This is a genomic window from Pseudomonas sp. S8 (assembly GCF_050473925.1).
GTDB classification, from domain to species: Bacteria; Pseudomonadota; Gammaproteobacteria; order Pseudomonadales; family Pseudomonadaceae; genus Aquipseudomonas; species Aquipseudomonas parakoreensis.
Genome location: NZ_JBFDVZ010000016.1, coordinates 229,679 through 1,152,424, shown reverse-complemented (window position 1 = coordinate 1,152,424; position 922,746 = coordinate 229,679). Strand labels below are relative to the sequence as shown.

805 protein-coding genes, 16 tRNA genes, 3 rRNA genes, 16 pseudogenes and 2 riboswitches (2 of these 842 only partly in view) are annotated in these 922,746 nt (G+C 59.9%); of the genes and pseudogenes, 405 read left to right on the top strand and 435 right to left on the bottom strand.

Annotation, left to right across the window (positions count from 1 at the left end):
* The 14 genes from AB1J88_RS06460 to AB1J88_RS06395 form a co-directional block, all read right to left on the bottom strand.
* Positions 1-143 carry the 5' end (the start) of a hypothetical protein gene (locus AB1J88_RS06460; protein WP_041064152.1) on the bottom strand. It extends 232 nt beyond the left edge of the window, so the window shows 143 of its 375 coding nt (coding positions 1-143); it begins with the start codon at positions 141-143; the stop codon falls past the left edge of the window.
* A 256-nt stretch (positions 144-399) separates the two neighbouring features.
* Entirely contained in the window at positions 400-2,253 is a 1,854-nt protein-coding gene (locus AB1J88_RS06455; protein ID WP_430290539.1) for a polyurethane esterase, read from the bottom strand.
* Positions 2,254-2,525: 272 nt separating this feature from the next.
* Complete coding sequence (locus tag AB1J88_RS06450) at positions 2,526-4,214, bottom strand: polyurethane esterase (RefSeq protein ID WP_430290538.1); 1,689 nt, start codon at positions 4,212-4,214, stop codon at positions 2,526-2,528.
* A gap of 56 nt (positions 4,215-4,270) precedes the next feature.
* Positions 4,271-7,357: an autotransporter domain-containing protein gene (locus AB1J88_RS06445; protein WP_430290537.1), complete on the bottom strand. Its 3,087-nt coding sequence runs from the start codon at positions 7,355-7,357 to the stop codon at positions 4,271-4,273.
* 303 nt (positions 7,358-7,660) lie between these two features.
* Positions 7,661-10,612 carry an autotransporter domain-containing protein gene (locus AB1J88_RS06440; RefSeq protein ID WP_430290536.1) on the bottom strand — a complete coding sequence of 984 codons (2,952 nt, stop codon included), beginning with the start codon at positions 10,610-10,612 and terminating at the stop codon, positions 7,661-7,663.
* A gap of 172 nt (positions 10,613-10,784) precedes the next feature.
* Entirely contained in the window at positions 10,785-12,149 is a 1,365-nt protein-coding gene (locus tag AB1J88_RS06435; RefSeq protein ID WP_047597221.1) for a TolC family outer membrane protein, read from the bottom strand.
* Positions 12,150-12,151: 2 nt separating this feature from the next.
* Positions 12,152-13,501 carry an HlyD family type I secretion periplasmic adaptor subunit gene (locus tag AB1J88_RS06430; RefSeq protein WP_007963525.1) on the bottom strand — a complete coding sequence of 450 codons (1,350 nt, stop codon included), beginning with the start codon at positions 13,499-13,501 and terminating at the stop codon, positions 12,152-12,154.
* Positions 13,498-15,273, bottom strand: coding sequence for a type I secretion system permease/ATPase (locus tag AB1J88_RS06425; RefSeq protein WP_086791335.1), 1,776 nt, complete (start codon positions 15,271-15,273; stop codon positions 13,498-13,500). Before AB1J88_RS06425 ends, AB1J88_RS06430 begins: the two co-directional genes overlap by 4 nt.
* A gap of 203 nt (positions 15,274-15,476) precedes the next feature.
* The gene (locus tag AB1J88_RS06420; protein WP_430290535.1) at positions 15,477-15,905 is read right to left on the bottom strand and encodes an AprI/Inh family metalloprotease inhibitor; all 429 of its coding nucleotides are present in this window, start codon (positions 15,903-15,905) and stop codon (positions 15,477-15,479) included.
* Between the two features lie 92 nt (positions 15,906-15,997).
* Complete coding sequence (locus AB1J88_RS06415) at positions 15,998-17,461, bottom strand: serralysin family metalloprotease (protein WP_145598185.1); 1,464 nt, start codon at positions 17,459-17,461, stop codon at positions 15,998-16,000.
* A 436-nt stretch (positions 17,462-17,897) separates the two neighbouring features.
* Positions 17,898-18,983: a polyamine ABC transporter substrate-binding protein gene (locus AB1J88_RS06410; RefSeq protein WP_430290534.1), complete on the bottom strand. Its 1,086-nt coding sequence runs from the start codon at positions 18,981-18,983 to the stop codon at positions 17,898-17,900.
* Positions 18,984-19,038: 55 nt separating this feature from the next.
* Positions 19,039-19,383, bottom strand: a complete 345-nt coding sequence (locus AB1J88_RS06405; protein ID WP_430290533.1) for a cupin domain-containing protein — start codon at positions 19,381-19,383, stop codon at positions 19,039-19,041.
* Between the two features lie 31 nt (positions 19,384-19,414).
* A complete protein-coding gene (locus tag AB1J88_RS06400; protein WP_430290532.1) occupies positions 19,415-20,821 on the bottom strand; it encodes an NAD(P)/FAD-dependent oxidoreductase in 1,407 nt (468 codons plus the stop codon).
* A 52-nt stretch (positions 20,822-20,873) separates the two neighbouring features.
* Entirely contained in the window at positions 20,874-21,689 is an 816-nt protein-coding gene (locus AB1J88_RS06395; RefSeq protein ID WP_086791340.1) for an AraC family transcriptional regulator, read from the bottom strand.
* A gap of 263 nt (positions 21,690-21,952) precedes the next feature.
* Here AB1J88_RS06395 and AB1J88_RS06390 point away from each other — a divergent pair, with 263 nt between their 5' ends.
* Positions 21,953-22,225 carry a DUF1652 domain-containing protein gene (locus AB1J88_RS06390; RefSeq protein WP_047294563.1) on the top strand — a complete coding sequence of 91 codons (273 nt, stop codon included), beginning with the start codon at positions 21,953-21,955 and terminating at the stop codon, positions 22,223-22,225.
* Between the two features lie 64 nt (positions 22,226-22,289).
* Here the strand turns inward: AB1J88_RS06390 and AB1J88_RS06385 are convergent, their stop codons facing one another.
* Entirely contained in the window at positions 22,290-24,764 is a 2,475-nt protein-coding gene (locus AB1J88_RS06385; RefSeq protein ID WP_430290531.1) for a UvrD-helicase domain-containing protein, read from the bottom strand.
* A gap of 278 nt (positions 24,765-25,042) precedes the next feature.
* Here AB1J88_RS06385 and AB1J88_RS06380 point away from each other — a divergent pair, with 278 nt between their 5' ends.
* Positions 25,043-25,738, top strand: a complete 696-nt coding sequence (locus AB1J88_RS06380) for a pirin family protein (protein ID WP_041064200.1) — start codon at positions 25,043-25,045, stop codon at positions 25,736-25,738.
* 183 nt (positions 25,739-25,921) lie between these two features.
* Here AB1J88_RS06380 and pgm read toward each other — a convergent pair whose 3' ends face one another.
* The 4 genes from pgm to AB1J88_RS06360 all read right to left on the bottom strand — a co-directional run bounded on the left by pgm (position 25,922) and on the right by AB1J88_RS06360 (position 32,145).
* Entirely contained in the window at positions 25,922-27,568 is a 1,647-nt protein-coding gene (pgm, locus tag AB1J88_RS06375) for a phosphoglucomutase (alpha-D-glucose-1,6-bisphosphate-dependent) (protein ID WP_222014402.1), read from the bottom strand.
* A gap of 96 nt (positions 27,569-27,664) precedes the next feature.
* Complete coding sequence (locus tag AB1J88_RS06370) at positions 27,665-29,065, bottom strand: GntR family transcriptional regulator (protein WP_430290530.1); 1,401 nt, start codon at positions 29,063-29,065, stop codon at positions 27,665-27,667.
* Positions 29,066-29,113: 48 nt separating this feature from the next.
* Positions 29,114-30,574 (bottom strand): hypothetical protein, encoded by a 1,461-nt coding sequence (locus tag AB1J88_RS06365; protein ID WP_430290529.1) that lies wholly within the window; start codon positions 30,572-30,574, stop codon positions 29,114-29,116.
* 548 nt (positions 30,575-31,122) lie between these two features.
* On the bottom strand, positions 31,123-32,145 hold the full coding sequence (locus AB1J88_RS06360; protein WP_041064212.1) for a zinc-dependent alcohol dehydrogenase family protein: 1,023 nt from the start codon (positions 32,143-32,145) through the stop codon (positions 31,123-31,125).
* Positions 32,146-32,414: 269 nt separating this feature from the next.
* Between AB1J88_RS06360 and AB1J88_RS06355 the strand changes: the two genes are divergently transcribed.
* Positions 32,415-33,344, top strand: a complete 930-nt coding sequence (locus tag AB1J88_RS06355) for a LysR family transcriptional regulator (protein WP_095669104.1) — start codon at positions 32,415-32,417, stop codon at positions 33,342-33,344.
* Between the two features lie 16 nt (positions 33,345-33,360).
* Here the strand turns inward: AB1J88_RS06355 and AB1J88_RS06350 are convergent, their stop codons facing one another.
* Together AB1J88_RS06350 and AB1J88_RS06345 are read right to left on the bottom strand one after the other, a co-directional pair.
* A complete protein-coding gene (locus AB1J88_RS06350) occupies positions 33,361-34,539 on the bottom strand; it encodes a sugar transporter (protein ID WP_430290528.1) in 1,179 nt (392 codons plus the stop codon).
* A 192-nt stretch (positions 34,540-34,731) separates the two neighbouring features.
* On the bottom strand, positions 34,732-34,929 hold the full coding sequence (locus tag AB1J88_RS06345) for a hypothetical protein (RefSeq protein ID WP_430290526.1): 198 nt from the start codon (positions 34,927-34,929) through the stop codon (positions 34,732-34,734).
* A 264-nt stretch (positions 34,930-35,193) separates the two neighbouring features.
* Here AB1J88_RS06345 and AB1J88_RS06340 point away from each other — a divergent pair, with 264 nt between their 5' ends.
* The 8 genes from AB1J88_RS06340 (at position 35,194) to AB1J88_RS06305 (ending at position 46,785) form a co-directional block, all read left to right on the top strand.
* The gene (locus tag AB1J88_RS06340; protein WP_041064263.1) at positions 35,194-35,541 is read left to right on the top strand and encodes a DUF4190 domain-containing protein; all 348 of its coding nucleotides are present in this window, start codon (positions 35,194-35,196) and stop codon (positions 35,539-35,541) included.
* 15 nt (positions 35,542-35,556) lie between these two features.
* Complete coding sequence (locus AB1J88_RS06335; RefSeq protein ID WP_108182774.1) at positions 35,557-36,009, top strand: DUF805 domain-containing protein; 453 nt, start codon at positions 35,557-35,559, stop codon at positions 36,007-36,009.
* A gap of 273 nt (positions 36,010-36,282) precedes the next feature.
* On the top strand, positions 36,283-37,536 hold the full coding sequence (mexE, locus tag AB1J88_RS06330; protein ID WP_041064269.1) for a multidrug efflux RND transporter periplasmic adaptor subunit MexE: 1,254 nt from the start codon (positions 36,283-36,285) through the stop codon (positions 37,534-37,536).
* 15 nt (positions 37,537-37,551) lie between these two features.
* Positions 37,552-40,740 carry an efflux RND transporter permease subunit gene (locus AB1J88_RS06325; RefSeq protein ID WP_041064272.1) on the top strand — a complete coding sequence of 1,063 codons (3,189 nt, stop codon included), beginning with the start codon at positions 37,552-37,554 and terminating at the stop codon, positions 40,738-40,740.
* Positions 40,740-42,161: an efflux transporter outer membrane subunit gene (locus tag AB1J88_RS06320; protein WP_041064275.1), complete on the top strand. Its 1,422-nt coding sequence runs from the start codon at positions 40,740-40,742 to the stop codon at positions 42,159-42,161. The genes AB1J88_RS06325 and AB1J88_RS06320 overlap by 1 nt, the downstream gene beginning before the upstream one ends.
* Positions 42,162-42,419: 258 nt before the next feature.
* Positions 42,420-43,475, top strand: a complete 1,056-nt coding sequence (locus tag AB1J88_RS06315; protein WP_108182776.1) for a tetratricopeptide repeat protein — start codon at positions 42,420-42,422, stop codon at positions 43,473-43,475.
* A gap of 140 nt (positions 43,476-43,615) precedes the next feature.
* Positions 43,616-45,118, top strand: coding sequence for an ATPase domain-containing protein (locus AB1J88_RS06310; protein WP_041064281.1), 1,503 nt, complete (start codon positions 43,616-43,618; stop codon positions 45,116-45,118).
* Complete coding sequence (locus tag AB1J88_RS06305; protein WP_430290525.1) at positions 45,115-46,785, top strand: ATP-binding protein; 1,671 nt, start codon at positions 45,115-45,117, stop codon at positions 46,783-46,785. The genes AB1J88_RS06310 and AB1J88_RS06305 overlap by 4 nt, the downstream gene beginning before the upstream one ends.
* A 113-nt stretch (positions 46,786-46,898) precedes the next feature.
* On the opposite strand, the gene AB1J88_RS06300 is transcribed toward AB1J88_RS06305, so the two are convergent.
* The 5 genes from AB1J88_RS06300 to AB1J88_RS06280 are packed head-to-tail and all read right to left on the bottom strand — an operon-like array spanning position 46,899 to position 53,452.
* Positions 46,899-47,276, bottom strand: a complete 378-nt coding sequence (locus AB1J88_RS06300) for a response regulator (protein ID WP_016774860.1) — start codon at positions 47,274-47,276, stop codon at positions 46,899-46,901.
* 44 nt (positions 47,277-47,320) lie between these two features.
* Positions 47,321-48,535 carry a hybrid sensor histidine kinase/response regulator gene (locus AB1J88_RS06295; RefSeq protein WP_041064291.1) on the bottom strand — a complete coding sequence of 405 codons (1,215 nt, stop codon included), beginning with the start codon at positions 48,533-48,535 and terminating at the stop codon, positions 47,321-47,323.
* Positions 48,529-49,122 (bottom strand): chemotaxis protein CheB, encoded by a 594-nt coding sequence (locus AB1J88_RS06290; RefSeq protein WP_047294607.1) that lies wholly within the window; start codon positions 49,120-49,122, stop codon positions 48,529-48,531. Before AB1J88_RS06290 ends, AB1J88_RS06295 begins: the two co-directional genes overlap by 7 nt.
* Positions 49,119-49,952, bottom strand: a complete 834-nt coding sequence (locus AB1J88_RS06285) for a CheR family methyltransferase (protein WP_041064296.1) — start codon at positions 49,950-49,952, stop codon at positions 49,119-49,121. Before AB1J88_RS06285 ends, AB1J88_RS06290 begins: the two co-directional genes overlap by 4 nt.
* Positions 49,952-53,452 (bottom strand): response regulator, encoded by a 3,501-nt coding sequence (locus AB1J88_RS06280; RefSeq protein WP_430290524.1) that lies wholly within the window; start codon positions 53,450-53,452, stop codon positions 49,952-49,954. The genes AB1J88_RS06285 and AB1J88_RS06280 overlap by 1 nt, the downstream gene beginning before the upstream one ends.
* A gap of 260 nt (positions 53,453-53,712) precedes the next feature.
* Between AB1J88_RS06280 and AB1J88_RS06275 the strand changes: the two genes are divergently transcribed.
* The 12 genes from AB1J88_RS06275 to AB1J88_RS06220 all read left to right on the top strand — a co-directional run bounded on the left by AB1J88_RS06275 (position 53,713) and on the right by AB1J88_RS06220 (position 66,832).
* The gene (locus AB1J88_RS06275) at positions 53,713-54,075 is read left to right on the top strand and encodes a response regulator (protein WP_041064307.1); all 363 of its coding nucleotides are present in this window, start codon (positions 53,713-53,715) and stop codon (positions 54,073-54,075) included.
* An 82-nt stretch (positions 54,076-54,157) separates the two neighbouring features.
* Positions 54,158-55,450: a glycosyltransferase gene (locus tag AB1J88_RS06270; RefSeq protein WP_430290523.1), complete on the top strand. Its 1,293-nt coding sequence runs from the start codon at positions 54,158-54,160 to the stop codon at positions 55,448-55,450.
* Positions 55,451-55,595: 145 nt separating this feature from the next.
* A complete protein-coding gene (locus AB1J88_RS06265) occupies positions 55,596-56,465 on the top strand; it encodes a phospholipase (protein ID WP_430290522.1) in 870 nt (289 codons plus the stop codon).
* A gap of 68 nt (positions 56,466-56,533) precedes the next feature.
* Positions 56,534-57,439 (top strand): AraC family transcriptional regulator, encoded by a 906-nt coding sequence (locus AB1J88_RS06260; RefSeq protein ID WP_430290521.1) that lies wholly within the window; start codon positions 56,534-56,536, stop codon positions 57,437-57,439.
* 233 nt (positions 57,440-57,672) lie between these two features.
* Positions 57,673-58,983 (top strand): ABC transporter substrate-binding protein, encoded by a 1,311-nt coding sequence (locus AB1J88_RS06255; protein WP_041064323.1) that lies wholly within the window; start codon positions 57,673-57,675, stop codon positions 58,981-58,983.
* A 173-nt stretch (positions 58,984-59,156) separates the two neighbouring features.
* Positions 59,157-60,083 (top strand): carbohydrate ABC transporter permease, encoded by a 927-nt coding sequence (locus tag AB1J88_RS06250; protein WP_430290520.1) that lies wholly within the window; start codon positions 59,157-59,159, stop codon positions 60,081-60,083.
* A gap of 8 nt (positions 60,084-60,091) precedes the next feature.
* On the top strand, positions 60,092-60,922 hold the full coding sequence (locus tag AB1J88_RS06245) for a carbohydrate ABC transporter permease (RefSeq protein WP_047294621.1): 831 nt from the start codon (positions 60,092-60,094) through the stop codon (positions 60,920-60,922).
* 118 nt (positions 60,923-61,040) lie between these two features.
* Complete coding sequence (locus AB1J88_RS06240; protein WP_145598206.1) at positions 61,041-62,144, top strand: ABC transporter ATP-binding protein; 1,104 nt, start codon at positions 61,041-61,043, stop codon at positions 62,142-62,144.
* A gap of 17 nt (positions 62,145-62,161) precedes the next feature.
* A complete protein-coding gene (locus AB1J88_RS06235) occupies positions 62,162-63,637 on the top strand; it encodes a mannitol dehydrogenase family protein (protein ID WP_430290519.1) in 1,476 nt (491 codons plus the stop codon).
* An 82-nt stretch (positions 63,638-63,719) separates the two neighbouring features.
* Complete coding sequence (gene xylB / locus AB1J88_RS06230) at positions 63,720-65,216, top strand: xylulokinase (protein ID WP_430290518.1); 1,497 nt, start codon at positions 63,720-63,722, stop codon at positions 65,214-65,216.
* Positions 65,217-65,229: 13 nt separating this feature from the next.
* Positions 65,230-66,168, top strand: coding sequence for a carbohydrate kinase family protein (locus AB1J88_RS06225; protein ID WP_262947888.1), 939 nt, complete (start codon positions 65,230-65,232; stop codon positions 66,166-66,168).
* Between the two features lie 46 nt (positions 66,169-66,214).
* Positions 66,215-66,832, top strand: a complete 618-nt coding sequence (locus AB1J88_RS06220; RefSeq protein ID WP_430290517.1) for a hypothetical protein — start codon at positions 66,215-66,217, stop codon at positions 66,830-66,832.
* 112 nt (positions 66,833-66,944) lie between these two features.
* Here AB1J88_RS06220 and AB1J88_RS06215 read toward each other — a convergent pair whose 3' ends face one another.
* A complete protein-coding gene (locus AB1J88_RS06215; protein WP_145598210.1) occupies positions 66,945-68,246 on the bottom strand; it encodes an OprD family porin in 1,302 nt (433 codons plus the stop codon).
* Positions 68,247-68,620: 374 nt separating this feature from the next.
* On the opposite strand from AB1J88_RS06215, the gene AB1J88_RS06210 reads away from it, so the two are divergent.
* The 4 genes from AB1J88_RS06210 to AB1J88_RS06195 are packed head-to-tail and all read left to right on the top strand — an operon-like array spanning position 68,621 to position 76,090.
* On the top strand, positions 68,621-70,669 hold the full coding sequence (locus AB1J88_RS06210) for a type VI secretion system tip protein VgrG (protein WP_430290515.1): 2,049 nt from the start codon (positions 68,621-68,623) through the stop codon (positions 70,667-70,669).
* On the top strand, positions 70,660-71,517 hold the full coding sequence (locus tag AB1J88_RS06205) for a DUF4123 domain-containing protein (RefSeq protein WP_430290514.1): 858 nt from the start codon (positions 70,660-70,662) through the stop codon (positions 71,515-71,517). Before AB1J88_RS06210 ends, AB1J88_RS06205 begins: the two co-directional genes overlap by 10 nt.
* 29 nt (positions 71,518-71,546) lie before the next feature.
* Positions 71,547-75,077 (top strand): LysM peptidoglycan-binding domain-containing protein, encoded by a 3,531-nt coding sequence (locus AB1J88_RS06200; RefSeq protein WP_430290513.1) that lies wholly within the window; start codon positions 71,547-71,549, stop codon positions 75,075-75,077.
* 14 nt (positions 75,078-75,091) lie between these two features.
* Complete coding sequence (locus tag AB1J88_RS06195; protein ID WP_142579996.1) at positions 75,092-76,090, top strand: sel1 repeat family protein; 999 nt, start codon at positions 75,092-75,094, stop codon at positions 76,088-76,090.
* Positions 76,091-76,187: 97 nt separating this feature from the next.
* Here the strand turns inward: AB1J88_RS06195 and AB1J88_RS06190 are convergent, their stop codons facing one another.
* On the bottom strand, positions 76,188-76,484 hold the full coding sequence (locus tag AB1J88_RS06190; protein ID WP_400758142.1) for a hypothetical protein: 297 nt from the start codon (positions 76,482-76,484) through the stop codon (positions 76,188-76,190).
* A gap of 484 nt (positions 76,485-76,968) precedes the next feature.
* Between AB1J88_RS06190 and AB1J88_RS06185 the strand changes: the two genes are divergently transcribed.
* Complete coding sequence (locus tag AB1J88_RS06185) at positions 76,969-77,238, top strand: DUF2790 domain-containing protein (protein ID WP_430290512.1); 270 nt, start codon at positions 76,969-76,971, stop codon at positions 77,236-77,238.
* Positions 77,239-77,328: 90 nt separating this feature from the next.
* On the top strand, positions 77,329-77,727 hold the full coding sequence (locus AB1J88_RS06180; protein ID WP_262947891.1) for a hypothetical protein: 399 nt from the start codon (positions 77,329-77,331) through the stop codon (positions 77,725-77,727).
* Here AB1J88_RS06180 and AB1J88_RS06175 read toward each other — a convergent pair.
* Complete coding sequence (locus AB1J88_RS06175; protein WP_047294641.1) at positions 77,724-77,993, bottom strand: DUF1652 domain-containing protein; 270 nt, start codon at positions 77,991-77,993, stop codon at positions 77,724-77,726. The genes AB1J88_RS06180 and AB1J88_RS06175 overlap by 4 nt on opposite strands.
* Positions 77,994-78,363: 370 nt before the next feature.
* Here AB1J88_RS06175 and eco point away from each other — a divergent pair, with 370 nt between their 5' ends.
* Both eco and AB1J88_RS06165 read left to right on the top strand, forming a co-directional pair.
* Positions 78,364-78,849, top strand: a complete 486-nt coding sequence (gene eco, locus AB1J88_RS06170) for a serine protease inhibitor ecotin (RefSeq protein WP_430290511.1) — start codon at positions 78,364-78,366, stop codon at positions 78,847-78,849.
* Between the two features lie 21 nt (positions 78,850-78,870).
* Positions 78,871-79,176 (top strand): NIPSNAP family protein, encoded by a 306-nt coding sequence (locus tag AB1J88_RS06165; protein ID WP_003225174.1) that lies wholly within the window; start codon positions 78,871-78,873, stop codon positions 79,174-79,176.
* A 24-nt stretch (positions 79,177-79,200) separates the two neighbouring features.
* On the opposite strand, the pseudogene ilvA reads toward AB1J88_RS06165, so the two are convergent.
* The 3 genes and pseudogenes from ilvA to AB1J88_RS06150 form a co-directional block, all read right to left on the bottom strand.
* Positions 79,201-80,202 (bottom strand): annotated as a pseudogene (gene ilvA / locus AB1J88_RS06160) (threonine ammonia-lyase, biosynthetic); the annotation flags it as partial.
* Between the two features lie 340 nt (positions 80,203-80,542).
* Complete coding sequence (locus tag AB1J88_RS06155; protein WP_047294645.1) at positions 80,543-81,466, bottom strand: magnesium transporter CorA family protein; 924 nt, start codon at positions 81,464-81,466, stop codon at positions 80,543-80,545.
* 7 nt (positions 81,467-81,473) lie between these two features.
* Positions 81,474-83,048 carry a RimK family protein gene (locus AB1J88_RS06150; RefSeq protein ID WP_047294647.1) on the bottom strand — a complete coding sequence of 525 codons (1,575 nt, stop codon included), beginning with the start codon at positions 83,046-83,048 and terminating at the stop codon, positions 81,474-81,476.
* Positions 83,049-83,140: 92 nt separating this feature from the next.
* On the opposite strand from AB1J88_RS06150, the gene AB1J88_RS06145 reads away from it, so the two are divergent.
* Positions 83,141-84,259 (top strand): peptidase C39 family protein, encoded by a 1,119-nt coding sequence (locus AB1J88_RS06145; protein WP_430290510.1) that lies wholly within the window; start codon positions 83,141-83,143, stop codon positions 84,257-84,259.
* A gap of 130 nt (positions 84,260-84,389) precedes the next feature.
* Here the strand turns inward: AB1J88_RS06145 and AB1J88_RS06140 are convergent, their stop codons facing one another.
* Both AB1J88_RS06140 and AB1J88_RS06135 read right to left on the bottom strand, forming a co-directional pair.
* Positions 84,390-85,535, bottom strand: a complete 1,146-nt coding sequence (locus AB1J88_RS06140) for a PQQ-dependent sugar dehydrogenase (protein WP_430290509.1) — start codon at positions 85,533-85,535, stop codon at positions 84,390-84,392.
* Between the two features lie 52 nt (positions 85,536-85,587).
* Positions 85,588-85,929, bottom strand: coding sequence for a hypothetical protein (locus AB1J88_RS06135; protein ID WP_145598224.1), 342 nt, complete (start codon positions 85,927-85,929; stop codon positions 85,588-85,590).
* A gap of 192 nt (positions 85,930-86,121) precedes the next feature.
* On the opposite strand from AB1J88_RS06135, the gene AB1J88_RS06130 reads away from it, so the two are divergent.
* Positions 86,122-86,994 carry a Ku protein gene (locus tag AB1J88_RS06130; protein WP_047294709.1) on the top strand — a complete coding sequence of 291 codons (873 nt, stop codon included), beginning with the start codon at positions 86,122-86,124 and terminating at the stop codon, positions 86,992-86,994.
* A 135-nt stretch (positions 86,995-87,129) separates the two neighbouring features.
* On the opposite strand, the gene lpxO is transcribed toward AB1J88_RS06130, so the two are convergent.
* From lpxO to AB1J88_RS06115, 3 genes are all read right to left on the bottom strand, one after another.
* Entirely contained in the window at positions 87,130-88,029 is a 900-nt protein-coding gene (gene lpxO / locus AB1J88_RS06125) for a lipid A hydroxylase LpxO (RefSeq protein ID WP_430290508.1), read from the bottom strand.
* A 474-nt stretch (positions 88,030-88,503) separates the two neighbouring features.
* Complete coding sequence (locus AB1J88_RS06120; RefSeq protein WP_430292667.1) at positions 88,504-89,058, bottom strand: hypothetical protein; 555 nt, start codon at positions 89,056-89,058, stop codon at positions 88,504-88,506.
* A 176-nt stretch (positions 89,059-89,234) separates the two neighbouring features.
* The gene (locus tag AB1J88_RS06115) at positions 89,235-89,702 is read right to left on the bottom strand and encodes an anti-virulence regulator CigR family protein (protein WP_041064396.1); all 468 of its coding nucleotides are present in this window, start codon (positions 89,700-89,702) and stop codon (positions 89,235-89,237) included.
* Positions 89,703-90,098: 396 nt separating this feature from the next.
* Here AB1J88_RS06115 and AB1J88_RS06110 point away from each other — a divergent pair, with 396 nt between their 5' ends.
* Together AB1J88_RS06110 and AB1J88_RS06105 are read left to right on the top strand one after the other, a co-directional pair.
* Positions 90,099-91,685 (top strand): ABC-F family ATPase, encoded by a 1,587-nt coding sequence (locus AB1J88_RS06110; protein ID WP_041064399.1) that lies wholly within the window; start codon positions 90,099-90,101, stop codon positions 91,683-91,685.
* Between the two features lie 222 nt (positions 91,686-91,907).
* Positions 91,908-93,095, top strand: coding sequence for an MFS transporter (locus AB1J88_RS06105; protein ID WP_430290507.1), 1,188 nt, complete (start codon positions 91,908-91,910; stop codon positions 93,093-93,095).
* Between the two features lie 66 nt (positions 93,096-93,161).
* On the opposite strand, the gene AB1J88_RS06100 is transcribed toward AB1J88_RS06105, so the two are convergent.
* Positions 93,162-94,199: an alpha/beta hydrolase family protein gene (locus tag AB1J88_RS06100; protein WP_041064406.1), complete on the bottom strand. Its 1,038-nt coding sequence runs from the start codon at positions 94,197-94,199 to the stop codon at positions 93,162-93,164.
* A 238-nt stretch (positions 94,200-94,437) separates the two neighbouring features.
* Positions 94,438-95,049, bottom strand: coding sequence for an FMN-dependent NADH-azoreductase (locus AB1J88_RS06095; protein ID WP_222014467.1), 612 nt, complete (start codon positions 95,047-95,049; stop codon positions 94,438-94,440).
* A 125-nt stretch (positions 95,050-95,174) separates the two neighbouring features.
* On the opposite strand from AB1J88_RS06095, the gene AB1J88_RS06090 reads away from it, so the two are divergent.
* Together AB1J88_RS06090 and AB1J88_RS06085 are read left to right on the top strand one after the other, a co-directional pair.
* The gene (locus AB1J88_RS06090; protein ID WP_222014468.1) at positions 95,175-96,083 is read left to right on the top strand and encodes a LysR substrate-binding domain-containing protein; all 909 of its coding nucleotides are present in this window, start codon (positions 95,175-95,177) and stop codon (positions 96,081-96,083) included.
* A complete protein-coding gene (locus AB1J88_RS06085; RefSeq protein WP_430290506.1) occupies positions 96,080-96,439 on the top strand; it encodes an MmcQ/YjbR family DNA-binding protein in 360 nt (119 codons plus the stop codon). The genes AB1J88_RS06090 and AB1J88_RS06085 overlap by 4 nt, the downstream gene beginning before the upstream one ends.
* A gap of 128 nt (positions 96,440-96,567) precedes the next feature.
* Here AB1J88_RS06085 and AB1J88_RS06080 read toward each other — a convergent pair whose 3' ends face one another.
* Both AB1J88_RS06080 and AB1J88_RS06075 read right to left on the bottom strand, forming a co-directional pair.
* Positions 96,568-96,996 carry a DUF1294 domain-containing protein gene (locus AB1J88_RS06080; RefSeq protein ID WP_041064418.1) on the bottom strand — a complete coding sequence of 143 codons (429 nt, stop codon included), beginning with the start codon at positions 96,994-96,996 and terminating at the stop codon, positions 96,568-96,570.
* Positions 96,993-97,823: an undecaprenyl-diphosphate phosphatase gene (locus tag AB1J88_RS06075; RefSeq protein WP_041064421.1), complete on the bottom strand. Its 831-nt coding sequence runs from the start codon at positions 97,821-97,823 to the stop codon at positions 96,993-96,995. Before AB1J88_RS06075 ends, AB1J88_RS06080 begins: the two co-directional genes overlap by 4 nt.
* A gap of 302 nt (positions 97,824-98,125) precedes the next feature.
* Between AB1J88_RS06075 and AB1J88_RS06070 the strand changes: the two genes are divergently transcribed.
* From AB1J88_RS06070 to AB1J88_RS06030, 9 genes are all read left to right on the top strand, one after another.
* Positions 98,126-99,760: a methyl-accepting chemotaxis protein gene (locus AB1J88_RS06070; protein WP_108182803.1), complete on the top strand. Its 1,635-nt coding sequence runs from the start codon at positions 98,126-98,128 to the stop codon at positions 99,758-99,760.
* A gap of 151 nt (positions 99,761-99,911) precedes the next feature.
* Complete coding sequence (pnuC, locus tag AB1J88_RS06065; protein ID WP_430290505.1) at positions 99,912-100,475, top strand: nicotinamide riboside transporter PnuC; 564 nt, start codon at positions 99,912-99,914, stop codon at positions 100,473-100,475.
* Positions 100,472-101,008, top strand: coding sequence for an AAA family ATPase (locus tag AB1J88_RS06060; protein ID WP_430292666.1), 537 nt, complete (start codon positions 100,472-100,474; stop codon positions 101,006-101,008). Before pnuC ends, AB1J88_RS06060 begins: the two co-directional genes overlap by 4 nt.
* Positions 101,009-101,331: 323 nt before the next feature.
* Complete coding sequence (locus AB1J88_RS06055) at positions 101,332-101,781, top strand: hypothetical protein (protein ID WP_041064432.1); 450 nt, start codon at positions 101,332-101,334, stop codon at positions 101,779-101,781.
* A gap of 1 nt (position 101,782) precedes the next feature.
* A complete protein-coding gene (locus AB1J88_RS06050) occupies positions 101,783-102,358 on the top strand; it encodes a hypothetical protein (RefSeq protein WP_041064433.1) in 576 nt (191 codons plus the stop codon).
* A gap of 73 nt (positions 102,359-102,431) precedes the next feature.
* A complete protein-coding gene (locus AB1J88_RS06045) occupies positions 102,432-103,430 on the top strand; it encodes a heme utilization protein (RefSeq protein ID WP_108182807.1) in 999 nt (332 codons plus the stop codon).
* 63 nt (positions 103,431-103,493) lie between these two features.
* Complete coding sequence (locus tag AB1J88_RS06040) at positions 103,494-104,174, top strand: C39 family peptidase (RefSeq protein ID WP_041064439.1); 681 nt, start codon at positions 103,494-103,496, stop codon at positions 104,172-104,174.
* A 44-nt stretch (positions 104,175-104,218) separates the two neighbouring features.
* A complete protein-coding gene (locus AB1J88_RS06035; protein ID WP_041064441.1) occupies positions 104,219-104,965 on the top strand; it encodes a hypothetical protein in 747 nt (248 codons plus the stop codon).
* Positions 104,966-105,010: 45 nt separating this feature from the next.
* Complete coding sequence (locus tag AB1J88_RS06030) at positions 105,011-106,333, top strand: hypothetical protein (protein WP_108182808.1); 1,323 nt, start codon at positions 105,011-105,013, stop codon at positions 106,331-106,333.
* An 86-nt stretch (positions 106,334-106,419) separates the two neighbouring features.
* Here AB1J88_RS06030 and AB1J88_RS06025 read toward each other — a convergent pair whose 3' ends face one another.
* Entirely contained in the window at positions 106,420-107,745 is a 1,326-nt protein-coding gene (locus AB1J88_RS06025; RefSeq protein ID WP_041064445.1) for a sigma-54 dependent transcriptional regulator, read from the bottom strand.
* A gap of 345 nt (positions 107,746-108,090) precedes the next feature.
* Here AB1J88_RS06025 and AB1J88_RS06020 point away from each other — a divergent pair, with 345 nt between their 5' ends.
* The 3 genes from AB1J88_RS06020 to nhaB all read left to right on the top strand — a co-directional run bounded on the left by AB1J88_RS06020 (position 108,091) and on the right by nhaB (position 111,496).
* Positions 108,091-108,357 carry a hypothetical protein gene (locus tag AB1J88_RS06020; RefSeq protein ID WP_041064446.1) on the top strand — a complete coding sequence of 89 codons (267 nt, stop codon included), beginning with the start codon at positions 108,091-108,093 and terminating at the stop codon, positions 108,355-108,357.
* Positions 108,358-108,635: 278 nt separating this feature from the next.
* Positions 108,636-109,925, top strand: a complete 1,290-nt coding sequence (locus AB1J88_RS06015) for a hypothetical protein (RefSeq protein ID WP_222014476.1) — start codon at positions 108,636-108,638, stop codon at positions 109,923-109,925.
* A gap of 68 nt (positions 109,926-109,993) precedes the next feature.
* Entirely contained in the window at positions 109,994-111,496 is a 1,503-nt protein-coding gene (nhaB, locus tag AB1J88_RS06010) for a sodium/proton antiporter NhaB (protein WP_086791407.1), read from the top strand.
* A 102-nt stretch (positions 111,497-111,598) separates the two neighbouring features.
* Here the strand turns inward: nhaB and AB1J88_RS06005 are convergent, their stop codons facing one another.
* Genes AB1J88_RS06005 through gnd form a run of 3 tightly spaced genes read right to left on the bottom strand, consistent with a single transcriptional unit; the run spans position 111,599 to position 114,926 of the window.
* On the bottom strand, positions 111,599-112,405 hold the full coding sequence (locus AB1J88_RS06005) for an HAD family hydrolase (RefSeq protein WP_430290504.1): 807 nt from the start codon (positions 112,403-112,405) through the stop codon (positions 111,599-111,601).
* Positions 112,402-113,925, bottom strand: a complete 1,524-nt coding sequence (gene zwf / locus AB1J88_RS06000) for a glucose-6-phosphate dehydrogenase (protein ID WP_041064450.1) — start codon at positions 113,923-113,925, stop codon at positions 112,402-112,404. Before zwf ends, AB1J88_RS06005 begins: the two co-directional genes overlap by 4 nt.
* Positions 113,922-114,926 (bottom strand): phosphogluconate dehydrogenase (NAD(+)-dependent, decarboxylating), encoded by a 1,005-nt coding sequence (gene gnd, locus AB1J88_RS05995; RefSeq protein WP_305809626.1) that lies wholly within the window; start codon positions 114,924-114,926, stop codon positions 113,922-113,924. Before gnd ends, zwf begins: the two co-directional genes overlap by 4 nt.
* Positions 114,927-115,175: 249 nt before the next feature.
* Between gnd and AB1J88_RS05990 the strand changes: the two genes are divergently transcribed.
* Both AB1J88_RS05990 and AB1J88_RS05985 read left to right on the top strand, forming a co-directional pair.
* Positions 115,176-115,358 (top strand): DUF6026 family protein, encoded by a 183-nt coding sequence (locus tag AB1J88_RS05990; RefSeq protein WP_041064455.1) that lies wholly within the window; start codon positions 115,176-115,178, stop codon positions 115,356-115,358.
* Between the two features lie 199 nt (positions 115,359-115,557).
* Entirely contained in the window at positions 115,558-117,306 is a 1,749-nt protein-coding gene (locus AB1J88_RS05985; protein ID WP_086791409.1) for a phosphoethanolamine transferase CptA, read from the top strand.
* A 342-nt stretch (positions 117,307-117,648) separates the two neighbouring features.
* Here AB1J88_RS05985 and galU (AB1J88_RS05980) read toward each other — a convergent pair whose 3' ends face one another.
* Positions 117,649-118,488: a UTP--glucose-1-phosphate uridylyltransferase GalU gene (gene galU / locus AB1J88_RS05980; protein WP_007912230.1), complete on the bottom strand. Its 840-nt coding sequence runs from the start codon at positions 118,486-118,488 to the stop codon at positions 117,649-117,651.
* Positions 118,489-118,746: 258 nt separating this feature from the next.
* Here galU (AB1J88_RS05980) and AB1J88_RS05975 point away from each other — a divergent pair, with 258 nt between their 5' ends.
* Together AB1J88_RS05975 and AB1J88_RS05970 are read left to right on the top strand one after the other, a co-directional pair.
* Complete coding sequence (locus AB1J88_RS05975; RefSeq protein ID WP_007964653.1) at positions 118,747-118,932, top strand: hypothetical protein; 186 nt, start codon at positions 118,747-118,749, stop codon at positions 118,930-118,932.
* 152 nt (positions 118,933-119,084) lie between these two features.
* Entirely contained in the window at positions 119,085-119,372 is a 288-nt protein-coding gene (locus AB1J88_RS05970) for a hypothetical protein (protein WP_084234123.1), read from the top strand.
* Positions 119,373-119,375: 3 nt separating this feature from the next.
* On the opposite strand, the gene AB1J88_RS05965 is transcribed toward AB1J88_RS05970, so the two are convergent.
* Together AB1J88_RS05965 and AB1J88_RS05960 are read right to left on the bottom strand one after the other, a co-directional pair.
* On the bottom strand, positions 119,376-119,606 hold the full coding sequence (locus AB1J88_RS05965; protein WP_027612691.1) for a hypothetical protein: 231 nt from the start codon (positions 119,604-119,606) through the stop codon (positions 119,376-119,378).
* A gap of 72 nt (positions 119,607-119,678) precedes the next feature.
* Positions 119,679-120,035 (bottom strand): hypothetical protein, encoded by a 357-nt coding sequence (locus AB1J88_RS05960; protein WP_003225393.1) that lies wholly within the window; start codon positions 120,033-120,035, stop codon positions 119,679-119,681.
* A gap of 212 nt (positions 120,036-120,247) precedes the next feature.
* Here AB1J88_RS05960 and AB1J88_RS05955 point away from each other — a divergent pair, with 212 nt between their 5' ends.
* The 5 genes from AB1J88_RS05955 (at position 120,248) to ada (ending at position 123,380) form a co-directional block, all read left to right on the top strand.
* Positions 120,248-120,550, top strand: a complete 303-nt coding sequence (locus AB1J88_RS05955) for a DUF1883 domain-containing protein (protein WP_041064472.1) — start codon at positions 120,248-120,250, stop codon at positions 120,548-120,550.
* 23 nt (positions 120,551-120,573) lie between these two features.
* Positions 120,574-120,750 (top strand): hypothetical protein, encoded by a 177-nt coding sequence (locus AB1J88_RS05950; RefSeq protein WP_430290503.1) that lies wholly within the window; start codon positions 120,574-120,576, stop codon positions 120,748-120,750.
* A gap of 94 nt (positions 120,751-120,844) precedes the next feature.
* A complete protein-coding gene (locus tag AB1J88_RS05945) occupies positions 120,845-121,555 on the top strand; it encodes a 2OG-Fe(II) oxygenase (protein ID WP_430290502.1) in 711 nt (236 codons plus the stop codon).
* A 5-nt stretch (positions 121,556-121,560) separates the two neighbouring features.
* The gene (gene alkB / locus AB1J88_RS05940) at positions 121,561-122,226 is read left to right on the top strand and encodes a DNA oxidative demethylase AlkB (RefSeq protein ID WP_430292665.1); all 666 of its coding nucleotides are present in this window, start codon (positions 121,561-121,563) and stop codon (positions 122,224-122,226) included.
* A gap of 86 nt (positions 122,227-122,312) precedes the next feature.
* Positions 122,313-123,380 carry a bifunctional DNA-binding transcriptional regulator/O6-methylguanine-DNA methyltransferase Ada gene (ada, locus tag AB1J88_RS05935; RefSeq protein WP_430290501.1) on the top strand — a complete coding sequence of 356 codons (1,068 nt, stop codon included), beginning with the start codon at positions 122,313-122,315 and terminating at the stop codon, positions 123,378-123,380.
* Here ada and AB1J88_RS05930 read toward each other — a convergent pair.
* Both AB1J88_RS05930 and AB1J88_RS05925 read right to left on the bottom strand, forming a co-directional pair.
* Positions 123,377-123,835 (bottom strand): GyrI-like domain-containing protein, encoded by a 459-nt coding sequence (locus AB1J88_RS05930; RefSeq protein WP_198759467.1) that lies wholly within the window; start codon positions 123,833-123,835, stop codon positions 123,377-123,379. The two genes, ada and AB1J88_RS05930, sit on opposite strands and share 4 nt — an antisense overlap.
* Before the next feature lie 62 nt (positions 123,836-123,897).
* On the bottom strand, positions 123,898-124,881 hold the full coding sequence (locus AB1J88_RS05925; RefSeq protein WP_222014483.1) for an MDR family oxidoreductase: 984 nt from the start codon (positions 124,879-124,881) through the stop codon (positions 123,898-123,900).
* A gap of 189 nt (positions 124,882-125,070) precedes the next feature.
* Here AB1J88_RS05925 and AB1J88_RS05920 point away from each other — a divergent pair, with 189 nt between their 5' ends.
* From AB1J88_RS05920 to AB1J88_RS05870, 11 genes are all read left to right on the top strand, one after another.
* A complete protein-coding gene (locus AB1J88_RS05920; RefSeq protein WP_430290499.1) occupies positions 125,071-127,530 on the top strand; it encodes an autotransporter in 2,460 nt (819 codons plus the stop codon).
* 114 nt (positions 127,531-127,644) lie between these two features.
* Complete coding sequence (locus AB1J88_RS05915) at positions 127,645-128,709, top strand: NAD(P)H-dependent flavin oxidoreductase (RefSeq protein WP_430290498.1); 1,065 nt, start codon at positions 127,645-127,647, stop codon at positions 128,707-128,709.
* 166 nt (positions 128,710-128,875) lie between these two features.
* Positions 128,876-129,643: a molybdate ABC transporter substrate-binding protein gene (gene modA, locus AB1J88_RS05910; protein WP_108182818.1), complete on the top strand. Its 768-nt coding sequence runs from the start codon at positions 128,876-128,878 to the stop codon at positions 129,641-129,643.
* Positions 129,644-130,324 (top strand): molybdate ABC transporter permease subunit, encoded by a 681-nt coding sequence (gene modB, locus AB1J88_RS05905; protein WP_041064496.1) that lies wholly within the window; start codon positions 129,644-129,646, stop codon positions 130,322-130,324.
* A 3-nt stretch (positions 130,325-130,327) separates the two neighbouring features.
* A complete protein-coding gene (gene modC, locus AB1J88_RS05900) occupies positions 130,328-131,407 on the top strand; it encodes a molybdenum ABC transporter ATP-binding protein (protein ID WP_330206045.1) in 1,080 nt (359 codons plus the stop codon).
* A gap of 69 nt (positions 131,408-131,476) precedes the next feature.
* Positions 131,477-132,505: a DNA topoisomerase IB gene (locus AB1J88_RS05895; protein WP_430290497.1), complete on the top strand. Its 1,029-nt coding sequence runs from the start codon at positions 131,477-131,479 to the stop codon at positions 132,503-132,505.
* A 192-nt stretch (positions 132,506-132,697) separates the two neighbouring features.
* Positions 132,698-132,928, top strand: coding sequence for a hypothetical protein (locus AB1J88_RS05890; RefSeq protein ID WP_041064505.1), 231 nt, complete (start codon positions 132,698-132,700; stop codon positions 132,926-132,928).
* A gap of 122 nt (positions 132,929-133,050) precedes the next feature.
* Entirely contained in the window at positions 133,051-133,281 is a 231-nt protein-coding gene (locus tag AB1J88_RS05885) for a hypothetical protein (RefSeq protein WP_007964939.1), read from the top strand.
* A gap of 107 nt (positions 133,282-133,388) precedes the next feature.
* On the top strand, positions 133,389-133,673 hold the full coding sequence (locus tag AB1J88_RS05880) for a hypothetical protein (protein ID WP_430290496.1): 285 nt from the start codon (positions 133,389-133,391) through the stop codon (positions 133,671-133,673).
* A gap of 198 nt (positions 133,674-133,871) precedes the next feature.
* Positions 133,872-134,378 (top strand): peptide-methionine (S)-S-oxide reductase MsrA, encoded by a 507-nt coding sequence (gene msrA / locus AB1J88_RS05875; RefSeq protein ID WP_041064515.1) that lies wholly within the window; start codon positions 133,872-133,874, stop codon positions 134,376-134,378.
* Between the two features lie 200 nt (positions 134,379-134,578).
* Positions 134,579-134,740, top strand: coding sequence for a hypothetical protein (locus AB1J88_RS05870; RefSeq protein ID WP_174376922.1), 162 nt, complete (start codon positions 134,579-134,581; stop codon positions 134,738-134,740).
* A gap of 152 nt (positions 134,741-134,892) precedes the next feature.
* Here AB1J88_RS05870 and AB1J88_RS05865 read toward each other — a convergent pair whose 3' ends face one another.
* Positions 134,893-135,333 (bottom strand): hypothetical protein, encoded by a 441-nt coding sequence (locus AB1J88_RS05865; protein ID WP_047294767.1) that lies wholly within the window; start codon positions 135,331-135,333, stop codon positions 134,893-134,895.
* Between the two features lie 831 nt (positions 135,334-136,164).
* Between AB1J88_RS05865 and AB1J88_RS05860 the strand changes: the two genes are divergently transcribed.
* Positions 136,165-136,383, top strand: coding sequence for a hypothetical protein (locus tag AB1J88_RS05860; protein ID WP_430290495.1), 219 nt, complete (start codon positions 136,165-136,167; stop codon positions 136,381-136,383).
* A gap of 142 nt (positions 136,384-136,525) precedes the next feature.
* Positions 136,526-137,956 (top strand): IS1182 family transposase, encoded by a 1,431-nt coding sequence (locus AB1J88_RS05855; RefSeq protein ID WP_430290494.1) that lies wholly within the window; start codon positions 136,526-136,528, stop codon positions 137,954-137,956.
* A gap of 369 nt (positions 137,957-138,325) precedes the next feature.
* Here AB1J88_RS05855 and AB1J88_RS05850 read toward each other — a convergent pair whose 3' ends face one another.
* Positions 138,326-139,240 (bottom strand): SGNH/GDSL hydrolase family protein, encoded by a 915-nt coding sequence (locus tag AB1J88_RS05850; protein ID WP_430290493.1) that lies wholly within the window; start codon positions 139,238-139,240, stop codon positions 138,326-138,328.
* Positions 139,241-139,630: 390 nt separating this feature from the next.
* On the opposite strand from AB1J88_RS05850, the gene AB1J88_RS05845 reads away from it, so the two are divergent.
* Positions 139,631-140,041, top strand: coding sequence for an ATP-dependent nuclease (locus tag AB1J88_RS05845; RefSeq protein WP_259744920.1), 411 nt, complete (start codon positions 139,631-139,633; stop codon positions 140,039-140,041).
* Between the two features lie 331 nt (positions 140,042-140,372).
* A complete protein-coding gene (locus tag AB1J88_RS05840; RefSeq protein WP_430290492.1) occupies positions 140,373-141,236 on the top strand; it encodes an ATP-dependent nuclease in 864 nt (287 codons plus the stop codon).
* A 222-nt stretch (positions 141,237-141,458) separates the two neighbouring features.
* On the opposite strand, the gene AB1J88_RS05835 is transcribed toward AB1J88_RS05840, so the two are convergent.
* Positions 141,459-142,244 carry a substrate-binding domain-containing protein gene (locus AB1J88_RS05835; RefSeq protein ID WP_123725527.1) on the bottom strand — a complete coding sequence of 262 codons (786 nt, stop codon included), beginning with the start codon at positions 142,242-142,244 and terminating at the stop codon, positions 141,459-141,461.
* 212 nt (positions 142,245-142,456) lie between these two features.
* Here AB1J88_RS05835 and AB1J88_RS05830 point away from each other — a divergent pair, with 212 nt between their 5' ends.
* The 8 genes from AB1J88_RS05830 (at position 142,457) to AB1J88_RS05795 (ending at position 156,624) form a co-directional block, all read left to right on the top strand.
* Positions 142,457-143,134: a response regulator transcription factor gene (locus tag AB1J88_RS05830; protein WP_123725528.1), complete on the top strand. Its 678-nt coding sequence runs from the start codon at positions 142,457-142,459 to the stop codon at positions 143,132-143,134.
* Positions 143,112-144,509 (top strand): sensor histidine kinase, encoded by a 1,398-nt coding sequence (locus AB1J88_RS05825; RefSeq protein WP_123725529.1) that lies wholly within the window; start codon positions 143,112-143,114, stop codon positions 144,507-144,509. The genes AB1J88_RS05830 and AB1J88_RS05825 overlap by 23 nt, the downstream gene beginning before the upstream one ends.
* Positions 144,510-144,709: 200 nt before the next feature.
* Positions 144,710-145,819 (top strand): D-alanyl-D-alanine carboxypeptidase family protein, encoded by a 1,110-nt coding sequence (locus AB1J88_RS05820; protein WP_123725530.1) that lies wholly within the window; start codon positions 144,710-144,712, stop codon positions 145,817-145,819.
* 2,213 nt (positions 145,820-148,032) lie between these two features.
* On the top strand, positions 148,033-151,434 hold the full coding sequence (locus AB1J88_RS05815; RefSeq protein ID WP_430290490.1) for an autotransporter domain-containing protein: 3,402 nt from the start codon (positions 148,033-148,035) through the stop codon (positions 151,432-151,434).
* Positions 151,435-151,951: 517 nt separating this feature from the next.
* Complete coding sequence (locus AB1J88_RS05810) at positions 151,952-152,671, top strand: fimbria/pilus chaperone family protein (RefSeq protein WP_123725533.1); 720 nt, start codon at positions 151,952-151,954, stop codon at positions 152,669-152,671.
* 61 nt (positions 152,672-152,732) lie between these two features.
* Positions 152,733-155,264 (top strand): fimbrial biogenesis usher protein, encoded by a 2,532-nt coding sequence (locus tag AB1J88_RS05805; RefSeq protein ID WP_430290489.1) that lies wholly within the window; start codon positions 152,733-152,735, stop codon positions 155,262-155,264.
* Complete coding sequence (locus AB1J88_RS05800) at positions 155,218-155,802, top strand: hypothetical protein (RefSeq protein ID WP_007925611.1); 585 nt, start codon at positions 155,218-155,220, stop codon at positions 155,800-155,802. Before AB1J88_RS05805 ends, AB1J88_RS05800 begins: the two co-directional genes overlap by 47 nt.
* A 147-nt stretch (positions 155,803-155,949) precedes the next feature.
* Positions 155,950-156,624 carry a DUF1120 domain-containing protein gene (locus AB1J88_RS05795; protein WP_430290487.1) on the top strand — a complete coding sequence of 225 codons (675 nt, stop codon included), beginning with the start codon at positions 155,950-155,952 and terminating at the stop codon, positions 156,622-156,624.
* A gap of 158 nt (positions 156,625-156,782) precedes the next feature.
* Here the strand turns inward: AB1J88_RS05795 and AB1J88_RS05790 are convergent.
* Positions 156,783-157,748, bottom strand: a pseudogene (locus tag AB1J88_RS05790) (IS3 family transposase).
* Here AB1J88_RS05790 and AB1J88_RS05785 point away from each other — a divergent pair.
* Positions 157,671-158,096 carry a hypothetical protein gene (locus tag AB1J88_RS05785; RefSeq protein WP_430290486.1) on the top strand — a complete coding sequence of 142 codons (426 nt, stop codon included), beginning with the start codon at positions 157,671-157,673 and terminating at the stop codon, positions 158,094-158,096. The pseudogene AB1J88_RS05790 and the gene AB1J88_RS05785 sit on opposite strands and share 78 nt — an antisense overlap.
* Before the next feature lie 215 nt (positions 158,097-158,311).
* On the opposite strand, the gene AB1J88_RS05780 is transcribed toward AB1J88_RS05785, so the two are convergent.
* Both AB1J88_RS05780 and AB1J88_RS05775 read right to left on the bottom strand, forming a co-directional pair.
* Entirely contained in the window at positions 158,312-158,977 is a 666-nt protein-coding gene (locus AB1J88_RS05780; RefSeq protein ID WP_430290484.1) for a response regulator transcription factor, read from the bottom strand.
* 137 nt (positions 158,978-159,114) lie between these two features.
* The gene (locus AB1J88_RS05775; RefSeq protein ID WP_430290483.1) at positions 159,115-160,443 is read right to left on the bottom strand and encodes an EAL domain-containing protein; all 1,329 of its coding nucleotides are present in this window, start codon (positions 160,441-160,443) and stop codon (positions 159,115-159,117) included.
* Between the two features lie 270 nt (positions 160,444-160,713).
* Here AB1J88_RS05775 and AB1J88_RS05770 point away from each other — a divergent pair, with 270 nt between their 5' ends.
* A complete protein-coding gene (locus AB1J88_RS05770) occupies positions 160,714-163,089 on the top strand; it encodes an ATP-binding protein (protein WP_430290482.1) in 2,376 nt (791 codons plus the stop codon).
* 100 nt (positions 163,090-163,189) lie between these two features.
* Positions 163,190-164,413 (top strand): EAL domain-containing protein, encoded by a 1,224-nt coding sequence (locus AB1J88_RS05765; RefSeq protein ID WP_123725539.1) that lies wholly within the window; start codon positions 163,190-163,192, stop codon positions 164,411-164,413.
* Positions 164,414-164,421: 8 nt separating this feature from the next.
* Here the strand turns inward: AB1J88_RS05765 and AB1J88_RS05760 are convergent, their stop codons facing one another.
* The 3 genes and pseudogenes from AB1J88_RS05760 to AB1J88_RS05750 form a co-directional block, all read right to left on the bottom strand.
* Entirely contained in the window at positions 164,422-165,102 is a 681-nt protein-coding gene (locus tag AB1J88_RS05760) for a histidine phosphatase family protein (RefSeq protein ID WP_123725540.1), read from the bottom strand.
* Between the two features lie 226 nt (positions 165,103-165,328).
* A pseudogene (locus AB1J88_RS05755) lies at positions 165,329-165,571 on the bottom strand (IS5/IS1182 family transposase); the annotation flags it as partial.
* A gap of 17 nt (positions 165,572-165,588) precedes the next feature.
* Entirely contained in the window at positions 165,589-166,215 is a 627-nt protein-coding gene (locus AB1J88_RS05750; protein WP_430290481.1) for a terminase small subunit, read from the bottom strand.
* On the opposite strand from AB1J88_RS05750, the gene AB1J88_RS05745 reads away from it, so the two are divergent.
* The 7 genes from AB1J88_RS05745 to AB1J88_RS05715 are packed head-to-tail and all read left to right on the top strand — an operon-like array spanning position 166,214 to position 169,133.
* Positions 166,214-166,597, top strand: coding sequence for a hypothetical protein (locus AB1J88_RS05745; RefSeq protein WP_430290480.1), 384 nt, complete (start codon positions 166,214-166,216; stop codon positions 166,595-166,597). The two genes, AB1J88_RS05750 and AB1J88_RS05745, sit on opposite strands and share 2 nt — an antisense overlap.
* Before the next feature lie 10 nt (positions 166,598-166,607).
* Positions 166,608-166,889, top strand: a complete 282-nt coding sequence (locus AB1J88_RS05740) for a phage antirepressor KilAC domain-containing protein (RefSeq protein WP_430290479.1) — start codon at positions 166,608-166,610, stop codon at positions 166,887-166,889.
* Positions 166,876-167,055, top strand: a complete 180-nt coding sequence (locus AB1J88_RS05735) for a hypothetical protein (RefSeq protein WP_122707920.1) — start codon at positions 166,876-166,878, stop codon at positions 167,053-167,055. The genes AB1J88_RS05740 and AB1J88_RS05735 overlap by 14 nt, the downstream gene beginning before the upstream one ends.
* Positions 167,048-167,428, top strand: a complete 381-nt coding sequence (locus AB1J88_RS05730; protein ID WP_430290478.1) for a pyocin activator PrtN family protein — start codon at positions 167,048-167,050, stop codon at positions 167,426-167,428. The genes AB1J88_RS05735 and AB1J88_RS05730 overlap by 8 nt, the downstream gene beginning before the upstream one ends.
* Positions 167,425-167,898, top strand: coding sequence for a hypothetical protein (locus AB1J88_RS05725; protein ID WP_430290476.1), 474 nt, complete (start codon positions 167,425-167,427; stop codon positions 167,896-167,898). Before AB1J88_RS05730 ends, AB1J88_RS05725 begins: the two co-directional genes overlap by 4 nt.
* The gene (locus tag AB1J88_RS05720) at positions 167,895-168,101 is read left to right on the top strand and encodes a DUF4224 domain-containing protein (RefSeq protein WP_008080161.1); all 207 of its coding nucleotides are present in this window, start codon (positions 167,895-167,897) and stop codon (positions 168,099-168,101) included. The genes AB1J88_RS05725 and AB1J88_RS05720 overlap by 4 nt, the downstream gene beginning before the upstream one ends.
* Positions 168,102-169,133, top strand: a complete 1,032-nt coding sequence (locus AB1J88_RS05715; protein WP_430290475.1) for a site-specific integrase — start codon at positions 168,102-168,104, stop codon at positions 169,131-169,133.
* A 93-nt stretch (positions 169,134-169,226) separates the two neighbouring features.
* Here the strand turns inward: AB1J88_RS05715 and AB1J88_RS05710 are convergent.
* The 8 genes from AB1J88_RS05710 to AB1J88_RS05675 all read right to left on the bottom strand — a co-directional run bounded on the left by AB1J88_RS05710 (position 169,227) and on the right by AB1J88_RS05675 (position 174,153).
* Positions 169,227-169,313, bottom strand: a tRNA-Leu gene (locus AB1J88_RS05710).
* A 194-nt stretch (positions 169,314-169,507) separates the two neighbouring features.
* Positions 169,508-169,581 (bottom strand) — tRNA-Cys (locus AB1J88_RS05705).
* A 46-nt stretch (positions 169,582-169,627) separates the two neighbouring features.
* Positions 169,628-169,703, bottom strand: a tRNA-Gly gene (locus AB1J88_RS05700).
* Positions 169,704-169,763: 60 nt separating this feature from the next.
* Positions 169,764-170,324 carry a CDP-diacylglycerol--glycerol-3-phosphate 3-phosphatidyltransferase gene (pgsA, locus tag AB1J88_RS05695; protein WP_003225417.1) on the bottom strand — a complete coding sequence of 187 codons (561 nt, stop codon included), beginning with the start codon at positions 170,322-170,324 and terminating at the stop codon, positions 169,764-169,766.
* A gap of 32 nt (positions 170,325-170,356) precedes the next feature.
* Entirely contained in the window at positions 170,357-172,180 is a 1,824-nt protein-coding gene (gene uvrC / locus AB1J88_RS05690; protein ID WP_198759285.1) for an excinuclease ABC subunit UvrC, read from the bottom strand.
* 2 nt (positions 172,181-172,182) lie between these two features.
* Positions 172,183-172,824 carry a response regulator transcription factor GacA gene (gacA, locus tag AB1J88_RS05685; protein ID WP_024012761.1) on the bottom strand — a complete coding sequence of 214 codons (642 nt, stop codon included), beginning with the start codon at positions 172,822-172,824 and terminating at the stop codon, positions 172,183-172,185.
* A gap of 127 nt (positions 172,825-172,951) precedes the next feature.
* Positions 172,952-173,395 (bottom strand): GNAT family N-acetyltransferase, encoded by a 444-nt coding sequence (locus AB1J88_RS05680; RefSeq protein ID WP_430290473.1) that lies wholly within the window; start codon positions 173,393-173,395, stop codon positions 172,952-172,954.
* On the bottom strand, positions 173,392-174,153 hold the full coding sequence (locus tag AB1J88_RS05675; RefSeq protein ID WP_430290472.1) for a carbon-nitrogen hydrolase family protein: 762 nt from the start codon (positions 174,151-174,153) through the stop codon (positions 173,392-173,394). The genes AB1J88_RS05680 and AB1J88_RS05675 overlap by 4 nt, the downstream gene beginning before the upstream one ends.
* A 616-nt stretch (positions 174,154-174,769) precedes the next feature.
* Between AB1J88_RS05675 and AB1J88_RS05670 the strand changes: the two genes are divergently transcribed.
* The gene (locus tag AB1J88_RS05670) at positions 174,770-175,837 is read left to right on the top strand and encodes a 3-deoxy-7-phosphoheptulonate synthase (protein ID WP_430290471.1); all 1,068 of its coding nucleotides are present in this window, start codon (positions 174,770-174,772) and stop codon (positions 175,835-175,837) included.
* A 69-nt stretch (positions 175,838-175,906) separates the two neighbouring features.
* Here AB1J88_RS05670 and AB1J88_RS05665 read toward each other — a convergent pair whose 3' ends face one another.
* The gene (locus AB1J88_RS05665; protein WP_430290470.1) at positions 175,907-177,238 is read right to left on the bottom strand and encodes a hypothetical protein; all 1,332 of its coding nucleotides are present in this window, start codon (positions 177,236-177,238) and stop codon (positions 175,907-175,909) included.
* A gap of 185 nt (positions 177,239-177,423) precedes the next feature.
* On the opposite strand from AB1J88_RS05665, the gene AB1J88_RS05660 reads away from it, so the two are divergent.
* The 10 genes from AB1J88_RS05660 (at position 177,424) to AB1J88_RS05615 (ending at position 190,506) form a co-directional block, all read left to right on the top strand.
* Positions 177,424-178,293: a lipase family alpha/beta hydrolase gene (locus AB1J88_RS05660; protein ID WP_222014674.1), complete on the top strand. Its 870-nt coding sequence runs from the start codon at positions 177,424-177,426 to the stop codon at positions 178,291-178,293.
* Positions 178,294-178,389: 96 nt separating this feature from the next.
* Positions 178,390-178,671, top strand: coding sequence for a peptidylprolyl isomerase (locus tag AB1J88_RS05655; protein ID WP_007912303.1), 282 nt, complete (start codon positions 178,390-178,392; stop codon positions 178,669-178,671).
* Positions 178,672-178,806: 135 nt separating this feature from the next.
* Complete coding sequence (locus AB1J88_RS05650) at positions 178,807-180,675, top strand: extracellular solute-binding protein (protein ID WP_430290469.1); 1,869 nt, start codon at positions 178,807-178,809, stop codon at positions 180,673-180,675.
* Entirely contained in the window at positions 180,675-181,736 is a 1,062-nt protein-coding gene (locus tag AB1J88_RS05645; protein WP_430290468.1) for a microcin C ABC transporter permease YejB, read from the top strand. The genes AB1J88_RS05650 and AB1J88_RS05645 overlap by 1 nt, the downstream gene beginning before the upstream one ends.
* Positions 181,736-182,758 (top strand): ABC transporter permease, encoded by a 1,023-nt coding sequence (locus tag AB1J88_RS05640; RefSeq protein ID WP_041064553.1) that lies wholly within the window; start codon positions 181,736-181,738, stop codon positions 182,756-182,758. Before AB1J88_RS05645 ends, AB1J88_RS05640 begins: the two co-directional genes overlap by 1 nt.
* A 9-nt stretch (positions 182,759-182,767) precedes the next feature.
* On the top strand, positions 182,768-184,342 hold the full coding sequence (locus AB1J88_RS05635; protein WP_430290467.1) for an ABC transporter ATP-binding protein: 1,575 nt from the start codon (positions 182,768-182,770) through the stop codon (positions 184,340-184,342).
* Positions 184,343-184,511: 169 nt separating this feature from the next.
* A complete protein-coding gene (locus tag AB1J88_RS05630; protein WP_430290466.1) occupies positions 184,512-185,927 on the top strand; it encodes a sigma-54 interaction domain-containing protein in 1,416 nt (471 codons plus the stop codon).
* 283 nt (positions 185,928-186,210) lie between these two features.
* Positions 186,211-187,602, top strand: a complete 1,392-nt coding sequence (locus tag AB1J88_RS05625) for a GntP family permease (protein WP_027612663.1) — start codon at positions 186,211-186,213, stop codon at positions 187,600-187,602.
* 7 nt (positions 187,603-187,609) lie between these two features.
* Positions 187,610-188,383, top strand: a complete 774-nt coding sequence (gene hbdH / locus AB1J88_RS05620) for a 3-hydroxybutyrate dehydrogenase (protein ID WP_430290465.1) — start codon at positions 187,610-187,612, stop codon at positions 188,381-188,383.
* A gap of 167 nt (positions 188,384-188,550) precedes the next feature.
* Complete coding sequence (locus tag AB1J88_RS05615; RefSeq protein ID WP_430290464.1) at positions 188,551-190,506, top strand: acetoacetate--CoA ligase; 1,956 nt, start codon at positions 188,551-188,553, stop codon at positions 190,504-190,506.
* A gap of 22 nt (positions 190,507-190,528) precedes the next feature.
* On the opposite strand, the gene AB1J88_RS05610 is transcribed toward AB1J88_RS05615, so the two are convergent.
* Positions 190,529-191,641: a PilT/PilU family type 4a pilus ATPase gene (locus AB1J88_RS05610; protein WP_430292664.1), complete on the bottom strand. Its 1,113-nt coding sequence runs from the start codon at positions 191,639-191,641 to the stop codon at positions 190,529-190,531.
* A gap of 133 nt (positions 191,642-191,774) precedes the next feature.
* Between AB1J88_RS05610 and AB1J88_RS05605 the strand changes: the two genes are divergently transcribed.
* Positions 191,775-194,324, top strand: a complete 2,550-nt coding sequence (locus AB1J88_RS05605) for a PAS domain-containing protein (protein WP_430290463.1) — start codon at positions 191,775-191,777, stop codon at positions 194,322-194,324.
* Positions 194,325-194,363: 39 nt separating this feature from the next.
* On the top strand, positions 194,364-194,639 hold the full coding sequence (locus AB1J88_RS05600) for a peptidylprolyl isomerase (protein WP_003225447.1): 276 nt from the start codon (positions 194,364-194,366) through the stop codon (positions 194,637-194,639).
* Positions 194,640-194,757: 118 nt separating this feature from the next.
* Here the strand turns inward: AB1J88_RS05600 and AB1J88_RS05595 are convergent, their stop codons facing one another.
* From AB1J88_RS05595 to AB1J88_RS05560, 8 genes are all read right to left on the bottom strand, one after another.
* Complete coding sequence (locus AB1J88_RS05595) at positions 194,758-195,693, bottom strand: sugar kinase (RefSeq protein ID WP_430290462.1); 936 nt, start codon at positions 195,691-195,693, stop codon at positions 194,758-194,760.
* A gap of 140 nt (positions 195,694-195,833) precedes the next feature.
* On the bottom strand, positions 195,834-197,048 hold the full coding sequence (locus AB1J88_RS05590; RefSeq protein ID WP_430290461.1) for an amino acid deaminase: 1,215 nt from the start codon (positions 197,046-197,048) through the stop codon (positions 195,834-195,836).
* 43 nt (positions 197,049-197,091) lie between these two features.
* Positions 197,092-197,856, bottom strand: a complete 765-nt coding sequence (locus AB1J88_RS05585; RefSeq protein ID WP_041064579.1) for an IclR family transcriptional regulator — start codon at positions 197,854-197,856, stop codon at positions 197,092-197,094.
* Between the two features lie 130 nt (positions 197,857-197,986).
* Positions 197,987-198,376, bottom strand: a complete 390-nt coding sequence (locus tag AB1J88_RS05580; RefSeq protein ID WP_007912330.1) for a RidA family protein — start codon at positions 198,374-198,376, stop codon at positions 197,987-197,989.
* 28 nt (positions 198,377-198,404) lie between these two features.
* Positions 198,405-199,202, bottom strand: a complete 798-nt coding sequence (locus tag AB1J88_RS05575) for an amino acid ABC transporter ATP-binding protein (protein WP_041064592.1) — start codon at positions 199,200-199,202, stop codon at positions 198,405-198,407.
* Positions 199,199-199,861, bottom strand: a complete 663-nt coding sequence (locus tag AB1J88_RS05570) for an amino acid ABC transporter permease (RefSeq protein WP_041064595.1) — start codon at positions 199,859-199,861, stop codon at positions 199,199-199,201. The genes AB1J88_RS05575 and AB1J88_RS05570 overlap by 4 nt, the downstream gene beginning before the upstream one ends.
* Before the next feature lie 9 nt (positions 199,862-199,870).
* Positions 199,871-200,533 (bottom strand): amino acid ABC transporter permease, encoded by a 663-nt coding sequence (locus AB1J88_RS05565; RefSeq protein WP_003225455.1) that lies wholly within the window; start codon positions 200,531-200,533, stop codon positions 199,871-199,873.
* 51 nt (positions 200,534-200,584) lie between these two features.
* Complete coding sequence (locus tag AB1J88_RS05560) at positions 200,585-201,433, bottom strand: transporter substrate-binding domain-containing protein (protein ID WP_222014696.1); 849 nt, start codon at positions 201,431-201,433, stop codon at positions 200,585-200,587.
* 336 nt (positions 201,434-201,769) lie between these two features.
* On the opposite strand from AB1J88_RS05560, the gene AB1J88_RS05555 reads away from it, so the two are divergent.
* Positions 201,770-202,198, top strand: coding sequence for a thioredoxin family protein (locus AB1J88_RS05555; RefSeq protein ID WP_041064602.1), 429 nt, complete (start codon positions 201,770-201,772; stop codon positions 202,196-202,198).
* A gap of 146 nt (positions 202,199-202,344) precedes the next feature.
* Here AB1J88_RS05555 and AB1J88_RS05550 read toward each other — a convergent pair whose 3' ends face one another.
* The 6 genes from AB1J88_RS05550 to cobW all read right to left on the bottom strand — a co-directional run bounded on the left by AB1J88_RS05550 (position 202,345) and on the right by cobW (position 212,822).
* Positions 202,345-203,904 (bottom strand): TerC family protein, encoded by a 1,560-nt coding sequence (locus AB1J88_RS05550; protein ID WP_430290459.1) that lies wholly within the window; start codon positions 203,902-203,904, stop codon positions 202,345-202,347.
* Positions 203,905-204,277: 373 nt separating this feature from the next.
* Positions 204,278-205,921 carry a phospholipase D-like domain-containing protein gene (locus AB1J88_RS05545; protein ID WP_430290458.1) on the bottom strand — a complete coding sequence of 548 codons (1,644 nt, stop codon included), beginning with the start codon at positions 205,919-205,921 and terminating at the stop codon, positions 204,278-204,280.
* A gap of 157 nt (positions 205,922-206,078) precedes the next feature.
* Positions 206,079-206,753 carry a vWA domain-containing protein gene (locus AB1J88_RS05540; protein ID WP_430292663.1) on the bottom strand — a complete coding sequence of 225 codons (675 nt, stop codon included), beginning with the start codon at positions 206,751-206,753 and terminating at the stop codon, positions 206,079-206,081.
* Positions 206,738-207,736, bottom strand: a complete 999-nt coding sequence (locus tag AB1J88_RS05535; protein WP_430292662.1) for an ATP-binding protein — start codon at positions 207,734-207,736, stop codon at positions 206,738-206,740. Before AB1J88_RS05535 ends, AB1J88_RS05540 begins: the two co-directional genes overlap by 16 nt.
* A 163-nt stretch (positions 207,737-207,899) precedes the next feature.
* On the bottom strand, positions 207,900-211,748 hold the full coding sequence (cobN, locus tag AB1J88_RS05530; RefSeq protein WP_430290456.1) for a cobaltochelatase subunit CobN: 3,849 nt from the start codon (positions 211,746-211,748) through the stop codon (positions 207,900-207,902).
* 3 nt (positions 211,749-211,751) lie between these two features.
* The gene (gene cobW / locus AB1J88_RS05525; protein WP_430290455.1) at positions 211,752-212,822 is read right to left on the bottom strand and encodes a cobalamin biosynthesis protein CobW; all 1,071 of its coding nucleotides are present in this window, start codon (positions 212,820-212,822) and stop codon (positions 211,752-211,754) included.
* 98 nt (positions 212,823-212,920) lie between these two features.
* Positions 212,921-213,133, bottom strand: a riboswitch (cobalamin riboswitch).
* 867 nt (positions 213,134-214,000) lie between these two features.
* A riboswitch (cobalamin riboswitch) is annotated at positions 214,001-214,222 on the top strand.
* A 123-nt stretch (positions 214,223-214,345) separates the two neighbouring features.
* Between cobW and AB1J88_RS05520 the strand changes: the two genes are divergently transcribed.
* The 4 genes from AB1J88_RS05520 (at position 214,346) to cobM (ending at position 216,491) form a co-directional block, all read left to right on the top strand.
* Positions 214,346-214,543, top strand: coding sequence for a CbtB domain-containing protein (locus AB1J88_RS05520; protein WP_047598594.1), 198 nt, complete (start codon positions 214,346-214,348; stop codon positions 214,541-214,543).
* Positions 214,544-214,554: 11 nt separating this feature from the next.
* Complete coding sequence (locus tag AB1J88_RS05515) at positions 214,555-215,253, top strand: CbtA family protein (RefSeq protein ID WP_103366942.1); 699 nt, start codon at positions 214,555-214,557, stop codon at positions 215,251-215,253.
* A complete protein-coding gene (locus AB1J88_RS05510; RefSeq protein ID WP_430290453.1) occupies positions 215,250-215,663 on the top strand; it encodes a cobalamin biosynthesis protein in 414 nt (137 codons plus the stop codon). Before AB1J88_RS05515 ends, AB1J88_RS05510 begins: the two co-directional genes overlap by 4 nt.
* An 81-nt stretch (positions 215,664-215,744) precedes the next feature.
* Positions 215,745-216,491 (top strand): precorrin-4 C(11)-methyltransferase, encoded by a 747-nt coding sequence (cobM, locus tag AB1J88_RS05505; RefSeq protein WP_222014706.1) that lies wholly within the window; start codon positions 215,745-215,747, stop codon positions 216,489-216,491.
* A gap of 187 nt (positions 216,492-216,678) precedes the next feature.
* Here the strand turns inward: cobM and nfuA are convergent, their stop codons facing one another.
* The 3 genes from nfuA to AB1J88_RS05490 form a co-directional block, all read right to left on the bottom strand.
* A complete protein-coding gene (gene nfuA / locus AB1J88_RS05500; protein ID WP_003225494.1) occupies positions 216,679-217,263 on the bottom strand; it encodes a Fe-S biogenesis protein NfuA in 585 nt (194 codons plus the stop codon).
* 57 nt (positions 217,264-217,320) lie between these two features.
* Positions 217,321-218,346 (bottom strand): acyltransferase family protein, encoded by a 1,026-nt coding sequence (locus AB1J88_RS05495; protein WP_430290451.1) that lies wholly within the window; start codon positions 218,344-218,346, stop codon positions 217,321-217,323.
* Between the two features lie 181 nt (positions 218,347-218,527).
* Positions 218,528-220,822 (bottom strand): fatty acid cis/trans isomerase, encoded by a 2,295-nt coding sequence (locus AB1J88_RS05490; protein ID WP_430290450.1) that lies wholly within the window; start codon positions 220,820-220,822, stop codon positions 218,528-218,530.
* A 156-nt stretch (positions 220,823-220,978) separates the two neighbouring features.
* Between AB1J88_RS05490 and metH the strand changes: the two genes are divergently transcribed.
* A complete protein-coding gene (gene metH, locus AB1J88_RS05485) occupies positions 220,979-224,689 on the top strand; it encodes a methionine synthase (RefSeq protein ID WP_222014710.1) in 3,711 nt (1,236 codons plus the stop codon).
* A gap of 49 nt (positions 224,690-224,738) precedes the next feature.
* On the opposite strand, the gene AB1J88_RS05480 is transcribed toward metH, so the two are convergent.
* Complete coding sequence (locus tag AB1J88_RS05480; protein ID WP_430290449.1) at positions 224,739-231,755, bottom strand: NEL-type E3 ubiquitin ligase domain-containing protein; 7,017 nt, start codon at positions 231,753-231,755, stop codon at positions 224,739-224,741.
* Positions 231,756-231,932: 177 nt separating this feature from the next.
* On the opposite strand from AB1J88_RS05480, the gene AB1J88_RS05475 reads away from it, so the two are divergent.
* A complete protein-coding gene (locus AB1J88_RS05475; protein WP_025112547.1) occupies positions 231,933-232,151 on the top strand; it encodes a DUF2970 domain-containing protein in 219 nt (72 codons plus the stop codon).
* A gap of 6 nt (positions 232,152-232,157) precedes the next feature.
* On the opposite strand, the gene AB1J88_RS05470 is transcribed toward AB1J88_RS05475, so the two are convergent.
* Positions 232,158-233,231: an ABC transporter substrate-binding protein gene (locus AB1J88_RS05470; protein ID WP_430290448.1), complete on the bottom strand. Its 1,074-nt coding sequence runs from the start codon at positions 233,229-233,231 to the stop codon at positions 232,158-232,160.
* Between the two features lie 525 nt (positions 233,232-233,756).
* Here AB1J88_RS05470 and AB1J88_RS05465 point away from each other — a divergent pair.
* Together AB1J88_RS05465 and AB1J88_RS05460 are read left to right on the top strand one after the other, a co-directional pair.
* Positions 233,757-235,415: a nitrite/sulfite reductase gene (locus AB1J88_RS05465; RefSeq protein ID WP_430290447.1), complete on the top strand. Its 1,659-nt coding sequence runs from the start codon at positions 233,757-233,759 to the stop codon at positions 235,413-235,415.
* Complete coding sequence (locus tag AB1J88_RS05460) at positions 235,399-235,893, top strand: DUF934 domain-containing protein (RefSeq protein ID WP_108182854.1); 495 nt, start codon at positions 235,399-235,401, stop codon at positions 235,891-235,893. Before AB1J88_RS05465 ends, AB1J88_RS05460 begins: the two co-directional genes overlap by 17 nt.
* An 88-nt stretch (positions 235,894-235,981) precedes the next feature.
* Here AB1J88_RS05460 and AB1J88_RS05455 read toward each other — a convergent pair whose 3' ends face one another.
* Both AB1J88_RS05455 and sohB read right to left on the bottom strand, forming a co-directional pair.
* On the bottom strand, positions 235,982-240,748 hold the full coding sequence (locus AB1J88_RS05455) for an NEL-type E3 ubiquitin ligase domain-containing protein (protein WP_430290446.1): 4,767 nt from the start codon (positions 240,746-240,748) through the stop codon (positions 235,982-235,984).
* Positions 240,749-241,000: 252 nt separating this feature from the next.
* Complete coding sequence (gene sohB / locus AB1J88_RS05450; RefSeq protein ID WP_041072698.1) at positions 241,001-242,032, bottom strand: protease SohB; 1,032 nt, start codon at positions 242,030-242,032, stop codon at positions 241,001-241,003.
* A 206-nt stretch (positions 242,033-242,238) separates the two neighbouring features.
* Here sohB and AB1J88_RS05445 point away from each other — a divergent pair, with 206 nt between their 5' ends.
* Positions 242,239-242,949, top strand: a complete 711-nt coding sequence (locus AB1J88_RS05445; RefSeq protein ID WP_095695843.1) for a histidine phosphatase family protein — start codon at positions 242,239-242,241, stop codon at positions 242,947-242,949.
* 49 nt (positions 242,950-242,998) lie between these two features.
* A complete protein-coding gene (locus tag AB1J88_RS05440; RefSeq protein WP_041072702.1) occupies positions 242,999-243,316 on the top strand; it encodes an SCP2 sterol-binding domain-containing protein in 318 nt (105 codons plus the stop codon).
* 134 nt (positions 243,317-243,450) lie between these two features.
* On the opposite strand, the gene AB1J88_RS05435 is transcribed toward AB1J88_RS05440, so the two are convergent.
* The 10 genes from AB1J88_RS05435 to AB1J88_RS05390 form a co-directional block, all read right to left on the bottom strand.
* Positions 243,451-245,061 (bottom strand): ABC transporter ATP-binding protein, encoded by a 1,611-nt coding sequence (locus AB1J88_RS05435; protein WP_430290445.1) that lies wholly within the window; start codon positions 245,059-245,061, stop codon positions 243,451-243,453.
* Between the two features lies 1 nt (position 245,062).
* Positions 245,063-246,085: an ABC transporter permease gene (locus tag AB1J88_RS05430; RefSeq protein ID WP_430290444.1), complete on the bottom strand. Its 1,023-nt coding sequence runs from the start codon at positions 246,083-246,085 to the stop codon at positions 245,063-245,065.
* Complete coding sequence (locus AB1J88_RS05425; protein WP_108182859.1) at positions 246,085-247,149, bottom strand: microcin C ABC transporter permease YejB; 1,065 nt, start codon at positions 247,147-247,149, stop codon at positions 246,085-246,087. The genes AB1J88_RS05430 and AB1J88_RS05425 overlap by 1 nt, the downstream gene beginning before the upstream one ends.
* Complete coding sequence (locus tag AB1J88_RS05420; protein ID WP_430290443.1) at positions 247,136-248,986, bottom strand: extracellular solute-binding protein; 1,851 nt, start codon at positions 248,984-248,986, stop codon at positions 247,136-247,138. Before AB1J88_RS05420 ends, AB1J88_RS05425 begins: the two co-directional genes overlap by 14 nt.
* Before the next feature lie 328 nt (positions 248,987-249,314).
* Positions 249,315-251,957 (bottom strand): TonB-dependent receptor, encoded by a 2,643-nt coding sequence (locus AB1J88_RS05415; protein WP_430290441.1) that lies wholly within the window; start codon positions 251,955-251,957, stop codon positions 249,315-249,317.
* Positions 251,958-252,073: 116 nt separating this feature from the next.
* Positions 252,074-252,577 (bottom strand): RES family NAD+ phosphorylase, encoded by a 504-nt coding sequence (locus AB1J88_RS05410; RefSeq protein WP_430290440.1) that lies wholly within the window; start codon positions 252,575-252,577, stop codon positions 252,074-252,076.
* On the bottom strand, positions 252,574-253,050 hold the full coding sequence (locus tag AB1J88_RS05405; protein WP_430290439.1) for an antitoxin Xre/MbcA/ParS toxin-binding domain-containing protein: 477 nt from the start codon (positions 253,048-253,050) through the stop codon (positions 252,574-252,576). Before AB1J88_RS05405 ends, AB1J88_RS05410 begins: the two co-directional genes overlap by 4 nt.
* Positions 253,051-253,319: 269 nt before the next feature.
* Positions 253,320-256,241 carry a TonB-dependent receptor domain-containing protein gene (locus tag AB1J88_RS05400; RefSeq protein WP_430290438.1) on the bottom strand — a complete coding sequence of 974 codons (2,922 nt, stop codon included), beginning with the start codon at positions 256,239-256,241 and terminating at the stop codon, positions 253,320-253,322.
* A 210-nt stretch (positions 256,242-256,451) separates the two neighbouring features.
* Complete coding sequence (locus tag AB1J88_RS05395) at positions 256,452-257,399, bottom strand: FecR domain-containing protein (protein ID WP_430290437.1); 948 nt, start codon at positions 257,397-257,399, stop codon at positions 256,452-256,454.
* Positions 257,396-257,905, bottom strand: coding sequence for a sigma-70 family RNA polymerase sigma factor (locus tag AB1J88_RS05390; RefSeq protein ID WP_145598421.1), 510 nt, complete (start codon positions 257,903-257,905; stop codon positions 257,396-257,398). The genes AB1J88_RS05395 and AB1J88_RS05390 overlap by 4 nt, the downstream gene beginning before the upstream one ends.
* A 295-nt stretch (positions 257,906-258,200) precedes the next feature.
* Between AB1J88_RS05390 and AB1J88_RS05385 the strand changes: the two genes are divergently transcribed.
* The 4 genes from AB1J88_RS05385 (at position 258,201) to AB1J88_RS05370 (ending at position 263,375) form a co-directional block, all read left to right on the top strand.
* Complete coding sequence (locus AB1J88_RS05385) at positions 258,201-259,919, top strand: hydrogenase maturation protein (protein ID WP_430290436.1); 1,719 nt, start codon at positions 258,201-258,203, stop codon at positions 259,917-259,919.
* 267 nt (positions 259,920-260,186) lie between these two features.
* Positions 260,187-261,050, top strand: coding sequence for a LysR family transcriptional regulator (locus tag AB1J88_RS05380; RefSeq protein WP_041072725.1), 864 nt, complete (start codon positions 260,187-260,189; stop codon positions 261,048-261,050).
* 112 nt (positions 261,051-261,162) lie between these two features.
* Positions 261,163-262,308 (top strand): sterol desaturase/SRPBCC family protein, encoded by a 1,146-nt coding sequence (locus AB1J88_RS05375; protein WP_430290435.1) that lies wholly within the window; start codon positions 261,163-261,165, stop codon positions 262,306-262,308.
* Positions 262,305-263,375: an SMP-30/gluconolactonase/LRE family protein gene (locus tag AB1J88_RS05370; RefSeq protein ID WP_430290434.1), complete on the top strand. Its 1,071-nt coding sequence runs from the start codon at positions 262,305-262,307 to the stop codon at positions 263,373-263,375. The genes AB1J88_RS05375 and AB1J88_RS05370 overlap by 4 nt, the downstream gene beginning before the upstream one ends.
* 67 nt (positions 263,376-263,442) lie before the next feature.
* Here the strand turns inward: AB1J88_RS05370 and AB1J88_RS05365 are convergent, their stop codons facing one another.
* From AB1J88_RS05365 to mug, 4 genes and pseudogenes are all read right to left on the bottom strand, one after another.
* Positions 263,443-263,823: a RidA family protein gene (locus AB1J88_RS05365; RefSeq protein WP_025113298.1), complete on the bottom strand. Its 381-nt coding sequence runs from the start codon at positions 263,821-263,823 to the stop codon at positions 263,443-263,445.
* Positions 263,824-263,995: 172 nt separating this feature from the next.
* Positions 263,996-264,070: transfer RNA gene (locus tag AB1J88_RS05360), tRNA-Gln, on the bottom strand.
* 138 nt (positions 264,071-264,208) lie between these two features.
* Positions 264,209-264,349: pseudogene (locus AB1J88_RS05355) on the bottom strand (DUF1801 domain-containing protein); the annotation flags it as partial.
* Positions 264,291-264,860: a G/U mismatch-specific DNA glycosylase gene (mug, locus tag AB1J88_RS05350; RefSeq protein WP_430290433.1), complete on the bottom strand. Its 570-nt coding sequence runs from the start codon at positions 264,858-264,860 to the stop codon at positions 264,291-264,293. The pseudogene AB1J88_RS05355 and the gene mug, both read right to left, overlap by 59 nt.
* Before the next feature lie 87 nt (positions 264,861-264,947).
* Here mug and AB1J88_RS05345 point away from each other — a divergent pair, with 87 nt between their 5' ends.
* Positions 264,948-265,892 carry a LysR substrate-binding domain-containing protein gene (locus AB1J88_RS05345; RefSeq protein WP_430290432.1) on the top strand — a complete coding sequence of 315 codons (945 nt, stop codon included), beginning with the start codon at positions 264,948-264,950 and terminating at the stop codon, positions 265,890-265,892.
* Between the two features lie 45 nt (positions 265,893-265,937).
* Here the strand turns inward: AB1J88_RS05345 and AB1J88_RS05340 are convergent, their stop codons facing one another.
* Positions 265,938-266,189 (bottom strand): DUF2790 domain-containing protein, encoded by a 252-nt coding sequence (locus tag AB1J88_RS05340; protein ID WP_430290431.1) that lies wholly within the window; start codon positions 266,187-266,189, stop codon positions 265,938-265,940.
* 773 nt (positions 266,190-266,962) lie between these two features.
* On the opposite strand from AB1J88_RS05340, the gene AB1J88_RS05335 reads away from it, so the two are divergent.
* From AB1J88_RS05335 to AB1J88_RS05310, 6 genes and pseudogenes are all read left to right on the top strand, one after another.
* Positions 266,963-267,325 carry a DUF6124 family protein gene (locus AB1J88_RS05335; RefSeq protein WP_430290430.1) on the top strand — a complete coding sequence of 121 codons (363 nt, stop codon included), beginning with the start codon at positions 266,963-266,965 and terminating at the stop codon, positions 267,323-267,325.
* A 214-nt stretch (positions 267,326-267,539) separates the two neighbouring features.
* Positions 267,540-267,644, top strand: a pseudogene (locus tag AB1J88_RS05330) (PAAR domain-containing protein); the annotation flags it as partial.
* Positions 267,644-267,931, top strand: a complete 288-nt coding sequence (locus tag AB1J88_RS05325) for a hypothetical protein (protein ID WP_430290429.1) — start codon at positions 267,644-267,646, stop codon at positions 267,929-267,931. The pseudogene AB1J88_RS05330 and the gene AB1J88_RS05325, both read left to right, overlap by 1 nt.
* A gap of 99 nt (positions 267,932-268,030) precedes the next feature.
* A complete protein-coding gene (locus AB1J88_RS05320; protein ID WP_430290428.1) occupies positions 268,031-268,552 on the top strand; it encodes a hypothetical protein in 522 nt (173 codons plus the stop codon).
* A gap of 180 nt (positions 268,553-268,732) precedes the next feature.
* The gene (locus AB1J88_RS05315) at positions 268,733-269,713 is read left to right on the top strand and encodes an AraC family transcriptional regulator (RefSeq protein ID WP_430290427.1); all 981 of its coding nucleotides are present in this window, start codon (positions 268,733-268,735) and stop codon (positions 269,711-269,713) included.
* 125 nt (positions 269,714-269,838) lie between these two features.
* The gene (locus AB1J88_RS05310) at positions 269,839-271,434 is read left to right on the top strand and encodes an EAL domain-containing protein (protein ID WP_222019147.1); all 1,596 of its coding nucleotides are present in this window, start codon (positions 269,839-269,841) and stop codon (positions 271,432-271,434) included.
* 115 nt (positions 271,435-271,549) lie between these two features.
* Here AB1J88_RS05310 and AB1J88_RS05305 read toward each other — a convergent pair whose 3' ends face one another.
* Positions 271,550-273,469, bottom strand: coding sequence for a tyrosine-protein phosphatase (locus AB1J88_RS05305; RefSeq protein WP_430290426.1), 1,920 nt, complete (start codon positions 273,467-273,469; stop codon positions 271,550-271,552).
* 323 nt (positions 273,470-273,792) lie between these two features.
* Positions 273,793-273,953: pseudogene (locus tag AB1J88_RS05300) on the bottom strand (ATP-binding protein); the annotation flags it as partial.
* Between the two features lie 137 nt (positions 273,954-274,090).
* Here AB1J88_RS05300 and AB1J88_RS05295 point away from each other — a divergent pair.
* Both AB1J88_RS05295 and AB1J88_RS05290 read left to right on the top strand, forming a co-directional pair.
* Entirely contained in the window at positions 274,091-274,372 is a 282-nt protein-coding gene (locus AB1J88_RS05295) for a hypothetical protein (protein ID WP_430290425.1), read from the top strand.
* Between the two features lie 105 nt (positions 274,373-274,477).
* On the top strand, positions 274,478-275,314 hold the full coding sequence (locus AB1J88_RS05290) for an SDR family oxidoreductase (RefSeq protein ID WP_086794872.1): 837 nt from the start codon (positions 274,478-274,480) through the stop codon (positions 275,312-275,314).
* A 116-nt stretch (positions 275,315-275,430) separates the two neighbouring features.
* Here AB1J88_RS05290 and AB1J88_RS05285 read toward each other — a convergent pair whose 3' ends face one another.
* Positions 275,431-277,635 (bottom strand): OsmC domain/YcaO domain-containing protein, encoded by a 2,205-nt coding sequence (locus AB1J88_RS05285; RefSeq protein ID WP_430290424.1) that lies wholly within the window; start codon positions 277,633-277,635, stop codon positions 275,431-275,433.
* Between the two features lie 230 nt (positions 277,636-277,865).
* Between AB1J88_RS05285 and proP the strand changes: the two genes are divergently transcribed.
* The 3 genes from proP to AB1J88_RS05270 all read left to right on the top strand — a co-directional run bounded on the left by proP (position 277,866) and on the right by AB1J88_RS05270 (position 281,784).
* The gene (gene proP / locus AB1J88_RS05280; RefSeq protein WP_041071723.1) at positions 277,866-279,368 is read left to right on the top strand and encodes a glycine betaine/L-proline transporter ProP; all 1,503 of its coding nucleotides are present in this window, start codon (positions 277,866-277,868) and stop codon (positions 279,366-279,368) included.
* A gap of 136 nt (positions 279,369-279,504) precedes the next feature.
* Positions 279,505-280,767 (top strand): MFS transporter, encoded by a 1,263-nt coding sequence (locus AB1J88_RS05275; RefSeq protein WP_430290423.1) that lies wholly within the window; start codon positions 279,505-279,507, stop codon positions 280,765-280,767.
* A gap of 90 nt (positions 280,768-280,857) precedes the next feature.
* Positions 280,858-281,784, top strand: coding sequence for an alpha/beta hydrolase (locus tag AB1J88_RS05270; RefSeq protein WP_430292661.1), 927 nt, complete (start codon positions 280,858-280,860; stop codon positions 281,782-281,784).
* A 74-nt stretch (positions 281,785-281,858) separates the two neighbouring features.
* Here AB1J88_RS05270 and rrf read toward each other — a convergent pair.
* The 5 genes from rrf to AB1J88_RS05245 form a co-directional block, all read right to left on the bottom strand.
* A 5S ribosomal RNA gene (gene rrf / locus AB1J88_RS05265) occupies positions 281,859-281,974 on the bottom strand.
* A 154-nt stretch (positions 281,975-282,128) separates the two neighbouring features.
* Positions 282,129-285,020: ribosomal RNA gene (locus AB1J88_RS05260) — 23S ribosomal RNA — on the bottom strand.
* 247 nt (positions 285,021-285,267) lie between these two features.
* A tRNA-Ala gene (locus tag AB1J88_RS05255) sits at positions 285,268-285,343 on the bottom strand.
* A 29-nt stretch (positions 285,344-285,372) separates the two neighbouring features.
* Positions 285,373-285,449, bottom strand: a tRNA-Ile gene (locus tag AB1J88_RS05250).
* Positions 285,450-285,530: 81 nt separating this feature from the next.
* Positions 285,531-287,067, bottom strand: a 16S ribosomal RNA gene (locus AB1J88_RS05245).
* The 16S, 23S and 5S rRNA genes sit together here with 2 tRNA genes alongside, the layout of an rRNA operon.
* Before the next feature lie 686 nt (positions 287,068-287,753).
* Here AB1J88_RS05245 and AB1J88_RS05240 point away from each other — a divergent pair.
* Positions 287,754-288,206: a thiol-disulfide oxidoreductase DCC family protein gene (locus AB1J88_RS05240; RefSeq protein ID WP_041074706.1), complete on the top strand. Its 453-nt coding sequence runs from the start codon at positions 287,754-287,756 to the stop codon at positions 288,204-288,206.
* Between the two features lie 8 nt (positions 288,207-288,214).
* Here AB1J88_RS05240 and AB1J88_RS05235 read toward each other — a convergent pair whose 3' ends face one another.
* Positions 288,215-288,706, bottom strand: coding sequence for a DUF2269 family protein (locus AB1J88_RS05235; protein WP_174377282.1), 492 nt, complete (start codon positions 288,704-288,706; stop codon positions 288,215-288,217).
* 2 nt (positions 288,707-288,708) lie between these two features.
* The gene (locus tag AB1J88_RS05230) at positions 288,709-289,824 is read right to left on the bottom strand and encodes a saccharopine dehydrogenase family protein (RefSeq protein WP_430290422.1); all 1,116 of its coding nucleotides are present in this window, start codon (positions 289,822-289,824) and stop codon (positions 288,709-288,711) included.
* A gap of 234 nt (positions 289,825-290,058) precedes the next feature.
* Here AB1J88_RS05230 and AB1J88_RS05225 point away from each other — a divergent pair, with 234 nt between their 5' ends.
* Positions 290,059-291,180: an SMP-30/gluconolactonase/LRE family protein gene (locus AB1J88_RS05225; protein ID WP_430290421.1), complete on the top strand. Its 1,122-nt coding sequence runs from the start codon at positions 290,059-290,061 to the stop codon at positions 291,178-291,180.
* Positions 291,181-291,325: 145 nt separating this feature from the next.
* Here AB1J88_RS05225 and AB1J88_RS05220 read toward each other — a convergent pair whose 3' ends face one another.
* Positions 291,326-292,405: an SDR family oxidoreductase gene (locus AB1J88_RS05220; RefSeq protein WP_430290420.1), complete on the bottom strand. Its 1,080-nt coding sequence runs from the start codon at positions 292,403-292,405 to the stop codon at positions 291,326-291,328.
* 74 nt (positions 292,406-292,479) lie between these two features.
* Between AB1J88_RS05220 and AB1J88_RS05215 the strand changes: the two genes are divergently transcribed.
* Together AB1J88_RS05215 and AB1J88_RS05210 are read left to right on the top strand one after the other, a co-directional pair.
* Positions 292,480-292,872 carry a MerR family transcriptional regulator gene (locus AB1J88_RS05215; protein WP_430290419.1) on the top strand — a complete coding sequence of 131 codons (393 nt, stop codon included), beginning with the start codon at positions 292,480-292,482 and terminating at the stop codon, positions 292,870-292,872.
* Positions 292,873-292,996: 124 nt separating this feature from the next.
* Entirely contained in the window at positions 292,997-293,515 is a 519-nt protein-coding gene (locus AB1J88_RS05210; protein WP_108182890.1) for a DUF1993 domain-containing protein, read from the top strand.
* Positions 293,516-293,534: 19 nt separating this feature from the next.
* Here AB1J88_RS05210 and AB1J88_RS05205 read toward each other — a convergent pair whose 3' ends face one another.
* Both AB1J88_RS05205 and AB1J88_RS05200 read right to left on the bottom strand, forming a co-directional pair.
* Positions 293,535-293,969: a GFA family protein gene (locus AB1J88_RS05205; RefSeq protein ID WP_430290417.1), complete on the bottom strand. Its 435-nt coding sequence runs from the start codon at positions 293,967-293,969 to the stop codon at positions 293,535-293,537.
* Positions 293,970-294,134: 165 nt separating this feature from the next.
* The gene (locus AB1J88_RS05200) at positions 294,135-294,428 is read right to left on the bottom strand and encodes a hypothetical protein (protein WP_198759954.1); all 294 of its coding nucleotides are present in this window, start codon (positions 294,426-294,428) and stop codon (positions 294,135-294,137) included.
* 53 nt (positions 294,429-294,481) lie between these two features.
* On the opposite strand from AB1J88_RS05200, the gene AB1J88_RS05195 reads away from it, so the two are divergent.
* Both AB1J88_RS05195 and AB1J88_RS05190 read left to right on the top strand, forming a co-directional pair.
* On the top strand, positions 294,482-294,904 hold the full coding sequence (locus AB1J88_RS05195; protein WP_430290416.1) for an SgcJ/EcaC family oxidoreductase: 423 nt from the start codon (positions 294,482-294,484) through the stop codon (positions 294,902-294,904).
* Positions 294,905-295,023: 119 nt separating this feature from the next.
* The gene (locus tag AB1J88_RS05190) at positions 295,024-295,584 is read left to right on the top strand and encodes a fasciclin domain-containing protein (RefSeq protein ID WP_003224301.1); all 561 of its coding nucleotides are present in this window, start codon (positions 295,024-295,026) and stop codon (positions 295,582-295,584) included.
* Positions 295,585-295,649: 65 nt separating this feature from the next.
* Here the strand turns inward: AB1J88_RS05190 and AB1J88_RS05185 are convergent, their stop codons facing one another.
* Together AB1J88_RS05185 and AB1J88_RS05180 are read right to left on the bottom strand one after the other, a co-directional pair.
* Entirely contained in the window at positions 295,650-296,882 is a 1,233-nt protein-coding gene (locus AB1J88_RS05185; protein WP_430290415.1) for an NADH:flavin oxidoreductase/NADH oxidase family protein, read from the bottom strand.
* Between the two features lie 74 nt (positions 296,883-296,956).
* Positions 296,957-298,036, bottom strand: coding sequence for a saccharopine dehydrogenase family protein (locus AB1J88_RS05180; RefSeq protein WP_430290413.1), 1,080 nt, complete (start codon positions 298,034-298,036; stop codon positions 296,957-296,959).
* A 248-nt stretch (positions 298,037-298,284) separates the two neighbouring features.
* Here AB1J88_RS05180 and AB1J88_RS05175 point away from each other — a divergent pair, with 248 nt between their 5' ends.
* The gene (locus AB1J88_RS05175; protein WP_430290412.1) at positions 298,285-299,022 is read left to right on the top strand and encodes a type 1 glutamine amidotransferase domain-containing protein; all 738 of its coding nucleotides are present in this window, start codon (positions 298,285-298,287) and stop codon (positions 299,020-299,022) included.
* A gap of 34 nt (positions 299,023-299,056) precedes the next feature.
* The gene (locus tag AB1J88_RS05170) at positions 299,057-300,061 is read left to right on the top strand and encodes an acetoacetate decarboxylase (ADC) (RefSeq protein ID WP_430290411.1); all 1,005 of its coding nucleotides are present in this window, start codon (positions 299,057-299,059) and stop codon (positions 300,059-300,061) included.
* 15 nt (positions 300,062-300,076) lie between these two features.
* Here the strand turns inward: AB1J88_RS05170 and AB1J88_RS05165 are convergent, their stop codons facing one another.
* Both AB1J88_RS05165 and AB1J88_RS05160 read right to left on the bottom strand, forming a co-directional pair.
* A complete protein-coding gene (locus AB1J88_RS05165) occupies positions 300,077-300,556 on the bottom strand; it encodes a MerR family transcriptional regulator (protein ID WP_330206826.1) in 480 nt (159 codons plus the stop codon).
* 72 nt (positions 300,557-300,628) lie between these two features.
* Positions 300,629-301,324: a tRNA (adenine(22)-N(1))-methyltransferase gene (locus AB1J88_RS05160; RefSeq protein ID WP_430290410.1), complete on the bottom strand. Its 696-nt coding sequence runs from the start codon at positions 301,322-301,324 to the stop codon at positions 300,629-300,631.
* 278 nt (positions 301,325-301,602) lie between these two features.
* On the opposite strand from AB1J88_RS05160, the gene AB1J88_RS05155 reads away from it, so the two are divergent.
* From AB1J88_RS05155 to AB1J88_RS05130, 6 genes are all read left to right on the top strand, one after another.
* Positions 301,603-302,301 (top strand): phytanoyl-CoA dioxygenase family protein, encoded by a 699-nt coding sequence (locus AB1J88_RS05155; RefSeq protein WP_041074679.1) that lies wholly within the window; start codon positions 301,603-301,605, stop codon positions 302,299-302,301.
* A 48-nt stretch (positions 302,302-302,349) separates the two neighbouring features.
* Positions 302,350-302,514 carry a DUF2986 domain-containing protein gene (locus AB1J88_RS05150; protein ID WP_108182898.1) on the top strand — a complete coding sequence of 55 codons (165 nt, stop codon included), beginning with the start codon at positions 302,350-302,352 and terminating at the stop codon, positions 302,512-302,514.
* A 31-nt stretch (positions 302,515-302,545) separates the two neighbouring features.
* Positions 302,546-303,469 carry a LysR family transcriptional regulator gene (locus AB1J88_RS05145; RefSeq protein ID WP_430290409.1) on the top strand — a complete coding sequence of 308 codons (924 nt, stop codon included), beginning with the start codon at positions 302,546-302,548 and terminating at the stop codon, positions 303,467-303,469.
* Positions 303,470-303,569: 100 nt separating this feature from the next.
* Positions 303,570-304,295 carry an alpha/beta fold hydrolase gene (locus AB1J88_RS05140; RefSeq protein WP_430290408.1) on the top strand — a complete coding sequence of 242 codons (726 nt, stop codon included), beginning with the start codon at positions 303,570-303,572 and terminating at the stop codon, positions 304,293-304,295.
* Between the two features lie 106 nt (positions 304,296-304,401).
* Positions 304,402-304,836 (top strand): GNAT family N-acetyltransferase, encoded by a 435-nt coding sequence (locus AB1J88_RS05135; protein WP_430290407.1) that lies wholly within the window; start codon positions 304,402-304,404, stop codon positions 304,834-304,836.
* Positions 304,837-304,906: 70 nt separating this feature from the next.
* Positions 304,907-305,743, top strand: coding sequence for a PhzF family phenazine biosynthesis protein (locus tag AB1J88_RS05130; protein WP_430290406.1), 837 nt, complete (start codon positions 304,907-304,909; stop codon positions 305,741-305,743).
* A 64-nt stretch (positions 305,744-305,807) separates the two neighbouring features.
* Here the strand turns inward: AB1J88_RS05130 and AB1J88_RS05125 are convergent, their stop codons facing one another.
* The 5 genes from AB1J88_RS05125 to AB1J88_RS05105 form a co-directional block, all read right to left on the bottom strand.
* Positions 305,808-306,386 carry a DUF4337 domain-containing protein gene (locus tag AB1J88_RS05125; RefSeq protein ID WP_174377271.1) on the bottom strand — a complete coding sequence of 193 codons (579 nt, stop codon included), beginning with the start codon at positions 306,384-306,386 and terminating at the stop codon, positions 305,808-305,810.
* Positions 306,387-306,425: 39 nt separating this feature from the next.
* The gene (locus AB1J88_RS05120; RefSeq protein ID WP_430290405.1) at positions 306,426-307,772 is read right to left on the bottom strand and encodes an ATP-binding protein; all 1,347 of its coding nucleotides are present in this window, start codon (positions 307,770-307,772) and stop codon (positions 306,426-306,428) included.
* On the bottom strand, positions 307,748-308,413 hold the full coding sequence (locus tag AB1J88_RS05115) for a response regulator (protein WP_108182903.1): 666 nt from the start codon (positions 308,411-308,413) through the stop codon (positions 307,748-307,750). Before AB1J88_RS05115 ends, AB1J88_RS05120 begins: the two co-directional genes overlap by 25 nt.
* A 98-nt stretch (positions 308,414-308,511) precedes the next feature.
* A complete protein-coding gene (locus tag AB1J88_RS05110) occupies positions 308,512-308,949 on the bottom strand; it encodes a hypothetical protein (protein WP_108182904.1) in 438 nt (145 codons plus the stop codon).
* Between the two features lie 28 nt (positions 308,950-308,977).
* Positions 308,978-309,742 (bottom strand): COG4705 family protein, encoded by a 765-nt coding sequence (locus AB1J88_RS05105; protein WP_174377269.1) that lies wholly within the window; start codon positions 309,740-309,742, stop codon positions 308,978-308,980.
* A gap of 195 nt (positions 309,743-309,937) precedes the next feature.
* Here AB1J88_RS05105 and AB1J88_RS05100 point away from each other — a divergent pair, with 195 nt between their 5' ends.
* The gene (locus tag AB1J88_RS05100) at positions 309,938-312,319 is read left to right on the top strand and encodes a DUF3772 domain-containing protein (RefSeq protein ID WP_430290404.1); all 2,382 of its coding nucleotides are present in this window, start codon (positions 309,938-309,940) and stop codon (positions 312,317-312,319) included.
* 198 nt (positions 312,320-312,517) lie between these two features.
* Here the strand turns inward: AB1J88_RS05100 and AB1J88_RS05095 are convergent, their stop codons facing one another.
* The 5 genes from AB1J88_RS05095 to AB1J88_RS05075 all read right to left on the bottom strand — a co-directional run bounded on the left by AB1J88_RS05095 (position 312,518) and on the right by AB1J88_RS05075 (position 316,966).
* Positions 312,518-313,282 carry an ABC transporter permease gene (locus AB1J88_RS05095; protein WP_430290403.1) on the bottom strand — a complete coding sequence of 255 codons (765 nt, stop codon included), beginning with the start codon at positions 313,280-313,282 and terminating at the stop codon, positions 312,518-312,520.
* The gene (locus tag AB1J88_RS05090) at positions 313,282-314,481 is read right to left on the bottom strand and encodes an ABC transporter substrate-binding protein (protein ID WP_430290402.1); all 1,200 of its coding nucleotides are present in this window, start codon (positions 314,479-314,481) and stop codon (positions 313,282-313,284) included. The genes AB1J88_RS05095 and AB1J88_RS05090 overlap by 1 nt, the downstream gene beginning before the upstream one ends.
* A complete protein-coding gene (locus AB1J88_RS05085; protein ID WP_430290401.1) occupies positions 314,447-315,289 on the bottom strand; it encodes an ABC transporter ATP-binding protein in 843 nt (280 codons plus the stop codon). The genes AB1J88_RS05090 and AB1J88_RS05085 overlap by 35 nt, the downstream gene beginning before the upstream one ends.
* Entirely contained in the window at positions 315,286-316,356 is a 1,071-nt protein-coding gene (locus AB1J88_RS05080) for an acyl-CoA dehydrogenase family protein (RefSeq protein WP_430290400.1), read from the bottom strand. Before AB1J88_RS05080 ends, AB1J88_RS05085 begins: the two co-directional genes overlap by 4 nt.
* A 64-nt stretch (positions 316,357-316,420) precedes the next feature.
* Complete coding sequence (locus AB1J88_RS05075; RefSeq protein WP_041074663.1) at positions 316,421-316,966, bottom strand: carboxymuconolactone decarboxylase family protein; 546 nt, start codon at positions 316,964-316,966, stop codon at positions 316,421-316,423.
* Positions 316,967-317,069: 103 nt separating this feature from the next.
* On the opposite strand from AB1J88_RS05075, the gene AB1J88_RS05070 reads away from it, so the two are divergent.
* Together AB1J88_RS05070 and AB1J88_RS05065 are read left to right on the top strand one after the other, a co-directional pair.
* A complete protein-coding gene (locus AB1J88_RS05070; protein ID WP_430290399.1) occupies positions 317,070-317,981 on the top strand; it encodes a cupin domain-containing protein in 912 nt (303 codons plus the stop codon).
* 481 nt (positions 317,982-318,462) lie between these two features.
* Positions 318,463-318,924 (top strand): DUF3574 domain-containing protein, encoded by a 462-nt coding sequence (locus tag AB1J88_RS05065; RefSeq protein ID WP_430290398.1) that lies wholly within the window; start codon positions 318,463-318,465, stop codon positions 318,922-318,924.
* Here AB1J88_RS05065 and AB1J88_RS05060 read toward each other — a convergent pair.
* The 12 genes from AB1J88_RS05060 to AB1J88_RS05005 form a co-directional block, all read right to left on the bottom strand.
* On the bottom strand, positions 318,921-320,285 hold the full coding sequence (locus tag AB1J88_RS05060; protein WP_430290397.1) for an APC family permease: 1,365 nt from the start codon (positions 320,283-320,285) through the stop codon (positions 318,921-318,923). The two genes, AB1J88_RS05065 and AB1J88_RS05060, sit on opposite strands and share 4 nt — an antisense overlap.
* 41 nt (positions 320,286-320,326) lie before the next feature.
* Positions 320,327-322,714 (bottom strand): TonB-dependent receptor plug domain-containing protein, encoded by a 2,388-nt coding sequence (locus AB1J88_RS05055; protein WP_430290396.1) that lies wholly within the window; start codon positions 322,712-322,714, stop codon positions 320,327-320,329.
* Positions 322,715-323,807: 1,093 nt separating this feature from the next.
* Positions 323,808-324,863 carry a substrate-binding domain-containing protein gene (locus tag AB1J88_RS05050; RefSeq protein WP_174377259.1) on the bottom strand — a complete coding sequence of 352 codons (1,056 nt, stop codon included), beginning with the start codon at positions 324,861-324,863 and terminating at the stop codon, positions 323,808-323,810.
* 31 nt (positions 324,864-324,894) lie between these two features.
* Entirely contained in the window at positions 324,895-325,920 is a 1,026-nt protein-coding gene (locus tag AB1J88_RS05045) for an ABC transporter permease (protein WP_174377258.1), read from the bottom strand.
* Positions 325,913-327,463, bottom strand: coding sequence for a sugar ABC transporter ATP-binding protein (locus tag AB1J88_RS05040; protein WP_430290395.1), 1,551 nt, complete (start codon positions 327,461-327,463; stop codon positions 325,913-325,915). Before AB1J88_RS05040 ends, AB1J88_RS05045 begins: the two co-directional genes overlap by 8 nt.
* An 8-nt stretch (positions 327,464-327,471) precedes the next feature.
* Positions 327,472-328,143 (bottom strand): methionine ABC transporter permease, encoded by a 672-nt coding sequence (locus AB1J88_RS05035; protein WP_174377256.1) that lies wholly within the window; start codon positions 328,141-328,143, stop codon positions 327,472-327,474.
* The gene (locus AB1J88_RS05030) at positions 328,140-328,940 is read right to left on the bottom strand and encodes a methionine ABC transporter ATP-binding protein (protein ID WP_174377255.1); all 801 of its coding nucleotides are present in this window, start codon (positions 328,938-328,940) and stop codon (positions 328,140-328,142) included. Before AB1J88_RS05030 ends, AB1J88_RS05035 begins: the two co-directional genes overlap by 4 nt.
* Positions 328,937-329,746 carry a MetQ/NlpA family ABC transporter substrate-binding protein gene (locus tag AB1J88_RS05025; RefSeq protein WP_086792812.1) on the bottom strand — a complete coding sequence of 270 codons (810 nt, stop codon included), beginning with the start codon at positions 329,744-329,746 and terminating at the stop codon, positions 328,937-328,939. Before AB1J88_RS05025 ends, AB1J88_RS05030 begins: the two co-directional genes overlap by 4 nt.
* 27 nt (positions 329,747-329,773) lie before the next feature.
* Positions 329,774-330,826, bottom strand: coding sequence for an isopenicillin N synthase family dioxygenase (locus AB1J88_RS05020; protein ID WP_222019115.1), 1,053 nt, complete (start codon positions 330,824-330,826; stop codon positions 329,774-329,776).
* 215 nt (positions 330,827-331,041) lie between these two features.
* A complete protein-coding gene (locus AB1J88_RS05015; protein ID WP_430290394.1) occupies positions 331,042-331,977 on the bottom strand; it encodes a Gfo/Idh/MocA family protein in 936 nt (311 codons plus the stop codon).
* 199 nt (positions 331,978-332,176) lie between these two features.
* Positions 332,177-332,809 (bottom strand): isochorismate family cysteine hydrolase YcaC, encoded by a 633-nt coding sequence (ycaC, locus tag AB1J88_RS05010; RefSeq protein ID WP_007966399.1) that lies wholly within the window; start codon positions 332,807-332,809, stop codon positions 332,177-332,179.
* 158 nt (positions 332,810-332,967) lie between these two features.
* Positions 332,968-333,888, bottom strand: coding sequence for a universal stress protein (locus tag AB1J88_RS05005; RefSeq protein WP_430290393.1), 921 nt, complete (start codon positions 333,886-333,888; stop codon positions 332,968-332,970).
* 259 nt (positions 333,889-334,147) lie between these two features.
* Between AB1J88_RS05005 and fnr the strand changes: the two genes are divergently transcribed.
* A complete protein-coding gene (gene fnr / locus AB1J88_RS05000) occupies positions 334,148-334,891 on the top strand; it encodes a fumarate/nitrate reduction transcriptional regulator Fnr (protein WP_041074991.1) in 744 nt (247 codons plus the stop codon).
* A 16-nt stretch (positions 334,892-334,907) separates the two neighbouring features.
* Here fnr and AB1J88_RS04995 read toward each other — a convergent pair whose 3' ends face one another.
* Positions 334,908-335,822: a universal stress protein gene (locus AB1J88_RS04995; RefSeq protein WP_430290392.1), complete on the bottom strand. Its 915-nt coding sequence runs from the start codon at positions 335,820-335,822 to the stop codon at positions 334,908-334,910.
* Between the two features lie 225 nt (positions 335,823-336,047).
* Here AB1J88_RS04995 and AB1J88_RS04990 point away from each other — a divergent pair, with 225 nt between their 5' ends.
* Positions 336,048-336,611, top strand: a complete 564-nt coding sequence (locus AB1J88_RS04990; RefSeq protein ID WP_430290391.1) for an N-acetyltransferase family protein — start codon at positions 336,048-336,050, stop codon at positions 336,609-336,611.
* A 50-nt stretch (positions 336,612-336,661) separates the two neighbouring features.
* Here AB1J88_RS04990 and AB1J88_RS04985 read toward each other — a convergent pair whose 3' ends face one another.
* From AB1J88_RS04985 to AB1J88_RS04970, 4 genes are all read right to left on the bottom strand, one after another.
* The gene (locus AB1J88_RS04985; protein ID WP_430290390.1) at positions 336,662-337,585 is read right to left on the bottom strand and encodes a universal stress protein; all 924 of its coding nucleotides are present in this window, start codon (positions 337,583-337,585) and stop codon (positions 336,662-336,664) included.
* A 116-nt stretch (positions 337,586-337,701) separates the two neighbouring features.
* Entirely contained in the window at positions 337,702-338,940 is a 1,239-nt protein-coding gene (locus tag AB1J88_RS04980) for an MgtC/SapB family protein (protein WP_430290389.1), read from the bottom strand.
* A 38-nt stretch (positions 338,941-338,978) separates the two neighbouring features.
* On the bottom strand, positions 338,979-339,194 hold the full coding sequence (locus tag AB1J88_RS04975; RefSeq protein WP_430290388.1) for a hypothetical protein: 216 nt from the start codon (positions 339,192-339,194) through the stop codon (positions 338,979-338,981).
* A 35-nt stretch (positions 339,195-339,229) separates the two neighbouring features.
* The gene (locus tag AB1J88_RS04970; protein ID WP_086792800.1) at positions 339,230-340,303 is read right to left on the bottom strand and encodes an NAD(P)-dependent alcohol dehydrogenase; all 1,074 of its coding nucleotides are present in this window, start codon (positions 340,301-340,303) and stop codon (positions 339,230-339,232) included.
* A 311-nt stretch (positions 340,304-340,614) separates the two neighbouring features.
* Here AB1J88_RS04970 and AB1J88_RS04965 point away from each other — a divergent pair, with 311 nt between their 5' ends.
* Both AB1J88_RS04965 and AB1J88_RS04960 read left to right on the top strand, forming a co-directional pair.
* Complete coding sequence (locus AB1J88_RS04965; protein WP_108182928.1) at positions 340,615-341,538, top strand: universal stress protein; 924 nt, start codon at positions 340,615-340,617, stop codon at positions 341,536-341,538.
* Between the two features lie 148 nt (positions 341,539-341,686).
* The gene (locus AB1J88_RS04960; RefSeq protein WP_222019108.1) at positions 341,687-342,445 is read left to right on the top strand and encodes a helix-turn-helix transcriptional regulator; all 759 of its coding nucleotides are present in this window, start codon (positions 341,687-341,689) and stop codon (positions 342,443-342,445) included.
* Positions 342,446-342,507: 62 nt separating this feature from the next.
* Here AB1J88_RS04960 and AB1J88_RS04955 read toward each other — a convergent pair whose 3' ends face one another.
* The 8 genes and pseudogenes from AB1J88_RS04955 to AB1J88_RS04920 all read right to left on the bottom strand — a co-directional run.
* Positions 342,508-342,867, bottom strand: a complete 360-nt coding sequence (locus AB1J88_RS04955) for a DUF6124 family protein (protein WP_430290387.1) — start codon at positions 342,865-342,867, stop codon at positions 342,508-342,510.
* A gap of 138 nt (positions 342,868-343,005) precedes the next feature.
* Positions 343,006-343,377: a DUF6124 family protein gene (locus AB1J88_RS04950; RefSeq protein WP_430290386.1), complete on the bottom strand. Its 372-nt coding sequence runs from the start codon at positions 343,375-343,377 to the stop codon at positions 343,006-343,008.
* A gap of 671 nt (positions 343,378-344,048) precedes the next feature.
* Positions 344,049-346,007: a MacB family efflux pump subunit gene (locus AB1J88_RS04945; RefSeq protein ID WP_430290385.1), complete on the bottom strand. Its 1,959-nt coding sequence runs from the start codon at positions 346,005-346,007 to the stop codon at positions 344,049-344,051.
* A 2-nt stretch (positions 346,008-346,009) separates the two neighbouring features.
* Positions 346,010-347,158 carry a macrolide transporter subunit MacA gene (gene macA, locus AB1J88_RS04940; RefSeq protein ID WP_430290384.1) on the bottom strand — a complete coding sequence of 383 codons (1,149 nt, stop codon included), beginning with the start codon at positions 347,156-347,158 and terminating at the stop codon, positions 346,010-346,012.
* 66 nt (positions 347,159-347,224) lie between these two features.
* Positions 347,225-365,047, bottom strand: coding sequence for a non-ribosomal peptide synthase/polyketide synthase (locus AB1J88_RS04935; protein ID WP_430290383.1), 17,823 nt, complete (start codon positions 365,045-365,047; stop codon positions 347,225-347,227).
* Positions 365,044-378,057: an amino acid adenylation domain-containing protein gene (locus AB1J88_RS04930; protein ID WP_430290382.1), complete on the bottom strand. Its 13,014-nt coding sequence runs from the start codon at positions 378,055-378,057 to the stop codon at positions 365,044-365,046. The genes AB1J88_RS04935 and AB1J88_RS04930 overlap by 4 nt, the downstream gene beginning before the upstream one ends.
* Before the next feature lie 244 nt (positions 378,058-378,301).
* A pseudogene (locus AB1J88_RS04925) lies at positions 378,302-383,290 on the bottom strand (amino acid adenylation domain-containing protein); the annotation flags it as partial.
* 102 nt (positions 383,291-383,392) lie between these two features.
* Positions 383,393-384,715, bottom strand: a pseudogene (locus AB1J88_RS04920) (condensation domain-containing protein); the annotation flags it as partial.
* Between the two features lie 488 nt (positions 384,716-385,203).
* Here AB1J88_RS04920 and AB1J88_RS04915 point away from each other — a divergent pair.
* The 4 genes from AB1J88_RS04915 to AB1J88_RS04900 all read left to right on the top strand — a co-directional run bounded on the left by AB1J88_RS04915 (position 385,204) and on the right by AB1J88_RS04900 (position 388,730).
* Complete coding sequence (locus tag AB1J88_RS04915; protein ID WP_430290381.1) at positions 385,204-385,998, top strand: helix-turn-helix transcriptional regulator; 795 nt, start codon at positions 385,204-385,206, stop codon at positions 385,996-385,998.
* An 84-nt stretch (positions 385,999-386,082) separates the two neighbouring features.
* A complete protein-coding gene (locus AB1J88_RS04910) occupies positions 386,083-387,489 on the top strand; it encodes an efflux transporter outer membrane subunit (protein ID WP_430290380.1) in 1,407 nt (468 codons plus the stop codon).
* A gap of 156 nt (positions 387,490-387,645) precedes the next feature.
* Entirely contained in the window at positions 387,646-388,251 is a 606-nt protein-coding gene (locus AB1J88_RS04905; protein ID WP_041067212.1) for an SCO family protein, read from the top strand.
* Positions 388,251-388,730, top strand: a complete 480-nt coding sequence (locus AB1J88_RS04900; protein WP_083369345.1) for a copper chaperone PCu(A)C — start codon at positions 388,251-388,253, stop codon at positions 388,728-388,730. The genes AB1J88_RS04905 and AB1J88_RS04900 overlap by 1 nt, the downstream gene beginning before the upstream one ends.
* Positions 388,731-388,798: 68 nt before the next feature.
* Here the strand turns inward: AB1J88_RS04900 and AB1J88_RS04895 are convergent, their stop codons facing one another.
* Positions 388,799-389,065, bottom strand: a complete 267-nt coding sequence (locus tag AB1J88_RS04895; protein ID WP_430290379.1) for a hypothetical protein — start codon at positions 389,063-389,065, stop codon at positions 388,799-388,801.
* Positions 389,058-389,939, bottom strand: a complete 882-nt coding sequence (locus AB1J88_RS04890; RefSeq protein ID WP_041067218.1) for a LysR family transcriptional regulator — start codon at positions 389,937-389,939, stop codon at positions 389,058-389,060. Before AB1J88_RS04890 ends, AB1J88_RS04895 begins: the two co-directional genes overlap by 8 nt.
* 102 nt (positions 389,940-390,041) lie before the next feature.
* On the opposite strand from AB1J88_RS04890, the gene AB1J88_RS04885 reads away from it, so the two are divergent.
* The 3 genes from AB1J88_RS04885 to AB1J88_RS04875 are packed head-to-tail and all read left to right on the top strand — an operon-like array spanning position 390,042 to position 392,589.
* Positions 390,042-391,103, top strand: a complete 1,062-nt coding sequence (locus AB1J88_RS04885) for an alkene reductase (protein ID WP_086792781.1) — start codon at positions 390,042-390,044, stop codon at positions 391,101-391,103.
* Between the two features lie 10 nt (positions 391,104-391,113).
* Positions 391,114-391,950: a pirin family protein gene (locus AB1J88_RS04880; RefSeq protein WP_430290378.1), complete on the top strand. Its 837-nt coding sequence runs from the start codon at positions 391,114-391,116 to the stop codon at positions 391,948-391,950.
* A gap of 54 nt (positions 391,951-392,004) precedes the next feature.
* Positions 392,005-392,589 (top strand): isochorismatase family protein, encoded by a 585-nt coding sequence (locus AB1J88_RS04875; RefSeq protein WP_041067227.1) that lies wholly within the window; start codon positions 392,005-392,007, stop codon positions 392,587-392,589.
* A 44-nt stretch (positions 392,590-392,633) separates the two neighbouring features.
* Here AB1J88_RS04875 and AB1J88_RS04870 read toward each other — a convergent pair whose 3' ends face one another.
* The gene (locus tag AB1J88_RS04870) at positions 392,634-393,650 is read right to left on the bottom strand and encodes an ABC transporter substrate-binding protein (protein ID WP_430290377.1); all 1,017 of its coding nucleotides are present in this window, start codon (positions 393,648-393,650) and stop codon (positions 392,634-392,636) included.
* Positions 393,651-393,960: 310 nt separating this feature from the next.
* On the opposite strand from AB1J88_RS04870, the gene AB1J88_RS04865 reads away from it, so the two are divergent.
* Positions 393,961-396,192 carry an LTA synthase family protein gene (locus tag AB1J88_RS04865; RefSeq protein WP_430290376.1) on the top strand — a complete coding sequence of 744 codons (2,232 nt, stop codon included), beginning with the start codon at positions 393,961-393,963 and terminating at the stop codon, positions 396,190-396,192.
* Positions 396,193-396,237: 45 nt separating this feature from the next.
* Here AB1J88_RS04865 and AB1J88_RS04860 read toward each other — a convergent pair whose 3' ends face one another.
* Both AB1J88_RS04860 and AB1J88_RS04855 read right to left on the bottom strand, forming a co-directional pair.
* Entirely contained in the window at positions 396,238-396,666 is a 429-nt protein-coding gene (locus tag AB1J88_RS04860) for a hypothetical protein (protein WP_430290375.1), read from the bottom strand.
* Positions 396,667-397,052: 386 nt separating this feature from the next.
* The gene (locus AB1J88_RS04855; protein ID WP_430290374.1) at positions 397,053-399,089 is read right to left on the bottom strand and encodes a TonB-dependent receptor; all 2,037 of its coding nucleotides are present in this window, start codon (positions 399,087-399,089) and stop codon (positions 397,053-397,055) included.
* A gap of 334 nt (positions 399,090-399,423) precedes the next feature.
* On the opposite strand from AB1J88_RS04855, the gene katG reads away from it, so the two are divergent.
* Positions 399,424-401,694 (top strand): catalase/peroxidase HPI, encoded by a 2,271-nt coding sequence (gene katG, locus AB1J88_RS04850; RefSeq protein ID WP_430290373.1) that lies wholly within the window; start codon positions 399,424-399,426, stop codon positions 401,692-401,694.
* Positions 401,695-401,835: 141 nt separating this feature from the next.
* Here katG and pepN read toward each other — a convergent pair whose 3' ends face one another.
* The 6 genes from pepN to AB1J88_RS04820 are packed head-to-tail and all read right to left on the bottom strand — an operon-like array spanning position 401,836 to position 408,351.
* A complete protein-coding gene (gene pepN / locus AB1J88_RS04845; protein ID WP_430290372.1) occupies positions 401,836-404,493 on the bottom strand; it encodes an aminopeptidase N in 2,658 nt (885 codons plus the stop codon).
* Positions 404,494-404,503: 10 nt separating this feature from the next.
* Complete coding sequence (locus tag AB1J88_RS04840; protein WP_086792766.1) at positions 404,504-405,334, bottom strand: DUF2797 domain-containing protein; 831 nt, start codon at positions 405,332-405,334, stop codon at positions 404,504-404,506.
* A complete protein-coding gene (locus tag AB1J88_RS04835) occupies positions 405,331-405,591 on the bottom strand; it encodes a YeaC family protein (protein WP_003224178.1) in 261 nt (86 codons plus the stop codon). The genes AB1J88_RS04840 and AB1J88_RS04835 overlap by 4 nt, the downstream gene beginning before the upstream one ends.
* Before the next feature lie 32 nt (positions 405,592-405,623).
* A complete protein-coding gene (locus tag AB1J88_RS04830) occupies positions 405,624-406,493 on the bottom strand; it encodes a rhomboid family intramembrane serine protease (RefSeq protein WP_041067247.1) in 870 nt (289 codons plus the stop codon).
* Positions 406,490-407,464: a metallophosphoesterase gene (locus AB1J88_RS04825; RefSeq protein ID WP_430292660.1), complete on the bottom strand. Its 975-nt coding sequence runs from the start codon at positions 407,462-407,464 to the stop codon at positions 406,490-406,492. The genes AB1J88_RS04830 and AB1J88_RS04825 overlap by 4 nt, the downstream gene beginning before the upstream one ends.
* A complete protein-coding gene (locus tag AB1J88_RS04820) occupies positions 407,461-408,351 on the bottom strand; it encodes an NAD(+) kinase (RefSeq protein WP_003224174.1) in 891 nt (296 codons plus the stop codon). The genes AB1J88_RS04825 and AB1J88_RS04820 overlap by 4 nt, the downstream gene beginning before the upstream one ends.
* Positions 408,352-408,466: 115 nt before the next feature.
* On the opposite strand from AB1J88_RS04820, the gene AB1J88_RS04815 reads away from it, so the two are divergent.
* Entirely contained in the window at positions 408,467-409,417 is a 951-nt protein-coding gene (locus AB1J88_RS04815) for a DUF1853 family protein (protein ID WP_430290371.1), read from the top strand.
* A gap of 131 nt (positions 409,418-409,548) precedes the next feature.
* On the opposite strand, the gene AB1J88_RS04810 is transcribed toward AB1J88_RS04815, so the two are convergent.
* Both AB1J88_RS04810 and AB1J88_RS04805 read right to left on the bottom strand, forming a co-directional pair.
* Positions 409,549-410,832 (bottom strand): arsenic transporter, encoded by a 1,284-nt coding sequence (locus AB1J88_RS04810; RefSeq protein WP_430290370.1) that lies wholly within the window; start codon positions 410,830-410,832, stop codon positions 409,549-409,551.
* Between the two features lie 162 nt (positions 410,833-410,994).
* Positions 410,995-411,552, bottom strand: coding sequence for an NADPH-dependent FMN reductase (locus AB1J88_RS04805; RefSeq protein WP_430290369.1), 558 nt, complete (start codon positions 411,550-411,552; stop codon positions 410,995-410,997).
* A 183-nt stretch (positions 411,553-411,735) separates the two neighbouring features.
* On the opposite strand from AB1J88_RS04805, the gene AB1J88_RS04800 reads away from it, so the two are divergent.
* Entirely contained in the window at positions 411,736-411,972 is a 237-nt protein-coding gene (locus tag AB1J88_RS04800) for a hypothetical protein (RefSeq protein ID WP_041067263.1), read from the top strand.
* 85 nt (positions 411,973-412,057) lie between these two features.
* The gene (locus AB1J88_RS04795) at positions 412,058-412,951 is read left to right on the top strand and encodes a LysR substrate-binding domain-containing protein (RefSeq protein WP_430290368.1); all 894 of its coding nucleotides are present in this window, start codon (positions 412,058-412,060) and stop codon (positions 412,949-412,951) included.
* On the opposite strand, the gene AB1J88_RS04790 is transcribed toward AB1J88_RS04795, so the two are convergent.
* From AB1J88_RS04790 to AB1J88_RS04770, 5 genes are all read right to left on the bottom strand, one after another.
* Positions 412,917-413,531 (bottom strand): GNAT family N-acetyltransferase, encoded by a 615-nt coding sequence (locus tag AB1J88_RS04790; protein ID WP_041067268.1) that lies wholly within the window; start codon positions 413,529-413,531, stop codon positions 412,917-412,919. The two genes, AB1J88_RS04795 and AB1J88_RS04790, sit on opposite strands and share 35 nt — an antisense overlap.
* Positions 413,532-413,545: 14 nt before the next feature.
* The gene (locus tag AB1J88_RS04785; RefSeq protein ID WP_086792760.1) at positions 413,546-415,801 is read right to left on the bottom strand and encodes an Orn/Lys/Arg decarboxylase N-terminal domain-containing protein; all 2,256 of its coding nucleotides are present in this window, start codon (positions 415,799-415,801) and stop codon (positions 413,546-413,548) included.
* Between the two features lie 219 nt (positions 415,802-416,020).
* Positions 416,021-416,779, bottom strand: coding sequence for a DNA polymerase III subunit epsilon (gene dnaQ / locus AB1J88_RS04780; RefSeq protein ID WP_047293706.1), 759 nt, complete (start codon positions 416,777-416,779; stop codon positions 416,021-416,023).
* A 226-nt stretch (positions 416,780-417,005) separates the two neighbouring features.
* Complete coding sequence (gene rnhA / locus AB1J88_RS04775; RefSeq protein ID WP_003224162.1) at positions 417,006-417,467, bottom strand: ribonuclease HI; 462 nt, start codon at positions 417,465-417,467, stop codon at positions 417,006-417,008.
* A 91-nt stretch (positions 417,468-417,558) separates the two neighbouring features.
* Positions 417,559-418,317 (bottom strand): methyltransferase domain-containing protein, encoded by a 759-nt coding sequence (locus tag AB1J88_RS04770; RefSeq protein ID WP_003224159.1) that lies wholly within the window; start codon positions 418,315-418,317, stop codon positions 417,559-417,561.
* Between the two features lie 66 nt (positions 418,318-418,383).
* On the opposite strand from AB1J88_RS04770, the gene gloB reads away from it, so the two are divergent.
* The 8 genes from gloB (at position 418,384) to fabI (ending at position 429,202) form a co-directional block, all read left to right on the top strand.
* Positions 418,384-419,151, top strand: coding sequence for a hydroxyacylglutathione hydrolase (gene gloB, locus AB1J88_RS04765; protein WP_430290367.1), 768 nt, complete (start codon positions 418,384-418,386; stop codon positions 419,149-419,151).
* A gap of 99 nt (positions 419,152-419,250) precedes the next feature.
* Positions 419,251-420,717 (top strand): LysM peptidoglycan-binding domain-containing protein, encoded by a 1,467-nt coding sequence (locus AB1J88_RS04760; protein ID WP_430290366.1) that lies wholly within the window; start codon positions 419,251-419,253, stop codon positions 420,715-420,717.
* Positions 420,718-421,006: 289 nt separating this feature from the next.
* Complete coding sequence (locus AB1J88_RS04755) at positions 421,007-422,839, top strand: extracellular solute-binding protein (protein ID WP_430290365.1); 1,833 nt, start codon at positions 421,007-421,009, stop codon at positions 422,837-422,839.
* Positions 422,836-424,677, top strand: coding sequence for an extracellular solute-binding protein (locus AB1J88_RS04750; RefSeq protein ID WP_430290363.1), 1,842 nt, complete (start codon positions 422,836-422,838; stop codon positions 424,675-424,677). The genes AB1J88_RS04755 and AB1J88_RS04750 overlap by 4 nt, the downstream gene beginning before the upstream one ends.
* Positions 424,678-424,681: 4 nt before the next feature.
* Positions 424,682-425,755, top strand: a complete 1,074-nt coding sequence (locus AB1J88_RS04745; protein ID WP_041067287.1) for a microcin C ABC transporter permease YejB — start codon at positions 424,682-424,684, stop codon at positions 425,753-425,755.
* A gap of 1 nt (position 425,756) precedes the next feature.
* Positions 425,757-426,776 carry an ABC transporter permease gene (locus tag AB1J88_RS04740; RefSeq protein ID WP_430290362.1) on the top strand — a complete coding sequence of 340 codons (1,020 nt, stop codon included), beginning with the start codon at positions 425,757-425,759 and terminating at the stop codon, positions 426,774-426,776.
* 1 nt (position 426,777) lies between these two features.
* The gene (locus AB1J88_RS04735) at positions 426,778-428,388 is read left to right on the top strand and encodes an ABC transporter ATP-binding protein (RefSeq protein ID WP_430290360.1); all 1,611 of its coding nucleotides are present in this window, start codon (positions 426,778-426,780) and stop codon (positions 428,386-428,388) included.
* Positions 428,389-428,407: 19 nt separating this feature from the next.
* Positions 428,408-429,202, top strand: a complete 795-nt coding sequence (gene fabI, locus AB1J88_RS04730; protein WP_003202751.1) for an enoyl-ACP reductase FabI — start codon at positions 428,408-428,410, stop codon at positions 429,200-429,202.
* A gap of 43 nt (positions 429,203-429,245) precedes the next feature.
* Here the strand turns inward: fabI and AB1J88_RS04725 are convergent, their stop codons facing one another.
* A complete protein-coding gene (locus AB1J88_RS04725) occupies positions 429,246-430,109 on the bottom strand; it encodes a LysR family transcriptional regulator (RefSeq protein WP_430290359.1) in 864 nt (287 codons plus the stop codon).
* A 110-nt stretch (positions 430,110-430,219) separates the two neighbouring features.
* Here AB1J88_RS04725 and AB1J88_RS04720 point away from each other — a divergent pair, with 110 nt between their 5' ends.
* Positions 430,220-430,645 (top strand): VOC family protein, encoded by a 426-nt coding sequence (locus AB1J88_RS04720; protein ID WP_222019083.1) that lies wholly within the window; start codon positions 430,220-430,222, stop codon positions 430,643-430,645.
* A gap of 122 nt (positions 430,646-430,767) precedes the next feature.
* Here the strand turns inward: AB1J88_RS04720 and AB1J88_RS04715 are convergent, their stop codons facing one another.
* The 4 genes from AB1J88_RS04715 to AB1J88_RS04700 form a co-directional block, all read right to left on the bottom strand.
* Positions 430,768-431,736 (bottom strand): sensor domain-containing diguanylate cyclase, encoded by a 969-nt coding sequence (locus AB1J88_RS04715; protein WP_041067304.1) that lies wholly within the window; start codon positions 431,734-431,736, stop codon positions 430,768-430,770.
* A 61-nt stretch (positions 431,737-431,797) separates the two neighbouring features.
* Positions 431,798-432,376, bottom strand: coding sequence for a hypothetical protein (locus tag AB1J88_RS04710; RefSeq protein WP_041067306.1), 579 nt, complete (start codon positions 432,374-432,376; stop codon positions 431,798-431,800).
* 1 nt (position 432,377) lies between these two features.
* Entirely contained in the window at positions 432,378-434,540 is a 2,163-nt protein-coding gene (locus AB1J88_RS04705) for a molybdopterin cofactor-binding domain-containing protein (protein ID WP_430290358.1), read from the bottom strand.
* A gap of 14 nt (positions 434,541-434,554) precedes the next feature.
* On the bottom strand, positions 434,555-435,010 hold the full coding sequence (locus tag AB1J88_RS04700; RefSeq protein ID WP_025111491.1) for a (2Fe-2S)-binding protein: 456 nt from the start codon (positions 435,008-435,010) through the stop codon (positions 434,555-434,557).
* 251 nt (positions 435,011-435,261) lie between these two features.
* On the opposite strand from AB1J88_RS04700, the gene AB1J88_RS04695 reads away from it, so the two are divergent.
* Positions 435,262-436,092 carry an alpha/beta fold hydrolase gene (locus AB1J88_RS04695; RefSeq protein ID WP_108182958.1) on the top strand — a complete coding sequence of 277 codons (831 nt, stop codon included), beginning with the start codon at positions 435,262-435,264 and terminating at the stop codon, positions 436,090-436,092.
* Between the two features lie 129 nt (positions 436,093-436,221).
* On the opposite strand, the gene AB1J88_RS04690 is transcribed toward AB1J88_RS04695, so the two are convergent.
* Positions 436,222-436,614 carry a GFA family protein gene (locus AB1J88_RS04690; RefSeq protein ID WP_108182960.1) on the bottom strand — a complete coding sequence of 131 codons (393 nt, stop codon included), beginning with the start codon at positions 436,612-436,614 and terminating at the stop codon, positions 436,222-436,224.
* Positions 436,615-436,707: 93 nt separating this feature from the next.
* On the opposite strand from AB1J88_RS04690, the gene AB1J88_RS04685 reads away from it, so the two are divergent.
* From AB1J88_RS04685 to AB1J88_RS04675, 3 genes are all read left to right on the top strand, one after another.
* Complete coding sequence (locus AB1J88_RS04685) at positions 436,708-437,376, top strand: class I SAM-dependent methyltransferase (protein ID WP_430290357.1); 669 nt, start codon at positions 436,708-436,710, stop codon at positions 437,374-437,376.
* A 235-nt stretch (positions 437,377-437,611) separates the two neighbouring features.
* Positions 437,612-438,115, top strand: coding sequence for a VOC family protein (locus AB1J88_RS04680; protein WP_430290356.1), 504 nt, complete (start codon positions 437,612-437,614; stop codon positions 438,113-438,115).
* A gap of 35 nt (positions 438,116-438,150) precedes the next feature.
* Positions 438,151-438,984: an AraC family transcriptional regulator gene (locus AB1J88_RS04675; RefSeq protein ID WP_222019080.1), complete on the top strand. Its 834-nt coding sequence runs from the start codon at positions 438,151-438,153 to the stop codon at positions 438,982-438,984.
* A 15-nt stretch (positions 438,985-438,999) separates the two neighbouring features.
* Here AB1J88_RS04675 and AB1J88_RS04670 read toward each other — a convergent pair whose 3' ends face one another.
* Positions 439,000-439,587, bottom strand: coding sequence for a LysE family translocator (locus AB1J88_RS04670; protein WP_108182964.1), 588 nt, complete (start codon positions 439,585-439,587; stop codon positions 439,000-439,002).
* A 295-nt stretch (positions 439,588-439,882) separates the two neighbouring features.
* On the opposite strand from AB1J88_RS04670, the gene AB1J88_RS04665 reads away from it, so the two are divergent.
* Positions 439,883-443,575 (top strand): hypothetical protein, encoded by a 3,693-nt coding sequence (locus tag AB1J88_RS04665; protein WP_430290355.1) that lies wholly within the window; start codon positions 439,883-439,885, stop codon positions 443,573-443,575.
* An 86-nt stretch (positions 443,576-443,661) separates the two neighbouring features.
* Here the strand turns inward: AB1J88_RS04665 and AB1J88_RS04660 are convergent, their stop codons facing one another.
* Both AB1J88_RS04660 and AB1J88_RS04655 read right to left on the bottom strand, forming a co-directional pair.
* A complete protein-coding gene (locus tag AB1J88_RS04660; protein ID WP_430290354.1) occupies positions 443,662-445,908 on the bottom strand; it encodes an ATP-binding protein in 2,247 nt (748 codons plus the stop codon).
* Positions 445,905-446,519, bottom strand: a complete 615-nt coding sequence (locus AB1J88_RS04655) for a biliverdin-producing heme oxygenase (RefSeq protein ID WP_430290353.1) — start codon at positions 446,517-446,519, stop codon at positions 445,905-445,907. The genes AB1J88_RS04660 and AB1J88_RS04655 overlap by 4 nt, the downstream gene beginning before the upstream one ends.
* 274 nt (positions 446,520-446,793) lie before the next feature.
* On the opposite strand from AB1J88_RS04655, the gene AB1J88_RS04650 reads away from it, so the two are divergent.
* Complete coding sequence (locus tag AB1J88_RS04650) at positions 446,794-447,414, top strand: LysE family translocator (RefSeq protein ID WP_047293666.1); 621 nt, start codon at positions 446,794-446,796, stop codon at positions 447,412-447,414.
* On the opposite strand, the gene AB1J88_RS04645 is transcribed toward AB1J88_RS04650, so the two are convergent.
* On the bottom strand, positions 447,411-447,824 hold the full coding sequence (locus tag AB1J88_RS04645) for a VOC family protein (protein ID WP_430290352.1): 414 nt from the start codon (positions 447,822-447,824) through the stop codon (positions 447,411-447,413). The two genes, AB1J88_RS04650 and AB1J88_RS04645, sit on opposite strands and share 4 nt — an antisense overlap.
* A gap of 184 nt (positions 447,825-448,008) precedes the next feature.
* Here AB1J88_RS04645 and AB1J88_RS04640 point away from each other — a divergent pair, with 184 nt between their 5' ends.
* From AB1J88_RS04640 to AB1J88_RS04630, 3 genes are read left to right on the top strand one after another with little or no spacing between them, the layout of a single operon-like run.
* Positions 448,009-449,091, top strand: coding sequence for a bifunctional transcriptional activator/DNA repair enzyme AdaA (locus AB1J88_RS04640; RefSeq protein ID WP_430290351.1), 1,083 nt, complete (start codon positions 448,009-448,011; stop codon positions 449,089-449,091).
* Positions 449,092-449,122: 31 nt separating this feature from the next.
* Complete coding sequence (locus AB1J88_RS04635) at positions 449,123-449,920, top strand: isocitrate lyase/PEP mutase family protein (protein WP_430290349.1); 798 nt, start codon at positions 449,123-449,125, stop codon at positions 449,918-449,920.
* 1 nt (position 449,921) lies between these two features.
* The gene (locus AB1J88_RS04630) at positions 449,922-450,542 is read left to right on the top strand and encodes a DNA-3-methyladenine glycosylase family protein (RefSeq protein WP_430290348.1); all 621 of its coding nucleotides are present in this window, start codon (positions 449,922-449,924) and stop codon (positions 450,540-450,542) included.
* A 133-nt stretch (positions 450,543-450,675) separates the two neighbouring features.
* Here AB1J88_RS04630 and AB1J88_RS04625 read toward each other — a convergent pair whose 3' ends face one another.
* The 3 genes from AB1J88_RS04625 to AB1J88_RS04615 all read right to left on the bottom strand — a co-directional run bounded on the left by AB1J88_RS04625 (position 450,676) and on the right by AB1J88_RS04615 (position 453,881).
* The gene (locus AB1J88_RS04625; protein WP_430290347.1) at positions 450,676-451,773 is read right to left on the bottom strand and encodes an extracellular solute-binding protein; all 1,098 of its coding nucleotides are present in this window, start codon (positions 451,771-451,773) and stop codon (positions 450,676-450,678) included.
* Between the two features lie 2 nt (positions 451,774-451,775).
* Positions 451,776-452,897: an agmatine deiminase gene (aguA, locus tag AB1J88_RS04620; RefSeq protein WP_430290346.1), complete on the bottom strand. Its 1,122-nt coding sequence runs from the start codon at positions 452,895-452,897 to the stop codon at positions 451,776-451,778.
* Between the two features lie 99 nt (positions 452,898-452,996).
* The gene (locus AB1J88_RS04615) at positions 452,997-453,881 is read right to left on the bottom strand and encodes a LysR substrate-binding domain-containing protein (RefSeq protein WP_430290345.1); all 885 of its coding nucleotides are present in this window, start codon (positions 453,879-453,881) and stop codon (positions 452,997-452,999) included.
* Between the two features lie 232 nt (positions 453,882-454,113).
* On the opposite strand from AB1J88_RS04615, the gene AB1J88_RS04610 reads away from it, so the two are divergent.
* On the top strand, positions 454,114-454,602 hold the full coding sequence (locus AB1J88_RS04610; RefSeq protein ID WP_430290344.1) for a GFA family protein: 489 nt from the start codon (positions 454,114-454,116) through the stop codon (positions 454,600-454,602).
* Positions 454,603-454,726: 124 nt separating this feature from the next.
* Here the strand turns inward: AB1J88_RS04610 and AB1J88_RS04605 are convergent, their stop codons facing one another.
* The 3 genes from AB1J88_RS04605 to AB1J88_RS04595 all read right to left on the bottom strand — a co-directional run bounded on the left by AB1J88_RS04605 (position 454,727) and on the right by AB1J88_RS04595 (position 457,548).
* Positions 454,727-456,013 carry an ATP-binding protein gene (locus AB1J88_RS04605; protein WP_041067365.1) on the bottom strand — a complete coding sequence of 429 codons (1,287 nt, stop codon included), beginning with the start codon at positions 456,011-456,013 and terminating at the stop codon, positions 454,727-454,729.
* Positions 456,014-456,721 (bottom strand): response regulator, encoded by a 708-nt coding sequence (locus tag AB1J88_RS04600; protein WP_027613172.1) that lies wholly within the window; start codon positions 456,719-456,721, stop codon positions 456,014-456,016.
* 218 nt (positions 456,722-456,939) lie between these two features.
* A complete protein-coding gene (locus AB1J88_RS04595; RefSeq protein WP_108182977.1) occupies positions 456,940-457,548 on the bottom strand; it encodes a tRNA-(ms[2]io[6]A)-hydroxylase in 609 nt (202 codons plus the stop codon).
* Between the two features lie 159 nt (positions 457,549-457,707).
* Between AB1J88_RS04595 and AB1J88_RS04590 the strand changes: the two genes are divergently transcribed.
* Positions 457,708-458,571: a universal stress protein gene (locus AB1J88_RS04590; protein ID WP_430290343.1), complete on the top strand. Its 864-nt coding sequence runs from the start codon at positions 457,708-457,710 to the stop codon at positions 458,569-458,571.
* A 208-nt stretch (positions 458,572-458,779) separates the two neighbouring features.
* Here AB1J88_RS04590 and AB1J88_RS04585 read toward each other — a convergent pair whose 3' ends face one another.
* A complete protein-coding gene (locus tag AB1J88_RS04585) occupies positions 458,780-459,250 on the bottom strand; it encodes a DUF1289 domain-containing protein (RefSeq protein ID WP_007965774.1) in 471 nt (156 codons plus the stop codon).
* Between the two features lie 467 nt (positions 459,251-459,717).
* Here AB1J88_RS04585 and acnB point away from each other — a divergent pair, with 467 nt between their 5' ends.
* Positions 459,718-462,327, top strand: a complete 2,610-nt coding sequence (gene acnB, locus AB1J88_RS04580) for a bifunctional aconitate hydratase 2/2-methylisocitrate dehydratase (protein WP_041067375.1) — start codon at positions 459,718-459,720, stop codon at positions 462,325-462,327.
* A gap of 51 nt (positions 462,328-462,378) precedes the next feature.
* Here the strand turns inward: acnB and AB1J88_RS04575 are convergent, their stop codons facing one another.
* The 3 genes from AB1J88_RS04575 to AB1J88_RS04565 all read right to left on the bottom strand — a co-directional run bounded on the left by AB1J88_RS04575 (position 462,379) and on the right by AB1J88_RS04565 (position 465,881).
* Positions 462,379-464,061: a SulP family inorganic anion transporter gene (locus AB1J88_RS04575; RefSeq protein ID WP_430290341.1), complete on the bottom strand. Its 1,683-nt coding sequence runs from the start codon at positions 464,059-464,061 to the stop codon at positions 462,379-462,381.
* Positions 464,062-464,176: 115 nt separating this feature from the next.
* On the bottom strand, positions 464,177-465,457 hold the full coding sequence (locus AB1J88_RS04570; protein WP_041067380.1) for an HAAAP family serine/threonine permease: 1,281 nt from the start codon (positions 465,455-465,457) through the stop codon (positions 464,177-464,179).
* A 253-nt stretch (positions 465,458-465,710) separates the two neighbouring features.
* A complete protein-coding gene (locus AB1J88_RS04565; RefSeq protein WP_174377316.1) occupies positions 465,711-465,881 on the bottom strand; it encodes a hypothetical protein in 171 nt (56 codons plus the stop codon).
* Positions 465,882-466,354: 473 nt separating this feature from the next.
* Here AB1J88_RS04565 and AB1J88_RS04560 point away from each other — a divergent pair, with 473 nt between their 5' ends.
* Together AB1J88_RS04560 and AB1J88_RS04555 are read left to right on the top strand one after the other, a co-directional pair.
* A complete protein-coding gene (locus AB1J88_RS04560) occupies positions 466,355-466,738 on the top strand; it encodes a tautomerase family protein (RefSeq protein ID WP_041067383.1) in 384 nt (127 codons plus the stop codon).
* A 195-nt stretch (positions 466,739-466,933) separates the two neighbouring features.
* Positions 466,934-467,902, top strand: a complete 969-nt coding sequence (locus tag AB1J88_RS04555; RefSeq protein WP_430290340.1) for a 2-hydroxyacid dehydrogenase — start codon at positions 466,934-466,936, stop codon at positions 467,900-467,902.
* Here AB1J88_RS04555 and tssA read toward each other — a convergent pair.
* The 5 genes from tssA to AB1J88_RS04530 are packed head-to-tail and all read right to left on the bottom strand — an operon-like array spanning position 467,899 to position 475,400.
* On the bottom strand, positions 467,899-468,981 hold the full coding sequence (tssA, locus tag AB1J88_RS04550) for a type VI secretion system protein TssA (RefSeq protein ID WP_430290339.1): 1,083 nt from the start codon (positions 468,979-468,981) through the stop codon (positions 467,899-467,901). The genes AB1J88_RS04555 and tssA overlap by 4 nt on opposite strands.
* A complete protein-coding gene (locus tag AB1J88_RS04545) occupies positions 468,978-472,802 on the bottom strand; it encodes a type VI secretion system protein (protein WP_430290338.1) in 3,825 nt (1,274 codons plus the stop codon). The genes tssA and AB1J88_RS04545 overlap by 4 nt, the downstream gene beginning before the upstream one ends.
* Positions 472,799-473,575 carry a DotU/TssL family secretion system protein gene (locus AB1J88_RS04540; protein WP_430290337.1) on the bottom strand — a complete coding sequence of 259 codons (777 nt, stop codon included), beginning with the start codon at positions 473,573-473,575 and terminating at the stop codon, positions 472,799-472,801. Before AB1J88_RS04540 ends, AB1J88_RS04545 begins: the two co-directional genes overlap by 4 nt.
* Before the next feature lie 18 nt (positions 473,576-473,593).
* Positions 473,594-474,925: a type VI secretion system baseplate subunit TssK gene (gene tssK, locus AB1J88_RS04535; protein ID WP_430290336.1), complete on the bottom strand. Its 1,332-nt coding sequence runs from the start codon at positions 474,923-474,925 to the stop codon at positions 473,594-473,596.
* Between the two features lie 46 nt (positions 474,926-474,971).
* Positions 474,972-475,400, bottom strand: coding sequence for a type VI secretion protein (locus AB1J88_RS04530; protein ID WP_108182983.1), 429 nt, complete (start codon positions 475,398-475,400; stop codon positions 474,972-474,974).
* Positions 475,401-475,644: 244 nt separating this feature from the next.
* Here AB1J88_RS04530 and tssB point away from each other — a divergent pair, with 244 nt between their 5' ends.
* The 12 genes from tssB to AB1J88_RS04470 all read left to right on the top strand — a co-directional run bounded on the left by tssB (position 475,645) and on the right by AB1J88_RS04470 (position 488,622).
* Positions 475,645-476,187 carry a type VI secretion system contractile sheath small subunit gene (gene tssB, locus AB1J88_RS04525; RefSeq protein WP_041067400.1) on the top strand — a complete coding sequence of 181 codons (543 nt, stop codon included), beginning with the start codon at positions 475,645-475,647 and terminating at the stop codon, positions 476,185-476,187.
* Between the two features lie 29 nt (positions 476,188-476,216).
* A complete protein-coding gene (gene tssC / locus AB1J88_RS04520; protein ID WP_108182984.1) occupies positions 476,217-477,701 on the top strand; it encodes a type VI secretion system contractile sheath large subunit in 1,485 nt (494 codons plus the stop codon).
* A 70-nt stretch (positions 477,702-477,771) separates the two neighbouring features.
* Complete coding sequence (locus AB1J88_RS04515) at positions 477,772-478,269, top strand: Hcp family type VI secretion system effector (protein ID WP_041067406.1); 498 nt, start codon at positions 477,772-477,774, stop codon at positions 478,267-478,269.
* Between the two features lie 15 nt (positions 478,270-478,284).
* Positions 478,285-478,728 carry a type VI secretion system baseplate subunit TssE gene (gene tssE / locus AB1J88_RS04510; RefSeq protein ID WP_086792714.1) on the top strand — a complete coding sequence of 148 codons (444 nt, stop codon included), beginning with the start codon at positions 478,285-478,287 and terminating at the stop codon, positions 478,726-478,728.
* Positions 478,712-480,505 (top strand): type VI secretion system baseplate subunit TssF, encoded by a 1,794-nt coding sequence (tssF, locus tag AB1J88_RS04505; RefSeq protein WP_430290335.1) that lies wholly within the window; start codon positions 478,712-478,714, stop codon positions 480,503-480,505. The genes tssE and tssF overlap by 17 nt, the downstream gene beginning before the upstream one ends.
* Positions 480,469-481,494, top strand: coding sequence for a type VI secretion system baseplate subunit TssG (tssG, locus tag AB1J88_RS04500; protein WP_430290334.1), 1,026 nt, complete (start codon positions 480,469-480,471; stop codon positions 481,492-481,494). Before tssF ends, tssG begins: the two co-directional genes overlap by 37 nt.
* A 1-nt stretch (position 481,495) precedes the next feature.
* Positions 481,496-484,036: a type VI secretion system ATPase TssH gene (gene tssH / locus AB1J88_RS04495; protein ID WP_430290333.1), complete on the top strand. Its 2,541-nt coding sequence runs from the start codon at positions 481,496-481,498 to the stop codon at positions 484,034-484,036.
* Between the two features lie 58 nt (positions 484,037-484,094).
* Positions 484,095-484,667 carry a hypothetical protein gene (locus tag AB1J88_RS04490; protein ID WP_108182988.1) on the top strand — a complete coding sequence of 191 codons (573 nt, stop codon included), beginning with the start codon at positions 484,095-484,097 and terminating at the stop codon, positions 484,665-484,667.
* 130 nt (positions 484,668-484,797) lie between these two features.
* Positions 484,798-485,433, top strand: coding sequence for a hypothetical protein (locus AB1J88_RS04485; protein WP_103484645.1), 636 nt, complete (start codon positions 484,798-484,800; stop codon positions 485,431-485,433).
* Positions 485,434-485,492: 59 nt separating this feature from the next.
* Positions 485,493-486,008, top strand: coding sequence for a hypothetical protein (locus AB1J88_RS04480; protein ID WP_003224057.1), 516 nt, complete (start codon positions 485,493-485,495; stop codon positions 486,006-486,008).
* A gap of 49 nt (positions 486,009-486,057) precedes the next feature.
* Positions 486,058-488,067: a type VI secretion system tip protein TssI/VgrG gene (tssI, locus tag AB1J88_RS04475; protein ID WP_430290332.1), complete on the top strand. Its 2,010-nt coding sequence runs from the start codon at positions 486,058-486,060 to the stop codon at positions 488,065-488,067.
* 12 nt (positions 488,068-488,079) lie between these two features.
* Entirely contained in the window at positions 488,080-488,622 is a 543-nt protein-coding gene (locus tag AB1J88_RS04470) for a toxin-antitoxin system YwqK family antitoxin (protein WP_041067430.1), read from the top strand.
* 1 nt (position 488,623) lies between these two features.
* Here the strand turns inward: AB1J88_RS04470 and AB1J88_RS04465 are convergent, their stop codons facing one another.
* Positions 488,624-489,019, bottom strand: coding sequence for a DUF4280 domain-containing protein (locus tag AB1J88_RS04465; protein WP_007958887.1), 396 nt, complete (start codon positions 489,017-489,019; stop codon positions 488,624-488,626).
* Positions 489,020-489,209: 190 nt separating this feature from the next.
* Here AB1J88_RS04465 and AB1J88_RS04460 point away from each other — a divergent pair, with 190 nt between their 5' ends.
* Positions 489,210-490,277, top strand: a complete 1,068-nt coding sequence (locus AB1J88_RS04460; protein WP_430290331.1) for a phosphotransferase family protein — start codon at positions 489,210-489,212, stop codon at positions 490,275-490,277.
* A gap of 22 nt (positions 490,278-490,299) precedes the next feature.
* Positions 490,300-491,067 carry an SDR family oxidoreductase gene (locus tag AB1J88_RS04455; protein WP_430290330.1) on the top strand — a complete coding sequence of 256 codons (768 nt, stop codon included), beginning with the start codon at positions 490,300-490,302 and terminating at the stop codon, positions 491,065-491,067.
* 1,042 nt (positions 491,068-492,109) lie between these two features.
* Here AB1J88_RS04455 and AB1J88_RS04450 read toward each other — a convergent pair.
* The 5 genes from AB1J88_RS04450 to AB1J88_RS04430 all read right to left on the bottom strand — a co-directional run bounded on the left by AB1J88_RS04450 (position 492,110) and on the right by AB1J88_RS04430 (position 497,762).
* Positions 492,110-492,367 carry a DUF1652 domain-containing protein gene (locus AB1J88_RS04450; protein ID WP_430290329.1) on the bottom strand — a complete coding sequence of 86 codons (258 nt, stop codon included), beginning with the start codon at positions 492,365-492,367 and terminating at the stop codon, positions 492,110-492,112.
* 134 nt (positions 492,368-492,501) lie between these two features.
* A complete protein-coding gene (locus tag AB1J88_RS04445; RefSeq protein ID WP_041073285.1) occupies positions 492,502-493,998 on the bottom strand; it encodes a helix-turn-helix transcriptional regulator in 1,497 nt (498 codons plus the stop codon).
* A gap of 186 nt (positions 493,999-494,184) precedes the next feature.
* The gene (locus AB1J88_RS04440) at positions 494,185-495,078 is read right to left on the bottom strand and encodes a LysR substrate-binding domain-containing protein (protein ID WP_041073287.1); all 894 of its coding nucleotides are present in this window, start codon (positions 495,076-495,078) and stop codon (positions 494,185-494,187) included.
* Positions 495,079-495,084: 6 nt separating this feature from the next.
* On the bottom strand, positions 495,085-497,298 hold the full coding sequence (locus AB1J88_RS04435) for a molybdopterin cofactor-binding domain-containing protein (RefSeq protein ID WP_430290328.1): 2,214 nt from the start codon (positions 497,296-497,298) through the stop codon (positions 495,085-495,087).
* Positions 497,298-497,762 carry a (2Fe-2S)-binding protein gene (locus AB1J88_RS04430; protein WP_430290327.1) on the bottom strand — a complete coding sequence of 155 codons (465 nt, stop codon included), beginning with the start codon at positions 497,760-497,762 and terminating at the stop codon, positions 497,298-497,300. Before AB1J88_RS04430 ends, AB1J88_RS04435 begins: the two co-directional genes overlap by 1 nt.
* A 118-nt stretch (positions 497,763-497,880) precedes the next feature.
* Here AB1J88_RS04430 and AB1J88_RS04425 point away from each other — a divergent pair, with 118 nt between their 5' ends.
* The 9 genes from AB1J88_RS04425 to AB1J88_RS04385 all read left to right on the top strand — a co-directional run bounded on the left by AB1J88_RS04425 (position 497,881) and on the right by AB1J88_RS04385 (position 507,866).
* Positions 497,881-498,771, top strand: a complete 891-nt coding sequence (locus AB1J88_RS04425; protein ID WP_086792696.1) for a LysR substrate-binding domain-containing protein — start codon at positions 497,881-497,883, stop codon at positions 498,769-498,771.
* 337 nt (positions 498,772-499,108) lie between these two features.
* A complete protein-coding gene (locus AB1J88_RS04420) occupies positions 499,109-500,038 on the top strand; it encodes an amidohydrolase family protein (RefSeq protein ID WP_086792694.1) in 930 nt (309 codons plus the stop codon).
* Positions 500,039-500,042: 4 nt separating this feature from the next.
* Positions 500,043-500,948, top strand: a complete 906-nt coding sequence (locus tag AB1J88_RS04415; RefSeq protein WP_003224037.1) for an amidohydrolase family protein — start codon at positions 500,043-500,045, stop codon at positions 500,946-500,948.
* Between the two features lie 246 nt (positions 500,949-501,194).
* Entirely contained in the window at positions 501,195-502,580 is a 1,386-nt protein-coding gene (locus AB1J88_RS04410; protein WP_430290326.1) for a UbiD family decarboxylase, read from the top strand.
* 11 nt (positions 502,581-502,591) lie between these two features.
* Positions 502,592-503,221, top strand: a complete 630-nt coding sequence (locus AB1J88_RS04405; protein ID WP_430292659.1) for a UbiX family flavin prenyltransferase — start codon at positions 502,592-502,594, stop codon at positions 503,219-503,221.
* 102 nt (positions 503,222-503,323) lie between these two features.
* Positions 503,324-504,364 carry a CobW family GTP-binding protein gene (locus AB1J88_RS04400; protein WP_430290325.1) on the top strand — a complete coding sequence of 347 codons (1,041 nt, stop codon included), beginning with the start codon at positions 503,324-503,326 and terminating at the stop codon, positions 504,362-504,364.
* Between the two features lie 315 nt (positions 504,365-504,679).
* Positions 504,680-506,035: a nucleobase:cation symporter-2 family protein gene (locus AB1J88_RS04395; protein WP_430290324.1), complete on the top strand. Its 1,356-nt coding sequence runs from the start codon at positions 504,680-504,682 to the stop codon at positions 506,033-506,035.
* A gap of 12 nt (positions 506,036-506,047) precedes the next feature.
* Positions 506,048-507,436 carry an amidohydrolase family protein gene (locus tag AB1J88_RS04390; protein ID WP_430290323.1) on the top strand — a complete coding sequence of 463 codons (1,389 nt, stop codon included), beginning with the start codon at positions 506,048-506,050 and terminating at the stop codon, positions 507,434-507,436.
* A 220-nt stretch (positions 507,437-507,656) separates the two neighbouring features.
* On the top strand, positions 507,657-507,866 hold the full coding sequence (locus AB1J88_RS04385; RefSeq protein WP_041073306.1) for a hypothetical protein: 210 nt from the start codon (positions 507,657-507,659) through the stop codon (positions 507,864-507,866).
* 114 nt (positions 507,867-507,980) lie between these two features.
* On the opposite strand, the gene AB1J88_RS04380 is transcribed toward AB1J88_RS04385, so the two are convergent.
* Positions 507,981-509,264, bottom strand: coding sequence for a Zn-dependent hydrolase (locus AB1J88_RS04380; RefSeq protein WP_430290322.1), 1,284 nt, complete (start codon positions 509,262-509,264; stop codon positions 507,981-507,983).
* Positions 509,265-509,418: 154 nt separating this feature from the next.
* Entirely contained in the window at positions 509,419-510,903 is a 1,485-nt protein-coding gene (locus AB1J88_RS04375) for an NCS1 family nucleobase:cation symporter-1 (RefSeq protein WP_108183006.1), read from the bottom strand.
* A 624-nt stretch (positions 510,904-511,527) separates the two neighbouring features.
* On the opposite strand from AB1J88_RS04375, the gene hydA reads away from it, so the two are divergent.
* The 3 genes from hydA (at position 511,528) to preA (ending at position 515,776) form a co-directional block, all read left to right on the top strand.
* Positions 511,528-512,967 carry a dihydropyrimidinase gene (hydA, locus tag AB1J88_RS04370; protein WP_430290321.1) on the top strand — a complete coding sequence of 480 codons (1,440 nt, stop codon included), beginning with the start codon at positions 511,528-511,530 and terminating at the stop codon, positions 512,965-512,967.
* A gap of 166 nt (positions 512,968-513,133) precedes the next feature.
* Positions 513,134-514,501, top strand: coding sequence for an NAD(P)-dependent oxidoreductase (locus AB1J88_RS04365; RefSeq protein ID WP_430290320.1), 1,368 nt, complete (start codon positions 513,134-513,136; stop codon positions 514,499-514,501).
* Positions 514,502-515,776: an NAD-dependent dihydropyrimidine dehydrogenase subunit PreA gene (gene preA, locus AB1J88_RS04360; protein WP_041073316.1), complete on the top strand. Its 1,275-nt coding sequence runs from the start codon at positions 514,502-514,504 to the stop codon at positions 515,774-515,776.
* 141 nt (positions 515,777-515,917) lie between these two features.
* Here preA and AB1J88_RS04355 read toward each other — a convergent pair whose 3' ends face one another.
* Positions 515,918-516,538 (bottom strand): TetR/AcrR family transcriptional regulator, encoded by a 621-nt coding sequence (locus AB1J88_RS04355; protein ID WP_064587091.1) that lies wholly within the window; start codon positions 516,536-516,538, stop codon positions 515,918-515,920.
* Between the two features lie 138 nt (positions 516,539-516,676).
* On the opposite strand from AB1J88_RS04355, the gene copC (AB1J88_RS04350) reads away from it, so the two are divergent.
* Entirely contained in the window at positions 516,677-517,039 is a 363-nt protein-coding gene (gene copC / locus AB1J88_RS04350) for a copper homeostasis periplasmic binding protein CopC (protein ID WP_430290319.1), read from the top strand.
* A 3-nt stretch (positions 517,040-517,042) separates the two neighbouring features.
* A complete protein-coding gene (gene copD, locus AB1J88_RS04345) occupies positions 517,043-517,900 on the top strand; it encodes a copper homeostasis membrane protein CopD (protein WP_430290318.1) in 858 nt (285 codons plus the stop codon).
* Between the two features lie 86 nt (positions 517,901-517,986).
* Here copD (AB1J88_RS04345) and AB1J88_RS04340 read toward each other — a convergent pair whose 3' ends face one another.
* Both AB1J88_RS04340 and AB1J88_RS04335 read right to left on the bottom strand, forming a co-directional pair.
* A complete protein-coding gene (locus tag AB1J88_RS04340) occupies positions 517,987-519,129 on the bottom strand; it encodes an HlyD family secretion protein (RefSeq protein ID WP_047293616.1) in 1,143 nt (380 codons plus the stop codon).
* Complete coding sequence (locus AB1J88_RS04335) at positions 519,126-520,781, bottom strand: MFS transporter (RefSeq protein WP_430290317.1); 1,656 nt, start codon at positions 520,779-520,781, stop codon at positions 519,126-519,128. Before AB1J88_RS04335 ends, AB1J88_RS04340 begins: the two co-directional genes overlap by 4 nt.
* 248 nt (positions 520,782-521,029) lie before the next feature.
* On the opposite strand from AB1J88_RS04335, the gene AB1J88_RS04330 reads away from it, so the two are divergent.
* Positions 521,030-521,956, top strand: coding sequence for a polysaccharide deacetylase family protein (locus AB1J88_RS04330; RefSeq protein ID WP_430290316.1), 927 nt, complete (start codon positions 521,030-521,032; stop codon positions 521,954-521,956).
* An 85-nt stretch (positions 521,957-522,041) separates the two neighbouring features.
* Here the strand turns inward: AB1J88_RS04330 and AB1J88_RS04325 are convergent, their stop codons facing one another.
* The 3 genes from AB1J88_RS04325 to AB1J88_RS04315 form a co-directional block, all read right to left on the bottom strand.
* On the bottom strand, positions 522,042-522,842 hold the full coding sequence (locus AB1J88_RS04325; protein WP_222019047.1) for a sulfite exporter TauE/SafE family protein: 801 nt from the start codon (positions 522,840-522,842) through the stop codon (positions 522,042-522,044).
* A gap of 9 nt (positions 522,843-522,851) precedes the next feature.
* Positions 522,852-524,096 carry an FAD-dependent oxidoreductase gene (locus tag AB1J88_RS04320; protein ID WP_430290315.1) on the bottom strand — a complete coding sequence of 415 codons (1,245 nt, stop codon included), beginning with the start codon at positions 524,094-524,096 and terminating at the stop codon, positions 522,852-522,854.
* A 169-nt stretch (positions 524,097-524,265) separates the two neighbouring features.
* The gene (locus tag AB1J88_RS04315; protein WP_041073332.1) at positions 524,266-524,607 is read right to left on the bottom strand and encodes an ArsR/SmtB family transcription factor; all 342 of its coding nucleotides are present in this window, start codon (positions 524,605-524,607) and stop codon (positions 524,266-524,268) included.
* Between the two features lie 91 nt (positions 524,608-524,698).
* On the opposite strand from AB1J88_RS04315, the gene AB1J88_RS04310 reads away from it, so the two are divergent.
* Positions 524,699-525,562 carry an MBL fold metallo-hydrolase gene (locus AB1J88_RS04310; RefSeq protein WP_108183015.1) on the top strand — a complete coding sequence of 288 codons (864 nt, stop codon included), beginning with the start codon at positions 524,699-524,701 and terminating at the stop codon, positions 525,560-525,562.
* Between the two features lie 93 nt (positions 525,563-525,655).
* Here the strand turns inward: AB1J88_RS04310 and bkdR are convergent, their stop codons facing one another.
* Positions 525,656-526,144 (bottom strand): Bkd operon transcriptional regulator BkdR, encoded by a 489-nt coding sequence (gene bkdR, locus AB1J88_RS04305; RefSeq protein ID WP_085687547.1) that lies wholly within the window; start codon positions 526,142-526,144, stop codon positions 525,656-525,658.
* Positions 526,145-526,329: 185 nt separating this feature from the next.
* On the opposite strand from bkdR, the gene AB1J88_RS04300 reads away from it, so the two are divergent.
* From AB1J88_RS04300 to AB1J88_RS04280, 5 genes are all read left to right on the top strand, one after another.
* Positions 526,330-527,565 carry a 3-methyl-2-oxobutanoate dehydrogenase (2-methylpropanoyl-transferring) subunit alpha gene (locus AB1J88_RS04300; protein ID WP_041073337.1) on the top strand — a complete coding sequence of 412 codons (1,236 nt, stop codon included), beginning with the start codon at positions 526,330-526,332 and terminating at the stop codon, positions 527,563-527,565.
* A gap of 1 nt (position 527,566) precedes the next feature.
* Positions 527,567-528,625 carry an alpha-ketoacid dehydrogenase subunit beta gene (locus tag AB1J88_RS04295; protein WP_041073339.1) on the top strand — a complete coding sequence of 353 codons (1,059 nt, stop codon included), beginning with the start codon at positions 527,567-527,569 and terminating at the stop codon, positions 528,623-528,625.
* Positions 528,626-529,906, top strand: a complete 1,281-nt coding sequence (locus tag AB1J88_RS04290) for a dihydrolipoamide acetyltransferase family protein (RefSeq protein WP_430290314.1) — start codon at positions 528,626-528,628, stop codon at positions 529,904-529,906.
* Positions 529,907-529,910: 4 nt separating this feature from the next.
* On the top strand, positions 529,911-531,284 hold the full coding sequence (lpdA, locus tag AB1J88_RS04285) for a dihydrolipoyl dehydrogenase (protein ID WP_430290313.1): 1,374 nt from the start codon (positions 529,911-529,913) through the stop codon (positions 531,282-531,284).
* A 243-nt stretch (positions 531,285-531,527) separates the two neighbouring features.
* A complete protein-coding gene (locus AB1J88_RS04280; protein WP_041073345.1) occupies positions 531,528-532,547 on the top strand; it encodes a branched-chain amino acid aminotransferase in 1,020 nt (339 codons plus the stop codon).
* Positions 532,548-532,702: 155 nt separating this feature from the next.
* Here the strand turns inward: AB1J88_RS04280 and AB1J88_RS04275 are convergent, their stop codons facing one another.
* The 3 genes from AB1J88_RS04275 to AB1J88_RS04265 form a co-directional block, all read right to left on the bottom strand.
* On the bottom strand, positions 532,703-533,524 hold the full coding sequence (locus tag AB1J88_RS04275; protein WP_430290312.1) for a TIGR03915 family putative DNA repair protein: 822 nt from the start codon (positions 533,522-533,524) through the stop codon (positions 532,703-532,705).
* Positions 533,521-534,741, bottom strand: a complete 1,221-nt coding sequence (locus AB1J88_RS04270) for a putative DNA modification/repair radical SAM protein (protein WP_430290310.1) — start codon at positions 534,739-534,741, stop codon at positions 533,521-533,523. The genes AB1J88_RS04275 and AB1J88_RS04270 overlap by 4 nt, the downstream gene beginning before the upstream one ends.
* A 123-nt stretch (positions 534,742-534,864) precedes the next feature.
* Positions 534,865-535,623 (bottom strand): ArsR/SmtB family transcription factor, encoded by a 759-nt coding sequence (locus tag AB1J88_RS04265; RefSeq protein ID WP_430290309.1) that lies wholly within the window; start codon positions 535,621-535,623, stop codon positions 534,865-534,867.
* 78 nt (positions 535,624-535,701) lie between these two features.
* On the opposite strand from AB1J88_RS04265, the gene AB1J88_RS04260 reads away from it, so the two are divergent.
* The gene (locus AB1J88_RS04260) at positions 535,702-536,805 is read left to right on the top strand and encodes a cytochrome P450 (protein ID WP_430290308.1); all 1,104 of its coding nucleotides are present in this window, start codon (positions 535,702-535,704) and stop codon (positions 536,803-536,805) included.
* Here the strand turns inward: AB1J88_RS04260 and dmeF are convergent.
* From dmeF to AB1J88_RS04245, 3 genes are all read right to left on the bottom strand, one after another.
* Positions 536,802-537,731 (bottom strand): CDF family Co(II)/Ni(II) efflux transporter DmeF, encoded by a 930-nt coding sequence (dmeF, locus tag AB1J88_RS04255; RefSeq protein ID WP_430290307.1) that lies wholly within the window; start codon positions 537,729-537,731, stop codon positions 536,802-536,804. The genes AB1J88_RS04260 and dmeF overlap by 4 nt on opposite strands.
* 12 nt (positions 537,732-537,743) lie before the next feature.
* Positions 537,744-538,019, bottom strand: a complete 276-nt coding sequence (locus tag AB1J88_RS04250) for a metal/formaldehyde-sensitive transcriptional repressor (protein ID WP_003223990.1) — start codon at positions 538,017-538,019, stop codon at positions 537,744-537,746.
* Positions 538,020-538,515: 496 nt separating this feature from the next.
* The gene (locus AB1J88_RS04245) at positions 538,516-538,854 is read right to left on the bottom strand and encodes an FKBP-type peptidyl-prolyl cis-trans isomerase (RefSeq protein ID WP_222019037.1); all 339 of its coding nucleotides are present in this window, start codon (positions 538,852-538,854) and stop codon (positions 538,516-538,518) included.
* A 163-nt stretch (positions 538,855-539,017) separates the two neighbouring features.
* On the opposite strand from AB1J88_RS04245, the gene AB1J88_RS04240 reads away from it, so the two are divergent.
* Positions 539,018-540,097: a diguanylate cyclase domain-containing protein gene (locus AB1J88_RS04240; protein WP_430290306.1), complete on the top strand. Its 1,080-nt coding sequence runs from the start codon at positions 539,018-539,020 to the stop codon at positions 540,095-540,097.
* Positions 540,098-540,107: 10 nt separating this feature from the next.
* Here the strand turns inward: AB1J88_RS04240 and AB1J88_RS04235 are convergent, their stop codons facing one another.
* A complete protein-coding gene (locus AB1J88_RS04235; RefSeq protein ID WP_027613230.1) occupies positions 540,108-540,416 on the bottom strand; it encodes an RcnB family protein in 309 nt (102 codons plus the stop codon).
* 425 nt (positions 540,417-540,841) lie between these two features.
* Between AB1J88_RS04235 and AB1J88_RS04230 the strand changes: the two genes are divergently transcribed.
* Positions 540,842-542,134 (top strand): MFS transporter, encoded by a 1,293-nt coding sequence (locus AB1J88_RS04230; protein ID WP_041073363.1) that lies wholly within the window; start codon positions 540,842-540,844, stop codon positions 542,132-542,134.
* Between the two features lie 11 nt (positions 542,135-542,145).
* A pseudogene (locus AB1J88_RS04225) lies at positions 542,146-542,913 on the top strand (substrate-binding domain-containing protein).
* Here the strand turns inward: AB1J88_RS04225 and AB1J88_RS04220 are convergent.
* Positions 542,903-543,817 (bottom strand): LysR family transcriptional regulator, encoded by a 915-nt coding sequence (locus AB1J88_RS04220; protein WP_108183033.1) that lies wholly within the window; start codon positions 543,815-543,817, stop codon positions 542,903-542,905. The pseudogene AB1J88_RS04225 and the gene AB1J88_RS04220 sit on opposite strands and share 11 nt — an antisense overlap.
* 239 nt (positions 543,818-544,056) lie before the next feature.
* Here AB1J88_RS04220 and AB1J88_RS04215 point away from each other — a divergent pair, with 239 nt between their 5' ends.
* A complete protein-coding gene (locus AB1J88_RS04215; protein WP_041073369.1) occupies positions 544,057-545,865 on the top strand; it encodes a monovalent cation:proton antiporter-2 (CPA2) family protein in 1,809 nt (602 codons plus the stop codon).
* Between the two features lie 193 nt (positions 545,866-546,058).
* Here AB1J88_RS04215 and hcnC read toward each other — a convergent pair whose 3' ends face one another.
* The 4 genes from hcnC to AB1J88_RS04195 form a co-directional block, all read right to left on the bottom strand.
* The gene (gene hcnC / locus AB1J88_RS04210; protein ID WP_430290305.1) at positions 546,059-547,318 is read right to left on the bottom strand and encodes a cyanide-forming glycine dehydrogenase subunit HcnC; all 1,260 of its coding nucleotides are present in this window, start codon (positions 547,316-547,318) and stop codon (positions 546,059-546,061) included.
* On the bottom strand, positions 547,311-548,720 hold the full coding sequence (gene hcnB / locus AB1J88_RS04205) for a cyanide-forming glycine dehydrogenase subunit HcnB (protein ID WP_086792647.1): 1,410 nt from the start codon (positions 548,718-548,720) through the stop codon (positions 547,311-547,313). The genes hcnC and hcnB overlap by 8 nt, the downstream gene beginning before the upstream one ends.
* Positions 548,717-549,031: a (2Fe-2S)-binding protein gene (locus AB1J88_RS04200; protein ID WP_041073555.1), complete on the bottom strand. Its 315-nt coding sequence runs from the start codon at positions 549,029-549,031 to the stop codon at positions 548,717-548,719. The genes hcnB and AB1J88_RS04200 overlap by 4 nt, the downstream gene beginning before the upstream one ends.
* 250 nt (positions 549,032-549,281) lie before the next feature.
* Positions 549,282-550,172 carry a LysR family transcriptional regulator gene (locus AB1J88_RS04195; RefSeq protein WP_041073375.1) on the bottom strand — a complete coding sequence of 297 codons (891 nt, stop codon included), beginning with the start codon at positions 550,170-550,172 and terminating at the stop codon, positions 549,282-549,284.
* Positions 550,173-550,305: 133 nt separating this feature from the next.
* Here AB1J88_RS04195 and AB1J88_RS04190 point away from each other — a divergent pair, with 133 nt between their 5' ends.
* Both AB1J88_RS04190 and AB1J88_RS04185 read left to right on the top strand, forming a co-directional pair.
* Positions 550,306-551,952: a GMC family oxidoreductase gene (locus AB1J88_RS04190; protein WP_430290304.1), complete on the top strand. Its 1,647-nt coding sequence runs from the start codon at positions 550,306-550,308 to the stop codon at positions 551,950-551,952.
* A 153-nt stretch (positions 551,953-552,105) separates the two neighbouring features.
* Positions 552,106-553,728: an MFS transporter gene (locus AB1J88_RS04185; RefSeq protein WP_047293563.1), complete on the top strand. Its 1,623-nt coding sequence runs from the start codon at positions 552,106-552,108 to the stop codon at positions 553,726-553,728.
* 148 nt (positions 553,729-553,876) lie between these two features.
* Here AB1J88_RS04185 and AB1J88_RS04180 read toward each other — a convergent pair whose 3' ends face one another.
* Both AB1J88_RS04180 and AB1J88_RS04175 read right to left on the bottom strand, forming a co-directional pair.
* Positions 553,877-554,245 (bottom strand): DUF427 domain-containing protein, encoded by a 369-nt coding sequence (locus AB1J88_RS04180; RefSeq protein WP_108183037.1) that lies wholly within the window; start codon positions 554,243-554,245, stop codon positions 553,877-553,879.
* 228 nt (positions 554,246-554,473) lie between these two features.
* On the bottom strand, positions 554,474-555,880 hold the full coding sequence (locus tag AB1J88_RS04175) for a serralysin family metalloprotease (protein ID WP_430290303.1): 1,407 nt from the start codon (positions 555,878-555,880) through the stop codon (positions 554,474-554,476).
* Between the two features lie 279 nt (positions 555,881-556,159).
* Between AB1J88_RS04175 and AB1J88_RS04170 the strand changes: the two genes are divergently transcribed.
* From AB1J88_RS04170 to AB1J88_RS04160, 3 genes are all read left to right on the top strand, one after another.
* Positions 556,160-558,091 carry a DNA topoisomerase III gene (locus AB1J88_RS04170; RefSeq protein WP_430290302.1) on the top strand — a complete coding sequence of 644 codons (1,932 nt, stop codon included), beginning with the start codon at positions 556,160-556,162 and terminating at the stop codon, positions 558,089-558,091.
* Positions 558,092-558,194: 103 nt separating this feature from the next.
* Entirely contained in the window at positions 558,195-558,698 is a 504-nt protein-coding gene (locus AB1J88_RS04165) for a GNAT family N-acetyltransferase (RefSeq protein ID WP_430290301.1), read from the top strand.
* A 511-nt stretch (positions 558,699-559,209) separates the two neighbouring features.
* Positions 559,210-559,539, top strand: coding sequence for a hypothetical protein (locus AB1J88_RS04160; protein ID WP_041073389.1), 330 nt, complete (start codon positions 559,210-559,212; stop codon positions 559,537-559,539).
* Between the two features lie 155 nt (positions 559,540-559,694).
* Here the strand turns inward: AB1J88_RS04160 and cynR are convergent, their stop codons facing one another.
* On the bottom strand, positions 559,695-560,579 hold the full coding sequence (gene cynR, locus AB1J88_RS04155; RefSeq protein WP_430290300.1) for a transcriptional regulator CynR: 885 nt from the start codon (positions 560,577-560,579) through the stop codon (positions 559,695-559,697).
* Positions 560,580-560,699: 120 nt separating this feature from the next.
* On the opposite strand from cynR, the gene cynS reads away from it, so the two are divergent.
* The 3 genes from cynS to AB1J88_RS04140 all read left to right on the top strand — a co-directional run bounded on the left by cynS (position 560,700) and on the right by AB1J88_RS04140 (position 562,158).
* On the top strand, positions 560,700-561,167 hold the full coding sequence (gene cynS, locus AB1J88_RS04150) for a cyanase (protein ID WP_041073392.1): 468 nt from the start codon (positions 560,700-560,702) through the stop codon (positions 561,165-561,167).
* An 82-nt stretch (positions 561,168-561,249) separates the two neighbouring features.
* Positions 561,250-561,486, top strand: a complete 237-nt coding sequence (locus AB1J88_RS04145; protein ID WP_047293546.1) for a DUF2790 domain-containing protein — start codon at positions 561,250-561,252, stop codon at positions 561,484-561,486.
* Positions 561,487-561,498: 12 nt separating this feature from the next.
* The gene (locus AB1J88_RS04140) at positions 561,499-562,158 is read left to right on the top strand and encodes a carbonic anhydrase (protein WP_131671300.1); all 660 of its coding nucleotides are present in this window, start codon (positions 561,499-561,501) and stop codon (positions 562,156-562,158) included.
* 155 nt (positions 562,159-562,313) lie between these two features.
* Here AB1J88_RS04140 and AB1J88_RS04135 read toward each other — a convergent pair whose 3' ends face one another.
* From AB1J88_RS04135 to AB1J88_RS04125, 3 genes are all read right to left on the bottom strand, one after another.
* Positions 562,314-563,816 (bottom strand): aldehyde dehydrogenase family protein, encoded by a 1,503-nt coding sequence (locus AB1J88_RS04135; protein WP_430290299.1) that lies wholly within the window; start codon positions 563,814-563,816, stop codon positions 562,314-562,316.
* A 200-nt stretch (positions 563,817-564,016) separates the two neighbouring features.
* Positions 564,017-564,925 carry a glutaminase B gene (gene glsB / locus AB1J88_RS04130; protein WP_027611723.1) on the bottom strand — a complete coding sequence of 303 codons (909 nt, stop codon included), beginning with the start codon at positions 564,923-564,925 and terminating at the stop codon, positions 564,017-564,019.
* A 275-nt stretch (positions 564,926-565,200) separates the two neighbouring features.
* Complete coding sequence (locus AB1J88_RS04125) at positions 565,201-566,817, bottom strand: L,D-transpeptidase family protein (RefSeq protein ID WP_430290298.1); 1,617 nt, start codon at positions 566,815-566,817, stop codon at positions 565,201-565,203.
* A 150-nt stretch (positions 566,818-566,967) separates the two neighbouring features.
* Here AB1J88_RS04125 and AB1J88_RS04120 point away from each other — a divergent pair, with 150 nt between their 5' ends.
* On the top strand, positions 566,968-567,681 hold the full coding sequence (locus AB1J88_RS04120) for a murein L,D-transpeptidase catalytic domain family protein (RefSeq protein ID WP_108183047.1): 714 nt from the start codon (positions 566,968-566,970) through the stop codon (positions 567,679-567,681).
* Here AB1J88_RS04120 and AB1J88_RS04115 read toward each other — a convergent pair.
* Positions 567,629-569,017, bottom strand: a complete 1,389-nt coding sequence (locus AB1J88_RS04115) for an MFS transporter (protein WP_430290297.1) — start codon at positions 569,015-569,017, stop codon at positions 567,629-567,631. The two genes, AB1J88_RS04120 and AB1J88_RS04115, sit on opposite strands and share 53 nt — an antisense overlap.
* A 101-nt stretch (positions 569,018-569,118) precedes the next feature.
* On the opposite strand from AB1J88_RS04115, the gene AB1J88_RS04110 reads away from it, so the two are divergent.
* Positions 569,119-570,006, top strand: coding sequence for a LysR family transcriptional regulator (locus tag AB1J88_RS04110; RefSeq protein ID WP_222019019.1), 888 nt, complete (start codon positions 569,119-569,121; stop codon positions 570,004-570,006).
* Here the strand turns inward: AB1J88_RS04110 and AB1J88_RS04105 are convergent.
* Positions 570,003-570,623: a cell wall hydrolase gene (locus AB1J88_RS04105; protein WP_041073408.1), complete on the bottom strand. Its 621-nt coding sequence runs from the start codon at positions 570,621-570,623 to the stop codon at positions 570,003-570,005. The genes AB1J88_RS04110 and AB1J88_RS04105 overlap by 4 nt on opposite strands.
* A 199-nt stretch (positions 570,624-570,822) precedes the next feature.
* On the opposite strand from AB1J88_RS04105, the gene AB1J88_RS04100 reads away from it, so the two are divergent.
* The 3 genes from AB1J88_RS04100 (at position 570,823) to AB1J88_RS04090 (ending at position 573,870) form a co-directional block, all read left to right on the top strand.
* Positions 570,823-571,674 (top strand): CAP domain-containing protein, encoded by an 852-nt coding sequence (locus tag AB1J88_RS04100; RefSeq protein WP_430290296.1) that lies wholly within the window; start codon positions 570,823-570,825, stop codon positions 571,672-571,674.
* Between the two features lie 262 nt (positions 571,675-571,936).
* Positions 571,937-572,935 (top strand): GTP 3',8-cyclase MoaA, encoded by a 999-nt coding sequence (gene moaA / locus AB1J88_RS04095; RefSeq protein WP_430290295.1) that lies wholly within the window; start codon positions 571,937-571,939, stop codon positions 572,933-572,935.
* Between the two features lie 35 nt (positions 572,936-572,970).
* Entirely contained in the window at positions 572,971-573,870 is a 900-nt protein-coding gene (locus AB1J88_RS04090) for a bestrophin family protein (RefSeq protein WP_430290294.1), read from the top strand.
* A 177-nt stretch (positions 573,871-574,047) separates the two neighbouring features.
* Here AB1J88_RS04090 and AB1J88_RS04085 read toward each other — a convergent pair whose 3' ends face one another.
* Both AB1J88_RS04085 and moaB read right to left on the bottom strand, forming a co-directional pair.
* The gene (locus AB1J88_RS04085; RefSeq protein WP_430292658.1) at positions 574,048-575,253 is read right to left on the bottom strand and encodes a molybdopterin molybdotransferase MoeA; all 1,206 of its coding nucleotides are present in this window, start codon (positions 575,251-575,253) and stop codon (positions 574,048-574,050) included.
* Positions 575,250-575,789, bottom strand: coding sequence for a molybdenum cofactor biosynthesis protein B (gene moaB / locus AB1J88_RS04080; RefSeq protein WP_041073418.1), 540 nt, complete (start codon positions 575,787-575,789; stop codon positions 575,250-575,252). The genes AB1J88_RS04085 and moaB overlap by 4 nt, the downstream gene beginning before the upstream one ends.
* A 282-nt stretch (positions 575,790-576,071) precedes the next feature.
* Between moaB and AB1J88_RS04075 the strand changes: the two genes are divergently transcribed.
* The 4 genes from AB1J88_RS04075 to AB1J88_RS04060 all read left to right on the top strand — a co-directional run bounded on the left by AB1J88_RS04075 (position 576,072) and on the right by AB1J88_RS04060 (position 581,718).
* On the top strand, positions 576,072-576,965 hold the full coding sequence (locus AB1J88_RS04075) for a LysR family transcriptional regulator (protein ID WP_430290293.1): 894 nt from the start codon (positions 576,072-576,074) through the stop codon (positions 576,963-576,965).
* Between the two features lie 65 nt (positions 576,966-577,030).
* Positions 577,031-578,374 carry a chromate efflux transporter gene (gene chrA / locus AB1J88_RS04070; protein ID WP_430290292.1) on the top strand — a complete coding sequence of 448 codons (1,344 nt, stop codon included), beginning with the start codon at positions 577,031-577,033 and terminating at the stop codon, positions 578,372-578,374.
* A gap of 548 nt (positions 578,375-578,922) precedes the next feature.
* Positions 578,923-580,287: a glutamine synthetase family protein gene (locus AB1J88_RS04065; RefSeq protein ID WP_086792631.1), complete on the top strand. Its 1,365-nt coding sequence runs from the start codon at positions 578,923-578,925 to the stop codon at positions 580,285-580,287.
* A 147-nt stretch (positions 580,288-580,434) separates the two neighbouring features.
* The gene (locus AB1J88_RS04060) at positions 580,435-581,718 is read left to right on the top strand and encodes an NAD(P)/FAD-dependent oxidoreductase (RefSeq protein ID WP_430290291.1); all 1,284 of its coding nucleotides are present in this window, start codon (positions 580,435-580,437) and stop codon (positions 581,716-581,718) included.
* A gap of 188 nt (positions 581,719-581,906) precedes the next feature.
* On the opposite strand, the gene AB1J88_RS04055 is transcribed toward AB1J88_RS04060, so the two are convergent.
* A complete protein-coding gene (locus tag AB1J88_RS04055; RefSeq protein ID WP_430290289.1) occupies positions 581,907-582,692 on the bottom strand; it encodes a DeoR/GlpR family DNA-binding transcription regulator in 786 nt (261 codons plus the stop codon).
* A gap of 253 nt (positions 582,693-582,945) precedes the next feature.
* Positions 582,946-583,839, bottom strand: coding sequence for a LysR family transcriptional regulator (locus AB1J88_RS04050; RefSeq protein ID WP_430290288.1), 894 nt, complete (start codon positions 583,837-583,839; stop codon positions 582,946-582,948).
* An 84-nt stretch (positions 583,840-583,923) separates the two neighbouring features.
* Between AB1J88_RS04050 and AB1J88_RS04045 the strand changes: the two genes are divergently transcribed.
* Positions 583,924-584,700 (top strand): NAD(P)H-dependent oxidoreductase, encoded by a 777-nt coding sequence (locus AB1J88_RS04045; protein ID WP_430290287.1) that lies wholly within the window; start codon positions 583,924-583,926, stop codon positions 584,698-584,700.
* A 131-nt stretch (positions 584,701-584,831) separates the two neighbouring features.
* On the opposite strand, the gene AB1J88_RS04040 is transcribed toward AB1J88_RS04045, so the two are convergent.
* From AB1J88_RS04040 to AB1J88_RS04030, 3 genes are all read right to left on the bottom strand, one after another.
* Positions 584,832-585,851 (bottom strand): AbrB family transcriptional regulator, encoded by a 1,020-nt coding sequence (locus AB1J88_RS04040; RefSeq protein ID WP_430290285.1) that lies wholly within the window; start codon positions 585,849-585,851, stop codon positions 584,832-584,834.
* Positions 585,852-585,995: 144 nt separating this feature from the next.
* Positions 585,996-586,418, bottom strand: a complete 423-nt coding sequence (locus AB1J88_RS04035; RefSeq protein ID WP_430290284.1) for an HD domain-containing protein — start codon at positions 586,416-586,418, stop codon at positions 585,996-585,998.
* A gap of 14 nt (positions 586,419-586,432) precedes the next feature.
* Complete coding sequence (locus AB1J88_RS04030; protein ID WP_430290283.1) at positions 586,433-586,813, bottom strand: hypothetical protein; 381 nt, start codon at positions 586,811-586,813, stop codon at positions 586,433-586,435.
* Positions 586,814-587,167: 354 nt separating this feature from the next.
* Between AB1J88_RS04030 and AB1J88_RS04025 the strand changes: the two genes are divergently transcribed.
* Positions 587,168-587,530 carry a hypothetical protein gene (locus AB1J88_RS04025; protein ID WP_430290282.1) on the top strand — a complete coding sequence of 121 codons (363 nt, stop codon included), beginning with the start codon at positions 587,168-587,170 and terminating at the stop codon, positions 587,528-587,530.
* 136 nt (positions 587,531-587,666) lie between these two features.
* On the opposite strand, the gene AB1J88_RS04020 is transcribed toward AB1J88_RS04025, so the two are convergent.
* The 4 genes from AB1J88_RS04020 to AB1J88_RS04005 form a co-directional block, all read right to left on the bottom strand.
* The gene (locus tag AB1J88_RS04020) at positions 587,667-588,215 is read right to left on the bottom strand and encodes a cupin domain-containing protein (RefSeq protein ID WP_011333561.1); all 549 of its coding nucleotides are present in this window, start codon (positions 588,213-588,215) and stop codon (positions 587,667-587,669) included.
* 420 nt (positions 588,216-588,635) lie between these two features.
* A complete protein-coding gene (locus tag AB1J88_RS04015; RefSeq protein ID WP_430290281.1) occupies positions 588,636-589,919 on the bottom strand; it encodes an NAD(P)/FAD-dependent oxidoreductase in 1,284 nt (427 codons plus the stop codon).
* Positions 589,920-589,970: 51 nt separating this feature from the next.
* A complete protein-coding gene (locus tag AB1J88_RS04010; protein ID WP_430290280.1) occupies positions 589,971-591,461 on the bottom strand; it encodes an aldehyde dehydrogenase in 1,491 nt (496 codons plus the stop codon).
* Between the two features lie 164 nt (positions 591,462-591,625).
* Entirely contained in the window at positions 591,626-593,002 is a 1,377-nt protein-coding gene (locus tag AB1J88_RS04005; RefSeq protein ID WP_041073455.1) for a glutamine synthetase family protein, read from the bottom strand.
* Between the two features lie 282 nt (positions 593,003-593,284).
* On the opposite strand from AB1J88_RS04005, the gene AB1J88_RS04000 reads away from it, so the two are divergent.
* The 5 genes from AB1J88_RS04000 to AB1J88_RS03980 all read left to right on the top strand — a co-directional run bounded on the left by AB1J88_RS04000 (position 593,285) and on the right by AB1J88_RS03980 (position 598,642).
* The gene (locus AB1J88_RS04000; RefSeq protein ID WP_430290279.1) at positions 593,285-594,046 is read left to right on the top strand and encodes a gamma-glutamyl-gamma-aminobutyrate hydrolase family protein; all 762 of its coding nucleotides are present in this window, start codon (positions 593,285-593,287) and stop codon (positions 594,044-594,046) included.
* A gap of 350 nt (positions 594,047-594,396) precedes the next feature.
* On the top strand, positions 594,397-595,539 hold the full coding sequence (gene potA / locus AB1J88_RS03995) for a polyamine ABC transporter ATP-binding protein (RefSeq protein WP_041073459.1): 1,143 nt from the start codon (positions 594,397-594,399) through the stop codon (positions 595,537-595,539).
* Between the two features lie 29 nt (positions 595,540-595,568).
* The gene (locus AB1J88_RS03990) at positions 595,569-596,450 is read left to right on the top strand and encodes an ABC transporter permease subunit (protein WP_371260449.1); all 882 of its coding nucleotides are present in this window, start codon (positions 595,569-595,571) and stop codon (positions 596,448-596,450) included.
* Entirely contained in the window at positions 596,447-597,322 is an 876-nt protein-coding gene (locus tag AB1J88_RS03985) for an ABC transporter permease subunit (RefSeq protein WP_007962456.1), read from the top strand. Before AB1J88_RS03990 ends, AB1J88_RS03985 begins: the two co-directional genes overlap by 4 nt.
* Before the next feature lie 222 nt (positions 597,323-597,544).
* Positions 597,545-598,642 carry a polyamine ABC transporter substrate-binding protein gene (locus tag AB1J88_RS03980; RefSeq protein ID WP_430290278.1) on the top strand — a complete coding sequence of 366 codons (1,098 nt, stop codon included), beginning with the start codon at positions 597,545-597,547 and terminating at the stop codon, positions 598,640-598,642.
* A 228-nt stretch (positions 598,643-598,870) separates the two neighbouring features.
* Here the strand turns inward: AB1J88_RS03980 and thpR are convergent, their stop codons facing one another.
* Positions 598,871-599,410 carry an RNA 2',3'-cyclic phosphodiesterase gene (gene thpR, locus AB1J88_RS03975; RefSeq protein WP_086792607.1) on the bottom strand — a complete coding sequence of 180 codons (540 nt, stop codon included), beginning with the start codon at positions 599,408-599,410 and terminating at the stop codon, positions 598,871-598,873.
* Between the two features lie 105 nt (positions 599,411-599,515).
* Here thpR and AB1J88_RS03970 point away from each other — a divergent pair, with 105 nt between their 5' ends.
* On the top strand, positions 599,516-599,710 hold the full coding sequence (locus AB1J88_RS03970) for a hypothetical protein (RefSeq protein WP_430290277.1): 195 nt from the start codon (positions 599,516-599,518) through the stop codon (positions 599,708-599,710).
* A 118-nt stretch (positions 599,711-599,828) separates the two neighbouring features.
* Here the strand turns inward: AB1J88_RS03970 and AB1J88_RS03965 are convergent, their stop codons facing one another.
* Positions 599,829-600,182 carry a DUF1428 domain-containing protein gene (locus AB1J88_RS03965; protein ID WP_430290276.1) on the bottom strand — a complete coding sequence of 118 codons (354 nt, stop codon included), beginning with the start codon at positions 600,180-600,182 and terminating at the stop codon, positions 599,829-599,831.
* A 2-nt stretch (positions 600,183-600,184) separates the two neighbouring features.
* Complete coding sequence (locus AB1J88_RS03960) at positions 600,185-601,264, bottom strand: hypothetical protein (protein WP_131671278.1); 1,080 nt, start codon at positions 601,262-601,264, stop codon at positions 600,185-600,187.
* A 372-nt stretch (positions 601,265-601,636) separates the two neighbouring features.
* On the opposite strand from AB1J88_RS03960, the gene AB1J88_RS03955 reads away from it, so the two are divergent.
* Entirely contained in the window at positions 601,637-601,909 is a 273-nt protein-coding gene (locus tag AB1J88_RS03955) for a hypothetical protein (RefSeq protein WP_003226119.1), read from the top strand.
* Positions 601,910-601,954: 45 nt separating this feature from the next.
* On the opposite strand, the gene AB1J88_RS03950 is transcribed toward AB1J88_RS03955, so the two are convergent.
* Positions 601,955-602,161, bottom strand: coding sequence for a hypothetical protein (locus AB1J88_RS03950; protein WP_041073476.1), 207 nt, complete (start codon positions 602,159-602,161; stop codon positions 601,955-601,957).
* Positions 602,162-602,405: 244 nt separating this feature from the next.
* On the opposite strand from AB1J88_RS03950, the gene AB1J88_RS03945 reads away from it, so the two are divergent.
* From AB1J88_RS03945 to paoC, 4 genes are all read left to right on the top strand, one after another.
* Positions 602,406-604,160, top strand: coding sequence for an L-lactate permease (locus AB1J88_RS03945; RefSeq protein ID WP_430292657.1), 1,755 nt, complete (start codon positions 602,406-602,408; stop codon positions 604,158-604,160).
* Between the two features lie 279 nt (positions 604,161-604,439).
* Positions 604,440-605,063 carry an aldehyde dehydrogenase iron-sulfur subunit PaoA gene (paoA, locus tag AB1J88_RS03940; RefSeq protein WP_430290275.1) on the top strand — a complete coding sequence of 208 codons (624 nt, stop codon included), beginning with the start codon at positions 604,440-604,442 and terminating at the stop codon, positions 605,061-605,063.
* The gene (locus tag AB1J88_RS03935; RefSeq protein ID WP_086792601.1) at positions 605,060-606,016 is read left to right on the top strand and encodes an FAD binding domain-containing protein; all 957 of its coding nucleotides are present in this window, start codon (positions 605,060-605,062) and stop codon (positions 606,014-606,016) included. The genes paoA and AB1J88_RS03935 overlap by 4 nt, the downstream gene beginning before the upstream one ends.
* Positions 606,013-608,208: an aldehyde oxidoreductase molybdenum-binding subunit PaoC gene (paoC, locus tag AB1J88_RS03930; RefSeq protein ID WP_430290274.1), complete on the top strand. Its 2,196-nt coding sequence runs from the start codon at positions 606,013-606,015 to the stop codon at positions 608,206-608,208. The genes AB1J88_RS03935 and paoC overlap by 4 nt, the downstream gene beginning before the upstream one ends.
* Positions 608,209-608,302: 94 nt before the next feature.
* On the opposite strand, the gene AB1J88_RS03925 is transcribed toward paoC, so the two are convergent.
* The gene (locus tag AB1J88_RS03925; protein WP_430290273.1) at positions 608,303-608,719 is read right to left on the bottom strand and encodes a (R)-mandelonitrile lyase; all 417 of its coding nucleotides are present in this window, start codon (positions 608,717-608,719) and stop codon (positions 608,303-608,305) included.
* A gap of 198 nt (positions 608,720-608,917) precedes the next feature.
* Here AB1J88_RS03925 and AB1J88_RS03920 point away from each other — a divergent pair, with 198 nt between their 5' ends.
* The gene (locus AB1J88_RS03920; protein ID WP_430290272.1) at positions 608,918-609,859 is read left to right on the top strand and encodes a LysR family transcriptional regulator; all 942 of its coding nucleotides are present in this window, start codon (positions 608,918-608,920) and stop codon (positions 609,857-609,859) included.
* On the opposite strand, the gene AB1J88_RS03915 is transcribed toward AB1J88_RS03920, so the two are convergent.
* Positions 609,816-610,775 carry an aldo/keto reductase gene (locus AB1J88_RS03915; protein WP_430290271.1) on the bottom strand — a complete coding sequence of 320 codons (960 nt, stop codon included), beginning with the start codon at positions 610,773-610,775 and terminating at the stop codon, positions 609,816-609,818. The genes AB1J88_RS03920 and AB1J88_RS03915 overlap by 44 nt on opposite strands.
* Before the next feature lie 112 nt (positions 610,776-610,887).
* On the opposite strand from AB1J88_RS03915, the gene AB1J88_RS03910 reads away from it, so the two are divergent.
* Positions 610,888-611,661, top strand: a complete 774-nt coding sequence (locus AB1J88_RS03910; RefSeq protein WP_430290270.1) for an alpha/beta hydrolase — start codon at positions 610,888-610,890, stop codon at positions 611,659-611,661.
* Between the two features lie 191 nt (positions 611,662-611,852).
* Positions 611,853-612,719: a CAP domain-containing protein gene (locus tag AB1J88_RS03905; RefSeq protein ID WP_041073492.1), complete on the top strand. Its 867-nt coding sequence runs from the start codon at positions 611,853-611,855 to the stop codon at positions 612,717-612,719.
* A gap of 131 nt (positions 612,720-612,850) precedes the next feature.
* On the opposite strand, the gene AB1J88_RS03900 is transcribed toward AB1J88_RS03905, so the two are convergent.
* Positions 612,851-613,483, bottom strand: coding sequence for a PQQ-binding-like beta-propeller repeat protein (locus AB1J88_RS03900; RefSeq protein ID WP_041073494.1), 633 nt, complete (start codon positions 613,481-613,483; stop codon positions 612,851-612,853).
* Positions 613,484-613,514: 31 nt separating this feature from the next.
* Complete coding sequence (locus AB1J88_RS03895) at positions 613,515-614,726, bottom strand: helix-turn-helix domain-containing protein (protein ID WP_430290269.1); 1,212 nt, start codon at positions 614,724-614,726, stop codon at positions 613,515-613,517.
* A 517-nt stretch (positions 614,727-615,243) separates the two neighbouring features.
* On the opposite strand from AB1J88_RS03895, the gene AB1J88_RS03890 reads away from it, so the two are divergent.
* Positions 615,244-615,675 carry a nuclear transport factor 2 family protein gene (locus AB1J88_RS03890; RefSeq protein WP_198760140.1) on the top strand — a complete coding sequence of 144 codons (432 nt, stop codon included), beginning with the start codon at positions 615,244-615,246 and terminating at the stop codon, positions 615,673-615,675.
* A gap of 70 nt (positions 615,676-615,745) precedes the next feature.
* Here AB1J88_RS03890 and mqo read toward each other — a convergent pair whose 3' ends face one another.
* Positions 615,746-617,389 carry a malate dehydrogenase (quinone) gene (mqo, locus tag AB1J88_RS03885; RefSeq protein WP_041073501.1) on the bottom strand — a complete coding sequence of 548 codons (1,644 nt, stop codon included), beginning with the start codon at positions 617,387-617,389 and terminating at the stop codon, positions 615,746-615,748.
* Positions 617,390-617,820: 431 nt separating this feature from the next.
* On the opposite strand from mqo, the gene AB1J88_RS03880 reads away from it, so the two are divergent.
* The 3 genes from AB1J88_RS03880 to AB1J88_RS03870 all read left to right on the top strand — a co-directional run bounded on the left by AB1J88_RS03880 (position 617,821) and on the right by AB1J88_RS03870 (position 620,146).
* Positions 617,821-618,246, top strand: coding sequence for a nuclear transport factor 2 family protein (locus AB1J88_RS03880; RefSeq protein ID WP_430290268.1), 426 nt, complete (start codon positions 617,821-617,823; stop codon positions 618,244-618,246).
* A gap of 158 nt (positions 618,247-618,404) precedes the next feature.
* On the top strand, positions 618,405-619,643 hold the full coding sequence (locus tag AB1J88_RS03875; protein WP_430290267.1) for an AAA family ATPase: 1,239 nt from the start codon (positions 618,405-618,407) through the stop codon (positions 619,641-619,643).
* Positions 619,640-620,146 (top strand): hypothetical protein, encoded by a 507-nt coding sequence (locus tag AB1J88_RS03870; protein ID WP_430290266.1) that lies wholly within the window; start codon positions 619,640-619,642, stop codon positions 620,144-620,146. The genes AB1J88_RS03875 and AB1J88_RS03870 overlap by 4 nt, the downstream gene beginning before the upstream one ends.
* A 42-nt stretch (positions 620,147-620,188) precedes the next feature.
* On the opposite strand, the gene AB1J88_RS03865 is transcribed toward AB1J88_RS03870, so the two are convergent.
* Positions 620,189-621,802 carry a methyl-accepting chemotaxis protein gene (locus AB1J88_RS03865; protein ID WP_041073503.1) on the bottom strand — a complete coding sequence of 538 codons (1,614 nt, stop codon included), beginning with the start codon at positions 621,800-621,802 and terminating at the stop codon, positions 620,189-620,191.
* 186 nt (positions 621,803-621,988) lie between these two features.
* On the opposite strand from AB1J88_RS03865, the gene AB1J88_RS03860 reads away from it, so the two are divergent.
* Both AB1J88_RS03860 and AB1J88_RS03855 read left to right on the top strand, forming a co-directional pair.
* Complete coding sequence (locus tag AB1J88_RS03860) at positions 621,989-622,303, top strand: DUF2388 domain-containing protein (RefSeq protein ID WP_025111286.1); 315 nt, start codon at positions 621,989-621,991, stop codon at positions 622,301-622,303.
* 68 nt (positions 622,304-622,371) lie between these two features.
* Complete coding sequence (locus tag AB1J88_RS03855) at positions 622,372-622,794, top strand: hypothetical protein (protein WP_041073505.1); 423 nt, start codon at positions 622,372-622,374, stop codon at positions 622,792-622,794.
* Here AB1J88_RS03855 and ligD read toward each other — a convergent pair whose 3' ends face one another.
* Genes ligD through AB1J88_RS03840 form a run of 3 tightly spaced genes read right to left on the bottom strand, consistent with a single transcriptional unit; the run spans position 622,795 to position 627,741 of the window.
* The gene (gene ligD / locus AB1J88_RS03850; protein WP_430290265.1) at positions 622,795-625,380 is read right to left on the bottom strand and encodes a DNA ligase D; all 2,586 of its coding nucleotides are present in this window, start codon (positions 625,378-625,380) and stop codon (positions 622,795-622,797) included. It lies immediately after the preceding gene.
* Positions 625,381-625,397: 17 nt separating this feature from the next.
* A complete protein-coding gene (locus AB1J88_RS03845; protein ID WP_430290264.1) occupies positions 625,398-626,351 on the bottom strand; it encodes a methyltransferase in 954 nt (317 codons plus the stop codon).
* Between the two features lie 10 nt (positions 626,352-626,361).
* A complete protein-coding gene (locus AB1J88_RS03840; RefSeq protein WP_430290263.1) occupies positions 626,362-627,741 on the bottom strand; it encodes an iron-containing redox enzyme family protein in 1,380 nt (459 codons plus the stop codon).
* Positions 627,742-628,066: 325 nt separating this feature from the next.
* On the opposite strand from AB1J88_RS03840, the pseudogene AB1J88_RS03835 reads away from it, so the two are divergent.
* A pseudogene (locus AB1J88_RS03835) lies at positions 628,067-628,527 on the top strand (REP-associated tyrosine transposase).
* A 93-nt stretch (positions 628,528-628,620) separates the two neighbouring features.
* Here AB1J88_RS03835 and AB1J88_RS03830 read toward each other — a convergent pair.
* Positions 628,621-629,382, bottom strand: coding sequence for a tellurite resistance TerB family protein (locus AB1J88_RS03830; protein WP_430290262.1), 762 nt, complete (start codon positions 629,380-629,382; stop codon positions 628,621-628,623).
* Positions 629,383-629,632: 250 nt separating this feature from the next.
* Here AB1J88_RS03830 and pcsA point away from each other — a divergent pair, with 250 nt between their 5' ends.
* On the top strand, positions 629,633-630,355 hold the full coding sequence (gene pcsA / locus AB1J88_RS03825; protein WP_430290261.1) for a phosphatidylcholine synthase: 723 nt from the start codon (positions 629,633-629,635) through the stop codon (positions 630,353-630,355).
* 137 nt (positions 630,356-630,492) lie between these two features.
* Here the strand turns inward: pcsA and AB1J88_RS03820 are convergent, their stop codons facing one another.
* The 3 genes from AB1J88_RS03820 to AB1J88_RS03810 form a co-directional block, all read right to left on the bottom strand.
* On the bottom strand, positions 630,493-631,305 hold the full coding sequence (locus AB1J88_RS03820) for a class I SAM-dependent methyltransferase (RefSeq protein WP_430290260.1): 813 nt from the start codon (positions 631,303-631,305) through the stop codon (positions 630,493-630,495).
* Positions 631,306-631,335: 30 nt separating this feature from the next.
* Complete coding sequence (locus AB1J88_RS03815) at positions 631,336-631,608, bottom strand: DUF4242 domain-containing protein (RefSeq protein ID WP_007962415.1); 273 nt, start codon at positions 631,606-631,608, stop codon at positions 631,336-631,338.
* Positions 631,609-631,799: 191 nt separating this feature from the next.
* Positions 631,800-632,063: a DUF2790 domain-containing protein gene (locus AB1J88_RS03810; protein ID WP_430290259.1), complete on the bottom strand. Its 264-nt coding sequence runs from the start codon at positions 632,061-632,063 to the stop codon at positions 631,800-631,802.
* A gap of 297 nt (positions 632,064-632,360) precedes the next feature.
* Here AB1J88_RS03810 and AB1J88_RS03805 point away from each other — a divergent pair, with 297 nt between their 5' ends.
* The 6 genes from AB1J88_RS03805 to AB1J88_RS03780 all read left to right on the top strand — a co-directional run bounded on the left by AB1J88_RS03805 (position 632,361) and on the right by AB1J88_RS03780 (position 640,164).
* A complete protein-coding gene (locus AB1J88_RS03805) occupies positions 632,361-633,101 on the top strand; it encodes a response regulator (RefSeq protein WP_222018961.1) in 741 nt (246 codons plus the stop codon).
* Complete coding sequence (locus tag AB1J88_RS03800) at positions 633,098-634,411, top strand: sensor histidine kinase (protein WP_430290258.1); 1,314 nt, start codon at positions 633,098-633,100, stop codon at positions 634,409-634,411. Before AB1J88_RS03805 ends, AB1J88_RS03800 begins: the two co-directional genes overlap by 4 nt.
* Positions 634,412-634,650: 239 nt before the next feature.
* Positions 634,651-636,831: a hypothetical protein gene (locus tag AB1J88_RS03795; RefSeq protein ID WP_430290257.1), complete on the top strand. Its 2,181-nt coding sequence runs from the start codon at positions 634,651-634,653 to the stop codon at positions 636,829-636,831.
* Positions 636,818-637,846: an NAD(P)/FAD-dependent oxidoreductase gene (locus tag AB1J88_RS03790; RefSeq protein WP_430290255.1), complete on the top strand. Its 1,029-nt coding sequence runs from the start codon at positions 636,818-636,820 to the stop codon at positions 637,844-637,846. The genes AB1J88_RS03795 and AB1J88_RS03790 overlap by 14 nt, the downstream gene beginning before the upstream one ends.
* A 276-nt stretch (positions 637,847-638,122) precedes the next feature.
* Complete coding sequence (locus tag AB1J88_RS03785) at positions 638,123-639,169, top strand: class I SAM-dependent methyltransferase (protein WP_041073528.1); 1,047 nt, start codon at positions 638,123-638,125, stop codon at positions 639,167-639,169.
* A gap of 152 nt (positions 639,170-639,321) precedes the next feature.
* The gene (locus AB1J88_RS03780; protein ID WP_182401012.1) at positions 639,322-640,164 is read left to right on the top strand and encodes an NAD-dependent protein deacetylase; all 843 of its coding nucleotides are present in this window, start codon (positions 639,322-639,324) and stop codon (positions 640,162-640,164) included.
* A 118-nt stretch (positions 640,165-640,282) separates the two neighbouring features.
* On the opposite strand, the gene AB1J88_RS03775 is transcribed toward AB1J88_RS03780, so the two are convergent.
* Positions 640,283-641,158, bottom strand: coding sequence for a LysR family transcriptional regulator (locus AB1J88_RS03775; protein ID WP_041073532.1), 876 nt, complete (start codon positions 641,156-641,158; stop codon positions 640,283-640,285).
* A 266-nt stretch (positions 641,159-641,424) separates the two neighbouring features.
* Here AB1J88_RS03775 and AB1J88_RS03770 point away from each other — a divergent pair, with 266 nt between their 5' ends.
* From AB1J88_RS03770 to AB1J88_RS03760, 3 genes are read left to right on the top strand one after another with little or no spacing between them, the layout of a single operon-like run.
* Positions 641,425-642,123: a CoA transferase subunit A gene (locus tag AB1J88_RS03770; RefSeq protein ID WP_003226174.1), complete on the top strand. Its 699-nt coding sequence runs from the start codon at positions 641,425-641,427 to the stop codon at positions 642,121-642,123.
* 24 nt (positions 642,124-642,147) lie between these two features.
* Complete coding sequence (locus AB1J88_RS03765; RefSeq protein WP_047293423.1) at positions 642,148-642,813, top strand: CoA transferase subunit B; 666 nt, start codon at positions 642,148-642,150, stop codon at positions 642,811-642,813.
* A gap of 11 nt (positions 642,814-642,824) precedes the next feature.
* Complete coding sequence (locus AB1J88_RS03760) at positions 642,825-644,006, top strand: acetyl-CoA C-acetyltransferase (protein WP_041073536.1); 1,182 nt, start codon at positions 642,825-642,827, stop codon at positions 644,004-644,006.
* A 249-nt stretch (positions 644,007-644,255) separates the two neighbouring features.
* Here the strand turns inward: AB1J88_RS03760 and AB1J88_RS03755 are convergent, their stop codons facing one another.
* Together AB1J88_RS03755 and AB1J88_RS03750 are read right to left on the bottom strand one after the other, a co-directional pair.
* Positions 644,256-645,575, bottom strand: a complete 1,320-nt coding sequence (locus tag AB1J88_RS03755; protein WP_430290252.1) for an Nramp family divalent metal transporter — start codon at positions 645,573-645,575, stop codon at positions 644,256-644,258.
* A gap of 143 nt (positions 645,576-645,718) precedes the next feature.
* Positions 645,719-646,255 (bottom strand): chalcone isomerase family protein, encoded by a 537-nt coding sequence (locus AB1J88_RS03750; RefSeq protein WP_430290251.1) that lies wholly within the window; start codon positions 646,253-646,255, stop codon positions 645,719-645,721.
* 131 nt (positions 646,256-646,386) lie between these two features.
* On the opposite strand from AB1J88_RS03750, the gene AB1J88_RS03745 reads away from it, so the two are divergent.
* Both AB1J88_RS03745 and AB1J88_RS03740 read left to right on the top strand, forming a co-directional pair.
* A complete protein-coding gene (locus AB1J88_RS03745) occupies positions 646,387-647,181 on the top strand; it encodes a hypothetical protein (RefSeq protein ID WP_222018954.1) in 795 nt (264 codons plus the stop codon).
* 75 nt (positions 647,182-647,256) lie between these two features.
* Positions 647,257-647,823 (top strand): hypothetical protein, encoded by a 567-nt coding sequence (locus AB1J88_RS03740; RefSeq protein ID WP_430290250.1) that lies wholly within the window; start codon positions 647,257-647,259, stop codon positions 647,821-647,823.
* A 3-nt stretch (positions 647,824-647,826) separates the two neighbouring features.
* Here the strand turns inward: AB1J88_RS03740 and AB1J88_RS03735 are convergent, their stop codons facing one another.
* The 5 genes from AB1J88_RS03735 to AB1J88_RS03715 all read right to left on the bottom strand — a co-directional run bounded on the left by AB1J88_RS03735 (position 647,827) and on the right by AB1J88_RS03715 (position 651,541).
* A complete protein-coding gene (locus tag AB1J88_RS03735; protein ID WP_086792571.1) occupies positions 647,827-648,543 on the bottom strand; it encodes an alpha/beta hydrolase in 717 nt (238 codons plus the stop codon).
* Positions 648,544-648,716: 173 nt separating this feature from the next.
* On the bottom strand, positions 648,717-649,829 hold the full coding sequence (locus AB1J88_RS03730; protein ID WP_430290249.1) for a M14 family metallopeptidase: 1,113 nt from the start codon (positions 649,827-649,829) through the stop codon (positions 648,717-648,719).
* Positions 649,830-650,015: 186 nt separating this feature from the next.
* Positions 650,016-650,795 (bottom strand): ABC transporter substrate-binding protein, encoded by a 780-nt coding sequence (locus AB1J88_RS03725; protein WP_047293409.1) that lies wholly within the window; start codon positions 650,793-650,795, stop codon positions 650,016-650,018.
* Positions 650,796-650,933: 138 nt separating this feature from the next.
* On the bottom strand, positions 650,934-651,119 hold the full coding sequence (locus AB1J88_RS03720; protein ID WP_430290248.1) for a hypothetical protein: 186 nt from the start codon (positions 651,117-651,119) through the stop codon (positions 650,934-650,936).
* Complete coding sequence (locus AB1J88_RS03715) at positions 651,113-651,541, bottom strand: rhodanese-like domain-containing protein (protein ID WP_430290247.1); 429 nt, start codon at positions 651,539-651,541, stop codon at positions 651,113-651,115. The genes AB1J88_RS03720 and AB1J88_RS03715 overlap by 7 nt, the downstream gene beginning before the upstream one ends.
* Positions 651,542-651,643: 102 nt before the next feature.
* Between AB1J88_RS03715 and ftrA the strand changes: the two genes are divergently transcribed.
* On the top strand, positions 651,644-652,618 hold the full coding sequence (gene ftrA / locus AB1J88_RS03710) for a transcriptional regulator FtrA (RefSeq protein ID WP_430290246.1): 975 nt from the start codon (positions 651,644-651,646) through the stop codon (positions 652,616-652,618).
* 133 nt (positions 652,619-652,751) lie between these two features.
* Here the strand turns inward: ftrA and cobF are convergent, their stop codons facing one another.
* Both cobF and AB1J88_RS03700 read right to left on the bottom strand, forming a co-directional pair.
* Positions 652,752-653,507, bottom strand: a complete 756-nt coding sequence (gene cobF, locus AB1J88_RS03705) for a precorrin-6A synthase (deacetylating) (protein WP_430290245.1) — start codon at positions 653,505-653,507, stop codon at positions 652,752-652,754.
* Positions 653,507-654,097 (bottom strand): histidine phosphatase family protein, encoded by a 591-nt coding sequence (locus AB1J88_RS03700; protein WP_430292656.1) that lies wholly within the window; start codon positions 654,095-654,097, stop codon positions 653,507-653,509. Before AB1J88_RS03700 ends, cobF begins: the two co-directional genes overlap by 1 nt.
* Positions 654,098-654,408: 311 nt before the next feature.
* Here AB1J88_RS03700 and AB1J88_RS03695 point away from each other — a divergent pair, with 311 nt between their 5' ends.
* The 11 genes from AB1J88_RS03695 to AB1J88_RS03645 all read left to right on the top strand — a co-directional run bounded on the left by AB1J88_RS03695 (position 654,409) and on the right by AB1J88_RS03645 (position 664,646).
* Positions 654,409-655,263, top strand: a complete 855-nt coding sequence (locus tag AB1J88_RS03695) for a MurR/RpiR family transcriptional regulator (protein ID WP_041074163.1) — start codon at positions 654,409-654,411, stop codon at positions 655,261-655,263.
* 2 nt (positions 655,264-655,265) lie between these two features.
* Positions 655,266-655,910: an isochorismatase family cysteine hydrolase gene (locus tag AB1J88_RS03690; protein ID WP_041074161.1), complete on the top strand. Its 645-nt coding sequence runs from the start codon at positions 655,266-655,268 to the stop codon at positions 655,908-655,910.
* Positions 655,907-657,238, top strand: a complete 1,332-nt coding sequence (locus AB1J88_RS03685; protein WP_041074159.1) for a glutamine synthetase — start codon at positions 655,907-655,909, stop codon at positions 657,236-657,238. The genes AB1J88_RS03690 and AB1J88_RS03685 overlap by 4 nt, the downstream gene beginning before the upstream one ends.
* Positions 657,222-657,974 carry an N-formylglutamate amidohydrolase gene (locus tag AB1J88_RS03680; protein ID WP_430290244.1) on the top strand — a complete coding sequence of 251 codons (753 nt, stop codon included), beginning with the start codon at positions 657,222-657,224 and terminating at the stop codon, positions 657,972-657,974. Before AB1J88_RS03685 ends, AB1J88_RS03680 begins: the two co-directional genes overlap by 17 nt.
* A gap of 85 nt (positions 657,975-658,059) precedes the next feature.
* The gene (locus tag AB1J88_RS03675) at positions 658,060-659,409 is read left to right on the top strand and encodes an APC family permease (RefSeq protein ID WP_108183106.1); all 1,350 of its coding nucleotides are present in this window, start codon (positions 658,060-658,062) and stop codon (positions 659,407-659,409) included.
* 119 nt (positions 659,410-659,528) lie between these two features.
* Positions 659,529-660,545, top strand: coding sequence for an arginine N-succinyltransferase (locus AB1J88_RS03670; protein ID WP_430290243.1), 1,017 nt, complete (start codon positions 659,529-659,531; stop codon positions 660,543-660,545).
* Between the two features lie 61 nt (positions 660,546-660,606).
* Positions 660,607-661,641 carry an arginine N-succinyltransferase gene (gene astA, locus AB1J88_RS03665; RefSeq protein WP_041074151.1) on the top strand — a complete coding sequence of 345 codons (1,035 nt, stop codon included), beginning with the start codon at positions 660,607-660,609 and terminating at the stop codon, positions 661,639-661,641.
* A 185-nt stretch (positions 661,642-661,826) separates the two neighbouring features.
* Positions 661,827-662,696 (top strand): isocitrate lyase/PEP mutase family protein, encoded by an 870-nt coding sequence (locus AB1J88_RS03660; RefSeq protein WP_007968750.1) that lies wholly within the window; start codon positions 661,827-661,829, stop codon positions 662,694-662,696.
* A gap of 326 nt (positions 662,697-663,022) precedes the next feature.
* Positions 663,023-663,796, top strand: a complete 774-nt coding sequence (locus AB1J88_RS03655; protein WP_430290242.1) for a hypothetical protein — start codon at positions 663,023-663,025, stop codon at positions 663,794-663,796.
* A complete protein-coding gene (locus AB1J88_RS03650) occupies positions 663,793-664,452 on the top strand; it encodes a transposase (protein ID WP_145595239.1) in 660 nt (219 codons plus the stop codon). Before AB1J88_RS03655 ends, AB1J88_RS03650 begins: the two co-directional genes overlap by 4 nt.
* A 17-nt stretch (positions 664,453-664,469) precedes the next feature.
* A complete protein-coding gene (locus AB1J88_RS03645; protein ID WP_186448468.1) occupies positions 664,470-664,646 on the top strand; it encodes a hypothetical protein in 177 nt (58 codons plus the stop codon).
* A gap of 64 nt (positions 664,647-664,710) precedes the next feature.
* On the opposite strand, the gene AB1J88_RS03640 is transcribed toward AB1J88_RS03645, so the two are convergent.
* Together AB1J88_RS03640 and AB1J88_RS03635 are read right to left on the bottom strand one after the other, a co-directional pair.
* Positions 664,711-665,946, bottom strand: a complete 1,236-nt coding sequence (locus AB1J88_RS03640) for a M20/M25/M40 family metallo-hydrolase (protein ID WP_430290241.1) — start codon at positions 665,944-665,946, stop codon at positions 664,711-664,713.
* 142 nt (positions 665,947-666,088) lie between these two features.
* Positions 666,089-667,162, bottom strand: coding sequence for a diguanylate cyclase (locus AB1J88_RS03635; RefSeq protein ID WP_430290240.1), 1,074 nt, complete (start codon positions 667,160-667,162; stop codon positions 666,089-666,091).
* Between the two features lie 171 nt (positions 667,163-667,333).
* Here AB1J88_RS03635 and AB1J88_RS03630 point away from each other — a divergent pair, with 171 nt between their 5' ends.
* From AB1J88_RS03630 to hglS, 6 genes are all read left to right on the top strand, one after another.
* On the top strand, positions 667,334-668,785 hold the full coding sequence (locus AB1J88_RS03630) for a flavin-containing monooxygenase (RefSeq protein ID WP_430290239.1): 1,452 nt from the start codon (positions 667,334-667,336) through the stop codon (positions 668,783-668,785).
* 21 nt (positions 668,786-668,806) lie between these two features.
* Positions 668,807-669,733: an alpha/beta fold hydrolase gene (locus AB1J88_RS03625; protein WP_430290238.1), complete on the top strand. Its 927-nt coding sequence runs from the start codon at positions 668,807-668,809 to the stop codon at positions 669,731-669,733.
* Between the two features lie 92 nt (positions 669,734-669,825).
* Positions 669,826-671,325, top strand: a complete 1,500-nt coding sequence (gene glcD / locus AB1J88_RS03620; RefSeq protein ID WP_430290237.1) for a glycolate oxidase subunit GlcD — start codon at positions 669,826-669,828, stop codon at positions 671,323-671,325.
* Entirely contained in the window at positions 671,325-672,374 is a 1,050-nt protein-coding gene (gene glcE / locus AB1J88_RS03615; protein ID WP_430290236.1) for a glycolate oxidase subunit GlcE, read from the top strand. The genes glcD and glcE overlap by 1 nt, the downstream gene beginning before the upstream one ends.
* 2 nt (positions 672,375-672,376) lie before the next feature.
* A complete protein-coding gene (glcF, locus tag AB1J88_RS03610) occupies positions 672,377-673,597 on the top strand; it encodes a glycolate oxidase subunit GlcF (RefSeq protein ID WP_430290235.1) in 1,221 nt (406 codons plus the stop codon).
* Between the two features lie 88 nt (positions 673,598-673,685).
* Positions 673,686-675,065: a 2-oxoadipate dioxygenase/decarboxylase HglS gene (gene hglS, locus AB1J88_RS03605; protein WP_430290234.1), complete on the top strand. Its 1,380-nt coding sequence runs from the start codon at positions 673,686-673,688 to the stop codon at positions 675,063-675,065.
* Positions 675,066-675,159: 94 nt separating this feature from the next.
* On the opposite strand, the gene AB1J88_RS03600 is transcribed toward hglS, so the two are convergent.
* A complete protein-coding gene (locus AB1J88_RS03600) occupies positions 675,160-675,837 on the bottom strand; it encodes a type 1 glutamine amidotransferase domain-containing protein (RefSeq protein ID WP_108183118.1) in 678 nt (225 codons plus the stop codon).
* Positions 675,838-676,244: 407 nt separating this feature from the next.
* Between AB1J88_RS03600 and AB1J88_RS03595 the strand changes: the two genes are divergently transcribed.
* The 10 genes and pseudogenes from AB1J88_RS03595 (at position 676,245) to AB1J88_RS03550 (ending at position 689,600) form a co-directional block, all read left to right on the top strand.
* Entirely contained in the window at positions 676,245-676,760 is a 516-nt protein-coding gene (locus AB1J88_RS03595; RefSeq protein ID WP_003226246.1) for an Hcp family type VI secretion system effector, read from the top strand.
* A gap of 131 nt (positions 676,761-676,891) precedes the next feature.
* Positions 676,892-678,934: a type VI secretion system tip protein TssI/VgrG gene (gene tssI / locus AB1J88_RS03590; RefSeq protein ID WP_430290233.1), complete on the top strand. Its 2,043-nt coding sequence runs from the start codon at positions 676,892-676,894 to the stop codon at positions 678,932-678,934.
* Positions 678,924-679,661, top strand: coding sequence for a DUF4123 domain-containing protein (locus AB1J88_RS03585; RefSeq protein ID WP_430290232.1), 738 nt, complete (start codon positions 678,924-678,926; stop codon positions 679,659-679,661). Before tssI (AB1J88_RS03590) ends, AB1J88_RS03585 begins: the two co-directional genes overlap by 11 nt.
* Positions 679,661-684,448, top strand: a complete 4,788-nt coding sequence (locus tag AB1J88_RS03580) for an RHS repeat-associated core domain-containing protein (RefSeq protein ID WP_430290231.1) — start codon at positions 679,661-679,663, stop codon at positions 684,446-684,448. The genes AB1J88_RS03585 and AB1J88_RS03580 overlap by 1 nt, the downstream gene beginning before the upstream one ends.
* A complete protein-coding gene (locus tag AB1J88_RS03575) occupies positions 684,445-684,888 on the top strand; it encodes a hypothetical protein (RefSeq protein WP_430290230.1) in 444 nt (147 codons plus the stop codon). Before AB1J88_RS03580 ends, AB1J88_RS03575 begins: the two co-directional genes overlap by 4 nt.
* A gap of 177 nt (positions 684,889-685,065) precedes the next feature.
* Positions 685,066-686,897: pseudogene (locus AB1J88_RS03570) on the top strand (RHS repeat-associated core domain-containing protein); the annotation flags it as partial.
* Positions 686,898-687,141: 244 nt separating this feature from the next.
* Positions 687,142-687,639, top strand: a complete 498-nt coding sequence (locus tag AB1J88_RS03565; protein ID WP_430290229.1) for a hypothetical protein — start codon at positions 687,142-687,144, stop codon at positions 687,637-687,639.
* 332 nt (positions 687,640-687,971) lie between these two features.
* Positions 687,972-688,442 (top strand): hypothetical protein, encoded by a 471-nt coding sequence (locus tag AB1J88_RS03560; protein WP_430290228.1) that lies wholly within the window; start codon positions 687,972-687,974, stop codon positions 688,440-688,442.
* Between the two features lie 275 nt (positions 688,443-688,717).
* A complete protein-coding gene (locus AB1J88_RS03555; RefSeq protein WP_430290227.1) occupies positions 688,718-689,110 on the top strand; it encodes an Imm50 family immunity protein in 393 nt (130 codons plus the stop codon).
* Positions 689,103-689,600, top strand: a complete 498-nt coding sequence (locus tag AB1J88_RS03550; RefSeq protein ID WP_430290226.1) for a hypothetical protein — start codon at positions 689,103-689,105, stop codon at positions 689,598-689,600. The genes AB1J88_RS03555 and AB1J88_RS03550 overlap by 8 nt, the downstream gene beginning before the upstream one ends.
* Before the next feature lie 38 nt (positions 689,601-689,638).
* Here the strand turns inward: AB1J88_RS03550 and AB1J88_RS03545 are convergent, their stop codons facing one another.
* Positions 689,639-690,451, bottom strand: coding sequence for a VanW family protein (locus AB1J88_RS03545; RefSeq protein ID WP_430290225.1), 813 nt, complete (start codon positions 690,449-690,451; stop codon positions 689,639-689,641).
* Positions 690,452-690,666: 215 nt separating this feature from the next.
* Between AB1J88_RS03545 and AB1J88_RS03540 the strand changes: the two genes are divergently transcribed.
* Positions 690,667-691,473 (top strand): glycosyltransferase, encoded by an 807-nt coding sequence (locus AB1J88_RS03540; RefSeq protein WP_430290224.1) that lies wholly within the window; start codon positions 690,667-690,669, stop codon positions 691,471-691,473.
* A gap of 330 nt (positions 691,474-691,803) precedes the next feature.
* Here the strand turns inward: AB1J88_RS03540 and AB1J88_RS03535 are convergent, their stop codons facing one another.
* From AB1J88_RS03535 to AB1J88_RS03515, 5 genes are all read right to left on the bottom strand, one after another.
* Entirely contained in the window at positions 691,804-692,388 is a 585-nt protein-coding gene (locus AB1J88_RS03535) for a hypothetical protein (RefSeq protein WP_430290223.1), read from the bottom strand.
* A 116-nt stretch (positions 692,389-692,504) separates the two neighbouring features.
* Positions 692,505-692,747 carry a hypothetical protein gene (locus AB1J88_RS03530; RefSeq protein ID WP_430290222.1) on the bottom strand — a complete coding sequence of 81 codons (243 nt, stop codon included), beginning with the start codon at positions 692,745-692,747 and terminating at the stop codon, positions 692,505-692,507.
* 167 nt (positions 692,748-692,914) lie between these two features.
* A complete protein-coding gene (locus AB1J88_RS03525; protein ID WP_430290221.1) occupies positions 692,915-693,985 on the bottom strand; it encodes a lipocalin-like domain-containing protein in 1,071 nt (356 codons plus the stop codon).
* Positions 693,975-696,446, bottom strand: coding sequence for an ABC transporter permease (locus AB1J88_RS03520; RefSeq protein ID WP_430290220.1), 2,472 nt, complete (start codon positions 696,444-696,446; stop codon positions 693,975-693,977). Before AB1J88_RS03520 ends, AB1J88_RS03525 begins: the two co-directional genes overlap by 11 nt.
* A complete protein-coding gene (locus AB1J88_RS03515; RefSeq protein ID WP_430290219.1) occupies positions 696,443-697,096 on the bottom strand; it encodes an ABC transporter ATP-binding protein in 654 nt (217 codons plus the stop codon). The genes AB1J88_RS03520 and AB1J88_RS03515 overlap by 4 nt, the downstream gene beginning before the upstream one ends.
* Positions 697,097-697,234: 138 nt before the next feature.
* On the opposite strand from AB1J88_RS03515, the gene AB1J88_RS03510 reads away from it, so the two are divergent.
* Positions 697,235-699,208, top strand: coding sequence for an alkyl/aryl-sulfatase (locus tag AB1J88_RS03510; RefSeq protein ID WP_430290218.1), 1,974 nt, complete (start codon positions 697,235-697,237; stop codon positions 699,206-699,208).
* Between the two features lie 78 nt (positions 699,209-699,286).
* Here AB1J88_RS03510 and AB1J88_RS03505 read toward each other — a convergent pair whose 3' ends face one another.
* From AB1J88_RS03505 to AB1J88_RS03485, 5 genes are all read right to left on the bottom strand, one after another.
* Positions 699,287-700,678 carry a DUF1254 domain-containing protein gene (locus tag AB1J88_RS03505; protein ID WP_430290217.1) on the bottom strand — a complete coding sequence of 464 codons (1,392 nt, stop codon included), beginning with the start codon at positions 700,676-700,678 and terminating at the stop codon, positions 699,287-699,289.
* Entirely contained in the window at positions 700,675-702,024 is a 1,350-nt protein-coding gene (locus AB1J88_RS03500) for a DUF1254 domain-containing protein (protein ID WP_430290216.1), read from the bottom strand. The genes AB1J88_RS03505 and AB1J88_RS03500 overlap by 4 nt, the downstream gene beginning before the upstream one ends.
* Positions 702,025-702,154: 130 nt before the next feature.
* A complete protein-coding gene (locus tag AB1J88_RS03495) occupies positions 702,155-703,492 on the bottom strand; it encodes a DUF1329 domain-containing protein (protein ID WP_430290215.1) in 1,338 nt (445 codons plus the stop codon).
* 11 nt (positions 703,493-703,503) lie between these two features.
* Positions 703,504-705,330 carry a DUF1302 domain-containing protein gene (locus AB1J88_RS03490; RefSeq protein WP_430290214.1) on the bottom strand — a complete coding sequence of 609 codons (1,827 nt, stop codon included), beginning with the start codon at positions 705,328-705,330 and terminating at the stop codon, positions 703,504-703,506.
* A 99-nt stretch (positions 705,331-705,429) separates the two neighbouring features.
* Positions 705,430-706,272 (bottom strand): AraC family transcriptional regulator ligand-binding domain-containing protein, encoded by an 843-nt coding sequence (locus AB1J88_RS03485; RefSeq protein WP_430290213.1) that lies wholly within the window; start codon positions 706,270-706,272, stop codon positions 705,430-705,432.
* 96 nt (positions 706,273-706,368) lie between these two features.
* Between AB1J88_RS03485 and AB1J88_RS03480 the strand changes: the two genes are divergently transcribed.
* Positions 706,369-707,289 carry a LysR family transcriptional regulator gene (locus AB1J88_RS03480; protein WP_430290212.1) on the top strand — a complete coding sequence of 307 codons (921 nt, stop codon included), beginning with the start codon at positions 706,369-706,371 and terminating at the stop codon, positions 707,287-707,289.
* A gap of 45 nt (positions 707,290-707,334) precedes the next feature.
* Here AB1J88_RS03480 and AB1J88_RS03475 read toward each other — a convergent pair whose 3' ends face one another.
* Positions 707,335-708,267: a LysR family transcriptional regulator gene (locus AB1J88_RS03475; protein WP_430290211.1), complete on the bottom strand. Its 933-nt coding sequence runs from the start codon at positions 708,265-708,267 to the stop codon at positions 707,335-707,337.
* 71 nt (positions 708,268-708,338) lie between these two features.
* Here AB1J88_RS03475 and AB1J88_RS03470 point away from each other — a divergent pair, with 71 nt between their 5' ends.
* A complete protein-coding gene (locus tag AB1J88_RS03470; protein WP_430290210.1) occupies positions 708,339-709,361 on the top strand; it encodes an AraC family transcriptional regulator ligand-binding domain-containing protein in 1,023 nt (340 codons plus the stop codon).
* Positions 709,362-709,485: 124 nt separating this feature from the next.
* Here AB1J88_RS03470 and AB1J88_RS03465 read toward each other — a convergent pair whose 3' ends face one another.
* Positions 709,486-711,183 (bottom strand): sulfatase-like hydrolase/transferase, encoded by a 1,698-nt coding sequence (locus AB1J88_RS03465; protein WP_430290209.1) that lies wholly within the window; start codon positions 711,181-711,183, stop codon positions 709,486-709,488.
* A gap of 390 nt (positions 711,184-711,573) precedes the next feature.
* On the opposite strand from AB1J88_RS03465, the gene AB1J88_RS03460 reads away from it, so the two are divergent.
* From AB1J88_RS03460 to AB1J88_RS03380, 17 genes are all read left to right on the top strand, one after another.
* The gene (locus AB1J88_RS03460) at positions 711,574-712,926 is read left to right on the top strand and encodes a UDP-glucose dehydrogenase family protein (protein WP_222018922.1); all 1,353 of its coding nucleotides are present in this window, start codon (positions 711,574-711,576) and stop codon (positions 712,924-712,926) included.
* Complete coding sequence (locus AB1J88_RS03455) at positions 712,923-713,960, top strand: NAD-dependent epimerase (protein WP_083368658.1); 1,038 nt, start codon at positions 712,923-712,925, stop codon at positions 713,958-713,960. The genes AB1J88_RS03460 and AB1J88_RS03455 overlap by 4 nt, the downstream gene beginning before the upstream one ends.
* Positions 713,961-713,978: 18 nt before the next feature.
* Entirely contained in the window at positions 713,979-714,725 is a 747-nt protein-coding gene (locus tag AB1J88_RS03450) for a sugar transferase (RefSeq protein ID WP_108183135.1), read from the top strand.
* Complete coding sequence (locus AB1J88_RS03445) at positions 714,725-715,372, top strand: CpsD/CapB family tyrosine-protein kinase (protein WP_007961335.1); 648 nt, start codon at positions 714,725-714,727, stop codon at positions 715,370-715,372. Before AB1J88_RS03450 ends, AB1J88_RS03445 begins: the two co-directional genes overlap by 1 nt.
* A 21-nt stretch (positions 715,373-715,393) precedes the next feature.
* On the top strand, positions 715,394-716,419 hold the full coding sequence (locus AB1J88_RS03440; protein ID WP_047293356.1) for a polysaccharide biosynthesis/export family protein: 1,026 nt from the start codon (positions 715,394-715,396) through the stop codon (positions 716,417-716,419).
* A gap of 17 nt (positions 716,420-716,436) precedes the next feature.
* The gene (locus AB1J88_RS03435; protein ID WP_041066270.1) at positions 716,437-718,029 is read left to right on the top strand and encodes a GumC family protein; all 1,593 of its coding nucleotides are present in this window, start codon (positions 716,437-716,439) and stop codon (positions 718,027-718,029) included.
* Entirely contained in the window at positions 718,026-719,117 is a 1,092-nt protein-coding gene (locus AB1J88_RS03430) for a glycosyltransferase family 4 protein (protein WP_430290208.1), read from the top strand. Before AB1J88_RS03435 ends, AB1J88_RS03430 begins: the two co-directional genes overlap by 4 nt.
* The gene (locus tag AB1J88_RS03425) at positions 719,114-720,481 is read left to right on the top strand and encodes an O-antigen ligase family protein (RefSeq protein ID WP_430290207.1); all 1,368 of its coding nucleotides are present in this window, start codon (positions 719,114-719,116) and stop codon (positions 720,479-720,481) included. The genes AB1J88_RS03430 and AB1J88_RS03425 overlap by 4 nt, the downstream gene beginning before the upstream one ends.
* The gene (locus tag AB1J88_RS03420; RefSeq protein WP_430290206.1) at positions 720,478-721,446 is read left to right on the top strand and encodes a glycosyltransferase; all 969 of its coding nucleotides are present in this window, start codon (positions 720,478-720,480) and stop codon (positions 721,444-721,446) included. Before AB1J88_RS03425 ends, AB1J88_RS03420 begins: the two co-directional genes overlap by 4 nt.
* The gene (locus AB1J88_RS03415; protein ID WP_430290205.1) at positions 721,439-722,575 is read left to right on the top strand and encodes a glycosyltransferase; all 1,137 of its coding nucleotides are present in this window, start codon (positions 721,439-721,441) and stop codon (positions 722,573-722,575) included. Before AB1J88_RS03420 ends, AB1J88_RS03415 begins: the two co-directional genes overlap by 8 nt.
* A gap of 13 nt (positions 722,576-722,588) precedes the next feature.
* Entirely contained in the window at positions 722,589-723,590 is a 1,002-nt protein-coding gene (locus tag AB1J88_RS03410) for a polysaccharide deacetylase family protein (RefSeq protein WP_430290204.1), read from the top strand.
* A complete protein-coding gene (locus AB1J88_RS03405; protein WP_430290203.1) occupies positions 723,587-724,891 on the top strand; it encodes a lipopolysaccharide biosynthesis protein in 1,305 nt (434 codons plus the stop codon). The genes AB1J88_RS03410 and AB1J88_RS03405 overlap by 4 nt, the downstream gene beginning before the upstream one ends.
* On the top strand, positions 724,888-726,807 hold the full coding sequence (locus AB1J88_RS03400) for a hypothetical protein (RefSeq protein WP_430290202.1): 1,920 nt from the start codon (positions 724,888-724,890) through the stop codon (positions 726,805-726,807). The genes AB1J88_RS03405 and AB1J88_RS03400 overlap by 4 nt, the downstream gene beginning before the upstream one ends.
* A 239-nt stretch (positions 726,808-727,046) precedes the next feature.
* Positions 727,047-727,736: a GNAT family N-acetyltransferase gene (locus tag AB1J88_RS03395; protein ID WP_007961305.1), complete on the top strand. Its 690-nt coding sequence runs from the start codon at positions 727,047-727,049 to the stop codon at positions 727,734-727,736.
* A 4-nt stretch (positions 727,737-727,740) separates the two neighbouring features.
* A complete protein-coding gene (locus AB1J88_RS03390; protein WP_430290201.1) occupies positions 727,741-728,919 on the top strand; it encodes a GNAT family N-acetyltransferase in 1,179 nt (392 codons plus the stop codon).
* Positions 728,891-729,682, top strand: coding sequence for a ChbG/HpnK family deacetylase (locus AB1J88_RS03385; protein WP_430290200.1), 792 nt, complete (start codon positions 728,891-728,893; stop codon positions 729,680-729,682). Before AB1J88_RS03390 ends, AB1J88_RS03385 begins: the two co-directional genes overlap by 29 nt.
* A 55-nt stretch (positions 729,683-729,737) precedes the next feature.
* Positions 729,738-730,430, top strand: coding sequence for a GNAT family N-acetyltransferase (locus AB1J88_RS03380; RefSeq protein WP_041066238.1), 693 nt, complete (start codon positions 729,738-729,740; stop codon positions 730,428-730,430).
* A 307-nt stretch (positions 730,431-730,737) separates the two neighbouring features.
* On the opposite strand, the gene AB1J88_RS03375 is transcribed toward AB1J88_RS03380, so the two are convergent.
* Both AB1J88_RS03375 and AB1J88_RS03370 read right to left on the bottom strand, forming a co-directional pair.
* The gene (locus AB1J88_RS03375; RefSeq protein WP_430290199.1) at positions 730,738-731,544 is read right to left on the bottom strand and encodes a class I SAM-dependent methyltransferase; all 807 of its coding nucleotides are present in this window, start codon (positions 731,542-731,544) and stop codon (positions 730,738-730,740) included.
* A gap of 200 nt (positions 731,545-731,744) precedes the next feature.
* On the bottom strand, positions 731,745-732,632 hold the full coding sequence (locus tag AB1J88_RS03370) for a LysR family transcriptional regulator (protein WP_430290198.1): 888 nt from the start codon (positions 732,630-732,632) through the stop codon (positions 731,745-731,747).
* Between the two features lie 129 nt (positions 732,633-732,761).
* Here AB1J88_RS03370 and AB1J88_RS03365 point away from each other — a divergent pair, with 129 nt between their 5' ends.
* The gene (locus tag AB1J88_RS03365; protein ID WP_108183146.1) at positions 732,762-733,778 is read left to right on the top strand and encodes an alpha/beta hydrolase; all 1,017 of its coding nucleotides are present in this window, start codon (positions 732,762-732,764) and stop codon (positions 733,776-733,778) included.
* Positions 733,779-733,985: 207 nt separating this feature from the next.
* Positions 733,986-735,412, top strand: a pseudogene (locus AB1J88_RS03360) (mechanosensitive ion channel family protein).
* 87 nt (positions 735,413-735,499) lie between these two features.
* Here AB1J88_RS03360 and ycaC (AB1J88_RS03355) read toward each other — a convergent pair.
* The 6 genes from ycaC (AB1J88_RS03355) to AB1J88_RS03330 form a co-directional block, all read right to left on the bottom strand.
* A complete protein-coding gene (gene ycaC, locus AB1J88_RS03355; protein WP_108183148.1) occupies positions 735,500-736,123 on the bottom strand; it encodes an isochorismate family cysteine hydrolase YcaC in 624 nt (207 codons plus the stop codon).
* A gap of 68 nt (positions 736,124-736,191) precedes the next feature.
* Positions 736,192-738,030 carry an amidohydrolase gene (locus AB1J88_RS03350; protein WP_198758486.1) on the bottom strand — a complete coding sequence of 613 codons (1,839 nt, stop codon included), beginning with the start codon at positions 738,028-738,030 and terminating at the stop codon, positions 736,192-736,194.
* A 45-nt stretch (positions 738,031-738,075) separates the two neighbouring features.
* Positions 738,076-738,702, bottom strand: a complete 627-nt coding sequence (locus AB1J88_RS03345) for an antibiotic biosynthesis monooxygenase (protein WP_430290197.1) — start codon at positions 738,700-738,702, stop codon at positions 738,076-738,078.
* The gene (locus AB1J88_RS03340; RefSeq protein ID WP_222018910.1) at positions 738,695-739,111 is read right to left on the bottom strand and encodes a DoxX family protein; all 417 of its coding nucleotides are present in this window, start codon (positions 739,109-739,111) and stop codon (positions 738,695-738,697) included. Before AB1J88_RS03340 ends, AB1J88_RS03345 begins: the two co-directional genes overlap by 8 nt.
* A 237-nt stretch (positions 739,112-739,348) precedes the next feature.
* Positions 739,349-741,019 (bottom strand): hypothetical protein, encoded by a 1,671-nt coding sequence (locus AB1J88_RS03335; protein WP_430290196.1) that lies wholly within the window; start codon positions 741,017-741,019, stop codon positions 739,349-739,351.
* A gap of 214 nt (positions 741,020-741,233) precedes the next feature.
* Entirely contained in the window at positions 741,234-742,157 is a 924-nt protein-coding gene (locus AB1J88_RS03330) for a LysR substrate-binding domain-containing protein (RefSeq protein WP_430290195.1), read from the bottom strand.
* A 182-nt stretch (positions 742,158-742,339) separates the two neighbouring features.
* Between AB1J88_RS03330 and AB1J88_RS03325 the strand changes: the two genes are divergently transcribed.
* Both AB1J88_RS03325 and AB1J88_RS03320 read left to right on the top strand, forming a co-directional pair.
* Positions 742,340-742,771, top strand: a complete 432-nt coding sequence (locus AB1J88_RS03325) for a helix-turn-helix domain-containing protein (RefSeq protein ID WP_430290194.1) — start codon at positions 742,340-742,342, stop codon at positions 742,769-742,771.
* Between the two features lie 134 nt (positions 742,772-742,905).
* Entirely contained in the window at positions 742,906-745,722 is a 2,817-nt protein-coding gene (locus AB1J88_RS03320; protein ID WP_430290193.1) for an ATP-binding protein, read from the top strand.
* On the opposite strand, the gene AB1J88_RS03315 is transcribed toward AB1J88_RS03320, so the two are convergent.
* Both AB1J88_RS03315 and AB1J88_RS03310 read right to left on the bottom strand, forming a co-directional pair.
* Complete coding sequence (locus tag AB1J88_RS03315) at positions 745,678-747,135, bottom strand: ATP-binding protein (RefSeq protein ID WP_430290192.1); 1,458 nt, start codon at positions 747,133-747,135, stop codon at positions 745,678-745,680. The genes AB1J88_RS03320 and AB1J88_RS03315 overlap by 45 nt on opposite strands.
* Before the next feature lie 160 nt (positions 747,136-747,295).
* The gene (locus AB1J88_RS03310; protein ID WP_047293323.1) at positions 747,296-748,246 is read right to left on the bottom strand and encodes a GlxA family transcriptional regulator; all 951 of its coding nucleotides are present in this window, start codon (positions 748,244-748,246) and stop codon (positions 747,296-747,298) included.
* A gap of 209 nt (positions 748,247-748,455) precedes the next feature.
* Here AB1J88_RS03310 and AB1J88_RS03305 point away from each other — a divergent pair, with 209 nt between their 5' ends.
* Complete coding sequence (locus AB1J88_RS03305) at positions 748,456-749,178, top strand: pirin family protein (protein WP_086793162.1); 723 nt, start codon at positions 748,456-748,458, stop codon at positions 749,176-749,178.
* Between the two features lie 52 nt (positions 749,179-749,230).
* Here AB1J88_RS03305 and AB1J88_RS03300 read toward each other — a convergent pair whose 3' ends face one another.
* Together AB1J88_RS03300 and AB1J88_RS03295 are read right to left on the bottom strand one after the other, a co-directional pair.
* Positions 749,231-749,728, bottom strand: coding sequence for a hypothetical protein (locus tag AB1J88_RS03300; protein ID WP_430290191.1), 498 nt, complete (start codon positions 749,726-749,728; stop codon positions 749,231-749,233).
* 179 nt (positions 749,729-749,907) lie between these two features.
* On the bottom strand, positions 749,908-750,783 hold the full coding sequence (locus AB1J88_RS03295; RefSeq protein ID WP_198758496.1) for a LysR family transcriptional regulator: 876 nt from the start codon (positions 750,781-750,783) through the stop codon (positions 749,908-749,910).
* 110 nt (positions 750,784-750,893) lie between these two features.
* Between AB1J88_RS03295 and AB1J88_RS03290 the strand changes: the two genes are divergently transcribed.
* The 3 genes from AB1J88_RS03290 to AB1J88_RS03280 all read left to right on the top strand — a co-directional run bounded on the left by AB1J88_RS03290 (position 750,894) and on the right by AB1J88_RS03280 (position 754,198).
* Complete coding sequence (locus AB1J88_RS03290) at positions 750,894-752,084, top strand: YbfB/YjiJ family MFS transporter (RefSeq protein ID WP_430290189.1); 1,191 nt, start codon at positions 750,894-750,896, stop codon at positions 752,082-752,084.
* A gap of 61 nt (positions 752,085-752,145) precedes the next feature.
* A complete protein-coding gene (locus AB1J88_RS03285) occupies positions 752,146-753,144 on the top strand; it encodes an NAD(P)H-quinone oxidoreductase (protein WP_430290188.1) in 999 nt (332 codons plus the stop codon).
* 109 nt (positions 753,145-753,253) lie between these two features.
* A complete protein-coding gene (locus AB1J88_RS03280; protein ID WP_430290187.1) occupies positions 753,254-754,198 on the top strand; it encodes an alpha/beta hydrolase in 945 nt (314 codons plus the stop codon).
* On the opposite strand, the gene AB1J88_RS03275 is transcribed toward AB1J88_RS03280, so the two are convergent.
* The gene (locus tag AB1J88_RS03275) at positions 754,195-756,006 is read right to left on the bottom strand and encodes an ABC transporter ATP-binding protein (protein WP_430290186.1); all 1,812 of its coding nucleotides are present in this window, start codon (positions 756,004-756,006) and stop codon (positions 754,195-754,197) included. The two genes, AB1J88_RS03280 and AB1J88_RS03275, sit on opposite strands and share 4 nt — an antisense overlap.
* Positions 756,007-756,209: 203 nt before the next feature.
* On the opposite strand from AB1J88_RS03275, the gene AB1J88_RS03270 reads away from it, so the two are divergent.
* Positions 756,210-756,623 (top strand): VOC family protein, encoded by a 414-nt coding sequence (locus AB1J88_RS03270; protein ID WP_430290185.1) that lies wholly within the window; start codon positions 756,210-756,212, stop codon positions 756,621-756,623.
* Between the two features lie 57 nt (positions 756,624-756,680).
* On the opposite strand, the gene AB1J88_RS03265 is transcribed toward AB1J88_RS03270, so the two are convergent.
* Entirely contained in the window at positions 756,681-757,010 is a 330-nt protein-coding gene (locus tag AB1J88_RS03265; RefSeq protein ID WP_041066178.1) for a hypothetical protein, read from the bottom strand.
* Positions 757,011-757,176: 166 nt separating this feature from the next.
* Between AB1J88_RS03265 and AB1J88_RS03260 the strand changes: the two genes are divergently transcribed.
* The 3 genes from AB1J88_RS03260 (at position 757,177) to AB1J88_RS03250 (ending at position 758,281) form a co-directional block, all read left to right on the top strand.
* On the top strand, positions 757,177-757,452 hold the full coding sequence (locus AB1J88_RS03260; protein ID WP_041066175.1) for a hypothetical protein: 276 nt from the start codon (positions 757,177-757,179) through the stop codon (positions 757,450-757,452).
* Positions 757,453-757,522: 70 nt separating this feature from the next.
* Positions 757,523-757,726: a hypothetical protein gene (locus tag AB1J88_RS03255; protein WP_041066334.1), complete on the top strand. Its 204-nt coding sequence runs from the start codon at positions 757,523-757,525 to the stop codon at positions 757,724-757,726.
* Between the two features lie 345 nt (positions 757,727-758,071).
* On the top strand, positions 758,072-758,281 hold the full coding sequence (locus tag AB1J88_RS03250; RefSeq protein WP_430290184.1) for a hypothetical protein: 210 nt from the start codon (positions 758,072-758,074) through the stop codon (positions 758,279-758,281).
* Between the two features lie 61 nt (positions 758,282-758,342).
* Here AB1J88_RS03250 and AB1J88_RS03245 read toward each other — a convergent pair whose 3' ends face one another.
* A complete protein-coding gene (locus AB1J88_RS03245; RefSeq protein WP_262949140.1) occupies positions 758,343-758,582 on the bottom strand; it encodes a hypothetical protein in 240 nt (79 codons plus the stop codon).
* 156 nt (positions 758,583-758,738) lie between these two features.
* Here AB1J88_RS03245 and AB1J88_RS03240 point away from each other — a divergent pair, with 156 nt between their 5' ends.
* Entirely contained in the window at positions 758,739-759,119 is a 381-nt protein-coding gene (locus AB1J88_RS03240) for a hypothetical protein (RefSeq protein WP_430290182.1), read from the top strand.
* A gap of 7 nt (positions 759,120-759,126) precedes the next feature.
* On the opposite strand, the gene AB1J88_RS03235 is transcribed toward AB1J88_RS03240, so the two are convergent.
* Together AB1J88_RS03235 and AB1J88_RS03230 are read right to left on the bottom strand one after the other, a co-directional pair.
* Positions 759,127-759,645, bottom strand: a complete 519-nt coding sequence (locus AB1J88_RS03235) for a lysis system i-spanin subunit Rz (protein ID WP_430290181.1) — start codon at positions 759,643-759,645, stop codon at positions 759,127-759,129.
* Positions 759,642-760,175 carry a glycoside hydrolase family 19 protein gene (locus AB1J88_RS03230; protein WP_430290179.1) on the bottom strand — a complete coding sequence of 178 codons (534 nt, stop codon included), beginning with the start codon at positions 760,173-760,175 and terminating at the stop codon, positions 759,642-759,644. Before AB1J88_RS03230 ends, AB1J88_RS03235 begins: the two co-directional genes overlap by 4 nt.
* A gap of 75 nt (positions 760,176-760,250) precedes the next feature.
* On the opposite strand from AB1J88_RS03230, the gene AB1J88_RS03225 reads away from it, so the two are divergent.
* The gene (locus tag AB1J88_RS03225; RefSeq protein WP_430290178.1) at positions 760,251-761,870 is read left to right on the top strand and encodes an acyltransferase family protein; all 1,620 of its coding nucleotides are present in this window, start codon (positions 760,251-760,253) and stop codon (positions 761,868-761,870) included.
* Between the two features lie 204 nt (positions 761,871-762,074).
* On the opposite strand, the gene AB1J88_RS03220 is transcribed toward AB1J88_RS03225, so the two are convergent.
* On the bottom strand, positions 762,075-763,154 hold the full coding sequence (locus AB1J88_RS03220; RefSeq protein ID WP_430290177.1) for a tail fiber domain-containing protein: 1,080 nt from the start codon (positions 763,152-763,154) through the stop codon (positions 762,075-762,077).
* Between AB1J88_RS03220 and AB1J88_RS03215 the strand changes: the two genes are divergently transcribed.
* On the top strand, positions 763,153-763,377 hold the full coding sequence (locus AB1J88_RS03215; protein WP_430290176.1) for a hypothetical protein: 225 nt from the start codon (positions 763,153-763,155) through the stop codon (positions 763,375-763,377). The two genes, AB1J88_RS03220 and AB1J88_RS03215, sit on opposite strands and share 2 nt — an antisense overlap.
* A gap of 3 nt (positions 763,378-763,380) precedes the next feature.
* Here AB1J88_RS03215 and AB1J88_RS03210 read toward each other — a convergent pair whose 3' ends face one another.
* Together AB1J88_RS03210 and AB1J88_RS03205 are read right to left on the bottom strand one after the other, a co-directional pair.
* On the bottom strand, positions 763,381-763,980 hold the full coding sequence (locus AB1J88_RS03210) for a hypothetical protein (RefSeq protein WP_430290175.1): 600 nt from the start codon (positions 763,978-763,980) through the stop codon (positions 763,381-763,383).
* Between the two features lie 16 nt (positions 763,981-763,996).
* The gene (locus AB1J88_RS03205) at positions 763,997-764,632 is read right to left on the bottom strand and encodes a hypothetical protein (RefSeq protein WP_430290174.1); all 636 of its coding nucleotides are present in this window, start codon (positions 764,630-764,632) and stop codon (positions 763,997-763,999) included.
* Between the two features lie 82 nt (positions 764,633-764,714).
* Between AB1J88_RS03205 and AB1J88_RS03200 the strand changes: the two are divergent.
* Positions 764,715-764,831, top strand: a pseudogene (locus AB1J88_RS03200) (DUF2786 domain-containing protein); the annotation flags it as partial.
* Between the two features lie 153 nt (positions 764,832-764,984).
* On the opposite strand, the gene AB1J88_RS03195 reads toward AB1J88_RS03200, so the two are convergent.
* The 9 genes and pseudogenes from AB1J88_RS03195 to AB1J88_RS03155 form a co-directional block, all read right to left on the bottom strand.
* Positions 764,985-765,452 carry a hypothetical protein gene (locus tag AB1J88_RS03195; RefSeq protein ID WP_430290173.1) on the bottom strand — a complete coding sequence of 156 codons (468 nt, stop codon included), beginning with the start codon at positions 765,450-765,452 and terminating at the stop codon, positions 764,985-764,987.
* Between the two features lie 107 nt (positions 765,453-765,559).
* Entirely contained in the window at positions 765,560-765,814 is a 255-nt protein-coding gene (locus AB1J88_RS03190; protein ID WP_430290172.1) for a hypothetical protein, read from the bottom strand.
* Positions 765,811-766,002, bottom strand: a complete 192-nt coding sequence (locus AB1J88_RS03185) for a hypothetical protein (RefSeq protein ID WP_430290171.1) — start codon at positions 766,000-766,002, stop codon at positions 765,811-765,813. Before AB1J88_RS03185 ends, AB1J88_RS03190 begins: the two co-directional genes overlap by 4 nt.
* Positions 766,002-766,298, bottom strand: coding sequence for a hypothetical protein (locus AB1J88_RS03180; RefSeq protein ID WP_430290170.1), 297 nt, complete (start codon positions 766,296-766,298; stop codon positions 766,002-766,004). The genes AB1J88_RS03185 and AB1J88_RS03180 overlap by 1 nt, the downstream gene beginning before the upstream one ends.
* Before the next feature lie 57 nt (positions 766,299-766,355).
* Entirely contained in the window at positions 766,356-766,673 is a 318-nt protein-coding gene (locus AB1J88_RS03175; protein WP_121183970.1) for a hypothetical protein, read from the bottom strand.
* Entirely contained in the window at positions 766,673-767,044 is a 372-nt protein-coding gene (locus AB1J88_RS03170) for a chemotaxis protein (protein ID WP_121183968.1), read from the bottom strand. The genes AB1J88_RS03175 and AB1J88_RS03170 overlap by 1 nt, the downstream gene beginning before the upstream one ends.
* 132 nt (positions 767,045-767,176) lie before the next feature.
* Entirely contained in the window at positions 767,177-767,497 is a 321-nt protein-coding gene (locus AB1J88_RS03165) for a hypothetical protein (protein WP_430290169.1), read from the bottom strand.
* Positions 767,498-767,653: 156 nt separating this feature from the next.
* Positions 767,654-768,331 carry a hypothetical protein gene (locus tag AB1J88_RS03160; RefSeq protein WP_430290168.1) on the bottom strand — a complete coding sequence of 226 codons (678 nt, stop codon included), beginning with the start codon at positions 768,329-768,331 and terminating at the stop codon, positions 767,654-767,656.
* Positions 768,328-768,606, bottom strand: a pseudogene (locus AB1J88_RS03155) (recombination protein NinG); the annotation flags it as partial. The gene AB1J88_RS03160 and the pseudogene AB1J88_RS03155, both read right to left, overlap by 4 nt.
* A 115-nt stretch (positions 768,607-768,721) precedes the next feature.
* Between AB1J88_RS03155 and AB1J88_RS03150 the strand changes: the two are divergent.
* From AB1J88_RS03150 to AB1J88_RS03140, 3 genes are all read left to right on the top strand, one after another.
* Positions 768,722-768,964, top strand: coding sequence for a hypothetical protein (locus AB1J88_RS03150; protein ID WP_430290167.1), 243 nt, complete (start codon positions 768,722-768,724; stop codon positions 768,962-768,964).
* Entirely contained in the window at positions 768,961-769,425 is a 465-nt protein-coding gene (locus AB1J88_RS03145; RefSeq protein ID WP_430290166.1) for a hypothetical protein, read from the top strand. Before AB1J88_RS03150 ends, AB1J88_RS03145 begins: the two co-directional genes overlap by 4 nt.
* A gap of 81 nt (positions 769,426-769,506) precedes the next feature.
* Entirely contained in the window at positions 769,507-769,869 is a 363-nt protein-coding gene (locus AB1J88_RS03140) for a hypothetical protein (RefSeq protein WP_430290165.1), read from the top strand.
* Positions 769,870-770,025: 156 nt separating this feature from the next.
* On the opposite strand, the gene AB1J88_RS03135 is transcribed toward AB1J88_RS03140, so the two are convergent.
* Positions 770,026-770,616, bottom strand: a complete 591-nt coding sequence (locus tag AB1J88_RS03135; RefSeq protein WP_430292655.1) for a DUF6338 family protein — start codon at positions 770,614-770,616, stop codon at positions 770,026-770,028.
* A gap of 84 nt (positions 770,617-770,700) precedes the next feature.
* Here AB1J88_RS03135 and AB1J88_RS03130 point away from each other — a divergent pair, with 84 nt between their 5' ends.
* On the top strand, positions 770,701-771,213 hold the full coding sequence (locus tag AB1J88_RS03130) for an HNH endonuclease (RefSeq protein WP_430290164.1): 513 nt from the start codon (positions 770,701-770,703) through the stop codon (positions 771,211-771,213).
* Positions 771,214-771,255: 42 nt separating this feature from the next.
* On the opposite strand, the gene AB1J88_RS03125 is transcribed toward AB1J88_RS03130, so the two are convergent.
* Entirely contained in the window at positions 771,256-771,486 is a 231-nt protein-coding gene (locus AB1J88_RS03125; RefSeq protein WP_430290163.1) for a hypothetical protein, read from the bottom strand.
* 84 nt (positions 771,487-771,570) lie between these two features.
* Here AB1J88_RS03125 and AB1J88_RS03120 point away from each other — a divergent pair, with 84 nt between their 5' ends.
* On the top strand, positions 771,571-773,367 hold the full coding sequence (locus AB1J88_RS03120) for a DNA cytosine methyltransferase (protein ID WP_430290162.1): 1,797 nt from the start codon (positions 771,571-771,573) through the stop codon (positions 773,365-773,367).
* A gap of 35 nt (positions 773,368-773,402) precedes the next feature.
* Here AB1J88_RS03120 and AB1J88_RS03115 read toward each other — a convergent pair whose 3' ends face one another.
* The 3 genes from AB1J88_RS03115 to AB1J88_RS03105 form a co-directional block, all read right to left on the bottom strand.
* Positions 773,403-773,576: a hypothetical protein gene (locus AB1J88_RS03115; RefSeq protein ID WP_430290161.1), complete on the bottom strand. Its 174-nt coding sequence runs from the start codon at positions 773,574-773,576 to the stop codon at positions 773,403-773,405.
* Between the two features lie 413 nt (positions 773,577-773,989).
* Positions 773,990-775,024, bottom strand: a complete 1,035-nt coding sequence (locus AB1J88_RS03110; RefSeq protein WP_430290160.1) for a hypothetical protein — start codon at positions 775,022-775,024, stop codon at positions 773,990-773,992.
* Between the two features lie 486 nt (positions 775,025-775,510).
* Positions 775,511-775,792, bottom strand: coding sequence for a hypothetical protein (locus AB1J88_RS03105; RefSeq protein ID WP_430290159.1), 282 nt, complete (start codon positions 775,790-775,792; stop codon positions 775,511-775,513).
* Between the two features lie 105 nt (positions 775,793-775,897).
* Here AB1J88_RS03105 and AB1J88_RS03100 point away from each other — a divergent pair, with 105 nt between their 5' ends.
* From AB1J88_RS03100 to AB1J88_RS03085, 4 genes are read left to right on the top strand one after another with little or no spacing between them, the layout of a single operon-like run.
* Entirely contained in the window at positions 775,898-776,173 is a 276-nt protein-coding gene (locus AB1J88_RS03100; RefSeq protein WP_103367561.1) for a hypothetical protein, read from the top strand.
* Entirely contained in the window at positions 776,170-776,895 is a 726-nt protein-coding gene (locus tag AB1J88_RS03095) for a hypothetical protein (protein ID WP_430290158.1), read from the top strand. The genes AB1J88_RS03100 and AB1J88_RS03095 overlap by 4 nt, the downstream gene beginning before the upstream one ends.
* Positions 776,896-776,944: 49 nt before the next feature.
* Positions 776,945-777,286 carry a hypothetical protein gene (locus AB1J88_RS03090; protein WP_430290157.1) on the top strand — a complete coding sequence of 114 codons (342 nt, stop codon included), beginning with the start codon at positions 776,945-776,947 and terminating at the stop codon, positions 777,284-777,286.
* A gap of 5 nt (positions 777,287-777,291) precedes the next feature.
* Entirely contained in the window at positions 777,292-777,600 is a 309-nt protein-coding gene (locus AB1J88_RS03085) for a hypothetical protein (protein WP_430290156.1), read from the top strand.
* Positions 777,601-777,607: 7 nt separating this feature from the next.
* Here AB1J88_RS03085 and AB1J88_RS03080 read toward each other — a convergent pair whose 3' ends face one another.
* The gene (locus AB1J88_RS03080; RefSeq protein WP_430290155.1) at positions 777,608-777,802 is read right to left on the bottom strand and encodes a hypothetical protein; all 195 of its coding nucleotides are present in this window, start codon (positions 777,800-777,802) and stop codon (positions 777,608-777,610) included.
* A 93-nt stretch (positions 777,803-777,895) separates the two neighbouring features.
* Between AB1J88_RS03080 and AB1J88_RS03075 the strand changes: the two genes are divergently transcribed.
* From AB1J88_RS03075 to AB1J88_RS03065, 3 genes are read left to right on the top strand one after another with little or no spacing between them, the layout of a single operon-like run.
* Positions 777,896-778,225: a hypothetical protein gene (locus tag AB1J88_RS03075; protein WP_430290154.1), complete on the top strand. Its 330-nt coding sequence runs from the start codon at positions 777,896-777,898 to the stop codon at positions 778,223-778,225.
* A 46-nt stretch (positions 778,226-778,271) separates the two neighbouring features.
* Positions 778,272-778,688, top strand: coding sequence for a hypothetical protein (locus tag AB1J88_RS03070; RefSeq protein ID WP_230679366.1), 417 nt, complete (start codon positions 778,272-778,274; stop codon positions 778,686-778,688).
* Positions 778,589-779,740, top strand: coding sequence for a tyrosine-type recombinase/integrase (locus tag AB1J88_RS03065; protein ID WP_430292654.1), 1,152 nt, complete (start codon positions 778,589-778,591; stop codon positions 779,738-779,740). Before AB1J88_RS03070 ends, AB1J88_RS03065 begins: the two co-directional genes overlap by 100 nt.
* Positions 779,741-779,821: 81 nt before the next feature.
* Here AB1J88_RS03065 and AB1J88_RS03060 read toward each other — a convergent pair.
* From AB1J88_RS03060 to thrS, 9 genes are all read right to left on the bottom strand, one after another.
* A tRNA-Pro gene (locus tag AB1J88_RS03060) sits at positions 779,822-779,898 on the bottom strand.
* Between the two features lie 88 nt (positions 779,899-779,986).
* Positions 779,987-780,343, bottom strand: a complete 357-nt coding sequence (locus tag AB1J88_RS03055; RefSeq protein WP_003179985.1) for a MerR family transcriptional regulator — start codon at positions 780,341-780,343, stop codon at positions 779,987-779,989.
* Positions 780,324-780,626, bottom strand: coding sequence for an integration host factor subunit alpha (ihfA, locus tag AB1J88_RS03050; protein WP_002553164.1), 303 nt, complete (start codon positions 780,624-780,626; stop codon positions 780,324-780,326). The genes AB1J88_RS03055 and ihfA overlap by 20 nt, the downstream gene beginning before the upstream one ends.
* A gap of 3 nt (positions 780,627-780,629) precedes the next feature.
* Entirely contained in the window at positions 780,630-783,008 is a 2,379-nt protein-coding gene (gene pheT, locus AB1J88_RS03045) for a phenylalanine--tRNA ligase subunit beta (RefSeq protein WP_430290153.1), read from the bottom strand.
* A gap of 26 nt (positions 783,009-783,034) precedes the next feature.
* Positions 783,035-784,051 (bottom strand): phenylalanine--tRNA ligase subunit alpha, encoded by a 1,017-nt coding sequence (gene pheS, locus AB1J88_RS03040; RefSeq protein WP_003226365.1) that lies wholly within the window; start codon positions 784,049-784,051, stop codon positions 783,035-783,037.
* Positions 784,052-784,160: 109 nt separating this feature from the next.
* Entirely contained in the window at positions 784,161-784,517 is a 357-nt protein-coding gene (rplT, locus tag AB1J88_RS03035) for a 50S ribosomal protein L20 (protein ID WP_002553161.1), read from the bottom strand.
* Positions 784,518-784,545: 28 nt separating this feature from the next.
* Complete coding sequence (rpmI, locus tag AB1J88_RS03030) at positions 784,546-784,740, bottom strand: 50S ribosomal protein L35 (RefSeq protein WP_002553160.1); 195 nt, start codon at positions 784,738-784,740, stop codon at positions 784,546-784,548.
* Positions 784,741-784,800: 60 nt separating this feature from the next.
* The gene (gene infC, locus AB1J88_RS03025) at positions 784,801-785,352 is read right to left on the bottom strand and encodes a translation initiation factor IF-3 (protein ID WP_170929410.1); all 552 of its coding nucleotides are present in this window, start codon (positions 785,350-785,352) and stop codon (positions 784,801-784,803) included.
* A complete protein-coding gene (gene thrS / locus AB1J88_RS03020; RefSeq protein WP_007961251.1) occupies positions 785,352-787,274 on the bottom strand; it encodes a threonine--tRNA ligase in 1,923 nt (640 codons plus the stop codon). The genes infC and thrS overlap by 1 nt, the downstream gene beginning before the upstream one ends.
* 379 nt (positions 787,275-787,653) lie before the next feature.
* On the opposite strand from thrS, the gene AB1J88_RS03015 reads away from it, so the two are divergent.
* Both AB1J88_RS03015 and AB1J88_RS03010 read left to right on the top strand, forming a co-directional pair.
* Positions 787,654-787,953: a hypothetical protein gene (locus tag AB1J88_RS03015; RefSeq protein WP_041066136.1), complete on the top strand. Its 300-nt coding sequence runs from the start codon at positions 787,654-787,656 to the stop codon at positions 787,951-787,953.
* A 292-nt stretch (positions 787,954-788,245) separates the two neighbouring features.
* Positions 788,246-788,458, top strand: coding sequence for a cold-shock protein (locus AB1J88_RS03010; RefSeq protein ID WP_003179963.1), 213 nt, complete (start codon positions 788,246-788,248; stop codon positions 788,456-788,458).
* Between the two features lie 72 nt (positions 788,459-788,530).
* On the opposite strand, the gene AB1J88_RS03005 is transcribed toward AB1J88_RS03010, so the two are convergent.
* Entirely contained in the window at positions 788,531-788,848 is a 318-nt protein-coding gene (locus AB1J88_RS03005; RefSeq protein WP_222018876.1) for an I78 family peptidase inhibitor, read from the bottom strand.
* 168 nt (positions 788,849-789,016) lie between these two features.
* A complete protein-coding gene (locus AB1J88_RS03000) occupies positions 789,017-789,322 on the bottom strand; it encodes a hypothetical protein (RefSeq protein WP_041066130.1) in 306 nt (101 codons plus the stop codon).
* Between the two features lie 132 nt (positions 789,323-789,454).
* Here AB1J88_RS03000 and AB1J88_RS02995 point away from each other — a divergent pair, with 132 nt between their 5' ends.
* Positions 789,455-789,667 (top strand): hypothetical protein, encoded by a 213-nt coding sequence (locus AB1J88_RS02995; RefSeq protein ID WP_086793391.1) that lies wholly within the window; start codon positions 789,455-789,457, stop codon positions 789,665-789,667.
* A 33-nt stretch (positions 789,668-789,700) separates the two neighbouring features.
* Here the strand turns inward: AB1J88_RS02995 and AB1J88_RS02990 are convergent, their stop codons facing one another.
* The 8 genes from AB1J88_RS02990 to AB1J88_RS02955 form a co-directional block, all read right to left on the bottom strand.
* A complete protein-coding gene (locus AB1J88_RS02990; protein ID WP_430290152.1) occupies positions 789,701-790,729 on the bottom strand; it encodes a nucleoside hydrolase in 1,029 nt (342 codons plus the stop codon).
* A 45-nt stretch (positions 790,730-790,774) separates the two neighbouring features.
* Positions 790,775-791,179: a D-ribose pyranase gene (gene rbsD, locus AB1J88_RS02985; protein ID WP_108183221.1), complete on the bottom strand. Its 405-nt coding sequence runs from the start codon at positions 791,177-791,179 to the stop codon at positions 790,775-790,777.
* A complete protein-coding gene (gene rbsK, locus AB1J88_RS02980) occupies positions 791,176-792,093 on the bottom strand; it encodes a ribokinase (protein WP_430290151.1) in 918 nt (305 codons plus the stop codon). Before rbsK ends, rbsD begins: the two co-directional genes overlap by 4 nt.
* 24 nt (positions 792,094-792,117) lie before the next feature.
* The gene (locus AB1J88_RS02975; protein ID WP_222018874.1) at positions 792,118-793,137 is read right to left on the bottom strand and encodes a LacI family DNA-binding transcriptional regulator; all 1,020 of its coding nucleotides are present in this window, start codon (positions 793,135-793,137) and stop codon (positions 792,118-792,120) included.
* Between the two features lie 3 nt (positions 793,138-793,140).
* Positions 793,141-794,118, bottom strand: coding sequence for an ABC transporter permease (locus AB1J88_RS02970; RefSeq protein ID WP_041066117.1), 978 nt, complete (start codon positions 794,116-794,118; stop codon positions 793,141-793,143).
* On the bottom strand, positions 794,115-795,668 hold the full coding sequence (locus AB1J88_RS02965) for a sugar ABC transporter ATP-binding protein (RefSeq protein ID WP_222018873.1): 1,554 nt from the start codon (positions 795,666-795,668) through the stop codon (positions 794,115-794,117). The genes AB1J88_RS02970 and AB1J88_RS02965 overlap by 4 nt, the downstream gene beginning before the upstream one ends.
* A 56-nt stretch (positions 795,669-795,724) precedes the next feature.
* Positions 795,725-796,681, bottom strand: a complete 957-nt coding sequence (locus tag AB1J88_RS02960; RefSeq protein WP_041066111.1) for a sugar ABC transporter substrate-binding protein — start codon at positions 796,679-796,681, stop codon at positions 795,725-795,727.
* Between the two features lie 201 nt (positions 796,682-796,882).
* Entirely contained in the window at positions 796,883-797,338 is a 456-nt protein-coding gene (locus AB1J88_RS02955; protein ID WP_041066108.1) for a hypothetical protein, read from the bottom strand.
* 349 nt (positions 797,339-797,687) lie between these two features.
* Between AB1J88_RS02955 and AB1J88_RS02950 the strand changes: the two genes are divergently transcribed.
* From AB1J88_RS02950 to AB1J88_RS02940, 3 genes are all read left to right on the top strand, one after another.
* A complete protein-coding gene (locus tag AB1J88_RS02950; RefSeq protein ID WP_027611548.1) occupies positions 797,688-798,776 on the top strand; it encodes an asparaginase in 1,089 nt (362 codons plus the stop codon).
* Positions 798,777-798,954: 178 nt separating this feature from the next.
* Positions 798,955-799,245, top strand: coding sequence for a DUF1654 domain-containing protein (locus tag AB1J88_RS02945; protein ID WP_430290150.1), 291 nt, complete (start codon positions 798,955-798,957; stop codon positions 799,243-799,245).
* A 4-nt stretch (positions 799,246-799,249) separates the two neighbouring features.
* Positions 799,250-799,939 carry an endonuclease gene (locus AB1J88_RS02940; protein WP_041066103.1) on the top strand — a complete coding sequence of 230 codons (690 nt, stop codon included), beginning with the start codon at positions 799,250-799,252 and terminating at the stop codon, positions 799,937-799,939.
* Positions 799,940-799,994: 55 nt separating this feature from the next.
* On the opposite strand, the gene AB1J88_RS02935 is transcribed toward AB1J88_RS02940, so the two are convergent.
* Positions 799,995-800,906: a siderophore-interacting protein gene (locus tag AB1J88_RS02935; protein WP_430290149.1), complete on the bottom strand. Its 912-nt coding sequence runs from the start codon at positions 800,904-800,906 to the stop codon at positions 799,995-799,997.
* Positions 800,907-800,992: 86 nt separating this feature from the next.
* A complete protein-coding gene (locus tag AB1J88_RS02930; RefSeq protein WP_430290148.1) occupies positions 800,993-801,361 on the bottom strand; it encodes an SPOR domain-containing protein in 369 nt (122 codons plus the stop codon).
* Positions 801,362-801,611: 250 nt separating this feature from the next.
* On the opposite strand from AB1J88_RS02930, the gene csrA reads away from it, so the two are divergent.
* Positions 801,612-801,806 (top strand): carbon storage regulator CsrA, encoded by a 195-nt coding sequence (csrA, locus tag AB1J88_RS02925; RefSeq protein ID WP_003179932.1) that lies wholly within the window; start codon positions 801,612-801,614, stop codon positions 801,804-801,806.
* A gap of 223 nt (positions 801,807-802,029) precedes the next feature.
* Here the strand turns inward: csrA and AB1J88_RS02920 are convergent, their stop codons facing one another.
* From AB1J88_RS02920 to AB1J88_RS02910, 3 genes are all read right to left on the bottom strand, one after another.
* Positions 802,030-802,485 (bottom strand): DUF2214 family protein, encoded by a 456-nt coding sequence (locus AB1J88_RS02920; RefSeq protein WP_198758503.1) that lies wholly within the window; start codon positions 802,483-802,485, stop codon positions 802,030-802,032.
* Positions 802,486-802,521: 36 nt separating this feature from the next.
* Positions 802,522-802,785, bottom strand: coding sequence for a hypothetical protein (locus AB1J88_RS02915; protein ID WP_430290147.1), 264 nt, complete (start codon positions 802,783-802,785; stop codon positions 802,522-802,524).
* A gap of 203 nt (positions 802,786-802,988) precedes the next feature.
* Positions 802,989-803,065 (bottom strand) — tRNA-Val (locus tag AB1J88_RS02910).
* A 184-nt stretch (positions 803,066-803,249) separates the two neighbouring features.
* Between AB1J88_RS02910 and AB1J88_RS02905 the strand changes: the two genes are divergently transcribed.
* The gene (locus AB1J88_RS02905; protein ID WP_430290146.1) at positions 803,250-804,533 is read left to right on the top strand and encodes an NAD(P)/FAD-dependent oxidoreductase; all 1,284 of its coding nucleotides are present in this window, start codon (positions 803,250-803,252) and stop codon (positions 804,531-804,533) included.
* Between the two features lie 46 nt (positions 804,534-804,579).
* On the opposite strand, the gene AB1J88_RS02900 is transcribed toward AB1J88_RS02905, so the two are convergent.
* The 23 genes from AB1J88_RS02900 to leuC all read right to left on the bottom strand — a co-directional run bounded on the left by AB1J88_RS02900 (position 804,580) and on the right by leuC (position 829,721).
* Positions 804,580-805,551, bottom strand: coding sequence for an XdhC family protein (locus tag AB1J88_RS02900; RefSeq protein WP_430290145.1), 972 nt, complete (start codon positions 805,549-805,551; stop codon positions 804,580-804,582).
* Between the two features lies 1 nt (position 805,552).
* Entirely contained in the window at positions 805,553-806,788 is a 1,236-nt protein-coding gene (locus tag AB1J88_RS02895; protein WP_222018866.1) for a c-type cytochrome, read from the bottom strand.
* A 2-nt stretch (positions 806,789-806,790) separates the two neighbouring features.
* Complete coding sequence (locus AB1J88_RS02890) at positions 806,791-807,330, bottom strand: (2Fe-2S)-binding protein (protein WP_145595082.1); 540 nt, start codon at positions 807,328-807,330, stop codon at positions 806,791-806,793.
* Complete coding sequence (locus tag AB1J88_RS02885; protein ID WP_222018865.1) at positions 807,323-810,154, bottom strand: xanthine dehydrogenase family protein molybdopterin-binding subunit; 2,832 nt, start codon at positions 810,152-810,154, stop codon at positions 807,323-807,325. Before AB1J88_RS02885 ends, AB1J88_RS02890 begins: the two co-directional genes overlap by 8 nt.
* 511 nt (positions 810,155-810,665) lie before the next feature.
* Positions 810,666-810,742, bottom strand: a tRNA-Asp gene (locus tag AB1J88_RS02880).
* Between the two features lie 94 nt (positions 810,743-810,836).
* Positions 810,837-810,913 (bottom strand) — tRNA-Asp (locus tag AB1J88_RS02875).
* Positions 810,914-810,967: 54 nt separating this feature from the next.
* A tRNA-Val gene (locus tag AB1J88_RS02870) sits at positions 810,968-811,043 on the bottom strand.
* 216 nt (positions 811,044-811,259) lie between these two features.
* On the bottom strand, positions 811,260-812,036 hold the full coding sequence (locus AB1J88_RS02865) for an SDR family oxidoreductase (RefSeq protein WP_041066071.1): 777 nt from the start codon (positions 812,034-812,036) through the stop codon (positions 811,260-811,262).
* A complete protein-coding gene (locus AB1J88_RS02860; RefSeq protein ID WP_095668817.1) occupies positions 812,033-813,244 on the bottom strand; it encodes an O-succinylhomoserine sulfhydrylase in 1,212 nt (403 codons plus the stop codon). Before AB1J88_RS02860 ends, AB1J88_RS02865 begins: the two co-directional genes overlap by 4 nt.
* A gap of 73 nt (positions 813,245-813,317) precedes the next feature.
* Positions 813,318-814,823: an amidophosphoribosyltransferase gene (gene purF, locus AB1J88_RS02855; RefSeq protein ID WP_003226416.1), complete on the bottom strand. Its 1,506-nt coding sequence runs from the start codon at positions 814,821-814,823 to the stop codon at positions 813,318-813,320.
* 41 nt (positions 814,824-814,864) lie between these two features.
* Positions 814,865-815,425, bottom strand: coding sequence for a CvpA family protein (locus AB1J88_RS02850; protein WP_007961197.1), 561 nt, complete (start codon positions 815,423-815,425; stop codon positions 814,865-814,867).
* 98 nt (positions 815,426-815,523) lie between these two features.
* Positions 815,524-816,189, bottom strand: coding sequence for an SPOR domain-containing protein (locus AB1J88_RS02845; RefSeq protein WP_430290144.1), 666 nt, complete (start codon positions 816,187-816,189; stop codon positions 815,524-815,526).
* Positions 816,173-817,480 (bottom strand): bifunctional tetrahydrofolate synthase/dihydrofolate synthase, encoded by a 1,308-nt coding sequence (folC, locus tag AB1J88_RS02840; RefSeq protein ID WP_430290143.1) that lies wholly within the window; start codon positions 817,478-817,480, stop codon positions 816,173-816,175. Before folC ends, AB1J88_RS02845 begins: the two co-directional genes overlap by 17 nt.
* Positions 817,477-818,397, bottom strand: a complete 921-nt coding sequence (gene accD / locus AB1J88_RS02835) for an acetyl-CoA carboxylase, carboxyltransferase subunit beta (protein WP_027611535.1) — start codon at positions 818,395-818,397, stop codon at positions 817,477-817,479. The genes folC and accD overlap by 4 nt, the downstream gene beginning before the upstream one ends.
* Before the next feature lie 200 nt (positions 818,398-818,597).
* Positions 818,598-819,242, bottom strand: a complete 645-nt coding sequence (locus AB1J88_RS02830; protein ID WP_430290142.1) for a phosphoribosylanthranilate isomerase — start codon at positions 819,240-819,242, stop codon at positions 818,598-818,600.
* 64 nt (positions 819,243-819,306) lie between these two features.
* Complete coding sequence (truA, locus tag AB1J88_RS02825) at positions 819,307-820,131, bottom strand: tRNA pseudouridine(38-40) synthase TruA (RefSeq protein WP_027611533.1); 825 nt, start codon at positions 820,129-820,131, stop codon at positions 819,307-819,309.
* A 242-nt stretch (positions 820,132-820,373) separates the two neighbouring features.
* Positions 820,374-823,007 carry a FimV/HubP family polar landmark protein gene (locus AB1J88_RS02820; protein ID WP_430290141.1) on the bottom strand — a complete coding sequence of 878 codons (2,634 nt, stop codon included), beginning with the start codon at positions 823,005-823,007 and terminating at the stop codon, positions 820,374-820,376.
* Between the two features lie 208 nt (positions 823,008-823,215).
* Positions 823,216-824,226 (bottom strand): aspartate-semialdehyde dehydrogenase, encoded by a 1,011-nt coding sequence (locus AB1J88_RS02815; protein ID WP_108183237.1) that lies wholly within the window; start codon positions 824,224-824,226, stop codon positions 823,216-823,218.
* 215 nt (positions 824,227-824,441) lie between these two features.
* The gene (asd, locus tag AB1J88_RS02810) at positions 824,442-825,554 is read right to left on the bottom strand and encodes an aspartate-semialdehyde dehydrogenase (protein ID WP_003226428.1); all 1,113 of its coding nucleotides are present in this window, start codon (positions 825,552-825,554) and stop codon (positions 824,442-824,444) included.
* A 66-nt stretch (positions 825,555-825,620) separates the two neighbouring features.
* Positions 825,621-826,703 (bottom strand): 3-isopropylmalate dehydrogenase, encoded by a 1,083-nt coding sequence (gene leuB / locus AB1J88_RS02805; RefSeq protein ID WP_430290140.1) that lies wholly within the window; start codon positions 826,701-826,703, stop codon positions 825,621-825,623.
* A gap of 54 nt (positions 826,704-826,757) precedes the next feature.
* Positions 826,758-827,525, bottom strand: coding sequence for a class I SAM-dependent methyltransferase (locus AB1J88_RS02800; protein WP_430290139.1), 768 nt, complete (start codon positions 827,523-827,525; stop codon positions 826,758-826,760).
* A gap of 119 nt (positions 827,526-827,644) precedes the next feature.
* Positions 827,645-828,289: a 3-isopropylmalate dehydratase small subunit gene (gene leuD, locus AB1J88_RS02795; protein WP_047293213.1), complete on the bottom strand. Its 645-nt coding sequence runs from the start codon at positions 828,287-828,289 to the stop codon at positions 827,645-827,647.
* A gap of 13 nt (positions 828,290-828,302) precedes the next feature.
* Positions 828,303-829,721: a 3-isopropylmalate dehydratase large subunit gene (leuC, locus tag AB1J88_RS02790; protein ID WP_096796153.1), complete on the bottom strand. Its 1,419-nt coding sequence runs from the start codon at positions 829,719-829,721 to the stop codon at positions 828,303-828,305.
* Positions 829,722-829,862: 141 nt separating this feature from the next.
* On the opposite strand from leuC, the gene AB1J88_RS02785 reads away from it, so the two are divergent.
* On the top strand, positions 829,863-830,753 hold the full coding sequence (locus tag AB1J88_RS02785; protein ID WP_430290138.1) for a LysR family transcriptional regulator: 891 nt from the start codon (positions 829,863-829,865) through the stop codon (positions 830,751-830,753).
* A 68-nt stretch (positions 830,754-830,821) separates the two neighbouring features.
* Positions 830,822-834,100: a sensor domain-containing protein gene (locus tag AB1J88_RS02780; RefSeq protein WP_430290137.1), complete on the top strand. Its 3,279-nt coding sequence runs from the start codon at positions 830,822-830,824 to the stop codon at positions 834,098-834,100.
* A 48-nt stretch (positions 834,101-834,148) separates the two neighbouring features.
* Here the strand turns inward: AB1J88_RS02780 and AB1J88_RS02775 are convergent, their stop codons facing one another.
* The 10 genes from AB1J88_RS02775 to gltX all read right to left on the bottom strand — a co-directional run bounded on the left by AB1J88_RS02775 (position 834,149) and on the right by gltX (position 840,166).
* On the bottom strand, positions 834,149-834,592 hold the full coding sequence (locus AB1J88_RS02775; RefSeq protein WP_007969230.1) for an Hsp20 family protein: 444 nt from the start codon (positions 834,590-834,592) through the stop codon (positions 834,149-834,151).
* A 121-nt stretch (positions 834,593-834,713) separates the two neighbouring features.
* Positions 834,714-835,673 carry a tRNA dihydrouridine synthase gene (locus AB1J88_RS02770; RefSeq protein WP_041066025.1) on the bottom strand — a complete coding sequence of 320 codons (960 nt, stop codon included), beginning with the start codon at positions 835,671-835,673 and terminating at the stop codon, positions 834,714-834,716.
* Between the two features lie 168 nt (positions 835,674-835,841).
* Positions 835,842-836,279 (bottom strand): acyl-CoA thioesterase, encoded by a 438-nt coding sequence (locus AB1J88_RS02765; protein ID WP_047293202.1) that lies wholly within the window; start codon positions 836,277-836,279, stop codon positions 835,842-835,844.
* Between the two features lie 46 nt (positions 836,280-836,325).
* The gene (locus AB1J88_RS02760; protein WP_430290136.1) at positions 836,326-837,159 is read right to left on the bottom strand and encodes an alpha/beta fold hydrolase; all 834 of its coding nucleotides are present in this window, start codon (positions 837,157-837,159) and stop codon (positions 836,326-836,328) included.
* Positions 837,160-837,189: 30 nt separating this feature from the next.
* On the bottom strand, positions 837,190-837,729 hold the full coding sequence (locus tag AB1J88_RS02755) for a TetR/AcrR family transcriptional regulator (protein ID WP_041066015.1): 540 nt from the start codon (positions 837,727-837,729) through the stop codon (positions 837,190-837,192).
* Between the two features lie 181 nt (positions 837,730-837,910).
* A tRNA-Glu gene (locus AB1J88_RS02750) sits at positions 837,911-837,986 on the bottom strand.
* A gap of 81 nt (positions 837,987-838,067) precedes the next feature.
* A tRNA-Ala gene (locus AB1J88_RS02745) sits at positions 838,068-838,143 on the bottom strand.
* A 53-nt stretch (positions 838,144-838,196) separates the two neighbouring features.
* Positions 838,197-838,272, bottom strand: a tRNA-Glu gene (locus AB1J88_RS02740).
* Between the two features lie 79 nt (positions 838,273-838,351).
* Positions 838,352-838,427: transfer RNA gene (locus AB1J88_RS02735), tRNA-Ala, on the bottom strand.
* A 257-nt stretch (positions 838,428-838,684) separates the two neighbouring features.
* Positions 838,685-840,166 (bottom strand): glutamate--tRNA ligase, encoded by a 1,482-nt coding sequence (gene gltX, locus AB1J88_RS02730; protein ID WP_108183249.1) that lies wholly within the window; start codon positions 840,164-840,166, stop codon positions 838,685-838,687.
* Between the two features lie 228 nt (positions 840,167-840,394).
* Here gltX and AB1J88_RS02725 point away from each other — a divergent pair, with 228 nt between their 5' ends.
* Positions 840,395-841,444, top strand: coding sequence for an HlyD family secretion protein (locus tag AB1J88_RS02725; RefSeq protein ID WP_430290135.1), 1,050 nt, complete (start codon positions 840,395-840,397; stop codon positions 841,442-841,444).
* Positions 841,445-841,493: 49 nt separating this feature from the next.
* Positions 841,494-842,984 carry an MDR family MFS transporter gene (locus AB1J88_RS02720; RefSeq protein ID WP_430292653.1) on the top strand — a complete coding sequence of 497 codons (1,491 nt, stop codon included), beginning with the start codon at positions 841,494-841,496 and terminating at the stop codon, positions 842,982-842,984.
* Positions 842,985-843,099: 115 nt separating this feature from the next.
* Here the strand turns inward: AB1J88_RS02720 and uvrB are convergent, their stop codons facing one another.
* Positions 843,100-845,115 (bottom strand): excinuclease ABC subunit UvrB, encoded by a 2,016-nt coding sequence (uvrB, locus tag AB1J88_RS02715; RefSeq protein WP_108183251.1) that lies wholly within the window; start codon positions 845,113-845,115, stop codon positions 843,100-843,102.
* A 337-nt stretch (positions 845,116-845,452) separates the two neighbouring features.
* Here uvrB and AB1J88_RS02710 point away from each other — a divergent pair, with 337 nt between their 5' ends.
* The 3 genes from AB1J88_RS02710 (at position 845,453) to AB1J88_RS02700 (ending at position 847,213) form a co-directional block, all read left to right on the top strand.
* Complete coding sequence (locus AB1J88_RS02710) at positions 845,453-846,649, top strand: amino acid aminotransferase (RefSeq protein WP_025111170.1); 1,197 nt, start codon at positions 845,453-845,455, stop codon at positions 846,647-846,649.
* Between the two features lie 217 nt (positions 846,650-846,866).
* Complete coding sequence (locus tag AB1J88_RS02705) at positions 846,867-847,067, top strand: hypothetical protein (RefSeq protein WP_198758559.1); 201 nt, start codon at positions 846,867-846,869, stop codon at positions 847,065-847,067.
* A gap of 70 nt (positions 847,068-847,137) precedes the next feature.
* Positions 847,138-847,213: transfer RNA gene (locus AB1J88_RS02700), tRNA-Asn, on the top strand.
* Positions 847,214-847,422: 209 nt separating this feature from the next.
* On the opposite strand, the gene AB1J88_RS02695 is transcribed toward AB1J88_RS02700, so the two are convergent.
* Positions 847,423-848,946, bottom strand: a complete 1,524-nt coding sequence (locus AB1J88_RS02695; protein ID WP_198758560.1) for a nucleobase:cation symporter-2 family protein — start codon at positions 848,944-848,946, stop codon at positions 847,423-847,425.
* 253 nt (positions 848,947-849,199) lie between these two features.
* On the opposite strand from AB1J88_RS02695, the gene AB1J88_RS02690 reads away from it, so the two are divergent.
* The gene (locus AB1J88_RS02690) at positions 849,200-849,484 is read left to right on the top strand and encodes a BrnT family toxin (protein WP_430290134.1); all 285 of its coding nucleotides are present in this window, start codon (positions 849,200-849,202) and stop codon (positions 849,482-849,484) included.
* 3 nt (positions 849,485-849,487) lie between these two features.
* Entirely contained in the window at positions 849,488-849,820 is a 333-nt protein-coding gene (locus AB1J88_RS02685; protein ID WP_430290133.1) for a BrnA antitoxin family protein, read from the top strand.
* 2 nt (positions 849,821-849,822) lie between these two features.
* On the opposite strand, the gene AB1J88_RS02680 is transcribed toward AB1J88_RS02685, so the two are convergent.
* Positions 849,823-850,650, bottom strand: a complete 828-nt coding sequence (locus AB1J88_RS02680) for an arylamine N-acetyltransferase family protein (protein ID WP_430290132.1) — start codon at positions 850,648-850,650, stop codon at positions 849,823-849,825.
* A 100-nt stretch (positions 850,651-850,750) separates the two neighbouring features.
* Positions 850,751-851,545 carry an exodeoxyribonuclease III gene (gene xth, locus AB1J88_RS02675; RefSeq protein WP_430290131.1) on the bottom strand — a complete coding sequence of 265 codons (795 nt, stop codon included), beginning with the start codon at positions 851,543-851,545 and terminating at the stop codon, positions 850,751-850,753.
* Between the two features lie 187 nt (positions 851,546-851,732).
* On the opposite strand from xth, the gene AB1J88_RS02670 reads away from it, so the two are divergent.
* Entirely contained in the window at positions 851,733-852,038 is a 306-nt protein-coding gene (locus tag AB1J88_RS02670) for a hypothetical protein (protein ID WP_086793229.1), read from the top strand.
* 77 nt (positions 852,039-852,115) lie between these two features.
* Here the strand turns inward: AB1J88_RS02670 and AB1J88_RS02665 are convergent, their stop codons facing one another.
* From AB1J88_RS02665 to AB1J88_RS02645, 5 genes are all read right to left on the bottom strand, one after another.
* Entirely contained in the window at positions 852,116-853,684 is a 1,569-nt protein-coding gene (locus AB1J88_RS02665; RefSeq protein WP_430290130.1) for a sensor domain-containing diguanylate cyclase, read from the bottom strand.
* Positions 853,685-853,920: 236 nt separating this feature from the next.
* Positions 853,921-854,445, bottom strand: a complete 525-nt coding sequence (locus AB1J88_RS02660) for a hypothetical protein (RefSeq protein WP_086793230.1) — start codon at positions 854,443-854,445, stop codon at positions 853,921-853,923.
* Positions 854,442-855,170: an alpha/beta hydrolase gene (locus tag AB1J88_RS02655; RefSeq protein ID WP_430290129.1), complete on the bottom strand. Its 729-nt coding sequence runs from the start codon at positions 855,168-855,170 to the stop codon at positions 854,442-854,444. Before AB1J88_RS02655 ends, AB1J88_RS02660 begins: the two co-directional genes overlap by 4 nt.
* A gap of 3 nt (positions 855,171-855,173) precedes the next feature.
* A complete protein-coding gene (locus AB1J88_RS02650) occupies positions 855,174-855,671 on the bottom strand; it encodes a PAAR domain-containing protein (protein ID WP_003226482.1) in 498 nt (165 codons plus the stop codon).
* Between the two features lie 135 nt (positions 855,672-855,806).
* Positions 855,807-856,472 (bottom strand): ribonuclease T2, encoded by a 666-nt coding sequence (locus AB1J88_RS02645; protein WP_430290128.1) that lies wholly within the window; start codon positions 856,470-856,472, stop codon positions 855,807-855,809.
* A gap of 257 nt (positions 856,473-856,729) precedes the next feature.
* On the opposite strand from AB1J88_RS02645, the gene AB1J88_RS02640 reads away from it, so the two are divergent.
* From AB1J88_RS02640 to AB1J88_RS02605, 8 genes are all read left to right on the top strand, one after another.
* Positions 856,730-857,026 carry a hypothetical protein gene (locus AB1J88_RS02640; RefSeq protein WP_086793235.1) on the top strand — a complete coding sequence of 99 codons (297 nt, stop codon included), beginning with the start codon at positions 856,730-856,732 and terminating at the stop codon, positions 857,024-857,026.
* Between the two features lie 71 nt (positions 857,027-857,097).
* On the top strand, positions 857,098-858,669 hold the full coding sequence (locus AB1J88_RS02635; protein ID WP_430290127.1) for a hypothetical protein: 1,572 nt from the start codon (positions 857,098-857,100) through the stop codon (positions 858,667-858,669).
* A 229-nt stretch (positions 858,670-858,898) separates the two neighbouring features.
* Complete coding sequence (locus tag AB1J88_RS02630) at positions 858,899-859,369, top strand: hypothetical protein (protein ID WP_041065962.1); 471 nt, start codon at positions 858,899-858,901, stop codon at positions 859,367-859,369.
* 102 nt (positions 859,370-859,471) lie between these two features.
* Entirely contained in the window at positions 859,472-861,178 is a 1,707-nt protein-coding gene (locus AB1J88_RS02625) for a copper resistance system multicopper oxidase (protein ID WP_430290126.1), read from the top strand.
* An 11-nt stretch (positions 861,179-861,189) separates the two neighbouring features.
* Entirely contained in the window at positions 861,190-862,056 is an 867-nt protein-coding gene (locus AB1J88_RS02620; RefSeq protein WP_430290125.1) for a copper resistance protein B, read from the top strand.
* A 30-nt stretch (positions 862,057-862,086) separates the two neighbouring features.
* Positions 862,087-862,461 (top strand): copper homeostasis periplasmic binding protein CopC, encoded by a 375-nt coding sequence (copC, locus tag AB1J88_RS02615; RefSeq protein WP_222018846.1) that lies wholly within the window; start codon positions 862,087-862,089, stop codon positions 862,459-862,461.
* Between the two features lie 3 nt (positions 862,462-862,464).
* Positions 862,465-863,334 (top strand): copper homeostasis membrane protein CopD, encoded by an 870-nt coding sequence (gene copD, locus AB1J88_RS02610; protein ID WP_430290124.1) that lies wholly within the window; start codon positions 862,465-862,467, stop codon positions 863,332-863,334.
* A 58-nt stretch (positions 863,335-863,392) separates the two neighbouring features.
* Positions 863,393-864,178: a transporter substrate-binding domain-containing protein gene (locus AB1J88_RS02605; protein ID WP_430290123.1), complete on the top strand. Its 786-nt coding sequence runs from the start codon at positions 863,393-863,395 to the stop codon at positions 864,176-864,178.
* 136 nt (positions 864,179-864,314) lie between these two features.
* On the opposite strand, the gene AB1J88_RS02600 is transcribed toward AB1J88_RS02605, so the two are convergent.
* The 5 genes and pseudogenes from AB1J88_RS02600 to AB1J88_RS02580 form a co-directional block, all read right to left on the bottom strand.
* The gene (locus AB1J88_RS02600) at positions 864,315-864,530 is read right to left on the bottom strand and encodes a hypothetical protein (protein ID WP_430290122.1); all 216 of its coding nucleotides are present in this window, start codon (positions 864,528-864,530) and stop codon (positions 864,315-864,317) included.
* Between the two features lie 102 nt (positions 864,531-864,632).
* On the bottom strand, positions 864,633-865,412 hold the full coding sequence (locus tag AB1J88_RS02595) for an EAL domain-containing protein (RefSeq protein ID WP_131671802.1): 780 nt from the start codon (positions 865,410-865,412) through the stop codon (positions 864,633-864,635).
* 136 nt (positions 865,413-865,548) lie between these two features.
* A complete protein-coding gene (locus AB1J88_RS02590; RefSeq protein ID WP_371260353.1) occupies positions 865,549-866,328 on the bottom strand; it encodes a methyl-accepting chemotaxis protein in 780 nt (259 codons plus the stop codon).
* A gap of 78 nt (positions 866,329-866,406) precedes the next feature.
* Positions 866,407-867,483, bottom strand: a pseudogene (locus tag AB1J88_RS02585) (methyl-accepting chemotaxis protein); the annotation flags it as partial.
* A 441-nt stretch (positions 867,484-867,924) separates the two neighbouring features.
* Positions 867,925-868,287, bottom strand: coding sequence for a DUF6124 family protein (locus AB1J88_RS02580; protein WP_222018841.1), 363 nt, complete (start codon positions 868,285-868,287; stop codon positions 867,925-867,927).
* A gap of 1,147 nt (positions 868,288-869,434) precedes the next feature.
* Between AB1J88_RS02580 and fdxA the strand changes: the two genes are divergently transcribed.
* The 6 genes and pseudogenes from fdxA (at position 869,435) to AB1J88_RS02550 (ending at position 874,486) form a co-directional block, all read left to right on the top strand.
* On the top strand, positions 869,435-869,758 hold the full coding sequence (gene fdxA, locus AB1J88_RS02575) for a ferredoxin FdxA (protein WP_430290121.1): 324 nt from the start codon (positions 869,435-869,437) through the stop codon (positions 869,756-869,758).
* A gap of 255 nt (positions 869,759-870,013) precedes the next feature.
* Positions 870,014-870,088: pseudogene (locus tag AB1J88_RS02570) on the top strand (hypothetical protein); the annotation flags it as partial.
* A 634-nt stretch (positions 870,089-870,722) separates the two neighbouring features.
* Positions 870,723-870,938: a hypothetical protein gene (locus AB1J88_RS02565; RefSeq protein ID WP_430290120.1), complete on the top strand. Its 216-nt coding sequence runs from the start codon at positions 870,723-870,725 to the stop codon at positions 870,936-870,938.
* 123 nt (positions 870,939-871,061) lie between these two features.
* Positions 871,062-872,009: a hypothetical protein gene (locus tag AB1J88_RS02560; RefSeq protein WP_430290119.1), complete on the top strand. Its 948-nt coding sequence runs from the start codon at positions 871,062-871,064 to the stop codon at positions 872,007-872,009.
* Between the two features lie 610 nt (positions 872,010-872,619).
* Complete coding sequence (locus tag AB1J88_RS02555) at positions 872,620-873,840, top strand: AAA family ATPase (RefSeq protein WP_430290118.1); 1,221 nt, start codon at positions 872,620-872,622, stop codon at positions 873,838-873,840.
* Positions 873,833-874,486, top strand: a complete 654-nt coding sequence (locus tag AB1J88_RS02550; RefSeq protein WP_430290117.1) for an HNH endonuclease — start codon at positions 873,833-873,835, stop codon at positions 874,484-874,486. The genes AB1J88_RS02555 and AB1J88_RS02550 overlap by 8 nt, the downstream gene beginning before the upstream one ends.
* Here the strand turns inward: AB1J88_RS02550 and AB1J88_RS02545 are convergent.
* The 25 genes from AB1J88_RS02545 to AB1J88_RS02425 all read right to left on the bottom strand — a co-directional run bounded on the left by AB1J88_RS02545 (position 874,476) and on the right by AB1J88_RS02425 (position 892,383).
* Positions 874,476-875,465, bottom strand: a complete 990-nt coding sequence (locus AB1J88_RS02545) for a hypothetical protein (RefSeq protein WP_430290116.1) — start codon at positions 875,463-875,465, stop codon at positions 874,476-874,478. The two genes, AB1J88_RS02550 and AB1J88_RS02545, sit on opposite strands and share 11 nt — an antisense overlap.
* Positions 875,438-876,142 carry a hypothetical protein gene (locus AB1J88_RS02540; protein ID WP_430290115.1) on the bottom strand — a complete coding sequence of 235 codons (705 nt, stop codon included), beginning with the start codon at positions 876,140-876,142 and terminating at the stop codon, positions 875,438-875,440. Before AB1J88_RS02540 ends, AB1J88_RS02545 begins: the two co-directional genes overlap by 28 nt.
* Positions 876,139-876,687: a DNA-binding protein gene (locus AB1J88_RS02535; RefSeq protein WP_430290114.1), complete on the bottom strand. Its 549-nt coding sequence runs from the start codon at positions 876,685-876,687 to the stop codon at positions 876,139-876,141. Before AB1J88_RS02535 ends, AB1J88_RS02540 begins: the two co-directional genes overlap by 4 nt.
* Positions 876,684-877,607: a hypothetical protein gene (locus AB1J88_RS02530; protein ID WP_430290113.1), complete on the bottom strand. Its 924-nt coding sequence runs from the start codon at positions 877,605-877,607 to the stop codon at positions 876,684-876,686. The genes AB1J88_RS02535 and AB1J88_RS02530 overlap by 4 nt, the downstream gene beginning before the upstream one ends.
* Entirely contained in the window at positions 877,604-878,311 is a 708-nt protein-coding gene (locus tag AB1J88_RS02525; RefSeq protein WP_430290112.1) for a hypothetical protein, read from the bottom strand. The genes AB1J88_RS02530 and AB1J88_RS02525 overlap by 4 nt, the downstream gene beginning before the upstream one ends.
* Positions 878,312-878,319: 8 nt before the next feature.
* Positions 878,320-879,978, bottom strand: a complete 1,659-nt coding sequence (locus tag AB1J88_RS02520) for a phage tail protein (protein ID WP_430290111.1) — start codon at positions 879,976-879,978, stop codon at positions 878,320-878,322.
* Positions 879,979-879,987: 9 nt separating this feature from the next.
* Positions 879,988-880,512: a phage tail protein gene (locus tag AB1J88_RS02515; protein WP_085654341.1), complete on the bottom strand. Its 525-nt coding sequence runs from the start codon at positions 880,510-880,512 to the stop codon at positions 879,988-879,990.
* Positions 880,509-881,681, bottom strand: a complete 1,173-nt coding sequence (locus AB1J88_RS02510) for a baseplate J/gp47 family protein (protein WP_430290110.1) — start codon at positions 881,679-881,681, stop codon at positions 880,509-880,511. The genes AB1J88_RS02515 and AB1J88_RS02510 overlap by 4 nt, the downstream gene beginning before the upstream one ends.
* Complete coding sequence (locus AB1J88_RS02505; protein WP_430290109.1) at positions 881,678-881,995, bottom strand: DUF2590 family protein; 318 nt, start codon at positions 881,993-881,995, stop codon at positions 881,678-881,680. The genes AB1J88_RS02510 and AB1J88_RS02505 overlap by 4 nt, the downstream gene beginning before the upstream one ends.
* Positions 881,992-883,977 carry a phage tail tape measure protein gene (locus AB1J88_RS02500; protein ID WP_430290108.1) on the bottom strand — a complete coding sequence of 662 codons (1,986 nt, stop codon included), beginning with the start codon at positions 883,975-883,977 and terminating at the stop codon, positions 881,992-881,994. Before AB1J88_RS02500 ends, AB1J88_RS02505 begins: the two co-directional genes overlap by 4 nt.
* Positions 883,978-883,982: 5 nt before the next feature.
* The gene (locus AB1J88_RS02495) at positions 883,983-884,123 is read right to left on the bottom strand and encodes a DUF6890 family protein (protein ID WP_047293149.1); all 141 of its coding nucleotides are present in this window, start codon (positions 884,121-884,123) and stop codon (positions 883,983-883,985) included.
* A gap of 23 nt (positions 884,124-884,146) precedes the next feature.
* On the bottom strand, positions 884,147-884,437 hold the full coding sequence (locus AB1J88_RS02490) for a putative phage tail assembly chaperone (RefSeq protein ID WP_430290107.1): 291 nt from the start codon (positions 884,435-884,437) through the stop codon (positions 884,147-884,149).
* A gap of 8 nt (positions 884,438-884,445) precedes the next feature.
* The gene (locus AB1J88_RS02485; protein ID WP_430290106.1) at positions 884,446-884,949 is read right to left on the bottom strand and encodes a lysis system i-spanin subunit Rz; all 504 of its coding nucleotides are present in this window, start codon (positions 884,947-884,949) and stop codon (positions 884,446-884,448) included.
* Positions 884,949-885,482 carry a lysozyme gene (locus AB1J88_RS02480; protein ID WP_430290105.1) on the bottom strand — a complete coding sequence of 178 codons (534 nt, stop codon included), beginning with the start codon at positions 885,480-885,482 and terminating at the stop codon, positions 884,949-884,951. Before AB1J88_RS02480 ends, AB1J88_RS02485 begins: the two co-directional genes overlap by 1 nt.
* Positions 885,479-885,775, bottom strand: coding sequence for a hypothetical protein (locus AB1J88_RS02475; RefSeq protein ID WP_025111125.1), 297 nt, complete (start codon positions 885,773-885,775; stop codon positions 885,479-885,481). The genes AB1J88_RS02480 and AB1J88_RS02475 overlap by 4 nt, the downstream gene beginning before the upstream one ends.
* Positions 885,772-885,984 carry a TraR/DksA C4-type zinc finger protein gene (locus tag AB1J88_RS02470; RefSeq protein WP_102685930.1) on the bottom strand — a complete coding sequence of 71 codons (213 nt, stop codon included), beginning with the start codon at positions 885,982-885,984 and terminating at the stop codon, positions 885,772-885,774. The genes AB1J88_RS02475 and AB1J88_RS02470 overlap by 4 nt, the downstream gene beginning before the upstream one ends.
* Positions 885,984-886,436 carry a phage protein gene (locus AB1J88_RS02465; RefSeq protein WP_025111123.1) on the bottom strand — a complete coding sequence of 151 codons (453 nt, stop codon included), beginning with the start codon at positions 886,434-886,436 and terminating at the stop codon, positions 885,984-885,986. Before AB1J88_RS02465 ends, AB1J88_RS02470 begins: the two co-directional genes overlap by 1 nt.
* A 6-nt stretch (positions 886,437-886,442) precedes the next feature.
* On the bottom strand, positions 886,443-887,558 hold the full coding sequence (locus tag AB1J88_RS02460) for a DUF2586 domain-containing protein (protein WP_430290104.1): 1,116 nt from the start codon (positions 887,556-887,558) through the stop codon (positions 886,443-886,445).
* 11 nt (positions 887,559-887,569) lie between these two features.
* Complete coding sequence (locus AB1J88_RS02455) at positions 887,570-888,253, bottom strand: virion morphogenesis protein (protein ID WP_430290103.1); 684 nt, start codon at positions 888,251-888,253, stop codon at positions 887,570-887,572.
* On the bottom strand, positions 888,240-888,692 hold the full coding sequence (locus tag AB1J88_RS02450; protein ID WP_430290102.1) for a phage tail protein: 453 nt from the start codon (positions 888,690-888,692) through the stop codon (positions 888,240-888,242). Before AB1J88_RS02450 ends, AB1J88_RS02455 begins: the two co-directional genes overlap by 14 nt.
* Positions 888,689-889,162, bottom strand: coding sequence for a hypothetical protein (locus AB1J88_RS02445; RefSeq protein WP_430290101.1), 474 nt, complete (start codon positions 889,160-889,162; stop codon positions 888,689-888,691). Before AB1J88_RS02445 ends, AB1J88_RS02450 begins: the two co-directional genes overlap by 4 nt.
* The gene (locus tag AB1J88_RS02440) at positions 889,159-889,620 is read right to left on the bottom strand and encodes a head completion/stabilization protein (RefSeq protein ID WP_430290100.1); all 462 of its coding nucleotides are present in this window, start codon (positions 889,618-889,620) and stop codon (positions 889,159-889,161) included. Before AB1J88_RS02440 ends, AB1J88_RS02445 begins: the two co-directional genes overlap by 4 nt.
* A 98-nt stretch (positions 889,621-889,718) precedes the next feature.
* Positions 889,719-890,441 (bottom strand): phage terminase small subunit, encoded by a 723-nt coding sequence (gpM, locus tag AB1J88_RS02435; protein WP_430290099.1) that lies wholly within the window; start codon positions 890,439-890,441, stop codon positions 889,719-889,721.
* On the bottom strand, positions 890,438-891,457 hold the full coding sequence (locus AB1J88_RS02430) for a phage major capsid protein, P2 family (protein ID WP_430290098.1): 1,020 nt from the start codon (positions 891,455-891,457) through the stop codon (positions 890,438-890,440). Before AB1J88_RS02430 ends, gpM begins: the two co-directional genes overlap by 4 nt.
* A gap of 2 nt (positions 891,458-891,459) precedes the next feature.
* The gene (locus tag AB1J88_RS02425) at positions 891,460-892,383 is read right to left on the bottom strand and encodes a GPO family capsid scaffolding protein (RefSeq protein WP_430290097.1); all 924 of its coding nucleotides are present in this window, start codon (positions 892,381-892,383) and stop codon (positions 891,460-891,462) included.
* A gap of 162 nt (positions 892,384-892,545) precedes the next feature.
* Between AB1J88_RS02425 and AB1J88_RS02420 the strand changes: the two genes are divergently transcribed.
* The 3 genes from AB1J88_RS02420 (at position 892,546) to AB1J88_RS02410 (ending at position 895,701) form a co-directional block, all read left to right on the top strand.
* A complete protein-coding gene (locus tag AB1J88_RS02420) occupies positions 892,546-894,588 on the top strand; it encodes a terminase large subunit domain-containing protein (RefSeq protein ID WP_430290096.1) in 2,043 nt (680 codons plus the stop codon).
* Positions 894,485-895,369 (top strand): phage portal protein, encoded by an 885-nt coding sequence (locus tag AB1J88_RS02415; protein ID WP_430292652.1) that lies wholly within the window; start codon positions 894,485-894,487, stop codon positions 895,367-895,369. Before AB1J88_RS02420 ends, AB1J88_RS02415 begins: the two co-directional genes overlap by 104 nt.
* Positions 895,370-895,443: 74 nt before the next feature.
* Entirely contained in the window at positions 895,444-895,701 is a 258-nt protein-coding gene (locus tag AB1J88_RS02410; RefSeq protein WP_081794887.1) for an ogr/Delta-like zinc finger family protein, read from the top strand.
* 40 nt (positions 895,702-895,741) lie between these two features.
* Here AB1J88_RS02410 and AB1J88_RS02405 read toward each other — a convergent pair whose 3' ends face one another.
* Both AB1J88_RS02405 and AB1J88_RS02400 read right to left on the bottom strand, forming a co-directional pair.
* On the bottom strand, positions 895,742-895,927 hold the full coding sequence (locus AB1J88_RS02405) for a hypothetical protein (protein ID WP_430290094.1): 186 nt from the start codon (positions 895,925-895,927) through the stop codon (positions 895,742-895,744).
* A 101-nt stretch (positions 895,928-896,028) separates the two neighbouring features.
* Positions 896,029-896,379: a helix-turn-helix domain-containing protein gene (locus AB1J88_RS02400; RefSeq protein WP_236181535.1), complete on the bottom strand. Its 351-nt coding sequence runs from the start codon at positions 896,377-896,379 to the stop codon at positions 896,029-896,031.
* A gap of 84 nt (positions 896,380-896,463) precedes the next feature.
* On the opposite strand from AB1J88_RS02400, the gene AB1J88_RS02395 reads away from it, so the two are divergent.
* The 8 genes from AB1J88_RS02395 (at position 896,464) to AB1J88_RS02360 (ending at position 901,596) form a co-directional block, all read left to right on the top strand.
* Positions 896,464-896,676 (top strand): DNA-binding protein, encoded by a 213-nt coding sequence (locus AB1J88_RS02395; RefSeq protein ID WP_064381033.1) that lies wholly within the window; start codon positions 896,464-896,466, stop codon positions 896,674-896,676.
* Positions 896,677-896,705: 29 nt separating this feature from the next.
* Complete coding sequence (locus AB1J88_RS02390; RefSeq protein WP_236181536.1) at positions 896,706-897,185, top strand: YmfL family putative regulatory protein; 480 nt, start codon at positions 896,706-896,708, stop codon at positions 897,183-897,185.
* Entirely contained in the window at positions 897,182-897,547 is a 366-nt protein-coding gene (locus AB1J88_RS02385; protein ID WP_085654362.1) for a hypothetical protein, read from the top strand. The genes AB1J88_RS02390 and AB1J88_RS02385 overlap by 4 nt, the downstream gene beginning before the upstream one ends.
* A 73-nt stretch (positions 897,548-897,620) precedes the next feature.
* Positions 897,621-897,854, top strand: coding sequence for a hypothetical protein (locus AB1J88_RS02380; RefSeq protein WP_064381040.1), 234 nt, complete (start codon positions 897,621-897,623; stop codon positions 897,852-897,854).
* A gap of 4 nt (positions 897,855-897,858) precedes the next feature.
* Positions 897,859-900,654, top strand: coding sequence for a toprim domain-containing protein (locus AB1J88_RS02375; protein ID WP_430290093.1), 2,796 nt, complete (start codon positions 897,859-897,861; stop codon positions 900,652-900,654).
* Positions 900,655-900,670: 16 nt separating this feature from the next.
* A complete protein-coding gene (locus AB1J88_RS02370; protein ID WP_430290092.1) occupies positions 900,671-900,964 on the top strand; it encodes a hypothetical protein in 294 nt (97 codons plus the stop codon).
* A 63-nt stretch (positions 900,965-901,027) separates the two neighbouring features.
* The gene (locus tag AB1J88_RS02365) at positions 901,028-901,324 is read left to right on the top strand and encodes a hypothetical protein (RefSeq protein ID WP_430290091.1); all 297 of its coding nucleotides are present in this window, start codon (positions 901,028-901,030) and stop codon (positions 901,322-901,324) included.
* The gene (locus tag AB1J88_RS02360; protein ID WP_025111104.1) at positions 901,321-901,596 is read left to right on the top strand and encodes a pyocin activator PrtN family protein; all 276 of its coding nucleotides are present in this window, start codon (positions 901,321-901,323) and stop codon (positions 901,594-901,596) included. The genes AB1J88_RS02365 and AB1J88_RS02360 overlap by 4 nt, the downstream gene beginning before the upstream one ends.
* A gap of 1 nt (position 901,597) precedes the next feature.
* Here AB1J88_RS02360 and AB1J88_RS02355 read toward each other — a convergent pair whose 3' ends face one another.
* Entirely contained in the window at positions 901,598-902,722 is a 1,125-nt protein-coding gene (locus AB1J88_RS02355; RefSeq protein ID WP_430292651.1) for a site-specific integrase, read from the bottom strand.
* 102 nt (positions 902,723-902,824) lie between these two features.
* Between AB1J88_RS02355 and dusA the strand changes: the two genes are divergently transcribed.
* Complete coding sequence (gene dusA / locus AB1J88_RS02350; protein WP_430290090.1) at positions 902,825-903,835, top strand: tRNA dihydrouridine(20/20a) synthase DusA; 1,011 nt, start codon at positions 902,825-902,827, stop codon at positions 903,833-903,835.
* Positions 903,836-903,887: 52 nt separating this feature from the next.
* On the opposite strand, the gene AB1J88_RS02345 is transcribed toward dusA, so the two are convergent.
* Complete coding sequence (locus AB1J88_RS02345) at positions 903,888-904,721, bottom strand: undecaprenyl-diphosphate phosphatase (RefSeq protein ID WP_430290089.1); 834 nt, start codon at positions 904,719-904,721, stop codon at positions 903,888-903,890.
* Between the two features lie 507 nt (positions 904,722-905,228).
* On the opposite strand from AB1J88_RS02345, the gene AB1J88_RS02340 reads away from it, so the two are divergent.
* The 3 genes from AB1J88_RS02340 to AB1J88_RS02330 all read left to right on the top strand — a co-directional run bounded on the left by AB1J88_RS02340 (position 905,229) and on the right by AB1J88_RS02330 (position 908,678).
* Entirely contained in the window at positions 905,229-905,969 is a 741-nt protein-coding gene (locus tag AB1J88_RS02340; RefSeq protein ID WP_430290088.1) for a winged helix-turn-helix domain-containing protein, read from the top strand.
* A 279-nt stretch (positions 905,970-906,248) separates the two neighbouring features.
* A complete protein-coding gene (locus tag AB1J88_RS02335) occupies positions 906,249-906,893 on the top strand; it encodes a winged helix-turn-helix domain-containing protein (protein WP_041074648.1) in 645 nt (214 codons plus the stop codon).
* A gap of 390 nt (positions 906,894-907,283) precedes the next feature.
* Positions 907,284-908,678: an undecaprenyl-phosphate glucose phosphotransferase gene (locus AB1J88_RS02330; RefSeq protein WP_430290087.1), complete on the top strand. Its 1,395-nt coding sequence runs from the start codon at positions 907,284-907,286 to the stop codon at positions 908,676-908,678.
* Positions 908,679-909,450: 772 nt separating this feature from the next.
* Here the strand turns inward: AB1J88_RS02330 and AB1J88_RS02325 are convergent.
* The 6 genes from AB1J88_RS02325 to galE all read right to left on the bottom strand — a co-directional run bounded on the left by AB1J88_RS02325 (position 909,451) and on the right by galE (position 915,648).
* Positions 909,451-911,529: a YjbH domain-containing protein gene (locus tag AB1J88_RS02325; RefSeq protein ID WP_367085174.1), complete on the bottom strand. Its 2,079-nt coding sequence runs from the start codon at positions 911,527-911,529 to the stop codon at positions 909,451-909,453.
* Complete coding sequence (locus tag AB1J88_RS02320; protein WP_430290085.1) at positions 911,526-912,287, bottom strand: capsule biosynthesis GfcC family protein; 762 nt, start codon at positions 912,285-912,287, stop codon at positions 911,526-911,528. The genes AB1J88_RS02325 and AB1J88_RS02320 overlap by 4 nt, the downstream gene beginning before the upstream one ends.
* A complete protein-coding gene (locus AB1J88_RS02315; protein ID WP_430290084.1) occupies positions 912,284-912,949 on the bottom strand; it encodes a YjbF family lipoprotein in 666 nt (221 codons plus the stop codon). The genes AB1J88_RS02320 and AB1J88_RS02315 overlap by 4 nt, the downstream gene beginning before the upstream one ends.
* An 8-nt stretch (positions 912,950-912,957) precedes the next feature.
* Positions 912,958-914,019, bottom strand: a complete 1,062-nt coding sequence (locus tag AB1J88_RS02310) for a polysaccharide biosynthesis/export family protein (RefSeq protein ID WP_096797780.1) — start codon at positions 914,017-914,019, stop codon at positions 912,958-912,960.
* A 144-nt stretch (positions 914,020-914,163) separates the two neighbouring features.
* Positions 914,164-914,400 carry a hypothetical protein gene (locus tag AB1J88_RS02305; RefSeq protein WP_003226528.1) on the bottom strand — a complete coding sequence of 79 codons (237 nt, stop codon included), beginning with the start codon at positions 914,398-914,400 and terminating at the stop codon, positions 914,164-914,166.
* 231 nt (positions 914,401-914,631) lie between these two features.
* On the bottom strand, positions 914,632-915,648 hold the full coding sequence (gene galE, locus AB1J88_RS02300; RefSeq protein ID WP_103368819.1) for a UDP-glucose 4-epimerase GalE: 1,017 nt from the start codon (positions 915,646-915,648) through the stop codon (positions 914,632-914,634).
* Between the two features lie 389 nt (positions 915,649-916,037).
* Between galE and galU (AB1J88_RS02295) the strand changes: the two genes are divergently transcribed.
* Together galU (AB1J88_RS02295) and AB1J88_RS02290 are read left to right on the top strand one after the other, a co-directional pair.
* Complete coding sequence (gene galU, locus AB1J88_RS02295) at positions 916,038-916,871, top strand: UTP--glucose-1-phosphate uridylyltransferase GalU (protein WP_430290083.1); 834 nt, start codon at positions 916,038-916,040, stop codon at positions 916,869-916,871.
* Between the two features lie 36 nt (positions 916,872-916,907).
* Complete coding sequence (locus AB1J88_RS02290; RefSeq protein ID WP_108183318.1) at positions 916,908-917,312, top strand: mannose-1-phosphate guanylyltransferase; 405 nt, start codon at positions 916,908-916,910, stop codon at positions 917,310-917,312.
* 90 nt (positions 917,313-917,402) lie between these two features.
* On the opposite strand, the gene AB1J88_RS02285 is transcribed toward AB1J88_RS02290, so the two are convergent.
* The 5 genes from AB1J88_RS02285 to AB1J88_RS02265 all read right to left on the bottom strand — a co-directional run.
* Complete coding sequence (locus AB1J88_RS02285) at positions 917,403-918,542, bottom strand: SGNH/GDSL hydrolase family protein (protein WP_430290082.1); 1,140 nt, start codon at positions 918,540-918,542, stop codon at positions 917,403-917,405.
* 179 nt (positions 918,543-918,721) lie between these two features.
* On the bottom strand, positions 918,722-919,768 hold the full coding sequence (locus AB1J88_RS02280) for an acyltransferase family protein (protein ID WP_430290081.1): 1,047 nt from the start codon (positions 919,766-919,768) through the stop codon (positions 918,722-918,724).
* Between the two features lie 12 nt (positions 919,769-919,780).
* Positions 919,781-920,884, bottom strand: a complete 1,104-nt coding sequence (locus AB1J88_RS02275) for a hypothetical protein (protein WP_430290080.1) — start codon at positions 920,882-920,884, stop codon at positions 919,781-919,783.
* Positions 920,875-922,104, bottom strand: coding sequence for a polysaccharide biosynthesis C-terminal domain-containing protein (locus AB1J88_RS02270; RefSeq protein ID WP_430290079.1), 1,230 nt, complete (start codon positions 922,102-922,104; stop codon positions 920,875-920,877). The genes AB1J88_RS02275 and AB1J88_RS02270 overlap by 10 nt, the downstream gene beginning before the upstream one ends.
* Positions 922,101-922,746 carry the 3' portion of a polysaccharide pyruvyl transferase family protein gene (locus tag AB1J88_RS02265; protein WP_285373620.1) on the bottom strand. The gene runs 467 nt beyond the window's last position, so 646 of the gene's 1,113 nt are visible here — the last part of the coding sequence; its start codon lies off the right edge, out of view; its stop codon occupies positions 922,101-922,103. Before AB1J88_RS02265 ends, AB1J88_RS02270 begins: the two co-directional genes overlap by 4 nt.

Genomic DNA, 922,746 nt, shown 5'->3' with positions numbered 1-922,746 from the left:
GCTTCCGTCTTCGCCGGTTTCGGCAGTTGATCGCTGCTGATGCCGTAGCGGCTCAGAATCGAGGTTGGCGGCAGATCGGCCCAGGCATTGGCCGATAACAGCGCCAGTCCGACAAGTCCGACATACCCCTTGACCCTTCTCACGTGTGCATCTCCTGTACTCAATGGCGGCTGGCTATAGAACGTGTGGGCACGTGCTGGCTTTAGGCCGCTTTTGCTGTTTGCACAGCTTTTGAGTCAGGGTGTGGCTATCGAGTCACTTTTGATACCGAGTAATCCTTCAATCGCGGGCAAGCCCGCTCCCACAGGTTATAGGCCGTTCACAAAGCTTGTGTACGCCGCAAAACCCTGTGGGAGCGGGCTTGCCCGCGATGGCGTCCTTACAGACGCCGCTTCAACCTCAGGCGATCACAATTCCATCGGCGCTGAGGCTATTCAGCGCCACCCCAACCAGCGTCACCGAGTCACCGCCAAACTTCAGTACCGTGTCCTGCCCCACCGTCGAGGCATGTGCGCGGAAGTCATCATTGGGCAACACACCCTGTACGCCAAGGAACACCAGTTTGTCGTTGGCCGTAAAACCCACCACCCGATCCTGACCGAACGCGCCGTTGAACAGGAACGTATCCGCCCCGCCCCCGGACTCCATCAGGTCATTGCCGGCGCCACCGACAAACACGTCGTTACCCGTGCCACCAATCAAGTGGTCGTTACCGTCCAGGCCGAACAGCCAGTCACCGCCGGCATGCGCCTTGAGCGTATCGGCGCCACTGGTGCCTTTGACGCTGGACTCGTACTGGGTGACGTTGTTGCCGACCTTCAAACCGCTGGCCGTGACGCTGTGGGTCACGTCGTCCTTGAACAGGCCCCAGAGGAAGCCTGGCTCCTTGGTGACGATGCTGCCGATGTCACGGGTGATGCTGATCCCACCATTGGCGTCGCGGATGTACAGGTTGCCGGCGCCGTCGTTGGCAAAGTCGAACTTGCTCACCGACTGCTGCAAATCGAGGGTGTTGTTGCCGGCGCCACCGAGAATCACGTTGTAGCCGCCACCGTCACGGAACGTGTCGTTGCCGGCGCGACCTTCCAGATAGTCATTGCCGCTGCCGCCCTGGATCAAATCGTTGCTGTCGCTGCCGACGATGAAGGTGCTGCCCTTGTGGGTTTCGGCGTTGCGGTTGAGGTCCTGCACCCAGGTGTTGGCCCGCGCCGGGTCCGACAGGTTGGCGACGATGATCGTCGAGTCCTTGCTGGTCAGGTCATAGAACTTCGACTCGATGATCCGGTTCATGCCGTCGCCGTAAGCGGTCGGCAGGTGCGAGATCCAGGTCGGAATATTAAGAATCGAGAACGGCAGCAGATTCCACGCGGTCGAGGCGTAGTGATCGTTGAAGCTGACGATGTTGTCGGTGGCCGATTCCTTGGGCGCGTCGTGCACGCCGACCGAGGCGCCGGTGAAGGTCGAGCCGTCGAGAGCGCGGAACACCGGATCGTTTTCGTAACCGACGTTGAGCACCTTGTCGGTGCTGCTTTGGGTCGGCGAGGCGTAGGCGATGTAGTTGGAATCGGCGAAGAATCCGCCCCACTTGCCGCCACTCAGGTCAGCCATGCTGTTGACCGCCAGCCCGCCGAGGCTGTGGCCGCTGACCAGCACGTCCTTGCCGCTGAGGCCATTGGCCTTGGCGAACGCCACCACGTCATTCAGTAGATTGCCGAACGCTTCGCCGACGTAATTCTTGGCGTAGTCCTTCGGGCCGAAAGCTGCCAGCAGGTCGTTGATCACGTCGCCGATGGAGTCGAGGATCAGGTTTTCCCGCGGGCCGCTGGTGCCGCGAAAAGCGATGCCGATTTCCGTGAGATGCCCCTGAGCGTCGTACTTGCCGAGAATTTCCACCTGAGCGGTGGTGTAACCGGCCTTCTCGCCGAAGAAGGTGCCGCGCGCGTCGGTCTTGCCGTCGTAGCCCAGTTGCGAGGCGGTGATCGGTGTCCAGCCAGCCTTTTTCACCGCGTCGAGGGCGAGTTTTTCCGAGTCGGGGTTCCACGGAATGCCGGGGATCACCCCTTGCGAATCGGTGCCACCGAGCAGCGCGGTCACCAACGTGGCGGGCAGGCCGAGGCCGAAACCGTTGTGCTGATAACCGGCGGCAAAGCCGTTATCGAGGTTGTGATAGGAATACAGCGTGATCGCCATGGCATCGCTGAACAATGCCTTGGAATCGGCTGTACCGAAGTTCTTGTAGTCATACACACCCATTGCTATTGCCTCTCTTTTGTTGGAATTGTCAGAGATAGCTCACAGCCAGGGCGCCCCTCACGGGCACGCCCCGGAGCATTTCAGTACTACTTGCATAAAGGCTTTGATCTTTTGATCTTGAAAATCAAAAACAAAAGATCGCAGCCTGCGGCAGCTCCTACATCCATAAATCCGTGTAGGAGCTGTCGAGTGAAACGAGGCTGCGATCTTTTGATCTTGAAAATCAAAATCAAAGATCGCAGCCTGCGGCAGCTCCTACAGAGGCTGGTTAATCAGGCGAAGACGAACGCCGAGTCCGACAGGTTAGCCACTCCCACCCCGATCAGGGTCACGGCATACTCGCCAATCTTCAGCACCGTATCAGCGCCGGACTGGGCAACATGCTGCTTGTAGTCATAGCCCTGCCCCGCGCCTTCGACGCCCATGAACACCAGTTTGTCGCTGCCCTGGTAGCCATTGATCGCGTCGAAACCGAACGCGCCGCTGAACAGGAAGGTGTTGTTGCCGCCCACCGCCGTCATTACGTCATTGCCGGCGCCGCCCACGAAGGTCACGTGGCCCTTGTCGCTGATCAGCTTGTCATCGCCCCCCAGACCGAACAGCCAGTCACCGTCGGCGCTGGCGTGCAGCGCATTGCCGTACGCATCGCCATTGAGCGAATGGGTGTACTGGGTCAGCTCGTTGCCATTGGTCAAACCCTTGGCCGTGACGCCCCAGGTAATGTCCTTGCTGCCCCACCATGAACCCGACTCCTTGCTCACCAGCGCGCCGATGTCGCGGGTCATGCTGATGCCGCCGTAGGCGTCGCGCACATACAGCGTGCCGTCACCGTCGTTGGCGAAGCTGAAATTCTGCAGCGGTTTCTGCAGCTCGAACGTGTTGTGGCCCTGACCACCGAGCAGAATGTTAAAGCCACCGTCATCGCGGAACCGGTCATCACCGCCCAGGCCTTCGAGGAAGTCGTTACCCGCCCCGCCCTTGAGCCAGTCGCCGCTCTGGGTGCCGATGATGAAAGTGCTGCCGGTGTGCGGCTCGCCGCTGCGCCCCAAGTCCTCGACCCAAGTCTTGCCCCGGGAAGATTCCTCCAGGTTGGAGACGATGAGGGTCGAGTCCTTGTGCGTCAGGTTGTAGAACTTCGAGTCGATTACCCGGTTCAAGCCATCGGCATACCCCAACGAGCCGTGGGCCGACCAGCTCAGCGGATTGACGATGCTGAACGGCACCAGGTTCTGCGCGGTGGACGCGTAGTAGTCATTGAAGTTGACGATGTTGTCGGTGGTCGACTCATGCGGCCCGTCGTGCTTGCCCAGCGACCCGCTGCTGAACGTGGTGCCGTCCAGTGCGCGGAACACCGGATCGTTTTCGTAACCGATGTTCAACACGTGATTGCCGGTGCTGCTCTGGGTCGGTGAAGCGAACGCGATGTAGTTGGCGTCCTTGAAGAATCCGCCCCAGTTGCTGGCGCTCAACTCGGCTACGCTGTTGACCCCGAGGCCACCGAGGCTGTGACCGCTGAACAGCACGTCCTTGGCGGCAATGCCGTTGGCAAGCGCGAACGCGGCGACGGCCTTGAGCAGATTGTCGAAGGCATTTTTCGCGTAGTTGCTCGCGTAATCCGATGGGCCGATGGCGGCCAGCAGATTGTTCTTCATGTCGCCGAAAGTGTCGCTGTAACCCAGCCCGCCGGTGCCGCGAAAGGCCACGCCAATGCCGATCAGCTTGCCGCCGGCGTCGTACTTGCCGAGCACTTCGGCCTCGGCGCTGGTGAAGCCGTCCTTCTCGCCGAAGAACGTGCCTTGCGCGCCGACCTTGCCCTGATAGCCCAGCGCCGTGGCGTTGAGCGGTTTCCAGGCGGTCGCCGGCAAAGGCTGGCCGGTGGGCGTGTAGGCATACAGCGTCAGGGCGATGGCATCGCTGTACAACGCTTTGCCATCGGCATTTTTGTAATCGAACAATCCCATGTTGTGCTCTCTCTTCCTTCATGACCGGCAGCCCCTGGAGGGCTGCCGGTACTCCTTTAGAACTGCCAGTCGAGGGTCAGACCCACACCGTGGTCCTTCTCGTTGTTACCGATCAGTCCGTTGTAGTCCAGGTTGACCCGGACATCGCGATTGAGCGCCAGTCCGGCACGGACGCCGACCACGGCCGCATCACGATCCATCGACACACTCTGCACAGTGAACGCGCTGTTGCCATTGGCGAAGGCCAGGTGGCTGTCAGCATCGACACTGCTCAGGTTGTGCTGCCAGCCGAGGGTCGCGCCCAGTTCCAGCTGATGCTTGTCCGAAAGCGCGAAGCTGCGCTTGGCACGCACACCAAGGGTCGACAGCACCACGTCGCGATTGTCTTCGCCGCCCTTGAGCGCCGCGGTATCACCCTTCTCGGTGAAGCTGTCGGTGTTCAGATGCACGTAAGACAGATTGGCGAACGGCTCCAGATTCATCGGTTGCAGACGCAGATCGTAAGCCGCTTCGGTGAACACTTGAGTGGTCGCGGCATCGTGCTTGGTTTTCTCTTTGCCATTGACGCCGGCGAACTGCAGATCACGCTTCACGTCCACGCGGTGCCAGCTATACGCCGCACCGGCAGTCAGACGCAGCGCATCGATCTGATGCCCCAGGTACGCACCCAGGTGGTAGCTGTCGACCGAGGCCGACGAATGCGTGCCACTGCCCATGTTCAACGAGCTGTCGCTATAACCGGTAACGAAACCCAGACGAGTATCTTCAGCAATCAAGCCGTCGACACCGGCCAGCAAGCCGCCGATGGAGCTGTTGGCGTCGGCGTTTTCGTGGCCGCCATCGCTTTTGCCCCACGAACCCAGCACCTTGACCCACGCGTTGCTGCGCTCGTCAGTCGGTGCGTTGGCATTGAACAGATCGCGCTCACGCAGACGCTCGCCCACCGCTTCACGCAGGTAGCGACTGTCGTTGATCAGCATCGTGCCAATGGCGGGATGAATCTCGCCGGAGAGTTGCTGGAACGCCTGTTGCGCCGACGCCGCGTTTGGCGACAGCAGCAAGGTTTCGAACAACGCATTGCCCGCGCCCAGCCCCTCGGCAGCCGCACCGACCGCACGCTGGTTCGGCGTCAGGCCGACACTGGCGAACGACGCGCCGTTGCGCCCGACGTCGAGTTGCACGCCGTTCGCCGAATACGCCAGGGTACCGCCAAGGAACGCGTAGTTCGGCAGCACTTGCCCGAACTGGCCTTGGATGCCACCGGCCGCTTGCAGGATGTTGAACTGCGAACCGAGCAGGCTCTTCACTTCAGTCGTGGTCAGCAAGGTCGGGCTGTTCTCCAGCGACAGACTGACCGTGGCGCCATCGATCAGCGCTTGGCCACCGGCAACGATCTTGTCGCTGCTGGTCGGCGAGACTTCCACCGCGTAGGTCGAACCGCGCTCGAAGGTCACGTCACCGGCGACATTCAGCGTGCCGATCGAGTTGCCCGGCGCCACGGTACCGCCGCTTTTCGCGGTCAGTGCGCCGATGCGGCCATTACCGCCAAGGATGCCGCTGTCGTTGACCGTGACCGCCGACGCCAGCGAGCCATTGATCGCCAGGCGCCCCTGATTGACCAGGGTCGGGCCGCTGTAAGTGTTGTTGCCGGTCAGCACCAGCGTGCCGATGCCCTGCTTGGTCAGGCCGCCGTGACCGGAAATGTCATTGCGCCAGGTGTCGAGGCCGCAAGTGATGTCGGTGCAGACACGCTCGGTCGGTTTGCCCTTGTCGATGATCGCGCCAATGCCCGGCAGGTCCGCAACAAACTGCCCGGAACCGTAGGCACCCTGAATGCGGAATTCCTCCGGGATGTCCTGTTCGGTGACGAACATCGCCGGGCCATCAATGCCCTTGCGCAGGTTGATCATGCCCCAGCCGTACAAGGCATCGATGCCCGGTGCGCCGAGGTCGGTGGCGGTGGTACGCAGCACCGTGGCGACCTGGTCACCCGTCATGTACGGGAAGCGCTCCATCAACACCGCCATCGAGCCGGCCACGTGCGGCGCCGCCATCGAGGTGCCGTTGTAGTTTTTGTAGCCGGTGGTCAGGTTGTCGGCATTGGTGCCTTCGATGATCGAGCTGAAGATCTTGGTGCCCGGTGCCGAAACGCAGAAGCTCGCGGTGTAACCGCAACGCGAAGAGAACGTACTCATGATGTACGGGTTGGCGCTGGCCAGATCCGGGTTCTTCTGCAACGCGGCGACGGTGATCCAGTTCGGCGCGATGTCCGGCACGAAGTAACCGAGGCCGGCGATGGCGTCCGGGTTGTTCAGGTTGTAATCGTTACCGGCGGCGAAGATCGTCACGATGCCGCTGCGGGCGGCGGCGATGGCGCCGTCGTAGGCGCCGCCGGGCTTGGTGCCGAGCAGCGTGCGGATTTCGTTGAACTGCAATTGCGCGTCGTTGACGGTGAAGTGCGGATACGCCGGGTCGCGGCCGCCGAGGTCGAAACGGTCAGTGATGCCGATGCCCCAGCTGTTGTTGATGATCCGCGCGCCACTGGCGATCAGCGCATCCCAGCCGGCCTTGTACACCGCGCCGTCGTTGCCACGGACAATGCCGTCTTCCGGGCCCGGGTCGCCGTTGTCGGCGCTGATGATCTGCGCACCGAACGCCACGCCGTGCATCGGCCCGCCGTCACGGCTGCCGGCGGCAATACCACCGACGTGAGTACCGTGGGCGCCGAGCTTGCCGTCGGAACCGACCGAGGGCGAACCGTCATAGCGGAACGCGTCCCCGGCTTTGACCGGAATGTAAGGGTCGGTGTATTCGCGGATCCCGCTGGTGACCAGGGTCACGACTTTATTGGGGCCGGAGAACTCCGGGTGCGCGGCATACACCGGCTGGTCAAAGATTCCCAGTTTGACGCCTTTACCGGTGTAGCCGGCAGCGTAAGCGGAATCCGCCCCGATGGCGCCCAGGCCCCATTCCGCCTGGAACTCGGCGCTGCGCCAACTGGCGGGATCACCGCTGCGGCCGTTTTCCACATAAGGCGCCGCGTGCGCGGTGCCCCAGGTGGTCAACGCACAGAGTACGGCGCAGTTGAGGGTTTTCATGGCGAAGCGACCGCCCGTTTGCGCGGGGGTATTGTTGTTATTCATCCAGCGACCTTCCTTAGTGTTGTTGCGAAAAATCCGTGTACCAGGCCCACACCCGGGCCTGGGAAATAACGCTTGTGGCGAGGGGATTTATCCCCGATCGACTGCGCAGCAGTCGCACACCCGGACGACTATCGGGGCCGCTTCGCGTCCCATCGGGGATGAATCCCCTCACCACAGGTGTGTGCTCACATCCCCCCTGTAGGAGCTGCCGCAGGCTGCGATCTTTTGATCTTGTTGTTAAAAAATCAAAGTCAAAAGATCGCAGCCTTCGGCAGCTCCTACAGGGGACGTATTCATCCTCCGTCAGAACTGCCAGTTCAGGCTCAACCCCACGCCGTGGCTTTTCTCGCGGTTGGCCAGTTGTCCGTTGTAATCGAGGTTGACCCGTACGTCCTTGCTCAACGCCAGGCTGGCTTGCACACCGACCAGCGCCGCATCACGCACCAGTGCCGAACTCTCGACCGAATACGGTGTGCTGCCGCTGGCGAAGCGCAGATGCTGTTCGGCGTCGATGTCGCTCAGGCTGTGCTGCCAGCCGAGACGACCACTGACATCCAGCGACTGTTGAGTCGACAGATTGAAGCGCTTGACCGCCCGCACACCGAGGGTGCTGAGCACTGCGTCGCGCTGATCGCCCGAGCTTTTCAGTGCCGCGGCGTCGCCCTTTTCGGTAAAGCCTTCAGTGTTCAGATGCACGTAAGCGAGGTTGGCGAACGGCTCCAACGCGACCGGTTGCACGTTCAGGCGATAAGCCGCTTCACCGAAGACCTGCGTGGTGGCCGCATCGACCTTGGCTTTCTGTTTGGCGCTGACGTCGCCGTATTGCAGATCGCGTTTCACATCGGCGCGATGCCAGCTGTAGGCCGCGCCGGTGCTCAGGCGCCAGGCGCCGATGTCATGACCGGCGTAAGCGCCGAGGTGATAGCTGTCGACCTTGGCCGACGAATGCGTGTCCGAGCCCATGTTCAGCGAGCTGTCGCTGTAACCGGTGACCAGACCGATGCGCGTCTGCTCATCCAGCGCGCCGTCGACACCGGCCAGCAAACCGCCAATCGAGGTGCTGTAGCGCGAGGTGTCATTACTGGAATCGGTCGAACCCCAGGCGCCAAGGGCCTTGATCCAGCCATTGCCTGGCGTGGCGTTGGCATCGTGCAGACGTTCGCCGACCGCGTCGCGCAACTGGCGGCTGTCATTGATCAGCATCGAGCCCAGTGCCGGGTAGATTTCCCCGCTGAGTTGCTGGAACGCCTGTTGCGCCGAGGCGGCAGACGCTGACAGCAGCAAGCTTTCGTACACCGAGTTGCCGGCGCCCAAACCTTCGACTGCAGTCGCCACCGCACGCTGATTCGGGGTCTGCCCGACGCTGGCGAACGAGGTCGCATTGCGCTGGATGTCGAGCTGAATGGCGTTGGCCGCGTAGTCGAGGTTGCCGCCGATAAACAGATAGTCCGGCAGCACCGCGCCGAACTGACCCTGAATGCCGCCGGCTGCTTGCAGAATGTCGTACGAATGCCCAAGCAGGCTTCGCGCTTGAGTGGTGCTGAGCAGGGTCGGGCTGTTTTCCAGCGACAGGCTGACCGTGGCACCGCTGACGCTCGCGGTGCCGCCAGCGACGATGCGGTCGCTGCTGGTCGGCGACAGCTCTACCGCGTAGGTCGAGCCTGGCGCGAAGGTCACGTCACCCGCCACGTTCAACGTGCCGATGGAGTTGCCCGGTGCCACGCGGCCGCCGCTGTTGGCGTTCAACGAGGCGATCCGACCCGAACCGCCGAGGGTACCGCTGTCGTTGACGGTCACCGCCGAGGCCAGCGAGCCGTTGACGCTGAGCAAGCCGCCATTGACCGTGGTCGGACCACGGAAGGTGTTGTCACCAGTCAGCAACAAGCGCCCTGCCCCGGACTTGATCAGGCTGCCCTGATAGACCCGCGTCGCCGCTGCGGCATCACGCGCCATACCGACCGCGTAGTCGGTCTGATCCTGCTGACTGGCGCCGGCCGCAATACCGTTTTGCCAGCCTTTGTCCTGCAGGGTTTGCTGCCAGGCGCGGTGTTCGGCGAGGTCTTCGCTTTGCCGCTGAATCAGGGCCTTGTCGGAGATGTCGTTGCTCCAGACATCGCTTTGTCCGGCGGCCAGGTTGGCATCGAACGCGCCGAGCAATTGTCCCGGCCCGTGCATCGCCCGATTGAGGTTGGCCACGCCCCAGCCGACCCGCTCGGTCGGCGCATCGGTGACCGAACCGTCGAGTTGCGTGGCGGTGGTCAGCAGCACGTCGAGCGCCTGCTGGTTGTTCATGTACGGATAACGTTCCATCACCAGCGCCAGCGCCCCGGTGGCGTGCGGCGCGGCCATCGAAGTGCCGGACTTGATCGCATAACCGCCGCCCGGAATGGTGCTGTCGATCTTCGCACCCGGCGTGGTGATGCACCAGTATTTGGCGATGCCGCACTGGTTGTACTTCTGCTGATTGCTTTGGTCCAGCCCGGAGACTGCCAGCCAGTGGCCTTCCAGATCCGGCTGAAAGTACGGCAACGCCGAGCGCACGCTGGCGTTCGGGTAGCCGCTGTTGCCGGCACTGAACACGTTGATCACGCCACGGCGCGAGACGTCCGCCGCCGCGTCGAGCCAGGTGCCCTGATTCCAGTGCTGGGCGTAAGCGGCATGCAGATCGGCCAGGGTGCGATAGCTGACATCCGGCGGCTGACTGCCCCAACTGTTGTTGATCGCACGTACGCCGGCAGCGGCCAGAGCGTCGTAGGCCGCTTTGAAATAGCGCGGATCGGGTTTGGGGCCGAAGAGAAAACTGTCGTTGTTGTTGGTGTTGCCGACGTAGATCTGTGCGTTGTAGGCCACGCCGTGCATGCCGGTGCCGTCACGGCTGGCGCCCATGGTGCCGACCACGTGGGTGCCGTGGGAGTCGTTGTTGGGGTTGAGGGTGCCATTGACGCTGAACAGCGAACCGTCGACGTAACTGCCGGAGGCCAGCACCGGGTGGTAGCGGTCGCTGGCGAACTCAGGGTGGGCGGCATCGAAGCCGGAGTCGAGGGCGCCGATCTTCACGCCTTTGCCGGTGATACCGGCGGCGTAAGCCTGATCGGCCTGCATCCGCGCCAGGCCCCAGTCGCGCTGGAATTCGGCGCTGCGCCAACTGGCGGGATCGCCGGGCTTGCCGGATTCAAGGTACTGCGCATGGGCTTTCGCGATGGAAACTGCGAGCAACAGGGTGCCGACCGCTGCCGGCTTGATGCGTACGTCCATGTTCACCACTCACTTTTCTTATTGTTTTGCAGGCACTGACAGCCAGATCAAAAGATCGCAGCCTTCGGCAGCTCCTACAGGGATTACTGTTCAGCCAGTTCTTGCTCAATGTAGGAGCTGCCGCAGGCTGCGATCTTTTGCTCTGCTTCAAGCGCCTACAGGATTTTCAGTGTTACTGGGTTTTCGGGCCTTGTCCGAAGGCCTCATCCACCCGCGCCAGATCCTGTTCGTTCAAGGTCCCCGCGTAGTAATGCAGCTTGGTCCAGGCCATCAAATAGTCATAGCGCGCCTGAGCCAGATCGCGGCGGGTAGTAAACAGTTGCTGTTCGGCGTTCAGCGCATCGAGGTTCGTCCGTTCACCGCCAAGAATGCTTTGCTTGGTCGACACCACCAGCGCTTCAGCCGACGCCAGGGCCTTCTGGTAGGCACGCAACTTGTTGACGCCCGACAGGCAGGCGCTGAACTGGCGGCGCAGTTCGATCAAAGTTTCGCGGGTCTTGCCGTCGAGTTCGTATTCCGCCTGCTCCATGGTGCGGCTGGCCTGACGGGTCGAGGCCGACACCCCGCCACCGGCATACAGTGGAACGTTGACTTCAAAGCCGATGGTGTTGGTGTCATAGCGCTGGTTATAGGTGTTGCCGCTGTCCGATTCAGTCTTGCGGATCGACGCATAGGCACTGACTTTCGGCAGGTGCCCGGCGCGGTTGCGCTCGACTTCGTACTTGGCTACTTCTACCGCTTGCCGTTGCGACGCCAGGTTGGGGTTGTTGCTGATCGCCAGCTCATGCCAAGTGTCGTAGTTGGCCGGCATCAACGCAAAGGTCTGGAAGTTCTGATCCAGTGGTGCCAGCTCGCTGATATCCACCGTCTGCACGCCGACCAGCGCGCCCAGTTCACGCAGCGCGGCGTCCTGCTCGTTGCGCGCCTCGATCTCTTCGGCGGTCGCCAGTTCGTAGCGCGACTCGGCTTCCAGAATGTCGGTGCGCGTGCCCTCGCCCTGTTTGAACATGTGTTCGTTCTGCTGGAACTGCTGCTCGTAAGCCTTCTTCTTGGCCTGGGCGATATCGATCTGATCCTGGGCGAACAAGGCCTTGGTGTAGTTGTCCAGCACCCGTACCAGCAGCTCCTGACTCTTGCCGCGAAACGCCTCGTCGGCGAACAGCGACTGCGCCACGCCTTTGCGATACGCCGCATAAGCTTCGTAGTCGAGCAACGGTTGCTGCAAGGTCAGGGTCGAGCCGTAGCTGTTGTAGTTGCGGTCTTCGGTCAGGTTGCCGCGAGCGGTCAGTTGCGTGGCCTTCGAGGTGTTGTGACCCCGGTTGTAGTTGTAACCCAGTCTTGGCAACAGTCCGGCGCGGCCGATGATGCGGTTTTCCAGGCCCGCGTCGCGCTCCTTGATCGCGCCGAGGAACACCGGATCGTTGCGCAATGCCTGTTCGTAGACCTCGAATGGCCCCATGGCCGCCAGTGCGCTGTTTCCTGCGAGCAGCGCGAACGCCGCCCCCAACATCGAAAGCTTATTCATACAGCCGAACATCCTTATTCTTCGGTCAACGCGGAGCCGGCCCGATCGAGCAGCGGTTTGAACAGGTAGTTGAGCAGTGAACGTTCGCCCGTGCGCACGAACATTTCCGCCGGCATACCGGGCTTGATCACCAGGCCGTGGAGTTTTTCCATCGCCTGATCACTGACGCTGCTGCGCAACACGTAGTACGGCACGCCGGTTTTCTCGTCGACCATCTGGTCGGCGGAAATCAGGCTGACCTCACCCGGCACGCGCGGGGTCTTGCTCTGGTTGAACGCGGTGAACAGGATATCGACCGGCAGATGCGTGCCGACCTTGTCGATCAAGTTGATCGGCAAGTGCCCTTCGACTTCCAGGGTGGTGCCTTGCGGGACGATCTCCAGCAGGGTTTCGCCCTGACGCACCACGGCGCCTTCGGTGTGCACGCCAAGGTTGACCGCCACGCCGTCGGCGGTGGCGAGGATCTCGCTGTGCTGCAGGTCGAAACCGGCCGAAGTCAGTTGCTCGGACAGGGTCACGCTTTTGAGCTGCGCGTCGGCCAGTTGCGTGCGCACTTCCTTCTGATATTCCTCGCCATGCTGTTGCAGCTTCAGGCGCGATTCGAGGATGCCCTGCTCCACCCGGCCGCTTTCACCGGTGTTTTCCGCCAGTTGCTGCTGCACTTGCGACAGCTGCCGCTGGTACTCCATCAAGCGGTTGCGCGGGATGTAGCCGTTGTCCGCCAGCGGCTGCAGGTTGCTCAGTTGTTGCTGCAGCGAATCGGCCTGGGCGTTGAGGTCGGTGCGGGCGCGACGCATGCCCGCCAGTTGCGCGGTGGCACCTTCGATGCTGGCGCGCAGACCGGCCTGCTCGCGGTAAAACGCTTCACGGCGGCTGCTGAACAGTTGACGCTGGCCTTCAAGGACCAGCGCCAGACGCGGATCCGGATCATTGCTCAACTCTGCCGGAAAGGTCACCTGCTTGAGGTTATCGCGCTCGGCCTGCCAGCGCGCGAGGCTGGCCCACGCCATGCGGTACTGGGCTTGCAGCGACTGCACGTCGGCCGCGACCTGGGTCTGGTCGAGGCGGAACAGTGGCTGGCCCTGTTTCACGATCTCGCCTTCGCGCACCAGAATCCGGCTGACCACGCCGGCACTCATTGACTGCACGGCTTTGCGCTTGCCCGACACCACCACGGTGCCCTGCACCGGAATGCCTTGATCCAGCGGCGCCAGTGCGGCCCAGGTGAAGAAACTGCCGGCGCCGACGATGGCCAGAATCCAGCCCATGCGCGCGAAGAATTTCGCATCGCGCTCCGGGCGCTCGGTGACGTATGCGTGTTCCATGGAGGCTTCGTTTTCAGTGTTCATGCTGGCGCTGCTCATACACCCGAATTCCTTGTCGTGGGCTGGTACTGCCGGCTCATGCTGAGCCCGCCCGGTGCCTGCGCAGATTTTTCCCGTGATTGTTCCTGAGCGCCGGACAGCGCCCTGAGTACGTCCTGACTGTTGCCGAATGCCTGCAGACGACCGTCGTTGAGCACCAGCAACTTGTCGGCCTGGGCCAGTACCGAAGAGCGGTGTGTGACCAGCACCACGGTAGTGCCCTTGGCCTTGAGCTGGGCGATGGCGCTGGCCAGCGCGGCCTCACCGACGGTGTCGAGATTGGAGTTCGGCTCATCCAGCACCACCAGGCTCGGGTCGCCATACAGGGCGCGCGCCAATGCGACACGCTGCTTCTGTCCGCCGGACAGACCGCTGCCGTCCTCGCCCAACTGTGTGTCATAACCTTGCGGCATCCGCAGAATCATCTCGTGCACGCCGGCCTGTTGCGCGGCAGCCACGACCTTTTCCGGGTTGGCTTCACTGAACCGGGCAATGTTTTCGGCGATGCTGCCGCTGAACAGTTCGATGTCCTGTGGCAGGTAGCCGATATAGGGGCCGAGCTCGTCGCGGTTCCAGCGATGGATGTCGGCACCGTCCAGGCGCACGGTGCCACCCAGGGTCGGCCACACGCCGACCAGCACTCGGGCCAGGGTCGACTTGCCGGACCCGGAAGCACCGAGCACGCCCAGCACTTCGCCCGCGCCAATCGCGAAGTTGACCATGTGCAGGGTCGCCGCGCGCTGCCCCGGAGGGCCGGCACTGACTTGCTCAAAGGCAATCTGGCCTTTTGGCGCAGGCAACGCCATGGCCTCGTCGCTCGGCGGGAACGCCTGCAACAAAGCATCCAGACGGCGGTAGGCGAGCTTCGCCCCGCTCCACTGTTTCCAGACGGCGATCAACTGATCGATCGGGCTCAACACCCGGCCCATCAGAATCGAACCGGCGATCATCATCCCGGCCGTCATGTCGCCCTTGATCACCAGCAATGCGCCGAGCCCCAGCACCAGCGATTGCAGGCACAGACGCAGGGTTTTACTGATCGAGCTGATCACCGCACCGGTGTCGCTGGCCTGGTTCTGCAGACCGAGGAAGCGCGAATGCACGCCGAACCAGCGCTTGCGCAACGCACCGAGCATGCCCATGGCCTGAATGGTTTCCGCGTTGTGCAGGTGGCTGGTCGCCAGTTGGCTGGACTTCTGCGAGTAACCGGCGGCTTCGCCCAGCGGCTTCTTGGTCATGTATTCGTTGAGGCACGCCAGCGCGATCAGCAGCAGCGCACCCGCCGTGGCGAGGACCCCGAGCCAGACGTTGAACAGGTAAATCACGAACAGGTAGACCGGGAACCACGGCGCGTCGAAAAACGCGAACAGGGCTGGCCCGGTGACAAATTGGCGAATGTGGGTCAGGTCGCCCAGCGATTGCCCGGCGTTGCCCTCGCCCTTGAACAGGTTGCGTTCGAACGCCGCCTGATACACCCGCAGGTTGAAGCGGCGCTCCAGCTGGCTGCCGATGCGGATCACGATGAAGCTGCGCACCACTTCCAGCATGCCGATGAAGGCAAAGAAGCCGACCACCATCAAGGACAGCATCGCCAGGGTGGTTTCGTTCTGCGAAGACAGCACGCGGTCGTAGACCTGCAGCATATAAATGGAGGGCACCAGCATCAGCACGTTAATCAGTGCGGTAAAGCACCCCACGCTGATCAGTATGCTTTTATAGTCACCCAAAGCCTTGAATAAGGGAGCGGTGGCTGGGGCCTTCGCCATCTTCATTGATTATTCCTGAATGTAATCCCCGCCATTCTTTGGCGAGACGCTTCTATTAATTATCCGTGCACAGACCGGACGGGTTCTTTCAACTTGCATTTACACTTCAATAACAACTTTCAACAGTTCAACGCCAGTCGTTGCATTGAGCTGTTGCTTATAACTGCAACATCAAACCTTATAGTCAACCGCTCAGTCGGTGCCGTTGTTCACGGCTGCGGTGTATGGCGCGTCAGCGTAATCACCAGCCCCGACTTCAAAGTGCTCAGATAAAGCCCATCACGTTGTCGGCTGAAGAACTGGATTCTTGAACCTTCCTTGCCGGTAATCGACAAGCCGTCCGGATCAGGAAACCAGCCGACTGGCGCTTGCTCAAGCCATGCCCCCAGGCATTCGGCGCCCTTGCCCAGTATCTGGTTGGGTTCCAGATCGATCAGACAGGTGTTCGAGGGTTTATCCTGCAATGCCTGCGCCTCTGGGGCGTCATCGGGTGCAGTCAGAATCGCCTGCCACTGCCCGGCGAACACGGAGGGGTCTTCCAGTCTGAGGCTGCTTGCCATGGTTGCTTCTCCAGAAATCATGATCAGCGCCGCCGAAAGCCACGCCATTCCCTTGTAGGTAAAAACTTTACGGATCATCAGAAAATTCGCTCCGGCACCTAGCCTTGCCCAGCAATCAACACGATGCAAGCAAAGAAAGCGACGCATGAAGCGCCGCTTTCCCGTTTACATCACGCCACGATGTCGCTGGTTGCTGCCTGGCCAACGGTGCTGACCTGGAAGTCCGCCACGCCGTGCCCGGAGAAGTCCACCGACAACAGGCTGTTGCCGCCCGACGAGGTCAGGATCGCGTCGCCGGCCGAACCAGTGAAGCTGCTGACAAAGTGCAGGCCGGACCCGTTGGTGATGGCGCTCAGGTCGATTTTGTCCAGACCGCTGACGAAATCGAGGATCTGATCGATTGCACCCGGCTTGGAGTCGGAGCTGGAGGCAAACACGAAAGTGTCCGAACCCGAACCGCCCCACAGTTTGTCCGCACCACCGGCGCCGTAAATGATGTCGTTGCCGGCACCGCCCTTCAGCTCGTTGGACGCACTGTTACCGATCAGCAGGTCGTTGCCCGAACCGCCAATGGCGTTCTCGATGGTCACGCCCTTGGCGATGGATACGTTACCGATCATGCCGCCCACGTCAGAGAACGAGGCTTCATTGAGGTTGATCTTCTGGTTCTGGGTGAAACCCGAGAAGTCGAAGGTGTCCTTGCCGCCCGCATCCCACACCGAGAACACCAGCTTGTCGCTCGACGACGAGGCGCTGAGGAAATCGCGACCGGCGTTGGAGTTGAAGCCGTAGGTGGTGTCACCGGTACGGGTGGTCAGGTTGGCGCCGTACAGTTTCTGGATTGCTGCAATGTCGTCCATCAGCGGGCCGGAGGCATAGGCTTCCACACCGCCCTTGCTGAAGTTCTGGGCGGTGTTGCTTTCACTCCAGTAACTCATGAGGCTATAACCGCGGGTGTCTTGCCCGTAGGAAGCATCCTTGTAAGTCGGATTGCCTTCGCCGGCGTTGTAGTCGCCAGGGTGAGACAGGCCCAGGGTATGGCCGATTTCGTGCGTCAGGGTCTGACGCCCGTAATTGTTCAGACCCGGGGTTTTGTTGACGTCGTAGCCACTGCCGGTCAGATACCAGGACTGACCGTCATAACCTGGCTCGGTGCCTGGCAGGAACGCAAACGCCGCCGCGCCTTCCTGGCCGCCGCTGTAGTTGCCGAAGGTCATGTGACCGTCGCCACCACGGGAAGCTTCGGTGAACGTCACGTTGGCGACATCCGCCCAGGATTGCATGGCGAGCACCGCCTGGGCTTTTTGCAGGGCACTGAACTGACTGAAACCGGTGACGCCCAGGCCGCTGAAGTTAGCGGTTTTGGCGGTCAGAAAGGTGTAGGTCAGTTCGATCTTGCCGCTGTTGTCGAGGTCGTGCCAGGAAGCACCGTCTCGCAGCAGTTGGGTGGCGGCTTGATCCACCGAGAAGGAGGGTTTGCCATTGACCGTGAGGTTGCCGCCACGATCGTATTGATGGCTGAAGCTATTGATCTGATTCCAGGCGGAACTGGTTGCCGCCAGAGACTGCACTGCACCCACAGGCACGAATGTGTCTGCGGTGATATCAATAGCGTTAGCTTTTACTTTCGACATAAACACACTTCCTTGTTTAGCAATGGAACAGTTTTTGTCAGATAGCGACGATCCCTGGCGAGATCGTCCTATCACTCGCCCAATGAAGGCGTAACGAACCTGACACAATTTGAAATCATACGTCTAGCCTTTTTTTGAGATCAAATTGCACTGTTGCGCAAAACTACCGTAAACAAAGCCTGCGGGGTCGAAAGATTGTTTTACCCGGTTTCACCGCCCCCAATTGTCTGACGATTTTCTATTTAAATATTAAATATTGGTAAGTTGTTTTTTGTTAGACGCGTCTCACTTTCCTGCACTCTATTAGTGCAATGCCAGTGTATTGATATCAACTAAATTAACGCGATTTTCTGTAGGAGCTGCCGCAGGCTGCGATCTTTCGATTCAAGATCAAAGATCGCAGCCTGCGGCAGCTCCTACAGGGTTTGGGGTTGGCTCAGCTACCGGTACGGATTTTGTTCCACACCCGCGTGCGAATCCGGTCGATGTTCAGCGGCATCGCCTCCAGCGCAAACAGCTTGCCCATCATCTCCGGGCTCGGATAGACCTTGGTGTCACTTTTAATGGCCGGATCGATCAGGCTGTCGGCCTGCTGGTTGCCATTGGCGTAGTGCACGTAATTGCTGATGCCGGCCATCACGTCCGGGCGCAGCAAATAGTTCATGAACGCGTAACCGGCCTTCTCGTCCGGCGCATCGGCGGGCATGGCGACCATGTCGAACCAGATGGCGGCGCCTTCCTTGGGAATCGCGTAACCGATGTCGATGCCGTTCTTCGCTTCCTTGGCGCGGTTTTCCGCCTGCAGGATGTCACCGGAGAAACCGACCGCCACGCAGATATCGCCATTGGCCAGGTCGCTGGTGTACTTCGAGGAATGGAAGTAGCTGACATACGGCCGCACTTTCATCAGCAATGCTTCGGCTTTCTTGTAGTCCTCGGGGTTCTTGCTGTGGGGTGGCAAGCCCAGGTAGTTGAGGGCTGCCGGCAGCAATTCCGGGCCGTTATCGAGGATCGCCACGCCGCACTTCTGCAGTTTTTCCATGTATTCGGGCTTGAAGATCAGATCCCAGGAATCCACTGGCGCGTTATCACCCAGCACCGCCTTGACCTTGGCGACGTTGTAGCCGATGCCTGTGCTGCCCCACAGATACGGAAAGCCGTGCTCGTTATCCGGGTCGTTGACCTGCAAGGCCTTGAGCAACACCGGGTTGAGGTTCTTCCAGTTCGGCAACTGACTCTTGTCGAGCTTCTTCAGCGCCCCGCCCTGGATCTGCCGCGCCATGAAGTGGTTAGACGGGAACACCACGTCATACCCGGATTTACCGGTCATCAACTTGCCGTCGAGGGTTTCGTTGCTGTCGTAGACGTCGTAGGTGACGCCGATGCCGGTGTCTTTCTGAAAGTTTTTCGTGGTGTCCGGCGCGATGTAATCGGACCAGTTGTAAATCTTCACCGTTTCGGCGGCATGGCTAATGGAGGCAGCCAGCAGCAGCGGCGCCAGAGCGAGGGTTTTCTGGATCATGAGGTGATTCCTGTAGTGGCTATTTTTGTTGGCAGGCAATCAAAGGATCAAACAATCAGAAAATAAGAACGTAGGTCTTGCGCACCATCTCCTGGATATCCCAGATGCCGAGCGTGTTGGCCGGCAACATCAGTGCGTCGCCACCTTGTATGTGCAGGGTTTCACCGCCGTTGTCCGGGGTGAACGTGCAACGCCCGGAGATGAAATGGCAGAACTCTTGCGCGGTGATCTGCCGGCGCCAGCGCCCCGGGGTGCATTCCCAGACGCCGGTTTCGACGCCGTCGTCGCGCTCGACGCTGGTGGTCGAGGCCATTGCGACCGGCTCGCCGATCGGCACGGCGACCGGGTTGGATTGGTCCAGTTGCAGGCTGGCGGTGTTCTTGAACTGCGTAATGCTCATGGCGGGACCTGTCTTGTGAAGAAAACGGCGGTTAGTGCATGAAACCTTCCATGAAGCCCGCGACCTGACTGGCGAGCTTGCGCCGCCACGGTGCGGTGGCCGGATTGGCCAGGGTCTGGTCTTCGTGGACAAAACTTTTGATGATCGCGTTGTAACCGAGCCAGCGGCACGGTTCCGGCTCCCAGGCGCGCAGCGCATGGATCCCGCCGTCCGGCAGCACCCACGGCTGGTGTACCAGTTCGGTATCGCGCTCCAGAATCAGATCGGCCAGGGTGCGGCCGCCGAGGTTGCTGGCACCCACGCCCTCCCCGCCATAACCGCCGGACAGTGCGATGCCATTGGCGCGATCGCAAAGCATGTGCGGCTTGAAATGCCGCGACATGCCGAGGTTGCCGCCCCAGGCGTGGGTGATTTGCACGTTTTTCAGTTGCGGGAACAGCTCACCGAACAGATAGCGCCGCAGTTCGATTTCATCGCGGGTCAGATCGAAGTTGTGGCGCAGCTTGCCGGCGAACTGGTAGCCGCCGCGAGCGCCGAAGATCAGACGGTTATCAGCACTGCGCTGGCCATAAGTGACCTGACGGCTGAACTCGCTGAACGCCTGGCCACGATTGAGGCCGATTTCGTCCCAGGTCGCAGCCGAGAGCGGTTCGGTGGCGACAATCAGACTTTGCACCGGCAACTGATAGCGCCCCAGCGGCGGCAGCGTCACCGAATAGCCTTCAACGGCCGGCACGATCCAGCGGCTGCGCACACTGGCCCTGGCCGTGCGCAAACTACCGGACTGCCAGTGCGTGACCGGGCTGTTTTCGTAGATCTTCACGCCCATGTTCTGCACGGTACGCGCCAGACCGCGCACCAGCTTCGCCGGGTGAATCGTCGCCACGTGCGGCGCATAGATGCCGCCGTAAGGTTTCGCCACGCGAATCTGTTGCGCCAGTTGTTCGGGGCTCAGCCAGCGGTAATCGTTGTCGGTCAGGCCTTGGGCGTGCAGTTTGTCGAGGTATTCGCGCAGGCTGGCTTCCTGTTCCGGGTAGCGAGCGGCGCAGTACAGCACCCCGCCCTTGCGATAATCGCAGTCGATACCCTCACGTTCGAGGACAACTTCCACTTCATCGGGGATGCTGTGCAGCAGATCAAAAGAGGCGCGACGTTGTTGTGGCGAGAGGCCGGCGAGCAGTCGATCCTCGCCCAGCAGATTGCCCATCAGCCAGCCACCATTGCGCCCGGACGCACCGAAACCGGCGGTTTGCGCCTCGATGATGGCGATATCCAGACCCGGCGCGAGTTTTTTCAGGTAGTACGCGGTCCACAGCCCGGTGTAACCAGCGCCAATGATGGCCACGTCGACATCCAGATCCTGTTCCAGCGCCGGCCGCGCGATCAGCGGCTCGTCGAGTTGATCCATCCACAAACTGATAGTGCGCCACGCCGGCATGCAAGACTCCGCCACTGAAAACCTTCGATGGCGTCGATCCTAGTGCGTGACTTCAATCACTGTCTTGCGCGCGTGCCCGCAAAGAAATTTGTTTGGCGTAGGCCTTCGGCGACTGGCCGGTGTGCTGGCGAAAGCAACTGTAGAACGCCGACAGCGAGTTGAAACCGGCGGCAAATGCCAGCTCATCGATACGCAGCGGTGGCGTGGCGTGATCCAGTGACTTGAGCAAATGCTGCAGGCGCGCCTGGTTGACGTATCGATAGAAGCTCTGCCCCAGCACCTGATTGAGCAGGTAGGAAATCTGATTGCGGCTGTACCCGCACTCCTTCGCCACCCGTTGCAGATCCAGCTCGGGATCGAGGTAAGGCTGCTGCCGTTCAAAATATTGCTGCAGGTCTTCGGCCATGAAACTGATCTGGCGCGGTGACAGGCCCAGTCGACTCACCGCCGGACGCTGGCTGGGAGCGACGGTGCCACTGGTTGGCGTGCGAACCAGCGAGGCGTATTCGTTGACCCGCCAGATCAGGCCGTCCTTCACCGTGATCGCTTCACTGGAACGGAACGACACCAGTCCGTCGCCACCGCGCAAGGTCACTTCGTACTGAATGTAGGCAGTGTTGCCATCCACGCGGATCCGGTCGCAATGCTCCAGCGCTTCGTCGGATTCTCGCGGCATGCTGACACGCACGTACTCACGTAACTCATCAAAACCGAGCACCCGGTTCTGAAAGAAATCGTTGTACTGAACGTCCGGGTGGTACAACGCCATGACGCTGTCCAGGTCGCGATGTTTCCAGCTCAAGTGATAGCGCATGACCGTAGCGGCCGTGGCCGGGGTCTGTTCTGGGCCGTCGTCGTCGACATGCATAAAGGGCTCTGCGCAAAAGCACCGAGCTTGCCCAACTTCATCCAGACGATCAATCAGTAAACCGTAGTGGCCTTTTGGCGAAGAGTGAATGAGGCGTGACTTACATCAAAAAATGCGCAGCAATCGCAAAATGAACTGAAAAAGCTCACGGAAAATTCACATGCGGATGCTACTTTTAACGTCACTGACCGGTTGAGCCAATGAAGGCTCTTCCCACCTAACATGAGCAAAAGGAATCGCTCGATGAAGAAGGCGGGCAACACATGAATAAAGGTTCCAGTAAAGTCACTTTCCCCAACGCGTGCCAGTTGATGCGCTGGCATTTTCATCCAATGGGTTTTGAAGCGACGATGGATGCGCCGGGCAGCATGATTGCCCGACTATTCGATCGTGCCAGCGGTGAGACCATGATCGCCATCGCCGGCATTCCCTGCGCCACGGTGATGAACGCGGCCGATGTCGAACGAATCATCGAAGCCGTGGAAGACGAACTGGAGACTTTCATTCCTCCGGAATCTCTCAAGAGTTACGCTTAAGCCTTTGTTTTTTAATGAAAAATCCCGCCAATTCCGGCGGGCTTTTTTTTTGCGCGGACGTGCATCACGCGGTTTGCGGCCGCTTCCGCTGATCGACGAAGAATGCCTTGTTCTGGGCCACCCGGTCAGACGCTCTCGGCATATTGACTGATTGAGCGTCCTGCGGCTCGACGTACCAATAGCAATGGCTGACCGCCCGGGTGATGCCGACGTAGGCCAGCCGCAATATCTCGTCCTTTTGCGCCGTGTCATAGGGCTCACTGTCGCCAGCCTTGCCCAGGCCAGCCATGCGATACACCTGGTTCTTGTACGGAGAACTGGTCAGGTGCTGGCAGTCACCCAGCAGAAACACCGCATCGGCCTGCAGTCCCTTGGCACTGTGGTAAGTCAGTTGTTTCAGGCGTCGCGCTTCATACGGCAAGCTCGAATCAACATTAACTACAGACTGAATATGTTGCTCAATCAATGATTTATCGCTGCTTTTTCGATACAGCATCAAGATTGAGTCGCCGCGATTATAGTGTTCAGCCAGGCGCAGCCCCAAAGCCTGATCATCGCGTTCCAGCACGCTCACCGGCTGCAAGGCCTTGGGGGCGCCGCTGGCTTTGGCTTTTTTGCCCGGGATTGCTGGCGCTGCGCGGACGATGTGTTCAGCGGCATCGATGATGTGTTGATGACTGCGGTAATTGTCGCTGAGCATCACCCGTGTAGTGCCCGGTGAAGGGAATTCTTTGTTGAATTCCATGAAATAACTCGGTGAACTGCCACGCCAGCCGTAGATCGACTGCCAGTCATCGCCCACACACAGCAACGACGAACGCTGTGCGCCCCGCCCAACATGCATCGCCGGGCCACGACTGCGGATTTCCGCCAGACTGGCACGGATCCAGGAGACGATTTGCGGCGAAACGTCCTGAAACTCGTCGATCATCAAGTGCGACATGGGGCGCAGCAGCTCGTCACTGAGCAGTTTGAGATTCTCTGGCGAATGTTCGCTGAACAGCGCAAACATCCGGTTATAGGTCATCACCGGCGGTTTCTGATCGAGCAAATGATCTTCCAGGGCACGCCAGAACAGGCTCAGCGCCTCAAAGAAGAACCGGTCCGGATCATCCTTGGCAAAACTCATCCGGCCGACAGCGTCCGGCACGTCCAGCCCGAGGTTTTCGATGAAGCCGGCCGCCGCGACAAAACAGTCCAGCAGCGGCGCTGAAACCAGCTCACCTTTGACCTTGTAATCGAAGCCTGGACCGGCGCTCGCGTCGCCCGCCAACGTCGACAACACCCGCTTCGACGCCTCGTAACTATCCATCCAAATCAATGGCTTACGGCAGAAAACTTGAAACAAGGTGCGCTTTACTGCCCACTCGGCGCGCACCCCGAGCCTGGCGTTGGGTCGGCAGATCTGCGGGTTTTCCCGAGGATCAAACCCGAGCATCACCCAGGCATCGAGGCTGGGAATGTAGCCATGGCAGTGAAAGGTCGAACCGTTGATCTCGAACGTTTGCCGGCTGGGCTCGATGCCTTTGATCGGCCAGGCACCTGCGCGAAACCATAAGTCTTCGATGGCATCGCACAGCTCTTCATCGCGCTTGGCCGCCAACTCCGTCACCGCCATGCGCTTTTGCACGTCCGGGTGATCGCGTTCCAGCTCCTTGAGCTGCAAACCAGCCTTGGCCAACGGCTGAATGAGCTGACGGAAACGCTCGTCTTCCGTGAACAACCGGTGGTAACAGGCATTGAGCTGGCGGCGCTGAGCGTCGTTGATCCGCAAATCGAATGGATTGCTGTCGACCTCTTCGTCAGCACCCTGAATTCGGTCGCTGAGGTTCTCGAACGCCTGCAAGCGCTCAAATCCCGGCAGGCTGCGCACCATCGGCAGAATCCGCGAGTGAAAGGTGCGCACCAGTTCCCGCGCCTGTTTCAGGCTCAGGGCCAAGCCCCAGAGTGCAAACAGCTCGATCAGTTTGTTGATGAAATCCTTGCGCGACTCGCGGGTGAAGGTCACCACGGTCATCGAATCAAGTTCAAAGCCCAGGTAGTGAGTGAGCAACAGAATCCTCAGCACCAGCGTCGTCGACTTGCCCGCTCCGGCACCGGCAATCACCGAGGTCGAAGGCGTATCACTGAAAATCATCTTCCATTGCGCGGCGCTTGGCTGGGCATGTTCGGGCAGCAGGCGCGCCACATCGGCTTTCATGCGCTTCTTCAGCTCGGCACTGAGGGGCAGGCGACAGTCGTCGAACAAGTGATTGTCCACGCTCGGCGGACGATGTTCGGTGCTGCGACTGTCACGAATCAACAGCACTTGCCGGCCTTCCTCCAGGCCTTCGAGTTTGCCCTCCTTGAAGCCATACTCCACGCCAGCGGTATGGCCACTGCGAAAGCCGTCAGCCTGACCATGCAACCATGACGCGCGGTGTTGAGCGCGCAAGCGTGTCAGGCCGTGGCCGAAAAAACGCGCGGCGAGACGCTTGAACCATGGCATCTCGGCCAGTGGACGGAGTTCGGGAGGCAGATCGGGAGTGTGTTGCGCCACGCTGAGGGGCTCCAGTGTGTGAGGCTGTTGCGGCTATGGTGTCTTTATTTGCCCCTGAGTTCTAGCGAAATGCTTACAGCTCATTGGTTTAGGCGATGAAGTGAAAGTGGGGTGAGACCGTTTCGAACCCGCTTCTCATCAACGGATTCGATGAGAATGCCGCACTTTTTACGCTTTTTATCGATGATTGACTGATGGATGATGCCCGTCATTAACCGACGGTCTCGCTTCGTGGCTCTGGCGTTGCGCCCCATGACGGACCTTTTGAGGAGACGATCATGCTTGAACTCAGACCTTTCAACACGCTGGGCGGCGCTCATCACGGCTGGCTGGATGCCCATCACCACTTTTCGTTCGCCGAATACTACGACCCGCAACGCATGAACTGGGGCAATCTGCGGGTGTGGAATGACGATGTGATCGCCGCCGGCACCGGGTTCCCGTTACACCCGCACCGCGACATGGAAATCATCACCTATGTGCGTGAAGGTGCGATTACTCACCAGGACAACCTTGGTAATAAGGGACGCACTGAAGCCGGCGACGTGCAGGTCATGAGCGCCGGTACCGGCATCGCACACAGCGAATACAACCTGGAAGACAAGGAGACCCGAATCTTTCAGATCTGGATTCTGCCGACGGAAACCGGGGCGCCGCCATCGTGGGGTGCCAAACCGTTCCCCAAAGGTCAGCGCGAAGGCTTTGTCACCCTGGCCAGCGGCAAGGATGGCGATGATCAGAGCTTGCGCATTCGCGCCGATGCGCGATTGGTTGCAGCCAACCTCAAGGCGGGCGAAACAGCTGAGTATCAGCTGGATGCAGGACGCCGTGCGTACCTGGTGCCCGCCACCGGTCTGATTGAAGTCAATGGCTTGCGTGCACAAGCTCGAGATGGCGTTGCCGTCGAGCAGGAGGCGGTACTGACGGTGACGGCACTCGAAGACAGCGAAATCGTTTTGGTGGATCTGGCTTGATCGCCTGATATGCAGGTAAAAAAAGGGGCGACCGTCATGGTCGCCCATTTTTTGCAGCTTTTGTGGCGAGGGGATTCATCCCCGATAGGCCGCAAAGCGGTCGTCTTTTCAATGGAGCGGACTGCTACGCAGTCCATCGGGGATAAATCCCCTCACCACACAAAGAACTCACCTCCCTGAAGATCACTTGGTGCTGATTGCACCATCCACCAAGGTTTGCGCCTCAGCCACCAGTTGCTTGAGGTGGTCGTCGCCAATGAAGCTTTCAGCGTAGATCTTGTAGATGTCTTCGGTGCCCGAAGGACGCGCGGCGAACCAACCGTTTTCGGTCATCACCTTCAAACCGCCGATGGCCTGATCGTTGCCCGGCGCATGGCTGAGAATGCTCTGAATCTTCTCGCCTGCCAGTTCGGTCGACGTCACTTGCTGCGGCGACAGTTTGCTCAGCAGGGCTTTCTGCTCAGGGTTGGCCTTGGCATCGACGCGCACCGAGAACGGTTCACCCAGCTCATCGGTCAGGGCGCGATAGGCCTGGCTTGGGTCACGACCGGTACGCGCGGTCATTTCAGCCGCCAGCAGAGCTGGAATCAGGCCGTCCTTGTCGGTACTCCAGACGCCGCCATCCTTGCGCAGGAACGAAGCGCCGGCACTCTCTTCGCCACCAAAACCCAATGAGCCGTCGAACAGGCCATCGGCAAACCATTTGAAGCCGACCGGGACTTCATACAAGCGCCGACCCAGGCGCTTGGCCACACGATCAATCAGGCCGCTGCTGACCACGGTTTTACCCACGGCAGCGTCGACGCGCCATTGCGGGCGGTTCTGGAACAGGTAATCGATGGATACCGCCAGATAGTTGTTCGGTGCCAGCAGACCGCCTGAAGGCGTAACAATGCCATGACGGTCGTGATCCGGGTCGCAGGCGAACGCCACGTCGTAACGTTCCTTGAGACCGATCAAACCTTGCATCGCATGGCTGGACGATGGGTCCATGCGAATCTGACCGTCCCAATCGACCGTCATGAAACGGAACGTCGAATCGACCTGTTTGTTAACAACGTCCAGATCAAGACGATAATGCTCGGCAATCGCCGACCAGTAACGCACCCCTGCTCCACCCAGCGGATCGACACCCAGGCGCAACTTGGCGCCACGAATGGCATCGAAGTCGATCACGTTGATCAGGTCGGCGACGTAGCTGTTGAGGTAGTCATGGCGGTGCGTGGTGCTCGCCTTGAGCGCCTGCTCGTAGCTGATGCGTTTGACACCCGCCAGCTTGTTGGCCAGCAGTTCGTTGGCCTTGGCTTCGATCCACTTGGTGATATGGGTGTCGGCCGGGCCGCCATTGGTAGGGTTGTATTTGTAGCCACCACTTTGTGGCGGGTTGTGCGACGGCGTGATGACGATGCCATCGGCCAGGCCAGAAGTGCGGCCACGGTTGTAGCAGAGAATCGCATGCGAAACCGCCGGCGTCGGCGTGTATTCGTCGCCTTCGGCGATCATCACGGTCACGCCGTTGGCCGCCAGCACTTCCAGCGCACTGGCTCCTGCCGGGGTCGACAGTGCGTGAGTGTCGATACCGACAAACAACGGGCCATCAATGCCCTGTGCTTCGCGGTACAGGCAGATCGCTTGGCTGATCGCCAGAACGTGCCACTCATTGAAGCTCAGGTCAAAGGAACTGCCCCGATGCCCGGAAGTACCAAACGCCACACGCTGGGTGGAAATCGAAGCATCCGGTTGGCCGGTGTAATAAGCCGTTACCAGTCGCGGGATATCGACCAACAATTCTGCCGGTGCCGGTTTGCCCGCAAAAGGACTGATAGTCATGCAAAACCTCTGTAATAGAGTGGTTCAGGAAATACAGCGCAGTTTACTGGCAGTTCGACCACAGCGCGACGGGATCTATCCGACGGATTACAACGTTCATTCCACAGCAGCCAGGCGCAATGCATCCCCGAGCATTGCAATCGCTCCGCTCAAGCCGGTTTCCCCCTGATCCAGTAGGTTCAGACGCAGATGCCGACGGTGCAAACCCTGCAAACTGAACAGTGCCCCCGGCGCGATCAGAATCTGTTGTCTGAGCAGGCGCTGAAACACGTCGCGCATGTCCACCGGACGCCTTGCCCGCACCCAGACAGTCGCGCCGCCTTGCGGCTCAACGACCTGCAGTGCATCGCCCAAGCGTTCGCGCAGCAAATGGATCATGGGCGTTCGACGCTCCCTGAGCAGCCGGCGAAGGACATGCAGATGCTGATCGATCCGACCGTTTCCATACAGTCGAGCGATCGCCTTCTGGCGGATGGGCGACAGTCGGAACGAACGCATCAGAAAATGTCGCAGTAATTCGCTCTTCCATTGGCGCGACAACACGAACCCGTAAGGTGCTTCGATTCCGATGAATTTTTCGAACGTGGAGAAGACCAGCAGCCGATCTGGATCCAGCAAGTCACGCAGGCAATCGCCGTCCATGACTTCGCCAAGCTCACCATAACAATCGTTTTCCAGAACCCAGGTGCCGTGTTTGACAAGCAGCCCGGCGATGCGGCTGCGGTTGCCTGCAGGAACCTGGGTGCCACGCGGCATACTCAACCCCGAAGAAAGCACCACCAACCTGACATGTTCAGTGTTGAGCAGCGCTTCCAGGCGTTGCGGTTCCAGACCGCCGCAGGCCTGCAGGGGCAACTCGATTACGCGTACCTCTGCTGCCTGCAGCAGCCGCAGTATGACCCAGTCGCAGGGCGATTCAACCAGAACCGTTGCGTGTTTGAGCTGTAGAACGGCAACCAGAATTTCCAGCACCCCGCGCAGATCCGCACCAATGTAGACATCCTCGGCGTGCCAGCACTGCTGCGGTGAAGTGGTGTAGCGGGCTGCCACGACCGTGCGTAATTCAAACTCACCGCAAGGTTGATCAAGCGGCGTCGGTTGCCGGGGGTACTGCCGCAGCAGTTCGCGTTCGAGCAATAGCAACGGGCTGTCCAGCGATTGCACGGAGACCGGGTCTTCGGCGCTCAACAGCCGCATTCCCGGGTGCCGCGCATTGACGTAGAGGGTTTCAAGCAGATCATTGCAAACGGCTGGAGAAGACAGATCCGCTAACGCCCGGGCGTAATAACCGGACTTGGCAACTGAATAGACCCGCCCTTCTTTCTCCAGCAACGAATAAGCATATTGAATGGTCGAAATCGACACATTCAGACGCTCTGCCAGCTGACGCAGCGACGGTAGCCTGGTGTTGTCTTTACCGGCCGTCTCCGCCATCAATCGCATCAGGTAACGATAAACGGCCTGATAAGCGAAACCGGGCTCTCGTACCCCTTTCATGAGCCCGATACCGGGACGACAGGCGCTCTGAAGGATGAATCACTCACCTCAACGCTCCGCTGACCGGCCACCCACGCCGGTGTCGGCATTACCAGCATCCGCCGCGCCTCCTGCCGACCGGGCAGCACCACGGGCCGGCAGTGGCTCCATGGCGTAGAGATGCCCGATCAGTCTGATCGGCAGCCCGCTGACATCCGTCATCCATTGCAACACTTGCTCGGGGCCGTGCAGCCCTTGCATTGCCCGGTGCAAATCGGGCAATGCCACCAACATGCCGGGATGACAACTGCGCAGAAACCGCTCAAGCCCGGCCCCCCGCTCGATGAACGGCGTGAACAGCAGACACACCCATTGCGCTTCGTTAAGACCGTAGGTCTGGTGCAGAGCTGTTGCCGCCTCTTCACGCAACGCCTCAGTCTGCTGTAACCCTAGCCTCGCGATCATCTGTTCACAAACCGGATCCGGCACCTGCATTTGCTGCATGTTTAACAGCATGCGTTGAACATGTTCCGCAAAACCGCACTCATAACCGCTTCCGTCAATGAACTCGGCCTCAAGACCGTGAAGATGAGCCTCGATCAAAGGATCGGCGTATTCACCTTCGCCCTGATGAAACACCCATTCCTCCGCCTGATACCCGAGAAACTCGCTAAGCAACGGCCAGCGCTCCTCCAGCTTGCCCACCGCCATGTCGTGGATATCGACGAATGTAGTGCGACGGCAAGACTCGAATCCGTCCTCGGGACGCCAGCGCAATAGCTCGGATTCGGCGTAAAGACCGCGATACAGATCCCCTCCCAGGCCGTCGAGAACCGCGAACAAGTCATCGAATGAGACGGCATTGGATGGCAGAGCCTCCAGGCCGGCTTTCTGCACCGCTCGCGCGAGATCATTGATGAATTGCCTCTGTCGCCGCGGCGACTCACTGGCAACCCAGGCGTCAACACCATTGTTCCAGCGGGCAATCTGGCCGCAAAACTCGGCCCGCGCCAGGCAAACGTCGTCCCACAATTCAAGTGGCTCGTCCCTTACCCGGCGATGCCCCATCATCAGAAGATTGATGCGATTGGCATCCGCACTGTCCTTGTCGGGTGACTTCTGGTGATTGAACGGCAGTACTTGACGATGATCCACCATCAGCATTTCGACCCGGGGGTCATCATAGAGAAACAGTGCAGCAAAGCTGCGGTGCAGATTGTCGAGTGCGGCACCGCCCATGCTGCCGCTGCGCAGGACGGCGACACGCAACTGGAAGGTGGCGGGAGCGCGGCCGGCGATACTCAGCTGAGCGGCGCGCAACAACGCCAGGGTGTAGCAGCTGTCACGAGTACCGGACGGTGTCACCAGAACCTTGTAATCCCCCATGCGTTCCGCTCCGCCGGCGGCGACCATCAGCCGCTGGATCAGCAACTGCAGCGCAGTCCGTTCGGCTCTGGAAAAGAAACTCAGCAAACGTTGCAGTACTTGCTGGTAGACATAGTTCATTGCCTGATCATGGATCGTGCTCATCAGTACTTTACCCGGCGTAAAAAATTCATATCGCACATCAGTGAAGACACTGGCGCGATAAATTCATCAATAAGTAATAGACGATCAAATACTAACACTTATGATTTTGAAGTTATTTGAAACACTTGCACCTGAGAAGTCGACAATAACGTCACCCTAAGTGACGCAAACCCCTGCCCACGCTGGGTTTTCCCTGATAGAAAAACATCTGAGGAAACTTCTTACAGCGTCCCACGAACATTGAGTACAAGAAAAGCAGAACGATAATAGGAAAGACCCTACACCGATTAAACAGAAACCGGCATATCGCTCGCGAGATGAATTATTCAACACGGAATAGAAAACAGAATGCACAGACATGGCTCATTCCTTGAGATGAAAGTAATCATCCAATTATCAGGGCTTAGAGGGCGATTAAAAGATACAGATCGCGAGCAAAAACCGGTTCAGATGCACAGACAGCCAGGCACTGAATCCGGCAACTGTTGTGATGGCAAGGGAGCAACACGCTGGAGTCCGTGGGGCCACGGACTCTGATCGGAGGGGGGTTACGCGGGTTCGACCTGCAGAGCGACCCGCTCGCGGCATGGGCATTCGTCCATGTAACGATGCGCTTCAACGAACTCGTTGAACGGGAAGACCCGAGTCTTGAGCGGCAGCAATACGCGGTCGGCGGTGAGCTGGTTGATGTCACGCAGGGCCCGCTGCAAGGCGACGTGATCCTGAGTGATACCGAGCTCGGGTTTGCCGGTGAAATTGCCGATGCAGTGCACAAAGAACTGGATGTTCTTCTGAAAGGCCGCACAGGCCGGAAATGGTGTCTGATTACCGCCTTGCAGGCCATACAAAACGAGGCTGCCACGCGGCGCAAGCACATCACCGAGCAACGACATCTGCGGGCCGCCAAGACCGTCAAAGACCACATCGACACCACGGTTGTCGGTGATTTTGTTGATTCGCATCAACAGATCTTCTTCCTCGGTGACGATGACTTTCTCGGCACCCAGCGACAGCAGGTATTCACGCTCATCTGCGGTTTTCGTCGCGGCAATCACCCTCACCCCCATGGCTTTGCCCAACTGGACAAAGGACGGACCGGCGCAATGGCTGGCGTCAGTGACCAGGGCAAACTGCCCGGGTTTGACCCGCGCCAGATCGGCATAGGCGAAATAAGCGATCAACAGCGGCGTGTAATGCACGCTGGCTTCGATCGGGCTGAGCACATCCGGATAGCGCGTCAGCGCGGTGCGCGGCAATACAATCTGCTCGCCATACACCGGGTAGTCGTTCGGGCTTTCGGCCGGAAAACTGGCCACCTTGTCGCCAACCGACAGGTCGTCGACACCGTCACCGATCGCGGTGACCACGCCGGCCATTTCATGGCCAAGACCGGACGGCAAGCGTGCCTGGGACGAGGCCAGGTTCTGACGCCAGAGAATGTCATACCAGCTGATGCCGATCGCTTCGACACGCACCTGCACTTCGCCAGGACCTGGCTGAGCGGCCGCATGCTCTTCGCATTTGAGCACCTCGGCCGGACCAAACTTGTGAAAACGGATCGTGCGGGACATCGCAAACCTCGTCAAAGTAACCTCTAATGCCCTGAACTCTATCTGGGCTTTTGACCCAAGACTATCAGTGGCTATTAATAGTCGACATGCCTGTCATTGATTCCGCAGTATGAACGGCATTGGCAAAATCGATGAAAAAATGCCGCAACCGGCTCGGTAAAGCTGAATTTAGCGGTGCAGAGTACCAGCCTTTCCCCGTAATATTCATGCCGGCCATTGTTCTCATATGGTCGCTCTCGTCAAGCTTGATGACTCTGCCAGGACTCCAGATGAATCGTAATGACCTGCGTCGTGTCGACCTGAACCTGTTGATCGTGTTCGAAACCCTGATGCACGAACGCAGCGTGACCCGCGCCGCCGAGAAGCTGTTTCTCGGCCAGCCGGCGATCAGTGCGGCGCTCTCGCGCCTGCGCAGCCTGTTCGATGACCCGTTGTTCGTGCGCACCGGACGCAGCATGGAACCGTCCGCCCGCGCCGTGGAAATCTTTGCCCTGCTCTCGCCGGCACTCGACTCGATTTCCACCGCTGTCAGCCGAGCGGCGGACTTCGATCCGGCCACCAGCACCTCGGTATTTCGTATCGGCCTGTCCGATGACGTCGAATTCGCCCTGTTGCCGATGCTGCTCAAGCGCCTACGCGCCGAAGCACCGGGGATCGTCCTCGTCGTGCGTCGGGTCAACTACATATTGATGCCAAGCCTGCTGGCCTCCGGCGAAATTTCCATCGGTGTCAGCTACACCACCGACCTGCCGGCCAACGCCAAGCGCAAGGTCTTGCGGCGCAGTCAGCCGAAACTGCTGCGCGCCGATACGGTGCCGGGGCCGCTAAGCCTGGACGACTACTGCGCCCGCCCCCATGCGCTGGTGTCGTTCGCCGGCGACCTCAGTGGCTTCATTGATGAAGAGCTGGAGAAACTCGGGCGCAAGCGGCACGTGGTGCTGGCCGTGCCGCAGTTCAACGGCTTGAGCACGTTGCTGGCCGGAACCGACATCGTCGCGACGGTGCCGGATTACACGGCGGATGCGCTGACGGCGGCGGGCGGTGTGCGCGCAGAAGATCCACCGTTGCCGACGCGCACGTTTGAGCTGCACATGGCCTGGCGTGGATCGCAGGACAACGATCCAGGGGAGCGCTGGTTGCGGTCGCGGATTCAGATGTTTTTCGGTGATCCTGACAGCCTTGAGCTGCCTGCACATTAAGCAGGCAGCCAAAGGCTCAAGTCCTGGACCGGCTGATGCGATAGATCGACACGCAGTAAGACGACAACGCCAACGCCGCCAGCATCCCGCCGACAAGCCCGACGTAAGCAAAGCCGAACTGGCTGCCGACCCAGCTCCCCACCAGTGCCCCGCCGCCGATGCCGATGTTGTAGATCCCGGAAAACAGCGCCATCGCCACGTCGGTGGCGTCCGGCGCCAGCACCAGGACTTTCGACTGCAGCGCCAGCCCGAAGCCCATGATCGCCATGCCCCAGAACACACTCAACACGCCGAGGTATGAGACGTTGCCGCTGAACGGCAACAGCAACGCCAGGCACAAGGCGAGCACCGATACGCAGATGATCAGAAAACGTTGCGGGTTATAGCTGTGCAAATAGCTGAACAGCAGCGAGCCGAAAATGCCAGCGCCGCCGAATAACAACAGCAGGAGCGTCACCACCTCACCGCTCATGTTGGCCACGGTCAGTACGAACGGCTCGATGTAGCTGTAAGCGGTGAACTGTGCAGTCACCACCAGAGCTGTCAGCACATAAACGGCTACCAGCGCAGGTCGCTTCAGCAATATGGGCAGGCTCTTGAGCGAGCCCGAGTTCTGGCTGGGCAGCAACGGCAGCACCTTCGCCAGACAGAACACCAGCGCCGCCGCGAAGCCCGCAATCACGATAAAGGTTGTGCGCCACCCCATCGCCTCGCCCAGCAAGCGGCCGAGAGGAATGCCCAGCACCATCGCCAGCGAAGTACCGGTTGCGAGCAAGCCCAGCGCCTGAACCTGCTTGCCCGGCGGAGCCAGGCGCACGGCCAGAGAAGCGGTGATTGACCAGAACAGCGCATGCGATAGCGCCACGCCGATCCGGCTCACCAGCAGCACCCCAAAGCTGGTCGCCAGACCCGACAGTATGTGGCTGGCGATAAACATTGCGAACAGCACGAGCAACAGTTTGCGTCGCTCGACGTTGCGCGTCAGCAGCATGATCGGCAGCGACGTCAGAGACACCACCCACGCGTAAATGGTCAGCATCAGACCGACCTGCGCCGTCGACATGTCGAAGCTGCTGCCGATCGAGCTCAACAGCCCGACAGGCACAAACTCGGTGGTGTTGAACACAAACGCGGCCAATGCCAGGGCAATGACTGCGTACCAGTTGCCGGTGTTTGTCGCCGTAGAATCACTCATTGAACGTCGTATTACTCGTCGATGATCGCGCGTGAATGTACGCAAGCGATCTGTGCCCATCTGTCGGTGTCTTGGTGCCGATTGCCGAATGTTTCGACGTTTAGGGGGACGCATCATCAGAGGGTCAAGCCACACTGATCTGATCCAATGCGGTAGAAGCATACGAGGTCTTGATCAAACAAGCTGCCTTGTTCACTGGCCCAAGTAAACGTTGCCCTGCATGCAGTCATTCTTCAGGTCGATCTGTTTCTGCGCGATGATCATCCCGTCACCCACGGCACTGCCCATGCCGTGGATTTTATCGTTCGCTGCCGGGGTTGAAAGGTAGCTGGCGGTCGCAGCGTTGGCCTGATATTGGCATTCAGCTATATCGTGCTGGATACCGCGCATGAAAATGCGGTTCGTGCTGCGCGACGTATCTTGAGCAGCAAGGAGCCGGTGAAGCGTTCGACCATGCCGAAGCGGTAAATGGCCTCGCTGGCAGGCACGGCTCCAGACGCTTGCACAATCCCGATAGCCTTCAGTCCTTGAGTCCCCGCACAGCCACGGCAGCAATGATGGCAAAGTGATAATGACAAATCCGGTAATAAAGTTTAACTTACCGCCGCCCCGACCGCTGGAGGATCGGGCATTTGCACTCAGTTAAGGAAAACGATGGCAATGGTCTATTGTCGTGCTTGCGCCAAGGAGCTACACGAAACGGCGCTCACCTGCCCCCAATGCGGGGCGCCCCAACAGGCCTCCGTGCCGCAAACGCAAGCCGAAACACCCTGGCTGGCCATCGTTTCATTGATCCTCGGGATTATCAGCGCACTCAACCTGTTTGATGATTCCGAATGGGACAGGGATGCGATTGTCGGTGTGGGCATCCTCAGCCTTGCAGGCCTCACTTGCGGCATCGTCTGTATCAACCAAAAACACCCAGGAAGAAACCTCGCGATCGCCGGCATCGTTTTGTCTGGCCTTGCCGCGTTCGTTTTGTCCTGTCTATCGATTGAATAATTTTAGGGAAAAAATATGAGCTTGGTTTTCTGCCGTGGTTGCGCCAAGGAAATTAGTAGCCTGGCCGTGGCATGCCCACAGTGCGGTGCACCTCAGGCCGCTCAACCGTCCTATGCAAGCGGCCCCGCCATCACCACGGGCAATCCTTACGTGGAAGCGCTGAAGAATTACGCCGAATTCAAAGGCCGCGCCACCCGCCGCGAGTACTGGATGTTTGTGCTGATCAACATGGGTATCTGCATTGTCATGGGCGTTCTCGACGCCATGCTCAACACCAAGGGCTTGCTTTACAATCTGTACAGCCTGGCGATGTTGCTGCCGAGCATCGCAGTGGGCGCGCGCCGTATGCACGACACTGACCGTAGCGGCTGGTGGTTGCTGCTGCCGATCGTCAACCTGGTGTTCCTGGTGCAAGACAGCCAGCCAGGTCCGAACCGTTTCGGGCCGAACCGCAAAGGCAACAACTGAGTCACTTCGCAACACGTTGAACGAGACGGCCTTCATGGCCGTCTCTTTGTTTATGAATTCTGTTCCTGAAGCCGCCGCTGGATTTTTACTGGCGGCGCAACACACATTTGTCATCAAACCAATTGATAGCACCCTAACGAAAGGTGCATGCTAGAGGGCTCGAATCGCTCTTATATCATTCCGAATGATAGTTACCTTTGCTTCATTCGATTCGTGCCATCACAGCCCGCCGAGCATCATCCGCCCATCTTCAATACATTGGCGGATGATTCCATGGAACAGTCACTCAAACATTTGCGCTTCCCCTTGGCCATGTTGGCCGTGCTGGTGATGAGCGCTTGCGGCAAGACTCCGGAGACTGCCGCCACTATGCCCGCTGCCAAAGTCAGCGTGGCCAAGGTGCTGGAACAACCGGTCAACGAGTGGGACGAATTCACCGGGCGCCTCGAAGCGCCGGAAACCGTTGAAATCCGTCCACGGGTCTCCGGCCAGATCGACGAGGTGGCGTTCACCGAAGGCGCGCTGGTCAAGAAAGGTGACCTGCTGTTCCAGATCGATCCGCGCCCTTTCCAGGCAGAAGTTCGCCGTCTCGAAGCTTTGGTAGCCCAAGCGCGCGCCAATGCCACCCGCAGTGAAAACGAAGCCGGTCGCGGCGAACGTCTGCGCGCCAGCAACGCGATCTCCGCTGAACTGGCCGACTCGCGCACCAGCGCTGCACAAGAGGCCCGCGCCGCCGTTGGCGCCCTGCAAGCGCAACTGGATCTGGCCAAGCTGAACCTGAGTTTCACCCGCGTCACCGCGCCAATCAGCGGCCGCGTCAGTCGCGCCGAAATCACCGCCGGCAACCTGGTGACCGCCGACACCACCGCGCTGACCAGCGTAGTCTCCACCGACAAGGTTTACGCCTACTTCGACGCCGACGAGCGTGTGTTCCTCAAATACACCCAACTCGCCCGCAACGGCCAACGTGGCGCCACCACGCCGGTGTACATGGGCCTGTCCAATGAAGACGGCAACCCGCACCTCGGTCAGATGAACTTCGTCGACAACCAGGTCAATCCGAAAACCGGCACCATCCGTGGTCGTGCGGTGTTCGACAACAGCGACGGCACCTACACCCCGGGCCTGTACGCACGACTGAAACTGGTCGGCAGCGGCACCTACAACGCCATGCTGATCAACGACGAAGCGGTCGGTACCGACCTGGGCAAGAAGTTCGTGCTGGTGATGGATGCGGACAACAAAACCGCTTATCGCGCCGTTGAACTGGGGCCGAAGATCGAAGGCCTGCGCATCGTGCGCACCGGTCTGAACAAGGACGACACGATCATCGTCAAGGGCCTGCAGCGGGTTCGTCCGGGTTCTCCGGTGACGCCTGAAGTGATCCCGATGGCCAGCGAGCAGACCATTGCCGCTCTGGCTCAACAACGTCAAGCGCTGGAAGCCAGCAACCTGCCCAAAGTCGCACCTGCCAAAGGTGCACAGGGTACGGCTGTGAAGCTGGCCGCTACGACCCCACGCGGTTAAGGGACGACAACTCCGATGAATTTTTCCCAATTCTTCATTTCACGGCCGATCTTCGCAGCGGTGCTCTCGCTGCTGATCCTGATCGCCGGTGCGATCTCGCTGTTCCAGTTGCCGATCAGCGAATACCCGGAAGTGGTGCCACCGACCGTGGTGGTACGCGCCAACTTCCCGGGTGCCAACCCCAAAGTCATCGGTGAAACCGTGGCCGCTCCGCTGGAGCAGGCCATCACCGGCGTCGAGAACATGCTGTACATGTCCTCGCAATCCACCGCTGACGGCAAGATCACCCTGACCATCACCTTCGCCCTGGGCACCGACCTGGATAACGCGCAGGTACAGGTGCAGAACCGGGTGACCCGGACCGAGCCGAAACTTCCCGAAGAAGTGACGCGCATCGGTATCACCGTCGACAAGGCCTCGCCCGACCTGACCATGGTTGTGCACTTGACCTCGCCGGACAAACGCTACGACATGCTCTACCTGTCCAACTACGCGATACTCAACATCAAGGATGAGCTCGCGCGTCTGGGCGGTGTCGGTGACGTGCAGCTGTTCGGCATGGGCGACTACTCGCTGCGGGTCTGGCTCGATCCGAACAAGACCGCTTCGCGTAACCTGACCGCCACCGACGTGGTGACGGCGATTCGTGAGCAGAACCGTCAGGTTGCTGCCGGTCAGCTCGGTGCGCCCCCTGCGCCGAATGCCCAGAGCTTCCAGCTGTCGGTCAACACCCAGGGCCGTCTGGTGTCCGAGGAAGAGTTCGAGAACATCATCATTCGCTCCGGCGACAACGGTGAAATCACTCGCCTCAAGGACATCGCGCGCGTCGAGCTGGGTTCCAGTCAGTACGCCCTGCGTTCGTTGCTGAACAATCAGCCAGCGGTAGCGATCCCGATCTTCCAGCGTCCAGGCTCCAACGCCATCGATATTTCGAACGAAGTTCGCGGCAAGATGGAAGAGCTGAAGAAAGGCTTCCCGCAAGGCATGGACTACAGCATCGTCTATGACCCGACGATCTTCGTGCGCGGCTCGATCGAGGCGGTGGTTCACACCCTCTTCGAAGCGCTGATCCTCGTGGTGCTGGTAGTGATCCTGTTCCTGCAGACCTGGCGCGCCTCGATCATTCCGTTGGTGGCGGTGCCGGTGTCGTTGATCGGTACGTTTGCGGTCATGCACCTGTTCGGCTTCTCGCTCAACGCCCTGTCGCTGTTCGGCCTGGTGCTGGCGATCGGTATCGTGGTGGACGACGCCATCGTGGTGGTGGAGAACGTCGAGCGCAACATTGAACTGGGGCTCAACCCGTTCGATGCGACCAAAAAGGCCATGGGTGAAGTGACCGGCCCGATCATTGCGACCGCACTGGTGCTGTGTGCAGTGTTCGTTCCGGCGGCATTCATCTCCGGCCTCACCGGGCAGTTCTACAAGCAGTTCGCGCTGACCATTGCAATCTCGACCGTGATCTCGGCGTTCAACTCGCTGACGCTGTCGCCAGCGCTGGCCGCCGTGTTGCTCAAAGGGCATGACGCGCCGAAAGACCGCTTCTCCAGGATTCTCGACAAAATCTTCGGTGGCTGGCTGTTCCGCCCGTTCAACCGTTTCTTTGACAAAGCCAGCCATGGCTACGTAGGCACGGTGCGCCGCGTGATCCGCAGCAGCGGCATCGCTCTGCTGCTGTATGCAGGCCTGATGGTGCTGACGTTCTTCGGTTTCTCCAGCACACCAACCGGTTTCGTACCCGGCCAGGACAAGCAATACCTGGTGGCCTTCGCGCAACTGCCGGACGCCGCGAGCCTGGATCGCACCGAAGACGTGATCAAGCGCATGTCCGACCTGGCGTTGAAACAACCGGGCGTGGAAAGCGCCGTAGCGTTCCCGGGCCTGTCGATCAACGGTTTCACCAACAGCCCGAACGCCGGCATCGTGTTCGTGACCCTGAAACCGTTCGACGAACGTAAAGACCCGAGCATGTCCGCCGGTGCCATCGCCGGGGCCTTGAACGGTCAGTACGCGAACATTCAGGAAGCGTACATGGCGATTTTCCCGCCACCGCCGGTACAAGGTCTGGGCACCATTGGTGGTTTCCGCCTGCAAATCGAAGACCGGGGCAACCTGGGCTACGACGAGCTGTACAAGGAAACCATGAACATCATCGCCAAGAGCCACAACGTGCCGGAACTGGCCGGACTGTTCACCAGCTACACCGTGAACGTGCCGCAAGTCGATGCCGCCATCGACCGCGAAAAGGCCAAGACTCACGGCGTGGCCGTCAGTGACATCTTCGACACCCTGCAGATCTACCTGGGTTCGCTGTATGCCAACGACTTCAACCGCTTCGGGCGCACCTATCAGGTCAATGTTCAGGCTGAACAGCAGTTCCGCCTCGAATCCGATCAGATCGGTCAGTTGAAAGTGCGTAACAACAAGGGCGAAATGATCCCGCTGGCGACCTTCATCAAGGTCAGCGACACCTCGGGCCCGGATCGTGTAATGCACTACAACGGCTTTATCACCGCTGAAATCAACGGTGCGGCAGCCCCCGGCTACAGCTCCGGCCAGGCCGAAAAAGCCATCGAAAAACTGCTCAAGGATGAACTGCCAAACGGCATGACCTACGAGTGGACCGACCTGACCTACCAGCAGATTCTGTCCGGTAACACTGCGCTGTTCGTGTTCCCGCTCTGCGTATTGCTGGCGTTCCTGGTGCTCGCCGCTCAATACGAAAGCTGGAGCCTGCCACTGGCGGTGATCCTGATCGTACCGATGACCCTGCTGTCGGCCATCACCGGGGTGATTGTCTCCGGCGGCGACAACAACATCTTTACCCAGATCGGCTTGATCGTACTGGTGGGCCTGGCCTGTAAGAACGCGATTCTGATCGTCGAATTCGCCAAGGACAAACAGCTGGAAGGCCTCGACCCGCTGGCTGCGGTACTGGAAGCCTGCCGTCTGCGTCTGCGGCCGATCCTGATGACTTCGTTCGCGTTCATCATGGGTGTAGTGCCACTGGTGTTCTCCAGCGGTGCCGGTGCCGAGATGCGTCACGCCATGGGTGTGGCCGTGTTCTCCGGGATGCTCGGGGTGACCTTCTTCGGTCTGTTGCTGACGCCCGTGTTCTACGTGTTGATCCGTAACTTTGTCGAACGCGGGGAAGCCCGCAAAGCGGCCAGAGCGCACGCTCTTCAAAAGCCACTGGAGGCGCAATAATGAGTCTGAAAGTCTTCCTGCCGAGTCTTCTGGTGCTGGCGCTGAGCGCCTGCGCCGTCGGCCCCGACTACAAGACCCCAGCCACGGAGGCGGCCAATATCACGGCCGCCACCGATGGCGCCGCCGGGCAAAAGAACTTTGACCGTTCGAAATTCGAAGGCATCTGGTGGCAGCAATTCGACGATCCGACCCTCAACCAGTTGGTGACTCAATCGCTGCAAGGCAACCGTCAACTGCGCGTGGCGTTCGCCCGCTGGAAAGCCGCCCGGGCGATCCGCGACGACGTCAGCAACGATGCGATGCCGACCATCACCAGCCGCGCCAGCAGTGATCTGGCCAAGGGACAAATTCCCGGCCAGACCACCAAGCGGGTCAACAGCGAACGCTACGATCTGGGCCTGGACATGGCTTGGGAGCTTGATCTGTTCGGCCGGATCCAGCGCAATCTGGAAGCCAGCGACGCCGACCAGCAGGCGGCCGAAGCCGATCTGTATCAACTGCAAGTCACGATGATTGCCGAACTGGTCGACGCCTACGGTCAACTGCGCGGTGCGCAACTGCGCGAGAAAATCGCCGTGGCCAACCTGGAAAACCAGCAGGAGTCGCGCAAGATCACCATCAGCCTGCGTGACGCCGGCGTCGGTGATCAGCTCGACGTCGAACGTGCCGATGCGCGTCTGGCCTCGGTCGAAGCCAGCGTGCCGCAATTGCAGGCGGAACAGGTTCGGCAGAAAAACCGCATCGCCACCCTTTTGGGTGAGCGTCCGGACAAAATGACCGTGGACTTGAGCCCGAAAGACTTGCCGGCAATTGCCAAGGCTTTGCCAATCGGTGATCCGGGTGAGCTGCTGCAACGCCGTCCGGACATCCTCAGCGCCGAACGCAAACTGGCCTCGGCCACCGCGCGGATCGGCGTAGCGAAAGCCGACCTGTTTCCACGAGTCAGCCTCAGCGGGTTCCTGGGCTGGACGGCCGGGCGTGGTTCGCAGATCGGCTCCTCGGCGGCCAACGCCTGGGCACTCGGCCCGAGCATTACCTGGGCGGCGTTCGATCTGGGAAGCGTGCGCGCCCGCTTGCGTGGCGCCGATGCCGATGCCGAAGGCGCACTCGCCACCTACGAGCAGCAAGTGTTGCTGGCGCTGGAAGAATCGGAAAACGCCTTCAGCGATTACGGCAAGCGTCAGCAACGGTTGATCTCGCTGATTCGTCAGAGTGAATCGAGCCGCAAGGCTGCCGACCTGGCTGAAATCCGCTACCGCGAAGGCACCACCGACTTCCTCGTGCTGCTCGACGCCCAGCGTGAACGGCTGAACGCCGAAGACAGTCAGGCCCAGGCCGAGGTTGATCTGTATCGCGGCATCGTCGCGATTTACAAAGCCTTGGGTGGTGGCTGGCAGCCAGAAACCGTCGCCAGCAAGTAAAGCTTTTCAAAGCGCTCCTTTGGTTGGCCGCAACCAACCAATTTTTTGCCCCGCGTATCATTCGGTCGCGGGGCTTTTTTGTGCCCACCCCTGTAGGAGCTGACGCAGACTGCGATCTTTTGATCTTGAACATCAAAGTCAAAAGATCGCAGCCTGCGGCAGCTCCTGCAGGCCAATTCGCAAGCATGGGTTTGACTCATGGCCTTCTCTGACCGAAGCTTGCCCCTCTGCTAAAGAACACCCGTTCACGGAAATCGCATGCCTCAGTCCCGCCGCTACCTGCTCATCAGCCTTGGCCTCGTGCTGATCATCGTCGTTGCCTGGTTATCTCTGCGCTCCACCGCCCCGGTAGTGCCCGAGGCGATCAAGCGCGGCTACAGCGAAGCCCTGACGGCGGCCCGCTCCGGGCAGCCCGGGGCGGCACGGCAGTTGTACCAGCAATTGGGGCGCCCGGACTTGTCGGCCAAGCGCAGCGTCTGGCTGCTGGCCGAACTGCCCAACTATCCAAGCCCACAAGCGCTGAAACTGGCCGATGCGCATCTGCAGAACGAAGCCCCCGAAGTCCGGCTGGCAGCGATTCAAAGTGTGGTCGGGCTGGTGCCCGGCGGGCAACGCAGCCTGCTGCTCGGGCCGATGCTCGACGATGAAGATCAAAACGTGCGTTTTGCCGCAATCAACGCCCTCCTCGGTCTGACGCCGGATGAGCTGGGGCTGTATTTTGCCCCGCTACAGCAAGCCATCGATGGTTGGGAACAAGTGCTCCAGGGCCAACCGGAAAGCGCCGCCACCTATGCGCAGCTGGCGCGCCTGTATCTGCACAACGCCGAGCTCAAACAGGCGCAGCAAGCGCTGGACAACACGCTGCGTCTGGAACCGGGCAACCTGCCGGCGCTGGTGATGCAAATCGATGTGCTCGACCGCCAGGGCCAGAGCGACGCCGCGCGCCAGTTGCTCGCCAAACAACTGCAGACCCAGCCGGATTCCGCCTATCTGCAACACGCCTTGGGCCTGTGGCTGTTGCACCACGGCCAGCGCGAATTCGCCCTGCTCGGCTTGTCCAAAGCCGTCGAACTGGAACCGGACAACAAGGATTACCGCTACGACCTCGCCACCACCCTGCATGCCGCCGAAGAACTGGAAGCGGCGCAAAAACAACTGCAGGAAGTCGTGCAGCGCCACCCCGCCGACCGTAAGGCACGGGTGCTGTTGATCAATTACTGGAAGGAAAGCGGACAGTTGCAGAACGTGCAGATTCTGCTCGCGCAACTGGAGCAGATGAACCCTGATGACCCGGCGTTACAACAGGGACTCTGAGCCTTTACCCGCTGATTCAATGACACTTTGCTATCGAAACCTCGGAACCGTCATGAGCGGCAGCGGTCAAGTAATCAGGTAGAGCACAACGGCTGGTACAGCCTGCTGCCTCGATTCCCCTAGTCATGAGAGGGCATTCTTTGTCTACGTCCAACGAGTTGATCAGTGCAAAAGCCGCCACCGGCATCATTGGCCTGGATGACATCCTCGCCGGTGGTCTGTCCCGAGGGCATGTGTTTTTGCTCGAGGGTGAACCCGGTACAGGCAAAACCACCGTCGCGTTGCATTTCCTGTTGGCGGGCGCCCGTGCCGGCGAACGCTGTCTGTACATCACACTGTCGGAAACCGAGCGTGAACTGCGCCAGGGCGCAGCCTCTCACGGCTGGGAACTGAACGAGAACATCGAGATTTTCGAGCTGACACCGCCGGAAAGTCTGCTCAACGCCGAACATCAGCAAAGCCTGCTGTATTCCTCCGACCTTGAGCTCGGTGAAGCCACCAAGCAGATTTTCGAAGTGGTCGAGCGCTTCAAACCGACCCGCGTGGTGCTCGACAGCCTGTCGGAGATCCGCCTGCTGGCGCAGAGTTCGCTGCGCTACCGCCGGCAGATTCTGGCGATCAAACACTACTTCGTGCGTTACGACGCCACGGTCCTGCTGCTAGACGACCTGACCACCGAGTCCCTCGACAAGACCGTGCACAGCGTCGCCCACGGCGTCATCCGCCTCGAAGAGCTGACCCCCAATTACGGCGCCGAGCGCCGCCGCGTACGCATCATCAAGTACCGCGGGCAGAAGTACCGTGGCGGTTACCATGATTTCACCATCATGGGCGACGGGGTGCATGTATTTCCGCGCCTGGTCGCTGCCGAACACCGTGGCGACTATCCTCGCCTGCAATTGACCAGCGGCATCAAGGAAATGGACGCCCTGCTCGGTGGTGGCATCGAGACCGGTTCCAGCACATTGATCCTGGGCCCGGCCGGTACCGGCAAATCGCTGATTTCAATGATCTTCGCCGCCGCTGCCGTAGCACGCGGCGAAAAAGCGGCGCTGTTCATCTTTGATGAAGAGCTGGGTCTGCTCTTCGAGCGGATGAAAAATATCGGCATCGACCTCAAGGCCCTGCAAGCGACCGGCAACCTGCTGATCGATCAGGTGGACGCCGCCGAACTGTCCCCCGGCGAGTTCTCGCACCGGGTACGTCGCTGCGTCGATGAGGGCAACATCAAGACCGTCGTGATCGACAGTATCAACGGCTATCAGGCCGCGATGCCGGAAGAAAACGCGCTGGTGCTGCACATGCACGAATTGCTGCTGTATCTGAACCGCAAAGGTGCGGCGACATTCATGACGGTTGCCCAGCACGGTCTGGTCGGCGACATGCAGGCGCCGGTCGATATCACTTACCTGGCCGACACGGTGATCCTGCTGCGCTACTTCGAAGCCATCGGCAAAGTACGCCGAGCCATTTCCATCATCAAGAAACGCACCGGCAACCACGAGTCGACCATCCGTGAATACCGCATTTCGAGCCAGGGCATGACCATTGGCGAACCGCTGGAAGCGTTCCAGGGTGTGTTGCGGGGCGTACCGACTTACCTTGGCGCCAGCAATCCGCTGTTGCGGGAAGAAGCCTTGTGACAGCCTCCGTTTCACTGCCGGAACGGGCGCTGATTCTCGCGCCCATGGGCCGCGACAGCCAAGTGGCGCTGATGATCCTCAATGAGGCGGGCTACGGCGGGGTCATCACCCCGGATCTGGGCGCATTGTGCACAGAACTGGAACCTGGCGCCGGGCTCTTGTTGATTGCTACCGAAGCGTTGCGCGGCCCGGAACTGGAAACGCTTCTGCATTTTCTGGAGCAGCAACCGGCCTGGTCGGATCTGCCGATCGTCTTGCTGACGCACCACGGCGGCCCCGAACAAGGCCCCTCCTCACGCCTGAGTGAATTATTGGGCAACGTGACCTTTCTCGAGCGTCCGTTTCATCCGGCGACCCTGGTCAGTCTGGTGTCCACCGCCCTGCGCGGGCGACGACGACAGTACGAAGCCCGTGATCGCCTGATTGATCTGAGTGAAAGTGAACGGCGCCTGCAATCAACCCTTGAAACCCTCGAGCAGCAAGTCGAGGAACGCACCGCGCAGCTTCGCCACAACGAGGAAGCCTTGCGCCAGTCGCAGAAAATGGAAGCGGTCGGTCAGCTCACCGGCGGTATTGCTCACGACTTCAACAACATGCTCACCGGGATCATCGGCAGCCTTGAATTACTGCGCCGACGACTGGCTCGCGGGCGCCTTGATGACCTCGACAGCCTGATCGATCTGGGCGTCACCTCAGCCAACCGCGCCGCCGGCCTGACCCACCGTTTGCTGGCATTTTCCCGCCGGCAATCGCTGGACTCCAAAGCCGTGCAGATGAATACCCTGGTGCTGTCGATGGGCGAGTTGCTGCAACGCAGCCTCAACGAAAGCATTCAGCTCGACATGCGCCTGAACGACGATTTGTGGGTCGCTGAAGCCGACCCCAATCAACTGGAAAGCGCCCTGCTCAACCTGGTGCTCAACGCCCGGGATGCGATGCCCGAGGGTGGTAAACTGGTGGTCGAAACCAGCAATCAGGTCCTTGAACAGGCATTCACCGAGGCCTACACCAACCTCGAACCTGGCGAGTACGTCATGCTCAGCGTCACCGACAACGGCAGCGGCATGCCACAGAGCGTGATCAACCGCGCGTTCGATCCATTCTTCACCACCAAGCCCATCGGCCAGGGCACCGGTTTAGGCTTGTCGATGATCTATGGCTTCAGCAAACAGTCCCGTGGTCACGTCTCGATCGACAGCGAAATCGATCAGGGCACCACGGTCAAACTGTACCTGCCGCGCTTCCGCGGCGAGGAACTGGAGCATCCGGTGTCCGCTATTCAACAGGCTCCGGAGGCGCTGGATGGCGAAACAGTGTTGATCGTCGAAGACGACCCTGCCGTGCGCGTGCTGGTCAGCGCAGTGCTCAGTGAGTTGGGTTATGCATTTGTCGAAGCCGGCGATGCCGACGGCGCGGTACCGATCCTCAACTCGACGCAGCGCATTGATCTGTTGATCAGTGACGTCGGCCTGCCGGGCATGAACGGCCGGCAACTGGCGGAAATCGGTCGGCAGTACCGGCCGGGGCTGAAGGTGCTGTTCATTACCGGTTATGCCGAGCACGCCGCTGTGCGCGGCGGGTTCCTCGACCCGGGCATGCAGATGATCACCAAGCCGTTCACCTTTGATCTGCTGACCGCCAAGGTCCGCGAGATGATCAAGAACTGACTCCCAAAAACACCTGTAGGAGCTGCCGCAGGCTGCGATCTTTTGATTTAAAAACAAGATCAAAAGATCGCAGCCTGCGGCAGCTCCTACAGGGGCATTTCAGTGTTTTTTGATCAGGCCAGCAATTCCTGAATCTTTTCCTGCAACACGTCCAGATCGAACGGTTTTTCCAGGATCGGCGCCTTGCTGGTGATCGGGCTGCCGGTCTCGCGGATTTCCTGCGGGTAGCCGCTGATGAAGATTACTTTCAGATCCGGACGCAGCTTGACTGCCGGCTCGGCGATCTGCACGCCGGAGATCCCGCCCGGCAGGCGGAAGTCAGTGATCAGCATGTCCAGATGCGGTTTGCTCGCGAGAATCTCGAACGCCTGCTCGCCGTTTTCGGCCTGCAACACGCGGTAACCCTGCCCCGACAGATAGTCTGTCAGCACCATCAAGATAACCGGTTCGTCCTCGACGACGAGTACTACATCTTGTGCATCTACGCTCATGGGAAGCCTTTGTTCGGTCAATAGCTGCTGATACGACCGTGCGGTCACTCAGAGGTTGCGTCGGATATGCCGTTTTCCTGGATTGGCAGACAAACGCGAAACAGGGCGCCCTCGTTGATTTGACTCTCGACGACGATGGAACCGCCATGGGCGGCGACGATCTGCTCGGAAATGAACAGACCCAGCCCGAGACCAGCCACTACCGTCTTGGCGGAAACCCGTTCGAACTGTTGAAAAATACGCTTCTGATTCTCTTCACTGATGCCGATGCCCCGGTCCTGAACCTCGACCCGCGCCTCATCACCTTCACGGTACACCCGCACCTGGATCGGGCTGCGACCACCGTAGCGCAGAGCATTGGTCAGCAGGTTGGACACCACCTGCTCAATGCGGAACTCGTCCCAATAACCTTCCACCGGCCCGGACGCAGTGAACGACACTTCGGTCTCGGCGGCCTCTATCTGCTGGGCAAAATTCTGCAGCAGGTTGCTCACCAGTTGCACCAGATCGAAACGCTCCGGACGGATCGACAACTTGCCGGTACGAATCCGCGAGACGTCGAGCATGTCTTCGATCAGGCGGATCAGGCTTTTGATCTGGCGCTCGTCGCGATCGACCATCGCGTGCATCTTGTCGAGGGTGAACGCGGCGGCGTTGTCCCGGGCCAGGTGCATCTTGCGCAATTGGGTTTCGAGTATCAGGCCATTGAGCGGCGTGCGTACTTCGTGAGCGACGATTGACATGAAGTCATCGCGCATACGCACCGCCTGCTCCAGTTCCAACTGGGTGCTCTGCAGTTGTTGCAGCAGCGCTTCCTGCTCGCGGCGCGCCTGCTCCAGGGCTTCGACCTGTTGCTTCATGGCCTTGCTCTGGCGGTACAGGTCGACGAACACGTTGACCTTGCTCTTCACCGCGTGAATATCCAGCGGCTTGTGCAGGAAGTCCACCGCCCCGCTCTCGTAGCCCTTGAACGCGTAATTGAGTTCACGGCCGGCGGCGCTGACGAAAATGATCGGGATGTTTTTGGTTTTCTCGGTGCCGCGCATCAACTCGGCGAGTTCAAAGCCGTTCATGCCCGGCATCTGTACATCGAGGATGGCCATGGCGAACTCGTGTTGCAGCAGCAGCGAAAGTGCTTCGTCCGCCGACAGCGCCTTGTACACCGTGCGGTCCTCGCGCTTGATCAGCGCTTCGAGGGCCAGCAGGTTCTCCGGCAGATCGTCGACGATCAGCAATTTGGCCTGGATATTACTCAGCATGCGATTCGTTCCAGCTCGACAAGCAGACGGCCGATGCCGTGAATGGGTAGGACATGGTCAGGCTGCTGAATCTTCAGCGCAGCCAGAGGCATGGTGGCGACCTGCGCGTCCTGCGGGTCTTGAACAATGGTCAGTCCGCCGCGCCGTTTGACTTGCGCCAGACCGCGAGCACCATCGTGATTGGCACCGGTCAGCAACACGGCAGCCAGGGTTGCGCCGTAAGCATCAGCGGCGGATTCAAACAAGTAGTCAATGGCTGGCCGGGAATGGTGCACGCGGTCTTCAAGACTCAGCGACAGACTGCGATCCTGCTCAACCGACAGGTGGTAACCGGGTGTCGCGAAGTAAACCGTACCGGGAGCGATGTCCTGTTTGTCGGTCGCCTCTTCCACCGGCAGCATCAGCCGTCGGGCGAATACTTCGGCCAACTGGCTGCGGCGCTCTTCCGGCAGGTGCAACACGACGATGATTGGCAGCACATAGCCTTGGCGCAGCGGCGCGAGCAGGGTCAGCAGGGCCTCGACCCCACCAGCCGAAGCGCCGACCACGATGGCCTCGACACGAGGCAAATCCAAGGCATCGTTCATAATTTGCGGTAGATCCGTTCTTGTTTGACCAGCGGCTCGAACTGATTCGAGTAGCCGGAAAAATCCAGCGTTTCCTTGCTGCCCAGCACCAGAAAGCCTCGGTGGCACAGCGATTCATGAAACAGACCGAAGGCACGGTCCTGAAGTTTCTTGTTGAAGTAAATCAGTACGTTGCGGCAGGAAATCAATTGAGTTTCGGAGAACACACTGTCGGTCGCCAAGCTGTGATCGGCAAAGGTCACGTTCTCACACAGACTCTTGTCGAAAATCGCGTAGCCGTAGGCGGCGGTGTAGTAATCGGCGAAGGAGCGCTGGCCGCCGGCCTGCTGATAATTGGCGGTGTAGGCGCGCACGTTCTCCATCGAGAAAATCCCCTGCTTGGCCTTGTCCAGCGAGCGCGGGTTGATGTCGGTGGCGTAGATGATCGTACGCTCGAGCAGGCCTTCCTCGCGCAGCAGAATCGCCATCGAATAGACCTCCTCACCGGTGCTGCACCCGGCGATCCAGATCTTCAGCGACGGGTAGGTGCGCAGCAGCGGCACCACTTCCTGGCGGATCGCCAGAAAGTGCGACGGATCGCGAAACATCTCGCTGACCGGGATCGTCAGCAGTTGCAGCAGCTGCATGAACGCGGTCGGATCGTGCAGCACTTTCTCCTGCAGCGCCGAGATCGTCGCACACTCGAACTGGCTCAAGGCGTGCTGCACCCGGCGCTTGATCGAAGCGCCCGAGTAATCACGAAAATCGTAGCTGTACTTGAGGTAGATGGCCTCAATCAACAGGCGTAATTCGATTTCGCTGTTGCGCTCCACGGAGTGACTGCTGTCCACTAAATGCGTTCCATCTTCGGTAACCACACGCGAATCAACGAGAACAGGCGATCCAGGTCGATGGGCTTGGCCAGGTAATCGTTGGCGCCCGCCTGCAGGCAGCGCTCCTGATCGTCTTTCATGGCCTTGGCCGTCACCGCGATGATCGGCAGTTTGCGCCAGCGCGGATCCTTGCGGATTTCAATGGTGGCTTCAAAGCCGTCCATCTCCGGCATCATCACGTCCATCAACACCAGATCGATGTCCTCGACTTCATTCAACTTATCAATCGCTTCGCGACCATTACGGCCGATCACCACGACTGCACCTTTGTGTTCCAGCGCACTGGTCAGGGCGAAGATGTTGCGTACGTCGTCGTCCACCAGCAACACCTTGCGGCCTTCGAAGACCTTGTCGCGGCTGCGGGCGGTCTTGAGCATCTTCTGCCGTTCATGGGACAACTGCGATTCGACTTTGTGCAGAAAGAGTGTCACCTCATCCAGCAGGCGTTCCGGCGAGCGCGCGCCCTTGATGATGATCGAACGCGAATACTTGCGCAGCTCGGCTTCTTCATCGCGGGTCAGATTGCGCCCGGTGTAGACGATCACTGGCGGGAACGAGCAGATGTCCTCGGTGGACATGCGCTTGAGCAGATCGTTGCCGAGCATGTCCGGCAACTTCAGGTCGATCACCATGCAGTCGTAGATCGTGGTACGCAGTTTCTCCAGCGCATCCTGCGCCAGACCGACGGCCGTGATCTCGATGTCATCGTCACCGATCAGGCGGGCAATGCTTTCGCGCTGCAGATCGTCATCTTCGACCAGCAGCACGCGTTTGACTTTCTGGGTCAGCTTGGCTTCGAGACGGGCGAACACGTCCTTGAGCTCTTCACGGGTGGTCGGCTTGACCGCATAACCGATCGCGCCCATGTGCATCGCCGCTTCAACGCGGTCTTCGACCGAGATCACATGCACCGGGATGTGCCGGGTTTCAGCGTGTTCTTTCAGGCGTTGCAGCACCGTCAGCCCGGAATGGTCCGGCAGACGCATGTCGAGCAGGATCGCATCCGGTACGAACTCGCGAGCCAGGTCGTAACCTTCGTCGGCACCGTGAGCCACCAGGCACTGGTAACCCAGTTCGTGGGCCAGATCGTAAAGAATGTGGGCGAAATTCGGCTCGTCTTCCACCACCAGAATGCAGCGGGTGGCGAACGGTGCCTTGCCACGGTCATCGGCAAAGCGCGGGATGTGCACCGGGGCCATTGGCGACACCGCAATCGACGGCGGCGCCACCGGGACCGGGCTCGATACCGGCGGCGGCGTAAAGGACAACGGCGCGGACGGTGAGTCGCCCGGCTCGCTGTATTGCTGTGGCAACACGAGGGTGAACACACTGCCCTGCCCCGGCGCGCTGCTGACGCTGATCGAGCCGCCGAGCAAGGCCGCCAGATCCCGCGAAATCGACAGACCAAGGCCAGTGCCACCGTACTTGCGGTTGGTGGTGCCGTCAGCCTGGCGGAACGCTTCGAAGATGCTTTCCTGCTGATCCGCGGCGATACCGATCCCCGAATCGCGCACGATGAAGGCAATGCGCTCGTCTGGCTGGCCGGCGATGGTCAGGCTGACCGCGCCGTGCTCGGTGAACTTCACGGCGTTGGACAGCAAGTTCTTGATCACCTGCTCCAGGCGCTGGCGGTCGGTGTACAGCATGATCGGCGCATCCGGCTGCAACTCGACGCTGAAGGTCAATTGCTTGTCCGCCGCCAGCGGCTCGAACACGCTGCGCAGGCCGTCGGCCAGCCGCGCGACACTGGTGTTTTCCGGGATCACTTCCAGCTTGCCGGCCTCGACCTTGGAAATGTCGAGAATGTCGTTGATCAGGTTCAGCAAATCGTTGCCGGCGGAATAGATCGACTCGGCGAACTTGACCTGCTCGGCCGTCAGGTTGTCCTGCGGGTTCTCGGCCAGCAGCTTGGCGAGGATCAGCGAACTGTTTAGCGGCGTGCGCAGTTCGTGGGACATGTTGGCGAGGAATTCGGACTTGTACTTGCTCGAGCGCTGTAGCTCCTCGGCGCGCTCTTCAAGCTGCACCTGAGCCTGATTGAGCTCGGTGTTCTTCTGGTCCATGGCGTCGCGCTGCTCGGCCAGGGTTTGCGCCTGTTCGGCCAACTGCTCATTGGTCTGTTCGAGCTCGACTTGCTGGGTTTCCAGATGCGCCTGGGATTCCTTGAGAATCCGCGACTGTTCTTCCAGTTCTTCGTTGGCAGTTTTCAGCTCTTCCTGCTGCACCTGCAACTCTTCGTTGAGCTGCTGGGTTTCGGCCAGCACTTCCTGCAGACGCTGGCGATAACGCGCCGCTTCGATCGAGGTGCCGATGTTGCCGGCAATCAGTTCCAGCAAATCGATATCGCGGTCGGTGAGCGGACGCAGGAAGCCCAGCTCGATCACGCCGTTGACCCGGTCGTCATCACTGGTCGGCACCACCAGCACACTGTGCGGCAGGCCCGCGCCCAGGCCGGAGCTGACCTTGAAGTAGTCGGCCGGAACCGAATCCAGCCGAATCAGTTGCCCCTGCTGAGCCACCTGGCCGACGATGCCTTCGCCGCTGTAGATCTGCTGATCCTTTTCTTCCTGCTCGCGGGAGAACCCGTAGGACGCCACGCGCTTGAGGCCGCCGTGTTCTTCACGCACGTACAGCGCCGCCACCGCCGTGCCGAGGTATTGCGCGCAGAACTGCAGAATATTGCGCCCCAGCAGGTTCAGCGTCAGTTGCCCCAGCACCTGCTCCGCCAGCTCGGTCTGACCGCTGCGCATCCATGCCTGACGCTCCAGTCGCTCGGCGCTGGCCTGTTGCGCGGCGAGAGTGGCGCTGTAGCTGTCAGACAAACGAACCAGATCACGGCGACCGACATACGCCAGCAAACCGCTGATCCCCGCGATAAACAGCAGGTACAGGGTGATGCTCCAGATTGTGGTGCGGCGCACCTCTTCGTTGCGCGTGGTGCGCAACTGCTGCTCCATGTCGATCACGTCTTCGAATTGCTTGCGGATCTCGTCGGTCAAGCGCTTGCCGCGCCCGGCCTTGACCGCGCCCCGGTAATCACCGCTGGAGCGCTGCAGATCGATCATCGATTGTGCGTAGTTGGCCCACTCGGTCTGCAGCGCCTGCAAACGACGCAGACGATCGGTCTGCACCGGGTTGTCGGCGGTCAGTTCGAGCAAGGTGTTGAGGGCCACGTTGATCCGCGGCTTGGCGGTCTCGTACGGGTCGAGGAAATGCTCATCGCCACTGAGCAGGAAGCCGCGCATGCCGGTTTCCAGATCAACCGTGAGTTTCACCGCTTCGTTGGCGTTATTGATGACGCGATCGGTGTGCTCCACCCACTGGATCACCGACAGCAGATAAGTAATCAGGGATACAAAGAACACGGCGCTGAGCGCGCCAACGCCCAGCGGCAATCCGATGTTGCGCGTCAGGAGTTTGCGAAACCGTGTTTCATCAATCGAAGACGGAGTGGGCATGGGGCGGCCTTGTCGAACTGTCGAAACCCGGGAGTTTGCCCCAAAACCGTCGTATGGATCCATTTTTCTGACTGCTTTGGCAGCAATTTCCTACATTTTCCTGCGCTTACCGAGCACCAACCGTTATCCTTGCGCCGCGAAGAGCAGCTAATCTTTTTTCCGTTGAATCGGGAACTTGTGGCCATGCGCCACTTACTCATGCAAGAGCCCGGCATTTTCGACCGGTCGCCATTCCGATTTCCTTTTTTGAGAGCCCCAATATGTCCACCCCAGCGCCCACCATCCTTGTAGTAGAAGACGACGACATCGTACGCATGCTCATCGTCGATGTGCTGGAGGAACTGGAGTTCAGTGTGCTGGAGGCGGACGACGGTGAGTCTGCGCTGAATATTCTCGGGGATCAGAGCAAGGGTATCGACTTGATGATGACCGACTACGGCCTGCCGGGCATGACAGGCAGTGAACTGGCCGGCAAGGCACGTGAACTCCGCGCCACCCTGCCCGTTCTGTTCGCCAGCGGTTACGCCGAAAACATCGACGTACCTGCCGGCATGCACGTGATCGGCAAACCGTTCTCCATCGATCAATTGCGTGACAAGGTCAAGGGCATCCTGGGCCAGTGATTGGCCTTGATCCGGCAGCGGCTGCAGATGTGGTCTAATTGCGCGCCATTTTTAGCCGCCTGCCTGCAAGGAACACTTGTCAATGACTGCATCTCCCGCCACCAAAGTTCTGGTCATCGGTTACGTCTGGCCCGAACCGCGCTCTTCGGCAGCCAGCGGACACGTGATGCAGATCCTCGATACATTCCTGCAGCAAGGCTGGGACATCACCTTCAGCAGCCCGGCCGGCCCGGGCGAGCACAAGGCTGACCTGACCGCGCTGGGCATCCGCGAAGTGCCGATCGAACTCAACAACAGCAGCTTCGATAGTTTCATCAGTGAACTGGCTCCGGATATCGTGCTGTTCGACCAGTTCATGATGGAAGAGCAGTTCGGCTGGCGCGTCGAAAAGCAATGCCCGAACGCCTTGCGCGTACTGGAGACATCCGACCTGCAGAGCCTGCGCCACGCCCGCCACCATCGGCTCAAGGAACGTTTGAAAGACGACCCGGACAATCAGGACTTCAGCGCACTGTTCGCGCCGGCGCTGCGCGAAGAGTTCGAGTTGATGGCCGATACGGACCTGGTCAAACGGGAAATCGCCGCGTTATATCGCTGCGATCTGAATCTGATGATTTCCGAAGTGGAAATCCAGTTGCTGGTCGAACAGTTTCAAGTCCCTGGCGACCTGCTGCACTGGTGCCCGCTGATGCTTGAACCCCCGCGCGGTTCGTTCATTCCTTTTGAAGAGCGCGCGCACTTTCTGAGTATCGGCAACTTCCGTCACGCGCCCAACTGGGACGCCGTGCTGTGGATGAAGACCGCCGTCTGGCCGCTGATCCGCCAGCAATTGCCCGGCGCCCAACTGCATATCTACGGTGCCTATACGCCGCCCAAGGCCACAGCCCTGCACAACGCGGCGCAGGGGTTTCATGTGATGAACTGGGCAGAGGATGCACTGCAAGTGATGTCGCAAGCCCGGGTTTGCCTGGCGCCTTTGCGTTTTGGCGCGGGAATCAAGGGCAAGCTCGTCGATGCGATGCTCTGCGGCACGCCCAATGTCACCACGCCCATCGGTGCCGAAGGGATGGGCGGTGCGCTGTCATGGCCGGGTGAAGTGGCCCCGTCTGCCCAGGCCCTGGCCGATGCCGCGGTCGCCCTGCATGAAGACCAACAGCGCTGGACTGACGCACAGCAGGCCGGCGTCGCGTTATTGAACGCGCGCTATCGGCAGGCTGATCACGGCCCGGCGCTGATCGCTCGCCTGCAACATTGTCGCGATAACTTGTCGGCATTACGGCGCGCCAACTTTACTGGCAGCATGTTGCGTCACCACTTGCACAAAAGTACCCAATACATGGCGCAGTGGATCGAAGCCAAAAACCAGAAAAGTTGATAAGCCAACACTGCAAAAACCCAGTACCAACACTTTGCAAAGAGTGCTGACTTGTACTTTTTCCGACTGCATCAAAGAATAACTTCCGAACTGACCGAGTAATGTGACTGGTCGGAATAAAACTTTATCTGCAACGGAATGCATCATGAGCAACTACCCTTTAAAAAACTGGATGGCGTCCGCACCCGGTATCGACCAACTGACGCTGGGTGAAGTGGTCTGGCCTGGAGCCCATAACGCCGGGCTGGATTACGACTTTTCGTACCCGGCGTATGTGCAGCCGGCGAAAAACTGGTTTGTCTGCCAGGATGGCCCGTTCATTCAGCAACTTAATGAAGGCGTGCGCGCATTCGACGTGCGTCTGCATGCCGATGAACACTGGCTGGGCATCAAGAAGTTCCATACGTTTCATGGCTTGAAACTGTTCCGGGGGCGTGCTTTGAGCGAACTTGTAAAAAGTCTCAAGGTCTTCCTGACTGACAACCCGAACGAGTTCATCATATTGGACATACATGAACTCACGGGCATCAATAATCAACCATTCGACTACAAGGGCTTGCACGAAGTCATCACCACGGAGCTGGGTTCGCGGCTTATTCCCAGAAACAACAGTCAGCTGACCATTGAACAACTTAAAAAGATCAGCCCGATACAACGAGTGGTGTTGGCAAACGACTCGCATCCGGATTTCAGGTCGCCCCTGTACTGGCCGCAAATCCGTCATGAGTGGAGCGGTTCAGATATCACCTCTGCCGAGCAACTCAAGCAACACATCACACGAACACTGGCCAACCCGCCGCCGTCCGGCAGCCTCTGGTCATTATCGACCACCAGCTACGGCGAACTGGCCGGCGTAAAGCGGATCACCCACCAACTCAATCAATGGTTTGGCCCGGACTCGGGCTGGGCGCCAAAGTGCAGCATTATCAATGCCGATTTCGTCGGTGCCACGCGGCTCGCGGAATATTGCCAGCAGATCAACCATGCCAAAGGCCTGGTCAAGGCTCGGGGCTGAGGTGCTGGCACTGTCCGTGACGCGCGTGCATGATGAGCATCCGGACATAACAACAGAACGTATCGGACATGACTCGGGCAACCAGAATCACTGATCCCTCCTACGAGCTGATGGACGATCACAACGGGTTGTCCATCATCTACCGTCAGCATGGTTTTCCCTGCCCTTTAGTGCGTTGGCATTTTCACAAGGAATACGAACTGCACCTGATCGTCGCCAGTTCCGGCAAGGTCTTCATCGGCGACTACATCGGCAACTTTTATCCGCAAACGCTGTTCCTTACCGGGCCCAATCTGCCGCACAACTGGATCAGCCAGGTGGCCGAAGACGAAGTGGTGGAAAAGCGCGACATGCTGGTGAACTTCACTGATGAGTTGTTCGACAGTGGGCACCAGGTATTTGCCGAACTCAAGACCCTGGCGCCGCTGCTGGAGCGCGCGCAATACGGCATCGAGTTTCGCGACAAAGACACGATCCGCCAAGCCATGACGCTGATGCAGCGAATTGCCGATACGCGCGGTATCACTCGTCTGGGGCATTTTTTCATTCTGATGGAGTTGCTGGCGGCGACAGACGACTATCAGTTGCTTTCCGGCGCCACCAACACGCAACTGGCCGACGAGCACAATATCGACCGCACCAACCGCGCCGTCGATTTCATCTTCGCCCATTACGCCCGGGAGCTGACGCTGGAAGAAGTCGCCGAGCATCTGGGGATGAAGCCGACCTACTTCAGCCGCGTATTCAAACAGGCCACCGGGCGCAACTTCATCGAGTTCGTCAATCGCCTGCGCATCAGCAAATCCTGCGAACTGCTGGCCGACGGCGACAAACCGGTGACCGAGGTGTGTTTCGAGTCGGGGTTCAACAATATTTCCAACTTCAATCGGCGCTTCCAGCAACTCAAGGGCATGACGCCGTCGCACTATCGACGCCTCGCCGTGCAGCGCCTGACCGAACAGAATCACGCTTGATAGCCACATCAAAAGATCGCAGCCTGCGGCAGCTCCTACACCGATCCCTGTAGGAGCTGCCGCAGGCTGCGATCTTTTTTGCCAGTGCAAAAAAGTATCGGTTCAAGTGCGATGGATGATTTGTCAGTCCGTCGATAGAGGGCTGTAATCAGCACACATTCTTCCTGCACAGGAAGACACAAAAACAATAACTGTCCTTCTGCTTCCCAACGGACGTAGAAAAGGAGTGCACGATGCAACCCACTGCAAAAGCTCTGCTTGCCCTCACTTGCATGACCCTCAGCAGCGTCAGCCTTGGCGCCCAGACCCTGACCATCGCCACCGTCAACAACAGCGACATGATCCGCATGCAAAAGCTCTCGAAAACCTTCGAGGCCGAGCATCCGGAGATCAAGCTCAATTGGGTGGTGCTGGAAGAAAACGTCCTGCGTCAGCGCCTGACTACCGACATCGCCACCCAGGGCGGGCAGTTCGACGTATTGACCATCGGCATGTACGAAGCGGCACTCTGGGGCGCCAAAGGCTGGCTGGAACCGATGAAGGACTTGCCGGCCAGTTACGCCCTCGACGACGTGTTCCCGTCTGTGCGCGAAGGACTTTCGGTCAAGGGCTCGCTGTACGCTTTGCCGTTCTACGCCGAAAGCTCGATCACCTATTACCGCACCGACCTGTTCAAGGACGCCGGCCTGACTATGCCCGAGCGTCCGACCTGGGAACAGATCGCCGGTTTCGCCGAAAAACTCACCAACAAGGACAAAGAGCAGTACGGCATCTGCCTGCGCGGCAAGGCCGGCTGGGGCGAGAACATGGCGCTGATCACCACTGTCGCCAACGCTTACGGCGCGCGCTGGTTCGATGAGAAATGGCAGCCGGAATTCAATGGCCCGGAGTGGAAAAACGCGCTGAACTTCTACGTCGACACCATGAAGAAATCCGGCCCGCCGGGCGCTTCCAGCAACGGTTTCAACGAGAACCTCGCGCTGTTCAACAGTGGCAAGTGCGCGATGTGGGTGGATGCGTCTGTCGCCGGTTCGTTCGTCACCGACAAGACCCAGAGCAAGGTCGCCGATCACGTCGGCTTCACCTTCGCCCCGCATCAGGTCACCGACAAGGGCTCGGCATGGTTGTACTCGTGGGCACTGGCGATTCCGACCAGCTCCAAGGCCAAGGACGCCGCCAAGGCCTTCAGTGCCTGGGCGACCTCCAAGGAATATGGCGAGCTGGTGGCCAAGACCGACGGCATCGCCAACGTGCCGCCGGGCACCCGCGCCTCGACCTACAGCGATGCTTACATGAGCGCGGCGCCGTTCGCCAAGGTCACGCTGGAATCGTTGAAAGCGGCAGATCCGAGCAAACCTACGCTGAAACCGGTGCCATACATCGGCATTCAACTGGTGACCATTCCTGAATTCCAGGGCGTGGGCACCCAGGTCGGCAAGCTGTTCTCGGCGGCGCTGATCGGCCAGACCACGGTGGATCAAGCCCTGGCCGCCGCACAGCAAACCACCGAACGCGAGATGAAGCGCGCGGGTTATCCCAAGTAACCACTGCTTGACCTGTGGGAGCTGGCTTGCCAGCGATGGCGATTGAGCAGCCAACATCAATGTCGGATGTGCCTGCCTCATCGCTGGTAAGCCAGCTCCCACAGGGTTCGCGTCGATGTCAGGACGGTTGTCTCTCCTGAACATGTATCTGCACCCAAACGGTTGTGATCACCATGAATACTTCAACTGCCAAAGCCCACCTCGACCTGGCGCAACCCCAGCGCAAAGTCCGCGTACGCAATCCCGGCTGGTTTCTGGTCAGCCCTTCGGTGGCCCTGTTGCTGCTGTGGATGATCGTGCCGTTGGGCATGACCCTCTACTTCTCGATGATTCGTTACAACCTGCTCGATCCGGGGGTGAACGAGTTCGTCGGGCTGGAGAACTTCAGCTATTTCCTCACCGACTCCGGGTTCCTGCCCGGCGCCACCAACACCCTGTTGCTGGTGGGCAGCGTGCTGCTGATCAGCGTGGTGTTCGGCGTGTTGATCAGCGCGCTGCTCGAAGCCAGCGAGTTTCTCGGCCGCGGCATCGTGCGAGTCATGCTGATCTCGCCGTTCTTCATCATGCCCACGGTCGGCGCGCTGATCTGGAAGAACCTGATTTTCCATCCGGTCTCGGGGATTCTCGCTTACGTCTGGCGGCTGTTCGGCGCCGAGCCGGTGGACTGGCTGGCGCACTACCCGCTGCTGTCAATCATCATCATTGTCTCGTGGCAATGGCTGCCCTTCGCGATCCTGATCCTGATGACCGCCATGCAGTCTCTCGACCAGGAACAGAAGGAAGCCGCGCGTCTGGATGGCGCCGGTCCCGTCGCGATCTTCTGGCACCTGACCCTGCCGCACCTGGCGCGGCCGATTGCCGTGGTGGTGATGATCGAAACGATCTTCCTGCTGTCGGTGTTCGCCGAGATTTTCACCACCACCAACGGCGGCCCCGGCTACGCCTCGACCAACCTCGCCTACCTGATCTACAACCAGGCGCTGGTGCAGTTCGACGTCGGCATGGCCTCGGCCGGCGGCTTGATTGCCGTAGTCATCGCCAACATCGCCGCGATCATTCTGGTGCGGATGATCGGCAAAAACCTGACTGACAAAGCCTGAGGCCTGCCATGACCCTTCAACAATCCCGCCGGCTGCAAAGCCTGCTGCTCGGCACCCTGGCCTGGGCCATCGCGATCGTGATTTTCTTCCCGATCTTCTGGATGGTGATGACCAGTTTCAAGACCGAAATCGACGCGTTCGCCACGCCGCCGCAATTCATCTTCACGCCGACGCTGGAGAACTACCTGCACATCAACGAGCGCAGCGACTACTTCAGTTTTGCCTGGAACTCGGTGGTGATCTCGTTCAGTGCCACGGCGCTGTGCCTGCTGATCGCGGTGCCGGCTGCCTACTCGATGGCGTTCTACGAAACCCAGCGCACCAAAGGCACGCTGCTGTGGATGCTCTCGACCAAGATGCTGCCGCCGGTGGGCGTGCTGATGCCGATTTACCTGCTGGCCAAGAGTTTTGGCCTGCTTGATACGCGCATCGCGCTGATCGTGATCTACACGCTGATCAACCTGCCGATCGTGGTCTGGATGGTTTACACCTACTTCAAGGACATCCCCAAAGACATCCTCGAAGCCGCCCGCCTCGACGGCGCCACCCTCGCCCAGGAGATGCTCCGCGTGCTGCTGCCGATCGCCAAGGGCGGCCTCGCGTCCACCGTGCTGCTGTCGCTGATCCTGTGCTGGAACGAGGCCTTCTGGTCGCTGAACCTGACCTCGTCGAAAGCCGCGCCACTGACCGCGTTGATCGCCTCGTACTCCAGCCCCGAAGGCTTGTTCTGGGCCAAGTTGTCAGCGGTCTCGACCCTGGCCTGTGCGCCGATCCTGATCTTCGGCTGGATCAGCCAGAAACAACTGGTGCGGGGCCTGTCGTTCGGTGCCGTGAAATGAAGATTTAAAAGCAAAAGATCGCAGCCTGCGGCAGCTCCTACAGGGGCACTGTGTAGGAGCTGCCGCAGGCTGCGATCTTTTGATCTTAAAAAAAACAACAATGCGGAGGCCCATCACCATGGCCAACCTGAAAATCAAGAATCTGCAAAAAGGCTTCGAAGGTTTCTCCATCATCAAGGGTATCGACCTTGAGGTGAACGACAAGGAATTCGTGGTCTTCGTCGGCCCGTCCGGCTGCGGCAAATCCACCCTGCTGCGGCTGATCGCCGGACTGGAAGAAGTCAGCGGCGGCACCATCGAACTCGATGGCCGCGACATCACCGAAGTCAGCCCGGCCAAGCGCGATCTGGCGATGGTGTTCCAGACCTACGCGCTGTACCCGCACATGACCGTGAAAAAGAACATGTCGTTCGCCCTCGATCTGGCCGGTGTGCCAAAAGCCGAAGTCGAGAAAAAAGTCGGCGAAGCGGCGCGCATTCTCGAACTCGGGCCGATGCTCGAGCGCAAGCCGAAACAGCTGTCCGGCGGGCAACGGCAACGGGTCGCCATCGGCCGCGCCATCGTACGCAATCCGAAGATCTTTCTGTTCGACGAGCCGCTGTCCAACCTCGACGCCGCCCTGCGCGTGCAAATGCGTCTGGAGCTGCTGCGTCTGCACAAGGACCTGCAAGCCACGATGATCTACGTGACCCACGACCAGGTCGAAGCGATGACCATGGCTGACAAGGTGGTGGTGCTCAATGGCGGCAAGATCGAGCAGGTCGGCTCGCCGCTGGACCTCTATCACAACCCGGCCAACCTGTTCGTCGCCGGGTTCCTCGGCACGCCGAAAATGGGCTTCCTCAAGGGCAAGATCGCCCGCATCGACGGCCAGAGCTGCGAAGTCTCGCTGGACGCCGGTACACGCATCACCCTGCCGTTCAACGCCGCCAATCTGAGCGTCGGCAGCGCCGTGACCCTGGGCATTCGCCCGGAGCATCTGGAGCTGGCGCAACCGGGCGACTGCACCCTGCAAGTCACCGCCGACGTCAGCGAGCGCCTGGGCAGCGACACCTTCTGCCACGTCACCACCAACGCCGGCGAAGCCCTGACCATGCGTGTGCGCGGTGACTTGGCGAGCCGCTACGGCGAGCAACTGAACCTGCACCTGGACGCCAGCCATTGCCACCTGTTCGACGCCAATGGCGTGGCGCTGACCCGCCCGCTGCGCGCCGCGGCTTGAACCTCGAGACTTGTCCGATGAAACTCAATAAGCAAAATCTGCAGCACCTCGCCCCCGAGGTGCAACTGCCGGCCTACAGCCTCAGCGACACCCGCCAGGGCATCGCGCACATTGGCGTCGGCGGCTTCCATCGCGCGCATCAGGCGTATTACACCGATGCACTGATGAATACCGGTCAGGCGCTGGACTGGGCAATCTGCGGCGTCGGCCTGCGCACAGAAGACCGCCGTGCCCGCGACGATCTCAAAGAGCAGGATTACCTGTTCACCCTGTTCGAACTCGGCGACAGCGACGACACCGAAGTGCGGGTGATCGGTGCGATTCGCGACATGCTTCTGGCCGAAGACGGCGCGCAGGCGCTGATCGACAAACTCGCCGATCCGCAGATCCGCATCGTCTCGCTGACCATCACCGAGGGCGGTTATTGCATCGACGACAGCAACGGCGAGTTCATGGCGCACCTGCCACAGATCCAGCACGATCTGGCAAACCCGGACGCGCCGACCACGGTGTTCGGCTTCCTCTGCGCAGCGCTGCTAAAGCGCCGTAACGCGGGCACACCGGCGTTCACCCTCATGTCCTGCGATAACCTGCCGCATAACGGCGCGGTGACCCGCAAGGCACTGCTGGCCTTCGCCACGCTGCGCGACCAGGGGTTGCGCGACTGGATCGAGCAGAACGTGAGTTTCCCCAACGCCATGGTCGATCGCATCACACCGATGACCAGCACCGCGCACCGCCTGCAACTGGCCGACAAACACGGCGTCGACGATGCCTGGCCAGTGGTCTGCGAGCCGTTCGTGCAATGGGTGCTGGAAGACAAATTCGTCAACGGTCGCCCGGCCTGGGAACAGATTGGCGTGCAGTTCACCGATGACGTTTCGCCCTACGAAGAGATGAAGATCAAGCTGCTCAACGGCAGCCACCTGGCCCTGACTTACCTGGGTTTTTTGAAGGGCTATCGCTTCGTCCACGAGACCATGAACGACCCGCTGTTCGTACGTTACATGCGCGCCTACATGGACCTTGACGTCACCCCGCAACTGGCGCCGGTGCCGGGCATCGACCTGACCGACTACAAGGACACGCTGGTGGCGCGCTTTTCCAATCAGGCGATTGCCGATCAACTGGAACGGGTGTGTTCGGACGGTTCATCGAAGTTTCCCAAGTTCACCATTCCGACGATCAATCGCTTGATTGCCGATGGCCAGGAAACCAGGCGCGCAGCGTTGGTGGTGGCTGCCTGGGCGTTGTATCTGAAGGGCGTGGATGAAAATGGCGACACTTATACGATTCCGGATCCACGGGCGGAATTCTGTCAGGGGCTGGTGGCGGATGATGCGTTGATCACTCAGCGCTTGTTGGCGGTCGAGGAGATTTTCGGCACGGCGATTCCACGTTCGGCGGCATTTGTGGCGGCGTTTGAGTGGTGCTGCAACAGCTTGCGTGAGGTGGGTGTGACGCGCACGTTGGAGCGGGTACTGGCTGAGTGATGCGGTGAAACCACCGACGCCATCGCTGGCAAGCCAGCGATTGGCTTCACCTTGACTCACCTGACACCCTGAGGACATCACTGTGACCACCCGACAACTCTTCCTCGGCATCGACTGCGGCACCCAGGGCACCAAGGCGATCATCCTCGATGCGGCCAGCGGTCAGGTGCTCGGCGAAGGCGCCGCCACGCACACGATGATCAGCGGCGCCAATGGCCGCCGCGAGCAGGACACCCGACAGTGGCTCGACGCCTTCGCCCTCGCCTCCCGCCGCGCCCTGCTCGCAGCCAATGTCGACGGGCAGGCGATCCTCGGCATCGGTGTCTCCGGCCAGCAACACGGCCTGGTGCTGCTCGACGATCAGGGCCAGGTGCTGCGCCCGGCCAAGCTGTGGTGCGACACCGAAACCACGGATGAAAACGAGCGTCTGCTCCAACACCTCGGCGGTGAAAAAGGCGCGCTGGAGCGCCTCGGTGTGGTCATCGCGCCGGGCTACACCGTATCGAAACTGCTGTGGACCAAGGAACAGTACCCGGAGGTGTTCTCGCGTATTGCGCGGATCCTGCTGCCCCACGATTACCTGAATTTCTGGCTCACCGGTCGCGCCTGCAGCGAGTACGGCGACGCCTCCGGCACCGGCTATTTCAACGTGCGCAGCCGCCAGTGGGACTTGCAGTTGCTGCGTGATATTGACCCCACCGGTCGCCTGCAAGCCGCGTTGCCGGAGCTGATCGACGCCCATCAGCCGGTCGGCACCCTGCTGCCGGCGATTGCCGAACAGCTCGGTCTTAACCCGAACGCAGTAGTCGCCAGCGGCGGTGGCGACAACATGATGGGCGCCATCGGCACCGGCAACATTCAACCCGGGGCGATCACCATGAGCCTCGGCTCCTCCGGCACGGTGTACGCCTACGCCGAGGCGCCGCAGGTCAGCGCGGATGCTTCGGTCGCGACGTTCTGCTCGTCCAGCGGCGGCTGGCTGCCGCTGATCTGCACCATGAACCTGACCAACGCCACCGGTGCGATCCGCGAGCTGTTCAACCTCGACCTGGAGCAGTTCAATCAACTCGTGGCCCAGGCGCCGATCGGTGCCGAAGGCGTGAGCATGCTGCCGTTCCTCAACGGCGAACGCGTCCCCGCCCTGCCCCATGCCACCGGCAGCCTGCACGGCTTGACCTTGAACAACCTGACCCAGGCCAATCTGTGTCGCGCCGTGGTCGAGGGCACCACCTTCGGTTTGCGTTATGGACTGGATCTGTTAAGCCACAATGGTTTACAAAGCCGCAGCATTTGCCTGATCGGCGGCGGTTCGAAAAGTGCGGTGTGGCGGCAGATCGTCGCCGACATCATGAACACCCCGGTGATCTGTACCGAACACAGCGAAGCCGCAGCCCTCGGCGCGGCGATTCAGGCGGCGTGGTGCAAGTCATGGTCGAACGGCCACGAGGACTCTTTGGCCGATCTTTGCCAGCGCTGCGTAAAGCTCGATCTGCACAGTGAAACCCTGCCGGTTGCCGCCCATGTCGCGGCGTTCCAGCAGGCCTATGAACGCTATCAACAGCATGTCGCAACCCTATAAAGAGCAAACAATCATGTATTTGGTGTGTGGCGAAGCCCTGTTCGATTTTTTCAGCGAAGACGATGCCAGCGGTCTGGCCTCGAAGGTGAATTTCAAGGCGATTGCCGGCGGCTCGCCGTTCAACGTCGCGGTCGGCTTGCGCCGTTTGGGTGTGGATTCGGCGTTGTTTGCCGGGCTGTCCACCGACTATCTCGGTCGACGTTTGCAGCAAGTGCTGCGGGATGAAGGCGTGCGGGCGGACTACTTGGTCGACTTCGCCGCGCCAACCACGCTGGCGATGGTCGCGGTCGGCGCCAATGGCTCGCCGCATTACAGTTTTCGCGGCGAGGGCTGTGCTGATCGCCAATTAAGTCTCGCCCATCTGCCGCAACTCGGAGATGACGTCCGTGGTCTGCACATCGGCTCGTTCTCGCTGGTGGTGCAACCGATTGCCGATACGCTGCTGACGCTGGTGCAGCGCGAAAGCGGCAAGCGGTTGATCACCCTCGACCCCAACGTGCGCCTCAACCCGGAACCGAACATCGACCTCTGGCGCGAGCGCGTGGCGACCCTGGTGCAACTGGCCGACATGATCAAGGTCAGCGACGAAGACCTGAGCCTGCTGTATCCCGAACAGGACCCGCAGCGCGTGATCGAAGGCTGGCTGCAGCATCGCTGCCAGTTGGTGTTCCTGACCCGTGGCGGCGAAGGCGCAACGGTGTTCAGCCGCGCCCATGGCTCGTGGTCAGTACCAGCATGCTCGGTGCAGATCGCCGATACCGTCGGCGCCGGCGATACCTTTCAGGCGGCGCTGATCACCTGGCTGACCGAACAAGGTCTGGACTCGGTTGAGGGCGTGCAACAGCTCAGCCGCGAGCAGATCGACGCGATGCTCAGGTTTGCCGTACAGGCGGCCGCCCTGACGTGCAGCAAGACCGGTCCGGATTTGCCCTATCGTCACCAGTTGAGCTGAGCGCGTAGACTGTCGGCTTTTTTGCGCGCACGGGGATGACGATTTGATGTCGGGGCGGACGGCGGGACTTTTGATACTGGCGGGATTACTCAGCGGCTGCGGCACCTCGCCGCCGCGTTCGCCGGAAGACATTTGCGAGATCTTCCGTCAAAAAAGCGACTGGTACGATGCGGCGCAAGTCACGCAAAAGCGCTGGGGCGTACCGATCCAGGTGCCCTTCGCGATCATGTATCAGGAGTCCGGCTACCGCTACGACGCCAAGACGCCGCGCAAATACCTGTTGTGGGTGATTCCGTGGGGCCGGGTGTCGACGGCCGCCGGCTATGCCCAGGCCAAGGATGAAGTCTGGGCCGATTACCAGAAGAGTACCGGGCGCAATTGGGCTGACCGCGAAGACTTTGACGACGCCATCGACTTCGTCGGCTGGTACATGGACAAGACCACCTCGATCAACGGCGTGTACAAGTACGACGCCTATAACCAGTACCTGAACTACCACGAAGGCTGGGGCGGTTTCCGCAACAAGACCTACGCCAGCAAGGCCTGGCTGATGCCGACTGCACGCAAGGTGCAGGCGCGTTCCGACGTGTATGCGCGGCAGTATGCCGGGTGCAAAGAGGATTTGAATCGCGGCTTCTGGAGCCGGTTCTGGCATTGGTTGTAGGCCGCCGCAGTCCCCCTGTAGGAGCTGCCGAAGGCTGCGATCTTTTGATCTTGATTGTAAAAAACAAAATCAAAAGATCGCAGCCTGCGGCAGCTCCTACAGGGAGCGAGGTTTACAGGACCGAAAAGTTGTAACTCACAATCAACCGGGTCTCATCCACATCCCGCGCAAATTTCTCATAATTGGTGCGGTAAGTCGCATTGCGCAGGCGCAGGCTGACATCCTTGAACGTGCCCGTCTGGATCACGTACTTCAACTCGCTGTCGCGCTCCCACTCTTTGCCTTCCTGATCGCTGCCCGGGACTTTGATGTGGTCACCGTTCACATAACGGGTCAGGAAACTCAGGCCGTTGATGCCGATGGCCTTGAAGTCATAGTCGTAACGCAACTGCCAGGAGCGCTCCTGCGCCGCCGCGAAGTCGTTGACCTGCACGTAGTTGACCAGATACGGATTGCTGCCATCGAGGTACGGCATCGAGTTGTCGCCGTTCATGCGCTGCCAACCGGCGCTGAAGGTGTGGCCGCTGATGCCGTACGAGAGCATGCCGCTCAACGCGCGGTTGTCGATGGAGCCGGCCTTGGCATCACCGCTGTCGGCGCTTTTCAGCAAACGCACATCGGCCTTCAGCACACCGTCACCCAGCGGCTGGTTAGCCAACATCCCCACAAAGTGCTGGCGATAGATGTCTTCCAGTTCCGCGTAGTGATACTGCGCGGTCAGGCGATCATTGATCTTGTAGTCGATGCCGTACATGTCGAAATGGTCGGCGGTGGTGTTACAGGCGTAGCGCTTGTTCTTGCAGTGCACGCGGATGTCTTGCGAATCAGTGGAATCCCGTGCGGTGTACTTGTCCAGACGCGCGGCCATGAAGGTCAGATCCTTCACTTCTTTAGAGGTCAGCATCGCACCGTTGAACATGGTCGGCAGCAGGCGGCCGTCGTTGTACTTGAGCAGTGGCAGATCCGGCAGCAGCGCGCCGTACTTCAACACCGTGTCCGAGACCTTGACCTTGGCGGTCAGGCCCATCTTCGCGTACTGGCCCTTCGAGCCGCGCGGGTTCTCGCCGCTGGACGGCAGCAAGCCGCTGTTGCTGCGATCAGGGCTGGAGTCGAGCTGAAAGCCGAGCATGCCCAGCGCATCGATACCGAAGCCGACCGTGCCCTCGGTGTAACCCGATTGCAGATTGAGAATAAAGCCTTGCGCCGACTCTTCACGCTTGGAAGCGCCCTGGTCACTGGAGGTGTGCCCATCACGGAAATCGCGGTTGAAGTACACCGTGCGCGATTCGATTTTCGCCGTGGTGTCTTCAAGAAAACCGCTGGCCTGAACCTGCGCGGCAAAACCGGCGCACAGCACAGCGGCTCCGAAGCCAAACGACTGGCGCGGGGTGATGAGAGGGAATGGGGGACGCATGAAAAACTCCAACAGTACAGCGTTTGCGCCAGGGCGCAGTCAGCCAGAAAAATAGCTCCCGTCCCGGGTCAGAAACAGCCGGGAAGAAGTGGACACGCAGGGGTGAGCGACAATGATGGCAGATGGCTTTGACGGCCTGAAGGCGACTTTAGTCTGAAACTGACTGGCGATTCTCAAGCGCTGGACCGCTCTGAACCACGCATTGCCGGCTCCTTCAGAACGGCGCAACCCGCGTTTTCATTGGCTCGAAACACCGATCTAAGGGTTTTCCCTATACGTCGCAGCTCCCGCGCCTACGGCATTTGCGCCTTGAACGAGGCGGTCTAATCCTCCATCATCCGTCACCTGCTTATTCAATGGACGGAATTCAAGGCATGCTGGACGCCAACGCTACCCACATTACCCTTACCCTCGAAGGCGCCTCCGCCGACCTGCAAGTGCTCAGTTTCACCGGTCGCGAAGCCCTCAACGAGCCTTTCCGTTTCGACCTCGAACTGGTCAGCGCCCGCCCCGACCTCAAACTCGAAGAGCTGCTGCACAAGCCCGGCGTCCTGACCTTCGGCGCCACCGGCGAAGGCAAGATCCACGGCCTGGTGTATCGCATCGAACAAGGCGATTCCGGCAAAACCCTGACCCGTTACAGCATCAGCCTGGTGCCGCAACTGGCCTATCTACGGCACAACCATGACCAGCAGATTTTCCAGAACCTCACGGTGCCGAAAATCATCGCCCAGGTCCTCGAAGATCGCGGCATCCTCGCCGACGCCTACAGCTTCCAGCTCAACGCCGAGTACCCGCAGCGCGATTACTGCGTGCAGTACGACGAGTCCGACCTGCACTTCATCCAGCGCCTGTGCGAGGAGGAAGGCATTCACTTCCACTTCCAGCACAGCAGCAGCGGGCACAAACTGGTGTTCGGCGACGATCAAACGGTGTTCCGCAAACTCAAGGCCGTGAGCTACCAGCAAGACTCCGGCATGAGCGCCGACAAACCGGTGATCAAACGCTTCAACCTGCGCCTGGAAACCCGCACCACCCGCGTCAGCCGCCGCGACTACGACTTCGAAAAACCGAAGATCCTGCCCGAAGGCGCGGTCAAATCCGAGTTTGCCCCGGACCTTGAGGACTATGACTACCCCGGCCGCTTCACCACCCGCGAGCGCGGCAAATTCCTCTCGACCCGCGCCCTCGAACGTCATCGCAGCGACTACAAACTCGCCGAAGGCAAAGGTGACGAACCGACCCTGACCAGCGGCCATTTCCTGACCCTGGCCGAACACCCGCGCGCTGAATGGAACGACTTGTGGCTGCTGCTGGAAGTCTTCCACGAAGGCAAACAACCGCAGGTGCTCGGTGAAAACGTCACCAGCGACGTCACCGACAACAAAAGCGATTTCCACCAGGGCTACCGCAACAGCTTCCTCGCCACCCCGTGGGACGCGCACTACCGCCCTGCCCTCGAACACCCGAAACCCAAAGTCCTCGGCAGCCAGACCGCGGTCGTCACCGGCCCGGCCGGTGAAGAAATCCACTGCGACCCGTACGGCCGCATCAAGGTCCAGTTCCACTGGGACCGCGACGGCCAGTCCGACGACAAAACCACCTGCTGGCTACGCGTCGCCAGCGGCTGGGCCGGCGCGGCCTACGGCGGCATCGCCATCCCGCGCATCGGCATGGAAGTCCTCGTCACCTTCCTCGAAGGCGACCCCGACCAGCCACTCGTCACCGGCTGCCTGTACCACAAGGAAAACGTCGTCCCCTACGACCTGCCGGCGAACAAAACCCGCAGCACCTTCAAAACCCTCAGCTCCCCGGGCGGCAAAGGCTACAACGAGTTTCGGATTGAAGACAAAAAGGGTGTCGAGCAAATCTACATCCATGCCCAGCGCGATTGGGACGAGAACATCGAGCACGACCAGAAGATTCGTGTGGGGAATGAGCGGCATGACACGGTTGAGGCCAACACCTACAGCGAATTCAAAGTCGAAGAGCACCGCATCACCCATTTGAATCGCGTCAGTGAAATGCGCGCAGATGATCACCTGACCGTCGCAGTCACCCAGCACCTCAAGGTAGGCACAGCACAATTCGTCGAAGCCGGCAGCGAAATTCATTACTACGCCGGCCAGAAAGTCGTCGTCGAAGGCGCAATGGAACTGACCGCCAAAGCGGGCGGCAGCTTCGTCAAGGTCGACGCCGGTGGCGTGACCATCAGCGGCGCCGAGGTGAAGGTCAATACCGGCGGTGCGCCGGGCGTGGGTACGCCGGCCGCGCCGTTGCTGCCGGGGCCGATGAAAGTGGCGGATGCGGATAAGGCGGGCAAAGCACCACTACCCGCTCGTCTCAATGAATCAGGCATCACACCGTTGTGCGGCAAACAGAGTAACGGCGCTTGCAGCCGTAAGGATTGCACATGCATGTAAAAGCGCTGAGCGCTCTGCTGGCAGAGCCTCGTTACAACTTCTCGGACCTGCCCGCTGCAAGCGAATCGCTGTGCTTCATCATCGATCAGGGCCTCCAGCCGCAAGCCTTGAGTCGGCTCTATCGAGTCGGTGAGCCCGTTGTTTCCCAAGGGCTGTTCCTCGGTACTGACTTCGCCGAAATTCCTGAGGGTCCCTTGTGGTTGATCGCCCCCAGAGGCAGCAAACTGGCTGCAGAAGCGACAAAACTTTGTGAGGAACACTTTTCGGGAATTGCGATCTCAACACCTGACCCGGAAAAAGCCCTGGCTCACGCACGCTGGCTCCTCAGAGTCAACGACGGTTCTGGCGGGCAGAGTTTGTTGAGCTTCCACAAACCGAGCCTGTGGGCAGCATTGGCCTACACCGCCGATAAAAACTTTGATCAGTTACTGGGTTGCTGGAGCGCCGTTTACTCCCCGGCGCCAAAGAACTTCGGCGAGCAGCGTGGTCCATGGTTAGCCTGGATAGCCAACAAAGAATCGACATGGCCAGGTGACAAAGCACCATTCAACCTTCCGGAGGCAGCCGCGCAAGTTCAAGCTCGCCTCGGCTGGGTGTATTGGGTAGATGAGGAATACACAGCTTTTGAAGAGCCGAGTGATGATCGTCTGAACGATATCGCCGACAACCTCGACCTCCTGCTCAAGAGCAACATCTATGAAGGTGATCACCTGCTCAAGCTTGGTCATGCCGTGAACGGCCCGCTATTTGAAGCGCAGCCCGAGATCATGGCGATCCTGCAATCAAAGGACGAGTCGTTTATCAAAGTAGATCGGCTCCTGGAATCAGCCGCCGTCGCCCAACGTTAACGGCGACGCGACAACAGAACGGAATCACCATGGAAATCACGAATCACGCCGTCATGCCCGGCGAAACCCTGAGCCAGATTGCCTCGCGCTACAACAGCACCGTGGCGCAACTTCGCCAACTCAACCCATTCATCACCGATCCGAACAACGTCAAGGTCGGATGGAACCTGAGCGTCCCTAAAGGCGCGCAAGCCGCTTCAGCTACACCCGCTGCTTCGACACCCGCTGCGCCTAAGGCGCCTGCCGAGACGGCTCCGAATGCTGCAACACAGTGCTCTGCGGAAGACTTGGTTGAGCTGGATCCGGTCAAGGACTCTCCCGATGGTTCCTCAAAGACCTTCAAGCCTCACGCCCCACCCTGCTCCAAGACTTTTGCGAGCGCCATTTATGCGACAGAGGAACAAGAGTTCTGGCTACTCCCTGAGCGGGCAAAGTCCGCCATCAAAGAGTCGATGTTCGCGCTGGATAAAATGATTGCCCCCAGCAAACCACGTGATGCACGCCTGAACGGGCTGCAAGAATCGGGTTTGCTGGAATACTTCCTTGAGCCCAAGTTGAGCAACTTCCTCACGGGTGCGAAGCGTACACGTATGGAAGAATTTGAGGCGATGGGGGATGAGATCGAAATCGATCCCGCAACCGCTAAGAAGAGACAAAACGAAGCCAATCGAAACAAGCCGGTAGCCGCACCTGCTCAACCTCCGCAGGAAGACACTGCACAATCGCGCATTGACCGTTTGAATGCGGACATAGCTACCCAGCAAAGTATTCGCAAAGAGTTTGTAGATTTCCACAAACGGCGGACTGAGTGGCTTGAGCTGAAAAAGGAAGCGATAAAAGCGGCGAAGCTTCAGGGCTACTCCTACGAAAGTGGATCGCTGTACTCCAAGGAGGCAATTGAAGCCCGCGCGCGCGTGCAAGCATATCTTGAAGCGCGAAAAAAAATACTCAGCAATAAAGACTTCAAACAAGTACCCCTTGAAGACGTTGCAAAGGCGCTAGCTGAGCAGAAAAAAAGTTACGAAAGCATATGCAGCGGTATGAGCGACTGTACAGCGGACATGTCTGGGTATGTCTACACGCTGATCAAAAACGCCGACGCACTGAATTACCATGCTTACACCGAGTCCATTATCAAAGTTTCGGAGTACGGTATCGCACTTCCGGAGTTCGCGCTTATCAGTGACGGCCTTCCATCGGGCATCGCGCAATTCAAGTTGTATCTGGACACAGAGAAGAAGCAGGCAGAAGTCACGGCTCAGCTTCAGGAAAAATACAAACGCTGGATCGAGGCGACCGGTCAAAATGCCCAAGCGCCAGCGGGCTTGGTTGACGTAGAGCGAGCCGAGTGGGATCGGCTGCAAAAAATCAAGGACGACCTTCAGGCAACAGCCCAAAGTAATGTCAGTGCAACCAAGCCTGGGCGTCATCTCATCTGGGAACCAGAAGAGTTCCAGCCTAAACCAGTCGACCGCATGGTTAAACCCGGGTTTCCTCTTCGTGAGGTCAGCCTTTCGGACGCCAAGGGTACGCCTTTGGGCTGGTTCAGCATGACAAACCTGAAAGATGCTAAAAAAATCCTGAAGGAGGATGGAAAAAGTTTAGGCGGCTCGTTAAAAAAGGTCATAAAAAGCCCACCGACCGACGCGACAGAAGATTCTGATAAAAACAGTGAAACCAGCTCATTCCGCGAATGGCTCCTCGCGCAGGGCGCAGTCAAGTTCAGCGACCAAGTAGGTGACTGTTTTGATGAAAAGGGCTGGTTTAAAGCCAACGATTTCTACGCTTATTTGAAAAAACAGGGCTACACCGTCACTGAACTGGAGAACAGTGCAGCATTGACCAGTTGGGGCAAGCACCTTCAGCAGTTGGTCTTCCGGAAAAGCGTTCGCGGAAAAATCCGACTCTTCGATAACAGCCCTCAGGCGCAATTCGTTCGCTGCCTGACTCCTCCCCAGCCAAGCATTCACGGCGAAGTAAAGCTGGAAGGTCCCAAAATGTCCGCGGCCGAAGGCTTTCAGATGTCGGCCAACGTAGGTCTGAGCCTGGACCTGGCACGCGGAGAAGTACAGTTGATGAAAATCGACATGCCTGCCAAAGCGAGCGCTAAAGATATAACGCTGGATTATTCTTTGGACGGCGTGCCGCAGAAAATGAGCTTCGGCCGGTTCTCCTTTCACTTTGGTGTGAAAGCTTGGGGGTACGCCGGGGCATCGCTGCTACTGGCGGGTACTGTCGAGTTGAGCCCCATCCTTGGCAACGTCAAATACGGCGCCTCCCTCAGCCCGGTCAAACGCGCACAGCGTGAAGACGCATCAGCCAAAGAAGAACGTGCAGATCACGATGCGGCCAAGAAAGCCAAGGCCGACAACGGTGACAACAGCCCTACTCCCGATCTTGAACACAAGTCCAAATCCGGCACCGTTGCCAGCACCAAAAGCACAGACCAAGTGCTAACCGGGCGTGCCGCCAATGTCCAGATCGAAAACGGAGCGAAAGCGACTTTCAATGTTTTCGGAGGCTTGCAAGCCGCCATCGAACTCACCGGCGCACTGAACTGGGCACCACCTAAAGAGCTGGTCGCACTGCGCACGGCTCCAGCGATGGGTATCGGCAGCGATAAAGACGCGAAAAAAGCCAATCCATGGCTAACCCTTGCCAAGCTGAGTGGTTCTGTGGGAGTTGCGCTGGGCGCAGGATTCCAGGGAACGGCGCAAATTTCTGTGGATAAGGGCCGCTTTATTCTCAATCTGAAGGCTGCGGTAGTGCTGGGCCCTGGTGCTAACGGCAGCTTTAAGTTTGAGATTGGTTATGAGGCGGTGGTAGATATCATCAACTTGTACCGTAAGGAACTTCACAAGACTAAAGGTCGCAACGTCGAGTGGATGGATCCTGAAGCGAGTGAATATGCGTCAGCGCTTAATGCATTGGGTGCTACCGGGTTGAACGTAGCGATGGCGTACATGATGCGTTGGGATGTTGTGATGAGCCTATATGAGGCGCTGACTCGTAGTGGCAAGGGTGGCCCAATTGCGGAAGCGATTGTTGAGTACGGCAACCAGAGCGAGCTAGAGGACTGGTGTATTAACGCGATCCCTAGCGCATTGGGGCCGCTGCTTAGAACATTAAGTAGCCCGCCTGAGGCGTTCTCTGTAAATAGCGAAGGTTCAAAACGAACATATCCACAATCGGAAGCTCATGCACTTCAACAGAAAGCAATCGAGCGGATTTTAGGTTGGATTGTTAAGAACGCACAGAAGAACAACACTATCGACAAAGCACAAAGCCAGTTTGAGATGGCGTGTATGTCGATGAATGAATTCGGTGTAAGAGCTGCTAACTCAGAGCAAGATTACTGCAAGAATCGATTTGCGCTAGACAGTTTCATGGCAGAAGGCGTTCAAAACCTACTAGACAAACAAAGCAACAGTGCCAGAGAGCGTTACAAAAACCACGTTAGGCTGCTTGGCGCAAATCTTTCAGAGTATTGCCAGAAAAATTTTGCTCCTCGTCCAAACTACTCTAGCAGTGGAGCGTCACCACTTCTAAGAAACTTCTAATGAGCACAAAAAACATGAGTACTTATAAGGCACTTCGATCGCTAATCATCTGGTCTGTTATTTTCTGTCAGAGCGTAAGCACTGTAGCATTTGCCTACACGCCAGACAGCCAGAAAAACAGCAACAAAAGTAGCGGTATTACCTTATACAACCAATTAAAAATCGACACTGCCATTCCGCAATTAGAAAAAGACGCAAAGGCCGGCGATGTAGACTCCCAATATTACTTAGGAGAGGCTCTTCGAAAGCGGAATCGCTATATGACGAGCGAAGCAAAGCAATGGTATGAAAAAGCTGCGAACAATGGGTCTATATTTGCGATGATTCAATTAGGTCGCCAAAACAATGATCTTTGCAAAAAAATGAACAACTGCCCCCCTAGCGAAAAATCAAGCGCCGAATGGTTGAGCCAGGCAAAAGATCAAGCTATGAAGGGAGCAAGCAAAGGCGATCCTGAGTCTTTGTATTTGATGTATGAAATAACTTTCGATCGTACCTGGTTAGAAAAATCGGCTAGCTCAGGCTACGCGCTCGCACAGTATTGGATGGCCGTCGGTGATCGGCAAGGTGAGGGATTTTTCCTTCTTCCCGGGAAGCGGGAAGCATCAGTAAGCCGGTGGTTGAAAGCGGCTTCTGAGGGAGGGAATCCAAAAGCAATGATGGATTACATTGAGATCCTTTATAAAAACAACGATCTCGAGGGCGTCCGTCATTGGCTTCAAGTAGCGGCTGAAACAGGGGATCAAAAAGCAATCAGCAGCTATGGCTCTTACCTTGCTCATGCGCCTGATCAGGTTGGTTACCCTTTGGATTTGGTTAAGGGCTATGCACTGATTAGCCTGCTCAAAGAGCTGGATGGGGGTGGTGCCATTCAGGATTTCGTTCAGGATACTCTTGAAGAGATTGGGGCAAAGATGACTTCCGAACAGATTGAAAGCTCAAAAGCAGTCGCTAAAAAATGGAAAGACAGTCACCCGCCCCTCTCCTTTTTCCCCGAAAAGCTGGGACGTTAAAAACAATTATTTCTGCGAAAGAAATGCCGTAAATAACGGAAAGAGTGAGTTGTATGAACTCTACTTCAACCTCACTCATTCCCTTCTTGCTACAACATCAAACCGGCGCCTTCCAATCCAGCATCTGCTGCTGTGCCACCTGCAGCAAATCATTGCCGTCCTGCGCCAGCAGATACAGCGCATGGGTAATGTGTGGAATATCCTGAACATCGCCATGGCGGAAGCACAAGCAGTGCAGGGTTTCGAGCAGGTCGCTGCAGGCGCGGATGCGCTGGACGGCGGCTTCGAGGATGTCTTGGGGGTTGGCTTGAGTGTCGATGACCATTGGCGCGCTGTCGGTAACGCCGCTGTTTAGAGGGTGATAACGATTGGGTAACGGATTTAATATCGGCATCAGAGTTATCTCTTGCTGGGTAAGGTAACCCGCCGACACCGTGACCAAACGATGGGAGGCGGACTGTATGCAAGTTTGGTCAACTGAATACCCAATCAGCTCGCCCGAAGGCGTCCTGCACACAGCCGCCACAGCGATGCACTACGAAGACATAGATGTCCGCGGTGCGAATGATGGCACACATGTGTGAGTATTTTCAGGTGACCAAACCCGAGCCGCTGATTTTGCAGCGACGTCAAACCATAACCGCCCCGTTCCCGCCGCCGGAAGCAGACAAAGCATCCATCCTTGTAGGAATCGGCACCGCATCCCCGAGAAATCCTCCCTCCGCCAGACAGCCGGCGTTCAGCCAGGTTAACCATCGCTTAACGCCGCAGTCCAAGACTGTACTGAACCGCACACCTCAGCCGCTGGCTGGCGCCGAGTGCGGCAGGTTCGGCCGTATGGCGCCGAACGCTTATTCCGTCGCACGGGAGTCCGATTCATGAACATTCGCACGCTATTGCTCACCTCCACCCTCGCCTGCACCGCATTCGCCGGACTGGCTCAGGCCAATGACACCTCAGCCACGTCAAAGGCCGTTCCCTATCAGTACGGCATGCCGTTGCATGTGAACAAAGTGATTTCCATGACCGAGCAGCCCACGCGCCAATGCAAGGTCGTGAGCGCTGATATGAAGTACATCGACAATGCCGGCAAGCCTGCGGAAATCACCTACCGGAAAATGTCTGACGCCTGCAGCGAGCAGAACTGACAGAAGGCTCTGATTTGCGGCTTTGCGGTAGGCGATGAAGGCTTCGCGGGTTATGCTCGGGGTCCCTTCTTACTGCCGCAAGGACTCGCCATGCAGTTGTCGTTTCGCACATTGTCGATCATCACCGCTTCGTTGTGTTTTGTACTGGCGCTGGTCTGGGGCTTTTTCCCGGAGGTATTGCTGGCGATCTGGAGCATTGAGTATTCGAGCGCTGTCGGGTTTGTCGCGCGGCGCAGTGCGGTGCTGTTTGCGGCGTTGGGGGTGATGTTTTATCTGGTGCGCAGCGCGCCGCCGTCGCTGGGTCGCAATGCCCTGAGCAACGGGTTTATCGTTGGTTGTTTTGGTCTGGCGGTGCTGGGGTTTGGCGAATGGCTGAACGGCCATGCCGGCCCCGGGATTCTGCTCGCGGTGCTGGTCGAGTTCGCGCTGGGCCTCGGCTTTGTGCAGGCCCGGCGCGTGACGGTCGAACTGGGTGAAACGGTGAGTTAAACGGCTCTGGATCGTGGGCTGTAATGCGACTGCGTGGTTTGTTGCGCCAGATCCGAACGCAGGCCGGCGATCAGGTCGTTGATCTCGCGGCAGCCATTCAGATGGCTGGCATCGATACCCGTGACGTGCAGATCAACCTGGTCAGTCTGGTGGTCGCCGAAGACCTTGACGGTCATCGACAAGTCTGGTGACAGCGTGCACTGGCAGCGTTTAGGCAGAAAACTGCTTTCAATGATATTGCGTAGTTCCAAGGCAGACAGAAACATGGTGAACCTCTCCTTATTGATGAAACTGCCAATCAACTCTTCACGTTGACCGCTTTTGCTGCCCCTGCACGGGTGTGTCCCCGCTGATTCCCTGGTGCGGCAAACGGTTGTACTGCGAAATGCCCATTGGAGTATAGGCGCCCGAAGCCGGTGCGCTGCACCAAAGCGACGCATAAAACGTGCCTTTCATCGGGTCATTTCGACCCTCATAAAATCAAGCACTTGGCGCGCTGGCCAGCAGTTGGCCAGTTGCAAAATGCAAGATCGACCCTCTTGGGCACTGCAATTTGCAAGTCGACGCCGGTTTGCATTCATCGCTGATGACAGTGAGAATGCCCAACATCCACCCTACACCCGCCAGGAGGCTTTCATGGGTTCTTCACGCGCTCGCGCGACAATCGGTCTGCTCGTTGCCGGCCTGTCCACCCTCGCCCACGCGGCCAAACTCGAAGACGTCGCGCCGTATCCCAAGGCGGAAAACGGCTTCACCCGTCAAGTCATCTACCTGCCCAAACAGGATCAGGAGGAGAACTTCCAGGTTGAAGTCCTCGCCGGCAAAACCCTGGAAGTCGACTGTAACCGCCAGCGCCTGGGCGGCGCTCTGTACGAGAAAAACCTCGAAGGTTGGGGCTACCCGTTCTACCGGCTGGAAAAAGTCATCGGGCCGATGAGTACGCTGATGGCTTGTCCGCCCGGCAGCCAGAAAAAGCGCGCCTTTGTCCCGGTCGTCGATGATGGCTTCATGCTGCGTTACAACAGCAAGCTGCCGCTGGTGATTTACGCGCCCAAGGACGTCGAAGTGCGTTACCGCATCTGGTCGGCTTCGGACAAGGTCGGTACCGCCATCGCGGAATGACCTGAAACAGGAGCGCCAAACTTGATTACTTGCCATGTGCGATACGTGATCGATCCGTACCAACTGACCGAGTTCGAAGCCTATGCCAAGGCTTGGCTGGGCATCGTCGAGCGCTTGGGCGGCACCCATCACGGCTACTTCCTGCCCTCCGAGGGCGCGAGCAACATCGCCTATTGCCTGTTCAGCTTTCCTTCGCTGGCCGATTACGAAAGCTACCGGCACATCGCGCTGACCGACCCGGAAAGCACGGCGCTGGTGGAATCGCTGGTGCAGAAGAAATTCATCGTCAGTTACGAGCGCAGTTTCCTGCGCCCATTGCTGCCCTGAGTGTAATCACGCCGGGACGCCGCACATCGCGGCGCGCTCGGCGACGTGGCGCAGGCTGTCGAAGTTGATGTTGGCGCCGGAGTCGATCGCGACGAAAGTCTGCTCGCGAACACCGCTGCGCGCCACGTATTGTTTGATGCCGGCCACCGCCAATGACCCGGAAGGCTCGGTGATCGAGCGGGTATCGTCGTAGATATTCTTGATCGCCGCGCACAGCTCGTCATTGCTGACGGTAACCACCTCGTCCACGCAAAACCGGCACACCTCAAATCCATAAGCGCCGATCTGCGCCACGGCCACGCCATCGGCGAACGTACCGACACTGGGCAGCACCACCCGCGCATCCGCGTGCAGCGCCGCCTTAAGGCAGGCCGAGTGCTCCGATTCGACACCGATGATCCGTACCTCCGGCCGCAGGTATTTGACGTACGCCGCGATGCCGGCGATCAGGCCACCACCGCCCACCGGGACGAAGATCGCATCCAGCGGTCCCTGATACTGACGGAGGATTTCCATGGCCACCGTGCCCTGGCCGGCGATCACCTCCGGGTCGTCAAACGGCGAGACGAAGGTGCGCCCGGTCTGCTCGGCCAGTTGCAGCGCATGGGCCAGGGCAAACGGAAAACTCTCGCCGTGCAGCAGCGCCTCGGCACCCCGACTTCGCACCCCAAGCACCTTGAGTTCGGGCGTGGTCGAGGGCATGACGATGGTCGCCGCGACCCCCAGTTCACGCGCCGCCAGCGCCACGCCCTGCGCATGGTTGCCCGCCGAAGCGGTGATCACCCCGCGTGCTTTCTGCGCATCGTTCAATTGCACCAGTTTGTTGTAGGCGCCACGGATCTTGAAGGAGAACGTTGGCTGCAGGTCCTCGCGCTTGAGCAGAACCCGATTGCCCAACGCCTCGGACAGCGCCGGCGCCGCTTGCAACGGCGTACGCACGGCAATGTCGTAGACCGGCGCGGCGAGGATCTTTTTCACGTACTGCTCAAGCAGGGTTTGCTGGTCAGGGCTGTATTTCATCGTCATCTCCGGGCGCTCTGTGTAGGAGCTGCCGAAGGCTGCGATCTTTTGACTTTGTTATTCTCAAATCAAAAGCAAGATCAAAAGATCGCAGCCTTCGGCAGCTCCTACAGGGAGCCTTCGTTGGTAAAACCCAGGAGACAGAAAATGAAAACCCGCCTCTAGGGCGGGTTGGGTGCTGCAGTCGTGAGCTAGCCCGCCAAATGAGGAATGGCGGTAATAATGCTTGGCTGGCAGCGCAATACGGTGGAAGTCATGGGCCTGAAGTTAGCCCGGCGGCGAGCGGCGAGTCAATGGCTTATTTGACACTGGCGCTATAGGCTGGCGTCGGCCAAGTCACCACGGATCACTTGGCCAACCGCCGCAACCCAAACAACATCCCCCCGGCCCCCAACAACATCACCAGCAGAAACGCGGGGTAGGAAATCCACCACGGCGTACCCGCCGTCATCATGCTGAATTCCGACATCCCGCCAATGCTCGCAATCAGGTTCAACGGCAGAAACACCACGTTGATCAACGTCAGTTTGCGCAGCAGGTTGTTCATGCTGTTGTTCATCAGATTGCCGCGCGCATCGATCAGCCCCGAGAACACCGTGGAGTAGATCTCCGCCTGCTTGTAGCACTGGTTATTCTCGATGATCAGGTCGTCGATCAGTCCGATCGCCTCGCTGCCGAAATGCTGTTTTTCCGCATGATTGCGCAGCCGCGTCAACACCGCGCCGTTGCTGTGCAAGGCATTGATGTAATAGATCAGGCTTTCGCTGAGGTTGAACATCTGCACCAGATGCTGGTTCTGCATCGAGGCGTTGAACTTCTGTTGCAGCTCGCGGGCGACCAGTTTGATCACCTTCAGATGGCCAAGGTAATGGTGGATGTTGTTGAACAGCAGATCGAGCAACACATCCAGCGGCGCATTGAGCGGCTGGCGCGTACCGATGCCGTGCAGCGGCGTGTCGTCGGTGGCGATCACCAGCAATTGACCGGGCGAAAAAAGCAGGCCACAGGACGACACTTCAAACGCCAGGCTGCCCCCGCCGGAATAGTTTTCCGGGCGCTTCCAGATCAGAAACAAATGATCAGGGTGAAACTCGATTCGCGAGACTTCATCCGGGTCCAGCGCCGAAGCCAGTGCGTGTTCGTCGACCTTGTAGTGGCTGTGGAGCAAATCGCGCTCGGCCGCATCGGGGTTGCTGAACAGCATCACCTCGGCGTCCAGCCGCTCGACCCGCTGCAACGCGCCATGAGTCAGTGCGAAACTGCTGATCATCGGCGCTTCACCAGGCCTGGCCGCGACGTTTGAGCTCCAATCGTCGCACAAACTCCTCCAGCACCAGTGAATACAGATCGTCCTGCAAGTAGGCATCCTCGATGCCGGCGTCGAGGTTCGGGTTGTCGTTGACCTCGATCACCACCACTTTGTCGCCGGCCTGTTTCAGGTCTACGCCGTAAAGGCCATCGCCGATCAGGTTGGCGGTCTTCACCGCCAGTTCCACCACCGCTCGCGGCGCCTCGTGCACGGCCAGGGTGCGACACTCGCCGTTGACGTCCTGGCCCTTGGCTTTGTGGTTGTAGATTTGCCAGTGACCCTTGGACATGAAGTACTGGCAGGCGAAGATCGGCTTGCGGTTGAGCACGCCGATGCGCCAGTCGTACTCGGTGTAGAAAAACTCCTGAGCCAGCAACAACACCGAGTGTTCGAACAGTTCGGCAGTAGCCTCCAGCAACGCCTGCTGACTTTCGACTTTGATCACTCCGCGAGAAAAACAGCCGTCGGGGATCTTCAACACCAGCGGAAAACCGAGGCGTTCACCGACCCGTTCGAAATCTTCCGGTCGCTCCTTGTAGAGAATTTCCGTGGCGGGCATGCCCAATTGATGGCTGTTGAGCAGGTCGGTCAGGTAGACCTTGTTGGTGCAGCGCAGGATCGACGTCGGGTCGTCCATCACCACCAGGCCTTCGCTTTCAGCCTTCTTGGCAAAGCGGTAGGTATGGTTGTCGACGCTGGTGGTCTCGCGAATCAACAAGCCGTCGTACTCAGCGATCCGCGCATAGTCCTTGCGCTCGATCAGTTCGACGTCGATGCCCATACGCTTGCCGACCCGGACGAAATTCTCCAGTGCCTTGGCGTTGGATGGCGGCAAGGCCTCCTGCGGATCGTGCAGGATCGCCAGGTCGTAACGCGCCACTTGCGGCGAGCGTGGTGCTCGCCAGACTTTACGGCTGAAGCCGTCCAGCGCATTGGCGAACTGATCTTCTTGGTCATCACGCAGCTTGTGCAGGGCACCGGACTTAATGCCTTCGATGTGCCAACCGTTAGTTCGCCGAAACTCAACTAACAGAATCGGGCACGGAAACACTTCAAACAATTGTCGAGCTAGATCCTGCAGCGGCTCGATATGCGTCTTGCCGAAGTAAAGCGTCAAGGTGAAACCTTCGGTATCGCTGTACAGATGATGAGTGAGGGCTTTTTCCAGAGTTTTATCGAGATCGTCCAGTGCCAGACCGTAAAGCGATTTTTTCGTCAGTTCGCTGATGGTGCGCACCGATGGAATCACCTTGTGGCCGCGGGCTTCTGCCAGCAGCGAGCAGTAGTAACCGTGCCCCAGATACTTGTAGCTGCGGCACAGATTGATCACCTGCACGCGCTTGCCCGGCTCGTTGTCACGGGTTTGCTCGAGGTATTCCTGAGCGGTGACGATGTCCTCGCTGGGGAAGTACGAGGCCCAATCTTCCTTGCGTTCGACGATGATCAACACTTGACTGGAAGTTCTGATGGCTGGATTTAAAAAAGTTGCCGCCGGCAAACTTTGCTCGGATACTTCGCGCCAATGACCCTGTACCGCTGACATAGAGATTGATCCGTTGGAGAACAAGACCATTTCTATTAAGCACGAAGTTTTTCGAAAGTCCCGTTTCGTTACGCAACTTTTACGGTGGTCATATGAGTGCTGTTTTTCGTTTGGCGGTAGTTGAAGATTTGCCAGCGCTGCTGGCTCTGGAAATGCAATGTTTCACCAGCGACCGGCTCACCAGTCGCAGCTTTCAATGGATGATCACCCGCGCCCATGCGCAACTGCTGGTCGCCGAACTTGACGGTCGATTGCTCGGCTACGCCCTGGTGCTGTTTCATCGCGGCACATCACTGGCGCGCCTGTATTCCATCGCCATTGCCGGCGAAGCTCGCGGTACTGGGCTGGGAAAACAACTGCTGCAACGTATCGAGGCCTGCGCCGTGGAGCATGACTGCGCGTACCTGCGTCTTGAGGTGCGCATCGACAACCCCAGCGCCATCGCGCTTTACGAGCGCAACGGCTATCGGCGCTTTGCGTTGATTCACGATTACTACGAGGACCACGCCGATGCGCTGCGCCTGGAAAAGCGCATTGTTCAGCACCGTGATTCGCGCAATATCAAGGTGCCCTATTACCTGCAAACCACCGATTTCACTTGTGGCCCGGCCTGTCTATTGATGGCCATGGGCGCGTTGCAGTCGGCGCGCTCACTGGAGCGACGTGAAGAATTGCAGATCTGGCGTGAGGCGACCACGGTGTTCATGACGTCCGGCCATGGTGGCTGCAGTCCTCAGGGCTTGGCACTGGCCGCTTGGCGTCGAGGTTTCCAAGTGCGTTTACAGCTCAGCATGGCCGGGCCATTGTTTCTCGATGGCGTGCGCGATGAGCATAAAAAAGACGTCATGCGCCTGGTGCATGAGGAGTTCAGCGCACAAATGCACGAGACCGATATCGAGCGCAAAATTGGCAACCATCTGGATTTACCGCGCCTGCTGCAGACTGGCGGACAGCCTCTGGTGCTGATCAGCAGCTATCGCCTGACCCGTTCCAAGTCCCCGCATTGGGTGGTGGTCACCGATTGCGATGAAGACTTTGTGTATCTGCACGATCCGGATGTCGACCACAGCCAGCATCGTCAACCGATGGACTGCCAGCATGTACCGGTCAGCCATGGTGAGTTTGAGAAGATGAGTCGGTTTGGGCGTGGGAAATTGCGCGCGGCGGTGGTTTTGTATGCCCGCGCTACGCCAACTATCGTCAGGCCCTAGAGGTTTTTTTGTGGCGAGGGAGCTTGCTCCCGCATTAGTGCGTAGTGCTCATAAGAGCTTAGGGCTGCTGCGCAACCCAGCGGGAGCAAGCTCCCTCGCCAAAGGACATCAGTGAAAATTAGAAGTGAAGTTATTTCAGGCCGACCTTGTACAGCGCACCGTCCTGCTCATCCGTCAGCACATACAAATAGCCATCCGGCCCCTGCCGCACATCACGAATCCGCTGTTTAAGTTCGCCCAATAGCCGCTCCTCGTGCACCACCTTGTCCCCATCGAACTGCAAGCGGATCAGCTCCTGACTGACCAGCGCGCCGATGAACAAATTCTGCTGCCACGGCTTGAAGCGATCAGCGTCATAGAACGCCATGCCGGAAACACCCGGTGATTTCTCCCAGACATGGTGTGGGTCAACCGCACCTTCGACACTTTTGCCCTTGGCTTCGGGTATTGGTTGCAGGGAATAGTTGATGCCGTGGGTCGCCAGCGGCCAGCCGTAGTTTTTCCCACGCTCGATGATGTTCACCTCATCGCCGCCACGGGGACCATGTTCGTTCTCCCAGAGAGTGCCGTTCCACGGATTGAGCGCCGCGCCCTGCGGGTTGCGGTGGCCGTAGGACCAGATTTCCGGACGTACGCCGGACTGCCCCACGAACGGGTTGTCATCCGGCACCTTGCCATCGGGAAAAATCCGCACGACCTTGCCCTGCAGTTTGTCGAGATCCTGCGCGGTCGGCCGATCATTGTTTTCGCCGAGGGTGATGAACAGATAGCCATCGCGGTCGAACACCAGACGTGAACCGAAATGGTTACCGGTCGAGAGCTTCGGCTCCTGACGGAAGATCACCTTGAAATCGCTGATCGTCTTCAAATCGTCCGACAGCCGGCCTCGCCCCACCGCCGTCCCGGCCTTATCCCCGGCGCCCCCGCCCTCGGCGTAGGACAGGTAGACCAATCGATCCTGTTTGAAGTCCGGCGACAGCACCACGTCGAGCAAACCGCCCTGGCCTTTGGCCCAGACCTTGGGCACGCCGCTGACGGGCTCGGAACGCTTGCCATCAGCGGTAATCACCCGCAGGTTACCCGGACGCTCGGTCACCAGCATGCCCTGACGATCCGGCAGAAACGCCAGCGCCCACGGATGCTCCAGGCCTTGAGTAATCGTGGTGACTTCAAGGGCGCCCTGCTCGCTCTGCAGCGCTTTGGGGGTCGCAGCGAAGGCGGGCGCGCTGATCAACGCGCCGGCGCACAGCGTGGCTAGAAAGGTTTTACGCAACATGCACGATTCCTTTTGTTCGTTTCGAAGGCTGACAGGCGCTCAGGCCTGATGTTCAACGGTTGCTGTCTCCATCACGCGGCGGTGGGTTGGGAATGAATTTGGGTGGTGTACTCGGTACCGAGCGTTGCTGCTGACCATTGCCGATGCCGCCATTGCCAACGGTGGGCGTACTGGGCACCGGCACTGTATTCGGCCCGCGAATCACCGGCGTACTGGGCTGGGTGCCCTGCATGCTGTTGGGATTGGCCCGGCGAATCGGGCTGTTGTAGGGATTGTTGCTGTTGCCGGTGGGACTTTGTGCCAGCAACAGCGGCGCGGACGGTGCCGTGACCTCGGCATGCGCAAGACCTGCCCCAAGGAGCAGAACGATCATTCCGGGCAATATTCGGTTCATGGGACGGCCTCTCGATGCACAGGTGATAGAGCCTTCGAGTCCACGCTACGCCCCGGGTTCGGATTTGTTAACCCATCGCCCTTAAACAAGATGTAACACAGCTTGACCGACAGCACTGCTGTCTCCGGCAAACGCTGGAAACTTTCGCCGCCGGCTGCAGGTCACCTGAACATCATTCGCGGAGGACTCACCATGGCTCGGGCAATCTGGAAAGGCGCAATCAGTTTCGGACTGGTGCATATCCCCGTTGCGCTGGTGTCGGCAACGTCTTCGCACGGCGTCGACTTTGACTGGCTCGACAGCCGCAGCATGGATCCGGTGGGTTATAAACGGGTAAACAAAGTCACCGGCAAGGAAGTCACCAAAGAGCACATCGTCAAAGGTGTGGCCTATGAGAAGGGCCGCTATGTGGTGCTCAGCGAGGAAGAAATCCGCTCGGCGCACCCGGTGTCCACGCAGACCATCGACATTTTCTCCTTCGTCGATGCCGAGCAGATTCCACTGCAGAACATCGACACGCCTTATTACCTGGCCCCGGACAAACGCGGCGGCAAGGTCTACGCCCTGCTGCGCGAAACATTGAGCAAAACCAACAAGGTCGCACTTGCCCGCGTCGTTCTGCACACTCGCCAATATCTGGCGGCGCTGATGCCGCTGGAATCGGCGCTGGTGCTGGTGAAACTGCGCTGGCCGCAGGAGGTGCGCGGCCTCGACGAACTGGAACTGGGCAGCGAGGTGACCAAGCCGCAACTGGCCAAGGGCGAGTTGGACATGGCTAAACGTCTGGTGCAGGACATGAGCGGCGACTGGAGCCCGGAGGACTACAAGGACGAGTTTGAGGACAAGATCATGGCCTTGGTCGAGAAAAAGGCCCACGAAGGCAAGATCGAGGATGTCGAAACCGTGGGTGGCGAAGAGGAGCGCAAGTCTGCGGATGTGATCGACTTGACCGAGCTGCTTAAACGCAGTCTGGGTGGGAAAGCGCCGGCCAAGTCCAAGGCTAAACCGGAGAAACCCACGAAGTCCACGCCGGCAAGGAAAACCAAAAAAGCCTCTGGGGAATGAATATTCAACGCCTGTCAGGTAACTGACAGGTTGCTTTTGAGACAGTCATCGCCAGCAGGGTGGCTCCCACGGTTTGCAATGCATTCCCCTGTGGAAACCAGTCTGTGGCAATGACAAACAGGCGCGACACAACAGTCAGATCAGAATGAAGATCGCCAGCAAACCGCCAAAGATCGCCCATTTTTCCATGTAGTAACGCGCGCGATTGCGCTTTTTCAGCTCTTTGCCACGCAGTCGCACTTTGTAGATCTTGGTAAACAGACGGTTGATCCCGCCGGTACGGTCGCCCGCATCGTTAGGCGCGCCTGCCGCCGACATCACGGTGCGACTGAACCATCTGTTGAACGCTGCCGCCCAGCGATATTTCATCGGACGCTCGATGTCGCAGAACAGGATGATGCGGTTTTTGTCGGTGGTGTTTTCGGCGTAGTGGATGAAAGTCTCATCGAACATCACCGCTTCACCGTCGCGCCAGTGGTAGCTTTCACCGTCGACGTTGATGTAGCAACCCGCGTCGTTCGGCGTATCCAGGCCCAAGTGGTAGCGATAGGAGCCCGCATACGGGTCACGGTGACGAACCAGTTTCGAACCCGGTGGCAGTTCGGCAAACATCGCGGCCTTGATCGAACCGATGCTCTGCACCAGTTCTGTGGTGCGCGGGCACAGTTTCATCGCCGACGGATGACTCTCGCCATACCACTTGAGGTAGAAACGCTTCCAGCCACTTTTGAAGAATGAGTTGAAACCCACATCGTCGTACTGATTCGAGCGTTTTATCTCACCGGCACGCAGCAGGTCCTGCCCTTCCTGGCGAATTTCTTCCCAATGCGCCTGCAACGGGCTCAGGTCCGGAAACTCGGACGGATCCAGATAGGGCTTGTTTGGTTTCTTTGAAAACAGGTACAGAAAGCAGTTGATCGGCGCCAGAAACGTCGAGTGGTCGCTCAACTGACGGCCCAGTTTGTGACGCACACGACCACGAAGGTGAACGTATGCAATGGAAATGACATAAATAGCGGCAATGATGAGTTTCACGGAAATCGTCACACGTCAAAAGTGAACAAACTGCGCGCCTGCCGGCCAAAGGCCCAGGGTCTGATGCAGTGGCATGAATACAAATACTGTCCCGGTGGCACTTCCTTGAGCCCATGCCGTGAGCGGCTATTGGGTAATCGGATGGCATTTTAGCCATACTTTGTAACCAATGGTGAACCTGATCTGTGAAAAACTGTCGGCTGAATCTGCCAAACGGCAGACGCGACAGTACGCTCGTGCAGGCGCATGAGTGCTGACGCAGAGCAAAACAGAGGTTATTCCGGGAAGGGCCGCAGCGTTTGCGCTGAGCTTTGACGTGTACGTTTCAGCCGCTGCGTACCAAGCCAGATGTAATCCGCACCTGACTTGAAAATGGTCCGCGGGCCATGAGAAATGAGTTTAAAAGGGTGAAGCGAAACCCGCCAGGTTTGGAGCTCAACCGAGCATGACACCTGGCGGGTTGCGAGTAAGGGCTTATTTATCGGTAGAAAGGCTCGCCTTGCTCAATCCCTTGGTATTGTGATCGCCTGGCGTCGTGGCGGAGACCGCCGTGGCTTTCGACAACCCCTTGGTGTCCTTGGAATGCGCTACACCTGAAGTCGCCAGGCCGTGCCCGCGGTCGGTATTGTGGTCGCGTCCAATATGTTGGCCACTGACGCCATGATCCCGTACGGCCCTGCCGTCATGATCCGTTTCCTGGCCTTCAGCGCGGCCATTGCTGGAGACGCTGCCTGAGTGCCCGGCACTGTCGCCGCTATGGCCAGCGCTGCCGGCACCGCCGCCGTGACTGCCTCCACCGCCAGCGCCACCGGCGCCACCACCACCACCACCACCACCACCACCACCACCACCACCACCACCACCACCACCACCACCACCACCACCACCACCACCACCACCACCACCACCACCACCATCTTTGGCGTGGGCAGAGGCCATGATGGACAGTTGAGCAGGCAGTAACGGCGCAGCAGCAAACATCATTACGCAGGACATGACGGCAACCAGATTTTTCTTTTTAAAACGCATGACGGCATCCACAGGGGTTGGTTTTACTGCCATCTGAGATGCATTCATTTAGATCTGGTTCACCCACAAGCGATCAGCGGAAGCCAATCGCCTTATTTATAAAGTGGGTGAGAATGTATTGCTTTTACCTTAGGTGAACAGATTCAAAAAATCAGATTCATTGACCTGCCATCAGACTAATCGAAAGCGCCATTCAGCACTTCGTAGATAAGCCCGCTCGCAATGGCCACCAGAATCAAGTCGGTGCCCGCCTGCTGCCACTCATATCCGTCGTAATGAGGCAATCGCCCCGCCAGACGTCCATCCAGTTTTTTGGCGATGCCCGGCGGCAGCGGTTTGCCGCGCGCCAGATTCTTTTGAATACCGGGAGGCAACGCCGGACCAGGGCTCCAGTAGTCTCTGTAGCCGTTGAGCACGGTCAGCACACCGCTTCGATCGACTACTGGTGCATGGTCCCAGTTGCCCGAACTGGATCCTTTGTTTTTGCCCCCTTGATTGCCATGGCCCTGACTGTTCTGCGGGCCGCCCTTGCCGTTCCCTTTGCCGTTGCCATTGCCATTTCCGGGATCGGCCAATGCCGTTACAGAACTCACCGCCAAGGCCAGACAAGTAACAGACGCAACCAGTAAGCGTTTTTTAAACATGACCGTCCTCTCATCGGAAATTCCTTGATGAAATGTAGACGACATCAGGCGTTTTAGTTCCTCCCATGATTGTTGGAAGCCCGCATCGACACTCATGAATTCGATAGACCACGGCGTGAACGCGCATTTCACGCTCCCCGATGCAGGCAGTCTGCCGGTTCGTCAGCCTCCGCCATACAACTGCCGCATGACTTATGCGACAATGCGCGCAATGTCTGGCATGAATCCCGCCTTTAATGCCCAACAGCCTGGACGCCGTGTCCAGTTGCTGCTCTCACCCCTCGCCTGCTGGCTACCGCCAACACTGACCGGGTAGGGAAGAAAACGCTCCAAAATGCCCCAGAAATGGCCCAAGCGCCAAATGTGCGGCTCGCAACCCATTGATAGGTAAAGCAATTGATCTCCACAGCTAACATCACGATGCAGTTCGGCGCCAAGCCGCTCTTCGAAAACGTTTCGGTCAAATTCAACGGCGGCAACCGCTACGGTCTGATCGGCGCCAACGGTTGCGGCAAGTCGACCTTCATGAAAATCCTCGGTGGCGATCTCGAGCCATCCGGCGGTCAGGTCATGCTCGAGCCGAACGTTCGCCTGGGTAAATTGCGTCAGGATCAGTTTGCCTACGAAGAATTCACCGTGATCGACACCGTGATCATGGGTCACGAAGAGTTGTGGAAGGTCAAGGCCGAACGCGATCGTATCTACTCGCTGCCGGAAATGAGCGAAGAAGACGGCATGGCCGTGGCCGAGCTGGAAACCGAGTTCGCCGAGATGGACGGCTACACCGCCGAATCCCGTGCCGGTGAACTGCTGCTGGGTCTGGGTATTCCACTGGAACAGCATTTCGGCCCGATGTCTGAAGTGGCGCCAGGCTGGAAGCTGCGGGTCTTGCTGGCTCAGGCACTGTTCTCCGATCCGGAAGTGCTGTTGCTCGACGAACCGACCAACCACCTGGACATCAACACCATTCGCTGGCTGGAATCGATTCTCACCGTGCGTAACAGCACCATGATCATCATTTCCCACGACCGTCACTTCCTTAACAGCGTGTGCACGCACATGGCTGACCTGGACTACGGCGAACTGCGTCTGTTCCCGGGCAACTATGACGAGTACATGACGGCCGCGACCCAGTCCCGCGAGCAACTGCTGTCGGACAACGCCAAGAAGAAAGCCCAGATTGCCGAACTTCAGACGTTCGTCAGCCGCTTCTCGGCCAACGCCTCGAAAGCCAAACAGGCCACGTCCCGCGCCAAGCAGATCGACAAGATCCAGCTGGCCGAGGTCAAGCCTTCGAGCCGTGTCAGCCCGTTCATCCGTTTCGAACAGACTAAAAAGCTGCACCGCCAGGCCGTGACCATCGAGCAGATGTCCAAGGGCTTCGACGGCAAGACCCTGTTCAAGAACTTCAGCTTCACCGTTGAAGCCGGCGAGCGCGTGGCGATCATCGGCCCGAACGGTATCGGCAAGACCACGCTGTTGCGCACCCTGATGGGCGAGCTGACGCCCGACGCCGGTTCTGTGAAATGGACCGAGAGCGCGGAGCTGGGCTACTACGCTCAGGATCACGCCCACGACTTCGAAGACGATGTCAGCCTGTTCGACTGGATGGGTCAGTGGACGCAGGGCGAGCAAGTGATTCGTGGCACCCTGGGTCGCATGCTGTTCTCCAACGACGAGATTCTCAAGTCGGTCAAGGTCATCTCCGGCGGTGAGCAAGGTCGTATGCTGTTCGGCAAGTTGATCCTGCAAAAGCCGAACGTGCTGGTGATGGACGAACCGACCAACCACCTGGACATGGAATCGATCGAGGCGCTGAACCTGGCGCTGGAAAACTACCCGGGTACGCTGATCTTCGTCAGCCACGACCGTGAGTTCGTATCGTCTCTGGCCACGCGCATCATCGAGCTGAGCCCGAACGGCGTGACTGACTTCAGCGGCACTTACGATGACTACCTGCGTAGTCAGGGTGTGGTGTTCTAAAGATAGCGGCGAACTTCCCGCTCCAAGCTTCAAGCGAAAGCCCTGTCGGTGTGACAGGGCTTTTTGCATTTCAAGGGATCGTGATTTTGTGCTGCGAAGCCCTTCGCGAGCAGGCCCTCAAAAGCACCACCGACTTCTAGTAAATTAGTTAGCCTGCTTCCTTTTATTTCAGCACCCAGCCATGATGCCGATTCTCCCACCGCCGCCCGCGAACGAGTCCACATGCCTGCGCAGCAACAGCCTTTGCAAAGCTCCCTGGCGATCACCCTGCAGATCGTCTCCATCGTTTTCTATACCTTTATCGCCTTCCTGTGCATCGGCCTGCCGATTGCAGTGTTACCCGGCTATGTTCACGAGCAACTGGGGTTCAGCGCGATCGTTGCCGGACTGGTCATCGGCTCGCAATATCTGGCGACTTTGCTCAGTCGACCGATGGCCGGGCGCATGTCGGACACGCTGGGTACCAAACGGGCAATTGTCTATGGCTTATCGGGGATTGTGCTCAGCGGCCTGTTGACGCTGATTTCGACGCTCCTGCAAGACTTCCCGGTGCCGAGCCTGGTCATTCTGATCATCGGTCGGCTGCTGCTCGGCGTTGCACAGGGTTTGATCGGCGTCGGCACCATCAGCTGGTGCATGGGCCAGGTCGGCGTGGAGCACACGGCAAGGTCGATCGGCTGGAACGGCATTGCCTCCTACGGCGCGATTGCGATTGGCGCGCCGCTGGGCGTGGTGATGGTTGCCGACTACGGCTTTACCAGCCTGGGCATTGCCCTGTCGGTACTGGCGGCGGCCGCTCTGGTGATCATCCGTAATAAACCCTCGGTACCGGTGGTGCGCGGCGAACGGCTGTCTTTTTGGGCAGTATTCGGGCGCATCGCACCGTATGGGGCCAGTTTGAGTCTGGCGTCGATCGGTTACGGCACGCTGACCACCTTCATCACCCTTTATTACCTCAACCGTGGCTGGAGCGGCGCTGCGTATTGCCTGACGGTATTCGGCGTGTGCTTCATCCTGTCGCGGCTGCTGTTCATTTCGGCGATCAGCCGTTTTGGCGGCTTCAATTCGGCGATCGCCTGCATGAGCATCGAAACCCTAGGCCTGGTGCTGCTGTGGCTGGCACCGTCGACCGCGTTCGCCTTGATCGGCGCGGGGCTGGCCGGGTTTGGCCTGTCGCTGGTGTATCCGGCGCTGGGAGTCGAGGCGATCAAGCAGGTGCCCAGTTCCAGCCGTGGCTCGGGGCTGGGGGCTTATGCGGTGTTCTTTGATCTGGCACTGGCAATTGCCGGGCCACTGATGGGCGCGGTGGCGTTGAACCTGGGATATGCGTGGATTTTCTTCAGCGCGGCGCTGTTGTCGGTGCTCGGGTTGGGGTTGACCTTGTTGCTCAAGCGCCGGGCGGTGAGCTGAAATACGAAATCAAAAGATCGTCCGAAGGCTCGGGCCGCGATCGGACGATCTTTTGATCTTTGATCTTTATTGATCCGCGGTCTGCATCCCCGCCCGGCTCGGCCTGCCCAGCGTGCGCGAGAAAAACTGTCCGGCTTCGGAAATCAGGTTGCGGTGGATGTCTTCGCGATCCACGCCGTCAGCGTCGGTGCACAGCGCCGGCATGGCGCGTATCTGCTCTTCGTTGCACGGCGCCATGAACACGAAGTGCCCTGCCCCGGCCAGCAATTTGAAGTCCGGCGCGGTCGGCAGTTTGCGCGCCAGCGCCGCGGCGTTTTTGTCGAAGGCCACCAGTTTGTCGCCATCGCCGCTGTACAGCAGCACCGGCACATGCACGTCCGCGAGGGTGTGACGACCAAATTTGAGGCTCAGCGGCGCCATCAGCAACAGCGCATGCACGCGCGGATCGGCCACCGGTTGCAAGTCATCACGATCGACGATCAGTTCGCCCTGAGTGTTGCAGGCGTCACGGTCATCCGGGCGCTCCTGACAGTACCGGCGCAGGCGATCCAGATCCGGCTGCGCGCCAGAGAGAATCAACGCGGTTTCGCCACCGGCCGAATAGCCGATCACCCCGACCTGATCGGCGTTGACGAACGGCGAGAGCATCGGGTCGCCAAGGGTGGCGGTGATGGCTTCGGAAATCTGGATTGGCCGCCCATACAGATTGCTCAGGGTACCGAGGCGGCTGTGGTCTTTGGAGTTGTCGCCGGGATGAATCACCGCGACCACCACAAAGCCCTTGCGTGCCAGCGAGGTGGCAAGGTCATGCAGCGCCAGCGGCGTGCCAGTGTTGCCGTGGGACAGCATCAGCATCGGGAAGCGGCCGATGGCAACCTTGGTGTCGGCGCCCGCCTCGACGGTGTAACCCTCAAGCAGGCTGCTGTGCTCGCGGTCGCTGGAGGGATAGAAGGCGATGGCGCGCATCGGTTGCAGATCCAGCGGATCGAGAAACGTCATTTCGTGGTAACCGACACTCCAGACAGGGTGTCGCCCGGGCGCGGCATGCACTGAACCGAGGCTGCCAAGCAGGCAAATCAGTAACGTTGCACAAAGACGCATCATCGGATGGCCCACCCTGTGTTACTCAATCGAAAGATCCTTTGTGTTCCGACACGCCCGCAACCCTGAGGTTCGGTGATCCGGCGTGGCGTTGCACTCAGACGTTGATCGTTTGACTGCATAACCCGGGCCAGATTATGCAACAGTCTGAAACAAAAAACTCCGCACCTGGCCCTTGCAGAACCAGAATACAGAGTTTTTTTAAGCGCTACCTGAACGGCAGCTGGTCTTTACGCAATGCTTACGCAGCGGCGAACAGTTGCTCGGCGATCTTCGCCTGAGCGGCGCTCATTGCGTTGTTGCGCACTTCATCACCGTAGGCCAGACCTTCGGCACGGACGATTTCGATGTCGGTGATGCCGAGGAAACCGAGAACCAGCTTCAAATATTCTTCGTGGGCGATGCCGCTCGCCTGACCGGCATGGATGCCACCGGAGGTGGAGACGATCACCACTTTCTTGCCACCGCACAGGCCTTCCGGACCCGCTTCGGTGTAACGGAACGTCTGGCCGGCAACGGCGACGCGGTCGATCCAGGCCTTGAGCTGGGTCGGTACGGTGAAGTTGTACATCGGCGCGGCGATGACGATGGCGTCGGCAGCGATGAATTCAGCCAGGGTCGAAGCGCTCAATTCGGCTTCGTGCTGTTGCGCGGCGTCGCGCAGTTCAGCGGTGGTACCGGCAGCCACCAGGGTGGTCGACGAGAAGTGGCTGATGGCGTCGGCGGCCAGGTCGCGGTAGGTGACCACGGCGGTTGGCTCGGCGGCTTGCCAGGCTTTGACGACTTGGCTGCTCAGCTGACGGGAAGCGGAGTTGTCGCCCAGAATGCTCGAATCGATGTGCAGCAGTTTCATGTGGAATCTCCTGGAAAGAATCGCCGGCGGCGACGGAATGGAGACAATCCTACGGAAGAAACCAATAGCTGATTAGCCGCCGACAATGCGATAGTTCGTCCCACTGATAGAACGATGGACTTTTTATGCAGGATCTCAACGATCTGTACTATTTCGCCAAGGTGGTCGAGGCCGGTGGCTTTGCGGCAGCCGGCCGCTTACTGGGCATTCCCAAGTCGCGGTTGTCGCGGCGCATTGCCGAGCTCGAAGAACGCCTGGGCGCACGCCTGCTTCAGCGCACCACGCGCCAGTTGAATCTGACCGCTGTCGGCGAACGCTATCTGCGCCACTGTCAGGCGATGTTGCTGGAAGCGGAGATGGCCGACGAAGCCGTTGCCAGCATGTCCAGTGAACCGCGCGGGCGCTTGCGGGTATCGTGTCCGACCGGGCTGGCGCGAGAAATGTTGCCATGGGTAATCAGCGAATTTCTGGGCAGATTCCCCCAAGTGCAACTGGAGGTGGTGCTGCTCAACCGCCGCGTGGATCTGGTCGCCGAAGGCTTCGACGTGGCGCTGCGCGTACGTGAACTGGGCGATGAAGATCCATTGCTGGTCACCCGCCGTCTGCGGCAGGCGCAAATGGTGGTGGTGGCCAGCCCGGCCTTTGTCGAAGGCAAGACCATTGCCCACCCGCAGGATCTGAAAAACCTGCCGGTACTTGGCGCGCTGGAAGCCGACCGCATGGTCCACGTGCGTTTGCTTGATCAGCAAGGCAATAGCGTCGAGCTGAATATGGAAGCGCGCCTGGGCATCGATGACTTTATCGTGCGCAAAGCCTGCGTACTCGCCGGTCAGGGCTTTACCCTGTTGCCGATGATGTATTGCGAAGCCGATCTTGAAAGCGGCGCGCTGGTGCAACTGTTGCCCGAGTGGTCGTTGCCCGGCGGCTGGTTGCAGGCGGTGTATCCGCACCGGCGCGGGGTGATGCCGGCGGTGCGGGCGTGGATCGACCATCTGGTCGAATCGTTCAATGCGTGCGGGGAGCGGCTGTTATGAGCAAGGGAAAGATGAACGAAGCGGATGTCGCCGCCTTTTGCCTGGCCTTGCCGGGCGCGCGGGAGGATTACAAATGGGGCGGCGTGCGGGTGTTCTCGATTGCCGGCAACAAGATGTTTGCCTTGCAGGGGCTGCGCGGGGATTCACTGGCATTCAAGGTCGACAAGGATCTGTTTCTCGGCCATTGCGACCGCCCGGGTATTCACCCGGCGCCTTATCTGGCGCGGGCACAGTGGATCATCATGCACCCGCCCTACCCGCTGGGCTCCGAGGAACTGCAGGGATTGCTGACGCGTTCGCATCAGTTGGTGGTGGGCAAATTGCCCAAAAAAACTCAAATCGGATTACTGCTCTAAACCCGATCCCTGTAGGAGCTGCCGCAGGCTCGGGCCGCGTTCGGACGATCTTTTGACTTTGATCTTTGAAAAAGCAAGATCAAAAGATCGCAGCCTGCGGCAGCTCCTACAGGGGGATTTGCGGTGATTCAGAAGAGTGACAGCAGGTTCGAACCCAGAAACAACTGGTCGATCCAGAACACCTGATGCAGCGCCACAATCACCCAGAACAGAATCTGGAACGACACCTTGCGCGTCTTGTGCCGGAACACCTGCTGGGCAATCAGCGCACCGGGCCAGCCGCCGGCCAGTTCCAGCGCATGCAGGATGTTCTCCGGCGTGCGCCAGGCATCGGCGCGGGCCTTGCGCTTGTCTGCCCAGTACATGAAAAACGCCAGCACACTGACAACCCCATAAGCGGTCAACGGTACCAACGAGATGCCGCGCAGCCACATTGACAGCGAGCCGAACAGCGGCAGCGCGCAGACAATCAGCAGCACCGCCAGTTTCAGTTTCAGATGCTGAATGCCGCCGCCGGACGGGCGTCCATCCGGGCGGCGTGCGCGGGAATCACTCATGGTTTGGCCGCCGACCAGTCCACCCAGCCGAACTGCCAGGTCGCCAGAATCACCAGACCGAAGACGATCCGGTACCAGGCGAACGCCGCGTAGCTGTGGCTGGCGATAAACTTGAGCAGACCGCGCACGGCAATCATGGCGAAGATAAACGCCGTGATGAAGCCGATGGCGAATACCGGAAAATCCGCCGGAACGAACAGGTGGCGATACTTGTAACCGGAGTACACCGCCGCACCGACCATGGTCGGCATCGCCAGGAAGAACGAGAACTCGGTCGCGGTCTTGCGCGACAGTCCAAACAGCAGACCACCGATAATCGTCGAACCGGAACGCGAGGTGCCGGGAATCATCGCCAGGCATTGGGCGAACCCGACCTTCAGCGCATCTTTCCAAGTGATCTCGTCCACGCTTTCGGCGTGCACTTCATGCTGGCGGCGCTCTGCCCACAACATGATCACGCCGCCCACCACCAGTGCGGTCGCGACGGTGATCGGGTTGAACAGGTACTGGTGAATCAGGTCGGCAAAAATCACCCCCAACACCACCGCCGGCAGAAATGCGATCAGCAGGTTGGCAGTAAAACGTCGCGCGCTCGGCTGGGTCGGCAAGCCAATCACCACATCGAGAATCTTGCGACGAAACTCCCAGACCACCGCGAGGATCGCGCCGAGCTGAATAATGATGTTGAACGCCATGGCCCGTTCGCCGCCGAAGTCGAGCAAGTCGGCAACAATGATCTGGTGTCCGGTACTGGAAATGGGCAAAAACTCCGTCAGCCCCTCTACAACTCCAAGAATCAGTGCCTGCAAGGCGATCCAAAGATCCATCAGTCCCCCAAAGAGCGATGCACGCTGGCATGCCCCGATAATATTTTTACGTTCACTGCGATCAGCGTAGCTGTTTATTGCTGTACCGATTCCGCGCGCACAGCATCCACACGAAACGGTCAAAATTCCGTGAAATATCAACTTGGATTCAGGTTTTCGCGCGCGGGGCCGAAATCCTAACAGACAAGCCTTAATAGTGCTGCGGCGTTATACGACTTGGGTCGCGTATGCCCGACCACTCAAACGTGGTTGGATGCTGGCGTTGATTTATTACAAGAAAAAGAAATCGGAGTGGCAGCGTTATGAACAGCTTGCGCAGTGTGTCGATCAGCCGACGCTTGTGGCTCATTTTGATTGTGGCCGTGGTCATGTTGTTGACCTTGGGTGTGTTGATGCTCAAGCAGATCCACGATGACCTCTACCACGCCAAGGCGCAGAAAACCCAGCACGTGGTGCAGACCGCGAGCGGCTTGCTGAGCTACTACCACGACCTGGAAACCGCCGGCACCCTCACCCGCGACGCCGCACAGAAGCAGGCACTGACCGCCATTCGCGGACTGCGCTACGACCAGAGCGACTACTTCTGGATCAACGACCTCACCCCCGTGATGGTCATGCACCCGACCAACCCCAAACTCGAAGGCCAGAACCTCTCGGCGATCCGCGATCCGGACGGTTTTGCGGTATTCAACGAGATGGTCGCGATCGCCAAAAGCAAAGGCGCGGGCATGGTCGATTACCGCTGGCCGAAGCCCGGCGCCAGCGAACCGGTCGCGAAAACGTCCTATGTAAAACTGTTCGAGCCGTGGGGCTGGATCCTTGGTTCCGGCGTTTACGTCGATGATGTGCAGAGCGAGTTTCGCGGTCAGTTGATCAAGGCCTCGGTAATCGGCCTGGCGATTGCGCTGATCATGGCCCTGCTGGTGATTTTGATTGCTCGCAGCATCGTGCGTCCGTTGCAGGAAACCGTGAACGCCATGGCCAATATCGCCAGCGGCGAAAGTGACCTGACGCGCAGCCTCGATACCCACGGCCAAGACGAAGTCACGCAGCTGGCGCATCACTTCAACGCCTTCACCGCCAAGTTGCGCCGGGTCATCGGTGACCTGCAGATCTCGGCCAGCGCGCTGGGCCAATCGTCCAGCGAACTGGGCAACGATGCGACCCAGGCCCAGCAACGCAGCCAGCAGCAATCGCAGCAGATGGAGCTGGTGGCGACCGCGATCAACGAAGTCACCTACGGCGTACAGGACGTAGCGAAGAATGCCGAACATGCTGCCGCGGAAATGCGCGATGCCGAAGCTCAGGCGCAGCAGGGCCAGATCAACATCGACGGCAGCCTGCAACAGATCGACAGACTGTCCGGCACCATTGACCAAGCGGTCGAAGTGATCCGCACCCTCGCCGCTGAAAGCACGCAGATCGGCAGTGTGCTGGAGGTGATCCGCTCGATTGCCGAGCAGACCAACTTGCTGGCCCTCAACGCGGCCATCGAAGCGGCCCGTGCCGGTGAACAGGGCCGGGGCTTTGCGGTGGTGGCCGATGAAGTGCGGCTGCTGGCGCAGCGCACGCAAAAGTCGACGGCGGAAATCCAGACCATGATCGAGCGCCTGCAGAACCATTCCGAAGCGGCCGTGAAGGTCATCGGTGACAGCAGCAAGGCCTCGCAACTGACCATCGAGCAGGCGGGACTGGCCGGCGCGAGCCTGAATGCCATCGGCCAGGCGCTGCGTAATCTCAACGGTCTGAACGCCTCGATTGCCAGCGCGACGCTGCAACAGGCGCATGTGGTCGAGGACATCAACCAGAACGTCACACAGGCGGCCGGCCTGTCTCACAGCACTGCGCTGGCGGCGGAGCAGTCAAGTGCGGCGAGCGTGAAGCTGGGGCAATTGAGTGAACAGCTGAACCAGCTTCTGCGCCAGTTCCGCGTCTGACCTAACCCCCTCTGTGGGAGCGAGCTTGCTCGCGAAGGCTTGGTGTCAGTCGATAGAGTCGTTACTGATAAAACGCTTTCGCGAGCAAGCTCGCTCCCACAGGTTTTTGGGTACAATTGCGCCCCTTCTTGCACTCCCCCAAGGAACCCCCATGTCCGGGCTTGAACTGTTTGCCGCCGCCCTCGGTGTGATTGCCGTGTGGCTGACGGTCAAACAGAATCCATGGTGCTGGCCGATCGGCCTGGTCATGGTGTTGCTGTACAGCTGGATTTTCTATGACGTGAAGCTGTACTCGGACATGTTGCTGCAAGTGATCTACGCCGCGCTGCAAGTCTACGGTTGGTGGCAATGGACCCGCGCCGGGACAATGCATGACGGACGCGAGGTCACGCGTCTGGATCGGCGCTCGATCCTGTTCGGCCTGAGTGTCGGCGCACTGGGCAGCCTGCTGCTGGGCGCGGCCATGGCGCACTGGACCGACGCCGCGCAGCCATGGCTTGATGCCGCACTGACTGCTTTCAGCCTCGTCGCACAACTCTGGATGGCGCAGAAACGCCTGCAATGCTGGGCGCTGTGGTTCGTGCTGGATGTGATTTTCGTCGGCCTGTTTCTTTACAAGGGCCTGTACCTCACCGCCGCGCTGTATGCCCTGTTCACCCTGATTGCGGTGCAAGGCTGGCGAGAATGGCGCGCCGATCCGGCGTTGCAGCGATGAAGGTGGTTGTCCTCACCGGCCCGGAATCCACCGGCAAGAGCTGGCTGGCCGCTGGCCTACAGGAGCACTTCGGCGGCCTGCGGGTGGACGAATACGTACGCTGGTTCATCGAGCAAAACCCTCGTGATACCTGCCTCGACGACGTCCCCGCTATCGCTCGCGGGCAGTTGCAGTGGGAAGATCAGGCGCGGACGCAGCAACCGCAGTTGCTGATTCTCGACACCCATTTGCTGAGCAACATCCTGTGGAGCCGTACCCTGTTCGGCGACTGCCCGATATGGCTGGAGCCCCAGCTGCTGGCGCGGCATTACGACTTGCACCTGCTGTTGTCGCCGGAGCAGATCGACTGGACGGATGACGGCCAACGTTGCCAGCCCCAACTGAGCGCACGCCTGGCGTTCTTTCAGGCCACCCGCGACTGGCTGGAACAGCACAAGCAGCCGTTGCAGATCATTCAGGGCGATTGGGATCAACGCCGCGTTCAGGCCTTTGAAGCCGTCGACCGGTTATTGGCTGATGGATCCATCGAATAGCTCCGTTCAGGACGAAAGTGTCCATTCCTGAAACACCTCCCTGCGCGCAAAGCGGCCAGTTCAGTGGCCTTCATCATTTTGTCGGGACATCTGTTTCGCCAGTGAAACAGTCCCCGGCAAACCCTTGTCCCAGAGCTTTGCGCCGCCATGCAACCTGTGGGCGTCTGCACGACTGTTTCAGCGTTGAAACAGCTTCTGTATCAACCCTGCGCGGCCCATCGCCAACCTGTTGAAAATCAACAACAACTCAAAAGCGGCACAGCTTTCGCTCTCTCCTTCCCAACGCTGACAAGAGCCAGCCCACTGAAGAAGGAATTGCCGCCGTGGGGAATTTCAATAAAGGCCTGACCTGCCTTCTGCTGATTGGATCAGCCGCCAGCACTTTCATCAGTTTCAACGTTCAGGCCGAAGGCAATGGCGTGATCGTTCTCAACCGCGATGTCCAGCCCATTCCAATCGGACGCAGCGGTGGCAAAGACCCCTATCCCACCACGGTCAATGCCAACCCTTCCGATCGAATCCATCAAGCAATGACCAGCACCGAACTCAGTGACGGTGAGTTCGCCAGTGTCGCCAGTGGCGCTTCGATCCGCAGCAACATGATCACGCCGAACTCGGACATGCCCGGCATGAATGTGCTCACCAACCCCAACGGCCTGCCAGGCATGAGTGCCGGTCATGGTGGCGGCGGTGGCGGCACGATCTCCAACACGATCAATCGCTCGTTGAGTACCGGTCTGGCACCGCTGACCCGCATGGCTGGAGGTCAATGAGATGAATCGTTCCCTGCTGCTGCTTGCTCTCTTCGGCTGCGCCAGCGCCATGGCCGCCGAGCCCGGGTCAGTCAACAACGCCGACATTCAGGACACCGGTGTGCAGTACCGCGGCAACTTCAACGTCAACCAGGCCGCTGGCGACCAGATGCAACAGACCAATACCAAAGCGATCGCCATCGGCACCAACGCCAGCGCGACAACCATCGTCAGGCAAAAGCTGGATACCCCTGCCAACCCGTCGATGAACGCCAGCGCCACCATTGGCGGCACCTCTTTCAGTAATGGCAACGGGATCCTGGGCGTGAACCAGGGTGCCGGGGCCAACAATCAGATGGCCAACGTGACGCGCGTCAGCATCAGTGCTGCCCCGCAGAGCGTTGACGACAGCGCCCTGTCGCAACAGAACGTGGCGCTTTTACCGAGCTCAGGAGCAACTGGTACCTCACCCGGCAGTCGCCAGGTCACGACAAGTGATCAGGCCTTCACCGGCAGCCGAGGGGTAATCCAGGTGAACCAGAGTGCCGGGGTGGGGAACCGTATGGCTAACACCCTGAGCATCCGGGTCGCTGACTGACCCAAACAACAAAAGCAGTGCAATTAGAAAGTACCAACACTTAACCAACTAATAAGCACGATGGAGAAACACCATGAAAACTACAATGGCTCTCAAACCACTGGTTTTCGCACTTGCAGCAGTAATGGCAATGGCGGCTCAAGCAGGCGGTAATGATCATGGTAACAATGGTGGTCACGGTCACAACCCTCCTCCACCAAAAGGCCCTACCCTGGAAGAACTGCTGCAAATCGGCGCAGGTGCCGGTGCCGCAGTACTCGACGTGCAGAACAATGCCGACAACACCGTCCTGAACCAGGGCACTCAAAACAACGCCGGCATCAGCGGCTCGCTCAACGGCGCCAACGGTAACGTCGGCGCAAACAACGTGGCCGGTGACGGCAACCAGCAAGACAACGCCGCTGCACTGGCAACTGCCGACGAAAGCTTCATCTTCGGCTCTGCGGTGTCCGCTTCCAGCGCCACTCAAGTCAACAGCAACAACACCGTTGGCAACTACTCCACCACTAACAACGCCGGCATGAACAACGTCGGCAACAGTGGCTCGGGTAACATCGGCGTGAACAACGCTGCCGGCAACTTCAACCAACAGAAAAACAACCTGGCAATCGCTGTGTCCGGTGGCCGTGTAGCGCAAGCCGCTGCCGCTGCCAACCAAAGCACTACCGGTCTGCAAGTCGGCAACAACGGCACTCAGACCTTCAAGAAAGATACCCTCACTGGCACTGTCGCCGCCGTCGGCGTATTCGGCGCCGTGGGCGAAGCGACCATCAAGGGTGACAGCCACGGCGGTGGCGGTTACGGCAATGACGACAGAGGCCATGGCGGCAATGGCGGTAGCAAAGATCAAAAAGCTACCTTCGAAGCTGTCGGTGCCTTCGGCCTGGCGGGTGTGACCACTCAACAAGTGCTGACCCCAGACGGCTGGAAAAACCCTGTCACCAACACTGCCAGCATGACCAACGTAGGCAACAACTGGTCGGGCAACGGTGGCTTCAACAACGCCTCCGGTGTGGGCAACCAACAAAGCAACTCGCTGTCCATCGCTGCAGGTTGCAAAGCCTGCATGTAATCGCGATCGAAACGAAAGCCCCGGAAACGGGGCTTTTCCTCAGTCCGCAAAGGCGTATCGATCATGCGTAAGACTGCCTTTATCGCCCTGCTTTGCCTGTCCGGCCTGACCCAGGCTGCCCAGATGCCCGTCGCTGCCCTGCCCGGCGGCGTACTCGTCTACAAAAACGTGCAAAGTATCCGTGAGCGCAAGTTTGCCGACATTGTCGAACAGAAAACCGATTTCAGCTGCGGCGCCGCCGCACTGGCCACGGTATTGCGCCAGGCCTATTGGCTCGACGTCGATGAGGAGCACATCATCAAAGGCATGCTGGTCAACGCCGACCAGGACCTTGTTCGCACTCAGGGTTTTTCCATGCTGGACATGAAGCGCTACGTAGAAAGCATCGGCATGCGCGCCAGGGGTTACAAGATTCCACCGGAGAAGCTCGACGCAGTCACAATCCCGGTGGTGGTACTGTTGGAAATTCGCGGCTACAAGCATTTCGTGGTACTGCAGCGTTCGGACAAGGATTGGGTTTACATCGGAGATCCCGTCTTAGGCCACAAACGCTACACCCATGATGACTTTGTCAAAGGTTGGAACGGCATCGTCTTCGCCATCGTCGGCCCCGGTTATGACAAAACCAATGCATTGCGCTCACCACCGACTCCGCTGACGGCCAAGAACAAGCTGGATAACTTCAACCCTGTCAAAGATGCTGAATTGATGGACTTCGGGTTCATACAGAGCGACTTCTTTTAATCGCCGATTATAAAGAATGGGGCTGGATGTCCCGGGAGCAGCAGATGAAAACCTCATACTGGCTGGCCGCCGCCTGCCTGGCAGCGAGCGCGTCAGGCTATGCCAATGCAGGGTTCAAACCTATCGAAATCCAGGATCAGGAGCTGTCACAGCTTCGGGGTCGTTACGTCATGCCGGGGCGGATCATCAGCTTCGGCATTGTCATGAGCAGTACCTGGCGCAACGCCAGCGGTGATCTGATCGGCGCTGCGACGTCGATGCAAATCCAGGCCGCCACGATCAAACCGGAATTTTATGTCTCGACCATCAAGGAACAGGGCAACGGCAGCACCCCAACGCCGGGTACTGGCAATGTCATTGGTGGTGCGGCACTCAACAGCAGCCAGGGCGTGACCCAAAGCGTGCGCGCCGCCGGCGACGGCAACACCGCCAACAACAATGTGGCGATCAACGTAAAAGAGGCCAACACCCCTCCTCCACTGGCCCCCGCACAAGGTCAGGCCCTGATCGCCGGGCAAACCATCGGTGCCAGCAATGCCGCTGGCAACGTCGCCGTTTCGGCCAGCAGCAGTGGCGTGCAAATGGCGATCCAGGCCTCGGGAAATCAGGGCACCGCCCTGCAACAAATCGCCCAGGGTGGCCTGCTGCAGAACACGCGCCTGCTGGGCAGCGCCAACGTGGTCAACAACATGACCCAACTCAATGTTGTACTTAACAATAACGGCATCAGCCCCGGCGCACTGGACTGCAACCTGACTCAACTCAGGGCACTACGCAATATCGGATATTGAACTACGCTGAGTCTCGATCATTGGGCTTAAAGGGACGGCTTATTCATGTATCGATCAGTATCACTGCGTGCCGCTGTATGTCTGAGTACTCTTCTACCTGCGGCGATGCTGCAAGCAGCACCCGACGCAGATGTGGAGACCCTGAAACAGGAACTTCTGGAGCTGAAGCAACGATACGAAGTACAACAAAAGGCCCTGGCGGTGCTCGAACAACGGGTCCGTCAGGTTGAAGATCAACCGGCAGCGCCGCAACCCAAACGGCTGGCCAAGTCGCCGTCTGACATGAAAGGCAATCCAAAAGTCGCTACCAGCACCGGCGCGCCCGGGACTGGGGCGGCAGCAGCGTCGGGGGGCGCAGCAGGGGGCAGTGGCGCGTCTTACGGCCAGTCGCTGGCCGACGATTCGCAACCGGCACAGAGTGTGTCAAACCTCTACGACGAGGCCAGCGGCTTCTTCGGTGGTGGCAAATTCAGCTTTGAAACCGGTGTGACCTACTCGCGTTACGACACCCGGCAGCTGATCCTCAACGGCTTCCTCGCACTGGACTCGATCTTTCTGGGCAACATCAACCTAGACCGGATCAAGGCCGACACCTGGACGCTGGACCTGACCGGCCGCTACAACTTCGACAACCGCTGGCAGTTCGACGTCAACGTACCGGTGGTCTACCGCGAGTCGACCTACCAGTCCGGCGGCGGCAACGGTGGTGCATCGAACGTCACGACGGAACAGGATGTTTCGCGTGATCCAACCATCGGCGACGTCAACTTCGGTATCGCCTACAAGTTCCTCGACGAGTCGGTCAACACCCCGGACGCCGTGGTCACCCTGCGAGTCAAGGCGCCAACCGGCAAGGATCCGTTCGGGATCAAATTGCGCCAGACCGATGCCAACTCCAACCTGTTCGTGCCTGATACCTTGCCCACCGGTAACGGCGTCTGGTCGATCACCCCCGGGGTTTCGCTGGTCAAGACGTTCGACCCAGCCGTGTTGTTCGGCAGCCTGTCCTACACCCACAACCTGGAGGAGTCGTTCGACGACATCAGTGCCACCGTCAATCAGAAAACGCCGGGCAAGGTCAGCATTGGCGACAGCTTCCAGATCGGCGCCGGTATCGCGTTTGCACTGAACGAAAAGATGAGTATGTCGTTTTCGATGTCTGATCTGGTGCAACGCCGCAGTAAACTCAAACCCGATGGCGGGGATTGGCAATCGGTGGTGTCCAGTGACGCCAACGCGGGTTACTTCAACGTCGGCATGACCATTGCCGCCACGGACAACCTGACCATCGTACCCAACCTGTCGATCGGCATGACCCCGGATGCCCCGGACTTCTCCTTCAGCCTGAAATTCCCGTACTACTTCTAAAGCGAAAGATCGCAGCCTGCGGCAGCTCCTACAGGGATTACAACTGTAGGAGTCGTCGCAGGCTGCGATCTTTTGATCTTTGGTTTCTAGCGAATCTGATGTTTGTGCAGCAGGCGATAAAACGTTGGCCGGGAGACCCCAAGCACTTTCGCCGCGACGCTGAGGTTGTCGCTGTGCCGGTTCAATACATCGCACAAGGCCTGGCGTTCGGCCCGGGTCTTGTAGTCTTCAAGCGTGCCCATCGGCGTGGCGATTGAGTGCTGACTGATCAACCCCAAGTCCCGGGCTTCAATTTGCCGCCCCTCCGCCAGCACCAGGCCCCGTCGCACGCGATTGGCCAGCTCGCGCACGTTACCCGGCCAGTCGTGCTTGCCCATGGCGATCAACGCATCCTCGCTGAAGCTGCGTGGACGGCGGCCGGTTTCATGACTGTAGAAATGAGAAAAGTGGTTGGCCAGCATCGACAGATCACCGTGTCGCTCGCGTAATGGCGCGGTCACCACTTGCAGCACATTGAGACGGTAATACAGGTCTTCGCGAAAGCGTTTTTTCTCGATGGCGGCTTCCAGGTCGACGTGGGTGGCCGCGAGGACGCGCACATCCACCGGAATCGGCTGGCTGCCACCGACACGCTCAATGTGTTTCTCCTGCAGGAAACGCAGGAGGTTGGCCTGCAATTCCAGCGGCAAATCACCGATTTCATCGAGAAACAGTGTGCCACCGTTGGCTGCTTCGATGCGCCCGACCTTGCGCTGATGTGCACCGGTAAAGGCACCTTTTTCGTGGCCAAACAGTTCGGACTGAATCAAGTGTTCGGGAATCGCCCCGCAATTGATCGCCACAAACGGCTTGCTGTGGCGCTGGGACTGGCGGTGCAGCGTGCGCGCAACCAGTTCTTTGCCGGTACCGCTTTCACCGCGGATCAGTACCGGGGACTCGGTCGGCGCCAGTTTGCTCAACAGTTTTCGCAGCTCGCGGATCGGCTTGCTGTCGCCGAGCAACTCGTGTTCCGGCTGATCGACATGAATCGTGCCTTGTCCACGCAAACGCGCCATGCCAAACGCGCGCCCAAGGGTCACCTGGACCCGCGAGACATCGAACGGCAATGTATGGAAATCGAAGAACCATTCGCAGACGAAGTCGCCAACGTTTTGCAACCGCAGGACCTCCTGATTCAACACCGCGATCCACTCGGTGCCGCTGCGGCTGATCAGTTCCTTGACGGCTTCCGGGCGCTCGAGGTGAAAAGGTTGCAATCTGAGCAGGCCGACGTCGCATGGCCGATCGGCGGCATTTTCCAGGGTACAGCTGTCGACATCCCAGCCGACCGCGCGCAATCCGGGTAACAGGCGGTGGCAGTCGTCACAGGGGTCGACTACCAATAAACGTCGTAACGCTGGCGCTTCGATCATGACTGTTCCTTGGCGCCAAATTTAAGGAAATTATTGTAAAAACAGTCATTTGGCAGACCCGACTGTAACATTAGCAAGAAATTGACAGGGGCTTGTATCGATTGCTTATAGGTGTACAAGCTAATGAGTTATAAGAAACCGGGTTATTAGTTAGCTATCGAGTTGCTCTCTTTCGCCAGGCTTTCAAAAACTGTCGAAATCTTGAGCATAAGCAATAAAGTTGAAATTTCTCCGTTTCGTGTGTGACCTGCTTCGGGGTTGCGTGCATCAGTACAAGTAACCAGCCGAACGGTAAGCCCAACCGACGGCACATCACTTGATTGGGCACGACAGAGAGAAGACCCCATGACCGCCCCGCTCCGTATCAACGAAGCTCTTTTGATTGCCAACCACGCATTTAAACCTTTCCAGTGCGTGGCCTGGGCCCCACAAGACGGCAACGGCGAACTGAACCTGACCGTCATCGACCGTACCAATTCGCATATCGGCCGCAAGCAGATTCCAAGCAGCGCTTACTCCGATCCGGCGCAACTGGAACAACTGCTGCAGCAGGCACGCGCCGAACTCAGCGAAGAAGGTTACCTGTTGCAATCGTGGTCGATGCCGCACTGATCAGAAGGTAATGCGGACGACTTCCAGTCGTCCGCCCCGCTCTTTTTATTGATCTGTTGCTGTTTATCTCCAGTACTTTTGTACAACTTTCCTTAAAGCGTCAGGCGACACTGCTTGGCAGGCTTTCATTTGGTTCAAAAAGACACTGTTCTGGCACAGTGCGACCCTCCACCTGTTAGTTATGTCAGTTGTACTTCGGCGTATTCAGGGATTGAATGTTTCGCTCATGCAGTTACCCGCCCGATTCGGGCTTGGTCAACTTGCAAGGAGAAGCATGCATGTCCCCCGAGAACGCCATTGCGCTCCCGCCGCCAAAGACTAACGCCGGGCAACTCGACAGAGATTTTGCCCACTCCGGCATTGCTCAAGTGTATTTCGCCGGCAGCGTGTCGAGCATGACTCAAGGCCTGGCTCTGGATCCACAAGGGCGGGTGTTGGTGGCTGCAAAGATTGGCACTGCCGATGGCAGCCGTTTTGGGCTGGCGCGAATGCTTCCCGACGGTTCTGCCGATCTCGGCTTCGGCGCTCAAGGCAGTGTGATCGGCGAATTCGCCCCCGGATTCGAAGCCATGGGCGCAAAGGTCCAAGTGTTGCCAGACGGACGCATTCTGCTGGCCGGTCTGCATTATGAAAACGCTCACCGTACCCTGCCCGCCTTAGCCCGATTCACGGCTGACGGCTTGCCTGACCCATCGTTTGGCGACAATGGTCGACAAGTCGTGCGCCTGCCGGGTGACCTGTCCGTCGGCTCTCGGGATAGCTGGCTTCCGCCCGGAGTGCCGGGGGCCGAAGCATGCGACTTCGCGGTGCAGGACGACGGGCACATTCTGTTGATCGCCAATCACCACTTCGAATTGGCCGACCATGCCGGCATGCTGATTCGTCTGACTCCAAACGGCACCCTCGATCCCGGCTTCAATGGCCGTGGATTCGTGATGATCCGTCACCTGCTGCTCAACACCTGGCTCAACAGCCTGCTGCTGCAAGAGGATGGGCGCATCATCGTTGCCGGCGCCATCGACTTTCCTCAGGAAGGTCTGGTGGCACGTTATCTACCTGACGGACGTCTGGATGAGCGCTTCGCGGTGGACGGTTTCCTCGCCTTCAAGGCCCACGGACAAAGCGCGATGGTCAGTCAGGTGCTGCATTCGATGGAACACCTGCACTGCTTTGGCAGCAGCCGCGACCCGATCCGCTGCATGGCGCTGAGCCTGCACCCCAACGGTCGCCCGGAGTTGCGCAACAATGCCGGCCACCCGCATCTGCTGGAGATCGGTCCCAGTGGCTGTCAGTGGAGCGCGGCGCAGTGCATGACCGATGGCCGCATCATCGCGGTGGGCGCGACGATTGGCGGTATCGAGGCCGATTTCATCGTCGCGCGCTATCTGGCCGACGGCCAACTCGACCGCGAGTTCGGTAACGGCCACGGCTGGTTGCGCACGCGACTGGGACGCAGCCTGGATATCGCCAACTCACTGGCGGTGCAGGCCGATGGACACATCCTGGTCGGCGGCTATTCTCTGGACGGCAACTACCGGGCCATGGTTGCCCGCTATCTGAATCAATAAACCCCCGAGACTTGAACTTGCCAGTCACTTGCGGCACTTTGCGCGCTTCTTAATACAAGGAGCAACCGATGTCCGGTTCACTGGCCCAGGCCTTCGCGCATAATTTCCTCGGGCATTCGCCCCGCTGGTACAAGGCGTGCATCGTCGGGTTCCTGATCCTCAATGCCGTGGTGCTATTTACCGTCGGCCCGGTCGCCGCTGGCTGGCTGCTGGTGATCGAATTCATTTTCACACTGGCCATGGCCCTCAAGTGCTATCCGTTGATGCCCGGCGGCTTGTTGTTGATTGAAGCCCTGCTGCTGAAGATGACCACGCCGCAGGCGCTATACGATGAGTTGGTGCACAACTTCCCGGTGATCCTGCTGCTGATGTTCATGGTCGCCGGCATTTACTTCATGAAGGATCTGCTGCTGTTTCTGTTCTCGCGGCTGCTGCTGGGCGTACGCTCCAAGGCGATTCTGGCGCTGATGTTCTGCTTCCTCTCGGCGTTTCTGTCGGCGTTTCTCGATGCCCTGACCGTGACGGCGGTGATCATCAGCGCGGCCGTCGGCTTTTATTCGGTTTACCACCGTGTGGCCTCGGGCAACGATCCGCGTCAAGACAGCGAGTTCAGCGACGACCGACACTTGCCGGTGCTGCACCATGACGACCTGGAACAGTTTCGGGCGTTTCTGCGCAGCCTGCTGATGCATGGCGCTGTGGGCACCGCACTTGGCGGCGTCTGCACCCTGGTGGGCGAACCGCAGAACCTGTTGATCGGCCATGAGATGGGTTGGCACTTCGCGGCGTTCTTCCAGAAAGTCGCACCGGTCTCGTTGCCGGTGCTGGTGGCGGGACTGGCAACCTGCGTACTGCTGGAAAAACTGCGCTGGTTTGGCTACGGCACCCTGTTGCCGGACAACGTGCGTACTGTACTGGCTAACTACGCCGCCGAAGATGACGCCGAACGCACTCCACGTCAGCGTGCCGCGCTGCTGGTGCAAGGCACTGCTGCGTTGATTCTGATTGGCTGCCTGGCGTTTCACGTTGCCGAAGTCGGCTTGATCGGTCTGATGGTGATCGTGTTGATCACCGCGTTTACCGGCATCACCGACGAACACCGTCTGGGCAACGCATTCAAGGACGCCATGCCGTTCACCGCGTTACTGGTGGTGTTCTTTGCCGTGGTGGCAGTGATTCATGATCAACAGCTGTTTGCCCCGTTGATCCAATGGGTGCTGGCACTGCCGGCGGATCAACAGCCGGGCATGCTATTCATTGCCAACGGTCTGCTCTCGGCGATCAGCGATAACGTGTTCGTCGCCACGATCTACATCACCGAAGTGAAACAGGCCTTCCTGTCCGGGCACATGAGCCGCGAGCATTTCGAGACGCTGGCCATCGCGATCAACACCGGCACCAACCTGCCGAGCGTGGCGACGCCAAACGGTCAGGCTGCGTTCCTGTTCCTGCTGACCTCGGCGATTGCCCCGCTGGTGCGACTCTCGTACGGGCGCATGGTGTGGATGGCGCTGCCCTACACCGTGGTGATGGGCCTGCTGGGTTGGTATGCCGTCAGCTACTGGCTCTGACAACAACCTCATGCAGGAGCTGCCGCAGGCTGCGATCTGTTGATCTTGCTGCATAAAAAAACAAGATCAACAGATCGCAGCCTGCGGCAGCTCCTGCAAGTGTTACTGGAGGATGTACTTCTCGATCGCCAGGGCTACGCCATCTTCGGTGTTTGGCGCGGTCACCACGTCAGCCTGCCGCTTGACCGCCTCCTCTGCCTGCCCCATGGCTATCGCCAATCCTGCGCAATGGAACATCGCCGGGTCGTTACCGCCATCGCCAATCGCCGCCGTCTGCTCCAGCGGGATGCCCAGATGCGCAGCAATCGTCGACAGCGCGGTGCCCTTGTTGGCCTCCAGCGCCGTCACGTCCAGATAAACCGGCTGCGAACGCGACACCTGAGCCATGCCGTTGACCTTGGGCAGCAGGCGCGCCTCAAGTTCAATCAGCAAATCCGTGTTGTTGCTGGTCGCGACGATCTTGTCGATGCGCTCCAGAAACGGCTCGAAACTCTCGACCACCACCGGCGGATAACCGAGGCCGTGCTGTTCGCGCGGCACCATCGGCCCGTGCGGATCCTTGAGCAGCCAGTCGCCACCGCTGAACACCCAGATTTCCACTTCCGGCTGATCGGCGAACAACGCCAAAGCAATCAACGCCGTCGGCACCGGCAGGTAATGCGCCACCAGCACGCTGCCGTCTGGATTGACGATGGTGCCGCCATTGAAGGCGGCGGTCGGCAGATCGACCCCCAAGGCTTCGATCTGCTGCAACATTGCCTTGGGCGGGCGCCCGGTGGCCAGGCTGAACAACACGCCCGCCTCGCGCAGCGAACGCACCGCATCGATGGTGCGCTGACTCAGGCTGTGATCGGGCAGCAACAGCGTGCCGTCCATGTCACTCAATAAAAAACGGATCGACTCACTCATCCCAGACCATGCCAGACGCGACCATCGCGAGTCAGCAGATCGTTGGCGGCTTGTGGACCGTCTTCCCCGGCGGCGTAAGTCTGCACGCTCGCGTCCTGCTGCCAGGCATCAAGGAACGGTTGCACCGCGCGCCAGCCGTTCTCGATGTTGTCGGCGCGCTGGAACAGCGTCTGGTCGCCGGTCAGGCAGTCGTAGATCAGCGTTTCGTAACCGGTGGACGGCTGCATTTCGAAGAAATCCTTGTAAGCGAACCCCAGCTCGATGTTGGCCATGTTCAACGCCGGTCCCGGCCGTTTTGCCAGCAGGTCGAACCACATGCCTTCGTTGGGCTGGATCTGGATACGCAGATAAGTCGGCTGCAGTTCATCGACTTCGGTGTCGCGGAACTGCGCATACGGCGCCGGTTTGAAGCAGATGACGATTTCGGTGTCGCGCACGCTCATGCGCTTGCCGGTGCGCAGGTAGAACGGCACGCCCACCCAGCGCCAGTTGTCGATCATGACTTTCAGCGCGACATAGGTTTCGGTGTTGCTGTCAGGCGACACGTTGGCTTCCTGGCGATAGCCATTCAACGCTTTGCCATCGACTTCACCGGCGCTGTACTGACCCCGTACCGAATTGGCCCGCGCCTCTTCGACGCTCCACGGGCGGATCGCGCCGACCACTTTGGCCTTTTCACCGCGCACCGCGTCAGCGCCAAACGCGGCCGGCGGCTCCATGGCAACCATCGCCAACAACTGGAACAGATGATTGGGCACCATGTCGCGCAGCGCACCGGTGTGCTCGTAAAAACTGCCACGGGTTTCAACGCCGACGGTTTCCGCGGCGGTGATTTGCACGTGGTCGATGTAATGGTTGTTCCAGAACGCTTCGAACAAGCTGTTGGAGAACCGGCTGACCAGAATGTTCTGCACGGTTTCCTTGCCCAGATAATGGTCGATCCGATAGATCTGTTTCTCGGACATGACCTTGAGCAGGCAGGCGTTCAAGGCTTCGGCAGTGTGCAGGTCGGAACCAAACGGTTTCTCGATCACCACCCTTCTGAACGCTTCGGGGGTTTCTTCGAGCAGTTTGGCGGCTCCGAGACGGCGCACCACTTCACTGAAAAAACGTGGCGCGGTGGCCAGGTAGAACACCGCGTTGCCCGTGCCACTGTCGGCGATTTTTGCCGCCAGCGCGGAATAGGTGCTGTCGTCCAGGAAGTCGCCCTGGACGTAGCTGATACCTTTGGCGAGCTTGGCCCACAAGGCCGGATCAAGCATCTGATCGCCCTTGCCGACTTTCGCCGCCACTTCGGTACGGATGAAGTCTTCGAGTTTTTGCGCGAAGGCCTCATCGGTAATGGCGTTGTGATCAACGCCGACGATCCGCAGATTTTCGTCAAGCAAGCCGTCGCGACTGAGGTTGTACAGCGCCGGCATCAGCAAGCGCTTGACCAGGTCGCCGTGGGCACCGAACAGAAACAGCGTGGTCGGTGGTGCGGGTTCTGCCTTGGATTTTCTGCGGATCGTATGGGTCATTTCTTCGGTGTCTCCACGTGGCCGCCGAAGCCGAAGCGCTGGGCCGAGAGAATCTTGTCGCCAAACGTGCCCTGGCCGCGCGAGCGGTAGCGCGAGAACAGCGAGTTGGACAGCACCGGTACCGGCACCGCTTGCTCCATGGCCGCTTCGATGGTCCATTGACCTTCGCCGCTGTCCGCCACCGAACCGGAGAACCCGTCGAGCTTCGGATCGCTGGCCAGTGCGTCGGCGGTCAGGTCGAGCAGCCACGAGGAAACGACGCTGCCACGACGCCAGACTTCAGCGATGTCGGCCACGTTCAGGTCGAAACGCTGATCTTCCGGCAGGCGTTCGCTGGATTTGGTCTTGAGGATGTCGAAGCCTTCGGCAAACGCGGCCATCATGCCGTACTCGATGCCGTTGTGAATCATCTTCACGAAGTGCCCGGCACCGGCGGGACCGGCGTGGATGTAGCCGTGCTCGGCGCGGTGATCCTCGGACTTGCGGTCCTTGGTGCGCGGAATCTCGCCCATGCCCGGCGCCAGAGCGGCGAACAGCGGATCCAGACGGTTCACGGTCTCGGCATCGCCGCCGATCATCATGCAGTAACCGCGCTCCAGGCCCCAGACACCGCCGGAGGTGCCAACGTCGATGTAGTGCAGGCCTTTTTCGGCGAGGGTCTTGGCCCGGCGAATGTCATCCTTATAGTTGGTGTTGCCGCCATCGATGATGGTGTCGCCGGCTTCCAGCAAATCGCTCAGGGTGTTGATGGTGTCTTCGGTCGGCGCACCGGCCGGCAGCATGACCCACACGGCACGTGGCTTGGCCAGGCCGGCGACCAGCGCAGGCAGATCGGCAACGCCCGTGGCGCCCTCGGCGGCCAGGGTGTCGACAAAGGCGGTATTGCGGTCGTAAACAACGGTGGTGTGACCGTTGAGCATCAGACGCCGCGCAATATTGCCGCCCATGCGGCCCAGTCCAATAATCCCGAGTTGCATGTGCTGATGCTCCTTACTACAAATAAATGTGTGTCATTGGTTATAGCCCAACGCGACTAATGGAGGTTAGTCCAGAGCGTCGGGCCGAAGTTTCCGGGCATTGTGCCCGATCCAGACTGATAACGCCCCGAATCATGCCGAAGACACACCGACCATGAAAAATAAAAAAGTTCCATTCATGGGCAAAAGAAATCAAAATTGGCGCCGATAGCAGATCAGTAGCCCGGCACCGGGACAATCTGCAGTTGAGACACGCCATTTGCGAGGTGAGCAATGGGCACAGTACACACAGCAATGCCGCCACAAACCCTGTATGTCACGATCCGTCGCGATGAATTGCGCCAGTTGAAGGACGAGCGCGACCAATTGAAGCAGGAGCTGGCGCAACTGCGCTCGCTGACCCAGGGCGCTCAGCCCAAACCTCTGCCGGTTGTCCAGCGTCAACCGCACGCCTGACCTGCCCCGCCAGCTTCGGGAACGGCGCCCGTCGTTCCCGTCATGATCCGCTCCTGCCAGCAATCAGCAACTAACGAAGTTTTCACATTACGTTCGTGATACTCGCGCCCATTCTGGCCGTGCGTTTGCGCGCGGCTTCCGTTCGTCGGTTTGATGTAGTGTTCCGGCGGTGGTTAGTGACGATGAGCTGGAGTGCTGAATGGCATTGTTCAAACGCAGCAAAACGACTGCGACAGGTTTCGACTGGGCCGGGGTTCTCTGGCTCTTTGCTTTTTTCTGGTACTTCTCGGGTATCACCCAACTGTTGATCCAACTGACCGGGACCTCCGGTTTCAGCGGTTTCCGTCAGGCCTTCGTGATGAGTGCGCTGTGGCTCGCCCCGATGCTGGCGTTCCCCAAACGTACCAAATTGCTGGCTGCGCTGATTGGTATTGTCCTGTGGGCCTGCTCCATGGCCAGCCTGGGCTACTTCTTCATCTATCAGCAGGAGTTCTCGCAAAGCGTCATCTTCATCATGTTCGAGTCGAACGTGTCGGAAGCCGGCGAGTACATGACCCAGTACTTTGCCTGGTGGATGATCCCGGCGTTCCTCGCGCATACCGCTTTCGCCTACTTTCTCTGGACACGCCTGCGCCCGGTGTACATGCCCCGAGGCCGGGCGTTCGTGGCTGCGATCGCGATCGTCTTCGCCGTGGTCGGCTATCCGCTGATCAAGCAGACCCAGCGTACCGGCAGTTTCGCCGGCGGTTTCGAGAAGTTCGAAGACCGCATCGAGCCAGCGGTGCCTTGGCAAATGGCCGTGGCTTACCACCGATACCTCGACACTCTGGCCGGCATGCAGGACATGCTGCACAGTGCAAGCAAGGTCCCGCCGCTGCATAACCTCAAGGCTGCCGACGCGGATAAACCGTCGACGCTGGTACTGGTGATCGGCGAATCGACCAACCGCCAGCGTATGAGCCTGTATGGCTATGGCCGCAAGACCACGCCGGAACTGGACAAGCTCAAGGATCAGCTCGCGGTGTTCGATAACGTGATCACCCCGCGCCCGTACACCATTGAGGCGTTGCAACAGGTACTGACCTTCGCCGACGAAGAGAATCCGGACTTGTACCTGTCCACGCCGTCACTGGTCAGCATGATGAAGCAGGCCGGCTACAAAACCTTCTGGATCACCAACCAGCAGACCATGACCAAGCGCAACACCATGCTCACGACCTTCTCCGAACAGGCCGACGAGCAGGTGTACCTGAACAACAACCGCAACCAGAACGCCGCGCAGTACGACGGTGACGTGATTGAGCCGTTCAACAAGGCGCTGAGCGACCCGGCGCAGCGCAAGTTGATCGTCGTGCATCTGCTCGGCACGCACATGAGCTATCAGTACCGCTATCCGCCGACCTTCGACAAGTTCCAGGACCGTACCGGCGTGCCGGCCGGTGTGCGTGACGATCAGGTGCCGACCTACAACAGCTACGACAATGCCGTGCTGTACAACGATTTCGTGGTATCGAGCCTGATCAAGGACTACGCCAAGTCCGATCCGAATGGTTTCCTGCTGTATCTTTCCGACCACGGTGAAGATGTGTTTGACTCGGTCGGCCACAACACCCTCGGCCGTAACGAGAACAAACCGACGGCACCGATGTACACCATCCCGTTCATGGCCTGGGCTTCGCCGAAATGGCGCGAGAACCATGACTGGAACTTTGCCGCCGACCTGAGCCGGCCGTACAGCAGCTCGCATCTGATCCACACCTGGGCGGACATGGCCGGTTTGAGTTTCGATGAACTGGACCGCAGCAAGAGCCTGGTCAGCGACAGCTTCAAACAGCGTCCGCTGATGATTGGCAACCCGTACGAACGCGAGCAGCGCGCCCTGATCGACTTCAGCCTGATGAAGCCGAAAAAGGTCGAGCCCACCGCAGCGAATGTCGTGCAGCAGTAACCGCCTGGAAGGCGCCGGTTACGAGAGATCGCAATCGGAGTAACGCATAAAGAAAAAGCTCCGTATCGCAAGATACGGAGCTTTTTTCGTTCTGGGCGGACCGGTTGCCCGCTTGTCCGGGGCCCTGCAGTGCCGCCTGAAGGGAATCGGGGCCACCAGCAAACTCGCCCGCACCTTCCCGCGTTAAATAGCAGCCAGCACGCTCAGAAGGCGTCAGCCAATCGCGCCGCGGGGCCCAAGGTTTTTTCCAGCACAAAAGCAAACGCCCCGAACAAGTCGGGGCGTTTGTGGGTGCATTCGCTTGGGTGCTTTCACACCCTTCGCATTGCAGATCCGGCGTTATCAGTAAGCCTTGCCGGTCTTGTAGAAGTTCTCGAAGCAGAAGTTGGTCGCTTCGATGTAGCCTTCAGCGCCACCGCAGTCAAAACGCTTGCCCTTGAACTTGTAGGCCATGACGCAGCCATTCTGGGCTTGCTTCATCAGGGCGTCGGTGATCTGGATTTCACCGCCCTTGCCTGGCTCGGTCTGCTCGATCAGGTCGAAGATGTCCGGCGTCAGGATGTAACGACCGATGATCGCCAGGTTCGACGGCGCATCTTCCGGCTTTGGCTTCTCGACCATGCTGTGGACGCGGTAGATGTCGTCGCGGATCATCTCGCCGGCGATCACGCCGTACTTGCTGGTTTCCTGCGGGTCGACTTCCTGAATGGCGATGATCGAGCAGCGGAACTGCTTGTACAGCTTGACCATCTGGGTCAGTACGCCGTCGCCTTCGAGGTTGACGCACAGGTCGTCCGCCAGTACCACGGCGAAGGGTTCGTCACCGATCAGCGGGCGACCGGTGAGGATCGCGTGGCCCAGACCTTTCATTTCGGTCTGACGGGTGTAGGAGAACGAGCACTCGTCCAGCAGCTTGCGGATGCCGACCAGGTATTTCTCTTTGTCGGTGCCCTTGATCTGGTTTTCCAGCTCGTAGCTGATGTCGAAGTGGTCTTCCAGAGCGCGCTTGCCACGACCGGTCACGATCGAGATTTCAGTCAGGCCAGCGTCCAGAGCTTCTTCAACGCCGTACTGGATCAGTGGCTTGTTTACCACCGGCAGCATTTCTTTGGGCATGGCTTTAGTCGCTGGCAGGAAGCGAGTACCGTAACCGGCTGCTGGGAACAAGCATTTCTTGATCATATAAGTCCTTGAAAGGGCTGTGTGTACGAGTTTCGGCGCAGTCTAATCAGGCGGCGTGCACCTTACAATGCCCCGCACTGGCTAACCGATGCCAACATAGAGAAATATTCTCGCCGATAGTTCCGTTGGCGACTTCGACCCGCGAAAACAGAGTAGCTCAAACACGCAAATGCGCTGCATCACTCTACGCTCATCATCCCCCAATGTGAGGATTTGTCGGTATCATGGCGCCTTTGAACCAGCGAACGAGACAGATAGATGGCCGCGGTAAAAATCATCAACGGGTATGTGATCGACAAGAAAGACGGCAAGTGGAACCTGACCACGACCAATGGCGAACACATCGCCGGGCCTTTCGACAGCGAGCAGCTGGCGACTGATGTGGCGTCGGTGTTCACTGACACCCCTGCGTCGTCCAAACGCCGTGGCAAAGATCAGGACTGACCGGTTGCGACACGCGCCGAGCCCTGCCCCTGCGCAGGGCTTTTTTGTGGCCGCTCGCAAACCCGATGAAAACAAGTGGCCAATCGCTATAACCTTTTCACTCCGGCGCTGTCAGAGCGTTTAGCCCCTCCCTCGCTGAAGACGACACACTTATGAACATGAACAGATTGCTGCCGCTGATCGCGGTATTGGCCCTGGGTGGCTGTGCCACCTCGCAAACCACCTACCTGAACAACGGCGAACAGGGTTTGAGTATCGACTGCTCCGGGGAAGCCAACTCCTGGGCCACCTGCTACGAAAAAGCCGATGCTTCCTGCGCGGGCACTGGTTATCGCATTGTCGGTACCGACGGCACGCCGGCACCCAAGGACAGCGACAAGACCTTGGGGGTCGATGTCGGCAACTACAAGAATCGCAGCGTGGTGGTGGTCTGCAAATAGACCCTACATGTGGATCTCGGCGAATTTGATCCCGAGCCCGCGCACGATCTCGATCAGGTCATCGAGCCGGGCGAAGGATTCGACTTCGTCGTTATCGTCGACCAGAAAATAGCTGCGACCGGCGCTCTTCTTGAAAAACACGATCCACTCACCCGAGTTCGCCGGATTCTGAATCACATGCGTGGCAGAGATAAGGCCCTCTGCATGCCGTTCCCGTACTTGCTCTCGCTTCATGCGCGACTCCAGAAATGAAAATGCCGCCACAGCATGACTGTGGCGGCATTGGTGCTGATGGCCGCTATTCTATCAGCCGGAAATGCAGGCATTGGCGGCGTTTTGCACGTCGCGAGGACGAATCGGCACATTGGACATGCGCTCATGCAACTTGATGCTGCTGCCGCCGGAACGATCGTCGATATCAAACACCGCTGCCGCGCCAGTGGAAAATTTCCCGGGAACAATCACCCGCACGCCATCCTTGTGCGGCTGCATCTGCAGTGCGCCGCGACTGTTGGCCAGCTTGTCCGCCAGGCACTGCGCATACTCATGGGGTTTCTTGCCGGAAATCACGCTCATGGTGGGCAAGGTTTCATTGATTTCGGAAACACTCGCGCAACCACCCATGACCAACATCAACGGCAGACACACCACACCCCACTTCATACAAATACCTCCCATAAAGACCCTCGGACAGCAGTAATGCCATTTTTCTCCGAGGCTTACTCCATTAAACCCGCAGCGAATCGCGAATAACCGTTTTTAATTGTCAAAGCAGCGCTCGACGGCGGGATAATAACCCGTTCGGGCTGATAAACTGCGCCAATCGCACATGCTATCGTTTTGATTTAGTAGAAAAAGCCCTTCTGGAGGCGCCCATGAAATTCATTCACCAGCGCGAGCACCTCAACGAAGACGACATTGTCGTCATCCAATGCTCGCAAACCTGCAACATCCGTTTGATGAACGACGCCAACTTCCGCGCGTTCAAAAACGGCGGCCGCCACACCTATCACGGCGGTGCTTTCGACACGTTTCCTGCGCGAATCACCGCGCCTAGCACCGGTTTCTGGAACATCACCATCGACACCGTCAGCCGGCGCGCCATCAGCGTCACGCGCAAACCGACCCTGACCCACTCGATCAAGATCATCCGCCGCTCCAGCTCCAAACTGAGCTGAGTTGCCCCAACGCAAAGGTAAGCATGACCGTGGCCCAAACGACCAAATACGTCATCAAATACAAGCTCAACGGTGAGCGCCGCTTCGAGTTCGCGCAACTGCAAAACGGCACCGTGGAAGAAGCCAAGGCTGCACTGGATGCCATCCACGGCCAGACTGAAGATGTGATCAGCGATGTCGCCGTCAGCAAAGCCCTGTAACGCAACACTCCGGATTCGACCGCAAGCGACGGAGTGTTCTGCCGCCGGGATTTGCCCAGACTGACAGCCTCGACCAAAGGGTTCAGGAGTCAGAATGTCAATGTCCCCGTCTCGGCTGGATGCGCTCGATTGGGCAAGCCTCGAACAGCATCTGGATCAATATGGCTATGCCATCGTCCGCTCGCTGCTGTCGGCGCAAACCTGCGAGCGCTTGAGCGCCCTGTATTCGCAGACCGAACCGTTTCGTTCGCAGGTCATCATGGCCCGCCACGGTTTCGGTCGCGGGGAATACAAGTACTTCAGCTATCCCCTGCCGACAACCATCGAACGTCTGCGCACTGCGCTTTACCCGCGCCTGGTGCCGCTGGCCAACCGCTGGTACGAACGCATGAATGTGCCTGTACGCTTTCCCGCAACCCATGCCGGGTTTGTGCAGCGCTGTCACGATGCCGGCCAACTGCGGCCTACACCCTTGCTGTTGCAATACGGCCCGCAGGACTACAACTGCCTGCATCAGGATCTGTACGGAGAACTGGTTTTCCCACTGCAAGTGGCGATTCTTCTGTCGGAGCCCGGACAGGACTTTACCGGCGGAGAGTTCGTCCTGACCGAGCAGCGTCCACGCCTGCAGTCGCGACCACACGTCGTGGACCTGCACAAGGGTGACGCTGTTATATTCGCGGTCAACCAGCGCCCGGTCAGCGGCACACGTGGCGATTATCGGGTGACCATGCGTCATGGCGTCAGTCGCCTGCACAGCGGAAACCGGCATACTCTGGGCATCATCTTCCACGACGCATTATGAGCAGCATGCAACCGAGCCACTTCGACCTGTTCGCCGACCACGAACCCGAGCAACAACCCCGCGCCGAGCAAATCGGCGAACAATCGTGGGTTTTGCGCGGTTTCGCCCTGCCGATGATCGATCAACTGTTGCCGGCGCTGGACGGCGTTCTCACCGCAGCGCCATTGCGTCACATGATGACCCCGGGCGGTTTCAGCATGTCAGTGGGCACCAGCAGCTGCGGAGCGCTGGGCTGGATCACCGATCGCAGCGGTTATCGCTACAGCACCGTGGATCCGCTGAGCGGCAGACCATGGCCGGCAATGCCCCAAGTGCTGTTCGAACTGGCACAGAGAGCGGCGCAGCGCGCAGGATTTGCCGGATTTCACGCGGATTCCTGCCTGATCAACCAATACGTCCCCGGCGCCAAGATGTCTTTGCACCAGGACAAAGACGAACATGCCTACGCGGCGCCGATCGTTTCGCTGTCATTGGGGTTGCCGGCAATGTTCCTGTTCGGTGGTTTTGTCCGCAGCGACAAGAGCCAGCGCATTCCTCTGTTGCACGGCGACATGGTGGTCTGGGGCGGGGTCGATCGCCTGCGTTTTCACGGTGTGCTGCCGATCAAGCCCGGCCAGCATCCGCGTCTGGGCGAACGGCGAATCAATCTGACCTTCCGGGTCGCCGGGTGATCTGAAAAATTTGACCGCAAGGCCCGGAGTGTTACCCACATTGCAGCTGGTTAACCTGAATCAAACAGGTCAACGGACTACTCGCCATGAAAAAGCTTTCGCCGATCATCAATGTTGAAACCGATCCACGCTGGGCCGCCGTGCTCGCGCGGGATCCGCGAGCCGACGGGCAGTTTGTCTATGCGGTAAAAACCACCGGCATCTATTGCCGACCCAGCAGCCTTTCGCGTTTGCCCAAGCCGCAAAATGTCGAATTTTTCGACAGCGCCGAAGCTGCCGAAGCGGCGGGCTACCGCCCAAGCAAACGCACAAGCAAGGATCAGACTGATGTCGCCAGCCAGCACGCCGCGACAGTGGCGATGGCCTGTCGGCAGATCGAATCGAGCGAAACAGTGCCTGCGCTCAATGAACTCGCCAAGGTCGCCGGCCTCAGCCCGTTCCATTTTCATCGCGTGTTCAAGGGCGCTACCGGTCTGACGCCAAAGGGTTACGCGGCAGCGCATCGCTCGCGCCGGGTGCGGGAACGGCTCGCGAATGGCGGCTCGGTGACCGATGCGCTGTACGAAGCAGGCTTCAATTCCAACAGCCGCTTTTACGAATCGGCCGACAAGCTGCTGGGCATGAAGCCCGGTGACTATCGCGCTGCAGGGCGCAACAACGACATTCACTTTGCGGTTGGCCAGTGCTCACTTGGCGCGATTCTGGTGGCGCAAAGCGAACGCGGGGTGTGTGCGATCCTGTTGGGCGACGATCCGCATCAACTGGTGTGCGATCTGCAGGATCAGTTCCGTCAGGCCAACCTGATTGGCGCCGACGCCGCGTTCGAACAGTTGATTGCCAAAGTGGTGGGCTTCATCGAAGCCCCAGCACTGGGCCTCGACTTGCCACTGGATGTGCGCGGCACAGCGTTTCAGGAGCGCGTATGGCAAGCGCTGCGGGAAATCCCGGTGGGTCGCACCGCCAGTTACGCCGAAATCGCACAACGCATTGGCGCACCGACGTCCATGCGCGCGGTGGCGCAAGCCTGCGGCGCCAACCGTCTGGCCGTGGCAATCCCTTGCCATCGCGTGGTGCGCAGCGATGGCAATCTCTCGGGGTATCGCTGGGGTGTGGAGCGCAAACGCCAGTTGCTGGAACGCGAAAACCAGCCTTAGCGAATCCCGATGCAGACCGCCACGGACTCGGGGCCGGTATAGGCCTCGTAGTCGGTGGCATAACGGCGCTGAATCTGAGGGTTCTCCTCAAAGAAGGTCCAGATCCGTCCCCAGGTCGCAATGACCGCGTCGGGCAATGGGCCCTGCGCCTCGAACACCAGATACTCGCCGGCTTCGATCTGTACGGTCTCATAGCCTTTTGGTCGTGCATTGACCGCGACCCCCGCGGTGACATCGAACGCACCCGAGGCATCGGATTCATAGGCCGAATACACACCATAAATTGCTGAGCCGGGGATCTTGCCGGGAATACTCTCGGCCTGTTCTTCACTGAAAAACCGGCCCCACATCGGGCCGATCTTTGCGCTATGGGGCTGGTGCTCTGCGGCGTTGGTCGTGCGCACACGCAGGCCGGCCACGGTGAAGGCGTCGATTTGCTGTCGTTTCAAATCCATCGAAAATGCCGCTCCCTGTAATAGAAGTGCGGCCACGCAGGGCCGCAATGGCGCTTACTCTGTCAGCGATTGACGTCGACCACAACCCTGCCGCGCAGCTGTCCGGCGAGCAATTTGGGTGCCGCGTCGATGGCTTCGCTCAGGGCGATTTCGTGGCTGATCAAAGGTAACAGGGCGAAGTCCAGATCCTTGGCCAGACGTTTCCAGGCGTCGATCCGCCGGGCCTTGGGTTGGGTCACGCTGTTGATGCCGGCCAGGGTCACGCCGCGCAGAATGAACGGCGCCACCGACGCAGGAAAATCCATACCCTGGGCCAGACCGCAGGCCGCCACCGTGCCTTCGGCGCGGGTGCTGGCACAGGCGTTGGCCAGGGTGTGGCTGCCGACCGAGTCGACCACGCCGGCCCAGCGTTCCCTGGCCAGCGGTTTGCCCGGTTCCGACAAGGATGCGCGGTCGATGATCTCGCTGGCGCCCAGTTGTTTCAGGTACTCATGCTCGGACACCCGGCCGGTGGACGCCACCACGCGATACCCGAGTTTGCTGAGCAAGGCGATGGCGAAACTGCCCACCCCACCATTGGCGCCGGTCACCAGCACTTCACCCTGATCCGGCGTCACGCCGTTACGCTCCAGCGCCAGAATGCACAGCATCGCCGTGTAGCCGGCGGTACCGATGGCCATCGCTTGCGCGGCGCTGAAGGCCTCGGGCAAGGGAATCAGCCAATCGCCACGGAGGCGCGCCTTTTGTGCCAGGCCGCCCCAGTGACTTTCGCCCACGCCCCAGCCATTGAGCAGAACCTGATCACCAACCTTATAATCAGGATGCGAACTGACCTCGACCGTGCCCGCCAGGTCGATCCCAGGCACCATCGGAAACTGGCGTACCACCGGGCTGCTGCCGGTAATCGCCAGACCATCCTTGAAGTTCAGCGTGCTGTACGCCACCTGCACCGTCACGTCGCCTTCGGGCAACTGCGCTTCATCGATCTGCTGCAGGCTGGCGCGGTAACCGCTGTCGTCTTTGTCGATCAAAATGCCGTTGAACATGGCTGCTTCTCACTCAATGGATTCAAATCCTCGCGCCTTGAAATAACACAAAGCAACACATTGCCCCACCCGACTTTGCGCCAATTCGCAAATCCGTCCAGTCATTCCAGAGCGGGCGACTATGCTTTTTCGACGGTCGTGCTTTCGCTGCCCCCCTGCTGAAAGCGGCCCCTGTCGATGGAGCTGACAATGCCTTACCCGCGCTCATGGCTTGCAATCCTCATGCTGTGCCTGCTGACCGCCGGCAACCCGTGGGCCGCCCCGGCCACTGCCGACAAACCCGCCGCTGCTGACGCCGCCCCCAGCGCGCCGACGTGGCCGCAAGTGATCACCAGCGGCAAGGCCAGGCTGACCGTGTACCAGCCGCAACTCGACAGCTGGGATGGCTACACACTCAATGCCCGGGCGGCGGTCGAAGCCACCGGCGCCGACGGCAAACCCACCTACGGCATTGTCCAGTTCAGTGCGCACACGTTGGTCGACAAGGCCACGCGCTGGGTCGCACTGGATCAATACAAGATCATCAAGGCCGACTTCCCCGCCGATGCCAGTCAGGCGGATGTCTGGCTCGCGGCACTGCAAAAGGATGCCCAGAGCCGCAAGAAGACCATTTCCCTCGATCAACTCGAGGCCGCCGTCGGTGTGTTGTCGGCAGAGCAGAAAGCCGACAGCGCGCCACTGGAAAATACCCCGCCGGCGATCATCAGTTCCGACGTCCCCGCCCTGCTTGTCTATATTGATGGCGACGCGGCGTATCGCGCGGTCGAGGGCACCGCGTTGCAGCGGGTGATCAACACCCGCCCGTTATTGCTCAAGGACGCCGAGGGCAAGCACTACTTGCATGTGTTTGATGGCTGGATGGTCGCTGACAACCTCAGCGGCGAATACACTCGTCTGACGACACCGCCGGCCGATCTGGAGAAGGCCAAACAGGTGGCGATCCAGAGCCGTCAGGTCGATCTGCTCACCGGGCAGAGTGATCCGAAAGACAAGGTGCCAAATCTGGCCAAGCCGCCGCAGCCGAAAATTTTCATCGCCACCACCCCCACCGAGCTGATCGTTACCGACGGGGCTGCGCAGTGGTCGCCGATCCAGGGCACCAGCCTGCTCTACGTGAGCAACACCACAGGGCACATCTTCAAGGAAATCGGCGACCAGAACAGCTACGTGCTGATTTCCGGACGCTGGTTCCGGGCCGCCGACATGAACGGGCCGTGGACGTTTACCCCGGCGGACAAATTGCCTGCCGACTTCGCCAACATCCCCGACGACAGTCCGAAAGAGAACGTCAAGGCCTCCGTCGCCGGTACGCCGCAGGCCAAGGAAGCCGCGATTGCCGCCACCATCCCGCAAACCTCGGCGATCAAGAAAAGTGCAGTGAAAATGACCGCGCCGCAGTTCGACGGCGAGCCGCAACTCAAACCGATCAACACCACGTCGCTGCAATATGTGGTCAACAGCGCGACGCCGATCATTCGTGTCGACAACGACAGCTGGTATGCCGTGGAGAACGGCATCTGGTTCAGCGCAACGACAGTCAGCGGACCGTGGGTCGTCGCCAGTTCGGTACCGTCGGTGATCTATTCAATCCCGCCGAGTTCGCCGATGCATTACCTCACTTACGTCAAAGTCTATGAGTCCAGCGGCGACACGGTGGTGGTTGGCTACACCCCGGGGTATCAAGGGTCGAACCTGGATCCGGCCACGGGTGTGGTGGTTTACGGCACCGGATACCCGTACACGCCGTGGGTTGGCAGTGTCTGGTATGGGCCGCCCGTGACCTACGGTTTCGGCGTCGCGATTCGCTATACACCCTGGACCGGCTGGACCTTCGGTTTCGGCTTCGGCTGGAGCTGGGGCGGCAACACCGTGGCAATGGGTTGGGGCTGGGGCGCTTATCCGTGGTGGGGCAATTACGGCTGGGGTTATGCCTGGGGGCCGCGCTTGTATCCAGCGCCGCTGGCCTGGGGCGGCGCCGCTTACGGCTATCGCGGCGGTGCCGTGGCCTGGGGGCCCGGTGGCTGGGCCGGCACCACCGGCAACATTTATCGTCAGTGGGGCGACCGCGCGACCGTCAGTCGTTACGGCGCCGGCTACAACGCCTGGACCGGCAATCGCTGGGCCGGTCAGGTCGGCTCGTCCTATAACTCGCGCACCGGGATTGCCGCGGCGGGCCAGCGCGGCGCCGTACACAATGCGTACAACGGCAACTACGCGGCCGGACGCAGTGGTGAGGTGGTCGGGCCGAACGGTGGCGCCATTGCCGGCGGCCGAGTGACGGCGGGCAACGCACGCAACGGCACGCAAGTCACTGCCAACCGTGGCGCGGTGTACAACCCCAACACCGACAAGTCCACGCAATATGCTGGCGTCAGGGGACGCAACGGCGGCGCCGCACGGGTTGGCGACAACGTCTATGCCGGGCACGACGGTAACGTCTACAAGAAAACCGACAACGGTTGGCAATCAATGGTCAAGGGCAGCCCGACCCGCACGGCAGCGGTCAACAACACTGCCCAGCTGCAAAACCTCAATCGTGAATCTGCAGCGCGCAACTTCGGCAACCAGCGCACCAACAACTTTCACAACTCCTCGCAAGTCATGAACCGTTCATTTGGCGGCGGTGGCGGTGGTTTTCATCGACGCTGACGGCGCATGGCTGTCCGTGCGAGGAAAATTCGCGCTGGCCCTGAGTCCGGTTTTGCTGTTAAAAAACCGGCTCTGCCGTCCCTGCCCCGTTTCATCGTTCGGAGAACCGCTTCCATGAGCCAATGGCCTGACACTCGCATTCTTGACCTGCTCGGCATCGAGCTGCCGATCATCCAGGGCCCAATGGCCGGTGCCACGAACTCGGCCATGGTGATCGCCGTGTGCAACGCCGGCGGCCTGGGTTCGATGCCCGCCGCAATGCTGAGTATCGAGCAACTGCGCGAAGAACTGCAGACCATTCGCGAGCACACTCGCAAGCCGTTCAACGTCAATTTCTTCTGCCATCAGCCACCGGCTGCCGATGAACAGCGCGCGCGGGACTGGAAAAACCTGCTGGAGCCGTACTACCGCGAACTGGGTGTCGATTTCGATGCTCCGACGCCGGTGTCCAACCGGGCACCCTTCGATGCGGCAGCGTGCGCCGTGCTGGAAGAGTTTCGTCCTGAAGTCGTGAGTTTTCACTTTGGCCTGCCGGAGAAATCCCTGCTGGATCGGGTCAAGGCCACGGGCGCGAAAATCCTCTCTTCTGCCACGACTGTCGATGAAGCGGTGTGGCTGGAACAAAACGGTTGCGACGCGATCATCGCCATGGGCTACGAGGCAGGTGGTCATCGCGGGATGTTTCTCAGCGATGACCTGAGCAGTCAGGTCGGTACCTTTGCCCTGGTGCCGCAGATTGTCGATGCGGTGAAAGTACCGGTGATCGCTGCCGGCGCCATTGCCGATGCGCGCGGGGTGGCCGCGGCATTCATGCTCGGTGCATCGGCAGCGCAGGTCGGTACCGCGTATCTGTTCACCCCGGAAGCGAGAGTCAGCGCCTCCCATCACCAAGCGCTGCGCACCGCCAAGGAAAGCGAAACCGCGATTACCAACCTGTTCACCGGGCGCCCGGCTCGCGGCATTCTCAATCGGGTGATGCGCGAAATCGGCCCGATGTCAGCGAAAGCCCCAGCCTTCCCGCTGGCCGGCGGAGCGCTGATGCCCTTGCGTGCAAAAAACGAAGCGCAGTTCAGCAACCTCTGGGCCGGGCAGGCTTTTCCGTTGGGCAAGGAGCTGAGCAGCGCCGAGCTGACCCGGGAACTGGCGCAAGGCGCGCTGGCAAAACTGGTCCGACACTGACCCGATCCAGGATGAGGCACGGCGCAGCCTCATCCTGTATACAACAGCACTTCCTGTTTAGCGGCATTTCGCTATATATTTCGCTATATAGCGTTTCACCCTTCGCATCGGTGCAGTCCACCTCCAACAATAACTGCCCTCTGCAATCGCCAATAACGGAGCTGTTATGACCATTCGTGCCTCACGTTTTGCCCCCACTTGCCTGGCTTCTTTGCTGGCGGTATTTGCCTTTGGCGCCGCTCACGCCGATGAGGTGCAGGTGGCGGTTGCCGCCAACTTCACCGCGCCGATCCAGGCCATTGCTGCCGACTTCGAAAAAGACACCGGGCACAAACTGGTCGCCGCCTACGGGGCCACCGGCCAGTTCTACACCCAGATCAAGAACGGCGCGCCGTTCGAAGTGTTCCTCTCGGCGGACGACACCACGCCGGAAAAACTGGAAAAAGAAGGCGATACCGTCAAGGGCTCGCGCTTCACCTACGCCATCGGCACCCTGGCGCTGTGGTCGGCGAAGGAAGGTTATGTCGATGGCAAAGGCGAAGTGCTGAAGAAAAATGAATACCAGCACCTGTCCATCGCCAATCCGAAAGCCGCACCGTACGGGCTGGCAGCCACTCAGGTGCTGGAAAAACTCAAGCTGACTGAAGCGACCAAAGCCAAAATCGTTGAAGGCCAGAACATCACCCAGGCCTACCAGTTTGTGTCCACCGGTAATGCGGAACTGGGCTTCGTAGCACTGTCGCAGATCTACAAGGACGGCAAGGTCACCAGCGGTTCGGCGTGGATCGTTCCAGCGAACATGCACGACCCGATCAAACAGGACGCGGTAATCCTGAACAAAGGCAAAGACAGCGCCGCCGCCAAAGCACTGGTTGACTACCTCAAAGGCCCGAAAGCCGCTGCGGTGATCAAGTCCTACGGTTACCAGCTCTAAATGTCGCTCTCGAGTGCCGACTTCGCGGCGATCTGGCTGACCCTGAAACTGGCGTCCCTGACCACCGCGATCCTGCTGGTCGTCGGCACTCCGATTGCCCTGTGGCTGGCGCGCAGTCGTTCCTGGCTACGCGGCCCCATTGGCGCAATCGTCGCCCTGCCCCTCGTGCTACCGCCGACCGTGATCGGCTTCTATCTGCTGCTGGCAATGGGGCCCAATGGCTTTCTCGGCCACTTCACGCAATGGCTGGGCCTGGGCACGCTGACCTTCAGTTTTACCGGGCTGGTGATCGGTTCGGTGATCTATTCCATGCCGTTTGTGGTGCAACCGTTGCAGAACGCGTTCGCGGCCATCGGCACCCGTCCACTGGAAGTGGCCGCGACCTTGCGCGCCAATCCCTGGGACACTTTCTTCAGCGTGATCCTGCCTTTGGCCCGCCCCGGTTTCGTAACCGCGGCGATCCTCGGGTTCGCGCATACCGTTGGTGAATTCGGCGTGGTGCTGATGATCGGCGGCAACATTCCCGACAAGACACGCGTGGTCTCGGTGCAGATCTACGACCATGTCGAGGCGATGGAATATGCCCAGGCCCATTGGCTGGCCGGGGCGATGCTGGTGTTTTCGTTTCTGGTGTTGCTGGCGCTCTACTCCAGCCGCAAGACCCGCGCGGGTTGGAGCTGATCGATGATTGATGCACGTCTGAAAATCACTTATCCGGGTTTCAGCCTGGATGTTGATCTGCATTTGCCGGGGCGTGGCGTGACTGCGCTGTATGGTCATTCCGGGTCGGGCAAAACCACTTGCCTGCGCTGTATCGCCGGGCTTGAGCGAGCCGAGCAGGGTTTCATCCAGATCAACGACGAAGTCTGGCAGGACAGCGAACGCCGGATTTTTGTCCCGCCGCACAAACGAGCGCTGGGTTACGTGTTCCAGGAAGCCAGTCTGTTCCCGCACCTGTCAGTGCTGGCCAATCTGCAGTTCGGTCTCAAGCGCATTGCCAAGGCCCAGCGCCGTGTCGACATGGCGCAAGCCACCGAACTGCTGGGCATCGGCCATCTGCTGGAGCGCCATCCGCAGCATCTGTCCGGCGGCGAACGCCAGCGTGTCGGTATCGCCCGCGCGCTGTTGACCAGTCCGAAACTGCTGCTGATGGATGAGCCGTTGGCGGCCCTCGACAGCCAGCGCAAAAACGAAATCCTGCCGTACCTGCAACGCCTGCATGATGAACTGGACATTCCGGTGCTCTATGTCAGCCACGCGCAGGATGAGGTGGCGCGGCTGGCCGATCATCTGGTGTTGCTCAGCGATGGCAAGGCCCTGGCCAGCGGCCCGATTGGCGAGACCCTCGCCCGGCTGGACCTGCCAATGGCGCTGGGCGATGACGCCGGGGTGATCATCGAAGGCCAGGTCAGCGCCTACGATGCCGAGTACCAACTGCTGAGTCTGCAATTGCCGGCCACGGCCATGAACATCCGCGTGACGCACGCGCCGATGGCGGTCGGTCAAGCCTTGCGCTGCAAGGTGCACGCCCGCGACATCAGTCTGGCCCTGCACAACAGCGAAGCCAGCAGTATCCTCAATCGCTTGCCGGTGACCGTGGTCAGCGAGCTGGCGGCGGACAACGCCGCGCATGTGCTGATTCGTCTGGATGCCGGCGGCACACCGCTGCTGGCACGGATCACGCGGTTTTCCCGGGATCAGCTCGGCATCCACCCGGGCCAGCATTTGTGGGCGCAGATCAAGGCCGTCGCCGTGCTGGCCTGAATTGGTTGGCACGACGGCCACGGCCCGCGGTCAATCGCTGTAACAGAGCGATTCGCCAAGGACACCGCCATGCCCGACACTGTACTAGCCGACGTCTTACCGCCCGACCTGCATTACGTCGACGATACCCAACCCGGCATCCGCCGTAAAAAACTGCGTGGCAAATTCGCCTACTTCGATCCGGCCGGACAACGCATCAACGACCCCGATGAGATCAAGCGGATCAACGCGCTGGCAGTGCCGCCGGCCTACACCGACGTGTGGATCTGCGCCGATCCGCGTGGCCACTTGCAGGCCACCGGCCGCGATGCCCGGGGCCGCAAGCAGTATCGCTATCACCCGCGCTGGCGCGAGGTACGCGACGCCGACAAGTACTCGCGCTTGCGTGAGTTCGGCCTGGCGCTGCCGAAGTTGCGCAAACAGCTCGAAACCCTGCTCGACGCACCCGGTTTCAGTCGCGACAAGGTCATGGCCACGGTCATCACGCTGCTCGACGCCACGCTGATTCGTGTCGGCAACACTCAATACGCGCGGGACAACCGCTCCTATGGCCTGACCACCCTGCGCAGCCGGCATGTCGAGGTCAACGGCAGCGCGATCCTGTTTCAGTTTCGCGGTAAAAGCGGCATCGAACACCAGATCACCGTCAAGGATCGTCGCCTGGCGCGCATCATCAAGCGCTGCCTGGAAATCCCGGGACAGAATCTGTTTCAGTATCTGGATGAAAATGGCGAGCGGCACACCATCAGCTCCCACGACGTCAACAGCTACTTGCAAACCCTCACCGGTGCCGACTTCACCGCCAAGGATTACCGCACGTGGGCCGGCAGCGCGCTGGCCCTGGCGGTATTGCGCGAACTGCAATGGGAGTCGGAAGCCGAGGCGAAACGGCATGTGGTGGAGATGGTCAAGAGCGTGTCCAAACAGCTGGGCAACACCCCAGCCGTTTGCCGCAAGTGCTACATCCATCCGGCCGTGGTCGAGCGCTTCCTGCTCGGTGCGCTGGCCGAACTGCCACGCCCGAGGGTGCGCAAGGGCTTGCGCGCCGAGGAAGTGGCGCTGGCGATGTTTCTCGAGCAAATGATGGACGCGCCTTGATCGCGCTGGTAGCCGAGCAATCAATCGCGGTTTCCCACGATCCTGAGTTTCTACAGGCGTTGAAGCAGACGCATCGCCTGGATCGGCACGCCACAGAGTGGCGGCTGCAACCGACGAACTGACTGGCTATTTTTTGCACGATCGGCCAAGGCTTCTATAGTTGATCTGACACCTATTTGCTGTGGTGACGCCATGGAAGACATCTTTGTCGTGAAGCGCTGCAACAAGATCATCATTCACGGCCGTCGCGCCGGGGAAAGTCAGCATGAACCTGCCGAATCCAGCAGCTGGTTTCGGATCAATGACACCCGAACCGGAGGCTTCATCGGTGACGGCTATGATCTTGAAGAAGATGCCCGGCGCGAATGCCAAAGGCTCAATGCGGCCAGCTCGCCGCGACCGGCGCGACAATCGGCCGGCTGATGCAATTGACAGGCGGGGTCTATACTCATAGCAGCTGACGGACCAGCGCCCCAACGGCAGAGAGCTCGCAGCCTGCGGGCTTTTTGCTGCCTCTCAACGGTTTGTCTGAACGGAGGTGCTCCATGTCCGAAAAAGAGTCCATCACCACCCTCCTCACCCTGCTTGACTCCCGTCAGGCGCGCCTGGCTGCGGCCTGCAAGGAAATTGCCGACTGGGTCGATCATCAAGGCGGCCATCCGACCGCCCTGCGCATACGTGATCGCCTGAACGACATCGAAAAAGATACGCCGCTGATTCGCAGCACCCTGTCTTCGCTGCAACCTGTCGAGCGGCCACTGCCTCGTTTCAGATGACCGGATGGCAATAAACGACAGTCTCAACGCGTACCGCCTGGCCGACCCGGCGAACACCCGCAGTCGTGGGAGGTCATAACCTGTACACGTCACCAGGAGACTGATCCATGGTTATCCATTTCAAAGTAGACGGGCACCTGGCTTGTGGTCACAAGGGCAGCAACCTTGCCTCGAGCCAGGAACTCAATCGCGTCAAATGCCGCAGCTGCCGCAACACCGATGCCTACAAAAATGCGCGCAAAACCCAGCGCAATGCTGCTCGGCGTGCAGCGCGCCACACCAAGGCTGACCACGGTGCATCGAACTGGCGTTCGGAATGGATCGCACGCTTGACCGCTCTGGCGGGTCCGCAACGCCTGCCACGGGGCTTTTTCGGGCAAGCGTTTGTGTAACCGCTTGATGTCTTGGTTTTCGTCCATCACTCAGCGCGAATTACCACGAGTTCACCGCTCGAAACCATCAATGCTCTGGCCTTATCGTCAGGGCATTGATGATTTCGAGCAGCCCTTCACCCTGAGTCAAGCTTGCAAATAGCCAACGCGCCCTCATAACCAGATCCGTATCCACAGTCACCGAGAGGCAAAAAGATCATGACCGGAAAGACCGAAACCGCGATTCTCGCCGGGGGCTGCTTCTGGGGCATGCAGGACCTGCTGCGACGCTATCCCGGCGTACTGCAGACGCGAGTCGGCTACAGCGGTGGCGATGTACCGAATGCCACGTACCGCAACCACGGCAACCACGCCGAGGCCATCGAAATCGTCTTCGACCCTGCCGTGATCAGCTACCGGCAAATCCTTGAGTTCTTTTTCCAGATCCACGATCCCAGCACACCCAACCGACAAGGCAACGATCTCGGCCCCAGTTATCGCTCGGCGATTTACTACCTTAACGAACAGCAACGCGACATTGCTGAAGACACCGCTGCCGACGTCGATGCATCCGGGCTGTGGCCGGGGCGCGTGGTCACTGAAATCGAACCGGCGGGCCCCTTCTGGGAAGCGGAACCCGAGCACCAGGACTATCTGGAGCGGATACCGAATGGTTACACCTGCCATTTCATCCGCCCGAACTGGAAGCTGCCGAAACGCAGCTGAAAACACATCTGCGTAATCACTCCACGCAAGGCGCTGGCCTCAGCTGAGGCCGGCGCTTGCGCACCTCTGGAATTGATCATTTTGGTGAGCCCTCCGTAGCACAGTTCAAGCGCCCGAGGATGAACATACGTTCATCGCAAGCCTGGCTCTAAGCGTCTAGCCTGCGGGTTCCAACATAGTGCCTACAGGAGTACCCCACCATGTTCTCGCACGAAAGCATTCCACTGATTGCCATTTTCACCATCATGCTGCTGTGCGTACTGGCTGCGTTTTTGCACCCGGTACATGCATTCTTCAGCTGGCTGCGCAGGCGCAAGGAACGATTAAACGCCCAGGCTGCAAAAGAGGTTGATTCGCGCTGAATGTATTCCCTAAACCGGCCCGGGCATGCCTGGACTTGTTGTTTTCTGACTGAACAGCAGATACAAAAAAGCCCAGCACGGGGCTGGGCCTGATTGTTCGCCAACGTTAAAACATGCAGGCTTTTCGGCCACAAGAGTAGAACTCAAGTGACTTACGCAAGAGCCCTTTCGTGCTCGCTTTCATGCACGTAAACCCATGAAATTCCGGATGGCGAGGTCTGGTCGAGGCGCATAAGCGCCGAATCGACTTTCTTCTTGGTGATGCCGTCTTTGACAAGGTCGAAAACGGCCAGGAAGCAGTCCCCTGGAAGCGCTGTGATCGAGAGGTTAGTGATGTGCGATTCAGGGCTTCCAGCACGCTCGCCGTACAAACCCCAAAGTCGCTCCCAATAATCCGCTCGACTCATGATCTGTCCATCAGTGAGTACCACACGAAAGTCATTCGCCAATGCGTCGTACAGGGGTTTGATGGCGCCTTCCGACCGGGAAGACATACCGCGCGACCACGGAAAGAAGAGATTGTACCAACGGTACACCTCGGCTTCGACGAGAGCGGTTTTATCGGTTGCTGCGTGCACTTGATTGATTGCCATCGGTGTTCTCCTTAACACGTCAAAAATGGCGGGTTTGGCGTGACAGACTGGGGGGCTGAATGCCCATCGCCTGAACGATGCACCGCGCCTTGATCAAGATCCATCCTGATATCAACGCCATCGGGTCAAGCTCAAATGTTCACTCAATAACTTTTGATATCTTCGACCAAGCAACAAACGTAGACGCTCGCAGGATTGATTGCATCAAGAAGTGACAAACGGTCTTTGCAAACAGGAAGAAGAGGACATGGAAGAATTGACGACGAGCCATTTAAAAATGGTGCCCTGAAAACAAACAAGGGTCTGCATCAGCTTTCGCCCGCAAACCCTTGATTTTAGATGGTGCCCGAAGCCGGAATCGAACCGGCACGCCCTTACGAGCGGGGGATTTTAAGTCCACAATTTTTTACCCTTAATTCAATAGCTTACGTTCAGTTTTTTTCCGCATCACAGAAATTTTCTCTCCGTTTTAAGACAGCAAAACCAGCACCCTAAAAATAAATTGCGGAAAGAAATTGGGCTGCAGGATCACGCATTTTAAGAGAACTCAGATGCACGTCAGTAGCCAGACAGCCAAGGAATGACAGACCAGCATCGGGATGACTGGTTGCCGTGGCCGCAACAAAGCCCCCACGCCTGGTCCAGGTGTGGGGGCCGAGTGAACATAAGCTGGAATTCCATGTAGCAGGCGTCAAAGGCAGCTATCGGCCCAGAGTGTGTAAAAACTCCAAAGCCAGCTCGGATGCTTAAAAATCGCCCCCCAAACGCGCATTGCCGCATCTGTCCGGCGTCAGTAGGATTCGGTCATCGCTGACATAAATGGATGTGTATATGGAAAGCATGCCGAGACTGGAAATTGAGCGCGTTGCGTATCAAGAGTTTTTAACTCTTTGGGAACGCGGAGCATTCGATAATCAGCGCTTAGGCCAAGCGTTCTATAACCATTTTCGGCTTCATCGTCTGTGCGACCAAACGCGCCTTTTCAGTCTCTATGAAACTGACGGAGACAAGGCCATAACCGCGATCTCCCGCCTGTTCCAAATCAGATAACTTCGACCCCGCGTTTCGCGAGAGCAGGGTCAGCCCTGGGTCGATAGTCGCCTCTCATAAGAGACTGCATTGGCCCAGAGTGTGTAAACGCTTTTGCGAACCCTTGCTATGATTTCTGAGGATTTCATCGCAGGGATCGCCCATGAAGCGCTTTATCCAAGGTGAACATCGAGGCCAAGGCACCTTGCTTCCCGAGAGCTTCGACGATTACGTCAGCGATACCAATCCAGTGCGTGTAGTCGACGTTTTCGTCGAGGAACTCGACCTGGTCAGTCTGGGTTTTGACGGCGCTATTCCCGCTGACACAAGCCGTCCTGCTTACCACCCGGCGATCCTGCTGAAGATCTATATCTACGGCTATCTCAACCGCTTTCAGTCGAGCCGACGGCTGGAACGAGAAGCCCAACGCAACATCGAGCTGATGTGGCTGACCGGCCGTTTGATGCCCGATTTCAAGACCATTGCCAACTTCCGAAAAGACAACAGCAAGGCCGTCCGAGGCGTTTGTCGCCAGTTCGTCGTGCTCTGTCAGCAGTTGGGATTGTTTGGAGAAAATCTGGTCGCCATCGACGGCAGTAAATTCAAAGCCGTCAACAATCGCGACCGCAATTTCACCAGCGCCAAACTGAAGCGGCGAATGGAAGAAATTGAATCGAGTATCAACCGTTATCTGGCGGCACTCGATGCTGCCGATCGGCAAGAACCCACAGTCTCTGAGCCCAAAGCCGTGCGCCTGGAAGAGAAAATCGCCGAGCTCAAAACTCAAATGAAAGAGCTTCAGGCGATCGAAATCCAGCTCAATGAGTCGCCCGATAAACAGGTCTCACTGACCGATCCAGACGCCCGTTCCATGATGACGCGCGGCACGGGAATCGTCGGTTACAACGTGCAGACGGCGGTCGATACCCAGCACCATTTGATCGTTGCGCACGAGGTGACCAACGTCGGTTCCGACCGCGTTCAACTCAGCTCGATGGCCAAACAAGCCCGCGAGGCGATGGCGTCAGATACGTTGTCGGTAGTGGCTGACCGAGGTTGCTTCAAAAGCGAACAAATCCTCGCTTGTCACGATGCAGGTATCACCGCCTACGTGCCCAAGCCTATGACCTCTGGAGCCAAGGCTGACGGGCGTTTCAATAACGATGCCTTCATCTATGACGCGGCAAAAAACGAATACATTTGTCCAGCTGGCGAGGCGCTGATCTGGCACTACTCCTACGTTGAAAAAGGCCTGAAGTTGCATCGTTACTGGAGTTCGAAATGCCAGGGCTGCGCGTTGAAATCGCAATGCACTCCGAGCACGGAACGACGAGTTCGACGCTGGGAGCATGAAGCCGTATTGGAGGAAATGCAGCTTCGGCTGAGCAAAGCGCCGGAGATGATGCGAGTCCGAAAACGGACGGTTGAGCATCCCTTCGGGACGCTCAAGCAATGGATGGGTGCGACGCACTTCCTGACGCGAAAGCTGGCCGAGGTGAGTGCGGAGATGAGCTCGAATGTGCTCGCCTACAACTTGAAACGGGTCATGAAAATCATCGGTACCCATCACTTGATGAAGGCGCTAACAGCCTAAAAACCGGCCTGTTTTTACGTGTCCCGATGATCTGGCGCGTTGCTGGGGCGGTTAGCTCATCAGTACGGGACATCGTGCCTTGATCAGGCTACTAAGCGGCACAGTCGCTCAGCCTTGAAGATCGATACGGGATCTAGCGTTTTTACACACTCTGGGCCATTAGCAGTCATAGCCGGTTGCCGTCTGTCACGAGGTGCAGCAACTGACAGTGACTTCAACCGATCGATGTAACACGACTAAAGTAATCGTCCGGCGGACACACCTGCTTGATCCCTAAGATAAGGGCGACAATGTCCGCGTAACTGCCTTGATAATGATTTGCGTGCACAGCCCTGAGCGCGCTCACTAACTATGCCCTGACAGAGAACCTCAACGGCTAGCTTTTAGCACTTCAAGCATCGCCTCGGCAGCCAGGGTGTGGATTTTGCGGGTCGGGTGCCATTCATCCCAGTAGTAATGGGCATCTGGGTTTTGACACACGGGCTTGACGTCCGGATAGGTGGTTTGGCAAGGAGTATCCAAATCCTTCAACCCCGCAACATCGGGTGCCGCACGAAGTTTGTTGCTGAAGGCCAGGTAGTCAAAGTAACTAATACTGACATGATGGGCATTAGCCAATGCTGTCAGCACGGCTGGCAGTTTTTGTTCGAGTATCTGCTGGTATGTTATTGCACTCTTGACTTGATTGCCCTGCACCACAGCTGGAACGTGACTCAAATCCGTGGTCCCCACGACCATTAAGTGCATCGCACCTTCTGCAATCAGCGCCTCGGTGCTCCTCTGTATATTCGCCACGCTTTTCTGGCTTAGCACTTCAATCGATTCTGGATGCGAGAAGTCGGCCCATTCAAAAAAGTCGTTGGCTGAGATGAAAATAAAATAGAGCGAATTCGGATCCGCTTTGTGTTTTTTAGCGGCTTTTAGATGATCGGCAATTTGGCCGAAAACGCCAGTGTCGCGAGATGGCTCCATCCAAGCATAGTAGTTGCCGTTGCCGCTCTTGGCACCGCCAATCGCGTAATCGGTCAAGGGTGTTTTCAAGACGCGAGCCAAGTTCTCGACGGCGGTGGGGCCATTGCTCCAGCGCCCCTTCCAATACAACGAGCCGGGCAGCTCCTGTGCATCTCTAATCTTCTGCATGGCTAAAGTTCTAGTGAAGGTTTCACCCGCACCATTGTCAGAGTAGCTGTCACCGAAAGCATAGAGATGATTGTAGCTTGGGGCACCAAAGGCGGTTGATGCAGTCAGTGCCAAAAGAGCAGCTAAGCAGGCGAGTCGAGTCATTGATAGTCTCCCAGGTTGTAACCTCAGACTACCGGCGGCAACGTTTTCACTTGTCACTGTTGCGACCTTTGTTTAGCCGAGTGCGTAATGAAGGTCCTGTTCGCGACAGATAGGAATCGGTTGAGTCCAGCAACGACAGGTGCAGTCTAAGGATAAAGCGGCCAGCAAATACACCTTGCACCGATCGGGCAGGCATTCACTGATGCGGCAGCAGTTGCTCGATAGTTGTTGCTCCTGACCGGTTGAATCCACAGCCAATAGCGGCCCTTGGTTGCGCGCGCGATACGCGAATCGACCCGAAGGTGCTCTCAAGGGCGATACAGTCGAATCGCACCTACCATGAGGGACTAAAATCAGTAGATTGGGTTCCGCTAGACAAGGAGTGTCGAAGTGCATCTTGTGCGTGTTCGCGTCCAGAACTTCAGAGGCATCGCCTACGGTGAGGTCCATCTCAATGGACACACTGCTTTTATTGGTGACAACAACGCCGGCAAGTCCACATTGCTGGAAGCGGTAGACCTGGTACTTGGCCCAGAGCGCCTGAGTCGTCGTCCTGTAGTTGATGAGCACGATTTCTACGCAGGTATGTACGTAGATCCGGCCAAGAACGAGGTCGTCCCGATCCAGATCGAGGTTATAGTCGCTGGACTCTCCGATGAGCAGCTGCGGCATTTCCGCGACCATATCGAGTGGTGGGATTCACAGGCCAAGACATTGCTGTGGGGGCACCGCCAGAGGGAACGGACGCCCCCCATGTTGGCGCAGCAATACGCGTCTTCTTCAACGGCTGGTATGACGTAGAAGAGGACGACTTCGCTGGGGATACCTTTTACGCCATTCCCGAAATGCCGGATGGTTCCTACCTGCGGTTCTCTGCGCCCGACAAACGAAAGTGCGGTTTTCTCTATCTTCGCACCCTACGAATTGGCGTCCGCGCACTCAGCCTAGAGCGAGGCTCTTTGTTGGACGTAATCCTTCGGCTGAAGGAGACACGACTGGCAATGTGGGAAGACGTGCTCGACCAACTGAGGGCATTGCCAGTTGGAGAGACCGAGGATATCGGCAAGTTACTTATCGCAGTCCAGGGGCAGTACGGCACTACGTACCATCCGACTGGGCAGAGCAACCCCACATGCGGGTTTCGGACCTCGCCCGCGACATGCTCCGTCGAACCCTGACTGTCTTCATGGGCACTGGAGCGAAAAGGCCGGACGGCTCCGTCTATTCCGCCCCATATCAGCACCAAGGCACTGGCACTATTAACACGCTGGTATTGGCTCTGCTGTCTATCATCGCCGAACTCAAGCAAAGCGTGATCTTCGCGATGGAAGAGCCAGAGATCGCGCTTCCGCCGCACACCCAGAAACGAATTATCAATTCGCTACGCCAGAAGTCGGCACAGGCCATCTTCACCTCCCACTCACCCTACGTGCTGGAGGAGTTCGATCCTGCCCAGGTGGTGGTTCTCAAGCGCACGGCCGGTGTTATCTGCAACATACCCACCAGCAGCAAGCCCAAGGCTTATCGCACAGAGTTTAAAGCTCGGTTCTGCGAAGCTCTACTTGCCCGCTACGTACTTGTGCTTGAGGGCCGTACGGAGTTCGACGCATTGCCTGCCGCCGCCCGCCGGCTCGCCGAGCTGGATCCCACGCGATTCAAATCTCTCGAAAACCTTGGAGTGGCTATCGTCGATGCTCGCGGCGAGACCAATGTCGCTCCTCTGGGTACATTCTTCCGGTCTCTCGGCAAGATCGTGTTCGCGGTGTTCGACAAGCAATCACAGGAGGCGCTCGCAACCCTCACGGCCTCGGTCGATCATACCTATGAATCCGCGACTAAGGGCTTCGAAAACCTTGTGTTGTATGGCGTGTCTGAGGTCGCACTCCGCAGCTATGCTAGTAAGCGATCTGGCCATCAACGCTGGGGCTATAAATGTTCCTTGTCATGCTGCCTTCCCGATTTTCCTACCGGTAACTCTATCCTAATTCAGCGATGAAACCTTGTTGTCTACTCCGAGAAAACGCAGGTGGTAGAGATTCTAGAAACCGTGCCAACTGGAAGGTCGGGGGTGCAACCTGGTTCATTCCGATATACGTCGTCCTGTCGATCAGGTCGCCAAAAGACGAGTCCATGAGTAGCCTTCGGGGCAACATAACTTCCTGATGGTCTCCTGAGGATACGGCTCGGGAAGGTGTATTGGCCAGACGGTTACGAAAACTCATCGCACGGGTATTAATCCACTTACCTTGATGGCAGTACTAGCGGCCTTTGAACTCAGGAATTTCAACAGCGCTGCAGCCTCCTCTTGCTGTACGCCACCAGTAGAGATAGCTGCAGAATACATCGTCATTTTCTGCACCTGATCTGGAATAAGCCCGATCACATCAATACCTTCCGTGTGCATCAATTCACTCAGTTGTTGGAAGCCTATCTCTGCTTCGCTACGAGCGACTGCTTCTCCGACGGGTTCGGCGGAAATCGTCCGCGTCTTGATCCTCAAGCTTTCTGAAATGTGCATTTGAGGGAAGAGAATGCGAGACAGGTATGTTCCGCTGGGCGTATCCGATAGAGCCAAGGATTTGGCACTGAGTAGCGTTTTTTTGAAGGCTTTCATGTTGCCTATATCGGGCTTTTTTGCACCTTTTTGGACGGCCATTGCAATGAACGACTTGCCAAGATCAATTCGACTCGTTTTTTGCAGCTGCCCCTGATCCATCAAATTTCGAAGCTCCCAATCCTCTATGATTACGATATCCGCTTTTTCACCGCGCAAGAGCCGATTAGTGATTGCAATTGGGGTATTCCCGGTAGGTGGAGACTCTTTGATGACCAAGCTGAATCCTGTCTCTTTTTCATATACGGGAGCTAAGGATTGAATCGCTGCGATGAAGCCTCCAGACACAAATAGGGTAAGCGTTTTGGTAGAGGTCGCATCCTGTGCCTCGATGCCATCTGCCAAGAACAACAAGCAGGCCAATGCGAGCCTCAGTAAGGTCTTCGTCATGACGGAGTATCCTGAATCCAGCGTAGAAATGAGGTTTAGCAGTGAAGGCGCAAAAAAATAGTCACATTTCAAGCAATGTCGAAATTAAGGAGAGTTAAGAAAAATTTAGTTTACCGTCCGTTGCACCCTACCTAGGCTGCATCCATCTTGAGATCTACGGCGCTTGGAGCCTGCTTGAGTCTTAGGTTTGCAATCGTTGTGTGGAGTAAAAAATGAATCGCGCGCTAGTAATAGATGACGATGAGGTTACAGCCAAGGCTATTGTTAACACGCTTACCTCCCATGGATTCGATGTTCAGTGGGCGGCTAACGGTCGTGATGGATTGTCAGCGGCTATTTCTGGCGACCATGATGTGATAACGCTTGACCGAATGCTGCCTGATTTTGATGGTTTGACGATAGTAAGCACGTTGAGAAGCCTTGGCATTCTGAAGCCAGTCTTGATGATCAGCGCATTGTCTGATGTCGATGAGCGGGTAAAAGGGCTTCGTTCGGGGGGCGATGACTACCTGACCAAACCGTTCTCTACGGTTGAAATGATCGCCAGGGTGGAGGTGCTGCTGAGGCGCCCAACCGCAGGTGAAAGTGAGCGTCATTTGAGCTTTGGCAACCTCCATATCGATCTCATTGAACACTCACTCAGTCGTTCGAATGTGCACATTCCGCTTCTCCCAACCGAATTCAAACTGCTCACTTATTTCATGCGCAACGCGGGTCAGTTGGTCACTAGAACCATGCTTTTTCAGGCGGTTTGGGGATATCACTTCGATCCTGGCACGAACATTATTGATGTTCATATCGGTCGGCTGCGGAAAAAAATCGAGGGGAGCGGTTCCCCTGTTATTCAAACAATTCGTGGTTCTGGTTATGTACTTGCTTCCCAGGAGTGAGCGCTGGCGTTCTTCCAATAGTCGCCTTCTCGGGCTTTACGCCTTGTTTTTTATCGCTTGGGGAGCCGTTTTTACGGGGGTGCTTTATTGGAAAATCTCAACCTATCTCGGGGCTGTTGCCGAGCGGACATTGATGCAACGCGCCCACTATTATCAAAAAATCGATGATGCCAGCCTAGAGGATGAACTGGCTGCCAGTGAGGTGTATTCGACTTCAGGGATCGACGCCTACGGTTTGTTCAAAGCTGACGGCACACATATCGCCGGTGACCTTCTCCGGTTACGAGCAAGTCTCCCAGATGATGGCCAGGTACATTATCTGGAGCGAGGTTTGAGCATCGCATTGCCACGCGAGCAAACCCGAAGCAGCCATGCGCTAATGCAACATCGGCGTGATGGTCGAATTTTGATCCTGTCGCGTGATGGAGGATCTATCTCCGCAGTCGGCGGCATCATCGAGCAGGCATTAATTTGGGGGTTTTCTCTTACCCTTATCCCTGGGTTGATCGGTTGGTGGCTCTTGAGGCGAAGGCCCTTACGCAGAGTGCAGCGACTTCAAAGCTGCACCGAAAGTATCGTATCGGGCAATCTCGGTGAACGCCTGCCGCTGTCTCCACGCCGCGATGAGCTCGACATGTTGGCCAATGCTGTCAACGTCATGCTCGAGCATATAGAGCAGCTTATGCATGAAGTGAAGGGGGCGTGTGACGGTATTGCGCACGATCTACGTACTCCCCTGACTCGCCTGCGCGCCCATCTTGACCAGCTACAGCAGTTACCCCTGGATAGCGCTCATGCAGAAACATTGAACATGGCGCTGGAAGAAAGCGAATCCATCATGTTGCGCTTCCAAGGGCTGCTGCGAATATCTGAACTTGAAGATACAAGGAGAAGATCAGGTTTTGAATCGTTCCAACCAGCATCGCTGCTGACGCAAGCGCACGAGTTTTTTTTGCCCTTGGCACAAGAGCAAGGACTGACGCTACTCCTCGACCTCTCTGAAGACCTTCCAAAGTTATCTGGTGATGTTTCTCTTCTGTTCGAGGCGCTGGTTAATCTTTTAGATAACGCTATCAAGTTCACCCCCAAGGGCGGTGTGATTCACTTGACCGGCTCTCTGACGCATAACTCGTTCAATATAGAGGTTTCGGACAGCGGCCCTGGAATACCCGAGGCAGAGCGTGACAGCGTGATCCGCAGGCTTTATCGCGGAGACACCACCCGTCAGCAACCTGGGCATGGACTGGGGCTTTCTCTGGTGTCGGCAATTGTTCGGTTGCACGGGTTTGTACTGCATATCCAAGAGTCGCCGCGTGGTAGTGGAGCCTCAGTCTCGATTATTTGTCCATTGCCCGAGGTCGTCTCCAACGGCTAATTAAATTTATATTAATCCGGGTTAATTTGAGCCCTCTAAGCTCATCATCTAGCTTGGCGCGTCTTTCTGCGAATCCAAGGCTGGCGCTTGTGAAACACTCTAAATTGCGGCTTACACTCACTCTTGCGTGTTCTTTTCTGACACCAGTTTGGGCGGTTCCAATACCCACCCCAAGTCCTACCTCTCCAACTGCCCGAGCGATGATCCCAGCACCACCGCAACTGAGCGCGAAATCCTGGGTACTGATGGATGCCGCGACAGGCTCGATTATTAGCAGTCAAAACGCTGATATGCATTTGCCGCCAGCTAGCTTAACTAAGTTGATGACGGTGTATGTGGCTACCAATGAGATACAGGCGGGACGCCTCAAGGTCGACGATCCGGTTACCGTCAGTGAAAACGCATGGAGAACCGGTGGTTCCAGGATGTTTCTTGATCCTGGTGCCGTTGTCCCTGTGCATGACCTGCTCCGTGGCGTGGTTATCGACTCTGGCAACGACGCCAGTGTGGCACTGTCGGAGCACATAGCGGGTAGCGAAGATGCATTTGCCGGTTTGATGAATGTCACTGCAAATAAACTTGGGCTGACTGACACTCACTTCATGAACCCTACAGGCTTGCCGGCACCTGGGCACTACTCCTCTGCTCATGATATGGCCCGGCTTGCGCGTGCAATTATCAATGATGAGTCCGCTTACTACCCGCTATACGCGCACAAATATTTCACCTGGAACAACATTCGCCAACCCAATCGCAATCTTCTCCTCTGGCGCGACCCCAGTGTTGACGGACTCAAAACTGGCCACACCGAAGAGGCCGGCTACTGCATGGTAACCTCTGCTCTTCGTGATGGGCGGCGTCTTATCAGTGCGGTATTTGGCTCGACCACGACGAACAATCGTGCAGAAGATGCTCAACAAATCCTGAACTACGGCTTCCGCTTTTTTGAGACGAAGACCTATCAGAAAGGCGGGCAGGTGTTAGCTCAACCACGACTGTGGAAAGGCGAGAAAAACGTAATTTCTGTTGGGTTGCTCGATGATGTGACATTGACGATGCCCAAGAATAGTAATCGCAAGGTGGAAAGCCGCCTTCACATCAATAACGCACTGGAAGCTCCTATTGCCGTCGGTGACATAGTCGGAAGCTACGAGTTGTATGACGGCGAGAATAAACTTGTGACACGCTCTCTCATCGCATTAGAAGCCGGAGAAGCAGGTGGTTGGTGGACGCGAACCTGGGATGCATTCCATCTTTTTTTTGCAGGATTGTTTGATGTGAAGGACGACAAGGGAGAGGTAAAGGCCTGAATCTGGATGGATGATATCCAGCCGTGATTCACCTCACTGACAACCTCAAATGATTCCCACTGATCTGACGTGACAGGGGCGAAACCATCCAGTTGAGTCACCAGCCTCGATACCCAAGGACATTTGCCGCAATTACGCTTTAGCGTCGGCTCGAAATGTCAGCCATCACAAAGGGAGAATGCTCAATGGGTTGTCGCTTCCATGCCATTCATATCTGATAACTACCTAAGAGAACGTGTTAGCTGCACCATAGATCTGACTGAACTACACTCGAATTTGCTGAGGGATCAGCCCCCATCCGAAATACAAAAAGCCCGGCAACGCGCCGGGCTTCCTGTTTCTGTCATTCTGCGCAAGGCTTTACCCTAGGCTGAAATCACGGACAAAATTTCATATGAGTCTATGGTCAAAACTTACTAGATGTCGTCTACCCTCAGGAACGTGAGCGCTCCTAACGCAGTCATGGCACACAACGGATTGCTGCGGGTTACACCTCATAGTCAGTGAGCTGGATACTTCCTTTCGCTTGTCTAGAAAATCTGGGCCGGAATCTGCTATTTCCGGCGAGTAGCAATTGGCCAAAAACAGCTGTCAAGTGCCTACGAAACCAGGTCGGCTCGTTTACTACACTCACCATTTCCTGCGCGGGTCGATTAACTCCATGAGACTACTTATAGCTATACGACTCGGAGGACTCGGGACCTTCCTGATGATCCGTGAAGACACCCAATCTATTTCTGTTACATCAAAAGTTTGGTCATCGTAGATCAAGGTATGACGAAGGTTGGGGCTATTACGACAGAAGCTATCAAGATTGAAACCGTCTCTCATCCCATCGATCGAGCCGCAATGCATGACGACAAGATCAATAGCCACGAGCGAGTATTCCACTAAATGAAGAAAATCGGCAAAGACTGCCACCGGCGCTATACGATAGTAACCCTGTTCGTTCAGTAATTTTTCGACTTCGAGCCGTTGAGAATGGCGTTTGTCGAAAATTATAATTCGCAAGGTCTTTGTAGGCATGATCATATTCCACTAGCGATGGCTGCCATGCCTCGCTGCTTCCAGAGACAGGCAGACAGTTTGATTTCTAAAGCGAACAAAGCACACGAGCTGCAAGAAAATTTATTATTTATTGGCATGTAATATAGCACCCATATTTTCCTCCACTGCTTGGCCAAAAATCTTGATTATTCGTCCGATCGCATTGGAACCACACTTTATCGCCACCGACTTCTTCATGCGACGAGGGATTGTTAATAGCATACCGCTCGCACTATTTAGTTCGCCCTGGTCTGCTCATACATATCTCGATTAATAACTGATCATTCGCGTCAATTGCCAATGACCTGCCGTTCCCTGGTGATTGAACTCCAATTAACGGCAACTGATAACTGCTCCGTCCGGAGTATCAGTCATCGGCAGCGGGCGAAAAGCATCGGACCTTAAGGTTCGCTGACGCCAAGCTCAAATCATCACTGCTTTCGGCACCGCCACTCACTGTCGATCAACAACTGTCCTTGACGGATCCGAGGGCACCACCTGCCTATATAGGTACATCCAACAGTGAAAATTTTTTCTAAAAATAGAGAAGCTTCATTCTCCCTCCTGTGTGGTACGTCAATGCTGCATGAAAATCGCCCTCATACTATGACCAATTTAGGTTTGAATGCTGACGATTGAAGTAAAAAAAATCTCTAGGAATGATCCGAAATTTCTGTCGCCGTCAACACGATGCAAATTACGCATGATCTTGAGAAATTTACACAAGTACATGACAGCCAGCCTCGACTCTCGCACATCACACGACCGCCGAACTGATCGCAGTCCGCCTAAGCTATGGCAAGAGCTACTTAGCGACGCGAAGGAAGTGGTAAAGACCGACACCTATGAAATGGGACTGGCCTGGCCTGACACTGGTCCCACCTTATAGGGAGGCATACGGAACCTCTGACAACAAATGCTAAAATTTCGCTGTTACAGCAAACATCTAACACAATAAATCACCACACCACCAACAGCGACCTTACAAAACCAAAAACAAAAATCAATAGGAAAAATCCTAAATACAATTAATATGCGAAATATAAAGCCCCTTGATTCTTACAGAAATATTTTCTTTTAGCCTGTCAACAACATTGTAATAAAACAGAAAAGAAAACCCCGCATAACGATTCCTTCCCAATAAGCCGTAGACCAAAGGATGACTCATGCGACCAACAAACATATCCTTGAATACTAGCCCATCGGGCCAACACGCAGCTTTGAAATATGTACTTTTTCTCTGGATGCTTTCACCTTCATGTGTATTAGCTGGAATTGAAACCGACATCGCTGAAGCACTGATCGACTCCAAAAGAAATACCTGGTTCAAGGAGCTCCAAAATAACGTCCTTACCGGCTATCCACAGCCAGGCTCAGAATCATCCGAGCTTGATCGGATAGGTTCCATCGCCTACGTACAAGACAGTGGAGCTAGATACAAGCTTGCCAGGAGCGATAGGTCGCAAGAGTCCGCTTATCAACTATCGATAATGACGCAGTCAGCGCTAGGTTCGCTCACCCCCGCAAAAACACCCACCATGCCGCTAGTTCTTTCAGATCTATCGTCTTACGACCGCTTGGTAGATCTATACGAACTGGCAGCCAGATCATATGACCCTAACAAACAAAGGGAACGAACCGCAGACTTCATATTAAAGGAACAGTTTCTTCGTGGAAGACCCTATGAGGTTCTGGAAAATTCACAATATATAAAAGACTACCTATCCATAAAAGGCTCATCCTTCCCAAGCGGCCACACTTGGGACGGTTATACAACGGCGCTGCCCATGAGCCTGGTATTTCCAGAGCGTGGCAGCGAAATAATTTCCCGCGCATTGCAATACGGCGAGAGCCGTGTCGTGTTGGAAGCACACTTTCCAACCGACACTATTGCCTCCCGCATTGGCAACTATTTCTATCTGTCGAAAATACTGTCAGACGACACGTTGGCAACTACCTTTTTTGAACTGAGCAAGGATGTTCGAACGCAGGTAGAAGAGTCGAAGCTTTGCTCGGGCCCTTTGCGTGGCTGCCTTGAGGCTCAAGACTCGCCCTTGACCGATACTCAAGCCAACGAAAACTACAGCATCGGCTATTACAACCAACTGCTCAAACGCCCTGTCGTAGCGCTCACCCCTGAACATATTCCGCAACAGTCAAGTGCCTTGTTGCGTTTTCGCTTTCCCTATTTGAAGTCACCCGAATGGCGGCAGATTCTGGCTAGCACAGCTTACCCCAGCAACTCGCTGGCGGGCTGGACCTTCGACGCCAACAACCCAGACGCCAACTGGGGCCTGATCAACCTGCCCCGCGCTTTTAGCGGCCCCACCTATTTCTATGAAGATTTCACAGTCAACCAGAACCCGGCTTCGGATTTGGATCTGGCCGGGTTTTCACAAACCGATACCTGGAAGGAAGATATTGGTGGCCCTGGCAGCTTGATCAAAAATGGTAGCGGTACGCTAGTCCTCACAGGCAACAACACCTTCAGTGGCGGCATTGACCTGAACCAGGGCACCTTGCAAGTAGGTAACGGTGGAACGCAAGGCGCAGTGACGGGCAATATCAACAACGACGCCACGCTGATCTTCAATCGCAGCGACGACATAGCTTTTGGCGGAGATATCAATGGAGATGGCAAGCTGGTGAAAGATGGCGCTGGCCTGCTGATCCTTACAGGCAACACGGTCTCCAATGGCGGCATCGACGTGAACCAGGGCGCCGTACAAGTGGGTAACGGCGGAACTCAAGGCTTGGTGACGGGCAATATCAACAACAATGGCACGCTCACCTTCAATCGTAGTGACAACATCGCATTTGGCAGCAATATCAGCGGTGGCGGCAGTCTAATAAAAGACGGCTCGAGTATGCTCGAACTCAACGGCAACAACAGTACTACTGGGCACACCTACATCAACAAAGGTGCACTGAAGATCAATGGCACACTGAACCATGCATTGGTTTACGTAGAGTCCGGCGGCCAGTTGCAGGGCATCGGCGAAGTCGGCTCAGTCACCGTCAACAAAGGCGGGATCATCGCCCCCGGCAATTCGATCGGTACCTTACGCATCACCCAAAATCTGACCTTCAGGCCCGAGTCGATTTACCAGGTCGAGGTCGATGCGACTGGACGTGCCGACAAGCTGGACGTAGCCGGACATATTGACCTGCAAGGTGGTCTGGTTGACGTTCAGGCAGAGGCCGGCGACTACAAATCCAACACCAGCCTGCCTATTATCCAGGCGCAAAAAGGCGTCAGCGGCCAATTTGCCAGTGTCACATCCAATTTGGCCTTCCTCACGCCCAGCCTGACTTACGAAACAAACCAAGTAAACCTGAACCTGGTGCGTAACGACGTCAGTCCTCAAGCACTGGTGGAAACCGCAAACGAAAAAGTCTTGGCCACCCAGCTGCTGAACGAGGCCCCTATCACTATACCGCCCTCCACTTTGCCAGTCGTTATTACGCCCTCGCCCACCGTAACGCCAGTGCCTGTTCCATCAGCAACACTGCTGGCCGCTACCCCCTCCGTGGGCGCTCCGGAAACCGTACCTCTAACCTGGGCCGAAAAAGAAACCAATACCTTGATCGGGCTCTCCAGAGATGAGTTCAAGCACGTCTTGCAATCCATGACCGGCGAGCTGCATGCCTCGCTCAAGAATGCGCTATTGCAAGATTCAGGCTACGTGCGCAACGCCACGCTTAATCGTCTTTACCAAACAGAACAGAACCCGCGTGCTTTGGGCGCCTGGGGATATGCCTTCAACTCCAGTGGCACGCAAAATCGCCAGGATGGTGCAGCCAAACTCAATCGTTCGACTCACGGGGTAATCTCGGGGCTCGATCAGCAAGACGAAGATAGCGGTTTGAGAGCCGGTATCGCCGCCAGCTATCAAAGCAACTCTGCCTCGCTCTCCATGCAGAGTGCTTCGGCCGATGTCGAGACCTACAGCCTTGCCGCCTATGCTGGTAAACAGTTGGACAGCGTTACAGTACGCCTCGGCGCGGCCTACGCCTGGCATGAGATCGACAGCAAACGCGATATAAGCCACAAGAATGGCACCACGCGACTGAAAGGCAGTTACGATGGAAGCACCCGCCAGGTCTTTGCCGAACTGTCCAAGGCCATCAACTTCAACACCTTGACTCTAGAACCCTTTGTTGGGCTTAACTACACACACCTTGAAACCGAGGCCTTTACCGAGAAGCAAAACCTGTTCGCCCTTAGCGGCAAGAAAAGCCGCATGGACGTGACCTCGGCCCGACTCGGTGCGCGTGTGAACGCCACCCATCCACTGGCCAGAGGCATGACCTTGCGGCTGAGTGGCAGCACAGGGCTGCAACACACCTTCAGCGAACCATCCACGGAGACCCGACTGAAACTGCGGTCCCAAGGGGACTTCGTCAGTATCTCCGGTTTACCTGTGCAAAAAGACATGGCTCAATTGGCACTCAACGCCAGCCTTGACCTAACGCCGTCCTTTTCCATCGGCTTGGGGTACATAGGAGAAATAGGCCAGCGCTTTCACGACCAGAGCGCTTCTGCTACTGCCTCCTGGACTTTCTAGAGGTAACTAGATGCACCTCCGCCGCCCCAAGAAAACCTCGCGCTGGTGGAGTTAGCACCTCACAGAGGGCTGAACAAGATAGGGGGAACCGATTGCAATATAAGAATGAAGCATTTCTTCACGAGCAGACATGTTCGTGTGGGCTAGGTGTCAACCCCGTAGGAACATGCTCGCTCACGGTACCTTCTTACACGCCGCCGAACAGCTCGACGAATGCTCGGATTATCACCTGCGCGGACACCGGATACATTGATAAAAGGTAGATGAATAATGGTAGAGGCCCACTAATAGGATCATGGTGGAGCCATTGTCGCAGGGGGGGATGAAGTCTTGCTCTGATCAACGGCAGCCAGGTGTCCACCGCGCAGGTTTTCGCCTCCTGGACACGATTTATCGGCAACTCATCTCACTTTTAATCCTATTCCGATGTTTTGCTTAGTACCGGACTTCCATAATTCACCTCAATGAGCGCCCCATCTGAACTCATCGATTGGCGGCAATTCAATGAGGTATAGACATGACTATCTCCAAAAAACATTTGTGTGCCCTGTTGGCAGGTTCGGCTGCGGCGTTAGCCGCACCGTTCATTTGCGCGACCGGTATGCAGCCTGAGACCTCTGTGGTGATATTGTATGAGGACGAAGGTGAAACCAGCATCAACGTCAAGAACACCGACGGCACTCCGGCGCTGTTGTATTCGACTATCGAGAATATCCCCGAGGACACCGAGCCCCTGGTAGTGCTGACTCCACCCGTCACCCGTGTTGAGGCCGGTGAAACCCAGCTTGTGCGTTTCCTGCGTCAAGGAGGCGAGCCGGTGACAACCCAGCGACTCAAGCGCGTAATCTTTGAAGGCATCGCTCCAAAACTCAACAGCCAAGGGCGCTCGACTGTCGGTGTCAGCATGCGTCAGAACCTGCCTTTGATCGTTCACCCCAAGGGTCTGGAGCCCAACCGTGAGCCTTGGAAGTTGCTGAAATGGGGTATCCATAACGGCAAGCTGGTGGTGATCAACAACAGCGCCTATGTCGTGCGGTTGTCTCAAGAGCTGAAACTCAAGCCTTCGGGCAAGACGGCCTTGCTGCCACGCACCTATGTCCTGCCTGGTGAGACATTGAAGATGGCGTTGGCACCTGAAGCTATCCACTCAAGCTCGGTAACCATCGGCCCTGGCACGGTCTATGGCTTCTCTGTCGATAAGTACGAAGCGCCTATCGATGCCACTACTAGTTACTGAGCACGCGCAATAGTCAACAGCTTTTGCCTCCCCGCCTGTTTCTACCTAGCAGTCCTAAACCATGAAAAAGCCTTTCCTGGCTACCTATAAGGGTGGCCGCTGCAAACTCGTGCCTGAACAAAACAAGCGCCCTTTCCTACCGATCTTTGCGCCCCTTGCGTACGCGATCTGGAACGCACTCTTGCTTACGCCGATTGCCGCCCAGGCGGACATGTCGCAGGGGGCTGGGCAAGCCAGCGGCGATTTCGCAAGGTTCGATATGCAAACCCTTAAAGCACGCGGCATTGACCCCAAACTGGCTGATTATTTTCGCGAGCCCGCGCGGTTTACGGAGGGCGCGCACGTAGTTTCACTGGTGGTTAACGGGGTCAAGCTGGGCAGAGTGGAAGCCCGGTTCGACAACCACGGAGAGCTGTATTTTGACGAGGCATTGCTGACCAAGGCCCGTCTGAAGGCTCCCGGTTCGCAGTACGTGCTGAGTTCAAAGAACGCCACCGAAAAGCGTTATGACTTTGTGGCGGCGTACCCGCAAACCGAGGTCAGCCTGCACCCGAACAAGGATGAGATTTTTCTGGTGGTCCCGCAGCATGCCTTACAGAGCGATGCGCCCCAGACTACGAACTTCAGCCGTGGTGGCACTGCTGCCCTTTTCAACTATGACGTAATGGCCATGCGTTCGGAGTTTGGTTCGCAGTCTAGCGACTACCTGTCGGGCTCGACCGATCTGGGGTTCAACATGGGTGACTGGATCGTGCGCAGTCACCAGCTTTATAGCAAGAGCGACGACAAAGAGAGTTTCGAACATTTATACGCATACGCACAACGCACATTCACCGAGCAAAAGGCCCTGCTGCAGGCCGGGCAGATCAATATCAACAACCCGCTTTTTTCCGGGGGAGCGATTACCGGCGTGCAGATACTGCCCGAAACGGCGCTGATGGGGTCGGCCCGTTCCGGGGCACGGGTAGAGGGCATCGCCAATGCACAATCCACGATAGAAGTACGTCAGGTCGGTGCGTTGATCTACACCACGATCGTGCCGGAAGGACCGTTCAGCCTGAGCGATATACCGTTGCTCAACAGCAACTCCGATCTGGACGTCAAAGTGCGAGACATCACTGGCGCAGAGCGAAACTTCGTCGTGTCAGCAGCGTCATTTCGCAACGCTGTTACGGTCCGACCTGGTTACACCTTTTCTGCCGGCAAGATACGCAACCAGGGCGCCAATGATGAGGACCAACCCTGGGTGATTACCGGCACCGGCACCTGGAGCCTGAGTGAAAGCCTGACCGCTACTACCGGGCTGATGGCAGCCACCGACTATCAATCCACCGGATGGGGCGTGGACACCAACCTCGCAAAGGACACCAGCCTGAGTGTGCGTAACCTCTACTCCCACACAGCCAAGGAAGACGTAAAAGGCACCCAGGCCAGTGTCACCTTGAGCACGCGTTTCACCGAGACCGTGTCAGGCAGTGTGTCGGCTACCCAGCAGACCACCGGCTATCGAGAACTGTCCGACACCACATTGCATGCTGATGACGATTGGTACAACCGCCGCTACAAGAGCCAATACAGTGCCTCGCTGGGCTGGTCCAATAGCACGTTGGGCAGCTTCAATGTGTCCATTTCACCCAGCCGTACCTTCAATGGCGACTCTACCAACCGCCTGGTGGGCTCCTGGGGGAAAACGTTCAAACATGCCACTGTGTCTGCCACCGTGGAAACCGCATTAAGCGGCTCTTCCAACAGTCCGGGTGACAGCGACGACGCAATCTACTTCAGCGTCAGCGTGCCCCTGGGTCAGTCCCGTAGCGTGCGCACCTATGCCAGCCGACGCGGCGACAACCAGCGTTTTGGTGCAACGTATTCCGAAACCATCAATGACCAGTTCAATTACCGCCTTAGCACCGAGAGCACTGGCGACCGGGGTGACAACTATTCTACCGCCAACCTCTCGGCCATTCCTCGCTTCACCAGCGTGGACCTGGGTTATGCCCAAGGCCCGGACAGCAAGAACTACAACGCTCGAGTCTCCGGCGGCGCAGTAGCACATCAAGATGGGGTGACCTTCTCGCCATATCCGGTGCAAGACACCTTCGGCATCGTGGACGTCGGCGACCTGTCCGGGGTCAAGGTGTCGACACCTTATGGCCCGGTATGGACTGACTACAAAGGCAAAGCAGTGGTACCACAACTGAGTGCCTATCGAGATAGCCGCGTCGAGGTGCAAACAAAATCGCTGCCGAAACGGATCGACCTACAGAACGGCTTCCAGAGAATTGGCGCCGGCCGTGGTTCGGTGAGTCACCTCGACTTCAAGGTCATCAAGGTTCAACGCATCCTGATTAACGCCTCCGACACAGCAGGACAACCGCTGCCCAAAGGTTCTTCGGTACTTGATGACAAAAACCACTTCCTTACGACGGTCCTGGACAAGGGCGTCATCTTTCTTTCTGACCTGGCCCCTACTGAAGTACTGAGGGTTTCTCTCACTGATGAAAAGTCCTGCCTGCTGAAGATCGACTTCCCCAAGGAGACTGACTATGACGCTTTTTACGATGTTGCACCGGCTGTTTGTCATGCGCCGTAGCACCAGTGCAGATTGCGCGCGATGGCTTGGCACTGCGCTTACCCTGGTTGCCAGTAGTACGTTCGCGGCCGACTGCGAAATGCGTTTGAGCAACCCGGAGGTCGATTACGGCACACTTAACCGGAGCGATATGGATATCCGCGGGAGTGCTCCGATTGCCCTCGGAAACCGGCAACTAAACCTGACGGTGGTCTGTCGCGAAGAAACCCGCTTTGGATTGCGGTTTGAGGGACAAGCGGCGGATTTGAATAGCTACCGGTTTGCCGATAAAGGCCATTTCACAATCACGCTGAGTAACGCAACGCTGGATGGAAATACCGTGCAACTCGCTCAGGCTGGCAGTGCCAGGCCGTTATCGCCAACGGAGCTACTGCGCCCAAATGAAGTGGTGACAACTATGGTTCAAGGTCAGCGGGCTGTTGGCAAAGTTTTTTTGGCTCAGGTTGAAATTCAAACGTATATCAGTGACACAGAGACATATGCGCGCGACATCACCGTACTTGAAGGGCTCGGCAGGTTGACACTGGATACGCAGTAGAAGATTGCATATCGACTTTTATTTTTAGGCTTACTCCTAGAGCTTCGCAAACATTATTAATAAGAAAATAGCATCCAGCTGGAATGGAAGCCAGCCACTCTGCCATTGGAGCAGGCCTACCTAACTTTTCGTAACGGAGAAATAAAAATGCGTTTCAATCCAAAACTCGCCGCATGGGCCTTCGCCACTACTGCGACAGCCTTTTCTTTGGGTGCACATGCTGCATCGGTTGAGGTAAAAGTAATTGGCACTATTATTCCGAACGCCTGCACTCCGACATTGGCGGGTGGTGGCACTATCGATTACGGCACACACAGTTCTACTGACTTGAGCACAAACGATTTTACCCTGTTGCCTGAAAAAAATGTTGCGTTCACTATTGTTTGCAATGCACCGACAAAAGTTGCGCTGAAGGCTATAGATAATCGTGCGGGCACACGAGTCCCTGGAGCAGTAAAGAAAATCAGGCCAGCCTTGAATGAAATCGGTGCCTTTGGTTTGGGCAATGCGTCCGGAAAAAATATTGGTGTTTATGCGATGACCTTAGCCGTAAATGACTTCACTGCTGACGGCGCCCAAGTTGAATCAATCTTCAGCAAAGACTCCGGCACTACATGGCTAAACTCAAGTTCAGGAGGTATTGCAAATGATGGTTCAGTTCTCATGTCATGGTCGGCAACAACTGCTGGCGCTCCAATCGCATTCAAGACTCTGTCAGGTACTTTAAACGTGCAGGCCGCGTTGAATAAAGGTTCTGAACTGGATCTGAGCAGCGATGTGTCTCTGGACGGTTCAGCCACGCTAGAGTTAGTCTATTTGTAATACAAAATCGGCCCGTAGCGTTTATTCGCTACGGGCTTTTGCCCCACACTATTTCTCTACTCATTCCCGGGCCTAACAATCTACTTCAGATGGCGACTTAAAATTCCAAATGTACTATCCACTGCGTCACGCCAGATATTTGAATCGCCCCAAGTTTCCTAGACACTCTCCAAGCTCAGGAAATAGCGTTTCTCATACTTTACTGGAGACAGATGCATAGCACTGCTGTGTCGGCGTTTAGGGTTATAGAACATCTCGATGTAATCGAAAATATCATTTCGGGCTTCTTCACGAGTTGTGTAGACCTTTCGTCGGATTCGCTACCGCTTCAAAAGCTGGAAAAAGCTCTCGGCTACGGCATTGTCGTGGCAGTTTCCTCGCCGACTCATGCTGCTGATTACATTGTTAGCCTTCGAGAAGCTTTGCCAATCTGAGCTACTGAACTGACTACCTTGATCTGAGGTAGAGCTATCCTACATAGTTGCGGATGTAAGTAATATCTGTCACCCAGACCTTGTTCGGCTCACTGACCTTGAACTGCCGGGCGAGGTGGTTGGGCGAGGCCACTGTTGGTTTTGGACGCCGCCGATAGCCCGTTTGCGAACGCAGCCCTTCCGCCTGCATCAAGCGCCCGACTCGATCTCGTCCGCATTCCTCTCCCAGCTCACGTAGGTCATCGTGGATTTTGCGGTAGCCGAATACACCTCCGCTTTCTAGCCAAGCGTGTTTGATCAAGCCAAGCAGACGTTGATCTTCTTTTGCTCGGGCAGATTGAGGCTCGGCCAGCCAGGCGTAGTAGCCGCTGGGGTACACCTTGAGGGTTTGGCAAAGACGCCGCACCGGGTAATCAGTCGAGTACTTCTTGATGAAGGCGTACTTCAGCCGCACTCCTTGGCAAAGTACGCGGCGGCCTGTTTTTAGATGTCTCGCTCTTCAGTCACGCGCTTGAGTTCAGCGCGTAGCTTGCGCAATTCGGCCTGCTCATCGTCGCCTTGCTGACGCTGTTCTTGGGGCTTGCTGTAGACCTTGATCCAGGCGTAAAGGCTGTGCACGGACATGCCCAAGCGCTGGGCAACATCGGCGACAGGTTTGCCTTTTTCGGTTACTTGCTTGACCGCTTCGATCTAGAATTCTTCGGGGTAACGCTGGCGACTCATGGCACCTCCTATTTGGGCCTCATTATGAGGCTTGGAGGTGTCTACGAAACCAGGGGCGATTTAATTATCTTGCCCGCGACATATAACATCGGTCGCAGTACCCCCTACGTTTATTATCGTTCCGTCCTCGCTGACACCACCAAGACTCCAATCAGAAATTTGCAAAGCCATATCGCCTTAGACCAACAAATGTCGCTTGGTACTGCGTACAGGAAATCCGAAGCTGAAGAACCCTTCCAACTCAAGGGCAATGGCGTCTTTACCACAATGCATTTTCCCCGCCGCATGAATCATGATGCTGTTGGCGTGAAATAATCCTAACGCTGCTTTGATGTCTAGCGAGGTAGACCATCTTCCATAAGAGAGAAAAACTCCTCGCCGTTCTCGAACCTCCGCTTTTTTCTGACATCATGATTTTCCTTTTACAGATTTCGTGCAGTTGCCGCCAACAAAAAAAACTCACAGATAATAACTTGTGAGCCTTCTCAAATTCAAGAATGTACCTACGGACATGCGTAAAACTTCACAGGCTACTCTAGTGCCTTCATTATCTTGAACAACCCATTGTTAGAGGTTATTCCTAGTTTGCGAAAAGCTGTGGCTTTCTGCGTACTGATGGTTTTTATACTGCGGTTGAACTTTTCGGCGATTTCCGTGATGGTCATGCCGTCGAGATAACAGCGGATAACCTCCTGCTCACGCGCCGACAGTAGAGCCAATTGCAGCACGTTAGTGTCACTGCTGATTAATTGAGGTGAATTGTCACTTTGCTGGATACCATCGACTACTTTATAGGAGGCTTCTGCACTTAGGTAAACAGCTCCGGAAGCAACCACCCGGATAGCCTTGGCGAGGCATGTCAGATCCTCATCCTTGCCAATGAATCCGCGCGCTCCAACCCGCAGGGCCAGCGAGACAGTGGCCGGATCGTGGTGAGTTGACAGCACCAGGATCCGGCAGGCGGGAAAGCGAACCCGCAAAGCGCGAATCAATGAAACACCATCAAGCTCGTCGCGACCGAGAACGAAGTCCAGCAAAAGCACATCGACGGGCACTGTAGACATACCGCGCATCAGTTCCCGGCTGTTTTTATATATCCCGACGATCTCTATACCGGGGGCGTCGCCTAGGTGACTGGCAAGACCTTGGCGAACGACAGCATGGTCGTCGAGTAATGCAACACGTATAGACTTCATGGCGTTCAGACGTCACTCGGTATGGACCAGGTAACTCAAAGACTAAAATGAGAATAGTCAATACTGGTACCTGATCGAGAATTTTTTAAGTACAAACACACAGTTCTGGAAAGTCGCACCCAGGCTTTTGTCGTGCACTATCGCGCGACGAGTCTCAGGAAATCAGCCTGCTCCAATGGAGGGGCCAGAGCCAATCCTTGCCCGGCGCTGCAACCTAGACGGTTGAGCATCTCGATGCTGGATGGATCCTCAATACCCTCGGTCACTAGATTCAAGTTGAAGTAGCGGGCAAGGTTAACGATACCGGAAATGATCTCGCTCGATTGTGGCGATTGCTCAGCAATTCCAGCTAACTTTCCGTCGATTTTCATCTCATCGAAGGGTATGTGCGTCAACAGAGCGAGCGTTGCAGCGCCGGCACCGAAGTCTCCGAGCGAAATCAGAAAACCCTTCGCTCGGAGTGCCATGATGGACGCTGACAACATCAGTTCGTTTCCAGGAGTGATTGGCTCAGTCAGCTCGATCTTCAATCGCCGGGCAGGCAAACCGGCCTTTTGCATCTTGATTGCCAACCGGGTAGCCAGTCCGGTGGCACACAGCGTGCGGGTCGAGGCATTTATAGCGATGGGAATGTCTATACCCAGACGATCGAGCGCATCGAGGACTTCAATCACCGCTCTCTCGACATGACTGAACAGCAAGAGGCCTAACCCTAACTGTTCGACCATCGGGATCAGGATCAACGGGGGGATGTCGCCGTGGATTGGGTGTTCCCAGCGTATCAGCGCTTCGGCTCCGATCACTTGACGACTGGCCAAGTTATATTGCGGCTGCAGCACCACACGCAGATTTTCACCCGACGTTATCACTGACACGACATCGTCTTCGCTGATCAACAACTCAAATCTGTCAGATTGCGGCAGCTGCGGTAGCAAGTGTTCGGCTGTAGCAAGCTTTTCGAGTACTTGTAGAAGTTGAGTGGGATGATTCTCGGCAACGATCTCAACCCGTATGCCCGATGCTCTGGCGAGTCGGGCATACGAGGCCAAAGCTATACTGGAAATACCTTTGACGATATCCGTATGGCCCTGCTCGATGGCAGCGGCCGACGAAGTCGCATCATCAAGCGCACTGGCCTTTATGGTCCAGACAATATGGGGAGCTCTGCGTACCCGGCCGTAGGCGTTAAGTTCACCGACCCAACACGGTAGCATCAGACTGTCGACATGATCAGCATGAATCTCGGCCATAACGATGTCTATAGGTTGCTTACGCAGGCGCAGCCTGCTCAGCGACTCAACGTGCTCGATATGGAAAAGACCACTACCGTTCAGGCACTCTGTCATGCGTAACACATATTGTTCATCGTGGCTTAATACGACCAGATTGACTCGGGGGGGAGGCGTTAGAGTAAGGGGCGAAGTTTTCAACTTGACGATCGCTTCATGAGTGTAATGACAACTCATTTAAACAACGCCTGATCATTTCAGACTATAAGACTACTCCTAAAAATCATGTGAGATGGCAACTCGTATTCTTATCTCGCTCGTGGCGCGTGAGCAGTACAGTATAATTGACGGCCGCTCATGCCAGCGGTAGGGTTTCGATCAAAAGCGCGAGGTCATTCACTGCTTTCCAGGAGGCATGGCCGTGAGAAAAAATGCAGAAAAATCCGACAGGTCAGCTGTTATCTTCAATATTGACTTTTTCCAACCGAAGTACCAGGTGAAAGTACCATGAAGCGGGGAGCGGCATTGTGGCCAGCGATTTTATTTGTCTGGTTACCGTCAGTTTTCTCCCATCCTCTGGATCTCACCCCTGAAGAACGCGCCTGGATTGCTGCAAACCCGGTCGTCCATGTGGCGGTCGAGCCTGACTGGAAACCGTTACAGTATGTGGAGGACGGTCAGGACATGGGGTTGGCCACTGAGTACATAGACTTCATCGAGCGCAGCACAGGCCTTCGATTTGTGCCTGTGCCCGACACGGGAGTTGGACAGGGGAGGATAGAGAAACTTCAGCGGGATGAAGTAGATGTACTTCCCGGGATCATGCAGATGTTTGCGGAGAAATCGATTATCGATGCCGCCATTTTTACCAATGTCTATTACACGGGGGCAACGATAGTTGTCACGCGTAAAAACAGTCAGGCGGTGTTCGATCTACGCCGACTGAACGGGCATGTTGTTGCTGTCAAGAAGGACAGTTCATATGAGAGCGCAATCAGAACGCTCTATCCTGCTGTCAAAATTCTTGAAACGAAAACACCCGAAGATTCGCTGATTGCAGTCATTGAACGGCGTGCTGATGCGGCAGTAGACGTTGCACCTGCACTGCTACCCTTTTTGCGCAGCAAATATGATGAAGAACTGTATGTCTCCGGCGGGATCGCCCGTTTGCCGATGGAGCTGTCCATGGCTGTACGACGTGATCTGCCGATTTTGCGCGATATCCTTGACAAGGCGCTGGCGTCCATGACTGCTGAACAAGTCGATGCAATGATACAGCGCGAGCTCGAGTCGGCCAACTATGGTAGACCATCGCTAACCGTACTATTGCGCTATTACGGCCTGCAAATGGCGCTGATCTTGAGCGGCCTGTTGCTGATCGGAGGATTTGCGATTCACGCAAGACAGCAACGGCGCCTGGCCATGCTCAGCGAGAAAGAGAAAACCATGTTTCTGGCCGTGCTTACCCATGAGATTCGCTCGCCGATGAATGCCATCCTCGCCTCCATGGAGCTGCTGATGCAGCGTACCGAGCTGCCTGATGAATCTCATCGTTTGCTGGCGGTAGCTTCCAGCGGTGCGGAGAACTTACTATATCTGTTGGATGACGTTCTGGATATCTCCAAGCTCGAGGCCGGACGGCTGCAACTGGACCTGGGGCCCGTCGATATTATGGAACTGGCTCGCTCCGTTGTAGATTTGCTAGCGCTAAAGGCAAAAAACGGGATTGAACTGAAGCTAATACAAGAACACCCCATTGAACCCCATCTGATGCTGGATAGGTTTCGCGTTGAGCAGGTGTTGCATAACCTCATCTCGAATGCGATCAAGTTCACGCCTGAAGGTGGCGTGACGATCAGTATACGGTTGGATCCCAGCCCTCCCCCGCTAAACCGGCATCAATTACAAATCCGCATAGTGGATACAGGTATCGGGATAGACGCCGACTCTCTTCAACGGCTTTTTCAACCATACACCCAAGCAAACACGAATACTGCGCGCAAGTTTGGTGGCACCGGGCTTGGCTTGACCATCTGCAGGCAACTGTTGGAATTGATGGGTGGTACTATAGATCTCGAGAGCGAGCCTGATAAAGGTACTGTCGCCAAAGTACTCCTACCCTGTGATATCTACGTTGCGCCGCCCCATCTACAAGAACAGAGCTTATCTAGGCAACAATTGGATGTGCCAGCGACAGAGCGAGTACTAAGGGTTTTGCTGGTAGAGGACATGCCCGCCAATCAAGCAGTCCTCCACGCTCAGCTCGAAGTCTTGGGCTGCAGCCCGACACTGGCACCGGATGGGGAAAAAGCTTTGCTTGCACTTGAGCAAAACACATTTGACATTGTGTTATTAGACTGCGATCTCCCGAGCATTTCCGGCTATGAAGTGGCCCGCCAGTGGCGAGCCATAGAGTCGTCGCTCGCCCTTGCACCTACGCCGATCGTAGCGATCTCCGCATCGACCGATGATGAACACACCGCCACCTGTTTCGTCGCAGGCATGGACGGCGTACTGAAAAAGCCCATCAAACTGGGCAAGTTAAGAGATGCACTTCAACTCTGGACGGATTTGCCACTAGCACATATTGATGAAGAGGCCACATTCGATACAGATGATCGAGCAGATATCGCACACCTCTGGAGCGACGTGCATGCGTTACGAGCTGCAGTTGAAATGGCTGACATGGAAGAAGCGACTCATTACGCGCATCGATTGTTTGGTGCCTTCGCAATATTGAAACAACCAGATATGGCATCGTTGGCGAAATCAATGGAGGCCCGGTTCAAGGTCGGATCTTCAAGCTTTGCACAGGCGGATCTGGATATTCTGGAACAGTTACTAGTGCAATATTCATTATCTACGGAAACAGATAGAACGTAATCGCGAGAGGGGATGGCTCTCCTTTTAGTCCGAATCCGATATCTTGCTCTCTGCACGCTGCGTAGAGTCTTTGGCATTACTACTCGTATAGGTCGATACGATGTCATCCAAGCCAAAGCAGAAAAAAAACTACAGCGCACTGCCAAAATTGCTGATCGTGGGGACAGTTGAAGATATCGGCTACAGCCTTTCGTTCGCCGGAGAAACGGAGGTCGTAAAAAACCTGAGTGCAGCGACAATCGCACTGGCCACGCGACGTTTTCATGCAGTGTTGAGTCATATCTCGACGGAGTGTGCCGAGGGGTTGGCCTTACCGTCATTACTGCTGGACCTCAAGCGGCAACGCATATTGTCGAATTTGCCTGTGGTCATATGGTACAGCGCGCAGAAACAGAGCTTCTTGGATTGGCATATAAGGCTGGCAGGGCGTGCGGGTGTAAAGGTCCTGCTTTTCGACTTGTCCAGTTCAAATGTCGAAATGAATATCGTCAGTGCTCTATTGGAAAATGTAGCCAGTGGCGAGTCCATCCAGCACGACGAAACACAGGTACCAAACACGCTTGAGCTGATGCGTGCCCTGTTGACCAATAATGATTTCAGAATAGTGCTGCAACCGCAAGTCAACCTGCAAACCGGCGAGATCGTAGGTGCCGAGGCGCTGGCGCGCTGGAGCCACGAATCCAAGGGCAACATTGCACCGTCGACCTTTGTGCCGTTGGCGCGCCAGGCCGGGATGGATCTGCTGCTTTTCCACATAGTGCTGACTAGAGTGATTGCGCTGTTGAGCGATTTGCACCGTCAGGGTGTTGCTGTGCCTATCGCAGTAAATGCATCAGCCTCGACTTTATCTACGGTTGGCATCGGCCGATCACTCGCGCAAAGGCTTCGTGAAGCAGATGTGCCTACTTCCCTACTCATGATCGAATTGACCGAAGACGTGCCAGTTTATGATTGGCTTGCCTTGTCGAGGGAGTTGGGTTCTCTGCGCATGTGGGGCTTTCCGATTGCAATGGACGATTTTGGTTGTGGCTTTGCTTCGATAGACCTGTTGACTCAAATGCCATTTTCCAAACTCAAAATTGATGGCCGCTTCGTACAAGGTATGGGCGATGACTGCGGCTGTTGTGCGGCAGTCTGCGCAGCGATTTCGATAGGCCAGACCATGGAGCTGGATATCATCGCCGAAGGGATTGAATCTTCATCGCAGATTGATGCATTGCTCCAGCTTGGGTGCCGCACAGGACAAGGTTTTGCCCTGTCGACACCTTTGGAAGTGGACGAGTTCATGCGCCTGTTCCCCATCAGGATCAGGGATAGGCAGTAACCCGCAGATCATGTTGGACAGGCTGACTCCCTATGGTCGAGGCCTTGGTGCAGACTTTGGCTGTGCAGTCTCGCTTTTCCATCGCGCCAAGTCAGGGTCAATACATATAGCGTGTCGAAATCATCACGCCTCCAATCCTCGACGATCATTCGTTCCTCACCGAGGACCTTACCTGCTACGGCATTGATCAGTTCCGGCAGGTAGCCACGTGACCAAGCGGTGTAGACCGTCGCGTTATGATACTGCTCGCGCAGGAATTCGTCGGCCAGTTCGTCAGTGTCGTTGGCCCCAAAGTCGATATTCACTGGCAGGCCCAGGCGGATGGCACTAGGGCCAATAGTCATCAGCGGTCGGATATAGCTGTAGCGTTGATCCTGGCTGCCCTCCTCGACATGCCTTAAAGGGTTGGCGGCGAACACATAGTCAGCGTTGCCGAAACGCTCGGGCAACGTTGTGGAGAGGTCAAGAGCGCGATTGAGCCCTTGGCAGTTCAATTGGCCCATGCCTTGATCGGGTTTCTCGGCGTGGCGCAGGAATACCAGAGTCTGAGTGCCGTCTATCGGTGTTACCTGTCGTTCAAAAAAGCCTAGGGAGAGCGGCATGGCTATGGTGGCAAACCCAAGTATCGGCACAAGGTAACGACGTGGTTGAAATACACGCTTAAGGTGGGGAGGCAAATTATCCAACATAAATTTCGCTCGAGGTTTAATAAGGCAGCAAACTTAAACAACAGACCAACACTGGACTCTATAGGACTAGGCCTAATTTTTTCAGCTTGCTGCTTTGAACCGATATCGATGGATAAACAAACTGCTGCTCAGTTTGGGAGTTAATTTGAGGTTTTTGCTGAGTGCAGACGCACTTATCCCGTGGCAGGCGGCCTCGAGATCTAAATCTAGCCAGCCGTCGCAGTTTCTATACCGCCGCAGGCTGCGTGAATTCATCGATCCCGCTACTCATGCCACATAGTCCCAGGCGATCCAGTTTCAGGATGCGCTTGAGATGGGCAAACAATATCTCCGCCTTCTTACGTTCGCGGCGAGAGCGCACATATGCAGGTGTCGCTAAGACCCGACGTGGCATATCGCGTGCGGCTTTATGTCCGCGGCGAGCTATTTATCGAAATACAGTGCTCGGGCAGCACTTGGTGCTCATTGGCCGGTAACTGCCATTTCTCAACAATGACTTCGGTCGAGCGAGCTCGACATGTTGTTACCATCGTCCAATGTAAATCCGAAGTCGTCGCTGGACACTTGAGCCGCCTCGTTGAGTCGTTGACGTAGTGCAGCGGTCAGCTGTCGTTCCACTTCCCATGGGTCAGACAACGCTGCGAGTTGTGGCGCCAATTGCGGCGACAGGATCATCAGCGATTGGTTGAGCGAGCGCGCCGTCTCATACGCAGCCTTCTGCACGAAGCTGATCTCGACCAGTTCACCCTGCGCCTTGCGAAACTCCATCTCCGCCATTCGCGCCAAGTAATGCTCGCGATGCGCTCGTGCTTTCTGAAAGTCCGGAGAGTGCCCCTGGGCCGAATCAACGGGCGGCGGCGCAGCCGTGTTAGTCGGTTCGGATTTTGATGTGACGTGGCTATAGACGTCACGCTGGAGCCGTTCCTGCTGGTGTCGAGCGCTGACGCCGGCCTTACTCGGATCCCGCGTCACCTCCAGAAACTGTTCGCTGGCATCGACATCGATCCGGCCCGCTTCATCCAGCACCAGTCGATTATTGAGTATCAATTTGCTGATGTATTGCTTAGACCACCCCTTGAGCTCGCCGTATTCCTTACGTGTTAAAAATGCCATGAAGCCTCCTATTTCCAAGCCCGGTCAACTGGTCAACCAGTCAACTGGGGTCGACGCGAGCAACTCCAACGACCTGGTGCATCTCCCGCATGTCGATCGTCAATACGGCCATTTTATTGTCCAGGACAAGCAACGTGTGTTCGAGCTGGTGCACACCGGCGGCGTGCTTAGCCTCGACATGGGTTTTGAACTTCCCCTGCATGTGGCGCTGCATCGCACCCATTCGCGCCGCGGCGTCACCGCTATCTTGAGCATCGGCAACAAGAGCCCGCATACGCGCTGCTTCACCTTGTACGACTCCGATGCCGAGATCTACGCAAAGGTCATTGAGTCCATCAACCACCTTGCTGCAGCGGCCACTCCAGCTGCGCACGCAGCATAAGGAGGACGTCATGGAACGCACCCTCGCCCAAGCAGCCGCTCAACTCGGCCTCACTCGCCCCAAACTGATCGCTCTCATGCGAGAAAAAGGTTTGCTCAAGGGAAACCTGCCGGCGGACCCGAAGCGCGACAAAGCGTACCTGCGAGTCAAGGACAGTCCCTGGTATGACGAGAAACACGGAATGCAGTACAGCCAGTCGGCTCGGGTGAAGCAGGCCGGTATCCGCTGGCTGGCCGAGCAGTTGGACATCGATCTTCCTGCCATCCCGGTAGATCGCCGTGACGTGGCCTAGGGAGTACGCCCGCCAGATCGTTGCCATGCGCACACGCGAGGAGCGCAACGCCGCGCTCCTCGAAGTGCCCGAACATCTGCGCGAGCTGACCAGACGCCACTGCCTGAACGCCTGGAACCACCCGGCACGACAACAACGCAAGGAGGCTCGACAAGGCCATGAGTAACGCTGCACAGAATCCGCTTCGCCTTCATCCGGCGCCCGAATTGGCCACCGTCGAACTGCTCTATCGAATCTTCGGTGACGTCCTGATCCCGCTGGAGAAAGTCCGCGAGCAGTACTTTCGCAATCTCAACGAACAGTCGTTCGTGACAGAAATCAACAGCGGCCGGATCCAGCTCCCGATCACCACGCTGGACACCAGCCGCAAGGCCCTCAAATACGCCCACATCCGGCACGTCGCCTCGCTGATCGACATCCGCGCCTACAAAGCGGATGAAGACATGCAGCGACAGCACGACGGACAACGCCCTGTTGCCCCCACACCACTGACGGCTGTCACCACCAGCCAACGACAATCCCAGGAGCACACCACATGATGACCCCAATACAAATCGGTGCACTCATCATCCTGATAGCTCTGGCCGCCCTGCTGCTCTGGGGCGGTTACATCATGGGCCGCAGCGATGGCCTGGAAACAGGCCTGCGCGAGGGTGAAGACATCCAGCGCGCCGCAAGCGCCAAAACCATCCGCGAGCTCCAGGTCTCCCTGCAGTTCATACGGGCCGATCACGCACGCCTGGCACACACCTGCAAACGATTTGAAGCAGGTCCACTCTTCGGCCCGGCCGAGCACCAGACGCTGGTCGATATCGGCGAGCTGCTGCGGATCGCCGCTGAGACCTTCAGCGCCTTTCGTACCAGCAAGAAGCTCGAGCGTGATGCCCGATCGCTGCGCGGGCAGGCGCTTGCAATGGCTGCGCAGCTGTATCCAGGAACCGAGGGCAACAAGACCGCACCGCAAGCGCATTCGAAGCGCTCAGCATTTCCTAGCAAGGAGCCAGCATGAGTATCCAATTTCTTAGCCATGAGCAAGTCTGCGAACTGACCGGAGCTAAAACTAAAGCCGGTCAGATTATGGTGCTGAAGCGCAATGGCATTCGTCATACCATCAAGCGCAATGGCTGGCCTTGCGTGATTGCGTCCGCGCTGACAGGAGCAACTACCAACGCGGCAGAAACTCCAACGTGGCAGCCGCGCCTGGTGGGATGAATGGGACGAAGACCAACAAAGCCGGGAAGCATTCCTCGCCTGCGCGAGAGAAAACGCGGCAAAACAACCTATTACCTTTATGACACTGGCGGGAAACCACGCAAGGAAATCCCGCTAGGTACGGATTACGGCCTGGCCATCTTAGAGTACGCAAAGCTCGAAAAAAGCCGCGTCTCTCAAGCCCTGACACAAACCGTACTTACCTTTGCTTACGTAGCCGAGCTTTATATGAATGAGGTGGTTCCCACTAAAGCCCACGCCACCCAAAAAGACAACGCGCGCGAACTCAAAAACCTACTTCTGTTCTTCAACGATCCGCCCGCCCCTCTAGAAGCTATCGAACCGAAACATGTCAGCCAGTACCTTCGTCATCGTGGCAAGACAGCACCTATTCGCGCGAATCGGGAGAAGGCTTTACTCAGCTCCATCTGGAACTTTGCTCGCGAGAATGGCTATACATCCTTGGCAAATCCTTGCTCAGGCGTGAAGGGTAATAAAGAAACCGGTCGCGACATATATGTTGAAGACGACGTCCTTGCCCGAGCCTACCAGCATGCCGATCAACCATTAAGAGATGCTTTGGACCTGTTTTATCTAACAGGTCAGAGGGTCGCTGACACATTGAAGATGGATGAGCGCGACATAAAGGACGGAAAGCTCTCCGTCCAGCAAGGCAAAACTGGGGCTAAACGAAGGATCGAAATCATTGGTGAGCTCAAAGTCGTAATCGATCGAATCATGGCGCGAAAGGCCGGACAGAAAATCAGATCAACACGCCTGGTAGTAATCGACTCTGGCCAGCCGATGACGACCAGTATGCTCAGAAAAAGGTTCGATGACGCCAGGGAAGCAGCCGGGATTCCAAAAGCAGAATTTCAGATGCGCGACCTACGAGCAAAAGCGGCAACGGATAAAGAGGAGTCAACAGGGAGCATCAGAGAAGCTCGGGACCAACTTGGGCACACCACCGTAGGGATGACAGAACAGTACATCCGCATGCGAAAGGGCATGAAGGTCACCCCTACGAGGTGACTAACGGTAACGAATTGCGGAAAAGATTTTTTGATTGCGGAAAAAAGAACTAAGGGCTTGCATGAGGTACATCATGCAAGCCCTTGATATTCATGGTGCCCGAAGCCGGAATCGAACCGGCACGCCCTTACGAGCGGGGGATTTTAAGTCCCATGCGTCTACCAGTTTCGCCATTCGGGCGGTAGCGCGGTGTAGTGCTCAAAGCAGTCGATCAGCAAACCTGACAGCGTTAAGCCTTGTAAAGCAGAGCGGGAAATATATACATCACGTCCCGGTGAAGCAAGTTCACAGTGGTTGATTTCAAGACTAAATCTTGCAGCGCACTGGAAATAAAAAAGCTCCGTAAATCATGGATCTACGGAGCTTGTTTATAGTGGAGGCCGAGGTCGGAATCGAACCGGCGTAGGCGGATTTGCAATCCGCTGCATAACCATTTTGCTACTCGGCCTCAAACGATCGCTGTTTAGTAGCACCACAACAACCGCGTACAAACTTGGAGCGGGAAACGAGACTCGAACTCGCGACCCCGACCTTGGCAAGGTCGTGCTCTACCAACTGAGCTATTCCCGCTTGGTGTGGCGCATTCTATAGATTTCAGAAGCCCCGTCAACCCTTTGATTCAAAAAAGTTTTATTTCTTTTCAACGTCGGTTTTCAGATGCGGCCAGGCGGCCCGCAAGTATTGAACCATCGACCACAACGTCAGGCCTGCCGAGATCATCAACAAGGCATAACCCAGCAAGACCCAGAAACTGAAGTCTCTTGGATTGGCCAGCAGGATCACCAGCGCCAGCATCTGCGCTGCGGTTTTCCACTTGCCGAGATTGGACACCGCTACATGAGCGCGGGCGCCGAGTTCTGCCATCCACTCACGCAAGGCCGAGACGACAATCTCACGGCCAATGATGACGGCTGCGGGAAGTGTCAGCCACAAATTGCCGTGTTCCTGAACCAGCAATACCAAAGCGACAGCCACCATCAGCTTGTCGGCAACCGGATCGAGAAAAGCTCCGAACGGCGTGCTTTGTTCCAGGCGACGAGCCAGATAGCCGTCGAGCCAGTCAGTGGCCGCCGCAAAGGCGAACACCGAGGCGGAGGCCATGTAGCTCCACTGATAAGGCAGGTAAAACAGCAAAATGAAGATCGGGATGAGCAGGACGCGTAGAACGGTAATCAGATTCGGGATATTCATCGGCACAACTGGCTACGAGGTGAGTTGGCATTCTACTCGCTATGCAGGTTTGCATAAATCGACTCTGCGAGCTTTTTACTGATCCCCGGTGCTTTGGCGATCTCTTCGATGCTTGCACGAGACAGCTCCTGCAATCCACCAAAATGTTTCAACAAGTCCCGACGCCGGGTCGGCCCTACGCCTGCAACGCCTTCCAGCGTCGACGTCCGGCGGGTTTTGCCGCGCCGCGCACGGTGGCCAGTGATCGCGAACCGGTGTGCCTCGTCACGAATCTGCTGGATCAGGTGCAGCGCGGGTGAGTCGCCACGCAAAGTGAACTCATGGGCGGCATCATTAAGATACAAAGTTTCGAACCCTGCCTTGCGGGTTGCGCCCTTGGCCACACCCAGCAGGATCAGATCCGGTACTGCCAATTCGTTGAGCACGTCACGGGCCATCGACAATTGTCCCTTGCCGCCGTCCACCAGCAAAATATCCGGCAGCTTGCCCTCCCCGTCCTTCAGTTTGCTGAAGCGCCGGGTCAGGGCCTGGTGCATGGCCGCGTAGTCATCGCCCGCTGTGACGCCCTCGATGTTGTAACGACGATAGTCGGATTTGATCGCACCTTCCGGACCGAACACGACACAAGAGGCGACAGTCGCCTCGCCACTGGAGTGGCTGATGTCATAGCACTCGAGGCGCTGCGGTGGTTCATCCAGGTTCAGTACTTCTGCCAGCGCGTCGAAGCGCGCAGCCGTGTGTTGACGGTTGGCCAGGCGTGCGCCCAGCGCTTGCTCGGCATTGGTGACCGCCAACTGCTGCCAGCGCGCCCGTGTGCCACGCACCCGGTGGCTGATACTCAGCTCGCGACCGCGCAGCTCGTGGATGGCATCGATCAGGGCCGTGGCGTCTTCGGGCACGACGTTGACGATCAGTTCGCTCGGCAGGTCGCGCTCCGGGCTGCTGATATAGTACTGGCCGAGGAACGCCGCCATGACTTCGGCAACCTCCTCTTCAATACCCACCTGTGGAAAGAAGTTTTTGCTGCCCAACACTCGCCCGCCACGCACGCTGATCAAATGAACGCACGCGCCGCCCGGGTTGACGAAGGCTGCGATGACATCGATGTCGCCCGTACCGCCTTCCATGCTCTGCTGATCCTGGACCCGACGCAGCAAGGCAATCTGGTCACGCAACTCGGCGGCGCGTTCGAACTCGAGATTGATCGCCGCCTCTTCCATTGCCGTTGACAGCTCATTGGTCAGCGCGTGACTGCGTCCTTCAAGAAACATCACCGAGTGACGCACATCCTCGGCATAAACTTCCGGTTCAACCAGACCGACACAAGGAGCCTTGCAGCGTTTGATCTGATACTGAAGACAAGGGCGCGTACGGTTCTTGTAGTAACTGTCCTCACACTGCCGGACGAAAAAGGTCTTTTGCAGCAGGCTGAGGCTTTCGCGAATGGCCCCGGCGCTCGGATATGGGCCGAAATACTTGCCCTTCGCCTTCTTCGCGCCACGATGGATGCTCAACCGTGGGAACTGGCCGTCAGACAGAAATACATAGGGATAAGACTTATCGTCGCGCAACAGAATGTTGTACGGCGGCCGCCACTCCTTGATCAGCGTCTGTTCAAGCAGCAACGCCTCGGTTTCATTGGCGGTAATGGTCGTTTCGACCTGTGCGATACGCCCGACCAGAGCAGCGGTCTTCGGCGCCAGTCCGGTCTTGCGGAAATAGCTGGCAAGTCGCTTCTTGAGGTTCTTGGCCTTACCGACATACAGCAGGCGTGCCTCGCTGTCGAACATGCGATAGACGCCGGGACGCCCACTGACAGTCGCCAGGAAGGCGCCGGAATCGAATATTTCAGTCATGATCAGGCGCTGGCATCAACCATGCCGTGGCGCACGGCCAGCAACGTCAACTCGACATCGCTGCTGATCGACAGTTTTTCGAAGATCCGGTAGCGATAGGTATTAACGGTTTTCGGCGACAGACAGAGCTTGTCGGAGATGATCTGCACCTTCTGGCAGCCGACAATCATCAACGCAATCTGGATTTCCCGTTCGGACAAGGCATCGAACGGTGAATCATTGGTCGGCTGGAACGATTTGATCGCCAGTTGCTGGGCAATCTGCGGACTGATGTAACGCTGGCCGGCAAACACCAGGCGGATGGCCTGAACCATCTCCGGCAGACCCGCGCCCTTGGTCAGGTAGCCGGCGGCACCTGCCTGCAACAGACGTGTAGGGAATGGATCCTCCTCACACACCGTGACAGCGACAACCTTGATGTCCGGATGACTGCGCAACAGCTTGCGCGTGGCCTCGAGACCACCGATACCGGGCATCTTGACGTCCATCAGGACCACATCGGGTTTCAACTCACGGGCCTTGATCAGGGACTCTTCCCCGGACTCGGCCTGTCCAACCACCTGCAAGCCATCGATATCGGCCAGCATCCGTGTAATGCCTGTACGAACGAGATCATGGTCATCGACCACTAGCACCCTAATCAAGCAGACACCTCGCGATATGGTCTTATTGGGATGCCGGACACCTTAGCAAAAAGTGCCAGACAGACCTAGCGGCAAGCGTCATTTAAAAAGTTTCAATTCATCATCGAAGGCTTGCCGGCCGTGGGTTTCAGAGCACAGGTGTACCGAAATCGAGCTGCATCCTCAGGAAACACTCGTCCTCGCCACACACATGCAAGCCTTTTCTCTTATACAGGCTTTGCGCAGGATTATTCTTGAATACGGTCAGACGCAGCGCCGGCAGTCCTTCAGCGCGGGCCATGGCGATAACCTGATCAATCGCCCAGGATCCAGCACCCTGCCTGCGAAACGCCTCGCCGATTTGCAGCTCGCGGAGATACAGCGCCCTGCGATCCCGACTGAGGCTGAAAAATCCCACAGGAACTTCGCCAAGCATGATCAGCCAATTGTCCCGTCCATCCCAGGCAACCTCGAACGCTTGGTCCTGCCACAGCAGATCGTGGCCAATGTAATAGCGCAGCATGTTCTGGCACGTCAGCTCTCGGGCAAATACCCGATCAGCCAGTTCGGCGCGACGCAATTGGTAGGTCATTGCCCCGCCACCACCGGAACTAGCCGCCCCTGCCATGCGCCGTCATCACGTCGCGCAACGACCAACAGTTCACCAGGCCCTGGCGCGGCGGCAACCAGCGTGCCGTCTTCAGCCCAGACGGCACTGCGACCTGCCGATTGCCATCCACCCGTGAGCCCGGCGTGATTGGCCATCAGAACCGCCATCGAGTGCTTTTGGGCGTAGCCCTGCAATATCGCGCTATCCACGCCATAACCTTTTTCGCCAATCAGCACGCCTGCTGCGTACAGGTCGGCGCCAGCAACGGCAGCCGCTGCCGCGTGGCTGGCGTGGGAAAAATCAGCGCAGACCGCCAGCGCGACGGTATCGCCGCCTATGCGCAAGGACGAACCACCAGCACCTGTGGCATAGAAAAGCTCTTCGCCACTGTGCAGATGTTGTTTGCTGTAAACCTCAAGAGAACCATCCCTGCCTAACGTCAGCGCGCCGATCAATACCTTCGAACTGTCCTTATGGCGAATCGGCATCCCGACCACCGCAATGAGACCCAGCTCACGCGCGCAATCACGCAAGGGTTGCAGCACCGAATCCTGCGGATCGATTGCCATGTCTGCAGCCATCTGGCCTTCGTAACCTGTCAGCGACAGCTCCGGAAACACCAGCAGTTCGACGCCCTGCTCCGCTGCCAGGGCCATGAAGCGCAAATGACGGGCGATGTTCGCCGCCAGATCACCGGCAACGGAGAACGATTGGGCTGCAGCAATGGTGAACGTCGACATTATTCATCCTTGGGATTGTGCCAAATACGCAGTGTGTCACAACGCCTGCGGCACTCAAGCAATAGGAAATGTCATGTAAGCGCGATAGCAATTTCTGATTGCTCAGGCGCATGGGCCTCTAGTAAGCTCGGCGCACTTATTGGAGACAAACCATGTTCAACGTCCTCTCACAGCTTCGTTCCGCCAGCGCCTTGCGCTCGGTTGCGGCTGCCCGGGCGAATGACGCTTGTGCTCCTGCCAGCTTTTATTTTGGGTATTGGTTTAGCCACTGGCGCGCCTGATACCCAAACGGCGCCCATGAAAACGGGTCGCCTACCAGAGAATTCTCACCCCCGGTCGGCCTCCCGACCGGGGGTTTTGTTTTTTCAGGCCCCAACTTTTTCAGCAACACACCAGACACTTTGAGGAATCACGACATGAACTACGCCACTTATTACCGTTACGACACTTTTAGCGCCTGGCGATTTAGCAGCCTCCGCTCGGGACAGCCTGCCGCCTCCGATCGGTCACCCACAGGTGGCAAGCACACACACGCAGCCAATACGGCCAATTGTCGAACACCCCAGTAGGGCCGAGTGAGCGGGAAGTACCCGCCGCCAGCCCAGGAATCCTGAATATGAACTCGTCTGTTTCTGCTCTGCCACTGTCCACCCTCGACTCTGCCAACGAAACGCTGACCCTGCGTCTGCCCAGCTCGTTGCAACTCAAACAGCAATTGCCCCTGAGCAATGCCCTCGCCCAGCAAGTCGCAGCCCACCGCCAGGCGGTCCGCGCGATTCTCAATGGCGAAGACCATCGCCTGCTGGTCGTCGTCGGCCCCTGCTCGATTCATGACCCGCGTTCCGCACTCGAATACGCCGAAAAGCTTTCCCGCCTCGCACATCAAGTCAGCGACGAGATGCTGCTGGTGATGCGCGCCTACGTCGAAAAACCACGCACCACCGTCGGCTGGAAAGGTCTGGCCTACGACCCGCACCTGGATGGCAGCGACGACATGGCTGCGGGCCTGACCCTGTCGCGAGAATTGATGATCGAGATGATCCGCCTGGGCTTGCCTGTCGCTACCGAACTCCTGCAGCCCATGGCTGCCGGTTACTTCGACGACCTGCTCAGTTGGGTTGCCATCGGTGCACGCACCACCGAATCGCAGATCCACCGGGAAATGGCCAGTGGTCTGAACATGCCCGTCGGCTTCAAGAACGGCACTGACGGCGGCGTCTCTGTAGCCGTCGATGCCATGCGCTCAGCAGCCCACCCGCATCGACACTTTGGTGTCGACAGCCAGGGGCACCCGGCGATCATTCAGACCCCGGGCAACCCCGACACGCATATGGTGCTGCGTGGTGGCCATCACGGCCCGAACTACGATCACGAAAGCATTGCCCGGGTCCGTGCCGACTTGATACGCCTGAAGATTCCGGCGCGGATCATGGTTGACTGCAGTCACGCCAACAGCGGCAAGGATCCTCTGCGCCAGCCCGAGGTGTTCAATGCAGTGCTCGAACAACGACTGCTGGGGGATCGTTCCTTGATCGGGATGATGATTGAGTCCCACCTGTTCGAAGGCTGCCAGCCTTTAGGCCCTGCCCTGCGTTACGGCGTGTCGGTGACCGATGGTTGCCTTGGGTTCAATGCGACAGAGCTGTTGCTGTCGAGCGCAGCCGAACGTCTTCGAGCCTGTTGATCGGAACAGCCTTTGCGGAATTGTCAAAATCCCGCAAAGGCAGGATCGTCGTTCAGCTTTCACCACAGGTTATGCCCGCACCCGAATACGGGTCACCTCAGAGGCCTGGCTGACATCATCCAGCCGCTCCACCGAATACGACACCTGCACCACAGTTTCCCGATGCTCTCGCCAGAAACGGTGAGGCACAATGAATACCACGGGCTGGCCTGCGGTTTCCCGGGTGATATCCCGATCATCGCGATGACTGAAATACTCACCATCACACTTCAAGTAAACCAGCTCTCCCTCCTCAGCCTGGGCATTGTCGATCACTACGGTAATGCCATCCTCGGCATCCACTACCTCCAGCTCGCCATCTTGCGCCTCCAATACCTGCGGAGCTGCGAGATCACCTCGCATCAATGGTGCGATCAGAACGCGCAGGTTTGCAGACTGCCTTACCTCAGCCGAGCCTGATTCCACCCTGTAGCTGACGCTCACCTCTCGCATACGATGTGGGGCGATGCAATGCGCGGGTATCCAGAAAGACAGCGCTTCGCCCACAGCAAACTGTTCCACGAGCAATACATCATTGATGACCGGCAGTCCTTCATCACCTTGCCAGGACAGGATGACCCGGTCCCCGACAGCCATCCGGGCGTAAGGTCGCACGATCACGCCAGTCCCTTGCGGAACACGGTCCGGATCAAGCGTCCCACCCACCGTCTCTTCAAGGATTGGCGCCAGCAGATCGGGTTCCGGATCGCCCACATCCAGCTGCAAGCGCCTGGATGACAGCGGCTCCGGCAGCGCGACGCTGTACAGCGTCCAGAAAACCTCCAGTGAGCCACGCTCCAGCGTAGCTATGTGCAATCCCTTCACGACAAAGACAAGTTCCTGCCCCACCTGGCCTTCACTGACCGTGCGAGTGATTTCGTGGATGTAGGACAAACCTTCGTCATCCAGCCCTTGCCAGTGCAGCACAAGTTTGTCGCCGCACACCATGTTCGGGTAAGGCGCAACCCTGACGAATGCCTGGTTCAGTGAGGGATCAAGCATTCCGCCCTCCATAACCTCAAGCATCGGCGCAGGCAGCGACGAGACTGGAGCGGGTACCGGTGCAGACGCAGGTCGATAGCAGAACTCGAAGTTCTCGCCGTCCACCTTCAAACTCAGAAGACCGCGTCCACCGGAGTCATCCGCTACAGGAGACGTAATTGACGCGGTCGCCACAGAGGTGTCGCCATTGACTTCGTATATAGACATTCGTAGCTCCATTCCTTGGATAAAACGCCGCCATGAAGGCAACGTCGAACGAACTCCATTGAACACCATCCAGCCATTGCCAGAAGTCAGCACAACGCCTTCCATCGGCAGGGTAAATGCACCACATGACGTAGGCATACGAAGCAGAATCAAGAGATACCGCTCAAAAGATTGCCAGATGTTCCGACTACCCCCTCAAGCAGAAGCGAATATTCGTACCGCTTTTATTCCAGTTTCCTTTCAGTACCGAGGAGCTTTCAGACATCGCCGACCCGCAGGCCTGTTTTACAGTGGCACGCACCAACCACTGACAAGCATCTGCAGAAAGAGACAGAAACATGCAACGGAATGCGACAACCCGCTACCCCATCCTTTTGGTCCATGGCCTGTTCGGGTTTGACCGTATCGGCCATTTCGAGCTTTTTCATGATGTCAAGCAAGCGCTGAGGGAAGCAGGCGGCCAAGTGTTTGTGCCGCAGCTGTCTGCGACCCATGACAACGAAGTACGCGGCCAGCAATTGATGTTTCAGATCGAAAGCGTTCTGCGAGGAACCGGAGCCGGCAAGGTCAACCTGATCGGGCATAGCCAGGGCGCGCTGGCGTGCCGTTACGCCGCTGCGCTGACGCCAGAGAAAGTCGCCTCGGTCACGTCGGTAAGTGGCCCCAATCACGGTTCGGAACTGGCTGACGCCTTACGCCAGGCCCTGATACCGGGTGGCCTGCCGGAGCACGTGGCGGAGCACGCTGCAACACAGTTTGCCCGCCTCCTCTCGCTGCTCAGCGGGCAACCGGGACTGCCGCAGAACGCTGTCGCCGCACTCAGTGCCCTGACGACCGCAGGTGTTGGGCAATTCAACAGAAAGTACCCGCAAGGTCTGCCTTCCAGCTGGGGCGGCCAGGGTGCGGAGCGGGTCAATGACGTTCACTACTATTCCTGGAGCGGCACGCTGCAGGACAACTTATTGCAGGCACTTGATCCGGTGCATATCGTCTGCCGGGGATTATCAGAGCATTTTGTCGCAGAGACCGGACAAAACGATGGTTTCGTGGGACGCTTCAGTTCCCATCTGGGCCGGGTCATCCGTTCCGACTATCCTTTCAGCCACCTGGGCAGTCTGCGTCGCCCCGACGGAGTGAAAAAAACCGGCCAGGATCCCGTCGCTCTCTATGTCGAGCACGCTGCACGCTTGCGGGCTGCGCACCTGTAAACGTGCGCCAATGCGCCGAGCGGAACTTTGCCGAGAAATCGCTTACTGATTCCGGTAGGCTCCACACTTTACTGAAATAGATTGGAGAATTTCCCCATGGCTAAAGCCACTGCCCGCCACATCCTGGTTTCCAGCGAAGACAAATGCAACGAACTCAAGGCCCAGATCGAAGGCGGTGCTGATTTCGCCGAAGTCGCCAAGGCCAACTCCACCTGCCCGTCCAGCCGTCAGGGCGGCGACCTGGGTTCGTTCGGTCCTGGCCAGATGGTCAAGGAATTCGACACCGTGGTCTTCAGCGCGCCGATCAACGTCGTGCAAGGCCCGGTGAAGACCCAGTTCGGTTATCACTTGCTCGAAGTCACCAGCCGCCAGGACTGATCCGTCGCCTGATTGCTGCCCCAACGGCCCGCCTTCTGGTGGGCCGTTGTGTTTTGGTTACAGGATGCGGCTGGCGACTGACGCGCCGCTCGCGTACAAATTGCGCTTATCGATCACCCGGCTTTAAGGCTGACAATGCGACTGGCTTTCCCTTCTCTGCTGTTCACTGCCGTGGCCCTGCTGTTGGGCGCCGCCGGTGTGGACGCCACTCCGCAACACGCGTTGACCGTCTATGGCGAACCGGCCAAATACCCGGCTGGCTTCAGCCACTTCGACTACACCAATCCGCAGGCGCCCAAGGGCGGCACCATGCGGCGCTCGGCGATAGAGATCGGGCATTTCGATCACATCCTGCCTTATATCGATAAGGGCATCGGCGTCACCCAGATTGACGGCATGCTCTATTCGCCGCTGGCCCAGCGTTCGATGGACGAGCCTTACACCGTCTATGGCCTGGTGGCACAAAAAATGGAACGCGCGGAGGACGGCCTGTCCCTGCGTTTCTTCATCAACCCCCAGGCGCGTTTCGCCGACGGCAAGCCGATCACAGCCGAAGACGTGCGCTACACCTATGACCTGCTGATGACCCAGGGCAGCCTGCGCTATCGCACGCAGTTCGCCGATGTCAAAGGTGTCGAAGTGGAAGCGCCGCTGACCGTGCGCTTCGACTTCAAGAGCAACGAGAACCGCACCTTGCCGCTGGACATCGCCACCCTGCCGGTGTTTCCCGAGCATTGGTGGAAAACCCGCGACTTCGCCGGTGGCGGCGGCTATGAACCGCCGCTGGGCAGCGGCCCGTATCGGGTGGGCAAGGTCGACTCCGGGCGCAGCATCACATTCGAGCGCAACCCCGACTGGTGGGGCAAGGACCTGCCGGTCAGTCGCGGCCTGTACAACTTCGATCACTTCAGCATCGAGTATTTCGGCGACACCGATGTCGCACGTCAGGTGCTGCGCGGCGGCGCCTATGATTACAACCGCGAGTTTTCCGCCACCGGCTATTCGATCGGTTACGACAGCCCGGCGCTGAGTGACGGCCGCCTGCAGAAAGCCCACCTCGCCACCGAAGCCCCGCAATCGGCACAGGGCTTCGTGTTCAACCTGCAGAAACCGATGTTCCAGGATCGTCGGGTGCGTCAGGCACTGGCGATGCTCTGGGATTTCGAGTGGAGCAACCGGCAGATGATGCGCAACATGTACATCCGCCAGCAGAGCTATTTCTCCAACACCGCCCTGGCCGCCCGCGAGCTGCCGGATGCCGCCGAACTGAAAATCCTTGAACCATTGCGCGGACAGGTTCCCGACGAGGTCTTCACTCAGGTCTTCCAAGCGCCGAAAACCGACGGTAGCGGCTTGATCCGCGATAAACAGTTGCAGGCTCTGGAGTTGCTCGAACAGGCAGGTTGGAAACCCAATGGCGACCAACTGGTCAACGCCGAGGGCGAACCGCTGAGTTTCACCTTTCTGGTCAGCCAGAACGGCATGGATCGCCTGCTCCTGCCTTACAAACGCACGCTGAATCAGATCGGCATCGACCTGAATATCCGCCGCATCGACTCCTCGCAATACGTCAATCGCCTGATGAGCCGCGACTACGACATGATCGTCACCGGCTACCCGGTCAGCACATCTCCGGGTGGCGAGTTGCTCAACTACTTCGGCTCGATTTCGGCCAACGACCCCGGCGCCAATAACTACATGGTGCTGAAGAATCCCGCGGTCGACACCTTGATCAACGGCCTGATCCGCGCCTCGACCCAGAGTGACATGCTGCACTACGCCCACGCGCTGGATCGGGTGTTGCAATGGAACTACTACTGGATTCCCAACTATTACCCGCCGGGCACCTCCACCGTCTGGTGGAATCGGTTCGGCATGCCGGCAACACAAGCCAGCAATGACGAAGCCATCGAGAGCTGGTGGGAAATCAGCAGCACGCCGCTGACCAACCAGCAGATGAGCGCCGAAAAAATCGGTCGTGGCAGACCCGGAGGACCGCACTGATGTGGGCTTACATTCTGCGGCGCCTGCTGCTGATCATTCCGACGTTGGTGATCATCCTGCTGGTGAATTTCGCTATCATCCAGGCGGCACCCGGCGGCCCGGTCGAACAGGCCATCGCCCATCTGCAAGGGATCGGTGGCGCGAGTGTCGGCGGCAGTGCCAGCGAAACCATGAGCAGCACCTCGCGTGCCAGCCGTGGCCTCGACCCGCAACTGATCAAGGACATCGAAAAACAGTACGGTTTCGACAAGCCGGCGCATGAACGTCTGTGGCTGATGCTCAAAAATTACGCGCAGCTGGACTTCGGCAAAAGCTTTTTCCGCGGCGCCACCGTCACCGATCTGATTCTGGAAAAAATGCCGGTGACCATTTCCCTCGGCCTGTGGGCGACGCTGATCACCTATCTGGTATCGATCCCGCTGGGCATTCGCAAAGCGGTGCATCACGGCAGCCACTTCGATATCTGGAGCAGCACCGCGATCATCATCGGCTATGCGATGCCGGCGTTTCTGTTTGCGATGTTTCTGATCGTGGTGTTTGCCGGCGGCACCTCGCTGAACTGGTTTCCGGTGCGCGGGCTAGTTTCGGACAACTTCGAATCGCTGTCGACCCTGGGCAAGATTGCCGATTACTTCTGGCACCTGGTGTTGCCGGTGACGGCGCTGGTGATCGGCGGTTTCGCCACGCTGACGATCCTCACCAAGAACTCGTTCCTCAATGAAATCACCCGCCAGTATGTGGTCACCGCCCGCGCTAAAGGCCTGAGCGAGCGCCGCGTGCTCTACGGTCACGTGTTTCGCAACGCGATGCTGCTGGTGGTCTCGGGGATCCCGCAAGCATTCATCAGTGTGTTCTTTGCCGGCTCACTCCTGATCGAAGTGATCTTCTCCCTCGACGGCCTCGGCCGCATGAGTTACGAAGCGGCGGTTTCCCGGGACTACCCGGTCGTATTCGGTTCGCTGTTCATCTTCACCCTGTTCGGACTCTTGATAAAACTGATCGGCGACCTGTGCTACACCCTGGTCGATCCGCGTATCGATTTCGCCGCGAGGAACGCCTGATGTTCAAGCTCTCGCCTCTGGGCCGTCGCCGTTTTGCGCGATTCAAGAAAAACCGCCGTGGCTGGTGGTCGTTGTGGCTGTTCATCGGACTGTTCGTGGTGACGCTGGGCGGTGAACTGATCGCCAACGACAAACCGTTGGTGGTCAGCTATCAGGGCCAGCTCTACTTCCCGGTGTTCAAGCGTTACACCGAGCAGGAATTTGGCGGCCAGCTGCCGTTCCAGGCCGATTATCGCAGTGACTATGTGCAGAACCTGATCCGCAAGGACGGTGGCTGGCTGCTGTTTCCGCCGATTCCGTTCAGCGACGACACGCCCAATTACGACCTCAACCAACCGGCACCGAGCCCACCCTCGAAGGTCAACTGGCTGGGAACTGACGATCAAGCCCGCGATGTGTTGGCGCGGGTGATTTTCGGCGCCCGGGTGTCGATCCTGTTTGCCTTGATGCTGACCGCCATCAGTGCACTGATCGGGATTGCCGCCGGCGCCCTGCAAGGCTATTACGGCGGCTGGGTCGATTTGCTCGGGCAACGCCTGCTGGAAGTCTGGACCGGGTTACCGGTGTTGTACCTGCTGATCATCCTGTCGGGTTTCGTCGAGCCGAATTTCTGGTGGCTGCTGGGGATCATGGCGTTGTTTTCCTGGCTGGCGCTGGTGGATGTGGTGCGCGCCGAGTTCCTGCGCGGGCGCAACCTGGAATACGTCAAAGCCGCTCGTGCCCTGGGCCTGAGCGACCGCAAGGTGATAGTCCGGCACATCCTGCCCAATGCGATGAACGCAACGCTGAGTTACCTGCCGTTCATTTTGACCGGCGCGATTTCCACCCTCACCGCCCTCGACTTCCTCGGTTTCGGCATGCCCGCCGGCAGCGCTTCGCTGGGCGAACTGATCGGCCAGGGCAAACAGAACCTGCAAGCACCGTGGCTCGGGCTGACCGCATTTTTCACCCTGGCGCTGATTCTTTCTTTACTGGTGTTCATCGGCGAAGCGTTACGTGACGCGTTCGACCCTCGATCCTGAAGTGTGACCATGACTGATAACCTGATCGAAATCCGTGACCTCAATGTCGCCTTCCATGGCCAGCCGGCGGTGCGCAACCTGTGCCTGGACATCCGTCCCGGTGAATGTCTGGCGCTGGTCGGCGAGTCGGGCTCGGGCAAATCGGTGACCGCGCATTCGATCCTGCAGTTGCTCCCCGAAGGCGATGCGCAAACCAGCGGCAGCATTCGCTATCGCGGTCAGGAACTGCTCGGTGCCGATCCGAAGGTGTTGCGCGAACTGCGTGGCAACCGGATCGCGATGATCTTCCAGGAGCCGATGACCTCGCTCAATCCGCTGCACACCATCGAAAAGCAGATCGGCGAGACGCTGCTGGTGCATCGCGGCCTGGGCGGTAAAGCGGCGCAACAACGCATTTTGGAACTGCTGGAACTGGTCGGCATTCAGAAGCCCAAAGAGCGCCTCAAAGCCTATCCGCATCAGCTGTCCGGTGGTCAGCGGCAACGGGTGATGATCGCCATGGCGCTGGCTTGCGAGCCGGAACTGCTGATCGCTGACGAGCCGACCACCGCGCTGGATGTGACGGTGCAGCGCAAGATCCTGCTGCTGCTCAAATCCTTGCAACAACGCTTGGGCATGTCGCTGCTGCTGATCAGTCACGACCTCAATCTGGTGCGCAGCATTGCGCAACGGGTGTGCGTGATGAAGGCGGGTGAAATCGTCGAGCAGGCACCGTGCGAAACCCTGTTTACCGAGCCAAAGCATCCTTACAGCTGTGTGTTGCTCAACGCCGAGCCGGAAGGCGAAGCCCTGCCCCGGGACGAGCGCGAGAACGTGCTGGAAGTCGATGATCTGCGGGTTGAGTTCATCGTCGGTGGCGGGCTGTTCCAGCGTAAGCAATACCTGCGTGCAGTGGACGGCATCAGCCTGAATATCCAGCGCGGCAAGACCCTGGGCATTGTCGGCGAATCCGGGTCAGGGAAATCGACCCTGGGCCAGGCGATTCTGCGGCTGCTCGACTCCGAGGGCAGCATTCGCTTTCAGGGCACCGCCCTTGATGGGCTCGATCAGAAGCAGTTGCGGCCGTGGCGTCGGCAGATGCAGGTGGTGTTTCAGGACCCGTTCGGCAGCCTAAGTCCACGGATGTCGGTGGCGCAAATCATCAGCGAAGGGCTGGAGGTGCATTGCCAGTCCAGCGCCGATGAGTGCGATGCCCAGGTGATCCGCGTGCTCAAGGAAGTAGGTCTCGATCCGGAAAGCCGTCATCGCTATCCGCACGAATTTTCCGGCGGTCAGCGCCAGCGCATCGCCATCGCCCGGGCACTGGTGCTGAAACCGGCGCTGATCCTGCTCGACGAGCCGACCTCGGCCCTTGATCGTACCGTGCAGAAACAAGTGGTCGCCCTGCTCCGCGACCTTCAGGAAAAACACGGTCTGACCTACCTGTTCATCAGCCACGACCTGGCGGTGGTGCGGGCACTGGCGCATGACATGATCGTGATCAAGGACGGCAAAGTGGTTGAGCGCGGTGCCAGCCATGATGTGTTCGACTCACCGCAGCATCCTTACACCAAAGAGCTGTTGGCAGCGGCGCATCCGGGGTAGGCATAATCGGCGTTTGCCTTGATACCGAGTCGCAACATTCGCTGGCAAGCCAGCTCCCACAGGGATTCGGGTTGTACCCAAATATGGGGTACCCCAGAGAAACCTGTGGGAGCTGGCTTGCCAGCGAAGAGGCCCGAACAGACAACCCAAATTCCGGATCCGCCAACCCATGAACACCACCGAAAGCCTCAAGGACTACCAACGCGTGCGCACGCTGGCGATCCGCTCGCTGTTCGAGATCATCGAGCAGTCCAGCGAGGGCACGGTGATTGTCGATCGCGATGCCAACATCGTCTGGATGAACGAGCGCTATGCCCGGCGTTTTGGGCTGGAGTCGGCAAAAAAAGCCATCGGCAAACCTTGCGAAAGCGTGATCCCCGGCAGCCTGCTGCGTGAAGTGGTGCGTACCGGCCGCCCCATTCTGCTGGACATGCAGGACACGCCAAAAGAGCCGTTGGTGGTCATGCGCCTGCCGATCCACGACGACGCCGGCGCGGTGATTGGCGCTATCGGTTTTGCCCTGTTCGATGAGTTGCGCACGCTGTCGCCGATGCTCAAGCGCTACCTGAGCATGCAGGAAGAGCTGGCCTCGACCCGCTCGCTGCTGCGGGCCCGGCAGACCAAATACAACTTCGCCCATTTCATCGGCACCAGCAGCGCCAGCCTCGAGGTCAAGCGCCGTGCCCGCCGCAGCGCCAGCGCCGAATCCCCGGTGTTGCTGCTCGGTGAGACCGGCACCGGCAAGGAGTTGCTGGCTCAAGCGATTCACAGTGCCTCGCCACGGGCGCACAAGGCGTTCGTCAGCATCAACAGCGCGGCGATTCCCGAAGCGCTGCTGGAAGCCGAATTCTTCGGTACTGCCCCCGGTGCGTTTACCGGTGCTGACCGCAAGGGGCGCACCGGCAAGTTGCAGATTGCTCAGGGCGGTACGCTGTTTCTCGACGAGATCGGCGACATGCCGTTGCCGCTGCAAAGCAAACTGCTGCGGGTGCTGCAGGAAAAAGAGTTCGAGCCGGTTGGCTCCAACGACGTGATCCAGAGCGATGTGCGGGTGATCGCGGCGACGTCGACCGATCTGCAAGCGGCGATCAAGCGCGGTGAGTTCCGCGCAGATCTGTATTACCGCCTCAACGTGCTGCCGATCCAGGTCCCGCCACTGCGCGAGCGCCTCGACGATCTGCCAGCGCTCAGCGAGGCGATCCTTGAAGAGCTGCGCAGCCAGCATGAGCTAAGCCGTACAGCGCTGGATCTGCTCGGGCAACATGCGTGGCCGGGCAACATCCGCGAGTTGCGCAACGTGCTCGAACGCGCGGCGCTGCTCAGCGATGACCTGATCCTCACCGAAGAGGATATTCGCGCGGCCATTGGCGCCTTTACTCCGGTTCAGCGCCCATCGGTGCCGACGCTGGAGCCGTTGGCGGAAGAGACTTTTGCCCAGGCGCGGCAGCGGTTTGACCGGCAGTTGATCCAGTCGGCACTCGCGCAATGTGCGGGCAAGGTGCCGGAGGCGGCGGCTCGTCTGGGGCTGGGGCGGTCGACGCTGTATAAGAAGATGCTGGCCTTGGGCATCGCCGAGTCTCAATAAAGAGATTTAGTCTTGCTAGCGAGACATTTACTTCAAGATCAAAAGATCGCAGCCTTCGGCAGCTCCTACAGGGTTGATACGGAAATCCCATGTAGGAGCTGCCGAAGGCTGCGATCTTTTCGCCTCTAAAAAGTCTCACTATCGAGACTTCGTCTCTAACAGCTGATCGCAAAACCCGATAAAACTCTTATATTTCAATAGGTTGAATATCTGGCACAGATCTCGCTAAAGCCTCTCCTGCACCCGCAATACCCACAAAAATAACAATCCCTGGAGACACTCCATGAGTGTGATCATTGCCTTGGCAGCCCTTGCGCTGCTGATGCTCGCCGCCTACCGTGGCTACAGCGTCATCCTCTTCGCCCCGATTGCCGCCCTCGGCGCTGTCCTGCTCACCGATCCTTCCGCCGTCGCCCCTGCCTTCACCGGGGTGTTCATGGAGAAAATGGTCGGCTTCATCAAGCTGTATTTCCCGGTGTTTCTGCTTGGCGCCGTGTTCGGCAAGTTGATCGAGTTGTCGGGGTTCTCCCGTTCGATCGTGGCCGCAGCGATTCGCTTGCTCGGCACCCGTCAGGCGATGCTGGTGATCGTGCTGGTCTGCGCCTTGCTCACTTACGGCGGCGTGTCGTTGTTCGTGGTGGTGTTTGCGGTGTATCCGTTTGCCGCGGAAATGTTCCGCCAGAGCAACATCCCCAAGCGCCTGATCCCGGCGACCATCGCCCTTGGCGCGTTCTCGTTCACCATGGACGCCCTGCCCGGTACGCCGCAGATTCAGAACATCATTCCCAGCACGTTCTTCAACACCACCGCATGGGCCGCGCCGTGGCTGGGCGTGATCGGCACGATTTTCGTGTTCTGCGCGGGAATGCTGTTCCTGCAGCGCCAACGCAACAAGGCCCAGCGCGCCGGTGAAGGCTATGGCACCGAACTGCGTAACGAACCGGAAACCGCCGAAGACCTGAAACTGCCGAACCCATGGATCGCCCTCTCCCCGCTGCTGGCGGTAGGCATCATGAACCTGCTGTTCACCCAGTGGATTCCGCAGTGGTACGGCAAGACCCACAGCCTCGCGCTGCCCGGCATGGCCACGCCGGTGACCACGGAAATCGCCAAGCTCACCGCAATCTGGGCGGTGCAGGCGGCATTGCTGATCGGCATCCTGATGGTGCTGGTGTTCGGCTTCAAGGCGATCCGCAGCAAACTCGCCGAAGGCAGCAAAAGTGCGGTCAGCGGCGCGTTGCTGGCAGCGATGAACACCGCCTCGGAATACGGTTTCGGTGCGGTAATCGCCTCGTTGCCGGGCTTTCTGGTGCTGGCCGACTGGCTCAAGCAAATCCCCAATCCACTGGTCAACGAAGCCATCACCGTGACCCTGTTGGCGGGCATCACCGGGTCGGCGTCGGGTGGCATGAGTATCGCGCTGGCGGCGATGTCCGAGCAATTCATCGCGGCGGCACACGCCGCGAACATTCCGCTGGAAGTGCTGCACCGCGTGGCCGCGATGGCCAGCGGCGGCATGGACACCCTGCCGCACAACGGCGCGGTGATCACCCTGCTGGCGGTCACTGGCCTGACCCACCGCGAGGCCTATAAAGACATTTTCTGTATTACGCTGATCAAGACCCTGGCGGTCTTCGTAGTGATCGGCACTTTCTACGCCACTGGCATTGTGTGAGGTATTCATGACGACTCTTTCGGGCAAGACCGCACTGGTTACCGGTTCCACCAGCGGCATCGGTCTGGGCATCGCCCTGAGCCTGGCCAAGGCCGGCGCCAACCTGATTCTCAACGGTTTCGGTGAGGCGTCGAGCGTGATCGCCGAGGTCGGCCAATTCGGCGGCAAGGTCGGTCACCACCCGGCGGACGTCAGCGATCCGGCGCAGATTGCCGACATGATCGCTTACGCCGAACGCGAATTCGGCGGCGTCGACATTCTGGTCAACAACGCCGGGATTCAGCATGTGGCGGCCGTGGAGGAATTTCCGGTGGAGCGCTGGGATTCGATCATCGCGATCAACTTGTCCTCGGTGTTTCACAGCACCCGCCTGAGCCTGCCGGGCATGCGCACCAAGGGTTGGGGGCGGATCGTCAACATTGCCTCGGTGCATGGTCAAGTGGGTTCGACTGGCAAAGCCGCGTATGTTGCGGCCAAGCACGGGGTGATCGGTTTGACCAAAGTGGTCGGCCTGGAAACGGCTACCAGCAACGTCACCTGTAACGCGATCTGCCCCGGCTGGGTGTTGACGCCGCTGGTGCAGAAGCAGATCGATGATCGCGCCGCCAAAGGGGTCGATCCGAAGCAGGCGCAGCATGATTTGCTGGCGGAGAAACAGCCGTCGCTGGAGTTCGTCACACCGCAGCATCTGGGGGAACTGGTGTTGTTTCTGTGCAGCGAGGCTGGCAGCCAGGTGCGGGGAGCTGCGTGGAATATTGATGGGGGGTGGCTGGCGCAGTAAACGACGCAAGCCGCCTGTGGCGAGGGAGCTTGCTCCCGCTGGGTGGCGAAGCCGCCCACGAGAATTTACGACTGCTGCGCAGCCGATCGGGAGCAAGCTCCCTCGCCACAGAATTAAGTGCTGCACCCTGGCCTATGTGCTGGAACAACAAAACAAGAGGCAAACCAATGTCCGACCTCCTCTGGCAACCCGATGCCGAGCGTATCGCCCAATCGCGCATGGATCAGTTCCGCCGCGATATCAATCAGCGTCATGGCCTGGCACTGAGCAGCTACACCGACCTGCACCGCTGGAGCGTGGATCAGCGCGAAGCGTTCTGGCAGGCGATCGTCGATTTCTTCGATATCCGCTTTCACACCCAACCCGACGCCGTCCTGCGTGAAGGCGCGCAAATGCCCAGTGCCGAATGGTTTCCCGGCGCGACCCTGAACTTTGCCGAACACTTGCTGCGCCGTCGTGACGATGCGGTCGCGGTGATCGCCGTGGCGGAAAACGGTCAGCGCGAGCAATTGACCTGGGCCGAACTGGCCGAACACGTCGCCGGTTTTCAGGCCAGCCTGCAAGCCGCCGGTGTTGGCCTCGGCGACCGCGTGGCCGCGTGCATGCCCAACACCTGGCAGACCCTTGTGGCGATGCTCGCGACCACCAGCCTCGGGGCGATCTGGTCGTGCTCGTCGCCGGACTTCGGCACCCACGGCGTGATCGACCGCTTCGGCCAGATCGACCCCAAAGTGTTGATCACATGCGCCGGCTACCGTTACGCCGGCAAAAACATTGATCAAACCACCAAGGTCAACGAAATCCTCGCGCAACTGCCATCGCTGCAGCAATTGATCATCGTGCCCTACGCTCGCGCGCAGGCCCGTGCCGAGGATTTCCACACCCGTGCCGACGTGACGTTGTGGAACGATTTCTACCAACCCGGCGGCGACCCGCGGTTTGTCCCGGTGCCGTTCAATCATCCGTTGTACGTGCTGTATTCCAGCGGCACCACCGGCGTCCCCAAATGCATCGTGCACAGCACCGGCGGCGTGCTGCTACAACATGCCAAGGAGCATGGGCTGCACGTCGATCTCGGCCCCGGTGACCGCTTGTTCTACTACACCACTTGCGGCTGGATGATGTGGAACTGGCTGGTCTCGGCCCTCGCGGTCGGCAGCGCGGTGGTGCTGTATGACGGCTCGCCGTTTCACCCCGGCCATGAGCGACTGCTGGATCTGATCGACGATGAGCGCATCAGCGTGTTCGGCACCAGTCCCAAGTTTCTCGCGACACTGGAAAGCAGCGGCATCAAGCCTGCACACAGCCATGATCTGAGCAGTCTCAAAACGCTGCTCTGCACCGGCTCCGCGCTGTCGCCGCAAAGCTACGATTTCGTCTACCGCGACTTCAAGCGCGACGTGTGCCTGGCGTCGATGTCCGGCGGCACCGATGTGGTCTCGTGCTTCGTCAACGGCAACCCGCTGTCGCCCGTGCGCCGCGGCGAAATCATGGGCAAGAGCCTGGGCATGGCGGTTGAAGTGTGGAACGACGCCGGCGTTGCCGTGATCGGCGAAAAAGGCGAGCTGGTCTGCACTCGGCACTTCCCGGCGATGCCCGTCGGCCTGTGGCACGACCCAGACGGCGAAAAGCTGCGCAAATCCTATTTCAGCCTGTTCCCCGGCGTCTGGGCCCAGGGCGATTACGCCGAACAATTGCCCCACGGCGGGATGCTGATCCATGGCCGCTCCGACGCCGTGCTCAACCCCGGCGGCGTGCGCATCGGCACGGCGGAAATCTATCGTCAGGTCGAGAAGGTCCCGCAGGTGCTGGACAGCGTGGCGATCGGGCAGCAATGGCAGGACGATGTGCGCGTGGTGCTGTTTGTGCGTTTGCAGGCGGGCGTGACGCTCGATGACAACCTGCAACAACAGATCCGCCAGGTGATCCGCGCCAACACCACGCCGCGCCACGTGCCGGCGAAGATCGTCGCGGTGACCGATATTCCGCGCACCATCAGCGGCAAGGTGGTCGAACTTGCCGTGCGCAATGTGGTGCATGGCGAACCGGTGAAGAACACTGATGCGCTGGCCAATCCTGAAGCGCTGGAGCAGTTTCGCAATCGCCCGGAGCTGTCGGACTAAACGTTCCCACAGGGGTGAGGTGTTAATCCATCAAGCCCCAATCGCCTGATGATGAAGGCGCGGGCACCGGGCCCGCTTCGGCATGCAGTTTCAAACGCAGGCGCAGATTGTTTTGTGAATCGGCATGCTTGAGCGCTTCGTCTTCACTGATCACGCCCTCCACCACCAGCGCATACAGCGCCCCGTCGAAGGTCTGCATGCCGACCTCGCCGGACTTCTCCATGATGCCTTTGAGTTCGCCCAATTCGTTGCGGCGGATCAGGTCGGCAATGGTCGGCGTGCCGAGCATCACCTCGACCGCCGCGCGGCGCTGACCGTCCAACGTGCGCACCAGCCGTTGCGAGACGAACGCCTTGAGATTGTTGCCCAGCGCATGCAGCAACTGCGGGCGGCGCTCTTCGGGGAACAGATTGACGATGCGGTCCAGCGCCTGATTGGCGTTGTGCGCATGCAGCGTCGACAGCACCAGGTGCCCGGTATCGGCGAACGCCAGCGCATGTTCCATGGTTTCGCGGTCACGGATTTCACCGATCAGCACCACGTCCGGGGCCTGGCGCAGGGTGTTTTTCAGCGCCGCATGGAAACTGCGGGTATCGACGCCGACTTCGCGTTGATTGATGATCGAGCGCTTGTGTCGATGGATATACTCCACCGGGTCTTCAATGGTGATGATGTGCCCGCTGCTGTGGCGATTGCGATGGTCGATCAGTGCGGCCAGCGAGGTCGACTTGCCGGAGTCGGTGGCGCCAACGAACAGGATCAGCCCTTGTTTGAGCATCACCGTATCCAGCAGCACCGGCGGCAGTTTGAGGTCTTCGAAGCGCGGAATATCGAGTTTGACGTTGCGGATCACGATTGACACATCGTTGCGTTGCTTGAAGATGTTCAGGCGAAAACGTCCGACACCGGTGCGGGAAATTGCCAGGTTCATTTCCAGTTCCCGATCGAACTCACGCCGCTGCTCGGCGTCCATCAGGGAGTTGGCGATGGCCTCGACCTCACCGGGTTTGAATGGCCGCTCGCTGAACGGCGTCAGCACGCCCTCGATACGCGCACTGGGTGGCGCTCCCGTGGACAGAAACAGATCCGAGCCGTGCTGGCTCGACAGACGGAGCAACAGTGCATCGATTTCCATGGCAATAAGCACCCGCGAAGCATTCAATGAACAGAAATGACCCGCTGTCGTGACGTAACGGGTCATACAGCGTCTACCGCAAGTGCAAGAATAGTAGATGCCAACGCACTGACCGACGCTCAGGATAGATGTGATGAACGCAGCACCCACCCCCGATGACGCCCAAGCCCTGATCGCCCGTATCGACTGGGCCCGCACTCCGCTGGGCGCCGCCGGCACCTGGCCGCAAAGCCTGCGCACCGCGGTGGATATAGTGATTCACTCGCCGATGCCGATGCTGCTGTTGTGGGGGCCGCAGCTCACGCAGATCTACAACAACGGCTTCGCGATGCTCGCCGGCAGCAAGCATCCGCACGCTTTCGGACAGCCGGCGCACCTGATATGGCCAGAACTTCAGGACTTTACCGACCCGATTTATCGAGCCGTCCTACAAGGCCAGGTGCGCACCTACAGCGAACGGCGATTTACCCTGCAACGCGAAGGCAAGGAGTCCGACTTCTGGCTGGACCTGACTTACAGCCCCATCCGCGATGAAGATGCGCAAGTGGCCGGAATTCTGGTCACGGCCATCGAAACCAACGAGCGCCGGCGCATTGCCCTTGAACTGCAACGTCGTTCCGAAGAAAGCCTCAAGGCCCAGCGCGACACCGAGGAGCGCCTGCAACTGGCGCTGGCCGCTACCGATGCAGTCGGCACCTGGGACTGGGACATCGGTGAAGACCGCTTCATCGCCGATGCCCACTTCGCCCAACTGCACGGCATCGATCCGGCGCTGGCCAGTCAGCTGCCGATCAGCGATTACCTGCAAGGGGTGCACCCCGAAGACCGCGCGTTGATCGCCCGCAGCATCAAGCATTGCATCACCCACGGTACCGAATACGCCGAGGAATACAGGCTGCTCAAAGCCGACGGCGAACTGCGCTGGGTGTTTGCCCGTGGTCGCTGTTACAAGGATCACCACGGGCGACCCGTGCGTTTCCTCGGCGCCGCGCTGGACCTGACCGAGCGCAAGCACACCGAGCAGGCGCTGCGTCAGAGCCAGACCGAATTGCAGCTGATCATCAACGCGATGCCGATCCTCATCAGTTACGTCGACCACGAAGAGCGCTTCCGCTTGAACAACGCCGCGTATCTGGACTGGTACGGCCTCACGCCTCAGGAATTGTATGGCCGCACCATTCGCGAAGTGATCGGCGAAGAAGCCTACTTCCTGCGCGCGCCGTACATCGCCGAGGCGCTGGCCGGGCGTCCCTGCTCGTTCAGCCTGTACACCCCGCACCGCGACGGCAGCAGCCGTCATGCGCTGATGAATTACCTGCCGCGCCACGGCGCCGATGGCTCAGTCAACGGTTTCTATATTTTCGTGATCGACGAGAGTGAACGGAAAAAGACCGAAGAAGCGCTGCGCAACCTCAATGAAACCCTTGAGGAACGGGTCAGCGCCCGTACCGAACAACTGGCCCAGGCCAATCAGCGCCTGCAGAACGAGATGTTCGAACGCGAGCGCGCCGAAGATGCGTTGCGCCATGCGCAGAAAATGGAAGCGGTCGGCCAGCTCACCGGCGGTATCGCCCACGACTTCAACAACATGCTCACCGGGATCATCGGCAGCCTCGACCTGATGCAACGCTACATCGCCGACGGTCGCGCCGATGAAATCGGGCGTTTCACCGAAGCGGCGGTGTCGTCGGCCAACCGTGCAGCGGCGCTGACTCATCGCCTGCTGGCGTTCTCTCGTCGGCAGTCGCTGGACCGCAAGACCCTCAACGTCAACGAACTGATTCATTCGCTGGAAGATTTGATCCGCCGCACCAAGGGCGACCCGATCGAACTCACGCTGCGCCTGGCCGACGATGTGTGGCCGATCAGCACCGACGTCAGCCAACTGGAAAACGCCCTGCTCAACCTGGTGATCAACGCCCGCGACGCCATGCCCGACGGTGGCGAGTTACTGATCGAAACCGCCAACGTCTATCTCGACGGCAACGACATCACCACCCTTGAACCGGTCAAGGCCGGCGACTACCTGATGCTGGCGGTCAGCGACAACGGCACCGGCATGACGCCATCAGTGCGCGCCAAGGCCTTCGATCCGTTCTTCACCACCAAACCGATTGGTCAGGGCACCGGGCTCGGACTGTCGATGATTTATGGTTTCGCCCAGCAGTCGGGCGGCCATGTCAGCCTCGACAGCCTGCCGAACCAGGGCACCTGTGTGCGCCTGTACTTGCCGCGCCTGAACCTGCTGGAGCCAGAACGGCCAGTCGTGGAAACCCTCAGTGCAGCGCCGACGGCCACTTGCGGCGAAACCGTGGTCGTGGTCGAAGATGACCCGGCGGTGCGCATGCTGGTGCTCGACCTGCTCAAGGAGCTGGGTTACCTCGCCCACGAAGCTGCCGACGCCAGCGCCGCCCTGCCGCTGCTGGAATCGGAGTTGCGTGTGGATCTGCTGGTGACCGACGTCGGCCTGCCGGGGATGAATGGCCGGCAACTGGCGGAAATCGCCCGCCAGCATCGTCCGGGACTGAAGGTGCTGTTCATGACCGGTTATGCGCAGAAAGCTGCGGAGCGTCAGGGTTTTCTCGAGGACGGCATGGACATGGTGGCCAAGCCGTTTTCGATTGAAGTGCTGGCGAACAAGATCCGCGAGATGATCAACCAAACGCCGTCACTTGAGGCATAATCCCGCGCCCCGCCGTCACCCCGTTACAGGTATCGCACGATGAAAGCCCAAGCCCGCCACATTCTGGTGAAAACCGCCGAAGAGGCCGAACAGCTCAAACAACGCATTGCCAAGGGCGAAGCGTTTGATGTGCTGGCGAAGAAATATTCGACCTGCCCGTCCGGCAAGCGCGGCGGCGATCTGGGTGAAGTGCGGCCGGGGCAGATGGTCGGCGCGATTGATGCGGTGATCTTCAAGAAACCGTTGCGCACGGTGCACGGACCGATCAAGAGCAAGTTTGGCTATCACCTGGTGCAGGTGTTTTTCCGCGATTGACCTGATTGACCTGATTGCCCTGTTTCCCTGTAGGAGCTGCCGAAGGCTGCGATCTTTTGATCTTAAAAAAGCAAAATCAAAAGATCGCAGCCTTCGGCAGCTCCTACAGGGATAGTTGTCAGTCCTTAGAGATTAACGCTCCCGGGAACTGGATGACCCTACTCGCCAGTAAATGCCCAGCCTGCGCCGCTTCCACCGGACTGCCACCCGACAACCGCCTGGCCAGATACGCCGCACTGAACGAATCCCCCGCCGCCGTCGTGTCCACCACCTTCTCGACCTTCTGCGCCGGTACTTCAAACGCCTCGCCATCACAACGAATCAGACATGCCTCGGCGCCGCGCTTGAGCACCACTTCCGGCGTGCCGATCTGCGCATACGCCTCGAACACCGCATCGCAGTCGGAAAAATGGAACAGTGCCTGCTCGTCATCGACGGTCAGCAATGCCAGATCGACATGCGGCAACACACTGCGATAGGCCGCCCGCGCCTCTTCCTGTGACGCCCACAAACGTGGCCGATAGTTGTTGTCGAAGACGATCCGCGCATCGCGCTGCCGGGCTTCGATAAGAGTCTGGATCAAACGCTCACGGCCCTTGGCGCCGAGTACCGCGAGGGTGATGCCGCTGAAATACAGCACGTCGTAATCCGGCAGCGCTGCAAGAATCGGCTCCGCCGCCGGAGTGGTAAAGCAATCGCGCACCGCCGCCTCATTGCGCCAGTAGAGGAAACGTCGCTCGCCGTTGGCGTCGGTCTGAATGCAGTACAGACCCGGCAAACGACCGGGCAGACGCTGCACCATGTCGAGGCCAATGCCTTCATCGGCCCAGCTCTGGCACATGGCATCGCTGAAGCTGTCATCGCCTAGCGCAGTGACGTAATCGACCTGGGCGTTGTCGCCGAGGGCGCGGGACAGATACACCGCCGTGTTCAAGGTATCGCCGCCGAAGCTTTGCTGCAGGCTGCCGTCGGCGCGGTGCTGGAGTTCGATCATGCATTCGCCGATCAGGGCGATGCGCGGGGTGTTCGGGCCCAGGGGGCTGAGGGTGGTCATCGGGTGGCGTCTCTGCTGATTCGGTGGTGTTTGATCCGGCCTCATCGCTGGCAAGCCAGCTCCCACACAATCTTCACAACTCATGAGATTCCTGTGGTAGCTGGCTTGCCAGCGATGAGGCCGCAACGCGGTCTCAAGCCTTAGAAACAAGTCTCCATGTTCTCGACCACCGCTAACTGCTCATCCACCAACAACCCCACCCGCCACTTGTCGAAGGTCAGGCACGGGTGCGAGGTGCCGAAGGAAATGATATCGCCGACCCGCAACTCAACCCCCGGCGCCACACTCATGAACGCATGCTGGTCCATCACCGCCGTCACCTTGCACGCGCCGACATCGTCGCCGATCGCCGGCACAACGCCGGCCTTGTAACGCAGCAACGGCACCGGCAAACCGGCATCGAATGCCACGTCGCGCTTGCCGAGGGCGATCACCGCAAAACCCGGCTCCGGCAGCGATTGCACGTGGGCCCAGACTTCCAGCGCCGGACGCAGGCCTTCGTGCAGATCGCTGCGACGATCCAGCACGCAGCATTGCGCTTCCTTGTAGATACCATGGTCGTGGGCGACATAACTGCCCGGGCGCAGCACGCTGAGGAAGCGGCCGCCCGCATTCTGCGCTTCGAACGACTCGGCGATCAGGTCGTACCACGCCGAACCCGAGGCGGTGATGATCGGCTTGGCAATGGCAAACGCGCCGCTGTCCTGCAACTGCACCGCCAGGCGCACCAGTGACGCGGCAAATTCACGAATACCGCTGACCGCGTGATCGCCGTGAATCACCCCTTCGTAACCTTCGATGCCGGTCAGGGCCAGCGCCGGTTGCGCGTTGATCGCTTGGGCCAGTGCGATGACTTCCTGCTCGCTGCGGCAACCGCAACGGCCACCGACCACGCCGTACTCGATCATCACGTTCAACTTCACGCCGCGCGAAGCGAAGTAGGCGCCGAGATCGGCGACGTTGTCCGGGTGATCGACCATGCAGTAGAAATCGAAATCCGGGTCTGCCAGCAGATCGGCAATCAGCGCCATGTTCGGCGTGCCGACCAGTTGGTTGGCCATCAACACCCGCCGCACGCCGTGGGCATACGCGGCGCGGGTCTGGGTGGCGCTGGCGAGGGTGATACCCCACGCGCCGGCGTCGAGCTGACGCTGGAACAGCGCCGGGGTCATGCTGGTTTTACCGTGGGGCGCGAGTTCGGCGCCGCTGTCGCTGACGAACGTCTGCATCCAGCGAATGTTGTGCTCCAGCGCCTCGCGGTGCAGCACCAGCGCCGGCAGGCTGACGTCACGCACAAGGTGCGCGCCAATGGCAGCGGCGCCCTTTTCCACAGCGGTATTGATGGCAGTCGTCATGGTCAAACTCCTCGCATTCAGTCGCGGCCGCAGGCAGCCGCGGTTATTCGTTGATACGCCGGGCGAGGCTGTTGGCGCTCTCGATCAGCACCCGGCGATAGTCGTCGTAATTGTTTTTCGCATCGGCCCGTGGGGCGACGATGCACAGGGTGCAGATGGCCACACCATTGGGGTCTTTGACCGGCGCGGCGAAGCAATGGGTGAAGGTGTCGGCCACGCTGTCGAAGGAGAAGAAACCGTCGATCCCGGCCTGCCGAATTTCCGCCAGAAAGCGCTCCAGCGGCAGGCGTTCGCCGTCGGGCAGGATGTAGTCGTCCTCGTCGATCAGGTCGATGATCTGCTGGTCGCTCAAATGCGCCAGCAGCAGGCGTCCGGATGCAGTCCACGGGATCGGCGCGTTTTCGCCGATGTCGGACGAAATGCGGAAATGCCGCTCGCCCTCCTTCATCAACGCCACCGTGTATTTGCGCCCGTTGAGCAGGCACATCTGCGCGGTTTCCCGGGTCTGGCTGACGATATCCTGCAAGGCATGATCGGCCTCGCGGCTGAGGTCGAAATGGCGCAGGTGCGCCTGCCCGAGGAAGTACAACTGGCGACCGAGATAGACGTGCCCGTCCTTGCCCACCGGCTCCAGAATCCGTCGTTCCAGCAACGACGCCACCAGTTCGTAAACCGTGGATTTCGGGCTGCCGATACCGTTGGCGATGTCGTTCGGACGCAGCGGCTGGCCGATTTCCTTGAGGAAATCGAGGATATCGAACGCCCGATCCAGACCGCGGGCCCGGCGTTTGATGGTGTCTTCGGTCATGTCAGTACTCACTCAAAATGCCTCTGTAGGAGCTGCCGCAGGCTGCGATCTTTTGATCTTGCCTTCGTGGTGCATCCAAAATTGCCAAAAGATCGCAGCCTTCGGCAGCTCCTACAAGAGCCGACGACAATCAGGCCTTTTTCTTGTAGGCGATGCAGTCGATCTCGACCTTGCAATCGACCATCATGCTCGCCTGCACACAGGCCCGCGCCGGGGCGTGTTCAGGTTTGAAGTACTCGCCGAAAACCTTGTTGAAACTGCTGAAATCCCGGGGATCGTCCAGCCACACCCCGGCCCGCACCACATCCTCCAGGCCATAACCGGCCTCTTCGAGAATCGCGATCAGGTTCTTCATGGTCTGGTGGGTCTGCTCGACAATGCCGCCAACGATGATCTCGCCATCCACTGCCGGCACCTGGCCGGACACGTGCAGCCAGCCGTCCGCTTCAACGGCGCGCGCGAAGGGACGTGGCTGACCGCCAGCGGCGGTGCTGCCGGTGCCGTATCGAGTAATGCTCATGGGTACTTCTCCTGATTACATAGCAAAATTAGAACCGCGTGCTCTTGAGAAACTCAGCCAGACGCGGTGATTGCGGGCGTTCGAACAGCTCCTTGGGAGGCCCCTGCTCTTCGATCCGCCCCTGATTCATGAAAACGATCTTGTCCGAGACCTCGAAGGCGAAACGCATTTCGTGGGTCACCAGCAGCATGGTCATGCCGTCTTCGGCCAGCCCCTTGATCACGTTCAACACTTCACCGACCAGCTCCGGGTCAAGGGCCGAGGTGACTTCGTCGAACAGCATCAGGCTCGGGTTCATCGCAATCGCCCGGGCAATCGCCACGCGCTGTTGCTGACCGCCGGACAACTGCCCGGGAAAGTGATTGCGCCGCTCCAGCAGGCCGACCCGCTCCAGCCATTTCTCGGCCAGCGCGACGGCTTGGTCCTTGTGCATCTTCTTCACCTTGAGCAGACCGAGGGTAACGTTCTGCAAGGCGGTCAGATGCGGGAACAGATTGAATTGCTGAAAGGCCATGCCGGTCATGGCGCGATGACGGGCGATGACTTTTTCGGCGTGACGCACACGTTTACCGCCGACCTCGTCATAGCCAATGGATTCGCCGTCGAGCAGGATCTGCCCGCCCTGGAACTCTTCGAGCATGTTCACGCAGCGCAGCAAGGTGGTCTTGCCCGAACCGCTGGAGCCGATCAGGGTCACGACGTTGCCGCGCTGCATGCTCAGGTCGACGCCTTTGAGCACTTCGACCGCACCGTACTGCTTGTGCAGGCCACGGATGTCCAGCAGCGGCTGGCCATTTGAAACGTTGGAAACTTGAGCTTGAGTCATGGCAGGGCCACCCGCTTTTCAATGTGCCGGCCGAGTAATTCGATGCCGTAGTTGATGACGAAGAACAGAAAACCGGCGAACAGGTAGAACTCCAGAGTCATGAAGGTCCGGGCGATGATCTGTTGGGTGCTGAGCAGCAATTCGGCGACGCCGATCACCGAGAGCAAGGTCGAAGCCTTGACGATTTCGGTGGACGAGTTGACCCAGGTCGGCAGGATCTGCCGTAACGCCTGGGGTAGCAGCACATAACCGAGAGACTGATAAAACGTCAGGCCAATCGCCTTGCTCGCTTCCATCTGCCCGCGTGGCAATGCCTGCAAGGCGCCGCGCACGATCTCGGCGACGTGCGAGCCGCAGAACAGCGTCAGGCCCAGCGCACCGGCCTGAAACGCGCTGATCTGCCAACCGAGCGCCGGCGCCATGTAGAAGCAGGCCAGCACCAACACAAACACCGGCGTGCCGCGAATCAGGTCAACGTAAAAACGGAACGGCGCGCGCATCCAGAACTTGCCGTAAGTCAGCACCAGACCGGCGACGACGCCGAGCAGCGTGCCAAACAGAATCGCCAGCGCCGACACCTGCACACTGGTCAGAAACCCTTGCAACAAGGTCTCGCGAGCGACCCACAACTCATGCAACCAACTGGGGGATTCGTACATCGCAGCCTCCTATCGGCGGATTGCCAGACGCTGCTCGAGGTAACGCAGCAGCATGGCAATGAGGTAACAGGCCGCGACGTACAACGCCGTGGTCACCAGCCAGGTTTCGATCACCCGGTAGCTTTCAACGTTGATCTTGCGCGCGTAATAGGTCAGCTCCGGCACTGCAATCGCGGCGGCCAGCGAGGTGTCCTTGAACAGCGAAATGAAGTTGTTCGACAGCGCCGGCAACACGTTGCGCAGCATGACCGGCACGGTCACGTAAGCCTTGACCTGCCACTCACCGAGACCGATTGCCAGCCCCGCTTCGCGCTGGCCTTTGGGGATGCTCAGCAAACCGCCACGGAACACCTCGGTCAGATAGGCACCGGCATACAGCGACAACGTGATGATGAACGACGGGATCTTGTCCAGACGGATCCCCAGGCTCGGCAAAGCAAAGTAGATCAACAGAATCAACACCAGAATCGGTGTATTACGCACCACCGTGACGTACACCGAGGCCAGCACCCGCAAGGCGCGATGCTTCGAGAGCAAGGCAAACGCCATCAGCAGGCCGATCACGCAGCCGATGGCGATCGACACCAACGCCAGTTCAAGACCCAGACCGAGCCCCGCCAGCAAGGTGTCGAAATCGCGCCACACGGCAGCAAAGTTCAACTGATAGTTCATGGTCAGCAGTACCTTGAGCGGGGCGATTTGTATCGCCCCACTCTCACGGGATCATTTGAATTCGACAGGGAAACCGATCGCCGGCGACGGCAGGTCGACACCGAACCATTGCTTGAAGGATGCCGCGTAAGTCGGGAACTCAACGCCGGTCATGGCTTCATGCAGAGTGGTGTTGACGAAGTTCAGCCAATCCTGATCGCCGCGTTTGACTGCGCAGGCGTAGGTCTGCGGGCTCCACGCGTAGGTCGGGCTGCGGTAGCGGCCAGGGTTCTGCACCATCAGGTACTTGACCGACGACTGATCGGTAGCAGCGGCATCGGCGCGACCGGAGTTCACCGCCTGATACATCAGATCGACACTGTCGTACTGATCGACCTTGGCCTTGGGCAGCGCCTGATGCACCAATTCTTCGGCATAGACGTTTTGCAGCACGGCCACAGTAACGCTGTCACCGGCCGCCTGCAGGTCCTCGATTTCCTTGTACTTGCTGTTGGCCGGCAGCAGCAGGCCGACACCTTCGCGGTAGTACGGCAGGGTGAACGCCACTTGTTGCGCACGGCTGGCGGTGACGGTGATGAACTGGCAGCTCATGTCGACCTTGTCGGTCAGCAGATTGGGAATTCGCGCGTCGGACGACTGCACGACGAATTCGACTTTGCTTGGGTCATTGAACAACCCCTTGGCCACCATCCTGGCGATGTCGATATCAAAGCCCTGCAACTTGCCGTCCGCACCCTGAAAGTGCCACGGCGCATTGGTGCTGCCGGTGCCGACAATCAGCTTGCCCCGGGCCAGAACACTGTCGAGTTTGCTGTCGGCTGCCTGGGCCATGCCCATGGCAGCGGACGAAGCCGCAAGAACAAAAACACACGCTTTGAACAACGAAGGACGGCGATGCATGGCAAGCACTCCAGGATGATGTTTATTCCGCTATACCGGAACACGGTTTGTTACTACGGAATAGACAGCAGAAAGTGTGCCATAGGAATGGCGGGGAATCTGTAGTGGATTGAAATGTTTTTGGAATCAAAGGGATGCGAATAGCATCAGGAAGGTGTTACTCGCTGTGGATTTCTCAGGCGCTACCGTGGGCCACATCGCTCGGGTACTCGGGCTACATTTGAGTGCGCACTCACCGAAAACGCGCACGGTCTACTGTCAACTCTGACAGTAGAGGAAAGCTGCCCATGGGATTAGCGTCAGCAACGTTGAGAATGCGTCTTCAAGGAGGTTCCCATGAGTTCGACGACTCGCTTTCCAGACCTGCCTGCTACCTACCGCAAAGCCCTGAAAACCTGGCGCCCGGTGATCCTGTACTTCGCCAATGAACACTGTCCTGCCTGCGAGTTCGCCGGGCCGATTTTTCGTCAGATTGCCGAGCCGTACCGGCATCGCGCCAATATCTACATGCTTAACACCCGTGAGTCGCCGCGCCATCCGTTGGTCACCGGCACGCCGACGGTGCTGTTCTACAAGAACGGCAAGTTGCTGAAGAAGCTCAAGGGCATCGGCACAGAGGAAACACTGGCGGCGGACTTTGCCCGGCATATTGGCATGACCAGGGCACCGGTGGTGCAGCAGAAACCACGACATGACCTGCCGTGGTTGCGCCGCACATTGAGCAGGCTCTGCACAATCACGCGTGCGCATCGGCGGGTGATTTGAGGCAGTGCATTTCCCCTAATCGTTACGGCGTCTGACACATCGCTTTCGCGGGCAAGCCCGCTCCCACAGGGGTCAACGTTGTTCACACATTTCGTGTACGACGCGTGCACTGTGGGGACCGGCACCGTCAGCGCAAGGCTGCTGCCTTACGCAGAATCGCGCACCAGCAACACCTGCGTCACCCGTCGTTCCTCAACGGCTTTGACGGTCATTTGCCAGCCTGCGTACTGCAGCCGATCGCCGATCATCGGCAAGCGATCCAGCAGGCTCATCACCAGTCCGGCCAGGGTCTGATAGTCCTCGGTCGGTTCGGCGCCAAACCCGGTGCGCTGGCGAACACGCGTCAGATTCAATGCGCCGCTGACGACAAAACCGCCCTGCTCCTCGATCACGTCCGGGCCTTCTATTTCGCTGGCATCGGGCAGTTCGCCGGCAATCGATTCGAGGATGTCGGTCATGGTCAACACGCCGACGAAGTCGCCAAACTCGTTGACCACAAAAGCAATGTGGGTCGACGCTGCGCGCATCTGCTCCAGCGCATTGAGGATCGAATAGCTGTCGAGCAAGTTGATGGTCTTGCGCGCCAGATGTTCCAGGTTCGGCTCAATGCCGCTCAGGTACTCCTTGAGCAATTCCTTCTTGTGCACGAAGCCCAACGGTTCATCCACAGCACCGTGGCGAATCAGCGGCAGACGCGAATAGGACGAGTGCATCAGTTTTGTGCGAATCGTTTCGGCGTCGTCAGCCAGGTCGATGGTGTCGACGTCGGCACGCACGGTCATCAGGTTGCGAATCGGGCGTTCGGCCAGTTGCAGCACACCACTGATCATCACCCGCTCGCGACGATCGAACAGTTCTGCACTCGGGGCTTCGCCGTCATCCAGCAGGTCGGAGATTTCCTCGCCGACCTCCTCCACTTCCAGCTTGCGCCCGCCCAGCAAGCGCATCACAGCATGGGCCGTGCGCTCACGTAGGGGGCGCAGGCCTTGCATCGAGCGTTTGCGGCGGGCCCGGGCGATCTGGTTGAACACCTCGATCAGGATCGAGAAGCCGATGGCCGCGTACAGATAGCCTTTCGGGATGTGGAAGCCCAGGCCTTCGGCCGTCAGGGCGAAACCGATCATCATCAGAAAGCCCAGACACAGCATGATCACCGTCGGGTGCGCATTGACGAAGCGGGTCAGCGGCTTGCTCGCAACGATCATCAAACCGATGGAAATGATCACCGCGATCATCATCACCGCCAGTTCATCGACCATGCCCACGGCGGTAATGACCGCGTCCAGCGAGAACACCGCATCGAGCACCACGATCTGCGCCACGATCGGCCAGAACAATGCGTAAGCCGCGTTGGTCGAGCGCTGGCCGACATGCCCTTCGAGCCGTTCGTGCAGCTCCATCGTCGCCTTGAACAGCAGGAACACACCACCGAACAGCATGATCAGGTCACGGCCGGAGAAGCTCTTGCCGAACACTTCGAACAACGGCTGCGTGAGGGTGACCAGCCAGGAAATGCTCGCCAACAGGCCCAGGCGCATGATCAGCGCCAACGACAGGCCGATGATCCGCGCACGATCGCGCTGATGCGGCGGCAGTTTGTCCGCCAGGATCGCGATAAACACCAGGTTGTCGATACCCAGCACCAGCTCCAGCACGATCAGAGTCAACAAGCCTAACCAGGCCGTGGGATCCGCTAACCATTCCATAAAATGTCTCGATCTCTCTTCAGTGAATTCAGGCTGCCGGGCACGGCAAAGTGCAACGCGAAGGCTCTGAGGCCGCGTTGTCAACGATAGTCGGGAGGCGGAAAACCGGATGCTGCGAGTGCGTCAAGACCGCGCCATGGCGCGAGGAAAAGGTACGACTGGGAGGCTCCAAGAGGGTGTTCATGCAAATCCTGAATGAAAAATGGCTTTGGAGCGTACAGGCTCTGACGACAATTCCTACAGAGCGAAATCATTTCAAAATCTGTATCAACGACCACTGCCCCCCCTGTAGGAGCTGCCGCAGGCTGCGATCTTTTGATCTTGAAGAACAAAGTCAAAAGATCGCAGCCTTCGCAGCTCCTACAGTTGGCTGTCATCGTCCGGCAAAGCGCAACCGCGACAACTGCCGCAAATCCCCCTCCACGTAGTAATCGTTGGTCCAGCTGTCATCCACCGCCAACGGACTCACCTGCTTCAGCTCGAGTTTTTTCGCGAAATAGCGGAAGCGGTAATGCTCATAAAACCGCAGCAATTCCAGACCATAGCGATCAGCCAGATCGGTGTCGCCGCGAATGATCAGGTAGTTTTCATCATTGCCGTTACTGGCCGAAGTGCTGAGGTTGTGGCTGCCGCTGATAATCGTCGGCCTGTCGCTGGTGAAGTCGACGACCACCGCTTTGGTGTGCACCAGCAGGTTGCCCTTCTGACCTTTCATGTTTTCTTTCAGCCAGCCTTCCAGCCCGGTGTTGAGCAAGGCGGTGGCGGCGAATTCGGCGCTGCGATCGGCATGAAACCCGGTGATGCGGCTAGCGGTGTTTTGCAGACCGTAACGCAAGATGTCGTCATGGGATTTGCCGAGCAGCGCATTGAGGATCGCGTCCGGCAAGGTGAACGCCGTGACAAACAGCACGTCCTTGCTGGCCGCCTCGATGATCTCGACAAACTCACGCAAATCGCCCCCACCGCTGCGTGGCGAGAACCCGGCGAACAGCGGCTGCGTCGGGTCCATCGGGTTGTGCTCGGTGATCCAGTTGCGCGTCGCAGCGACGTCGGCGGGGTTGGCCCAGACCTCTTCGAACGTTTGCAAATAGCGCGTGGCAATGGTCACGTCATCAAGCGTATGCAGCACATTGGCCTGGCGATACACGCCATTGGCGGTGAAATTGGTGCTGCCGCACAGCACCGCCTGCGGTTGACGCTGACCGACGTCGACCCGGCTGAGGACGATGAATTTGTCGTGGAAAATGTTGTGAGTGACCCGGCCCCGCTTGTTCGCCGCTGGTAATTGGGCAAGGTTCGCTTCGTTCAGGGTCGTATCGGGATCATCAGGCTGGGCGTGGTACAGCACGCGCACTTGCACCCCTCGCGCGAACGCCGCGTTTACGGCATCGATGATCGCCTGCAACTGATACTCGTAGATCGCAATGTCCAACGCCCACTGCGCGTCCACAGCCCGCTCGATGAAGCCCAGCAATCGCTCCAGCAGTCCGTTCTCCAGCCACAGGCGCGCCGCGCCGGGCCAGGCTTCGATGGGCAGATTCTTGTTGGCGCTGATCTGTGCGTCGAGGTCGGGAAATTTGCGCTGAAACGCCTGACTGGCAGCCACGGCGCGATTGAAGATCACGCTCTGATTGGCCGGGTGGCCGTCGTCACTGGTGATGCTCAGCTCCAGCGATTCGCCCAGTAGCGGCGCGTCCGCCGTGCCGTAGGCCAGATGCACGCGATAGTGCAGGGTCGTGCCCGGGTTGACGGCGTAATCGGCCCAGCGGAATTTTTGCAGCGGTGCCTTATCGCTGGGCGTGGCGTGATATTGGGGAAAAGTGTGAGCCTTGGCGGGAAACGTCAGGCTGTTGAACAGGAACAACCACGGTTTGTCGCCCTGTTGCTTTTCGATGGCAAACCCGAGCAAGCCTTTGCGTCGGGGTTCGGACAGGTCCATGGCGAGCAGCACGCCGTTGGTGCCGGCGTAGGCTTTGACGCGAAAATCGTCCTGAGGATTGGCGACCAGTACCCGCATGATTCACTCCTTGTGATTGGGCTGGGGTGGAGCATAGAGCAGCGCTGCGGTTTTTGGTGATCCCGCACGATCCGAGGCGATGCCTTCGCGAGCAGGCTCGCTCCCACAGAGCAAGCGGTGTTCACCAACCTTGCTCGCGAAGAGGCCCGCTCAGACTTCACACATCATCGATATGCCGATATTCCGCATTCAGCGCCGCCGCTAATTCCCGCGCCCGTGCCAATCGGATGGGCCCGCGCTCAATGTCGATCAACAATCCCGGACACTCCAGCGGCGGCATCGACGGTAAGGCTTTCAAACGCCCATCCGTGACCACCAGCAAGCGCTGCTGCTCGGCCGGGAAGCGCTTCTGTCGCTGCATCAGCCATTGCTGCGCCTGCGCCAACGCCGCCACCAATGGCGTGCCGCCGCCCGCGCCCAGTGTCTCCAGCCAGGTGCGCAAGCCACTTGAAGCCTTCAATCCTTGCACCTGCCATTGCGGCGCGCTGCCACTGGCGGTCAGCAAGGCCAGTCGCGTCCTTTGTCGATACGCATCATCAAACAATTGCGCGAGCAAACCCTTGGCATCGCTCAGTGCCTGATGCCGTCGCGTCGAAGCCGACGCATCGACGATCACCAGCCATAACTCATGGGGAGCACGCGTGCGCAGCTGGAACTGCAAGTCCTCACGGGTTTGCGGCCGGCCGTTGAGCAGCGTCCCCGGCCAGTTCACCAGACCGCTGCGCGCAGCGTGGCGCTTGCCCTGGCGTCCGTGGTCGAGTCGTCCGGCGCGGGGTCTGGCATTCGCCCCCGCGTCGGATCGGGGACGAATGCCGGTTACTTTTTTGGCCAGCTCGGCACTTCGCGGCGTGCGCCAGTCGCCAGCGCCGGAGCAGGCATGTCACCCCACTGCCCCTGCCCCTCGCTTGGTTCGGCCTGGGTGCTGGTCTGGTTCTGAGCAGGTGGTTGAAGGCTGGGCGAAGAGGACTCACGACGGCGATGACGCAGGGCGAACTCCGCTACCGCATCGATGTCTTGCTCGGCAATGGCTTCGGCACCGCGCCATGCCGCGTGGGCTCGGGCCGCACGCAGCCAGACCAGGTCGGCCCGCAAGCCATCGACGCCGGCGGCAAAGCAGCGCTCGGTGATGCTTGCCAAAGCCTCGTCATCCAGCGCAATGCGCGCCAAGGCGCAGCGTGCCTGTTCGCAGCGTTCGCGCAGCGCTTGCTGCTCGGCTTCCCACTGCGCGCAGAACGCCTGCGGGTCGCTGTCGAAATCCAGTCGGCGGCGGATGATCTGCCCGCGTTCAGTCGGCGCGGTGTGACCGCTGAGGGCGACGTTCAGGCCAAAACGGTCCAACAGCTGCGGGCGCAACTCGCCCTCTTCCGGGTTCATTGTGCCGATCAACACAAACCGTGCCGAATGCCGATGCGAGATGCCATCACGCTCGACCAGGTTGCTGCCGCTGGCCGCCACATCCAACAGCAGATCCACCAGATGATCGGGCAACAGATTCACTTCATCGACGTACAGCACACCGCCGTCGGCCTTGGCCAGCACGCCGGGAGAAAACTGCGCCCGCCCTTCACTCAGTGCCGCGTCGAGATCAAGGGTGCCAACCAGACGCTCTTCAGTGGCGCCCAGTGGCAACGTGACAAACTGACCACTGGCCAGCAGATCGGCGAGGCCACGGGCCAGAGTCGATTTAGCCATTCCGCGTGGGCCTTCGATCAGCACGCCACCGATTTTCGGGTCGATGGCAGTGAGGTACAGCGCGAGTTTCAAGTCATCGGCGCCGACCACGGCGGAGAGCGGGAAATGCGGGGTGTCGGTCATCTTCAATACTCGGTCATGGTCGGTAGTCTGTCGGAAGATCGTTGGAGCCAAGCCTATTTCCTGTGGGAGCGAGCTTGCTCGCGAAAGCGGTGTTTCAGCTACAGAAATGCTGTCTGACACACCCTTCGCGAGCAAGCTCGCTCCCATAGGGGATTGCGGTATGTCAGGTGTCTTCTTCTATATCCAGCAGCAGGTTTTCCAGTGCTTCTTTATACACGCCGGGTTCCTGCCACAACCCACGTTGTTGCGCTTCCAGCATGCGTTCGGTCATGTCGCGCAGGGCATGCGGATCGTGTTCACGAACAAAATCGCGGGTCGTCGGGTCGAGCAAATAGGCATCGGCCAGCAACGCATACTGATGATCGTCGATCAGTTGCGTGGTGGCGTCGAAGGCGAACAGGTTATCGACCGTCGCCGCCAGTTCAAACGCCCCTTTATAGCCGTGACGTTTGACCCCGTCGATCCACTTCGGATTGGCCGCCCGGGAGCGGATCACCCGATTGAGTTCTTCTTTCAGGGTGCGGATTTTCGGCAGATCCGGCTGGCTGTGATCGCCGTGATAACTCGCCGCCGCTTCCCCGCGCAGGGTTTCCACCGCCGCGAGCATGCCGCCCTGAAACTGGTAATAGTCGTTGGAATCGAGCAAGTCGTGCTCGCGATTGTCCTGATTCTGCAACACCGCCTGCACCTGGCTCAGGCGCTGGACGAACTGTTCGCGCGCAGCGGTGCCCTCATCCGCCCCACCATAAGCGTAAGCGCCCCAGTTCAGGTAGACCTCGGCCAGATCCTCGCGACTCTGCCACAGGCGACCGTCGATGGCGCCCTGTACGCCCGCGCCATAGGCACCGGGTTTGGCGCCGAAGATCCGCCAGCCGGCCTGACGCCGCGCCGCGTCGGCATCCAGCCCCGATTGCAACAGCGCCTCGCGCTCGGCACGCACCTTCGCCGCCAGCGGGTTGAGGTCATCCGGTTCGTCCAGCGCCGCCACCGCTTGCACGGCAGCGTCGAACAGACGAATCAGGTTGGCAAAAGCATCGCGGAAAAAACCCGAGACCCGCAGCGTGACGTCGACCCGTGGCCGGTCGAGCAGGCTCAGCGGCAGAATCTCGAAATCATCGACGCGCTGACTGCCGGTGGCCCACACCGGGCGCACGCCCATCAGCGCCATGGCCTGGGCGATGTCGTCGCCGCCAGTGCGCATGGTCGCGGTGCCCCACACGGACAGGCCGAGCTGACGCAGGTGATCGCCGTGATCCTGCAAATGCCGCTCGAGAATCAACGTGGCGGACTGGAAGCCGATGCGCCACGCGGTGGTGGTCGGCAGGTTGCGCACGTCCACCGAGTAGAAGTTGCGCCCGGTGGGCAGCACGTCGAGACGGCCACGGCTGGGGGCGCCACTTGGGCCGGCGGGGACGAAGCGACCGTTGAGGGCGTCAAGCAGACCGCGCATTTCGGCGGGGCCGCAGGCGTCGAGGCGTGGGGCGATGACTTCGCGCAGGTTTTCAATGATCGCGCTCACTTCAGCCCATCCTGCCCCCTGTGGGAGCGAGCTTGCTCGCGAAAGCGGTGGGTCAGGTACATCAATGTCGAATGACACGACGCTTTCGCGAGCAAGCTCGCTCCCACAGGGGATTTGTAGTGCCTGGGAGATCAGTTGAGTGGCGAATAGCTCCAGGCGTTCGCGGGTATCGCCGGCAGTGCGCCAGATTTCGTCGCTGACGCTTTGCAGCTCCGCCGGGCGCGGGCCGTTCCATGGATCGGCAAGTGCGCAATCCAGCGGATCAAACCCCAGCTCGAAGGCCTTGGCCAACGCCCGCAGCAGACTCGACTGCGCGCCTTTGCCGTCACCACGCGGAATGCGCAGCAAAGCCAGCAAGGTATCGATGCGCAAACGTCCGGTCGGCGATTCGCCAAAGATGTGCAGGCCATCGCGAATCTGCGATTCCTTCAGATCACACAGGTAGGTGTCCAGCCGCGGCAGCCAGATCGCGGCATCGGCGTCGCTGTCCAGACCGGCGTCGAGTTGCAGTTCGCGATCGATCTGCGTCTCGCGCACCAGTTGCAGAATGTCGCGTTGCAGCTCTCGCGCACGACGCGGATCGAGCAGTTGCGCCTCGTAATATTCGTCGGCCAACAGTTCCAGATTGCGCAACGGGCCGTAGGTTTCGGCACGGGTCAACGGTGGCATCAGGTGGTCGATGATCACCGCTTGCGTGCGCCGTTTGGCTTGGGCGCCCTCGCCCGGGTCGTTGACGATAAACGGATAGATGTTCGGCAGCGGCCCGAGCAACGCGTCCGGCCAGCAATTTTCCGAAAGGCCGACGCCCTTGCCCGGCAGCCATTCGAGGTTGCCGTGCTTGCCGACGTGAATCACCGCGTGCGCCCCGTAGGTGTTGCGCAGCCAGAAATAGAACGCCAGATAGCCGTGCGGCGGTACCAGATCCGGGTCGTGATACACCGCACTCGGATCGACCTGATAACCGCGCGCCGGCTGAATGCCGACGAAGGTCAGGCCGAAGCGCAGACCGGCGATCATCATTCGCCCGTCGCGGCACATCGGATCGTTTTGCGGCGCGCCCCAGCGTTCCAGCACTGCTGCGCGATTGGCTTGCGGCAGCGCGTTGAACATCGCCAGATAGGCGTCCATCGCCAGGCTTTGCTGGCACGGACGCAGGTCGATGCTGTCGAGGTCGTTGCTGACGCCGCCGAGCAATTGCTGGATTAACGCGGTGCCGCTGTCCGGCAACTCCGCCGTCAGCGGGAAGCCTTCCGCCTGCAACGCGCGCAGGATATTCAATGCCGCCGCCGGCGTATCGAGACCGACGCCATTGCCGATCCGCCCGTCGCGAGTCGGGTAGTTGGCGAGGATCAGCGCGATGCGTTTTTCCGTGTTCGGCAGCCGCGCCAGATCGCTCCAGCGTCGCGCCAGTTCAGCGACAAAATCCATGCGTTCGGGTTGCGCCCGGTAGCAGACCACGTCGGACTGGCTGCGCTCGCTGCGCCAGGCCAGATCCTTGAAGCTGATCGGCCGGCTGATGATGCGCCCGTCGAGTTCCGGCAAGGCGATGTGCATTGCCAGATCTCGCGGGCCAAGGCCCTGCTCGCTGTCGCGCCAGCCCGGCTCGTTGTCCTGGGCGCAGATCGCCTGAATCACCGGAATATTGCGCCGGAACGGCCGCAGGTGCGGCGCTTCCGGGCTGGATTGCGCGAAGCCGGTGGTGTTGAGGATCACCGCAGCTTCGACCTCGTCCAGCCAGTCCTCGACCACACTGAGGCAGCCGGGTTCTTTCAGGCTGGCGACGGCGATCGGCAAGGGATTGAGCCCCGCCGCCTGCAAGCGTTGGCAGAACACATCGATGAACGCGGTGTTCGCCGCTTGCAAATGCGAGCGATAAAACAACACCGCCGCGACCGGTTGACCGGGCAGCCATTCGGCTTGCCAGTCGCTCAGTGCGGCGGTGTTTTTCTGTGGGTGGTAAATCGCCGTACGCGGCAGCGCTTGCGGCTCGCCCCAGGCGTAGTCGCGCGCCAGCCAGCGGTTGGCCAGACAATGGAAGAAGCCCAGCGCATTGCCCATGCCGCCCTGACGCAAAAACTGCCAGAGACGATCGCGATCTTCGGCGGGCACGGTGCTCAGGTCGCTGAGTTCCGGGTCGGGACGGTCATCCCCCGGTACCAGAATCACCTGCACGCCGCGCTCGGACAACTCCACCAGACGCTCGACACCGTAACGCCAATAGGCGATGCCGCCGTGCAGCGAAATCAGAATGACTTTGGCGTGGCGCAGCACCTCATCAACATACAGATCGACCGAGGCGTGATTCTGCACCTGCATCGGATTGGCCAGGCGCAGGCTCGGGTAATCCTCGGGCAGTTGCTGCGCGGCTTCGGCGAGCAGCGCCAGGCTGGAGTCGCCGCTGCACAGGATCACCAGCTCGGCGGGGGTTTGTCCAAGGTCGGCAATGTTGTCATCCGACACGAAACCGCCGGGCTGGGTCCTGAGCAGGTGCATGGCTTAAACGCTGAGCGCGGCGCGCAGTTGCGCTTCGAGTTGCGCAGCGTCGAGTTCCTGACCGATCAACACCAGACGAGTGACGCGCGCTTCGTCTGCGCCCCACTGGCGGTCGAAGTGCTTGTCGAAACGCGTGCCCACGCCTTGAATCAACAGGCGCATCGGCTTGTTCGGAATCGCCGCGAAGCCCTTCACACGGAGGATGCCGTGCTGCACAACCAGTTGCGTCAGCGCGTCGAGCAGCAGGCTTTCGTCGGCCTTCGGCAGTTCGATGGAGATCGAATCGAAGGCGTCGTGATCGTGGTCATCATGGTCGTCATCACCGTCGTGGTGGTGATCGTGATGGCTGTGACGGCTGTCGATGTGTTCTTCGGATCCGGCACCGAGGCCAATCAGCACATCCAGCGGCAGGCGACCGTTGCTGGCTTCGATGATTTTTACTGCAGGTGGCAGTTCTTCGGCGACTTCAGCACGAACGCGAGCCAGATCTTCGGCGCTGGTCTGGTCGGCCTTGTTGAGGATCACCAGATCGGCGCTGGCCAGTTGGTCGGCGAACAGTTCGTGCAGCGGCGATTCGTGATCCAGATTCGGATCGAGTTTGCGCTGGGCATCGACCTGATCGGGGAACGCGGCGAAGGTGCCAGCGGCCACGGCCGGGCTGTCGACCACGGTGATCACCGCATCCACGGTGCAGGCGCTGCGGATTTCCGGCCACTGGAAGGCTTGCACCAATGGTTTTGGCAGGGCCAGACCGGACGTCTCGATCAGAATGTGATCGAGATCACCGCGCCGGGCGACCAGTTCACGCATCACCGGGAAGAACTCTTCCTGCACCGTGCAGCACAGGCAACCGTTGGCCAGTTCGTAGACGCGACCAGTGGCTTCTTCTTCGGTGCAGCCGATGGTGCATTGCTTGAGGATCTCACCGTCGATGCCCAGCTCGCCGAACTCGTTGACGATCACCGCGATGCGGCGGCCCTGAGCGTTGTCGAGCATGTGTCGCAGCAAGGTGGTTTTGCCCGAGCCGAGGAAACCGGTGACGATGGTGACGGGGAGTTTGGCCAGTGTTTTCATCGGATGCCCTTTGGCAAGGTGGCGGGCATACGGGACGAGATCCGCTGCGAGCGTACGCGCGGAAGAATTCGCCACCGGATCACCCCGCCCGGTTGTAGTGAGAAATCTGTGACGAGGCAGGTCTCCTGGCTGACGGTGTTCGGGCCTTGGGCCCGGCGTTCGCTGCGCCTTCCCGCGGGCTCAGTGGATTGAGCTGGCAGTGGCGTGGCAACGAACTTCACCGTTCACAGTTGCGGGGGCAGCCGCGGCTTTGACCGCGTTCCCTTCTTAGCTTCGGCGTGGGCCGAAGAACCTCGAAGGTGCAAGGCTACGCATGGGTTGAGGATGGGTCAATGCTTTGGTTTTTTTTGGATTGGGGGCATATCCGTTGCTGCGGGTGTCGCCGCTGGCGGTTTCGCTCTTACAGCGAGTCACCTTTTCCAGACGCCGAAAAGGTAACCCAAAAGGCTTTGCCCCGGCGTACGGCACTTCGCTGAGGCTCAGTGTTCCCTCCCTACGGTGTCCATCCGGGGGCATCGCCTACGGTTTGCTTCGCTGCACCTCCTCTCGATGTATGCGGCTTCGCCGCACGGCGCTGCGCGCCTACCCCCGGATGGACACCTACGCTCGGCCTGCCGAAGGGGCTGAAGATCAAAAGCCAAAGCCAAAGCCAAAGCCAGAGCCAGAGCCAGAGCCAGAGCCAGAGCCAGAGCCAGATCAAAAGATCACAGCCTTCGGCAGTTCCTACAGGGGATTGGGTGTATTCAGTTGGAATTTGGTCGGCTGTCAGGCCGCCTTCGCGAGCAAGCTCGCTCCCACAGAAGCGCCAAAGCCAAACGCTAGCTTTTCACCACTCAACACGATGAGCGTTAGCTCGAGTAAAGCTTTTGATCTGAGGGCCCGTCGGCAGGCTGAGTGGAGGGATTTATCCGGGGGTGGGAGCGCAGCGACCGTTTGGCGCAGCCAAACACAGCGAGAGGAGGTGCAGCGAAGCAAACCGTAGGCGCTGCACCCCGGATGAATCCCGGAGCGAAGGAACCCGAGCCTGAGCGAGGGCCGAACGTCAGGGTAAAGCCCTTTGGTTACTTTGGGGCGTTTGCCAAAGTGACCCGCCGTCAGGGCGGAACCCTAAGAGGCCATTACCGCAGCAACGGATATGCCCCCAATCCCAATTGACTCAAATCCTCCCCTCATGGTCTCCTACACAACTTGTTACGGGTGCCCTTCACAGGGTGAAACGGGAAACCGGTGAATCATGTGCTTTACTCAAAGCCATGTCAGTCCGGTGCTGCCCCCGCAACGGTAAGCGAGCGAAGCGTCGAATCCACTGTGCCATTGCGGCATGGGAAGGTGATGCTTGCAGGTCGGCCTGATGCCAACCCCTCGTGAGCCCGGAGACCGGCCCGCAACACACAGCGCGCATTTTGCGTCGCTGAACATAACAAACCCGCGGTGGGCGGGCGCTGTTCGAACCTCTGCGTGCCCGACTCGCAGGGGTTTCCATGCGCTCTATATCACCCGCTGACACTCCAGAGGGAAGCGCCATGTCGATCATCAGCAGCACCGGCAGCAACACCGACAAAATCTCCAGCACCGCCACCTTGAGCCAACGCCTGACCGCCGCGATCTTCGCGTCGATCCTGGGTGCAGGCCTCGTTTATTTCGCCGGTTTCTCGCACATCGAAGCGGTGCACAACGCCGCTCATGATACCCGCCACAGCGCCGCGTTCCCGTGCCACTGAGACCTGCCGACATGATCAAGCGTATCGCGCAAACCGCAGGCTTCACCGGCCTGCTGGCCGCCCTGCTGCTGACGTTGCTGCAAAGCTTCTGGGTTTCGCCACTGATTCTGCAGGCCGAAACCTTCGAGAAGTCCGAGCCGGTGGCCGTTCACGAACACGCCGCCGGTACAGCCGCACACACTCACGACGCTGAAGCCTGGGAGCCGGAAGACGGCTGGCAACGCGTGGTCTCGACCACTGGCGGCAATCTGGTAGTGGCGGTCGGTTTCGCGCTGATGCTCGCCGGCCTGTACACCTTGCGCGCACCAACCAAAACCTCGCAGGGCCTGCTCTGGGGCCTGGCCGGTTACGCGACCTTCGTGCTCGCACCGACCCTGGGCCTGCCGCCTGAACTGCCGGGCACCGCTGCCGCCGATCTGGCGTCGCGACAGACCTGGTGGATCGGCACCGCCGCTTCCACCGCTGTCGGCCTGGCCCTCATCGTGTTCAGCCGTCACTGGCTGATGAAGCTGCTGGGCGTGGCGATCCTCGCCGTGCCGCATGTGATCGGCGCGCCGCAACCGGAAGTGCATTCGATGCTCGCCCCGGAGGCGCTGGAAACCCAGTTCAAAATCGCTTCGCAGTTGACCAACGTGGCGTTCTGGCTGGCCCTGGGCCTGATCAGCGCCTGGTTGTTCCGCCGCAAAAGCGATGGTCAGTACCACGCATGACCGATGACCGCGCAGCGCCGACCTTTGTGGTCGGCCTGGGCTGCCAGCGCGGCTGCCCGGTCAGCACGCTGCGCGCGTTACTCGATCAGGCGTTGCAGGCGCATCGTATAGAACTTGAAGCGGTCAAGGCCTTGGCCAGCATCGACCTTAAACGCGATGAACCCGGTTTGCAGGAACTGGCCAGCCAACTGGCGCTGCCGCTGTTGTATTTCAGCAGCGAAGAATTGGCGATTTACCAGCAGCGACTGAGCCATCACTCGCAGATCGCCTATGAGCGCACCGGTTGCTACGGTGTGGCGGAAAGTGCCGCCCTGGCCCTTGCCGAGCAATTGATTCAGGCACCGGCAAAACTGCTGATTTCCCGGCAAAAATACGCTCAGGCAACCTTGGCATTGGCCGGCGCTGCGTAAATTCCCGATAATCCCCCTGTTTGATCATGAGCAATCTTCATCTGAAGCGTTGCCCTGCCCCGTTTTTCACAGGATTTCTTCATGACCGTCTACTTCATCGGCGCCGGCCCCGGCGACCCGGAATTGATCACCGTCAAAGGCCAGCGGCTGATCCGCAGCTGCCCGGTGATCATCTACGCAGGCTCGCTGGTGCCGGCCGCCGTGCTGGCGGGACATCAGGCGGAAACGGTGGTCAACAGCGCCGAATTGCATCTGGAGCAGATCATTGAATTGATCACAACCGCCCACGGCAAGGGCCAGGACGTGGCGCGGGTGCACTCGGGTGATCCGAGCCTGTACGGCGCGATTGGCGAGCAGATTCGTTATCTGCGCGAGTTGAATATTCCGTTCGAAATCATCCCCGGCGTCACCGCCACCGCCGCCTGTGCAGCCTTGCTCGGCGCCGAGCTGACGCTGCCGGATGTGTCACAGAGCGTGATTCTGACCCGCTACGCGGACAAGACCGCGATGCCGGCGGGTGAGGAGTTGAGCAGTCTGGCGCAGCATGGCGCGACCATGGCGATTCACCTGGGGGTCAACCATCTGCAGAAAATCATCACTGAATTGCTGCCGCATTACGGCGCGGATTGCCCGATTGCGGTGATTCACCGGGCAACATGGCCGGATCAGGATTGGGTGGTGGGGACACTTGAGGACATTGCGGCGAAGGTTGAGGCCAAGGGGTTTCGGCGTACAGCGTTGATTCTGGTGGGTCGGGTGCTGGGCAGTGAGGTGTTCAGCGAATCATCGTTGTATCGCGCGGGGCATGCACATCTCTACAGGCCCTGAGTCAGATGAGTTTTGTGGCTGGATAAAAAACCTGTGGTGAGGGGATTTATCCCCGACGAACTGCGCAGCAGTTCCATTTCTTGGGCTGCTTCGCAACCCGTCGGGGATAAATCCCCTCGCTACAAAAGGACATAAAAAAACGGCGCTCACGGGGCGCCGTTTTTCATGTTCGCAGTGAACACCTTACTCAGTAGTAGGCGTTTTCTTTCTGCGTGTGGTCGGTCACGTCGCGCACACCCTTGAGCTCAGGAATACGCTCGAGCAAGGTGCGCTCGATGCCTTCCTTCAGGGTCACGTCGGCCTGGCCGCAGCCCTGGCAGCCGCCACCGAACTGCAGCACGGCAATGCCGTCCTCGACCACATCGATCAGGCTGACCTGACCGCCGTGGCTGGCCAGCCCCGGGTTGATTTCGGTTTGCAGGTAGTAGTTGATGCGCTCGTTGACCGGGCTGTCGGCGTTGACCATCGGGACTTTGGCGTTTGGCGCCTTGATGGTCAGTTGGCCGCCCATGCGGTCGGTGGCGTAGTCGACGACGGCGTCATCAAGGAACGCTTCGCTGAACGAATCGATATAGGCGGTGAAGCTTTTCAGCCCCAGCGCGGTATCTTCAGGTTTTTCTTCGCCCGGCTTGCAATAGGCAATGCAGGTTTCGGCGTACTGGGTGCCAGGCTGGGTGATGAAGACGCGGATGCCGATGCCTGGTGTGTTCTGCTTGGAGAGCAGATCGGCCAGGTAATCGTGGGCGGCGTCGGTAATGGTAATAGCGGTCATGGAAACTCCTCGCAGGCTTGGGCGCAGTTTACGCCAATCATTGCGCCGGACAAAGTCCTAGTATTTTTGTCGGGAAAGATTCTCGACCGGTACGCGTAGCGGTTCGCCATCGATCCGCGCTTTAAGCCACTGATAGCTGCGTTTTTCTACCCATTCGTAGCTCAACCATGACCCCAGGGCGATAGCCACAGCGCAGACGATGAACATCAGATACGGATTGATTCCGTAGCGTCGCGCGATAAAACTACCAACCGACAGCACCAACACGTGCATCAGATACACCGAATAGGAACAGTCACCGAGCCATTTCATCACCCGATTGCGCTCGACGTAGCGCTCAAGCGCCATGCAAGCCATCACCAGCACCGCGCTCGGCACGCCCCAGTTCAATAACCTTGGCGCCGGTGCCAGGTGATAGATCGCCATCATCGCAGCGCCCATCGCCAACAGCGGCAGCCACAGGCCGGCGCCAATCCAGCCCCGGCGATACAGCACGCCGATACCGATCCCCAGCAAAAACTCGTAGACGATGTCCGCACGGTAAAACTCGTTGAGCCAGCCGAACGCCTGACATGCCGAAAACAGCAATGCGGCGACCACCAGTAAACGCACCTGCCAGCGGAACACCAGCGCGCATGCAAACAATACGTAGAAGAGCATTTCGTAATTGAGCGTCCAGCCGACATTCAGCGTCGGATAGATCCCATAGCCACCGGGGTTTTGCGCAGGAATGAATAACAGCGACGCGAGGAAATGCGCCCAATCCACCGTCTGATCCGGCAACAGCGGCCGGGCGAACACCACCAGCAACGCCATCAGCAGCGTGTACAGCCAGTATGCCGGGACGATGCGCGACAGCCGATACAGCAGAAACCGCGCCGGAGGCAGCGTTTTGCTTTCGGTAGACAAGAAAATCACCAACCCGCTGATGACGAAGAAGACATCGACACCGACTGCGCCTTTATCAATGAAGAACTGCCCGACCGGGCCGCGCGCCTTGAAGTCGAAAAAAATCTGCATGAAGTGGTGGCAGACCACGGTCCACGCGGCAAGCGCGCGCAGGGCCTGCACTGAAATCAACATGATCGGCTCCCGTGCACAATTCCTGAATCACCTCCGGCCCCCTGTAGGAGCTGCGGCACGCTGCGATCTTTTGATCTTTGTTGTTAAAGAATCAAAAGATCGCAGCCTCGTTGCACTCGGCAGCTCCTACAGGGGCTTTGCGGTGTTGCTTGGAGTTGGGACAGCAGGTCGATCTCAACGATCAAAGATTCTCGTAGCGGTTCATGTCCAGCACGCCCTCTTCCACCGGTTCGGTTTCGTGGATGTACTGACTCAGGTCGTGAAAATAGAACCAGAATTGCGGATGACTGCGGCGAATCCCCCAGCGTTCGACGATTTTCTCGAAACGATCGGCATCCTTGGCGTTTTCCATGGCATCGACAAACTCCGGGACTTGCGCGGCCGGAATATTGAACATGAAGTTCGGGTAACTGCTGAGCACACCTGGATAAATGGTCAAGGTGTCGAGCCCTGGCTGATAGCGCAGGGATTCGCCCAACAGAAACGCCACGTTGCTGTGCGCACGGTTGCGCAGCAAGCTGTAGACCTCGCGTTTGCCGCTGCGGGTTTCGATGCGCAGCAGGGTGGCCTCCGGCAATTGGTCGATGACCTTCAGACCGGCGGCCGGTCGTGACGTCAGGCGGCTCAGCGCCTGTTCGGCGTTCTGCAACGCCGGATCGATGTTCGGCCGCGAGCAGTAGGCGCCGTTACAGCGGTTGATCGGATCCGGCCGCGCATTGAGGTCGCCGTAGCGTGCCAGCAGTTGCATGGCGAAGTCGTACTTCGGATCCTTCGGATCGAGTTTCAACCCGGTCGGCTTGTCATCATCGATGGCCTCGTAGTCGAGCCACATCTTGAACTGACCGCTGCTCTGATACCAATCGTCGAGGTAGTCCTCACGGGAATCGGCCGGCATCAGACGCAGGAAGTTCTGTTCGGCGCCGTTGCGGATCAGGTCGAAATACAGACGGGTCTGCGCCTGATGGGAGACGTTGCCGAACACATCGAAGTTGACTGCCAACTGGTAATAAGTGCGCTCCAGCAGCGGATAGTCGAACAGCCACATCGTTTGCGGCACTTCGCCGATCAGGCCTTTGGTCACCGAAGCGCTGTCGAAGTGGCGGAAAATGCTCAGCAGCGCGTTGTCGTTGCCGGCCCACAGGGTCGACCAGCTCGGCGGCGGTTGGTCAGCGTAGCTGTCGCGACGCAAGGCTTCGTATTCGTTGCGCTTGTTGCGGTAGTTGTGCCACAGGCTCAGCACACTGCCGACGTCGTCGTTCTGCCCCGGCATTGCCAGCAACGGCGTGGCCTGGCCGCGATAGTTGGGGTCGGTGATGTACAGATCGTGTTCCGGCGCCTGGAACAGCGCCCAGAAGTTATCGCGGATCACATCCGTCGCAATCTGCCCACGGCACACCGGCCCGCGAATGAAGGTGCGGACGAAGTATTCGGCATTATCGAGCATGAACTGGTACCGCGCCTGCGCCGGAATCGCTTCGAACGTGGCGAACGGGTTGGCCCGGCTCTGCGGCCCGTACCCCGGTAGCGCGTTGACTTGCCAGTTGCCGCTGTAGAACAGGCTTTTGACACGCGCCATCTTCGCCGCGCTCAGCGGATAAGTGATGTGGGTCTTGTGCACGATCACCCCTTGCACCGGCCACAGGCGGTAATACACCTGAGTGCCCGGGTCGTCATTCGGGCGTCGGGTGGCGATCAGGTCGATCGGCTGCCCGGTCGGCGTGCGCGAACGCACCCACTGGAAGTAGTGCCCCGGCTCGCCGTCCTTGAAATAGATATGGGCGAGGAACCAGTGTTCGAACAACCAGCGCCCGACCAGACTCTGCCGCGCGCCCGGGGTGTTGAGCAGGTTTTCCCACTGCACGATTTGCAGCGCTTCCTTGGCGCTCGGCGCCAGCCCCTGCTCGTCGATCGGCGCACCGGACGCCAGCCAGCGTTGCAGGGTCTGGTATTGCTGATCGGTCAGCCCGGTCACCGCCAGCGGCATGCCTTCTTTCGGGTGGGCGCCGGCATAGCCGTCAAACTCGGCGGGCATCGCGCACATGTTTTCCCGTTGCAGGCCGAGGACGATCTCTTCCGGCAACTTGGCATTCGGGGTCAGCGGGGTTTTGTGGCCCAGTTCCAGCATGCGCGCCATCAGCGCCGCCTGACTGCCCTGAGCGTCGAGCACCGAATAGAAGCCCTTCTGCTGCCAGGCACGTTTGCCGAAGGCGTCGTAGAACAGCCGCGTGGTCGGCGCCGCCTGAGTGCGTTCGCCGTCGTAGACCGGCATCTTGCTTGCGCCCCGCCCTGCGCCTTCGCCGCTGCCCAGATTGAGCTGGCACGCCGAGTCGTAGCAGGCGTGGCAGGCCACACACTTCTCGGTGAAGATCGGCTGGATGTCACGCGTATATGAAATAGAAGGTGAGATCGCGGGTTCCTGCGCAATGGCGCCCCAGCTTAAGAACAGCAAGAAAATGCTGATGACGCGGTACGACATGCCCTTGATCCCGATCCAGAAAAAAACGCCCGCGATTCTACAGTATGACGCTCGTACCAACATGAACGATATTCATGCAAAAGCAGCACATGCTCCAAAAGCGCACAGGTTTGCTATGATCCCGGCCCTTCGTCATGGTCTTTTCGAGTAGTCCCAATGTCCGATCGCAGCGTCCGCCTTCAAGCTCTCAAGCAAGCCCTCAAAGAGCGCATCCTGATACTCGATGGCGGCATGGGCACGATGATCCAGAGCTACAAGCTCGAGGAGCAGGATTATCGCGGCAAACGCTTCGCCGACTGGCCGAGCGACGTCAAGGGCAACAACGACCTGTTGGTGATCACACGTCCGGACGTGATCGGCGGCATCGAAAAGGCTTATCTGGATGCCGGCGCCGACATTCTGGAAACCAACACCTTCAACGCCACGCGCATTTCCATGGCTGACTACGGCATGGAAGAACTGGCGTACGAATTAAACGTAGAAGGCGCGCGTCTGGCGCGCAAGGTGGCCGACGCCAAGACCGCCGAGAACCCGGACAAGCCACGCTTCGTCGCCGGCGTACTCGGCCCGACCAGCCGCACCTGCTCGCTGTCGCCTGACGTGAACAACCCCGGCTACCGCAACGTCACCTTCGATGAACTGGTAGAAAACTACACCGAAGCCACCAAAGGCCTGATCGAGGGCGGCGTCGACCTGATCCTGATCGAAACCATCTTCGACACGCTCAACGCCAAAGCCGCGATCTTCGCCGTGCAAGGCGTCTTCGAAGAACTGCACATCGAACTGCCGATCATGATTTCCGGGACCATCACCGATGCGTCCGGTCGCACCCTGTCGGGCCAGACCACCGAAGCGTTCTGGAACTCGGTGGCCCACGCCAAGCCAATCTCGGTCGGCCTCAATTGCGCGCTCGGCGCCCGTGAGCTGCGTCCGTACCTGGAAGAGCTGTCGAACAAGGCCAGCACCCACGTGTCGGCGCACCCGAACGCCGGTTTGCCGAACGAATTCGGCGAGTACGACGAATTGCCGGTGGACACCGCCAAGGTCATCGAAGAATTCGCCCAAAGCGGTTTCCTCAACATCGTCGGCGGTTGCTGCGGTACCACTCCGGGCCACATCGAAGCCATCGCCAAAGCCGTCGCCGGTTACGCGCCGCGGCAGATTCCGGATATTCCCAAGGCCTGCCGCCTGTCGGGTCTGGAGCCGTTCACCATCGATCGCAGCTCACTGTTCGTCAACGTCGGCGAGCGCACCAACATCACCGGCTCTGCGAAGTTCGCCCGTCTGATCCGTGAAGACAACTACACCGAAGCCCTGGAAGTCGCCCTGCAGCAGGTCGAGGCCGGCGCCCAGGTGATCGACATCAACATGGACGAAGGCATGCTCGATTCGAAGAAGGCCATGGTGACCTTCCTCAATCTGATCGCCGGTGAGCCGGACATCTCCCGCGTGCCGATCATGATCGACTCCTCGAAATGGGAAGTGATCGAAGCCGGCCTGAAGTGCATTCAGGGCAAGGGCATCGTCAACTCGATCAGCATGAAAGAAGGCGTCGAGCAGTTCATCCATCACGCCAAGCTGTGCAAACGCTATGGCGCGGCAGTGGTGGTCATGGCCTTCGACGAAGCCGGCCAAGCCGACACCGAAGCGCGCAAGAAAGAGATCTGCAAACGCTCCTACGACATTCTGGTCAACGAAGTCGGCTTCCCGCCGGAAGACATCATTTTTGACCCGAACATCTTCGCCGTGGCCACCGGTATCGAAGAACACAACAATTACGCTGTGGACTTCATCAACGCCTGCGCCTACATCCGCGACGAGCTGCCCTATGCGCTGAGCTCCGGCGGTGTGTCCAACGTGTCGTTCTCGTTCCGGGGCAACAACCCGGTGCGTGAGGCGATCCACTCGGTGTTTCTGCTGTACGCGATCCGCGCCGGCCTGACCATGGGTATCGTCAACGCTGGTCAGCTGGAGATCTACGACCAGATCCCGCAGGAACTGCGCGACGCCGTCGAAGACGTGATTCTCAACCGCACGCCGGAAGGCACCGACGCCCTCCTCGCCATCGCCGACAAGTACAAGGGCGACGGCAGTGTCAAGGAAGCCGAGACCGAAGAGTGGCGCAGCTGGGACGTCAACAAGCGTCTGGAGCACGCGCTGGTCAAGGGCATCACCACCCACATCGTCGAAGACACCGAAGAGTCGCGCCAGTCGTTCGCGCGCCCGATCGAAGTCATCGAAGGCCCGCTGATGTCCGGCATGAACATCGTTGGCGACCTGTTCGGCGCCGGCAAAATGTTCCTGCCGCAGGTGGTGAAATCTGCCCGCGTGATGAAGCAAGCCGTGGCGCATTTGATCCCGTTCATCGAACTGGAAAAAGGCGACAAGCCGGAAGCCAAGGGCAAGATCCTGATGGCCACGGTAAAAGGCGACGTGCACGACATCGGCAAGAACATCGTCGGCGTGGTGCTGGGTTGCAACGGCTACGACATCGTCGACCTCGGGGTGATGGTACCGGCGGAGAAAATCCTCCAGGTGGCCAAGGAAGAAAAGTGCGACATCATCGGTCTGTCCGGTCTGATCACCCCGTCGCTGGACGAGATGGTCCACGTTGCCCGGGAAATGCAGCGTCAGGATTTCCATCTGCCGCTGATGATCGGTGGCGCGACCACCTCCAAGGCGCACACCGCCGTGAAGATCGAGCCGAAGTACAGCAACGACGCAGTGGTCTACGTGACCGACGCCTCGCGTGCGGTCGGTGTCGCGACGCAGTTGCTGTCCAAGGAACTCAAGGCCGGGTTCGTCGAGAAGACCCGCGCCGATTACGTCGATGTGCGTGAGCGCACCGCCAACCGCAGCGCCCGTACCGAGCGCCTGAGCTACGCGGCGGCGATCGCCAAAAAGCCACAGTTCGACTGGGCCAACTACACGCCGGTCAAACCGACCTTCACAGGCACCCGCGTGCTGGATAACATCGACCTCAACGTGCTGGCCGAATACATCGACTGGACGCCGTTCTTCATCTCCTGGGACCTGGCCGGCAAGTTTCCGCGCATCCTCGAAGACGAAGTGGTCGGTGAAGCCGCCACCGCGCTGTACAAGGATGCGCGTGAAATGCTCACCAAGCTGATCGACGAGAAGCTGATCAGCGCCCGTGCGGTGTTCGGTTTCTGGCCGGCCAATCAGGTGCACGATGACGACATCGAACTGTACGGCGATGACGGCAAGCCCATGGCGCGCCTGCATCACCTGCGTCAACAGATCATCAAGACCGACGGCAAGCCGAACTTCTCGCTGGCCGACTTCGTCGCGCCGAAAGACAGTGAAGTGACCGACTACGTCGGGGGGTTCATCACCACCGCCGGCATCGGCGCCGAAGAAGTGGCCAAGGCTTATCAGGACGCCGGCGACGACTACAACTCGATCATGGTCAAAGCCCTCGCCGACCGTCTGGCGGAAGCTTGCGCCGAATGGCTGCACCAGCAAGTGCGCAAAGAACACTGGGGTTATGCCAAGGATGAAGTGCTGGACAACGAAGCACTGATCAAAGAGCAGTACTCCGGTATCCGTCCGGCACCGGGTTACCCGGCGTGCCCGGATCACACCGAGAAGGCCACGCTGTTCACCCTGCTCGATCCTGAGGCCAGCGAAATGCGCGCAGGCCGCAGCGGCGTGTTCCTCACCGAGCATTACGCGATGTTCCCGGCAGCCGCGGTCAGCGGCTGGTACTTCGCGCACCCGCAGGCGCAATACTTTGCCGTGGGCAAGGTCGACAAGGATCAGGTGCAGAGCTACACCTCGCGCAAAGGTCAGGAACTGAGCGTGACCGAGCGCTGGCTGGCGCCGAACCTCGGTTACGACGAATAAGCGCAACGGTCACTCCGCGGATCAGCCGGGGAGTGACCGTTCACCAGGTTTACGCGCCTGACCATTGCCCGGAGGAGCCGGGCATTTGTGCCGTGTCGGCAGACAAACCGATCCGTTCAATCTCCTGTCGCGTCAATTCGATGAGCCTGGCATTGCGCGCCGCTGCCTGATCGAACAACCGGCTCAGATAAAGCGGGTCGTCAGCACTCAGACCGTCGTCCTCGCCCTCCTCCATCAGTTGCACTTCATCCATTTGCCTGAACGCTTCGGGCTGCTGCTCCTTGAGGTAATCCAGCCAGTAATCGCGCTGGATCAGATCCTCCAGAAACCGGTCGGAATGTTCCGCGTTAACCACCTCGGCCCGCGCATCGAACAACTGCTGAGGCGTTACACCGGAGGCAAATTTCATGTTTTTCGGCTGTCCGGGCAACTCCAGTCCATCCTCCCAGCCACCGGTCAGACCGATCCGGTAACCGAGACGGACTTCGGCTTCGTCAAAACCACTGCGTGCGGCCGCTGCTTTTGCCAGTTCATCGACCTTGTCCAGCCGGAACAGTTGCCGCGACAGGGACAACAAGGCCTCGCCACGAATTCCCGGGCGGCCGGCCGGCAAATCGAGCAAAGCGTTGTAGGTAAAGACCTTGCTCTCCAGACCACTGAAGGTGAGGATTCGCCCGTCCACGCACGTTCCATGGGTGGCCGAGCCGGCGAAAATCACCTCGCGCAGCTCACTGTCGGCGGCGGCAGCCTCCATGACCCTCCAGACCCGTCGGGTCAGGTCGGCATTGGCCACGCGAAACTCCTGGGTGTCCTGCAATCGGTCAAGCAAATGGAAGAATGCCCCGCTGTCCGGTTCCGCAGCCAGTTGATCCCAGAGCCGGTCTCGGGCGGACGCCTGTTCCGGCAGCAGATTCGCCAGCCACGGCGCCTTCTGCTGCGCATGGGACTGTTCGTCCGGGAGCGATTCGTCCGACTCGATGCTGTCCGTGGTTTCGCTGAGCCCGCCGGCAACGTCGTCAGCCATTTCCTCCAGTTCGGAACTCGAGAAACCGAGCACTCGCTGGCGGTCACCCGCCGTCTGATAGGCCCTGAGCCTTTCGAGGGACTCCTGCGACAGGTTGTAGTTGTCAGTCAGGTCGGTGCCGTCCATCAGCTCATCGTGCTGACCGTCCAGCGCCTCTTCGGGGATGGCGGCGATGTCGTTGCGACTGAGGTTCAGTGTCAGCAGGTGCTGCGCATCCAGCGCACCGGCCGGCCATTCGGCCAGATTGTTGTTGCGCAGATCCAGACGTTGCAAATGCTCGAAATAGCTGACATCGAACGCATCGAGGTAGTTGTAGCTCAGGTCCAGAGTTTGCAGATGCTCCAGACCGGACAGCGCGGCATACAGGTGCTCGGTGTCGCCGAAGTGGTTGCTGGAAAGCTCAAGTCGCTCCAGCTGCGGCATTCGCCGGACACCATCCGGCAGCGCTGTCAGCGCATTGCCATTAAGGGTCAGATGACGCAGGTGGGTGAACGACTTGAGAAACCCGTCGCTGCCCTCGGTCGTCACCCGAGTGCCTGTCAGGTCCAGGCTGCCGACATGCCCGAAATCCTCGGGCAGCGCCGGTAGATCGCCCAATTGCAGGCCGTTGAGATCCAGAACCGCATCGCCCCCGGCAACCGCTAACCTGGCACGCCAGCAGGTGAGGATGCGCCACGCCGCGAGGCTGCGCGACTGCGAGGAGATGACCCAGTCGGCTCCACGGGTTTCCCGGGTATACAGCCAGCCGTTGAGTCGGCGAACGAGGGTTTCGAATGTCTGACTCCAGCCCGTGATCCGCTCCTCGATCTGCACATCGGTCGCGCCATCGCTACGCAGCGCCTCAATCACTTGCATGGCTTGTTCATCGCTAAAGGCCGGCTGCAACCGCTGCAGATTCTGGCGCATGCGTGCCAGCCCGGTACTGACAGGTGCTGGCGTCAACGGCAGCAACTGGCGGGCCACGGTCAAACCGTTCTCCGCTGGAGGAAACGTCGCCGGCACCGGCTCCCGGGCAAATGCCTCCAGCGCGCCGGCAGGAAGGCCCAGTTCGTGCTCGAGCCGCAGTTGCGCCGAACGCAGCTGCGCCGACGCCGCTGCGGTCAGGGGCGCGCCGGTCAGGTTGGTGTTGAGCAGTGAGGTGCTCTCGAGCACGGCAGGTGGCAGCGTGCTGATACGGGTCTCGCGCAGGTCCAGCCACGACAGTTGCGGCAAGCCTTCTGCGCCTGCCGGCCAATGTTGCAGGTGCGTACGCTGCAGGTCGAGGGCCTTCAAGCGCTGCAGACTGCCGACGTTCAAATCGCTCAGCGGATTGTTGCGCAGATTCAGTTGTTCGAGCGCAGGCAATTCACTCAATCCGCTCTGCAGGCGCGAACTGTCGGTCAACAGATTGTCGGCGAGGTCCAGGTGCATCAGGCGCGAAAGGCGCTGTGACTCGATCGGCCATTCGTGCAAGGCATTGTTACTCAGATCAAGGGTTCGGACTTCGCTGAATGCGCTGATGAAACCGCGCATCTGCGCACCTGCAACCCGCTGGCCATTGAGCAGCAGCGTGCGTACATGCGCAAAGGCGTCTGCCGGCAACACCGGAAGTTCGCTGAGCCTCAACCCCGACAAATCCACGGTCGAGGCGCTGATCGTTGCGCCATAGCGCTTGAACAGTCCATTGCGCCAACTGGCTTTGAGAACATGCGCCAGGTTTGATCGCGCGATCAGTTCGGACAGCGACTCTGCCGACACCACCAGGCGCTGCTGCCACTGACTGAGTTCACGTTCCAGCGCAGCATATTGATCGCTCAAGGCATTGATGGCGGTGAAGCGCTGTTGCTCATCCGGCCATTGCTCAAAGAAACGATGGAATATCCCCTCGGTGGATTGATGCACACCCTCGCCCAGACGCCGCAACTCGCCGCGACAATAATCCCTGACCATCGTCTCTCGATCGATCAGGTGTTCCGGCAGGGTTTTGACGTATTCGTACACGCCCGCGAAGTTTTCCCGGGAGAATCTTGACCAGTCCAGCGACAGCCCCGACCAGAGTTTTTCATGCCCCTGCAGCATCTCGGCGGGCACGGTGCTGATGCTTGTATCCCTGAGGTTCAGACGCTCCAGGGCCGGTAACTCCAGCGCACCCGCAGGCCAGTCGAACAATGAATAGGCGACGATGTCCAGGCTGCGCAAATTGCGCATGCCGCTGACGTCGAACGCCAGTGACTGGTAACTCGAGGTACTGACACTCAATGCTTCAAGTCGGGTCAATTGAGCCAGGCGTGCCGGCATATCGGCGGCATAGGGCATCGCGCCGTAGAGCGTCAGGTCAGTCAGTTCCGGCATGTTCTGCAGCACCGTCGGCACGTTGGTAAACGTTTCTGCGGTGCCATTGATGCGCAGCGCCTTGAGCCTGGGGAAACGGCTCAACAGTGCATCGCCGTTGGCATCGGTGATGCAACGCCCTCTGATGCGCAGGTCGCGAACATGCGAGAAATCTGCCGTCAGCTCCGGCAACGGCTCGTCGCACGTCAGATCGAGGCGTGCGGCACTCGCCTGACTCTCGGCCAGGGGCGCATGGCGCCAGCTCTGCTTGAGGCTGCGCACGACGCTGGATTTGCCGCCGATCATCGATTGCAGCGTCGGCTCCGGGGAAGGCACACCTTCCCATTGCGCCAGTGTCGATTCGAGCGCCTGCCATTCACGCAGGCGCCGTTGCAACATCTCGTAGATCTGCGCGTCAGTCCGTCCGGCGGCCAATTGCTTGAGGATGAACCCGCCCGCCTGCTGATCGGTGAGCGCCGGATACACGTCCTGCACGCGCGTCACCAGCAGCGGGTTAACGCCTTCGCCGCGACCGCTGGCGTAATAACCCAGGCCATGCTGGCGCACCCGCACCGGCGCCTTGAAGCGTTGCTTGTGGCCATGGCGCCTGCTCGCCAGCCGAGCCAGCTCGGTGCGATGGCGGGCCACATACTCGATCACTGCCCGGCGCAGTCCGGCCCTACGCGAAACCTCAGCAAAGCCCAGAGCCTGTCGCGTCTGTTCGGGCAACGCATGGAGGATCGAGGCAAAAAAGTTGTTCCCGCGCCGCGGGACGCCGTTGAGCGCTTCCCCGTGCGCGTTGTACGCCTGATAGACCGGCCCGCGCTTGACCAGATACTGGGTCTGGCCGGCGCTTTCGCTGCCGATGCTATCGATCAACGGCCCGTCGACACTGCCTTCGCGTACTTCCAGACGCACTTCGTCCGACCAGCCCGGCAGCCGCTCCAAAGCGCGCAAGGCCAGCCATTGGCTGTCGCCGCCGGCCGAATTTTCCATGTGCAGACCGGCAATCGCATGGTTGAAGCGCCGCTGCCGGGCATATTCACGGGAGATCTCCAGCAGCCGCAACGGTACCCGCCCACCGTTTTGCAGACGCGTCAGTTCCTCGGCGTTCGCCTCGAGCAGTACACGGATTGCCGCCGAGCTGCCCAGCCCCGGTGTGGCGGCTTGTAGCCTGGCGATTCGCGGGTCGTTCAACGCGGGTTCGTCATACAGCCTGTCGAACATCGCCGGCTGCCGGGTTCGCAGGTAATCGGCGATCTGTTTGCGCAGTTCCAGCGGCCGGGTTTCGATGACCCCCGCCGACTCGGCGCCCAGCAGCCAAACGGTTTGCGGCTCATCCAGCGTTGCCAGAATGCGTTCAGGCAGTCGGCCGTCGAGCACGTCGGCGCGGGTGATCCGGATCGGCGCACGCGTCGGGCCCTCGATTGCACCCGGCTGCGCGCCGAACAGACGGCTGGGCCCGGACAACTGCGGTCCGTCGAAGACTTCCAGCATCTGCCCGCTCGGCCAGCGCGGCATTTGCGTAAGCATGGGCAGCGTCAGCAGGTACGAATCGTCAAGCTTGGTTCCTCGTTCGACCTGATCGATCAAACGCCCGACCTGCTGATTCGCCTCATACAGGCGCAAGGTATCGGCCAGGGCCAGTGGCGCCGGCTGGTGATCGAGGTGCATCTGGCGCAGGGCATCATCACTGACACCACTGAGGTCGGCGATTTCGAGCAATTGCTCATCCGAAAATGCGTCAGTCGAGTGACCGATGCGCCGCAGCAAGGTCAGTCGATCCCAGTGCAGCGGCCGCTCGTGGGTGTGGCGCCAGGCGCCCAGTCGATTGTGCTCGAGGACCGGTTGATACGCCGACGGATCCTGCGGGTGGAGAATGCGCCAGTTATTCAGGTTCTCATCGTAGTGCGTCTGATAGAGCTTGCCCTGCTGGCGAATGAACGTCTTGCCGTCGAACCGATACACGCCTTGCGCGTCGGGACCGGCAGTCGCAGGCAGGACAATATCGCTGGCGTAGGTATCGAGGTCGGGTTTCCACAGGCGAACCGAGCCGTCGGGCCGCTCGACCGGTTGCAGGTGCTCGATCACGGGTTCGGCGGAGGCCGGGCGCAGTCGGCTTACGCCCTTGCCCACAGCGCCCATTACGCCAATCAGCGCCAGGTTCTGCGCCACATCGACCAGATGCGCCTTGGCAGCCTGACGATCGCCTTCCGACCATTCGATGGCGCCTTCGAATGACTCGTAGAGCAGTTGCCCCGCCATCACGGTCATCATGATTTCGCCCAGCACCGGGACGAACATCGACACCATGTTCAACCCCAGCATGCCGAGTTCGAGCAAATGACTGAGTTTGGCTGCGCGGACCCGGGCATCGACATCCGCCGTCGGGACGGCATGGGCGCGCGCGTCGGCGATGAATTTAGCCCGGTGCTGTTCATAAAGGTATTGCCACAAATCCGTGTTGGCACCCCAGATCCCGGCAACGTCCTGGCGCGTGATGGCAAACGGGTCGAGATACGGGTCAGGGTGTGGCTCGCGCTTGCCGGGGACTTCGGGTGGCAACTCCTTGATCTGCACGATAGTGGACAGCGGCGGTATCAGCTGTGCGACCTTGATCCAGATCGAATGCAACGGGTCACTCGGGGCGTCCGCAGCCTTTTGGGTGAACTGACTGAAATAGTAAGGACGGTCGGCGTAGGCCACGAACTGACTGAAAAACCGCTGGTAAGCGGTCGGTCCTTGCCCGGTACCCGTAGTATCGGTCGCCGTGAATTTGCGTTTGAACACCTCCCGCATCTGCGCGCTGCTGTAACGCTTGAGCGGGTGTTGCGGGTCATGGGGAATGTAGACGATGAATTCGTTGGTGTAGCGGTAGCGCTCGCTGATGCTGAACACGACGCAACCGGTCATTCGCCGTTTCATCAGGCTCAGATCGCGAAACCACACGGCCTTGCCGCCGAGTTGCGGGTGGATCTGACCGTCCACCACCGACAGAATCATCCGGTAGTCGGCAGGCTCGATGTCCTTTTTCAGCAGCGCCCATTGCGCGGCGGCACGCAGCACGGCTTTCTGACTGGCAATGAACTGTCCACGCAAGGTGTCGTTGTTCTCGAAAAACGCTTTGATCCGTGTCTGATAACGCGCACCGACGTCGAGTGAACGGCACAGCGTCAGAAACTGACTGACCGAGATGCCGATTTCTGCGGCCTGAAACTCGCCGGGGGTCGCTGTCTCGACCACGAAACCGGATTGGGCGTGATAGGCCCCTGCTTCACATTCCCAGGCCTCGAAGTTGTGCAGTGCCGCTTGCAGCAATGGCAGTTTCAACACTTCGAAGGTGGACACTTCCACCTCCAGCACTCCGAGTTCGAGGGGCCGTCTGAGACACAACAAGGTCTCGCCGAGATCGACCGTGACGTTGAACTGATCCTTGAGTGCCTCGCCAAGCAATGTTTGGGCAAATGCCTCGACGCTTTCGAGGCCGGCCATGGTCTTGTCGAGTCGGGTCTGGGCGACAAAGGCAGCCGTGACCTGGTCTTTCAAGACTTGTTGCTGTTCCTGCGGGAATTCGTGATAGCCGGGCGGTGGACGGGTGCTGACCGCTTTCATCGCGGCTCGCCGGGCTGGCGAGGCGGCAATCAGCCAATCGGGGATCATCTGCTCAAGGAACCTGCCGTGGACGCTGGCGCTGACGGGTGCACGGGGCAACGTCGGGGAATGATGGGACATCCTGTCTCTCCTGAATAATGGGAGCACAGAACACCATGTCCGCCGCAGTGACCTGCGGTACATAGTTATCGCACGGCCGTGGACGTATGACCGGACACGTCAGGATCCCCCGTGCGACCACGGCACAACCGGCAGGATTGACTATGCTGTCGGGACAGCCTTTCGGACGGGGGATTTATGGACGATCCAGTCGACAACAAACCACCGAGCTTCTGGCAGATGCTGCACAGCGTGATGGCGGCGGCATTTGGCGTGCAAAGCGGGAAGAATCGGGCAAGGGACTTCACCCATGGCAAGCCCAGCCATTTCGTGATCCTGGGGATCGGCTTCACCGCCGTGTTCGCCCTGACCCTGTTTGCCATCGTCAAACTGGTGCTGCATTTCGCCGGGGTCTGAGGGCTGTCAGTGCATCAGGGTCTGCAGCTCGAACGGGTAACGATACGAGGCCGGACGCCCCTTGGCGGACAGCTTGCGAAAGCTCACCCCGTAACCCGGTGTCGAGCCCATCGCCAGAATCTGCCGGGCCTGATGCCTGTCGATCAGTTGCAGCAACGGCACCTGGCGATCGCGACCGCCGTAGCGGGCCAGGTCGACGCCCTGGTCATAGTCATGCAATTCCACCAGCGCCCAGCCACCGAGAGTGAAATGACCGCCCACCAGTGCGCTCAGGCGTCCATCGATCACCGCCTGCAACGCCTCGGATGAGGTATTGACCGCACTGAACAGCACGTCCTTGCCCGGCACCTTGCCCGCTTCGGCAAACGCGCGCATGGCGCCGAACGCCATCTCATCATTCGCCGACCACACCAGTGACACCTTCGGATACCGGCTGACCAGTTGCCGCGCCTGTTCGTAGGCGCGCTGCCGTGTCCAGCCGCTGTACACCAGTTGTCGCAGGCGCACCTGAGGATGTTCGGCCAAGGCGCGCTGCATGCCGAGCTCGCGCAATTGCGCCGACGGCGTGATCTTCAGGCCGGAAAACGCCAGCACCTCGATCGGCTCGTCTCGCACCACTGGCGGGTGCAAGCGAATCAACTCTTTCATCATCAGGTAGCCGCCCTCCTCGTCATTGGGCACCAGGCTGCCAATGCGATCGGCACGCTCGCCGACCAGCGCCTGCTGATCGGCGGTCAGCACCGCGTTGACCATGAACAGCTTGACCCCGCTGCCTTCCGCCAGGCGCAGGATCTGTGGTGCAACGTACTGCTCGTTGACGAACATCAGGTAGTCGGGACGATTCGGTCCCTGCAGGGCAATCCTGGCCTGGGCCACGGTGAGTTCAGGCTGGCGTCGGGAATAGAGGATCTGCAAATCGACGCCAAGGTCGTGGGCCGCCGCTTGCATGAATTGCGAATAGCTGACCCAGAACGCTTCCTGAGTCGTACCCGGGTTGAGGAACAGCACCGACTCGGCCTGGGCTGCGGATCCGAAAACCGCACCGAACAGCAGGAGGCTGAGGCAGAAAAACTTCAACATGAAAGACCCGGGCCCAAGGAAAAATGGCCGCGCATTATAGCCCCCGAATCAGCGGCTATTGACGCCTGATCCCGTTTTTTGTCCGACAATCGTCGGAAGCGGACCCGGATCGGTCGTTTTACTGATGGCTGACCCAGAATACCGCTGTCCCTACGACCAGAATAATCAGGAACAGAATGGCCCATGCATCGACACTGCTATCGCTTTTCCTTGCCTTGGTCGGATTGCTCATTGCATCGCCTCTTGTCGGTTTTATCGGTGATTGCAGAAAGACTCGATCACAGTTAAGACGATGATTGTCCCCGCGACAAATGTGGGTTAATCAACAACTATTCTCGTTAGGCGATTTGGTTCTTTACATATACTCAAACATCACTTTTGCGCATAACTGCAAACGGGTATATTGCCCCGGCTCCGTTAGGGAGTGCGCGGCCGTGCGCGCGTAATTGCAGAGGCACCATCGGACTCCAGCAAGCGAAAACGCAGCGTTTTCCGAGTAGCCCAAAGCCTGAGAACAGGACTTATATGTACGTATACGACGAGTACGATCAGCGGATCATCGAGGACCGCGTCAAGCAGTTCCGTGATCAGACCCGACGCTATCTGGCAGGTGAGCTGAGCGAAGAAGAATTCCGCCCCCTGCGCCTGCAAAATGGCCTGTACATCCAGCGTTTTGCGCCGATGTTGCGTGTGGCGGTGCCTTACGGCCAACTGACTTCCCGTCAGATGCGCATGATGGCGAAGATTGCCCGTGACTACGACAAGGGCTACGCCCACATCAGTACCCGGCAGAACGTGCAGTTCAACTGGCCGGCGGTGGAAGACATCCCGGACATCCTCGCGGAACTGGCCACCGTGCAAATGCACGCGATCCAGACCAGCGGCAACTGCCTGCGCAACGTCACCACCGACCAGTTCGCCGGTGTCGCCGCCGATGAGGTGATCGACCCGCGCCCATGGTGCGAAATCGTCCGTCAGTGGACTACATTCCACCCGGAATTCGCCTACCTGCCACGCAAATTCAAGATTGCCGTCAACGGTTCGACCGCTGACCGTGCCGCCATCGAAGTTCACGACATCGGCCTGGAGCCGGTCCACAACGCCGCCGGTGAACTGGGTTTCCGTGTACTGGTCGGCGGTGGCCTGGGCCGTACTCCGGTGGTCGGCGCATTCATCAACGAGTTCCTGCCGTGGCAGGACCTGTTGAGCTACCTCGACGCCATCCTGCGTGTGTACAACCGCTATGGCCGTCGCGACAACAAATACAAGGCGAGGATCAAGATCCTCGTCAAGGCGCTGACCCCCGAAGTCTTCGCGCAAAAAGTCGATGCCGAGATGGAGCACCTGCGCGGCGGCCAGACCACACTGACCGAAGCCGAACTGCATCGCGTTGCCAAGCACTTCGTCGATCCGGACTACAAGGCGCTGGAGAACCAGACCACCGCCCTGGCCGAACTCGACAAAGAGCATCCGGGTTTCGCCCGCTGGCGCTCGCGCAACACACTGGCGCACAAGAAGCCGGGTTATGTGGCCGTGACCCTGTCGCTGAAACCGACCGGCGTTGCCCCGGGCGACATCACCGACAAGCAACTGGACGCCGTCGCCGACCTGGCCGAGCGCTACAGCTTCGGCCAACTGCGCACGTCCCACGAGCAGAACATCATTCTGGCCGACGTCGAGCAGAGCCAGTTGTTCACCCTGTGGGGCGAACTGCGTGAAAGCGGTTTCGCCACGCCAAACATCGGCCTGCTGACCGACATCATCTGCTGCCCGGGCGGTGACTTCTGCTCGCTGGCCAACGCCAAGTCGATCCCGATCGCCGAATCGATCCAGCGCCGTTTCGACGACCTGGATTACCTGTTCGACATCGGTGAGCTGGACCTGAACATCTCCGGCTGCATGAACGCCTGTGGTCACCACCACGTCGGTCACATCGGCATTCTCGGAGTGGACAAGAAAGGTGAAGAGTTCTACCAGGTGTCGCTCGGTGGCAGCGCCAGCCGTGACGCGAGCCTGGGCAAGATCCTCGGCCCGTCCTTTGCTCAGGACGACATGCCGGACGTGATCTCGAAGCTGATCGACGTGTACGTTGAACAACGTACCGAAGACGAGCGCTTCATCGACACCTACCAGCGTATTGGCATCGACCTCTTCAAGGAACGCGTCTATGCAGCGAATCATTAAGAACAACGAAGTCGTCGACGAAACCTGGCACCTGCTGCCGAAAGATTTCAACATCGACGACATCAGCAATTGCGACGATCTGATCGTTCCTTTGCAGCTTTGGCGTGAACACAGCCGCATGCTCAAGGCCCGCGACGGCGGACTGGGTGTGTGGCTGGACGCCGATGAAGAAGCCGAGGAAATCGGTGACGACGTGGCCGAATTCCAGGTCATCGCACTGAATTTCCCGGCCTTCACCGACGGCCGCAATTACTCCAACGCCCGCCTGCTGCGCGACCGTTACGGTTTCAAAGGCGAACTGCGGGCGATTGGCGATGTGCTGCGTGACCAGTTGTTCTACATGCACCGCTGCGGTTTCGACGCGTTCGCCTTGCGCGCCGACAAAGACCCGTACGAAGCACTGGAAAGCCTGAAGGACTTCTCGGTCACTTATCAGGCCGCCACCGACGAACCGCTGCCGCTGTTCCGTCGTCGCTGATCGAAAAACGCCTTGAGCCTGCAATCGGGCTCAAGGCGTTGTTCATTCCGGGCGTTAACGCCAAGCGTTGCGTGCAAGCGACGCCTCATCAAGCCTCCATCATTTCAGCCGTCGCGGCCTTTGACGCGTCAGGTTCGGCGTGGCGTGCCAATGCCTGATCCGTCAGTTGCCCGATCAATTCCCGGCGCTGATTACCGAAGTTGTCGAGAATGGCATTCATCTGCGTCGAGGCCGCCTCGCGCGTCAGTTCGATCTGCCCTTCCAATTGCGCCATCGCCCGCGACGTCTGTTCGTTCACCGCGGAAAACCGATCACCGTGAGCCGACTCCAGATACTCGACCCAGAACGTCTGCGCCATGCTCCAGTCGCGTAAGGCGCCGCTGCTCTCGGTCTTGAGCACCTGTTGAAAGGCCTGATCCAGAACGGTCGGCGACACCTCGACAGTCAAGGGGCTGCTCAGCGTTCGCGGTTGCGCTGGCAGGTTCAGGCGTTGCGCCAGACCCACCCGATAGGCCAGGCTGACTTGCAACGCCTGATCGTAGTCCATCGGCGCGGTGTGAAAACGTGCGCTGATGTCCGCCAGCGCCAGGCTTTCCACTTCGTGCAAACGGAACAGGCCCTTGAGCAGACTCACCAGTTGCTCTTCCAGCGCCTGCACACCGGCGGTAGCTGCCGCCCTCGCCCGGAAACACAATACCAGCACTTCCATTTCGCTGAACAACGCGCTGTACCCGTCGACACTGACCCTGGCACTGCGCGCCGCACTGAACAATGACCGGCGCAGGCGCTGATCGCCGGCAGCCGCGTCCACCACATCCCAGACACGCTGACGCAAATGCGGATACACGCGGGTGAATTCCGCGGTGTGCACCAATTGCAACAGCACTTGGAAAAAATCCGTGGAATCGGGTAACGCGCGCAGCGCCTCCCATACCTCGCGCCGGGACGACGCCACGCTGGCACTTTCCCCAGCCAGCCACTGCACGCTTTGATCTTCCCGCGCCACGGTTTGCAGTGGAGATTTGCGCCCCTCCATGGCCGTCACACCAAAACGACCATTGGAGGTCTGCTGATAAGTCGCGATCTTTTTCAGCGTGTCGGAGGACAACGGATTGCCGTGCAAGCGAATTATCTGCGGCAATTGGGTAGTGTCGAACGCCTGTGCTGGCAAGGTTTCAATAAGGTTGTCGCGCAGATCCAGCAACTGCAATCGACGCAGCCCGGACAGGCGCGGTGGCCAGTGTGTCATCCGGCTTGCGCGCACGGTCAACTGCTCAAGATGCGCCAGCCCACCGAGATCGGGCAACTGCGCCAGGTTCGGGTTGAAATCAAGGTGCAGCACCCGCAGGTCTTTCATCCGCCCCAATTGAGCAAGCGATGCTTCAGAGGACTGCAGGCGATTGCTGCTCAGGTCCAGATGCGTCAGCCAGCGTATTCGCTCCAGCGACTCGGGCAACTGGCTCAGTTGATTGTCGCTCAGCGACAGACTGCGCAACTGGCTGAAGTTGCGCAGAAAATCGTTTAGTCCGGCATCGGGCATTACACCGTCCATGATGACCCGCCCGACATGGCTGAAATCGGCCACCATCGGCGGCAGCTCCCCCAAAGGCTCCGGCGCGAACCGCAAGGTGCCATATAAACTTTGGTCTGCAGCCACATTCCCCGGCTCTTTGCGCCAACTGCGAATGATCGCGCGCATGGCACGCAGCTTGCTGCCACGGGAAGTCGGCTGCCGTGTGCCATCGGCGCTCAGGTGCCAAGTCTGACGGCTGACCCAGCGACTCAAGGTTTCCCTGAGCGCGAAAAACTCCAGCCGCAGTGCTTCGAGCCTCATCAGCACCTTGATTTCGTTAGTGCCCAAGGCGTTGAGCAAACGATGAATCTGCGCAGGGGTGTGCATCGGATAAAGCTCCAGGGCCCGGCGCACCATGACGTTGGTCACTTCGCCGGAGGCCGCACTCGACACAATGGCAGGACGTTCGGCCAGTCCCATGGGTGACAGCTCTCCGAGACGCGCGCCAACGGTGTGCGCGAAGATCGTCCGTCGCTCCTGCGCCGCTCGGGTAATTTTTTCCTGCAGCATGGCGGCACCCTTTTCCGCCTGTACGCCCAGCGCCGTCCTGCGCTGTGTCGAAAGCCCCATCCAGAGCGCCCTGAAATAGTGTTCACGGGTGCGCCTGGTGAATGTGACAAGCGGTGCGTCGGTGCCCTGAATGACGTTGATTCGATCCTCGAACACGCTGACCACCGTGCGCTCGCTCGCTGTCGCCGGCCCGATCGCGGCTGCCGAATCATGGGTCGCGGTCCATTCGAGTATTTGCACGAACGCGGCGTCCGACCAGCCCGGGAGGTGTTTGAGTGCATCGAGCACCAGTCGATTGGTGTACTGCCCTCCTGCCCCATCGAGATAAAGACCTTCGTAGGCGCGACAGACACGGATCATCTGCTGATAACGCCGGGCCTCCTCCGCCAGCCGCAAGGGCACGCGTTTCGCGTCCAGCTCGCGCCACTCACCACTGAACGCATTGTTCACCAGCTCTTCGGCGGCACTGGCGGGCAGCTCGGAAAAGTGTTGCATCAGTACCGCGACCCGGGGATGGCTTGGAACTTGGCTACGCTGGTATACCCGCCGGAACAAATCGGGGCGCGCGGTTTGAGCCTGTTCGGCAATGATCCGCGCCAGTTCCTGTGCTTGCACTTCAGTGTTCGTCGACGCGTTGCCGAGCAGGCTTTCTCGCTGATTGCGCGAGAGCTTCGACAGCAGCGAATGGTGTAACTGACCTTTGTGCAACGCGTCCTCAGTCAGCCGGATAACGCTCCTGGCGGTTTGCGAACCGTAACGGTTGACTGGGTAATCCAACGCGTTGACCACGCTGATTGCGTTATCGGATGGCCATTTCACGGCGGCGGTGAGCACATGCAACTGCAAATCAGGATCAGCCAACGCTGCAGCACTTGGCGCCTGCAACTGTTCGATAAACGCCCTGACTGCAGCGTCCGCCATGAAACGTTGCACGGTATCGACCAGCAGTGCCGGGGTCTGCACCTGATCGATATGCACCTGCCGCAACACGCTGTCATCAAGCCCACTGACCGCCAGAACACGCGTCGCCACGGCGTCCGGGATCGCTTCTCTGGCGTAGCCGAAACGACGAAACAACGTCAGCCGCCCCCACTCCTGCACCCGCTCCGAGTCATGGCGCCAGGCACCGCGGTCATTGGTTTCGAGCAACGGACGGTAGCCTTCTGCTGCGCCCGGTGGAGGCAGCACTTCCCACAATTCGGTTTCAGGTTGCTGATGCACCGCGTACCGAACGGTGTCGAGGGTGACGTAAGCCTGTCCCTCGAACCAACGCAGTCCGCGCGCATCCACGGGCAATCCTTTGGGCAACCGCCGAAGCTGACGATAAGCCCTGAGATCCGGCTTCCACAGACGCAAGCGTCGACCGCCCGGATTGACCGCAATCAAACGTTCGATGAAGGCCGATGACCTGACGGTTTTATAGGCTGCCCCGATGGCTTTCGTCCCGGCAGCGAAAGCAGCCATCAGAATGATGTTTTCGATGACATCGAACAGGTGATCCGTGGCCTGCTCCTGCTCGCCACGGGTCCAACTTGCGATGCCTTCATACACGTGCGACAGGAGCTGCAGAGTGCCCAGCGTCAACAGCACTTCACCCACTCCGGGCAAAAACGAGGCCGCGACCAGCAGTAGATTGATACCGATTTCCTTGAAAGTCTCCAGGCGTGCGAGGCGGGTTTTCTCGTCTTCATCATCCGTGGGAACCACCAGAAGCCGGGCATCGGCCAAAGTCCGCGCAACCTGCTGACGATGTATCCGGGTAAAGGGATCGCCCTCGATATCGACACCCGTCAACGTCACGTAGGTGCCGGAGCTCGTCAGTAGTGAACTGCCACCGGGGTACAAGCGAATGTTCAGTTCCTGTTGAAAGGCCGCGCGCTCGCCCAGCTTCAGGAAGCCCATGAAAAACGTCTTGAACGCCAGATTTTTCAGGCGTCTGCTCAACTCGACCTCAAAGTCGGTGAACGAGGCATATTCTTTCAGCGGATGCAGCGGATCGCCCGGCAGGTAAACGACACAGCGATAATCATCGTCGGCGTGCTCACTGACAGGTCCGATGAACAGTGGGCCATGCAGGGTCATGTTGAACATTTCCAGACTCTGATACCCCAGGGTGTTTTCCCCCAGTTTGATCGTGCTGTCGCCGTCCTTCACGGACTTCAACATTTGGTGAACCGACGTGCTGATATGTTTTCTCATCAGCGCAATATGCCGATCCACATCAAAACAACTTCGCACATGGGCAGCGCACTGGTTAAGCACATTGCTCGATTCGACGTTAAGTTCAAATACCGATTCAAGATGAGTCTGATATTGCTTGCCCAGATCCAGTGTCCGGCACAATCGCGCAAACTCATGGGGTTGTATTGGCAATATCGAAGCCACGCCACCGTTCAGTTCCTGCGGTATATAGATCAGTGAAGTGTCGCTGTAGTTATTCGCCTCGGTTTCGCGGGATTCGAAGTTCTCGCACGCGGCGACCAGCAGATCGCGATTGATCGGCAGCATTAGTTTTTTGCGCAGTCCCAGCAGGCTCGACGTTGAACGCACGTGTTGAAATACCACGCCGGTCACGTCCAGTGGCATGGACAGCTTGTCGGACATGGCCTTGGCCAACAAGGGCGAGCAAAACTGCTCGGGCGACTGCAGTTTGTTCAGGAGTTCGCCTGCGGTACTGCGCGTGCGATGACTTTCAATGAGGCTGTCGTAGAGTTCACGGCGCAACGCCTCGGGAGCCGCCAATATCCAGGACGGTGCATTCTTTTTGATCAAATCAAAAAAGAGGCCTTTCTGTTCTGAAGTTGGCGTGACTGGCGTAGTTATATCGGGTAACGAGGACATGATGATCTCAAGCACTTAAAGGAGTCATCAGCTTAACGAGCCGAACTCTTTATAAAAGCGCGAATAACAGATCAAACTAAAGGTCGCACAATCAACATTTCAAACTTAAAAAATACATATATACCACCTCAATAAAAAAGGCCCTTCATTGCAGAACAATGAAGGGCCTTTTATGCAAGTGGCTTACCAGAAGCGTTGCTGGGTCAGGCGACTCCAGCCGTTCACCAACACGCGCTCCACCGAACCACTGGCGGCCATGCCGATGCGTTCCGGCAGGCTTTTGCGCTCGGCGTAATGCAGGTGGTAGACCTCGGCTTTCTTCGCCTTGTCGGCCAGGTATTCGTCGCTGGTCTTGAGTTCATCGACCAATTGTTTGTCCAGCGCCGCGACGCCCAGCCAGACTTCTCCGGTAGCCACTTCATCGATGGCCAGTTGTGGCCGATAACGAGCCACGAAGTTCTTGAACAACTGGTGGGTGATGTCCAGGTCTTCCTGAAACTTCTCGCGGCCCTTCTCGGTGTTTTCGCCAAATACGGTGAGGGTGCGCTTGTACTCACCCGCGGTCAGCACTTCGAAATCGATGTCGTGCTTTTTCAGCAGCCGATTGACGTTGGGCAGCTGGGCGACAACCCCGATCGAGCCGAGTATCGCGAACGGGGCGCTGATGATCTTCTCGCCGATGCACGCCATCATGTAGCCGCCGCTGGCCGCGACCTTGTCGATGCACACGGTCAACGGCACGCCGGCCTCACGGATCCGCGCCAGTTGCGATGAGGCCAGACCGTAGCTGTGCACCATGCCACCGCCACTTTCCAGGCGCAGCACCACTTCGTCCTTCGGCGTGGCGAGGGTCAGCAATGCAGTGATTTCGTGACGCAGGCTCTCGGTGGCCGAGGCCTTGATATCACCGTCGAAATCCAGCACGAACACCCGGGACTTGGCCTCGGGTTTGTTCTTTTGCTTCTTCTCGGACTTCTCCGATTTGGCCTGGCCCTTGCGCAGGGCCTTGAGCTGATCCTTGTCGAGCAGGGTCTGCTCCAGGCGCTCACGCAAGCCTTTATAGAAATCGTTGAGCTTGCTGACCTGCAACTGCCCGGACGACTTGCGCCGGCCCTTGCTGCGCAATGCAGCAAAACTGGCGAGCACCACCAGAATGGCGACCACCAGCGTTACGGTCTTGGCCAGGAAGCTGGCGTATTCGGTGAAAAACTCCACAGAGACTCCTTAAAACAATGCGCGGATGCAAAAACACGCGCGGGATGGTTCCAGCATACCCATGCGCCGCCTCCTCGGCCAGCCGTGAAACCTCTGGCAACAGGCCTGTAACGAGCATTTCAAACAAGCGTATGTTTTTTCATTGACAGCACTCCATCATCCTCATAACCTCGCCACAACCTTCAACGTACCGGGATGACGCGGACGTGGGCAGCATCTATCTGATTCGACATGGCCAGGCCTCCTTTGGTGCAGACGACTATGACGTCCTGTCGCCCATCGGTGTGCGCCAGGCAGAAATCCTCGGCCAGCACCTGGCCGAGTTGGGAATCCGTTTCGATCGCTGCCTGGCGGGCGACCTGCGCCGCCAGCAACACACGGCCAGCAGCGCGCTGGAGCAATTCAGCGCCAAGGGCCTGTCGGTACCGACGCTGGAGACCGACTCTGCGTTCAACGAGTTCGACGCCGACGCAGTGATTCGTGCGCTGATCCCCGCCATGCTGGAGGACGAGCCGGAAGCCATCGACATCCTGCGCAACGCCGCGCAGAACCGCGCCGAATTCCAGCGCATCTTCGCGCTGGTCATCGAGCGCTGGCTGGCCGGCACCCATGACACCCCGGGGCTGGAAAGCTGGCTGGGTTTCGTCGAACGGGTTCAGGGGGGCCTCCAGCGCATCCTCGAACAAGCCGACGGCAATCAGAAAGTCGCTGTATTCACCTCCGGCGGCACCATTACCGCCCTGCTCCACCTGATTACCCAAATACCGGCCAGGCAGGCCTTTGAACTGAATTGGCAAATCGTCAACACCTCGCTCAACCAGCTGAAATTCCGCGGTCGCGAGGTGACTCTGGCTTCCTTCAACAGTCACGCGCACCTGCAACTGCTGAAGGCCCCGGAACTCATCACTTACCGTTGAGTCCGGATAACTGTGACCCTGCTGCAATCAACCCATAAAGGATCGAACCATGACCTCCGTAGCTGATGCCGTAAAAGCGATGCAAGCCAAGTTCAACCCAGCCGCTGCTGCCGGTCTGGATCTGGTCTTCGGTTTCAACATCACCGACGAAGACAAGCACTACGCGCTGATCGTCAAAGACGGTACTTGCGACATTCAGGAAGGCGAAAACGCCAACGCCAACTGCACGCTGGTACTGGACAGTGCAACGCTGAAAGACATCGTCAGCGGTGAAACCGACGGCATGCAAGCGTTCATGGGCGGCAAGCTGCGCGTTGAAGGCGACATGATGCTGTCGATGAAGCTGTCCGAGCTGTTCCCGTCGTAAGACTTGCGTTCGGTTTGAAGAAAATCCCGCCCCTGTGGCGGGATTTTTGCGTCTGGCCCCTGCAGGAGCTGCGGCACGCTGCGATCTTTTGATCTTGCTTTTAAAGATCAAGATCAAAAGATCGCAGCCTCGTTTCACTCGACAGCTCCTACAGGATTTCGCGCCAGCCTCGCCTCCACAATGGATGCCGCCAGCAACTCCTGCGTGTAGGGATGTTGCGCCGCACTGAACAGCGCACTGGTCTCCCCCCGCTCCACCACCTCCCCCTCCTTCATCACAATCAAATCGTGGGCCAACGCCCGCACCACCGCCAGGTCATGACTGATGAACAGATAAGTCAGCCCATGCTCTTCCTGCAGTCGCCGTAATAAAGCAACGATCTGCTTCTGCACCGTGCGATCCAGCGCCGAGGTCGGCTCATCGAGCAAGATCAGATCCGGTTTGAGCACCAGCGCCCGGGCGATTGCAATCCGTTGGCGTTGTCCACCGGAAAATTCGTGCGGATAACGATGTCGGGTGGCCGGATCCAGGCCAACCTCGCGCAGCACATCAATCACCGTCTGTTCGCGCTCGGCAGCATTCAAATCGCTGTGCACCTGCAGCCCCTCGGCAATGATCTGCTCCACACACAGGCGCGGGCTGAGGCTGCCGAACGGATCCTGAAACACCACTTGCAGGCGCTTGCGCAGGGGGCGCAGCTGCTTGCCGCTCAACTGTTGCAGCGCCTCACCGGCAAAGTGAATGCTGCCCTCGGCGTCGATCAGACGCAGAATCGCCTGGCCCAATGTCGACTTGCCCGAGCCCGACTCGCCGACAATCCCCAGCGTTTTGCCGCGCTGCAGATTCAGATCGATGCCCTTCACCGCGTCCAGCCAGGTTTTGCGCCGCAGCCAACCGCCGCTCAGACGAAAACGCACCTTCAGATCGCGCACTTGCAACAAGTCCTCTGTCGCGTCGAGACACAAGGCATGCCCGCCCGGCTCGGCATTCAGCAATTCAATGCTGTAAGGATGCTGCGGCGCACTGAACAACTGCTCGCACGGCGCCTGCTCGACGATCCGTCCACCGCGCATCACCGCCACCCGCTGCGCGAGGGTGCGCACCAGATTGAGGTCATGGCTGATGATCAGCAGCGCCATGCCCAGGCGCTGCTGCAATTTCTTGAGCAGCAACAGAATCCTGCGCTGCACCGTCACGTCCAGCGCAGTGGTGGGTTCGTCTGCGATCAACAATTGCGGCTCACAGGCCAGCGCCATGGCGATCATCACCCGTTGGCGCTGGCCGCCGGAGAGTTGATGCGGATAGGCCTTGAGCCGTTCGCGCGGCTTCTGAATGCCGACCAGTTCGAGCAGTTCAAGCATCCGTTCACGGGCCTGCGCGCCCGCCAGGCCTTTGTGCAACGCCAGGCTCTCGCCGAGTTGCCGCTCGATCGTATGCAGTGGATTCAGCGAACTCATCGGCTCCTGAAAAATCATCGTGATACGGTTGCCGCGTAACTGGCGCAGATAACGCTCATGCACGCCGAGCAGCTCTTCGCCGGCATAACGAATGCTGCCATCGAGCCGCGTGATGTTCGGGTCGAGCAATTGCAGGATGCTGTGAGCGGTCACCGATTTGCCCGAGCCGGACTCGCCGACCAGTGCCAGGCATTCGCCCGGGCGAATATCGAAGTCGATGCCATGCACCACAGGCTGGCCGTTGAATGCCACACGCAGGTTGCGTATTTCGATCAGGTTTTCGCTCATCTCAAGTCCTTGGATCATAAGCATCTCGGCAAGCCTCACCGATGAACACCAACAGAGAAAGAATCAGCGCCAGGGCAAAAAACGCCGTCAGCCCCAACCACGGCGCTTGCAGATTGCTCTTGCCCTGACCGATCAATTCGCCCAGCGAAGCGCTGCCGGCGGGCATGCCGAAACCGAGAAAATCCAGTGCCGACAGCGTGGCAATCGCTCCGGTGAGAATGAACGGCAGATACGTCAGGGTCGCGCTCATCGCATTGGGCAGGATGTGCCGACAGATCACCTGCACATCGCCAACGCCCAACGCCCGCGCGGCTTTCACGTATTCCAGACCGCGGCTGCGCAGAAACTCGGCGCGCACCACATCCACCAGACTCAGCCAGGAAAACAGCGCCATGATTCCCAGCAGCCACCAGAAATTCGGCTCGACAAATCCGGACAGAATGATCAACAGGTACAACACCGGCAGCCCCGACCATACCTCCAGCAACCGCTGCCCAAGCAGATCGACCCAACCGCCGTAATAGCCTTGCAAGGCGCCGGCAGCGATGCCGATCAGCGCACTGGCAGCGGTCAGCGCCAAGGCAAACAGCAACGACACCCGCGTACCGAAGATCACCCGCGCGAGCACATCCCGCGCCTGATCGTCGGTGCCCAGCCAGTTCTCGGCGCTCGGCGGGCTCGGTGCCGGCTCGCTCAGGTCGTAATTCACCGTATCGAAACCGAACGGGATCGGCGCAAACCACATCCGTCCGCCCTGCCCTTCGATCAGTTGCCGCACCTGCGCGCTGCGATAGTCCGGCTGGAACGGCAGTTCGCCAGCGAAATCCTGCTCGGTGTAGCGCTTGAACGCCGGGAAGTACCACTGGCCCTGATACTCGACCAGCAGCGGTTTGTCATTGGCGATCAGCTCGCCGCCCAGGCTCAGACCGAACAACAGCAGAAACAGCCACAACGACCACCAGCCACGCCGATGCGCCTTGAACCGCGCCCAGCGCCGCTGGCCGATGGGAGATAAGGTCAGCATCAGGCAGTCCTCGCGGTGAAGTCGATGCGCGGGTCGACCAGCGTGTAGCACAGGTCGCCGAGCAGTTTTATCAGCAGGCCGAACAGGGTGAAGATGAACAACGAACCGAACACCACCGGGTAGTCACGCGACACCGCCGCCTCGTAACTGAGACGGCCGAGGCCATCGAGGGAGAAGATCACTTCGATCAGCAATGAGCCGCCGAAAAATACCGTTACCAGCGCTTGGGGCAGCCCGGCGACCACCAGCAACATCGCGTTGCGGAACACATGACCGTACAACACCTGACGCTGGCTCAGGCCCTTGGCCCGCGCCGTCACCACGTACAGGCGTGAGATCTCGTTGAGAAAGCTGTTTTTGGTGAGGATGGTCAGCGTGGCGAATCCACCGATGACCAGCGCGGTGACCGGCAACACCAGATGCCAGAAGTAGTCCGCGACCTTGGCCCACGGCGACAGCTCGGCGAAGTTGTCGGAGACCAGCCCGCGTACCGGAAACCAGTCCAGCGCGCTGCCACCGGCAAACACGATGATCAGCAGCAGCGCGAACAGAAAGCCCGGCATTGCGTAGCCGATGATGATCGCCACGCTGCTCCAGACATCGAACGCCGAACCGTTATGCACGGCCTTGCGAATGCCCAGCGGAATCGACACCAGATAAGTGATCAGCGTGGCCCACAAGCCCAGCGACAAGGTCACTGGCAGCTTCTGCCAGATCAGTTCGGTGACGCTGGCACCACGGAAAAAGCTCTGACCGAAATCCAGGTGCGCGTAGCTTTTGAGCATCAGCCACAGGCGTTCACCGGCGGGTTTGTCGAAGCCGTACTGACGCTCGATGTCGGCCACCAGTTTCGGGTCCAGGCCTCGGGTCGCGCGGGATTCGCCGCCAATGGTTTCGACATGACCGCCGCCCACCGTTGCGCCGACTCCGATGCCCTGCAAGCGCGCGATGGCCTGCTCCACCGGGCCACCCGGCGCGGCCTGCACGATCACGAAATTGACCAGCAGAATAGCGAGCAAAGTCGGCACGATCAGCAGCAGACGCCGCAGGCTATAGCCCCACATGCGCATACTCCTTTTGCTGTTGCTGCAGCTGCGTGGCGGTCAACGCGGTCGGGCTGATTTCCCACCAGGTATCGAGCCCGGCGTCATACAGCGGCGCTGTCGCCGGGCGGCCAAAACGGTTCCACCACACCGTGGAAATTCCCGGCGGGTAGTAATTGGGAATCCAGTAGTAACCCCACTGCAACACCCGATCCAGGGCATGGGCATGGCGCAGCAGGCTTTCGCGGTTGTCGGCCTGCACCAGCCCTTCGAGCAAGGCATCGACCGCCGGATCACGCAGCACCATGTAGTTATTCGAGCCGGGATCGTCGGCGCCGTCAGAGCCGAAGTAATTGAACATCTCGCGCCCCGGCGCCTGACTCACCGGGTAACCCACGACGATCATGTCGTAGTCGCGATTGCGCACGCGGTTGGTGTATTGCGCGGTGTCGACCTGGCGAATATCGAAGCCGACACCGATCTGTGCCAGGTTGCGCTTGAACGGCAGCAGCAGCCGTTCAAAACCCTTCTGACCGTTGAGAAAGGTGAACTGCAGTGGCTCGCCTTTGGCATTCACCAACTGATCGCCACGGGGTTTCCAGCCGGCGGCTTCGAGCAGTTTCAGGGCTTGTAACTGCTCGGCGCGAATGTTGCCGCTGCCGTCGGTTTTCGGCGCTTCGAAGACTTGGGTAAACACCTCGTCGGGGATCTTGCCGCGCCACGGTTCGAGGATTTTCAGTTCCTCGGCGTCCGGCAACTCGGTGGCCGCCAATGCGCTGTGCGAGAAGTAACTGCGCTGCCGCAAGTACATGCTGCGCATCATCTGCCGGTTGCTCCATTCGAAATCCCAGAGCATGGCGATCGCCTGCCGCACCCGGCGATCCTGAAACAGCGGTTTTTGCAGGTTGAACACGAAACCCTGCGAACCTTGCGCGGCACCTGGCGCCAGATGTTCGCGGAGCAATCTGCCCTGCTCCAGCGCCGCCCCGGCATAGCCTATGGTGTAACTGGTCGCGGAAAATTCGCGGTTGTAGTCGAAGCCGCCAGCCTTGAGCACCTGCCTTGCAACATCGGTGTCGGCGAAGAACTCCACGCTCAAGTGATCGAAGTTATACAGGCCGCGAGTGATTGGCAGATCCTTGGCCCACCAGTCGGCAACACGCTGGAATTTCACGCTGCGCCCGGCATCCACGGCGCTGATCCGGTACGGGCCGCTGCCCGGCGGGATCTCGAAACCGGCGCCCTCGGCGAAGTCGCGCGTGCGCCACCAGTGTTCGGGCAACACCGGCAGTGTCGCCAGATCCAGTGGCAAGGTGCGGCTGTCGTTGCTCTTGAAATTGAAGCGCACTTGCGTCGGCGACTCCACCACGACGTCGGCGACGTCACGAAACTGTTGGCGGTATTTGAGGCTGCCCTGAGTGGTGAACAGCTCGAAGGTGTAACGCACGTCTTCGGCAGTGATTGGCGTGCCGTCGTCGAACCGGGCCTTGGGGTTGAGGTAAAAGCGCAACCAGCGGCGATCTGCATCCAGTTCCATCTGCTGCGCCACCAGGCCGTAGACGCTGTAGGGTTCGTCCTTGCTGCGATAGGCCAGCGGCGCGTAGAGCCAGCCGTCGATGTCAGCGACGCCAGTGCCTTTGTCGATGTACGGAATCAGGTGATCGAACGGGCCGCTTTCCAGCGAGGAGCGGCGCAGTGTCCCGCCCTTGGGAGCGTCGGGATTGGTGTAAGCCAGGTGCTGGAAGTCCGGGGCGTATTTGGGGGCTTCGCCGTAGACCGTGAGGGCGGGTTGTGGAGCGGCCCAATTGAATGGGCTTAGCAGCGCAAAAGCGCTGAACAGAATGAGCCTGGAGAACATTGGCAGATCCTTTTTGCACGGCGCTGTTTATGGCCTCATCGCTGGCAAGCCAGCTCCCACACGTTTTGCGGTGTTCACAAGTCACTGTGGGAGCTGGCTTGCCAGCGATGACGCCCTAACAATCACCAAACCTTCTGCCTACCTGTGATGTGCAACAGGCCGGCAATTTTTATAGGGCAGGCTTAGATCAATAAGTGACTAAAACCTGCCCCCTCCATGAAATCCGCTCCCTGTAGGAGCTGCCGCAGGCTCGGGCCGCGATCGGACGATCTTTTGACTTTTGAAGATCAACAGATCGCAGCCTGCGGCAGCTCCTACACAGAGCGGGTCAGAACTTGTAATTGACCCGCGTGTACAGCGTCCGCCCGAACGGGTCGCCGTACTTCGGGTCGTAGCCGCTCTGGAAGGTGTAGGTCTGGTTGCTGAACGGCGGCTCGCGGTCGAACAGGTTCTTCGCACCGAGGGTCACACTCAGGGTTTTGCGCCAGGTGTAGGTGCCGGCCAGGTCCCAGACGTTGTACGAGCCGACGTAATCGTGGGTCTCACGGTCGGAGTCGTGGTAACCGCTGGTGTAGCGGTTGGTCAGGGCGACGCCATAAGGGCCGTAGTTCCAGCTGCCGGTCAGGCTGTGGCGCCAACGAGCCACAGCGCCGGCCGAGGAAAAGTCGCCGCCACGAAAATCGCCAAGCTTGTCGATGTAGTCGCCCTTGAGCTGCTGCTGGTACTCGTAGCGGCTGACATAGGTGCCTTGCAGGCCGATACCGAAGTTGCCGTACGGGGTGCTCGGCAAACGGTAGTCGAAGCTGACGTCGACGCCATTGGTCTTGATCTTGCCGAGGTTGGCCAGCCCCGTGACGATGTGATCGATGGAGCCGTCAGGCTTGCGCACCAGGCGGTCCGGGTACAGCTCCGGGTTTTCGAATACCGCTGACTCGGGGAATTCGGCGATCTGGTTGGCGATGTTGATCCACCAGAAGTCCAGCCCGGTGCTCAGGCGCTCGAACGGTTGATAGACGAAGCCGAGGGTGACATTGCGCGCGGTTTCCGGGCTCAGGTCAGTATTGCCACCGGTGCGGCTGTAAAACTGTTGGGCGCAGTCGCGGTTGGCGATGCCGCCGTTGCTCGGATTACCGCCAGCGCACAGCCGTGGGTCGTTGTAGTTGGCGACGGTGAACGTGGTGAAGTTCGGGTTGTACAACTCGTAAAGCGACGGCGCGCGGAAACCCTCGCTGTAAGCGCCACGCACCACCAACTCCTTGAACGGCTGGAAGCGGAACGAGTATTTCGGGTTGGTGGTGCTGCCGAAGTCGCTGTACTTGTCGTGGCGCACGGCGGCGGACAATTCCAGGCTGTCGAGCACCGGCACGTTGACCTCGGCGTACTGCGCCGAAACGCTGCGATCCCCTGCGACGCTGGCATTCGGATCGACACCCAGGCTCTGCACATCGGCGGCGAACTGGGCGAAGTCCTGATGGAAATCTTCCTTGCGGTATTCGCCACCCAGCGCCAGCGCCGACGGGCCGGCGCCGAACCAATCGCCAATCTCGCGGCTGACACGTCCATCAATCGCCTTCACCCGACCGACCGCCGTCGAGTAATCGCCGTCCACCGTGCTGGCCGCCAGCAACGCCTGTCCGGCAGCGGTCTGCGCGCCAAACGGGTTGATGATGCCGTTGGCAATACCGGCGCTGACGGCGCGGTCGTTGACATAGCCGGCCTCGATGGCATTCACCACTTTGTTCTGGTTGTACGACGCGCCGACGTTGTAGTCCCACCCAACCACACTGCCATCGAAGCTCAACAGCAAACGCTGGCCGGTGTTGTCGTCTTCATGCTGACGCGCGCCGACGGCGGTTTCGCGCCAGTTCACATCCACCGGTTGCGTCGGGTCGAGGGCGAAACCGCTGGGGCCGGGGGTAATGCCGTTACCGGGATAAAACGCCGTGCCGGGATTGACCTGATTGCCCATCAAGGTGCCAGGGCCGATCTGCGTACGGTTTTCGTTGCGTGCCCAGAAGTATTCGAGGCTGACGTTGTGATCATCCGCGAGCTTGCCGGTAGCTTTGGCGAACGCCGAAGTCTTCTCGGTTTCCGGTACCAGATCGAGGTAGTTCCACAGGCTCTGGCGGCAGATGCCGTTGCGCGCCAGCAATCCTGGCGCGTTGCAACCGGAACCGGCCAACGGGTTGGTGGCGTTGCTGCCCTGACTCCAGTTGGCCGGCGAAGCGGTGCCGGAGGTGTAATCGAGACCGCGTCCGGGCTGATAGTTGTAGGTGTAGCCTCGGTCCTCGGCAGCCAGGCGCTGCTGCTTGTCGTAACTGACCACACCGAACACGTTGAAGCGGTCATTCTGCAAATCGCCAAATCCCCAGCTGCCACTGAAGTTACGACTTTCACCACCGCCGGCATGAGTCGGCGTGTCGTAGTTGGTGCTGAGCTGGCCTTCGGTGAGGCTGGTCTTGGTGATGAAGTTGATCACCCCGCCGATCGCATCGGTGCCGTATAACGCCGAAGCGCCGTCACGCAGGACTTCGACGCGATCAATGGCGGCGAACGGAATGGTGTTCAGGTCAACCCCGGAGCCATTGATCGCGTTGGTCGCGTTGTTGCTCAGGCGCCGGCCATTGAGCAGCACCAGCGTCTTGTTCGGGCCTATGCCACGCAAATCGGCATACGACGCCCCTCCGCTGCTCGAACCCACCGAACGACCGGAGCCGACCGAAGACTGGTTGGCAGAAATCCGGCTCACCAGTTCTTCGGTGGTGCTCACCCCCTGCTCGCGCAGTTCTTCAACTCGCAGAATGGTGACCGGTACTGCAGTTTCCGCATCGACCCGGCGAATCGCCGTGCCGGTGACTTCCACCCGTTGCAACTGGGTCGTGGGTTCGTCGGCAGCGACAGCCGGCAAGGTATTGATCGCCAGCAGCAAGGCCAGGCTCAAACGGGATCTAACGGGTGAAAAATGGATCATGAACAGCCATCCCTGCGTTTTGGTTTATGCAGGGATGTGCAATGGACTGAACGGTTTTATAGAGCCCGATTTAGACCGTTGGGTGATGAGGTTATGCAAAAAATGGCACGTGTGGATCAAGCCAGCTCCATCTCCCTCAGCAACCTTGTATCCAGCCCAAACCGCTCCTGAGAAACCATCCTGAACTGCCCCTCCGCCAATTCGCAGCTCACCAGCAGATTCCACGAGTGGCGGGTTGCCGCCGAGGGGATCAGTACAAACGGATGCTCTGCTAATAACGCATCGGCGAACAGTTGTTGATTGGGGGAAGGCTTGGCGGGGCTCAACCAATAAGGATTCGGCACATCCTCCGGCTGCACGATTTTCACTTTTGCTTCGCTGACGACTTCAAAACACGTGAGTACATAAGGTTCACTGTCCAGCGCATCAAAGCTGTGATGGGCTGCCACCTCCAGAATCGCCGAGGACGGATCGACTGATGCATAAACGACTCGCCGCCCGGGTATGTTCCATCGGCCACCATTGAGATTTGAACCCATCCCGCTGTCCCAAGTCCCTCCGTAGACCTCGGCGTCCAGCCGCCAGGCATACCAGTGCTCGTCCCAGGGCAAGGGATTCATGTGTAAACCCCGTATATCAGCTGCCCCAGATACTGCTCCACCATCTGAAATCCCAGTGGATGCCGAATAAACTCAGCGGGGACGCGACCGTTCAGGTAGGTGCTGGGCTTGCGCAGCCACTCCTCGGCCCGTGACTGCCTCCCGAAGGCGCGAGTGGCCTTTTCCAGCACCAACGCATATTGGTAGGCGACGACGCTCTGCTGCGGGTCAAGCCGTACCGTCTTACCTTCCTTCAGTAACCGCCGGACGGTGCTGACCGACTTGCCGGTGATGCGTTTGACCATGTCGCCTTGCAGATAAAGCTCAGAGGTTGAAAGCATGTTGACGACATCGTTCAACTCAAAACCTTCGTCGGTCAGGTCGACGATCAGAAAGGCATCGTCACCTATGTTCCGGCCATTCACGAGCACGTCGACAGGTCTGCCCTCGGCCCTCTTTATCCCCGTCAGCCGGGGTACCTTGACGCTGGGCATCGCAACCTCCTCCATGGGGCATCTGGCACGATCGGTGCGCCAGTGAAGGCGATGGGAATAAGCAGGCGTTTCGTATTCGAGGTGGGGAGTTCGCATAATCCATCCGTTATCAGAGGCCTGAGCGTCCAAGCCGTTTACGACTTCAATGTCATATCCGATGCTATAGATCACGCTTCCGACGACCAACCTGAGATTGTCGTCGGAAATATCCCCGTTTCTGCAAAAAACTCCCCCGTTTCCGTAGGACGTTACTCACATATTCCACGTGCTCAACTGCCGAAGTGATAACTCACATCCAGCCACCACTGCCGCCCGTACGGGTCGTAGTTGCCGGTCGGGTAATACGGCCAGCCGGCGGAGTCGTCGTGCTTGATCTGGTTGAGCACATTGTTCACGGTCAGGCCGACACTGGCGCGGTCGTTGAGTTTGTAGCGGGCGCTGGCGTTGAACACCGTCCATGGCGACAAACGCCCGTCGCCCGCGCCATTGGTCACCGAGCCGTAACGAATGCCCATCAGCGTCGCCGTGGCCTTTTGGTAATCCCAGGTCAGGCTGGCGTTGACCTTGCTGCGCCAGTCGTAGTTGGTGCGCGACGTGCGCCAGTCCTGAGTCGGCGCCTCATCGGACTCCTTGTAGAAATGCGACAGCACCAAGGTGTAGCCCAGCGCCGAACTGAACGCACCGTACTGGCCGGCGCCCCAGCGGATATTGCTCTTGAAGTCCAGACCGCTGACCCGCTCGCTGGCGGCGTTAATCGCATTGACCCGCACTCGTTGCAACTGATTCGGATCGATGGCGGCATTCCCCGGATTGCGGTCGATGCGCGCCAGGGTCGACTGGCAGTTGGCCGAGTTGATGTCCTGGGTGCCGTTGCGGCATTCGTTCTCTTGCTGCAACAGGCGATTTTCGTCGACGGTGGTCAGCAGGTCGTCGATCTCGACCCGCCAGAAATCGGTGGAGAAATCGAAATTGCGCGACGGCGACCAGACAAAACCGTAGGTCCAGGATTTGCCGCGTTCGGACTCAAGGTCCGGGGTGCCGCTCTGGGTGTAATCGACCCGTCCGCGATCACACGCGCCCTGCACGCCCTGGCTGCAACCGTAGTAGTCGATCTGCGCCGGGTAGTAACCGTTGCTGTCGGACTGGTAGATGTAATTCAGATCCGGCGCGCGGAAACTGGTGCCGTAACTGCCACGCAGCAACAGACTGGTGATCGGGCGCCATTCCAGGCCGAGGTTGTAGGTTTTCTGCTGCTCGCTGCGGCCGCTGAATTTGTACTGGTCCCAACGTCCGGCGGCAGTGGCCAGCACAGTGTCGGTGACCGGAATGCTGAACTCGCCACCGGCGGCGTAACGCTTGCGCGAACCACCGGAGCTTTGTGCCGGGCTCACACCATAGAAAGTGCCGTCATTCAGACCGTCGTCCGGGTCGACGCGATACTCCTGCTTGCCCGCTTCCAGCACCCCGGCAAATCCGACCGGGCCGGCCGGCAGGTCAAACAGATCGCCATTGATCGAGGCGTTGTAGCTGGTGGAAACCGATTTGCTGCGCTGGGTCAGGTTGCTGCGAAACTGCTCCCACTCTTGTGGCGTCAGCGGACGATCAAGCCGCGAGGCGTCCGGGGCGAACAGCGGGTAACCGTCACGCGTGCCCAGTTGCGGGCCGAGGTAGAAATCCTGAATCGAGGACAGCGGCGTGTAGCGCGTGGTTCTGACGCTGCGATATTCCGAGCGATTGGCCGCCAGATCATAACGCCAGCCGGTGTCGGCGATCTTGTCCGAGAGGCCGAGGGTGCCGGTCCACGACGTGTCGGTCCACTTGCTGTTGTTGCTGGTGCGGCCACCGATTTCCTCTTCGCCGTAACGGCGATACCAGCGCTCCAGATTGCCGCTGTTCTGGTTGATGAAGTCCGGCGAAGTAAACGTCGGGCCACGGGTGTTGTTCTGAATGTGATCGAGGCCATACATCAAATCGGCAAACACCTGACCGCTGTCGCTGAAATGCCAAGTGCCACGGGTGTAGCCGTCGTAGTTTTCCTTTTGCGTCTGAATGGTCCAGTAATCGTTGTACATCTGATCGGTGCGGCAGCGTCCGCCGTTGTTCAGCAGCTTGTTGTCGAAAGTGCCTTGATAGGCGCCGCAACCATGGCCGAGGTAGCGGTTGTTGCTCAGGTCGCGGCGGTAACCGACATCCGCCAGCGGGCCGCTCTGCATGAAGCCGCGATCATCGGCCCAGATCGGATCGCGGTTGGTCAGCTCCAGGCCGAACAAGCCGTCGAAGTCGCCCCAACTGCCTCCGCCGCTGATTTGCAGGCGCTGATTGTCGCCACCGCCACGCTCGCTGGTGCCGCCCTTGAGATTGACGTCGATGCCATTGATCTGCTTCTTGAGGATGATGTTGACCACCCCGGCAATTGCGTCCGAACCGTAGATCGCCGAGGCGCCGCTGCTGAGAATTTCGATGCGTTCGATGACTGCCGAAGGAATGTTCGCCAGGTTGGTGAAGTTGACTTTGCCGTCGTACGGCGTCGGGTAATCGGCGACGCGCCGGCCGTTGATCAGCACCAGCGTGTGATTGGGGCCGAGGCCCCGCAGGTTGATCGCGCTGGCCGCCGGTTGCCAGGTATTGCCGTAGTCCTCGCCCTGGGTCATGCCAGTGTTTTGCGTCTGCGTCGCCAAGGCGTCATAGACGTTCTTGTAGCCGCGCGCTTCCATCTCTTCGTGGGTGATGACGTTGACCGGGGTCGCGCCATCGCTCTGTGCACGAGCGATTCGCGAGCCGGTGACGGTGACTTTTTCCATGCGGTAATCGGCGCTGGTGGCCGGGGCCGCGGCGCTGACTTTGGCCGCTACCGGCGTACTCGCCGCGCCTTCGCGCACGCTCAGGCCCTGGGCACTCTGCTCGACATGCAGGCCACTGCCGAGCAACGCTTTCTCGACCGCCTGACGCCCGCCCAACGCGCCGCGCACGGCACTGCTGCGTTTGCCCTCCACCAGATTCTGACTGAAGGAAATCGGTACGCCGGTCTGGCGCGAGATATCCAGCAAGACCTCATCCAGCGGGCCGCTGGCGATGTCGAAGGTATAGACCTGGGCCGCAGAATCCTGCGCATACACCGCGATCGGCCCCAGCCCCATCGCCAGTGCGGCGGCGAGGGTCAGGCGCGGTAATTGTTGTTTGAATGAAATCATCAAGGGCTTCCCTGTTGAAGGCGTCTGCAGGGAATGAGCAGCGGGCCGGCGCTTTTTATAGGGCGGGGATTAGGCCAAGAAGTCATAAACCTATAACCGGAATAAACGCACCTCTGTGTAGGAGCTGCCGAAGGCTGCGATCTTTTGATTTTGTTTTTTCAAGATCAAAGGATCGCAGCCTGCGGCAGCTCCTGCAGGGTTGCAGTGGGCTTAAGGGCGAGGCTGGATGCTGACCCAGTAGGGGTTGTGCCAGGTGACGCGAATCGGCAGCGAACGCTCCAGCAATTGCAAAGTGCGGTCGCTGTCGTCCAGCGGATAGAGGCCGCTCAGGCGCAGATCGGCCACTTCGGGACTCAGGTGCAGAATGCCCCGGCGATAGCGGCGCAGGCTGTCGATCACCTCGCTCAGTGGCCGGTCGCGCACTTCCAGGCGACCTTGCATCCAGGCGCTTTCCTGTCCGTTGCTGTGCTCCAGAGCCAGAATGTCCTGCGCGTTGAACGACAGGCTCTGCCCTGCCTCGACCAGTCGCCGCGCCCCGCCAGCGGTGACCACTTCGACCTGCGAGTGCAGCATCACCAGGCGGGTGAAATCATCGTGTTGTTGCACGAGGAATTTCGTTCCCAGTGCACGCATCCGACCGTGCTCGGTCTCGACCACAAATGGTCGAGCGCAATCCTTGGCGACATCCACCAATAACTCACCAGTGCGCAATGCCAGCAGGCGCTGAACCGCATCGAATTGCGCCACCACTCGCGTGCGGGCATTCAGACTCAGTGCACTGCCATCCTCCAGGGTAAAGTCGCGCCGCTCGCCAGTGCCGGTCGCCAACTCCCCCGCTTCCGGCAGCCAGCCGTAGCGGCGCCCGAGCAATCCGGCCAGCACGGCAATCCCGAGCACACTCAGGCTACCGCTGAGAAAACGCCGACGACTCGACGGCGCATTCAGGCTGTGCAACAGACTGTTGCGGGGCAGCCCGCGCAAGTCCGGATGGCGCAGCAGGTTCAGGCCACCGCCCATTTGCTCGATGATCCGCTGATGTCGCGGGTCAGCTGCCCGCCACGCGTCGAACGCCGCACGCTCGCCAGCGCTGGCTTCACCGGACTGCAACAGCGCCATCCACTGCGCCGCCTCATCGATCACCGCGTCGTCCGGCCTCATGCCTGCATCGCCTGATAGCAGCGTTTGAACGCCTCGACCATGTATTGCTGCACCCGACTGGTGGAAACCCCAAGCCGTTCGCCGATTTCGCTGTAGGTCAGACCGTCGAGCTGATGGTAGAGAAACGCCGCTTTGGCCTTGGCCGACAAGCCATTGAGCAGGCGATCGACCGCCAACAGCGCTTCGATCACCAGCGCGCGTTCCTCCGGCGATGGATGCACCGGTTCCGGCGCCAGGGCCAGGCTTTCCAGATAGGCGCGTTCCAGGTCCTGGCGACGCCAGCCTTCATACATCAGCCGTCGGGCGATGGTGGTCAACAGCGCCCTGGGTTCACGAATCGCGGTCGGGTCCGGCAGGGTCAATACCCGCAGAAAAGTTTCCGAGGCGATGTCCTGTGCACTGTGCGGGCAACCCAGCGTGCGGCCGACGGCAGCGCACAGCCAGCGATAGTCCTTTTGGAACATTTGCCCAATCATCCGGTCATGCGGGTTTTGAACATCACCCATGTCTTGCTCCCTGAAACGGGTCCCACCCGCTGCGAAAAACCATCGTTCTGCCGGGATCGTCCGACTCCTGATCTGGCGCGACTGTGCAATAGCGCTGCTTACATTTGAAGTAATAAAAAATCAGGACAGTCAAACCTTTGAGAATAAGGAACCTCAACTCCGGGGAAATATTGACTCACACAACGTTGACCCGGATCAGTTGCCAGCGCAGCAGCACTGACTAATCTGCGCGCTCCATCGAATGCCAGGGACGGCTCATCAGGAGCCCACGGCAGCCCTTTCAAGGAAGAAAACCATGCGATCACTGAAGATTATTCTGCTGTCCTCGGCCTTCAACGGCCTGACTCAACGCGCCTGGCTGGAACTGCGCCAGGCCGGGCATTCGCCCAGCGTTGTGGTGTTCACCGACGAGGCTTCGGTGTGCGAACAGATCGAGCACAGCGGCGCCGATCTGGTGATCTGCCCGTTCCTCAAGGACCGCGTGCCGCAAGCGCTGTGGAGCAATCTCCGGCGACCGGTGGTGATCATTCATCCGGGCATCGTCGGCGATCGTGGCGCCAGCGCGCTGGACTGGGCGATCACCAATGAACTCACAAGTTGGGGCGTGACCGCCCTGCAAGCGGTGGAGGAAATGGACGCCGGCCCGGTCTGGGCCACCTGCGAATTCAATCTGCCGCCGGGCTTGCGCAAGTCCGAGTTGTACAACGGTCGGGTCAGCGATGCGGCGATTCGCTGTATTCGCGAAGTGGTCGAAAAATTCATCGACGGCTTTGTCCCTGTCGCACTGGATTACAGCGATCCCAAAGTCCGCGGCCGCCTGCAACCGAACATGAAGCAGGCCGACCGCACCTTCAGCTGGCACGACTGCTCGCGATTCATCAAACGCTGCATTGACGCCGCTGACGGCCAGCCCGGTGTACTGGCGAGTCTGGCCGGCGGGCAGTATTACGTGTACGACGCGCACCTTGATCAGCGCACCGGCATTCCCGGCAAGATCCTCGCCGTGCATGACGATGCGGTGCTGGTTGCCACCGGTGATCACAGCCTGTGGATCGGTTCGTTGCGGCGCAAACCACTGCCCGGCGAAGAAACCTTCAAGCAACCGGCGCGGCACGTGCTGGCCGGGCAACTGGCCGACGTGCCGACGCTCGATTGGTCAATCGCCCGCGAGCCGTTCAATGAGGAGGCGTATCAGCCGATCCGCTACCGTGAATCCGGGCATGTCGGGGAGCTGACCTTCGAGTTCTACAACGGCGCGATGAGTACCGAACAGTGTCAGCGTATGGTCGAGGCGCTGCGCTGGGCCAAATCGCGGGACACCCGCGTGCTGTTGATCAAGGGTGGACGCGGCAGTTTTTCCAACGGTGTGCACCTGAACGTGATCCAGGCCGCGCAGGATCCGGGCGCCGAGGCCTGGGCCAATATTCAGGCGATCGACGATGTCTGCGCCGAGCTGCTCAGCGCGCAGCAACTGGTGGTCAGCGGCGTGACCGGCAATGCCGGAGCCGGCGGCGTGATGCTCGCACTGGCCGCCGACATCGTGTTTGCCCGGGCCGACATCGTGCTCAATCCGCATTACAAAAGCATGGGCCTGTATGGCTCGGAATACTGGACCTACAGCCTGCCCCGCGCCGTCGGCCCGACGGTGGCCGAACAACTGACCCAGGCCTGCCTGCCAATCAGCGCCACGCAGGCGCTGCAACTGGGCATGGTCCAGGAGATCGGTCCGCGCTGCCCGGACGAGTTTTCGTTATGGTTGCTGCAACGGGCCAACGCGGCATTGACCGACCCGACCTATGCCGCCGTGCGTGAGCGCAAATTGCGGGTTGATCAGGTGCTGATCGAGCAATGCCGGGAAAACGAGCTGCAGGAAATGCAGGAAGACATGCTCTACAACCGCAACCAGTTTGCCGAGAAGTGCAGCCACTTCGTCTACAAGCGCAAGGCCTGCGGCACGCCGGCGCGGCTGGTCGAAGACTGGGCGCGGGTGCGCAAGGTTGAGTTGGCGGGTTGAGCTTCAGCGCCCACTACGGCCTCATCGCTGGCAAGCCAGACTCCCACCGGGTTCTGCGTCCGACACAGTACCTGTGGGAGCTGGCTTGCCAACGATGGCGGTGTGTCGGGCGACACTGGTTTGGCAGACATTCCTCCATCGCCAGCAGGCTCGCTCCTGCAGGGGTTTGCATCACTCACGAAATCCATGGAAACCGCAGCGCAATGAACGATGACGCGGTGGCGAGCCGGCACTTACAATGCCCGCACCTCAGATACCGGCCCGCCCATGGACATCGACCTCGCCCGCACCTTTCTGGAAATCGTCCGCCACGGCAGCCTCGCCGCGGCGGCGCAGAAGTTGTTCGTCACACAAACGGCGATCACCGCCCGGGTGCAGAAGCTCGAAAGTCAGCTGGGCAGCACGCTGTTCGTGCGCAACCGCGCCGGGGCGAAACTGACCGCCAATGGTGAGGCTTTCGTGGTCTACGCCAATCAACTGGTGCAGACCTGGGAAGCCGCGCGGCGCGACCTGCCGCTGCTGGACGGCTATCACAACGTGCTGCACATCGGCGGTGAAGTCAGCCTGTGCAACCCGTTGATGCTCAGTTGGGCCGCCGAACTGCGTGAAAAAATCCCCGGACATGCCCTGCGCATGGAAATCCGCGACGGCGAAAACCTGCTGCGCCAACTCGAACTCGGCGTGCTCGATGCCGCGCTGGTCTATCAGCCGGAATATTGGCCCGGCCTGCAAGTCGAGCAGGTACTGGAAGAAAAACTGATTCTGGTGCGTGCGCCAAACCGCCCGGATCCTTACGTCTACATCGACTGGGGGCCGGACTTCCGTCGCCAGCATGACGCAGCACTGCCAGACAAGGCCAAAGCCGCGCTGAGTTTCAACCTCGGCCCGCTGGCCCTGCAATACATCCTCGAACACGGCGGCAGCGGCTACTTTCGCACCCGTGTGGTGCGCAGCTATCTGGAAACCGGCGCGCTGGAAGCGGTGACCAAAGCCCCGGAATTCGGCTATCCAACCTATCTGGTGTACGCCCGCGAGCGAGACTCGGCGACCCTGCAACAGGCCTTCGATCTGTTGCGCCAGGTGATCGAGACCGATGACGACTGGTCGCAGCGCTGGAACCCGTTGAGCTGAGTCGGCCGCTTTGCACCGGAGCATGGCACAACTGACCTCAAGGTCCGGCCTGCACAAACGGCCCGATCGGCTAATCTGCCGGGTATAACAACAATACCCGCAGGTGAACGCATTGAGGCAGACCACCGAGGCATTCCGCAGCCGCTACCGTGCGGCCATTCATCCGTTGTACAACCCGTGGCTGCACGGCGCTTTCGTGCTGCTGTTCGGCGTGCTGGCGATCGGCGCCTTCTGGAGCAGCGCACGCCAGGTACAGCCACTGGAATGGCTGAGCGTGCCGCTGACCCTGCTGTTGTTCAACGTTGGCGTGTACATGGTCCATCGCCATCTCGGCCACCACAAAAAGACGTTCGCCAAGCTGTTCTATGCGCGGCATGCCGGTGACCACCACAGCTTTTTCACCCCCGGCCACATGACCTACGACGGCGCTCGCGACTGGCGGGTGATTCTGTTTCCGGCCTGGCTCATCGTCGTGCATACGCTGCTTTTCACCTTGCCGCTCTGGTGGCTGCTCGCACAGTTCAACGCCAATGTCGCCGGGCTGTTCGGCGGCTGCATGGTTCTGGGTTATCTGGCCTACGAGGTGTTTCACGCCTGCGAGCATCTACCGCCGAATAATCCGCTGACCCGCCTGCCGTGGATCCGCCAGATGCGTCATCTGCACGAATTGCATCACCGCCGCGAGTGCATGCAGGAGCGTAATTTCAATATCGTTTTCCCGCTGATGGATTACCTGTTCGGCACCCTGTACTGGGAGCCGCAACCCGCCCCGTTGCGCCATTCGAGACCCGCCATGACCCGCATGCAGCACCAGATCGATATCGCCAGCGAACCCATCGCCGTGCTTCGCTACGCCGCCAGCGTCAACCACTGGCCGCAGTGGCATCCCTCGTCGCTGAAGATCGACGGCCCGCAAGGCCCGCTGCACGCCGGCGCACGTTTCGAAGAAGACATTCATGCCGGCGGGCGCGCCGGTCATTTGCGCTGGGAGGTCACCGAGTATCTGCCCGGCCGGCGCTGGTGCGCGCGGGCGCGCGGTGACCACGGTCTGTCGTTGCGGCTGACCTACGAATGCACGGCCGAAGGCGACGGCACACGGTTCGTGCGCACCCTGGATTATCGCTTCGACAGCTTGGGCATGCGCGTTGCCAACCTGTTGCTGTTGAAGCGCCGCATCGAACGTGAATCGGCCATATCGATGCACGCCCTGCGCGACATGGCACTCAAGCACCTGACGCTGACGGGGCAACATTCATGAAGCGCCTGCTGTTACTGCTGGTCGTCCTCGTCATCGCGTTTTTGCTGTTGATGCCAACCAGGGTTCAACCGGTGGCGTGGAAACCGCCAGCGGCACCGTCACTGAGCGAAGGGCTGTACGCCGAAAACCAGCGACTCAAAGCCGTCGAACAGGTTGGGCCGGGTGACATCGACGGCCCGGAAGCGCTGCTGCTGGAAGGTGACTTCCTGATCACCGGCCTGCATGACGGGCGGCTGATTCGCACCAGCCTTGATGGCAAGACACGCCAAGTGCTGAGCGACACGGGCGGCCGCCCTCTTGGGCTGGCGCGGCATCCCAACGGTCTGCTGGTGATTGCCGACGCGGTCAAAGGCCTGCTCTCGCTCGACGCGCAGGGTCGACTGATTCCTCTGACGACCGAGGCCAATGGCCTGCCCTTCGGTTTTACCGACGACGTGGCGATCGACAAGTCCGGGCACTACGCCTATTTCAGCGATGCCAGCAGCCGCTGGGGCTATGGGCACGACGGTGAGGCGATCATCGAACATGGCGGTGACGGGCGCTTGCTGCGCTACGACTTTCAGACCGGCAAAACCAGCGTGCTCCTCGACAAGCTGCAGTTTGCCAACGGCGTGACCCTCGGCCCGGACGACGCTTATGTGCTGGTCAACGAAACCGGCGCCTACCGCATCAGTCGTTACTGGCTGACGGGCCCCAAGGCCGGCACCCACGACATGTTCATCGACAACCTGCCCGGTTTGCCGGACAACCTCGCGTTCAATGGCAGCAACCGCTTCTGGGTCGCCCTCTACGCACCGCGCAGTGCCTTGCTCGACGGCACCGCCGGGCATCCGTGGGTGCGCACGATGATCGTCCGGGCACTGACTGTGCTGCCCAAACCGGTGGAGAAACGTGGGTTTGTGCTGGGGCTGGATCTGCAGGGCAAGGTGATCGCCAATCTGCAGGATGCCAGCAGCGGCAATTACTCGCCGATCACCACGGCGCGCGAGTATGGGGACTGGTTGTATTTGGGTTCACTGAAAGCCAAGCACATGGCGCGGTTGCCGCTGGCTGATGCGCTGAAGTAAGTGCGCAAGACGAGTGCTGGATGGCCGGGCGTCATCGCTGGCCAACCAGCACGATTTTGCAGGTTGATCAGGCCTTGGCGGCCATCGCGGTGACTTCCACGCGCATGCCTTCCACCGCCAGCGACGCCACGCCCACCGCCGCGCGCACCGGCCATGGCTTGGCGAAGAAGCGCTTGTAGACTTCATTGAACGCAGCGCGGTCGGCCATGTCGGTGAGGTAAATGGTCAGGTGCATCACCCGATCCATCGAACTGCCCGCCCGCTCCAGCGCCACTTTCAGTGCCTGCAGGGTGCATTCGCTTTGCAGGGTGATATCCCCCAGTTCCAGGCTGCCATCGGCGCGGGTCGGGATCTGGGTCGAGACCAGAATGCCGTTGAAACCGACAACATCGGAGGAAATCGAATCCGCATCCGGATCAGGGGTGAAGCTGAGGTCGTGATTAGCCATGTAAGTCTCTTGTCTGGAGAGAATGAGTGTCGCCGGCCAACAACCCGCCGGGACTTTTCGCGGGGCAGTTTACAACAGTCTTCCGGTACGGCTCAGGCAACCCTCGCTGCCGGACAAAAATCGCGCGCATAAAAAAACGCCAGCCCTTTCGGACTGGCGTTTTTTCTGAATATGGCAGGGGCGGCTGGATTCGAACCAACGCATGGCAGGATCAAAACCTGCTGCCTTACCGCTTGGCGACGCCCCTGTATCTCAAGCTCTGTAACAAGCTCTGCGAGAATGGGCCGCAATTTACCAACCTTTTTTTGATCTGGGAAGCCCTGAGTGCAAAAAAATTTGTTTTAAAACAGCCAGTTATTTTCTGAATCAAGACAAACGCCACGATTCACTTCGACACCTTCAGCGCAATCGCCTTGCGAATCAGCGCTTTCAAGGCCTGCGCATCGACCGGATCGCCCTCGTGAAAATCAATCGCCCGGCGGGTGTTGCCCTCCAGGCTGGCGTTGAACAACCCCGCTGGATCGGCCTGCGATCAATACCTGATGCAATTCCTGATAGGCCGCGACCAATTGCTCAAGAGAGAAGGCCCGATTGCGCCCACTGGGATTAGGCAATACCCACACGTGCGCGCCACCCAAAGTCTTCGCCTGCGCTCCCCACGCCACCACTGTCTGCCCCGACAACGCGGCATACGCAGCCTTGCCGAGAAACGCCACATAACGCGGCGCATAGCGGCTGATCTTCTGTTCAAAGCCCAGAGCCGCCGCAGCGAATTCCTGCGCCGCCAACTGATCTGCCCGCGCCGTCGGCCGCTCGACCACCGCCGTCAAGCCGCAGCCAAATTGCAGGATGCTTTGATCGTCCTCCGCCTGCACCTCATGCGGCGTAAACCCGGCCAGATGCAAGGTGCGCCAGAAGCGATTCCCGCGCCCGGCAAAATGATGCCCCTGCGCCGCCGCGAGTAACCCCGGATTGATCCCGCAGAACACCACCGAAAGTTCCGGCGCCAGAATGTCTTCCAGCCTTTCACCCGCCATGCGCCCGCCCCTCGCTCGCAAACAATTGCAACACCACCCACGGCAAACTCTAGAATGGCCATCCCATCCACAGAGCCAACAACAACGATGGACGTTATTCAGACCCTGCGCTGCTTCGTCGCCGTGGCCCAAAGCGGCAGTTTCACCGCCGCGGCCGACGTGCTCGACACCACCACGACCAACGTATCAAAAGCCGTCTCCAGTCTCGAAACCCGGCTGCACACGCGCCTGATCAACCGCACCACCCGCCGCCTCGCGTTGACCGAAGCCGGCGTACGTTATTTGCAGCGCGCCGAAAAAATTCTTGATGACTTGCGCGACGCCGATGAAGAAGCCGGCACCGCCCAGACCTTGCCGGTCGGGCGTCTGAAGATCCACGCCATGGCCGCCATCGGCAATCACTACGTGATCAACGCCATTGCCCGCTACCGCGAGATTCACCCCACGGTGATGTTCGACCTGACCCTGAGCAACCGTCTGCCCGACCTGCTCGAAGAAAGCTACGACATGTCGATCGTCCTCGCCCGCGACCTGCCGGATTCCGGTTTCGTCGCGCAACGCCTGGGCACCACTTACAGCATTCTCTGTGCATCGCCGTCATACTTGGCCAAACGCGGCCACCCCGCTACACCTGCCGACCTCGCCGCACACGATTGCCTGCGCATCGTCAACACGGTGATGCCCGCAGAAAACTGGGTGTTCGAAGGGCCACAGGGCATGGAAACCCAGAATATCCCCGACTCGCCCTTCCACATCAACACCGCCGACGGCATGGCCACGGCGATCAGAAATGGCATGGGCATCGGCATTCAGCCGCTGGCATCAGCCGTCGAAGGATTGGTTGGAGGCTCGCTGGTGCGAGTCCTGCCGCAGTACCGCCTGGAGGAATACAACCTGTTTGCGATTTACCCGTCGCGCAAATTCGTCGACGCCAAAATCAAGACCTGGGTGGAGTTCCTGAAAACCGCCATCCCGCAACTGCTGGCGTCCGATGAAGACATGGCCGGCGCCAGACCACTCGCCAACGCTTAGTGCCGCAGACCTGGAGTGTCGCCCCTCCAGCGCCGGCATCAACCATCAACCGTTGGAGCAGCCGCTGCCCATCACCTGATATTGCACGACATGCCGTGCACCGGTCGAGTCGTCATAAGTCATCTGCACCGGCACCGCGCCGCACTGATTGGCCGCCTCGGAGATCGACACCACGTGGGCGATGTCTAGGTGAGCGGCGGCGTTGTACGCCTCGACTGGCGCGGTTTCATCCGCCGCAAACGCCTGCGCGCCGATACCGCCAAAGGCCAGAAGAAGAGCGATTTTTGCAAGTTTCATGATGTTCACCGTCTCGTGGGGAACCGTGTTTGTTCACGGAGTGGAGACGATGTTAGGGGTTGAAGCGCACAGCAAAAATCGGTCGGCTGGACAAACACTGTGTCCAGAATGGTGATGAATAAGACTTGAGTACCGTGGATATCCCATTCGCGAGCAAGCTCGCTCCCACCGGTTTTGTACCGAGCACAACATGCGTGTACACCGAAAAAGCCATGTGGGAGCGAGCCTGCTCGCGAAGGCGTCAGTCCAGTCAGCGATGAACCTGAGTCAGCTCCATCCTCCGAAGCCTCTGATTCCCACACAACAACTATCCTCGTCGCGAGGGGATTTAGCGAAACGTCGCACTGCCCCGCTTTCCTCTTTGCCAAACCATCCGTTCACGAAAAGCGCAGCCCCGAAAAGCCTCACGTTTACCCCTTTCCCCGCACGCGTTTAAAAACACTCGCCGTTACGTCATTCCAGGCTACAACGCCTTGCGCCATTGCTTACGACTACGCCAGAATCCGCCGGCTTGTGCGCCCAGGGTGCGGGTTTTATCGTGGTTCGGTCGCTGAAAAGCAGCGATCGGGTTTGGTAGCCCGGTTCACACATGGCGCAAAACGTCACCTTACACAGATGCCTTCTGGTGCCTGCGTTTTATGGTGGCCATGCGCAGGGTGCTTTCGAGCACGCCGGTTTTTCCATGTGTGCCGGTCTACCAACCTTCGTAATGGCCACCACCCTCGTTTGGTAGCGAATGTGATGGTTCCCTTAGCCACATATGGAGCTTCACTATGTTCAAGGTCACACCAAACCCACCCGAAACCGAAACAGTCTCACCCTACGAATCCCCAGATTCCCGAAGACTCAGCGAAGCCGCCGAACGCGCCCTAGACCACTACCTGAACCCCGCCAGCCCAATCATGGCGACGCCCTACACACCCAACGCCATGTTCCTCGCCAACCCCAAAATCGCCACCGAGGAATTGCTGGCGAACGCCAGTGAATCACTGGGTTCGGCGACGGAGATGTTGGGGGATGTCGCGGCGCTGGTTGAGGGCCCGATTCGCAAGACCCTGCTGGGCATTGCGCAAGTGGTGATGCTGGGGGAGTTAGCGGTGAATCAGGCGCTGGATAATGTTGTGCCGACGGCATAACGAACGCTCTCTCCATGGCGGCGTTAAATAGTCCGTCACGGAGGGACCAACCAGAAACGGGAACGCATTAGGCATCTGCTTTCAGGACGAATCGATAGGCGAATTCTCAGATTCCCAACACCTCGTTCCGAAAGCTCAAGATCGCCCTGCTATGGTTTGCAGCCTGCCTCTATGCCAAACTTCGACTGCCGTTATTTCTACAAGGATGTTCAAGATGTCGGGCAAACCTGCCGCTCGTATTACCGATCCCACGTCCTGCCCACTACCAAGGCATGGAGTCAATCCAATAGCCTCCGGGTCTCCTGACGTTTTCTTCGAATGAAATATTTTATAGTTGCTGGATTGGTCTTGCTTTTGATCATGCTGAACGTGGGTTTCTATAACGAAGTTTCTGATGGCGAAGTTAATCGAATTTTCTTCATTAAGAAAAAGCCAACCATGCGTGTAAAATTTATAAACACCCATGCAAACGACGGAAATTACCGTCGAGTAGAAAAACTCACGAACGAGCAAAGGCAAGACATCATTGACTATTGCAAATACAGATTAGGTATTGACACAAAAGCGTCAACACAAGCTGAAATTGAAATGTGCGCAAAGAGGTAAACAAGACGAGCCGAATAACTGGATGTTCATTCAACCTGTTCAGGAAACAAAATCAGCGCTCGATCTGATTTTTGCTTCCATCAATGGTATTTTCGGTCAATGAATCTATATCGCTGCTTCGTCTACCTGACATTACTTCTCTGCGCTGGCTGTATAAAAACAGCCAACATCCCTCCCGCAGACCTCTCTTTATCGTCTTTTGAATTAGGGCCGAATAATCTTTTCACTGTGAAATTTACTTCAACAGTGGACCTGGCTAGCGCATTCAATGATTTCGAAAACTCTAATCAGCTCACGCCAACGCTGACCTGCTCGTTAGATGGCGATATGGATTTTTCGTCCGAGCATTCAATCAATATAAAGGCTGAAGGCCTGGTGAGCGCGAGCAGCCAAACCCGACCAAATTACACCTTCACTTCAGAACTTGTTTTTTACAATACAAGACCCGATGGGACGCAACTCGATCTGAATGATTACGAAGCCGTCCGACCGCTACTAGCCAATAAAGCTTTTATACCCTGCAAGGTACGCATTACCGCGTATGGATATAAAACCTATTACACAAAGTCATTGATCATTCCAACCACAAAAATGACAGAACAGATATTTAAAAACCCTTAATCTTTTTAGATAACACCGAAGCAAGGAATGACCTGAAGTATCTGCCCGCTGCTGCCGGATATACCTGGGGGTTATTGGCCGTCTCCAGTGACTCAATCTCCCGTCACAAACCTGTCACCCCCAACCTGCTAACCTCCCCTGCGCCACTTACCCAAGAGCCCCAAAAAAAGGTGCCCCAAGGTGTACTCCGTTGCCCCACCCCGCCAAACAATCATCCTCCGCTCCGAAAACCTCCACGCCGAAGACTTCGGCGCCCTCTTCTCCCGGTTCTTCGGCAATCGCTACGCCGACTCCCCGCCAATCCCTTCCAGCATCATCATCGGCGGTGTCTACGGCAGGCACGACGGCGTGAGTTTCCGGCGCATGCATTACCACGGTGATTTCACTGTCACCTTCCCCGCCCCGCAGGATGAGATCACCTTCGTGATTCCCACGGCGGGCAAGATTGTGTTCAACCACCGTACCGAGTCCGTCGGTGTGGCGCAGGTGGGGTTGGCGATTGATAAGGCGGATATCCGTTCGATGCGGTTTCTCGACGATCATGCGCAGCACGGGATTTCCGTGAGTCGGGCGCAGCTCACGGAGCGGTTGGCGGCGTTGTTGGGGCGGCCGGTTGTGCAGAAGATTGTGTTTGAGCCGGTGGTGGATCTGCACACGGCGGCGTTTCGGGGGATCAAGGCGTTGATTGATCTGGCGACGGGCACGGAGTTTGATCTGTTGCTCAACAGCGGCACGCTGATGCCGTCGCGGTTGCGCGAGATGTTGATTGATGCGGTGCTGGAGGCGTGGCCGCACAATTTTACCGAGGCGTTGCGCCAGCCTGCACCGAGGGTGGCGCCGCGGCATGTGAAGTTGGCGATGGCGTTCATTCAGGCGCATCCGGAGCAATTGGTCAGTGGCGTAGAGCTGGCGCGGTTGAGCAATGTCAGTCAGCGCGCTTTGCAGGAGGGGTTTCGGCGGTTTGTCGGGATGTCGATTGTGGCGTATCAGCGGCAGGTGCGACTGGAGCGGGCTTTCGAGGCGCTGCGGCATTCGGCGTCGGTGACGGAGGTGGCGTTGCGCTTTGGCTTCAGCAATGTCGGGCGGTTTTGTCAGTATTTTCAGCAGGCGTATGGGGTCAGTCCGGCAGATTTGCGTTCGGGCGCGCGCGCGCGACGCTGACAGGCGTGGGCGACGAGAGTATTGATCTGCGGCAAGATCGGCCGATCGCGCCAGCGCTAATCTGTAGACGCTGATTAACAGCCGTGCAGCCGCACGTCACGGGCCGTGGGCCAAGGTGGCGTCAAATGAACAAAAAACGCATTGTCTGGGGGAGCATTCTCCTGGGCCTTCCGTGTGTCTTGCTTCCCGTACTTTTGATGGGTTACGTCGCCTGGGTGTTGAACCTGGCAGCGGCGCAGCAACGTCTCGAATCGCTGGCGTCCGTGGCATCCAGCCGCGCCAACAATACTTTCCATGAAGCCGCCGGGGTGCTGAAGAGCGTCGCCGCGTCGAGCCTTGCACCGTGTACGCCGGAGAGCATCGACGAGATGCGTCTGCTGACGATCAACACGTTCGCGGTGAAGTCGATCGGCTATGTCGAGGAAGAGGTTTATGCCTGCGGTTCGTGGGGGCCGGTGGGCCATCGGGTGACGCCGTGGAAAGAAGACTTCATTACATCTGATGGCGTGCGCGTGTCGCTCGGCGTACAAGCGCGGATCGTGCCAGCCAAGCCGATGATGGCGCTGCAGTACGCGGCCTTCAATGTGCTGGTCGACCCCGAGCAGTTTTTGCAGGTCCTGGTCGAGGACGATGTGCATTTGATGGTCGGTACCGCTGCCGGGCATCTGGTGGGAATTTCGCGGCCGGGGACGGAGCGCTTCATGAGTCGCGTGCATCTGGGCCCTGCTTCGGCGCTGGAGGATGGTTATCTGTATACGCTGGTGCACAGCGGTGACTGGGTGGCGATTGCGGCGGTATCGCGTCATGAGTTGCTGCAAGGGCTGGTGCGCCGCGAGATGCTGTTGCTGCCGATAGGCGGGTTGATTGCCGGGATGCTTGCGCTGTTGATCGTGCGGCGCACGCGCCGGCGTTTGTCGCCACTGGCCGAGCTGGAGCTGGCGGTGCGCAATCGTGAGTTCATCGTGCACTATCAGCCGATCATGGATTTGAGCGATGGCGCCTGTGTCGGGGCCGAAGCGCTGGTGCGCTGGCGGCATCCGGACGGCAGCCTGGTGCGGCCCGATCTGTTTATCCCGCTGGCCGAAGAGAGCGGGTTGATTCTGCCGATCACCGACCAGGTGATCGATCACGTCGTGCAGGATCTGGGGCCGCTTCTGGTCAAAGAGCGCAACCTGCATGTGGCGATCAATCTGGCGGCGGCGGATGTCAGCAGCGGCCGTTTCCTGCCCCGACTCAAGTCCGCGATTAGCAAGGCTGATGTGTGGCCGAGCCAGATCTGGCTGGAGGCCACGGAGCGCGGTTTTGTGCAGATCGAATCAGCGCGGCAAACGATGAATCAGGCACGCGAGTTGGGGCATCTGGCAGCTATCGATGATTTCGGCACCGGGTTTTCCAGCCTGCAGCATTTGCAGCAGTTGCCGCTGGATGTACTGAAAATCGACAAGTCGTTTGTCGACACCATCGGGCGCGATGCAGAGGCGAGTTCGGTGACGGCGCACATCATCGACATGGCCAAGAGTTTGCGCTTGAAGGTGGTGGCTGAAGGGATTGAGACAGAGGCGCAGCTGGAGTATCTGCGCAATCGTGGGGTGGATTTCGGGCAGGGTTGGTTGTTTGCCAAGCCGATGCCTGCGGGGGAGTTTTTGCGGTTCGTTGGGGAGCGTTGTGGGGCGGGTGCGGAATTGAATGGTCAGGTCGGCGAGCTGGCTGAGTGTGTTTGACAAGGCAGGTTTTTGGGGCCGCTTTGCAGCCCAGCGGGAGCAAGCTCCCTCGCCACAGGTTTGGGAGCGCTCCTCAGTTTCGGGGTCATCCTTGACCTGATTGTCATCCCATCACTTAAAACGCGTAACTGGCCTTGAGGCTGCCGCTGAAACCGTGGCTGTCACCACCGCCGCTGGCACCGACTTCTGCGCCGACGCTGACGGCGCCAAGGCTGGCCATCAGGTTGACGCCGCCGCTGAACTGGTCGCGGTTGTCGAAGGCAGCGCGTTGTTCGATGTCGAGGCCCAGCAGGTGGCCCTGGCTGTTGACGTCGTTGTTGCCCAGCGTGCGCTCGTAGCCGACTTGTACGCCTGGCACCAGTTGCCACGCGCCCATCGCCACCGGGGCGAACGCCACGTTGAGGTTGGCGACGGCGCTGCGGCGGGTGGCGGTGTTGTCGTCGACGTCGAGTGCCAGTTCGCTGCCCTTCTCTTGGAAGCCTTTGAGGTCGAGGTGGCTGATTCGCACACCGAGGCTGGGTTCGAGGATCATGCCGTTGACCGGTGCGCGGTAACCCAGCGCCAATGTTGCGCCGGTGAGGTTGCCGTGGGTGTCGCCCTTGGCCGTGCCGAGGCCGCCGCCGAGTTCGCGCTTGCTGGCGTAATCGACGTAGCCGGCGCTGACATTGGCGTCGACGAACAGCCCGCGTTCCAGGCTGGTGAAGCCGTAGCGCGCACCGAGGTCGAAGAAGGTGAAGTCGGTATCGGCCTCGCCGCCCGCACCGCCGACGGTGCCTTTGCTGTAGCCGAAACCGCCGCGAGCGCTGAGTTGTTCGGAGAAGCGCTGGGTGATGCCGACCATCAGGCCTTGGCTGTGTTCGTTGCTGCTCTCGGCGTGGGACGAGCCGTCGGTGCCGAGGTAACCGGCGAGCGCGGTGGTCCACAACCGGTATTGACCGACTTTCAGATCGGAGCCGCTGGCGTAGGGGGCGGCGGCTTGTTCGATCAACGCGTTCTGCCGCAGCAAATAGCTGGCGGCGTCGGCGTGAACCTGGCCGCCGACCTGAGCTTCGACACCGCCGAGGGTGCCGGCGTCGATCGCTGATTGCAGGTAATAGTTGTAGGCGCTGTAGGTGCCAGACAGGTTGGTGTTCTGCAATTGACGCAGTAATTCAGCACCGGCAGCGGCGTTGCCGACCAATCCGGCCTGCACCGGCAGGCTGTTGTATTCGACCAGTTTGCCGCGCAGCACGTAGATGGTTTCCTGCGACAGGCCAAGACCTTGTTTGAGGTAGTTGTCCATGCTGCCGTATTCGGCGGTGACTTCATCAAGACCGGCCTGCAGGTAGCTGGCCTGCACGCCAAGCAGCGGCGCATAGATCGAGGCCATGCTCGGCGGCAACGCCTTGAGGGTCGCGGCGACGCGCGCGGCCGTGTAGTCGTTGGTCGCCAGGTAGTTGGCCATGATGGTCGCGTTGTCGACTCCGGCGATGCTCTGCAGCACGGCGGCCGTCCAGCCCGTGCGGTCCTTGCCGGCGGTGCAATGGAACAGTTGCGCGCCGTCGGTGCTGGCCAGTTCGTTGAATAACTTGCCGAACTGCCCGCGCATCCCCGCGTCGCTGACGAAGGCGCGGTTGGTCTGTTCCATCATGGCGATGGCATCGGCGGCACTTTTGAACGACACGGTGGTGATGTTCGCGCCCGAGGTGGTGCTGCCGATGATGTCGATGTTCTGGTAGCTCGCGCCGCTCAGCATTGTGTCCGGCGTACCAGCGATTTCGCTCGGCGTGCGCAGGTCGTAGACGGCTTTGATGCCGAGGCTGTTGAGGGTCGCCAGATCCGCTGCCGACGGCGTGATCGCGTTGGAGCGGTAGAACACGCCACCGCGCATCGTGCCATCGTGGGCCGTGGAATACGCGGTGGTCAGCCCGGCGACATCACGGAAGTTGTCGATGCTTTTCAGGCGGGGCGTGTCGAGCACGACCGGCTCGGCAGCCTGGACAGCAGCGATGGACAGGCTCAGAACAGACAGCGAACACACAAGACGTTGAAACACAGTGCAGCCTCATTGGAATTAGCGTTGGGCTGGCTACTATCTGCAATCAACTGATACCGAATATGACAGAACGACTGCGCAAGAAAATGGCTGCGCGATCGGGCCATGGGCTGCGTTTTTTGTCCGTCAGGGATCAGTTTGTTTCGAAAATTCCGGGAGCAACAGATAACCCTGTGGGAGCTGGCTTGCCAGCGAAGGCGGCCGATCAGCCGGGAAGGATGGAGACTGACACGGCCCCACCGCTGGCAAGCCAGCTCCCACAGTTTTTTTGCGGTGAGCTCAGGATTGGCAGCTGCCAGAGATACAAAGTGGGAGCTTGCCTGCTAGCGGTTTCGGTGCATGACCATCTCCAGCCCCTCGCCCATGTCTGGCGCCTTAAAGTATCGAGTGATCAAATCAAACTCCGCTCCGACGCCGCCAACTCATGCTCGGCCAGCGTGTTGCGTGCATGCAACCGAGCACGGCAGATGGCGTCATCCACTTTTTACCCGAGGCGATCTTGCCGCACATCAGGTGTAGTGTGGGTGCACGCATTGGGGACGCTTCCTTATGTCGATTGCTGGATAATGCCCAACGCCTGTCAGCGAGGCCACTGAGGCGCTTGCCCCACGAGGAACCCAGATGACCACAATCACCGCACGCCAATGCTCGTCCTGGGTGCTACTTACCCTGCTCGCCACCGGCATGGCGCTGATGCCCGGCTGTTCGAGCAAACGCTACGCCACCAACGGCTCGAACTGCTACGCCAAAGCCGTGCCCACTTCCGGCGAAGGTGGTCTGGCCTGGGGCGACACCTTGAGCATGGCGCGCAAGAAGTCGATGAATAACTGCATGCGCTATGCGAGCCGCTCCGGAGGCACGCCGAACACCTGTCAGGTGGTGCAGGCGCAGTGCAAACGCTGAAGACAATTGATGAGTTCTGCTCATGAACCCTAGCAATCAAAACCGTATTGTTGAGCAATGAACAGCCCTATAAGGTGACGGAACACTTGGAAAGAGCTGCCCACCATGAAAAATCCTGCACAAGTGATCGTCGTCATCGGTCCCGGTTCTATTGGCCAGGCCATCGCCCGCCGGGTCAGTGCCGGCAAGCATGTGGTACTGGCTGACCTGAAACAGGAGAACGCCGACGCAGCAGCCAGAGTCCTTTTCGATGCAGGGTTTGAGGTCACCGCGACGGTCGTCGACATCGCCTCTCGTGAATCGGTGCAGGCCCTGGTGCAGACCGCCACCGCCATCGGCGAGATCAGCGGCGTGATCCTTGCCGCTGGCGTTTCCCCTTCGCAGGCGCCAGTCGCGACCATTCTTCGAGTGGATCTGTATGGCACGGCGCTGGTGCTGGAGGAATTCGGTAATGTCATCGCCAAGGGCGGCTCGGCGGTGGTGATCGCCTCGCAGTCTGGCCATCGCCTGCCGGCTCTGAGTGTCGAGCAGAACAAGGCACTGGCCACCACGCCGGTGGAAGAACTGTTGGCGTTACCGATGCTACAAGCTGATCAGATCAGCGATCCCTTGCACGCTTACCAGATTTCCAAACGCGGTAACTCATTGCGGGTGATGGCCGAGGCGGTGCGTTGGGGCAAGCGTGGGGCGCGGGTCAATACCATCAGCCCGGGGATCATTTTCACCCCGCTGGCACGAGACGAACTGAGCGGCCCGCGTGGACCCGGCTATCAGCGCATGATCGACTTGAGCGCCGCCGGACGCGGTGGCACACCAGATGAAGTCGGCGCGGTCGGTGCGTTGCTGATGGGGCCGGAAGGCACGTTTATTACGGGTAGCGATTTCTTGATGGATGGGGGTGTGACGGCGGCGTACTTGTACGGCGATCTGGCGCCGCAGTAATCATTCACTGAGACGACCTGTTCTTTGGCAAGCCCGCCCGCACAGGTTTACGCAACCGTGGAGAGGGGATTCAGCCCCTCGCCACAGGCTCCTCACTACGAAGTGACCGTCTGCTATCAGCGCTTCAACGCCGCCGCATTCGCCCGCGCGGTGTGCAGCTTTTTGTAACTGTCGATCAGACGCAAATGCCGATCCAGCCCTTCGAGCTTCATGCTGGTCGGTGTCAGACCGTAGAAACGCACACTGCCGTTGACCGAACCAATCGCCGCGTCCATGCGCTCGTCGCCGAACATGCGACGGAAGTTGGCTTCGTAATCGGCCAGTTCCAGGTCTTCGTCCAGCTCCATCTCCAGGCACACATTCATCGCCTGATAGAACAAGCCGCGTTCGACAGTGTTGTCGTTGTATTGCAGGAACGCTTCGACCAGGTCCTTGGCCTGCTCGAATTTCTGCAGGGCGAGGTAGATCAGCAGGCGCAGTTCCAGAATGGTCAGCTTGCCCCACGGCGTGTTGTCGTCGAACTCGATACCGATCAGCGTGGTGATGTCGGTGTAATCATCCAGCTCGCTGTTTTCCAGGCCTTGGGCCAGGTTGCGCAGACCGACTTTGCTCAAGCTGTGCAGGTTGAGGATGTCGGCGCGGAATTGCAGGGCCTTGTTGGTGTTGTCCCAGATCAGATCGTCGACCGGGTAGATTTCCGAGTAATCCGGCACCAGGATCCGGCAAGCGTTGGCGCCGAGATCGTCGTAGACCGCCATGTAGGCTTCTTTGCCCAGGTTTTCGAGAATGCCGAACAGCGTTGCGGCTTCTTCGGCGTTGGAGTTTTCGCCCTGCCCCGAGAAGTCCCACTCGACGAATTCGAAGTCAGACTTGGCACTGAAGAAGCGCCACGACACCACACCGCTGGAGTCGATGAAGTGCTCGACGAAGTTGTTCGGTTCGGTCACTGCCTGGCCGGAGAACGTCGGTTGCGGCAAATCGTTCAAGCCTTCGAAGCTGCGGCCTTGCAGCAGCTCGGTCAGGCTGCGCTCCAGCGCCACTTCCAGGCTCGGGTGCGCGCCGAACGAGGCGAACACACCACCGGTGCGCGGGTTCATCAGGGTCACGCACATCACCGGGAATTCACCACCCAGCGACGCATCCTTCACCAGCACCGGGAAGCCCTGCTCTTCCAGGCCTTTGATCCCGGCGAGAATGCTCGGGTACTTTTCCAGTACTTCCTGCGGCACGTCCGGCAGGGCCATTTCGCCTTCGAGGATTTCGCGTTTGACCGCGCGCTCGAAGATCTCCGACAGGCACTGCACCTGGGCTTCAGCCAACGTGTTGCCGGCGCTCATGCCATTACTCAGGAACAGGTTTTCGATCAGATTCGACGGGAAGTACACCACCTCACCATCCGACTGGCGCACGAACGGCAGCGAGCAGATGCCACGCTGGGTGTTGCCGGAGTTGGTGTCGTACAGGTGCGAGCCTTTGAGTTCGCCGTCGCGGTTGTAAATGTCCAGGCAGTAGTCGTCGAGAATCTCTGCCGGCAGCTCGTCTTTCGGGCCGGGCTTGAACCAACGCTCGTTCGGGTAATGCACGAACTCGGCGGTGGCGATGTCTTCGCCCCAGAATTGATCGTTGTAGAAGAAGTTGCAGTTCAGGCGCTCGATGAACTCGCCCAGCGCCGAGGCCAGTGCGCCCTCTTTGGTCGCGCCCTTGCCGTTGGTGAAGCACATCGGCGAGTGCGCGTCACGGATGTGCAGCGACCAGACGTTAGGCACGATATTGCGCCACGAGGCGATCTCGATCTTCATCCCCAGATCCGCGAGAATCCCCGACATATTGGCGATGGTCTGCTCAAGCGGCAGGTCTTTACCAACGATGTAAGTGCCCGCCTCCGACGTCGAATGCGGCATCAGCAGCGCCTGCGCGTCGGCGTCGAGGTTTTCGACTTCCTCGATCACAAACTCGGGACCGGTCTGCACGACCTTCTTCACCGTGCAGCGATCAATCGAACGCAGAATGCCCAGGCGATCCTTTTCAGAGATGTCCGCCGGCAATTCGACCTGAATCTTGAAGATCTGGTTGTAGCGATTTTCCGGGTCGACGATGTTGTTCTGCGACAGGCGAATATTGTCGGTCGGGATGTTACGCGTCTCGCAATACAGCTTCACAAAGTAAGCCGCGCACAAGGCCGACGACGCCAGGAAGTAGTCGAACGGCCCCGGTGCCGAGCCATCGCCTTTGTAGCGAATGGGCTGATCGGCAATCACCGTGAAGTCGTCGAACTTGGCTTCAAGTCGAAGGTTGTCGAGAAAGTTGACCTTGATTTCCATGCGGGTTTACCAGAGAGCAAAAACGAATTGGCGGCCATTATCCGGGTTTTCAGCCTGACGTCTTGTGCTTTTGCGTAATCATCGCCGAGTGGGCTGTGCGGCGCCTGTGCGGCTGCGGGCGACAAAAATGCCACGAGCAGTGAATTATTTCGTGTCTTCTTGTATCTGACGGAAAGAACCCATGCCACCAAAACAATGGCATCGAATCCGTTCAGCTATGAGTGACCCGCATGAAATCAAGGAAAAACAAGGTCAATCCCATCGGATTGAAAGACATCACCATTGTCGACGACGCCAAGATGCGCAAAGCGATCACCGCCGCCGCGCTGGGCAATGCCATGGAATGGTTCGACTTCGGGGTCTACGGATTTGTCGCCTATGCACTCGGCAAGATCTTCTTCCCCGGGGCTGATCCTGGTGTACAGATGATTGCAGCGCTGGCGACCTTCTCAGTGCCGTTCCTGATTCGTCCGCTGGGCGGGCTGTTCTTCGGTGCGCTGGGCGACAAATACGGGCGGCAGAAAGTGCTGGCCGCGACCATCGTGATCATGTCGCTGAGCACCTTCGCCATCGGCCTGATACCGTCCTATGAGTCGATCGGCATCTGGGCGCCGATCCTGCTGTTGCTGGCGAAAATGGCTCAGGGTTTTTCGGTCGGCGGTGAGTACACCGGCGCCTCGATCTTCGTTGCCGAATACGCGCCCGACCGCAAACGCGGCTTCCTCGGCAGCTGGCTGGACTTCGGTTCGATTGCCGGCTTCGTCCTCGGTGCCGGCGTGGTGGTGCTGATCTCGACGATCATCGGCGAAGAGAAATTCCTCGAATGGGGCTGGCGCCTGCCGTTCTTCCTCGCCCTGCCGCTGGGTATGATCGGCCTCTATCTGCGGCATGCACTGGAAGAAACTCCGGCATTTCAGCAGCACGTCGAAAAACTCGAAGAAGGCGACCGTGAAGGTCTGGCGGGCGGGCCGAAAGTCTCGTTCAAGGAAGTCGCGACCAAGCACTGGCGCAGCCTGATGACCTGCATTGGCGTGGTGGCGGTGACTAACGTCACCTATTACATGCTGCTGACCTACATGCCGAGCTATTTGTCGCACAACCTGCACTACAGCGAAAACCGTGGCGTGCTGATCATCATCGCGATCATGGTCGGCATGCTGTTCGTGCAGCCGGCGATCGGCTTTATCAGCGACAAGATTGGCCGCAAGCCCTTCATTGTTGTCGGCAGTATCGGTCTGTTTCTGCTGGCGATTCCGGCGTTCATGCTGATCAACAGCGGCAAGATCGGCCTGATCTTTTCCGGTTTGCTGATCCTCGCGGTGTTGCTGAATTTCTTCATCGGCGTCATGGCCTCGACCCTGCCGGCGATGTTTCCCACGCACATCCGCTACAGCGCCTTGGCCGCTGCGTTCAACGTCTCGGTGCTGATCGCTGGTCTGACCCCGACCGCCGTGGCCTGGCTGGTGGAAAGTACCAACAACCTGTACATGCCGGCCTACTACCTGATGGTGATTGCCGTGGTTGGCCTGATCACCGGCGTGACCATGAAAGAGACCGCCAACAAACCGCTACGGGGTGCTGCACCGGCGGCGTCTGACCTTGAGGAAGCCAAGGAACTGCTCAAGGAACACCACGACCACATCGAGCAGAAAATCGAAGACATCGACGCCGAAATCGCCGAACTGGAAGCCAAACGCAAGGAGTTGGTGCAGCAGCATCCGCGCATTAACTGAGCCGTTCGCAGCGCGGCCACTCTAAACAGAGTCGAGTGGCCGCATAAGCGCCGTGCAACTCAATCCGCAGACGACCACTCACTGAATTGACGAAGGTTGCGCCATTCTAAACAACCTCGATATCGAAGGTGCCAGCGTGGACACTCACCCCGATCGTCGCAACAACCTCTCGTTGGACAGCCTGAACTTCTTCCTCGCCGATGTGCGCGACGGACTCGGGCCGTATCTGGCCATTTACCTGTTGGCCGTGCATCACTGGGAACCGGCCAGCATTGGGCTGGTGATGACCCTCGCTGGCGTCGCCGCCCTTGTCACCCAGACACCCGCCGGTGCTCTGGTCGACAACACACGCAGTAAACGAGCGGTCATCGCGATTGCCGCGTTGCTGGTGACCGGCAGTTGCGTGGTATTGCCATTCGTGACGTCCTTCAGTCTGGTGGCGATCACTCAAGCGCTGAGCGCCGCAGCGGCATCGGTGTTCGCACCGGCCATCTCGGCGATCACCCTGGGCATCACCGGCCCGCGCGCGTTCACCCGGCGCACCGGACGCAACGAGACTTTCAACCATGCTGGCAACGCCTGCGCGGCGCTGCTGGCCGGTGGGTTTGCCTACTTGTTCGGGTCGGTGGCGGTGTTCTATCTGATGGCGGTCATGGCGCTGTGCAGCGTGATCGCCGTGAGCTTCGTCGACAGCAACGCCATCAACCATGATCTCGCCCGTGGACTTGATCCAAGCGACGCCGCCCACGGCAAGACGCCATCGGGATTGACGGTGTTGCTGACCAACAAAGTGCTGCTGATGTTCGCCATCTGTTGTGCCCTCTTCCACTTGGCTAACGCGGCGATGCTGCCACTGGTGAGCCAGAAACTGGCGCAGGTCAACTTGCAAATGGCGACGCCACTGACTTCGGCCTGTATCGTCGCCGCACAACTGGTCATGGTGCCGGTCGCCCTGCTGGTTGGGGTCAAAGCCGATGTGTGGGGACGCAAGCCGCTGCTGCTCGCGGGCTTCCTGATTCTTCCGTTGCGCGGCGTGCTCTACACCTTGTCCGCCGACCCTTACTGGCTAGTGGCGGTACAGATGCTCGACGGCGTCGGCGCAGGGATCTTCGGCGCGCTGTTCCCGGTGGTAGTGAAAGATCTGACCTTGGGCACCGGCCACTTCAACGTCAGCCTGGGCGCGCTCTCGACCGTTTTCGGCCTGGGCGCAGCATTAAGTGCCAGCGTCGCGGGTGTTGTATTGCAGGAAGCCGGTTACAACGCGGCATTTCTGACCCTGGCGGTGATTGCCGGGGTGGCATTCGTTCTGTTGTGGTTGGCGGTACCGGAGACCTTGCGGCGGGTGGGGAATGATGTGAATGTTCTTGACCGTGAGGCGCCCTTCACTGCTCCGCCGTAAAACCCTATATCGTTAAGTGGGAATTGCTGACGAGGGAGGAAGGATTTGGCTGATAACAAGCTTGTGTTCAGCGAGAGTGATTTGGCGCAAATGCAGCGCTTCAACCGCAAACTCGCCTGGCTGCCGCGGTTTCGCGTTCGCAATCGGCTGACGCCACGTTTGATCCAGACATTGCTGCGCGTCAGTCAGATGCTCGGCGCGGACAAACCGGTCAAGCACGGCCTTCAAGTGCAAAGCACTGTGGTTCATTCGCACGCTGCTTCAGTGCCCGTCCGAATCATCCGCCCACAAGGAAAGCCCAAGGGTGTGGTACTTGATTACCACGGTGGCGGCTGGGTGATCGGTAATGCACGGATGAACGATGACCTTAACATCGCAATGGTCAAGGCTTGCAACGTGGCAGTGGTGTCAGTTGACTATCGGTTGGCAGTCAATACACCGGTTGAGGCGTTGATGGCGGATTGTCTTTGCGCCGCACGCTGGCTGCTGAGCGACAATTGCACGGAATTCGTTGGCCTGCCGGTGATCGTTGTCGGCGAATCGGCGGGCGCACACTTGGCAACCGCAACGTTATTGGCACTCAAACCTGCACCCGGTTTGTTGCAACGCGTCTGCGGCGCTTTGCTGTATTACGGCGTCTACGATCTCGCGGGCACCCCAAGCGTACACGCCGCACCTGCAGAAACGCTGGTGCTCGACGGCCCGGGCATGGTCGAGGCGCTGCGCCTGCTGACTCCAGGATTGAGTGATGATGAACGCCGGCAGGCACCATTGTCTCCGCTTTACGGCGATTTGAGCGGATTGCCACCGGCGTTGATGTTCACCGGCGAACTGGATCCACTGCGCGATGACACGCTGGAACTCGCTGAGCGTTGGCAACAATCGGCACCAGTTGAAGTACATCTACTGCCCTCGTCCGCCCATGGCTTTATTCATTTTCCTACCACCATGGCTAGTCGTGTTCTGGACTACAGCCGGAAGTGGCTTTCGCGTCAGATCGGGGTAATTAAGTGCTAATTGGCGAGCCAAGCACTTTCCTGCGGACAAAACAAAAGCCCAACTGCTTTCGCAATTGGGGTTTCGGAATTTAATCTTGACGATGACCTACTCTCACATGGGGAAACCCCACACTACCATCGGCGATGCATCGTTTCACTTCTGAGTTCGGGATGGGATCAGGTGGTTCCAACGCTCTATGGTCGTCAAGAAATTCGGATACTGACTCGTGACCGGCTGGCCTCGCTTCAGCAAATCGGGTATGTGATACAGGTGCTTTGTGAGCAGCGCGAACTTTCGGTTCATTGCGTCTTCACACACCGCAATCTGGTCTCTTTCGAGCATTCAGATTGCTTGGGTGTTATATGGTCAAGCCTCACGGGCAATTAGTATTGGTTAGCTCAACGCCTCACAGCGCTTACACACCCAACCTATCAACGTCGTAGTCTTCGACGGCCCTTCAGGGAACTCAAGGTTCCAGTGAGATCTCATCTTGAGGCAAGTTTCCCGCTTAGATGCTTTCAGCGGTTATCTTTCCCGAACATAGCTACCCGGCAATGCCACTGGCGTGACAACCGGAACACCAGAGGTTCGTCCACTCCGGTCCTCTCGTACTAGGAGCAGCCCCTCTCAAATCTCAAACGTCCACGGCAGATAGGGACCGAACTGTCTCACGACGTTCTAAACCCAGCTCGCGTACCACTTTAAATGGCGAACAGCCATACCCTTGGGACCGGCTTCAGCCCCAGGATGTGATGAGCCGACATCGAGGTGCCAAACACCGCCGTCGATATGAACTCTTGGGCGGTATCAGCCTGTTATCCCCGGAGTACCTTTTATCCGTTGAGCGATGGCCCTTCCATACAGAACCACCGGATCACTAAGACCTACTTTCGTACCTGCTCGACGTGTCTGTCTCGCAGTCAAGCGCGCTTTTGCCTTTATACTCTACGACCGATTTCCGACCGGTCTGAGCGCACCTTCGTACTCCTCCGTTACTCTTTAGGAGGAGACCGCCCCAGTCAAACTACCCACCATACACTGTCCTCGATCCGGATAACGGACCTGAGTTAGAACCTCAAAGTTGCCAGGGTGGTATTTCAAGGATGGCTCCACGCGAACTGGCGTCCACGCTTCAAAGCCTCCCACCTATCCTACACAAGCAAATTCAAAGTCCAGTGCAAAGCTATAGTAAAGGTTCACGGGGTCTTTCCGTCTAGCCGCGGATACACTGCATCTTCACAGCGATTTCAATTTCACTGAGTCTCGGGTGGAGACAGCGCCGCCATCGTTACGCCATTCGTGCAGGTCGGAACTTACCCGACAAGGAATTTCGCTACCTTAGGACCGTTATAGTTACGGCCGCCGTTTACCGGGGCTTCGATCAAGAGCTTCGCGTTAGCTAACCCCATCAATTAACCTTCCGGCACCGGGCAGGCGTCACACCCTATACGTCCACTTTCGTGTTTGCAGAGTGCTGTGTTTTTAATAAACAGTCGCAGCGGCCTGGTATCTTCGACCGGCATGAGCTTACGGAGCAAGTCCTTCACCCTCACCGGCGCACCTTCTCCCGAAGTTACGGTGCCATTTTGCCTAGTTCCTTCACCCGAGTTCTCTCAAGCGCCTTGGTATTCTCTACCCAACCACCTGTGTCGGTTTGGGGTACGGTTCCTGGTTATCTGAAGCTTAGAAGCTTTTCTTGGAAGCATGGCATCAACCACTTCGTCACCTGAAAGGTAACTCGTCATCAGCTCTCGGCCTTAAGATCCCGGATTTACCTAAGATCTCAGCCTACCACCTTAAACTTGGACAACCAACGCCAAGCTGGCCTAGCCTTCTCCGTCCCTCCATCGCAATAACCAGAAGTACAGGAATATTAACCTGTTTTCCATCGACTACGCTTTTCAGCCTCGCCTTAGGGACCGACTAACCCTGCGTCGATTAACGTTGCGCAGGAAACCTTGGTCTTTCGGCGTGGGTGTTTTTCACACCCATTGTCGTTACTCATGTCAGCATTCGCACTTCTGATACCTCCAGCAAGCTTCTCAACTCACCTTCACAGGCTTACAGAACGCTCCTCTACCGCATCACTTGCGTGATACCCGTAGCTTCGGTGTATGGTTTGAGCCCCGTTACATCTTCCGCGCAGGCCGACTCGACTAGTGAGCTATTACGCTTTCTTTAAAGGGTGGCTGCTTCTAAGCCAACCTCCTAGCTGTCTAAGCCTTCCCACATCGTTTCCCACTTAACCATAACTTTGGGACCTTAGCTGACGGTCTGGGTTGTTTCCCTTTTCACGACGGACGTTAGCACCCGCCGTGTGTCTCCCATGCTCGGCACTTGTAGGTATTCGGAGTTTGCATCGGTTTGGTAAGTCGGGATGACCCCCTAGCCGAAACAGTGCTCTACCCCCTACAGTGATACATGAGGCGCTACCTAAATAGCTTTCGAGGAGAACCAGCTATCTCCGAGCTTGATTAGCCTTTCACTCCGATCCACAGGTCATCCGCTAACTTTTCAACGGTAGTCGGTTCGGTCCTCCAGTCAGTGTTACCTAACCTTCAACCTGCCCATGGATAGATCGCCCGGTTTCGGGTCTATTCCCAGCGACTAGACGCCCTATTAAGACTCGCTTTCGCTACGCCTCCCCTATTCGGTTAAGCTCGCCACTGAAAATAAGTCGCTGACCCATTATACAAAAGGTACGCAGTCACAGAACAAAGTCTGCTCCCACTGCTTGTACGCATACGGTTTCAGGATCTATTTCACTCCCCTCTCCGGGGTTCTTTTCGCCTTTCCCTCACGGTACTAGTTCACTATCGGTCAGTCAGTAGTATTTAGCCTTGGAGGATGGTCCCCCCATATTCAGACAAAGTTTCTCGTGCTCCGTCCTACTCGATTTCATGACTAAGAGACTTTCGCGTACAGGGCTATCACCCACTATGGCCGCACTTTCCAGAGCGTTCCGCTAATCTCAAAGCCACTTAAGGGCTAGTCCCCGTTCGCTCGCCACTACTAAGGGAATCTCGGTTGATTTCTTTTCCTCAGGGTACTTAGATGTTTCAGTTCCCCTGGTTCGCCTCTTGCACCTATGTATTCAGTACAAGATAACCATCTTATGATGGCTGGGTTCCCCCATTCAGACATCTCCGGATCAAAGTCTGTTTGCCGACTCCCCGAAGCTTTTCGCAGGCTACCACGTCTTTCATCGCCTCTGACTGCCAAGGCATCCACCGTATGCGCTTCTTCACTTGACCATATAACCCCAAGCAATCTGGTTATACTGTGAAGACGACATTCGCCGAAAATTCGCAAAACTCTTAAGAGTCACTCACAAATTTTACCTTAGCCTGATCCGTTACCAGTGAAAGTAACGTTCAGTCTATCTTTCTATCACATACCCAAATTTTTAAAGAACGATCTAATCAAAAGACTAGAAATCAGCATTCACCATCACAGCGATGGAATGCTCATTTCTAAGCTTTCAAACTTCAGAAGCAGTGGTGGTGGAGCCAAGCGGGATCGAACCGCTGACCTCCTGCGTGCAAGGCAGGCGCTCTCCCAGCTGAGCTATGGCCCCGTATTTCTACAGGTTTCCCACACAAAAATTGGTGGGTCTGGGCAGATTCGAACTGCCGACCTCACCCTTATCAGGGGTGCGCTCTAACCAACTGAGCTACAGACCCAATTTCGGGCTGCTTCTATCGTCTTCTTCAATGAATCAAGCAATTCGTGTGGGAACTTATGGAGCAGCTGATGTCGTCGATTAAGGAGGTGATCCAGCCGCAGGTTCCCCTACGGCTACCTTGTTACGACTTCACCCCAGTCATGAATCACACCGTGGTAACCGTCCTCCCGAAGGTTAGACTAGCTACTTCTGGTGCAACCCACTCCCATGGTGTGACGGGCGGTGTGTACAAGGCCCGGGAACGTATTCACCGCGACATTCTGATTCGCGATTACTAGCGATTCCGACTTCACGCAGTCGAGTTGCAGACTGCGATCCGGACTACGATCGGTTTTATGGGATTAGCTCCACCTCGCGGCTTGGCAACCCTCTGTACCGACCATTGTAGCACGTGTGTAGCCCAGGCCGTAAGGGCCATGATGACTTGACGTCATCCCCACCTTCCTCCGGTTTGTCACCGGCAGTCTCCTTAGAGTGCCCACCATAACGTGCTGGTAACTAAGGACAAGGGTTGCGCTCGTTACGGGACTTAACCCAACATCTCACGACACGAGCTGACGACAGCCATGCAGCACCTGTCTCAATGTTCCCGAAGGCACCAATCCATCTCTGGAAAGTTCATTGGATGTCAAGGCCTGGTAAGGTTCTTCGCGTTGCTTCGAATTAAACCACATGCTCCACCGCTTGTGCGGGCCCCCGTCAATTCATTTGAGTTTTAACCTTGCGGCCGTACTCCCCAGGCGGTCAACTTAATGCGTTAGCTGCGCCACTAAGAGCTCAAGGCTCCCAACGGCTAGTTGACATCGTTTACGGCGTGGACTACCAGGGTATCTAATCCTGTTTGCTCCCCACGCTTTCGCACCTCAGTGTCAGTATCAGTCCAGGTGGTCGCCTTCGCCACTGGTGTTCCTTCCTATATCTACGCATTTCACCGCTACACAGGAAATTCCACCACCCTCTACCATACTCTAGCTTGCCAGTTTTGGATGCAGTTCCCAGGTTGAGCCCGGGGATTTCACATCCAACTTAACAAACCACCTACGCGCGCTTTACGCCCAGTAATTCCGATTAACGCTTGCACCCTCTGTATTACCGCGGCTGCTGGCACAGAGTTAGCCGGTGCTTATTCTGTCGGTAACGTCAAAATTGCAGAGTATTAATCTACAACCCTTCCTCCCAACTTAAAGTGCTTTACAATCCGAAGACCTTCTTCACACACGCGGCATGGCTGGATCAGGCTTTCGCCCATTGTCCAATATTCCCCACTGCTGCCTCCCGTAGGAGTCTGGACCGTGTCTCAGTTCCAGTGTGACTGATCATCCTCTCAGACCAGTTACGGATCGTCGCCTTGGTGAGCCATTACCTCACCAACTAGCTAATCCGACCTAGGCTCATCTGATAGCGCAAGGCCCGAAGGTCCCCTGCTTTCTCCCGTAGGACGTATGCGGTATTAGCGTTCCTTTCGAAACGTTGTCCCCCACTACCAGGCAGATTCCTAGGCATTACTCACCCGTCCGCCGCTGAATCCAGGAGCAAGCTCCTTTCATCCGCTCGACTTGCATGTGTTAGGCCTGCCGCCAGCGTTCAATCTGAGCCATGATCAAACTCTTCAGTTCAAACATCTTTGGGTTTTTAAGAAACCCTAAACTTGGCTCAGCAATCGTTGGTTACATCTTTGATTTCTCGCGGAGTAACTTGTGATGCTGATAATCTTGTTGACTATCAGTCTGACTCCACAAGCACCCACACGAATTGCTTGATTCAGTTGTTAAAGAGCGATTGGTTAAGATCTTTCGTCTCAACCGAGGCGCGCATTCTACAGCAGCCTCATTTGCTGTCAAGTGATTATTTTCAGAAGCTTTCGAAGAATTCTTCAACAACTTCAACCACTTGCGCTTCCGATCTCTCGTTAGCGGGAGGCGAATTCTACAGCGTTACACGCTGCTGTCAACACCTCTTTTTCTCCGCTTTCGACCGAGAAGATCGAACCGTCAAAAGAGCCAAACATCACCGCTCTTTTAACTCCTTCCAGGCTTCGATGAACTGAAGCAACCCACTGTCGAAAACCGCGTAACTCATTGAATCTCAAGGAGTTTTCCGTTTCGACTGCGCCGGAAGTGGGGCGAATTATAGACCTCCAGAATCTGCCGTCAACCGTTAATTTCAGTTTTCTGTCGAGACACCGAAAAAGCCTGCTTATATATAGACGCAACGTCAGCGGATGCGCAGCATCCGGTCCATCACCTGAAACAATTTCCGGTGATGCTTCACAATGACAGCCCAACTGCCTGGATCGTCCCCCATGCCCGATTCCCGAATACGCCCCACTCCAGCCCCCTTGCTCAATCCAGGCGAGACCGTGGTGCTGTTCGACGGCGTCTGCAAGCTATGCAACGGCTGGGCGCGTTTTCTGATTCGTCATGACAACAAGCAGCGAGTGCGCCTGGCGGCAGTGCAATCGCCAGAAGGTCAGGCGTTGCTGGCATGGGCCGGTCTTCCGGTCGACGAGTTCGACACGATGGCGGTGATCCGCGACGAGCATTACTGGGTGCGCTCCGATGCGTTCTTCGAAGTGATTGCACAACTGCCGGCTCGTTGGTCGCCGGTCAGGCTTCTGCGAGTTTTCCCACAAGCACTTAGAGACTGGACCTACGACCGCGTGGCACTGAATCGCTATCGGATCTTCGGCAAGTACGACACCTGCCTGTTGCCCGACCCCGATCACGAACGTCGCTTTCTCAAGTCGCCAATGTGAATGCTCCGCTACAGCATCAACTGCAGCCACTGCCCCGGCGTCATTTTCGTCACCATCATCAAGACAATCACGAACATCCCGAGAAACCCGCAAACGCCCATCCAGAACCACTGTCGATAAACAGCCCGGTAATCAGCATCCACCCCTGCCCCACATTGCACCGCGTCCGCCGCCATCCCTTGCAAACGTTTCTGCAGCAACAGCACCGGCAGCCAGAGCGATCCCACTATCAAGAACAGGATCAGCGACATCAGCACCCAGTCCGTGGTCAAGGGCAACCCGGAAAGCCTTATCAGCCAATAACCCGTCGCGATCTGGATGAAGCCCGCCGGCGTGGTGATCCAGGCGTCATAACGCACCACCATTTTCGCCACATGCGCGATCACTTGTGGATTGGCCGTACGGCTGGCGGCAATCAGGTACAGATAGGAACCCATGCCGAAGCCGAAGAGGAAAATCGCAGCGATGACATGCACGTACTTCACGCTCAGATAAAGCATGCTCACCACATCCCGTCAGAGAACATCACAGACAGGCAAAGATTCTGCGGATCGTTGATCGCTGCCATGTATTCGTCGACGCTGATCTCACCGACACAAGGACGGGCACCCGGTTCGGGCAGGTAACCTCGGGCGATCTTCGCGGCCAGAGCGACGGCAGCACAACTAGGGATCTCCGGCCCCTTGTCATTCAGCGCGGTCAGTTGCGCCGTCATCGACAACGGCAGGTCGTTCATTCCGACACCCCGCACATCTATATACATCGCACTTTTGCCATCACCGAAACGCTCAAACCATGTCCCCCAGCGATGCAACCTGGCGGCCCACACCCTGTGGTCACGCACCAGCCCCTTCCTCATCGCCAGCGCAAACAGATAATTGGCCACGCCGCCAAGCTTGAGGCCAGCGCCAGCCTTGAAACTCAACGTGTGCGCACCAAACCGGCTGGCAAAGATGTCCATGTCCGGTACATCAACATTGGCCAGCGCACGAGTGCCCAGATTCTGCAGCTTGCGCAGGGTCAGGTCTTCCCAGCCCATCACCTCATGCACTTGACCATTGCGCAGTTGGCGGATCGGTTTGCCCGCATACGCCAGCACCCCCTCGATCGTCGACAACCCCGGCATTTTCGCTGACGAGGAAATGCCGTGCTCGATCGAGTCGATGCGTTTGAAGCGATGGCGCTGCTCATCGATGATCGCCGACGACAGCGTCGGCACCGAACTGCAACCACTGAGGATGGCGACACCGGCCTCTCTCGCTCGGGCATCGAGTACGCCGATGCCATTGACGAACGTCCGGCAGTCCGCCAGATCGCAATAGTTGACGCCCGCCTCGATGCAGCTTTCGGCCACCGCATAGGATTGCCCCTGAAACGGACCGCCCGTGTGGATCACCAGTTGAATATTCATTGCACGCAGAGCAGCGGCGAACCCTCCGCCCATCGCATCACCACACCAGCTTTCGCAGCTCGCCCCCAACTCAGCGACCTTGCGCTCCAGCTTCTGCGGATCGCGCCCCGAGATCGCCAGTTCGATGCCCGGCATATCGATCAGATGCCGACAAACGATGCTGCCAAAGTTTCCATACCCGCCAACAACCAACACCCTGAGTGCCATCAACGCTTCCCTGAACAATTCAACAACTGCCCCGCAACCGGGTTCGGCGCAGCTTCCCTGATATCACCGGGCCAGGCAAGACAGCGTGGGTAGAGGTAGCGCCGTATCGGCCAGATCGATTCCAGTCACCGGGATAACATGCAGCACTGGCGATGCCATATCGACTTGTACGATGTCTTATCACAGGGTATTACTACGTCTCCTCAACAAAAATAAAACCACGGAGATCGCTACATGGACTCATTCCTGTCCGCCAAGCCTGAAAGCCTTGATCAAACGAAAGGCAATACCCGCCGCAGTTTCCTGAAAAAGTCGCTCGCTGTTTCCGCCACGCTCGCCACCGTCGGCAGCGCCGCACTGCCCCGCTTCTCCGATGCCGCCGAACCCTTGAGTCAGCGCTACCCTGATCCACTGATTCACATCCTCGACGACAGCTTCCTGGACCTGCGTATTTTCAACGCCAGTGTTGAAAAACTCGCCACCGGCATGCGCTGGGCAGAAGGACCGGTGTGGGTCGGTGATGGCCGCTATCTGTTGGTCAGCGACATCCCCAATAATCGCATCATGCGCTGGGACGAAATCACCGACTCCTTCACCGTGTACCGCGAACACTCAAACTTCTCCAACGGCATGTGCCGGGATCGCCAAGGGCGTCTGATCGTTTGCGAAGGCTCCACCACCACTCGCGAAGGGCGCCGCATCACGCGCACCGAATACAATGGCACGATCACCGTGCTGGCCGACAGTTTCGACGGCAAGCCCTTCAACTCACCCAACGACATCGTCTGCAAAAGTGACGGCTCGATCTGGTTCACTGACCCACCATTCCAGACCGGCAACAACTACGAAGGCCACAAAGTCACCCCGAGCCAACCCCATGCTGTGTACCGCATCGACGGCGGGAGCCAAAAAGTCACTCGGGTAATCGACGACCTCAACGGCCCCAACGGCCTGTGCTTTTCTCCCGATGAAAAGACCCTGTATGTCGTCGAAGGTCGCGCCAAGCCCAATCGCCTGATCTGGGCGATTGCGGTGAAAGACGACGGCACCCTGGGCGAACGCCGCAAGCACATCGAAGGCTTGGACTATGCCGCGATTGACGGCATCAAATGCGACGAAGCGGGCAACCTGTGGTGTGGCTGGGGCGGCAATGGTGATCCCAAGGCCGACCTGGAAAAACTCGACGGCGTGCGTGTTTTTAATTCGCAGGGCAAGGCCATCGGGCACATTTCGCTGCCAGAGCGCTGCCCGAACCTGTGCTTCGGCGGACGCGAAGGCAATCGACTGTTCATGGCCAGTAGTCACTCGATCTACTCGTTGTTTGTAAATACGCGTGGGACTACGTTTGCGTTGTAAAAACAACGCCGGTCTCGCGACAGTTCCGTGAGTAGCGAAACAAGATCCTGCCGCGCATCCGAGGCTGCGCGGTGACGATCCTTGTCGCTGAATTGTCGTTCGATAGAATGCCGCCCTGTATCGACGACGCCGCCCAAGGGAGACGTCAGAGTGCCTGGCCCTTGGCTATGTAATACGCGTTGACGAACGTTGCCGTGTGCTGCAAAGCCTGACGTATGTCCGGTTTGACTATTCCATGCCTGTTGGCAAACCGCTCGACCGCCGCTGTGTTGAAACGAGTGGTCTGGATAAAGTCCAAGGCTTCGGGTTTTGTATTCAAAAACCACGCGACCGGAGGAATACTCAATAGCCACTTCAGCAGTCGAAGTGAAATGTGATGTTTGGGAGACTTCAAGCCCAAAGGCTTAGCCACCTGTGCCAGGAGTTCTCGCAAGTTTGGCGTTTGATCATCAAGCGCCAGCAGTTCCTGCCCCACCATGGCAGGATCAAAAGCACAAACGGCCACCAGTTCGACCAGATAATCCACGGTGACCAGTGGCAGCCAGTGCTCGGCTGAACCGGGCACTGCGGTCAGCTTGCCCTGCACCAGGTTGCGTATCAGCGCCACCAAAGGCTGGCCGTCAAGGATATGCCCCGTGCGGCTGTGGCCACAGACCGTCGCAGGGTGGACAACGGTCATCTCCCCGCCCTTGGCGGACATCACCTCCAGGCTCGCAAAATGCGCCTCCAGTTTGCTTGCCTCGTAACCACCGACACGTCGGTAGACGGCGGGCCAATTCGTCAACTCCGGCTGACGAGGATCAATGCCGATGCGTTGCAGATGTTCATGATTGTTCAGCATGTAGCCGCCGATCATCACTAAACGGCTTTTTTGCTCAGCCGCCAACAGCGCCACACGCTTTGCCCCCTGCACATTCACCGCACGAGACTGCTCCACCGAAAGCCCCCATGCAAAGTGGGCGCCCAGGTGGAAAATGACGCTGGCGCGCCTCAGAACCTCCTGATCAACCAGGCTCAGCCCGAGATTGTCCTGCTCCAGATCGCCAGCCACGGCAAACACCCGTGTCGCGCACCCGCCTAAACTATCAACTTGCTCGCGCAACGCAGCCAGCCGCTCCGGGCGACGCATCAACACCCGAAGGGTGTGACCTTTTGCACTCAGGTTCGCCAGCAAATGTTGACCGATAAAGCCGGTTCCCCCCGTGACAAAGCACTCCACGCTCATTTCCCTGTTCCTTGTTGAAGGTGAGAAATCCAGCGTAAAGTATCGACCCCACTCTACAGTCAAGCGGTGTTTTCATGAAAATCGGCGAACTCGAGGCTCGCAGCGGCGCCAGCCGTCATACCTTGCGTTACTACGAGCAAATCGGCCTGATCTCACCGCTGCGGCAAACCAACAACTATCGTGTCTACACCGAGCAAACCCTGCAGGATCTGGATTTTATCCAGCGCGCGCAAAGCATGGGATTTTCCTTGGGAGAAATAGGCGAGATTCTGGATGCGCAGCGCAACAAGCTGATCGATTGTGCTGACGGCGCGAAGCTGATTGAAAAGAAGATGGCCGAAATCAAACAGAAAATCGCCAACCTCCAAAGCATTCATCGGTATCTGGATGTAGAGCGTGCGGCCCTTGAAGCGAGTGCTGCCAGGCAACTTGAGCTTCAACAGTTGCGCGACGCTGTCAATCATTGAACCTACGGCAAATGCCGTGGGGAGGCTCCTGCGCAAAGTGTGCTGCCGCGGTTATTTTCGACAGCGAATCGACTACCCTTCGCCACCGAGGTCTCACCTTTGAATGACTACACAGGGAATAACCATGTCGATCCATGCAATGACCCTTCCTCGTTTCGCTCAGATGTTGCGCTCGCTGGCGGCCATCCTGTCCAAGAGCGAGGCTTACGCCCTTGAGCGCGGCTACGACGCGCAAGTTCTGCTCGACGCACGTCTGGCCCCGGACATGCACAACCTCGCGATGCAGGTTCAATACACCTGCACCCAGGCACAGGACGCCGTGCAGCGGCTGACACAACAACCGCTGACCAAGCTCACACCGCCCGAAAACATGGCGGCGGCCAAGGCATTGATCGACAGCACACTGGAGATGCTGGCGGCGGCAGATCCGGCGCAGATTGACGCCAGCGCGGACAAGAAAATCGCCCTCGAACTGCAAAACGGCATCGCCTTCGACATGACCGGCCGCGAATACGCCGTGGACTGGGCGATGCCGCAGTTCTACTTTCACCTGATCACCGCGTACAACATCCTGCGCCACAACGGTGTGCCGCTGGGCAAGGCGGATTATGTGCAACACATGTTTGCGTATCTAAGGAAGTAATTGCAGCGCGAGCTTCGGGTCAATCAGGGTTGACCCGGAGTTTTTGCAGAAGAAACGCCAGTGACTCCACCGCCCTGTGATAACTCTGCGTTGAACGCTGCGTATCCCATGACATGGCATCGTCCACACAGAAATCGCCAACGCATTCCATGCTCAGATCCTCATCAAGCAGTCCGAGCGGAATCCACACGTAAGGCGATTCGCGAAGTGGGTTGGGCACGGTCGAGCCGCACTGTGCGCAGAAGTCATTTCTGTAGCCGCTGGATTTGATCCAACTGTTGATCGAGTCCTGCCCTGCGTCCCAACGAAAGTCCCGAGCGCTGACCAGAGTAGCGAGGTTGAACCCGACACCGGTCTGTTTGCGGCACAGTGAGCAGTGGCAGCGATAGAAAAAGCGCGGTTCCACCGTGAGGGAAAAGCGTACTGCCGCGCAAAGACACTGCCCTGTTGTCATGGGGACCTCCTTGGAAAATGATTGATCAGGCGCTGGCGTCAGGTTTAGAAACAAGCGCGCCGGCAGAACCTCAGGTTACAGACAGAATGTATTGCGCCAAGCGTTGACAGAGATTTGAATGGAATCGTCTATCGAGAGGGCGATCCTTCCCTTTGCGCTCAAAGCCTAAATCAGCTTTTCGACCAAAACCGTGTCCGCCTCGATAGACATATCGCCAAAATCGCCCTCGATAGTTAGAACGTTTTCAACAAAGCTGATCCCTTCCAGCTCTCCGAGGACGCGAGAATTTTGAATGTGCAGAGCACCGAGACTGATGGGCAACTCTGCGCCATCGATATTCCACGCCGTCAGTTTGCATCGGCAGCCGTCCTTCAGGCTGACGACCATTTCGAAACAGCGATGTGCCTGATCCAACGTGAACGATAAAACGTCGCTACTTTCGAGCGCTTGTACATCCATACTGAGTTTCTTATGTTTAAAAGCGCATTCTAACGATCTGCGAGGCCCCGGCCATGACTCAGATAAATAAACCCGAAGACGCTCCAGGCGCATTCCAGGCAGCCTGGAACGCTCACGACATGGCGGCACTCGGAGCTCTGTTCGATCCGCAAGCGACGTTCGTCAATCGTTTCGGCCACTTCGTTCGGGGCGTCGAGCAGATCGTTGCGCTGCACGCGCCCATTCACCAGACGATCTATCGTGACTCCACTCTTGAGAATGAACTGATCGATATTGATCCTGTGGCTGACGGGGTGGCGATCATTCATTTCTGGAGTCGTTTGTCGGCCGGTGCTGCACATCCGGCCGGGGCGCATGTGGTGGATACGCTGATTCTCGCGGTGCTGATCAGGCAGAACGAGGCTTGGCGCATCAGAGCGCTGGAGAATGTGACCCTGACCAACCCGCGCACAGGTGAAGCCACCCTGCGTGATTAGCGGTAATCCGTTTCGGCGTACCGCAAAAGGTTTTTCGCTGCATGCTGCATCCGTTTCACCCCCTGCTCCGTACATTCAACACCCTCATTCGAAGGGTCGAAGAATCAAGGAGACGCACCATGCACATGCTCATCAAACGCCTTGCTGTCGCTTGCTTCACCCTGCTCTGCCTCGGCGCCGGATCCAGCTTTGCCGCCGATACCGTGATGGTTGGCGGCGCGGCCATGTATCCGACGAAGACCATCGTCGAAAACGCAGTCAACTCCAAGGATCACACGACCCTGGTCGCTGCGGTCAAGGCCGCCGGGCTGGTGGATACGCTCAACAGCAAGGGCCCGTTCACGGTCTTCGCCCCCACCAACGAAGCCTTCGCAAAACTGCCCGCCGGCACGGTCGATACCTTGGTCAAGCCTGAACACAAGGCGGACCTGACGAAGATCCTGACTTACCACGTCGTAGCCGGCACTCACACTGCCAAACAGCTGATGGACGACGCCAAAATGCACGGCGGCAAAGTGATGCTGAAAACCGTCCAGGGCGAATCGCTGACCGTGATGCTGCACGACGGCAAGCTGTGGGTGCAGGACGCCAAAGGTGGAAAAGCTGCCGTCACCATCGCGGATGTCATGCAATCCAATGGTGTGATTCATGTGGTCGATACGGTGCTGATGCCGAACTGACCGGTTGACGTGGGCGGGCTCTCGTCAGAGCGTCCGCCAACGTCACGATTGAAATGCCTTGCGACTCACGCCGAACGCTTTTCCACCCAGCGTCGATATTGCCGAGTGCGAAACGCCATGCCGATCTGCTGCAGTATCAGCGCGCGCAACGGCGACACCCCCGGATCAGGCTTTTTCGCCCGACTGAGTTTACCCAGCTGAAACTTCACCACCGCCATGTTCGCCAGGGCGGCAACGGCCTTGTTTTTCCAAGTGATCGGCGGCAATTGCGGGGCGTTGTCCTTGCCCTGCTGCCAGTCGCGCGGCAGGTACGGATCGATGGCCAACGCGGTGCCGATGCCGACCATGTCCACACCACTCTGCACGACGTTTTCGGCCACCGGGCGACGACGAATGCCCCCCGTGACCATCACCGGCATTTTCGCAACGGTCTGGATGTCCCGGGCAAACTCGACGAAATAGGCCTCACGAGCCAACGTGCGACCATCGCGCGCCTCACCCTGCATGGCCGGGACTTCGTAGCTGCCGCCGGACAGTTCCACCAGATCCACGCCCAGATCGTTGAGCAACTCAACGACCTTTTTCGCGTCGTCAGCGGTGAATCCGCCGCGCTGGAAATCGGCAGAATTGAGTTTGACCGCTACGGCAAACTCTGCAGAAACCACTGCCCTGACTGCCTTGACGATCTCGACCAATAACCGCGCACGGTTCTGCAGAGAGCCGCCCCACTCGTCCGTCCTTTGATTGGTCAGTGGCGAGAGAAACTGGCTCAACAGATAGCCATGAGCGGCATGGATTTCCACCCCAGTGAAGCCGGCCTGTTCACCCAAGCGTGCGGTGCGCGCAAAACGCTGAATGACGTCCTCAATCACACTGGCGGTCATGGCGTGGGGCGTGGCGAAACGCTTGGACAGTTTGCCCAGCTCCAGCGGCACCGCTGACGGCGCCCAGGTTTTCTGCCCGAGGTTGGACTGCATCTGGCGCCCCGGATGATTGATCTGCAACCAGAACTGCGCACCGGCAGAACGGCCGATCCGCGCCCAGCGCTCGAACTTGTCGAGTTGCTGATCATCCTGCAGCACCACGCCGCCCGGCCCGGTCATGGCGCGGCCGTCGACCATCACGTTGCCGGTGATAATCAGCCCGGCACCACCGTCGGCCCATGCCTGATACAGACGCATCAGTTCTGCAGAGGGCGCCTGGTCGGCGTCCGCCATGTTTTCTTCCATGGCGGCTTTGGCGATGCGGTTCTTGATGGTTGAACCGTTGGGTAAGGTCAGGGCGTCGAACACATTCATGGGGCAGTCCTCAACTGGAGATGAGGTCACCATAAGATTGAAGTCAACTTTAAGGTCAACGACTTTTTTCAAGGTCATTCAATGTTGACTTCGCTGGACCCTGGCAAGTGCGTCACCAGATCCGCGCCCAGCAACCGCGCAGGTGTGTAGGCACCGCCGGGTGGTGTTGTCTGCAACAGATAGCCGACCACCGTCAACGCAGCGTCGATCGTCAGGCTGTAAACGTTTGCGGTGTGCACGCGGGCGACTTTGCTTTCACCGCGAGCATTGCGGGCCTCGCCCCACACATAGGTGCCTTGGTCAGCACGCTTTGCCTGATCCGGGCCGGTCACTGTCTTGCCGATGCGCGCCTTGAGCAGCCGCTGCACAAACGACAGTCCCAGCAACGGACGAATCCAGTTGGCGAGCCTGGCGCCGCGAATCATCCCCGCCGAACCCGGTATGAACACCTCGATATTGGCGATGCCGGTGGTGTGCCAGGCGGTGGACACATCGCCCCAGGGGATGGTCATCGCCAGCTTCTCCCCGGCACCGAAATCGATACGCCGTACCCGATAGGCCAGCGGCACGGAAACGATCTTGCCGTCGCGTCGGACCTTGCCACCCTGCGCCAGGCCTTCGATTGAAGTCTTGGCAGTGCCGGGTGAAAAGCTCGAACGTGAATCGAAGCCCAGCGCCAGATGCGTCGCATCCGGCAGCGCGTCTTTCAGGGCGGCGGCGACACAATCGGTCGGGACTACATCGAAGCCGACGCCGGGGCAAATGACTGACCCCGCTGCCCGCGCCCGCTCATTTAGAGACTGCGCATGTTCGAATACGGCAATCTCGCCAGTGATGTCCAGATAGTGTGCGCCGGCTCGCAGGCAAGCCTCGATCATCGGCGCGGCGGTCGCGGAAAACGGCCCCGCGCAATGCAGAATCAAACCGTGGCCCTTGATCTGCGCCAGCAACCGCGCAGGGTCGTCCAGACCGAACACCCGGGCTTCGAGACCCAGTTCCCGGGCCAACACTTCGACCTTGTCGCGGCTACGTCCGGCCAACACCGGCCTGAGTCCACGCCTGACGGCATCGCGAGCGATCAGCTCGCCGGTATAGCCGTTGGCGCCATAAATCATCCATTTCATCGGTGTATCCGGTTGGTCTTGCTGACTCATGCCTGGCTCCTGAGTGGATTGATGACCGGCATTATTGCCTTGCCCAATCAGCTTCAGACGCTAGCGTTAAAGTCAGGTTGAGGGTCAAGCGAAAGTCCGACGGCATCGACACAAACTATTCGCAGCAGCGGGGTTGACCTTAAAGCGAGGTTTAAGGTGAGCATGCTCCGACCTGCTTGCTCGATGGAGCCCGGAAGATGCTCAAGACCCTTGTTTCCTCTGCCCTGTTATTGATAGGTGGTGCTTTCATGACGTTTGCAAATGCTGAGTCGGCGGCGATCAAGGATCGCCAGATCCTGGTGATCATGACCAATCACGCCAGTTATCCCTCTCGAACCGATACCACCGGGTTGTGGCTGACCGAACTGACCCACTTCACCGATGTGGTGGAAGCCGCCGGCTACACCACTGTGTTTGCCAGCCCCAAGGGTGGCGCGGTGCCTCTGGACGAACGCAGTCTGGGCTGGTTGTACATGGACAAGGCTGCGCGGGAGCACTTGCAGTCCCCTGCGTTCCGCGCGCGCCTGGCCAATACGCTGCCGATCGCCGAGGTCGATCCGTCCCGCTTCGGCGTCATCTACTTCACCGGGGGCCATGGCGTCATGTGGGACTTTCCCGACAACCCTGACCTGCGCCGTGTCGCCGAAACCATCTACAACCAGGGCGGCATCGTGTCGGCCGTGTGCCATGGCGTAGCGGGTCTGCTGGATCTGAAGGACAGCCAAGGCCAATTGATCATCAAGAACCGAAACATCACCGGTTTCTCTGACCGCGAAGAGCTGCTCTCGGGCATGAAAAATCAGGTGCCATTCTTTCTTGAGGACCGCTTGGTGAGCCAGGGCGCGCACTACCGCAAGGGCTGGCTGCCGTTCACTTCGTTTGCCATTACCGATGGAAGACTAGTGACCGGCCAGAACCCTCAATCGCCCAACGCCGTGGCTGAAGCCGTGATGGCGGTGCTCGCTGGCGACCACACAGCTCGCTGAACCTTCAAGTAGTTCCTACCCGGAGAAAGACCGATTGAAACTCGCAAGCACCGTATTGACAGGATTGCTGTTCAGCTCAATGGCCAACCATGCGTTGGCGGAGACACCTGAAATGCCCAACCCGACCGAAACCACCACAATCGATATCGCCGGCCACCCGGTGCCCGTCGTCAAGGGTGGCCTGTATGACCGCTTTCGCTCCAATCCGCCGTTGTCGGTGATTGCCGCCGAAGTCCCGGGCGTTGATTTGAGCTGGTTCAAAGGATTGGAAAAGCACAAGGTCGACATTGGCTTCGAGTCGTTTTCGCCAAACTTCTACTACCAGAACAGTCGTGTCACGGCGATCTACACCGCCGACCTCGACCGGCTCCGGGCGTTGATGCCGCCCGAAATACTGGCCACCGTGCAGCCGCTGCAAGTCTGGCCAGGACGTGGCTTGATCGCATTCACTGCGTACACCTACGAGCATTGCGATAACGACGCCTATAACGAAGTTGCCGTGTCGATCATCACCAACAAACCCGGCAAAGCCAACCTGGGCCCGCTCACGTTGATTGGCCAGTCGATGTCAGAAGATTTCTGGGGTTATGTGCTCAAGTTGCCGGTCAATACCGAGCTGGCGCGGGTGCGCGGAGTGGTCGGATACAACCTGCCGAAGTGGCTGACCGGGATTGATCGCAAAGAAAACGGGCAATCCGTGATCTATGAGATCAGCGACAGCCAGACCGGCAAACCGGACGTGTCCTTCACCGCGAAGAAGCTCGACAAACTGTCGCGCGATGAGGATATCGTCACCAGCAGCTTTACCAACCTCGATCACCAGGGCCGACTGGCCTATGGCTACGCGGTTTCGCGCCAACTCAGCCACGGTTCCAGCCGGGACGCGGATGCCGCCACGCTGACACTGGGCGATGGCAGCCTGTCGAATTACTTGCGCGACTTGAAGCTGGGGAAAATGCTCAAGTACGAATATGTCCCTGAGTTCCAGAGTGCGCTCTATGCGCCAAAACCGCTTGCCACGCTGGTTGGCAATCGCTGAAAGCGGTAACGCCCGTCAGACTCTGGATGCCTGACGGGCGTTTGCTTTTCTTGCCGCAGCTGCTGGCTGCTTGTCGGGCGCAGAAGCCACGCCTTCTTCGCACAGCCGTTGGATCAGCCTCTGCGCATTGTCCGCACACGCCATCCCCGCAGGTTTGCCTTCGATCCCTTTGATGACCAGCAGCAGTTGTTCCTTGTTCTGCGCCAACCGTTGCTGCAGCACCTCGATTTCTTCGACCTTTTGCTTCAAGCCACTGAGCAACTGGTCATGCTGCCAGCCACTCGCGTTCATCGGCATCAACTGACGGATTTCCTCCAGGGAGAAACCTGCCGCCTGCGCGCCGGTGATGATATGCAACACCCACTGTGTGTCGGGGGCGTAATCGCGATAGCCATTGGCTTTGCGCGCGACCGAAGTGATCAACCCGCTCGCCTCGTAAAAACGGATACGCGATGGCGCCAGTCCGCTGATTTTTGCCAGTTCACCAATTCTCATGTCCGACTCCGCAGCACGTTAACCTTTAAGCTGACTTTAAACCTGAAGGAGTGCAACAGCCAACACGGCAAATCACGCCAGCAACTCAGTCATCCACTGCACCTGCCGCGCAACCTCTTCCAGCTTCTCCTCGGGCACAGCCTGGCGCGCCTGTTTGAGACTGTTAAGGGTTTTCTGTTTCTGCCTTAACAAGCGCTGCCATTTGGCGATGAATGCCGGGCTGCGCGTCTGCATCAGCAACGGGCCGAAGTACAACTGTTCGGCGCTGTAGCTCAGCGGTGCGCCGCGCTCGGCGACGATGATTTCGTAGAAGAAACGGTTTTCCTGCAGCACTTCCTCGTCGAGGATGCGGTAGCCGTTGTCCATCAGCCATCGGCGCAGGGGTTGCTCGCCGCCGTTGGGTTGCAGGATCAGCCGCTCGTGACCGCGCAGACGCGCCTTGCCGCTGTCAAGAATGTCGCGAATCGTCTCGCCGCCCATGCCACAAAGGCTGATCGCGGAAATCTCGTCGTCCGGATCGATCGCCGCCAGGCCACTGGCCAGACGCACAGTGATGAACGGCTGAAGATCGTTGTCGCGCACCGTGCGCACCGCGGCATGGAACGGTGTCTGCGCTACCTCGCCGGCCACCGCCGCAACGATGGCGCCACGGCGCATCAGAGCCACCGGCAGATAGCCGTGATCCGAGCCGATATCCGCCAACCGCGCGCCAGCCGGTACATGCGCCGCCACCCGCTCCAGTCGCATGGACAATGTGTGTTCGTTCAACTGCCGCCCTCTTCCCCAGCCATCGCCGGCACTGCTGGCCGGACAAGGGGCGCGACTCTAGCGGGCGGTGGCGGGTATTTCAAATCCGGACGCGCGCGCCGGTGTTCCGACGTAGCCTCGATGCAGAGGCGCATGCGTCGGCTATCCTCATTGCAACCGGTCTACGAATCTGCGCGCAGTCCTGTCGCAAAACAACACATGCACTCTTGGAAAAGATCAATCTTGAACACAGCCCTCGGCGCGCTGCTGACCAGCGATTTCCTGACGTTACCGAAGCCATGATCGAGCGCGAGCAGCTTCACCGGCAAGGTTACGCGCTGCTGCGCGATGCGATCCCGGGGAATTGGCTCGCCGACCTGCGCGCGGTATTCGATGCAAATGTGCAAGCTTCGGAACACTGGCCGGTCCCGCGCGGCATGGACTGGCGCCATTCGCTGCTGGACCTGGATGCAACGGTGCAAGCGGTGTGTCGCTTGCCGCAGGTTCTGACGGTGGCAGGCGAGTTGATTGGCGAACGCTACTTCCTGTCCCAGGTCGAGGGTCGCGAACCGCTGGCCGGTGGCGGCCATCAGCAACTGCACCGCGACTTGTCGATTCAGCGGCCCGGCGACATGGTCAACGCCATCGCCTTTTTCGACGACTACGGCCCCGACAACGGCGCCACGCGCATCGTCCCGGGCAGTCACCGACCTTCACCACAACAGCCACCATTCGACCCCAACGACGAGACTGCTGTCGTGCAGCTTTCAGGGACTGCGGGGGACATTTTGCTGTTTGACGTCGATCTGATCCACGCGGGCAGTCGCAACGTGAATGGCGCACGTCGGCGCTCTATTCTGATCAACTATTGCGCGCAGGCACTGTATAGGACGCAGCTGGAAACAGCGGGCTTGCGCGGTGTGCGAATGGACACCCGTGAGCAGTTTGATCCCGCATCGCTGCAACAGGCTCGCCAAATGGCTGCGACCCGGATTTAATGCGCGCTTGATGGGCACATGCCCGGCTCCACTTCACCGAGTAGAAACATGAACCGCCAAAAGAAACTGCAGCAGTTGTTCAAGGAAAAGGCCAAAAAGGCCAGCGCCAAACTGGCGCCGAAAAAGCCCAAATACATCAGCAAGGCCGACCGCGCAAAGATGGCTGCCGAAGCGGCCGCCGAACCGGTTGAGAGCTGCGAAAACGCTTTATAAAAGCGCCGAAATGTAAAAAGGCCAACCCCCTATGAAGCCACTGGACCTGACGCGTTTCGACCTCAATCTTCTAGTGGTGCTTGAGGCGCTTTGGGCGGAAAGGCACGTCGGGCGTGCGGCGCAGCGCCTGCATCTGTCGCAGTCGGCCACTAGCCATGCCCTGTCGCGGTTGCGCACAGCGTTTGATGATCAGTTGTTCATTCGCAATCCCCGTGGCATGGCGCCGACGCCGCTGGCCACCGAACTGATGCCCAGAGTGGCAGCGGTGCTCGAGTCGGTACGGTTGGTCGCCAGCCCACGGGGGCCATTCGATCCGGCGCGTCTGCAGGCGACACTGTCGGTAGCGGCCACCGATTACGCCGTGTTGACCGTCATCGCCCCGGCGCTGGCGAAACTTCAGGCGGCGGCGCCTGAGATGATGCTGAAACTCGGTCCAGTGGATGGCGAATCGGCGATGCGCTTGCTGGACGCCGGTGAGATCGACCTGGTGCTGGGTTCGGGTTCGTTTGCGCAGGTGCCGCAACGCTTTGATTGCCAGTTCGCGCACAAGGAGCGTTTTGTCGGCATCGCCCGCAAAGGACATCCGGCATTGGTCAAGCGCGGCAGGAAACTGCACATGACGCTGGATGACTTCACTCGCCTGCCGCACGTTCTGATTTCGCCCCGTGGCGATGCCCGCGGCGCGGTCGATGACGCGCTGGAACAGCTCGGTCGCAGCCGCAAGGTCAGCGTCACCTGCCCGAGCTTTCTGGCGGTACCGTTCATGATCGGCGCATCGGAATCGATTGCCGTGGTCGCCGAACGCATCGCTTTACAGCTGCAGGAAGCCGCACAGCTGAGCATTTTTGAGTTGCCTTTGCCGCTGCCGACCTGGGAGGTCTTCGTCGTCCGCGCGCGCGGGCGCGCCAACGAGCCGGAGGTTGAATGGATCACCAGAATGCTGATCGGCGACTGATGATCGATCTGGTGCATCGAGAGGCTGCACCAATGCCATTGGATCGCGCGCCTCGGTGCTCCTAGAGTGCGGACATCCGTTCAACATCCCTGGAATTCTCATGCAAACCGAGCCCACGCTGGTCATGGTCCCTTGCTTCGCCGGTGCGCCGTGGCAGCTCAACCAACTCAGCCACTTGCAGCACCGCGCCATGCGTACGTTGCGCTTACCGGACGACGTCGCTGATCTGGAAACGCTCGCCAACTTCATCGTTGATCAAGTGAAAGATCTCGAATGCTACGTGCTGGTGGGCGACTCCTACGGCGCGGTCGCCTCGATCGCTGTTGCAACGCGCCAGCCAAAAGGCCTCAAGGGCCTGGTGCTGTCCGGCGGTTTCGCCAGAAGCCCGATCACCTCGCCCCTGCTGAAAACGCTGGCCGCACTGGCGCCGTTTTTCTCCGGGCCGTTTTATCGCCAGGCGACCCTGCGCTTCCACGCCGCGCAACTGGCTTCATCGTTCGACAAGGAAGGTGAAATCCCTTGGTCAGCTGCCAGGAGCCGCGCTTTCTTCATCAAGCACACCCCGCACAAGGCCTACGTCAACCGCGTGCGCTCGATCGAGAACGTCGACTACACCGACCTGCTGTCAAAGATCGACGTACCGACGCTGATACTCACGCCCGAGGAAGACAGGTTGATCGGTAAACAGGCTGCGCGGATCCTGCTGAATGGCATAAAAGGCGCGCAGGAAGTCATCATGCCGAGAACCGGGCATATGTTCCGGTTCTCGCATCCGGTGGCGTATTCGTTGGAGGTCAGGCAGTTTCTGGAGCGGGTAGCGTTGTAATTGTCCGGGGGCAGTCAGATGCCGCAGCCATGATCAATCCGAATTGCCGTTTATTGTTGCAGCCGCTAGCCTCAGCAACAGCCAAAAGCACAAATCAGAGACCCGCATGACGCTACGCCCCGCCACCGATGGTGACCAGACAACCCTCTTTGACTTGCATCGCGCAGTCTTTCGCGAGCACATCGAGAAAATATGGGGCTGGGATGAGAAGTGGCAACGGGCAAATTTCACAGCGGAATTCGCCTGCGCAGCCACTTCGGTTATTGAACAAGATGGCCGGATTATTGGATACGTGCAGATTCTGGATAAAGAGGATCGAATCCAGGTTCAGAACATCGCTATTTCGCAGGCGTACCAAGGCAAGGGCATTGGCTCGCGCATTTTGAGGAACCTCCAGCTGCAAGCCGCTGCCCGCAAGGTGCCGTTGCAGTTGGGCGCTTTTCGCACGAACACATTGGCGCAAAAGCTCTATGAACGACTGGGCTTTCGCCGGACTGGCACAACAGACACGCATATCGAAATGTCATGGACCGGCACCTGACAGTCAGCAGCCGTGATCCGAATCCATGAGCGTAAAAGACCTTCCCCGACTCAACCTGTAAGGACATTCAATGCCACGCTCGCTGCAGTTCGAACAAGTCGACGTATTCGCCGATCACCCCTACGAAGGAAATGCGCTGGCCGTGGTGGTGGATGCTGATGGGCTGACGACCGAGCAGATGCAGGCGTTCGCCCGCTGGACGCAACTCAGTGAGACCACTTTTCTGTTGAAGCCCGAAGCGCCGGACGCGCACTACCGTGTCCGCATCTTTACACCGTTGCGAGAGTTGCCCTTCGCTGGGCATCCCACGCTGGGCAGCTGCAAAGTGTGGCTCGCGCAGAACGACAAGCCTGAGCAGGTCGAGATTATTCAGGAGTGCTCGGCGGGCTTGATTCGGGTACTCAAACAAGGTCCGCAACTGGCGTTCTCCGCGCCACCATTGGTGCGCAGCGGGCCGCTGGAGGCAACGACGCTCAACCTGATCGAACAAGGACTCGGCCTCGCCAGCGGGCAGATCCGCGCGAGCCAATGGGTCGATAACGGCCCGGGGTGGGCGGGCGTGTTGCTGGCGAGTCGCGAAGAAGTGCTGGCGATAAAGCCTGATTACGCGGCGCTGCAAGGGCTGAATGTCGGGGTTATTGCGCCGTGGGCGGGTTCCGGAGCTGAAACGGACGTGGAAGTCAGAGCCTTCATGGGCGAGGAATGCGCCGAGGACGCCGTCACCGGCAGCCTCAATGCGAGCCTGGCTCAGTGGCTGATCGGCTCAGGCATCCTCGGCGACCGCTACACCGTGAGCCAAGGCACCGCCATAGGCCGCCGCGGCCGATTGCACATCCAGAACGTGGACGGCACCGTCTGGGTCGGCGGTGCCGTTCAGCACTGCATTTCCGGCCGGGTGGTGTTTTGATGAGCCATGGCAGCCTGGGCGATTAACCGCGCCAACCGCTACTCCGAGCCGGAGTCGAACTCGCTCAAATATGCAGCCAGGCCAGCGATCCCAGCATGACGCCGACACCGGCGGCGCCAAACGAGACGCGCCGCAGCCATTCCTTGCGCGTCAGCAAGGTGATGGCTGCCAGTGAAATGGCGATTTGAATCGCGGTCATGGCCTGGGCCCAGCGGTGATGCTGATGCAGCACCTGCTCAGACTTTTCCTCCCACGCTTGTGCCTGTTGCTCAAGCACTTCGGCCTTCTTGCGCGCCTGCTCTTTCTGCTCCGCGTAGCGCCGCGCCTCGGCAGCATAGTGGGCGGAATCCAGCCCCGGCAGATGGCTGGCCAAATCCGACAGATTCTGCCGGCTGGATTTGGCCTGGTAGTAGTTCCATTCGTTGGCGGCTTCGGTCTTCTGGATCGCGGCGTTGTTTTTATCCATCGCCGCCTCACTTTCCGTCGAACCGGCCTGATAACTCATCAGGGCGCCCACGGTCGCCATGATCGCCGTCATCACCGCAATCTTGCTGGCGAAGCGATCGCCTTGTGCATGGGCATGATGGGTGGTGTGCTCGATGTGTTGCTCGTGGGGGCTGGGAACTTCGAACTCTTCAGGCATGGCTGTCGAACTGGGATGGGTGATGAAAGATGGGCGACATTATGAGGACAACCACAGCGAAACGCGCAAGCCACGCTGCGCCACTTCATCGACGAAACTCAAACCCACCCGAATCCCCGTCCGCTCGGCAATCGCCCTGACAATCGACAGCCCCAACCCGGACCCGGCTTCCCCGGTGCCCAGGCTGCGGTAAAACGGATCGAACACCAGCGCCTGTTCTTCGACGCGGATGCCCGGCCCCGAGTCCTTGATTTCGATGCGCGCGCCCGCCTCCGTCCGTTCGACGCTGAGGTCGACGCGCCCGCCCGCCGGGGTATAGCGGATGGCGTTATCCACCAGGTTCTTGATCAGGATGAACAGGTCCAGTTCGTTGATGAGGACCGGCACGTCCTCGACGCTGTCAACGCCGATATCGAGGTCTTTGTTCTCTGCCAGTGGCAGGAGGTCTTCCAGTACACGGCGAAACACTGCATGTACCGACACGGTGGCCTCGGCGCGTTGCGCGATTGATTGTGCGGCAGCCAGGGCGAGCAATTGCTCGATCAGCTTGCGACTGCGCTCGATCCCCTGAGCCAGTGGCAGAAAGTTCTGCCGGGTGTCAGCCGACATGGGCGTAGCGGCCAATCGCTCGGCCTGCAGGGACAGCGCCGTCATCGGCGAACGCAGCTCATGGGCGGCATCGGCGATAAACCGTCGTTGCGCCTCCATGGCCTGTGCAACGCGGCGGAGCAATCGATTGATCGCCACGACGAAGGGCCGGATCTCGCTCGGCAGGTGCTGTTCATCAATCGCATGCAGCGCCTGTTGGTCACGCTGATCGATTTCCGCCGAGAGGGTCGCGATCGGGCGAAACAGCTTGCGCACCAGATCCGCCACCACCAACAGCAGCACCGGAAACAGAATCAGAAACGGCAACAGACTGCGCCAGGCGCTTTCCCGTGCTTCCTTGTCGCGCACGTCGGCTTCCTGCGCGACCGCGATGCGCTCGCCTGCCGAGGTGGTTCTGACCAACACACGATAGTTTTCACCGGCTATGTTCAACGTCGACAAACCATCGGCCAGGATCAGCGGAAAGGGCAACGGAAGGCTGGCGTCGTCAGTGCCGAGCGCTTTGCTACTGTCGGCCAGGTACTGCACGGTGATCCGCGAGTCTTCATCATCACCAACGGCCTGGCCGGCAGCGGGATACCCCAGGGTCATGTGCTGCAGGTCAAACAGCAGCGCGACCTGGCGCAAGCTTTCGTCCTGCATTTCGTGCGCTTCGTCGAGCGCCGAAACGAATGCGAATGCACCGGCGAGCAAAGCGACGATGAGAATCGCCAGTGACAGCGTGACCGAAAGCCGTGCCTGCACCGAATCGCTCAAACGCCTTTTGAAACCATCCATCCCATCCCCCTGACATTCTTGATGACATGGTTTCCCAGTTTGCGCCGCAGCGAATGGATCAAAAACTCCACCGCGTTGCTTTCCACTTCGTTGCCCCAGCCGTAAATCCGGTCCTCAAGTTCACTGCGCGAAAGAATCGCCCCCGGGCGGATCAACAGCGCCTGCAACAGCGCAAACTCGCGACTGGACAATTGCACTTCAATAACTTGCGCGGTGGAGGCCTGTTTGGACACCAGGTTCAACGACACCTCGCCATTATCCAGCAGCGATTGCGCGTTACCGCCGCGACGGCGCAATACCGCACGCATCCGCGCCAGCAACTCGGCCATGGCGAAAGGTTTGAGCAGGAAGTCGTCGGCGCCGCCATCGAGGCCGCGCAGCCGGTCATCGAGGCCATCGCGGGCGGTGATAATCAGCAGCGGCACGGGGTTGTTGCGCGCGCGAATGGCGTCCAGCACATCAAGCCCGTCCTTGCCGGGCAGGCCGAGGTCCAGCAACACCAGGTCGTAGTTCTGAGTGTCCAGCGCCGCCAGCGCGGTGAGGCCGTTTTTCACCCAGTCGGTGGCGTAGCTCGCGTCCTTGAGCGCGACCTCGATGGCTTCGCCAATCATCAGGTCATCTTCGACCAACAGAATCCGCATGCAGCGCTCCGACAGAGAAAAGCGCGATGGTCATTGCCATCGCGCCTGTATTGAAGCACTTGAACCGGCGTTTGTCCGCCGCCGCTTCAGCGCTGTGATCACTGTTTGCCATTCAGCGAATCGAAGGCGTTCAGCAGATCATCCATGGCCGCCTTGCAGTCAGCCTGCTGCGGCGAGCTGGCGCGCAGGGCATCCAGCGCGCGGTCAATCGCCTTGTCCAACACATGCCAGTCGGCAGCGGCACGCGGCTTGATGCCGGCTTCGGCGGAGTCCCAAGTCGTTTCCAGATCCTTGATACGGGTCTTGGCGCCGGGCAGGTCATTTTTCTCGACCAGCGCACTGACGTTGGCGGCGATGTTGCGGAACTCGCTCAGGTCACCCAGCTTCGAACCCGACTGCGGCGGCGCGCTCAACGAGCTGGTCGGTGCACCGGCAGCGGGTTTGTCAGCGGGTTTCGAGCAGCCGGCGAGGCTGCCGAGCAGCATCAGAGACGAGATGATCGCGACGTGGCGAAAAACGGTTTTGAAGGCGTGCATATTGATTCCTTGGTGGGTATCCAAACGTTTATTGAGTGAGGGTTTTGCGATTGCCAAGGCTGATCTGCGCGACCGCCACCAGTAGCACGATGACGCTGAGGAAGATCGCACTGGTCCAGGCGGCGCCCATGCCCAGGCCACCGTAGGTCTTGGCCTGAGTCAGCAAGTCACCGAGAGAGGCGCCGAACGGGCGAGTCAGGATGTAGGCGATCCAGAACGTCAGCACTGCGTTGGCCCCCATCCGCCAGGCCAACAGCGTCGCCGCAAGCAGCGCGCCGAAAATCACTGCACCGACGGTGAAGCCCAGCCCCAGCGCTTCGGTGGCCAGGTCCCCGGCGGCAGTGCCCAGGGCAAAGGTGCAGAGCACCGTAGACCAGTAAAAAAGCTCGCGCCGCGGCGTGTTGATTTCACGGATCGACAGGCTGTCCTCCATCGTGAACCAGATCAGGAAATTCACAGCCAGCAACACCGAGAACACCGCGGTGCTGACGTACAGGCTGATGTCGAGCATGTCGGTCATAATGTCGGTGATCTGCGTGCCGACGATGCTCACCAGCACCACGGTCAACCAGTAGATCCAGGGTGTATAGGCAGTTTTGCGCATTTGCAAGAACAGCGCCCCCCCGAGTAACAGCGCCATGCCGATGCTGGTCCAGCCAGCGCCGAAGCCAATATCCACGGCGAGGAAGTCAGCGCCGGTTTCACCCACGGTCGTCGAGAGAATCTTGATTACCCAGAAGGCCAGTGTCACTTCGGGGACTTTGTTAAGCCATCCGGCTTTTGCGGGATTCATGTGCGGGTTGCCTCTCCTGTCCAGCGCTGAATGTGCGCTGAGGGAGACGATAAGGGCCAACACTTAGCTGAGACTGAGGGCGTACACGAAGCGATTGATTCAGTGGCGCGCCCTGCTCTGCCGAAATTTTCCGCCGTGCCCGGTTCGATCACCTAACCTCATAGATTGTGTGATCAACGAGAACCGGTCCCTCCGATGCGCAACACATTGAAGTCATTGTTTTTTGTCGCGCTGACCGTGCTCGCTTCGGGCAGTTCGCTGCTGTGCGCGGCGGATTTGCCGGCGCCCTCGGCGACCACTGCGGCACCGCTGGTGGAGGTCTCGCAAAGTGATCTGCAAGCCTTGCAACTGCGTCTCGACGGACTGAAGCAGCAGATTTCCGCCGCCAACAATTACAACCAGCTCGAAGGCCCGCAGGACCGGGTGCAGACGTTCATTCTGGATGTCGATCGGTTGTCCGCATCGTTGTTGCCGCAGCAGGCGCAACTGGCGGTGCAACTGGGGGTGCTCGGCGCCGCACCAGATACGCAGATTGCCGCCGAGCAGGCGGAAATCGCCGCACAACGGGCGTTGCTCAGCGAGCAGAAAAACAAGGTCGATGCCACGCTCAAAAGCCTTGCCGCGCTCAAACAAAGCGCAGCCGAGCTGATTACACAAATCGCCGGCATCCGCCGCACACTGCTCGAAAGCGAACTGACGCTGCGCACCGACAGCATCCTGAGCCCGGACTTCTGGTCGCCATTGGTCGCGCCGGAGCCGGACGACCGCCAGCGCCTGAAGTTTTTCATCGATCAGGTGAACCTCACCTGGGCCACCGTCTGGGCCCCGGGGGAACGGTTTTTCACCTGTGTGCTGGTGCTCCTGGCGCTGGCTTTCTGGACGGTCGGCCGCCGACTTGCCGAACGCGGCCTGACCTGGCTGTGCATCCACCGCATGCCGGAAGGTCGCCTGCGTCGCAGCGCGCTGGCATTCGCCTCGGCGCTGGCGACCCTGGGCACCACAGCCATCGCCCTGCATCTGCTGTTCTATGCCTGCACCCGTCACGAGCCGCTGACGCCAGTGCTGCAGACTTTTTCCGAAGAATTCGAAAAAGCCGTTTACGCCTGCGTCCTGATCACCGCGTTGAGCCGCGCACTGCTGTCGACCCAGCATCCTTCATGGCGGCTGCCGGCGATGGCCGATTCGGTGGCGCTGGCGTTGCGCCCCTATCCGAGGATTCTCGCCGCCACCCTGCTGGTGCTGGTGACGCTGGTGCAAGTCAGCAACGCCACCGGCATGAGCAGCCAGATCGTGATCGCCCAGCGCGGGGTGATCGCCATCGTGGTGATCGTGATTCTGGTGCCATTGCTGTTGCGCGTCGGCAAAGTGCGCAAGGCGTTGATCAGCGCCAACGAACCGGAGGCCGCCAGCACGTTTGCCGGAGCGATCTACAGCATCGCCACGGTGTGCATGGGCGTGTCGGCGCTGGCCTTGCTCACCGGCTACGTGTCGCTGGCCCGCTTCATCACTTTTGAGCTGGTATGGGCCTATATCGTGCTGGCCGGGTTCTATTTACTGGTGCAAGTGGTCAAGGACGCCTGCGAGTACCTGTTCTCGCCGCGCTACTCGGCGGGCAAGACGCTCAAGCAGACTTTGGGCCTGGGCGACCGGCGGCTGGAACAGATCTCGATTGTGCTGTCCGGTGCCAGCCGCGCCGGGCTGTTGCTGCTGGCGGTCATCACCTTGTTCGTCGGCGGCATCGGCACCACGTTCGGGCAACTGACCAGCAATGTCCTGGGCATTCTGGGTGGTGCCGGCTTGCGCAAGCTGAACATCGTCCCCGCGCACCTGATCAATGCCGTGCTGGCGCTGCTGATCGGTATCTACCTGATCCGCGCCCTGCGCCGCTGGCTCGACAACGAATTCCTGCCCAAGACCGACATGGATCCGGGCATGTGCGCGTCGCTGAGCACGCTGTTTTCCAACATCGGTTATGCCACGGTTATCCTCCTGACGCTGTCGTCACTGGGCGTGCGCTGGACCAATCTGGCGTGGATCGTCAGTGCGTTGTCGGTGGGGATCGGTTTCGGCTTGCAGGAAATCGTCAAGAACTTCGTCTCCGGGCTGATCCTGCTCACCGAGCGCCCGGTGAAGGTCGGCGACCTGATCAGCATCAGCGGTGTCGAAGGCGATATCCGCCGGATCAACGTGCGCGCCACGGAAATCCAGCTCAGCGACCGCTCCATCGTGATCGTGCCCAACTCACAACTGATCTCGCAGAACCTGCGCAACGTCACCCTCGGCGGCAGCGCCCAGGGGGTGGCGAGCCTGGAGCTGATGTTCCCGCTGGACATCGACCCGGAACAGGTCAAGGAACTGCTGCTGAACACCTACCGCGAAAACGAAAACATCCTCGACAAACCGGCGTCGTACGTACGCTTCAGCAAACTCTCGCCCGATGGCATCACCTTGACGGTGACGGGCTACGTCGGCAGCCCACGGATTGTCGGCGGGACCAAGAGTGATCTGCTGTTCGAGATTCTCAAGCGGCTGGGGGATGCGGGGATTGCGCTGGCGAAACCAGCGTCGAGCCCGTGACCCCTAAAAGGTTTTGCGGTGTACACGGACTTGGTTACTGGCCGAGATTACTGTGGGAGCTGGCTTGCCAGCGATGGCGGTGCGTCAGTCTGCACGGGTGGTGGCTGACACGGACCCATCGCTGGCAAGCCAGCTCCCACAGGGCTTTGTGGTGATTGCGGGATTGCGCGCAGGGAACAAGCCTACTCGCGAAGAGCCTCAGGCCGGCGCCCAGCGCCGGTGTAGCCAGCGCGCGAACGCATCCAGCGCAAAACCCAGTACGCCGATCAGCAGCACCATCGCCATCAGTTCCGAATACGCCAGGCGATCACGCGTATCGAGGATGAAGTAGCCCAACCCGGCGCTGACCCCGAGCATCTCGCACGGCACCAGTACGATCCACAAAATGCCGATCGACAGCCGCACCCCGGTCAGCACATGGCCGAGCACGCCGGGCAGGATCACCTTGCGCAGGGTTTCCCAACGGGTGGCGCTAAGACTACGACTGAGTTGCAGCCAGCGCGGGTCGAGCTGGCATACGCCGGCCACGGTGTTGAGCAGGATCGGCCACACCGCGGCAAAGGTCAGCAGGAAGTAGATCGGCTGATCACCGACACCCATCAGCATCACCACCACCGGCATCCACGACAGCGGCGAAATCATCCGCAGAAACTGAAACGCCGGCGTGGTTGCCGCTTCCAGATGCCGGTAACTGCCAATCATCAAGCCCAGCGGCACACCGATCAGCAGCGCCAGCAGCAGCCCGACCAGAATCCGCTTCAGGCTGACCAGCACATGCTCGTACAGCTCCGGGCGCAGCAACAGTTCGCCGAGGCTCGCCAGAGTTGCCTCGGGTGAAAAGCGCAACGCCAGGCTGTCGTTGTCGCCAAACAGATGCACACCCAGCCACCACAGCAGCAACAGGCACAACAGCCCCGCGACACCCAACAAACCCTGCACGGTCAATGAAGATCGCTGGCGCATCAGAGGCCGAACTCCTCGCTGCGTTCGAAGCTTTCCGGCAGGCCAAAGGTCTGCATGCCGCCAACAGCCGCGATGGCGTTGCGCACGAAGCGATCATCCACCAGATCCTTGGCGGTCTGCTGCGGATCAAGGCCGGCGAGGAAACCCTTGTCACCCTCGATCAGCGTGTCCTTCAGGCGCTTGACCAGTTCCTCGGTGTAGCTGGGGAACGGATACGGCTGAAAGTCGATGCGCTGCTCGTCCCAATGGCTGTGCTGGATCGCGCCGCTGGCCAGATACTGCTCGCGGTCGCTGCTGGCCGGCGACAGCACCCGGTCGAGCACCGGTTGCGCGTGCGGCGTGTAGCGATTGGCGCCGTCCCTGGACAGCAGTTTTGCAGCTTCGGCGCGGTTGTCGCGGGTCCAGACCTGCGCCTTGACGATCGCGTTGACGACTTTCTGCGACCACTCGGGACGGTGATTCAGATCCTGCTCATGCATGAACACCACGCAGCAAGCGTGATTACGCCAAACGTCACCGGTAAAACGCTGTACGCGGCCAACCTTGAGTTCCTCGGCCAGCGCGTTGAACGGCTCGGCGACGATGTAACCAGCGATGCGTTTGCTCGCCAGGGCCGGCGGCATATCGGACGGCGGCAACACCAGCAGATTGACTTCGTTCGGCGCCAACGCGGCGCTCGCCGATTTGCTCACCGGCACCAGCCCGTGATCGCGGAACAGCTGCTGCACCACCACGTTATGAATCGAATACCAGAACGGAATCGCCACCGATTGCCCACCGAGTTGCTTGACCTCGGTGATGCCCGGCGCCACGGTCAGGCCCGAGCCGCCGACGTGGTTCCACGCCACGACCTTGGCCGGCACCTTGCTGCCGTAACGCGCCCACACGGTCATCGGTGACAGCAGATGAATCACGTTGACCTGCCCGGAAATGAACGCCTCGATCACCTGCGCCCAACTGCGCAGCAGCACCGGGCGCTCGGCCTGAATGCCTTCGGCCTCGAACAGCCCGTTGTTGTGCGCCACCAGCAACGGCGTGGCGTCGGTGATCGGCAGATAACCGATGCGCACCGGCGCGTTCGGCTCGGCAGCGGCACGGGCATTCAAGCTGTTGAGCAACGGCAACGCGCCGCCAGCGGTCAGCAACGCGCTGAGTTTGAGGAAGTCACGACGTGTGTGAGTAAAGTCGTCCAGGCACATGGTCAATCTCCGACGTAGCGGGCACAGGTTGAGTAACGGGATTGCGGCTCGCCCGCCGAAGGGTTTTGAGGATGTCGATGCGCAGCGCGCCCAGTTCCTCGACCAGCTCGGCACGCGGCTGAGGCAGGTCGATGCGCCACTCGCCGAGGATGTGCGCCGGGCTGTTACCCAGTAGCAGAATCCGCTCGGAGAGCAGCAGGGCTTCGTCGATATCGTGGGTAATCAATACGGCTGCGGTGTGGTGCTCGGCAATCAGTTGCAGGAGCAACTGCTGCATGTCGGCGCGGGTGATTTCATCCAGCGCACCGAACGGTTCATCGAGCAACAGCACCTGCGGCTGACGGGCCAGACAACGGGCCAGCGCGGTGCGCTGGGCCATGCCGCCGGACAGCTGCGCCGGGTGCTGCAACCGCGCGTGTTCGAGGCCGACCGCAGCGATGGCGTGGTCGATCCGCGCCTTGCGCTGCTCGGCCGTGAGATGCGGCTGGCGGGCGAAGTCGAGACCGAAGGCGACGTTCTTTTCCAGGGTCAGCCACGGCAACAGGCTCGGGTCCTGAAACGCCACCGCCACCCGAGGGTGCGCGCCGGTCAGCGGTTCGCCAAGCAGGCTCACCCGGCCCTGCTGCGGTGCCTGCAACCCCGCCAGGACACGCAGCAGACTCGATTTGCCGACACCGCTGGGGCCGAGAATCGTCACCACTTCGCCGGGCTGCAATTGCAGGTCGAAGTGCTCCAGCACGGTGTGCCAGCCCTGCTCTCGCGGGTAGCCGAGGCTGATGCCCTGCGCCTCCAGCACCGGCGCGGTCATGCCGTCGCTTCCCGTTTCTGCCGCTGCAATTCAGCGCGCAGTTGCACCAGGCTCGGCGTGACGATCGGCACGAACGCCGACTCACGCCAGCGCCGGGCGAAACCACTGCCGTGCTCGGTCAGATAGGCCTTGCCGCCGCTGGATTGCAACTCCAGTTGCACCGCATTGGCGGCGGATTCGGCCAGTGCGATGCGGATCTGGAACAACGCGCCCGGCTGGGTCAGGAAGCGCCCGTCATGCAGGCCCTGCTTGAGCGCATCGACGCTCCGAGCCAGTTGCTCGCGTTGTTCTTGCAACGGCTCCAGCAGAATCGAACGACCGTTCTGTAAATGTCCTTCGACCTCGGCCAACGCACGTCGCGTCAGGCCCAGCGCCATGCCGCACTGCAAGCCAAGAAACGCCGGGCGCACCGCCGGCAGAAACTTGCGAGCATCTTCATGCAGCAGCCATTCGCGACCGACCGCCACTTGCGCGAAATCGATGGCGGCAGTGTTGCTCGATTGCAGCCCCATCAGTTGCAGGTCGGCGGAACGTGTTACACCGGCCGCGCCATCCGGGATGGCTAGCACGAAGGGTGAACCGCCCGCCTCATGCTCGATCGCCGCCGCCACCACAAAACCGCTTTTGCGCAGGTTGGTCACCCAATGCAGGCGCCCGTTCAAGGCCCAGCCGTCAGCGGCACTGGCGGCGCGCACTTGCAGTGCCTCGATGCCTGACAGGTACTTCATCGCGTTGGACAAACCGGTGGCGCCGGCCAGTTCTGCGCTGAGCAGTGAAGGCAGCAACTTTTCCCTTAGTGCAGCGTTGGGACTGTGCAGCAAGTATTCGATAAAGGCCCTTTGGCCCCAGAATACGAACGCCGCTGCCAATGAATGGCTGGCGACGGCGGCCAGGGTTTCCACGGCATCGCTGACGTGACCACCGCTGCCGCCCAGCGCCGGGCTGACGCCGACCCGTAGCACCCCGGCCTGCGCCAGTTGTGTCAGCACCTGTTGCGGATCGCCGTCGCCCGCATCCAGGGCCTGGGCGTTGTGTTCCAGCCATTGCATCAATGCCGGATTGAGCATGTCGTTTCTCTCCTTGTACGCAGCCGCATCAACCATAGACGATGCGGCCCGAAGCGCTGGCGGATTACGCGCGATACGCCGCCAGCTCAGGGTTGAGCGGCGTGTCGGCGAATACGTTGGCGAAGTTGCACAGGGTCGCCAGGCTGATGCCGAGGATCACTTCCAGCGCATTGCCTTCGGTGTAGCCGGCGGCCTTGAATTGGTTGAAGGTCTGATCGCTGACCTTGCCCCGGGTAGCAATCACCTCGCGGGCAAATGCGGCCAGGGTTTCCAGTTTTGCCACGGGCACAGTGGCTTTTTCACGCAGCGCACTGACCACTTCCGGCGGCAGTTTGGCCTTATTCAGCGCCACGGCGGTATGACCTGCGACACAGAAATCGCAACCATGGTTGGTCGCGGCAATCAGTTGCACCACTTCGCGCTCGGCGAGGCTGAGTTCGGACTTGCCATTGAGCGCCGATACCGTAACGTAGGTTTCCAGTGCGGCCGGGGCATTGGCCAGCACGGCCAGCAGGTTCGGAATGAATCCGGAGTTTTTCTGCGCATTTTCCAGAAACGGTCTGGCGGCTTCGGGAGCGCTTTGCACGGTGTGAAGAGTGACGCGCGACATGGAGTGGACTCCTGCTGTTGAGTGTCCGGCCAGTCTGTTGGTTATAAAAATTTCGATCCATATTCTAAAGTAGCGATTACTTGCTCCTGAGTGTTTCCATTAGATGATTTCGTCCAGCCCCCTGGTTGATTGGTTATTAGAAAGCCTCGAACTCGATGCCAGCCTGTTTCACGTCGGGCGCTATTGCGGTGGCTGGCATGCAAGTACGCACGGACTGGCGCGCGCCAGTTTTCACTTGATCGTGCAGGGCCGCTGCTGGCTGCACATTGACGGGCAGGAGCAGTCGATAGTGTTGAGCGCGGGAGATGCGGTATTTCTGCTGCGCGATCTGAACTACCGCCTCTCCAGCGCCGAAGAGCCGGCCCTCGCCCAAACACTGCCGCGCAGGGCCATGACCGCGCTCGACAGTCAGGCACAGGATGGCGTCGGGCTGGTCTGCGGGTTCTTTCATTTCAAGTCCGGGCTGTCGTCGCTGATCATCGAAGGCCTGCCGGACTGGATCATCCTGCGCGCGGGCGATCCTTCTTCGAGCGCGGCGCGAGCCTTGTTCGAGTTGATCCTGCAAGAGTGCGAACGCTTGCCGGCGCCCTCCTCGGCGCTGCTCGAACGCTTGAGTCATCTGCTGTTTTTGTATGTGTTGCGCCAACAGATGGCCGACAACCAGAGCCTCGGCGGCCTCGTGGCTTTGGCGCGCAATCCGCAGTTCGCGCCGTTGCTGGACCAGTTGATCGAACAACCGCAATTGCCGTGGTCGCTGGAGAGCATGGCGGCGAGTATCGGCCTGTCGCGCTCGGCGTTTTTCAAACGCTTCAACGAACTGGCCGGGCAATCGCCGGGGCAGGTATTGCTGGCGTTGCGCATTCGGCATGCCCGCCAGTTGCTGCGGGCCAATCACACGGTGGAACAGGTGTGCGCGGCCGTGGGCTATCAGTCGATCGCCGCATTTACCCGGGCGTTTGCCAAGTCGGTGGGGGTGCAACCGGGGGCTTATCGCAAGCAGCATGAGGGGCGCTGAGCGACGCGTTAGTATGCCGTCGCTGCTGGAAAGCACCGAGAGAAACTGTGGGAGCGAGCTTGCTCGCGAAAGCGCCGGCACAGGCAAAATCTCCAGCGACTGATACACCGCTTTCGCGGGCAAGCCCGCTCCCACAGTGGATGGTGTAGATCAGCGGATCTGTGTACACCGCAAAAACTTGTGGGAGCTGGCTTGCCAGCGATGGCGTTGGTGCATCCAGCATCTTTATTGACTGAACCGGCGCTTTCGCGGGCAAGCCCGGCTCCCACAGGGGAGATGTGTGGATCACGGGATTTATGCACGCCACGAGACCTGTGGGAGCCGGGCTTGCCCGCGAAGGCGGCGGTACGTTTGGCATCCTGGCTTGGTTCGTTCCTTATTCCACTAATCAACCACAAAACCATTTTTTAATCTTTTATTGCTATTAACCTCGCCCTCTATAATTGCGCCCCTGTACTCAACTCATAAAAAGGGATGCTTCATGCAAAGACGCCTGTTACTGGCCGCACTGTTCGTCACTGTCGCCGGTTGTGCCAGCCCGCCGCCTGCCGCCGTTCACACCCATGCCCCCGCCAGTTCAACCCTGCAAGGCGACGCCACGCGTCCGGCGCAGGCGCAATGGATCCGCACCGAGCTGTACTTCTCGGTGGGCACCGTGGATGGCAAGGAAGGCGCGGTCAGCCCGGCGCGCTGGCGCGAGTTTCTCGACAAGGAAGTGACGTCGCGGTTTCCCGACGGTTTCACCGTGTTCGATGCCTATGGGCAGTGGCGTGATCATGGGGCGAAAGAGCCTGAGCGGCTGAGCACCAAGGTGATCGTGATCCTGCACGAGAACAATCCACAGAACGCCGGCAACATCGAGGCGATTCGCCTGGCGTACAAACGCATTACCGGGGACTTGTCGGTACTGCGCCTGTCGCAACCGGCCGACGTTTCGTTTTAATCGCTGATCTGCCCCAGAGCTTGCCGAGGCGTCGACGCCACGCGGCTCAATCCCGCCAGCAGCAGCGCACCGACCAGCAACACGCCAATCCCCAGAAACGCGCCCCACCCCACCACCGTCACGCTCGAATAGAGCATGTACAGGCACAGCCCGAAAAACACCAGCGGCAACAGCGGGTACAACGGCACCTTCACCGGCCTCGGCACCTCAGGGAAAAGCCGGCGCAGAATGATCAACGCCAGGCTGCTGAAGCTCAGAAACAGCCAGTACACCGGGGTCAGGTACTCGACCATGGTGTTGAAGCCGCTCTGGGTGAAACTGCCGAACAGCACCAGCAACAATGCCACCGCGCCCTCCGCCAGCAAGGCTTTGCGCGGCACGCCGTCGCGTTCGTGCCACTCGCCGAAGCGACGCAACTGCGGCACATCGCGGGCCGCGGCATAGGTGGTGCGGGCGCCGACCAGCAAGGTCGAGTTGATGCTGGCGATGGCCGCGATGCCCACCATCAGCAGAATCAGCAGCACCCCCGGCGCACCGAATGCACGGTTCAACAGTTCCACCGCCGGTGCGTTGCTCGCCGCCAGTCCGGCGAATCCCAGGCCTCGCACAAACGCCCAGTTCAGCGCCAGATAAATCGCCATCAGCAGCGTCAGCGCACCGAGCATGGCGATGAAAATTCCTCGCCGCCCATCGCGCACTTCCGCCGATAATGTGGCCGCATCGCTCCAGCCGCCAAACGCCAGAAACACAAAAATCATCGCCGCGGAAAACCCAGCCATACCGGTGTTTTCCGGCGCAACCGAAACGCTCGCTGGCGCTGCTTCAATCCCCTTCCACGCCAGCCACACCCCGGCGCTGGCGATGCTCAGAAAGCCCAGCGCCAACAAGCCCACCAGCAAGGTCTGAGTGATGAAACCGATGTGCTTGCCAGTGAGATTGAGCAGCACCAGCGCGGCGATCACCCCGCCAGCAAAAAGCCCCAAACCGTATCGACCGAGCGGCACCACGGCATTGACGTAATCGGCAAACATGAACGCCGACAAGGCGATCCAGCCCGTGTGCATCACCGAGAAGCGTGACCAGGCAAACAGGAACCCCATGCGCTCGCCATAGGCGGTGCGCAGAAAGTGATAGTCGCCGCCAGGATGTGGGAATGCCGTGGCCATTTCGGCAAAGCACAACGCCCCGGCCATCGACGCCAGGCCGCCGAGCACCCACACCCAGTAGAAATATGCCGGCCCGACGTTCAGCGCCACGGTCGGCGCGGTCTTGAGGATGTCGGTGGTGATCACCATGCCCAGCGTGATCAGCAGCGCCTGCAACACTGGCAGATGGCGCTTGGGGCCGTTGGAGTGATTCATGCAGAGTTCCGCAAAAAGTCCGCCATCCGTGGCGGTTCGACTCAGAAGCCGTAAGTGGCGCTGGCGTAGTAATACGCGCCATTGGTGCCAATCGGCGACAGCACGTCATACGGCAGGTTGCCGCCGTAGTTGATCGCCGAGCCGGAGCGTTCCGGGTAGTTGTCGGTGAGGTTGTTGCCGCCCAGGGCGACGCTGAATTTCGGGGTGAATTTGTAGGTCACCTCGGCGTCCAGTTGCCACACCGCGCCGTAGGTCTGCTCCGGTTGCGAATCGCCAAAGTCGAAGACGCGGGTGGTCTCGCCCTGACGGGTCAAACGCCCGAGCAAGCCCCAGTGTTCGCTGGCCCAATTGGCGGAAAACACGAAACGATCCTTGGGCGCGGCGTCAGTCAGGGTGTTGGTTTCTTCAACGCCGACCAGTGCATCGTTGCCGATACCCAACGCCGTCAGTTGCGAAGGCGTGCCTTTGGTGCTGGTGACTTTGGTGTGGTTGTAGGTGTACGCGGTGGTCAGGCCCAGTTGCCCTTCATACAGCGGCTGATGGTAGTTGAGCACCAGCTCGGCACCGTGGGTGCTGGTGTCGGCGGCGTTGGTGAAAAAGTTGACGTCATGCACCCCGGCCACGCCGAAGTTATCGTTGATGTATTGCTCCATGGCGTCGCTGCCGATGCGCTGCGACAGGGTGATGCGATCCTTGACGTCGATGCGGAACACATCGAGCGAGGCATCGAAGCGCTCGTTGAGCTGGAAGGTCAGGCCGAGACTGAAGTTCTTCGAGGTTTCCGGATCGAGCTTCTCGGCCCCCAGCGCGCGGGCGATCGGGTCGTTGACCGAGAGCACACGAATATCGGTGAGCGTGCCGCCTTCGCCGAAGTTGCTGGTGGTGTTCTGAAAGCCGCTCTGCGCCAGCGACGGCGCGCGGAAGTTGTTCGACACCGCACCGCGCAGCGCCCACTGCTCGGTCAGTTTGTAGCGACCGCTGAGCTTGCCGGTAAGTTTGCTGCCGGCATCATCGTAATGTTCCCAGCGGGTGGCGGCGTCGACGAAAAAGCGGTCAGTCAGATCGCCCGACAACTCGGCGTAGGTAGCAAACACATTGCGGTCCAGGTCCGACTCTTCGCTGGGGCGCAGACCGTTGGCGCCATCAGCGCCGGAGCCGATGTAGGAGGCCGCGTCACCGGCGTAGGTCAGGTAGTTTTCGTAGCGGTATTCACCGCCCAGCGCCAGCACGAACGAGCGTCCGCCGAGGCGCAGTTCGCGGCTGAAATCGAGGTTGGTGGTGGTCTGGCGCAGCTCGTAATCGCCGGTGTCGAACCGGGTCGGCGAGTCCTCACCGAGGCTGACGTTGAGCGTGCGGCGGGTGGAGCCGTCGAAGCGGTTGCGGCCATGGGTCACGCTGCTGTCGAAGTCCCAGTCTTCGCCGATCATGCCCTTGAAGCCGGCGGTGGCGGAGACATCCTTGTTGTCGCCCAGCGACTGCGGCAGGTAGCCGTTGGGATAGAACTGCGGCTGCTCGTAGGGGTAGCGATAGAATTCGGCGCCGGTGGTGTGGCGCTGGTTGTAAGTGCCGAAGCTGTAAGCCTTGCCACCCGCCAGCGGCAGCTCACTGTTGAACCACAGGTTGACGTCCCGCGCCAGGCCGTCGCCCATCACGTAGTTGCGCTGGTCCGGGGTATCGGCAAAACCGTCGAAACCGGCGCGGTTGGTCGGATTGCGATTTTTGTACTCGGTGCCGCCGCGAATGAACCCGCCCTCTTCGCCCAGGCGCGTGCCGATCTTGGCGGTGGTCACGCTGTTCTGGCCGTCGGTGGTGGTTCTGCCGATGGCGTCCTGATGAGTGTGAAACGCGCCGTAGCTGGTGGACACTTCACCGCCCTCGGGGGCGTCGTCGAGGATGATGTTGATCACCCCGGCAATCGCGTCGGAACCGTACTGCGCCCCGGCGCCGTCGCGCAGCACTTCGATGCGTTTGATCGCGCTGATCGGGATCGAGTTGAAGTCCACCGGCGCCGTGCCGCGACCGATTTTCGACGAGTCGTTGACCACCGCCGAGGTGTGACGGCGCTTGCCGTTGACCAGCACCAGCACCTGATCCGGACTCATGCCGCGCAGCTGTGCGGCGCGCACATGGTCGGCACCACCGGAATTGGACTGACGCGGCATGCTGAACGACGGCAGCAACGTCTGCAGCGCCTGGCCCAGTTCACCGTCAGCCGCGCCCGTGGACTTGAGATCGGCGGCGGTCAACACGTCCACCGGCACGGGAGAATCGAGCACCGTACGTGCCGTGCCCCGAGTGCCGGTGACCAGCACGGTACCCAGCCGTGTGTCATCGTCAACGCGGGTGGAAGTGTCTTCGGCTTGCGCCGGAAGTTGCCAGATCGCACCGACCACCGCGATGGCCAGTAATGAACGCGAACGCTGATACATGTGACAGCTCCTTTATCGCAGCTAATACCCGGCCGTTACCGACAATAAAGGGTCGGCAATCAATGCACGGCAATGTCTGCTGTAGTTATGGAAATCAGGAAGGCGGTGAAGGCTGATTAGTGACTGAAGCGCAGCATCCCCAAAGTCAGCTTCTCCGTTGAAAACCGATGCTAGACGGGCTGAAGGCTTGCCGTAAAAGAACCAATAACACTTAGGTTAGATCCGGCTGAATAGTTGTATTTAGAGCAACACAAGTGTTGTTCCATCAACACTTAAACCAACTAAAGATCAACTAACTAAAATGTAGACAACTTCCCTGTGGGAGCTGGCTTGCCAGCGATGGCGTTGGCACATCCAACGTCTTTATCGACTGAACCGGCGCCTTCGCGGGCAAGCCCGCTCCCACAGTGGATTGTGTCGATCAGCGGATTGGTGCACGCCGCAAAACCTGTGGGAGCTGGCTTGCCAGCGAAAGCGGTGTATCAGTCAATAAATAAGGTGGCTGAACAGGCCCTATCGCTGGCAAGCCCGCTCCCACAGTGGATTGTGTCGATCAGCGGATTGATGCACGCCGCAAAACCTGTGGGAGCTGGCTTGCCAGCGAAAGCGGTGTATCAGTCAATAAATAAGGTGGCTGAACAGGCCCTATCGCTGGCAAGCCAGCTCCCACAGTGGATTGTGTCGATCAGCGGATTGGTGCACGCCGCAAAACCTGTGGGAGCTGGCTTGCCAGCGAAAGCGGTGTATCAGTCAATAAATAAGGTGGCTGAACAGGCCCTATCGCTGGCAAGCCAGCTCCCACAGTGGATTGTGTCGATCAGCGGATTGGTGCACGCCACAAAACCTGTGGGAGCTGGCTTGCCAGCGAAAGCGGTGTATCAGTCAATAAATAAGGTGGCTGAACAGGCCCTATCGCTGGCGAGCCAGCTCCCACAGTGGATTGTGTCCATCAGCGGATTGGTGCACGCCGCAAAACCTGTGGGAGCTGGCTTGCCAGCGAAAGCGGTGTATCAGTCAATAAATAAGGTGGCTGAACAGGCCCTATCGCTGGCAAGCCAGCTCCCACAGGGATCGGTGAATGAATACAGATTTTTCAGTTCGCCACAGGAATCCACTCCGCCCGCGCCACGTTGGTGGTATCACCAAACGCCGGGAGTTTCTGCGCCAGATCGCGAACGTTTTTCACGTCCAGATCGAGCAGTTGCTGACGCGTGATCAGGGTCGGCGGCACCAGCACCTGATGCCCCGGATTTTCGCCGGCAATCAACATCGCCAGACTGCGCACGCTGATCGCCCCCGCGACTTGCGGATTGACCGCTGCGGTCGCCGCCCAGGCGCTGTCCGGTTCTTTCATGATCTGGATGTCGGCGGTGGAGATGTCAGCGCTGTAGATCTTCACCTTGCGCCCCAGCCCGGCCTCGTCGACGGCGATTTTCGCGCCTTTGGCGAACTCGTCGAACGGCGCGAAGATCACGCGGATATCCGGATTGGCGCGCAGCACCGCGCTGGCCTGATCCGCCACCGAGTTGGCAATCGGCGGATTGAGCGTGCCGAACCGCGCCTTCTCGATGATGCCCGGATTGGCCTTTTTCACCTGACTCCAGATCTCATCGCGGCGCTCCATCGGCGTGAAGCCGCTGATGTACACGTAACCGGCATCGAACCGCGTGCCGTTGTCTTTCACGGCCTGATCCAGCGCCAGCCGCGCCAGTGCATGGTGATCCTGCTCGACCTGAGTCACTTGCGGACTGTTCAGGTCAACGTCGAACGCCACCACCTTGATGCCTTTGGCGATCGCCCGGTCAATCGGTCCCTTGAGGGTTTCCGCCAGGCCCAGTTGCACGATGATCCCGTCGACCCCGAGGTCGATCGCCTGATCGATCATCTCGCCCTGACTCGCCGCCTGCTGCCGCGCATCGAACACCCGCAGATTGGCCCCCAGCGCTTCGGTCTGTTTCTCCACGCCGCGCAGGTACGCCTCGGGAAAGTCCCCGGAAAACAGGTAACCGACCAGCGCGATCTGCACCTGGCCCTTGTCGAACGGCGCCGGGGCACCCGGCAATGCCTTGGCCTGAGCGCTCAAAGCCAACGCCGAAAGCACCGCGCCGGCGAGGCAATGGCGTGCGAACTGCTTGATTGAACCGTGCATACATCTTCCTTGCAGCGACAAATGAACCGGCTCAGCGCGCCCGATGCGCGAGGCCGAAGGTGAACATCAGGGCCAGCACCAGCACCAGTCCCTTGACGAAATCCTGCGCGTAATACGGCGCGTTGAGCATGGTCAGGCCATTGAGCAACGAGGCAACGAGTAGTGCGCCGACCAACGTGCCGAAGGCATTGGGCTTCTTCGCGCCGAGCACGGCAAAACCGATCAGCGCCGCGCCGAGGGCGTCCAGCACCAGGCCGTTGCCGGAGCTGACATCGCCGCGCCCCAACCGCGCCGCCAACAGCAAACCGCCGAGCGAGGCGAGCAACGCCGACAGCACGTAAGCAAGTAACTTGAAGCGCTGTACCGGCGCCCCCGCCAATCGCGCCGCCTGCTCGTTGCCGCCAATCGCATAAAACAACCGGCCGATGCGCGTGCGCTCAAGAAACAGCCACACCGCCAGCGCCACCAGCGCCGTGATCAACACCGGCACCGGCACCACGTCCCACAAGCGTCCGCGACCCAAGGCGAGAAACGCCGCGCTGAACGTGCCCTCGGTTTCCACGCCACTGGGCAAGGTCATGCCCACCGCAATCGAGCGCCCACCCGTGGGAATCAGTTGCACGCCGATCACCAGAAACATGCTGCCCAGCGTCGCGAGAATATCCGGCACCCGCAGCTTGACGATCAGCCAGCCATTGAGCAGGCCGACCAGTGCGCCACCGGCCAGACTGATCAGCACCGCCGGCACCGCGCCCCAGCCGAGCACCACCATCACGTAACTGGCGATCATCAGGCTCATCGCTGCCACCGCCCCAATCGACAGATCAAGTCCGCCGACGGCCATGGTCAGCGTCACGCCAAGGGCCAGCAGCGCGACGATCGACACCGACTGCAAGATGCTGAACAGATTGCCGACGCGCAAAAACGCCGGTTCCGCGACACTGAAAAACACCACGATCAGCGCCAGCAGCCACAACAGGCCGTAGCGGATCAGCGCTTGCAGCAGGCGCTCGGCGGGTGCCGTAGCGGCAGACAACAATGAACTCGAATCAGGCACTCGCTCTGCTCCTTGGCGTGGCATGAAAGGGATTTTCACTAGCGTCGCTGCCGGCCAGCGCGGTGACCAGGGTCGCGCGCTCAAGACCGGCACGCGGGTATTCGGCGACCACCGCGTGATCGCGCACCAACAGAATCCGGTCGGCGATTTCCAGGGCTTCATCGACATCGGCGCAAATCACCAGGGTCGCGCGGCTGGCGGCAGTCTCGCGCAGCAATTGGCCGATCTCGCGACGGGCGCGCACGTCGACGCCCTGAAACGGCTCATCGAGAATCAACACCCGCCCTGCCCCGAGCAGCCAGCGACCCAGCACAACTTTCTGTTGATTGCCGCCGGACAGCGCGCTCATCGGCATCTCGATACCGGCAGTCTTGATCCCCAGCGCCGCGACTTGCGCCTCGACCGCTGCGGCTTCGGCACGGTTGCGAATGAAACCGGCACGGGTGAAGCGCTGCAGAAACGGCAGCGTCAGGGTCCGGCGCAGGGAGAAATCCGGCACCAGCGACTGACTGGCGCGATCCTCCGCTGCGAGAAACACACCGCTGCGAATCGCTTCCCTTGGCGAACCCGGCAGCCAGTCCACGCCGTCCAGTTGCAGACTGCCGGCCACGGCTTTGCGCAAGCCGAACAGCACTTCGGCGATTTCGCTTTTGCCGGCGCCGAGCAGTCCGGTCAGCACCACCACTTCGCCTTGGTGCAGGTTGAAATCGAAACGCCTGGAGCGCGGCAAAATCTGCAAACCGCGCACACCAAGGACTTTTCGGCCCACGCTGCCGGGCGTGTAGACATGCCCGTCCAGCGCCTGCCCGAGCATGGCGTGCACCGCCTCCGGCAACTGCCGTGCGCTGAATTCCCCGGCCAGTCGCCCGTCGCGCAGGGCAATGGCGCGATCCGCCACCCGTTGCAGATCGGACAAGCGATGGGAGATGTACAGAATCGCCACGCCCCGGCTGCGCAGGGTATCGATCAACCCGAACAGCCGCTGCGCCTCGGCATCCGACAACGCGGCGGTCGGCTCATCAAGAATCAGCAGACGCGGCTGCAGGGCAAAGGCCCGCGCCAGCACCACCAACTGCCGTTCGGCCAGGCCCAGGTGTTCAATCGGCTGCTCCAGCGGCAATTTCAGGCCCAGCCCGGCGGCGATACTCGCGGCGCGCTCCAGCAGGCGTTGGCGATTGAGCCAAAAGTCCGCGTCAGGCTTGCACAACTCATCGAGCAGGAGGTTTTCCGCCACGCTCAAACCGGGCGCAATGCCCTCATTGATCTGCTGATGCACGGCAACGATTCCGACTCGACGTGCCGACAGCGGCGAACTGAATTGCCGGGGCTGGCCGTCGATGTAAATCTCGCCGCCATCGGCGCGCTGGCTGCCGGCGAGAATTTTCACCAGCGTCGATTTGCCGGCACCGTTGGCACCGAGCAACGCCACCACTTCGGCGGGATGAATCTGCAGGCTGACGCGATCCAGGGCGCGGTTCGAGCCGAAGCGCTTGCTCAGTTCACGCACCTGAATCAGCGGCGCGCGGGCCACGACGACACTCATAAAATTCCTTAACGTCGATGGGCCAGCGAGCGCACCAGTCGGTCGCCCAGGCTTTGCACGCCCTGCACCAGAATGACCAGCACCACCACGGTGGCGACCATCACTTCGTTGTTGAAACGCTGATAGCCGTAACGGATCGCCAGATCACCGAGGCCGCCACCGCCAATCACCCCGGCCATGGAAGAAAAACCGATCAGCATCACCAGCGTCAGGGTGATCCCCGCCAGCAGGGCCGGCAGCGCTTCGGGCAGCAGCACTTTGCAAATCACATGGCGGATATCGCCGCCCATGGCGAGGATCGCTTCGATCCGGCCCTTGTCGACTTCGTCCAGCGCGTTCTCGACGATTCGCGCAAAAAACGGAAACGCGCCAATGGTGATCGGCACCACCGCCGCGGTGCTGCCGAGGGTGGTGCCGACCAGCAGACGCGTCAGCGGAATCAGCGCAATCAACATCACCACAAAGGGTAGCGAGCGCCCCAGATTGACCAGCGAACCCAGCGCGGCATTGAGCCGTGGCAGCGGCCGCAGGCCTTCGCGGCGACTGACAAACAGCAACACCCCGAGCGGCAAACCGATCAGCAGCGTGAACAGCCCGGCAAGCAAGACCATGTACAGGGTTTCGCCGGTGGCGTTGAACAGCAGTTGCAGGATTTCATCCCAGTTGATCGCGCGGTTCATGACTGAGCCGCTCGCACGCCGTATTGCTTGAGGAAGCTGAGCCCGGGAATGTCGTGGCCCAGCGGCAGGCCACAGGTCGGACGCAACGAAGTGCCGAGACTCGACTGCGGATCGGCAAGCAAACGCGGCACCGGGCCGGACTCGACCAAGCGCCCGTCGGCCATCAACGCTGCGTGATCGCAGATCGACTTGACCACGTCCAGCTCATGGGTGATCAGCACAATGGTCACGCCCAGTTGCCGGTTGATATCGCGCAGCAGGTCAAGAATCGACGCCGTGGTTTCCGGGTCCAGCGCACTGGTAGCTTCGTCCGACAGCAGATACGCAGGCTCCGCTGCCAGGGCGCGGGCAATCCCCACCCGCTGTTTTTGCCCACCGGACAACTGCGAGGGAAAGGCTTGCGCCTTGTCCGTCAAACCGACCAGTTCCAGCAGCTCGCGCACCCGCACATGGCGCCACGGTTTGCCGACGTTGGCGATTTCCAGCGGCACGGCGATGTTGTCGAACACGGTGCGCGAGTGCAGCAGATTGAAGCCCTGGAAGATCATGCCGATGCGCTGACGCTGGCGGCGCAGGTCGCTGGGCGTCAAGGTCAGCAGGTCCACGCCGTCGATGAGAATTTGCCCGCTGTCCGGGCGTTCGAGCAGATTGAGACAACGCAACAGGGTCGACTTGCCTGCGCCGCTGCGCCCGAGGATGCCGTAGATCGCGCCGTCGGGAATACTCAGTGACACCTGATCCAGTGCCGGTGCCGGCGCTGACGGGTAGGTCTTGCTCAAACGCTCGACGACGATCATGGCTTGGCATCCTCCACCGGAATCACCGAACCCTTGAAGTTATCAGTGATGTATTTCGCCACTTGCGGCGAGGTCAGGTCTTTGGCCAGTTGTGCGATGCGCGGATCGTTTTGCAGTGTCGGCGTAGTCACCAGGATGTTGGCGTACGGATTGTGCTCGGCCTTTTCCAGCCCCAGCGCATCCTGGGCCGGCACCAGTCCGGCTTCCAGTGCGTAATTGCCGTTGATCACCGCGAGGTCGACATCGTCCAGCGCCCGAGGGATTTGCGGCGATTCGATTTCGAGGATCTTCAGCTGTTTCGGGTTCTCGGCAATGTCCTTGGGGGTGGCCTGATCGGCCGCCGGATCCTTGAAGCCGGGCTTGAGTTTGATCAACCCGTTGTCCTGCAACAGGTACAGCGCACGGCTCAGGTTGGTGACGTTGTTGGGCACGGCGACGGTGCCTTTTTCCGGCACCTCGGCGAAGCTTTTGTGCCGGCGCGAATAGATGCCCAACGGCTCGATATGCACCGTGGCGGCCACCGCGAGTTTCTGCCCCAGCGCTTGTTCCTGGGATTTCAGGTACGGCAGATGCTGGAAGTAATTGGCATCGACATCGCCATGCACCAACAGCTCGTTGGAGTTCACGCCGTTGGGAATCTCGATGACCTTGAGGTTGAGTTGCGGATCGATTGTCTGGATGTACGCGAGAATCTGCGCGTGGGGCACCGGATCAGCGGCCACCCGCAGCGGCTCCAGTGCCTGCGCGCCGAACGATGTCACCAGCGCGCCGAGCACGGCCAGGGTCAAACCTGTTTTTTTCAACATGGGCGGAGTCCTTGAGCGAGTGATGAATCAGGCGTTGACGGTCTTGCGAGCCGGTGCGGCGGGCATCAGCGCATCGGCATAGAAGCGCCGGGCGACGTCGGGGTGCGAACGCAGCCGACCCTTGAGGTAGTTCCAGCCGACATCGCGAAACAACGGATTGAGCGGATCACTCGCCGGGCCACGCGCTTCACGCAGCAGCACGGTGGGCAACGGGTACAGCGGCACCACGGCATCGAGTTGCGCGCCGAGGAAGAAGGCGATGGACAAACGCTCGCTGCCTGCGGGCGGCGACACCACCCGATGCACCGTGGCGCGCAGATAACCGTTGGTGGCCAGCTCCAGCAGTTCGCCGATGTTCACCACCAGCGTGTTGTCGCGGGGTAGCGCATCGATCCAGCGCCCCTCTTCAACCTCCACTTGCAGACCGGCCTGCTGGTCCTGCAGCAGAAAGCTCAGAAACCCGGAATCCTTGTGCGCGCCGACGCCCTGCTGGCTCGCGCTGGCGGCCTGACCTGGGTAGCGCATCAACTTGATGTGTTCGTTGGGCTTGTCGCCGTACAACTGATCGAACGCGTCCGCCCGCAGCGACAGCGCCTGGGCAAAGGCACGCAGCAGGCGCAACGCCATGCGCGTCATCGCCTGTTGCCATTCGAGCAGCAGCGGTTTGAGCGCTGGCAGCGCCGCCGGCCATTGATTGGGCCCCTGCAACCGAGCCCACAACGGGCTGTCCGCGTCCAGCGGCAACGCTTCACGCTCGGCGCCGAGATCGAACTGCTCACGCCAGTCAGGCTGACCACGGGTGATCTCGGAAGCGGCACGGTTGTACCCGCGAAAGTGCGGCGAATTGATCATGCCGACGGCGGTTTTTTCGTGCTCGGACAAGGCGAAGAACTGCCGGGCGTGATCCTGCACCTGCTTGAGCAGGTCGCTGTCGATGCCATGGCCGGTGAGATAGAAAAAGCCGACGTCACGCGCGGCGTGACGCAGGTTTTCAAGAAATTCATAACGCTGTTGCGCGGTGCCTTCGAACAACGACAGGTCGAGCGTCGGCAGCGTGGTGATATCGAGGGTATGCGGCATGATTCACTCCCGTGTGAACCAAACCTGAAGAGCCTTTGATCGATTCAGCGTGTGCCGTCATGGCAATCGGGGGTCTATCGGTTTGATGCGTTTGATTCGTCGTGAGACAAAACTAAACGATCTTAAAAACCACGAACAAATACCCTTTTTGCATTAGCTTAGGCCCGACGCTGAGGTTCGCCGTCATCGCACAACCGCTATCCCGCTTCAACCGATCAGCGTGCCGGATCATAAAACGGCTCGACTGCCACCCGGCTGCCGACAAAGAAACTGTCCGCCACCAGCCGCAGTGGTTGCAGATCTACGTCGCTGGCCTGATCGCCAATCAGTTGCCGGAAGTGTCGATACACCGCCGTGTACTCGCCCTCTTCCGACACCGCTTGGCGCACGCCATCGATGCTCAGCAGCGCTCCGCCGTTGTCCAGACGCAGCACCCCTTCGGCGCAGCGAATCTCGATACTCCAGAGTTCGTCGTGACCGTGGTCGAAATCGAACTCGGCCCGCACGTCGAGTCTGCTGGCATCGGACATCTTGATCGACGCGGCAATCGGCGACTGGCAGTTGTCCGGTACCCGCAGTTCGGCGGACTCGACAAACAGTGGCTGCGCGAGCAAACGGGTGACAATCGACAAGGCATTGATGCCCGGATCGAAAACGCCCAGACCACCGGGTTGCCAGATCCACGTCTGACCGGGATGCCATTTGCGCACGTCTTCCTTCCAGTCGATCCGCACGCTTTGCAGCGTGCGACTGGCGAGCCAGTCACGGGCAGCTTCAATACCGGGGGCGTAGCGCGAATGCCAGGCGAACAACGCACTGACGTCTTGCTGCCGGGCTTGATTGACCAAAGCCATCGCCTCGCCCAGCGTGGCGCACGGCGGTTTTTCCACCAACACATGTTTGCCGGCGGCCAGCGCCTGCTGCACCAGGGCGAATCGACCTTGCGGCGGCGTACAAAACGCAATCGCATCCACTTCCGGGCCGTGTTCCAGCAACTCGCTCAACGAGTGAAAGTTCTCCACCCCGGCACAGGGTTTACCTTGCGTGGCGACCGCCACCAGACGAAATCCGGGATCGGCGTTGATCGCCGGAACATGTTGATCCTGGGCAATCTTGCCGTAACCCACCAGACCGAGACGGATCGGCTGCATCAATGACTCCTGTTTTTGTCTTGTTGTCGTCAGCGAGTGCGCAGATTAGCCGTAATCGACTGGGAATACCCGGTGGTGGTGATCAAAAAACTGCTGGTGTGCGCGTTCGGTCAGCGCAACGGGTAGCAACGCTGATGCAGCGGCGCAAACAAAGAAAGCCTGCTTTTCAGGGCAGGCTTTCACATTCACAACGCTGCAGTCACTTCTGCTGCGCGGTCAACGCCGAGTAACTGTTCATCAGGTTCCGGTAGTTCGGAATCCGCTGCGACAGCAGATTGCCCAGCCCTTCGATGTCGTTGCGCCAGTCGCGGTGCAGCTCACAGGCGACCGAGAACCAGTTCATCATTTGTGCGCCGGCCTGGGTCATGCGGCTCCACGCGGCTTGCTGGACGGTGGTGTTGAAGGTGCCGGAGGCGTCGGTGACGACGAATACGTCGAAGCCTTCGGCCAGTGCCGACAGGGTCGGGAATGCGACGCAGACGTCGGTCACGACACCGGCAATGATGATCTGCTTGCGGCCGGTGGCCTTGATCGCCTTGACGAAGTCTTCGTTGTCCCAGGCGTTGATCTGGCCTGGGCGGGCGATGTACGGCGCGTCCGGGAACATTTCTTTCAGCTCCGGAACCAGCGGGCCGTTGGGGCCTTGTTCGAAACTGGTGGTGAGGATGGTCGGCAGGTTGAAGAATTTCGCCAGGTCGGCCAGCGCCAGCACGTTGTTCTTGAATTCGTTTGGCGAGAAATCCTGAACCAGAGAAATCAGACCGGTCTGGTGGTCGACCAGCAGGACTACGGCGTCGTCTTTGTTCAGGCGGTTGTAGGTTGCAGTGCTCATGTTTGATTCCCTTTTCTTGGTTGTGGTGGTTGGCGTTGCGTTGAACATGGGCACAGATTACTGACACCACCGAAACCGATAAATCGGTTGAAAAGCGTTTCACTGTCAACTCATAACGGACAATCCTGTGGTCAGGACCGGCCTCGCATGCTTCCGTCTCAATTCACCTCGGGGAGGGGTTTGGCGATCATCAAACTGCACGGCGCCCGGTTGAGGACACTCTCGACCGTCGCGCCGATGAAGCCGTCGAGGCCCTGCTGGTAGGTCGTACCGAGCACCAGCAGGTCGAACGCGTTCTGGCGAGCGAACTGTTCAATCACTTTGTGCGGGATCCCGCTCATCTGGTGTCGGCGTCGAGCTGCGATTGCGTAACGCTCGGCCAGCGCATCAAACGCCTCTTGCTGGGTGTCGTTGATCGCCTCGCACAGGCTGTGATCCAGACTCAGCGTCGGCACGCTCATCGCCGCATCGCCCAGCACCGACCAGTTGCTGACGTTGAGCAGGTGCAACTCGGCGCCGCAAGCGCCTGCCAGCGTGGCGGCCAGATCGAGGATGCGGTCGTTGAGGCCTTGGGTCAGAGCCTCCAGATGCGACAGATCGACGGCGGCGAGCATTTTCAGCGGCAGAGGATGACGGGCTTCGGTAACCAGATGCACCGGGGCCGGACAGTCGCGCAGCAACAGCCAGTCCAGCGGTCGATGGAATGCCCGATTCAGCGCCGGGACATGATGGGTATCCTTGATCACCAGATCGGCCCGATAGTCATTGATGTACTCCAGCAGATGCGCCGGCGTGGCCCTGGCCCAGACCACTTCGCTGCTGACCTGCACGCCGCTGCCGGTGTGGAACCGGGCCTGTTGCTCCAGCCAGTGCCGGTGCACTTGCAAATAACCCTCGCGCGCCTGGGCCATCGCATCGTGGTCAAACAGACCGGCCACCGCCAGCGCCTGCACATAATCGAACGCCACGATGTGCAGCGCCGCACCGGTTGCCTGGGCCAGAGCCATCGCGCGATCGAAGGCCGGGGTGCGGACCATTTCGGCAGGCGCGATCAACAGCATTCGCTTGAATCTGAGCATACGAACCTCATCCTGGCAGTGCGGTACTGGCCTGAGGGCCAGCCTGACATCCCTGTCGATCGAGTAGTGACCACTTGCCCGGCCAGTATCCGACGGTACCTTGCGAGGGTTCTGATTTTTATCAAGCAATGGCGCAGCTGCGTTCCCCGCACTGCGCTTTCGTCCGTTCGTCAGCTGGCGCAGGCGGTTGTTAAATGAAATCGGTGTCCGTATGCGGGGCACCTATGCTTAACCCACCCCCAACCGCGTGAACCCTCCCATGTCCGAAAAACTTGCTCTGCCTGTGCACCACCTCAAAACCGCGTGCTCCAACTGCAGTGTGCTGGAGTTGTGTCTGCCGATCGGCATGAGCGGTGCAGAAGTCGAGCGCCTGGATACGCTGATCGTGCAACGGGTCAAGGTCAAAAAGGGGGCCGCGCTGTACCGCACGGGCGATCCGCTGCGCTCGTTGTATGCCGTGCGAATCGGCTCGTTCAAGACCAGCATGCTGTCGGTGGACGGCCGTGAGCAGGTCACCGGTTTTCACATCCCCGGCGAGATGCTCGGGCTGGATGCCATCAGCGCCGACGAGCATGCCTGCAATGCCTTTGCCCTGGAGGACAGCGAGGTCTGCCCGATCCACTTTGCGCAGCTGGAAAAACTGGCGCAGAACCTGCCGTCGCTGCAGCACAACCTCAATCGGTTGCTGAGCCGTGAAATCGTGCGCGACCACAGCATGTTGATGCTCATGGGCAACATGAACTCGGATGAACGGCTGGCGGCGTTTCTGCTCAACCTGTCGCAACGCTTGAGCCTGCGCGGTTACTCGGCAAAGGATTTCGTGCTGAAAATGCGCCGCGAGGAAATCGGCTCTTTTCTCGGGCTGCGTCTGGAAACCATCTGCCGGGGCATCGCTCACCTGCGGGATCAGGGACTGGTGGAAATCAGCGGCCGCGACGTGCGGATCCAGAACATGGACGGCCTCAAGCAATTGGTTGCCGGCTGCCACCGCTCGCCACGCTGAGGCCGGCCCCGGCCGGTCAATCGCTGGGGCCCCGTTGCCTGACCGCCAGAATGCTGCCCGGCACCGAGTACAGTGCCCGCTCGGTGTTGCTGCCGATCAACCGGTCAACCCCGACCCGATGCACCGTACCCATCACCACCACGTCAGCCAGGTACTGCTCGACAAACTCGCTGATCACCGGCACCGGCAAGCCCATGGCGAAATGCCGACGTTCCGGGGGTACGCCATGACGATCGGCCAAGGTCACAAAAGCCTGATGCAGCGATTCACGCAGTTCTTCGACAAAGTTGCCGTTCCAGCCACCGGTCACCAGCGGTGCGTCACCGTTGAATGCCGCCGACAAGTCATAGGCGTACAACAAGTGCAACGGCGCGTCACATTGCAAGGCCAGGGCGTTGGCCGTCTGGATGATGGTGTCGTTCAAGCCGTTGATCTGCGTGGCCGGATCGAACGGATCCACCGCCGCGACCACTCGATGCGGTAATGCGTAGCGAATCTGATTGACCAGGTGCACCGGCACCGGGCATTCACGCAGCAAGTGACAATCGAGTGGCGTGATGAACACCCGTTTCAGCACTGGCTCCAGCGCCACATCCTTGATCAGCAGATCGGGCTTGAGCGCCTGCACGGTCCTGAGAATCTCCAGCAACGGGTGCGTGGTGAACACCACATCGACGGTGACCTTCAGGCCATGGCCGTTGAGTCGTTCGACCTCATCGGCGATCCAGCGGCGGTAGCGCCGCAAATAGCGCTGAGCGTCGACTTCGTCGATTCCTTCTTCCCACAGATGCGCAACCGGCACCGGTTCGACAAAGGCCCGTACGTCCAGCGCCGCGCCGCTCGCCTTGGCCAGCGCCATGGCGCGCAGCATGGCGGGTGACTGATGCAGGGTCTGGTCGGCGACCAGCAGCAAACGTTGATATTGCCCCATCACACACCTCCGCTCGGCACCGGCGTTGCACGACCGGCAAGGTTCCAGCCTGCGCTCGCGGCCCACTGCCCGACGTTGATTTACATCAACCAACAGCCATTGAGTGACGCGTTTGCGTGTGTCTGATCCAGATCAGATGCGGGCCTCGGCGACGGCGTAAAACCATCAAAAACAACCGTTGCTCAACCCGTGTCAGCCTTTTCAAACCGGATGGAGGATTACCCCATGCTTACAGTCAAAGACCACAACGATCGAGCCGTGGCGGCCTACGCCGCAGTCTCCGGGCAACACTGGATCGAGGCCGTCAAGGATGGGCGTCATGTGTTGATCCGTCCGTTGGCGGAAAAGGATCGCGAGCGTGAATACGCCTTCATCAAGCGCCTGTCGCCCGAGTCCCGGCACATGCGTTTTCTGGCGCAGATCAGCGAGCCCGGCCCGGCAATGCTCGACCAACTGATGGACACCGATAACCGGCTGCGCACGGCGTTCATCGCGCTGGTGCATGAAAACGGCCAACTGATCGAAATCGGCATCAGCCGGTATGCCGCCACCGGCGAGCATGAATGCGAATGTGCCGTCACCGTTGCCGATGAATGGCAACACCTGGGCCTGGGGACGCTGTTGATGGAGCATCTGATCAAGGCTGCACGCCAGAACGGCTTCCGCCAGATGTATTCGGTCGACGTTGCCAGCAACGAACCGATGCGCGAACTGGCCCGGGCGCTGAAGTTCGAAACCCACCACGATCCTGAAGACAGCCGTCAGGTCATACACCGTCTTCACCTGTAAAAAATCGCCCGGTGCCGAGTCTGCAAAACGACTCGGCACCGGGCGATTCTTCACGATTGCAAGGTATGTCCCGGTTTGATCGCCAGCACACTGCACGGCGCACGATGCAGGATCTGTTCGGCGGTGGTGCCCAACAACTTGTTCAAACCGTGGTGCTGCACCGTGCCCAACACGATCACCTCAATGTGATGTTCGGCGGCAAACTCGCAAATGCTCGGCACCGGTGGACCCTCGACAAAATGTCGGCAGGTCGGCGGCACACCGTGGCGTTCGGCCAGGGCGGCAAATGCCTCATGTTGCGCCCTGCCCAGTGACTCATAGATGCCGGTGGCCAGCGGCAAGGCGCCGTAGCCCATGTCCGTGGCATACACCGCCGCCCAGTCGTAGACATGCAGCAACTCAAGCCTGGCATCACACTGCTCGGCCAGGCGCACCGCGGCGTCGACAATCTGATCGTTGAACAGCAAGTCCTGATCTTCACTGCGCAGTACGTCAATGATCGCCAGCACACTGCGTGGCCTTGGATGCACGTCATCGGTGACCAGATGCACCGGCACCGGGCAGTCGCGCAGCAGCTGCCAATCCAGCGGGGTATAAAACACCCGCTTCAACGCCGACTCCTGCTGCGCATCCTTGATAATCAGCGCCAACGGCATTTCGTTGACGAACTGCAGGACTTCTTCGTAAGGATGTTGCACCCAGACCACCTCACTGGTGACCTGGATGCCATGCCGTTCGAGCAATTTGCCCTGCTCGGCCAGCCACTGGCGATGCGTGCGCAAATAACCGTCCCGGGCCAGACGGATTTGCTCAGGAGCGAACAGGCCCGCCACCGCCAGCGCCTGCAGGTAATCGAAGGCGACGATGTGCAACGGCAACTGCATGGCGACGGCCAACGCGGCGGCACGCTCGAACGCCGGGGTGTGGCTCATGGTAGGGGGAGCAATCAACAACAAGCGTTGGGTCTGCGACATGGGGCACCTCGGCACGGCGGCCAACGGGATCAAGTGAACAGATCTCCAGATTGCCCGCTCCTGCTGCCGACGAGTTGATCTTGATCAGCTCTGCCTCAAACCCGCGCCGCCGCGTTTCAGTGCCACAAGGTGCCGGCCCACATCGCCAGTGTCAGCAGCACCTGCCCGGGGATGACAATCGCCGCGAAACGCCTGCCGCCGCTGACCCAGGCCACCACGCATTTGCTCAACGAGTTGCTGCTGATCGCGATCAGCGCCGGAGCGACAATCGCCGCCACCGGTAACAGGCCAGCCTTGGCCAACCCGGCGATCGAGGCGGTTGACGCGTGCGCATCGGCGAACCCGCTGAAGGTGGCGGTGAGCATTACGCCCACCTGGCCGAATTGACTGAGCATGGCCGACGAGACCAGGGTGATCGCAGTCATGGTCAACGCGACGATCAAGGCCAGTTTCAGATTGAATGCACCGCCTGCCGGCAGCGTCTCTTCAGCTCCTCTGGCGGGTCGGGGAAACATCAGACAAGCACTGTAGATCAGCGCCGCCACGCTGCCGCAGACTAACGGCAGCCACATGTTGCGCAACAAGGCTGGATCGACGGTGGCGAGAATCAGCCCGGTCTGAACCATGGTCGCCAGATTGGACAGCAGCGCTGCCGCGCTGAGGATCCGCAGATTCGCCGGCTCCCGGGCGAGCCGATGGCCCATCGTCGCAATGGTCACGGTGCTGGAAGCGAAGCCGGAGGCGATGGCGCTGAGGACGTAGCCGTAACGAATGCCCAGCGTACGAACGGCAATGTGCCCGCCGGCGCCCACCAGCATCAGCAATACCGTCAAGGTGCAAATGGTGCGCAGATTGAGCGCGGCGTACGGCCCGATGTAGCGATCCGGTGTCAACGGCAACACCACCAGCGCGGTTATCAGCAAGACCAGGCCATCGCGCATTTCGGTTTCGCTCAACTGCGTGATCGCGAAGTCATGCAGCTTTTCCCGATACGTCAGCAAACCCGCCACCACCACGCCAATCGCCACCGCCAGTTCGGGTGAGCGTGTGCACAACGCGCCCAATATGAGCACGATGATCAGCGCCACTTCGCTGGTCACGCCGGGGTCGTCATCGCGCCCGCGCCAATAGGCGACGGTGATCAGCAAGGTCAAACCGATTGCGACAATCCCCACCAACAGCGCCGCCCCCACCACCATCGCGGCGTAGCCCAGCAACGCGCTGATCGCGAAGGTGCGCAAACCTGCGCTGCCTCGACGCTCACCAGTGCCCTTGTGCCGTTCGCGCTCAAGGCCGATGAGCATGCCGATGCCCAAGGCGGCCGCCGCCCCCATCATGCCCAGGGATTCATTCATCGTCGATTTGCCCTGCCTTACCCCTGCGCGGATCGAATTCAGCCCGCAACAGCCTTCACGGTTCTGGCCGGCGCGGGTGGGGTAAATATTTGACGCTCAGTTGCTTGTGGCCAGGGATGCGGCGCGTCGATACGGGCCTGGAGCCGGCTGACAAAAACCTGCGCCTCCTGCAACTGATTGAAGTACACGCGACAATCATCCAGCGACACCACCCAGCCATGCGGTGCCGCCGTTGCACTGATATCAATGTTCATCGAAAAGCCTCCGTCGAATCGGAAAAGGCCCTTGTTCAAGGGGTAATCGCCACCTTCATGACCCCGTCGCGCTGATGCGCAAACAGCTCATACGCCGCCTCGATGTCATCGAGCTTGAAGCGATGGGTCACCAGCGGCGACAGGTCCACCGCGCCGCTTTGCACCACCGCCATCAAGCGGCGCATGCGTTCCTTGCCACCGGGGCACAGGGTCGAAACGATGCTGTAATCACCCAGCCCGGCGGCAAAGGCATTGAGCGGAATGTGCAGGTCGCTGGAGTACACTCCCAGGCTCGACAAGCGTCCACCGGGACGCAGCACCCGCAAGGCCGCTTCGAACGTACCTTGGGTGCCCAGCGCTTCGATGGACACGTCGACGCCACGGCCATCGGTCAACGCCATGATCTGCTCGACCACGTCGCCATCCTTGAAGTTGACCACATGGGTCGCGCCCAGTCGGCGGGCGACGCTCATGCGTTCGGGCACGGCATCGACGCCGATGATCGTGGTGGCGCCCTTGAGGCGCGCCCCCGCTACCGCACACAGGCCGATCGGCCCGAGGGCAAAGACCGCGACGCTGTCGCCGATGTTGATCTCCCCGCGTTCCGCCCCGGAAAAACCGGTGGACATGATGTCCGGGCACATCAGCACCTGTTCGTCGCTGAGGCCGTCGGGGATCGGGCACAGATTGGCCAGGGCGTCCGGCACCAGCACGTATTCGGCCTGGCAGCCGTCGATGGTGTTGCCGAACTTCCAGCCGCCAATCGCCTTGAAGCCGTGGCGGGTGTCCGGGCCGTCCTGCGAGCCGCAACCGCACAGGCAGGCGTAACTTTGGCCGCTGGGCGTGATAGCCCCGGCGATCACCCGTTGACCTTCGACGAAACCGCGCACCTGCGAACCCAGTCGCTCGATGACGCCCACCGGCTCATGACCGATGGTCAGCCCTTTGGCCACCGGGTATTCGCCGCGCAGGATATGCACGTCGGTGCCGCAAATAGTCGTGGTGGTGACGCGCACCAGCGCATCCAGTGGCCCAACTTGCGGAATCGGCTTGTCTTCAAGCACGATGCGGTTCTTTTCGACGAAGATCGCCGCTTTCATCATGGCCATGATCAAATCCTCTGAGCGAGTCGCAGCTTGAGATGTCCTCAAGACTGCGCCGTCGTCACAGCACCAACGTTGATAATGGTCAAACAAACTGCGGATCAGCCCACCGCTTTCGCCGAGCACGTCCGCTCCCACCCGGGACCTCGGACAGCCTCCCCCTACCGCACGTCCGATGGACGGTGTGGGTGAATCGCCCCGTTGACAAATATCAATCCCGCCCGCCACGCCCGGGCCACGATGGACTCAAGGCTCAAGGCCCGAACACAACGCCGCCCTTTCGCGTCGTGTGTGCGATCAACCACGGGAGATTTGTCATGTCTGAGCAATCGCGTTTCATGCTGGTGGTTTCGCCCCTGATGAAAAACAGCCCGGCTTTCGAGCGCGCCGCCGCGCTGGCCAAGGCCTCCGACGCAGCGTTGCACATCGTTGCCTTCGATTATCTGGAAGGCCTGGCGACCGCCGGACTGGTCAACGAACAAGCGCTGGAACAGATGCGCCTGGGCTACATCGAACGCCATCATCAATGGCTTGAGGACCAGGCCCGGCCATTGCGCAAACTCGGGGTGCACGTCACCACCGAGGTGGTCTGGGTCGAAAGGCCGCTGCAGGAAATCCTCATTCACCTGCGCGAACAACCGATGGCGGCGCTGATCAAGGCACTGGAGCACGAATCACTGCTGTCGCGCCTGATGTTCACCCCGCTGGATGTGCACTTGCTGCGCGAATGCCCGGTGCCGCTGCATTTCGTCAGCCATGTGCAACACGCCCTGCCACGGCGGATTGTCGCAGCGGTCGACCCGTTCCATCGCGATGGTCAGTACCAAGGTCTGAACGACCGGATCCTGTACGAGGCCGATAAACTGGCGACGCTGTGTAACGCGCAGCTCGACGTGATTTACGCCCATGACCTGACCTCGCTCAGCGCCGCCGAATTCGGTTTCGATCACGCCTCCGCGTTCTTTTCCTCCAGTGCCGCCAAGGCGCTGTTCGATGCCCAGGGCGAAGCGTTCCGTGAGCTGGCCGAACGCAACGATATTCCGGCAGAAAACCAGCACATGATTTTGGGTGACCCGGCCAAGGTACTGGCCAGCTACGCCGATGCTTACGACATCGACATGATTGTCATGGGCCGCATCGCCCACCGGGGTGTGGGCCGTCTGATCGGCAGCACCGTCGAACACCTGCTGTACAAGATGCCGTGCAGCGTGTGGGTGGTGGCGCCGGAAAAAATCGAGTGAAGTTATAAGCTGATAACGCCTTCATTAAACCGTCTTTCAAACGTTGTACTAGGATAGGATCCACATCCTGACATTGCGTCGACCAGGGAACATGCTCGACGCAGGTCAGGAATGGGACTGTTTCACCTGCAACTCATGGATGATGTTTATGAACTCACACCTGTTTCCCCATATCGGCAAAGTCATTGCGAGCACCGGTAGCCGTCACTTTCCGCGAATGCTGCATGACCTGATCCAGACGCAACTGGCGGTGGACGCCACGCACATTCGGCAAATGCGCGTTGAGCCGGTCGGCCGCCCCGCCCATCGCAATCCGCCGGAAACCGGCAAAGACCCGGCCCAGCAGGCTGAAACGGTATTCTGCGAACACATTGCCGCACGCTCGAGTGCGCCAATAGACGCGCCCGCCTCCGCCAGCGCCGACGCCTCACAATTGCACCTGACCCGACGCAAGGACGGCTACCGCTACGTGATTTCGGTGTATCGCAACGACCAGTCGCAACGGTTCTCGGCCCAGGAGCAGAGTTTGTTGCAGGACATCTCTCCGGTGCTGTTGCCGATGCTGGAAAAACACATTCACGCCCTGCAACCCTTGCAGACCGGCACTGAAGAGCCGTCGCCCGGCACCGACGGCGCGCAACCGGGCCTGGACAACCTGCGACTGCGCTTCAACGAACGTTTACAGCAACTGGGCCTGAGCCTGTCCAATCGCGAAACCGAAGTGTGCATTGGCCTGCTCGCCGGGCGTACCGCGCCGGAGCTGGCCGAGCAATTGCAGTTGAAGGTCAACACGGTGGAAAGCTATCTCAAGCGCGCCGCAATCAAACTGGGGATCAGCGGCCGGCATTCGTTGATGCGCTGGATGTACTCGCCAGAGGACACGTCCACCGCCACCAGCGCGGCCTGAGTCCGCCACTGAAGAAAAAAACCGCCGCCCTCACCGGGTGGCGGTTTTTTTACATTGGAGGCTTAATCCTTCGGCACGACTCTGTCCAGCGCCTGATTCACCGCCAACTCCCCCAGCATCACCGCTTGCGCAATGCCCAGCGCCGTATTGCGACCCGGCCCTTCCAGCGTGCCGGCGAAATCACCGAGCATGACCGTGGCCGACGCCAGGGATTCGCAGGCGTTTGCCAGCAGGGATTCGGTGTCGGTTTGCGGGTTGACCAGGAACATGCTGCTGGGGCTGTACGGCGTTGCCATGATGTGCGCGGGCGCGAGGTAGTGATCGAGGGCGCGTTCGGCGGCTTCGTGGAGTTTTCTGGAGTTGAGGGATTCGTAGGGCGATACCGGGTCTGTAATCGGCGGATTGGATGAGGTTTCGGACATCAGCTGGCACTCCGATCGAGGCACTTGAAAGAATTTCTCAATGTAGGAGCTGCCGAAGGCTGCGATCTTTTGATGTTGCTTTTAAAAACAAGATCAAAAGATCGCAGCCTGCGGCAGCTCCTACAGAGGACCGGGCAGTTAGTTCGGCACGCGGCGGCCGTCCAGTACTCGGTTGACCATCAGTTCACTGAGCATGATCACCTGATGCAGCATCAGCATGGCCCGGCGCTGTGGGTGGTCGACGACGTCGCCAATATCGCGGGCCATATCGCTGGCGGCGGCTAACGATTCGCAGGCTTCGACGAGCAAGGTTTCCTCGTCCACGGTGGGGTCGATGAGGAAGATTCTGTTGGATTTGCTTGAGGGTGTTGAAGGGATCGAGATCTTCAGGGCGCCGGGGTTGAGGTAGAAGTTGATGGCGCGGTCGGTGGCCGCTTTTATCTTCTGCGGGTCGAGGGCTGGGTCGTACGGGATTGAGGTGTCCGGGGGGTTGGGTGTGGCTTTGAACATGGATGAACTCCTATTGCAGTTATTCAGGAGCCATCACTCTCGCTACCAAACGAGGGGTGGTGGCCATACGCGGGTTGGTAGACCGGCTGCAATAGGAACCCGGCGCTCACGAGTGAGCCCCACGCATGACCACCATAAAACCGAGCCCCGCAAAGGGACTGCATAGGTGTTGCCATACAGCTATTACAGACGGGCTACCAAACCCGATCACTGATTTTCAGTGACAGGGAAACGATATAGCCCGCCCCATAGCCCTGTAAGCCGGCGGATTCTGGCGTACGCGTAGGTAACGGCGCAAGGCGTTGTAGCCGGTATGGCGTAACGGTTCGTGTATTTTAAACGTGGTTGCGGGGTTATGTTTATGTGCGGGGTTTGCTCTGTTGTTTTGATGTTGTCTGGCAAGCCGCTTTCGCGAGCAAGCTCGCTCCCACAGTTGGAATGAGTGCATTCAGTGGGAGGTTGGTCGGCTTGTAGGCCGTCATCGCTGGCAAGCCAGCTCCCACCATTTGACCGAGTGCATTCAGGTGGGAGGTTGGTCGGCTGGTAGGCCGTCATCGCTGGCAAGCCAGCTCCCACAGTTGGATTGAGGGCGAAAAACAGGGACGGGGTCATGACCCGTCCCTTTCGATTTGTGCGCTTAAGGCACGAGCCCGGCCAATCAGCTCCGGCAATCAGTCCCGGGCCAACGCTTCGATCGGGTCCAGGCGCGAAGCATTACGCGCAGGAACGAAACCGAAGACGATGCCGATCAGCGTCGAGCAGATCACCGCCGTCAGCACCGAGGCCATGGAGAACACCATCTCCCATTCCTTGATGAACAGCGAAAACAGGTGGCCGATGGCGTACGACAGGGAAATGCCGATGGCCCCGCCGAGCAGGCAGACCATCACCGCCTCCACCAGAAACTGCTGACGAATGTCCGACTGGCGCGCGCCGACCGCCATGCGAATGCCGATCTCCCGCGTGCGCTCGGTGACCGACACCAGCATGATGTTCATCACCCCGATGCCGCCGACCACCAGCGAAATCACCGCGATCAGCGACAGCAGCAAGGCCAGCGAGCGGCTGGTTTTCTGTACGGTCTGCATCACGCTGTCGAGGTTGTTGGTGTAGAAATCCTTGATGCCGTGGCGTTGCAGCAGCAATTGGGTGACATGATTTTCCACGACTTTGCTCGACTGGCCGTCCTTGATCCGTACGCTGATGCTGTCGAGAAAACGTTGGCCCAGGATACGCCCGGCGGCGGTTTCGTAGGGCACCCAGACGTTGAGGGTTTTGCCTGAGGCAAACAGGTTTTTGTTCTCGGCCGTCACGCCGATCACCGTGCACGGCAGGTTGCCGATCAGGATCACCTGACCCAGCGGATCGACGCCCTCACCGAACAACCGATGCCGGGTGTTGTAATCGATCACCACCACCTGCGCCTGGCGCCGCGCATCGCTTTCGCTGAAGGTAATGCCCGCCTCCAGTTTGATCCCACGCACCTGAAAGTACTGGTCGCTGACGCCGTTGATCTGCGCGTCGAGGTCGATGTTGCGGTAACGCAGGAGCATGCTGCGGCCGACCACCGGGGTGGCGCTGTCGACGTAATACAGCTGATTCAGCGCGGTAACGTCGGCCGGCACCAGTGTCTCGATCGAGGCCGCGCGCTTGTCGCCGAAACTGCTGCCGGAATAGATATCGATGGTGTTGCTGCCAATCGCTGAAATGTCCTTGAGCACGTAGTTCTTGGCGCCCTCGCCGATCGCCGAAATCGACACCACCGAGGTGATGCCGATGACAATCCCGAGCATGGTCAGCAAGGTGCGCATGCGGTGCGAAATCAGCGCCACCCAGGCCATGTTGAAGGCTTCCTTGAACAGCCCGAGGCTGGCGACCAAACGGCGGGTCGCCGGTGGTTTGGCCGGCACCTGCTCTTCGTCCGACAGTTGCCCGGTGTCGCGCTGGTTGCGCCGGTCGCTGAGGATTTCACCGTCGCTGACTTCGATGATGCGCTCGGCGTTGGCCGCGACTTTCGGGTCGTGGGTCACCAGAATCACCGTGTGCCCGGCTGCGTGCAGCTCCAGCAGAATGCGCATCACCTCCTTGCCGCTGGCGGTGTCGAGGGCGCCGGTGGGTTCGTCGGCAAGGATCACTTCACCGCCATTCATCAAGGCCCGGGCGATACTCACCCGTTGCTGCTGACCGCCGGAGAGCTGGCTCGGGCGATGCGTCAGGTGCCCGTCGAGGCCCAGCCGCGCCAGCAACTCACGGGCGCGGGCGTGGCGTTGCGGCGCCGGGATACCAGCGTAGATGGCCGGCATCTCGACGTTGTGCATCGCGCTCAGGTGCGGCAGCAAGTGATAGCGCTGGAAGATGAAACCGAAGTAATCGCGGCGCAGTTCGGCCAGCGCCTGATCGTCGAGGTCGCGGGTCTCCTGACCGTTGATCCTGTAGCTGCCGGCGGTGGCGTAATCAAGACAGCCGAGGATGTTCATCAGGGTTGATTTGCCGGACCCGGAGGCGCCGATGATCGCCACCATTTCTCCGGCATTGATCGTCAGGTTGATGTCCTTCAGCGCGAGAAACTCGCGGTCGCCGGCAGTGAAACTGCGGGTGATGCCGGTCAGTTGCAGTAACGGCTGCGTCATGCTCAAGCCCCCGCCACGGCGGGCAGTGGATCGCCGATCACCACCCGCTCGCCTTCATTCAGGCCCTGATTGATCTGCACTTTGACGTTGTTGTTGATCCCGGTCTGCACGTTGCGCGACTGCGCAAGGCCCTTGGCGTCCAGCACCCGCACCGGAAAGCTGCCATCGGCGTTGCGTGGGCCGAGCGCGGCCACCGGCACGGTCAGCACCGATTGCGCGGTATCGAGGACGATGCGCACTTGCGCGGTCATCGAGATGCGCAAGCGATGGTCGGGATTGGGCACCTCGAACAGCGCGTTATAGAACACTGCGGTGTTTTGCTTCGGGGTGCCGGCTGGCGGCGTTTCGAGGAAGTTCTGCGGCGCCGGTTCAGTACCGCGCAGCTTGCCGTAATAGCGTTTGTCCTCGCCGAGAATGGTGAAGTACACCTGCTGTCCCGGTGCGATATGGATCACGTCCGCTTCCGAGACCTGCGCCTTGATGGTCATGGTGTCCAGATCCGCCAGTTTCAGCAGGATCGGCGCCAACTGGTTAGCGATCACGGTCTGGCCTTCCTGGGTGACGATGCCGACCACGTCGCCATCGATGGGTGCGACGATCCGCGTATACGCGAGGTTGACCTTGGCGGTGTCGATCTGGATGTGCGCACTCTTGATCTGCGCGTCCAGCGACAACAGATTGGCCTGCTGCACCTCGTAGTTCGATTGCGCGGTTTCAAAATCCTGACGCGAGATCGAAGCGTCTTCCTGCAGGTTCTGATAACGCTCGTAAATCGCTTTGGTCTGCTTGAGCTGCGCCTGCGTCGCGCGCTTCTGCGCCTGCAGGTTCTCCTCATCGACCTGCGCCTGGCGCAGGGTATTCTGCAGCACCAGCGGATCGATCTCGGCCAGCCACTGGCCCTTCTTCACCTTGTCGCCCACCTTGACCTTGAGCGACTTCAACTGCCCCGACACTTGCGCGCCGACATCCACTTGCTTGACGCCTTCCAGCAAACCGGTGGCGAGCACGGTGTTTTCGATGTCCGTGCGTTCGACCGGCGCCGTCTGGTATTTCGGCGCTTCGGCCGGGGCCTGCACCGTGTACAGCACCAACCCGGCCACCGCCGCCAACGCCAACCCCATACCGACTTTGCGCAACTTCGACTTTTCCATAAATAACCACAAGTCCGTTCAGGGATGGACCCGGCCAGCGGCCGGGTCTTGATAGAAAAACCACACTCAGGACAGCGCTTCGCCGACCGCCAGCGCCAGGCCGTCATGCCACCACGCGGCGAAACTGAAGACGTTGGGCGCCTTGAGAATCGTGAAGTGGTTGCCCGGCCCGTACCACACCGCCAGATCACTGACCTGCCGCTGCCAGCCTTCAAGCACCGCCGCCTGTTCGCGCTGATTGCCCCACTCGTCCAGCGTCGGGTCATCGACTAGTACCAGCCGCACCGGCCCGGTATAGGCCAGTCGCGGTTGATAGACCGTGCGCAAGGCGCTGGCGAAGGTGCGTACCGGGCCATGCATCGCGTCCGGCGCCGCGCGCTCCGACAACACCCCGGCGCGCACCATGCCTGCGTGCAGCAGACGCAGTTGCGTGGTGTCGTCGGCGTTGGCGAAGGTCGCAGGATCGATACCCAGCGATTTGCCACAGGACAACTGCAGGGTGTCAATCAGCCGTTGCAGCGCGGCAGTGGCCGTGTACGGCTTGCCCGCCGTGCCGTCACCGCCCGGTGCCTCGCTGTCGATCAACGTCAGCGAAGCCACCACGCGCCCGGCCGCCTGCAACTGCGCGGCCATGGCATGCGCGACCCAGCCGCCGAACGAATGACCGATCAGGTGCAGCGGCCCCTGCGGGTGGATCTGCTCGATGGCTTGCAGGTAGAACGCGGCAGCGGCTTCGACCGCGCTGTGCGGCACACTGACGCCGTCCAGCCCGCGCGGTTGCAAGCCGATGATCGGCCACTCCGGGCCGATCGCCTCGGTCAGGTGAATGAACCCGGTGACACTGTCACCCGCCCCCGGCACACAGAAAATCGGCGCATGCCCCGGCTGCCCGGTCTGAATCGTCAGCAGCGGTTGATACAGTGCCGGTTCCGGCGTCACCAGGGTTTCCAGCGCCTGGGTGATGGCCTGGCCAAGCGCTTGGATGTGCGCGTGCTTCATCATGGTCCGGTGATCGCCGGGGATGTCGATGCAACGCAGCAAGCCAATGTTGAAGCGCTCTTCCCAGCCGCGCGTCGGGCTCGGCAATGACTGGCCTTCCATCAGTTCCTGGGCACGGAACAGGTGGATCGGCTGGCTCGCCGGGCTGACCCGGTAATGCGCCAGCGCCAGACGATGCGCCGCTTCGCGATCAAAGTAATGCCAGGCGTCCGCCGCGCTGACCGTCGCCAGCTCCGGATCGGTCAGTTGCTGCGCCTGACAGCGCTTGAACAGCTCGGGGAAATCCAGTTGTTCGACTTGCGCTTCCAGCGCTTGCACCGCCGCCAGCGCCGTCTCGCTTTCGGCACCCAGCATCAGCGAACGGCCACGGCAATGGCCGAGCAACTGGCGCTTGTCGAGGCCCTCGCCGCTCCACAGCGCCTTGTCCTGGGCCAGCGGGTTTGGCGCGTAGCTGTCGAGCATGCCGATGAACTCCACCGGTTCATCGAGACCGAGCAATTGCTGCGCGACCTCATGCGCCAGCACCCCGCCAAACGACCAGCCCGCCAGACGATACGGCCCGTGAGGCTGTACCGCGCGGATGATCCCGACCATGCGCTGCGCCATGCACTCAAGCGTGCGCAATTGCGGCTGACCGAGCGTCACGCCAGGCAGGCCGTAAATCGGGAACTCGCCACCGATGTGCTGGGCCAGCGTCGGGAAGTACACGTCCCTGCCGCTGAATTCATGCAGCAGGAACAGCGGCGTACCGTGCGCCCCGGCACGCACCACGACCAGCCCGTCAGGCTGACCGGGCGCCTCGCCCTGACCGAGCAGCGCGGCGGCAGACTCGATGCTCGGATGCTGGAACAGCTCGGCCAGCGACAGTGGCAGCCCGGCCCGTTGCAGCAGATTGACCAGCTTCACCGCCAGCAACGAATGCCCACCGAGTTCGAAGAAGTTGTCGTGACGACCGACCTGTTCGACGCCCAGCACCTCGCTCCAGATCTGCGCCAGCGCGGTTTCGACTTCACCCTCGGGTGCCACGTATGGGCGGTTGATCACCGCATCTGCCCCCGGTTCCGGCAGGGCCTTGCGGTCGATCTTGTCGTTTGGCGTCAGTGGCAAAGCGTCGAGCAGCACAAACGCGCCCGGCACCATGTACTCCGGCAAACGCTCCAGCACATGGCTGCGCAAGGTTTCCAACGATGGCGCGTCGATGCCGGCGCGCAAGCTGTACCAGGCCACCAGACGCTCATCGCGGACCATCACTACCGCTTGGCGAACCGCCGGATGTTCGATCAGCCGCGCCTCGATTTCCCCCGGCTCCAGACGCAAGCCACGCAGCTTGATCTGGAAGTCATTGCGGCCGAGGAATTCCAGTTCCCCATGATTGTTGTAGCGCGCCAGATCGCCAGTGCGGTACAGGCGATCCCCCGGCACAAACGGGCTGTCGATGAAGCGTTCGGCCTGCATCTCCGGCAAGCCGTGATAACCACGTGCCACGCCGACGCCGCCAATGTGCAACTCACCGCTGACACCTTGTGGCACCGGTTGTCCGTACGCGTCGAGCACGTACAGGCGGGTGTTGCTCAACGCCTTGCCGATTGGCACCACGTTGTCCGGCACCGGCATGTGCGGTTCCAGCGTCCAGCCCGTGCTGTCCACCGTGGTTTCAGTCGGGCCATAGACGTTGTGCAACCGCACCCACGGCAGGCGATCGCGCACCTGACGCGCCAGCGCAGCACTGAGTTCACCGCCACCGTTGAGCACATCGGTCAGGCTGGTGCATTGCTCGACACCGTCCTGCTCGATGAACTGCTGCAGCAGCGCAGGAACGAACTTGACCACCGTCACCTGCTGCTCGCGAATGGTCTGCACCACATAGGCCGAATCGCGGTTGCCATCCGGCCGCGCCAATACCAGGCGCATCCCGGAACACAGCGGCCAGAAGATCTCCCACACCGAACTGTCGAAGCTGAACGGCGCCTTTTGCAGCAGCGCGCCGTGTTCGGTCGGCGGCGAAATCTGCGAGCCCCAATGCACCATGTTGCAAGCGCTGCGATGCTCGATCATCACGCCCTTCGGCAGCCCGGTAGAGCCCGAGGTGTAGATCATGTACGCAAGGTTCGAGGCGCTGAGACCCGGCACTGGCGAGTCGTGATCCGGCAGGTGTTGCCAAGTGTCCTGATTCAGGTCGATCAGCGTCACGGCAGAGTCATCGAACAACCCGCGAGTAGCGGTCTGCACCAGCACCGCAGTCGGCGCGCTGTCCTTGAGCATGTACGCCAGGCGTTCCGTCGGGTAACTCGGGTCCAGCGGCACATAGGCACCACCGGCCTTGAGAATGCCGAGCAGACCGACCACCAGATCCAGCCCGCGCTCGACGCAGATCGCCACCCGTGCATCCGGCTGCACACCGAGTTCGCGCAGGTGCTGGGCCAGACGATTGGCGCGCTGATTAAGCTCGCGGTAGGTCAGGTTTCCTTGCGTTGATTGCAGTGCGATGGCGTCCGGTTTGCGCCGCACCTGCGCTTCGAACAAGCCATGCAACGGCTGCTCCAGCGGACAATCAACGGCGCTGGCATTGAAATCGACCAGCAAACGCTGCTGCTCCTGCGGTGCGAGCAACGGCACTCGCGCAAGCACGGCCTGATCGTCGTTGACCAGCGCCGCCAGCAGCCGCTGGAAGTAGCCGACAAAACGCTGCACCGTCGACTCATCGAACAAGGCCGTGGCGTAGCGCAATGAGCCGCGAATCCCGTCGGGCGAATCGCCGAGGCTCAGCGACAGGTCGAATTTCACAAAGTGGCTTTCGCCGGCCACGCCTTCCAGAGTCAGGTCGCCGAGGGTCAGGCTCGGGTCGTCGTTGTTATCCCAACTGAGCATGGTCTGGAACAACGCGCTGTGCGACAGGCTGCGGACCGGTTTGCTGATGTCCACCACTTGCTCGAACGGCAGATCCTGATGCGCCTGAGCGTCCAGAGTCTGCGCCTTGACCCGTGCCAGCAGCGCCTCGCCGCTCGGCTCACCCGAGGTGTCGATGCGCAGCGCCAGGGTGTTGACGAACATGCCGATCAGGCCTTCGATCTCGGCGCGGGTGCGGTTGGCCACCGGCGAGCCGATCACCACGTCGCTCTGCCCGGACAAACGGCTGAGCAACATCGCCCAGGCGCTCATGATCACCATGTACGGCGTCACCGCGCGACGCTGACACAAGGCTTTCAAACCGGCGCTCAAGTGTTCATCGAGCAGCATGTCGACGCGGCTGCCGGAATAGTCCTGCTGTGGCGGACGCGGACGGTCGGTGGGCAGGGTCAGCAAGGCCGGCGCGCCGGTCAGGGTCTGCTGCCAGTAATCGCTCTGACGCTGCAGCACCTCGCCACTGAGCCAGCGCCGTTGCCACACTGCGTAATCGGTGTATTGCAGCGCCAGCGGCGGCAGCGGATCGTCTTCGCCACGGCTGAAGGCCTGATACAACGCCGCCAGCTCACGGGTCAGCACGCCCATCGACCAGCCATCGGCGATGATGTGGTGCAGCGTCAACAACAGCACATGATGATCATCAGCCAGACGCACCAGACGTCCGCGCAACAGCGCATCGTGCTGCAGATTGAACGAGGCGCAGGCCTGCTCTTCGATCAGACCGCGCAAGGCGTTGTCAGCCTGCGGGTGCTGACGCAAGTCTTCTACCGCCAGCAACAAACTGCTCTCGGCCGGCAGAATCAGCACCCGCGGCTGATCGTCGATCTGGCTGAAGCGGCTGCGCAGGGTTTCGTGACGCGCAACGATGCGTGCCAGTGCCCGTTGCAGCGCGTCTTCATCCAGCCGACCGCGCAGGCGCAGACCGACCGGGATGTTGTAGGCGCTGTGGCCGCCGTCCATCTGCGCCAGGAACCACAGGCGTTGCTGGGCGAAGGACAGCGGCAATACTTGATCACGCGGTGCCGGCAAAATCTCCGGCAAGGTGCTGCGCCCCGCCCGGCTCAGCACCTCGGCGACAGCGGCCAGCTCGGGGTTGGCGAACAACTCGGCCAGTGTCAGCTCGACGCCTAGTTGTTGGCGCACCTGCGACAGCATGCGCATTGCCAGCAACGAATGCCCGCCCAGTTCGAAGAAGTTGTCGTGACGACCGACCTGTTCGAGCTGCAGCAAGCCAGCCCAGATCCGTGCCAAATGTTGTTCCAGCGCCGAGATCGGCGCGACATACACCCGGCTGAGCAGCGCTGCCTGGGTCGGCGCCGGCAGCGCCTTGCGGTCGACTTTGCCGTTGTTGTTCAACGGCAGCACTTCCAGTTGCACCCACGCGCTCGGCACCATGTATTCCGGCAGTCGCGCCAGCAACTGCGCGTGCAGATCGGCGCTGTCCAGGCGCCCGGCGTGCGCGGTGTAGTACGCCACCAGACGCGTGATGTCCTGACCATCGCGGCGCGCCAGCACCACGGCTTCCTTGATTCCTTGGCAGTTGAGCAGGCGGTTTTCGATTTCGCCCAGCTCGATACGGAAACCGCGAATCTTCACCTGATCGTCATTGCGCCCGATGCAATCGAGCTGCCCCGGAGCCAGCCAGCGTGCGAGGTCGCCGGTGCGATACAGCAACGCGCCCGGTTGCTCGCTGAACGGATCCTGCAGGAACTTCTCGGCGGTCAGCTCCGGGCGATTCAGATAACCCAGCGCCACGCCTTGCCCGCCGATGTACAACTCGCCGGTCACGCCCATCGGCACCGGTTGCTGGTGCGCGTCGAGCACATACACCTGGGTGTTGGAGATCGGCGCGCCAATCGGCACGCTCTCGGCGTTTTCCGCCACTTCACGCACTTCAAACGTCGTGGCGTAAGTGGTGGTTTCGGTCGGGCCGTAGCAATGCACGATGCGCAACTCTGGCGCCTCGGCCAGCAGTCGACGGAACGCTGCCGGATCGCCCCGTTCACCGCCACACAGCAGAATGCGCAGGCCTTTCAGCGCCTGCGGAATCAACTGCACGTACTGGTTGAACAGCGCAGTGGTGACGAACAGCACAGTCGCCCCGGAGGCGCTCAATTCATGGCCGAACGCGTTCGGATCAAGCAGGGTCTGGTGATCGATCACCACCACACGCCCGCCGTTGAGCAGCGGTCCCCAGATGTCCATGGTGCTGGCGTCGAACGCCGGGTTGGAGGCGAACACCACGCGGTCCTGCGCATTGAAATCGGCGTAGCCGTTGTTCAGCACCAGGCGGCCGATGGCGCGGTGCGGCACCATCACGCCTTTCGGCGTGCCGGTGGAGCCGGAGGTGTACATGATGTACGCCAGCGACTCCGAGGACTGCGCCAGATTCGGGTTGTGCGTCGGTTGGCCGCTGAGGGTCAAGCGGTCGAGGTCGATGCGTGGCGCAGCGTAGTCGATGACTTCACTGCTGAGGGTCAGCAACGCCGCCGCGTGACAGTCTTCGACCATGAACGCCTGCCGCTCGCTCGGCGCATTGATATCCAGCGGCACATAGGCCGCCGCGCACTTGGCAATCGCCAGTTGCGCCACCAGCAATTCCAGCGAGCGCGGCAACAGGATCGCCACGTGGTCGCCCGGCTGCACGCCCTGGCTGATCAAGTGATGCGCCAGACGGTTGGCCTGGGCGTTCAGTTCAAAGTAGCTCAGCGAATGCTCGCCATGCACTGCCGCCACCGCCTTCGGATGCGCCGCTGCCTGCTGCTGGAAAATCCCGTGCACGGTCAACGTCTGCGGGTATTCGCGTGCGGTGGCGTTGAACTCGTAGAGCAAGCGCTGACGCTCTGGCTCGGTGAGTAACGCCACCCGCTCCAACACCGTCTGCTCATCGCTGACCATCGCCGCCAGCAGGCGCTGCAGGTAGCCGACATAACGCTCGACGGTCGCTTGATCGAACAACGCCGTGGCGTACTCCAGCGATCCGCGAATCACCCCGTTGACCTCACCCAGGGTCAGGGTCAGGTCGAACTTGGCCACCTGGCCCGGCGCGGCCACACCTTCGAGGCGCAGATCGCCCAACGCCAGGTTCGGCCCGACGTTGCTGTCCCAGCTCAGCGTGCTCTGGAAGAGCGGGCTGTGCGCCAGACTGCGCGCCGGCCGGGTGATTTCCACCACTTGCTCGAACGGCAGATCCTGATGCGCCTGCGCCTCCAGCGTGCGCGCCTTGACCCGTGCCAGCAGCGTGGCCACGTTCGGTTCGCCCGAGGTGTCGATGCGCAGGGCCAGGGTGTTGACGAACATGCCGATCAGGCCTTCGATCTCGGCCCGGGTGCGGTTGGCCACCGGCGAGCCGATCACCACGTCGGACTGCCCGGACAAACGACTCAGCAACAGCGACCAGGCACTCATCAGGGTCATGAACAGGGTCACACCGTGCCGCTGACTCAGGGCTTTGAGCCCGGCGCTCAGGCGCTCGTCCAGCCGTACTTCGACGCTGCTGCCGGCAAAGTCTTGCTGTGTCGGACGCGGACGATCGGTGGGCAGGGTCAGCAACGCCGGCGCGCCGTCGAGGGTCTGCTGCCAGTAATCGCTCTGGCGCTGCAGCACTTCACCGCTGAGCCAGCGCCGCTGCCACACGGCGTAGTCGCCGTATTGCAGCGCCAGTGGTGGCAACGGATCCGGTTGCCCGTGACTGAAAGCCTGATACAGCGCCATCAGTTCGCGGGTCAGCACGCCCATCGACCAGCCGTCGGCGACGATGTGATGCACGGTCAGCAACAGCACATGATGCTCGTCAGCCAGACGCAGCAGGCGACCGCGAATCAGCGGATCGTGCTGCAGATCGAAGGCAGTCGCGGCTTCCTGCGCGAGCAGTGCCTGCACCGTGGCTTCGGCCTGTGGATCCTGGCGCAGGTCTTCCACTTGCAACAGCAGACCGCTATCGACCGGTGCAATCGTCACCTGCGCCTGATCGTCGACGCTGACGAAGCGGCTGCGCAGGGTTTCGTGGCGCGCAACGATCTGCGTCAGCGCGCGCTGCAAAGCTTCGACATCGAGTTGCCCGCGCAGGCGCAGGCCAAGCGGAATGTTGTACGCCGAATTGCCGCCGTCCATTTGCGCGAGGAACCACAGGCGTTGCTGGGCGAAGGACAGCGTGCCGTCACGCGGCACCGCTACGATCTGCGGTTGGCTACTGACCTGCGCTACGCAAAGGCATTCGGCGACCGCCGCCAGTTCAGGGTTGGCGAACAGATCAGCCAGCACCAGCTCCAGTCCCAGTTGCTGACGCACCTGCGCGACCATGCGCATAGCCAGCAGTGAATGCCCGCCGAGTTCGAAGAAGTGATCATGCCGGCCGACCCGCTCAACCTGCAGCACCTCGGCCCAGATCTGCGCCAGCGCGGTTTCCAGCTCACCTTGCGGCTCGATGTATTCGCGGGTGAATAGCGCAGTCAGGTCAGGTTTCGGCAATGCCTTGCGATCAACCTTGCCATTGGCGGTCAGGGGTAACGCGTCGAGCCGGACAAACGCCGCCGGCACCATGTACTCAGGCAATTGCGTGAGCAGGTGCGCGCGCAGATCAGCGACGCTTAACGATGCGCCCTGCTCGGTGTAATACGCCACCAACCGTGGCTGACCGGGTTCGTCCTCACGGGCCAGCAACACCGCATCCTGAACACCGGGGAGCTGATTGAGCCGGGTTTCGATCTCGCCCAACTCGATACGCACGCCGCGGATTTTCACCTGATCGTCGTTGCGCCCGAGGTATTCAAGCGTGCCGTCCTCGCGCCAGCGCGCAAGGTCACCGGTGCGGTACATACGTGCATTCGGCACGCTGCTGAACGGATCGCGCAGGAAGCGTTCGGCGGTCATCTGCGGACGGTTCAGGTAACCACGGGCCACGCCGGCACCACCGACATACAACTCGCCGATCACCCCCAGCGGTACCGGGCGTTGCCGTGCGTCGAGCAGATACACCGTGGCATTGCTCACCGGTTTACCGATATGCAGCACGTCGCCCGCCGCAATCAAACCGGAGGTGGCGACCACCGTAGCCTCGGTCGGGCCATAGTTGTTGATCACCCGGAACGGCTGGTTACGGTTGAACTGACGCAGTCGATCGCCGCCGATCAACAGGGTTTTCAGGGTTGGATGCGCCGGCTCCTGACTGAAGGCGTATTCGGCCACAGGGGTCGGCAGGAAGCTCACGTCCAGCGGCTGCGCCCGCCACCAGGCGAGCAACGCGTCGATGTCTTCGTTGCCGTCATGGTTTGGCGCCAGATGCAGCGTCGCGCCGCAGCACAATGCCGGCCAGACTTCCCAGGCCATGGCGTCGAAACCGAACCCGGCCAGGCTCGAGGTATGGCTGCCGGCGTGCAGATCGAAGGCCGCGCAGTGCCAGTCCACGAGATTGCTCAGCGTCTGGTGCTCGACCATCACGCCTTTTGGCAGACCGGTGGAGCCGGAGGTATAGATAACGTAAGCCAGGTGCTGCGGGGTCAGGGCCGGCAGCGACGGGTTGTCGATTGGCTCGTTTGGCCACTGGTGCAGATCAAGGTCGATCAGCGGCACCGACAATGCCGGCAGGCGTTCACGCAGATCGCTTTGGCTCAGCACCACGACGGGCGCACTGTCTTGCAGCAGATAGCTCAGGCGCTCCGCCGGGTGGGCCGGATCCACCGGCACATAACCGGCGCCGGCCTTGAGAATCGCCACCAGCCCGACCAGCGTATCAAGGCCGCGTCGGGCGACGATGGCCACGCGGTCGTCAGGCTGTACGCCCGATGCGAGCAGATGATGCGCCAGGCTGTTGGCCTGGCGGTTCAACTCGGCATAGCTCAGCGAAGCATCGGCAAACACCGCCGCCAGCGCCTGCGGTCGCTCAAGCGCTTGCTGCTCGAAACGCTGGGCAATCGTCAGTCCCTGTGGGTAATTGGCGCGGGTCGCGTTGAAGCTGTGCAACAACTGCTCGCGCTCCGCGTCCGGCAGGATCGACAGGTGCTCGAAACCTTGATGCGGCGCGTGCTCCAGCGCATCCACCAGCCTGTGCAAGGCGCATTGCAGATAGTCGCAGGTGCGCTGTGCATCGATACCGGCACCGGCCAGTGCGGTCAGGCTGAAGCCTTCGCCGAGATCGTCGACGCTGAGGGTCAAGCGATAGTTGCTGTGTTCCTCGGCCTCAAGCAATTGCATGCCTTGCCAAGCCGTTTGGGCCTCGGCAGAACCGCCCTGCGCCGAGGCACCATGACGATAATTGAACAACGAACTGAACAGCGGCGTGCTTGGCGCCATGGCGCTGCAATGCTGGATGCGCGCCAGTTGCGCGTGTTCGTGCTGCAGTAACTGACTGAGCCGTTGATGCGTCACCAGTGCCGCACCCTTGACGCTGTGCGCACGCAGATCGATGCGCAATGGCAAGGTGTTGATGAACACCCCGAGCGCGCGTTCGGCGCCCTCGCCGCCCTGCAAACGACCAAGCAATACCGTGCCGAACACCACGTCATCGCGACCGGACAACTGCCCCAGCACCTGCGCCCACGCCAGGTGCATCAGGCTCGCCGCGCTGACACCCAGACGCCGCGCCTGACTGCGCAGGTTGCGGCTCAGCGCGGTGTCGAGGCTCAACTGTGCCTGCGTGGCCAGCCCTTCCGGCGCCGGGTTCTGCCCGTAAGGCAAGGTTGGTTCGTCGACGTCACCGAGCATCTCGCGGAAGAACGCTTCGTGCGGCTGGTCGCTCATCCCCGACAGGGTGTGCGCCACGTAATTGCGATACGGCACCGGCTCGGCCAGACGTTGCGGCTGACCGATCAGGAACGCCTGCATTTCGTGTTGCAGCACCTCCAGCGCCACGTGGTCCATCACCAGGTGATGGAACAGCAACAACGCCACCACCCGCTGATTGGCGGCGTCCCACGCGTGCACCACGCGCATCAGCGGCGCCTGATTGACGGCCATGCGGTACTGCGCGGCGTCGAAGCGGCGGCGCAATTGCTCCAGTACATCGCCGTCCGAGCCATTCAGCTCCAGCGCTTCGCACGCCAGCGGCGCCTCACGCCAGACCACTTGCACCGGGTCTTGCAGCCCGTCCCAGAACAGCGAAGTGCGCAGGATGTCGTGGCGCTGGATTACGTTCTGCAAGGCTTGGGTGAAGCTGTTCAGGCGTTGCTCATCGGCAAACGCGAACTGCGCCTGCAACACATACGGATCGCCCTGTGCGGCGGACAAATGGTGGAACAGGATGCCGGTCTGCAACGGCGCCAGCGGGTAAATATCCTGCACGTTGGCCACACCGCCGGGGATGCTGGCGACGATGCGGTCGATGCTCGGCTGGTCGAGCGCTACCAGTGGCAGCAGCTCGGGAGTGATGCGTGTGCAGTCCGTGGTGATGAAGTTGGCCGCGACTTCGGCCTCCGGTTCACCGCCCACCGCAGCGGCCAGTGCGGCGAGGGTCGGCTGGTTGAACAGCACGCGAATGTCGGCCGTCAGACCGGCGCGGCGCATGCGCGCCACCAGATTTACTGCCAACAGCGAGTGGCCACCCAGTTCGAAGAAATGGTCGTGGCGCCCTACCCGCTCAACCTTGAGCAGGTCAGCCCAGAGCTGCGCGAGGGCGATTTCCACTTCGCCGACCGGCGCTTCATATGCACGAGCGGTCAGCGCCGCCAGATCCGGCGCCGGCAACGCCTTGCGGTCGAGTTTGCCGTTGGGGCTCAGCGGCAGTGCATCGAGATGCACGAATACGGCAGGCACCATGTAGTCCGGCAGGTTTTCCAGCAGATGGCTGCGCAGCACGTCGGTTTCCAGGCGTGCGCCGGTGTAGTACGCCACCAGACGCTTGTCCCCCGGCACGTCTTCGCGAGCCAGTACGGCGGCTTCCTGCACGCCATCGATCTGGGTCAGGCGTGCCTGAATTTCGCCGAGTTCGATGCGCAAACCACGGATCTTCACCTGATCGTCGTTGCGACCGAGGTATTCGATATTGCCGTCCGCCAGATAACGGGCGACGTCGCCAGTGCGGTACATCCGCCCATTGGCTTGGAACGGATCGTCGAGGAAGCGTTCGGCGTTCAGCTGCGGACGGTTCAGATAACCGCGCGCCACCTGTACGCCACCGATGTACAGCTCGCCGACCACGCCGTGCGGCACCGGTTGTAGCTGGGCATCGAGGATGTACATCCTGGTATTGGCAATCGGTTTGCCGATCGGCGTGTTGTCCGGTGTGCTTTCCAGCGGCCCGGCGCAGTTCCACGCGGTCACGTCCACTGCGGCTTCGGTCGGGCCGTAGAGGTTGTGCAGTTCGCTGCCCGGCAGTTGCTGTTTGAAGCGCCGCACCACGCTGCCCGGCAACGCTTCGCCGCTGCACATGACTTGCCGCAGGCTGGTGCAGCGTGCGGTTTCGGCGTGGGCGAGAAAGACGTCGAGCATCGACGGTACGAAGTGCAGCGTGGTGATGTGTTCGCGTTCGATGATTTCGCTGAGGTATTGCGGATCCTTGTGCCCCTCAGGTCGGGCCATGACCAAGCGGGCGCCAGTCATCAACGGCCAGAAAAACTCCCAGACCGAGACGTCGAAGCTGAACGGGGTTTTCTGCAACACCGTGTCGCTGGCGGTCAGTTGATAGGCGTCCTGCATCCACAGCAGGCGGTTGACCACCCCGCGATGTTCGTTGATCACGCCTTTTGGTTGGCCGGTGGAGCCGGAGGTGTAGATCACGTACGCGGTGTGATTCGGGGTCAGCTCATTGACATGCAGGTTTTCCGTTGGCAGCGACTGCCAGTGCGGCTGATCCAGGTCGATCACCGGCACCGAAACGTCACCGAGCAACGAACGCGTCGAACCCTGCACCAGCACCGCCAGCGGCGCGCTGTCCTCCAGCATGTAGGCCAGACGCTCCAGCGGATACGCCGGATCCAGCGGCACATAACCGCCGCCGGCCTTGAGGATCGCCAGCAGCCCGACCACCATGTCCAGACCACGCTCGACGCAGATCGCCACCCGCGCATCCGGCCCTACGCCCGATTCACGCAGATGCCGCGCCAGTTGATTGGCCCGGGCGTTGAGTTCGGCATAAGTCAGTGGCTGTTCATCAGCGACCACGGCGGGTGCCTGCGGCGAGCGCACCACTTGCGCCTCGAACAATCCGTGAATGGTCTGATCAAGGTTGTAATCGACCGCCGTGGCATTGAACTCGACCAACAAACGCTGCTGTTCCTCCTCCGCCAGCAGCGGCGCCTGTTCCAGCAGCGCCTGATCATTGCCGACCATCGCCTGCAACAAGCGCTTGAAGTAACCGACGAAGCGCTCGACCGTGCTCTGGTCGAACAACGCCGTGGCGTATTCCAGCGATCCGCGAATGATGCCGTTGGACTCACTCAGGCTCAGCGACAGGTCGAACTTGGCGAAGTGGCTCGGCTCGGCCACGCCTTCCAGCGTCAGTTCGCCGAGGGCCAGCGCCGGGCTTTCGAGACCATCCCAACTGAGCAAGGTCTGGAACAACGGGCTGTGCGCCAGGCTGCGCACCGGCCGGGTGATTTCCACCACTTGCTCGAACGGCAGATCCTGATGCGCCTGCGCTTGCAGGGTTTGCGCCTTGACCCGCGCCAGCAGCGCTTCGACGCTCAGCTCGCCCGAGGTGTCGATGCGCAGGGCCAGGGTGTTGACGAACATGCCGATCAGGCCTTCGATCTCGGCGCGGGTGCGGTTGGCCACTGGCGAACCGATCACCACTTCCGCCTGTCCGGACAAGCGGCTGAGCAGCATCGCCCAGGCACTCATCAGCGTCATGTACAGGGTCACGCCGTGGCGCTGGCCCAAGGCTTTGAGCCCGGCGCTCAAGCGTTCGTCGAGCACGACGGCAACGCTGCTGCCGGCATAGTCCTGCTGCGCCGGACGCGGCCGATCGGTCGGCAGCATCAACAGCGCCGGGGCGCCAGCGAGGGTCCGTTGCCAATATTCGCTCTGGCGTTGCAGCACCTCGCCGCTGAGCCAGCGCCGCTGCCACACCGCGTAGTCGGTGTATTGCAGCGCCAGCGGCGGCAGTGGATCCGGCTGGCCGTGACTGAACGCCTGATACAGCGCCATCAGTTCACGGGTCAAAACACCCATCGACCAGCCGTCAGAGATGATGTGGTGCAGGGTCAGCAACAGCACATGGTGATCTTCGGCCAACCGCACCAGTCGCCCGCGAATCAACGGATCGTCCTGCAAGTCGAACGGCCCGGAGGCTTCGCCCTGAATCAGCGCCTGCAGGGTTTCCTCGGGTTGCGGGTGCTGGCGCAGGTCCTCGACACGCAGCAGCAGACCGGTGTCCACCGGGGCGATCAGCACTTGCGCTTCGTCGTTGAATTGGGCGAAGCGGCTGCGCAGGGTTTCGTGGCGGGCCACAATGCGCGCCAGCGCGCGTTGCAGCGCCGCGTCGTCGAGACGGCCACGCAGCCGCAGGGCCACGGGAATGTTGTAGGCGGTGTTGGCGCCTTCCATTTGCGCGAGGAACCACAGGCGTTGTTGGGCGAACGACAGCGGCAACGCGCCGTCACGCGGGACCGGCACGATCTGCGGTTGCGCACAGCGTCCGGCCTCGTTCAGCACTGCCGCGACCGCCGCCAGTTCGGCGTTGGCAAACAGATCGCTCAGCGCCAGCTCGACACCCAGACGTTGGCGCACTTGCGAGACCATGCGCATCGCCAGCAACGAATGCCCGCCGAGTTCGAAAAAGTGATCCTGGCGCCCAACCCGCTCGACCTGCAGCACGTCGGCCCAGATCTGCGCCAGCGCGGTTTCCACCTCGCCTTCGGGCGCCGCGTACTCGCGGGTGAACAGCGCTGCCAGATCCGGCGCCGGCAAAGCCTTGCGGTCGACCTTGCCGTTGGCGGTCAACGGCAGCGCAGCGAGTTTGACGAACGCGGTCGGCACCATGTACTCCGGCAAACGGCTGAGCAATTGCGCGCGCAACTCGCCCACCGGCAGCGCTTCGACCTGCGGCTGCTCGGTGAAGTAGGCCACCAGGCGCGGCTGGCCGGGTTGATCTTCGCGGGCCAGCAGCACCGCTTCCTGAATCCCCGGCAACTGGTTGAGGCAGGTTTCGATCTCGCCCAATTCGATGCGCACGCCACGGATTTTCACCTGATCGTCGTTGCGCCCCAGGTACTCGATGTTGCCGTCCTCGCGCCAGCGTGCAAGGTCGCCGGTGCGGTACATCCGCGCGTTCGGCGCGCGGCTGAACGGGTCACGCAGAAAGCGTTCGGCAGTCATGTCCGGGCGATTCAGGTAGCCACGGGCAACCCCGGCACCGCCAACGTACAACTCGCCCGCCACGCCAAGCGGCACCGGGCGCTGCTGTTCGTCGAGCAGGTACACCGTGGCATTGCTCAGCGGTTTACCGATGTGCAGCGCGTCGCCGCTTTGCACCAAACCTGAGGTCGCGACCACTGTGGCCTCGGTCGGGCCGTAGTTGTTGATCACGTCGAAATGCTGGTTGCGATTGAACTGCCGCAAACGGTCGCCGCCGATCAACAACGTGCGCAGGGTCGGGTGTTCGAGGTTCTGGCTGAAGGCGTATTCGGCCACCGGGGTCGGCAGGAAGCTCACGTCCAGCGGCTGCGCGCACCACCACGCGAGCAAGGCATCGATGTCTTCGCCGCCCTCGTGAGTCGGCGCCAGATGCAGGGTCGCGCCCGCACACAACGCCGGCCAGACCTCCCAGGCCATCGCATCGAAGCCGAACCCGGCCAGGCTTGAGGTGTGACGCCCGGCACACAGGTCGAACGCGGTGCAGTGCCAGTCGACCAGATTGCTCAAGGTGTGATGCTCGACCATCACGCCTTTGGGCAAACCAGTGGAGCCGGAGGTGTAGATCACATAGGCCAGGTTTTCGGTACTCAGGCCGGGAACGCGCGGATTATGGGTCACGCCCTGCGGCCAGTTGCAGCGGTCGAGTTCGAGCACCGGCACGTTTAGCGCCGGCAGTCGCTCGCGCAGATGGCTTTGAGTCAGTACGGCGACTGGCGCGCTGTCGTCGAGCAGGTAGTTCAAACGCTCGGCCGGATGCGCCGGATCAATCGGCACATAACCGGCGCCGGCCTTGAGGATCGCCACCAGTCCGACCAGGGTGTCCAGCCCACGGCGGGCGACGATCGCCACGCGGTCATCCGGTTTCACGCCCAGGCCGATCAGGTGATGCGCCAAAGCGTTGGCCTGACGGTTGAGTTCGGCGTAGGTCAAATGCGCATCGGCAAACACTGCCGCCAGCGCCTCAGGCCGCTCGGCCACCTGCGCCTCGAAACGTTGCTGGAGGGTCTGTGCCGTCGGGAAATCCACATGGGTGGCATTGAAGTCGAGCAGCACCTGCGCAAGCTCCGCCGCCGGCAGGATCGGCAGTTGATTGACCGGTGTCTGCGGCGCCTGCTCCAGCGCAAGCACGAGGTTTTCCAGCGCGCAGTGCAGGTAGTCGCAGATACGCTGCGGATCGGTCTGGGTGCTGGCCAGCAGGGTCAGGCTGAAGGCGTCACCGAGGTCATCGACACTCAGGGTCAGCGGATAGTTGCTGCGCTCTTCGGAGTGCAACGTGGAGATACCGTCCCACGCCGCGAGGGTTTCGGCGCTGGCGGTGGCGACGTTGTGGCTGTGGCGATAATTGAGCAGCGTGCTGAACAGCGGCGTCGGCGCCACCACGTGACTGCAGCGCTGAGCCAGGGCCAGCGGTGCGTGTTCGTGACGCATCAGCGTGGTCAACCGGGCGTGGGTGGCGTTGACCGCCGCGCGCACGTCCTGCCCGTCGATGTTCACCCGCAACGGCAAGGTGTTGATGAAAATCCCCAGCGCCCGGTCAATCGCTTCGGCGCCTTGCATACGGCCCATCAGCACGGTGCCGAACACCACTTGCTGCTTGCCGGTCAGCGCGGCCAGCACCTGCGCCCAGCCGAGATGGAACAGGCTGGCGACACTGACGCCGAGCGACCGCGCCTGCGCCCGCAAACGCTGGCCCAATAGCGCCGCGACCGGCACGCTGAGTTCGACGATTTCGCTGCCGTCACCCTGCACGTCCTGCAGGCCGTAAGGCAGCGTCGGTTCGTCGATGTCGCTGAGCATCTCGCGGAAGAACGCCTCGTGCTCGGCCTCGCTGACGCCCAGACGCGCCTGCGCCACGTAGTTGCGAAACGGCACCGGGCGCCCGAGCCGTTCACGCTGCCCGGTGAGGCAGGCGCGCATTTCGTGGCGCACCACGTCGAGGGCCGAGTGGTCGAGCGCCATGTGATGGAACAACAACGTGGCGATCACCCGCTGCCCCGCTTCATCCCACGCGTGGGCCAGACGCATCAGCGGCGCCTGGGTCACGTCGAGGCGGAAGTGCCGGGCGTCGAAGCGCTCATGCAGAAACGCCAGAACGTCGTTGGCGGCATCTGGCAGCGTCACGTCTTCCACCGGCAGTTCGGCCCGGCGCCAGACCACCTGCACCGGCGCATCCAGCCCTGCCCAATGCACAGCGGTGCGCAGAATGTCATGGCGATCGATCACGCTTTGCAGCGCTTGAGCGAACGCTTGAAAACGCTCGCGGCTGGCAAAGGCGAAATGCGATTGCATGACATACGGATCACCGTCACCGCCACTCACGTGGTGATACAGGATGCCTTCCTGCAGCGGCGCCAGCGGGTAGATGTCCTGCACGTTGGCCGCGCCGCCAGGGACTTGTGCGACGAGGTGGTCGATGGTGGTTTGGTCGAGCTCGACCAGCGTCAGCATCGCCGGGGTGATGTGCGTGGTGCCCGCAACGATGCCGTTGGCCGGCACCTCGACCTGGCCGTGCTTGCTGGCCGAGTACTGCCCGGCCTTGATCAGTTCGATCAGCGCCGGTTTGTGCTCGCGCAACAGCGCCAGCAACGCCGGGTCGTTCAACGCCTGCTTGTTGCCATTGACCCGCAATTGGTCGTCCGCGACCGCCAGCTGAATATCCTTGGCCTTCAATGTGGCCAACAGTTCGATCACGTTCACAGGACGATCTCCATTCGTTCGGTAATTGCGGCGTAGCCGGCCAGGGTCGGATGTTCGAACAGCGACCTGACATCGGCTTCCATGCCTTCCTGACGCAAGCGGCCGATCAGACTGACCGCCAGCAGCGAGTGCCCACCCAGTTCAAAGAAATGATCGTGGCGCCCTACCCGCTCGACGTTGAGCAACTCGGCCCAGAGCCGTGCCAGGGTGATTTCGACTTCGCCGACCGGGGCTTCGTATTCGCGCACCGGCAATGCGGCCTGATCCGGGGCCGGCAGCGCCTTGCGGTCGAGTTTGCCGTTGGGGCTCAGCGGCAATGCATCGAGATGCACGAACAGCGCAGGCACCATGTAGTCCGGCAGATGCTCCAGCAAGTGGCTGCGCAGCACGTCGATTTCCAGGCGTGCCCCGGTGTAGTACGCCACCAGACGCTTGTCGCCGGATGCATCTTCGCGGGCGAGCACGGCGGCTTCCTGAATGCCGTCGACCTGGGTCAGGCGCGCCTGAATCTCGCCGAGTTCAATGCGCAAACCACGGATCTTCACCTGATCGTCGTTGCGGCCCAGGTATTCGATATTGCCGTCCGGCAGATAGCGGGCGACGTCGCCGGTGCGGTACATCCGCCCATTGGACTGGAACGGATCGGTGAGGAAGCGTTCGGCGTTCAGTTCCGGGCGATTCAGATAACCGCGCGCCACCTGCACGCCACCGATGTACAGCTCGCCGACCACGCCGTGCGGCACCGGTTGTTGCTGGGCATCGAGGATGTACATGCGGGTGTTGGCGATCGGTTTGCCGATCGGTGTGTTGTCCGGGGTGTTTTCCAACGGCCCGGCGCAGTTCCACGCCGTTACGTCCACCGCGGCCTCGGTCGGGCCGTAGAGGTTGTGCAGTTCGCTGTCCGGCAGTTGCTGTTTGAAGCGCCGCACCACGCTGCCCGGCAACGCTTCGCCGCTGCACATCACTTGCCGCAGACTGCTGCAACGTGCGGTGTCAGCGTGAGCGAGAAACACGTCGAGCATCGACGGAACAAAGTGCAGCGTGGTGATGTGTTCGCGTTCGATGATTTCGCTGAGGTACTGCGGATCCTTGTGCCCCTCGGGCCGGGCCATGACCAGTCGGGCGCCAGTCATCAACGGCCAGAAGAACTCCCAGACCGAGACGTCGAAGCTGAACGGGGTCTTTTGCAGCACCGTGTCAGTGGAACTCAGTTGGTAAGCGTCCTGCATCCACAGCAGGCGGTTGACTACCCCGCTGTGTTCGTTGATCACGCCTTTCGGTTGGCCAGTGGAACCGGAGGTGTAGATCACGTACGCGGTGTGCTGCGGGGCCAGTTCGGCTATCGCAAGATTGTCTGTCGGCAGCGCTTGCCAATGCGGCTGATCCAGGTCGATCACCGGCACGCCAACGTCACCGAGCAACGAGCGCGTCGTTCCCTGCACCAGCACCGCCAGCGGCGCGCTGTCCTCCAGCATGTAGGTCAGACGCTCCAGCGGATACGCCGGATCCAGCGGCACATAACCGCCACCGGCCTTGAGGATCGCCAGCAGCCCGACCACCATATCCAGACCACGCTCGACGCAGATCGCCACCCGCGCATCCGGCCCTACGCCCAATTCACGCAGATGCCGCGCCAGTTGATTGGCCCGGGCATTGAGTTCGGCATACGTCAGTGGTTGTTCATCAGCAACCATCGCCGTTGCCTGCGGCGAGCGCGCCACTTGCGCCTCGAACAAGGCGTGAATGGTCTGCTTAAGGTCGTAATCGACGTCCGTGGCATTGAGGCCGAACAGCAACTGCTGGCGCTCGGCATCCGCCAGCACCGGCAGGCGATTCAGGGCCTGCTGCGGTGTCTGCTCCAGCGCTTCGACCAGCCCCGCCAACGCCTGCTGCATGTAGCCACACACCCGCGCCGCGCCAATCTGTGAAGGGGTCATCGCCGTAAGGTCAAAGCCCTGCCCCAGGTCATCGACGTTGAAGCTCAGCGGATAGTTGGTGCGCTCCTCGCTGGACAGGTTTTCGATGCCTTGCCAGGCGAGACGATTGGCCTGCAACTGTTCCTCGCTGACGCTGTGCCGGTAGTTGAGCATGGCGCTGAACAGCGGCGACGGCGCGGCGACCCCGCTGCAACGCTGGGCCAATGCCAGTGACGCATGTTCATGGCCGAGCAATGCGGTCAGTTGCGCATGGGTGGCGCGCACCCCGGCACGCACCGAAACATCGCCCAGATCCACCCGCAGCGGCAGCGTGTTGATGAACATTCCCAGACCTCGATCAGCGCCGGTACCGCCCTGCATCCGCCCAAGCAGCACGGTGCCGAACACCACGCGCTCATGTCCGGAGGTTGCCGCCAATACCTGAGCAAACGCCAGATGGAACAGGCTCGCGACGCTCACGCCCATCTGCCGCGCCTGGCTGCGCAGGCGCCGCGCCAAGGCTTCGGGCACGCGCTGACGGACTTCTTCGATATCATGGCCGTCACCGTGCACGTCCAGTAGACCGAACGGCAGCGTTGGCTCGTCGATCTCGCCGAGCATCGCGCGGAAGAACGCTTCGTGTTCCTGCTCGCTGACACCCAGCCGGGTCTGCGCCACGTAGTTGCGATACGGCACGGCCGTCAGCAGTGCTTCGTCGTGACCAAAGAGGATCGCTTGCATTTCCTCCTGCACCACGGCCAGCGCCGTGTGGTCCATGGCGATGTGATGGAACAGCAGCATGGCGACCACCCGCTGGTTGGCCGGATCCTGCGCGTACACCAGGCGAATCAGCGGCGCCTGACTGAGGTCGATGCGGTAATGACGCGCGTCGAAACGCTCATACAACTGCGCCAGAACATCACCGCCCGCCGGATCGAATGCAACCTCCTGAAGCGGCAGCTCGGCTTCACGCCAGACCACTTGCACCGGCGTCGCCAGCCCTTCCCAGACCACTCCGGTGCGCAGGATGTCATGGCGAGTCATGACCAGGCGCAGCGCAGCGGCAAAGGCCTGCAAGCGTTCAAGGCTGTCGAATGCCAGGCGCGATTGCAGCAGGTATGGATCGCCCTGCGCGGCGCTCAAGTGGTGATAAAGGATGCCTTCCTGCAACGGGGCCAGCGGATAAATATCCTGCACGTTGGCGGCACCGCCTGGCACCGTGGCAACCACGCGCTCAATGGCTGGCTGATCCAGTTGCACCAGCGTCAGCATGTCTGGAGTGATGTGCGTGCAACCGTGCGGAATCAGGTTGGCCGGCACCGCAACTTCGCGACCGCTGCCGACGGCGGCGGCCAGCGCGGCAAGGGTTGGCTGACTGAACAGTACGCGCACGTCGGTGCTCAGGCCGAGCTGACGCATGCGCTCGATCAGGGTCACCGCCAGCAACGAATGCCCGCCCAGTTCGAAGAAGTTGTCGTGACGTCCGACCTGTTCGACCTGCAGCACCTCGGCCCAGACCTGCGCCAGCGCAGTTTCCACCGGCTCTTGCGGCGCTGCGTATTCGCGGCTGAGCCAGGCGTCCTGATCCGGTTCGGGCAAGGCCTTGCGGTCGAGTTTGCCGTTGGCGGTCAGCGGCAGCGCCTCAAGCCGGACGTAGGCTGCCGGCACCAGTGCCTGCGGCAGACGCGCTTGCAGATGCGCACGCAGCTCTTCGATATCGACCGCTGCGCGGGCAGTGAACCAGGCGATCAACCGCGCCTCGCGCACCAGCACCACCGCGTCCTGCACCGCCGCATGGCTGGACAGCGCGGCTTCGATTTCACCCAGCTCCACCCGCACGCCGCGCAGTTTGACCTGATCGTCGTTACGCCCCAGGTACTCGATATTGCCGTCAGCCAGCCAGCGCGCGAGGTCGCCGGTGCGGTACATGCGCGCCTGCGGTTCGTCACTGAACGGGTCTTCGAGGAAGCGTTCGGCGGTCAGCTCGGGACGGTTCAAATAACCACGGGCGACACCCGCGCCACCGACGTACAACTCGCCCGCCACGCCAACCGGCACCGGGCGTTGCTGTTCATCGAGCAAGTAAACCCTGGCGTTGCTCATTGGCCGGCCGATGTGCAGCAATTGCCTGGCACGGATTTGCCCGGAAGTCGCGACCACCGTAGCCTCGGTCGGGCCGTAGTTGTTGATCACGGCAAAGGTCTGCTCACGCGGGAACTGGCGCAACTTGTCGCCCCCGATCAACAGCGTACGCAAGGTCGGATGCGCCAGCTCACGACTGAAGGCGTATTCGGCAATCGGCGTCGGCAGGAAGCTCACCTGCAACGGCTGTGCGCGCCACCAGTCGAGCAGCTCATCGAGGTGTTCGTTGCTGATCGACGGCGGCGGCAGGTGCAGGGTCGCGCCGACACACAGCGCCGGCCAGACTTCCCAGGCCATCGCGTCGAAACCGCAACCGGCGACGCTGGCGGTGTGGCTGCCGGCATGCAGGTCGAACGCCTCGCAGTGCCAGTGCACAAGGTTTTCCAGGGTCGCGTGTTCGACCATCACGCCTTTCGGCTGGCCGGTCGAACCCGAGGTGTAGATCACGTAAGCCAGATGCGCCGGGGTCAGCGTCGGCAGTTGTGGATCTGTCTCCGCCAGGTGCTGCCAGAGGTTCTGATCCAGATCGATCACCGGCACCCGGCCCAGCAGCTCGCGGGTCGAGCCCTGCGCCAGCACCGCCACCGGATCGCTATCCTGCAACAGGTAGGCGATGCGCTCCGCCGGATACGCCGGGTCGACCGGCACATAACCGGCGCCAGCCTTGAGAATCGCCAGCAGCGCCACCAGCATCTGCGGGCTGCGTGGCAGGCACACGGCAATCCGGTCGTCCGGCTGCACGCCGAGGCCGAGCAAGTGATGTGCCAAGCGATTGGCCTGCTGATTGAGTTGCGCATAGGTCAGCTGTTGCGTGCCCTGCACCACCGCCAGTGCCTGCGGCTGCTGCGCGGCCTGCACTTGCACCAGTGTCTGAATCGTTGCACCGCGCGGATAGGCCGCTGCGGTCGGATTGAAACCGACCAGCAAGCGCTCGTATTCATCGACCGAGAGAATCGGCAAACGGTTGAGCGGACGCTGTGGCGCCTGCTCCAGTGCGTGCAGCAGATGCTCCAGCGCGGTGTGCATGTAGCTGCAGATGCGTTGCGCGCCGATCTGCGTCAACGCCAGCACGGACAGGGAAAAGTCTGCGCCGAGATCGTCGACGCTGAGGGTCAGCGGATAGTTGCTGCGCTCTTCGCCGCCGAGCAATTGCACGCCTTCCCAGATGCCCTGACCGTCACGCGGCTGCGCCTCGGCGACGGTATGCCGGTAGTTGAGCAGTGCGCTGAACAGCGGCGCGCCGGACACCGCGCTGCAGCGCTGGGCCAGCGCCAGTGGCGCGTGTTCATGGGCCAGCAGCGCGGTCAGTCGTGCGTGGGTAGTCTTGACCGCAGCGCGCACGCCTTCGCTGACATCCACCCGCAGCGGCAAGGTGTTGATGAACACGCCCAGGGTGCGATCCGCGCCCTCGCCGCCCTGCAAGCGACCCAACAGCACCGTGCCGAACACCACGTCGCGGCGGTTGGCAAGTACCCCCAGCACCTGCGCCCAGGCCAGGTGCATCAGGCTCGCCGGGCTGACACCCAACTGCCGCGCCTGTTCTCGCAGGCGCAGGGTCAGCCCGGCATCGACGGCTTGCTGCGCCTCCTCGATGTCGCCGCCATCGCCTTGCACGTCATGCAGACCGAACGGCAGGGTCGGTTCATCGATATCGCCAAGCATGTCGCGGAAGAACGTTTCGTGCTCCTGCTCGCTGGCCCCCAGACGCGCCTGCGCCACGTAGTTTCGGTACGGCATCGGCGTGCCGAGGCGGTCGGCCTGATCGAACATGAACGCGCGCATCTCTTGGCCCACCACTTCCATGGCGGTGTGGTCGAGGATCAAGTGCTGGAACAGGATGATCGCCACCACCCGTTGCTGCGCCGGGTCTTCGGCGTAGACGATGCGCATCAGCGGCGCCTGGCTCAGGTCGAGGCGGTTGTGCCGGGCATCGAAGCGCGCGTGCAACTGTTCAAGAACGTCGCCCTGCGCCGGATCCAGCGGCACCGCCTGCACCACCAGCGGCGCCTCGCGCCACACCACCTGATGCGAACTCGGCAAGCCTTCCCAGACCACGCTGGTGCGCAGAATGTCGTGACGGGCGACGACATGCTGCAAGGCTCGGCTGAAGGTGCGCAGACGCTCCACGCTGTCGAAGATCAACCGCGATTGCAGCAGATACGGATCGCCCTGTTCGGCGCTCAAGTGGTGGTAAAGAATGCCTTCCTGCAACGGTGCCAGCGGATAAATGTCCTGCACATTGGCCGCGCCACCGGGCACGGTGGCGACGATGCGCTCGATGCTGGCCTGATCGAGCTCGGTCAGGCTGAGCATGTCCGGGGTGATGCGGGTGCAACCCGGCGGGATGCGGTTGGCCGGCACTTCAATTTCGCGACCGCTGCCCACAGCGGCGGCGAGTGCGGCCAGGGTCGGCTGATTGAACAACACGCGCACGTCAGCCGCGAGGTCGATCTGGCGCATGCGTTCGATCAGGCTCACCGCCAACAACGAATGCCCGCCCAGTTCGAAGAAGTTGTCGTGACGACCGACGCGCTCGACGTTCAGCACGTCGATCCAGATCTGCGCCAGCGCAGTTTCCACCGCACCTTGTGGCGCTTCATATTCGCGGCTGAGCCACGCGTCCTGCTCCGGCTCCGGCAAGACCTTGCGGTCTATCTTGCCGTTGGCGGTCAACGGCAGCGCATCGAGACGCACGTAAGCCGCCGGCAGCAGCGCATCCGGCAAGCGTGCCTGCAAATGCGTGTGCAACTGCTGAATATCGACCGCCGTGCGCTCGGTGAACCACGCAATCAGCCGTCCATCGCGAACCAGCACCACCGCCTCTTGCAGCGCCGCGTGGGTGCCGAGCGCGGCTTCGATTTCACCGAGTTCGATACGCACGCCACGCAGTTTGACCTGATCGTCGTTGCGCCCCAGGTACTCGATATTGCCGTCGGCCAGCCAACGCGCCTGATCGCCGGTGCGGTACATGCGCGCCAGCGGCTCGTCGCTGAACGGATCGAAGAGGAACTGCGCAGCGCTCAGCTCGGGGCGATTCAGATAACCGCGCGCCACGCCCGCCCCGCCGACATACAACTCGCCCGACACGCCCACCGGCACCGGGCGCTGCTCGGCGTCCAGCACATAGATTTTGGCGTTAGCGATCGGGCGGCCGATATGCAGCGGCTGATCCAGCTCGACCCGCCCCGAGGTGGCGACCACCGTGGCTTCGGTCGGGCCATAGTTGTTGATCACTGCGAAAGTTTGTTGGCGACTGAACTGACGCAGTCGGTCGCCGCCGATCAGCAGCGTGCGCAAGGTCGGGTGCTGCAACTGCCGGCTGAACGCATATTCGGCCACCGGTGTCGGCAAGAAGCTGACCTGCAACGGCTGCGCGCACCACCAGTCGAGCAACTCGTCCAGATGTTCATTGCGGATCGACGGCGGCGGCAGATGCAAGGTCGCGCCGACACACAGTGCCGGCCAGACTTCCCAGGCCATCGCATCGAAACCGAAGCCGGCGACGCTCGCGGTCTGGCTGCCGGCCCGCAAATCGAAGGCTTCAGCGTGCCAGTGCACGAGGTTTTCCAGGGTCGCGTGCTCGACCATCACCCCTTTCGGTTGACCGGTGGAGCCGGAGGTGTAGATCACGTAAGCCAGATGCTTCGGCGTCAATGCCGGCACTTGCGGATTGGCATCCGACAGGTGCTGCCAGAGGTCGTTGTCCAGTTCGATGACCGGCACGCCACCGAGCAGATCGCGAGTCGATGCCTGCGCCACCACCGCCACCGGGGCGCAGTCCTGCAACAGATAGGCGATGCGTTCCGGCGGATATGCCGGATCAACCGGCACATAACCGGCGCCGGCCTTGAGAATCGCCAGCAGCGCCACCAGCATGTCCGGACTGCGCCGGGCGCACAGGGCCACCCGGTCATCGGGCTGCACGCCAAGACCGATCAGGTGATGCGCCAGGCGATTGGCCCGCTGATTGAGTTCGCCATAGCTCACCTGCTGCGCACCTTGCACCGCCGCCAATGCCTCGGGGTGCGCGGCCGCCCGGGCCTCGAACAAACGCTGCACGGTTTGTGCCGGCGGGAAGTCGCGACCGCTGATGTTAAAGCCGACCAGGACCCGCTGCCGTTCGCTCGGCGACATCACCGAAATCTGTCGCAGCGGTGTGGCCGGGTTGTGCTCCAGCGCCGTCAGCAGATTGTGCAGCGCGGTCTGCAAGTAATCGCAGACCCGCGCACCATCCACCTGCGGCACCGCTTGCACGCTCAGGCGGAAACCAGTGCCGAGGTCATCGACGCTGACCACCAGCGGATAGTTGCTGCGCTCGCGCGAGCTGAGAATCTCGATCCCGTCCCAGGTCACACCTGCCGGTTTGGTCGCGCTGTGGCGATAGTTGAGCAAGCTGCTGAACAGCGGCAGCGACGCGGCAACACCGCTGCAACGCTGGGCCAGCGACAGCGAGGCCTGCTCATGCGCCAGCAGTTGCGCCAGTCGCTCATGGGTGGCGCGCACGCCTTGCTCCACCGCCGTCGCGCCGACGCTGACCCGCAGCGGCAAGGTGTTGATGAACATGCCGAGTGCGCGATCGGCGCCCTCGCCGCCCTGCATGCGCCCGAGCAGCACGGTGCCGAACACCACCTCTTCGCGCCCCGAAACCTGCGCCAGCACCTGGCCCCAGGCCTGATGCACCAGACTGGCGGCGCTGATGCCGAGGCGGCGCGCCTGCTCGCGCAAGCGCTCGGCCACGCCGGCATCCAGCGCCTGCTCGCTGTCGACGATGCTGCTGCCATCGCCATGCACGTCCTGCACACCGAAGGCCACGGTCGACTCGTCGATGTCGCCGAGCATGTCGCGGAAAAACGCTTCGTGCGCTTGGGTATCGGCCTGCTGTTGCGCCTGCGCCACGTAGTTGCGGTACTGCACCGGCATCGGCAAATCGGCGCCGCTCGGGTACAGGCTGTCGTTCATTTCCGCGAGCAGCACTTCCAGTGCGGTGTGGTCGAGGACGATGTGGTGCAGCAACAGGATGCCGACCCAGCGCTGCTGTTCACGGTCTTCGGTGTAGGCCAGACGCATCAGCGGCGCCCGGCGCAGGTCGAGGCGGTAGTGCCGTGGATCGAACCGCGCCTGCATCTGCTCCAGCACATCACCCTCAAGCAGGTCGGCATCGACCCGTTCCAGCGCCAGCGGCGCCTCGCGCCAGACCACTTGCACCGGCTCTTCAAGCCCTTCCCAGACCACGCTGGTGCGCAGAATGTCGTGGCGTGTGATCACCGCGTTCAACGCACGGACGAAGGCCTTGATCTGCGCCAGTCCGGCGAAGGCGAATTGCGCCTGCAGCACGTAGGGGTCACCGGCGCTGGTCGCCAGATGGTGATAGAGGATCCCCGCCTGCAAAGGTGCCAAGCCGTAAATGTCCTGCACATTGCCGACGCCGCCGGGCACAGTGGCGACCACGCGGTCGATGGCGGCCTGATCCAGCGTGGCCAGCGGCAGCATGTCCGGGGTGATGCGCGGGCAATCGGCGGCAATCAGATTGTCCGGCACCCGCAGGGCGTGACGGTGACTCAGGGTCGCCGCCAGCGCCGCGACGCTTGGCTGACCGAACAGCACGCGCACGTCGCACTGCAAGTCGTGCTGGCGCATGCGTTCGATCAGTTTCACCGCCAACAGCGAATGACCGCCGAGCTCGAAGAAATTGTCGTGCCGCCCGACCTGCTCGACACCGAGCAGGGTCTGCCAGATTCCGGCGATCAGGGTTTCCACCGGCCCCAGCGGAGCTTCGAAGCCGCGCCGGGCGAACGCATCGCTGTCCGGTTGTGGCAAGGCTTTGCGATCGAGTTTGCCGTTGGTGGTCAGCGGTAAAGCGTCGAGGCGCACAAACGCGCTTGGCACCATGTAGTCGGCCAGCGATTGCAGCAACGCGTCGCGCAATTGCGCGGCGCTCGGTTCAGTGCCTGCGGCGGCCAGCCAGTAGGCGACCAGACGCTTGTCACCGGGGCTGTCTTCGCGAGCGATCACCAGCGCTTCGCGCACACCGGCGCAGGCTGCCAGGCGAGCTTCGATTTCACCGAGTTCGATGCGGAAACCACGGATCTTCACTTGATCGTCGTTGCGCCCGAGGTATTCGAGGCTGCCATCCGCTGACCAGCGCGCCAGGTCACCGGTCTTGTACAGTCGCGCCTCGGCACGGCCGCTGAACGGGTCGGCGATAAAGCGTTCAGCAGTCAGCGCTTCACGATTGAGATAACCCCGGGCAACCCCGGCGCCGCCGACGTACAACTCGCCGATCACGCCGGCCGGCACCGGCTCGCGCTGCGCGTCGAGCACGTACAGTTGCAGGTCGGGAATGCCCACACCGATCGGGCTGCGCCCGACCAGCAGCGCGTCCGCTGCCTCCAGTGGCCGATAGGTCACGTGCACCGTGGTTTCGGTGATGCCGTACATGTTCACCAGCCGCGTACCGGCATTGCCGACCCGCGCGTACCACGGTTTGAGCAGGCCCGGTTCCAGCGCTTCGCCGCCGAAGATCACTTCGCGCAACGAGTGCTGCAGCGGGCTGCGGCCCTGCGCGGTGATCAACTGGCGGAAGGCGCTCGGCGTTTGATTGAGCACGGTGACGCCAGTGCGGCACAGCAGCGCGTAGCAGTCGTCCGGTGAGCGGCTGACGGCCTGCGGCACCAGCAGCAACTGGCCGCCGAACGCCAGCGCGCCCCAGATTTCCCACACCGAGAAATCGAAGGCGAAGGAATGGAACAGCGCCCACACATCTTGCGGGTTGAAGTTGAACCAGTCGTGGGTCGCGGAAAACAGGCGCGTGACGTTGCGGTGTTCGACCATCACGCCTTTGGGCAGCCCAGTGGAGCCCGAGGTGTAGATCACGTAGGCGAGATGACTCGGACTCAGCTCGGGAATCTGCGGATTGCTGCTGAGTTCAGCCTGCAACTGCACGCTGTCCAGATCGATGCTCGGCACGTTGAGCGCGCCAACCCGATCCAGCGTATCGGCCTGGGTCAGCACCGCCACCGGGGCGCTGTCCTGCAGGGTGTAGGCGATGCGCTCCAGCGGATACGCCGGGTCGATTGGCACATAACCGGCGCCCGCCTTGAGGATACCGAGCAGGCCGATGAGCATTTGCGGGCCGCGCTCGACACAGATCGCCACGCGCTGATCCGGGCGAATCCCCAGCGCCAGCAGGTGGTGCGCAAGCTGGTTGGCGCGGCGGTTGAGCTCGCCGTAGCTCAGCGTCTGCTCCTCGAACAGCAGCGCTGTGGCCTCCGGGCGTGCCGCCGCATGCGCTTCGAACTGCTGATGGATCAACGGCGTTTCCGGGAATTGCGGCAACGGCGAGTTGACCCCGTGCAGCAGGTATTCGCGCTCGGCCGCCGGCAGGATATTCAGGCGTTGCAGCGGTGCATCCGGGGTCGATTGCAAGGCCTGCAGCAGGCTGTGCAACGCGGTGTGCAGGTAAGCGGCGATGCGTTCGGCACCCAGCGCCGCATCCGCCAGCGCATTGATGCGCAAGTCTTCGCCGAGGTCGTCGATGTTGATCGTCAGCGGGTAGTTGGTGCGCTCGCGGGCGCCCAGCACTTGCACGCCAGGGGCCAGTTCGCTGACCTCGGCGATCTCTTCGCTGCTGCTGTGGCGATAGTTGAGGATCGCGCTGAACAACGGCGTCGGCACCGCCACCGCACTGCAACGTTGGGCCAGTGCCAGCGAGGTCTGTTCATGGCCGAGCAACGCAGTCAGGCGTCGATGGGTGGCCAGCACCCCGGCACGCACGCCGTCCGCCCCGACATCCACCCGCAGCGGCAAGGTGTTGATGAACATCCCCAGCGCCTGTTCGCCGCCCTCACCCGCCTCCATCCGCCCCAGCAACACGGTGCCGAACACCACAGCGGTGCGCCCGGACAACTGGCCGAGCACCCGCGCCAGCGCCAGGTGCATCAGGCTGGCGACACTGACGCCGAGCTGACGCGCCTGGCCACGCAGTTGCCGGCTGAAATCGGTGTCGAGCATCAGCAAGGCTTCTTCGATGCCTTGGCCATCGCCCTGCACATCCTGCAGACCACAGGGCAAGGTCGGCTCGTCGATGTCGGCGAGCATCTCGCGGAAAAACCCTTCATGGGATTTTTCGTCCAGGCCCATGCGCGCCTTGGCCAGGTGATCACGGTACGGCACCGGCGGCCCGACCTGCGCGGTCTGGCCCAGCAGATGCGCGCGGGTTTCACGGCGCACCACGTCGAGCGCGACGTGGTCCATGATCAGGTGATGGAACAGCAACAGCGCGACCACGCGCCCGTTGGCCGGATCCATGGCGTACACCAGACGCAGCAGCGGCGCCTGCTGGATGTCGAGGCGGAAGAACCGTGGGTCGTGGCGCTCCAGCAGTTGCGTCAGGACATCCGCGCCCGGGTCGAGGGCGATTTCTTCGCAGTGCAGACGAGCCTGCCGCTGCACCACTTGCAGCGGTTCGTCCAGGCGTTCCCAGACGAACGAGGTCCGCAGAATGTCGTGGCGTTCGATCATCCACTGCAACGCCTCGGCGAAGGCCTCCAGACGTTCGCGGCTGTCGAAGGCGAACCGCGCTTGCGACACGTAGGGGTCACCGGCGGGTGCCGACACGTGCAGATAGAGCATGCCTTCCTGCAGCGGCGCCAGCGGGTAAATGTCCTGCAGGTTGGCGGCGCCGCCGGGTACTTTGGCGACCAGGCGATCGATGGTCGGCTGATCCAGCGTCACCAGCGGCAGCATGTCCGGGGTGATGCGAAACGCCGGGCTCAGCCAGTCGCCACCGTTTTGCGCGACCAGTTCCAGCAACTGCGCCTTGTGTTCGCTGAGGCTGTCCCACAACGCATCGTCCAGCGCGTCGTCGCTGCCCAGAATGACCAGGTCTTCATCTTCCTGTTGAAGGCGGATCGCATGGGTGGAAAGAACAGCCATCAGTTCGCTGAAATGCATGGGATAACCTGCTGTAAATACGAGAAAAAGGAGCGCGCAGCGGCGAGTCCGTGCCTGCTGTGCGCAGCCTGGAAAAACTAAAACATCGGGGCTTGCGGGGCTGACATGGGAAGCGGGGACAAGCGTCCGGCTCGGTCGCCGCAATCAGCCTGTAGGAGCTGCCGCAGGCTGCGATCTTTTGATTTGGCTTCTAACAGCAAGATCAAAAGATCGCAGCCTGCGGCAGCTCCTACAGGGGTTTGGGTCAGAGCCGGCGTTTGCGGGCGAGGCTCGGGATGGTGGTTGGCGGGATCAACACTTGCTGCGCCTCGGGCGTGGTGCTGAGCGCCAGTGCCGCCAGCGTCGGCTGGCTGAATAGCGCCCGGGCGTCGGTGTGCAAACCGCTCTGACGCATGCGCGCCACCAGACTCACCGCCAGCAACGAGTGCCCGCCGAGTTCGAAGAAATTGTCGTGCCGTCCGACCTGCTCGACGCCAAGCACCTCGCCCCAGATCTGCGCCAGCGCGGTTTCGACTTCACCCTCGGGCGCCACGTAAGGCCGGTTGATGACGGCATCGGCCCCCGGTTCCGGCAGGGCCTTGCGGTCGATCTTGTCGTTCGGTGTCAGTGGCAAAGCGTCGAGCAGCACAAACGCGCCGGGCACCATGTACTCGGGCAAACGCTCCAGCACATGCCCGCGCAAGGTTTCCAACGATGGCGCGTCGATGCCGGCGCGCACGGTGTACCAGGCCACCAGACGCTCATCGCGCACCATCACCACCGCTTGGCGAATCGCCGGATGTTCGATCAACCGTGCCTCGATTTCTCCCGGCTCCAGACGCAAACCACGCAGCTTGATCTGGAAGTCGTTGCGACCAAGGAACTCCAGCTCGCCGTGATTGTTGTAGCGCGCCAGATCTCCCGTGCGATACAGCCGATCCCCCGGCACAAACGGGCTGTCGATGAAGCGCTCAGCCTGCATCTCCGGCAGTCGGTGATAACCGCGCGCCACGCCAACGCCGCCGATGTGCAACTCACCGCTGACGCCTTGCGGTACCGGTTGACCGTAGGCATCGAGCACATACAGACGGGTGTTGCTCAATGCCTTACCGATTGGCACCACGTTGTCCGGCACCGGCATGTCCGGCTCCAGCGTCCAGCCGGTGCTGTCCACCGTGGTTTCGGTCGGGCCATAAACGTTGTGCAAACGCACCCACGGCAGGCGTGTCCGCACCTGACGCGCGAGCGCTGCACTGAGTTCGCCACCACCGTTGAGTACATCGGTCAGGCTGGTGCACTGCTCGACATCGTCCTGCTCGATGAACTGCTGCAACAGCGCCGGAACGAATTTGACTACGGTGACCTGCTGCTCACGAATGGTCTGCACCACATAGGCCGAATCGCGGTTGCCGTCCGGTCGCGCCAGTACCAGACGCATCCCGGAACACAGCGGCCAGAAGATCTCCCACACCGAACTGTCGAAGCTGAACGGCGCTTTTTGCAGCAGCGCACCGTGTTCGGTCGGCGGACTGAGCTGCGAACCCCAATGCACCATGTTGCAGGCACTGCGATGCTCGATCATCACGCCTTTCGGCAACCCGGTGGAGCCCGAGGTGTAGATCATGTAGGCGAGGTTCGAAGCACTCAGGCCCGGCACCTGCAGATTGTCTGACGGCTGCCGCTCCCAACTGCCGTGATCCAGATTGATCAGCGGCACACCCGGCTCACCCAGCAATTGCCGTGTGGGGCCATGCACCAACAGTGCGACAGGCGCGCTGTCCTGCAACATGTAGTTCAGGCGCTCCAGCGGATAGTCCGGATCCAGCGGCACATAAGCGCCGCCGGCCTTGAGAATCCCCAGCAGACCGACCACCAGATCCAGTCCGCGCTCGACGCAGATTGCTACGCGCGAGTCCGGTTGCACGCCGAGTTCACGCAGGTGATGGGCCAGACGATTGGCGCGCTGATTGAGCTCAAGGTAAGTCAGGGTTCCCTGCGCGGATTGCAGCGCGATGGCGTCCGGCTTACGCCGCACCTGTGCTTCGAACAACCTGTGCAACGGCTGACCCAGCGGACAATCGACCTCAGTGGCATTGAACGTGATCAGCAAGCGTTGCAGCTCTTCGGCTTGCAGGATCGGCAAGCGGTTCAACGGCTGCTGCGGTGTCTGTTCCAGGGCCTGCAGCAAACCGTGCAACGCGGTTTGCATGTAGCCGCAAATCCGTTGCGCGCCAATCTGCGCCACGGCCCTGCCGGTGAGGCGCAAGCCGTTGCCGTAATCATCCACGCTCATGGTCAGCGGATAGTTGGTGCGCTCTTCGTTGGCCAGGGTTTCAATGCCTTGCCAGGCTTGCCGCGACGGCTCCAGCAATTCGGCTTCGTCACTGTGCCGGTAGTTGAGCAGCGCGCTGAACAACGGCGACGGCGAAGCGACGCCACTGCAGCGCTGGGCCAGTGCCAGCGACGCGTGCTCATGCCCGAGCAGCGCGGTCAGCCGCGCGTGGGTGGCGCGCACGGCGTCCAGCACCCCGGCATCGACATCGATGCGCAACGGCAAACTGTTGATGAACACGCCCAAGGCCCGATCAGCGCCCTCGCCGCCTTGCATACGCCCCATCAGCACCGTGCCGAACACCACACGCTGCTGGCCAGACGTCGCCGCCAGCACCCGCGCCCAAGCCAGATGAATCAGGCTCGCCACACTGACCCCGGCCTGTCGTGCTTGGGTGCGCAGACGCTGATAGACGTCAGCCGGCAACGCCTGCTGCGCTTCGTCGATGCCGCGTCCGTCGCCCTGCACTTCCTGCAGGCCGAATGGCAGGGTCGGCTCGTCGATGTCCGCCAGTTGCTCACGGAAAAACGCCTCGTGTTCCTGCTCGCTGACGCCCAGCCGCGTCTGCGCCACGTAATTGCGATACGGCACCGGCGGCGCCAGCGCCACGACCTGCCCCGACAGACTGGCCTGCATCTCGCCGCGCATCACCTCCAAAGCGATGTGATCCATGGCCAGGTGATGGAACAGCAGAATCCCCACCACCCGATCCAGCGCCGGATCACGGGCATACACCAGGCGCATCAGAGGCGCCTGGCTGACGTCGAGGCGATAACGCCGGGCGTTGAAGCGCGCGTGCAACTGCTCGATGACCGGGCCGTCGGCCGGGTCCAGCTCGACCTCCTGCAACGGCAGAATTGCCGCGCGCCACACCACCTGCACCGGGGTGTTCAGGCCTTCCCAGAGCACCGAAGTGCGCAGAATGTCGTGGCGCGCCATGACCTCGCGCAGCGCCGCAGCGAAGGCCTCGACGCGCTCAAGACTGTCGAACGCCAGTTGCGACTGCAGCAGGTACGGATCGCCCTGCTCAGCGGTGATGTGGTGGTAGAGAATCCCCTCCTGCAACGGTGCCAGCGGGTAGATGTCCTGCACATTGGCGGCGCCCCCCGGAACGCTGGCGACGATCCGCTCGATGTCCGCCTGCTGCAGTTGCACCAGCGGCAGCATTGCCGGAGTGATATGGGTGCAATCGGCAGTGATGCGGTTGGCCGGCACTTCGATTTCCCGACCGCTGCCGACCGAAGCGGCCAGTGCAGCGAGCGTCGGCTGGCTGAACAGCACGCGCACGTCGCTGCTCAGATCGAGCTGACGCATGCGTTCGATCAAGATCACCGCCAGCAACGAATGCCCGCCGAGTTCGAAGAAATGGTCATGACGCCCGACCCGTTCGACTTGCAGGACTTCGGCCCAGATCTGCGCCAGGGCGATTTCGACCTCGCCTTGGGGTGCCTCGTATTCGCGGCGGATCAGATCGTCCGGCCCGGGCGCCGGCAGTGCCTTGCGATCGACCTTGCCGTTGGCGGTCAGCGGCAGCGCCGACAGACGCACATAGGCGTTCGGCAGCATGGCGCTGCTCAGGCGGGTTTTCAGGTGTGCGTGCAGTTCATTGATGTTCAACGGCGCCCGCTCGGTGAACCACGCCAGCAATTGTCCGTCGCGCACCAGCACCACCGCTTCGCGCACCGCTGGATGGCTGGTGAGTGCGCTCTCGATCTCCCCCGGCTCGATCCGGATGCCACGGATTTTCACCTGATCATCGTTGCGCCCCAGATACTCCAGATTGCCGTCGGCGCGCCACCGCGCGAGGTCGCCGGTGCGGTACAGGCGCGCGCCCGGTTCAGCACTGAACGGATCACGCAGGAAGCGTTCAGCGCTCAGCTCTGCGCGGTTCAGGTAACCGCGCGCCACCCCGGCCCCGCCGACGTACAACTCGCCCGTCACGCCCAGCGGCACCGGTTGCTGCTGCTCGTCGAGCAGATACACCGTGGCGTTGCTCACCGGTTTGCCGATGTGCAGCGCCTGCCCGGCGTCGATGCGCCCCGAGGTCGCCACCACGGTAGCTTCGGTCGGGCCGTAGTTGTTGATCACTTCGAACGATGGCTGACGCGGGAACTGGCGCAGGCGATCGCCACCGATCAGCAGCGTGCGCAACGTCGGGTGATCGAGCTGGCGGCTGAACGCGTATTCGGCGATCGGCGTCGGCAAAAAACTCACGTCCAGCGGCTGCGCACGCCACCAGTCGAGCAGCGCATCGATGTCTTCGCTGCCCTCGCTGGCCGGCGCCAGGTGCAGGGTCGCGCCCACGCACAGCGCCGGCCAGACTTCCCAGGCCATCGCATCGAAACCGAAACCGGCCAGGCTTGAGGTATGGCTGCCGGCATGCAGGTCGAAGACATCAGCGTGCCAATCGACCAGATTGCACAGGGTGCGGTGCTCGACCATCACCCCCTTGGGCAGGCCGGTCGAGCCGGAGGTATAAATCACATAAGCGAGGTTGGCCGGGGTCAGCCCCGGCACCTTCGGCGCGTCGACCCGGCCAGCCGACCAACTCGGCTGATCCAGCTCGATCACCGGCACCGACAACGCCGGCAAATGCCCGCGCAGCGCGCGCTGGGTCAGCACCGCGATGGGCGCGCTGTCCTCCAGCAGGTAGCTCAGGCGCTCGGCTGGATGCGCCGGATCCAGCGGTACATACGCGGCGCCAGCCTTGAGGATCGCCAACAGTCCGACCAGCGTGTCGAGCCCGCGCCAGGCAACGATCGCCACCCGGTCATCCGGGCGCACCCCGAGATCGAGCAGATGATGAGCCAGCGCGTTGGCGCGTTGATTGAGTTCGGCATAGGTCAGGCCTTGCCCTTGCTCAACCGCCGCCAGCGCCTGCGGCCGTAGCGTCGCCTGCGCTTCGATACGTTGCTGAAGGGGCGTCGGCGCCGGGTAGTCCACCCGCGTGGCATTCCACTGTTGCAGCAGCGCGGTTTCCTCGGGCGTGCTCAGGTCGAAATCCGCCACCGCCAGGTTCACCGCCTCCAGCCCCTGCTCCAGAATCAACAACCAGCGTTCCGCCAGAGCCTTGACTTGATCGGCGCTGAAATACGCCTCGCTGTAGATCAGGTACAGGCGCGCATCATCATTGGCAAGGTTGCTCAGCAGGTGCACCGCCAGCGGTGTGGCCTCCTCGACGTTCGAGGCCTTGATGATCCGCCCCGATGCCTCGCCGTAGCGATAATCGTGAGTGCCCTGCTCGTAGGACACCGTGACCTCGAACAGCTGCGAGCGCTCCTCCCGCAGCAGGCCGAGGGCGCGATTCATCTCACTCACGGGGAAACGCTGATGGCGAAAGTCCTGGCGCAGTTCATCGCGAATCGCCCGGACTAGTTCAGCGAACGTGCAGTGGCGACCGAAGCCCATGCGCACCGCACTGACCTGGGCGAACAGCCCGAGGGTGGATTTGAAGCGCGCGCCGGAGCGGTTGAGAATCGGCAATCCAACCACCCATTCGTCACGTTGTGCGGTGCGGCTGAAGTAGACATGCAGCGCCGCCAGCAACACATGGAACGCCGACGCGCCGAACGCTCGGGCCACCTGCTGCATGCGCTCGTGCAGCAACGCCGGCAAGGGCTGCGCGTAGACCTGCGTCTGCGCGGTCTGGCCGGCCAGACTCTGCTGATGCCGTGGCAGCAACAGCGGCTCGGGCAATTGTCGGTACTTGTCCAGCCAATAGGCGCGATCCTGCGCATAACGCGGCGACGCTTGATAGCGCGCATCGTCCTCGATGAAGTCGATGTACGACGGCGCCGCGACCGGTGCCGGTTGGCCGTGCGCCAGCGCGTTGTAGATCTCGTCCAGCGACTTGAACATTTCGCCGAAGCCCCAGCCATCGACGATCAAGTGATGCGCCTGCACGGACAGCCAGTGTCGCTGCTCATCGAGGCGGATCAACAGAAAGCGCAACAGGCAGCCGCCGTCCAGCACAAAGGGCTGATCGATGCGCGCCTGCACCAATGCCCGCGCCGCCGATTCCGGGTCGCTGTGCGCCGACACATCGTCGATCGGCATCGGCACCGCTACTGACCGGGCGAACTGCTGCAAAGGCAGGCCATCGGCGCCAGCGCCCGGCAGCAGAATCGTGCGCAGCGCGTCATGCCGGGCTACCAGTGCTTGCAGCGCAGCCTGCATCCGCGCCGGATCCAGCGGCCCGCTGAGGTCCAGGTAGCCGCCGATGTTGTACAGCGGCGAATCCCCGCGACTCAGCTGATCCAGCCAGATATCCAGCTGCGCAGCGGTCAGCGGATACGTCTGGAGCGATGCGGACGGCGTGGCCACCGCAGGGGCAGAAATAGGCGGCATAAGATCCTTCTCATGTGATTTTGCGCCTATTCAAGCATCGGCCCCGATGCCGACATGACACGTAAAACCCGGACAACCCCGCCCCGGGCGCTGGCCTGTCAGCGCTTGTAGCCCCTGATTGGGTGGGAACCCACTAAAAGTTCGGAGAGGAAACACTGAAAATTCTGTAGGAAAAATGCCACACACCAGCGCTGCCATCGACCTGCGTTGTGACCTCAAAAAAACGCCACTGCCCCGGTTTTCAAGGTCTTGCCGTGACCAAACAGTCACGCGATGCGCAACACCTGTAGCAAATGGCGTCAGAAGCCCGGCGCCAACTTTCAGGAATGATGGCACTTTGTGTCCCTGTTTTCCCCTACAGACGTAGGACAAATCCATAGGCTTAAATCCCGCCCCAGATCAGTTTCAAGGAGAGACGATTGCGTGGGCGGCTTTTGCATAAACAGCGGACGACTCGGTGATGACTCGGAACCAGGGATGACAAGGATATGAATCTGACCGGCAGCATTCGCAACATGGAAAACCCGCATTTCTACTGGCAACTGGGGGAACTGATTGCCAGCACCGGCGACGATCATTTCGCCAGCAACCTGTTCCAGTTGGTCGACACCCTGGTGCCGGTCAATCGCGTCGATCTCAGTGAGTGGACGCTGGACGAACGTCAGGCCAGCGTGGTCGAGATCAAGGCGCTGGGCAGCGCTGGCCTGCCGCAGACCTTCCCGCCGCCAGACCCGTTGACGAGTCCGGACGATCATCCGCTATTGCAGAAGATGATCGAGATGAATGATTCCCTGCTGATTCAACTCAAAGCCTCACTCCAGCCCCGCCATCCGCAGCACAGCGTGCACCAGTGCAATCTGGTGTCGCGCACCTCCAACCGCCGTTGTGTCATCTCGTTCTACCGACCGCATACGCAACGGGTGTTTTCCCTGCCGGAGCTGTCGTTTCTCAAAAGCCTGTCCGACACCCTGTTGCCGCTGATTGAACGGCACGCGCAACTCAGTCGACAGATCGTCGCCAAACAACCGCGCCTGCCCCTGGCCGATCTGGAGCAGGCGCCGTTGCAGCAGGTGTTCGACGAGCGCCTGGCGCTGGGCGCCATTGTCCTCTCGGCCCGGGAAAAGGAAGTCTGCCTCGGGCTGCTGACCGGCGGCACTGTGCCGCAACTGGCCGAGCAGCTGCGGGTCAAGAGCAGTTCGGTCGAGACCTACCTCAAACGGGCGACCGCCAAACTGGGGGTCAGCGGACGGCACGGTCTGGCGCGCTGGATGGCCGGGGCGTAACCGCGCGGCCATGGTTCAACGGTGTTTGATGATGGTGTGGGGACGCAGTGCCCGGCACGTGTTTTTTCTGCATGAGAGCGTTCGATGCTGCGCATTTCCCTGCTGTCCCTCGCCGTCCTGTTGGCCGGTTGTTCGTTGATTCCCGAGTACCAGCGCCCTGCCTCACCGAGCGCTGCGCAGTACCCGCAAGGCGCGGTTTACCCGGCACCGACACCCGCCGCAGCGCGCACTGAAGACTGGCGCACGCTGTTCAACGACCCGGCGCTGCAACAGTTGATCGAAAGCGCGCTGGTGAACAATCGCGATCTGCGGGTGGCCGCGCTGAACGTCGAGGCGTTTCAGGCGCAGTACCGCATCCAGCGCGCCGATTTGCTGCCGGCGGTGTCGGCCAATGCCAGCGAGTCGCGCCAACGCCTGCCGCCCAGCGTGACCCGCAGCAAAGCCATGATCAATTCGACCTATGCGGCGAATCTCGGCGTCAGTGCCTATGAGCTGGATTTTTTCGGCCGGGTGCGCAGCCTCAGCGAGCAGGCGCTGCAAACCTGGCTGGCGACCGAGCAGGCGCGGCGCAGTGCCGAGCTGAGTCTGGTGGCCAACGTCGCCAATGCCTACCTGACCTGGCGCGCCGATCAGGAGTTGCTCGAACTGACGCGCCAGACCCTCGCCGCCGATGAACAGAGCCTGCGCCTGACCACGCGCAACCGTGACGCCGGCAAGTCTTCGGCGCTGGAACAGGCGCAGGCCAAGACCAGCGTCGACAGTTCGCGAGCCAATCTGGCGCGCTACAAACGCCAGGTGGCGCAGGATCTCAACAGCCTGACGCTGTTGGTCGGCGCGCCAGTCCCCGAACAACTGCCGGCGCAACCACTGGCCAGCGATCTGATCCGGCAACTGCCGGCCGGGTTGCCGTCGGATCTGCTGCAACGGCGCCCGGACATTCTCCAGGCCGAGTACCAACTGAAGGCGGCCAACGCCAATATCGGCGCGGCGCGCGCGGCGTTTTTCCCCAGTGTCAGCCTGACCGCCAGTGCCGGCACCTCCAGCCGCGATCTGTCCGGGCTGTTCAGCGCCGGCTCCGGCGCCTGGACGTTCCAGCCGCAAATCAACCTGCCGATTTTCAACGCCGGCAGCCTGCGCGCGAGCCTGGATTATTCGAAATTGCAGAAAGACGTCGCAGTCGCCGAATACGAGAAATCGATTCAGACCGCATTTCAGGAAGTCGCCAATGGCCTGGCGGCGCGCAGCACTTATCAGCAGCAATTGCAGGCGCAACGCGATCTGGTGCAGGCCACTCAGGACTACTACAACCTTGCGCAGCATCGGTATCAGAATGGCGTCGACAGCAGCCTGACGTTTCTCGATGCACAGCGTTCGCTGTTCAGTTCACAGCAGGGGCTGATCACCGATCGGCTCGCGCAACTGGTCGCCGAGGTCAACTTGTACACCGCGCTGGGCGGCGGCTGGCGGGCCGATGAGGCGAATTTTCATTAGCCCCCCGTCACTTTTTCTTACACCTTTTGTCGCCCGATCCTGCGCCACGCAGCGATCCGTGGCCGGCGTCTGCCGTCAGTTTGGTATCATGCGCCGCTTTTACGGTTAACCCCCCGCCAGTCCTGCCGACTGACGGGCTGCAAAAGGCGGTATTAGATGACGGCTTTGTTGACTCGCCGCAAGGTGCTTGCGGGAATGGGCGTGCTGGGCCTGGGCCTGCTCGCCGGCTGCGACACCCGTGGCCAACTGTCGTACAAGTACGGCAAGGACCTGAGCGACAAGATCCTCGGGCGCACCTTCAAGCTGAAGAACACCGACGGCGAAACCATGACGCTGTCGAGCTTTCGCGGCATGATGCCGATGATCTTCTTCGGCTTCACCCAATGCCCGGCAGTGTGCCCGACCACCCTCGCCCGCGCCGCGCAAATCAAGAAACTGATGGGCAAGGACGGCGACCGTCTGCAGGTGATCTTCATCACCCTCGACCCGGAACGCGACACCCCGCAGATCCTCGACAGCTACGTCAAAGCCTTCGACCCGAGCTTCGTCGCGCTGTACGGCACCGTCGAGGAAACCAAGGCCACGGCCAAGGAATTCGACGTGTTCTACGAGAAGGTCCCGGCGGGCGATACCTACACGATCTCCCACACTTCCACCAGTTACGTCTACGACTCGCGCGGCCAATTGCGCCTGGGTCTGTCTGTATCGCTTTCGGCACAAGAGTGCACGGAAGATTTGCTCACCGTTATGGAGGTCTGCTGATGCACCCCGTTCTGAACAACATCAAACGCGCCGTGTTCGGTCTGTCGCTGCTGGGCCTGGCTTTTCAAGTCTCGGCCCAGACCAAGGTCGACGACGCCTGGGTGCGTGCGACCGTGCCGACCCAAATGGCCAGCGGCGCGTTCATGACCGTCACCGCCGACAGCGACAGCAAACTGCTGAGCGTTGCCTCGCCAGTGGCCAAAGATGTGCAGATCCACGAAATGTCGATGAAGAACGACGTGATGAGCATGGGCCCGGTGAAATCGGTCGACCTGCCGGCCGGCAAAGCGGTCAAGTTCGACCCGAACGGCTACCACGTGATGCTGATGGGCCTGACCGGCCAGCTCAAGGAAGGCGAGAACGTGCCGCTGACCCTGACCGTGGAAAACGCCAAGGGCGAGAAAGAGACGGTTGAAGTGAAAGCCCAAGTGCGTGCGCTGACCACTATGCAAGGCCACGATCACAGCAAGATGCATTGATCTGACTTTGCGGCAATAAAAAGGGGCGGCCTGATCGATGATCAGGCCGCCCCTTTTTATTGCGCAAGTCAGCCGCGTTTGCGAACCAGTGCGTTGCGCACACTTTCTCTCGACATCCCTGAGCGCGGTGCCGCCGCAGTTTTCTCCACGGGCGCCGCAGCCAACTGCTGCTTGCGCTTCAACACCTGACTCCAGCGATAACCGAGATAACCGCCTGCCGCAAAGAATCCCAGCCAACCGGTGATCAGGTTGACCACTGTCCACAGCCCAAGGGTGATCAGTACGGTTTTCCAGGTGAACAGCTTCAGGCTGGCGCCGACAACATCCTCAGGCATCCACCAGCCGCTCACGCAAAAACTCGATGAAACGCTGGGTCTTGGCCGGCAACAAGCGGGTTTCCGTCAGTGCGTATACCGCAATTGAACTGGACTGCCACTTTGGCAACACCCGGCATAACGCGCCGCTGGCCAGATCTTCGGCGGCAATGCCTTCGGCCAACACGGCGATTCCCTGATCAAGCATGGCCAGGCGCCTGAGCATGCCGACACTGTTGAGCTGAAAGCGTCCGGCGATTTCGACTTCAATCGTCTCTCCGGCCGTAGACAGGATCCAGTTGTCCGGCCTTGGCGTGCGCAAACGCAAGCACTCGTGCTTCACCAGATCACTCGGTTGCCGCGGCGTACCAAAACGCTGCAGATACCCCGGTGATGCATACAACCCGCGTCGCAACGTGGTGAGCTTGCGGGCGATCAGATTGGACGTCGCCGGCTCACCCATGCGGATCACGACATCCACCGGCTCGCTGACCAGATCCACCTGGCGTGGCGTAAGGTCGAAATCGAAGCTGATGCCCGGGTAATTCCCGGCAAATTCGGCGATCAGCGGTGCCAGATAAACGTTAGCGAAATCCACCGGCATCGACACGCGCAACAGTCCACTGGGCTGCGCCAGCATTTCACCCAGTTGCTCGTGCGCCAGGCGCGCCTCCTCGACGATCCGCTTGCAGCGGTCAAAGTACAGCTGCCCGGCTTCAGTCAGTTCAAGCTTGCGCGTGGTGCGATGTAGCAAACGCAGGCCAATGGCCTTTTCAAGGCCGCTGATGCGCCGCGATAAAGTCGAATTGGGCATGCCCAGTGCCTCGGCCGCGCGACGAAAGCTGCGCACCTTCACTACCTCCACAAACAGCGCCATATCGTTCAAAAGCTCCACGGGAATTGCTCCATGAGTGGAATAGTCATTTCATCTTTAGCGGATTTATCCCGAAAACGGATTGATCAATGATAGCCACATCAATTACCGAGGAGCAGCAAAATGAGTTCGCTATTCACGCCCGTCCAGATGGGTCGCGTTGTACTTGAGAACCGTCTGGTGATGGCGCCGATGACTCGATCCCGTGCCGATGACGACGGCGTACCCAGTGATCTGGTCGCCACTTATTACACGCAGCGCGCCGGCGCCGGCCTGATCATCAGTGAAGGCGTGTATCCCCAGGGGACGGGTAAAGGCTATGTGCGTACTCCCGGGATCGAGACCGACGAACAGGTCAGCGCCTGGAAACAAGTCACCGACGCGGTGCATGCTCAAGGCGGCCGAATTTTCATGCAATTGATGCACAGCGGACGAATCTCCCATCCGTCGCTGCAACCCCGCGGCGCCCTGCCCCTGGCACCGTCGGCGATCAAACCGGCTGGTCAGACCTGGACCTCGAATGGCCTGCAAGACTTCGTCACGCCGCATGCACTGAGCGTGGTCGAAATTGCCGCAGTGGTTGAAGGCTACCGTCAGGCAGCTCGCCGGGCGATTGAGGCCGGTTTCGATGGTGTTGAAGTGCATGGGGCCTCCGGGTATCTGCCAGAGCAGTTTCTCTCCTCTGGCAGCAACCAGCGCAGCGATGAATATGGCGGCTCGGTGGAAAACCGCGCGCGGTTCCTCCTCGAAGTGCTGGCGGCAGTTGCCACGGAAATTGGCAGTGATCGCGTGGGCTTGAAAATCTCCCCCGAGATGAATTTCAACGACATCATCGATGCCGACCCACAAGCAACGTACACCTATCTGGTCGAGCACCTGCACAGTCTCGACCTTGCTTATTTGCACGTCGCCTTGTTTGGCGCCAAGACCGACTATCACGCGTTGCTGCGGCCACTCTTCGATGGTCGCTACTTGATCGGTGGAGGACTCGATCAAGCCGCCGCCCAGGCGTTGATCGAAAACGCACAAGCGGATGCTGTGGTGTTCGGCAGTGCGTTCCTTGCCAACCCGGATCTGCCCGAGCGTCTGCGTCTCGGTGCCGAACTCAATGCACCGGACAAAGACACGTTCTACACCCCGGGCGCCAAGGGCTATATCGACTATCCGACATTGAGCCAAGTGTAAGGAGTCTGCCATGTCCGCCCGCGCCTCCTTGAAGTCCATGCGTCACGGCAGCCATTTCCGTGCCTTTTCTCTGCACGGCGGGCAGCCGAATGTCAGCATCGACCCGTTTCTTGCCGTAGACCATGCGTGGACCAGCGGGCCGACGTTTGCGCCCCACCCACACGCGGGGTTCAGCGCGGTGTCGTATCTGTTTGCCGACTCGCAAACCGCAATCGACAACCGTGATTCGCTGGGCAACCGCAACTTGATTCGACCGGGCGGCCTGCACTGGACAGCCGCCGGCAAAGGCATCGTTCACGAAGAGGTCCCGAACGAAAGCGGCAAGACCGTACACATGCTGCAAATTTTCATCAATTTGCCGCTCGCATTTCAGGAGGCTGCGCCTTTTGCCCTCAGTCTTGCCCCTGAAGACGTGCCGGTCTTGCGTTTGCCGGGGGCCGAAATCCGGGTGCCACTGGGTGCCTTTCTCGACACCCGCTCGCCGCTGGATCTGCCGACCGACGTAAGCCTGCTCGATATCAGCATCAAGCCGAGGCAAGAAGTGCGGATTCCCGTTGCCAGCGGCGAGTCGGCGTTCGTCATGCCAATCGACGGCGACATCTGGATCGACGACCAGCGTTTCACCATCGACAACGCGCAGGTACCCGTGAGCCTGGCCATCGGCGAAGCGCACAGCATCACCCTGCGGGCTACAGATGCGCCCGCCCACGCCGTGGTGTTTCGTGGTGTGCCATTGCATCAACCGGTGTATTGGCAGGGGCCGCTGGCACTTGCCTCGTCAGACGCGCTGAGCCGGGCGGTTGCGGCCTATCAGCGCGGTGAGTTCGGAACTCTGCAACCCCGTTGAACCGTTCCATCGACCGGGGCGCCGTGCCCCGTAACATCTGCCAGGAGAGATACCATGAGTTACGAGAAATTCAGTGCCAATAATGCTGCCCTGCTGTTGATCGACCATCAGGTGGGCACCATGGGCTGGGTGAAATCCATTCCGTTCGAAGAACTCAAACGCAATGCCCTGATGCTCGCCAGAACCGCAAGCATTCTCAAACTGCCGGTGGTGCTGACGTCGAGTATGGAGGAATACGCTCAGGGTCCATTGCTCAGCGAACTTGAGACGATCCTGCCAGCCGAGTTCGCCGCACGAGTCAAACGCTTGGGCATCGTCAACGCCATGGATGATGAAAACTTTGCCGGCGCCGTCAAGGCGACCGGACGCAAGAAGCTGATTATTGCCGGGGTCACCAACGACGTCTGCACGGTATACCCGGCGTTGAGTCTGGTGCGCGACGGTTATGAAGTGCAGGTGGTTGCCGATGGCGGCGGATCGCCGAGCGTCATGGCCGACGATATCGCCTTGCGCCGCATGGACAAAGGGGGGGTGACCCTGACCACGACCAATCAGTTGATCGCCGAACTGGCCGGCAGTTGGGCAACCCCTGAGGGTGGCCAACTGGTGCAGGTGTTGATGGAAGCCTTGCAGTCCTGATCACTCAACTCAGGCAGCCGCCGCTCGGCGGCTGTTTTTATGCATCAGCTCCCCGCGCCACCATGCGCCTCTTCAAAGAAGTAATCCTTCCAGCTGCCGGCATTGTTCTTCAGCACGCCCAGTTCCTGCAGTTTTTCGGCATAGATAAACGTGCGCTGCGGCACCACCGTGAAGTCGATTTCCGGATCGGTGACGATCTTCTCGACCAGCGCCAGCGGCAGCTTCGACTGTTCGACGCGGATGTACGCCTGGGCGGCGGCGGGTTTGTCGGCTTTGATTATTTTTTCCGCTTCGGCCAGCGCATCGTAGAACGCCTTGTAGGTCCTGGGGTTGTCGTCGTGGAATTTTTCCGTGGTGTAGAGCACGTTGAAGGTGGCCTGACCACCGAGCACATCGTAGGAACTCAGCACTTTGTGCACGTTGGGGTTTTGCAGCGCCTGATACTGGAACGGCGGACTGGAGAAATGCGCGCTGATTTCCGAACCGCCGGCAATCAGCTCCGCCGTGGCGTCCGGGTGCGGCAGGCTGACCGAGATGTCGTCAAATTTCTTGTACTGGTCATTGCCGAATTCCCTGGCCGTTTCGATCTGCAAGGTACGCGACTGGAAACCCACGCCCGCCGCCGGCACGGCGATACGATCCTTGTCGCTGAAGTCCTTCAGGGTTTTGATGTCGGGGTTGTTGGTCAGCAAGTAATTGGGCATCGAGCCGAGCGAGGCAATGGCCTTGACGTTCTGTTTGCCGCGGGTGCGATCCCACACGGTAAGCATCGGCGGCACCCCGGCGGAGACCACGTCCAGCGCACCGGTGAGCAGTGCTTCGTTCATGGCAGTGGCGCCGGAGATGCTGTTCCAGTCGACCTTGATCTCCAGCCCCTGCGCCTTGCCGTGTTTTTCGATCAGTTGCTGATCACGAACCACATCGAGAATCAGATAACCGATGCCGAATTGCTGGGCGATGCTGATCTTGCCTTCGGCCTGAGCGCCGCTGCTGAACAGCATGCTGCTCGCCAGAGATGCGGCCAACAGAGTCAGCGCAGAACGTTTGAACGGTGTGGCCATGACAACCTCGCAGCAGGGTGGATTTGGCTGAAAGGCCGAACTCTATCGCTATAAAAAACAGAAATTAAATACCGTTATCGAATATCCATAGCACGCTCGCATGGGCCGTCATGCGCTGATTTAAACAGCCTGAAACAATAAATCTGCCATCGGTTACACGTTGTGCGTCAGTCACTAGCGGGCTGACACCAGCGCTGGTCACGGCCTCAAGCCCTGCGCCGTGTCTGTGCGAGCAGATTAGCCACGCGTTTAAAAGGGCGATCACACAGGCCACCCTTGGTATCATCGCGCACACTTTTATGACGGTTTGATGGCTGGAAGGTCTTTGTTTGTGAGCGTTCTTTTGCGTTGGTTGCGGCAACCGCATGCCCGCCTGTTTTCCCTGATTCTGCTGGTACTGATCGTACCGGTGTGCCTGCGCGCGGCATTGGGCTGGTCGTCGCCGCTGGGCTATTTGTCCGACCTGGCGATTGGCAGTTCGCTGGTGCTGTTGCTGCATCGCCGTGCGTGGTGGCTGGCGTTGCCGTTGCTGCTGTTCTGGGGGTTGCTGGCGGTGGCGACGGCGGAGTTGGTCAGCGCTGTCGGCCGACTGCCGAATCCTGCCGACCTGCATTACCTGATTGACCCGCAGTTCGTGGAAAACTCCACCGGTGGCGGTTTCGCCCACCCGGCGCTGGGCGCTGCCCTGCTGCTGGCGCTGCTGCTCTGGTTGCTGACGCGTTTCGCCAATCGCGCGCAACCCGCTGCTGCCCTGCCCCGTGCCGTGTGGGCCGCACCGGCGCTGCTGTTCGCTGCGCACTGGGGCGTGCAAAACCAGTGGCCGAGCGAGGAAGATCCGTGGCGCATGTACAACCTGCCGCATCAGTTGCTCGCCTCGCAAGTCGCCGATCTGCAGTTGCAGGCCGAGGAATGGCTGGACGGTGACGTCGAAGAACCCGCGCCACAGATGGCTGGGTTGACCGATCTGGATCTCAATGGCCATAAGCTGCTGGCCGCACCGGGTCAGGCGCGCAATGTGCTGATCATCGCTCTGGAAGGCATTCCCGGCGCGTACATCCGCGCCAATCGCGAGGCCATCGGCAGCCATTATCAGGAAGACCTGATGCCCAACCTCAGCCGCTGGGCCGAGCGCGGCATGAACACCCCGGATTACGTGCTGCATACGCACCAGACCATTCGCGGCCTGTACGCCATGCTCTGCGGCGATTACGACAAGCTCAACAACGGCACGCCCAAAGGCGTGGAAATGCTTACCCAGCAGGAGCGCAATCAAGCCTGCCTGCCGGCGCAGCTGCGGCAGAACGGCTTCAGCACTCATTACCTGCAAGGCGCCGGTCTGCGTTTCATGGCCAAAGACAAGATCATGCCGCACATCGGTTTCGATGCGACCCACGGTCTGGAATGGTTCTCTAACGCCAACTATCTGGAGTTTCCGTGGGGCAAGGATGACAAGGCGTTCTTCGAAGGCGCGCTGGATTACGTTGGTCAACTGAAGCAGCAGAAGCAACCGTGGATGCTCACCCTGCTGACCGTTGGCACCCACCAGCCCTACTCCGCGCCGGAAGACTATCTGGCGCGCTACGAGACACCAAAGCAGGCCGCTGTCGGTTATCTCGACGATGCGCTGGAGCAGTTCCTCAGCGGCCTCGAACGCCAAGGCGCGCTCAAGGACACGCTGGTGGTGATCACCTCGGACGAATCCCACGGCATCGACGGCGTGCGTCTGGCGTCGTCGTGGGGCTTCAACCTGACGCTGGCCCCCGAACATGAGCAACTGCCGCGACTGAATGCCGGGGTGTACGGTCATGTCGATCTGAGCGCATCGATCCTCGACTATTTCGACTTGCCAGTGCCGACGGCGTTGAGCGGCCGCTCGCTGTTTCGCGACTACGACAGTGGGCGTGAAATCATGTCCTACACCAACGGCAAACTGCGCTACCACAATGGTCAGGGGATCTTCTCCGAGTGCGACATGCCGCGCCGTTGCCGCTACTACGAAAGCGCCGGATTCATTGCCGAGCGTGCCACCTTCAAGGGCAATGAAAGCAGCCAGCAGGCCCGGCAGATTGCCGCGCGGGCCATGGCGCTGGACCTGTCGCTGCTGCGCACCCCGCTCAATCAGCGTTACCAGTTCGGCAGCAATAACGTCATCCCACTGCAGGCGCAGATCAACGATGACTGGGCCGACAACCTGATTGGCGCGCAGTATCTGGAAATGCCCAAGGGCTCGCACACCCGCGTGCGCCTGACCGTGCGCTCGGTGGACCCGCAGCAGGCGGCGTACATTCAGCTCAAGGCCAAGGAGTTCGAACAGGACGTGCAACTGGGTCTGCCAACCGAGATGGTCGCCACGGCTGATCAGCCGCTGGAAATGGATTTCAGCTTCGACAACCCGCAACAGCGCAAGGCGTTTTCGTTCCACTTGCTGGGTTATGGACTGGGTGCGGTCGAGGTGACGGATTTCAGTGTGATCACCGAGTTGCCCGGGCAGGAAGAACCGCTGGATACGCTGCCGGACGATGAGACGATGCAATCGAGTTGAAATCAGGGAGGGGACGGATTGGTTGGATCCGCCCCTTGGCATTTACTAAAGACGCTTAATGTCAAATTTACCTGTAACTGTCTTTCCATCAGGCAAAACAAAATCGATGTCACCTGAAACGCCGGATCGATTTTCGCCTGTCCGTGAGAACGTCACATTTGCCAGTCCTTGTTTAATAACGTGAGACACGTTTGAGATCCTAACGCTCCAAACCAGCTCACCTTCGTACCATCTCACCTGGTGAGGGCCGTCCTTTATCAAGTCCTGTGGAACGCAGAAGGCAACGACGTTGTGGTTGTAATCATCAGCCCCAATAATGAAATAGTCCTTATCTGCCGTATGAAAAAGCAAGTTTGTCTTCGCGACCATGAACTCTCTTCCATCAACATTTGCACTAAACGTTCCTTTATATTGATGGTGATTTTTATTAATCAGGTCGAAAATTTGCTTTTCTGATTTATTTGAATTTTGCATGTCGATGCGCTCCGATCCGTTTGAAGGCGGTTGCCTGCGCTTGAAAAGCTATGCCTCAATTATCTTGGGCGCTACTGTCATAACTGTCAGGTTATTAGCTGAAATCGAAATAAGAAGTTTAAAAAAGACAATTAACTGCGGTATCAAAGCAGTTTGCGACAATGTATGAGCCGGCTATTGACTGGGCGCGGTCGAGGTCACGGATTTCAGTGTGATCACCGAGTTGCCGGGGCAGGAAAATCCGCTGGATGCGCTGTCGGAGGACAACACCGCACAATCAAGCTGATGCCCGTGCAGGAGCTGCCGCAGGCTGCGATCTTTTGATTTTGTTTTTCAAGATCAAAAGATCGCAGCCTGCGGCAGCTCCTACAGGGGGCGAAGGGCTATCAGAACGTCGTGCGCAACCCGACCTGAATGCTGCGCCCTTCTGCCGGTGCAATATCACGCAGGATCGAACTGGCGTAACGCACGGTCTGGTTGGTCAGGTTCTCGGCGTTGACGAAGGCCAGCCATTTGCTCTGGCCGACATCAAAGTGATAACCCACATTGGCGCCCAGCGTGGTGTAGCCGTCGGTGCTGCTTTCGTTGTCTGGCACACGGTGCTGCGAGCTGGCGTGTTCGATATCGATCCGCGCCTGCCAGCGATCCAGTTCCCACAGCAAACCACTGTTCAAGCGCAGCGGCGCGATGCGCGGCAGGTCCTGGCCGGTGTCGAGATTCTTGGCGCGGGTGTAATCGCCGGACAGCTCCAAAGCAAATTTGCCGTAGGCATTTTCTCCAAGCGTCCAGCGATCCTGCGCCTCGATGCCGCTGAAACGTGCACGCACGCCCGAGTAGGTGTATTCGGGAATCCCGCCAGCATCTTCTTCGCCTTCGTCATTCAGTGTACGGCCCGTGCCGAGCAAGCCGATGTAGTTGGAGAAGTGACTGTAAAACACACCGACACTGCCCTTGTGCGTGCCGTTGTCGAAGCGCAGTGCGAGGTCGCTGGACACGGCTTTTTCTTTCGACAGTCCGGCATCGCCAACTTCATAGGTGCCGGTCGCGACGTGAGCGCCGTTGGCGTACAACTCATAGAACGTCGGCGCGCGTTCGGTGTAGCCCAATGTCGCGGCGACCGACCAGATCGGCGTCAGCGTGTACACCGCGCCGGACGACAGGCTGCCGGCGGTGAAACTGCTGGAGCGGTCAGCATTGGCAAAGCGCTCATTGCCTTTGGCGTCCGGGTCGACGCTGGTGTGTTCGAGGCGTCCGCCGAGGGTGAACAGCAGGCGCTCAGTGGCTTGCAACTCCTCCAGAATGAACAGTGCGCCAGCGTCGGTATCGGTGTGCGGCACAAAGGCTTCTTCGCCCAGTGCCGAGAATTCGTTGCGGCTGACCTGGGCGCCGATCACCCCGTTGAACGGGCCCAGCGGCTGATGCCGAGCCTCGACCCGAGCTTCGTAACCCTTGTTCTTGAAGGTGGTGCCGACTTCACCGCCCTCGATTTCGCGGTGCTGGTAATCGGTGTAGCCGGCATCAAGTTTGATCGAGCTGAACGGCCCGTCGAGATTGCGCATTTCCGAGGCGAACGCGTAGTGCTCCTGCTGCATGCGAATGCGCACGTCGTCTTCGGCGGGCGAGCCATAGTTTGAATCGTAATGGCTGTAGGAAAGCCCGGCGTAACCGTCATCCCAAGTGTAGGAACTGCCGACGGCGCCGCCATCCTGACGACCGTCGCTGTTGGCGAGCCGATGCCTGCGCGAGTCGCCGTCGTCGTTGGCGCGTGCCGTGCCGGTCTTCGCGTAGCCGGGAATTTTCAGGTCATTGAATTCACGGGCGCTGGCGTCCAGGTGCAAAGCGAACTGACCGTTGCCGGCCTCCAGTTTCCCCGCGCTGCTGCGGGTGGTGTCGGCCCCGCCATAACGCAACTCGCCGGCCCCGTGAATGCCTTCGATGGCTTCGGTGGGGATGCGGTTATCGAAGGTGTTGACCACCCCGCCGATCGCGCTGCCGCCGTACAGCAACGCCGCCGGGCCACGCACGATTTCAATGCGCTCGACGTTGACCGGGTCCAGCGGCACCGCGTGATCGTAGGACAGCGACGAGGCGTCCAGCGCGCCGACGCCGTTACGCAGGATGCGAATGCGGTCACCGTCCTGCCCGCGAATGATCGGTCGACTCGCGCCCGGGCCGAAGTACGACGAGGACACGCCGGGCTGCTTGTTCAGCGTCTCGCCGAGACTGCCCTTCTGCTGCAACGTGAGGTCGTCGCCGCTGAGGACGGTCGAGGGCGATGCCAGGGTCTGACTGCCCAGCGGGTTGCCGGTGATGACTTGCGGTTGCAGTTCGAGCGGCTCGGCGGCGAACACGGGTGAAGCAACAAGCAGCGCGACGGCCAGAGGAGTCAGGCGTCGTTGAAGGGGTTGGGAACGGGCAGGCATTTCAGAACTTCCATGAGCAGAAAAATGAGATCGCTGCCGGCGTTTGGCGAGTAACGCTGGCAGAAACAGAATGAAATCTTTTTTATGTTATACAATAACATTTCTTTCTGTCATCACGATTCTCGCAATCCGTTTTGCAGCAAGCCCTCAAGCACGGGGATTTCAAGGTCGAATCAGACAATCATCCAACCTGCGCAACAGGCAAAAACGCTGAAAGACTGCGCCTATCAACCTCCAATAGTCGGCCTATTAGCTGGTTGCCCGAGTCGGGTCTAGCCTTACTAGTCCGAAGTCGGCATGAGCCGGCCGCACAAGACCTGATAAGGATCCGAACATGGCAAATGAATCGAAATGCCCGTTCAACCACGCTGCCGGTGGTGGTACGACGAACCGTGACTGGTGGCCGAATCAACTGAACCTGAAGATCCTCAGCCAGCACTCGCCCAAGTCCGATCCGCTGGGCAAGGACTTCAACTACGCTGAAGCCTTCAAGAGCCTGGACTTCCAGGCCCTGAAACAAGACCTGCGCGCGCTGATGACCGACTCGCAGGACTGGTGGCCAGCCGACTTCGGCCACTACGGCCCGCTGTTCATCCGCATGGCCTGGCACAGTGCAGGCACCTATCGCACTGCCGACGGGCGCGGGGGCGCCGGGTCCGGCCAGCAGCGTTTCGCCCCGCTCAACAGCTGGCCGGACAACGTCAGCCTCGACAAGGCCCGGCGCCTGCTGTGGCCGATCAAGCAGAAATACGGTCGCAATATTTCCTGGGCCGACCTGATCGTGCTCACCGGCAACGTCGCACTGGAATCCATGGGCTTCAAGACCTTCGGTTTCTCCGGCGGCCGTCCCGATGTCTGGGAGCCGGATGAAGACGTGTACTGGGGTTCGGAACGCGAATGGCTCGGTGGCGACAGCCGTTACGGCAAAGACAAGTCAGCCATGCAAGAACCCGGGGACGGCACACTGGTGGCCGAACCCGATCTGCATGGCAAAGAGGAAAGCCGCACCGATCAGGGCGAACGCAACCTGGAAAACCCGCTGGCCGCCGTGCAGATGGGCCTGATCTACGTCAACCCGGAAGGCCCGGAAGGCAATCCCGATCCGGTCGCCTCGGGTCGCGATATCCGCGAAACCTTTGGCCGCATGGCCATGAACGACGAAGAAACCGTGGCCCTGATCGCCGGCGGTCACGCCTTCGGCAAGACCCACGGCGCCGGCCCTGCCGACAATGTCGGGCCTGAGCCGGAAGCGGCCGGGCTGGAAGAACAAGGCCTCGGTTGGCGCAACGCATTCGGCACCGGCAAAGGCGCCGACACCATCACCAGCGGCCTCGAAGTCACCTGGACCACCACCCCGACCCAGTGGAGCAACAACTACCTGGAAAACCTGTTCGGTTTCGAGTGGGAACTGTTCAAAAGCCCGGCCGGTGCGCACCAGTGGAAACCGAAAAACGGCGCGGGGGCTGGCACCGTCCCACACGCGCACGATCCAAGCAAAAAACTCTCGCCGACCATGCTCACTTCCGACCTGGCGCTGCGTTTCGACCCGATCTACGAGCCGATCGCCCGACGCTTCCTGGCCAACCCGGACCAACTGGCGGACGCCTTCGCCCGCGCCTGGTACAAGCTGATTCACCGTGACATGGGCCCACTGTCGCGCTACCTCGGCCCGGAACTGCCGAACGAGGAACTGCTGTGGCAAGACCCGATTCCTGAGGCTACGCACCCGCTGATCGACAGCAACGATGCCGCCGCGCTGAAAAGCAAAGTGCTGGCGTCCGGGCTGTCGGTGTCGCAACTGGTGTCCACCGCATGGGCCGCCGCATCAACCTTCCGTGGTTCCGACAAGCGTGGCGGCGCCAACGGTGGCCGTCTGCGTCTGGCCCCACAGAAATTCTGGCAGGCCAATCAGCCGGAGCAACTGGACAAGGTGCTGAAAACCCTTGAGGGCATTCAGAACGAGTTCAACGCCGGCTCATCCGGCAAGAAAGTGTCGCTGGCAGATCTGATCGTGCTGGCGGGTAACGCCGGGGTCGAGCAAGCGGCGAAAAACGCCGGGCACTCGGTGTCGGTGCCGTTCAATCCAGGTCGAACCGATGCGACTCAGGAGCAAACCGATGTCGAGTCGTTTGGTTTCCTCGAACCGATTGCCGATGGTTTCCGTAACTACAGCAAAGGCAAATACACCGTTTCCGCCGAAGCATTGTTGATCGACAAGGCGCAACTGCTGACCCTCTCCGCTCCGGAGATGACCGTACTGGTCGGCGGTCTGCGGGTATTGGGGGCCAACGTCGGGCAGAGCCGGCATGGCGTGTTCACCTCGCGCACTGAAACGCTGAGCAACGACTTCTTCACCAACCTGCTAGACATGGGCGTGGAGTGGAAGCCGACCTCACCGGCAGCAGACGAGTTCGAAGGACGCGACCGCAAGACCGGCTGCGTGAAGTGGACGGCGACGCGGGTGGATCTGGTGTTTGGTTCCAACGCGATTTTGCGCGCGCTGGCCGAGGTGTATGCGAGTGCTGACGCGAAGGAGCAGTTTGTGAAGGACTTCGTGGCGGCATGGGCCAAGGTGATGGAGCTGGATCGGTTTGATCTGAAGTAACGCAACAAACTGTAGGAGCTGCGGCACGCTGCGATCTTTTGATCTTGATTTAAAAAACCAGAATCAAAAGATCGCAGCCTCGTTTCACTCGACAGCTCCTACAGGGTTCTGTGTTCGCCTGAAATATTGATCAGGCGAGCGTTACGCCAGGCTTTTGCTGACCACTTCGTACACATCACTCGACAACTGCCCAGAAGCCAGAATCCGCTCCAGCTCAGCCTTCATCAACGCCTGACGGGCGCTGTCGTATTTGCGCCAGCGGGTCAGTGGCGCCAGTTGCCGCGAGGCGATCTGCGGGTTGAAGCCGTTCAATTCGATCACCAGATCCGCGAGGAAGCGGTAGCCCGAACCGTCGGCGGCGTGGAAGTTGATCAGGTTCTGCCCGGCAAACGCACCGACCAGCGCACGCACCTTGTTCGGGTTCTTGATGTTGAACGCCGGGTGCTGCATCAACGCCTTCACCCGTGCCAGACCGCCCGGCAACGTGCTGCCGGCCTGCACGCTGAACCACTGATCCATGACCAGCGGGTTATCCTTGAAGTGCTCGGCGAAAGTTGTCAGCGCTTTGGCCTTTTGTTCTTCGAACGGCGAGTTGACCAGCACCGCCAGCGCAGTCAGGCGCTCGGTCATGTTGTCGCTGTTTTCGAACTGTTCTTGCGTAGCGGCCAACACTTCCGGCTTGCCGCTGAGCATCAGGTACGACAGCGCAATATTCTGCAACGCACGACGGGCGAAGTGCTCGGCTTCGGCCACGTACGGCGTCTGCTTCGACAAATCGCGGTTGGCCTGATAACGCAGCCACAGCGCTTCAAACAGGTTGTCCGCCAGTTGCTTGCGGGCAAACTCGCGGGCGCTGTGAATCGCCTCGACATCTGCCACTTCGCTGATTTCGGTCAGATACGCTTCGCTCGGCAGCGAAAGCATTTCAGCGACCATGGCCTGATCCAGCGACTCATCGGACAGCACGGTTTTCAGCGCCGAGATCAGACGCGGGTCGAGCACCAGGCTTTCGCCCTTCTGCTGCTGCGCGATCAGTTCCTGCAGGACCTGCACCGACAGTTGCTGACCGGCATCCCAGCGGTTGAAGCCATCGCTGTCGTGCTGCATCAGGAACATCAACTGGTCGCGGTTGTACGGGAAGCTCAGTTTGACCGGCGCCGAGAAACCACGCAGCAACGATGGCAGCGGGTGTTCAGCGATGTCGACGAAGGTGAACGTCTGCTCGGCTTCAGTCACCGAGATCACACGGCTGGTACCTTGCGCTGCCGCTTCACCGGCCAGACGCAGGGCAATCTCGTTGCCCTTGCTGTCGAGCAGGCCCAGTTCGACCGGGATCACGAACGGCAGTTTTTCCACTTTATCCGGGGTTTCCGGGCAGCTCTGACGGAAGGTCAGGCTGTAGATTTTCGCCGCAGCGTCGTAGGACTCGCTGACCGCCAGACGCGGTGTGCCGGCCTGGCTGTACCAGCGCTTGAACTGGGTCAGGTCGACACCGTTGGCGTCTTCCATGGCCTTGACGAAATCGTCGCAGGTCACGGCCTGACCGTCGTGGCGTTCGAAGTACAGGTCACTGCCCTTGCGGAAGCCTTCGGCGCCCAGCAGGGTGTGAATCATGCCGACCACTTCCGAGCCCTTTTCGTACACGGTCAGGGTGTAGAAGTTGGAAATCTCGATGAAGCTGTCCGGTCGCACCGCGTGGGCCATGGGACCGGCATCTTCGGCGAACTGGTGGGTACGCAGGTACGCCACGTCCTGAATGCGCTTGACCGTGGCCGAGTTCATGTCCGAGGAGAAACCGGCGTCACGGAACACGGTGAAGCCTTCCTTGAGCGACAGCTGGAACCAGTCGCGGCAGGTCACGCGGTTGCCCGACCAGTTGTGGAAATATTCGTGGGCAACGATCGCCTCGACCCGCTGGTGCGCGGCGTCGGTGGCGGTTTCGGCGCGGGCCAGCACGGCGCTGGAGTTGAAGATGTTGAGACCCTTGTTCTCCATCGCGCCCATGTTGAAGTCGTTGACGGCGACGATCATGAAGATGTCCAGGTCGTACTCGCGACCGTAGACCTCTTCATCCCAGCGCATCGACTTCTTCAGGCTGTTCATCGCGTGCTGGCACTTGTCGATGTTTTCCGGCTCGACGTAGATGCGCAGCGCGACATTACGGTGGGTCATGGTGGTAAAGGTGTCTTCGACACACCACAAATCACCGGCCACCAGCGCGAACAGGTACGCCGGCTTCATGAACGGGTCTTCCCAGGTCGCCCAATGCCGGCCGTCTTCGCCCGGGCCGGAGGCGATCGGGTTGCCGTTGGACAGCAGCACCGGGTAGCTGTGCTGCTCGGCGACCACCGTGGTGGTGAACTTGCTCATCACGTCCGGGCGGTCGAGGTAATAAGTGATCTTGCGGAAGCCTTCGGCCTCGCACTGGGTGCAGAACATCGTGCCGGACTTGTACAGGCCTTCCAGCGCGGTGTTGGTTTCCGGGTGGATTCTGACGCTGGTGTCGACCGTGAAGCTGGCGCTGGCCGGCTGCAGGGTCAGGGTGTTTTCAGTCAGCTGATAATCGCCGGCGCTCAGTTCCTGGTCGGCCAGGGTCACCGACAGCAGTTCCAGCTGCTGGCCGTCGAGTACCAGTGGCGGCAGGCCCGGGCCACGCTCCGGGTTGCGGCGCATCACCAGTTGCGCGTGGACCAGGCTGTGGTCCTCGAACAGCTCGAAGGTCAGGTGCGTCTCGTCGATCAGGTACTCGGGCGCCTGATAGTCCTTCAGGTAAATCATCTTCGGTTGTTCGGTGCGCATGCTGGAATCCTTATTGATGCACGGCGAGTTGATAGGCCGTGTATTTACGAACGTTGATCACGCCGGTGTCGAAAATCAGGTACTGACCCTTGATCCCCAGCAGCGTGCCTTCGGCAATCGGGTTCTTGTCCAGGTTGAAGCTGACGATTTTGGCCGGGTATTGCTCGACCGGATAGCGGATTTCGAGCGGTTCTACATCGGCAATCGTCTGAATTGCCTGTAGGCCGAATCGCTGTTGCAGACCTTGCAAGCCTTCGGCGCAGCTTTCAAACAGCTGATCGCGTACTTGCGCCAGATCCACCGCCGCCGCATCGCCCTTGAGCAAGGCGCGCCAGTTGGTCTTGTCGGCCACCTGACTGCGGAACAGGTCTTCGACGAAGCCCGACTGCTGACGTGTGGCGACGCGCATGATCGGCAGCGCCTGACTCGCGCCCTGATCCAGCCAGCGGGTCGGCAACTGGGTAGCACGAGTGATGCCAACCTTGATCCCCGACGAGTTGGCCAGATAGACCACGTGATCGGTCATGCAGAATTTTTCGCCCCACGCTGGCTCACGGCAGGTGCCGGCCTCGAAGTGGCAGCGCTCCGGGCTCATGATGCAGAGGTCGCACTGCGCCAGTTTGGTCATGCACGGGTAGCAGTAACCCTGACTGAAACTGGTTTTGGTCTTGCGCCCGCAATGGGTGCAATGAATCGCCCCCAGGTACTCCAGACGCACCGTGGTGCCGATCATGGGGTTGACCGGCACCTCGACGTCATCCAGACGAAACGCGTATTGCACATTCGGCCCGTCCAGGCGCGCCGACATTTTACTGATTGCACCGCGGCCAATCTCGATCAATGGATGGCATCCGACTTGAACAGGATGTTCGGCACTTCGATCGACTTCGACGCACACTCCTGCGGGCCCATGTAACCGGTGCGCTGGTCTTCAGGCAGGTTCTGGATTTCCCAGGCGATCATCGCCTGCAGCGACAGCTCGCGCTGTTCGGCGGTGAGTTTGCCGCCGTCGGACCACTTACCGATTTCCACGGCCAGTTTCAGGCTCTCGTAGATGTCCGGGGTGATGTTCTTGATCATGTCGTTAAAAGAGGACATCTGGGTCTCCGTGCTCTTTATTCACTGAAATGTTAGGCGGCCAGTTTACGGCGGTTATACAAACCGCCCAACAAACCGGTGAAGCATCCGATGAGTAACCCGCTGACGTGGGCGGCGTTGGCAATCTGGCCGAACCCGATCATCGAGACCAGCCCGGACATGCAGATCACCAGCCACACCAGCATCATCACCAGCACGCCACGCGGCAGGCGATACGCCGGATTCGGCGCCAGCAACTGGAAAATCCAGCAGTGGCCGAGCAGTCCGTAAAGCACGCCGGACAAGCCGCCGAACAGGCTCGGGCCGCTCCAGGCAAACTGCGCGTAGTTCGACACCAGGCTGAACAACAGGGTCAGACCGAGCAGATTGATGCTGCCCTGACGTGACTCGATGCGCCGACCCAGCTCCCAGTACCACATGCCGTTCATGGCCAGGTGCAGGATGCCGAAATGCAGCAGCATCGGCGTGAACAGGCGCCACCACTGCCCCGCCGCCAGGCTGTCGGCCAGCGGGGTGAACTGGATGTACTCGCCGACCACGCGAAAGTCGAGGAACGTCAGCCAGCGGATCGTTTCGAGGTTGTCGCCCAGATAGGTCAGGCCACCGACCAGCAGGCTCAGCAGCAGGATCAATCCGGTGGCCTTGGCGTGTTTGAGTTGCTCGGCGAAGCTCGGGCGCTTGAAGGTCGGCGCCAGCGGGATGTCCAGTTGCTGATCGGGATCGCCGGCCGGGAAGCGCTCGTACAGCGAACGTACGTCCTCGCTGATTTCCGCCGGGGCCCACAGCACCTGCTCGCCCGCCTCTTCACTGACCCGATGCGGCACCTGCATCCGTTGCAGCAGCTTGACGAAACCACTCAAATCCACCGCCAGTGGCAGACGCAATACCGCTACCGCACTCATTGCAGCACCTCCGGCCGCTCGACATCGACCCAGACAAATTTATGCGGATCCAGGCGTGTTTCCTGATCCAGACGATAGGCCACCAGTTTGCCGTAGAGCACCGCGCTGTAATCGAGACACGCGAGATTCGGGCGGATCGGCGCCGGTTTGCCGCTGCGCCAGTAATGGCCGACGAACAACAACGGCTCGTCGATGCCGTAGCGCAGCAGGTTGTTTTTTTCGCTGGAGGTCAGCGGCTTCTGCGCCACCGGCTCCGGCAGTGCATCCGGCTGGAAGACAATGTCGCCGTAGGTTTTCGGATCGTCTTCCCAGAACTTGGTACGGAAGAACGAACGCACCAGACCGTCGCCGCTGGTCATGGTCAGGCCATCCGGCAGGCGCATGTCGGTGCCGCGCAGCAAGCGGTCGAACACCGTGCAGGCAAAACTGCCGGGCACGGCCGAGGCCTGGAGAAAGTGCTCGTCGATACGCGCATCGGGGAACAGCCCGCGCAACGGTTCGATCAGGCTGGCATCCCAACAGGCGTGCACCACGCGGAATCGTCCGGCATCGACCACCAGCGGCAGTTCGTAGAACCAGTTGAGGAAGTCATGCCAGTCGCCCGGATGGTCTTCGAACTGGGTCAGGGTTTCGTGCAGCAGGCGTGCATGGCGCGGCGTGTGTTCGCGCACGAACTGCTTGCCGCTGCCCGGCAGCGCCGGCGTGCTCCAGCCCAGTGCGTTGAATTCGTGATTGCCCATGATGCACAGCGCCTGCCCGGCATCGACCATGTCGTGGACGATGTGCAGGGCTTCGCGGATCCGCGGACCACGGTCGATGATGTCGCCGACGAACACGGCCATGCGCGATGGATGCCGCCAGACCCCGCCCTGCTTGTGATAACCGAGACGGTCAAGCAAGTGTTCGAGGGTCAGGGCGCATCCGTGCACGTCACCAATCAAGTCATAACTGCGCGCGGGATCGAGCATCAGTCGCCTCCACCACCCAGCTTGCTGCCCCAGCCGAGTTTGGTCCGGCAGACTTCGTAGTAATTGTGGTCGAGCGGATGAATCAGCCGCAGCTTCTGGGCTTTCTTGCTGACGGTGATGGTGTCGCCCGGCGCGCAAGTGAAGTGGTTCTGCCCGTCGCAGGAGACCTGCGGGTAGATCTGCATGTTTTTCGACACGACGATTTTCAGCTCACTGTTGCCATCGACCACAATTGGCCGGCTCGACAACATATGGGGGTACATCGGCACGATCACAATGGCGTCGAGCTTGGGATGCATGATCGGGCCACCCGCCGACAGCGCGTAAGCGGTCGAACCGGTCGGGGTGGCGACGATCAGGCCGTCGGCCTTCTGGCTGCAGACGAACTGGCCGTCGATGTACAGCTCGAACTCGATCATCCGCGTCGATTTGCCCGGGTGCAGCACCACATCGTTCAGCGCATCGCCCTGGCCGATGGCCTCGGCGTGGCGGCGGACTTCGGCTTGCAGCAGGAAACGGTTTTCTACCAGATAGTGGCCGTCGAGCACCTTGGCCACTTCGACTTCCAGCTCATCGGGGCGAATATCCGTCAGAAAACCGAGGCTGCCACGGTTGATCCCCAGCACTGGAATATTGTGCTTGGCCAACGCGCGAGCGGCACCGAGCAGGCTGCCGTCACCGCCAACGACGATGACCATGTCGCAGACTTCGCCGAGCATCTTGCGCGACGAGGTTTGCAGGCCGTGGCCCGGCAGGACTTCGGCGATGGTGTCTTCGAGAATCACGTGCAGGTGACGATCGAGCAGAAAGCGTTTCAGTCGGCGGACGGTATCCAGCACCTGGGAACTGCCCAGGCGACCGATGATGCCGATATTACGAAATTGCTCCATGGGACCTCTGCGGACAATCGAAAACGCGAAAAGCACGATTATGGGCGAAAGCCCGCCATAGACAAAATCCTTTCAGCCTCAAGGGTGCGCGCGTGTTTCAGGCTATGCTCGCAAGATGATCCTGTTTCCCGACCTTCTCCAGTTGCCACATCAATTACGCCATCCGGAAGTGCGGGATCTGGCGTGGGTGATTCTCGCGCCGCCGATGCTCGCGGCGACGCCGTGGCCACAGCGCCATCCGTTGGCCGGCAGCGATTGGGTCAGCGATCCGGCGCGAATGGAGCAGTGGCTGCGGCAACTCGATCGTGACAGTTATGGCTTGCTGCACTGGCTGTCGCAGGCGCGCACGCGGCGGCTGGGCCTGTATTACGAGCGGTTGTGGCAGTTTGCCGTGGAGCATGCGCCGGGCATCGAACTGATTGCCGCCAACCTGCCGATCCGCCGCGAAGGCCACACCCTCGGTGAACTGGACATGCTGCTGCGCGACCGCGACGGCGTGCATCACTTGGAACTGGCGATCAAGCTCTATCTCGGCCCGCAGAATGGCGACGGCCACGACCCGGCGCAGTGGCTGGGGCCGGGTTGCCACGATCGACTGGACCGCAAACTGGCGCATCTGGCCGAACACCAGCTGCCGATCTCGGCGCGCCCGGAAAGCCGTGCGGTACTGGCCACGCTGGATATCGAAGTGTTCAGTGCGCAGTTGTGGCTGGGCGGCTACCTGTTGTACCCGTGGCCCGGTCACGCCGAGCCGCCGAAGGGGGCGCATCCGCAGCATCTGCGCGGCAGTTGGTTGCATCAGAAGGACTGGCCGGCGTTCGTCGCCCAGCGCCCGGCCGGACGCTGGCAACCGCTGCCCCGCCATGCGTGGCTGGCACCGGCCCACTACCCGGCAGATCAGACCTGGAGCACTGAACACCTGCAGAGGTGGCTGGACACCCTGGAACCGATGGCTCCGGCGCAACTGATGGTGCGCCTGACCGAGAATGCCCGGGGTGAATGGGAAGAGGCGGAGCGGTTGTTTCTGGTGGCGGATCTTTGGCCGAATGTGCCGGGCCAGGCCTGAGATTTTGCGGTGTTTGCACCGGCCCCATCGCTGGCAAGCCAGCTCCCACAGGGATCTTCTGTGTGCTCACTTTCTGAGCCGCATCACAAAACCTGTGGGAGCTGGCTTGCCAGCGATGGGATCAACTCGGTCTAAAGGGATAACCGCAACGCCAAAGCCGCCAAGGTAATCAACAATACCGGCACCGTCAGCACAATTCCGACCTTGAAGTAATACCCCCAGCCAATCCGGATATCCTTGCGCGCCAGCACATGCAACCAGAGCAACGTCGCCAGACTGCCGATCGGGGTAATTTTCGGCCCCAGGTCGCTGCCGATCACGTTGGCATAAATCATCGCTTCCTTGACCACACCGCTCGCCTGGCTGGCATCAATTGACAGCAAACCGATGAGCACCGTCGGCAGGTTGTTCATGATTGACGACAACAGCGCTGTCAGTACCCCAGTGCCCAGCGCCGCGCCCCACACGCCATAACCGGCGAACACATCCAGCCAGCCGGCCAAGTAGCCGGTCAGCCCGGCATTGCGCAGGCCATAGACCACCAGGTACATGCCCAGCGAAAAAATCACGATCTGCCACGGCGCTTCTTTGAGCACCTTGCGCGTGGAGATCTTGTGACCACGGGCAGCGATCCCCAGCAGCAATGCAGCGCAGACCGCCGAGATCGCGCTGATCGGGATGCCCAGCTGTTCGAGGAAGAAGCAGCCGATCAACAGGATCACCAGTACCACCCAACCGGCGTAGAACGTGGCCTTGTCGTGGATCGCCGTATGCGGTTGTTCGAGCTGTTCGGGGTCGTAGGCCTTGGGAATGTCGCGGCGGAAGAACCACAGCAGCACGCCCAGGGTCGCGGCCACGCTGACGAAGTTGACCGGTACCATCACCGCCGCATAGCGGTTGAAGCCGATGTGAAAGAAGTCCGCCGAAACAATGTTGACCAGGTTCGACACCACCAGCGGCAGGCTCGCGGTGTCGGCGATGAAACCGGCGCCCATGACGAACGCGAGGGTTGCCGCCGGGGAAAAGCGCAGCGCCAGCAGCATCGAAATCACGATCGGCGTGAGGATCAGTGCCGCGCCATCATTGGCGAACAGCGCCGACACCAGCGCGCCGAGCAGCACCATGTAGGCAAACAGCTTGCGCCCACTGCCCCGCCCCCAGCGCGCCACATGCAGCGCGGCCCAGGCGAAGAATCCCGCTTCGTCGAGCAACAGACTGATGATGATCAGTGCGACGAAGGTGCCGGTGGCGTTCCAGATGATCTGCCACACCAGCGGAATATCGCTCAGGTGCACGACGCCGAAGATCAATGCGAGCACGGCGCCGAGCGTCGCGCTCCAGCCGACGCCGAGGCCTTTGGGTTGCCAGATGACAAGGGTGATGGTCAGCAGGAAGATCAGTGACGCAGCGAGCATTCGCGACAGCCTTAATGAATGAAATAAACCAAACCACACAACTGTGGGAGCGAGCCTGCCCGCGAAAGCGGACTGTCAGTCACCACGAGAGGTGTGGCTGATGGCCCTTTCGCGAGCAGGCTCGCTCCCACAGGATTTTCTCAAGCCGCAGCTCTGACCCGATTATTTTTTGTGTTGTTCCACAAATTTCCCATACGCATTGATGAAATTTTGCAGGAACGGCTTGACCGACTCGCTCAATTTGCCCGCCTCGTCAAACGCCGAGCCCGCACCGCCCAGGTACGCTTCCGGCTGCTGCATGCACGGCACATCGAGAAACACGAAAGACTGGCGCAGATGCTGGTTGGCGCCAAAACCGCCAATGGCTCCCGGCGACACGCTGATCACGGCCCCCGGCTTGCCGCTCCAGACGCTTTTGCCATAAGGCCGTGAACCCACGTCAATCGCATTCTTCAAAGGCGCCGGCACCGAGCGGTTATATTCCGGGGTGACAAACAGCACCGCGTCGGAAGAGCCCACCTGCTGGCGGAAAGTGCTGTAGGCTGCCGGCGGTGAATCGCCGTCGATGTCTTCGTTGTAAAGCGGCAGATCGCCAATTTCGACAATCTTCAGTTTCAGTTTCGCCGGTGCCAGCTCGGCCAGTGCCAGCGCGACTTTGCGGTTGATCGATGCTTTGCGCAGGCTGCCGACGACTACAGCGACGTTGTAGACATTGCTCATGGAAGACTCTCGACTGTCCGTGGGAAGAGCCAGTAGTTATAGATGATTCGATGACAGTTTCACCAGCGAGCAAGGGAAATTCCTGCGCGCTGATTATTTTTTTCCTGCAGGAAAACTTACAGGGCTTGATGGCGGTCTACCAAGCCGCAAATCAAGCGTTTTATCTCCAGAGGTTCTAAGCAGATGGCAGCAGTACTCGTCGGTCAGTTCCATGCAAGAGATGCGGAAGGCCGCGTTTATTCCGTGCATGAGTTCCAGGAATCCACCCCGTCGGCAGACGGTTTCACCGGCATGGAGCCTGTCACCACCTACAAACTGGCGATTGGCGATCGAGTCAAGAAGCTCAGCGACAATGAGTTTTTGCTGGTTCAGTCGGACATCACCCTGATCCGCGAACCCGAGCCAACCGTCGCTCAATAACCGCGCGTTATGAGCAGAAGTCATATGCGCAGACTTGGGGTAGGATTCAGCCACTGACCCCACCTGCTGAACATGGACTTCACGCATGCGTTTACGTCATATCGAAGTGATTCAGGCGCTCTTGCAGACCGGTCACCTGGGCACCGCCGCCGAATGGCTGCAGCTCCCGGTGACTGACGTCGAAGAGCGTTTGCGCGAAGCCGAGAGCGAGTTGGGGTTCATGCTGTTCGCCAGCGTGCGCGGTCGATTGCAATCAACGCCCGAAGCGCGGGCGCTGCAGGTGGAAATCGCTCACGTCTATCAGGCGCTGGAGCCGGTGCAGCGCCTGGCCAGCAGCCTCAAGCAATACCTCGCTCCGCCCCTGCGCATCATCGGCACCCCGCCGCTGGCGCAACTGCTGTTGCCGCAAAGCATCGCGCTGTTGCGCCGACGTTTGCCCGACGCGCCCTGCCGTTTGCTCAGCTCGCCCACGTGCGACATCGTTCGCAGCCTGCTGCTGCGCGAAAGCGATCTGGGCCTGAGCCTGCACGATCCGGAACACCCCGACATCCACTGCCAGCCATTGGCCCACGGCAAACTGCAACTGCTCGCACCGCACGGCTGGCTGCAACCGAAGCAGAAGTACATTTCCCTGCAGGATCTCGCCGGCCAGGCAATGGTCGGCCTTGAAGGCCACGACCCGCTGAGTCCGGCATTGGAGAACAAGCTCCAGGCCCTGCGCCCGGCGCCGAGCATCCAGACCCGGGTGCAAACCCACCAGATGATGCGCAGCATGGTCGAGGCCGGCGAAGGCCTGGCCATCGTCGACCCGTTCACTGCGCTCGGTGCACGGGCGGGTGGCCTGGACGTCTGCCCGTTGTCACCGGCGGTGCCGATCAGCCTATATGCCCTGAGCTACCGACACAACGCCATACCGGCCGCGATTCAAACGCTGTTGGCGATCGTCACGGAACAAGCCGAGGGGATGCTGGCGAGCTGAGCGGGTTTTCCAGCGGGTTGTCGAACAGTCGGTACCAGAACAGCGCAATTTCGGCGGTATTCGGGTCTATCCCGCGATAACGCAAATGGTCGATACCGCCAATCTCGTAGCCACAACGTTCGTACAAACGACACGCACCGAGGTTGTTGTTCTGCGTCTCGAGCATGATCCCCGGCAGCTTCTTCTTGCGACTCCAGAACTGCGCGACATCCAGCAACGCCTTGGCGACGCCATGGCGGCGTGCCGGTGCGTGCACCGCCAATTCATCGATGTGGGCAAAACCGTTCCAGTTGGTGCTGATCACCAGATGGCCGACCGGTTCGTCATCCAGATAAGCCATGAAGATCGCGCTGTCGGCGGCGTCGCGATAGCTGCTGAACTCTTCAGGATCGATGCCGTAGCACTTGCGGTACGGCACGATCGGCGTCACCGCCCAGCGCTCGACCGGCTGGCCAATGACTGCCGCGCCATACGCAGCCACCTCGAAACTGAAGTCGCTGCCCCAGATGTACGCCGCAAAACCATCGTCGGCGACGCGCACCGACAACCCTGGGTATTTTGGATTCATGACCGGTTGCATACTCGGAAAAGTCCTCATTCCTTGACGCAATCGACGGTGTACTGCCGTCCATTGCCTTCATCTTCATGTTGCAGTCCATGCACATCAGCGACAAAACCGGGAAAGCTGCTATCGAACGTGCGGGCAAATTTCAGGTAGTCGATGATCGAGCGGGTTGCCTCGGTGAAGCGCTCGCCGGGCATGATCAACGGAATCCCTGGTGGATACGGCACCAGCATCACCGCCGCGACCCGTCCTTCCAGCTCATCGATCGGCACCGCCTCGACCTCGCCGCGCACCAGTTGATCGTAGGCGTGGGCCGGCTTCATGGCGATTTCCGGCAACACCGTGTACATGCGTTTCAGATGCTTGGCCGTGGCGTTGCTGCGGTAACAGGCGTGCAGTTGATCGCACAGGTCACGCAGACCCATGCCGCGATAGCGCGCGGTGTCTTGCTGCGCCACGCAAGGCAGGCAGCTCGCCAGACTGACGTTGGCGTCGTAGCTGCGTTTGAATTCGAGCAACTCGGTGAGCAGCGTGCTCCACTTGCCTTTGGTAATGCCCATCGAAAACAACACCAGGAACGAATACAGCCCGGTCTTCTCCACCACCAGCCCGCGCTCCCAGAGGAACTTGCTGACCACCGCCGCCGGGATGCCCTTCTCGCTCAGCGCGCCGCCGGCATTCAATCCAGGCATGACCAGGGTCACTTTGATCGGGTCGAGCAGCACGTAGTCGTCGCTGACTTCACCGAATCCATGCCAGTCGGCGTCCGGCTGCAGCAACCAGTCTTCGGTCTGCACCCGGTCGATGCCTTCGACGCCGGGCGGCTGCCAGATCGAGAACCACCAGTCATCCGCCGCAATGTGCTGGCGCAGATTGGCCAGCGCCCGGCGAAAACTCAGCGCCTCATCGAAGGTTTCCTGCAACAGCGAACGCCCGGCCGGGCCTTCCATCATGGCCGAGGCCACGTCCAGCGAGGCGATGATGCTGTATTGCGGCGAGGTCGAGATGTGCATCATGAACGCTTCGTTGAAACGATCGCGGTCCAGTTGCCGCGCACCACCATCCTGTACGTGAATCATCGAGGCCTGGCTGAACGCGGCGAGCAGCTTGTGGGTGGAATGTGTAGTGAACACGAGTGGGCTGTCTTCTGTGCGCGAGGTGGCCATGCCATAGCGTCCGGCGAAAAACTCGTGAAACGCCGCATAGGCGTACCAGGCTTCATCGAAATGAAGCACTTCGACGCTACTGCCAAGGCTCTGCTTGATCAGCTCGGCGTTGTAACACAGGCCGTCATAGGTCGAATTGGTCACCACCGCCAGTTTGACTTTCGGCGCGCGGCCCCTGGTCAGCGGGCTGGCGTCAATTTTGGCCTGGATCGACTCGCGGCTGAATTCGCTTAGCGGAATCGGGCCGATGATCCCCAGTTCATTGCGCTCCGGGCACAGGTACAACGGGATCGCGCCGGTCATGATGATCGCGTGCAGCACCGACTTGTGACAATTGCGATCGACGAGCACCAGATCATCCCGACCGACCATCGAGTGCCAGACGATCTTGTTGGCAGTCGAGGTGCCATTGATCACGAAAAACGTGTGATCGGCGCCAAAGTTGCGCGCCGCGCGCTCTTCGGCTTCAGCCAACGGGCCGGTGTGATCGAGCAGCGAACCGAGTTCCGGCACCGACACCGACAAATCCGAACGCAGGGTGTTTTCGCCAAAGAACTGGTGAAACGCCTGCCCCACCGGACTCTTGTGGTAGGCCACGCCACCGCCATGTCCAGGCGTATGCCAGGAATAGTTGGAGTCGGCAGTGTGCTGCACCAACGCCTTGAAAAAAGGCGGCAGCAGGCCATCCAGGTACTTGCGCGCCGCCCGCGCCACTTGCCGGGCGAGAAACGGCACCGTGTCTTCGAACAGATAGAGAATGCCGCGCAACTGATTGAGTTCGGCCATCGCATCGGCCGGGGCATTTTCCAGGGTGACCTGTTCGCCGAGGGCAAAGATCGGCAGATCCGGCGCTCGCACTCGCGCCAGACCGATCAGTTCGGCCATGTTTTGCAACAGATGGGAATTGGTGCTGGCGTCTTCGGCAGCGATGAGCATGCACGCCAGACCATGATGGGTTGACGCCACCAACCGCCCTTCGGTGTAGTCGATGGCCGAAACGATCTTGAAACCTTCCTGCTCCAACTCCCGGGCGATGCCCCGGATACGCTCGCCGGCGACCGTGTCGGCCTTGATGTCGCGGTGGACGATCAACACCGGAAACTTCAAATCTTTGTACATGAGGCTCAGTGTCCCGAGGCGGCGGATCAATGTCTGCCAATGCACTCAGGGTAGAGGGTTGCAGCGAAAGTGGCGAGGGTGGCCAGTTGGCTTCATTCAGCCAAAAGCAAAAGATCGTCCGAACGCGGCCCGAACCTTCGGCAGCTCCTACAGGGATCGCATTCCAATGTAGGAGCTGCCGAAGGCTGCGATCTTTTGATCTTTTGATCTTTTGATCTTTCAGGCTTGAGCATCAGCCTCGGCAATCTGCGTCCACAGCGCCGGGCCACCGGCCGACTTGGCAATGATCTCCAGCCGCGCCAGGTGCTCCGCCAGCTCGTCTTCTGTCGCCCGGATAATCCGCGCAGGCTGACGATTCGCCGGCAGACGACGGATTTCGGTGGCGGAGTTGTCCGCGCCTTCGCCCGTGCCATTGCCGTCGGAAGCGTTGCCGGCCAGCGACAGGCTGGTCTGGCCACCGGTCATGGTCAGGTAGACGTCGGCGAGAATCTCCGAGTCGAGCAAGGCGCCGTGCAGTTCACGACCGGAGTTGTCGACGCCATAACGTTTGCACAAGGCGTCGAGGCTGTTGCGCTGCCCCGGGTGACGCTCCCGCGCCATCATCAGGGTATCGAGAATGGTGCAGTGCTGCGTGATGTCCGCACGATCGTGCTGGCCCATCAAGGCGAATTCGTTGTTGATAAAACCAACGTCGAACGCCGCGTTATGGATGATCAGCTGCGCGCCATTGATGAACTCGAAGAACTCGTCGGCGACTTCGGCGAAACGCGGTTTGCCGACAAGGAATTCGTTGGTGATGCCGTGAACGCCGATCGCTCCCTCATCACTCTCCCGATCCGGTTGCAGGTAGACGTGAAAGTGCCGGCCGGTCAGGCGCCGACCGATCAGTTCGACACAGCCGATTTCAATGATCCGGTGACCATCGGTCACCGGCATGCCGGTGGTTTCGGTATCGAGTACAACGGATCTGGTGGCCATCAGTGTTCAGTTCTCAACGGGGTCAATCTTACAAAAGCGGCGATGTTAACACGCTCACGGTGCGCGTCGCCCGCCACCGCTTGATCGGCGCCGATAACCCTGTAGGAGCTGCCGCAGGCTGCGATCTTTTGATCTTGCTTTCGAAAAAACAAAATCAAAAGATCGCAGCCTGCGGCAGCTCCTACAGGGGAATGCATTCCAGATGGCAGGAGTGAGCCTGCTGCAATCAGCTCTGCTTGTAGCCGCGCACTTCATCCACCCCACGGTTGGCCAATTGGTCAGCCCGTTCGTTACCGTGATGACCAATGTGCCCGCGCACCCACTTCCAGGTGACTTTGTGGCGGTTGACCTGCTCATCCAGCTCTTTCCACAGGTCAGCGTTTTTCACCGGTTCTTTAGCCGCCGTCTTCCAGCCACGTTTCTTCCAGTTGGCCATCCACTCGTTGATGCCCTTCATCACGTACTGCGAGTCGGTCACCAGCAGCACTTCGCAAGGACGCTTCAGGGCTTCAAGGCCACGGATGGCGCCGAGCAGTTCCATACGGTTGTTGGTGGTGTTGGCTTCGCCGCCCCACAATTCCTTTTCCACGCCCTTGCACACCAGCAAGGCGCCCCAGCCGCCCGGGCCAGGGTTGCCCTTGCAGGCGCCGTCGGTGAACAGTTCTACGCTATCGACGCTTTCGCTCATGCCACTCTATCCAGAAAAATGCCTGGCCCCGTCAATCGCGGATCGACGATGGCCGCGGCCGGAGCACGTCCGGCCCCTATAAAAAGAAGGTTTACGGTTCGATACGACGGCGGTTGACCTTGGCCATCGGCAGCGGAATCAGCTTGCCCATCGGCTCGCGGCGCTCCTGACGCACCGGACGCAGGCCAACCACGATCTTGCGCGCGACCAATAAATAGAAGCCACCGCCCGACAGTTGCCAGTCGCCGGCCTTGCGTTCCCAGCCGGCCAGTCGGGCCTGCCACTTGGGCGATGCGAGCGGCGGACGATAGCACCCGAAGCGGCGTTTCTCCAGCGCAAAGCCCAGCAGGTTGAGCCAGTCGGCAACCCGCGACGGCGAGATACAGCGCGCCTGGCGCAAGGCGTCGTGGGCGAAAACATGGCGCAGGCCCCAGGTGCTCCACGGGTTGATACCGATGATCAGCAGATGCCCGCCGGGGCGTACGCTGCTCGCCGCTTCACGCAGCAATCCGTGGGGTGACAGGCAGAAATCCAGACCGTGCTGCAACACCACCACGTCAGCAGCATGCTCGCTCAACGGCCAGGCCTGTTCCTCGCAGACGATCTCGACACCCGGCAACGGCGCGCCGAGCCGCACGTTGCGCTGCACCTGCGGCGCCGACGGCGGGGTCTGCGCCGACGGCCCGTAATGCACCAGGTAGCCGCCGAAAAACCGCCCCAACTCGTCTTCGAGCATGCGTCGTTCTTCATCCAGCAGAAATTGCCCGAGCGGGCCGGCCAGCCACTCACGGGCCGCGCCGATCAACGCCAGCCAGTCGGGATCGGCCTGAGCGAACGCTTTATCGGTCATGTCATTCTCCAACGCCGCTAGAAGCTCTAAGATGCGCCAATGTTTTCCGCTTGGCGAATTCCGACGATGATACAGATCAGTGCCCTGCCCGCGTTCACCGACAACTACATCTGGTTGTTACAGGATCACCGCACCCAGCGCTGCGCCGTGGTCGACCCGGGCGATGCCGCACCGGTGCAGACCTGGCTGGCCGCGCACCCGGGCTGGGTGTTGAGCGACATTCTGATCACCCATCACCACCACGATCACGTCGGCGGCGTCGAACGCCTGAAAGCCGTGAGCGGCGCCACAGTTTACGGCCCGGCCAGCGAAAACATCCCGGGGCGCGATGTGGCGCTCAAGGACAACGACACGGTTAGCGTCCTCGGCTGGGACTTCGATGTCTATGCGGTGCCCGGTCACACCCTCGGCCACATTGCTTATTACCACCACGGCCTGCTGTTTTGCGGTGACACCCTGTTCGCCGCCGGTTGCGGGCGCCTGTTCGAAGGCACGCCGCAACAGATGCACCACTCGCTCAGCCGCCTCGCCGCGTTACCCGAGGATACGCTGGTGTATTGCACCCATGAATACACCCTGAGCAACCTGAAGTTTGCCGCCGCGGTCGAACCGGGCAACCCGGACATTGCCGCCCGTCTGGAAAAAGTCACTCAACAACGGGAAAAAGGCGTGATGACCCTGCCCTCGACGCTGGCCCTGGAAAAGCTCACCAATCCGTTTCTGCGCACCTCTGAAACATTAGTTACACAAAAAGTGGACGAACGGGCAGGCGCTCAAAACCGGGCGCCGAGTGAGGTTTTTGCGGCTCTGCGGGCCTGGAAAGATAAATTCTAAGTGACTCGCCCCCTGGTACAAAAATTCTGAATGGTTGACCGCAGGGGGTGCGCTTTCTAGAATCGCCCGACATTTTTGCCCGGAACTTACTTCCAGCCAATGTCGTCATCCATACGTAAGTCCGTCAATTCAGACACGTTGACCCGCCTGGCCCAAGCCATCGCGGTGGCTGTGTCCGCCACATTGGCGGGCTGTTCCAGCCATGCTCCGCAGACTGAGGCGACCCATACGCCGAACATTGCTGCGCGAGCCAAGCAGAAACCGATCTGGCTCAGCGAAAAGCCCAGCCCGCAAGTGCCTCAGGACATCTGGGAGCGCATGCGCGGTGGTTTCCAACTGCAGGATGGCCTGGGCGTCAACCCGCGCATCGAGCAACAGCGCCTGTGGTTCGCCAGCAACCCCTCTTTTCTCGAGAATGCCGGCGAACGCGGCAGTCTCTACATTCATTACATCGTCGAGCGTCTCGAAGAGCGCAACATGCCGCTGGAACTGGCCCTGCTGCCAGTGATCGAGAGCGCCTACAACCCGATGGCCTACTCTCGTGCCGACGCCTCGGGGCTGTGGCAATTCATTCCGTCCACCGGTCGCTACTACAACCTGCGCCAGACCCGCTTTTATGATGGCCGTCGCGACATCACCGCCTCGACCACCGCCGCGATGGACTACCTGACTCGTCTGCACGACATGTTCAACGGTGACTGGCTGCTGGCCCTGGCGGCCTATAACGCCGGTGAAGGTACGGTGAGCCGCGCCATCGAGCGTAATGAGAAGCTTGGCCTGCCGACCGACTACTGGAACCTGTCGTCGTTGCCGGCGGAAACCCAGGCTTACGTGCCGAAGCTGCTGGCCCTGTCGCAAGTGGTGCTGGCCCCGGAAGCCTACGGGGTGAACCTCAACCCGATCGCCAACGAACCCTATTTCCAGGTCGTCGAAATCAACCAGCGCATGGACCTGTCCAAGGTTGCGGCGGTGGCCAACATCGACGAAGACGAGCTGTTCCAGCTCAACCCGGCCTTCAAGCAGCGCACCACCATCGACGGCCCGCAGCATCTGCTGGTGCCGACGTCCAAGGCGCAATTGCTGACCGCCAGCCTGCAGACCATGCGGCCTGAAGAGCTGATCAGCCCGCGTTCGCTGAAGCCGGTGTTCGACGGTGCCGACCCGACTGAAGTGGCGAAGCTCAAGCGCGCTTACCGGGTCAAACGCGGCGACAACCTCGGTTCCATTGCCAAGGCCAACAAGGTCGAAGTCAAGGACCTGCAGCGCTGGAACAAGCTGACCGGCAAAAACCTCAAGGTCGGCCAGACCCTGGTGATGCAGGACACCACCAAGCGCACCCCGGCGCGCAGCGGTGGCCGGGTCAACACGGTGATCGCTGCCAACAGCAAGACCAAAGGCAAGGCCGACAGCCAGCAGCAGACCCAGTACAAGGTCAAGCGTGGCGACACATTGTATGTGGTGGCCAAGCGTTTCAACGTCGAGATGCAGCATCTCAAGCGCTGGAACCCGGGCGCCGGCAAGGCCCTCAAGCCTGGGCAGATGCTCACGGTTTACCAGCCGCACTGACAGAAGAGCCCCTGAAATTCAGGGGCTTTTTTTATTACCAGAATATTGTCCCTGATGGATTCCTTGTGGTGAGGGGATTTATCCCCGATGGGGCGCGAAGCGACCCCTGCCTTCCAAAAACCACGGGGACTGCTGCGCAGTCCATCGGGGATAAATCCCCTCGCTACAATGCAAACCGGGCAAGCATTGCACGCCGATTAACAGCGCATTAACCCGCTATCTTTTTCCTGTCCAGACAAGCTGTTACTGTACGGCCCACAAAGCCCAAGCCGCCTGGATCGGATCTGACTTGAAGCGTCCCCTCCTCCTGCTCCTGATCAGCCTGGCCTTGAGCTCACCCGCAAGCGCGACGATTACCGAGAGTCACGGTTATGCGCAGTTCGGCACGCTCAAGTACCCGGCCAGATTTACCCACTTCGACTGGGTCAACCCGCAAGCGCCCAAGGGCGGTACGTTGCGGGTGATGGCGTTCGGCACCTTCGATACGGTCAACCCGTACACCTTCAAGGGCACCAGCCCGGTTACCACGCCGAATTTCCTGCAGTACGGCATCAATGAGCTGAACGAGCCGCTGATGGTCGGCACCGGCCAGTATTCGCCGTCCGGTGACGAGCCGGCATCAAGCTATGGCCTGATCGCGCAATCGGTGGAGTACAGCGAAGATCGCAGCTGGGTGGTGTTCAATCTGCGCCCGGAAGCGCGCTTCCACGATGGCACCCAGATCACCGCCTACGACGTGGCGTTCTCCTACCGAACACTGCTCAAGGACGGCCACCCGCTGTACCGCACCGCCCTGCAGGAAGTCTCACGGGTCGACATCCTCAACCCGCAGCGCATTCGTTTCGTGATGAAACGCTCGGGGAACCCGCTGCTGATTCTGCGCCTCGGTGAGCTGCCGGTGCTGCCACAGCATTACTGGAAAGATCGCGACTTCAAGGCCACCACCTTCGAGCCACCGCTGGGCAGCGGGCCGTACCGCATCACCTCGGTGACGCCGGGACGACAGCTGATTTTCGAGCGGGTCAAGGATTACTGGGGCAAGGACCTGCCGGTCAATCGCGGCAAGTACAATTTTGATCGCATGGAAGTCGAGTTCTACCGCGACAGCGACGTCGCCTTCGAAGCGTTCAAGGCCGGTGAATTCGATATCTACATCGAGCATCAGGCGAAGAACTGGGCCAATGGCTACAACTTCCCGGCGGTGCGCCGTGGCGACGTGATCAAGGCGCAGATTCCGCACCAGATCCCGACCCAGAGCCAGGGCCTGTTCATGAACACCCGACGCGCGAACTTCAGCGACGTCAAGGTGCGCGAAGCGCTGGGCCTGATGTTCGACTTCGAGTGGACCAACCGCGCGCTGTTCAGCGACGCCTACCAGCGCACCACCAGCTACTACCCCAACAGCGAATTCAGTGCCAGCGGCCTGCCGGTCGGGCACGAATGGCTGATGCTCAAGCCGTATAAAGATCAGTTACCGGCGAAGCTGTTCACCGAGCCGTTCACCTTGCCGCAGACCGATGGCCGTGGCATCCCGCGAGAGACCATGCGCAAGGCCCTGGCGCTGCTCGCCGAGGCCGGCTGGAAGCTCAACGGCCAGCGCCTGCAAAACGCTGCCGGGCAGCCGCTGAGCTTCGAACTGTTGCTGGTCAACCCGAACCTTGAGCGGATCCTCCAGCCATATATCGAAAACCTCAACAGCATCGGCATCGACGCGCGCCTGCGCACGGTGGATCGCGCCCAGTACAAACAGCGCCTGGACCAGTTCGATTTCGACATGATCCTGATGACCCTCAACCAGACCCTCAGCCCGGGTCTGGAGCAATGGCAGTACTTCCATTCCAGTCAGGTCGGGGTCAAGGGCAGCAAAAACTACGCGGGCATCGCCAACCCGGTGGTCGATCACCTGCTCGAACAATTGCTCGCCGCGCAAACCCGCGACGAACAGGTCGCCGCCGGCAAGGCGCTGGACCGCGTGCTGCTGTGGCAGCACTACAGCATTCCCAACTGGTACCTCAATTATCACCGACTGGCCTACCGCAACCGGTTGGCCTTCGTCACCACGCCGCCCTACACCCTGGGCCTGAGCGCGTGGTGGCTGAAATCTTCGGAGAACAATAAATGACGCCCATCCGCGCCCTGCTCGTGCAGGCCAGCGGTCTGCTGTTCGCCGGGCTGGCGATTGCCGCCCCGCAACATGCCGTGACCCTGTACAACGAGCCGCCGAAATACCCGGCGGACTTCAAACAGTTCGATTACGTGAACCCCGACGCGCCCAAGGGCGGGATCTTCCGCCAGGCCGGATTCGGCGGCTTCGACAGCCTCAACCCATTCATCAGCAAAGGCGTGCCGGCCGATGACGTCGGGCAGATCTACGACACCCTGACCAAGCACAGTCTCGACGAACCGTTCACCGAATACGGCCTGATCGCCGCGAAGATCGAGAAAGCCCCGGACAACAGCTGGGTGCGTTTCTACCTGCGCCCGGAAGCGCGTTTTCACGACGGCCATCCGGTGAGCGCCGAAGACGTGGTGTTCAGCTTCCAGACCCTGACCAAGGACGGTTCGCCGCTGTTTCGCGGCTACTACAGCGACGTAGACGATGTGATTGCCGAAGACCCGCTCAAGGTGCTGTTCAAGTTCAAGCACACCAACAATCGCGAGTTGCCGCTGATCCTCGGCCAGTTGCCAGTGCTGCCGAAACACTGGTGGGCCAATCGCGATTTCACCAAGGGCAATCTGGAAATCCCGCTGGGCAGCGGCCCGTACAAGGTCGCCGAAGTGAAGGCCGGGCGCTCGGTGCGCTATGAGCGCGTCAAGGACTATTGGGGCAAGGATTTGCCGGTCAATCGCGGCTTCTACAACTTCGACGTGATGACCACCGATTACTACCGCGACAACACCGTCGCCGTCGAAGCGCTGAAGGCCGGGCAGTTCGATTACTGGCTGGAAATGACCGCGAAGAACTGGGCCAACGCCTACAACATTCCTGCGGTCACCGAAGGTCGGCTGATCAAGGAACAGATCGCCAACAGCAACCCGACCGGCATGCAGGGCTTCGTTTTCAATTTGCGCCGTCCAGTGTTTCAGGATGTGCGGGTGCGGCAAGCGCTCGGCCTGTTGTTCGATTTCGAGTGGACCAACAAACAGCTGTTCAACGGTGCCTACTTCCGCACCCGCAGCTATTTCGAGAATTCGGAAATGGCCGCCACCGGCCTGCCCGATGCCGAACAACGGGCGATCCTCGAACCGTTCCGCAGCAAACTCCCGGCGCAGGTGTTCAGCGAAGCCTTCGAGAACCCCCAGACCGACGCCAGCGGCATGATCCGCGCCCAGCAGCGCGAGGCCTATCAACTGCTGCAAGAGGCCGGCTGGAAGATTGTCGACGACAAAATGGTCGACGCCAGCGGCAAACCGGTGGTCATCGAGTTCCTCCTCGCGCAGACCGAATTCGAACGCGTACTGCTGCCGTTCAAACGCAATCTGGCCGACCTTGGCATCGATCTGGTGATCCGCCGCGTCGACGTTTCGCAATACATCAACCGCGTGCGCTCACGGGACTTCGACATGATGGTCGGCAGCTTCCCGCAATCCAATTCGCCGGGCAACGAGCAGCGCGAATTCTGGATGAGCGCGGCCGCCGATAAACCGAGCAGCCGCAACACCATGGGCCTGAAGGATCCGATCGTCGATCAACTGGTGGAAAGCCTGATCAACGCCGATTCACGCAGCAGCCTGGTGGCGCATGCCCGGGCGCTGGATCGGGTGCTGCAATGGGGTTACTACGTGGTCCCCAACTGGCATATCAAGACCTGGCGCGTGGCTTACTGGAACCACATCGGTCACCCGAAAGTCTCGCCCAAATACGACATCGGGATTAACACCTGGTGGGTCAAGCCTGACGCGAAACCCGCCATAGAAGTCGAAACCAAACTGCAAGCCGACCCTGTGGGCACGGAGTAATCAGATGCTGGCGTATATTTTTCGGCGACTGCTGCTGATCATCCCGACCCTGTTCGGCATTCTGCTGATCAATTTCGTGATCATTCAGGCCGCGCCCGGCGGCCCGGTGGAGCAGATGATCGCCAAGCTTGAAGGCTTCGAAGGCGCCACCAGCCGCATCGCCGGTGGCGGCGCCGAAGTCTCCGTGGCCGGCTCCGCCTACCGCGGCGCGCAAGGTCTGGACCCGGCGCTGATCAAGGAAATCGAGCACATGTACGGGTTCGACAAATCGGCCCCGGAACGCCTGTGGATCATGGTCAAGAACTACGCGAAGCTGGACTTCGGCGACAGCTTCTTCCGTGACGCCAAGGTCATCGACCTGATCAAGGAAAAGATGCCGGTGTCGATCTCGCTCGGGCTGTGGAGCACGCTGATCATGTACCTGGTGTCGATCCCGCTTGGGATCGCCAAGGCCACGCGGCACGGCAGCCACTTCGACGTGTGGACCAGTTCGGCGATCATCATCGGCTACGCGATTCCGGCGTTCCTCTTTGCGATTCTGCTGATCGTGGTGTTTGCCGGCGGCAGTTATCTGGACTGGTTCCCGCTACGCGGCCTGACCTCGAACAACTTCGATCAACTCAGCCTTGGCGGCAAGGTTCTCGATTACTTCTGGCACCTGGCACTGCCGGTGACGGCGCTGGTGATCGGCAACTTCGCGACCATGACCCTGCTGACCAAAAACAGCTTTCTCGACGAGATCAACAAGCAGTACGTGGTCACCGCCAAGGCCAAGGGCCTGACGCGCAATCGCGTGCTCTACGGCCATGTGTTCCGCAACGCCATGCTGCTGGTGATTGCCGGGTTCCCTTCCGCGTTCATCGGCATCTTCTTCACCGGCTCGTTGCTGGTGGAGGTGATCTTCTCCCTCGACGGCCTGGGCCTGATGAGTTTCGAAGCGGCGATCAACCGCGATTACCCGGTGGTGTTCGGCACCCTGTTCATCTTCACCCTGCTGGGGCTGGTGGTGAAACTGATCGGTGATCTCACCTACACCCTGGTCGATCCGCGTATCGACTTCGCCAGCCGGGAGCATTGAGATGAACCTGTCCCCGCTCAACCGCCGCCGGTTCGAACTGTTCAAAGCCAACAAGCGAGGCTGGTGGTCGCTGTGGCTGTTCCTGATTCTGTTCGGCCTGAGCCTCGGTGCCGAGCTGATCGCCAACGACAAGCCGCTCGTAGTGCATTACGACAACCACTGGTACTTCCCGGCGATCAAGCGCTACCCGGAAACCACTTTCGGCGGCGAATTCCCGCTGGAAGCCAACTACAAGAGCCCGTATATCCGCGAACTGCTCAAGGCCAAGGGTGCGTGGGTGTTGTGGGCGCCGATCCCCTACAGCTACCAGAGCATCAATTACGACCTGAAAGTCCCGGCCCCGGCCCCGCCCTCGGCGGACAACCTGCTGGGCACCGACGATCAGGGCCGCGATGTGCTGGCGCGGGTGATTTACGGCTTCCGCATTTCCGTGTTGTTTGCCCTCACGCTGACGGTACTCAGCTCGTTCATCGGCGTGATTGCCGGCGCGTTGCAGGGTTTCTATGGCGGCTGGGTCGATCTGGCCGGGCAGCGCTTTCTGGAAATCTGGTCGGGGCTGCCGGTGCTGTACCTGCTGATCATTCTCGCCAGTTTCGTCCAGCCGAATTTCTGGTGGCTGCTGGGGATCATGCTGCTGTTTTCGTGGATGAGCCTGGTCGACGTGGTGCGTGCCGAGTTCCTGCGTGGGCGCAACCTCGAATACGTGCGCGCGGCACGGGCGCTGGGCATGCAGAACGGCGCGATCATGTTCCGCCACATCCTGCCCAACGCGATGGTCTCGACCATGACCTTCATGCCGTTCATCCTCACCGGTGCCATCGGCACCCTGACCGCGCTGGATTTCCTCGGCTTCGGCTTGCCGGCCGGCAGCCCGTCGCTGGGTGAACTGGTGGCCCAGGGCAAATCCAACCTGCAGGCGCCGTGGCTGGGCATCAGCGCGTTTGCGGTGCTGGCGCTGATGTTGAGTTTGCTGGTGTTTATCGGCGAGTCCGCTCGCGATGCCTTCGACCCGAGGAAGTGAAATGAATCAGGACAATCTGATCGAAGTGCGCGACCTCGCCGTCGAGTTCGGCATGAATGAGCGAGTCCACCGGGTGGTCGAGGGCGTGAGCTTCGACATCAAGCGCGGCGAAACCCTGGCGCTGGTCGGCGAATCCGGCTCGGGCAAATCGGTGACGGCGCACTCGATCCTGCGCCTGCTGCCTTATCCGCTGGCCCGCCATCCGGCCGGCAGCATCAACTACGCCGGGCAGAATCTGCTGGGGCTGAGCGAAAAGACCATTCGCCACATCCGCGGCAACCGCATCGCGATGATCTTTCAGGAGCCGATGACCTCGCTCAACCCGCTGCACTCGATCGAGAAGCAGATCAACGAGGTGTTGGGCATCCACAAGGGCCTGAGCGGCAAAGTCGCGACCAAGCGCACGCTGGAGCTGCTGGAGATGGTCGGCATCCCCGAGCCGCACAAGCGCCTCAAGGCCCTGCCCCACGAATTGTCTGGCGGCCAGCGCCAGCGGGTGATGATCGCCATGGCGTTGGCCAACGAGCCGGAACTGCTGATCGCCGACGAGCCGACCACCGCCCTGGACGTGACCGTTCAGCTGAAAATCCTCGATTTGCTCAAGGAACTTCAGGCTCGATTGGGCATGTCGCTGTTACTGATCAGTCATGATTTGAACCTGGTGCGAAGAATTGCGCATCGCGTATGTGTCATGCAGCGCGGTTGCATCGTCGAACAGGCATCGTGCGCAGAGCTGTTCCGTTCGCCGCAGCATCCGTACACTCGGGAATTGCTCGGCGCGGAGCCCAGCGGAGGCCCGGCGAGCAATAAAATCGGGGCGCCGCTGCTCGAAGTCGAGAACCTGAAAGTCTGGTTCCCGATCAAGAAAGGCCTGCTCAAACGCACGGTGGATTACGTCAAGGCAGTGGACGGCATCAATTTCAGCCTGCCTCAGGGACAGACCCTGGGGATCGTGGGGGAAAGCGGTTCCGGCAAATCCACGCTGGGTCTGGCGATTTTGCGGCTGATCGGCAGCAAAGGCGCGATCCGCTTTGAGGGCAAGCAGCTAGACTGCCTGACGCAGAACGAGGTTCGCCCGTTGCGGCGGGAGATGCAGGTGGTGTTTCAGGACCCGTTCGGCAGCCTGAGCCCGCGAATGTGCGTCAGCGACATCGTTGGCGAAGGCCTGCGGATTCACAAGATGGGCACCGCGGCCGAGCAGGAAGCGGCGATTATTGCGGCATTGAAGGAGGTAGGTCTGGATCCGGAAACCCGGCACCGCTACCCCCACGAATTTTCCGGTGGGCAACGGCAACGTATCGCCATTGCCCGGGCTTTGGTGCTGAAACCGGCGCTGATCCTGCTGGACGAGCCTACGTCGGCGCTCGACCGCACGGTGCAGCGGCAAGTGGTGGAGCTGTTGCGTTCACTGCAAGCCAAGTACAACCTGACGTATTTGTTCATCAGCCATGACCTGGCTGTCGTCAAAGCGCTGAGCCACCAGCTGATGGTGGTCAAGCATGGCCAAGTGGTCGAACAGGGAGACGCGCAAGCAATCTTTGCCGCTCCCAAACATTCGTATACACAGCAGTTGCTGGAAGCCGCTTTTCTGGCACCAGCCACTGCGCAATAACCTGAAAGAGGAGCAACACATGGGTTTTCTCGCCGGTAAGCGCGTACTGATCGTCGGTGTCGCCAGCAAGCTGTCCATCGCATCCGGCATCGCTGCCGCCATGCATCGCGAGGGCGCTGAGCTTGCCTTCACTTATCAGAACGACAAACTGAAAGGTCGTGTTGAGGAATTCGCTCAAGGCTGGGGTTCGAGCCCTGAGCTGTGCTTCCCGTGCGACGTGGCCAGCGATGAAGAAATCGCCAAGGTCTTCGAAGAACTGAGCAAGAAGTGGGACGGCCTGGACTGCATCGTGCACTCCGTCGGCTTCGCCCCGGGCGACCAACTGGACGGCGACTTCACCGAAGCCACCACCCGTGAAGGTTTCCGCATCGCTCACGACATCAGCGCCTACAGCTTCGTGGCCCTGGCCAAGGCTGGTCGCGAAATGATGAAAGGCCGCAACGGCAGCCTGCTGACCCTGTCGTACCTGGGCGCCGAACGCACCATGCCGAACTACAACGTGATGGGCATGGCCAAGGCTTCGCTGGAAGCTGGCGTACGTTACCTGGCCGGTTCCCTGGGCCCGGACGGCACCCGCGTCAACTGCGTTTCGGCTGGCCCGATCCGTACCCTGGCCGCCTCGGGCATCAAGAACTTCCGCAAGATGCTGGCCGCCAACGAAGCGCAAACCCCACTGCGCCGCAACGTCACCATCGAAGAAGTCGGCAACGCCGGCGCCTTCCTGTGCTCCGACCTGGCGTCGGGCATCAGCGGTGAAATCATGTACGTGGACGGCGGCTTCAACACCACCGCCATGGGCAACATCGAAGAGTAATTTTCGCGCTGCCGATAAAAAGCCCGCCAATAGGCGGGCTTTTTCATGCCTGCGATTCCAGGCAACGGGCGAACAACTGCTGAATCGGCTGGCTGCGCTGGCTGTAACGCTGCAACAGCACCATCTCGCGATAGAACGTCAACTCACCCAATTCGATCACCCTCACCCTCAACGGATGCTCCAGCCACAATCCGGCTCTTGGCAGCAACGAAACCCCAAGCCCGCACTCGACCATTTTCACAATCGCTTCCAGCTCATCCAGCTCCAGCGCTACGTGGACGTCTATCCGCTGCTCACGCAGAAACCGCGACACCAGTCGTCCGCCAAACGAATTGCGGTCGTAGCGCACCTGAGAGTGTTCGGCCAGCAGTTGCAGCGGATCATCGCCCTCGACCGTTGTCGGCACGATCAGAACGAAGGGTTCGCGACGAATCACCTGCGCCGACAGCTCCTTGGGCAATTCGAACGGCGGCTTGATCATGATCGCCAGATCGACTTCCCCGGCATCCACCTGACTCAACAGGTTCAGCGACACCCCCGGCACCAGTTTCGGCTCCACGCCCGGTGCCTGCTGACGCAAGCGCAACAACGCCTGAGGCAGCAGCCCGGTCTGTGCAGTCGCCACCGCGCCGATTCTCAGCTCGCCGCGAAACTCGCTGACCTCCTCGCTCTCGCCCATGCGGTTGAAAATCGCGAGCATTTCCTGCGCCATCGGCACGGCGCGTTGCCCGGCCGGATTGAGCGTCGCCTGACGACCGGTGCGGTCGAACAGGCGAATACCCAAGGCCTGTTCGAGATTGCGGATCTGCGCGCTGACTGCAGACTGCGTCAAGCCGATGTGCAGCCCGGCAGCGGCAAACGTGCCATGGCGCGCCACCGCGAGAAAGGTCTTCAGTTCACGCAGCATGCGCACCTCGACTGATCGAAATAATTTGAGCTCGGCGCAAAAAATATCGTCTTTCGATCACCTTTCACAGCACTAGACTCAAACAACTTCCCCTTGATTGAGAATTCCCCATGCAGCTCAACCCTTTTCATCTGGCCATCCCCGTCTATGACCTGGCCGCCGCACGGCATTTTTACCGCGAAGTCTTCGGGCTGGAGGAAGGTCGTTCCAGCGCACACTGGGTCGACTTCAACTTCTTCGGCCATCAACTGGTGATTCATCTGGCGCCGAAAAACGCTGCACAGGAAGCCGCCCACACCAATGCCGTGGACGGGCATGACGTGCCGGTGCCGCATTTCGGGGTGGTGCTGGGGATGGCGCAATGGCAGGCGCTGGCCGAACGTCTGACGTCGCTGGGCACGCGGTTTGTGATTGAGCCGGGGATTCGCTTTCAGGGCCTGGTGGGCGAACAGGCGACGATGTTTCTGTTCGACCCGTGTGGCAATGCGCTGGAGTTCAAGGCGTTCAAGGATATCGGTCAGTTGTTTGCCAAATAGAAGTGTGGCGCCTTACCGGCCGCTATCGCTGGCAAGCCAGCTCCCACAAGGTTCTGCGGTGTGGCTGGATTTTGTGAGCACCCGCGAAATCTGTGGGAGCTGGCTTGCCAGCGATGAGGCCCTCAATGACCGCGCTTCAATTGCTGCTTGTGTTCGTACATTGCGCTATCGGCATCAGCCAGTAACCGATCCACTGTGTCATGGCGTTGCGGATCGTATTCGATCTGGCCGACGCTGAAGCGGATGTCGTAGCCGCGTTGCAACATCGTATTGCGCTCGTCGAGGATGTCCTTGAGCCGCGCCATGATCGCCGTGGTTTCGACGTGACTGGAGCCGGTCAGCAGCGCCACGAACTCGTCACCGCCCAAGCGCCCGACCACGTCGCTCTCGCGAAAAGCGATGCGCAGCACGTCGGCGAAGGTCTTCAGCGCACTGTCGCCTTCGGCATGCCCATAGTGATCATTGATGTGTTTGAAGTCATTGAGATCGAAAAACAGCAGCGTTGCCGGTTTGTCCCGGTGCTTGCAGGCCTCCAGCGCATACTGAGCAAGGGCCTTGAAGCCACGGCGGTTGGACAGCAGCGTCAGCTCGTCCATGTTCGCCATCTGCACCGCCATCAATTCCTGCTCGGCCATCCCGGCCAGATCGCGCAACAGCCCGCGCTCCTCGTCATCGAGCTCGCGCGGCCTGGTGTCGATCAGGCACAGCGTGCCCATCTTGTTGCCGTTGGGCACGGTCAGCGGGTAGCCCGCGTAAAAACGGATGTTCGGCTCGCCGGTCACCAGCGGATTGTCATGAAAGCGTTTGTCTTGCTTGGCATCCGGCACCAGCAGCAATTCATCCTGAAGAATCGCGTGCCCACAGAACGACACATCCCGTGGGGTTTCGTTGACGTCGAGGCCGACGCACGACTTGAACCATTGCCGATCCTTGTCGACCAGCGTGACCAACGCAATCGGCACGTTGAACAGCCGTTTGGCCAGACGCGTCAAACGGTCGAAACGTTCTTCGGGTGCAGAGTCCAGGACGTTCAGTCCGTGCAATGCCTGGATTCGCACAGCTTCATTGGCAGGTTTGATCGGGGCCAGCATCACGCACTCCATCAGGGTCAACGACCGTTAGAGTAGCTTGAATCGCCAGCGACTCACACACTCAGCCGCCCGCCACCGGGCACGGCCCGCCGGCATCGGCCCAAAGCTTGAACTGGGCCACAAAAATATCATGCGGCACTGGCACCGGCGCGCGCCCGGCTCCGGGATTCCAGCCCCACAGCACCAGTTTGTCGTCGCTGACATGTTTGATCAGCGCGGCGAAATCACGGTCGCCGTTGCTGGAACGATCCTTGATCATCGCGCACAACTTGTCCGGCGGCAGGCCAATCCAGGCCATCTTGTGCGCCGCCGGTGGCAGGCTCCAGTGCGGCGCCCCCGGAGGCGCATGCGGGCCATAACTGTCGGGCGGGTTGCGCTCGGCATGACAGGTGGCGCAAGGCAAACCGGCGGCACCCTTGCCGTCCATGCCGCGCACGACATTCATCGCGTGCGGTTTGCCGGCATCGAATTGCAGCGGCGAGTCGCCGGGAATGTGGCAGTTCTGGCAACGCGGGCTCTGGAACACCTTCTGCACCGTGCCGAACGCCTTGAGCGCCTCCTGATCATCGGCGAACAGGTCCGAAGCATAGCCGCCCAGCCCGAGCAGAATCACCGTGCCCAATAGCAGATGTCGTTTCATCTCACACCCCCGACAGTTGCAGCGGCAGTTCACGCAAACGTTGCCCGGTCAGTGCATACACCGCGTTGGCCACCGCCGGCGCGGTGGGCGGAACCCCCGCCTCACCGATGCCCCCGGGCTTGTCGCTGCTGGGCACGATATGCACTTCGACCAGCGGCATCTCATTGAGGCGCAGCACCTGATAGTCGTGATAATTGGATTGCACCACCGCGCCGTCCTTGACCGTCAGCTTGCTGTACAGCGCCATGCCCAGGCCAAAGGTGATGCACGATTCCATCTGCGCCGCGATGCTCTGCGGATTGACCGCGATCCCGCAATCCACCGCACACACCACGCGGTGCACGCGGATCGCCAGATTGTCCTGGGAGACCTCGGCCACCTGCGCCACATAACTGCCGAACGACTCGTGCACCGCCACGCCCAGCGCATGCCCGTCCGGCAATGGCGCTGTCCAGTTGGCCTTCTCCACCGCCAGATTCAGCACTCCGAGATGGCGCGCATGATCCTTGAGCAACGTTCGCCGGTATTCCACCGGGTCCTTGCCGGCCGCCGTGGCCATTTCATCGATCAGCGACTCCATGACGAACGCGGTGTGGCTGTGCCCCACCGAACGCAGCCACAGCACGTTGATCCCGGTCTGCGGCGAATGCAGCTCGACCTGTTGATGAGACAGGCCTTTGATATACGGGCTGTCAGCCACACCTTCGACCGAGGTTGCGTCGATGCCGTTCTTGACCATGGTCTGTTCGAGCATGGTGCCGGCCATGATCGATTGACCGACCAGCACATGCTGCCAGCTCAACGGCATGCCCTGCCCGTCGAGGCCGATGCGCGCCTGATGCAGGAACATCGAGCGGTAATAACCGCCGCGAATGTCATCCTCACGGGACCACACGGTTTTCACCGGCATCCCGGCAGCTTTCGCCACTTGCACGGCTTCAGCGACGAAGTCCGAAGTCGGATTGGCCCGGCGCCCGAAACCGCCGCCCAGAAACTCGGTGTGAATCTCCACCTGCTCCGGTTTGAGTCCGGTGATCTTGCCGGCGACCATCTGGTCGAGGGTCTGGAATTGCGTGCCGGTCCAGATTTCGCACTTGTCGGCGCTGATCTTCACCGTGCAGTTGAGCGGTTCCATCGGTGCATGCGCCAGATACGGCACGCTGTACTCGACGTCGATTTTCTTCGCCGCTTTATTGAAGTTGCCCTGCGGATCCCCGGCCTGACTGGCGGAAGTGCCCGGTGTCGCTGCCAGCTTGCGGAAACTGTCGAGCAGGCCCTGACTGCTCAGGTCCGCGTGTGGCCCCCTGTCCCAATCGACTTTCAAGGCATCGCGACCGAGTTTCGCCGCCCAATAATGCTCGGCGATCACCGCCACGCCGGTCGGCACCTGCACCACTTTGTGCACGCCGGGCACCGCCAGCGCCTCGGCCCCCTCAAAGGATTTGACCGTGGCTCCGAACACTGGCGCCCGCGCGACCATCGCGGTCATCAAGCCGTCGAACTGCACGTCCATACCGAACTTGGCGCGCCCGGTGATTTTCTCCGGGGTGTCGAGGCGTTTGGTCGGTTTGCCGATGACCTTCCAGTCCTTGGCCTCCTTGAAGGTGATCGACTTCGGATCCGGCACTGGCAGTTGCCCGGCAGCGTCTGCCAGTTCGCCGTACGTCGCGCGTTTATCGCCGGCAATCACTACGCCCGATTCGGTGCGAATCGTCGACGCAGCAACGTTGAAGCGCTTGGCCGCCGCTTCCACCAGCATCTGCCGCGCCGTGGCCCCGGCCAGCCGGTAACGGTCGAACTCCATCCAGGTCGAGGTCGAGCCGCCGGTAATCTGCATCCCGCCAAACGCCGGCATGCCGTAATTGGCCGCCGAGGCCGGCGAGTGTTCGACGCGGATCGTCGACCAATCGGCGTCCAGTTCTTCGGCGATCAACATGGTCAGGCCAGTCCAGATGCCTTGGCCCATTTCCGAATGCCCGAGCAACACCGTCACGCTGTTGTCGGCGGCGATACGCAAAAACGCATTCGGCGCGAAGACCTTGCCTTCATTCTCCGCTGCCCGCGCAAACCGATGGGCACCGGGCACGACAAACGCCACCACCAGACCGCCACCCAGCACGGCACTGCCCTTGAGAAAGCCGCGACGCGATACAGGACTGTTCATCGTCTATCTCCCAATCAGCCAATTTCGGCCGCACGTTTCACTGCTGCGCGGATTCGCGGATAGGTGCCGCAGCGGCAAATGTTGCCGGAGAGCGCCTGATCGATATCGCTGTCGGTAGGTTTGGGGATTTTCGCAAGCAGCGCGGCGGCAGACATGATCTGCCCGGACTGACAGTAACCGCATTGCACCACGTCGAGTTCGGCCCAGGCTTGCTGCACCGGGTGCGAGCCGTCGGTGGACAGGCCTTCGATGGTGAGGATTTTCTGACCGTTGGCCACGGCAGTGGCGGGCGTGATACAGGCACGCAACGGTGCCCCATCAACGTGTACGGTGCAGGCACCGCACTGGGCCATGCCACAGCCGAATTTGGTACCGGTCAGGTGCGCCACATCACGCAGGACCCAGAGCAGCGGCATGTCTGCCGGCACATCGAGTTCCTGATCCTTGCCATTGATATTCAAGGTCAGCATCGGGGATTTTCCTCAGACTCACGGTGTTCTGAAGGGGCGTCGCTACGGCCATCGAAGCCAGTGCGTGCCTCGGCTTATCCCTTTCAGCAAAGCCCAAATTGCGCCGCAAGCCAGACGTTGCGACCACCGGTCATGCCTCAACGTAAAAATGTCGACTTTAATCTTCTGGCTGATAACGGCGCTCACCCGAGCCAGCACCACCGGTTTGCGACGAGCGCGGTCACCCATCACATTGGTCAGGAGTCGCGAACATGGGATTTGTCACCACTCAAGACGGCGTCGATATCTTCTACAAGGACTGGGGCCCGAAGGACGCTCCGGTGATCCACTTCCACCACGGCTGGCCACTCAGCTCGGACGACTGGGATGCGCAGATGCTGTTCTTCCTGGGCCAGGGCTTTCGGGTGATTGCCCATGACCGTCGGGGCCATGGACGTTCGAGCCAGGTCTGGGACGGCCACGACATGGACCATTACGCCGACGATGCGCTGGCGGTGGTTCAGTATCTGGGGGTGAAGAACGTGGTGCATGTCGGCCACTCCACCGGCGGCGGTGAGGTCATCCACTACATCGCCCGACATGGGCAGGACAACGTGGCCAAAGGCGTGTTGATCAGCGCGGTGCCACCGTTGATGGTCCAGACCGAAAGCAATCCCGGTGGGTTGCCGAAATCGGTGTTCGATGATTTTCAGGCACAACTGGCGGCCAATCGCGCGCAGTTCTATCGCGACATTCCCAGCGGTCCTTTCTATGGCTATAACCGCCCGGGAGCAAAACCTTCGGAAGGGATCATCGGCAACTGGTGGCGTCAGGGCATGATCGGCGGCGCCAAAGCGCATTACGACGGGATCGTCGCGTTCTCCCAGACCGACTTCACCGAAGACCTGAAAAAAGTCACCGTGCCGGTGCTGGTAATGCACGGCGAAGACGACCAGATCGTGCCGTATGCGAACTCGGGGCCTTTGTCGGCGAAACTGCTGCCAAATGGCACGCTGAAGTCGTATCCGGGCTTCCCGCACGGAATGCCGACAACCGAGGCGCCGACGATCAATGCGGATTTGTTGGCGTTTATTCGCGGGTGACACACATCATTGTGGGAGCTGGCTTGCCAGCGATGGCGGTGGATCAGGCAACATCAATTGTGGATGCGCCGGCCTCATCGCTGGCAAGCCAGCTCCCACAGGGGACTGGGTGATTGGCTTGACTGCGTACTACGCCTCGGTACGGCCCGTCCCTTCACGATCACGTTCGTAGTGGTGCGCCAGCGGCAGCGCTGGCAACCATGACTCCCGGCGGATGGTCCACAGCTCATACGTCGGCTTGAACCGGTTCGGCTCGTCCAGCGAGCCGACATTCACTTCAATCTCATCCTCCGAACGTGCAAGTACTGGCGAACCACAGCGCGGGCAAAACACCCGCCCTTGATACTCGCCGAGAGTCCCGCTGACGGTCACCGCCTTCTCGGGAAATATTGCCGATGCGTGAAACAATGCGCCGTGATGTTTGCGGCAGTCGAGGCAATGGCAAATGCCGATGCGGTAAGGTTGGCCCGCAGCTTCGAAGCGAACATCGCCGCACAGGCAACCGCCGGTTAATGGGGTCATGGTGTCTATCCTCTGTCAGACTCTGTTCAGCCTTTGAACATAGCAGCCGTACAAGCGAACGCTCACAATTTGCCCTTTGCCGGAGACAGCGCCATGTCCTCCCCTGAATCCACCTTGTTACAGAGCTGGCACGCCAACGCTGATGCCTGGATCGAGGTCATCCGCAGCGGTGCCATCGAAAGCCGCCAGCAGGTCACCGATCAGGCGATCCTGCTGGCAATCATGGGCCGCCAACCGGAACGCGTGCTGGATCTGGGTTGCGGCGAAGGCTGGTTGTTGCGCGCGCTGGCGGATCGCAGCATCGATGCGGTGGGTGTCGACGGTGATGCGAGGCTGATCGAGGCGGCACGCGCGGCCGGTTCAGCCAATGTGCATGTCGCCAGTTACCAGACGCTGGTCGAGGCCGAAGGCGCTATTGGCCGTGATTACGATTTGATCTGCGCCAACTTCTCGCTGCTGCATCAGGACATCATTCCATTGCTCGCCGCCATGCATGCGTTGCTGGTTTCGGGCGGCACCATGATTATTCAGACCCTGCATCCGTGGGCCGTGGCGGCCGGCAATTATCAGGATGGCTGGCGTGAAGAGTCCTTCGTGGGGTTCAAGGGCCAGTGGCAGCCGATGCCGTGGTATTTCCGCACGCTGTCGAGCTGGTGCAACGCGCTGGACATGGCCGGGTTTCACCTGGTCAGCCTGCAAGAGCCGCAGCATCCGCAAAGCCCGGTGCCGCAGTCGTTACTGATGATCGCCGAACGGCGCTGACTTCCTGCACATCCTGACTGAGTCACAGACATTGTGGGAGCTGGCTTGCCAGCGATGGCGGTGGCTCAGGCAACATCACTTCTGAAGGTGCCGGCCTCATCGCTGGCAAGCCAGCTCCCACAGGTTCAGGGTGTTGCTGAATTGCACTGCACTTGTCGATCTACGGCACCGCCAGTCGACCAAGGACTGACTACGCTGTAAATCCTGCGTGTCTAACCTGCCGAGGATGACTGCCATGCAACGTTTCCAGAAAATCACGCCGTGCCTGTGGTTCGATGATCAGGCCGAAGCCGCCGCGAAGTTCTATTGCTCGATCTTCGATCATTCGAAAATCACCGGCCTCACCCACTACAGCAAGGTCGGCCAGGAATTTCACGGCAAGCCGGAAGGCGCGGTGATGACCGTCAGCTTCGAACTCGACGGCCAGACCTTCACCGGCCTCAACGGCGGGCCGCTGTTCAAGTTCAGTGAAGCCATTTCGTTTCAGGTCAACTGCCAGAATCAGGAAGAAGTCGACCATTTCTGGGGCAATCTGTCGGCCGGTGGCCCGGTCGAGGCCCAGCAATGCGGCTGGCTCAAGGACAAGTTCGGCGTGTCGTGGCAGATCGTCCCCGTGGCGTTCATGCACATGATGCTGGACCCCGACACCAGCAAGTCGCAACGGGCGATGCAGGCCATGTTCACGATGAAAAAACTCGACATCGCCGAACTGGAGCGGGCCTTTGCCGGCCAGAGCTAATACACTCCGGGTCTGGCCTGCCGGGAACCATAACGATGAAACACGCTGCCGCCAAAAACCCTCAAAAAGCCCCACGCTTCTGGCGGGACGATGCCCTGCCCTTCATCGAAGCGCGGGCCATCGCCGATGGTCGTGAGGTCTGCTACTCACGCCATTCCCATGCGCACTTTTCCATCGGCGCGATCACGGCCGGGCGCAGCATTTATGTGCATGAGCAATCGACATTCGAAGTCGCCGCCGGCACCGTGGTGCTGATGAATCCGGGCGACGTGCACGCCTGCAATCCGATCGATGATCAGCCGTGGTCGTACTTGATGTTGTATGTCGAGACGCCATGGCTGACGGATCTGCAGCATCAGTTGGGGTTCAGTGCGGAGCTTGAGTTTCGGCGATTTTCCACCACGCACCTGGATGACCTGCGACTGTTTCGTGACCTGCGCGAGCTTTACGCCATATTGGTCGATGAGCAGCAGGACGCACTGCGTAAACACAGCGCAGCGGTGGAGTTTTTCAGTGATTTGCAATGGCGCCTGAACCCGGCTGAACCCGCGCTGCGCGAGCCGAATATCAAGCTCGAGCGCGCCGCCGACTTCATCCGCGCACACTGCACCGACCTGCTCAGCCTGGAGGACATCTGCACGGCGGCGCAGTTGTCACCGTCGTATCTGATCCGTGCATTCAAACAGCATTACGGCATGACGCCGCACGCGTTCCTGGTCAACCAGCGCATCCAGTTTGCCCGCGAACGCCTGCGCAGCGGCCAGCTGATTGCCGATGTTGCACTGGAAGCAGGGTTTGCCGATCAGGCGCATTTTCAGCGCGCGTTCAAACAGCATCTGGCCGCGACACCCGGCCAATATCGCGGCTGACCATCGACTTCGGGCTCACGGCAACAGCAGATAAACCGCGCTCGCCGCCAGCAACAGAGCCATCAAGCGATTGAACAGGCGCATCCCCGCCGGATTGCCCAGATACCCCCGCAAAAACGTTCCGGCGTACACCCAGCAACCGACCGACAGATAACAGATCACCAGATACACTGCGGCGAACTGCCAGACCAGCCGCGCCTCGCCATCGGCGACAAACGCGCCCATTCCTGCCACACAGGCCAGCCACGCTTTCGGGTTAAGCCATTGCATCACCGCGCCGTACAGCATCGACGGCGCCCGCCCCGCTTCGCCGGCATGCAACTGGCCGTCATCGGCAGCCAGCTTCCAGGCCATGAACAACAGAAACGCCACCCCGGCCAATTGCACCACCCGGGTCAGGAATGGCCACAGTTTCAGGACTTCATGCAGGCCCAAACCCATCAGCACCAGCAACAGCACAAAGCCCAGCGTCGCCCCCGCGACGTGCCGCTGACTGGCTCGAAAGCCGTACTGCGCCCCGGAACTCAGCGCGACGATATTCACCGGCCCCGGGGTTATGGACGCCACCAGCGCAAACGCCGCCATCGACACAATCAGACTCATTACGCACCTGCTGCAATTGGGGAACAAGAAGCCAACAGTAAACAGTGCCGCCGGCTCGCGTATTGAACAAAATCACCCACGACCCGCGCCACAACTCAGGCACTTGAAGGCGGAGAATAAGTTTCTGTTGCCACTTAATACTTCGCGCAGACATCTCGATACTTTTAATAACAACTAGCAACTCAAAATGAAACACCAACATTGCGCGACGTTTTATATTTCCGACCACTTCACAACCCGCCAATTCAACTTGGCTGACTGCTGCGCTACATAACCCGAACCAGAAGAAGTCAATATGGACATTAATCGCAACCTTTTTGCAACTGCCCCTGCATCGGCCGACGAAGCTGAACGACTGAACATCGCCAAGGCTCTGGAGAACCGAAACTTCCTTCGACAAGCCTTTCGTGCTGAAGAAAACTTCATGCAACTCGCTACGGAAGTTGTTTCGGGAAGCCGTTTCGACAGTGAACATCTCGCCGGCAAATTATTGCTGCGCTCACTCAGCAAACATCCAGAATTCATTGAATTCATTGCCTCCTTCGACCTGCCTGCCGATCACTTCTTTATGGTCAGAAGCAATGGTGAAGTTTACGCCGCCTATGAAGAGTTCGGCGCTACGGGTTTTTACATCCACTACACTATCATTACCGATGAACTGTATGAGATCGAGTCTTTACGGAACGATATCGAACTCTTGTCGAAAACCGCATGGCGTTCTGGCGGCATTATTTCCTCCAGCGCCACCGTGCCACTGCGCAACTGGCTGGCGTTTCAGGAAATTGACCCACCTGAAAATTATGCAGACCTTGCAAACTTGATCGACTACCTAAACTTCAAAATGCCCGCGCCGCCAAAATTCGCTAACTACTGGGGTATTTCCGAAGAGACTCAGGATATCGCCCTGATAGTCGAGCCGGAGCAGTATCCTGTGATCATGCAGGTCGTGCGAACGTTGATGGCTGACTCGGGGCGGTATTCCGAGCCGTTGATCAACTACCTGACGGATGTGCTGCTCAAGAAGAGAAGCGGCGCCTTGCTGCAGGAAGATCCGCGACTGGCGTGGGAAATTCTGATGCAAACGAGCGAGGCAAAAAGTCTGGCTCAGCGCTGTTTCGATGCACTTCTGATCGAGGGCAAGGCACACACGGTAACGGAGGTCACCCGCAGCCGGTTACTGCTCGCTGCGGTCGTGCTGGACCTGGACATGGGCTCGGATGAGCGGGTCGAAACTCATCGAAGTCTGCGTTATGAATCGCTGTATGTGCATGAAACCCCGGCGCAGGCGCGGACACGTCTCAAAAGCCATTTTGAGCAGATCAACCGCGTCAGTCCATTCGCCGCTTACCTGGCAGTGGAACTGGTGCTGGCGGGGCAATCACCGGAGTTTCTGGTCGTTACCCCGCCGACACTGCTGATCGGTTCACCAGGCTGGGTCATGTTGCGCAAGGCCGTCATGCTGACAGAAAGGATCGCTCCCGGGTTGTCGCGCAAACTGTCTTATGAGCAACTGATGAAGTTTGCCGCACTTGCGCCGCTCAGCGATGCACAACGCGCCCTGCATCAATTACTCAATCTGCAATGCGTGCTGGATTGGGCAAACATCAACGAGGTGATGCTCCGTGAAGACTCGGCATTATCGGAAGAGCAGATCGCAACAGCGGCAGTGAGTCGCTACAACACGTATGCCGGTGAACTGGAGGCGGCGCTGAAGTCGATAACCGCTGCGCCGGTCAGCCGACGGAAACTGGCGCAGCAAACGCTGTTCGATGCCGACATCGACCATCATCAGGAGGTATTTCGTTCGCCGCACAATAAAGGGGGACTGATCAGCGACACGGTGATCAATCTTTACCTTGCCAACCAGTTACACCGTAAAAACCTCACCAGCACATCGACCAAGCGCAATTTGCACGACGTGCATCCAGATTTGGCCAGCCTTGCGCCAATCAATCAGTTGTATGCCGATAAGCTCAAGCCGCAGCACGAAACCTTCAAGTCGGGAATCAGCACCATGATCCGGCTGGCATTCTCCCGGCTCGGCATGAGTGATCGAGAAGCACTGACACAGGGTGCTTCAACGCTCTACCTGGTGCGCGGCAACCGCAATATCCCCGGTCACAGCGCCGACCACTTCTCCCCGCACGGGGTGGTCATCCTGTGTCGTCACAAATCGAAAAACCATTGCTTTGAGTTGTTCCCGTTACAGGGAGTGTGCCGCAAAAGCGAGCGCCTGGCCGAGGCTTTCGCCAGCGGCTATGCATTCAATGAAGACACCGCAAGCTTCGACGGGCCGACCAACGGCAAGACCGGGAATTTCCCGCGCCTTACTTATCTGGAAAACATCATTACCGAGCACGCAGCCTACTTCCAGGGTGCAACGCCTGGTCAGAGCGAACAAACGGACATCAATAAATTACTGCCGCGCCGCCACTGGGAACTGGCCGAGCATGCGGATGTTCATGAGTTCGGCATGCTGCTTGATCGGTTTGGTCAATTTGCGCCGCACTACGAAGAATCGGCCTGGTACACATCGCCAATGGAAAGTTACCAATCGCCGAGGCTAAAAGACATTGCCGACTTTATTGCGCAAAAGAACCCGCCCATCACCTACAACGAATATTACCGGATGGGCTATGACCAGACTGAATACGAGGAAAAGCAGGAAGCGTACGAGCGCGTTGCCAACATCATTCTGAACATCTTCATTCCATTCAGAGGCTGTATCCAGCAACTGACTTCGGATGATCCGGATAAACGCAGTGGGGCCGCCTTCAGTTGCGTCATCGACGCCCTCGCGGTGTCCTTTGTCTTTATCGGGGCGGCCGGAGCGCTGGCAAAAGCAGTGGCAAGCAGCACCAGGCTGCTCAGCCTCGGGCGCGTGGCCGGCAGTATTCTGGTGTCAATCTTCAACCCCGTCGACGGTGTTCCCCAAGTGATCGTCGGCGCCGGGAAGCTGGCAGGCAAAAGCGCGCTGAAGCTCAGCCACGCTGGCAGTTCGATCAGCATGACAGCTGCCCGCCAGTTGCGTCGACTGACGACTACCAGCAGTGGCTCCTACGACTTGGTCAAAGCGTTGAGCAAGTCCGGGGCGGCGGCCGAGATTCGCATGACCCTGCCGACGGTGGCTCATGCGCGGGCACTGTTCAAGGACGACACCCTGGAAAGTGCCAGCCAAATTCTCACTCGACTGACAGACACGAAAAATCCTTTACCGAAAACCGCCAGCCCTGCGGAGCTGGAACACCTCTTCAACAAAGCCGTTATCGACACTACGCGAAGGCTGCAAAAAGCACAGGAGCTTGAAGCGTTGATCGGCAAAACGGCAATCGATGAACTGCTGGCGACAGTCTTGGCAAAGAACGGTATCGATCTCCAGGCCGCACGCTCGGCGGGCAAGGGATATACCGACTTGCTGGAAACGGTCAGCGAGATCGAGGCCCGCAAGGTCAACTACATGAAGGGCCATCAGCAGAATCTGCTGAGACAGGATCTGGGAAAAGCCCCTTACAACGGTGTGCTGCCAGAGTCGCACTACAACGTTCAAGGCTTCACCGATAACGCCCAACGAGCCGGCGCCTGGATCGTTCATGCCTCGAATTCTCCGGGCAACGATCTCGCCAGCATCGTGGCCGTCTTGCGAGAGTACGCTAACAGCAATAAGGCGTTGACCGACCCCGACGTGATCAGACAGCTACATGTCAGCATCGCACCTGCCACCTCGGACATTGTTCGTGTAGGCGTCAACGACAAGAAATACGCCAGTAGCATCAGTGGCTTTGCCGTGATGCAGGAGCATTTGAAGAAACTGGACACCGCTCACGAGCACTTCAGCAAACAGCTACTCGGCACAGTGGTTGGCTTCCACGGTTTTGGTGATGGAAATGGCCGCACGGGCCGTGCCTTGTATGCGATCAGCGAGATACGAAAGAACCGGTTCAATCCGCTGTCGAAAGAAGCATTCAGCGCGCTGCATGGTCTGGACTGAAGACCCGCAAAATCGCTACGCTGAGTAGACCCACAGCCCGGCCGGCCAGCGCCTGCCGGGCTGTGTTCTGTCACAATTCACGGCTGTCAGTCGCTCCCGACCATCGCCGGCACGGTAAACCGAAACTCCGTACCCTCACCCGGCTCACTGCTGGCCTCGATGCGCCCGCCATGGGCCTCAACAATCCCCTGCGTGATGTACAAACCCAGCCCGGTTCCGGTCGGGTTGCCCTCTTTCACCGTCCAGTAGCGGTCAAACACCCGCGCCAGGTTTTCCTTGGGAATGCCTTCACCGGTATCGCGCACGGTAAACACGATTTCCCTGCCGTCAGACTTGGCCAGTACGCCCACTGAGCCTTTGCGCGGGGTGAACTTGATCGCGTTGCCGATCAGGTTCGACAGCACCTGAAACAGGCGCTCCGGGTCGGCATGGATTTTCAGGTCGGGGTCGGCCTGGAACGAGATGCTGATGTCCTTGTCCAGCGCCAGCGGCCCAAGCAGGGATTGGGTTTCCTCGAACATCTGCCCGACGTCCAAGGTCTGCGGGGCGATGGTGTAGCGCCCGGCGTCGATTTTCGAGGTGTCGAGCAAATCTTCGAGCAGCGTGTTCATCCGCCCGGCGGCCTGCTGCATGGTGTCGATCGCGGTGGAGATGCGCCGCGAGGTGTGCGGGCCATCTGAGCTGAAGGTCTTCTGCATCATGCCGCAGAGCATGGAAATCACGGTCATCGGATTGCGCAAATCGTGGGAAACCACCGCCACCAGCTCATCCCGGGCGCGCACCGCTTCCTGCTCGCGGTGCACCTGCCGGGCCAGGTCGTTTTCCAGTGCCGAGCGGCGCAGGTCATTGGCCGCAAACAGATCGCCGTGGCTCCATTTGGTGGAGATCCCGGCCATCTCGACTTTCCAGATTTCGAACGAAGTGCGCGGGCGCAGACGCAGGCCGGCATCGGAGTTTTCCAGATCCAGCGGCTTGCGCGGATCACCGCTCCAGTTGATGTTCTCCTTGACCTCGGGGCGGAACCACAACACGCCGTTGTCCACCGGTTTGGGCAGGCTCATGGCGAGCACGCCGCTGGCCACTTGCTGAAACTGCGCGGCTGGCGGGTAGACGCTGGCCAGATGATGACTGGCGAACACCGGCTCGCCGGTTTCCTGCAGCCACTTGTGCAGGGCGCGAATGTCTTCTGGCTCCGGGCAATTACCGTAACGGTGCAACTGCTTGTCTTCGATGATCGCAATGCCCCCGGCCCCGGCCAGCGCCATCAGCACTTGCGGTTGCTGCGCCAGACCATCGAAGACATTTTCCGGCGAGTCGATCATGGCCTGTTTGAGCAATGCCAGTGCCTCGACCTTTTCTTCACGCTGACGGCTGAGTTCCAGCGCCTCCATCGCGCTGATCTGCAGCGACAGTACCTGACCGATGGTCTGACAGGCACTGCGCAACTCGTGCGGCACATGCAGCGGCTGGCGATTGCCACAGCTGATCAGGCCCCAGAGTTTGTCACCCTTGAGCAGCGAGATGCTCATCGACGACAGAACGCCCATGTTCTTCATGTACTGACAATGAATCGGCGAGACGCTGCGCAGGGTGGCGAAACTCAGGTCCAGCGGGGTCTGGATGTCCGGGCGCAGCTTGGGCACCAGCGGCACCGGCTGGTAATCGGCATTGGGGATGATCCGCAGCCAGTTGGTGCGGTACAGCTCGCGCGCTTGCTCGGGGATGTCCGAGGCCGGGAAGAACAGGCCGTTGAACACTTCCATCGACGGATCCGACGCCTCGGCGATCACCTGGCCGTGGCCCTCCTCCTCGAAGCGGTAGATCAGCACCCGGTCGTAACCGGTCATCGCCTGGATTTCCTTGACGCTGATGTCATACAGCGCCTGCAATGTGGTGGCTGCTTGCAAGCGCTGGAGCATGCGTCCCAGATGGGTCTGGTTGCCGGCGACGTTACGCGGCTGGAAGTTTTCGACGTGGATTTCCAGTTCCAGAATCAACACGCCTTGATGACGGTGCAGCAGACCTTCGAACGCGGTGCCGTTGAGGCGGAAATGCAGCGGTCCGGCATCGGCGAACACCGGTTGCTGCAGCGCATCGCGCACAGCGGCGGCAGGCGCTTCACCCAACAGACTGTGCAGCGGCTGGCCGATCAGCTCCTGCGCCGGCCGTGCCAAGAGGGTCTCGACGTTGGCGCTGATCTGAATGATTTCCAGCGCCGGCTCGCTCAGGGTCAGCAACAGGCCATGGGGCTGGATGGCACCCGGAAAGCGGATCGGTTCGTCGGCACAGTTGGCCAGCAGTTCTTCAAAGGCTTCTTGGTCTTGCGGGTTCATGCCAGTACCTCCCGGCTTTCGAGCCAGCGCTCGAAACAACTGAATGTGGATTGGGCCGCCGCAACCACGGCTTCACGTTCATCCGCACTCAGCGGTCGACTGCCCAGGTAATCAATGAAATCGCGCCAGCGGCGGCCGGTGGCAGCGCCGTAAACGTCGAGGAATGCCGCGCCATTGTCGGCGTCCAGGCTCAACCGCGAAGCGATTTCGCGACGCAGGATCTGCCCGCCGAGGGTTGCCCCTTCCAGCACGTACAACACACCCAGGCAAGTCGGCCCGGAGTCGATCACGGGCAACGTCTGACAGTGTGGCAAACGGGCGATGGTCTCGGTCGTGAGACCCAGAGCCTGCAAATCATCGAGCAAAATCTGCGATTTGAGGCGTGGCGCAAGATCGAAATCCACCGGGATCGCGCCGCTGTCGAGCAATGCGCTTTCCAGTGGCCGATAAAAACCGTAATAAGCCTGCATCAACCGTACGAAAGCGTTGGAATCGAGGGTATTGGAGAAAAAAGGAAGACGTTTTTCCAGTGCGATGTGCAGTTCGGCAGTGCCGGCTCGCAGATCTTGCAGCACCGGCGGCACATAAACTTCACGGGCCTTTGCTTGCATGTAAATCGCTCTTGGTGGGGCCGCTTCGGGGCCGGCAGGGTGTTTGCAGCTTTGGACGAATATTACACGGCAAACGCCTTTTTCTGACTTCGCGCACAGATTTTTCTGACGAAACCATCGCCTTCAGACTTTTGAGAGTTCCGGCCAATCGGAAAAGTTCGACTGGATTGAAGGGACTGCCAAGGCTGTACCGCGACAGCGCCGCGAGACTGTATGGGTCAACGCGGCCGCCGCCTGTGATAAAAATGCGGCATCGCTTCTGGAGCCCACATCCATGGATCTCGCCACGCTTACGCTGTTTCTTCCGGCCTGCTTTGCCTTGAATATGGCCCCCGGCCCGAACAATTTGCTGTCGGTCAGCAATGCCACCCGCTATGGCTATCGCCGGGCCTGCGCCGCCGGTATCGGGCGGATTATCGCGTTCGCCGGGATGATCGCCCTCGCCGGCGCCGGACTGTCAGTGGTGCTGCAGACCTCGGAATGGCTGTTCCATGCGATCAAGATCATCGGCGCGGCGTATCTGCTGTACCTGGCCTGGCAACTGTGGCGCGCCAATCCCGAGGCCGAGCAGCAAGTGGCGGGAGCGTCGGTGGGATTCTGGCGCCTGGCGCGTCAGGAGTTTCTGGTGGCGGCGGGCAATCCGAAAGCGATTTTGCTGTTCACCGCGTTCCTGCCGCAATTTGTCGACCCGAGCCGCCCGGTGCCGGCGCAATTCGCCGTGCTCGGTGCACTGTTCCTGCTGCTGGAATGGATCGCGATCGGCGCCTATGCGTGGATGGGCCTGCACATGCGCCGCTGGTTCGCCGAGCCGCGCGGCAAACGGGTCTTCAACCGTTGCTGTGCAGGGCTGCTGTCGGCGGCCGCTTCAGTGCTGTTGTTCGCCAAACGTGCTTAAGCCTCGGACGGGCCTTTGAGTTCGACCTGATTGCCGTCCGGGTCGAAGCAATACAGCGACAGGCCGTAGCCCTCGGCGCCGAAGCGTCTGGCGGCTTTTTCCACGGTCAGGCCGCAGGATTGCAAGTGGCTGACCAGCGCCGCCTCGTCGAACGGGTCGATGCGCAGGCAGAAATGATCGACGTTGCGCCGCTCGGTACCGGCTGCACCGCCGCCCTTCCTGCCCAGCTCGCCTTGCAAGTCGACGAGATCGATCATCGAAGTTCCGGCGCGCAGGTGCACCAGACCCAGTGGTTCGTTGTGTCTGACCACCTCGGCACCGAAGACCTGGCGGTAAAAATCGATACTGCGCTGCAGATCGGCGACACGCAGGACGATGTGATCAATATGTTGAATCGAAAACGGATGCATGAACTCGACACCTCACCCACTCTGTAGGAGCTGCCGCAGGCTGCGATCTTTTGCTTTTGATTTTAAGAAACAAGATCAAAAGATCGCAGCCTGCGGCAGCTCCTACACGGTAGTTCAGAGGTTCTGGAAATTCACTGTCGATTTTTCGGTGGAGCCATCGAAATCCTGGATTTAAGCTCAGGCCATGAACATACAAACCGCACTGTTACCACCCCACGCCGAGATGGTTCGCGCCATGCTCGAACGCGACACCGCCTACGAGGGGGTGTTCTTCACGGCCGTGAAAACCACCGGGATCTTCTGCCGCCCCAGTTGCACGGCGCGCAAGCCGAAACCGGAAAACGTCGAATTTTTCGCCCATGCCGATGAGTGCCTGAGCGCCGGTTATCGCGCCTGCCTGCGCTGCAAGCCGCTGGACGCTGCGGCCATCGCACCCGATTGGGTACAGCGCCTGCTCAAAGCCGTCGATGCCGACCCGGAAGTGCGCTGGAGCGACGCCCAGTTGCTGGCCGAAGGCATCGAACCGCTGAAGCTGCGACGCTGGTTCAAGCAGCATTTCGGCATGACCTTTCATGCGTGGCTGCGCACGCGCCGGCTCGGCATGGCGCTGGGCGGCATTCGCCAGGGCGCCTCGATTGATCACGCGGCGTTTGACTCCGGCTATGAATCACTCAGCGGTTTTCGTGACGCGTTCCAGAAATCCTTCCACATCACCCCGGGCCGCGCGGCCAACAGCGAACCGCTGCTGTTCACCCGCCTGACCACACCACTGGGGCCGATGATCGCCATGGCCGAACGTCGGGGACTGGTGTTGCTGGAGTTTCTCGACCGCCCGGCGCTGACCCGCGAAGTCGAGGAATTGCAGGCCCGTCACGGCTACGTGGTCGCACCGGGGCACGATGTGCATCTGCAGCAGATCGAACAACAACTGAAGGAATATTTCGCCGGCACCCGCAGCGTCTTCAGCGTGCCACTGCACCTGCCCGGCAGCACGTTCGACCGGCAAGTCTGGGACGAACTGCTGAACATCCCCTTCGGCCACACCAGCACCTACGGTGCCATCGCGGCACGTTTGGGCAAACCCGGCGCCAGTCGCGCGGTGGGGTTGGCCAACGGGCACAATCGGTTGTCGATCGTGGTGCCGTGCCATCGGGTGATCGGTGCGGATGGCTCACTGACCGGCTATGGTGGTGGGCAGCCGCGCAAGGCGTTTCTGCTGAGGCTGGAAAACGCTGCGGTGCAGCTCACGCAACCCCTGGCTTTCTGACGCTTTGCACCACTCACAAGAAGGAATCTCGATGAACGCGCTCGACACTCGGTTCCACCAGTTACACCAGGAAGGTCTGCTGATCCTGACCAACGTCGCCGACGCCACTGGCGCGCGACTGGTCGAGCACGCGGGCGGTAAAGCGGTCGCGACCAGCAGCGCGGCAGTCGCTTGGGCGCATGGCTACCCAGACGGCAACACCCTGCCCCTCGAACGGCTAATTTCAACCGTGGAATCCATCGCGCGGGTGATCCAGGTGCCGCTGAGCGTGGACATCGAGGCGGGTTATTCCGATGACCTTGGCCGTGTGGCCGAAGTGGTCGACGCGGTGCTCGCCGCCGGTGCGGTCGGGATCAATATCGAGGACGGTAGCGGCGCCCCGGAGCTGTTGGCGCGCAAGATTGAAGTGGCGCGGCAAGTCGCTCAGAAGCGTGGTGTGAAGCTGTTCATCAACGCGCGCACTGACGTCTACCTCAAGGGCCTGGTACCGGCCGAGGATCGCGTCGCCGAAACCCTGCGCCGTTCGGCGTTGTACCAGGCGGCTGGGGCCGATGGGCTGTTTGCCGCTGGCGTGACCGCCGCTTATGAAATCGAGGCAATCTGCAAGGGCACGTCACTGCCGGTGAACGTGCTCGGCTTCGCCTGCCTGCCCTCGCCGACCGAGCTGCAAGCCCTGGGCGTGCGGCGCTTGAGCGCCGGGTCCGGGATCGCCGAATTCCTCTATGGCGCGATGGGTGCGCTGGTGAAAAGCTTCCTCACCAGTGGCAAGCTCGATACCCATGATCTGAAGGCGCTGACCTACGGCGAAGTCAACGGTCTGCTGAAATAGCATGCCGGATCGTTATCAGGCGGCCAGTGAGTTTCTGGCCGCGCTCGACGAGGACTGGCAACGCCACATTGCCGCCGTCGGCCCGTGTCTGCATCAACCGCACCCGACGCGTGATCCGTATCAGTCGCTGGTGCGGGCGATTGCCTATCAGCAACTGCACGCCAAGGCCGGGGACGCGATTGTCGGGCGCCTGGTGGCGTTGTTTCCCGGGCAGACGTTTCCCCGGCCTGAACAGATTCTCGCGACCGACTTTGATCGACTGCGCGGCTGCGGCTTTTCGGCGGGCAAGATTGCAACGATTCAGGGCATCGCCCAGGCAACGCTGGACGGCGTGGTGCCGGATTACCCCACCGCGCTGGCAATGGAGGATGAAGCGCTGATCGAACGCCTGGTCAGCCTGCGCGGGGTTGGCCGCTGGACGGTGGAGATGCTGCTGATCTACAGCCTGGAGCGCATGGATATTCTGCCGGCGGATGATTTTGGCGTGCGCGAGGGCTATCGCCGAATGAAGGGGCTGGAGGTGCAGCCGACGCGCAAGCAGATGATCGAGATCGGCTTGGCGTGGAGCCCGTATCGGACGGTGGCGGCTTGGTACCTGTGGCGCGTACCAAAAACCCTGTAGGAGCTGCCGCAGGCTGCGATCTTTTGATCTTGCTTTTCAAGAGATCGCAGCCTGCGGCAGCTCCTACAGGGGAATGCATTGCAAAGGTGGGAGCGAGCCTGCTCGCGAAGGCGCCAGTTGATTCAACCTCAAATCACAGACCTGACTTCAACTTGCTGAACGCCCGAATCAAAGCCCGATTGAACGCCTTGCCATTGTCGTTCTTGCTGTACAGCGAAGCCCGCACCGCCGCTGACGGGTACGTCCCCGGATCATTGCGGATCGACGCGTCAACCAAAGCATCCGCCGCCGTGATCGCATTGGCGTAGTGGATGGTGTCAGTGATCGGCGCGATCACCTCAGGCGTCATCAGATAATCCATCAACGCCAGCCCGGCCTGTGGATGCGGCGCATCCTTGGGAATGACCATGGCGTCGAACCAGATCAACGTGCCCTCTTTGGGGATGCGGTAACTGAGCTGGAACGGCTTGTTCGCCGCTTGCGCCTGCCCGGCTGCAATCGCCACGTTGCCGTTCCACGACATCGCCACGCAGGTATTGCCGTTGGCCAGGTCGCTGATGTTCAGGTCGTTGTCGAAGTAACGGATGTACGGGCGGATCTTCGCCAGTTGCTGCTCGGCGAGTTTCAGGTCATCAAGATTCTGCCGGTTGATGTCCAGGCCCAGGTACTTCATGACTGCGGCGAACACTTCGTTTGGATCGTTGAGCAGACTCACGCCACAGTCGGCAAATTTCGCCACCACCGCCGGGTCGAACAGCATCGCCCAGCTGTCGGTCGGCGCTTCTGGTAAACGCTGCTTGATCGCTTGCTCCTGATAGCCGACGCCGGTGGTGCCCCAGGCATAAATGCCGGCGTAACGGTTACCCGGATCGAACACCGCCATGTGCTGGCGAAACTCCTCGCCAACCCCGGCAAAGTGTGGCACCCGGGCCTTGTCCAGCGGCTGGATCGCACCACTCTCGATGGCCCGCGACAGGTGCTGGCCGGCGGTCAGCACCAGGTCATAACCGCTGCGCCCGGTGAGCAGTTTGGTTTCCACGGTTTCCAGCGAATCGAAGTGATCGGCGACCACCTGAATGCCGGTCTGCGCTTCAAAATTCTTCAGCGTATCCGGGGCCAGGTACTCGCCCCAGATGTACAGATTGACCACCGGTTTCGCCGTTTCGGCAGCCTGCACACACAGGGGTGCAAGCACCAGCAATAACGCTTGAGTCAGTTTGTGCAGGCCCATCATCACACCCCCTTGCGATTAGACGTGCCGGCGTATTGCGGCATGGTGATGCACGCGACGTTGCCGCCACCGAGGAGGATTTCCCGGGAATTTTCGATGCCGACGATCTTGTGCTGCGGGAACAGTTCGGCGAGCGTCGCCATGGCCACCTGATCGTTGCGATCACCGAACAGCGGTACCACGATCGAACTGTTGCCGGCGTAGTAGTTGATGTACGACGCGCAGATTCTGGTGCCGGCCTGACGGGTATGGGTGCTGTCCTGCTGATCGAGGCCTTCGGCTTCCTCGGCGGTCCATTCCAGCACGTCCGGTTGCGGCAGTTTGTGCACGATCAACTCGCGACCTCGACTGTCGCGGGTGCTGCGCAGGATGTCGTAGGCCTCCTGATAGATTTCCCATTGCGGGTCATCGCGGTTGTCGGTCCACTGCAGCACCACTTCGCCGGGGCGCACGAAGCATGCGAGGTCATCGACATGGCCATCGGTTTCGTCGAACTTGCAGCCGCGTGGCAGCCAGATCACCTGTTCGGCGCCAAGGTAATCGGTCAGGCGCCGAGTGACCTCGTCCTTGCCCAGATGCTGGTTGCGATTGCGGTTGAGCAGACATTGCTCAGTGGTGAGGATGCTGCCCTGACCGTCACTCTGGATGCCGCCGAGTTCGGCAATCAGCGGTGCGCGGTAACGGTCGAAGCGTTCGATTTCGAGGATCTTGCTGGCGATCTGATCGTCCTTGTCCCACGGGTAATACAGGCCACCGTCGAGGCCGCCGTAGGCGTTGAACTCGAAGTCGACGCCACGCACTTCGCCGCTTTCATCGTTGACCACAAAGCACGGGCCGCTGTCGCGAAACCAGGTGTCGTTGCAGGTCATCTCGACCACGCGCACTTGCGGCGGCAATTGCCGACGCGCCGTGGCGAATTGCGCGGCGGAGGCGCAGACGGTGACCGGTTCGCTGTGGGAGATGGCGGTGACGATCTGCACCCAGACTTTCTGCGCCGGTTTCGCGCCGTTGCGCCACACGTCGGTGCGCTCCGGCCAGCCGAGCCAGCAGCTGGATTTGGCTTCGAATTCGCCGGGCAGACGGAAGCCGTCGTGTTTGGGGGTGGAGTCGAGCAAACGTGCCATGGTCAAACCTCGTCTTGGGTTGGGGAATGACCACAGGCTAAGGTCGCGGACGGCAGGCTCGCCAACGATGATTATTGCGGAACCGTTGAATTCAACTCATCAATCGCTCAACTGATCGTTGAACCATTCGAGCATCTGCGCCACCGCCGGACGCTCCAGGCGCAGCCGTTCGCAGACCAGCGCGTATTGGCCGAGCGCGGTCATGCTCGCGCTGAACGGCCGCACCAGTCGCCCGCTCAGCAGGTCCTCCTGCGCGGTGAGGTTGTCGCCCATCGCCACGCCCTGCCCCTGCGCCGCCGCTTCCAGCGCCAACCCGGCATGGGCGAAATACAACTGACGTTGCGGGCGCAGATCACCGGCGTGGCTGGTCAGCCACGTTGTCCAGGTCTTGCCATCCTGATCGTCGTGCAGCAGGCAATGGCGCACCAGGTCCTTCGGCGACTTCAGAACGCCCTGGTTGAACAGCCCGGGGCTGCACACCGGGAAGAATTGCAGCGCCGGCAACGGCCGCACGAAGTAGGAACTGCTGTCTGCAGGTCCGGTGCCGTAGGTGATCGCCAGATCGATGTCCTCGCCGGGCGCGCTGGCGTCGATCGGCTGTTCGTAGAGATGCAGGGTGATGTGCGGATAGCGCGCATAGAAATCAGTGAGGCGGTTCATCAGCCACTTCTGCGCCAGTTCGGCGGTGACCGCCAGACGCACGACCGCCAGCGAGGATGGATCGCGCAGTTCATCGCAGGCCTCGCCGATCAATTCGAAGGCCTGCTGCAGGCTCTGCATCAGGCGCCCGGCGGCGATGGTCGGGCGGATCTGCCGGCCTTCGCGGATGAACAGCGAAACGCCGAGCTGCTCTTCGAGCTGACGGATCTGGTGGCTGACCGCGCTGTCGGTGACGCACAGCTCGGCGGCAGCCCGGCCGAAATGCGCGTGGCGGGCGGCGCATTCGAAGGTTCTGAGGGCGGCCAGTGAGGGGAGTCTTCGCATCGGTTGGGGTGCCTTTTTTGGGGACATGCTGACCGGGCCTTGAGCAGGCGTCCAGTGGCTCCGCGTTATCGTTCATCGCTGGCAAGCCAGCTCCCACAGGTTTTGTGTCGAATGGCAAAGCCGCGCACACCAAAAAATCACTGTGGGAGCTGGCTTGCCAGCGATGGCGTCGGCACATTCACACAATTCTTCTAGGCTCATTCAAACCCATCCAGCCAACCGGAGGCCCAGCATGCACCTCGAAGGCTCTTGCCACTGCGGCGCCGTCACCTTCAGCCTGACCAGCGCCCATCCCTATCCCTATCAACGCTGCTACTGCTCGATCTGCCGCAAGACCCAGGGCGGTGGCGGTTACGCGATCAACCTGGGTGGCGACGCGGCCAGCCTCAAGGTTCAGGGGCGCAAGCACATCAGCATCTACCACGCGAAGATGAAGGAAGCAGGTGAAAAACGTGCCCATCGCAGCACGGCCGAGCGGCATTTCTGCTCACAGTGCGGCAGCGGTTTATGGTTGTTCAGCCCTGAGTGGCCGGAGCTGATCCACCCGTTCGCCTCGGCCATCGATACGCCGCTGCCGGTACCGCCGCAACACACGCATTTGATGCTGGGGTCGAAGGCGCCCTGGGTCGAGGTGGATGCGCAGCCCAAGGACAAACAGTTTGCGGTGTACCCCGAGGAGTCGATTGCGCAGTGGCATGAGCGCTTGGGGTTGGTCAAATAAGTACAGTTTTGTGGTGTGATTGATGGCCCTATCGCTGGCAAGCCAGCTCCCACAGGTTCCGGGGCGTACACAAAGCCTGTGGGAGCTGGCTTGCCAGCGATAGGGCTGGAACCGACAACGCAGATCAGTCCAGATGCGCCCAGGTCATCCGGAACGACGCCCCACCCCACACCGATTCCCCGACCTCGACCTGCCCGCCATGGGACTGCGACACCCGCCGCACCAGCGCCAGCCCCAGGCCGAATCCGCCGGTACGACGGTCGCGACTGGCATCCAGCCGCGAGAACGGTTCGAAGATCTTCTCCCGGCCTTCCACCGGCACCCCCGGACCATCGTCGTTGACCCGCACTTCGTAGTAATCGCCGCTGCGCACCAGCGTCACCTCGACTCGCTGCTCGGCATAACGAATGGCATTACGCAGCAGATTGATCACCGCCCGCGCCATGAACCGCGGCTCAATGCGCACGGTGTCGAGCCGGCAGTCACCAATCAGCAACTGCACCCCCGCCGCTTCCGCCTCCAGCGCAACGCTGCCGACCACGCTGTCGAGCCAGTTGGCCGCTTGAATGTTTTCGCGCTTGATCACCGTCGCACCGCGTTCGAGGCTGGCGTAGGTCAGCAGTTCGGAGACCATTTCTTCCAACTCGCCGAGGTCGGCGTACATGTCGGCGATCAGTTCGCGGTTCTGGCTGGCGTCCGGCTGTTGCTTGAGCTGGTCGAGTTCAAACGACAGCCGCGCAATTGGCGTACGCAATTCGTGGGAGACCGCGTTGGTCAGCTCGCGCTGATTGGCGATCAGGCTCTCGATGCGCGCCGCCATCAGGTTGAAGTGTTCCGCCAGATCGCGGATGTTCGAGCGTTTCGACAGTTGAATGCGCACCGACAGATCGTTATCGCCAAAGCGCTCGGCGGCCAGACGCAGTTTTTCCAGATCGCGCCAGTGCGGGCGTACCCAGAAGAACAGGACGATGCCGATCAGCACCGCGAGCATCGCGTAAGCCACCGCGATGTAGAACGGCATCAGGCTCGGTTCGGGTGGCAGCTTGATGCTGAGCAGTTGCGAACCACCGTCGATGTTGCTGATGAATTGGGTGTAGTTGTCGCGGATCACCAACAGGTTTTGCGCCAGTTCGGCCTTTTCCTCGGTGCTGAGGTCCAGTTGATCGGCTTCGATCAGCTTCAGCGACAAGCCGTAGTGCGGGCGCAACGCTTCCAGCTGCTGTTCACGCGCCGCGCCTTGCTGATCGCGCATGTGCTCGACCAGTGACCACGCCTGCCCGCGCACCGCCTCACGGTTGTAGGCCTGCATCTGGTTGTCGAGCAACGCGTTGAAGGTGTGTTCGACAGTTTGCAGGGCCAGGACCAGGCCCACCGTCATCACCAGAAACAGCCCGAGGAATAACCGCAGCATCTACAGCTCCCACGCGAATGGATTGAACAGGTAACCCTTGCCCCACACGGTCTTGATGCACACCGGCTCACGGGGATTGTCCTTGAGTTTGTTGCGCAACTTGCTGATGTACACGTCGACGCTGCGATTGAGCCCATCGAAGGCGATACCGCGCATGCGGTTGAGGATGTCATCGCGGGACAGGGTTTTGCCGGCGGCGCTGGCCAGCAGCCACAGCAGCTCGAATTCCATGGTGGTCATCTCGATGATCTCGCCAGCCAGCCGCACTTCGCGGCAGCTGCGGTCGATGCTCAAGCGGCCGAACTCCAGCGCACTGACCACGCCGGCCTCCGGCATCTGCCGACGCTGCAAGGCGCGTAGCCGAGCGAGCAATACCGGCGGTTTGATCGGTTTGATCACGTAATCGTCGGCGCCAGATTCCAGGCCGAGAATGTGGTCGAGGTCGTCTTCCTTGGCGGTGAGGATGACAATCGGCGTGTCCGACACGCTGCGAATTTCCCGGCACACGTGCAGCCCGCTCTGCCCCGGCAGCATCAGGTCGAGCACCACCACTTTGGGCTGGAACTCGAGAAACGCGGCCACCGCCAGATCGCCGCGATGCACCGCGCGCACCTCGTAGCCATGCTGCTCGAGAAAGTGCGCAATCAGCGTGGCCAGACGTTCATCGTCTTCGACCAGCAGGACTTTGCCAAAACCCAGGTTATCCATAACGACCGTCTGCCAACCCATGTGTGAAATGGTCGACAGTATGGCGGCAATCGTCGGCGAGGCGTTGTTTCGGGCAGCAAAAACCGGCCGCAGGGGCCGGTTTTCGGTGATATTTCATACTCTTAAGAGTTTTTAACAAGTAGGAGCTGCCGAAGGCTGCAATCTTTTGATTTTTGAAACAAGATCAACAGATCGCAGCCTTCGGCAGCTCCTACAGGTTATGCGGCAGCCGGCACACCACTGTGGAAGCGAAACTCTTCATCCGGCGATTCGATCAGTTCCTGCTCGGCAGCACGCACCCTGTCGATCACCTGAGCAATGTCCTTCGCGTCGCCGTACTGGTAAGCCAGTTTCAGATAACCCTGGAAGTGCCGCGCCTCGCTTTTCAGCAGGCCGAAATAGAACTTGCCGAGTTCTTCGTCCAGATGCGGCACCAGCGCTTCGAAACGCTCGCAACTGCGCGCTTCGATAAATGCGCCGACCACCAGGGTATCCACCAGTTTCACCGGCTCATGGCTGCGCACCACTTTGCGCAGTCCCGAGGCGTAGCGCCCGGCGTGCAACTGGCGCAGCTCGATCTTGCGGCGTTTCATGATGCGCATGACTTGTTCGTGGTGCACCAGTTCTTCCCGGGCCAGACGCGACATCATGTTGATCAGGTCGACGTGGGAATGGTACTTGGCAATCAGGCTCAGCGCGGTGCTGGCGGCCTTGAACTCGCAGTTCTTGTGGTCGATCAGCAGGGTTTCCTGATCGGCCAGTGCGGCCTGGACCCAGGCGTCGGGTGTGCGGCAGCCAAGGAATTCGTGGATTTCGGGAAGGATCATGAGGCTCACGGTAAAAGGTGTACGAGCAAAGGCCGCCGATTATACCGGCCTGCCCGCAGACCACCAGTCGCAGGCGTTGATATGCATCAAGTCGCAGGCGCATGAGCAGCAACTATAGTTGTGCAACGCCGTGCCTTTTCTTTGCTGGAGACTCCGCTCATGCAAGCCATTCGCAGCATTCTGGTGGTCATCGAACCCGAACATTCGGAAAGCCTGGCGCTCAAGCGCGCCAAGTTGATCGCCGGCGTGACCCAGGCCCATCTGCACCTGCTGGTGTGTGACCGCAAGCACGACCATGCCGGCATGCTTGGCGTGCTCAAAGCCGCACTGCTGGCGGATGGCTACAGCGTGACCACCGAACAGGCGTGGAACGAAAGCCTGCACGAGACCATCATCGACGTGCAGCAGGCCGAAGGTTGCGGGCTGGTGATCAAACAGCACTATCCCGACAGCGCGCTGAAAAAGGCTCTGCTGACCCCGGCCGACTGGAAACTGCTGCGCCACTGCCCGACTCCGGTGCTGTTGGTGAAAACATCCACCTCCTGGAAAGACCGAGTGATTCTTGCGGCTGTGGACGTGGGCAATACCGATGGCGAACACCGGCATTTGCACACCACGATCATTGATCATGGCTACGACATTGCCAGCCTGGCCAAGGCGCATCTGCATGTGATCACGGCGCATCCGTCGCCCATGCTCTCGGCCGCGGATCCGACCTTCCAGCTCAAGGAAACCATCGAAGCGCGGTACCGCGAGCAGTGCAAGGCGTTTCAGGCCGAGTTCGATGTGGACGACGAGCACCTGCATATCGAGGAAGGCCCGGCGGATGTGTTGATTCCGTTCATGGCGCACAAGCTGCAGGCGGCGGTGACCGTGATCGGCACCGTGGCACGCAGCGGGTTGTCAGGCGCGTTGATCGGCAATACCGCTGAAGTGGTGCTGGATGCACTGGAAAGCGACGTGCTGGTGCTCAAGCCGCAGGAGGTTGAGGATCATCTGGTGGAGTTGGCGGTGAAACACTGAGGATTACGGTGCCTGAACCGGCGCCTTCGCGAGCAGGCTCGCTCCCACAGTTGGAATGCATATTCCTGTGGGAGCTGGCTTGCCAGCGATAGCGGTGGGTCAGTCAACATTGATATTGGATGCACCGCCCTCATCGCTGGCAAGCCAGCTCCCACAATATTTGCATTCCACTCCGATCATTGTGGGAGCGAGCCTGCTCGCGAAGCTTCTAGGCGCCGAAGGCGTCTTTCAGAAAGCCGGGGGCGATATAGCGTTGATAATGCGCTTCCGACAACAGGAAGAATTCCCGATCAATGGCATCGCGCAGTTCCGGCAGGTTCCAGTCGCGGAACTCCGGCAGCAACACCATCCCATAGGCTTCCAGATTAATGATCACCCGCGCCCCGCGCGCAATCAGCTGATAGGCCCAGCAATATTCCGACTGATGCGGCACGAAACGGATCTTGCGCTGCTCCAGCTGCTGGCGCAGGCGCGCCGGATCGAAGATCTCGACCTTGCTCGCCATCACTTGTGACAGCAATTGCTCCAGACGCAACCACACCGCACGCTTTTCCTCCTCGCCGTAACCATTCCAGTGGATCACTTCGTGGTGGAAACGCTTGCAGCCACGGCACACCAGATCTCCGTAAACAGTGGAGCAGAGGCCGACGCAGGGGGTCTTGATGGTCTGATTGGGCATAAATTGGCAAAACACTGAAACGCGGAACAGGCCGGCATGTTAGCCCTTTGTCGGCCATTGATCACCCCTCAAACGTCAGGGGCAAGCGCTGGCTCGCGGTTTGCCTCGCCCGCGCACAACGCCACCAAAGTCCAATAGAGCGCGACTTACCTTTAAATTTTTTTTGCCGTAGAATCAGCCAGCCTTTTAAGGCGCCAATGTCCGTTAGAAGCTGTTTTCAAAGCGTCACGAGCACAGTCGTTCCTTCAGAGCGGTGTTGGCGAAGGGTTTTTCCAGCGGGGAAAAGCCCAACGCCAACCCTCATCAGCTCCCCGTTCTGCAGGCGTAAAACTTTGAAAGCAGCTTCTGTAAGGAATTGCCGGTAATTCTGGCCAAACGACTCACAACGTCGTGCGGTGCATGAGTACGGCAGTTTCGGGATGAGCGTCCCGGACACCCATTTGGGACCACTGATGAGGGTAATAACTGTGCTTGAAGCCTACCGCAAACATATCGAAGAGCGTGCAGCCCTGGGTATCGTTCCCCAGCCGCTTAACGCCGAACAAACTGCAGGCCTGGTCGAGCTGCTGAAGAATCCTCCGGCTGGCGAAGAAGCTTTCCTCGTTGACCTGATCACCAATCGCGTACCACCAGGAGTGGACGAAGCCGCTTACGTCAAAGCCGGTTTCCTGTCCGCCCTGGCCAAAGGCGAAGTCACCTCCCCTCTGCTGGACAAGAAGCGCGCTGTAGAACTGCTCGGCACCATGCAGGGCGGCTACAACATCGTGACTCTGGTTGAACTGCTGGACAACGCCGAGCTGGCGCCAGTGGCTGCCGAAGAACTCAAGCACACCCTGCTGATGTTCGATGCCTTCCACGACGTGGCTGAAAAAGCCAAGAACGGCAACGTTCACGCCAAAGCCGTGCTGCAATCCTGGGCTGACGGCGAGTGGTTCAAGAAGCGCCCTGTGCTGGCCGACAAGATCAGCCTGCGCGTGTTCAAGGTCACCGGCGAAACCAACACCGACGACCTGTCCCCGGCACCAGACGCCTGGTCGCGTCCTGACATCCCGCTGCACGCCCTGGCCATGCTGAAAATGGCCCGTGACGGCATCGTTCCGGACGAGCAAGGCAAGACCGGCCCGATGAAGCAGATCGAAGAAATGCGCGGTCAAGGCTTCCCGATCGCCTACGTCGGTGACGTGGTCGGTACCGGTTCCTCGCGTAAATCGGCGACCAACTCGGTGCTGTGGTTCTTCGGTGACGACATCCCTTACGTGCCGAACAAGCGCGCTGGCGGTTTCTGCTTCGGCAGCAAAATCGCTCCGATCTTCTACAACACCATGGAAGATGCCGGCGCACTGCCGATCGAGTTCGACGTGTCGAACATGAACATGGGCGACGTGATCGACCTGTACCCGCACGCCGGCAAAGTCTGCAAGCACGGTACCGACGAAGTCATCACCACCTTCGAAATGAAGACCCCTGTGCTGCTGGACGAAGTCCGTGCCGGCGGTCGTATCCCGCTGATCATCGGCCGTGGCCTGACCGAGAAGGCGCGCGCCGAACTGGGTCTGCCTGCGTTCGACCTGTTCAAGAAGCCGGAAGCACCGGCTGAAAGCACCAAGGGCTTCACCCTGGCGCAGAAAATGGTCGGCAAGGCGTGCGGTCTGGCAGAAGGCAAAGGCGTTCGTCCTGGCACCTACTGCGAACCGAAAATGACCACCGTCGGTTCCCAGGACACCACCGGTCCAATGACCCGTGACGAACTGAAAGACCTGGCGTGCCTGGGCTTCTCCGCTGATCTGGTGATGCAGTCCTTCTGCCACACCGCGGCGTATCCGAAGCCGATCGACGTGACCACCCACCACACCCTGCCTGACTTCATCATGACCCGCGGCGGCGTTTCCCTGCGTCCGGGCGACGGCATCATCCACTCGTGGCTGAACCGCATGCTGCTGCCGGACACCGTCGGTACCGGTGGTGACTCGCACACCCGTTTCCCGATGGGCATCTCGTTCCCGGCCGGTTCCGGTCTGGTCGCGTTCGCCGCTGCCACCGGCGTCATGCCGCTGGACATGCCGGAATCGATCCTGGTGCGCTTCAAAGGCAAAATGAAACCTGGCATCACCCTGCGTGACCTGGTTCATGCCATTCCTTACTTCGCCATCCAGAACGGTCTGCTGACCGTCGAGAAGAAAGGCAAGAAAAACGCCTTCTCCGGCCGCATCCTGGAAATCGAAGGCCTGGAAGGTCTGACCCTGGAGCAGGCGTTCGAACTGTCCGACGCCTCGGCCGAACGTTCGGCTGCCGGTTGCACCATCAAGCTGTCGAAAGAGTCGATCACCGAGTACCTGCAGTCCAACATCACCCTGCTGCGCTGGATGATCGGCGAAGGCTACGGCGATGCGCGTACCCTGGAACGTCGTGCGCAAGCGATGGAAGCCTGGATCGCCAACCCGCAACTGATGGAAGCCGATGCCGACGCCGAATACGCCGAAATCATCGAAATCGATCTGGCCGAGATCAACGAGCCGGTACTGTGCGCGCCGAACGATCCGGACGACGCCCGTCTGCTGTCCAGCGTCGCTGGCGAGAAGATCGACGAAGTGTTCATCGGTTCGTGCATGACCAACATCGGTCACTTCCGCGCTGCCGGTAAACTGCTGGATCAGGTCAAGGGTCAGCTGCCAACCCGTCTGTGGCTGTCGCCGCCGACCAAAATGGACGCTCACCAACTGACCGAAGAAGGCTACTACGGCATCTACGGCAAGGCCGGCGCGCGCATGGAAATGCCAGGCTGCTCGCTGTGCATGGGTAACCAGGCACGCGTTGAGCCGAACAGCACCGTGGTCTCGACGTCGACCCGTAACTTCCCGAACCGTCTGGGCGACGGCGCGAACGTCTACCTGGCTTCGGCCGAACTGGCGTCCGTGGCTTCGATCCTGGGTCGCCTGCCGACCGTCGAGGAGTACATGGAATACGCTGGCAAGATCGACAGCATGGCGGCCGATGTTTACCGCTACCTGTCCTTCGACCAGATCGCCGAGTTCCGTGAAGCGGCTGCGAACGCCAAGATTCCGGTCGTTCAAGCCTAACGCTGCAACGCAATGAAAAAACGCCGCCCATCGTGAGATGTGCGGCGTTTTTTATGCCTTGAGTTTGAGGGCTTGCTGCACCGCCCCATCGACGCTCAGCCCGCTGAGTATCACCGCGTTAGCCGTTACCTCCGGCAACGCCTCCAACGCGACCAGCGCTTCCTGTTTGAGCCGCGCCAGAATCAGCCGCTTGCCCTCCTGATGCACCCGCAGGAAAAACTCCTGCATCGCCTCGATACTGGTGCCGTCCAGGTCCGGGGTTTCCTCCAGACTGAGGATCACCGTGTGCAGCGGCACTTGCGAATGACGAATCAAATGCAGCGCCGCACCGAGAATCCGCTCCACATTGGCAAAGAACAATGCCTCACTGGGCCGCACAATCAGCACTCCCGGCTCAACCGTCGCCGTTGGATGTCGCTGCAAATCGACAAAATCGTGCCCGCCGTCGATTCGCCCGAGCACCTGAATGTCCGCCGCCGACATCTGTTTGAGCATCAGCAACACGCTGATCGCCACCGACACCAGCAAGCCGTCGAGAATGCCCAGCACCAGCACCGCCCCCACCGCGCACATCACCAGCAGCCGATCCCGGCGCCAGACGAAGTAGCGCCCCAGCGGCTGCAGACTCAAGCCACGCGCCAGCGCATGAATCACGATGGCCGCCAGAATCGGCTCCGGCGTCAGGGCGATCCACGGCAATACCGTCAGCACGATCACCAGCACCACCAGCGCCGCCACGCCACCGGCCCAGCGTGACGTCGCCCCGGCTGCCTCGTTCGCCGACGTCGCCGAATACCCGGCCCCCGCTGGCATGCCATGGAACAATCCGGACAACAGATTCGAGGCCCCCAGCGCCAGCAGATCACGGTTGGAGGTCACACGATCACCGTGTTTGAGGGCGAACGCACTGATCGAGCCGTACGACTCTGCATACAGAATCATCACCAGCGCGAACCCCACCTCCCCCAGCCGCAGCCAGTCGGCAAACGGCAGCACCGGCAGGTTCGGTACTTCCAGGCTCAGGTCGATCAAGCCGATCAACTTCACACCGTGGGCCGGCAGGTTCAGCCATTGCCCGGCGACGATACCGATCACTACCACCAGCAAACCGCCGGGCACCCGTGGAAAACGGGAGAACAGGCTCAACAACAGCAGAGCCACCGCAGCGACAGCAGCCGCCGGCCAGTTCCATTGCGGCAGTTGTTCGAGCAATTGCGGGGCGAAGCGCACCAGATTGGCGTCGGTCAGGTGCACGCCGACCACGCTGGCGACCTGTTTGAGGATGATCGTCAGCGCCAGGCCGAAGGCGAAACCGCGCAATACCGGTTTGGCGATAAACGAAGTCACGCTGCCGAAGCGAAAGATCCCCGCCAGCAAGAACAGCCCACCGGTGACCAGTACCAAGCCGACCGCCAGCGTCGCGCGTAACTGCGGGTCGCCATTGGCCATGGTCGCGGTGGTCGCCGCCAGCACCGCCGCTGACGAAGACGTGGCCGAGACAATGGCAAAGCGGCTGGTGCCAAACAGCCCGTAGCAGAGCAATCCGGCAAACAGAGCAATCACGCCGGCCTGCGGCGCCAGCGCGGCGATGGTCGAATAAGCGACCGCTTCGGGCAAGAGCAGCCCGGCAATCGACAGGCCGGCGAGGATGTCACGCCAGCGATTGGTGGGTTCTACCGGTTGGGCCGTACTCGACAATCCACTGTCTCCAGACGAAAAAAAGCCGCTGTGCATGAGAGATGCGCAGCGGCCTACTGTAGCTGAAAAGCGAAAGATCGCAGCCTTCGGCAGCTCCTACAGGTATACACAAACCCTGTAGGAGCTGCCGCAGGCTGCGATCTCTTGATCTTCAAGCAGTCAGCGAATAAATCAACGCCGAAATCGCCACCAGACCTACGGCGGTGACAAACACGTTCGACGCCTGCCCGCGATAGCGCGCCATCGCCGGTACTTTGCGGATCGCGTACATCGGCATCAGGAACAGAATCGCAGCGATCACCGGGCCACCGATGGTCTCGATCATCCCGAGAATGCTCGGGTTCAGGGTTGCGACGATCCAGCACACCACCAGCATGAACGCCGCCACGATGCGATCCAGCGCCTTGGCGCCCGGACGCTTGCCGCTCTTGACGATCAGGCCCTTGAGGCCTTCGCTGGCGCCGATGTAGTGACCGAGAAACGACTTGGAGATCGCCACAAACGCAATCAACGGCGCCGCGAACGCGATGGTCGGGTTGCTGAAGTGGTTGGCCAGGTACGACAGGATCGACAGGTTCTGCGCCTTGGCTTCGGCCAGTTGTTCCGGCGACAGGGTCAGCACGCAGCTGAAGACGAAGAACAGCACCATCACCACCATCAACAGGTGGGCACGGCAGAGGATCTGCGAGCTGCGCTGGTCAGCGTTGACACCGTAGCGACGCTTCTGATCCACCGCAAACGCCGAGATGATCGGCGAGTGGTTGAACGAAAACACCATGACCGGAATCGCCAGCCACAGTGTGTGCAGCAACGCCGACGGTGCCGGCACTTGCGACGCGGTGGTGAGAATGCCGCCGTTCCAGTGCGGAATCAGGTACACCGCGAGGAACAGCAGCGCAACGATGAACGGATACACCATCAGGCTCATCGCCTTGACGATGGCCTGCTCGCCGCAACGCACAACGGCGAGCAGGCCGAGGATCAACACGAACGACAGCAGCGCGCGCGGTGGCGGCGTGATGTGCAGTTGGTGTTCAAGGAAACTGGCGACCGTGTTGGTCAGGCCGACGCTGTAGATCAGCAGGATCGGGAAGATGGCGAAGAAGTACAGCAGGGTAATCAGCGCACCGGCCTTGATGCCGAAATGCTGCTCGACCACGTCAGTGATGTCGGCGCCTTCGCGACCGGAGAGGACGAAGCGGGTCAGGCCTCGGTGGGCAAAGAACGTCATCGGGAAGGCCAGCAGCGCGAGGATCACCAGCGGCCAGAAGCCACCCAGACCGGCGTTGATCGGCAAAAACAGGGTACCGGCGCCAATGGCCGTCCCGAACAGTCCCAACATCCACGTGGTGTCATGGCGATTCCAGCTCGACAGTTCAGCTGGTGCTGCCGCTTCATAGCGTTCGTCGACGCTATTGGCCTGATCATTCATCCGGTCGGATCTCCGCATTCCGGTCACTTGCCACTCGGTCGGGACGCGTCGGAAAAAACCGACAGACATGCTCCGGCCGAAACAGGGGCGCGATTCTCCGTGATAAATGAGCAGAAGCAAAGACTTAGCTGAGGAATGGTTGTACGGAGCAGATCAGTGGGTTGTCGTTTTTGGGAAAATAGCTGTCGGCTTCAGATACGTGAAATGTCGCTTTTCGACAAGCTCCAGCGCCAAATCCACCGGCAAGGCCTGATCAGATTGATCGAGCCAGGAGAAATCCGAGTGACATGCAAAACAGGCCGAACGCCAGCATTCCCCAGATTGGGTACATATCGCCCTTGTTTTTGATGCGCATTCTTTCAACGTCCTCATCGTATTCTCGATCTGCCCGTTCAATCATGGCCTGACGGTCAAATGTACTCATGGTGATTTCCTTCTTAGAGAGTGGGGTTGAATGGTACAAACGCGAACACTTAAAACTTGAGTGAAAGTCCTACTACGGCCGCTGTTGCGGTCAACACCCCAGTGACTACCGCAAACGGATAAAAATACGTATCCCACCTCAACTTCTTTTCTTCCGCGATAAGCTTTTTTCTCTCGGCCGCCAGTTTCCGTATTTCACTCATTATCCTTTCGAGTTCCAGGTGTTCTCGATTGTTTTGAAGCATTTGCCTTCCTTGGCTGTTGGTAGTCACTACCCGAGCTGCTTTGTGCCTCATGATTGCTTGTTCATCACCATTCCGGTAGCAGACGCATCTGCCAAATTCGTAGGCAAAATCCGCGAAAAACGTAGGTAGCCTCGTACAAAAACAGCGGCGAGCTCATCACCCCACACTTTCAATCTGGCCGACATGTTCTAGCGTGAGAGGAGTCCCTTGCCCCACGGAGTCTTTGCCCATGCCCCTCGTCCGCGTCGAAATCAAAAAGCACTCTGATCCCACCTTCGCCAAACGCATCGGCGAGCAGATCTACGCCGCCATGCGCAGCACCATCAACGTACCGGAGCACGACAACTTCCAGATCCTCAACGAGCACGACGGCGAGCATTTCATCTTCGACCCGCAGTACCTGGGCATCCAGCGCAGCGATGAGTTGGTGATCATCCAGATCACCCTCAATGAAGGCCGGACGCTGGAGCAGAAAAAAGCCCTGTACCAGACCATCGCGCACAGCCTGAACAGTCAACTGGGCATTCGCCTGGAAGACGTGTTCATCAATCTGGTGGAAGTCAAAAAGGAGAACTGGTCGTTCGGCAACGGCATCGCCCAATACGCCAGTTGACTGGACTCGTTGGCGCCTTCGTGCAGCCGATCAACGATACCGGGGCGAGCTTCTGACGAAGCGCCCGCGCGCTCCCCGTTTCAGCTCCTACACTGGCTGAAGCGGGGCTGCGGCCATCATTGCCAAAGCGCTCTGGAATCAGCACTCTGACACGATATTCGCGACCGAACCGCCACTGATCACAGGAGCCGCGCAATGCCCGCCACCGTTCTGGTACTGGTTGAAACCATCAATGACTATCTGCCGATTCTCGAGCATCAGGGCTTTCATCTGATCCTCGCACCAACCCCTGCCGAACGCGCGCAAGCGATCGCCACCCACGGGGCACGGATCGACGCTGTACTGACTCGTGGCCCGCTGGGCCTGACCGCCGAGGAAATCGTCGCCCTGCCGGCGCTGAAGATCATCACCGTGATCGGTGCCGGTTACGAACACGTCGACCTGCAGGCCGCCAGCGATCGCGGGATTACCGTGACCAACGGCGCCGGGGTCAACGCCTCGTCGGTGGCCGACCATGCCCTGGCCATGCTGCTGGCACTGGTACGCGACATTCCGCGCTGCGACGCGGCGGTGCGCCGGGGTGAATGGCCGAAGATCATGCGCCCGTCGCTGGCCAATAAACGCCTGGGGATTCTCGGCCTGGGGGCGGTGGGCATGGCGATTGCCAAGCGTGCTCACCTTGGTTTCGACATGCAGATCAGTTACCACAACCGGCAGCTGCGCAGTGATGTGCCCTATGCGTTCTGCTCCACGCCGACCGAACTGGCGCGGGCCTCGGATTTTCTGATCGTCGCCACGCCGGGCGGGATTGGCACCCAGCATCTGGTGACGCGCCCGGTACTTGATGCTCTGGGCCCGACCGGTTTCATCGTCAATATCGCCCGGGCCAGCGTGATCGCCACGGCCGAGTTGATCAGCGCACTCGAGCAACGACGGATTGCCGGGGCTGCGCTGGACGTGTTCGATCACGAACCGCAGGTGCCCGATGCGCTGAAAACCCTGAACAATGTGATTCTCACGCCGCATGTCGCCGGTCTGTCGCCGGAAGCTACACAAGGTACGGTGGAACTGGTGGGGAAAAACCTGATGGCATTCTTTTCGGGGCAACCGGTGCTGACGCCGGTTGAGCTACCGCCGAAACTGGGCAATCAACGCGTGCACTAAAGCACGCCGAGCAAGGTCCACAAACGCCGCGACTCGGCGTCGGCGCTGATCAATTCGCCGAGCAATTCACTCAACGGCTTGTTGCCCCACTCTACCCCGCGCCGAATCAGGTAAGGCACCGGGCTGTGGGGCTCGGTGCGGGCCAGGTATTCGGCAATCAGCAGCAATTGGCGGTAAGCCTCTTCACGACTGGCCGGCTCACGGAAAATCTGTGCGACCGACGCTGCTTCGCCCGTCTGAACCTCGGTGACAGGCGCCTCAACTACCGCAGGCGGTGGTGCCGGTTGTTGCGGGTGCATGGCAATGAACTCCTGAACCAGTGTCAGCAACGCTTGAATGGTTTCCTGCAAGGGGCGAAATCCCGGCCCCTGATCGCCCAGATACGCCTCGCTCCAGGCGTCCAGTCGCTGCAGATGCTGCAGGCTCAGCAGTAAGTTACCCTGCATGCGCAGCCAGAACGCCATGGGCGTGACGCGTATTTGATCGTCGAGTTTCTTCTGTTCGTTGCGCGCGACGTCAGACGAGGCCTTGGCGTTTTTGCTGTCATTGGCCTTGACTTGCTGCACCTGCAAGCGGCGCCAGACGTCGAGGGTGTAAACCTCGAAATCACTGTTGTGCGTGCCGAACAGCGGCACTCGCGTCAGCAGAACATCGCTGTAGCGCCGCACCAGCCATTCCAGCGGAATGACCCGCCACGACTGATCACCGTCCTCGGCCTGCGGATGCAGGTGCTCGGCATAGCGTTCGCACAGGCCGGCGATCAGCGCCAGGCTGCCGGGCAAACCATCCAGTGCCTGTAGATGCAGCCACGCCTCGCCCAGCCACGCGGCGAGCATCAGGTCCTTGCTGCGCTCCAGCAGCAAGACCGTGGTCAACGCTTCGAGCTCCGGCCAGTTCGCCCGCTTGACTGCCGACTGCCAGACCCCGGTCGGCAGGCTGGTGTCGTCCTCGCGGCGCAAATCGCGCAACTGATCGTACTCACGTTCGTAACGCAAATCGGTCCCACAGGGCTGCTCGGCACTGATGGGCGCCAGCAACTGATCGATCAGGTCCGGCAGAGTCGTCGATGGCAGGCTCACAAACCCTCCTCGTTGCGGGCATCCAGCGCGGCGGTGGCGCCGGTCTGTTGATACGGCGAGCGCGGTGCGCGGGTCGGCAGCGGCGAGATCGCCAGCGGCAATTTCGAACCCTGACTCATCAGCGACAAGCGCACGAACATCCGTGTGAACTCACTGGTGACACTGTCGGTCGCGCCCGTCACCGGCAGACGCAACGTCAGTGGAAAGTCGGTGTAATCAAAATTCGGCTGCCGCTGCACCGAGAAATGCGCACGCATCAGCCGCAACAACGACCACGGCCCGCCGTACTCCCAGCCCGCCTCCAGGTCGCGCACCACCAGGTTCGGTTGCAACGGATCGTTGACCGGACGCTCTTTGCCGTTACGTGCCCAGCGCAGGGTCAGGCGGATCGGCTGGCCGACCATCCAGCGCAGGTTCGGCTGTTCGGCACCGGGGTAGTTGACCTGTTGATTGCCCGCCAACAGGCCCCAGGCGATCACCTGATCGGCCCCCTTCTCCTCCTCGCGATCAGTGCGCCAGCGCACATCAATTTCAACCCCGAGAATGCCGCTCTTGTCGCGCACGAACAGCGGCGTCAGCCACACACTGGCCTGCTTCAGGCGCTTGAGAAAGTCTTCGGCCGCCAGGCGCTCCGGAGTCTGGCTCAGGATCAGTCCGGCCTGCGCCACCGGCAGGCGCTTGTCGATGATTTCGAGAAAGTGCTGAACCCGCGCCGGGTCGGCATCTTGCGCCTGCACACCGTTGGCAAACGGAAAGCGATCGGCCAGGTATTGATTGAAATAGGTAGCCAGCTCATTCCACGCCGCAGCCGCTTGCTGCTGTTGCAGGAATTGGCAGCGCTGCATCGCCGACTGCTGCAATTCCACCGCGCGCATCGCCAGGGTGCCACGCCCGCCCGTCAGGTTGGCTGTTTGCAGGACCTGCAGGCAGGAAGCAGTGTCCATCTCGACGAAATCACGACTGACCAGTTGCTCGATCTGCGCCGGAGAACTCGCCGGGTTGGCGTCCTTGTACCTGAGCAATTCATCGTTGAGTGCGCTGAACTGCGTCACTCGCTCGTAATCCAGCGCCGACAGGTTGCCCTGCTGGGTCATCAGCCATTGCAGGGCTGGCGCGCGACGTTCGGTGATACCGAGCATGGTGTTGAACTGCTGTTTGAGGCTCAGTTTCAAGTCCTGTACATCGCTGGCGCCGTATAGTTGCAGACCAAGGTTTTTCGAACCATCCCACTGACTGATTTCAGTGCGCCCGCCAAACAGCGGTTGCGCGGTGATTTCGTCCAGGCCACTGACGATCTGCGCCAGCGCCCGCCGGTTCAACGCGCTTTGCAGACGCGCAGCCAGATCGCTGCGGTGCACCTCGACAAAAGCCTTCTGCAGGGCCATGGCCTGTTCGGCCTGAACATTGAATACCGCGTACGGATGTGTCTGATCGTTATGATCCTTGAGACTCAGCCACATTGCCTGTGCAGCGGCCGTTTCGGCAGCTTGCAGCAGCGCATCGCGGTACACCGGCGGGATGCGCGGCAGCTCTTCGGCGACATAACTTTTATAGCTGGCGAAGTAGCTCAGTGAGGTATTGAGGTCGTCGCCGTCAACGGTCTGGCCCTGCATGTTGACGTTATCTTGCGTGGCACGCATTGCGATCGAAACAAAATCGCGCCGGAACAGCGCCTGCACCGCGTTGTTGAGTTTCACCACCTGATCCTGCAACGCCAGTTGCCCGCTGCCTTGCTGCACCAGCAGGTTGCCGCGTGAACCGACCTGGGCAATCCACTGATCGCGAAAGCTCTGCTGCAACTTGCTCGCCTGGGCGTCCAGTTGTTGTTCGACCGCCGGCCCGAGCAAGCTGCTCTTGCGTACCTTGTCGAGAAAGTCGCGATAACCCGGTACCAGTTCCTGCCCCTTGCCGCGACTCCAGGTCGAGTTGGTCAGAGCGATCGCCGCTTGCAGGTCATCGATCAGGGCGCGCAGGTCTTCCAGCTCGCTCAGGCTATTGCCGCTGCCGGCCTCCAGTTGTTCCAGATGCAGCTTGAGGTAGCCGGCCTTGCTGACGAAGTTGTCGGCAAGAAAATACTGGTCGAGCCAGCGCTCCATCAGCCCGTTGAAATTGCTGACAATCAGCGGCCGTTCCACGCTCAGGTCCAGCGCCTGCAAGTCACCGCCATCCCCCGCCGCGAGCAAGCGGTTGTAATAAGCGGCATGGGGCAACGTGGCGGGGTTGAGGTTGAGTGACAGCGCACTGTTGCTCAGTTGCACCAGATCATCCAGTGGGACCCGCTGGTTATTCTGCACTTCACCGAACAACTGGTTCTGCTGCTCCAGACGCAACGCGCGATCCACCAGATCCGTGGCCTTCTGATAGTTCTGCCATTGCGCGGGGTCCTCGCTCTCGACGCTGGCACGCCGCTCAGTGCTGCGAATCGCCTTGATCTTCGCCAGCTCCGCGACCAGCAGATCGTGCAGCGGCACCAGCATATGGCGCTGGATAGAGCGGAACAGCTCCTGCTCCAGTTGCAGGTCGAAAGAGGAAAACCACGCGCTCGGAAACACCAGCGACGCATAGTGCCAGTGCGGGGCTTTTTCCAGCACGCGCCAGAAGCTCTGCACGTTACGCCGGGTCGGCTCGATGCGATGCGCTTCGTCGGTGACCGCGACGTAACTCTTCTGCGCGCCCTGCATCAGCCGCGCCAGTTCGTGAGCATCGCGCACCGAATCGCGCCAGATCCAGACCATCGCCACCGCCCATACCACCCCGACCACCAACGCGACGCCGGCAGTGATTCGCTGCCAGCGCTGACGCAAGCGCAACAGGCGCGGCACGCCCTGGGCCAGCCCCCGCTCGCCAACCACTCGCTGACGCCACAACTGACGCACGAACGCACTGCGTTGCAGGCCGCTGTCGTCAGCGCAAAAGCCATCAAGCGCATCGTCAGCTGGCTGATTGGCACTGAAGTAAAGACCGCGAAAACACGCGGCCTCGCCCTGCGCATTACCTTGAAATACCGGCTCCAGTACGTTTTGCAAACCACGGCGCAAGGTTTCGATACGTTCCGGCAACGCGTACAGGTCCGCGCTCAGGTGCCCGGACAGCGTGCCGATCTCAATCACCGCTTCGGCCAGTGCTCGGTGCAATCGATCCATGGCCTGATCGCTCCACTGGCCCTGCCACACTGCATCGCGTGGGTAAGGCGATGACCAGCCCAAAGTGCGATCACGGGCCTCGTCGGGCAGTGCACTGATCAGCTCCTGAAATCCCGGCAGCTCTTCAAGCCCGGTGACGATCACGTACACCGGCACACTCAAGCCGAAACGCTGCAGCAGATCGATAAAGCGGCGGCGTGCCGCCAGCCCGAGTTGGGTGGCCTGCTCCAGGTTGCCCAGGCGACTGGCTGGCACCGTCCAGATAATCCCGTCCAGCGGACGTTTGCTGCGCAGGCGCAAGATCAGCCCGAGCAGACGCCACCAGCCTCCGCGCTGCAAGTGCATGCCGTCTTCGGGCAGGAACAAGGCCTGCGGCACCACCAGCACCGCGCCTTCGGGGTCCGACCACCAGCGGCCGAACCACGCTGGCTTGTCGGTGGGTTGCAGGTGCCATTCGTTGACCAATTGCGTGCCCTGGCGTTCGTCGCCGAGCATCAACAGCCACGGTATCTGGTAGCGGTCCTGAGTGCCCTGCTCTTGCTCCATGTGCCGCACCGACGTATAGAAACTGCGGATCGCCGCGCCGCTCTGGGTCCGCAGCCACCACACCAAAATCGCGATGATCAGCAGCAATAACAACAGCGCCACCACCCACGCGACAATCGTCAAAGTGCTCATGAGTCTTGCTCCGGAGCCACCACTGAAGCGCTGATTTGCAGCACCGGTTCCAGTTCCGCGCGGATGTCGCGCCACAGAAAATGGCCGATGCCAGTCAGCAGCAGAACCATTGCGACAATCCCCAGTGCCAGGCGAAATCCGTCCGGCAACGCCGTGCGTACCGGCAGTTGCAACGGCGGGACCTGCGAGGGTTGCATCAGGCGCTGACTGACACCGGCGTAGTCGGCTTCGTCTTGCCAGGCAAAGCGGAACAGGGCCAGCCGCCACTTTTCCAGTTGTGCCTGACTGTGTTCGCCGCGCAGTCGTCCGTGAAAGCCAAGGATCAGGCATTGCAGGTAGACATTGGCCAGATCGCGGCTGGTCGGTTGCTGTTCATCGAGCAGCGTTTGAATCGCCGCCGGCAGTTGCTCGCCAGCCTGACGCGTGGAATACAGACGCGACTCCAACGGTTTGCTCTGCCACGCCGATTGTCCCGGCCACGGGCTGAATAACAGGGTCTCATCAACCAGCGCAACGAAGGCATAGACCAGCGCCTTGACCTGCTCAGTGGCCGAATCGCCCACCCGCGAATACGCTGTGCGCCACAAGCGTTGCGAAGCCTGGGTCGAAAGCTCGACCACGCTGTCGACCAGTTCGGTCTCGTCCTCGTTGTCCTTGGGCAACTGGTTCCAGTCCAGCGACCATTGCTGCCACGTTTGCCGGAACGCGCTGCCGAGCGGCGCGTCCTGCAAACTCAGAGTTCTCGTTGCGGCCCCGGCAGTCCCTTCCGACATGCTGCGTTCCTTGTGTGATCAGGCACTTTCACTCGTCTGTGCAACAAACAGCACCACCTGCCACGGACTGCTGGTCAGCTTCGCTGCGGGCGCGGCGATCACCAGCGGTAGTTGTGCGTCGAACCACGCGCCTTCGGCAGTGATCACGAACAGTCGCGTGTCTTCGCCGACGCTGTAGGCCACTTGTTCATTGCGACTCATGGCCTGGTGGCTCAACCCGCTCATGCGCTGGCGGCTGAGCAAGACAACGTGTGGCGAGGAGGCGATGATTGCACCACGCAGCCACTCGCTGGCCGCCTGCTCGCTGGCGCCGTTGGGCATGCGCAGGCCGATGACCAGCCGCTGGCTCGGTTGCTCATCGGGCAACTGGATGGAAAAACTCTGCTCGCCGCGTTCGAACGGCAGGCTGTGATAACCGGCGCGGATCAATTCGAGAGTCGTTTCCAGCCATTGCAGCACGGTATCGTAACCGCGCTGCAACTCCAGAAAGTCCAGCGGCGCGAACGAAGGCACCCCGGCCAGCGGGTCGAGTGCCGACCATGCGCCAGCCAGACCGAGCAGTTGCACATACAGGCTTTGCGGGTGAGCGATGCGACTGTTGAGTGCGCCTTCGACTTCCGGCAATCGCGCCCATAACGCGGTCAATTGCCGGCGGATTTCCAGCGCATCATCCTGATTTCCGGCCTGTTGCGCCTGACGCAAGCGACCGCCGAGAAACAGGCACTTTTCCCGCGCCCGCGCGCACAATCCGGCAACCCGCCGGCCCAGCGGCGAATCGGGCAACAATAATGGAGTGGGAGGCGTGTAAGCCAACGCCAGGAAGCCGCCGCCCTCCTTGCGGATTTTCAACAACGGCAGGCAGATCGAATCGGCCTTGTTCAGTTGTGTACACAGGCGGGGATTGGGCCGCCACACGGTGATCGATTCCGGAAACTCGCCACTGGTCAGATCCGGCAGCGCGTCGCCGACTACCGATTGCAAACGCCCCTTGAGCGGCAGCAGTTGCCCGGCGCGCCACAACGGACTGATCGCCAGGTACACGGTAACGCTGGCGTCGTCGGTTTCGTTGATGGCCGGGCCGACATCCAGCTCCAGGGTCGGGCCGATACCGGCTTGCAGATCCACCGGCAAACCGTCGGGCATGGTGCCCTGCAACGCCAGCACGCGGACCACTCCCGCGCTCAAGGCCGAGGGATCGAATTCCATGCGATTGACGCCCCAGAACCATGGGTTGCACGCCTGCGCCAGATGCGCCCCGAGGGCTTCGGCGCGCAGGCCTTGCAACTGAAAATGCTGCGGCAGCAATTGCATGCCTTCGTGCCAGCAAACCGCGTCAGGTAGCAGACTCATACGACTCCCTTCGGCCATGCCGCAACCCGGCGGCGGGCGGTGTGTTTCAGTTTTCCTTGCTGACCAGGCTCATCTCGCGACTGTCGAACCTGAGCCAGGCCTCGCTCTGATCGTCGAGCCGCAAGCGGTGCGCTCCGGGTGTGTTATAGCTGGCGAAGACCAAAAGTCCAGCGGCCTTCTTGCCCCCCAGCGGGAAGGGTTGACGGTCGATGAATTGACCCGGCACCAGCTCCAGTCCCCAGACACTCATCAGTTGACGATAGTCGCGCTGGTATTGCTCGCGCTCGGCAAACCACTGGCTGGCGTTGATGCCCGACAGTTGCTTGAGCAGATCCGGATCGGCGACGGCGACGAAATCCACGGCAATCGGCGTGTCGTCATTGGCCTTGGGTGCGACATCGAGGGTCAGGCTGTCCAGTTCGACTTTGGGGCCGAAAAGAGAGCAGCCGGCGACCAGCGCAAACCAAACCACCATCAAAAAACGTCTGCACAAAATGAATTTTCCTTTTCCCGTGGCAGTCCAAAATCGTTTTTGCTTGCTTTTTTATAGACCTGTTCTAGCGTCTTGGATAGTTCGGTTCCAGCAGCCGAATGAGGAAGGTTTGTCAAAGGAACGACAGGTCATCTGCCACCCTTTCTAACCTACGGTCCAGTAAGGGAAAGCGATGAACGGGCCTCCCCGATGCATTGCGCCCGCCTTCGCATCGGAGTCAGCCACCATGGCAGAAAGTACTCAACACAAGCTCGACCGGGTCCGTCCGCCCCGAGTGCAAATCACCTACGACGTCGAAATCGGCAACGCCATCGAAAAAAAGGAATTGCCACTGGTGGTCGGGATCCTGGCTGATCTCTCCGGCAAGCCGCTTGAACCATTGGCAAAATTGACTGAACGGCGTTTTACCGAAATCGACCGCGACAACTTCAACGAAGTGCTCGCCTCCATCGGCCCTCGCGCCACCCTGCAAGTCAATAACACCCTCAGCGGCGACGACAGCAAGCTCAACATCGAGCTGAACTTCAAACACATCGACGACTTCGATCCGGTCAAGGTGGTGGAACAAATCACGCCACTGCGACGTTTGTTCGAAGCCCGCCAGCGCCTGCGCGATCTGTTGACCAAGCTCGACGGCAACGATGATCTGGACAAGCTGTTGCGCGACGTCATCGCCAACACCGAAGGTCTGCAAGAGATCAAATCGGCCCGCCCAGACACCGCTACCCCGGCCACTGACGCCGAGGCCCCGGCCGAACCGCAAGCCTGATCGTCCACTTAATCGAGGGAGCATCCGTCATGCCCGCCGCCGCCCAGAATCAAGCCAGCGACAATGCTGCAGCCGAAACCTTATCCCTGCTCGACCGGATCATCGCCGAGGGCCGTATGGCCCACGATGACAGTCAGCAGGATTACGCCCGCGACATGCTCGCGGAGTTCGCCACCCAAGTGCTTGACGAAGGCATGGCCATCGACAAGGACACCGTGGCGATGATCAACGACCGCATCAGCAAGATCGACGAACTGATCAGCGCCCAGCTCAACGAAGTCCTGCACCACCCTGACCTGCAAAAGCTCGAAGCCTCGTGGCGCGGTCTGCACATGCTGGTACAGAACACCGAAACCAGCGCCCGATTGAAATTGCGTCTGCTGAACGTCACGCAGAAAGAACTGCAGAACGACCTGGAAAAAGCCGTCGAATTCGACCAGAGCGCGCTGTTCAAGAAAATCTACGAAGAAGAGTACGGCACCTTCGGTGGCCATCCGTTCAGCCTGCTGGTCGGCGACTACACCTTCGGCCGGCATCCGCAGGACGTTGGCCTGCTGGAGAAACTGTCGAACGTCGCGGCCGCCGCTCACGCCCCCTTCATTGCCGCTGCCAGCCCACGGCTGTTTGACATGAACAGCTTCACCGAACTGGCGGTGCCGCGTGATCTGTCGAAAGTCTTCGAGAGCCAGGAACTGATCAAGTGGCGCTCGTTCCGTGAGAGCGAAGACTCGCGTTACGTGTCGCTGGTACTGCCGCACTTCCTTCTGCGTCTGCCTTACGGCCCCGACACCGCGCCGGTGGAAGGCATCAACTACGTCGAGGACGTCAATGGCACCGACCACAGCAAATACCTGTGGGGCAACGCCGCGTGGGCGCTGTCGCAACGCATCACCGAGGCGTTCGCCAAGTACGGCTGGTGCGCGGCGATCCGTGGTGCAGAAGGCGGCGGCGCAGTCGAGGGCCTGCCGGCGCACACCTTCCGCACCAGCTCCGGCGACTTGTCACTGAAGTGCCCGACCGAAGTGGCAATCACCGACCGCCGCGAAAAAGAGCTCAACGATCTCGGCTTCATCGCGCTGTGCCACAAGAAGAACAGCGACGTCGCCGTATTCTTCGGCGGCCAGACCACCAACAAGTCCAAGGTCTACAACACCAACGAGGCCAACGCCAATGCACGCATCTCGGCGATGTTGCCTTACGTGCTCGCAGCCTCGCGTTTCGCCCATTACCTGAAGGTGATCATGCGCGACAAGGTCGGCAGTTTCATGACCCGCGACAACGTGCAGACCTACCTCAACAACTGGATCGCCGACTACGTGCTGATCAACGACAACGCGCCGCAGGAAATCAAGGCGCAATACCCGTTGCGCGAAGCGCGGGTGGACGTGACCGAGGTGGCCGGCAAACCGGGCGCCTATCGGGCGACCGTGTTCCTGCGCCCGCACTTCCAGCTTGAGGAACTGACGGCATCGATCCGCCTGGTGGCGACGTTGCCACCACCGGTTGCGGCCTGACCTTTACCCCCGCCGCAGCGGCGGGGGTTGTTCTTTTATCTAGCGCGACACCTTTCAGGAGTTTCAAGCGATGGATGCAATCATTCTCGACCTCGGCGGCGACATCAAAGGCGACAGCCTGCTTGAGGGCTACAAGGACAAGATCGAAGTCATGTCCTACAGCCACAACGTGGCGATGCAAGTGACCAATGACGTCAGCAACTCGGAACGGACGTCCGGCCGGCCGCACATCGGTGAGTTTACCCTGACCAAATTCATCGACAGCTCGACGCCAACGCTCAACGAATATTGCTGTGCGGGCAAACCCATTCCCGAAGCCAAAATCACCATCGGTCGTAACGCCGCTGAAGGCAGCGGGCAACTGATGCCGTTCATCATCTACACGCTGAACAACGTGGTGCTGTCCAACGTCAGCGTCAGCGGTGGTACCGGCGGCAAACCGGTGGAAACCCTGTCGCTGAACTTCACCAAGATCAAATGGGAACTCACTGCGCAGAAAGACGACGGCACCAAGGAAGGCACCGCTGGCACGGTGTGGGACCTGGCGGCCAACAAGGCTGGCAAGTAAGCGGACGCCCTGGCCATGGCAGGCACCGGCATTCGCGCACCGTTGTTCGAACGCCTCGCCTCCAGCGAGGCCGACGGTGCGCGGGAGTTTGATAAGCAGGACTTGCTCGACTCGGTGCAGGCCGAGCTCGGGCGCCTGTTCAACACGCGGCGAGGACCGCGCACCCTCACCCAACCGCCCAGCGTCATCGATTACGGCATCGCCGACTGGAGCGCCCTGCAACAACAGCGCAGCGATGACCGTCGCCGGCTGACGCGCGATGTCCGCGAAGCCATCAGCCACTTCGAGCCGCGCCTGAAACTGGACGAGGTGCAGGTCAAGCCCGTGCCCGACCATCCGCAACGGTTGAGCATTCGATTGACCGGCGAGCTGCGCAGCGGCCAGCAACACTGGCCGGTGGCGTTTGTCATCGAGCCCGGCGGCGAAGGGCTGGAGGTGCGCCATGAGCGACTCGATTGATCCGCAACTGCTCGACTACTACCAGCGCGAACTGACCTGGCTGCGCCACGCTGGCAGCCAGTTTGCCGAGCGTTACCCGAAGGTCGCGCGACGACTGGAACTGTCGCCCGGCGAGTGTCCCGACCCACACGTCGAACGTTTGCTCGAAGGTTTTGCCCTGCTGGCTGCACGACTGCAGCGCCGACTCGACGACGACTACGCCGAGTTCAGCGACGCTTTGCTCGAGCAGCTCTATCCGTTGGCCGTCAGGCCATTGCCATCCTGCGCCATTGTCCAGTTCGAGCCCGACCCGAGCAAAGGCAACCTCGACGACGGCTATCCCCTGCCCCGCGACACGCCATTGTTTGTCACCACCGGCAAAGGCGAGAGCATCCACTTTCGCACCTCGGCCGCCGTGCGCCTATGGCCCATCGACGTCAGCGAAGCGTTATTGCTCGGCAGCGATGAAGCCCAGGCGCTGACCGGTGTGGCGCAATCACGCTCGGCGTTGCGCCTGAGCCTGCGTTGCCTCGGTGAAAGCCAATGGTCGGCGCTTGGCATTGAGCATCTACGCATCCATCTGGCCGCGTCACCGGTGATCAACGCCTGCCTGTATGACCTGCTCGGTGCCCATGCGGTACAGGTGCTGGCCGGCACGCCCGGGAGCATTCCGACACACGTGAAGGGTTTACCGAAGATCGTCGGTTTCAGCGATGACGAAGTCCTGCTGCCGGACGAGGACGGCGTACACCCCGGCATGCGCCTGCTGGCGGAATATTTTGCTTTCCCTGACAAGTTTCATTTCTTCGATCTGCCGTTGACCGGCGTCAGCAGCGATAGCCAGACGTTGTACCTGTACATCGTTTTCGACCGTGCTCCAGCCAGCCGCCTGCATTTACAAGCCAGTGACATCGCATTGGGTTGCGCGCCAGCAATCAACCTGTTCCCGCGTACCTCCGAGCCACTGCGCCCGGACGGCACCCGCAGCGAGTACCGTTTGATTGCCGACAGCCACCGCGAGAACAGCGTCGAAATCCACAGCATCCGCAGCATGCGCGCCAGTTGCCCCAGCGGTGTGCAACAGCTGCCGGCGTATTACGGCAGTCAGCACAGTGGCGGCGATCAACAGCGTTACTGGCATGCACGGCGGGTCAGCGGCAAGACGCCGAACCGGCTCGGCAGCGACCTGCTGGTGAGTGTCGTCGACACCCGTTTCGACCCGTTGAGCGAGCTGCCGGATTACAGCCTCACCGCCGAGCTGCTGTGCACCAATCGGCATTTGGCGCAGAGCCTGCCCGCCGGCACACCGCTGGGTTTCGAACGTCCCGGGCCGATTGCCTGGGCGCGACTGCGCAACCCGCCGAGCCCGCAAAGTCTGCCGCGACTGGACGGTGATTCGCGCTGGCGACTGGTGTCGCAACTGACCCTCAATCATTTGTCGCTGGTCGAAGGCCCGCAAGCACTCGACGCACTGAAAGAGATTCTGCACTTGCACAACCTGCGCGACGAAGCCAGTGCACTGCGGCAGATCGAGGGGCTGCTGAACCTGCGTAGCGAGCGCGTGATCGGCCATGTCGGCGCCGACGCCTGGCGCGGTTGGCGCAATGGCCTGGAGGTGCAATTGCAACTCGATGCGCAACACTTTGTCGGCAGCAGCGCGGTGTTGTTTTCTGCCGTACTGGCGCAGTTCTTTTCGGTGTACGCCACAGCCAATCGCTTTGTGCGCACGGTATTGATGCACGGTGACAAGGAGATCAAGGCATGGCAACCCCAAGCCGGCATGCCCCTGTCGCTCTGACCCTGAGCCAACGACTGCGCCGCGATCCACAGGCGTTTGAGTGGCTGCAGGCCCTGCTGCTGCTCGAGCGTGAACAACCGCAAGCCGAATCGTTGGGCAGCGGCACTTCGCCCCAGGCCGAAGCGCTGAAATTGCGCGGACCTTTGACACCGCTGTTCCCCACCAGCCAGATCGAAAACCTGCACGAAGAACCGGGCCAGCCATTAACCCTCGGCACACCGATGTTCGGTCTCGGCGGCCCCGACGGCCCGTTGCCCTACGCCTATCAGGAATGGTTGCAACAACGGGCCCGAGCCAAGGATCACGCGCCGGCCGAGTTCCTTGATCTGTTCCAGCATCGCCTGCTCAGCCTGCTTTACAAGGTGATGCGCAAACACCGGGTGGCATTGGGCTTTGTCACACCCGGGGCGTCGCCGGTGCAGGCGCAATTGCGGGCCCTCACCGGGCTGTTGCCCAAGGCTTTGCAGGAGCGTCAAGCAGTTCCTGATTGCGCAGTGCTGGCCTGTACGGCGCTGTTCGCCGACGGCCGGCGCTCGCTGGCGGGGTTCGCAGCGACAGTTCGGGAACAGTTCGGCGTAGCGGTGGCACTCAGTGCCTGCCAAGGCGCCTGGCGCGAAATCCCGCCGGCCAGTCGCAGTGTCATCAAATCCGGAGGGCGAAATTTGCAACTCGGGCGCACCGCGGTGGCCGGAAGCCGGGTGTGGGATGAACACGCCGGCATACGTCTGACCCTCGGCCCACTGCCCTCGACGCAAGCGATCCGTTTTTTGCCGGACGGCGAAGCGCACCCGGCATTGGCCAGCCTCGCGGCGTTGTACTTCGGTCCCGATCTCGACGTGACGCTGGTGCTGCTGGTACGCGGTGCCGGGCCGATGAAACTCGGGCGCCAGGCCCCGGTTTTGCTCAGCTGGAACGGTGGTTTGCAGCGTCAGGCCAGCCTGGCCGTGCAGCGCATCGAAACCCGTCTTCGTCAGTTGGAGATCATCTGACATGGAACTCGCCAGTCTGATCGGACGGCTCAACCCGGACAACCGCCGCGCCCTCGAGCGCGCCGCCCAGCGCTGTCTGCAGCGCGGGCATCACTTTGTCGAGATCGAACACCTGCTGCTGGAACTGCTCGATATCGAAGCGGGGGACTTTGCCTGGCTCCTGCCACGCTTCGGCCTCGAACGCGATGCGCTGACGGCAGAAATCAACAAGGCGCTGGATCTCTTCAAGGGTGGCAGCACGCGCACGCCGGCGCTGTCCTCGCACACGCTTGGCTTGCTGGAGGATGCCGTCGTTCAAGCCAGTGTACTGGGGATCGACAGCATTCGTTCCGGCTTGCTGTTACTGGCACTGATCGACCGCGACGAGCGCCGCAGTTTGCTGCTCAACAGTGCTTCGTCATTGTTGCGGATTCCCAGGGAAGCGCTGCGCGCCAACCTGCTGGAGTGGACGGAAAACTCCCGCGAGCATGTCGGCCCGCGTTCAGCGTCAACTGGAAATTCCGTGCCCCGGCAGGACTCAGTACTGGACCAATACACTCAGGACCTGACTGCCGATGCCCACGCCGGACGTATCGATCCGATCGTGGGGCGCGATGGCGAAATCCGCCAGTGCATCGACATTCTTCTTCGGCGTCGGCAGAACAACCCGATTCTGGTCGGCGCGCCCGGCGTCGGTAAAACGGCGGTGGTCGAAGGCCTGGCCCTGCGCATCGCCGCCGGTGATGTACCGCCGTCGTTGCAGGAAGTCAGCCTGCGCGTGCTTGACCTCGGCTTGCTCCAGGCCGGAGCCGGAGTCAAAGGCGAATTCGAACAGCGGCTCAAAGGCGTGATTGATGCTGTGCGCAGCGCCGACAAACCGATCATCCTGTTCATCGACGAAGCCCACACGCTGATCGGCGCTGGCGGGGCCGAGGGCGGCAGCGATGCGGCCAACCTGCTCAAACCGGCATTGGCCCGGGGTGAGTTGCGCACCCTCGCCGCGACTACGTGGATGGAGTACAAAAAATATTTCGAGAAAGACCCGGCCCTCGCCCGCCGCTTTCAGTTGGTGCAGGTTGAAGAGCCCGACGAAATCACCGCCGTGGAAATGCTCCGGGGCGTGGCCGCCAAACTGGAACAGCATCACGGTGTGCAAGTGCTGGATGCCGCGATCCATGAAGCGGTGAAACTCTCGCACCGCTACATCTCCGGCCGCCAGCTACCGGACAAGGCCATCAGCGTCCTCGACACCGCGTGCGCCCGGGTCGCCCTCGGCCAGCACGACGTGCCGCCACCGCTGGAGAGCCTGCGCCATCGGCAAAACAGCCTCAAAGATGAAGTCGAACGCCTGCGCCGAGAGCAGGCCACCGGGCTGGATCATCGCGAACGCATCACCCTGCTGGAGGCTGAATCGAAGACCAATGTGCAAGCGATCCGCGAACTGGAAACACGTTGGAGTGAAGAGCGCGTGGCCGTGCGTGAACTACTCGAAACACGCCGCGAATTGCTGGCGTTGAGCGAAAGCGCCGATAGCGACAAACCCGACGAAGCCACCGACAGCCGCATCGATCATCTGGCCGCCGAACTGCTGCGCCTGGAAGCGGGACTGGATGCGATTCGCCAGGACGACCCGCTGGTGCAGGAACAGGTCGACAGCAAAACCGTGGCTGCCGTAATCGCCGGCTGGACCGGCATTCCCGTCGGCAAGATGCTCGCCGACGAAGCCCATGCCGTGCGCACCCTCGGCACCCGCATGGGCCAGCGCGTCATGGGTCAGAGCACTGCGCTCAACACCATCGCCCAGCGTTTGCAGGCTTATCGCGCGGGGCTCACCGATCCGCAAAAACCGGTCGGCGTGTTCCTGCTGGTCGGCCCCACGGGCGTAGGCAAGACCGAAACCGCCTATGCACTGGCCGACGCGCTGTACGGCGGCGAACGCAACCTGATCAGCATCAACCTTTCCGAATATCAGGAAGCCCACACCGTCAGCCAGCTCAAAGGCGCCCCTCCGGGTTACGTCGGTTATGGCAGCGGCGGCGTGCTGACCGAAGCCGTGCGGCGCAAACCGTACTCGGTGGTGTTGCTGGATGAAATCGAGAAGGCGCACCCGGATGTGCTGGAAGCGTTTTACAACGTGTTCGACAAGGGCTTGATGGAGGACGGCACCGGGCTGGTGGTCGATTTCAAGAACACCGTGATGCTCGCCACCAGCAATGTCGGTGCTGAGTTGCTGCTCGATACGCCGGTGTCGCAAATCGGCAGCGAAGCCTTCAACGAAGCGCTGCACAAAGTCCTGCTGCAAGCCTTCCGCCCGGCGTTTCTGGCACGCATGACCGTGGTTGCGTATCGGCCGCTGGATGAGGCGACGCTGGAAGGGATTGTGTTGGCGAAGCTGGAAAAACTGCGTGGCCGCTACAAGGCGGCGACCGGCAAGCAGTTCGAGTTTGATTCGGGAATTGTGAAAGCGGTGCTCGCCAAATGCAGCGCGGCGGGTGCGCGGGATGTCGAGAATGTGTTGATGACGCAGGTGACAGGGAAGTTGGCGGAGTGGGTGTTGGAATGACCGCCGCCAACGAGAATTGACGAAACACAAAAATGGCACCCGCGCAGGAGACGGAGTAATGACAGAAGCGGATTTTTTGAATGCGGTGCTGCAGGCAGCAGGTGTACACCCAAAGCTGCAAGATACCGATGAACCAAGTCAATTTACGAAGAGCTGGGTTTCTGAAGGTCCTTGGGAGAGCGCTGCGCAAGTTGAGATAGCTCACCATCTACGACGTGGTTACGGCATCACAACGAAAATTCGCGAAATCAGTTACCCAGAGCCTTACTCCAGCGAAAAGGTCGATTTCTATTTCGAACTGCAAGATGAGTCCTACGCCATTGAAATAAAAGTAGAAAGCACGAACGGCTTATTCGGCGGCGCAAACTTACAGGAATCGATCACCCGTGACGTTTACAAATTAGGCGGTTTTGTTGCTGATCACAGATGGGTCGTGGTCATAGCCACCAGCCAAAAAAATTGCGAACTGCTTGATCTCACCTTGAATCGCGGGGACTCATGGTCTCGAGATGTGGAGGGTCAATTCAAGGCTTACCTGTGCAACATTGACACGTACCCACACGGACTGCCCATCGATCGTTCAAAACAACTTTCTGCACCTTTCAACTTTATAACCAACTACCACAAATAATCTCACCCGCATTTTCCAACAGAGGGCACATCAATGAATCAAAGGGAACGAAATCAAAGGGGACAGATTTATTTATGAAAAAAATAGATTCGTGCCTTTTTTCGCCCCCCCTTTTCGAGGTTTGAAGACCATGGAACAGTTTAATTCCGTTCAAGAAGGTATTGCAGAGCTGCACAAACGCAACACTGGAAATAAAAAAGTCCACGCGCTCCTGACGTTCCAGCACAATAACCACAAAATGTGCAAAACGTGTTTTCTGTTTGAGTCAAAGGAGGACGCTGGCGCGCAACTGATAAAGGCTTACGTCCAACTTCAAATCAGCAATGTGCCCCGAAACGAAATGCAGGCAGCCATTGATGCTCGGCAAGTTGCTATCAACGCGGAACTCGCAGAGGGAGACCCCGCAGAACTTGGCGTTGTGCCCGAAGGACACGCGGAAGAGTTTCTTATCGATTATTTTGATACAGCCGTCGCCATCGCCGAAGACGTCAAGTATGTAACCGTTTACCTCACACACAGCCCATGTACGCCGACTGACAGAAAGCCAAGTCATTCGCTACATGGCTGGCCTTTGAGTTGCACTGCCAAATTCGCAACGCTGGCCGCCAACCATCCGGAGTACTTTTTCTCTATCGTTTTTCTTAAAAAATTCGGAACACTGGATGGCAATGACACCCCACAGAGAACATTGAAAACACTCTCGGGTGACCGAGCCAATCTGGCTTTTATCGAACTAAAAAAAGAACCACCGTATGAGCGACCATAAAAACGCCATCTATTAAAACAGCATGGCAGCCTGCTATTAAATTCAATGAGCCAGCAAACATGAAAGACACACTACTGACTTACATCGATGAGGACGGAAAGAAAGCAGCAAAAAAGCTGTGGGCAAAATACTCTGGCATTTGCGATCTGATTGCCCCGACGAGTCTCGGCTGGAGAGATGCCTTTGGAGGAATGCTAATTATTATTGGCCACGGCAGCACCATGGTAAAAATGGACAGACATACCGGCTTGCACAACATGATCGGCAATTGCGGTAGTTGCTTTATTGTGCTCGCAGCCTGCGAAGTTGGAGAAACACATATTAGTATTGGTGAACTTCAACCTATTGCTCAAGGCTTGGCGAACCTAAGGCCCAACGCCATTGTATGGGGCACGACTCGGGATCTGCCGCAACAAGCCGTCAGTGACGGTACCTGCTTTTATAAAAGCCCTCTGTTTAATTGGCTACAGCCTGCCAACGACCATTTCCCTGGGTTATGGAAGCAGTTCCGAAAACAAAGTGACATGGAGGCAGTGATGTCGATGATGCCCAATTTGAACTTTAATTCTCTTTAGAACCGAATCCGCTTCATGAACGCTGCAACCACCTCATCAAGGCCGCCCAATGCCTCGTGCCACCGACAGTAACGCAACGCTTTCGTTGACCGCCGCCGCACTGTCGGCGCTTTACCCTGAGTGGTTGTCCGGTGAAGAAGCCCTCAACTCGCTCTGTTCGCAAACCCTCAACGGCCTCAACGACGGCATCTCCCTCACCCTGACCACCGCCATCGCCAGCCACGTCACCACAACCCTGCACAACGACGCTCAGCTTCGCCCGTTCGACGCTTTGGTCGCCGAGATCCGCCAACTGCCGGCCGACGCAACTGCCGAACGCTATCAGCTGGTATTAAGGCCCTGGCTCTGGTGGTTGACCCTCGCCAGCAACAACCGCGTATTCCAGAACCTCGCCACCTCGGACATCGTCACCACGATCTTCAAGGCCCACGGCTTCACCGATTTAAAACTCTCGCTGACTGGCAGCTACACGCCCCGCGAATATTGCGTGCAGTACGGCGAGACCGACTTCGCCTTCGTCTCACGGCTACTGGAAGAGGAAGGCATCTTCTGGTTTTTCACCCATGAGGAAGGCAAGCACACGCTGGTGCTGGGCGACAGCAACGACGCCTTCGTACAAATCCCCAACGGCCCGAAAGTCAAGTATCTGGGCCAGCAAATGGGTGAGCGCGAGTTGCACGGTATCCGCTCGGGCCAGGTGTGCCTGCAAGCCGTGGCCGGCGTGTACAAGGCGACGGATTACGAGTTCACCACGCCGACCACTTCACTCTTCGGCCAGGCCGAAGCGGTCGCCGGGCCGCGTTCCATCTATGAACATCCGGGTGGTTACAACGCCAAGGCCCGGGGTGATGCATTGACCAAACAGCGGGTCGACGGCCTGCGCAGTGAAGAGAAACGTTTTGTTGGCGAGAGCGACTGCCGCTGGCTGATCCCCGGCCATTGGTTCACCCTCGACGGCCACGAAGACGAAAGCCTGAACATCGATTGGGTCGTCACGCGGGTCACCCACGACGCCAGCCACGAAAGCTATCGCAATCGCTTCGAAGCCATCCCCAAAGCCACGCCGTTCCGCCCGCCCCGCTCCACACCGAAACCGCGCATGCATCCGCAGACCGCGATCGTCGTGGGCAAGTCCGGCGAGGAAATCTGGACCGACGAATACGGTCGGATCAAATTGCAGTTTCCCTGGGATCGCGACGGCAAGAACGACGAAACCAGCTCCTGCTGGGTGCGCGTGGTGTTGCCATGGAGCGGCAAGGGGTTTGGCATGCAGTTTGTGCCGCGCATCGGCCAGGAAGTCATCGTGACCTTTATCGACGGCGATCCGGACCGGCCGCTGGTGACCGGCTGCGTGTACAACGGCGATAACGCCCTGCCCTACGCGCTGCCGGCCAACCAGACCCAGTCCGGCATCAAGACACAATCGTCCAAGGGTGGCGGCGGTTTCAACGAGCTGCGTTTCGAGGACAAGAAGGACGCTGAGGAGGTGTTTCTGCAGGCGCAGAAAGACCTGAAGATCAACGTGCTCAACGACACCACCGCCACCGTCGGCCACGACGAAACCCTCACGGTGCAGAACGCCCGCACCCGCACGGTCAAGGACGGCGACGAGACCGTGACCCTGGAAAAAGGTAAACGCAGCGTGACGATTCAGACCGGCAGCGACAGCCTCGATGTGAAGGACAGTCGCACGGTAAAAGTCGGTGCCGACCAGAACCACAGCACAGGCGGCAACTACACCGACAAGGTCACCGGCGACTACAGCCTGACGGTGGACGGCAACCTGACCATCAAGGTCAGCGGCACCTTGACCCTGCAAAGCGGTGGCAGTTTCACGATCAAGAGCGGCGCCGATCTGGCGACCTCGGCCAGCACTTCGATCACACAGAAGGCCGGCACGGCCATGACCAACCAGGCCGGTACTTCGCTGGACAACAAGGCCGGAACGACGCTGACCAACGATGCCGGCATCAGCCTGACCAACAAGGGCGCGGCCTCACAGACCGTGGACGGTGGCGGCATGCTGACCATCAAGGGCGGGCTGGTGCAGGTCAACTGACAAGGAGTCGCCATGGCGATCACACCGCTGGATTTGCAGCAGGATGACAAACACCTCAAAGGACGATTGAAGGACGGCCAGCTCGACGGTCCGTTGAATATCAAGGATGACGGTCGCCAACAGGCAGACCTGAATTACAGCCAGGGCCAATTGCAGGGCACGTCCCTGCTCTACCACCCCAACGGCAAGGTTTCGGCGCAGATGCCGTTCGTGCGCGACAAGCTGCAAGGCGTCGCCAGTTTTTATGCGCCTGAGGGCTGGTTGCAGCGCAAGGCATCCTATCGGCGCGGCCTGTTGCATGGCGAGGCGTTCAATTACTTTCCCGACGGGCAAGTGGCGGAGGCCGAGTTCTATCGCGACGGCGTGCGCGAGGGGCGTTATCAGCGCTTTCATCCCAACGGCAAACCGGCGGTGGATGCGCGTTATCTGAATGGGCAACTGATGGAGCCGGAACAGGGATTTGCCGAGGACGGGCGGCCACTGGATGCCGATGGCAAACCGATTTCCCGGGTGCGTTGGTGGTTTCGCAAGTGGACGGATCCGCAGCAGGCCTGACTCAGGGAATCAACATCTGCATCTGCCCCGGCATCACGATCTTGATCACCCCCGCCCAGTTGCACATCAACGTGCTGTTGGCATCGATCGCCGGCATCCCGCCCAGCAGCAGGGTCGGTGCACCGCCGGGGATCCACGGCGTGGCGGTGGCGGGAATGCACGGCATCGGCGTCAATACGCCCAGCGCAGCAGCAGTGGCAGCGGCGACCATCGGATTGGCCATGCTCATGCACATGCCGAACGTGGTGACGTTGACCAGCGGAATATGATCCATGATGTTCGCCGCCGGCATCCCTCCGGTCAGCGTGCGATTGACCGGCAGCACGTTGAGCACTGCCGGGGCGGCGCCGAAACTGCATTGCAGAGTGGCGCTGGCACAGACTTGCGGGCAGCCCATTTCAAAGCTCCTTGCCGAACATGGCATACCCGCTAAACCTTAGCCTGCTGTGGCCCGCCGCGCACATTTCCAAAGGTGATTATCCTGCAACACGCTAACCTATAAGACCGCTGCGCGCTTGTGGCCGCCCTGGTGCGCCATTAGATTAGCCAATGATGTCTGGCCTCCAAAATAAGCAGAAGGGATAAGCATGGCGCTTACTGACCAGTCCACCCGTATCCGCTCTGGCGAAGAACTCGATGCCAGCCTGATCGACCCGTACCTCAAGGCGCACATTCCGGGCCTGACCGGCACGCCGCAGATCAGCCAGTTTCCCGGCGGCGCGTCGAACCTGACGTACCTGCTGGAATACCCGGACCAGGAATTTGTCCTGCGCCGTCCGCCGTTCGGCCACAAGGCCAAATCCGCCCATGACATGGGCCGCGAATTCCGCATCCTCAATCAACTGCGCGACGGTTTCCCCTACTGCCCGAAAGCCTACGTGCACTGCACCGACGAGTCGGTGATCGGTGCCGAGTTCTATGTAATGGAGCGGGTCAAGGGCATCATCCTGCGCTCCGACCTGCCGCCAGAACTGGGCCTCGATGCAGCCAGGACCGAAGCACTGTGCAAGAGCTTCATCGACCGTTTCGTCGAACTGCACCGGGTTGACTACAACGCCTGCGGCCTCGGCGATCTGGGCAAGCCGGAAGGCTACGTCGCCCGTCAGATCAAGGGCTGGAGCGAACGTTACGAAAAAGCCCTGACCCCGGATGCGCCGCACTGGGAAAAGGTCAAGGCCTGGCTCAATGACAAGATGCCGGCCGACCATCCGACCTCAAGCATCGTCCATAACGACTTCCGTTTCGACAACGTGATCCTCGACCCGAACAACCCGATGCAGATCATCGGCGTGCTCGACTGGGAACTGACCACCCTCGGCGATCCGCTGATGGACCTGGGCAACACCCTCGCCTACTGGATTCAGGCCGATGACCCGGCCCCCGTGCAACTGATGCGCCGCCAGCCGAGCCACGCCCCGGGCATGCTGACTCGCCGCGAGTTCGTCGATTACTACGCCGAGCGCTCGGGCATCCGCATCGACAATTTCGACTTCTACTACACCTACGGCCTGTTCCGTCTGGCCGGCATCGTGCAGCAGATCTACTACCGCTTCTACCACGGCCAGACCCAGGACAAACGCTTCGCGCAGTTCATTCACATGAACAAACTGCTGGAGCACATGAGCCTGCAGGTCATTGCGAAATCGAGCCTCTGACGGCCCACACCAAGGAACCCCCATGTCCAAGACTCAGTTGTTCGACCTCGACGGCAAAATCGCCTTCGTCTCCGGCGCCAGCCGCGGCATCGGTGAAGCCATCGCCAAACTGCTGGCCCAGCAAGGCGCCCATGTGATCGTCTCGAGCCGCAAGCTCGAAAGTTGCCAGCATGTCGCCGACGCGATCATCGCCGCTGGCGGCAAAGCCACCGCCGTGGCCTGCCACATCGGTGAAATGGAACAGATCAGCCAGGTATTCGCCGGGATCAAGGAACAGTTCGGCCGCCTCGATATCCTGGTGAACAACGCCGCGACCAACCCGCAGTTCTGCAACGTGCTGGACACCGACCTGAGCGCATTCCAGAAGACCGTCGACGTGAACATCCGCGGCTACTTCTTCATGTCGGTAGAAGCCGGCAAGCTGATGCGCGAAAACGGTGGCGGGAGCATCATCAACGTCGCGTCGATCAACGGTATCTCACCGGGGATCTTCCAGGGCATCTACTCGGTGACCAAGGCGGCGGTGATCAACATGACCAAAGTCTTCGCCAAGGAATGCGCACAGTTCGGCATTCGCTGCAACGCGCTGCTGCCGGGCCTGACCGACACCAAGTTTGCTTCGGCGCTGGTAAAAAACGATGCGATCCTCAAGCAGGCGCTGACGCAGATCCCGCTCAAGCGCGTAGCCGATCCGAGTGAAATGGCCGGTGCGGTGTTGTACCTGGCCAGTGATGCGTCGAGCTACACCACCGGGGTTGCGCTGAATGTGGACGGTGGGTTCCTGTCCTGAACCAGACTTGCCTGTGCAGGAGCTGCCGAAGGCTGCGATCTTTGACTTTGAAGATCAAGATCAAAAGATCGCAGCCTTCGGCAGCTCCTACACAGGATTGAGCTCAGGCAATGACCTTATGCACCGCCAGCAAAGCCGCCCCACGCTACTGCGTGACACATCGGGTGGTGGTGATATGCCGAGTGACCTGCTCGTCAACATACATATCGCCCGACACCTGAGTGTTTTCCAGGGTCTGACAGGTACGCACCGGCGGTGGTGGCGGTGCAGCAGGAGGCGGTGGCGGAGGACTGGCGCAGCCGCTCAATAGCGCGACAGAGAAAGCCAGCGACAACGGCAGATACACGCGATTCCCAGGATTATTCATAGGACGACCCGCGGTGAATGAAAGAGCCACTTCCGCGATCGCGCACGAATACCGCGGATGACGGAAGACCTGACCACTCATTCTTTATAGCCGACCACCCTGCAAGCGCCAGTGAAATGGAGGGAGATGAGGGAATTGGCTGTCGATTTTGTGGAGAGCAAACTCTGTGAGGGCGGGTTACCTCAGCAAGAAATTTATTGACCGGAAGGCCGCCATCGCTGGCAAGCCAGCTCCCACACGGGGATCGGGTGTCATCAGTTAGACATTGGTCGGCTGTCAGGCCACCATCGCTGGCAAGCCAGCTCCCACAACTTTATTCGTGCACACCCCATGCGGCGAAGCCGCCCCACTCAACACAATGAGCGTTAGCTCGAGTACCGCCTTTGATCTGAGGGCCCGTCGGCAGGCTGAGTGGAGGGATTTATCCGGGGGTGGGAGCGCAGCGACCGTTTGGCGCAGCCAAACACAGCGAGAGGAGGTGCAGCGAAGCAAACCGTAGGCGCTGCCCCCCGGATGAATCCCGGAGCGAAGGAACCCGAGCCCAAGCGAGGGCCGAACGTCAGGGTAAAGCCCTTTGGTTACTTTGGGGCGTTTGCCAAAGTGACCCGCCGTAAGGGCGGAACCATAGGAGGCCGTTACCTCAGCAACGGATATACACCCACCCCCCCTAAAACCCTAAGCCATATCCGGATCCCGAGCAGCCCGCAAAGAATTACTCTCCAACTCATACCGCAACTCATCAATCAACCCCGCCACAGCCTCCGGCGTTCGCAACGCATTGAGTTTCAACCCGCTGATCACCAGATCCACCTGTCCCGACTCCCGGTGATACAACTTCACCGTCAGCGAATGATCCCCATCCACTGAACACTCGCACGCCAGTGGCGAAAAACTCTGCTCAAGGCTGGCGCGCAACTGCGCAAGATTCATCATGGAGCTTGTTCCTTTAGCTGTTTCGAAGGGAGACGATCCCAAGCCAACAGGCTTGTATCGCACCCCACCAGACTAAGAACTGCCCTATCTCACCAGAACCTGCATTTGCACCGCATCAGCTAGTGCATTTGCACCTACCGCTGACCCTTCGCGCCGCGCTCGCCAGAAAACAGACCACGCTCCCGCGCCCAGACAATCGCCTCGCTGCGACTGTGTACATCAAGCTTGGAGTACACCGTCGCTACATGATTACGCACGGTATTGGGTGCCAGCTTCAACCGGGCGGCGATCTCCTTGTCGGCCAACCCCTCGCAGATCAGCCCCAGCACGTCGCGCTCACGCGCCGTCAGATCAGTGAACGACACGCTCGGCAGCTGCGGCGAGTTGACCTTCTTCACATTCGCCAGTTTTTCGATCAGCGTCCGGCTGAACCACGAAGCATCCTTCATCACCTCTTCGATCGCCGCCACCAACTCCAACTCGGTGCGCTTGCGTTCGGTGATGTCCATCAGCACCAGCAGATAGCATGGCGTGTCCTGAATGTTCACGGTGTCAGCCGACACCGCGCACTCCAGCAGCTCTGCATCCTTCCTGCGCACGCGGACGTCGACCCGATCAATCCGACCGCTTTTGGCCAGGGCGTTCAGCAGCCGGGCCCGCGCACCATCGTCATCGATGAAATGCAGCTGGGTCACGGTTTTGCCCACCACCTCGTCGCTGTCGTAGGCGAGGGTGTCGAGGAACGCCTGATTGACATCAATCACCTGCTGCTCGTCAGCACTGCAGATCAGAATCGGCACCGGGGTCAGGCGAAACGCCTTGGCGAAGCGTTCCTCACTCTGACGCAGCGCCACTTCCGCCTTGTGCCGCAGTTCCATGTCGACGAAGGAAAACAGCATGCAATCCTCATCATTGAGCACCAACGGTTGCCCGGCGACGATCACTTGCTTGCTGCCGCCATCGGGCAGGCGCAGTTGAGCCTGCATCTGCGGAATGGTCGCCACATCGCGCAGGCGCTGAATCGCCAGATCCTTTTTCTCAGCCTGATCGAAGACATCGATTTCATAGGCCGAGGTACCGATCACCTGGTCGCGGGTGTAACCGGTCATCTCTAGAAATCCCGGATTAACCTTGATGTAACGCAAGTCGCTGAGGCGGCAGATCACCGCCGGCGCCGGGTTGGCATTGAAGGTCTTTTCGAAACGCTGCTCGGCATTGGCCCAATCGGTGACGTCGCTCATGATCAGCACCAGCGACTCCGGCTGCCCTTCGCGGTCGGTCAGTACCATGCTGCGCACACTGTGCACCCAGACGCGTTCCGGGTCATCCATGGCAGACATCTCGACCAACAGGTCGCTGAATACCTCACAGCGTGCGACGCGGCTGATCGGATAGTTCTCGGGCGGCAACAGGTGGTTGTTGCGATAACGCAGCGTGAAACGCTTGGCATACTCATCGGCATTAGTGCCCAGCTCGCCGATCCGGCTGACACCGTGCATGGCCAGTGCTGCCTCGTTGGCCCAGAGGATGCTCTGATCGAGCTCCAGCAGAATCACCCCATCGGACAGCCCGGCGATAATCTGCTGCAACTGGCGACGATTGGTTTCAGTGGTCAGGACTTCCTGGCTCATTGGATCTCCACAGGGAATGCGCGTGTGAAGATTACGACCGCAGGCGTTCGTGATCGTGCCGAACATAAATGTGCGCCCCACCACAGTCCCCTGTCGGAGCGAGCTTGCTCGCGAATACGGTAGTTCTTTCAAATAATCTGTCGGCTGACACACCGCCTTCGCGAGCAAGCTCGCTCCCACAAGGGATCAAGGTTGATCTGAGGTTTCCACCAGCTCGCGCAACGTATCGAGAAACAGCCTGAGCACCGGCGAAGCATCGTCGGCGCGGTAAGTCGCGTACAGCGGCACTTCCGGCAGCGCCGGCGTCAGCTTGCGAAACACCAGCCCTGCCGGCGCCAGTTGCTCGATCGAAGCCGGCAACAGCGCCACCCCGAACCCGGCGCGCACCAGGCTGAGCAGCGTCTGCACTTCGATCACCTGCTGTCGGATCTGCGGGGTGAACCCGGCCTGAACGCAGCACTGATAAAGGAAGTTGGCAAACCGCGACTGCTTCAGTTCCAGCGCAACGAACGGTTCCTGCGCCAGATCCGCCGGAGCCAGCAGCTCGCGACTGGCCAGCGGATGATCGGCCGGCATCACCACATGAATCGGTTCGTAGATCAGCAACTCGTTACGCAGCAACGGATCGTCATAACCGACCCGAAACACGCAGGCGTCGATACGTTTCTCTTTCAATGCCTTGACCTGCGCCGCCGGGGTCATTTCATGCAGGCGCCAGTTCACCTGCGGATAGCGCTCACGAAACAGGTGCAGGGCCTTGGGCAGCACGCCGACCATCACCGAACTGATCATGCCGATTTCCAGTTCGCCGAGTTGCCCGCGCCCGGTCTGGCGGGTCAGGTCCAGCGCCCGTTCCAGTTGTTCGAACACCAGCGGCGCCTGCTCCTTGAGCATCTGCCCCGCGGCTGTCAGCTCGACCCTGTGATGACTGCGCTCGAACAGCGGCGTGCCCAACTCCTCCTCCAGCAGACGGATCTGCTGGCTCAGCGGCGGCTGACAAATGTGCAGCCGCTCCGCAGCCCGACCGAAATGCAACTCATCGGCCAGGGCCATGAAGTACCGCAGCAGGCGCAGGTCCATGGCGGCTTACCCCAGGCTCAGCGGTGTCGACCGCTGGCGCACGCCGGTCAACGCAAACAAAGCGTTGGCGATCGCGGGGGCCACCGACGGACTGCCCAACTCGCCGACGCCACCGGGTTTGCCCGGCTCGCCATCCAGCACCACGATATCGGTGGCCGGCATGTCCGACATGCGGGTCACGCGGTAGTCGTGAAAATTGCTCTGCACCACCCTGCCCTGTTGGATGTCGAGCCGGTCGAACAACGCATGACCGAGGCCCCACATCAGGCCGCCGTAGATCTGCTCCTCGACGCCGCCGGGCGACACGGCCAGACCGCAGTCGACCACACAGGTCAGCTTCTCGACTTTCGGTTTGCCATCGACCGTCGCGACCCGCGCCACCACGGCGATAAAACTGCTGTAACCCTGAAAGGTCGCAATGCCCAGCGCGGTGCCGGGCGGCAACGGCTGGCCCCATCCGGCGCGTTCGGCAGCCTGTTTGAGCACCGCCACATGCCGTGGCCGTTCCTGCATGTTCGCCAGCCTGAAGGCCAACGGATCGGCGCTCGCCGCGTGGGCCAGTTCGTCCATGAAGCTTTCGATGGCGAACACGTTGGGAATGAAGCTCACCGAGCGATACCAGCCGCTGGGCACCTGGCTTTCGTGCTTGACCCAGTTCAACTGCAGATGCGGCGGACGGTAGGCGAAGTCCCATGCGGTGATCGCTTCGGTGGTGCTGTAATCCATGTGATCCGGGCGTTCGAAATAGCCCGGCTCCCACTGCTCCGGCGAGGCCGGTGACACCGCGTGCAGTTGCAGCGCGCCGAGTTTGCCTTGGGCATCCAGCGCGCCTTTGACCCGGTGCAGCGTCGCCGGGTGATTGAACAGTGCGTGCATTTCATCTTCGCGACTGTTGAGCAACTTCACCGGCACGCCGGTCTGTTGCGCCAGATACGCCACCTCGAACAACCAGTATTTGGCCTCCCGCGCACCGAAGCTGCCGCCGGACACAAGCTCGTTGATGGTGACCTTGTCCTTGGCGAGGCCGCAGACCCTTTGCGCGGCTTCCAGCGCCGACGACGGCACCTGCACGCCGCCCCAATAGGTGATCGCGTTGTCCTTGACCTGTGCGGTGATGCAGATCGGTTCCAGCGGGTTCTGCACTTTGTACGGCATGTGGTAATCGGCTTCGATCAGCTGCGCCGCGTGCGACCATTGCGTGTCAACATCGCCATGCGTCATGGCTTTGATGGTCTGGCTTTTCGGGTCGGAAATAGCGGCCGCTTGCGCTTTGCCCAGTTCCGCGCTGTCGAAACCGGCCAGCGGCGAATCGCTCCATTTGATCTCCAGCACTTTGCGCCCCTGCTGCGCCGCCCAGAACGTCTCGGCCAGCACCGCGACGCCTTCCAGATTACCGCCGAGCACGTCCGGGCGCCCGGGGACTGCAAGCACCTGGCGCACGCCCGGCACCTGCAATGCCGCCGCCGAATCCACGCTGACGACTTTCGCCCCGACGACCGGCGCGCGCTGAATCACCGCCACCAGCATTCCCGGCAACTGCACGTCGATGCTGTACTTGAAGCGTCCGCAGACCTTGGCCGCGGCATCGCGCTTGTGGCGCAGTTTGCCGATGTATTTGAACTGCGCCGGATCTTTCAGGGTGACGTGGGCCGGTGCCGGCAGACGCGCCGCCTCCCAGACCAGTTCGCCGTAGCCGAGGCTGCGTTTGCTGGGCAAATGAACCACCCGACCTTCTTCGGTGCTGCAGCTGTCCGGGCTGACTTTCCATTGCTGCGCTGCCGCCGTGATCAACAGCGCCCGCGCCGTGGCCCCGGCCATGCGCAAGCGCTCGTATTCCAGCGACACACTGGTGCTGCCGCCGGTGGAAAAGACTTTCCAGACCGGGTGAATGTAGGTCTCGAAGAACGGATCTTCCGGGGTGATGACCTGCACGGTCATCGGGTTCACATCCAGCTCTTCGGCCACGCACGCGGCCAGCGCCGTTTGCGTGCCAGTGCCGGAATCGTGCTTGTGCACCACCAGTTTTACCGTGCCGTCGGGGAAGATCCGCACCCAGGCGTTGGGCTCGAATTCGGTGGCCGGCGCCGGAGCTTTCGGGTCGCTGGCGGCGCTGCCGGAGGGCAGATACAAGGCAATCGCCAGGCCCGAAGCCACCGTCGCCGCTTGCTTGAGAAAGTCCCGGCGTGACGGTTCGAGCAAGGTGTCGTCGCGCAGGCTCATCACGCCTCCTTCGGCGCGTTCGCCGCGCGCTTGATCGCTTTGTTGATCCGCGCGTAAGTGCCGCAACGGCAGATATTGCCGGTCATCGCATTGCGGATCGAATCGTCGGTCACTGCCGCGCCAGTGTTGAGCAGCGCGGCGGCGGACATGATCTGCCCGGATTGACAGTAGCCGCATTGCGGCACATCTTCGGCGACCCAGGCCAGTTGCAGCGGATGACTCTCGCTCGGCGACAAGCCTTCGATGGTGGTGATGCTGTGGCCCGCGACGGCGGCCAGCGGCAACTGGCAGGAACGCACTGCGACGCCGTCCAGATGCACGGTGCAGGCACCGCACAGGCCCATGCCGCAACCGAATTTGGTGCCGGTGAGTTTCAGTTGGTCACGCAGTACCCATAACAAGGGCATGGAGGGGGACGCTTCATCCAGCTCGCGTCGTTCGCCGTTAACCGTGAATGCGATCATTGTCAGGCTCCAAAAGAGCGGCCCGTCTTTGTGCGGGCCTGGTGACCGATTATTGGAACCCCGGGCAAACCGCGGCCAGCGACGATTTCTGCCAACCGCTGTAAGCAGGACTAACAACATGTACAAGCGATACCCGTCGGTGCAGTCCATGAGTGCGTTTATCCACGCGGCGCGCAGCGGCAGTTTTTCCAGTGCGGCGCGCAAGCTCGACCTGACGCACAGCGCGATCAGCCAGCAGATCCGCGCCCTCGAAGACTTCATCGGCCAGCCGTTGTTCGTGCGTGAAGGCGGCGGCAGCAACCTCACCGATGCCGGGCAGTTGTTTGCTAGCGTGCTGGCGGACGGGCTGGCGCAGATCGACCGGGCCCTGTCCTCGGTGAAAAACCGCAGCGTGGCGCAGCGCCTGACCCTGGATGTGGACAGTGAACTGGCGCAGAGCTGGCTCAATCCGCGCCTGCCGGAATTGCTCGACGGACTGCCGGATTACGAGGTGACGCTGCTGTCGATGCCGCGCAGTGATCGCAGCAGCTTCGAGCGGGTGGATCTGGCGTTGCGTTACGGCTATGGCGATTGGGATGACTGCGAGATGACACAGATCTGCGGCGATCGGGTGCTGGCGGTGGCTTCGCCGGCGTTGCTTGAGCGCTGTGGTTTGCAGTTGCCGTTGAGCCCGGCGCAGATCCTTGAATTGCCGCTGTTGGGCTATACGCGACGCTCGTGGATTCCGTGGCTGGATGCGGCCGGAATGCCCCCGGTGGAGCCAGCGGCGCGGGTGATTTTCGATAATGCGGCCAACCTGATTGCGGCTGCCGAAGCCGGGGTTGGTGCCGGGCTGGTACGCGGTTTGCTCGCCGCCGATGCATTGCGCAGTGGGCGGCTGGTGGCGTTGAACGAGGCGCAGATTGCTGCGCATTACAACCTCTACGCGGTGTGGCCGCATGGGCAGGCTGAGCGGGTGGCGCCGGTGGTTGAAGCCATCAAACAGTTGGCCCTGCGTACACAAACTTGACGCCATCGCTGGCAAGCCAGCTCCCACAGGTTTTTGTGGTGTGACACAGATCGGATCAACACTTCGATCACTGTGGGAGCTGGCTTGCCAGCGATGGCGTCGGCACATTCACCCTAAAACCCAAACCATATCGAACAAGTATCACCACCGCGTCCAATTAATATTGTACGAACCCCTCCCCCCTTTCCAATACTCGCCCTCAGCAACCACCCACCCGGGCCGGATGCGAACAGGCGAGGGAATGCGCGAGACCTGCGCATAGAAATGGCCGATAGCCCGGGGCGTGGATGCCGAGAGCCGCAAGGCTCCCTTCCCCGCTATCAGGAGATCGACTTCAATGATCATCGATATCAGCTGCTATCCCACGGATCTCGTGGACCTCGCCTGGAGGCATGACGGTGACCCGTTCACCGGCGAGCGTCTGCTGGAGATGATGGATGGCCCGTACATGGTCAACGGCAAGCCTCGCCGGATCGACAAAGCCTTCATCCAGCCGCCGCAGGGCAACACCATTTACACCTGGACCGACGGCGAACTCTCGGGCCGCGAATCCATCGACGCCTACATGGCCTACACCCTGAAAATGGTGCAGACCTACCCCGATCGTTTCATCGGCTGCTTCGTCTACAACCCGCGCTGCGGCGTGGAAAACGGCGTCGAGGCGATCGAGCGCTACGTCAAGCAACACGGTTTCAAGATGGTGCAGATGCAGGCCAACATGCACGCCTACCGGCCTGATCGTGCACTGGACTGGGTGCGCCCGTGCTTCGAGAAATGCGCCGAGCTGGGCATTCCGGTCAAGCTGCACACCGGCGACGGGCCGTACAGCATCCCCTCGGAGTGGGTGCCGATGATCAAGGAATTCCCCAACGTGAATTTCATCATGGCCCACTTCGGCGTGCAGACCGGCGGCGTCTACGTGTTCGAACCGATGCAATGGGCGATGGAGCTGCCCAACGTGTACTGCGAATCGGGCTGGTGCCTGCAATCGCGGATCGTCGAGTTCGCCAAGGTGCTGCCGACGCACAAGATCCTGTTCGGCACCGACACCCCGCCGAACGAACCGGGCATGTGGCTGCGCCTGCTCGAAGTGCTGTGCCACGAACCGCCGCAAGGCCTGAACCTCGACGAGGACACGCTCGAAGAGTACCTGGGCAACAACACCGCGCGGATGATCGGCCTCGAACCGACCCCGCCGCCGCGTTCCGTTTCCGAAGCAGAGGCGCAACTCAAGCGCCCCGTCACCACGCAACTGGCCAGGAGCTGAACCGATGATCATCGACACCCATCTGCACCCCACCAACCTGGTCGACGAGGCCTGGCGCCACACCGGCGAACCGTTCACCGGCGAGCGCATGCTCAAGCTGATGGACGGCCCGTACATGATCAACGGCAAGCCACGCCGCATCGATATGGGTTTTATCCAGCCGCCACCGGGCAACACCGGTTATCGCGACGGCAACCGCCGGGGCCGCGAAGGCGTGCGTGACTACATGTCGTACGTCGCCGAACTCTGTGTGAAGTACCCGGACCGCTTCATCGGCAACTTCAACTTCAACCCGCGCTGGGGCCCGGAAAACGGTGCGGCGGAGCTGGAATTCCACATCAAGGAATACGGCTTCAAGATGCTCAAGCTGCACGCCAACATGCACGGCTATCGCCCGGATCGGGCGCTGGACTGGCTGCGTCCGGCGATGAAAGTCTGCGCCAAGTACAACATCGTGGTGCTGATCCATACCGGCGACGGCCCGTACACCATTCCGACGATGTTCTACCCGATCATCCGCGAGTTCCCGATGGTCAATTTCATCATCGGCCACTTCGGCATCCAGACCGGCGGCAACTACTCGTTCGAGGCGTTCTGGATGGCGATGGACACGCCGAACGTTTACTGCGAATCCGGCTGGTGCTTCCAGTCACGGATCGTCGAATTCGCCAAGGAACTGCCGCGCAACAAGATCGTATTCGGCACCGACTCGCCGCCGAACGAACCGGGCATGTGGCTAAGGGAGCTTGAGGTGCTGTGCTCACCGGCACCGCAGGGTTTGGGCATCGATGAGGATCATCTCGAAGATTACCTGGGCAACAACATCGCGCGGTTGTGCGGAATCGAACCGACGCCACCGCCGAAGGATCTGGTTGAGGCGGATATTCGCCTGACGACCACGTACCTCTAGGCAACGCTGATTCCTGGGTAACGCTGATTCCTGGGGCACAAGGGAACCCTGTGGTGAGGGGATTTATCCCCTCACCACAAAGGCCCTCGCCACAGGAATCTCCTCAGCACCTAAGTGAACAGTAGAGGCAACACAGCGACTTTACAGGCACGAAGATGACCCGGCGTTTGCTCGACCGGCAGGCCAACGGCTGCTCGATCGAACGCCTTCTCACCCCTGCGTGCCTGCTTTTTACGAGGTGAAACCATGACCCGTTCGACGCTCGGCGATTCTCAGGATTTTCACGTGTTCATCGATGCCTATCGCCGAGAGTACCCGGACGATGTGCTGACCATCACCCAAACTGTTTCTGCCGATCAGGACATCACCGCCCTGGTCGATGCCCTCGCCGCACAGGGCCGCGATCCGTTGCTGATCTGCGAAAACGTCGGCGGCCTCAAGGTGCCGGTGGCGACCAACCTGTTTGCCTCCCGCACCCGCATCGCGCGGTTGTTCGGCGTAACGCCTGCACAACTGCACGAAACCTTCCAGCGCCGCGCCAACCAGCCCATCGCCCCGCGCTACGTGGAAAGCGGCCCGGTGCTTGATGAAGTGTTCGAAGGCGAAGCCGTGGATCTGGCGCTGCTGCCGATGCTCAAGCACTTCGACAGCGATCGCGGGCCATACATCACCAACGCGATCATCATCGCCGAGGACCCGCTGACCGGCATCGCCAACATGAGCTACCACCGCTCGATGCGCCACGCCCGCCAGTCCCTGGCGACCAGCCTGCACTCGCGCGGACATTTGTGGCGAATGCTGCAGACCGCTCGTGAACGCGGTGAAGAATTGCGCGTGGCGATGGTGGTCGGCGCGCATCCGCTGTTCATGCTCGCCGCCGCTGCACGTTTACCGTATGGCGCCGATGAGCGCGCTGTCGCTGGCGGGTTGTTCGGCGCACCGCTGGAACTGGTCAAGACCCCACGCTACGGCATCGGCGTCCCGGCATACGCCGAGTTCGTTCTCGAAGGCGCCATTGACCCGACGGCCTACGCCGAGGAAGGCCCGTTCGGCGAGTTCAGCGGTTATTCCTCGGATCGTTCGACCAACAATGTGCTGCGCGTCGACACCTTGTTGCGGCGCAAGGACGCCTGGCTGGTCGATGTCATGGGCGGCCGCTACGCCGAGCATCTGACCCTCGCCCGTCTGCCGCGCGAAGCGGAAATGAGCGAGAAGCTCAAGGCACGTTTCCCTGCCGTCACCGCCGTGCATTACCCGAACTCCGGCACCCACTTTCATTGCTACGTGGCGCTGGATCAGAGCCGCGACGGTGAAGCGCGGCAGATCATGCTCGCCCTGCTCGGCTGGGATCCGTATCTGAAAAGCGTGATCGCGGTGGACAGCGATATTGAGATCACCGACGACAGCCAGGTGTTGTGGGCGCTGGCCACGCATTTCCAGCCGCATCTGGACCTGTTCATGATCGACGGTTTGCCCGGCAGCCCGCTGGACCCGTCGTCCTCGGTCAACGGCACCACGTCGCGCATGGGTCTTGACGCCACCCGTGGCTCGGGCTTCGACGGGATCAAGGCGCAGCTCGATCAGGACGTGCTCGAACGTGCCCGGCAATTGCTCAAGGGTCTGGCATCGTGAACCGTCAGCGGATGGTGGTCGGCATCAGCGGCGCGTCCGGCTTCATCTACGGCGTGCGCCTGCTGCAATTGCTCGCCGAACTGGACATCGAAAGCCACCTGATCATCAGCCGCGCCGCGCTGCTGACCATGGCCCACGAGACCGACTACAAACTGGCCGATGTCACTGCACTCGCCAGCCACTACCACCGCGCCGATGACGTCGCGGCCGGGATTGCCAGCGGTTCGTTTCGCTGCCTCGGCATGGTGGTCGCGCCGTGTTCGATGCGCACCCTGGCGGAGATCGCCACCGGCACCTCCTCCGGGCTGATCGGCCGCGCCGCCGACGTCACCCTCAAGGAACGCCGCACCTTGGTGCTGATGGCCCGCGAAACCCCGCTGACCCTCGCCCACCTGCGCAACATGACGGCCGTGACCGAGATGGGCGGGATCATCGCCCCACCGGTGCCGGCGTTTTATGCCCGGCCCGAAAGCCTGGCGCAGATGGTCGATCACAGTCTGGGCAGAGTGCTCGACCTGTTGGGCCTAGATGCCGGGGTTGCCACCCGCTGGAAAGAACACCCAAATCCCAATGTGGATATGAATACCTGTGGTGAGGGGATTTATCCCCGACCGACTGCTCAGCAGTCGCAAAACCTGTGAATGAGGTTTTCCTGACACAGCGCAATTGCAGATTTTGGGGCCGCTTCGCGACCCATCGGGGATAAATCCCCTCGCCACAAACGCCAATCAAAGGAGCTCCAGATGAACACCCCCTTCAACGCCCCAACCCGCAACACCAAAATCCCCGTGACCATCCTCACCGGCTTCCTCGGTGCCGGCAAAACCACCCTGCTCAACTACATCCTCAAGGAAAACCACGGACGCAAGATCGCCGTGATCGAGAACGAGTTCGGCGAGGTCGGCATCGACGGCGATCTGGTGCTCAGCTCGGAGACCGAAGAAATCTACGAAATGGTCAACGGCTGCGTGTGCTGCACCGCCGAAGTTCGTGAGGATCTGGTGCGCATCGTCCGCGAACTGGTGGCGCGCCCGGTGCGCCTCGATCACATCCTGATCGAGACCAGCGGGCTGGCCGACCCGTACCCGGTGGCGCAAAGCTTTTTCATCAATGACCCGATTGCCGAGGACGTCGAACTCGATGCGATCGTGACCATGGTCGACGCCAAGCACATCGCCCAACACCTGGAGGATCTGCAACTGGATGGCGTCGACAATCAGGCGGTGGATCAGATCGTCTGCGCCGACCGCATCGTCATCAACAAGGTCGATCTGGTCAGCCCTGAGGAGGTGGACATTCTGCGCGGCAAGATCCGTGGTTTGAACGCCACGGCGGATCTGGTGACCTCCACTCATGCGCAGATCGACCTGACGAAAATCCTCGGCATCGGCGCCTTCGAATGCACGCAGAAGCTCATGGAAATCGGCGCTGAACCTGAGCATCACGACCATGAACACCACCATGATGAGCCCGACCACGAACACGACCCGAGCGTGTCATCGGTGGGCATCGCCGTGGACGGTGCGGTCAACCTGATGGCGTTCCACCACTGGATCAGCGAACTGCGCTCGTCCCAGGCCGACAACCTCTATCGCATGAAAGGCGTGCTGGCCGTGGCCAACGAAGACCAGCGCTACGTGCTGCAAGGCGTGCACAGCCTGGTGGAGTTCCGCGCCTCGACCGCCTGGGGCACGGAGCCCCGCTCGAGCAAGATCGTGTTCATCGGCCGTGACCTGGACCGCGCGGCGCTGAACCAGGGCTTTGCCGCCTGCCTCGCAGGCTGAACAAGGCATCGGAGCCGGTGGATGGCGGCTTCGGGCACGAATGACTGATGCCCAATGGCACTGAAATCTGTGGAGTGAACCCTGTAATGAGGTCACCCGTGGCGAGGGGATTTATCCCCGACCGGTTGCGCAGCAGCCGCAAATCCAGCACATGCGGTTTGTCTGGTAAACCGCAAGTTCAGGTTTTGGGGGTGCTTCGCACCCCATCGGGGATAAATCCCCTCACCACAAAGGCTCACTCCAACAGGTGATCTGCAGCAGGCATCAGACGAATACCCCTCTCTACCGCATAAAAACAGCCAGAGGTGATTCCCCATGTCGTCAGCCACTCCTTCCTCCACCGTGCACCCCGTCGACCGCGTTTTGCCGGTGCGACAGATGCTCACCCTCGGCCTGCAACACATGGCCGTCTCGTACATCGGCGCCATCGCCGTGCCGTTGATCGTTGCCAGTGCATTGAAAATGTCCCACGCCGATACCGTAGTGCTGATCAGTACCACGCTGTTCTGCTCGGGCATCGCCACCCTGTTGCAGACCGTCGGTTTCTGGAAATTCGGCGTGCGCCTGCCGATCCTGCAAGGTGTGGCGTTCAGCAGCGTCGGCCCGGTAATCGCCATCGGCAGCAACCCCGATGTGGGCTTCCCCGGGGTCTGCGGCGCGGTGATCGGTGCCGGGATTTTCACCCTGCTGATGGCGCCATTCGTGGGCCGATTACGGCGGTTTTTCCCGCCGGTGGTGACCGGTTGCATCGTCACCGTGATCGGCTTGCAGCTGTTTCCGATCGCCTATGAATGGGTCGGTGGCGGGCGCAACGCGAGCAACTTCGGCGCGCCGGCCTTTCTCGCGGTGGCGGTGGTGGTGCTGCTGACCATTCTGCTGGTCAATCGCTACGGCAGCCCGCTGCTGCGCAACATGGCGGTGCTGGTGGGCATGTTGGTCGGCGCCGGTCTGGCCTACGGTCTGGGCATGGGCAATTTCCACAGTGTTGAAGAGGCGCCGTGGCTGACCGTGCCCTACCCGTTCTACTTCGGCCTGCCGACGTTCAGCCTGATCCCCATCGCGACCATGGTGGTGGTGATGATCGTGCAGATGGTCGAGTCGATGGGGCTGTTCGTGGCCATCGGCGACATCGTCGACAAACCGGTGGAAGACCAGCAAGTGGTCAACGGCCTGCGCGCCAACGGCCTGGCCAGCACCATCGCCGGGATGTTCGCTGCTTTCCCGTTCATTGCCTTCATGGAAAACGTCGGTCTGGTGATCCTGACCGGCGTGCGCAGCCGTTGGGTGGTCGCCGTCAGCGGCCTGCTGATGTGTTCGATTGCGCTGGTGCCCAAGGCCGGGGCGATCATCGCCTCAATGCCGACGGCGGCGCTGGGCGGTGCCGGCATTGCCATGTTCGGCGTGGTCGCGGCGGCGGGTATCCAGACCCTGGCCAAGGTCGACTACGAACGCAATCGCTACAACGTATTGATCGTCGGTTTCACCATCGCCGCCGCGCTGGTACCGGTGCTCGCGCCGACTCTGTTCAAACAACTGCCCGAGTGGTCACAGCCGTTCCTGCACAGCAGCGTGGTCATCGCCTGCCTGGTGTCGGTGCTGCTCAACGCGGCGCTCAACGGCGTCAGCGTGCCAGACACCACACCCGGCAAATCCGCCTCGCACATTCTCTGACTGGAGCCTGCCATGACTCAACTTCAAAACATCCTGATCAAAAACCCGCTCGCGGTGATGACCGGCCTGCGCGGTCCGCGTGCCCGGGCCGGCGCGGTGGACATTCGCGTGATCAACGGACGCATCGCCGAAATGGCCGCCGACCTTGAGCCACACCCCGGCGAACGGGTGATCGATGCACGCAACTGCGTGGTCTATCCGGGCTGGATCAACACCCACCATCACCTGTTCCAGAACCTGCTCAAAGCCGTACCCGAAGGTTTGAATCAGGATCTGCAAGGCTGGCTGGCGAGTGTGCCCTACCCACGCTTGAACCGCTTTACCCCGCAATTGGCAAGGATCGCCGCCCGTCTGGGCATGGTCGAGTTGCTGCTGTCCGGGGTGACGACCTGCGCCGATCATCACTATCTCTATCACGCCCACGGCACAACCGAGACCGGGGATCTGCTGTTCGATCTGGCCGACGAATTCGGCCTGCGCTTTGTGCTGTGTCGCGGTGGCGCACTGGAGTCCGCCAGCGCCCACCCGGGCTTCTCGAAAACCGCGCTGCAACCGGAAAGCCTCGAACAAATGGTCGGCGACATCGAGCGGCTGAAATCGCTGTATCACCAGGACACCCCGGACGCCCTGCGCCGGGTGGTCGTCGCACCCACCACGCCAACCTTTTCGCTGCCACCGACCCTGCTGCGCGAACTGGCACACACCGCACGCGGCCTCGGTTTGCGCCTGCACACACATCTGTCGGAAACCCAGAACTATGTGAATTTCTGCCGCGACAAGTACAACTGCCTGCCGGTGGAATTCGTCGCCGAACACGAATGGCTCGGCCCCGACGTCTGGTTCGCCCACGCCGTGCACCTGCAACCGGGGGAAATCCGCATGCTCGCCCAGACCGGCAGCGGCGTCTCGCACTGCCCGGTAAGCAATGCGCGCCTGGGCAGTGGCGTCGCGCCGGTGCCGCAAATGTTTGAGGCCGGCGTACCAATCTCCCTCGGCGTCGACGGCGTCGCGTCCAACGAATCCGGGAGCATGGTCGGCGAAGCCAGCACCGCGTGGCTGATCCACCGCGCCGAACAAGGCGCCTCGGCGACCACCGCCGAAGACGTGATCCACTGGGGCACGGCGGGCGGTGCACAGGTATTGGGACTGGGCGCGGTCGGCACACTGCAAGTCGGGCAAGCCGCGGATCTGGTGATCTACAGCCTCGACCATCCCCGCTTCTTCGGCTTCCACGATTGCGCGGTTGCCCCGGTGGTGGCCGGTGAACCCATTACCGTGAAATACAGCCTGGTGGGCGGCAGGATCGTGGTCGATAACGGCGTGATTCCGGGGCTGGACATCGAACGGATGCGCGCCGAGGCGTGGGAAGGTGTGCAGGCGATGATGAAAATCGAGGATTGATCCGATCTCACATTCAATGCAAAACCCTGTGGGAGCTGGCTTGCCAGCGATGGCGGGCTGTCAGTCAATGCAGCAGAGACTGCCCCACTGCTATCGCTGGCAAGCCAGCTCCCACAAAACATTGAGTCATTCGCGGATTCGGGGTTTGTCGACTAACGTTAATTCCTCATCGGATTGAGCCCCTGCCAGCTACACCGGGCTCTTGATCAAGGAGAGACTGATGACGTCGCGTCGCAACATCGAACAGACTTATCGCACCTGGTCCAGCCCGATTCTGCTGGAGCTGAAAAAGCGTGAACACCAAATGGCGCCGGTCGAGCGTCAGGCACTGGAGAATGTGTTGGTCGAACGAAGGTTGCTTGATGTCGGCAACCCCAACGGCCCTGACCGACGTCAGGGCACTGCAAGTAAAAATGACCGGCCCGGTTGATCAAACCAAGTCGTTCCTGCAGGTGACCACTAAAAGATCGCAGCCTTCGGCAGCTCCTACAGGTTGAATGCAATCCAACTGTAGGAGCTGCCGAAGGCTGCGATCTTTTGATCTTCAGGCGGCGCGCTGCCCCTCAGCCACCATCGCCGAAGCCGCCAACATCGCCCGCAACAACACCGCACACCCGGCCGCCAGATCATCCGGCGCGGCATTCTCGATTTCGTTGTGGCTGATGCCGCCTTCGCACGGCACGAAGATCATTCCGGCCGGGCCGAGTTCGGCGAGGAAGATCGCGTCGTGGCCGGCGCCGCTGACGATGTCCATGTGTGACAAGCCCAGGCCTTTCGCCGCGCCGCGCACGGCTTCGACGCAGCCCTTTTCGAAGTACAGCGGCGGGAAGTCGGCGGTCGGAGTCAGTTCATAGGTCAGGCCGTGTTCTTCGCAGGTCGCGTCGATGACCTGCTTCACTTCGGCAATCATCGAATCGAGGCGCTCTGGCTGCAGATGGCGGAAGTCGAGGGTCATGCGCACTTCGCCGGGGATGACGTTACGCGAGCCGGGATAGGCTTGCAGGCAACCGACGGTGCCGCAAGCATGGGGTTGGTGGCCGAGGGCGGCGCGATTGACCGCGCCGACGATGACCGAGGCGCCGACCAGGGCGTCCTTGCGCAGGTGCATCGGCGTTGGCCCGGCGTGCGCTTCGACGCCGCGCAGTTTCAGGTCGAACCACTTCTGCCCGAGGGCGCCGAGTACCACGCCGATGGTTTTCTGCTCGTCTTCGAGGATCGGGCCTTGTTCGATGTGCGCTTCGAAATAGGCGCCGACCTTGTGCCCGCTGACGTTGCGTGACCCGGCGTAACCAATGGCGTTGAGCGCTTCGCCAACCGTGACGCCGTCGGCATCGACCTTGGCCAGGGTTTCTTCGAGGGTGAATTTCTCGGCGAACACGCCGGAACCCATCATGCACGGAGCAAAGCGCGAGCCTTCTTCGTTGGTCCAGACCACCACTTCCAACGGCGCTTCGGTTTCCACACCGAGGTCATTGAGGGTACGCAGCACTTCGACGCCGGCGAGCACGCCGAAGCAGCCGTCGAATTTGCCGCCGGTAGGTTGGGTGTCGATGTGGCTACCGGTCATCACCGGCGGCAGGTTCGGATTACGCCCCGGGCGGCGGGCGAAGATGTTGCCGACTGCATCCACTGTGACGCTGCATCCGGCGTCCTTGCACCACTGCACGAACAGGTCACGGGCCTGGCGATCGAGGTCGGTCAGGGCCAGACGACAGACCCCGCCCTTGACCGTGGCACCGAGCTTGGCCAGTTGCATGAGCGAGGCCCAGAGGCGGTCGCGGTTGATGTGCTGATGGGTGGATTGCAGAACGTCTACGGCTGCGTTCATGTTGATCTCCTCAGGCAGTTTCTTAGGGTATTTCTTTGGTGTTTTCCAGGCCGCCATCGCTGGCAAGCCAGCTCCCACAGGTTTTGAGTGAACTCATGGTTTGTGTACGACTTGATCCTTGTGGGAGCTGGCTTGCCAGCGATGAGGCCCTCCCTCACACCGGTGATTTCACGACCGAAGGCTGCGCCCGCATCACGCACAACCCGTAATAAATCACCCCGCCCAGCGCCGAGCCGGTAAACCAGCCGTAGCTGTAAAACCAGCTGAACGCATCGCTACCCAGCGACAGCAGGGTCAGCACCACCGGCACGCCAAACGCGGCAAACCCGGCCCAGTTCCACGCCGGATACACGTCATCGCGGTACAGCCCGGCCAGGTCCAGTTGCTGTTTCTTGATCAGGAAATAGTCCACCACCATGATCCCGGCGATCGGCCCGAGCAGGCTCGAATAGCCCAGCAGCCAGTTGGAATACACGGTTTCCAGGCTGACATCGGAAACGATCAGACCGAGCTTTTTCAGCAGTTCGTGGGCCATCAACGCCAGCCCGACGAAGCCGGTGAGCAACACCGCTTTGGTACGGTTGATCACCTTGGGCGCGATGTTCTGGAAGTCGTTGGTTGGCGAAACAATGTTCGCCGCCGTATTGGTCGACAGCGTGGCGATGATGATCAGCGCCATGGCCACCGCTACCCACAGCGGGCTCTGGATATGGCCGATCAGGCTGACCGGATCCGATACCGTGACACCGACCAGCTTCACCGACGCGGCGGTCATCACCACCCCCAGCGAAGCGAACAGGAACATGGTCAGCGGCAGGCCGAAAATCTGCCCGAGGATCTGGTCTTTCTGGCTTTTGGCGTACCGGCTGAAGTCGGGAATGTTCAGCGACAACGTGGCCCAGAAGCCGACCATCGCCGTCAGCCCCGCAGCGAAGTAACTGACCACGCTCGCGCCTTCGGGGCGTTTCGGTGGAATCGCCAGCAGCTCGCTCATCGACACATTGGGCATGGCCCACATCAGCAAGCCAATGCCGACTGCCACCAGCAGCGGCGCGGACAGGGTTTCCAGCCACTTGATCGACTCGGCACCACGGATCACCACCCACAGGTTCAGCGACCAGAAGATCATGAAACCGATCACCTCCCCCGTTCCGCCGAGGGATTTCCAGCCGTCGAAGATCGAGCCAAGAAACAGGTGAATCGCCAGCCCGCCAAACATCGTTTGAATCCCGAACCAGCCACACGCCACCAGCGCACGAATCAGGCACGGCACGTTGGAACCGAGCACGCCGAATGACGAGCGCAGCAACACCGGGAACGGAATGCCGTACTTGGTGCCGGGGAAAGCATTGAGGGTCAGCGGGATCAGCACGATGACGTTGGCCAGTAGAATCGCCATCAGCGCTTCGCCGACAGTCAGGCCGAAGTACGCGGTGAGCACGCCGCCGAGGGTGTAAGTCGGCACGCACACCGACATGCCGACCCACAGCGCGGTGATGTGCCATTTGTTCCAGGTCCGCTCGCGCACCTTGGTCGGTGCCATATCGTGGTTGTAACGGGGACTGTCGAGGACGTCGCTGCCGGCTTCGAGTTCGAACAAGCCGTCGCGCTCGGTCACTTGCGATCTGTTCTGTTGCATGGCCGCTCCACTGTTCTTCTGATTATTTTTTTGCTCATCAGGCGGCTGCACACCAGGGTGCGAGCCGGACGATGGCCGGAGGAACTGACAACTTTCTTGCACCGGCCATGGTGACAGCGGCGGCATCAATAAACGTGCCGGGTACTCCGTCTGACGCTCAGGCGGTGTTACAAACGCATTGCAACTTTCTGATAATTCACGGTTTTAATTATTCACCGGAGGAGTCCGCGAAAACCTGTCTGCACGCTCAGGCTAAACGTTTGCCAAGTTGTCCGAACTGTCAGGACTCAATCTGGTGCACTGCACTTTTTTTCATTACGGGCGATCAACCGCAGCTCAACTTCAAGCAGCTGATTTCACATAGGAAATCTTGCTCATATTTCCATCCTGTCAAGTGCGTCAAAATGGTGAACAGCCTCACCATTTTGGTGATTTCAATTTTTAATCGTTATTTTTCAACAACTTAAAATAGCAATAAGCTTATAAAAAATAATCTTGATCAATTTGATAACTGCGACTAGCTTCTATTCCTGACAGCACTGACAGGAATATACCGATCAGCGTTGAACACCAATAAAACATTGAGAACCGGCACAAGTCGGTCATGCCTGCGAGGAACTCGGAATGTCTCTGTTGATCCGTGGCGCCACCGTTGTTACCCATGATGAAAGTTATCGCGCCGACGTCTATTGCGCCGACGGCGTGATCAAAGCCATTGGTCAAAACCTGGATATTCCCGCCGGTGCCGAAGTGCTCGACGGCAGCGGCCAATACCTGATGCCCGGCGGCATCGATCCACACACCCACATGCAATTGCCCTTCATGGGCACCGTGGCCAGTGAAGACTTTTACAGCGGCACCGCTGCGGGTCTGGCTGGCGGTACCACATCGATCATCGACTTCGTGATTCCCAATCCGCAGCAGTCGTTGATGGAAGCGTTCCATCAGTGGCGCGGCTGGGCCGAGAAGTCGGCATCGGACTACGGCTTCCACGTCGCGATCACTTGGTGGAGCGAGCAGGTGCGCGAGGAAATGGCCGAGCTGGTCAGCCACCACGGGATCAACAGCTTCAAGCATTTCATGGCCTACAAGAACGCGATCATGGCCGCCGACGACACGCTGGTGGCGAGTTTCGAGCGCTGCCTGGAACTCGGCGCCGTGCCGACCGTGCATGCGGAAAACGGCGAACTGGTTTATCACCTGCAACGCAAGTTGATGGCCCAGGGCATCACCGGGCCGGAAGCCCATCCTCTGTCGCGGCCATCGCAGGTGGAAGGCGAAGCGGCGAGCCGGGCGATTCGCATTGCCGAGACCATCGGCACGCCGTTGTACCTGGTGCACGTGTCGACCAAGGAAGCGCTGGACGAAATCACTTACGCCCGCAGCAAGGGCCAACCGGTATACGGCGAAGTGCTGGCCGGGCATTTGTTGCTCGACGACAGCGTCTACCAGCACCCGGACTGGCAGACCGCCGCCGGTTACGTGATGAGCCCGCCGTTCCGCCCGCGCGGGCATCAGGAGGCCCTTTGGCATGGCCTGCAGAGCGGTAATCTGCACACCACCGCCACCGACCACTGCTGCTTCTGCGCCGAGCAAAAAGCCGCCGGGCGCGACGACTTCAGCAAGATCCCCAACGGCACCGCCGGCATCGAAGACCGCATGGCGGTGTTGTGGGATGAAGGGGTCAACAGCGGCCGTTTGTCGATGCAGGATTTCGTCGCCCTCACCTCCACCAATACCGCAAAAATCTTCAACCTCTATCCGCGCAAAGGCGCGATTCGCATCGGCGCCGACGCCGACCTGGTGCTGTGGGACCCGCAAGGCACCCGCACCATTTCCGCCAAGACCCACCATCAGCAGGTGGACTTCAACATTTTCGAAGGCAAGACCGTGCGCGGCGTGCCGAGTCATACCGTCAGCCAGGGCAAAGTGGTCTGGGCCGACGGCGATCTGCGCGCCGAGCGCGGCGCCGGGCGGTTCATCGAACGACCGGCGTATCCGGCGGTGTTTGATTTGCTGAGCAAGCGGGCTGAGATGCATAAGCCGACGGCTGTGAAACGCTGAAATCCAGGCCTTCGGCCTATCGCTGGCAAGCCAGCTCCCACAGGGATTCTGGGTGTTCGAAAAACCTTGTGGGAGCTGGCTTGCCAGCGATGAGGCCATCCCAAGCGACACAAAAACCACTGCCCATCAGAGGCAGAGAACCTCAATAACCGTGAGGCAAAAAACCGTGATCGAGACCCTGAACCATCTTCCGCACCCGCACGAAAGCGCGGCCGCCCTCGCCGGCCATTTCACTGATCTGGCGCCACCGCTCAATGCCCGGCAGGCACATCTGGAAGCCTCGCGCTGCCTGTATTGCTACGACGCGCCTTGCGTCAATGCGTGCCCCAGCGAGATCGATATTCCATCGTTCATCCGTAACATCCATCAGGACAACGTGCCCGGTGCGGCGCAAAAAATTCTTTCGGCGAACATCCTCGGCGGCAGTTGCGCCCGGGTCTGCCCGACGGAAATCCTCTGCCAGCAAGCCTGCGTGCGCAACAACGCCCAGGAGTGCGCGCCAGTGCTGATCGGCCTGTTGCAACGCTACGCCGTGGATAACGCGAATTTCACCGAGCACCCGTTCCAGCGTGCAGCGAGCACCGGCAAGCGCATCGCCGTGGTCGGCGCCGGGCCAGCGGGTTTGTCCTGTGCCCACCGCAGTGCCATGCACGGCCACGACGTGGTGATTTTCGAAGCACGGGAAAAGGCTGGCGGCCTCAATGAATACGGGATCGCCAAGTACAAACTGGTCGACGACTACGCGCAAAAGGAACTGGATTTCCTTCTGCAGATCGGCGGTATCGAAATCCGTCACGGACAGAAACTCGGCGAGAATCTGACCCTCAGCGAGCTGCATCAGCAGTTCGACACGGTGTTCCTCGGCCTCGGCCTGAATGCCAGCAAACAGCTCGGCCTGCCCCACGAAGACGCGCCCGGCCTGCTCGCCGCCACTGACTACATCCGCGAACTGCGCCAGGCCGATGACCTGACGCAACTGCCACTGGCCGAACGCTGCATCGTCCTCGGCGCCGGCAACACAGCGATCGACATGGCCGTGCAAATGGCCCGTCTCGGAGCGCGTGACGTGAATCTGGTGTATCGCCGGGGTGCGGCGGACATGGGCGCAACCGGTCACGAACAAGACATTGCCAAGGCCAATCAGGTACGCCTGCTGACCTGGGCGCAACCGGAAGAAGTGCTGCTCGACGCACAAGGAAAGGTGCGCGGTATGCGTTTCGCTCGCACGCAACTGGTCGACGGTCGCCTGCAAACCACGGGCGAAACTTTCGAGCTGGCCGCCGACGCGATCTTCAAAGCCATCGGCCAGGCCTTCGACAGCAGCGCCCTCGTCGACCCGCTGGCGCGCGAACTCAAGCGTCAGGGCGAACGGATTCAGGTTGACGACAACCTGCGCACCAGCATCCCCGGCGTGTATGCCGGCGGCGACTGCACCAGTCTCGATCAAGACCTCACCGTGCAAGCCGTACAGCACGGCAAACGCGCCGCCGAGGCGATCAACGCGCAACTGATGCTCAACGTGGAGGCTGCATAAATGGCCGATCTCTCGATAGTCTTCGCCGGCATCAAAGCGCCCAATCCGTTCTGGCTGGCCTCCGCGCCGCCGACCGACAAGGCCTACAACGTGGTCCGCGCCTTCGAGGCCGGCTGGGGTGGCGTGGTCTGGAAAACCCTCGGCGAGGACCCGGCAGCGGTCAACGTCTCGTCGCGCTACTCGGCACACTACGGCAACAACCGTGAAGTGCTGGGCATCAACAACATCGAACTGATCACCGACCGCTCGCTGGAGATCAACCTGCGCGAAATCACCCAGGTGAAGAAGGACTGGCCGGATCGTGCGCTGATCGTCTCGCTGATGGTGCCGTGCGTCGAGGAGTCGTGGAAACACATCCTGCCACTGGTGGAGGCCACCGGCGCTGACGGCATCGAGCTGAATTTCGGTTGCCCGCACGGCATGCCCGAACGCGGCATGGGCGCGGCGGTGGGTCAGGTGCCGGAATACGTCGAGCAGGTCACTCGCTGGTGCAAGACCTATTGCTCGTTGCCGGTGATCGTCAAGCTGACGCCGAACATCACTGACATCCGCGTTGCCGCTCGCGCGGCCCATCGCGGTGGCGCCGATGCGGTGTCGCTGATCAACACCATCAACTCGATTACCAGCGTCGACCTGGAACACATGGTCGCCCTGCCCACCGTCGGCAGCAAAAGCACCCACGGCGGTTATTGCGGCTCAGCGGTCAAACCGATTGCGCTGAACATGGTCGCCGAGATCGCCCGTGATCCGCAGACCCAGGGCCTGCCGATCTGCGGCATTGGCGGCATCGGCAGTTGGCGTGACGCGGCGGAGTTCATGGCGCTGGGCAGCGGCGCGGTGCAGGTGTGCACGGCGGCGATGCTGCATGGCTTCCGGATTGTCGAGGAGATGAAGGACGGGCTGTCGCGCTGGATGGACAGTCAGGGTTACGCCAACATCGCCGAGTTTTCCGGGCGTGCGGTGGGCAACACCACTGACTGGAAGTACCTCGACATCAACTATCAGGTCATTGCCAGGATTGATCAGGACGCGTGCATCGGTTGCGGGCGCTGCCACATTGCTTGCGAAGACACGTCACACCAGGCGATCAGCAGCCTCAAGCAGGCCGACGGCACGCATAAATATGAAGTGATTGATGAGGAATGTGTCGGCTGCAACCTGTGCCAGATCACCTGCCCGGTGGCGGACTGTATCGAGATGGTGCCGATGGAAACGGGCAAGCCGTTTCTGGACTGGAATCATGATCCGCGCAATCCGTACCATGTCTCACCCTAGGCCAGGTAGCGTCTGAACAGACGCCTTCGCGAGCAAGCTCGCTCCCACAGGGTTCTCTGGTGTTCATGGCACTTGAGGACAACCCGAAAACCTGTGGGAGCGGGCTTGCCCGCGAAGGGGTCGGCAGTCACAACACAAGGCTCAAGGTTCTAATCCGATCCCCCGCAAAATCACACTGGTCACCGTCTGCACCGCCCGCTCGAACTGCATGTCCGACAGCGGCTGATGCTCGTTCAGAATATTCACCTGATGATCGAAGTCGGCGTAGTGCTGGGTCGAGGCCCAGATCATGTACAGCAGGCTCGAAGGCTCCACCGGCAGAATCCGCTGGTCCTCCACCCACTGGCGGATCTTCGCTTCCTTCATCTTTGCCCAGTCGTACAGGCTGACGTCCAGCGCCTCGCCCAGGGTCGGCGCACCGTGGATGATCTCGTTGGCCCAGACTTTGGAACCATAAGGCCGGCTGCGCGAGTGGTTCATCTTGGCGCGGATGTAGCTGCTGAGCACCACCCGTGGATCGTCGAACATCTCAAAGCACAGCGCGTCCTGTTTCCACACCTCCAGCAGGTCGAACAGCACCGCGCTGTACAGTTCGCTCTTGGTGGAAAAGTAGTAATGCAGGTTGGAGCGCGGCAGTTGCACTTCGGCGGCGATGTCGGCCATGGCGGTGCCGCCGAAGCCTTTTTCGGCGAAGACTTTTTCCGCCGCCAGCAGAATTTTCTCGACGTTACTGCGACGGATCTCGATCTTGTGATTGCCCATGAGGGCTCCCTGACAACGACGTTGTTGAAGACTAGCATCCGCTCTGGCCTCGGGGCGACCGCTGCAAACAAAACTTCGTACGAAGGTCGGCGCATGGCTAAACTGGCGCTTCTTTGTCCTGCCTCAGAGGTACCCGCGATGCTGTTCAAGAACGTCCTGACCACCACTGCCCTGCTCGCTTCGCTGTGCGCCGCATCCTCCGTTTTTGCCCACGCCCACTTGAAAAGCCAGACCCCGGCCGCCGACAGCACCGTCGCCGCGCCGGCCGATCTGCGCCTGACCTTTTCCGAAGGCGTCGAAGCCAGTTTCACCACAGTCAGCCTGACCCACGACGGCGCCCCGGTCGCGATCAAACCTTTGAGTACCGAAGGCGACAAGAAAACCCTGATCGTCACCCCTGCCGCGCCACTCAGTGCCGGTGAATACAAAGTCGAATGGCATGCGGTGTCGGTCGACACGCACAAGAGCGAAGGCGCCTATCAGTTCAAGGTCGGCCAGTAATTCATGAGTGAAACGCTGGTGCTGTGCCGCTTCGTGCATTTCAGCGCGGTGTTGATGCTGTTCGGCGCCTGGCTGTTTCGGCCACTGCTGCTCAAGGCGCCAGTGCCGACACTGGATCGGCATCTGGCGCGACTGGCGCGCTGGCTGACGGCAATTGCGCTGGTCAGCGGTGTCACCTGGGCGCTGCTGATCACGGCGAGCATGGCCGGTTCGGCCGCGGCCGCGTTCGATCCGGACACGATTGGCCTGGTGCTGGGCAATACGTTTTTCGGTCAGGTCTGGCGTTGGCATCTGCTGATCAACGCGCTGTTGCTGGCGTTGCTGTTTACGCCGTGGCGATCGAGCCTGCCGCTGCGTCTGGGCTTGAGCGCGCTGCTCCTGGCGACCCTGGCGCCGGTCGGGCACGGCGCGATGCTCGACGGCCTCAGCGGGCAACTGCTGATCCTCAACCAGATCGTTCACCTGACCTGCGTCGCCGCATGGCTCGGCGGTCTGTTGCTGCTGGTATTGATCCTGCGCCAACCCGGCGAAACGATGAGCCGGATCCTGCAACGCTTCAGCGGTGTCGGTTATGCCATCGTCGGCGGGCTGCTGATTACCGGCCTGATCAACGTGCGCGTGCTGACCGGGCAATGGTGGCCGACGCCGCTGTTCAGTGGCTTTGCCCTGATCCTGCTGATCAAGGCGTTGCTGGTGCTGGGGATGCTCGCGCTGGCGCTGTTCAATCGCTTGCGGATTGATGATTGCGAACAGCGGATGGGCGTGCTCAAGCGCAGTGTGCTGCTGGAGTGGTTATTGGGGATGGGTGCCGTTGCTGCGGTCTCCCTTCTCGGCACCCTGCCGCCGATGATTGCAGCCTGAAAAGCAAAAGATCGCAGCCTTCGGCAGCTCCTACATTGGAATGCGATTCCCTGTAGGAGCTGCCGAAGGCTGCGATCTTTTTGCTCTTAATGCGGTTGTGTGTCGCCCGCTGCGGTGTCGATGCTGACCACCACCGACATCCCCGGGCGCAAGCGTTCCTCCTCCTGCTGATCCGGATCGATGGTGATCCGCACCGGCACGCGCTGGGCGATTTTCACGAAGTTGCCCGTGGCGTTATCCGCCTGCAGCAGGGCGAACTCCGAACCGGTGCCGGGCGAAATGTGCTGCACATGGCCGGTGAACTGGCGGTGGTTCAGCGCATCAACGGTGAAGCGCACCGGCTGCCCGACACGCACGTTGTCCATCTGGGTTTCCTTCATGTTGGCGATCACCCATTTCTGATTTGGCACCAACGCCATCAGCTGCGCCCCGGAGTTGACGTAGGCGCCCAGGCGCACGCCGATCTGCCCGAGCTGGCCGTCTCGCGGGGCGACGATGCGCGTATTCGACAAGTCGATTCGCGCCAGTTGCACCGCCGCTTCAGCGCTGGCCACCGCCGCCTCCAGCGAACCGCGATTGACGATCACCGTCTGCAGATCCTGCCGGGCGATCTCCAGATTGGCCTTGGCCTGCGCCACCGCCGCAATGCTCTGTGCATTGGCCGCGAGCGCCACGTCCATCTCGCGTTTCGACACCGAGCCGTCACTCACCAGCTCCTTGTTACGGCGCAGATCCGCCTCGCTTTTACGCAACTGCGCCTCGCTGTCGGCCACCACCGCCTGACGCAGTTTGATCGTCGCTTCGGCACTGTTGCGTTGCTGCACCACATTGGCCAGCGCGGCCTTCTGCACCGCCAGTTGCGCCAGCGCCTGATCGAGACGTTGCTGATAAATCCGGTCATCCAGGCGCACCAGCAAATCACCGGCCTTCACGTACTGGAAGTCCTGCACCGGCACCTCGAACACGTAGCCACTGAGCTGCGGGCCGATGATCGTCACCTGACCGCGCACCAGGGCGTTTTCCGTGGTTTCTACCGCACTGCTGAACGGCGGCAGTTGCCAGGCGTAGAGCACGATCAGCACACCGACGATGGCAATCGCGGCAAAGCCCAGTGACGAGATGATCCGCACCCGCAACGAGCGCGGCTCGGTGTTCGGCGAGGACGGCGGCGCCACGCCTTCCGGGGTGGCGGCGATGGCATTGGTGGTTGTGGTGGTCGGTTCGGTCATGAATGGGAGGCACCGTCAGGAGGTACGGAAGGCGCTGGGTCGACGGCTTTGGTGGTGCTCATCAGCCACAGCGCACGAATGGACAGCCAGATCATGGTCAGCACCGCAATCACGGCGATCAGCATGAACACATCGTTATAGGCCAGCACGTTGGCTTCACGAGTGGCCGCGTTGGCCAGGCTGCGAATCCCGGCCAGGTTGCGCAGACTCGGGTCGGCCAGCAAGCTGCCATAGGCCGAACCGCCGCTTTGTACGCGCGCAGCCACCAGCGGATCGGACAGCGTCAGGTGCTCGACCAGGTGGCTGGAGTGGAATTTCTCGCGCACGATCTGGAACGTGCCCAACAACGCCGCGCCGAGCAGGCCGCCGAGGTTGTTGCAGATCCCGAACAACACCGAAAAACTCACCAGATTGCGCGGGTTGGTCAACACGTTGCGGGTGCCGAACACCATGGTCGGGCCCAGAAAGAACGTGCTGCCGAAGGCCAGCAGGAACTGGCTGAAATACAGGTTTTGCGGACGGGTCAGGTTGTTGGAAAAACTGTCCATCACCGAGCCGGTGGCCATCAGCGCCAGCGAGATGATCAGCGGCATCAGCAGGTGCTTGGGGTCGATGGTCAGCGCACTGGTCGCCAGCCCGGCGATGCTGCCGATCAGCATCACCACGTAGAGGCTGTGCAGTTGCTCATAACCCATATTGAGGTTCTGCATGAAACCGACGGCGCCGGTGGACTGCTCCGAGGTGACCATGCGAATCAGGGTCACCGCCAGCGCCAGACGGATCATCGTGCCGCTGCCGAGCCAACGGGTCATCAGCATCGGGTTGCTGCGGTTGTGCTCGATGGCCAGGCCCGCGAGGATCAGGGCAATCGAGGCCGCCAGCGCATAGCCGATCCAGTCGGCCTCCAGCCACCAGTCGATCCGCCCCAGCGACAACACCGCGCAGAGCAGTGCCACGCCGCTGGCGAGGATGGCGAAGGTCAGAAAGTCCAGCGGTTCAAAGGTTTTGAAGCGGTCACCGGGCGGCAACTTGAGCAACAGCACGCAGCCCAGCGACAGCAAAGCCATGCCCAATTCGAACAGGTACAAGCCGCGCCACTCGGCAATCTGCAGCAAGTCCTCGGAGAACAAGCGCGCCAGCGGCAAAGCCAGTTGCGAGGCGCCGAGGCCCAGCACCAGCGCCTTCAGCCGCCACTTGGCCGGAAACGCCTGAACCATGTAATACAGACCCAGCGAACTCAGCGCCGCACCGACCATGCCGTGCGCCGCCCGCACCGCGATGGCCGAGCTCAGGTCGTTGACGAACAGGTGGCCGAAGGTCACCAGCGCATACAACACCAGAAACACTTCGGTGAATGCACGCAGGCCGAACTGCTGGCGAAACTTCACCAGCAGCAGGTTCATCGACACGTTGGTCATCACGTAAGCAGCTGGCAGCCAGGCCATCTCCGCCGTGGTCGCGCCCAGCGCGCCTTGCAGGTAAGGCAGGTTGGCGACCACCAGCGAGTTGCCCAGACCACCGGTCACCGCCACCAGCAGCCCGACCAGCGCATAGGCCAGGCGCTTGGGGTTGGAGTGCAGCGGCGTCGAGGGGGAACCGGGCAGACTGGGCTTCTCGTGCGGCTGCCAGTTGCGCGGGGCGTATCGATCCATTGAAAGACCTTGTGCTTATGTTGCCGGGAGTTTGCCGCAAATGTTGCGGCAAACCCACAATCCTGTGGGAGCTGGCTTGCCAGCGATGGCGGCAGTCGGCTCGGCAAGAGGGTGACCGGCAGCCCGCTCCCACTGGTTCGCGGTGGATTCGTAAATTCTGTTTAAAGGTCTTCTCGCCCGCAACGGATTTTTCCCGCACCGGGCAACTGCCACCCTTGCAGCCCTTCTCAACCTGCAAGGTGCCCGTTATGACCACGCCCCACCGGCAACGCTCCCCACGCTTTTTAAAAAATCTTGCGGCGGCCGCCCTGCTGCTGCCGGCCCTCGCCTTCGCTCAGGAACGCCCGTGGCCGGACGGTTCGCAACTGGTGATCTCGGTGTCGATGCAATTCGAAACCGGCGGTCAGCCCGAAGGCGCGGAAAGCCCGTTCTCCGGCACGCCGCTGCCCAAGGGTTATCCGGATCTGCCGGCGCAGACCTGGTTTGATTATGGCTACAAGGAAGGCTTGTGGCGGATGCTCGACCTGTGGGATCGCACCGGCATCAAGGTCACCTCGCATGTGGTCGGCGAAGCGGCGCTCAAACACCCGGAACTGGCGAAAGCGATTGCCGAGCGCGGCCACGAACTGGCAGCCCATGGCATGCGTTGGGCCGACTCCTACAACATGAGTTATGACCAGGAAAAACAGTTCATCGGCGACGGTGTCAACGCGGTGGAAAAACTCACCGGCCAGCGCTCGGTGGGCTACAACGCCAACTGGCTGCGGCGCAGCCCCAATACGCTGAAGGTTCTGCAAGACCTGAATTTCACCTATCACATCGATGACGTCAGCCGCGACGAACCGTTCGTGACCATGGTCCGTGGACGCAAATTTGCCGTGGTGCCGTACACCCTGCGCAATAACGACATCGTGCTGATCGAGGGCCGGCATTTCTCCGCCGAGCAGTTCTATCAGCAACTGGTGCTGGAATTTGATCGCCTGTACGCCGAAGGCGCGAGCCAGCGGCGGATGATGTCAGTGAGTCTGCACGACCGCATCGGCGGCACGCCGGCGATGGTCGAAGCGATGGAGCGGTTCATTCGTTATGCGCAGGCGCATCCGAAGGTGAGTTTCATGCGCAAGGATCAGATCGCGCAGGTTGTGCTGACCGAGAAAAATCCTTTGATTGATTGAGGAGCAAAATCAAAAGATCGCAGCCTGCGACAGCTCCTACAATGTGTACACCATTCCCATGGAGCTGCCGCCGGCTGCGATCTTTTCAGGCGCGCAACAACATATACCCCGCCACCACCAGACACACGCTGGCAAACCCCACCTGCAATGTCCGCGCCGGCACCCGCGCACAAAGCTTGCGCCCGATGATCATGCCGACGATGCTGGCGACGATAAACGCCGCGCCCTGTGCATCAATCCGCACGCCTGCGTGAAACGATCCGATCACGCCAATCGCGGAAATCAGGCTGATCACCATCAGCGACGTCGCCACGATCCCGCGCATCTGCACATCGGTCAGTTGCTTGAACGCCGGCACGATCAGGAAACCACCGCCGACGCCGAGCAAGCCCGAAACCACACCCGTCACTGCGCCCAATACCGCAAGGGTCGCGGTGCATTTGGCGGTCCAGTCGAAGCGCCCGGTCTGTTCATTGAGCATGCAGTTCTTCTGCCCCCAGCTCGCATGACCGTGGTCGCTCGGCCCCTCTTGCGCACGCTCGCGGCGCAACATGCGCCAGGCGACCATGACCATCAGCAGGCTGAAGAGGATCATCAGAATCTTCTCCGGCAACTGATGCGCGAAATAGATCCCCAGCGGCGAAAACACCGCGCCGAGCGCGGCAATCAGCAGTGCCGCGCGATAGCGCACCAGGCCATGACGCAAACCGTCAATGGCACCGACGGCTGCCGCACTGCCCACGGCGAACAACGCCACGGGCGCAGCCTGGGTCATGCTCCAGCCGAGGCCGAGCACCAGCGCCGGCACCGCGAGAATCCCGCCGCCCGCCCCGGTCAGCCCGAGAATCAGCCCCATCAACACGCCAAACAGACTTGCCAGCAACATAGGGAGTTCTCAGTCGACTTTGGACAAACCGGTCAGCCACTCGCGGCCCTTGAGCATGCCGTTCCAGTAGAACCACGGCAGCAGCGTCGCCTTGAGGAACCACGCCGAGCGGCGCGGCACGGTCGCATCGAGGGCGAAGGTCGGCAGCAACTTCCCGCCGTAACCGAACTCGGCGAGGATCACCTTGCCCTTCTCCACCGTCAGCGGGCAGGAACCGTAGCCGTCGTACTTCAGTGGCAGCGGCTGCCGCTTGCGCAGCGCCAGGAGGTTTTCGGCGACGACCACGATCTGCTTGCGCACGGCCGCAGCGGTTTTTGCGTTAGTGGTGCCGCAGATGTCACCGAGGCCAAACACTTCGGGGTATCGCGGATGTTGCAGGCTGTGCGGATTGACTTCGCACCAGCCGGCGGTGTCGGCCAGCGGGCTCTGGGCGATGAACTCCGGCGCGACTTGCGGCGGCACAACATGCAGCAGGTCAAAGGTTTTCGCCTGTGTGGTGACGTTGCCGTCAGCGTCCTTGATCTCGAACCAGGCGGTTTTCGCCGGGCCGTCGACCTTGACCAGATTGCTGTTGAAGGCCAGTTGCGCGTTGTACTTTTCGATGTACTTCATCAATGGCGGGACGAAAGTCGCGACACCGAACAGCGCGGCGCCGGCGAGATTGAACTCGACGTTGATGTTGTTCAGCGCAGCGGTTTTGCGCCAGTGATCGCACGACAGGTACAACGCCTTCTGCGGCGCGCCGGCGCATTTGATCGGCATCGCCGGCTGAGTAAACAGCGCCTTGCCGCCGCGCAGTTTCTGCACCTGATCCCAGGTGTACTGCGCATGCTGATAGCTGTAGTTGGACGTCACGCCATGCTGACCGAGGCTTTCCTGCAGGCCTTCGATCTTCTCCCAGGCCAGACGCAGGCCGGGGCAGACGATCAGGTTCTGGTAGCTGACGCGGCGTTGATCGTTGAGCGTGAGTTGACGTGTGTCGGGATCCACCGCTGTCACCGCCGCCTGAATCCAGGTGGCCTGACGCGGCATCACTTTGCTCATCGGCCGCACAGTGTCCTTGACGTCATAGGCGCCACCGCCGACCAGCGTCCACGCCGGTTGGTAGTAATGCTGGGCGCTCGGCTCGATCACGGTGATGTTCAGAGTGGGATCACGCTTGAGCAGACTGGCGACGAAACCGATGCCGGCGGTGCCGCCGCCGATGACCACGATGTCTGCACTGATGGATGGGCCCCAGTGTTGATCGTTCATTGCTTGTTCCTTATGGCTGCACGCAAGGATTTTTTCGAATCAAACCACTAAACCTGTGGGAGCTGGATTGCCAGCGATAAGGACTTGTCAGCCGCTATTGATGGCGACTGACACTCCGCCATCGCTGGCAAGCCAGCTCCCAAAGGTTTTGTATTGTGTTGGCTGACATTTATGGGTGGCCCCAGCTCTTGAGCACCGCCCCGCAATACAGTCCGGACAGGGTCTTCATCACCTGAATCACTTCAGGGCTGGCCAGGCCGTAAAAGATGTATTTGCCTTCGCGGCGGGTCGCCACCAGGCCTTCGTCGCGCAGGATGCCCAGTTGCTGGGACAGCGTCGGCTGGCGCACGCCGGTGATTTTTTCCAGCTCGCCGACGTTGCGTTCGCCCTGGGTCAGCTGGCACAGGATCAACAGGCGATCCTCATTGGCCAACGCCTTGAGCAGCGCGCAGGCCTTGGAGGCGGACGCCCGCAGTTGGGCGACTTCACATTCGGTCAGACTGGATTGCATTTGCACGATGCCTTCAACGTCACTTAAGCTGCGAACATTATGTTTTTAGATAAAGTGTTGCAACCCATTTCCCTGATTCAGGTTGGTGTCCATGCCCGCGCAGATTGAAGCTTTCCTCGACCCCGCCTCTTCGACCTACAGCTATGTGGTCTATGAAGCCGATGGCGGGCAATGTGCAATCGTCGATCCGGTGCTTGATTACGACGGCGCTGCCGGTCGAACCTGCACCGTACAGGCCGACAAAATCATCGCCTTCGTCCGTGACCACCGCCTGCAGGTGCAATGGCTGCTGGAAACCCACGCCCACGCCGACCACCTGTCCGCCGCGCCGTACCTGCGCCGCGAACTGGGCGGCAAGATCGCCATCGGTGAGTCGATCAGCAAAGTGCAGAATGTGTTCAAGGCGCTGTTCAATCTGGAGCCGGAGTTCTGCGTCGACGGCTCGCAGTTCGATCACCTGTTCGCGCCGAACGAGTCGTTCAGGATCGGCAACCTCAAAGCCACCGCCCTGCACGTCCCCGGCCACACCCCGGCAGACATGGCTTATCTGATCGACGGCGAACAGATTCTGGTCGGCGACACGCTGTTCATGCCCGACGTCGGCACCGCCCGCTGCGACTTCCCCGGCGGCGACGCGCATCAGCTGTTCAACTCGATCCACAAACTGCTGGCCTTCCCGGCCAGCGTCAAACTCTACGTTTGCCACGACTACCCGCCAGAAGGCCGCGCCGCGCAGTGCCAGACCACCGTTGGCGAACAGCGCAAGAGCAATATTCATGTGCATGACGGGATCGACGAGGCGGCGTTTGTCGAAATGCGCACCAAACGCGATGCCGGGTTGGGCATGCCGACGCTGTTGCTGCCGGCGATTCAGGTGAATGTGCGGGCGGGGAATTTTCCGGCGGCCGAGGACAACGGTGTGGTTTACCTGAAGGTGCCGATCAACAAGCTATAAAAGCAAAAGATCGCAGCCTGCGGCAGCGCCTACACAGGGCACACATAAACTTTGTCCCTGTAGGAGCTGCCGCAGGCTGCGATCTTTTGATCTTCATGCCCCCAGCGTCAAACCATTCGCCGGCAACGGCAACGCCGTCTTATAGCGCACCTGCTTCAAGGCAAAACTCGACCGAATGTTCGCCACCCCCGGCACCTTGGTCAGAAAGTCCATCATGAAGCGCTCCAGCGCCTGAATCGTCGGCACCAGCACCCGGATCAGATAGTCCGGGTCGCCGGCCATCAGGTAGCACTCCATCACCTCGGGGCGGTCGGAAATCGCCTCTTCGAAATGCTGCAACGCCTCCTCGACCTGTTTCTCCAGACTGACGTGAATGAACACGTTCACATGCAGGCCCAGCAGATCGGCATCCAGCAGCGTCACCTGCTCGCGAATCAGGCCTAATTCCTCCATCGCCTTGACCCGGTTGAAACACGGCGTCGGCGACAGGTTCACCGAGCGTGCGAGGTCGGCGTTGGTGATGCGCGCATTCTCCTGAAGGCTGTTGAGAATGCCGATGTCGGTACGGTCCAGTTTGCGCATGAGACAAAACCACCTGTTTTTTATGTTTATGCAGAATTTCTATCTGCAAATCATCTCCAGCGCAACGAAACAGAGAGAAATATTCTTCTCCGCCGGGCCTATGATTGTTGTAGGACAAGATTTCTTACACCCAAGAATGATTGCCAGCTCACTACAAGAAATTCACAAGATCGAGCGTAGAAGCCATGACCCAAGCGTATGAACCGCTGCGTCTGCACGTCCCTGAACCCTCGGGCCGCCCAGGCTGCAAAACCGACTTCTCCTACCTGCATCTGACCGATGCCGGCACGGTGCGCAAACCTTCCATTGACGTCGAACCTGCCGACACCGCCGACCTGGCGCGTGGGCTGATTCGGGTGCTCGACGATCAGGGCAACGCCCTCGGTCCCTGGGCTGAAAATGTGCCAGTCGACATCCTGCGCAAGGGCATGCGCGCCATGCTCAAGACGCGGATTTACGACAACCGCATGGTGGTCGCCCAGCGCCAGAAAAAAATGTCGTTCTACATGCAAAGCCTTGGCGAAGAAGCCATCGGCAGCGCCCAGGCCCTGGCCTTGAACATCGACGACATGTGCTTCCCGACGTACCGCCAGCAAAGCATCCTGATGGCCCGCGAAGTGCCGCTGGTCGACCTGATTTGCCAGCTGCTGTCCAACGAGCGCGATCCGCTCAAGGGCCGGCAGTTGCCAATCATGTACTCAGTCAAGGACGCCGGCTTCTTCACCATCTCCGGCAACCTCGCCACTCAGTTCATTCAGGCCGTCGGCTGGGGCATGGCCTCGGCAATCAAGGGCGACACTAAAATCGCCTCGGCGTGGATCGGTGACGGCGCCACCGCCGAATCGGACTTCCACACCGCCCTCACCTTCGCCCACGTTTACCGCGCGCCGGTGATTCTCAACGTGGTCAACAACCAATGGGCAATCTCGACCTTCCAGGCCATCGCCGGAGGTGAAGCCACCACCTTCGCCGGACGTGGCGTCGGTTGCGGCATCGCCTCGTTGCGCGTCGATGGCAACGACTTCTACGCAGTCTACGCCGCCTCCGCCTGGGCGGCTGAACGCGCCCGGCGCAACCTCGGCCCGACCATGATCGAGTGGGTCACCTACCGCGCCGGCCCGCACTCGACCTCCGACGATCCATCCAAATACCGTCCGGCCGATGACTGGAGCCACTTCCCGCTGGGCGACCCGATTGCCCGCCTGAAGCAGCACCTGATCAAGGTCGGCCACTGGTCGGAAGAAGAGCACGCCGCCGTCAGCGCCGAGCTTGAAGCCGAAGTGATTGCCGCGCAGAAACAGGCCGAACAGTACGGCACCCTCGCCGGCGGGCAGATTCCTAGCGCCGCGACCATGTTCGAAGACGTCTACAAAGAGATGCCGGAGCACTTGAAGCGCCAGCGTCAGCAGTTGGGGATCTGACATGAACGATCACAACAACAATATTCAGTTGGAAACCGCCATGACCACGACCACCATGACCATGATCCAGGCCCTGCGCTCGGCCATGGATGTGATGCTTGAGCGTGACGACAATGTGGTGGTGTTCGGGCAGGACGTCGGCTACTTCGGCGGCGTGTTCCGTTGCACCGAAGGCCTGCAGACCAAGTACGGCACCTCGCGGGTATTCGACGCGCCGATCTCCGAGAGCGGCATCGTCGGTGTCGCCGTGGGCATGGGCGCTTATGGACTGCGTCCGGTGGCCGAGATCCAGTTCGCCGACTACGTCTACCCGGCTTCCGACCAGATCATTTCCGAAGCGGCGCGCCTGCGTTATCGCTCTGCCGGCGAGTTCACCGCGCCGATGACCCTGCGCATGCCATGCGGCGGCGGGATCTACGGCGGTCAGACCCACAGCCAGAGCATCGAGGCGATGTTCACTCAGGTCTGCGGCCTGCGCACGGTCATGCCGTCCAACCCGTACGACGCCAAAGGCCTGCTGATCGCCTCGATCGAAAACGATGACCCGGTGATCTTCCTCGAGCCAAAACGCCTGTACAACGGCCCGTTCGACGGCCACCACGACCGCCCGGTGACCCCGTGGTCGAAACACCCGCAAGCCCAGGTGCCGGACGGTTACTACACCGTACCGCTGGACGTCGCCGCGATCACCCGTCCGGGCAAGGACGTGACCGTGCTGACCTACGGCACTACCGTTTACGTGTCGCAAGTGGCTGCCGAAGAATCCGGCGTCGATGCCGAAGTCATCGACCTGCGCAGCCTGTGGCCGCTGGACCTGGACACCATCGTCAAATCGGTGAAAAAAACCGGTCGTTGCGTGGTGGTGCACGAAGCCACCCGCACCTGCGGTTTCGGCGCCGAGTTGGTAGCGCTGGTGCAAGAGCATTGCTTCCATCACCTGGAAGCGCCGATCGAACGCGTCACCGGTTGGGACACCCCCTACCCGCACGCGCAAGAGTGGGCGTATTTCCCAGGGCCGTCCCGAGTGGGCGCGGCGTTGAAACGGGTCATGGAGGTCTGAATGGGCACGCACGTTATCAAGATGCCGGACATCGGCGAAGGCATCGCAGAAGTAGAGCTGTCGCAGTGGCACGTCAAGGTTGGCGATCTGGTGGTTGAAGACCAGGTGCTGGCGGACGTGATGACCGACAAGGCAATGGTCGATATTCCCTCGCCGGTACACGGAAAGGTCATTGCGCTCGGCGGTCAACCAGGGGAAGTGATGGCGGTCGGCAGTGTGCTGATCAGCATCGAAGTGGAAGGTGCCGGGAATCTGAAAGAGTCAGCCGCACCAGCACCGGTTGCTGCGAAAGAGCCGCCTGCTGCGCCGAAAGTTGAAGCCGCAGTCGAGAGCAAACCTGCCGCCGCTGCTGCGCCGCGTTCCGCACCGGTTTGCCAAGGCCCGATGGTTGCCCGCGAGGCTGATGAACGTCCGCTGGCTTCGCCGGCCGTGCGCAAACATGCGCTGGATCTGGGCATTCAGCTGCGTCTGGTACGCGGCACCGGCCCGGCCGGTCGTGTGCTGCACGAAGACCTCGACGCTTATTTGGCGCAAGGTCAGTCGAACGCTTCGGCGCCGGCAGCTGCCGCGTACGCCCAGCGTCACGATGAAGAACAGATTCAGGTTATCGGCATGCGCCGCAAGATTGCCCAGCGCATGCAGGACGCCACTCGGCGTGCCGCGCACTTCAGCTACGTCGAGGAAATCGACGTCACCGCCATCGAAGAACTGCGCGCGCATCTGAATGAAAAACACGGTGCCAGCCGGGGCAAGTTGACCTTGCTGCCGTTCCTTGTTCGCGCCCTGGTCGTCGCCCTGCGTGACTTCCCGCAGATGAACGCCCGTTACGACGACGAAGCCCAGGTCATCACCCGCCTCGGCGCAGTGCATGTCGGTGTCGCCACGCAAAGCGATGTGGGCCTGATGGTGCCGGTGGTACGTCACGCCGAAGCGCGCAGCCTGTGGGACAGCGCCGCGGAAATCTCGCGTCTGGCCAATGCCGCACGCAATGGCAAGGCCAGCCGCGATGAGCTGTCCGGCTCGACCATCACCCTGACCAGCCTCGGTGCGTTGGGCGGCATCGTCAGCACCCCGGTGCTGAACCTGCCGGAAGTGGCGATCGTCGGCGTGAACAAAATCGTCGAACGGCCAATGGTCGTCAAAGGCCAGGTGGTGATCCGCAAGATGATGAACCTCTCCAGTTCCTTCGATCACCGCGTGGTCGATGGCATGGACGCGGCGCTCTTCATCCAGGCCATTCGTGGTCTGCTCGAACAACCCGCGACCCTGTTTGTGGAGTGACGCCATGCAAACCTTGAACACCACGCTGCTGATCATCGGCGGCGGCCCCGGCGGCTACGTCACGGCGATTCGCGCCGGACAACTGGGCATTTCGACGATTCTGGTCGAGGGCCAAGCGCTGGGCGGCACCTGCTTGAACATCGGCTGCATTCCGTCAAAAGCGCTGATTCATGTAGCCGAGCAGTTTCACCAGACTCAACACCACAACCAGCATTCGGCACTGGGCATCAGCGTTTCCGCGCCGACCCTCGACATCAACAAGAGCGTCGAGTGGAAGGACGGCATCGTTGATCGCCTGACCACCGGCGTCGCCGCGCTGCTGAAAAAGAACAAGGTCCAGGTCATCCATGGCTGGGCCAAGGTCATCGATGGCAAAACCGTGGAAGTCGGCGACACGCGCATTCAGTGCGAGCACCTGGTGCTGGCCACCGGTTCGACCAGCGTCAACCTGCCGATCCTGCCAATCGGCGGGCCGATCATCTCCTCCACCGAAGCGCTGGCACCGAAGTCCGTGCCCAAACGTCTGGTGGTGGTGGGCGGCGGTTATATCGGTCTGGAGCTGGGCATTGCTTACCGCAAGCTCGGCGCCGAAGTCAGCGTGGTCGAGGCGCAGGATCGCATCCTGCCGGCCTATGACGCCGAGCTGACGCAACCGGTGCACGAAGCGCTGAAACAACTGGGCGTGAAGCTCTATCTCAAACACAGCGTGCTGGGTTTCGACGGCACCTTGCAGGTGCGTGACCCGAACGGCGACACCCTCAATCTGGAAACCAATCAGGTGCTGGTGGCAGTCGGTCGCAAGCCGAATACGCAGGGCTGGAACCTCGAAGCGCTGAATCTGGACATGAACGGCTCGGCGATCAAGATCGACAACCGCTGCCAGACCAGCATGCGCAACGTCTACGCCATCGGCGACCTGAGCGGCGAACCGATGCTCGCGCACCGCGCCATGGCCCAGGGCGAAATGGTCGCCGAACTGATCAGCGGCAAGCACCGCGAATTCAACCCGACCGCCATCGCCGCCGTGTGCTTCACCGACCCGGAACTGGTGGTGGTCGGCCAGACCCCGGACGAGGCCAAGGCTGCCGGGCTGGACTGCATCGTTTCCAGCTTCCCGTTCGCCGCCAATGGCCGGGCGATGACCCTGGAATCGAAAAGCGGCTTCGTGCGCGTGGTCGCGCGTCGCGACAATCATGTCATTGTCGGCTGGCAGGCGGTCGGAGCAGGTGTTTCCGAATTGTCGACCGCGTTTGCGCAAAGCCTGGAAATGGGCGCGCGCCTGGAGGATATCGGCGGCACCATCCATGCGCATCCAACTCTGGGTGAAGCGGTGCAGGAAGCGGCGTTGCGTGCGTTGGGGCATGCGTTGCACCTTTAAAGATCAAAAGATCGCAGCCTGCGGCAGCTCCTACAGGGGGGTTGCCGATTCTGTAGGAGCTGCCGCAGGCTGCGATCTTTCCAGCGATGGACAAGGATTTTTCATAAGCAGGCTAATAAATCTGCTTTTCCCCCCATCGTCCGGGCTGCGAAACCGCTCCAGAATGAAGTATTGTTGTGCCCATCCAAAAAAACGTCAGAAGCCTTGAACCGTTTCGACGGTTGTTCAGTGATAGAGGGTGTCATGGGTAACGAAAGCATCAATTGGGACAAGCTGGGTTTTGACTACATCAAGACCGACAAACGCTATCTGTCGTACTTTCGCAATGGCGAGTGGGACAAAGGCACCCTGACCGAAGACAACGTGCTGCACATCAGCGAAGGCTCGACGGCCCTTCACTATGGCCAGCAGTGCTTCGAAGGCCTGAAGGCTTATCGTTGCAAGGACGGCTCGATCAACCTGTTCCGTCCCGACCAGAACGCCGCGCGCATGCAGCGCAGCTGTGCCCGCCTGCTGATGCCGCACGTGTCCACCGAGCAGTTCATCGAGGCTTGCAAGCAAGTGGTTCGCGCCAACGAGCGCTTCATCCCGCCATACGGCACCGGCGGCGCGTTGTACCTGCGTCCGTTCGTGATCGGCGTGGGTGACAACATCGGCGTGCGCACCGCGCCAGAGTTCATCTTCTCGGTATTCGCGATCCCGGTCGGCGCCTACTTCAAGGGCGGCCTGACCCCGCACAACTTCCAGATCTCCAGCTTCGACCGCGCCGCGCCACAAGGCACCGGTGCGGCCAAGGTCGGTGGCAACTACGCCGCCAGCCTGATGCCGGGCTCCCAGGCCAAGAAGGCGCACTTCGCTGACGCCATCTATCTGGATCCGCTGACCCACAAGAAAATCGAGGAAGTCGGTTCGGCCAACTTCTTCGGGATCACCCACGACAACAAGTTCATCACCCCGAACTCGCCATCCGTGCTGCCAGGCATCACCCGCCTGTCGCTGATCGAACTGGCGAAAACCCGTCTGGGCCTGGAAGTGGTGGAAGGCGACGTGCTGATCGACAAGCTGTCGGACTTCAAGGAAGCCGGCGCCTGCGGTACCGCTGCGGTGATCACCCCGATCGGCGGTATCAGCTACAACGACCACCTGCACGTGTTCCACAGCGAAACCGAAGTCGGCCCGGTCACCCAGAAGCTCTACAAAGAACTGACTGGCGTGCAGACCGGCGACATCGAAGCGCCAGCGGGCTGGATCGTCAAGGTTTGATCTGACGGCCAGTTGCACAAAAGCCCCTCATCAAGTGATTGATGGGGGGCTTTTTGGTTGTGAGGATCAAGATCAAAAGATCGCAGCCTGCGGCAGCTCCTACAGGAGATCTGTGTAGGAGCTGCCGCAGGCTGCGATCTTTTGATCTTTTGATTCTATTTCACCGCAATCCGCTTCCCGCCTCGCGCAGCGATCCCGCTGGCCTGCCCGTTCTGTTGCTTGCCCGTGCGCGCCTGGGTAATCAATCCGGGAATCAACTCCCCTTCCGGCAGATTCTTCCAGAAACGCACCGGCAAGTGCCCTTGCATGACCTTCTCGTTCAACCGCGCCGGGTTGAAGATGTGGCTGTAGTACGTCAGCCACAACTCCCCATGCGGATCATCGACGTTCTGCGCCAGTTGCTGCCATTCCAGCGGACATTGGCGTTGATGGATCAATTGCTCGCCATCGTAATAGACCCCGTCACGCGGGGTGGCGATCAACCAGCGATGCCGACCCATGCGCCCGATGAAATGCTCGCTGGCGCTGTGCAGGATGTCGTGGGCCGGCTCGTGCCATGCGACGTATTGCGGGCCCGGCTGATCCTGTGGGCGTTCGATGAAACGCACGAACGCATGCAAATGGTGGGCTTCGCGGTGTACCTGCTTGATGCGCCGCTGCAACTCGCTGCCGAATTTATCGCCGGCCATCATCGCTGTGCGGTCGCCGTGGCTGACCCGCCACAGCACTTCATACAACAGACTCCAGCGCTGGTCGCCCCGGTAGCGTGCGGCTTGCTCCAGGGTGTCAAGCAGTGCGCGGGGGATGCGTGCCTGAAACGGCCCCTGCCCCTCGGGTACCGAGACGTCACTGGCAAACAGATCGCTCACCCCTTCCGACGCCCAGCTCACCAGACTCGGGTCGACTTCATGGCTGAGCAGCCAGCGCGCCTGTTGGCGCCAGGTGTCGAACAGGTCGTCGCAATCGAGATTGATCATCCCCACAATCCCATCTGCTGCGGCTGCGGCCGGTCGCGCAGTTGCTGATAGAGCATGTGGCTGGTGACTTCGGCCTGCTGCGGGTGGTAGTCGCTGGTGATGATGAAGGGCTTGGCCTTGGCCAGCACACAGCGCATGCGCGCCACATCTTCGTAGCGGATGCGCCGTTGCTGGCGCAATTGCACCAGACGTTCGGTGGTGCGCAGGCCGATGCCCGGGATACGGGCGATCAGCGACGGCTCGGCGCGGTTCAGGTCCAGCGGAAACACTTCGCGATTCTGCAGCGCCCAAGCCAGTTTGGGGTCGATGTCCAGCGCCAGATTACCCGGCCCCTTGAGCAACTCATCAGCGTTGTAGCCGTAGCTGCGCAAGAGGAAATCGGCTTGATACAGACGGTGTTCGCGCATCAGCGGTGGCGCGGCCAGCGGCACGCTTTTCGGGCTGTCGGGAATCGGACTGAAGGCCGAGTAGTAGACGCGGCGCAAGCGGTAGTTGCCATACAGCGACTGAGCGCTGTGCAGGATCGTGCTGTCGTCGGTGTCATCGGCGCCGACGATCATTTGCGTACTTTGCCCGGCGGGGGCAAATTTCGTCGATCGCGGTTCGTTGAGCACCGTTTGCACGCCAGTGTAGATAGTTTTCATCGCTTGCTTGATCGAACCGATCTGTTTCTCCGGCGCCAGGGTTTGCAGGCTGGCATCGGTGGGCAGTTCGATATTGACGCTGAGGCGATCGGCATAACGCCCGGCCTCCTCGATCAATGCCGGATCGGCCTCGGGAATGGTCTTGAGGTGAATGTAGCCGCGAAACTCATGCTGTTCGCGCAACAGCTTTGCCACGCGTACCAGTTGCTCCATGGTGTAATCCGCCGAACGGATGATCCCCGAACTGAGAAACAGCCCGCTGACGCAGTTGCGCCGGTAGAAATCCAGGGTCAGCGTGACCACTTCCTCGGGGGTGAAGCGTGCGCGCGGCACATCGCTGGAGCGGCGGTTGACGCAATATTGGCAGTCGTAGAGACAGAAATTGGTCAGGAGGATTTTCAGCAGCGACACGCAACGACCGTCCGGCGTGTAGCTGTGGCAGATGCCCATGCCATCGGTCGAGCCCAACCCGCTCTTGCCCTCGGAGCTGCGCTTGGGCGCACCGCTGCTGGCGCAGGAAGCGTCGTACTTGGCGGCGTCGGCGAGAATGCTGAGCTTGTCGATGATTTGCATGGCGGAGACTCGATACTGGTTATGTGTACAGTATCGAGTCTATTGGATTGGCACAAGGTGCAAAACGGGATCAAAAGATCGCAGCCTTCGGCAGCTCCTACAGGGACTGGGCAGGGCCGAGAATTATCGGGTGTACGCGATTACTGTAGGAGCTGCCGCAGGCTGCGATCTTTTGACCTTCGCGTCTAACGGCAACTCAAGACCAAACCGCGTACCCATTGCCTTGCGCCCCGCCACGGTCAGTGTCAACGCCCGACTATCAAGATCCTGCGTCACCCACTTGCGTTTCAACGCCATCTGCAACAACGCCGCACCCAACGAACCGCCCAGATGCGGCCGACGCATGCTCCAGTCCAGGCACGGGCAAGCGAACTTGCGGCGCAAGGTACTCAAGTCCTGTACCTCAATACCCAAACCCACGAATAGCGCCTCGCCACTCTCGCTCAAGCGATAAGCCCGCTCGTCGGTTTCCACCAGCCATCCCGCCGCGAGCAAACGGTCATGCAGCAACACCGCCAGCGTGCCAGCCATATGGTCATAGCAAGTGCGCGCGAATTGCAGACGATCCGGGGTGTGCGGCTTGAAGCTCGGCACGGCGTTCTGGCCGATCACCATCAACGCTTCCAGCGCCTGCGCCACCCGTTGATCAGCGAGGCTGTAATAACGATGGCGGCCCTGCACGTGCAAGCGCACCAGCGACAGATCCTTGAGTTTGGCCAAGTGCGCGCTGGCAGTGGAGGCACTGACCTCGGCAACGGCGGCCAATTCAGTGCTGGTGCGGGCGTGGCCGTCCATCAGCGAGCAGAGGATTTTGGTGCGTGCCGGTTCGGCGATGGCGGCGGCCACCTGCGAAACGCCGATGTCTTGATGTTCTGCGTGCATATTTCGCTCCACGACGAATCGTCCTCGCTGCGAACTGAAGATACTCGCATCACTTTCCCGACGACAAGGTTGTGAACCATGGACCCGATCATCGCTGCGACGCATGCCGATCCCTACCCTTACTACGCCAAACTGCGCGCCGAGGGCGGACTGACCTTTGATCATGGATTGAAACTGTGGGTCGCCAGCAGCGCCCGAGCGGTGCGTGCGGTGCTGACGCATGCCGATTGTCGGGTGCGGCCGCTGCAGGAACCGGTGCCCAAGGCGATTGCTTCGGGGACGGCCGGCCAGGTATTCGGGCAGTTGATGCGGATGAACGACGGCGAACGTCAGCGCTGCCCACGCTCTGCGATGGAACCGGCGCTGCAGTTGATCGATGACGATCAGGTACGCGCATTGGTGGCAGCACGGCTGATGACCGCGGACGCGGACGGCTTATATAAGGCGATGTTTCGCGGCCCGGTGTGCGTAGTCGCGACGCTGCTCGGCTTCACCCCGGCGCAAGGCCGGGCGATCAGTGAGCTGACGGCGGATTTCGTCGCCTGCCTGTCGCCGTTGAGCAATGACCTGCAACTGGCGGCGGCGCATGCGGCGGCTGAGCAATTGCGCGGTTATTTCATCGAGTTGCTGGCTGAAGCCAACAGTGATTTGCTCCAGGCTATCGAGCAGCGATTCGCAGGGGACAAAGAAACCCTGATCGCCAACCTGATCGGTCTCTGCTCGCAGACATTTGAGGCGACTGCCGGGCTGATCGGCAATGCACTGATAGCGCTGCAACGTCAGCCCGAGTTACGTGGCGCCTCTGTGGACGCACTGTTGGCCGAGGTTCAGCGCGTTGATCCGCCAGTGCAGAACACTCGGCGCTTTGTCGCACAGGCTTGCGAAATCGATGGCGTGCGGCTCGAGGCTGGCGAGGTGATTCTGGTGCTGCTGGCCTCGGCCAACCGCGATCCCTTGTTAAATGCAGAGCCCGAGCGGTTTCTGCTGGATCGTCCTGACCGGCGCAGTTTCAGCTTTGGCAGCGGCCGGCATCAGTGTCCGGGGCAGACGCTGGCGCTGAGCATTGCCGCTGCGACTGTCAGAGAAATCCTTGATCAGGGTGTGAATCTGCAACAACTGACGTGGCATTACCGCCCATCGCTCAATGGGCGGATTCCACTGTTCAGCGCAATGCAGCCTTAAGCGCTGCGCAGCTCAATGGTCAGGTGCGAAAGCTCATGCACCGGCGCCAGCCGCTCGCGGATCGCCTCCGCCGTCACGCCCGCCGCCGCGACCACACTGACAATCGCCGCCCGCGCCTGCGGGCCGACCTGCCAGACATGCAGGTCGCTGATGCGCACGTCGTCCGAGATTTCCAGCAGTTCGCGAATCTCTGCGGCAACCGGTTCGTCGGTGGTGTCGAGCAGCACCGCAGCGCTGTCGCGCATCAGGTTGTACGCCCATTTCGCGATGACAATCGAACCGACAATCCCCATCGCCGGGTCCAGCCATACCCAACCGAGATAGCGCCCGGCCAGCAACGCGGCAATCGCCAGCACCGAGGTCAGGGCATCGGCCAGCACATGGACGTAGGCCGAGCGCAGATTGTTGTCGTGATGGTGATGATGATCATGACCGTGGTCATGCTGATGGCCGTGGTCATGGCCGTGATGGCCCATCAACAGGAAGGCGCTGAGGACGTTTACGCCCAAGCCGACAATCGCAATAACAGTGGCTTCGCCAAACGCCACGGTGGTCGGTTCGAACAAACGAAAAATCGACTCGCCGGCAATGCCCAGCGACACCAGCCCCAGCACCATCGCCGAAGCAAATCCGGCCAAATCGCCGACTTTGCCGGTGCCGAAACTGTAGCGGCGGTTGTTGGCATTGCGCCGGGCAAAACCATAGGCTGCCGCGGCGATACCCAACGCGCCGGCATGGGTCGCCATGTGGAAACCATCGGCCAGCAGGGCCATGGAGCCGGTGATGTAGCCGGCGGCAATCTCGCCGATCATCATCACGAACGTCAGCGCCACCACCCACAAAGTGCGGCGGGCGTTTTCGTCGTGAGATGCGCCGAGAAACTGGTGATCGTGGCTGAAACGCTCAGCGCTTGGGGTCAGGCTCATGATGCGGATGCTCTATTTGGAATAACGGCGGATGGCTTGCAACAGATCTTCGGCGCCCTGGGCGCGCTGTTCGTCGGTGAGGTCGGGATGCGCCACGTGCTCACGGGTGTGGGCCTCGATGAACTGCTCCATCAACCCGTTGACCGCCCCGCGAATCGCCGCCACCAGGTGCAAGGTCTTGGCGCAATCGGCATCGCCTTCCAGCGCTTTCTCCACCGCCTGCACCTGCCCGGCAATCCGCCGCACGCGGTTGAGCAACTCGTCTTTGTGTTCGTGAATGTGCGACATACCTATACCCCCTACCCCTATATGGCGCGCATAATCGCCGATGGCTTGGGCAATCGCAAGTTCGGTGAGCATTCAAGGGATGAACGGGAAACGGAAAGTGACTTCACTCCCACTGTGGGAGCGAGCCTGCTCGCGAAGGGGGTGGACCTGCTAGTTGCACGGCAGTCGAAATCCGGATCCGATCCGGATCGATGGGTCTTGGGGTCGCTTCGCAACCCAGCGGGAGCAAGCTCCCTCGCCACAAGGAAAACGGCGCAAAGGAGAATTTCACATGACCAATAAAACAGATGCCCACGTCGTCGCCGCCTAAGTCGCCATGGGCCTCAATGAGCGGGATCGGCACTGGGCGCAGGACGCGATGGCAATGGTGGCCTGAGTAATCGTGACGAGGGGGATCGCGAAGCGATACCTCAAGAAGGCCTGCTGCGCAGTCCATCGGGGATAAATCCCCTCGCCACAGGTTACATGGAAATTGATTGATCGGCGGTTGCCCGCCTCAATCCTCCCGCGTCAAAACCTCCAGCAACTCAATCTCAAACACCAGATTCGAATTCGGCGGAATCTTGCCCATCGTTCGTTCGCCGTACGCCAGATGCGCCGGCACCAGCAGTTTGCGCTTGCCGCCCACTTGCATGCCCATCAGCCCCTGATCCCAGCCCTTGATCACCCGGCCCGTGCCAATCACGCACTGGAAAGGTTTGCCTCGGCTGTGGGAAGAGTCGAATTCGCTGCCGTCTTCCAGCCAGCCAGTGTAGTGGGTGGTGATCAGTGCGCCTTTGACGGCGGCCTTGCCCTCGCCCACCTGGAGATCGATTACCTGCAGTTCATCATTCATGCCATTCACTCTATTGTTCAGCTGGCCGCCGTTTTCCCAGAAATGGCGTCTGTTCGCAACTCATTAACGAAGATTGGCGCTGTATCCGAAGTGACTGACAACCCATTAAGATAGCCAACCGCCATTACTTCACGGATCGATTGTTCATGCTGGCAGTTCCCGAATGACTGACCTCTGGATCAGCCTTGCCCTTGGCATTGTCATGCTTGGATTGATCGTCGTACTGATCTGGCGCGAGCGCGGTTTGCGCCAGCAACTGGACGAATACCGCGAGCTGCTGACCCGCGCCGCCGAACGCCAGAACATCCACCAGGACGGTGACGCCGAGCGTTTCAAACGCAGCCAATACTTCGCCCGCATCGGCACTTGGGATTGGGAAGTCGACACCGACCGGCTGTATTGGTCGGACGCGATCTACGGCATGTTCGGGTTCAAGATCGGCGAGATCACACCGTCTTATGCGCTGTTCTGCGCCTGCGTGCACCCGGACGACCGCGTCAGAGTGCGCGACGGTGAATTGCGCTGTCTGGATACCGGTGAAAACCACGACGAGGAATACCGCGTGGTCTGGCCCGACGGAACGATTCGCTGGCTGCGGGAAACCGGCAATGTGGTGCGCAACGACCACGATGCGGTGATCAAGATGATGGGTGTGGTGCGCGACATTACTGAGGAAAAAGCCTCGGCGAGCTACCTCCAGCACCTCGCCCACTTCGACCCGTTGACCGGTCTGCCCAATCGCCTGGTGCTTGAAGAGCGTTTATCCGAAGCACTGGAACAGGCGCGCCGCAGCCTGACCCGCGTGGCACTGGTGTTTATCGATCTCAATGGTTTCAAGGCGATCAACGACCATTACGGTCACGCCGCCGGTGACCGCGTGCTGATCACCACTGCGACGCGTCTGAAACGCATCCTGCGCGCCACCGACAACGTCGCACGGATTGGCGGCGACGAATTCGTGGTGATCCTGCAAGGCCTGGCCCCGAGCCTCAACCTGCAGGACGAAGCCCGCAGCATCTGCCAGAAAATTTTCATCGAACTGTCCCCGCCGATCAGCATCGGCAACGACCAGCGCCACATCGGCACCAGCCTTGGCGTCGCGGTATTTCCCGACCATGCGCCAACCATGGATCGGCTGTTGCACATTGCCGATCTGGCGATGTATGAGGCCAAGCGCAGTGGGAATAATCAGTATCGGTTGGGGGGCGAGAGCCCTGCGCGGCTGCACGCCCAGGGCCTTTGAGTCCGGGAATTTAGCGCTCGACAGGCTGCATCTCGACAATGGTGCCGTTGGTGATCATGACCATCACGTACTTGTCATTGATCTGCACCCACTGCGCCTGGTCGACCGGTGCTTTCAAGCCTTTCTGTTTCCAGTTTTTCAATGCCTTGTCGCTGCGCTGATATATGTCTGGAGCGCGGTCGTTGACCTTCAATTCACGGTCGCTGGTCGGCGATTGGACGGTGGGTTCGCTTGAGGTTTGCGCCGCTTGAACAAGTGGGCTGATCCCGGCAATGCCGGCGACGAGGGCCAGGCTGGCGATTAGGGTTTTGCTGTTCATCGGTGAACCTCCTTCAGATGTGTGATACCTGAACTCCGACTGCGGAGGACTGGAATCATTCCTTGTTTTTTGCGGGGACTGGACGGGGATTGTAGTTGTCTGTGAGGCCGCTATCGCTGGCAAGCCAGCCCCCACAGATTTTCTTGGTGTTGCAGGAACAGCGGGTACACCGCAAAAACGGTGGGAGCTGGCTTGCCAGCGATGGCGTCGGCACATTCAGCCTCTTAATGACCTGACACACCGCTTTCGCGAGCAGGCTCGCTCCCACAAGTAGGAGTGTTTCAGGGGATTGATCCGCTTTGCACATCAATCCATGCCAACAATGCAATTAACATCCTGTTACAGCTGCGCGACCATCCGCCGCAATAACAACCGTGCGCCGCTTCCACGTCGCGCACGTCATAAAAGCGGTGGAGATTTTTTCTATGACAGCCTCAATCCCACACGGCGGCTCGCGGGCCGGCGCCATTTTCCGGGTGACCTCGGGCAACTTCCTCGAACAGTTCGACTTCTTTCTGTTCGGCTTCTACGCCACGCAGATCGCGGCGGTGTTCTTCCCGGCGAGCAGTGAGTTCGCTTCCCTGATGATGACCTTTGCCGTATTCGGCGCAGGCTTTCTGATGCGTCCGCTGGGCGCCATCGTGCTGGGTGCGTACATCGATGACGTCGGTCGGCGCAAAGGGTTGATCGTCACCCTGTCGATCATGGCCAGCGGCACGATCCTGATTGTGCTGGTGCCCGGATACGAGACCATTGGTCTGTTTGCGCCAGCGCTGGTGTTGGTCGGACGGCTGTTGCAGGGCTTCTCCGCCGGTGCGGAATTGGGCGGTGTTTCGGTGTACTTGTCGGAAATCGCCACACCGGGCCGCAAAGGCTTTTTCACCGCTTGGCAGTCAGCCAGTCAGCAGGTCGCGATCATCGTCGCGGCAGCATTGGGCTATGCGCTGAACGCGTGGATGGCGCCGAGCGTGGTGGCCGATTGGGGCTGGCGGATTCCGTTTTTCGTCGGCTGCCTGATCGTGCCGTTCATCTTCCTGCTGCGCCGTAACCTGGCGGAAACCGAAGAATTCGCCGCACGCAAACACCGCCCGAGCATGAAGGAAGTGTTCCGCACCCTCGGCCAGAACTGGGGCGTGGTACTCGGTGGCATGTTGATGGTCGCGTTGACCACCACCGCGTTCTACCTGATCACCGTGTACGCGCCGACCTTCGGCAAAACCGTGCTGCACCTGAGCACTTCCGATGCATTGCTGGTGACCTTGCTGGTGGGCGTGTCGAACTTCTTCTGGCTGCCGATTGGCGGCATGTTGTCCGACCGCATCGGCCGGCGTCCGGTGTTGATTGCGATGTCGCTGCTGGCGCTGGCCAGCACCTACCCGGCGCTGTCGTACCTGGTGCAGGCGCCAAGCTTCAGTCACATGTTGCTGTCGCTGTTGTGGCTGTCGTTTATCTACGGCATGTACAACGGCGCGATGATTCCGGCGCTGACCGAGATCATGCCGGTGGAAGTGCGGGTGGCCGGCTTCTCCCTCGCCTACAGTCTGGCGACCGCGATTTTCGGTGGTTTCACCCCGGCGATGTCGACCTTCCTGATCCAGTACACCGGCGACAAGGCCGCGCCGGGTTACTGGATGAGCGTCGGCGCACTGTGCGCGTTGGGCGCCACGTTGTACCTCTATCGCCGCGCAGGCGGCCGTCTGCAACCGGTTGCCGCCTAAGGAGCAACACCTTGAAAAAACTGATCAATTTCACCGCCATCGCCCTCTTCGCGTTCAGCGCCCTGGCCCATGCTGAACAGCTGAACGTGATGACGTAGGGCGGCTTCACCGCGGCCTACAAAATCCTCGGCCCGAAATTCGCGGCGGCCACCGGCAACACCCTCGACACCCAGCTCGGCCCGTCGATGGGCAAGGCGCCGGAAGCGATCCCCAACCGCCTCGCCCGTGGCGAACACGCCGACGTGGTGATCATGGTCGGCTATGCCCTTGATGATCTGATCAAACAAGGCAAGGTCGACCCGGCCTCGCGGGTCGAACTGGCGGATTCGCGGATCGGTCTGGTAGTGCGTGAAGGCGCGCCGAAGCCGGACATCAGCAGCGTCGAAAGCCTGAAGAAAACCCTGCTCGACGCAACATCGGTGGCCTACTCCGACAGTGCCAGCGGCGTGTACATCGAGAAGGAGTTGTTCAACAAACTCGGCGTAGAAGATCAGTTGAAACCGAAAGCGAAAATGGTCCCGAAAGTCCCGGTCGGCTCGGTGGTTGCCACCGGCGATTACCAACTGGGCTTCCAGCAGGTCAGCGAATTGCTGCCGGTGCCGGGAGTGAGTTTTGTCGGCAAGATTCCTGAATCGGTGCAGTCGGTGACGCGTTTTGCCGCCGGCATCCCGGTCGGTGCGCAGCATCCAAAAGAGGCCAAGGCCCTGCTCGACTACCTCGCCGCGCCTGCCGCCCAGGCTGACGTGCAGGCCACCGGACTGGATTCGGTCAAGCGCTGATCGTCGGCGGCTGGACTTTCATTTCCACCACCAGCCGTTCCAGCTCCAGTGCTGCCGGGGTCAACGTGCGACCCCGGCGTTTGATGATGCCGACACTGCGCATCACTTGCGGATCGGTCAGCGGCACCCGGGTCAGGATCGGATGATCCGGCCCGGGCATCGCCATCAGCGGCACCGCCGCTACACCAAGCCCCGCTTCCACCAGACCAATCATCGTCGTCACATGCCGCGTCTCGCAGATGCTCTGGCGTTGCGGCACCACACGACTCAAGGCCTGATCGAGCAGAAACCGGTTGCCGGACGTCTTGTCCAGCGAGATGTAATCCTGCTGATAGAACTCGTCCCAGCTCACGCTGCTGCGCCCGGCCAACGGATGATCACGGCGACAGGCGACAACGTAGCACTCCTGCACAAGCGGTTCAAAATCGACTTTGGCATCCTGGGTGCCGATGAAGCTCAGACCGAAATCTGCCTCGCCATTGACCACCGCACTGAGCACGTCGTGGGCGCTGGAATCGAGGACTTTGACCTTGATCCGCGGAAACTGCTGGTGATAGCGGGCGACCACGCGCGGCATGAAGTAGTAGGCTGCCGACGGCACGCAGGCGACGGTGACGTGGCCCATTCGCGTCGAAGCGACTTCGCTGATGCCCAGCAACGCCACGTCCAGATCATCCAGCAAACGCTCGACGCTGGGCATGAAGCCGCGCCCGGCCTGAGTCAGGCTGACTTTGCGCGTGGTGCGTTCGAACAGTTTTACGCCGAGGGCGTCCTCGAGCTTTTCGATGCGTCGGCTCAAGGCCGGTTGTGACAGGCGCACGGTGTCGGCGGCCTTGCGGAAGCTGCCCTGTTCGACGACCGCGCGAAAAGCCTGCAGGTCGTTGAGATCGAAGTTGATGGCCATGGCGGACTCGGAAAGACTGATTCGCGAAGGCTATCAATGTAACCATTTGATGCAAATTATTACAGATTTACACTGGCTCACTGTAGGAGCTGCCGAAGGCTGCGATCTGTTGATCTTCAAAAACAAGATCAACAGATCGCAGCCTTCGGCAGCTCCTGCACGGGATCTTCGGTGGATCTTGAATCGTTTCAGCCTTTATCCTTGTCACCCCCCGCCGTACCGCTGTCAGGAGTCAACCCATGCCCCATGAAGGCAACCTGTTACAAGCCGCTGTCGTGTTTCTGTTCGCCGCAGTGCTCACCGTGCCCTTGGCCAAACGTCTGCAACTGGGCGCGGTGCTCGGTTATCTGTTGGCGGGGGTGATCATTGGCCCGTCGGTACTCGGTCTGATCGGTAATCCGCAAAGCGTCGCGCATATTTCCGAACTAGGCGTGGTGCTGCTGTTGTTCATCATCGGCCTGGAACTGTCGCCGCGGCGCTTGTGGGTGATGCGCAAGTCGGTGTTTGGCGTGGGCCTGGCGCAGGTGCTGCTGACAGCGGCGGTGATCGGCGTGCTGGCGCTGTATGTGTTCGGTCAGCCGCTGAACAGTGCAATTGTGCTCGGCCTTGGCCTGGCGCTGTCGTCCACCGCATTCGGCCTGCAGAGCCTGGCCGAGCGCAAGGAACTCACCAGCCCGCATGGGCGGCTGGCGTTTGCGATTCTGCTGTTTCAGGACATCGCCGCGATCCCGTTGATCGCGCTGGTGCCGATGCTCGCCGGTAGCGCGCATGCCACCAGCAACGCGGAAAGCCTGAATCACGGTTTGCAAGTACTCGGCGGGATCGCCGTGGTGGTGGTCGGTGGGCGTTATCTGTTGCGTCCGGTGTTCCGCGTGGTGGCAAAAACCGGTCTGCCGGAAGTGTCTACCGCCACCGCATTGCTGGTGGTGATCGGTACGGCGTGGCTGATGGATCTGGTCGGCGTGTCGATGGCCCTCGGGGCTTTCCTCGCCGGTCTGCTGCTGGCGGACTCCGAATATCGGCATGAACTGGAAGCGCAGATCGAGCCGTTCAAGGGCTTGCTGCTCGGGCTGTTTTTCATCAGCGTCGGCATGGGCGCCAACCTGAGTCTGCTGCTGAGTGCGCCGATCACCGTGCTGGGCCTGACGCTGTTGCTGATCGGCTTGAAGTTGCCGCTGCTGTTTGTGGTCGGGCGCCTGGCTGGTGGGCTGACCAAGGTCAGTGCGATTCGCTTGGGCATCGTGCTCGCCGCCGGCGGTGAATTTGCCTTTGTGGTGTTCAAGATCGGGCGCGATCAGGGCCTGTTCGAACCGCGCCTGTATGACCTGCTGGTGCTCACTATCACCCTGTCGATGGCGTTGACGCCGTTGCTGCTGTTGATCTGTGCGCGGCTGGTCAGCCCGAAAGTGCAGCCGGTGGAAGTACCGGAGAAATTCCGCGAAATCGATACCGAAGCACCACGCGTGGTGATCGCCGGCATGGGCCGGATGGGCCAGATCGTGGCGCGGATTCTGCGGGCGCAGAACATCAAGTTCGTAGCGCTGGACACCTCGGTGGAAACCATCGAACTGTCGCGCAGTTTTGGCGGCGTGCCGGTGTTCTACGGCGACCCGATGCGCCCGGAAATCCTCAATGCGGCAAAGGTTGGTGAGGCGGAATACTTCGTGATTGCCACGGACGATCCGGAAACCAACATCAAGACCGCCGAGATCGTGCGCAAGCTGTATCCGCACATGAAGATCATCGCCCGCGCACGTAACCGTCAGCACGTGCACCGCTTGGTGGATGTCGGCGCCGAGCCGATTCGCGAGACCTATTACTCCAGCCTGGAAATGAGCCGCCGCACCCTGGTCGGGCTGGGTTTGACCCAGGCCCAGGCCGATGCGCGGATCAAGCGCTTCAAGCACCACGACGAGCAGGTGCTGGAGGCGCAGCACGCCGTTTACGACGACGCAGCCAAAGTCCTGCAGACCGCTCAGGAAGCCCGCGCGGAGCTGGCGCGGCTGTTCGAATCGGATCAGTTGGAAGAGGAAGCGCGCAAGGTCTGACCTCCTTGCACAGATCCAAACTTCAGGCCGACAGCACTGACGCCTTCGCGGGCAAGCCCGCTCCCACAGGTTTTGTGAACGACCGAAAACCCTGTAGGAGCTGCCGCAGGCTGCGATCTTTTGATCTTGATCTTAAAAATCAAAATCAAAATCAAAAGATCGCAGCCTGCGGCAGCTCCTACAGGGGATTGGATCAGGCCAGCTCTAACTCCAGCTCTTGCTTGACCGGTGCCACCTCAAACCGATCTGCCAGGAACGGTGTGATATCCAGCGGCAGCGCTTCCTGGTTGACCAGTTTGTCGAGCAGCACCCCGGTAATCGCCGAGGTCAGGATGCCGGTGCGGAAGTGTCCGCAGGCATTCAGATACCCCTCCACCCCACGCATCGGCCCGAGAATCGGCAGTTCATCCGGCGAGCCCGGACGCAATCCGGCCCAGGTGCGCTTGAGGTTGACGTCCTTGAGTTCCGGCAGGCAGCGCACCGCGCCCTGCACCAGTCCGGCGATTTCCGGGTAGGTGGTGGTGACGTCGAAGCCTTTGTCTTCGGTGGTGCTGCCGATCAGGATCTCGCCGTTGTCCTTCTGCGCCACATAGCAGTCGCTGGTAGTCAGACAACCGTTGAGGATTTTCGGCATGCGTTCGGTCAGCAGGATCTGGCCCTTGACCGGCTTCACCGGGATCCGCACACCGGTGGCCCATTCGCTCAAATCCGCCGCCCAGGCGCCGCCGGCGTTGATCAGGGTTTTGCAGTGGAACACGCCCTCTTCGGCCGTCTGCACGCCGGTCACGCGGCTGCCGTGGTGCAACACGCCAGTGACATTGGTATTGACGAAGATGTCGACGCCATTCTGCCGCGCACCTTCCATGTAGGCATCGGCGAGACGGAACGGGCTGACCTGGTGGTCGCAGAGAAATTCCAGTGCCCCACGAGCCTCATGGCTGACGCTCGGCTCGGCTTCGCGCAATGCAGCCTGATCGAGCCAGCGCACCTGATCGGCCAGATGCGGAATGCAGCTGACAATGTGTTCGGCGTAGAGCCGGTCTTCGTCGTCATAAATGACGAACTTCAGTCCGGTCTTTTCAAACTTGAAATCCATCCCGTGCTTGTCCTTCAGCTCGCGATGCAACGCCGGGTACAGCGCGTTGGATTGCAAGGCGAAATCGAAGAACGACTCCGGCAGGATATGCGGCGTGCTGGCGTCCACCGCCACGGCCGCGCCCTGGGTTTCGCGTTTGCGGTTGGCCGACATCATCCGGAAGAAAATCACCCCGCAGCCCAGTCCCACCGACTCGCCGATGGCCCACAAGCCGCCGGCCGAAGCGCGGGTTGCGTTGCCCGGGCGTTTGGCGTCGATCAACGCCACTTTGAGGTTCTCGCGCTTGGACAATTGATAGGCGCAGGACGCCCCGATCACGCCGCCGCCGGCAATGATCACGTCATAGAACTTACTCATGGGAAACGGCCTCCGTGCCGCCGGACTGGAACGCGGAAAAAGGAATCGGATCGATCGGGAAACGCGGGCGCAACCAGCCGACGTCCTTGCGCCCGGTTGCCTGGCGCAGGCGATCGCTGCAGTAGCCGACGCACATCCGGCCCTGACAATCGCCCATGCTGACGCGGGTGCGCATCTTCAGGCTGGCGATGTCCTGCACACCTTGCTCCAGCGCCAGATCAATGTCCGCGCGGGTCGCATGTTCACAGCGGCAGATCACCGTATCAGCAGCCGGCAAAGCGGTCTGGCCGACACCGCGTTCGGTGTAGCGGTCGACAGCCGCACGAAAGCGCACGATGGATTTGAGTTTGCCCAAGTAACGGTCGCGGCGTACCCGAGCCAGATCCTCTTCGATAATCCCGCGTTGCAGCAGGATCGAGGTGGCAGCGATTCTGCCGGCGAGCATCGCCGCTTCACCGCCGCGAATGCCGCCCATGTCACCGGCCAGGTGCACATGCGGCTCGTTGCTTTGTTGCCAGCTGTTGGCATTGGCGCGCAGGTAACCGTCGTCGCTGAAACCGTGGTCGAGGCCCATCTGCTGACTGAGCTGGGTGCGCGGGATAAAACCGTAACCGACCGCCAGGGTCTGGGCTTCGAAGCGCTCGATGCGTGTCAGGTCCGGCTCCCAGGCGGCCGAGTACGGTGCCACGCTGACGCTTTTCAGCTCGCCGTCGCCGTGAGCTTCGACCACGCCCCAGCCGTAGTTCATCGGGATGCCGTGCAGTTTCAGGTAAGCGAGCATGCTCAAACCATCGAGGAACAGCTGCGGCTTGTTCAGCAACGCCAGGCTTTCGCGGGCGATCTTGCCGAAGGCGCAGGCTTCGTACACACCCGCGACCTTGACGCCGGACGCGTGCAGCTGCGTGGCCACCAGCGGCAGCAACGGCCCGGTACCGGCGATGACCACCGGTCCCTGCGGCTTGACCACGCCACTTTTGATTTGCAGTTGCAGGCCGCCGAGCATGATCACGCCCGGCAGGGTCCAGCCGGGAAACGGCACGCTGCGTTCGTGACAACCGGCGGCCAGCAGCAATTGCGGATAATCGATCTCATGCAGTTGCTCATCGCCATCCAGCACCACCAGGGCACGGGTGCCTTCGGCGCCGACCACGCGGTGATTCAGGCGCACGTCAATCAGCCCGGCCTGTTGCTGAAAGTCACCGTGCAGTTTGCTCAGGGCTTCGGAATAACGTGGCCCGAGGTAATCCAGTTGCACGCCGTCACGCAACGGCCCGCGATAGACCACCCCACCGAGGCGCGAAGCCTCTTCGAGCAAGGTACAGCGCACGCCATGGCGCGCCAGTTCGATGGCCGCCGCCATCCCCGCCGGACCACCGCCGACGATCACCGGTTGCAGGCTCATACAACCTCCTGCTCGTTGATTCGGTTGACCTGGGTTTCAATCCGCATACCGTCGCGCACCACCGTCTGGCAGGCTCGGCGCTTGTGCCGACCGTTGATTTTCACCAGGCAGCACTGGCACACGCCCATGCCGCAATAGGCGCCGCTGATCTGGTCATGATCGTTACGTGCGACCTGGCGCACACCGAGGGACTGGATAACGCTGAGGACCGTTTCACCGATGGCCGCGCTAACCGGTTGGCCGTTGATGTGGACAGTCATATCCGCCTGGGTCAGCGGCTGGATATCAAAGGTGCGTTCGAGGCAGTGCATTACGATGTTCATCCGTGAAAAGTTTCAGGGGGAGTTCTACGTCAGCTCCTTGCTGCACTCTGCCTGGCGACCCGTTGTGGTTATTGGTGGGGGCTGCCGGGCTACTCCATGAGCGCAGCAAATTGCGCACCGGAGCACTGTAGTCGATACCGCAACAAGGGCCTGGATCTTTTAAGTTAGGTGATATTTCAAGGGGAAATATTGATCCAGATCGGTGAAATCTCGAGCCGGGTGAAAAACCCTTGAGGTATCAGTGTTTACCGCTGAGCAGCCCCTGCTCCGCCTCGCACAGCCCCACCACATAATCCCAGACCACCCGCAGCCGCACCGATTTGTGCAGCTCGCGCCGGGTGCTGATCCAGTAACTGCGCTCAATACGCTCCTCCGGCAGCAACAGCCGCAGATCCGGATCCGACGCCGCCATATAGCAGGGCAACACAGCAATCCCCAGGCCCGAGCGCGCCGCCTCCTGCTGGGCGATCACGCTGGTGCTGTGGAATACAACGCGCGGGCTGCGGCAGAAACTGTTGAGAAACATCAGTTCCTGGCTGAACAGCAGATCATCCACATAGCCGATCCACGCATGCCGGGCGAGGTCTTCGCGACTCTGTAGCGGCGGTGCCTTGTCGAGGTAGGCCTGACTGGCGTAGAGCGCCAACCGATAGTCCGTGAGTTTGCGCGTGACCAGCATGTCGGCAGCCGGGCGTTCGAGGTGGATGCTGATTTCCGCCTCGCGGTTGAGGATGCTGACGAACCGCGGCACGGCCACCAGCTCCACCTCCAGGCCGGGATAGCGTTCGAACAGGCCGATCATGCGGCTGGCGAGAAATTTGATACCCAGCCCTTCCGTGACGCCGACGCGGATCTTGCCCAGCGGCGCGGTGGATTGGGTGATTTCTTCCTGGGCCAGCAGCGCGACGTTTTCCATGGCTTCGGCGTGCTTGAGCAGCGCCTCCCCCGCTGGGGTCATTTCGTAGCCTTGGGCATGCTGGACGAACAGTGCGGTGCCGAGGCTCCTTTCGATGGCCTCGATGTGCCTGGCGACGGTGGCGTGAGTGGTGTTCAGGCGTCGGGCGGCCGTGAGCAGGCGGCCGCTGCGTTGCAACTCCAGAAAAAACCGCAGGTCGTTCCAGTCGAACATGGGGTGTCCTTGTCAGCCAGGGTCAAGCCAGGCTGTTCGAAAACGCACAGCGGCTGGGTAAAAACTAACATTCTTTTAACGAAAGCTAACAACTAGAGTGTCGGACAATAAAAACAAAAAGCGAGGTCAGGGAATGCAGACTTCCCTTGATGAATACGACTACATCGTGGTCGGTGCCGGACCTGCCGGCTGCCTGCTGGCCAATCGATTGTCGGCAGACAAGCAGCAGCGGGTGTTGCTGCTCGAAGCCGGCGGACGCGACAACTATGCGTGGATTCACATCCCGGTCGGCTATCTGTTCTGCATTGGCAACCCACGCACCGACTGGTGCTTCAAGACCGAAGCCCAACCCGGCCTGCAGGGTCGCAGCCTGAGTTACCCGCGCGGCAAAGTGCTCGGTGGCTGCTCCTCCATCAACGGCATGATCTACATGCGCGGCCAGGCCGGCGACTATGACGGCTGGGCGGCCGAGGGCAATCCGGGCTGGGCCTGGAACGACGTGCTGCCACTGTTCAAACAGAGCGAAAACCACTTTGCCGGCGCCGCTGAATTTCACGGTGCCACGGGTGAATGGCGGGTTGAGCAACAGCGGTTGTCATGGCCGATTCTCGACGCGTTTCGCAGCGCCGCGCAGCAGAGCGGCATCGCCAGCATCGATGATTTCAATCAGGGCGACAACGAGGGTTGCGGCTACTTTCAGGTCAACCAGAAGGCCGGGGTGCGCTGGAACGCGGCCAAGGCTTTTCTCAAACCTGTTCGCGAGCGGGTCAATCTGACGGTGCTGACCGGGGTTGAAGTGGATCGCGTGCTGCTGGAAAACGGTCGCGCATCGAAGGTCAGCGCGCGTCACGAAGGTCAGGTGAAATGCTTCAAGGCGCGCAAGGAAATCATCCTCTGCGCCGGTGCCGTCGGTTCCCCGAGCATTCTGCAGCGCTCCGGAATCGGCCCGCGGCCGTTGCTGGAACACCTCGGCATCGGCGTGATTCATGAGCTGCCGGGGGTTGGCGGCAACCTGCAGGATCACCTGCAATTGCGCCTGATCTACAAACTGCAAAACGCCCGCACGTTGAATCAGATCGCCGGCAGCCTGTGGGGCAAGATGGGCATGGGCCTGCGTTATCTGTATGACCGCAGCGGGCCGCTGTCGATGGCGCCGAGTCAGTTGGGCGCGTTTGCCCGATCAGGGCCGGAGCAGACTTCAGCAAACCTTGAATACCACGTGCAACCGCTGTCGCTGGAGCGCTTTGGCGAGCCGCTGCACAGTTTCCCGGCGTTCACCGCGTCGGTCTGTGATCTGCGTCCGCAGAGCCGTGGGCGGATCGATATCCGTTCGACGAATCCTCAGGACGCGCCGCTGATTCAACCGAACTACCTCAGCCATCCGGAAGATTTGCGCGTGGCCGCCGATGCGATCCGCCTCACCCGCCGCATCGTCAGCGCCCCGGCCCTGCAAGCGTTCAAACCGGTGGAATATTTGCCCGGCGACAACCTGCAAAGCGAGGAGCAGTTGCACGAAGCGGCCGCGCGCATCGGCACGACGATTTTCCATCCGGTCGGCACCTGCCGCATGGGCAATGACGCTGACGCGGTGGTCGATGCGCAACTGCGCGTGCATGGCGTACCCGGCCTGCGCATCGCCGACGCCTCGATCATGCCGCGCATCACCTCGGGCAATACCTGTTCGCCTACGCTGATGATTGCCGAGAAGGCGGCGCAGATGATCCTCAACCCACCGATCAGGACCTGCACACCCACTCCCGAACTGGCCCACACCCTGTAGGAGCTGCCGCAGGCTGCGATCTTTTGCCTATGGCTTTTACAAGATCAAAAGATCGCAGCCTGCGGCAGCTCCTACAGGGGACCGTGTAATTCGTTCAAGGCAGCGCGCAACACCAGTGGAACAACAAAAACAATCACTGTGAGGGATACCGATATGTCAGAACACGCTCAGCCGCTGGATGCCGCGAGCGGCGCCAGCACCAGCAATGCCACACAGAAAGTCATCTTCGCCTCTTCGCTGGGGACGGTGTTCGAGTGGTATGACTTCTTCCTCTACGGCGCCCTGGCGGCGGTGATCAGCAAACAGTTCTTCGCCGGCGTCAACGACACCACCGCGTTCATCTTCGCGCTGATGGCCTTCGCCGCCGGGTTTATCGTGCGGCCGTTCGGGGCGCTGGTGTTCGGTCGGTTGGGGGACATGATCGGGCGCAAATACACCTTCCTCGCGACCATCGTCCTGATGGGCATCGCCACGTTCTGCGTCGGTCTGCTGCCGAACTACGCCAGCATCGGCATCGCCGCGCCGATTATTCTGGTGGTGCTGCGCATGCTCCAGGGCCTGGCGCTGGGCGGTGAGTACGGCGGCGCCGCGACCTACGTGGCGGAACACGCGCCCATCGGCAAGCGCGGTTTCCACACCAGCTGGATTCAATCCACCGCGACCCTCGGCCTGCTGCTGTCGCTGCTGGTGGTGCTTGGTTGCCGGTACTTCACCGGTGACCAGTTTGAAGTCTGGGGCTGGCGCATTCCGTTTCTGCTGTCGATCGTGCTGCTGGGCATTTCCACCTGGATCCGCCTGAGCCTGCACGAGTCGCCGGCCTACCTGAAAATGAAAGAGCAAGGCAAAGCGTCGAAGGCGCCGATCCGCGAATCCTTCGGCCAATGGGAGAACCTCAAGGTCGTGCTGATCGCGCTGTTCAGCATCAACGCCGGGCAAGCGGTGACCTTTTACGCCGCGCAGTTCTACGTGCTGTTTTTCCTCACCCAGTTTCTGAAAATGGATCCGGCCGTTGCCAACAGCCTGCTGATCATCAGCGTGGTGATCGGTGCGCCGTTCTTCATCATTTTCGGCTGGCTGTCGGACAAGGTCGGACGCAAACCGGTGTTGATGCTCGGTTTGCTGCTGGCGACGGCGCTGTACTTTCCGATTTTCAAATCCCTCGCCCACTACGCCAATCCGGCAATCGATCAGGCCAGCCGTCAGGCGCCGATCACCGTGCTGGCGGACCCAGCAACCTGCACCTTTCAGTTCGACCCGGTGGGCAAGGCCAAATTCGACAGCCCGTGCGACAAGGTCAAGACCTTCCTGGTCAAGCAAGGCCTGCCCTATACCAGCGCCGCAGCGCCGGCCGGCAGCGGCGTGCAGGTGAGCATCGGCGACGTGAAGATCGACGGCTATGACGAGTCGGCCCTGCGCGGCGCCGTCACCCTCGCCGGTTACCCGCAACAGGCCGACCTGCAGCAGATCAACAAACCGATGATCGTGGCACTGATCGTCGCGCTGATCATCATCTCGGCCATGTGCTACGGTCCGCTGGCCGCGCTGATGGTCGAGCTGTTTCCGACGCGCATCCGCTACACCTCGATGTCCCTGCCGTATCACATCGGCAACGGCTGGTTCGGCGGTTTCCTGCCGACCGTGTCGTTCGCGCTGGTGGTGTACACCGGGGATATTTTCTATGGGCTGTGGTACCCGGTGCTGATTACCGGGGTGAGCCTGGTGGTGGGGATGATTTGTCTGCGTGAGACGAAGAATATCGATCTCGATAAGAACTGAATCTGAAACATGATCCTTTGGTAAAAAACCTGTGGCGAGGGGATTTATCCCCGATGGGGTGCGTAGCGCCCCCCGTGAAAAATGGGACTACTACCTAGTCCATCGGGGATAAATCCCCTCGCCACAATTGAATCTCTTCTTCCAGGAACTAAGCATCCGCCGTGATCACCTCGAACTTCACCTGATCCGGATAAAACGCCACATAGTCCTTGATCTGCTCGACCGAGATTTTCGGTTTCTCATACGTCCACACCGCATTCGCCGCCTCATGCCCCGGTATTTGCAAGCTGAAGTAATTGGCGTCGCCCTTGTACGGGCAATAACTGGTGTGGTCGGTGCGGGCGAAGTATTTTTCATCGATGTCCTCGCGGGGCACGTAGTACACCGGCGGGTAATTGGCCTCATGGAGGACCAGCACATGCGAGGACGCCGCGACCTGGATGCCGTGGAATTTCACCAGCAGGCAACCGGGAAGCTCTTCGAGGGTAATGACGGGGTTGAGGCCGGTGGTGCTCATGGGGGGTTCTCCAGGGACAAATGAACTGTGGCGAGGGAGCTTGTCGAATCGTCGCACCGTCCCGCTGGGCTGCGTAGCAGCCCTAAATCCAGGAATCGCGTGTGTCAGGTATAACGCGATTTCCGAGTTTGCGACGGTTTCGCCGCCGAGCGGGACGGTGCGACGATTCGACAAGCTCCCTCGCCACAGGACGATAGTTACCCTGAATCGGTGTCAGTCAGGATCAGCTCAAACCACGATATCCGTCGCCAGCGCCTGCCCCACCACACCTACGGCAAAGTCCACCTCACCCTGCCCCGTCAGATCGATCAGCAGCCCGGTCTGACCACTCTGTGCGTAATAAGTCAGGATTGCATCGCCCGCATGGCCGGTGAAACCGCTGACGAAGTTCAGCGTGGCTGCGCCCGTGGCGAAACCGGCGATGCCCGAGAGGTCGATCTTGTCCACGCCGCTTTTGAAATCCATGATCCAGTCCGGCTGGTTGTTGGTCGAGTCACTGGCCGCACCGAACACAAAGGTGTCCGCACCCTCGCCGCCCCACAGCACATCCGCACCGCCACCGCCGTAAAGGATGTCGTTGCCGGCTCCGCCGAACAGATGGTTGACGGCCGAGTTACCGATCAGCAGGTCATTGCCGGAACCGCCAACGGCGTTTTCCACGGTCACGCCATAGGCGATCGACACGTTACCGACCAGCCCGCCGACATCGGAGAACGAGCCTTCATTGAGGTTGATTTTCTGGTTCTGGGTGAAGCCGGAGAAGTTCAGCGTGTCATCGCCGCCACCGTCCCACACCGAGAACACCAGCTTCGACGACGCCGAGGTGGCGCTGTAGTAATCGCGCCCGGTATTGGAGCCGAAACCGTAGGTGGTGTTATCGGCGCGAGTCTCATAGTTGGCGCCGTAGAGTTTTTGCACGGCGACGATATCGTCCAGCAGCGGTGCCGAGGCGTAGGCGCCGCTGCCGTCCTTGCTGAAGTTCTGGTCGGTGTTGGCTTCGCTCCAGTAGCTCATCAGGCTGTAGCCACGGGTGTCTTCGGCGTATTTGGCGTCGTTGTAGGTCGGGTTGCCGTTGCCGGCGTTATAGGCGCCCGGGTGCGACAGGCCGAGGGTATGGCCGATTTCGTGGGTCAGGGTCTGACGTCCGTAGTTGTTGGTGTCCGGGGTCTTGTTGACCTGATACTGGTTGTTGATCAGGTACCACGACTGGCCATCGTAGCTGCCACCGCTCGGCAGGTAAGCGAACGCCGCACCGCCAGTGCTGACGTCGTAGTTGCCGAAGGTCATGTGGCCGTCGCCGCCTTTACCCTCGGTGAAGGTCACCTTGGCCACGTCGGCCCAGGATTGCATCGACAGCACGGCCTGAGCCTTTTGTTGAGCGCTGAACTGGCTGAAATTGCCGAGGTTGGGGTTGTAGTTCGCCGGTTTCTCGGTCAGGAAGGTGTAGGTCAGGGAGATTTTGCCGTCGCCGTTCTTGTCGTGCCACGACAGGTTTTTGCGCAGGATTTCGTCGGCCGCCTGGTCGGCAGTGAACGACGGTTTGCCGTTCACCAGGCCGACGCCACGGTCGTACAGGTGGCTGAAGGCGTTCACTTCGTCATAGGCGCTGCTGGTTTTCGATTTGGCTTGAGCCATGGTGGGACTTCCTTGTTTCAGAATAGTCAGTGCGTTCGGACGTTGGCGATCTACTGACGAAATCGTCCTGTCTCTCGCGTTTCTTGAAGGCCCGACGAACCTGACATGCCCGGCAAGCACGGCACCATTCGATTTCTCGATAGTGGTGCGCGACGTCCCGGTAATACCGGTCATTCCCGGCAACGTTTTGATCTGTATATCCATACAGATAAAAGTTGCCCCCGACGCCAACTGCGGCCATCCTGTGCACCTCCAGTGAACTGATCGACGACGGTGGTTATGCGGCTGTACCTCTGTGAAAAACCTTCCCAGGCCAAAGACATTGCGGCCGTGCTCGGCGCCAGGCGTCGCGGCGACGGCTGCTGGCTGGGAACGGACGTCACAGTGACCTGGTGCATCGGCCATCTGCTGGAAACCGCACCGCCGGATGCCTACGACGCGCGCTACAAACGCTGGGTACTGGCGGATCTGCCGATCATCCCGGACAAGTGGAAAATGACCGTCAAGCCGCGCACCGCCAGCCAGTACAAAGCGGTCAAGCGCCTGCTCGGCGAGGCCAGCGAACTGATCATCGCCACCGACGCCGACCGTGAGGGCGAAATGATCGCCCGGGAACTGGTCGAGCACTGCCGCTATCGTGGGCCGATCCGCCGCTTGTGGCTGTCGGCGCTGGATGAAGCGTCGATCCGCAAGGCCTTGGCCGCGCTGAAACCGGGGGCGGACACCTTCAGCCTGTATCACTCGGCGCTGGGGCGCTCGCGGGCGGACTGGCTGATCGGCATGAACATGAGCCGCCTGTTCACCTTATTGGGCCGGCAGTCCGGCTATCAGGGCGTGCTGCCGGTCGGTCGGGTACAAACGCCGACGTTGCGACTGGTGGTGGATCGCGACCGCAGCATCGCCGATTTCGTCCCGGTGCCGTATTGGGCGATCGATGTGCAACTGCTGCACGACGGCACGCGGTTCACTGCGCAATGGCGTGCGCCCAGCGACGTTTGCGACGATCAGGATCGCTGCCTGAATCAGGCACTGGCCCAGCAGGCAGCCGCCGCTCTGAACAGCGCAGCCAGTGCGCGGGTGGTGAAACTGCGCACCGAACGCATGCGTGAAGTGGCACCGCTGCCGTTCGATCTGGGCACCCTGCAAGAAGTCTGTTCGAAGAAACTCGGTCTTGGCGCCCAGGAAACCCTCGACATCTCCCAGGCGCTCTACGAAACCTACAAGGTCATCACCTACCCGCGCAGCGATTGCGGCTTTCTGCCGCTGAGCCAACACAGCGAAGCACCGGGGATACTTGCGGCACTGCGTCAGGCCGACCCGAGCCTTGACGCGCTGAACGGTCACCTCGACCCGCAGCGCCGCTCCCGAGCGTGGAACGACGCCAAGGTCAGCGCCCACCACGGCATCATCCCCACGGCCGCGGCAAAAAATCTCGAACGCCTGAGCGGCAAACACCGGGCGGTCTATACCCTGATTCGCGCGCGTTATCTGGCGCAATTCCTGCCCAACCATGAATACGATCGCACCCAGGCCGACTTCGATTGCGCCGGGGAAGCGTTGCGTGCCGTCGGCAAGCAGATCATCGAACCGGGCTGGAAACGTGCCCTGCCTGAAGCCCTCGCCCCGGCCAAGGGCCGTGAAGCGCCAGTGCCGCAAACGCTTCCGGCGCTAAGCCAGGGTATCGATTGCGCCGTGGCCGGCGTGAACCTCAAGGATCTCTGGACGCAGCCGCCGAAGCCCTACACCGAGGGCGATCTGATCAAGGCGATGAAGAACGTCGCCAGACTGGTGGAAGATCCGCTGCTCAAACAGAAACTCAAGGACACCACCGGCATCGGTACCGAAGCGACCCGCGCTTCGATCATTCAGGGTCTGCTGGATCGAGGTTATCTGGTGAAGAACGGCAAGGCGCTGGCCGCGACCCCGGCGGCCTTCAGCCTGATCGACGCCGTGCCCCGGGCGATTGCCGATCCCGGCACCACCGCCATCTGGGAGCAAGCACTGGACATGGTGCAGAACGGCGAGATGAGTCTGGAAGAGTTCGTCACCAAACAGGCGGCGTGGATGAGCAAGCAGGTCACCCGCTGTTCTGCGCTGAGCCTGACCATCAGCGGCCCGCCACCGGCCGGCAAGGCTGCCGCGCCGTGGAAGAAAAAGCGTAAATCGACCCGAAGCAAAACTGCCAGCGCAGCCAAACGCACAGCGAAGTAATGATCGGTCCTGTGGTGAGGAATTCTGTGGTGAGGGGATTTATCCCCTCACCACAAGGTATGAGTCGACAATACTGAAGCCGCAATCTTCAGGAGGCTCCCCGATGCCCACCATCGAACTGCACCCCGCCCACCGCGACGAACTGCAAGCCATCGAAAACCTCATGCAGTTCTACATGTACGACTTCAGCCAATGGCTACCACTGAAACTCGGCGAACATGGCCTCTTCAGTATTCAGCCGAAAGACGACTACTGGCGAAATCCAGCCACCCAACCTTTCCTGATCCGCATCGACGGCGAATTGGCCGGGTTCGTGATCGTCGACAATGACACCCGCATCGACGGCGCCGAATACAACATCAGCTACCTCTTCCTCACCCGACGCTTCCGTGGCCGAGGCGTCGCGCAGTTTGTCGTCTCTGCCCTCTTGAGCCGTTTGCCCGGTCAGTGGCAGATTTTCCATATCGACGCCAACCTGCCTGCACGGCACTTCTGGGCCAGGTTGATCCCCAAATTGAGCGGTGGTGAGTTCGTCCGCCAGCAGCGCTCGGTCGACGGTTATCCCTGTACCTTCTACGTCTTTCACAGCCCCGCGTCCGTTGCCTGAACGGAACTTTTCTCATTCCAAAACAGCTTTGTCCGACAATATGTAGTGATCAAAAATAATCACTACAAAACCGTTGACGGCGTCGTTTTGCTTTTGCATGATGAAGACGTTCCCCGATCGGGAACATCGGTAACACGCTTGAGCAAACTCGTCTGACCGCCGAGTTGTTTTTTCCGGATACACGCTGCCCACAAGGCAGATTGAAGAAGCTGACCTGGCCTGAACGTCCAGTACAAGGACGAGAAGCGCTGGCGAAAATTCTCAAGACGCTTGTGGTCGACCCTGAAAACGTCGTCAAGGAGCCTCCCGGTTTTCGCTGCTTCTCCTCGTTGTGACGCTATTGCGTAGCAGTTATTCAACACGACTACATGCAACAGACGCATGACCCCGTACTTCTCACGGGCGACCGCTGACGTCCTGGTTTCGGTGCCAGGGATCAACTAACCGATGGGCTACCTGTATTAGCGAATCAACTTTGAAAGATCACCAGACTGGTCAAGGGGCAAACATCATGAATCTGAACAATCAACCTACTATCGAAGAACTGGCTCGTATGTTCGCGGCGCAAAAAGACAGCCACGACAGCCACATTCTCTGGATCAGCAAGTCGGGTCAGGTGCATATCGACTGCCTGTCGCCCCACGCTGGTGAAGAAGAATTCGACCGCAGCAACCAGAACCTGCTGGCCCGCCTGAAGATGTACCGCCGTGGCCATGGTTATGTCGGCAAGAAAGCTGCGGCCGATAAAGACTTCATCGGCAATGTGCTGCAGACGCTGAAACAGGCGTGGGATTCGATGCAGAACAAGAATGAAGTTCGGGTGATTGACCGGTTTTGCTGAGTTACAACTTCAATAAATAAAAAGGGCCTGCTTCCAAAAGAAGCAGGTCCTTTTTATTGCTCCCTAAAACTGCCCTGTAGGAGCTGCCGAAGGCTGCGATCTTTTGATTTTGTTTTTTAAGATCAAGATCAAAAGATCGCAGCCTTCGGCAGCTCCTACAGGGGGATATTGAGTTCCAGTACCAGGTTCATGAACGCCAGCGCTGCCGCGCTGTGATAATTATTGCGCCGGCGCAACAACGCCGCCCCACGCTGCGGCGCTTCGTTCTCGATTGGCAGCCTGCGCAACGCCCGATCCTCGGTAGCAATCGCCTCGGGCAACATCGTCGCCATCGACGCATGTCGCACCACCTCCAGCAACGTGCTCACCGAGTTCACTTCGATGCGCACCTGCGGCGTGATCCCCAACTGACGAAAATATTCATCGATTGATAACCGGGTAATGAAGTCCGGTGCCAGCAAGGCGAAATCCAGCTGTGCAAGGTCACTCGACGTCAGTACCCCGCTGCTGTCGTACAGCGGATGTTCACGCCCGACCATGACCCCCAGGGTTTCGGTAAACGCCGGAATGCACTCGAGATCGGGGTGGCGCACCGGGGTAAAGGCAATCGCGATGTCCAGCGAATCGTCCGCCAGTCCCGCTTCGATATCGTCCATCGACAGCTCGAAAATCTGCAGATGGATACCCGGGTAGCGCGCCGCGAAATCACGCACCAACGGCCCGACCAGATACGCCATGAAGGTCGGGGTCATGGCCAGGCGCAGGTTGCCACGGGACAGATCCTTCACGTCATGCAACGCCCGCTTGCCCGCCTCCAGCTCCACCAGCACCCGCCGCGCGCACTCAATGTAAGCCTCGCCGGCATCGGTGGCCTTGACCGTGCGCGAAGTGCGATCGAACAGGGCCACCCCCAGAGTTTCCTCAAGTTGGCGGATCTGTTGCGACAGGGTCGGCTGCGACACGTGCAACGCCTCCGCCGCCCGGGTGAATCCGCCGTGGTCGGCCACGGCCAGCAGATAACGCAAATGTCGCAACAGCATCGGGCTCACCATCTATAGGCAGGACTTATGCGAAGCATTGTATATCGGTCTTGGACGCTATGGATCAACCGGCAGAAGATGGCTCCCACACAGCAAGCCAACCTTGAAAGGAGTGACACCATGCAACAGTCCCACGCTTACAACGATGCCAGCCTGGCCCTGACCACCCGCATTCTCGACATCAAGGCCCGCAAAAATCTGTCGTGGCAGGATCTGGCCGACGACACCGGCCTGAGCCTGGCCTACGTCACCGCGGCCCTGCTCGGCCAGCACCCTTTGCCGCAAGACGCCGCGCAAGTGGTCGGCGCCAAGCTTGAACTGGACGCCGACGCCGTTGCCGCCCTGCAAATCATCCCGTTGCGCGGCAGCCTCAGCGGCGTGCCGACCGACCCGACCATCTACCGCTTCCACGAGATGATCCAGATCTACGGCACCACCCTCAAAGCCTTGGTCCACGAGCAGTTCGGCGACGGCATCATCAGCGCCATCAACTTCAAGCTCGACATCAAGAAAGTCGAAGACCCGGAAGGCGGCTCCCGCGCCGTGGTCACCCTCGACGGCAAGTTCCTGCCGCTGCGTCCGTTCTGATCCACCCGGCCCGCACCTGAGGTGCGGGCCCATCCAAATCTCAATTGCCAAGTCGTCACCCCATCTGCCTGGAGGCTGCCCCATGCACAAAATTCTGTTGACCCTGGCCCTGCTCGCCGGCCTCGCCGCCCAGGCCCAGGCTGATGAAGAGGCCATTGCCTACCGCTACGGCATGGCGCTGGATATTGCTGAAGTCGTGAGCATCACCCCGGTCGCCGACGTCTGCGGCGTTGTACCGGTCGAGATGACCTACCTCGACAGCCACGGCGCAAAACACATTCTTCAATACAGCGAATTCGGCACCGGCTGTTCGAACTGAGAGGACAACACCATGAAAAACCTGATCGAAGGCTTCCTGAAGTTCCAGAACGAGGCGTTTCCGCAACGCACCGAACTGTTCAAACACTTGGCGACCACTCAACAACCCGGGACCTTGTTCATCACCTGTTCCGATAGCCGGGTGGTGCCGGAACTGCTGACCCAGCAAGAACCCGGCGAGCTGTTCGTGATCCGTAACGCAGGCAATATCGTGCCGTCCTACAGCCCGCATCCGGGCGGGGTTTCGGCAACGGTGGAATACGCGGTGGCGGTGCTTGGGGTGACTGACATCGTGATCTGCGGTCACTCCGATTGCGGCGCGATGACCGCGATTGCCCAGTGCAAATGCATGGATCACCTGCCCGCCGTCAGCGGCTGGCTGCAACATGCCGAGTCGGCGAAAGTGGTGAACGAGGCACGACCGCATGCCAATGACGCGGCGAAATTGAGTGCGATGGTGCGGGAAAATGTGATCGCGCAACTGGCGAACATTCAGACCCACCCGAGCGTGCGCCTGGCCCAGGAGAAAGGCCTGCTGAACCTGCATGGCTGGGTCTATGACATCGAGACCGGGTCAATCGATGCGCTGGCGGCGGATCGCCGTACGTTTGTGCCGCTGGCTGAGCAACCGGCGACGTGTGCCATTCAGGCAAACGCCAGCGCAGCCGCCTGATACAAATCCGCTGAGGTGAAGAGGAACTTGTGGCGAGGGGATTTATCCCCGATGGACTGCGCAGCAGGCCCTATCTCTTGGGGCCGCTTCGCGCCCCATCGGGGATAAATCCCCTCACCACAGGGCCGGTGTGCATCAATCGGGATAAGGCGTTTTCAGCGTTTTACGCTGAGATCAACCTGAGTCATACGACTACGCACCGTAAACACCCCATCCCCCGAAAGAATCGCACTGCGCGCAAACAGGCGACCGCTCTCCCAGTTCGAAAGCCCGAGCTCCGGCTTGTTCAACGCGTACTGCCCATCGACCCAACGGGTAATCCCGTTGCCCACAAACGGCGCGTTCACCGCGTTGTAGAAACGCTCCTGGGCCGCCGCATCCTCGCTGATCAGCGACACCGTGAACTGCGGGCTGTAGCGGTTGAACAGCGCGATCGCCTGATCCAGATCATCGACGATCATCAGACTGACTTCCGGGGTTTCTTCCCATTCCCACTCGCGACCCAAATCGGACTCCGTCAGCGCTTCGGCCAAGGCCTCGGTCTGATACCCCTCGGCGCGATAGACCTCGACCGTTGCGTTCTGCCACTCGGCCGGCAGGTAGCTTTCACTGCCGGCGACGATGTGCAGTTTGCAGTCCTGCCCGCGTGCTGTGCCCGCTTGTTTGAGCGCATCGAGGAACAACGGCAGCAGTTCGGCGACACGCTCGCGTTGAATCAGGCAAACGTTCAGCGTGTTGCAGACCTTGCGATCCAGCGAGTTGCGCACCACGGCGGCGAAGCGTGTGGCATCGGCATCACGATCGGCAATCAGCCATGCGCCGCCAGTGCCATGCAGGCTGACCGCCGTGCCCGCCTGCTGGGCGATGCTGCCCAATTGGCTGACCGCGCGGCCCGAACCCCGGGCCACCGCCAGCGACAGACGCCGGTCGGCGAACATCGCCCAACCGGCGGCGTGATTGACGCTTTCCACCAGCGACACCGCCCCCGCCGGCAGACCGGCATCGGCCAGCGCCGGGTTCAGCGCGTGAGTGACGATCGCTTGCGCAGTGCCCAATGCATCGCTGCCGATGCGCAGCACCGCGGTGTTGCCGGTGCGCAGTACGCCGGCGGCATCGGCGAACACGTTCGGCCGTCCTTCAAACACGAATGCCACAATGCCCAGCGGCGACACCACTTGTTCGACTTTCCAGCCGTCGTGTTCGACGCTGCTGATGACCTTGCCGCGCGTGGCCGGCGCATCACGCCAGGCGCGCAGACCGGCGATCATGTCACGGCGCATGCGCTCGTCGGCGAGCAGCCGGGTGGTGGAGCGACCACGGGCCTTGGCGCGTTCGATGTCGGCCAGGTTCGCCGCTTCGATCAGGCTCCAGCATTCCGGGGTTTCCAGACGTTGGGCGAACAGATCGAAGAAACGACTGATGGCTTGATCGGTCACCGCCGACAAGGCAGTGAAAGCCGCTTCAGCGCGTTCGATGGCCACCGCAGCGGCCTGTTGATCGACCACCGGAATCAGCAACAGCTCGCCACTCACCTGCTCGACCAAAAGGTGGTCACCGGGCTGAAACCGCGCCGCCAGTTCGGGGCTGACCACGGTCACGCGGTTACCAGCGAAAGGGATCGGCGTGCCGGCGACTAGACGTTCGAGCGCAAGAGACATGAAGCGGATTCACCATATGAGGGGCGGCCGGAAAATGTAGCGGATTCTGCGCTGAAACACACCTTCTGCAAACACCAGCAAACCTGTGGGAGCTGGCTTGCCAGCGATGAGGCCGGCAAGCCCGGCATTGACGTTGCTGAACCACCGCTATCGCTGGCAAGCCAGCTCCCACAGGGTTTTGCAGTGTTTGAAAGATCGGGTCAGAAGACTGACCAGCCAATCCGCGAGCTGAGCATCTCCAGCGCCGCCATCCCCGCCAGCGAGTTGCCGGCAGCATTGAGTTCCGGCGACCACACGCACACGCTGAATTGCCCCGGCACCACCGCGACAATCCCGCCGCCGACCCCGCTCTTGCCCGGCAGGCCGACGCGATAGGCGAAATTGCCGGCCTCGTCGTACAAACCGCTGGTGGCCATGATCGAGTTGACCTGCTGAGTCTGGCGACGGGTGAGGATCTGTTCGCCGCTGTGTTTGCAAAAACCGTCGTTGGCGAGGAAGCAGAACGCCCGCGCCAGGTCGATACAGTTCATGCGCAACGCGCAGTGGCTGAAATAGCTGCGCAGCACCGCTTCGACGTCGTTGTGGAAGTTGCCGAACGATTGCATCAGGTACGCCATGGCCGCGTTGCGGGCGCGGTGCTGGTACTCGGATTCGGCGACCTTGCCGTCGACGATCACCTGTGGATTGCCCGACAGGCGCCGTACGAAGTCACGCATCGACAGGGCCGGCGCGGCGAATCGCGACTGGTTGATGTCGCAGATCACCAGCGCCCCGGCGTTGATGAACGGATTGCGCGGACGCCCGCGTTCGAACTCCAGCTGCACCAGCGAGTTGAACGGCTGGCCGGACGGCTCGTGACCCAGACGCTCCCAAATCGCCTCGCCGGAATGCTCGATGGCCTGCACCAGGCTGAACACCTTGGAAATACTCTGCACCGAGAACGGCGTCTCGGCATCGCCGGCGCAATACATTTCGCCGTCGTTGCCGTACACGGCGATGCCCAGTTGATTGGCCGGCACAGTGCCGAGGGCGGGAATGTAGTCAGCCACTTTGCCCTGCCCGATCAGGGGCCGGACAGCGTCAAGAATCTCGTTCAACAGCGCTTGCATGCCGGGTTCCGAAGTCTCGCCCCATGGGATTGCGGGGACACTGGGGCTAGACGCTGCGCAAGCTTGCGGAATCACACAAACCCTGTAGGAGCTGCCGCAGGCTGCGATCTTTTGACTTTGATTTTGAGGGCAAGATCAACATCAAAAGATCGCAGCCCGCGGAATCACACAACCCTGTAGGAGCTGCCGCAGGCTGCGATCTTTTGACTTTGATTTTGAGGGGCAAGATCAACATCAAAAGATCGCAGCCTTCGGCAGCTCCTACAGGGGGGCGGTCAGTGTGCCCCGTCGAGGCCGGCGAGCAGCGCACTGTCGCGGCTGTAGATATCCGGCGCATAACGCACTTGCCCATCCTTGCCGACCTGCGCCGTCCAGTAGGTCATCAGGATCGGCACCGGGGCCGACAGGCGGAATTCGTGGGTGCTGCCGGTGGCGAGCAACGTGTCGGTACGCGTACGTTCCGCCGGGGTCAACAGCAGGTCACGCAGTTGCATCGGGTGCTCGACCCGCACACAGCCCGAGCTGAAGGCGCGCGGGCCTTTGTCGAACAGGGCCTTGCTCGGCGTATCGTGCAGGTACACGGCGAACGGATTGGGGAAGCGGATCACCAGTTGCCCCAGCGGATTCCGTGGCCCGGCCTCCTGGCGCAGCATGATGTTGCCGGGGTTGTCCCAGTCGATATCCGCCGCGGCCAACGGCTGGCCATGGGCGTCGAGGACTTGCAGGTTCTGCCGGCTGAGGAAGGTCTGATCCTTGCGGATCGCCGGCAGTTTGTCTTCTTTCCAGATGGTCGGCGGCACGGTCCAGGTCGGGTTCAGGGTCAGGCGCGTAACCCGGGATTTGAGCAGCGGGGTCTGACGTTCGGCACGACCGACCTGAGTGCGGGTCTGCCAGACCGGCACACCGCCCTGATACAGGGTCAATTCGGCGGCGGCGACGTTGACCAGCAAACCGTCGGGCTCCATGTCCTGCGCCAGCCAGCGGAAACGCTCGAGGTTGACCCGCAACTGCTCGCGGCGCGTCAGCGGACTGATGTTGAGTTCGGCAATCGTTCCCGGCCCGACCACCCCGTCGGCCTGCAACGAATGGTTGGCCTGAAAGCTCTTCACCGCTTCCACCAGCACGCCTTCATAGGCATTGCCGGGCGTGCCGGTGACGTGAGTCAGATAGCCTTCGTTGAACAGGCGCTGGGCCAGTTCCGGCACGCGCTTGTCCTCCATCGCCGGGCGCAGCAGCGGGCCGTTGCCCACCGACTGCCAGTGCGGCAAGGCCTGCAGCCGTTGGCTGGCGTAGAGATGACGCAGGCTTTGATACTGCGCCAGACGCGGACGCGCCAGATCGAACGCGGCTTTGATGTCGTGCAGGCCGGGTACGGCGATCGACAGCAATTCAGCCTGACGATCACGCGGGGTGTCATCGGCATGCCACAGCGGCTCGAAATGCGACTGCAACAGACGCCCGAAATGCAGGTCTTGCAGCGCTTGCAGATAAAAGCGGCTGATGTCGATATCGGCGCACAACTCGCCGTCCTGCGGCGGATTGACGGCCACCGGATAGCGCTTGGGATTGAGGCCATCGTCGGCCAACAGCTGCAACTGCGCGCGCAACGCTGGCAAACGCCCGGACTCACTGGCCCACACCGGCAGCCAGTCCTGCTGCTGGTAGAACGCTTGCAGTTGCGCCAGCGCCGGACCACTCAACTGTGCGGCAATCGCCGGGCATGCCTGAGGCAAACCGATCAGCACCGCTTGCAGCGGACTTTGTGGTTCGACCGGCATTTGCGCCGGCGGCGTCGGCAGGGTCTGCAACGGCGGCAAGGGTTCATCGGCACAAGCGACAAACGGCGCAGCGAGCAAACAAATGCTCAAGTAGCATGCGTACTTTTTGAACAACTGCTTTACTCCAATCCGTGGCCGTCTCATTGACGGTCAACCTTACATCAGGTGCGCTGAACAGTCAGGCTCGAAACAGGGGTCTGTCGGGTATGACTGGGAGTCAGGAGCCAAAGTGCCAAATAAGTAGCCAGTGAGGACACTGTATAAATGTTGACGTTTTTGCGCCGACTTCTGCTGACCAGCGCGACCCTCGTCGCCGTGAGCAGCCCAGCTTTCGCCGCCGGCAAGCCATCGCCGGTTCTCTTCACCAGCCTCGCGCACGCCGCGCCGGAACTCAATCCCCAAGCGCTCAAAGGCGCCTTGAACGCCATGCAATGCGCGGTCAACAATGGCGCGCGACCCTCACGCCATCTGGCGATCATCGATTACTCGCAACCCTCCACCGCCCGCCGACTGTGGATCTTCGACCTGAGCAGACAGAAACTGGTGCTGCGCGACCTGGTCGCCCATGGTTCGAATTCCGGGGAAAACTTCGCCACTCAGTTCTCCAATCGCGAAGGCAGTTACCAGTCCAGCCTCGGGCTGTTCCGCACCCAGGAAAGTTACGAGGGAACCCATGGTTATTCGCTGCGCATGGACGGTCTGGAGCCGGGCTTCAATGATCTGGCCCGCGACCGCGCCATCGTGATCCACGCCGCCGACTACGTGAATCCGCTGTGGAGCAAGCGTCAAGGCCGAATCGGACGCAGCCAGGGTTGCCCGGCGGTGCGTCCGCAAGTGGCAAGGCAGGTGATCGACAAACTCAAGGACGGCCAGTTCATGTTCTCCTGGTACCCGGATCAGCGCTGGCTGAAGTCCTCGCCGTACCTCAACTGCCAGCCGCAACAGGTGGCGAGTATCTTGAGTACCCACGCCAGCTGACGATCAGGGCCATGACCATCAGCGCCGCCGCAACCCCGAACGTACTGTGCAAGCCGCTGCCGATGACTTCGGCCGGGGCTTGCGTCGGGTTGCCTGTAGCGAAGGCAAACACCGCGCCCATGACCGCCGCGCCGGTGATCAGTCCCAGATTGCGCGACAGCCCGAGCAAAGCCGACACTACGCCGCGCTGATCCTGACTGACCGTCGCCATCAACCCGGTATTGTTCGCCGCCTGAAACAACGCGTAACTGCTGGCAATCACCGCCATCGGCAACAGATACCCCGCCAGACCGAGACTCATCGGCAACAACGCCAACAAACTGCAACCACCGGCCAACCCGAACAACGCCCCCGGCACCACCCGCCGCGCACCGAAGCGATCCACCAGACGCCCCGCCGGCACCCCGCCGCACGCCGCCAGCAGCGGCCCGACCGACAATGCCAGGCCGACCACGGTGCTGCCCAGTCCCAGGCCCCGGCTCAGGTAAAACGGCCCGACCACCAGCGTGGTCATCATCACCGTCGTCACCAGCAACGTCAGCGCCAGGCTGCTGCTCAGCCGCACATCGTTGAAGAGAGACAAACGAATCAGCGGCGCTTTGGCTTTCATCTCGACCGCAATAAACAGCCCTGCTCCGCCTACGCTCGACAGCAGCAACACCAGGGTGAATCCATCCAGCGTCATCGCCAGCGCATAGGCCGCCAGCGTCAATACCAGCACTGCGCTGCCGAGATAATCAAACGCAACACCCGCCCGCAGCGGCCGATCGGCCGGCAGATAACGATAAACCAGCCACGCATTGAGCAGGCCCAAGGGCACGTTGAGGACAAAGATCGACGGCCAGCCGACATGCGCGATCAGCAGACCACCCAGTGACGGCCCGAGGCTGGTGCCGGTGGCCGACATCGTCGCGAGCAGGCCCATCGCACTGCCCGCCCGCGCTTTGGGCACCGCATCCGCCACCAGCGCCACGGTCAAGGCGAACATGATTGCCGCGCCCAGGCCTTGCACGGCCCGGGCGCCAATCAACCAGCCCAATCCCGGCGCCAGTGCGCAACACAACGACCCACTGGTAAAAATGCCAATGCCGATCAACAGCAATCGCCGCCGCCCGAACACATCGCCCAGACGTCCTACGCTGACAATCAACGTGGTGACCGCCAGCAGGTACGCCAGCACGATCCATTGCACCTGTTGAAACGTCGCATCGAACGCGGCGGCCAGGGTGGGTAATCCGGCGTTGGCGATGCTGGTGTCCAGTGACGGCATCAACATCGACAGCGCCAGACTGGTCAGCGCCCAGCGGGCTTGAGGGGGCAAGGGGGATCCGGGCATCGGGCGCTCCTGGTGAAGGTCAGACGGCATAGCCTGAGTCTCGACAAGGCAAGGCGCAAGACGCATGCTTTGCACTTGATACCTGCATGGAACGCCATGTCATGAGCGCACCGGACCTTAACCTGTTGATCACCCTTGACGTACTGCTGCGCGAAGGCAGCGTCGCCCGCGCCGCGCAAATTCTGCAGCTGAGCCCGTCGGCCATGAGCCGTGCGCTGGCCCGGCTGCGCGAGACCACCGGCGATCCGTTGCTGGTGCGCGCCGGACGTGGCCTGGTGCCGACCCCGCGCGCGCTGGAGTTGCGTGAGCGAGTCAGCACGCTGGTGCAGGAAGCCGAGGCCGCTTTGCGCCCCGCCGAGATTCTCGACCCCGGCCAGCTGCAGCGCACCTTCACCCTGCGCAACACCGACGGTTTTGTTGAAACCTTCGCCGCCGCCCTGCTCGCGCGCATCGCCGAAGAAGCACCCGGCGTGCGCCTGCGGTTTGTGCAGAAGGCCGACAAGGACAGCACCCTTCTACGCGAAGGCCGGGTGGATCTGGAGACCGGTGTGGTCGATGACAGCACCGACCCGGCGCTGCACAGCCGTATCCTGTTTGAGGATCACTGGATTGGTGTAGTCCGTGAGGGCCATCCGTTGAGTGCGGGCAAGCTCAGCAGCAAACGCTTCGCCGGCGGCCAGCACATTCTCATCTCACGTCGCGGGCGCAGCAGCGGCCCGGTGGACGAAGCGTTGCTGGCTGCGGGTCTGACGCGGGATATCGTCACTTCATTCGGCGGCTTTTCAGCGGCGCTGACGCTGGTCCGCGAATCAGACCTGATCGCCACGGTTCCGGAGCGTCACACCAGCAAGCTGCGCATGGGCCTGCACAGCTTCGCCCTGCCCTTCAGGATGCCGCCGATCAGCGTGTCGATGCTCTGGCACCCGCGCATGGACGCCGACCCGGCGCACCGCTGGTTGCGCAATTGTGTGCGGGAAGTCTGCGTCTAACGCGCATCGCCGCCGGCCGGTTTATAGAACAGGAATTTGCCGACCGCGGCGGTCTTTTTGTACTCCTTGGCCCAGCTCGGGTGCACGTTGCGATCATGAAAGTACAACGCGCCACGGGTGCGATCCGGCAACTGGCGGTTGAGCGCCTTGCCGGCGATGTCCTTGGCCAGGGTGTATTCGGCGTCTTCCTTGACCTGATCGGCCTTGCCATCGCACCACCAGGAAAACTGGCAGCTCTTGGTTTCAGAACCTTGTTTGACCACAGCACACACGGTGTCGGGGAAGCCGTCATGGCCGAGGCGGTTCATCACCACGTTGGCCACGGCCTGCATTTCCGCAGTGTCGCGACCCTTGGCTTCCCAGTAGATACTGCGTGCCAGGCAGGTGATCGGATCGTCCAGCGGCGCGGTGCCGGCGGGGTCCACGGCTTGTACTTCAGTCGGTGTGATCGCTTCGGATTTGGGTGCCGGCGCCGCGCTGACTTTGTCAGCGGCTTTCTCTTCCAGCACCTGGGCTTTTTCTTCGGCCTTGGCCTTGATCGGGGCCTGATCGGTGGCCATCACCACACCAGCCATCAGGGTTACTGCGAAACAGCCAGCCAACCATTTCAATCCCATGTCAGTTCTTCCGGCAACGCCCGTTCCGGGCAAGGTGTTTCGTGGGGGAGCCGCCCGGTTCCCGGGGCCTTCGGAGAGTGTAGACGGCAAAGGCCGGCGTAACGTTCCGCAGAAAAACCGGCTCAATGAAGAAAAAAGACATTGCACGGACCGGGGGCCTTTCGCGCATCATGAGCGGATTCCGCTCAAGGAGATTTCCATGCGTTTCATGCCATCCGTTTTGCGCTTTGCCGCGCTGTCCTTTGGGCTGGCCGTGGCCGCCTCGGCCATGGCTGCCGACGAGTCGCAACTGATCGAGTCGATCAATGCCTACCGCAGCCAACCGCAGCGTTGCGGCAGCCAGGCGTCCAATGAACTGCCACCGCTGTCGGCCGACCCACGACTGAGACTGCCGGCGGCCGGCGCGGTAGATCTGCAACAGGCCATGGCCAGCGCCAGTTACCCGATGGTCAACGTGCAGGCGATCACCCTCAACGGCCCACGCGATGCGGCGTCGGCGATGAAGGCGATTGAGGAAAGCTTCTGTCAGGTGGTGCTGGATCCGCAGTTCGTCGATGTCGGCGTGAGCCGCGCCGATCGCGACTGGCGCATTGTGCTGGCACGTCCACTGCTGTCGGCAAAACTCGCGGATGCGCAGAGTGAAGGCCAGAAGTTGCTTGAACAGCTCAACGCCGCCCGCGCCCAGCCACGTCAATGCGGCGGCCAGGCCTTTTCCGCCGCTGCGCCATTGGCCTGGAATGCGAGCCTGGGCACGATCGCTCAGGATCACAGCCGCGACATGGCCAACAACAATTACTTCGACCACAAGGACCGTGACGGCCGCACCCCGGGCGACCGCGCCGAACTGGCCGGTTACAGTGGCCAGCTGGTCGGCGAAAACATCGCCGCCGGGCAAGACACCGTGCGCAAAGTTGTCGACGGCTGGCTCGCCAGCCCCGGCCACTGCGCCAACCTGATGAACCCACAATACAAGGAGCTCGGCGCCGCCTACGCGACCGACCCTAAGAGCAGTGCCGGCATTTACTGGACCGCGATGTTTGGCGCGCCATAACCCTGATTGATGGAACATCAGCGATCACAGCTGACAGTGGGTGTGCTCTGACACCGGTGGCGACTGCACGGACGCCTTCACGAGCACGCCCACTGTGGGCGTTCAAACCCGGATCGTCGTCCCGCTGAACAATCCACTCATCATCGAGCGCATCAATCAGCCATTCACTAATAGTGATTGGACGCTTGCCAACGTTGCCCCTAACCTGCGTGCGCTCCATTCCTTCCGCTCAATGCGGCTTCTCTACTCCTGCAAGGCTGTCATGTCAGAGCGTGTCTTGATCGATGGTTACAACCGCCGTGTCGACTATCTGCGCATGTCGGTTACCGACCGCTGCGACTTCCGCTGCGTGTATTGCATGGCCGAGGACATGCAGTTTCTGCCGCGCCAGCAAGTGCTGACGCTGGAGGAGATCTATCAACTGGCGCAGAGCTTCGTGGCGCTGGGCACGCGCAAGATTCGCCTGACGGGTGGCGAGCCGCTGGTCCGTCCGGGCGTCGTCAAACTGTGCGAACAGATCGCCGCCCTGCCCGGCCTGCGTGAGCTGTGCATGACCACCAACGGCTCGCAACTGGACAAACTTGCCGCGCCGCTGTTCGACGCCGGGGTCAGGCGCCTGAACATCAGTCTCGACAGCCTCGAGCCCAAGCGCTTCAAACAAATGACCCGCACCGGTGATCTGGCGCAGGTGATCAAGGGCATCGATGCGGCGCGCAAGGCCGGTTTCACCCGAACCAAACTCAACGTGGTGGTGATGCAGGGACACAACGATCAGGCGATCAACGATCTGGTGAGCTTCGCCATCGACCGCCAGCTCGACGTCTCCTTCATCGAGGAAATGCCGCTGGGGATCATCAGCGAACACAGTCGCGCCGAGTCGTTTTTCTCCAGCGCTCAGGTGCGCGAGAAAATCGCCGAGCGCTACACCCTGATCGATTCCGCCGAGTCGACCCAAGGCCCGTCGCGCTACTGGCGCGTGGCCGAAGCACCGGACATTCGCCTGGGCTTTATCTCGCCGCACAGCCACAATTTCTGTGGCACCTGCAACCGCGTGCGGCTAACCGTCGAAGGACGTTTGCTACTGTGTCTGGGTAACGAGCATTCGGTGGACCTCAAAGCCGTGTTGCGTGCTCATCCGGGGCAACCGCAGCGGCTGGAGAAGGCCATTATCGAGGCGATGAAACTCAAGCCGTACCGGCACAATTTCGAAGTGAACGACGACGTTCAGGTCGTGCGCTTCATGAACATGACCGGCGGTTGAGCCGCCCTCACCCTGCGTAACCGGGATCGCCCAGCATGATCGTCAGACCCAAGGTCAACCAGTTCGCCATTCTCTTCACCCTCAAGGGCTCGATCGCCAAACGCATCGCCCTGCGCACGCTGATGGTCACCTTGCTGGCCTCGGCCATCGTGCTGATGGAAATGCTCCACCCGAGCAACTTCACCAAGGTCAACGCCACGCCGTTCACCTTGCTCGGGCTGTCGCTGTCGATTTTCATGAGTTTTCGCAACAACGCCTGCTACGACCGTTGGTATGAAGCGCGCAAGGCCTGGGGCGATGTGCTGGTGCACATTCGTTCGGTGATCCGCGAAACCCAGGTCATCCGCGAATCGGTGCAACGCAAGCCGTTGCTGCTCAACCTCTGCGGTTTTGCCCACTCGCTGAATGCGCGGTTGCGCCGGGAAAGCGAAGCGGCGGCCAGCCGTGCGTGGATCACCCCGCCGCACGATGCACAGGTGCCGGACTACAGCGGGCGCATTCTGCAGCGGGTCGGCCAACAGTGCTCCGACCTGCACCAGAGCGGCGAACTGAGCGAGTGGCGCTACATGCTGCTGGCCAATCACCTGACCAGCCTGACGCAGGCGCAAGCGGTGTGCGAACGGATCAAGAATACCCCGCTGCCCTTCCCCTACACCCTGCTGCTGCACCGCACCATCTATCTGTTCTGCATCCTGTTGCCGTTCGCCATGGCCGAACCGCTGGGCTGGCTGACGCCGCTGTTTACCGCGATTGTCAGCTACACATTTTTTGGTCTGGACGCGATTGCCGATGAGCTGGAAGACCCGTTCGGTCGCGACGAAAACGACCTGGCGACCGACTCGCTGGTGCGCACCATCGAGCGCGATATTCTCAGCGAACTGGGTGAGACCGACCTGCCACCGATGTTGTTGCCGGTGGACTATGTGCTGAGCTGATCCTTCGTTTTCCAGACACCTCAAAACCCTGTGGGAGCTGGCTTGCCAGCGATGGCGGCGGGTCAGTCACTCTGATGTTGGCTGACACGGTCTCATCGCTGGCAAGCCAGCTCCCACAGATTTTGATAGTGTTGATACGTCTTCATAAGCCTTACAAAAAAGATCGCAGCCTTCGCTTTAAAAGAGTTCGCTGAAGGGAATGAAGCGCAGCGGATTGCCGATGCGGTGGGTGCTATGTTCCGGCACTTCCACCAGCCCATCGGCCCAGGTCGCACCGAGCAAAACGCCGGAGCTTTGATTCGGGTACAGCACTGCATTTCCCGCTTCCAACCGCACCCGCAGGTACTCTCGACGGCTGCCGGCCTTGCTCCAGTCGAACCCGGCATTCACCGTAAAGCTCAACGGCATGACCTCTTCCACGCCCTGAATGCGCAGCAGATATGGCCGCGCCAGCAGGCCGAAGGTCACCAGCGCCGAGGTCGGATTGCCCGGCAGACCGATCACGGGCACGCTGCCGAAATGCCCCACGGTCAGCGGCTTGCCCGGTTTGATCGCCAGTTTCCACAGCAGCGGCTTGCCGTCCTCGCGCAACACCTGCCCGAGGCAATCGGCATCACCGACAGACACGCCACCCGTGGTCAGGATCAAGTCGGCCGCCACTTGCAGTTGTTCAAGCTTGAGCCGCGTCTGCGCCGCGCGATCCGGGAGGATTCCGGCGTCGATCACTTCGCAGCCCAGCTCGCGCAACCAATGACCGAGCAACACGCGGTTGCTGTTGTAGATGCTGCCGGGGCGCAGTGGCTGGCCCGGTTCGACCAGTTCGTCACCGGTCGACAGCAGCGCCACGCGCGGGCGCCGCACCACGTGCAACTGCGCCAACCCTTGCCCGGCGGCGACCGCCAGTTCGAACGGCCCGAGGCGTTTGCCGGCGCGCAGCAGAATGTCGCCGATGCGGTTTTCCTGGCCTTGCGCACGAATGTTCTGCCCCGCTTTCAGCGGCTGCAAGCAACGCACGCGGCCGTCGTCCAGCACTTCGACGTTCTCCTGCATCTCGACGCAAGTGGCACCCAGCGGTACCTGTGCGCCGGTAAAGATCCGCGCACAGGTGCCGGGCAACAAAGCGTCCGGCGCCTGGCCGGCGTAAACCTTTTGCGACACCTTCAACGGCTGGCGATGCAGATCAGCCAGGTTCAACGCGTAACCGTCCATGGCACTGTTCGGCCACGGCGGCAGGTCGAGCGTCGCCACCACATCACTGGCGAGCACCCGCCCGCGCGCCTCGTCGAGCGGCAGCATTTCGCTGTCGGCCAATCGTTGCTCATTGGCCATGCCGAGCAGTTGATCCAGAGCGTCTTCGACCGGCATCAACGCCGCCTTGCTCATCCGCGTGGCCCGCAGGCGTTCACTGATTTGAGGTGCGGCACGAAGTTGCACGGGCGATGGCGGTTGTCCAGTTGCTCGGCAAGAATGCCTTCCCACGCCGTGCGGCAGGCACCGGTCGAACCTGGCAGGCAGCACACCAGCGTGCCGTTGGACAGCCCGGCCAGCGCGCGGCTTTGCACGGTCGACGTGCCGATGTCGAGAATCGAAATGGCGCGGAACAACTCGCCAAACCCGTCGATCTGTTTGTCGAGCAGACAGGCCACCGCTTCCGGTGTGCTATCGCGCCCGGTGAAGCCAGTGCCGCCGGTAATCAGCACCACCTGAACGCTGTCGTCGGCAATCCAGTGGGCGACCTGGGCGCGGATCTTGTACAGGTCATCCTTGAGCAGATTGCGTTCGCTCAACGTGTGACCGGCCTCCAGCAGACGGCTGACCAACAATTGCCCGGAGGTGTCGCTCGCATAATCGCGAGTATCGCTGACGGTCAGTACGGCAATGTTCAGGGGCACAAACAGGGCATCCGCTTTCGCACTCATGGAATCTCCGGCAATAGTCAATCAGATTGCCGAGCAGCCTAAGTGCCACTATGAGGACTGTCTAATCACTCTGACCTACCGCATTATCGATCTGCTCTATCGCTCCCGTTGACCTTGGCCAACGCCTTTGAAACCATGGGCGATAGAGCTGATCGATAGGCTTTTCAACGCTTCCGATTGGACGCGACCCGAGGCAAATGTGATTGTCGCGCCTCGCGTTTTCCATGCGCGGCGCGCCTCTGCGTCAACAGCCCATTCAAATTTCAACGAGCAGGTGCTTTCGTGGACATCAAACAACTCAAGTTCCTGATCGCGCTGGACGAAACCCGACACTTCGGCCAGGCCGCCGCCCGCTGCCACATTACCCAGCCGACCCTGTCGATGCGTCTGCGCAATCTGGAAGATGAGCTGGATCTGGTGCTGGTCAATCGCGGCCAGCGCTTTGAAGGGTTTACCGAGGCCGGCGAACGAGTGCTGGCCTGGGCCCGCACGCTGCTGGCCGCGCATGACGGCCTGTTTGCCGAAGCCGCAGCGTGCCGCGGGCAACTGGTCGGCAGCCTGCGCCTGGGCCTGGTGCCGTTGAGCAACTTCAACCCGATCAATTACATCCAGAGCTTGTCCGGCACGTATCCCGAGCTGAAATTCAGTCTGTCGTCGGGGAGTTCCGACGAGATCATCGCCGAGCTTGGCAACAATCAACTGGACCTGGGCGTGTGCTACCTCGACCACGTCAACCACAACTATTTCGATTTTTTCGAGATTGGCGAAACCCGCGTCGGGCTGCTTTACGACAACCGTCACTTCCATTTCGAAGGCTCGGACATCAGCTGGGAAGACGCCGCCGAACTGCCGTTGGGGATGATCACCACCGGCATGCATTACCGCAAATCCATCGACCTGAGTTTCCGCAGTCGCGGCCTCAATCCGCAGCCGATCCTGGAAAGCGATTCGACCTATCAGCTGTTGCAGGCCATTCATCAGGGCTTCTGTTGCTCGATCATGCCGCTGGACAGCGGGCTGGAAGAGCCGATCGAACACCTGTCGTTCATGCAATTGCCGGATGCCAGTGTACTGGCACCGCTGGGGCTGGTGATGCGCAAGACCGAACCGCGTTCGGCGATTGCCGAGAAGTGCTTCGCCGAGGCGCGCAAGTTGTTTGGAAAGGGCCAAGCCTGACACCACACTTGAACAAAAAACTGTTTAGATAGCGGCTTCGACAACATCCACCGCAGGCGCCGCGCTTGAACACCTCACCCGAAGATTTGCCCAGACCCGCTCCCGTAACGCTGCGCCAGGCCTGGCGCTTCTGGCTAAAGCTCGGCTGCATCGGGTTCGGCGGCCCGGCCGGGCAGATCGCGATCATGCATCAGGAACTGGTCGAGCGCCGGCGCTGGATCTCCGAACGACGGTTTCTGCATGCGCTGAACTACTGCATGTTGCTGCCCGGCCCAGAGGCCCAGCAACTGGCGACCTACATTGGCTGGCTGTTGCATCGCACCTGGGGCGGTGTAATCGCCGGGGCGCTGTTCGTGCTGCCATCGCTGTTCATCCTGATTGCGCTGTCGTGGGTTTACATCGCGTTCGGTGACGTGCCGGTGGTCGCCGGAATCTTCTACGGGATCAAACCGGCGGTGACCGCGATTGTCTTGCACGCGGCGCACCGCATCGGCTCCCGGGCGCTGAAAAACAGTTGGTTGTGGGCGATCGCCGGGGCGTCATTCGTGGCGATTTTTGCCTTTGATCTGCCGTTCCCACTGATTGTGCTCGGCGCGGCACTGATCGGTTATCTCGGCGGGCGACTGGCGCCGCAGCGCTTCAACAACGGCGGCCAGCGCGGCAGTGCCAAATCCTTCGGCCCGGCGTTGATCGATGACGACACGCCGACGCCTGAGCATGCGCGATTCAGCCTGCCAAAGTTGTGGCGCCTGCTGTTGATCGGCGCAGCGTTATGGTGTTTGCCGATGGGCCTGCTGACCGCGCTGTTCGGCTGGGACGGCACCTTCACGCAAATGGGCTGGTTCTTCACCAAAGCCGCACTGCTGACCTTCGGTGGCGCTTACGCGGTGTTGCCGTATGTCTATCAAGGCGCGGTCGGGCACTACGGCTGGCTGACGCCGACGCAGATGATCGACGGCCTCGCCCTCGGCGAAACCACACCCGGCCCGCTGATCATGGTGGTGGCGTTTGTCGGTTTCATCGGCGGTTATGTGCAACCGGCGTTCGGTGCGGAACATGCATTCGCCGCCGGCGCATTGGCAGCGACGCTGGTGACCTGGTTCACCTTCCTGCCCTCGTTCCTGTTCATTCTCGCCGGCGGGCCGCTGGTGGAGTCGACCCACAATGAACTGAAGTTCACTGCACCGTTGACCGCTATCACCGCAGCGGTGGTCGGGGTGATTCTCAACCTGGCGTGTTTCTTCGCTTATCACGTGTTCTGGCCGAGCGGTTTCGCCGGGCATCCGGATCTGTTTTCGATCGGGCTGGCGCTGCTGGCGGCGTTGGCGCTGTTCATTTTCAAACGCGGGGTGATCGAAGTGTTGATCGTTTGCGCCCTTGCCGGGCTGGGCTTTCACCTGCTGCGCTGAACATCGTCCAACGGTGCCGGGGCGCAATCAGCGGTTTACACACCCGCAGATTGCCCCTTACTATCCGGGCACACCGGTCGGCGGGTCTGCCCCGCCACCGACGTTTTCCGCCAACGGAAACACGCGTTATGAGTACGTCACCACAACAACCAGAAAGGTTGAACGTCTCCGCTGTGTGCGCCCTCTGTCACAGGGGCCGCGCATGAATCGCATCGTCAATCTCCCCATGGCCCTGCGCCGTTCCAAGCTGCGTCACTCCGCACGCCCGCCGGATATCGCCTGCTGATTCCGACAGTCAGAAAAGATCCATTGTGGTGAGGGGATTCATCCCCGATGGACTGCGCAGCAGTCCGTATCTTTTTGGCCCGCTACGCGCGCCGTCGGGGATAAATCCCCTCACCACAGGTTCAGTGTCACTTCCGACTGCCGGGCATTAGCGAAATATTTTTTTCTTTTTGATATCCCTGCCAGGACACCCACGCCTATTTACCGCGTCGTGTCCGGCCCGATTCTGCGCGCCTGCGCGGCGCCATCGTGAGTGATTGACCATGAAATTCGCAGCCATCGAAGACGCACACCTGTTCCTCGAACAGAACCCCGATATCGACATGATCGAGCTGTTCATCCTCGACGCCAACGGCGTGCCACGCGGCAAGTTGTTGCACCGTGAAGAACTGCTTGCCGTGTACCAGAGCGGTCGCCCGCTACCCAGCACCATCCTCGGCCTGACCGTGCAGGGCGAAGACGTGGAAAACTCCGGGCTGGTGTGGGACGTCGGCGACATCGACTGCCGCGCCTACCCGCTCGAAGGCAGTCTGGTGCGCCTGCCGTGGCGACAGATTCCCACCGCGGCGGTGCAGGTCAGCATGCACCCGACCGAGGGAATGCCAGCGAGCATCGCCGACCCGCGTCATCTGCTGATCAAGGTCATCGACGGCCTCAAGGCCGAGGGTTATCACCCGGTGATGGCGTGCGAACTGGAGTTCTATCTGCTCGACGCCAAACGCGATCACAACGGCCGTCCGCAACCGGCGCTGGATGCCGATGGCGGCCGACCGCGACACACTCAGGTCTACGGTTTGCGCGAACTGGAGCAGATCGAACCGTTCCTCGCCGACCTCTACAGCGCCTGCAAACTGCACGGCATTCCGGCGCGCACGGCGATCTCGGAATATGCGCCAGGACAGGTGGAAATCACCCTCGAACATGGCGACGCACTGGTCGCGATGGATCAGGCGGTGCGCTACAAACGTTTGGTCAAAGCGGTGGCGCACAAGCACGGCATGCAGGCGACGTTCATGGCCAAGCCGTTCGATGATCTGGCCGGCACCGGCATGCACATGCACGTCAGCCTCGCCGATGGCGAAGGACGCAACCTGTTCGCCGCCGAGGATCCGGCCGGCACCCCGCTGCTGCGCACGGCGATTGGCGGCATGCTCGCCTCGCTGCTCGATACGCTGCTGCTGTTCTGCCCCAACGCCAACTCCTACCGCCGCTTCCAGGCCAACAGCTACGCGCCATTGGCGCCGACCTGGGGCGTCGACAACCGCACTGTCAGCCTGCGCGTACCGGGCGGTCCGGCCAACACCCGGCATATCGAACATCGCATCTGCGGCGCCGATGCCAACCCGTATCTGGCGGCGGCAGCGATCCTTGCCGGGATCCATCGCGGGATTCGTGAAAACCTCGATCCGGGTGCGCCGGTCGAGGGCAACGGCTACGCGCAAGCCAAGGAACTGCTGCCGACCGATTGGCTGACGTCGCTGCAGGCGCTGGAAAATTCTGCGTGGGCGCGGGATGCCCTGGGCCAGGAATTTCTTGGCGTGTACCTGGCGGTGAAGCGTGCCGAGTACCGGCAGTTCATGGCCGAGGTGGGTGAGCAGGATTGGCGTTGGTACCTGACCGAAGCCTGACATACACCCTGAATCCTGTGGGAGCTGGCTTGCCAGCGATGGGGCCGGCACATTCAGCATCTCTGGTGACTGATACGCCGCTATCGCTGGCAAGCCAGCTCCCACAGGGTCCTCGAATTGACTCCCGAATTTTGTGTGGACACCAACATGACCCAACGCTGCAATTCCTACTACACCGCCACCCTTCAACAGGACACCGACTACCCGACCCTGCAAGGCCGACATCAAGTCGATGTGGTGATCATCGGCGGCGGTTTCACCGGCGTCGCCACCGCTGTCGAACTCGCCGAAAAAGGCCTGAAAGTCGCTATCGTCGAGAGTCACAAGATCGGCTGGGGCGCCACCGGGCGCAATGGCGGACAAGTCACCGGCAGCCTCTCCGGCGACGGCGCGATGCGCAAACAGATGCGCCCGAAACTCGGTGATGAAGTCGACGATTTCATCTGGCACCTGCGCTGGCGCGGGCATCAAATCATCCGGCAGCGGGTCGAGAAGTACGGCATTCAGTGCGACCTCAAACACGGTCATCTGCACGCGGCTTACAAGCCGAGCCACATGGACGGTTTGCGCAATGATTACGAGGAAGCCGTGCGTCGTGGCCTCGACGACGAAGTCAGCCTGCTCGACCGCAGTCAGGTGCGCGACCTGCTGCAGAGCGACCTCTACCACGGCGCGATCAAGAACACCCGCAATATGCACCTGCACCCGCTCAACCTGTGCATTGGCGAAGCACGGGCGGCGGAAAGTCTCGGCGCCTTGATCTTCGAGAACAGTGAAGTGCTGGAGATCATTCACGGCAAGAGCCCGGGCGTACGCACCGCCCACGGCCAGATCGACGCCAATCAGGTCATGCTCGCCGGCGACGTCTATCACAAACTCGAACCGGGTCAGCTCAAGGGCAAGATTTTCCCGGCCATGGGCGGCATCGTCACCACCGCGCCGCTGGGTGATCTGGCGCGGCAGATCAACCCCGAAGACCTGGCGGTGTACGACTGCCGTTTCGTCCTCGATTACTACCGCCTCACGGCTGATGGTCGTCTGCTGTTTGGCGGCGGCGCCAACTACAGCGGCAAGGATTCACGAGACATCGCCGCCGAGCTGCGCCCGTGCATCGAGCGGACCTTTCCGGCGCTCAAAGGGGTGCAGATCGACTACCAGTGGAGCTGCGCGATGGGCATCGTGATCAACCGCATCCCGCAACTGGGCAAGCTCTCGGACAACGTCTGGTATTGCCAGGGCTACTCGGGACACGGCATCGCGACGACACACATCATGGGCGAAATCATGAGCCGCGCGATCACCGGGCAGATGGAGCAGTTCGACACGTTTGCGCAGTGCCAGCACATTCGGGTGCCGATGGGGGATTTGCTGGGCAATCCGTTGCTGGCGGCGGGGATGTGGTATTACCAGATGCTTGAACGCCTGCGCTGACACCCCCGATCCCTGTAGGAGCTGCCGAAGGCTGCGATCTTTTGACTTTGTTTTTAAGATCAAGATCAAAGGATCGCAGCCTTCGGCAGCTCCTACAGTGTCCGTGTGGTACTCAACATTATGTACACCACCAAAACCTGTGGGAGCTGGCTTGCCAGCGATGAGGCCATCAGCCTCAGCACAAAACCTCAGTCCGGCAACTGCTCCACCACAATCCCCAACCGCCGATAATCCTCGACACTGCCCGACGCCACATGCCGCTCGGTAATCAGCGTATGCAGGCGCGTGCACGGCGCCACCACAAACGGCTCCACCGCCCCCAGCTTGTCCGCCGTGGTCACCGCAATCACCCGCGTCGCGCTGTCGAGCAGCGCCTGTTTCACCGGCACTTCATCGAAGTGCAGCGAGGTGATGCCCACTTCCGGGTGAATCGCGCAGACGCCGGTAAAGGCCAGATCCGCCTTGATCCCGGCCAGCATGCGCACCGCCTCGTGCCCGCCGGCCGCCATCGTGCGCGGGTTCAGTTGCCCTCCGGCGAGAATCACTTTCACGCCCTTGTACTCAGACAACGCAATGGCCGTCATTGGCGCTGCGGTTACCGCGGTGATCTGGATATCCGCCCGCAGCGAACGCGCCACCTGCAACGCGGTCGAGCCGGAATCGAACAGCACAATCTGCCCGTCCTCGACCTCTCGCGCCGCCCGTTGCGCCAACCGCACTTTGACCTCATCGGTCTCATCCAGCCGGGTGAAGTAATCCTTGCCGCTGTCCTTGGGCCTTGGCAGCGCCCCGCCGTGCACACGCTGCACCAGTCCGGCGTTGTCCAGTTCGGCGAGGTCGCGGCGGATGGTGTCTTCGGACACGGCGAAATGCTGGCTCAACTCGGAGGCCATGACCTTGCCGTCGCGTTCGAGAATCAGGAGGATTTTCTGCCGGCGCAGGGAGGGCAGTTCGGTGACCGAATGATCGTGCATGGTTTTGCCTGTTTATGCTTGTAGTTGCAGGTTTTTGCCGAGACTAGCGAAAGCCTCGGGCAAACACAAACCGGCCGGTATCAATTGTTTCGATCATTGGAATCAACAGGCCGAATTTTTTCTTTGCATGGCGCCTGTTCAGAATGGCCTCACTTTAAAAAGGCTCAGGATGAACAGCTGATGAATCTCAATTTTGCGTTTGCGTGCATGATCGTGGTGTCTTTTGCGATTGCCTTGGGCCACGTCTGATATGTCACACTGACGCCGCCAGATGCTCGCGAAGCCACTTGTGTGCCGGGTCGCGATGCGCGCGCTCGCCCCAGAACATCGCCATTTCGTAGCCCGGCACCTGCAGCGGTGCGTCCACCACCTGCAATGCCGGGTTGCCGCGCACCAGCCGTGACGGCAGCATCGCCACCAGATTGGTACTGGCGAGCACCGACATCACCATCAAAAAATGCGGCACCGACAGCACCACTTTGCGCGCCAGACCGACCTCGGCCAGCGCCTTGTCGGTGACCCCGAAAAAGCCCCCGCCCTCGCGCGACACCATCACGTGTTCCAGCGCGCAGAACTGTTCGCGAGTCGGTTTACGCTTCAAATCCGGATGCCCGACACGCCCGGCCAACACGTAATGCTCGGTGAACAGCACCCGTTGATGCAGATCCAGCGGCGCGTCTTCGGTGATGTGCAGCGCCAGGTCAAACACGCCCTGCTCCGCCTGCCTGGCCAACTGCGCCGGCATCAGATCGAGCACCGCCAGCCGCGTGCCCGGCGCCTGAAGGCGCAAACCGCTGAGGGCTGGCAGCACCACCGTCGACTCGCCGTAATCGGTCGCCGCGACTTTCCAGATGTGGCGGGCCTGCGCCGGATCGAACGCGCTGGCCGGCGCCACCGCGCGTTCCAGTGCTTCCAGCGCCTCGCGCAACGGCTCGCGCAGTTCATCGGCCCGCGCCGTCGGGCGCATGCCCCGTGGTCCGGGCAGCAACAGCGGGTCGCCGAAAATCTCACGCAGCTTGGCCAGGTGCACACTGACCGACGGCTGCGACAGGCTCAACCGCTCTGCGGCGCGGGTTACGTTGTGTTCTGCCAACAACACGTCTAGGGTCAACAGCAAGTTGATATCCAGACGTCGTAAATTATTCATGGCTATACCTGACATATCAGACATTCATTTCCAATATACCGATCAAGGATTGATCCTGCCTGCATTCAACCAAGGAGTTGCCACATGAATGTGCTACTGGTCTACGCCCACCCCGAACCCACTTCGCTCAACGGCTCGCTCAGGGACTTCACCGTCCAGCGCCTGCAAGCCACCGGCCACACCGTGCAGGTCTCCGACCTGTATGCGATGAACTGGAAGACCACGATCGACGCCGATGACGCGCCCGGTCGCGATGAAAGCCGGCCATTCCACGCTTCGATCGATTCGAAACTGGCTTACCAACAGGGCCGGCAGTCCGCCGACATCGCCCGCGAGCAGGAAAAACTGCTGTGGGCCGACGCATTGATCCTGCAGTTTCCGCTGTGGTGGTTCACCATGCCGGCCATCCTCAAAGGCTGGGTCGAGCGCGTGTATGCCTACGGGTTTGCCTACGGTGTCGGCGAACACTCCGATGAGCGCTGGGGCGAGCGCTACGGCGAAGGCAAGATGAAAGGCAAACGCGCGATGCTGCTGGTCACCACCGGAGGCTGGGATTCGCATTACAGCCCACGCGGGATCAACGGGCCGATTGATGATTTACTGTTTCCGATCCAGCACGGCGTGCTGTTCTACCCCGGTTTCGACGTGGTGCCACCCTTCCTGGTGTACCGCGCCAGCCGCATGGATCAAGCGCGGTTTGCCGAGACCTGCGAGGCGCTGGGTACGCGTCTGGATGAGCTGTGGAGCACGCGGCCGATTGCGTATCGGCTGCAGAATGCCGGGGATTATGAGATTCCGGCGTTGACGCTCAAGGACGATGTCGCCACCGGTGAGGAAGGCTTCGCCGCGCATCTGCGTTGACCCGAAAAAAAAGATCGCAGCCTTCGGCAGCTCCTACAGGGAAAACGTAATTCCTGTGTAGGAGCTGCCGAAGGCTGCGATCTTTTGCTTCTAATGTGCTGTAGGCGCACCAGCCCGACGTCCAGGCCGGATCAGCTTTGTTCCCGCACTCGCCGCACCTGCACCAACAACGCGGGCGCAAAGTGCAGCAGCACCATCCGCGCCAGATGATGCGTGAGGATAAACACCACATTCAGCCCACCGGCAAACGCGACAATCGCAATCGTCTCGATCGCCCCCGGCATGTACGCGAGCCACAGCGACAACGGATCACTGTTCAGCCAGCGCGCGGCGACTTCGGCAAACGCCGCCGCCACCACAATCATCAAGCCGACCGACACCAGCGCCGTCCGCCCATGCCGGCCCAATTCGGCAAGGCCAAGTCCCTGAAAACGCGAGCCGATCCGCACGCCCAGAATCAGCGCCGCCAGATTCAGGCTCCAGTCCGGCATGTGGAAGCCGTGCAACCATCCCGATTTCACAAACACCGCCGTCAGCAGAATCGCCGTCAGCATGAACGGCGCCGGCACGCCGAATGCCAGCAGCATGCGCCCAAGCACCACGCTCAAACCGATCAGTGCGAATACGGTCAACGCCATGCCTGTGCTCAACGGAGGGCTTTCAACCACCGCCACCGAGCCCTGCCCGGGAATCAAAAAGCTCACCAGCACCGTGATCAACAGCAACCGCATCAGATGCACGATGATGACCTTGCTTGAGGCCTTTTCCGACTCCAGCAAATCAAACACCGCTGCCAGTGCGCCGGGGTACACCGCCAACAGCGCATCGGTACGGTTCCAGCCTGCGCCGCGAGTCAGCCACCATCCGGCGAGGGCGATCTGTACAGTCAGGCATATCAGCAGAACGCCGAGGCTTGGCAACATCGCCGAAGCCGTTGCACTGTCCCACGCCTCGAACATCAGCCCGGTGGCGATGCCCAGCGTGACCTGGATGTAGCCCAGACCATAAGGGATTGCGGGGGCAAAACCGCTGCGCGTGGTGACCCATGCGGTGACGAGGATCGCCCCCAGCAACAGGCCATGAGGAACACCGCTGACCTGCAACGCAGCGCCAACGGCGGCCGCGATCAACAAACACAGAATCGATTTCATTTTTTCGCCTTCCTGGCTATTTCCCTGATGTATCCCACTCCCCTGTAGGAGCTGCCGAAGGCTGCGATCTTTTGATCTTGCTTTTTAAAAAACAAAGTCAAAAGATCGCAGCCTTCGGCAGCTCCTACAGGGTGGGATTCGTTCTTACGTGCGCAACCGTCCAATCGCCCGCCGATACTTCTCGACCCGCTCCAGATCCTCCCAACTCGGCGAGGCGATCCGCGACAGGTCGCTGTTCTCTTCCAGATCCGCCAGTTTCACCACCCGGCCAATCGGATTTTGCGCCGCACGCTCGACGAAATCCTCATAGGACTCGCCCGGCACTTTGGTCACGGATTCAATAGCGCGCAAAACGTCTTCACTGAAACCTTCCTTACGCAAATCGTCGAGGCTGATACCGCAATCCTCGACCACATCGTGCAACACGGCGACGATGCGTTCTTCCAGCGAATTCATGCGCAGCATGACTTTCAGCGGATGCAGAATGTACGGTGCACCGCCCTTGTCGACCTGCCCGGTGTGGGCGGTGGCGGCGATGGCGATAGCGCGTTCGAGGGTCTGGGTCATGGAGATTCCTCGGGTTAGATGCCGTAACGGCCACCGACGTGGATATTGCGTTTAAGCCAGTTGCCGATTGTTTTCAAACGCCCCACTGGCTGGGCATGTTGCTCAAGCAGCATGGACACCAATGTCGCTTGGTCCACCTCCCGATGCGCATCGATCACCTGCGCAACCCACGCACAATCAGCCTTCTTCAAATGCTCACGCCATTCGCCGGGCCAGCCATCCAGCTCATCCAGCGCCAACCACCGCGCCCCGCCCTGCTCGGCATGCCCGCCGCCAATCGATTGCTCGAAGCAGAACGGTGTCGCCGGTCGGGACTGGTCGATGCTGAAAATGTAGATGTCTTGAGTGGGGTGCTGCGGCGTGGGCGCGTTGTTGCGGCTGCCGATTTCGATCATGCGCGGTTCCGTCCTTGGGTGAGGCGTTACAACTTGTTTCGCAGTCTACGTCGTGGTGCCGATGGGGGGAACCATTGGCGATGAACCGGGTTGTGACGAGTGAAAAATTTGACTGAACGGAGATCGATCAACGTTTCATGGCCTCGCACTGTCCGCGCAAGTCCTGGCTACTGATACCGTTGCAACCGCCTCCGTTAAAGACAGCGGGATAAGCACCAATCGAAATAATCATAATTAACTAAAAATATTAAAACCTGTCACTTATCACAGGTGACAACACCTTTAACCAAAAGACACTATCACCTCACAGAAATACGCCAAAAATCATGCTCGTTTAGAAACTGGAGGTTGAGAATGACATATCCCTTGAATGGAAACTATGACGGCGGAATCGGAAACATATACCGCCTGGTGATTGACAAATTCAACGAGTCAGCCGGAACCTGGAGCGGCTACTTTCATGACACTCAAACAAACAAATGGGAAAACGTGAAAGGCGACTACCAGTTCTATGGGGACGGCCAAGATGAAACAGTACTCGAATTCAGTACGTCACATGGCGATTGGAAATGGGAAGCAGACTACGTCGGTGGTTCGCCATCCTTCAAAAAATGGAGCGCCACTCTAAATCGCGCTATTTATACTCCGATCGAGTTTTTCAAAGAGTCAAACACACCAAAAACTCCAACCTTGGCAGAATTAAAGTACGGCGAATAGGCAATTAAGAATTTAGAGAAAAGTTGGGACCATGTTTTAGCAACACCGAAAAATTAATCAAAGCCATACGCTGGCATAAGGGTATGGCTTTGAATAAAACCAAGCCTGCTGCCTTTCCATATCGTGCCGCAAATCATCAAAAATTCGCCGGCGTATTCGCACTAATTATCTCAGCCTCATCCGCCCCAATATTCCGAAACTTATGCGGCAGCGTCGTCGGAAAATAATACCCGTCCCCCGCACTCAACACGCTCACCTGCCCGTCTACGGTCAACTCCACCGTGCCACGGGTCACCAACCCACACTCCTCGCCCTCCGCATGCACGATCGGCTCTTCGCCGGAACTCGCGCCCGGTGCGTATTGCTCACGCAGCAAGCGCATCTGGCGGCTGGGCACTGAGGCACCGATCAGCAGCAGGCGCAGGCCGTGGCGGCCGAGGTCGGGTTGTTCGTTGGCGCGGAACACGTATTGGTGTTCGCGCGGGGGCTGGTCGAAGGTGAAGAAGTCGGCCAGGGACATCGGGATGCCTTCGAGCAGCTTTTTCAGTGAGCTGACGGAAGGACTGACGCGATTCTGTTCGATCAGGGAGATGGTGGCATTGGTCACGCCGCTACGCCGGGCCAGCTCGCGCTGGGAGAGTTTGTAGCTTTCGCGTACTAGTTTGAGTCGAGAACCCGTATCCATGACAGCCTTATGTGAGTAGTACTTAAGGGCAATGGGGGTGGGTGGCGGGTGCCGCGCAAGGCGCGGATCACGTTGCTCCCGTGTCCCGGAACCGTGAAAGGCGGCTATTAAATCACGTTTGCCGGTGTTGCTCAGCAGGTTCGATGGACGGTGGGTGAAATGAGCCTGCTGGGGGTATTTCCGGGCTATATACAAAACCTGTGGGAGCTGGCTTGCCAGCGATTGGGTGGCCTATTCAACATCCCTTTTGCTGAAAGGCCGCTATCGCTGGCAAGCCAGCTCCCACAGGTTTTGTGGTGTTTGTGGGACTGAGGGTGCTAGTGCTGGCCTCATCGCTGGCAGGCCAGCTCCCCCATTTTGAGCTTTGGTGTTTCAGGTAAAAAACCGGCGGGGTCTTGGGGACCGCCGCCGGGGAGGTAACTAGATGCCGAAACGGTCGCGCAGCGAGTAGTAGACGGCGCCGAGGGCGGTCAACGGGGCGGAGAAGGTGCGGCCGCCGATCATTGGCATGTGCGGGAGTGAGGCGAAGGCGTCGAAGCGTTCGGCGTCGCCACGGATCATTTCCGAGATCAGTTTGCCAGCCAGGTGCGAACAGGTGACGCCGTGACCGCTGTAGCCTTGCATGTAGTAGGCGTTTTTCTCGATGCGGCCGAATTGCGGCATGCGTGACATGGTCAGCAGGAAGTTGCCGGTCCAGCGGTAGTCGATTTTCACGTCCTTGATCTGCGGGAAGGTCTTGAGGATCTTCGGCCGGATCAGGGTTTCGATGTCGTCCGGTTCACGGGCGCCGTAGACCACGCCGCCGCCGTAGAGCAGACGGTTGTCAGCGGTGAGACGGTAGTAATCCAGCAGGTAGTTGCAGTCTTCGACGCAGTAGTTGTTGGTGATCAGGCTGCGCGCCTGCTTTTCGGTCAACGGTTCGGTGACGCAGATCTGCGAACCGCACGGCATGCTCTTGGCGGTCACGCGGTTGTCCAGACCCTGCGGCAGGTAGGCGTTGCCGGCGATCAGCAGGTATTTGGCGCGAACCTGACCTTTGGCGGTGCGCACGACGTTCGGCTCGCCGTATTTGATTTCGACGGCGGCGGACTGCTCGTAGATCTTGCCGCCCAGGCGCACGATGGCCGCGGCTTCACCGAGGGCCAGGTTCAGCGGATGCACGTGGCCACCCTGCATGTCCAGCAGGCCGCCAACGTAGGCGTCAGAGCCGACTTCGCGACGAATGTCGGCAGCGTCGAGCATCTTCAGGTTTTTGTTGCCGTAACGTTCCCAGCTGCGCTTCTGCTCGGCCAGACCGTTGAGTTGTTTCTTGTTCATCGCCGCGAAGATCCCGCCCGGGCGATAGTCGCACTTGATGTCGTAATCCTTGATCCGCGAACGGATGATGTCGGCGCCTTCGAAGATCATGCTGCCGAGGATTTCTGCGGTCTTGTCACCGTAGCGCTCTTCGATCACATCGACGTCGCGACTGTAGGAGTTGACCAGTTGCCCGCCATTGCGGCCACTGGCGCCGTAGCCGACTTTCGCTGCTTCGAGCACCGTCACTTTGTAGCCGGCCTCGGTGAGGAACAGCGCCGAGGACAGGCCGGTGTAGCCGGCGCCGATGATGCAGACGTCGCACTCGACCGACTCTTCAAGGGTCGGAAAATCGATGACTTCGTTGCGGGTGGCGGCGTAGTAGCTGTTGACGTGTTGTTGCTTCATTTTATTGTTCTCCGAGGGTCGCTCATCAGGAGCGACCGCCGCTGTAGAAAATCAGAGCTTGATCCAGGTCGCTTTCAGCTCGGTGTACTTGTCAAACGCGTGCAGCGATTTGTCGCGACCGTTGCCCGACTGTTTGAAGCCACCGAACGGTGCGGTCATGTCGCCGCCGTCGTACTGGTTGACCCATACGCTGCCAGCACGCAGGCCACGGGCGAAGGTGTGCGCCTTGCTCAGGTTGCTGGTCCAGACACCGGCAGCGAGGCCGAAGATGCTGTCGTTGGCGATCTGCAGCGCTTCTTCAACGGTGTCGAAGGTGATCAGCGACAGCACCGGGCCGAAGATTTCTTCCTTGGCGATGGTCATGGCGTTGGTCACGCCGTCGAAAATCGTCGGCTCGATGTAAGTGCCGCCGGTTTCTTCGAGGGTGCGCTGGCCACCGGCGATCAGTTCGGCGCCCTGCTCGCGGCCGATGCTGATATAGCGCAGCACGTTGTCGAGTTGACGCTGATCGACCACGGCGCCGACGGTGGTGGCCGGGTCAAGCGAATGCCCCGGCTTCCACGCCTGCAGCGCTTCCACCAGCAGCGGAATGAATTGCTCGCGGATCGAACGTTCGACTAGCAGACGCGAACCGGCGGTGCACACTTCGCCCTGGTTGAAAGCAATGGCACCGGCCGCAGCCTGGGCTGCCGCGCGCAAGTCCGGGGCGTCGGCAAACACCACGTTCGGGCTCTTGCCACCGGCTTCGAGCCAGACGCGTTTCATATTGCTCTGGCCGGCATAAATCATCAGTTGTTTGGCAATCGCCGTGGAGCCGGTGAAGGCCAGCACGTCGACGTCCATGTGCAGCGCCAGCGCCTTGCCGACAGTGTGGCCGAAGCCCGGCAGGACGTTGAACACACCTTTCGGAATGCCAGCATCCAGCGCCAGCTGGGCGATGCGGATCGCGGTCAGCGGCGACTTTTCCGAAGGCTTGAGGATGAACGAGTTACCCGCCGCCAGCGCCGGGGCGAATTTCCAGCTGGCCATGATCAGCGGGAAGTTCCACGGCACGATGGCCGCGACTACGCCGGCTGGCTCGCGGGTTACCAGACCGAGTTGGTCGTGCGGCGTGGCAGCGACTTCGTCGTAGATCTTGTCGATGGCTTCGGCGCTCCAGCGGATCGCGTTGGCGGTCGCCGGAATGTCGATGCTCATCGAGTCGCTGATCGGTTTGCCCATGTCGAGGGTTTCCAGCAGCGCCAGTTCTTCCTGGTGTTGCAGGATCAGATCGGCGAAGCGGATCAGGATGCGTTTGCGCTCGGCCGGGGCCTTGTTGGCCCACACGCCGGAGTTGAAGGACTGGCGTGCGACTTCGACGGCGAGGTTGGCGTCGGCTTCATCGGTGCTGGCCACGGAGGCGAGGAAACGGCCGTCGACGGGGCTCAGGCATTCGAAGGTGGCACCGCTGATCGCCGGGCGATATTCGCCGTTGATGAAGGCGCGGGATTCGAGGGTCAGGGACTGGAAGCGTTGTTCCCAGTCGTTGCGGGTCATGGTCATGGGGGTGGCTCACACAGGAGAATGGGTGACCGATATCCCTGTGGGAGCGAGCTTGCTCGCGAATACGGTGGGTCAGTCACCTTCAATGTTGAAGGTGATGGCCTCTTCGCGGGCAAGCCCGCTCCCACAGGGTTTTGCGGTGTTAACGGGATCGCGCTTGAGCGTCAGACGGTATGCAGATACCAGTTGTACTCAAGGTCGGAGATCGAGTTTTCGAACTCGGCCAGCTCGCTTTCCTTGCACGCGACGAACACGTCGATGTACATCGGGTCGATGTAGCGGGCCATGACTTCGCTGTCATCCAGCTCGCGCAATGCATCGCGCAGGTTGTTCGGCAGGCTCTGTTCGTTCTGCTCGTAGCTGTTGCCTTCAACCGGCGCGCCTGGCTCGATCTGGTGGGTCAGGCCGTGGTGAATACCGGCCAGTACTGAAGCCATCAGCAGGTACGGGTTGGCGTCGGCGCCGGCGACACGATGCTCGATGCGCACGGCGTCGGCCGAACCGGTCGGCACACGTACCGCGACGGTGCGGTTGTCGATGCCCCAGCTCGGCGAGTTCGGCACGTAGAACTGCGCGCCGAAGCGGCGGTACGAGTTGACGTTCGGGCAGAGGAACGCCATTTGCGCAGGCAGGGTCTCCAGCACACCGCCGATCGCGTGGCGCAGCGCGGCGTTCTGCTCGGGATCCTCGCTGGCGAAGATGTTGTTGCCTTCTTTGTCCAGGATCGAAATGTGTACGTGCAGACCATTGCCCGCCTGGCCCGGATACGGCTTGGCCATGAAGGTGGTGTCCATCTCGTGGTCGTAGGCGATGTTCTTCACCAGACGCTTGAGCAGAACGGCGTAGTCGCAGGCCTTGATCGGGTCGGAGACGTGATGCAGGTTGACTTCGAACTGCGCCGGGGCGCTTTCCTTGACGATGGCGTCAGCCGGAATGCCCTGCTCTTTCGCGCCTTCGAGGATGTCTTGCAGGCAGTCGACGTACTCGTCGAGATCGTCGATCAGGTAGACCTGAGTCGATACCGGACGCTTGCCGGAAACCGGCGAACGTGGCGACTGCGGACGGCCGTTCACGTTGTCCTGGTCGATCAGGTAGAACTCCAGTTCGAAGGCGGCGCAAATGGTCAGGCCCAGTTCATCGAACTTGCGCACCACGTTGGCCAGCACTTCACGCGGATCGGCGAAGAACGGCTCGCCTTCCAGTTCGTGCATGGTCATCAACAGTTGGGCGGTTGGGCGTTTCTGCCACGGCTCGATGCTCAGGGTGCCGGGGATCGGGTAGCAGATGCGGTCGGCGTCGCCGATGTCCAGGCCCAGGCCGGTGCTTTCCACGGTGGAGCCATTGATGTCGAGGGCGAAGAGCGAGGCCGGCAGGTTGATGCCTTTCTCGTAAACCTTGTGAAGACTGGTGCGCTCGATGCGCTTGCCGCGCACCACACCGTTCATGTCTGCAATCAGAAGGTCGACGTACAAAACCTCAGGATGTTTCTTAAGGAATGCGTTTGCTTCGTTGAGTTGAACGGCACGCAGAGGGACCGACATGATGCACCTATTTAGCTGTTAATTATTATGTTCACTGCTGTTTCGCCGAGCCAGTCAATCCGAAAGGCAAAGTGAAGTCAATAGCGAACACCCAGCCGTTCAGCGTTTATTTTTAGGGCTTTTTTTAACACTCGCGTGCCAATGCAGGCGCCGCAAGGCTTGGAATCATGAAGATTGGATGAGCGGCGTTTAGAATTTTTTACATGGCAGTTGTTAATTAAAATCAACGAGGCTAAGCTCCGGAAAAGCTCGTTCAAGTGTCAAACTTCGAGGTGAATAAAAATGGCATTCAAGCCATTGATCGGCGTTACTGCGTGCGTCAAACAGATTGGCCTGCACCCCTATCACATCAGCGGCGACAAGTACGTTCGCGCTGTCAGCGTTGCGGCGCTGGGGTTGCCCGTCGTCATTCCTTCCCTTGGCAAACTGACTGAAATCGAAGACCTGCTGGGTCAACTCGACGGTCTGCTGCTGACCGGCTCACCCTCGAACGTGGAGCCCTTCCACTATCAAGGCCCGGACAGCGCCCCCGGCACGGATCACGATCCGGCGCGGGACGCCACCACCCTTCCTTTATTGCGTGCAGCCATTGCGGCGGGCGTTCCGGTACTCGGCATCTGCCGTGGCTTCCAGGAAATGAACGTGGCGTTCGGCGGCAGCCTGCACCAGAAAGTGCACGAGCTGCCGGGCATGCTTGATCACCGCGAAGCCGACAGCCCGGACGTGGCCGTGCAATACGCACCGGCGCATGCCGTGAGCGTGTTGGCGGGCGGCGTGTTCGAAGCGCTGGCGTTGCCGGGCGAATTCCAGGTCAACTCGATCCACAGTCAGGGCATCGACCGCCTCGCGCCCGGCCTGCGTGCCGAAGCGGTGGCGCCGGATGGGCTGATCGAGGCGATCTCGGTCGAGCACAGTCCGACCTTCGCCCTCGGCGTGCAATGGCACCCGGAATGGCAAGTGCTGGACAACCCGAACTACCTGAAGATTTTCCAGACGTTCGGTGAGGCTTGCCGGCAACGGGCGGCGCGACGCAACCAGCGCTGACACCACCCAGGATTTCAAAACTGTTTACTGCCCCCACGGGGTCGGCGGTGGCGCGTGTGCGCATCCGTCATCCGTGAAAACAACAAACCGTAATAACAACAAGTACGACCCAGGCAGCCAGGACGGCGGCGCCGAACAAGTCAGGGTAACCCGCAGCCAATGCGACCTCCTGTAGGAGCTGCCGAAGGCTGCGATCTTTTGATTTTGTTTTTCAGAATCAGGATCAAAAGATCGCAGCCTTCGGCAGCTCCTACAGAGGCCATGTGTGGCGAGGACAGTTTTCCCTGGCTTGCAATCCACTTAAGCCCGGCCACGTTGGCCGAGCGAACGAAACCTGTTGGGAGTTTCACATGGCAAACGCCTCCAGCACTTACCGGAAGGCACTTGAAGGCCACCAGCAACCGAAAAAGGTTCTGGTGAAAGTCGATCGTGTCACCAAGAAGTTCGACGAAACCACGGCCGTGGACGATGTGTCCCTGGAGATCCATCAGGGCGAAATCTTCGCCCTGCTCGGTGGCTCCGGTTCGGGCAAATCGACCCTGCTGCGCATGCTCGCCGGTTTCGAGCGGCCAACTGAAGGGCGGATTCTGCTCGACGGTGTCGACATCACTGACATGCCGCCCTACGAGCGGCCGATCAACATGATGTTCCAGTCCTACGCGCTGTTCCCGCACATGACCGTGGCACAGAACATTGCCTTCGGCCTCAAGCAGGACCGTTTGCCCGCCAGCGAAATCGACGCCCGCGTCGAAGAGATGCTGCGCCTGGTGCACATGACCCAATACGCCAAACGCAAACCCCATCAGTTGTCCGGCGGTCAGCGCCAGCGCGTCGCCCTCGCCCGCTCACTGGCGAAACGTCCGAAGCTGTTGCTGCTCGACGAGCCGATGGGCGCGCTGGATAAAAAGCTGCGTTCGCAAATGCAGCTGGAACTGGTGGAAATCATCGAGCGCGTCGGCGTGACCTGCGTGATGGTGACCCACGACCAGGAAGAGGCCATGACCATGGCCGAGCGCATCGCGATCATGCACCTGGGCTGGATTGCCCAGATCGGCAGCCCGGTCGATATCTATGAAGCGCCGGTCAGCCGCATGGTCTGCGAATTCATCGGCAACGTGAACGCCTTCGACGGCACCGTGGTGGAAGACCTTGAAGGTCACGCGATCATCCACAGCCCGGACTTGCAGCAGAAGATCTACGTCGGTCACGGCGTCAGCACCTCGGTGCAGGACAAGTCGATCACCTACGCGATCCGTCCGGAAAAAATGCTCGTCAGCACCCTCAAGCCAGAGACCCGCTACAACTGGTCCGAAGGCAAGGTGCATGACATCGCCTACCTCGGCGGCCACTCGGTGTTCTACGTCGAGCTGCCCGGCGGCAAGATCGTCCAGTCGTTCATGGCCAACGCCGAACGCCGTGGCGCGCGGCCGACCTGGGACGACAAGGTCTACGTCTGGTGGGAAGACGACAGCGGCGTGGTACTGCGCTCATGAGAACCTTCAATCAGCAATGCCTGCGCCTGGTGCCCAGCGGGCGAAAGTTTGTCATCGGCATCCCGTTCATCTGGCTGTTCCTGTTTTTCATGCTGCCGTTCTTCCTGGTGATGAAGATCAGCTTCTCGGAAGCCGCGCTGTCGATCCCGCCGTACTCGGAGATCTACACCTACGCCGAACAGAAATTCCAGCTGATGCTCAACATCGGCAACTACACCATGCTCGGCGAAGACGAGCTGTACCTGTCGGCTTACCTCGGTTCGCTGAAGGTCGCGGCGCTGAGCACGATGATGTGCCTGGTGATCGGTTTTCCGATGGCCTACGCGATCACCAAGGCGAGCAAGGAAGCGCAAAACGTCCTGCTGCTATTGATCATGATGCCGACCTGGACCGCGATCCTGATCCGCGTTTACGCGTGGATGGGCATCCTCAGCAACAACGGTCTGCTCAACGCGTTTCTGATGTGGACGGGGCTGACCGATCACCCGATCGAGATCCTCAACACCAACACCGCGGTGTATATCGGCGTGGTCTATGCCTACCTGCCGTTCATGGTGTTGCCGCTGTACGCCAACCTGGTCAAGCACGATGGCAGCCTGCTGGAAGCCGCGTCGGACCTGGGTTCGAGCAACTTCAACAACTTCTGGAAAATCACCGTGCCGCTGGCCAAGAACGGCATCATCGCCGGTTGCATGCTGGTGTTCATTCCGGTGGTCGGCGAGTTCGTGATTCCGGAACTGCTGGGTGGCCCGGAGACACTGATGATCGGTCGCGTGTTGTGGCAAGAGTTCTTCAATAACCGCGACTGGCCGGTGGCATCCGCACTGGCAGTGGTGATGCTGTTGATCCTGATTGTGCCGATTCTGCTGTTCAACCGCAGCCAGGCCAAAGAGATGGAGGCACGGGGATGAAACGCTTCGGTTTTTCCAAGTTCATGTTGATCTTCGGCCTGATGTTCATCTATCTGCCGATGCTGATTCTGGTGATCTACTCGTTCAACGCCTCGAAACTGGTGACGGTGTGGGGCGGCTGGTCAGTTAAGTGGTACGTCGGCCTGCTCGACAATACGCAACTGATGGGTTCGGTGGTGCGCTCGCTGGAAATCGCCTGCTACACCGCGATTGCCGCCGTGGCGTTGGGCACCCTCGCCGCCTTCGTCCTGACACGGGTGACGCGCTTCAAGGGTCGTACGCTGTTCGGCGGTCTGGTGACGGCGCCGCTGGTCATGCCGGAAGTGATCACCGGTCTGTCGCTGTTGCTGCTGTTCGTGGCGATGGCGCAGTTGATCGGCTGGCCCCAGGAGCGTGGCATCGTCACCATCTGGATCGCTCACACGACGTTTTGTGCAGCCTATGTGGCGGTGGTAGTCTCCGCCCGCCTGCGTGAACTGGATCTGTCGATCGAAGAAGCCGCGATGGATCTGGGGGCCAAGCCGTTCAAGGTGTTTTTCCTGATCACCATTCCGATGATCGCGCCATCGCTGGCAGCGGGCGGCATGATGTCGTTCGCCCTGTCGCTGGACGATCTGGTGCTGGCGAGCTTCGTCTCCGGGCCGGGTTCGACCACGCTGCCGATGGAAGTGTTCTCGGCGGTGCGTCTGGGCGTGAAGCCCGAGATCAACGCCGTGGCCAGCCTGATTCTGCTGGCGGTGTCGCTGGTGACTTTCCTCGTCTGGTACTTCGGCCGCAAGGCAGAAGCCAGCCGCAAGAAGGCGATTCAGGAGGCGATGGATCAGACGGCGAATGAGGCGTGGCAGCAGCCGCAACGCGCCGCGACTGCCTAAGCAACACCGATGAACACTGTGGCGAGGGGATTCATCCCCGATGGGTCGCGAAGCGGCCCCAAGCCAAGCACTTGCGGTGTAACAGGAACACCGCATGCAATGGTTTGGCGACTGCTTCGCAGCCGATCGGGGATAAATCCCCTCACCACAGCAAGCTCCCTCGCCACAGGCTTTACGTACACCCGATATGTGTTTTTGAATAAAAAGAATGGAGTTTCACCGATGAAAATGTTTGGCAGGACTCTGCTGACACTGTCCTTAATGGGCGCAATCGCCACGGGCGTCCAGGCCAACGACAAGGTGCTGCGTGTTTACAACTGGTCCGATTACATCGCACCGGACACCGTCAAGAAGTTCGAAGACGAGACCGGCATCCAGGTGACCTACGACGTGTTCGACAGCAACGAAACCCTTGAGGCGCGTTTGCTGGCGGGCAAATCCGGCTACGACATCGTCGTGCCATCCAACAGTTTCCTGGCCAAGCAGATCAAGGCCGGGGTCTATCAGCCGCTCGACAAATCGAAGCTGTCAAACTGGAAGAATCTCAACCCGGTGCTGCTGAAAAACGCTTCCGCCAGTGATCCGGACAACGCTCACGCGTTCCCGTACATGTGGGGCTCGATCGGCATCGGCTATAACCCCGACAAGGTCAAGGAAGTGCTCGGCGCCAATGCCCCGACCAACTCCTGGGACCTGCTGTTCAAACCGGAAAACGCCGAGAAGCTGAAAGCCTGCGGTATCAGCTTCCTCGACTCGCCGACCGAAATGATCCCGGCCGCCCTGCACTACCTAGGCTACCCGGTGAACGACAAGGACAAGGCGCACATCCTCGAAGCCGAAGCGCTGTTCATGAAGATCCGCCCGTACGTGGCGTACTTCCATTCCTCGAAGTACATCTCGGACCTGGCCAACGGCAACATCTGCGTGGCGGTCGGTTACTCCGGTGACGTGCTGCAGGCCAAGGCCCGCGCGATGGAAGCCGGCAACAAGGTGCAGATCGACTACAGCATTCCGAAGGAAGGCGCCGGCAGTTTCTACGACATGGTCGCCATCCCGCGCGACGCCGCCAACGTCGATAACGCCTACCTGTTCATGAACTTCCTGATGCGTCCGGACATCATTGCCGAGATCACCAACAGCAACGGTTACAGCAACGCCAACTCGGCGGCGACGCCACTGGTGGACGAAGCGATCCGCAACGACCCGGGTTCGTACCCGTCGCAGGCGGTGATGGCGACGTTGTACGCGGTGCCGGATCAGCCGATTGCCACCCAGCGGATCATGACCCGCGGCTGGACGCGGGTGAAGCTCGGTAAATAACTGACACCGCCCCCTGTAGGAGCTGCCGCAGGCTGCGATCTTTTGATCTTGCGTCTAAAAAACAAAGTCAAAAGATCGCAGCCTGCGGCAGCTCCTACACAGGGATGTGGCGTAGCTTTTCCGTTCACGCAGCGCCTTACCACCGCTGCACCCTGCAATGAACGGCCTCACCTGGCTCCCTCGGCTCAGGTGAATTTCAGGCGCCCTCGGGCGCCTTTTTTTGTGGGTTCAATTCAGTGGCCAATCCTGCAGGATCCGGTAGCGGCCCTTGTGCGATTCGAACAAGGCAAAGCGCTCGGCACGCAGGAAGAACTCCGGCGGCGTGGCGGCTTCCGGTTCCGCTGCGCGGTAGTCCCGGGCCAGGGTCAGGTGCGGGCGGAACTCGCGCGGTGATTCTTCGAAACCGAATGGCAGCATCGCCTGTTCCAACGCATACACCAGACGCAACAACGCCGGCGGCGCCTGCTCCGGCGCCAGAGACAAGATCCCCGCGCGATGCCAGACCTGCAGACGATCCAGCGCAAGCTTCAATGGCTCACCCGGCGTGCGTACTTTGCCGGCGGCCTCGCAGACTTCATGGATCTGCGCCAGCGGCACCGCGCCGAGGAACAGCAGCGTCAGGTGAAAGTTATCCGCCGGCACCGCTTTGCCGGTTCTCAAGCGCAGATCGGCGCGCCACTGAGCGATGGCCTTGCGTTGTGGTGGTGGGCAGTCGAGGGCGAAAAACAGTCGCTTGAACGGTTCATCCCTGCGCGCATCATCGGTCATGGCCCTGCTCCTTCGCTCGTCGATCGGCCGATTCTACACGGCCTTCTCTGACGACTCGCGACAGCCGGCTATAGTTCAAGGATTGCCATCCAACTGGAGGTCGCCATGCGCCAGATCCTCAGCAAAGAACCCTGGTGGGCCCGACCACCCAGCCCAGGGCAGGATGAAACCGAGCTGGAATGGGGCTGGCTGGTGCATTACAGCGAAGGTGAACCACGCTTCGAATTCGTCCGCGAACGACCGACGGAGGAAGAAATCCGCCACCGCAAAAGCTGCCGGATTACCCCCTCTCCAGAGTGACCACATTCCATTGTGGGAGCGACCCTGCTCGCGAAAGCGGTGGGTCAGCCATGAAGATATAGGCTGTGCCGGCCTCTTCGCGGGCAAGCCCGCTCCCACAATGGATTTGCGCTGGTCTTCAGGATTCAAGAAGGTTCTTGAAGCCCCCAAAGATCATCCGTTGCCCATCAAACCCCATCGGGTTGACGTCCGGTTGCATGCGCGGGTCCTCCATCATCTTGGCCATGCCGGCATCGCGGGTGGCCTTGTCGGGCCAGATCAGCCAGCCGGACGACACCGTTTCGCCTTCCTTGAGTTTTACCGCCATCGGGAATGACGTGACTTTGCCTTCCGGCACGTCATCGCCCCAGCCCTGAACCACCTCCTTCGCTCCGTATTCCTTGAACAGTTTCGCGGCGATCGCACAGTGTTTTTTGTACTGCTCGCGGTTGGCATTCGGCACAGGTGCTACAAAAATATCGATGTAAGCCATGATCACTCTCCTTGCACGTTGGGTTCGATCTGCTGATTGGTCGATTCGGGAGGTCGCCATTCGACACGATTCAGCCCCTGCCCGACCGACGGTTGTTCGCCCCCGCCAAGGCTGCCCTCGACCTGCCCGGCGATATGCAGGGTGCCGGCCATGACCCCGGTAGTCGGGTTCTGCAGCAATTTCGCCCAGGCCTTGTCGAAGGTGCTGCCCAGGCTGCTGCGAATCAGCGCTTCACTGTCGGGTCGGTCGTTGGCCTGGATGATCGCGCGGATGCCCGCCACCCCAATCGAGATCACCCCGCCGACTAACTTGCCCGCCGCAGCCGCCACCGCACTGGCCGCTCCGCGCGGGGCCATTTCCGCTTCCATCCGTTGACTGGCGCGTTTGGCCACGGGGGCCATGCCGGCATCGGTCGAAGCGATGCCCTTGCTGCCGCCTTCGGTGTGGATCTTGTCGATCAGCGCGGCATACGCCGGCAAGGTGTTCAGCGGTTCGGTGCTGATGATTTGATACAGCGACGCATCCCGCGCCGGCGGCGGCCCGAGGGCAATCGCCGGGACTTTCTGCAGACGCCCGTTGAGCTGGGCCACCGGCACGCCATAACGCTGGGCGATGAGCGGCATCTGCTGGGCCATCAGTTGCGCGTAGAACGCCGTGGCCTGCCCGAGGATCGCGTCCGGATCGATCTCCACCGCCACCGGTGCCAGCACTCTTTCCTGATATTGCTCAAGCAGATAGCTCGCCAGGCGCTTGGCCGACGCATCCTGCTCGCCGCCGGCACTGATGGTGTACCAACTGACCTTCATCGACAGCCATTCCTGGGTCCAGTAGCTGCTGAACCACGGAATGAAATTTTCTTCAGTTTGCTGATAGACGCGAGTGCGCCAATGTTCCATCGAACCCCGGGCAAATACTTTGACTTGCTCGGTGGATTGCTGCGAGGCGCTGACGATGTCGCGGTCGATCTGCTGCCAGGTCGCCGGGGACACCACCACCGCTCGCGGCGCCACCGGAGCGCGGGCCGAGGTGGCGCAGCCAGCCAGCAGACACAGTGCGGCGAGGCTCAGCGCACGCAGGTTCACGGTGGTGGAGTCCTTGAATGGAGGGAGACAGCATTGAGTATAGGTGTGTCAGTTTCCGAGGATGTTGGCTGTACCGACGCCATCGCTGGCAATCCAGCTCCCACAGAGCCCTTCTGTGAACATCAATCCAATGAAAAGCCGAAAACCTGTGGGAGCTGGCTTGTAAGCCCCATGGAAAACTTCAGTGGCCATCAATCCAATGAACACCCGAAAAACCTGTGGGAGCTGGCTTGCCAGCGATGAGGCCAGTCAATCCACCACACCTATTAACCATCAACGCCGTCGATATTCACCATCGCCACGATTGCCTTCCGCCCGCCGCCCGGCGAAGGCACGATTCACTCATCCGAGACGCAACGAGGAGTACCCATCATGATTCGCACCATCACCCTCTCCGTGAGCTTCCCGGTGTTCGGCAGCAACTATTACGACCAGCAGGTCGTCTCGCGCAAGACGCAAGCGTTGCTGTTCAACGAAGATTTCGACGATGTGCTGATGCCCGCTGCGAGCAATCACTTCAGCAATGAAGTGGTCGGCATCAACGATCAGTTCCGCTTTCTGAGCGACATACTCGCCACCCATTTGCTGGATCTCGAGGCCACCGCGCCTGCGCATTCCAGCGTCCGGGCGAGCGCTCATTTTTAATCGCCGAGGGCGTTCCCGTTGCGGGAACGCCCTTTTGATGTCTACTCAGTCATCGTCGCGATCACGATAGTAACGACGCCCGTCGCGACGACCATCGTCGCGGTCATCCCAGCGTCGGTCATGGTCGTAGTAACGGCCATGATCGCGGTCGTAATGCCGCCCGTGGCGGTGATCATCATCAAAGTCCGCCACACAGCCAGCCAGCAATACGGCGGCGGTCACGGTCAGTAGCATCGTTGTAGCGCGCTTCATTCAACACTTCCCTAAAACCAAGGTCTTGACGACGGAACGGCTGTCACTGCCCGCGCCTTCACAGGACGCAGTGCGCGCAGCCGCTGATACGACCGGACAAAAGGACTTTGATTCACTGCCCGGGCACGACCGTTGATCGGCCCATTTGCTGCATCCGGGCGGCGGCGAAATGCCACCTATACTGCTGCTTACCGACTCCCACGCAATGGATCTGCGCCTCGATAACAACAAGCAGAGGTGGATCATGGTCTGGCAGCAAATCTACGACCCGTTCGGCAACCCGCTGATCTCCACGCTCATGGCCGCGGTGCCGGTGGTGGTGATGCTCGCGGCGCTGGCGTTCTTTCACGTCAAGGCGCACCTCGCCGCCCTGCTCGCCCTGGCTTCGGCATTATTGATTTCGATCTTCGCCTTCGGCATGCCGGCGAGCATGGCCGGTTCGGCGGCGTTGTTCGGCGCGGCCAATGGTTTACTGCCGATCGGCTGGATCGTGCTCAACATCATTTTTCTGCACCGCCTGACCACCGAGAACGGCTCGTTCAAAGTGCTGCAGGATTCCCTGGCACGCATCACCGATGACCGGCGTTTGCAGCTGCTGCTGATCGCGTTCTGCTTCGGCGCGTTTTTCGAAGGCGCGGCCGGGTTCGGCACGCCGGTTGCGGTGACCGGGGCGATTCTGATCGGCCTCGGCTTTTCGCCCTTGGCCGCATCGGGTCTGGCGTTGATTGCCAACACCGCACCGGTGGCGTTCGGCGCCCTCGGCACGCCGATCATCACCTTGGCCAAGGTCACCGGGCTGGATGAGATGGAGCTGTCGATGATGGTCGGTCGGCAGCTGCCGTTTTTCTCGGTGCTGGTGCCGTTCTGGCTGATCTGGGCGTTTGCCGGGTGGCGCAAGATGCTGGAGATCTGGCCGGCGATTCTGGTGGCCGGGGTCAGCTTCGCGGTGCCGCAATTCCTCGTCTCGAACTTCCACGGGCCGATGCTGGTGGACGTGATCGCCGCGCTGATTTCCATGGCCTGCCTGACCCTGTTTCTGCGAGTCTGGAAACCGGCGACGGTGTACACCTCGGCTGCCCTGTCAGGGCGAGTCGACAACTCCCGGGTCGAGGAAGAAAAAGTCACCGCCAGCGCCGCCTTCAGTGATCAGGCACGCCCCGCCGTGATGCGCGCGTGGATGCCGTGGATCATCCTCACCGTGTTCGTGTTTGCCTGGGGCACCCAGGGCTTCAAGAACATCTTCGATGTGCGCCCGGCGCTGGACCCGGTAACGCACGCGGTGAAACTTGATCCACAAGGCAAACCGATGAACGAGGCCAACCCGATTTTCTCCCCGGCGCTGACCTTCACCACCCTGCACCTGCAAGTGCAGAAAGTCCCGCCGGTGGTGCCGGCGCCGAAAGCCGAGGAAGCGATCTACAAGTTCACCTGGTTCACTGCCACCGGCAGCGGCATTCTGCTGGCAGCGATTGTCGGCGGCCTGCTGATGGGCTATTCGATCCCGCAACTGATCAAGCAGTACCTGCGCACCTTGTGGGTGGTGCGGTATTCGCTGATCACCATTGCCGCGATGCTCGCGCTGGGGTTCCTCACGCGTTATTCCGGGCTGGACGCCACCATGGGTCTGGCGTTTGCCGCCACCGGAGTGTTCTATCCGATGTTCGGCACCCTGCTCGGCTGGCTCGGCGTCGCGTTGACCGGTTCGGATACGGCCTCGAACGTACTGTTCGGCGGACTGCAACGAGTGACCTCGGAACAGCTGGGCATCAGCCCGGTGCTGATGGCGGCGGCCAACAGTTCCGGCGGGGTGATGGGCAAGATGGTCGATGCGCAATCGATCGTGGTCGCCTCCACCGCGACCCGCTGGTATGGGCATGAGGGCGAGATTCTGCGCTACGTGTTCTTCCACTCGATCGTGCTGGCGGTGCTGGTGGGTGGTCTTGTCACCTTGCAGGCGTATGTGGCGCCGTTCACGCATATGGTGGTTGGCGGGCATTAAACACAATCCCTGTGGGAGCGGGCTTGCCCGCGATGGCGGTGTGTCATTTAAGCAACAGGCTGCCTGACACGACCCCATCGCTGGCAAGCCAGCTCCCACAAGGTTGGGCATCGCCCAGTCAATTGATGAGCCAAGCGCATAACTCTATAGCGCAAATCCGCAAAAACCTTTTCCCCTCCGTGCAGGTCACTCCAAGAACGAGACCGGCAAGCATGCCGGCGCGCCCGTTTGGGCCCTTCAATCCCTGCCGTCCTGATTAAGCCAGAGAGGAATCGAAGCATGACGATTTCCCGACGAAGATTCCTGATCCTCGGCGCGGTGACCGCCACCGCGTTTGCAATGCCCCCTTTCATCAGCCTCAAGGCCTACGCGGCCAGTCTGGAGCAACCCGCCATGGCCAAACTGACGATCAACGTCAACGGTACACCCCAAGCCCTTGAGGTCGACAACCGCACCACCCTGCTCGACGCCCTGCGCGAACACCTGCACCTGACCGGCAGCAAAAAAGGCTGCGACCACGGCCAGTGCGGCGCCTGCACCGTCATCGCCGACGGCCGCCGAATCAATGCCTGCCTGACCCTCGCGGTGATGCACGAAGGCAGCGAGATCACCACCATCGAAGGCCTCGGCATGCCCGACAACCTGCACCCGATGCAGGCCGCGTTCATCAAGCACGACGGCTACCAGTGCGGCTATTGCACGCCGGGGCAGATCTGTTCGGCGGTGGCGGTGCTCAAGGAAATTCGCGAGGGCATCCCCAGCCACGTCAGCCCCAGCCTGACCGAGGCGCCACAACTGATCGCCAGCGAATTCCAGGAGCGCATGAGCGGCAACATCTGCCGCTGCGGCGCCTACTCGAACATCATCGAAGCCATCACTGAAGTTGCGCAGGTGCCAGCATGAGAGCGTTCAATTACAGCCGCGCCGACTCCCCCGCCGCAGCCGCAACGCTGGCGGCGCAGATTGAAGGCGCGAAGTTCATCGCCGGTGGCACCAACCTGCTGGACCTGATGAAACTCGACATCGAAACCCCGCTGCACCTGATCGACGTCAACCACTTGGGCCTCGATCAGATCGAAGCCACACCTGAAGGCGGATTGCGCATCGGCGCGCTGGTGCGCAACACCGATCTGGCCGCCGACAGCCGCGTGCGCAAGGACTACGCGCTGCTCTCCCGCGCCCTGCTCGCCGGCGCTTCCGGTCAGTTGCGCAACATGGCGAGTACTGCCGGCAACCTGCTGCAACGCACGCGCTGCCCGTACTTTTATGATGTCAATCAGGCCTGCAACAAACGCCAGCCCGGCAGCGGCTGCGCGGCGATTGGCGGGGTCAGTCGGCAACTGGGACTGATCGGCGTCAGCGACGCGTGCATAGCCACTCACCCCAGCGACATGGCAATTGCCATGCGCGCCCTCGACGCGCAGGTTGAAACGGTGAAGCCGGACGGCAGCACACGCAGCATCGCCATCGCCGATTTCCATCAACTGCCAGGCAATACGCCGAACATAGAAACCAGCCTCACGCCCGGCGAGTTCATCACTTCGGTAACCCTGCCCGCCCCGGTTGGCGGCACGCACATTTATCACAAGGTGCGCGATCGCTCGTCGTACGCTTTCGCGCTGGTGTCGGTCGGTCTGATCCTGCAAAAGGACGGCAGCGGCCGTGTGGCGGTCGGCGGTATTGCGCCGAAACCGTGGCGGGTGGAAGCCGCCGACGCGTTGCTGCCCAAAGGCGCAAAAGCCGTCAGCGAACGCTTGCTCGACGGTGCCACGCCAACCCACGACAACCAATTCAAACTGACCCTGGTCGAGCGCACGCTCGGCTCGGTGTTGGCGCAAGCGAGGGATGAAGCATGAAGTTCGACACGCCCGCCACCACCAACCCGATTGACCAACTGAAAGTCGTCGGCAAGCCCACCGACCGCATCGAAGGCCCGCTGAAAACCAGCGGCCAGGCGCCGTACGCTTACGAGCAGCATCAGGCCGTGGCGAATCAGGCTTACGGTTTCATGGTCGGCTCGGCCATCGCCAAGGGCCGCATCAGCCACATTGATCTCGACGCGGCCCAAGCCGCACCGGGCGTGCTGGCCATCGTCACCGCCGCCAATGCCGGCAAGCTCGGCAAGGGCCAATACAATTCGGCGCCGCTGCTCGCCGGGCCCGAGGTGCAGCACTATCACCAGGCCGTGGCGCTGGTGGTCGCCGAGACCTTCGAACAGGCCCGCGCCGCAGTGCAACTGGTCAAGGTCGACTACGTCGCGGCCAAAGGCGAGTTCGAACTGGCCAACGTGCTTGACCAAGGCGTCGAAGACGACGAGTTGCCCGACGTCACCCACGGCGATTTCGACAAGGCCTTCGCCGCTGCGCCGGTGCAGTTCGACCAGACTTACACCACCCCCGATCAATCCCACGCGATGATGGAGCCGCACGCCACACTGGCCGCATGGAAAGGTGATCATCTGACCTTGTGGACCTCCAATCAGATGATCGCCTGGAGCGTCGGCGACGTCGCCACGACCCTTGGCCTGCCCAAGGAAAACGTGCGCCTGATCTCGCCGTACATTGGCGGCGGCTTCGGCGGCAAACTGTTCATTCGTGCCGACGCGATCCTCGCCGCCCTCGGTGCGCGCCTGGCCAACCGCCCGGTGAAAGTCGCCCTCGCCCGCCCGCAAATGGCCAACAACACCACCCACCGCCCGGCCACGATTCAGCGCATTCGGATGGGCGCGACGGCGGACGGCAAGCTCAGCGCCATCGCCCACGAAGGCTGGTCGGGCAACCTCAAGGACGGCAAGGTCGAAGTCGCCGCGCAACCGAGCCAGTTGCTTTATGCCGGGGAAAACCGCCGGGTGACCATGCGCCGGGCGCCGCTGGATCTGCCCGAAGGCAATTCCATGCGCGCACCGGGTGAGGCGCCGGGGTTGATGGCGCTGGAAATCGCCATGGACGAAATGGCCGAGCAGCTCAAGCTCGATCCGGTGCAGTTCCGCATCATCAACGACACCCAGCTCGATCCGGTGAAAACCGAGCGTCCGTTCTCCCAGCGGCGCCTGATCGAATGCCTGCAGACCGGCGCCGAGAAATTCGGCTGGAACCAGCGCAACACCACACCCGGTAGCCGTCGCGAAGGCCGCTGGCTGATCGGCATGGGCGTCGCCGCCGCGTTTCGCAACAACCTGCTGCTGAAATCCGGCGCCCGGGTACGGCTGGAGCGCGACGGCAAGGTCACGGTGGAAACCGACATGACCGACATCGGTACCGGCAGCTACACCATCATCGCCCAGACCGCCGCCGAGATGATGGGCGTGCCTCTGGTGGATGTGACGGTGCACCTGGGCGATTCGAATTTCCCGGTATCGTCCGGCTCCGGTGGCCAGTTCGGCGGCAACTGCTCGACTGCCGGGGTGTATGCCGCGTGCATGAAACTGCGTGAAGTGGTCGCCGGCAAACTGGGTATGAGCGGCAGCGATATCGAGTTTGCTGACGGTCAGGTGCGCGCCGGCGGCAAGACCCTGCCGCTGCGCGATGCCGCAAAAGATGGCGTGATCGAGGCCGAGGACAGCATCGAATTCGCCGACCTCGCCAAGCAGTATCAGCAATCGACTTTCGGTGCGCATTTCGTTGAAGTGGCGGTGGATGCAGCGACCGGCGAAGTCCGCGTGCGGCGCATGCTCGCCGTCTGCGCGGCGGGACGGATTCTCAACCCGAAAGCCGCACGCAGCCAAGTGATCGGGGCGATGACCATGGGCGTCGGCGCGGCGTTGATGGAAGAGCTGGCGGTGGACAAGCGGCTGGGCTTTTTCGTCAATCACGATCTGGCCGGATACGAGGTGCCGGTGCATGCTGACATCCCGCATCAGGAAGTGATTTTCCTCGACGAAACCGATCCGATTTCATCGCCGATGAAAGCCAAGGGTGTAGGTGAACTGGGGATTTGCGGCGTGAGTGCGGCGGTGGCCAATGCGATCTACAACGCCACCGGGGCGCGGGTGCGTGAGTACCCGATCACCCTCGACAAGATCCTCTCTTCCCTGCCAGAGATGATCTGACCCTCTGCAGGAGCTGCCGCAGGCTGGGATCTTTTGACCTGTTTTTTGAAGATCAAGATCAAAAGATCGCAGCCTGCGGCAGCTCCTGCAGAGGTCAGTTCGAGTACTGCGCCGCGCTCACCTGTTCCATCCACTCCACCACAGCACCGTCCAGCACCTCGGCAATCGCAATGTGCGTCATCGCCGTGGTCGGCGCGGCGCCATGCCAGTGCTTCACCTGCGGTGCGATCCACACGGTATCGCCGGGGCGGATCTCGCGAACCGGTTGCCCCCACTCCTGCACAAAACCTGAACCGGCGGTGACGATCAGCGTCTGACCCAACGGATGGGTATGCCACGCGGTGCGTGCGCCCGGCTCGAAAGTCACCGTAGCACCGCTGACGCGCGCCACATCGCTGCCCTTGAACGGTGCGTCAACGCGCACGGTGCCGGTGAACCAGTCCGTCGGGCCTTTGGCCGACGGTTGCGAGCCGTTGGGGGTGACGGTAACGCCTGAGATATGTGCATTCATCACAAGACTCCAAATCTGAAAGAGATCTCCCTGTAGGAGCTGCCGCAGGCTGCGATCTTTTGATCTTTGATTTTCAAAAACAACATCAAAAGTTCGCAGCCTGCGGCAGCTCCTACAGGGAACTTGCGTCACTTTAGCGAGCCGTACTCTTCAGATAATCGACTAGAATTCGAAAAAACTTATGCAGGACACTCATCAATGCTTCGAGAAAACGCCAGTGACCTGCTCGCCTTCCTTGCCGTGGCCCGCGAGCGCAGCTTCACCAAAGCCGCAGCCAAACTGGGCGTTTCACAATCGGCGCTCAGCCATACCATTCGCGCCCTCGAAGCGCGCCTTGGCCTGCGCTTGCTGACGCGCACCACCCGCAGCGTCTCGCCCACCGAGGCTGGCGAACATCTGCTGCAAACCATCGGCCCGCGCTTCGAAGAGATCGAGCAGGAACTGGCGGCACTGAGCAACCTGCGCGAAACGCCCGCAGGCCGGATCCGCATCAGTGCCACCGACCATTCGCTGAATTGGCTGTTGCGTCCGGTGCTCAAGGAATTCCTGCCCCAATACCCGGACATCGCCGTCGAGGTCATCTGCGACTACGGTTTCGTTGACATCGCCGGGCAAGGCTTCGACGCCGGCGTGCGGTTGGGCGAAGATGTCGCGCAAGGCATGATTGCCACCCGCATCGGCCCGGACATGCGCATGGCGGTGGTCGGCGCCCCTGCTTACTTCGCCAAGCGTGAACAGCCACAAACACCACGAGACCTGACCGCCCACGCCTGTAACAACCTGCGCCTGCCCACCAACGGCGGGCTGTACACCTGGGAGTTCGAGAAGGACGGCGAAAGCCTCAAGGTGCGGGTTTCCGGGCAAGTCACCCTCAATGGCGTGTATCCGCTGCTCGACGCTGCACTCGACGGTTTTGGCCTGAGCTACATTCCGGAAAACATCGTCGCGCCCTATCTGGCCGACGGGCGTCTGCTGCAAGTGCTGGCCGACTGGTGCCCGACGTTTGCCGGTTATCACCTGTATTACCCGAGTCGACGGCAGGCGGCGCCGGCGTTTGCGTTGTTGGTCGAGGCGTTGCGGTATCGCGGGCAGGCAGTTATCCCAGCAGCGCAATCAACTGATGCCGCTGCGCATCGGTGAGCATCGGCCCGAACCCGGCGCCGGCGTTGTCGGTCATGTAGCGCGGATTGCCGGTGCCGGGAATCACGCAGGTCACCGCCGGGTGCGACAGCAAAAACTTCAGCGCCAGTTGCGGCCAACTCTTGACCTGCACGTCCGACACCCACGCCGGCAGCGGCCTGCCCTTGAGCCGCTCGAGCAACCCGCCACCGCCAAACGGCCGGTTGCAGATCACCGCGACCCCGCGCTCGCGGCACAACGGCAGAATGCGTTTTTCCACGCCACGGTCATCGAGGGCGTAATTGATTTGCAGAAAATCGAGTGGTTCAGCCTTGAGCACTGCTTCGACTTCGTCGTAAGCCGAGGGCGTGTAATGGGTGATGCCGATGTAGCGGATACGCCCCTCGGTTTTCCACTCGCGCAGAGTCGGCAGATGACTTTGCCAGTCCAGCAGGTTGTGGATCTGCATCAGGTCGATGCGTTCGGCGCGCAGCAGACGGAAGGATTGCTCCATCTGCGCGATACCTTCCTCGCGCCCGCGCGTCCAGACCTTGGTGGCGAGAAAGGCCGGCGAACGCGGTTCGTGGATCGCCAGCAGTTCGCCAGTGGTTTGCTCGGCGCGGCCATACATCGGTGAGCTGTCGATCAGCGTGCCGCCCTTTCTGAACAGCTCGTCGAGCACTGCCGGCAGTTGTTTATAGGCGGTCTCGCCGGGCGCAACGTCGAAGCTACGATAAGTGCCCAGGCCCACCACGGGCAGTCGTTCGGCGCTGGAAGGGATGGCGCGGGTCTGCATGGTCTGGTCTCCTGCCTGGTTCGGCGAAGTGGCAGTCGGCGTCATGGCAGTGGCCAACGCCCGGTCAAAGGTCAGGACCGCCGAAACCCCGGCAGCCAGCGTGAGCAATCGGCGACGTGAGCAACCCTCAGTGTGGCTCATGCTGGTTCCCCTGCTGCGTGAATCTGTTGCACGTTGTGTGCGACGGCTGTCCCTCCACTGCGCTGGACTACACTGCGACAGCGAACACCCGCGTCCCGTTAAAGTTAGCCGAATGTCCAGAATCCTGATGTCAGTCGTCGCTTTGCTCATCGCCCTCTACGTTTTGCTGTGCGGGGCATTGTTCGTGTTCCAGCGTTCGCTGATCTATTTCCCCCAGCCTGGCAGTGCTGTGACCACGGCAGATTCACGGCTGAAACTGGCAATGCCGGATGCCGATGTCTGGGTAACCGTTCGCGAACAGGCGGGTCCGAAAGCGCTGATCTACTTCGGCGGGAATGCCGAGGACGTGTCGCGCAACCTGCCTTCATTCAGCGCAGCGTTTCCGGATTACGCGGTGTATCTGCTGAACTACCGGGGCTTTGGCGGCAGCGGCGGTTCCCCCTCGGAGGAAGCGATTGCCGAAGATGCGCTGGCGCTGTTTGACCGGGTCTACGCCAGCCATCCGCAGATTGCCGTGATCGGGCGCAGCCTGGGTTCCGGAGTGGCGGTGCGGCTGGCGAGTCAGCGCCCGGCGCAGACATTGATTCTGGTGACGCCGTACAACAGCCTCGAAGAACTCGCCGTGCGCCAATACCCGTGGTTTCCGGTGAAATGGCTGCTGAAGGATCGCTTCGAGTCGGGCCGCTATGCCGCGCACATTCAAGTGCCGACGCTGCTGCTGGCAGCCAGCGATGACGAAGTGATTCCACGGGACAGCACGCAGCGGTTGCTGGGGCATTTCCCCAAAGGTGTGGCGACGCTGCGAGTAGTGCCGGATTCGGGGCACAACTCGATTGCCGAGCGGGCGCAGTATCTGCAGTGGATGCAGGCAGTGCTTGATCGCTGATAGCCGATTATTGCGTCGGCTGAACTGGCCCCTTCGCGAGCAATACAAAATCCAGGATCACCCTCCCCTTCACACCCAGCAAAAAAGCCAGTTTGCCAGCATGAACCAAGTGCAAAAAGCCCAGTCCTAGTGGCGCCGCATTCTGCGGCTGCCCACTTCAGCACTGTCCTTTCCCCTGAGTCTGCCGTCCCATGCGCCATGTCGTTCGCTCATCACGCTTCGTTTCGCTGTGCCTGCTGATCCTTGCCCCACTGTTCACCGAGACCGCCCACGCCAGCGAAGAGCGGCAGCTGGTGGCCGCCATCAACGATTACCGCGCCCATCCGCAACGCTGCGAACGCCGCCCTGCCCAGCGCCTGGCGCCACTGTCGCTGAAGTCGAATCTGGCGTTGCCGATCGGCTATGGCTACGGCGGTGGCTTGCGCGAAAGATTGAAGTCTTCGGGATATTCGGCGGTGGCGGTGCGCAGCATCCGCATCGTCGGTGCCGGGGATGCCGAGGAAGCCTTCGAACAGCTGCAAGACAGCCACTGCACCGCCCTGCTCGACGCCCAGTACGCCGACATCGGCGTCAGCCGCGCTCGCGGTGAATGGCAAGTGGTGCTGGCGCAACCGGTGCTCGACAGTCGCGTCGGCGACAACCGCAGCGTCGGCAAAGCCTTGCTCGCCGAGGTCAACGCCGCCCGTGCACGCCCACGGATGTGCGGACGCCAGCGCTTCGCCGCCGCTCGCCCGCTCAGCTGGAACCCGGCGCTGGGAGCCGCCGCGCAAGGGCATAGCAAGGCCATGGCCTACGGCAACTACTTCGCCCACCGTGATCCAGACGGCGACATGCCGGCCGATCGCGCCCGGGCGGCGGGTTACCGGGGCCGGCAGATCGGCGAAAACATCGCCGCCGGCCAGAGTTCACCGGGCAAGGCGATGGCCGGATGGCTGGCCAGTCCCGGGCATTGTGCCAACCTGATGAACCCGATGTTCACCCAGGTCGGCGCGGGTTTTGCCAGTGAGGCGCGCAGTGATGAAGGGGTTTACTGGACGATGGTGTTTGGTGCGCCTTGATTCGCTGAGAGATTTTCAGTGAAGCTACTGGCCCCTTCGCGAGCAGGCTCGCTCCCACATTTTGTCCGGTTGAGGCTGAACCCATGTGGGAGCGAGCCTGCTCGCGAAAGGGCCAGAACAGGCACCCTCCATCACTTGGGCCGCCGCACCGCCCGCAGCCGCCCGCTCCCTCCGCCACCGCAGTAAAAGCGCTCGCCGTCATCCGCTTCCAGCCCGGAAACACCTGTCCCCGCAGGCATCTTCAAACGCTCCAGGACCTCGCCATCTTGCGGGTCGACCCGGCGCAGTTCACTTTCATCGCCTTCCCAGGTGCCATGCCATAACGCGCCGTCGACCCAGGTGACCCCGGTGACAAACCGGTCTGACGCCAGCGTACGCAAGACCGCGCCAGTCTCCGGATCGACCTGATAGATCTTGCGCTCGCGATACTGGCCGATCCACAGCGAGCCTTCGGCCCAGGCCATCCCCGAATCGTTGCCGCCGCCCGGCGCCGGCACGGTGTTCAGCACACGGCCGGTGGTCGGGTCGATTTTCTGGATACGGCTGTCGGCGATCTGGAACAGGTACTGGCCGTCGAACGCGGTACCAGCGTCGGCACCGACCTTGAGCGTGCGCACGGTTTTGCCGCTGGCCGGGTCCAGCGCATTGAGCTGGCCGTCACTGGCGAACCACACGTGCTGGCCGTCGAAGGTCACGCCGTGGACACGTTCGACGCCGTCGAACGGGCCGTACTCACGAAGGATTTCTGCGTTTGCCTGTTTCATGCTGCCTTCCTCGTTGGTAGGAGTGTCCAGCCTAGCCATTGCCCAACGACACCGGGAGTAACAAGATCGTCGCGAAACCCGGCACCGGCGGCGTGGTCCAGCGCCGCGCACGACCCACGCCGAACCCTTGCACTTTATCCGCCTGCGCCAGTGCTTCCAGTGAGCGCTGCACTTGCCGCTGACTGCAGCCCAACGCCAACGCCAGCGCCGAACTCGACCAGGCTTCGCCATCGGCGAGCAAGGCCAGCAGCGCGGCGTATTTATCCTCGACCGGCAAGGTGAGCAACGCTACATCCTCGGCGACCAAGGCAAAACCGCGCGCCGTCGCGATGATCCGCGCCAAGGGCTGCAACGCCGAACGCAAGCGACCGATCTCCACCCGCAGGCGTGCGCGATGGGATTCGTCGCTTAGTCTCAAGCGAAACGCCTGAGCGATCAGCGCCTCTCTCGACACATCTTCCGGCCACGCCTGAGCCAGCATCCGCAGCAGACCGAACAGCACCGGACGCGTCGCCAAGGCCACTGTCATCCCCGCGCCGCGCACGCTGTAGCGACACGCATCGACCACCAGCGCCGGCGAGGCGAACAACGCTTCAACCTGCGCGAGCGTCACGGTCCGAGACCGGCCAGACACAATCAGTTGCGCCGCAGGTGCATCGAGCATGTGCAGGGCCTGTTCGGTCTCTGCGGTCAGTGCTGGAATAGCCGCTTGCTGCGCCGCCCGTTGCGCAAGCTCGAGCGCCGCCCGCGCCGTGTGCGCCTGCACCTGACGCAGTGCAATACCGGCCGTCATCAATCCATGAGCGGCCCGCAACGGCGGGGGCAACGGGGCGGGATCAAGTGCGGCGAGCAACGCCTGCGCCTCATCAAGCTGGCCGATCAGCAACAGCCGACGGATTTGCAAATAGCGGGCATGCGCGGCGTTCAGTTGATCGCCGTGATCGAGCAAGAGCTGCCGCGCCGCCTCCAGCGCTTTAACCGGCCAGCCCAGATCCCGCGTCGCCAGCGCCACTTCGGCCTCGGCCACGACGCAGCGCGCTCGGGACAACGGCTCGTTGGCGCCGAACGCCTTGACCGCCCGCTGCAGCAGCGCCTTGGCTCGGGACACATCACCGAGCTGAGCCATGGCGATGCCACGCAGCGCCAGCGCAGGCGGGTCTTCACGCAGGGCGACGAGCTTCAACGCGGCCAGCGGATCACCCACCGCGAGCGCACGGCCGGCAGCGTTGATCAACGAGTCCATGACAGATCAGGCACAGTGAACATTTCCGGGACTGGATATCCCGGTTTAGTCCAGTTAGCGGACGGACACCAGTATGGTGTGATGCGAGAAATGACAACGCGGTAGAAACAGCCGCGCCCTTCGATAAGAAAGGGCGCTGGAGTCTGGTGGAGTGCTGCCGGGGTCAGACCGGGGAAATCGTCGCAAGCATTCCGATCAGAATGGTCAACGTCAGAAAACCACCGAGGAAAATCGCCATCTTGTTCATGCTGCTCTCCTTAATGTTGAGCTTGCGGTGCACCGGGCGCTTCGGGATGAAGGGCTGCCGCGGGTGACCGGATTGCCGGGCTATTCTGAGCGCCTGACTGAGCCGGTTACAGAGGCAGATCCAACAGAAAAATACGGATCAGATACCAAACTGATCTGTTCCGGACATGGCGTGATATTCAGATCGGCACACAAAGATTCGAGGGCACGCCGCTTTGAACTAGAGTGATTGCCGTCGCGCGAAAAACAACAACAATTCCAGGAGTGGTCAATGTCCGAACTGAACCTGCACCCCAACGCCGCCGAATCCTTGAAGCGTTGGCACGAGATGATCCGCACCGGCAACCTCAAGGCCTTGCCCGAGCTGCTTGATCCGAATGCGCTGTTCCGCTCGCCCATGGCCCACTCGCCCTACCCCGGCGCGCCTGTGGTGACGATGATCCTCAACACCGTGTTCAACGTGTTTGAAGATTTCAAATACCACCGTGAACTGGCGACTGCCGATGGTTTGAATGTGGTGCTGGAATTCAGTGCCAAGGTGGGGACGAAAGAGTTGAAGGGGATCGACATGATTCGCTTCGATGAGAGCGGGAAAATTATCGAGTTCGAGGTGATGGTGCGGCCGTTGAGCGGGTTGCAGGCCCTCGGCGAAGAGATGGGGCGGCGGCTTGGTGCGTATCTGGCAAGCGCGAAACCACAGTAGGATCAGGCGCCACAAAAAAAGCCCACTGACCATTACCGGTTCAGTGGGCTTTTGCGTATCTGGCGTCTAGTTACAGCGCCATGTCACGTGCAGCATTTTCCTTCGGCGCTTCAGCTTTCTCAGCTGCAGGTGCAGCCGGAGCAGCCTGACCGATCACCGGAGGCGTTGGCAGTTCGAGGATCTTGGCGGTGTACGCCCACTCTTGTGCCACTTTGGCCGGATCGTTGTTCAGCTGGGTGCCGTAGCTTGGAACGATCTGGTGCAGCTTGGCTTGCCACTCAGGGGTAGCGACTTTGTCTTTGAAGACTTTCTGCAGCACGCTCAGCATGATCGGTGCAGCGGTCGACGCGCCTGGCGATGCGCCCAGCAGGCCGGCGATGGAGCCGTCTTGTGCAGCAACGATTTCGGTGCCCAGTTTCAGCACGCCGCCAGCGGCTTCATCACGCTTGATGATCTGCACGCGCTGGCCGGCTTGCCACAGGCGCCAGTCTTCGGCTTTGGCGTTCGGGAAGTATTCCTTCAGCGCGTTCAGACGGTCTTCATCCGACAGCATCAGTTGACCGGCCAGGTACTCGACCAGCGGGTATTCCTTGATGCCGACCTTGGTCATTGGCCAGATGTTGTGGGTGGTGGTGCTGGTCAGCAGGTCCAGGTACGAGCCTTCTTTGAGGAACTTGGTGCTGAAGGTCGCGAATGGGCCAAACAGGATGACGCGCTTGCCGTCCAGAACACGGGTGTCCAGGTGCGGAACCGACATCGGCGGTGCGCCAACCGAAGCTTTACCGTAGGCCTTGGCCAGGTGCTGCTCGGCGATGGCCGGGTTATCGGTCACCAGGAACGAGCCGCCTACCGGGAAGCCAGCATATTCCTTGGCTTCAGGAATGCCCGACTTCTGCAGCAGGTGCAGAGCGCCGCCACCGGCACCGATGAACACGAACTTGGCGTCGGTTTCGGTTTTGGTGCCGTCTTTCAGGTTTTTGTAGCTGACGCGCCAGGTGCCGTCGGCGTTCTTGGTGATGTCTTCGACTTCACTCGACAGCTTCAGGTCGAAGTTAGGCTTGGTCTGCAGGTAACCGGCGAACTGGCGGGTGATTTCGCCGAAGTTCATGTCGGTACCCAGCGGGCTCCAGGTGGCCGCGATTTTCTGGTTCGGGTCACGCCCTTCCATCATCAGCGGGACCCACTTCTTGATCACAGCCGGGTCTTCGGAGTACTGCATGCCGGCGAACAGCGGGCTCGCCTGCAGGGCTTCGTAGCGCTTTTTCAGGAACTTGATGTTGTCGTCACCCCACACGAAACTCATGTGCGGCGTGGTGTTGATGAACGAGCGAGGGTTCTTCAGAACGCCTTGCTGAACCTGCCAGGCCCAGAACTGACGGGAAACCTGGAACGCTTCGTTGATCTCGACGGCTTTCGGGATCGTCACGTTGCCTTTGTCGTCTTCCGGGGTGTAGTTCAGCTCGGCGAGCGCCGAATGACCAGTACCGGCATTGTTCCAGCCGTTGGAGCTTTCCAGGGCGACGCCATCGAGGCGCTCGACCATTTCCATCGACCAGCTTGGCTCCAGCTCATTGATCCACACACCCAGGGTGGTGCTCATGATGCCGCCGCCGATCAGCAGAACGTCGACTTTCTTTGCTTCTGCAGCATTGGCGGACGACATCCCCATCGCCAAAGCCAGCCCGAGCAAGGCTGTGTTCACTTTCTTAAACATCTGTTGCACCTATGATAAAACGCCTTCCGCCCGCCGCTGTTGTGGGTATGAGGGCCTATTGTCGCGACACTCAGGCCAGGGTCGCGGGCACCTTCACACTGCAATGTTGACGGGTGGGCACACAAGGCCGACGTACCGCATCGACCTCAGTTAATGTCCCTTCTGAACTGACTTTTTATCATTATTGGCTTCAGCTACTTGAGCGACAGGGATTCCGTCAGCCCGCCCAAAGGGCAGGCAAACTGAATAAGGTCAAACCAAGTTGGCGCGAAGAATATCACGTCAGGGCAAACCCGCGCGTCTGTTCGCGACCGGATAGTTTTCAATGGGTTCCTCGAGCGCTTTCTAACGTTGGTGCGTTTCTGCTACGTTGTACGACGACTGACAAATAACTCAGTCGTTTTCATGACCTACAACAACAAGGAATACCCATGAACACATCCAGACTGCTGCTCGGTCTCGTTTGCCTCTTCAGCGCCTACGTCGCCGCCGCCCCGGCGGAACAGGATGTCGCCCAGGCCGTCGACCACCTGACCCAGGCGATGCTGCACAAGGACGTTGCCGAACTGAACGCCTTGACCGCCGACAACCTCACCTACGGTCACTCCAGCGGCAAGATCCAGGACAAGAAAGCCTTCATTGCCGATATCGAAACCGGCAAGAGCGCGTTCAAGACCCTGGAGATGCAAAACCAGACCATCACCCTGTCCGGAGACACCGCGTTGGTCCGCCATCACTTTTCGGGGCAGGCCATCAAAGGCACCGAGATCGTGCCGACCGAAATCGAGAACTTCCAGATCTGGCAGAAGCAGGCTGGGAGGTGGTTGCTGGTGGGGCGTCAGGCGTACAAGTTCTGATTAAGTAGAAGGCTCTGGCGAGTACCTCGTCAGAGTTCTCTCCCCTGGTAAGCACCTTACCTACCTGTCCATTTCGCTCCAATTTGCTCCTCCCGTTTGTCCCCTGCCCTGATATGCTGCATCGCTAAACCGTACAAGCTCGTCCTATGGAGTGATCAATGACCCGACTACGCGTCAAGCATTTCGGCCCTATCCGCGATGGTGTGAAGAACAATGGCTGGATAGCGTTCAAACGCGTGACGGTTTTCGTGGGTAATCAGGGCTCCGGGAAGAGCACGCTGGCCAAGCTTTACTCAACATTCTCCTGGATAGAGAAGGCGTTGGTGCGGGGTGATTACGATGAGAAATGGTTTGAACGAAAGAATAAGTTCATCAAACCGTATCTGACCTATCACAGACTGGAGCACTACCTCTCCGATGCAACAGAAATCGAATACGAGGGCGAGGCCTACTCGATTCTTTTTATGCGGGGGCAGTTGCATATCACTGAATCAAAAGGTAGTAGCTACCATCTGCCTCAGATCATGTACGTGCCTGCCGAGCGCAACTTCATCTCCTATGTCAGACACCCTCGCGAGCTGAAACTTTCCTCGGATTCACTCAAGGAGTTCCTGACCGAATTCGATGCAGCCAAAGCCAATATGAAAGGCACTTTGCTGCTGCCTATCAATCAGGCCGAACTCGAATATGACAAACTCAACGATATCCTCAATATTCGTGAGTCCGACTACAAACTCAGACTGGCAGACGCCTCCAGTGGCTTTCAGTCTGCCGTGCCATTGCATCTGGTGAGCCACTACCTGTCCAACGCGGTTCAAGAGCGTAGCGAAGAGCGGCAAGAGACAATGAGCGCCGATGAGCTGGATCGCTTCAGAAAAGAGGTTAAAGAGATCTTTTCCATTGATTCGCTGACAGAAGAGCAAAGGCGCATTGCTCTCTCCACGCTGTCCTCCAGATTCAACAAATCAGCGTTTATCAATATCGTCGAAGAGCCTGAGCAGAATCTTTATCCCCAGTCACAATGGGCCGTTTTGCAGAGTCTGCTGAGGTTCAATAACCAGGGTCAGGGCAACCGTCTGGTGCTGACAACTCACAGCCCATACGTAGTGAATTACCTGACCATTTCGGTACAGGGCAAGCACCTGCAAGACAGCATTCTCCAGAAACAGCGCGACAAGGAACTGCTCCCTAAACTCGCCGCCGTTATTCCTTTGCATGCCTTGCTAGACGCCGGAGAGTTGGCGATATACCAAGCCGATGAAAGAACCGGATCAATCACGAAACTGCCAATGGTTGATGGCATTCCTTCCGATGACAATTTTCTGAACAGATCCTTGCAAGAAGGCAATGATTTATTTGATGCGCTCCTCGATATCGAGGAGGAGCTGAAAGGGTGAATTTTCTTGATATCCGCTGCCAGACAGGCCCGTTTACTGATGCCGAATTTGGACTACGCGACGATCAAGAGCGCCCTCTCGCTTATGTCGACTTAGACAATTCGAAAGAATGGGTAGCCACGGTATCGAACCCGCTCCAAAGACCGATCGTATTTACCGCAATTGATAAATGCGTGATCAAAGACGGTGAGGAAAAAGGTCGGGATCGATGTGACTGCATGCTGAGCACCGATGACGCGTTGTACCTTGTTGAGTTGAAAGACCGAGATGGAGGGGGCTGGCAAGGGCAAGGGATCAAACAATTGGAGTCGACAATTCAATTTTTGATTGATGCACACGGCGAGCAATTCTTGGCTAACTTTCACCCCAAAATCGCCTACGTCTGCAACAAAAAATCACCCTTCGTTAAACCAGAACTCAATGCGAAGAACCGCTTCAAGAAGTACAACTTCAGATTGAAGGTTGAGGCGACCATCAATGTACGGCGAAAAGCGGATCAATGATCCGCTGGCTCATTCCACTTTGACCAGATATCGATATTCCCCTCACAACCGAAACCGGTCCACCGACAACGCCAGTGCCCCCGCCAGGCTCGACAGTTCATCGGTGGTATTGGCCGTCTGCCCGATCACCTTGCTGTTGCCCTCGGACATCCCGGCGATCATTTCCACCTGATGGGCAATTTCGTTGCTGGCCTGGCTTTGCTCGCCGATGGTGCGGGTAATGTCATTGACCAGTTGCGTGGTGCTGAGGGTGGCGTCGAGGATCTCGCGGATCGCCCGTTCGACTTCCGCCGTGACCGCCATGCCTTTGTCGACCTGAGCCACGCCGGCCTCCATGCTGCTGACCGCTTCGCGGGTACTGTTCTGGATACGCGCGACCATCGCCGCGATTTCCTGGGTTGAAGCGCTGGTACGCGCGGCCAGACTACGCACTTCGTCGGCGACCACGGCAAAGCCCCGGCCCTGCTCGCCAGCCCGCGCCGCCTCGATGGCGGCGTTGAGTGCCAGCAGGTTGGTCTGGTCGGCGATGCTCTTGATCACCTGAATGATGTTGAAGATGCCTTCGGATTCCTGATCCAGCGTGCGGATCACCTGTGCCGACTGCTGCGCCGAGCGGGCGATGTCGTCCATGTCACTGACCACCTGATGGATCACCTGTCCGCCGCTCTTGGCCAGCGACTCGGCCTGATTGGCCATGCCCAGTGCGCGTTCGGCGTGGCGGGTGATTTCCTCGATGCTGGCGGTCATCTGGCTCGCGGCAGCGGCCATGGTGCCGGCGGCGGCGCTTTGCTGCTGACTGCTGTCGGCGACCTGATGGCAGCCGTGGCTCAACTGCTCGCTCATGCCGCTGACGCCATGCGCGTTGCGGCGCACCACGTCGATCATGTCGCGCAGATCGCGCTGCATGGTCGCCAGGCTGCGGATCAGTGTGCTGGCTTCATCCTTGCCGGCCGGTTCGCTGATCGGCTCGCTGAGGTTGCCATGCGCAATGCTTTGAGCGATGTGGTTGGCGGACTTCAGCGGCCCCATGATGCTGCGGGTCACCCAACGCCCTTGCGCCAGCAATAGCAACAGGCTGGCGAGCAGCACCACGCCGAGGGCGATATTGGCATTTCGAATGGCGCTGTCGGTGGCTTTGCTGGTGTCCCGGGTATTGCTTTCAATCAGCTCACTGAGCGCGGCCATCTGCTCTTCAAGCTGAGTGAAGGCGGTGTTGAACGTACCGAGCTCCCGTTGCGCGCTGTCCGGGTTGTCGAGTGCCAGGCCGACAATGCGCTCGGCCGCCTCGATGTAGGTGTCCAGGCTCGGTTTGATCTGTTCGAGCGCGGTCTTGATTGTCGGGTTGACCGGCAGTTTGAGGTTTTCATCCAGCACTTCGCGAAAATGGCTCGCGTGCTCGTTGATCGAATCCCGCACTTCGGCGGCCGTGCCGGTACTTTTGCCCAGGCCCACCAGCATCGCCGAGTACACGTCAGCCCGCAGTGCATCGTGCATCATGTCGGCTTCCATGTGATTGCGCAGCGCAGTCATGCTCACCGCGTTGTCGCCAACCGCCGCGGACATCCGCGTATTCCCCACATAGCTGACCAGACTCACGATCAGTGCTGTCAGCAGGCTGGTTGCTATCAGCAACAGCAAACGCAATTTGATCGACACGGTGGGTTCCTCCTGAGGCGCGCCGAATGCACCTGTCAGGAGTTCAGTTAAGCTTATTTGTGCAGATGTGCTGCTTCAGAGCGTTTCAGCAAGTATCCGCGTGTTCGAACGGAACTCCGGCAAAGGTCGCACCTCTGAGATTATGTAGTCTTCCTTTTTGCTTCGCGCTTGTGGAGGAACACCGTCATGCGCAAGTTAGTGCTCGTTTCTTCTCTCCTGCTGTGCCTCCCTGTCGGCTCGGCTCTGGCCCGTGTCGATGCCGGCGATGTCGCCACCTCGGCGGGTGTTTCCGCGTCGCTTTACTCGACCTTCAAGGATCACAAAATGGTGATCCCGGCGCGCGATGACCTGTCAGCGTTCGTGGCCAGCGGCGGTGCCATACGAGGGGTTTATCTGGAGTCGGTGCTGCAACAGGTCCGGCACGACAACCCCGGTCTCAACGCCAGCGATGAAGACCTTGCCAACGCGATTCTGGTGCATTACGAAGGCCTGAATCAGTAGTTGTCACGCAGGCAGCGGCCGATGGATGGCAGCTGAAGGCACATAGGCAAAACAGTCCGACGGCCTCTATGATGGAGGCCATGACGACTCTTGCGCCGCCTGCGCCTTTGCGCTCACCCTGCCCGCCCGGCGCCTGCGATTGCGGGCGCGAATCATTGCTGGAAAATCCCGGCAGCGATCTGCGCATCCTGCGCCTGACTCGCGAGCAGGAAAAAATCCTGCTCGCCCGCCTGGAACAACTCAAAGACCTCGCCGACCTGCGCCATCTGCAAGATCGCATGCACGAACAGTTGGGCCTGCGAGTTGAAGTTGCGCCGGGCTTTCATGAAGTGCGCACCATGCTCGGCATCGAGATTCAGATCGAAGCGCTGCCGGGGCTGTGCCGCAAGACGCGCAAAGCAATTCCGGCGGCCATTCGTCGAGGCCTGAGCAACCACCCTGAAATCGCTTTCGAACTCCTCAACGCCCACGACTTGCTGCGCGATACCTGATCATCTTTTCAGGCCAACCCGCTTGCGCATCTCTGCAGTGATGCTCTGGCGGGTTTTCTTCATGTCGGCCCACGGCGCGTCGCCGACCTCGTTCAGGCGCTCATGGACATTGCTGATGTTCCACTGATTGCCACCCTTGATCTGCGCCACCTCTTCGCGAAACAGCGGCACCGACACCGGCAGCCCCTCGCGGGTGCGCGCCGCGTAGGCACAAATAGTGGTGGCACCCAGACCGTTGCGCAGGTAATCGATGAAGATTCGCCCCACCCGATTTTTCGGCCCGGACACCGCGGAAAACCGTTCCGGCAACAAATTCGCCATATGACTGACGATCGCATGGCTGAAATCCTTGACCTCATCCCAGCCGTGCTTGCGGGTCAATGGCACCACCAGGTGAATGCCTTTGCCACCGCTGGTCTTGAGAAACGCCTTGAGCCCCAGTTCATCGAGCACGGTCAGGGTCAGCGCAGTGGCTTCGACCATGCTTTTCCATGGGAGCGCGGGATCCGGGTCAAGATCGAGGACAAAGCGGTCAGGCTTGTCCAGATCAATGGTGGTGGCGTTCCAGGTGTGCAACTCGACCGTGCTCATCTGCACGGCGCCGATCAAGGCTTCGGCATTGTTGATCAACATCACCGGTTGACCGGTGACCTCCTTGTCCAGCGTGGTGATGCCGGGAATCGCCAGACGCTCGGCGTTTTTCTGGAAGAACAGTTCGCCGGCGATACCGTCCGGCGCACGCACCAATGCCACTGGACGATCCTTGAGCTGCGGCAGGATCCACTCGGCGACGCTGGCGTAATACTCGGCCAGTTGCATCTTGGTGGTGCCACTGACCGCATCGATTACCCGGTCGGGGTGGGTGATGCGCACCTTGCCGCTGGCGAGGCCCAGCTGTGACGGTGCTGCTTCAGCCTTTTTCTTTGCCGGTGCAGCCTTTTTCGATGGGGTGGCTTTCGCTGAAGTCTTCACGGGTTTCGCGCGCTCCTCGGTAATTGCCTTCGCCGGTTTGTCATTGCGCAGACCATGGAACACGGCATGGCGCACCGAGCCGTCCTTGGTCATTTCGGCGAATGCCACTTCCGCCAACAGATTCGGTTTGAGCCAGTGCACACCCTTGGCGTCGAAGCCGCTTGGCGGATTGACCACGGCAGCCTTCTTCACCTGCAACGGCTTGAGTTGGGCAAGGATGCTTTTCAGGGTGGTGTCGTTGAACCCGGTGCCGACCTTGCCGGCGTAACGCAATTCGCCACTGTCGCGGTCATGCAAGCCCAGCAGCAAGGCGCCGAAGGCACTGCGCGCGCCCTTCGGATCGGTATAGCCGACAACCACGAATTCCTGACGATGCTTGCACTTGAGCTTGATCCAGTCGCTGCTGCGCCGCGATACGTAAGGCGAACCCAGGCGCTTGCCGATCAGTCCTTCCATTTGCATCTGGCAGGCGCTGTTGAGCAGCGCATCCGGGGTTTCGTCGAAGGCTTCGGAGAAGCGCAGCAAGGGCTGCTGATGCCCAGCGAGCACTGTGGACAGCGCGGCGCGACGCTCCTCCACCGGCACTTCGCGCAGATCCACGCCGTTGAGGTAGGGCAAGTCGAACAGGTAATAGACGATGTTGCCGCTGCTTCCAGCTTCGAACGCATTCTGCAGCGCCTGGAAGTCCGGCACACCGTGTTCGTCAGCGACCACCATTTCGCCGTCCAGCCACGCCGATTCCAGGCCCAGCTCGGCCAGAGCCTGCGCCTGTTGCGGCAGTTTGTGCGTCCAGTCATGGCCATTGCGGGTAAACAGCTGCACCTGATCGTGATCGATGCGCGCCATGATCCGGTAGCCGTCGAACTTGATCTCGTAGCTCCACTGCCCTTCCGGTGCGCTGTCGACCAGCGTCGCCAGTTCCGGCTTGAGTTGCGCCGGCAGTTTGGCCTTGCGCGCACCAGTGAGCGTACCGGACGCCGTTTTGCGCGGTTTGGCCGGGGCCTTCTTCACCGGTTTGGCTTGCTCGGCGGCGAGCTTGGGTTTACTGATCAGGGTGCGTTCGCTGAGCACGCTGTGCGGCTCGGCGCTGAGTACGTCGTAATCGTCTTGCGGGCGCGCAGCGCTGTCCTGATGTTTGATCAGAAACCAGTTCTCCTTCTTGCCCGGCATGTGGGTGCGCACCAGATTCCAGAGGCCGGACAGCTTCTCGCCTTGCAGCTCGAATTTGAGTTTGCCCTTGGCGTAAGCCTTGGCCGGGTCTTCCTGCGGAATCCACACGCCACGATCCCAGACGATCACCTCGCCGGCGCCGTAATGCCCTTCGGGAATGCTGCCCTCGAACGTCGCGTAATCCAGCGGGTGATCTTCGACGTGCACCGCCAGGCGTTTGACCTTGGGGTCGAGCGACGGCCCCTTGGGCACCGCCCAGCTCTTCAGCGCGCCATCGAGTTCGAGGCGAAAGTCATAATGCAGGTGCGAAGCGTCGTGCTTCTGGATGCAGAACTGCAGCGCATGTTCAGTCGCCTTGCTGCGGCCACGGCGCTTGATGGCAGCAGGCTCCGAGGTCGCCGAAAAATCGCGCATGCGGTTGTAGTCGTCGAGGTTCCTGGTCATGGCGCACCTGCCTTGTGTCAGCCAATGCGGGTCACGGTCAGCGCGACCACGGCGATCCGGTCTACACGCTGGTAACCGGGATTCAACAATTCTTCACCGAACACGTCGGGATCCAGTTCGCGATAGGTCCAAGCGAATCGCGCCGAATCCAGGCGTGGCACCACGGTGTCGAAAAACGGATCACGGCCATCGACCATGGCGACGCCGGTGTACAGCAGTAACGAGCCACCGGGTGCCAGCCGATTGAGCGCCTGTTCGACGATGCGCAGCGACAACCCGGCCCCCAGTGAACCTCCACCATGTCGGTAGGCGCGCCCGGCGGGATCGGCCATGTACGGCGGGTTGGCGACGATCAGGTCGAAGTGGCCGTCGGTACCCTGCAACACATCGCTGGCCTGCACCTCGACGTTGGCGACCTCGGCCAATGCCGCGTTGATCGCGCTCAGTCGCAGCGCGGCGGGGTTGATATCCACCGCCAACACCTGCGCCTCACGTCGCGCGCGGGCAATCAGAATCGCACCGACGCCCGCACCGCAACCGATGTCCACCGCACGCTGGATCGGTGCAAAGCTCTGTTGCAGATGTGCGTGAATCAACTGCGCGAAACGGTAGGTGTCCGGACCGAAAAACACCGAATCGGCGGCATCGGTGGGAAAGCCCGAATGCACGAACAACAGGTCATCCAGACTCGACCAGCGCACCCGGCTTTTCAAACGGCCGTCGTAGGCGTCAATCACTTGCGCCTCTTGCAACTGCCGCTGCTCGTCGGCGGACAACAACCCCGGTTCGAACGGGCGCGACCAGCCGAAGACATCACGCAAGGTATCGGCCACCTGCCCCTCGTCCCGCTGGTTGACCCGCTGATGGGTCAAAGGCGTCGGCGTGATGAAACGATAACCGTCGGCCTGCAAGCGTCGGCCGAGTTGCAGCAGCGTGAGGTCGTCGGCAGACAAATGTTCTTCCTGATTCATGGAGAATTCCTTAGCGCAGACTGGATTTGAGTTCGATGAAGCGACGCGTTGCCAACAGCCCCGCCGGGTGGGCATGGCGGGCGGGTGACAGCCATGGGATCAGCGTGGCCATTTGCGCGTGACCGTCCTGGCCTTGTAGCGAGGAGGTCAGACGCTGCACATCGGGATCGTGTTCGGGCACGGCGGCGTCCGGGGTGGCGACCTGGCGGCTGCGTCTTGGTGTCGGATTCTTCTCCGACGACGTCCAGTCGCCGGCAATCCAGTCGTGCAGCAGTTGCTTTTCATAAGGACTGAACACGCCGAACATCGCCGCACCGTCGCCGTCGATCAACTGCCAGAAACGGCTGGCCTGCGGATCCTGATTGCGCTTGATCCAGCCCTTGTCCTGCATCACCTGCAGAAACCCGGGCAGTTGCTCGGGCGTGGCCAGCCACTGATTGACGGTTTTGCCGTCGAAGCGGCAGTAGTCGGAATGCATGTGCTGACCGAACGGACGCTTGCGCTCGAGCATCGTCAGCACTTCCTGTTCCAGGTCGAAACCCTCGATGATGGCGCGGCTGCCCTGCCCCAGGTCGTTGAGTCGATAGCCCAGCGATACCCGGCGCAGAAACTCGCTGCGATCCGCTTCCAGCGGCAGCAGGTCGAGCACCGCCTGCACAGCTTTTTGCGCATGACCGGTGCTGGCGTTATCGATGGTCACATGCAGGGTGAAATAGTACGGATCGATGCCCAACTCGCTGAGCTCATAGGCACTGATCAGCAGGTGCAGCGGCAATTGCTCGTAACCGAGGTTGTAACCGATCACCTCCGGCAAACAAGCTTCACCGCAGGCACCGAGTGCCAGTTGCAATGCACCTTGCAAGTAGCGCTCATCGGCGATGGCGCTGGCATCCTGCAAACCGTGTTCAGCGAGCAGTTTGCGATAGATCACCACATGGTTTTGCGCAGGATTGCCGTCGCCGAGTTCTTCCAGATAGGTACACAGCAAGCCATCAAAACGCGGGTCGCGCCATTGCGCCAACAAGCCGTACAGCCACGCGCCATCGACCAGTTTGGTCGGTGCCACGGCTTGCAGAAAGTACAACGCGTGAGCCTTGTTGCTGAAGAACTGGCGCGGTCCGCCGGCCTGACGCTGTTGCAGGTAATCGGCGTACTGCCGGGCAACCTCGGTGCAGTGCCCGGCGACCCACTCCTGCCACGCCGACGGATCCTGCGGCAGTTCTTCAGGCAGCAGCGCGGCGCGCTGCAACTGCTCGGCGAGAAAATCCTGCGTGAGGGTGTCAGGCGAATGCTCAAGCAGCAGCGCCTCATAAATACGCCGCAGGTCACCGTCGGCAATGATCGGCTGTGGCTGCGCGCTCGGCGCTGGCAGGGAAGTCAGGGCAGTCATGTCAGTGTTCTCACTCGGTTGGCCGGTCAGGGCGTTGTTTCACGCCTCTACAGCAGCAGAGCAACCGCTACGGAGAAAAATTCAATCAACTTGAAAAACGCCCTGACGGACGGCGATCAGCGCCAATTCTCTTTCACTTGATCACTTGGTCTGGTCCCTGTAGGAGCTGCCGAAGGCTGCGATCTTTTGATTTTGTCTTTTACGATCAAGATCAAAAGATCGCAGCCTTCGGCAGCTCCTACATTTACATCGTGTAAAGGCTTGGCCGAGCGGAGTGTTTCGGGAGCGCTAGTGTTCAAGGACGATGGTTACGGAGGGCAAAGGAATGCCTGAAGCTGCAAAAGCCTGCGGTGTACGCAAGGGACGCTATTCGGAGGTTGGGCGGGTTTATTTGCTGACAGCGGTGGTTGAGCAACGCCGACCGGTTTTTTCGGATTGGAGAGCAGGACGACTATTGGTAGGGCAGATGCGGGCCGCCGATCAAGCGGGAGTGGTTCATTCGCTTGCCTGGGTTGTGATGCCGGACCACCTCCATTGGCTGGTCGAATTAAAACAAGGCTCTTTGGCGCAATTAATGTGCCGTGTCAAATCGCGCAGTAGTCGCTCGGTCAACCTGCTGCGAGGCAATTCGGAGCCGGTGTGGCAACGCGGCTATTACGACCGAGCTCTGCGTCGCGATGAAGATCTTAAAGCCGCTGCCCGCTACATTGTCATGAATCCATTGCGGGCGCCGGTCTGGTAAAGCGTTTGGGTGATTACCCGCTATGGGACGCAATCTGGCTCTGAAGATCAACAGATCGCAGCCTTCGGCAGCTCCTACATTTGGAGCGCTTTTCCCCTGTAGGAGCTGCCGAAGGCTGCGATCTGTTGACTTTTGCTTCAGCCCTGCCCCTTGGCCTGCTGTTCCAGGTGCACCTGCAATTGCGGATCGATCTGCAGGGCGGCGGCCAGTTCATCCAGATAGTTGCGTTCGGCGTCCTGCTGATCGTCCACCAGAATCACGCTGACCAGGTACATTTCGGCGGCCATGGCCGGGTCGCCGTTGGCGGCCTCGGCGACTTCGTTCGCATCCAGTGGTTTGGCAATTTCGCTTTCGAACCACTGCTGCAATTGCGGATCGTCGGTGTGCTTGCTGATTTCACTGTTGATCATCTGTTGTTCCCGGGTATCGATCTCACCGTCGGCCTTGGCTGCGGCGATCAGCGCCCGCAGTACGGCATGACTGTGTTCCTCGACTTCGGGCCCGGCCAGCAGGTTGGCGGTTGGCGGGATCTGTTGCGGTGCCGCTGAGGCCTGACTGCGTTGCCAGGCCTGATACGCCTGGAACGCCATCATCCCCAGCGACGCCAGCGCCGCATAATTGTTACCACCGGAGCGGCTTTGCGTACCGCCACCCAGTGCCCCACCCAACGCGCCGCCCAAGCCACCACCGCTACCGCCGCCGAGCAGACCACCGAGCAAACCGCCCAGCCCACCGGACTGCGCCGCACTGCCGCCGGGGCCTGCACCGCCACCCAACAGACCACCGAGCAAGCCGCCCAGTCCGCCGAGTCCGTCCGGATTACCGGCCGAGTCAGCACGTTGTTGTCCCGCCGAGGCCTGGCCTCGCAGCAGTTGTTCGAGCAAATCGCTGGTGTTCATGATGTCGTCCTCAGGCATTGGCATTCACTGCGTCAGGCAACGATAGACCGGCGCAGCCATCGCGCCAGCACCGTCTGGCTGACACCGGCGGTTTTCGCCGAGGTATTTTTCGAGCGGCCAGCTAAGATTCAACAGTGGTGAACCTTATCCCGGCCAGACCGGTCGATAGCTGCAACCCCGACCCGGTTTGCCGGCGCCCTTTGCTCGAGGGTGATACCCGGCTTGCTTCATTTTTCTGGAGAACGCCCCTGTGATATCGACCGTACACATCGCCAGGCTCAAAGCATGGGGCGCCCATGGTTTTACCGCGACCGGCGTGGTCACTGCCTTTCTGGCGACCCTCGCCCTGCTGGAGAACCAGCCGACCCATTGCCTGATGTGGCTGGGTGTGGCATTGATCGTCGACGGCCTCGACGGGGCGCTCGCGCGCAAGGTCAATGTGCAATCGGTGCTGCCGAGTTTTGACGGTTCGATCCTCGATCTGGTGATCGACTACCTGACCTACGTGTTCATCCCGGCGCTGTTCATCTACCGCTACATCCCCCTGCCCGACTACACCCTGCTGCTGAGTGTGTCGCTGATTCTGGTGTCGTCGCTGTTCTGCTTCTGCAACGTCAACATGAAAAGCAAGGACAACTATTTCGTCGGCTTCCCCGCCGCGTGGAACGTGGTTGCCCTGTGCCTGTACATCATTGGCCCGGAACCGTGGATCACTTTCCTGACCATCATTGGCCTGGCGCTGCTGACCGTCACCCGCATGAAGTTCCTGCACCCGTTCCGTGTGCGCCGGTTCATGCCGATCAACATCGCGGTCACGGCAATCTGGCTGTTGTGCAGCCTGTCACTGGTGCTCAATCACCCGGTGATCAATCCGCTGGTGATGGGGTTGTGGCTGCTGATGTCGGCGTACTTTCTGGGGATCTGCATCTGGCGCACGGCGCTGGAGTGGGTTGATGGGGCACACCTGAAATAGCGCCAGACCAGCCAAACACGAATACCTGTGGGAGCTGGCTTGCCAGCGATTTCGTACTGTCAGTCGACATCGTTTTGAGAGAACGGCCGCCATCGCTGGCAAGCCAGCTCCCACAGGGATTGGCATTGTTCCGCCATTCAGCGTTTGGTGATCACCACCTCCAGATACTCGCTCGGCACCACCAGCGAACCGGCTCCCGCCCGATTCGAGCGGTTGAGCAAGTCCGCCAGATCACTCTCCAGCGCCTGACCGCTTTCCGGCGGCAATGCCGCGAAAGCCTTGTGCACCGGCCCGTACCAGTGACGGAAGATGTCGATGAAATGCGCTGCCGAGCGATAACGGAAGTTGAACGTGCGGCGTGTGACCTGCAGCAGAAATTCACGTTCATCGAAGTGGCTGTGCAACCACGCTTCGGTGCCCCAGTTTGACGGTGGCTGCGCCACGGCGGGCGGCGGCACGTGACGGCCGAGAACCTTGAACATCTGGCCAACGAACCCTTCCGGCGTCCAGTTCGCCAGACCGATGCGCCCGCCATGCCGGCAGACCCGCGCCAGTTCCGCCGCCGCAGTCGCCTGATCCGGGGCAAACATCACGCCGAAGGTCGACAGCACCGCGTCGTAACTCTCGTCGTCGAACGGCAACGCTTCGGCATCGGCGACCTGAAAAATCACCTCCAGATGCTCGGCTCGCGCCCGATCCTGTCCACGTTCGAGCAGCGCCGCGACATAGTCGGTCGAGGTCACCTGGCAGCCACGCCGCGCTGCCGCCAGGGTCGCATTGCCGTTGCCGGCGGCGACATCCAGCACCTCTTCATCGCAGCGCAGGTCGCAAGCCTCGGCGAGGTTTTCGCCGACGATCTGCAAGGTGGTGCCGATCACCGCGTAATCGCCGCTGGCCCAGGCGACTTTCTGGCGCTCCTTCAGACCCGTCAGATCAATGGGCGTACTCATCAATCGTGCTCCGCAGCAGGTTGGAGAACTTCATTCAGCCGTGGTCGGGTCAATGACCGTCATGACCCGTGCCACGCTGTTGGCCGGGAAGCCGCCCAGCCTGGCGTGCTCGCGCACCTGCTCTTCGTCAGGGGCGATGTAAACGCAATAGATTTTGTCGGCGGTGACGTAACTCTGCAGCCACTGCACCTGTGGTCCGAGTTCACGCAACACCTGGCAGGAGGTTTGCGACACGGCTTGGAGTTCTTGCGGCGACAGCTTTCCGGCCCCTGGAATCTCGCGTTCAATCACGAATTTCGGCATGGCAACCTCGCGTTCTTTTTATCAAGGACAGGGTCGGCAGTGGCCCTGCCTGGTCACTATCGCGCCGAGGGTCGATGGCGTCCGTGCCAATCGTCCGAAGTGCACGTAAAACAAGGGCTGGGCCGATGAATGGCGGTTTTTTGTAAAGCCTGCGAAACACCCTCGTGACTGCTCGGGATGGCGAGGAGCAATCAATTTTCGTTGTTGCAGCCATCGGCGAATTTACGGTAATCCAGCACTTGGGTTTTGCCTGCCGAATCGAGGTAGGTCATGCGCGCATCGACAATGCCGCAGGCCACTGAGGTGTCCTGAGTCATCGACAGCACTTTCTGCACGTCCAGGTGCGTGCCGTAGGTGTAGGTGTGCGGGGTAATATCGGCTTCGGCACGGGCCGACAGGGTGCAGATGTTCAAGGCGGCGAACAGGCAGGCGGCGATCACGGATGTGCGGGTCATGGCGGTTACCTCAAGGCGTGGATGGGTTGAGCCGAGGCAAGCTGGGTGCGCCTCGATGGAGCCTATTTGAGGCGCCTGAGGTATCACGTCTGTGTCTGGAAATGCCCGTTATGACGCGCTGTGTATCTGCGCCACCCGGAGATACACAGCGATACAAAACCCTGAAAAAATCGCGTTTTTGCGTGTGTATGTATCCGTCATGGCGCCAGATACACTGCAATACAAACCCCGGCAGGCAAGCCGGCGCAGGCTCGATAGACTGCATGGCATTGCCCTTTGATTAGAGGTTCTGCACCGATGGAACATGTCGATCACATTCTCATCGTCGACGACGACCGCGAGATCCGCGAGCTGGTTGGCAATTACCTGAAAAAGAACGGCCTGCGCACCACCGTGGTCGCCGATGGCCGACAGATGCGCAGCTTTCTCGAAGCCAACACCGTCGACCTGATCGTGCTCGACATCATGATGCCCGGCGACGATGGTCTGCAGCTGTGCCGCGAGTTGCGCGTGGGCAAACACAAGGCCACGCCGGTGCTGATGCTCACCGCGCGCAACGATGAAACCGACCGCATCATCGGCCTGGAAATGGGCGCAGACGATTACCTGACCAAACCGTTCGCTGCCCGCGAACTGCTGGCGCGGATCAACGCCGTGCTGCGGCGCACGCGGATGCTGCCGCCGAACCTGGTGGTCACCGAAAGCGGTCGTCTGTTGGGTTTCGGCCGTTGGCAGCTGGATACCTCGGCCCGACATCTACTGGACCAGGACGGCACGCTGGTCGCGCTCAGCGGCGCCGAATACCGCTTGCTGCGGGTGTTCCTCGATCACCCGCAACGGGTGCTCAGCCGCGATCAGTTGCTCAACCTGACCCAGGGGCGCGAGGCCGATCTGTTTGATCGTTCCATCGATCTGCTGGTCAGCCGCCTGCGCCAGCGTCTGCTCGACGATGCGCGCGAACCGGCTTACATCAAGACCGTGCGCAGCGAGGGTTATGTGTTCTCGCTGCCGGTGGAAGTTTTCGGGGCTTCGGCATGAGTTTCAGGCTGCAGTGGCCGCGTACGCTGGCGTCACGCTTGTCGCTGATCTTTCTGGTCGGGCTGATCCTCGCTCAGGCGCTGTCGTTTGGCGCGCAGTACTACGAGCGTTTCCAGAGTGCCCGAAGCACCATGCTGGGCAATATGCGAAACGACGTCTCGACGTCGATCGCCATCCTCGACCGTTTGCCCGCGCAGGAACGGCCCGCCTGGCTCAAGCAACTGTCCCGCACCAACTACGACTATCTGTTGAGTGTCGGCGAATCCGGTGCGCCGCTCGACCCCGAGGCCGACGAGGTGCCGGTGGCCGTGACCTCGATCAGCGCCGCGCTCGGCGGTACACACCCGCTGAGCTTCACCCGGTTTGCCGGGGAGCAAAAACACTTTCAGGCCCATGTCAGACTCAGCGACGGCAGCCCGGTGACGATTGATGTGCGTCCGGCCATGCCGCCCTTGTCGCCGTGGCTGCCGGGGGTCTTGCTCGGACAACTGGCGCTGTTGATCGCCTGCACCTGGCTGGCGGTGCGCATCGCCATCCGCCCCCTCGCCCGCCTCGCCAACGCCGTGGAAACCCTCGATCCCAACGCCCATCCCGTGATGCTCGACGAGCAAGGCCCGATCGAAGTGGCCCACGCCGCGCGGGCCTTCAACGCGATGCAGACGCGCATCGCCGCGTATCTGAAGGAGCGCATGCAACTGCTGGCGGCGATTTCCCATGACCTGCAAACCCCGATCACCCGCATGAAGCTGCGTGCCGAGTTCATGGACGACTCAGTGGAAAAAGACAAACTGTGGAACGACCTCGGCGAAATGGAGCACTTGGTCCGCGAAGGCGTGGCCTACGCCCGCAGCATCCATGGTTCGACCGAAGAAAGCCGGCGCACCGACCTCGATGCCTTCCTCGACAGCCTGGTGTTCGATTACCAGGACATGGGCAAGGATGTACGCCTGATCGGCAAGAGCGCGGCGGTGATCGATACCCGCCCCGAGGCCTTGCGGCGTGTGCTGGTGAACCTGACCGACAACGCGTTGAAATTCGCCGGTGCCGCCGAAGTCTGGGTCGAAGCCCACAAGGATAGCCTCGCAATCACCGTCATGGATCGCGGCCCGGGCATCGCCGACGCCGAACTGGCGCACGTGCTGCAACCGTTCTATCGCGTGGAAAACTCGCGTAATCGTGATACCGGCGGTACCGGTCTGGGACTGGCGATCGCCCAGCAACTGGCCATGGCCCTCGGAGGTTCGCTGACCCTGAGCAATCGCGAGGGCGGAGGGCTGTGTGCCGTGCTGAAGCTGCCGCTGCAGCCCTGAGCCGTTCAACGGCTTCTGTTCAATCGCTGCCGACAGGTAACTGACGGTAACGTGCACATTGTTGCGCCATGCCTGCACCTTGTCGCAATACACTGACTGCGCCGCCGGGTTGTCGCACTTATCGTTATGTTGTCCGTTTCGCGTTGGCGACCACTGGTCACCACTGTCAGATCTGACAGTGGTGAATCAGCGTCGGGATGCGGTTCCATGGCGATTGGTCCAACCTGTCGGGGCGCCACATGACTCTGCTCGAATCCGTCAGCCACGTGTGTACGCGCCTTGCCCCCGGCGGCTGGCATTCGCTGATGCTCGCCCACGGCCTGGATCTGCTCGGTGAACCGTTCGCTGCCGAACTGCAAAAGCCGCTGAACATCGACCGCTCGATACCCGGGTTTGCCGATTTCACAGTGGCCGGCAGCCGCGCGATCGAAGCCGGCGTGCCGGCGCACAGCCTGCTGTATCACGCGCTGGCCTCGCCCGATGTGCTCTGCGATGAGAACGGGCAAACATTGCAACTGTTTCCCACCGCCGCCGAGATCGAAACGGTGCTCGACTATGTCTACAGCGTCATCCCGCCCACGCTCGACAGCCTGCGCCACAAAGCCCGGGGCGCGCCGTTGGCGGTGGTCGCGTTCGCCAGTGAATATCGTTGCGCCGCCGACACCGTGCATGGCCGGCATGCCGACCTGTGCTTCTCGCGTACCGGTATCGCCCGCGTCGGCACCGCCCCCGCGCGCTATGACGCGATGCGGCGCAGTTTCCTGCCCTTTGTCGACGATGACCCGCACGGCATTCGGGTGATGCCGGTACGCTACAGCGCCTACATTGCCGTGCAACTCAAGGGTGATGCCGAACGCTTCGGGCCGATGGATTTCCAGGTGGATCTCGACCCCGGGCTGGATTTCTGGGTGCCCCTGCACAAGTTGTTCAATGGTTCGCAGTGCCTGGAGGGGCTGAACCTGACGCTGACGCTGGACAACCACCAGATCAACGAAAAACTGCGACATATTCATTTGCGCCACAGTGGCACCGGTTGGCAGGAACCGCAGATCAGCCAGACGCCCTTCGTCGTGACGGACAATCTTGCGCATTGGGCGTCGGCTGTGGATCTCGGGCCGGGTCTGCTGGTACCGGAAACCAGAGCCCGGCTGGTCGCGCCCGTCGAGTACCAGGGCAAACCGTTGTCCTTTGTGCTGCCGGCCAATACCGGCGGTATGGTGCACGGACGTCACCGGGTCGAGGCGGATGGCAGCATCGAAGACCTGAACGACCACGAAGGTGTCGACGAGTTGGTTCGTCAGGGCGGTTATCGCGCCTTGCATTATCAGGACGGCACCGCCGATGGCTGGGTGTTGCCACGCTGCCGGATGCTGGAAAACTGCTTGCCGACGTTAGCCGCCTATTCGCTGATTGGCCCTCCGGATTTCTACCCGTTATGCACTCAACGCCGGCTGCTGCACTGGCTCCGCAATGAACCGTCGCTACCAGATGCCGGCGTCTGGCACGCCCGACTGGAAGCACTCTCTAACGTACGCTACTGCGCCAACCTGGACTTGCAGGATCAATTGTTCTCCCCGGCTGACCGCGGGGTGAGCGCGATAGTCGGCCTCGTCGATCAGCTCGGCCCGCCGCAATCCAACGGCGCACAAACGTCACCCTCGCGGCCCACCTCGCTGCCCGACGGCGCCGCCGGTGTGTTCGGGCCGGGCTGGGAGGTCGGCTGGGTTCGCCAGCGTACGGCGGACGACGAATGGATCAACGTCCTCGCCGGTTATCAGATGGCCAGCCCGTTTCCCGAGGATGCCAAGATCTGCGCCGCGCTAGGTTCTTTCTGGCCCGGGGTCGCGCCGGATTCGGCACGGGTCTTCGAACCGCGCTCGACGCTGCACAGCATCATTCCCCTGACCGATGAGGAAATCGGCATGGGCGGCGTGGCCTGGGATAATCAGCGCGCCCCGCAACTCATCACTGAAGACGAGCACCTGATCGTCCAATACCACGCGTACGCCCATGCCGATTACACACAGGTGGCCCTCGATGGCCGGTTTTCCCTGAGCCTGACCGGCCACACCGCGCAAGCCGCGTATCAGCAACGCGTGCGCTCGATGTATCGCGTGTACCGCGTACTCGGTGCCGCCAGTGACAAGCCACTGCGCAATGCCTGGCCGCTGCTGTCGTTCGTTGAGTTGCAGCGGCCGAATGCCGAACTTGAAATCGCGCAGGAAGAGTCTGGGCGGGTTCTCGACGGCTGGGTGCAGCGCTTTTTGCTGTACAGGCGCGGTGCCGTGAAAGTCGCTGAAAGTGATTTCAGGTTACGCCACGTTGAAGTCGAAGAGCAGGTGATTATGCTGCTCAGCGCAGATGCAATCCTGATCAAACGCGACACCCTGCCATGGCAGGTAGCCGATGAAGCCATTTGACGTCGTGATCATCGGCGCCGGGCCTGCGGGCAGTGCAACCGCGATCAGTTGCGCCCGACACGGTCTGCGTGTGGCCTTGATTGAACGGCAGGCGTTCCCGCGCTTTCGCCCCGGGGAAAGCCTGCATCCGGGCATCGAACCGCTGCTGCAGCAACTGGGGGTTGCCGAGCAACTGTGTGGCCGCACGGCCCGGCGCTTCGACGGCCACTGGGTACACTGGGACGGCGCACCGCGCTTCAATGGTTTTGGTGCCGATGATCGCGGCGCCTGGCAGGGTTTTCATCTGGAACGAGCACAACTGGATGCGGCGTTGCTATCGAGTGCCGCCGCGTTGGGTGTAGAGGTCAATCAACCCTGCCGGGCACGACGGGTACTGACCCGAAGCAACCGAGTGATCGGCGTGGAAACCGACAGCGGCTGCTTCTACGCGACCTGCCTGATCGACGCCAGCGGCGCTGGCTGCTGGCTCGGTCGCCAACTCGGTTTGCCGGTGCGCCACTGTTCACCGCCGCTGGTGGCGCGTTACGGCTACCTGCAGGGCCACAGCGCGACCTATGCAACGGCCGCGCATTTGCTGGCCGATCCTGACGGGTGGACCTGGATCGCCCAGGTTGAGCCCCAGTTGCTGCACTGGACGCGCCTGACATTCGAAAACAACGGCCGATCGGCGAGCCTTCCCTTGGCGCTGCATGCATTCCCGGCCGTGGGGCCGATACGAGGCGCCGATGTGACCTGGCGCATCACCACGACCGCCGCCGGTGCCGGCTATTTTCTGGTCGGCGATGCGGCCAACCGGCTCGACCCGGCGTCCTCCCACGGCGTGCTGAAGGCGTTGATGAGCGGTATGCAGGCCGCGCAAGCCGTGGTGGATTGCCTGCGCAAACCGGCCTTGCAAATACCGGCGCAGGCGCAATATCGCCATTGGCTGAACGCTGGATTCGCGCGCGATATGACGCACTTGCGCAATTTCTATCGTCAGCATCCCTGCCCACCGTCCTGGCTGCCTGCCGCATGACTCACAGGAAGCTGGCGAGCACGGAGTACTCATGAAACTGCCGCAACAACGCCGATCCGCCGACTGTATTCTTCCCACAGTGATAAAACCGCACGGGCTTTGCAGGTTCACAAAGCCTGCAGGTTGCCGCAGCCCGGCTAGACTCATTTATTACCCAGTCGAGGGGGCTGCAGGACGCATCGTCTCGCCCTGCCCGCATCCACGACCACCGCCCGGTGGTGTATGCCTCGACCTTCAACACCGCCGGACTGTGATCCTGTTTCAGGAGCACATGTGATGGACGAGGCCCGACTCAACGCATTCATGGGCAAACTGGTCAACGACATGGGCGGCGCCGCAATGTTGGCGAACGTCATCGTTGGCGAAGAACTCGGGCTGTACCGGGCAATGGCCGACAGTCAGCCGATCACCCCGCAAGCCCTCGCCGAAAAAACCACCTGCAATCCCCGACTGGTGCGCGAATGGCTCAGCGCGCACGCCGCGTCTGGCTACATGGAACATCACGATGGTCAGTTCCGTCTGCCGGAAGAACAGGCACTGGCACTCGCCGTCGAAGACTCACCGGTGTACGTCGCCGGCGGACTCGGCGTGGTGGCCTCGTTTTTCCACGACAAGGACAAACTGGTCAAAGCCATGCGCGGCAACGGCGCCCTGCCCTGGGGCGATCACCATCCGTGCATGTTCAGCGGTACCGAGCGCTTCTTCCGCCCCGGCTATAAGGGGCACCTGATCGCGGAATGGCTGCCGGCGCTGGACGGCGTGGTGGCCAAGCTCGAAGACGGCGCCAAGGTCGCCGACATCGGCTGCGGCCACGGTGCCTCGACGGTGATCATGGCCCAGGCGTTTCCCAACTCGCGTTTCGTCGGTTTCGACTATCACGCACCGTCGATCACCGTCGCCACTCAGCGCGCGGAAGAAGGCGGCGTCAGCAGCCGGGCGAAGTTCTTCCAGAACACCGCCAAGAGCTACCCCGGTGACGACTATGACCTGATCTGCTATTTCGACTGCCTGCACGACATGGGCGACCCGGTCGGCGCTGCGCGGCATGCGTTCGAATCATTGAAGGACGACGGCACGGTGTTGTTGGTCGAGCCATTTGCCAACGATACGCTGGACGACAATATCAACCCGGTCGGACGCCTGTTTTACGCGGCCTCGACCTTTATCTGCACGCCGAATTCGCTGTCCCAGGAAGTTGGCCTGGGGCTCGGTGCGCAGGCCGGTGAAATGCGCTTGCGCAAGGTGTTTGCCGAGGCCGGGTTCAAGCATTTTCGCCGGGCGACGCAGACGCCGTTCAACCTGATTCTGGAGGCGCGCAAATAAACCACCGCTGTCACCTGTGGCGAGGGAGCTTGCTCCCGTCGGATTGCAAAGCAAGCCCAAAACAGGCCTGCTGCGCAGTCCAGCGGGAGCAAGCTCCCTCGCCACACGGTTAATGCTAACCTGCGAGCATCGTCCTCCCCGGAGTGCTGAGCATGCTCGACAGCCCGATCCGCGAACACTTCAACACCCTGTGCCAGGCCATGGCCGATGGCGATTTTCTGGTGCTGACCGGCGCGGGCATCAGCACGCCATCGGGCATTCCGGATTACCGCGATAACGAAGGTGTGCGCCGGGGCCGGCAGCCGATGATGTATCAGGAATTTCTTGCTGCCCCCGAATCCCGTCGCCGCTATTGGGCGCGGGCCATGCTCGGCTGGCCCCGGGTGCGCCAGGCGCAACCCAACGCGGCGCATACAGCACTGGCGGATTTGCAGCGCCAAGGACGGATCAGCGCCTTGATCACACAGAACGTCGACACCCTGCATGATCAGGCCGGCAGTCAGGATGTGATCGAACTGCACGGCAGCCTGCACCGGGTGCTGTGCCTGGATTGCGGCCAACGCAGCGCGCGCGATGAGATTCAGCAACGCATGGTCGAGCAGAATCCGTATCTGGCCGGGGTCGATGCGGTGCAGGCGCCGGACGGCGATACCCTGCTCGATCCGGCCTTCGAGGCGCGCTTTCAGACGCCGCAATGTCCGTATTGCGACGGGGAGCGGATGAAGCCGGACGTGGTGTTCTTTGGCGAGAACGTGGCGCAGCCGACGGCGGCGCGGGCCATGGCCGCAGCGGAAAAAGCCGAGGGTTTGCTGGTGGTGGGTTCGTCGCTGATGGCGTATTCGGCGTTCCGTCTGTGCCGGGTGATCGCCGATCGCGGCAAGCCGTTGCTGGCGATCAATCTGGGCAAGACCCGCGCCGATGATCTATTGGATCTGAAGATCGAGGCGTCATGCGAACAACTGCTGCCGTTGCTGGCGCAACACTTATCTACCTGAATGCCGAAAATCCCTGTAGGAGCTGCCGAAGGCTGCGATCTTTTGGCTTTGTTTTTTAGAAGCAAGATCAAAAGATCGCAGCCTTCGGCAGCTCCTACAGGGGGTAAACGTTTGAAGATCAGTGTTCGGCTTTGAGGATGTCGAACAGTGCCTGCGCCGCCGCCGACAGTTCATTGCCTGGCTCGGTCAGCACGCCAATCGCTCGCTCCACCGAATCATTCAAGGTCAGGCAATGCGCGCCCAGTTCGAGCATCTGCTCGGCACACAACGCCGGCACTGCACTCACTCCCAGCCCACTGGCGACCATGCGCCCGACGGTTGCCAGTTGATGGCTTTCGAACTCCACCGGCAGCTTCATGCCCCGCGCCTGCAAGTGTTCTTCGAGCATCACCCGCACTGTCGACGGCCGTTGCAGGGTGATGAACGGTTCCTGCAGCAAGGTCTGCCAGTCGATTTCGCCAAGCCTGGCCAGCGCTGAATCTTGCGGCACCACCGCGACAAAGCGGTCCATGTACAACGGGGTGAACGTCAGCGAGGTGTTCTGCATCGGCTCGAACGCGACACCCAGTTCCACGTGGCGGTCGCGCACCATTTCCAGCACTTGTTCGTTGATCACGTCGTTGACCGTGACATTGACGTTCGGATAGCGCGCGCGAAACGTCTTGAGGATCGGCGGCAACAGGTTGCCGGCAAACGACGGCATCGCCGCCAGCGTCACCCGCCCGCGTTGCAGGCTGAAACGCTGGCGCATTTCGTCTTCGGCGTTGTCCCAATCGGCGATCAGGCGCCGAGCCAGCGGCAGCAGCGATTCGCCCTCGGCGGTCAGCGCCACATTGCGCGTGTTGCGGCTGAACAGCCGCCCGCCCAGCCCCTCCTCCAGCGCCTTGATGGTCAGGCTCAGCGCCGATTGCGACAGGTGCAGACGCTCGCAGGCCACGGCGAAACTCAGACTCTGGGCCACGGCGAGGAAGGCGCGGATCTGCTTTATCGTCATAATGGATAACGCCCTGTTAGCGATATTGTCGAATAAACGCCGTACCCACTGTAGGAGCTGCCGCAGGCTGCGATCTTTTGATCTTGATCCTAAAAAACAACATCAAAAGATCGCAGCCTGCGGCAGCTCCTACAGGGTAACAACCAAAATTATTGAGTTTTATCTATTAATCAACCTTAAAAATCAACTTAACAAATATATCCTCCAGCGCGACACTCCAGTCATTCGGCTAGCCAGCCGCCCGACAAACAATAAAAGAGGTGCATATGGCAGGTTTCGACAAGCGCGTGAGTTCCTACGAGGAAGCTCTGGCCGGTCTTGAAGATGGCATGACCGTGATCGCCGGCGGCTTCGGCCTGTGTGGCATCCCGGAAAACCTGATCGCCGAGATCAAGCGCAAGGGCACCCGCGACCTCACCGTGGTTTCCAACAACTGCGGCGTCGACGGTTTCGGCCTCGGTGTGCTGCTGACCGACCGCCAGATCAGCAAAGTGATCGCCTCCTACGTCGGCGAAAACAAACTGTTCGAAGAGCAACTGCTCAAGGGCGACATTGAAGTCATCCTGACCCCGCAAGGCACCCTCGCCGAGAAAATGCGCGCAGGCGGCGCCGGTATCCCGGCCTTCTTCACCGCCACCGGCGTCGGCACCCCGGTCGCCGAAGGCAAGGAAGTGCGTGAATTCAACGGGCGCAAGTACCTGATGGAAGAGTCCATCACCGGCGACTTCGCCATCGTCAAAGGCTGGAAAGCCGACCATTTCGGTAACGTCATCTACCGTCACACCGCGCAGAACTTCAACCCGCTGGCGGCCACCGCCGGCAAGATCACCGTGGTCGAAGTCGAAGAAATCGTCGAGCCCGGCGAACTGGATCCGTCGCAGATCCACACCCCCGGCATCTACGTCGACCGGGTCATTTGCGGCACGTTCGAAAAGCGCATCGAACAGCGCACCATCCGCAAATAATTCAGGCTGACGGAGAATAAAAACATGGCACTTACCCGCGAACAAATGGCTCAGCGCGTCGCCCGCGAAATGCAGGACGGCTACTACGTGAACCTCGGTATCGGCATTCCGACCCTGGTCGCCAACTACATTCCCGACGGCATGGAAGTCATGCTGCAATCGGAAAACGGCCTGCTCGGCATGGGCCCGTTTCCGACTGAAGACACCATCGATGCCGACATGATCAACGCCGGCAAACAGACCGTCACCGCGCGCATCGGCGCATCGATCTTCAACTCCGCCGAATCCTTCGCGATGATTCGCGGCGGGCATGTCGACCTGACCGTGCTCGGCGCGTTCGAGGTCGACGTCGAAGGCAACATCGCCTCGTGGATGATTCCCGGCAAACTGGTCAAGGGCATGGGCGGCGCCATGGATCTGGTGGCCGGTGCCGACAACATCATCGTGATCATGACCCACGCCTCCAAGGACGGTGAGTCCAAACTTCTGTCCAAATGCAGCCTGCCGCTGACCGGCGCCGGCTGCATCAAGCGCGTGCTGACCGACCTCGCCTACCTGGAAATCGAAAATGGCGCTTTTGTCCTCAAGGAACGCGCACCTGGCGTCAGCGTCGAAGAAATCGTCGCCAAAACCGCTGGTAAACTGATCGTCCCGGATCACGTACCGGAAATGCAGTTCGCTGCCCAGTGAGGAATTCGAAAATGCAAGACGTCGTAATTGTTGCCGCCACCCGCACCGCGATCGGCAGTTTCCAAGGGTCTCTGGCCAGCGTGTCCGCAGTGGATCTGGGCGCTGCGGTGATCCGTCAGTTGCTGGAACAGACCGGTCTGGACGGTGCGCAGGTCGATGAAGTGATCATGGGCCAGGTGCTGACCGCTGGCGCTGGGCAGAACCCGGCGCGTCAGGCGGCGATCAAGGCTGGCCTGCCCCACGCCGTGCCGGCCATGACCCTGAACAAGGTCTGCGGCTCGGGCCTGAAGGCCCTGCACCTGGGCGCGCAGGCGATCCGCTGTGGCGATGCCGAGGTGATCATCGCTGGCGGTCAGGAGAACATGAGCCTGTCCAACTACGTGATGCCGGGTGCTCGCACCGGTCTGCGCATGGGTCACGCGCAAATCGTCGACACCATGATCAGCGATGGCCTGTGGGATGCGTTCAACGATTACCACATGGGCATCACTGCCGAGAATCTGGTCGATAAATATGAGATCAGCCGCGAACAGCAGGACGCCTTCGCCGCCGCTTCGCAGCGCAAGGCCGCCGCAGCCATCGAAGCCGGGCGTTTCGTCGATGAAATCACCCCGATCCTGATCCCGCAGCGCAAAGGTGATCCGGTCGCGTTCAAGGTCGACGAACAACCACGCGGCGACACCACCGCCGAATCGCTGGCCAAACTGCGTCCGGCGTTCAAGAAGGATGGCAGCGTCACCGCCGGTAATGCTTCGTCGCTGAACGATGGCGCCGCTGCAGTAATCCTGATGAGCGCCGAAAAGGCCAAGGCCCTGGGCCTGCCGGTGCTGGCAAAAATCGCCGCGTATGCCAACGCGGGTGTTGACCCGGCGATCATGGGCATCGGTCCGGTCTCGGCCACCCGTCGCTGCCTGGACAAGGCAGGCTGGAACATCGGCCAACTGGACCTGATCGAAGCCAACGAAGCCTTCGCCGCACAATCGCTGGCGGTGGCCAAGGATCTGCAATGGGATCTGGACAAGGTCAACGTCAACGGCGGCGCCATCGCCCTCGGTCACCCGATCGGTGCGTCGGGCTGCCGGGTGCTGGTGACTTTGCTGCACGAGATGCTCAAGCGTGATGCGAAAAAAGGTCTGGCGACCTTGTGCATCGGCGGCGGTCAAGGTGTGGCGCTGGCGCTGGAACGCGGTTAACCCAGAGGAGCAATACAGGCGGCGGACGGATCCACGACATCCACTGCTCGCTGGCTACAAAAAAACCGGTGCGACTTGCGTTGCACCGGTTTTTTTTGCCTGAATTTTGTGTCGATCTTCAGGGCCCCATCGCTGGCAAGCCAGCTCCCACAGGGTCTTGGGGTGTACAAAGAATTTGAATCCACCCTCAATCACTGTGGGAGCTGGCTTGCCAGCGATGAGGCCGGTTCAGGCAGCACAAAACATGGCTCACACCACCATCTGCAGAATCAACCAGGCATTCGCCCCACTGATCACCACAAACAATCCCCACGCCAGCACCCGGGTCGGCAGCCGATTCACAAACGGCCCCATCAGTTGTTTGTCGCTGGTCATACGGATCAACGGGTACAGCGCGAATGGCAGTTGCAGGCTCAACACCACCTGGCTCAACACCAGCAACTTGCCCACCGCGTTATCGCCCATCAGCCACACGCCAATGAATGCCGGGATCAACGCCAGCCCGCGCGTGATCAAACGCCGCTGCCAGCAGGGAATCCGCAGGTTCAGGTAACCCTCCATGATCACCTGTCCGGCGATGGTCCCGGTGAACGTCGAGCTCTGCCCCGACGCCAGCAACGCCACGCCGAACAGCACACTGGCCAGCGCGCCGCCGACCAGTGGGTCGAGCAGGTGGTAGGCGTCCTGAATATCCACCACATCGGTATGCCCGGACTGGTGAAACGCAGCCGCCGCCAGAATCAGGATCGCCGCGTTGACCAGCAGCGCCAGCGCCAGCGAGCCGATAGTGTCGATGCGCGCCAGGTTGACCGCGTCCTGCTTGCTGGCCAGGTCCTTGCCGATCATCCGCGTCTGCACGATCGAAGTGTGCAGGTAGAGGTTATGCGGCATCACCGTCGCGCCAAGAATACCGATCGCCAGGTACAGCGGCGCAGCATCACTGATCGCCGAGAGCGACGGTTTGAAACCGGCGAACACATCCGGCCAGTACGGTTTGATCAGCACCAGTTCGACGAAGAAACACACGCCGATGGTCGCCACCAGCACCAGCATGATCGCCTCCAGCCGCCGGAAGCCACGGTTCTGCAGGGCCAGCACCAGCAACGTGTCGAAGGCAGTCAGGGCAATGCCGAAGGTCAGTGAGCAACCGAGCAACAAGTGAAACGCCAGGGCGCAGCCGAGCACTTCGGCCAGATCGGTGGCGATGATCGAGATTTCCGCCAGCACCCATTGCAGGCGCGCGGTCGGGGGGCTGTAGCGCTCACGGGACAATTGCGCGAGATCACGGCCGGTGGCGATGCCCAGACGCGAGCACAGGCACTGCACGACCATTCCCGCCAGACTTGCGAGCAACACCACGAACAGCAGGCTGTAACCAAAACGCGAACCGGCCTCGATCGCGGTCGCCCAGTTGCCCGGGTCCATGTAGCCGATCGACACCAACAGGCCGGGACCGGCAAAACGCAGCACGCGTTTGAAGAACGAAGCGTTCGGATCGACCGCGACGCTGCCGGCAACTTCCGGCGGGCAGAACGGCGCAGTGGCGATTTTGGGTAAGCTGAATTTCACGCACACATCCAGAAACAAGTTCGAAAGACGCAGCTTAGAGGTTTCAGTTCAACCCTTGAAGAGCAAAAGATCGCAGCCTTCGGCAGCTCCTGCATTGGAATGCATATCCTGTAGGAGCTGCCGAAGGCTGCGATCTTTTGATCTTAACGACTCACACCCAGTAACTGCTCGCGCAATTTGGGATTACGGGTGCGCGGATCCAGCCAGATATCGAAAAACGCCCGGGCAAATTGCGGATCATCGATTTCGTGCTGCAACTGCTGCCCGACAAAGAACCGCGCACCCTGCCCCGGCAGGTACACGCCGGTAATCCGCGTACCCGCCTGCACATCGACGAACGATTGCTGCATTTGTCCTTGCCACTTGGCCAACTGCGCGGGGCTGACGCCTGAGCCTGCCAGCCGTTTGATTTCATCGACACTGGCCTGCACCAGATCATCGCGCGAGATCTTGCGCCGGTAGATCAGCTCCAGGGCAAAGGGCTGTTCGGTCGACAACGGGCGTGCCGCGCTCCACAACCGGGCGTTGTAGACGTCGAAGCCGAACACACTGAAATCGCCGGTGCCGATGATTTGCGCGCCGGGCACCGCGTCCTGCCAATTGGCCCAGGTCGGCGTGAGTAACAACGCCCACAAGCCGATGCCACAGCACCCACGCAGCAACTTCGAAGGTTTGCTCATCGCGGCATCGACTCCGGTAAACCCTGATCTTCAGAGCATAGCGGATAACACCCGCAGACTTTGTATACAAAAATTGTCGATCAATGCAGCAATCGGTTACCTTGGCCGCTCCATCCCCGGAGGCCTCCCGCGTGCTGATCCTCAAATTACTGCTGATCCCCGGTTTTCTGCTGCTGATTTCCCTCGCCGGCAAGCGCTGGGGGCCGAGCGTCGCCGGTTGGCTGTCGGGACTGCCAGTGGTGGTCGGGCCGATTCTGTTTTTCCTCGCCATCGAACAGGGGCCATCGTTTGCTGCGCAATCGGCGGTCGCGGCGCTGTCGGCGATGTTCGCCATGATCGCCTTCTGCATCACCTACGCGCAGGTGGCGCAGCGGGCGAACTGGCCATGGGCGCTGACGATTTCCCTGGCGGTGTGGGCGGTGCTGGCGCTGGTGTTGTCGCTGATTCCGTCGTCACTGACGTTCTCGGTCGCGGCGGCAGCCACTGCCCTGCTCGCCGCGCCGTACCTGTTCCCCAACGTGCAACCGGTGCTGAACGGCCCGGCACCGAAGTCGGACAAACTGCTCTGGCGAATGATTGCCGGCGCGGCGCTGACGCTGCTGGTGACGATGCTCGCCAGTACCGTGGGCGAGCGCTGGAGCGGTCTGCTCGCGGTGTTCCCGGTACTCGGGAGTGTGATGGCTGTGTTTTCTCAGCAGACCCGTGGCCCGGCGTTTACTGCGGCATTGCTACGGGCGACGGCGACGGGCATGTACTCGTTTTCGGCGTTTTGTCTGGTGTCGGCGCTGACCCTGCCAAGCCTCGGCCTCAGCGGTTTCATCGTCGGTGTCGCGGTGTCGGTGGCGATGCTCGGGGTCACCCGCAAACTGCTGGCCCGACCTGTTCCGGCAAAAAACCGTATTCCCGAGGCTGATGCGAACACCTGACAAACCGCGCTGGAATGCCAGGCATGCTCCGTGGGATCATCGCCGCCCTGGCGCGACCATCCCTCGGAGATTCACATGTCATTGCTCAGCAAGAAAGCCGTCGTCCTGTTGCTGGCGGCGGTCGCCGGTCTCGGCGCCCTCAACGCCCAGGCAGCCAAGCCCAAGGAAAAGGCCTCGACCAACAACGTGTCGATGCTCGACGGCAAGTTCACCTTCGTCCTGCCCAAAGGCTTCACCGCCGACCCGCTGCCAGCCGGGCCGACCGGTGCCAAGGGCACGATGTACACCAATCAGGCGACCAAGACCGTGGTCATCGCCGCGGAAAACCAGATCGCCGGTGGCGCCAGCGTGAAGGACAACGACAACGAATTTCTCGACGGCAGCCTGGCAAGTTTCATCGATGACCAGCGCAAGGCCTTGCCGGACTTCAACAAGCTCAGCGAAAAAAGTCTGACCCAGAAAAGCAGCGGCCTCGGCGTGCGTCAGGTCGACAGCACCGCCACTCAGGGCGGCGGCCAGACACTCAATACCACCCTGCTCACCGCCTCCGGCAAGCGCATGGCTTTGGTCCAGATAATTTCCCGGGCCAGCGACAAAAGCGGTCACGATGCGCTGGTGAAAACCATCCTCAAGGACAAGTGATCCCTACGGATTGAGCTGCTGCAGCCAGGCGTTCAAGTCGCGCAGTTCGGCAGAACTGATGCTGTGGCCGACACCGGGATAAGCATGAAACTCGGGGCCGTAGCCGAGTTTCTGCAGCAGCGCATTGGCTTCGGTGCCGTCGCGGTACGGCACTCGATCATCGGCGGTACCGTGGCCGATGAAGACCTTCAGCGGCAACGGTGGCTGCTGCGCCTTGAGCTCGGTTTTCAATACCGGCAACAGGCGTCCGCTCAGTGCTGCGATACCGCCGACCGCCACGGGCGGACGCAGGCCCACTTCGTAGGTCATCATTGCGCCCTGGCTGAAGCCGATCAGGTACACCTTGTCCGGGCTGGCGTGATATTTCCGCGCTGCCTGCGCGACAAACTCCCGCAACTTGCGGCCGCTGGCCTGCAGATCATCGGTCTCACCGTTGTAGGCCCCTTCGCCTTTCTTGCGAAACCACTGGAAACGCCCTTCGCCCAACGCCAGCGGCGCCTGCACCGAAAGGTAGTTGTACTGCGCCGGCAGCTGAAACTTCATACCGATCAGATCGGCTTCGTTACTGCCGTAGCCGTGCAGGAATATCACCAGTGGTCGAGTGTTCGCGTCCGGGTGAACCTGTTCGATGTATTTCAGTGGCAAGTCGCTTTGCAGCGTGGTTTGCGCGTGGACGGCGCTGGACGCCAGCAGGGTTAACAGGGCAAACGCTTTCAACATAGAGCCTTCCTTCACAGAGTGTCGGGTTCCGGGAGAGCCTAACAGCCTTGATCCACCACACCCACCCCTGTAGGAGCTGCCGAAGGCTGCGATCTTTTGACTTTGACTTTTAAAAGCAAGATCAAAAGATCGCAGCCTCCGGCAGCTCCTACAGGGGTGGGTGAAATCTGGACTCAGTCGTTGATCAGCTTGCCCACCCGAATCGGCTCACGCCCCGCCACCTTGGCCTGCCAGATCCCCGGCTGGGTATAACGCCCACGATCAATCGCAAACAGCACGCCACTGGTACCGGCGCGGACAGTGGTGAGGCGGTCATTCAACGGATCCACCACTTCGAACAGCGCATCGCCCTGCTCGACCCATTCCCCGGCATTACGCAGGAAACTGACCACGCCGTGGTGCGGCGCGAACAGGTATTCGGTGCCTTCGAACGGCATGCCTTCGCAGCACTCGTTCGGGGCCGCCGGCCATTCGCCGCTGATGAAACCCTGCTCGGCGAGAAAGCCGAGTATCGCTTCGCAATTGGCCTGCGCCTGATCGACCCGGGTGTCGCCCATGCTGCCCAGTTCCAGGGTGGTGGCAAGGTTTGCCGGGGGAATCGCCGCGTTCGGAAACGCCCGCGCCAGACGCAACCAAGGCGATGAGCACGACTCGTCGAACGAACTGCCGCCGGAGTCTTCACACAACAGCGCAACGCCGGCCTGCAGTCGCGCCGCCAGCGATTGCCAGCGCGGCCAGTGTTGCGGCAGCGCGTAGAGGTGAATCGCCGCCTCAAAATCGCAATGCAGATCCAGAGTGATGTCGGCGTCGCAGGCATGGCGCAGCAGCAAGCGGTGCAGCGCTTCCAGTTGCGAGGCCGGGGCTGGCAACTCATCGAGCACCTCGCCCATGGTCTGGCGGATCAGCGCGATGTTGGCCTCGGCGTCGCTGCCCAGTTGCTCGCCGATTCGCGCCGCCACCGGCGCACTGAGTTCAACAAACGCGCGGTTGAAATTCTTCCCGCTGCCCAGCTCGAAGCGGCCCATATGACTGCCTTGCAAATGCTGATCGAGCCCGATCGGGTTGGCCACCGGTACCAACTCGATCACACCTTGCAGACGGCCCTGCTGCTCCAGCGCATTCAGGCGTTGCTTGAGTTCCCATGCGGTGCGCATGCCCGGCAGCTCGTCGGCGTGCAGACTGGCCTGGATGTAGACCTTGCGCCTGCCCGCGCCGTAACGGAAGACGCTGAGGGAACGTTCGCTGCCCAGATGGCTCCAGGGCAGGACATGGTCGATGCGTTGCATGGGAAAACTCCGATAAACCTGTAGGAGCTGCCGCAGGCTGCGATCTGTTGATCTTGCTTTTCAGAATCAAGATCAAAAGATCGCAGCCTGCGGCAGCTCCTACATTGGATAGGTGTTGGCAGAATAAATCATGGGCACAAAAAAAGTGGCCACCGCGCAAACGGGACCACTTTTTTCTACGCCGTATTAATGGCCGTACACGTCAAAGTCGAAATACTTGTCCTGGACTTTCTTGTACTCGCCATTGGCGCGGATTTCGGTGATGGCCTTGTTGAATTTCTCGGCCAGCTCGGTATCGCCCTTGCGCACCGCAATGCCGGCGCCGCCACCGAAGTACTTGGCGTCTTCGTAAGTCGGGCCGACGAATTCGAAACCTTTGCCGGCGTCGGTCTTCAGGAAACCGTCGCTGAGGTTGACCGAGTCGGCCAGCATCGCGTCGAGACGACCGGATTTCATATCCAGGTTGGCTTCCTGTTGCGAGCCGTAGCGCACCACTTCAAACCCGGCGTCCTTGGCGATGTCGGTGGCGTAGCGGTCGTGGGTACTGGCGCGCAGTACGCCGACTTTCTTGCCCTTGAGTTCGGTCAGCGGGTCTTTGACACCCGAGCCTTCCTTCATCACAAAGCGCGCCGGGGTGTGGTAGTACTTGATGGTGAAATCGACGTTCTTCTTGCGGTCGTCGGTGATGGTCATCGAGGACAGGATCGCGTCGATCTTCTTCACTTTGAGTGCCGGGATCAGGCCGTCGAACTCCTGCTCGACCCACACGCATTTAACGTCCATCTGTTTGCACAGCGCATCGCCGATATCGACGTCGAACCCGGTGAGTTTGCCGTCAGCGGTTTTCATCGAGAATGGCGGGTAAGCGGCTTCGATCCCCAGACGAATCGGTTTGGCATCTTCGGCCACTGCGGTCAGGGACAACATCGACAGTGCCAGGGCACCGAACATCACTAGCTTCTTCATTTATTACTCCTGTGTGCGGAGGCTTTTATTGGCAGCTTTCGATTGGCGTTCGGTCATGGCCATCAAGTAGCAAAAACCGAAGTGGACGGCAGTCTATGGCGGCGCGCACAGGGTAAATTGTGTTTAGGCGACAAATACTTACAGAACATCGGCGCACGCGTTGACCGGGATCAACGGTGCGCCGACATGGTGCAAAGGCTGTAGGACAAATCTTTGAAAACGACAAAAATTGCCTTTGTAGGAGCTGCCGAAGGCTGCGATCTTTTGCTCTTTAAAAGTCAAAAGATCGCAGCCTTCGGCAGCTCCTACAAAAGCATTCAGCATTCACATCCAATAGGCGCCTTGGCGGCTTGAGTAGTACTCAAGCTGAAGCCCTCATCCAGCCAGCCGGTCACGCCGCCGATCATCTCCTTGACCGGGTAACCCAACGCCGCCAGTTTCACCGCGGCCTTGTTGGCGCCGTTGCAGTGCGGGCCGGCGCAATAGACCACGAACAACGTGCTCGTCGAATACTCCGCCAGGCCTTCGGCGGTCAGCAAGCGGGTCGGAATGTTGATCGCGCCCGGCACGTGACCGCGCTCGAACGCCAAAGGCCCGCGCACATCGACCAGGACAAAATCGACTTCACCGGACTCCTGGCTGCTGTACACGTCAGAACAATCGGTTTCATAGGTCAGACGATTGCTGAAGTGCATCAGGGCAATCGCCGACGGCGCAGCAGGCATTTCGCGAACCAGGCTGGGCATGTTGTGTAGCTCCTGTATCAGTTGGGGTGTGAACAGACTTTATCGGGCCGTCACTTGGCGCTACAGTGGCGCGCAAGACACTCACCGGGAACTTTCCGCCAAATGCCTGATTCACCTGGATTGGTCGCGATTCTGGCCTACGACGGCCTCTGTACCTTCGAGTTCGGGATTGCCGTGGAAATCTTCGGCCTCGCCCGGCCGGAGTTCGATTTCCCGTGGTACGAGCACCGCATCGTCGCCGTCGACGCAGGGCCGATGCGCGCCATGGGCGGCATTCACGTCCTGGCCGACGGCGGCCTGGAGCTGCTGGCGCAGGCGCGCACCATCATCATTCCCGGTTGGCGTGATCGCGAAGCCCCGGTGCCACCGGCGCTGCTTGGCGCATTGCACCAGGCCCACGCCCACGGTGCGCGGCTGTTATCGATCTGTTCAGGGGTGTTCGTGCTGGCCGCCAGCGGCTTGCTCGACGGCCACGGCGCGACCACCCACTGGCGCTACAGCGATGAACTGGCGCGGCGCTTCCCGGCGATAGCGGTGGATCCGGATGTGCTGTACGTCGACTCGGGTCAGTTGATCACCTCGGCCGGCAGTGCCGCCGGGATCGATGCCTGTCTGCATCTGGTGGCCCGCGACTTTGGCACTCAGGTCGCCAATTCGGTGGCGCGGCGGCTGGTGATGTCGCCGCAACGCACCGGCGGCCAGGCGCAATTCATTCCCACGCCTGTCAGCCCAACGCCGCGCAACGATTTATCACGGGTGATGCAGTGGGCTCGCGAGCGTCTGCACCAACCGCTGGAAGTGCGCGATCTGGCGAGCGAAGCGGCGATGAGCGAGCGCACGTTTCTGCGGCGATTCAGCGAGGCCAGCGGGCAATCGCCCAAGGCGTGGCTGCAACACGAACGCCTGGCGCGGGCGCGGGAACTGCTGGAAAGCACAGCACACAACAGCGAACAGATTGCCGAGCGCTGTGGTTACCGATCAGTGGAAAGCTTTCGCGTGGCATTTCGCAGCGTGGTCGGGGTGCCGCCGTCGGTGTATCGGGAGCGGTTTGGGCGTGGGGCCAAAGCGATATCCTGAGGTGAATTTCCGGACGCCTTCGCTGGCAAGCCAGCTCCCACAGGTTTGGCGTCGTACACACCACCTCGTCTCAACCCGAAAACCTGTGGGAGCGGGCTTGCCCGCGATGAGGCCCGAATCGACACCCGACAATTCAGGGCTTGCGCAACAGATAGGTATCCATGATCCACCCATGCTCGGCCCGCGCCGCCTTGCGCGTGCGCTCGATCTGATCCGCAACATCCTCAAGCTTGCCACTGATCAGAATTTCATCCGGTGTGCCGAGGTAAGCGCCCCAGTAAATCTCGGTCTGCTGATCCGCCACATGGCGGTAGGAATCTTCAGCGTCGAGCATCACCACCAGGCTGTCCGTGTCACTCACCTGCCCCGCCGCCAGACGCCGGCCCGTGGTGATTTCGATAGACCGGCCAATCCTGTTCAACGGCACTCTATGCTGCGCGGCCAGTGCCTGAACGCTGGTAATCCCGGGGATCACTTCAAACTCGAACACACAGCGGCCTGACGCCAGAATCGCCTGCAGGATACGAATCGTGCTGTCGTACAGCGCCGGGTCGCCCCACACGAGGAATCCGCCGCACTGCTCGTCAGCCAATTCTTCATTGATCAGTTGTTCGAAGGTTTCTTGCTTGGCGCGATTCAGATCATCGACCGCGCGGGTGTAGTCCACGTCGCCACGCTCACGCTCCGGGCTGTGAGCCTCGACGAAACGATAGGCAGGATCGGTGATGTAGCGCTCACAGATGTCGCGACGCAGATCGATCAGTTTGTCCTTGCGCGGGCCTTTGTCCATCAGAAAAAACACGTCTACCCGGTTGAGCGCTTTCACCGCCTGCAGGGTGATGTAGTCGGGGTTGCCGGCGCCGATGCCGATGACCAGCAGTCGTTTCATCACTGTGCTCCCACACGAACGCTACTCGGCAAGCGTAGCCGCCAGATCCCGTTGAACCGCAGTTCAACGACTGACAGCGGCTCAACATCAATAGCGTTGAACGCTACGCCCTGCACCACCTGCATCAATGCAGCCCGCACCACGAAAGGATGGGTGATCGCGACGATAGGCCCCGGCGTGCCTTGCAGGCTGGCCAGCCACGCCGCCACGCGTTCGCCCAATTGCGTCACCGACTCGCCGCCATGGGGTGCCGCCTGCGGATCACTGATCCATGCCTGCAAAGCCTCGGCCTCGCGCAGTTGCAGATCCTTGATCGCTTGTCCGTGCCAGCGCCCCATATCGCAATCGCGCAGCGCTTCGTCTACGTGCGGCGCCGCACCGAACCACTCGGCGGTCTGGCGCGTACGCAATTCCGGCCCGGACAGCAGACGGCCGGCGCTGGCGAGTTGTGTGGCCAACGCACCGAGCCCTGATGGCGGATTTTCAACAGGCTCGTTCGTAGGAAAACGCGACAATTTCTGTGCGACGGTTCGAGCGTGGCAGATCAATGTCAAACAGGTGGATTGCACAGGGTTGCACTCGCTGAACATCGGTTGAATCGGCGGCAAACCGCCGGTTTTGCGGCAATTGTGCCGCAAAACCGGGCGGCCCGGGGGACGTCGCAAGCTAGGACGGTACCCCGGCAAGCGTACAAAAACGGCAATGTCTCACACACCAATAGGCAATGGACTACAAGGGTCGAGGACATCGGTGTAGCCCTTGTGACACAGCTCTTTGAGGTTATTTAAACAGTGAATTCCTACCGCAAAAAATTCACTAGACATGTAACCTGAGTTACATAAATACTGTTTTAACGGATTATGAAACAAATTCAACACCCCCTCATCCAGCAGGAGCCCGGATGCCCCCTCTTAGAGACTTGATCACCGATCCCGGCCTGGAGCTGACGCCGTCGGAGCGCAAAGTGATTCGCGCCCTGCTCGACCAGTATCCACGCAATGGCCTGGGTCCGATGGCGCGTCTGGCCGAACACGCCGGCGTCAGCGATCCGACCATCGTGCGGCTGGTGAAGAAGCTCGGATTCGGCGGTTATGCCGAATTTCAGGACGCCCTGCTCAGCGACATGGACCACCGCCTGCGCTCGCCGCGCACCCTGTTGCAACCGCGTTCGCACCTGAACAAGGACGACGCCTGGGGCCATTATCTGGCCGATAGCCAACGCCTGCTGGTGGAAACCCAGGTTCTGACCCAGCCCGAAGACGTACGCATTCTGCTCGACTGGCTGCTCGATACGCGGCACCAGATCTACTGCTTCGGCGGGCGTTTCAGCAGCCTGATGGCCAACTACCTGCTCAATCACCTGCGCCTGCTGCGCCCCGGCTGCTTTGCCCTGGAAGACAACGCGCAACTGCCCGACCGCCTGTTCGATCTGCAACGCCAGGACGTGGTGCTGCTGTTCGACTATCGCCGCTATCAGACCCAGGCCTTGCGCGTGGCCAGTGCTGCAAAAAGCCGCAACGCCCGGGTGGTGCTGTTCACCGACATCTATGCCTCACCGCTGCGGGAACTGGCCGACCTGATCATCAGTGCCCCGGTGGAATCGGCTTCGCCGTTCGACACCATGGTGCCAGCGCTGGCCCAGGTCGAAGCACTGATTGCCTGCCTGACCCTGCGCAGCCCCGATCTGGCCGATCGCCTGGAAGGCATCGACGCCCTGCGCAACGAGTTCAACACCCACCTGCTGGAGGATAAATAAGGATGTTCAGTCTTCCCCACCGCTCGCCACGAGACTTGCCGTTTGTCACCGATCACACCGCGTTGCTGCTGGTGGACATGCAGCGTGCCTGGCTCGAACCGCAGTTCGACCCGCACCTGAACGGCCCGGACGCCGAGTATTTCCTGACCCGCACCCACATGCAGGTGGTGCCCAACCAGCGCCGCTTGCTCAGCGCCTTTCGCGAAGCGCGGCAGAACGTGCTGCACACTATTATCGAAAGCCTGACCGCCGACGGTCGCGACCGCTCGCTGGATCACAAACTGTCGGACATGCACCTGCCCAAAGGCAGTCAACAGGCGCGGATCATCGACGACCTGACCCCGGTGGAAAACGAAATCGTGCTGCCGAAAACCTCCTCCGGGGTGTTCAACTCGACCAACATCGATTACGTGCTGCGCAACCTCGAAACCCGCCACCTGATCATCGCCGGCATTGTCACCGACCAGTGCGTCGACATGGCGGTGCGTGATGCCGCCGACCGCGGTTATCTGGTGACGCTGGTCGAAGACGCCTGCGCCACCTACACCCCGGCGCGACATGACGCCTGCCTGAATGCGATCAAGGGCTACTGCTGGATCACCGACACGCAGACCGTGCTCGGCAGGTTGCAGGAGATGCGCCCATGAGCGAGCGCCTGACGCCGTTGCCGATGACCACCATTGTCACCACTGACCTGATCGGCATCACCCGTGGCCGTTCGTTTCCCACCGATCAGCTGGAGCATTATCAAGCGGCCGGTTGCGGCTGGGTGCCGGCCAACAGTGCCTTGACGCCGCAGGACATCATCGCCTCGACCAACCCGTGGGGCGCGTATGGCGATTTGCGGCTGATCCCTGACTTGAGCAGCCGCGTCACCGTCGGCAACGGCCCGGATGCCGCAGCGCCGGCGCTGGACTTCATCCACGGCGACATTCGCGAAACCGATGGCCGCCCGTGGAGTGCCTGTCCGCGCACGCTGCTGCGCGATGAAATCGAACGTTATCGCAACGACCTCGGCCTGCAGGTCAACGCGGCGTTCGAACACGAATTCAACCTGCATGCCGGCTTCGCCGAACACCTGGCGTTTTCCCTCGAAGCCCAGCGTCAGGGCGCCGAGTTCGGCGGCTGGCTGCTCAGCGCCTTGCGTGCCGGTGGCGTCGAGCCGGAGATGTTTCTGCCGGAATACGGCAAGCATCAATACGAAATCACCTGCCGCCCGACCTGTGGCGTGGCAGCGGCGGATCGTGCGGTCAATGTGCGCGAGATCACCCGTGAAATCGCCCGGCAAATGGGCCTGGACGTCAGCTTCGCGCCGAAAACCAAGGCCGATGCGGTGTGCAACGGCGTGCATTTGCACGTCAGCCTGCTCGACCTGCAAGGTCTGCCGCTGCTGTACGACGCCGGCACCAGCAACGGTCTGTCGACCCTCGGCCAGCATTGGGCGGCGGGGATCCTGCATTATCTGCCAGCGCTGTGTGCATTCACCGCGCCGACGCCGGTGTCGTACGAACGCCTGCAGCCGCATCACTGGAGCGCGTCCTACGCGTGTCTGGGGCAGCAGAACCGTGAAGCGGCGTTGCGCATTTGTCCGACCGTGAGCCTGGGCGGCAAATCCGTGGCGGCGCAGTACAACCTCGAATTCCGCGCCATGGACGCTACCGCTTCGCCGCACCTGGCAATGGCCGCGCTGCTGATCGCCGGACGGCTGGGCATCGAACAGCGTCTGGCGCTGAACGCGATCACTGACGAAATTCCCGATTCACTCAACGACGAGCAACGCAAGGCCCGGGGCATCGTTGCCCTGCCCGCCTCGCTGGCCCAGGCGCTGGATTGCCTGCGTGACAGTGCAGCCTTCAACCAATGGCTGCCCAAGCCGTTGCTCGACACTTACCACGCCCTTAAAACCGAGGAACTGGCGCTGACGGAACAGCTCTCGCCCGCTGACCTGTGTGAGCACTATGCACGCCTGTACTGAATCCGCCGAGCTGGGGTTGTATACCCGCCCGGTCTACAACCTGAGTCGTGAAAATTCATCGCATCCGTTGATCCTGGTGTGTGAGCACGCCAGCCGCTACATCCCCGAAGCCCTGAACAATCTGGGCCTGGACGATGCAGCCGCGCGCGAGCACATCGCCTGGGACATCGGCGCCTTGCAACTGGCTGAAAAGCTCTCGCAAGTGCTCGGGGCGACACTGTTGAGCGCCAACTATTCACGGTTGCTGATCGACCTCAACCGGCCCCGGCATGCCCCCGACAGCATTCCGGCACAGAGCGAGATTTATCAGGTGCCCGGCAATCGCGAGCTGGACGAAGCCACTCGCGAGTACCGGCGCCAGACGCTGTTCAAACCGTTTCACGCCCGGCTGCAAACCCTGATCGACCAACGCGTCGCGCAGGGTCAAGCGGTACGGGTGGTGGGGATTCACAGCTTTACCCCGGTGTATTACGGCCAGCCGCGCCCGCTGGAAGTCGGCGTGTTGTTCGGCCAGGCCAGCGCCTATGCACAACGGCTGATCGACGGCCTCGGCCAGCACCCGTTGAAGGTCGCGGGCAACCAGCCGTACCGGATCGATCCGCTGGGGGACATGACCGTGCCAGTGCACGGCGATGCCCGTGGACTGGAGTCGGCGCTGATCGAGGTGCGCAACGATCTGCTGCGCAGCCCGGAAGCGGTTTCGCTGTGGGCCGAGCGCCTGGCACCGCTGCTGTAACGAATGCAAAGATTGATAACGCGGTAAACGATGGACCGACATAACAACGAAAAACGCCGGATAGGCTGACAAGGAGTTGCGCTTCATGGAAATAGAAGAGTTCGGCTACAAACAGGAGTTGAAACGTAGCCTGACACTGACCGATCTGGTGGTGTACGGAATGATCTTCATGATCCCCATCGCCCCGTTTGGCGTGTATGGCTACGTCAATGCCGAGGCGCCCGGGATGGTGCCGCTGGCCTACATCATCGGCATGGTGGCGATGCTGTTCACCGCGTTGAGCTATGGCAGCATGGCGCGGGCATTTCCGATTGCAGGTTCGGTCTACTCCTACGCGCAACGCGGACTCAACCAACACGTCGGCTTCCTCGCCGGCTGGCTGATGCTGCTCGACTACCTGCTGATTCCGCCGCTGCTGTACGTCTACGCGGCGATGGCCCTCAACCATCTTTATCCGGACATTCCGAAAGTCGGCTTCATTCTGGCGTTCCTGGTCAGCGCGACGTTCGTCAACCTGCGCGGCATCACCTTCACCGCACGGATGAACATCATCTTCCTGCTGGCGCAATTGGTGGTGCTGGGGATATTCCTGTTCTACGCCTGGAATGCCCTGCACAACGGCGGCGGCAACGGCGGGCTGACCCTGGCGCCGCTGTATCACCCGGAAACATTCAACTTCGCCCTGCTGATGCAAGCGGTGTCGATTGCGGTGCTGTCGTTCCTCGGCTTCGATGCGATCTCGACCCTCGCTGAAGAAATCAAGGGCGACCCGGGCAAAAGCGTCGGTCGGGCAGCGCTGATCACGCTGCTGGTGATGGGCGCAATTTTCGTCGTACAGACCTGGATCGCCACCGACCTCGCTGCCGGCATGGGCTTCAAGTCCGCCGACACCGCGTTCTATGAAATCGCCGAAATCGCGGCGGGCAGCTGGCTGGCAACGCTGACCGGTGTGGCGACTGCTCTGGCCTGGGGGGTTGCCGTGGCAATCACCTCGCAAGCCGCGGTGTCGCGCCTGCTGTTCGGCATGGCCCGTGACGGCAAGTTGCCGAAAGTGCTGGCCAAGGTGCACCCGAAGCACAACACCCCGTACCTGAGCATTTATCTGGTGGCGCTGCTGTCGCTGGTGATCTGCTACCTGTTCATCAATTCGGTCGACACCCTGACCTCGCTGGTCAACTTCGGCGCCCTCAGCGGTTTCATGCTGCTGCACCTGACAGTGATCAACTACTACTGGCGTCGGCAGAAGTCCGGCCAGGTCGTGCGCCATCTGATCTGTCCGGTGATCGGCTTCATCATCGTCGCCGCCATCATGTACAACATGGGCGTCGATGCGCAGAAACTCGGCCTGATCTGGATCGCGCTGGGTCTGGTGTACCTGTTCTTCCTGAACAAGCTCGGCGCCAGCAGTGCGTTGCCTGACCCGAGTAATGGCTGACAAGAAAAAGAGCGGCGTCTGACAACAAATCAGGCGACCGCCGCTTTAAAGCGTGGCAACCGACAGTGATAGTCAGGTTCGGTGCGGATCACCGGACCCTTTGATACAGGAGTACATCCATGCTGGTCTTACGCCCAGTCGAGCCAACCGACCTGCCGCAATTGCAGCAACTGGCCCGCGACAGTCTGGTCGGCGTCACGTCGCTGCCGGACGACAGCGAACGCCTGCGTGAAAAAATCGCCGGTTCCTGCGCCTCGTTCGACAAAGACATTCAGGCGCAAGGCCCGGAGAATTACTTCTTCGTGCTGGAAGACCTCGACACTCGGCGGCTGGTCGGCTGCTCGGAGATCCTCGCCACGGCCGGTTTCAACGAACCGTTCTACAGCCTGCGCAACCGCCACTTCACCAGTGCCTCGCGGGAATTGAACATCGAGCACGGGGTGCCGGCGCTGTCGCTGTGTCACGACCTCAACGACCACACCCTGCTGCGCGGTTTTCACATCGACAATGCGCTGGTGCGCAGCGCTTTTTCCGAACTGCTGTCGCGGGCGCGGCTGCTGTTCATCGCCGCTCACGCATCCCGTTTCGCCGATGCGGTGATCACCGAAATCGTCGGCTACAGCGACGAGAACGGTCATTCGCCGTTCTGGGATGCACTGGGCAAGCATTTCTTCGACCTGCCCTACGTCGAGGCCGAGCGCCTGTGCGGTCTGCAAAGCCGCACGTTTCTCGCCGAACTGATGCCGCAATACCCGATCTACGTACCGATGCTGCCCCCGGAAGCACAGGCATGCATCGGCCGGATTCACCCGGACGGCCAGGAAGCGTTCGACATCCTTGAACGCGAAGGCTTTGAAACCAACAGCTACATCGACCTGTTCGACGCCGGCCCGACCCTGTATGCGCGCACCGCGAACATCCGTTCGATCGCCCGCAGCCAGACCGCCACCGTGCGTCAGCAAGCACAAATCGATGCACGGGGACGCTATCTGGTGAGCAACGACGCCTTGCACGGTTTCCGGGCCATCGTCACCGAACTGGATTACCAGCCCGATCAACCGCTGTCCCTTACGCCAGCCCTGTGCACGGCGCTGAAGGTCACCGATGGCAGCACGATCAGGCTGACAGCCCTGTGAACGGCGCCCGGTTGCACACCCAACGACAGTGCCCGAACAGGCGCGTACAAGGAGTTACCGCATGATCGTCCGTCCGGTCAAAGTCAGCGACCTGCCAGCGCTGATGACTCTGGTGCAGCAGGCCGGCCCCGGGTTCACCACCCTGCCGGCCAATGAAGACCGCCTCGCTCACCGGGTGCGCTGGGCGCAACGTGCGTTCGCCGAACAGGTGGAACGCGCCGACGCCGACTACCTGTTCGTGCTCGAAGACGACGACCTGCGCGTGGTGGGTGTCAGCGCCCTGACCGGCGCGGTTGGCCTGCGCGAGCCGTGGTACAACTACCGCGTCGGGTTGACCGTGAGTTCATCAGCGGATCTGGGCATTTCCCGGCAGATACCCACGCTGTTTCTCAATAATGAGCTGACCGGCCAGTCGGAACTGTGCTCGCTGTTTCTCAGCCACGACCATCGTCATGGCAGCAACGGCCGGCTGCTGTCGTTGGGGCGCCTGCTGTTCGTGGCTGAATTTCCGCAATTATTTGGCGAGAAGATGATCGCCGAACTGCGTGGCAGTGCCGATGAACGCGGTTGCTCACCGTTCTGGGACAGTCTGGGCCGGCACTTTTTCCAGATGGACTTCAGCCACGCCGACCACTTGTCGGGTCTGGGCAACAAGTCGTTCATCGCCGAACTGATGCCACGCCAGCCGTTGTACACCTGCATGCTGACCGAACAGGCACAAGCGGCCATCGGCCAGCCACATCCCAATACCGAGCCGGCGCTGAAGATCCTGCGCGAGGAAGGCTTTGTGCATAAGGGCTACATCGACATCTTCGACGGCGGCCCGGTGATCGAAGCGCCGATCGGCAGCATTCGTACCGTGCGCGACAGCCAGGCGCTGACCCTGAGCCTCGGCACGCCGGACGATCAGGCCCCCTTGTGGCTGATCCACAACCGTCGCCTGGAGAACTGCCGCATCACCGTGGCCCCCGGTCGTCTGGTCGGCAATACCCTGGTGGTCGATCGCCTGACCGCCAAGCGCCTGCAACTGCAGCCGGGCAATTCGGTTCGCGCCGTGCTGCTGCCCAGGCAACAGCAACATGCAGTCGCGGCCTGAACGCCGGCCCTGACACTGGAAATCCGCTGATTGCAGATGAAACCTTTCAGCCTTTGCATCCGTGATCAACGCCTCACTTGCAAATTCGTCATGAACCTTGACCCATTCGCGTGATAGCCTTTTCATTCTTCGGCGTTGACACCTTTGCTCAAGCCGTTCCATTCCTTTGTATTGGTGGAACTCGTATGACCAGGCTTTCCCATCAAGATTTGCGCCGTAACTTCCGTCAATTGCTGGCTTCCGACACCTGCTACCACACGGCCTCGGTGTTCGACCCGATGTCCGCGCGCATCGCCGCAGACCTGGGTTTTGAAGTGGGGATCCTTGGCGGCTCCGTCGCCTCGTTGCAGGTGCTGGGCGCTCCCGACTTCGCCTTGATCACCCTCAGCGAGTTCGCTGAGCAAGCCACCCGCATTGGCCGCGTCGCTCAGCTGCCCGTGATCGCCGACGCCGACCACGGCTACGGCAACGCTCTCAACGTGATGCGCACCATCGTCGAACTGGAACGCGCCGGCGTCGCCGCCCTGACCATCGAAGACACGCTGCTGCCGGCACAATTCGGCCGTAAATCCACCGACTTGATCTCGGTTGCCGAAGGCGTCGGCAAGATCCGTGCAGCGCTGGAAGCCCGGGTCGATTCGGAAATGGCGATCATCGCCCGCACCAACGCCGGCATTCTGCCGAACCAGGAAATCATCAGCCGCACCAAGCAATACCAGGCCGCCGGTGCCGACGGCATCTGCATGGTCGGCGTGCAGGACTTCGATCAGCTTGAGCAAATTGCCGAACACCTGACGGTACCGCTGATGCTGGTCACCTACGGCAACCCGGCGTTGCGTGATGACAAGCGTCTGGCCGAACTCGGTGTGCGCGTAACCATCGACGGTCACGGCGCGTACTTCGCGGCGATCAAGGCCACCTACGACAGCCTGCGCGAACAACGCCAGATCTTCACCCAGGCTTCGGACCTGAGTGCCACCGAACTGACGCACACCTACACCCAGCCAGAGGATTACATTCTGTGGGCGAAGGAATACATGAGCGTCAAGGAGTGATTGCTCACTGATACGAAGGTTTCGGGCAACTCTAAAGATGGCCGGTAGACGCAATGTCACCGGCCAAGTTGCGAGAAAAGGCGAATTGATAATAGCCCGCTTCTACCAGCGATACACACCTACAAACAAACACCAATATTTAACAACAACTACAGCGTTGATATTAAATATCGCCTCTCTATAATCGCAAACCGTTAAACAGCAAAAACATTCAACCCCTCAAGCGCGGAGATCTGTTTAACAAAACGAAATAACAAACCTGATAATTACGCCTGATCAAATAGTCTAAAAAATACATTTGACAGAAAATGACAAAGCGACTTCCCATGATAAAAAACCTGCTCAACCCAGACTTGAAGCCTGACCAGCTTATTACCTGCATCAAAACAACAAACATGGGGAACGAAGTAAAGAGCCTGGCCGACCAGTTATCCGAACCTGAAGCAGATACCGAGAATTTGTCCCGTCACGCCGCGATCATGAAAGCGACCAACATACACACCGGAACGTTGACGTTATATTGCAACAAAGATGGAAACATCAGCCTCAAGGCACCTGATAACGCATCCGCGCCTGAGCAACTATATTCCGTACCCGGAAACAGCGTTTTGTTCGCCATCAACGGGCAATCGTATTCCATCCAGCTTTATCGGCTCGACGGTGAATATCTGACTCGCGCAGAGCAGGTGATCGTGGATGCCGAAAATCCGTTGTTCATCGACGGCAGCAAAATGCTGTATGACAGCAATCCGAATGGAAACGGGCACCCGGCGTTTATTGGCAGCATCAATCTGCCCGACAGAACTGCCGACATCAGTGTGTTCGACCCCCACTCGTTGCGCAAAATCGGCTGGTTTCCTCATGACGACAGCGCCGCGCGCTTTCTGGTGAGTCTTGAACTGCTCGAAGCAGCACAGGATCCCGGAGCCTGCAAAGTGGCGCAGGAATTGATTTATCACTATCACCCCGCTGTCGCTTGGCGGGCCTTTCAGATGATCAACAGAACGGATCGTCAGGCCGCACTAAGTTGCGCCCCGTTGTTGAGAAACCTGCAAGACAGTCGCCTGAACTACTTGCTTGACCAGTGTGAAGCGGCATGAAATTACAGTCATTTATCGAGCGCATGGCGACTTACGATCTGCAACTGGACAGTTCAAGGATCGTGGAAGATCTGCGTCAACTGGCGACTAACCGCACGTTGTTGAGCGAGTACCTCTACACCACGATTCAACAGGACGGCTTCAGTACCAAAAACAGGCTTTACGGGGCCTATGCATTTGTCCTGCACTCCAACGATCTGTTTACAGTTCGTCTGGGTTTCTGGTCGCCGGTTACGTCACGGGATGAAAGGGAAACCTTTATCTATGACCTCAACCACAGTCACGACTTCGAACTCTATTGCGTGGGTTACAGCGGTGACGGTTATACCACCGTTTCACGGGAAATTCTGGATCAAGCGCCGCTGCAGGCCGGCAGAAGGCCCGAGTTCGGCGAAGAACGAGTCCTTAAACTTATTCCGGGTGAGGTGCTGCACATGCTTCCACTAAAGGAAGTACACAAACAGCTACCACCTGAAACAATGTCTGCCTCGCTGAGTTTGCTTATTCATCCTCCGCAGGCAGCCAAAACCGAAGAAGCCTGGTGCTTCGACGACAATCTGGTGCCGACTTATCCCGGCATCGCCCGCCAGGAGACAGCACTCTATGACAGCCTGCTGTCACGGCTACAACGTGAGCAGACTTCACTGCTCACTTAAACAGAAAGGAAATCTGCATGAACAAGCAACTCGATAACTGGAACCAGACTCCACTGCTGCACGCCGGCGCCAACGTCATCAATACGCCGGTTGCAACCGCTGCGGCATCGCCGTGCACAGGCATCATTCCACGTTACAACGTGGGCAACATTCACGAAATCAAACAATTCTGGAACACCCCGCAACAAGCCTGATTGCTTCAGGATTCAACGTATGAAGGTGGCAGGCCTTAACGGCTGCCGCCTTCACGCGTGGCAACTATTTGCCCGCCAACTCCATGATCATCCGCGACAACAGATAAATCCGCGGCGTCACGCTCGCCACTTCGGCGTACTCCTCCGGCGTATGAATATTGCCGCCGACAATCCCGAAACCGTCCAGCGTCGGCGTGCCCACGCCGGCTGACAGGCTGGCATCCGCCGCACCACCACTGCCCTCTTCGGTCAGCTTGCGGCCGATCTCGCCGTAAATCCCTTGGGCCATCGCCATCAAGCGATCCGACTCCGCCGTTTGCGGCATCGGCGGCAAGCCGCGTTTGAGGCTGGTGGTGACTTCGGTTTCCGCGATCAGCTTGTCCTGCGAGACCCGCGCCAGGTCTTTCTCGATCCGGTCAAATTCTTCCGGCACGGCCGCGCGCACGTCAGCCTTGGCGGTGGCGTGATCGGGAATCACGTTGGTGCGGTCGCCGGCCTGGAGCACGGTGAAGTTGATCGTGGTTTTCTTCGCTTCGTCGCCGAGTTTGCCCAGTTGCAGAATCTGGTGCGCCGCTTCCATCGCGGCGTTGCGTCCCAGCTCCGGCGCAACGCCAGCGTGCGCAGCCTTGCCCTTGACCTCGACCAGAGCCGTTGCGCTGCCTTTGCGCCACACCACCAGACCATCGGCCGGACGCCCCGGTTCGAGGTTGAGCGTCACGTCGTGGGCCTTGGCGGTTTTCTTGATCAGGTCGGTGGCGACGTCCGAGCCGGTTTCTTCGCTGGCATCGAGCAGGAAGGTGATTTGCGCGTAATCCTTGAAGTCGAGGTTCTTCAGGATCTTCAGCGCGTAGATCCCGGCGACGATGCCGCCCTTGTCGTCCATCACCCCCGGCCCGTAGGCGCGGCCGTCCTTGATATGGAACGGGCGCTCGGCGGCGGAGCCTTCCTTGAACACCGTGTCCATGTGCGCCATCAAGAGGATTTTCGCCTTGCCGGTGCCTTTGAAAGTGGCCAGCACATGATTGGATTTTTCCGGGGTATTGGGCACCAGTTCGATGGTGGCGCCGAGCTTCTTCAGCTCATCGATGGCGATCTCGCTGACGTGTTTAAGGCCCGGTTCATAACCGGAACCGGAGTCGATGTTGACCAGCCGTTCCAGCAGTTTCAGGGCTTCAGGCTGATACTGCTCGGCATCGGCCAGCACTTGCTTGTGCGGTTCGGCAAAGGCACCGGCAGCGCTGAAGGCGAGAGACAGGCCGAGGCTGGCGGCCAGCAGCGAGCGGGAAAATGAGAACGTCATGAATCGATCCTTGTTTCGCGTCGGGGGATTCAAACCGTACCTGACATCAACGCAAGGCTCTATAGCGGATGCGACACCTGAGCCGCCGACACCGAACACTTCCAGGAGCGAGCCGGCTCGCACAGGTGAATGTGGTGAGCAGTCAGACCGAATCGAGCAGTTCCTGCTTCGGCAGATCATCACTGTTGCAGATCACCCGATTGCGCCCGGTTGCCTTGGCCTCGTACAGCGCCTGGTCCGCATCATTGAGCCAGCGGGTCGCGTCGCCATGCGCCGGATCATAAGCCGCCAGGCCAATGCTCAGGCTGACCTTGAGCGCCGGGTTCTGCTCGTAACCCAGGGTGGCGAAACGCTCGCGCAAGGCTTCCATGGCCTGCGCGGCATTGAACAGCGGCAGGTCGGGCAGAATCACGCAGAACTCATCGCCGCCGTAGCGCCCGGCAATATCCGCAGCGCGCAGGTTCTGCTTGAGCATTTTGCTCAATTGGCGCAGGACGATGTCACCCGCCACATGCCCATACGTGTCATTGATCGACTTGAAGTGGTCGATATCGATCAACGCAATCGCCGCGCCCTGTTGCTGTCGACGGCAACGTTGAAACGCGATGTCCAGTTGATCCTTCCAGGCGCCGTGGTTGAGCAGACCGGTCAGGCTGTCGGTGCGACTCAGGGCCAGCAGTTCACGTTTGTGCAGGCCCAGCGTGTAGGCCTGGCGAAAGCAGATCCAGCCCAGCGCCAACGGGTACAACATCAACAACGGCAGGCAGGCATACAGCTGTAAAGGTGAGGTGGGCGGGATGAACGCCGGGGCGAACACCACCAGGCCGACGCCGATTCCAAGGACCTGCGCCGCCAGGCCCGCCGCGAGAAAACGTAATCCGCCGATGGCGACGTTATTCATCGCCATCATCGAAATGGTCGTGGCGCTGGGCAACGGATTGAACTGCATGGCGGCGACCCAGAAGCCGCCCATAAACGCGTCGATCAACAGATTGCGGTGTTCAGCATGGTAGGGAACGCTGGAGCGACGGGCCCATTGAAACGCCAGATGCGGCCAGACCAGGCCATTGAACAGCATCAGTGCCCAGACCCACGGCGGCGGGTCAAGCGGGTACATCGCCACGCCCACGCACAACAACCCCAGCACCAGGCCGAGGGTTCGCGATGTATAAAGCCTCCTGGCCAGTGAAAGTCCCTTTCCCCCCTTGTTTCGCATAAGGGCCTCGACCACTCAACGGAACCTGCGCACACCGTCAGACCGATGTGCTGGGAGTCTATCAGCCAGCCGTTAAATAGCCATCACCGCCCAGCGCCCGCTCCCAGTCAGCGAATTTTTAGCTATACCTGAAAGGATGAAAACGGGGAAACGACTATAAGAAGGAGACCCATGCGGACCTACCAGGTGTTGATCATCGGCAGCGGATTTGGCGGCCAATGTACGGCGGTCAATTTGCTCAAGGCCGGCATTGACGACTTTCGCCTGCTGGAACGAAGGGCGTTCTTCGGCGGCACCTGGTGCCAGAACACCTATCCCGGCGCAGCGGTGGATGTGCCCTCACCGCTGTACTCGCTGTCCTTCGCGCCGTACCGCTGGACGCAGATGTTTGCCGCCCAGCCTGAACTGCACCGATACACCGAACACGTCATCGAACGCTTCGGCCTGCGCGAACGCGTGGAACTGCAAACCAACGTCGAACGCATTGAATGGGATGACGCCGCCAGGCAGTGGGCGGTGCACACTGACAAAGGGATGTTCTGCGCGCAGTTCGTGATCAACGCCTCCGGGCCATTGAGCCAACCGGTGATCCCGCCCTTCCCCGGTCTGGATCGCTTTCAGGGCAAGACTTTTCATACCAACAATTGGGATCACAGCTACGACTACCGCGGTAAACGCGTGGCCATCGTCGGCAGCGGCGCCAGTGCCGCACAGGTGATTCCGGCGATTGCCGCCGAAGTCGAGCAATTGCACGTGTTCCAGCGTACGCCACACTGGGTGCTGCCACGCGCCGATCGCACCTTCGGGCCTTTCCAGCGTTGGCTGCTGGGGGTGAAACCAGCTTACAAGCTGCTGCGCTGGCTGCTCTACTGGCAATTCGAAACGCGGGTCATCGCCTTCAAATATTCGAAACCGGCGATTCACCTGGTCCAGCGCCAAGCCCTGCGTTTTCTCAAGCAACAGGTGCCGGACCCGGTATTGCGCGCAAAACTCACCCCGGACTTCACCATCGGCTGCAAGCGCATTCTGCTGTCCAGCACCTATTACCCGGCGCTGACCCGGCCCAATGTCACGTTGCACAGCCGCGAACAAGGCATCGCCGCGCTCGATGAAACCGGGATCACCACCACGGACGGCCAGCACATCGATGTCGATCTGATTATCTGGTCGACAGGCTACGACGCCACCGACGGCGTGGTCTCCTACCCGGTGACCGGCAGGCACGGCGTGCAACTCAAGGATGTCTGGGCGCAGTACCCGCGCGCCTACCTGGGCACCAGCCTGCCGGACTTTCCCAACCTGTTTATCGTCACCGGGCCCAACACTGGCATCGGGCATACCTCGGCGCTGTTCATCATCGAGGCGCAGATGAACTACATCCTCGACTGCGTCCACACCCTGCAGGCAAAAGGACTGCGCAGCATCGAAGTGCGCCCCGACGCGGAACGTACCTACACTGCAATGATCCACCGTGAGATGGAGCGCACGGTATGGAAGTCCGGCGGCTGTCACAGTTGGTATCAGAGCAAGAGCGGTCATGTGATCGCGATATTTCCGGGCTTCAGTTTCAGCTACTACCGGTTGACCCGGACGCTGAAACCGGCTGACCACATTCTGTCCTGAACACGTAAAAGGAAGACGTCGATGCTTGTGCTGTTTGTCGCTCTCGCGGTTTTCGTGGCCTGGAGCTGGTTGAGTTATCCGGCGATCGGCCATTGGCTGTATGACCTGAGCACGGCGCTCGAGGCCAGGCTGTACAAGTTGCACAAGATCGAAGTGCCGATTGCCGAAATGACGGTCTCGACCTGGCAAGGTGGGCCCTATGAAGCCGCCAGCGCGATCCTGATGCTGCACGGCTACAGCGCCGAGAAAAACCTCTGGCTGCGCTTCGCCAGGCACTTTGTCCGCCAGTACCGAGTGATCATTCCGGACATCGCCGGCCACGGTGAAACCGGCTTCAAGGCCGGCGGCGGCTATGACATTGCGCTGCAGGCCAAGCGCATGATCCAGCTGCTCGACGTGTGCGGTGTGGAGAAAGTCCACGTGATCGGCAACTCGATGGGCGGCTACATCGCAGCGTGGCTGGCGGCAACCTACCCGGACCGGATTGCCTCAGTGGCACTGATCGACCCGGCCGGCGTCACCGCACCGCAGGCCAGCGACATGGAGCGCCATCTGGCCCGTGGACATAACCCGTTCCTGATCAACTCCCGGGAAGAATTCCGCCAGTTTTATGCGATGACCATGGCCTCGCCACCGTGGGTACCCGGGCTGGTGCTAGACGCCATCGCCCAGCGTTACCAACGCCAGCGTGATGAGTTGGAAGAGATCTTCCGCGACTTTCGCGCCAGCCCGCCGATGGAACCGAAACTGGCCGAAATCAAATGCCCGGCGCTGCTGTTGTGGGGGCGCAAGGACCGTTTGATCGACGTCAGCAGCGTGCCGGTGTGGAGCAAGGGCATCGTCAATCTGCGGGTCGAAGTGTGGGACGGTGTCGGACACATGCCGATGGTCGAACAACCGGGAAATACTGCGCGGTTGTATCGGGAGTTTCTGGGAAACCAGCGATGAGTCCCAACACTATCCCCTCCCCACAATGAATTTCCTCACCACCTTAAGTCTTATTCATCCAAAGAATTAAGGTTGGCAGAAGGTTGTGTGAAATGAACATTCTCTACGACGAACGCCTCGACGGCCCGCTACCGGAAGTGAACAAGGCCGAGCTGCTAAAGACCCTGCAGCACGCCCTCCCGGACCTCGACCTTCTGTGGCGCGAAGACGAACTCAAGCCGTACGAATGCGATGGCCTGTCGGCCTATCGCACCACGCCGATGCTGGTGGCGCTGCCCCGGCGACTCGATCAAGTACAAACCCTGCTCAGACTTTGCCATCAACACCACGTGCCGGTGGTGGCCCGTGGCGCCGGCACCGGGTTGTCGGGCGGCGCGCTGCCGCTGAAAAGCGGCCTGTTGCTGGTGATGGCGCGGTTCAACAACATCCTGCACATCGACCCGGCGGCTCGCACCGCACGGGTTCAACCCGGGGTGCGCAACCTGGCGATATCCCAGGCGGCGGCGCCGTACGGCCTGTATTACGCGCCGGATCCGTCGTCGCAGATTGCCTGTTCGATCGGCGGCAACGTCGCGGAAAATGCCGGTGGCGTGCATTGCCTCAAGTACGGTCTGACCGTACACAACCTGCTGAAAATCGAGGCGCTGACCATCGAAGGCGAACGCCTGACGCTGGGCAGCGAGGCCCTCGATGCGCCGGGCTTCGATTTGCTGGCGCTGTTCACCGGCTCCGAAGGTTTGCTCGGGATCATCACCGAAGTCACGGTCAAACTGCTGCCCAGACCGCAGGTCGCCAAGGTGCTGCTGGGCAGCTTCGATTCGGTGGAAAAGGCAGGCCGCGCGGTGGCCGACATCATCGCTGCGGGGATTATTCCCGGCGGCCTGGAGATGATGGACAACCTGGCGATCCGCGCCGCCGAAGACTTCATCCACGCCGGTTACCCGGTCGCTGCCGAAGCGATTCTGTTGTGCGAACTCGATGGTGTCGAAGCCGATGTCCACGACGATTGCCTGCGGGTCCGCGAGGTCATGCTTCAGGCCGGCGCCAGCGAGGTGCGTCAGGCCCGCGATGAAGCCGAGCGCGTGCGCTTCTGGGCCGGGCGCAAAAACGCTTTTCCAGCGATCGGCCGCTTGTCGCCGGACTACTACTGCATGGACGGCACCATCCCGCGCCGCGAGTTGCCCGGCGTGCTGCAAGGCATCGCCCGCCTCGGCGCCGAATACGGCTTGCGCGTGGCCAACGTGTTCCATGCCGGCGACGGCAACATGCACCCGCTGATCCTGTTCGACGCCAACCAGCCCGGCGAACTGCAGCGCGCGGAGGCGTTGGGCGGGAAGATTCTTGAACTGTGCGTACAGGTCGGCGGCAGCATCACCGGCGAACACGGCGTCGGACGCGAGAAAATCAATCAGATGTGTGCGCAATTCAACAGCGCAGAGCTGACCCTGTTCCACGCCGTCAAAGCCGCGTTCGACCCGCAAGGCCTGCTCAACCCCGGCAAGAACATCCCGACCCTGTACCGCTGCGCAGAATTCGGTGCGATGCACATTCATGCCGGACAACTGCCATTCCCCGAACTGGAGCGCTTTTGATGGCTGACGTCGACGCCAGCGGCGCCCTGCTGGATCAGGTCAATCAGGCCCGGGCCAACGCCACGCCGCTGAAAATCCAGGGTGGCAACAGCAAGGCGTTTCTGGGGCGCGAGGTGGCCGGTGAAGTGCTCGACACCCGCGCGCACTGCGGCATCGTCCGTTATGAACCGACCGAGCTGGTGGTCAGCGTGCGCGCCGGCACGCCGTTGCGCGAGTTGCTCGCGGCGCTCGACGCGGCCGGGCAGATGCTGCCGTGCGAGCCGCCGGCCTTCGGTGAAGGCGCCACGGTCGGCGGGATGATTGCCAGCGGACTGTCCGGGCCACGGCGGCCATGGTCAGGTTCGGTGCGCGATTTCGTCCTCGGCACCCGGGTCATCACTGGCCTCGGCGAACATTTGAGGTTCGGTGGCGAGGTGATGAAAAACGTTGCCGGCTACGACCTGTCACGCCTGCTGACCGGCAGTTTCGGCTGTCTCGGCGTGCTCACCGAGGTTTCGCTGAAAGTCCTGCCGAAACCGCGTCAATGCCTGAGCATCCGCCTCGATATCGACTGCACCCGAGCGCTGACCAGGCTGGCCGAATGGGGTCAGCAACCGTTGCCGATCAGCGGCGCCTGCCATGACGGGCAAAGCCTGTACCTGCGCCTGGAGGGCGGCGAAGGCTCGGTGACCGCCGCGCATCAACGACTCGGCGGCGAGCCGCTCGACTCGGTGTTCTGGCGCGATTTGAACGAGCAACGCCTGAGCTTTTTCGACGAAGGCCTGCCGCTGTGGCGCCTGTCGCTGCCGAACAATCTCGAGCCGCAAGACTTGCCCGGCCAGCAGTTGATCGACTGGGCCGGCGCGCAACGCTGGCTGAAATCCGATCACGAGCACGTTCAGATTCTCGCCCAGGAACTCGGTGGCCATGCCACCTGCTTCACCCATGGCGCCAGCGACACACCGTTCCAGCCGCTGCCGCGCACGCTGATGCGTTATCACCAGCAACTCAAGGCGCAACTCGACCCGCAAGGGCTGTTCAACCCCGGCCGGATGTACGCGGAGTTCTAGCCATGCAGACCACCCTCAGCGAACAATCCCGACAACTGCCGCGTGCGGCCGAGGCGGAAAAGATTCTGCGCACCTGCGTGCATTGCGGTTTTTGCAACGCCACCTGCCCGACCTATCAGTTGCTCGGTGATGAGCTCGATGGGCCACGCGGACGCATCTATCTGATCAAACAAGTGCTCGAAGGGGCGCCGGCCACCGAGCAGACTCAGTTGCATCTGGATCGCTGCCTGTCCTGCCGCAATTGCGAAACCACCTGCCCCTCCGGTGTTGACTATCACAACCTGTTGGATATCGGGCGGGCGGTGGTCGATCAGGCCGTACCGCGTCCCGCTGCCCAGCGCTTGTTGCGCGAGGGCTTGCGTGCACTGGCGCCGAATCCGGGCGTATTCAAGGGCTTGCTGCGCATGGGTACAACGTTCCGGCCCTTGTTGCCGCGAATGTTGGAAAGCAAATTGCCGCAGCGCTCGCCCGTAACCGGCTCACGCCCCGCCCCATGCCATGCGCGGCGGGTGTTGCTGCTCGAAGGCTGCGTGCAACCGGGCCTGTCGCCGAACACCAACGACGCGACGGCACGAGTGCTGGACCGGTTGGGAATCAGCGTCACGCCGGTGACCGAAGCCGGTTGCTGTGGCGCGCTGGACTATCACCTCGACGCCCAGGCCAAAGGCCTCGAGCGCGCCCGACAGAACATCGACGCCTGGTGGCCGCACCTGGAAAACGGCGCGGAAGCCATCGTGCAGACGGCCAGCGGTTGCGGCGCGTTCATCAAGGATTACGGGCATCTGCTGGCGCAGGATCCGCGCTACGCCGACAAGGCGCGGCAGATCAGTGAGCGAACGCTGGATCTGGTGCAACTGCTCGCTCAGGAACCGCTGGAGCAAGTGTGCGCCGCCCGCCAGCGGCGGATCGCCGTGCATTGCCCCTGCACCCTGCAACACGCGCTGAAACTCGGCGGCGCAGTCGAAGCGCTGCTGAGCCGCCTTGGGTTCAATCTCACACCCGTGCCGGACGGTCACCTGTGTTGCGGTTCGGCCGGCACTTATTCGCTGACGCAAGCGACCCTCGCCCGGCAATTGCGCGATAACCGCCTCAATGCACTGGAAAGCGGGCGCCCGGAGCTGATCGTCACGTCTAACGTCGGCTGCCAGAATCATCTGGCCGGCGCCGGACGCACGCAGGTTTTGCACTGGATCGAACTGGTGGATCAGTCGTTGGCAGAATGAAGTTCGTAGGATTCTTCGTTTGCCGCCGTCGGCGAAGGCTGCGATCTTTTCCTCTATCCAAACCGTGACCGTGGCAGGAATTTTTTTCATGACCGTGCAGCCTTTCGTCAGCCCCGACCTGATCCGTCAACGCTTCTCCAAAGCGATGTCCGACATGTACCGCGAAGAAGTGCCGTTGTACGGCGCGCTGATGGAGTTGGTGGAACAGACCAACCGTGAAGTGCTGGCCGCCCAGCCAGACCTCGCACGGCAGCTCGACAGCACCGGTGAAATCGAGCGCCTGGACATGGAGCGACACGGCGCGATCCGCGTCGGCACCGGCAAAGAGCTTGCGACCCTCGCGCGCCTGTTCGCGGTGATGGGCATGCAACCGGTGGGCTACTACGACCTGACCCCGGCGGGTGTGCCGGTGCACTCCACGGCGTTTCGCGCGGTGCATGAAGCGGCGCTGCAGGTCAGCCCGTTTCGGGTGTTCACCTCATTGCTGCGTCTGGAGCTGATCGAAGATCCCGAGTTGCGCGGTTTTGCCGAATCGGTGTTGAACCGGCGTTCGATCTTTACCCCTGCGGCATTGCAGCTGATCGAGCGGGCGGAGTCAGCCGGTGGGCTGAATGAGGAGGAAGCGGCGCAATTTGTCCTGCAGGCACTGGAAACCTTTCGCTGGCATCACAGCGCCACCGTCACCGCTGCGCAGTACCAGACCCTCAGCGCCCAGCACCGTCTGATCGCCGATGTGGTGGCGTTCAAAGGCCCGCACATCAATCACCTGACCCCGCGCACCCTGGACATCGATATCGTCCAGGCGAAGATGCCGGTGCACGGCATCACCCCGAAAGCGGTGATCGAAGGCCCGCCACGCCGCAAGTGCCCGATCCTGTTGCGCCAGACCAGTTTCAAGGCGCTGGACGAGCCGATCGCTTTCACCGATCAGCACGAGACTCGCGGTAGCCACAGCGCGCGTTTCGGCGAAATCGAACAACGCGGTGCGGCGCTGACACCCAAAGGCCGGGCACTGTATGACCGCTTGTTGAACGCCGCGCGCGATGAACTGGGCGACTTTCCCAACGAAGGCAACGCCGCACGCTACAACACGCTGATGACCCGACACTTTGGCGAATTTCCGGACAGCTTCGACGGCATGCGTGAACAGGAGCTGGCGTATTTTCGCTATTTCCCCACGGAAAAAGGCTTGGCAGCGGGTAGCCTTAAGTCGGCATCGCTGGAGGATTTGCTCCGTGAGGGTCATGTGAAAGCTGAACCGTTGGTGTACGAAGATTTTCTGCCAGTGAGTGCGGCGGGGATTTTTCAGTCGAACCTTGGGGACGCGGCGCAGACGCACTATGGCGAGCACTCGAACCGCCAGGCGTTCGAACAGGCACTGGGACGTGGGACCATTGATGAGCTGGGGTTGTATGCCGAGACGCAGCGGCGTTCGATTGAGGAGTGTCTGGCAGCGCTTTCACGCTGAAAGATCAAAAGATCGCAGCCTGCGGCAGCTCCTACAGATGGAATGTGTTTCCCCTGTAGGAGCTGCCGCAGGCTGCGATGTTTTGCTTTTGCTTCTAGCGCAACCGCGACAACAGCGCGAACGCTGTCTCTTCCGACGACGCCGGATTCTGCCCGGTCAGCAGCAATCCGTCCTCACGGGTGTAGCTCGACCAGTCCGCGCCCTTGGAGAAAATCCCGCCTTTGGCCTTGAGCTCGTCCTCCACCAGAAACGGCACCACGTTGGTCAACTGCACCGCCTCTTCTTCGCTGTTGCTGAACCCGGTCACCTGCTTACCCTTGACCAATGGCTGACCGTCCGCACCTTTGACATGGCGCAGCACCCCGGGCGCATGACACACCGCCGCCACGGGTTTGCCACTGTTGTAAAACGCTTCGATCAGCGCAATCGAATGGCGGTCTTCAGCCAGGTCCCACAACGGGCCGTGGCCGCCGGGATAGAACACGGCATCGAAATCCGCGGCCTTCACCGTGTCGAGTTTGACCGTAGAAGACAGTGCCGACTGGGCGGCAGAATCCTTGCGAAAGCGCTCGGTCGCGGCGGTCTGCGCATCGGGCTCGTCACTTTTCGGGTCCAGCGGTGGCTGGCCGCCCTTGGGCGAGGCCAGCGTCAGTTGCGCGCCGGCATCCTTGAACACGTAATACGGCGCGGCGAATTCTTCCAGCCAGAAGCCGGTTTTCTTGCCGGTATCACCCAGTTGATCGTGGGACGTTAAAACCATCAGGATTTTCATGTCGTTCTCACTCGCGGTGGGGAATGTTCAGACGCCTGCGGCGCAGTCGTGAGTGATTGACCGTCGCGCTGGGTGGATCGTTTCAAACGCTCGACGCTGGCACTTGGCCTTACTGCGCAACTTCTTGCGCACTTGTCCGGCAAAAAACGTGACTTATCGCGCTACAGCCCTTGATCGGAGAGGCTTACAGCCGAGTGCGCAACTTCTTGCGCAGTACTGCGCAAGAAGTTGCGCACTTTCCATCTCGATTCAATAAAAAACATCGACAAAACCGCAAACTACAGCCGCTTCACCCCCGGCTGCCGGGACCTTCGACAAACCTGGCACGCTCCTTGATAACAGTCAGGCACCCACCGGGCGATTTCGCCTCCCGGGCACCCTAAATTTATCCGCAAGGAGAGCACCCCATGGCAACACCAGCGTACATGTCGGTTACCGGCGAAAAACAAGGCCTGATCACTGCCGGCGCCTTCACCGCCGACTCCGTTGGCAACACCTACCAGGAAGGCCACGAAGACCAGGTCATGGTTCAGGCTTTCAGCCACGACGTGATCATCCCGCGTGACCCACAATCCGGTCAGCCAACCGGTCAGCGCGTTCACAAGCCAGTGATCATCACCAAGGTCTACGACAAGGCTTCGCCTCTGCTGCAAGCCGCTCTGACCTCCGGCGAGCGCATGAGCGAAATCGTTATCCAGTGGTACCGTACTTCTGCTCAAGGTACTCAAGAGCACTACTACACCACCAAACTGGAAGACGCGATCATCGTCGCCATCAACAACAAAATGCACAACTGCCAGGATCCAGGCAACTCGCACTTCACCCACCTGGAAGAAGTGCAGTTCACCTACCGCAAAATCACCTGGACCCACGAAGTATCCGGTACTTCGGGTTCCGATGACTGGCGTGCTCCAGTCGTTTAATTACGGCTGATCGTTACAAGCATCGACCAGCCCTGCTGGTCGATGTTGTTTACGCCCCTCCAGAATTTCGCGTGCGTTGAACCGCCTGGCGGTAGTCGACGAACGCCGCTGTACAGCACGAGGAACAAGGGATGTTCGCGCCGGCCAATGAAACCCACTTTGCCCTGACCATCGAAGGGCTCTCCGCCGATTTTCAGGTATTCACCCTGACCGGCCGGGAAGCCATCAGCCAGCCTTTTGTGTTCGAGGTGGAGCTGGTCAGTGAGCAGCCGTCGCTGGACCTCGAAACCCTGCTGCACAAACCGGCCTTCCTGCAGCTGTCGCCCGATGGCAGCGGCATTCACGGCCAGATCTATCGCGCCGCGCAAGGCGATTCCGGCAAGCGCCTGACGCGCTATTCGGTGACCCTGCGCCCGCAATTGTCGTACCTGGCGCATCGCGTCAACCAGCGGATCTTCCAGAACCTCACAGTGCCGAAAATCATCGGCATGGTTCTCGAAGAGCACGGCATCCAGAGCAACGCCTACGAATTCAAGACCGGTTCGATCTATCCAGAGCGCATTTATTGCGTGCAATACGATGAATCGGACCTGCACTTCATCCAGCGCCTGTGCGAGGAAGAAGGTATTCACTACCACTTCCAGCACAGCGCCACGGCGCACAAGCTGGTGTTCGGTGATGACCAGACGGTGTTCCCGAAACTCCAGCCTGTGGCCTACCAGCAAGACTCCGGCATGGTCGCCAGCAATCCGGTGATCAAACGTTTCGACCTGCGCCTGGAAACCCGCACCAGCCGCACCACGCGCCGCGATTACGACTTCGAAAAACCGCGCCTGACCCTGGAAAGCGAAAACCGCGGCGACGCCCTGCCAGACCTCGAAGACTACGACTACCCGGGCCGGTTCATCGACCGCGAGCGCGGCAAGCACCTGGCCAAACGCGCCCTCGAACGCCACCGCAGCGACTTCCAGCTCGCCGAAGGCAAGAGCGATCAGCCGCTGCTGGTCAGCGGCCATTTCCTCGCCCTGACCGAGCACCCGAAAGCCAAGTGGAACGACCTGTGGCTGCTGACCGAAGTCCTGCACGAAGGCAAACAGCCGCAAGTGCTCGAAGAGTCGGTGACCAGCGACACCACCGCCCTCAAAGATGACTTCCATCAGGGCTATCGCAACCGCTTCCAGGCGACCCCGTGGGACGTGCCGAACCGCCCGCCCCTACGCCACCCGAAACCGCGCATCCTCGGCAGCCAGAGCGCCGTGGTCACCGGCCCCAAAGGCGAAGAGATCCATTGCGACCAGTACGGCCGGGTCAAAGTGCAATTCCACTGGGACCGCGAAGGCCAGGCCGACGACAAGACCAGTTGCTGGCTGCGCGTCTCCAGCGCCTGGGCCGGCGCCCAGTACGGCGGCATCGCCATCCCGCGCATCGGCATGGAAGTGCTGGTCACCTTCCTTGAAGGCGACCCCGATCAACCGCTGATCAGCGGCTGCCTGTACCACAAGGAAAACACCGTCCCGTATGAGCTGCCGGCAAACAAGACCCGCAGCACTTTCAAGACCCTGAGTTCCATGGGCGGCGGCGGTTACAACGAACTGCGCATCGAAGACAAGAAAGGTCAGGAGCAGATCTTCCTCCACGCCCAGCGCGACTGGGACGAGAACATCGAGCACGACCAGAAGATCCGCGTCGGCAACGAACGCCACGACACCGTCGAGCAGAACAGCTACACGGAATTCAAGGCCGAGGAACACCACACCGTCTACGCCGACCGCAAAGTCGAAGCCCGCGCCAACGACCACCTGACCGTGGGCGTGAACCAGCACATCAAGATCGGCACCGGCCAGTTCATCGACGCTGGCCAGGAAATTCACCTCAGCAGCGGCATGAAAGTCGTGCTCGAAGCCGGCGCCGAACTGACCCTGGTCGGCGGCGGCAGCTTCATCAAGATCGACGCCGGCGGCGTGACCATGAGCGGCCCGGTGATCAACATGAACTCCGGCGGCAGCCCCGGCAGCGGCACCGGCGCCGCCCCGTTGATGCCCGGCGTGCTGAAACAGGCCGACGCCGACAAGGCCGGCCAAGTCCTGACCCCGGCCCAAATCAACACCCTCAAACGCAACGCGCCGTTCTGCGAAGAATGCGAAAAATGCAAGGCAGGTGCCTGTGCCATCTGATCGACTGACACCCAAGGACTGGCTGGCGCAACAGCCGCTGCAGAGCGGTGAACGCCTGTACCTGATCATCAGCGCGGCGAGTGATGCCGACGCCCTGAAAACCCTGTACCTGACCGAACCCACCGCCCAGCTCCTGCCAATCTGGGGCGGCACGCCCTACTCCACCTGGCAACCGGTGATGCCCTACGTCACCGAACTCAAACCGAACGCGGCATTCCTGCCGTGGATCGCCGAAACCGACGCCCTCGACTGGGGCTGGCTGGCCATCTCACGCGCCGAACCGAACGACGTGTTCGAGCACCTGCGCAGCCTGACACAGGTGAAGATGCCGGACGGGACTGAGGTGTTTTTCCGGTTCTGGGATGGGCGACATATTTACCCGATTCTGAAGGGGCTTGGGGAGAAGGCCGGGGAAGTGCTGCCGGTGTTTGAACGGTATCTGATTAATGGGCAGACGCTGGAGGTTGGGACACGGGTGTTGCCGAAGGTGAAGGATTGGCCGTGGTGGGAGGTGCCGAAGGAGTTGCTGGATGGCTTAGCCAAGGAGAACCCGACGACACTGATCAGCAACCTGATGCAGTGGCTGGAAGAAGACCGCCCGGATATTTACAGCGCTTGGCCTGAGAACAACCTGAAGCTGAAAGTCAGCCGTTTCGTGCGCCGCCCGGATGCGCCGAAAAACCTTAAAGAAGCACTGTTAAACCACCTGATTCTGGAGCAAGGCTGATGGATCGCGTTGCCTTTGTTGACAACCAACTGAACACCTTCAAAGACAGTCTGAAGCTGTATCAGGAACAAACCAAAACCTGGTACGCAAGAGCCGCCGACAAGGCCAGTCGAGCCGCTGATCTGCCCTCCCTATTGGGCATGGAGCGCGTGATCAAGGTTGGAGACACCAGTAAATCAGTGAGCATGAACGACGGTAGTTTCGCCTCGAACGTGGCTCAGTGTCCTCTCAAAGGTCCATTGCTGATCGAAAGTAAATTCGAATCGGTCTACGACATCCCGATTGGCGACATCGAAGTCGAGATCGTCGCGGTGGAAGGTGGTGCGGTCAGCAAAGTCAAACTCGACGCTCAAGGCAAAGCTGAGTGGACCGGAGGTATTCCCGGCAAGTTCTATCAGATCCGCGTTCACAACGAAGTGACACCGGCGCAGATCGACGCCCTCTTCAGCTCCTACAGCGGCGTGACCGCTGACCTAGAGGGCTTCCTGCGTAAAGAGTGGGCAGGGTTCAAACCGCAATGGTCGAATCTGTCAGCTTCGGGCACCGCGATGGCTATCGGCAACGGCATTCTTGAAGGTGGCTGGGAGGCTATCAAGGGGGTGTGGGATGGCATCAGTCTGGTGCTCGATATCCTGCAAAATCCGAAGAAGTTTGCGGCGGACCTCGGAGCTGGCGCTGATGAGCTGATCAAGGTCGCCAAAAGCTCGCCAGACGTCATGAAGAAAGCCATGTTGCTGGCCAGTGACGAAGCCGCACTGTTCCTGTTGGTGCGCAGCGCAGTGATCTGGCTGGCCGGTTTGCCCCCCATGAAGATGGCAGGCGACGTGGCGAAAATGACCACAGCGATCGTCGTGGGCATCGCGATCGACATCGTGATTGGTGTGGTACTGACCATCGCAGCCGAAGGCACCGGTGTCATCTATCTCGCTGCCCGACTCAAGAAGTACGGTGAACTGGTCCTCAATGCCGTCATCGGTTTCGTAAAGTCGTTGTTCAAGATCATCAACGGCTTTATGGAATACGTCGCGAAGTACACAGCGGTTGCGGCGCGGGGTGTGACGGCCAAGGTGAGGAATGGTATTTCAGAGTTGCGTTTTGATGGGAAGCGTGTGACTACCGTCGAAACACCGAAAGCTCACCACGACGCTCCTGCACAATCTAAAACACCGGATGACAAAAGTGCGACTTGCGCTAAAAAGACGTGCACTAATGGTTGCCCGGTTTCTATGGTCACCGGCGAAGAGCTTCTGACATTGACCGACGGTGAACTCGGTGGACTTGCGCCATTTAGCTGGAATCGCCTCTATCGGACCAGTGCAGCAGAAATCGATTGCGGACTTGGTTTTGGCTGGAGCCACGCATTGGCACAGCGCATAGAAATCAATGCCGATGAAGTGATCTGGACTGATCATGAGAATCGGGTGATCACGTTCCCCCTTCCAAGCATCCAACGCCCGGCGATTACCAATAGTCTCTCGGAAGCCGCAATTTTCATCGGTGACGATCCATCAGAACTTATCCTCACCCAGGCCGGTGAGCAGACTCATTTCTATCACTTCCGCTACGATCGCAAAGGCGCAACACTGATTGCCATCAGTGACAAGTACGATAATCGACTTCATATCACGCGCGACATTCACGGTCGAATCAAACGTATAGACAACGGTGCTGGTCGTGCCTTGCTATTGCGCTATAACCGCAAACACATCGTGGCAGTCGACTATCAACAGTTCAGCCCGGCAGACAATCTGGAGGACGCATGGAGTACCGTCCAGACAGTTGTCAGCTATGCATATGACTCACAATATCGTCTGATCGAAGCAAAAAATGCAGCAGGAGAAGCCGAGCGTTACGCCTACGACGATCAGAACGTAATTCTTGAACGCCGGTTAGCCGGTGGTGCCAGTTTTTATTGGGAGTGGGAAAAAGAGGGCAAATCAGCACGCTGTATTCATCACTGGGCAAATTTCTCGCAGATGGATACTCACTACGCTTGGGATGATAAGGGTAGCGTTACCGTCACCAATGCTGACGGTAGCGAAGAAATATACACCCATGACGACCAGGCTCGGCTCGTTGCACAAATAGATCCTGACGGAGCCGAAAATCTCAAGGCTTACAACGACAATGGTCGCTTGATTGCGGAGCAAAATCCGCTTGGGGCGATCACCGAATACCTATACAACGATTCGGGACAACTTGTAGCGGTAATTCCTCCAGAAGATGAACCAACAGATTATGAGTACAGCAATGGATTCGTAAGCAAAGTCAGTCGCGGTAAAGCAGTCTGGAAATATAAACGCAACAATCAGGGTGATATCACCCAACAGACTGATCCGGACGGTAACACTACCCACTACAGCTATGACCGTCAGGGTCGTCTGCTGGAGATTGGCCACTGCGATGGCAGCCGTCATCAATTGAGTTGGAACAATCTCGGCCAACTACTGGAAGAGCGACTTCCGGATGGTGGTAAACGCAAGTACCGCTACGACGCACTTGGCCGTCAAATTACCCGTCAGGAAGAAAGTGGAGCCATCACCCAGTATCAATGGGATGCTGCTAATCGCCTTGCACAAATCACTCTGCCAGGCGGAGCAACTCGAGCATTTACTTACAACGCATATGGTCGTGTCACCGCCGAGCGCGATGAACTCGGCCGTATCACGCGTTACGAATACGCTGAGAATCTTCATCTTGTCAGCCGTCGCATCAACCCGGACGGCAGCCAACTACGCTATCGTTATGACAACTCACGTCTGCTGCTGACGGAGATCGAAAACGAGCGCGGTGAGCATTACCACCTCGACTACTACGCTAATGGCCTGATCCAGCAGGAAACCGGCTTCGACGGTCGTCGCACGGCTTACGAGTACGACCTCAACGGCCAACTGCTAAAGAAAATCGAGTTCGGTGACGATGGCAGCGAATTGGTCACTGAGTATCAGCGCGATGCCGCAGGCCGACTACTGGTGAAAACCCTTGCCGATGGCGAGGAAATCCACTACAGCTACGACGCCCTCGGTCGCCTCGTTAACGTCGACGACGGTCATTGGCCGCTCGCTTATAAATACGACCTGCAAGACCGGCTGATCGAAGAACACCAAGGCTGGGGCACGCTACGTTACGAGTACGACAGCGTTGGTCAGCTCAAACACTGCCGCCTCCCTGACGGCAGCAAGCTCGATTACCGTCACCAACCCGGCGGGCAACTCAACAGCATCGACCTCAACGGCTCGCGCCTGACCTCTCACAAGTTCAGCACCGGTCGCGAACAATATCGCCAGCAAGGTCTGTTGCTCAGCCAATACCAGTACGACGAACAGGGTCGTTTGCAAGCGCACAGCGTTGGCCAGCGAGACAAGAACCTCCTCCAGCGTCGTTATAACTACGACGCCAATGGCAATCTCGCGGGTATCGAGGACAGCCGCAAAGGCAACTGCAGCTACCACTACGACCCCCTCGACCGACTGATCAGCGTGCGCGGTGCTACGCCTGAAAGCTTCGCCCACGACCCGGCAGGTAACCTCCTCAGCCAAAACAATGAGGGAATCTCCAACCTCGCCAACGTCAAAGGGAACCGCCTGCTGATGCAGGGTGATCGTCATTACGATTACGACGCCTATGGCAATCTGATTCGCGAACGTCGCGGTACCAGCCAGAAACTCGTTACCGAATACCGCTACGACAGCCTGCACCGCCTCATCGGCGTCAGTCTCACAGGCGGCAGCACCGTATCCTACAAATACGACGCTTTCGGCCGCCGTATCGAAAAAACAGTCGACGGCAAGACCACCGAATTTCTGTGGCAAGGCGAGCGCCTGGTTGCTGAAAGTGCGGAAAACCGTTACCGCAGCTACATCTACGAACCGGGTAGCTTCCGCCCGCTGGCCATGCTCGACGGTGAAGGACCACGCAAAGCTACGCCGTTTTACTACCAACTCGACCACTTGGGCACGCCGCAGGAACTGACCGACTACAGTGGCGAAATTATGTGGTCCGCGAAGTATCGCGCCTACGGTAATCTCGTAGCTCTAGACGTCAACGAAATCGATAACCCGTTGCGGTTCCAAGGCCAGTATTTCGATGCGGAGACAGGGTTACATTACAACCTGAACCGCTACTACAATCCGGCCACAGGGCGTTTTTTGACGCCGGATCCGATCAAGCTTGCAGGTGGCTTGAATAGCTACCAGTACGTCCCTAACCCTACAGGGTGGGTGGATCCATTGGGTCTAAACTGCGTTCCTGGACAATGTCCAGATCCGGAACCACAAAAAAAATGGACTGATAAATCAGTATTCAATAAATACCCGGAAAAAACGGTTATAAAAACTTCTGGCCCTGAAGAGCAAGCTGCATTTTTACAGGAGCATCTTCCGGGGCTGCCGAAAGAGCAGGCTCAGATGTTACTCGAGGACTCTTATAAAAAAGGTACTTCAGTAGTGATTGGAGGAAGCAGAGTTAGAGGTGATAATCTTCCCGGCAGCGATCTCGATGTCGGATTCGGGCATCTCAACGCAAACCAAGCGGGTAAGCATGTGAAAGCGCTTGAAAGTAAATTTGCAGGTCAAGATGGATTCTTATCGCTCGAAAAAACAAGAATTGTCCCTGGAAACAAAACTGCAAATATTGAAGAAATAAAGTCTCCGGAAGAATTTTTCCAACGTTCAGGAACACGTTCCGGCCTTGACCCAAAAGCCGGACAAGAATACAAACCTTCTGGCTCCATCACACTTGAAAAAGATGGAACAATTACTCTGCTACCACCAGGAACAACGCCATGATATTTAAATCATCAGGAGAGCTTACCGATCCTCGCCTTGTTGGCTATAGGAGTCTCGGCTTTGGGGAAAACATTAATCTTGAAACAAAAAAATTCGAATTAACTATAAATCTTAGCGAGATCCCAGAGCACTTCTTAAAACAAGCTAACAATTTTATTCAACAATGCAAGGAGGATGACAAACAGCAAGAGTTTGCGGACATACCGGAGCTAGCGCAATTGTGCTACCCAGACTACTCAAGCATGCTTGAGAAATATCCTGCGCTGGCTGCAACCCTAATCAAGGATTATTTATATTTTGACTTATTAAACTCCATATTCCCAAATTCAGAAAACTTAAAGCTTGTAATTAATAGCATTCAGGGCATTACGCTTGCCGACTCCAGCCTAATTATTTCCGGCGAAACATTCCCTTTTCAATTCATTAAAAAAAATAACTAAAAGACAATGAGCCAGAGAAACAGCAAGCCCTATAAATAATCAATCCCAAAAAGTCACACTCAGAACAATCTACAGACTCTTACTATTTGATCTCACTCCGACTCCCCCGTCACTTTCTGCAATCTGGCTCGCGAACGCCATGGAGCTGGGCAGAAACTGATTACCGTATATAGACAGGGCTGGATATACCTCGGTCAGCTGCTGGAAGAACGTCTGCCAGAAGGCGATCAACTCGCTACGACGCACTGGGTCGGTAAATCACTCGCCAGGAAGAATCGGGCGCCATCACCCACTACCAATGGGATGCGGCCAACCGCCTGGCACAAGTCACGCTGCCGGGCGGTGCAACACGTGCCTTCACCTACAACGCCTATGGCAACGTCACCGCCGAACGTGACGAACTCGGCCGCATCACTCGCTACGAATACGCCGACAACCTGCACCTGGTCAGCCGCCGCATCAACCCGGACGGCAGCCAACTGCGCTACCGCTACGACAACTCGCGTCTGCTGCTCACCGACATCGAAAACGAGCGCGGCGAGCATTACCAGCTCGATTACTACGCGAACGGCCTGATCCAGCAGGAAACCGGCTTCGACGGTCGCCGCACGGCCTACGAATACGACCTCAACGGCCAGTTGCTGAAGAAAACCGAATTCGGTGATGACGGCAGCGAACTCGTTACCGAGTATCAACGCGACGCCGCTGGCCGTCTGCTGGTAAAAACCCTCGCCGATGGCGAGGAGATTCACTACAGCTACGACGCCCTCGGCCGCCTGGTAAACGTCGACGACGGTCACTGGCCGCTCGCCTACAAGTACGACCTGCAAGACCGCCTCATCGAGGAACACCAAGGCTGGGGCACCCTGCGCTACGAGTACGACAGCGTTGGCCAGCTTTGCCACTGCCGCCTTCCGGATGGCAGCAAACTCGACTATCGCCACCTCTCCGGCGGACGCCTGAGCAGCATCGACCTCAATGGCTCACGTCTCACCGCTCACCAGTTCAGCGCCGGTCGCGAACAACAGCGTCAACAAGGCCTGCTGCTCAGCCAATACCAATACGACGAACAAGGCCGCCTGCAAGCACACACCGTCGGCCAGCGTGATAAAAACCTGTTCCAGCGTCGCTACAACTACGACGCCAACGGCAACCTCGCCGGCATCGACGATAACCGTAAAGGCAATCGCAGCTACCATTACGATCCACTTGATCGGCTCATTAGCGTACGCGGCACGACACCGGAAAGCTTCGCCCATGACCCGGCGGGTAACCTGCTGGGTCAGAACAACGAAGGCACAGCGAACCTGGCCAACGTCAAAGGCAACCGTCTGCTGATGCAAGGCGACCGCCACTACGACTACGATGCCTACGGCAACCTGATCCGCGAACGTCGTGGCGCCGGCCAGAAACTCGTCACCGAATACCGCTACGACTGCCAGCACCGCCTAATCGGCGTAAGCCTGCCGGGTGGGAGCACCGCGTCCTACAAATACGACGCCTTCGGCCGACGCATCGAAAAAACCGTCGACGGCCACACTACCGAGTTTCTGTGGCAAGGCGAACGATTGATCGCTGAAAGCGCCGACAACCGCTACCGCAGTTACATCTACGAACCCGGCAGCTTCCGTCCATTGGCGATGCTCGATGGCGAAGGCCCGCGCAAAGCCACGCCGTTTTACTACCAACTCGACCATCTGGGCACACCGCAGGAACTCACCGACTACAGTGGCGAGATCATGTGGTCGGCGAAGTACCGCGCCTACGGTAACCTCGCTGCGCTGGACGTCAGCGAAATCGATAACCCGCTGCGCTTCCAGGGTCAGTATTTCGACGCCGAGACGGGGTTACATTACAATCGGCACCGCTACTACAATCCTGGCACTGGGCGGTTTTTGACGCCGGATCCGATCAAGCTTGCAGGCGGTTTGAATAGCTACCAGTACGTGCCTAATCCTACGGGGTGGGTGGATCCGCTTGGTCTGAACACTTGTCCTGGCGGCGAGAATTGTACGCCTGGAGTGGGGGCTGACGATGCTGCAACAAAACCACAAGTAAATGAGGGCGATCAAAAAGCACCTGAGACAGGAGGCGCAGCTCGAGCTGCTCAATACTCTGCAAATTGGCCTAAAGCAAATTTAAATAATGCTGTGGAAAAATTCGCCGGCAACAATCCTATAATCAGCACCACTGATAAGGGTAAGAAAATATACGAAAACCCTCAAAACGGAGTAGAAATAGTAGAAGACATGAATGGAAACTATTTTAGAGTTTACGCCCCCCTCACTTCCCGGAAAACGTAAATATCTGAACCTTGACTTAATTGTACCTAGCAACAAAACGCTTCCGAACGGAAAGCAAACAGGCAGATCGCAAAGCGAATACAACGAAGTTACGCATTTTAAAGGAACCATAGAAGTGAAAACAATTTCAGTGCCAGTAACCGTGGAAGCAATGAATCGATTAGACTTTGATGCATGTTTACCGGGAGATCTGGAAGAAATTTTTCTTTCCGAAGATGAATTCTCAACCCTTGTAAAGACCGGAGCAATTGAAAAAATTAACTCAACATTAGGAATACTTATAGATGAGTACGAAGACGAAAAAATACAAGGAATCTCAGAGTTACAAACATCCCTCAACATATTCCAAGAAGCATTAAAAACCACCAACACCGAAATAATAAACAAAATCTTAAAGCTTAATGAATCAGCAATAAAACATAATACTGGATTGTTTTTTTACTTCTGAATTTTTCCCAGAAATATATAAACTAATAAAAACTACAAATCCATATTTAATACTCAACTTAAAGAATATCGAAAAAAACCATTCGTCATCCGATAAAAATGGCAACTCAACATAACTGAATGACATAAACACGTAAACGCTTTCAATTTATAAAAAATAATGGATTTCTATTTCTGGTGAAATCACTCACCAAAAAACTGAGCATACCTATACTGCTTCAGCTTGCCACTTTTTTATCAAAAGTGATTGAACGCCCTCCCTTTGGCCTTCTTTTCAGAAAATAAATCCGCCCCCTTTTCATTGCAAAATTTCGATGACTGGAAAAATCTTCAATGAAGACCACTTTTGAAACTGCTTTAGACCTTCACGAAATATCTGATTTCTTTAAAGGAAATGGACAATATTTTGCTCGAGACTCCGACTGGGGAGACCATCTTTTTATCAGCAACTGGCAGGAAATGTGCAGTGTTTTAAAAAATCAGAAAGCCGCACAAAATTTACTCACATCGATATTTGAAGATTACGCAAAATATTTGAAGGAAGATTATTCAGATGCCGAAGGATTATTCTCAAATATAAGCGCTTACTACACACTTAAAAATAAAATAACCTTTTTATCGAGCAATAGTTACGACTTAATCGAAAGTCTTGACGAGAGAAGCAAGAAAGATATAGGAAAACTATTTCGTTTGCTTAGGCAACAGTACGATTTAAAAAACAAAGATCTGCCAAAGTACACTTTTGATGAGGAAATCAAACGATTAAAGCTCAAGGGATGCACTCTTAACCTTGAACAGCTTTGAAAAAGCATGCAGATCACGACTTCGGCACAGCTGATGATAGACATTTAAAGAATTCAAAGTCTAAAAACTCTGCTAACCCCATAAAAATATCACATTAATATCAGCGACCACCCGACACGATAGAAAAACGAATACAGGGCACAGATTTTTTGTGTAGGCAGCCCAAAAAAGCAATCAAAATAAATCTGTTCCCTTTTGCCTCTTTTGCCTTCGATGACACTAGGACCGGAAAGGTCCCCGGCACCAATGAACACTACCCCTTCAAGGGAAAAAAAATGAAAACCTGGAATGAATTTGATGGCAACACCTTATTCAATAGAGTGTTCACCAAACCCATTAAAATTAGCACGATAAATTTATTCCAAATAACAATCGACAACAACAGACCTAACATAACCTTCGAATTCGATATCCCAGAAACCCCCGACTCCGCACCTGAAAAATGGATAAAGATGGGATTCAACACTTGCCGCATTGGCTTGAGCTGCAACGGAGTCAAGGAATTATTCTTAAAAAACATACCTACTCAAGAGAGCCTCACTATCAAAATAGAGATAATTGACGAGTATTTTTTAATCCGTGCAGAAAATAAAAACTCTCTATTGGAGTTCAAAACAAAATACCCAGTACTTTTCGGCCCTTCGGTTTACATGAGCACCCATGAATAAACATCAAATCACACTCACCAACAACTGGATCGCCACCTTCGAAAACAACGGTGAATTCCGCATGGGAGCCGAAGGCTGGAGCTTGGTCCTGCAAGGGCCTGACGGCAGAAATATCAATTACTTCGCGGACCAGATCATTTTGGTCAACGATGACGACGGCACCCAGGCTAATTCGTGCATTCGTCTATCCAGCGACGGTGTCTACGGTTATTTGAGCACAGCCGTTGATAGCTGCTGGGTGATCGATTTTTCGCGGTGCATGATCGCCCCGCACCGAGTGAGCATCCATCACTACCATGACGCCTACGACGAAAGCGTGGCAGCTTACGAACAACCGGCCTTCAAGCGTGCGAGGCAATATATCAGTGTGGTTGGAAGGTACGTCTATCTGACCTTCCCGCTGACCAAAGATGAAGACTTCCCCAAGGTATGGGAAGAGTATCTGTCCATACGCAAACGCCAACTGGATGAGCTCTATTTCAGAAACTGATCAGTGGGCGCCAATATCATCGTAGCTATTTGTGCGCCCTACCCGATCAACTCGTCCATCACCTCATACTTAACCACCACCCGATTCCGATACAACCTCACCCGCTCCACCAATTCCCCCACCTGCCCCTTCTCCCTCACCTCCCGCCAGATCTCGTTCTCCCGATAGACCCGCTCCTCCTCCCGCACAAACCGGTGCCCTTCCTGAAACACGTGATACCGATACGCCCGCACCTGATCGCACAACAACTCGCCCTCCAGCTGCGTGTCCCCCACATTCAACTTCAACTGAAAACTCCGATCCGTCGGGTTGTGCAGTACCAGGTCAACGTAGTTGTAGAAAATTGCCGCACCGGAACCGAATGGCAGCACTCGCCCTTCATCCGGGAATGGATCGAAGCTGTGGTTGGAGCGTTCAACAACGACCAGCGGCGAGTGAATCGCCATCCAGTGGATCAGGTTGCTCAGTTGGCAGATTCCGCCGCCGATACCGCTGCGTGCTTCGCCGAAGGACAGTTCCATGCCTTCGACGTAGTCGCGTTTGCGGGTTGGGCGGCCGACGAGGCGGCAGAAGGAGAAGTGTTCGCCGGGGGCGATGATGAGGCCGTCGATGGCGGCGACGGCGAGTTTCAGGTTGATGACTTTGTTGTGTTGCAGGGCGAGGTCGGAGTCGCCGAGTTTGCGGATGAGTTTTGAGGTGTGTTTCAGGTAGCGGAATGGCAGACGGTCAGCGCCGGCAACCAGGCGTGCGTAGCGATTGCTGGAGCAGTGCCAGGCGATCTGGCGGAACAGTCTTTTTTGCCACACGCGCAGCCAGTACAGGGCCGGGTGGTAGAGGGAAAGTGGTTTCATCCGTGGGGCGACGGCAGGTGCCGTTTCTTCCTTGAAGCATCTGAGGGGCGCGCAGTTTAGCCTGTGGGCCGGCTTGCGTCGTGCGCGAGATGTCCTGTCTCGAAACACCTCGCCTCACTTCCTGAACAGCAAATTAAGCTTCAACTAAGCTTGCGTCGCTAGCATCCCGGCCCGAGAGACACCTGTCGCCGATCAACCGCGGATGAGCTTCCTGAATGAACCAGTTTGATTTACCAGCCGTTACGCAGCCGAATTTCAGTCTTGTACTGGTAAATTACAAAACCCCGGACATCACCCGGATGTGCCTGGAGCTGTTGCGCGAGCATGTCCAGGCGCAGCGCATTCCGGTTTGGGTGGTGGACAATGATTCTGCCGACGCCAGTCTGGATTATTTGCGCTCGCTGGACTGGATCAATCTGATCGAACGCTCCTCTCCCAGCAAAGAAGCGGGACATATTGCCCATGGCAAGGCGCTGGATCTGGCGCTGGGAAAAGTTGAAACCGACTATCTGTTTTTGCTGCACACCGACACTTTTGTCTACGACAAGGAAGTCTTCGCGATGATGCTGCGTGAGTGCGAAAAGTCTGCAGACATCGCTGCAGTCGGGTGTGTCGAGCAAATCAATCGTGGGATTGTCAGAGACACCTGGCGACTAACTTCGCGGTTTTGCAAACACTATATTCGCCGGGCGAAAACGGCATTGGGTTTGCGCAGTAAAGAGCCGAAACCTTATCGGGAAACTCACCTCAAAAGTTTTTGCACGTTGTGGAACGCCAGGTTGATGAAGTCTCAGGGACTGCACTTTTGCATGGATGACCGAGTTCCCGGTTATACCGTGCAGGATCGAATGGTCGCATTGGGCTACGGCATCAAGCTGCTGTCACCGCGCAAGATTTTCCGCTATCTGGATCACATCCAGGCAGGCACCGTCGCTGCCGCCGGCACCTACGGCAAAAACCACCGTCGTACCAGAATGTACGAGGCCACTCTCAAACGTTTTGAAAAGCAAGCATCGGTTTGATCACGAACACAAAAAAGGGCGACTGCAAAGTCGCCCTTTTTTTAATCTGAAATTGTATACATCCGCTCCGAGGAGGTGTTCGCCCAGTGTAATGGCCTGGCAATCCATGCACCGGTAAAGAGCCCTGACACTGGGCGAACGGGAAGGATTTTAATAGAAGTTGGCGGATATGTCGTCATATACAAAGGTAAATTTTATGTACGAAAAAGTTAATAGATATTTATCGACGAAATCCTTTCGTGAAACTTTCACTGCATAGCTCAACTCATTTCAGATGATTGTTCTCATACAATAATCTGTACAAGAACAACCATCTTGTAGAGTCAATACTCAACTTTCATGCTGACTGGTCACTTTTAATACATCGGTATAAGTGACAACTACGCTCTGCCCGACTTTCAGATCTTTCAGCTTGGCTTGGATTTCAGGCTTTTTCACGTCGAGTGTTTTCGACTGACCCTGCGGGTTTTGCAGGGTCACTTGATTATTCTTCAAATCAATTTTGGTGATTTTCAGTTGCACCTGAATCTGGCGATAGGCCTCACCGCCCGGGTTTTCGCTGCCCGGCGCCTTGCGCAGCTCACCGCTGCGTTCGACGGTGCCAGGCAGACCTTTATCCACATCGGTATCGAGGTAAGCCGCCACCGAGCGTTGGACTTCGAGTTTTACCAGGTCGCCGACCTTGAGGTTGGCGAGGTTTTTCGCCTTGTCGCTGAGCTGGACGTGAACCTGACGGCCTTCTGCGCCTTCGAGCACGACCTGATGGTTGGCCGCATCGACGGCCAGCACTTTGGTGGTGACCTGATCGGCCTCGACGGTGGCGGACAGCGGAATGTCCGCCGCCATGGCAACGAAGCTGGTGGCGGACAGAACGGTTGCGAGGGTGATGGCCTTGGCCAGAGCGTGGAGCTTCATAAGCGGTACTTTCCCTGTAGTGAATGGCAGCAACCGGCGCCAACGCGTGTTTGGCACCGAATGTGCCACTGAGCATAGACGCTGTTCAGGGCTTGGCTGTTGTTTATGCCGGGTCCTCAGGCTTCGGGGTCATCCAGTTCGTTGGCGATATTCGCGGCGGGCGAATCCTTGTGCAGGTCGTCGGCCTTGGCGCGCAGGATCTGCCACTGCTCCAGATCGATCGCGCCTTGACCGAGCAGGTCGTCGGCGATGCGTTGCAGGTCGAAATAGTGAGCGTCGGGGGATTGCTGCCAGTAGGTCTGATCGTCGAACAGGCGCTGCCAGGTGGTGAGGTCTGGGGGTTGCAGGTCGTCGCTCATGGCTAATCCTCCACGGGTAATAGTTTGTAGAGGCTGCGCAATGAAACGGAGTTCAACCCAATCCCTGTAGGAGCTGCCGCAGGCTGCGATCTTTTGATCCTGTTTTAAAAATCAAAGTCAAAAGATCGCAGCCTTCGGCAGCTCTTACATAAATGGCAATGCAGCAGTCAGTACCCGGTCATTTCCAGATAGCCGCGCCCGCCATGGCTGCCGCTGATCTGCACCGGGCCCTCCCAATAAGGAATGCGCAGGTCCATCCAGGCCTTGGGGTTGAGCGCGTCGAGGCTGATGTCGAGGTGTTTGTCGGGAATGCTGATCGACCAGCGCACCGGCATCGTGTGCCCGGCAATTTTTGCGCTGTCCTTGGGTGTGAGTCTGATCTGCTCGCCGTGCAGGGTTTCGGTACGGCCGTCGGCATTGATCCAGGTGCCAGTCAGATACGGCGCGCCATCGGTTTGTCGGGTGCGGAACAGCATCAGCGACTCACCACTGTCCAGGTGCAGGGAAAACCAGTCCCACCCGGTCTGATTGGCCGCCAGCGGCTGGCTGCTCCATTCCCGGTCCAGCCACGCCGGGCCGCTGACGGTGTAGGTCTGGCCGTCGATTTGCAGCGTGCCGCTGGCCTGAAAGAACGGCTGACTGTAATAGTACGAAGCCTGGCCTTGTTCGGATTTGCGGCTGAAGCCCTTGTCACCCTGCAACACCAGCGGCCGACTGGAGGTGAGGTGCAATTGATAGCTGAAGGCTTTGTCGCGGGCACTGAGTTGCACATCCGTCAGCGGATCCTGCGCCTGACTGGCGAAGCGCCAATCATCGATCCACGCCTCGAACGGCGCCACGTTAACCCCGGCCTGCCCCACTCCGCCCCGGGCATAGCGCTCGGCAGCATGGTGCGCGGTGGCCGACGTCACCGCGGCATGCCCGAGCCAGATCGTCTGGTTGGCCCAGCCCGATTGCTCTGGCGCAGGTTTTAACGCACTGCGAAACAGCGTCCATTGCACACCGAAATCGTGGCCCTGCTGATCCTTGAGATTGGCGGTGACGTACCACCACTCGATACGAAATCCGTCGTGGGCGCCGTGATCCGCCGGGAAGCTGAACACCCGCCCCGGCACCACGGGAGTGAACTGAGCGGCCTGATCGCCGAGCCCGGCAAAACCCTTCTCTTCAGAAACAGGCTGATCGCAGCCGCCCAAAAGCAGCAGCGTGAAAAGCAACACAACCCGCTTAATCCTCATGAGCAAACGTCCTCAGCAGATCCGCCGGTTGCGTGCGGTACAACGAATACAGCGGCCACGCTGATGCCAACAAGGTCGCCAGTAACGCCAATCCCATCAATTGCACCAATTGCAGCGGGAAGATCCGCAACGGTAAACGCCAGCCGAATGCCTGCACATTGATTACCGCATCCAGACACCACGCCAGGGCGATCCCCAGCGGCAACGCCAGCACCAGCGTCAGCAGCGCGAGCAACCAGGTCTGGCCGAGGTTGAGCAGCATCAACTGCCGGCGCGTCACGCCCAAGGCCCACAGCGGCGCCAGTTGCCCGAGGCGGCTCTGGCTTTGGGTCAGCAAACTGATGAACAGCGCCACACCGGCCACCGCCAAAGTGAGGCTGTTGAGCGCGGCGGTGGCGGCGAAAGTGCGTTCGAAAACCTGCACCGACCAACCTTTGAGCCGCGCCTGATCCACGATGCGGCTGTCATCGAGCTGAAAGCGCGTTTGCAGCGCAGTCAAAAACGACGGGATGTCAGGCGACGCGATGCGCAGGTTGAAACGGTTCGGCGTCAGCGTCGGCCACAGGCGCAGCAGGTGGTTGCTGTTGACCAACAAATGGCCCTTGGGATTGCCGTAATCGGCGTAGATGCCGACGATGCGCGGTGACCACGGTCCGCCCGGCGTCGGCACGCTCAGATGATCCCCCGCGCGAACCTTCAGCCGTCGCGCCAGTTGTTCGCTGAGCATCACCGCATCGTCCGTCGCCAGGTGCGCCCACGGATCGCCGGCAATCGCCTCGAGCAACGGCCAGTGTTGGCGATAGTAAGGATGGTCGATCACCCCGAACACATCCGCCGGCCAGCCCTGCAGGGTCACGGCTACTTGCCAGTTGGGCAGCACCGCGCTGACGTTCGGCTGTTGTTTGAGCCAGACGTACATCTCGCGCGATTGCGCCGGATTCACCGGGTTGAGGTACAGCTCGGCACTCAGGCGTTGTTCGAGCCAGTCATTGAAGGTCTGGCGAAATCCGGCGGTCATGCTGCCCGCGCCGATGTTTGCCGCCAGCGCCAGCAGCAGCGCCATCAGCGCCAGACTCAGTGCCGGTAACTGTTGGCGGCAGTCAGCAAGAAACCACTGACCCAGCACCGAACGACTGCGCCCAAGCAATTGATTGAGCACCGCGCTGAGCACCACCGGCAATGCCAGCGCAGCGCCCAGCAGCAACCCGGCCATCAATACAAAACCGCTGCTCAGGCTGTCGCCCCAGACCAACGCCAGCAGTGCAATCAGCGCCAACATCGCCGCCAGCCAACCCTGACGGCGCAACCAGCGTGCATGCTGCTGATGCCAGGCCTGTGGATCCGCCACCGCCAACAGCGGCAAACGTGCCGCACGCAACAGACTGTTGGCGCCGGCCAGCAACGCGCCGAACAGACTCAAACCAATACCGCTGAACCACCACCACGGACTCAGGCGTAACTGCCCCGCCACTTCCGCGCCGTACAAACCACGCAGACTGGCGGCGACATCAGGCAGCAACACGCTCGCCAGCCAGTAACCGCTGACGACGCCGAACACCCCGCCAATCAACGCCAGCACACCGAGTTCGACGATCAGGCTGCCGATCAGCATCCGCGCACTGACCCCGCAGGCACGCAACGTGCGCAGCAGGCCACGACGCTGCTCCAGTGCCAGACCGATAGCTGCGTGCACGATGAACAGTCCGACCACGAACGAGAGAAATCCCAAGGCATCAAGATTCAGGTGAAAGCTCTCGGTCAGGCGCGCCAGATTGTTTTCCTCGGCGCTGCTTTTGAGCTGCAACCGGCCATTGAACGCGGCCGGCAACTCGGCATGAAAATCCTTGGGCAGTAACAAGCGCGACAGTTGCCGGGGTTGCTCAAGCACGGTTTGCGCAACACCGATATCCACCAGCAACACGCCCGGCGCCATGTCCTGTTGCGCGTGCAGCGGTGGCAGGCTTTGTCCGTTGACGGCCTGCGGTGTTGCGCCTTCGATCAGGCCCAACGCGTGCAGGGTTTCCGGGGAAATCCACGTGCTGCCCGGCGGCGAGAGGAACGCGACGATGCGCTCGATTGGCATCGCCTGCCCGGCCACGGCGGAATCCACCGGCAGCGACACCGGTTCGATGCCCATCAGTTGCAGGCGCTGATCCGGGTGATCCTTGAGTACCAGCCGCCCCTGCAGCAGCGGCGAGACCGGCCAGCCCTGGCGGCGCAGGTCAACGAACCATTGCTGGGTAAACGTCGCTCCATTGGGCGTAGCAAGGCTGGCCTGTGGTTCGCCGCCAATCATCTGGCTCGCCCGGGCGTAACTGTCGCGGGCCTGGCTGTTCAGTGCCTCGACGCCGGTCAACAGACTGGTGGCCAGCCACAAACCCGTCAGCACACTGAAGAACTGCACCGGATGCCGCCGCCAATGGCTGAGCAGCGCACGCAGGGTTTGCCAGAACACGTTCACGTCAGGCGGCCCTTGGACAACACCACCCGCTGCGCCAGTCGCGCCGCCACGCGCGGGCTGTGCGTGACCATCAGCAGCGTGGTCGGCGTGTCGTCGAGCAACTCCAGCAACAGACGCAGCACTTCATCGCTGGTGGCTTCGTCGAGGCTGCCGGTGGGTTCGTCGGCCAGCAGCAGTTTCGGTCGCGACGCCAACGCCCGGGCCAAAGCAACCCGCTGCTGCTGGCCGCCCGACAGTTGTTCGGGATAACGCTTGAGCAAATCACCCAAACCCAGGCGCTGCACCAGATGCGCTTGCCAGCGCGGGTCATGGCGCCCGGCCAGACGCGCCTGAAACGCCAGATTGTCCTCGACCCGCAGGCTGCCGATCAGGTTGAACTGCTGGAACACCAGACCGATTTCAGTGCGCCGCCAGTCGGCCAGTTGCGCTTCGTTCATCTGCTCCAGCCGATGCTCGCCGCTGTGAATGCTGCCGCGATCAACCTTGTCGAGGCCGGCGATCAGGTGCAGCAAAGTGCTTTTGCCACTGCCGGATTCGCCCATCAGCGCCAGGCTGCCGCCGGGTTCGAGCGTCAGGTCGACGCCTTGCAGCACCGGGAGCGGGCCTTGGGGCGTGGCGTAGCTTTTGAAGATGTCGCGAACCTCAAGCATGGGCAGACCTGATCGATGAACCTGGCCCTAGGATAGCGGCCCTGAATGGTTTTTGTCCGTTGACGATCATTGTCGCGCCAGACCTGCGCCCTACCCTCCGGGATGGATCCACCCATAACGATAAAAACCGGAGACACCATGCCCCGCTTCATTTTGAGTTCCCGCAGCCTGCTGGCCTGCCTGATCACCGCATGCCTGAGCCCGTCGGCGCTGGCCGCCGACGCGCCCGTCACGCCCAGCACACAGACCATCGCCAGCAACGCTGCCGTCCTGCAACAACTGCCTTTCAGCGACCGCACGGATTACGAGTCCGTCAGCAAAGGCTTGATCGCGCCGTTCAAAGGCCAGGTCAAGGACGCCGCCGGCAACGTGATCTGGGACGTGCAGGCCTACGATTTCCTCAACAAGGATCAGGCGCCGGAATCGGTCAATCCCAGCCTCTGGCGCCTGGCCCAGCTGAGTGCCCACGCCGGTCTGTTCGAGGTCAGCCCCAGGCTCTATCAGGTGCGCGGTCTGGACCTGGCGAACATGACCATCATCGAAGGTGATGACGGGCTGATCATCATCGACCCGCTGACCATGGCCGAAACCGCCAGAGCGGCGCTGGATCTGTACTACGCCAACCGCCCGCGCAAGCCAGTGGTGGCGGTGATTTACAGCCATACCCACGTCGACCATTTCGGTGGCGTGCGCGGAGTGATCGACGAGGCCGACGTCAAGGCCGGCAAGGTCAAGGTGTTCGCCCCGGCCGGGTTCATGGAACACGTGATGAGCGAGAACGTTTACGCCGGCAACGCCATGAGCCGCCGCGCGCAATACCAGTTCGGCAGCCTGCTGCCACGGGGCGAACAGGGTCAGGTGGATGCCGGCCTGGGCAAGAGCACACCCACCGGCGGCACGATTACTTTGATAGCGCCCACCGACCTGATCGCCAAAGAGCTGGAAACCCACACCATCGCCGGAATGCAGGTCGAGTTTCAACTGACGCCCGGCACCGAGGCGCCGGCGGAAATGAACCTGTATCTGCCTGAGTTGAAAGCCCTGTGCATGGCCGAAAACGCCACGCAGATGATGCACAACATCCTCACCCCCCGTGGCGCACAGGTGCGCGATGCCAAAGCCTGGTCGCAATATCTGGACGACAGTCTGGCGCGCTATGGCGACAAGGCCGACGTGTTGTTCGCCCAGCACAACTGGCCGACCTGGGGTGGCGAACGGATCCGTACGTTTCTCGCCGATCAGCGCGACATGTATGCGTTTCTCAATGACCGCACGCTGCACTTGCTCAATCAGGGCCTGACCCCACTGGAGATCGCCGACGCGATCAAGAAACTGCCCGGCGACCTCGACCGCAAGTGGTACACGCGCGGCTATTACGGTTCGCTGAGTTTCAACACCCGTGCGGTGTATCAGCGCTACATGGGGTTCTATGACGGCAACCCGGCCAACCTCAATCCGCTGCCACCGGTGGACACCGCCAAACGTACCGTCGAGGCCATGGGCGGCAGCGCCGCAGTGCTGGAAAAAATGCACGCGGCAATGAGCGCCGGCGATTATCGCTGGGCCGCACAACTGGGCAATCAGTTGCTGTTCGCCGAGCCGGACAGCGCCGACGCGCACAAGGCTCAGGCCGAGACGCTGGAGCAATTGGGTTACCAGAGCGAAAACGCTACGTGGCGCAACATGTACCTGACCGGGGCCATGGAATTGCGCAACGGCGTGCCACCCCACGCCGGAACTTCGGTATCGGTGGACATGGTGCGAGCGATGAGCCCGGAAATGTTCTTCGATTATCTGGCGGTGCGCCTGGACAGCGACAAGGCCGTCGGCCATGACCTGACGCTGAACTGGACATTCGAGGACCAGAACAAGGACTTCAACCTGACGTTGCGCAACGGCGTTTTGACGCATCGCTCGGGCCTTAACCCGAGCGCCGATGCCAGTGTCAGCCTGAACAAGGACACGCTGGAGAAGATCAGCCTCAAACAACTGGACTTCCCCACGGCGATGCAGAAGGGCTTGATCAAATTGGGCGGCAACGGCAAGAAGCTCGGCGAGTTGATGAGCAGCCTGGACACATTCGGGCCGCAGTTCAACATCGTCACTCCTTAAACCGCGTCGCGCCCTTCGCGAGCAGGCTCGCTCCCACAGCATTACGCTGAACCCTGCTCGCGAAGGCGTTGGCCCAGGCTACACAGAAACCACTTCAACCACTGGCATCCGCCACCGCTGCTCAACCACCTCCCGCGCCGGCCCATACAACCGCAGAATCAGCGTAAACGCCCCACTCTCCGGCGTCGGCAGCCAATTGCTCAGTTCACCCGCTTCAGGCGCCACGCTCTGCATCAGCAGCGTCAGTCCGCCGTCACTGTCCGTCTGCAACGCATCGCGACTGCTCAAGCAATAGCGGTCGATCGCGTTCGCCACCAGTTGCCGATCCGGCAAGTCATACAACGTCAGCGACCAGAACTCACTGGCCGGCGGCAATTGCCCCGGTGCGAAACGCAGGCGATAACGTCGCCCGCCCTGCAAGGCTTGACCCTGATTATCCAGACGGGCGCCGGTGTAGAAGGCCTCTTCAACGCTGTTGCCGTAAATCCCCATCAGCGCTCCCACCGCACGGTTTACATAGTTGCCGTGCATCGCTTCACGGTTGCCGAACAGGCCCAGCGTACTGCGCGTCTGTGTCACCGCCGTTTGCAGTTGTGCCTGCGCTTGCTGGATGCCGACAATCAGCGCTTGCTGTTGATCGGCGGATTGGGCGGCGAAATCGAACGGTTGCCCCGGCACGATGCCGATTCTGGCAAAACGCTCGCGCAGCGCCTGCTCCGACGGCTGCGTCGGGCACAGCGCCAGAATCTGATTGAGCACGCCGATAAACGCCGGCCCCAATCCGCTTTTACTGTCCCACGCCGGCCAGGCAAGCGGCGCGGCCGCTGTCGGTGCCGGGCCACCGGTGTATTCGTGCAAGCCGCGCAAACGGTATTGCTGCTGCAAGCTACGCACGGCGGGCATGTCATCGGCATTCTTCAGACCCGTGCGGCCGAGGATCATGACGATCTCGGTTTCACTGCGCAGCACGGCTTTGATGCCGCTCGGCGCAGTGCCCTGCCAGTGCGGCCCGGCGATCAGGTAATCACCGGCCTCGCGACCGGTACTGAGCACTCCGACATAGCCGAAATTGTGGGTGTACTGATCAACCAGTTGATGCACGTAGTACCGGTCCTTTTCCACCGCGGGCACGCTCAGGACCTGCGGCTCACTGCGCAGGTCGAGCCAGGCCCAGGAGTACGGCGTGTCGTTGTTGGGCGTGACGATTTCGCGATTGACCGGGGTGTAGAGCTGGCTGTAATGGCGAAAGCGATTGAACCCGCCGACGTACTCCGGCGCACTCGGATTGAGCAGCTGTTTTTCCAGGGTCTGGTAATGCATGAGCATCGGGTACGCGTAAATCCAGGCCTGCTGGGCAATCGCCTGAAGCTCGCTGGCATCCTCCGCCAATACCCAATGCGGCATCATCAGACTGCCTCCCAGCAACCCCATGCCGCCCAATACCCGGCGGCGACTGACAATCGGATTCATGGCTCGACCCTCGCAATGCTCGGCAACTGATAACGGCCATCCAGCGCCGGTTGTTTGGGCAGGTACAGACGCAGCAGCAGGTTGAACGGCCCTTGCGGCGTCGGCAGCCAGTTGCCTTGTTGCGCCTGGGCCGGTGCGTTCGGTTGCAGCAACAGGGTCAGGCCCCCATCGGCGTCGTACTGCAGATTCGCGCTGCGATCGCCCAGGGCGTAACGCTGAATCGGATTGGCTGCCAGCAACTGGGTCTTGCCGTCGTACAGGGTCAGCGACCAGAACGCGTTCACCGGCGGCAACTGCCCGGCCGGAAAGTGCAGACGATAAGCCTGGCGACCGTCGAGCAACTGCCCTTCGACATCGTGCAACGCCATCGGATACAACGCTTCGGCAGGATCGTTGGCATAGATGTAACGCCAGGCGACGGCGGCGCGGGTCAGGTCGTCATCGCCGAACTTGCCGACGTTGTCGGGTGAACGAAACCAGCCCTGCTGCTCCACCGACAGCTGACTCGATGCTGCGCGCACCTGTTCGCGCCCGGCCTCGGCACCCGCGGCAATCGCCTCGCGCAGCGTCGGCGCAGGGTTGAACGCAACGCCGGGTTGCACGCCGATTGCGGCGAAACGCGCAAGTCTGGACTGCTCACCCGCCGTCCACTGGTGCAAGGGTGCCAGCGCATTGAAGGTGTTGAACAAGGCCTGCGCTTCACCGTGTTTGGTGTCCGGATAGGCTGGCAATTGCAATGGCGCCAGGGCCACGGGTGCGGCGCTGCCCAGCACTCGCGACAATGGTTGCAGGGCATAACCCATCAGCACGCGGGCGGCTTCTTTCTGGTCTGACTCGCCCCGGACTTCGGTGCGCCCGAGCAGGAACACCAGACGACTCGGCGAGCGGATCACGCCATTGAAACCGGGCGGAACCTCGCCCTGCCAGTCCGGCCCGGCGATGAGATAACGCCCGGCCTGATTGCCGGTGGCGCGGGTACCGATGTAGTCGAGGTTATCGGTACGCAGGTCGACCAGCTGAAAGCTGTAATAGCGCTCTTCAACCGCTGGCACCTCAAGCACCATCGGCTCGGCGCGCAGGTCAAGCAAGGCGCGGGAATAGAAGGTGTCGTTGTTCGGCGACACCACTTTGTTGTCCTGCGGCCCGAGCAGGCGCGGTTCGCTGTAAAGCCTGTTGAACGGCAGTTTCGCGTTGATCGCTGTCAGCACTTTGTCGTGTTCGACGGTAGCGTAAGCGAACACATACGCCTCTTGCGCCAGGGCCTTGGCCTGAGTCGCATCGAGATCGGCAGCCTGCACGGTGCCCAGGCTGGCGCCGAGGGTGATAGCGCAAATCCAGTGACGCATGAAGATTCTCCTGAAGAAACAAAAGAACCTGTAGGCGCTGCCGCAGGCTGCGATCTTTTGACTTTGCTGTGGAAGATCAAAAGATCGCAGCCTCGTTGCACTCGACAACGCCTACAGGGAGCACGGTCGGTTACTTGGCCCAGCGCCGCAGATCCGAGGGCGTGTAATCGTCGGTCTTGGCTGCAAACCCGACCCGCATCGGCTGCGTCTCTTCGTTGGCCAGACCGCCGGCGTAATAACGCCCGGCGATCAGGTCGTAGGAGGTCTCGAGCACGTTGTAGGTGAAGCCATGGTCGTACTGGGCAATTGCGTGCAGCTCACCGCTGCGCCACAGTTCGCCGCGACTGTCGTACTGGTCGGACTGGGCGATCTGCCAACTGTCTTCGTCCACATAAAAGCGCCGCTTGGCGTAGATGTGCCGGGCGTTGGGCTTGAGCGTGGCTTCCACCACCCACACCCGGTGCTTTTCGTAGCGCGCCAGGTCCTGATTGATGTGGTTGGGTTTGATCACCTCGTCGTACTTGAGCGCGTGGCTGCCGATCCTGTAGCTGTTGTAGGGAATGAACAGCTCCTGCTTGCCGATCAGTTTCCAGTCGAAACGATCCGGCGCACCGTTGTAGCCGTCGATGTTGTCGGCGGTGATCAGGCCGTTGCTGTATCGCGCGCTGTTGTCGTAGGCGAGCATCGGCGCCCGACGCACACGGCGCTGGCCGGGCAGGTATTGCCAGGCCGAACGCGGCTCGGCGACCTGATCGATCGGCTCGTGCACCAGCACCGCTTCACCCGACAGCCGCGCCGGTTCCAGCACCCGGCTCTTGAACAGGAACAGGGTGTTGGCGTTTGGCTCCAGCCCGGACACCGTGTCGGCAAAGTTGATCAGCGACTGGTTGCGGATATAACTGACGGCACCGTTCTCACGCACCAGCGCCGAACTGCTGATGCGCTCATAACTGCCGCCGCGATAGCGGGTCATGTGGTTCCACATCACCTCCAGGCCTTCGGTGGGCAGTGGAAACGGAATGCCCCGGGCGTAATCATGCAAACCGTTACCACCGTCGGCCAGGCTGGTTTTGGCGACGTTGGCGCGGCTCTGCTCCAATACATCCTTGGGCAGGTTGGCGCTGCGGTGGGTGGGGTAGATATTCATCTTGTAGCTGTCGGGGTAGCGCTTGAACAAGGCGATCTGCCCGGGACTGAGAAACTTCTGGTACTGCGCGACGTTCTGCGCGGTGATGGTGAACAACGGTTTTTCCACCGCATACGGATCGCTGTAACTGCCCTTGCTGTCGACCGTGCCGGCATTGCTCGCCAGGCCGCCGGTCCAGGGCGGAATGGAACCGTCGGCATTCGCCGCCATCTCCGAGCCCATCGGGGTCAACGTCTTGCCCAGCGGCGCCGGATCGTTACCTTTGGCCTGCGCCAGACCGACGCTGCACGCCAGCGCCAACACACACAATTGCATACGCATGGTGATTCTCCCTAGAAATCTGCCTTGAAGCTGACGGATGCGAAATCGCGGTCGTCGAGGGTGCTGTAATCGTTGGAACCGAAGAAGGCGTTGTAGGCCAGTTCCACGCTGTAATCGTTCATGTACACGCCGGTCAGGCTCAGGCCCAGCGCTTGCTGACCCTCCTGGAACGGACCTTGCGGATCGTAGGAATACCCCGAGACGTCATGCCGCCAGTTGACCGCCGGAATCAGGTTGATCCCCGGCAGCACGTCGCTGTATTCGAGGCTGGCGCGCAGGCGATACCCCCACGACCAGTCCGTGGCAAAACCCTTGTCGGTGCAGTACTGATTGGTGACCCCGGAGGCCACGGTGTTGCACGCCGTACCGTTGCGCGGCGCACTGCGCCCGAACGCCGCGCTGCGTCCCAGACGCTCGTCACCCAGGTCGTCGATGTGCACGACCCCGGCCTCGCCGAACAGGCTCAAGCGCGTCGCGCCCAGAATGTTGTCGAATGCCTGGGTTGCCGAGCCGGTCATCTGCCAGACACCCTTGCGCACCCAGCCGTCATAACGACTGCCGGCATTGGTGTTGAAGCCCGGCGGCAGATCCACCCAGGAGCTGCCGCCCGGGCCCGAAATCACTGCGACATTGATGTCCGGCGCATTGATCGCCAGCGGCATGTTCGGTCGATAGCTCAACTCACCGGCGAGCGAAATGCCGCTGACCGGCTCCACGCCATTGAGGCTGATGCCGTACAGGTGAATGTTTTCCGGAAACGCCGCCGCATAACTGGGCGCCTGGATGCCGCCGGGAAAGGTCCCAGGCAGCGCCGAGTTGCGTGCGTCGAGGGTGAAATACGGCAGGCGCGAGTGATAGTTGATGTAGTAGATCGCCGCCTCGGCATCGTTCAGCGCCGGGATCATGTTGCGCAGCGCAAAGCCGAACTGGCCGTTGTCCGACGGCGATTCATTGCCGCGCGAATAGGCGTACAACCCGGCGGCCTGCATCTGCCTGTCGGTCTGCACCTGGCTCAGGTACAGCGGCCCGCAACCCTTCTGGATCGCATCACTGCTGGCGAAAAAGGTGCCGCAACCGTCCAGCACACTCTCGCGCCAGTTGTATTGATAAAAACCTTCCAGATTGAGCGTGTCGGAAATGCCGAAACTGAACGACACCATTTCCACCGGCAACTGGCCTTCCTTGATCTCCACACCCGGACGGTTGAACGCCGAGATGTCGAGCGGGTTGATCACGTTGATGCCGTTCTGGATCAACAGCGATTCACCCCATGACAACACCTGATTGCCGACCTTGATGTTGAGCGGATGATCATCGATCTGAAAATCCTTCCAGACGTAGGCATCAAGCGCCTTGAAGCCTTTGAATTTCGACAGGTCATCCCAGCCCGAATCGTCGAATTTCTTGAAGCGGCCATTGCCATCTTCATAGGCTGCGTCGTACCAGTATTTGAAGCGCAGAAAGGCACCCTGCCCCTGACCGTCAAGGCTGAAATCGGTCAGGCCCTTGAAGGTCTGCGAGATCGGATCGCCCTTCTCGAAATTCAGCCGGTTGTCGTCGGCGCTGACGCTGCTGCCGTTGGCGTGCACACCTTGCGCTTGCAGGGCATTGGCGCGGGTCATCAGGCTTTTTTCAGGATGTTGCGTCGACCAGCTGCTGCCCAGGGTCAGGGTGGTTTTGGTCGACAGGCTCCAGTCCTCGTTCAGCTCGATACTGGTGGCGTAGCCAGGACTCGACAGCGCGGCGAGGATCGCCAGCGTCAAGGGTTGCGTACGGTGGTGGCCACGCCGGAAAAGTCGCGGACGGACTTGGGGCGTGACCGAGCATATTCTTGTCATTATTGGGCTCCGGTCAGGTTTGCTCAGCACAGACACGGTGCCCAACCCTCACGCGCCATACGCAAGCGATGGCCGACAAAAAACAATCATCGGCACACGTTATGACGGGTTGAGGCGAAACTGCTTGGGCGTGATGCCGAACTGTTTGCGAAATGCCCGGATGAAGTTGCTCGGCTGGCGATAACCCAGGCGTTCGGCAATGCGTTCGATCGGCTGATCACCGGCCGTGAGCCAGTGCCGCGCCAGTTCCAGACTGTCATTGCGCGTGGGCGAACTCGATTCGGCCTGCCAGTGCCGGAGCATGCTCTGGTGCAAAAACGGATTGGCGCCCGCCAGTGTTTCGTCCAGGCATGAACGGTGTAGCGTCAGGCATGGATGTTCACCCTGCGCGACAGCGATGGCGACATTGCGCAGCCAGGTGCCGGCCGCTTGTGGCGGGCACAGACTGACGCTGGCAAACACCTGCTCCGGTGGCCTGCCCAAGCGTCGGGCGATGTTGCGCACCAGGGTGATGGTGGCCGCGTCCAGGCCAAAGTGATGCGCCTGACCTTGCACCGGTCGCAGGTGCAAATGGGCCACACTGCCGGTCTCCTGCAACTCGGCCACCACATAATTGGTGATCCTCGGCACAAACGTCACAAAGCATTCCAGACTCGCGCGCAGGGTCGCCGCCGAGTCGAGCAAAATGTTCAGCCCTTGCAGACTTGTAGTCGCCAGCGCGTTGACCAGTTCGCAACCGAAGGTCGAGGCCGCCCCCGCCTGCTCACACTCGCGCCACAATTGCTCGACTGCCTGCGCAGGAATCTGTCGGTCATGATCATCCAGCGCCGTTCGGCAGATTCCGGCCCGCGCCAGCAAGGTTTGCGGGCACAGCCCGGACTGCTCGGCGTGGCCGAGAATGGTGCGGGTGAAGGCGCTGGAAGCGAACATGGGATAGGACATGATGAGGCTTGTCGAGGAACAGGCGTGTACTTATGCCAGCCAACGTGATATCGATCCAATGCATTAAAAGTATTCGCACAATGCAGGAGACGCATGATGGATTTGCGCCAGCTTCGCCACCTCGTGGCCCTCGCCGACTACCGAAATTTCGGCCGCGCCGCCGAGGCGATCAACCTCAGCCAACCGGCATTCAGCCGCAGCATTCAGACGCTGGAACGTGACCTTGACTGTGAGTTGGTAGAGCGCAGCAGTCGCGAGTTTCGTCTCACCGGCCAGGGTGAACTGGTGCTGCAACACGCTCGGCGCCTGCTCGCCGGCAGTCAGGCGTTGCACAACGAGTTGACGCAATACAACGGCCTGACGGGAGGCGAACTGCAATTCGGCTGCGGCCCTTACCCAGCGCAAGTGCTGGTCCCCGAGGCACTGGCCGAATTCATTCAGGCGCATCCGCTGATTCGCACACGCTTTCATCAGGGCGACTGGCAGCAACTGTCGTTGTGGCTGCGCGAACAGCAAATCGAGTTTCTGGTGGCGGACGCGCGCTATTTCATCGGTGACCCGCAATATCAGGTGCAACTGTTGCGCACCCGGCCCGGACGGTTTTTCTGCCGCGCCGGTCACCCGCTCGCCGGGCAGAAGCACCTGAAACTGCGTGCCCTGCTCGACTATCCGGTGGTGGGCACACGGATCCCGCCGATGATCCGCAAGATATTGGCGGATGTACTGGGCGAGCCGGATTTCAACCCCAGCGTCGAGTGCGCTCAGTTCGATGCAATCCAGCGCGTGGTACTGCGCTCGGACGCGGTGGGGCTGGCAACGCTTGAGGCACTGCGCGATCAGGTTGATCAGGGTTTGATTAACCTGCTCGAATTCAGCGACGTGCCCCGCGACGACCCGGCCCTTCACCTGAGTTACGGCATCGTCACCCGCGTCGGTTACTCCATGACCCCGGCCGCGCGAGCGATGGTCGAGGCGATTCTGAGCGTGGATCAGCGCCTGCTGGCGGCCAATCAATAACCCGGCAGGTTTCACACCTTCTAAATCTCACTGCCTGACAATCCGCTATCGCGAGCAGGCTCGCTCCCACAGGGTTTGGGAAATGGCCGGGGTCTGTGGATCACCGAGGGCGCGCAGCAGGCAATGCATGGCTTCTTCGCGGCTGCGTTCGAAGCGGTAGCGGGCCTCGATGTACAGCGCCAGTTTCAGCTCCACCGGCTCCTCCAGCGGCAACGGCACCTGATGCAGGCCCAACACACTGGCAACGCGACTGGGCAGGCTCAGCCCCAGCGGTTGCCGATCGGCAATCAGTTTGGCCGCCAGGCTACTTTGCGTGGTCACGCCAATGGTGCGTCGCAGGCCCTTGAGGCCCAGATGCAAATCCACCGGACTCAGCCCGTCGCGGCGGCTCGACACCTGAATCTGTGGCTGCTGCAAGTACGCCTGCAAGGTGCGCGGCGGTTCCTGCAAACCGGCGCCGTAAGCGAACACGTAGTGATCGGCCGGCAGGCTGCGTTTGTGCAAACCGTTGAGTCCGGCGCGCGGTTGATCGAGGTCGATCAGGATATCGAGCTTGCCGCTGGCCAGTTCCTGCAAGGCATCTCGCCGGCGCGGCTGAAAGTAGCGCACCTGCCAGTCGGCATGCGGCGTTTCCAGCAAGGCATCGAGCAGCACCGGTTGCAGGCAATCCAGGCAACTGATGCGCAGCAACGGGTTGGTCTGCCGCGCCGCCGGAATCATCCGCAGGCCGTCGCGCAACGACTCCAGCGCCGAGCGCACATAGTCCGCCAGTCGATGCGCCACCAGCGTCGGCGTTACGCCCAGACGACTTTTGATGAACAGCGGATCACCGCACAATTCCCGCAGACGCCGCAGTGCATTACTCATGGCCGGCTGCGACAGACACATTACTTGCGCGGCGCGGGTGACACTGCGCTGCTGGTAGATCGCGTCGAAGGCGAGCAGCAGGTTGAGGTCGAGCTGGCGTAAATCAAGCATGGTCTTGCTCCGGCAAATCGCTTAACGTCGGCCAGCCTAACCAGTGTCCCGAAACATGCGGTGAGCCCTACATGACAAAAATCAATCAGCCGCCCGCCAACGCCTTTTACGCCCCGACCTTGCTGCCGGCGATCGAAGAACTGCTGGCGCGCGGCATCGCCCGTGAAGCTATCGAGGCGCAGTTTCACCGCACGCTGTTCGACTTGCGTACACCGTTCATGCGTATTCCGCTGATGCTCTCGCGACGTTTCTGGACGTTTGCCCGCGAGCAGACCAACGATCCGCTGATCGGTCTTGCGGCGGGTCGGCGTTTCGTTTCCACGGCCACCAATGGCCTGACTTATCTGTTCGATGTGGCGGTGTCGCTGGAAACAGCCTGTGCTTACTTCGTGCATTTCTTCCCGTTTTTCAACGGCCATTTTCGCGCGCAGATCGTACGTGACGAGCATGGCGTCGAACTGCGCCTGCTCGACGCCGGCAGTCTGCGCGCCTGCGCACCGACCGCCGATTACATCCTGATCAGCCTGTGCAGCATGTTGCGGCGCAAATTGCTCGCCAGCGGGCTGGGCCGCGATCCGGTGCTGGGTGTGCAACTGATCGCGCCGGGCAGCGAGGAACATGAGCGCGCCTTCCGGGCTCCGGTGCAGGGCTCGCAGCAATACCTGGCGATCCGCCTCGATGCGCAACTGTTCGTGGCGCCACTGACCCCGGGCAATCAGGCACTGGAACAGACACTGGTGGATCTGCTGGAACAGACGCGACGCAACAGCGAAGCGACCTTGCTCGAACAGCTGGGCGACTATCTGATCGAGGATCTGGCGACGGCAGACTGGAAGCAGTTCTGCACTGAGCGCCATCTGCTGGAGCGCACGGCGGCACGACGTCTGAAGGCGCTGGGCTGGCGTTTTTCCGAATTGCTCGATGAGTACCGACGGTATCGGGCCGAGGATTTGTTGCAGGCGGGTGAACTGGAGCTGGTGCAGATTTCCGATCAACTGGGCTACAGCGATGTGCAGAGCTTTAACCGCGCGTGTCTGCGTTGGCTGGGCTGTGCGCCGGGGGTTTATCGGGGCCGGTGGTTCTCGGTGGTCTGATCCGGCCCCATCGCTGGCAAGCGAGCTCCCACAGGGCTTGGGTTGTTCAAAAATACTGAGTACACCCTGAAACACTGTGGGAGCTGGCTTGCCAGCGATGGGGCCAGTGAACCCAACACAACGCTCAATCCCCAGTCGCCACACTGGTCGCAGCCTCCCCCGGCGTCACGATGGTGTTCAGATCAATGTGCTTCCACTCAGGCCTGGCCCCCAGCCGCGCATTGAAGCGGTAGTTGAAGGTGAAATCGTCCGCCGTCGGCAGCGTCAGCGGTTTGCCATATACCGCCTCGATGCCCGCCAGGTCGTAACCCATCAGCTGCAGCAGCGTCGGGAAAATGTTGTAGTGACTGGAACGGTCCTTGTTCACTGGCAATGACTGCGCCCAATCCGGGCCGTGCAGTTGATCGCCCTGAATCACCACCAGTGGCACCAGCCCCTCCTCCTCCACCGGGTCACCACCGCAGTGGGTATTGAGCCCGGGATTGCCGCGCTCATGCAGGTCCTGGCCGTGATCGGAGGTGTAGATCAGCAGCGCATTGTTCAGCCTGGCCTGAGCAAATACCCGGGCGAAAAACTCGCCCACATTCCATAACAGCGTGTTCTTGTAGGCGTTGCGGTACAGCAGCCAATCGTCCGGCTGGCCGTTGAAACCGTCGCGTTTGCCGGTGTCGGCCACTTCGGTGAACTGCCCGCGCGGCAAGGTCGGACGGTAGGCCATGAAGGCGTCGGGGTACTTGTCGTGCACCGGGAAATGCGCGCCGACTTTATTGATCACCACCAGCTCCGGCTGATCGTCGTTGAGCAACTCGATCAGCTTCGCGGCGGCAGCCATGTCGCGGTCTCGCACGCTGGTCTGGTCAAACTGCACGAACTCGTCGATGTCCTTTTTCTCGGTGTCGGTCATCAGGTTCTGCAGATTGCCGGCGGTGCGCTGGGCGTCGATGTACACCGTGCGCAACCCGGCCTTTTTCGCGTACTGCCAGATCGACGGCAGCGTGCTGTTGATCCGTATGTAGTCGGCACGCGTACCGCCGTAACGCAACGTAACGTTGGTGTCGGCGCTGCAGTTGGCAATGGACGCGGCGTAGCCGTAGTTGAAAATCTCGACCCCCGGATGTGCCTGCTTGAGGTTGCTGTGCACCCCGAACGGCGCATTGATGTCCAGGTAATTGCCGGAGATGCTTTCGTCGATAATCAAAACGATGTCGTGATTGACCGTCGCAGCGCTGCGCGCCAGCGTCACGGGCTCACGCGGGCCGACCGTGTTGTGCAGCGCTTCATAGGTGAACAGGTTCAGATAGGCCAGCGGCGTGTACATGATCGGCAAGCCACGCGCGCCCTCGCCCGCCCGCAGGAACAACACCGCGCTCAACAGCAGCACACCACACACCGGCGCCGCCACCCGCAATGCATTGGGCACCACCAGCGCATGCCGCGGTTTGAGCCCGATGCCGAACAGCAACAGCAGGCCGCTGAGCGCACCATGAATGATCGCGTCGCGATACTGGTAAGCGGCTTCCTGAATGAAGCCGCCGGAGTACACCAGCGAGACAAAGCTGCTGTAGCTCAGGTAATCCGCGGTGACCCGGGTATAGACATCAAAGAATACCGCCGAAGCAAATAGCGTTATTGCGAATAAGTGTCGAATCAATGCCTGACGAATATAAGCCGTTAGATATAACGCTAAAGTGAGCGCCAAAAACATCGCGCCAAAAAGAAGCACAGCAAAACCGACCCCGATAGCATTTAACCGCTCAATGTAATATTCGGAATAAAGCAGCAGATAGATAACTAAAAGCAGTTCTTTTAAATATCGAAACATGGCGATTCCGGTCGTACGAAACGGCATTGGGTCAATAGTTTGTCGGTCAAAATCTGACACTAGCACCCGGCCATCAAAGCGCAAGAAAAGCCTGACTTTTCTGTCAAGCGTCAAAAAACTGTTGACTCATTCCTGACACACTCCAGCGGCTACAAGTCGTTAATTTAAAGGCTTTCGACCGTTTATCGCTTTCTTCAGGATGTGAAAAAAGGGTCAAGGACGCGACAAATCCAGCAATAGCAAGCACTTGATGGCCAATAGCCTGAAAAAAGCCCGGTGTTATACACGTGCAACATGTCATTTTGCTGACACGCTTTTCCACACCTGCGCTATACCCCTTTTGACAGTTCCATTTTGATCTTCTTCCACCGTCTTACGAGGCACGCCAATATGGACGTGAGCGTATTTGGTACGGGCTATGTTGGCCTTATTCAAGCAGCCGCACTTGCCGATGTCGGACATCGGGTTTTATGTGTGGATATTGACCCGAACAAGATTAAACAACTGCAACAGGCCGTACCGCCTATTAGCGAACCGGGTTTATCCGCCGCGCTGGAAGAAAATATCAAGGCCGGCCGTCTGCTGTTCAGCACCCAGGCCAGCGACGCGGTGGAGCATGCCGAGTTGATCTTCATCGCCGTGGGCACCCCGGCCGATGAGGACGGTTCCGCCGACCTGACCCACGTGCTCAACGTCGCCCGGCAGATCGCCTCGCACATGGAGGCCGATCGCACCCTGATCATCAAGTCCACGGTGCCGGTCGGCACGGCGGATCAGGTCGCCGCCAAGGCCAGCGAAGAATTGCAGCGCCGCGGCCGCAGCAACCTCAAGGTCCGCGTGGTGTCCAACCCCGAATTCCTCAAGGAAGGCAGCGCCCTCGCCGATTGCATGCGCCCGGACCGGATCATCGTCGGCACCCGCGATGACGAAGCCCGCGAGCAGATGAGCGAGCTGTACGCGCCGTTCTGCCGTAACCACGAAAAACTGATGTTCATGGACAACCGCAGCGCCGAGCTGACGAAGTACGCGGCTAACGCGATGCTCGCCACGCGTATCAGCTTCATGAACGAGCTGGCCAATCTCACTGAGTTGCTGGGCGCCGACATCGAAGCGGTGCGCAAAGGCATCGGCTCCGACCCGCGCATTGGTTACCACTTCATCTACCCCGGCTGCGGCTTCGGCGGTTCATGCTTCCCCAAGGATCTGCGCGCCCTGCTGCACACCGCCGAACACAACGGCATGCCGCTGAAATTGCTGCGCAGCGTCACCGACGTCAACGACAGCCAGCGGCACATCCTCTTCGGCAAACTCAAGGCGCAGTTTCCGCAGGGTCTGGCCGGCAAGTCGATTGCGATTTGGGGCCTGGCGTTCAAACCCAATACCGATGACATGCGCGAAGCCCCCAGCCGCTACCTGATGGACGCGCTGTGGGCCGAAGGCGCGAGCGTGCAGGCCTACGATCCGGAGGCCATGTCCGAGTGCCGGCGCCTCTACGGCTATCGCGACGATCTGCACTTGTGCGCCACCCGCGACGACACCCTGGAAGATGCCGATGCGCTGGTGATCTGCACCGAATGGAAGAATTTTCGCGTAGTGGATTTCGAGCTGCTGGCGAGCAAGTTGCGCTCCAAAGTGATTGTCGACGGTCGCAACCTCTACAACCCGGAACACGTGGCCGCCGCCGGTTTGCACTACAGTGGCATCGGCCTGCGCCACATCGCACCGGAAGGATTGCGCCCATGAAAATCCTGGTCACCGGCGCAGCCGGCTTCATTGGCGCCCATTGCGTGTTGCGGCTGATGCGCGACGGGCATGCGGTGGTCGGCCTGGATAATTTCAACGGCTACTACGACCCGCAGCTCAAACACGATCGCGTGCAATGGGTGCGTGATCAGGTCGGGCATTTCCCGCTGGCACGCATTGATCTGGCCGACGCCGCCGCGATCGAAGCGTTGTTTGTCCGCGAGCAACCGCAGGTGGTGATCCACCTCGCAGCGCAAGCCGGGGTGCGCTACTCGCTGGAAAATCCGAAGGCCTATCTGGACAGCAACCTCTGCGGCTTCCTGAACATTCTCGAAGGCTGCCGGCACCATCCGGTGGAGCACTTGATCTACGCCTCATCGAGTTCGGTCTACGGCGCCAACCAGCACACCCCATATTCGGTGCACGACGGCGTCAATCACCCGCTGTCGCTGTACGCCGCGACCAAAAAAGCCAATGAGCTGATGGCCCACAGTTACAGCCACCTGTTCGGCATTCCCAGCACCGGCCTGCGCTTTTTCACTGTGTACGGGCCATGGGGGCGGCCCGACATGTCGCCCATCCAGTTTGCCCGGGCGATCACCGAAGGCACGCCGCTGAAACTGTTCAATTACGGCGAGCATCAGCGCGATTTCACCTACATCGATGACATCGTCGAAAGCATCGCGCGCCTCACCGACCATCCGCCGCACAACCACCCGGAGTGGGACCGCGAACACCCCGACGCCGGCAGCAGCATGGCCCCGTGGTGCCTGTTCAACATTGGCGGCCACCACCCGGTAGAGCTGAAAACCTACCTGGCGCTGATGGAAAAACACCTCGGCCAGAAAGCCATTGTCGAGCTCTTGCCCCTGCAACCGGGCGATGTGCTCAACACCTGTGCCGAGACCGATGATCTGGCCCAGGCCACCGGGTTCCAGCCCCGGATCGAGCTGGATGAAGGACTGGGGCGTTTCATCGCCTGGTTTCGCGACTACTACCCCACTGCCTATCGCCCACGCGCCGCTCGCGGCTGAACATCAGCGGAGGTCCCCATGACTGGACATGAACAAGGTGTACCGATCAACCAGATGCGCCGTGACAAGCGCATGGATCCCGAGCACCGAATGCGCCTCGATTCCGCCATCCACAGGCAGGGCCGTGGCTGGTTGACCGGCCGTGACGGTGGCCGGCCATGGACGCTGTCACGCACCAACCGGGTATTGGCCTGCTTCGGTGCACTGCTGCTGCTGGTGGTGTTCTCGCCGCTGCTGCTGGGCCTGGCACTGGCCATCAAATTCACCAGCCCGGGACCGGTGATGTTCGTGCAGAAACGCACCGGTTATCGCGGCCGCACCTTCGGCATGTACAAGTTCCGCACCATGGTCTGCAACGCCGAAGAGCTGAAGGAATCGCTGCGTCACCTCAACAAGCACGGGGTCGACGCCATCGATTTCAAGATCGACAAGGACCCACGCATCACCGGTATCGGCGGTTTCCTGCGGCGCACCAGCCTCGATGAACTGCCCAACCTGTTCAACGTGGTGAGCGGAGACATGCGCCTGGTCGGCCCGCGGCCGACTTCGTTCAACGCCTACCGCTACAAGGACAATCACCTCGCGCGCCTGAGCATATACCCCGGCATGACCGGCCTGTGGCAGATCTCCGGGCGCAGCAACATCGACTTCGACCAGCGCGTTGAGTTGGACCTCAGCTACATCGCCGAGCAAAGCCTTTTGCTTGATCTGAAGATCTTGTTGAAAACCCCCTTCAAAGTATTCAGTGGCCACGGAGCAAGCTAATGGACGGTTCAACCAACAAAAGCCTGAGCATTGCCAACCCCAGCGAATCGAACCTGATCTCGACCGTGCTGGATCTGGATCTGCGGATCCTGTTCCTGACCGCCGCCAACCCGGGCGCCGGTACCACCACCAGCGCATTGGCGCTGGCCAGCCAACTGGCGCAGATGAGCAGCGGCCAGGTGCTGCTGGTCGATGCCAGCCAGTCGGCGGGCAACCTCACGCAGCAATTGAACCTGGGCAAGGAGCGCGGTCTGCGCGACCTGCTGTTCAACCCGGACAACCCGCCGCTGTTGCAGGATTGCGTGGTGCAGGTTTCCAGCCTGCCGTTCCACGTGCTGCCCAACGGCCGGCCGATCCGCACCCTCGAACACCTGACCGCCGAGCGCCTGAGCCCGCTGCTCGACCGCTTGGGCACGCAGTATCGCTTCGTGGTGATCGACGGCGACGCGGTGTATTCCGCCGCCGACACGCTGGTGCTCGCCACTCAAGTCGACGGCGTGGTGTTTGTGGTGCGCGCCGAAGACACCCGCTGGGAAGTCGCCCAGGCCGCCGTGCAACGCCTGACCCAGGCCGGGGCAAAAGTGGTCGGCAGCGTATTCAACCGGCGCAAGTACTACATGCCCAAGTGGCTCTACAAAAACCTGTAAGCAAACGCGAGGGATGACGCCATGAACGCCAAGATACTGGTTCTGCTGATGCTGCCGCTTGCAGGCTGCTCCAGCAATTCCGAAACCCAGCACATGCCGGTGAACATTCTCACCGCCACCCCGGCCAACGCCCAGGCCACCGACATGCCGAAGATCGAGCAGACCTTGCGTCCGCAAGACGTGCTGGATGTGATCTTCCACATCAGCACCAGCGGCTCGGACGCCTACCGCGTGCAGTCGGGTGACCAGATCGGCCTGAACTTCACCGCCGCCAGCCAGCTCAATGGCAACCAGTTGGTGCTGCCCGACGGCACCATCAACCTGCCCGGCGCCAACACCTCGGTGAAAATCGCCGGCCTGACCGCCGATGAAGCGCGCGATGAAATCCAGCGTGCCTACCAGCGCAAACAGCTGTTCCAGCCCAACCGCAATCAGTTGACGGTCCAGGTCATCAGTCCGCTGACCAATGAGCAGAACCTGAAAAGCGCGCTGAATCACCCGGCCACCGGCATGAGCCGCGAGATCACCGTGGGCAACGACGGTTATGCGAGCTTTCCGGAAATCGGCGCGGTGCCGCTGCAAGGCATGACCATCAATCAACTGGAAACCTTCCTCAACCAGAAGTACGCGCAATTGCCGGGGCGGATGAGCGTCGATGTGATGCTCAAGTCCACCGCCGGCAACGAGATCTACGTGCTGGGCGAGGTCGGCCAACCGGGCTCCTACCCGATCCGCCGTCCAGTGTCGGTGCTTGAAGCGCTGACCCTGGCGCGCGGCACCAACGTCAAGGCGCGTCTGGACTCGGTGGTGATCATGCGCCGCAACGGCAATCAGGTGCAGGCCGTGCACTACGACGTGGAAAAAGCCCTGTCGGGCGATGCGTCGCAGATCGCCTACCTGCAACCGGACGACATGCTGTTCGTGCCGAAAACCAAACTGGCGAGTGCCGGCGATCTGGCCCGGCAACTGGCCGATGTGGTGCTGTTCCAGGGCGTGGGTTTCAGCTTCGGCTACCGCGTCGACAACAAAGGCAGTAACAACAACTGACTCTCAGGTGACCGATCATGAATCCAAAGGAAAACTACCTGCATGAGTTCTTCAGGATCTTCTTCGCCAACAAGCAACTGGTGAAACGGGTCTTCCTGATCTTTGCAGTCATCGCGTTGGTACTGCCGCTGGTGCTCAAACAGAGCTTCGATATCACCGCCCAAGTGATCGTGCAGTCGAAAAAACTCTCCCAGGGTGACGCCACCACGTCACTGACGGTCGATAACGCCACCTTCATTCCGCCGTCGCTGGCGGACATGGAAACCGAAAGCAACATCCTGCGGTCCCCGGCGCTGATCCGCCAGACCATCAGCGAGTTGCGCGACAAGGGCGAGTACAACCCGCCGGTCGGTATGTTCGCCAAACTGGTGAGCGATCCGATCCGGCGTTACGTCTCTTCGCCGCTGCGTGAGTACGTGATCAATCCGCTGCGCAACATGCTCGGGCTGCAAACCGATCCGGTGCGTGACACGGTGCTCGATGGCTTGACGCAAGATGCGATCAACAGCCTGAAGATCGAGACCCTGCCCGGCTCCAACGTGATCTCGATCATCTACAGCTTCCCGGATCCGCATCAGGGCACCACGTTCGTTGCGACCCTGCTGCAGAACTACCTGGTCAGCCGTCAGGCGCTGCAATCGATCGACTTGCCGCAATCCTTCTACGAAACCAAGAAGCACCTGTATCAGGTGCGCCTCGATGGGCTGGAAGGTAATCGGCAAGCGCTGCTGGAAAGTGTTGCATCGTCCGATCCGAAGGAAGAAATCACCTTCCGCCTGAACGCGATCAATACCGAAGAGCAAGCCCTGAACCTGTATCAGGATCGCCTGTTGCAGAGCCAGCGCTGGCTCGAATACCTGAAAACCGCGCTGACCGCTGCCAGCAGCAATAAGCTCAACGACTACACCTTCCCCTTCACCTTCACCACCACCGTCGATAACGTGGCGTTCGAGGATCGGGAAATCAAACAGTTGGGCGAGCAACTGACCACTCAGGTCAGCCGCTACATGAATGACCTCGCCGTGTTCCAGCCCGGCAGCGAGCCGATGCTGCTGACCCGCGAACAGATCGCCCGCACCCGCCAGCAGTTCCTCAAAGTGGTGAGCAACCGCATTCAGGAACGCACCAATGACCTGGCCGTGGTGCAACAGGTGATCGATCAGAAAACCGCGCGCATCGCCGAGTTCAAGAACCGCATCCACACCTTGCAACAGACCCAGAGCAAGCTGCGGCAGATGGACACGGAAATCGACGCGCTGCACACGGCATTCTCGACCTATGCGCAACGCTTCGCCGAAAGCAGCACCGCCGGTTCGCTCAACGATGACCTGTCGAACGCCAAGGTGCTCAGCCCGCCGTTCGAGCCGACCGAGCCGGCGTTCCCCAAACCGCTGCTGATCATCCCGTTCGGGCTGTTCACCGGTCTGCTGCTGGCGATTGCCCTGGTCTATGTGCGTGAGTTCTTCGATCACCGTTTCAAACACCCGGCGCAAATCACCCACGAACTGGGCCTGCCGGTGTTGCTGGTGATCAACGACGAGAACGTGCTGCCGAGCAATCCGCACAAGAACTGGACCGTGCCAAGCTTCGTGCACTGGGTGCGCAATTGAACACGCTGTCCACCCCGAACGCCGCGCTGCCGATCATTCACTTGCTCAGCAGCGGCGGCTTCTATGGGGCCGAGCGCATGTTGCTCGATCACTGCCTGGCGACACCGGGGCAGCACCAGGTGCTGTTTCTCGATGCACCGCCCGCATTGATCGCGCGCTTTCGCGAGGCCGGGGTGGACTGTCGTGGTTGTGCCGGGCTGGGCGAGTTGTTGCGCCACCTGCGGGCCCGGCGCAGTGAACGGCCGCTGATCAATACGCACAACTTCAAGGGGCTGTTGTTCGGCTGGGTCGGCGCGACACTGTTGCGTTTGCCGCTGGTCATCACCCAGCACGGCTTCACCCCGCGCAGCCGCAAACAGAAGTTCTACACCTGGCTGAGTCTGCAGTTGTGCCGCACCGCGTCGGTGGATCGGGTGGTGTGCGTGGCCGAGAGCATCGCGGTATTGCATCGTCAGGCCAGCGTGCAAGCTGAAAAGCTGCAGGTGATCCCCAACGGTTTACCCGCTGCCGCCGCGTGGGTCAGCAACGTTGACCGCCAGCGCTGGCTGGCCGGTTATGTCGGGCGCTTGAGCAGCGAGAAAGGCCCGGACCTGTTTCTCGATGCCCTGATTCCGCTGTGTCACCAGCATCCGCAACTGGACGCGGTGATGCTCGGTGACGGCCCGGAACGTGAGGCGCTGCAGGCGCGGATCGACGCCGCAGGTTTGCAGCAACGAATTCGCCTGCCCGGTTACCAGACCGCCATGCAGCCGTGGTGGCAACAACTGGATGCGCTGGTGATCAGCTCGCGCACCGAAGGCACGCCGATGATTCTGCTCGAAGCGATGCAGAGCGGCGTGCCGGTGGTGGCGTTTGCGGTCGGCGGCATTCCCGATGTACTCGAGCACCGGCACAACGGCTTGCTGGCGACACCCGCCGCCAGCGCCGACCTCGCCCGCCAGCTCGATAACCTGCTGAACGAGCCGAACCTGGCTCGGCAATTGTGTGACAACGCAAAGCGTACGCAACAGGATCGCTACGACCTCAAGGCCTTGGCCGAACGCTGGTCGCAGCTGTACATCCGCACGGCACGGGAGGCACGCGCATGATTTTCCCGCTCTCGATCGTCACGCTGCTCGGTCTGGTGTGCATCGGTCTGCTCGCCAGCCCCTATCCATTTCTCGCACCCGGCGCGGTCATTGGCCTGGTGGGGTTCACGGTGTTGTACCGCAAGCCGACCTGGGGCCTGCTGGGCATCGCCGCGCTGGTACCGTTTGAAGGTTTCTTCAAGGACAGTGCGCTGTCCGGAAGCAAACTGATCGGCGCCTCGCTGGCGGTGATCCTGATGCTGCAACTGGCCCTGCATCAGATTCCCGGCGAGCGCCTGCGCAGCAATATCTGGCGGTTTCTGCTGTGGTTCCTCGTCCTGTATTTCCTCAGTTTGCTCAACACCGATGACCTCGGTATGTCACTGGGGCATCTGCGTGAACTGAGCGTCGGGCTGATCCTGTTTGTCATTACCCTGTTGATCGGCCGTGAACTGAACCTGGACCTGTTCGCCCGACTGGTGACCCTGAGCGTCAGTGCCACCTGCGCCATGGCGATGTTCTCGACCAAATTCCAGGATCAAGGCCGCGCCGCCGGGCTGCTGGAGGACCCCAACGCCTTCGCCCTGCTGATCGCCTTCGCCATTCCGCTGGGCCTGCTGCTGGTGATTCGGGGGCCTAATCTGCTCCACCGGTTGTTCTGGGGCGCTTGCTGCCTGCTGCTGCTCGGAGGCATGACCAAGACCGAATCGCGCTCCGGGCTGGTGGTGGTGGCCTTGAGTCTGCTGATCGGTTGCTGGCACTACCGCGCGCAACTGACGCGGATTCGCCCTCGGCACCTGGGCTTCGCCATGCTCGGTGCAGCCATCGTGATCCCGCTGGCAATCTACGCGATGCCCGCCGGTTACGCCGCGCGCATTCAGTCGCTGAGTATTCTCAGCGCCGGCTCCAAGGCACAGGATGAATCCCTCGGCCGCCGCGCCTCGTACATCGTGGTCGGCGGGCAGATGATCCGCGAGAACCCACTGCTCGGATCAGGCCCCGGCACCTTCCCGCTGCACTACGCGACCACCGGCTACGCCAAGGCGTTTTCCGCCAACCGCAAGATCGGTGACCTGTACCGCCGTGCCCACAACACCTACCTGGAAATCTTCAGTGAACTGGGGATTCCTGCCGGCCTGCTGTTCGTCGGCATGCTCGGCCTCGGCCTGTACAACCTGATTCGCGCACGCGCCGCGTGGATGCGGCGGCGCGACTGGCAACAGGCGGACCTGATGACCCACCTCGGCGTGAGCTTCCTGTCACTGACCCTGTTCCTGATGTTCCTCAGCGCACCGAATCAGAAATACGTGTGGATCATGCTCGCGCTGACCAGCGTCCTGCGCCTCAAGGCTGAGCAGGCGCCACTGACCGAGGCCAGAACATGAACCGGATCAGCATCATCATCCCGATGTTCAACGAGGCCCGGCACATTGGCCGCACGCTGCTCGCCGCGCAAAAAGCCGCACATGCAGCCGATGTCGAGTGCGAGTTGATCGTGGTCGACAACGGTTCGAGCGACGACGGCCCGCACATCGCCCGCCAGTTCGGTGCACAGGTGCTGGTGCTGCCGGGCCTGCTGATCGGTGCGCTGCGCAATCGCGGTGCGCTGCTGGCAAGCGGCGAGTGGATCGCGTTCATTGATGCCGACGTCGAGATGCCCGAAGACTGGCTCAAGCCCTTGTTCGAGCTGCAAGCCGATGGTCAGGCCGATGTGTTCGGTCTGGACCTGCACACCCCCCCTGCCGCGCCGTGGTACGCCGCTGCCTGGCAACGGCGCACGCTGCGCCCGTCCAGCCAGAGCTCGCACCCGGTGGACTGGCTGCCCAGCTCCAACCTGCTGATGCGCCGGCGCTGGTTCGACAAGGTCGGCGGTTTCGACGAACACCTGCGCACTGGCGAGGACAAGGAATTCACCCTGCGCCTGCGCGACAACGGCGCCGTATTGCTCTCGATCAACAACAACGTCGCCCTGCACTGGGGCTACGAAATGAACTGGCGTGAGTGGATGGGCAAGGAAATGTGGCGCCAGGGCAGTCATCTGCAACTGCTGCGCACCCACGGGTTCAGCCTGCGCCTGCTGCGTTTTCCGTTGCTGTCGATTGCGGTGTGGATCCTCGATTTCCTGGCGATTTCAGCGTTGCTCGACGGCTTTCCGCATCACGCCGCGACGATGGTCGCGTTGACCCTTCTGCCGGGGCTGGTGCTGAGCGTGCGGCAGAGTATCAAACACCGCGACATCGGCCTGACCCTGCAACTGTGGGGCCTGCACTGGGTGCGTCTGCACCTGGCGGGCGCCGCGTTCATTCTCAGTCTGTGTCATTGGAATGCCAGGAGGCCTGCCCGTGGCTGAATTCATTTTCTGGCTGTGCCTGCTGCTGCCGGTATACGCCTACCTTGGCTACCCGCTGCTGCTGACGGTGCTGGCGCCGCTGTTCCCGGCCTGGCGCCACAGCCCAGCGCCGCCGCTGAACATCAGCATCGTGATCGCCGCGCACAACGAGGCGCGGCACATCGAGCACAAATTGCGCACGCTGCTGGCGCAGGACTATCAGCCGGCCACGCTGCAGATCATTCTCGCCAGCGACGGCTCGACCGACGACACCGTGGCCTGTGCGCACAAGGTGGTCGATTCGCGCATCACCGTCCTCGATTTGCCGCGCCAGGGCAAAGCGGCAACGCTGAATGCCGGGGCGGCGCTGGCGACCGGCGATATCCTGGTGTTCACCGATGCCGATAACCAATGGTCGCGGGAAACCCTCGGCTACCTGCTCGCGCCACTCAGCGACCCCAACGTCGGTGCCTGCGCCGGGCACATGGTGATTCCGGTGACCGGCGGCGGCCTCAGCGTCGGCGACAGTCTGTACCGGCATTACGAGGGCTGGCTGCGCCGGGTGGAGAATCGCACCGGTTGCATGGTCTCGGCCGATGGCGCCCTGCTCGCCCTGCGCCGCGAGCTGTTCCAGAGCGTACCGGCGGAGGTCAATGACGACTTCTTTCTCAGCACCTGCGCGCCTGTCGCCTTCAAGCGCATTGTCTATGTGCCCGAGGCGCAGGTGATCGACCACGGTGTCGACGAAGCGGACAAACAGTTCCGCCGCCGTCAACGCGTCACCGTCGGTGGCCTGCAAAGCCTCGCCCAGCGCCGTGAACTGCTCAACCCGCTCAAACATGGCCTGTATTCGCTGGCGCTGATCAGCCACAAACTGATTCGGCGCCTGGCACCGATCCTCCTGCTGCCATTACTGCTGAGCAATTTCTGGCTGTGGGAGGACCACGGTTTCTATCGACTGGCCCTGATCGCCCAACTGTTCGGTTACGCCGTGGCGATTGCCGGACTGCTGGATTCACAACACCGGTTACCCAAACCGTTTCGCCTTGCGGCATTTCTGCTGGTCACGCTGGCAGGCATGAGCATCGGCCTGTGGCAGTTCTTGCGCGGCCAGCGTTACGCCCAGTGGAATCCTGAACAAAACCGTTGAAAGGAGCGAAGCCATGGCGATCAAACAATTAATAAAACGCACCAGTGGCTGGCTTTACCTCAATTCCCCGGTGGGACGCAATCAGCTGCACGGCGCCGGGGTGATCCTGATGTTGCACCGGGTGCTGGCCAACGACCGCGCCGCCGACCTGCCGCACCGCAATGAGCTCTGTGTCGGACCGAAAGCCTTCGAGCACCTGCTGGTGTGGCTGCGCCGGCACTTCGATTGCGTGCCGCTGATGGACATCCTCACGCCCACCGCATTACGCAGCGACCGTCCACGGGTGGCGCTGACCTTCGACGATGGCTGGCGCGACAACGCGGTCAATGCGTTCCCGCTGCTGCAAAAACATCAGGTGCCGGCGAGCATCTTTCTCTCCACCGATTTCATCGGCAGCCGCCAGCGCTTCTGGTGGGAAAGCCTTGGCGAGACCTTGTGGGGCAGCCATGGCGAAAAGGCCCGCATGCATCTGATCGAATACCTGCACATGATCCACCACCCACTGCCGGTACTGGTCGATGACATCGATGTCGACCGCCGCAGCCTGTCGCTGCTGCACTACCTGCAAAGCCTCAAAGACCTTGAACCGGCGATGCTCGAACGCTTGACCGACGAATGTCCGCCCGAAGCGCAGCCGCAAGCGCTGGACTGGCACCAGGTACGGGCGCTGGAAGCCTCGGGGCTGGTGCGTTTCGGCCCGCACGGCGCCAGCCACGCGATCCTCACGGAACTGGACGATGTGCGCCTGAGCGAAGAAATCCGCCGCAGCCGCGACGCCTTGAACAACGGCTGCAACCGGCCACTGCCGGTGTATTGCTACCCCAACGGCAACAACGACGACCGTGTGCGCAAACAGATGGCTGCCCACGATTACCCGTTCGCGCTGGGCACCGGCACCGGCATCTATCGCGGTGAAGGCGATCCACTGAACCTGCCACGTTTCGGCGTCAGCCAACGCACCGCGCGCAATCCCGAGCTGCTGTCGTGGCGCATCTTTCGTGGAAACCGGCCATGAGCCGCAGCCATTACCTCAAGCATCTGGCGCTGAGCATGGGCACCAAACTGGCGATGATCGCCTTGCGTTTGCTGCGCAACGTATTGCTGGCGCGGATCCTCGGCCCCAGTGAGCGCGGGCTGTTTGCGCTGCTCAGCACCTTGCCCGATCTGATCAGCGCTGCCACCAGTGGCGGGTTGAATTCAGCCGTCGGTTATCAGGCCGCCAAGCAACGGCCGATGGGGCTGCTGCTGAGTCAGGTGCTGGTGTTTGGTTGCTTGCTCGCCGGCCTGTTGACCTTGTTGGTGGTAGCGCTGGTACGTGAGTTCGGCAGTGAACTGGATGTCACCGTGCAGCTCGGTCTGCTGGCCTGGCTGTTGCTGCTGGCGGTACCGCTGACCGTGCTGAAGAGCGGCCTGCTGACCCTGCACAACGCCTCCGGTGGCGTGGTTGCGTTCAACGCCTTGCGCCTGACCGAATCGCTGGCGCCGCTGCTGCTGTTTCTCGCGCTGTTCTGGATGTGGAAAAGCGCGGCGCTGGAAGCGGCGCTGATCAGTTGGCTGGCCGGGATCAGCCTGGTGGTGCTGGCCGGTTGGGTCTGGCTCAAACGCGCGCAACCGCTGCACCTGCAATGGGATCGCGCCAGCCAGAACGAACTGCTGCGCTACAGCGCGCGCAGCCATCCGGACTTGCTGTTCCAACAGGTGATTCTGCGCTCGGATTACCTGTTCATCGGCGCCCTGCTCGGCAGCACCGCGCTGGGGCATTATGCGATGGCCAGCGCCGCCGCCGAACTGCTGCTGATCGTCCCGGAAGCAGTGACCACGCCGCTGATGAAACGCCTGTTGCAACAAGACGAAGGCATGGACAAGGTCACCCCGCTGGCTCTGCGCCTGACCGCCACAGTGATGCTCGGTGCGTGCCTGAGCATGGCCGTGATCGGCAACTGGCTGATCGTCACCCTGTTCGGCATCGCTTACCAACCGGCGTATCCGGCGCTGCTCGCCTTGCTGCCGGGGCTGCTCGGCCTGTGCTACGCGAGCATCCTGCGTCTGGACCTGCTGGGGAAAAACCGCCCCGGTACGGTGTCGCTGCTGATGGGCCTCGGCGCCCTGCTCAACCTGGCGCTGAACCTGGTGTTGATTCCGGCCTACGGCATCGTCGGTGCAGCGGCGGCATCGTCGATTGCCTACCTGGCCGTGACCGTGGCGATGCTGGTGTTGTACTGCCGTTTAAGCGGCGTGGCGTTTTGGCAAACCCTGATCATCCTGCCCAGCGATGTCGGGCCGATGTGGCAGATGCTGCACCGGAAGGCCGTATGAAAGGCCTGCTCCTGCTGCTCGGTCTCGGCCTGTCGCTGGACGCCTTTGCCGCGTCGATGCGCTGGGGCGAGATCCGCGACGGCAGCCTGTATCTGCAAGCCGATCGCCCGGACACCGTGACCATTCGCTGGACCCCGGCGTGGCAGGCCGACGCCAACGAAGAGCATCTGTACCTGCTCGACAGCCGGGGCAAATTGCAGGGCGAGCGCTTGATCAAGGCCAGCGAAACCCGTGGCAGCCAGAGCTGGCCGCTGCTGCCGGGCGCTGCCAGTTATCGCCTGGAAATTCCTGGCTACAGCTTCCGCAATTATCGGGTCGAACACGATGAGCACACCGTGGCGCTGTTCGAGCCGGCCAAGGTGCATTTCAGCGCGCAGACACAGAACGGCGACGAGCTGTATTTCAAGGTAGCGCCAGGGGAACAGGCGGTGCTGGCCGGCAAGTTTCATGGTGGGGTCAACGCGCTGCAGGCGCAACGGGTGGGCGATGATCAGCCACTGACGCTGGCGCTCAAACCCTATCGCGCCTACTGGCAGTTCGATCAACTGGCGTTGCCGGTCAGCGAGCGCGAACAGGTCTGGCGCCTGCGCCTGCAAGGCAGCGGCAAAGCGGCGTTCTGGCTCGACGGCACGGCCAATCGGTTTGCGCAGACTGCGCAGCAACTCAAACCCGTGCGCGAAGAGACCGGCCAGATCCACCTGACCCTGCACGACAAAATCCTCGGACGCACCCCGGATCTGGGCATCGCCCTGCCCTATGTGATGCCGCCCGCCAGTAGCCATGCGGTGCTGGATGCGTTGAAAGCGACCGCCGCCAGTTACTACAGTTTTGTCGATGTCACGGCGAAGAATCCGCACTTCGAAGACGCGTTCCGCAAGGTTTATCAGGAGCGCTTCGGCATCCGTCAGGACATCACCCTGCTCGCCGGCAGCCAGCGTCAGGCCGATCTGCGCGCCGATGTGCAAAGCAATGGCGGGCTCGACGCGTGGCTGGCCAGCACCCGCGCCTTGGGCGGCAAAGGCACGCACTACATCGGTTTTGCCGATGAACCGAACCTCAACTATTCGAGCTTCGAGCAATACCGGGCGATTTTCGCCAGCATGGCCAGGCAAGTGCGCAGCGATCCAGCGAATGCCAGGGCCGGCGTGCGCATCGCCATGCCGGCCAGTTCGCGGCTGGTCAACGGGCCGTTCGCCGATAACGCGGCAGACAAGCGTGGCATCGACTGGGCGCGGCGCTTGCTCGGTGAATCCGCCGAGCAGATCGACGCGCTGGCGTGGCACGAATGGATGATCCGCGACCTGCTCGCCACCCGGGTCTACCGCGACAGCGTGCGCCGCGCTGCCGAACTGGTTGGCTTCGACGCTCGCGGCCAACCGCGCAAGGCTCTGCTGCTGGATCAGACCAACCTGTCCAGCGGCTCCAGCCTCAGCCCCTACGATCAAGAAACCCGGTACGCCGCGCTGTGGTGGACGTCGGTGGTGATCAACGCTTCGCAGGACGGTTTGCTGAGCATGCTCAACTGGTTTCAGGCCGCCGATGAGCCGGAATACCCCAAAGGCATGATCCGGGTCTTGGGCGCTGAGGGTTTCGAGCTGAAACCGGTGGGGCTGGCCCAGCAGTTCATCGCGCAGCACTGGCTGCATCAGGTGCTGTGGCTGGAGAACGACGGCTTCGAAGTCGATGTGCTGGCGATGGCGGGCGACGACCAGCGTGGCCTGCTAGGTGTGAACAAGGGCACGCGTTTGCAGCGGGTCGACCTGAGTGGTGCCAAGTGCCCACTCAACAACGGTGCGTTGCGTTACTTCGGCGCGGACAACCGCAGCCGCGACGCACCATTTGCCTGCCGCAAAGGACGCGTCAGCTTCGACTTGCCAGGGCAAACCCTGTTCGCGTTGAGCTGGAGCGCGTCATGAACATAACCCCGATCAGTCATGAGAAAAGCCAGGCGAACATAAACTCTGTGGTGAGGGGATTTAGCGAACCGTCGCACCGCCCCGATGGGCTGCGAAGCGGCCCGGGGTTTTCAAGATTAAAAGCGACGACTGCTGCGCAGCCGATCGGGGATGAATCCCCTCGCCACAGGAATCCCCTCACCACAGGAACTCCCTCACCACAAGGGTTCGCCGTGCCAAAGAGTTCAGGAGTACAGAACATGGGTACCGTCAGCAAACTCAGCCAGCACATCAAACAAAAAGGCCTGCGCGCCACCCTCGCCAAGGCGTGGAAGCATTACGTGTTTTTCCATCAGGAGCTGCTGTGGATGGAGCGCGATCTGGTCAGTCCGGTGCCACCGCACAGCCTCAAACCGTACCCGCCGCTGCGGGTGGTAAAAATCACCGCCGACAACGCCAGCGCCTTTGCCCGCTACTTCGGCGACCGCGTCGGGACCATGGCCGAGCTGGCCAACGAAGGGCACACCGGGCACATGCACCTGGACGATCAGGGCGATGCCGTGGCGTTCATCTGGGGCAGCGCACGGGACTACTTCGACCGGCATTACTACGGCTGCCTGTTCCCGGTAAAACCAGGGGAATTCTTCGAGTTCGGCGGCGAGCTGACCCGCGCCTACTGGGGCAGCGAACTGTCGGTAGACCTGCAGCTGGAACTGTGGAAAGCCATGGCGGCCCAGGGCTGCGACAAGGTGGTGGACGTCTGCGAATTCCACAACATCCCGGCGCTGAAACTGCATTTGCGCATGGGGTACACCGAGCAAGGCCGGATCATGAACGTCTACACCCTGTTCGGTCGCTGGCGCTTCTACCGCGAAACCCGCTACAGCGGCTCGCGGCTGGATGCGCTGCGCAAACCGTCCCGTCCACCTGTCACAGCCACGGCGGCCTGAATCTATGGTGACGCGATTCGAATGGTGCACTTCGCTGTGCGCCGCCGATTTCCCGGCAGTCGCCTATGAGGCGCTGCGCCTGCGGGTGACGGATCACACGCCGTTCAACCAACTGGGCTGGTTGTGCGCGGCGGAGCAGACACTGGGCGCGGGCGAGAGCCTGCACATCCTGCTCGGTTGGGAAGCGGACGAATTGCGCCTGTGCCTGCCACTGGTGGCGGGCCGCGAGCGCTTTGCCGGTGTGCCGTTTCGCGTGTTGCATCACTTGGGCCATCCACTGGCGGACCGACTGGCGCTGCTGTCGTTGCTCGAGGGCGATGACATGCGCGAAGCCCTGCGCCTGATCCGCCGACACCTGCCGCACGCGCTGCTGCAACTCAACGAGTTATCCGAGCCTGCGGGTGAAGAAAGCGCTCTCACCCCATGGATGGCCCACAGTTCGACGGGCGAACGCCGTCTCAGTTGCCGGGTGCCGGTGCATCTGATCAGCGAGGCGGATCACCAGGAGGTCTCCGGTGACCCGCGCTACAAGCTGCGCCGGGCGCGCAAACGGATTGCCGCGTGTGGCGCCCTGGTGCGGCGCATTACCCCCGACGCGCTGAGCATGGGTCCACTGTTGCGGGCGATCAGCGAAGTTGAAGCGGTGAGCTGGAAAGGTGACGAAGGTGTGGGGATCTTCGCCAGCGAGCGCAGTCGGCAATGGATCGAACGCGCCTTCACCGCCCTCGCCGGCCAGGGCCTGGTGCGGGTGGTGACGCTGGAACTCAACGGGCGTTGCATCAGCTATCGCCTCGGCTTGCTGGAACAGGGTCGACTCTACGATTACAACCTCGCGTTCCTGCCGCAATACGCCGATCTGGGCAGCGGCCGGGTGTTGCTGGAGGAATGGATTCGCTGGGGGCTGGATGAGCACTGGCGCTGGATCGATGCCTCGCGGGTCAGCCTGGAAAACTCCAGCCACCAACTGCACGAACGTATGACCGGCCAACTGGAACACTGGCGCTGGAGTTTCTATTCCTGGCGCCCCAGCGGGATATTGCTGGGGCTGGGGTTGCGCCTCTGGCATCGCTTGAAACCGACGGTGCAGCAATGGCGCGCGCGACGTGCGGCCAGACCGGCACCCACACCTGTCGTCATCACCACGGAGGGCGATCATGCCTCGCCAAGTCATAGTCAACGCTGACGATTTCGGTTTGAGCCCGAACGAAAACGCGACGATCTTCGCCGCGTTTCAGGCCGGGGTCATCAGCTCGGCCACGGCCATGGCCAACATGCCGGCATTTGAGGCGGCCTGTGTGATGGCCCGGCATGCGTCGCTGCAAGGTCGGGTCGGATTGCACTTCAATCTGACTTACGGTCGACCGCTGAGTGCTTCGATTCTGCGCAGCCGAACCTTTTGCGATGGCCACGGCGTGTTCGATCTGAGCCTGCAACGCCATAGCCTGTGGCTGAGTCGCGAAGATCGCGACGCAGTACGAGAAGAGTTGCAGGCGCAGTGGCAGCGTTGTGTCGAGCATGGCCTACGGCCAAGCCACATCGACTCGCACCAACACGTGCACAACATCTGGCCGATTGGTGAAATCGTCGCGCGGTTTGCCGCTCAGCAAGGCGTGCCGATTCGCCTGGCGCGCAATCTGGGGCACAACCTCAGTCTGCCGAAACGCGTGTTCAAAGGCTTGCTCAACTGGCGCTTGCAGAGTCTGGCCGGAGCCACGGCGGACTATGTGTGCACGCCGGTGGATCTGCGCAACGCCCCCGCACCGAGCGACGGCGTGCTGGAAATCGTCGCCCACCCCAATCAGCTCGACAGCGATTTCGGCGATGCCTATCTCAACCCCGGAGAATCCCTGAACCGCGTGCTGGAGCAGCGGCTGACGGGGGTACCGCGGGTGTCCTATGCCGATTTGAACAAGGACTTTTTACGGGGTGCCGCGGCACTCGATTGATTCATTCTCACAACAGCAACATCCACCACACCGGGCCTCGGCCACGGAGGGCAACATGAGTGTTATCGAAAAGCTGCGCGAACGCATCCGTCAAAAAGGCCTCGGCCGTCTCTTCGCCACCCTGTGGAAACGCTACGTGTTCTTCCACTGGGAGCTGCTGTGGATGGAGCGCGACCTGGTCTCCCCGGTGCCGCCGCACAAGCTGCGCCCCTACGAAGGCTTGCGCAAAGTCGATATCACCCCGCTGAACACCGGGGCGTTCGCCAAACACTTCGGCGATCGCGTCGACACCATGGCCGAACTCGCCGCCGAGGGTCACACCGGACACATGTACCTCGATGCCGACGGCCACGCGGTGGCCTTCATCTGGGGCAGCATTCGCGACTACCACGACCGCCACTATTACGGCTGCTGGTTCCCGGTCAAACCCGGCGAGTTCTTCGAATTCGGCGGCGAAATGGCCCGGCCGTATTTCGGCACCAGCCTGTCGGTGGACGTACAAGTCGCCCTCTGGGAAGCCATGGCGGCTCAAGGCTGCGACAAAGTCGTCGACGTCTGCGAAACCCACAACATCCCGGCGCTGAAGCTGCACATCCGCATGGGCTACCACGAACAGGGCCGCGTCACCCACGTCTACGGCCTGTTCGGCCGCTGGCGCTTCTACCGCGAAAGCCGCTATGACGGCTCACGCCTGGAACCCCTGCGCAAACCTGGGCGGCCAGTGGTGAGTGCGGCGGCGCAGGCGTGATTCAATCGTAAAAGCGATGGCGGCCATTTGGCCGCCATCGCGAGCAGGCTCGCTCCCACATTGGATTTGTGTACGACACCATCTTCGAGCCATCGCCTATGTGGCACAGGCTTGCTCAAACATTCAGAAGGGTCAAACGGGCGAAGTTGGTTCTGATTCTTTCAGCCAGACTTGAGATCTTGCCGACGCCTTCGCTGGCAAGCCAGCTCCCACAGGTGTTCAGGTGTCCTCGCTATTTTCGTGCGAACCAAAAAACTGTGGGAGTCTGGCTTGCCAGCGATGAGGCCGGTTGGATCGATGGAAAACTTCAGGCCTTGCTGGCGACCAAGGTGAAGCACAGCGGCATCTGCGCTGGCCGATTCAGGTACTGGTCATACACCTCTTCGCGGTTCGAATGTGCATATTCTCTGAAGTGTGCGATGTTCAGCCCGGCCGCGATGGCGCCGCTGAAGATCGCGCCGAGGGTGTGCACGAACCAGTAGGACTTGGCAGCCTGCTGCTCGATCTTGCCGACGTAGACAATCGGTTCTTCCTGCACGAATGGCTCGGCGCGGAAGTAGGAGCTGGCGAGGCGGTACGGGTCTTCGCCTTCAGGATCAACCATTTCCAGAAACGGATGGGTTTCATAGATCACCAGTTTGCCGCCCGTTTTCAGGGTTAACGCCACGTGGCGAAAGAACTCGCCGATGTCGGGCATCCAGTTCAGCACGCCGATGGTGATCAGCGCCACGTCGAAGCGGCTGTGCAGCGCAGCCGGCAGGTGATGGATATCGCTTTCGATGAATTCAGCGTTGTACGGCGAGCGCTGGTTCAATTCGCGAGCCTGTTCGAGAAACGCCTCCGATTGATCGACGCCGACCACACTGCGTGCACCGAGAGCAAACAGCGACAGGCTTTCGCGACCATTGTTGCAACCGAGTTGAATCAACTCTTTACCGTCCACGCCGACCTGTTCCAGCAGACCGCGCAAGGTGTCGTCGAGGCAGGAAAAATCTGCCTGCGAAACGTCATTCAACAGCGCTTGCCATTCCGCCGATTCACGGTGATGGCGAGCGGAATCGTTCCACGCCTGTCGATTGCTGTCGATGGCGGTTTTATTGTTGGGCACTTCCATGGCGCACTCCGGACGATGCTCGTGATTGAGCGGCCCCGAGTCTAGAACAGCCCAATCAATACGGTTGTTGCGACTTTGTAAGCCGCACCGCCGATCCACTGTGGGAGCGAGCTTGCTCGCGAAGGCGTCGGTCCAGCCAACATCTTCATTGCCTGAACCCCCGTTTTCGCGAGCAGGCTCGCTCCTACAGTTCGGAACGCTTACATCTGATTCAGGCGTTCGCGCAAAAACTCGACCAGTGCCTGCACCGGGCGCGACGCCTGGCGATGCTGCGGGTAGACCGCCGACAGGGTCAGCGGTTCGGGCCTGTAGTCGTCGAGTACCAGCACCAGTCGCCCGTCCTTCAGCGCCGCGCCGACGATGAACGTCGGCAGATAGGTAATCCCCATTCCCTGCACCGCTGCATCCCTCAGCAGCTCGCCGTTGTTCACCCGCATGCGCCCGGTGACGTTGACCAGCAGCGGCTTGCTCTGCCCCGCGTTGAAGCGCCATTGCACCGAACGACCATGGCCGTACGGCAGGCAGTCGTGGCTGTGCAGGTCTTCGGGGTTGAGCGGTGTGCCACGTTCGGCCAGATACGCCGGGCTGGCGCAGTACACCCGTTCGATGGCGGCGATGCGCCGGGCGATCAGCGTCGAGTCTTCCAGCACACCGATACGCAACGCCAGGTCATAACCTTCGCCGAGCAGGTCCACCGGGCGATCACTCAAATCCACCTCCACCGTGACATCGCGATAGCGCTGCAAAAACAGCGGCAACAGACAACCCAGATGCGCCACGGCAAACGACAGCGGCGCGCTGAGGCGAATCGTCCCGCGTGGCTCGGCGGTCTGCCCGGCGATGCCCTGTTCGACCTGTTCCACTTCGCCGAGCAGGCGCAGCGCCGATTCGTAGTAGCTCTGACCCAGTGGCGTGACGTCGAGCCGTCGGGTGGAACGGTTCAACAACCGCACACCGAGGCGCTCTTCGAGCTGCATCAAGCGGCGGCTGACGAACTGCTTGGACAGGCCCAACTGATCGGCGGCGGCGGTGAAGCTGCCGGAGTCCATGACCTGGCAAAAAATACGCATGTCTTCGAACGGGTTCATTGTCACTCTCTGGTAGACAGTCAAACGCTTTATAGCCGCTTTTTCACTTTTCGACAGCTCATTAATCTGTGCTCACGGTTTGAAAACAGCCCGACACAACACCAATAACTTTCGAAAATGGAATTGAGCATGAACATCAAAAAAACCCTGACCGCATCCCTCCTCGCCCTCTCCATCGGCAACGCATTCGCCGCCGGCAGCCCGGGTGTCGAACACAACACCCAGGCCTTCCTCGAAGCCCTCGCCGCTGGCGGTGGCAAACCATTGGAACAGCTGAGCCCGAAGGATGCCCGTGCGGTGCTGACTGGCGCTCAGGCCTCGGTGAAAGTCGACCTCTCCGGGGTTGAAGTCAGCGACAAGGCGATCAAGGTCGACGGCCAGACGATCAACCTGAAAGTGGTGCGGCCGGCCAAGGTCAAAGGCGAATTGCCGGTGTTCATGTTCTTCCATGGTGGTGGTTGGGTGTTGGGCGATTACCCGACTCACCAACGCCTGATTCGTGATCTGGTGGTCGGCTCTGGAGCGGTCGCGGTGTACGTCGATTACACGCCGTCGCCGGAAGCGCAGTACCCGACAGCGATCAACCAGGCCTATGCGGCGACAAAATGGGTTGCGGAAAACGGCAAGCAGATCGGGGTCGATGGCAAGCGTCTGGCGGTGGCCGGCAACAGCGTCGGCGGCAACATGGCGGCGGTCGTGGCGTTGATGGCCAAGGAACAGAAAACCCCGGCCCTGCGCTTCCAGTTGCTGATGTGGCCGGTGACCAACGCCGGGTTCGATAACGGCTCGTACCAGCAATTTGCCGAGGGCCACTTCCTGACCAAGGGCATGATGCAGTGGTTCTGGGACAACTACACCACCAACCCGGCCGAACGCGCACAGATCCACGCCTCGCCGCTCAACGCCAGCGCCGAACAGCTCAAGGGCCTGCCCGCCGCGCTGGTACAGACCGCCGAGTTCGACGTATTGCGTGACGAAGGCGAAGGCTACGCACGGCATCTGGATGCGGCCGGCGTGCCGGTGACCTCGGTGCGCTACAACGGGATGATTCATGACTTTGGTTTGCTCAACCCACTGAGCCAGATTCCCGAAGTGAAAGCGGCCGTGCGCCAGGCCGCGGCTGAGCTGAAGACGCATCTGAACTGAGGCCCCCTCCCTCGCCACACCCAACGGTGTGGCGAGTTTTTTGATTGCAAGAACCCTTGTGGTGAGGGGATTCATCCCCGACGGGTTGCGAAGCGACCCCACTGCCAACCAGAAAGGCAGGGGACTGCTGCGCAGTCCATCGGGGATGAATCCCCTCACAACTAAAGCCTCTTCAACACCGACGTTCATGCAGTTCCGGAGATCGCCATGTCCATCCTCCTCACCCACCTGCTGTCCTGGAGCGCCGCGCTGTTGCTGCTCGACGCGCTGCTCTGGCACCTCGCCCCGTTCAAGCACCGCGCACCGCGGGTCGGTGTGCGGCTGGTGCTGTTTCTGGCATTCAGCGCGCTGGCCATCAATGCCGGCGTCAGCCCGTTGCAGGCTCCACTGTTTGCCGATGACCCGGTGACGCAGCTCGGGGCGACGGCGCTGGGCATTCTCTGGTGGCTGTACGCCGCGCGGGTGCTGACCGAAGTGATCGGCCTGATTCTGATGCGACGCATCGGCCACAGCGGTCGGCTGTTGCAGGACGTGATTGGCGCGCTGGTGTTTCTGGCAGCGATCGTCGCGGCCGCCGGGTATGTGCTGGAGCTGCCGGTCAAAGGCTTGCTGGCGACCTCCGGGGTGGTGGCGATCGTCGTCGGTCTGGCGTTGCAAAGCACCTTGAGCGACGTGTTCTCGGGGATCGTGCTCAACACCACCAAGCCGTATCAGGTCGACGATTTCGTGGTGATCGACGGTGTCGAGGGCAAGGTCATCGACATCGACTGGCGCGCCACGCATCTGTTGACCAGCACCGGCACGCTGGCCGTGGTGCCGAACTCGGTGGCGGCCAAGGCGAAGATCGTCAATCTCAGTGCCCGACCAACCTGCACGGGGTCTCGATCAGCATCAAGGTGCCGAATCACATTCGCCCGCGGCGGGTGCTCGACGCCCTCGACCGCACGCTGCAAGGCAGCAGCAGTCTGCTGCTCAATCCGCCGCCCAAAGCCGTGTTGAAAGAGGCCGGCGAGGAGATGTCGGAGTATGTCGCCAGCGGTTTCATCAGTGAACTGGGCAAGAAAGGCGAAGTGCGCAATCAACTGTTCGACCTCGCCCACCGGCATCTCGAAGCTGCAGGTATTTCCCGGCATCCGGACGGTGTGATCGAACCCTCGACCCGCGCCCGAGCGTTGCTCGATGAAGTGAAAGTTTTCCGCTCGCTGAGCCATGAGGAACGTGATCGCCTCGCTGAATCGATGGTCGCGCAACAATACGCGGCCGGTCAGGTGGTGCTGGGTCTGGATGAAGTGCCCGACAGTCTGTTTGTCATCGCCACCGGCGTGGTCAGTGCCACCGTGCCCGACGGCGACGGCCAGACCGAGGCCGGACGCATGGGGCCAAGCGAGGTCATGGGCGAACAGAGCATCCTCGCCGATACGCCGTCGCAAGCGACGTTCACCGCACTGACGTCGAGCATCATCTACCGCCTCGACAAAGCCCTGACCCGTCAGTGCATGGAGCAGCGCAGCGAAGTCGGCCAAGCGTTGAACAAATTGCAGGCCGTGCGACAGCAGAACAGCCGGCTGGCGTTGATGGCCAAACCGGTGGCGGTGCGCAAAGGTGGTTTTTTGGGGTGGCTGCAGAAACGTTAAAAGCAAAAGATCGCAGCCTGCGGCAGCTCCTACATTGGAACGCGTTCCTCTGTAGGAGCTGCCGCAGGCTGCGATCTTTTGATCTTCTTACTTGGCAGTGAACTTGGTGTAGCTGTTGATCAGGTTGCGGTAGTTCGGCAGGCGTTCGGACAGCAGATGCGCCAGGCCTTCCATGTCGTTGCGCCAGTCACCTTGCAGCTCGCACGCCACCGAGAACCAGTTCAGCAGGTGTGCACCGGCAGCCGACATCCGCGCCCACGCCGCTTGTTGCACGGTGGTGTTGAAGGTGCCGGAAGAATCGGTGACCACGAACACTTCGAAGCCTTCAGCAATGGCCGACAGGGTCGGGAACGCCACGCAGACGTCAGTCACCACACCGGCGATGATCAGTTGCTTGCGGCCGGTGGCTTTGATTGCCTTGACGAAGTCTTCGTTGTCCCAGGCGTTGATCTGGCCAGGACGTTGAATGAACGGTGCATCCGGAAACTGCTCGCGCAGCTCAGGCACGATCGGGCCGTTCGGGCCGGCGTCGAAACTGGTGGTGAGGATGGTTGGCAGCTTGAAGAACTTGGCGATGTCGCCCAGTGCCAGCACGTTGTTTTTGAATTCGTTTGGCGAGAAATCCTGTACCAGCGAGATCAGACCGGTCTGGTGGTCGACCAGCAGCACGACCGCATCATCTTTGTTCAGACGCTTGTAGGGAACGCTCATGGGAAACTCCTCGGTGGATGGTTGTTGCATGAGGCGCCGACCGGGTGGCCGGCGCTTTTTTGTATTGATCAGAACGCGAAACAGGAACAGCCGAACGCGCCCCAGAAACCGGCGAAGTCACTGACCGGTGCGTTCGACAGTCGGGCTTTTTCATGGCTGTGCGCGTGCACCGCGCAGGCGCCAACGCACTGATGCACTTGCGCCTGCAAAGGCGAATTCGGGCGCCAGTGGCCCGGCACCTTGACCACCGGCGACCAGTCCGGAAGCACGGGGATCGAGCGAGGGCCGAGGTCTTCGAAATCGCCGGCGGCGTAAACGATCTTGCCGCCGACCACGGTCAGCACCGACTCGATCCACTTGATCGCTTCTTCCTCGACGTGGAAGAAGTCCGCGCTCAGCGCCGCCAGATCCGCCAGTTGCCCGACCTTGATCTGGCCCTTCTTGCCCTGCTCGGACGAGAACCAGGCGCTGCCGTGGGTGAACAATTCCAGCGCAGTCGTGCGCGGCAAACCTTCTTCGTACAAGGCCAGACCGCCGACGGTGCGACCGCTGACCATCCAGTACAGCGAAGTCCACGGGTTGTAGCTGGAAACCCGGGTGGCATCGGTGCCCGCGCCCACCGGCACGCCTTCGGCGAGCATGCGTTTGATCGGCGGCGTGGCTTCGGCGGCTTTTGCGCCGTAACGGTCGACGAAGTATTCGCCCTGGAACGCCATGCGATCCTGAATCGCGATGCCGCCGCCCAGCGCCCTCACCCGCTCAATGTTCTGCGGGGTGATGGTTTCGGCATGGTCGAAGAACCACGGCAGACCGTTGAACGGAATGTCGCGATTGACCTTCTCGAACACGTCGAGCATGCGGCTGATCGATTCGTTGTAGGTGGCGTGCAAGCGGAACGGCCAGCGCTGCTCGACCAGATGGCGCACCACCGGCTCCAGCTCCTGTTCCATGCTCTGCGGCAGGTCCGGGCGCGGCTCCAGAAAGTCTTCGAAATCCGCCGCTGAGAACACCAGCATCTCGCCAGCGCCGTTGTGGCGCAGGAAGTCATCGCCCTGATGCAACTTGACGCTGCCGGTCCAGTTCTGGAAATCGGTCAGCTCTTCTTTCGGTTTCTGGGTGAACAGGTTGTAGGCGATACGCACGGTCAACTGATCATCCTTGGCCAGTTGCTCGATCACCTGATAGTCGTCGGGGTAGTTCTGGAAACCACCGCCGGCATCGATCGCGCTGGTCAGGCCGAGGCGATTGAGTTCGCGCATGAACTGCCGGGTCGAGTTGACCTGATAGTCCAGCGGCAGCTTCGGCCCCTTGGCCAGCGTCGAGTACAGAATCATCGCATTGGGTTTTGCCACCAGCATGCCGGTCGGATTGCCGTTGGCATCGCGCACGATCTCGCCGCCCGGCGGGTTCGGCGTGTCGCGGGTGTAACCGGCAACCCGCAGTGCGGCACGGTTGAGCAAGGCGCGGTCGTACAGGTGCAGAACGAACACCGGCGTATCCGGCGCGGCCTGGTTGAGTTCTTCGAGGGTCGGCATGCGTTTTTCGGCGAACTGGAATTCGTTCCAGCCACCGACCACGCGCACCCATTGCGGGGTCGGCGTGCGGTCGGCCTGTTCCTTGAGCATGCGCAGTGCATCGGCCAGCGACGGCACGCCTTCCCAGCGCAATTCGAGGTTGTAGTTGAGACCGCCACGGATCAGGTGCAGGTGCGAGTCGTTGAGGCCGGGGATCACGCAGCGCCCGTGCAGGTCGATCACTTGCGTGGCCGAACCACGCAGGGCCATGGCCTGGGTGTCGTTGCCGACGACGACAAAGCGTCCGTCCTTGATCGCCACAGCACTGGCGAGGGGTTTTTCGCGGTCTACCGTATGAAATTGGCCATTGAACAGAATCAGATCGGCGTTCATCGCAGTTCCTTCGAGATAAGTGAAACGAAGTCCGTATCCGCCCCTTCAGCGCGGCGGATGGGCGTTGGATTCCAGGTGCTCATGGGGCTGAGTGGCCGCCAGCCACGGCGCGAACAAGCGAGTGGCGGCCGGCATGCAGACGTACACCACCGACAGCACGATGGTCAGGGTGATCAGGAACGTGGCGACCACATAGTTGGACAGGAATGCATTGAGTTGCAGCAGCGGTCCCCAGATCAGCGGCACCAGCAAGGTGTGCGGCAGAATCACGAACAGCGTCACGACGGCCTGCTTCCAGCGCGGTGGTGGCGTGGCAGCGTCGACCAGTGGCGTGAACCAGAATTCGTTGGCCGCATTGACCTCGGTCTGGTCGCCGTCGGCGAGCATCGGCGCGGCTTGTTCGATCAGCGCCTGACGCTGTGGGGAGTCGAGCCAGCGCTGCATCGCCTCGGTCGAGCAATAACGCAGCACGCAGGTGAACAGCGCGAGGCCACCCTGTTTACTGCGCATTACGTCCACACCCAGGTGCCCTTCTTCACGCCCCGCGACGCTGACGATATTGCGCAGCCAGGCTTCGTAGGGCTGTTCGAAGCCGGCCTTGACTCGATGCTTGACGATCAGCGTCACGGTTTCTTCGGTTCCCGGTTTTCTCAGGGACGGGGTATCAGGCATAGCGAAGCACTCCGGGCAAACGCGCATTGAGCGCCAGCCGTCCGGGCCCGGCGATCAGCACAGTGGTGAAGAGGATCAACAGCAACCAGCCGAACTGCCCTTCGGCCACACTCCATTGCGGATGCACGAGCAGCAGCGCTACCAGCAGCACAAAAAGAATAGGCAAGCACGCCAGTCTCACCAGTATCCCGGCGACGATCAGCAGCGGACAGAGGACTTCGGCGAAGATCGCCAGGATCAACGTGAGGTGAGCACCGAGATGGAACGGGTCCTCGATGAGTTGCAGTTGCGCGGTGAAGTCCAGCAGCTTGGGCAAGCCGTGGACGAACAGTAGAAACAACCCGCCGGTCACCCGCAGAAACAGCAGGCCGAGGTTTTGCGCCCGGTCATTGCGTTGTACAGCGTTCATGGGCCCACCCTTGATCAATCATTGCCGGTAATGGTGCAACGATTGATCCAGGGGAAATTGGATGGGTGTGCTCTCTTTGCCTTGGAACGGTCGGGCTACAGCGGTGCGTCAGCCTTCAGCTCCAGATTATCCAGCGCCCGGTTCGCTGCCAACTCACAGAGCATGATCCATTGCGCGCCCCACAGAAAAACGGGCATTCATCGCTGACACTTGTGAATAAAACATTCATGTGTCACTTCAATAGCCCCCAAAGGACGTGTCCAGTCCCGCTGCTGGCTCTCCAGGTGCAATCTGATCATCAGGGTTATAACTGAACACGTTAGTATCTGATGCCTCCATATCGACTTTTACTATCGGCAAAAATCGACCTGTCGTCTGGAAGTAATCGTGTTGACCAAACTGAGCCTGCAGCAAGCCTTTGCTGGTGAAGTGGCCCTTGAGGCTGTAGTAAAAAGCTTCGAGCGGAAGCTGTAAGGGTATGTCCTGAGGCCACGTTTGAATCATGACCTCATTCCATCCATCGCCATTCGGCACGCTGGGGCGAACATCGATGTTAAGTTGAAACTGTTCAGGATCAATATTGAAAGCACAACTTGTGCGCGGCTGTGCGGCATAGAGAGCAGCCCAACTCTCTATACTAGTGACACCCCGTTCGTCGCACATCTGCCCCCGAATTCGACAGGTGTCTTCTACTGGACGGGCCGTAGCTCCGTCAAAGGGATAGGCACACATCACTCTGAGAGGAGTTGCCACCGGCGCAAAGCTTTCACGGACAATGAAACCCTGTTGATGTACCGGCTTTGTCAAGTTTGCGTCCTTGCGCAGATAGGTAAATGAAACTCCATTATTGATGACGGAACCCGGACTGGGATTCCACATGTGGTAGCTTGTGGAGGCTTTGGTTCCCCTTATCAATACACCATTGCAATGAAATGCCGTTTTACCGCCTGAACAAGTTTTACTGGTATTCATGTATCTCGCATTGAGTTGAGCAGCCACTTGATAACCGACATACAACTGATCTTGTTGATTGAATCCAAATACTTTATCGGGGGCCAAGTCGAGAGCCAAACGTAATATGGGCAGCCAATTGCCGGTGGCCTTGAAGTAGTCACGTTGATCTTTTTGAGCTCCCGCTAATGCTCCTTCATGTGTCACGTCATAAAAAAGCCCCAGAATCGGCATTTGCAAGGGTGCGCTGGCCTCCCAGTTGCGAATCTGTACTTGAGTGGGACGGGCTGACCACGCGGCATCGATCCCCTGATGAGCTATCAAACTCGCCTCAAATGTTTGTGGCTCTTGACTGCTGAATGAACATTGAGCTGCCGGTTGCCAGTCATGTTGTCGAAAATGTTCGATCCAACTCGCCGAATCATTGACCCCTAGGCTGGCACAGGAGCTTGGATCGGTCATTGCCGCGGCAGTCGGCACTTTCCATCCGCAACCAAATTCGGGATGCGTCGCTTGCAGAGGTAACTTGAACGGATACGCACAAAGCAGTTCCAGGTCCTTGCCTTGGCCGATAGCCGTGAATCCATCGCTGAACAAAACTCCATGTGTTGCATCGAGTGTTCGTGTACTGAGATCGGAGCGCAAGTAAACAAAGCTTTCCGCCCCCAGTTGGGACGACACCGCATCATGCTTCCAGAACTCTCCCTCTGACGGGCTTCCACGCGCCAGTACACCGCTACAGAAAAAGGCCGGTTTATCCCCCGGACACACTCGAGTGTTGTATTGAAAACTGCGATTGAGCAACTGTGCAACTTCCGGCCCCGTGACTCCCTGAGCGTTCGCGGTCAGTAGCGTAAGAATCAGGAATGCAAGACATCCGAAGACCTTCGATTGCCTTGCCAATAGAAAGAAGTGAAAAGGTGAGCAGGCAGTGTTTCCCGATATTTGAAAACTCATGACGAAAACTCCTGCCAGCAAAAGAGGCGACGGAGCATTTAGACTCGAGATGAGCGGGGTTGGCTACTGTCAGAAATTACAGGTTTTGTCCTGTTCCGACAAAAGGCTCGATCGAATAATTACCTTCGATTATCGCGTGCAAAAAGTTCGCTCGGCGAAAGCCGAAAGGCCTTGTGGCTTATCGCACGCAACCACAATACCTTTGAACACCGCGCTAAACCGCCGGAATATCCAGCGGCGCCGACATGAACTGACTGATCCGCGACCGCAGCCAGCGCTCCGCCGGGTCGTTGTCATGCACCCCGCTCCACGCCATCGACAGTTGCGCCGCATCAATCGGAAATGGCGGATCCTCAGCCCGCAACGCACAGCCTTCGACCAGCGCACACGCGGCATAGTCCGGCACGGTGGCAATCATTTCAGTGCCGGCGAGCAAGGCGCGCAAACCGCTGAACTGCGGCACGCCGAGCACCACTCGGCGGCGCCGGCCGACCTTGGCCAGGTCCACGTCAATGTTGCCGCTCAGATCCCCCGAGAACGACACCATTGCGTGCGGGCGCTCGCAGTATTCGTCGAGGGTCAGCGGGCCCGGGCGATCATCACCACGCAGGACCTTGCAGGGAATGTCGCGCAGTTTCTTGCGCTTGGCGTTGGCCGGCAGATCGGTGGTGTAGCTGACCCCGACCGAGATTTCCCCGGAAGCCAGAAGTGCCGGCATCAGCAGATAGTTGGCGCGGCGTACGACCACGACAATACCCGGTGCTTCTTGCTGAAGGTTGCGCAGCAGCGGTGGAAACAGACCGAACTCGGCGTCGTCCGAGAGGCCGATGCGGAACACGTCGCAACTGCTGGCCGGGTCGAACTCTTTGGCCCGGCTGACCGCGCCGGAGATCACATCCATCGCCGGTTGCAGCTCCTGCAGGATCGCCAGCGCTCGCGCCGTCGGCTCCATGCTGCGGCCGTTGCGCAACAGCAGCGGATCATCGAACAGGTCACGCAAACGCCCCAGCGCGGCACTGACCGCTGGCTGGCCCATGAACAGTTTTTCGGCGACGCGGGTCAGGTTCTTTTCAAACATCAGCGCTTCGAAAATCACCAGCAGGTTCATGTCGACACGGCGCAGATCGTTACGGTTCATGGGCTGCAATTCCTTCTAAGACCGTTCGCAAGTGCCGAGCACTTTACCCGATCAACGGTGGTTTGCATCCGTGTCATGCCTGCGAATTAACAACGATTAACTCGTCAGCCGGCATGTCCCTTCTTAACAATGAAGGCCTCTGCGCAGCGTTGTTTTTCACCTCCACGACACGGACACCGGCCATGGCTCATCTACAGCAATCCGTCGCCCTCGCCCCTGCCAGCGAAACGTCCCGGCCGCTTATCGGCGGCCTCAGCCCGCAACGGGAGCAGCAGGTCAAACAACTGATCCTCGAACGCCTCGGAGAAAGCCTGGAAGTGGCCGAGCTGGCACGCGCCTGCTCATTGTCGCGCAGCCATTTCTCCCGGGCGTTCAAGGCCAGCACCGGCCTCGCGCCGCAGGACTGGATTCGCGAACAGCGCATTGCTCGCGCCAAGCTGCTGATCCGCCACACCGACCTGAGCCTGACGCAGATCAGCCTGGATTGCGGATTCTGTGATCAGGCACATTTCTGTCACATGTTCACCCGCAGCGAAGGGATCAATCCGTTTGCCTGGCGCTGTCAGGTCATGCGTGAAGACAAAGACACCCGGACACGGCATCTGAGCTTTTGAGCGTTGCGCAGGAGCCCGGCGTTGCACTGATGGCCAAACCTGAGGAATATGCTGCGATACCTTGTAGCCGACGATCTGCGTCTTCACGCAGCGTCCATCTGCCAGGATCGCCGCATCACCGCAGGAGTGCGCTGTTGAGTCTTTCCCCGAATCAGGCCATCGGCTTCGGCCCCTATCGGATTTACACCGGACAACGATTGGTCATGGAAGGTGACCAGCCGTTGCGGCTGGGACGGCGCGCCATGGATATTCTGCTGATGCTGCTGGCGCATGCCGGGGAAGTGGTGAGCAAGCAGCAACTGCTCGCCGGCGTATGGGCGGACACCGTCGTCGAGGACATCAATCTGCGGGTGCACATGGCCGCCCTGCGCAAGGCACTGGGCGACGGTCAGGCCGGTCAGCGCTACATCGTGACCGTGGCCCAGCGCGGCTACAGTTTCGTAGCCCCACTGACGGTGCACGCCAACGGACAACGGCTACTGGAGGCGGCGCCCGGGCGCCATAACCTGCCGCTGCGCCGTACCCGGATGATCGGGCGCCAGTCACTGGTGGACAGCTTGATGCAGCAACTGCCGCGACAGCGCTGCATCACCCTCATCGGCCCCGGCGGGATCGGCAAGACCACCGTCGCCCTGCGCGTCGCCGAGCAGTTGCTCGGACGCTATCGCGATGGCATCCGCCTGCTGGATCTGGCGCCGCTCAACGACCCGGCGCTGATCGCCTCACAACTGGCGACCCTGCTCGATCTGGCAGTACACGACGGCGCGCCGTTGGCGAGTGTGATCAACGATTTGCGCGAGCGGCAGATGCTGCTGGTGATCGATAACTGCGAGCACCTCATCGATGCCGTGGCGCTGCTCGTCGAGAGCCTTCTGCGCGGCGCGCCGCAGGTACACATTCTGGCTACCAGCCGCGAAAGTCTGCGCGCTGAGGGCGAGTTCGTGCAGCGTCTGGAATCCCTCGATTGCCCGCCTGCGACGAGCCGTCTCGATCGCGAGCAGGCGATGACTTTCGCGGCCCTGCAACTGTTCGTCGAACGAGCGATGGGCGCCCATGAACGCTTTGAACTGAGCGACGCCGATTTACCCCTGGCGATGGAAATCTGCCGGCGTCTGGACGGTATTCCACTGGCTCTGGAACTGGCGGCAGCGCAGGTCGAAACCCTGGGCCTGAGCGGCCTGCTGGAGCAATGGCAGGATCACTTGCACCCGCTGGCGGCGGGCAACCACCAGCGCCATGCGCGGCATCAAACGCTGCACGCCACGCTGGACTGGAGTTTCAATCTGCTCACCCCTTGCGAGCAGACTTGCCTGCGCCGCCTCGGGGTATTTCGCGGCAGCTTCAGCCTGGCCTCGGCCGCGGCGGTGATCGTCGGTCAACACATCGATCCCACGCAGGTGCTCGCATCGGTCACGCAACTGGTGGGTAAATCGCTGCTGAACGTGGAAGTCGGTGATGAAGAAGTGTTTTATCGCCTGCTCGACACCACCCGCCATTACGCCCTGGAAAAACTCGAACTCAGCGGCGAACGCGAAATCCTGCGCGAACGCCACGCCGAACGCTATCTGACGCTGATGGAGCAAGCGCAGACCGAGTGGGAACACACTCCGACCACACAATGGATCGAGCGCTATGCCCGAGGTCTGGAAGACCTGCGCGCTGCACTCGACTGGAGTTTGCACGGCAACGGCTCGCGCCCTCTCGGCATCCGTTTGACCGCGACGTCGGCCGCGTTGTGGCAGGAGCTGTCATTGCTCAAGGAATATGGCGCGCATGTCCGTCAGGCGTTGACCCTGCTCGAAAGCGCGGCCCAACCCTGTCCGCGCTTGCATACAGCCTTGCAACTGGCACTCGGCAGCGCTTGTTATCACAACTGCGGCGGTTCGCCGGAAACCATTGAAGCGTTCACTCAGGCTAACGCGCTGGCACAGCAGCACCACGACGTCGCCGCGCAATTGCGCGCCATCTCCGGCCACCTGGCGGTCAATCTCAGCTGTGGGCATTACCAGGCGGCATTGCAGCAAAGCGAACAATTCGACCGCCTCGGTGGCCACGACGACCCGCTGCTGTCATTGAGCATTCACCGCTTGCGCGTCCTGGCGCTGCACTTTGCCGGCGACCAGCCGCGCGCGCGGATCAACGCCGAGCAAGTGATTCAGCGTATGGCCCACAGTGGTTGTCGCAACCGCTTCACCCACGGCTTTGGCGTGCAGTACGACCAGAGCGTGGCTTCGTTGACCATTCTCGCCCGGGTGTTGTGGCTGCAGGGGTTTCCCGAACAGGCGTGGCGCACCGCCCGGCAGGCGCTGGATATCGCCGTGCAGATCAACCACGGTACGTCGATCTGCTACACCCTGGCATTGGCCAGCTGCCTGATTGCGCATTACAACGGCGACGCCAGGACTGCGCGCGAGTTGTTGCAACTGTTGCTGGAGCAGGCGCAAAAGCACTCGGTGCTGCTGTTCTATCGTTGGGGACGGCACTATGCGCAGGTGATCGATGAACGCCTGGCCCCACCCGACGCGCCGGCGGATAACGGGCTGATCAAGGAGCTGATGGTCACGCTCGATGCTCGCCATATCGATGACGCGTTGCTGGAGCGGGCACACAGTGGCGCGGCAGGCTGGAGCACGGCGGAGGTACTGCGGGCCGAGGCTGAGCGGTTATTGGCGGATGAGGCGGATAGTCCGCAGGGACGCCTTGGCGAACAGGCAGAACACCTCCTGCAAAACGCCATCGCCATCGCCCGTGCCCAGGGCGCGCTGGCCTGGGAACTGCGCAGCGCCACAACATTGGCCCAACTGTGGCAGCGCCAATCACGCCACCGCGAAGCATTGGCGCTGCTGACCCCGATCCATCAACGCTTCACCGAAGGCTACGCCACGCCGGACCTGCGCAAGGTGCGCTTATTGCTCGATGCGTTGCATGAACAGTTGCACACCCGCAGTTGATCGATTTGGCCTGCGGTACAGCGCACGATGGTACGCGATAGCACTCGGTTCAACGCTGGCTTCGGTCTGTTCACGGACGTAACAGCGAAGAAGATTGAGCATTCGATAACGCACCGCATCTGCACCCCGCTCCACCGTCAGCCATGACTTGGCGGCCAGGCGTTCGATCACCGATCGCAGATGCCCACTGTCGATGACCCGCAGAGCAGCCTCTTCGGTGAAGGCCATCTTGAATACCGACAGGCGCTGCAAGACCCGACGTTCGCAGGGCCGCAGATCCTGATAGCTCCAGTCCAGCGCTGCGCTCATGGATTGATGCCGTGGCTTCGCGGTGCGACGACCATGCCTGAGCAGGTGCAGACCGTTGTCCAGTTGCGCTTGCAGCCCTACCAGCGCCAGCGCATCGATCTGCGCGGCCGCCAGTTCAATGGCCAATGGCAAACCGTCGAGACGACGACAGAGACTGCACACGGTTTGCAGATCCTGCTCGCGCAGGCTGAAATCGTGCTGCCGGGCACGCCCGCGACTGACCAGCAATTGCACCGCCGAATAGCCCATGAGCTCATCGATACTGGCCGGTGTCGAGGCCTTGGGAAAGGTCAATGGCGCAATCGGTTGCAGGGTTTCCAGATTGGCCTGCAACGGTTCGCGACTGGTGACCAGCAGCGCCAGCCGCGGCGCCGCCAGTTGCAGTCGCTCCACCAATGCCCGGCATGAGTCACGACACCGCTCGCTGTTATCCAGCAGCAGCAAGGCATGACGCGACGCTAACGCATCGAACGAAAGGTCGAGGGTGCGCAACAGGTGTTCAAGCAGTGACGGCGCATCACCGAGCATGGACAGGTCGATGTACCAGACGCCGTCGCGGTAATGCTGCAACAGCAATTCGGCCACCCGCAGCGCCACGGTGGATTTGCCGATGCCGGCCGGGCCTGTCAGTGTCATCAAGCGGCACAGGGGCATTTGCCGGACCAGACGGCCCACCAGCGAATCGCGGCCGATGACCGGAGTCAGGCGAGCGGGCAGATTCTGTTGCGGCGCCTGCAAGGTGTCGAACACGACCTGCGCGACGCTGTCACCGTGCACCGGCGCGATAAAGCTGTAACCACATTGCGGCACGTTGACGATGTAGCGCTGGCCCTTCTCGCCATCGCCCAGCGCCCGGCGCAACGCGGCGATGTGCACCCGCAGGTTGATCTCTTCGACCACACTGTCCGGCCACACGCGGGCGATCAACTGCTCCTTGCGGACGACGCGACCGGCGTGTTCGACCAGCACCTGCAAAATATCGAGGGCGCGGCCGCCCATGCGCAATGGTCGATCCCCGTCGAGGATCAGCCGTTGGCGCAGATGAAAGGCGTATGGCCCGAAATACAACACCGATGCAGCGGGTAAATCTTTGTGGCTGTTCATGCCGTTTTCCAGCGCCAGCGCGCGCGGGCAGCATGCCCTCGGCGCTCAGCGCTTCTCCCTTCCAAGCGTTACCGTTTATCTTGGCAGGCGCAGGTGACGGTACAACCTCCATACAGGGCGCAACACGGACATCCGGATGCACCGGACGGACACAACCGCTCTAGCTGAACTGTTCGCGGTATTGCGCCGGGGTCAGGCCGAGCTTTTCCGCAAACAGAAAACGCATATGGCGCACACTGCCGAAACCACTTTTGTAGGCCACGGTCTTCAACGGCAGCTCAGTGGTTTCCAGCAGATTACGCGCGCAATCGATCCGGGCGTTTTGCAAAAACTCCATCGGCGTCATGTTCACATCCCGCGCAAACAGCCGCGCAAAATGCCGGGTACTCATGTTTGCCAGCCCCGCCATGCGCTCGACGGTAAAGGCTTCGTCGAGATGCTCCAGCACATGGTTCTGCACCCGGGTGATCGCGGTTTCCTGTGGCGCCACTGCGGCCATCAACGGACTGAACTGTGCTTGCCCGCCCTGACGTTTCATCACCACCAGCAGCACCTTGGCCACGTCCTGAGCGAGCTTTTTCCCGTGATCCCGGGCGACCACGGCCAATGCCAGATCGATGCCGGCGGTCACGCCTCCCGAGGTAATCAGATTGCGGTCTTCGGTGTAAATCTGGTCGGTTTCCACCTGCGCCTTGGGGAACGCCTTGATCAGACGTTCGGTGTAGTTCCAGTGAGTGGTCACGCGATAACCGTCGAGCAGACCGGCATGCCCGAGCACAAACGCCCCGGTGCAGATCGAACCGTAGCAACCGGACTGCCCCACCGAGCGTTGCAACCAGGCAAGCAACGCCGGATGTTTTTCGTTATAGGCACCCGGTCCACCCGGCACCAGCAGCAAGTCGAAGGCCTGGGCCGGGTCGTCAATATGGCGGTCGGTCTGCACCTGCACACCATTGGACGCCCGCAGCATCCCGTGCTCGGTGCCCAAGGTGATCAGTTGGTAATGATCTTCAGGTTTCAAGTAGCGATTGGCGACCGAAAACACCTCCATGGGGCCGGCCATGTCGAGCAGGAGAAAGTCGGGGAACAGCACCATTGCCACGGTTTTCATGGGTGAACATCACTGAAATCAAGGGAAGGAACAGACCCGCATTATGGCCAAGTGCATGACATCCGGCGAAAAGAATGCGTGATCGACTCCACAAAACTGTCAACCTGAGCAGGACAGTATTTCAATTTCGATCTACTTATTGCCTCAGCCGATTAACAGTAACCTTCTCCTCACTCGGACGAATCAACGTCCTGCAAGGAGAATTCATCATGCTGACCCTTCGCAAAGCTTCCGACCGCGGCCTCGCCAATCATGGCTGGCTGAAGTCCTTCCACACCTTTTCCTTCGCCAGCTACCGGGATCCGCGCGAACAGGGTTTTTCCGACCTGCTGGTGATCAACGATGACCGCGTGGCGGCCGGCAAGGGTTTCGGCCAGCACCCGCACCGCGACATGGAGATCTTTTCCTACGTGCTTGAAGGTGCGCTGGAGCATAAGGACACCTTGGGCACCGGCTCGGTGATTCGCCCCGGTGACGTGCAACTGATGAGCGCCGGCAGTGGCGTGGCCCACAGCGAATTCAACCATTCGGCCACCCGGCCAGTGCACTTTCTGCAGATCTGGATCGTGCCGGAAGTGGCCGGTGCCAAGCCGCGCTACCAGCAGGAGCACTTCAGCGCGCAGAAAAAACGCGGTCGCCTGCAACTGATCATCTCGCCGGACGGCAGCGATGGTTCGCTGACAGTGCGCCAGGATGCGCGGGTTTACGCCGGGTTGTTCGATGGCAAGGAAAGCGCGACGCTGGAACTGCCCGCCAACCGTTACGCCTACGTGCATGTGGCGCGTGGCAGCGTTGAACTCAACGGCCAGTCGCTGCAGGAAGGTGACGGCGTGCGGGTTCGTGAGGAACAGGCGTTGACCCTGAGCAATGGCGTGGATGCCGAAGTACTGGTGTTTGACTTGCGTCCCCAAGAGCTGCCACAAATGCCATGAGGCAGGGGTTTCCAATGGCAACAAAAACGGCCTTCGATTGAAGGCCGTTTTTTTATTTTGGCAACACCGATGATGGCAACTCGGCAGACGTGGCAGACTTGGCAGCACCGACATCTTTGCCCGCCTGAACCGCCGCCAAGGTTGTTTGTATCGCTGCATACAGGTTGGCCTGACTGGCGAAATAGCCACCCACGACAATGCTGACCACACCAAACAAATGCACAGCCGTTGCCATCCAGACGTTGGCATTCACGGTACCCGCCTTTTTGAGCGCCTCTCTGGATTCGATGGCAATGCCTTGAATCATCGAGTCGTAGCGTTTATCCCGTTCGACCTGAATGCGCTCATTCGCCTTGTCTCGCTCTGCCTGGGAGCAAAGGAACTCTCGAATATCTGCGTGCACTCGCTCTACCCGAGCATCCATTCTTGCCTCGATGGTCTCGATCCTCGCGTTGAATTCTTCACGGCTGATAGCGTTCATGGCTTGTGTGTTACGACCCCTGTTCAATGTGTCAGTGCTTTGATATTGCTCGAATTCCCTGGTTTTCAATCCGATCCCTTCCTTGGGTTACCGATACCTGTTCTGGCGCATCACTCACACTGATTTCCTGGCGCTGCAAGTTGCATCAACAGTAGGGCTGACGCTCCAAGCCCACAAGCCGGCTGGTTCTGCTTTGAATGTAGGGCGTTTCGTCAGTCTATGTAGCTTGTCCAAAGCGCTTTGAGCCGTTACTCATTCTCCAGTGCAAACGCCTCGACAATCTGCTCAATCACCGCCCTGACACGTGCGGTGTGACGTAAATCCGCGTGGGTCACCAGCCAGACCTCATACGGTTGCGGGCGATTGCGTTCCGGCCAGAGCCTGACCAGGCCATCGCGCTCGCCCATGTAGACCGGAATCTCTCCTACGCCCAGACCAGCCGCAATCGAGCGGCGGACCAACAGACTGGAGCTCAGGCTGGCGACGATACGCCCGCGATGCAGCGGCTCGCACACCAGTGTCATGTCCTTGTGCGTCTGCAAATACGGTTGGTAGACCACCAGGTCATGGCCTTCGAACGCCGTACCCTGCGGCGGGATGCCATGGGCGTCGATATACGTCTGTGATGCGAACAATCCCACGGGCCAGCGCGCAATCCGCCGCGCGATCAGATCGGGATTGTCAGGCCGGGTATTACGCACAGCGATGTCCGCCTCGCGCTTGGCCAGGCTAAGGATCTGCGTGGAAGCGTCCAGTTGCACGCGCACGTCCGGGTGCTGCGCATGCAGGCGGCTAATGGCCGGGATCAGGAAGTCGATGGCCAGTGAATCGGTGGTGCTGACGCGTACGGTGCCGGTCAGACGATCATCCAGGCCCTGAATCTGCCGCTCAAGCGCCAGCGCCGACTGCTCCATTTTTTCCACGCTTTTGAGCGCGGCTTCGCCGACTGCGGTCAGTGCGTAGCCGTCGGACGTGCGCAGGAACAAGGTCGCGCTCAGGGATTTTTCCAGCGCCGTGATCCGTCGCCCGACGGTCGCCTGATCCACCCCCAGAACCCGCGCTGCGCCGCGTAAGGTCGACTCCCTGCATACCGCGAGAAATACCCGCGCATCATCCCAGTTCATGTTGTCCCACCCGATGCGAATTTGCATCACTATAAAGCCAAATCGCTGCATTACCGCAGCAAAGATAGCCGATATCCTGAGCGCCATAGACCTCCCTCAGGATTGCTGTCATGCGTACATCGACCTCCGCGTTACCGATTTTCTCGGGGCTATGCGCCAGCCTGGTCGGCATTGGTCTGGCGCGTTTTGCCTATACACCGCTTATTCCCTCGCTGATTCAGGCGCAGTGGTTTTCTGCCAACGACGTGGTGTACCTCGGCGCAGCCAATCTGGTCGGCTATTTGATCGGCGCCCTGCTCGGCCGGCCGCTAGCGCGGCAACTGGGCAATAAAAACGCCCTGCGACTGATGATGCTGCTGGTCACCGCGGCGTTTTTTGCCTGTGCATTTCCATTGTCGGTGAGCTGGTTCTTTGGCTGGCGGTTGCTGTCGGGGATTACCGGCGGTGCAATTATGGTGCTGGTGGCGGCGACTGTACTGCCCCATGTGCCGGCATCCCGCAGAGGGCTGGCCAGTGGTGCGATTTTTCTCGGTATCGGCCTGGGGATCGCAGCCTCCGGCACCCTCGTCCCGCCCTTGTTGAATATGGGCCTGCACGCCACCTGGTTGGGTCTGGGCGGATTGTCGCTGTTGCTGACCGCAATAAGCTGGTTTGGCTGGCCTGCTGATCTCCCGCACCCGACCGCCACTCACGCAGGCGCGACGGTTGAACCAACCCCCTCCGCCGTCTATTTGCTGTTCGGCCAATACGCATTCATGGCCGCAGGTCTGGTGCCGGCCATGGTTTTTCTGGTGGATTACGTCGCTCGTGGGCTCGGTGCCGGGGCGCAGATTGGTGCACTGGTTTGGGTGATGTATGGCCTGGGGGCAATCGTCGGCCCGATAAGTTACGGCTTTCTCGCGGATCGGCTTGGCGCGCAGATGGGGATTCGGCTGGTATTGCTGGTACAAGCGATTGCGCTGGGACTGCTGGCGGTTTCCCACTCCTTCATGGCGTTGGCCGTACTGGCAGTGATCATCGGTTCATTCCCGCCCGGCATCGTCCCGCTGGCCCTGGCTCGCGTGCATGAACTGGTGCCTGATCACCATCGCCAGCAAATCGCCTGGAGCCGCGCCACCGTTTCGTTTGCCACGTTTCAGGCGCTGGCCGGATTCGCCTATTCGGCGCTGTTCAATGCCACGGGCGGTCATCACGCAATGCTCTTCGTGATCGCCGCGGGGGCGATTGCCGTGGCGATCTTGTTGGAGCATGCCCTGAAATGGCTGCCCTCAGCGACTGAACCACGCGTCTGTGAAAATTGAAGGGAATCATTGCCTGCGGGCTGTGCTCCCATCTTCAGAACCTCAAGCAACAGGAATCGACATGACTTTGCCCAACGAAATGACCCGGATCGAAATCACTCAACCTGGTGGCCCCGAAGTCTTGCAAGCCAAGCGTGTGCCCCTGCCCGTCGCCGCAGCCGGTGAAGTGCTGATTCGCGTGCATGCCGCCGGGATCAATCGCCCCGACGCCCTGCAACGGGCAGGCAAGTACCCGATGAAGCCGGGCATGAATCCGATTCCCGGTCTGGAAGTGGCCGGCGAAGTGGTGACGCTGGGTGCCGGTGTCAGTCAGTTTGCCGTGGGGGACAAGGTTTGCGCGCTGACCAACGGCGGCGGTTACGCTGAATACTGCACGGTGCCGGCCGGGCAAACCTTGCCGATCCCCGAAGGTCTGGACTGGGTGCAGGCCGCCGCGATCCCCGAAACGTTCTTTACCGTGTGGGCCAACCTGTTCGGTCTCGGCAACGCCCAACGTGGTCAGCGCGTGCTGATCCACGGTGGCACCAGCGGCATCGGTACCACCGCACTAATGCTGTGCCGTGAATTCGGCATCGAAGCCTTCGCCACCGCCGGCAGTGCCGATAAATGCGCGGCAATCAGCAAACTGGGTGGGCAGCCGATCAATTATCGCGAACAGGATTTCGCCACGGTCATCGCCGAAAAAACTGCAGGCCAAGGGGTGAACGCGATTCTCGACATCATGGGCGCCTCGTACCTCAACGCAAATGTCAGCGCGCTGGCGATGGATGGCCGGCTGGTGATGCTGGGCTTTCTTGGTGGTGGCAAGGCCAACGACATCGACCTGCTGGGGATCATGGCCAAGCGTGCGGTGATCACTGGCTCATTGCTGCGAGCGCGTACCGCAGAGGAAAAGGCCGACATTGCCGAGCAACTGCGCGAACACGTGTGGCCGGCGCTGACCGCCGGACGCTGCTTGCCGATCATCGACAAGGTTTATTCGCTGAACGATGCGGCCCAGGCGCATGCGCGCATGGAAGGTGGCGACCACATCGGCAAAATCGTTCTGCGGGTGGATTGAGCTGCAGCATTTTGTAATCGTTGCGAGTAGACGGTGGTCGAAAAACTCACGCGCAGACCGAGCCTTCTGGTAAAAAGCCTTCTTTCTCTGCGCTGTGGTGAACCGTTTAATGTTCCTGTCCTTCATGACCCGTTTGCGTCGTCGCCGTCTGGCGTTCGCCTGCATGGCTGCGCTGATCATTGGCGTGCCGACGAGTTGTGCGGTGCTCGAACACACCGAGCGCAAACTGCTGTTTCGCATCGAACCGGGCACGGCCGGCTGGTATCACGGCTTGCCGGGCAGCGTACAGGAGCTCGACCTGCAGCCCAGGAGTTTCAAGGCCGGGCAGAATATTCATGCCTGGTGGTGGCCGGCGGAAAAAGCCAATGCACCGGCCATTCTCTATCTGCATGGCGTGCGCTGGAACCTCACCGGGCAGTTGTTCCGCATCGAACAATTGCGCGCGGCCGGCTACTCGGTACTGGCCATCGACTACCGCGGTTTCGGTCAGAGCAAGGGCGATCTGCCTTCGGAAAGCAGCGTGTACGAAGATGCCCGTGTGGCGTGGGAACGTTTCAAACTGCTGCAGCCAGACCCGAATAAACGCCTGATTTACGGTCACTCGCTAGGCGGTGCCGTGGCCATTGATCTGGCGGCAGAGCTCGGCCAGGACGCCGCGCGGGACCATACACCGCTACCGGTCAAGGGGCTGGTGATCGAGTCGACCTTCACCTCGCTCGCCGACGTGGCCGCCGCCGTGGCCAATACCTCGCTGCCGGTGCGCTGGCTGCTGTCGCAGAAATTCGACTCCATCGACAAGATCGCCGAGATTCACATGCCGCTGTTGGTGGTGCACGGCATGGCCGACGCGTTTGTGCCGCCACGCTTCAGCGAACAACTGTTCAACGCCGCCCGACAACCGAAACGACTGCTGCTGGTGCCAGGCGCAACCCACAACAACAGCATGGCGCTGGGCGGACAGAATTATCGCAAGGCGATCGATGCGCTGATGCAGTCCAGACCCGCGCCGCGCGTGGCCGGACCGGCAGTGGCCCGCAACGCACAGGATTCCTAGCGATAGCCGCGAGCCTGCAGATCGAACAGCCTGGCGTAGCGTCCATTGCCGGCAATCAGGCTGTCGTGACCGCCCTGCTCCAGTATCCGTCCGGCCTCCAGCACAATGATCTGATCGGCGTTGCGCACACTGGAAAAACGATGGGAAATCAGCAGGGTCATGCGCCCTTCGGTGTGCTGGCTGAAATGCTCGAACACTGCCGCTTCCGCTGCCGGATCCAGGGCCGAGGTCGGCTCGTCGAGAATCAGGATATCGGCATCGCGGCGCATGTAGGCCCGGGACAAGGCAATCTTCTGCCATTGCCCACCGGACAACTCCTGACCGCCAGCAAACCAGCGGCCCAACTGTGTGGCGTAGCCGCGGTCGAGCCCTTCAATGAACGGCGCAGCCATGCCTTCGGTAGCCGCAGCCTTCCAGCGAGATTCTTCATTGAACGCCAGGGTATCGCCAACGCCGATATTTTCACCCACAGTGAACTGATAGCGGATGTAGTCCTGGAAAATCACGCCGATGCGCCGGCGCAAAGTGGTCTCTTCCCAATCCTGCAAGTCACTGCCATCAAGCAGGATGCGCCCTTGATCCGGCCGATACAGGCGGGTCAGCAGTTTGATCAGGGTGGTCTTGCCTGAACCGTTCTCTCCCACCAGCGCCACGCTCCTGCCCGGCACCAGGTGCAGGTCGATGCCTTCCAGTGCCGCGCGATTGGCGCCCGGATAACGAAAACCAACGTTTTCAAAGCGCAGGCCATCACCCGGGTGCGCGCCGACGGTGAGATGACCGGAATCGGCCAGCACCGGTTCAGCCAGGTATTCGTAAAGGTTCGACAGGTACAAACCGTCTTCGTACAAACCGCTGATCGCACTCAGGCTGCTGCTGACCGCACTCTGCCCCTGCTTGAACAACACCAGGTACATGGTCATTTGGCCGAGACTGATATTGCCGTGCACGGCATCGATCACCACCCACGCATAAGCCAGGTAGAACGCTCCGGTGCCGAGCAAGCCGAGACCAAAACCCCAGCCATCGCGACGCAAGGTCAGGCGCCGATCCTCGGCATAGAGCTTGGCGAACGTGTCCCGATAACGCTGCAGCAGCAACGGCGCAAAGCCGAACAACTTGACCTCTTTGATATAGGCCTCGTGGGACAGCAAGGTTTCGATGTAATTTTGCTGCCGACTTTCCGGGGCCCGGCGGGTAAACAAGCGGAAAGCATCGCCGGAAAAATGTGCCTCGGCAAAGAACACCGGCAACGCGCCGATCACCAGCAACAGCAGTGCCCACGGCGAAAAGTGCACCAGCAGCACACCAAAGCTGATCAGCATGATGAGATTCTGGATCAGCCCCAGCGACTTCATCACCAACGCCAGCGGTCGAGTCGAGGCTTCGCGGCGTACGCGCACCAGCTTGTCGTAGAACTCGGAGTTCTCGAACTGCACCAGCGACAGGGTCTGGGCCTTTTCCAGAATCAGCGTGTTGACCTTCTGCCCCAACTGCACCCGCAGCAGCGACTGCTGGACCGACAATGCCCGTTGCGTGCCGGACAATAACGCCAATACCCCCGCTTCCAACAGGACATAACGCAACACCGGCCACAGCGGGGCATCGCCCTGCTGCGCGTGCAACTGCATCGCGGTCACCACCGCATCGACAATACGCTGCCCCAGCCACGCGGCCAGCGCCGGCAGCACACCGGCAATCAGGGTCGCCAGCACCAGCCCCAGAAACAACCCGCGTGATGTCGCCCAAACCAATAGCAAGGCGCGCCGGGCCTGATCGAACAGGGCGTTGAAGCGGGAAATCAAAGGCATGGCAGATCAAGCTCGACAGGTCGTACAGGGTGTCATGGTACTCCGCAGGGTTTATCCGTGCTGAAGCGAGCTGTTTTCAGAAGAAAAACATCTGGAAAAACTCCAGCCGTTGCGACGTCCAATGCTCTGCTATGTTTTTAACCGCCTGTCGCGGAACCTGGCGAAAATCGCCTCTCTCCGCGCCGACTGCCAGGAGCGCAACCATGCGAATCAATCCCTATCTGATCTTCAACGGCAACTGCCGCGAAGCCTTCACTTTTTACGAACAAGCCCTACAGGGCAAACTCGAAGCGATGATGACTTTCGGCGAAACACCCGCCGCCGCACATGTACCGAAAGAGCACCACAACCTGGTCATCCATACCTGCCTGAAAGTCGGCGACCAGATGATCATGGCCTCCGACACCACGCCCGACCGGCCAACCGGCGGCATGAGTGGTTGCTCGATCTCCCTCAACGTCGACAGCATCGCCGAAGCCGAGCGGGTGTTTGATGCGCTGGCCAAAGACGGTCGCGTCGACATGCCGCTGGAATCCACATTCTGGGCCGCCCGGTTCGGCATGCTGGTCGATCGGTTTGGCGTGTCGTGGATGGTCAATTGCGAGACTGACAAGTGACGCTGACGTTTCGTCAGGCATGAAAAAGCCCAACCGTTTCAGGTTGGGCTTTTGGGTTTATCGCTGGGCCAGCTCATGCCGCACGCATTGTTCGTAATAGGTCTGCTTGACTGCCGCCGGCTTGAGCTTCGAAGTGCTGTTGTAGGTCTGCTCGGTAATGCCCATCGCCGTCATGCGCATCCACGGTTGCTGGAACTTGCGCACCTGCAACTGCTTGCGCGCGCCATACAACGAGATCCCCGAGAGCTTCGACTGTTGCGCCCCGGCAGCGATATCCGAGCCCCAGGTACAGGCAAACCGGTGACTCTTGCTCAACTCCTTCGCTTCAATGGCCGAAGCAAAGGCAGCCAGGGAAAGCGTTGCAACGGTTATGACAATCGTCCGCATATAGCCAACCTAACCTTTTGAAAAAAGGCGAGTTTGCCGGGGAAGCTCAGACCTGGGGGCCAGCAAATTGCCGCATGCGCGCGAAGCCAGCCGTTCGTCCAATGAGCAGCACCTTGGTGCGCCTGGTGCCTCCAATGCGGTACACCCCTCACCCAAGGCCAGAAAAATGGACAACAAGATTGCAACCCTGATGCTTGCTAGCCTGATGCTGGCTGGCTCTGCCTTGACACTGGCAACCGAGAAAGCAGGATCGGCCGCACCGCCCACGGCCATCCCAGGCGTCAACCAATCCAGCAACACATCTGAATCAAACGAAGAAAAAGCCAACAAGAAAGGTGAAGAAGCCTCAGGTTCGAACTCGGGCGCAGAATCGAATGAAACCGAGAAAGACGCGGCAACTTCCAGCGACTCGGAAGATATTCAGCGCAAGCCAAAGCAGTAACCACTGGATTGACCGACAACGAACGTCGATCATGCTGGGCATCGCCAATCCCCTGCAGATGAATGAAAGTATGCCCAGCAAAGAAGCGCAAACCCAGGCACCCGCGACCGCCGCTGACATCGAACGCTCGATCCAGGCCCTGAACAAAATGGCGGAACGTTTATGGGGCGATGGCCGAGAGGCAGAAGCAAAGGCACTTCTGGATGCACTGGATGCATTAAACCGGGCCCTGGACCGGATCAGGATTGGTGAGAGCCGTAGGGTTCTGCACTGACGTGTGGCTTTTTGGCTGCGCACAGCATAGTCGTCCCGCAAAACTCACGCGCATGAAAAAGGCCAATGTCATCAACATTGGCCTAAGTCATTGAAATATATGGTCGGGACGGAGTGATTCGAACACTCGACCCCTAGCACCCCATGCTGGGGACTGTAGCGACATAAACTGTTGTTTTATATGAACAATAGCCTTTTTTAGCCATAGCAAAACATCCGTTTTTTTGTGATTATGCAAACGGAAACACGCTGCCTCCAGGGGAGGTTTTGCGCACCATCTCCACGGCGTTCTGCCGAAAGAACAATTCCCCCTGCTGCGCTGGTTTCGTCTACGGAGGAAACCAAAATGCCCAATTCCGATTTGCTCCCTTCCCTGCTCTTCAAGATCAACGAAAACCAGCTCGCCCTCGAAGCCGCCATCATGGAGCTGTCCAACTGGGTCGAGCAGCGTGGATCGGCAGATGTCGCTGAGAACATCCGCGGCGCACTTTGGACGATCGACAAGAACGAGGAGTTCATCAAAATGACCCTGGCGGTTTTGATGGCGCCAGAATGACCGTTATCGGCAGAAAGCCGCCGCCCGAAAAATCCGAATAAGGCGGCAGCAACCCGCGCCGTTAAATCTCCCCGCCAGCCTGCACTTCGATTTTAGTAATTCCAACCAGGCTGGCCTGCTCTAGGATCTCTCCAGCAGTCGAATCGGCTGTCGGCATGATCAAGCTATTCTCGCCATCTCCAAAATGTAGCTCGAGCAGATGCATAGCGGCATCTTGGACTGCGAGCTCAGATTGGTTCAGCTCAATCTCTTGTGTACGAGGCTCGCCGTTGAACAGGTATTGGATCGTGTAATTGCGCATGAGTTGCCCTCGATGAGTGGATACCTACAATCAACCTGACTCATAGGTCAGTTTTTAGTTCAAGTGGACGACTGACGCGCAACTCGTCGCCTCACTCTCGCTCACCTTTGCGCCTCGATTACTGTATATCCAAACAGTACAAAGCAAGGCGCCGCCGTGGATCCCTCCGATATCGAAAACACTGACGACTGGCTCGGCTGCCCGACGCCGCTCGAAACCTGCCGCCATCAGCTCGCCCTCTACGAAAATGAGTTTGAGGAACTGAACCTACAACTTCGCCAAGCCAGGGAACGGATATTCAAGCTCGTCGAGATGCACGCCGAGATCAGCAAGGAGTGCGACTACCTTCGGTCGCAACTGAGCGCAGCCAAGGCTGAAGCCGCGGAGGCGAACAGTCGCGCCAGCGACATCGAAACTCGGAGCAACTGGGAACTGATGTCGAAGAATAGGCACATCAGCGAACTGAACGCGGAGGTCTTGGCCTTACAGGGCAAAAGCGTATTTCAAAAATCACCTGCCCCAACAGCGCTGGACTGAGCGCGCTCTATTCGAGATGCATCGTCGTCAGCGTCCGGATATAGGCCTGGCAAGCCTGCAGCGCAATCAGCCCCCGGTCGCCGGTGTCGGTGATGGCGATAATTCGTTGAGCATGCGCCGGGTCAAGTCGGGCTCGTACGGCTGCATGATCCACGCCGCCGGCGCCGGTGGAGGCTGGCACCCCACAGCCTTTGGCAGGGTCGCTTGCGTCGAGGAGGACTGACAGCCGCAGATCAGAAGTGGCAAGGCGATCGCGCAGGCGATCCTGGTTCTTTTGAGCATCGGTCATTTTCTCGAAGTGGGTTTGTTCACTGGCCGCCAGCCGCTGCTCGAGCGCGAGACGTTTGTCCTGCTCGGCCTGCTGCGCGGTCGCCGCGGCCTGAGTCAGTTGATTGAGGGTTTCTGCGTGCAGCCGCGCTTGCTCGGCAAACTGCTTGCCGTAGCGCCAGTCCTGAAACTGCCAGGCGCTGCCAGCGCCGGTCAGCACCAGCGTCAGCGCGCCAATCATTCGCCACGGAACGGTCACGCCAGCACCTCCCGCGCCTTCTCCCACAGAGCAAGGCGATCCGCCAGCCCGTTCAGCCCGCCGTTGATACGCCGGGTGATGGTGTTGAACTGATCGCGATCGGCCAAATCGTTCAGCCCCTTCTGTTTCCAGAACCACGCCGCCGACATCGCGGCGTTCTGGGGCAGCTCGAGCAGTTCAGGCTGATTGATCAGGTCGAGCCCCAGAGCCTCGCCGCACTTTGCGTAGTTGGCTCGACCGGTGATTTGGATCAGGCCGCGCCCACAATACTTTCGGCCGTCACCAGGCACAGTGTTGCCCAGGTCTTCACGCCCCTCATACCCGCGCTGGGCAGCGGTCGGCCCCCAGATCTCACGGACGTAGAGCAGCTGGCCAGACTCATGTCCGATCTGCGCAATGAAGGCGGCCGCGCGCTTCGAGCCAACGATCTGGTAATGCTGCATAGCGGTGTTCAGTGCGGAAACAAAAACGCCCGCTTGAGTGCGGGCGTTCGGAAGCATCATTAGAAGTTGTTGCTGGGTTAGCGGCATAATGCCTCCAAAAAAAATGACCAATAGTAAATTTCTATATATTATCCGCGAAATTTTTTTCTAAGGATTAGGACGTTGGACAAGGCGAAACGGCTGGACTCGCTCACTTCTCTAAGATTTTTCGCTGCTGCCGCGATCGTTGCACTCCATGCAAGCCAGTCATTCGGTATGTTCGATATAGCGAAGTATTTCCCGGCATCACAAGCAGTATCATTTTTCTTTGTATTGAGCGGGTTCATTCTGTCTTACGCATACCAAAGCCTTGATTCAAGCCAAAAAATCCAACGATTTTTCGTTGCAAGATTTGCTAGAGTCTGGCCATTACATGCAGTCACAACTTTAATATGGATTGCAATGCTTGGATATTGGAATCCCGAGGGGATACTCTACAAGGACGGAATCCCAAAACTTATTGCAAACATCTTTTTATTGCAGGCTTGGATACCATTACAAGATTGGCAAACATCATTAAATGGTGTGTCATGGAGTATTTCTGTAGAGTTTTTCTTCTACGCCATGTTCCCACTAATAATATCTTTATTTCACAAGCAATGGCACTTGATCATATCCGCCATAGCTTTAGTAACGATTGCTGTGATTGCTAGCTGCCACCTCACATCTAGCACATCGGAAATCCAACCAACAAATCTTCTTTACTTTTTCCCAGCAACAAGGCTCTTGGAGTTCGTCGCAGGAATAAGCGCATTCCACTTAGCCAAACATCTGAAATCACCTAATATTAATTTTACAGCATCGCAATTGACCATACTTGAAATTGCTGCATTAACAACAGTCGCAATCACAATGCTGATGACTAGAAGTTTTGGGGTCCCAGCTGTACTTGGACCACATGCAGCTACGTATATAAAGATATCTGGTTCGTTTCCAGCCTTCGCCGTTATGATAATTGTATTTTCATTTGGTGGCGGAGCCATTTCTAAAATATTAACGTTTCAACCGCTCGTTTTTTTGGGTGAAGCCAGCTTCGCTTTGTATCTATGCCACTATCCAACCCTTTATTTCATAGAGCACAACCCAGACATCTTTCCAAGCCAAGAGGTTCGGTATTTTTCCGCATGGGCAATATCCATCTCTCTATCTTGCGTCCTGTTAATTCTGGTCGAACGGCCGGCCAGAAGAGCAATAATGCACACACACATGCGCATCCATTCAAGAACAAGCAAAAAGCAATTAATTAATCCCCTAACATTGGCTGCCTGTGCAATTTTAACTTGCATATCGGTTGTTGGGTTTTCTTTTTATCGAGAGTTTAACCCTCAGACAATTTACTTATCTGACAGTAACAATATTGCACGCTTTGAGTACGGACCAGAAATTCACCGCATCAGAATACTTAAAAAATACTCCGATTACTCAATTCTAGAAATAGAGACAACAAACAAGAGCGAGAAAACTGGCGTTCAACTTGCCGTCCATCTTAATAACGAGTCAGGAAGGATAGAAAAGAACCTTATTCCTTCGACCATCAAAAGAACATTTTCGGATGAAACATCAACAGTTTCTCTGGTAGTTAACAACAAAGATCTAGAGATAACCAAAACTATTGCGCTGGCAGCTTACTATGAGGGCGCACCTTTATTGAGAGTCCAGTCTGTTAAAACAGACTGGGGTGAACGGAGAGCTGTATTTGAACTTGAAAAAGATGAGAATACTTCTCAGAAACTGGTGCAATAGGCCAGACGAGAAATATTTTCAAATAAACGCCATAAGTCTGGATCTCACTTGGCCGCATTAGACCTACAGTGCGGCTAATTGAGAACTCAACGCCACAGCCCGCTGTTCAAGCGTCTCGAGCGCTGACCGCTCGGCTGTGGCCTGCCCAATAGTTGGATCAGCGATCACAAGCACACGCAGTGGTCTGGCACTATAACGGTCGTTCTATTGCGCGTTCGACTTCAGCTCTTCAATTTCAGCCTTCAAGGTTTTGATTGCCGAAACCAGGTATGGAATCAGCCCCGTGTAATTAACACGCCAAATGTCCTGCTCATTTTCCGAATCCGCTGGAGTGACCAGCAACGGCGTGACATCAAAGAGCTCCTGAGCGATTACACCGACTTCGTGATGCGGATAGTCCTCCGAGTCGAGGAAGTCCCGACGGTCGAACTCGACAGGGCGGATCTGCATTATTCGCTCAAGACCATCAAGGATCTCGACATCGTTCTTTTTCAGTCTCCGGTCGGAACCCTGTGAAACCGCGCCCGGTACGTTCAGATTTCCTGAGTAGGTGTAGTACATAGCAGGGCCACCAACGGTGTTCGTTGAGTTGACAGATCGCCATGTAAACCCCCCATTATCACCACCTTGATTACATATAAAATCAGCAGTACCTGACGCTCCCGGAACAATTCCGGTATTCCACATAAGCCACATGCCCTGGGAATTTGGGGCGTTAGAGCCACCGACTCTTGCAGAGGCAAGACCGGTCAAATTTACGATATCGGTGTTGTTTCCCGACGAAGCCGCTCCAAGATTTGCGCGAGCGGAAGCTGCGTTGTTTGCAGCGGTCCCACCCTGCGCGACGGTGATAGCTTTCGTTAACCCATTCAGCTCTGTGATGTCACCGTTCGCGCCCTTCAATGCACGACCGGTTATTTGCGCCTGAAGCTTCCCGAGTGCTGAAAGAACAGTGTCGGTCGTAGCAATCACTGTCGAGCTGGCCGTGCTCAATGCGGTCAGCACTGACTGCAGCACTCTGGCCCCGGTGAAATATTTATTCGTCGCCCCCTCCGGTACAACGTCTGTATTCAGGGTGGCCGATCCGGTCCCCCCTTTTTCAACCGGCAGGACTTCGTAGTTGCCGGTGGTGCCGAGCGCTGCCAGCTTTTCGCCGTAGTCGTTCAGGATGGCTCGCACCTGGTCGGACAGATCCTTCTGATATCCCTGCACCGGCATTATTGAGTAGAAGCCGCCGGCGGCCGTCGGGCCATCGTAGTTTGGCGAGATCGACAAGCGGATCATGGCCGCCCACGGCATCAACAACCAGCAGGAAGTTTACCAACTGCTGCTGATGAACCTGATCGCCGCCGACTTCGAGACCCAAGCTCAGATGCTCAAGTGTGTCACGACACCTTTTGTAGTTACTGAAAAGGTGTCGCGCATTATTCAGGCCGCCGGCTTGAAGTCGCTCGCCGACGATCCGCCAGAGTCAGAAGACGAAATAGAGCATCCACATCGATATTAATTTTCACTCCATTTTTTTTGCTCGCTCCCATTCTGTTTTTAAAATCCTTTGAGTCAACAAAACTATTTCCTCACAAGCTTTTATAGCACCGCCGTTCGCACTGCTGGCTTTCGATAGAGCAAACCGCACTGAGGTCATAAGCTCTTGAAATGCCGGCTCATCTGGATTTGACAAAAGTTGTATTTTTGCGCATAGAGAAAGTGCAGACAACATTAATTTGCGATTCTCTTCAGCCCACGCAGCAACCAAGTTTGCGGCTGCCGATTGATCGTGAGCATCAACCTTCGCGATAAAGACCGAATGTACTTCTTTACTTTCGGCATGAGTCTGCAAAAGACCAATAGTTGCCACGTGCTCGGCGCAAGTTTCGCGCAATTCATTTATCCAGCTTTGACGACTACCCTTTAACGCGACCGCTCGCGCCAACTTTTCTTGACTGATCAAAGATCTCTTGTAAGTTGCCAGAGAAACCCAAGAACCTGCTATCACGGCGACGATAGTTAATACAAAACCGAACACTACCGTCCAATCAGTTCCGGTATCCACAACAGCTTTTATCTCTGGAATTCTCTTAAGCGTCACCACCATATTTTCAATCGTCACCATTTCACCCCAGATTCTAAATTTTACTTCTAAGCATACTTTTTATTGCTTCCATTGTTTTTGTGAATTTTTCTTTCGCTTCCTCATTACAAGCATTGAATACCTTTTCAAACTCGTTCGCTTGACCTTTAATCATGAGCCTCTCATGAGCATCTTGAATCTCAAGTGGCCTTATCTGAAATAGCTGTAGGTAAACATATGGCGGCCCCGGAAAATTTTCCTCCTCCTCAGAGGTAATGAACGCCACTGCAGTGTCCCAAGCTTTTTGATAAACCGATAACGCCGACAATAGCTCCACCCGTTTTTTCTCTACTTTGGAAATCAAATCAGGGTCATCTGCTCCATCGTTAGCCTGCTGATATTTTAAAATCTCTGCTATTGCCAAAAGATATCCTCGATACAAATGAAGATCAGTGATTGCGTCTTTCACTGACTTCAATGCCGAAAATCTCTCAGCATGCCGAAACTGATTCCGCCAATCTCTTAACGTGAAGATGGCGATCATCGCTGCAATGGTCGTCGCCAGAAAACTAACGCACTCCAACCAGTCCTTCAGTTTTAAAAAATCACCAAAGGCGGGCCGCCAAGCAACGCCGGCCATGAATAGGCCGATACCAATAACAGAAAATAAAACCAAATCACTACGCTTCATGCTTTTAAGCATCCTTCAGTCCATTCCGGGCCGACACAAATACCCCACTTCTACGAATCACGCCAGCCGGCGAGGATCCCCTATGTCCGCACAACAGATCGACGAAAAGAAACTCGAGCGCGCGATCCGCAAGATCAAGCACTGTCTCGCACTGGCACAAAGCGCGAACGAGAACGAAGCCGCCACGGCGTTGCGCCAGCCACTCCCACACCTCGGGCGCAGGGATCAGGCGGGTGCCAAAACTGGACAGGTCAGACGACTCTGCGAATGACGCCGGCGGCGTTGGCCTGTCCATGCAATCCTCCAAAATACGAAACCCCGCACTTGGCGGGGTTAGTTTGCATACTATTGACTACTGAAACTTTGGCGTGATGCCAATTCGATATAGTAAGGATCTCGCGACAGCCGTAATTGCTGTTCCTCGCTGATTGATTGCTTGAGCATCAATTTCAATGCTGCCCTCATCACCCAAAAGCACGATACCGTACTTATTGATTTTAAGGGCCCAGATAGGAATCCATGCTTCCAGACCAGCATCGGATATTACGTTCTTTTCGAAAACATATCGGCCGATTATGTCTTGGCCGATTATCTGTACATCGAGACTTCCTCGGGCGTTGCCCAGTGGAGATTTAACTTGAGAATCAAGGCCTTCTCCAAACGAGAATTCGACCCCGAATTTTGCTTGCAAGCCCGGAACTTCGAAAGCCTTCTTAAGCCCATCCAACAATTGACCGCAAAAAATCTTCAGCGCATACGAGACGTTGACTGTCTCTTCGACAATCATCTGATCATTCAGCCCTACAGGTTCGAATTTCATGACATGCCCCATCCAGATTGGATAGGCAGTATGCCAGTAGGGGCGGCCAGCGAACCACTATTGCACCCGACGAGAAGGATGTCGGGTGCACTCACCCTGCGGCGCGCCTACCCTTCCCCGCCATCTAGCAGCACATCAATCAGCTTCTGCTCACCCAGTCGCATGGCGCCCAGGCACTGCAGGTCGTCGCACTTTGGTCCGAGACCGAACACCGTCACTTCGCCTTTCGGCCCCATGAGGGTCAACGCACCTACCGTGCACTCCGGATGAACACCTGCATCAAGGTCATCAGCGATCTTGCGCAGCGTCTTGGCGGCGTCGCGCCAGCCCTCACGCTTGAGCTCAACGAGCTTTGCATTCATGCCTTCACCATGTTGTGGGTCTGTACGTGGGCGTGCCCGTGCAGCTCGGCGACGATCAGGCCCTGAGGCAGACCGGCAGCCTTGGCAGCGTCGATGGCCTTGGCGATCGCTCTATCCAGCTCGGTTAGGACCTTGTTGACATCTTGGCTGAGCGGCAGCGCGTGGCGCAGGCGGGTGACGTTGGCCATTAGGCTGCCTCGTAAGTCGCCTCGAAGATCTCTGGCTTGCATGGGTAGAACTCGCCCGCAACGCCGCGAATAACCCAATCCCCAGAGTTCACGACCATCAGGCCTTCAAGCGTATTGATCTTCAGCACTGGATAATCAAACCCCTCCGGGTGCCGAGGTGAACAACTCCCCACCACAGTATCCATCAGGGCCGGCGTTGAGCTGCCCTTGGCCCACTCAATGATCTCGCGGTTACTGTCTTGGGTGCCGTCATACCGAATGGCGTCAATCACAACAGGCTTCTTGCGGAATTTCATGGCTCTCTCCTTTTGGTGTCGCGACACAATTTGCTGATTCGCGAAACGTGTCGCGACTTACTGACTTACCCTATCCACCGCTTCTAGCGCCTTGTCCGCCGCCTGCGTGGCAGTGGTTGCAGCCTTCGAAGCCTTCTCTGCAGCTGTTCCAGTCTTCCGGGTCAATTCGTCCAGGCGCTGATCCCGCTCATTCATGGCGGTGGCGTACGCGCTGCGTATCTCCTCGACCTGCTTCGCCTGCTTCTCGGCAAGCGACCAGTAGCAGGCCTGATAACCCAGCACCGTGCCGCCGGCGACCAGCACAATGGCGATCGCCCAAACTTCTGCCCGGCGCCACCAGCGGCGAGCAATGAATTCCATCGCGCATCTGTCCATCACACAGCACCTCCGAGCTTGTTCCGCAGGCGGGTGATCTCGTCGCTCTGCAGGGTCACTCGCTCCGTGAGCTGGGCGACCTGACTGGTCAGCGCTTCAATTTTCCCTTCCATGCGGCCAACCGAGGCGGCCAGGTCGTTGCGCTCTTTCGCGAACTGATCGGCACGGGCCTCCGCTTCCTTCCGGGCAGTGCGCTCCGAATCTAGCAGTTCATTGAGGCGGCGGACGGTGCCGATATCGGCGTTGTCCATTGCCCGGTCAGCGGCATCCTTCGATAGGAATTTCCGCAACCACAGCAGCCCGCCGAGTATCACCGTGGCACTACCGCCCAGCCAGGTAGCTGTGCCTGGGCCGAGGTCAGTAGGATCCATCGTCGCTCCATGAATAATTGGCCCCACTGCACTCCCAGCTCGGAGCAATGGGTGTGGGGAGCCGAAAACAAAAAAGCCCCAGCGTATGCTGAGGCTATAAATGGGTGAACTTCTATGATTTATGCGAGAAGCTTAAAGCGTCTTTCCAGAATTAGAAGATTTGTTTTGAGCAATTGAATCCAATCGCTGCTCCAGCTTTCGCCTCAAGGTTGCAACGTCAGCCAGAACTTGCTTCCTGCGAGGCTCTTTCCCAGCTTCAACCTCTGCTTTGATTTGGAGTAAGTGTGCAACTGCGTCCTTAATATCCAGGTAGATGGCCTGAACTTTCCCGTTGAAGACTACCGCCCAGAACGGCCCAGGAACCTCTTTCTGCGGTTCATAAGCCTTGGCCAGCGGAACAAACTCGCTTGGCAATTCTGAGAACTGGAATTCTGCAACTGCAAAATCGTACATCTTTCACATCCGGATCAAAGGGCGGACGGTCATTCTCACAGATTCCAAACCTACAAAAAACCCGGCGCGGCGGCCGGGTTTCGAGGTAGTCGTGCGCTGGAGGTAAGTTGCGCAGTGTGGGAAAAGTACATCAAATTCCCCACCATGGCAACACCTTTATGCCGCATCCTCTGAATTTTCTGCGTGAATAACCTGCCACACAGGTTTTTGAGCCTGAATATCCACTTCCGCAATGGCCGTTCGCAGGAAATTCCAGATGTCGAGCCAATCGCGATCCCAGTGCTTGGGCTGGATAGCGATCCCGTACAGCTTCATCATGGCGTCAGACACTCGAGCAGGGCCCCACGCATCACCGCCGTTCGCCTCAGCCTTGTAGGACTGCAGAGCGCAGGTGATCAGGCAATGCACCTTCGATGCCTTGGCATCCGTCAGCGCAGAAAAGTCCACATCGTTCCAGACCAGCTTCTCGGCGTTGAGCATATGAACGACGGTCATGCATGGGTGGTAGAGGTAGTGCCCTAGCTGCTGCACCTGAAATGGCAGCGACTCGATTGCCTTCTGCACTTTCCCCATGGTCACCAGGTGGGCGGCTCGATGTGTCGAACGGCCAATAGGCGTGCGGCGTGTCTCGGCGATGTGGATCTTCTGGCGCACAGCCATGATGCGCTCTTCCTTGTCCTCGCCCTGGGCGGCAAAGATGACCTCTCGAAGCGCGGCCTTTTCCTTCCGGACGACAGTCGCGGATTTTGCCCGGTCAGCCGCTGCCGCACTGATTGAGGCGTTCGACTCATGCTGTGCGTCTGTCCACGCTTGGCGTGCGTTGATCAATTTCATGCTGCCTGCCCCTTTTTCAGTTCGCGGGTCTTGGCTCGATATTCGGCCTTGATGGTTTTGATTTCTTCGACGGTGAGCTTCTGGGGCTGATGAGGCCCTTCGATCCAAGCCACCTTGTCGGCACCGATACGCTGCACCAGCCGGATGCGGTACTCGACCGCGTTGCCGGACAGGTTGCGGTTGCACTTCACGCACTGGCGGTGGATGTTCAACGGTTCGAATCGCAGCTCCGGACAGGCACCAACGGATCGGTAGTGCCCAGCGTCCCAGCGGCTACGGCCAAGCCCCTATTTCGGTGCTGACCGTGGATTGGGAAAAGCTTGATGCTCTGGTGGCCGCTCAAGGCACCAAATTCAGCATGGCCGGCGTGAGGCTGGTCAAGGTGGCGGCATGATCAGCAACCACCTCAATCTGGTGGAGCAACACCGGCCAGATGCTGAGGCGATCTCTGAACGAGTCGCCCAGTTCCTGGCCGCCGGCGGACAGATCGACCAACTGAAAAGTCCGCCGCGCAATCCGCTGCCTCCGCCCCGCTCCAACAAAATAGACCCTGAAACGGTCCTCAAGCGCCGGCCGAAGCCGATATCGGCCGCCGACCGCAAGGCGCTGCGCAAAATGGCGGACTCGCTATGAAGTCGAAACGCAAATCCAACAACGGTTTCGCCCGGGCCGAACGCAGTTGCCGGGCGCTGCTGCGAACCAACCACGTCGCGGTGGTGAACATCGACCCCAGCGGAAGCCAGATCATGGCGAACTGGAAGAGCTGCCGGCAGATCCGAAGTCTGGCGATCGCCAACGCGATATTCGACTTCTCCTACCGCTGGACGATCTATATCGGCGCCATGTGTCGCGACGAGCGCGGCGCCGAGTACATCAAATCGGTCGAGATCTCGCCGGAGGGCATCTACAAGGTCGAGCGCTTGACCGATGCCATCGAGCATTACTACATGGAGCTGCGCAACAGCGCGAACCCGAACCATCTGGTGGCCTCGGGCTGGATCGCCATTCCCGACGAGATATCGATGGACGAAGCACAAGCCGCGAAGCTGTTCTACGCCGCCGGCGCCTGGCATCAGGTGAAGGTTGCAGCGTGAGACGAACCATCAACCGGGCGGCCACGCGCCGCCGACAGACCTGGCTGGACTTGCCGGCCAGCGGAATTGAAGAGGTAGGCCATGGCCGAAGTACAAGAGCCGACGAAGGAAGCTATCAAGCAGAAGAAAAAGCGCGAGAAGGCAGCAGCAAAGGATGCTGCATTGGGCGTCGAGAAGTTTACTGTTGAGGTCGCCGGGGTGTTCAAGCCAGACCTCAAACGGGTCATGGCCGCCCATGGGTTCAACAACCAGCAGGAGGTGTATCAGAACCTGCTGCGGAACCTGATCGCGGCCGACTTCGAGACCCAGGCTTGGACGCTTAGGAGTGTCACGACACCATACGAGCTAAGCGAAAAGGTGTTGAGACAGCTGAGGGATGCTGGCCAGCAATATCTAGCAAAGCATCCCGGTGAGCCCGATGACGAGATTGTCGCCCCTGGGTAAATCACCTTTTTGGTGGAGGGGGTGCGGAAGGCGCTTTAGGCCTCTCAAGCCTTTCGTTGCTTGATTTTGGCCGATTCTTCTCGTCCTGCGTATGTACTCTGCGACCTACTCCTGGCGGCATTGGTTGCGGTGCTTTACTGGTCATGGCTCATTCCTTCACTCATTAGCAAACTCAACCCATTGTACCTTGGCCGAATCTATCACCACGAACTCGGCATCAAAAGGTCGTTCTGTTCCATCATCCTCTAGCCAACATGGATCCTGCATTACAAATTGACCGCTCGTAGGCTCCGATGGCCATTCCATAGGCCAGCCGTATAGGCGTCGCTCGTCGACAAGATGCAAAACGACAAGCCGCTCATAAGTCGCAAAAGCGCTATACCACTCAGTGGGATACGAGGTTTGCTTTGTAATATTTTTGTCTCGTAACCATTCATGGAGCTTGTCGTTCGTGGCCCAGTAGCAAGAAAGCAACCCTAGCAATACGGCGATCACAAATGACCACGATGCTTCAGCCTTAACGTCCCACAACCCCAAAATGTATCCCTTTGAGCCTATCCACAGTAATACGGCCTTTAAAACCAAAACTGCTCCATGAATTACAAAAGTAAATATCAGCGCCTGCACGATCTGCCCGAATGTATCAGGTCGTTTGAACGCAGTTAGAGAATAGAAAATCCATGCCGTAAGAAAGCCTGGAATCAGATACTGCAGCAGCGGTATCACTTCTTTTACTAATTCGTCCAAGACTGCAATTTCCTTTTTTCCATAACAGCCTTTCGTAATACCCCAACCCAAACCAAATTGCCACCAACCCATCGATGTGACGATATGCCTGAGATGTATTCAGAGCGGCGTACCCGGCTGCTCAGGGAAATGATTGCCTACGACCCGCTTACCGGAAACTTCACCTGGAAGGTTAACCACTGCCGCCGGCGCATTGGTGAGCCAGCGGGATCGAAGAAGCCCGATGGGTATGTTTATCTGAAGCTGCTCGGGAAGACTTATGGCGCTCACCGGGTGGCCTGGATGCTGGTCACCGGCTGCTGGCCAAATGGCGCTGTCGACCACCGAGACGGCGTTCGAAGCAATAACGCATGGGCAAACCTGAGAGTGGCAACGAGCGCGCAAAACAACGCAAACGTCCCGCCTCGTTGTTCGTCCGGCCTGAAAGGTGCCACTTACCACAAAGGCGACCGTTGCTGGAAAGCGCAGATCTACGCCAACGGCAAGAAGACCTATCTCGGATCATTTCCGACACCTGAACAAGCGCACGCCGCCTATGTTGCGGCGGCAGACAAATATCAGGGCGAGTTCGCACACCATCGATCTCGCGAATCATGAGAAAGGCGGGTTCACAATCGCGCCAGCGGGTGAGACTGGAGCCTATCCATTGCCTCTGTCGTACCAGTTGTTAGCTAGCTCAGCCGGAATTCGAAAAATCTTCGAAGGTTCAAGCTTCTTGCAGGCCTCGGGATATAGCTCAATCTCCTGACCGAAATAAGCCAGCCAATCACCATTTGCTTGCTCCTTCAGCTCAACCAAATGTATGTCGACCTCGACTTCAGTTAGGCCTGTAACGTCAGCAATCAACTTGTTAACAGGTTTCTTAGACATCTCGCCCTCCTTGACCCGGACTCTTTCCGGCTCATCAAGAAATAGACCAATCAACCCCACTACGCCAGCCGGCGAGGATCCCCTATGGAAATCGAATACGGCTCGGTTTGCTCCGGCATCGAGGCGGCAACGCTTGCATGGAAGCCGCTGGGCATGCGTGCTACCTGGTTCGCCGAGATCGAAGCGTTCCCCAGCGCGGTGCTGGCCCACCACTATCCGAACACGCCGAACCTCGGCGACATGACCAAACTCGGCGCCCAGGTGCTGGTCGGCAAGATCGCTGCGCCGGACATCCTCGTCGGCGGAACGCCGTGCCAGGCCTTCAGCGTGGCCGGGATGCGCGAAGGCCTCACCGACCCACGCGGCGCCCTCACCATCAAATACGTGGAGCTTGCAGATGCAGTTGACTATGTTCGAGCAGGCCAGCGAAAGCCGCCCTGCGTCATCGTCTGGGAAAACGTCCCCGGCGTCCTCAGCGACAAAGGGAACGCCTTCGGATGCTTTCTTGGCGCGCTTGCTGGGGAAGACTGCGAACTGCAGCCTTCAGGGAAGAAGTGGCCGGACGCTGGTTGTGTGTATGGACCCAAAAGAACAATCGCGTGGCGGATCCTGGACGCCCAATATTTCGGCCTGGCCCAACGACGCCGCCGTGTGTTCGTTGTCGCAAGTGCTCGAGACGGATTCGATCCCACCGAGGTACTTTTTGAGCGAGAAGGCGTGCGCCGGGATACTGCGCCGCGCCGAGGCGAGGGGCAAGACGTTACCGGATCAGCTCCTTTCGGCCCTGCGCTCCAGTGCGGATGTGGAAACGTCTTCCCCGAAGAACTCGGTCAATACGGCTGCATGAACTGCGAGGGTGATGAGGGCCCGGCGGTATCAATGTTCGGTGGGATTCCCGCGTTCGGCACTGGTAACTCGGCCGGCGCGATTGATCGGTCAGGCACCCTGACCCATCACGGCGGCCGGCAGGACTTCGAAAGCGAGACGTTCTTTGTCGCGCCGACGCTTGCCGGTGGCGGACGCAAGTCCGGAGGCTACTCGCTCGACGACATCCCGCTAACCGCGCCAGCACTGCGCGCCCAGGCCCAGAGTAGCCACCGCGACGATTCCGAGGCTTTCATCGTGGCCGGCACACTCAACGCCAACGGAAAGGCGGCGGGCAGCGCAACGCAGCAAGATGCAGAATCCGGGCTCTTGGTCGTACACGGCACGCAAGACCCTGATGTTCGTTTTGAACAGGCGCACACGTTGGGACGGAACAACGGGATGGAAAACGCCGTCCTTGCCTTTTCCTGCAAGGATCACGGCGCCGACGCTGGCGATATCGCGCCAACGCTTCGAGCCATGAATCACTCTGGAAGCCACGCGAATGCAGGCGGCCAGGTCGCAGTTGCCTTTCCTATTCAGAACGCCACTCGCGGCAAGGCACAGAATGGACTCGGAATCGGCGAGACGGCCGATCCCATGTATACGTTGGACAACGGCTCACAACATGCGGTCTGTATCACTGGTGACATCACACATACGCTGAAGGCCGACGGCTTCGACGGCAGCGAGGACGGTACAGGGCGCGGCCAGCCAATAGTTGCATGTCGAGAGGTCGCCCAGACGCTTACAAGCAATTACGGCAAGCAAGTCGACAACACTGACTCAGCCCTGGGCCCCAACGTTGTTTCGGGATCAAGTTCGGTTCGGCGCCTCATCCCGCGAGAGTGCGAACGCCTGCAGGGAATGATCGACGACTACACGCTCATCCCGTGGCGCGGCAAGCCTGCGAGCGAATGCCCGGACGGCCCTCGCTACAAGGCTATCGGCAACAGCAAGGCCGTGCCGTGCGTGCGCTGGATCGGACGCCGAATTCTTCGACAAATTGAGCGTTAATCGATGCCGGAATTCCGGCATCGAATGCAGCAGTCTTACATTCTGCGGTTACGGATCGCCTTTAGCCGCAATTCGCTTAGTTCAGAAGCCGTGAAACGACGGGTAGATAACCGATCTACCTCGACGCAGGTGGAGGTCTGCGTAAGCACCTCAACATACTCAATCACCACACCGCCGGATCCAATCAAATACATCAGTTTCTTGTTCATTAGTTCTTCCTCTTCAGAAAATAACGGAACATCGCTCGAGACATCTCGGCGACCTGTTTAAGTCTGCGCGGAAAAATCTTGGGGTTGTATACGGGCTGAAGAGCATTGAAATAGAGCTATTTGAGCTTTCCAGACAAGCTGAAGCCCCCGCGCAGCACGTAGCTGCAGAAACAATTTTGTATCCCCCAACCCTCCACCGCCCGGGCATGCCCCGGCATAGGACGCCCCATGCCCACAGAAAAAAACAGCCGAGCAAGCCCGTAGCGTGGCGATAGCCAGCGACCTTGATTCGACTACGTTAACCGCATTCGCTATCACTGTATGGAGCAGGGGTGCAAAACCACTGGACCGCCGATGCTGTCTTCATCGTGCAGGCGGAGCAGATGGCCTACGGCATCGATTCCGACTAGAGATCAAAGAAATATACTGACAACTTCACAGTCACTTAATGGTTCAACGAGATTAAAATTAAGTGTAGCAGCACTCACTCCTTCGCAATCCTTACGAATAATCATTGTATGCTTCTTTAAACTTATACCTTGATTAGCCAGCCACTTAAGTATCACTTCAGAACCTGGCTTTATTGAGAACTCACCCTCCCCACCCCGAGCCTTATTAGTCATATAATTTTCTACAGCTCCGCCAACCAAATCAGGAATACTGAGCAAATCTAAGAAACTGCTGTCTTTCTCCTTAAAAGGCACAGCACCGCCAACAAGCGCATATCTTTTTTGAGAATAATGCCCTAGAACGCGACAAAAAAATGACAACGCATCTTCAAATCGCTCTGTATTCGCAGCTATTGCGTCATTATCTGTCATCCAAAATATTTTTTGACCTTCTTTTGAAAGCAGAGTAATCAAAAATGATAAATAATGTGTAATCCTAAAAAGCTTTTCAGCAACCGCTGGCTTCAGATAAGACATACCAATTTTAGCCAATGCCTCTTCAAGGACTTTGGAACTATTCAATTTCCCATCAAAAAATAGTGAATCTATATCTTTTTCGACTACTACTGTGAGCACCAAACCATTTATTAGATTTTGCGCCGTCAACAAATACGGCTCTAGAAACCTAAACGAAGGTCCATGATCGAGGCGCTTAAAGGCAATCTCCTTAAACGGATCACTCAACCCATACTCACCCCTAAGTTCATTCATTTTTTTATTGAATAAATGCAATTGGCTGTATGCGACAACAAGAAAACTGTATGTATAAAATTTACTCGAAGAATGTTCTCCGCCGTAATCACTAAAAACTGCTATTGTCTCGTTCTTGTCTTGAATATTTGGAAGCAAAAGCTCTTTCCGCGCCTCACTACTTTGTAAGTGACGTTGAAACTCCTTGATAAACCAAGGAAACAGCTCAGTATCTGGCACGATATTCAAATTTGGGTTCCGCAACACGACTCTAGCTGCATACTTCGCTAATTTTTCACTTCTGCTCATAGTGGCATCCCTGACATTCGTTGTTAGCTTATTTTGTCACGATGTACACGGAAAGAACCATAACCAAATAATGCCGCTGAATTACCATCGCACCGTCACCGGCTGGAACAAACGCTAGGAGATCGTGAGCAGCCACTTCACTCTGCCGCTAAGGCGTTCATTCGACGCAAGCAGCACGGCTACAGCGAAATGCGCGTCTATGTCGAATCGCAGTACTACGCTTGGGAGTTCGAAGCCATCAAGGAAGCGATCCTCGACGGCACGCTGACCTACACGCCGAAGGTGGCGACGTGAAGCGCTTCATCCGCAGTAAGTTCGAAGCCTAGCTGATCCTGCTGGCCGCGAAGATCCTCGAAGGTCGGAACGTCCACCGCTCACCTGTCGTCTCCCGCCGCGATAACAACAGGATGTACGGCATGGCCGAAGAGCTCGAAGACATCGCCGAACGCATCAGTAACGAATACAAATAACTTTTCCCCTTCTAAGTCAGACGAAAATGAGGAGGAATTTAACGTTGAAGAAAATGATGATAAGCGCCGTCAACAGCCCAGGTGATCGCATGACACCCAGTAGTACGTAAAAAATGGGGTTAAATACTGTGCCGGTCATGAAAAGAAGCCAAGCGGGGAATCTTAAAGGCGCGGGGTCAAATAGCGCCCAGACAGTGAGCCCGAGCCAAACAGCCCAAAAAAAATACATCGTCACGCCATCTACCCGGAAAAACGCCCGCTTAAACGTGTGTCCGACTTTATCTGACTCGTTGAGCATCTGGGCCACCGCAATAACTGACTCTTATCGATAGTAGCCGTAGCTTCAAAAACCTCTACTCCCTCCCCCTTCAAAGTCAGCCGCTATAGCGGCAAGGACGAAGTCATGCCTGAAGAAAAACTCAAACTCCAGGTAGGCCGCACCTACCGGGCAAAGAAGCCAGCCAAGGCCGGTGACACCTGGAACCCATCGATCAACGACCGAACCATCACGTGGGTCGGTTCGTGTGAAGTTCAGTACGACGGCCCTTCGGTTGGGTTCGGCAAGCACTACCCGAAGGTGACCAAGGAGAAGTTTCTGGCTTGGGCCAGCCATGACGTAACTGATCAGCTTCCGCCAAACGAATACGCAAAATGGCCGCCAGCCAAGGAGTCCGCATGAGCAACGTCAAGGAACGGCCGATCCTGTTCTCGGCCCCGATGGTGCGCGCCATTCTGGATGGCAGGAAGACGGTCACGCGTAGGGCGGTGAATCCGCAGCCAGTGCTAACCGAAGGATCGGGCTTTTCGTGGAAAGGCCATCTGTTCGGTTGCGGATCTGACGATCGCGAGACCGCCCGCAACTTCTCCAAACATTGCTGCCCCTTCGGCAAGCCCGGCGACCGGCTGTACGTCCGTGAAACCTGCTTCATCAATGACTATCGCGAAGCCGGCGTGCCAGTGGACGAGCGGGCAAGTTGCGAAATTCACTACCGGGCCGACGGCATCCCGGACTTTGAAGGCGAAGAGGAACTGATTCGTTGGCGCCCGAGCATTCACATGCCGCGCTGGGCAAGCCGCATCCTGCTGGAGATCACCGACGTGCGTGTCGAGCGGTTGCAGGACATCAGCGAGGAACAGGCCCAAGCAGAAGGCTGCTTCTTCACCGATTACGGCAAAGCCTGCTTCCACAGCGGAAAAGGTGTCCGAGACGCCTCGAACTGCGAATTGCCGGAATCCACTCACCAGCAGCGCAATGGCTGGATGTGGGACAAAACGACCAATCACGAACAGTGCCTCGGTTCTGCACGCAATGCCTTCGGCAACCTGTGGCAAACGACTGGCGGCGACTGGGCAGCCAACCCGTGGGTCTGGGTCGTCGAGTTCAAGAGGGTTCAGCCATGATCTTCGCCCCGCTCTACATGGCCTACCTGATCTACAGGGGGCCGTGGCGATGAACGAACGTGAAATGTTGGAACTGGCTGCAAAAGCAGCTGGATACGATACATCTCATCCGATAAACGCCAATCGCTTGGAGATGGAGCCGCCTGTTGCCGCTCTTCTCGTTCGAAAGGATGGGGACGTCGTGACAACTGGTTGGGATCCACTCAACGACGATGGCCATGCTCTTCGCCTGGCTATGCAGCTCGGGATCTGCATCGTGTTTATGGAGGACTGCGATTCTGTTGGAGCTGAAAACTCTGCGCATGGCGTGATGATCATTGAGGCGATGGACAGTTACGGAACCCGTCGAGCAATCGTCCGGGCCGCAGCAGAAATCGGCAATCGGCAGTGAGCCGCATGGTCAGCGTCCGCACCGAGGAACTGACCGGCCCGGCGCTGGACTGGGCAATCAGCGCGATCGAGGGTGATCAGCAGCCTGGCACCGGTCAGCTGCAGCTCTTCGCCATGCCCGACGCCGAGCGCCTGATCACGAAGTACGGCGTCTGGTGCGAAGCCGGCCCTCGCGCCCCATGGCTGGCCGACGCGACAAATGCCCCGTTCAACCGCCAATCCGGCGAAACCAGAACCATCGCAGTGTTCCGCGCCGTGGTCTTCGCCAAGCGCGGCGCCGCGGTGGAAGTCCCCGCCGAACTTGTCCACCAGTGAGCCAGCCCTACAACAAACCCTGCTGCTCTGCTTCCATCAGCAGCTCTTTCGCGATTATTCGAGCAATGGTTTCAGGTGGAGACCCGCCAACCTGCGTGGATTTTGACAAGGTTGCAGCCCATACCGTGACCATCCGTTTATCTACGGAATACGAAGCTTTGTAGGTCTTCCCTTGGAACTCGACTTCCAGTGTTTCACGCATTGCTCACCCCAAAACTTTGGCATTGAAGCCATAACCGTAGACCTTTTTTCCAACTCAACAGCCTGCCGGTGTACGGCGGGCGAGGTGTTCCCCATGAAAAAAGAGCAATTGCCAGAAGTGGTGGCAGCAGTCGCGCGCGCCATTAAAGCCGGTAAAGCAGCGGCAGCAGCCGCTTCGGACGATGGCGGTAGCGCGAACCTCGACCGGGTTTATCTCCGCGTTGGCCTTCTCCGCGAGAAGACGCTCCACGATGCCGGCCTTCATGGCTGGATGCAGTCAGCCAGCACCTACCACGCCCGAGCCTTTCACCTCGGCGCTCCGTTTGATGGCCAGGGTAACCGGCGCTATGCCGGGGTGCAGGCCATGCACAAATCGCTGCAATCCGAAGGCGTCGATTGCGGCGTCTGGTACCAAATGGATTAACCCATCACCACCTTCTGCCGCTACGCGCGGCATGGAGCAATACCTCATGGCAAATCGAAGCGCGGCCCAGGTCGCGCCCATCCTCCCGCGCTTCATACGCGCCGGCGAGGCATACGGCTATCTCGGCATGTGCCGGGAAGAATTCAACAAAACAGTCCGGCCGAACGTTCGTGAATTCCCGATCGGGAAACAGGGTGTTGGCTTCGACCGAATCGAGCTTGATGAGTGGGCCGATCGCTACATCGAGACCATGGCAATTGAAAAGGCCGCGAATCAGGACAACAATCGCCCTCGCAGCGAGCGCCAGGGCAAGAAGAAAGGAGCAACGCCATGGCCCAAAAAGCAATCACCGGCCTCCAGCAAATGCCGAACGGCATCTGGAAGATCGACAAAAAGTACAGAGGAGAACGAATTCAAGAGAGTACTGGCACTTGTAACCGCGCCGAAGCAGAGCAGTACCTGATTCACAAGCTGGAGCAGTTGCGCCAGCAAAAGGTGTACGGCGTTCGGCGGGTCAGAACTTGGCGGGAGGCGGCGACTCGTTTCCTGCTCGAGGTGAAGGACCAGGCCTCAATCCACATCTCGGCCACATACATGGAGCAGCTCGACCCGTTCATTGGCGATATGCCGCTGACCCACATCGATGACGATGCCCTCGCGCCGTACATCCAGTCAAAGCTGAATCCAGCGGTAGGCAAGCCAGTAACGAACAGGACAGTGAATATCGCGCTTCAGCGGGTGATCAGGGTGTTGAACCTCTGCGCGCGAAAGTGGCGTGATGAGGAACGACGGCCACTGCTGGACGTGGTGCCGATGATTTCCCTGCTGGACGAGAAGACGAACAGCCGAAAGCCCTACCCGCTTTCATGGGAAGAGCAGTCGATCCTGTTCGCCGAACTCCCAGCGCACCTTCAGACCATGGCGATGTTCAAGGTCAATACGGGATGCCGGGAGCAGGAAGTTTGCAAGCTTCAGTGGAATTGGGAGATTGCGGTACCGGAGCTGGGAACGAGCGTGTTCCTGATACCGGCGGGATTTGGGGGAAGGAGCGCCAGGTCTGGCGTGAAGAACCGAGACGAGCGTCTGGTCGTGATGAATGACGTTGCCAAGTCAGTAATCGAGAAACAGCGCGGCAAGCATCCGCTCTACGTGTTCCCGTTTGGCAAGCCAGATGGTGATGGGAAGGAAACGACAATTCACCGCATGAACGACTCAGCCTGGAAGAAGGCGCGGATCCGAGCGGCGAAGAAGTGGCAGGAGAAATTCTTGCGGCCGGCACATGACGGCTTTGCCAGAATCCGAATTCACGACTTGAAGCACACCTTTGGGAGAAGGCTGCGTGCTGCAGGTGTGACTGAGGAGGATCGGAAAGCACTGCTCGGCCACAAGAATGGGAGCATCACCAGCCACTACTCAGCAGCGGAGTTGGATCAGCTCATTGCGGCGGCAAACAAGGTATCAGCAACCGACTCGCGCGCACCAGCGCTGACGATTCTGAAAAGGAGGGAAGCGTGAAGAAAAGGCCAAGGTCACTCGAAAAGTCACTATGGCAGAAACAACAAAGCCGCTCGAAAGCGGCTAAGTTATTGAATTTTATGGTCGGGACGGAGTGATTCGAACACTCGACCCCTAGCACCCCATGCTAGTGCGCTACCGGACTGCGCTACGCCCCGACTGGTTTGAAACCTGCTCTTCATCTCGAAGAGCGCTCAAGAATATAGCGCAAGCTTTTGAAAACTGGAAGTATTCAAACGCAGCTTTTTATTTCTTGAGCACCACCAGTACATCTTCAAGCTCAGCGATCATCTGGCGGATCATTTGCTTGTATTGAGTGGTGTCGTCTTTGGCTTCATCGCCGGACAAACGCAGGCGCGCGCCGCCGATGGTGAAACCCTGATCGTAAAGGAGCGCGCGGATCTGCCGGATCATCAGCACGTCCTGGCGCTGATAATACCGGCGATTTCCGCGGCGTTTGACGGGGTTGAGCTGAGGAAACTCCTGCTCCCAGTAGCGCAGCACGTGTGGTTTTACCGCACACAGCTCGCTGACTTCACCAATGGTGAAGTAGCGTTTGCCCGGGATGACGGGTAGTTCGTCGTTATGACTTGGTTCCAGCATAAGCCTCAACTCGGGCCTTCAACTTCTGCCCTGGACGAAAGGTGACCACACGGCGAGCCGTGATCGGGATTTCTTCCCCCGTTTTCGGGTTGCGGCCAGGCCGCTGGCGTTTGTCCCGAAGGTCGAAATTGCCGAAACCCGACAATTTGACCTGCTCGTTGTCTTCAAGAGCGTGCCTGATTTCCTCGAAAAACAGTTCGACCAATTCCTTGGCTTCCCGCTTGTTCAGGCCCAGCTCTTCATACAGACGTTCCGCCATCTCAGCTTTCGTCAAAGCCCCCATACGTCACTTCCTTAACGTGGCGTTCAACCTTTGTTCGAGCGAGGTGAGGATATTTTGCGTCGTCGAATTCACCTCATCGTCATTAAGAGTGCGCGATGGATGCTGCCAGGTCAAGCCAACTGCAAGGCTTTTTCTATCAGGATCAATGCCTTTACCCTGATACACGTCAAACAGCCTGAGATCCGTGAGCCATTCGCCTGCATTTTCACGGATTACGTCAAGTACAGCCGAGGCCGCGACGTCTTTGTGCGCGATCAGTGCAAGGTCACGACGCACTTCAGGAAAACGCGACAACTCGTGGAATTGCGGCATTTTTCCGGAAGCGACTTCAGCCAAAACCAGCTCGAAGACGAATACCGGACGATCCAGGCCCAAGGCTTTGGACAGTTCAGGGTGAATCGCACCGATGAAGCCGACTTCACGCCCATCACGTTCAATGCGCGCGGTTTGACCCGGGTGCAGCGCCGGATGTTTGCCCGGAGTGAAAGTGAAGGCGCCCAACGCACCGGCATAACCCAGCACCGCTTCGACGTCAGCTTTCACATCGAAGAAATCGACGGTGTCACGACCCTGTGCCCAACCTTCCGGCAGACGGCTGCCGCAAACAACACCCGAAAGCATCGGCTCTTGTTTCAGACCTTCCAGCTGACCGATGAAGCGCAGACCGCTTTCGAACAGACGCACACGATCCTGCTGACGGTTCAGGTTGTGCTGCAACGCCTTGACCAGGCCCGGCCACAGCGACGAGCGCATGGCAGCCATGTCATTGGAAATCGGGTTGGCCAGCAACAGCGGCTCAACGCCCGGGTTGAACAGTTCGAACTGCTTGGGATCGATGAAGCTGTAAGTGATCGCTTCCTGATAACCACGGGCAACCAGCAGACGACGCAGTTCAGGCAGTTCGCTGCGCGCTTCAGCTTTGGCTTGTGGCGCCAGACGCGCTTGCGGGTAACGAACCGGCAGACGGTTGTAGCCGTACAGACGCGCCAGCTCTTCGATCAGATCGACTTCCAGGCTGATGTCGAAGCGATGGCTTGGCACTTCTACGCGCCACTGCCCTGCTCCATCAGCGGAAATCTTCAGGCCCAGGGCGCTGAGCAGACGCTCGACCTGCACCGAATCCATTTCCATCCCCAGCATCTGGGTGATGCGCTGCGCGCGCAGGGTGATCGGCGCGATCGACGGCAGGTGCTGTTCGCTGACGGTCTCGATAATCGGGCCGGCTTCACCACCGGTAATTTCCAGCAGCAGGCCAGTGGCGCGCTCCATGGCTTCACGGGCCAGTTGCCAGTCCACGCCACGCTCGTAACGGTGCGAGGCGTCGGTGTGCAGGCCGTAGGAACGAGCCTTGCCCGCCACAGCGATCTGATCGAAGAAGGCACTTTCCAGGAAAACGTCGCGAGTGGTTGCGGACACACCGCTGTGCTCGCCACCCATTACGCCGGCAATCGCCAGAGCGCGGGTGTGGTCGGCAATCACCAGGGTATCGCTACGCAGGCTGACTTCCTGACCGTCGAGCAGCACCAGCTTCTCGCCGTCTTCCGCCATACGCACGCGGATGCCACCGTTGATTTCGGCGAGATCGAACGCGTGCAGCGGCTGACCCAGCTCGAGCATCACGTAATTGGTGATGTCGACGGCAGCGTCGATACTGCGCACTTCGGCGCGGCGCAGTCGTTCAACCATCCACAGCGGGGTCGGCTTGGACAGGTCAACGTTACGGATGACACGCCCCAGGTAACGCGGGCAAGCGGCAGGCGCCAGCACGTCTACCGGACGTACTTCGTCGTGCACAGCCGGAATCGCCATGACCACCGGACGGGTAACCGGAGCGGCGTACAGCGCGCCCACTTCACGGGCCAGACCGGCCAGCGACAGGCAGTCGCCACGGTTCGGGGTCAGGTCGACCTCGATGCTGGCGTCTTCCAGATCCAGATACACACGGAAATCTTCGCCCACCGGCGCATCGGCCGGCAGTTCCATCAGCCCGTCGTTGCCTTCACCAATCTGCAGCTCGGCTTGCGAACACAACATGCCGTTGGACTCGACGCCGCGCAGCTTGGCCTTCTTGATCTTGAAGTCGCCCGGCAGTTCGGCACCGATCATGGCGAACGGAATCTTCAGGCCCGGACGCACGTTTGGCGCACCGCACACGACCTGGAAGGTTTCCGCACCATTGCTGACCTGGCACACACGCAGCTTGTCGGCGTCAGGGTGTTGCTCAGTGCTCAGCACCTCGCCGACGACCACGCCGCTGAATACACCGGCGGCCGGGGTCACGCTATCGACCTCCAGACCCGCCATCGACAGACGAGCAACCAGCTCGTCGCGACTTACCTGCGGGCTAACCCAGCCACGCAGCCATTGTTCACTGAATTTCATCCTGCTCTCCTAAGAATTCGTTACGACTAGCGAAATTGCGCGAGGAACCGCAAGTCGTTGTCGAAGAACAGACGCAAGTCGTTCACGCCGTAACGGAGCATGGCCAGACGCTCGACGCCCATACCGAAAGCAAAACCGGAGAACTCTTCCGGATCGATGCCGGACATGCGCAGCACGTTCGGGTGGACCATGCCGCAGCCCATGACTTCCAGCCAGCCGGTCTGCTTGCAGACGCGGCAGCCTTTACCGCTGCACATCACGCATTCCATATCGACTTCAGCGGATGGCTCGGTGAACGGGAAGTAAGAAGGACGGAAACGTACGGCCAGCTCTTTCTCGAAGAACACCCGCAGGAATTCTTCGATGGTGCCTTTGAGATCGGCGAAATTGATATCGCGATCGACCAGCAGGCCTTCGACCTGGTGGAACATCGGCGAGTGGGTGATATCGGAGTCGCTGCGATACACACGGCCTGGGCAGACGATGCGGATCGGCGGCTGCTTGGACTCCATGGTGCGGACCTGTACCGGCGAGGTATGGGTGCGCAGCAACATGTTCGCATTGAAATAGAAGGTGTCATGCATCGAACGGGCCGGGTGGTGGCCTGGGATGTTGAGCGCTTCGAAGTTGTGATAGTCGTCTTCGACCTCAGGGCCTTCGGCGATGCCGTAGCCGATGCGGGTGAAGAACTGCTCGACTCGTTCCAGAGTCCGGGTCACCGGATGCAGACCACCGGAGGTCTGGCCACGGCCCGGCAACGTCACATCAATGGATTCGGCAGACAGTTTGGCAGCCAGTTCGGCTTCTTCAAACAGAGCCATGCGCGCATTGAGAACGCCTGTGACACGTTCCTTGGCAACGTTGATCAGGGCGCCGACTTGCGGACGCTCTTCTGCCGGCAAATTCCCCAGGGTCTTCATCACCTGAGTCAATTCACCTTTTTTGCCAAGGTATTGAACCCGGATTTGCTCCAGGGCATTGATATCTTCAGCGCTTTGCACAGCCTCTAGTGCTTGAGAGACCAGCGCATCCAGGTTTTCCATGTACAGACTCCAGATACAAAATAGGGGAAGAGCTTGAAGGCTCTTCCCCTATTTATGACGTTTAACACCTGACCCCACAGAGGTGGGGCCGGGTGACTGTCGGGGGTACTTAAGCCAAGGTGGCTTTAGCTTTCTCGACAATCGCAGCAAACGCCGCTTTTTCGTTCACTGCCAGATCAGCCAGAACCTTACGGTCGATCTCGATGGACGCTTTTTTCAGGCCAGCAATGAAACGGCTGTAGGACAGACCGTTAACACGAGCACCAGCGTTGATACGAGCGATCCACAGAGCGCGGAACTGACGTTTTTTCTGACGACGGTCACGGTAGGCGTATTGGCCTGCCTTGATTACCGCTTGCTTGGCAACACGGAATACGCGGGAGCGTGCGCCGTAGTAGCCTTTAGCAAGTTTCAGAATTTTTTTGTGACGCTTACGGGCAATGACGCCACGCTTTACACGAGCCATGAGTTACTTCCTCTATTCTTGACTAAAATTAACGAAGGCGCAGCATGCGCTCGACTTTTGCCACGTCAGACGGATGCAGCAAGCTGCTACCGCGCAGTTGACGCTTACGCTTGGTCGACATTTTGGTCAGGATGTGGCTCTTGAAAGCGTGCTTGTGCTTGATACCGTTAGCAGTTTTCAGAAACCGCTTAGCAGCACCACTTTTGGTTTTCATTTTTGGCATGTTCGGATACTCCGCATTCAGTTGATAAACATAATCAGAAGGCCTGCCGTGCCCTGTTGATTACTTCTTCTTTTTCGGGGCGATGACCATGATCAGCTGGCGTCCTTCCATCTTAGGATGCTGTTCGACCGAACCGTACTCGAGCAGGTCAGCTTCAACCCGCTTGAGGAGTTCCATCCCCAGCTCCTGGTGGGCCATCTCACGGCCGCGGAATCGCAAGGATACCTTGGCCCTGTCCCCGTCACTCAGGAAACGTACCAGGTTGCGCAGTTTTACCTGGTAATCCCCTTCCTCCGTCCCTGGACGAAACTTGATTTCTTTTACCTGAATCTGCTTCTGGTTTTTCTTCGCCGCTGCAATCTGCTTCTTCTTTTCGAAGATCGATTTGCCGTAGTCCATCACCCGGCAAACCGGTGGGACTGCGTCAGCAGAGATTTCTACCAGATCAAGCTTTGCTTCTTCAGCAATACGAAGCGCTTCATCAATCGAGACGATGCCAATCTGCTCGCCATCAGCGCCAATTAACCGAACCTCGCGTGCCGAGATATTCTCGTTGATCGGGGCTTTCGGTGCAGCTCGTTTATCTTGTCTCATTTCACGCTTAATAATAATTACTCCGAATCTGGGCGACCACGCCGGGAAACCGCTTGCGCGAGAAACTCAGCGAACTGGGCGACGGGCATCGAGCCCAGGTCAGCACCTTCACGAGTACGCACAGCGACAGTCTGCATCTCGACTTCCTTATCTCCGATAACCAAAAGATAGGGAACCTTGAGCAAAGTATGCTCGCGGATTTTAAAGCCGATCTTTTCATTTCTCAAGTCGGACTTGGCACGAAATCCGCTTTCGTTGAGAGTTTTTTCAACCTGAGCGACGAAATCTGCCTGTTTATCAGTGATATTCATGATCACTGCCTGGGTTGGCGCCAGCCACGCAGGGAATGCACCTTCGTAATGCTCGATCAAAATCCCGACGAAACGCTCGAACGAACCGAGGATCGCCCGGTGCAGCATCACTGGGTGTTTGCGGCTGTTGTCTTCGGAGACGTATTCGGCGCCGAGACGGACAGGCAGGTTGAAATCGAGCTGCAAGGTACCACACTGCCAGACGCGACCGAGGCAATCTTTCAGCGAGAACTCGATTTTCGGACCGTAGAACGCACCTTCACCCGGCTGCAGATCATACGGCAGACCCGCGGAATCAAGGGCTGCAGCCAGTGCTGCTTCGGCGCGATCCCACAGCTCGTCGGAACCCACGCGTTTTTCCGGACGAGTGGACAGTTTCATCTCGACATCGGTGAAGCCGAAGTCGCGGTAAACGTCCATGGTCAACTTGATGAACGCTGCGGATTCGGCCTGCATCTGCTCTTCAGTGCAGAAAATGTGGGCGTCGTCCTGAGTAAACGCACGCACCCGCATGATGCCGTGCAACGCACCCGACGGCTCGTTACGGTGGCAGGCACCGAACTCGGCCAGACGCATCGGCAGCTCGCGGTAGCTCTTCAGACCCTGGTTGAACACCTGCACGTGGCACGGACAGTTCATCGGTTTGATGGCGTAGTCGCGGCTTTCCGACTCGGTGGTGAACATGTTGTCGGCGTAGTTGGCCCAGTGCCCGGATTTCTCCCACAGGCTGCGGTCAACGACTTGCGGCGTCTTGATCTCGAGATAGCCGTTGTCACGCTGCACCTTGCGCATGTACTGCTCGAGCACTTGATACAGGGTCCAGCCGTTCGGGTGCCAGAACACCATGCCCGGTGCTTCTTCCTGGGTGTGGAACAGGCCCAGGCGCTTGCCGATCTTGCGGTGATCGCGCTTTTCCGCTTCTTCGATGCGCTGAATGTAAGCCGCCAGCTGCTTCTTGTCTGCCCAGGCAGTACCGTAAACGCGCTGCAGCTGCTCATTCTTGGCATCACCGCGCCAGTAGGCACCGGACAACTTGGTCAGCTTGAAAGATTTCAGGAAGCGAGTGTTCGGCACGTGCGGGCCGCGGCACATGTCGACGTATTCTTCGTGGTAGTACAGGCCCATGGCCTGCTCGTTCGGCATGTCTTCGACCAGACGCAGCTTGTAGTCTTCGCCGCGAGCCTTGAACACTTCGATCACTTCGGCGCGCGGAGTGACTTTCTTGATGACGTCGTAATCCTTGTCGATCAGCTGATGCATGCGCTGTTCGATGGCGGCCATGTCGTCCGGAGTAAAAGGACGCTCGAAGGCGATGTCGTAATAGAAGCCTTCGTCGATAACCGGGCCGATGACCATTTTCGCAGTCGGATACAGCTGCTTGACCGCATGGCCAACCAGGTGCGCGCAAGAGTGGCGAATGATCTCCAGCCCCTCTTCATCCTTTGGCGTGATGATTTGCAGCGTCGCGTCGCTGTCAATGATGTCGCAGGCGTCGACCAGCTTGCCGTTGACCTTGCCGGCCACGGTGGCCTTGGCCAGGCCGGCACCAATGGATGCGGCGACCTCGGCTACGGAAACCGGGTGATCGAATGAACGTTGACTGCCGTCGGGAAGAGTAATAGTTGGCATGGCGCCTCCTCTCCTAGTGGTGACCCCTACCAAAGGTCACGTGGGTTGGGATGAGCCAGTACAAGATCCGATCCAGGCCATTCAATGACGAACGCCTGCCTTACAGCGGCAGGAGCCTTGCGGCCAACCGGAAAACCGAACCAGAGTGACTGGGATTCAAATCAGGGTTTCGCACGCTGACCGCTTCGGGGCTGAAGGCCATCCGGAGCCTGAGAACGCTTGAGCCCGGCATGCTAGCACAGATGAGCGGTCATCGAGTCGAAGGATTTTCAGTGCTGAAGATTTGTGCATTTTTGCGGCGCAAAGTGAACTTGGGATATACGCTTTGCCTCAAATAAGCTGAGAATCGTCGCCGATATCAACCCAAGGAGTTTCCGACATGCGCCTTATCCGACTTTTTGCTTACGCGGCCCCGCTGGCCCTGCTACTGCCGCTGAGCGCCAACGCGGCCTGGCCTGCCGGTGTCAAAGCCCAGTACATGAACGACTGCACCGCCGCAGCCAGCAAGAGCGTCAATCCAGCCGAAGCCAATAAACACTGCGCCTGCGGTGCCGATGTGCTGGAAAAGAAATTCACCACACAAGAGATCGCGCAACTGATGGACAAGAACACCCCGCCAAGTGGTGAACTGGGTCAGCGCGCACTGAAAGAAATCTCGGTTTGCCGAGTGCAGAAATAAGCGCTGACGAATGTTTTTTCGGGCGTCCGGCAGACCAAAAACCGCCAAAAAGACCCCGAAATCGATAATTTACGCAGGTTTTATAGCTTTTTTTACACCCTCGTCTTTCGGCCACAAGCCACTGAAACCGGGGCTTGCAGACATTTCAGAGGTTGAAATCGATGCAATATGAAAGCAAACAGCACGTCCGGGGGGCTACCAAAGCGAACATTTCGACTATGATACCCGGGTGTGCCCAGTTGGCCTGAGCAGCACAGTACTACTGAAAATATATGTTTCTTGGAGATACACCATGTCTAATCGCCAAACCGGCACCGTTAAATGGTTCAACGATGAAAAAGGCTTCGGCTTCATCACTCCTCAAGGTGGCGGTGACGACCTGTTCGTACACTTCAAAGCTATCGAATCCGACGGTTTCAAAAGCCTGAAAGAAGGCCAGACCGTCTCTTTCGTGGCTGAGAAAGGCCAAAAGGGTATGCAAGCTGCACAAGTTCGCCCAGAGTAATTTCCCGGCGCACTAAAAAAACCCCGTCCATGTGACGGGGTTTTTTATGCCTGCAACAAAAGCGCTCTGCGATCAACCGCAGTTGACGCGAGTGACCACCAGGTTGTTGTCGGTGTTCAGATTCAAGCGATCGGAGCGGTATTCCAGCGTGATCATGTCGGTTGGCTTGAGGAAACGGGCGTTTTGCGCGCCAGACTTGGCACGCGCCTGATCGAGCAGTTCCGGCGAAGCCTTTTTACCGATGGCAAATTCCGCTGCCTTTGCTTCACAGCGGCTGTGACCGGCATCGGTCGCCACAGGATCCTTTGCCGACTCGCTGGAGGTCGTGCTGCAACCGGCCAACATGGCAACGGCCATAAGTGCACCCAGAGACGCGAACTTCAAAGGCATGAAGCCTCCTTCTTTCAAATGGTTAAGCTGAGATCGTGCGACCGCCAATCTGGCGTTTGGTTTCACAACCAATGCTGCCACCCTGCCCCACGATCCGGAAAAACGCTGAGTCTGCCTGAAGAGCGTGCAGCGCATCCTCACACAATCGTCACCGAATATTAACGAAGCTCAATAGACGTCGATGTAGTCGAGCGGCGGATTCGGCCAGTTGTCTTTCAGCGCATTGAAAATCTGCATCACCCAGACTTCATCGCTGGCCGCGACGTTGCCGACATACCCCGAACCCTTGGCCCAGGTCTCCAGGCGAAAGAGCAGGCCATCAATATCCTGCCCGCCGGTCACACCGGAAGAAATATAGGCAATCCCACCCTTGGTCACACGCAGCTGCGTATGCACATCATCGCTGGCCGACGCGAGCAACTGGCGCACAGCGTCGAGTGTGAGGCCGTCGGGGGAATTCAAATCGATCTGCACAGCACATTCCTTGGTTCAGCCGGAAAAGACCAAGTGTCGCATAGCGTCGCGCCCATGCCTAAGTCGCAGTGCCAAACGCCCGACAAAGTGGTTAACTCGCGCTCAGACATTCCCGACTTTTCGAGCGCACTCATGAGCACCGTAAGCATCTCCGCTGACATCAAGGTTTTGTGGCCGAAGGGACACAGTTCGTATAGCCCTGGCAGTTCGGAGGAGCTGGCGCTGATCAGCATCGATCTGCTGGTCAAGACGATGGGAACCCAAGGCGCACAAACGTTTATCGCTCAAGTGTTCGAGCGGTACCAGCATGACGACAAGAGCACGCAGGACACGGAGAGGGATTAAAAACCCGCAGGCTTGCACCTGCGGGTCCTGGCCTTACTTCAAGCGCTTCAGACGCTCAGTCAGCAGATCGAAGAAACCTTGGGCATCGCCATTCTCGACCCAAAATGCGTTTTTCGGCTGTTTCAGACCGTCGTACCAGTCGACCACGGTCTGACCGAACGTGATCCCCTCACGGCTGTCGATGGCCACGTTCACCGAGCGACCAGTGAATAGCTCCGGCTTGAGCAGGTAAGCAATGACGGTAGCGTCATGCACCGGGCCACCCGGGATGCCGTAGTGCTCCATGTCGCTCTTGATGTACTCGTTGAGGATGTCGCCGACAATCTTGCTCGCATTGTTGTTGAGCGCGGCAATCTGCTTCAGGCGGGCGTCGCTGGTGAGGATCTTGTGGGTCACGTCCAGCGGCAGATAGGTCAGTTTTACACCGCTCTTGAGTACCACTTCTGCCGCTTGCGGGTCGGCAAACAAGTTGAATTCGGCCACCGGGGTGATGTTGCCGCCATTGAAGTGCGCGCCGCCCATGATCACCACTTCCTTGATACCGTTAACGATCTCCGGCTCCTGGATCAGCGCCAGCGCCAGGTTGGTCTGCGGGCCAAGCATGGCGATGGTGATGCTGTGCGGCTTTGCTTTTTTCAGGGTATCAATCAGGTAGTTGACCGCATTGCCTTCGGCCAGGCCTTTTTTCGGCTCATGTACGGTGACACCCGACAGGCCTTCCTTGCCATGGATGTTCTCGGCGTAAATTGGCGTACGCATCAGCGGCTTCGGCGCACCGGCGTAAACCGGAACATCCTCGCGCCCTGCCCACTCGCGAGCCAGGCGCGCGTTGCGCGACGTTTTGTCGAGGCGTACGTTGCCGGCCACGGTGGTCAGTGCGCGAATGTTCAGTTCATCCGGCGAAGCCAGGGCGAACAGCAAGGCGACCACGTCGTCGGCACCCGGATCGGTGTCGATGATCAGGTCGATCTTTTCAGCAGCCTGAGCGCTGGTGGCGGAAATAAAAGACAAAAGCAGCAGACTCCGAAGCAATTGATGGAGTTTTTGAGCATAGCGGTGCATGGCGCATTCCTTGTGCTGATGAAAATGAAAAGGGCGAAAACCCTATTAGAACGTTACTCCGGCCACCAGCACGATGTTGCAGTACGGCTGACATTCGCCTGTACGAACAATCGCCCGTGCCTGTCGGCTAAGAACCTTGAATTGCTCATGAGTCAGCAGATCGCGCCGACCGAGGGCGCCCTCTTCTTGCAACTCGTCCAGCACAACCATGGCGGTCGGCTGCTTGTCGAGGATTTCGTTGGCCAGCACATGGCTTTCCACCTGCATCTCGCTGAGCACGACTTTCAGGGTACTGACGAAATCCGGAACGCCGTGGGTCAGCGCCAAATCGATCAATTCAACGCCAGGAGGAACCGGCAGTCCGGCGTCACCGATCACTACCATGTCGCCATGGCCCAGGGAGGCGATCAGCCGCGACAACGCGACGTTGAGCAAAGGAGTCTTTTTCATGCGGGTTTGAACGCCTGTACGTCGGACATGGTGGGAATGGAAGGCTGTGCGCCGGCCCGGGTCACAGATAACGCTGCAGCGACTTGCCCGTAACGGATCGCCTCAGCCTCGGATTTGCCACTGGCGAGCGCTGCGGCAAAACCACCAACAAAGGTATCGCCCGCGGCGGTGGTATCGACCGCCTTCACCTTGGGCGCCGGGAAATGCTCGAAACCTTTGCCATTGGCAAATAGCGAACCTTGCGCACCGAGGGTAATGATGACCTTGCCCGCGCCCATGGCGATCAACTGGCTGGCAGCGCTTTCTGCGGCCTCCAGCGAATCGACTGGCAACCCGCTCAACGCAGCGGCTTCGCTTTCGTTGGGAATCAGGTAATCGATGGCGGTAAACCAGTCTGCCGGCAACGGACGACTGGCCGGCGCCGGGTTTAAAATCACGGTTTTGCCCAGCTCACGCGCTCGCTTGAGCGCATGCCCCACCGTTGCATCCGGGATCTCCAGCTGGCAGATAATCACGTCGGCCGCTTGCAGCACCGCATCAAAACGGTCAATCACCGCCGGGGTCATTGCACCGTTGGCGCCAGCGACGATCACGATGGCGTTCTGACTGTTGTCATCGACCACAATCAGCGCCACGCCACTGGAGTCGGCAACCGTGCTCACCGCCTGACAATCGATCTGCTCGGCCTGCAATGCGTCGCGCAATTGCACGCCGTAGTCATCGTTGCCAACACAGCCAACCATCGCCACCTGCGCACCCAGGCGCGCAGCAGCAACTGCCTGATTGGCGCCCTTGCCGCCGGAAACGGTGGCAAAGGAATGACCGATCAGCGTTTCACCACCCTTTGGCAGCCGTGGCGCCCGGGTGACCAGATCCATGTTCAGGCTGCCTATTACCACTACATTTGCTGGCATACATCACTACTCGTCAATTCGATTTCAGCGGTACTCGGTGAACACGCCTGACAGCGGTGCAGTCGATTCGCGCAAGACAATACTCGGGGTCACGATTCGTTGATCGGTGACCAGACTCGGGGTAGCAATCCTTCGCAGCAGCACTTCGGCAGCCATCTCGCCCAACTGCAGGATCGACTGACCAACGGTGGTCAGCGCCGGGTACACATAACGGCTCATCTGGATATCGTCGAAGCCGATCACCGACAGCTCGCTTGGCACGCGCACATTGCGCTCGGCCGCCGCACGCAGCACACCGATACCGATCATGTCGTTTCCGGCGAAGATCGCGCTCGGCGGGTTGCCTTCGAGCAGGATCGCCGCCGCGTTGTAGCCACCGGTACTGGTGAAATCGCTTTCCAGCATGCGTTCGGGCCGCACGGTGATGCCAGCCTCCTGCAGCGCCCGACAAAAACCGGCCTGACGCATTTGCGCCACGCTGGTGCTCGACGGACCACCGATGGTGGCGATGTCACGATGGCCCAGCTCCAGCAGGTGCCGCGTCGCCAGATAAGCGCCATATTCATGGTCGATGCGCACCAGATCGGCGTCCACGCCATCCAGCCCGCGGTCGACGATGACCATCGGCGTTTTCACCCCGGCCAGCCCTTGCGCGAGCCCGATGTCGCCACCGGCGGAGGCGACAATCAGGCCGTCAATGCGCTTCTCCAGCAGCACCCGCAAATAGCTGCGCTGTTTTTCCGGGTTATCGTCAGAGTTGCAAAGGATCACGCAATAGCCGTTACGCTCGCAGTAATCCTCGATACCCCGTGCCAACTCGGCAAAATACGGGTTGAGGCTGTTGGGCACCAATAAGCCAATGGTCGCAGTTGTCTTGGCTTTCAGTGAACGCGCCACGGCACTTGGCACGTAATCGAGGCTTTTGATGGCCGCCTCGACTTTCAACCGCACTTCCTGGCTGACCGGGCGCGTCTTGTTCACCACGTGAGAAACCGTGGTGTAGGAAATCCCCGCGAGCGCCGCCACATCCTTGATCGTTGCCATGACTTAGCCCCGTCGACTGGCGCGTTGACTGCGATAGGTATCGAGTACCACCGCAATGACGATCACCGCACCGGTGATGATGCGCTTGGTCGGCTCGGTCGCACCGATCTGCGCCAGACCGGCGGCGAGCACCGAAATGATCAACACGCCGAAGAAGGTGCTGATCACCGAACCACGCCCCCCCATCAGGCTGGTGCCACCAATGACCACGGCGGCGATGACTTGCAGTTCGAGGCCGGAGCCGGCATTCGGATCCGCCGCTTCCAGACGGGAAATCTGGAACAGCGCGGCGATGCCCGCGAGCAGCCCCATCAGGCTGAACACCAGAATCTTGTACGGTTTTGGATTGATCCCGGCCAGACGCACCGCTTCTTCGTTGGTGCCGATGCCGATCAGGTAGCGACCGAACACGGTGCGGGTCAACACCGCTTGCGCAATGAAGATCACCAGCAAGGCAATGATGAACGACGGCGAGATACCGAAGGCGATCGGGTTCGACAGCCAGGCAAACGAATCACCGATGTAGGCGGTGCGCGAACCGGTCATCTGATACGCCAGGCCACGGGCCATTTCCAGCACACCGAGCGAAACGATGAATGACGGAATACGCCACGCCACAGTGATCGAACCGGTCACCGTACCCGCCAGTGCAGCCACCGCCATTCCAAGCAGAGCGGACGGCAACACGCTCCAGCCCCAGCCGAGAATCGCTACGCTGACTGTCGAGGCGGCAAGCGCCAGCACCGAACCGACCGACAGGTCGATGCCGCCGATGATCAGCACGAAGGTCATGCCCACCGCCAGCACCATCAGATCGGGGATCTGGTTGGCCAGCGTGCTGAAGGTGTCATAGGACAGAAAGTGGCTGCTCATGACCGAGAACAACGCCACCATCGCCAACAAGGCACCCGCCAGGCCCAGATAGGTGCCAAGACCGTAGAAATTGCCACCACGTTTGCCGGCAGAAGATGCAGTTTTCATGGGAGTTCCCTAGGCGCCGCTTCATTGAGCTGCGCATCACGTTTTTGGTAGCCGGCGAACGCGGCAGCAAGCAAATCATCCTGGGTCCAGCTGTCGCGCTCGAAGGTATCGATCAAACGCCCTGCCGACAGAACACCGATCCGGTCGCAGATCAGCATCAGCTCGCGCAGGTCACTGGATACCACCACCAGCGCCTTGCCCTGACGCGTCAACTCGCCCAGCAAGGCATAGATATCGAACTTGGCACCCACATCAATGCCGCGAGTCGGCTCGTCGAACAACAGCACCGAGCAATCACGCTCCAGCCAGCGCCCGATCACGACCTTCTGCTGATTGCCGCCAGACAGCTCGGAAACCAATTGGGTCGGGCTCGAACTGCGGATGCGCATGGCGTTGATCTGACGCTGCGCCAAGGAAATTTCGTTGCTGTTATTGACGACCCCAGCCCGGGAAATTTCCGGCATGTTGCCCAAAGCAATGTTGGCGCTGATCGACTGACTGAGCAGCAGGCCTTCGCCCTTGCGGTCTTCGGTGATCAGGGCGATACCGTGTTTCACTGCATCAACCGGCGAACGCACACTGACCTCCTGCGCCGGCGAACCCAGCGCGATCGTGCCACTGTCGGCCAGGTCGGCACCGAAGATCAGCCTTAGCAATTCAGTGCGTCCGGCTCCGATCAGCCCGGAAATCCCGAAAATCTCGCCAGCACGCACTTCAAAGGAAACATCGCGCACCTTGTCGGAGCGGGTCAGGCCCTTGACCGTCAGGGCTGGCGCGCCAATCTTGCGCGGGCCCATGTCAATGTGTTCGCCCAGCTCACGGCCGACCATCAAGGTCACCAACTGCTCACTGTTATAGTTGGCCATCGGTTCGACACAGACCAGATTGCCGTCCCGCAGCACAGCAATGCGTTGCGCGACGCGCGCCAGCTCTTCCAGGCGGTGGGAGATATAGATGATCGCAACGCCACGCGCCTGCAAACGGGTGATCTGCTCAAAGAGCATTTCCACTTCACGGGCAGTGAGCATGGCCGTCGGCTCATCAAGAATCAGCACATGACAATCGCCGATCAGGTTGCGCGCAATCTCGACCATCTGCTGATGCCCGATACCCAACTCGCCGACCAGAGTGTCCGGATCAATCGCATCGAGACCGACCTGCGCCATGGCTTCGATGGCGGCTTTGCGCAATTGCTTGCGACTGATCCAGCCGCCGTTGCTGGGCAGGTTGTCGAGAAACAGGTTTTCCGCCACCGACAGGGTCGGCAGCAGATTGAGTTCTTGCATGACCATGCGCACGCCCAGCTCTTCAGCCTGGGTACGGCTGCCGGGGCGGTAGTCTTTGCCCTGGAACTGCATCTGGCCTGTGGTCGGCGTAACCAGACCACCAATGATCTTCGACAGCGTGCTTTTACCGGCACCATTCTCACCGGTCAGCGCCAGCACTTCACCGCGCATCAGCGTCAAGTCGATGCCCGTGAGCACCGGTTGCGCATAGGTCTTACCGATACCGCTGACCGAGAGGACAGCGTTCGGGGCGGAAACTGACATAAAAACTCTCCATGCGCTCGTCCGGACGGACGAGCGCCGTTGTGTCGCCGGAAGACTTACTGGGTGACCAGCTCGACTGGCGTTTCGATCACGCCATTGGCGCCGCTGTCGACTTTTTCGCCCTTGAGGATTTTCAGCGCGGTCTCAATACCGAACACAGCCTGCTTGGCAGCGAACTGATCGGCCGTCGCCAGCACGCGACCGTCCTTGAGCATCGGCTTGATCGCGTTGATATTGTCGTAACCGACCACTTGTACCTTGCCCGCCTTGCCGGCAGCGCGCACAGCGGAAACAGCGCCGACAGCCATGCTGTCATTACCCGCCAGCAGCGCTTTCACATCCGGGTATTCGCTGAGAATCGAAGCTGCAACCTTGTTGCCCTTGTCGATTTCCCAGTCGCCCGATTGCAACGAGACCACCTTGATCTGCGCCGCATCCATCGCATCCTTGAAGCCGGCGGTGCGCTGCTGGGCGTTGGTGGTGGTGGACACACCTTCGATGATGCCGACTTCGTCACCGGCCTTCAGTTGCTTGGCCAGGTACTCACCGACCAGACGCGCACCCTTGCGGTTGTCCGGCCCTACGAATGGCACACTGATATTTTTGCTTTTGACGATTTGCGGATCGAGCTGGTTGTCGATGTTGATCACGGTGATGCCGGCATCGACGGCTTTCTTGATCACCGGCACCATGGCCTTGGAATCGGACGGTGCGATGACCAGCGCGTTGACCTTGGCCAGAATCATCTGCTCGACGATGCGGGTCTGGCCGGCGGTATCGGTCTCGTCCTTTATGCCGTTGGAGATCAGGTCGAAATCAGCGGAGTGTTCTTTCTGGTAAGCCTTGGCGCCATCTTCCATGGTCAGGAAGAATTCGTTGGCCAGGGATTTCATGACCAATGCGACTTTGGGTTTTTCCGGGGACTCGGCGAAGGCCGAAGAGACAGGTAGTGCGGCGGCTGCAGCAGCCAGCATAGCGACAGCAAGAAGACGTCCAGCGAATGGCAGCTTCATGGGTTCACTCCGATCTTATGATTATTGTGAGCAACGCTCGCGCTGGCGTAAGCTTCAGCGCTCTCTTCCGGCCAATAGTGCACCGGGGAAGCCGCGCAAACGTTTGCGTAGACCGAACTATGCGAATCCCGCTGACATTTGTCAACAATCAGAAATCATCGATTTATTGCAGGGCGAATCGTCCGATTCGCCCTTCCCTGCTTAAGCCGTGGTGCTGACCAGGTTGCCGCTGGTTGAATCCTTGGACATTTCCTTGACCAGTGCCGCCGCGACTTCCATCAGCGCGCCGCTGGTTTGCGCGATCTGGCCCTGAACGGACATGACCGCCTGTGACTTGGCCTCGGGCGTCGGATAACTTGCCGCCTGCGCCGCCGCCAATTGCTGTTGCTGTTCTTGCAGTTGCTTCTGCAATTCCTGCATCCGCTTGAGCAGCATTTTGACGGTGATGCTCAGGCTATCGCCGCTGTCAGCATTACTCGCCTGGCTGGCTTCTTGCGCAGGCCCACCGGTTCTGACCTGGTTGCTTTGCTCTTTTTCAACGCCCAGCGCCTCTTCGGATGCGTCTGCTTCCGCCTGGTTCATTGCATTGATTGTCGCTGCGGTTTTACCGCCGATGGTGACTGCGCCGGGATGTGAAAAACCGATCGTCAGTGACATGTGAACTCCCTAAATAATCGTTTCCTTTAACACCCATCGGCCTGCTGACGGGTTTCTTTAGCAGAAAAGCCGAAACCGGCAAGCCGTTTCGTTCACCAAGGCCTGTAGTCCTTTTCGGTGAACCGAACATGAAAGGCCCCAATATTCGGAAACCCGGACAGGTGATCGGCCCAACCATTGGCCATCCCACAAAAACATGATGCAAATCATGAAGTTAAACATCTCTCTGAAGCAAAGTAGCGCTGGTACGGATCCTGCTCCCTAGCCTGCACCCCGAGCATTCAGATCGGCTCGGGGCGCATCTAGATGAACCTGCATCAGCACCGTCTCACTACTAGAGAGAAAAATAATGAAATCTGCTTTCAACACCTTGGTACCGGGCGCTTTGGCCCTCCTCCTGCTCCTGCCAACCGCCCTTCAGGCAAAAGAAGTCGAAACCCAGACCAAACTCGCCAACGTCGTGGTACTTGCCACTGGCGGCACCATTGCCGGTGCCGGCGCCAGCGCAGCCAACAGCGCCACTTACCAGGCGGCCAAGGTTGGCATTGAACAACTGATTGCCGGCATCCCCGAGTTGAGCAAACTGGCAAACGTGCGTGGCGAACAAGTCATGCAGATCGCCTCGGAAAGCATCACCAACGACAACCTGCTACAACTGGGTCGCCGCGTATCGGAACTGGCCGACAGCAAAGACGTCGATGGCATCGTCATCACCCACGGCACCGACACCCTGGAAGAAACCGCCTACTTCCTCAACCTGGTAGAGAAGACCGACAAGCCGATCATCGTCGTCGGCTCGATGCGTCCGGGCACCGCCATGTCGGCGGACGGCATGCTCAACCTGTACAACGCCGTCGCCGTCGCCAGCAGCAAAGAAGCGCACGGCAAAGGCGTGCTGGTGACCATGAATGACGAGATCCAGTCCGGTCGGGACGTCAGCAAAATGATCAATATCAAGACCGAGGCGTTCAAAAGCCCTTGGGGTCCGCTGGGCATGGTGGTTGAAGGCAAATCCTATTGGTTCCGCTTGCCAGCCAAGCGCCACACCATGGATTCGGAATTCGACATCAAGAACATCAAGAGCCTGCCTGACGTAGAAATCGCCTATTCCTACGGCAACGTTGATGACACCGCCTACAAAGCACTGGCCCAGGCCGGCGCCAAAGCCATCATCCATGCCGGTACCGGTAATGGTTCTGTTTCTTCGCGCGTAGTGCCGAGCCTGCAAGCCTTGCGTAAAGACGGCGTGCAGATCATCCGCTCGTCCCACGTGAACGCCGGTGGTTTCGTTCTGCGTAACGCCGAACAACCTGACGACAAATACGATTGGGTCGTCGCTCACGACCTGAACCCGCAAAAAGCTCGGATCCTGGCCATGGTCGCCCTGACCAAAACCAACGACAGCAAAGAGCTGCAACGGATGTTCTGGGAATATTGATTGGCCCTCGCCTGAGCCTTTCCGGATCGGGCAACCTGCTCACCACTCGCCCGCGCGGCGGGTGGTGCTGCCACCTACGCTGCGCGCGACTTTTTCGCACAAAATAATCGACCCGGCTTACACCAAAATCGCAAAAGCGCTGTCAGAGGATTTTCTTGAATTTTAAGCAGTTGCGAAAATGCTTACAGTTAAATACTGTATGCACGTACAGTTTAATAAGGATAACCTCGTGGCCACCTCCCCTGATGCTCCTGACGCTTACGAACGCATGGGTATGCGCGTTCAAAAAATCATCAATTCCCCTACCGCACAAAAAGCCAAAGCCGCCTTGATCTTCCGTCTGCCGGACGAGCCTGTGGATGCATGGGAGCAACTGCTCGAGGAAATCGACGAGAACGACAACGTCACACTCGCCTATCGCGACGATGGCGGCGTGCAGATTTTTTGGGTTGTGCCGAAGGAAGATTGATTCAATGAGTGTCCGCTGTTTTGCATTACTGTTGCTGTTCATCGCTTTTGGCGCCCAGGCTGGCGCTCCCCGCACCTTTACCGAGGCCAAGAAAGCCGCCTGGAAGCTGTATGCACCGCAGTCCACCGAGTTTTACTGCGGATGCAAATACACTGGCAACAAGGTGGACTTGAAGGCTTGCGGTTATGTGCCACGCAAAAATGCCAAGCGCGCTTCGCGCATCGAATGGGAGCACATTGTCCCGGCGTGGGAATTCGGTCACCAGCGTCAATGCTGGCAGTCGGGCGGGCGCAAGAACTGCACACGCTACGACCCGAGTTACCAGAAAGCCGAAGCCGACCTGCACAACCTGGTACCGAGCATTGGCGAGGTCAACGGTGATCGCAGCAATTTCAGTTATGGCTGGCTGCCGGTGCAATCCGGTCAGTATGGCTCATGCCTGACTCAAGTCGACTTCAAGGCCAAGAAGGTCATGCCTCGCCCATCGATTCGCGGCATGATCGCGCGCACCTATTTCTACATGAGCAAGCAGTACGGCTTGCGCCTGTCGAAACAGGATCGGCAGCTTTACGAAGCCTGGGACAAGACGTACCCGGTGCAAGACTGGGAACGCCAGCGTAATCAGAGCGTGGCGTGCGTCATGGGACACGGCAATGAATTCGTCGGCCCGGTGAACCTGAAAGCCTGCGGCTGACCCTCCAGCTCAAAGGAAAAGGCCTCGAACGTGATGTTCGAGGCCTTTTTTGTACCTAACTGCCAGCCTTGTTGTAGCGCCAGTAGCCCATCAGATTGAGTGACTCACGGGGGATACCGCATTCCTTGATCAGGTATTTGCGCAGACGCATGACCGCAGCACTTTCGCCGGCAATCCAGCCATAAAAACCTTCGGGGGCCGTGTTGGCGATCTCCCAGAGAATGTCTTTGTCGATATCGACTTCGGCGAGTTCGGCGGCTTGCCCGACCGATGAATCCTCTGCAGGCAAGAACGCCTGCTGCACCGCCTCGACCATCAGCGCGCCAGCCACTGCTTCTGGCCCCTGATCGCGAACCAGCCACTGCACCGTCAGCCCGGGCCAGTCTGGCACCGAGAGCATGTCTGGCAGACTGTCGACTTCAAAGTACGCCTGAGTCTGGGGCGGCTCAGCCATGGCGGACAATTCTTCAAGAATACCCATCGCCGCCGGCAATGCCGTGGCATCGGCCACCAGCAAAACCTGTTTGAGCAGCTGCGGCGGTTTCCATTCGAACCCTCCGGCGTCCTGCGCGGAAAAACCGCTGCCGGGAGCAAGAATCTGCATCGACGCTCCCGGCTGCGCACGCAGCGCCCAGCGCGACGCGGGACCGGTCTCGCCATGCAGGACAAAATCGATGTCGACCTCGCCCTGATCAGCGCGTAAATGACGAATGGTGTAAGTGCGCATTGCGGGTCGACGGCTCGCCAGCATTGAACGAAAACGCGCGTACCAGCCCTCCTCCTGCGCAAGGCTCGCAGGTGATCCATCTTCAGCAGGGAAGAACAGTTTGACGCGCTGATCCGGCGCCCAAGTGGCCATGCCATCTATTGAAGGGTCGGCGAGCGTGATCCGCATCATGTGCGGACTCACCAGCGTCTTGCGGCGCAAAACCGCATTGAAAAGCTTATAGGGAGCGGCGGAGGCCATGCGGAGCTCCTTCGAGAAATCGTGATTGACTCGTATAAGACGAGTCGACTGCGATGTCCTTTAGGCCGCTCCGCTGAAAGTGCGGCTTACGGTGCGAGCGGATGCTCGACGATCACCGATTCGACGTTCTGCTTCTTGGCCTTCACCAATGCTGCATCCACCTCGACCTTGCGAGCTTGCGCGTCGGCCTGGGAGTTGAACGGGCCAATCAGGATCCGCGTCTTGCCGCTGCTGTCCTTGATCACGGTCGGCACGAACGCATGCTCGATCAACCAGCCACTCAGGTCGCTGACAGCCTGAGGTGTTTCGCCGCGCACTTCGAGGTCCCACTGCGCAGAAGATGCCGCCACAGGCGCGGTTGCGACTGTCGTTTTCGGCTTCTGCACGTCTACACTCTTGCCTTCACCACACCCTGCCAATGCCAGTGCCGCGACCATCCAGACCAATTTGCGCACAACGCTTTCCTCGAAAATCACAAAGCGGCGATCTTAACATTCATAAATACTTCGCGAGGCCCGCAAAATGGGCACAAAACAACGAGATTGATGATTGCAGCCTCTGTATAGTTACGCCCTGGGAATTAATGCCGCATCTGCGCGTCAGAAAGAGGCACCCAAACCGTGAGACTTCGCACTAATCTATACGTACCACCGACCTCTGCACTGTCTGAATCAGGTGCCCTACAAAGCAATCAAGGAGAAGACCATGCTGATACTCACCCGCAAAGTCGGTGAAAGCATAAATATTGGTGATGACATTACGATCACCATCCTCGGCGTAAGCGGTCAGCAAGTCCGTATCGGCATCAATGCTCCGAAAAATGTTGCCGTACACCGTGAAGAAATCTATCAGCGCATTCAGGCCGGCCTGACCGCCCCGGACAAGCCACAAACGCCCTGAACCGCATTGCAGTCAGTAGCCAGTTCGTTTGCTTTGCGTAATGACTGGCTAGAGAGACACGCGCCGTATTGCCATCCGCTCCCCAGCCCACTGGGCACGGCGCCTGACACATCCCATCGCTCTATTTCCTTCGCTTCCCTCCTCCCCTGCAGCGCGATACTACCTGCGACTGCCCAGCCTGGCTGTCAGACATTTCCGAGAGCACACAGGGAATTGCTCCTTGTTAGCCGAACGTCACGCCGCGCGCCATGCCGGTGGCTGCAATCACCATCAATACCAACAACAGCGCCTCGACGTGACTGATCCGTGCATACAGCTTTGCACGCGTGGTATCGAACGCCTTGCCTCGCGCCAATGCGATCCGCCATTTGACCAGCGTGATCATCGGCGCCAGCTCTATCAGCAGAATCAGCACGAACAACGTCATCTTCAAATGAAACAGCGGCTGGTGCAGATAGTAGTCAGTGCCCTTTTCAAAGCCGCCGAAGGCGCGCATGCCGCCAGTCACCAACAGCACCAGCGCAGCAATGCCCCACAGATTATCGGCAAGCAAAACCTGCTTTGCTTCACCGACGCCAGTCGCCAAACGACTGAACGCCGTGCCACGGGCCAACACGGCCCAGAAGCCCAGTGCAAAAGCCAAGAGATGAATAGCGGCGAGAAACCAATGAACCAGCATCGACGAACTCCTTGAGAAAGCCGTGGAAAATGCCAGTCAGTAGTAGTCGAAAAAAACCGGTTTCGCCCGCACACAGCAGTGGGACTGGAAAGCTTCGCGCAGGACGCTAGGAGACAGAGAGCGGGATTGGCCAAATCGCAGGCAAAAAAAATCCCAAGCAGCTGATGGAAGCTTGGGATTTAAAAATGCATAAACCGTGGTGGTGAACGCGGGGCAGATGTTACTGAAGTTCACGATCAGCAACAACATTTTTTTGATCACCGGACGGTTAAAAATACCGGTAACCCCTTCAATATCCACATTTTTTCGACGGATCCAAAAAAGCAGAGAACGCCATATCAGCAGGTCGTGTTATTTCGAAACACGCTAAGCGGTCAAGGTAACGAAAGATCGGAAGGATTGAGGCGAGCGCCTGGAGCAAGGCTTTGACAAATCGCAGACAACAAAAAAGGGCCCACCTTTCGGTGAGCCCTTCCAGACCGCCCAGCAGAGCGGATTTTGTTTGGTAGGCGCGATTGGACTCGAACCAACGACCCCCACCATGTCAAGGTGGTGCTCTAACCAACTGAGCTACGTGCCTGCTGTGAGGCGGCATTCTACGGAATTCCGGAGGGGTGTCAACACCTTTTTTTCACCTAACCCTATGAATATGCAAAATATTTAATTTCGGGCCGGTAGATAAGATTTTTCCGGTGGCTGGCGGAGGTTTTTCAACTCGGGTAGGATCGGCGCACTCGTAAAATATATTAAACAGAGGCTGCAGGATGGCGAACACCCCTTACCCAGAGTCTTATTACGCTGCGTCGGCCAATGCCGTACCGCCACGTCCGACCTTGCAGGATGATGTGGAGACGGATGTCTGTGTGATCGGCGCCGGGTACACCGGGCTGTCCTCGGCGCTGTTTCTGCTGGAAAATGGTTTTCGCGTCACGGTACTGGAAGCGGCGAAGGTCGGTTTCGGTGCGTCGGGGCGCAATGGCGGGCAGATCGTCAACAGCTATAGCCGCGACATCGACGTCATCGAGCGCACAGTCGGCCCCAAGCAAGCACAACTGCTCGGGCAGATGGCCTTCGAAGGCGGTCGGATCATTCGTGAGCGCGTGGCCAAGTACAACATCCAGTGCGACCTGAAGGACGGCGGCGTGTTCGCCGCCCTCTCCGCCAAGCAGATGGGTCACCTGGAATCGCAGAAGCGCCTGTGGGAGCGCTTCGGCCACACGCAACTGGAACTGCTCGACCAGCGCCGCATTCGCGAAGTGGTCGCCTGCGATCAGTACGTCGGCGGCATGCTCGACATGAGCGGTGGTCACATCCACCCGCTGAACCTGGCGCTCGGTGAAGCCGCTGCGGTGGAGTCCCTCGGCGGCACGATCTATGAGCAATCGCCGGCCGTGCGCATCGAGCGCGGTGCCAACCCGGTGGTGCACACGCCGCAGGGCAAGGTCAGGGCCAAGTTCATCATCGTTGCCGGCAACGCCTATCTCGGCAATCTGGTACCGGAACTGGCGGCGAAATCGATGCCGTGCGGCACCCAGGTAATCACCACCGAACCGCTGGGCGATGAGCTGGCGAAATCTCTTCTGCCACAGGATTACTGCGTCGAAGACTGCAACTACCTGCTCGACTACTACCGACTGACCGGCGACAAGCGCCTGATCTTCGGCGGCGGCGTGGTTTATGGTGCGCGAGATCCGGCGAACATCGAAGCGATCATCCGCCCGAAAATGCTCAAGGCGTTCCCGCAACTGAAAGACGTGAAGATCGACTACGCCTGGACCGGCAATTTCCTGCTGACCCTGTCGCGCCTGCCACAGGTCGGACGCTTGGGCGACAACATTTATTACTCGCAAGGCTGCAGCGGCCACGGCGTGACGTACACACATCTGGCCGGCAAGGTACTGGCTGAAGCGTTGCGCGGTCAGGCTGAGCGTTTTGATGCGTTTGCCGATCTGCCGCACTATCCGTTCCCGGGCGGGCAGTTGCTGCGCACGCCGTTTGCGGCATTGGGTGCGTGGTATTACGGGTTGCGTGACAAATTCGGGATGTAAAAAAGGGCCGCTGAATAGCGGCCCTTTTTACTCGACACCGAACGGTTCAGAGCTGATCCCGAGCAACCCCGCTACGAATCCGCAAGATATCCGCCAGCACCGCCAAAGCGATCTCCGCCGGTGTCTTGCTGCCCAGGTTAAGCCCGATCGGCGCATGAATCCGCGCCAGTTCGATCTCCCCCAGCCCACCAATCCTGCGCAGGCGCTCGAAACGTTTCTGCGAGGTCTGCTGCGAGCCCATGACGCCGATGTAAAACGCCTCGGTGCGCACCGCTTCCATCATTGCCAGGTCGTCGATACGCGGATCATGGGTCAACGCTACCACCGCGGTATCGCGGTGACAGCCGCCATCGGCGATAAACACTGACGGCAATTGCCGACGAATCTCCACGCCATTCAGCACCACGCCTTCGAGCACTTCGTCGCGCGGATCGCAAAGAATCACTTCAAAACCAAGACCGACCGCGAACTCGGCACAGGCTTGCGCCACGCTGGAATAGCCCGCCAGCAGCAAGCGCTGCGCGGCACCGATGCGAATCCGCACCCGGTCGATCTCGCGCTCGATGCGCGCGCCCTGCTCGCGATCCGCGAACAGACTGCGCGCACCACTGGCCAGATCGACCTCGCGAATCAGACGACGCTGGCCGAGCAACGCCGATTCAAGCTCACGCAGATGCGCCTGCACTTCGCAGTCGGCGTCAAATTTCTCTACCAGTACGTCGAGAATGCCGCCACAGGGCAGGCTGACCCGCGAGCGCGGATCATCACCTTCGCCGTAACGCACCACATTGACCGCATCGAGAAACGCACCTTCAGCGACGCGCGCGAGAAAGTCTTCCTCGACGCAGCCACCGGACAGCGACCCGATCCACTGGCCGCTATCGTTCACCGCCAGCAGCGAACCCGGCGCACGCGGTGCCGAGCCGTAAGTGGTCAGCACCGTGCACAGCCAAATGCGCTGCCCCGCCACCGACCACTCCAGTGCCCGCCGCACAACCTGTAGATCGAGATGCTGCATGTCAGTGCGCCTTGTGCTCGACGGCCGGAGCGTCAGCCTGCAGCTTCTGCACGTCGCTGACCGCCAGTTCAGCCGATTGACCGCCCCAGCCTTGACGCAGGTAGTTCAGCAGATCGGTCAGTTGCTCAGGCTTGAGCTTGTCGGCGAAACCCGGCATCGGCTGCATGTGTTCGAACCCGGCGAATTTCTGCTCGCCGATGCCGTCCTCAATCACCCGCAACAGATTGCGCGGATCTTCCAGACGCAGCGTGGTGTTGCCGCGCATGGCCACGGCGATGTGCGGCTTGCCTTCGCCACCGGCAGCATGGCAACCGGCGCAGACGTTCAAATATTCCTGACGGCCGCGCTGGGCGCTCGGGCTGAGCTTGTCCAGCGACACGTCAGTCAGCTCTTTCGCCGCGGGCGGCTTGTCGCCAAGCAGGAACGTCGCCATCGCCGCCAGATCCTGATCGTTCAGGCCCTGGGTGCTGTTGTGAAACACCGGGAACATCTCGTTGAACATCGTGCCCTGGGCGCTCATGCCGTGCTTGAGGAACGTGCTCAAGTCCTGCTGATTCCAGCCACGCGCCGCCAGATCGGTGGCGAGCAGGCTCGGTGCCAGATAACCGTTGAGGATGCCGCCGGTCAGGCGCTTGTCCAATTGCATCGCGCCCGGCAGACCGCGTGGCGTGTGGCATTCGCCGCAGTGACCGAGCACTTCGACCATGTACTGGCCCCGTTTCCAGGCTTCGCTTTTGCCTTCGGCAGATTCCAGCTTCAAGGCCTTGCCGTACAGCATGTTCCAGCCGATCAGGCCCGGACGTACGTTGAACGGAAAACTCAGGCTGGTGACCGGCGCGGCGCGCTCGATTGGCTCGATGGTTTTCAGGTACGCATGAATCGCGTCCGAGTCTTCCCGCGGCACCAAGTGATACGAGGTGTACGGCATCGCCGGATACAGATTGGCGCCGTCGCGACGCTTGCCTTCGGTCAGCGCAGCGAAGAATTCGTCATCGCTGTACAAGCCGATGCCGTGCTCTTTGCTCGGGGTGATGTTGGTACCGTAGATCGTGCCGAATGGCGAGACGATCGGCAGCCCGCCAGCAAACGGCGCGCCACCCGGTGCGGTGTGGCACGCCATGCAGTCGGCGGCGCGGGCGAGGTATTCGCCACGCTTGACCTGATCGTCGGCATGGGCAAACAACACCGGCGCAGCCAGCCCGACCGCCAGGGTCAGGCGGGTCAATAGATGCTTCATGCTCAACCCTCCTTGACCAGGCCGAGATCGGTCAGCACGTTGCGCGTGGCGTTGTAATAACGCACGTACCCGGTGCAACGGCAGATGTGGTGGCCGAGGCTGTCCTCGATGACTTTTTCCAGCTGGCTTTTGACGATCGGCTGGCGCTGCAGCTTCTCCACCAGCACCGTCGCGGCGTTGACGAAGCCCGGCGCGCAGTAGCTGCACTGGAAGGCGAATTCGTCGACGAACCGCTGCTGGATCGGGTTCAGCTCAGTGACCTGACCGCTCTCATCACGCTTGGCGTGACCTTCGATGGTGCGGACTTTTTTGCCCTCGAAGTAATGCGCACCGGTGATGCAGGTGCGCACTTCTTCGCTGGTGCCGTCCGGGTTGTCGACGATCACCACGCAGGCGTGGCAGATGCCCTGGCCGCAGCCCAGGCGCGAACCGGTAAGGTTCTTGTATTCGTGCAGATAGTCGATCATCGGCAGGTCATCAGGGATGTCCACCGGGCCGACGGATTGACCATTGAGGGTCAGTTGAAGCGGACGGTTAGCCATTGAGGGCCTCCTTGATGCGCGCAGCAGTGATTGGCAGATCGCGAACACGTTTACCGATGGCGTGCGCCACCGCGTTACCGATGGCACCGACCACCGGGATCATCACCACTTCAGCGATGCCTTTGGACGGATCGCTTGGTGACAGCGGCGGCAGAATCTCCGCAGTCTGCTTCCACACCGCGACGTGACGGGCCATCGGCAGGCGATAACGGTTGAAGTTCCAGTCACCCTCCCCCGGTCCGCCTTCGTACAGCGGCATCTCTTCCATCAGGGCGTGACCGATGCCCATCGCGATCCCGCCTTCAAGCTGGCCCTTGACCAGTTCTTCGACCAGCACCCGACCGCACTCGACCCACGAATGGTGGTTGAGCACTTCGACTTCCGCCGAGCCTTTATTGACCTTCAACTCGACCAGTGTCGCGACCGGGCTGTAGTAAGTCACCGCAGCGTTGTTCAACTGAACCACCGGGTAGTTGATGTTCTGACGATCCAACAGGTGGAAACCCGCCGTGTTCATCAACGCCTTCTTCGCCTTCGGCGCACCATCGCCGTACTTCACCGCCAGACCGTCGAGCGGCAGACGCTCGCGCACACCGTCGATGCTGTATTCGGCCTCGGCCCAGCTCCAGCGGTTGAACGCGTGAACGGTGGCGCCGGTGACCAGACCACGCTCGTGAGCGCGCTTGGCCAGCTCTTCAAAACTCAACGGCTGCATGCCGTTGGCAGTGAGTTTGCCGTCGACCCAATGCGCATCTTCACGACGCACCACGTAAGGGTTGGCTTGACCGCCGTAAGGGCCCTGACGCCAGATTTCCATAGCCGCCGGCCACAAGCCGTTGTTGAACAGCACGCGCGCCGCTTCACGGGTGGCGTGGCTGAAGTAGTAAGCCGAGTTGGTCGCGGACGATGCCGAGGCCAGCTTGCCGACCCAGCGCGGGTTGCGCAGCAGGTTGTCCTGCTCGGCCTGACTCATGATGTAAGGGTTGCCGCTGGTGATCAGCTGCATTTCCTGCCATTCGGTTTCGCCGGTCTTCACCTCATGCGCCGGACTGCCAAGGAAATCGGCCACCACCAGCGCTTGCGAAGTGGACATGCCGGTGCCGATTTCGATACCGATGTGGCGCAGGGTGATGCGACCTTCAGCGGTGAACTCGATGCTGGCCATCGGCGCTTCGGAACCGGTGCCGAAGTCTTTCTGGCAAATGGCGAAACCCACGCCGTACCAGTTGTCCGGGTCGGCAGCTTCGCGCTGTTTCTTGATCGCGTCGCGGTTTTTCCAGACTTCGTGCACCGAGGCCTTGTCGAGAATTTCGTGCAGGCGCAAAGCACCCGCCGGGATCGCGCCCTGGGTGTTTTTCATCCCCGAACGCAAGGCGTTCTTGCGACGCAGATCAATCGCGTCAACGCCGAGACGATTGGCGATTTCGTCGACCATCATTTCGGTCGAGGCCATGCTTTGCAGGGTGCCGTAACCGCGCATCGAACCTGCTTCAACACCACGCGAGTGATAAGCGGTGACCTGCAGATCGTTCTGCGGCATGTAATAGATCGACTGCGCTGCCGTGGCACCGACTGCCGCTACCGACGGGCTGTAGTTGATGCGACCGCCACCATCGACGCTCATTTCAGCGCGGAAAATCTTGAAGCTGTAGTCGTTCTTATCCACCGCCAGTTGATAACGAATGTCGAACGGGTGGCGCTTGATGCCGCTCTGGAACTGCTCGTAGCGGTCATTCGCCAGACGAATCGGCACACCGGCGCCATACAGCGCCGCGAGGGCCGCATAGTAGACGAAGATGTTGTGGTCTTTGGAACCGTAACCCACGGTGTAACCCGGGTGCATGTTCAGGTTGGCTAGGCCGAAGCGCGATGGCGCGATCATTTTCGCGGTCTCGGTCGCCGCTTCCAGCGGGCACTGAGTAGCGACCACGAAATGCAGGGTCTTGGTTTTCGGGTCGTACCAGCCGTTGCCGTTGTCCGGCTCCATTGCGGCCGGTTCGATCGACGGGGTCTTGTAGCGCTCGTCGAACACCAGCCAGTTGTCTGGCGGGGTATCGATCTGTTTTTTCATGCGATCGGCGTAGAACAGACCGCGCTCAGTCAGGTTGCCGTGCAGGTTCGGCTGGGAATTCCACACCGGCCGACGGTTCTTCAGCATCGGGAACAGGATCGAGTCTTTCAGGCTGGCGAATTCGTCTTCGTCGGCCGAGGTCGGACCGCCCACGCGCACGTAGCGGAAGCTGCCATAAGGGTCGCCTTCGTAGTACGGCACTTGTGCACCGTAACGAATCGCCTTGTCATTGAATTTGAGTTTGTTCTTGGCCTGGCGGAAACGCTCGAAATCGTTCCAGATCAGGATTGCTACCGGGTGACCGATGAACATCGGCACTTTGCCTTCCGGCAGCAAGGGGTCCGGCGCGTGCTCTTCCGGGAAGACGATGCCGTCCTTGTCCAGATCGGCGGCGGTGACGATGCGGTCAGGTTGCAAGTCGGCACCGAGCCACGACAGGTCGTAGCCAGCGTAGATACGGTCGGCCTTGATGGTTTTCAGCAGCATGGCGTGGCCCTGTTGCTCAGGCCAGCCCGGCATGTCCTTGGAGCGAATGTCGCGGGCAAATACTTTGCTGCCGCAAACTTTGGACAGCGCATCATTACGTTGACGCGCCTTGCCGTTGTTGCCGAGCCACTTCTCGGACGGCACGGTGACGCTGGTTTCCATCAAGGCAGCCAGCGCCTGGCTGCTGAGCGGCGTGAGCGTGACGCTCACACCCGCCACCAGCCCGCCCTGGAGGAACGAGCGCCGGGATATATCACGGTTGGACATGGATCATCCTCTGGGCGGTTATGTGTCCGCCCTTCTGGTTATCTACTGGGAATCTCGAGTCTTGCAGAAGCCCTTCTTGGCGAAACAAAGGGCGTGTTGACAGTGCAAAGCTGACCGAAAGGTTAACTTTAAAGGTTTCCGCGCTCGCAGCAAACAACCAGTTACAAAAATTTGACTAAAGAATCAAAAAATCAATGCGACGTGGCACCGCATGAGGTCGATTGCCCCCCCGCCATACATATTCGAATGCGGTTGCCCACTCCATGTAGGAGCTGTCGAGTGAAACGAGGCTGCGATCTTTTGATCCTGCTTCTACGATCAAAATCAAAAGATCGCAGCGTGCCGCAGCTCCAACAGGGATTTGTGCAGGGCTGGGTAGTGAAGGGAGAGAGAGCCAAATTTCAGACACAAAAAACCCCGGTCTTTCGACCAGGGTCTTTGCTATCGATTCCGAAACAACCAGCGGTTGCTTTCGGTGTTTCAAGGCGTTCAGTGGTCCTTGAAACAGATATGGCGCAGCGGACGGGACTCGAACCCGCGACCCCCGGCGTGACAGGCCGGTATTCTAACCGACTGAACTACCGCTGCGTATCGCTTTGAGCTTGCGCTCAATTAACTCGTTTTGACTGAAAGCTTCGGTGCTTTTCAATCGCGAACCAGACAATGTCTGACTCGTAAAATATGGCGCAGCGGACGGGACTCGAACCCGCGACCCCCGGCGTGACAGGCCGGTATTCTAACCGACTGAACTACCGCTGCGCGTCGGTGGAGGCACTTTCAGCCTACCTCTTGCTTTCGCAAGTTTCTCGGGAGTGGTGGGTGATGACGGGATCGAACCGCCGACATTCTGCTTGTAAGGCAGACGCTCTCCCAGCTGAGCTAATCACCCGTTTGCATCTCCGAGGCCGCGAAATTTACGCAGGTAGCGAACCTAAGTCAATAGCAGGATTGAAGTTTTTCTGAAAAAGACGAAATTGTTTCCATCCTGCAAGACTGCATTCGCGAGCAAGCTCGCTCCCACAGGGAAATGCATTCCTCATGTGGGAGCGGGCTTGCCCGCGAAGACGTCAGTTCATTCAACGCAAATTCAGTAGAAAAAGGCGATCTACTCGCTGTAGATCATCTTTTTCGTCATGCCACCATCCACGACGAATTCCTGCCCGGTCACAAACCCGGCATTGCGCGACAACAGCCACGCAACCATCGCCGCCACATCCTCGACCGTCCCTACCCTGCCCGCCGGATGCTGCGCATGATCGGCATCGGCCAGCGGCTCAGCTCGACGCGCAGAAGGATCCCGCGCATCGATCCAGCCGGGACTGACCGCGTTGACCCGAATCTCCGGCCCAAGACTGATCGCCAACGCATGGGTCAGCGCCAACAACCCGCCCTTGCTCGCCGCATACGCCTCGGAATCTGCCTCCGACTGTCGCGCACGGGTCGAGGCCAGATTGACGATCGAGCCGTTGTGCGCGCGCAGATACGGCGCGCAGTGCTTGGCCAGCAGCATCGGCCCGCTGAGATTCACTGCCAGCACCCGATTCCAGTACGCCAGATCCAGACTTTCCAGGGTGATGTTGTGCGGATCAGCCACCGCCGCGTTGCACACTAACGCATCGAGACGACCGAATTGCCCAAGCACTTCAGCAACACCCAATGCCACCTGACTTTCATCCGCCACGTCCATGGCGATGAACCAGGCATTCTCGCCCAGCACCTTCGCCACTTTCGAACCGCGTGCGCGATCAAGATCGGTCAGCACCACTTGCCAGCCTTCGCTGATCAGCCAGGCCGCGATGCCCAGACCGATGCCACGCGCGGCGCCGGTGACCAGCGCCACGCGGCCATGGGTACCCGCCGTCGGCGTCGACAACTCGATCACAACGCCGCCAGACCGCGCGACAGGTCGGCCTGCAGGTCGGCCACGTCTTCCAGACCGACCGCAATGCGGATCAGGCTGTCACGAATCCCCGCCGCCTCACGCTCCTGCGGCGCCAGACGGCCGTGGGAGGTGGTGCTCGGATGGGTGATGGTGGTTTTGCTGTCACCAAGGTTGGCAGTGATCGAGATCAAGCGGGTGGCATCGATAAAGCGCCATGCGCCCTCTTTGCCGCCCTTGACCTCGAAACTGACTACCGCACCGAAGCCCTTCTGCTGACGCTGGGCCAGCTCGTGCTGCGGATGGCTCTTGAGCCCGGCGTAATGCACCTTCTCGATACCGTCCTGCTGCTCCAGCCACTCGGCGAGTTGCTGAGCGTTGGCGCAGTGCGCCTTCATCCGCAGGTTCAGGGTTTCCAGGCCCTTGAGGAAGATCCACGCATTGAACGGGCTCAGGGTCGGCCCGGCGGTGCGCAGGAAGCCGACGACTTCTTTCATCTGCTCGCTGCGACCGGCCACCACCCCGCCCATGCAACGGCCCTGGCCGTCGATGAACTTGGTTGCCGAGTGCACGACGATGTCCGCACCGAGTTTCAGCGGTTGCTGCAAGGCAGGCGTGCAGAAGCAGTTGTCGACCACCAGCATCGCGCCTTTGGCGTGAGCGATTTCCGCCAGCGCGCTGATATCCACCAGCTCGGCCAACGGATTGGACGGCGACTCGACGAACAACAGCTTGGTGTTCGGCTTGATTGCCGCTTCCCAACCCGACAGATCGGCCAGCGGCACGTAATCAACTTCCACGCCGAAACGCTTGAAGTACTTTTCGAACAGGCTGATGGTCGAACCAAACACGCTGCGCGACACCAGCACGTGATCGCCGGCACTGCACAGGCTCATCACCACCGCCATGATCGCGGCCATGCCCGTGGCAGTGGCGACCGCTTGCTCAGCGCCTTCCAGCGCAGCGATACGCTCTTCGAACGCGCGCACGGTCGGGTTGGTGTAACGCGAGTAAACGTTGCCCGGCACTTCCCCGGCAAAGCGCGCGGCCGCGTCGGCGGCGGTACGGAACACGTAGCTGGAAGTGAAGAACATCGGATCACCGTGTTCGCCTTCCGGCGTACGGTGCTGACCGGCACGTACGGCCAGGGTATCGAACGCTACGCCTTCGAGGTCGCTGTCCAGCCGACCGGCATCCCATTCCTGACTCATGCTGTCACTCCTTGCCCTGTTCTTGAAAATTAAAAGTCAGATACAAAACCGGCCCCTCAGGGCCGGTAGAAACTCAGTTGTTGTACAGATCGATGATCGCACTGACCGCCTGGGTCTTGACCTTGGAAGCATCGTTGCGTGCCTGCTCGATCTTGTCCAGGTAAGCCTCGTCGACGTCGCCGGTGACGTACTTGCCGTCGAACACCGCGCAATCGAAGTTTTCGATCTTGATCTTGCCGCCACCGACCGCTTCGATCAAGTCAGGCAAGTCCTGATAGATCAGCCAGTCTGCGCCGATCAGATCCGCCACGTCCTGAGTCGAACGGTTGTGTGCGATCAGTTCGTGAGCGCTCGGCATGTCGATGCCGTAAACGTTCGGGAAGCGTACGGCCGGGGCCGCCGAGCAGAAGTAGACGTTTTTCGCGCCAGCTTCGCGGGCCATCTGGATGATCTGCTTGCAGGTAGTGCCGCGTACGATCGAGTCGTCGACCAGCATCACGTTCTTGCCGCGGAATTCCAGCTCGATGGCGTTGAGCTTCTGGCGAACCGACTTCTTGCGCGCCGCCTGGCCCGGCATGATGAAGGTCCGGCCGATGTAACGGTTCTTGACGAAGCCTTCGCGGAATTTCACGCCCAGATGATTCGCCAGCTCCAGCGCGGCGGTGCGGCTGGTGTCCGGAATCGGGATGACCACGTCGATGTCGTGCTCTGGACGCTCGCGCAGGATCTTCTCGGCGAGTTTCTCGCCCATGCGCAGACGCGCCTTGTAAACCGATACGCCGTCGATGATCGAATCCGGACGCGCCAGGTAAACGTGTTCGAAGATGCACGGGGTCAGGGACGGGTTGGTCGCGCACTGACGGGTGTGCAGCTTGCCGTCTTCAGTAATGTAGACCGCTTCGCCCGGGGCCAGATCGCGGATCAGGGTGAAACCGAGCACGTCCAGCGACACGCTTTCAGAAGCGATCATGTACTCGACGCCTTCGTCGGTGTGACGCTGGCCAAACACGATCGGACGGATGCCATGCGGGTCACGGAAACCGACGATGCCGTAACCGGTGATCATCGCTACCACCGCGTAACCGCCGACGCAACGGTTGTGCACGTCGGTCACGGCGGCAAACACGTCTTCTTCGGTCGGCTGCAGCTTGCCGCGCTGGGCCAGCTCATGGGCGAACACGTTGAGCAGCACTTCCGAGTCGGAACTGGTGTTGACGTGACGCAGATCGGATTCGTAGATTTCCTTGGCCAACTGTTCAACGTTGGTCAGGTTGCCGTTGTGCGCCAGGGTGATGCCGTAAGGCGAGTTGACGTAAAACGGCTGCGCTTCGGCCGAGGTCGAGCTGCCGGCGGTCGGGTAACGCACGTGGCCGATACCCATGTGGCCGACCAGGCGCTGCATGTGACGCTGCTGAAACACGTCACGCACCAGACCATTGTCCTTGCGCAAGAACAACCGGCCATCATGGCTGGTCACGATACCGGCAGCGTCCTGGCCGCGGTGCTGGAGCACGGTTAGCGCGTCATACAGCGCCTGATTGACGTTCGACTTACCGACGATACCGACGATGCCACACATGCGACGCAACCCCTACTTAATGGATCTGAACTGAACAACACTCACTGAGGCGTTTTGGCCGACGGCAAGAGTTGCTCCTTGAACGGAATATCAGCGGGTACGCTGATTCCGCTGGCAAGCCACTGACTGCTCCACCCGAGAATCAGGTTTTTGGACCAGTCGGCGACCAATAGAAACTTTGGCACGAGCTGTGATTCTTTCCACCACCCGTCCTGCTGTACCGGCCCCAGGCTCAACAGCCCGACTGCCACGACCACCAGCAACACGCCACGCGCCGCGCCGAAGGCCATGCCCAGGAATCGGTCGGTGCCGGACAACCCGGTCACGCGCACCAACTCGCCGATAAGATAATTGATCATTGCGCCCACGATCAGTGTGGCGACAAACATGATGGCACAGCCCGCGATCACGCGAGCCGATGGGGTTTCGATGTATCCGGCGAGGTACTCGGACAGTGAGCCACCGAACATCCAGGCAACCGCTCCTGCGATGATCCAGGTCACCAGCGATAATGCTTCCTTGACGAAGCCGCGGCTCAAACTGATCAAAGCGGAGATGGCGATGATTGCAACGATCGCCCAGTCAACCAGGGTAAATGGCACAGTGCAGCCTACAGACGGATAAGGCGGCGCATTTTAGCAGAGCGCACCGCTGTCGGTAAGCTGCGATTTTCAGTGCATTTCAATCGAATCGATAGATCCTAGCCGCGCTCGGGCTGAAAGCGCACGACAAAACCCTTGAGGTTCTGCTGACGGCTCAACACATCCCGCAGGCGATCAGCCTCGGCACGTTCGATCAGCGGCCCGACGAACACCCGATTCTTGCCATCGGCGGAACGGATGTAAGCGTTGTAGCCTTGGCTGCGCAGGGTTTTCTGCAGCGATTCCGCGCCCTCACGGCTCGACAGGCTGGCCAGTTGCACCGACCAGCTGACCGACAGACCGTTCGCATCGACCCGGCTTTGCGTGGTGTCAGGCTTGGTCGCAGCCGCAGCAATCGGCTGAGCCGGCGCCGGAGCAGGTTTGGCAACGGGCGCAGGCGCAACCGGTTTGGCTGCCGGAGCCGGGGTCGGCGCGGGTGCGGGTGCCGGTGCTGCGGCAATCGGCATCGACGGCGCCGATTGCTCGGCCACTTCGTCATCGCTCGGCACCGGCTCCTGCGGCAGTGCTTGCGGCTCAGGCACGGCCACCGGCTCGAGCTGCACTTGCGGCACAGCCGGCGCTTGCGGTGCAGATGGCGCCTCGACTGTCACTTGACGTTGCTCGTCCTGGCGGGAAAACAGCATCGGCAGGAAAATCACCGCCAGTGCCACCAGCACCAGGGCGCCAACCATGCGCTGCTTGTACGCTTTATCCAGCAAAGCCATTTGCCGCTTCCTCCGTGGAGCGCCGGGCCAGCCATTCAAGGGCCTCGGCGACACAATAAAATGATCCGAACAACAGAATCTCGTCGTCACTGGTGGCCACTGCGCACTGCCCTTCCAGCGCCGCCGCGACACTGTCATAGGACGTGACGGATGCGCCAAGGTTCTGCAACCCGGCGTGCAATTCGCTGACCGGGCGCGAACGCGGCGAATCCAGCGGCGCGACCGCCCAATGCTGGACACTAGCATTCAATTCGCCGACAACACCATCCAGATCCTTGTCGGCCAGCAAGCCGAACACCGCCAGACGTTTGCCCGCCAGAGGCCGACTGGCCAGACGCCGCGCCAGATACTCCGCCGCGTGCGGGTTGTGCCCCACATCCAGCAGCAGGTTCAAGCGCTTGCCATTGAAGTCAAAGGAGCGACGATCCAGACGCCCGACCACGCGATTCGCCTGCAAGGCTGCAACGATCTGCGAGGCATCCCACGGCAGATCGAGCAACAGATACGCCTGCAAGGCCAGCGCAGCGTTTTCCATCGGCAGATCCAGCAACGGCAAATCATGCAGTTCGACCTGCAGGCCTTGCGCATCGGTACCGCGCCATTGCCAATGCTGATCAGTGATACCCAGGTCGAAATCACGCCCACGCAGGAAAAACGGACACGCCAATTCGCGCGCCTTGTCGAGCAGCGGTTGCGGAGGATTCAGATCACCACACAAGGCAGGTTTGCCCTGACGGAAAATCCCGGCCTTCTCGAAAGCCACGGATTCACGGGTGTTACCCAGGTATTCGGCATGATCAACGCCAATACTGGTGACCAGCGCGACATCGGCATCTACCACATTGACCGTATCCAGACGCCCGCCCAGACCGACTTCCAGTACCACAGCATCAAGTTTTGCCTGTTGAAACAGCCAGAACGCCGCCAGGGTGCCCATTTCGAAGTAAGTCAGGGAAGTGTCGCCACGCCCGGCCTCGACTGCAGCGAAGGCCTCACACAGCTGTGCGTCAGTGGCTTCGACGCCATTGAGCTGCACCCGCTCGTTGTAACGCAGCAGGTGCGGAGAATTGTAGACACCCACGCTCAGGCCCTGCGCCCGTAGCAATGAAGCCACGAAAGCGCAGGTCGAACCCTTGCCGTTGGTGCCGGTGACCGTGATCACCCGAGGCGCCGGCTGGCCCAGTCCCATGCGGGACGCTACCTGTTGCGAACGCTCCAGCCCCATGTCGATGGCCGATGGATGCAACTGCTCAAGGTAGGCGAGCCACTCGCCAAGGGTACGCTCGGTCATACGTTGGCAGGCACCGGTGGAACGACGATTGGCTCGACAGGAGCGGCGACGTAGGTCGGAGTCGGCTGGCCGGTCAGTTGCGCCAGCAGATTGCCCAGGCGTGGACGCAGTTCACGACGATCGATGATCAGATCGATCGCGCCATGCTCCAGCAGGAACTCGCTGCGCTGGAAGCCTTCCGGCAGTTTTTCCCGCACGGTCTGCTCGATCACGCGCGGGCCAGCGAAGCCGATCAGCGCCTTTGGCTCACCGACGATCACGTCGCCGAGCATTGCCAGGCTGGCGGAAACGCCGCCGTAGACCGGATCGGTCAGCACCGAGATGAACGGAATGCCTTCTTCACGCAGACGCGCCAGTACGGCCGACGTCTTGGCCATCTGCATCAACGAGATCAGCGCTTCCTGCATGCGCGCACCACCGGAGGCGGCGAAGCAGATCATCGGGCAACGGTTTTCCAGGGCGTAGTTGGCGGCGCGCACGAAGCGCTCACCGACGATGGCGCCCATGGAACCGCCCATGAAGCTGAATTCGAACGCCGACACCACCACCGGCATACCCAGCAGGGTGCCGCTGACGGAGATCAGCGCGTCTTTTTCGCCGGTCTGCTTCTGTGCAGCGACCAAACGGTCCTTGTACTTCTTGCCGTCACGGAACTTCAGACGGTCAACCGGCTCCAGATCGGCACCCAGCTCGTTGCGACCTTCGGCATCCAGGAAGATGTCGATGCGCGCCCGTGCGCCGATGCGCATGTGGTGGTTGCACTTGGGGCAAACATCCAGGGTCTTTTCCAGCTCAGGGCGATACAGCACAGCCTCGCAGGACGGGCATTTGTGCCACAGACCTTCAGGCACCGAGCTCTTCTTGACCTCCGACCGCATGATCGAAGGGATCAGTTTGTCTACCAACCAGTTGCTCATGCTTTCTTTCTCCAGTACCGGCGGCCCGAACGCTCTGGTTCGCAGCCCCGCGTATGCCCTTCAGCTAAATTCATGTGTGTGGCGATGGTTGGTGGAACGCCGCGGTCAGCGCGAAACATGACCTGCGTTCAACTCCAGAAACCCTCAGCCTCGCCTGCTTTGTGCAAGTGCATTGATGGACGGCGGCAGACTGCCAGCCGTCACATCGAAGTAGACGCTCCCTGCGAGCTGCTGCGTACGGCATTGATGAACGCGCGGATCTTCGCAGGATCCTTGATGCCCTTGCTCGCCTCTACCCCGCCGCTGACATCGACGGCGTACGGTTTGACCCGGGCCACGGCGTCGGCGACGTTTTCTGGGGTCAGGCCACCCGCCAGGATCAGCGGCTTGCTCAATTGCTGCGGAATCAATGACCAGTCGAACGCCTCACCGGTTCCGCCGGGCACACCTTCGACGTAGGTGTCGAGCAGCACACCGCTGGCACTCGGATAGGCATCGACGGCAGCCGCGATGTCGTCGCCGGCCTTGACCCGCAATGCCTTGATGTACGGACGATGCCAGCCTTCGCACTCTTGCGCGGTCTCGTCGCCATGGAACTGCAACAGATCCAGCGGCACGGCATCGAGGATTTCCCCCAATTCACAGCGACTGGCGTTGACGAACAAGCCCACCGTCGTCACGAAGGGCGGCAAAGCCTGAATGATCGCCCTCGCCTGCTGCACATTCACTGCACGCGGGCTCTTGGCGTAGAACACGAACCCGATCGCATCCGCCCCGGCCTCGACCGCTGCCAACGCATCTTCTATGCGGGTAATCCCGCAGATCTTGCTGCGAACGGCTGACATATCGAGAAAAACTCCGCGTCAAATTCGGGAAAGTCCCGGATGGTAACAAAAGCGCTCGAGGGCGTCAGCCGTCAAGTTCCGAGAAACCCGTAAGGAAATGTGGCCCGATAAAACGCTCGGGCAACGGAAATTCATCGTGATACTCGACCTGCACCAGATACAACCCGTACGGGTGCGCGGTCACACCACCGGAACGGCGCTCGCGGCTTTCCAGAACTTCCTTCATCCACTCGACCGGGCGCTCGCCGGCACCGATGGTCATTAGCACACCGGCAATGTTGCGCACCATGTGGTGCAAAAAGGCGTTGGCGCGGATATCGAGCACGATCATCTTGCCGTGCCGGGTCACGCGCAGGTGATGCATCTTCTTGATCGGCGACTTGGCCTGGCACTGGCCGGCACGGAACGCACTGAAATCGTGGGTGCCAATCAGATATTGCGCAGCTTGCGCCATGCGCTCGACGTCGAGCGGGCGGTGGTTCCAGGTGATCTCTTCATTGAGATGCGCCGGACGAATCTGATCGTTGTAGATGACATAGCGATAACGGCGGGCGATGGCTTTGAATCGCGCATGGAAATGCGCCGGCATCACCCGCGCCCAGCTGACACTGATGTCGTGGGGCAGATTGATATTGGCGCCCATCACCCAGGCTTTCAGCGAACGATCGACCGGCGTATCGAAGTGCACCACCTGCCCGCACGCATGCACACCCGCATCGGTGCGACCGGCGCACTGCAGCGAAATCGGCGAGTTGGCGACTTTCGACAAGGCTTTTTCAAGCTCTTCCTGCACCGTGGCCACGCCGGTCAACTGACGCTGCCAGCCGCTGTAGCGCGAGCCTTTGTACTCGACGCCCAGTGCCACGCGGTAAAAGCCTTCGGGTGCCATTTCGGCGGCCGGGTTATCTATGTTTGCCAAGGTGGGACAGCCTGCTGATGTACAAAGGCGGGCATTATAAGGCTGTGGGTCGGGGATGCCAGTTTCAAGATCAAAAGATCGAAGCCTTCGGCAGCTCCTACATGAGATTACGTTCCTCTGTAGGAGCTGCCGAAGGCTGCGATCTTTTGATATTAAAAAGCAAACAAAAACGGCAGCCTTGATCGGGCTGCCGTTTTTGATTTACCGCTGACTCAAGCCAGGTGCGAAAGCATTTCCTTGGCCTCGCCCCGCTGCTTCTCGTCACCTTCGGTCAACACCTCGTTGAGGATGTCGCGCGCGCCGTCATTGTCGCCCATGTCGATGTAGGCCTGGGCCAGATCGAGTTTGGTGGCGGCTTCGTCGGTGCCGGCGAGGAAGTCGAAGTCGTCTTCGCCCAGTTCATCACCCATGGCCGCGTCGGCTTCGGTGAAAGTCGGCTCGGCGATGCTCTGCGACAGACGATCCAGCTCGGCGTTGACGTCATCCAGCTCTGCCGCGAAGGCATCCGGTTCGGCCGGGTTGGTGTCCATTTCGTCGGCCAGCGACAGATCGAAATCGGCGGGCAGCTCCAGATCGTCCTGTGGCACTTCGCTGGCGACCACAGGCTCGGCAGGCGACAGGTCTTTCACGCCTTCGTCCAGATCCAGCAGGAAGTCATCGTCCGCCAGGTCAGCCATCGGGGCTGGCGCAGGCTCGGCACCGAGGTCCAGATCGAGGTCGAAGTCCGACAGGTCGTCGAGGTTCTCTTTGATCTCGGTCTGCTGTTGCAGCACCGACTCAAAGCTCAGATCGTCGTCAGCCGGGAATTCGTCCAGCTCCACCGGAGCTTCAGGTGCGACGACAGGCGCAGGCTCAACGGGGGTGATGTTGTCGAGGTCGTCCAGACTCAGATCGAACGCGCTGTCCAGATCGTCTGCCGCAGGCTCAGGTGCAGGCGCCTCTGGCTCGTCAAGCAGCAGCTCCTTGACGTATTGCGCATCGAGTTCGGCGGCGGCCGCCGCTGCAGCCAGACCCGCAACCGCGACTACAGCCATGGCCGGGAAGCGTTTTTTCAGCTCTTCGACCTTGGCGAAGTTGTCGCCATTGGCCACCAGCTGGCGCTCCTGACCGACGAACGCATCGCGGTCACCCTGCTGACCATAGACTTCCATCAGTTTCAGCCGCAGATCACTGCGCTGCGGTTCAAGACTGACGCCCTCTTCCAGCAGCGCGGCAGCCTGATTCAGGCGACCGGCGTTAATGTGCGACTGAGCCTTGTCCAGCACGTCATCGGAACGCTCGGCGGCCGGCGCGACCAATGGCGCGGCAATCGGCTCGGCCATCACCACCGGAGCCACTACCGCAGCAGGCGCTGGCGCAGATGCCGGGGTGTTGAGCTTGACGCTGGCGGCAGGTGTTTCCAGACCTTCGAAGCTGCTTTCCGGCAGATCCTGCTCGGCAGAGAACTCCTGCTCTTCCGCCAGAGCGCGGGCCATGCGCAGGTGTTTCTCGGCTTCCTGCTGGGCTTTGCGGCGACGGGCCAGCAGCAACAGCAGAAGCAGCAGCACCACCGCACCGCCGCCGATCAGCCCCAGCAGGATCGGATTGGTCAGCAGTTCATTGAAGGTTTTGTCTTCATCGACTACCGGTTTTGGCGCAACCACTGGCGTCTCGGCAGGCGTGTCGACCGGTGGCGCAATCGCCGATTCCGGGGTAGGTGCGGCCTCCGCCGGCGTCGCTGGCGGCGTTGCGGCCAGTTCGGCGGTGATCGCCGGTACGGCAGCGGTGGCGGCTGGCGCAGCGCCCGGGCCTTCGGCCTGCATCTTCGCCAGTTGATTGTTCTTCAGCTCGATCAGGCGTTGCAGCTTGTCCAGCTGACTTTGCAGATCGGCCATGCGGCTTTTCAGTTCCTCGTTGTCACGACGGGTCGTGTCGAGGCTTTCCTGAGTCACCGCCAGTTTGTTGCTCAAGGCCTTGGCATCGCCGGCCGGGCCTTTGCCCCGCGCCTTGGCACTTTCGGCGGAGACCAGGCTCAAGTTGTCCTTGGCATTCTGGCCGGTGCCGACATTGCTGCGGCCACGCTTGGTAGCGTCGAGCTGCTGCTGACCAGTGCCAGGCTTGGCCACATAACGACGGCCCTGACGCCAAGCTTCGTTCTGCGCGGCGACTTCAGCAATCGCCTTGGACTGTGGCAGCGCGGTGCTTTCCACCGAGTCCGGCAGACGCAACACTTGACCGGTTTTCAGCCGGTTGATGTTGCCGTCGATGAACGCATCCGGATTCAGCGCCTGAATCGCCAGCATGGTTTGCTGCACGGAGCCGCCGGTGCGCGCCTTCGCGGCGATCTCCCACAGGGTATCGCGCGGCGTGGTGGTGTACTGATTCGGGTGCGTGGCGCCGGTGGTCGGTGCGGTGATGGTCTGCGACGGCGCCGGTTGCGCGGCGGCGTCAGCGGTCTGTGGCGAGAATTTCGACGGATCCAGAAGCACACTGTAATCGCGCAGCAGACGGCCATTCGGCCACATCACCTGCACGAGGAATTTCACCATCGGTTCCGACAGCGGCTTGCTCGACGTCACGCGCAGCACGCTCTTGCCGCTGGCGTTGAGCACCGGGGTGAACGTCAGGTCGTTGAGGAAGGCCTGGCGATCGACACCGGCCTTGGCGAAATCTTCGGGTGAAGCCAGGCTCGGCACCACTTCGGCAGCGGTGAGATCCTTGACGTCGAGCAACTCGATCTCGGCCACCAGCGGCTGGTTCAGGGTCGACTTCAGGGTCAGCTCCCCGAGCCCGAGGGCATGCGCCATACCGGAGGACAGCGCCGAGGCGGCCGCTATTGCTAACACCAGTTTGCGAACTTGAACCATAGCCTCATCCTTTGTTTGAACGTTCCTCGGCCAGCGAGAAGATGTTGATTGCCGCTGCCGTAAGGCATTGCGCGCGACGACGACACATGCCGCGCGCGATCATTTCTTTGATGCCCCGGAAAGTCCCGGAGGGTGACACGTTATCAAGTGCTCCGGGCAAGCATAGCGCTCACCTAGAATCAGTCGACAAATTGTTGCCAAGTATCTTTTACAGCAGGTCTTTTATCAACAATTCAGCGACCTGCACAGCATTCAGGGCGGCGCCTTTGCGTACGTTATCTGACGTCAGCCACAGATTAAGTTCCGCCGGGTCGTCGACACCGGCGCGCACACGGCCAACATAGACAACGTCCTGCCCCACCGCGTCACCCACCGCTGTCGGGTAATCGCCGGCTTCAACCAGCTCGATGCCGGGTGCGTCTTCCAGTGCGGCGTTGACCTTTTCCAGGTCGACCGCGCTCGCTGACTGCAAGGTCACGCTATAGCTATCGCCAAAAAACACCGGGGCTTGAACGCAAGTAGCGGAAATCTTTAATAAAGGCTGCGCCAACACCTGACGCAGCTCGCGCACCAGGCGTTTTTCCAGCAGCGTGTGGCCTTGAGCGTCCGGCGTGCCGACCTGAGCCAACAGGTTGAAGGCCATCTGCCGATCGAAGAAGGTCGGCTCCAGCGGACGCATGTTCAGCAACTCGGCGGTCTGCCGCGCCAGCTCGGTCACGGCTTCGCGACCTTGCGCGGAGACGGCGAGATTGGCGGTGACGTTGACGTATTGCAGCTCGAGCAAATCGAGCAGCGGCGCCAGCACCACGGCCAGCGTCGTCGCCGAAGGGCTTGGGCTGCTGACCTGGAACGGTGCTTTCAGACCGGCGATGACCTCGGCGTTGGCTTCCGGCACCACTTGCGGCGCCTGCTCGGCCGGCAACGCGCCGGACAGGTCGATCAGCGAGCAACCGGCCGCGTGGGCACGCGCCGCGTAACTCAGGGAAACGGCAGCACCAGCGGCGAAGAACACCAGTTTGACCTTGCTGAAATCGAACTCGTCGACTTCACGCACGCGCACGTTCTTGTTGCGAAACAGCACCGAACTGCCGGCGGATTCGCTACTGGCCAGCAGGTGCAGGTTACCGACCGGAAAGTCGCGCTCTTCGAGAATCTGCACGAGGGTTTCGCCGACAGTACCGGTGGCGCCGACGACGGCAATATCAAGGGTCTGGGTCATGGTTCTACCTCTGGCGAAACGGGGGGAGCGGCACTTTACCGGGTGACTGGCGGTTCGGCAATTTAGAGCAAAAGATCGCAGCCTTCGGCAGCTCCTACAGGAGTTGCGTGTGAACCCGATTCTGTAGGAGCTGCCGAAGGCTGCGATCTTTTAAAATGCCATAAAAAAAACCCGCACCTCTCACAAGGCACGGGTTCTTTCATTACATCAAAGGATCAACGCTCAAGCAGGATCCGCAGCATGCGACGCAGCGGTTCGGCCGCGCCCCACAGCAGTTGGTCGCCGACGGTGAAGGCACCGACGAATTGCGAGCCCATGTTCAGCTTGCGCAGACGACCCACCGGGACGTTCAGGGTGCCGGTGACCTTGGTCGGACTCAGCTCCTGCATGCTGATGTCGCGGTTGTTCGGTACCAGTTTGACCCAAGGGTTGTGCTGACTGATCAGCCCTTCGATGTCGGCGATCGGCACGTCTTTGTTCAGCTTGATGGTCAGCGCCTGGCTGTGGCAACGCATGGCGCCGATGCGCACGCAGATACCGTCGACCGGGATCGGGCTCTTGAAGCGGCCAAGGATCTTGTTGGTCTCGGCCTGAGCCTTCCACTCTTCACGGCTCTGGCCGTTCGGCAGTTCCTTGTCGATCCACGGGATCAGGCTGCCGGCCAGCGGTACGCCGAAGTTCTCGGTCGGGTACGCGTCGCTGCGCATGGCTTCGGCCACACGACGGTCGATGTCGAGGATCGCGCTGGCCGGATCGGCCAGTTGATCGGCCACCGCAGCATGGGTCGCGCCCATCTGCTTGATCAGTTCACGCATGTTCTGCGCGCCGGCACCGGAGGCCGCCTGATAGGTCATGGCGCTCATCCACTCGACCAGGCCGGCTTCGAACAGACCACCCAGGCCCATCAGCATCAGGCTGACGGTGCAGTTGCCGCCGATGTAGTTCTTGGTGCCCGCGTCCAGTTGCTGGTCGATGACCTTGCGATTGACCGGGTCGAGAATGATGACAGCGTCATCGTTCATGCGCAGGCTGGAAGCCGCGTCGATCCAGTAACCCTGCCAGCCGGCTTCGCGCAGCTTCGGGAACACTTCGCTGGTGTAGTCGCCGCCCTGGCAGGTCAGGATCACGTCGAGGGTTTTCAGCTCTTCAATGCTGTAAGCGTCCTTGAGCGGAGCAATGTCCTTGCCCACGGACGGGCCTTGGCCACCGACATTGGAAGTGGTGAAAAACACCGGCTCGATAAGATCGAAATCCTGCTCTTCCAGCATCCGCTGCATGAGCACGGAACCGACCATGCCGCGCCAACCGATCAGACCTACACGTTTCATCGCAACTACACCTTCTTGAAAAGTGGGCCGCTGCTTTGTATTGAATTTCGCAGCGGGCCCGAGAGATTACAGATTCCGCAGCGCGGCGACTACTGCGTCACCCATTTCCTGCGTTCCGACTTTGGTACAACCGGCTGAATAGATGTCACCGGTACGCAAGCCTTGATCCAGCACCACGCTGACGGCTTTCTCGATGGCATCAGCCGCATCGTGCAGATTGAAGCTGTAACGCAGCATCATCGACACCGACAGAATGGTCGCCAACGGGTTGGCAATGCCTTTACCGGCGATGTCCGGCGCCGAACCGTGGCAAGGCTCGTACATGCCCTTGTTGTTCGAATCCAGCGAAGCCGACGGCAGCATGCCGATGGAACCGGTGAGCATCGAGGCTTCGTCGGACAGGATGTCGCCGAACATGTTGTCGGTGACGATCACGTCGAACTGCTTCGGTGCGCGCACCAGTTGCATGGCCGCGTTGTCGACGTACATGTGGCTGAGTTCGACTTCAGGGTAATCCTTGGCGACCTGCTCGACCACTTCACGCCACAGTTGGCTGGACGCCAGCACGTTGGCCTTGTCCACCGAGCACAGCTTCTTGCCGCGAACCATGGCCATGTCGAAACCGACGCGGGCGATGCGGCGGATTTCGCTTTCGCTGTACGGCAGAGTGTCGTAGGACTGACGCTCGCCGTTGTCCAGAGTACGGGTGCCACGTGGCGCGCCGAAGTAGATGCCACCGGTCAGCTCACGCACGATCAGGATGTCCAGACCAGCAACGATTTCCGGCTTCAGGCTCGAAGCGTCGGCCAGTTGCGGGTAGAGGATCGCCGGACGCAGGTTGCCGAACAGGCCCAGTTGCGCACGAATCTTCAGCAGGCCGCGCTCAGGGCGGATGTCGCGCTCGATGGTGTCCCATTTCGGGCCGCCCACGGCGCCCAGCAGGACGGCGTCGGCAGCACGGGCGCGGTCGAGGGTTTCGTCGGCCAGCGGCACGCCGTGCTTGTCGATGGCGGCACCACCGATCACGTCATGACTCAGCTCGAAGCCCAGGCTGTACTTGTCGCTGGCCAGCTCCAGCACCTTGACCGCTTCGGCCATGATTTCCGGACCAATACCGTCACCTGGGAGAATCAGAATCTGCTTGCTCATGCTTTCCTCATGTCATCAGTCGGTGCGCCACTCAGGGCGCGCCCGGAAAAATTCTTAGCGCTCAGCCATCAATACGATTACATCTGTACTGAACGAGCCGTCGGCATCAATCTCAAAATATTCGCGCACTTCGTTGCCCATCGACTGCTGCAACTGGCGAATCGCCGCGCGCATCACCTCGGGCGTGCGCATGCGCTCGACCCAGCTGCTGTACTCCAGACGCAGACGCTGACGCGTGGTGCTGCGGGTATGCAGCCCGGCCTCGCTGACCTGACGCAGCCACTCGCCGGCAGAATAATCGCGCACATGGCTGGTGTCGCGCAGCACTTCAACGCTCTGCAAATAGGTGTCGAACAACGGGCTGCCCGGTGACAACACGTCAACGAACGCCGCCACACCACCGGGTTTCAGCACCCGACGCACTTCGCGCAGGGCCACGCCGAGGTCGCTCCAATGGTGCGCCGAATAACGGCTGAACACGAAATCGAATTCGCCATCGGCAAACGGCAGACGCTCGGCGGCGCCGTTGACCGTGGAGATGTTGGCAAAACCGCGATCAACCGCCGCGGCGGCGACCACATCGAGCATTTGCTGCGACAGGTCGTAGGCCACCACTTCCTTGACCAGCGGCGCCATATGAAAACTCACATGACCGGCGCCACAACCCAAGTCCAGCACCCGGGCGTCGCCCTGCCCGGCCAGTTCAGCCTGTAGCAGCGCGAATTCGGTGCCTTGAGCGTGAACAGCGCTGCTCAGGTAGGCGGCGGCCTGTTCACCGAATTGCTTTTGTACAACCTGGGTGTGCTGGGCGGTGCTGGTCATGGCGGTTTCCTTTCATTTTCAAGATCAAAAGATCGCAGCCTGCGGCAGCTCCTACAGGTTTACGCAGCCCATGTAGGAGCTGCCGAAGGCTGCGATCTTTTCCGTGTCGCCGCAAATCATTACGCGTCGCGAAACAACCAAGGCTGGCTCACGCGATGCTTGGCCTCGAACGCGGCAATCGCATCGCCGTCCTGCAAGGTCAGGCCGATATCATCCAGACCATTGAGCAGGCAATGCTTGCGGAACGCGTCGATCTCGAAGTGGTACACCTTGCCGTTCGGGCTGGTCACGGTCTGCTCGTGCAGATCGATCTGCAACTGATAGCCCGGCGCGGCCTCGACCTGCTTGAACAGTTCATCAACTTCAGCGTCGCTCAGAATGATCGGCAGCAAGCCGTTCTTGAAGCTGTTGTTAAAGAAGATGTCGGCGTAGCTCGGCGCGATGATGCTGCGGAAACCGTATTCTTCCAGCGCCCACGGGGCGTGTTCACGGCTGGAGCCGCAACCGAAGTTCTCACGGGCCAGCAACACGCTGGCGCCTTGATAGCGCTCGGCATTGAGCACGAAATCCTTGTTCAACGGGCGTTTGGAGTTGTCCTGATACGGCTGGCCGACATCCAGGTAACGCCACTCGTCGAACAGGTTCGGGCCGAAACCGGTGCGCTTGATCGACTTCAAAAACTGCTTGGGAATGATCTGGTCGGTGTCGACGTTGGCACGATCCAGAGGCGCGACAAGACCAGTGTGCTGGGTAAAAGCTTTCATGCTGCGCTCTCCTTCAGATCAATTCACGAACGTCGATGAAACGACCGTTCACCGCCGCCGCAGCGGCCATGGCCGGGCTCACGAGGTGGGTACGACCACCGGCGCCCTGACGGCCTTCGAAGTTACGGTTGGAGGTCGAGGCGCAATGCTCGCCGGACTCCAAACGGTCCGGGTTCATCGCCAGGCACATCGAGCAACCCGGCTCACGCCATTCGAAACCGGCTTCGAGGAAGATCTTGTCGAGACCTTCGGCTTCCGCCTGCGCCTTCACCAGACCCGAGCCCGGTACGACGATTGCCTGCTTGATCGTCGAAGCGACTTTGCGACCCTTGGCGATCACGGCCGCAGCGCGCAAGTCTTCGATGCGCGAGTTGGTGCAGGAGCCGATGAACACGCGATCCAGTTGAATGTCGGTGATCGCCTGATTGGCGGTCAAACCCATGTATTTCAAGGCGCGGACGATCGAGTCACGCTTGACCAGATCCATCTCTTTGGCCGGATCCGGCACGTTCTGGTCAACGGCCAGCACCATTTCCGGGGAAGTACCCCAGCTGACTTGCGGCTTGATCTGCGCAGCGTCGAGTTCAACCACGGTGTCGAACTTGGCGTCGGCATCGGAGACCAGGTCTTTCCAGGCTTCAACCGCCTGATCCCACTGCGCACCTTTCGGCGCGAACGGACGGCCCTTGACGTACTCGACGGTCTTTTCGTCCGCAGCCACCAGGCCCACACGGGCGCCGGCTTCGATGGACATGTTGCAGATGGTCATGCGACCTTCGACGGACAGATCACGAATCGCGCTGCCGGCGAATTCGATGGCATGGCCGTTACCGCCGGCGGTGCCGATCTTGCCGATCACCGCGAGGACGATGTCCTTGGCCGTCACGCCGAACGGCAACTGGCCTTCGACGCGCACCAGCATGTTCTTCATTTTCTTCGCGACCAGGCACTGGGTGGCGAGCACGTGCTCGACCTCGGAAGTGCCGATCCCGTGCGCCAAGGCACCGAACGCGCCGTGGGTCGAGGTGTGCGAGTCGCCGCAGACCACGGTCATGCCCGGCAAGGTTGCGCCCTGCTCCGGGCTGATCACGTGGACGATGCCCTGACGGATGTCGTTCATCTTGAACTCGACGATGCCGTACTCATCACAGTTGTCATCGAGGGTCTGAACCTGCAAACGCGAGACCTGGTCGGCAATCGCGGCGATGCCGCCCTTGCGCTCCGGTGTGGTCGGTACGTTGTGGTCCGGGGTCGCGATGTTGGCATCGATGCGCCACGGCTTGCGCCCGGCCAGACGCAGGCCTTCGAAGGCTTGCGGCGAGGTCACTTCGTGGATGATGTGACGGTCGATGTAGATCAGCGCCGAGCCATCGTCGCGCTGCTTGACCAAATGCGAATCCCAGAGCTTGTCGTAGAGCGTTTTGCCGGCCATCAGACGGTTCCTCATCAGCTTGTTTCTATGCCCTGGGCTTATCAATAACCCTTTGGCTTGTGAGGCCGATCCTATGGGGTTACATTAAATAACTCAAATTCATATTTTTTATGCTTTGGATAACCAACTGGAATACGAACCATGGATCTGGCCAACCTCAATGCGTTTATCGCCATCGCCGAGACTGGCAGCTTCTCCGGCGCCGGGGAACGCCTGCATCTGACCCAACCGGCGATCAGCAAACGCATCGCCGGGCTGGAGCAACAATTGAACGTGCGCCTGTTCGACCGCCTGGGTCGTGAAGTCGGCCTGACCGAAGCCGGCCGTGCTCTGCTGCCCCGGGCGTACCAGATTCTCAACGTGCTGGACGACACGCGTCGCGCCCTGACCAACCTGACCGGTGAAGTCAGCGGTCGGCTGACCCTGGCCACCAGTCACCACATCGGCCTGCACCGCTTGCCACCACTCTTGAGGGAATTCACCCGCCGCTACCCACAAGTGGCGCTGGATATTCAGTTCCTCGATTCGGAAGTGGCCTACGAAGAAATTCTCCACGGCCGCGCCGAGCTGGCGGTGATCACTCTGGCCCCGGAGCCGCACACACTGGTCAAAGCCACGCCGGTGTGGGACGACCCGCTGGATTTCGTGGTGGCGCCGGAACATTCGCTGATCAGCAATGGCGCCGTGAGCCTGGCAGACGTTGCCGGTCATCCGGCAGTTTTTCCCGGCGGCAACACCTTTACTCATCACATTGTCCAACGCTTGTTCGAAGCCCAAGGGCTGACGCCGAACATCGCCATGAGCACCAACTACCTGGAAACCATCAAGATGATGGTGTCCATTGGACTGGCCTGGAGTGTTCTGCCCCGTACCATGCTTGACGAACAGGTGGCGCGCATACCTTTGCCGGGCATACAGCTCAGTCGCCAGCTAGGCTATATCGTGCACACCGAACGGACGCTGTCGAATGCGGCAAGGGCTTTCATGGCCTTGCTGGATGCGCAAATCGATCTGCCAGGGATTCCAGGCTAACTTGTGCTACTCCTATAGAGCCGCTGTCCCTGTGCCTAACGCCACCATCAGCTCAAGGCCCGTTAACAATGCCGAAATCTGTTGACCGAATTCCGCCGATGCCGCGTATTCAGGCCATTGATCCGCGACGTTCCGAGCAGAGCTGGGAGAGTGCACCGCAACTGCTCGCCGCACTCAACGGCGCCCGGCTCGGCGCCTGGTATTGGGACATCGAGCGTGGTCAGATCAGTTGGTCACGGGGCACTCAGGCGCTGTTCGGTTTCGATCCACGGCAACCGCTGCCCCAGGACCTCGAATACCTCGACCTGCTGCCACCCGAAGACCGGGCGAAAACCGTGCGCGCCTTCCACGCGGTGATTGCCGGCGCGCCGCTGGAACAGGCGATGCACCACCGTATCCGCTGGCCCGACGGCAGCCTGCACTGGCTGGAAATCAGCGGCAGCCTGCTGCCGGACAAAAACGGCCGTCCCCGAATGATCGGGGTGATTCGCGAAATCACCCACCAGCGTCAACGCGAACAGGCCCTGAGCAGCTCGGAGAAACGTTTCGCCACACTCTTTCATCTGTGCCCGAACATGGTGCTGCTGACGCGCCAGGAAGACGGCCTGATCAGCGAGGCCAACCAGTATTTCGAAAGCCTGTTCGGTTGGCCGGTGCAGAGCGCCATTGGCCGCACCACTCTGGAGCTGGGCCTGTGGGTACACCCCGAACAACGTGCCGAACTGGTGAAAAAGACCAAGGCCAAAGGCGAACTGGTCAGCATGGAAGTGCAGTTTCGCGCCAGCAACGGGCAGATTCATGACGGCATTCTCAGCGCGCAAAAGGTCGAACTCGAAGGCCAGCCATATCTGCTCAGCACGTTCCTCGATACCACTGAGCGCAAAGCCGCCGAGCACGCCTTGAAAGACAGCCAGGAACGCCTTGATCTGGCGCTGGATTCGGCGCAGCTCGGCACTTGGGACTGGCACATTCCCAGCGGCATGCTTTACGGTTCGGCGCGGGCCGCGCAGTTGCACGGGCTGGAACCGATTCCGTTTCACGAGTCATTCGAAGAGTTCTTCGAAGGCGTGCCCGGTGAGGAGCGCGACAGCATGCGCGACGCCTACCGCAGCCTGCGCGAGGGCCCGGCCGGCAACTATCAGCTGACTTATCGCGTGCAACTGCCCGACGGCAGCTCACGTTATCTGGAAAGCCGCGCCCGCCTCTACCGCGACGAGAACGGCGCGCCGCTGCGCATGGCCGGGACCTTGCTGGACATCACCGATCAGGTCGAGCGCGAGCAACGCCTGGTGGCCTCGGAAGAGAAATTCGCCACGCTGTTTCAGGTCAGTCCGGACCCGATTTGCGTCACCCGTCAGGACAGCGGCGAGTTCATCGAAATCAACAACAGCTTCACCCAGACCTTCGGCTGGAGCGCCGCCGACGTGATCGGGCGCACCGCCGAGGACATCGGCCTGTGGGACGCCTCGGCAAAGAGCCTGCAACGCATCGAACGCGTCATCCGCGAACAGGGCCTGAGCAATGTCGCAATCATCGTCCAGCACAAGGACGGCCAGTCGCTGACGTGTGTGATTTCCAGTCGGCAGATCAGCGTCGGCAATCAGCCGTGCATCGTCACCACCCTGCGCGACATCACTCAACAGCAACGCTCCGAGGCCGCACTCAAGGCCAGCGAAGAGAAATTCGCCAAGGCGTTCCACTCCAGCCCCGACGCGATCACCATCACCGAGCGCGACACCGGGCGCTATCTGGAGGTCAACGACGGTTTTTGCCGCCTGACCGGCTATCGCGCCGACGAGGTGGTGGGCAAGACCGTGTATCAGATCGGCATCTGGGCCGAAGAGAAACAACGCTCGGCGCTGCTCGCTGAACTGCAGATCAAGGGCCGCGTGCATCATCAGGAAATGCTCGGACGCAACAAGCGCGGCGAGTTGCTGACGGTGGAGGTGTCGATCGAACCGATCACCCTCAACGAAACCGCGTGCCTGCTGCTGACCGCGCGCGACGTCAGCCTGCTGAAAAATGCCGAGGCGCAGATCCGCCACCTGGCCTATCACGACCCGCTCACCAACCTGCCCAACCGCGCCTTGCTCATGGATCGCCTGAGCCAGCAGATTGCCCTGCTCAAGCGCCACAACCTGCGCGGTGCGCTGCTGTTCCTCGACCTTGACCACTTCAAGCACATCAACGACTCGCTGGGCCATCCGGTCGGCGATACGGTGCTGAAAATCATCACCGCGCGGCTTGAAGCCAGCGTGCGCATGGAGGACACGGTGGCGCGTCTCGGCGGCGATGAATTCGTGGTACTGCTCAGCGGCCTCGAAGGCACGCGCAACGAGGTCAGCGCGCAAGTGCGGGAACTCGCCGACACCATTCGCGAGCTGCTGTCGGAGCCGATGTTCCTCGACGGCCAGCGCCTGCAAGTGACACCGAGTATCGGCGTGGCGCTGATTCCCGACCACGGCTCGACCCCGACCGACCTGCTCAAGCGCGCCGACATTGCCCTTTACCGGGCCAAGGACTCCGGGCGCAACACCACGCAGATGTACCACAACACCATGCAGAAAGCGGCCAGCGAACGGCTGCGCATGGAGACTGACTTGCGTCTGGCGCTGTCCCGTGGCGAATTCAACGTGCACTACCAACCGCAGGTCGACGCACAGGACAACCGCATCATTGGCGCCGAAGCGCTGGTGCGCTGGAACCATCCGGAGCTCGGCGCGCAATCGCCCACCGAATTTATCAAGGTGCTGGAAGACAGCGGCCTGATTCTGGAAGTCGGCACCTGGATCCTCGACGAGGCTTGCGAGGCGTTCAAACAATTGATCGCGCTAAAACTGGTCGATCCGCTCAACTTCAGCCTGTGCGTGAACATCAGTCCACGGCAGTTCCGCCAGAACGACTTCGTCGAACGCATCGAACACAGCATGAGCAGCCACGGCCTGCCCTGCTCGCTGCTGAAACTGGAGATCACCGAAGGCATCGTCATCCAGAACCTGGAAGACACCATCAGCAAAATGCGCCGTCTGAAAAAACTTGGCGTGAGCTTCGCCATGGACGATTTCGGCACCGGCTATTCATCGCTGACTTACCTCAAGCGCCTGCCGGTGGACACCCTGAAAATCGACCAGTCGTTCATCCGCGACGCGACCACCGACCCCAACGACGCCGAGATCATCCGCGCCATCGTCGCCATGGCCCGCAGCCTGGAACTGGAGGTGATTGCCGAAGGCGTGGAGACGCCGGAGCAACTGGCGTTCCTGCAAGGGCTCGGCTGCCATTTGTATCAGGGCTATCTGCACAGTCGGCCAGTGGCGTTGGAAGAATTGAAAACAATGCTCGAATGACGGGCACAAAAAAAGGGCGCCAATGGCGCCCTTTTTTCTTGCTCGGCCTTATTGCAGAACCGGCTTTTGCGCTCCGTTGATCGGGATGCGCTTGGCTTTCGCTTCTTCCGGGATCACCCGCAACAGGTCGATGCTCAACAGACCGTTGCTCAGATCGGCGGCCTTGATCTCGATGTGATCGGCCAGGCGGAAGGACAGCTTGAAAGCCCGCTGGGCAATGCCTTGATGCAGGAAGGTCACGCCTTCGTTGGCATCACGCTTGCCGCCACTGATGGTCAGCACACCCTTCTCGACTTGCAGCTCCAGGTCTTCTTCCTGGAAACCGGCGGCCGCCACGACGATGCGGTATTGATCGTCACCGTGTTTTTCCACGTTGTAGGGTGGGTAGGTGCTGCCTGGCTCGTTGCGTAGCGCGGTTTCGAACAGGTCGTTGAAACGGTCGAAACCCACCGAGGAACGGAACAGTGGTGCCAGGGAAAATGCAGTACTCATGGTTCAAATCTCCTGAAAACAATCAGCAAGGTTTTTTGACTCCGCGACCCGAATTCGGCATCGCGTAACCCTTAGATAGGGACCGCCAAAATGATTTCAAGAGAGTATTTGCAGATTTTTTTCAGGCTGCTGCGGCGACCGGCAAACCGAGCAAACGCGAGACCTGGTCCGGCTCTGTCTCGCGGCGCAGCACGGTAAACAGCTCGGTGGCTTCGGGATAATTGCGCGTCAGCATCGCCAGCCATTGCTTCAAGCGACCCGGCGATTGACGTGCGGTCATCTGCGCCTTGGCTTGCAGCCAGAAGTCCTGAATCAGCGGCAGCAGCTCAGCCCAGCTCATCTCGACGACGTCTTCACCAGCGCGCGCGGCGGCGATCTGCCTGGCCAGATCCGGGCGCGATACCAGACCGCGTCCGAGCATGATGTCTTCGACGCCGCTGATCTCGCGGCAGCGGCGCCAGTCCTCGACACTCCAGATATCACCGTTGGCGAACACCGGCACCTTGACCACGTCCTGCACCCGCGGAATCCACTCCCAATGCGCCGGCGGCTTGTAGCCATCGACCTTGGTGCGAGCGTGAACCACGATGTGTTCGGCGCCGCCCTCGGCCAGCGCCGTGGCGCAGACCAGCGAGCCATCCGGGCTGTCGAAACCCAGGCGCATCTTCGCGGTGACCGGGATGTGTGCCGGCACGGCGCGACGCACGTGCTCGACGATGCTGTTCAGCAGCTCCGGCTCCTTGAGCAGCACCGCCCCGCCCCGGGACTTGTTGACGGTCTTGGCCGGACAGCCGAAGTTCAGGTCGATCACTTGCGAGCCGAGTTCGCAGGCCAGCGCCGCGTTTTCCGCCAGGCACACCGGATCGGAACCCAACAATTGCACGCGCAGCGGCACGCCGGAACGGGTGCGGGCGCCGTTGAGCAGCTCCGGGCCGAACTTGTGGAAATAGGCCGGGGTGAGCAACTGATCGTTGACCCGAATGAATTCGGTCACGCACCAGTCGATGCCGCCAACGCGGGTCAGCACGTCGCGCAGGATGTCGTCGACCAACCCTTCCATGGGCGCCAGGGCAATTTGCATGGGAAAAACACTACTCAGGAAGAAAAAACGTGCGGCAGTTTACTGGATTAAGCCGGTTAAACCCACGACCACCTGTAGGAGCTGCCGCAGGCTGCGATCTTTTGACTTTGATTTTTAAGGATCACAATCAAAAGATCGCAGCCTGCGGCAGCTCCTACAGGGATCGCGTCAGGCTGGGGACTGGATCGCCGGGCCGTAACCCTCGATGAACTCCGCCGGCATGCGCTTGGGTTTGCCGGTGGACAGTTCAATGCAGACGAAGGTGGTCTGGGCGCGCAACAGGGTGGCGTTGTCGCTGGGGCGGATCAGCTGGAAGTGCCGAGTCATTTTCAGGCGCTGATCCCAATCGACGATCCAGGTGGCCAGTTGCAGTTCGTCGCCTTCGTAGGCCGCCGCCAGGTAATCGATTTCGTGCCGCACCACGGCCATCGCCCGATCCAGGCGCCGGTACTCGACCAGATCCAGCCCCAGACGCTGCGAGTGGCGCCAGGCGCAGCGTTCAAGCCAGGTCACGTACACCGCGTTGTTTGCGTGGCCCAGCCCGTCGATGTCCTCGGCGCCTACTTGCAGATCAATGGTGAACGGCGTTGCCCGATCCCAGCCCATGCCCCACTCCCGGTCAGATTATTCAACCGGGGCAGTGTAACGGATGTCAGGCCGATTGCCGCGCCTGAAGGCTGCGCCCCGCCAACAGCGATAACACGCCATCAACCACTCGAGGGTCGGCCAGCACGCGCTGGTGACCGCCGCTTTCCAGGCGCAGCAGGCGACTGTCGAACCAGGACTCGTGGATCAATTGCGATTCTTTGACCGAGACGAAATTGTCGTCCTCGGCATGCACGATCAGGCCCGGCATATCCAATTGATAGTGCGCGACATCGAGGGTGGCGGCGCGCATGCCGACGTCCTGCTCGACCTGGCGGATGAAGGCGGATCGTGCCCGCGGCGGCATGCCGACGTAGCGGGCGAAACCACGCAACACTCCAAGGATCCGTGCGGGCGCCGCGATGCTGACCAGGGTTTCGGTACGCAGCCCCAGTTGCACCGCGAGCATGGCACTGGCGCCGCCCATGGAGTGGCCGATGACGGCTTGCAGCGGTGGCAGTTCGGCGGCCGCTTCGAGCATGGCGCGGGCGAACAGTACGACGTTGGCTTCACGCCCCGGCGAACAACCATGGGCCGGACCATCAAGGGCAACGACGGTATAGCCGGCCTCGACCAGCGCTGTGATCAACGCCGCAAACTGCGTGGGCCGCCCTTCCCAGCCGTGCATCAGCAGCACCGCCGGGCCTTGGCCCCAGCGTAGCGCCGACAGGCCAAAGCGCAAAGTGATGCGTTCGGAACTCGCCAGCAGCGGCAGCTCCCAATCGCGCAGCGGCAACGTGCGCGGCGTCATGAACGCTGCGCGCATTTTCTTCGCTACCCGCTTTGGTGCAATCCAGCCCAAGGTGCCATTAACGCCACGAACCCACTTCAACGTGTTCATCGCTCTCTCCTCAGGCGTATTGCCTTCAGGTCAACGCACCGCCGACTTGGCAGCGCGCAGCAATCGATCGGATAAATCGCCCGGACCCAACGCGCGCGCCAGCGCCAGACCACCCACCATCAACGCCACATCGGCCAATGCCTTGTCGGTGTCCTCGGGGCTGGACGCCAACTGCGCAATCATCAGTTCCAGGTGTTCGTTCAGTGCGATGCGGAAGGATTCCGGCAACCGACCCAGCTCACCAATGGAGGCCGGTATCGGACACGCAGCGTCACTGGAATCCCGATGCTTGCGCGACAGATAGAACGCAGCCACCAGGGCGCGACGCTCTTCGCCGGTCAGCTCGGCGTCCATGTCGGCAATCAGGTCGCGTCGACGGCTGAGCAGTTGCTTGAACGCCTCGAGCATCATGGCGTCCTTGCTTTCGAAGTGCGCGTAGAAACCACCAACAGTCAGGCCGGCAGCGCCCATCACTTCGCCTACGCTGGGGTCCGCCGGCCCCCGCTGCATCAGCGCAGCGCTAGCAGCCTTGAGGATGCGTTCGCGGGTTTGAGCTTTTTTATCGTTCATCGTTGCCTCCGAATATTACGACTAGAATATTATTCGCATAATAATATTCCGCAAGTCGAGGATATGACCGCTGGTCTGAAGCACAGTGTAAGGAAAATGGAGAATTGGCCAAACGCCAGACAAACAAAAGGGCCATTCAATAATTGAATGACCCTTATAAATCCCGCAGAGCGGGTAATCGTGGCGTCCCCTAGGGGACTCGAACCCCTGTTACCGCCGTGAAAGGGCGGTGTCCTAGGCCACTAGACGAAGGGGACACAAACCCTTCTATACAGCTGATCAGTGCTGAGATCTGATCTGATTCAAGGCCGGTGTGGCCAGACCTTGAACTGTAAAATTGGTGGAGCTAAGCGGGATCGAACCGCTGACCTCCTGCATGCCATGCAGGCGCTCTCCCAGCTGAGCTATAGCCCCGGATTTTTCGCCTCGCGGCGGAGCGACATCTTGCAACATCGCTTCTGTAAAACTGGCGTCCCCTAGGGGACTCGAACCCCTGTTACCGCCGTGAAAGGGCGGTGTCCTAGGCCACTAGACGAAGGGGACGCAAACCCTTCCATACAACTGATCAACGCTGAGTGTTGATCGCTTCGAAGCCGGTGTGGCCAGGCTTCGAAGTGTAAATTGGTGGAGCTAGACGGGATCGAACCGTCGACCTCTTGCATGCCATGCAAGCGCTCTCCCAGCTGAGCTATAGCCCCTCATCGTTGATGTCATCGCTGAGGACGGGGCGAATCTTAAGGGCGTATCGAAAGCCTGTCAAACTTATTTTTGAAAAATTTCAAAGTTTTTTGTCGGCATAACAATCACTTACCGCCCTCCCCCCGAAAATCCGGGAGGTTTACGCACACCGCCGACCTTCAGGAGCTGGCGCAGACTGCGGTCTTTTGCCGTTGGTCTTTAGAAGCAAGAGCAAAAGATCGCAGCCTTCGGCAGCTCCTACACAAGCCGCAAGCGCTTAGGCGATAGCGCCCAGCAGCTTTTCCCACTCTTTGTTTTCTTTCTTCGACACGCCACCCAGCAGGTCGATAGCCTGGCGCAGACGGAAACGGGTCAGGTCCGGGCCGAGGATTTCCATCGCATCGAGCACCGATACCGAACTCGCCTGCCCGGTGATCGCGGCAAACATCAGCGGCATTGCGTCACGCAGCTTCAGCTCGAGGGATTCGACCACCGCCTGAATCGTTGCGGTGATGCTGTCCTTCTCCCACTGACGCAGGCTTTCCAGCTTCCACAGGATCAACTGCATCAACTGACGCACCTGATCACCGGAAAGCTTTTTCGATTCGAACAGCTTGGCATCCGGGTTCACGCCACCGGCAAAGAAGAACCCGGCCAGCGGTGCAACCTGGCTGAAGGTTTCCACGCGGCCCTGAACCAGCGGCGCGATCTTCATCATGTACTCGGAATTGAACGCCCACTTCTGCACGCGCGCGGCGAATTCTTCCACCGGCAGGTCACGCAGCCACTGGCCGTTGAGCCACGACAGCTTCTCAATGTCGAAGATCGGCCCGCCGAGGGACACACGCTTGAGGTCGAAGTTGTCGACCATTTCCTGCAGCGAGAACTTCTCGCGCTCGTCCGGCATCGACCAGCCCATGCGACCGAGGTAGTTGAGCATCGCTTCGGGCATGAAGCCCATGCGCTCATAGAACGTCACCGAGGTCGGGTTCTTGCGCTTGGACAGTTTGCTCTTGTCCGGGTTACGCAGCAGCGGCATGTAGCACAGCTCCGGTTGCTCCCAGCCGAAGTATTCGTACAGCAGAATCAGTTTCGGTGCCGATGGCAGCCATTCTTCGCCGCGCAGCACATGAGTGATGCCCATCAGGTGGTCATCGACCACGTTGGCGAGGAAGTACGTCGGAAGGCCGTCGGTCTTCATCAGCACTTGCATGTCCATGCGATCCCACGGGATCTCGACATCGCCGCGCAGCATGTCCGGCACCACGCAGACGCCTTCGGTCGGCACCTTCATACGGATCACGTGCGGCTCGCCAGCGGCCAGACGCGCCGCGACTTCTTCCTTGGACAGCAGCAGCGCGCGGCCGTCGTAACGCGGGGTTTCGCCGCGCGCCATTTGTTCGGCGCGCATCTGGTCCAGTTCTTCAGCGGTGCAGAAGCATGGGAACGCATGGCCCATGTCCACCAGTTGCTGGCAATACTTCTGATAGATATCGCCACGCTCGCTCTGCCGATAAGGACCGTGCGGGCCGCCGACGTCCGGGCCTTCGCTCCAGTCGATGCCCAGCCAGCGCAGGGCGTCGAAGATCTGCTGCTCGGACTCGCGGGTCGAACGCAACTGATCGGTGTCTTCGATGCGCAGGATGAACTCACCGCCATGCTGCTTGGCAAAGCAGTAGTTGAACAATGCGATGTAAGCGGTACCTACGTGGGGGTCCCCGGTAGGCGATGGCGCGATGCGAGTGCGGACGGTGGTCATGGCATGTCTCGAAAAGAATGAAAAGCAAAACAATCAAGCGGCGAATGGTAACAGGCGACACCCGCCCCGCTCCAGCGGGCAGGGCATTTAAGCCAAGTTTGCGGCTGGAACGCCCATAGAGCGTGGCGAATGGCCGAATATCGGTCGACGGCATTTACCGTTTATCGGCTTCGTGCCAGATTCACCCCCTGATAACTTTCCTTACAATTCCTCGACTACAGTTTGCCCATGCCTGCCCAACTCAAGCGTCGCCTGTTCGTTTTCCTGCTGCTGGTTCTGTTGATTGCCGGGGGCTTCTTCGCCCATTGGTTTTTCAAGGGACGCTTTTATGAAAGCACCGACAATGCCTATGTCCAGGGCGAGATCACCCGCGTCTCCAGCCAGTTGAGCGCGCGCATCGACGAAGTGCTGGTGCAGGACAACCAGCACGTGGAAAAAGGCCAGTTGCTGGTGCGCCTCGAACCCAATGATTTCCGCCTGGCCGTGGATCGCGCCAGCGCCGCCCTCGCCACCCGCGAAGCCGAGCGCTTGCAGGCGCAAAGCAAACTGACTCAGCAATCGAGCCTGATCGCCGCCAGCGACGCGCAAGTGGCCGCCTCCCAGGCATCGCTGGGTCGCTCGCAGATAGATCTGTCTCGCGCTGAAGCCTTGCGCAAGCCTGGTTTTGTGTCCGAGGAACGGCTCACCACCCTCTCCGCCGACAATCACATTGCCCGCTCGCAAGTGGCCAAGGCCCAGGCCGATGCGCAGAGCCAGCGCCAGCAGGTCAACGCACTGACCGCCGAGATCAAACGCCTCGACGCGCAGATCGCCAACGCCCGCGCCGATCTGGCGCAAGCCGAACTCAACCTGACTCGCAGCGACGTCCACGCACCGATCAGCGGCATGGTCGGCCAGCGTGCCGCGCGCAACGGCCAAGTGGTGCAGGCCGGCGCGTACCTGCTGTCGATCGTCCCGGACGAAGACATCTGGGTGCAGGCCAACTTCAAGGAAACCCAGATCGGCCACATGGTCCCCGGCCAAAAAGCCGAACTGACTTTCGACGCCTACAGCGACACGCCGATCGAGGCGCGTGTCGACAGTCTGTTCGCCGCCTCGGGTGCGCAGTTCAGCCTGTTGCCGCCGGATAACGCCACCGGCAACTTCACCAAAGTCGTGCAGCGGATTCCGGTGAAATTGACGTTCAAGGCTGACAATCCGTTGCATGGCAAGATCCGTCCGGGCATGTCGGTCACCGCCACCGTGAACATCAAAGACGCCCCAGACAATGGCCGGTGATCAACTGATCCGCCCGGTCGGCGAACCGACCCGGCGGGACTGGATCGCGGTGATGAGCGTGATGCTTGGCGCCTTCATGGCAGTGCTCGACATTCAGATCACCAACTCTTCGCTCAAGGACATTCAGGGCGCGCTGTCGGCGACACTGGAAGAAGGCTCATGGATTTCCACCTCCTATCTGGTGGCGGAAATCATCATGATTCCGCTGACCGCGTGGCTGGTGCAGTTGCTCTCGGCACGACGGCTGGCGGTGTGGGTGTCGCTGGGATTTCTGGTGTCATCGCTGCTGTGCTCGATGGCCTGGAGCCTCGAAAGCATGATCGTCTTTCGCGCCATGCAGGGCTTCACCGGTGGTGCACTGATCCCGCTGGCATTCACCCTGACCCTGATCAAACTCCCCGAACACCATCGCGCCAAAGGCATGGCAATGTTCGCCATGACCGCGACCTTCGCCCCATCCATCGGCCCGACCCTCGGCGGCTGGCTCACGGAAAACTGGGGCTGGGAATACATTTTCTACATCAACATCCCGCCGGGGCTGATCATGATCGCCGGGCTGATGTACGGACTGGAGAAGAAAGAAGCGCACTGGGAGCTGCTGAAAAGCACCGACTACACCGGGATTCTCACGCTGGGTGTCGGCCTCGGCTGCCTGCAAGTCTTTCTCGAAGAAGGCCACCGCAAGGACTGGCTGGAATCGAACCTGATCGTGACCCTCGGCAGCATCGCCCTCCTCAGCCTGATCACCTTCGTCATCGTGCAGATCTCCAAACCCAACCCGCTGATCAACCTCGGCATCCTGCGCAATCGCAACTTCGGCCTGTCGAGCATTTCCAGCCTCGGCATGGGCGTCGGTTTATACGGCTCGATCTATCTGCTGCCGCTGTACTTGGCGCAGATCCAGAACTACAACGCCCTGCAAATCGGCGAAGTGATCATGTGGATGGGCGTGCCGCAGCTGTTCCTGATTCCGCTGGTGCCGAAGCTGATGAAGTTCGTTTCACCGAAGTGGCTGTGCACCCTGGGCTTCGGACTGTTCGGGTTGGCGAGTTTTTCGTCGGGAGTGCTCAACCCGGATTTCGCCGGGCCGCAGTTCAATCAGATCCAGATCATCCGGGCGCTGGGCCAGCCGCTGATCATGGTGACCATTTCGCTGATCGCTACCGCATACATCCTGCCGCAGGACGCGGGATCGGCGTCGAGTCTGTTCAACATCCTGCGCAACCTCGGCGGCGCGATCGGCATTGCCCTGCTCGCCACGCTACTGGATGCACGGACCAAGACTTACTTCGATTATTTGCGTGAGGCGGTGGTGCCGACCAATCCGCAAGTGGCCGAGCGGCTGGCGTCGATGACCGACCGTTTTGGCAGTGACACGGCGGCGTTGGGCAAGTTGAGCGAGATCGTGCATCAGCAGGCGCTGATCATGGCCTACAACGACGCGTTTCACTTTGTCGGGATTGCGCTGGGAATCAGCATGTTGGCGATTTTGTTGACCAAAAAATTGCCAGAGGGGCTGAAGGCTGGGGAAGCACATTAAACTGAACACAACCCTGTAGGAGCTGCCGAAGGCTGCGATCTTTTGCTTTTGATTGTAAAAAACAAGATCAAAAGATCGCAGCCTCCGGCAGCTCCTACAGGTTTAGCATCAGGCTTCAAACCGCCAAAAGCCGCTCACGCAGTTTGGCAATCTCATCGCGCATCTGCGCCGCTGCCTCAAATTCCAGATCCCGCGCCAACTGGTACATCTTCTCTTCCAGCGCGCGAATGCGTTTGGTGATTTCGCTCGGCGAGCGCAGTTCGGCTTCGTACTTGGCGTTTTCTTCGGCAGCCTTGGCCATACCCTTGCGCTTCTTGCTGCGCGAGCCGGGCACAGTGGCGCCTTCCATGATGTCGGCGACGTCCTTGAACACCCCTTTGGGCGTGATGCCGTTGGCGAGGTTGAAGGCAATCTGCTTGTCGCGACGACGCTCGGTCTCGCCAATCGCCCGCTCCATCGAACCAGTGATGCGGTCGGCGTAGAGAATCGCCCGGCCATTGAGGTTGCGCGCGGCCCGGCCGATGGTCTGAATCAGCGAGCGCTCGGAACGCAGGAAGCCCTCCTTGTCAGCATCGAGGATCGCCACCAGCGACACCTCCGGCATGTCCAGACCTTCACGCAGCAGGTTGATCCCCACCAGCACATCGAAGGTGCCCAAGCGCAAATCGCGGATGATCTCGACCCGCTCGACGGTGTCGATATCCGAGTGCAGATAACGCACGCGCACGCCGTGGTCGGCGAGATAATCAGTGAGGTCTTCGGCCATGCGTTTGGTCAGCGTGGTGACCAGCACCCGCTCCTCGACCGCCACGCGCTTGGTGATTTCCGAGAGCAAGTCGTCAACCTGGGTCAGCGCCGGGCGCACTTCAACCTGCGGGTCGACCAGGCCGGTCGGGCGCACCACTTGCTCGACCACGCGCCCGGCGTGTTCGGCCTCGTAGTTGCCCGGCGTCGCCGAGACGAAAATCGTCTGCGGGCTGACCCCTTCCCACTCGTCAAAACGCATCGGCCGGTTGTCCAGTGCCGACGGCAAGCGGAAGCCATATTCGACCAGGGTTTCTTTACGCGAACGGTCGCCCTTATACATCGCGCCGACTTGCGGCACGCTGACGTGGGATTCGTCGATCACCAGCAAGGCGTCGGCCGGCAGGTAGTCATAGAGCGTTGGCGGCGCGGCGCCGGCAGGACGCCCGGACAGGTAGCGCGAGTAGTTTTCGATGCCGTTGCAGTAACCCAGTTCGAGGATCATTTCCAGGTCGAATCGGGTGCGCTGCTCCAGGCGCTGGGCTTCCACCAGTTTGTTGCTGCTGCGCAGGTATTCGAGACGTTCCTGCAGCTCGACCTTGATCCCCTCGATGGCGTCGAGCAGGGTCTCGCGCGGCGTCACGTAGTGACTCTTCGGATAGAAGGTGAAGCGCGGCATCTTGCGGATGACTTCGCCGGTCAGCGGGTCGAACGCGGAAATGCTCTCGACCTCGTCATCGAACAGCTCGATGCGGATCGCTTCCAGATCGGATTCGGCCGGGTAAATGTCGATCACGTCGCCGCGCACGCGGAACGTCGCCCGGGCAAAATCCATGTCGTTGCGGGTGTATTGCAGGTCCGCCAGACGCCGCAGCAGAGCGCGCTGATCGAGTTTGTCGCCGCGATCGACGTGCAGCACCATCTTCAGATAGGTTTCCGGACTACCGAGACCGTAGATGCACGAGACCGTGGTGACGATGATCGCGTCCTTGCGCTCGAGCAACGCCTTGGTCGCGGACAGACGCATCTGCTCGATGTGGTCGTTGATCGACGCGTCCTTCTCGATAAAGGTGTCGGACGACGGCACATAGGCTTCGGGCTGGTAGTAGTCGTAGTAGGAAACGAAATATTCGACGGCGTTGTTCGGGAAGAACGCCTTGAACTCGCCATACAGTTGCGCGGCGAGGGTCTTGTTCGGCGCCAGCACCAGCGTCGGACGCTGTACCTGGGAAATGACGTTGGCGATGCTGAAGGTCTTGCCCGAGCCGGTCACACCGAGCAGCGTCTGGTGCGCCAGCCCGGCTTCGATGCCCTCGACCAATTGGCGAATCGCTTCCGGCTGATCGCCGGCGGGCTCGAAGCGGGTGACTAGCTGGAATTCGGACATACACACCTCTGGGATCGCGGCTCGCGCAGAAAACAGCCGAGCCGCGGGGATGACCGCAAACGACCGTTGTCGCCCAAGGAAAAACGAAGATTGTGCTCAATGTGGAGCCGATTGCCTCGCCTTTCAAGGCAAACGTCCTACATCCGGTAAAGTCTCTGACAGAGTCAATCGACTAACGGTCAAGAAATAATCGGAAAAACTTGCCGGAAAAGCTGAATCGCCTGTCGCCATTGCTCAGTAATGGCCTCTATACTAGCTCCCCGTTTGTGCACCGCTCTAGTGCATTCGGCTGGAGCGCGACACGTCCCTCCACTCTCCATTCAGAGCCGCCGTAATAATGAGCCTGTTCTCCGCTGTCGAAATGGCACCCCGCGATCCAATCCTGGGCCTCAACGAAGCATTCAACGCCGATACCCGGACCACCAAGGTCAACCTGGGTGTAGGTGTTTACTGCAACGAAGAGGGGCGAATTCCCCTGCTGCGCGCGGTGATCGAAGCCGAAACCATTCGCGCTGCTCAGCACGCCTCCCGTGGCTACCTGCCGATCGACGGCATCGCCGCCTACGACCAGGCCGTGCAAAAGCTGCTGTTCGGTAACGACTCGCCGCTGATCGCTGCCGGTCGCATTGTCACCACTCAGGCTGTCGGCGGTACCGGCGCGCTGAAAATCGGTGCCGACTTCCTCAAGCAACTGCTGCCGAACGCCGTCGTGGCGATCAGCGACCCGAGCTGGGAAAACCACCGTGCGCTGTTCGAAACCGCTGGCTTCCCGGTGCAGAACTACCGTTACTACGACGCCGCCACCCACGACGTGAACCGTGCCGGCATGCTCGACGACCTCAATGCCCTGCCGAACGGCTCGATCGTTGTGCTGCACGCCTGCTGCCACAACCCGACCGGCGTCGACCTGACCCCGGCCGACTGGAAGAATGTGCTGGACGTGGTCAAGGCCAAAGGTCACGTGCCGTTCCTCGACATGGCTTACCAGGGTTTCGGCGACGGCATCGACGAGGACGCCGCAGCGGTGCGTCTGTTCGCTGAATCGGGCCTGACTTTCTTCGTTTCGAGCTCGTTCTCCAAGTCGTTCTCGCTGTACGGCGAGCGCGTGGGCGCCCTGTCGATCGTCAGCGAATCGAAAGAAGAAAGCGCGCGCGTGCTGTCGCAGGTCAAGCGCGTGATCCGCACCAACTACTCCAACCCGCCGACTCACGGTGCCAGCGTTGTCGCCGCCGTGTTGAACAGCCCGGAACTGCGCGCCCAGTGGGAAGCCGAACTGGCAGAAATGCGTCTGCGCATTCGCGGCATGCGCGAGCAGATGGTCGCCCTGCTGGCCGAGAAAGCCCCGCAGCGTGACTTCAGCTTCGTCGGCCGTCAGCGCGGCATGTTCTCCTACTCCGGCCTGACCACCGAACAGGTGCATCGCCTGCGTAACGAGTTCGGCATCTACGCCCTGGACACCGGCCGCATCTGCGTCGCGGCACTGAACCAGAGCAACATCAAAGCGGTAACGGATGCGATCGTTCAGGTCATCTGATTCGCCTGGCAATAAAAAACGGGAAGCCTTGGGGCTTCCCGTTTTTTATTTGTCCGAAGGAATGCAACATTCCCTCTAAACTGCATACAAATCTGAACTGTGGGAGCGAGCCTGCTCGCGAAATCGGTGTATCAGCCAAAGATCATGGCGACTGATCCGATGCTTTCGCGAGCAGGCTCGCTCCCACAGGTTTCGTATATATCCAGGAATAACCCACATGAAAAACGACAACCTGCGCGCCGACCGAGACGACCTGGATGACTTCATCCCCCGCGCCCCGGCCAGACGCGAAAAAAGCCTGGTGCTGCAAGTCGCCGCCGGGGTGTTTCTCGGCGGTCTCGCCCTGTGGCTGGTGCAACTGGCGGCCACGGCGTTGTACGCAAAGCTGCTGATGGGCACCCTTACATTCGGCGGCTGACAGCCGTTCGGCAAAAAAAGAATCGGCAAAGCTTGACTAGTCTTTTTAAATCAGTAACATACGCACCAATTCCGCAATAGCTCAGTTGGTAGAGCAAATGACTGTTAATCATTGGGTCCCTGGTTCGAGTCCAGGTTGTGGAGCCAAATAGCAAAGCCCCTGAATCGAAAGATTCAGGGGCTTTTTTGTGGGCGCTCGAAAGTCCAAAAGATCAAAAGATCGCAGCCTGCGGCAGCTCCTACATTTGGAATGCGCTCCCCCTGTAGGAGCTGCCGCAGGCTGCGATCTTTTGCTCTTCAAACCAAAAAGGCCGATCTGTCTCACAACAGATCGGCCTTTTTCATCCAGTCAGCGATCAGACATGCTCGCCACTCTTCACCTGCACCTTCGGCGCCCCATGCCCATGATCGTGGTCATCAGGCTCGACTACCGGCACTTCTTTGCCATCGCAATCGTGCAGCTTGCCGTCGCTGAAGTAGTCACCCTCACGCAGCGCCGCCAGGTCGCGATAACGCAGAGTGCGTTCTTCCGCTGCGGCAAACACTGACTGCTGGTCCGAGTTGCCGGCGGTGAAGTGGTTGAAGGTCAGGTTGAGCACGATCGCCATGATTGCTGACGAGCTGATGCCCGAGTGGAAAATGGTCGCGAACCAGCTCGGGAAATGATCGTAGAAGTTCGGTGCGGCAATCGGGATCATGCCGAAGCCGATCGAGGTCGCGACGATGATCAGGTTGACGTTGTTGCGGTAATCGACCTTCGACAGCGTACGGATGCCGCTCGCCGCCACCGTACCGAACAGCACGATACCGGCACCGCCCAGCACTGAGGTCGGCACTGCGGCAATCACCCGACCCATGAACGGCAGCAGGCCGAGGATCACCAGGAAGATACCGCCGGTGGCCACCACATAACGACTCTTGATCCCGGTCACCGCCACCAGCCCGACGTTCTGCGCGAAGGCGCTTTGGGTGAACGATCCGAAGATTGGCGCAAACATGCTCGACAGCATGTCGGCGCGCAAACCGTTGCCCAGGCGTTTGGAGTCGACCTTGGTGCCGATGATCTCACCGACCGCCAGAATGTCCGCCGAGGTTTCCACCAGGGTCACCATGACCACGATGCACATCGACAGGATCGCGGCGAAGTGGAAAGTCGGCATGCCGAAGTGGAACGGTGTCGGGAAGCCGAACATCGGCCCTTGAGCGACACCGGAAAAATCCGCCATGCCGAGGAACACCGCCAGCACCGTGCCGATCACCATGGCCAACAGGATCGACAGACGCGAGATGGTCGAACTGCCGACCTTGCTCAGCAACAACACCAGCACCAGCGTGACCGCCGCCAGCCCGATGTTCTGCATGCTGCCGAAGTCCGGCGCATGGCTGTTGCCACCCATGGCCCAGCGCGCCGCCACCGGCATCAGCGTCAGACCAATGGTAGTGATCACGATACCGGTGACCAGCGGGGGGAAAAACTTGGTGATTCGCGAGAACACCGGGGTGATCAGCAAGCCGATCAACGACGCGGCAATCACCGCGCCCAGCACCGACTGGAAGCCGCCCTCCCCGCCACTGCTGACGATCGCGACCATGGTCGCCACACCGGAGAACGACACGCCCTGCACCAGCGGCAACTGACAGCCAAAAAACGGTAGACCCAGGGTTTGCAGCAGTGTTGCCAGCCCCCCCGCAAACAATGAAGCAGCAATCAACAAACCAATGTCCGCCGGCGACAGCCCGGCCGCCTGGCCAATGATCAGTGGCACCGCAACGATACCGCCGTACATGGTCAGAACATGTTGCAGGCCGTAAGCCATATTCGCGCCGACCCCGAGATTTTCGTCCTCGGGCCGTTGGTGTGAAACATGGGGCGTTTTCATGTGGGGGGTTCCCTGGTTTTTGTTATGCGCACACTGTATTCAATACTCGGGACAAATGTCCATAGAGTTGTATACAACTTATCGGTCACATAATGGATAGGTAGCCACCCAAGCTTCTATCCCGCCACCTCTAGCTCCCACAAATCCGGCAACACATCCCCTCCTGCCCCCGGGTTTTATCGCACTAGGCTGAAGTGTTCATGGCGACCAGCGGTGCATTGGCGCCCTTTTTTATACATATAAAGTATGCATAATGAAGTCATTCGAAATTCAGTACGACAAAAGCAAGAACGCAGCCAACAAACTCAAGCACAGGGGTGTCAGCCTTGCCGAGACCGAGCCGGTCTTTCACGACGAGCGCGCGCTGACGATCGAGGACAACGACCATGACGAACAGCGCTGGATCACCCTCGGCCTCGATGGCAAAGGGCGTTTGCTGGTGGTTGCGTACAGTTATCGCGAAGCCAACGTCGTACGAATCATTTCTGCACGTGTCGCCACACAGAGCGAGCGTTGCGCTTACTTTCTGGAGGCTTGAACAATGAAAGACGAATACGACTTCTCGCAGGGCAAACGCGGTGCCTTGGCGCCCGCCAAGGGCAAGACCCGCATCACCATCATGCTCGATGACGCGGTCATCGAAGCCGCCCGCAGCGTGGCGGAAAACGAAGGGTTCGGTTATCAGACCGTGATCAACAGCACCCTGCGCCATGCCCTGCTGGAGGCTGGCAGCAAAACGCAGGACGTCGAGCCGCACCACTCCGGGCAATTCAAGAAAGGCATCACCGCCGCCGACCTCAAGAGTCTGGAAAAAAAGCTGTCGGCGGCGGTCGGGGAAATCCGCCGGGTGCTGGAACCGGAGGCCAAGCCCTGAGATCAGGCCGGTACGAGCATCCGCGCCAGCGACTGGCGCACAGGCGGCTGGTCAGGCAGGCGCAAGCCGAACTCCTGCTCCAGCACTTCAAGCAGTTCATCAACATCCGCCACCTCGCGTCGCTCGCTGGCGGCACCCATATGATGAATCGCGAAACTGCCGTTGTTCAGGGTCCGGCGCCAGCCATCGCCGGTGCGCGCAACCATCAACCGCTGAGCAAACGGTGATTCGGGATGGGTCGAGACGTACCAGTTGCCGAGCGTGTAGTCGATGTCTTCCTGGCGTTGCAGATCAAACAGGTACATCGCGCGCCATTCACCGGCGACATTGGCGCGCAGCATGTAACCATCGGCCTGTTTCTCGATGCGATAGGACTCGTGCGGCGTCGGTTGTTCAGCCTCGGTATCGAGCAGCAACGGCGCGGTCGGCACCATGCCACCGAAGCCGACATCGGTGATGTAACGCTCGCCGTCGATGATCACCAGGCTCAAGCGATGCGTGCGGGCCGTCCAGGTGCCTTCGGGTTGCGCCAGCACCACACGCCCGGAGATGCCACGGGCGTCGAAGCCCAGCTCCAGCAATAACGCCAGAAACAGACTATTCAGTTCGTAGCAGTAACCACCCCGGCCACCGTGGAGAACCTTTTGTTCGACCGACGCCAGATCGATCAGCACCGGCGCGCCAGTGATCGTCGACAGGTTCTCGAAGGGAAAGACGCCGGTGTGGCGCAACTGCAACTGCCGCAGGGTTGTCAGTGTGGGGGGCGGTGGGATGTCGAACCCCAGGTGTTGCAGGTACAACGTCGGATTCGCCAGACGTGGCTCGCTCATTGCTCAGTCCTTTTGCATGTGGCCGCGGATCGTTGCGCCGCTGGCCGACATGTATACGGGATCGGGCCCCGACTCCGACAATTGATTTCGCCAATCAGCGCTACCGCCGCTTGCGCGAACCGATGCGAATCCAGGTCGGCGCATGATCGCTGGCGTGCGGTTCGTTACGCACCCAGGCGTCGACGCCGGCCTCGTGCAGGTACGGACTGAGTGCCGGATTGAGCAGCAGATGATCGATGCGCAGACCGGAGTTGGTTTGCCAATGCTGGCGGAAGTAATCCCAGAAGGTGTAGAGGCGATCGTCGGGATACAGATGACGCAGCGAATCCGTCCAGCCCTGATCAAGCAGCCGTTGATAACACTCGCGGCTTTCGGGTTGCAGCAGCGCATCCTTGAGCCAGGACCGGGTGTTATAGATGTCCATGTCAGTGGGCACCACGTTGTAATCGCCGGCCAGCACCACCGGATGATCGCTGCTTTGCAAATCCTTGGCGTAGCGGATCAAGCGCTCGAACCAGGCCAGTTTGTAGTCGAACTTCGGCCCCGGCTGCGGGTTGCCGTTGGGCAGGTACAGACAGCCGACCAACACACCGTGCACCGCCGCCTCCAGATAACGGCTGTGCTTGTCCTCGGGATCGCCCGGCAGACCGCGACGGCTCTCCAGCGGCTCCGCATCGCGAGCGAGGATCGCCACGCCGTTCCACGACGCCTGCCCGTGCCAGATCGCGCCGTAACCGGCGGCTTCCAGTTCAGCTACCGGGAACGCACTGTCGACCGACTTGAGCTCCTGCAGGCAGGCGATGTCCGGTTGCTCGCGCTTGAGCCATTCCAGCAGGTTCGGCAAGCGTGCGCGCAGGCCGTTGACGTTGAACGTGGCGATCCGCAGGTTTTTCATCGTCCAGGCTCCGGCGAACAAGGTGGGAAAATTGTGACCCTGTGGCGGCGCCGGTGGTTGCATCGGATCAACCGGCCGCGACTGATGATCGATACTGCAGCTCGATAACCGCTCGTCAGCCAATCGGCACCAACGGGTAAACGTGTCAGACCAACGTCAGGTAACCGCCCCTTTCTGGAGACGTACCATGACTACCCGTACACTCACTTCTTTGTTGCTCGCCGGCCTGCTGGCTACGACTTCGGCTGCCAGCTTCGCGGCGAACGACAGTTCCGGTACATCGAGCACCAACCCCGACGTCAACAAAAGCACGCCCAAACCACCGGACAACACCCCAGGCGCACCGGCCGGCAGTAACGGCGCGGGTAGCCCCGGATCTGGCAATGGCACCGGCACCAACGGCGGCGCCATGGGTTCTGGTTCGGGGGCTGGCGGCGGCACCGGTGCGGCGGGCGGCGGGACCGGCGGTGCGGGCGGTGGCTCGGGCAGCTGAACGAACCGGCGTTACGGTGAGTGATGAGGCCTGTGAGAGGGAGTTTGCTCCCTCTCCTCTGCTGGAGCGCTGAAACTTCAGCGATCCGAACGCATCAACTCGGCAACCTCCGATTCCAGCGACAACACCGCCGCGCGATTACGCCCGGCATTTTTCGCCTGATACAACGCCGCGTCGGCACGCTGGATAAATTCTTCCAGGCTGTCGTTTCCGCTGGGCACAAACGCGTAGCAACCCAGGCTCACCGTCAGGTAGCCGGTCGGCGAACCGCTGTGGGTGATGCGCTTGTCCATCACGCTGCGGCGGATCTGCCCGGCAATCGCCAGCGTGCCGTTGATGTCAGTGTCCGGCAGCAGCACCGCGAACTCTTCGCCGCCGTAACGTACTGCCAGGTCAGCCTTGCGCTGGCAACTGTTCTTCAGCACTTGGGCCACCTGGGTCAGGCAATGATCCCCCGCCACATGGCCGTAGGCATCGTTGTAGCGTTTGAAGAAATCGATATCGAGCATGATCAGGCCGACCGGACTCGACTGCCGTGCACCGCGGGCGAATTCGATGTCCAGCGATTGCTCGAACAGCCGCCGGTTCGCCAGTCCGGTCAGGCTGTCATGAGTCGCAATCTGCTCCAGTGCGCGCTGCGCCCTGCGCAAGTTTTTCTCGATGCGCTCACCGTCACGCACCTGATGAATGAACACCCAGCCGAACAGGCCGACGCCGAGGATCACCAGCGCCACAATCACGCTGGACTGAAAGGCCCGCTCGGACCAACCCTTGAGAATCGTGTCGCGCGAAGAGGCGGACGCGACCACCAGCGGGTAAGCCGTCAGCTGCCGGTAGCCATATAAACGCACCACGCCGTCGACCACCGATCTGATCATCGCCGTACCGGCCGGCGCTTCAGGCAGCAGCTTCTGATAGATCTTGCCCCGCGCCAGCGACGAGCCGATCAGGCTCTCGTCGAACGGCCGCCGCGCCAGCAGGGTGCCGTCCTTGAGGCCGAGAAACATGATGCCGCTATCATCGAGGCTGAAGCTTTTGAAGAAGCGGTCGAAGTACGCCATCTTGATCCCGGCCATCAGCACGCCCTGAAAGTTGCCGGCGCGGTCATTGATGCGCTTCGAGATCGGAATGATCCACTCTCCATTTTCCCGACTGCGGATCGCCGGGCCGATGTGCGCCACGGTAGAAACGTTTTGCTGGTGAAACTTGAAGTACTCGCGGTCGGCCACGCCGTTGCCACGAGGCAAGTCCGGGAACGAGGTGATCACCCACTGCCCCTCGCGGTCGAACAGGAACATGCCGTGCAGCTGTTCCAGTTGCTGCACCCGACGGGCGAAGGTCTGCTGCAGGCGTGGTCGTTGCGCGGCGCCATATCCGCCGTCCTCGACCCAGTCGGCGAGACTGGTGAGCACCAGATCGGCAGCCAGAAACGTGTCTTCGGCCTGCTGCGCCATGGCTCGGGTCAAGTTGGTGGAGGCAACCTGCGCGTTCGCCAGGTCCTGACGCCGCGTCTGCTCCAGCTGCAAATAAAGCAAGCCGGACAGGCACAGGCACACCGCAACGATGAACAGCGCTGCCGCCTTACGCAACGGCAGGCGTTTAAGCGTGCCGGGAGTTTGATGCGGTTCGTGAATGGGGATTGGCAAAAACGTGTCCTGGGCAGGTACGACAGGGGCCGCAGCCCGAAACCCTTACTTTTTGTGAGCGTAGCCCACCGGGATGCGCACGGCAAACCCGCCGCGCCTACACACGCCCGCCCCGTTGTATCGGCGCGCGAGGGATTTGGATGAACGCCGCGCCGCGATTTATTTTCAGAGGTCGTTTTGCAGGTGATCGCCCTCGCGTATCTGCGCAGGGCATTCGCGCAGGGCACCAGTGGCAGCTATCGGGGTTTGTTGATTTCCCGCAGCAAATCCGCGACCGGCAGGTTCATGGTGTTTGAGTAGTAGGGTTTATAGCCATACGCGGTGACGACGACTTTGCAGGGGATTTGTTGTTTGTTGGCGAGGAGTTGATTCAGCTCTGCCACCGAGAGATTTCTTTCAGAACTCCGGTTGCTTGAAGTTTCACTCAAGAATGCGCGAGTGAGATAGGAAAACTTGGCCTTGTTGTTTTCATTTTTTTCCGAGCGTATCAAACCGGTGGCGGAAAACTGTATGGCTTTGCCTACTGAGAAATCATGATCATCCGCCAATGCGCAATGAAGCATGCCCGAAATCACCCCAACTCGCTCTCCGCGATCAAAAAGATCCAACACATCAACGTCCGACTGATACCGGATGACGTATAGCAGCGACTTTTCTCTTTCCACAGACTCGAAGCTCAGGTTTGCCGGAGGCTTTGTGTGATCCTTCGCACAACCAGAGCAGAAAGCGAGCAAGCCGCAAAGTAGTAACCTGTACATCATGGAAAATCCTTCATGATTGAATCAAAAAGCATATCGGCTGCCGATTTGCTCCCTGCGATACGGGCAGTAAACAACCCCCATGCATTTGCATGATTAGTGTCTACATTGACGTTCAATGAAGGGCCACATGAGATAAGCCACTTTTCACCAAAATCAGCGACTCCATCTGACGAATCTCTTTTAGTTGGCATTGCTTTGATATTGATCCAATCGGCAGCAATTGGATCAGGACGCTCGCGATAAATATCAGAACCCAACCAGACCAGGGCCCCTTCACCCACGGGATCAAGGGTAATAAGCATCTGAATCCGGTAACCCCATTGCGACATGATCTTTGTCAGATGCGCACCATTCCAACCGCCGAGGCTATGACCCACGATATAGACAGGACAGCTCTTGTAGGGAATCAGACTCAGGACATGACGCTGAATATCCTGTTTTCCTCTGACTTCGTTGTAGCCCAGCCACTCAGACTTGTATTTACCCTCCTTAGCCAAGCTTGTCGTGCGCTCATCAAAATCCTTCCGTGCCTCTTGGATGTTTCCATAAGGCCCCGAAAAATAATAACGTTCCTTATCCCCGGCGCCTCCAACGAAAACAACAATCGCCTTGGTACTCTCCACCGGCACAGGCTTGTCACTGACATCCTTCTTGTCCATCAGCGCATGTTCCTTGTGCAACTTGTAATTGTTGCCTTTCGCGCACGTTACTGTTTCAGCCGCCATGCCTCACTCCTCCAGAAACAGCTTGATGGTTTCAGGCAGGTGCGAGCTGACTTCGTGGGTGAACCCGTTAGCGTCAGACACCCCGTGTTCCAGTCGCCCATCTGCGCGCTGAATCACGTAGGGATGATTGATCATGGGCTCACCGGTCACGTCATTGACCAGTTTCAACTTGTCCGTGAAATGCACCGGCATCGGCAGCAAACCACTGAAAGGTGCCGCTGTTACCGTGTCACCAATGATGACCGTGCCGGATCCACCAATGACCACATTGCCGTGCCCTCCGGTGCTGTCCAGGGTCGCGGCGTTCAAGCCATTGATAAACACCGTCGAAGAAACGCCGCCAGTAATCGGGCTGCCGCACGCTGATTTATCAGTCATTCGTGCAGCCGCCAAGCCGTCGAAATTCACGTTCGGCGAGCCACTGGCAATCGGATTGGTGCCATGTCCCGGGAGTGGGCAGGCGGTCGGATCGGTGACGCGGGCGGCGGGTTTTCCGCTCATGAACAGCTCCTTGCAGTGTTGCGGGTCATCCTTTTGGGGGCGCAAGCATGCGTGAATTTCCAGGGTGCTTCAAACCTCCAGGCAAAAAAAGGCGCCCGATCGAGGCGCCTTTTTCATTCGTGCAAACCACTCACATCAACGCGACGGCGGCACCCGAATATCCCCCGCCCGGCACTGGGTCTTCACGCCCTTGCCGCAAGCACCGAACTGCAGATCCTTGCCCATGCATACCCGCACTTCCGAGAGTTCCGGGCCGCTGCAGATCACCGCGATGCCATTGGCAGGGATCCCCGGGTTGGCCTTGCGGAACAGGTCGGCGATTTCCTGGGCTTCGAAATAATACGAGGAACTGAACGGCTGCAGCTCTTGCGGGATCTTCACCGCGCTCACCGCTTTGTCCGCCTCATCCAGATAGCCCATCGCGCCCAGACCGCTGCAAGTGCCGTGCTTGGACCATTCGTGATCAAGCAGTTTTTTGGTCGGGAACAGCGTCAGACCTTTGGTCGTCTCCGCCGCCGACAGCGTGGTCAATGGTGGGCAGGATTCCGGCCAGCCGCCATTGGCGTATTGCGGCCACAGACCGTGCAATACGAAGCCGTAGCCCTTGCCGGAACATTGCACGTCATCTTTGTGAGTGAGGCAAAAGGTCGGCGACCAGGACAGCGTCAGCAGGTAGTAATCGAACTGCCCCGCCACCGCTTCCGTTTGCACCTTGCTGGCGTGCGACTGACGCGCCGAACTCAGGCCGATGCTACCGGCCGTCAGCGCGATCAGCGCCAGAATTGTAAACAGCTTTTTCATGGACCCGCTCCTTGCGTTTGATTACCTGTTCCAGTTACGGCTGATATGAACAGCCGGAAACATCTTTTCATAAAGAAATTTCAACCCTGTGACGAGAACAGTCGGTTGGAATTGGCGTGAAAAGCGCCGGGCAATCCGTGGAAAAAGAGATATCACCTTGACATCACTCCGTCACACCTCTAAAAAGTGCGGACAAATTGGATCCGAAGTAAAAATCTGATGGGGCCAGAGGCAAAATCGCCAAGGAGCTGTAAACAATGAAAAAATTCTTTATAAGAATTCTTGCTGCAACGGGAATCGCAGGCATCGCTTTTACTCTATTCGCAAGTGGTTATCTGATCTACTTGAGAGAACAGCCGATATTTATAAAGATCGCAGCGGCGTTGATAGCCATGCTCTCCGCCTTTAAAGCCTACAAATATCTCAAGCACGCAATAGAACATGCCCAGGGCAAAAAAGACGCACCAAAGCTGAGCACTCCAGTCTTTATGGTTACCGGTGCGGTGTTGATGTTTTTCGTAACCCGCTATCTAAGCAACAACCCATTGATTTAAAACCATTCCCTTTACGACTTAGTACGCACATCACGCGCCCTGATCATTCAAACACAAGGACAGCCAAACCAATGGACTTTAAAAACATGGCAAATGCCGAGTACTTGTTAATGCACAAGGACTTTTACAAAACACAAGAAAGCATCGAAGAGATCCTCGTTAACAAAGCAGATGAAAACTCCCTGACATTGCTTTCTTCTCTTTCATTCAAGCATCATCAAGCGAAAGTCTTTAAAGAATGGTCCGTTTCCAGGCTCGCAAATAACAAATCTCAAAAGCAACTGCTTGAACAACATACCCCTTATGGCAGATTACAGATCTGGACTTGCTGGAAACACTATCTTTCCCATTTAAATCGGAAGCCATCGCAACAATCATTGCAGGATAGCTTAGCGACATTACATCGCACCTTTTGCAAACTAAACGACTCCGATGGCGAACAACAACACCCGCAACAGTATTTTTTGACTACGACAACCGCTTTTTCCAGGGACAGCTGGGAATTTCAGTTTATTCGAGCAAAAAAAATCTTCCTGGAAAACGAAACCCTCGCCCCTTACATCTCCGACTTTGAAAGCCACTACAATATAAAGCTTGTCGACTATTTGAATATTGTTTATTTAATTGTCAACATCTACCATTTGAAGGACGACATCGATTATCTCAACCCCACCCAGCTCGATCAATGGATCCTCGACATTGACCAAATTTGCACAAGCGCTCCGGTTAATCGCAAAACGCTCACCGAAGTGCTGAGCCTCATTTCCAGCCCCCTTGAAGAAAGCCAGTCATTTGCAAAAAGCACGTTAGACGAACCAAACAACTTTACACTTTTCCGAAACCGTCCTTTTATAAAACTGAGCGAAACTCGATACCTCCCTATCGAAGGCAAGCTTGTTGAAGATCTACTATTCAACAATCTGTATTACAAGATCAAAGATCTTTATGTTGGAAAGTCACCATTCATGGATGATTTTGGAGGCGCCTTCGAAACGTATGCCGTCAATCTCTCCAACACGGCGTTTTCAGAAAAGAAAGACCAATACAAAATCATCCCCGAATTTCCTTTCGGCAAACCCCAACGCAAGTCTCCTGACTTGATGATTTCCTGCCCGGAAAACAACTCAGTAACCGTGATCGAAATAAAGTCAGCACGGGTTCTCGACCGGGTATTTTCAACCGAGCGCGATGATCAAGCGGTCGACAACTCTTTCGAGAAAACCAAAGCGCGCCCCCTCATTCAAGCTCGCACTTGCATAGGAGAAATAGTTCAGCGTAAAGTTCACCCGGATCTGACTGACAGCCAATACTATCAGTTCCTTGCGGTCACAATGAATGACTTCCCGCTTATACTGGAAAACATTGTCTTCACTGACCCAGCCGGCGAAGACATCAGTTCGTCACTTTTCTCGATGAACATCGAAGCATATGAAGTCCTTTTAAAAATCATTTCCTGCGACTATGAGCTCACACTGGACAACATACTTAATGGCTACAATCATTACAAACACAAAATGTCGATAAAGACCTATCTCAGCAGAGTGTTCACGCACAATAATCTTCATAGCGAAACGTTCGTGAAAATCATTCACGATTCAAGATCCGAATACATAGACTACTTACGCGCTTCTCGTAATTCTTAATAAGCCGAGGTCAAAAAAAGACAGGCCGAAACTAATGTTTCGGTCTATCCATTTCCCTAAAACAGCGCCTCCCAGAGAAGGTCATTCATCCCAACGCAGTCCAGAATGTACGGCTGAGTTCCAGACTGTCTTCTTGCGATTTTGGCGGTACCTTCATGACGCAAGGCAACACCACACCCCGTTGAAAGGTCTACGATTAACAGGCAGACATCAAACCAAGGGATCCGAAATGAGTAAAGCAGACGAACTCGCCGCCAAACTCAAGCAAACCCGGCACACCCACGCGGATGCCGCGCTGGAGATCGATTGCTGGCCGGCGCAGGTCTACGATCTGTACCACCGCATCGAGGTCTGGCTGCAGCCCGTCACCGAAGTCGGCCTGAAAATCCGCCGCAATCCGACCCACGTTTGCGAAAGCTCACCCGATGGCGAAAGCCACGATTACGCGATCGACCAACTGGTGATCGAAGCCAACCAGCAAACCCTGACCTTTGATCCCATCGCCCGGTTTACCGAGGACGGCGCCGGCCGCGTGCAGATCACCCTGCCGGATCGCAACACCTACCTGCTGCGCACCGTCGATGAACATCATGAAAGCCATTGGTGGTTGCAGACGGTGGAAACCGGGCAGGAGCTGGATGCGATTGCGCTGACCGAGAACAACCTGTTGCAGGTGGTGCAGGAAGGTCTGGGCCTGTAACAGGAACGGGCAAACTGTCAAAACTGTAATCCCGCCCTCAGCCAACTGAAAGCCAGCGCTGGTTAGCCTCCCCGTCATGTTTCAAACGGGGACTTCCAGCGCATGCCTTCCAACACTTCAAGACGCACCTTCGTCAAAGGCCTGGCCGCCAGTGGCCTGCTCGGCGGCCTCGGTCTGTGGCGCGCGCCGGTCTGGGCGCTGAGCGGGCCAGGGCAGATCAATGAGCTGAGCGGCAGCGAGTTCGAGCTGTTCATCGGCGAAACCCCGGTCAACTTCACCGGCAGCCCGCGCACTGCGCTGACCATCAATGGCAGCCTGCCCGGTCCGCTTCTGCGCTGGCGCGAAGGCGACACGGTGACGCTGCGGGTGCGTAATCGGCTCAAGGATAGCACTTCGATTCACTGGCACGGCATCCTGCTGCCGGCCAACATGGACGGCGTGCCGGGTCTGAGTTTTCACGGCATCGAACCGGGCGGCGTGTATGTCTACCAGTTCAAGGTGCGACAGCACGGCACTTACTGGTATCACAGCCACTCCGGCTTGCAGGAACAGGCCGGGGTCTACGGGCCGTTGGTGATCGATGCGAAAGAACCGGAGCCGTTCCACTACGACCGCGACTACGTGGTGATGCTCAGCGACTGGACCGACGAGGACCCGGCCAGCCTGATGAAGACCCTGAAAAAACAGTCCGACTATTACAACTACCACAAGCGCACCGTCGGCGATTTTATCGACGACGTCAGCGACAAAGGCTGGAGTGCCACCGTCGCCGACCGCACGATGTGGGCGCAAATGAAGATGAACCCCACCGACATCGCCGACGTCAGTGGCGCCACCTACACCTTCCTGATCAACGGCCACGCCCCTGATTCGAATTGGACCGGCCTGTTTCGCCCCGGCGAAAAACTGCGCCTGCGGCTGATCAACGGCTCGGCCATGACCTACTTCGACGTACGCATACCCGGGCTGAAAATGACCGTGGTGGCGGCGGACGGTTTGCACGTCAAACCGGTCAGCGTCGATGAACTGCGCATTGCGGTGGCGGAAACCTACGACGTGATCGTCGAGCCCGCCGCCGACGCTTATACCCTGTTCGCCCAGGCCATGGACCGCAGCGGTTACGCCCGCGCCACCCTCGCGTCCCGCGCCGGTCTGACGGCCCCGGTGCCAGCGCTGGATTCGCGCCCATTGGTGACCATGGACGACATGGGCATGGGTGGCATGGACCACGGCTCGATGGACATGAGCGACATGGCGGGCATGGACCACTCGGCGATGGGCCCGATGCAATCGCACCCCGCCAGCGAAAAAGACAATCCGCTGGTGGACATGCAAGCCATGACCCCCACACCGAAACTCGACGACCCCGGCCTCGGGCTGCGCAACAACGGCCGTCGCGTGCTGACTTACGCCGACCTGCGCAGCACCTTCGACGACCCGGATGGCCGCGATCCCGGGCGCACGATCGAGCTGCACCTGACCGGGCACATGGAGAAGTTCGCCTGGTCGTTCAACGGCATCAAGTTCTCCGACGCCGAGCCGCTGCGCCTCAAGTACGGCGAGCGCATCCGTCTGGTGCTGGTCAACGACACGATGATGACCCACCCCATCCACCTGCACGGCATGTGGAGCGATCTGGAAGACGAAAACGGCAACTTCCAGGTGCGCAAACACACCATCGACATGCCTCCCGGCACCCGTCGCAGCTATCGGGTCACGGCCGATGCATTGGGCCGCTGGGCCTATCACTGCCATCTGCTTTATCACATGGAAACGGGCATGTTCCGCGAAGTGCGGGTGGAAGAATGAAGGGGCTGATGATGACTCGATTTGCAGCGTTCTCCGTGTTGTTCATCGGCACCTCCGTCATGGCCGCCAACGACATGCAAGGCATGGATCACAGCCAGATGCCCGGCATGGATCACTCGATGCAAAGCATGGACGACGGCATGATGCAGCCTGCCGCACCCACTGAAAGCCGCACGCCGATCCCTGCGCTGACCGACGCCGACCGCGCCGCCGTGTTCGCCAGCCCCGGCGGCCATCAGGTGCATGACAGCGCGATCAACAGCTACTTCCTCGCCGACAAACTTGAGTGGCAAAACGCCGATGACGGCAGCGCTTTGGCCTGGGATCTGTCCGGCTGGATCGGCGGCGACATCGATCGCCTGTGGCTGCGCTCCGAAGGCGAACGCAGCAACGGCAAGACCGAGGACGCCGAGCTCCAGGCATTGTGGGGTCATGCGATTTCGCCGTGGTGGGACGTGGTCAGCGGCGTGCGTCAGGACTTCAATCCCGGCGCCGCACAAACCTGGGCCGCTTTCGGTCTGCAGGGCATGGCGCTGTACAACTTCGAAGCCGAGGCCACGGCGTTTCTCGGTGAGGGCGGACAAAGCGCGCTGCGGCTGGAAGGCGACTACGACATTCTGCTGACTAACCGGCTGATCCTGCAGCCCACCGCCGAACTCAACGTCTACGGCAAAAACGACCCGCAACGCGGGATCGGTTCGGGCCTCGCGAACACCGAAGCCGGCCTGCGCCTGCGCTATGAAATCCGCCGCGAATTCGCGCCGTACCTCGGCGTGACGTGGAACCGCACCTACGGCAACACCGCCGATTACGCCCGCGAAGAAGGCGAAAGTCGCAGCGAAGCACGCCTCGTACTCGGTGTGCGGCTGTGGTTTTGAATCCCATTAAAAAACAACCCGGAGTCTTGCATGCGCACATTGAATATCACCTTGGCACTCGCCAGCGGATTGCTCTTGAGCACCCTCGCCCAGGCCCACCCGAAACTGCTGTCATCAACCCCGGCCGAAGGTGCTGACGGCGCAGCGCCGGACAAGATCGAGCTGCACTTTTCAGAAAACCTGTTGGCCCGGTTCTCCGGCGCCAAACTGGTGATGACCGAGATGCCCGGCATGGCCCATTCACCGATGCCGATGAAGGCCAGAGTCAGCGCTGGCAGCGACCCGAAATCCATGCTCGTCACCCCGCTCGTGCCGTTGCCCGCCGGCACCTACCAGGTCGAGTGGCGCGCGGTGTCGTCCGACACGCACCCGATCACCGGCAACGTCACGTTCAAAGTGAAGTGAGCGATGGCTGAACTGATCAACATCATTTTGCGCCTGGCGTTGTATGTGGATTTGCTGCTGTTGTTCGGGGTGGGGTTGTTTACGCTGTACAGCGCTGACGCCGACCTGCGGTCTGGCCCGATGCTGCGTGGATTGGCATTGATCGGGGCACTGCTGTCAGTGGCTGGATTGCTGCTGATGACGAGCGCCATGAGTGGCGAAACCGAACTCGCCGCACTCTGGCCGCATCTGCAGATGATGCTGCTGGAAACGGACGTCGGGCTGGCGTGGGGGCTGCGCATGATTGCACTGATCGTCGTGCTGGCTCAGCCGGGGAAGTGGCTCGCGTCGATGGCCGGCGCGGTTGTCCTCAGCTCCCTTGCGTGGAGTGGGCACGGGGCCATGGACGAGGGCTCGCTGCGGTTCTGGCATTTCCTCAGCGACATCCTGCATCTGCTGGCGGCAGGGGCATGGTTGGGCGGGATGCTGGCGCTGGTGTTGCTGGCGCGGGGTCGTGTGGATGAAGCGCGGATTCGCCTGCTGGCTGAGGCAGTGAAACGCTTCGAATGGGTCGGCGCGACGATTGTGCTGACGCTGTCGGTGAGCGGCGTGGTGAATTACCTGTTCATCGTCGGCCCGAGGCTGGATGACGTGCTGCTCGGCACTTACGGTGTGTTGCTGGCGATCAAGGTTGTGCTGTTTGCCGGGATGCTGGTATTGGCCGCGCTGAACCGCTTCCACCTCGGGCCGGCGCTGGAGCGATCACTACGCGATGGACAGCACGTCATCGCGGCGAACGCACTCAGGCGCAGTGTGCTGCTGGAACTCGGCATGGCCCTGCTGATCGTGGCGCTGGTGGCGTGGCTCGGCACGTTGAGTCCGGACGCGGGATGACACCCGCGAAGGCCTTTCACTACACTGGCTCACCGTCCTCTGCAGAAGCCCGATGTTCATGACTATTCTAAAAAGCACGATGATCCTTTGCGGCGCGCTGACCCTGGCCGCAGGTGTGCAAGCTCAGGAAGCCACTTCGCACCTCGACAGCATCCAGCAACAAGGCCAACTGCGCGTCTGCACCACCGGCGACTACAAGCCCTACACCTTCAAGCGCGCCGACGGCGAATTTGAAGGCATCGACATCGCCATGGCGCGCTCGCTGGCCGACAGCCTCGGGGTCAAAGTCGAGTGGGTGCCGACCACCTGGAAAACCCTGATGCCGGACATGCAGGCCGGCAAGTGCGACATCGGCATGGGCGGCATTTCGGTAACGCTGGAACGGCAGAAAAAAGCCTTCTTCAGCAACACCCTCGACAGCGACGGCAAGATCCCGCTGGTGCGCTGCGCCGAGCAGGCCAAATACCAGACCATCGAGCAGATCAACCAGCCAGACGTGCGCCTGGTGGAACCGGCCGGCGGTACCAACGAAGCCTTCGTCCACGCCTTCCTGCCCAAGGCCCAACTGGCCCTGCACGACAACGTGACGATCTTCCAGCAACTGCTCGACAACCAGGCCGACGTGATGATCACCGACGCCTCGGAAGCGCTGTATCAGCAGAAACTCAAACCGGGGTTGTGTGCGGTGAATCCGCATCAGTACATGCAGTATGGCGAGAAGGCGTATCTGCTGCCGCGCGATGACATCAGCTGGAAGCTGTACGTCGATCAGTGGCTGCATTTGAGCAAAGTCACTGGCAGTTATCAGAAGGTCATTGGTGAGTGGCTGGCAGTGCCGCAGTAATCGTCCAGGCACAAACAGTTGTGGCGAGGGAGCTTGCTCCCGCTGGACTGCGCAGCAGGCCTTCTTTTGAGGGGCCGCTTCGCGACCCAGCGGGAGCAAGCTCCCTCGCCACATTGATTCTCAGCCACAAAATCCATCAGTCATCATGCAACATCCCGGAGCTGTACTGATTCAAGCTGCTGCCAATGCTGTTGCCGCCAAACTTCAGGGTCGTGGCATGACTGCGCCCTTCGGGCGACTGACAATCCGCAGAAAAACAACTAGTGGTGGTCAAGCCACCGGTGCCCGAACAGGCACTCAATACCGAGACAGTTGCAGCGATCAACAGCACTTTGACGACATCGGCGCGCATGGTACGGCTCCCCTTGGGATGATCTTGTGCAAGCATCCTAGGCGTTCACCGCACCCGGCAATATGAAACCTGGCTGATCGACAGCACGGGTTCAGCTTCGCATCAAACCGTCCGCCACGCCCCGGCAGGAATCTGCGCCATCGCCTCGAACGCCGGTTTGGCGAACCAGAATCCCTGCATCAGATAAATCCCGCAATCGGCCAGGAAATCCCGCTCCTCCGGGTGCTCGATGCCCTCGGCAATCACCTCGATCCCCAGTTCGGTACACATGCCCACCACGCCCCGCACAATTGCCTGACGTACGCGGTCGCGGTGAATACCGCGTATCAGCGCCATGTCCAGTTTGATCAGATCCGGTTGAAAGTCCGCCAGCAGATTCAACCCGGAATACCCCGCACCGAAGTCATCGATGGCGGTCTTGAAGCCAAACTCGCGGTACTCGCGCAAGATGTTCATCAAGTGCTTGTTGCTTTCGACGTGCTCGCCCTCGACCGCTTCGAAGATCAACCGCTCAAGCGGAAACGCATGCGCCCGCGCCGCCTCCAGCGTGCTGCGAATGCACAGATCCGGGCGATAAACCGCGTTGGGCAGGAAGTTGATCGAGAGAAAACCGGTGAGGCCCAACTGCGCGGCGGTGGAGATTGCCCGCACGCGGCACAGTTGATCGAAGCGATAGCGGTTCTGGTCATCGACCTGCTGCAGCACCGACAGCGCCCCTTCGCCCTGCACGCCACGGACCAACGCCTCGTGGGCGAAGGTCGATTGATCACGCACATCGACAATCGGCTGGAACGCGAAGGAGAACGCCATGTCGGCCTCGCCTTTTTGTCGGCAGCCTTGGCACCCCCCGCTGGGCTGGGGGAAAACTGGAGTTTTGGTCATGACGCCCCCTGAGAGCGGGTTGCAACCATCCATGGCCCAGAAAAAAATCACTGCACGGACCGGGTGGCGCCGCTTGGCGGCCCCCGCTTATACAGGCTGACCGGTCAATTCCGGCCAAGTTCATTGCGAAATGCCATCAGGTGCGGAAATGCGCCGTCATGCGTTGCAGGTCCTGCCCCAGCGACGCCAGCTCAAGGGTCGCAGCAGCACTTTCTTCGCTGGCGACGGCCGACTGATCAGCCACATCGCGCACGCTGACGATGCTGCGATTGATCTCATCGGCCACCGCACTTTGCTGCTCGGCGGCGGCGGAAATCTGCAGGCTCATTTGCTGGATCGTGCCGATCGACTGGTTGATCTCGGTAATCGCCTGCTCGGCCTTCTGTGCCAGCACCACGGTGTCCAGCGTGCGCTCGCGGCTGGATGTCATCAGCGTAGATGCCGCTTGCGTGCCCTGCTGCAGAGTGACAATCAGCGCTTCGATTTCCTTGGTCGAATCCTGGGTGCGCTGCGCCAGCGAGCGCACTTCATCGGCAACCACCGCAAAACCACGGCCCTGCTCCCCCGCCCGCGCCGCTTCAATCGCCGCGTTCAGCGCCAACAGGTTGGTCTGCTCGGCGACAGCCTTGATCACATCGATGACCTTGCCGATCTGCTCACTGTCCTGGGACAGCACGTTCATTGCCGCGCCCAGGTCCTCGATCGCCACCGACAGCTCGCTGATCTGCACAGTCGCCTGCTTGACCACCGCACTGCCGTGACGTGCCTGCTGATCGGCCAAGGTCGCGGCGGCAGATGCGTCGGTGGTGTTGCGCGCGACCTCCTGCACCGTCGAGGCCATTTCGTGCATCGCCGTGGCGACCTGATCCACCTCGACTTTCTGCTGGCGCACACCGGCGCTGGTCTGCTCACTCATCGCCGATAGCTTCTCGGCCGACGTCGAAATATGGGTCACGCCGTTACCGATTCCCTGCACCAGCGTGTTCAGACTTTGCGCCATGTCCTGCATCGCGTTTTGCAGATCGCCCAACTCATCCTTGCGGCTGGATTTGGCTTGCACCGTCAGATCGCCCTTGGCAATCCGCCGCGCCAGCTCCACCGTCAGCGCCAGCGGCCCGGTGATCTGCCGCGAAATAAGCACTGCAGCCAACAGACCGACCACCAGCGCCAGCACCGTCAGCACGGCAATCTGAATAAAAGCACGATGTTGATCGTCCCGCGCCAGACGCTGCTGGGTGTCCATCAGCCCGGTCATGATGCTGTCCATCGCCTGGCTCTGTTGATCCACCTGCTGGCGCAGGCTCTGCTTCTGCTCGAACAGCGCGGCAACCTCCACCAGCACCTCGCGATACCGCCGGATCCCGGCCTGCGTCTCTTCAAGCTGACTCGACAGGGCCGCCGGCAACCCGCTGCGCGCCTTGCTCATGTCGGCCAGGAAGGCATCAGTGGTGTCCAGCAGCACTTTTTTGTTGGCCTCACTCGGCACCGCGATATAACGCCGCAGCATCAGACGAAACATCGTCATGCCATTGCGCAGATCCGCCACCGTGCGCAAGTCCGCCACACGCGCACTATCGACTGACGCCAACGCACTGGCCGTGGCGCTCTCGAACAGCCTGTTGAAGGTCTCGGCGTACTTGTCCGACATCGCTCCTAACGGTTTCAGCGCATCGCTGGTCGCCTTGTCCGCCTCGACCAGACGCTTGACCTGCTGATCGTAAGCCAGCGTGGTGTCCTGCAAACGCTTCAAGGCCTGCTGGTTTTCCGCTCGCGTCAGAGTCTGCAAGGCCTTGGCGATCAGCCCTTGCAACACCGTCAGCCGCGACTGATAAGCCTCGGCAAACGCCGCGTCCGCCGCCGCCTCGTACTGCTTCTCCGACAACCGCATGTCCTGCGACGCATCGTTGAGCGTGCCGATCAGACGCGTGGTGTCCAGGCGATCCACCAGCACATTGCTGCTGTTATAGCCAATGAAGGCCACCGCCCCCACCGCCAGCAAAAGAACGCCAAACCCGGCCCCCAACTTTCGGGAAACCTTGATGTTGCCCAGGAAATTCGATGCTTCTGCCATGTTCAGCCTCTAACGCCCTGACGCGATTCAGCGTCAGGCACAAAAAGTAGATCTCTGATAACCGGAGTTACCGCTCATATTCGGGGGCGTCATCCTGAGCAAATGGCGGACAGCTCCAACTGTCCCGGCTGCAACAGACTGACGCGAAGAACCGTACCGACGGCGCACGCACCAGCGGACAAATCCAGGGTTTGCGCTGGATTTATCGTTTCAGCAAAGGTGTTGGAACGGATGCTATAAATTTTGGGAAAAGTTGTACAACTTTATATTTTTGTATAATCGTTGAACTTTTTTGAACGCGTGATGACGCATTGCCATCACTTTTTGTGGCACATCGCTATTGCTGCGTAAACAGGCTGAAATCCGCGATTTTCGGCGGTTGTTTTGCGCATCGACTGAGCGCCCTCCGCGACCCCGCTGCTTGCCACGGAGGGCAGCGGTCTACGCTTTGAGCTCGACGTTATCCAGCGCCTGATTCACCGCCAACTCCCCCAACATCACCACCTGCGCAATGCCCAGCAGCGTCTTGCGGTGCGAGACATCCAGCAACGCGGCGAAATCGTTGAGCATGGTGGTGGCGGAACCCAGGGATTCACTGGCGTTGGCGAGCAGGGATTCAGTGTCGTAGGCCGGGTTGGCGAGGAACATCGGTTTGGATTGATCGCCGCTGGCCATGATCTGGCTGGCCGGGGTGAGGTAGTGATCGAGGGCGCGCTCGGCGGCGTCGTGGAGTTTGCGGGAATCGAGGGATTCGTAGGGGGATGCGGGGTTGGATTCGGGTGGGTTGGGTGTTGGTTTGAACATGGATGAAACTCCTAACACTTTTAGTGAGGGCTTCACCCTTTCGCTACCAAACGAAGGGTGGCGGCCATGAACAGGTTGGTAGACCGGGTGTTAGGAGCCGGCGCGCCCGAAGACGCCCTGTACATGACCACCATAGACCCCGATCGACAGCACGATCGGTGATGGTGACGCTGTACATCTAACACGCGGGCTACCAAACCCGGTCACTGGTTTTCAGTGACCCGAGAACGATAGAACCCAAGGTCTAGACGTACAAGCCGGCGAATTCTGTCTTAGGTGTAGGGGGAGGCGCAAGGCGTTGTAGGGCTAAGGTAGTACAGATAACCACACTTTAAACAAGACGCATCTAAACCGTTTAAAATTTGGGAGCTTTGTCCCAAAGCGCGGTTCCAGGCAAGTCTGATAACGTCAGCACCGGTTCATTTGTTGACAGGTCTGGATGAAGAGCTTTCAGAAAGTGCTAAAGCACTTCAGCACGACTAGAAACGCAACCTCACCATGAAGTGACTTTATTTTGAAAACATAGAAATTACCGATCCACTACCGTCACGAACGAGAGCTTGGCACTCAATTGCATCTCCTATCTACTCAACCGTAGCAACCTATCCGTTATCATTAAGCGCCCGCGCCCTACACTACTTCGAATATTTCATAATATCGTCGACAGATCGTGTCGAAACCAAACTACCTGCCCTTCCTACTAGATCATAGAATTGCTGATCCGGGGTCGGACCGTCCCATGTGATCGCAACATTCGGTAGGCCAGTGGCGCAGCTAATAGACAAAGTTATGTATCCCCATAACGAAAGTGCGTTGTCTTTTTGCCTTCGGGTTGCCTATCCAGTGTCAAGTGACGCTCAGCCTGGAGTTTTGAAGGATTGACTCGCACTCTGCAAGTAGGCCGTTGAAAAGCGTAAAAAACAGCGTTTGTACCAACGCTGATCCAAAATTTACCGTTCATAAACGTACTTCCGTGATGATTTTAATAGCGCTCTAATAACTCAAAAAAATCGTATATATCGCAAAAAAATATAAAAACCTGTCATTTCTGGCAGTTCAAACCTCAACAAAAATAGTGCCAACTACCTTCTCCGACAACAAAACACATAACTACAGCAGCGAAACAAACAAAGCCTGGAGAATCAACATGACATACGTAGTGACTGACAACTGTATAAACTGCAAATACACTGAGTGTGTCGAAGTTTGCCCTGTAAATTGTTTTCATGAGGGACCAAATTTCTCGGTGATAGATCCCGAAGAGTGCATAGACTGCGGTGTGTGTGTGCCAGTATGTCCCAGCGACGCCATTTACGCCGAGGAAGACATACCTTCAAATATGGGAAATTTCATAGCAATCAACGCGGATCTCTCGCACAAATGGCCACAAATACTGAAAAAAAAAGCACCACTTCCTATGGCGGATGACTGGGTTCTCAAAGCAAATAAAATCGTTCTTCTGGAGCGCTGACAACACCTAGAGTTCTAACTAGTTCTCCGCTAAGTTTATCTTTCATAACGGGGACAGCCCGAGGAGAGCAATGCCGTGCTCCTCGAAATGCCCAAAAAAGGGTGGAAAAAGGGGTCAGATTTATTTACTACCAAGCATTCCCCGATGCTGATCCAGTTTTTTCAAGCACAGACCTCCACCAGCCTCCAAACCCGTCCGTCCCCCATTCCTGATAAACTCCCCCACCTCCCAGCCCCACCCAATCCAGAACCGCCAATGTCCCCTATCTCCGCCACACCCGCCCCACTCTCCCGCCGCTTCTCCGTCGCCCCGATGATGGATCGGACTGACACTTCTTTTACCTCCCGCAAATAAAGGGACGAACACCTCGCTGCCAGCCTGTGTACCAGTTGCGTACCATCTCTGTTTTCCTCCCTCCCCCTCCCATCGCTTCTGCCGATTGCGTTAGCAATTTTTCAGCAGCGGTTCTCGGCTCCAACCCTGGCACTGTCTATCGTCGGCAAAGGCGAGCCTTTGTGAGAGTTAAAACCGCGTGCATGAAAGGCCAGCAAACCTCCCCGTCTTCGCTTCGCCCCGTTTTCAGGTTGACCCCTGGGAAAAAGGTAATATTGGTAATTTCCATTTTTATCGACGATAAAACTCAATAAAATCAATAGGTTATATGAATTATTGAAAGGTAATAAAAGGGTAATAGAGGAGTTAGAAAATTACCCTTAGCCGTAGTAATTTCACGCCCCTACGAAAGTCTTTAAAATCAAGGACTTAGTAAAATATTACCTCTTCCCTTACCTAATATTACCTTCAAAGGTAATACATTGAGGCCACGTCCTATAAGGGCTGCAGCCATTCTTTCGCATCTGCTTACCAAAATTACCTTTTTCCCAGCACCGAACTGAAATCAGCTCCCCATTAGCTCCCTCAGGTGCCCTGCTATGCTTCCTGCTTTCCGAATGGAGTCGAAAGCATGGCCAGTGAATACTCCCTCCCCGTCGTCCTCGAAAAAATGTACGAAAACCAGTTGGGGCTTGAAGCTGCACTTATGGAATTGGTGCTCTTAGTCGAGCAACAGGGTTACAAGGTCGTGGGGGAAAATGCCCGCGGGGCACTTGAGCGCATTGGAGATAATTCTGGATTTATCAAACAAGGTTTGGCGCGACTTAAGTCACTTGAAAAGGACTAATTGAAACGTCAGAGCCGACCAGCCTTATAGAAAACTCACAACACGAGCAGCCTGTTTATAAATAAATAATAATGTGCTACGTTATGGCGAAATGCCATATACATTGCACAAAAAGGATTTCCAATGCACTTATTTAAAAAATATGTTTTTATACTTACTCTCATGTTAGCCCCTATGAGCTATGGTGCGTCTCCTCCTCAGACAAGCATCGTGCCAATTACGAAAAGCGAAACTATCGCGAGTTCACCACCTGAAGAAAAAAATACGGTTTTAGTTTCAGACCTAAAAGCCGAAATAAAAGTATTAAAAGCGCAAAACAAGCTAATTCGTGATTACCAAGGCTCAATGGCAGATACAGTTTACTGGGCGCTCGGAATAATTTCCGGCGTTTTTGCGATCCTCATGAGCTATAGCATATTCACTAACTTTAAATTTTATGAACAGGACAAAGCCAGATTAAAATCCGAGCTAGATAACGTAATCAATACGTTCAAGTCAGAATTACTTGTAAAGTTCGAACAAGACAAGAGCGACCTCGAAAAATCATTTGACTCGCGGAACGAAGCAAATATGAGAATTGTGCTTGACCAAGGAAGCGAGAGCAGAGCAAGAGTTGACGCAGTTCGAACAGAGCTTCAAAGCAAATTGGATGACGTTGTCAAAAAGCTAGAACTCCATGAAGCGAAGTTCTCTATCATGACAAAAAGCAACCATCAAGCTGAGTACGAGATGAGAACAGTTGAAGAAATGGTTTGGGAGATTAAAAATGTACCAGACTGTATTATATTGACTCAATGTCAAGGCATAAGAGCTTCGAAAGATGGTAGCTTCGACTATGCTACTAACACCGTTTTGAAGCGAATGAAAGAAACACTTCAAAAGCATTATATAGACAAAAAACGTCTATTGAAGCCCAATATTGTCAAGAGAATTGAGGATTCTTTGTTATTGGCCGGAGATAACTATACTCAGGCAATCCAAGAAATTAGGCAGATCGTCGACCTCGCATCAACTCTGGAAGCTCCAAATCCACATCCCTTGGGTGCTGCCGACCTTGGAGATTTACCTTAGGAATGGGCCTTCTACCCCCGAAACTGATTGGTTCGCTGCGAATAGGGATTTTTAGTTGATTATGACCGTTAGCTGGGTTGATCTTCGTGAGGACGTATTCGGTTAGCAAAATTGTGAAATCCGCAATTTTCCCTGCAGGCCCAATTATCTGGGCCTTCAAGGCACGTTAGCTCCTCGCTACGGTATGCTTACATCTCCTCAAACCAATTAATGAAAAATAAAAAATCTGCAAAACACGCATTTTAAATCGGCATTCCCCTGTATATCGGGGCGTTCGGCAAATCGGATCCCGGCCGATTTTTTTGGAGTGCTGCATAGGATCACTTCAATTTTTCGCAAAACACTGCATTGGGTGAAATTGCTGCGTAGCGCTGCCCCACCCCAGCCGGCTGAGGCGCAGTCCTGAACTTCACCCTTTCCGATATTGCACGAAACCGAAATGCAGACCCCGCCGGCGGGAGGGGGATAAGTGCTTTTTTACGCAAAATTTCTCCCACACGCATTCAGTTGGCGATGCCATAATCGAACACGACAAATTTGCGTCTCTTTCGAAGCAGAGCGAGAATTGCATGCCTCACATGCAATTGAATTTCAGATCAAGGAGGAAATTGTGGGAAGTATTCAATTTTTGCATTGCAATATAGATAACATGCAACGCTCGGTAACTATTAAACCTCGCGGACGAAATATATTAATCGTCGGCCAAAACGGCTCTGGCAAAACATCTTTCCTGGTGAAGTTAAGCGAAGGGTTGCGCGATTACTTAAATCATGGCCACAGCACCGAAAAACACAATAAGTCACAAATAAAAGATTACTTAAAGCATATAAAGAGCTACCCCGAGCACGAACAAAGCTATTTAGTTCAAATAAAAGACCTGCGTGACACATGGAAAAAACAGAGAAAAAGTATTTTTTTTAAAATTAGCGATGTTGAAAACCTATCAAAATTGACGCGCAAAAACTTGATAGTAATGAAATTTTTCAAAGCCCATCGAAAAGCTGCCATAAAAAAAGTTACATCCGTGAGCGGATCAGTTAATGGCAGCATTAGCAGTTTTGGAAATAGCGAACTAGCAGCAGATCTAGAACAGCATTTAGTAAACCTGAGAGTTAGAGCCGCGCTAGCGTTCTTGAAGGACGGGGAAGATTCGAGAGCTGAGACTATCGAAAAGTGGTTTGATAAATTTGAAAGCGACATACAGTACCTATTCGAAAATGACACCGTGCGGTTGAAATTCGACGCTGATCAAATGAGATATTACATAACGCAAGAAGGGCGATTGGATTACAGCTTCCAAGAGCTTTCATCCGGATACTCAGCTATTTTTGATATATTTGGAGATTTAGTAGTTCGAGCAGAATACCTCGACCTGACACCAAAAGAACTTTCCGGAATCGTCATCATTGACGAAATAGACGCTCATCTCCATGTCTCCTTGCAACGCAAAATTTTGCCTTTTTTCATACGTTCCTTTCCTAACATTCAATTCATAGTTTCTACTCACTCCCCTTTTGTATTATCGTCAGTGGATGACGTATTGATTTATGATATTAGTTCAGGGCATTCTGCTTTAGATCTTTCGATGTATTCTATCGATGCTATTACAGAAGGACTATTAGGTGTTCCTCCTATTTCAAAAAAATTAGAGGAAACCATAAAAAGCCTAAGCGAAATTACGAATAGAGAAGACTTCGACCTTGCTGTCGCAGCGGAGATAATCAGCCGTCTATCACCGTTCTCAGACTCTCTCGATGACGAATCAAAAATGCACTACGAAATAGCACGCAATAAGGTACTACGAGAAAAAGCGAGGGGAAGCGATGTTTAATGTAACTCGCAGAGAAACATCCCCCGAGTCTCTCAACGAAAAAAGCTGGAGAGGAAAAGATGTTGCAGAGGCGTTAAGGATCGACTTCTTAGACAAGTGCTATTTATGTGAAAGCAAAGAGACATTGAGCTTCAACATTGAGCACTTCGACGCTCATAGAGGAGATGACGAAAAAAAATACGAATGGACAAACTTGTTTTTTGCGTGCGCCAGATGCAACAACTTCAAAGGCACCCGAGCGAATATTTTGGACTGCACTGACCCAGCCAATGACGCACTAAGACTAATCAAGCATACGCCACCGACCACCCCCTATTCTCAAACTATCATTATCGAACCAATGAGTGACGACCCTGTAGTTATAGAAACCGCCGACCTCATTAGAGAGATATTTAATTTAGATGACACGGGAAACAGGATGGTAGCGGGCGCTTACTTAAGAAAGAAGGTATTTAGGCGTTATTATGAATTACTGAGGCACATCAACACATATGAAGATGATTACAGCTTGCCGCGGGACAAGGATTTAGCTCTCGAACATATTAAGAATTTGATGTCAAAAAAACATGAATATTCTGCATTTTTAAGATGGGCTGTATTAGACAGCCCCGAACTGGCGGGACTCGTAGAAGACTTTATTGATTAGGCATCAAGGTTATCGATTTCAATTTAGTTGAAAGATTCACAGCTTGCGCTGCCTTAGCGGTGAATAATTCGGAATCCGAGGAAGTGGGCGCTCCTCCAAGCGTATGAGTATGAATAGCTAGCTGGGTGCTCATTTGATGAAGAACATCCAGCGCTTCGCATACAACTTGGAACAAGTTGAGTTCTTCGGAGCCGATCCAGTTTTCGGGCGCCTGCATACGCTGACTGATCGCGCTCACACTTTTACGCAACCCCTCGATCCGCTCCTGCATGTCCCCACCTACCGTGGCGTTGTGCTTCTGGCCAACGACCAGGTTTAAATCCCGGCCGGTCGCCTGATGTAGATCGTCAACCGCCGCTAGGCTCGCAGATCCGCCCGACAGAAGCTTGAGCGCGCCGAGCGCCTCGATCGACTTCACACCACCCACCCTCTCGCTCGAATGGTCGTCTACTTCCCGTATGTGGCTCTGGAACTGCTCGCGGTTGTCCAGGGCTTCAACCTCGCGTTCGATGGCCTGATCCCGGATCTTGCCGTCGGTCTGCCGCAGCCAATTGCCGTCTGCATCGACGCGCTGCTGGGCGGCGCCGCTGTGCTGCCACACCTGGTCACCTTTCGGCACCTTGGGCATGCTCAGGCCGTGCGGCAAGATCGATTGAATGTAGGGCTTATTCGGCAGGCCGTATGCAAAACACACCACCACCCGCGTGCCTTCCTCCGGAAAAGCATAAATGCCCATGTCCTCGCCCCCCGTAGGCAGCGGCAGCGGAACACCTGTGAGCGGCGGCATGGCTGGATCTGGCTCGTCATCGGCGCCCAGGACTTCAATGTCGACCGCGTAGCGCGGACGAAAGTCGTCGCAGATCCCAGCATCTGCAGGCGCATCGGACACGGCGAGGACGCGGGCAAAGCGTGGTAGGTGGTAACCACCGGTGAGTTCGGGAAACTGGCGCTCTACTGCGCGGCGGATTGCGTCTTCCATCGGATGGCCATCTGGTCATTGGCGAGCGCCACGCTGGTAATGCGCTCGCCGTTGTTGATCATTGCACCAGGTCGCAACCCGGGAAGGGCCGCCACCATCGCGCTCTGGTTGCCCTGGTAGCCGTCGAACAGCTCCGTGGGGATCTGCAGCGCCGCCCGGGCGCCAAAAAAACTGTCGGCCCAGCTGCCGGCGAACACTTCGCCGTTGCCCAGCTGGTGCCAGGTGAAGTCGGGAATGCTGAACACGCGGGCCAGACTGTCCATCGCCTGGTAACCGGCGGCGAGGCTGTAGAAATACGGTGCTTTCACGCCGGCATAGGGTTGATCCGGAACACGAAAACGCAGCCCGGTTTGCTCACTGATAGCGGCCAGCACGGCGCGCAGGTCCACGTGGCGTAGGTTCAGCGGCAAGGGATTGGCCAGCACAGCGGCAAGCTCGCGGCAGAACAACACCTGCTCCACCGCGTTGGCAGCGGTGCAACGCTCGACGTAGCCGATGAAATGGCGCTGCAGCGTCCGATCGTTGTAGCCGATATCCAGTGTCACCAATCCTTTCAACGGCTCGGCAGACTGAACGGTGAAGTTCGCCCGCCCTGGACTGGTGGCGTCCAGCCGGACGTCCTCTTTGACCAGAGGAACAGGCGCGCCATTGATCGACAGAACCTTGTGCAGCTTCACTTCTGCTCACTCCCAAGCCACTTGTCCACACGACCCAGCACCTTTTCAAAGCCACTCAGTTCCGGACTGTCGCCAGAGCCAGAGCCGGAACTGCCACCCTCCCCGACCGCGCTGCCCGGTGCGCCCTGGGCATCAACCTTGTTGCCGGCGCGTCGTCCCTCGACCTTTTCCGGGTTCGATTCGCGCTCGCTGAGGGTGAATTGCACCAGCCAGGCTTTCAGGGTGTCGGCTTCCCGGGCGCTGACGCCTTCGGAGAATTCGACCTGGCGCACACCAAACGCCTCGGCGGTGTCGTTCACCACGCGATACAGATGGAGCTGGCCACCGCTCGCCGTGGCTTCGGCCAAGCGCATCAAATCAGTCAGTTGCACCCGATCAACGTAGGGAATCATCAGCGACACGGCCAGCGTCTTGGGCTTGAAGCCCTTATGCGCCTTGTCGGTGTTGCTGGTCTGCCCGGACATGTCGCCGCTTTCGATTCGCAGGTTGGCCGTGACCTTGAGGTTCTTCCCCTGGACTTTTTGCCCGTCGAGTAACAGCGTCATAGGCCCACCAGCTCTTGTACAAAACTCAACCCTTCCTTGGTGCCGACCAGCAGCATTCCCGCGCACTGCACCCATTCATGCCCCGGCGCGTCACCGCTCAGCAGCTCCTGGCGCAGCTCGCTGGAATTACCCGGGCCGATCAGCCGTGCGCGGATGCTGATATCCGGATTGCCCTCGGCCAGCAGGTTTTTCAGGTCGACCAGTTGTTGATCCCGTCCCTGCTGCTGGGCGACCTTGCGAGCGGCCAGCGCTGCCAGATCGGCCAGCGGTGAACTATCGGCGGCGTAGCCCTCCAGCACGGCCAACTGGCCGGCCATGGACTGTTTCGCGGCCTTCACCACCGTGCAGCGCTCCAGCGGCAGGGCTTGCCAGCGCGGGAGCGGGCCGGCGCTGGGAATCTCCCACTTATCGCTCTCCAGTTTCATCAGGTGCTGGGCGCGCCGCTCCGTGCGCACCAGGTCGGGAATCGGCAGCAATGCATTGAACCGGGACAGGCCGCTGGCCAACTGTTCCAGGCGCGTGCCCAGGAACAGGATCGACAAGGCATATTGCGGCCCCGCCGGACGCCCATTGTCGGTCGCGTCCTCCAGCTTTCTGGCCAGGTGTTCCAGCACGTTCGGCGCCGAAAGGAAGCGCTGATAGCCTTGGCCCTGGCCGATACCGCTTTGAAACGGTGTCACCACCAGGCACGCCGGCACCTGGCCCAACTGATCGGCCAGCGCCGCCCGACCGGCTTCAATGGCGCCTTTCGCGGCATCCGCAACTGGCCCCGGGTTGGTGTTGGCCAGCCCGTCCAGACCGGCCAGCCGTTGCGCGGTGCTGGCCAGCTCGCCGGTGGCCAGATCCTTGGCGGCGGACAGCCCGCCCATCCATTGCGTGGCCTGCTCCGGCCAGCGCATCGTCACCGGTGCCCAATTCATGCCGGAGGCGTCCAGGTGATGGCTTTCATGGCCTTGAGGTTTTTGTCTTTCAGCGCTTTATCCACAGCCTGACGCAACGATTCCGCGCACTGCTGGGCAGCCTGGCGAAAGCGCACCAGGTCATGACTGACCTTCTGCAACTGGGCGATAGTGTGAGGCCGGAAGGCCAGCACTTGGTCGGCGTCGGTGCACGGGTAAACGTCATCGACTCCCAGCAACACCTGGGCGTTCAGGTTTACTTGGTCATCGATGGCGCTGCTGTAGCGGTGCACGTCGCCCAAGGCGCTGGAGTTGAATCCGCCGGCGATGTACGTCGCGCAACCGGCGCCGATCGCCTGAAGCTTTTGGTCTTGGAGCGCGGCCAGCACCGCGTCGATGTCATCGACCCATTGCCCGTCCTTCCAAATCTGGTTTGGCCCGGGCTTGTTCATGGTGTGCCCCGCCGGCACCGGTTCAAAGCCTTCGAGCGTGCGCGGTTCACCGGTCGCGGTGTTGTACACCACGACGCCGCCGAAGTAGTCCACCAGCTGCCAGGTTTTGCCGTTCCACCAAGCGGCTTTGTGCTCAGGGATTGCCGGCGGCGCTGTTTCTACGCAGCCGCCCGGGATCATGTAAACGCCAGGCTCCAGCGGCGATTCGTCGGCCCTCACAGCGCCGACCAGGATGCCCAGGTGGTTGGTCTGATAGACGAGCTTTTCAGTCATGTTTGATCTCAATACTTGATGCAGTAGAAAAGGGCCAAGTTCTTGGGCCGAGTCTCAGTGCCGCCCGCAGCGGCCACGGTCACGCCGTGGGTGTGCGCGCCGCCGGCGCCGATTCCGACGTTGTGCGCGTGGTTACCGGCGGCATTCATCAGAACGTTGTGCGTGTGCACGCCTGCCCAGGACGTTTCGTGCGCGCCACCGGACTGCTGAACCGAATTGATGCCACCGGCGCCCTGGCCGATACCCGGCGCACTCGGTGCGGAGTGGTTGTGCGCGCCCTGGGCGTCAGTCCAGGCACCGTGTGCGTGGTTACCCTGGGCATCCGTCCAAGCAGTGTGCGCGTGGTCGCCGACCGCTGCGGCCGAGGCGGTGTGCGCGTGGGAATGGATCATCATGTCCTGAAAGCTGCCGAACGCTCGGTTAGCATCCACACCGCGCCCGTCGTCCCAGCCTCTTGGGAACAGACCGCGCATATCGGGCAAGTTGAAGGTGGTCGTCCCGTCGCCGGCGCCGTAGTGTGTGGCGATCCGAGCAAACAAACCGGCGAAGGCCGTGCGAGAAATCGCGGCACCGTTACACGCCAACCATCCCGCCGGCGGGCTATTCATGGCGAACGTGGCCACCATGCCGGTCATTGAGTCGCCGACCTGCTTTTGCAGCTTGTTCAACGCAGCCGTGGTCGCAAGAATTTCGCTGCTGTTGGTGGTCGGGTCATCACTCTTGGCGTTGGGCAGGTTGCCCAGTTGAACGTCTTCCTTGGTTGTACCCCGTGCGCGTAGCAGGGCGTAGTCGCCGTCCCGCGCCGCCAGATACTGAATCAACGGCCCGTTGATCGGCTCAGGCTGGCGCATGTCCGAAAAGCCCACCGAAGACAGGTAGTGCGCGACGGGCACGCAGTAGTGGCGGGCGCCGGCGGTGTCGGTGTAGTCCGCCGGTTCGCCGAACACTACTTTCCACGTCGCCACACGATCGTTCAATTGGCGTTCCAGGCATACGTCCAGGGTGATTTTCCCCACTGGGATAACGCCGGTCACCGGCAGCGGGGCCGAGAGCGCGACGCGAATGCCTTCGATGTAGGCCACGCCCTGGCGCAACTGGAATCCGTTGGCCGTTTTTTCGAACAGCAGCGAATCGCCGAAGAAACAGGCGCGCCCGTACAGCTCACGGTTGCTCAGGCGCTCGCGCTCATCGATGCCGGCCAGGCGCACAGTGAAATCATGCTGCCAGGTGCTGGCATCGATCGTTATGCCAGTCAGCGCCTGGGCGCCGTCGAACGCCACCAGGAAGTTGCGGGTGACGTTGTTGCCGATCTGCAGCGGCGGGATGTTCTTGCGCTTTTGCTGGAGCGGCACGTAGGACACGGCGAACAACAGGCCGTCAGCGTCTTCAAGGCCGACCCAGTTGAAGTCCCAATCGCCGACGTCCGATCCCAGCTGCGCGCTGTAGACGATCTGGTTGGGGTTCACAAAACCGGCGTTTTCCTTGGGGATCTCGTAGGTGTGGACGATCTGTCCCGCTGGTGGCTTGCCGGCGGCACGATCTACCGGCGCTTCGGTGGCCAGCCCGGGCACGTTCGCGAAAATGAATTTCGTGATGACCAGGGGCTTTTTCTGGCTTTGTTTCAGGGCTATTTGGCCTTCGCCGGCCAACGTAATACTGGCGCTCACTTTGCGCTCCTACAGGCTGGCGACCAGCGTTTGCTGGTCGTCGTTGAAGTCGATCAGGCCCATTTGCAGGCCCACGGGGGTGATGGTCACGAAGTCATAGCGCCGGCACGTCCGACCGTATTGCTGGATCAGCACGCGCAGCAGCTCGGGGTTCAGCGACAGCTGTGCATTGCTGAACTTGAGCAGCACCACGTCCCAATCCCGATCGGGCTGGCGCTCCTCGATCTCCACGTAGCCAACGCCCAAGCGCTCGAAAATGCGTTTCATGCCGGCGGTGCTGCCGGCGTCGACCGAGTTGATGAAGGCGTACTTCACGCGCAGCCGAAACAGGCTTTCCGGCTCGCCGGTGAAGCGCGTCACGTCCCGCTGCCAAGCCCACAGTTCAAGGATGCTCAGGTGGCAGGTGTCCGGATCGATCTGCGAATAGGGCCAGCGCAGCCAGCCGGTGACGGTTTCCCACCAGGACTGTGCAGCCGCGACCAGCTTGGTCAGCTCGGCGCCGCCGAGCCAGAAAGGCAATTTGATCTTGATCACTGGATCACCACCGTCAGGTTTTCCAGACGGGGTATGGATAGACCGTTCACCACATCCACCATCGGCGTGATTTTCACCGCTTCAATGCTGGGGAACTGTTCGTGCAGTTCAGTGCAAAGGCGGCTTTTGCTGAATCGCGCTTGCGGATAGGTCAGCGTGGGCTGGTAGTCTCGGGGTGTGCTTTCGCGAAAGGCCGCACGTACAAAAAACTCCACCTCCTGTTTCAGTGTGGCTTTCTGCTCTGGTGTCTGATTCGAGAACGGCCAGACGTTCACCACTATGCTGGAGAGGGTTTCCGGCATGACCATAGCCAGCAGGTCATCGCCGTGCCCGTGGTTGCCCTGGTCGCGGATATGCGCGTTGATCTTCTCCAGGTAACTGGCCGCCGGCACACCCGCATCGAACAGGATGTAGGCGTTGGCGCTGCCTGGCCCACGCGGGGCGCCGTGTTCGAAATACACGCCATCCGGACGCACGCCCGGGAAGGCGGAAATCATGGCGCGATACACCGCGTCGGTGTGCCACTGGTTGACCGCCGAGAACTGGTTACGCACGCGCAGGCGCAGCTGCTCGTTGGGTTCCGGATCTGCGCCTGGCGATTCCAGCCACCCGTCTTTGTTGGCCACTTGCACGATGCCGGGGATCGGCGTCGGTAGGATCGCGTAGTAACCCGGCGCCAGGTTGAAGCCGCTACCGGCCTCGATCGCCTCGACGGGGACGTCCACCTGCAGCTGGCCCTGCTGAAACGTCGCCGGCGCCGTCGTGACCAGTTTGTAAACGTTGCCGTTGATCGCGGCAGACTGCACCACGATGCCCTTTTCCAGCTCCAGCACACCGTCCGGAATAGCCCGGGTAAACAGCAATTTGCCCTTCGCCTTGGTCGCGCCCTTGCGCTCGACGTTGACCGCCCAGGCGAGCGTGTCCAGCCAGGCGTCGACCGCCGTTTTCACGAAGAAATTGGGTAGCACGGTCAAGCACAGGAAGTCCAACAACCACAACACCGGCTTGGTGACTAGCGCGGTCATCACCCGCCAGAACGGCGAATAGCTACTGGTGTTGGCGACTTTCGCGCCCTGGGCTTCCACCTCTTTTTCCCACGCGGACTTCAAGCCTGCTTCGGTGGTTGGGATGCCGGTATCGGCAATCACCTTTTTGAAATCGACGCTCACAGACTTACCTCAATCGATCCGAATTTGATGGTTTTGGCGGTCACCAGGTACACGCCTGGCGCCTGCTCGGTGATGCGTGCCGTGCCTGGCACCAGGCGCACGTCGTCTTCCACCAGCAGTTCCATCTGCTGGACGCAATCGCGCTGACGCAGGCGATCGCGCTCGGCCACCAGCGTCACCAACAGCCCGCTGTCGCGGATCATGTGGGCGATGTCCTGGGCGATGCAGGCACGGTCATCGATCAAACGGGGCTGGTTCGAAGGATCCAGCGCCAGGTCGTTGCCGACGATCAGCAGATCCACGTACTCACTCATCCGCCAACCGCCATGGCGACCATGTTTTCCATCTCCAGGGGCGTCATCTGCTTACCGGTGTTGATGGTCACGTTTTCCACATGCGTGCCCTTGTTCTGGCTGCTGTTGGTGTTCTGGATGCTGGTCAGCAGGCCACCCGGCGGCACTGCAGACGGACGCGCCGGCGACAGGCTTGGAATGGCCGCATTGATGGTCTGTTGGGCTTTCTGCGCGGCGTTGGCGGTGTCGGCGGCGTTGGTCGCGGCATCGACGCCGGGCACCTCGGGCATACCGCCGAAGCGCGCTTCGATGTTCACGCCCGGGATGCTATTCAGTAGCTCGATCACGCCATTTACGGCCTTGGTGAAAATGCCGACGATGCTGTCCCACGCGGCCTTGGCCATGCCCGACCAGCCGCCCATCGAATCGAACCAGTCGGACAGCTTCTGGAACGTTTCGGCGACGATCCGGAACGCGGCGGTGTTCATCAGGGCCGTCGTCCATTCGTCCCAGTAGTAGACGGCTGCAGCGATCATCGCGACCAGGGCAACGATGCCGACCACGATCCACACCACCGGGTTGGCAAGCAGCGCCGCGTTGACCAGCCAGATCGCCCCCTGCCATAGCAGCATGGCGCCACGAATGACCGCCAGAACGGCGCTCAGCGTGTGAATCACCACGACGTAAGCTAGGATCGCCAGTTTCTGCAGGATGAACATCGCGACGGTGCGCAGGCCCATCGCCTGGAACAGCTTCCAGACGGTGAGCATGCCCAGCCAGGTCATGCGCGCGATGCCCACGACCATGGTCAAGGCCGACATGGCCGCAACGATGCCCATGATCGACAGCGCGGTGATGCCGATAACCCGCGTGATGTTGGGGAACAGCTGCGACCAGCGCACCAGCGTTTTGCCAATGTCGACCATCTTGGCCATGAACGGCGACAGCACCGGGATCAGCACCTGACCGAACACCACGCGCATGACTTCGACCAGGGACGCCCACTGTTGCCACGGGTCAACCATCGCCCGCGCCATCTGCTCGGCGTTCTCCAACCCGCGCACCTTGCCCAACTGCTCGATGCCGTTGCGCAGGCGATCGGTGTCCTTGGCCAGCGCGCCGATCACCTGGGCGCCTTCGCCGCCGAAAGCCTCCATCAGCTTGGCACCCGCCGACGCACTGGTCAGGTCACCGAACTTGCCCTGGAGCTTGTCCAGGATGGTCATCATCGGCAGCATTTTTCCCTGCTGGTCGGTGAACTTCATGCCCAGCTTTTCCGAGGCGGCGCCGATGTTTTCGAAAAACGCCTTGTAGCGTCCGCCGGCGTCGCCCCCTTCCATGGTGCTGCTCAGCGTGCCGATCACCGCCATCTGTTCAGCCAGGTCGACGCCGGACGTCGTGGCGATCGCCCCGGCTTCCTTGAAGGCGTCTTTCATGGCCGCGCCGCTGGTGCGGAAAAGTTGCACCGCCAGCGCCGTCTGACCGCCGAGTTTTTCCACCCACGCGCCCTTCCCCATCGCATCGGCCTGGGACTTCTGCAGGTTGTAGAGCGTGCCAACGTATTCGCCCATGGTTTCGGCGTCGGATTTGGTGGCTTTGGCCAACAGGTTGCTGGTGTTGGTAAACGTGGCCAACTGGTTGCCGGCAAGCCCCTTGATAGCACCCTCGATCAGGTACGCGGACGCCACAAAGTCCTTGGCGTTCTCCCCGTAGTTCACGGCGAACTCCAGCGACTTGGCGTTGAGCGCCGACAGCGCGTCCTCGGCCACGCCCAGCGAACGCACGTCGCCCAGGGCGCGGTTGACCTCCAGTGCCGGTTCCATGGATTCACGAATGGCGACCACGCCCGCCGTCAGCCCGCCCAAGCCCAGGCCGATCGTCTTGATGTGCTTTTCGCTCTGATCAGCAAGCTCTGAAAAGCCCATTTTCACCTTGCCCAGGGGCGCGGTGACCTTGTCGGTCAGGCTCAGGATGAAAGCCAGGCTGGCGCTACGGTCTGCCAATGTCGTTACCCGTTCAGCGCAAGGGCGATGCCGCTAGCCACGGCAAACTCCATGCGTCTCCAGTGTTCGTCCTCCAGCCACTTGGCCGTCCCCATCGCCTCGGGCGTGGGTTCGGCACCTGGTAGCCAGCGGTTCGTCAGGGCCATCAGCTGGCCCAGGCCGTTTTCGCTCAGGCGCTCAGCGTGTTCGAGCGCTTTTTTACGACCACCTCAACGTTGGGTGCGTATTCCTCCAGCAGCGCGCCGGCCAGCTGCATCACCATCACCGGGTTGGCCAGCAGCGGTTTCAGCGTGGCCTTTTCCTCTTGCTTGACGGTGTTCATCAGCAGGTTGTGGCCCGGGGCGACCTTGTTGGTTTGGGTCAGGGCGTTGAAGTATTTGGTCACGTCAGCCGGGGTCAGGCTGAAGGTGAATTCGTTTTCGCCGACTTCCAGGGTGATTTCTGCGTTTTGTTCGTTCATTGGATGACTCACTTGTTGAGGTTGGGTGAAGGGTTGGCCAGGGGCGCCGGCGATCGCCGGCAAACGCCCATGGCGTATTGCTGCAGTCCGACGATCATTTGCCGGCTTTGGGCGAGTTGATCTCGGAGGGTGAAATAATCCTGTCGAGCGTCTGCTGCGAGTTCGGCGCGTCCTGCATCAGCCACGCGGGCGGCGCCGGCGGTAGCGGACACAGATCCGGTGGCGGGACAGGTGGCGCGGATCCGCAGCCGCCGAGTCCCATCATCAACAGCGTGGCGCAGGCGCTTGTTTTCAGTGTGTGCATCAGTCAACTCCTTGATGTTTCGTTGGTCGATCGCGTCCCGCTCGGCGAGCATTTCGCCGCTGATGCGTGCCGCTTCGCGCAGGCCGCTGGCCTCCCATTTCGCGCTATCGCGCTCGCGCCTGGCTTCGTCGCGCTGGCCTTCGAGCGCGTCGAAACCGATCCAGACGACCAGGCACAGCACGACCAGGAACAAGGCTTCGCGCAGCATCACAAGCCCTCCGCACACAGCCGGGATTCGGCCAGCCGGCGGTTGTGCAGGCCCGGCACAAAGCGCTTCTGGCCATTGGCGTCAGTCACAAAGGCCCATACCGGCGTCTTGCCGTCCGGCGCCCATGCCAGGGCTTTGCAGCCTTCGGCGATGCGGCCGGCGTTGATATGCGCGACTGCTCGACTGGCGCAGGTACTGGTCACGCCGAAGTTGTGGCCGTGACTGGTCAGTGCGTCGAACGTGTTCTGGCCCACGTTCGGGTTGGTGATGCACTCGGCCAGCTGCAGCTGCGTTTTGCGGATCACCAGCTGCTCCACCTCGGCGCACTTGGCGGGCGACCAGTAATCGCCGACGACGACCGGGTACGGGCTGGTAAACCGGGTGATGCCTTTGCAAACCGTGGGCAGTCCGCCGGCGAGTTTGTCCGCGTAAACGGTGTTCTGGCCGTTGCCTTCCCAGGTGCCCAGGAAGATCACCAACGGGGTGCTGGCCAGCGCGATCGCACCGGCCATGATCCTGCCGCGCAGGCTCATGGGAACCACACGCGCAGCAGTGCCGGCACCACCATCTGCAGCACGGCGCCGACCAGCGTCAGGATGGTCAGCAAGCGCCCGACCTTGGAGCCGATCACGTTGACCGCCAGGGTCAACGCCTGCTGTCCCTTGTTCAGTTCCTTGAGCTGGCCAGTCATGTTTTCGAATTGCTGCTCAAGCTTGGTCACGCGAGTCGGCACGGTGTCGTGACGACCTTCAAACTCGTTCATGCGGTGCTCGATCACGGCGAGCTGGCGCTCCAGCGTTCCCAGACGCGAAGTTTCAGTGGTCATCGGCGTTTACTCTTCTCGACGTCCGTCTGGCACGGGACGCACCGGGTTATGCCACCGTGCGCCTGACGCGCCGGCGGGATCGGTTTGTCGCAGTCCTGGCAATGGGTCAGGCTCGGCCCGACCGGCACGGGCTTGCTCAACTGGGCCTTGATCGCCTGGTCACGTTGGCGTTGCTCCAGCTCCTGGGCACGGTCGAACCAGTCCACCATCAGCGCAGCCCCTCAATCTCAGTCGCAGCCAGGTACGGCACGCCGTTGATGTGGATGAAATCCGGGCTGGTCACGTCGAACGGAACCTTGTGTTTGGACTTCTCGCCGCCCTTCGGGTCAATCGCCAGCAGGCTGGACAGCTTCACCTTGCAGCCGAACGCTTCCACCCGCAGTTCCTCGTCTTCGCCGGCCTTGGCGAAGAACACCGCATCGAACGGTTTGAGGCCTCGGAAGCTGCCCGCCGAGCGCGCCGCGTCGATCAACAGATTGAAGTTGGTGGTATCCAGCTCAAATTCGCCGGCAGCGGCCACGTCACCGTCCACAGTGCCGTCTGGCACGCCCCGGGTTTGGGCCACTGCCGAGTTGTCGGTGATATCCAAAGTGCAGCTTTCGACGTGCAGCGCGATGTCGCCCAGGCTCACGTCAAAGTTTTTGCCGCCAATCTTCGCCATGGGGCGTTACTCCGTTTGGTCAGTGGAAAGATCCAGGGCGATGTTCGCCGTGAGGTCTTTCGGGCAGTTGTGGGGTTTGAGCTTGATGTAGGCCGCGACCTTGGTTTTCGTCAGCCAGGTCAGCACCAGGTCGCCGTCCTTCGGCGGCTCGATGTCGCCGGGGAACACCTGGCCCGCGAACGTGGTGGACTTGGCCATGGCGCGCAGCGGCGCCATCAACTGGTTGGTGTTGACGGCCATGCTGTTGGGGGTGTTGTTCAATCGGCGATCGGCGACGCGGCGAATCAGCAGCGGGCGGATCTGCCGAGCGGCCTTGTCGGTGATGCGCAGATACTCCACGACCTGAAAGTCGCTGCCGGCGGTGTCCAGCATGTTGCCGTCACCCCAGTACACGCCCGGGTAGTCGGGATAGGTCTGCGAAACCGAGTAGCGCGCCCGATCCAGCTCGCTGCGCACCGCCGAGGTCAGCGGGACTTTTTCACCATCGATCGGAACAGGGCCAAGGCCCAGCACCGCACCGGTGGCCACGCGCATCGGGCTGTCAGCGATGCTCACGGAAGCATTGGCCAGGCGACCGGCCAGCACGCCCAAGTCATTGCCGTGCAGCTGCGGTACGACCAGCACACGCGGCGCGGCCAGGTTGGCCAGCAACGCTTTGCGTTCGCTGACGTACTGCGCCCAGGTCTGTTCGGCGGTGACGCCAGGCGCGGACGCCATGACGAACACGCGGCGTCCGTAGGTGTTGTTCAGCGCGATCGCTGCGTCATGCATTGCCGACAGCTCGACGGCAGCGGTCACCGGTTTGGTAATCACCACGGCTTCCACGGAGTAACCCTGCTGCTGGGCTTTCTCCAACGCCTCGTCCCATTTGCCCTCGGCACCGATCGGAGCCGCAACGCATGCCCAGCGCTGGCCACCGTTGAGACGGGCAGCGGTGATTTGGGTTTTCAGGTCGCTGGCCGGAACGCCCAGTTCAGCGTCCAGATCGCTGTCCGTGTTCAGCGGCAGGATTTGGCCGACGTTCTTGCCGGCGGGGCCGATGAAAAGAAAGTAACGCTCAATCTCGCTCACAGGCCCCTGGCCCAGGTTGAGATTGTCGACGGTGACTTGACCGAGTGCCATGCAGTGCCTCGTTAGCGGGGTGAAGTTAGGATTTGTTGCAACACCTGGCTAATCAGCAGGTCGGTGTCGCGTTCGGTTTCGGCGCCGATGAACTGGCGTTTCGGCAAAGTGATTTCCCAGCTCTGCGCGCCCGACGACTCGCTGCGCTGGTCGTCCAGGATGCGAATCAGCAAACCGGCCTTGGCGTAATTCACATGCTCTTGAATCCACGCCACCGACGGCCTGGTCAGGCTCTTTTTGCCGGCTTGGCGCACGCGAAAACCCAACCGGCGCAGACGTTTGGCCTGTTTCTCGGTGGCCGCGGGGCCAGGCGGAGTTTTGTTCCAGCGGCGCATCTGCGCGGCGGTGCGGCGCTCGCTGACGCCGTAGTGCTGCTGGGCAGCGATCCATCGGGTCAGAGCGTTTTTCCAGCCCAGTTCTGCTTCGTCAGCGGTCACGCGGGTGACCACCATCAGCTTGGCCAGGCCGGCTTCCATCTTCTTTTTGCCCTTGCTCTCGCCCTGGCGCGGGGCGAACGCCGAACCGTCCACGTTCTGCTGGGCGCGCTGACGCTTGCGGCTCATCGTCCGCACGCGCTTGGTCACCTGGTTCAGCAAACGCCGGCGCAATTGCGGCGGCAAAGCCAGCAAGGCCAGTTGCTCACGCACGCCCAGGCGTCCCCGGACATCGAGTTCGAACGTGCTACGCCCCGCCACTGGTGGCCACCTCGCCGCGCTCAGCAACCCACAGGTCAAACGGGATGAACGCCCAGGTCTTGCCAAAGGCTTGGATCTCGCCGTCCGGTTCTTCGGAGAGATACTGCGGCTCGACGAATTCCAGCGTGACTTCCACGTCGAACAGATCGCTGTCCAGGGGCTCCACGGCGAATTCCGGCGCCGGCAGTTCGTGGCGGTCGCGATCGGCGTCGTGAGTCTCCAGCCAACTGCCCACCAGGGCCATCATGCGAGCGGGATGGGCCGCGAATCGCTCTAGGACGATCACGGCGCGATAGTGCATATCGGCAAAGTGCATGCCGTCGACGTCAGGTTTCCAGATCAGCGACAGCTTGACCTGCTCCGTCCAGCTGTCGAGCTGTTCAGGCTCGACCAGGCGGCGTTCCAGTAGGTAGGCGGTCAACGCCTGCAGCTTGGTCAAGCCAGGTACTCCCCAAGCATGCTCATTCGGAAACAGGCCGGAGACATCGTTGGCCGATGTTGGCGTACAGAATCCACCACATCGAAGAGCCACAGGTGGCGCTCATGGCGGTTGCCGTAGGCCTGGATCAGACGCAAAAGCAGATCACTTTCCGGGGTGTCGACGTCGAGAGCCCGAAGGCGGGCTGCAGTGGATGCGTAATAGGCCCCCTCGCGAACAACCGTAGTCTTCAACCAATCAAACTCGTCGTAGAACCAGACCGCGTCGGTGAGTGACACGTCATCAGGCACAGGACAGCCGTCAACAAGAATCACAGCTCCCGGTAATAGACTCGTCACATAGGGCACAGCTGATTGGACGCAGACGAAAATGACGGTTTTACCCTGGGCTAAAACGCCCTGGGCCAAGACGCACAGACGGGTAGTTTTCCCGGTCAGGCGTGGTGAGATTTCCAGGTACGCGATCTTCATAGCAATTTGGCCGTGATGCGGCCACGGCCCTGCAGGGCGCGCACTGCCTGTTGGCTGAATGCCAGAAACGTGTCTTCACGCTCCGGCGCTTCCTTGCCGGTGTTCTCGGCGCTCTCGCGGCGGGTCACGGTGGGGAACTGCTGCAGGGCGCTGGCCTTTGCGCGGCAATACACGGCGCGCTTGTACAGCTTGGCTTTGAATGCACGCTCGGGCAGCAGCATCGGATTGGCTGTTTCTACGGCGACGATGCCCGCTGCCAGCCAGCTGGTTTTGAGCTTGTCCAGGTCGTCGTTGACCTCGGCCATTGCGATAAACAAAGCGTCGGTCAGCAGGTCGCCCAGGAACTCCGCCGGCAGGCGATAGCCCTTCTGAAACTCGGCCACGGAGAGGTTCGGCCAGAAGCCGTCGTTCTCGATCGCCAGTTCCACGATGGTGGTGGGTTTCCCGGAAAAGCTCATTGCTGACCGCTCGAATTAGGGCGGGGAGACTGTTTTTCGTGGGGCTGTCCATAAATGGCAGACACACGTCCACAGTTCCCCGCTGGGGGGGTAGTCGGTTATTGGGCGCCGTTGGTGGCGGGTGCTTGTTTGGCGATTGCCTTGCGGCATTTCGCAATTCGCGTTTCGTTGCCGGCTTTGGCGTATAGCTCGGTGGAGCGTTCCAGGTGCTCAAGCGCGGTTTCCCACTGCTCGGCCTCCATGGCGCGCATGCCGATCAATTTGTGGTACTTGCTCGGGATTTGCTCGATCAGATCCCATTCACCGTCGACGAGCGGCAGCAGGTTCGACAGGTAAGGCTCCGGGCTGCGCTGGGCGTTGTATTCGCCGTAGGCCCAGTCGATCACCGCGTCTGCAACGAAGGTCTGCACGTCGCGCCGTTTGAAGCGCTCCGGCATCTGCTGGCCCTGCTCGATTGCAAAGCCCGCCAGCACCAGACCGTCTTCGAACTGCTCGGTATCGAACAGCCAGACCATCACCTGCACCAGGACGGGGTTCGGCATCACCAGGCCCGAATCCATATAGCGCTGAATGAAGTCCTGGTACTTGGGCAACAGTTCCTCACGCTTGAGCGCCTGGCGCCCGGCCAGCCCCTTGATCGCGCTCAGGCGCTCCAGGTCTTGAGCCATTGCCGCTTCCTGCAGCTGCAGATGCTTTTTGGCATTGGCTGGGCTGCTCAGGGCTTCCGCCGGCGAATACGCCAGCGGTGCCGCTGCAGCAGCGATTACTGCAGCAGTTCCCTGAGCCAAAATGCGGCGCTTGTGGGCAAGGGCCAGGCTCACTTCACCAGCTCCACGTTTTCGGTCAGCGCGATCTTTTCCAGCTGCTCGATCACGTAGCCCTCGTTGCGGCTGTTGTAATCCTCGACGCGGGAACGTTTCGGGTTGTCCACGGTTTGCTTGCGCCAGCTGGAGTCCTGGAAGTAAATCGACAGGTTGTCCCAGCTGGTGACCAGCACGCCGTTGACCGGGAAGAACGGCACGCTAAAGCTCGGCAGACCGCCGTAGGTGGCGATGATTTGGGCGTCCTCGATGCGCTCTTTTTCGGTCGGCGTGTCACCCTGCTTGGCGTAAAGCTTGCCCTTGTCAGCGGCCAACAGATCGGAACCGATAATTGCCACCAGGTCGCCGCCGTCGCGCAGACGCTCGTCCACCATCTGCTTGGTGTCATGTACCAGGGCATCCAGGTTGGCGTAATCACCGCTCGGGCCGATGGTGACCTTGCCAGGTGTATTGCCTTCCTTGAGCACCTGCTGCGGCGCCTGCTCACGCAACTGCTGCAGCCAGCCTTTGTTCACGTCCTGCAGCATCGGATAGGCTTCAATGTCCGTCTGCTCTGCTGCTTTCACACCGTGGAAACCGACCATGATGCGATCCAGGGCGATCTGTTTCTGCACAGCGGCGGAGTACTTCTGGTGGAAGTCAGGGAACTTGGCCCAGGCATCAATCTTCGCGTAGGGCATGCCCACGTCCGATTCCGTCGACGACAGCTCGTAGGTGCTGTTATCCAGCGCCGAAGCATCCTTCGCCTCGCGGTCAGTTGTCTTGGTGTTGGTACGGCCAGTTACCGGGCCGGACACGCCAAGGAATATCTTTTCACCCTTGATCTCGGTAACCGGCAGGACGTTGATGCGCTGCAAGAAGTCCGACTTCGCGGTGATGGCCTCGTTAAGCTCCTGGGCAATCGACGGTTCAACGGAAAACATCTTGCTGGCCAGCTCGACACCGTAGGTCTCGGCGATCGCCAGCTGCATTTCGGCGTACATCTTGGCGCCGTAGGCGCTCAGGGAACGGGCCATGGTCAGAGCACCCGCGCTTTGGACTTGTCAGTCGGGCCGGAATTGCGCGGCAACTGACGTCCGGTGGAGGTGTTCTTCAGCTCGGTGAACTGCTTCTGCAGACTGGTCAGCGCTGCCAGCACAGCCTTGTTGCCGCCGCCATTGCGTTTGAATTCGCGGTCCTCTTCGGCAGTGGTGACAATCTCGTCCACAGCCGCACTGACGTCATCGATCGGGGCTTGATCGGGTTCCGGTGCGTCTTCGGCTGCAGGCTCGATCACGGCCTGAATGCCGGCAGCGACGACCAGCAACTGGGCCAGCAGGGCTTTCAAGGCCGTTGCGGTAGCTTCATCCATTGGGGGTTTGCTCTCGGTTGGGGTTTGCGGGGTGGTTTCGGTGGGCGTGTCTTCAATGCCGAAACGCTTGAACAGGCGGGTGAACATGGCGGCGAGGCGTCCGATCTCGCCCTGCGGCTCGGTTTCGCTCAAAGAGCCAAGTTCGTGGGAGGCGGCGTAATACGAATCGCGGCTGGTACGGCTGGAAAAGTAAAGTTCCTGAGTGCCGACGCTGGCGGGTTCGTCAGTGACCGCGATGCCGGTCATGTAGGCTTTGCCACGGCCCCGGAAATTCGGCCTGATCTCGATGCTGGTGAAGAGTTTTTCGCCGGCGTCGTTGAGGCGCAGCAACTTGTCGTTGGGCTTCAACTGGGCCTCAAGGGCAACTTGGCCAGGCTCCAGGTCTTCCGCGTCCTCAACGAGGCGCACAGCGAACACGGTGCCGAATGAACCGAACCAACGTTCGTGTTCACACCAGATAACGGCGGTGTACAGGGTCGGCGTGTAGGTCTCGGCGATGTCGCGCAGTTCCTGGGGAAGGATCTCGCGGCCATCGACGGTCGGACCGCTGGTGGCAACACGTTTCCAGTAGGAGACAAGGGAACGGGGCATGAGTGGTGACTGCGCTCAATCGTTGAATGAGCCGCCACGATAGGGAGCCGAAATCCCCCAAACAAACGCTTTGCTTCGGCACGATTCGTAGAAGAAAACTCTACGAATAACACCGCATTTCAGCCCGCGTTTCCGGCGTTTTCGCCGCATAGACTGCGGCCCATGAACTACCCGACCGAAGTCAAAGAAGCCGCAAAACGCCTCTACCTGCGCCGCTGTTCGGTGAAGGAAATCCAGGCGCATTTGAAGCTGCCTAACATCCGCATCGTCTACTACTGGATTCGCCAAGGCGGCTGGGACGAGATGCTGACGGACGAAGAACCGTTGAGCGCCGTCAACCGACGAATCACCCTGATTCTGGAGAAGATCGAACCGCTGACGAAAGCCGAACTGGACGAGCTGGAGCGGCTGACAAGCCTGCTTGAGCGACTGAAAAAGCTTGCGGCCAAACCTGCGCAGGCGGCGGCAACAGATCGTCCGGACGAGCCTCGCGAGCGTCAGTCTGGTCAACGCCGTGAGCGTGGCGAGGGCGGCGGCAAGAAGCGCGAAAAGAAGGCAAAGAACGACATCAGCGGCCTGACCGAAGTGGACTTCCTGGATAAGTTCATCTCGAAAATGTACGACTACCAGAAAGAACTGTTCGAGGCGAAACAGAACCCGCTGACCCGCCGTGTCCGGAACATCCTGAAAAGCCGTCAGGTCGGCCTGACCTACTACTTTGCCGGCGAAGCGTTCATGGACGCCGTGTTGAGCGGTGACAACCAGGTGTTTCTGTCGGCCAGCCGATCGCAGTCCGAGATTTTCCGCAGCTACATCATTCAATTCGCCCAGCAGTGGTTCGGCATCGAGCTTACGGGCAACCCGATCACCTTGAGCAACGGCGCCGAGCTACGTTTCCTCAGCACCAACAGCAGTACTGCCCAGGGCTATCACGGCCATGTCTACGTGGACGAATATTTCTGGATCCGCGACTTCGAAAAACTTAGCACCGTCGCCAGCGCCATGGGCACCCACAAGAAATGGCGCAAAACCTATTTCTCGACGCCCAGTGCCGTGTCGCACCAGGCGTACCCGTTCTGGTCGGGTGAAGAGTTCCGCAACAGCAAACGCGGCAAAAAGGCCGGCGGCGTGTGGCCGAGCGAAGCGGCTTACACGCAGGGCGCGCTGTGCCCGGACGGCCAGTGGCGCAAGACGATCACCCTGGACGATGCGATCGCCGGCGGCTGCGATTTGTTCGACCTCGAGCAGCTGCAGCTGGAGTACGACGAAGACAAATTCCAGCAGTTGTTCTACTGCAAGTTCATCGACAGCACCCAAAGCGCGTTCAGTCTCAAGGATCTGGAGCGCTGCTACTCGGATCTGTCGTTGTGGGAGGACTACAACCCGGATCTGGATCGGCCGTTTGGCAACAGCCCGGTCTGGCTGGGCTACGACCCAAGCCGCACACGCGACGACGCCACCTGCGTGGTCATCGCACCGCCACTCGAACCCGGGGCGAAGTTCCGGATTCTGGAAAAGCACAGCTGGCGAGGTCATTCGTTCACGCACCAGGCCGCACAGGTCAAGAAGCTGACCGAGCGCTTCAACGTGCAGCACATCGGAATCGATGTCACCGGCGTGGGTTACGGCGTGTTCGACCTGGTGCGCGACTTCTATGCCAAGGCGACGCCGATTCACTACAGCCTGGAAGCGAAAAATGCCTTGGTGTTGAAAGCCCAGGACACGATCCAAGGTAGCCGCATCGAGTGGGACGCCGGCTGGACGGACATTGCCCAAGCATTCCTGACCATCAAGCGCGGCGCCACCAACAGCGGCCAGATCACCTACAGCGCATCCCGAACCGAAGCCACCGGTCACGCCGACATTGCCTGGGCGGTGATGCACGCACTGTCCAACGAACCTTTGAACACCAACAAGCGGCGCCGTAGCCGCTACGTCACGAGTAACCAGAGCAGCCATGGCCAACCGCAAACGCAGAAAGCACCACGTAGCCCAACCACAGCAACAGCCAATGCGCTCGTTTACGTTCGGGGAGCCGGAGCAGGTGCTGTCCGGCAACATCGGCGAGTACGTGGGCGTGTTTCCCAGCGACGACGGCAAGATCTACAAGCCGCCAGTATCGCGGGCTGGCCTGGCGAAGCTGCTGCGCGCCAACGCGCACCACGGCGCCATTCCGAAGTTCAAGCGCAACCTGTTGCTGCGTGAGTTCATCGCCTCGGCCGGCTGCAGCACGGAGACGATGGGCCGTGCCGGGCTGGACTACATGGTGTTCGGCGAAGCGTACTTCTACAACGATACCAACGCGTTCGGCCAGGTGCTGGAGCTGCAGCACCTGCCGGCGATCAACATGCGCGTGAAGGTCGACGGAGGCTTCGTGATGCTGCTGCCCGACAACAAGGAAATGGAGTTCGAGGCGCACGAAATCTCCCACGTCCTGGACTACGACGTGGAACAGAACATTTACGGGATCCCGGACTACCTGGGCGGCCTGCAGGCGTTACTGCTGAATGAGGCCGCAACCCTCTTCCGCCGGCGCTACTACAGCAACGGCGCGCACGCCGGTTACATCTTCTACACCAACGACCCCGACTTGACTGAAGAGGACGAAGACGAGCTGCGCGCCCAGATCAGCGCGAGCAAGGGTGTGGGAAACTTCCGCTCGATGTTCGTCAACATCCCTAACGGCAAAGAGAACGCAATCCAGATCATCCCGGTGGGTGACTTCCAGGCAAAAGACGAGCTGGAGAAAGTGAAAAACATCACACGAAACGACGTCATCGCGGCCTGGCGTATGAACCCCGCTCTGGCCGGCATCATCCCGGAAAACACCGGGGGTTTCGGCGACATCGAGAAGATCGATCGCGTGTACACCAGCAACGAGATTCGACCGATCTGTCAGTTATTCAATCAGTTGAACGACCGGCTACGCGAAGACAGGCGGTTTGGCTGGAAACCTGCCACAGAAGCAGTGGATGTCACTGCATGAAACAGTAAGCGTAGCGGATGCCACTACAAAATGTGGCAATATGGTGGCGATCAGCTGCCCCTGGGGAGGGACATATGCGAGTGACATGCAAGTGTGGAAACAAGGGATTAATCCGGGATAGCAAGCCGCAATCGCCAGATTTCGTGACGCTCTATTGCCAGTGCCTGGACGTCCAGTGCGGGCATACATGGGTGGCCCATTTGACGTTTTCCCACACGCTGAGTCCATCAGCGCAGACCTTCGACCGATTGCTGTTCGATCGTCTTCGGGAAATGCCCAGGGCTAAACAGCGGGAGTTGTTCGAGCAGCTCGGGGCGCAGGCAGTTGCGTGACAGGTCAATCGCCGACACCGAAACGTCGGCGATCAAGACATCAGCTGTTGGCTGACTCTTCAGGATTGATGGCAAGAATTTCAGATAGCCGACGAAGCTGACCTTGCTCCTTTTCACTCAATGACCGGTAAAGGACTATGAGGCGGCGTTCCGCTTTGCTCAGGGTGTGCCATTCGAACTCGGCGAATCCCAAGCAAAGAGGTTCTTTTTTGATGCGATCCAACATGCTGACTACTCCATAAAGTGCATGGCTGAATCGGCATTGACGGGATGAGGACCGACTTTAGAACGTAGGGGCGACCATTGTCGTACAAGCTATGTAACGGGTTAAGTCTTCTGACGGGCTGCGTCGTCAGCCATTGCTTTCAGAAACCGGCGGATTGCCTCTTGGTCACCGGGAGTAATGCTCCGGTATTGAGCAATCAAGCAGTCCTCTACTTCTGAAAGCGCTTCATTCGGGAGCGTGGTACGGATGCCATTGACGATGAATGCAACGTCAAAGCCCAGCTCGCTTGCTGCGAGGCTTAGGTAAGACGCGGGGGCATCACTCGCCCCAGATTCATAATTTCCTTGAGTTCGTTTTGAGACACCAAGTTTTTCAGCTAGCTGATCTTGCGTCAGCCCAGCCTGGGCACGCAATTGTCGCAAGCGGGCGCCAATCTCTTCGGACAGGGTCAATTTTTTTCCACTCAGATATTTACAATGGCAGTTTTTTGCCACATCCTGCGCTCGTCATCACACGAAAACGCAAGGAATTGCACTATGCCCAACACAACCATCACCGAGCAAGCCCGCATACAAGCGCGTGAAGCGCTGGAGAAGCGAGGCCAGACCGCGAAGAACTTTGCTGAATTGAACAACCTGAATCCCAGCACCGTATACGCGGTGCTGAGTGGTCAGAGCCATTGTCGCCGTGGGGAGGCACATCGCGCCGCCGTTCTACTGGGTATAAAAGACGGCGTAATAGAACAGTAACGATCTGTATTAACAGGGAACAGTAGAAGATGAAAAGCCCAGTTCTAAAGACGCGCAAGGAAGCAATGCGCGAGATCATTCGCAGTTTTCCCGAGGGACGCGAAGGCGCTGCCGATCACTTGGGAATGAAAGTCAAAAAGTTCGACAACCACGCCTACGAGAATGCCGGTTGCAGTCCACTGACGGATGTCCAGGTTTACATGCTGGAGCAAGCCAGCGGCACTAACCACTTTCCGAACTACGTGGCGCAAATGTATGGCGGTTTGTTTGTGGCCGTTGCCGACCCGGAGAAGCTGGACAACGTCGAACTGTATGCCCGGTCGGTGCAGGTATCGGCCAAGCGCGGTTGCGTTGACCAGGCGATTGCCCAGGCATTGGAAGACGGCTCTATCAGCATGGATGAAGCCGAACACATCCTTGCTGCTCACAACCTCCACATGGCCGCACGTCACGCTGAAGTGCTGGCCGCTATCGACCTGTACCGCGCCAAACCAGGGAAAAACCAATGAACAATCTGCTTGCCGTACAGGAGTATCAGGACATGCTCAAAACCGCGGCTTTTGCGTTTCTTGAACGTCATCAGTGCGAACACCTGGGCGACGATCAGCAACTGTTCAAACGGGCTGTTCAGCACCTTGTAACGGATTACAACGCCACGCCGCAGCACGCCGAACGCCTGGTGCATCTGGCCAACAGTGAAATGTCAGCGGTCAGCGATCGGCAGCGACTGGATGTTATCAACAGCACATCCACGCACACCGTGATTTTCGATACCGCCACCGGCAACGCCTGGGCAATCCCGGTCAGCCTGATCTACGAACGCATCCTCATTGCTCCCGATAACGGGCGCTTTCGCATCACCGCTTCCTAACACCTAACCAAAAAATCCCCGATCCCCATTGCCGTGGGTTTGGGTGAGCTGCGCCCGAAATTGAGGTTTGACGATGGAAAACGCCCTGAATATCAACGCAAAACTGACGCCTGTAGAGGCTCAAGCGCTCTTGGCCAACCTGCGCGAGCAGTACCGTCTCAGCTTCAACGAACTCTGGTACGCAGACCAATTCCGCCTGATTCCCGATGGCCTGCGCCACGGCTCAATCCTCGCCCACTGCCCCGTGATGGCCGCTCAGAAACACCTGATTGGCGCCCTCTCCTACTGCCTCAAGAAAGCGAAGTAACCCCATGAAAGAGCAACTGCGCAGCGACGTGATCGAGCGCCTGAAAACCGATTACGGGCTCAAGCATCGGACGAGCACTGACTACATGCGCGGCGGCACCTGCCCGAAGTGCCGTCAGAAAACGCTGTACACCCGTTTTGATGCTCCGTGGTTGGTTATCTGCGGCAGACCTGAAAAATGCGCTCACACCCTACATGTGAAAGAGCTGTACGAAGACCTGTTCGAAGACTGGAGCAAGCGTGCGCCGGCCACCGACCAACACCCCAACGCGACCGCCCGTGCCTACCTGGAATTCGCCCGAGGCTTTCGCATCGAGCTGATCCAGGGCTGGTTCACCCAGGAAAGCTTTTACTCCCCCGACCACGACGCCGGCAGCGCCACCGTGCGCTTTGCACTGGCGAAAGGCGGCTGGTGGGAACGCCTGATCGATCGGCCGCACCGCTTCGGCAAGATGAAAGCGCGCTTCAAATCCAAGGACAGCTATCGCGGCGTCTGGTGGTGCCCGCCCTGCATGGACCTACTGGAAGCGAAAGAAGTCTGGATTGTTGAAGGCATCTTTGACGCCATCGCACTGGTGCACAACGACATCGTCGCAGTATCGGCCATGTCCTCGAATGCCTTCCCTGAAGAATCACTGCGAGCCCTCGCCCGTGACCGCGACGGCAAGTTGCCCAAGCTGGTCTGGGCACTCGACAACGAGTCGGGCGCCCACGCCTACACCAAACGCTGGGCGAAGCAGGCGCGAGCGCTGGGGTTCGTCTGTGAGGCGGCGCAGATCCCGCTGCGTGACGGCCGCAAGACCGACTGGAACGACCTGCATCAGCGCTGGAGTTTCATCGAAGACGAGAGCCAACGCGCCGACCAGATCGCGGCTGATCTGAAACAGGCGCGTCACCTGGGCGCCCTGCTGCTGGCCGAAAGCGCGGCCGAAAAAGCGTTGCTGATGTACGACTGGAACAAGCGCGGTGAATTCCACCTGGGCTTCGGCAGTCGTCTGTACTGGTTCAAGTTGGACATGGAGAAATTCAACCGGGCGATGCAGGACATCGAGGACAGCGAGAACCACGACGACCAACTGCTCAACCAAGCACAGCAACGCGAGAAAGCGCTGCAGCAATCGGGCAGCGTGGTCGAGATTGCCAACTGCTACCCGCAAGCCCTGTATTTCCAGCGCAACGAAGTGACGGACGAGTCCTGGTATTACCTGCGCGTCGATTTCCCGCACGACTCCGAAAGCGTAAAGAACACCTTCACCAGCGGCCAGCTTTCAGCCGCCAGCGAATTCAAAAAACGCCTGCTTGGCATGGCCGCCGGCGCCATGTACACCGGCAGCGGTCAGCAACTGGACAAGCTGATGAAGGACCAACTGTTCGGCATCAAAACCGTGTCGACGATCGACTACGTGGGCTACAGCAAGGAATACGCCTGCTACGTCTACGGCGACCTGGCGATCAAGGACGGCACGACCTACAAGGTCAACAGCGAGGACTATTTCGAGTTCGGCAAGCTGCGGCTGAAGACCCTGCAAAAAGGTGTGCCGATCAAACTGCAGCGCGATGGCAAGGACTTCAACGAAGCCTGGCTGCCGTTGCTGTGGACCTGCTTCGGTGCCCAAGGCCTGGTGGCCCTGGTGTTCTTTTTCGGCTCGTTGTTCTGCGAGCAGATCCGCGCACGCTACCAGTCGTTTCCGTTTCTGGAAGCCACCGGCGAGGCCGGCGCCGGCAAGACCACCCTGCTCAACCTGCTGTGGAAACTGCTCGGCCGTGAAGGCTACGAAGGCTTTGACCCAATGAAGTCGACGAAAGCCGGTCGCTCGCGGTTGATGGGCCAGGTGTCGGGCATGCCGGTGGTGTTTCTGGAAGCCGATCGCCACGGCGATGATCGAGCCCACGCCAAGACCTTCGAATGGGACGAGCTCAAAGACTTCTACGGCGGCGGCACGCTGGCCACCAAGGGTGTGAAGACCGCCGGCAACGAAACCTACGAACCACCGTTTCGCGGGACGATAGCCATCAGCCAGAACGCCGCCGTGGTCGCCCATGAGGCGATCATGACCCGAATCGTCAAGCTGCATTTCATCCGGCCAACAGTGACGCCGCAAAGCCGCGCTGCAGCGGACAAGCTGAACGCCCTGGACGGCGGCACGCTGAGCCACTTCCTGATTCGGGCCGTCGGTAAGGAATCAGCTGTGCTCGAGCTGTTCGCCCAACGCATGCCCGAACACGAAGCCAGGCTGCGCCGCCTGCACACCCACTGCTTTGCCTGCGGTACGGAGTATCCCAACGAACAAGGCAACTGCAGCAGCTGTGGATACGACCTGCGTGGGTACATCCGCGTCGAGCGGATCAGCAAAAACCATGCGCAGTTACTGTCGCTGCTCGATGCCCTGCGCCTGGTCCTGAAACTGGACGAACCCCAGGTTGCCGCCACCCAGCGCCAGATCGTGCGCATGGCCATTGAGCGCCAGGCCTCGATCAGCTCCGACCATCCGGCGGTGGCCGAGTTTTGGGAGGTATACGACTACCTCCAGTCGCTCAGCGAAGACCCGGTGGTCGACCACAGCAGCGACCCGAACGTCATCGCGATCAACCTCAACGAATTCAGCGAACGTGCCGCCGAACACAAACAGAAGCTGGCCGACGTGGCCACGTTGCGCGACCTGCTCAAGGAATCCCGTTCGCACAAATTTCTCGATGCCAATAAGGCCGTGCACAGCGCGGTACGTGCGGCATTGAACGCCAAAACCCCACTGGCGCCAGGCCGTCCGACGACGGTCAAGTGCTGGATCTTCAAAGCGTGAAAAGGAGGCTACACCGATGCAAGTTCAAGTCTTTATGGGTAATGCCGGCGACGGCAACACGAACAAGCTGCAGGAGATCATCGATCGCCTGAATGCGTTGGGGAAAGGCCAACCGGTGATTCAAGCCGGGGCTTATGGCGAGGACGGGCTGCTGCAAATTCTTGAAGTTCGTGCTGCAGGTGGCCAGCGCGAAATCCTGGTGGAATCATGCAGCCCACAGCAGATTTTGAGCGTACTGGAATGGCAATCCTGTACCGAGGAAGACCCGAATTACGCTGACCTGGTTATTCACCTGGCCCGTCGGGACTGACGGAATAGAAGCGATGTCGAGGAGTTGCAGCTCCCCGACATCAACCACCACTGAGGCAACACCATGGAAGCAAGGCACCAAAGCAGCAGTGATATAAAGGCTAACACACTCAACAACAGTGACCCGCATGCACGGCATCTGATGGCTATCAGAATCGTAGGTACAGCGCTGTTTGATTATCGCGTACGGAAAACTGAAGCAGCGCGGATCCGGCTTGAATGCCTTACCAATTTCGCTAAGGAGTTGGGCGACATCGATGCGGCAGAGTTCGCTGTCGTCGCGCAACTACTGGCAGGCAAATCAACAACCGACCGCCCCCCAACTGATCGAACTTACTCACTCGAAGGAATCGCACTATGAAAACGCTCTTTGTACTGATGGCCCAATACAATGGCCAAGTGGTAATTCCCTTGGATCGAGTGTGCCAGGATTATTTCACGCACCTGACAACGGATATGTTTCAACGAAAGGTTGGTGCCGGGCAGATAAAGCTCCCGATTACTCGCATGGAGCCGAGCCAGAAAAGTGCGAAAGGTGTTCATATTGCAGACCTGTCGGCCTACCTGGATGAACAGCGCGCTGCAGCAGTCAAAGAAAGTAATCAACTGAATAGCGCGCCGCGCAGCAGCTAATTCACTTCAACGTTTTGGCGCCCAGTTTTACGGGCGCCTGCAGGATGCGCTCGAACCATTCCCAAGTTGCATATACGTCCCCTCGCCCGCGCAAGTGGGTATAACGACGCATTGAGTTCCAGTCTCGATGGCCCGACACGCTCGCCACTCGCGGAATATCCCAATCCATTTCAAAAAGACGACTGACGCCTTCGTGGCGCAGATCGTGAAAGTGCAGATCTTCGATGCCCAAGATTTTGCAGGCCCTTGTCCAGGACGTCGACACGGATTCAGCGCTGTAAGGAAAGATCTCAGGCAACACTTTAGGCATGGTCTGAAGGATCTTCCATGCTTCTGGCGGCAAATGACACCAGACGTCGTTACCGATTTTTTGCCCAGGGTTCTTCATGTCACGAACTAGAACCCGATGGCCTGCTTCATCCAAGTCATCCCACCGGATCCGGGTAATCTCTTCTTGCCTACGTGTGGAAAACAACGCGAAGCCAGTCAGCTTTAGCATGTTGATAGAAGTCGGACGACGGCTTTGAATACTCCGGAAGTGCGTCAGCAATTTGTCGAGTTCTTCCAAGGTGGGCCGGCGATCGCGCTCGCGGCTTTTCATGTTGTAACCGAGCTTTTTCAACACTCGGCGAGCGTCCGCCATTGCGTGCGGATCCACCTCATACCCCCAAGCAGGCCGAGCTATCGAAAGAACCGCGCCCAAGTGTGCAAGATCGTTGCCGGCGGTTTGAGGCTGAACGCCCCCGCCCTCCTTGCCCATGCGCCATAACGCATATTCGACCAGGTGCTGGCTGCTCACATCTCTGTCGTTCAACTTCCCCAGGTAAGATTCGCTGATCGCCTTCAACGTGCCGAGCTTCGTTTTCCCGAGAGGGCGCGCCTTGGTCATCTCGGTCAAGTACCGATCAATCATTTCCTTGATCGTCGCACCAGGTCGGTTTGCCCGCTCGATCGCACCTGGTTCGTCCAGTTCGGTTTCTCTTTTACGCACCCAAGCCTGTGCGGCCTGTTTTCGGGCGAAGGTCTGACTCTCTTGGTAAACTTGCGTCCCATCGCGAAACAGGCGTATCTGTGCCGTGTAACTGGTGCTGCCGTCGGTGCGTTTCCGTGCTCTGATCGTGGCCATTGTCAACTGGTACAATTTGAAAAGTGATTGGTACATTGTACCAACCGACCTTAGAAAACGCCTATTTACCCCCTGAAACCGGCTTAGAACACGTAGAGCAAAATGGTACAGAATTCAGCTACATACCCAATAAACACATGCTCTACGCTGTCTAGAAGGTTCTCCGTTGCGCCCATGATGGATTGGACTGATAGGCATTGCAGATACTTCCTACGCCTCCTGTCGAAGAACGCCCTGCTCTACACCGAAATGGTCACCACCGGCGCCCTCCTCAACGGCGATCACGAACGTTTCCTCCGTCACAACGAAGCCGAGCATCCGCTGGCGCTGCAGTTAGGCGGTAGTGTTCCACTGGATCTGGCCGCTTGCGCCCGCATGGCGCAGGAGCATGGTTACGACGAGGTGAATCTGAATGTGGGCTGCCCGAGTGATCGGGTGCAGAACAATATGATTGGTGCGTGCCTGATGGGGCATCCGCAGTTGGTGGCGGATTGTGTGAAGGCGATGCGCGATGCGGTGTCGATTCCGGTGACGGTGAAGCATCGGATCGGGATCAATGGGCGGGACAGTTACGCCGAGTTGTGTGATTTCGTCGGGACGGTGCGGGATGCCGGGTGTACCAGTTTTACCGTGCATGCGCGGATTGCGATTCTGGAGGGGTTGTCGCCGAAGGAGAATCGCGACATTCCGCCGTTGCGTTATGACGTGGCGGCGCAGTTGAAGGCGGATTTTCCGGAGCTGGAGATTGTGCTGAACGGCGGGATCAAGACGATGGAGGCCTGCCATGAGCATTTGCAGACCTTTGACGGTGTGATGCTTGGGCGTGAGGCTTATCACAATCCGTATTTGCTGGCGGAGGTCGATCAGCAGTTGTTCGGCAGCAGCGCGCCGGTGATCAGCCGGGCCGAGGCGCTGGCGCAGTTGCGGCCGTATATTGCCGAGCATTTGCAGGCGGGCGGTGCGATGCATCACATCACCCGGCATGTGCTGGGGTTGGGTACCGGGTTCCCGGGGGCGCGTAGATTCCGCCAGTTGTTGTCGGTGGATATTCACAAGGCCAAGGATCCGCTGGCGCTGCTGGATCAGGCTGGCGAGTTGCTGCAAGGGCGGTGATGCCCTCCCTCCGTAAAACGCGCCAGGCGGGTTGATCCGCCTGGCGTGCGCATCACCCCGCCGCTGCTTCCGTCCAGTTGACCCAGCCAAACACCCACGTCGCCAGAATCAACAAGCCAAACGCGATCCGATACCAGGCGAACGCCGCATAACTGTGGTTGGCGATGAATTTGAGCAGGCCGCGCACGGCGATCATGGCGAAGATGAAGGCGATGACGAAACCCAAAGCGAACACTGGGAGGTCGCTGGCCTGGAACAGGTCACGGTATTTGTAGCCGGAGTACACCGCGGCGCCGACCATGGTCGGCATGGCGAGGAAGAACGAGAACTCTGTGGCGGCTTTCCGGGACAAGCCGAACAATAAACCGCCGATGATGGTCGAGCCCGAGCGCGACGTGCCGGGAATCATTGCCAGGCACTGCACGAAGCCGATTTTCAACGCGTCTGACCAGCGCATGTCGTCGACATGATCGACGCTCACCACATGGCTGCGCTGTTCGGCCCACAACATGACGATGCCGCCCAGCACCAAGGCCATGGCCACGGTGATCGGGTTAAACAGGTATTGATGGATTTTGTCAGCGAACAGCACGCCGAGGACCACCGCTGGCAGAAAGGCAATCAGCAGGTTGAGAGTGAAACGTTGCGCATTGCGTTGGGTGGGCAGGCCTTTGACGATGTCGAAGATCTTCGGGCGAAACTCCCAGACCACGGCCAGGATCGCCCCCAGTTGAATGATGATGTTGAACGCCATCGCGCGTTCGCCGCCGAAGTCCAACAGGTCGGCGACGATGATCTGGTGGCCGGTACTGGAGATCGGCAAGAACTCGGTCAGGCCTTCTACCGCGCCCAAAATCAACACCTGGATAAAGGTCCAGAAATCCATTAATCCTCCGTCAGAGCGCTCTTGCTGAGCGACCGGTCAACTGTATTCAGGAATTGAGTATCTGAAGTTAAACAATCGGTATAACGCGACACCCATTGCCTGATCAGGCGACGGAGAATATGTCTTATCAAAAGACACACTCAAGCCATGTTAATAAACGTCCGCCTACGAACTACCCGAAAAATATTTAGGCCTATAGTAGAAAAAAGTTCGATTCGCCAATAAAGTGTGAACCAGCTCACACTGTCTCAGGATCGTGAACAGTGGCAATTGGACATGAATAAAGCCATCGCCATAGATTCAAAATAGTGGCACAATTCCACAATGCCACCATGTAACGACTAGTTCACAGCCCCGAGAAAATCAACTAAAAGCTTGAAATGCTTAATTATTGTTAGAAAACTCGGGAGCCACGTCTAAAAATCGCGTGAATGTTACCAATTGTCAGTCACAGATGAGAACCGGTGCTTTAACATCCCGATGTCAGCACCTAATTCGAGTCAATGCATGATGCTCTCAGGGAACTTGGCGACTAGAAGTCCGCGCCCGACGAACGACGTACCCGGTGTTCTTACTCTGGGTCGTACCCGTGGCGTGGCCGAACATTTCAGGGCGCTGATCGCGAAGCACGTACACACTGATATGGCACTTGAGGCCGGTTCGTACACTAGTTCCTTCAACAATGAACTTTCTGGTCCGTATCGCGCCATCTTCATCGTTATCGACACTCCGCAAGCGCTGGAAGACAATCTTGCGCTGATCGAAAGCCTGCGCAGCGACAACTTGAAGCCGATCATCTGCGCGGTCATTACCGGTCGCGGCGCATTCAACAAGATCAAGTATTTTCTGGCTGGCGCCGACGCGTGTATCAAACTCAATACCCTTGCCGACGAGGGCGACGAGTTGCTCGGTGAGTTCTTCAACAGTGAAGAATGGCAGCGGGATATCAATCTGACGCTCGACCCTACGCGTATCTGCCTGCTGGGCAGTCCCCGTCAGAAACTCGACATCTCGTTCGCCGAGATGAAGATCCTGGAAGCCTTTGCGCAGACCAGCAATCACATTCTCAGCCATGATGAAATCGCCAGCATCATGGGGCTCAACACCCATTTCTACGACCCGAGAGCGTTGGAAAAATCCATCAGCCGCTTGCGTGGAAAAATCAAGGACATGTATGGTACGAACGCGATTCAGAGCATCCGCGGCTACGGCTATCGCCTGATGCGGGGTCTGATATCGACTGCCTGACTCTCGGGCAGCCATCCTCTTTGCATAATTACGAAGGATCGTCATATGCAACCATACCGCTCTAGTTGTACTTCACATCTAATTATAATCAAGCCATTGAATGAGCACGGCTACACCGAACCATAACAATAAACTTCACAACATAGCAGCAGAACGAGTGGAACTTATCGAGGGCCATTTTAAGCCCAGACCCTGCCTGTCGATTACTTCCGAGGAAGTCATTGCTCGCCTGCCGATTTATCTTTTCGCCCATTTTGGTGCACATTTTAGGAGAGAGACATGGAAACGAGTACAACCCTCCCGAGAAAATATTTTGTCGTCGTGACTCACAGTACAACGTCGCAGCGTGAACTTGAGAGCATTCTGTCCAGCGAGCGCTTCAATTCGTTTGGCACGTCTCAGGCACAAATGTTTATTGAAGGTGCTACTTCGCCCTCTTCCGCGCCCATGCTGATGGAGTTCTCTTACCCAAGCGGCACCCGCAAACACGTGGCCCGCACGATTGAACACGACACCCAGCGCATCCTCGCCACCCTCGAATCGGAATGGCTGTCCGCACAATCGGCGAAGCCGTTTCAAAGTGCAGAGAGCGACAATCGCACTGCCGCCATTGAGGACGCTGCCACTGGCAACACGACCTGGCATCTGGACGATGATCAAGGCGCCCTGATCAAGGAAGGCGTCGAAATCAGCCTGACCGGACTGGAAACCGCGCTGGTGCGCAAAATGCTCCATCACGAAGAGCGCGTTGTCAGTCGCGACGATCTGATCCTCAGCATCGGCCGTGAACCGGAGCAATATCGTGGCCTGGAGATGTGCCTGAGTCGCCTGCAGGACAAGTTCAAAAGCGCCAGTAATGGGGAGCGATTGTTCCGTGCCGTAAGAAACCGCGGTTATTGCCTCATCCAGGAAATCGTTGCGTAAACACGCACGATCTCCGCGAACAAAACAAACAGAAAACAGTGCGATTACAAAAACAACAAGAGCACTCTGTTTGACTTCACCTCCCTGGTAAATAAAAGTTCCCTGCCTCCACCCCTCCTACAGTAACAAACACAACATCATTTATTCACCCCTTGCTCCACGACCTTTTCTAACAGCCTTGTATTCGATTATTCGAAAGTTGGCACAGTGCCACCTTGTTAGAACTCGTCAGACACCCTCTCCGGCAATAACTTAGTCTATTGATTGACGACAGTTCGGCCTATCGACGTTGTTACCTCAGGACACTCGTCCAATAACAACAACAAGCCTATCTAGCAACTCGGACTTTAACTGTCGAAACCTGAATGGACGTATTTCTGGGGATATCTCATGGAACTCTCTCTACGGATCAATCGAAATAACGGCCTCAAGGGACTTACCTTCTGGGGCCAATGGGCATTGGCGCAGGCTTTCATTGTTGCGTTGTTATTCATACTGGCTGAACGGCACACAGGCACCGTCGAGTTCTATTACCGCCTGTGCGCGACACTGGCGGTATTGGCCTCGGTACCGGCGTATACGTTTAGCGGCGTGTACCGCAAACAGGACAATTACCTGACGGGTCTGGGACGTCTGTTCATGGGCTGGTCGATGACCATGCTCGCGCTGGCCGGCATCGCGTTCGTGTGCAAGGCCGACGAGGTGTTTTCCCGTGAAGTGACGCTAAGCTGGGCGGTGTACGGCTTCCTCGGTCAGGCGCTGCTGTATGCGCCGCTGCATGCGTTTTCCAAGTACTACCAGCGTTCCCGCACCAGTGCGCAGAAAACCCTGATTGTCGGTACGGGTGAGTTGGCGCTGGGCCTGGCGCAGAAGATCAGTCTGGTGGAAAACCTGCCATTGGTAGGTTTGGTCAGCAATGGCACGAAACCGGTTCTGGATTCGGATGCACCGCGGGTGGTGGGCGATCAGGAAGATCTGCTGCAACTGATCAAGGATCATGACATCCGCCGTCTGTACATTACCCTGCCGCTGGCGGAAGCGGCGAAAATCGAAGCGATGTACGTCGATTTGCTCGGGGCCAACGTTGATGTGGTCTGGGTGCCGGACTTGAACAGTCTGACCCTGCTCAACCATTCGGTGAAGGTCGTGGATGGTCTGCCGGCAATCTGCCTCAACGAAAGCCCGCTGACCAGCCGCCCTACTGCTGCGTTGAGCAAAAGTCTGGTGGAAAAAGGCGTGGCGCTGCTGGCGATCATTCTGTTGAGCCCGGTGCTGCTGTTCATCGCGCTGGCGGTGAAAATCAATTCGCCGGGGCCGGTATTTTTCAAGCAGGATCGTCACGGCTGGAACGGCAAGGTGATTCAGGTGTGGAAATTCCGCTCGATGCGCGTGCACGATGATCGCGAGGTGGTCCAGGCCAGCCGCAATGACTCGCGGATTACCGCCGTCGGGCGCTTCATCCGCCGCACCTCGCTGGATGAGCTGCCGCAGTTGTTCAACGTGCTGCAGGGGCAGATGGCCCTGGTCGGCCCGCGCCCTCACGCTGTCGCGCACAATCACTACTACTCGGGGAAAATCCTCGCGTACATGGCTCGTCACCGAATCAAACCGGGCATCACCGGCCTGGCGCAAATCAGCGGCTGCCGTGGCGAGACCGACACCCTCGACAAGATGCAGCGTCGGGTGGAGATGGATCTGCATTACATCAACAACTGGTCGTTGTGGCTGGATCTGAAGATCCTGGTGAAGACGCCGTTTACGCTGTTGTCGAAAGATATTTATTGATGGGCTGGTGACAAGCCAGGCGATACCGCAAGGGGACGAAAGTCCCCTTTTTTGTGGGCGGGATTTGGGTAGTGGGTCAGGCTGTTGCGAAGGTGGCAGTGCCGACGCCTTCGCGGGCAAGCCCGCTCCCACAGGGGATCTCGGCATGGATCGGGATATGTGCCTCACCACAAAACACTGTGGGAGCGTGGCTTGCCCGCGATAGCGGTGGGTCAGGCAGCACAGATGTTGAATGTGCCGACGCCTTCGCGGGCAAGCCCTCTCCCACAGGGGATCTCGGCATGGATCGGGATATGTGCCTCACCACAAAACACTGTGGGAGCGTGGCTTGCCCGCGAAAGCGGTGGGTCAGGCAGCTCAGATGTTGAATGTGCCGACGCCTTCGCGAGCAAGCTCGCTCCCACAGGGGATCTCGGCATGGATCGGGATATGTGCCTCACCACAAAACACTGTGGGAGCGTGGCTTGCCCGCGATAGCGGTGGGTCAGGCAGCACAAATGTTGAATGTGCCGACGCCTTCGCGAGCAAGCCCTCTCCCACAGGGGATCTCGGCATGGATCGGGATATGTGCCTCACCACAAAACACTGTGGGAGCGTGGCTTGCCCGCGAAAGCGGTGGGTCAGGCAGCTCAGATGTTGAATGTGCCGACGCCTTCGCGGGCAAGCCCGCTCCCACAGGGATTGGGGTGTAGATCAAGATATTTGCTTCACCCCCGAACCACTGTGGGAGCGTGGCTTGCCCGATCCCACAGGTCCCGAGAAGGCTCTGGGTTTACTCGGTAATCTTCGAGAAGTTGCGATAGAACATGTCACCCTCGCGGCTATCGGTCATCGAGTGCAGCTGGAAGCTGCGATTGAGCCTGGCGCCGCCGTCACGGGTCAGAGGGGCCCAGACCAGATTGGCGCGGCGCATGGTCGACATGCTCATCATTTCGTCGAACGGGATCGACAGGTAGATGCCCTTGTCGAAACTACCCTCCCCGTACTCGGCACTGCCAGCCGTGGTGATCGTGGCCCAGGCACCGAAGCGCACGCCGTTGAAGAACTCGCGGGAGATGTCCAGCGTACCGCCCCAGTCGCCGGCCAGATAACGACCGACGCTGACCGCAGCCAACGTGTCGTACGGCAAGTCGGTATAACCCGTGATGTGCCCGGTCCAGATCGAGTAGTCGCGCAGGCCGAAACCCTGGTCGAACTCGCGCTGGCGCACGTAGTTCAGATCCGCCCCCACCGACCAGCGCTCGCCGGTCGGCCGGAACAGCACCTCACCGCCGACGCCGGCAAACATCGACTCCAGATAGCCGCCGTAGACCATGCCATACAGGTCCTTGTCCAACTGCTCGGCATGGCTGACCTGAAATAACGGCATGGTCACTTCCGAGGTGGTCAGGTACTGACGCAAATCGGTACGCACCCGCGGCAGGCCGCTCGGCGCATCGTAGGTGAACTTGTCGAAGTTGTTCACCAGGTTGGCACTGAGCAGGCCGTTCCACCAGGTGTTGCGGTTGAAGCGGTACTCGGCGTCCGCATCGGCGCTGAATTGATAGAGCAAGCCATCCGGGCCGCCGACGTTCTGCTTGAAGCCCAGGCCGACGCCATAGTTGAAGTGCTGCGGCGCTTCGCTGTAGAGGGTTTTCTCGTTGTGCGGCATCGCCGGATTGATCTCGGTGGTGCGGTGCAACGACTCCAGCGGTTCCTCGTTGTTGATCACTTCGCGGAAGGTCTGGCGCGGCACGCTGGTCTCTTCCAGCGGCAGGTCGTAACGCTTGTTGACCACGGTGAACCAGTTGATGTCGTCGTTCACACTGTTGTCGAGAATCCGGCTCGCGCGGCCGACAGCCTTCGACGAATGGAAGTAGCGCTGCTGCTCGCCGTAGACGATCAGCTCGGAATCACGCTGGCTGATGCGCTCGACCTTATAGCCGGCATTCTGCTGCAGGCGTTGCGACACGTCGGCCCAGTTGACCTGTTCCATCGGCGTGGTCGGCATCTTCGCCGGCAGCGGTTCCGGCGTCGGATCGTAGGTCTTGGCCGGCGCCTTGCGGCTGACGAAATTGGTGTGGAAGGTGATGCCGAACATCGCCGTGTTGCCCCGCTCCCACGCCGCGCTGACGTCCACCGAATCCGCCACCTTGAACACCGCGCCGAAGTTGATCGGCGAGTCTTGCTTGATCACGTTGTCCTTCGGCTCGTGCTTGTAGTCGTTGCCTTCGTATTCGAGCTTCAGGCTGAGTCGATCCCACGGCGTCTGATAGCTCACACCACCGAAGAACGACGGCCTACCGCGAAAGTACGAGCCGGAGTTGACGTCACCGGTACCCTCAAGGGCCGGCCGGGTGTCGAAGCGATCACTGACGTAACCCAGCGGGTTGTCGAGATCACCGCGATTACCGAGATAACCCCAGGCAATACCGGCGCTGAAATCGAAATTGTCGAAGCGCTTGTTGGCGACGAAAAACTCACTGGAGAACAAGCCCGTACCACCGATGTCTCGGAAGCCCAGCGCGACTTCCGGCGCCCAGTGGCTTTCCTGCCACAGCCGGACTTTGGCGTCGACCGCCTTGTCCTTGTAGCTCTGGCTGCCACTCAGCGCCTCAGAGCCGTACGGCCGGTTGGTGATCGCGGTGTAACGGAACGAGCCTTCGAGCCAGTCCAGCGGCTGCAGCGACACGCTGTAGCGGCTGTAAGGCTCGGTGCGGTTGGCGTTGACGCTCAGCTCTCCGGCCGGAGCCATGCGCGCGGTCGGGGTCTGCAACAGACCGGTGCCGCCGAAATCATTTTGGGTAATACGCGGCTCGGCATGCACCAGACCGCACGGCAATAACAACACAGCTGCAAAACGTAACTTCAACGAACCACCTCAGCCAGCTGCGTGGCAATCAATTCGGCCAACTGCTGATTCAGTTCAGGAACAGGCGGATCCAGATCATCGTTTTTCACCGGCACCAGAATCTTGCTGCCGGCCACGGGGAACTGCCCGCTCTCGCGATTCCAGTGGGCGATACCCACGCGCCGGACCGCACCATTGGGCTGGATCAGCCACAGGTAATCGGCCTCGGCATCGTCCAGCGGCGTGCAGCTTTCCAGATACTCACGCGCCTCCAGCAAGGGCTGATAAGGCAGGTGGCAGGTCTCGGCAACCGCGCCCAACACTTGCACCTCGTCGACCCGTTTCGGGTAGATCAGCCAATCGCCATCGTCGAGACGAATGTTGCGCGCGAAGCCGACTTCCACCGCGACCGGATCGAGGTCCGCCACCTGACGCCCGGTGACCGGCATTTGCCGCACCTGCTCGGCCAGGCGCAGCGCCAGCGCCGCGCGGCTCGGGCGGTCAAACAAAGACGCCATGCGCTGCAACACATCGAGATCAAACAACACCCCGGCCTTGAGCCGCGCCTGCTGTTCCAGCAACGACTGGCGCAGCAACACGCCGGCCAGCCAGTAACCTTCGGCATTCGGTACGGCCACGCTGATCACGTCGAGCAAGCGCCCGTCCGGAGGCAATTCCACCGGCCCCGGGTTGGCGACATCGCCGCTGACCGTGACCGCTGCCTGACTGACGCCGCTGAGCAACAGCAGCCCCGCCGATAACATCCGTAAGCGCTTCACGGCAGATGCCTGCGATCAGGGGTCAGTTGCACGATGCGCACGCGCATTTGCGTGGTCAGTTGCTGCTCGCTCTGCAGGATGAAACCGTCCAGCGGATCGACCCAGTAATGGTTGGTCGCGCGCAGACCGATGGCCGGGACGTCGATGCGTTCGTCGACACGCAGCACGGTGTATTCCTTGTCGAGAATGTGCAGGGTTTGCGTGGAACGGCGGGAGAACCGGCTGTTGACGATCAAGCCGACTTCCTGGCCCTTGTACAGGTCGATCCAGCGCTGACTGGTGAAGCCGTCGGCGACCTGATGCAGGCCACGTTTGAACGGCGCGTTGTCAGCCAGCCGCGTGCCGTCCAGATCGCCCTCGACACCGAGGCCGATGGTGCGCACGGCGAGGCCGTCACGCAGCAGCAACACCTGTTTGCCGGAGGCGACCCAGAACTGCAGGTCTTCACGCTCGCGCACCAGCGCCAGCACCCCGGAGCCGGACGGTGTGGTCAGTTTGACTTGCGGATACTTGACCTCGGCCACCTGCGCCGCACTCACGTCCAGCTCGTCCGGGCCGATCACCGCCGACTTGAGGTTGCGCACCGAAGCGGTCATCAGCGGGTTACAGCCACACAACATCAAGGCCGCCATCAGGCAGACGCCCACTTTCAAGGTTTTCACGGTCGGCCTTATTTGCTGTTGTTACTGAATTCGCTCCAGTTCTTCGCAGCGGAAGCCCCGGTCCCGACAATCGATGCCGACGGCACCAGTTGGCTGATGAAGCGGTTCCAGCGCGTGACGTTGGCCGGGCCGACGTACACCACATCCTGCGGACGCACTTCAAAGTGCGAAGCGAGTGCCATGGCGGTCGGCGACTGGGCTTCCAGTTGATAGATTTTCGCCGGCTCGACATCGAGGTTTTCCACCCCGCGAATCACGTACACCGCGTTGCCGTTGGAGGTGGTCTGGCTCAAGCCGCCGACCGAACCGAGCACGTCGGAGAGGTTCATCGTCGCAGTCTTGAAACTCAGCGCACGGGGCTGATTGACCTCACCCATGACGTAGATGCGCTTGTTGTCGTTGTACGGCAGATACAGCTGATCGCCGCCCTTGAGGAAGACGTGCTGCAACTCGGAATCCTGCTGGTTGAGCGAGTCGAGATTGAGCGGATACACCCGGCCATTGCGGGTCAGCAGCAGGCCCGACAGATCGGCGTTGTTGGTGTCGATGCCGGCAGTGCCGAGGGCCTCGACCACGCTCAGCGGGTTGGTGGAAATCGGCTGCGGACCGGCTTTGGCCACGGCACCGGAAACCACCACTTTCTGACTGGCGAAACGCAGCACCGCGACATCCACCTGCGGCTCGGCGATGAACGCCGACAGGCGTGTTTCGATGTCCGAGCGCAGCTGTTGAATAGTCTTGCCGGCCGCCTGCACTTCCTTGATGAACGGGTAGTACAGCGTGCCATCGGAGCGCACCAGTCGACCGTTGGCGTCGATCTGCTGTTGTGCCCCCGATGGCGCGGTCAGCTCCGGGTGATCCCAGACCGTGATGTACAGCACATCGTTGCTGCCGATGCGGTATTCCGCAGGCGTTGCCAACAGTTCCGACGGAACCGTCTCACGCTTCTGCGTGGCACGGGTCATCGAGATCAGCTTGGGCGTGATCGGGATCAGCTCGACCCGACTGCTTTCGCTGGCGCCCTGGCGCGTGATGTCGCCGGTGCTCAGGTATTGGCCGGGGGAAAACATGCAACCTTGCAAAGCGATACTTGCCAACAGCAAAAGAGAAAAACTACGAGTCATAATGGCACTACGCTATTCAAGGGCGAATCTAAAAATAAAGTCACCCGACTTGCGTCGGGCGACCCTGTACTGCACTAACAAATGTTCCTGTTAGTTGTGCGTGCCGGTGGTGCCGGTAGTACCGGTGGTGCCAGTGGTACCGCCGTTGGCACTTCCGCCGCTGTTGGACGCCGCGACTGCACTGGCAACCATTGCAGTACTGGCAGCAGGCGCTGTAGAAGCCGCAACACTGCCAGATACATTGGTCACCGCAGTTAGCGGCGCTTCAGCAGCGGACGCCCAGTTGCTCAACATCGTCAACAGGGCAATCGCCATCACTTTTTTCATATCAACTCCTTTCTAACATTCGACCTGTTAAAAACCGGTCTTTGTTAGCGGTGGTAGCGTTCAAGTCCGCGAAAAGCGCGAACAAGATCCGTCGTTCTTTCACAGTCTTACCCAACTGATAAAAGTCGAACGGCAGGTTTATATCTACGGACTTGCAAAAGGCATTTCCAGCGTATTTTCCCGACGATATCTAACAGCTGACCGAAACTAACATTCAGTATTAGAACGACATCATTCGAGATAACCGCGTGGATGATTCGATTGCCAGCGCCAGGTATCGGTGACCATGTCCTGCAGACTGCGCGTGGCTTTCCAGCCGAGTTCTTTTTGCGCTTTCGAGGCGTCGGCCCAGCTCTCGGCAATGTCCCCGCTGCGCCGTGGCATCACCCGGTACGGCACCGGACGTCCACTGGCTTGTTCGAAGGCATGCAGCACTTGCATCACGCTGTAGCCGTCGCCGGTGCCAAGGTTCCAGGTATGAATGCCCGGACGGTCGGCAATCGATTGCAAGGCTTTGAGATGGCCATCGGCGAGGTCGACGACGTGGATGTAATCGCGCACTCCGGTGCCATCGATCGTCGGGTAATCGTCGCCGAAAATCGACAGTTCCTGCAGGCTGCCAACCGCGACCTGGCTGATGTAAGGCAGCAGGTTGTTGGGGATGCCGCTGGGGTCTTCGCCCATATGCCCGCTGTGATGCGCGCCGATCGGGTTGAAGTAACGCAGCAAGGCGATGCTCCAGCGCGGCTCGGCCTGGCTCAGGTCGCGCAGCACGTTCTCGACGATCAGCTTGGATTGACCGTAAGGATTGGTCGGAATACCGGTGGGGAAATCCTCGCGGATCGGCATCTGCTCAGGCTCGCCATACACCGTGGCCGACGAGCTGAACACCAGCCGGAACACTCCGGCCGCCGCCATCGCCTGACACAGCGTGATGCTGCCGCCGACGTTGTTCTCGTAATAATCCAGCGGCTTGCGCACGCTCTCGCCGACGGCTTTGAGCCCGGCAAAATGCAGCACCGCGTCGATCGCATGCTCGCGGAAGATCCGGTCGAGCAACGCCCGGTCGCAGACATCGCCGCGAATCATCAACGCGCTTTTGCCGCAGATACCTTCTATCGCGTGCAATGCCGCATCGCTGCTGTTGCAAAGATTATCCAGTACAACAACTTCATAACCTGCTTCAAGCAGCGCAAGTGTGGTGTGCGAGCCGATATAGCCGGCGCCACCCGTTACCAGAATCTTCATAGCGCGGTCCGTCATTGGATAAGTGACAAGTAGCCTGTCAAGTCCCTTTCATTGAATCTGTGGCGCACCACACAAATAAGGACGACAACAGCCTTAAACAAAATTAGTTCAACCACTGGCAATAAATATTTTTGCAGGTCAAACTGTATTGCCCGGTACTTATTAGCACCTCGAGTGCACTCATCACTATCAACAGATACCGACTAAAAATAACCAATAACGCTATAACCGACATCTCATAACATTGTCAGGTTTTACCCTCCGCACTAATTGCCATTAACAACCTGACTCAGGTATTAAAGTACTCGTTCAATAATCATTGAAACTTGTGCACCTTCGTAAGTGTGCGCATCCGTTGCCTGTGTTCCATGACTGTCCAGGATACTTTTATGATTCGTAAATGTTTGTTCCCCGCTGCCGGTTACGGCACGCGTTTCTTGCCGGCGACCAAAGCCATGCCGAAAGAAATGCTGCCGATCGTCAACAAGCCGTTGATCGAATACGCCGTTGAAGAAGCACGGGACGCCGGCCTGCAACACATGGCCATCGTCACCGGTCGGGGCAAGCGTGCGCTGGAAGACCATTTCGACATCAGCTACGAACTCGAACACCAGATCCGCGGCACCGAGAAAGAGAAATTCCTCGCCGGCACCCGCGAGCTGATCGACACCTGCACCTTCTCCTACACCCGTCAGGTGGAAATGAAGGGCCTCGGTCACGCGATTCTCAGCGGCCGCCCGTTGATCGGCGATGAACCTTTCGCCGTGGTGCTGGCCGATGACCTGTGCCTGAACCTGGAAGGTGACGGCGTGCTGTCGCAGATGATCCAGCTGTACAAAAAATTCCGCTGCTCGATCGTCGCCATTCAGGAAGTCCCGGCTGACCAGACCCACAAGTACGGGGTGATCGCCGGCGAACTGATGTCCGAGGGCATCTACCGGGTCAATAACATGGTGGAAAAACCGGCGCCGCAGGATGCCCCGTCGAACCTGGCGATCATCGGCCGCTACATCCTCACCCCGGACATCTTCGACCTGATCGCCGACACCCAACCGGGCAAGGGCGGCGAGATCCAGATCACCGACGCGCTGATGAAACAGGCACAGAACGGTTGCGTGCTGGCTTACAAGTTCAAGGGCCTGCGCTTTGACTGCGGCGACGCCGAGGGTTACCTGCAGGCGACCAACTTCTGCTACGACAACGTCTACCTCAAAGGCCGCTGAACGGTCCCCGCCCACTTCTCTTTTCAGGAGGCAACCATGAACATGGCACAGCATGCAGCAGAGATTGAACGGGAGGTGGGCAACCTCGGGGTGGTGAGCTGGCTGTCACGCCATCAGCCGTTGCCCAGCGCCAACGAGTCGTGGCTGGGGAGTATTCTGCTGGTGGAACGCATCGGCATGTTTCCTTCGTCCGGCGACATTCGCCGGCCGCTGGCCGATCCCTATCCCCTGCTCGCCCATCTGAAACACCTGTATGCCGAGCAGGCGCTGGAAATGGATGACCGTGATGGCCTGAAAGTGATCTTCAGCGACTGGCGCTTCCGCGTACGCCTGTGCTGCAACGAGCCGGCGATCATCATCAATGTCGAGACACGGTGTGCGACGCAACTGATGCCGCAGAAGACTGCGGAGCTCCTGAGCCAGATAGATAACTTCAAATAAAACACCACCCCTGTAGGAGCTGCCGAAGGCTGCGATCTTTTGATTTTGTATCGAAGAGCAAGATCAAAAGATCGCAGCCTTCGGCAGCTCCTACAGGGGTTTCGTTGGGTCGCAACTGGTTGTGTTGATGCCACTGACGATCCAGCGATAGAAGTAGTCGGCAATCACTTTCCCACCCGTCGCGGGCTGCGGATGAATCTTGTCCGGCCCGATCATCGCCGCCGCATAGCGTTTGACGTCAGGTCCGAACGCGCATTGCAGATTGGCGAAGCCCAACTGCTGCTCATGCGCCCATGGCTGCAAGACCTGCGCATACGCCGACATCGGATAGGCACTGGACCGCGTGGTGTCCTGACGCATGATCAGGTTGATGCTCGCCGCCGGCTGGATCTCGCGGATCATCGCCACCAACCCTTGAACGTTGTGCAGGTACTGTTCGGGTTTGACCCCGAAACCCTGGTCGTTGCCGCCGAGCATGATCAGGTAAACGTCGGCGGGGATCTTCGACACGGCGGCTTTCCACTGCACCTGCCATTGCGGATCGCGATGATAGAAGTCCGCCGAGGCCGCGCCGGAGGCTGCCAGTTTCGAGACCCGCACGCCGTTCTGCTCGTTGCTCAGCCACAGACCAAACAAGGTCGGTGCGCCCTTCACCACTTCCAGTTTGAACGACCAGTCTGCGGCTGCAGAGAGACCTGCAAGCGGCACTTCCTGAACGCCCGAGCCCTTGAGAATCAATGGCTTCCAGTCCTCCGAGGGCGTCCAGCGGTAACGCAGCTCACTCGGCTCGCCGTTGCCCAGGTAGAGCAATTTCGCCTGGGTGACTTGGGTGTCGATGGCCGGTGTCGGGCTGGCATCGATTTGCAACCAGGCGCCGGGCTTGCCGGTGATCGTGCGGCTGTCGGGGCTGGCCTGACCGAGACCGGAAACCTGCCAGCCACCGCCGAAGTACTTTTCGCTGCTGCGGGTGTATTTGAAATGCGTGCCCCCCAGCGCGGCGCCGTGGTTGAAACCGACGTAACCGGGGCCGGCAAAACCCACTTCGCCGGCCACGCGCTGCACCAGTTTGTTCAGGTAGAAATCCTGCCCGGCGCTGTAGCTGTCGCCGATCACCGAGACCGACAAGACCTTCCCGGCCTTGCCTTCGCGCCACTGCGCAAAGCGCTCACGGGCGTCACCCACTTCCACCACCGACGCTGCGACGGGCTGAGCGTCATTTACTGCCAACATGCGTTATTTCCTTCAGTCTGGAATGGCCCCTTCGCGAGCAGGCTCGCTCCCACATTGGATCGGCGTCATACACCAATTCTCTGTAGGAGCTGTCGAGTGAAACGAGGCTGCGATCTTTTGATCTTCAACCTCAAAAGATCGCAGCGTGCCGCAGCTCCTACAGGGAATGGTGTACGACGTTAAATCCGTTGGGTCTGCACCACTGGCGTAACGCTCGCCGCCGGTTTTTTCTTCGCCGCGCGCTCCCCGAGAAACAGCACCGAAGTGACATTGAAGCGACTGAAAATCATCGACAGCACCACCGGCCCCAACAGACCGAACAGCAGCCCACTGAGCACCAGAATGCTTTCGTCTTTTACCCCCAGCCGTCCCATGACAAACCGCGAAGTCGCCGCAAACAACACATGGAACAGGAAGATCGCGTAAGAGTAGCCGCCCAGCCAGGTCAGCCATTTCGAGCGCATGTCACTCGACAGCAAGGCGATGCAGGACACGCAGCCCACGGTCAAGCCGATCAGGCTGCGGCGGTCGACGATCAACTCACGGTCAATCGCCGCCACGTACAGCAGCGTCAACGAAATCAACACAAACACCAGCGGCCCGATCACCTTGAACCGCTGCTTCAACGCCTCGACATTTTCCTGGCCGATCATCCCCGCCACAAAGAACGGCAGCAGGTAAATCGCGCCATTGATGCCGAACGCATCGAGCTTGAACGGTGGCAGCAGAAACACCGCCGCAGCGAAGGCGAACAGCAGATACAAGCGCGACATCGAACGCAGCATCCCGCGCCATTCCAGCAGGCCGACGAACATGAAAATGATGAACACCGCCTGCAGGAACCAGAAGTGATTGACCGGTACCCAGAACGACAGCAACGCATCGATCACGCCGACGTCCTTATTCACCCCCGGCCCCACCGCCTGCAACACCGAGAACGGCACACCGACGCAAAACAACGGCACGATCAACCGTCGCACCTTGCCGCTGAAGAATGCGGAAAAGTCATTGCCGCGAATTTTGTAGATCGAATAGATGTAGCCGGAAATAAAGGTGAACAGCGGCATGCGCACGTACACCATCGAGTCGGCGATCACCCGAAACGGCGAGCCGAGATCGATTTTCAGCCCTCCGCCCAACGGGCCGATGACGTGATAGAGCACCAGCAGCAGGCACGCCAGACCACGCAGGGTTTCGATTTCCAGGGACTTTTTCTTGCTCGACATACAGCACCTGCCTCAATTCAGAACGCGTGATTCAACCCGCACCGGTTTGTTCGCACGCAACATCAGGCCCAGGCCGACAAACAGCACCGGCACCACCATGGAAAAGTGTCGGGCGAAGGAGCCGAAGTCCGGCTCGAACAAACCCTGCACCAACAGGAACGCCAGCGGAATCGCGATCAGTTCCTTGGGTTTGGTTTCGATCGGCGCGCCTTTGTAGTCGGTGGAGGTGATGACTTTGAACAGCAGCAGCGCGGTCATGATCATCAGCGCCACAAAGATCACCTGGCCCGGCCCGGACAACAGAATCAGCTCCACCGGGAACGACAGCCGGAAAAAAATGATCATCGAGTCCAGCGCCTGGGAGACGAAGTCGCTGCCACTGAGCCACGAGACGATCAGCGATTTCGACCCCTCCTCCCCCGCCGTGCGCAACTCGTTGTTGCTGGCGCGAATCGACGACACCGGAAAGCCCAGCGCCAGTTGGATCGCCATGGCCACCGCCAGGTAAAACAGGAACAGCATCAGGAAGAAGGTGAAACGCGACACGTACTTTTTCATCACGCAAACGCCGACCCACGACAGCGAAAACAGAATCCAGTAAGGCCGGATCAGCACGCCATAGATCACCGCCGACAGAAAAAATCCGCCGCGGTATTTGCGCGTCAGCGAGCTGAACAAGATGCTCAGCACCGCCACCGAGACGATGATTTCCTTGGTCAGGTTTTCCAGGAAGAACGAACGCACAATCCCCCACAGACACAGGGTGCCGAAGATCGCCAGCGGCATGCGCCGGAACACCACCACCGGAATCGCCGTGAGGAAGAAGTTGCAGAACATCCCGTAGGCCCAGGCGTTGGTCAGGTTGATCCCGGTGGGCCGCAGCAGGAACGCCGAACACTCGTAGGAGGAGCGATCCGGCGAGAATGGGTTCCAGAAATTGCAGTTGTCGGCCCGGGCGTAGGACGACCATAAGGTCATCGCATCCGGCCCCGGATCGCGCGGGATCAGCAGCGGCATCGCCACCGACAGAAACAGCCCGGTAAACAGAATCAGGAACGACAGCGAGGAATCGAGTCTGCGGCCGCGAAACTCGATGCACGGCAACTTCAACCACATGCCAGCGCCCCTTTGGCATGGGTCGCCCGAGTCAACACGGCGATCACCCCGAGCTGCACGATGATCGCAAAGACATTGCCCCACGCCGCGCCATAAATCGAATAGTGCTTGATCAGCAGGTAGCTGACCGGTACCGACACCAGCAGGCAGATCGCCGCGCTGGCGAATGACACCCGACTGTTTTTCGAGGCGATCAGACCGCCCCAGACGATGTCGCCGATGGCTCGCAGGGCAAAGGAAAAGATCAACACGCCGAGGAGTGCGTTATCCGGACGCGGCACGCTGCTGGCGACGTAATCGAGCACCACGTTGAAGAACAGATAGATCAGCACGGCCACCGCCGCTGACACCGCTAACGAGCGCATCACCCACTTGTTGACGAACAACTGCCGGACGCTGAACGCCTGTTGATCCGCCTGAAACCGCTTGGCCAGCACCGGGATGCCGACTACCGCCACCACCGCGTAAGACAGCGCCTGCAGAGTGTTCGCCGCCGACCACGCATACACGTATTTGCCGAGGCTGGCGTAGGGTTCGAGATCGGCAATCAGAAAACGCTCGGCGTACTGACTCAGCGCGATCAACCCCGTACCGAAATAGAACGGCAACCCGGCCTTCCACACGGTCGCGGTAGTCAGTGCTTCGCTGACCCGGCCCTTGTGCACATTCACCACGATCAGGTAACCGGCGACGATCACCAGCACGTTGGCGGCCACCCACAACCACAGCACACTGGCGATGCCCGACACCCAGTCGAGCATCATCGCGCCCACCGCCAGCAGCGCCCAGAGACCGGTCTTGATGAAGAACAGCAGCGCGCCCGCGGTGGCTTTCTGCGCAGAAAACACGAACGAATTGATCTCGAACGACAGGTGTTCGGTGAGCAACACCAGCGTCACGCAGAGGATCAGCGCGGTGCTCGCCTCGACCTGCTGGAACAGCGAGTAAATCCCCACCGTCAGCAGCGACAGCAGCAGCCCCACCGCCAGGTACAGCAGCAGGACTTTGTCGACCACCCGCCGCGAGCTGCCGCCGACGCTGATCAACCGATTGATCTCGGAACTGAAACCAACGCTGTAGAACTTCGAAGCGATCAGCGACGCGGCGACCACCACGCCATAAAACCCCAGCGCTTCGTAGCCCAGGTAATGAGTGATGGCCAACACCAGCAGAAACTTCGCGCCCAAGGCTCCGCCGCGAAGCAGTAAGCGAAATATCATCGAACGACGCCTTTGATGATCTCGTCCATCATCACCGTCTTGGCTTCGATTTCGCGGCAGGTATCGGTCAGGCGCTTGCCGAAGTTCGACAGGGCATTCGGCGCATACACGGTGTCGATGATCTGCTCGACATTGATGTCGCCACCGTTGATCACCCAGTCTTCCACACCCATGTCCTGATAGGCGCCAAAGCCTTTGCGCTCATAGCTGATGTGGTACGCCGGGACACCGGACAGCAGCGACTCGATAGCGCCGTGCAGGCGCACCGAGATCACCAGGTCCGGCTGATATTTGGCAATCGTCGCCTTCAACGACAGCAGGTCCTCGGTGATGCCCAGTTCGCGATAGAACGCACCGTCATCGTTGCCGCGAACGGCGCTCTGCACGGCGCAGACCACTTTGCTTTTGTTCTTCAGGCGCTGCAGCAGCAACTTCAGATTGGCGACGTAGGCGACCTTCTTGTCCTTGCTCCACTCCGGCGGCTTGCGCAGCACCACGCACACGGTGGCCGGCGACGCGGCGCAGCGGGTGAACTTCGGCTGCTGAAGGATCTTGCTGGCCAACGACTGCACCGCCAGATCCGGCGCGCGGTAGACGTTTTCGCAGGCATCGAACATTGCCGAGGAGCGGTTATCGCGCACG

Excerpts from the sequence above, each read along its gene's own strand:
- AB1J88_RS06455 (WP_430290539.1), bottom strand. The coding sequence starts at position 2,253 with ATGGGTGTGTATGACTACAAGAACTTCGGTACAGCCGATTCCAAGGCA.
- AB1J88_RS06450 (WP_430290538.1), bottom strand. The coding sequence starts at position 4,214 with ATGGGATTGTTCGATTACAAAAATGCCGATGGCAAAGCGTTGTACAGC.
- AB1J88_RS06445 (WP_430290537.1), bottom strand. The coding sequence starts at position 7,357 with ATGAATAACAACAATACCCCCGCGCAAACGGGCGGTCGCTTCGCCATG.
- AB1J88_RS06440 (WP_430290536.1), bottom strand. The coding sequence starts at position 10,612 with ATGGACGTACGCATCAAGCCGGCAGCGGTCGGCACCCTGTTGCTCGCA.
- AB1J88_RS06435 (WP_047597221.1), bottom strand. The coding sequence starts at position 12,149 with ATGTTCGGCTGTATGAATAAGCTTTCGATGTTGGGGGCGGCGTTCGCG.
- AB1J88_RS06430 (WP_007963525.1), bottom strand. The coding sequence starts at position 13,501 with ATGAGCAGCGCCAGCATGAACACTGAAAACGAAGCCTCCATGGAACAC.
- AB1J88_RS06425 (WP_086791335.1), bottom strand. The coding sequence starts at position 15,273 with ATGAAGATGGCGAAGGCCCCAGCCACCGCTCCCTTATTCAAGGCTTTG.
- AB1J88_RS06420 (WP_430290535.1), bottom strand. The coding sequence starts at position 15,905 with ATGATCCGTAAAGTTTTTACCTACAAGGGAATGGCGTGGCTTTCGGCG.
- AB1J88_RS06415 (WP_145598185.1), bottom strand. The coding sequence starts at position 17,461 with ATGTCGAAAGTAAAAGCTAACGCTATTGATATCACCGCAGACACATTC.
- AB1J88_RS06410 (WP_430290534.1), bottom strand. The coding sequence starts at position 18,983 with ATGATCCAGAAAACCCTCGCTCTGGCGCCGCTGCTGCTGGCTGCCTCC.
- AB1J88_RS06405 (WP_430290533.1), bottom strand. The coding sequence starts at position 19,383 with ATGAGCATTACGCAGTTCAAGAACACCGCCAGCCTGCAACTGGACCAA.
- AB1J88_RS06400 (WP_430290532.1), bottom strand. The coding sequence starts at position 20,821 with ATGCCGGCGTGGCGCACTATCAGTTTGTGGATGGATCAACTCGACGAG.
- AB1J88_RS06395 (WP_086791340.1), bottom strand. The coding sequence starts at position 21,689 with ATGCATGTCGACGACGACGGCCCAGAACAGACCCCGGCCACGGCCGCT.
- AB1J88_RS06390 (WP_047294563.1), top strand. The coding sequence starts at position 21,953 with ATGAATAAAGGTTCCAGTAAAGTCACTTTCCCCAACGCGTGCCAGTTG.
- AB1J88_RS06380 (WP_041064200.1), top strand. The coding sequence starts at position 25,043 with ATGCTTGAACTCAGACCTTTCAACACGCTGGGCGGCGCTCATCACGGC.
- pgm (WP_222014402.1), bottom strand. The coding sequence starts at position 27,568 with ATGACTATCAGTCCTTTTGCGGGCAAACCGGCACCGGCAGAATTGTTG.
- AB1J88_RS06370 (WP_430290530.1), bottom strand. The coding sequence starts at position 29,065 with ATGAAAGGGGTACGAGAGCCCGGTTTCGCTTATCAGGCCGTTTATCGT.
- AB1J88_RS06365 (WP_430290529.1), bottom strand. The coding sequence starts at position 30,574 with ATGAGCACGATCCATGATCAGGCAATGAACTATGTCTACCAGCAAGTA.
- AB1J88_RS06360 (WP_041064212.1), bottom strand. The coding sequence starts at position 32,145 with ATGTCCCGCACGATCCGTTTTCACAAGTTTGGTCCGGCCGAGGTGCTC.
- AB1J88_RS06355 (WP_095669104.1), top strand. The coding sequence starts at position 32,415 with ATGAATCGTAATGACCTGCGTCGTGTCGACCTGAACCTGTTGATCGTG.
- AB1J88_RS06350 (WP_430290528.1), bottom strand. The coding sequence starts at position 34,539 with ATGAGTGATTCTACGGCGACAAACACCGGCAACTGGTACGCAGTCATT.
- AB1J88_RS06345 (WP_430290526.1), bottom strand. The coding sequence starts at position 34,929 with ATGCGCGGTATCCAGCACGATATAGCTGAATGCCAATATCAGGCCAAC.
- AB1J88_RS06340 (WP_041064263.1), top strand. The coding sequence starts at position 35,194 with ATGGCAATGGTCTATTGTCGTGCTTGCGCCAAGGAGCTACACGAAACG.
- AB1J88_RS06335 (WP_108182774.1), top strand. The coding sequence starts at position 35,557 with ATGAGCTTGGTTTTCTGCCGTGGTTGCGCCAAGGAAATTAGTAGCCTG.
- mexE (WP_041064269.1), top strand. The coding sequence starts at position 36,283 with ATGGAACAGTCACTCAAACATTTGCGCTTCCCCTTGGCCATGTTGGCC.
- AB1J88_RS06325 (WP_041064272.1), top strand. The coding sequence starts at position 37,552 with ATGAATTTTTCCCAATTCTTCATTTCACGGCCGATCTTCGCAGCGGTG.
- AB1J88_RS06320 (WP_041064275.1), top strand. The coding sequence starts at position 40,740 with ATGAGTCTGAAAGTCTTCCTGCCGAGTCTTCTGGTGCTGGCGCTGAGC.
- AB1J88_RS06315 (WP_108182776.1), top strand. The coding sequence starts at position 42,420 with ATGCCTCAGTCCCGCCGCTACCTGCTCATCAGCCTTGGCCTCGTGCTG.
- AB1J88_RS06300 (WP_016774860.1), bottom strand. The coding sequence starts at position 47,276 with ATGAGCGTAGATGCACAAGATGTAGTACTCGTCGTCGAGGACGAACCG.
- AB1J88_RS06295 (WP_041064291.1), bottom strand. The coding sequence starts at position 48,535 with ATGCTGAGTAATATCCAGGCCAAATTGCTGATCGTCGACGATCTGCCG.
- AB1J88_RS06290 (WP_047294607.1), bottom strand. The coding sequence starts at position 49,122 with ATGAACGATGCCTTGGATTTGCCTCGTGTCGAGGCCATCGTGGTCGGC.
- AB1J88_RS06280 (WP_430290524.1), bottom strand. The coding sequence starts at position 53,452 with ATGCCCACTCCGTCTTCGATTGATGAAACACGGTTTCGCAAACTCCTG.
- AB1J88_RS06275 (WP_041064307.1), top strand. The coding sequence starts at position 53,713 with ATGTCCACCCCAGCGCCCACCATCCTTGTAGTAGAAGACGACGACATC.
- AB1J88_RS06270 (WP_430290523.1), top strand. The coding sequence starts at position 54,158 with ATGACTGCATCTCCCGCCACCAAAGTTCTGGTCATCGGTTACGTCTGG.
- AB1J88_RS06265 (WP_430290522.1), top strand. The coding sequence starts at position 55,596 with ATGAGCAACTACCCTTTAAAAAACTGGATGGCGTCCGCACCCGGTATC.
- AB1J88_RS06260 (WP_430290521.1), top strand. The coding sequence starts at position 56,534 with ATGACTCGGGCAACCAGAATCACTGATCCCTCCTACGAGCTGATGGAC.
- AB1J88_RS06255 (WP_041064323.1), top strand. The coding sequence starts at position 57,673 with ATGCAACCCACTGCAAAAGCTCTGCTTGCCCTCACTTGCATGACCCTC.
- AB1J88_RS06250 (WP_430290520.1), top strand. The coding sequence starts at position 59,157 with ATGAATACTTCAACTGCCAAAGCCCACCTCGACCTGGCGCAACCCCAG.
- AB1J88_RS06245 (WP_047294621.1), top strand. The coding sequence starts at position 60,092 with ATGACCCTTCAACAATCCCGCCGGCTGCAAAGCCTGCTGCTCGGCACC.
- AB1J88_RS06240 (WP_145598206.1), top strand. The coding sequence starts at position 61,041 with ATGGCCAACCTGAAAATCAAGAATCTGCAAAAAGGCTTCGAAGGTTTC.
- AB1J88_RS06235 (WP_430290519.1), top strand. The coding sequence starts at position 62,162 with ATGAAACTCAATAAGCAAAATCTGCAGCACCTCGCCCCCGAGGTGCAA.
- AB1J88_RS06225 (WP_262947888.1), top strand. The coding sequence starts at position 65,230 with ATGTATTTGGTGTGTGGCGAAGCCCTGTTCGATTTTTTCAGCGAAGAC.
- AB1J88_RS06220 (WP_430290517.1), top strand. The coding sequence starts at position 66,215 with ATGTCGGGGCGGACGGCGGGACTTTTGATACTGGCGGGATTACTCAGC.
- AB1J88_RS06215 (WP_145598210.1), bottom strand. The coding sequence starts at position 68,246 with ATGCGTCCCCCATTCCCTCTCATCACCCCGCGCCAGTCGTTTGGCTTC.
- AB1J88_RS06210 (WP_430290515.1), top strand. The coding sequence starts at position 68,621 with ATGCTGGACGCCAACGCTACCCACATTACCCTTACCCTCGAAGGCGCC.
- AB1J88_RS06205 (WP_430290514.1), top strand. The coding sequence starts at position 70,660 with ATGCATGTAAAAGCGCTGAGCGCTCTGCTGGCAGAGCCTCGTTACAAC.
- AB1J88_RS06200 (WP_430290513.1), top strand. The coding sequence starts at position 71,547 with ATGGAAATCACGAATCACGCCGTCATGCCCGGCGAAACCCTGAGCCAG.
- AB1J88_RS06195 (WP_142579996.1), top strand. The coding sequence starts at position 75,092 with ATGAGTACTTATAAGGCACTTCGATCGCTAATCATCTGGTCTGTTATT.
- AB1J88_RS06190 (WP_400758142.1), bottom strand. The coding sequence starts at position 76,484 with ATGCCGATATTAAATCCGTTACCCAATCGTTATCACCCTCTAAACAGC.
- AB1J88_RS06185 (WP_430290512.1), top strand. The coding sequence starts at position 76,969 with ATGAACATTCGCACGCTATTGCTCACCTCCACCCTCGCCTGCACCGCA.
- AB1J88_RS06180 (WP_262947891.1), top strand. The coding sequence starts at position 77,329 with ATGCAGTTGTCGTTTCGCACATTGTCGATCATCACCGCTTCGTTGTGT.
- AB1J88_RS06175 (WP_047294641.1), bottom strand. The coding sequence starts at position 77,993 with ATGTTTCTGTCTGCCTTGGAACTACGCAATATCATTGAAAGCAGTTTT.
- eco (WP_430290511.1), top strand. The coding sequence starts at position 78,364 with ATGGGTTCTTCACGCGCTCGCGCGACAATCGGTCTGCTCGTTGCCGGC.
- AB1J88_RS06155 (WP_047294645.1), bottom strand. The coding sequence starts at position 81,466 with ATGATCAGCAGTTTCGCACTGACTCATGGCGCGTTGCAGCGGGTCGAG.
- AB1J88_RS06150 (WP_047294647.1), bottom strand. The coding sequence starts at position 83,048 with ATGTCAGCGGTACAGGGTCATTGGCGCGAAGTATCCGAGCAAAGTTTG.
- AB1J88_RS06145 (WP_430290510.1), top strand. The coding sequence starts at position 83,141 with ATGAGTGCTGTTTTTCGTTTGGCGGTAGTTGAAGATTTGCCAGCGCTG.
- AB1J88_RS06140 (WP_430290509.1), bottom strand. The coding sequence starts at position 85,535 with ATGTTGCGTAAAACCTTTCTAGCCACGCTGTGCGCCGGCGCGTTGATC.
- AB1J88_RS06135 (WP_145598224.1), bottom strand. The coding sequence starts at position 85,929 with ATGAACCGAATATTGCCCGGAATGATCGTTCTGCTCCTTGGGGCAGGT.
- AB1J88_RS06130 (WP_047294709.1), top strand. The coding sequence starts at position 86,122 with ATGGCTCGGGCAATCTGGAAAGGCGCAATCAGTTTCGGACTGGTGCAT.
- AB1J88_RS06120 (WP_430292667.1), bottom strand. The coding sequence starts at position 89,058 with ATGCGTTTTAAAAAGAAAAATCTGGTTGCCGTCATGTCCTGCGTAATG.
- AB1J88_RS06115 (WP_041064396.1), bottom strand. The coding sequence starts at position 89,702 with ATGTTTAAAAAACGCTTACTGGTTGCGTCTGTTACTTGTCTGGCCTTG.
- AB1J88_RS06105 (WP_430290507.1), top strand. The coding sequence starts at position 91,908 with ATGCCTGCGCAGCAACAGCCTTTGCAAAGCTCCCTGGCGATCACCCTG.
- AB1J88_RS06100 (WP_041064406.1), bottom strand. The coding sequence starts at position 94,199 with ATGATGCGTCTTTGTGCAACGTTACTGATTTGCCTGCTTGGCAGCCTC.
- AB1J88_RS06095 (WP_222014467.1), bottom strand. The coding sequence starts at position 95,049 with ATGAAACTGCTGCACATCGATTCGAGCATTCTGGGCGACAACTCCGCT.
- AB1J88_RS06090 (WP_222014468.1), top strand. The coding sequence starts at position 95,175 with ATGCAGGATCTCAACGATCTGTACTATTTCGCCAAGGTGGTCGAGGCC.
- AB1J88_RS06085 (WP_430290506.1), top strand. The coding sequence starts at position 96,080 with ATGAGCAAGGGAAAGATGAACGAAGCGGATGTCGCCGCCTTTTGCCTG.
- AB1J88_RS06080 (WP_041064418.1), bottom strand. The coding sequence starts at position 96,996 with ATGAGTGATTCCCGCGCACGCCGCCCGGATGGACGCCCGTCCGGCGGC.
- AB1J88_RS06075 (WP_041064421.1), bottom strand. The coding sequence starts at position 97,823 with ATGGATCTTTGGATCGCCTTGCAGGCACTGATTCTTGGAGTTGTAGAG.
- AB1J88_RS06070 (WP_108182803.1), top strand. The coding sequence starts at position 98,126 with ATGAACAGCTTGCGCAGTGTGTCGATCAGCCGACGCTTGTGGCTCATT.
- pnuC (WP_430290505.1), top strand. The coding sequence starts at position 99,912 with ATGTCCGGGCTTGAACTGTTTGCCGCCGCCCTCGGTGTGATTGCCGTG.
- AB1J88_RS06060 (WP_430292666.1), top strand. The coding sequence starts at position 100,472 with ATGAAGGTGGTTGTCCTCACCGGCCCGGAATCCACCGGCAAGAGCTGG.
- AB1J88_RS06050 (WP_041064433.1), top strand. The coding sequence starts at position 101,783 with ATGAATCGTTCCCTGCTGCTGCTTGCTCTCTTCGGCTGCGCCAGCGCC.
- AB1J88_RS06045 (WP_108182807.1), top strand. The coding sequence starts at position 102,432 with ATGAAAACTACAATGGCTCTCAAACCACTGGTTTTCGCACTTGCAGCA.
- AB1J88_RS06040 (WP_041064439.1), top strand. The coding sequence starts at position 103,494 with ATGCGTAAGACTGCCTTTATCGCCCTGCTTTGCCTGTCCGGCCTGACC.
- AB1J88_RS06035 (WP_041064441.1), top strand. The coding sequence starts at position 104,219 with ATGAAAACCTCATACTGGCTGGCCGCCGCCTGCCTGGCAGCGAGCGCG.
- AB1J88_RS06030 (WP_108182808.1), top strand. The coding sequence starts at position 105,011 with ATGTATCGATCAGTATCACTGCGTGCCGCTGTATGTCTGAGTACTCTT.
- AB1J88_RS06025 (WP_041064445.1), bottom strand. The coding sequence starts at position 107,745 with ATGATCGAAGCGCCAGCGTTACGACGTTTATTGGTAGTCGACCCCTGT.
- AB1J88_RS06020 (WP_041064446.1), top strand. The coding sequence starts at position 108,091 with ATGACCGCCCCGCTCCGTATCAACGAAGCTCTTTTGATTGCCAACCAC.
- AB1J88_RS06015 (WP_222014476.1), top strand. The coding sequence starts at position 108,636 with ATGTCCCCCGAGAACGCCATTGCGCTCCCGCCGCCAAAGACTAACGCC.
- nhaB (WP_086791407.1), top strand. The coding sequence starts at position 109,994 with ATGTCCGGTTCACTGGCCCAGGCCTTCGCGCATAATTTCCTCGGGCAT.
- AB1J88_RS06005 (WP_430290504.1), bottom strand. The coding sequence starts at position 112,405 with ATGAGTGAGTCGATCCGTTTTTTATTGAGTGACATGGACGGCACGCTG.
- zwf (WP_041064450.1), bottom strand. The coding sequence starts at position 113,925 with ATGACCCATACGATCCGCAGAAAATCCAAGGCAGAACCCGCACCACCG.
- AB1J88_RS05990 (WP_041064455.1), top strand. The coding sequence starts at position 115,176 with ATGGGCACAGTACACACAGCAATGCCGCCACAAACCCTGTATGTCACG.
- AB1J88_RS05985 (WP_086791409.1), top strand. The coding sequence starts at position 115,558 with ATGGCATTGTTCAAACGCAGCAAAACGACTGCGACAGGTTTCGACTGG.
- galU (WP_007912230.1), bottom strand. The coding sequence starts at position 118,488 with ATGATCAAGAAATGCTTGTTCCCAGCAGCCGGTTACGGTACTCGCTTC.
- AB1J88_RS05975 (WP_007964653.1), top strand. The coding sequence starts at position 118,747 with ATGGCCGCGGTAAAAATCATCAACGGGTATGTGATCGACAAGAAAGAC.
- AB1J88_RS05970 (WP_084234123.1), top strand. The coding sequence starts at position 119,085 with ATGAACATGAACAGATTGCTGCCGCTGATCGCGGTATTGGCCCTGGGT.
- AB1J88_RS05965 (WP_027612691.1), bottom strand. The coding sequence starts at position 119,606 with ATGAAGCGAGAGCAAGTACGGGAACGGCATGCAGAGGGCCTTATCTCT.
- AB1J88_RS05960 (WP_003225393.1), bottom strand. The coding sequence starts at position 120,035 with ATGAAGTGGGGTGTGGTGTGTCTGCCGTTGATGTTGGTCATGGGTGGT.
- AB1J88_RS05955 (WP_041064472.1), top strand. The coding sequence starts at position 120,248 with ATGAAATTCATTCACCAGCGCGAGCACCTCAACGAAGACGACATTGTC.
- AB1J88_RS05950 (WP_430290503.1), top strand. The coding sequence starts at position 120,574 with ATGACCGTGGCCCAAACGACCAAATACGTCATCAAATACAAGCTCAAC.
- AB1J88_RS05945 (WP_430290502.1), top strand. The coding sequence starts at position 120,845 with ATGTCAATGTCCCCGTCTCGGCTGGATGCGCTCGATTGGGCAAGCCTC.
- alkB (WP_430292665.1), top strand. The coding sequence starts at position 121,561 with ATGCAACCGAGCCACTTCGACCTGTTCGCCGACCACGAACCCGAGCAA.
- ada (WP_430290501.1), top strand. The coding sequence starts at position 122,313 with ATGAAAAAGCTTTCGCCGATCATCAATGTTGAAACCGATCCACGCTGG.
- AB1J88_RS05930 (WP_198759467.1), bottom strand. The coding sequence starts at position 123,835 with ATGGATTTGAAACGACAGCAAATCGACGCCTTCACCGTGGCCGGCCTG.
- AB1J88_RS05925 (WP_222014483.1), bottom strand. The coding sequence starts at position 124,881 with ATGTTCAACGGCATTTTGATCGACAAAGACGACAGCGGTTACCGCGCC.
- AB1J88_RS05920 (WP_430290499.1), top strand. The coding sequence starts at position 125,071 with ATGCCTTACCCGCGCTCATGGCTTGCAATCCTCATGCTGTGCCTGCTG.
- AB1J88_RS05915 (WP_430290498.1), top strand. The coding sequence starts at position 127,645 with ATGAGCCAATGGCCTGACACTCGCATTCTTGACCTGCTCGGCATCGAG.
- modA (WP_108182818.1), top strand. The coding sequence starts at position 128,876 with ATGACCATTCGTGCCTCACGTTTTGCCCCCACTTGCCTGGCTTCTTTG.
- modB (WP_041064496.1), top strand. The coding sequence starts at position 129,644 with ATGTCGCTCTCGAGTGCCGACTTCGCGGCGATCTGGCTGACCCTGAAA.
- modC (WP_330206045.1), top strand. The coding sequence starts at position 130,328 with ATGATTGATGCACGTCTGAAAATCACTTATCCGGGTTTCAGCCTGGAT.
- AB1J88_RS05895 (WP_430290497.1), top strand. The coding sequence starts at position 131,477 with ATGCCCGACACTGTACTAGCCGACGTCTTACCGCCCGACCTGCATTAC.
- AB1J88_RS05890 (WP_041064505.1), top strand. The coding sequence starts at position 132,698 with ATGGAAGACATCTTTGTCGTGAAGCGCTGCAACAAGATCATCATTCAC.
- AB1J88_RS05885 (WP_007964939.1), top strand. The coding sequence starts at position 133,051 with ATGTCCGAAAAAGAGTCCATCACCACCCTCCTCACCCTGCTTGACTCC.
- AB1J88_RS05880 (WP_430290496.1), top strand. The coding sequence starts at position 133,389 with ATGGTTATCCATTTCAAAGTAGACGGGCACCTGGCTTGTGGTCACAAG.
- msrA (WP_041064515.1), top strand. The coding sequence starts at position 133,872 with ATGACCGGAAAGACCGAAACCGCGATTCTCGCCGGGGGCTGCTTCTGG.
- AB1J88_RS05870 (WP_174376922.1), top strand. The coding sequence starts at position 134,579 with ATGTTCTCGCACGAAAGCATTCCACTGATTGCCATTTTCACCATCATG.
- AB1J88_RS05865 (WP_047294767.1), bottom strand. The coding sequence starts at position 135,333 with ATGGCAATCAATCAAGTGCACGCAGCAACCGATAAAACCGCTCTCGTC.
- AB1J88_RS05860 (WP_430290495.1), top strand. The coding sequence starts at position 136,165 with ATGGAAAGCATGCCGAGACTGGAAATTGAGCGCGTTGCGTATCAAGAG.
- AB1J88_RS05855 (WP_430290494.1), top strand. The coding sequence starts at position 136,526 with ATGAAGCGCTTTATCCAAGGTGAACATCGAGGCCAAGGCACCTTGCTT.
- AB1J88_RS05850 (WP_430290493.1), bottom strand. The coding sequence starts at position 139,240 with ATGACTCGACTCGCCTGCTTAGCTGCTCTTTTGGCACTGACTGCATCA.
- AB1J88_RS05840 (WP_430290492.1), top strand. The coding sequence starts at position 140,373 with ATGCGGGTTTCGGACCTCGCCCGCGACATGCTCCGTCGAACCCTGACT.
- AB1J88_RS05835 (WP_123725527.1), bottom strand. The coding sequence starts at position 142,244 with ATGACGAAGACCTTACTGAGGCTCGCATTGGCCTGCTTGTTGTTCTTG.
- AB1J88_RS05830 (WP_123725528.1), top strand. The coding sequence starts at position 142,457 with ATGAATCGCGCGCTAGTAATAGATGACGATGAGGTTACAGCCAAGGCT.
- AB1J88_RS05825 (WP_123725529.1), top strand. The coding sequence starts at position 143,112 with ATGTACTTGCTTCCCAGGAGTGAGCGCTGGCGTTCTTCCAATAGTCGC.
- AB1J88_RS05820 (WP_123725530.1), top strand. The coding sequence starts at position 144,710 with ATGATCCCAGCACCACCGCAACTGAGCGCGAAATCCTGGGTACTGATG.
- AB1J88_RS05815 (WP_430290490.1), top strand. The coding sequence starts at position 148,033 with ATGCGACCAACAAACATATCCTTGAATACTAGCCCATCGGGCCAACAC.
- AB1J88_RS05810 (WP_123725533.1), top strand. The coding sequence starts at position 151,952 with ATGACTATCTCCAAAAAACATTTGTGTGCCCTGTTGGCAGGTTCGGCT.
- AB1J88_RS05805 (WP_430290489.1), top strand. The coding sequence starts at position 152,733 with ATGAAAAAGCCTTTCCTGGCTACCTATAAGGGTGGCCGCTGCAAACTC.
- AB1J88_RS05800 (WP_007925611.1), top strand. The coding sequence starts at position 155,218 with ATGACGCTTTTTACGATGTTGCACCGGCTGTTTGTCATGCGCCGTAGC.
- AB1J88_RS05795 (WP_430290487.1), top strand. The coding sequence starts at position 155,950 with ATGCGTTTCAATCCAAAACTCGCCGCATGGGCCTTCGCCACTACTGCG.
- AB1J88_RS05780 (WP_430290484.1), bottom strand. The coding sequence starts at position 158,977 with ATGAAGTCTATACGTGTTGCATTACTCGACGACCATGCTGTCGTTCGC.
- AB1J88_RS05775 (WP_430290483.1), bottom strand. The coding sequence starts at position 160,443 with ATGAGTTGTCATTACACTCATGAAGCGATCGTCAAGTTGAAAACTTCG.
- AB1J88_RS05770 (WP_430290482.1), top strand. The coding sequence starts at position 160,714 with ATGAAGCGGGGAGCGGCATTGTGGCCAGCGATTTTATTTGTCTGGTTA.
- AB1J88_RS05765 (WP_123725539.1), top strand. The coding sequence starts at position 163,190 with ATGTCATCCAAGCCAAAGCAGAAAAAAAACTACAGCGCACTGCCAAAA.
- AB1J88_RS05760 (WP_123725540.1), bottom strand. The coding sequence starts at position 165,102 with ATGTTGGATAATTTGCCTCCCCACCTTAAGCGTGTATTTCAACCACGT.
- AB1J88_RS05745 (WP_430290480.1), top strand. The coding sequence starts at position 166,214 with ATGAAGCCTCCTATTTCCAAGCCCGGTCAACTGGTCAACCAGTCAACT.
- AB1J88_RS05750 (WP_430290481.1), bottom strand. The coding sequence starts at position 166,215 with ATGGCATTTTTAACACGTAAGGAATACGGCGAGCTCAAGGGGTGGTCT.
- AB1J88_RS05740 (WP_430290479.1), top strand. The coding sequence starts at position 166,608 with ATGGAACGCACCCTCGCCCAAGCAGCCGCTCAACTCGGCCTCACTCGC.
- AB1J88_RS05730 (WP_430290478.1), top strand. The coding sequence starts at position 167,048 with ATGAGTAACGCTGCACAGAATCCGCTTCGCCTTCATCCGGCGCCCGAA.
- AB1J88_RS05725 (WP_430290476.1), top strand. The coding sequence starts at position 167,425 with ATGATGACCCCAATACAAATCGGTGCACTCATCATCCTGATAGCTCTG.
- AB1J88_RS05720 (WP_008080161.1), top strand. The coding sequence starts at position 167,895 with ATGAGTATCCAATTTCTTAGCCATGAGCAAGTCTGCGAACTGACCGGA.
- AB1J88_RS05715 (WP_430290475.1), top strand. The coding sequence starts at position 168,102 with ATGGGACGAAGACCAACAAAGCCGGGAAGCATTCCTCGCCTGCGCGAG.
- pgsA (WP_003225417.1), bottom strand. The coding sequence starts at position 170,324 with ATGAATATCCCGAATCTGATTACCGTTCTACGCGTCCTGCTCATCCCG.
- uvrC (WP_198759285.1), bottom strand. The coding sequence starts at position 172,180 with ATGACTGAAATATTCGATTCCGGCGCCTTCCTGGCGACTGTCAGTGGG.
- AB1J88_RS05680 (WP_430290473.1), bottom strand. The coding sequence starts at position 173,395 with ATGACCTACCAATTGCGTCGCGCCGAACTGGCTGATCGGGTATTTGCC.
- AB1J88_RS05675 (WP_430290472.1), bottom strand. The coding sequence starts at position 174,153 with ATGTCGACGTTCACCATTGCTGCAGCCCAATCGTTCTCCGTTGCCGGT.
- AB1J88_RS05670 (WP_430290471.1), top strand. The coding sequence starts at position 174,770 with ATGAACTCGTCTGTTTCTGCTCTGCCACTGTCCACCCTCGACTCTGCC.
- AB1J88_RS05660 (WP_222014674.1), top strand. The coding sequence starts at position 177,424 with ATGCAACGGAATGCGACAACCCGCTACCCCATCCTTTTGGTCCATGGC.
- AB1J88_RS05655 (WP_007912303.1), top strand. The coding sequence starts at position 178,390 with ATGGCTAAAGCCACTGCCCGCCACATCCTGGTTTCCAGCGAAGACAAA.
- AB1J88_RS05650 (WP_430290469.1), top strand. The coding sequence starts at position 178,807 with ATGCGACTGGCTTTCCCTTCTCTGCTGTTCACTGCCGTGGCCCTGCTG.
- AB1J88_RS05645 (WP_430290468.1), top strand. The coding sequence starts at position 180,675 with ATGTGGGCTTACATTCTGCGGCGCCTGCTGCTGATCATTCCGACGTTG.
- AB1J88_RS05640 (WP_041064553.1), top strand. The coding sequence starts at position 181,736 with ATGTTCAAGCTCTCGCCTCTGGGCCGTCGCCGTTTTGCGCGATTCAAG.
- AB1J88_RS05635 (WP_430290467.1), top strand. The coding sequence starts at position 182,768 with ATGACTGATAACCTGATCGAAATCCGTGACCTCAATGTCGCCTTCCAT.
- AB1J88_RS05630 (WP_430290466.1), top strand. The coding sequence starts at position 184,512 with ATGAACACCACCGAAAGCCTCAAGGACTACCAACGCGTGCGCACGCTG.
- AB1J88_RS05625 (WP_027612663.1), top strand. The coding sequence starts at position 186,211 with ATGAGTGTGATCATTGCCTTGGCAGCCCTTGCGCTGCTGATGCTCGCC.
- hbdH (WP_430290465.1), top strand. The coding sequence starts at position 187,610 with ATGACGACTCTTTCGGGCAAGACCGCACTGGTTACCGGTTCCACCAGC.
- AB1J88_RS05615 (WP_430290464.1), top strand. The coding sequence starts at position 188,551 with ATGTCCGACCTCCTCTGGCAACCCGATGCCGAGCGTATCGCCCAATCG.
- AB1J88_RS05610 (WP_430292664.1), bottom strand. The coding sequence starts at position 191,641 with ATGGAAATCGATGCACTGTTGCTCCGTCTGTCGAGCCAGCACGGCTCG.
- AB1J88_RS05605 (WP_430290463.1), top strand. The coding sequence starts at position 191,775 with ATGAACGCAGCACCCACCCCCGATGACGCCCAAGCCCTGATCGCCCGT.
- AB1J88_RS05600 (WP_003225447.1), top strand. The coding sequence starts at position 194,364 with ATGAAAGCCCAAGCCCGCCACATTCTGGTGAAAACCGCCGAAGAGGCC.
- AB1J88_RS05595 (WP_430290462.1), bottom strand. The coding sequence starts at position 195,693 with ATGACCACCCTCAGCCCCCTGGGCCCGAACACCCCGCGCATCGCCCTG.
- AB1J88_RS05590 (WP_430290461.1), bottom strand. The coding sequence starts at position 197,048 with ATGACGACTGCCATCAATACCGCTGTGGAAAAGGGCGCCGCTGCCATT.
- AB1J88_RS05585 (WP_041064579.1), bottom strand. The coding sequence starts at position 197,856 with ATGACCGAAGACACCATCAAACGCCGGGCCCGCGGTCTGGATCGGGCG.
- AB1J88_RS05580 (WP_007912330.1), bottom strand. The coding sequence starts at position 198,376 with ATGAGCATTACTCGATACGGCACCGGCAGCACCGCCGCTGGCGGTCAG.
- AB1J88_RS05575 (WP_041064592.1), bottom strand. The coding sequence starts at position 199,202 with ATGACTCAAGCTCAAGTTTCCAACGTTTCAAATGGCCAGCCGCTGCTG.
- AB1J88_RS05570 (WP_041064595.1), bottom strand. The coding sequence starts at position 199,861 with ATGTACGAATCCCCCAGTTGGTTGCATGAGTTGTGGGTCGCTCGCGAG.
- AB1J88_RS05565 (WP_003225455.1), bottom strand. The coding sequence starts at position 200,533 with ATGAACTATCAGTTGAACTTTGCTGCCGTGTGGCGCGATTTCGACACC.
- AB1J88_RS05560 (WP_222014696.1), bottom strand. The coding sequence starts at position 201,433 with ATGCATCGCCGTCCTTCGTTGTTCAAAGCGTGTGTTTTTGTTCTTGCG.
- AB1J88_RS05555 (WP_041064602.1), top strand. The coding sequence starts at position 201,770 with ATGAGTTCGACGACTCGCTTTCCAGACCTGCCTGCTACCTACCGCAAA.
- AB1J88_RS05550 (WP_430290459.1), bottom strand. The coding sequence starts at position 203,904 with ATGGAATGGTTAGCGGATCCCACGGCCTGGTTAGGCTTGTTGACTCTG.
- AB1J88_RS05545 (WP_430290458.1), bottom strand. The coding sequence starts at position 205,921 with ATGCGGGTACTGGTCGCCAATCCTCAGGACGATTTTCGCGTCAAAGCC.
- AB1J88_RS05535 (WP_430292662.1), bottom strand. The coding sequence starts at position 207,736 with ATGACCGACACCCCGCATTTCCCGCTCTCCGCCGTGGTCGGCGCCGAT.
- cobN (WP_430290456.1), bottom strand. The coding sequence starts at position 211,748 with ATGCACCTGCTCAGGACCCAGCCCGGCGGTTTCGTGTCGGATGACAAC.
- cobW (WP_430290455.1), bottom strand. The coding sequence starts at position 212,822 with ATGAAAACACTGGCCAAACTCCCCGTCACCATCGTCACCGGTTTCCTC.
- AB1J88_RS05520 (WP_047598594.1), top strand. The coding sequence starts at position 214,346 with ATGTCGATCATCAGCAGCACCGGCAGCAACACCGACAAAATCTCCAGC.
- AB1J88_RS05515 (WP_103366942.1), top strand. The coding sequence starts at position 214,555 with ATGATCAAGCGTATCGCGCAAACCGCAGGCTTCACCGGCCTGCTGGCC.
- AB1J88_RS05510 (WP_430290453.1), top strand. The coding sequence starts at position 215,250 with ATGACCGATGACCGCGCAGCGCCGACCTTTGTGGTCGGCCTGGGCTGC.
- cobM (WP_222014706.1), top strand. The coding sequence starts at position 215,745 with ATGACCGTCTACTTCATCGGCGCCGGCCCCGGCGACCCGGAATTGATC.
- nfuA (WP_003225494.1), bottom strand. The coding sequence starts at position 217,263 with ATGACCGCTATTACCATTACCGACGCCGCCCACGATTACCTGGCCGAT.
- AB1J88_RS05495 (WP_430290451.1), bottom strand. The coding sequence starts at position 218,346 with ATGTTGATTTCAGTGCAGGCCCTGCGCGCGCTTGCCGCGTGGACCGTG.
- AB1J88_RS05490 (WP_430290450.1), bottom strand. The coding sequence starts at position 220,822 with ATGTCGTACCGCGTCATCAGCATTTTCTTGCTGTTCTTAAGCTGGGGC.
- metH (WP_222014710.1), top strand. The coding sequence starts at position 220,979 with ATGTCCGATCGCAGCGTCCGCCTTCAAGCTCTCAAGCAAGCCCTCAAA.
- AB1J88_RS05480 (WP_430290449.1), bottom strand. The coding sequence starts at position 231,755 with ATGTCCCATCATTCCCCGACGTTGCCCCGTGCACCCGTCAGCGCCAGC.
- AB1J88_RS05475 (WP_025112547.1), top strand. The coding sequence starts at position 231,933 with ATGGACGATCCAGTCGACAACAAACCACCGAGCTTCTGGCAGATGCTG.
- AB1J88_RS05470 (WP_430290448.1), bottom strand. The coding sequence starts at position 233,231 with ATGTTGAAGTTTTTCTGCCTCAGCCTCCTGCTGTTCGGTGCGGTTTTC.
- AB1J88_RS05465 (WP_430290447.1), top strand. The coding sequence starts at position 233,757 with ATGTACGTATACGACGAGTACGATCAGCGGATCATCGAGGACCGCGTC.
- AB1J88_RS05460 (WP_108182854.1), top strand. The coding sequence starts at position 235,399 with ATGCAGCGAATCATTAAGAACAACGAAGTCGTCGACGAAACCTGGCAC.
- AB1J88_RS05440 (WP_041072702.1), top strand. The coding sequence starts at position 242,999 with ATGACCTCCGTAGCTGATGCCGTAAAAGCGATGCAAGCCAAGTTCAAC.
- AB1J88_RS05435 (WP_430290445.1), bottom strand. The coding sequence starts at position 245,061 with ATGAGCGAAAACCTGATCGAAATACGCAACCTGCGTGTGGCATTCAAC.
- AB1J88_RS05430 (WP_430290444.1), bottom strand. The coding sequence starts at position 246,085 with ATGCTGACCTTATCTCCCATCGGCCAGCGGCGCTGGGCGCGGTTCAAG.
- AB1J88_RS05425 (WP_108182859.1), bottom strand. The coding sequence starts at position 247,149 with ATGTGGGGCTATAGCCTGCGGCGTCTGCTGCTGATCGTGCCGACTTTG.
- AB1J88_RS05420 (WP_430290443.1), bottom strand. The coding sequence starts at position 248,986 with ATGTTCTCCAGGCTCATTCTGTTCAGCGCTTTTGCGCTGCTAAGCCCA.
- AB1J88_RS05415 (WP_430290441.1), bottom strand. The coding sequence starts at position 251,957 with ATGATCCATTTTTCACCCGTTAGATCCCGTTTGAGCCTGGCCTTGCTG.
- AB1J88_RS05410 (WP_430290440.1), bottom strand. The coding sequence starts at position 252,577 with ATGAATCCCTTGCCCTGGGACGAGCACTGGTATGCCTGGCGGCTGGAC.
- AB1J88_RS05405 (WP_430290439.1), bottom strand. The coding sequence starts at position 253,050 with ATGCCCAGCGTCAAGGTACCCCGGCTGACGGGGATAAAGAGGGCCGAG.
- AB1J88_RS05400 (WP_430290438.1), bottom strand. The coding sequence starts at position 256,241 with ATGATTTCATTCAAACAACAATTACCGCGCCTGACCCTCGCCGCCGCA.
- AB1J88_RS05395 (WP_430290437.1), bottom strand. The coding sequence starts at position 257,399 with ATGAGGCCGGACGACGCGGTGATCGATGAGGCGGCGCAGTGGATGGCG.
- AB1J88_RS05390 (WP_145598421.1), bottom strand. The coding sequence starts at position 257,905 with ATGGGTGATGTTCAAAACCCGCATGACCGGATGATTGGGCAAATGTTC.
- AB1J88_RS05385 (WP_430290436.1), top strand. The coding sequence starts at position 258,201 with ATGCGATCACTGAAGATTATTCTGCTGTCCTCGGCCTTCAACGGCCTG.
- AB1J88_RS05380 (WP_041072725.1), top strand. The coding sequence starts at position 260,187 with ATGGACATCGACCTCGCCCGCACCTTTCTGGAAATCGTCCGCCACGGC.
- AB1J88_RS05370 (WP_430290434.1), top strand. The coding sequence starts at position 262,305 with ATGAAGCGCCTGCTGTTACTGCTGGTCGTCCTCGTCATCGCGTTTTTG.
- AB1J88_RS05365 (WP_025113298.1), bottom strand. The coding sequence starts at position 263,823 with ATGGCTAATCACGACCTCAGCTTCACCCCTGATCCGGATGCGGATTCG.
- mug (WP_430290433.1), bottom strand. The coding sequence starts at position 264,860 with ATGGCGGGTGAAAGGCTGGAAGACATTCTGGCGCCGGAACTTTCGGTG.
- AB1J88_RS05345 (WP_430290432.1), top strand. The coding sequence starts at position 264,948 with ATGGACGTTATTCAGACCCTGCGCTGCTTCGTCGCCGTGGCCCAAAGC.
- AB1J88_RS05340 (WP_430290431.1), bottom strand. The coding sequence starts at position 266,189 with ATGAAACTTGCAAAAATCGCTCTTCTTCTGGCCTTTGGCGGTATCGGC.
- AB1J88_RS05335 (WP_430290430.1), top strand. The coding sequence starts at position 266,963 with ATGTTCAAGGTCACACCAAACCCACCCGAAACCGAAACAGTCTCACCC.
- AB1J88_RS05325 (WP_430290429.1), top strand. The coding sequence starts at position 267,644 with ATGAAATATTTTATAGTTGCTGGATTGGTCTTGCTTTTGATCATGCTG.
- AB1J88_RS05320 (WP_430290428.1), top strand. The coding sequence starts at position 268,031 with ATGAATCTATATCGCTGCTTCGTCTACCTGACATTACTTCTCTGCGCT.
- AB1J88_RS05310 (WP_222019147.1), top strand. The coding sequence starts at position 269,839 with ATGAACAAAAAACGCATTGTCTGGGGGAGCATTCTCCTGGGCCTTCCG.
- AB1J88_RS05295 (WP_430290425.1), top strand. The coding sequence starts at position 274,091 with ATGACCACAATCACCGCACGCCAATGCTCGTCCTGGGTGCTACTTACC.
- AB1J88_RS05290 (WP_086794872.1), top strand. The coding sequence starts at position 274,478 with ATGAAAAATCCTGCACAAGTGATCGTCGTCATCGGTCCCGGTTCTATT.
- AB1J88_RS05285 (WP_430290424.1), bottom strand. The coding sequence starts at position 277,635 with ATGGAAATCAAGGTCAACTTTCTCGACAACCTTCGACTTGAAGCCAAG.
- proP (WP_041071723.1), top strand. The coding sequence starts at position 277,866 with ATGAAATCAAGGAAAAACAAGGTCAATCCCATCGGATTGAAAGACATC.
- AB1J88_RS05270 (WP_430292661.1), top strand. The coding sequence starts at position 280,858 with ATGCAGCGCTTCAACCGCAAACTCGCCTGGCTGCCGCGGTTTCGCGTT.
- AB1J88_RS05240 (WP_041074706.1), top strand. The coding sequence starts at position 287,754 with ATGCCCGATTCCCGAATACGCCCCACTCCAGCCCCCTTGCTCAATCCA.
- AB1J88_RS05235 (WP_174377282.1), bottom strand. The coding sequence starts at position 288,706 with ATGCTTTATCTGAGCGTGAAGTACGTGCATGTCATCGCTGCGATTTTC.
- AB1J88_RS05230 (WP_430290422.1), bottom strand. The coding sequence starts at position 289,824 with ATGGCACTCAGGGTGTTGGTTGTTGGCGGGTATGGAAACTTTGGCAGC.
- AB1J88_RS05225 (WP_430290421.1), top strand. The coding sequence starts at position 290,059 with ATGGACTCATTCCTGTCCGCCAAGCCTGAAAGCCTTGATCAAACGAAA.
- AB1J88_RS05220 (WP_430290420.1), bottom strand. The coding sequence starts at position 292,405 with ATGAGCGTGGAGTGCTTTGTCACGGGGGGAACCGGCTTTATCGGTCAA.
- AB1J88_RS05215 (WP_430290419.1), top strand. The coding sequence starts at position 292,480 with ATGAAAATCGGCGAACTCGAGGCTCGCAGCGGCGCCAGCCGTCATACC.
- AB1J88_RS05210 (WP_108182890.1), top strand. The coding sequence starts at position 292,997 with ATGTCGATCCATGCAATGACCCTTCCTCGTTTCGCTCAGATGTTGCGC.
- AB1J88_RS05205 (WP_430290417.1), bottom strand. The coding sequence starts at position 293,969 with ATGACAACAGGGCAGTGTCTTTGCGCGGCAGTACGCTTTTCCCTCACG.
- AB1J88_RS05200 (WP_198759954.1), bottom strand. The coding sequence starts at position 294,428 with ATGGATGTACAAGCGCTCGAAAGTAGCGACGTTTTATCGTTCACGTTG.
- AB1J88_RS05195 (WP_430290416.1), top strand. The coding sequence starts at position 294,482 with ATGACTCAGATAAATAAACCCGAAGACGCTCCAGGCGCATTCCAGGCA.
- AB1J88_RS05190 (WP_003224301.1), top strand. The coding sequence starts at position 295,024 with ATGCACATGCTCATCAAACGCCTTGCTGTCGCTTGCTTCACCCTGCTC.
- AB1J88_RS05185 (WP_430290415.1), bottom strand. The coding sequence starts at position 296,882 with ATGAATGTGTTCGACGCCCTGACCTTACCCAACGGTTCAACCATCAAG.
- AB1J88_RS05180 (WP_430290413.1), bottom strand. The coding sequence starts at position 298,036 with ATGAGTCAGCAAGACCAACCGGATACACCGATGAAATGGATGATTTAT.
- AB1J88_RS05175 (WP_430290412.1), top strand. The coding sequence starts at position 298,285 with ATGACGTTTGCAAATGCTGAGTCGGCGGCGATCAAGGATCGCCAGATC.
- AB1J88_RS05165 (WP_330206826.1), bottom strand. The coding sequence starts at position 300,556 with ATGAGAATTGGTGAACTGGCAAAAATCAGCGGACTGGCGCCATCGCGT.
- AB1J88_RS05155 (WP_041074679.1), top strand. The coding sequence starts at position 301,603 with ATGATCGAGCGCGAGCAGCTTCACCGGCAAGGTTACGCGCTGCTGCGC.
- AB1J88_RS05150 (WP_108182898.1), top strand. The coding sequence starts at position 302,350 with ATGAACCGCCAAAAGAAACTGCAGCAGTTGTTCAAGGAAAAGGCCAAA.
- AB1J88_RS05145 (WP_430290409.1), top strand. The coding sequence starts at position 302,546 with ATGAAGCCACTGGACCTGACGCGTTTCGACCTCAATCTTCTAGTGGTG.
- AB1J88_RS05140 (WP_430290408.1), top strand. The coding sequence starts at position 303,570 with ATGCAAACCGAGCCCACGCTGGTCATGGTCCCTTGCTTCGCCGGTGCG.
- AB1J88_RS05135 (WP_430290407.1), top strand. The coding sequence starts at position 304,402 with ATGACGCTACGCCCCGCCACCGATGGTGACCAGACAACCCTCTTTGAC.
- AB1J88_RS05130 (WP_430290406.1), top strand. The coding sequence starts at position 304,907 with ATGCCACGCTCGCTGCAGTTCGAACAAGTCGACGTATTCGCCGATCAC.
- AB1J88_RS05125 (WP_174377271.1), bottom strand. The coding sequence starts at position 306,386 with ATGCCTGAAGAGTTCGAAGTTCCCAGCCCCCACGAGCAACACATCGAG.
- AB1J88_RS05120 (WP_430290405.1), bottom strand. The coding sequence starts at position 307,772 with ATGGATGGTTTCAAAAGGCGTTTGAGCGATTCGGTGCAGGCACGGCTT.
- AB1J88_RS05115 (WP_108182903.1), bottom strand. The coding sequence starts at position 308,413 with ATGCGGATTCTGTTGGTCGAAGATGACCTGATGATTGGCGAAGCCATC.
- AB1J88_RS05110 (WP_108182904.1), bottom strand. The coding sequence starts at position 308,949 with ATGCACGCCTTCAAAACCGTTTTTCGCCACGTCGCGATCATCTCGTCT.
- AB1J88_RS05105 (WP_174377269.1), bottom strand. The coding sequence starts at position 309,742 with ATGAATCCCGCAAAAGCCGGATGGCTTAACAAAGTCCCCGAAGTGACA.
- AB1J88_RS05100 (WP_430290404.1), top strand. The coding sequence starts at position 309,938 with ATGCGCAACACATTGAAGTCATTGTTTTTTGTCGCGCTGACCGTGCTC.
- AB1J88_RS05095 (WP_430290403.1), bottom strand. The coding sequence starts at position 313,282 with ATGCGCCAGCGATCTTCATTGACCGTGCAGGGTTTGTTGGGTGTCGCG.
- AB1J88_RS05090 (WP_430290402.1), bottom strand. The coding sequence starts at position 314,481 with ATGTGCCTGGACGACTTTACTCACACACGTCGTGACTTCCTCAAACTC.
- AB1J88_RS05085 (WP_430290401.1), bottom strand. The coding sequence starts at position 315,289 with ATGACCGCGCCGGTGCTGGAGGCGCAGGGCATCAGCCTCGGCTACCCG.
- AB1J88_RS05080 (WP_430290400.1), bottom strand. The coding sequence starts at position 316,356 with ATGCTCAATCCGGCATTGATGCAATGGCTGGAACACAACGCCCAGGCC.
- AB1J88_RS05075 (WP_041074663.1), bottom strand. The coding sequence starts at position 316,966 with ATGTCGCGCGTCACTCTTCACACCGTGCAAAGCGCTCCCGAAGCCGCC.
- AB1J88_RS05070 (WP_430290399.1), top strand. The coding sequence starts at position 317,070 with ATGATTTCGTCCAGCCCCCTGGTTGATTGGTTATTAGAAAGCCTCGAA.
- AB1J88_RS05065 (WP_430290398.1), top strand. The coding sequence starts at position 318,463 with ATGCAAAGACGCCTGTTACTGGCCGCACTGTTCGTCACTGTCGCCGGT.
- AB1J88_RS05060 (WP_430290397.1), bottom strand. The coding sequence starts at position 320,285 with ATGAATCACTCCAACGGCCCCAAGCGCCATCTGCCAGTGTTGCAGGCG.
- AB1J88_RS05055 (WP_430290396.1), bottom strand. The coding sequence starts at position 322,714 with ATGTATCAGCGTTCGCGTTCATTACTGGCCATCGCGGTGGTCGGTGCG.
- AB1J88_RS05050 (WP_174377259.1), bottom strand. The coding sequence starts at position 324,863 with ATGCACGGTTCAATCAAGCAGTTCGCACGCCATTGCCTCGCCGGCGCG.
- AB1J88_RS05040 (WP_430290395.1), bottom strand. The coding sequence starts at position 327,463 with ATGAGTGTCGTCGTGGCCCGCGCGCCGCTGATTCAGGTGCGTGAACTG.
- AB1J88_RS05035 (WP_174377256.1), bottom strand. The coding sequence starts at position 328,143 with ATGAACCGCGCGATCAACTGGGATGAAATCCTGCAACTGCTGTTCAAC.
- AB1J88_RS05030 (WP_174377255.1), bottom strand. The coding sequence starts at position 328,940 with ATGATCGTCGTCGAGCGTTTGAGCAAGACCTACCCGTCAGCGCCGGCA.
- AB1J88_RS05025 (WP_086792812.1), bottom strand. The coding sequence starts at position 329,746 with ATGTTGAAAAAAACAGGTTTGACCCTGGCCGTGCTCGGCGCGCTGGTG.
- AB1J88_RS05020 (WP_222019115.1), bottom strand. The coding sequence starts at position 330,826 with ATGCCGCATACCCTCGATATCACCACGCTGCCGACGCTCGACCTGTCG.
- AB1J88_RS05015 (WP_430290394.1), bottom strand. The coding sequence starts at position 331,977 with ATGCAGCCGATCCGTCTCGGTCTGGTGGGTTACGGCAAGATTGCCCAG.
- ycaC (WP_007966399.1), bottom strand. The coding sequence starts at position 332,809 with ATGAGCACTGCAACCTACAACCGCCTGAACAAAGACGACGCCGTAGTC.
- AB1J88_RS05005 (WP_430290393.1), bottom strand. The coding sequence starts at position 333,888 with ATGCTCAGATTCAAGCGAATGCTGTTGATCGCGCCTGCCGAAATGGTC.
- fnr (WP_041074991.1), top strand. The coding sequence starts at position 334,148 with ATGTCCGAAAAACTTGCTCTGCCTGTGCACCACCTCAAAACCGCGTGC.
- AB1J88_RS04995 (WP_430290392.1), bottom strand. The coding sequence starts at position 335,822 with ATGGGGCAATATCAACGTTTGCTGCTGGTCGCCGACCAGACCCTGCAT.
- AB1J88_RS04990 (WP_430290391.1), top strand. The coding sequence starts at position 336,048 with ATGCTTACAGTCAAAGACCACAACGATCGAGCCGTGGCGGCCTACGCC.
- AB1J88_RS04985 (WP_430290390.1), bottom strand. The coding sequence starts at position 337,585 with ATGTCGCAGACCCAACGCTTGTTGTTGATTGCTCCCCCTACCATGAGC.
- AB1J88_RS04980 (WP_430290389.1), bottom strand. The coding sequence starts at position 338,940 with ATGAATGAATCCCTGGGCATGATGGGGGCGGCGGCCGCCTTGGGCATC.
- AB1J88_RS04975 (WP_430290388.1), bottom strand. The coding sequence starts at position 339,194 with ATGAACATTGATATCAGTGCAACGGCGGCACCGCATGGCTGGGTGGTG.
- AB1J88_RS04970 (WP_086792800.1), bottom strand. The coding sequence starts at position 340,303 with ATGGCCATGATGAAAGCGGCGATCTTCGTCGAAAAGAACCGCATCGTG.
- AB1J88_RS04965 (WP_108182928.1), top strand. The coding sequence starts at position 340,615 with ATGTCTGAGCAATCGCGTTTCATGCTGGTGGTTTCGCCCCTGATGAAA.
- AB1J88_RS04960 (WP_222019108.1), top strand. The coding sequence starts at position 341,687 with ATGAACTCACACCTGTTTCCCCATATCGGCAAAGTCATTGCGAGCACC.
- AB1J88_RS04955 (WP_430290387.1), bottom strand. The coding sequence starts at position 342,867 with ATGTCCGAAACCTCATCCAATCCGCCGATTACAGACCCGGTATCGCCC.
- AB1J88_RS04950 (WP_430290386.1), bottom strand. The coding sequence starts at position 343,377 with ATGTTCAAAGCCACACCCAACCCCCCGGACACCTCAATCCCGTACGAC.
- AB1J88_RS04945 (WP_430290385.1), bottom strand. The coding sequence starts at position 346,007 with ATGACGCAGCCGTTACTGCAACTGACCGGCATCACCCGCAGTTTCACT.
- macA (WP_430290384.1), bottom strand. The coding sequence starts at position 347,158 with ATGGAAAAGTCGAAGTTGCGCAAAGTCGGTATGGGGTTGGCGTTGGCG.
- AB1J88_RS04930 (WP_430290382.1), bottom strand. The coding sequence starts at position 378,057 with ATGCATTTCAGCGAACTGATGGCTGTTCTTTCCACCCATGCGATCCGC.
- AB1J88_RS04915 (WP_430290381.1), top strand. The coding sequence starts at position 385,204 with ATGAATCTGACCGGCAGCATTCGCAACATGGAAAACCCGCATTTCTAC.
- AB1J88_RS04910 (WP_430290380.1), top strand. The coding sequence starts at position 386,083 with ATGCTGCGCATTTCCCTGCTGTCCCTCGCCGTCCTGTTGGCCGGTTGT.
- AB1J88_RS04905 (WP_041067212.1), top strand. The coding sequence starts at position 387,646 with ATGACGGCTTTGTTGACTCGCCGCAAGGTGCTTGCGGGAATGGGCGTG.
- AB1J88_RS04900 (WP_083369345.1), top strand. The coding sequence starts at position 388,251 with ATGCACCCCGTTCTGAACAACATCAAACGCGCCGTGTTCGGTCTGTCG.
- AB1J88_RS04895 (WP_430290379.1), bottom strand. The coding sequence starts at position 389,065 with ATGCCTGAGGATGTTGTCGGCGCCAGCCTGAAGCTGTTCACCTGGAAA.
- AB1J88_RS04885 (WP_086792781.1), top strand. The coding sequence starts at position 390,042 with ATGAGTTCGCTATTCACGCCCGTCCAGATGGGTCGCGTTGTACTTGAG.
- AB1J88_RS04880 (WP_430290378.1), top strand. The coding sequence starts at position 391,114 with ATGTCCGCCCGCGCCTCCTTGAAGTCCATGCGTCACGGCAGCCATTTC.
- AB1J88_RS04875 (WP_041067227.1), top strand. The coding sequence starts at position 392,005 with ATGAGTTACGAGAAATTCAGTGCCAATAATGCTGCCCTGCTGTTGATC.
- AB1J88_RS04870 (WP_430290377.1), bottom strand. The coding sequence starts at position 393,650 with ATGGCCACACCGTTCAAACGTTCTGCGCTGACTCTGTTGGCCGCATCT.
- AB1J88_RS04865 (WP_430290376.1), top strand. The coding sequence starts at position 393,961 with ATGGCTGGAAGGTCTTTGTTTGTGAGCGTTCTTTTGCGTTGGTTGCGG.
- AB1J88_RS04860 (WP_430290375.1), bottom strand. The coding sequence starts at position 396,666 with ATGCAAAATTCAAATAAATCAGAAAAGCAAATTTTCGACCTGATTAAT.
- AB1J88_RS04855 (WP_430290374.1), bottom strand. The coding sequence starts at position 399,089 with ATGCCTGCCCGTTCCCAACCCCTTCAACGACGCCTGACTCCTCTGGCC.
- katG (WP_430290373.1), top strand. The coding sequence starts at position 399,424 with ATGGCAAATGAATCGAAATGCCCGTTCAACCACGCTGCCGGTGGTGGT.
- pepN (WP_430290372.1), bottom strand. The coding sequence starts at position 404,493 with ATGCGCACCGAACAACCGAAGATGATTTACCTGAAGGACTATCAGGCG.
- AB1J88_RS04835 (WP_003224178.1), bottom strand. The coding sequence starts at position 405,591 with ATGTCCTCTTTTAACGACATGATCAAGAACATCACCCCGGACATCTAC.
- AB1J88_RS04830 (WP_041067247.1), bottom strand. The coding sequence starts at position 406,493 with ATGAGTGCGGTAGCGGTATTGCGTCTGCCACTGGCGGTGGATTTGAGT.
- AB1J88_RS04820 (WP_003224174.1), bottom strand. The coding sequence starts at position 408,351 with ATGGAGCAATTTCGTAATATCGGCATCATCGGTCGCCTGGGCAGTTCC.
- AB1J88_RS04815 (WP_430290371.1), top strand. The coding sequence starts at position 408,467 with ATGATCCTGTTTCCCGACCTTCTCCAGTTGCCACATCAATTACGCCAT.
- AB1J88_RS04810 (WP_430290370.1), bottom strand. The coding sequence starts at position 410,832 with ATGCTCGCTGCGTCACTGATCTTCCTGCTGACCATCACCCTTGTCATC.
- AB1J88_RS04805 (WP_430290369.1), bottom strand. The coding sequence starts at position 411,552 with ATGAGCAATGTCTACAACGTCGCTGTAGTCGTCGGCAGCCTGCGCAAA.
- AB1J88_RS04800 (WP_041067263.1), top strand. The coding sequence starts at position 411,736 with ATGGCAGCAGTACTCGTCGGTCAGTTCCATGCAAGAGATGCGGAAGGC.
- AB1J88_RS04795 (WP_430290368.1), top strand. The coding sequence starts at position 412,058 with ATGCGTTTACGTCATATCGAAGTGATTCAGGCGCTCTTGCAGACCGGT.
- AB1J88_RS04790 (WP_041067268.1), bottom strand. The coding sequence starts at position 413,531 with ATGCAACCGGTCATGAATCCAAAATACCCAGGGTTGTCGGTGCGCGTC.
- AB1J88_RS04785 (WP_086792760.1), bottom strand. The coding sequence starts at position 415,801 with ATGTACAAAGATTTGAAGTTTCCGGTGTTGATCGTCCACCGCGACATC.
- dnaQ (WP_047293706.1), bottom strand. The coding sequence starts at position 416,779 with ATGGCCACCAGATCCGTTGTACTCGATACCGAAACCACCGGCATGCCG.
- rnhA (WP_003224162.1), bottom strand. The coding sequence starts at position 417,467 with ATGAGCGAAAGCGTCGATAGCGTAGAACTGTTCACCGACGGCGCCTGC.
- AB1J88_RS04770 (WP_003224159.1), bottom strand. The coding sequence starts at position 418,317 with ATGACCGATAAAGCGTTCGCTCAGGCCGATCCCGACTGGCTGGCGTTG.
- gloB (WP_430290367.1), top strand. The coding sequence starts at position 418,384 with ATGATACAGATCAGTGCCCTGCCCGCGTTCACCGACAACTACATCTGG.
- AB1J88_RS04760 (WP_430290366.1), top strand. The coding sequence starts at position 419,251 with ATGTCGTCATCCATACGTAAGTCCGTCAATTCAGACACGTTGACCCGC.
- AB1J88_RS04750 (WP_430290363.1), top strand. The coding sequence starts at position 422,836 with ATGACGCCCATCCGCGCCCTGCTCGTGCAGGCCAGCGGTCTGCTGTTC.
- AB1J88_RS04745 (WP_041067287.1), top strand. The coding sequence starts at position 424,682 with ATGCTGGCGTATATTTTTCGGCGACTGCTGCTGATCATCCCGACCCTG.
- AB1J88_RS04740 (WP_430290362.1), top strand. The coding sequence starts at position 425,757 with ATGAACCTGTCCCCGCTCAACCGCCGCCGGTTCGAACTGTTCAAAGCC.
- AB1J88_RS04735 (WP_430290360.1), top strand. The coding sequence starts at position 426,778 with ATGAATCAGGACAATCTGATCGAAGTGCGCGACCTCGCCGTCGAGTTC.
- fabI (WP_003202751.1), top strand. The coding sequence starts at position 428,408 with ATGGGTTTTCTCGCCGGTAAGCGCGTACTGATCGTCGGTGTCGCCAGC.
- AB1J88_RS04725 (WP_430290359.1), bottom strand. The coding sequence starts at position 430,109 with ATGCTGCGTGAACTGAAGACCTTTCTCGCGGTGGCGCGCCATGGCACG.
- AB1J88_RS04720 (WP_222019083.1), top strand. The coding sequence starts at position 430,220 with ATGCAGCTCAACCCTTTTCATCTGGCCATCCCCGTCTATGACCTGGCC.
- AB1J88_RS04715 (WP_041067304.1), bottom strand. The coding sequence starts at position 431,736 with ATGCTGGCCCCGATCAAACCTGCCAATGAAGCTGTGCGAATCCAGGCA.
- AB1J88_RS04710 (WP_041067306.1), bottom strand. The coding sequence starts at position 432,376 with ATGAAACGACATCTGCTATTGGGCACGGTGATTCTGCTCGGGCTGGGC.
- AB1J88_RS04705 (WP_430290358.1), bottom strand. The coding sequence starts at position 434,540 with ATGAACAGTCCTGTATCGCGTCGCGGCTTTCTCAAGGGCAGTGCCGTG.
- AB1J88_RS04700 (WP_025111491.1), bottom strand. The coding sequence starts at position 435,010 with ATGCTGACCTTGAATATCAATGGCAAGGATCAGGAACTCGATGTGCCG.
- AB1J88_RS04695 (WP_108182958.1), top strand. The coding sequence starts at position 435,262 with ATGGGATTTGTCACCACTCAAGACGGCGTCGATATCTTCTACAAGGAC.
- AB1J88_RS04690 (WP_108182960.1), bottom strand. The coding sequence starts at position 436,614 with ATGACCCCATTAACCGGCGGTTGCCTGTGCGGCGATGTTCGCTTCGAA.
- AB1J88_RS04685 (WP_430290357.1), top strand. The coding sequence starts at position 436,708 with ATGTCCTCCCCTGAATCCACCTTGTTACAGAGCTGGCACGCCAACGCT.
- AB1J88_RS04680 (WP_430290356.1), top strand. The coding sequence starts at position 437,612 with ATGCAACGTTTCCAGAAAATCACGCCGTGCCTGTGGTTCGATGATCAG.
- AB1J88_RS04675 (WP_222019080.1), top strand. The coding sequence starts at position 438,151 with ATGAAACACGCTGCCGCCAAAAACCCTCAAAAAGCCCCACGCTTCTGG.
- AB1J88_RS04670 (WP_108182964.1), bottom strand. The coding sequence starts at position 439,587 with ATGAGTCTGATTGTGTCGATGGCGGCGTTTGCGCTGGTGGCGTCCATA.
- AB1J88_RS04665 (WP_430290355.1), top strand. The coding sequence starts at position 439,883 with ATGGACATTAATCGCAACCTTTTTGCAACTGCCCCTGCATCGGCCGAC.
- AB1J88_RS04660 (WP_430290354.1), bottom strand. The coding sequence starts at position 445,908 with ATGAACCCGCAAGACCAAGAAGCCTTTGAAGAACTGCTGGCCAACTGT.
- AB1J88_RS04655 (WP_430290353.1), bottom strand. The coding sequence starts at position 446,519 with ATGCAAGCAAAGGCCCGTGAAGTTTATGTGCCGCCGGTGCTGCAAGAT.
- AB1J88_RS04650 (WP_047293666.1), top strand. The coding sequence starts at position 446,794 with ATGGATCTCGCCACGCTTACGCTGTTTCTTCCGGCCTGCTTTGCCTTG.
- AB1J88_RS04645 (WP_430290352.1), bottom strand. The coding sequence starts at position 447,824 with ATGCATCCGTTTTCGATTCAACATATTGATCACATCGTCCTGCGTGTC.
- AB1J88_RS04640 (WP_430290351.1), top strand. The coding sequence starts at position 448,009 with ATGAACATACAAACCGCACTGTTACCACCCCACGCCGAGATGGTTCGC.
- AB1J88_RS04635 (WP_430290349.1), top strand. The coding sequence starts at position 449,123 with ATGAACGCGCTCGACACTCGGTTCCACCAGTTACACCAGGAAGGTCTG.
- AB1J88_RS04630 (WP_430290348.1), top strand. The coding sequence starts at position 449,922 with ATGCCGGATCGTTATCAGGCGGCCAGTGAGTTTCTGGCCGCGCTCGAC.
- AB1J88_RS04625 (WP_430290347.1), bottom strand. The coding sequence starts at position 451,773 with ATGGGCCTGCACAAACTGACTCAAGCGTTATTGCTGGTGCTTGCACCC.
- aguA (WP_430290346.1), bottom strand. The coding sequence starts at position 452,897 with ATGGCACGTTTGCTCGACTCCACCCCCAAACACGACGGCTTCCGTCTG.
- AB1J88_RS04615 (WP_430290345.1), bottom strand. The coding sequence starts at position 453,881 with ATGCGAAGACTCCCCTCACTGGCCGCCCTCAGAACCTTCGAATGCGCC.
- AB1J88_RS04610 (WP_430290344.1), top strand. The coding sequence starts at position 454,114 with ATGCACCTCGAAGGCTCTTGCCACTGCGGCGCCGTCACCTTCAGCCTG.
- AB1J88_RS04605 (WP_041067365.1), bottom strand. The coding sequence starts at position 456,013 with ATGCTGCGGTTATTCCTCGGGCTGTTTCTGGTGATGACGGTGGGCCTG.
- AB1J88_RS04600 (WP_027613172.1), bottom strand. The coding sequence starts at position 456,721 with ATGGATAACCTGGGTTTTGGCAAAGTCCTGCTGGTCGAAGACGATGAA.
- AB1J88_RS04595 (WP_108182977.1), bottom strand. The coding sequence starts at position 457,548 with ATGATCCTTCCCGAAATCCACGAATTCCTTGGCTGCCGCACACCCGAC.
- AB1J88_RS04590 (WP_430290343.1), top strand. The coding sequence starts at position 457,708 with ATGCAAGCCATTCGCAGCATTCTGGTGGTCATCGAACCCGAACATTCG.
- AB1J88_RS04585 (WP_007965774.1), bottom strand. The coding sequence starts at position 459,250 with ATGCCCAATCAGACCATCAAGACCCCCTGCGTCGGCCTCTGCTCCACT.
- AB1J88_RS04575 (WP_430290341.1), bottom strand. The coding sequence starts at position 464,061 with ATGCACAGCGGCTTTTTTTCGTCTGGAGACAGTGGATTGTCGAGTACG.
- AB1J88_RS04570 (WP_041067380.1), bottom strand. The coding sequence starts at position 465,457 with ATGAATGATCAGGCCAATAGCGTCGACGAACGCTATGAAGCGGCAGCA.
- AB1J88_RS04565 (WP_174377316.1), bottom strand. The coding sequence starts at position 465,881 with ATGAGTACATTTGACCGTCAGGCCATGATTGAACGGGCAGATCGAGAA.
- AB1J88_RS04560 (WP_041067383.1), top strand. The coding sequence starts at position 466,355 with ATGCCCCTCGTCCGCGTCGAAATCAAAAAGCACTCTGATCCCACCTTC.
- AB1J88_RS04555 (WP_430290340.1), top strand. The coding sequence starts at position 466,934 with ATGCCCGCCACCGTTCTGGTACTGGTTGAAACCATCAATGACTATCTG.
- AB1J88_RS04545 (WP_430290338.1), bottom strand. The coding sequence starts at position 472,802 with ATGAGCACTTTGACGATTGTCGCGTGGGTGGTGGCGCTGTTGTTATTG.
- AB1J88_RS04540 (WP_430290337.1), bottom strand. The coding sequence starts at position 473,575 with ATGTCGGAAGGGACTGCCGGGGCCGCAACGAGAACTCTGAGTTTGCAG.
- tssK (WP_430290336.1), bottom strand. The coding sequence starts at position 474,925 with ATGAGTCTGCTACCTGACGCGGTTTGCTGGCACGAAGGCATGCAATTG.
- AB1J88_RS04530 (WP_108182983.1), bottom strand. The coding sequence starts at position 475,400 with ATGGTGGTTTGGTTTGCGCTGGTCGCCGGCTGCTCTCTTTTCGGCCCC.
- tssB (WP_041067400.1), top strand. The coding sequence starts at position 475,645 with ATGGCAGAAAGTACTCAACACAAGCTCGACCGGGTCCGTCCGCCCCGA.
- tssC (WP_108182984.1), top strand. The coding sequence starts at position 476,217 with ATGCCCGCCGCCGCCCAGAATCAAGCCAGCGACAATGCTGCAGCCGAA.
- AB1J88_RS04515 (WP_041067406.1), top strand. The coding sequence starts at position 477,772 with ATGGATGCAATCATTCTCGACCTCGGCGGCGACATCAAAGGCGACAGC.
- tssE (WP_086792714.1), top strand. The coding sequence starts at position 478,285 with ATGGCAGGCACCGGCATTCGCGCACCGTTGTTCGAACGCCTCGCCTCC.
- tssF (WP_430290335.1), top strand. The coding sequence starts at position 478,712 with ATGAGCGACTCGATTGATCCGCAACTGCTCGACTACTACCAGCGCGAA.
- tssG (WP_430290334.1), top strand. The coding sequence starts at position 480,469 with ATGGCAACCCCAAGCCGGCATGCCCCTGTCGCTCTGACCCTGAGCCAA.
- tssH (WP_430290333.1), top strand. The coding sequence starts at position 481,496 with ATGGAACTCGCCAGTCTGATCGGACGGCTCAACCCGGACAACCGCCGC.
- AB1J88_RS04490 (WP_108182988.1), top strand. The coding sequence starts at position 484,095 with ATGACAGAAGCGGATTTTTTGAATGCGGTGCTGCAGGCAGCAGGTGTA.
- AB1J88_RS04485 (WP_103484645.1), top strand. The coding sequence starts at position 484,798 with ATGGAACAGTTTAATTCCGTTCAAGAAGGTATTGCAGAGCTGCACAAA.
- AB1J88_RS04480 (WP_003224057.1), top strand. The coding sequence starts at position 485,493 with ATGAAAGACACACTACTGACTTACATCGATGAGGACGGAAAGAAAGCA.
- tssI (WP_430290332.1), top strand. The coding sequence starts at position 486,058 with ATGCCTCGTGCCACCGACAGTAACGCAACGCTTTCGTTGACCGCCGCC.
- AB1J88_RS04470 (WP_041067430.1), top strand. The coding sequence starts at position 488,080 with ATGGCGATCACACCGCTGGATTTGCAGCAGGATGACAAACACCTCAAA.
- AB1J88_RS04465 (WP_007958887.1), bottom strand. The coding sequence starts at position 489,019 with ATGGGCTGCCCGCAAGTCTGTGCCAGCGCCACTCTGCAATGCAGTTTC.
- AB1J88_RS04460 (WP_430290331.1), top strand. The coding sequence starts at position 489,210 with ATGGCGCTTACTGACCAGTCCACCCGTATCCGCTCTGGCGAAGAACTC.
- AB1J88_RS04455 (WP_430290330.1), top strand. The coding sequence starts at position 490,300 with ATGTCCAAGACTCAGTTGTTCGACCTCGACGGCAAAATCGCCTTCGTC.
- AB1J88_RS04450 (WP_430290329.1), bottom strand. The coding sequence starts at position 492,367 with ATGATGAATCTTGCGCAGTTGCGCGCCAGCCTTGAGCAGAGTTTTTCG.
- AB1J88_RS04445 (WP_041073285.1), bottom strand. The coding sequence starts at position 493,998 with ATGAGCCAGGAAGTCCTGACCACTGAAACCAATCGTCGCCAGTTGCAG.
- AB1J88_RS04440 (WP_041073287.1), bottom strand. The coding sequence starts at position 495,078 with ATGGACCTGCGCCTGCTGCGGTACTTCATGGCCCTGGCCGATGAGTTG.
- AB1J88_RS04435 (WP_430290328.1), bottom strand. The coding sequence starts at position 497,298 with ATGAGCCTGCGCGACGACACCTTGCTCGAACCGTCACGCCGGGACTTT.
- AB1J88_RS04430 (WP_430290327.1), bottom strand. The coding sequence starts at position 497,762 with ATGATCGCATTCACGGTTAACGGCGAACGACGCGAGCTGGATGAAGCG.
- AB1J88_RS04425 (WP_086792696.1), top strand. The coding sequence starts at position 497,881 with ATGTACAAGCGATACCCGTCGGTGCAGTCCATGAGTGCGTTTATCCAC.
- AB1J88_RS04420 (WP_086792694.1), top strand. The coding sequence starts at position 499,109 with ATGATCATCGATATCAGCTGCTATCCCACGGATCTCGTGGACCTCGCC.
- AB1J88_RS04415 (WP_003224037.1), top strand. The coding sequence starts at position 500,043 with ATGATCATCGACACCCATCTGCACCCCACCAACCTGGTCGACGAGGCC.
- AB1J88_RS04410 (WP_430290326.1), top strand. The coding sequence starts at position 501,195 with ATGACCCGTTCGACGCTCGGCGATTCTCAGGATTTTCACGTGTTCATC.
- AB1J88_RS04405 (WP_430292659.1), top strand. The coding sequence starts at position 502,592 with ATGGTGGTCGGCATCAGCGGCGCGTCCGGCTTCATCTACGGCGTGCGC.
- AB1J88_RS04400 (WP_430290325.1), top strand. The coding sequence starts at position 503,324 with ATGAACACCCCCTTCAACGCCCCAACCCGCAACACCAAAATCCCCGTG.
- AB1J88_RS04395 (WP_430290324.1), top strand. The coding sequence starts at position 504,680 with ATGTCGTCAGCCACTCCTTCCTCCACCGTGCACCCCGTCGACCGCGTT.
- AB1J88_RS04390 (WP_430290323.1), top strand. The coding sequence starts at position 506,048 with ATGACTCAACTTCAAAACATCCTGATCAAAAACCCGCTCGCGGTGATG.
- AB1J88_RS04385 (WP_041073306.1), top strand. The coding sequence starts at position 507,657 with ATGACGTCGCGTCGCAACATCGAACAGACTTATCGCACCTGGTCCAGC.
- AB1J88_RS04380 (WP_430290322.1), bottom strand. The coding sequence starts at position 509,264 with ATGAACGCAGCCGTAGACGTTCTGCAATCCACCCATCAGCACATCAAC.
- AB1J88_RS04375 (WP_108183006.1), bottom strand. The coding sequence starts at position 510,903 with ATGCAACAGAACAGATCGCAAGTGACCGAGCGCGACGGCTTGTTCGAA.
- hydA (WP_430290321.1), top strand. The coding sequence starts at position 511,528 with ATGTCTCTGTTGATCCGTGGCGCCACCGTTGTTACCCATGATGAAAGT.
- preA (WP_041073316.1), top strand. The coding sequence starts at position 514,502 with ATGGCCGATCTCTCGATAGTCTTCGCCGGCATCAAAGCGCCCAATCCG.
- AB1J88_RS04355 (WP_064587091.1), bottom strand. The coding sequence starts at position 516,538 with ATGGGCAATCACAAGATCGAGATCCGTCGCAGTAACGTCGAGAAAATT.
- copC (WP_430290319.1), top strand. The coding sequence starts at position 516,677 with ATGCTGTTCAAGAACGTCCTGACCACCACTGCCCTGCTCGCTTCGCTG.
- copD (WP_430290318.1), top strand. The coding sequence starts at position 517,043 with ATGAGTGAAACGCTGGTGCTGTGCCGCTTCGTGCATTTCAGCGCGGTG.
- AB1J88_RS04340 (WP_047293616.1), bottom strand. The coding sequence starts at position 519,129 with ATGACCGAACCGACCACCACAACCACCAATGCCATCGCCGCCACCCCG.
- AB1J88_RS04335 (WP_430290317.1), bottom strand. The coding sequence starts at position 520,781 with ATGGATCGATACGCCCCGCGCAACTGGCAGCCGCACGAGAAGCCCAGT.
- AB1J88_RS04330 (WP_430290316.1), top strand. The coding sequence starts at position 521,030 with ATGACCACGCCCCACCGGCAACGCTCCCCACGCTTTTTAAAAAATCTT.
- AB1J88_RS04325 (WP_222019047.1), bottom strand. The coding sequence starts at position 522,842 with ATGTTGCTGGCAAGTCTGTTTGGCGTGTTGATGGGGCTGATTCTCGGG.
- AB1J88_RS04320 (WP_430290315.1), bottom strand. The coding sequence starts at position 524,096 with ATGAACGATCAACACTGGGGCCCATCCATCAGTGCAGACATCGTGGTC.
- AB1J88_RS04315 (WP_041073332.1), bottom strand. The coding sequence starts at position 524,607 with ATGCAATCCAGTCTGACCGAATGTGAAGTCGCCCAACTGCGGGCGTCC.
- AB1J88_RS04310 (WP_108183015.1), top strand. The coding sequence starts at position 524,699 with ATGCCCGCGCAGATTGAAGCTTTCCTCGACCCCGCCTCTTCGACCTAC.
- bkdR (WP_085687547.1), bottom strand. The coding sequence starts at position 526,144 with ATGCGCAAACTGGACCGTACCGACATCGGCATTCTCAACAGCCTTCAG.
- AB1J88_RS04300 (WP_041073337.1), top strand. The coding sequence starts at position 526,330 with ATGACCCAAGCGTATGAACCGCTGCGTCTGCACGTCCCTGAACCCTCG.
- AB1J88_RS04295 (WP_041073339.1), top strand. The coding sequence starts at position 527,567 with ATGAACGATCACAACAACAATATTCAGTTGGAAACCGCCATGACCACG.
- AB1J88_RS04290 (WP_430290314.1), top strand. The coding sequence starts at position 528,626 with ATGGGCACGCACGTTATCAAGATGCCGGACATCGGCGAAGGCATCGCA.
- lpdA (WP_430290313.1), top strand. The coding sequence starts at position 529,911 with ATGCAAACCTTGAACACCACGCTGCTGATCATCGGCGGCGGCCCCGGC.
- AB1J88_RS04280 (WP_041073345.1), top strand. The coding sequence starts at position 531,528 with ATGGGTAACGAAAGCATCAATTGGGACAAGCTGGGTTTTGACTACATC.
- AB1J88_RS04275 (WP_430290312.1), bottom strand. The coding sequence starts at position 533,524 with ATGATCAATCTCGATTGCGACGACCTGTTCGACACCTGGCGCCAACAG.
- AB1J88_RS04270 (WP_430290310.1), bottom strand. The coding sequence starts at position 534,741 with ATGCAAATCATCGACAAGCTCAGCATTCTCGCCGACGCCGCCAAGTAC.
- AB1J88_RS04265 (WP_430290309.1), bottom strand. The coding sequence starts at position 535,623 with ATGCACGCAGAACATCAAGACATCGGCGTTTCGCAGGTGGCCGCCGCC.
- AB1J88_RS04260 (WP_430290308.1), top strand. The coding sequence starts at position 535,702 with ATGGACCCGATCATCGCTGCGACGCATGCCGATCCCTACCCTTACTAC.
- dmeF (WP_430290307.1), bottom strand. The coding sequence starts at position 537,731 with ATGAGCCTGACCCCAAGCGCTGAGCGTTTCAGCCACGATCACCAGTTT.
- AB1J88_RS04250 (WP_003223990.1), bottom strand. The coding sequence starts at position 538,019 with ATGTCGCACATTCACGAACACAAAGACGAGTTGCTCAACCGCGTGCGG.
- AB1J88_RS04245 (WP_222019037.1), bottom strand. The coding sequence starts at position 538,854 with ATGAATGATGAACTGCAGGTAATCGATCTCCAGGTGGGCGAGGGCAAG.
- AB1J88_RS04240 (WP_430290306.1), top strand. The coding sequence starts at position 539,018 with ATGACTGACCTCTGGATCAGCCTTGCCCTTGGCATTGTCATGCTTGGA.
- AB1J88_RS04235 (WP_027613230.1), bottom strand. The coding sequence starts at position 540,416 with ATGAACAGCAAAACCCTAATCGCCAGCCTGGCCCTCGTCGCCGGCATT.
- AB1J88_RS04230 (WP_041073363.1), top strand. The coding sequence starts at position 540,842 with ATGACAGCCTCAATCCCACACGGCGGCTCGCGGGCCGGCGCCATTTTC.
- AB1J88_RS04220 (WP_108183033.1), bottom strand. The coding sequence starts at position 543,817 with ATGGCCATCAACTTCGATCTCAACGACCTGCAGGCTTTTCGCGCGGTC.
- AB1J88_RS04215 (WP_041073369.1), top strand. The coding sequence starts at position 544,057 with ATGCCCCATGAAGGCAACCTGTTACAAGCCGCTGTCGTGTTTCTGTTC.
- hcnC (WP_430290305.1), bottom strand. The coding sequence starts at position 547,318 with ATGAGTAAGTTCTATGACGTGATCATTGCCGGCGGCGGCGTGATCGGG.
- hcnB (WP_086792647.1), bottom strand. The coding sequence starts at position 548,720 with ATGAGCCTGCAACCGGTGATCGTCGGCGGTGGTCCGGCGGGGATGGCG.
- AB1J88_RS04200 (WP_041073555.1), bottom strand. The coding sequence starts at position 549,031 with ATGCACTGCCTCGAACGCACCTTTGATATCCAGCCGCTGACCCAGGCG.
- AB1J88_RS04195 (WP_041073375.1), bottom strand. The coding sequence starts at position 550,172 with ATGTTCGACTGGAACGACCTGCGGTTTTTTCTGGAGTTGCAACGCAGC.
- AB1J88_RS04190 (WP_430290304.1), top strand. The coding sequence starts at position 550,306 with ATGCAGACTTCCCTTGATGAATACGACTACATCGTGGTCGGTGCCGGA.
- AB1J88_RS04185 (WP_047293563.1), top strand. The coding sequence starts at position 552,106 with ATGTCAGAACACGCTCAGCCGCTGGATGCCGCGAGCGGCGCCAGCACC.
- AB1J88_RS04180 (WP_108183037.1), bottom strand. The coding sequence starts at position 554,245 with ATGAGCACCACCGGCCTCAACCCCGTCATTACCCTCGAAGAGCTTCCC.
- AB1J88_RS04175 (WP_430290303.1), bottom strand. The coding sequence starts at position 555,880 with ATGGCTCAAGCCAAATCGAAAACCAGCAGCGCCTATGACGAAGTGAAC.
- AB1J88_RS04170 (WP_430290302.1), top strand. The coding sequence starts at position 556,160 with ATGCGGCTGTACCTCTGTGAAAAACCTTCCCAGGCCAAAGACATTGCG.
- AB1J88_RS04165 (WP_430290301.1), top strand. The coding sequence starts at position 558,195 with ATGCCCACCATCGAACTGCACCCCGCCCACCGCGACGAACTGCAAGCC.
- AB1J88_RS04160 (WP_041073389.1), top strand. The coding sequence starts at position 559,210 with ATGAATCTGAACAATCAACCTACTATCGAAGAACTGGCTCGTATGTTC.
- cynR (WP_430290300.1), bottom strand. The coding sequence starts at position 560,579 with ATGCTGTTGCGACATTTGCGTTATCTGCTGGCCGTGGCCGACCACGGC.
- cynS (WP_041073392.1), top strand. The coding sequence starts at position 560,700 with ATGCAACAGTCCCACGCTTACAACGATGCCAGCCTGGCCCTGACCACC.
- AB1J88_RS04145 (WP_047293546.1), top strand. The coding sequence starts at position 561,250 with ATGCACAAAATTCTGTTGACCCTGGCCCTGCTCGCCGGCCTCGCCGCC.
- AB1J88_RS04140 (WP_131671300.1), top strand. The coding sequence starts at position 561,499 with ATGAAAAACCTGATCGAAGGCTTCCTGAAGTTCCAGAACGAGGCGTTT.
- AB1J88_RS04135 (WP_430290299.1), bottom strand. The coding sequence starts at position 563,816 with ATGTCTCTTGCGCTCGAACGTCTAGTCGCCGGCACGCCGATCCCTTTC.
- glsB (WP_027611723.1), bottom strand. The coding sequence starts at position 564,925 with ATGCAAGCGCTGTTGAACGAGATTCTTGACGCTGTCCGGCCCCTGATC.
- AB1J88_RS04120 (WP_108183047.1), top strand. The coding sequence starts at position 566,968 with ATGTTGACGTTTTTGCGCCGACTTCTGCTGACCAGCGCGACCCTCGTC.
- AB1J88_RS04115 (WP_430290297.1), bottom strand. The coding sequence starts at position 569,017 with ATGCCCGGATCCCCCTTGCCCCCTCAAGCCCGCTGGGCGCTGACCAGT.
- AB1J88_RS04110 (WP_222019019.1), top strand. The coding sequence starts at position 569,119 with ATGAGCGCACCGGACCTTAACCTGTTGATCACCCTTGACGTACTGCTG.
- AB1J88_RS04105 (WP_041073408.1), bottom strand. The coding sequence starts at position 570,623 with ATGGGATTGAAATGGTTGGCTGGCTGTTTCGCAGTAACCCTGATGGCT.
- AB1J88_RS04100 (WP_430290296.1), top strand. The coding sequence starts at position 570,823 with ATGCGTTTCATGCCATCCGTTTTGCGCTTTGCCGCGCTGTCCTTTGGG.
- moaA (WP_430290295.1), top strand. The coding sequence starts at position 571,937 with ATGTCAGAGCGTGTCTTGATCGATGGTTACAACCGCCGTGTCGACTAT.
- AB1J88_RS04090 (WP_430290294.1), top strand. The coding sequence starts at position 572,971 with ATGATCGTCAGACCCAAGGTCAACCAGTTCGCCATTCTCTTCACCCTC.
- AB1J88_RS04085 (WP_430292658.1), bottom strand. The coding sequence starts at position 575,253 with ATGAGCAAGGCGGCGTTGATGCCGGTCGAAGACGCTCTGGATCAACTG.
- moaB (WP_041073418.1), bottom strand. The coding sequence starts at position 575,789 with ATGAGTGCGAAAGCGGATGCCCTGTTTGTGCCCCTGAACATTGCCGTA.
- AB1J88_RS04065 (WP_086792631.1), top strand. The coding sequence starts at position 578,923 with ATGAAATTCGCAGCCATCGAAGACGCACACCTGTTCCTCGAACAGAAC.
- AB1J88_RS04060 (WP_430290291.1), top strand. The coding sequence starts at position 580,435 with ATGACCCAACGCTGCAATTCCTACTACACCGCCACCCTTCAACAGGAC.
- AB1J88_RS04055 (WP_430290289.1), bottom strand. The coding sequence starts at position 582,692 with ATGCACGATCATTCGGTCACCGAACTGCCCTCCCTGCGCCGGCAGAAA.
- AB1J88_RS04050 (WP_430290288.1), bottom strand. The coding sequence starts at position 583,839 with ATGAATAATTTACGACGTCTGGATATCAACTTGCTGTTGACCCTAGAC.
- AB1J88_RS04045 (WP_430290287.1), top strand. The coding sequence starts at position 583,924 with ATGAATGTGCTACTGGTCTACGCCCACCCCGAACCCACTTCGCTCAAC.
- AB1J88_RS04040 (WP_430290285.1), bottom strand. The coding sequence starts at position 585,851 with ATGAAATCGATTCTGTGTTTGTTGATCGCGGCCGCCGTTGGCGCTGCG.
- AB1J88_RS04035 (WP_430290284.1), bottom strand. The coding sequence starts at position 586,418 with ATGACCCAGACCCTCGAACGCGCTATCGCCATCGCCGCCACCGCCCAC.
- AB1J88_RS04030 (WP_430290283.1), bottom strand. The coding sequence starts at position 586,813 with ATGATCGAAATCGGCAGCCGCAACAACGCGCCCACGCCGCAGCACCCC.
- AB1J88_RS04025 (WP_430290282.1), top strand. The coding sequence starts at position 587,168 with ATGACATATCCCTTGAATGGAAACTATGACGGCGGAATCGGAAACATA.
- AB1J88_RS04020 (WP_011333561.1), bottom strand. The coding sequence starts at position 588,215 with ATGGATACGGGTTCTCGACTCAAACTAGTACGCGAAAGCTACAAACTC.
- AB1J88_RS04015 (WP_430290281.1), bottom strand. The coding sequence starts at position 589,919 with ATGAAGCAACAACACGTCAACAGCTACTACGCCGCCACCCGCAACGAA.
- AB1J88_RS04010 (WP_430290280.1), bottom strand. The coding sequence starts at position 591,461 with ATGACCATGACCCGCAACGACTGGGAACAACGCTTCCAGTCCCTGACC.
- AB1J88_RS04005 (WP_041073455.1), bottom strand. The coding sequence starts at position 593,002 with ATGTCGGTCCCTCTGCGTGCCGTTCAACTCAACGAAGCAAACGCATTC.
- AB1J88_RS04000 (WP_430290279.1), top strand. The coding sequence starts at position 593,285 with ATGGCATTCAAGCCATTGATCGGCGTTACTGCGTGCGTCAAACAGATT.
- potA (WP_041073459.1), top strand. The coding sequence starts at position 594,397 with ATGGCAAACGCCTCCAGCACTTACCGGAAGGCACTTGAAGGCCACCAG.
- AB1J88_RS03985 (WP_007962456.1), top strand. The coding sequence starts at position 596,447 with ATGAAACGCTTCGGTTTTTCCAAGTTCATGTTGATCTTCGGCCTGATG.
- AB1J88_RS03980 (WP_430290278.1), top strand. The coding sequence starts at position 597,545 with ATGAAAATGTTTGGCAGGACTCTGCTGACACTGTCCTTAATGGGCGCA.
- thpR (WP_086792607.1), bottom strand. The coding sequence starts at position 599,410 with ATGACCGATGATGCGCGCAGGGATGAACCGTTCAAGCGACTGTTTTTC.
- AB1J88_RS03970 (WP_430290277.1), top strand. The coding sequence starts at position 599,516 with ATGCGCCAGATCCTCAGCAAAGAACCCTGGTGGGCCCGACCACCCAGC.
- AB1J88_RS03965 (WP_430290276.1), bottom strand. The coding sequence starts at position 600,182 with ATGGCTTACATCGATATTTTTGTAGCACCTGTGCCGAATGCCAACCGC.
- AB1J88_RS03955 (WP_003226119.1), top strand. The coding sequence starts at position 601,637 with ATGATTCGCACCATCACCCTCTCCGTGAGCTTCCCGGTGTTCGGCAGC.
- AB1J88_RS03950 (WP_041073476.1), bottom strand. The coding sequence starts at position 602,161 with ATGAAGCGCGCTACAACGATGCTACTGACCGTGACCGCCGCCGTATTG.
- AB1J88_RS03945 (WP_430292657.1), top strand. The coding sequence starts at position 602,406 with ATGGTCTGGCAGCAAATCTACGACCCGTTCGGCAACCCGCTGATCTCC.
- paoA (WP_430290275.1), top strand. The coding sequence starts at position 604,440 with ATGACGATTTCCCGACGAAGATTCCTGATCCTCGGCGCGGTGACCGCC.
- AB1J88_RS03935 (WP_086792601.1), top strand. The coding sequence starts at position 605,060 with ATGAGAGCGTTCAATTACAGCCGCGCCGACTCCCCCGCCGCAGCCGCA.
- paoC (WP_430290274.1), top strand. The coding sequence starts at position 606,013 with ATGAAGTTCGACACGCCCGCCACCACCAACCCGATTGACCAACTGAAA.
- AB1J88_RS03925 (WP_430290273.1), bottom strand. The coding sequence starts at position 608,719 with ATGAATGCACATATCTCAGGCGTTACCGTCACCCCCAACGGCTCGCAA.
- AB1J88_RS03920 (WP_430290272.1), top strand. The coding sequence starts at position 608,918 with ATGCTTCGAGAAAACGCCAGTGACCTGCTCGCCTTCCTTGCCGTGGCC.
- AB1J88_RS03915 (WP_430290271.1), bottom strand. The coding sequence starts at position 610,775 with ATGAGCCACACTGAGGGTTGCTCACGTCGCCGATTGCTCACGCTGGCT.
- AB1J88_RS03910 (WP_430290270.1), top strand. The coding sequence starts at position 610,888 with ATGTCCAGAATCCTGATGTCAGTCGTCGCTTTGCTCATCGCCCTCTAC.
- AB1J88_RS03905 (WP_041073492.1), top strand. The coding sequence starts at position 611,853 with ATGCGCCATGTCGTTCGCTCATCACGCTTCGTTTCGCTGTGCCTGCTG.
- AB1J88_RS03900 (WP_041073494.1), bottom strand. The coding sequence starts at position 613,483 with ATGAAACAGGCAAACGCAGAAATCCTTCGTGAGTACGGCCCGTTCGAC.
- AB1J88_RS03895 (WP_430290269.1), bottom strand. The coding sequence starts at position 614,726 with ATGGACTCGTTGATCAACGCTGCCGGCCGTGCGCTCGCGGTGGGTGAT.
- AB1J88_RS03890 (WP_198760140.1), top strand. The coding sequence starts at position 615,244 with ATGTCCGAACTGAACCTGCACCCCAACGCCGCCGAATCCTTGAAGCGT.
- mqo (WP_041073501.1), bottom strand. The coding sequence starts at position 617,389 with ATGTTTAAGAAAGTGAACACAGCCTTGCTCGGGCTGGCTTTGGCGATG.
- AB1J88_RS03880 (WP_430290268.1), top strand. The coding sequence starts at position 617,821 with ATGAACACATCCAGACTGCTGCTCGGTCTCGTTTGCCTCTTCAGCGCC.
- AB1J88_RS03875 (WP_430290267.1), top strand. The coding sequence starts at position 618,405 with ATGACCCGACTACGCGTCAAGCATTTCGGCCCTATCCGCGATGGTGTG.
- AB1J88_RS03860 (WP_025111286.1), top strand. The coding sequence starts at position 621,989 with ATGCGCAAGTTAGTGCTCGTTTCTTCTCTCCTGCTGTGCCTCCCTGTC.
- AB1J88_RS03855 (WP_041073505.1), top strand. The coding sequence starts at position 622,372 with ATGATGGAGGCCATGACGACTCTTGCGCCGCCTGCGCCTTTGCGCTCA.
- ligD (WP_430290265.1), bottom strand. The coding sequence starts at position 625,380 with ATGACCAGGAACCTCGACGACTACAACCGCATGCGCGATTTTTCGGCG.
- AB1J88_RS03845 (WP_430290264.1), bottom strand. The coding sequence starts at position 626,351 with ATGAATCAGGAAGAACATTTGTCTGCCGACGACCTCACGCTGCTGCAA.
- AB1J88_RS03840 (WP_430290263.1), bottom strand. The coding sequence starts at position 627,741 with ATGACTGCCCTGACTTCCCTGCCAGCGCCGAGCGCGCAGCCACAGCCG.
- AB1J88_RS03830 (WP_430290262.1), bottom strand. The coding sequence starts at position 629,382 with ATGAACACCAGCGATTTGCTCGAACAACTGCTGCGAGGCCAGGCCTCG.
- AB1J88_RS03820 (WP_430290260.1), bottom strand. The coding sequence starts at position 631,305 with ATGAGTACGCCCATTGATCTGACGGGTCTGAAGGAGCGCCAGAAAGTC.
- AB1J88_RS03815 (WP_007962415.1), bottom strand. The coding sequence starts at position 631,608 with ATGCCGAAATTCGTGATTGAACGCGAGATTCCAGGGGCCGGAAAGCTG.
- AB1J88_RS03810 (WP_430290259.1), bottom strand. The coding sequence starts at position 632,063 with ATGACCCGCACATCCGTGATCGCCGCCTGCCTGTTCGCCGCCTTGAAC.
- AB1J88_RS03805 (WP_222018961.1), top strand. The coding sequence starts at position 632,361 with ATGGAACATGTCGATCACATTCTCATCGTCGACGACGACCGCGAGATC.
- AB1J88_RS03800 (WP_430290258.1), top strand. The coding sequence starts at position 633,098 with ATGAGTTTCAGGCTGCAGTGGCCGCGTACGCTGGCGTCACGCTTGTCG.
- AB1J88_RS03795 (WP_430290257.1), top strand. The coding sequence starts at position 634,651 with ATGACTCTGCTCGAATCCGTCAGCCACGTGTGTACGCGCCTTGCCCCC.
- AB1J88_RS03790 (WP_430290255.1), top strand. The coding sequence starts at position 636,818 with ATGAAGCCATTTGACGTCGTGATCATCGGCGCCGGGCCTGCGGGCAGT.
- AB1J88_RS03785 (WP_041073528.1), top strand. The coding sequence starts at position 638,123 with ATGGACGAGGCCCGACTCAACGCATTCATGGGCAAACTGGTCAACGAC.
- AB1J88_RS03780 (WP_182401012.1), top strand. The coding sequence starts at position 639,322 with ATGCTCGACAGCCCGATCCGCGAACACTTCAACACCCTGTGCCAGGCC.
- AB1J88_RS03775 (WP_041073532.1), bottom strand. The coding sequence starts at position 641,158 with ATGACGATAAAGCAGATCCGCGCCTTCCTCGCCGTGGCCCAGAGTCTG.
- AB1J88_RS03770 (WP_003226174.1), top strand. The coding sequence starts at position 641,425 with ATGGCAGGTTTCGACAAGCGCGTGAGTTCCTACGAGGAAGCTCTGGCC.
- AB1J88_RS03765 (WP_047293423.1), top strand. The coding sequence starts at position 642,148 with ATGGCACTTACCCGCGAACAAATGGCTCAGCGCGTCGCCCGCGAAATG.
- AB1J88_RS03760 (WP_041073536.1), top strand. The coding sequence starts at position 642,825 with ATGCAAGACGTCGTAATTGTTGCCGCCACCCGCACCGCGATCGGCAGT.
- AB1J88_RS03750 (WP_430290251.1), bottom strand. The coding sequence starts at position 646,255 with ATGAGCAAACCTTCGAAGTTGCTGCGTGGGTGCTGTGGCATCGGCTTG.
- AB1J88_RS03740 (WP_430290250.1), top strand. The coding sequence starts at position 647,257 with ATGTCATTGCTCAGCAAGAAAGCCGTCGTCCTGTTGCTGGCGGCGGTC.
- AB1J88_RS03735 (WP_086792571.1), bottom strand. The coding sequence starts at position 648,543 with ATGTTGAAAGCGTTTGCCCTGTTAACCCTGCTGGCGTCCAGCGCCGTC.
- AB1J88_RS03730 (WP_430290249.1), bottom strand. The coding sequence starts at position 649,829 with ATGCAACGCATCGACCATGTCCTGCCCTGGAGCCATCTGGGCAGCGAA.
- AB1J88_RS03725 (WP_047293409.1), bottom strand. The coding sequence starts at position 650,795 with ATGAAGAAGCTAGTGATGTTCGGTGCCCTGGCACTGTCGATGTTGTCC.
- AB1J88_RS03720 (WP_430290248.1), bottom strand. The coding sequence starts at position 651,119 with ATGCTGAATGCTTTTGTAGGAGCTGCCGAAGGCTGCGATCTTTTGACT.
- AB1J88_RS03715 (WP_430290247.1), bottom strand. The coding sequence starts at position 651,541 with ATGCCCAGCCTGGTTCGCGAAATGCCTGCTGCGCCGTCGGCGATTGCC.
- ftrA (WP_430290246.1), top strand. The coding sequence starts at position 651,644 with ATGCCTGATTCACCTGGATTGGTCGCGATTCTGGCCTACGACGGCCTC.
- cobF (WP_430290245.1), bottom strand. The coding sequence starts at position 653,507 with ATGAAACGACTGCTGGTCATCGGCATCGGCGCCGGCAACCCCGACTAC.
- AB1J88_RS03700 (WP_430292656.1), bottom strand. The coding sequence starts at position 654,097 with ATGTTCAGCGAGTGCAACCCTGTGCAATCCACCTGTTTGACATTGATC.
- AB1J88_RS03695 (WP_041074163.1), top strand. The coding sequence starts at position 654,409 with ATGCCCCCTCTTAGAGACTTGATCACCGATCCCGGCCTGGAGCTGACG.
- AB1J88_RS03690 (WP_041074161.1), top strand. The coding sequence starts at position 655,266 with ATGTTCAGTCTTCCCCACCGCTCGCCACGAGACTTGCCGTTTGTCACC.
- AB1J88_RS03685 (WP_041074159.1), top strand. The coding sequence starts at position 655,907 with ATGAGCGAGCGCCTGACGCCGTTGCCGATGACCACCATTGTCACCACT.
- AB1J88_RS03680 (WP_430290244.1), top strand. The coding sequence starts at position 657,222 with ATGCACGCCTGTACTGAATCCGCCGAGCTGGGGTTGTATACCCGCCCG.
- AB1J88_RS03675 (WP_108183106.1), top strand. The coding sequence starts at position 658,060 with ATGGAAATAGAAGAGTTCGGCTACAAACAGGAGTTGAAACGTAGCCTG.
- AB1J88_RS03670 (WP_430290243.1), top strand. The coding sequence starts at position 659,529 with ATGCTGGTCTTACGCCCAGTCGAGCCAACCGACCTGCCGCAATTGCAG.
- astA (WP_041074151.1), top strand. The coding sequence starts at position 660,607 with ATGATCGTCCGTCCGGTCAAAGTCAGCGACCTGCCAGCGCTGATGACT.
- AB1J88_RS03660 (WP_007968750.1), top strand. The coding sequence starts at position 661,827 with ATGACCAGGCTTTCCCATCAAGATTTGCGCCGTAACTTCCGTCAATTG.
- AB1J88_RS03655 (WP_430290242.1), top strand. The coding sequence starts at position 663,023 with ATGATAAAAAACCTGCTCAACCCAGACTTGAAGCCTGACCAGCTTATT.
- AB1J88_RS03650 (WP_145595239.1), top strand. The coding sequence starts at position 663,793 with ATGAAATTACAGTCATTTATCGAGCGCATGGCGACTTACGATCTGCAA.
- AB1J88_RS03645 (WP_186448468.1), top strand. The coding sequence starts at position 664,470 with ATGAACAAGCAACTCGATAACTGGAACCAGACTCCACTGCTGCACGCC.
- AB1J88_RS03640 (WP_430290241.1), bottom strand. The coding sequence starts at position 665,946 with ATGACGTTCTCATTTTCCCGCTCGCTGCTGGCCGCCAGCCTCGGCCTG.
- AB1J88_RS03635 (WP_430290240.1), bottom strand. The coding sequence starts at position 667,162 with ATGCGAAACAAGGGGGGAAAGGGACTTTCACTGGCCAGGAGGCTTTAT.
- AB1J88_RS03630 (WP_430290239.1), top strand. The coding sequence starts at position 667,334 with ATGCGGACCTACCAGGTGTTGATCATCGGCAGCGGATTTGGCGGCCAA.
- AB1J88_RS03625 (WP_430290238.1), top strand. The coding sequence starts at position 668,807 with ATGCTTGTGCTGTTTGTCGCTCTCGCGGTTTTCGTGGCCTGGAGCTGG.
- glcD (WP_430290237.1), top strand. The coding sequence starts at position 669,826 with ATGAACATTCTCTACGACGAACGCCTCGACGGCCCGCTACCGGAAGTG.
- glcE (WP_430290236.1), top strand. The coding sequence starts at position 671,325 with ATGGCTGACGTCGACGCCAGCGGCGCCCTGCTGGATCAGGTCAATCAG.
- glcF (WP_430290235.1), top strand. The coding sequence starts at position 672,377 with ATGCAGACCACCCTCAGCGAACAATCCCGACAACTGCCGCGTGCGGCC.
- hglS (WP_430290234.1), top strand. The coding sequence starts at position 673,686 with ATGACCGTGCAGCCTTTCGTCAGCCCCGACCTGATCCGTCAACGCTTC.
- AB1J88_RS03600 (WP_108183118.1), bottom strand. The coding sequence starts at position 675,837 with ATGAAAATCCTGATGGTTTTAACGTCCCACGATCAACTGGGTGATACC.
- AB1J88_RS03595 (WP_003226246.1), top strand. The coding sequence starts at position 676,245 with ATGGCAACACCAGCGTACATGTCGGTTACCGGCGAAAAACAAGGCCTG.
- tssI (WP_430290233.1), top strand. The coding sequence starts at position 676,892 with ATGTTCGCGCCGGCCAATGAAACCCACTTTGCCCTGACCATCGAAGGG.
- AB1J88_RS03580 (WP_430290231.1), top strand. The coding sequence starts at position 679,661 with ATGGATCGCGTTGCCTTTGTTGACAACCAACTGAACACCTTCAAAGAC.
- AB1J88_RS03575 (WP_430290230.1), top strand. The coding sequence starts at position 684,445 with ATGATATTTAAATCATCAGGAGAGCTTACCGATCCTCGCCTTGTTGGC.
- AB1J88_RS03565 (WP_430290229.1), top strand. The coding sequence starts at position 687,142 with ATGGAAACTATTTTAGAGTTTACGCCCCCCTCACTTCCCGGAAAACGT.
- AB1J88_RS03560 (WP_430290228.1), top strand. The coding sequence starts at position 687,972 with ATGAAGACCACTTTTGAAACTGCTTTAGACCTTCACGAAATATCTGAT.
- AB1J88_RS03555 (WP_430290227.1), top strand. The coding sequence starts at position 688,718 with ATGAAAACCTGGAATGAATTTGATGGCAACACCTTATTCAATAGAGTG.
- AB1J88_RS03550 (WP_430290226.1), top strand. The coding sequence starts at position 689,103 with ATGAATAAACATCAAATCACACTCACCAACAACTGGATCGCCACCTTC.
- AB1J88_RS03545 (WP_430290225.1), bottom strand. The coding sequence starts at position 690,451 with ATGAAACCACTTTCCCTCTACCACCCGGCCCTGTACTGGCTGCGCGTG.
- AB1J88_RS03540 (WP_430290224.1), top strand. The coding sequence starts at position 690,667 with ATGAACCAGTTTGATTTACCAGCCGTTACGCAGCCGAATTTCAGTCTT.
- AB1J88_RS03535 (WP_430290223.1), bottom strand. The coding sequence starts at position 692,388 with ATGAAGCTCCACGCTCTGGCCAAGGCCATCACCCTCGCAACCGTTCTG.
- AB1J88_RS03530 (WP_430290222.1), bottom strand. The coding sequence starts at position 692,747 with ATGAGCGACGACCTGCAACCCCCAGACCTCACCACCTGGCAGCGCCTG.
- AB1J88_RS03525 (WP_430290221.1), bottom strand. The coding sequence starts at position 693,985 with ATGAGGATTAAGCGGGTTGTGTTGCTTTTCACGCTGCTGCTTTTGGGC.
- AB1J88_RS03515 (WP_430290219.1), bottom strand. The coding sequence starts at position 697,096 with ATGCTTGAGGTTCGCGACATCTTCAAAAGCTACGCCACGCCCCAAGGC.
- AB1J88_RS03510 (WP_430290218.1), top strand. The coding sequence starts at position 697,235 with ATGCCCCGCTTCATTTTGAGTTCCCGCAGCCTGCTGGCCTGCCTGATC.
- AB1J88_RS03505 (WP_430290217.1), bottom strand. The coding sequence starts at position 700,678 with ATGAATCCGATTGTCAGTCGCCGCCGGGTATTGGGCGGCATGGGGTTG.
- AB1J88_RS03500 (WP_430290216.1), bottom strand. The coding sequence starts at position 702,024 with ATGCGTCACTGGATTTGCGCTATCACCCTCGGCGCCAGCCTGGGCACC.
- AB1J88_RS03495 (WP_430290215.1), bottom strand. The coding sequence starts at position 703,492 with ATGCGTATGCAATTGTGTGTGTTGGCGCTGGCGTGCAGCGTCGGTCTG.
- AB1J88_RS03490 (WP_430290214.1), bottom strand. The coding sequence starts at position 705,330 with ATGACAAGAATATGCTCGGTCACGCCCCAAGTCCGTCCGCGACTTTTC.
- AB1J88_RS03485 (WP_430290213.1), bottom strand. The coding sequence starts at position 706,272 with ATGTCCTATCCCATGTTCGCTTCCAGCGCCTTCACCCGCACCATTCTC.
- AB1J88_RS03480 (WP_430290212.1), top strand. The coding sequence starts at position 706,369 with ATGGATTTGCGCCAGCTTCGCCACCTCGTGGCCCTCGCCGACTACCGA.
- AB1J88_RS03475 (WP_430290211.1), bottom strand. The coding sequence starts at position 708,267 with ATGCTTGATTTACGCCAGCTCGACCTCAACCTGCTGCTCGCCTTCGAC.
- AB1J88_RS03470 (WP_430290210.1), top strand. The coding sequence starts at position 708,339 with ATGACAAAAATCAATCAGCCGCCCGCCAACGCCTTTTACGCCCCGACC.
- AB1J88_RS03465 (WP_430290209.1), bottom strand. The coding sequence starts at position 711,183 with ATGTTTCGATATTTAAAAGAACTGCTTTTAGTTATCTATCTGCTGCTT.
- AB1J88_RS03460 (WP_222018922.1), top strand. The coding sequence starts at position 711,574 with ATGGACGTGAGCGTATTTGGTACGGGCTATGTTGGCCTTATTCAAGCA.
- AB1J88_RS03455 (WP_083368658.1), top strand. The coding sequence starts at position 712,923 with ATGAAAATCCTGGTCACCGGCGCAGCCGGCTTCATTGGCGCCCATTGC.
- AB1J88_RS03450 (WP_108183135.1), top strand. The coding sequence starts at position 713,979 with ATGACTGGACATGAACAAGGTGTACCGATCAACCAGATGCGCCGTGAC.
- AB1J88_RS03445 (WP_007961335.1), top strand. The coding sequence starts at position 714,725 with ATGGACGGTTCAACCAACAAAAGCCTGAGCATTGCCAACCCCAGCGAA.
- AB1J88_RS03440 (WP_047293356.1), top strand. The coding sequence starts at position 715,394 with ATGAACGCCAAGATACTGGTTCTGCTGATGCTGCCGCTTGCAGGCTGC.
- AB1J88_RS03435 (WP_041066270.1), top strand. The coding sequence starts at position 716,437 with ATGAATCCAAAGGAAAACTACCTGCATGAGTTCTTCAGGATCTTCTTC.
- AB1J88_RS03425 (WP_430290207.1), top strand. The coding sequence starts at position 719,114 with ATGATTTTCCCGCTCTCGATCGTCACGCTGCTCGGTCTGGTGTGCATC.
- AB1J88_RS03420 (WP_430290206.1), top strand. The coding sequence starts at position 720,478 with ATGAACCGGATCAGCATCATCATCCCGATGTTCAACGAGGCCCGGCAC.
- AB1J88_RS03410 (WP_430290204.1), top strand. The coding sequence starts at position 722,589 with ATGGCGATCAAACAATTAATAAAACGCACCAGTGGCTGGCTTTACCTC.
- AB1J88_RS03405 (WP_430290203.1), top strand. The coding sequence starts at position 723,587 with ATGAGCCGCAGCCATTACCTCAAGCATCTGGCGCTGAGCATGGGCACC.
- AB1J88_RS03400 (WP_430290202.1), top strand. The coding sequence starts at position 724,888 with ATGAAAGGCCTGCTCCTGCTGCTCGGTCTCGGCCTGTCGCTGGACGCC.
- AB1J88_RS03395 (WP_007961305.1), top strand. The coding sequence starts at position 727,047 with ATGGGTACCGTCAGCAAACTCAGCCAGCACATCAAACAAAAAGGCCTG.
- AB1J88_RS03390 (WP_430290201.1), top strand. The coding sequence starts at position 727,741 with ATGGTGACGCGATTCGAATGGTGCACTTCGCTGTGCGCCGCCGATTTC.
- AB1J88_RS03385 (WP_430290200.1), top strand. The coding sequence starts at position 728,891 with ATGCCTCGCCAAGTCATAGTCAACGCTGACGATTTCGGTTTGAGCCCG.
- AB1J88_RS03380 (WP_041066238.1), top strand. The coding sequence starts at position 729,738 with ATGAGTGTTATCGAAAAGCTGCGCGAACGCATCCGTCAAAAAGGCCTC.
- AB1J88_RS03375 (WP_430290199.1), bottom strand. The coding sequence starts at position 731,544 with ATGGAAGTGCCCAACAATAAAACCGCCATCGACAGCAATCGACAGGCG.
- AB1J88_RS03370 (WP_430290198.1), bottom strand. The coding sequence starts at position 732,632 with ATGAACCCGTTCGAAGACATGCGTATTTTTTGCCAGGTCATGGACTCC.
- AB1J88_RS03365 (WP_108183146.1), top strand. The coding sequence starts at position 732,762 with ATGAACATCAAAAAAACCCTGACCGCATCCCTCCTCGCCCTCTCCATC.
- ycaC (WP_108183148.1), bottom strand. The coding sequence starts at position 736,123 with ATGAGCGTTCCCTACAAGCGTCTGAACAAAGATGATGCGGTCGTGCTG.
- AB1J88_RS03350 (WP_198758486.1), bottom strand. The coding sequence starts at position 738,030 with ATGAACGCCGATCTGATTCTGTTCAATGGCCAATTTCATACGGTAGAC.
- AB1J88_RS03345 (WP_430290197.1), bottom strand. The coding sequence starts at position 738,702 with ATGCCTGATACCCCGTCCCTGAGAAAACCGGGAACCGAAGAAACCGTG.
- AB1J88_RS03340 (WP_222018910.1), bottom strand. The coding sequence starts at position 739,111 with ATGAACGCTGTACAACGCAATGACCGGGCGCAAAACCTCGGCCTGCTG.
- AB1J88_RS03335 (WP_430290196.1), bottom strand. The coding sequence starts at position 741,019 with ATGAGTTTTCAAATATCGGGAAACACTGCCTGCTCACCTTTTCACTTC.
- AB1J88_RS03330 (WP_430290195.1), bottom strand. The coding sequence starts at position 742,157 with ATGAACCGTAACGATCTGCGCCGTGTCGACATGAACCTGCTGGTGATT.
- AB1J88_RS03325 (WP_430290194.1), top strand. The coding sequence starts at position 742,340 with ATGGCTCATCTACAGCAATCCGTCGCCCTCGCCCCTGCCAGCGAAACG.
- AB1J88_RS03315 (WP_430290192.1), bottom strand. The coding sequence starts at position 747,135 with ATGAACAGCCACAAAGATTTACCCGCTGCATCGGTGTTGTATTTCGGG.
- AB1J88_RS03310 (WP_047293323.1), bottom strand. The coding sequence starts at position 748,246 with ATGAAAACCGTGGCAATGGTGCTGTTCCCCGACTTTCTCCTGCTCGAC.
- AB1J88_RS03305 (WP_086793162.1), top strand. The coding sequence starts at position 748,456 with ATGCTGACCCTTCGCAAAGCTTCCGACCGCGGCCTCGCCAATCATGGC.
- AB1J88_RS03295 (WP_198758496.1), bottom strand. The coding sequence starts at position 750,783 with ATGAACTGGGATGATGCGCGGGTATTTCTCGCGGTATGCAGGGAGTCG.
- AB1J88_RS03290 (WP_430290189.1), top strand. The coding sequence starts at position 750,894 with ATGCGTACATCGACCTCCGCGTTACCGATTTTCTCGGGGCTATGCGCC.
- AB1J88_RS03285 (WP_430290188.1), top strand. The coding sequence starts at position 752,146 with ATGACTTTGCCCAACGAAATGACCCGGATCGAAATCACTCAACCTGGT.
- AB1J88_RS03280 (WP_430290187.1), top strand. The coding sequence starts at position 753,254 with ATGTTCCTGTCCTTCATGACCCGTTTGCGTCGTCGCCGTCTGGCGTTC.
- AB1J88_RS03275 (WP_430290186.1), bottom strand. The coding sequence starts at position 756,006 with ATGCCTTTGATTTCCCGCTTCAACGCCCTGTTCGATCAGGCCCGGCGC.
- AB1J88_RS03270 (WP_430290185.1), top strand. The coding sequence starts at position 756,210 with ATGCGAATCAATCCCTATCTGATCTTCAACGGCAACTGCCGCGAAGCC.
- AB1J88_RS03265 (WP_041066178.1), bottom strand. The coding sequence starts at position 757,010 with ATGCGGACGATTGTCATAACCGTTGCAACGCTTTCCCTGGCTGCCTTT.
- AB1J88_RS03260 (WP_041066175.1), top strand. The coding sequence starts at position 757,177 with ATGGACAACAAGATTGCAACCCTGATGCTTGCTAGCCTGATGCTGGCT.
- AB1J88_RS03255 (WP_041066334.1), top strand. The coding sequence starts at position 757,523 with ATGCCCAGCAAAGAAGCGCAAACCCAGGCACCCGCGACCGCCGCTGAC.
- AB1J88_RS03250 (WP_430290184.1), top strand. The coding sequence starts at position 758,072 with ATGCCCAATTCCGATTTGCTCCCTTCCCTGCTCTTCAAGATCAACGAA.
- AB1J88_RS03245 (WP_262949140.1), bottom strand. The coding sequence starts at position 758,582 with ATGCGCAATTACACGATCCAATACCTGTTCAACGGCGAGCCTCGTACA.
- AB1J88_RS03230 (WP_430290179.1), bottom strand. The coding sequence starts at position 760,175 with ATGCCGCTAACCCAGCAACAACTTCTAATGATGCTTCCGAACGCCCGC.
- AB1J88_RS03215 (WP_430290176.1), top strand. The coding sequence starts at position 763,153 with ATGGCCGCCCACGGCATCAACAACCAGCAGGAAGTTTACCAACTGCTG.
- AB1J88_RS03220 (WP_430290177.1), bottom strand. The coding sequence starts at position 763,154 with ATGATCCGCTTGTCGATCTCGCCAAACTACGATGGCCCGACGGCCGCC.
- AB1J88_RS03205 (WP_430290174.1), bottom strand. The coding sequence starts at position 764,632 with ATGAAGCGTAGTGATTTGGTTTTATTTTCTGTTATTGGTATCGGCCTA.
- AB1J88_RS03195 (WP_430290173.1), bottom strand. The coding sequence starts at position 765,452 with ATGAAATTCGAACCTGTAGGGCTGAATGATCAGATGATTGTCGAAGAG.
- AB1J88_RS03190 (WP_430290172.1), bottom strand. The coding sequence starts at position 765,814 with ATGAATGCAAAGCTCGTTGAGCTCAAGCGTGAGGGCTGGCGCGACGCC.
- AB1J88_RS03185 (WP_430290171.1), bottom strand. The coding sequence starts at position 766,002 with ATGGCCAACGTCACCCGCCTGCGCCACGCGCTGCCGCTCAGCCAAGAT.
- AB1J88_RS03180 (WP_430290170.1), bottom strand. The coding sequence starts at position 766,298 with ATGAAATTCCGCAAGAAGCCTGTTGTGATTGACGCCATTCGGTATGAC.
- AB1J88_RS03175 (WP_121183970.1), bottom strand. The coding sequence starts at position 766,673 with ATGGACAGATGCGCGATGGAATTCATTGCTCGCCGCTGGTGGCGCCGG.
- AB1J88_RS03170 (WP_121183968.1), bottom strand. The coding sequence starts at position 767,044 with ATGGATCCTACTGACCTCGGCCCAGGCACAGCTACCTGGCTGGGCGGT.
- AB1J88_RS03165 (WP_430290169.1), bottom strand. The coding sequence starts at position 767,497 with ATGTACGATTTTGCAGTTGCAGAATTCCAGTTCTCAGAATTGCCAAGC.
- AB1J88_RS03160 (WP_430290168.1), bottom strand. The coding sequence starts at position 768,331 with ATGAAATTGATCAACGCACGCCAAGCGTGGACAGACGCACAGCATGAG.
- AB1J88_RS03150 (WP_430290167.1), top strand. The coding sequence starts at position 768,722 with ATGATCAGCAACCACCTCAATCTGGTGGAGCAACACCGGCCAGATGCT.
- AB1J88_RS03145 (WP_430290166.1), top strand. The coding sequence starts at position 768,961 with ATGAAGTCGAAACGCAAATCCAACAACGGTTTCGCCCGGGCCGAACGC.
- AB1J88_RS03140 (WP_430290165.1), top strand. The coding sequence starts at position 769,507 with ATGGCCGAAGTACAAGAGCCGACGAAGGAAGCTATCAAGCAGAAGAAA.
- AB1J88_RS03130 (WP_430290164.1), top strand. The coding sequence starts at position 770,701 with ATGCCTGAGATGTATTCAGAGCGGCGTACCCGGCTGCTCAGGGAAATG.
- AB1J88_RS03125 (WP_430290163.1), bottom strand. The coding sequence starts at position 771,486 with ATGTCTAAGAAACCTGTTAACAAGTTGATTGCTGACGTTACAGGCCTA.
- AB1J88_RS03120 (WP_430290162.1), top strand. The coding sequence starts at position 771,571 with ATGGAAATCGAATACGGCTCGGTTTGCTCCGGCATCGAGGCGGCAACG.
- AB1J88_RS03115 (WP_430290161.1), bottom strand. The coding sequence starts at position 773,576 with ATGAACAAGAAACTGATGTATTTGATTGGATCCGGCGGTGTGGTGATT.
- AB1J88_RS03110 (WP_430290160.1), bottom strand. The coding sequence starts at position 775,024 with ATGAGCAGAAGTGAAAAATTAGCGAAGTATGCAGCTAGAGTCGTGTTG.
- AB1J88_RS03105 (WP_430290159.1), bottom strand. The coding sequence starts at position 775,792 with ATGCTCAACGAGTCAGATAAAGTCGGACACACGTTTAAGCGGGCGTTT.
- AB1J88_RS03100 (WP_103367561.1), top strand. The coding sequence starts at position 775,898 with ATGCCTGAAGAAAAACTCAAACTCCAGGTAGGCCGCACCTACCGGGCA.
- AB1J88_RS03095 (WP_430290158.1), top strand. The coding sequence starts at position 776,170 with ATGAGCAACGTCAAGGAACGGCCGATCCTGTTCTCGGCCCCGATGGTG.
- AB1J88_RS03090 (WP_430290157.1), top strand. The coding sequence starts at position 776,945 with ATGAACGAACGTGAAATGTTGGAACTGGCTGCAAAAGCAGCTGGATAC.
- AB1J88_RS03085 (WP_430290156.1), top strand. The coding sequence starts at position 777,292 with ATGGTCAGCGTCCGCACCGAGGAACTGACCGGCCCGGCGCTGGACTGG.
- AB1J88_RS03080 (WP_430290155.1), bottom strand. The coding sequence starts at position 777,802 with ATGCGTGAAACACTGGAAGTCGAGTTCCAAGGGAAGACCTACAAAGCT.
- AB1J88_RS03075 (WP_430290154.1), top strand. The coding sequence starts at position 777,896 with ATGAAAAAAGAGCAATTGCCAGAAGTGGTGGCAGCAGTCGCGCGCGCC.
- AB1J88_RS03070 (WP_230679366.1), top strand. The coding sequence starts at position 778,272 with ATGGCAAATCGAAGCGCGGCCCAGGTCGCGCCCATCCTCCCGCGCTTC.
- AB1J88_RS03065 (WP_430292654.1), top strand. The coding sequence starts at position 778,589 with ATGCCGAACGGCATCTGGAAGATCGACAAAAAGTACAGAGGAGAACGA.
- AB1J88_RS03055 (WP_003179985.1), bottom strand. The coding sequence starts at position 780,343 with ATGCTGGAACCAAGTCATAACGACGAACTACCCGTCATCCCGGGCAAA.
- ihfA (WP_002553164.1), bottom strand. The coding sequence starts at position 780,626 with ATGGGGGCTTTGACGAAAGCTGAGATGGCGGAACGTCTGTATGAAGAG.
- pheT (WP_430290153.1), bottom strand. The coding sequence starts at position 783,008 with ATGAAATTCAGTGAACAATGGCTGCGTGGCTGGGTTAGCCCGCAGGTA.
- pheS (WP_003226365.1), bottom strand. The coding sequence starts at position 784,051 with ATGGAAAACCTGGATGCGCTGGTCTCTCAAGCACTAGAGGCTGTGCAA.
- rplT (WP_002553161.1), bottom strand. The coding sequence starts at position 784,517 with ATGGCTCGTGTAAAGCGTGGCGTCATTGCCCGTAAGCGTCACAAAAAA.
- rpmI (WP_002553160.1), bottom strand. The coding sequence starts at position 784,740 with ATGCCAAAAATGAAAACCAAAAGTGGTGCTGCTAAGCGGTTTCTGAAA.
- thrS (WP_007961251.1), bottom strand. The coding sequence starts at position 787,274 with ATGCCAACTATTACTCTTCCCGACGGCAGTCAACGTTCATTCGATCAC.
- AB1J88_RS03015 (WP_041066136.1), top strand. The coding sequence starts at position 787,654 with ATGCGCCTTATCCGACTTTTTGCTTACGCGGCCCCGCTGGCCCTGCTA.
- AB1J88_RS03010 (WP_003179963.1), top strand. The coding sequence starts at position 788,246 with ATGTCTAATCGCCAAACCGGCACCGTTAAATGGTTCAACGATGAAAAA.
- AB1J88_RS03005 (WP_222018876.1), bottom strand. The coding sequence starts at position 788,848 with ATGCCTTTGAAGTTCGCGTCTCTGGGTGCACTTATGGCCGTTGCCATG.
- AB1J88_RS02995 (WP_086793391.1), top strand. The coding sequence starts at position 789,455 with ATGAGCACCGTAAGCATCTCCGCTGACATCAAGGTTTTGTGGCCGAAG.
- AB1J88_RS02990 (WP_430290152.1), bottom strand. The coding sequence starts at position 790,729 with ATGCACCGCTATGCTCAAAAACTCCATCAATTGCTTCGGAGTCTGCTG.
- rbsD (WP_108183221.1), bottom strand. The coding sequence starts at position 791,179 with ATGAAAAAGACTCCTTTGCTCAACGTCGCGTTGTCGCGGCTGATCGCC.
- rbsK (WP_430290151.1), bottom strand. The coding sequence starts at position 792,093 with ATGCCAGCAAATGTAGTGGTAATAGGCAGCCTGAACATGGATCTGGTC.
- AB1J88_RS02975 (WP_222018874.1), bottom strand. The coding sequence starts at position 793,137 with ATGGCAACGATCAAGGATGTGGCGGCGCTCGCGGGGATTTCCTACACC.
- AB1J88_RS02970 (WP_041066117.1), bottom strand. The coding sequence starts at position 794,118 with ATGAAAACTGCATCTTCTGCCGGCAAACGTGGTGGCAATTTCTACGGT.
- AB1J88_RS02965 (WP_222018873.1), bottom strand. The coding sequence starts at position 795,668 with ATGTCAGTTTCCGCCCCGAACGCTGTCCTCTCGGTCAGCGGTATCGGT.
- AB1J88_RS02960 (WP_041066111.1), bottom strand. The coding sequence starts at position 796,681 with ATGAAGCTGCCATTCGCTGGACGTCTTCTTGCTGTCGCTATGCTGGCT.
- AB1J88_RS02955 (WP_041066108.1), bottom strand. The coding sequence starts at position 797,338 with ATGTCACTGACGATCGGTTTTTCACATCCCGGCGCAGTCACCATCGGC.
- AB1J88_RS02950 (WP_027611548.1), top strand. The coding sequence starts at position 797,688 with ATGAAATCTGCTTTCAACACCTTGGTACCGGGCGCTTTGGCCCTCCTC.
- AB1J88_RS02945 (WP_430290150.1), top strand. The coding sequence starts at position 798,955 with ATGCTTACAGTTAAATACTGTATGCACGTACAGTTTAATAAGGATAAC.
- AB1J88_RS02940 (WP_041066103.1), top strand. The coding sequence starts at position 799,250 with ATGAGTGTCCGCTGTTTTGCATTACTGTTGCTGTTCATCGCTTTTGGC.
- AB1J88_RS02935 (WP_430290149.1), bottom strand. The coding sequence starts at position 800,906 with ATGGCCTCCGCCGCTCCCTATAAGCTTTTCAATGCGGTTTTGCGCCGC.
- csrA (WP_003179932.1), top strand. The coding sequence starts at position 801,612 with ATGCTGATACTCACCCGCAAAGTCGGTGAAAGCATAAATATTGGTGAT.
- AB1J88_RS02920 (WP_198758503.1), bottom strand. The coding sequence starts at position 802,485 with ATGCTGGTTCATTGGTTTCTCGCCGCTATTCATCTCTTGGCTTTTGCA.
- AB1J88_RS02905 (WP_430290146.1), top strand. The coding sequence starts at position 803,250 with ATGGCGAACACCCCTTACCCAGAGTCTTATTACGCTGCGTCGGCCAAT.
- AB1J88_RS02900 (WP_430290145.1), bottom strand. The coding sequence starts at position 805,551 with ATGCAGCATCTCGATCTACAGGTTGTGCGGCGGGCACTGGAGTGGTCG.
- AB1J88_RS02895 (WP_222018866.1), bottom strand. The coding sequence starts at position 806,788 with ATGAAGCATCTATTGACCCGCCTGACCCTGGCGGTCGGGCTGGCTGCG.
- AB1J88_RS02890 (WP_145595082.1), bottom strand. The coding sequence starts at position 807,330 with ATGGCTAACCGTCCGCTTCAACTGACCCTCAATGGTCAATCCGTCGGC.
- AB1J88_RS02885 (WP_222018865.1), bottom strand. The coding sequence starts at position 810,154 with ATGTCCAACCGTGATATATCCCGGCGCTCGTTCCTCCAGGGCGGGCTG.
- AB1J88_RS02860 (WP_095668817.1), bottom strand. The coding sequence starts at position 813,244 with ATGAGTCAGGAATGGGATGCCGGTCGGCTGGACAGCGACCTCGAAGGC.
- purF (WP_003226416.1), bottom strand. The coding sequence starts at position 814,823 with ATGTGTGGCATCGTCGGTATCGTCGGTAAGTCGAACGTCAATCAGGCG.
- AB1J88_RS02845 (WP_430290144.1), bottom strand. The coding sequence starts at position 816,189 with ATGGCTTTGCTGGATAAAGCGTACAAGCAGCGCATGGTTGGCGCCCTG.
- folC (WP_430290143.1), bottom strand. The coding sequence starts at position 817,480 with ATGACCGAGCGTACCCTTGGCGAGTGGCTCGCCTACCTTGAGCAGTTG.
- accD (WP_027611535.1), bottom strand. The coding sequence starts at position 818,397 with ATGAGCAACTGGTTGGTAGACAAACTGATCCCTTCGATCATGCGGTCG.
- AB1J88_RS02830 (WP_430290142.1), bottom strand. The coding sequence starts at position 819,242 with ATGTCAGCCGTTCGCAGCAAGATCTGCGGGATTACCCGCATAGAAGAT.
- truA (WP_027611533.1), bottom strand. The coding sequence starts at position 820,131 with ATGGCACCCGAAGGCTTTTACCGCGTGGCACTGGGCGTCGAGTACAAA.
- AB1J88_RS02820 (WP_430290141.1), bottom strand. The coding sequence starts at position 823,007 with ATGGTTCAAGTTCGCAAACTGGTGTTAGCAATAGCGGCCGCCTCGGCG.
- AB1J88_RS02815 (WP_108183237.1), bottom strand. The coding sequence starts at position 824,226 with ATGACCCAGACCCTTGATATTGCCGTCGTCGGCGCCACCGGTACTGTC.
- asd (WP_003226428.1), bottom strand. The coding sequence starts at position 825,554 with ATGAAACGTGTAGGTCTGATCGGTTGGCGCGGCATGGTCGGTTCCGTG.
- leuB (WP_430290140.1), bottom strand. The coding sequence starts at position 826,703 with ATGAGCAAGCAGATTCTGATTCTCCCAGGTGACGGTATTGGTCCGGAA.
- AB1J88_RS02800 (WP_430290139.1), bottom strand. The coding sequence starts at position 827,525 with ATGACCAGCACCGCCCAGCACACCCAGGTTGTACAAAAGCAATTCGGT.
- leuD (WP_047293213.1), bottom strand. The coding sequence starts at position 828,289 with ATGAAAGCTTTTACCCAGCACACTGGTCTTGTCGCGCCTCTGGATCGT.
- leuC (WP_096796153.1), bottom strand. The coding sequence starts at position 829,721 with ATGGCCGGCAAAACGCTCTACGACAAGCTCTGGGATTCGCATTTGGTC.
- AB1J88_RS02785 (WP_430290138.1), top strand. The coding sequence starts at position 829,863 with ATGGATCTGGCCAACCTCAATGCGTTTATCGCCATCGCCGAGACTGGC.
- AB1J88_RS02780 (WP_430290137.1), top strand. The coding sequence starts at position 830,822 with ATGCCGAAATCTGTTGACCGAATTCCGCCGATGCCGCGTATTCAGGCC.
- AB1J88_RS02775 (WP_007969230.1), bottom strand. The coding sequence starts at position 834,592 with ATGAGTACTGCATTTTCCCTGGCACCACTGTTCCGTTCCTCGGTGGGT.
- AB1J88_RS02770 (WP_041066025.1), bottom strand. The coding sequence starts at position 835,673 with ATGCAAATTGCCCTGGCGCCCATGGAAGGGTTGGTCGACGACATCCTG.
- AB1J88_RS02765 (WP_047293202.1), bottom strand. The coding sequence starts at position 836,279 with ATGGGCTGGGATCGGGCAACGCCGTTCACCATTGATCTGCAAGTAGGC.
- AB1J88_RS02760 (WP_430290136.1), bottom strand. The coding sequence starts at position 837,159 with ATGAACACGTTGAAGTGGGTTCGTGGCGTTAATGGCACCTTGGGCTGG.
- AB1J88_RS02755 (WP_041066015.1), bottom strand. The coding sequence starts at position 837,729 with ATGAACGATAAAAAAGCTCAAACCCGCGAACGCATCCTCAAGGCTGCT.
- gltX (WP_108183249.1), bottom strand. The coding sequence starts at position 840,166 with ATGACCACCGTCCGCACTCGCATCGCGCCATCGCCTACCGGGGACCCC.
- AB1J88_RS02725 (WP_430290135.1), top strand. The coding sequence starts at position 840,395 with ATGCCTGCCCAACTCAAGCGTCGCCTGTTCGTTTTCCTGCTGCTGGTT.
- uvrB (WP_108183251.1), bottom strand. The coding sequence starts at position 845,115 with ATGTCCGAATTCCAGCTAGTCACCCGCTTCGAGCCCGCCGGCGATCAG.
- AB1J88_RS02710 (WP_025111170.1), top strand. The coding sequence starts at position 845,453 with ATGAGCCTGTTCTCCGCTGTCGAAATGGCACCCCGCGATCCAATCCTG.
- AB1J88_RS02705 (WP_198758559.1), top strand. The coding sequence starts at position 846,867 with ATGAAAAACGACAACCTGCGCGCCGACCGAGACGACCTGGATGACTTC.
- AB1J88_RS02695 (WP_198758560.1), bottom strand. The coding sequence starts at position 848,946 with ATGAAAACGCCCCATGTTTCACACCAACGGCCCGAGGACGAAAATCTC.
- AB1J88_RS02690 (WP_430290134.1), top strand. The coding sequence starts at position 849,200 with ATGAAGTCATTCGAAATTCAGTACGACAAAAGCAAGAACGCAGCCAAC.
- AB1J88_RS02685 (WP_430290133.1), top strand. The coding sequence starts at position 849,488 with ATGAAAGACGAATACGACTTCTCGCAGGGCAAACGCGGTGCCTTGGCG.
- AB1J88_RS02680 (WP_430290132.1), bottom strand. The coding sequence starts at position 850,650 with ATGAGCGAGCCACGTCTGGCGAATCCGACGTTGTACCTGCAACACCTG.
- xth (WP_430290131.1), bottom strand. The coding sequence starts at position 851,545 with ATGAAAAACCTGCGGATCGCCACGTTCAACGTCAACGGCCTGCGCGCA.
- AB1J88_RS02670 (WP_086793229.1), top strand. The coding sequence starts at position 851,733 with ATGACTACCCGTACACTCACTTCTTTGTTGCTCGCCGGCCTGCTGGCT.
- AB1J88_RS02660 (WP_086793230.1), bottom strand. The coding sequence starts at position 854,445 with ATGATGTACAGGTTACTACTTTGCGGCTTGCTCGCTTTCTGCTCTGGT.
- AB1J88_RS02655 (WP_430290129.1), bottom strand. The coding sequence starts at position 855,170 with ATGGCGGCTGAAACAGTAACGTGCGCGAAAGGCAACAATTACAAGTTG.
- AB1J88_RS02650 (WP_003226482.1), bottom strand. The coding sequence starts at position 855,671 with ATGAGCGGAAAACCCGCCGCCCGCGTCACCGATCCGACCGCCTGCCCA.
- AB1J88_RS02645 (WP_430290128.1), bottom strand. The coding sequence starts at position 856,472 with ATGAAAAAGCTGTTTACAATTCTGGCGCTGATCGCGCTGACGGCCGGT.
- AB1J88_RS02640 (WP_086793235.1), top strand. The coding sequence starts at position 856,730 with ATGAAAAAATTCTTTATAAGAATTCTTGCTGCAACGGGAATCGCAGGC.
- AB1J88_RS02635 (WP_430290127.1), top strand. The coding sequence starts at position 857,098 with ATGGACTTTAAAAACATGGCAAATGCCGAGTACTTGTTAATGCACAAG.
- AB1J88_RS02630 (WP_041065962.1), top strand. The coding sequence starts at position 858,899 with ATGAGTAAAGCAGACGAACTCGCCGCCAAACTCAAGCAAACCCGGCAC.
- AB1J88_RS02625 (WP_430290126.1), top strand. The coding sequence starts at position 859,472 with ATGCCTTCCAACACTTCAAGACGCACCTTCGTCAAAGGCCTGGCCGCC.
- AB1J88_RS02620 (WP_430290125.1), top strand. The coding sequence starts at position 861,190 with ATGACTCGATTTGCAGCGTTCTCCGTGTTGTTCATCGGCACCTCCGTC.
- copC (WP_222018846.1), top strand. The coding sequence starts at position 862,087 with ATGCGCACATTGAATATCACCTTGGCACTCGCCAGCGGATTGCTCTTG.
- copD (WP_430290124.1), top strand. The coding sequence starts at position 862,465 with ATGGCTGAACTGATCAACATCATTTTGCGCCTGGCGTTGTATGTGGAT.
- AB1J88_RS02605 (WP_430290123.1), top strand. The coding sequence starts at position 863,393 with ATGACTATTCTAAAAAGCACGATGATCCTTTGCGGCGCGCTGACCCTG.
- AB1J88_RS02600 (WP_430290122.1), bottom strand. The coding sequence starts at position 864,530 with ATGCGCGCCGATGTCGTCAAAGTGCTGTTGATCGCTGCAACTGTCTCG.
- AB1J88_RS02595 (WP_131671802.1), bottom strand. The coding sequence starts at position 865,412 with ATGACCAAAACTCCAGTTTTCCCCCAGCCCAGCGGGGGGTGCCAAGGC.
- AB1J88_RS02590 (WP_371260353.1), bottom strand. The coding sequence starts at position 866,328 with ATGAGTGAGCAGACCAGCGCCGGTGTGCGCCAGCAGAAAGTCGAGGTG.
- AB1J88_RS02580 (WP_222018841.1), bottom strand. The coding sequence starts at position 868,287 with ATGTTCAAACCAACACCCAACCCACCCGAATCCAACCCCGCATCCCCC.
- fdxA (WP_430290121.1), top strand. The coding sequence starts at position 869,435 with ATGACATACGTAGTGACTGACAACTGTATAAACTGCAAATACACTGAG.
- AB1J88_RS02565 (WP_430290120.1), top strand. The coding sequence starts at position 870,723 with ATGGCCAGTGAATACTCCCTCCCCGTCGTCCTCGAAAAAATGTACGAA.
- AB1J88_RS02560 (WP_430290119.1), top strand. The coding sequence starts at position 871,062 with ATGCACTTATTTAAAAAATATGTTTTTATACTTACTCTCATGTTAGCC.
- AB1J88_RS02550 (WP_430290117.1), top strand. The coding sequence starts at position 873,833 with ATGTTTAATGTAACTCGCAGAGAAACATCCCCCGAGTCTCTCAACGAA.
- AB1J88_RS02545 (WP_430290116.1), bottom strand. The coding sequence starts at position 875,465 with ATGGAAGACGCAATCCGCCGCGCAGTAGAGCGCCAGTTTCCCGAACTC.
- AB1J88_RS02535 (WP_430290114.1), bottom strand. The coding sequence starts at position 876,687 with ATGACGCTGTTACTCGACGGGCAAAAAGTCCAGGGGAAGAACCTCAAG.
- AB1J88_RS02530 (WP_430290113.1), bottom strand. The coding sequence starts at position 877,607 with ATGAATTGGGCACCGGTGACGATGCGCTGGCCGGAGCAGGCCACGCAA.
- AB1J88_RS02525 (WP_430290112.1), bottom strand. The coding sequence starts at position 878,311 with ATGACTGAAAAGCTCGTCTATCAGACCAACCACCTGGGCATCCTGGTC.
- AB1J88_RS02505 (WP_430290109.1), bottom strand. The coding sequence starts at position 881,995 with ATGAGTGAGTACGTGGATCTGCTGATCGTCGGCAACGACCTGGCGCTG.
- AB1J88_RS02495 (WP_047293149.1), bottom strand. The coding sequence starts at position 884,123 with ATGGCCCTGACGAACCGCTGGCTACCAGGTGCCGAACCCACGCCCGAG.
- AB1J88_RS02490 (WP_430290107.1), bottom strand. The coding sequence starts at position 884,437 with ATGAACGAACAAAACGCAGAAATCACCCTGGAAGTCGGCGAAAACGAA.
- AB1J88_RS02485 (WP_430290106.1), bottom strand. The coding sequence starts at position 884,949 with ATGCTGCGCGAAGCCTTGTTCCTGGTCGTGCTGTGCCTGGTCGTCTGG.
- AB1J88_RS02480 (WP_430290105.1), bottom strand. The coding sequence starts at position 885,482 with ATGAGCCTGCGCGGCAGGATCATGGCCGGTGCGATCGCGCTGGCCAGC.
- AB1J88_RS02475 (WP_025111125.1), bottom strand. The coding sequence starts at position 885,775 with ATGACCACTGAAACTTCGCGTCTGGGAACGCTGGAGCGCCAGCTCGCC.
- AB1J88_RS02470 (WP_102685930.1), bottom strand. The coding sequence starts at position 885,984 with ATGGTGGACTGGTTCGACCGTGCCCAGGAGCTGGAGCAACGCCAACGT.
- AB1J88_RS02465 (WP_025111123.1), bottom strand. The coding sequence starts at position 886,436 with ATGGCGAAGATTGGCGGCAAAAACTTTGACGTGAGCCTGGGCGACATC.
- AB1J88_RS02460 (WP_430290104.1), bottom strand. The coding sequence starts at position 887,558 with ATGGCACTCGGTCAAGTCACCGTCGACAATCTCAACCTGGGCCAGGGG.
- AB1J88_RS02445 (WP_430290101.1), bottom strand. The coding sequence starts at position 889,162 with ATGAAGATCGCGTACCTGGAAATCTCACCACGCCTGACCGGGAAAACT.
- AB1J88_RS02440 (WP_430290100.1), bottom strand. The coding sequence starts at position 889,620 with ATGAGCTTTTCCGGGAAACCCACCACCATCGTGGAACTGGCGATCGAG.
- AB1J88_RS02430 (WP_430290098.1), bottom strand. The coding sequence starts at position 891,457 with ATGGCCCGTTCCCTGAGCGCCTACGGCGCCAAGATGTACGCCGAAATG.
- AB1J88_RS02425 (WP_430290097.1), bottom strand. The coding sequence starts at position 892,383 with ATGCCCCGTTCCCTTGTCTCCTACTGGAAACGTGTTGCCACCAGCGGT.
- AB1J88_RS02420 (WP_430290096.1), top strand. The coding sequence starts at position 892,546 with ATGAACTACCCGACCGAAGTCAAAGAAGCCGCAAAACGCCTCTACCTG.
- AB1J88_RS02410 (WP_081794887.1), top strand. The coding sequence starts at position 895,444 with ATGCGAGTGACATGCAAGTGTGGAAACAAGGGATTAATCCGGGATAGC.
- AB1J88_RS02405 (WP_430290094.1), bottom strand. The coding sequence starts at position 895,927 with ATGTTGGATCGCATCAAAAAAGAACCTCTTTGCTTGGGATTCGCCGAG.
- AB1J88_RS02395 (WP_064381033.1), top strand. The coding sequence starts at position 896,464 with ATGCCCAACACAACCATCACCGAGCAAGCCCGCATACAAGCGCGTGAA.
- AB1J88_RS02390 (WP_236181536.1), top strand. The coding sequence starts at position 896,706 with ATGAAAAGCCCAGTTCTAAAGACGCGCAAGGAAGCAATGCGCGAGATC.
- AB1J88_RS02385 (WP_085654362.1), top strand. The coding sequence starts at position 897,182 with ATGAACAATCTGCTTGCCGTACAGGAGTATCAGGACATGCTCAAAACC.
- AB1J88_RS02380 (WP_064381040.1), top strand. The coding sequence starts at position 897,621 with ATGGAAAACGCCCTGAATATCAACGCAAAACTGACGCCTGTAGAGGCT.
- AB1J88_RS02375 (WP_430290093.1), top strand. The coding sequence starts at position 897,859 with ATGAAAGAGCAACTGCGCAGCGACGTGATCGAGCGCCTGAAAACCGAT.
- AB1J88_RS02370 (WP_430290092.1), top strand. The coding sequence starts at position 900,671 with ATGCAAGTTCAAGTCTTTATGGGTAATGCCGGCGACGGCAACACGAAC.
- AB1J88_RS02365 (WP_430290091.1), top strand. The coding sequence starts at position 901,028 with ATGGAAGCAAGGCACCAAAGCAGCAGTGATATAAAGGCTAACACACTC.
- AB1J88_RS02360 (WP_025111104.1), top strand. The coding sequence starts at position 901,321 with ATGAAAACGCTCTTTGTACTGATGGCCCAATACAATGGCCAAGTGGTA.
- AB1J88_RS02355 (WP_430292651.1), bottom strand. The coding sequence starts at position 902,722 with ATGGCCACGATCAGAGCACGGAAACGCACCGACGGCAGCACCAGTTAC.
- dusA (WP_430290090.1), top strand. The coding sequence starts at position 902,825 with ATGGTACAGAATTCAGCTACATACCCAATAAACACATGCTCTACGCTG.
- AB1J88_RS02345 (WP_430290089.1), bottom strand. The coding sequence starts at position 904,721 with ATGGATTTCTGGACCTTTATCCAGGTGTTGATTTTGGGCGCGGTAGAA.
- AB1J88_RS02340 (WP_430290088.1), top strand. The coding sequence starts at position 905,229 with ATGATGCTCTCAGGGAACTTGGCGACTAGAAGTCCGCGCCCGACGAAC.
- AB1J88_RS02335 (WP_041074648.1), top strand. The coding sequence starts at position 906,249 with ATGGAAACGAGTACAACCCTCCCGAGAAAATATTTTGTCGTCGTGACT.
- AB1J88_RS02330 (WP_430290087.1), top strand. The coding sequence starts at position 907,284 with ATGGAACTCTCTCTACGGATCAATCGAAATAACGGCCTCAAGGGACTT.
- AB1J88_RS02310 (WP_096797780.1), bottom strand. The coding sequence starts at position 914,019 with ATGTTTTCCCCCGGCCAATACCTGAGCACCGGCGACATCACGCGCCAG.
- AB1J88_RS02305 (WP_003226528.1), bottom strand. The coding sequence starts at position 914,400 with ATGAAAAAAGTGATGGCGATTGCCCTGTTGACGATGTTGAGCAACTGG.
- galE (WP_103368819.1), bottom strand. The coding sequence starts at position 915,648 with ATGAAGATTCTGGTAACGGGTGGCGCCGGCTATATCGGCTCGCACACC.
- galU (WP_430290083.1), top strand. The coding sequence starts at position 916,038 with ATGATTCGTAAATGTTTGTTCCCCGCTGCCGGTTACGGCACGCGTTTC.
- AB1J88_RS02290 (WP_108183318.1), top strand. The coding sequence starts at position 916,908 with ATGAACATGGCACAGCATGCAGCAGAGATTGAACGGGAGGTGGGCAAC.
- AB1J88_RS02285 (WP_430290082.1), bottom strand. The coding sequence starts at position 918,542 with ATGTTGGCAGTAAATGACGCTCAGCCCGTCGCAGCGTCGGTGGTGGAA.
- AB1J88_RS02280 (WP_430290081.1), bottom strand. The coding sequence starts at position 919,768 with ATGTCGAGCAAGAAAAAGTCCCTGGAAATCGAAACCCTGCGTGGTCTG.
- AB1J88_RS02275 (WP_430290080.1), bottom strand. The coding sequence starts at position 920,884 with ATGTGGTTGAAGTTGCCGTGCATCGAGTTTCGCGGCCGCAGACTCGAT.
- AB1J88_RS02270 (WP_430290079.1), bottom strand. The coding sequence starts at position 922,104 with ATGATATTTCGCTTACTGCTTCGCGGCGGAGCCTTGGGCGCGAAGTTT.